The sequence below is a fragment of the Sphingobium aromaticiconvertens genome (genome assembly GCF_037154075.1).
GTDB classification, from domain to species: domain Bacteria; phylum Pseudomonadota; class Alphaproteobacteria; order Sphingomonadales; family Sphingomonadaceae; genus Sphingobium; species Sphingobium aromaticiconvertens.
The window spans coordinates 1,870,021-2,780,510 of the sequence record NZ_JBANRJ010000001.1; the positions used below are offsets into that span (position 1 = coordinate 1,870,021).

Consider the following 910,490-nt stretch of genomic DNA (forward strand, 5'->3'; position numbering starts at 1 on the left):
GCCGTTGCGGGCGGTCGCTGGGTCGATCTCTTCGCAATCAAGGAAGCTGTTATACTGGTCGCCAATGTCGCCGGGTTCCTTGCTGACCGCGATTTGCTTGGTCAGGCCCGCGCCGAGCGAGTCCGTGCGGGTGACGATGATGCCATCGTCGATGCCCAGTTCCAGAAAGGCATAGCGGCAGGCGCGGACTTTAGCGAGGAAGTCCTCATGCGGGACGGTGACCTTGCCGTCCTGATGGCCGCACTGCTTTTCATCGCTGACCTGATTTTCGATCTGGAGCGCGCAGGCGCCAGCCTCGATCATCTTCTTGGCGAGCAGATAGGTCGCCTCGGCGTTGCCGAAGCCCGCGTCGATGTCCGCGATGATGGGAACGACATGGGTTTCATAATTGTCGATGGCGTGGGTCAGGCGCTGGGCCTCGACCTCGTTGCCTTCCTCACGCGCCTTGTCGAGGTCGCGGAATAGCATGCCCAGTTCGCGGGCATCGGCCTGCTTCAGAAAGGTGTAGAGTTCCTCGATCAGCGCCGGAACGCTGGTCTTTTCGTGCATCGACTGGTCGGGCAGCGGACCGAAGTCGGAGCGCAGCGCGGCGACCATCCAGCCCGACAGATACAGATATTTCTGCTTGGTCGTGCCGAAATGCTTCTTGATAGCGATCATCTTCTGCTGACCGATGAAGCCGTGCCAGCAACCGAGCGACTGGGTGTAGTTGGCCGGGTCCAGATCATAGGCGGCCATGTCGCGGCGCATGATCGCGGCAGTATAACGCGCGATGTCGAGGCCGCTGTTGAAGCGGTTCTGGAGTTTCATGCGCGCGACGGATTCGGCGTTGATGCCGTCCCAGGTGCCGTTCTGGCTGCCGATCAGTTGCTGCGTGCGGGTGATTTCGTCCTGATAGGCCATGGCCCTGATCCCTCTTGCGGTCGTGATGTGATGGCAATGGGATAAGCGACCTTATTGCGCTGCGGCAGGCCTTGCGCGGTTCAGTTGTCGATCTTTACAAAATATTCGTGTAAAGTTGTAAAGTTCTGCACTTGGAGCTTTGCATGGCCAATGAACGTCCAGTCTATATGGGGCCACGCCTGCGCCAGTTGCGCCGGGAATTGGGGTTGACGCAGGCCGACATGGCCGCTGATCTTGAGATTTCGGCCAGCTATGTGGCGTTGCTGGAGCGTAACCAGCGACCGTTGACCGCCGACATGCTGCTACGCCTCGCGCGCACCTATCGCATGGATATGGCTGAACTGGCGGGTGATGGCGGCGCGGAGCAGACCGCCCGGTTGCAGGCGGTTTTGAAAGATCCGATGTTCGGCGATATCGACCTGCCCTCGCTCGCCAGCGCCGACGTCGCGGTCAATTATCCCGGCATCACGGAGGCGCTGTTGCGGGTCTATACCGCCTATCAGGAGGAGCATCTGGCGCTTGCCGACCGGGGAACGGGGGGTGAGGATGTCGAGGATGCAGCCGATCCGGTTGCTGAATCGCGGCGCTTTCTGGCGGCGCGGCGCAACAGTTTTCCCCTGCTGGACGATGCGGCGGAGAAGCTGGCGGGGGCTGTGGCGGACGCCGGGGGCGCGGCGGGGTGGTTGAAGGCGATCCATAATCTGCGCGTGCGACGGCTGCCGTCGGAGGTGATGGCGGGGTCGATGCGGCGACTGGACAAGCATCGCGATGCGGTGCTGCTGGACGATGGGCTGGACGGGGCTAGCCAGTCGTTCCAGTTGGCGCTCCAAATCGTCTATCTGGAGATGCGTCGGACGATCGACGCGCTGCTGAAGGACGGGCAGTTTGCTAGCCAGGAGGGCGAGCGGCTGACCCGGCGGGCGCTGGCCAGCTATGCCGCCGCCGCGCTGCTGATGCCCTATGGAGCCTTCGCCAAGGCGGTCGAGGCAAAGCAATATGATGTGGAGGCCCTGGCCCGGCAATTCGGCACCAGCTTCGAACAGACCGCGCATCGACTGACCACGCTCCAGAAGCCGGGGCAGGAGCGGGTGCCCTTCTTCTTCCTGCGGGTCGATCAGGCGGGCAATGTCAGCAAAAGGCTGGACGGCGCTGGCTTTCCTTTCGCCCGCCATGGCGGGTCATGCCCGCTCTGGTCCGTGCATCGGGTGTTCGAGACGCCCCGGCGGATCGTCACCCAATGGCTGGAGCTGCCGGACGGCCAGCGCTTCTTTTCGATCGCGCGGACGGTGACGGCGGGCGGTGGGGCATGGGGGGCGGCGAAGGTAGAACGGGCGATCGCCCTATGCTGTGCCGCCGAGCATGCCGGGCGGCTAATCTATACGCACGGGGAAGGGGAGGCGCCTTCGTCCCCGTCTGCCCCGACACCCATCGGAGTCACCTGTCGCCTGTGTCATCGCAGCGCCTGCATGGCACGTTCCGCGCCGCCGATCGGCCGGTCGATGCTGCCCGACGATGTGCGACGGACGCATGCGCCCTTTGGCTTTGCGGACGGATGATTATTAGCATTTCGGTAATATCGGTGCGGCAGGGAAGGGGCATGTACAGCATTCGCTTCCGATCCGATCTCAACCTGCTGGATATTGCCTGGTCGGCGCAGTTCACGCCGGACGAGGTCGCGAACTATGCGCGCGACCTGAAGGCCCGCTTCGTGGCGGAAGGATTCCGGCCCGGCTATCGCCTGCGAATGGACATGAGCGACAGTGCGGTGCAGCCGCAGGAGGCGCTGGCGGCCTTTCAAGCCAATATGAGTGATTTTCCCAAAGCGAGCCGCATCGCCATCGTCACGCCCAGCGTCATCGCCCGGATGCAAGTGCGGCGCATCATGACCCAGCCCTATTTGCGGATTTTTGCGCAGGCCGAGCCAGCGCTGGTCTGGCTGCTGGATGAACGAGCGATAGTCCCTGCCTGACGACTTATGCGACCAATCCGTGCTGCAGCGCGGTGGTCCGAGTCCGACCTGTGATGACCGTTAAGGATTTGGTTACAAATATTGCCATATTCTTAACAAATGGGGTCAATAAATATTATAGAACATAGCGGTTGGGCCAGGAGAGGCCTTTTTTTTGGCGGGATCGTGCTGCTTGCCTGCGCACCGTCAGCGGCGCTGGCGCAGGAACCGGCCAGCAGTGCCAGCATCCTCATAACGAATGGGACCAGCGTGCCGCTGGCCTGTCGCCTGCGAACGGAGGCGACCGTGTGGACCGACCATCAAACAATCGCGCCTGACTATGCGCTGACCTGGCCCGCCGCAGCCGGAGTCCGATCCTATCTGGAATGTAGTCCGCCGGTCAGTGCAACGGTCTATGAGATCGTCACCGGGCAGCGCTACATCCTTATCAAGGACAAGAAGCGGCCGGGGGTGGAATTGCGGACAATGGCGCCGGAAAAATGAAAAGGGCCGTTCGCCGCGCGCCTAGCGTGGAATGCGCCGGGCGGTCGCCACATGATGCGCGTGGGTGATGGCGACGGCGAGCGCGTCTGCCGCGTCTGCCCCGGCGATCGTGATGCCCGGCAGCAGGCGAGACACCATGGCGTGAACCTGATCTTTTGAGGCATTGCCCACGCCCACGACCGATTTCTTGACGAGCCGGGCGGCATATTCGCCAACCTCCATGCCCGATCGGGCGGCGTTCAGCAGGACGACCCCGCGCGCCTGACCCAGTTTCAGCGTGGATTGCGGATTGACGTTGACGAACACCTCCTCGACCGCCGCCGTATCGGGACGATGGAGCAGGATAAGATCGGTGAGCGCCGCATCCAGTACCAGCAGGCGGGTGGCCAGCGGCAAGGCGGCATCGGTCTTTACCTGACCATTGGCGATATGGCTGAGGCGATTGCCGTCGGCGGAGATCAAACCCCAGCCCGTGGTGCCAAGGCCGGGATCGAGGCCCAGAATCAGCATGAGGCGAACCCGGCGATTGAAGACGGGGACAGATGGGCCGGGTGGCTCACATGCCCTCCCCCGACCCCTCCCGCAAGCGGGAGGGGGAAATGGTTCAACCCAGCTTCTCCATCACCGCGTCGGAGACTTCATAATTGCCCCAGACGGTCTGGACGTCATCATCATCTTCCAGTGTGTCGACCAGCTTGAGCAGGGTCGCGGCATTGGTTTCGTCGACTTCAACCGAGGTCTGCGGCTTCCAGGCCAGCTTGGCGCCTTCGGCCGGGCCGAGATTGGCTTCGAGCGCCTTGGCGACTTCATGGAGGGCATCCATCGCGGTCCAGATTTCGTGCTCGTCCTCGTTCGAGGATACATCTTCCGCGCCAGCTTCCAGTGCCGCTTCGAAGATCGCCTCAGCGTCACCCGCGCCGGCGGGGTAGGAGATGAGGCCCATCCGGTCGAAGCCGTGGCTAACCGCGCCGGACGCGCCCAGATTGCCGCCATTTTTGGAGAAGGCGGTGCGGACATTGGTCGCGGTGCGGTTGCGGTTGTCGGTCAGCGCCTCGACGATGATGGCGACGCCGCCGGGGCCATAGCCCTCGTAGCGTACTTCTTCGTAATTCTCGCCTTCACCCTTCGACGCCTTGTCGATTGCGCGCTGGATATTGTCCTTGGGCATCGACTGGGCCTTGGCCGCGTTGACGGCCAGGCGCAGGCGCGGGTTCATGTCCACGTCGGGCATGCCCATCTTCGCCGCGACGGTGATTTCGCGCGACAGCTTGGAGAACATCGAGGAGCGCTTTTTATCCTGCGCGCCCTTGCGGTGCATGATATTTTTGAATTTGCTATGGCCGGCCACGGCCTGCTCCTGACATTATCTGTGATATGAAGCGCGCTCTCTAGCGAGCCACGCGGCTTGGCGCAACTGGAGCGGGTTCCGAGCCAGCAGGTGATTCCACCTGCTTCGAAAACGCTTTATACCAGAACCGCCGTGCCCGACGCCGAAACCATCAGCATCGACCCGTTGGCACCCAGCACTTCATAGTCGAGGTCGACGCCGACCACGGCATTGGCGCCCAATGTCGCGGCCCGCATCCGCATTTCGCCGATCGCCTGTTCGCGGGCGCGCTGAAGCACATCCTCATACGCGCCCGAACGTCCGCCGACGATGTCGCGAACGCTGGCGAACAGGTCACGGAACAGGTTGGCGCCCACGATCACCTCGCCGGTGACGATGCCGAGATATTCCTTCGCCGGACGTCCTTCCAGACGGCTGGTGGTGCTGACGATGATCTCGGACATGGGCGTTCTCCTCTGTGGCTTGAAGTCGTTTATTCCATTCCCAACGCGGCCAGATAGGTCTGGAGGATGGCTTCCATTTCCTGGCGGTCATGGGGCTGCATCTTCCGCAGGCGGACGATCTGGCGCATGATCTTGGGGTCGTAACCGGTGGCCTTGGCTTCCAGATACACGTCCTTGATATCGTCGCCGATGCCCTTCTTTTCCTCTTCCAGCCGTTCAACGCGCTCGATCAGAAGGCGTAGCTGGTCAGCGGCGATGTTGGCCTCGCTCATATGTCAAATCTCCGTAAATATGAATCAGTGTTGGGCGTCCTAGTGCGTGTCGGCGTTCTTCGCCACACTCTCTTTCATTCGGGCGAGCTGTTCTGGTGTCGCTTCGCCCTGATATTTGCCTTTCCATTCAGCAAAGGGCATCCCGTGGATTATTTCGCGGGCCTGATCGCGGGTCAGCGCGCCATCTGCCTCCATCACCCAATCGGCCAGGCAATTGCGGCAAAAGCCTGCCAGACCCATCAGGTCGATATTTTCCACATCGGTGCGATGCTGCAAATGCGCCACCAGTCGACGGAAGGCGGTTGCGGCCACGGCGTCACTCATTATGCTGTCATCCGTCACTGGCGTTTCCTTCGCTGGTTACACATCCCTGTCGTGCAGCTCGGATAATCGAAAAATACTGGCCGCGAAACCGGCGGCGCACCTGTCAGGAGTTTTGAATGACGAAATTACAGCCCCGTTCGCGCAAGGTCCGCATCCTGGCGACGCTGGGCCCGGCGAGCGGTTCGCCTGAGATGATCCGTAAACTCTATCTGGCAGGCGCCGACGCCTTTCGCATTAACATGAGCCATGGCGCGCACGAAACCCATGCGCAGAGCATTGCGGCCATCCGCGCGCTGGAAAAGGAGTTCGGTCGGCCGACGACGATCCTGGGCGACCTGCAGGGACCCAAGCTGCGCGTCGGCACGTTCGAGCGAGGGCTGGTGGTGCTGACACAGGGCGCGGCATTTGTGCTGGACAGCGATGAGACGCCGGGCAACGAAAAGCGCGTTAACCTGCCGCACCCCGAAATCTATGCGGCGCTGGTGCCTGAAACGCGGCTGTTGCTGGACGACGGCAAGCTGGTTCTGCGGGTGAAGCAGGTCGAGGAAAACCGGATCGAGACGGTGGTCGAGGTCGGCGGCACACTGTCCAACCGCAAGGGTGTGAACGTGCCAGACGTGGTCGTGCCGATGGCGGCGCTGACCGAGAAGGACCGGCGCGACTTGTCCTTCGCCATCGAGCAGGGGTGCGACTGGATCGCGCTCAGTTTCGTGCAGCGGCCCGAGGATCTGGCCGAGGCGCGCAAGCTGATGGGCGGCTATGGCGCGCTGATGGCGAAGATCGAGAAGCCTTCGGCGGTCGAGCGGCTGGAGGAGATTTTGGAGCTGGCCGACGGGGTGATGGTGGCGCGCGGCGACCTGGGCGTCGAACTGCCGCCCTATGCCGTGCCGCCGCTGCAAAAGCAGATCGTTGAGACGGCAAGGCGGCTGGGTCGCCCGGTGGTCGTTGCCACGCAGATGCTGGAATCGATGATCAAGTCGCCCACGCCCACCCGCGCCGAAGTGTCGGACGTGGCCACGGCGGTCTATGACGGGGCGGACGCGATCATGCTGTCGGCCGAGACAGCGGCGGGCGACTGGCCCGAGGAAGCGGTGGCGATGATGGACAGCATTGCCCACAGTGTGGAACGCGATCCGGGCTATCTGGCGCGGCTGCACTTCACCGAAACAAAGCCCGATCCCACCACGGCCGACGCGTTGGCAGAGGCGGCGTCGGGCATCATCGGCGTGGTCGGCGCGAGTGCCGTCACCTGCTTTACCTCATCCGGCAGCACGGTGCGTCGCGTGGCGCGCGAGCGGCCGGCAGCCCCGATCCTGGCGCTGACGCCGCGACAGGACACAGCGCGCAAGCTGGGCCTCATCTGGGGTGTCCATGCGGTGCGGACCAAGGATATCGGCACGTTTGAGGAGATGATTGGCAAGGCCCGCCGCATGGCCCTGCGTCACGGCTTGACCGCCAAGGGGCGCAAGATCGTGGTGCTGGCGGGCGTCCCTTTCGGCACGCCGGGGTCGACCAACGTGCTACATGTCGCGACGATACACGGCGATGAACTGAAGGGCAGGGAGTAGGGGGGCTTCTCCCTTGGAAATTTTTGGGCGCTATTCGAGTAACCCCTGGGCCTTCAGGTCCGCACGCAGCGTCGGCATGGCATAAAGGGGGACGGCGTGGGCGTGGAGGTCGGCAACGATCTCCCGCATGCCCGCGATCGACGGCGTGACCCCGTCGATGAAATGCGTGCCTCAGCGGGTGATGAGATCGGCCTGATCCGGGTGCAGGGCGATCAGTTCCGCGCTGGTATCGGCGAATCGCGCCCCGCATCATGCTGAAAATGCCAGTCCGATGAGCAGACATTGTGCAGAAACGCATCAAGCGCCTGATCGTCATGGATCAGGCGCTTGTAGAGAATCCTGGGGTTCCAGTGATAGAGGACATTGCCGACGTCGAAAATGACGGCGGCAGGCCTCTCCCCTCGCTAATTAGCCCTGGCGAGCCTTGAAGCGGCGGTTGGTCTTGTTGATGACGTAGGTGCGGCCGCGACGACGGATCACGCGGTTGTCCCGGTGACGGTCCTTGAGCGACTTAAGCGAGTTGCGGATCTTCATGGCTGCCTGCCTTCGATGAATCAAATTGGTGTCGGAAAATTGAAGCGCTGCCCCTATGGGCGGGGGACAGGAAAGTCAAGCATGGCTGCACCCATTCCAGCGGCCCGCCGCCAATCATCAGGTGAAATCCCGCGCGCCCGATGATAGAGGGCCGACCAATGGCTTGGAGCATTTCCGGGCCGCCAGTTCATCCATCCTTTTTTGCCCGGAGGCCAGTCATGTTGCCACAGGCCCGCAGCGCCGGGGAGGAATATCGCCGCAGGCTGGGTCGACGCCTCCCGATTCTGGCTGGTCTGTTGATGCTGACTGGTTGTGGTCTTCCTCTGCCGCTGCGGATCGCATCCTGCGCCGAGATGACTGCGCCTTCATTCGGGGCGGTTGACGATCAGCGGACCATGACCACCCGCTTTTCCATACTGACCTATAATATTGAGGGACTCGGCTGGCCTGCGCGCGGTGGTCGTGCGCCGGACCTGCGAAAGATTGGTGTGCATCTGGCGGATTTGCGCGCGCAGGGACGCGCGCCCGATGTCGTGATGTTCCAGGAAATGTTCAGCGGTGCCGCGAAAAAGGCGGTGCTGGCGGCGGGCTATCCCTCCATCGTCAGCGGACCGGGGCGCGTCATGCGCCCGGACGGCCCGGCCATGGACAAACTGCCCGGCCGGTCTGGGATCAAACGGGGTGAGGTCGGTCTGCGCCTGACGGGCGGGGGGCTGGCGATCGCGTCTCGCTATCCGATCGTGAACAGCACGGTGCGCGCCTATGGCCGCCGGTCCTGCGCGGGCATCGATTGTCTGGCGAACAAGGGCATATTGATGGCGCGAATCGCCATTCCCGGCGTTCCTTTTCCCATCGACCTCTACAACACCCATATGAATTCACGCGGGGCGTCCCGCGCGCCCGCGCGCCGCAATCTGGCGGCCCATGACCGGCAAGCGTTCGAGGCATCGGATTTCATCAATGAGACCCATGATGATGCCATCCCGTTGATCGTTGGCGGAGATTTCAACATGCGCGATTCGCAGGCGCGGTGGGACAATTTTACGTCGCGCCAGCCGTTGATGCTGGTTCACAAGGTTTGCGCTGAGCCGGAGTCCGGCTGCGATGCGCAGATGTCCTGGGATGGGGACGCCCCCTGGATGGATACGCAGGATCTGCAATTTTTCTGGCCCGGCGTATCGGCGAATATCCGCCCTGTACGTGTGGAGGCGATGTTCGATGGCGGTCCGGGCGGTCCCGTCCTGTCGGACCATGATGCTTTCCTCGTCACCTACGAATTACGCTGGCCTCGCACATTTGCGTCCTCTACCCCTTCCGTTCATCCTGCGTGCAGCATTTTCATGTCTGAAGCGTTGTCCGGGGGAGCGCCGGATCGGCGCGGGCGGGACGATTTGGAGACCAAATGACATGCTGAAGACTGTCCTTACCGCTACCACCCTGGCCCTTGGCCTGTCTGCCTGCGCGACTGCCGTGCCGCCGGTTGAGGTCACGCGCTTCCATGTCGGCAATCCGCCAGTATCGGGCAGTGTTGCAGTGACGGAGATGACGGGCAATCCCGACGTTGGCCTGGAATTCCGCACCTATGCCGCCGCCGTTGGGCGGGAATTGCAGCGCGTGGGCTTTTCCGAAACCAGCGGCCCGGCCAGCGACTATATCGCCACGGTCGGCTTTCGCCGCGACTTCCGTCCAACCGGCCCCGATCGGTCGGGCAAGCCGGTCAGCGTCGGCGTGGGTGGCGGAGTCGGCAGTCACGGCTATTCCGGCCTTGGCGTCGGCATCGGCATCAACCTGTCGGGCAAGCCCAAGGATGTGGTGACCACCGAGTTGCAGGTGCAGATGCGCCGCCGCAGCGATTCGACCGTGATCTGGGAAGGCCGGGCGATGACCAGCGCGCGTGAAGGGACTCCAGCCGCGCAGCCGGGCATGGCCGCCGCCAAGCTCGCCTCCGCCCTCATCGGGGGCTATCCGGGCGAGTCAGGCCGCACTATAACCGTCAAATGACCTTATCGATCACGAGCGCTTTCGACAGCGGCAACATCCGCGTTCTTTCCATCAACGAGACGACAGGCGGCTACAGTGCTGACCTGGAGATCGTCACCGACCATCAGAGCGACTTTTACCAGTGGTTCCATTTTCGTGTTGCCGGTGCAGCGGGGAAGGACGTGACGCTGCGGATCGTCAATTGCGGCGGGTCGGCCTATCCCAATGGCTGGGAGGCCTATAAGGCGCGGATCAGCGACGATCGGGAGAACTGGCTGCTGGCCGACACCAGCTATGCCGATGGCGTGCTGACGATTCAGGTGTCGCCGGACGCTAACGCGCTATGGGTCGCCTATTTCGCGCCCTATTCGATGGAGCGGCACCATGATCTGGTGGCCTGGGCGGCCAGCCAGTCGGGCGTGGAACTACACGAACTGGGCACGACGCTGGACGGCCAGCCGCTCGACCTGCTGACGCTGGGCGAAGGGGAGAAGCAGGTCTGGCTCTATGCCCGCCAGCATCCGGGCGAGAGCATGGCGGAGTGGTGGATGGAAGGCGCGATCGAGCGCCTGTGCGATGAGGAAGATGCGGTCGCGCGGTTGCTGCGGCAGAAGGCCACCTTCCATATCGTACCGAACATGAACCCGGATGGCAGCCGTCGCGGGCACCTTCGCACCAATGCGGTGGGCGTGAACCTCAACCGCGAATGGCATGAGCCGTCGATGGAGCGTAGCCCGGAGGTCTTCCTGATCCGCGCGGCGATGGATGCGACCGGCGTCGATTTCGCCATGGACGTGCATGGGGACGAGGCGATTGCTGCTGTGTTCCTGGCGGGGTTTGAGGGCATCCCTTCGATCACCGATCGTCAGGTAGGGCTGTATCGCCAATATCGTGACACGCTGGCCGCACGCACGCCCGATTTCCAGACGAAGCTGGGTTATGTCGAGGCGGGGGAGGGCAAAGCCAATCTGGCCATGTCGACCAACCAGCTTGCCGAGCGCTTTGGCGCGGTGTCGATGACGCTGGAAATGCCGTTCAAGGATAATGACGACCTGCCCGACGCCGATTTCGGCTGGTCGCCCGCGCGGTCGGCGCAACTGGGCAAGGATTGTCTGGCGGTGCTGGCGGAGATGATCGACGAGATTTGAGGGGGAGGCGTTAGCCGACCATCACATATAGAGCGCCCGTCGCGATAATAAGTACTGCTATCCCCGCGACTAAAATGCGAAAAGGGATCAGGTGGATTATGTCGGACCAATCGAACATGGATGCTATCTGACATGGGCGTCGCTTGGTGGCAGCGAATCGTACAAATCTGCCGTCATCCCGGACTTGATCCGGGATCTATTCGTTCTGGGCCATCAGGAATAAGCGAGGTTTGCGCTCATGAATCCCGGATCAAGTCCGGTATGACGGTGTGGATGGGGCGGGCGCTGTGGATAAGGGATGGCCCGCGCACTTTTTACGACCCGTCCCAGCGCTCAAAAAACCGCCGCCACCAGCTTGGCGAAGGCATCCGCGCGATGGCTCATCGCGTGCTTCTTGTCCGGGGCCATTTCGCCGAAGCTGATATCATGGCCATTGGGCTGGAACATCGGATCATAGCCAAAGCCCTGATCGCCACGCGGAGGCCAGACGATGACGCCATCGACGCGGCCTTCAAAGGCTTCGACATGGCCGTCGGGCCAGGCGAGGGCGAGGGCGCAGACGAAATGGGCGTCATGGCCGACCTCTGGCCCCTTGGCCTCCACATTGGTCCAGACACGCTGCATGGCGACGCCGAAATCCTTGGATTCCCCGGCCCAGCGGGCGGAGAAGAGGCCGGGGTCGCCGCCCAGCGCTTCCACAGAAAGGCCGCTGTCGTCGGCAAGGGCGGGCAGGCCGGACAGATCGGCGGCCTGCATCGCCTTCAACTCTGCGTTGGCGATGAAGGTGGTGCCGGTTTCCTCCGGTTCGGGCAGATCCAGGTCCGCAGCGGAAATCGGCTCGATTCCATAGGGGCCGAGCAGCGCCGCGATTTCGTGTATCTTGCCGGGATTATGGCTGGCGATCACTAGCTTGCCCGGCTTGAGTTTGCGGATTGCCTGCTCCTGTCCGAAATCGTCGCTCATTTATTCTGATACCTTCGCCACTGTTCGTTTCGAGCGTAGTCGAGAAACCCGACTATGCGCCAGTGCTTCTCGACTTCGCTCGAAGCGAACGGATGGAAGTGACTTCACGATATACGAGCGGGCGTGGTAGTTTTACCGTCCCGTCGCCTTGTCCTGTGCCGCGAAGATCTTTGAGCAGCCGATGCGGGCAAGCCGCAACAGGCGCAAAAGCTCTTCCTCGTCATAGGCCGCGCCTTCGGCCGTCGCCTGCACTTCGGCGAACTTGCCGTCGCCGGTCAGGATCAGGTTGGCGTCCGTCTCTGCATTGCTGTCCTCGGCATAGTCGAGGTCGAGGACGGGCGTGCCCTTGTAGATGCCGCAACTGATCGCTGCGACCTTCTGGATGATCGGGTCCTGGCTGAGCGCGCCGGACGCCATCAGCTTGTCGATGGCGATACGCAGCGCCACCCAGGATCCGGAAATGGCCGCCGTGCGGGTGCCGCCATCGGCCTGGATCACGTCGCAATCGACGACGATCTGGCGCTCGCCCAGTGCTTTCAGGTCTACGACCGTGCGCAAGGAGCGGCCAATAAGGCGCTGAATTTCCTGGGTGCGACCCGACTGCTTGCCCTTGGCCGCCTCACGGCTGCCGCGGGTATGGGTGGCGCGGGGCAACATGCCATATTCGGCCGTGACCCAGCCTGACCCCTTGCCGCGCAGGAAAGGCGGCACCTTTTCCTCGACCGATGCGGTGCAGAGCACGCGCGTATCGCCGAAGCTGATCAGGCAACTGCCCTCTGCATGGATGGTAAAACCGGGTTCCATGATGATATCGCGCATCTGGTCGGGCGCGCGGCCGGAAGGACGCATATATTTTTATCTCCGAAGCGTTCAGGTGGCGGGGCTTAGCCTTATGCAGGCGGCTAGACCAGTCTTTGAGTCGGAAAAGGTTGGACCGAGTCGCGAAAAAGAAGTCGATGGGTAAAAAGAGGTCGATCGGATGATGTCAGGCAAGATGGTGCTGCGGGCAGGGGTATTGAGTGCTTTGCTGCTGTTGACGGCGGGGTGCGTCACTGATCGCGGTGAGGAAACGCTCTCCAGCAGCGGCAGCGCGGCGGCGCGGGCGAATGACACGATCAAGCTATCGGCGGGGCCGTGCTTCGGCTTTTGCCCCAGCTATAGCGTGACGGTGACGCCCGATGGGTCGGGCCTCCTGGTGCCAGAACGTAACACGTCCGTGCCGGGGCCGACGCGCTTCACCGTGACGAGCGCGCAATATCGCAAACTGCGGGCGTCGCTCGCCGCCTTCCGCCCGGCGACGGGGCAGTCGAAGCGGATCGGTCATGGCGAGAATTGTCAGCGCTTCGCCACCGATATGCCGGGTTATTCTATCGAATGGACGCGGGATAAAGCCGACAAGACCGAGCTGGATTTCCAGTCGGGCTGTTTCGACGCGCGTTATGCGAAGCTGCGAGCGGCGCTGAAAGCCATGCCCAAAGTGCTGGAGATTGAGGCCATGCTGAAGCCGAAAACGCCCGTGAAGGGCTGACAGCAGGCGTGCCGCCCGGTAGGGGCACGCGATGCACGGCTGGATCATCCTCGACAAACCCAATGGCCTTGGTTCGACCCAGGCGGTCGGCGCGGTAAAACGCGCGCTGCGGGAAAGCGGGGCGGGCAAGGTGAAGGTCGGCCATGGCGGCACGCTGGACCCGCTGGCGGAGGGCGTGCTGCCGATCGCGCTGGGTGAGGCGACGAAGTTGGCCGGGCGGATGCTCGACAGCGACAAGATTTATGATTTTACCGTCGCCTTCGGAACCCAGACCGATACACTGGACCTGGAAGGGCCGGTGATCGCGACCAGCGACCATCGCCCTACGCTGGACGCGGTGCAGGCGGTGTTGCCCCGTTTTACCGGACCGATCGAGCAGGCGCCGCCTGTCTATTCCGCGATAAAGGTCGACGGCCAGCGCGCCTATGACCGGGCGCGGGCGGGGGAAGCGGTGGAGATGAAGCTGCGCGCGGTGACGATCCACGCGCTGGGGCTGGCGGCCTCGACCGGAACGGGGGAGGCCGTCGAAAGCGTCACGCTGAGCGCCCATGTATCGAAGGGTACCTATATCCGCTCGCTTGCGCGCGACATCGCGCTGGCGCTGGGGACGGTCGGGCATGTGACGATGTTGCGGCGGACCAAGGCGGGGCCGTTCACGCTGGATATGGCAATTTCGCTGGACAAATTGCGGCAGGCTGCTAACGAGCGCGCCATCGGTAGCCTTATGCTGCCGCTGACGGCGGGGCTGGACGACATCCCGGCTCTCCCCGTCTCACTTCAGGATGCACAGGCGCTCCGTCAGGGACGCGTGCTTCTGGGGTACGAAGCTGCCACTGGCCTTCATCTGGCGATCGATGGGGATATTCCTGTTGCGCTGGTCGAAATGCAGGACGGAGAAATCCGGGTGGTGCGCGGGTTTAACCTGATGCCGAAGGAAGACGAATGACGATTACTGCCGAGCGCAAGGAAGCGCTGATCAAGGAACATGCCCGGGCTGAGGGTGACACCGGTTCGCCCGAAGTCCAGGTTTCGATCCTGACCGAGCGTATCCAGAACCTGACCGAGCATTTCAAAGGCCACCACAAGGACAACCACAGCCGTCGTGGCCTGCTGATGATGGTCAACAAGCGTCGTTCGCTGCTGGATTATCTGAAGAAGAAGGATGCGGCGCGCTACAGCGACCTCATCGCCAAGCTGGGCCTGCGTAAGTAAGTCCATCCAAAGGGACGGCCCCATGCGGGGCCGTTTCTGATTCTGACCCATGTCGCCGGGCAATTCGGCGCGGCGGCATGATTTTGGGGGATGTTCCCCCACACCGTCCGATACCGGGCGGGGAGGGCAAAGCCCTCCACCCATGGGTCCAAGGACTCAAAACTGGCCCCGCCCGGCAATAGGGCCGATGCGGGCGAAGGAAACACACATGTTTGATGTAAAGAAAGTCTCCATCGAGCTGGGCGGCAAGACCCTCACGCTCGAAACCGGTCGTATTGCGCGCCAGGCTGATGGCGCCGTGCTGGCAACCTATGGTGAAACCGTGGTGCTGTGCGCCGTAACCGCCGCAAAGTCGGTGAAGGAAGGCCAGGATTTCTTCCCGCTGACCGTTCACTATCAGGAAAAATATTCGGCCGCCGGACGCATTCCGGGCGGCTTCTTCAAGCGCGAGCGTGGGGCGACCGAAAAGGAAACGCTGACCAGCCGCCTGATCGACCGTCCGATCCGCCCGCTGTTCCCAGAGGGTTTCTACAACGAGATCAACGTCATCGCCCAGGTGCTGTCGTTCGACGGCGAGTCCGAGCCGGACATGGTCGCGATGATCGCTGCCTCCGCCGCGCTGACGATTTCGGGCGTCCCCTTCATGGGGCCGATCGGCGCCGCGCGCATCGGCTACAAGGATGGCGAATATAGCCTGAACCCGTCGATGGACGATGTGAAGGCCGGTGAACTCGACCTGGTCGTCGCCGCCACCCATGATGCCGTTATGATGGTCGAATCCGAAGCCAAGGAGCTGTCGGAAGAGGTCATGCTGGGTGCCGTCGGCTTCGCCCACACCGCCTGTAAGCAGATCGTTGAAGCGATCATCCAGCTTGCCGAAAAGGCTGCCAAGGATCCTTGGCCGATGGCCGAGCAGGCCGATCTGTCGACTGCCAAGGACAAGCTGAAGAAGCTGGTCGGCAAGGACATTGCCGCCGCCTACAAGCTGACCGACAAGTCGGCCCGCTCGAACGCGCTGAACGAAGTCCGCGCCAAGGCGAAGGCAGCGTTCGCCGACGCGTCGCCGCAGGACCAGATGGCCGCGCAGAAGCTGGGCAAGAAGCTGGAAGCGGAAATCGTTCGCGGCGCGATCCTGAAGGACGGCAGCCGCATCGACGGTCGCACGACCACGCAGATCCGTCCGATCGAGGCGATCGTCGGCTTCCTGCCGCGCACCCATGGCTCGGCCCTGTTCACACGTGGCGAAACGCAGTCGATCTGCACCACCACGCTGGGCACCAAGGACAGCGAGCAGATGATCGATGGCCTGACCGGCCTTCATTATGAAAACTTCATGCTGCATTATAACTTTCCGCCCTATTCGGTCGGTGAAGTCGGCCGCTTCGGCGCGCCGGGCCGTCGTGAAGTGGGTCATGGCAAGCTGGCCTGGCGTGCGCTGCACCCCGTGCTGCCCGCCAAGGAGGATTTCCCCTACACGATCCGCGTTCTCTCGGACATCACCGAGTCGAACGGTTCCTCCTCAATGGCGACCGTCTGCGGTGGTTCGCTCTCGATGATGGACGCCGGTGTGCCGCTGAAGCGCCCCGTGTCCGGCATCGCCATGGGCCTGATCCTGGAAGGCAAGAACTTCGCCGTTCTGTCCGACATCCTGGGTGACGAAGATCATCTGGGCGACATGGACTTCAAGGTTGCAGGCACGTCCGAAGGCATCACCACGATGCAGATGGACATCAAGATCGCCGGCATCACCGAAGAGATCATGCGCGTTGCGCTGAACCAGGCCAAGGAAGGCCGCGCCCACATATTGGGTGAGATGGCCAAGGCGCTGGATCACACCCGCACCGAGCTGTCCGCTCATGCCCCGCGCATCGAGACGATCCAGATCGACAAGTCGAAGATCCGTGACGTCATCGGCACCGGCGGCAAGGTCATCCGCGAGATCGTCGCCGAAACCGGCGCCAAGGTCGACATTGATGACGAGGGCGTCATCAAGATCAGCTCGTCCGACACCGCGCAGATCGAAGCGGCCAAGAAGTGGATTCTGGGCATCGTCGAGGAAGCCGAAGTCGGCAAGGTCTATGTCGGCAAGGTCGTGAACATCGTCGATTTCGGCGCGTTCGTGAACTTCATGGGTGGCAAGGACGGCTTGGTCCACGTTTCGGAGATGCGCAACGAGCGCGTCGAGAAGCCGACCGACGTCGTGTCGGAAGGCCAGGAAGTGCGCGTCAAGGTTCTGGAAATCGATCCGCGTGGCAAGGTTCGCCTGTCCATGCGCGTCGTCGATCAGGAGACCGGCGAAGAATTGGAAGATACCCGTCCGGCGCGCGAACCGCGTGAACCCCGTGGCGATCGTGGTCCCCGCGGTGGCGGCGATCGTGGTGATCGCGGCGGCGACCGTGGTGGTCGGGGCGACCGTGGCCCGCGCCGCGACCGTGGCCCGCGCCCCGAGCGTAGCGAAGGCGGCAAGGATAACGGCGGGGATGAAGGCGGCGAGCCTACCTTCGCCCCGTCCTTCCTGACCGGCGATCGCGACTGAGCCATCGCTCGCTCTGAAAAATGAAAAAGGCCCGGAGGAAGCATATTCCTCCGGGCCTTTTCTTGTTTGGCATGAGCATCGTGTCGGCCTCCGTTCATCGCATCGCCTGACGTCATTTTCACCGCTTGGCGCGGGGACGTTTTCACCGCTTGGCGCGGGGCCGGGGCTCGGCTATGACCGCGCCCATGAATGAAGCGAAGATGAAACCGTGGAGCCTGTTCGTCGGCGCCGCAACCGCCCTGATCCTGCTCGCAGGCTGCTCGACGTCGAAGAACAAGGCCGACACCCAATATGTCGCCCGCGATGTTTCGACACTCTATAACAGCGGCAAGTCCCGGCTGGACCGGGGGCAGTATAAGCTGGCCGCCGCGCTGTTCGACGAAGTGGAGCGCCAGCATCCTTATTCGCCATGGGCGCGCCGGGCGCAGCTCATGTCGGCCTTCAGCTATTATATGAACAGCGATTATAATGAGGCGACCAGCGCGGCGCAGCGTTTCCTGTCGATTCATCCGGGCAACCGTGACGCGCCCTACGCCTATTATCTGATCGCTCTATGCTATTATGAACAGATTGCCGATGTGACGCGCGATCAGAAAATCACGCAGCAGGCGCTCGATTCCCTTGGCGAACTGATTCGCCGCTATCCCGACACACGCTATGCCGCCGACGCGCGGTTGAAGATCGATCTGGTCAACGACCATCTGGCGGGTAAGGAGATGGAGGTTGGCCGCTTCCTGCAACGGCGCGGCCAATGGCTGGCGGCGACGCTGCGTTTCCGGATCGTGATCGACAAATACCAGACCACCACCCATACGCCCGAGGCGCTGGAGCGGCTGGTCGAGAGCTATCTCTCGCTCGGTATTCCCGAGGAAGCGAAGAAGGCTGCCGCGGTATTGGGCGCCAACTATCCCGGCACCAAATGGTATGAGCGGTCCTACAAGCTCATCCAGCAACATGGTTCCAAGGCGTAAGGCCAGGCAATGCCCCTCCCTTGACGGGAGGGTTAGGGGGAGGCGCAGCGAGCGTCCGGCAATCTCCCATTCGGTCATGGCCGAAGCCGTGAAATGCGAGATGTTCCCCTTTTGTACGATAACGGGTAGAAGCGTGCCATGCTGACGACCCTGTCCATCCGCAATGTCGTGCTGATCGAGGCGCTGGACCTGGATTTTGGGAGCGGCCTCGGCGTCCTCACCGGGGAAACGGGGGCGGGTAAATCGATCCTGCTCGATTCGCTCGGATTGGCGCTGGGTGCGCGCGGCGACAGCGGCCTTGTTCGCAATGGCGCTCCGCAGGCGAGCGTGATCGCGACGTTCGAGACGCCCGCAAAGGGCCATCGCGTCATCGCGCTGCTGACCGACAACGACCTGTCCATCGAACCGGGCGAACCACTCATCATTCGCCGCACGGTGAAGGCGGATGGCGGCAGTCGCGCGTTCGTCAACGACCAGCCCTGTTCCGCCGCTTTGTTGCGCGATCTGGGCGCGAGTCTGGTCGAGATTCACGGCCAGCATGACGATCGTGGCCTGCTCAATCCGCGCGGGCATCGGGCGCTGCTCGACGCCTTTGGCCGGTGCGATACGTCTGTCGTCGCGGTCGCCCATGCCGCCTGGCGAGAGGCCACGATGCTGCTGGCGGAAAGCCGCGCGGCGGTGGAGAGCGCCGCGCGTGACCGCGATTATCTGGCCCATGCCGTCGCTGAACTCAGCACCTTTGCGCCGGAACCAGGCGAGGAGGCGACGCTGGCGGAGGAACGGGCGACGATGCAGAAGGGCGCCCGCCTGACCGACGATCTGACCGCCGTGACCGATTGCCTGACCGGATCGGACGGCGGGCTGGCACAATTGCGGCAGGCGGCGCGGCGGCTGGACCGGATCACAGGCGATTACGCGCCGCTGGCCGAAGTGCTTGAAGCGCTGGATCGCGCGGTGATCGAGGCGAGCGAGGCGGAAGACCGGCTGGCCCGCGCGGCGGAGGCGCTGATCTTCGATCCTGCCCGGCTGGACAGTATCGAGACGCGGCTGTTCGACCTGCGCGGTCTGGCGCGCAAGCATCAGGTGCAACCCGACGAACTGGCGGCGCTGAACGCGGAGATGGCGGCGCGGCTGGCGGCGATCGAGGGCGGGGAGGAGCATATCGCCGCGCTGGAGGCTGACGTCGTGGCAAAGGCGAGCGCCTATCGCACCGTGGCGGGCGCGCTGTCCGATGCGCGGCGCGCGGCGGCGGTGGCGCTGGATGCGGCGGTCGCGGCGGAACTGGCGCCGCTGAAACTGGATGCCGCGCGCTTTCGTACCGCCGTCCTGCCGCTGGATGAGGGGCAATGGGGCGCAGGTGGGGCGGACCGGGTGGAGTTTGAGATCTCGACCAATCCCGGCGCGCCCTTCGCTCCGTTGGTCAAGATCGCGTCCGGGGGTGAGCTGTCGCGCTTCATCCTGGCGCTGAAGGTTGCGCTGGCCGAGCAGGGCGGGGCGGATACGCTGATCTTTGATGAGATTGACCGGGGCGTGGGCGGCGCGGTGGCCTCTGCCATTGGCGAGCGTCTGTCGCGATTGTCGGGCAGCAACCAGATCCTTGTCGTTACCCACAGCCCGCAAGTCGCGGCGCGCGGGGCCGGGCACATGCTGATCGCGAAATCGAGCGACGGGATCGTCACCCGCACTGGCGTTCACGCGCTGGACGAGGGGCAGCGGCGCGAAGAGATTGCGCGGATGCTGTCGGGTGCGGAGATTACGGCGGAGGCGCGCGCGCAGGCGGATCGGTTGCTGGAGAAGGTGTGACGATCGGTTCGGACAGTGGAGGCAAGAGTATGACCCATGATCGTCGCGATGTCCTGACCCTTGGCGCCGCCGCGCTGGCGGCGTCCACCATGCCCGGCATCGCTGCCGCGCAGGAAACCCAGCCACCGCGCTATGGTCTGATCGGCCAGATGCTGGCCAAGCGGGGCAAGCGCGATGAACTGGTCGGCTATTTGAAGGAAGCGATTGGCGCGATGCCGGGTTGCCTGTCCTATGTCATCGCGCTGGACACGGCCAATGTCGACGCCATCTGGGTGACGGAGGTCTGGGACAGCCGGGAAAGCCATGCCGCATCATTGAGACTGCCGACCGTGCGCGCTGCCATTGTGAAGGCGAAGCCGATTATCGCGGGCTTCCCCCAGCATTTCGAGACGGTGCCGGTGGCGGGGGTATAGCAAAGCGGGGGGCTATCCGGTTAAAGCGAGGCCATGACCCAATCACCTCTCTCCGAAGCCGATGCCGCCAACCGCCTGATGCGTCTGGCGCGCGAGATTGCGCGGCATAACAGACTATATCATGACGCAGACGAACCGGAGATTTCCGACGCCGACTATGATGCTCTGATCCGCGAAAACAATGCGCTGGAGGCGCAGTTTCCGCATCTGATACGCAGCGATTCGCCCAACGCTCAGGTCGGTGCAACGCCCACGTCAGCGCTGAAAAAGGTTCAGCATGCGGTTCGTATGATGAGCCTCGACAATGGTTTTGCCGACGAGGATATCGCCGAATTCATCGCCCGCGTTCGCCGGTTTCTGGCTTTGCCGGAGGATGCCCCGGTTGCCCTGACGGCCGAACCGAAGATTGACGGCCTGTCCTGCTCGCTGCGCTATGAGAAGGGCGAGCTGGTGATGGCAGCGACGCGGGGCGACGGGCAGACGGGCGAGGATGTGACCGCCAATGTGCGGACTATCGACGATATTCCGGCCACGCTGACCGGCGCGGATGTGCCCGCGGTGTTCGAGGTGCGGGGCGAGGTCTATATGGCCAAGGATGCCTTCGTGGCGCTCAACGTGCGGCTGCTGGCGGAGGCGGATGACCCGGAGAAGGCCCGGCAATTCGCCAATCCGCGCAATGCGGCCGCCGGATCGCTGCGGCAGAAGGACGCGACCGTCACCGCCAGCCGCCCCTTGCGCTTTCTGGCGCATGGCTGGGGTGAGGCGAGTGCGCTGCCCGCCGACACGCAGACGGGCGTCATGCATGCAATCGAACGCTGGGGCCTGCCAGTGTCAGACCGGCTTACCTGCGTCGATACGATGGAGGCGCTGATCGTCCATTATCGTGGAATCGAGGCGGCGCGGGCTGACCTGCCCTTCGACATTGACGGGGTAGTGTACAAGGTCGATCGACTTGATTGGCAGCAACGGCTTGGTTTTGTCGCCAAGTCGCCGCGCTGGGCCATCGCGCATAAATTCCCGGCGGAGCGGGCGCAGACCAGTCTGGAGGCGATCGACATTCAGGTCGGGCGCACGGGCAAGCTGACCCCCGTGGGTCGCCTGACGCCGGTGACGGTGGGCGGGGTCGTGGTGTCCAACGTGACGCTGCACAATGCCGATGAGATTGCGCGGCTGGGCGTGCGACCGGGCGACCGGGTGGTAGTGCAGCGCGCGGGTGATGTGATCCCGCAGGTGGTGGAAAATTTGACGCGGGATGAGGTGCGCGACCCGTTCGTCTTTCCCGATCACTGCCCTGTCTGCGATTCCGAAGCAGTGCGTGAGGAGGGCGAGGTCGATATCCGCTGCACCGGCGGGCTGATCTGCCCGGCGCAACGGTTCGAGCGCCTGCGCCATTTCGTCAGTCGGGTCGCGCTGGATATTGAGGGGCTTGGCGAGAAAACGATTCAGGAATTTCTGGACCTGGGTTGGATCAAGGAACCGGCCGACATTTTCCGCCTGAAGGCGCATCGCGCCGCGCTGTTGGGGCGTGAGGGGTGGAAAGAGAAGTCGGTCGATAACCTGCTCGCTGCGATCGAGACGAAGCGGGAACCGGATGCTTCCCGGCTGCTCTTTGGTCTGGGTATCCGTCATATCGGTGCGGTGACGGCGCGCGATTTGCTGAAACGGTTGACGGAGTTGCGGGCGGTTCGGACGCTGGGTGATGCGTTGATTGCTCTGCGTGACGGCATGGCGCCCGTCGAAGGGGAAACGGATGCGCGGTTCCGCACCCGGCTTGACAAGGCGATCGCCGAGCATATCGGGGTCGACAATATCGGCCCGGCGGTTGGTCATGCCCTCGCCGATTTCTTCCATGAACCGCATAATGTGGAGGCGTGGGAGGATCTGCTGCGTGAGGTGACGCCGCCGCCTTTCGTGGTTGAGACGACCGCCAGCAGCGTCACTGGCAAGACGGTGGTTTTCACCGGCAAGCTTGAAACGATGAGCCGCGACGAGGCCAAGGCGCAGGCCGAACGGCTGGGCGCGAAGGCGGCGGGATCGGTGAGTGCCAAGACCGACCTGCTGGTCGCCGGGCCGGGCGCGGGATCGAAGCTGAAACAGGCCGCTACGTTGGGGATAGAGGTGATCGACGAGGCGGCCTGGGCGGAGATTGTGAAGGCGGCGGGGCAATAGATCCCAATCTAGCCGATCTGGCTTAACCCCAATCCCGCCAGCGCACATAGGGCCAGCACCGTCACTACGCCGCGTTTCAGGGTGAAGATCATCACCGCCGCCAGCGCGCCGATGACCGCGACGCGCCAGTCGAGGCTGGACCAGTCCGGCACATAGAATCGAACTGGCCCCATCCGGCTGTCCGTGACCCGTGTAAACAGGACATGCAGGGCGAACCAGACCGTCAGGTTGGCGATCACGCCCACCACCGCCGCCGTCACCGCAGCGAGGGCGGCCTGCAGGCGCTGCGCCTTTTCCAGCCGCTCCATCCAGGGCGCGAAGGCGAAGATCCACAGGAAACAGGGCGCGAACGTGACCCATGTGGTGAGGGTTGCGCCCAATATTCCGGCTAGCAGTGGGCTGAATGGGGCGGGCGCACGGAACGCGCCGAAGAAGCCGACAAATTGCGTCACCATGATCAGCGGGCCGGGCGTGGTTTCGGCAAGGCCCAGCCCGTCCGCCATTTCGCCGGGCGAGAGCCAGTGGAAGGACTGGACCGCTTCCTGCGCCATATAGGCCAGGACCGCATAGGCGCCGCCGAAGGTGACGACGGCGAGTTGCGAGAAGAAGAGGCCGATCCGCCAGAGAATATGATCGGGACCAAGAAACAGCAGGACCGCTGCCATCGGCGCGGCCCAGATGGCCAGCCATAGCGTGACCGTCCGCACTGTCGCAGCGATGGGTAGCGAGGTATCGGCGGTCGGGGCGACGCCAGCCCCGTGCATCTTCAGCCAATCGGGGTGCGTCCGCGCGAGCATCATGCCGATGGCGCCCGCGCCCAGCACGACCAGCGGGAAGGGCAGGTCGAAGACGAAGAGCGCGAGGAAGGCGGCGACGGCCAGGCCCAGCTTGAAGGGCGTGTTGAGTGCGCGCTTGCCGATGCGGATCAGCGCCTGGACGACGATCGCCAGCACCGCCGCCTTGATTCCCAGAAACAGCGCCGCAACTGGTCCCAGCCGGGCGGCATAGGCGTAGAGGATGGATAGGGCGAGCATGACCAGCGCGCCCGGCAGCACGAACAACAGTCCAGCCGCCAGCCCACCCTTTGCCCCATGCAGTCGCCAGCCGATCCAGGTGGCGAGCTGCTGGGCTTCCGGTCCCGGAAGCAGATGGCAGATGTTGAGCGCGCGCAGGAAGCGCCCTTCGTCCACCCAGTTGCGGTCCTCCACCAGTTCCTTGTGCATCAGGGCGATCTGCCCGGCGGGGCCGCCGAAGCTCAGAAAGCCGATGCGAGCGAAGACGCGGACAAGATGTGGGAAGTCTGGGTGCGGCACGTCTGTTCCCCCGCCGGACGACAAGGCCCGGACGTAAAAGCCGCAACACTTGGGCGGGGAACGCCTGATCGGGAGGTTGCCGTGCCCCGATGCCCTATTGTGGCGCGAACTTGGCCGGGGATCAAGCGGCATGGAGCGGCGCTCAGGCGGCGAGCATGTCCTATGCGGCATCATGGGCGCGGCGGGCGGCCATGATCTGCCCCACATGACTTTCGGCCCAGCGAGTGATGTCGGTCAGCAGGCCGATCAGACCGCTCGCCAGCGGCGTTAGCGCATATTCGACCGTCACCGGCACGGTCGGAAAGGCGGCGCGGCTGACCAGGCCATCGCGTTCCAGGCTCTTCAACGTTTGGGAGAGCATTTTTTGTGAGATCGCACCGATGCGCCGACGCAGATCGTTGAAGCGCACCGGCCCCTCGGCCAGCGTCAGCAGGATCAGCACAGCCCATTTGTCACCGATCCGATCAAGGATATGTCGGGTCGGGCAGTCGGGATCATAGGCATCGCCAACGAGGAGTGTCATGGTGGTATCCTTGGCGAAACCAGGTGAGAGAGAAGTGCCTTCTTGTGACGTTAGTATCATAATCGCTATCTGGTTTCTATTGGTAACCATATAGGAATGCATGAGATGAGGATAGCGATCATTGGTGGTTCGGGGCGGGCCGGGCAGGCCATCAGCGCGGAGCTGGCAGGGCGCGGGCATCAGGTGACGGCAATCTCTCGCCACCCCGAAAATTCGGTCAAGGACGCAGCGATCAGGGCGGTTGCGGGGGACGTCAATGACGGAGAAGCACTAACGAAGCTGCTCGCGGGACATGACGTGGTGGTGAGTGCGGTGATGTTCTCCGACACCGACCCCGCCGCGCTGGTCGATATCGTCCGCGCGTCGGGCGTGCCGCGCTATCTGGTCGTGGGCGGGGCGGGTAGTCTGGAGGTCGCGCCGGGCGTGCCGCTGGTCAGCACGGCTGAATTTCCGAAGGAATATCTGACCGAAGCGACGCGCGGAGGCGCCTTCCTCGACTATCTGCGTGGTTTGAAGGACATCGACTGGACCTTCCTGTCGCCCTCCGCATTGTTCTTCGTCGGCCCACGCAAGGGAGTGTTCCGGTTGGGCGGGGACCAGTTGATCGTGGATGGTGAGGGCAACAGCAGCATCTCCTATGTGGACTATGCCATTGCCCTCGCCGACGAGATCGAGGTGCCGCGCCACAGCCGGGCGCGTTTCACCGTGGGCTATTGACGCAAAGTGCCGGGGGCGGCGTCAGGCTGCCCCCTCCAGCTTGTCCTGCGTCTTCGTACTGAAGTCGCTGGCGTCATGCCGTTCATGGAGTTGTTCCGATAGAGAGCCGCTTGTCCGGTTGACTATACGACCGCGCGCCACGGCGGGGCGGGCGTCGATCTGCCTCGCCCAGCGCATCAAGTTGGTATAGCTTTGCGCCTCCAGAAACTCGGCGGCTTCATAGGCGCGGTTCAGGGCGATGCCGCCATACCAGGGCCAGATGGCGATGTCGGCGATGCTATATTCGTCGCCGCCGACAAATTCCGTTTCCGCCAGCCGTCGGTCGAGCACGTCTAACTGGCGCTTCACTTCCATCGTATAGCGATTGATGGGATATTCGAACTTCTCCGGCGCATAGGCATAGAAATGGCCGAAACCGCCGCCGAGCATCGGCGCGCTGCCCATCTGCCAGAACAGCCAGGACAGAGCCTCGGTCCGCTTGGCTGGATCGGTGGGCAGGAAGGCGCCGAACTTCTCCGCGAGATAGAGCAGGATCGAACCGGATTCGAATACGCGCTGTGGTACCGGACCGTTACGATCGAGCAGGGCGGGGATCTTGCTGTTGGGATTTACCGATACGAAGCCGCTGGAAAACTGGTCGCCTTCACCGATGCGGATCAGCCAGGCATCATATTCTGCGCCCGTGTGGCCCGCAGCCAGCAACTCTTCCAGCAGGATCGTCACCTTTTGTCCATTGGGCGTGGCGAGCGAATAGAGCTGGAGCGGATGCTGGCCGACAGGCAGATCCTTGTCATGGGTAGCTCCGGCGATCGGGCGGTTGATATTGGCGAACTGGCCGCCATTGGCCTTGTCCCATTTCCAGACGCGGGGCGGGGTATAGCTGTCGGTCATGCGGCGAATGCTCCCATGCGAAGAATAGGCTTCGCAGGTAGGAAGCGGAGGCACGCGCCACAACCGTACCCCCGCAGCTTTTATACTTCAGTGTCTGGCCACCAGTACGCTGACCGGCGAGTGGTGGACGATCGCCGAGGCGTTGGACCCCAGCAGCCGGGATGAGAGCGATGGCTGGTGCGATCCGATGACGATCAGGTCGGCTTTCTGCTCTGCGGCTTCCGCAATCACTTCGTCGCGCACGCGACCGCGCCGGGTGATGAAGCGGGCCTGGCCTTCGTCCACTCCGGCTGCGGCGCACCATTTTCGCATGGTCGCCAGCGCATATTCCTCTTCGCGTGCGTCAAAGTCGCTGACGAGCAACTCCATGTAACGCGAGGGTAAAAAATAGCGGACATAAAGGAGGTGAAGGCGACCCTCGGCTCCTGCGATGGCCGCCGCCCGAGACAGGACGGCCTGTCCGTTTTCGGGATCGTTGACGTCTATCGCAACGATGATGGTGGTAAAACGCATGGTCTTTCCTTCCCGCTTTCAGGTTCCTTCCTATCAACGCAGGGCGATGGGGAAGTGATGCAAGGAACATGAAAATATGCCGGTGGGCAATGACTGGGCGAATGGCCGCAACAATCCCGCAAGCCAACGCGAAGCGGGTGACAGGGCAGGGGAAGGCGGTACAGCGGCCGTATCTGCAAAAAAGGATTCCGGACTGGTAAAAATTTCCACCGTCACGTCTTGACCGGGGAACATATTTTTCCATATTCACGCTGCTGGCACTCTCCATTCAGGAGTGCTAACAGTGAAAAAGTTCATCGGGAGAAGGATAGGGCGACAGGTCGATTCGCGTGGGCATCTGTCCACTGGCCATTCACCCGATCTGATCCCAAAACCCAGAGGGAAAGGCAATCAACATGGCATTTCGTCCGTTGCACGACCGTGTTCTCGTCCGCCGCGTAGAGGCTGAAGAGAAGACTGCAGGCGGGATCATCATCCCCGACACTGCCAAGGAAAAGCCGCAGGAAGGCGAAATCGTCTCCGTCGGTTCCGGCGCGAAGTCGGAAGAAGGCAAGATCACGCCGCTGGACGTCAAGGCTGGCGACCGCATCCTGTTCGGCAAATGGTCCGGCACCGAGATCAAGGTCGATGGTGAAGACCTGCTGATCATGAAGGAATCGGACATATTGGGCATCGTCGCCTGATTTTTCCGACTTTCCGTTTCCAGTTTCTCCCAATCAAAGAAGGTAAAAGATCATGGCAGCGAAGGACGTAAAGTTTTCGCGTGACGCCCGTGAGCGCATTCTGCGCGGCGTCGACATCCTGGCCGACGCGGTCAAGGTGACGCTTGGCCCGAAGGGCCGCAACGTCGTCATCGACAAGAGCTTCGGCGCGCCCCGCATCACCAAGGATGGTGTTTCGGTCGCGAAGGAAATCGAGCTGAAGGACAAGTTCGAGAATATGGGCGCCCAGATGGTGCGCGAAGTGGCCTCGAAGACCAACGACATCGCTGGTGACGGCACGACCACTGCGACCGTATTGGCGCAGGCGATCGTCCGCGAAGGCATGAAGTCGGTTGCCGCCGGCATGAACCCGATGGACCTGAAGCGCGGCATCGACCTTGCCGTCATCAAGGTTGTCGAGGACCTCAAGGCCCGTTCCAAGCCCGTCGCCGGGACCAAGGAAATCGCCCAGGTCGGCATCATCTCGGCCAATGGCGACACCGTCGTCGGCGAGAAGATCGCTGAAGCCATGGAGCGCGTCGGCAAGGAAGGCGTGATCACCGTCGAGGAAGCCAAGGGACTCGAGTTCGAACTCGACGTCGTCGAAGGCATGCAGTTCGACCGTGGCTACCTCTCGCCCTACTTCGTCACGAACCCCGAGAAGATGCAGGTCGAGCTTCAGGATCCCTATATCCTGATCCACGAGAAGAAGCTGTCCAACCTGCAGGCGATCCTGCCGATCCTGGAAGCGGTCGTTCAGTCTGGTCGTCCCCTGCTGATCATCGCCGAGGACATTGAAGGCGAAGCGCTGGCGACCCTGGTCGTCAACAAGCTGCGTGGCGGCCTGAAGGTTGCCGCGGTCAAGGCGCCTGGCTTTGGTGATCGTCGCAAGGCGATGCTGGAAGACATCGCTGTCCTGACCAAGGGCGAAGTGATCTCGGAAGACCTGGGCATCAAGCTGGAGAGCGTTACGCTCGCCATGCTGGGCACTGCCAAGCGCGTCACCATCGACAAGGACAACACTGTCATCGTCGACGGCGCAGGCGATGCCGACTCGATCAAGGGTCGTACCGAGCAGATCCGTCAGCAGATCGAGAACACCACCTCGGACTATGACAAGGAAAAGCTGCAGGAGCGTCTGGCCAAGCTGGCTGGTGGCGTTGCGGTCATCAAGGTCGGCGGTGCTTCGGAAGTCGAAGTCAAGGAGCGCAAGGACCGCGTTGACGACGCACTGCACGCAACCCGTGCGGCCGTTGAAGAAGGCATCGTTCCTGGCGGCGGTACGGCCCTGCTGTACGCAACCAAGGCGCTGCTGGGCCTGAAGGGTGCGAACGACGACCAGACCCGTGGTATCGACATCATCCGCAAGGCAATCGAAGCGCCGCTGCGCCAGATCGCCCAGAATGCGGGCGTTGACGGTGCCGTGGTTGCCGGCAACCTGTTGCGCGAAAATGACGAAACCCGTGGCTTCAACGCCTCGACCGATGTTTACGAGAACCTGGTCGAAGCCGGCGTGATCGACCCGACCAAGGTCGTTCGTGCGGCTCTGCAGGACGCCGCTTCGGTGGCTGGCCTGCTGATCACGACCGAGGCAGCGATCTCGGAAGCACCCTCCGACGACAAGGCGCCGATGGGCATGCCTGGCGGCGGCATGGGCGGCATGGGCGGCATGGACTTCTAAAGTCCGCGCGTCCTGCGCTCTGGTGCAGAAAAATCGAAGGGCCGGCGGAGCGATCCGCCGGCCCTTCTTTGTTCCGTCGTTTAACGACCAATCTCAGTCATTTAGCGAACCGAATACAGTGTTCCAAACCGGACAGACGGCTAGCCACCCCTAGAGGCCCTCAACGGCCTATCGCCCCAGCACCGTCACCCACATCTGCGCGCGCACGGTAAACCCCAGCGTCTCGTATAGCGCGATGGTGGCGGCGTGGTCGGCATAGGCGTGGAGGAAGGGCGTTTCGCCGCGGTCCAGCATTGCCTGCGCGACCAGGCGCATCAGCGCCTTGGCATAGCCTTTGCCGCGATGGTCGGGGTGGGTGCAGACGCCGCTGACCTCCGCGAAGCCGGGCAGGCGCATGCGTTCGCCCGCCATCGCCACCAGTCGTCCCTCTTCGCGAATGCCGATGAAGCGGCCGAGTTGATGGGTATGTTCATGGAAGGGGCCAGGCTTCGTCATCAGTGCCAGCGCGCGCATCTCCGCGCCGTCGGCGTCATTGAGTATCTCGACCGACGGCGTGGGCGCGGTGGAGGGTGTCAGGGTGGTGGCGCTCATCTGCGCGAGCTGGGCTGAACGCAGCAATTGTACGCCTGTCGGTGGCACGAACGGGGCATGCTCGACGATCCACAACTCCCCATCGGACGGCGCGAGCGCGGCGAGAGCGGTTCGGGATGCGTCACTTTCATCCGCCGCCGCACCGAACGGGCCAAAATCAGGGGCGATCCGCAGTGCGCGGCGATCGCCGACTGCCAGCGCGGACCAATTGGCATTCAGCGCATTCCAGACCGGACGGTCGAGAGGATGGGAAGGCAGTGGTTTGAGCATCGGACCCTCAAATGGTTGACGATGGCAACTATCATGGCTTATGCCCGCCCGCAATGGTCGATGTTGTCTCCGCCCTGCGCGCCTTCAATCGCTTTCACACCCGCTTTACCGGTGTGCTTCAGCCCAGCTATATGGACAGCGGTCTGGGCCTTACCGCCGCCCGCCTTCTTTATGAGATTGCGCGGGGGCCTGAACAGGTCGCCGGGCAGGGCATATTGGCGCGGACGCTGCAAGAGCGGCTGGGTATCGACGCGGGCTTCGCCAGCCGCCTGCTACGCGATTTCGAACGCCGCGGCTGGATCGAGCGGCGCAAGGGCGCGGACGGGCGCCAGCGCCCCATCCACCTGACCGATGATGGTCGCGCCTTTTTTGACAGGCTTGAGGAAAAAACGCGCGCGCATGCAGAAGGGCGAATCACCCATCTCGATGACGTGCAACGCGCAGCGCTGATCGCAGCGCTGGGCGAGGTGCGGCGGCTGCTGGGCGACGTAGAGGCCTGACGGTGTGTCGTCCGGGGTGGGGCAAGTCGCTGTCCCCAGCCTGCCGTAGCGTCATACGCGAAGTCGATGTTTCATTTACGAAATGGAAATCATATTTCGCCATCCTGCATGCGACGTGGCAGGCCTATTGACCAACTGGATCGCGCTTCTGCGCGAGCGCTTTGCGCCCGACGATCAGTTCAGCGCTGACGTTCAGGACAGTCTTGTTAAGTCGCTTTACGCGTCGCCCGCTTCGTTGATGATCGGCGCGATTGCCGGTGGCGCACTTGGTATGGTCGTTGCCGTTCATGCAAATCGGCCGGCCATTACGACGATTGCGGTGCTGATTTTCCTGGTTGGCGCCCTCCGGTCGATCTCTGCCGTCTATTTCCAGCGGGAGCTGGCACAGCAGGCGACGGTCAAGCGCATATGGGGCGCAGCCTATGAACTGGGTGCGTGGAGCTATGCCGCGTTGCTGGGCCTGTTGGCGTTCGCCACGCTGGTTCTGACACAACAGGCTTCACTTCATATCTTAAGCGTTTGTCTGGTCGCGGCCTATGCGGGTGGTATTGCCGGGCGCAATGCGGGCCGGGTCAAGATCGCCATCGGCCAGACCTGCCTGGCGCTGCTGCCGACCTGTGCGGGCCTCACCATCGCGGGCGGGCTGGGCTATTGGGTGCTGGCACTGATGCTGTTCCTGATGATCTTCGCAATGGCGGAGATCACGACGACCACGCATCGCATCGTCCTTCAGGCACTTCAGGGCCGGTTCGAAAAGACACAACTGGCCGCGAAGTTCGAGCGGCTGGCGCGCTTCGACAGCCTGACCGGGGTTGAAAACCGGATGGCCATGCAGATGCGCCTGCGCGAACTGTTCGACCGGCGCGAGCGGGCGGATACGGCCATGGCAGTGCTGTGGATGGACATGGACCGCTTCAAGGAAATCAACGACACGCTGGGCCATATCGTCGGCGATCAACTGCTCTGCCAGGTGGCGGAACGATTGACGCAGGCGGTCGACGGCCGGGGGCATGTTGCGCGCTTTGGCGGTGACGAATTCATCCTGATCTGCCCCGGCGCCGATCGGGAGGCGGCACGGCTCATCGGCGAGGATGTGATGGCCGAGTTCGCCTATGACTTCATGGTTGGCGGCTATCATCTGGCGGTCACAGCCTCCACGGGCATTTCGGTGGCGCCCGATGACGGAAACGACGCGGACGAACTGCTCCAGCACGCCGACATGGCGCTATATCAGGCCAAGCATCAGGGCCGCAATCGCATCGCCAGCTTCGACTGGGCCATGAAGGAAAAGCATAACCGCATTTACGAACTGGAGCGGGGACTGCGTTCGGCCATCGCCAATGACGAGCTGGCGGTCCATTACCAGCCGATCTTCGACATCGCGACCGGCCAGATATCCATGTGCGAAGCCTTGCTGCGCTGGACGCATCCGGTCATGGGGCCGATCTCTCCGGGTGAGTTCATTCCGATCGCGGAAAGCACGTCGCAGATCGAGGCGATCACCGCCTGGGTGCTCGATCAGGCATGCCACACGGCGATGCAGTGGGAGGATCATGTGCGCGTGGCGGTCAATATTTCGCCTGCGCTCATCAAGACGGAGGGACTTTCCGGTGCCGTGCTCACGGCGCTGGTGCGTTCAGGCCTCGCCGCGCGTCGGCTGGAGCTGGAGGTCACCGAATCAATATTTCTGGAGGATAGCGGCCGCACCAGTCTGGTGCTGGCCGAATTGCAGCGGATCGGCCTGCGGCTGGCGCTCGACGATTTCGGCACGGGCTATTCCTCGCTCGGCTATTTGCGCGACTATGCATTCGACACGATCAAGGTGGATCAGAGCTTCATGCGGGACATTGGCAAGAATCCGCGCGACCAGGCCATTGCCCGGTCCGTCGCGGACCTTGCCCGCGCGCTCCATTGCGAGACCGTGGCCGAAGGCATCGAGAATGAGGAACAACTGCGCTATGCGCGCGAAGCCGGGTTCACCAATGTCCAGGGATATATGCTGTGTCGCCCGATCCCGGCCAACCAGTTGCTGGACATCATGGGGCGCAAGGAGGACATATTGGCCCGCGCTGTGATCAGCATTCGTGAGGCGCGCAAGCGCGCGTGAGGGTGCGCGCGGTCGGGTTCCGCTTTCCGACTATTGCGTCAGCCGTGTCTGCGCGGATGCCAGCCGTCGCATCAATTTCAAATCTCTGGGGTCGAGTTTAAGGGCAGTCGCGGCCCAGTTTTCGACAATGTCCTTCAATTCATCATAGAGCAGCGGATCGACGCGGCGGCCCGCGTCGAACACGCCCATATAGCCGGCATGATGCCGACGCGTGCGTGCAATATAATCGCGCACGGCCGCCTCACCTTCTCCATCCTCAACCAGCACGGTGACGATGCCCATGTCGTGCATTTCCTCCGCTGTGTAGACCTTGCCGGACAACAGCATCCGTTCTGCCATGGCGCGGCCCAGCTTGCGCGCCAGGATCGAATAGGCGCCCATGCCGGGGAACAGGCCGAACAGCATTTCGGGCAGGCCGAACTTTGCGCTGCGTTCGGCAACGACCACATCAAAGCACAATAACGCCTCGAACCCGCCGCCCAGCGCGTCGCCTTGCGCCAGTGCCACGCTGATGACCGGGGCGTCGGCATTGCGCCAGGCGCGGTGGACGACGTCAATACAGGCATGGCCATAGCGGATGAGGGCGTCGAGATCCTGTCGTTCGATGGAGGCTGCGAAATGTTCAAGGTCGCCGCCCAGGTTGAAGACGCCGGGGAAGCGCGATCCCAGCACCATATATTTGACTGGCAGGACACCGGCGTCGGACAGCCGCTTTGTCTCGGTCTGCCACAGATGGATGTCGCGCAGCAGCTTCAGATTATAGTTGGGGCGATCAAGCGGGGTCATGAAGGCCCAAAGCGTGTCGATCTCCGCCTCCCAGCGCACGTCGATCTGCCCCAGATCGAACAGCTGCGATGGCTGTCCGTCGGCAAAATTCGTCCGTTCCGTATCGGAAGTGCGAGTCTGTTCGACCATAGCCTCCATCTGCGTCGCCGCGTCTGGGTCCATCCCATTATCGGACAGGTTAAAATGTCCTGAATCAATCATCTGCGCCCCCGCATTTTTCTATTGTCGGAGGAGAACAGGGACGCCTCGTTGATGCAATCTCTCTTGCGATCAGTTGCAGGCGTTAACCTTCTTTATTGGGCAGTGTGGCAAGTGAGGCGCATAAAAAGCGAAGGAAATCGTAGCCTCGTTGCGAAAATGCAACAAGGCCCTGCCGGTTTCTCATTTTAACAATGGACAACAATCCATTGTTAACCTTTATTAATTACCAAGACTGTGTGCGAGATAATCCAAACACTTCTTACCATGTGTCCTTGATGCTGCACGATTCGCTGGGGCAGACCTGGTCGGTTTCACTGTCGGCGGATTGCCTGCGTTTCATCGGCAGCTACAAGCGGGTGGAAGGGTTTGATATCCATGCCACGTTGCGGGTCGAGGGTATCAGCCGTCAGGCCTGAGGCTGGGCTCCATGCGCGGCCATCTTGTGCGCTGGGGCGTTCAATCCTAGAGCGCGCTCATGTCTTCTCCATCAACTGACCGCCCCCGTTTCGCCTTTTCCATCGCCGCAATCGACGGCAAGGCGCGCACCGGTACGCTCGCCATGCGCCGTGGCGACATCCGCACCCCTGCTTTCATGCCGGTCGGCACCGCCGCGACGGTCAAGGCGATGCGCCCGGCCGAAGTGCGCGCGGCGGGCGCCGACATCATATTGGGTAACACCTATCATCTGATGCTGCGCCCCGGCGCGGAGCGAATGGCGCGGCTGGGCGGATTGCATGGTTTCATGGGCTGGGATCGGCCGATCCTGACCGATAGTGGCGGCTATCAGGTGATGAGCCTCAGCGCGCTGACCAGGCTGACCGAGCAGGGCGTCGCCTTTTCCAGCCATATCGACGGGTCGAAGCATATGCTTAGCCCCGAACGGTCCATGGAAATTCAGCGCCTGCTGGACAGCGACATCGTCATGGCGTTTGACGAATGTACCAAGAATGGCTGCACCCATGACGAGGCGGCGACTTCGATGGAGCGTTCGATGCGCTGGGCGAAGCGGTCGCGCGACGCCTTTGACGCGGGCGGCGATCATGCCGAGCGGGCGGCGCTGTTCGGTATCCAGCAAGGATCGCTGAATGAAGAACTGCGCCGGATTTCGGCTGAAAAACTGATCGAGACGGGCTTTGACGGCTATGCCGTGGGCGGCCTGGCGGTGGGCGAGGGGCAAGAGGCGATGTTCGCCACGCTCGACTTCGCGCCCGACATGCTGCCTGCCGACCGGCCCCGCTACCTGATGGGGGTGGGCAAGCCCGACGACATTGTTGGCGCGGTCGAGCGGGGAATCGATATGTTCGATTGCGTCTTGCCGACGCGCAGCGGGCGTAACGGTCAGGCCTTTACCTGGGCTGGCCCGCTGAATATCCGCAACGCACGCTTTGCCGAAGATACCGGGCCGATCGACCCACGCTGCGGTTGCCCCGTCTGCTCAACCTGGAGCCGTGCCTATATGCATCATCTGGTGAAGGCCGGGGAAATGCTGGGCGCCATGCTGATGACGCAGCATAATATCCATTTTTACCAGGATTTGATGGGGGCCATCCGCGAGGCGATCGGTGAAGGGCGCTTCGCCACCTTCGCCGCTGATTTCCGCCGCGACTATCAAAAGGCCTGATTTGTGGATTAGTCCGAGGTGGCGATGGTGATACGGTATTCGCCCGTCTCGCCATCATGCTCCAGCGGCGCACGCAACTGGCGCGAAAGGCCGGTCAGCACGCGGCTGTAGCGGTCGTGCAACTGGACTTCCAGATCTTCCGACGCACGCAGCCCTGAGGAAGCGACGGTCAGGCAGGCGCGGCCCGGAGTCTCGCTCGCGCGCGCACTGATCCGCATCGACGAAGTCGGGTCCGACAGCATCGCCAGCTCCACCAGTTCGGTCAGCAGGAAGGCGACGGGCACGGCCACGTCCTGGCTGATGTGCAGCGGATCGCAGTCGATCTGGATGCCGAAGCGGCGGGCATTGGCCGGGGCGCCGCTGCGCAGGCTGGCCGACAATTCACTGATGAGCGGATGGATGCCGACCCCGCGATTTTCCTCCAATTCAGCGAAATGATTGCGATGGACGACTGAGAGTGCATCCACGCGCCGCTGGATCGAGCCATAGGCTTCCACCGCCTCATCGACGACGGCGGCGCGGGCGTGCAGGTTGATAAGGCTGGCGATGATTTGCAGGTTGTTTTTGACCCGGTGATGGACTTCCCGTGTGAGCTTGCGCTGGCGTTCCAGCCCCTCGGCCATTTCCGCCTCATGCGTGGCGACGTCCTCGCTGATCGCGCGGAAGGTTTCGCCAAGATCCGCGATTTCCTGCGCGGGCGTGCGGATGCGGGCCAGCGGCTGCATGACCTCGCCCGGCTGATAGGCCGCGACTGCGCGGCGCAGCAGCACCAGAGGGCGGATCAGCAGGCGGTTAACGACCACCCAGACGAAGGTTGCCGCCGCGACCGCCATCAACAGCGGCAGGAACAGCGACAGCATCCGCATGATCGTGGCTGGCGGCTCATGCACCGTCATGGCCAGCATCACGGTACCCGGTTCGATTCGCGCAGACACTGTGCGACTGTTGCGTTTTGCACTGGACTTTGGGACGCCGCTGACCACCAGCATCCGGTCGCCCTGCCGCAGGACCAGTTCCCTTTCCTGAAGGGCGGTTGATGGATCGGCGAGCAGTTCCAGATGCGGGCGACCATAATAGCTGATGGCCACGACTGTGTGATCGTCGCTGAAGGTGCGTGTCACCAGAGAGGCGGCCTGTGGCAGCAATTCCGGCCCGCTAACGGCGAAACGCTGTTCGGGCGGGAGCTCGCCGGAAGACGGTTCGCTGGACGCGCACAGCCGTCGTCCCGTGCGATCGTAAAGGTCGAAATGGGCGGCGCTGTCCGCACGGGCGCTGAGGAAGGTACTGACGCGGGTGCAGGAGCGCGGATCGGCAACGTCGTTGGCAAAACTGTTGGCGGTGATGCGAAGCGCTGTCTGGTCGGCGGCGAGTTCCGCGCCCAGCTTGCGCGCACTTTGCAGCACGGTGACGCGTAGCAGCGATTCGCGCTCAAGGTCTGAGGTGCGGATCGCCTGAAGCGAGGCCAGCAGAGCAATGAGGCCCAGCGGCAGCAGTGCCAGCGTCAGGATGAAGAACATCTTGACGCCGGTTGAGCGCAGCAAAGGAAGCAAGCCACCACGCGCCGCGCCAAATGGCTGCTCGATGGTTGCCTGCGTCATGGCGGCAGAAAAGACACGAAACGTCAGCCCAGCTTGCTGAGAAGATCGAGCATTTCGGAAGGAATAGCTTCATCCACAGTCCGCTGATAGACTGTGCGGAGGACTTGGCCAACATGGCTATCCTCTGTCGATGGCTTCTTGCCAGCAGCGGCGGGGCGTTTGCGGGCGCCAGCGCTCTTTACATCCGGTTTCGTCACGGCCTCATCTGTTCCGGCTTCCGCCTTTATGTCTGGTCGTATGTCGGAAGATACCAAAACCAGCCCCTCTGATATATTGGCCATCGGCGCTACGATGCACCCATTGCCGTTTCGCGCCATGACGTCAATTCGGTTCCTGTCCGATCATTACGCAGTCCAATCCTAGATTCCCGGCTTCGTGAAAAAACCGAACGGCTGGGAAACAAATCGCCTTCTGGTTGGTTCCCTGTTCCTAAGCATTTTTCTCCGTCAGGCTGTCAGCCTGTCAATGAGAAGGCTGAGGGGGGTGGGGGCTTGCCAGTGGGGCGCCGTCGATCCATCGTCAGCAGGAATGTTTTGCGGATCACTACGCCTTTTGCGGGCAGGGAGAATATCACCATATGTCGCTTGGACAGCAACTACATCCCCATCTTCCCTTCCTCCGTCGCTACGCCCGCGCGTTGACTGGCAGCCAGAGCCATGGTGACGCCTATGTTCGCGCGACGCTGGAAGCGATCGTCGCCGCGCCGGAGGAGTTCCCGGCCGATGTCGATCCTCGTCTGGGTCTTTACCGTATCTTTCACGCCATCTGGTCGTCGTCGCATCTGGACGACGAACCCGTGCTGACGGGCGGAGAATCTGCTGAGACGATCGCCAATGCGCGATTGGCGCGCCTGACCCCATTGCCGCGGCAGGCATTGTTGCTGACCGCGCTGGAAGGGTTCACGAGCGAAGATGTCAGCTATCTGATCGCCCAGCCCGTCGACGATGTAGAGGCGCTGGTGCAGGAAGCGCTGGAGGAGATCGAGGCGCAGACCCGCGCCAAGGTGCTGATCATCGAGGATGAGCCGATCATCGCGATGGATATCGAAACGATCGTGCGCGACCTGGGCCATGACGTGACGGCTATCGCCGTCACTCGCGAGGATGCGGTGCGCGAGGCGATGGCCGATCGGCCAGGGTTGGTTCTGGCCGACATTCAGTTGGCTGACGATTCGAGCGGTATCGACGCGGTGAAGGACATCCTGGCCGAGTTTGCCGTACCCGTCATTTTCATCACCGCCTTCCCGGAACGGTTGTTGACCGGTGAGCGGCCCGAACCGACCTTCCTCATCACCAAGCCGTTCCAGCGTGCAACAGTGAAGGCCGCGATCGCGCAGGCGCTGTTCTTTGATCAGGCGACGGCGCCCGTTTAATCCCAGTTCTGACCGCAGCCAGTTTGGCTTGGCGCCATTTGATACGGAACCTGCGTCGAGGCCTCGCGTTATTGAGGCGTAACGATCGGGAGATATGCCATGGCGCAGGACGAACAGCATATTGCGACGGACGATGCTCGCGGAGGATCGACCCCGCACATAGTGCGCTATGTGCTGGCCATATCGCTGGTGCTCGCTATCATCGCCATGCTGCTGGTCATCTGGCGCTGAATGCGGGCGCAACACTCTGAAAAGGGACAGGAACAGCCCCTGGTGCATGATATGATGGTTTTGGATGTGGCCGCTGGTCGCAAGGCGGGGTCGGTGCGTTATGCTCGGTCTGGCGAAAGCAGGGGGATTGTCCTTGACTGATAGTGCATTGACTGACCCCGTAGTGAAGGAAGAGCCGCGTGAGGCGCTTTCCGACAGTGATTTCAAGCGGGAGCTGGCAGCTGTCATTCCCCATTTGCGCGCTTTTGGCCGATCGCTTTCGGGTAGCCGCGACCTTGCCGACGATCTGGTGCAGGAAACGCTGCTGAAGGCATGGGCGGCGCGCAACCGTTTTCAGGCTGGCACCAACATGCGTGCCTGGACCTTCATCATCCTGCGGAACCATTATCTCTCACAAATGCGCCGGTCGCGCTTTCGTGGCGAATGGGATGATGTGACGGCGGATCGACTGCTCGCGGCCCCCGCCAGCCAGGACAAGCATGTCGAACTGAGCGATATGCAGCGCGCCTTGCTGCAACTGCCCCAGCCGCAGCGCGAGGCGTTGATTCTGGTGGGTGCGGGCGGTTTTGCCTATGAAGAGGCCGCCGAGATTTGTGGCGTTGCGGTTGGCACGATCAAGAGCCGTGTGGCTCGCGGGCGTGCAGCGCTGGAGCAGATCCTTGAAAGCGGCTCGCTGCCCTCCCGGCGTGGTCATGACGTCCCCGAAAATGGCGTATTGAGCGAGATCATGGACGACGTCGATCGCCTCAGTCGCGGTCGTTAGCATAGGCGGTATTTCGGTGCGGCGCCTGCATGGATTGCATATAATCCATGCAGGCGCAGGCTGTTTTCATTGGAACGTTGCAGCGGGCTTCCGGGTTCTATCTAAGGGACTGAAAGGAGCGTGTCATGCCCACCTCAGGCAACAGTCTGCCACCATTGCCGCCATCCCGCCATTCATCGCCACCGGTGGATGACCGGCCGCTCAATTGCCAGCGCCGCCGCGGCGGCATGGTCTTCGTGATCATTGCGCTGGCGTTGCTGCTGGCGATCGGTTTCTTCTTCCTGACCAATCAACGTCGCGAAGACGCGCAGAGCCGCGCCATTACCGACGCCGCCGAAACCGTGGACAATGCAGCCCGCTCAGTCGGCGACGCCGCCCAGCGTGCAATGGACAAACTGCGCGATCGGGAGCCCAAGAAGGATTAGGGCATGAAGTCACCGTTGGGGATGCGCTGATATATCCCCGATCAAGTCCGGGATGACGCAGCGAGGGGCACGCCATCCGATCAGCCCGCGACCTTGGCCAGTCCCTTCGACAATTGCAGCGCGCCGTTCAGGCGGGCGACGGGATCGGGCCAGGTGCGGTTGATGACCATCTTGTTGTCGGGGCGCAGGCGTGCGGTTCCGTCGAGGCGCTGGATATAGGCGATGAGGCCTGCGGGATTGGGGAAGCTGTCCTCCTGAAAGCTGACCAGCGCGCCCTTTTGCCCGACATCGATCTTGGCGACGTTGGCCTTCATGCAGTTTTGCTTGATCTCGATGAGCTTCAGCAGGTTCTGAGTCGCGGCGGGAAGTTTGCCGAAACGGTCGATCAGTTCGGCGGCGAAGGATTCAAGGCCCTGACGATCCTCGACTTCATTGAGGCGGCGATAGAGACCCATGCGCAGGTCGAGGTCGGGCACATAATCGTCGGGGATCATGATGGCGGCGTCGACCGTGATCTGGGGCGAGAAGCTGTCGCGCGGCTTTTCAAGGCCCGCGCCGCCCGCCTTGGCGTCCATGATCGCATCCTCCAGCATCGACTGGTAGAGTTCGAAGCCGACTTCCTTGATATGGCCCGATTGTTCGTCGCCGACGAGGTTGCCTGCGCCGCGAATGTCGAGGTCGTGGCTGGCGAGCTGGAAGCCCGCGCCCAGTGTGTCGAGATCGGAGAGCACCTTCAACCGCTTGTCCGCCGTTTCGGTGATGACCCGGTTGGCGGGGGTGGTCATATAGGCATAGGCGCGGGTCTTCGATCGACCCACGCGCCCGCGTAGCTGATACAGTTGGGCAAGGCCGAACTGGTCGGCGCGGTGGATGATGAGCGTGTTGGCGCTGGGGATGTCCAGCCCGGATTCGACGATGGTGGTCGACAGCAGCACATCGTAGCGCTTGTCGTAGAAGGCGGACATGCGCTCTTCCACCTCGGTCGCGCTCATCTGGCCGTGGGCGACGACGGAGCGGATCTCTGGCACTTCGTTGAGAAGAAATTCCTCGATCTCCGGCAGGTCGGCGATGCGGGGGACGACGAAGAAGCTCTGCCCGCCGCGATAATGTTCACGCAGCAGCGCTTCGCGCAGGACCACCGGGTCCCAGGGCATGATATAGGTGCGAACCGCGAGGCGATCGACCGGCGGGGTCTGGATGACGGACAGTTCGCGCAGGCCCGACATGGCCATTTGCAGCGTGCGCGGGATGGGCGTGGCCGTCAGCGTCAGGACGTGGACGTCAGCCTTGAGCTGCTTCAGCCGTTCCTTGTGCGTGACGCCGAACCGCTGTTCCTCGTCAACGATGACGAGGCCGAGGCGCTTGAACTCCAGCCCCTTGGTCAGCAGGGCGTGGGTGCCCACGACGATGTCGATCGTGCCGTCTGCAAGACCCGCCTTCACCGCCTTTGCCTCCTTGTCGGGGACGAGACGGGAGAGGCGACCGATATTGACCGGGAAGCCGCGGAATCGCTCCTCAAAATTCATGTGGTGCTGGCGGGCGAGGAGCGTGGTGGGGCAGATGAGGACGACCTGCATTCCCGCCATCGCCGCGACAAAGGCGGCGCGCAACGCGACCTCCGTCTTGCCAAAGCCCACATCGCCGCAGACGAGGCGATCCATCGGCTTGCCGGAGCCGAGATCGTCGACCACATCGAAGATCGCGCGCTCCTGATCTTCCGTCTCCTGATAGGGGAAGCGGTCGACGAAGGCCGGGAAGCCGGCGGTGTCGGGTTCGGCGACGGTGGCGGTCCGCAGGGCGCGTTCGGCCGCGGTTTTCAGCAGCTCGCCCGCGATTGCGTGGATGCGCTCCTTCATCCGCGCCTTGCGCCGCTGCCACGCTTCGCCGCCTAATTTGTCGAGGCCGACGCCATCGCTGCCAGAGCCGTAGCGGGAAAGAACTTCGAGATTTTCTACCGGCACATAGAGCTTGTCGCCGCCCGCATATTCGAGCGCGACGCAGTCATGCGCGGCTTTGCTGACCGGGATTTGCGTCAGCCCTTCATAGCGGCCAATGCCATGGTCGGCGTGGACGACGAGGTCGCCGGGGGAGAGGGTGGCGAGTTCGGCGAGGAAGGCGTCGGCATTCTTGCGGCGTTTGGCGCGGCGGACGAGGCGGTCGCCGAGCATGTCCTGCTCGGTAAGGACCGCGACGTCGGGCGCGGCAAAGCCATGGTCGAGCGGGAGGACGGCCAGCGCCACAGCGCCGGCCGCGGCTGTGCCCAGCGCGTCCTGCCAATGGTCGGCGGTGGTGAGGCGCTTGACGCCATGATCGGCGAGCAGGCCGGACAGGCGTTCGCGTGAGCCGACCGAATAGCTGGCGATGACGACGCGCTTCCTGGCGCGGTGCAGGCTGGCGATATGCTTGCCGACCGATTCATAGATATTTACGTTCTGCGCGCGTTCCGGGGCGAAGTCGCGCGGACCATCGACGCCGAAGTCGAGGACGCGGTCGCTTTCCGGTTCATGGAAAGGCGTGGTGGCGTGCATGGGGAGGGCATCGACCTGGCGCTCCCATTCCTCCGCCGTCAGATAGAGCGCCTTCGGGTCGAGCGGGCGGTAGGCGCCGGGGTCGGAGGATTTCGCCTGCACCCGGTTGGCGTGATAGTCGCGGATCGCCTCGAACCGGCTGTCGGCCGCGCCAACGACGCCGGAGTCGCGGATGGCGACCATGTCGTCGCCCAGATGATCGGCGAGCGGGACCAGCTTTTCCTCGAACAGCGGCAGCCAATGTTCCATGCCGGCAAGGCGACGCCCGTCGCTGACCGCCTGATAGAGCGGGTCGCCGGTCGCCGTCGCGCCAAAGGTTTCGCGATAGCGGCTGCGGAAACGCTTGATCGTGTCTTCGTTCAGCAGCGCTTCGGAGGCGGGGAGGAGAGTGAAGCCATCGACCGTCCCTTCATCGCCCGGCAGCGTGCGCTGGTCGGCGGGATCGAAGCGGCGGACCGTCTCAATCTCATCGCCGAAAAAGTCGAGGCGGAGCGGCTGTTCCTCGCCGCCGGGGAAAAGATCGACGATGCCGCCGCGAATCGCGAACTCGCCCCGGTCGTGGACCGTGTCGGTGCGGACATAGCCGTTGGATTGCAGCATCTCGGCCAGAAGCGTGATCGCGATTCGCTCCTTTGGCGCGAGGCGGGCGACCAGTTGACGAACGCGGAACGGCGTCAGGGTACGCTGGGTCAGCGCGTTGAGGGTGGTGAGGACGAGTTGCGGACCTGCGGGCTTTGCCTGGAGCGCGTGAAGCCCCGCGAGACGCTGCGACGCGGCGCGCAGGGAGGGGCTGGCGCGGTCATAGGGCAGGCAGTCCCAGGCGGGGATCTCGATGATCTCTACCTCTGGCGCGAAATAGGCGGTGGTTTCCGCGATCGCGCGCATGAGCTGTTCGTCGGGGGCGATGAAGATCGCGCGGCCCCCGCCGGTGCTCCCGGCGACGCGAGCGATGTCCGCCAACAGCCACGGCTGGAAGCCAGCGGGTACGCCCGAGAGGGTGAGAGGCGCCTTGGCCTTCAGGATTTTTTGCAGGTCGGTCATCTGATACTCTGTCCCCCTCTCGCTGGCGGGAGGGGCTAGGGGAGGGCATGCAGGAAGGATCAGTTACCGATTTCGACGAAATCGAGCTTCTTGAAGGCATCCATCATCGGTCCCTTGAATTGCTCCGGCACGTCGGCTGTGCCCAGGCCCCAGGCCATGATGTCGACATCCTGCTCCTCAAGAAACAATTCGAACCATTCGATCTGTTCGTCGTTCCAGCTATCGCCATAGCGGTCGAAGAAACCGCCCACCATCAGATCGGCTTCCTTCGTCCCGCGATGGCAGGATCGGAATTTCAGGCGACGGATGCGGGGATTTTCGTTCATATTTTGTTCCTTATCGGCGTAGGCCGATTTTGCCGATGAGGTGTTTGAGTGACCGTCCCGACTGAATGCTTTTGTTTGTCGCGTTTTCCGAGTCATCGACCGTTCCGGACGACTTGAAAATGCTTTAGAGCCACGCAGATAGCCATGCGACCCGATATACTCAATCCGCTCTTTGCCGAAATATCCGTGCTGAAAGGCGTGGGGCCTGCGCTCGCGCGTCCGCTGGAGCGGCTGGACCTCAAGCGTGCGGTAGATGTCGCCTTCCATCTGCCGGTGAGCTGGATCGACCGGATATTGACCGACGAGCTGGACATGGCCGACGCGGGGCGGGTCATCGGCATCACGCTGACGGCAGTGGATTATAAGGCGGGCGGAGGCGCGCGCGCGCCGTTCCGGGTCCACGCGGCGGATGCGAAGGGCAATATCGTCAGCCTTATCTATTTCGGCAAAAACAGCGCCTGGCCGCGCAAATTGCTGCCGATGGGCGAGCCGCGATTCGTGTCGGGGAAGCTGGAAACCTATGGGCAGGAATTGCAGATGGTCCACCCCGACCATGTGCTGCCGTCTGAAGAGGCGGCCGACATTCCGGCGCGCGAACCGGTCTATGGATTGTCGGAGGGGCTGACCAACAACCGGCTGCGTCAGTTGGTGCGCCAAGCGGTGGAGCGTGCGCCTGACCTGCCCGAATGGATCGAGCCAAGCCTGTTGGCGAAGAAGGGCTGGCCGGGCTGGCGCGAGGCATTGGCGCGCATCCATGCCGATCCGCAGGACGCCATCGCGCGCGAGCGGCTGGCCTATGACGAGATTTTCGCAGGGCAATTGGCGCTGATGCTGGTGCGGCAAGCGGGGCGCAGGCGGCGCGGTGTGCCGATTGCGGGCGATGGGCGGCTGCGGGCGATGTTGCAACTGCCCTTCGCGCCGACGGACGCACAACTTCGGTCGATGCGGGAGATTGAGGGCGACATGGCGCAGGCGACGCCGATGCTGCGGTTGTTGCAGGGCGATGTCGGGTCGGGGAAGACTTTGGTGGCGCTGATGGCGTTGCTGAATGCCGTGGAGGCGGGCGCGCAGGGCGCGTTGCTGGCACCAACCGAGATATTGGCGCGGCAACATTATGAGACGCTGCGGAAGATGGCGGCGGGCCTGCCGGTCACTATCGCGATTCTGACGGGGCGAGAGAAGGGCAAGGTGCGCGAATCGACGCTGATGGGGCTGGCCGATGGCAGCATCGACATTCTCGTCGGCACCCATGCGATCTTTCAGGAGGCAGTGCGCTATCGCAATCTGGCGCTGGCGGTGATCGACGAGCAGCATCGGTTCGGCGTAGCGCAGCGGATGATGCTGGCGGCCAAGGCGCAAAGCACGCCGCATCTGCTGGTGATGACCGCGACGCCGATCCCGCGCACGCTGACGCTGACCTATTATGGCGAGATGGAGGTGTCGCGGCTGGACGAGATGCCGCCGGGGCGCCAGCCGATCAACACCGTCGTCATGGCCGCCAGTCGGTTGGACGAGGTGGTGGAGGCGCTGGCCCGCCATGTCGGCGACGGGGGGCAGGCCTATTGGGTGTGCCCGCTGGTCGAGGAAAGCGAGAAGAGCGATCAGGCAGCGGCGGAAGCGCGCGCGGAATCGCTGCAAATGCGCTTCGGGAATAAGGTCGGGCTGGTTCATGGCCGGATGAAAGGGCCAGAGAAGGACGCTGCGATGGAGGCCTTTGCCACTGACCGCACCAAGATACTGGTCGCGACCACGGTGATCGAGGTGGGCGTGGACGTGCCCAACGCCAGCCTGATCATCATCGAGGGCGCGGATCGCTTTGGTCTGGCCCAGTTGCACCAGTTGCGCGGCCGGGTAGGGCGTGGGGACAAGCCATCGGTCTGCCTGCTGCTGCGCGGCAATGCTTTGAGCGAGACGTCGCGCGCCCGGCTGGCGCTGATGCGGGAGACGAATGACGGGTTTCGGATTGCCGAAGAGGATCTGAAACTACGCGGGGCAGGCGAACTGCTGGGCACGCGCCAGTCGGGCGAGGCGCAGTTGCGGCTGGCGACCCCGGAGCATATCGCGGCGTTGATCGATATGGCGCGCGACGATGCCCGCCTGCTGGTCGATCGCGATGGCGGTCTGTCGCAGGCGCGGGGCGAGGCGGCCCGGACCTGCCTCTATCTGTTCGAGCGGGATGCGGCGGTCGGCCTGCTGCGGAGCGGCTAAACCCAACGACTTTGCGGAGCGGCTGATCGCCCGATCGGCACGGTTGCCCGGAAAATGCTGCGTGTGCGAAACAAAGTGCTGCTACCCTCGTTAGCGGGACATGGACCATCCCGATATCAGCCTTTCCGGCATTTCCCTGACCGCCGCCCTGTCGGTGGGAATCTCCGTCGCCATCGCCTTTGTCCTCCACTGGATCGCCTTTGCGGTGCTGACGCGCATCGTCAAACGGTCGGGCATTGATCTGGTGCTCTTGCCTGCCATCTATCAACCGACGCGATGGCTGGTCGTGTTGCTGGCGCTGAGCGCCGGGGTACAGCCATTGACGCTGGGGCCGCGCATGGAGGGGATGTGGTCGATCGGGTCGCGGATGATCTTCGCGCTGCTGCTGGGCTGGCTGATATTCCGCGTGATGCGCGGGGCCAAAGCGATCTTCGAGAAGCGGGCGGACCTGAGCGTCGAGGATAATCTGAAGGCCCGGCGTCAGCATACGCGGGTGCGGATACTCTATCGGATTGCCCAGTGTATCGTCGGTTTCATGGTCATCGCGCTGATGCTGATCGCGATTCCGGGCGTGCGGACCGTGGGCGTCACGCTAATGGCGTCTGCGGGCATTGTCGGTCTGGCGGTGGGCGCGGCGGCGCAGCCTGCGCTCAAAAATTTGATCGCAGGCATCCAGATGGCCTTTTCAGAACCGATCCGGCTGGATGACGTGGTAATTGTGGAGGGGGAATGGGGACGGATCGAGGATATCACCCTGACCTTCGTCGTGGTCCGCATCTGGGACGACCGGCGGATGGTGGTGCCGGTCAGCTATTTCCTGGAAAAGCCCTTCCAGAACTGGACCACGAAGACCAGCGACCTGCTGGGCACGATCTTCCTCTATGTCGATCCGACCGCTGATGTCGGGCGCATTCGCGCGAAATTCGTGGAGGTGGTGCAGGCCAACCAGCGCTGGGACAAGCGGGTGGCGATCGTGCAGGTGACGGATCACCGGGCGGATGCGATGGAATTGCGCGGGTTGCTCAGCGCCCGCAACGCCGGGGTCGCGTTCGACCTGCGCTGCGAAGTGCGCGAGGCGATGGTCGATTTTCTGCGGACGGAAATGCCTGATGCGCTGGTGCGCGGGCGTCAGTTGATCGAGCGGCGCGACGGGTTCACGCCGATCTCGCTTACCACTCCGTCTGGCGAGGGGGGATGAGGGCGAGCATCGCGTCATAGTTTTTCGCCGGGATGGGATTAAGAAACTCCATCCCCGCACGGCCATTTTCGGTCCAGCGAACCTCGGCGGGCGTGTCCTTCAGCAGTGGGAGCCAGATCGTCAGCTTCTCACCGATCAGCAGGTCCGCCTCTGTCCGGCACATCAGACCCAGTGGCGAGACGTTGATGACGCGGACGCTATGAGTGCGGCCACGCGCCGTCGCGTGGCTGACGAGGTCGACCAGATCGCGTCGCGCCCGCCGCTCTTCCGCAGCGGGGTCACGCGAGCGCATCACATGGTCTAGATTGGCGAAGAGCGATCCCATGCATTAAGACTTGGGGGACGAAGATTGACGCTTTCTTGGCCAACAGGGTTAACCGCTCCCTAAGCCGCGTGAAACGGGATGAATGGTTTCAGTTGACCACCAAAGCATGTTTCTTTGCGCCGAAACTCAGCTTGTCACCGGGCTGGAGCGGAGTGGCAGGATCGCTGATGACCGCGCCATTCACGCGAATCGCGCCTTCGGAAAGCTTGCGCCGGGCTTCCTTGTTCGACGTGGCGAAACCCAGGGTGACATTGGCCTGGACGACGTTCATCCCCTCCGCACCCACACTGACGGTCGGCAGGTTGGCGTCCGATGCGCCTTCCTCGAACGTCAGCCTCGCGGTTTGCGCGGCGGTGGTGGCGGCCTCCTGCCCATGCGCCATGGCGGTCGCGGCGTCGGCGAGGATCTTCTTCGCCTCGTTGATTTCCGCACCTTCCAACGCCTCCAGCCGGGCGATTTCGTTCAGTGGCAGGTCAGTGAACAGCCGCATGAAGCGGCCGACATCGGCATCCTGCGTGTTGCGCCAGAACTGCCAATAATCATAGGGCGGCAGCGCGTCTGCGTTCAGCCAGACCGCGCCGTTCATGGTCTTGCCCATCTTGCCGCCATCCGCCGTGGTGATGAGCGGGGTGGTGAGGCCATAGACCTGGGTGCTGTCGACTCGGCGCGACAATTCGATGCCGTTGACGATATTGCCCCATTGATCCGACCCGCCCATTTGCAGGCGGCAGGCCGAGCGGCGCGACAGTTCCAGAAAGTCGTAGGCCTGGAGGATCATGTAGTTGAACTCAAGGAAGCTCAATGACTGCTCGCGGTCCAGCCGGGTCTTGACGCTGTCGAAGCTCAGCATCCGGTTCACGGAGAAATGCTGGCCGATGTCGCGCAGGAAGGGGATATATTCCAGGCGGTCCAGCCAATCGGCATTATCGACCATCACCGCGTCGGACGGGCCCCCTATCTCTCCCTTGGGCGCGAAGGTCAGGAACTTTTCGAACACGCGCTTGATGCTGGCGACGTTGGACGCGATGGTATCGCCCGTCATCAGCTTGCGCGCTTCGTCCTTGAAGCTGGGATCGCCGATCTTGCCGGTGCCGCCGCCCATCAGGACGATGGGCTTGTGCCCCGCCTGCTGCATCCGGCGCAGCATCATGATCTGCACCAGGCTGCCGACATGGAGCGACGGTGCGGTTGGATCGAAACCGATATAGCCGGGCACGACCTCTTTTTGCGCAAGGGCATCGAGGCCCTGTGCATCGGTGACTTGATGGATGTAGCCGCGCGTGTCGAGCAGGCGCAGGAGATCGGACTGATACTGGCTCATGGCGCGGGCCTGTAGCATTGCGGGTGGGGCGTGCCAACAGGATCGAGGACAAGACTGCGCTTGTCGAAGCCATGCTTTTGTTCATAGAGATTGGACATGACCTCTCTATTAGCCATTGGCCTGATGTCCGGCACCTCGCGCGACGGGATCGATGCCGCCCTGATCGAGACGGACGGCGAGGGGGGCGTGAAGCCCATCGCCTTTCACGCGCAACCCTATGGCGAAGGGTTTCGCCTGCGGCTCGCCGAAGCGTGCGAGCGGGCGATGGCGATGGATGCGCCGGGGTTCGAGCCGCTGATCGCGTCGGTCGAGGCGGAACTGACCGAATTGCATATCGAGGCGGTGGCCGACCTGCTGGGGCGTAGCGGGCATGTGGCGCAGGATGTCGCCGTCATCGGTTTTCACGGGCATACGGTCGCGCATCGGCCCGAACGTGGCTGGACGTGGCAGATTGGCGATGGCGCGGCGTTGGCGGGGGGCTTTGGCATCCCGGTGGTTGGCGACCTGCGGAGCGCGGACGTTGCGGCCGGTGGGCAGGGGGCGCCGTTGCTGCCCGTCTATCACCGCGCTTTGGGGGCGGGGCTGCCCAAACCGGTGGCGATTCTCAATCTGGGCGGGGTGGCGAATGTCACGGCGATCGGGGCGGGCGAAGACGATCTGGTCGCGTTCGACACCGGCATGGCAAGCGGTCTGATCGACAATTGGATGCAGGCGCATGGTGACGCAGCCTATGATGCGGGCGGTGCGGTTGCGGCGAAGGGCCAAGTGGATGAGGATGTGCTGGCGGTGATGCTGGCCGATCCCTGGTTTGCGGTGCCGCCACCCAAAAGCATCGACCGGGAGGCGTTCACGATCGCGCCGGTCGGGAAGTTGAATCTGGAGGATGGGGCGGCGACGCTGACCGCCTTTTCCGCCGCTGCGGTGGCGCGGGGGATCGACCATCTGACGCAGCGGCCCACGCGGATATATGCCGCTGGCGGCGGGCGGCACAATGGCACGCTGATGAAGATGCTGGCGGAGCGGACGGGGATCGACGTGCGGCCGGTGGATGAACTGGGTTGGGACGGCGATGCGCTGGAAGCGCAGGGGTTCGCCTATATGGCGGTGCGCCGGTTGGCGGGACTTGCCATCAGTTTTCCGGGCACCACCGGCGCGCCCGAGCCGATGACGGGGGGCGTGCTTTTTACGCCGGAATGAAGTGCATCATCGCTTGCGAGTCAGTTCGCGCATGGCGCTGTCCAGCCCCTCGATCGTCAGTGGATACATGCGGTCATTCATTATCTGGCGGATGAGCATGGTCGACTGGTTATAGTTCCAATGGGCTTCGTTGGCCGGATTGATCCAGACCGTCGCAGGATAGGTGTGGGCGACCCGTTCCAGCCAGACGCCGCCTGCTTCCTCATTGAAATGTTCGACCGATCCACCCGGATGGCTGATCTCATAGGGACTCATGGTCGCGTCGCCGACGAAGATCACCTTATAATCATGGCCATATTTGTGGAGAATGTCCCAGGTGTTGGTGCGTTCCGTATAGCGACGGCGATTATCCTTCCACACGCCTTCGTACAGGCAGTTGTGAAAATAGAAGAATTCCAGATTCTTGAACTCTGTCGTGGCGGCGGAAAACAGTTCTTCGCACAGTGTGATGAACGGATCCATCGAGCCACCGACATCGAGGAACAGCAGCAGCTTGACCGCATTATGGCGCTCCGGGCGCATTCGGATGTCGAGCCAGCCCTGACGCGCGGTGCCGCGGATCGTTTCGTCAAGATCCAGTTCTTCGGCGGCCCCTTCGCGGGCGAAGCGGCGCAGGCGGCGTAGCGCCACCTTGATATTGCGGGTGCCCAGTTGCTTGGTGCTGTCGAGATTCTGGAATTCGCGCTTTTCCCAGACCTTGACCGCGCGTTTGTGGCGGGATTCGCCGCCGATCCGCACGCCTTCGGGATTATAGCCGCCATGGCCGAAGGGCGAGGTGCCGCCGCTGCCGATCCACTTGTTGCCGCCCTGATGCCGGCCCTTTTGCTCTTCCAGCCGCTTTTTCAGCGTGTCCATGATCTCGTCCCACGAACCGAGCGCCTCGATCTTCGCCATCTCTTCGGGGCTGAGGAATTTCTCCGCGATCAGGCGCAGCCATTCCTCGGGGATGTCCGCTTCCAGTTCGCTGCTACCCTCCAGCCCCTTGAAAACCTTGGCGAAGACCTGATCGAAGCGATCGAGCAGCGCCTCGTCCTTCACGTAGGTGGCGCGGGCCAGATAGTAGAAGTCTTCAGGCTTGCGGGCGATGACCTCCTGGTCCAGCGCCTCCAATAGCATCAGATGCTCCTTGATACTGGCGGGGATGCCGGCGGCACGCAGGGCGTCGAGGAAATTGAGCAACATGGCCCTTCTTTCCGCCACACCGCCCGATGATGCAAGCCGTGCGCACTGTCATTGCATTATGGGATCATTAATTGTTGCATTGCATGGTTAACGCCGCACTATGGAAATGATCATATCAAGCGGGGCGCTCCTTGGAAAATAAGCCTATGTTGTCCGATCTGGGTGAACAGTCGGGTGACATCGCATTGCAGTGCAGCGAGGCTGCGGGTTTCCTGAGTGAGCTGACGCAGCGGATCAGGGGCGATTCGCTGCATCTGGTCGAACTGCAATCCAATATGGCGACGCTGTCTGACAATCAGGGTGAAAGCGTTGCCGCTGCACACCAATTGAGCCTGACCGCGCGGCGGGCAGGGCAGATTATCGCGCAGGGCAATCAGGTGGCCGGGCTATCGCTGAACGAGGTAGCGGGCCTGATCGCGCATGTGACGGGGCTGGAGGCGCATCTTCATCGTTTCCTGACGGTCATCGAAGCTGTAGGCGGCATATCCGAGGAACTGGGTGCGATCGCGCGGCAAACGCGCCTGCTGGGCGTGAACGCGGCGATCGAGGCGGCGCGCGGGGGCGCGGCGACGCAGGGCTTTGCCGTGGTGGCCGAAGAAATACGCCGGTTGGCGGGACAGGCGGGGGAATCCGCCGCCTCGGTCGGTGACAAGCTTGGCCAGTTGGACCGGGATGCACGCGGGCTGATTGGCGGGGTGGAGGCCAATATCGTGCGCGGCCGGGATGTGGGCGCGCATATCGACACGCTGCGCGCGACGATGGCGGAAATCGCCTCGCTCATCACCCAGTTTCAGGAGCGGTCGCAATCCATCGTCACCTGTACCGACGCCGCCGATGGCGATGTTGCGGCGCTGCGCGATGGGCTGGTGCGCTTCGGCCAGTCGGCGGCCCATAATGCAGGCGGCGTGGAAACGGCGCGCGCCCAACTTGACCGGCTGGAGGGGATGGCGAATGCCATGCTCAACACCGCCGCCCATAGCGGTCAGCGCACGCGCAACAGCCGCTATATCGCGTTGGCCGAAGAGGGGGCGGAGGAGGTGCAGGCGCTGATCGCCCATGCGGTCGAGCGCGGAGAAGTCACGATGACGGCGCTGTTCGACACCGCCTACCGTCCGGTCGCGGGGACGGACCCGATGCAACATGAAAATGGCTTCACCGCCTTTGCCGATGGCCGGATACGGCCCTTGCTGGATCGGCGGACGGCGGAGGACGCGGCGATCGTCGGTTGTTGTCTGATCGACATGAATGGCTATCTGCCTACCCATATCAGCGCGCGCAGCCAGCCGCAGCGGGCGGGGGCGCGGCAATGGAATATGGAAAATGCCCGTAACCGGCAGATGTTCATGGACGCACAGACTCGTCGCGCGCTGGACGAGGAGGGCGATTTCTTCCTGTTCACCTATCGGCAGGATCTGGGCGAAGGGCGCTATCGGGCGCTGCGGAGCGTATTTGTCCCGCTGGTCTTTGGCGGGCGGCGCTGGGGACTGTACGAGGTTGGCTATCTTATCTGAACGCGGCGTGTGATCCCATGGATCAGCGATACCAGCACGAACGAGATAATCATCAACAGATACCAGCTACCCAGTTTCGCCACGGACACCATATGCCATCCGCGCGCCTGATCGGGATAGGTCCAGGCATTGGCGAAGGTGCCGATATTCTCGGCGAACCAGATGAACAAAGCGACCAGCAGGAAGCCGACCAGCAGCGGCATCCGCCGTTCCGCCTGCCATGGCGTGAAGCAGATCCACGTCCGCCCGAATAGCAGCAGCGCGGCGGCGAACAGGGCAAGGCGAATGTCGGGCAGCCAGTGATGGGCGAAGAAATTGACGTAGATGGCGATCGCCAGCGCCACCGTCGCCCAGATCGGCGGATAGCGCGTGAAGGCAAAACCAAAGATACGCCAGATGCGCGCAATGTAGCTGCCAACCGCCGCATACATGAAGCCGGAGAAAAGCGGCACGGAGCCGATATGGAGCAGGCTGGCTTCGGGATAGAGCCATGATCCGGCATGGGTCTTGAACAGCTCCATGATGGTGCCGATCAGGTGAAAGGCGCAGATCACCACTGCCTCACGCGGGGATTCGAGGCGCAGCGCCAGCATGGCTAACTGGATGGCGAGCGCGGCGAGGGTCAGGAAATCATAGCGGTGGAGCGGCGCGCTGGTGGGGTAGAAAAGGTGGGTACCCAGCAGCAGCGCCAGCATCAGCCCGCCGAACAGGCAGGCCCAGCCCTGTTTGAAGCCGAATAGCGCAAATTCATAGGCCCATGCCCGCGGTCCAGAGGCAATGCGGACCAATTCCAGATGGGCGCGGACGCGCGCGAAGCGAGTTGTTTCGATCAGGGCGCGCAAAGCCATAGGCCGCCTGTTGCGGGTTTTTTCGTGCGTCCGCAAGCGCGCCGGATTTACCGGCCGCGCACCGTCACGCTGCGCGTTCCATTGGCGGCATAAGCGGTCGTGCTGTGCGCCTGTGCGGTCGCCGGGTCGCTGCCATCCAGGATCGCGGCGATCTGGCGGCTTGAGGGCAGACGGTCATAGGCCGCATAGACATCGGTCTTGCCCACCGAATGGATCGACAGGCGATAACCGTTCTGACCGTTGCTCTGGCCACCGGCGACGGGATCGAAGGCCATCACGGTGCCGGTGTCATCCATCGGCACAAGGATGGAGCCAGACGCGCCGTTCACCGCCTGAAGAATATCGTAGCTGCCCTCTGTCGTCTCGATCTTGCCGCGCACGCACAGCGCATCATGGCCATCGCGCGGAAAGCCGGGTTCGCGGGCGGTGGCATCCGTGTGGCGCGCGCCTTGCGGACCGATAGGCTGTGCGTCAGCACCATTGCCAGTGGGGCAGGCGCCCACGCTGGGCGGCGTCGCAGCATGGAGCATCGTGCCGCTGTCGACATGCAGGCCCGCTAGCATCGCGTCGACACCGGCGACCACTTCCTCGCGCCGTTCGGACGGGCCGGTGACGCGCAGTTTCACCATCCAGCGGCCAGCATGGATCATGGCGGCGGCGGTAGTCAACTGGCCCTCGCCCGCGTCGTCATAAACCGCGCGGATCGCCGTGCCTGCCTGCCCCCCCGCGGCCACGCTGTCATAGCTGGTGCGACGCGTCTTGCTGCCGAACCGCTCCATGATTGCGCGGTCGGTCATGTAAGCGCCCAGCGCCGCGTCGGCATAGGTCGGCAGATAGATGTAGAGCGTCGCCTGGATGGCGCCGTCCTCCGACACATATTGCGCATAATTGTCGATGCTCTTGCCGCCGTTGGAAAACTCGCCGGTCTTCAGGAGCGAGAGGCTGGCGGCGGCGGTCGGAGCGGCGATGCCAGCGGCGGCGACGCGCACGCCTGCATCGCTCATGTCCCACGCGCCGGTGTCTTCACCGGCATGCGCCATCGGCGCCGCCGAAAGGCAGAGGAGAGCAGAGAATATAGGGAGCGCGCACTTCAGCATCGGCATCCTTCCTGGGGGCAAGCCGTCTTTTCGCGGCTTTGTCATGGAAGGATCACATGGAATCAGGCCATGTGCAAGGCCCGAAAGTCAGGAAACCGGTGGAATCTGCGCTCGATAATGGGGCAAGTCGGGGTCATGATGCGCCCAGCCGGGCGCGGCGTCGGTCCAGATGACCGCCTGCGGCCCGATCAGGCCCGGATCATCAAGCGCCCCTGCGCGGATGAAGGCCAAATGAGGCCGCGATTCGGCCAGGCTGAAGAGCGGGGTGCCGCAGGTCGGGCAGAAGCCCCGGCGCATGGCATTGCCGCTGTCGGCGATGCTGTCATGCCAGCGGACCTCGCCGCTGGTCGTCACCTTGTCCGATGGAAAGCAGACGTTGACCGTGGCAGAGCCGCCGCCCAGATATTGGCACAGGCGACACCAGCACATGCGCGCGGCGATCGGCTCTGCGTCGATCTGGATGCGGACAGCGCCGCACAGGCAGCCTGCCTGATGGGTCATGCGCCCTTCCGGCGGCTCATGAAGGCAAGGCGTTCGAACATCATCACGTCCTGCTCATTCTTGAGCAACGCGCCGTGGAGTGGGGGAATCGCCTTGCTGCTGTCGGCGGACTGGAGCACGTCGAGCGGCATATCCTCAGCCAGCAGCAGTTTCAGCCAGTCGAGCAACTCGCTGGTGCTGGGCTTCTTCTTGAGGCCGGGCACTTCGCGAATGTCGTAGAAAATATCGAGCGCACGGTTGACCAATATCTTCTGGATGCCGGGGAAATGGACGTCGACGATCGCCTGCATCGTCTCGCGGTCCGGAAACTTGATATAGTGGAAGAAGCAGCGACGCAGGAAAGCGTCGGGCAACTCCTTTTCATTATTCGACGTGATGATGACGACCGGGCGATCTTGCGCGGCGATCGTCTCGCCAGTCTCATAGACGTGGAAGGCCATGCGATCGAGTTCCTGCAACAGATCGTTGGGAAATTCGATGTCGGCCTTGTCGATCTCGTCGATCAGCAGGACGGGCAGTGCGGGGGAGGTGAAAGCCTCCCACAGCTTGCCTTTGCGGATATAGTTGGAAATGTCGTGGACCCGCTCGTCGCCAAGCTGTCCATCGCGCAAACGGGCGACGGCGTCATATTCGTAGAGGCCCTGATGCGCCTTGGTCGTGGACTTTACGTTCCATTCTATCAGCGGGGCGCCCAGCGCACCGGCAATCTCCTGCGCCAGCACGGTCTTGCCCGTGCCCGGCTCCCCCTTCACCAGCAGCGGCCGACGCAGCAGGACGGCGGCGTTGACCGCGACCTTCAGATCGTCGGTGGCAACATAGTCCGAGGTGCCTTCAAAGCGCATAAATCCATCCCGTTCGATTCCGCAACGCGGACGGACCTAGGGGCTACGCGACACGGGAGCAAGTGCGCAGGCCCTGAACGGCTGTAGATCGCGGGCGCGAAAGTGCGGCGGGTGGGTTAGCTCTGGTCCCGCGCGCGCATCTCTGCACGGGCGGAAAGCAAATCCCACAACCCCCGATGCTGGCTGAGCAACTGGCGGGCGCCGAACTGGATCGCGCGGTCGATGCTGTCGTCGCCGCCGATTGCGGCGGCCATCGCCAACGTGGCGGCACGGTCGGGCAGAATGGATGGCCGAGGCTCAAGGCCCATGCGGAGGGCCGCACTGTCCAGCACACGGCGCACGGCCTGCCAGTCCAGCACCAGCGCGATCGCCGCACCCATGGCACAGCCCCGTCGATCGGATTGCGCCAGCATTTCGAGCGCGTGACGTTGCTGGCTGACGGCGGTTTCGCAATCGCTGTGGCCCGCCGTGCTGGGAGCGGGACCGACGGCAACCGTCACCTGGGTGAGCCAGGCGCGTTCACTGGCGAAGGCGTCGGCGGCCTGAAGCAGCCAGGCGCGGGCAGCGTTGTCAGCCGAGCGTGTGGCGGCATGGTCGATGACGCCGGGATGGCGACCATGCAACATGCACAGATAATAAGCGGCGTCGGCAAGATTGGGGAGGGAGCGCAGCAGCGTACCATTATGACTGATCGCGGCCTGGGCGGCGTAAGGATGTCCGGCGGTACCATCGGCAGCGACCAGCGCCTCGATCAGTCCGGAAATATCCTTCGCCCGCAGGCGCACTACCGCTTCGTTCATGTCATAACCTCGTCACGCCCGTATTTTGCTTGAGGGATGACGATAGCGAGGTGCGGTAAACGCGGAGTTTACGGGACCGGCGATATATTCTGTCACCGGTCCCGTTTTGAGACCTATTGGTCGAGAAAGCTGCGCATTTTGCGGCTGCGACTCGGGTGTTTAAGCTTGCGCAGCGCCTTTGCCTCGATCTGGCGAATACGTTCGCGGGTCACGCTGAACTGCTGCCCGACTTCCTCCAGCGTGTGATCGGTGTTCATGCCGATGCCGAAGCGCATGCGCAGCACGCGCTCTTCACGCGGGGTAAGTGAGGCAAGGACACGGGTGACCGTTTCCTTCAAATTTGCCTGGATCGCGGCATCCACGGGGATGATCGCGTTCTTGTCCTCAATGAAGTCGCCCAGATGGCTGTCCTCCTCGTCGCCGATCGGCGTTTCGAGGGAGATCGGTTCCTTGGCGATCTTCATCACCTTGCGGACCTTCTCCAGTGGCATGGAGAGGCGTTCGGCCATCTCCTCCGGGGTCGGTTCGCGGCCCTGCTCGTGCAGGAACTGGCGGCTGGTGCGGACCAGCTTGTTGATCGTCTCGATCATGTGGACCGGGATACGGATGGTCCGCGCCTGATCTGCGATCGAGCGGGTGATTGCCTGCCTGATCCACCAGGTGGCGTAGGTCGAGAATTTATAGCCGCGGCGATATTCGAACTTATCTACCGCTTTCATCAGGCCGATATTGCCTTCCTGAATAAGATCAAGGAATTGCAGGCCACGGTTCGTATATTTTTTAGCGATGGAGATGACGAGGCGCAGGTTGGCCTCAACCATTTCTTTCTTGGCGATACGCGCTTCGCGCTCGCCCTTCTGCACCATGTTGACGATGCGGCGGAACTCGCTGAGCGACATGCCGGTCGCCTGGGCGATCTCGCCCACTTCGTTGCGGATGCGATCGACCGAGCGGCCTTCAGCGGCAACAAAAGCGGACCATTTCTTGTCCAGTCCACCGACCTTCTCCAGCCAGCCATCGTCCAGCTCATGATTTACATAGCGGTCGAGGAAGTCCTTGCGCGGCACCTTGTGACGCTCGGCCAGGCGCAGCATCTGGCCACCCAGCGCGGTCAGGCGGCGGTTATAGGCATAGAGCTGATCGACCAGATATTCGATCTTCTGCTGGTGGAACTGCACGCTTTCCACCTGCGCGGTCAGGTCCTCGCGCAGTTGCTGATAGCTGTCCTCTTCCTTCTGGGAGAGGGTGCCGCCGCTGCCCATGGCGTTCAGGCGGCGTTCCTGCGCAGCGGAGAAAGCGCGGAAGATTTCCGTGATGGTGGCGAATTTCTCAAGCGCCATCGGCTTGAGCGTCTCTTCCATCTGGGCGAGGGAAAGGGTGTTGTCTTCCTCTTCATCCTCTTCGGCCCGCTTGGCGCGACGTTCGGTCAGGCCGTCCTCATCCTCATCGGCGTCGGCGGATTCCTCTTCAGGCTCCTCCTCTTCCTTGAAGCTGGGGCCGGCGGTCTTTTCGCTGATCTCGCCATCATCCTCGGCGCCTTCTTCCAGGCTTTCCGGGGCGGGATCTTTCGACAGCATCGCATCGAGATCAAGGATCTCGCGCAACTGCATTTCACCATTGTTGAGGGCGGTGGACCATTCGATGATGGCGTGGAAGGTGGTCGGGCTTTCGCACAGACCCAGGATCATCGTGTCGCGACCAGCCTCGATCCGCTTGGCGATGGCGATTTCGCCCTCGCGGCTGAGCAGTTCGACCGCGCCCATCTCGCGCAGGTACATGCGAACCGGATCGTCGGTACGATCGACGGTTTCCTTCTTCTTTTCGCCGACCGGGCGGGGGGCACCATCGTCGTCCTCGGCCGCCTCGTTCGCGTCGTCATTATCGTCTTCGCGCTGCTGGTCTTCACCGTCGTCGCTGGCTTCTTCATTCTCGACGATGTTGACGCCCATGTCGTTGAGCGCGGACATCACGTCCTCAATCTGCTCGGAGGACATCTGGTCCTGCGGCAGGGCGTTGTTCAACTCGTCATAGGTGATGTAGCCACGCTTTTTGGCGCGCGCGAGCAGCTTCTTGACCGACGCTTCATTGAGGTCGAGCAACGGTGCATCACCGCTATCCACTTCCTCGCCCGCACCCTTGCTGTTCGCCTTGCTTGCCATTTATTCGCCTTAAACCAGCCGCCCCTCGAAAATGAGCGGTCCGTTGTTCATACAATGTCTTCGGGTTGCGCCAGTTCCGCCAGACGCCGGTCATGATCGGTCTTCAGGCGTTGAACCCTTTGCTGTTCGGCAAAAGTTTCTTCGCTCAGATCGTCCATCGCCCGCCGCGTCGCGTCTGCCAGTGCCGCCTCAATCTCCGGTCCCGCCGCCATCACCCGAATCACTTCCTCCAGCCCGCGACGAGCGCGATCGGTATCGGCATCCTTGCGTGTGGGAGTGAAAGTCAGCGTATCGGCCCGGAGCAACCCCCTTGCCATATTATACAATTCACCTTCGCCCAATATGGTAAGGAGGCCCTGTGTTTCAACTGTTTCTTTGCGGAAAGAGAGCGAGACCAGTTCGCCAAGCAATCTGCCCATCAGTGGGTCAGCGATTCGTAGCGCGGAAAGTTGCTCGCGATGGGGCGCGATCTGGTCGGGATGTTGCAGCAGGCTGGCCAGCATGGCGCGCAGCAGCATCGTCTCCGTCCCGGTGCCGCCTATAGCGCGTGCTTCACCACCGACAGGGGGCAGGGGGGCTTTCCAGTTGCCACGCTTGTCCTTTTTCCAGCCGCCGCCGCTGCGTCCAGCCCCGCTTTCGCGTCGCTGCGGGGTGAAGGCAGGGCGCGAGAAGAACAGCGCGTCATAGCGTTCGCGGAAGGTGTGGGCATAATGGGCGCGCACATCGCCATGTTGGATGGCCTCGGTGATGGCTGATAGCCGTTGCTTGAGTGCGGCGCGCTGTTCGGGCGTGTCGAGCGGGGCGGCGGCGCATTCATGCTTCCACAGGCGATCGACCAGCGGTTCCGCACCGGTAAGAACGGCCTCGAACGCTTTGGGGCCCTGCGCTTTCACCAGATCGTCCGGGTCTTGCCCCTGTGGCAGAGTGGCGAAGGCCAGGCTGTGGCCGGGGCGGAGCAGCGGCAAAGCGCGAGTCGCGGCGCGAATCGCTGCCTTCTGTCCCGCCGAGTCGCCATCGAAGCAGAGGATCGGCACCTCCACCATCTTCCATAATCGTTCGATCTGATGTTCGGTCAGCGCGGTGCCCAGCGGGGCGACAGCCTCGCTAAATCCCGCCTGATCGAGTGCGATCACGTCCATATAGCCTTCGACCACGATCACGCGGTTGGTGGCCCTGCTGGCAGAGGAGGCGCGGTCGAGATTGTAGAGCGTGCGCCCCTTGTCGAAGAGTGGGGTGTCGGGGGAGTTGAGATATTTGGGTTCGCCCGCGCCCAAAATCCGTCCACCAAACGCAATTACACGCCCGCGCGCATCGCGGATCGGGATCATCAGGCGGCCCCGGAAGCGGTCGTAGCTGTCACGCTTTTTGGTGGTGCTGCCTTCCGGCTCCAGCGCGTCCGGGGCGATCAGCATCCCGGCCTCGACCAGCATCGGTTCGCCATATTCCTTGAGGGCGACCTTGAGCTTGCCGCGCGAATCGGGGGAGTAACCGAAACCAAAGGTCCGTCGGGTTGCGTCGCGCATGCCCCGGCGCTGGAGATAGGCGCGCGCCTCCGCCCCCTCCGCGCCTGCCAGTTGCTCCTCGAAGAAACCCTGCGCGGCGGCCATGACGTCATGCAGTCCCTTGGCCTGCTCGGCCCGCTTGGCCGCGCGCGGATCGGCGGCGGGTACTTCCATGCCTGCGGCCTGCGCCAGTTCCTTGACGGCTTCCATGAACGGCAGGCCGCGCTGGTCGGTCATCCAGCGGATGGCGTCGCCATGCGCCCCGCAGCCGAAACAATGGTAGAAGCCCTTCTCATCGTTGATCGTGAAGCTGGGCGTCTTCTCATTATGGAAGGGGCAGCAGGCCTTATACTCGCGGCCTGCCTTCTGGACCTTCGTGGTGCGGCCGATGAGGGTCGAGAGCGTCGTGCGCGCGCGCAGCTCGTCCAGCCATTGCGGGGTCAGGGACATGGTTAACTCCCCTCCCGCTCGCGGGAGGGGTTGGGGGGGGGCATGTCAGCAATGACGCGCGCGATCTCAGCAACCACGCCATTCAAATTGCCTAAGACATCATTGTTCCAGAACCGGATCACGCGGTAACCTTGGCTTTCGAGGTAGCTCGTGCGCGCGGCATCGACGGTTTCATTTTGCTGGCCCCCATCGACTTCGATCACGAGGCGGATGCTTCTTGCCACGAAATCGCAAATGAATGGGCCGATCGGCACCTGTCGGTTGAACCGTGTCCCAGAGATTTTTCGCGCGCTGATCGCTTGCCATAGTGCGCGTTCGGCAGCCGTGGCGTTATAGCGCAGTTCGCGCGCTCTTGCGTAGCCTTTGTCCATGAGGCTTGTGAACATGCCCTCCCCCGACCCCTCTCGCAAGCGGGAGGGGAGCTTCTTTATCCCAAGGCCGCCTTCACCAGCCCACTCGCCTTGCTCATGTCGATGACGGTGCCGTGGCGTTCCTTAAGGACCGCCATCACCTTGCCCATGTCCTTGAGGCTCGCCGCGCCCACCTCGGCCTTGATCGTCTCGATCGCAGCCTTCGTCTCATCTTCGCTGAGCTGCTGGGGCAGGAAGGTTTCGATCACGTCCAGTTCGACCTGTTCCTTGGCCGCCAGTTCGTCGCGGCCGCCATTCTTGAACATCTCGATCGATTCGCGGCGCTGCTTGACCATTTTCTGGAGCACTTCGACCACGATCGCGTCGTCGTCGGGCACCTGGGTAGCGGTGCGCAGTTCTATGTCGCGATCTTTCAGCTTCGCCAGGATCAGGCGGACAGCGGCCAGCTTTTCCTTTTCTCCTGCCTTCATGGCAGTGATCTGGGCGCTCTTTAGCTGCTCGCGAATCATGGCGAAATCTCTCTGTCTGTCGGAAAGGATCAGATATAACGCCAAAAGAGATTATTAACAGGCGTTGACCCCACGGGCGCACGGGCATAGTGGACCAGCCGTTTAACCCGCCGCAGACGGGTTCCCGCCAAAAGCATAAGAAGGACCGCACCGCCATGGCTGACGCCAAGACCCTCACCGTGCCCAAAGGAGCAACAGGGGTATTGGTATTGGCCGATGGAACCGCGGTGTTCGGCCGCGGGTTCGGCGCCATCGGCGATGCAGTGGGCGAAGTCTGCTTCAACACCGCCATGACTGGCTATCAGGAAGTGATGACCGACCCCAGCTATGCCGGGCAAATTGTCACCTTCACCTTTCCGCACATCGGCAATGTCGGCACTAATCTGGACGATGTAGAGGCGGACAAGCCTTTCGCGCTGGGCTGCGTCGTGCGGCAGGACGTGACGGAACCCAGCAACTTCCGCAATGTCGAACCCTTCGACCAGTGGATGAAGGCCAATGGCCGCATCGGCATTTCGGGTGTCGATACCCGCGCGCTGACACGGATGATCCGGGTGAAGGGCGCGCCCAACGCGGTGATCGCGCATGATCCAGAGGGTAAGTTCGATATGGCCGCGTTGGTGGCCAAGGCGCAGGCGTGGCCGGGGCTGGAGGGTATGGACCTCGCCATCGAAGTTACCGGCAAGGACAATCGCCTGTGGAAGGACGGCGTTTGGACGCTGGGCCATGGCTATGCTCTGGGCGAAGCGGCGGATGAGCGTCCCCATGTCGTCGCCATAGATTATGGCGCGAAGAATAATATCTTCCGCAATCTGGTGAAGGCTGGGGCGCGCGTGACCGTGCTGCCCGCCACCGCCAGCCTGGAGGCGGTGCTGGCGCAGAAGCCCGACGGCGTGTTCCTCTCCAACGGTCCGGGCGATCCGGCCGCGACCGGCACCTATGCCGTGCCGGTGATCGCGGCGCTGCTGGAGCGCGATGTGCCGATCTTTGGCATCTGCCTTGGCCACCAATTGCTGGGGCTGGCGGTCGGCGCCAAGACTTTGAAGATGCATCAGGGCCATCGTGGCGCGAACCATCCGGTCAAGCGCCTGTCGGACGGTGCGGTCGAAATCACTTCGATGAATCACGGCTTCGCGGTCGATACCGACACGCTGCCAGCCAATGTCCGGCCAACCCATGTGTCGCTCTTTGACGGTAGCAATGCTGGCTTGGAACTAACGGACAGACAAGCCTTTTCGGTCCAGTATCACCCGGAGGCTTCGCCGGGGCCGCAGGATAGCTTCTATCTGTTCGAACGGTTTGTGGAGGGATTGAAGTGAGCATCAAGCTGCCTCAGGTCGACCCCGTCCGGCTGGAAGAGGAATGGGAAGCGGACAAGCAAGTCCTCGCCAACCTCGCCGCCAATGGCGACAAGGCCCGCACGCCCCGCGCCGTCGATGTGAGCTTTCGCGGCTCCGACAAGGATTTCGACCGGGTTTTGGAAATCGCCGGTCAGTTCGGCTTCGTCGAACTGGACCGGGAACAGGATGATGAGGGCGACCTCTACCTTTTCCTCGAAACCGAGCAGGCGGTCGACGAAGACTCGATCCGCGCCCTGACGAAAAAGTGCCTCCAGATCGAAATCCTCTGCGGCGTCGAATATGACGGCTGGGGTTGCGAGGCCGAGACAGGGGGCGTGCATTGAGTAGAGTTCTGCCGTTAGACGATGTGATACAATGTGTCCGCTTCGAGCTTTATCAAGCCGTTGCAGTTGATGGTTTAGTAAATATCGAACCTCTATATATTGCTGACGCAATAGGCAGTGGTGTCACCGCCAGTTTTGTTTCTCTCGCGGCTCGTCAACTCGAGGAACTCAAAGAGCTAGAGATAAACAATAAATTCATTGATACGATTAATGTTTTTGGGAAAAAACCTTCGCTGACACTTTTGCCTTATGGCGCAAGAAGGATTGAGCAAGATCTGAAAGACGATAATTCTCGCCTATCGAAATATCGTGATTTTGGTGTTCAAAGTCTTGCGGATGGTTTTGTGGAAGCCAAACTCATTCCTGCATCGGATCGTGTAGTTTCGCTGGATGACAATGACCCTAAGCTAAAAGAAATTGTATCTGAGGCCAGAGACCTTTCAAAACGTATCGCGGATAGCAACGATATTGGTGACATGTCAGATGAAGATCGAAAGATAGCAATTTTGGAAGTTGATCAACTGGCCCATATTTTGGAACAACCTGTCGTTCGCATCTCAAATATTGTCCAGCGCGCTATTGGGACGCTTACTTGGATAGGTGAGCAGGCAGCTGGTGCGGTCGTTGGCGCTGCGGCGCTCGCTTTGTTGGCTCTTATCGCCACATATTTCGGATTTATATTCTAATGCCCAAACGCACCGACATCTCTTCCATCCTTATCATCGGCGCTGGCCCGATCATCATCGGCCAGGCGTGCGAGTTCGATTATTCGGGCACGCAGGCGGTGAAGGCGCTCAAGGAAGAGGGCTATCGCATCATCTTGGTCAATTCCAATCCGGCGACGATCATGACTGATCCGGATATGGCCGATGCGACCTATATCGAGCCGATCACGCCTGAAATCGTGGCGAAGATCATCGAGAAGGAGCGGCCGGACGCGGTGTTGCCGACGATGGGCGGGCAGACGGCGCTGAACACGGCGCTGGCGCTGTTCAATGACGGCACGCTGGAAAAATACGGCGTGCAGATGATCGGCGCGGATGCCGAAGCCATCGACAAGGCCGAGGACCGGATCAAGTTTCGCGACGCGATGGACAAGATCGGGCTGGAATCCGCCCGCTCGCGCATTGCCCATACGATGGAAGAGGCGCTGGAGGGGCTGGAGTTTACCGGCCTGCCGTCCATCATCCGTCCCAGCTTCACCATGGGCGGCACAGGCGGCGGCATCGCCTACAACCGTGACGAGTTCAAGCGGATCGTCATGGAGGGGCTGGACGCCAGCCCGACCACCGAGGTTCTGATCGAGGAATCGCTGCTCGGCTGGAAAGAATATGAGATGGAGGTCGTTCGCGACAAGGCGGACAATTGCATCATCATCTGCTCGATCGAGAATGTCGATCCGATGGGCGTCCATACCGGCGACTCCATCACTGTCGCGCCAGCACTGACGCTGACGGACAAGGAATATCAGATCATGCGCAACGCGAGCATTGCGGTGCTGCGTGAAATTGGCGTCGAAACAGGTGGTTCGAACGTTCAGTTCGCGGTCAATCCGAAGGATGGCCGCCTGATCGTGATCGAAATGAACCCGCGCGTGTCACGCTCGTCCGCGCTGGCCTCGAAGGCCACCGGTTTCCCGATCGCAAAGGTCGCGGCGAAGCTGGCCGTGGGTTACACGCTCGACGAGATCACTAACGACATTACCGGCGCGACGCCCGCCAGCTTCGAGCCGACGATCGACTATGTCGTGACCAAAATCCCCCGCTTCGCGTTCGAGAAGTTCAAGGGGGCCGAACCGCTGCTGGGCACGGCGATGAAGTCGGTGGGCGAGGTGATGGCGATCGGCCGCAACATCCACGAATCCATGCAGAAGGCGCTGCGTGGGCTGGAAACGGGCCTGTCGGGCTTCAACCAGGTCGATCATCTGGTCGGCGCGCCGCGTGATGACATTGTCGCCGCTCTGTCGCAGCCGACGCCTGACCGCTTGCTGGTCGCGGCGCAAGCCCTTCGTGAAGGTCTGACCGTCGCGGAAATCCACGCCATCGCGAAATATGACCCCTGGTTCCTGGAGCGGATAAAGGAGATTATCGACGCGGAGGGCGAGGTATTGGGCAATGGCTTGCCACAGGATGCCGAAGGGATGCGGCGGCTCAAGTCCATGGGCTTTTCCGACAAGCGGCTGGCCTGGCTGGCGCTCAAGTCCGCGAACCTGCGCGGCATGGAGCGCGGCATTGCGCGCAGTTCCGGCCTGATCCACGAAACGGTCAAGGCGATGACCGGCGGCGTGACCGAAGAGGAAGTGCGCGCCCTGCGCCACAGGCTGAACGTGCGTCCGGTGTTCAAGCGTATCGACACCTGCGCCGCAGAGTTCGAGGCAAAGACGCCCTATATGTATTCGACCTATGAAGCGCCGATATTCGGGGAGCCGGAGGATGAGTCCGCGCCGACCGACCGGAGGAAGGTCGTCATCCTTGGCGGCGGTCCCAACCGGATCGGACAGGGGATCGAGTTCGACTATTGCTGCTGCCATGCCTGCTTCGCTCTGGAAGAAGTCGGCTATGAAACCATCATGATAAACTGCAATCCTGAGACGGTTTCTACGGACTATGATACGTCCGACCGCCTCTATTTCGAGCCGCTGACGGCCGAGGATGTGCTGGAAATTCTGGACGTTGAAAAGTCCAACGGCACGCTGGTCGGCGTCATCGTCCAGTTTGGCGGCCAGACGCCGCTCAAGCTGGCGCAGGCGCTGGAAGATGCGGGCATCCCGATTCTGGGCACCAGCCCCGACGCCATCGACCTGGCCGAAGATCGTGAACGCTTTGCGGCGCTGATCGACAAGCTGAAGCTGCTTCAGCCCGCCAACGGCATCGCGCGCAGCCGGGAAGAGGCGATCGCGGTCGCCAACCGCATCGGCTATCCGGTGCTGATGCGTCCCAGCTATGTGCTGGGTGGCCGGGCGATGGAGATCGTCGACGGGCAGGCGCAACTGGAAGAATATATCACCACCGCCGTGCAGGTGTCGGGCGATTCTCCTGTGCTGATCGACCAATATCTACGGGATGCGGTCGAGGTGGACGTGGACGCGCTGTGCGATGGCGACGATGTCGTGGTCGCGGGCGTGCTCCAGCATATCGAAGAGGCGGGCGTCCATTCGGGCGACAGCGCCTGCTCGCTGCCGCCCTATAGCCTTGGCGCGGACATCATCGCAGAGATTGAGCGGCAGACCGATGTGCTGGCGCGCGCGCTGCATGTGCGCGGCCTGATGAACATCCAGTTCGCCGTCAAGGACGGGCAGGTCTATCTGATCGAAGTCAATCCGCGCGCGAGCCGTACCGTGCCTTTCGTTGCCAAGGCGATCGGTACGCCCATCGCCAAGATCGCCGCGCGCGTGATGGCGGGGGAGAAGCTGGTCAATCTGCCAAAGATCGATCGCAATGCGATCAATCACGTCGCGGTGAAGGAAGCAGTCTTCCCGTTTGGTCGCTTCCCCGGCGTCGATCCTGTCCTTTCGCCGGAAATGAAGAGCACTGGTGAAGTCATGGGAATTGACAGTGATTTCGCAACGGCTTTTGCCAAGGCGCAGATTGGCGCAGGGACCATCCTGCCAACCAGTGGTACGGTGTTCATCTCGCTAAAGGATGACGACAAGCCTGTGATCCTGCCTGCCGCGCGCAAGCTGGTGGAGATGGGCTTTCATGTCATTGCAACCGGGGGAACGGCTGACTATCTGGCGGCCCACGGTCTGGTCGTAGAGACGGTGAACAAGGTTGCCGAAGGGCGCCCGCATATCGTGGACAAGATCACCGACGGCGACGTGGCCCTGATCTTCAACACTACCGAGGGTTGGCAGTCGCTCAAGGACAGCAAGGCGATCCGTACCAGCGCGCTGCGCCAGAAGGTTGCGAGCTTCACCACGGCGGCGGCAAGTGTCGCCGCGGTAGACGCGATCGAGGCTTTGCGTGGCCACGCCCTTGAAGTACGGGCGCTCCAGTCCTATTATCCCCTGTCGCAAGCCTGAACCCCACCACAGGATACATGCTGCGGGCGGCCCCCATATCGGGCGGGCCGTCAAAGGGAAGTTTTGACGAAGGATTTGCAAGATGGCGACCGTTGAGAAGATGCCGATGCTGCAAATGGGCTATGACAAGCTCATGACGCAGCTCCGCGAACTCAAGGCTGAACGGCCACTGATCGTGGATGCCATTGAGGAAGCGCGCGCGCATGGTGACCTGTCCGAAAACGCCGAATATCATGCGGCCAAGGAACGGCAGGGCCAGGTTGAGGCGACGATTTCCGACCTGGAGGACAAGCTGTCGCGCGCCCAGATCATCGACCCGACGACCCTGTCGGGTGACAAAATTGTGTTTGGTGCGACCGTCACTCTGCAAGACGAAGACGAAAAGCCGGTGAAATATCAGATCGTCGGTCAGGCGGAGGCGGATGCCAAGGCCGGGATGATCAGCTATAATAGCCCGCTGGGCCGTGCCCTGATCGGTCGCCAGGTCGGCGAAGAGGTCGAAGTGACAGTGCCGTCGGGCGACAAATTCTACCTGGTCGATAAGATCGCGTTCATCTGAATGCTCGCTGGCTTGTCGGGCATGCATCCCGAAGGAGCAAAAAAAGGACATAGCAGGCGGTGAAGCGTCCGTTCTTCCAGACGATGACCGGATGGATCGCCATCGCGACCCTCGCCGCTTTCCTGCTGCTGTTGGGGGCCGGGCAGATCGATAACGCTGCCGTGCTGGCGGGGGTATTGCCCGCGCGCTTTAGTGATCCTGACCTGCTGGCGGGGCTGGCGGCAGTGCCATTCTGGCTGACGCCGCTGACCTGCACGCTGATTCATGGTGGATGGCTGCACATCGGCTTCAATATGCTGATGCTGCTCTTTTGTGGGCAACAGGTTGAGCACGTGCTGGGGCGCTGGCTGACGCTGCTGCTTTATGCCGTGGGCGCTTATGCCGCCGCGTTGGCGCAATGGGCGATCGATCCTGGCTCGACCAATCCGATGGTCGGAGCGAGCGGCGCGATTTCCGCGATCATCGGTACCTATGCGCTGTTATACAGCCAGCAGAAGGTGCGTGCCATCGGTCCGATTTCGGCCAATATCGTTCGCATCCTATGGCTGGCGGCAGGCTGGATCGCGATTCAATTGATGGTTGGGCTGGTGACGAGCGGCGGGCAGGGTGGTTTGGGCGTCATCGCCTTCGCCGCGCATATCGGGGGATTTGTGGCGGGACTGTTATTGACGCGTCCGCTGTTGCGATTGCGCTTTCGCAATCCTCCGCAGCCCTTACGTTAGGGGCGGGGACCAATCAGGGCGTGCTTCAATCCGAAGCGCGCCCTGATGATCATGGTTAGGCAGTCGTGTCGGGCAGTTCTGGCTCCAGCAGACGATGCAAGTGTACCACGACGTAACGCATTTCGGCGTCATCGACGGTCCGCTGCGCCGCACCGCGCCAAGCCTTTTCTGCCGACGCGTAATCAGGGAACACGCCAACGAAATCGACGGCGTTCAAATCCTCGAACTCAAGGGTCTGCGGGTTCTTCACGCGACCACCCATCACCAGATGCATTTTGCTCACGGTGCTTGTTTTCCTTTTGCCAGCGGTGTTCCCCGGACTAGCAGCCGGACAGCGGCATTCCAAGCGTCCGTCACTGCATTGCAGATGCGTTCTGCGCCGCGCCGATTACTTTTTAGGCAATCGGTTCTTAAGGGCATCGCTGAACGCGCCCGCCTTCTCCGCGACCAGAGCGATGGCCTCATCTGCCAAGTGGGACGCCTTTGCCGTGAGGTCAGCCTTAAGCGCGCTGTCTTTTGCCGTGGTCGCACCACTCTTGGCGGCTGAGAAAGCACTGTTCGCTTTTTCACTGACCAGGGCAATGGCATCTTCGGCGAGGTGCGACGCTTTGGCTGTCAGGTCGGACGCGCGTGCGCTATTTTTCATCGTGGATGCACCGTCGCGTGCGGCGGCAAGCGCTTCGCTGGCCTTCGCCTTTGCGGCGCCCGCCCCATCTTCGGCAGCGGTCCGCGCGGCGACGGCCGCTTCGATGGCGCGGGTGCCGATAGTGCTGGCGACGGCGGGCAGAGCCTTCATGAGTTTGCGGCTCTTGGGAAACATCCAGGCGATGACCGCGCCCGCCGCAACGGCAGCGGCTGTGGCTGCGATCGGATGCTCCTGCACGATTTCGTTCGCGCGGGCGGCGACGCGCTGCGTTCTGTCCTTCGCCTCGCTATAGGCTGCGGCTGCCTTGTCCGTGGCTTCGCCAGCTTTGTCGCGACTGGACTGGATCAGGCTGCCAGCGCCTTCGCGGGCGCGGTCCACGCCTTCTCTTGCGCGCGACGTGCCGTCCTTCAGCTTTTCGGTCGCCGTTTCGGCAATGTCGTTGGCAGCGTCACGGACGCGGTTCAATTGTGTCTGGATGTCAGCCATGGTCAGTCTCCGAATTGCGGCGGTCTTCGCGCCCGTCACGCAAACGAACGAACAGGCGGTGGAAAAGTGTCCCGAGCGGACGGCGTGCCAGATAGGCGATTAACGCGATTCCGGCGGCGCTTGCGGCCACAGGACGTTTCTGCACGGCGGCCTGAATGGAGTGGCCGGTATCGACCATGCTCTGCACGGCCTTGCTGCGGACATCTGCCTTCAGCCGAGCGGGGGTGATGCGGGCTTTCGCGGCGCAAAGGCTGTTTCGTAATTGCGCACGGGCAGCAAGGGCGCGGGCGCAGGCGTCCTGATATTCACTATTGTCGCTCATCCCTTCGCCGCCTTCTTCATTCTGGAAATGCGCGCCTTCGCCAGCAGCAGCAGAACAAGCGACACCAATATCGCGCCGCCAAATACCGCCCCTGTCGCGCCCAGTGGCGTCAGGGCAGGCGACAGGGCGATGATGAGGCCGATAAGGACTGCCACCAGAGTGCCGAACAACAGCATCACGGCCACGGCCGCCAGGATCGCGGCGTCGCGCAGACCTTTGGTGAAGATCCCCGCACGCAGCTTTTGCCGGTCAGCCTCCGCCTCGACATAAGCGCGACCATCAGCCAGCAGGCGAGCGATGCTCTCGCTCACCGTCTCGTTTGGCGCGCTCTCGTCCGGGCCAGCTTCGTCCAGCACCGCTTCGTCCGGTGCCATCGGCGGGGCCAACGGATCGCCTGTTTTTTCGTTCACATTCGCCCTCCGCCCCGGCGGACATGGCAATGCCGCCGGGTTTTGTCACCCGTTGCCTTGCGGCACTGGATCACGCAATCAATCCTCGCTGTTACCCTTGGCTAGCCGCATCAGGACAAAGCCGACGACCGCTGCCGCGCCGATCGCAACCGCGGGGCTTTTACGCACGAAGTCGCGGGCTTCGGTCATCAACTGATCGACATCTTTGCTATCGAGCGTGTCTGCGGCGCCCGCCACAGACTGAGCGGCCTGTCGCGCATAGTCGCCATATTGCGGCCCGAGCTTTGCATCGACCGTTCCGGCGGTGTCGGAAATCAGCTTGGCCAGGCTCTGCATCGCCGTGCCGGTCTTGTCCTTTGCCATGCCGGCAGCGGACAGGGCTGTCTTGGTCGCCTGATCCTTCAGCGGATCGATATGCGACTTCCAGTCAACTTCGTTGAACTTGTCGGCGGCGGCGTGCGCGGCCTTTTCAGCCTTGGCTTTGAGCGGTGCGATCTGCGCGGTCCAGCCGTGACCGGCCACGCCATTGCCATTGATGGCGACAGGCGCCTTGCGCGTCGCGGCCTTCTTGACGGGCGCTGCCTTAACGGCGGCGGTCTGGGTGGTCACAGTGCCCGCAGCCTTTGGAGTCTTGGGCTTGGTGGTCTTGGGCTTGGCGACAGTGGGCGCCGCGACCTTCTTGGGGCGTCCGCGCTTTGCGGGGGCTTCCGGTGTGTCGGCCATGTATCTGTCTCCCTTGGACGTAAATCGTCGCCTTCTGCGCGACGGAATCATACAGCTATCGCACACCTAATGTTTGCGCGCGCCTACAGTTCCGTTGCCGTTCCAATTTCGACAATCGGCATTTTTTGCGTCGTGGCAAGAGGCTGCATTGCCAAGGGCGCAGGCCGTGGCTAATCGGGGCGCGACCGGCACCGCTGCATCTTTCGAAGGGAAGCCTCCATGACCGCCATTCTCGACATTCACGCCCGCCAGATTCTCGACAGCCGGGGCAATCCCACGGTTGAGGTTGACGTGATGCTGGAAGATGGCAGCTTTGGCCGCGCCGCCGTCCCCTCGGGCGCATCGACTGGCGCCTATGAAGCGGTCGAGAAGCGTGACGGCGACAAGTCCAGATATCTGGGCAAGGGCGTGCTGGCGGCGATCGAAGCCGTAAATACCGAAATTGCCGAGCAACTGGTTGGCATTGACGCCGAGGATCAGGGTGAAGTCGACGCGGCGATGATCGCGCTCGACGGAACGGAAAATAAGAGCCGTCTGGGCGCCAACGCGATCCTGGGTGTCAGCCTGGCCGTGGCGAAGGCGGCCGCCGATGCGCGCGGCCTGCCGCTCTATCGCTATGTGGGTGGTGTGTCCGCGCATGTCCTGCCAGTGCCGATGATGAACATCATCAATGGCGGCGAACATGCCGACAATCCGATCGACTTCCAGGAATTCATGATCATGCCGGTCGGCGCGGAAAGTCTGGCCGACGCGGTGCGGATCGGTTCGGAAATTTTCCACACGCTCAAAAAAGGTCTGCACGACAAGGGGCTGGCGACGGCGGTCGGCGATGAAGGCGGCTTTGCGCCCAATCTCGCCTCGACCCGCGATGCGCTCGATTTCATCATGGAGTCGGTTTCGAAGGCTGGTTACACGCCGGGCGACGATGTCGTGCTGGCGCTCGATTGTGCCGCGACTGAGTTTTTCAAGAACGGCAAGTACGAGATTTCTGGCGAAGGCCTGTCGCTCAGCCCTGTTGAAATGGCCGATTATCTGGCCGCGCTGTGCGCCGACTATCCGATCAAGTCGATCGAGGACGGCATGAGCGAAGATGATTTTGAAGGCTGGAAGGCGCTGACCGACAAGATCGGCAACAAGGTCCAGCTGGTCGGCGACGATCTGTTCGTCACCAACCCCAAGCGTCTGGCGATGGGGATAGAGAAGGGGTTGGCCAACTCGCTGCTGGTAAAGGTCAACCAGATCGGCACGTTGACGGAAACGCTGGCGGCCGTTTCGCTGGCGCAGCGTTCGTCCTACAGCGCCGTCATGTCGCACCGCTCGGGAGAGACGGAAGATTACACCATTGCCGACCTCGCTGTCGCCACCAACTGCGGCCAGATCAAGACCGGCTCGCTGGCGCGTTCTGACCGGCTCGCCAAATATAACCAGCTGATCCGTATCGAAGAAGAGCTGGGCGACATCGCCGTTTATGCAGGACGTTCAATCTTTCGCTGAGTTGCGCCAGGCTCGATTGGCCGTAGATTAATTATTTTTTGCTTGCAGCGCTAAAAGCGCTGTGATTCATAAGGCTATGGCGCAGATCGCTAAACTTCGCATGTTGCTGTTTTCGGCCCTTGGGCCGGCGATCGCCATCCTGCTGCTGCTCTTCTTCGCCGCCTATGCGGTGTTGGGGCCAAGCGGGATATTGGCGTGGGGCGACTATGCGCGGCAATTGCGCGTCGCTCGGGTCCATCTGGCACAGGTGCAGGCAGAGCGGCGGGAAATGAAGAATCGCGTCGATCTGCTCAATCCGCGACGCGTGGACCCGGACCTCAGCGACGAACTTATCCGTCGCCAACTGGGTGTGGTCCATCAGGACGAGGTCATCATCCCTCTCAACTGATCATTCCTTTGGATGAAGGGGTGAAAAGTGCCGCATATTGGGCGGATATTCCGCGCTGGCCGTTGCAATCCATCGCCATAACGATCTATATCGGCGGTCCATCCTGCACCCCCGAGACAAAAGGATAATTGCCTTGGTGAAATCACCTACGCCGCGCCCTTCGTCGCGCAAGACGAAGCCGGCTGCACCGGCTGCGGCGGACCATAACCGGGTAAAACCCGAAGCGCCTGTCGACTATGTAGCAACCAAGGAAGAGTTGCTGGAATTCTACCGCCAGATGGTGTTGATCCGCCGCTTCGAGGAGAAGGCCGGACAGCTCTATGGCCTGGGCCTGATCGGCGGTTTCTGCCATCTTTATATCGGCCAGGAAGCGGTCGCGGTCGGCATCCAGTCCGCTTTGGAAGTCGGCAAGGATAGCGTCATCACTGGCTATCGCGACCATGGCCACATGCTCGCCTATGGTATCGATCCCAACGTCATCATGGCCGAACTGACCGGCCGAGAGGCTGGCATCAGCCGCGGCAAGGGCGGTTCGATGCACATGTTCAGCGTCGAGCATAAATTCTACGGCGGCCACGGTATCGTCGGCGCGCAGGTGTCGCTGGGCACCGGTCTGGGCTTTGCCCATAAATATAATGGCGATGGCGGCGTGTGCGTCGCCTATTTCGGCGACGGCGCGGCCAACCAGGGCCAGGTCTACGAAAGCTTCAACATGGCCGAGCTGTGGAAGCTGCCGATGATCTTCGTCATCGAGAACAACCAGTACGCCATGGGCACCAGCGTCAACCGCTCGTCGGCGGAAGACCAGCTTTATCGTCGTGGGGAGAGCTTCCGCATTCCCGGCCTTCAGGTCGACGGCATGGACGTGCTGGCCGTGCGCGGCGCGACCGAGACGGCGCTGAAGTGGGTGCAGGAGGGCAATGGACCGATCCTGCTGGAAATGAAGACCTATCGCTATCGCGGTCACTCCATGTCCGATCCGGCGAAATATCGCTCGCGTGAGGAAGTGCAGGCAATGCGCGACAAGTCCGATCCGATCGAAGGCGTGAAGAAATATCTCGCCGAGATGGGTGTGACCGAAGAAGAGATGAAGGCGACCGATCAGGAGATCCGCAAGATCGTCGGCGCCGCCGCCGACTTCGCGGAAAGCTCGCCTGAGCCGGATGCGGCCAAACTCTATACCGACGTGCTGGTGGAGCAATATTGATGGGTATCGAAATCAAGATGCCGGCGCTGTCCCCGACCATGGAGGAAGGCACGCTGGCCAAATGGCTGGTCAAGGAAGGCGACGAGGTCAAATCCGGCGACATCCTGGCCGAGATCGAGACGGATAAGGCGACGATGGAATTCGAAGCCGTCGACGAAGGCAAGATCGGCAAGATCATGATCGCCGAAGGGAGCGAAGGCGTGAAGGTCGGCACCGTTATCGCCACGATGGCGGGCGAAGACGGGGCGGAAGAGGCTCCCGCTGCCAAGGCTGCCCCCGCAGCCAAGGCCGAGGAGCCGGCTGCCGAGGCCCCCAAAAAGGCTGAGAGCGGCACATCCAAGCTGGCGACTGAAATCCGCGCTTCCGTGGCCGACCCGGACCTTCCAGAAGGCACCGAATATGTGAAGACGACGGTTCGCGAAGCCTTGCGCGACGCGATGGCCGAGGAAATGCGGGCCGACGAGCGCGTCTTTGTGATGGGCGAGGAAGTCGCCGAATATCAGGGCGCCTACAAGGTCACACAGGGTCTGCTGGAGGAATTTGGCGGCAAGCGCGTCATCGACACGCCGATCACCGAATATGGCTTTGCCGGCATCGGTGCGGGCGCGGCCATGGGCGGTCTTCGTCCGGTGGTCGAGTTCATGACGTTCAACTTCGCCATGCAGGCGATCGACCACATCATCAACTCCGCCGCCAAGACCAATTACATGTCCGGCGGCCAGATGCGCTGCCCGATCGTGTTCCGTGGTCCCAACGGTGCGGCCAGCCGCGTCGGCGCGCAGCACAGCCAGAATTATGCGCCCTGGTATGCTGCCGTTCCCGGCCTGATCGTTATCGCGCCTTATGACTCGGCCGATGCGAAGGGCTTGCTGAAGGCGGCGATCCGGTCGAACGACCCGGTCGTGTTCCTTGAAAATGAGCTGGTCTATGGCCGCAGCTTCGACGTGCCCAAGATTGACGATTATGTCCTGCCGATCGGCAAGGCGCGGATCGTCCGCAAGGGTGAGAGCGTGACGCTGGTCAGCTATTCCATCGGCGTCGGCATCGCGCTGGAAGCCGCCGAAAAGCTGGCGGCGGAGGGTATCGAGGCGGAGGTCATCGACCTTCGCACGATACGGCCGCTGGACACGGTGACCGTGCTGGAAAGCCTGAAGAAAACCAACCGCCTGGTGGTGGTGGAAGAGGGCTGGCCGGTATGTTCAATCGCGTCGGAAATCGCCGCCGTCGTCATGGAGCAGGGCTTCGACGACCTCGACGCACCGGTGCTGCGCGTCACCAATGAGGACGTGCCGCTCCCTTATGCCGCAAATCTGGAAAAGGCCGCCCTGATCGACGCTGACCGCGTCGTCGCCGCTGCCAGGAAAGTTTGCTATCGGTAAGTATACGGGGGGCGTTCGGGCGCTCCCCCCCTAACTACAGGTGGCGACGGTGGAGGCGGTGTCATTATAGATGCCGACACCGCCCGTCGGACCTGCAAATTCGCGATTGTCGCGGACGGACATGGCGGCCGTTTCCACGATCGGGCCCATGTTCAGCCATCGCGCGCCGATGATGGGCTGATAGTCATAGGCGACTTCCACATAGATGATGGCGCCGCTGGCGGGGGCCTTCAATGTCTGCCCATTCAACACCAGTCCGATCAGATTGGTGTCGCCCTGTACGCCATAATGTGAAGACCAGCTTTTGGAGCCGCGGCATCGTTGCCACCGAATGCGATATCGGTCTGTAGGATTGGGGTTAGCCACGGGTTCCAGGCTGGACAGAATGACCCGCCCATGTCCGTAAAGCCCCAACGCCCCGGCCTGAAGGTCAGCGCCGATCAGCAGGTCGTTGATCTGCGCTTCCGTGATCTGCTTGGTCGACAACAGGTCGCCCGTGCCAATCCGCGATCCATCATCGGCCAGATGCAGCGCGACTTGGCTGACCCGCATCTTGGTTGTCGTGAAATTCGTCAGTTCTGCTGCAGCCATCGTCGCGCCCAATACGAAAGGCAGCGCTAGAGCGAATTCGAGAAACGCCACACCACTGCAATCACGCCGCAGTGCGGACATCAGGCATTGCAATCGGCGTCGTGAAACAGTCAGCGCGGTCACGGGCAATTCCCCACGACCGGAACCGGCTCGCCCGCTTTTTGTCCATAAGGCTGGTTGGTAAGCACTGTCTTGGCGGCCAGATGGACGGTGCCGGGCAGGCCGATCATCTTGTCCAGCGGGAAGAAGCGGGGATAATTGACATTGACGGTCAGGACTACTGCGTCCTGCGTGGCGCCCTGACCAGCACTGCCGCCGTCGGCGTCGCGACGACCGTTGGCATTATTGTCCTGAAACGGCTCATTATCGTCGCATACGCCGTTATGATTATTGTCGTTATAGGGTTCCGGCGTGGCTTCCGCCGCCTTTGTGTATGTGGAGAAATTGCGCCTATCGATATCTACCGTCGCATTGAGGGCCAAGTGGTGGACCTGATCGATAATGTGCTGGTCTATGGTAGCCTGTTTCGTGGCGTCAGTGCCGGATTCCAGGCTGGAATCGCGAGATGCTTTTTGCACTACGCCTTGCAATACGCCCTGCATGTACAGCGTATGAGCGAGATCGAGCGCGCCAAGCATTAGCAACAGAAACACCGGAGCAATCAGCCCGAATTCGGTTGCAGCAATGCCATGGGTGTCACGGCGGACACCAGCGGCGAGGCCGCGGATCGTGATTGCGCGCATCAGCTTGTCAACCTGAGCTGGGATATCTGGTTCGCGATGTTGCGGAACGTGGTCTGCAACGCCGTCGAACTGCGCGCCGAAAAGAATCGGTCAGGAGTTGCGCAGCTTCTCAACAAAGTCTCATTCGCTGTGTCGGCTGTGCCGAACCATATGACCCACAAGGTCGTGTTAGGCATATTCCTGATGGCTGCGCACACGGCCTGGGTGCGGGCGTTGACCTGCTGCGTCAATGTGGCGGTGGGCGAGCTTCCATCGGTCGGCTCTACATTGAAATCAGTCTGACGGCGGTCGTACCAGGCAATTCCATAAGCCTGATAATTGGCCACCGCTGTTTCCGCTTTGCCATCGGTCATGAAGATCAAGTGGCGTTGAATCTCGCCCCCGCGTGGTGTGGTCGCATTATCTGCGGCAAACAGACCAGTCGGCGACATCAGCCGTGCACCCCAGATCAAGCCAATATCATGATAGGTGCTGCTGCTTGCTGTCAATGTGCTCACGTAGCTGTCGAACGCAGTCGCGTCCGGCCACTCCACCAGGCGGGTCGAAGGGGTTGGGCAGCTTTCGCCGACTGTGCTGAAATTTTCGAAGGTTGTGATGGGGGTCATGCTGCGATTACTGCTATTGTCGTAATTTTCTTTTCGTTGATAAATGAGTTCCGCAAGCGCGGGCTTCCAGCGGCTGCCTTCGGCAAAACCGGGTGGCGTATCTATATCCAGATCCAGCGCGCCATCGGGCACCGGAGTATAATTTATCGCCCGCACGGTCTGCCGTTCTTCAATGCAACCGTCCCAAGTGAAGGTTCGGTTCGCATAGTTATTGGCCGTTGTAGTCGTCATGCTGGACGGGCTTGCCCATCCATTTCCGCTCTTGAGGCTACGTACGTCGAAAGCGACCTGACGATAGAGCCAAGCTTTGAAAGGCAGGGCGCCTGTTGCCAGAGCCGTTGACCATTTGAACGTAAAGGTGCGGTCATATTCGCGCGTTTTCGTGCGATATACGCAGTTATTGTTGCCGGCTTTCCAACTCGTGAATTCTCGTCGCACATCCTGATATTTTTGTATGGCTTCCCAATTGCCCTGGCCCTGCACGCCGCCATTGCTCTCTTTCCTGCCGTTGCCCATCACCGTGCCGGCCTTTGCCGGGTTGATTTCATAGGGATCGGTATAGGTTGACTTGCAGAGGGCTTCGCTGGTGGTCGTAGCCGTTTTTTTTGACCAGTTGATATCATTCCAATCGGTCTTGTTGGCATCGACATAGGAAATGGGAACGCCGTAGGTCGTCGTTGTGATCTCGCGTGACTGATAGGTAGCGGTATCCACAAACCAGTTGGACGGCAGCAGCTTTCCGACATTGACGTTAGTGGCATACGGCACAAACCCGAAGCGGATTTGCGTCTCGCTCGACGTGCCGCCAGAGGGGGCGCCGCCTTCGCATACGGCTTCGGTGTCCAAACGGGCAACGATTTCGTAGAAGCAGCGCACGGCGCGACGTAGGCCGACGATCTTGCTCTCGCTATCACCGGGGATCGGCGAGCCCATGGAGCCAGTGACGTCCAGTACGAACATGACATCGGTGTTGGGTAAACGCATTTCCGCGTCGCAGGATATTGAGATATCCTTCGAAGCAAAACCGAACACGCGCATGATGGCCATCGGCAACGGGGCCGAAGCCACGCCCGAAACCTTGCCTGCCGATTCCGTGAAGCTGCGTGTTACCGGGCCACTACCATAGGAGCCATTTTGGAAGTTGGCGTCGAACATGCTGTTTGCCGTGCTTTCTGCCTGACCATTGGCGGCCGCCCATGCGCCGCCACCCATGATCTTGCGCCCCGCCAACGCGCCAGCGTCGCACGCCTGTTGCATGCGTGATCGGGTAAGATAGATGCGGCTCATGTCGATGCCGCCGCCGAGGAGGCCCAGCAAAGGAAAGATGAAGGCTGCAATCATCGCCAAAGTATTGCCGCGCACATCGCGCGCCAACCTGCCTAGAAAGCCCCTCGTGAACGCTCCGCAATCCGACATAATATTACCCCAGGGCCGCATTCGACACCGAATGCCAAGCTGCTCAACGGCGTCCAATCCACGGACTCCATATTGGGGCATTAATAGAGAGGCGGTTAATATCTGGCTAAACGTCGCGTCTGGCGGCAGAGAGTGCAGACTATGACTGCCGATATACTTGCACTTGTCCCCCTGCCTTCCCTGCTCAGTGCCTATGCTGGCCGCGACGCTGCACGGCATCGGCTGCTCTGGGTGTTCGACGCGCGTCTGGCGCAGATCGTGCGGACGACGACTGAGCCGATGATCGGGCAGATGCGTCTGGCCTGGTGGGAGGATGTCCTGTCCGACGAAAGCGGGGCGAAGGGGCGGGGAGAGCCGCTGCTGGCGGCATTGCGCGACGCCAAGCTGGCGGGGCATCCGGGCCTTGGTGCGATGCTCGACGGGTGGGAGGCGTTGTTGGGGGATGCCGCGCCTGACGACCTCGCCTTGCGCGCCTTTGGTGTCGATCGGGGCGGTGGGCTGTTCCATGCGTTGGCGGGGGAAGATCGCGCGCCGGAATCGCTGATACAGGCCGGAGCGGTCTGGGCGCTTTGGGATTTGTCCGGCCATGTCGGATCGGCGAGTGAAGCGGCGCGGGCGATTGCCGTGGCGCAGACGTTTCTGGGCGCGGGCAACGGGCGCGATTGGATGGGTGACTGGCCGCGTGCATGGCGACCGATGCGTCTGGCGTTCGGGCTGGCGGTCCATGATGTGCAGCGGGGGCGGGCGGCCCCCCGCAACCTTACGCCGCGCCTTTATGCCCGGCTGTTGCGGCTGGCCCTTGTCGGACGATAGCGGCTGACGTTAGGCTATTATGAAATGGGGCAAGGGGGGCATTAATGGGGCGGTTTCTGGCGGGAACGATGGCGGCGCTGCTGCTGGTGGCGAGCGGCCTGTTCTGGTGGCAGGGGCGTGCGCCCAATGCGGCCACGCCTGCCGCCGCTTTTGCCCCGCCGCCGCCGGCCGCGATCGAACCTTTGCCGGAGGGGGACGCCGATGCCGTGGGTGACGCGCCGCCGATGCCGGGCGAAGCCTCACCCCAAAACCGGGAGCAGCGCCGCTTCGCCCGCTACGACCGGAACCGCGATGGCGTCATCACCCGCGTCGAGATGATGGGCAGCCGGACCAAGGCGTTCAAGGCGCTGGACAAGGATAATGACAACCTCCTCTCGTTCGAGGAGTGGGCGGTTGCCACAGCGGATCGCTTTGGCGCGGCAGACGGCAATGGCGACGGCAAGCTGACGCCTGAGGAGTTTGCGAAAACCGCCCCGGTTCGCAAGCCGCAGGCCAAATGCCGCTGCTGAAGCATCAGGCGGTTTCCAGGCCCGCCATCCCCATGTCCTTCATCCACTGCGTCAGCGACGAGCGGGCGCGGGAGGTGTAGGCTTCCTTGCGCTGCTTTTTCTTCACATCTTCAATCGGCGGGAACAGGCCGAAATTGACGTTCATCGGTTGATAGTCGGCGGTCGCGACATTGCCTATGATATGGCCGAGCAACGCGCCCAGCGCCGTATCGGCGGGCGGAGATGTGAGCGTCTCGCCCCGCAACTCCGCCAGTGCGAAGCGCCCGGCCAGCAGGCCAACCGCGCTGCTTTCCACATAGCCCTCGCACCCCGTCACCTGTCCCGCGAACCGGATATGCGGCGCGTTTTTCAGGCGCAGCGTCGGGTCCAGCAGCTTGGGGCTTTGGATGAAAGTATTGCGATGCAGGCCGCCCAGACGAGCAAATTCCGCATTTTCCAGACCCGGAATGGTGCGGAACAGTTCGATCTGCGCGCCATGCTTCAGCTTCGTCTGAAAGCCGACCATGTTCCACAACGTGCCCGACGCATTGTCCTGCCGTAGCTGGACGACCGCGTTGGGCCAGCGCCCGGTGCGCGGGTCGTCAAGGCCCATCGGCTTCATCGGTCCATGACGCAGCGTCTCCGGCCCGCGTGAGGCCATGACCTCGATCGGCATACAGCCTTCGAAATAGGGGGTGTTGGTTTCCCACTGTTTGAACTCGGTCTTCTCACCGTCGAGCAGGCCCTGGATGAAGGCCTGATATTGCTCCTTGTTCATCGGGCAATTGATATAATCCTTGCCCTCTCCACCGCCGGGACCAATCTTGTCCCAGCGATTGGCCATCCAGCATTTGTCCATGTCGATGCTGTCGAAATAGACGACCGGAGCAATGGCGTCGAAAAAGGCGAGATGATCCATGCCCGCCGTCTCGCCGATGCTGGCGGCCAGCGCGGGCGCGGTGAGCGGGCCGGTGGCGACGATCGTCATGCCGTCGGACGGCAGCGTGTCGATCCGTTCGCGCACGATTTCCACATTGGGATGTTCGGCCAACGCCCGGGTCACGCCGCCAGAGAAAATCTCGCGATCCACGGCCAGCGCCGATCCGGCGGGTACCTTGGCAATCCCCGCTTGCCCCATCACCAGTGAACCGAGCGAGCGCATCTCCTGATGCAACAGGCCGACCGCATTTTTGTCGGCGTCATCGGAGCGGAAGCTGTTGGAACAGACGAGTTCGGCAAGGCCATCGGTCTGGTGCGCGGCCGTCATGTCGCCCGCATCCGAACTGGCGCCGCGCATTTCGGAGAGGCGCACGCGCACGCCCGCTTGCGCCAGTTGCCATGCGGCCTCCGATCCCGCCAGGCCGCCGCCGATGATATGAACCTGATGCTGCGTCACACTATATTGCCTTGATGATCGTATGTCATGCCGCAGCCTCTACCCCCAATCGCCAATGAAAGAGAGAAAAAATGGCGACCCTGCGCGCTAATAGATATGCGCAGCCGTATAGGGGATCTGGAAGTAATTCAGGCCGCTAGCCACCGCACGGCCGACACGGGAGCGGCTATCCTTGAAGAACAGTTCCTTGATGTTGAGGCCGACGCCAAAGAAAATGTCGCGCCTGGGCGTGATTCCGGCAGCCCGATCCGCATTGGTGAAGTCCTTGCCGCGATAGCCGACCTGTAATTCCACGAAACGCAGCGGGCCATTTTTCAAGCCGTCGAATCCAGCCAACTCCAGCGAAAGCAGGAAGCGCTGCTGTTCATAATGGCGCTTGCCCTTGAACGTATAGATGTTGGAATTGGGCATCATCAGCAGGCGGAAATCGAGCTTTTCCTCCAGCCCCGGCACTGTGTGCCGCAAGACGGAGAAGGCCGCGCCACCGGTATTGAAGAGGACGTCCTGCACTGAAAATCCGCTGTCGACTTTATGGGCATCCCACAATTCCCCGTAAAACATGAGACCTGTGGCCATGATCGCGGCGGGAAGCGCGGCAGCGGCCCTGTCGTCGCTTTTGCGGGCAATGCGCGCGCCCAGAAATTCGGCGAACAGATAGGCGTTAAAGGCGTGGGTCAGTTTGTCGATGCCCAGATTATTGGTATTCTTGCCAAACCAGCCTTCATCCTTGAAATGGAAGGATGTCGTTGCATCCGTCCAATAGGCCTGGGACGCGGTGATATAAGCGAACAGGCCGAGCGCCTCCCATTTGGCCGCGCCCATCCGACTGCCCAAAGATCTGTAACGTTCGCCATCGTTCGTAGGCGCGACCATTTCGATATTGGCCGGACCTTGAATCTGCGCAGGCGCAAGCGAGGTTTGCTCGGGATTCAGGGAAGCAAGGTTGAAGGAAAGATCAAGAGGCTGGTCGGCCATATGTGAAGGAAATGCAGGAAGATCATCGGATATGATCTGATCCATTCCCACATGGGCTGCGTCGATTTCCTGAGATTCTGCCGTATTAACCGCAAGTATCAAGGACACAATCAATGCGCAAAGCGCAACGCGCGTCCGCTGAAATCCCTCCACTGCCATCACGTTGTTTTCCGTGTCTAACAAACTGGATGGATCAACTCTTATATCCGAATGTTGTTCCGGATGCGTCCTGTTCAGGTGATCAGAATGGGTGCCCGCTTGATCTCGGAGATTTTCTGCAATTGCGCCGCTATCACCCGCGCCAGATTGGCGGGGTGATAGCGGCGCGGTGTGTTGTCGTGTGTCAGGCCCTTACGGTCAGCCCGTTGGCGGCCGACAACACCGCCTTGACCGAGGCGGTCGCCACATCGCTGTCGGTGCCCACGCCAAAGACGGTGCGGCCATCGGGCGTGCGGCATTCGACATAGGCGGCGGCGTTGACATCGCTGCCCGCGCCGACCGCATGTTCGCTATAATCGGCGATCTCCAGTTCCACGCCGAACTCATCGCGCAACGCGGCCAGTACGCTGGAGAGCAGTCCGTTGCCACGCCCGGAAACGCTGCGCTCGCCGCCCTGATAGCCGATCTTGCCGGTGAAGATCCGGTCGCCCGCCGCGCCGCTCTCATGATAGTCGATCAGGCGATAGGGTTGGTCGGTGCCAAGGCGATAATGCGCCTCGAATGCGCTCCAGATGTCGGCGGCGTTGAGTTCGCGGCTGGTGCTGTCGGCGACACCCTGGACGACGCGGCTGAAATCGGCCTGCATCCGCTTGGGCAGTTTCAGTCCCTTGTCTTGCTCCAACACCCAGGCGACGCCGCCCTTGCCCGACTGGCTGTTCACGCGGATCACCGCTTCATAATCGCGGCCCAGATCCTTGGGGTCGATCGGCAGATAGGGCACGTCCCAGATGAGGTCGTTGCGCGCATCCTGCGCGGCAAAGCCCTTCTTGATCGCGTCCTGATGGCTACCGGAAAAGGCGGTGAACACCAGTTCTCCCGCATAGGGATGGCGTGGATGGACGGGCAACTGATTGCAATATTCGACTGTCTGAATGACTTCATCGATGTCGGAGAAGTCCAGTTCCGGGTTGATCCCCTGCGTGTACATGTTGAGCGCAACGGTCACGATGTCGCAATTGCCGGTGCGCTCGCCATTGCCGAACAGGCAGCCTTCGACACGATCGGCGCCTGCCATCAGGCCCAGTTCCGCTGCCGCGACGCCGGTGCCGCGGTCGTTATGCGGGTGGAGCGAGATGACGACGCTGTCGCGGCGTGAAATATGGCGGCATATCCATTCGATCTGGTCGGCATAGATGTTGGGCGTCGCCGCCTCCACCGTCGCGGGCAGGTTCAGGATCAGCGGCTTTTCCGGCGTGGGCATCAATATGTCCATCACCGCTTCACAACATTCCAGGCTGAACTCCAGCTCTGCGGTGGAAAAGGTTTCCGGGCTATATTCGAAATGCCAGTCGGTGTTCGGCTGGGCGGCGGCTTCATCGCGCAGCAGCTTGGCGGCGTCAACGGCGATCTGTTTGATCTGCGGGCGTTCCATGCCAAAGACGATGCGCCGCCAGGCCGGGGACACGGCGTTATAAACGTGGACGATTGCCTGCTTCGCGCCCTTGAGCGACTGGAAGGTCGTGGCGATCAGGTCGCCGCGGGCTTGGGTCAGCACCTGCACCATCACGTCATCGGGAATGGCGTCCGACTGGACGAGGCCGCTGATGAAATCGAACTCGGTCGCGCCGGCTGAGGGGAAACCGACCTCAATCTCCTTGACACCGACTTTCAGCAACAGGTCGAAGAAGCGGCGCTTCTTTTCTGCGTTCATGGGGTCGATCAGCGCCTGATTGCCGTCGCGCAGATCGGTGGAGAGCCAGCGGGGCGGGGCGGTGATGACCTGTGCGGGCCATTGCCGGTTGGGCAGGTCGACCTGCGGGAAAGATCGATATTTCTGCGAAGGGTCGGTCAGCATCATGGGGAAACTACTTCTTCTGCCTATCGGGCGGCATGAATGCGCCCGGTGGTATCTGTGCCTGCGAAAAATGCCCTTAGGCGTATCGACGTTGCCCATAAGCGAAGGACAACGGAAAAACCACGCCTAAGGGCGTGTAAGTCGTAGCAGGGGAAGAAGCGCGCGCTGCATGGTGGGTTTTACATAGCGGATGGGAGTGTGATGCGTCCAGCGCTTTTATGGTGTGGGGTGAGGGAAGGGGGAGGCCAGCCTGAACCAACCTCCCCAAGCCTTTACTGCTTCACGAAACCGGCGATGATCTTCAGTTCGATCGCGTCGCCGACCATCGGCACGCCATAACCCATGCCAAAATCGCTGCGCTTGATCGTGCCAGTGGCAACGAAGCCGACATTTTCCTTGCCGCCCATCATCGCCGGGGCTTTGCCTGCGCCATAGAATTCTGCGTCCAGCGTCACGGGCTTGGTCACGCCCTTTATGGTGAGGTTACCGGTGATCTCCGCCCCGGTTGCGCCTTCCGGCTTCACGCCGGTGGAGACGAATTTCGCGGTGGGAAATTTGGCGCTGTCAAAGAAGTCCGGTTTCATCAGATGCTCGTCGAGCTTGGGAACGCCGGTCTTCAGGTTGGCGACCGGGATGTCGACCGAGACCTTGGCGGCTGCGGGCGCCTTGGGGTCCAGCGTCAGCGTGCCGGTGGGCATCGCGATCACGCCCATATTATTGGTGAAGCCCATATGGTCATAGGCGAAGACGATCTGGGTGTGGCCCCCGTCGATCGTGTAGGTGCCGCCCGTGACCTTGGTCGCGTCCTTGGAGCCGGGCGCGGCCGTGGGCGCCTGGGCGATGAGGACGGAGCCGCCGGCAATGGCGATCAGGGCGGCGGCGGGGATGAGAATCTTGCGCATGCGAACAGCTCTCCAGAAACGATCAAGGGACGCTGCGAAGAATAGCAACGTCCGTGACAAGTTCCAGAGGTGAAGCGTGAAACACATCGTTCGTAACTATGGGGTGATCGAGGGCCTTTGGGGCGATTTAGAAAGGGCGCTTTTTCAGTAACTTGAGCCGTTCATACAGATCGAAATGCTCGAAAACGGCGGCAAACTGACGATCAGTTGCGGCAGCGGCATTGTAATTTTGGTGACGTAACGCCACCGCTTGGCTGCCTGTAAGGCAATGATGTTTTGGCGAATGGCCCAGGTTGGTGGCCGCGACGGGCGTATCCCGCAGCAGGCTCATGGCCTTGAACCAGATATCATCCTCGGTCGGGCAGAGTCTGCGGAACGTGTCGACATCCATTGCCCTGTCGTCCATGCAGGCGGGGGGATACAGGATGCCGCTGGTTCCGTAAGCAAAGAAATCATAGCCTATCTTCAAGGCAGGACACGCGCAGTCGATTTCACGGACCTGTTTCTTGGTCGTGACCAGCTTGCCGCTTTTCGCCCTTTTTATCCGACCTGCCGGGTTCATCTTCAATTGACGAACCCAATTGCCGACGATGGCGTTGGGCGCGGCCTGCCCGGTCCTGAGTAGGGCTTCCACGCTGTTGACCGGGTGATAGAAATCATCATCCAGGGTCATGATGTAATGACCGGGAAAATCACGAAGAGCATAAATTAATTTCGTATGAGGCCCAATGTCCGGCACGAAATTTATCCGCAGACCATAATCCTGTAATTGATGAAGATAATCCGGAATTTCAGAAGGTTCTACGGCATCTGAAATATATAATTGTATCGACGCGGGCCGTACAGTTTGCAGGAGCATGGATTCGATGGCGAAGCCGACCGTGCCGAGCCGGTTGCGCGTAGTCGTCAGGCTGGCGATCAGGTCGGGGCGGATGACGCCGGGCAAGGATCTGGTCGGCCTTAAAGTGGCGGACATTTGCTGTGCGTGAAGATTGACGGCCAGATTGACCGAATATTCCATCAGCCGCCTGTTCATAAATGCCTGCCGGATCAGGATGATGACTGCAATCAACGCCATCACGGCGATTGTGAGCGGGATATAGAGCATCGCAATTTATGCCGGCAAGATTAACGCTATGTTCTAAAAAAAGGCAGGGCCGCACCCTAGGGCGCGGCCCTGCCTTTAAGCTCTATGTCAGTTCTTGTCCTTGTCCACCAGCTTGTTGGCGCCGATCCAGGGCATCATGGCGCGCAACTGGGCGCCGGTCTGCTCGATCGGGTGCGCGGCGGCGAGCTTGCGGCTGGCCTTCAGTTCCGGCTGGCCGGCGCGGTTGTCGAGGATGAAGCGCTTGACGAAGCGACCCGACTGGATGTCTTCCAGCACGCGCTTCATTTCCTTCTTCGTCTCGTCGGTGATGATCCGTGGGCCGGTATGGATGTCGCCATATTCGGCGGTGTTGCTGATCGAGTAGCGCATGTTGGCGATGCCGCCTTCATACATCAGATCGACGATCAGCTTCACTTCGTGCAGGCACTCGAAATAGGCCATTTCGGGGGCATAGCCCGCCTCGGTCAGCGTTTCGAAGCCCGCCTGGATCAGGTGGGACAGGCCACCGCACAGCACGGCCTGCTCGCCGAACAGGTCGGTTTCGCACTCTTCCTTGAAGGTCGTCTCGATGACGCCCGAACGGCCACCACCAACGGCGGAAGCGTAGGATAGGGCGACGTCATGCGCGTTGCCGGTTGCGTCCTGCGCGATAGCGATGAGGCAGGGGACGCCGCCGCCGCGCACATATTCGCTGCGGACGGTGTGGCCCGGACCCTTGGGCGCGATCATGAACACGTCGAGGTCGGCGCGCGGCTCGATCAGGCCGAAATGGACGTTCAGGCCATGGGCGAAGGCAAGGGCGGCGCCCTGCTTCATGTTGGCGTGCAGGTCGTCGGCATAGATGGCGGCCTGATGCTCATCGGGGGCCAGGATCATGACGATGTCGGCCCACTTGGCGGCATCGGCGTTGCTGAGCACCTTGAAACCGGCGCCTTCGGCCTTCTTGGCGGTGGCGCTGCCGGGACGCAGGGCTATGGCGACTTCGGCAACGCCGCTGTCGCGCAGGTTCTGGGCATGGGCATGGCCCTGGCTGCCATAGCCGACGATGGCGATCTTCTTGCCCTTGATCAGGCCGATGTCTGCGTCACGATCATAATAAACACGCATTGGAACATTCCCTTCTCGTCCTCCCATACGGGAGGCGTTAGACTTAAGTGGTGGAAAACAGCGCGCCGCCGGATGCGACGCTTAAACTTTGGCAAACTTGGGTTCAGATAGGACTCTTGCCCCGGACAAGGCCGACGACGCCGGTCCGGCCAACCTCAACCAGGCCGATCTGGCGCATCAGCGCGACGAAAGTGTCGATCTTGTCGGTCGGGCCGGTAATCTCGAAGATGAAACTTTCGATCGTCGTGTCGACCACCTTGGCGCGGAACACGTCGGCAAGCCGCAGTGCCTCGATCCGGTCTTCACCCGTGCCCGCGACCTTCACCAGCGCCAGTTCGCGTTCGACATAAGGACCGTTCTCGGAAAGATCCGTGACCTTGTGAACGGATACGAGGCGGTCGAGTTGCGCGATGATCTGGTCGATCACCTTGGGCGGGCCGTTGGTGACGATGGTGATGCGGCTGACGCTGTGGTCGGGGGTGATGTCCGCCACGGTCAGGCTGTCGATATTATAGCCGCGCGCCGTGAACAGGCCCGCGATCCGCGCAAGGATGCCCGCCTCGTTAGAGACCGTCAGCGACAGGACATGTCGCTGGCTGAATTCTTCCTGAATATGCATCAGATGTCCGTTTCGCTGTCCGGTGCGGCATGAATGTCATCTTGGTTCAACGACAACATACCGATGAAGGCGTAATGCCAGCCATTATCCTGGCGGTGGGCGAGGCGGGCAGGGAACCCGACCACGGCGTCATGCACCCTGTCGAGATGTTCGCCGACATAGCGCGGCCCGACCAGCAGGCGGCCGATCCGCCGCTCATGATAGTCGAAACCCTGGTCGAGATGCACTTCCCATTCCTCATTGTCTGGATCGGCATGGTCGGTTGTCCAGCCGGTCAATTCTGCATTGCCCGCGATGCGTTCGAAATCCCAGGGTTCCGTTACATGGATGCGGAGTTTGAGATGTCCGGTCACAAAATGGCCATCACACCAGCGCCTTCGCCTCGTCCGACATGGTGCCGCCCACATGACTGGGATCCAGCAACATTTCGGTGTGCGCAGCCCCCGACGGGATCATGGGGAAGCAGTTGGACAGCTTCGCCACGCGGCAGTCGACGATCACCGGACCGGGCGTTTCCAGCATCTGCCTGATGCCCGGTTCCAGATCGTCCATCCCCTCGATACGAATGCCGGTCCAGCCATAGGCCTCGCCCAGCTTCACGAAATCGGGAAGGCTGTCGGAATAGCTGTTGGAATAGCGGCTTTCATAAGTCAGTTCCTGCCACTGGCGGACCATGCCCATATATTCATTGTTCAGGATGAACAGCTTGACCGGCAGGCGATACTGGCTGGCCGTGCCCATTTCCTGAATGTTCATCTGGACCGAGGCGTCGCCCGCGATGCACACGACCAGACTGTCGGGATTGCCCATCTGCGCGCCGATGGCGGCGGGGAAGCCATAACCCATCGTGCCCAGACCACCCGACGTCAGCCATTTGTTGGGATCGTCAAAATGGAAATGCTGCGCCGCCCACATCTGATGCTGGCCAACCTCGGTCGTGATGATGACATCCTGACCGCGGGTGGCGGTGAACAGGTCGGCGATCGCGCGCTGGGGCATGATCTCGGTCCCGCCCTCGGCATAGTCCAGGCTCTTGCGCGCGCGCCAACCCTCGATCCGCGCCCACCAGTCGGACAGGTCCGCCTTTTCATGGCCGCGCGTCTTCCACAGGGCGATGATATCGGCGAGGGCGTTGCCGACATCGGCGACGACGGCAACATCGACCTCGACGATCTTGTTGATGGAGCTGCGGTCGATGTCGATATGGACCTTGCGGGCATGGGGCGCAAAGGCGTCCAGCCGGCCCGTCACACGATCGTCGAAGCGTGCGCCGACGCACAGGATCAGATCGGCGCGGTTCATCGCAAAATTGGCCTCATAGGTGCCATGCATCCCCAGCATCCCCAACCATTGGTCGGAGGAGGCGGGGAAGGCGCCCAGACCCATCAGGGTCGAAGTGACGGGCGCGCCGGTGATCGCGGCCAGTTCACGCAACAGCGCGGAGGCTTCCGGTCCCGAATTGATGACGCCGCCGCCGGTATAGAGGATCGGACGCTCGGCCGCAGCCAGCATTTCGACGGCCGCGTCGATCGTGGCCGGATCGGCCTTGACCTGCGGGCGATAGCTGGCGTGCTGGACCGGTTCGGGCCGCGCATAGGGCGCGGTCGCGATTTGGACATTCTTGGGAATGTCGATGACGACCGGGCCAGGGCGACCGGTGGTGGCGATATGAAAGGCTTCATGAATGATGCCGGCCAGCTTGCGCGGGTCCTTCACCAGATAATTATGCTTGGTGCAATGACGCGTGATGCCGACGGTGTCGGCCTCCTGAAAAGCGTCGGTGCCGATCAACTGCGTGGGGACCTGGCCGGTGATGACGATCATCGGGATCGAATCCATCAGCGCGTCGGTGATGCCGGTGACGGCATTGGTCGCGCCGGGACCAGAGGTGACGAGAACGACACCGGGCTTGCCGGTGGAGCGGGCATAACCCTCCGCCATATGGGTCGCGCCCTGTTCGTGGCGGACCAGCACATGCTTGATCTTCGGGTGGTTGTAGAGCGCATCATAGATGGGCAGCACGGCGCCGCCCGGATAGCCGAACACGACCTCGACGCCCAGATCGACCAGGCATTCGCACAATATGTCCGCGCCGCTCTTTTCGGCCACGTTACGTCCTTCCCGTAAAAAACCAAGGCAGCGCCTTTGCGCCAGCCGCCCCGCGATAGCAAGATGGCAGCCTCTATTTGTTATATAATGGCAAGTCAATATCTAAAGTTGTAATTTAATTGCTAATTTATCAATGATTTTAGCATCAATCTCTCTATTCTCACGCAGCCAATGGGCGGGGGGCTGGTTGGCGAACCAGGTATATTGCCGCTTTGCATATTGGCGGGTGGCAGTGCGGCCCCGTTCCAGCATGGCGTCCCGGTCGATCTCACCTGCCAGCCAGGCGGTGATTTCGCGAACACCGATGGCGCGCATAACCGGCAGGTCGGGATTGAGGTGGCGGGCCAGCAGATGTCGCACTTCCTCGACTGCGCCACCCTCGACCATCTGATCGAATCTTCGGTCGCAACGCGCAATCAGCCAGTCGCGCGGAGGCAGCAGCAGCATGGGGCGCAGCGTGATGGTCGCGCCAATTCCGCCCTGTTTGTCGCGCTGCCACTCGGCCAGTGGACGGCCTGTGGAACGCACGACTTCCAACGCGCGGGCGACGCGGGTGGTGTCGGCGGGGGCCAGTCGCGCGGCGGCTTCTGGGTCTTCCCGCGTCAATGCCGCATGGGCCGTCGCAACCGGTAGTGCGCGGGCAATGGCGCGGATGTCGGGGGCTATGTCTGGAATCGGCGCGATCCCGTCCAGCAGCGTCCGCAGGTATAGCCCGGTTCCACCGACCAGTATCGGCAGCTTATCCGTCGCATGGGCTTTGGCAATTTCCTGGCGGGCTTCCTCCGCCCAGCGCGCGGCGGTGCATGCCTGCGCTCCGTCGATATGGCCGAACAGGCGATGGGGGGCGTCCGCCATCTCTTCGTCCGTCGGACGCGCCGACAGGACGGAAAGATCGGCATAGACCTGACTGGCGTCGGCATTGATCACGATGCCGTCAGCCTTTTGCGCCAACGCAACCGCTAGCGCGCTCTTGCCGCTGGCGGTCGGCCCGGCAATAAGCGCGACCGGCGGACGGGATTCGTCGTTTTGAGGTTCAGGAGTGTCCATGTTCGTCGCGACCTTAGTGGCAAGCAGCTCGCTTGCGGAAGCGGATATTGCCGACGGCATGAATCGGCTGGCCGCAGCGGGATGCGCGCCGGAGCATCATGCATGGCTGGACGCGGGCAAGGCCTCCGACCTTTTCTTTGCCGCTGATCCTGTCGCCGCGCGCAACGTGCTGGCAGGCATCGGGCAGGGCGTGGACCTGATCGTCCAGCCGGTTGCCACCCGCGAAAAGGCACTGCTGATCGCCGACATGGATTCGACCATGATCACCGTCGAGTGTATCGACGAACTGGCCGACTATGCCGGGATCAAGGCGCAGATCGCCGAGATCACCGAGCGGGCGATGCAGGGCGAACTGGATTTTGCCGGAGCGCTCCATGCCCGCGTCGCGCTGCTCAAGGGGCTGGACGATGCGGCGATCGACCAGTGCCGTGTCGAGCGGGTACGGGTCATGGGCGGCGCAAAGGCGCTGGTCGGCACTATGCGGGCACGCGGCGCGCAGGCACTGCTGGTATCGGGCGGCTTCACCCGCTTCACCGGGCCTGTTGCCGAAGAGCTGGGCTTTCACCGCGCGGTCGCCAACGTGCTGAACATTGAGGGTGGCCTGCTGGCCGGGACCGTGTCGGAACCCATCGTCGACGCGGCCCGCAAGCGTGCGGAACTGGAGGCGGCGATCGCGGGTGGTATCGATCGCGCGCTGACGCTGGCGGTGGGCGACGGCGCCAACGACATTCCGATGATCGAAGGGGCAGGGCTGGGCGTCGCCTATCATGCCAAGCCCAAGACCCGTGCCGCAGCCGACGCGGAGATTGTGCATGGCGACCTGTCGGTGCTGCTTTACGCGCAGGGGATTGCTTCGAAGGATTGGGTTGGGGGCTGAAGCCTCAAAGGAACGCGCGCAATTCCTCGATGAACTTTTCGAACTGGTCATGATGCAGCCAATGGCCTGCATCGGCGAACTCGACCAGACGGGCATCGGTGAAGTGGGCGGCGCGGCCGTCCTTCATTGGGTTGGACGCCCAACTGTCCAGGCCAAGACACAGCAGAACGGGGCAGGTGATTTGGCTCCAGAATTCGGGCAATTGCTCGTCGAGCGAGCCGTGTGGCGGAGCGGTCTTCAGATAGGGATCAAACTTCCAGCTATAGCTGCCATCCTCATTCCTGTTGGTGCCGTGGATGGTGAGATGCAGGGACTGTTCCAGCGACAAAAACTCGTTGCGCTCGCGCATCCGGCCGATTGCGGCCTCGATCGTCGGATATGGGCGATGCGGTTTGCTGGCGCTGGCGCGGCGTTCCTCTATCCAGTTGAGCCAGCGTTCCGGCGGGGATTTGGCCTGTTGCTGCTGGACGATGGCGGGCGCCATGCCCAACCCCTCAATTGCTACCAGTTTTGCGACCTTTTCCGGGAACAGTCCAGCGTAGCGCAGGCTGATCGATCCGCCCAGTGAATGACCCACGATCGTCACCGGATCGCGCCCCTGTAACGCGATGAGTTGCGCCAGATCATAGATATAATGGTGCATTGCATAGCCGCCGTCATTGCACCAGCCGCTGTCGCCATGCCCACGCAGGTCGGGGACGATGACATGATAGTCTTTCGATAGGGCGCGGGCAGTCCAGTCCCAGCTACGTCCATGATCGAACCCACCATGCACCAGCACCAGCAGCGGCGCAGCACTGTTTCCCCAGTCGAGATAGTGCAGCCTGGTCCGCAGCGACGTGAAATAGTGCGAGGTCGGCGTCGGCGCGGTGGGCGTATCCATGCGATCCAGTCGGGCTTGCGTTGCAAATCGGGGCGGCGCTACCTACCCCTTTGGACAAGTCCAGCGGGCTTGCAAGCAGGAGATGTAAGAAAAATGGCGGATCGGGTGAGGATCGACCTGGCGGATGGCGTGGCGGACGTGAAACTGGCGCGGCCCGAGCGGCTGAATGCGCTGGATGACGACCAGTTTGATGCGATCATCAACGCCATCGCGCGGCTGGGGGCGATGCCGGGCGTGCGCTGTGTGGTCCTATCGGGCGAGGGGGATGGCTTTTGTGCGGGGCTGGACCTGTCGATGTTCGCGAGTGGCCAGTTACCCGACCTGATGCCGCGCACGCACGGCATCGCCAATCGGGTGCAGCAGATCGCCTGGGGTTGGCGGACACTGCCCATGCCGGTGATCACGGCGGTGCATGGCGTGGCGCTGGGCGCGGGGTTTCAGATCATGATGGGCGCGGATATCCGTATCGCCGCGCCGGATGCCAAACTGGCGGTGCTGGAGGCACGCTGGGGATTGGTGCCCGATGTCGCCGGGATTGCGTTGTTTCGGGGCGTTGTGCGCGACGATGTGGCGCGCGAACTGACCTATACCGGGCGGACGATCAGCGGGGAGGAGGCAGCGCGTCTTGGTGTGGTCACGCGGACGGCCGTTGACCCCCATGCCGAGGCGCTGGTGCTGGCGCGGACGATCGCGGCCAACAGCCCCGCAGCAATGCAGGCTGACAAGCGCCTGTTCAACCTGGCAATGGAAGCGGATGAGGCCGCGATACTGCTGGCTGAATCGCGCGAGCAAACGGTGCTGCTTGCCGGGGCCGAGCATCAGGAGATACTGATGGCCGCGCGGGAGAAGCGGACGCCCCTGTTTCGGGAGGTGAAGGGAATCGAACCCTCGTCACTTGCTTGGGAAGCAAAAGCTCTACCATTGAGCTACACCCGCCTGGGCGTGGGCAACTGCCAGTTTCCACCGATGTCGTCAATAGAATCTGGCAAGCCTTTATTCGCGTCCTGCCCGGATAGCTGCGCCACCGGCAATAGGGGTGAGTGCCACCAGCAACAGCGAGGCCGCGCCCAGCCATTTGAGCGCGGCGCCGCTGCCGTCGCCCAGCGTTCCGGCGCCGAATATGAGCAATGGCACCGCCAACGGCAGGGCTAGCAGACCCGCCAAAGCACCGCTCGACCGCAGGCCCGCAGTCAGGGTCGCGACCAGCAGGGCGAGTGCGGCAAGGGCGGGGGTACCGATCAGCAACCCCGCTTCCAGCAGGATGATCGTGGCGCCATCCAGTTTCAGCAGCGCGGCGGCGGGCAGAGTGGCCAGCATCAACGGCGGACCAAAGCCCAGCCAATGGGCCACCAGCTTGGCAATGATGATAGTTTCCTCTCCGACACCGCGCAGCGACAATTGATCCAGAACGCCCGAATCCCGGTCGGGGGCGATCAGCCGGTCGATCGGCAACAGGCTGGCGAGCAAGGCGGCGATCCACAACATGCCGCCGCCCGTGCGTGCCAGCAGGGCTGTGTCCGGCCCGATGGCGAAGGGATAGAGGCTGGCGACCAGCAACAGGAAAGCCACCGGCAACCAGAGGCCCGCAGACGCCCACGCCGCGTGAAGGTCGCGCGCAACGATCAGGCGAAACGTCTTCATGGCTCCACCGGCTGATAGGCGAGGAGGTCGATCATCACGGGCGCCATGAGCGGGAGCGGCTGGTGCGAGGCGGCGACGACGATGCCGCCATCGGCGAGATGAGCCGACACAATCACGCCGAGCAAGTCGACCGATGCAGAGTCCAGGCCGTTGGCAGGTTCGTCGAGCAGCCAGATCGTCGCGCCCGATGCCATGATCCGCGCCAGCATCGCGCGCTTGCGCTGCCCGGTCGAGAGCATCCGGACGGGTACAGCGCGCAGCGCGCCGAGCGCCAGTGCATCGAGCGCCGCGTCGACCCACGCTTCCGCGCCGTCGATCCCCGCCCAGAAACCCAGAGCCTCCTCCAGCGTCCGGTCCAGGTCTAGTGCAAGGCGCTCGTCGCTGAGGGCGACGCCGCCGATGCGGTCGATCGTTCCGGCAAAAGGCGTCAAAAGCCCCGCACACAGGCGCATCAGGCTGGATTTTCCGATGCCGTTCGGCCCGGTGAGCAACGCACTTTCACCGGCGCCAAGGGAAAGGTCCAGGCCATGGAACAAGATTCGTCCACCACGCAGGCAGGCGAGTCCGGACATTTTCAGGCCGGACATTTTCAAGGCAGGGGACTGCACCCCGATCACGATGCGACCATGTCCTCCAGGACGTGCATGTCGAGATCCGACAGGCCGAAATGATGGCCGACTTCATGCACCACGACATGGGTGATGAGGTCCGCAAGTGCCACGCCGGTTTCCACCCATTCATCCAGCAGCGGGCGGCGAAACAAATATATGGAAGGGGGAAGGTCGCCGCTTTGCGCTTCCTGCCCCACGGGACGCCCCGAATAAAGGCCGGTGAGGCCGAAAGGATCGTTGATGTCCATTTCCGCCAGCACGTCAGCAGCGGCAAACTCCTCGATGAACAGGGCCACGTTAAACAGGTGCGCGCGGAATGGCTCCGGCAGGCGCGAAAGCGCTTCAAGAGCGAGCGTTTCTATTTCCTGCGCGGTGGGAGCAAAGCGCGATGGTTGACCGTTGGTAGGCATCGCTGCGACATAGGGCAAAGCGCGAGGCGCGCGAAACGAAAAAATGGCAAAGGATGCACGCGACCGATGATCAGCAAATTGACGGATGCAGAGCGTGCGGTGGCCTTGGCGACCCTGCCTGAATGGACCAGCGTGAGCGATCCGGATGGCATCCGTCGCCTTTTCACCTTTACGGATTTCGTTCAGGCTTTCGGCTTCATGGCGCAGGTCGCCCTGTTGGCGGAGAAGGCCGATCATCATCCCGAATGGTCGAATGTCTATAATCGCGTGGACATAGTGTTGACCACGCATGATGCGGGCGGTTTGTCGCAGCGGGACGTGGACATGGCGACGGCGATCGACGCGATCGTCGCGTGACGATGCTCGCCCCGCTTGAGTGCGTGGGGTGCAACGACTAGATCATGGTCATGCCCGTCACCCCGATCAGCGAATTGAACGAGCGCGCGCGCGATGTCTTTCGGCTGGTGGTTGAAAGCTATCTGGGCACGGGCTTGCCCGTGGGATCGCGCACCGTCAGCAAGCTGGCGACGCTGAGCCTGTCGCCTGCCTCCATCCGCAACGTCATGCAGGATCTGGAGGAGCTGGGCCTGCTGGCGGCACCGCACACCTCCGCCGGACGAATGCCGACCGAAACGGGGCTGCGCCTGTTTGTCGATGGCATGATGCAGGCTGCGGAGCCATCGGCCGAGGAACGTCGGGCTATCGAGACGGGCATAGCGGAGGGCGGACGGATCGAGGAGGCGCTGTCGGCGGCGACGGTGGCCCTGTCCGGCCTGTCCGCCTGTGCCGGGATCGTCATGGTGCCCAAGCGCGATCCCTTGCTGCGCCAGTTCGGTTTCGTGCCGCTCAACGAACGGCAGGCGCTGGCTGTGCTGGTCGGGCAGGACGGATCGGTCGAGAATCGCGTCGTCGACCTGCCGGGCAATGTGCTGCCCGCGACGCTGAACGAAGCGGCGAATTATATGTCGGCGCGCTTTGCGGGACTTACCCTGCGTGAAGCGGGCGTGGCGCTGAGCCGCGAGTTGGAGGCCGATCAGTCGGCGCTTCAGGGCGCAGCCCGCGAACTGGTGGAACGCGGCATCGCCATCTGGTCGAGCGACGCGGAGAATCGCCCGGTGCTGATCGTGCGGGGGCAGGCGAACCTGATCGATGAGGGGACCGCCAGCGACCTGGAGCGGGTCCGCAACCTGCTGGACGAGTTGGAGGGAAAGCAGGATATTGCACGTCTGCTGGAGGGCGCGCTGGCGGGCAGCGCGACCAAAATCTTCATCGGATCGGAAAACAAGCTCTTTTCCCTGTCGGGTTCTTCGGTCATAGCCGCCCCTTATCGTGGAGTGGACGGCCGGGTGGTCGGCGTGGTCGGTGTGATCGGCCCAACCCGCTTGAATTATGCCCGCGTAATACCAATGGTGGACTTCACCGCACAGACGCTGTCGAGATTGATGAGATGACACAAGACAACAACAACCTGGAAAATAGCGAAATCGTGGACGAGTTGCCCGAGGATGCATCCCCCGCAGCTGACGCAGTGACCGAGCGCCTCGCCGCGTTGGAAGAGGAAGTGGCCGTCGCGAAGCAGGACGTGCTCTATGCCCATGCCGAGACGCAGAATGTGCGCCGCCGGCTGGAAAAGGAACTGGCGGACGCGCGGGCCTATGCGTCGACCGCTTTTGCACGCGACATATTGTCGGTCGCCGACAATATGGGGCGCGCCCTGTCCATGATCCCTGCCGATCTGCGCGAGGATGAGCAATGGAAGGGGCTGGTCACAGGGCTTGAGGCGACCGGCCGCGAGTTGGAAAGCGTGTTCCGCAAGAACGGCATTGAAAAGCTGGTGTCGGTGGGTGAACCACTCGACCCGAACAAGCATCAGGCGATGCTGGAAGTCCCCTCCGCTGATGCCGAGCCGGGAACGATCCTGACCGAAATGCAGTCTGGCTACATGATCAAGGACCGCCTGCTCCGCCCGGCGCTGGTCGGCGTGGCGAAGAAACCGGACTGATCCGCGCGGGTCTTTTTCATTCGAACTGAGCCTGTCGAAGCCTGTCCCGTTCCCGAACGGGGCAGGGCTTTATCGCGTCCGAAATGGCAGGATCGCTTCATATGCCGACAATGGCGGTAGGTTGGACAGGACGAGGCCCTGCCGCATCAGGAAGGCGTGGCGCACGATTTCGGCCTGTTGCTCCAGCCCGTAGCGGGCGAAGGGCTTGCTCGGCTGCATTGTGTAATCATAGCGGCAGAAGGGGTGACGCATCAGCGGCAGATACCATTTTCCACCCCGTTGCGCCTGCCAGGCATGGGTCATCTCGTGGATGAAAAGACCCTGGATATTCAGGGGGCTGGCGCAGAAATCATCGCAATAGAGGCCACCCTGCGGATGGAACCACAGGTCGCCGTCGGGCGCCATCGTTACCCGGCGCGGTTGAAAGGGCCACCATTTACGATTGTGGATACGGACGCGATCATAGGCGATCGCCTCGCCGAATATTGAGCGGGCGAGGGTCACTTCCTCCTGCGTCAGTGCCCGGCTGCTCAATGGTCGGCATGGTCCTGCGGTTTTGCAGCGCTGTTGTCAACGGGCGCGGGGTTGGCAGGGGATGGCGCGGCTCCGGGCTTCTGCACCACGGCATCGACGATGATTCGGTCGCCATTGGAAAAGAGGAAGGTCATCGGCATTTTGCCCTGGTCCACCGCATCTTGGTTGAGATTCCACAACATGAGATGTTTACCGCCGGGCGCAAAGGCGACCGTGCCCTTGGCGGGAATCTCCACGCTGTCGATCGGCTTCATCGACATGACGCCGTTATCGCCCTTCACGCTTTCATGCATTTCCACCCGAATCGCCCGGTCGGTCAGCACGCCGCGCAGCGTCGTCGCGACATCGCCGCCATGCACCGTGAAATAACCGGCAGACGGGCTGTCCTTGTTCGGGCTGACGCGCACCCAGGCCTGATCGACATAGGTGGGGGCTGGATCTCCGCAGGCAGCCAGCGGCGCAAGGCAGGCCAGAACGGCGATAGGGAGGAGGGCACGCATCGCGGGGAGGCCTTTCATGACTGTCTCGTTTCCGGTCGTTTACACAGGTAAACACGCAGAGTTCTTGTGCCAAGGGAAAGCGAGCCTATATCCCTCATGCAAACCGGTCTTGCCTTGGCGCTTTCGTGAGGTATTTGGGCCGTCAACCGCTGAAAATGTGATTTGGGGTTAAAAGAGGACATAATGGCTAAAGTAATCGGTATCGACCTTGGCACCACCAACAGCTGCATCGCTGTCATGGACGGGGGCAAGCCCAAGGTTATCGAAAATGCGGAAGGCGCGCGCACGACGCCCTCCATCGTTGCGTTCACCAAGGATGGCGAGCGTCTGATCGGCCAACCCGCCAAGCGGCAGGCCGTCACCAATGGCGACAATACGATTTTCGCGGTGAAGCGCCTGATCGGCCGCCGCTTTGAAGATCCCATGACCCAGAAGGACATGGAACTGGTTCCCTATTCGATTTCGAAAGGGCCGAACGGCGACGCATGGGTCCAGGCCGGTGGGCAGGATTATTCGCCGTCGCAGGTTTCCGCCTTCATTCTTCAGAAGATGAAGGAAACCGCCGAGAGCTATCTGGGCGAAACCGTGACGCAGGCGGTCATCACCGTTCCAGCCTACTTCAACGACGCCCAGCGTCAGGCGACCAAGGACGCCGGCCAGATTGCGGGGCTTGAAGTGCTGCGCATCATCAACGAGCCGACCGCGGCCGCGCTGGCCTATGGCCTCGACAAGCAGGACGGCAAGACCATCGCCGTCTATGACCTTGGCGGCGGTACGTTCGACATCTCCATCCTGGAAATCGGCGATGGCGTGTTCGAGGTGAAGTCGACCAACGGCGACACCTTCCTGGGCGGCGAGGATTTCGACGCCAAGGTCGTGCAATTCCTGGCCGACGATTTCAAGAAGGTCGAAGGCATTGATCTCACCAAGGACAAGCTGGCCCTTCAGCGTCTGAAGGAAGCGGCCGAGAAAGCGAAGATCGAATTGTCTTCGGCCCAGTCGACCGAGGTCAACCTGCCCTTCATCACTGCCGACCAGAATGGTCCCAAGCATCTGGTGAAGAACATCACCCGCTCCGACCTGGAGAAGCTGGTGGCGGACCTCATCAAGCGCACGATGGAACCCTGCAAGAAGGCGATGGCCGACGCAGGCGTTTCGGCGAGCGAGATCAGCGAAGTGGTGCTGGTTGGCGGCATGACCCGCATGCCCAAGGTGCGCGAGGCCGTGAAGGAATTCTTCGGTAAGGAGCCGCACACCGGCGTGAATCCTGACGAAGTCGTCGCCATGGGCGCCGCCATTCAGGCGGGCGTGCTTCAGGGCGACGTCAAGGACGTGCTGCTGCTCGACGTGACTCCGCTATCGCTGGGCATCGAGACGCTGGGTGGCGTGTTCACCCGCATGATCGACCGCAACACCACCATTCCTGCGAAGAAGAGCCAGGTCTACTCGACGGCTGATGACAATCAGCAGGCCGTGACCATCCGCGTCTTCCAGGGCGAGCGTGAAATGGCGGCGGACAACAAGCTGCTGGGTCAGTTCGACCTGATCGGCATTCCGCCCGCACCGCGCGGCGTTCCGCAGGTTGAAGTGACCTTCGACATCGACGCCAACGGTCTGGTCAACGTGTCCGCCAAGGACAAGGGCACCGGCAAGGAACAGCAGATTCGCATTCAGGCGTCGGGCGGTCTGTCCGACTCCGACATCGATCAGATGGTCAAGGATGCCGAGCGCTTCGCCGAAGAGGACAAGAAGCGTCGTGAAGGGGCCGAAGCGAAGAACAACGCCGAAAGTCTGGTTCACACCACCGAAAAGCAGATCGAAGAGCATGGCGACAAGGTGGACGCTGCCCTCAAGTCCGAGATCGAGGCGGCGATCGCCGACACCAAGGCGGCTGTCGAAGGCGGCGATGTCGAGGCGATGAAGACCAAGGCGCAGGATCTGGCCACTGTTGCCATGAAGCTGGGCCAGGCGATCTATGAGAAGGAACAGGCCAGCGCGGCCTCGCCCGATGCGGAAGCGCCGAAGGCCGATGACGATGTAGTCGACGCCGAATTTTCGGAAGTAGACGACAACAAGGCATAAGGTGATGCTCTTTTCGCCGTCATTTCTGTTTTTACAGGGTGACGGCGAAAAGAAGCCGCCGGGGGCAATATGACGACCCAGACCGATTTTTATGAACTGCTTGAGATCGAACGCACGGCGGATGCTGGCGTCATCAAGAGCGCCTATCGCAAGCTGGCGATGAAATATCACCCGGACAAAAACGGAGGGTGTACCGACAGCGAGGCGAAGTTCAAGGCCGTATCCGAGGCCTATGAATGCCTGAAAGACCCGCAGAAGCGCGCGGCCTATGACCGGTTCGGCCATGCGGCCTTCCAGAATGGCGGTCCGGGCGGTTTTGGCGGCGGTCGCGGCGGGCAGGGCGGTTTTTCTGATCTGGGCGATATATTCGAGACGATCTTCGGCCAGTCCGGCTTTGGCGGCGGTGGTGGTCAGCGGCAGGCAAACCGGCGCGGCGCGGACCTGCGCTACGACATGGAGATCACGCTCGACGAGGCCTATCATGGCAAATCGACCGAGATCGACATCGAGGTATCGGCGCCCTGCGACACCTGCGACGGATCGGGCGCGCAGCCGGGCACGGGTGTAAAGACCTGCGGCACCTGCAAGGGCCATGGTCAGGTGCGGGCGCAGCAGGGTTTTTTCGTAGTCGAACGAACCTGTCCGTCCTGTCAGGGCGCAGGTCAGGTGATCGACAGCCCCTGCCGGTCCTGCCGGGGAGACGGTCGTATCGACAAGCACAAGTCGCTGTCGGTCAATATCCCGGCGGGTGTCGATGAAGGAACGCGCATTCGCCTGACGGGTGAGGGAGAAGCGGGCGCGCGCGGCGCACCAGCGGGCGACCTCTACATATTCCTGCACGTGAAGCGCCATGCGGTATTTGAGCGCGACGGCACCACGCTTTTCTGTCGTGTGCCGGTCAGCTTTACGACTGCATCACTGGGCGGCAGCATCGAAGTGCCGGGGCTGGATGGGTCGCGACAGGAAATCCGCATTCCGGCGGGCATTCAGTCGGGCAAGCAACTGCGCCAGCGCGGCGCGGGCATGCCCGTGCTCAACGGGCGCGGTCATGGGGATATCGTGGTGCAGATCGACGTCGAGACGCCGACGCGGCTTTCGGCCCGCCAGCGCGAATTGCTGGAAGCCTTCCGCGAGACGGAGACGGGCGAGGAATGTCCGCAAACCAGCGGTTTCTTCACCAAGATCAAGGACATCTGGTCCGAGATTAAGGATTGATGAAAAGGGCGGTTAGAGCCTTTGGTTGCCGCGATTCTTAACCTTCAGATGAGTCCATCTGACTGGAAATTGCTTTAGCCGCTCTTTTCTTTTCGCGTAATCGCGATGCTCCTACGCCAAAGGCGTCTTCAGAATTTATTTGTCTTTTCCGGTCATTGTGACGGCCCTGTCGGAAATGCTTACACCCACGTGTAAAGCAAAATCCGACAGACAGGGTCCGCATCCTCCCGCGGGCTGGCAGGACCAGGCGCACGATGATCAGGCTGTTCAAACATTATGTTCCCCATGCCGTGCTGCTGCTCGGCCTGCTGGATTTCTTCCTGCTGGCGGCGGCGGCGGAGGGCGGCTGGATATTGCGCGCGCGCCAGATTGGTATGGAGGTCGATTATATCCTCAATCGCACCGGCCCGCTGCTGAGTTTTGCCCTTGCGTTACAGACCGGCATGATCGCCGTTGGTGTTTATGGGACCGAAGCGTTGCAGTCTATCCGCTTCGCGTTTGCGCGGCTGCTGGTCGCGATTTCGCTGGGCGTGATATTCCTGTCGGTCATGCATTTCATCCTGCCCGGCATGACATTGTGGCGATCGAACTCGCTCTACGCCATGGGCCTCGCCGTCGTGCTGCTGGTGCTGGTGCGCCTGTTGCTGGGCTCCATGCTGGGCGGAGAGGCGTTCAAGCGTCGCCTGATCATATTGGGCGCGGGCGACCGGGCCAACCGTATCCGCGACCTGGAACAGCGCCGGGGCGCCGGGTTCCTGGTGGTCGGCTATATCGCCATGAACGACGGACCGCAGCTGGTGGCCGAAGCGATCAACCGCAGCGCCATCTACAATCTGGCAGACTTCGTCGTAAAGCTGGGCGCGAGCGAAGTGGTGCTGGCGCTGGAAGAGCGCCGCAACGCCTTGCCGCTTGGTGACCTGTTACGGATCAAGACCACCGGCGTCCATGTCAACGAAATTTCGACCTTTCTGGAGCGGGAGACGGGGCGCGTTGACCTCGACAGCGTCAATCCCAGTTGGCTGATCTTCTCCGACGGTTTTTCCGCCGGGCGTCGCCTGTCGACCATTGCCAAGCGCCTGTTCGACATAGCGGCGAGCATGCTGCTGCTGGCGTTGACTGGCCCGATCATCCTGCTGGCCGCGATCGCGGTGAAGCTCGACAGCAAGGGACCGGCTTTCTATCGCCAGCAACGCGTCGGCCTGTTCGGGCAGGAGTTCTGGATCGTCAAGCTACGGACCATGCGTCAGGATGCCGAAGTGGCGGGGCAGGCGGTCTGGGCGGAACTGGATGACCCCCGGATCACGCGTCTTGGCTATTGGCTTCGAAAGTTACGGATCGACGAATTGCCCCAGACCTGGACGGTGCTGAAGGGCGAGATGAGCTTCGTCGGCCCGCGTCCCGAACGGCGCCAGTTCGTCGAGGATCTGGAACAGCATCTGCGTTATTATGCCGAACGGCATATGGTGAAGCCGGGCATCACAGGCTGGGCGCAGATCAACTATCCCTATGGCGCATCGATTGAGGATAGCCGTAACAAGCTGGAATATGACCTTTATTACGCCAAGAACTACACGCCGTTCCTTGACCTTCTGATCCTGATACAGACGGTCCGGGTCGTTCTTTGGCCCGACGGCGCACGCTGAGGCAGAGCGGATGGGCGCCCTGCTGCAATTCATTGGCGATGGTGGCCATGCGCTGGCGGCGGCGCTGTTTGCGGCGCTGGGCATATTCAGCCTGCGCGGTCGTGATGGGACGCCCGAACATGCGTTGCTGACGGCGGCGCTGCTGCTGACCGCCTGCTGGGCGCTCTATATCTCCTTTGGCGGGGTGGTGCGACCGCTTTCGGGGCTGGTCGAAAGCGGGCGTAACGCTGGTTGGCTGCTGTTGATGTTCGTGATCCTGCGGCGGAATGAAAGTCAGCGCGAAGGTCGGCGGCGGGGCGAGATGCTGGCGATTTGCGCCGTTTATGTCGTGATTGGCGGACTGCTGGCGGCGCAGTGCTTCATTGACCTCGTCTGGCGACAAATGTCCTCGTTAAGTGACATGCATCACCTGCTGGTGCGTGTATCGCTGGTGCTGCGCATGATGACCGCGATCGGCGGGCTGATGCTGGCGCACAATCTCTACAGTTCTGCTGCGCCAGCCGGTCGCGCGCGTATCGCCCTGCTGATGGGGGCGCTGGCAGCAATGTGGACCTATGACCTCAACCTTTACGCCATCGCCTATGCGTCGATGGATCGTGCGGATGAGCTTTATGCGTTGCGCGGGGTGATGATGGCGATGCTGGCGCCGATCATCGCACTGGGTCTGCAGCGGGGCGACGCTGGACGGCTGCGCCTGTCGCGGGCCGCCACCTTCCGCTCGCTCTCTATCGTTGCGGTGGGCCTGTATGTCATGGTGCTGGCGGCAGTGGTCGCGATGGTCGAACTGATCGCCGGGCCGCACGCAAGGCTGGTGGAGATCGGTGCTCTGTTCCTGATGGCGCTGATGGCGCTGTTGCTGCTGCCATCGCCCCATTTCCGGGCGCGATTGAAGGTGCTGGTCGCCAAGCATTTCTTTCAGCATCGCTATGATTATCGGCTGGAATGGCTGCGCTTTGGCGACACGATTGGCCGTCCCGGTGAGTCCGCACCGCCGTTGGGCGTGCGGGCGGTCAAGGCCGTGGCGGACATTACCGAATCGCCTGCGGGCATGTTGCTGTTGCGCGACGAGGGCGGGCGGCTGATGGTGGAGACGCACTGGAACTGGCCGGGGGCCACGGCCGATGTTACCGGACTGGATCGTGACGTGGTGGCGGGGCTGGAGCGGGCCGACTGGATCGTCGATGTCGATCGCGTGCGTCAGGGTGAGGCAAAGGTGCCGATGCCCGAATGGATGACGCAGGACCAGCAAATCTGGGCGCTGGTGCCGCTGTTGCATTTCAACCGGCTGATCGGCGCGATCCTGTTGACGCGGCCGCCACTCGACCGACGTCTGGACTGGGAGGATTTTGACATGCTGCGCGCCGCCGGGCGGCAGGTGGCAACCTATATCAGCGAGGCGCAGGGCCAGCAGGCACTGGACGACGCACAGCGGTTCGATGAGTTCAACCGCCGCTTCGCCTTCATCATCCACGACGTCAAAAATCTGGTGAGCCAGCTTTCGCTGCTGGCGCGTAATGCCCAACGCCATGCCGACAATCCCGACTTCCGCGCCGACATGGTGCTGACCTTACAGGAATCGGTAGGCAAGATGAACGATCTGCTCGCGCGTTTGTCGCAGCATAACAAGGCGCGGGCGGAAGAGCCGCGTGCCGTCGATCTGGGCGAGATTGCCCGGAGGATCGGGCAAGGGCGCGTGCGCCAACACCCGGTCGATGTGACAGGCGAAGCGCCGCCCGCACTGGCAGACCCGGCGCGGGTCGAACAGATTCTTGCCCACCTGGTCCAGAACGCGATCGAGGCGAGCGCGTCAGACAAGCCGGTGCGGCTGGAATTGGGATCGGGCGAGGGCCGTGCGCGGATTTCGGTGATCGACCAGGGGTGCGGCATGACGGCTGAATTTGTCCGGCGGGAGCTGTTCAAACCCTTTTACTCCAGCAAGGCAGGCGGTTTCGGCATCGGTGCGTTCGAGGCGCGGACCCTGGCCGAGGCGATGGGCGGGCGGATCGAGGTGGAGAGCCGGCCGGGCGCGGGTAGCAGATTCACACTGATCCTGCCGCTGGCGGAGCCTGCACAGATGACGACCGGGAAGGCTGCCTGATGGATTTGCGACCCAAGCTGTTGATCGTGGAAGATGATCCGGGGCTTCAGCGGCAATTGCGCTGGGCTTATGAGGATTATCAGTTGTTCATCGCGGGGGACCGGCAGGAGGCGATCGACATGCTGCGGGCAGAGGCGCCCGATGTCGTCACGCTGGACCTGGGCCTGCCGCCAGATCCCGATGGCACCAGCGAGGGCTTTGCCACGCTGGCGGACATATTGAAGATCAAGCCCGATACAAAGGTGATCGTCGCATCGGGCCATGGTGCGCGGGAAAGCGCGCTGGGCGCGATTGCCGGGGGCGCCTATGATTTTTACCAGAAGCCTGTCGACATCGACGAATTGGGGCTGATCGTTCGCCGTGCCTTCCACGTTCATGAACTGGAGCGCGCCAATGCACGATTGGCCGAGGCCGCGCCGGAGGATGGGCGCGTGCTGGGTCGGATGATTACAGTCGCGCCCGAGATGCTGAAGGTGGCGCGCACAATCGAGCGCGTGGCGAGTGCGCAGGTGTCGGTGATGCTGCTGGGCGCGAGCGGCACCGGCAAGGAATTGCTGGCATGCGGGCTGCATGACGCCAGCCCCCGGCGGGAGGGGGCGTTCGTCGCGATCAACTGTGCAGCGATCCCTGAAACATTGCTGGAATCCGAACTGTTCGGGCATGAAAAGGGCGCCTTCACCGGGGCGATCCGCACCACGCCCGGCAAGATCGAACTGGCCCAGGGCGGCACCCTGTTTCTGGACGAAGTGGGGGACATCCCGCTGCCGTTGCAGGTCAAGCTGCTGCGCTTTCTACAGGAGCGGGTGATCGAGCGAGTCGGCGGGCGGCAGCCGATCGCGGTCGACACGCGGATCGTGTGCGCCACCCACCAGAATCTGGAGAGCATGATCGCGGCGGGCAGCTTTCGCGAAGACCTCTTCTATCGCCTCGCGGAAATCGTCATTCGCATTCCGCTGCTGAAGGATCGGCCTGGTGACCCGGCGCTGCTGGCCCGCCATTTCCTGACCCGGTACGCGCGGGAGATGAACCCGCAGGTCAGGGGGCTGGCGCCCGATGCGCTCGCGGCGCTCGACGCCTGGAACTGGCCCGGTAATGTGCGCGAACTGGAAAACCGCATGAAGCGCGCCGTCATCATGGCCGATGGCAAGCTGGTGACAGCCGCCGATCTGGACCTTGACATGGCGGAGAGCGAGAGCAGCGACGTTATCAACCTGAAGGCTGCGCGCGAAATGGCCGATCGCCGCGCCATTCGCCGCGCCATTGCCCGGACGCAGGGCAATATATCCGGTGCGGCGCGCATCCTGGGGATCAGCCGTCCCACGCTTTATGATTTGATGAAGCAATATGAGTTGCAGGGATGACCATGTCCCGGGGGCGGCTGTTCCTGTTTCTGGGTATTGCCCTGATGCTGCTCGCGCTCGCGGCGGCGTGGCAACGCTATGCAGCCGCGCATGACGGCGCGGCGGCCTATGAACGGGGCGTTGCGGCGCTGGACAAGGGCGATGCGCGAACGGCGCGGGTCGAACTGCTGAACGCCGTCAGGGCCGAGCCGCGATCCGCATCGGTGCGGCTGGCGCAGGCACGCGCGCTGATTGAACTGGGTGATGGCGCAGGCGCGCAGGAGGCGGTCGAACGCGCCCGCACGCTGGGCGCACCGCTGCCCGCAACCCGCGCGCTGATGGCGCAGGCCTTGCTGTTGCGCGGCGAGAATGGCGCCGCGCTGATCGAGGGTGGCGCAAGTGACATGGCGCCCGAGGATGCCGCCATGGCGGCGCGTATGGTTGGTCGTGCTCATATGGCACAGGGCGACGCACAGGCGGCGCGCGCGGCCTTTGAGCGGGCGGTTGGCCTTTCACCCAAGGATGCGGAATTGTGGGTCGATATCGGTCGCTACCGGCTGGCGCTGGGCGATGAGGCTGGAGCGATCGCGTCCGCGGACCGAGCGGTGGCACTGGCGCCCGGATCGGTGAAGACGCTGACGTTCCGGGGCGAAATGACGCGCAGCCAATATGGGCTGGCGGCCGCATTGCCCTGGTTCGAGAAGGCGTTGAAGGCCAGTCCCGATACGGTACCGACTCTGACCGCCTATGCGGCGACCCTGGCCGACATGGGCGAGGCGAGCCGGATGTTGAGCGTCACCCGCCGGATATTGGCGCTGGAGCCGGATAATGCCCGTGCCTGGATGATGCAGGCGATTATGGCGGCGCGCGCGGGAAAGGATGATCTGGCGCGGACTTTGCTGGGCCGGACGCATGGCGCGCTGGACGGGGAGCCTGCGACGATGCTGCTGCGCGGCGTCCTGCATTTGCGCGATGGCAACGCGCTTCTGGCGATCGACAGCCTGACGCCCCTGCTGGGGGTCCAGCCGGAGAACCAACGGGCCAGGCTGTTGCTGGCGCGGGCGCAGATGGGGGCAGGCGATCTGGCCTCTGCCGCTACGCTGTTGGCGCCGCTGGTTGTCCAGGGGGATGCCGATCCCTATGTGCTGACGCTGGCCGCGCGAGTGCAGGAAGGGTTGGGCGATCGTGTCATGGCGGCTGATATGCTGGCGCGCGCGGCGTGGCCGGTACGACCTGCCGCTGTCGCCTTCGCTTATCCGGGTGATGCGGGGTTGTTGGGGGCGGGGCCTCCTGCCAATAGTGGTACTGCTGGCGACAATATTCCCTATATCCGGGCGCTGATGAATGCCGGGCAGTTGGTGCAGGCGGTGGATCGCGCACATCTTCTCAGCCGGATGAATCCCGGCGCGCCCGATGCCCATATGCTCTACGGTGATGCACTTGGCCGAGCGGGGCGCAATGCGGAGGCAGCGAAAGCCTATGAGGCAGCGGCTCGCATCCGTTTCTCGCAAACTATCGTGCTGCGGCTGGCGGCGGCTTGGCAGCGAGCAGGCGATCCGATGCGGGCAGCGCAGATCGTGGCGCGCTATCTGGCACAGAATCCGACGAGCCTGGAGGCGCAACGGCTGGCGGCAAGCGCCTATCTGGAGGCGGGGGATTGGCGGAATGCACGACGTTTGCTGGACGCGGTGCGGACCCAGAGCGGCGACAATGACGCGCTGTTGATGGTGGGGCTGGCGCGGACGGCGATGGAATTGGGGGACATGGCGAAGGCGCGTGCCTTTGCGGCCCATGCCTATCGGTTGTTACCGGGAAATCCCCTGACGGCGGACATTTATGGCCGGGTATTGACCCGCAGCGAAGATAAAAGCGCGGCTGCCGTCGATCTGCTTGAAAAAGCGGTGGCGATGGCACCGGGCGATCCGGCTATCCGGGCGCATCTGGTTGAGGCCTATGCAGCCGCAGGGCGTAGTCATTAAGAAAATTCAGGCGGGTATGTTTGCTGCCAGTTCGTCAAGGTCGATGCCAAGGCGCTGCATCTGGGCGACCACTGGCGGCCAGACCGTTTCCATGAAGCGGGTCCGCTCATACTCGCGCAGGCGGCGGGTCGCACCATCGGCGACGAACATGCCGACGCCGCGTTTCACCGTCACTAATCCGTCATCCTGAAAACTTTGATAGGCTTTCGCCACGGTCAGCGGATTGGCACCCTGCTGGGCGGCAAAGGCGCGGACGGAGGGGAGGAGGTCGCCATCGCGAAAATCGCCATCCAATATGGACGCTGCAATCACTTCGCGCAGGCGAAGATAGACGGGCTTGGGATCATCGACCATTAGTGCATCAGTGCCATAATACAGCGCGGCACGTCAAGTTCGGCGATTGCAAAATCAGATGCAGTTTTTGCAACTATATTACCCAATTCGATACACGTGCGTTATAATCTGGTCGAGGACGCTCCTCCAGTGAGCGAGACGGTGTGCCGATGAAGACGAATCCGGCGATGCGTTCCTCCGCCGATCCGAAGGCATCGCGGACTGTCGCATTATAGCTGGGCCATCCGGTGAGCCATCCGCCTGCAAAGCCCGTTGCATGGACTGCGTGCAGCAGGTTCATGATCGCTGCGCCGGCCGACAATTCCTGCTCCCAGGCCGGAATCTTGCTGCCCGGCACGGGACTGGACAGGGCCACCACCAGCGTCGGCGCTTGATGAGCGAACTGGTGCATGGAATCGATTTCCAACCGACCCGCATCTGGCTTTTCAGCGCGATAGGCGCGTTCCAGCAGTTCGGCGAGCGCGGCGCGCTGATCGTCAGCGACGATGACGAAGCGCCAGGGCGCGAGCTTGCCATGATCGGGCGTGCGTAGAGCGATTTCCAGCATGGCGTGTAGCTGGCCGTCATCCGGGCCGGGTGCAACAAGGTCGCGCGGCTTGCCCGAACGGCGGGTGGATAGCAGGGTGAGCGGGGTGGAGGCGTCGTTGAACATCGTGATCCAGATGGCGCTGACATGGCCCCGACGCAAGAGCGACCGTGCTTTTTGACAGATGCGCAATTTCCTTTAGGCTAGCCCCATTCCCCATAGATGGTTGCCGTCCGGCGCCCTCCAGCATGATGCGAGACACCGCCCAGATGGCAACCCCGCAGCAGATGTCGTCCCGTATCGCGGCCGAATCGGCAAAGACCTGGCTTGGCCATCCACGCGGCCTGTTCCTGTTGTTTTTCGCAGAGATGTGGGAGCGTTTTTCCTATTACGGGATGCGCGCGATCCTGATTTTCTACCTCACCAAACATTTCCTGTTCGCAGAGGATCGCGCCTATCTGCTCTACGGCGCCTATACGTCGCTGGTCTATATCACGCCGGTCATTGGCGGTTATCTGGCCGACCGCTTCCTGGGCGCGCGTAAGGCGGTGCTGGCGGGGGGCGTATTCATCGCCATCGGCCATTTCCTGATCGCGGTCACGGAAGGGCCGGGCGGGCAGGACGGTTTTTTCCTCAATGGCTTCTATTTGGCGCTGGCGTCGATCATCATCGGCACCGGCTTCCTGAAGGCCAATATTTCGGTACTCGTGGGGGAACTCTACCCGCGCGACGATGCGCGCCGCGATCCGGCCTTCTCGATCTTCTACATGGGGATCAACATGGGAGGGATGCTGGGGCCGATCGTCTGCGGCCTGCTGGGCGAGACGGTGGGCTGGTCCTGGGGCTTTGGCGCGGCGGGCGTGGGGATGCTGCTGGGGCTGGTCGTGTTCGTGCTGTGCAAGCCCTGGCTGCTGGGGCAGGGCGAGCCGCCCGTGCCCGAACAGTTGCGTCGTCCCGTCGCCGCAGGAGTGTCGCAGGAATGGATGATTTATCTGGGCGCGGTGCTGGGGGTGATCGCGGTCTGGGGCCTCATCCGCTATGCCGAATTGCTGGGCTTTGCGCTATTGGCCTTCTCTGGCATCACGCTGGTCTATATCCTGTTCAGGGCGGTGTTCACGCTGCCGAAGGTCGATCGCGACCGGATACTGGCAGCGCTGTTCCTGATCGCGCTCAATCCGCTCTTCTGGGGGCTGTTCGAGCAGACAGGATCGTCGCTCAATATCTTCACGGACCGCAATGTCGATCGGAGCATGTTGGGGGTGGAGGTGCCGGCTTCACTCTTTCAGTCGGTCAATTCGGTCTTCATCATCCTGCTCGCGCCGCTGTTCGCCGTGCTGTGGACTTTTCTCGACAAGCGGCGGCTGGAGCCATCCTCTCCGGCCAAGTTCGGCGTGGGGCTGATGCTGTGCGGCGCGGGATTTCTGGTGCTGGTGGGGGGCGCTGCGGCGGCGGGCGAGAATCTGACGCCGGTGATCTTCGTCTTCCTCATCTACCTGCTGCACACGATGGCGGAGCTGTGCTTCTCCCCCGTCGGGCTGTCGGCGATGACGCGGCTATCGGTCGCCAGCATGGTGGGCCTGATCATGGGCACATGGTTTCTGGCGATGGCGGCGGGCAATTTCATCGCGGGCCTGATCGCGCGGGCGACCGGCGGTGGCGAAGGGGCGGGGGTTAGTCAGGTATTGGACATCTACAGCCGGATCGGCTGGTTTGCGGTGGCGATCGGGGTGGTCGTGCTGCTGGTTTCGCCGTTCATAAAGCGGCTGATGCACCTCGACACGATTGGTTCAGCCGACCATCAGGACAATGATAAAAAGGGGAATATCGCATGAAGGGCCGTTCGATCGCGTTGGCCATTGCGCTGGTGGCCTGTGCCAGCGGCACAATGGCGGCGAAGAAGAATGAGGATGCGCCCAGAAGCAATCCGTCGGCGGAACCGGAAAACCCCTATCCTTCGACTTACCAGCCCTATCCCGGTGTCGCGACGGCCATTCGCGGCGCGACCATCTTCGACGGTGAGGGCGGTCGGATCGACAATGGCATAGTCTTTCTGTCGGGTGGCAAGATCGTGTCGGTGGGAGGGCCGGATACGCCGATCCCCGCTGACATCGCGATATTCGACGGCACTGGCAAGTTCGTGACGCCCGGCGTCATCGACATTCACAGCCATCTTGGCGACTATCCCTCACCCAGCGTCGCCGCGCTGTCGGACGGGAATGAGGCGACCGCACCCGTCACCGCCCATGTATGGGCCGAACATTCGATCTGGCCGCAGGATGCGGGCTTTGGCCGGGCGCTGGCCAATGGCGGGGTGACGTCGCTCCAGATTTTACCCGGTTCGGCGAACCTGTTTGGCGGGCGCGGCGTGACGTTGAAGAATGTGCCCGCGCGCACGATGCAGGGGATGAAGTTCCCCGGCGCGCCCTCCAGCCTGAAGATGGCCTGCGGCGAAAACCCCAAGCGCGTCTATGGTGCCAGGAACCGGGAGCCAGCCACTCGCATGGGCAATATGGCGGTCAACCGTCAAACCTGGATCAAGGCGCGGGAATATCAGAAGAAGCGCGCCGCCGCGCAGCCGCAGACCCGCGATCTGGGGCTTGAGACTCTGGCCGACGTGCTGGAGGGCAAGATTCTCGTCCACAATCACTGCTATCGCGCGGACGAGATGGCCAATGTGATCGATATGGGCAAGGGGTTCGGCTATAAGGTCACGGCGTTCCATCATGCCGTCGAAAGCTACAAAATCGCCGACCTGCTGAAAGAAAACGGCATTTGTTCGGCGATGTGGGGCGACTGGTATGGTTTCAAAATGGAAGCCTATGACGGGATCAAGGAAAACCTGCCGCTGGTCCATAATGCGGGCGCTTGCGCGATAGTCCATAGCGATGATGAGAACGGCATTCAGCGGTTGAATCAGGAGGCAGCCAAAGCGATTGGCGCGGGCCGCCGCATGGGCATCAACATTCTCGACGAGATCGCCTGGACATGGCTGGCGATCAATCCCGCCAGGGCCATGGGTATAGCCGAACAGACCGGCAGCCTGAAGGTCGGCAAGATGGCTGATGTCGTCCTGTGGAACGGCAATCCCTTCAGCACCTACACCCGGCCCGAAAAAGTGTGGATCGACGGCGCACTGCTCTACGACGCCAATGATCCCAGGCGGCGGCCCGTCAGCGATTTTGAACTGGGCCAGATCGGCGCGGGAGACGTGAAATGAGGATTGTTCTCAACGCCCCCATTCTCACCCCCCGTTCGCTTCGAGCGAAGTCGAGAAGCCTATGCACGAAGGTATCTCGACTGCGCTCGACACGAACGGCCCTTGGGGCTTTGAGCATGATGCTCTGGGTTCCGGCCTTTTCCCAAACCATTGCCATCACCGGCGCCACGTTGGCGATCGGCGACGGATCGGAGCCGGTGCGGAATGGCACCGTCGTCATCGCCGCTGGCAAGGTGGTCGCAGCGGGTCCGGGCGTTGCCGTGCCAGCCGGTGCCAAGACGATCGACGCGAGCGGAAAATGGGTGACGCCGGGCCTTGTCTCCGGCTTCTCGCGCGTTGGGCTGGTCGAGGTGCCCGGCGTCACGGAGACGAACGATTCGTCGGCGTCCAAGTCGCCCTTCTCAGCGGCGATCGACATTGAACCTGCGATCAATCCGCTCGCCAATCCCGTGGCGATCAGTCGCACGGCGGGTGTGACGCGGGCGGTGGTGGTGCCTGCGGCCTCGGGCAATATCTTTGCGGGGCAGGGCGCCATCGTTGATCTGGGCGCGGATATGAACCCGATCACAAAGGCGCGCGCCTTCCAGTTTGTCGAGATGGGCGAGGATGGCGCGAGCAAGGCGGGGGGGAGCCGCCCGGCCGCCTATCTGCTGTTCAAAGCGATGCTACGCGAGGCGCAGGACTATGCGCGTGCGCCCGCCAGCTATGACGGGCGGTCGAAGGATGCGTTGTTGATGCGCGCCGATGCGCAGGCATTGGGTCCGGTCGTGAACGGTCAGATGCCGCTGATGGTTCATGTGGAATCGGGGCGCGACATCCTGTCCGTGCTGGCGCTGAAAAAGGACTTTCCGGCGCTGCGCCTGATCCTGGCGGGCGCTACCGAGGGCTGGATGGTCGCTGCCCAGATCGCCGCCGCCAAGGTGCCTGTGATCGCGGGCGGGCTGGATGACTTGCCGTCGAGCTTCGAGAAACTGGCGGCGACGCAAAGCAATGTCGGGCGGATGGTAAAGGCGGGCGTGCCCGTGTCGATGGGCCTGATGGATCGGGACGAGGGGCTGCAACTGCGCCTCGCTACCCAACAGGCGGGCAATATGGTGGCGCTGAACAAAGTGCCGGGCGCGACCGGCCTTAGCTGGGGGCAGGCGCTGCGGACCATCACCTCCGCGCCCGCCGAAGCGATGGGGCTGGGCGACCGGATCGGATCGCTCAAGGCCGGCAAGGCAGGCGATGTTGTGATATGGGACGGCGATCCGCTGGAAATGGAATCCGCCCCGGTCGCGGTGTGGATCGACGGGGTGCAACAGCCACTCGACAACCGGCAGACGAAGCTGCGCGATCGCTATGCGACGCCTGTGCCGGGGGCGCTGCCCAAGGCGTATGAGTGGTAAGGGGATGGGCCAACTTCGGCTCCAGGAGAGACCGCTATGCTTGGTCTGGGGCGGGCCGCTTTGAACGCACCTAATGTCTTTTAACTCTGCCGTGTAGGCCAATATTTATCCTCCACCTTTAGGCGTGAGCCTATGGGGGAATCATAATGACACGCAGATTTACAATTCGCTGGCTTATTGCCCTCGCCGGGCTGTCGATATTTAGTGTGCTATTCCCCTATTTACTCCCTCCACTGGTCCGTGCCACTGGATGCGCGCATGTCGGAGGGGCATGTGGTGCAGTGGCCTTGGTTCTCGCTATCTATCTACGTCTACCGGTCATAATCGGTGTCGGCATTTACCTTGTCATTTTGACTTCGAAACAATCGCGCATTGTTGGTGCCCAACCTTGGGCATCTTTGTTCATCCTCCTGACCTACATAGCAGCATTTCCGTTTCTATTTGCGTTTGGCAATTTTGGGGCTGCGAATTTCGCCCTTGGCATTGTCTACATCAATGGGCCGTTAGCAGTTTTAACTATGCTGCTGGCTACTTTGATCGGACTAAGCTGCCTGCCTGAGGAAAGTAAGACGCGGCACAGCGGAGCGCGCCTCGCCACGTTAACCACTGGCGGAATTGCCCTACTTCTCACCTCCAACTTATGGCTAACAAGTTTAACCCTGATTCCAGTAGTCGGGAGCATATTGCGACTTATTACTGGCCCGATCCACATGATGGCAGGGTCGATCTTGCGCCTTGGCGGCGCTTATGGGTTGCTGATCGTAATGGCTCTTTTTATTGCATCACTGGCTTGGTGGGTCATTACTGCGCGACGCACGAGCTATCTAAATGTGTCGATCAGCCCAAGCTGACTTTCAGCTAGGCTGGTCGCTTCAAGTCGTTCCGCCCTACAACCAACCCTTGGCGCGATACGCTTCCGCTGTTGCCTTCAACCCAGCATCGGTTGTCACCTGCGGCGTCCACAGGCTCGCGGGCACCTTCAACGTCGGCGCGGATATCCAGTCGGGGTGGCAGAAGTAGCGGACGCGGTCGGGGGTCAGCTTGGCTTTGCGGCCGCGCAGCAGGCTGTCGGCGCGGGCTGCGGCGTTGAGGAGCCATGGGGGCGTCGCATAGGTGCGGACCGACGAGCGGCCGACGGCGCGGCCAAGGGCGTGGCCGAAATCCTGATGGTCCCAGCCGCCCTGCGTGCCGTCGTCGACTTCGTAAAGTTGGGTCAGGCTCTTTTCGCGTTCTCCTGTCAGCATCAACAGCAGGCGAGCGAGGTCGCTCACCTCGATCACCGACAGGCGGCCGCCGGGTGGCAATAGCATGATGCCGCGTTTGGCCATACGGAACAGGTCCAGCATCTCGCGGTCGCCGGGGCCGTAGATGGCGGGCGGGCGCACGATCGTCCAGTCGAGGCCGCTGGCCTTCACATGGCGTTCGGCCAATTCCTTCGACCAGCCATAATCGGACAGGTCCGGCTCCCGCGCGGCGAGGGAGGAGACGTGGATCAGGCGGCGCACGCCCTGCCGTCGCATCGCGTCGATGACGGCGACGGTGCCCAATGCATTGCCAGCTTCGAATCCCGCGCGATCGGGCGCGTTGACGACGCCCGCGATGTGGATCACCGCATCGGCATCGCGCATCATCTTGTCGAGCGCCTTGGGTTGTTCCAGCGATCCGTGGACCCATTTGAGCTTTGCGCGGGGCGGCTGGGCGGTGCGGGCCAGCGCCTTGACGCTGTGGCCAGCACCAAGCGCGCGGTCGAGGGTTTCGGCGCCGACGAAACCCGTCGCGCCTGTCATTGCAATGTTCATCGTCATGGGTTCAGACCAGCGCCATATGATCGCGATGGACCAGCACGGAGCGGGGCATGGTGCCGAGCAGGGCGGCAATATCCTCGCTGCGGCGGCCCGCGATCTTGGCTGCATCAGTGCTGTCATATTCGGAAAGGCCGCGCGCTATCACGCGGCCATCAGGGGCGAGGATGTCGACCACATCGCCCCGCGCAAAGACACCATCCACCTGCGCGACGCCAGCGGGAAGAAGGCTGTTGCCTTTGCTCAACGCGCGTTCGGCGCCCGCGTCCACGGTGATGCGGCCGCGCACGGTGAGCCGTCCGGCCAGCCAGCCCTTGCGCGCGCGCCTGACCGGGGCGGCAAGGAAGATGGAGCCGCGTCCACCCTGTTCCCAGTGGGAAAGCGGCGCGTCGATCTTGCCCGAAATGATGGCGAGGTGGGTGCCCGCGCCGGTGGCGATCTTCGCCGCCTCGATCTTAGACGTCATGCCGCCCGACCCCATGCCGGAGGCTGATCCGCCGTCTGCCATCGCCATGATGCGCGCGTCGATTGTCTCGATCCTCTCGATGAACATCGCGTTCGCATCGACGTGCGGGTTGGCACTGTAAAGCCCGTCCACGTCGGACAGCAGCACCACTGCGTCAGCCCGAGCGGCCTGCCCGATACGGGCGGCCAGCCGGTCATTGTCGCCGAAACGGATTTCCGCCGTCGCAACGCTGTCATTCTCATTCACCACCGGCACGACGTCGAGCGCCATCAACCGGTCGAGCGTGGCCGAGGCGTTGAGGTAACGGCGGCGATGCTCAAGGTCGTCGAGCGTCACCAGCATTTGCGCGGCGGTGATGCCCTGCGCATGGAGCAGGCTGGCCCAGCATTGCGACAGGGCGATCTGGCCGGTCGCGGCGGCCGCCTGCGCATCCTCCAGACTGCCGCGTCCGCCCTTGGGCAGGTTCAGGCGGCGCGCGCCCAGCGCAATCGCGCCGGACGACACGATGATGATCTGCTGCCCCGCCGCCTTGCGCGCGGCGATGTCGGCGACCAACGTGCGCAACCAGTCCTCCCGCACCTGACCCGCCGGATCGACGAGCAGGGCGGAGCCGATCTTGATGACCAGTCGGCGGATCTGGGGCGGCGGGAATCCGGGCAGGGGGTGGGTCACGGGAATATATGTCCAAACATCGTCATCCGGCATGACGATTCTAAAATGAACCGGCCTATAATAGCTCGAAAATAATCAGATCGGGGACCAGGTGGATTCGCCGTCTTCGCCGTCCGCCTCCCCCTTTTCCGCTGCCTTGGCTTCGCCCAGAATCGGGATGATCGTGTCGAGCAGGCGTTCCATGCCCGCGCCGGTCGCGCCGGAGATGATGTAGATGTCCTCCGCACCCGCTTCACGCAACTGTGCGGCGATGTCTTCCATCAGTTCCTGGCCCAGCAGGTCACCCTTGTTGAGCGCCACGATTTGCGGTTTTTCATCCAGCCCTTCGCCATAGGCGGCCAGTTCGTCCTGAACGATGCGCCAGGCGTCGACCGGATCGTCACCGGTCGCATCGATCAGATGCAGCAGCACGCGGCAGCGCTCGATATGCCCCAGGAAGCGATCGCCAATGCCTACGCCCTCGGCGGCCCCTGCGATCAGGCCGGGAATGTCGGCCAGCACGAATTCGCGGTTCTTGTGCAGGACCACGCCAAGCTGCGGCTTGGTAGTGGTGAAGGCATAGGCGCCCACCTTCGCCTTTGTATTCGTGATCTGGTTGATGAGCGTCGACTTGCCCGCATTCGGCATGCCGACCAGGCCAACGTCAGCGAGCAGCTTCAGCCGCAGCCAGACCCAGCGTTCCTCGCCCGGCCAGCCGGTGCCATGCTGACGCGGGGCGCGATTGGTGCTGGTCTTGTAGGACATGTTGCCCCGGCCACCATCGCCGCCGCGCAGGAACACCATGCGCTGTCCGACTTCGGTGAAATCGGCGAGGATTTCCTGATCCTCATAGTCTGGGATGCCGTCTTCATCCTCGGTGCCGTCTATGGGCTGAGGGTCGGACAATATCTGTGTGCCGACCGGCACCTTGATGACCATATCCGCGCCGCCCGCGCCATAGCGGTTCTTGCCCATGCCGGGTGTGCCACGCTGCGCCTTGAAATGTTGGGTATAGCGGAAGTCGATGAGGGTGTTGAGGCCGGGAACGGCTTCAAAGATGATGTCGCCGCCCTTGCCGCCGTTGCCGCCGTCCGGGCCGCCATATTCCTCATATTTTTCACGACGAAAACTGACCGCGCCGGGGCCGCCCCAGCCGGATTTAAGGAAGACTTTTGCTTGATCGAGGAAATGCATGGGCGGCCCATAGCCGCATATGCGGGGAAATTAAACCTTCGTGGTGACTGCCTGCCCCTGACCCTTGATGGAAAGTTCCGCGATCAGGGATGCCGTCAGACTGCGCGCGGCCATTTCACGCGCTCTTTCCCGCGGCACGGCGAGTGCGGCGGCCATCGGCGCGCCCATCTGCGAATCGCCCAATGCCAGCAGGACGAGCATCAGCGTGTTGTCGCGGATCGTTTCTGCAAGGCCGGGGGAGAGGGCGGTGGCGACCAGTTGGTCGACCAGCGCATGGATCGCCTCCACTACCGGATCGAGCGCATCTTCATTCCCCGACAGCAGCATCCAGCTAGCGAGCGCCCCTGCGCCATCGCGATCGAACGCGTCGAAAGTCAGGTCGACGATCGCGCGTGGGGCTACCTCACCCCGGCGGGCGGCCTCCACCGCTTGGCCGATCGTGGCGGTGATCCCTTCGGCCAGATAGGCGGCCAGCGCTTTTTGAAGGCCGGATGCGGACCCGAAATGGTGGAGCAGATTGGCGTGGGTACGCCCGACGCGCGCGGCCACGGCCTTGAGCGTGACGGCTTGTGGTCCGGTCTCGATCAGCAATGCGCGGGCTGCTTCCAGCGCGGCGGACCGGCTCTCGTCGGGGCTGAGGCGTGTGCGCTTTATTGACATTGATGTAAGTAAACCTTATTAACAATTATGTAAGTAACGCAATAATGAGGCTTGTTGCAATGCAGACGCCCGACGATCTTTCCATCACGCCGCGCGACCGCCGGTTTAGCCGTAGCGGCACAGACCGGCACTGGGTAGGGGGCGATCCGGTCGCGACCGCCTTCTTCAACGCGCTATCGATTACCTTTCCCCGTGGAGAGGCCTATTTCATCGAGAGCGTGCGGGCGTTTCGGGACGGTGCGCCTCCTCGGCTGGCTACCGAGATTGCAGCCTTCATAAAGCAGGAAGTGGTGCATAGCCGCGAACATCTGGCCTTCAACCGGCAGGTGATGGAGCAGGGCTATGACGTGACCCTGCTGGACGGGGATGTGACGCGGCTGCTCGACCTTGCACGGGCGCGGACACCGATCGTCAGTCTGGCCGCGACGATGGCGCTGGAGCATTTTACCGCGATCCTTGCTCATCAGTTGTTGCGCGACCCGCGCCATCTGGACGGCGCGGATCCGGAGGCTGCAGGGCTGTGGCGCTGGCATGCGATCGAGGAGATCGAGCATAAGGGCGTGGCCTATGACACATGGCTGCATGCCACGAGTGGCTGGAGTCGTTTCAGACGCTGGCGGCTCAAGTCGCTGATGATGCTGATCGTCACCCGGCATTTCCTCCGTCATCGGGCGCGCGGGATGATCGAGCTGCTGCGGCAGGACGGCGTTACGGGGATGCAGGCTTGGCGTGGCCTGCTGGCCTATGCCTTCGTTCGGCCGGGTATCGTGCGATCGATTCTGCGCGCGTGGTGCGCCTATTTCCTGCCGGGTTTTCATCCATGGAATGAGGATGACCGGCATCTGATCGCCCGTTATGAGAGTGACTATGCTGCGGCTCGCATGCCGGGCGCGGGCAAAGGTACCGCCATCACGGCTTGACCGGGCGAGGGCGCTGACCTCTTATCAGGCGATGAGCGAACCGCCCGTTCCCCCGCCATCAATTCCCTTACCGCCTGTCCTGTACACGGAACGCCTGCTGCTGCGTCCGCATCGGTCATCCGATTTCGACACCTGTTGCGCCCTGTGGGGTGATGCCAAGGTTGTCCGCCATATTGGTGGCGCGGTGCAGGAGAGTCAGGCCGTCTGGTTCCGCATCCTGCGCTATGCGGGCATGTGGTCGTTGCTGGGCTTTGGCATGTGGGTATTGGAGGAGCGGGGTACCGGTGCCTTTCTGGGCGAGGCGGGATTACTCAGTACCTGTCGCGGCCTGCCGGAACTGGATGGCATGCCTGAAGCTGGATGGGTGCTTGGTCCTGACGCCTGGGGTCGCGGCTTCGCCAGCGAGGCGATGGGCGCGATCCTTGGCTGGGCGGATGTCGATCTGGCCGTGCCGTCGATTCGATGCATCATCGAGGATGGCAATGATGCATCAGTCCGGGTTGCGGAAAAGCTGGGATTTCGGAAGTTCCTGGATACCGTGCTTCACGGTGCGCCGATCGGGGTGTTCGATCGTGCATCGGGCGCGACCTGACGCCGCGCCCGATTTCCCTGCTATTTGCGGGTGACTTTATTTTCGGGCGTTAGGCCGCGAGCGCCTGACGCTCTTGCGGCATGGCGTCGGCATAGAGTTCATAGGCCGCGTCATTGGCTATTCGATCCTCCTCTCCCTGCTCGAACAGCAGGCAATCGGCTTCTGCCCGGCGGCCCACGCTGTAGCGCCGTTCGCTCTGCCCGGTGAAGCGGAAGCCAATCTTGCGGAGCACATTACCTGACGCCGGGTTATCGGCGAAATGGCTTGCGCGCAATGGAGGGAGGCCAGTGGCTCTGGCGATACCCATGACCGCACGAGCAGCCTCCGTGGCGAAGCCCAGACCCCAATAGGGACGGGCGATCCAGTAGCCCAGATCCAGCGCACCGTCCGCATTGCGATGGATGCCGCAGCCGCCGATCAGGCGCGGAGCGCCCAGCGTGCGGGCGAAGGCCAGCAGGCGAGGCAGGGATTCGTCCTGAGGCTGGCCCAGAAAAGCCTCTGCATCGACGAGCGTATAGGGGGCCGGTGCGCGGGCCAGGTTGCGAAGCACGGCATCATGGCCGATCGCATCGGTCAGCGCACGGGCGTCTTCGGACCAGCCTGGCCGCAATACCAGGCGGTGGGTTCTGGCGAACATGGTGATAACTCCTCTCAAGCGTTGCCATGGCCGTTTTTTGTGACGGCCCGGCGACATTGATCCTATGGATTGTTCCTGCCCGTGTGACGCATGGGGATAGGCAACAGTTCCAGGGGCTTAGCGAGAAAATCAATCAGCCTGGCGCATATGAAAAAAGGGACGCTCCCGGCTGGGGGCGTCCCTTTTCCCTTGAACCCTTTGGGCCTGCCGACAGGCGGCTGGCCTTCGATGGATCGGATCGCCCACTTAGGGACGATCCGTCATCGATCGTCCTTTATTCTGCGGCTGCCGCCATCATGTCGACCGACACATATTTGCGGCCGAGCTTGCCATCGTGGAATACCACGCGGCCTTCGATGAGCGCGAACAGCGTGTGGTCCTTGCCCATGCCGACATTACGGCCGGGATAGACGCGGGTGCCGCGCTGACGAATGATAATGTTGCCGCCGATCACTTCCTGACCGCCGAACTTCTTGACGCCAAGGCGACGCCCGGCCGAATCACGACCGTTGCGCGACGAACCGCCTGCTTTCTTATGTGCCATTGTCTAAACTCCTCGAATCCAGTGCGAAGCTATCAGGCTTCGGCGGTCGCTGCGGTTGGGGCAGGCGCCGCGTCTTCAGTCTTGGCGGCGGCCTTCTTGGGCGCCTTCTTCTCTTCATTGCCGACAGCGAGGATCCGCAGGATCGTATGACGCTGGCGATGGCCGTTCTTGCGGCGATAATTGTGGCGGCGGCGCTTCTTGAAGACGATGACCTTCTCGCCCTTTGCCTGCGCGATGATCTCGGCAGCAACGGTCAGGCCCGCGGTGTCCTTAAGATCGCCGTTTTCACCGGCCAGCAGGACGTCGTCCAGCATGATCTTGTCACCAGCTTCGCCAGCGATCTTTTCAATGACGATCTTGTCTCCGGCGGCTACGCGATACTGCTTGCCGCCTGTGCGCACGATAGCGAACATGGCTTTTTCTTCTCTCGTTCAAATCTGCTTTACGCAGTTCCAAGGACGAGATGTCCTGCAGACCCGCGCGGGAATGTGGCCCGTTAGTGTAATGTCTTCAGACTGTCAACCGATAGGGCCGGTTTATCGTCCAGAAACGGCTGACTTTGCGCCCAATGAGGATTGGGTTACCATGTCCCCATGATGCATCGCCGCGACAGAAGCAAGCAGGGGAACGGCGCTACGCCGGTTGCCGCGATGCTGTGGCTGACAATCCTCGTTGCGCTCTGGTCTGCGCTGGTGCCGCTGGGACCGCCAGCCAGCCGGGCGATCGGGTCCGCCTTCAGCCCTGCAACGACGACTGTGGCCCTGAAGGCGCGGGCGAGTCAGCCGGTTGAAGTGAAGATCAAGGTGTTGACGCCTGATCTGGGTGGCAGCGCGGGGGATGCCGTGGCGATCGCGGCCTTCTATCTTTTCATCGCGCGCGTCGCGCTGTCGGCTCATGCTCTGTGGCCTATGGTGCCGGCCTCGATACGCCCGTTTGACCCCGCCTCCTTCCGCCACGCACGCGCGCCGCCCGCCCTCCCGCATCACTGATCACCCCGTTGATAAAGGTCCGCGCGCTCGTGTGTGCGAACCGTTGGCAGAGGAGTGTTCCATGCGGAAAAGAAGCACGCGACGGCGACCGCCCTGGTGGTTCATGCCTGTCGTCATGGCCGGGATGGGGGGTGTTGCCCTGATGTCGGCCTGGCTGCTGGAAAGCAGTCTGTAGCCTTCCGTTCTTACCCGTCTTGCTGGCTGCGGATCCGGCAAGACGGAACGGAACCCTGATGGATGCGTCTTCGCCCTGTTCGAAGAAGAGAATGCCTATATGCCCCACCACACCCCCCTGATCGGCACTATCGTCGCCGGTCTGGTCGTTGCCTTCGTCATGGGCGCGATCGCCCATCGGCTGAAATTGTCACCGCTGGTTGGCTATCTGATCGCGGGGATCATGGTCGGTCCCTTCACGCCGGGGTTCGTGGCCAATGCAAGTCTGGCCAATGAACTGGCGGAGATCGGCGTCATCCTGCTGATGTTCGGTGTGGGCCTGCACTTTTCGCTCAAGGACCTGCTGGCGGTGAAGGCTATCGCCGTGCCCGGCGCGCTGGTGCAGATCGCGGTGGCGACGCTGCTGGGCATGGCGCTGGCCTATGGGATGGGCTGGCCGCTGATGGGCGGGCTGGTCTTTGGTTTGGCCCTGTCGGTGGCGAGTACGGTCGTGTTGCTGCGCGCGTTACAAGGGCATGATCTGGTCGATACGAAGCGGGGGCAGATCGCGGTTGGCTGGCTGATCGTTGAGGATCTGGTGATGGTGCTGGCGCTGGTGCTTCTGCCCGCGCTTGCCGGGGTCATGAACAATGCGGACGGCGGCGGCGGGGCTGGTGCGTTACTGGCGCCGTTGCTGGGCACGTTGCTCAAGGTGACGGGCTTTGTGGCGCTGATGCTGGTCGTGGGCCGCCGCCTGATCCCCTGGGCGCTTCACTGGGTGGTGCATACCGGATCGCGGGAGCTGTTCCGGCTGGCGGTGCTGGCGATCGCTCTGGGGGTGGCTTTCGGGGCGGCGGTCGCATTCGATGTGTCCTTTGCGCTGGGTGCCTTCTTCGCGGGCATGATATTGGGCGAAACGCCGCTCAGCCGCCGCGCGACCGAAGAGACGTTGCCATTGCGGGATGCCTTTGCGGTGTTGTTCTTCGTATCGGTGGGGATGTTGTTCAATCCGCGCGTGCTGGTGGAGCAGCCCTTGCCTCTGCTGGCGACGGTGGCGATCATCATCGTGGGCAAGTCGATTGCCGCGTTTTTGATCGTCCGCGCCTTTCGCCATCCGGGCGATACGGCGCTGACCATTGCCGCCAGTCTCGCCCAGATCGGTGAATTTTCCTTCATCCTCGCGTCGCTTGGCACGGGGCTGGGCGTATTACCTGCGGAGGGGCGCGACCTGATATTGGCGGGGGCGATCGTCTCGATCTTCCTCAACCCGTTCCTCTTCAACATGGCCGTGCGATATGACCGGCGTGATGAGGTGGATCAGGAACCACAGATGCCCGCCAGTGCGCGGGCGGGTCATGTCATCCTGATCGGCTATGGCCGGGTAGGGAAGCTGATTGCAGGTGACCTGATGGCGCGCCACATAGCGGTGGTGGTGATGGAGGCGAATAGCGACCGAGCGGACGAGGCTGAGGAGGCCGGTCTGGAGGTCGTGCGGGGTAACGCGCTGGAAGACCGCTATCTGGTCGCGGCGGGCGTGGATCAGGCGGGACGCCTGCTGATCGCGGTGCCCGAGGGTTTTGAGGGCGGTGCGATCCATCAGCGTGCGCGTGCGCTAAACCCCAAGATTCAGGTGATTGCCCGCGCCCATTCCGATGCGGAGGTCGCGCATCTGGAGGGGCTGGGCGTGCCCCACATCGTCATGGGCGAGCGGGAGCTGGCCTCGCGGATGCTGATGCTGTGTGGCGGTAAATAGGGCCGAGACAAGCCTGGGCAACGAAAAAGGCCCGCCCTGTTGCCAGGGTGGGCCTTTTTCTATTCGGATGAAGGGATCAGGCGCCGGCGACTTCGGCGACGTCAACCTTCACGCCCGGACCCATCGAGGACGACAGGGCGATCTTGCGGACATACTTGCCCTTCGAGCCGGTCGGCTTCGCCTTGACGATGGCGTCGACGAAGGCGTCGAAATTCTTGCGAAGATCGTCGGCCGAGAAGCTCGCCTTGCCCAGACCGGCGTGGATGATGCCTGCCTTTTCGACGCGGAATTCGATCTGGCCACCCTTGGCGGCCTTCACGGCTTCGGCGACGTTCGGCGTCACGGTACCCAGCTTCGGGTTCGGCATCAGGCCCTTGGGACCCAGAACCTTACCCAGACGACCCACCAGACCCATCATGTCAGGGGTGGCGATGACGCGCTGGAAGTCGATGTTGCCTGCCTGGATGCTGTCGAGCAGATCCTCGGCGCCCACGATGTCGGCGCCAGCGGCGGTTGCGGCTTCAGCCTTGTCGCCACGGGCGAACACGGCGACGCGAACGTCCTTGCCGGTGCCTGCGGGCAGGGTGACAACGCCACGGACCATCTGGTCGGCGTGACGGGGATCGACGCCCAGATTGATCGCGATCTCGACGCTTTCGTCGAACTTCGCGGTCGCATGGGTCTTGATCAGCGCCAGCGCGTCATCGACGCCGTGCAGCTTTTCACGATCAACGGCGGTGGCGAGTGCCTTTGCTTTCTTGGTCAGCTTTGCCATGATCTTAGCCCTCCACCACTTCGAGGCCCATCGCGCGAGCGGAGCCTTCGATGATCTTCGTTGCCGCGTCGATATCGTTCGCGTTCAGGTCTGCCATCTTCGCCTGAGCGATTTCGGCGAGCTGCGAGCGCTTGATCTGGCCAGCGACGATCTTGCCGGGCTCCTTGGAACCCGACTTCAGGTTCATCGCCTTCTTGATGAGGAAGGTTGCAGGCGGCTGCTTGGTCGTGAAGGAAAAGCTGCGGTCGGCATAGACGGTGATGATGGTGGGAAGGGGCGTGCCCTTGTCCACCTTGTCCGTCGACGCGTTGAACGCCTTGCAGAATTCCATGATGTTCACGCCGCGCTGACCCAGTGCAGGGCCGATCGGCGGCGAGGGGTTGGCGGCTCCAGCGGGCACCTGGAGCTTGATATAGCCCGTAATCTTCTTGGCCATCTTTACTCACTCTATTGCTGGGCGATCCATGAGGAACGCCCGGTTCAAGTTTAGCGGTTCAAACGGGTTTCCGAAGAACCCCTCCCGCATGCATTCCGGGCTGAAGCCCGAGAATATTTACTTCGACAGTTCGACCTGTTCGAAATCCAGTTCGACCGGGGTGGCGCGACCAAAGATCGACACCGACACCTTGACCCGGTTCTTTTCGAAATCCAGTTCCTCGACCACGCCGTTGAAGCTGGCGAAGGGGCCGTCCAGCACCTTGACCGCGTCACCGATTTCGTAGTCGATGTTGATCTTGTGCTTGGGTGCGGCGGCGGCTTCCTCCTTGGTGTTGAGGATGCGCGCGGCTTCGGCCTCGCTGATCGCCTGCGGCTTGCCCATCGACCCCAGGAAGCCCGTTACCTTGGGCGTGTTCTTCACCAGGTGATAAACGTCGTCGTTCATGGCCAGCTTGGCAAGGACGTAGCCGGGGAAGAATTTCCGCTCCGACTGCACCTTCTTGCCGCGCCGCACCTCGGTCACGGTCTCGACCGGGACCTCGACTGATTCGACGAGTTGCGACAGGCCCATGCGCTCGGCCTCGGCCACGATCGAATCGCGTACCTTGTTCTCGAAGCCCGAATAGGCGTGGATTATGTACCAGCGCGCCATGTTACCGTCTCAAACTCCCCAGAATATTCAGGCTTGCCCAGCCGCGAAGCTGAGCAGCCACCGGACGACCGCGCCGAAAAAAGTGTCGATGCCGAAGAAGAAGATGCCCAGCAGCGACGTCATCAGCACGACCATAACGGCGGTCATCAGTGTTTCGCGGCGCGAAGGCCACACGATCTTTGAGGCTTCCGTCTTTACCTGATTGACGAATTCGCCAGGGGATGTCTTGGCCATCTTTTCGCTGCTCAACCCAATAAAAACAAACGCCAAACCGCGAAGCAACAGTCCGCCCTCCGGGTCCCGCCCTGTCAGCGTCCCGGGGTGCGGCCGCCACTTCGCGACCAATTCTTCACAAGCCCCATAGTCCCTAGCCCAGATCGGAGCAAGTCCGGCAGGGGCAGGATAATGGCAGGAGTGGAGGGACTCGAACCCACGGCATTCGGTTTTGGAGACCGACGCTCTACCAACTGAGCTACACTCCTGTGCCTCGGTTCGGACGCATGGTCCTTGCCGACGAAGGAGGGCGCTTTAGCGTGGGCCGCAGGGGAGGGCAAGGCCCTAAGTGTATGGCATCACACATCCTTGGGGGAGGCCGTGATTTCCGGGTTCGCGCTGATCTGTCCGCATCGGCATCAGGAACATTTCCCTTCTGCAACGATTGATGACGCAATGAAGCAGACGAGGAGGATGTCGACATGGCGAATGATCAGGAGCAGCCGACCCACAGCACGACAATCATCGAAAAGCGCAGAGGTGGGGGTACGACCCTGATACTGCTGCTGCTGGTGATTGTCGTGGGCGTGGCCGCTTACTTTCTTGTCACCAATGAAAATCGCGAGACGAACGCGGTGACGGGGGCGGCCGAACAGGTCGGCGCGGCGGCGAAGGATGTCGGTGATGCCGCGAGCGATGCAGTCAGGAACGCCGGCAACTAGAGCGGTTTCGAATCTGCTGATCCGGAAAGCGGGTTACAAAAAAAAGGGCGCCCCGTGCAGGGCGCCCTTTTCCTGGTCCGCAGAGCGGAAAGCCCGATCAGGCTTCGGCTTTGTTATATTTCGGCGCAGCCTCATTGAGGATGTGCAGGATCTTCTTGAGCGCGGTCGGCTCGTCCGTCTCTTCCATCGCCGCGAGTTCGCGGGCAAGGCGGCTGGACGCCGCTTCAAAGATCTGGCGTTCCGAATAGCTCTGCTCGGGCTGGTCATCGGCACGGAACAGGTCGCGGGTCACTTCGGCGATCGACACCAGGTCGCCCGAATTGATCTTCGCTTCATATTCCTGAGCGCGGCGCGACCACATGGTCCGCTTGACCTTGGGCTTGCCCTTCAGGGTTTCCATGGATTCTTCGAGCGTCTTGTTGGACGACAGCTTTCGCATGCCGACGCCTTCAGCCTTGTTGGTAGGTACGCGGAGCGTCATGCGCTCCTTTTCGAAACGCAGGACATAGAGTTCCAACTCCATGCCCGCGATCTGCTCTTTCTGAAGCTCGACCACACGGCCAACGCCGTGCTTGGGGTAGACAACATAATCGCCAACGTCAAAGGACAGCGCCTTGGCAGCCATTTGATACCTTTCCAATTCAACCGGGGGACGGGGTTGTCGCGGTGCACATGCGAAGGGACACATGCCGGGATAACCGCGGCGTCACCGTCATTTCATGAAACGAAACCTCCAGGACGGGCGAAAAAGCCGTCCGTTGGAGCCTCTATAGCAGATTCGTAACAAAATTGCCACCCCCGGACACAATCGCCCGAGGATGGACCGGTTTCCCCCGCAGAAACGGCGCCCCACAGGGCGCGGGCGTCAGTCGCCCGTGCCAGGTTCGGCGGAGAAGAATTTTTCGAATTTGTCCTCGACGTCCTTCATGGCGTCCGCATCGGCAGGCGCCTCGCCTTTCACGGTTATATTGGGCCATTCGGCCGAATATTTCGTGTTCAGCTCCAGCCATTTTTCCAGACCGTTCTCGGTGTCGGGCAGGATCGCCTCGGCCGGGCATTCGGGTTCACATACGCCACAGTCGATGCACTCGCTGGGGTTGATGACCAGCATATTCTTACCCTCGTAGAAACAATCCACGGGGCAAACTTCGACGCAGTCCATATATTTGCAACGGATGCAGGCGTCGGTGACGACGTAGGTCATTATGCGGCACTCTTCGAGATGGGGACTAGCGGCGCTCCTGCTATGCAAGGGGGTCGCCAAGGTCAATGAGGATATTGTTGGTCGGCCCCAAGCAATTGCAAGTCGGCCATTTGGTTGATGAGTCGGGAAGTGGGTTTGCGCTCTAATATCGACCGACCTGAAGATCCTCATAGCAGGCCCGCGCCTCGGGTGTTGGTCCACGCCGGGCAGGAAGGGTGATGACACGCACGACCCGAACCTGCGTCCCCTGTGGGAAGGTGATGAGGTCGCCGATTCGGACCACGGCATGGGCGCGATCGATACGGCGACCGTTCAGGCGAATATGTCCATCTTCCGCCACTTTCTGCGCCAGCGAGCGGCTTTTGGCGAGATGGGTGAACCAGAGGAACTTGTCGATACGCAAGGTTGGCCCCACGCCGGGGATGCTGTCAGCCATTGCCGCTCAAAAGGTCGGCCAGGCCCGCAAAGGGGCTGTCGGCGCGCGGCGTGCGGTTGGCGGCGGGCGCTGTCGCCGGGCGTTCGGCGGTGTTATGCGGACCACGTTTCGGGGTTGCGGTCGGGCGAGGGCGGGTTTTTTGCCGGCCGCGAAAAGCCCAGTTGGGCGCGCCCTCTTCGGCCGCCTCGACGGGCCGGAAGCCGGAGAGGCGCATCAGCTCAAGAAAGGCGGGTTCATGCAGGCCTAGCGAGACGATCTGGGGGCTAAGGGCCGTAAAGGCCTCTCTCTTGGCGATCGCTTCATGTGCGGCGCGGGCCATGCGTTCGGCCATGTCGACGCGCAGCATCTGCGGCCCAAATCCACGGAAGCCCGCTGCGCGTGCGCCCATCTGTTCGATCCGGTCTTCCGTGCCAAGCAAGGTGATGCCGGGCGTGGGCAGAGGCAGGCAGGGCTTGCCAAGACGCGCCGCGATCAGGGCCGCGCGCCATTTCGCGCCGCCGGGCTTCAACAGGCCGGGATGATAGATGTCGAGCACGCCGATATCGAGGCCCGCACGGCGTAGCAGATGGCGCTGATCCTTATCGAGATGGCCCAATGCCGAATCGAGATCGGTGCGCGCGACCACGCCACCGGCGTCGGCCAGTTGCGCGAAAACGGCGCGGACGACGGCCGGCACCTGCGCGTCCTGCGACGCCTCCGCCATCTTGAGCAGCGGTGTCAGGTGCCGCAATTTTTGCGCGTCGAACCAGGCGATGAGCCGCGAGGATATCTGCTTCTGAACATCCGGTCCCAGCGCGACAAGCGCACGATCAAGCCGTATTTCGGGCGTCAGCAGGCCGGGGCCAGCCAGCAGCGCGGCGACAATATCGCCTTTCCAGCTGATCCCCGGCATCTCTCCGGCCGCGTCGGTCAGCGCGAAGTCGCTATCCGGTGCGTTCAGCAATTCGTCGGCCTTCACCCGCAATATCCTTCCAAGTCTTCGTTCGGCGGCGGCCAGCAACAGCTTGCGATCCCGCGCCCGCGCTTCCGGATCGACCGAGAAACGAAATCCGTCAAGTCGTCCAATCGTCTCGCCATCTACCGTAACTTCGCCTGATGGTTCAACGGCGACCGGCAACGCCTCGATATTCTGGCCAATGTCGCGCAGCAGCACCGATGTGCGCCGATCGACGAACCGTTGGGTGAGCGCGGCGTGCAGCGCGTCCGACAGCTTCTCTTCCAGCACGCGGGTGCGCTCCGCCATTTCTGCCGGGAAGGCCAGCCAGTCGGGGCGGTGGGCGATATAGGCCCAGGTTCGCGCGGCTGCGATCCGGCCGGATAGTGTGTCGATGTCGCCCTGAACCGAATCGAGGCGGGCGATCTGGGTGGCGAACCAGTCGCGTGGGATGTGGCCGTCGCCTTCGGACAGGAAGCGCCAGATGCGCTGGACCATACGGGCATGATGGTCCGCGCCCAGCTTCTGGAAATCGGGGAGGCCGCAAGCGGCCCAAAGGCGCGTCACCTGCCGCTTGCCGCGCACGCGCTCGATCACCAGCGGATCATCGGCCAGTTTACGCAGTACGGCGAGGTCCACCGCTTCCGGCGCGGCGCGCAGTTCAGGGCGGTCGGGGCGCTCCTGAAGGTCCGAAATCAACAGGTCGAGACTGTCGCAGCGCGGCTCGCCATCGCGCCAGTAGAAATGCTCAAGGCGGGGGAATCGGTGTTCCTCGATCGCCTCGATCTCCTCGGGCGTGAAGGCGGCGTCGCCATCTTCGCTACCCAGGCTGCCGAAGGTGCCGTCCTTGTGGTGGCGTCCGGCGCGGCCCGCGATTTGCGCCATTTCAGCCACCGTCAGGCGGCGCGTGCGGTGGCCATCGAACTTACGGAGCGAGGCGAAGGCTACATGGGCGACGTCCAGGTTCAGCCCCATGCCGATCGCGTCGGTGGCGACCAGATAATCGACGTCGCCATTCAGGAACATCTGCACCTGCGCGTTGCGGGTGCTGGGCGAGAGCGCGCCCATGACCACCGCCGCGCCGCCGCGAAAACGCCGCAGCATTTCGGCGACGGCATAAACCTCCTCCGCTGAGAAGGCGACGATGGCGGAACGGCGGGGAAGGCGGGAAAGCTTTTTTGCGCCCGCGTAAGAAAGCGTCGAAAAGCGCGGGCGGCCGATAATTTCGACCTCGGGAACCAGCGCCTTGACCAATCGGGCGATACTGGCGGAGCCAAGGATCATCGTTTCTTCGCGCCCGCGCGCGCGGAGCAGCCGGTCGGTGAAGATATGGCCACGCTCCGGGTCGGCGCCGATCTGCGCCTCGTCCAGCCCTACGAACGCATAGTCCCGCAGGCCTGCGGTTCCAGCCTCCCGGCTTTCGCCCAAAGGCATGGATTCCGCCGTGCAGAGGAAATAGCGCGCATTGGGTGGAGAGATTTTCTCCTCGCCGGTGATCAGCGCGACCTGTTCCCTGCCCTTGATCGCGACGACCCGATCATAGACTTCGCGCGCCAACAGGCGCAGCGGAAAGCCCATCATGCCGCTGCTGTGGCCGCACATGCGCTCAACTGCCAGATGGGTTTTGCCAGTGTTGGTAGGTCCGAGCACGGCGGTAATGGGGGAGCGGGCGAACTGGACCATGCCCCCTATGTCGGGGAAGCCCTGCCGCCTTGCAAGGGCGATATGGGTTCGCGCTGCCTGTCCCTCGACTCCCACGCTTTGCCGCATCATAGGACGTTGAAGGGGCGCATTAAATTGACTTTAACCCTGTTCGTCCACAGTCCAGTTGCCTGATGCATGGCGCGGGGGCCGTGGGTTAAGCGCACGAAAAGAAGTGATTTCCCCGGGGGATGCGGGCCTTGTTTCAGGAAAGCCAGTTTGGATCACAGCAGGGCGGCGCGTCCGTTTCCCTGTGGATGACCGATTCGCTGCGGAACCCGCCTGCTTCCCAGCCGCTGAACTGGCGGCAGCGGATAGAGGATTGGGCGCAGGAGATCGACCTGGTCCCGGACCTTGGCCAGCGAGTCGGCAGCGCTATATGGTTTCGTGGGTTAGCCACCTGCTTCGGCCTTTGCGCTGCTGCCCTTTATCTTGCGCCCGGTTTCAAGGCTGTGCCCGGCACGCCGACATCCTTGCTAGCTACCGCGCAATATGACGAGATTCGCAGCCAGATGGTTACGCCGCTGGCACTGGGTGCGAATAGCGGACGGCGGATGGGACCGACCGATGCCGTCCAGCCGCTGCGCGAAACGCCCGAACGTCCGCAGATCGCACTCAATGCCCAGATCGGCAGCAGCGACAGCCTGTCGCGGGCGCTGTCCCGTGCGGGCGTGTCTGGCGCTGACGTGTCGGCCGTGACCGGGATGGTTGCGCGCGACATTGGCGGGGGCATGCTGAAACCGGGCACGCGGCTCGACATCATGCTTGGTCGCCGTGTCAGTCGTGACCGTCCCCGGCCGCTCGACAAGCTGGCGTTCCGCGCGCGGCTGGACCTGTCGCTTGAAATCAGTCGGGCAGGCGGGCAGTTGCAGGTAAAGCGCATCCCTATTCGCGTCGACAACACTCCGCTGCGTATTCAGGGCGTGGTGGGCGACAGCATCTATCGTTCTGCGCGTGCAGCAGGCGCACCGCCCAAGGCGATCCAGTCCTTTCTGCGCGTCATTACCCAACAGGTCGACCTGGGGTCTGTCGGGGCGGGCGACCGCTATGACATCGTCACCGAATATCGTCGCGCCGAAACGGGCGATGTCGAGGTGGGTGACCTGCTGTTTGCCGGTCTCCGCCGGAGAAACGGCAAGGCCGTCGACATGCTGAAATGGACGACCGGCGGACGGACCGAATGGTTCGAGGCGTCGGGCGTGGGGGAACGCCGCGGTGTCCTGTCGGCGCCGGTTAATGGCCGCCGGTCTTCGGGCTACGGAATGCGTCGTCACCCGATTTTGGGTTATACGCGGATGCATGCGGGCATTGATTTTGCTGCGCGCTATGGATCGCCCATTTATGCCGCGACCGATGGCACGATCGCCTTTGCCGGGCGGCATGGCGGGCATGGCAACTATGTGCGCATCCAGCATGGCGGTGGCCTTGCCACCGGCTATGCGCATATGAGCCGGATTGCTGCCTCTGTCGGGCAGCGGGTGCGGCGCGGGCAAGTGATCGGCTATGTCGGGTCCACGGGCCTGTCGACTGGTCCTCATCTCCATTATGAGCTGTATCGTAACGGGCGGACGATCGACCCCAATTCGGTGCGCTTTACCGTGACCGCGCAACTGGCTGGTCGTGATCTGGCTGCGTTCCGTGCCCGGCTGGCGCAGTTGAGGGGGCTGGCAGTGGGGCGGCGGGTCGAGGTGGCGCAAAGTGCCGATGCGGCCCAGGGAACTCAGTAAAGCCGCTTTCGCACCATCGCTGCCCGCGCTAACGGGCGGAAATGAATAATAACGCTTCGCATCCCGGCATCACCGCGATCCTGCTGGCGGGCAGTCGCCCCGGCGTCGATCCGCTTGCGGCGGCGGCTGGGGTCATCCTCAAGACGCTGATCCCTGTCGCGGGTCAAGCGATGATCAACCGTCCCGCGCGCGCGCTGATCGACCATCCCGCGATCGACCGACTCGTGATCCTGACGCAATCGCCACAGCCCTTTCTGAACGACCCCGCCACGCGATGGCTGGGGGATCATCCCAAGATACGGTTTGAGGCGAGCGGACGGGGCATTGCCTCGTCATTGCTGCCGTTACTGGAGCGGGCCGACATTGGCTTGCCCTTGCTGGTGACGACCGCCGATCATGTGCTGCTGGACATGGCCATGCTCGATCAGTTCGTGGCGCAAGCGCGGGGACAGGATATTGCTGTGGCGATGGTCGAGCGCACGACCTTGCTGGCGCGTTATCCGCACTCGCGGCGGACCTGGCTCAAATTTCGCGACGGTTGGTGGTCGGGGGCGAACCTCTTCTGGTTCGGCAGTGCCAAGGCTGCGCGGATCGTTGGTCTGTGGCAGGAGGTTGAGCAGGATCGCAAGAAGGGATGGAAGATCATCGCTGCGTTCGGGCCGGTTGCGCTGCTGGGGGCGGTGACGCGGATCAGTTCCCTGAGCGGCGGGATCGCGCGGGTGGGCAAGCGCTTTGGCCTTGCTGCCCGATTGGTCGCGATGGACCAGCCGGAGGCGTGCATCGACGCCGACAAGCCCGATGACATAGTGCTGATCGAAGAAATATTGGCGAAGCGGGGTTAGCCGAACAATTCCGCCAGAAAATCCACGGTTGCCTTCCAGCTTCGGCGGTCCGCGTCGGGGCTGTAGGCCAGCCCCTTTTCCGGCATATTCACGCCTTCATCCGTAAAGGCGTGGCCGGTGTGGCCGTAGGCGTGGATCTGCCAGTCGCAACCCATGGCGGTAAGTTCGCGGGCGAGGGCAACGGTCGCCTCGGGTGGGGCGATGGGGTCGTCCCAGCCATGAGCGACCAGCAGCTTGCCGGTAAAGGAGTCGCCAGTCAGGCCTTCGGGCGGATCGTAAACGCCATGATAGCTCACCCCCCCGGCGATGTCGGCGCCCGCACGAGCCATATCCAGCACGCATTTGCCGCCGAAGCAGAAACCCATCGCCGCCGTTCGGGCGGGATCGACTTCGGGCAACGCTTTTAATGCGGCATGGGCCACGAGCAGGCGATCGCGCATCATGGCGCGGTCGGCATTCATTTCATTCATGTAGCGACCGGCATCGGGATCGGCGCGGGTGGTGCGCTTGCCTTGACCGAAAACGTCGGCGACGAGCACGGCATAGCCAAGGGCCGCGACCTGCTCTGCTTTCTCGAAATCAGCTTCCTTGGTGCCCAGCACATTGGGGAAAAGGAGAATACCGGGGCACGCTGTCCCGATAGCGTCATCGACAACGGCCATATGCTCAAACAGGCCGCCCGGCCCGTCATTGAGGACGATGCGGCGGGAAAGCGTCATGGTTTAGTCCTTTCATGGGAGGGCTTGTCGACAGGAGGTGGGTCGTTGGAGCGGCGTCTACAGGCTACCGTAACCGGGCGCTTCTCCACGCGCGTCGGCGGACCAGCGACGAGGGCGTTTCCAGCCGATCGCCGGGCGTTTTCGCAGGCGCAGCGTCGGCCAGTCGGCATTGTCGATCCGGTCGGCAAGGCGCATGCCCTGCGCGCGATAGGCCGCAAGGACAGCGTCGGCCTGTCCGTGGAGCAGCCCCGCGAGGATGATCGTACCGCCATCCTCGACACTGGCGCAGAGCGACGGGGCGAGTTCGATCAGTGGCCCGGCGAGAATGTTGGCGATAAGAAGGTCATAGGGCGCGCGCCGGGCAATGCCGGGATGGCCGACACCGGCGGCCTCGAACAGCGTGAGGCGGCCTGGACCCATGCCCAGCGCAACGCCGTTAATGCCCGCTTCGCGCGCTGTCACTTCCACCGACACCGGATCGATGTCCGACGCGGTGGCATAGGCACGGGGCCACAGATGCATGGCGGCAAAGGCAAGCAGCCCGGTACCGGTGCCGATGTCGGCGATATTGCCAAAGCGCATGCCCAGCGTCCGCATCCGGTCGAGCATGGTGAGGCAGCCATGAGTGGTCTGATGCTGGCCGGTGCCAAAGGCCTGACCCGCCGCGATCAGGAAGCTCTTATGTCCCGCAGGCACAGGATCGCTGTCCAGGTTGCGGACATGGAATCTCCCCGCGGTGACGGGTTCCAGTCCCTGCTGGCTCATCGTCACCCAGTCTTCGTCGGGCAAATTCTCCACGATCGGCTTGGCATTCTTCGCGCTTGGTACCAGCGCGCGCAGCAGGCGCAGGGCGGCGGCGCTTGGCTTGCCTTCGAAATAGGCGTCGAGTTGCCAGGCGTCCTCATTGTCCGGTTCCGCTTCGCTCGTCATCAGGACTGGTGGCTGGTCGAGCAGGGCGAAAGCGGCGATGTCGCCATCCAGCGCCTCTGCTTCTGCGCGCGTGCAGGGCAGCGTCACTTTCCAGCTCTGGCCGGGCCAGTTTTGGGCCGACGTTTCGGAAGGGGCATCCAATGTCATGGCGTCCCTGTAGCGGAGGGCGATGGCCGGGGGAAGCGGGCAGGGGATGAGCGGAGGGCGGGGCCGGGCAAAAATGGCCTGGAGCAGATTGACATAAAAATGTCATCAAAACTCCGCGAGTTTGAAACAAAACAGACATATTTGCCCGGCCGGAGAGATGCTGGGCCTAAAAAATAATGAGCCTGAGCGGTGAATGGCCTGAAAGCCGAAAGGGATGTGACGACATGAAGAGCCTGTCGAAATTGGCGGCTGGGACCGCGATGTTGCTATGCCTCATGCCCGCCACGGCCATGGCACAGGCGATCAGCGCGGCGGAAGCAGCCGAATTGCGAGCGCAGATTGCTGCGTTGAAGGCGCAGGTCGAGCGATTGGCGTCACGGCTGGACGGCGCGCCGACCCCGGCAGCGCAAGCGGCGGTACAGGCTGGTGCTCCGGCGGCGATCCCCCCATCGGGCAGCGCGCCAACGCCGGTCGTAACCGCAAGCGCGGCGACCAAGCCCGCCAAGACGGCGCCGGAAACCGGCATAAGCTGGAAGGGCAGCCCGGTTTTCAGCAGCGGATCGGCAAGCTTCAAGGTGAAGGGCCGCATCCAGTATGATGCGGGCGTGCTGTTTGCGCCTGCGAGCGTGGAGGACGGAGCCACGGGCTATTCCAACGAATTGCGCCGGCTGCGGTTGGGTGGCGAAGGACAGTTGGGCAGCGGCTTCGGCTATAAGCTGGAAACCGAGCTGTCGGATAATCAGGTCGATCTGGTCGACACCTATATCACCTATGAAAAGGGCAAGTGGCTGCTGACATTTGGCAACCAGAATGAGTTTCAGTCGCTGGATGAACTGATTGGCGACACCACCGGATCAGTGATGGAGCGCGCGGCCTTTACCGATGCCTTCGGGTTCGAGCGGCGGTTGGGGCTATCGGCGCAATATCGCTCCGGCATCCTGCTGGCGCAGGCAGGGATATTCTCAGATAGCGCCGATTCGCTGATGAATGCGTCGGACGGCGCCAATGGCGGGGACGAAAATAACAGCTATGGCGTCGATGGGCGTGTCGTGCTGGCGCCCAAGGTCGGCAAGATGCAGTTGCATTTCGGCGCGTCGGCGCACTGGCGCGATTTCAATCGGCTGTCCTCCGTTGCGCAGCGCTATCGTCAGCGGCCCTATCTGCACAGCGTCAACAGCCGTTTTCTGGCGACTCCGGGCGTCGCCGCCGATGGCGAGAGCCATTATGGCATCGAACTGGCGGGTACGCGCGGGCCATTGCATTGGGCGGGCGAGGCGCACTGGCTAAGACCCTCACAACCCGGTGTCGCCGACGCGACCTTCTTTGGCGGCTATGGCGAGGTCGGCTTTTTCCTGACCGGCGAGACACGCGCGTACAAGAACGGCATCTTCGGCAGCACCAAGCCGTTGCGGCCCGTGGGCAGCGGTGGAATGGGATCGTGGCAGGTGACGCTGCGCTATGACTATCTGGATATGAACAGCAAAGGCATCGTCGGCGGCAAGCAAAATGGCGTGATTGCCGCGCTGGTGTGGACGCCGATCGAATATCTGCGGTTCAACGTCAACTACGAGCATCTGGCCTATCAGGACGCAGCAATCCTGGCGGGGACGCGGAGCGATTATGATGTGAACGTTGTTGGCTGGCGCGCGGAGCTGGACTTCTAAAAGGCAGGGCGAACAGACGCCATCCGGTACGGTATCGAAAGGATTTACCTTTTCGCCATTGTCCCGCAAACTGTTCCTACCAACGGGAGAGGTGTAATGACCATGCGCGCCGGACTATTCTTGTCGTTCATAGCCCTGTTGCCGGGTTGCACGGCGACCGATGGGGGTAAGCCTGCCGCGCAAGCCTCGACAGCCAGTGTCGCCTTGACCGGTACCGTCGCCTATCGGCAGCGGATCGCGCTGCCGCCTGATGCGCGGGTGAAGGTCATGCTGTCCGACGTCGGTCGCATGGACGCGCCGGCCCCGGTGCTTGCCGAGACTGAATTTGGCGCGGATGGCCGACAGGTGCCGCTCCCGTTCACACTCAACTATGATCCTGCGCGTATCGCGCCGAACGGCAGTTATGCCGTGTCGGCGCGGATCATCGATGTATCGGGACGCCTGATGTGGATCACCGATACACGCGTTTCCCTGCCGCCGCCGGGAACCCCGGCAACGCTTTGGCTGGTGCAGGTGCGGAACTGAAGCCCTATAAAATGGTGCGGCGGATTCTTCTTCCCCTTGCGTGGATCGCAACTTTGACGGGGTGCATGCACATGACCGAAGATGCCAGTCCGCTGCCGACCGGTGCCGTCTGGCTGGTCGAGGATGTGGGCGGAGGCGGCATTATCGACAGTAGCCACATCTCGCTATTCCTTGATGGCAAGGGCAGGGCGAGCGGCAGCGGTGGCTGCAATCGTTATATGGGGCAATATCATCTGTCAGGGGATCGGCTATCCTTCGATCAGATTGCCGGAACGAAGATGGCCTGCGCTCAGGCACTCATGCTTCAGGAGCAGCGGTTTCTGAAAGCTCTGGCAGAAGTCAGCATCTGGAGGATCGACCCAACCGGCGCGCTTCTACTGACCGGATCTGGCGGTGCGTCATTGCGCCTTTTTCCAGAAGGTCCGGCACCCAGGGAATGAATTTCCAGGACGGACAGGAATCGCCTTTTCTCGTCAGGCGACCTGCCGACCGAAATCCTGCGAGGCGGCGCGCAGTGAGCCGAGCTTGCCTTCCACGCTCATGAAGCCGCGTTCGAGCTGGTCGATTTCCGAGGCGACGACCTCCGTGTCCTGACGGATGGCCGAGATGGTGGTCGACATGGAGTCGGCGGCCAGCGCGGTTTCGTCGACCGCAGCGGTGATCATCGTCACCGTCTGCGCCTGCGCGTCCATGGCGTGGCGGATGCGTTCGGCGCTTTGCTGCACTTCGCCCACCGTGTTGCGGATGCGTTCGTTGGTTTCGACTGAAAGGCGGGTCGAGGCCTGGATATCGGCGATCTTGCCCGCTATCTCGTCCGTGGCGCGTGCGGTCTGGTTGGCAAGGCTTTTTACTTCCTGCGCGACGACGGCAAAGCCGCGTCCGGCGTCGCCCGCACGGGCTGCCTCGATCGTGGCATTGAGGGCGAGGAGGTTGGTCTGACCGGCGATGTCGCGGATCAGGCCGAGAATCGATTCGATCGACTTGGCATGGTCGGACAGGGTGGCGGACATGGTGACGGCGTCGCCGGACTGCTGCGCGGCGCGATGGGCTACATCAGCTGCCCCCTCGACTTCGGTACGGGCGTCCTCGATCGCGCGGATCAGGCCGGCGGAGGTGCGGGCGGCTTCGCGCATGGCGAGGGCGGATTGTTCGGCGGCGGCGGCGACTTCGGATGCCTTGCCTAACATTCCGCGCGTGGCGGCGGATGCATCCTTGGCCTGTTCGCGCAGTGATTCGCCCAGTTGGGAAGCGCCGTCGATCTCACCTACGATTCGCTGTTCGAACAAGGTGCCATAACGCTGGCGTTCGTTGCGCTCCTCATCGGCCAGGTCGGTGGCCAGGACATTGCTGATCAGGCCCGCATCGATCATCGAGACGCGCATCATCGTGCGGCCAAGGCGGCGGGATTTTTCTTGGTCATCCGCGCATTGTTCCCAGATGATGTCGGTCAGCTTTTCATTGGCGGCGGACATGGCGGCCAATACGCTTTGTACCGGAACGCCTTGTTTGCGCGCATGGCGGACACATTGGGCGGCGGACTGCGCCCAGTCCCCGCGTCCGTAATTCTGCAATTTCTGTCGCACATAGCGCAGCGATTCGCTTTCGATCGCAGCGACTGCGCTGTCGCTAAGCTTTCCGCGCAAACTGGTGTGACGCATATAAGCGGCGAAGAAGGCGCGGGCCGCCGCGTCGCCGCCATCGGGCAACATCTCGTAAATTTCACGCGTTTCCGGCGCCAGGGTGTTGCTGACATCCAGTTCCAGCAATTGGTCCAGCATCGCGTGTCCGGGGGTCGCGGAGGAAGTCATAGGAGGGAATGCCCTTGCTGCTGCGTGCGTGTCTTGCCTTTCCTGATAGCGCCGCTTGGTTAATCAGTTCTTATCCGCCTGATCGAAAGGCCAGACTTGCCGCGCTTGGCCTCTTGCCGCGCTTGCCCTGTTGAAGTTTCGCTCTTAAGGGGACTGGCATCGCAAGAAGACGCAGGGACGGGAACATAATGGCGCGATCCAACAGCCGGCCACTTTCGCCGCATTTGACGATCTGGAAATGGGGACCAGCAATGGCGATCTCCATCCTCCACCGCGTAACCGGCAACGGGCTGGCCACGGCAGGCGCCGTCGGTCTGGTCTGGTGGTTACTGGCGGCGGCGAGCGGGCCGGAAGCCTATGCACGCTTCGTCGCCTGCGCGACGTCCATTCCCGGCTATATCGTTATGATCGGCCTTAGCTGGTTCTTTTTCCAGCATCTCTTTTCCGGGCTGCGCCATTTCGTGATGGACATGGGCGCGGGCTATGAGTTGCAGGCGAACAAGAAATGGTCGCTGGCCATTCCGGTCCTGTCGACGATCGTGACGCTGCTGATGTGGGCCTATATTGTCGGGGGGACGCTCTGATGGGCAACGGAACAGGTATCGGTCGTGTCCGCGGCCTTGGCTCCGTCAAGCATGGCGCCCAGCACTGGCTGGTGCAGCGCTACACCGCCGTCGGGAACCTGCTTTTGGTGTTGTGGCTGCTCTTCAGCCTGCTCGCCCTGCCGGGCCTAGATTATGAGAGCGTCACAGGCTGGATCGCGCAGCCGCTGGTCGCCGTGCCGATGATGCTGATGATTGCCAGCATTTTCTGGCACTTGCGTCTGGGCATGCAGGTCATGCTGGAGGATTATGTCCACGACAAGGGGCTGGCCTTTCTGTCCATGCTGCTTTTGAACTTCTACGCCATCGGCGGCGCGGCCGTCGGTATCTTTGCCATCGCGAAGATCGCATTCATGGGGGCCGCTGCCTGATGTCGACCGAAAGCTACAAGATCATCGACCACGTCTATGACACGGTGGTCGTGGGTGCGGGCGGATCGGGCCTGCGCGCGACGATGGGCAGCGCCGAGGCGGGCCTGAAGACCGCGTGCATTACCAAGGTGTTCCCGACCCGCAGCCACACGGTCGCGGCGCAGGGCGGCATCGCCGCCTCGTTGGGCAACAACTCGCCGGATCACTGGACCTGGCATATGTATGACACCGTCAAGGGGTCCGACTGGCTGGGCGATCAGGACGCGATCGAATATATGGTGCGCGAAGCACCCGCCGCCGTGTACGAGCTGGAACATGCCGGTGTGCCGTTCAGCCGTAATCCGGAAGGCACGATCTATCAGCGGCCCTTCGGCGGCCACATGCAGAATATGGGCGCTGGCCCGCCGGTGCAGCGCACCTGCGCCGCCGCCGACCGTACCGGCCACGCCATGCTGCACGCTCTGTATCAGCAGTCGCTGAAATATGACGCGGACTTCTACATCGAATATTTCGCCATCGACCTGATCATGGAAGATGGAGAGTGCCGGGGCGTTATCGCGCTTTGCATGGAGGATGGCTCCATCCACCGCTTCCGCAGCCACGCCGTGGTGCTGGCGACGGGCGGCTATGGCCGGTCCTATTTCTCCGCGACGTCGGCCCACACCTGCACCGGCGATGGTGGCGGCATGGTGCTGCGCGCTGGCCTGCCGCTTCAGGATCTGGAGTTTGTTCAGTTCCATCCGACCGGCATCTATGGCGCGGGCGTCCTCATTACCGAGGGTGCGCGCGGCGAGGGCGGCTACCTCACCAACTCCGAGGGCGAGCGCTTCATGGAGCGCTATGCCCCGTCGGCGAAGGATCTGGCGTCGCGTGACGTCGTGTCCCGCTCGATGGCTATGGAAATGCGCGAAGGGCGCGGCGTGGGCGAGCACAAGGATCATATCTTCCTGCACCTCGACCATATCGACCCCAAGGTGCTGGCCGAGCGCCTGCCGGGCATCACCGAGAGCGGCAAGATTTTTGCCGGTGTCGACCTGACCCGCCAGCCGCTGCCGGTCACGCCGACCGTCCATTACAATATGGGTGGCATCCCCTGTAACTATCATGGGCAGGTGGTGACGAAGGTTGGCGACGATCCCGAAGTGATCGTGCGTGGCCTCTATGCCGTTGGCGAAGCGGCCTGCGTGTCGGTGCATGGCGCCAACCGTCTGGGTTCCAACTCGCTGATCGATCTGGTCGTGTTCGGTCGGGCCACCGGCCTGTTCCTTAAGGACAATCTTAAACCTAACACTCCGCATAAGGCCTTGCCCAAGGATTCCACTGACCTGGCGCTGGGCCGCCTTGACCATTTCCGCAACGCGAAGGGCGGCACGCCGACGGCGGAAATTCGCTTGGATATGCAGCGTACGATGCAGAAGCATGCCGCCGTGTTCCGCGACAGCGCGCTGCTGGCCGAGGGCGTCCAGCAGATGCAGAAGGTCAACAAGCGGTTGCAGGACGTGTCCGTCACCGACAAGTCGCTGATCTGGAACACTGACCTCATCGAGACGCTGGAACTCGACAATCTGATGAGTCAGGCCATCTGCACGATGGAAGGTGCCGAAGCGCGCAAGGAATCGCGCGGCGCTCATGCGCATGAGGATTTCCCCAATCGCGACGACGAAAACTGGATGAAGCACACCATCAGTTGGTTTGAAGGCTGGGGTGGATCGGGCGGCAAGGTAACGCTCGATTACCGTCCGGTGCATGACTACACGATGACGGACGAAGCGGAGTATATCAAGCCGAAGGCGCGCGTTTACTAAGCGCTGCTTACAGGCAGTAACAGGGAAAGGGCGGGCCGCAGGGTTCGCCCTTTTCGTTTGGGCATGGCACACCGAGCGCCTGTTCTGGATTGGAAGGCGCTGAATTGCATTGGAAAATGGTGGCAGGGTCTGCTTAACTCCGGGCAGGGGGACGAGATGGATTCGACAATTTCCGATCGGCAGAGCGTTGGCTCGGGGCGGGCATCATGACTGTGACCGTTCCCGTTCCCCATCACGCCGTCCATTATGTAAACCGCATCGGCTGGCTGCGAGCTGCGGTGCTGGGGGCCAATGACGGGATCGTATCGACCGCCAGCCTTGTTGTAGGCATTGCGGCGTCGCGGGCGGATCATGCGACGATCCTGCTGTCCGGGGTTGCGGCGTTATTTGCCGGCGCAATGTCGATGGCTGCGGGCGAATATGTGTCGGTCAGCGCTCAGGCCGATACCGAAAATGCAGATCTGGCCAAGGAAAGCGCGGCGCTCGCGACCCAGCCACAGACGGAACTGGAAGAGTTGCGGGACATCTATGTCGAGCGCGGTCTTGATCCGGCGTTGGCGGTGCAAGTGGCTGAGCAATTGACAGCGGCGGATGCGCTGGCCGCGCATGCGCGTGATGAACTGGGTTTGTCAGAGGTTAGCACGGCGCGGCCGGTGCAGGCGGCTTTGACATCCGCGGCGACTTTTTCGGCTGGGGCGGCGGCGCCCTTGGTGGCCGCAGCGATCAGCCCGGCAGAGGCGCTGATCCCGATAGTGGCGGTCGCTTCGCTGCTGTTCCTTGCGTTGCTTGGCTATCTGGGCGCGAAGGCGGGCGGCGGGCGGCGGTTGCAGTCGGTCGTGCGCGTGACCTTCTGGGGGGCGCTGGCAATGGCGGTCACGGCGGGGGCCGGCAGCCTGTTTGGCGCTGTCTTATAGCAACGTCGATTGCGTCCCGCGCCGGGCATCGATAGCATCCCGCCAGCGTGCCTTTCCAATGGAGATTCCCATGACCACAGCCGTTCAATCCGTGTCTCTGAAGACCATCAAGGGCGACGACGCCAGCCTTGCCGACTATGCTGGCAAGGTAGTGCTGGCGGTCAATGTCGCATCGAAATGCGGCCTGACCCCGCAATATGAGGGGCTGGAGAAGCTCTACGCCGATTATAAAGACAAGGGATTGGTGGTCGCTGGTTTCCCGGCCAATGATTTCGGGGCGCAGGAGCCGGGCAGCAATGATGAGATCGCGTCCTTCTGCACCACCAATTTCGGCGTCGACTTCCCGATGTTCGAGAAGATCGTGGTGACGGGACCGGACAAGCATCCGCTTTATGCCGCGCTGACGAGCGAAATGCCCAAGGCGCAGGGAGACGGCGACACGTTCCGCGAGAAGCTGAAAGGCTATGGCATGACGCCCAATCCCGAACCTGAATTGTTGTGGAATTTTGAGAAGTTCCTGATTGCCAAGGACGGCACGGTCGCGGCGCGCTTTGCGCCAACCACTGCGCCCGACGATGCGGCCCTGGTTGCGGCGATCGAGGCGGAACTCGCCAAGTGAGGCCAGCGATTCTTTTCGCACCATTGCCGTTGATGTTGGCCAGCACTCCGGTGCTGGCCACGCTGTCGCCGCGGGAACAGGCGATGGCGGCGAGCATCGAGGCGGATTACGAGCCGACCATCGCGCTGCTGGAGCGGTTGGTGAACCAGAATAGCGGCTCGATGAATATCGAGGGTGTGAAGAAAGTGGCCGACATGGTGCGGCCCGAACTGGAAGCGTTGGGCTTTGTCGTAAAGTGGCAGCCGATGGACGCCGCCAGGCGCGCCGGGCACATCATTGCCACGCACAAGGGTAAGGCGGGCACGACCCGGATGCTCCTGATCGGGCATCTGGACACGGTGTTCGAGGTGGATTCGCCCTTTCAGACTTTCAAGCGGGAAGGGGATATGGCGTCCGGACCGGGTGTCGCCGACGACAAGGGCGGCGTGGCGGTGATGCTGACGGCGCTCAAGGCCATGAAGGCAGCAGGCACGTTGAAGGGCGCCAATATCGAGATCGTCCTGACCGGGGACGAGGAAGATGTAGGCGAGCCGAAAGCAGTGGCGCGGGCGGACCTGATCGCAGCGGGCAAGCGTGCGGACGTGGCGCTGGATTTCGAAGGACTGGCGCAGCAGGACGGAAAGGATATGGGGTCGATTGCGCGGCGCTCCTCCAATAGCTGGACACTGACGGCGACCGGCAAGTCGGGGCATAGTTCGGGCATCTTTTCGCCTGCTGCCGGGGACGGGGCCGTCTATGAACTGGCGCGGATCGTGACTGCCTTTCGCAAGGAGTTGCCCGAGCAGAACCTGACCTTCAACGCCGGTTTGATCGGCGGTGGGCAGAGCGCGGATGTCGACAAGGACGGCGTAAGGATCGCGGTGACGGGCAAGACCAACATCATCCCGCCCATCGCGGTCGCCAAGGGTGATTTCCGTACCCTGAGCCAGGAGCAGACCGACCGGGTAATGGCGAAGATGAAGGCGATCGTGGAAAGCGGTCATCTGAACGGCACGTCGGCGACGATCGATTTCGATCAGGGCTATCCGGCGATGGCGCCGACGCAGGGGAATAGGGCGCTGCTCGGCAAGCTGAATGCGGTCAATGCGGACCTTGGCCTTGTGGCCATGCCGGAACTGAATCCGTTGAAGCGCGGTGCGGGCGACATTGCCTTCGTCGCCAACGATACGGACGGGCTGGTCGGGCTGGGCGTGACCAGCAGCGGCGATCATTCGCCGGCTGAGGTTGCCGACCTGTCCAGCATCAAGCGGCAGGGCAAGCGCGCGGCGATATTGATGAGCCGGCTGGCCCGCGAGAAGGCGCGGTAGAGAGCATGCGCGGGCGGCCATGACATTTCCAACGCCCGCAATCATTCCGCACATTGGTATGGTGCTTGAGGTACTGACGATCGTCGGAACCTTTGTTTTCGCCGCGTCGGGTGCGCTGGCCGCCGCGCGGTTGCAACAGACGATCGTCACCTTCTGCTTCTTTGCACTGGTAACGGGGGTTGGCGGGGGCACGGTGCGCGACCTGCTGATCGGGGCGCCGGTTTTCTGGGTGGTGGACCCGGTGCCTGCGATTACCTGTGTCGGCGCGGCGATCATCGTCTGGCTAACACCGCGCCGCCTGTGGAGCGACCATGCGCTTGACTGGCTGGATGCCATAGGTCTTGCAGCGTTCGCGGTGTTCGGCGCGGCCAAGGCGATGACCTTCGGGATCAACCCGTTCGTCGCGGGGATGATGGGCGTGGTGACGGGCTGTGTCGGCGGCATCATGCGTGACCTGCTGGCCGGAGAGCCATCAATCCTGTTGCGCCCCGAACTTTATGTGACAGCGGCGGCGGTGGCGGCGGGGCTGTTCGTGCTGCTATATTCTGCGGGTATGCCCTTGCCGGTCGCGGCGGTGTTGGCAGCGATCACGGGTTTCGTCTTGCGCGCGATCGCTATTGCGCGCGGTCTTGGTCTGCCGGGCTATTCCGGGCATGGGACGCGGCGCGACGAGCGCTAGGCCGGTCGTCAGCGGGTGTCGTCGGGCAGGGCGGTTGCCATCACCACCATGCGCTTCAACAGGATTGGCCGATCAAGTCCGATTATGACGGGTATGGATGTCGCTGCTGCTGCGGTGGAGGCCGCAGTCATGCGCTCAACCGCCATCAAGGGGGCGGTGGTTGCGGTGATCGCCGCCAATGCGATGAAAATCCGTGTCATGATGCTGCCTTCGCCATGCTGTATGACAACAGATATCGACGATCTGTCGCAGGGATGTACCCGGCGGATGGTAGAAATGTCGGAAAATGTAACGGCTTCGCCCCGGCCATCAGGGATGCTCGACCTGATTTCGATCAATGACGATGGCATGGGCTGATGCTAGATTATGCCCTCAGACTCAGGAGTAGGATCATATGGCTATGACGAATGATGCCGCCTATCTGCTCCGCCGTGCGCGCGATGAAGCGCGCAAGGCGCTTGAAGCCGCCGAGCGCGGCGATGACGCTGCGGCGATTGCCGCGCACCGGGAAATGGCGATCCGTTACAAGGTCAGGGCATTGTCCCAGTCCAGCGGTGCCGTACCTTGCATTGATGGCACGGACATAGTGGGTGGCATGTCCACCACCCGCATCGCAGGTAACACAGCGGCGCAATAGCAGCAGTCTGCGGCCTTCCGGTTAGAGCGATTTCCAATCAGATGGAATCATCTGATGGCCAGAAATCGTGTCAAATCAAAAGCCTAGAGCAGTCGGTCCGATGCAGTCGGATCATATTCTGCTCTAGCGCCAGACGGTCGCCAGCAAAGCGAGCAATCCCCGGTCGTCCATACCACCGACCGGCCGGGCAGGGGTTGCGCGCGGGCCACCTACACCGCGACATTCCAGGCAGTCGGCGCGGATGCCGCCGCCCATGACCATGGCGCGCGCATCGGCCACGGCCTGAAGTGCCCATTGGCGCTGGAGCAGGGATTGGCGGGCGAGGAGATCGCGCGGCATGGATGCCTGCTTCTGGTCGCCTTCCATCAAGTTTTGGATGAAGGCAGTGATCTTGTCCGGCGCCTTCTCGATTATGTAGGGGCGGGCCTTTGCGGGGTCGAGTTTCGCCAGCTTCGCCGCTTCGGCGATTGCCTCGTCCAGCCCGCCGAAACGGTCGATCAGTCCATTCTGACGCGCGTTGCCGCCATCCCAGACGCGGCCCTGCGCGATCGTGTCGATCTGCTGCGGTGACTTTTTACGTGATTGGGCAACGATGCCGACGAAGCGGCGGTAAATATCCTCGACCCCCATCTGCATCACCGCGTCGAATTGCGGCGTGGTGCCGCCGATGATGTCGGGCTGGCCCGATAGCGGCGTGGTGGTGACACCATCGGTCGTGACGCCGATCTTTGCCAGCGTCCCTTCGAAACTGGGAAGGATGCCGAAGACACCGATGGAACCGGTAATCGTGTCCGGCTCCGCAAAGATGACGTTGGCGGGGGTGGAAACCCAATAGCCGCCGCTGGCCGCGACATTGCCCATGGAGACGACGATCGGCAGGCCGTCCGCCTTGGCGGACAGGATGGCGCTGCGGATCTTTTCCGACGCCATGACCGAACCACCGGGGGAATCTACGCGCACGACCAGCGCCTTGAGTTTCTTTTCGGCAAGCGCGGTGTAGAGCAGGTCGGAAATAGTGTCGCCCGCCGCCGTACCGGGGCCAGCCTCTCCATCGACAATGTCGCCCGCGATCGTCAGCACGCCGATCTGGCCGTCATTGGCGGGACGTCGCGCCTTTACATAGGCGGCAAGGTCGATGGTGGCGAAGTCGCCATCCTTGTCCTGCGCGGGCTGGCCGGCGATTTCCGCCACACGCTCGCCAAACTGGGCCTCGTCACCCAGCCGGTCGAGCAGGCCTGCGGACTGTGCGGCCTTGGCGAGATTGCCATCGGTCGCACGGACGGCGGCGGCGATGTCGCCGATATAGGGGGCCAGCTTTGCCTTGGGCCGCGCTTTGGCTACATCCTGCTGCCAGCTTTCCCACAGGGCGCTGGTCAGCGCGACATCAGCCTGCTTTGCTTCGGGGGACTGTTCGGTGCGGATATAGGGTTCGACGAAACTCTTATAGGTGCCGACACGGTAGACATGGGTATTGACGCCCAGCTTGTCGATCAGCCCCTTATAATAGAGGCGCGATCCACCCGGCCCGACGATAGCGACGCCGCCAAGGGAATCGCCCCAGATTTCACTGGCATGGGCCGCCAGTTGATAGCTGTCATCGGTATAGATGGTGGAGAAGGCAAGTACGGGCTTTTTCGCGGCGCGCACGCCGTCGAGCGCCTTGCCTACCCGAGCCAGTGCAACCTGCCCACCGCCCATGAAGCCGTCGAGGTTCAGCACTACGGCCTTGACCTTGGAATCGGTCCGGGCGGCATCAAGTGCCGTGATGAGGTCACTGAGCCGATATTCGCGCGTCTGCTCCCCTTGTGAAGACAGGAGCGAGAGGGGATCGACCTCGGCAGGCTGTTCGACGATCGTGCCGTCTAGGTCGAGCAACAGCGCGCCGCTGGAAATGGCGGCGACCGGACGGGGACTGAAGGACAGGGCAGCATAGAGCAGGCCGAAGAAGAGCAGCAGGAAGAGAAGGACCAGCCCGTCCTTGATGGCGACCAATATCCGCCAGATGCCCTTCACAAATGCCACGCGTACAGCTCCTTCCGTGTGTTCCGTCCATCGGGCTAACCGATCGCGGGATGCGCCGCAATGCGAAGGCTTCACCATGCCCCGATCTCTTGCACCGTCGCTATGAGCCGCTATGGGGAGGCGCAACACCCGGTTCAAGGAGACGCATAGTCATGCCCACGCTCGTCCTCATCCGTCACGGCCAGTCCAGCTGGAATCTGGAAAATCGCTTTACCGGCTGGTGGGATGTGGATGTGACCGAAAAGGGCGCGGAAGAAGCGCGTGCGGCAGGACGGCTGATGAAAGAGAAGGGGCTGGATTTCGATAGCTGCTTCACCAGCGTCCAGACCCGCGCGATCAAGACGCTCAATCTGGCGCTGGAGGAAATGGGGCGGCTGTGGCTGCCGGTCGAAAAGGACTGGCACCTCAATGAGCGGCATTATGGCGGCCTGACAGGTCTCAACAAGGCAGAGACAGCGGCCAGGCATGGCGACGCTCAAGTCAAGATATGGCGTCGCAGCTTCGACATTCCGCCGCCGGTGCTGGAAGCGGGCAGCGCGTTTGATCTGTCGGCCGATCGCCGCTATGCGGGCATCCCGATCCCGTCGACCGAATCGCTGAAGGACACGATTGCGCGCGTGCTGCCCTATTGGGAAAGCCGGATCGTGCCGGAACTGAAGGCAGGCAAGCGCGTGCTGATCTCTGCCCATGGCAATTCGCTGCGTGCGCTGGTCAAGCATCTGTCGAACATTCCCGACGACGAGATCACCGAACTGGAGATCCCGACCGGGCAGCCGATCGTTTATGATCTGGCCGACGATCTGACCGCGCTGGATCGCTATTATCTGTCGGAGCGGTAGCGCCCTGTTGGGTTATTTGGGCCTCTTGCGGGATTGCCCCCGGACCCCCAGCCGACTAAGGGGCTGTGCTTCCGGGCGGCGACAGGCTGCTTCCTTGAGGGATAGGGCATGAGCGAAGGCATCGCGGTCGGCATCATCATGGGCAGCCGGTCTGACTGGGAAACGATGCGCCATGCGTCGGAAACGCTGGACGCGCTGGGCGTTCCCCATGAGTGCAAGGTCGTGTCCGCGCATCGCACGCCGCAGCGGCTTTATGATTATGCGACCGGCGCGGTCGGTCGTGGGTTGAAGGCGATTATCGCGGGAGCGGGCGGCGCCGCGCATCTGCCGGGCATGGCCGCGTCGATGACGCGCCTGCCGGTGCTGGGCGTACCGGTGGAATCGAAGGCGTTGAGCGGCATGGATTCGCTGCTGTCCATCGTGCAGATGCCCGCTGGCATCCCGGTGGGCACGCTGGCGATTGGCCGGGCGGGTGCGGTGAATGCGGCGCTGCTGGCGGCGGCGATGCTAGCGACTAGCGATGACGCACTGGCCGAGCGGCTGGACGCCTGGCGGGCGAAGCAGACGCAGGACGTGGCCGAAACGCCGGAGTGAAATCAGACTGATGACCAGTATCGCGCCCGGCGCCACTATCGGCATATTAGGCGGCGGCCAGCTTGGCCGCATGCTCGCGGTCGCGGCCGCGCAGTTGGGCTATCGCACCCATATCTATGCGCCCGAGGTTAGCGGGCCTGCCGCTGATGTTTCACCGCTCTGGACTCGGGGCGCCTATGATGACGCCGCTGCGCTCGCGGCCTTCGCGACAAGCGTGGATGTCGTCACTTACGAATTTGAGAATGTCGATCCGGCAGCGGTCGAGGTGCTGGCCGGGCATGGGCTGGTTCGCCCGAATGCTCGCGCGCTGAGCATTGCGCAGGACCGGCTGGCGGAAAAGCGCTTCGTTTGTGATCTGGGCGGCATGACCGCGCCGTTCGCGCCGGTCGAGAGTCTGGATGATCTGGAGGCGGCGGTCGAAACGATCGGCAGCCGCGCGATCCTGAAGACCAACCGCATGGGCTATGATGGCAAGGGGCAGGCGCGCCTGTCGGAGCCGGGCGATGCCGTGGGGGCGTGGAACGCGATCGGGCGGCAATCGGCGATCCTTGAGGGGTTCGTAACCTTCGCCGAGGAGTTTTCCGTCATTCTGGTGCGCGGGACGGATGGCGATGTGCGCTTCTGGGATTCGGCGGCGAACGTCCATGTCGATGGCATATTGTCGACCTCCATCGTGCCTGCGGGCGCATTGATCGAGGGACAGATAACGGCGGCGCGGGCGATGGCGCGCAAGATCGCTGATGCCCTCGATTATGTGGGCGTGCTGACCTGCGAATTTTTTGCCAATGCCGAAGGGCCGGTCTTCAACGAGATGGCGCCGCGCGTGCATAATAGCGGCCACTGGACTATTGAGGGCGCGCTCACCAGCCAGTTCGAAAATCACGTCCGCGCCATTTGCGGCCTGCCGCTGGGCGACACCGGGCTGGCCGCGCGACGGGTGGAAATGCGCAACCTGATCGGTGAACAGGTGAATGAGTGGCTAGCGATACTGTCCGACCCGGCGAACCACCTGCACCTCTATGGCAAGGCCGAGGCGCGGCCGGGGCGCAAGATGGGGCATGTGACGCGGTTGATCCTGTGAGCGACGCTCGCCCGGAAATCGTGCTGATTCTGGCGCGGGCCGACAATGGCGTGATCGGTCGTGATGGCGCGTTGCCCTGGCGGCTGTCCGCCGACCTCAAGCGGTTCAAGGCGTTGACACTGGGCCTGCCGATGGTGATGGGGCGCAAGACGTTTGAGAGCCTGCCGGGGCTGCTGCCCGGTCGCCGCCATATCGTACTGACGCGCGATCGGGATTGGTCTGCGGCGGGGGCGGAGGTTGTGCATGATGTCGATGCGGCGATCGCCTGCGCCGCCGCGCCGGTGGTGGCCGTGATTGGCGGCGCGGAAATTTATCGGCTGTTCCTGCCGATCGCCGACCGTATCGAATTGACCGAGGTGCATATCGCGGCGGAGGGGGATGCCAGCATCGGCTATCCCGATCCCGGTGCATGGCGAGAGGTCGCTCGCGAGGCGCATGCGGCGGCGGGCGACGCCCCCGCCCATGATTTCGTGACATTCCAGAGAGTCTCGACATGATGAAGCGAGGCTGGCAGTCTGCGGAAGCATGCGATCAAGCGTCCGATTGCGCCGACGCGCTGCCGTCCCTATAGCCGCGCGCATGGAGCGACTGGAGAGCAACGCCCCGACGCCCGCACACCTGCGCGGTGCGATCGTGGCGCTCGGCAATTTCGATGGGTTTCACCGGGGGCACCAGGCGGTGGTTCGCCGAGCGATCGAGTGCGCGCGAGCCGAGGGGCGCCCTGCGATCATCGCGACCTTTGATCCGCATCCGGTGCGGCTGTTCCGACCTGACACGCCGCCCTTTCGGTTGACGACGCTGGACCAGCGCGAGGCGTTGTTCGCGCGCGCCGGGGCGGACGCCATGCTGGTCTTTCACTTCACGGCGCAGATGGCGGCGATGAGTGCGGAGCAGTTCGCTGCCTTTCTGGTCGATCATATTGGGGCTGCCCATGTCGTTACGGGACAGGATTTCACCTTTGGCAAGGGGAAGAGCGGGTCGGTCGCGACCCTGACCGAATTGGGTCGCGCGCTCGGAATGGTCGCTGAGGCTGTGCCCGCCGTCGCGGATGCCGGGGGTGAGATCATCTCCTCCAGCCGCATCCGCGAGGCGCTGGTCGCGGGCGATTGCGCGACCGCGACGCGCTTGTTGACGCGGCCCTTCGCGATTCAGGGGCGGGTGCAGCATGGCGACAAGCTGGGACGGACGATCGGCTACCCCACCGCCAATATCGACATGGGCAATTATCTGCGGCCCGCTTACGGCATCTATGCGGTGCGGGGGCTGCTGCCAGACGGGCGAGTGCTGGACGGGGCGGCGAATCTGGGCATCCGGCCGACCTTCGACCCACCCAAGGAATTGCTGGAACCGCATTTTTTCGACTTTTCCGAAAGCCTGTACGATCAAATAATCGAGGTGCAGTTGATCGAGCGGCTGCGGGGCGAGGCAAAGTTCGACAGCCTTGACGCGCTGATCGCGCAGATGGACGCCGATTGCGCCCGTGCGCGGCAAATCCTTGCGGGAACGCCTTACGTCGCGTAGTGCCGCCAGCTTATCTCACCGATATATTTGCGGACCGCATGACCGATCAGCCAGACTATAAAGCCACCGTATTCCTCCCCGTCACCGACTTCCCCATGAAGGCGGGGCTGGCCCAGAAGGAGCCGGCGATTGCCGCGCGCTGGGCGGCGATGGACCTGTATGGCAAGCTGCGCGAACGCCGCGCGGGGCGTGAGCGTTTCATCCTGCATGATGGCCCGCCCTATGCCAATGGCGACATCCATATGGGCCATGCGATGAACAAGGTGCTGAAAGACATCATCGTCCGCAGCCAGTCGTTGTTGGGTAAGGACGCGCCCTATGTGCCCGGATGGGATTGCCACGGCCTGCCGATCGAATGGAAGATCGAGGAAGAATATCGCAAGAAGAAGCTGAACAAGGACGAGGTTCCGCCGCAGGAGTTTCGCGCCCAGTGCCGCGCCTATGCCGATAAATGGGTGGACGTGCAGAAGGAGCAGTTCAAGCGTCTGGGCGTAATGGGCGATTGGGCCGATCCCTACCTGACCATGAAGTTCGACGCCGAGGCGACGATCGTCGGCGAACTGCTGAAATTCGCGGAAAGCGGCCAGCTCTATCGCGGCGCCAAGCCCGTCATGTGGTCCCCGGTCGAAAAGACCGCGCTGGCCGAGGCCGAGGTCGAATATGAGGATGTCGTGTCGACCCAGATCGACCTGGCGTTCGAGATCATGAAAGCACCGAATGCGCCAGAACTGGTCGGCGCCCATGCGGTGATCTGGACGACGACCCCATGGACGATCCCTGTGAACCAGGCGATCGCTTATGGGGAGGGGGTTGAATATGAACTTGTAAAATGGGTTGATAGCAACAATCAGACTGTGGCGGGTCCGTTCCTGATTGCTGTCGATCTCGTCGATCCGTTTCTGGCGCGTGTTGGGCATAACAGTATTTCGCGCTTCATAGGCGATGAGTTACCTAGCGGCGCGCTTCTAAATCTTAGTGGCAAGCGGATTGTCGGCTCTCAACTCGCAGGCGCTATCGCCCGCCACCCAATGCACAAGCTCGGTGGCTTTTTCGCCAAGCCTCGCCCATTCCTCGCAGCCGACCATGTCACCACCGACGCGGGCACCGGCCTTGTCCACATGTCCCCCGACCATGGCGAGGAGGATTTCATCGTCTGCAAGAAGCTGGGCATCGACCCGGTCTTCGCGGTGGACGATGGCGGCTTCTACCGCAATGACTGGGAATGGCTCCCCGGACAGGGCAGCGTCATCAACACCAAGTTCAACGGTCCTGATGGCCCGATCTGCACCGATCTGCGCGAAGCGGGGGCGTTGCTGTCCTCGGGTGAGTTCAAGCATAGCTATCCCCATAGCTGGCGATCGAAGGCGCGGATCATCTATCGCTGCACCCCGCAATGGTTCATCCCGATGGACAAGCCGCAGGGCGACGGAAGTTTTGTCGATGTCGATGGCGGCGTCCTGCCGACCCCGATCATCGCCTCCAACGGCCCGACCCTGCGCGAAGTCGCGCTCGACGCGATCGAGCAGACGCGTTGGGTGCCGGAGCGGTCGACCAACCGTATCCGATCGATGGTGGAGGGTCGCCCGGACTGGGTGATCAGCCGCCAGCGCGCCTGGGGCGTGCCGATTGCGCTCTATGTCCATCGCAAGAGTGGCCAGTATCTTGTTGATCCATTGGTGAATGATCGGATCGTTGCGGCGTTCAAGGCGGGCGGAGCAGATGCCTGGTTCGGCGCGGATCATCAGGCGCTTCTGGGGTCGGATTACGACCTTAACGACTATGAAGTCGTCAACGACATTCTCGACGTGTGGTTCGACAGCGGCTCAACGCACAGCTTCGTGGTCGAGGCGCGCTATGGTCCTGATGCCCGCGCGGACCTCTATATCGAAGGATCGGACCAGCATCGCGGCTGGTTCCAGTCTTCGCTGCTGGAAAGCTGTGGCACACGCGGTCAGGCGCCTTTTGGCGCGGTACTGACGCATGGCTTCGCGCTGGACGGCAATGGCCGCAAAATGTCCAAGAGCCTTGGCAATGTCGTCGATCCGCTCAAGATCATGGGCGAAAGCGGCGCGGACATATTGCGCGTCTGGGTCGCCAGCACCGATTATTTTGATGATGTGCGGATCGGCAAGGAAGTGCTGGCCGGGTCGTCCGACGCCTATCGCAAGCTGCGCAATAGCTTCCGCTACATGCTGGGCGCGCTGTCGGATTATGACGAAAGCGAAGCGGTCTCCTATGACGACATGCCGGAACTGGAGCGCTACATGCTCCACCGTCTGGCGGAACTGGATGCGGAACTGCGCGCTGTGGTGGACAAGGCGGCGGGCAGCGACAACTGGCTGGAATTCAGCCGCTATACTCGCGCGCTGTTCGACTTTGCCAACAGCGACCTCAGCGCCTTCTTCTTCGATATTCGCAAGGATCGCCTCTATTGCGATGCAAAGAGCGACCCCAAGCGGCGCGCCTATCGCACTGTGCTGGACACGCTGTTCCATGCGCTGGTCCGTTACGCCGCGCCGATCATCCCCTTCACCGCTGAGGAAGTGTGGCAGAGCCGCTTCCCAAGTGACGAGGATAGCGTTCATTTCCTGGAGTGGCCGGACGTCGATCATCACTGGATCAACCGTCATCTGGACGACAAATGGACCGCATTGCGCAGCCAACGCGAACAGGTGAATGAAGCGATAGAGCCGCTGCGGCGTGAGAAGATCGTGCGCTCCAGCCTGGAAGCGGACGTGACCATGGGCGAGCTGCTGCCGGTGGGCGATGTCGATTTCGCCGAGGTGGCGATCGTCGCCCGCGTGACCATGGGCGTGGGCGATGGCATCATCGTGGAGCCGTCCGACTGGCACAAATGCGGCCGCTGCTGGCGGTTGCTGCCCGAAGTCACGCAGGACGGCGCCTTGTGCGACCGTTGTGACGATGTGCTGAAGGACTGAGCGGACCCATGAACTCCAATCACCGCCCGCTGGGCCTGACCGTCGCGATCGGCGCCCTGTTGCTGGACCAGCTCATCAAATATACCGTCACCTATCCGCTGGCGCTGAAATCGCGGGCGGATGTGGGCATTGATCTGCTGCCGTTCTTCCGTCTGCGCTGGCTGGAAAATCGGGGCGTTTCTATGGGCTTTTTCCATGCGTCCAGCAACGGCGCCCGCTGGGCGCTGGTGGCGATGACGATGGTGATCGCCACCTTCGTTGCCGTTTGGATGTGGCGCGAACGGGCACGGCAGGATGTGGCGGCGCTGGGCCTGGTGCTGGGTGGCGCGATCGGCAATATCATTGATCGCGTGCGGCTGGGCTATGTCATCGATTATGCCGACCTGCATATCGGCGAATGGCGACCCTTCCTGATTTTCAACCTGGCCGACGCAGCGATCACCATCGGCGTGCTGATCCTGCTTGCGCGCGCGCTGTTGCTGCGCGAAAAGAGTCCAAAGACGGAGACATTACGATAATGCGCAAGTTGTTCCTCGCTGCTGGCCTGCTAACTGGCCTTACGGCTCTTTCGGGCTGCGGCTCCACCGGCCTGTTCGACCGTGAGCGGCCCGACGAGTTCGCCGTTTCGCGGCAGGCGCCGTTGGTGATTCCGCCTGATTTCGCGCTGGTGCCGCCTGCGCCGGGTGCGCCCTCGTCCAATAACGTGGATTCGGGCCGTGCCGCGATGGAGGCCATGTTCGGTGGTCCTGCGCCGCGTAGTTCGACCGAGACCACCGCGTTGACCGCGGCTGGCCGCGCCAGTGCCGCACCGGGCATTCGCTCGGCTGCTGGTGATCCTGCGACCGAAGTGGTGGACAAGGGCGCCGCCACGCGTGAGATCATCGCCGCGCCGGAAGGTGATGGGCAGGATGCCCGGGCTTCGGTGCCGAAGCAATGATCTCAGCGGGGTACTGATGGCCCCGATGGTCTGAAAAAAAGGTCCGGCGCCATTGTTGGTGCCGGACCTTTTTCTATGCCTGTTCCACCAGCGCCTTGAGCCGGGAGAGCGTGTCGTCCCACTGGGCATTGATCCGGTCGAGCCAGCTACGGGCATCCTCGATGGCCTGTCGGCGTAGCGCAACATGGACCTCTCGCCCGCTTTTGTGCCGGTCGATCAGACCTGCCTGATGCAGAACGTGGAGATGTTTGGTGACGGCCTGGCGAGTCATTGGCAGCGCCTCGCCAATTCGGGCGATTGACTGTGGTGCTCCGTCGCCGAGGCGCGCGATCAGTTGGAGGCGCGTGGGATCGCCCAGCGCCGCGAACAGGATCGCCGGGTTGGCTGGTGCAGGTTCAATCCTCGACATAGGTTTTGATATTCTGCACCTGTTCGGCCCAGCCGCCATCATTGCTGCGCATGACATTCGTGCGGCGCGGTTCCGGCACCGCATCGAAACCGCTTTCGGTGACGGTGAGGTGGGTGCCGGTTTCGGTCGGTTTCAGCACGAATTCCACCAGCGTCCATTCGGGCACGGGAACGCCGCTCTCCATCAGGGCCTTGTCACCGCCCGTCGCGGGCCATTCATAGGCGAAGCGGGTCATGGGTTCGATCGCGACGATCCGCGCCTCCCACCGATATTCTTCATAGCCGGGATAGGTCATATGGCCGGTCGAGGATTGGTCGATGGCAAAAGGCTGGTCGAGCGCGACGCGGAACCAGCTACCGAATTTTTCATGATCGATCAGCGCGTCCCAGACTTTTTCCACCGGGGCGGCGATGTCGACGGTCTTGATGATAGAATTGGGCATAAGGCAACCTCCTGGTTGCGCTTATAGGGCGGTGTGAAGGTTTATGCAACCAAATGATTGCCTAATGCCCTGCTATGTCCTTTGTTACCATTGTCAGATAGTCGGCGCGGTCCGCGATCACCTTGGCGCGGCAGCTTGGGTAGGAGATCACCTGACCCTCCCGACCCCAATCGCCATTGGCGCGCCACAGGCAACTTCTGTCCTTATAGGCGATCCACGCCCGTTGCTCGGTCAGAAGGTCGCGTTTACTGGCGGCGGACAGTCTGGAATAGAGGGATTTCCAGCGTGCATTGAGCCGCGCTTCCTCCCGTGCGATCCAGGCTGAGCCGCAATCGTTGAAGTCCACATTACTGACGGCCTTGTTCATGCAGGCGTCGTAACGTGTGTCGGCCTGAACGGGGACCGAAACCAGCAAAGCCAGTGCGGCCAGCCCATATCGCATGAGACTCAAGCCCGCGCACCCGCGTCAAGGCCAGCACTATTATGGCGCAGCGCGGTCAGCACGGTATCGACAATGGCGTCGGCATCGAGCCGCGCATCGGCATATTGTTTTTCGGGCTTGTCCTGATCCTGAAAAATGTCGGGCAGGCGCATGGTGCGGAGCTTGAGGCCCGCGTCGGTGAGGCCCAGATCGCTGGCATAAGTAAGGACATGGGCGCCAAGGCCGCCGATGGCGCCTTCCTCCACAGTCACGGCGACTTCGTGAGTGCTGAGCAGCTTGCGGATCATCGCTTCGTCCAGCGGCTTGGCAAAGCGCAGGTCGGCGACGGTGGTGGAAAGCCCTTTGGCCTCCAGCGCCTCGGCGGCCTTCACGGCTTCTTCAAGCCGTGTACCCAGCGAGAGGATGGCGACCTGACGCCCTTCCTTTATGATGCGGCCCTTGCCGATTTCCAGTCGCTCGGGGACGGCAGGAAGCTCTATGCCGGTGCCGTTGCCGCGCGGATAGCGCACCGCGATCGGGCCGTCGTCATGCATCGCGCAGGTGTGGACCATGTGGACCAGTTCGGCCTCGTCAGCCGCGGCCATGACCACGAAATTGGGCAGGGAGGCGAGATAAGTGACGTCGAAGCTGCCCGCATGGGTGCTGCCGTCAGCGCCGACCAGTCCGGCACGGTCGATGGCGAAACGGACGGGCAGGTTCTGGATCGCCACGTCATGCACGACCTGATCATAGGCGCGCTGGAGGAAGGTCGAGTAGATGGCGCAGAAGGGCCGCATTCCCTGCGCGGCGAGGCCCGCCGCAAAAGTGACGGCATGTTGTTCGGCGATGCCGACGTCGAAGATGCGATCGGGGAAGACGGTCTGGAATTTGTCGAGACCAGTGCCCGAGGGCATGGCGGCGGTGATGGCGCAGACCGATGGATCGCGCCGGGCCTCGGCGATCAGCGCCTGGGCGAAGATGTTGGTGTAGCTCGGCGGTCCGGGCGGGGCCTTTGCCTGCGTGCCGGTGACGACGTCGAATTTCTGGACGCCATGATATTTGTCGGCCGCGTTTTCGGCGGGGCCATAGCCCTTGCCCTTTTGCGTGACGACATGGATCAGGCACGGCCCTTCGGCCGCGTCCCGGACATTTTCGAGGACCGGGATAAGCTGGTCGAGATTGTGACCGTCGATCGGGCCGACATAATAGAAGCCCAACTCTTCGAATAGCGTGCCGCCCATCGCCATGCCGCGCGCAAATTCATCGGTCTTGCGCGCCGCCTTGTGCAGCGGGCCGGGCAGTTTGCGGGCCAGGCGCTTGAACGTGTCACGCACCGACAGAAATTCGCGGCTGGAGACGATTCGCGCGAGATAGGCGGACAGGCCACCGACCGGTGGCGCGATCGACATATCATTGTCGTTGAGGATGACGACGAGGCGGTTTCCGGCCTCTCGCGCGTTATTCATCGCCTCATAGGCCATGCCCGCCGACATCGCGCCGTCACCGATGACCGCGATGGCTTTGCCGGGCTGGCCCTTCATCTTGTTGGCGACGGCAAAGCCCAGCGCGGCGCTGATCGAGGTGGAACTGTGCGCCGCGCCGAACGGATCATAGTCGCTTTCGGCGCGCTTGGTGAAGCCGGACAGACCACCGCTCTGACGCAGCGTGCGGATACGGTCACGGCGGCCGGTCAGGATCTTGTGCGGATAGCATTGGTGGCCGACATCCCAGATCAACCGGTCGGTGGGCGTGTCGAACGCATAATGGATGGCGGTCGTGAGTTCGACCACGCCAAGGCCGGAGCCCAGATGGCCGCCCGTGACGCCGACCGCGGAAATCACTTCCTGCCGCAGTTCATCCGCAAGCTGGCGCAGGTCTTCGGGCGCGAGCTTGCGAAGATCGGCGGGGACGTCGACGCGGTCGAGCATCGGGGTAAGGGGGCGGTCGGTCATTATTCTGGTAATCTCCCAAGACCGCTCTGCCCGTGCCGGGCGCAGCGATCAAGTCGCGTCACGCGATGCACTTCGCGCAGGTGCCCAATATCTCGATTACCGGGCGTTCTGCGGTGAACCCGGCATGCGTGGCAACGGCGCGCACGTCGTTGGTCACCGTGTCATCATCGACATGGGTTGCTTCCTTGCAGGTGCGGCAGACCAGGAAGATGCAGTCGTGGCGGCAGCCGGGATGGGCGTTGGCGATATAGGCGTTGGCGCTTTCCACGCGCATGGCGATGTTGTTCGACACGAACAGATCAAGGATGCGGTATACACTGTTGGGGGCAACCCGCTTTCCACGCGCCTTCGATACATTGTCGGCAATGTCATAGGCGGATGCGGGCTTGTCCTGTGCGGCGAGCGCATCGAAGATGGCGGCGCGCATCGGCGTCCATTGTTCGCTTTTCGCTTCCAATGTCGCTTGCGCCGCGTCGGCCAGACTAGGCCCGGTCGGTTCGTGATGGTGATGATGGTCGTGCGCCATCCTGCCTATCTAGGCGGCTGTGCCACGCGGAGCAAGTGGCGGGGGTGCAGATCGGGCGGCAGATAAAGCGCATGTGCGTGCGCCAAGCGGCTTCTAACCTGCGTGCATCCGTCCTACATGGGGGCATGAACGCGCCGCTATACAATAAAGACATTCTTCGCCTTGCCGCCTCTATTCCCCATCATCGGCGCCTGACCGACCCGCAGGCGAGTGTGGAGAAGCGATCGCCTACCTGCGGCTCGCGTGTCACCGCCGATGTGCGGATGGCGGACGGGCGAGTGGCTGAGATCGGGCTGGAGGTGCGCGCTTGCGCGCTGGGGCAGGCATCCACCGCATTGATGGCGGCGCAGGCGATCGGCATGAGTGCCGAGGAACTGGCCGACGCGCGCGACAGGCTTGCCGCCTATCTTGCCGGTGAGAGTGACGAGCTGGACTTCTGGCCCGGCCTTGCCGTGCTGGCCCCCGCGCGGGCCTATCCGGCGCGCCATGCCTCTATCCGGCTGGGCTTCGAGGCGATCGCCGAAGCTGCACGGATGGCGGACGCATGATCCTGAACATTGCTGCGGCAGCCGCGACCAAGGCCAGCGATGGCCCAAGCGCCACCGATATATTGCTGACCGAAGGCGTGGTGCTGCTGGGTGCAGCGGTATTGTTCGTCCTGCTGTTCCGCCGTTTCGGGCTGGGTGCAGTGCTGGGCTATCTGGTCGCGGGCGCGCTGGTCGGGCCGCAGGGGCTGGGGCTGGTCGGTGGCGCCGAATCGAAGCTGGCGATTGCGGAGATCGGCATCGTCCTGCTGCTGTTCCTGGTGGGGCTGGAGCTTAATCCGGCGCGATTATGGCGGTTGAAACGGGATATTTTCGCGCTGGGGCTGGCACAGGTGGTCCTGTGCGGACTGGCGCTGATGACGATTATATTCTTCACCACCGGCTTTACCTGGGGCGCGGCCATCGCGCTGGGCCTGCCGCTGGCGCTGTCGTCCACCGCACAGGTCTTACCGGCTCTCAAGAGCAGCGGACGGATCAACTCGCCTTTTGGTGAGAAGGCCTTTTCGATCCTGCTATTCCAGGACCTGTCGATCGTTCCGCTAATCACCATCATCGCCGCTTTATCGCGCAATCCGACCGACGCCGCTGGTCCGCCGGGGCTGTTGCTGGCTGGCTATACGATCGCGGCGATTGCGGGGCTGGTGCTGGCCGGGCGCTTCATCCTGCGGCCCTTGTTGCGGCTGGTGGGCGGCCTTGGCGAGCGCGAACTGTTCGTGGTCGTGGGCCTTTTTACCGTGCTGGCGGCGGCTGCGCTCATGCATTCGCTGCATCTGTCGACAGCGCTGGGCGCGTTCGTCGCGGGTGTCATGCTGGCCGATTCGCCCTACCGGCATGAAATTGAATCAGATGTGGAGCCGTTCCGTTCGATCCTGCTCGGCCTCTTCTTCCTGGCGGTCGGCATGGTGCTGGATCTGCGCGCGGTGGCGGCGAACCCGATCTTCGTCATCGGCATGGCTGCGATACTGGTTGCGACCAAGGCGGGGATCGTGGCGCTACTGGCACGGTTGTTCGGGATGGAATGGAAACAGGCGATCGGTATCGGCCTGCTGCTGAGTCAGGGCGGTGAGTTCGGCTTCGTTCTGTTCGCACAGGCGCAGAATGCCTATCTGATTGCGCCGCAGGCCGGGTCGCTGTTCAGCGCCATCGTCACCGTCTCCATGGCGACGACGCCGTTCCTGATGCTGTTCGCGCGGCGGCTGGAATTCGCGCCGTCGAAGGACGGTTCGGACCTGCCCGGACCCGACGAAGCGCCGCGCGGCAACGCCATCATCGTGGGCTATGGCCGGTTCGGCCAGACCGTCGCGCAAATGTTGATGGGCCATGGCTTTGGTGTCACGCTGATCGACAAGAAGCCGACGCAGATCGAACTGTCCAGCAAGTTCGACATGAACGTCTCTTATGGCGATGGCACGCGGATAGACCTGCTGCGACGGGCCGGCGGTGATGAGGCGAAATTGATCGCCTTCTGCATCGACGATCCTTCGCTGGACGCAAAGCTGCTCCAACCGATAGCGGAGGCTTTCCCGCAGGCGGCGCTGTTCGTGCGGGCGTTCGACCGGCGGCAGGTGTTGGCACTGGCGGACATGGATCTGGCGGGCGTGGTGCGGGAGGTGTTCGAATCAGCGGTGTGCATGGGCGTGCAGGCCATGGAAGCGCTGGGCGTGCCAGAGGCGGAGGTCGCGGAGGTGGAACGGCAATATCGCGAGAGTGATGGTCGCCGCTTCGATCTTCAGCTTGAACATGGCAATCTTGTCGCGGCCAAGGAACTGATGTTCAGGCCGGGCAAAGGGATGCGGCTGCTCAGTCGCGGAGATGGGGAAGAGACATGATTGGTTTGATTGCAGCCATTTCCGCAGCGCTCGCCGTGGCTGCGGGGGCATTCGGCGCGCATGGCGCGGCTAGCCCACAGGCGGCTGAATGGCTGCGGACCGGGGGCCTATATCAACTGATCCACGCCGTTGCCGCTCTGGTGCTGATGGGGCAGGCGCGCGGGGCGGCGGTCACGCTGCTGGTCGGCGCGGCGATCTTTGCGCTGACGCTCTATGCGATGGCCTTTGGCGGGCCGCGCTGGCTGGGTGCGGTGACGCCGATTGGCGGGACGCTGCTGATTGTTGGCTGGCTGTGGGCCGGGTGGAGCTATTGGCGGGGCTGATGCGCTGGAGCCAGATGGCTTTAAGTTGATCACCCTGTTTCCGTTCGTTCCGAGCGAAGTCGAGAAACGCCGCGCATAGGTTTCTCGACTTCGCTCGAAACGAACGGATCAAGGTAAGGTCATCCCGCTCTAGCCGCGATCTTCGTCCAGAAAAGCCGCCACATCGTCCAGCACGACCTCTTTCGACAGGAAGGTCTGGCCGATGCCGCGCGCCAGCAGGAAGGGCAGGGTGCCCGCCGCCATCTTCTTGTCATGCAGCATATGGCCGACCAGTTCCTTGCCGCCTGCGGTGACATGCGCGGTTGCGAGGTCATGGGGCAGGCCTACCGCCTTGAGATGTGCGGTCACGCGTTCTGCATCGGCCTGCGGGCAGATTCCCAAATGCGCGGAATAGCGAAAGGCGAGGGCCATGCCCGCCGCGACGCCCTCGCCATGGAGAAGCGTATCGGAAAAGCCGGTGTCGGCTTCCAGTGCATGACCGAAGGTGTGTCCAAGGTTGAGAAGGGCGCGGCGGCCGGAGGTTTCACGCTCGTCATCGGCAACGATCGCGGCCTTGGCCGACACGCTGCGCTGAATGGCGAAGCTGCGGGCGTCGGGGGCGCCAGCGAGCAGCTTTTCGCCTTCGGACTCGCACCAGGCGAAGAAATCAGGATCGTCGATCAGGCCATATTTGACCACCTCGGCATAGCCCGCGCGGACCTCGCGCGGGGGGAGCGTATCGAGGGTCGAGGGGTCGACAAGCACGAAGCTGGGCTGGTGGAAGCTGCCGATCAGATTCTTGCCCGCCGCCGCGTTGATGGCCGTCTTGCCGCCGACAGAACTATCGACCTGAGAGAGCAGCGTGGTGGGAACCTGCACGAACTGACAGCCGCGCTTCAGGATGGACGCGGCAAAGCCGACCAGATCGCCGATCACGCCGCCGCCCAGCGCCACGACATGATCGCCGCGCTCCACTTCCAGCGCCAGCAGGCGGTCGAGCAGGGTTTCCAGATGCCGCCAGCCCTTGGTCTTTTCGCCGGGCGGGAGGATGATGGACTCGATGGCGATATTCGCCGCTGTCATGCTGGCGGTCAGGCGGGGCAGTTGCGCCTGCGCCACCCGTTCGTCGGTGACGACCACCAGCCGTCCGCCGCGCGCATAGCGGGCCAGATGATCGGCAGCGCGGGTCAGCGCGCCCTCTTCGATCAATATGTCGTAGCTGCGCGCGCCCAGCGCCACGCTTACGATTGCCATAGGCTCAACGCTTCCAATATGTGATCGACGGTGGTTTCGTGGGGCGCGACGGCGCTCTTCACATGGATGGGCGCGAGCGCGTAAACAGGGTTGCGTCGCTCGGCCAGTTCGGTGAGCACCACGCGCGGGTCGCGGTCTTTCAGCAGCGGTCTGCCTTCGCGGCGGGATACACGGTCGACCAATATGTCGATGTCGGCGTCCAGCCAGACGGCAGTTGCATGATCGAGAATCAAGGCGCGCGTTTCATCCTGCATGAACGCGCCGCCGCCAGTGGCGATGATCTTGGGCACGCCGTCCATCAGGCGGGATATGACGCGGCGTTCACCGTCGCGAAAATGCGCTTCGCCATAGCGATCGAACATCTCGGCGATGGTCATGCCCGCCGCCTTTTCAATCTCTTCATCTGCATCGATGAACGGGGCGCCAAGCCGCGAAGCGAGCCTCCGTCCAACCGTGGACTTGCCCACGCCCATCATGCCGACCAGCACGATTGGACCGCGCTTTGCCCATGGAGGGGAGGATTTGCTGTTTCGCTGCATGCCGAGCGGGGCTATACAGCCCCCCGTCGAAGAGGCAAATCGCAAGTTTTAGGCTGGTCATTCCGGCCATATGAAGGGCCCATGAAGAGCAATCGCAGCTTTAGCAATTTCGAAGGCGGCTCGCGCCGTCGCACCCGTTTGCCGATCATTCCGATCATATTGGTGCTGATTGTCATCGGCCTGCTGGCCCTGTTCTGGTCGAAGGGCGGGGAACAGCCGCAGCAGCGCGTGGAAAAAGCCATTCCCGCCGAAAAGCTGGGCAAATAGGCTCGATGAGTTTCGCGCGGCGGAACGCCAAATGGATCGTGGGAACGGCTGCGTTGGCGCTGACCTTGCCTGTGGTCGCGCAGCAAGCGCCCGAATCGCTGCTGCCGCCGGGTTTCGGCGACGCGCCTGAAGCGCCGAAGCAGGCGCCTGCCTCGACGCCTTCGGCCAGCCCTGCGCCGAATCTCTCCCCTGACGCGCCGCCTGCTGTAGCGCTGACCAATCCACAGCCGCAGTCCAATGCTGCCGATACGCAGGCCAGCGCCGCCGAAAATGCGATGAGCGAGGAGGAACTGGCGGCGGAAAAGGCGAAGTACGATTTGCCGGACAGCGCTCGCCGGTCGCTCGACAGGATCGGGCCGTTGACACCGCAATCGCGTGGACTGGCTGCCAATGCCTTTGGATCGCAGTCCGGTCAGTTCCTTGCCACGCTGATGAAGCAGACCCGCGCACCGGTCACGTCGCGCTGGGCCTCCATTCTGTTGCGTCGTGCATTGCTGTCGGCGACCGACACGCCCGGCGATATCAATGGCGCGGACTGGGCGGCGGAACGCGCCTGGCTGCTGTTGCGGATGGGGGAAGCGGACAGCGCCCGGATGATGGTGCAGAGCGTCGATCCCGACAAGTTCACACCGCGCCTGTACGCCATCGCCATGCAAACCTATCTGGCGGCGGCCGATCCGGCGGGCCTGTGTCCATTGGCGGCGGGCGCGCGCAGGGTCAGCAAGGAACCGGCCTGGACGATGAGCGAGCCGATCTGTGCCGCGCTGTCGGGCGATCAGGGGTCGGCGAGCGGGGCGCTCAATCAGGCGCAGCGCCGTGGCGTAGTGCGCGGCATCGACTATCGGCTGGCCGAGAAGGTTGTCGGCACCGGCTTCAACGCGCGTCGCTCGGTCAAGATCGAGTGGGAAGGCGTTGATCGGCTGACGGCCTGGCGCTTCGGCCTCGCCACCGCGCTCAATGTCGAAATTCCTGATCCGTTGTTCGGTACGGTCGGCGCGCATGTCCGCGCTTGGCAGGGTCGCGCGCCTGCGTTGACGGCGATTCGCCGCCTGCATGGTGCGGAAACGGCGGCACGGCTGGGTGTCTTTTCCAGCGCAGGGCTTGTGGGTTTCTATAGTCAGTTGAACGCCGAAGGTGATCTGTCGGGTGATACCGCTGATCGTGTCGAAGCTCTGCGGACGGCCTATTCCGCTGGCACCGTGAGCGGTCGGATCGAGGCGATGCGGACGCTTTGGGCGCCCAGCGAGCAGTCCGGGGATCAAGGCGGTCAAGGGACCAGCTATATTGGCCTGATCGCCACGGCGCGGGCTGCGGCGGCGCTGCCGGTCGCACAGGCCGATGGTGCTGATGGCGCTCGCCTGATCGCGGCGATGTTAAGCGCGGGTTATGACCGCAATGCTGCCCAGTGGGCGCGGGCGCTGGGCCAGATGAACGGACCAGGCGCGCAGGATGCCTGGGCGCTGCTGGCGTTGGGGGCGCCCAGCCCGGTGGTGGAGATCAGCACCGGCAGGGTGTCGACCTATGTCGGTGAAGCGGGGCCAGCCAAGGGGCGGATGCTGATCGCGGGCCTTGCGGGACTCGCGCGTCTGCCCGCCGATGAAGCGGTCCAGGCCGCGCAGGAGAATGGCTTTGCGCTAGCGGTCAACAGCCGCTGGTCGCGCGCCATCGGCGCGGCGGCGCAGCGGGGCGAGCAGGGTACGGTCGCGCTGTTGGCTGCCGTCGGTATGCAGACGGCGGACTGGCAAAGGCTGCCGCCGGGGCATCTCTATCATATCGTCGCCGCGCTGCATCGCGTCGGTCTCGACCCCGAGGCGCGGATGATCGCGGCAGAGGCGATTGCCCGGCTTTAGGGAGTTGCTGCATGGCGGATGACGACCGGCTGCTGATCGACCGCTTTCTGGAGATGATGGCGGCGGAGCGTGGAGCGTCGCGCAATACGTTGCTGGCCTATCGCAGCGATCTGGACGGTGCGCGGCTGATCGCGGGTGGCTTGGCCGATGCGTCGACGGCGATGCTGGAGCGGCTCAGTCCGGCCTGGGTTACGCTGTCCGCCTCAACCGTGGCCCGAAAAGTGTCTGCCCTGCGCGCGTTCTACGCCTTTCTGGAAGAGGAAGGGCTGCGCGCGGACAATCCATCCGCCATGTTGCCGCGTCCCATAACGCGGCGGCCGTTGCCCAAGATCCTGTCCGCCGCTGATGTCGATCGGCTGTTCGGGGTGATCGAGGCGCGGCTGGCGGTCGATTCGCCTGTGCCGCATGACCTGCGTCTCTCCGCGTTCATCGAACTCCTCTACGGGTCCGGGTTGCGCGCGACGGAACTGGTGTCGCTGCCGCGCCGTGCACTTTCGGGCGATCGTCCTTTCCTGATCTTGCGGGGCAAAGGCGGGCAGGAGCGGCTGGTGCCGATTTCCGATCGGGCGCGTGCGGCCGTTGCCGCATGGGTATCCCATATCCCACCCGACAGCGTCTGGCTGTTCCCATCGGGCAAAAGCCATATGAGCCGCATTCGCCTCTATCAGTTGGTGAAGGCGCTTGCCGGGGCAGCGGGCATCGACCCGGATAGGGTCAGCCCGCATGTGTTGCGTCATGCCTTTGCCACGCATTTGCTGGAGGGCGGGGCGGACTTGCGCGCGCTTCAGTCGATGCTGGGTCATGCCGATATCGGCACGACCCAAATCTATACCCATGTCGACAGTCGCAGGCTGGTCGAACTGGTCAACAGTCGCCATCCGCTCGCGACCATGAAGGCTGCGCGTTGACGAGCCGCTCCACGCGCCCTAACGCGAATCCCATGGTTAGCTTTCTGGAATTTGAAAAGCCGGTTGCCGAGTTGGAGGCGCGCATCAATGAACTGCGCGCGACTGCGAGCGGCGGCGACATCGACATCGACGGCGAGATCGACAAGCTGGAGCAGCGCTCCCGCAAGCTGCTGCTCGACACTTATGCCAAACTGTCCCCGTGGCAGAAGACACAGGTGGCCCGCCATCCCGAACGTCCGCATTTCAAGGACTATGTGGCGGGCATGTTCGACAATTTCATGCCGCTGGCGGGCGACCGCGCCTTCGCCGACGATCAGGCGATCATCGGCGGGTTTGCGACGCTGGACGAGCAGAAGGTCATGGTCATTGGCCATGAAAAGGGCGACGATACCGCCAGCCGCGTGCGTCACAATTTCGGCATGGCCAAGCCGGAAGGCTATCGCAAGGCGATCCGCCTGATGCAGATGGCTGACCGGTTCGGCCTGCCGGTGGTGACGCTGGTCGATACGTCGGGGGCTTTCCCCGGCATTCAGGCTGAAGAGCGCGGTCAGGCCGAAGCCATCGCCCGGTCAACCGAAGCCTGTCTGGCGCTGGGCGTGCCAATGATCGCCGCTGTTGTGGGTGAGGGCGGATCGGGTGGCGCGGTTGCGCTCGCGGCTGCCAATCGCGTGCTGATGTTCGAACATGCCGTCTATTCGGTGATCTCACCCGAAGGCTGCGCCTCCATCCTGTGGCGTACCGCCGATAAGGCGAGCGATGCGGCGACGGCGATGCAGGTGACAGCGCAGCACCTCAAAGGCTTGGGCGTGATCGACCGGATCGTGCCAGAGCCGGCCGGCGGCGCCCATCGTGAACCGGTGCAGGCAATCGCTAGCCTGGGGGCTGCCATCGGCGAGGAACTCGCGGCGCTGGTTGGGCTAAGCCCTGACGCCCTGCGGACGGATCGCGCCGACAAGTTCCTGGCGATTGGCGCCTAGAGCATCGTGCGAAAAGTGCGCACCGGTTTTTCGCAAAAAACGATGCGACAACAAAAAACTGGAGCAAGCGATCTGCGTCAGATTTAATGTAGCTTGCTCTAGGCCGTAGTGACATTTTAGGGATTCACGTTGGATTAGATTTTTGCTTCAAGACTGGCTTTTGGAGGCTGGTGTGAAAGGGGATGTTCTCAGAGACGATAAATGGGAGCGACTACGCGAGTTTGTGCCGGGTGGTCGCAAGGGACGACGTGGCCCGCGTAGCGACACGGGCGGCGCTTTCTTGATGCGTTGCTATGGTTGGCACGTTCGGGCGGACGGTGGCGTGATTTGCCGGAGAAGTTCGGCCCCTATCAGACGGCCAAACGACGCTATTACCGTTGGGTCGAGCAAGGCGTGATCGACCGGATATTCGAGGCCGTGTCGGATGATCCCGACATCGAATGGCTGGCGATCGATGCGACCGTGATCCGCGCTCAGGCCCAGGCGGCCGGGGCACGGGTAAAAAGGGGAGCGCTCAAGCCCAAGCTCTCGGGCGATCCAGAGGTGGATTCGGCACTAAAATCCATGCCGTAGTCGATGCCCTCGGCTTGCCGATCCGTTTCATTCTGGGTCCCGGCCAGCAAAACGACATGGCACACGCTTGCGATCTGATCCGGGGCATCCCCGCTGAAAAGATTCTGGCTGATCGCGCCTATCACGCCGCCAGATTGCACGACCTCATCTACAGCCAAGGCGGCGAGCCGGTCATCCCGCCCCGCCGCCATCGCAAATGCCGGGGCGGTGAGCGCGTCTGCTACTCGCTTCGAAATCCGTTTCCCCGCCTTGCCGGGAACGTCTGACCTGCCCTATCGGTTGGACAGTGACGGGAACGGATCGGGAGGACGCATGACAGGCAGGTTTTTGACCGGCAGCGCAGGGGTTGCGCTGGCCGCGCTTCTGGCGGTGCCATCGGCGACCGGACAGCAACGCCGGATCGAGACGGTCAGCGCCATCAGTGCGCAGGACAAAGCGACGGGCGCCAAGCAACATCCGCAGCTTTTGCAGGAATTTGGCGGCGCCTATCCGGGGACGCAGGCCAGATATGTCGAAACTGTCGGTCGTCGCATTGCGGTACAGTCGGGCCTGTCCAACGCGCAGGGTGATTTTACCGTCACGCTGCTCAACTCCCCGGTCAACAACGCCTTCGCCATCCCCGGCGGCTATGTCTATGTCACCCGCGCCCTGATGGCGCTGATGAATGACGAGGCGGAACTGGCGGGCGTATTGGGTCATGAAGTCGGTCATGTCGCTGCCCAGCACGGCCAACGACGCCAGCAGGCGGCGCAACGCAATGCGATCGGCGGAGCATTGTTGCAGGTGTTGACTGGCGCGCTGTTGGGCGATTCGGCGGTTGGTGGATTGTTGCAGAAGGGCATTGGGACCGGCAGCCAATTGCTGACGCTCAAATTTTCACGCAGCCAGGAATATGAAGCCGATGATCTGGGTATCCGCTATCTGGCGTCCGCTGGTTATGATGCAGGCGCCTTATCCTCCATGCTCGCGTCGCTGGCAGCGCAAAGCGCGTTGGATGCCCGAGTCGCGGGCAGTGCGCGGTCGATGCCGGAATGGGCCAGCACCCATCCTGATCCTGCTTCGCGCGTGAACCGTGCGGCCCGTAATGCGCAGGAAAGTGGGGCGATATCGAAGACTCGTAATCGCGATGCCTTTCTGAACGCGCTTAATGGCACGCTGTACGGAGATGATCCCAAACAAGGCGTCATCGACGGCAATCGCTTTCGTCATCCCGACCTTCGCCTGTCCTTTTCGGTGCCGTCAGGCTTCGGCATGGAAAATGGCGCGAATGCGGTGTCGGTTACCGGGTCGGGCGGGCAGGCGCAGTTCAGTTCGGTCGCCTATTCGGGCAATCTTGCCGACTATGTAAATGCCGTCTTCGCAAAGCTGGGCGGGCAGCAGGCGGGCGCTCCCCCCGCAGGTGAGGTGACGCGAACCACGATCAACGGTCTGCCGGCGGCCTATCGCACGCTGCGCGCCAACAGTCAGTCGGGGCAGGTGGATGCGACGGTATTCGCTTATGATTTTGGCGGCGGCAAAGCCTATCATTTTCTGCTGCTGACGGCTGCGGGCCAGGGTGTCGGGCCTTTTGCGCCGATGCTTCAGTCCATGCAGCGCTTGTCCGCTCAGGAGGCGGCGGTGATCAAGCCCCGGCGCGTACAGGTGGTGACGGTCAAGGCGGGGGATACTATCCAGTCGCTGGCAAAGCGGATGGCCTATACAGACGCCTCGCTGGAGCGTTTCCTGACGATTAATGCGTTGACCGACAATAGCAGTGTTCGCGCAGGGCAAAGGGTGAAGATCGTTACCTGGTAGCGATGGAATGCGGACGAGAAAAAAGGGCGACGGAATTTCTTCCGCCGCCCTTTTTATTATTATGGAGTAGGCGTTTTGAGGTTGCCTGACACATTGCTGAAGGTGCCCTTCAGATTGCTGCCCAGGCTCGTCATCGCGCCGATGGCGGCGACGGCGATCAGAGCGGCGATCAGGCCGTATTCAATAGCGGTGGCGCCCTTTTCGTTCTTCAGCATCTTACGGATGAACTGCATGTTGTATCTCCTACAATGAAACCGTTTAACTACCCGGCCGCCCTGTTCGATAGATGAGGTCAGCAACGTAAGATTTAGGGAGTGAGGGTTGATAATTGTTTAAAGGGATTATCGAATCTGTCAGATATTGATGGTTAATGTGCCAGAATTTCTGTTGATACGTGATTCCACATGTCCGTCGTCTTGGTGGCGACACTTTGAAGCGCGGCGAGCATGGCGAGGACGATCATCGCAAGGATGAGGCCATATTCGACCGCCGTTGCGCCGCGTTCACAGCCTGGAAGCATCGATCGGCGGATCATTTTCAGCATCGCGCGCATGGATATCCCGTTGGTTGCAGTTCGCTGCTGCAACTGTACAAGCGCTGTCGTTAATAAAGCCCTTCGCCGGATCATCATGCCCCAGATACAGCCGCTCCTTGTGGTCGCCGCCGCGCTTGTCGATGCCGATGGCCGCATTCTTCTGCAACAACGCCCACCCGGCACGTCGATGGCCGGGTTGTGGGAATTTCCCGGCGGCAAGGTTGAAGTCGGTGAGGCGCCAGAGGCGGCGTTGATACGTGAATTGAACGAGGAATTGGGCATAGCAACCCACGCCAGTTGTCTGGCGCCCGCCGCTTTCGCCAGCGAGCCGCTTGGCGAGCGTCATCTGTTGCTGCTGCTCTATGTGTGTCGCAAATGGCAGGGTGTGCCGGAGGCACTACACGCCACTGCGCTCAAATGGGTGCGGCCTTCGCAAATGTATGCGCTGGATATGCCGCCCGCCGATCTGCCGCTGATCGGCCTGCTCGACGCCTTGTTATAAGGGGAACGGGGGCTGTACGGCGGGGCGGGCGCCAAACGCCCGCCCGCCCATCGTCATTCCTCGCCAGCAGGCTTGCTCTGAAGCTGAACATAATTCTGGATGCCCATGCGCTCGATCATTTCGAACTGGGTTTCCAGGGTGTCGATATGATCTTCCTCGCTCTCCAATATATATTTGAAGAGGTCGCGGGTCACATAATCGCGGATCGACTCGCAGTAGGCGATGCCATCCTTGAGCGCGGGAAGGGCCTCATATTCCAGTTCGAGATCGGACTTGAGTACCTCTTCCACATTCTCGCCGATCTTCAGGCGGCCGAGAAGCTGGAAATTGGGGAGTCCGTCGAGGAACAGGATGCGCTCCGCCACCTTATCGGCGTGTTTCATCTCGTCGATCGATTCGTCATATTCGAACTTGGCGAGCCGCTTTACGCCCCAATGGTCGAGCATCCGGTAATGGAGGAAATACTGGTTGATCGCGGTCAGCTCGTTCTTGAGCACCTCGTTCAAATAATCGATGACCTTCTGGTCGCCCTTCATGGCGTGTCGCTCCAACTTGTTTCGCGAGCGATAATAGACGCATGGGGCGGATTTGTTAATCCGAAAAACCGCAGAAATCTGCGCTTTTTTGTACCGCTACTGCGTGGTGATCGCAGGGCAGAAATGCAAATGCGGATCAGGCTGAGGCGAGTTCGGCAGCGATGATGGTGCGTGCGAAGGGGACGCACTGGCCGCATTTGGGACGACGGCCGAAATGGGCATAGGCGCTGCAAGGTGTGCTCGCACCCTCGCGGACAGCGTTCTTCAGATCCTTTTCGCGGATAGCATTACAGACGCAGACGACCATTGGCACTCCTCTCATCCCCGAGATAGCGTGAATGATAATGGGTCGCAATAGTAAAAATATCAGATGTTTCTGCGTATCTGTTGCAGCGAGCCACGCGCCAGCGATCGCCAGAGCCATTCCAGCGGTCCCATCGCGAATCGCTTAAGCCACCAGGGGGACCACAGCAGCATCGCAACCCACCCTCCAATAACGAACGCGGGCAGCGCGGCATGGCTGACCTGCCCGAACAGCCCGAGTCCCCAGCCATAGAAAAGCGCGGTCATCAGCAGGCTGGTGCCCAGATAGTTGGAGAGCGCCATTCGTCCGGCCGTTCCGATTCGCGCGAGAAGGGCACTGCTGCGATGACGCGCCGCGATCCAGAGGATCAGCGCCGCCCAGCCCACGGTCAGCGGAATGCGGAAAGGGAAAGACCAGGCGAAGACCGTGCCGAACGTGGCCAGCGGTGCAAAGCCTGAAAGAATGATCCACGCGCCCAATGCCAGCATCGGCGGTATCCCGATCAGGAAACAGTGACGCGCGGTGCGGCGATATTGGTCCGCGTCCCATCGCCCGGTCAGGAAGCCCCCCTTCAACATGGCCATGCCCATCAACATGAAGCCCAGAGTGTCGAAGCTGACAAAGGCGAAGGTGCGCAGCCATTCTGCAGGAAAGTCGGCGAGTTTATGTGTGAATATGGCGCCAAACCCTGACCGATGCAGCGCCACGTCCTGGACGATGGCAGGATCGGCGGGATTACTGAGCGCGGCGACGAAGGCATGATAGCTCGTCATGACCGATGTGGCGGCGCCCGGCTGGGCAGCGGCATGACTCCAGGCGGACAGGCTGGCAATCACACCAACGACGATCAGGAAATGGATGAGAAAGGCCAGAAACGCCCATTTGACCAGCGCCAGTGGCGATTGCCCGGTAAAGAGAAGTGCCGCCAGCCCGACGACCGCATAAATCATCAATATGTCGCCCCACCAGAGCAACAGATAATGAGCGAGGCCGAAAAGGAAAAGCCAGGCCGCGCGGATCAGTTGTGTTCGCCGCCCATCACGCCCCGCCATTTCCGCCTTGTCGATCAGCAGCAACATCGACGCGCCGAACAGCATCGAGAACAGGCCGCGCATCTTGCCATCGACAAGGACAAGGCCGGTGAGCCAGGCAATGCTGTCCGCCGCGCTCATCGGGCCAGCGGCGGTCGGGTTGAGATAGGCCTGGGTCGGCAGGGCGAAGGCCGTGATGTTCATCCACAAAATACCCATGACAGCGAAACCGCGTAAGATATCCAGGGTGGGAATGCGATTGGAGTCGGTGGTCACATATGTCCTTGCTTGGCATTGGCCTTGTTGGCGCTGGCAATCGCGCCAATGCTCTGTCATGCGACTAGCCATGAACGGAGGCCGCAAGCAACGAATAAGCGATGCGTTTGGCGCAGCTGCGGCGCGCTATGACGATCATGCGGCTCCGCAACGCAAGGCGGCGGCACTGGTCGCGGATCTGGCGGCGCGCCAGCATCCTGGTGGCGTTACGCGCATATTGGAAATTGGCTGCGGCACCGGGTTCCTAACGCGAGACATTCAGGTGCGCTGGCCGCAAGCGGACTTGATCGTCACCGACATCGCGCCGGAGATGGTCGGGCGTGTGGCGCAAGGGGGGATGATCGCAGGCACGTTCCTGACGATGGATGGCGAGCAGCCCCTATTTGATGGGCCGTGGTTCGACCTCATCGTTTCAAGTCTGGCGTTTCAATGGTTCGATGATCTGGGTAGCGCGGTGCAAAGGCTAGTGACGCTGTTGCGACCGGGAGGAAGCCTGTTCTTCTCGACCATGGGAGAAGAAAGCTTTAGTCGCTGGCGCGCGGCCCACGATCTATGCGTGCTGGTTGCGGGGGTGCCGAACTATCCGGGATTGGGCGAACTTCAGAGGATACTGAAGGCTTATCCCGATGCCTTCGCCTTTGATGAACATTATGGTGTGGCCTGTCCTACGGCACGGGATCTGATGGCGCACCTCAAGGGGATTGGCGCAGCCGTTCCGAATGAGGGGCGATCACCGCTGACGCCGGTCCAGATGCGGCGGGTGATGGCGGCCTATGATGCGGCGGGGGGTGAGGGTGACGTGTATCATATACTGTTCGGACGAGTGACGCGCGGTGTTTAGCGGCCTGCGCGCAGAGCATCCGGTGCGGCAAATGATGCACAATAGCGGGCGGCGATGATCGCGATGGGCTGGCCGACGAGGATACAGTGCGAGAAAAGCTGGTTCCCGATGCTCCAGACGATTTCGCCCATGGATTTGGTCGAATACATATCCGGCAGCCACAATTCGGGCCAGCGGACCGGGCGGACGATCCAGTACATCACGACCCATAGCAACAGGCCGTAAATCAGCCCGGTAAGAAGGGGCGAGCGGACGAGCATGGGAATGCGCTGCGCGGCCAGCATATAGGCTGCGGCCATGCAGGCCATAATGGCAAAATGAACGGCAAGACCGACGATGGCCCACAGCCAGGAGGGCAGTCCTTTTGCCGCATCGCCAAAGGGGCCGCTCGCCACGAATTGCAATACCGATGACACGCTCATCCCGGCAATGCCTGCGAACAGGAAAGCCGAAAATATGTCGAGCGTTCCGGCGACCAGTGTCGCCTTGAATATCGCGTGCCGCATGATCTCTCCTGAAGAGGAGAATATCATGCGGATCATTCTACGTCATGTGCCGCAGATGGGACGCTGCACGCGAAAAGGGGTTAGAGTTCCGCGTCCATCAGGGCCGGGAAAAAACCCTCATGGGCTGCACGCAGATCGGTCAGCGCTACAGAGGCGTCGCCGATCCTGAGCGCGTCGCCACCAGTCTTGCCGATATAGCGTATCGGAATCTTGCCCTCGTAGAAATTTTGGAAGCGCGAAAGATCGCTGATCGTGACCACATACCGGCCCTGATCCTCGCCGAACCAATGGCCGGTTGCGTTGGCTTGTGGAGCATCGAGCGTTGCCCCCATCTTGCCTGCGAGCGCCATTTCGGCGACCGTGACGAGCAGGCCGCCATCGCTGATGTCATGGACGGCGGACACAGCGCCCCAGTCAATCATCTCGCGGATCGCTTCGCCAAGGGTGCGCTCGGTCGCAAGGTCGACGGGCGGCGGTGCGCCTTCTTCGCGACCCAATATTTCGCGCAGCCAGATCGACTGGCCCAGATGCCCCGCGCCTTCGCCGATCACGGCGATCACGTCGCCTTCATTCTCGAAGGCGATACGCGCGCTCTTTTCGCATTCGGCAATGAGGCCGATGCCGCCGATCGCGGGGGTAGGCAGGATCGCACTGCCGCCGCCGGTCGCCTTGCTCTCATTGTAAAGCGAGACATTGCCCGACACGATCGGAAAGTCGAGTGCCCGGCAGGCGTCGCCCATGCCGTCGAGGCAGCCAGTGAACTGGGCCATGATCTCAGGGCGCTGGGGGTTGGCGAAATTCAGGCAGTTGGTGACGGCCAGCGGCGTCGCGCCGACGGCCGAGATGTTGCGATAGCATTCAGCGATGGCCTGCTTGCCGCCCTCATAGGGGTCCGCATAGCAATAGCGCGGCGTGCAATCGGTGCTAATGGCAATGCCCTTCTGCGATCCGTGGACGCGGACTACGGCCGCATCACCACCGGGGCGCTGAACGGTGTCGGCGCCGACCATATGATCATATTGCTCCCATATCCAGCGGCGGCTGGCGATGTCGGGACTGCCCATCAGCGTTACCAGATCAGCGGTGATGTCACTGCTTTCGGGCACATCGACGAGGGGCTTCACGCCCGACCACGCCTTATACTCTTCCTTGCTGGCGGCAGGCCGGTCGTAGAGGGGCGCATCGTCGGCCAGCGGCGCTAGCGGGATGTCGCACACGGTTTCGCCATGATGGACCAGAACCATGCGGCCAGTGTCGGTGACGGTACCGATGATGGCGAAATCCAGTTCCCATTTGTGGAAGATGGCCTCGGCAAAGGCTTCGCGACCGGGCTTCAATACCATGAGCATCCGCTCCTGGCTTTCCGACAACATCATCTCATAAGCGGTCATGCCCGTTTCGCGCTGGGGCACCATGTCCATGTCGAGCTGAATGCCGACGCCACCCTTGGACGCCATCTCGACGCTGGAGGAGGTGAGGCCCGCCGCGCCCATGTCCTGGATCGCGACGATGGCGTCCGACGCCATCAGTTCCAGACATGCCTCGATCAGCAGCTTTTCGGTGAAGGGGTCGCCGACCTGCACGGTCGGGCGCTTGGCGTCGGAATCTTCGCCGAAATCGGCCGAGGCCATGGTCGCGCCATGAATGCCGTCGCGCCCGGTCTTCGACCCGACATAGACGATCGGATTGCCGATGCCGCTGGCGGCGGAATAGAAGATCTTGTCGGTGTCGGCGACGCCTACGGTCATCGCGTTGACCAGAATGTTGCCGTCATAAGCGGGATGGAAATTGACCTCGCCGCCGACGGTGGGCACGCCGACGCAATTGCCATAACCGCCGATGCCGCGCACGACACCGGAAATCAGGTGGCGCATCTTGGGATGATCGGGGCGGCCAAAGCGCAGCGCGTTCATATTGGCGATCGGTCGCGCGCCCATAGTAAATACGTCGCGCAATATGCCGCCCACGCCCGTCGCCGCGCCCTGATAGGGTTCGATATAGCTGGGGTGGTTGTGGCTCTCCATCTTGAAGATTGCCGCCTGACCATCGCCGATATCAACGACGCCGGCATTTTCGCCGGGGCCGCAAATGACCTGCGGGCCTTCGGTCGGCAGCTTCTTGAGGTGGATGCGGCTCGACTTATAGCTGCAATGTTCCGACCACATGACTGAAAAAATGCCAAGTTCCGTCAGGTTCGGCTCGCGGCCGAGCGCCTTCAGGACGCGGTCATATTCTTCCGGGGACAGGCCGTGCTCGGCGACGATTTTCGGGGTGATCTGGGGGGCGCTGCTGGACATGCCCGCGCCTTTAGCCAGATGGGCGGTTCAGCACAACCGCGATGCGCGATGTCTCGATGGTGACAGCCAAAGAAAAAGGCTGGGCATCAATGATGCCCAGCCCGATGGAAAGAAAAGATCGAAGGATCAGACGTGACAGCTAAGGCTCTTGTTCGCGACCTTGGCATTCACCGTGTCGCCTGCGCCGGACAGTTCGTAACCGCCCTCTGCAGTGAACGGCTGACCTGCTTCGGGCGCCTTCAGCGTGGTGGCCGAGCCACCCTTTTCAGTGCGCAGGTGGACAGTCTTGTCGTCCGACATGAAGTCGGCGAACAGCAAGCTGTTGTCCTTGCAGCGATATTGCACGCTCTTCTTGACCGAAGGCGGCAGCTCGACCGGCGCAGCATTGGCCAGTTCACTAGCCATCGGGTCAGCAGGGCCGCCCACGACTTCGGGTTCATCATTGGAGCCACAGGCCGACAGGAGCGACAGCGATGCGGCGGCGATCAGGGGGAGATAATATTTCATAGCGGACCTTCTATGTGCATTCGCAACATCATGCGTCAACGGAAAACTGCCAGAATCCCGCCACTCTTGTTGCGCCGGCAAAATTAAAAAGGGTGAAAGGGCGCGGTGAACGGCGAGTCGTCTGTTTGTCGGAGGGTGTTCGTCGGGGCAGGCTTGACCGCGCCGCCCGGCAAGGCCAATGCAGGGACATGGCCGACCAACCCGCATCCGCGCAGCCCGATCCGTCGACACTGTCCTTTGAGGAGGCGCTGCGCGCGCTCGAGTCGATCGTTCGGCGGCTGGAGAGCGGGGACGTGCCGCTGGACGAATCGATCTCCCTTTACACACGCGGGGAAGCGCTGCGTAAGCAGTGTACCGAGCGGCTTCAGGATGCAGAGGCGCGAATCCAGAAATTGACGCTGGACGGCAGTGGCGCCGTGACCGGCGCCCAGTCTTTCGGCGCGGACTGAGTGGACGGCATGGATGAGGCAGGGGCAGCGGCGTCGCTGGTCGCCTCGCGTGCAGCCGTCGTGGCGGATGCCATCGACCATATATTCGATGATCTGTTGATCGTTCCTGATGATCCGCGTCGACGGCTTTACGAGGCGATGCGCCATGCAGCGATCGGCGGTGGCAAGCGGTTGCGGCCATTGTTGGTCGCCGCGACATGCGAACTTTTCAATGTTTCGGCCGAGTCGGCTGTGCGGGTTGGCCTCGCGGTCGAATGCATCCATGTTTATTCGCTGGTGCATGACGACCTGCCAGCGATGGACAATGACGATGTTCGCCGGGGCAAGTCCACGGTCCATAAGGCGTTTGACGAGGCGACGGCGATTCTGGCGGGTGATTGCCTGCACGACCTGGCCTTTGAGATATTGGTCGATGAAGCGACCCATGGCGACCCGTTCGTCCGCTGCGAGCTTGTGCGTGCGCTTGCGATAGCGAGCGGCCCGGCTGGCATGGCAGGCGGGCAGATGATGGACCTGGAGGCAGAGCGGGCGAGTTTCGACTTGCCCACCGTTACCCGGCTCCAGCAGCTCAAGACCGGCGCGCTCATCAGTTTTTGTGTCGAGGCGGGCGCGATTCTGGGGCGTGTAGCGCCAGAGGGGCGCCGGGGCCTGCATGGCTATGCGCGTGATATTGGCCTCGCCTTCCAGATTGCCGACGATTTGCTGGATGTGGAAGGTGACGCCGAACTGGCGGGCAAGACGCTGGGCAAGGATGCGGCGGCTGGCAAGGAAACCTTCGTGTCGCTGCTGGGTGTCGAGCGGGCGCGGGAGCAGGGCCGGTTGCTCGTTGAACAAGCAAAGGCGCATCTACATGGTTTCGGCGTGGAAGCCGACCTGTTGCGCGCTATCGCGGATTATATCGTCAAAAGGGATCGTTGAAACATGGCCAGAGAGAGGGTCGGCGTTTATCCGGGGACTTTCGACCCGATCACGCTGGGACATATGGATATCATCCGACGCGGCGCCAAGCTGGTCGACAAGCTGGTCATCGGTGTCACCACCAACATTTCCAAGTCGCCTATGTTCAGCGACGAAGAGCGGCTGGAGATGGTGCGGCGGGAATGCGCTGAGATCGACGCAGACATCGTCGTCACGGGCTTCAATTCGTTACTGATGGACTTTGCCGAACGACAGGGGGCGGGTGTCATCATTCGCGGGCTGCGCGCGGTCGCCGATTTCGAATATGAATATCAGATGGCGGGCATGAACCAGCAGATCAACGCCAAGGTGGAAACCGTGTTCCTGATGGCGGATGTGTCGCTGCAACCGATCGCCAGCCGACTGGTGAAGGAAATCGCGCTGTTTGGAGGGCCGATTCACAAGTTTGTCAGCCCGACCGTATGTGAAGAGGTGAAGCTGCGCGTCGAGCAGACGGGGCGCAAGGGCGACTGAACTCGACACAATGTGCCCGTGAAGGTGGTCCGCTCAGCCGTGGTTCAGTTGCCAATCGCGAAGAGCGCGCTATCAGGGCTTCGGATTATGTCCGCCGCGCGTGATTATATCTGCGTGGACGGGACTCGAAAGGTGATTGGATAATGAGTTTCTCTTCGGCGCTGAAAAGTCTGGCGATCGGTTGTGCGCTGCTGGCGATGACAGGCCCGGCCCATGCGCAGGGCGGTGGCAAGGCCGAGGAAGCCAAGAAGGCCGAGGCCGCGGTACGCGCCGAAGATGCTGCCAAGAAGCTGGGTGAAAATCCGGCGGCCAAGTTGCCGCCCGCCACTGTGCCGGTCGATCCAGCCAATGTCTGGGATCTGGACCTGTCGAGCGGTGGTCGCGTCCGTATCCAACTGCGTCCGGACATTGCGCCGAACCATGTCGAGCGGGTCAAGACGCTGACCCGCCAGGGCTTCTACAATGGACTGAAGTTCCACCGCGTCATTCCCGGCTTCATGGCGCAGGGCGGCGATCCCAAGGGGGACGGCACCGGCGGATCGACGATGCCGGACCTGAAGGCCGAGTTCAACCAGATGCCGCATCTGCGCGGTACGCTGTCGATGGCGCGCGCGCAGAGCGAGGACAGCGCCAACAGCCAGTTCTTCATCGTCCTGCTGCCCCGGATGCAGCTCGACAAGAAATATACGGTGTTGGGCCGCGTGATCGAAGGCATTCAATATGTCGACGCGATCGCGCAGGGCGAGCCGCCAGCCAATCCGACCGTGATCCTGCAGGCATCGATCGAAAGCGATGGCAAGCCGCCTGTGCTTGCGGCTCCTGCACCCGCAGCGCCGGTGCCGTCGATTGTGGAGCCGAAAAAGGTCGTGCCTGCCAAAAAACTGACGCCCGCGACGAAGAAATAAGCCGCTCCGGTAGGTGGCGAACAAGCGATGCGCGTAGATCTGTTCGATTTTGACCTGCCGCCCGAGCGGATCGCTCTGCGGCCAGCGTCGCCGCGTGATTCCGCGCGCATGATGCTGGTGGCGGGCGATCGTCCGTTTGAGGATTTGCGCGTCCACGACCTGCCGGGCCTGTTGCGCGCGGGCGATTGCCTGGTCTTCAATGACACGCGAGTCATTCCCGCTCAACTGGAAGGCATGCGCGGGGAGGCGCGGATTGGCGCGACGCTGCACAAGCGGCAGGGGTTACGCGAGTGGCAGGCCTTTCTTCGCAACGCCAAGCGGGTTCGCGCGGGTGATCGCATCGACTTTGGTGCGGGCGTGACGGCCATTGCGGGTGGGCGTGACGAGGATGGCGGCGTGACGCTGGATTTTGAAGGCGATGAACCGGTCGAGGTCCTGCTGGAACGGGCAGGGCGAATGCCTCTGCCACCCTATATCGCCAGCAAGCGGCCTACCGATGCGCGCGACCGGGCGGATTATCAAACCATGTTCGCGCGGGAGGATGGGGCGGTCGCTGCCCCAACCGCAGCGTTGCACTTCACGCCGGAATTGATGGCGTCCCTTAAAGGCGCGGGCATCGAGAATGAGACGCTGACCCTGCATGTGGGGGCTGGCACTTTTCTGCCGGTGAAGGCCGACGATACGACCGAACATCGGATGCATGCCGAATGGGGGCGGATCGACGCCGACACCGCGGACCGGCTGAACGCGGTCAGGGCGCGGGGCGGCCGGTTGATCGCGGTGGGGACGACCAGCCTTCGCCTGCTGGAAAGCGCAACGGGCGAGGATGGCCGGATCGCACCCTTTGCCGATGAGACGCGGATATTCATCACGCCGGGCTATCGTTTTCGCGCGGTCGATGGCCTGATGACCAATTTCCACCTGCCACGATCGACCCTGTTCATGCTGGTATCGGCGCTGATGGGGCGGGAGCGGATGCAGGAAGTCTATGCGCACGCGATTGCCGACGAATATCGCTTCTACAGCTATGGTGATTCGTCGCTGTTGCTGCCGGACGTTGGCTAGATCCGACGCGCAATCGCGCCTGCGGCCCAGCCCATGCCCACGGCCATCAGCATCACGAACAGGCCGTAGAGGAAGGACCAGTCCTGCGCGGCGACGGCCATGAACCGCTCAAACCCGGATTTGCGGATGGTGATGTCGCGCACAGCCGCCGCGACCACGCGGCCATTTTGCACCAGAAAGGTTTCGGCCGTATAATCGCCCACGATCACGCGGGCCGAAAGGGGCAGGCGCGCGCGGTAGAGGACGCCGTCGGTGATCTCCACCGTGCCGGGTCGCTCCACGAACAGGCCAGAGCGGCGGCGCAGGTCGACCAGTCCCTTTTGAAACCGATCCAGTTCTGCGCTTTCGTTGAGCGAGGACGGCGAAAGCTGCAACTTGTCGACCCCCATCTCGTAGATGGCGGCGGTGCGTTCATCGACGATTCTGCCAATCGGGCGGGAGGAGGCCATGGCGTAAAAGCTGGGCGCAGAGCGGAAACGGGCGCTGTCGGCATTGACCCAGATGCCCGCGACTTTCTGTTTTTCGCGCATGGTAATCGACTGGTCCGGCCCTTTCAGGACCACGACGATGTCGGCGGGCTTTTCCGGCTGGCGACCGCCGGGATAGACGATGGCGCCGAACAGCAGCAGGTCCGCGCCGGTAAAGCTGTACTGAATCTCGACCTCGCGCTGGGACACGTCGGGCACCAGGATCGGCTCGCTTGCCGCTGTGGTCAGAATCAGGGCGGAGGTGGCGATCAGGGCGCGTGGTCTGCGCATCACAGCACCTGCACGGTGTAGATTTCGTCCGGCCGCCAGCCCAGTCCAATCGCCATCCGAATCGCCACGACCAGCACGATGAAAGCCAGGAGTATCCGCAGATATTCAGGCCGGACCGACATGGAGATGCGCGTGCCGACCTGCGCTCCGATGACGCTGCCGATCAGCAGCAGCAGCGCGAGGACAAGATCGACCGCCTTGGTCGTCAGGGCATGCATCATCGTCGTCGCCATTGTGACGAACAGGATCTGGAACAGCGATGTGCCAACCACGGCCTGCGTCGCCATGCCCAGCAGATAGAGCATGGCGGGCACCATGATGAAGCCGCCGCCCACGCCCAGCAACATGGTGAGAATGCCAGTCGCCACGCCTAGCAGCAGCGGTGCGAGCGGGGAGATGTAAAGGCCGGAACGATAGAAGCGCCAGCGCATGGGCAATGCCGCGACCAGCGGATGGTGGCGCCGCTTGCGCGCCTGAATCTGGCGCCCTGTCTTGAGCGCGATCAGGGATTGAATCGATTCCTTGGCCATCAGCATCCCGATGGAGCCGAGCATCAGGACATAGAGGATGCCGATAACCGTATCGATCTGACCCAGCGCCTGAAGCATCCGGAAAATGCCAACGCCCATGCCGGCGCCCATGATGCCACCGGCAATCAACACGCCGCCCATGCGAAAATCGACCGTGCCGCGCGCCATGTGGGTGACGACGCCTGACACGCTGGCTCCTGTGACCTGGGACGCCGCCGACGCGGCAGCGACGGTTGGTGGAATGCCGTAGAAAATGAGGAGTGGTGTCGTCAGGAAACCGCCGCCCACGCCGAACATGCCCGAAAGCAGGCCCACAACGCCGCCCAGCGCAATGATGACCAGCGCGTTGACCGACAGATTGGCGATGGGAAGGTAGAGATCCATGACCAATCCGGGTTAGCCCTGATCCGGTGCGATAGGAAGGTGCTGGGCTGCTTCGCGCCTAAAAATCCGCAGCGAGGGTGATCGCCAGGCCCGACGCGGGGCTTGCGTGGCCCACAATGCGCTCCCGCCACTCCATCGACAGGCGCGCGGGAGTTGAGGGGAGGGGCAGTTGGAACTGGATTTCCGGGCCGATGTCCACGCGATGGACCGCAGGCTGGGCACCGCCCGAAAGGCTGGCGCCCAACAGGAGTGGCAGGCGTTCAACCGGTGCCATCAGCGAAATCTTGCCGTCCACAAATCGATCACCAGCGCGGAAACCGACGATGCCTGCCTGACCATAGGCTTGCGCCAGCAGGCCGGGCGCGACCGGGGTAGGACCAAAGCCGCCGACGGCCATCAACGCCATGGCGTCACGGGCGCCCTCGCCCAGCGCGATTCGGCGTTCCAGCGCCAGACTGACCGGCAGACGGCGCGTGGGTTGATAGGCGACGCCCAATGCGGCTTCGGGGGCAGTGGGATCGGCCAGCGCGGCTGTCACCCGCGCATAGGCAGCAAGGCGAGAGGGCGCATTGGGGTTTAGGTCCAGATCCAGCCTTGCACCGGCCTGCGACCCGCCGAGCTGACCTACGGATGCGGCGCTGCCGCCGTCAATCCGGTTGGGGCGCCACAGCGCCCAGAGACTCAGTTGCCAGCGATCGCGAACTGGGCTGGTCGATGGCGTCAGGGTGAAAGGGGCGGCGGTTGGTGCGGGGGGTGCGCTTGGACCATCCTGCGCCCTGTCATCGTCGGTTCGATGCAGATCGGCATGGGCGACAGGGGCGCGGGTGAGTAGCGGAAGATTGATGGATGAGGATGTCGTGCGCGCTGGGCGCACCATCGGAGGTAAGGAGGCATGCGGGGCAATAGAGCGCGGCGTCATCGCCCCTGCCAGCAATATCACCTGCGGTTGCCGGGGTGTTGCCATCACAGACTCTGCAACCGCAGGCGGAATGGGGACAAGGTGGAAGCCCACGCGCGCCATGATCCAGCAGAAAAGGAGTGCGCCAAAAAAGCGGAGGGGACGGCCTGATGCGGTGCGAGCGGTCATGCCTTCCTATCCATTTCCGGCAGTTCCATTTCCGGCCGTTCCATTTCCGGGAAGCGATGCTGGGTCTTGTCCCAGATCAGTGGGCTGCCCATCAGCGAACGAATATAGAGGAAGACGGCGCGCCTTGCCGCAAGGATGGCCACCAGATTGCCGATCATCGTGCGCGGTATCGCTGCCAATCCCTGCTGCCAGCCATAGGCGCGGCCAACGAACAGCGCTCGCATGGCGAAACGCCAGAGCATTAGCGCGACGTTGATTCGCAAGAGCCATATCAACATTGGCGACAATGGCACCCAGTCCATGGGATGGATCAGGCTGAAGAGGCCGAGCAGGCCCCAGAGTAGCAGCGTCAGGTAGGCCGCGAACAGGATCAGGGCCGCCAGCGCCGATCGGCGGTCGCGAAAGCGCATCCATAATTCCATGGGACCACCGCGCCAGCCCATCCGATCCCACCCCGACAGTGCGATGCCCACGATCCATCGCGCCTTTTGCCGCACGGCGGCGTCCAGACTGTCGGGAAAATGCTCGCGCGTGCAGACAAGTTGGCCGTGAGCATCGCGAATCCGCACGAAGATGCCGCGTCCGCCCTGGTCGGCGATTCGCAGGCCTGTCTCATAATCCTCCGTCAGCGAACTGTCATCGAAGGGGCCGGGGGCACCTTTGGTGACCAGCGCGGCAAGTGCATCGCGGGCAAAGGCGCAGCCCACGCCAGCGGACGGGATGGATGCCCCTACGGCCTCTCGCACGGCCAGATATTTGGTGTGAGCCTCTGCGAATTCATCCGCATAGTGGCCCGCGATCATGCGCGACCACAGGCTGCCCTTTGCCAGTAACGGAAGGACCGGCAACTGCACCAGCGCGAAGCGGTCGATGAGAAAGTCGAACAGGCGAATTTCGTCGGCATGGACGACGTCTTCGGCATCATGGAGGACCACGGCCTTGAACCGGGCGCCGGTCCGCTCTTCCTCGCGCTGCATGACCCGCCAGAGTCGATTGAGGCAGTCGGCCTTGGTCGTGGGGCCGGGGCGCTCGGTGATGCCGACGATGATGCGCGGTTCGCCTGCCGCAACCGATGTGACTTCGCGTAATGTGTCGGGGTCGTTGGGATAGACCCCCACAAACAGTCGATAGTCGGCCTGCCCCCAACGACGCAGAGCGTGACGCAGCATGGGGCCGATCACTTCGGCCTCTTTCCAGGCCGGGATGAAGATGGCGAGTGTTCCGGGGTGTAATGAGGGAGGCAGGTCCGCCGTCGTCATGCGGGGATAGCGGGTGTGGATCATCGTGCTGCGCCAGGCACGGCGACAGCCATAGGCGATATCGATCAGGAAATCGTCGACGCTGCCCAGCGCCAGGCCAACCGCCGCAAAGAGCATAAGCTCATGATGCGCCAGCGCCAGAAAGACGAGCAATATGTCCCTCAATCTACGTGATTCCCCCTATTTGCCATCAGCCCTATTGTTCGGGCGGATGCAAGTGGGGGAGGGGGTCTTCAATTGACCCTTAAGCCGCGCTTGCCTAGACTTGGGCCGCCACGCCGTGCCCGGTGACGGCTCATCCCGACCGGAGCAACGCCCCTTGAGCATCCTGCGACCACCGCCATCCGCGCTTCGCGATTTTCTGACCAGTGAAGCGGGCGGGGGCGTCCTGTTGATGGTAGCGGCGGCGCTGGCGATCCTGCTGGCGAATCTGCCGGGCGATCCGGCGCATCTCTATCATGCCTTTGTCCATGCAGAGATAGGACCGGTGCTGACGCCCAAGCTGGGGCCGATGACCGTCCACCTGTGGATCAATGACGGGCTGATGGCGGTGTTCTTCCTGCTCGTAGGTCTGGAGATCAAGCGGGAGTTTGTGGACGGGCAATTGTCGACCTGGGAGAAACGCCGTTTGCCGGTGATCGCGGCGGTGGCCGGAATGCTGGTGCCTGCGCTGGTTTTTCTGTTCGTGACGCGCGGAGATGCGGGATTGCGCGACGGTTGGGCCATTCCGGCCGCGACCGACATCGCTTTCGCCATCGGCGTGCTGGCGCTGCTCGGCACGCGAGCGCCGACGTCGCTCAAACTGTTCCTGACGACAGTGGCGATCGTCGATGACATGGGCGCGGTGGCGATCATCGCCTTCTTCTATACGAGCGGTATCGACAGCATGGCGTTGCTGTCGGCAGCGGTGATCCTGGGCGCTATGTTCGCGCTCAACCGGATGGGAGTGAAGTCGCTGCCCATCTATCTGATCGGTTTTGCGTTGCTATGGTATGCGATGCTGCTCTCTGGTGTTCACGCCACGATCGCGGGCGTGCTGGCGGCGATGACCGTGCCGATCCGCAAGACGCCGGGCGCGCCGGATGCAGTGGACAGCCCGCTCCATGTGCTGGAGCATGCCATCCATCCGTGGAGCGCCTATCTGATCGTGCCTCTGTTCGGGTTTGCCAATGCGGGCGTGAGCCTGAGCGGACTGAGCCTTGAGCAGATATTGGCGCCATTGCCGGTCGGCATCGCGCTAGGTCTGTTCCTTGGCAAACAGGCTGGGATTTTTGCCGCGATCTGGCTGTCGGTGAAGCTGGGCCTTGCTTCGCGACCGCAGGGGGCGAACTGGACGCAGGTTTATGGTGTGGCGCTGTTGTGCGGGGTTGGCTTTACGATGAGCCTGTTCATCGGTGCGCTTGCTTTTCCGGCATCGCCGATTCTGATCGAGGAGGCGAAGATCGGGACGCTGGCCGGATCGCTATTGTCCGCGCTGGTGGGCTTTGCGATTTTGCGGTTCGCACCGGGCAAGCGGCGGCCCAGGCTGTAGCTGCAATCAAACCAACAGAGGCGCGCATTAATCATGCGCGCCTCTGTTGGTTGTGTCAGCGTCCGATGGTGGCCAGCAGATGGGCGGGATAGCGTTCCCCCTCAATCGGGATGGCCGAAGCGGCGCTTTCGATCTGGGAGAGGTCATCGGCCGAGAGGATCACATCGACCGCACCCAGATTTTCCTCCAGCCGATGCAGCTTGGTAGTGCCGGGAATGGGGACGATCCAGGGTTTCTGGGCGAGCAGCCAGGCCAGCGCGATTTGCGCGGGGGTGGCGTCCTTGTCCAGAGCAATCCGCTTGAGCAGATCGACGAGGGCCTGGTTCGCCGCCATGGCCTCCGGCGTGAAGCGGGGCAGGATCTTGCGGAAGTCATCGTCGCCCAGTTCGGTATTTGCGCTCATCGCGCCGGTCAGGAAGCCCTTGCCCAGCGGGCTGTAGGGGACAAGGCCGATGCCCAGCTCCTCGCATGTTTCGATGATGCCGTTGGTTTCCGGGCCACGCGTCCAGAGCGAATATTCATTCTGCAAGGCGGAGACGGGTTGAACGGCATGGGCGCGACGCACGGTCTGCGCGCCGGGTTCGGACAGGCCAAAATGCTTGACCTTGCCCTCGGCGATCAGTTCCTTGACGGTGCCTGCCACATCTTCGATGGGTGTTTCAGGATCGACGCGATGCTGATAGAGCAGGTCGATCACCTCGACGCCCAGCCGCTTGAGCGAGGCTTCTGCGGCCGCGCGGATGGTTTCGGGGCGGCTGTTGAGGCCGCTCTGCTGGCCATCGACGAAATTGAAGCCGAACTTGGTGGCGATGACGACCTGATCACGCACCGGCTTCAATGCGGCTCCTACAATTTCTTCGTTGGTAAAGGGGCCATAGACCTCCGCAGTGTCGAAAAAAGTGACGCCCCGATCGACCGCCTGACGGATCAGAGTGATACTCTTTTCCGTGCCCAATTCCTGACCATAACCGAAGTTGAGGCCCATGCAGCCAAGGCCGAGTGCCGAAACCTCAAGCCCGCTATTACCCAGAACACGTTTTTTCATCTGTACCTCCGCGCCCGTGCCAGCGGGCTTTTGCTTGTGTGTCGAAGATAGGCGTCGGCGGTTTGCGTGATTAGTCCCGGTAATCGGTATGTAGATATGTATGGCATTCATGAATAAGGAAGGTCGATCAGGATCGTAGATAGATCCGCGTCACCCGTGCCATGGAGCCACCCATATGCGCCGCGAAGAACTGGTCGACCTGAACGCCTTTCTCGCTGTGGCGGATGAGCAGAGCTTTACCCGCGCGGCAGCCAAGTTGGGTGTATCCCAGTCGGCACTCAGCCATACGATCCGACGGCTTGAAACCCATCTTGGCGTTCGATTGCTCACCCGGACGACGCGCCGGGTGTCGGCGACGGAGGCGGGGCAAAGCCTGATCGATACGCTGCGCCCGGCGCTGGACGAGATCGGGCAGAAACTGGCAGCCATTGGCGAGTTTCGGGAAAAGCCAGCAGGGACCATTCGCCTCACGACTTCGCGCCATGCCGGGCAAGCCATTTTATGGCCGGTGCTTGAACGGCTGATGCGCGACTATCCCGATATCAAGGTGGAGGTCAGCATTGACAGCGGTCTGACGGATATCGTCGTTGAACGCTTCGACGCAGGAATACGGCTGGGCGAACAATTGGCGAAGGACATGATCGCCGTCCGCATCAGCCCGGAACAACGTATGGCGGTGGTCGGATCACCGGCTTATTTCGCGAACCATCCCCGCCCGATGACACCGCAGGATCTGGCCCAGCATCAATGCATCAATCTGCGGCTGCGTTCGGCAGGGGGCCTTTATGCCTGGGAACTGGAGAAAGACGGGCGAGAGATAAGGGTGCGGGTGGACGGGCAGTTCATCGTCAATGACTCGCACATGGCTGTCGATGCGGCGCTGGGCGGGGTTGGCCTCGCCTGCACGCTGGAAGATAATGTGCAGGCCCACCTTGGGACCGGGGCGCTGGTGCGCGTGCTGGAGGATTGGTGTCCGCCCTTTCCGGGCTATCACCTTTATTATCCCAGCCGCCGTCAACAGTCCGCAGCCTTCGCGCTTCTTGTCGAGGCGCTACGCTACCGGGGCCAGTGACTTTCAGGCGGCGGCGGAATCGTCGCTGGTCTTTCGGGCTGGCGCGACGCCGGGGAGACCCCAAAGGAACCCCTGGGCATGAAGGCAGCCTTCCTCCACGATCATCTGTCGTTGCGCCTCGGTTTCGACGCCTTCGGCCACCACCGGCAGGTTGAGGCTGCGGCCGATGCCGACAATGGCGCGAATGATGGAACGGGCCGCGACATCATCCTCTATGGCGGACACGAAGCTGCGATCGATCTTGATCTTGTCGAAGGGGAAGCTCTGCAAATTGCTGAGGGAGGAATAGCCCGTGCCGAAATCATCCATGACGATCCGCACGCCCAGCTCTTTCAAGGCATTGAGGGTCGAAAGCGCCAGTGCCCGGTCCTTCATCAGCACCGATTCCGTTATCTCCAGTTCCAGACGGCTCGCGATAAGCCCGGTTTCCGCCAATATGGCCGCAACCGTCGATGCCAGCCCTGCCAACTGAAACTGGACCGGTGACACATTCACCGCCACGCTAAGCTGATTGTCCCACTGCACAGCGGTTCGGCACGCCTCCCTTAGCACCCATTCCCCCAGCGGGATGATGACGCCTGTTTCCTCGGCAAGCGGTATGAACTGGTCGGGGAGGATAAGGCCACGATCGGGATGGGCCCAGCGGACCAGCGCTTCATAGCCCGATATGGTGCCGCCATCGCTGGATATCAGCGCCTGATAGACTAGGCGCAACTGGCTGCGTGTGATGGCGTGGCGAAGGTCATGCTCCAATGCGCGCCGTTCCCGAACGGCGGCATCCATTTCGCGATCAAAGAAACAGGCGGTGCCGCGTCCTGATTCCTTTGCGCGATACAGGGCCACGTCCGCCCCATGGCGCAGCAATTCGGCATCCGTCGCATCACGGGGGTAGACGGCCACGCCGATGCTGACATTGACGGCAGTCGGATCGCGCGCCGTATCCATTTCCCGCGCCACTTCGGCGATAATATGGGCGACGAGCGTCTGCGTGTCGTTCGTGTGGGTGGCGCCGGTTTGAAGAACCATGAATTCATCGCCGCCTATCCGCGCGACGGTATCGGCGGGGCCTGCCACGCCCTGGAGAATCGATGCCATCTTGCAAAGAATACGGTCCCCCTCCGCATGGCCGAAAATGTCGTTTACGGCCTTGAACCGGTCCAGGTCGATCGCCAGCAAAGCCACTGCCTCGCCGGTGTGGGCGGCGCGCATCAGGGCGTGAGTCAGGCGCTCGTCGAACAGGGCGCGGTTGGGAAGGCCCGTCAAGCCATCATGCGTCGCCATATGTTCGACCTGGCGCTGGGCTTGCTTCTTGTCCGTCAGATCCCGTATGGCGATGACCTGACACTGCCTGCCGCGATATTCAACGTCATGGACCGCGATCTCCAATATCTTCTCGGCATCTCCCACGTTGAGCAGCATCGCTTCGACAGGCGCTGTGCGCGCGGAAATGACCGGTAGGCCATCAGCCGCCCGCAGCCAGTCATCGGGTGACTGGTCGCGCAGGATAGAAAGGTCGGCGCCCGCCATTTCCGCGAAACTCGCATTCGCCTCTATAATGCGTCCGCGATGCACGATGATCAGCGCCTCCAGCGTGGCATCGGCAAGGCCGTGAAGATCGGTCAGATAGCGATCGATCACCGCAGCCGCTCCGGTCAGCAGGATGAGCGCTATCGAAATGGCCGTGATCGCGCCGATCAACCAGTTCCGGCTGTCGCCGATGGCTGCGGATGGAAGCGTGGGATCAGGCATCAGGCTGGTCGCAGCCATCGCGGTGAAATGGAGCGAGCAGACCGCAACGATCGCGAAGCTGGCCGCGACGGCAATTTGCGCAAGACCCTTATATTGCCGAAAGGCCCGGAAGGCGACTGTAAAACTGATGAAGGTAACGGCCAGTCCCTTGGTCAACAGGACGGGTTCATAGCGGATCTGCGCCGCCGCAATGATCGCTGACATGCCCGTAAAATGCATCACGGCGACGCCCGTCGTGGCGACCAGGGCGACACCGACATCGGCGCTCACCGTGCCGCGATCCCATATCCTCAGCGCCAGCCAGAACATCCCGATCGCAGCGACCGCCGACAAGGCGGTCAGTCCGACGCCAAAACTGATGGGCATGGCGCCTTGATAGGCGAGCATGGATATGAAATGCGTTGACCAGACCCCGATGCCGCCCACCAATGCCGCCGTCGCGACCCAGCCTCGTCGCCGGACGGGCGTGCATTCGCAGGCGCGCTTCAGCAGCAGGAAAAAGCCCGTGCTGCCGACGATCCAGGTCAGCGCCGCCAGAACCAGCAGACGGTAATCATGCTGCTGCCATATGCATTCCACGACTGTAAACATGCAAACCCCCAATGTCCGCCACCTGGGATTATGCATATAAAGCATTGAGCGGACGTAAATATTGGGCGCTGTTGGCCGGTGAAGCATCCGTTATGGAGGCATTTCGGGGGTAGAATGATCCTCCCCGGCGTCATTTTCGGCCTCCAGCGTTTACCAAGCAGATGGAATCACCTGCTTGGTAAACGCGGTAAATCAAAAGACTAGAGCAGCCGAGCCGATGCAATCGGATCGGATTATGCTTTGGAAGATCGTCAGGCGGTCGCGGTGGCCATTGATCGGGCATAGGCGGTCACGGTCTCCACCTCCGCCTTGTCTCCCAGTACGACACCGACACGCTGGTGCAGGCCATTGGGCGCAAGGTCCATGAGCGGGGTCAGGCCATCGGTCGCAGCGCCGCCGGCCTGCTCGATCAGAAAACTCATCGGATTGGCTTCGTACATCAGCCGCAGCTTGGCCTTGTTGGCGACGCGGCTGTCGGCGGGGTACATGAAGATGCCGCCACGCTTGAGGATGCGATGGACATCCGCCACCATGGAGGCGGTCCAGCGCATATTGTAATCCTTGCCGCATGGTCCGGCCGTACCCTCGATCCGCTCGTCGATATAGCGGGTGATGGCGGGCGACCATTGCCGGCGATTGGACATGTTGATTGCAAATTCGCACTTGCCCTGCGGCATGGTCATGGCGCTGTCGGTCATGATCCAGGAACCGACTTCACGGTCGAGGGTGAACTCATAGACGCCGGTGCCGACGGTCAGAACCAAAAGCGTCTGCGGACCGTAAATGGCGTAGCCCGCAGCGACCTGGGCACGGCCTGATTGCAGGAAGTCCTCCTCCGTCACGTCGCGCCCCGATACTGCTTCGGGCGCCTTGAGGACAGAGAAGATGGTGCCCACCGACAGCCCGACGTCGATGTTGCTGGACCCGTCGATCGGATCGAACAGCAGCAGATATTCGCCCTTGGGATAGCGATTGGGGATGCGATGGATCGTTTCCATCTCTTCCGACGCCATGGCCGCTAGGTGGCCGCCCCATTCATTGGCCTCCAGCAGCAACTCGTTGGCGATGACATCGAGCTTCTTCTGAACCTCTCCCTGCACATTTTCGCTGTCGAGGCTGCCCAGCACTTCGCCCAGTGCACCCTTGGCGACGGAATGGCTGATGGTCTTGCACGCGCGGGCTACGATCTCGATCAGCAAGCGCAGTTCGGCGGGCAATGCATCGGCATTGCGCTGTTGCTCGATCAGGAAACGGGTCAGGGTGGAACGCTGCATCGGCGGGCTACTCACGAAAAAGGAGCCGCAGCGAAGTACTGCGGGCAGTTGAGAGAAGGCCCAGCTAAGTCAGTATGTGCGTCAAGTCCAGCCAAGGCGCGCCCTATCGCGCGTGTTTTTCCCTGATGGCAAGGCGCTTCCCGGTCACCAGAGTCTGCGCGATGAACAGCAGGATGAGGATGAACGCCACGGTTCCGACAAAGACGTCGAAGCCAGAGATTGCGCCGAACAGCCCCGGTTTTGAGCCGAGCGCCATCATCATCAGCGTCAGGACGATCAGCATCAGTCGAAGTTCGGTCGGTCCGGCGGCCATATAGGATAGTTTGAGTTCGCCAAGGACGCGGGCCGACAGGAAGGCATGGATCGAAAGGAGGAGGTAGGCCACGAGCGCGACCAGCGCGACATCCAACCTGACAAAAGGGCTGATCCCCATGCCCGCAAGGATCAGGAAATTTGCCAGGCCATCGCAGCTGTGGTCGATGAAATAACCATAGGATGGCCGTTCGATATGGCGATAGCGCGCCAGGCTGCCATCCATTGAATCGCCGAACCACTGGAGAACATAGCCAGCCAGCGCGATCCAGAGCCATTCTACCGAGAAAAGGCTGGCGGCATAACCGACGAAGATCGCCAGCGCGCCGACCATGCCCAACGCGGTCAGAATGTCGGGCGTGACCCATGAAGGCATCCGGCTGCACAGCCATGTCAGCAGCCTGCGCTCCGACGATGCAAGGACGTTCTGCTGGATTCTTGAAAGCGATGCTGGATTTTGATGAGGTTGGTGAGTCATGGGGCCTTATCGGAGGATAATGTCGCGCAGGCAATTGCCCGGCAGGATATTATGACATTTCGGTGAAAGTTGCACGACCCCGACATGACGCTGACGGGAAGGCAGCGGCGCTTTCATGAACTTTATGTCATCTGCCGGTCAGCGGTACGAAGATGGCGGCATTCTATAGCGTCTTCATGCTCTCGTCGTCGCGTCGGCTCCTTTATCCGCTCGTCATGCTGCTGGTGGCAACGCCCCCCCTGCTGTCGTCGCGGCTCGCGCGGCCTGCGCCGAATCCCGGCGACAGGGATGATCCCGTCGGGTTGACGCTGGGCGAAAAGCGAGGTCGCAGCATCGTGATTACCAGCCTGATGAACGGGGGGGCGGCGGCTCGGGCGGGCGTAGCCGTGGGGGATGAAGTGGACGCGGTTGATCACAGGCCTGTGACGGCCGTCGGCATGGCCAGACGGCTGATCGATGATCCTGCGCGGTGCGACCTGGCCCTAGATTTGCGTCGCGGGCACGCCCCCCTTGTGGCAACATTGCACTATTGCGGGTGAAGGAACGGAAAAGGCATGGGCGGCAGGATATTGCTGGTGGAGGATGACCGCACCACTGCGGAATTCATACTCAAGGGGCTGGCCGAACATGGTCATGTTGCCGACCATAGCGACAATGGCCGCGACGGATTGTTCATGGCGACAGACGGTGGATATGATGCGATCATCCTCGACAGGATGCTGCCGGGGCTTGACGGTCTGGGTGTGCTGGGGGCGTTAAGGGCCGCAGGGATTGAGACGCCGATATTGCTGCTCTCCGCGCTGGGATCGGTCGATGATCGCGTGACGGGGCTGACCGCCGGGTCGGATGACTATCTGGTCAAGCCCTTTGCCTTCGCCGAATTGCTTGCGCGGCTGGAATTGCTGATGCGACGTCGGGGGGCGGGGACAGCGGTGGAAACGGTCCTTCATTGTGGATCGTTGCGTATGGACCTGCTCAAGCGGGAGGTGCGGCGTGGCGATCGATCGATCGAGCTTCAGCCACGCGAGTTCCGCCTGCTCGAATATCTGCTGCGTCATGTCGGACAGGTCGTTACCCGCACGATGCTGTTGGAAGGCGTATGGGATTATCATTTCGATCCCGGCACCAACGTCATCGATGTGCATATCAGCCGCCTGCGCCGCAAGGTTGACGGGGAAAGTGATGAGGCGCTGATCCATACGGTGCGCGGCGCGGGCTATCGGCTGGGCGAATGAGGCAGGTGTTCCGATGGCGCTGGCTGCGCTCCTCGCATATTCGATTTCTGGGCCTCATCCTGCTGCTTGAGCTGCTATTCGGGGCGGCGCTATTGTTATCGGTTACGCAGCTTGTCCGGGCAAATCTGGACGCGGCGGATGCCGCGATCGCAACGGAAGCGCGCGACACGCTACTGGCAATCGGGCGGGATCAAGGCGACCGATCCCTGATCAGCGCCATTAATGATCGCGCGAACGAGGAGGAAGACGGCCTCATCCTGTTCGTAGACAAGACGGGCAGGAGGATCGCGGGTAATCTTGCGGCCTGGCCGCCCACCATAGCTGCTTCCACCAACTGGGCCAAGGCGTCGCTCTACCGCATCGGCGATACGCAGCCGGGTCCGTTTGGCATCTCTGCGGCGCACTTGCCCGATGGACGACGGCTCCTGGTCGGGGAACGCACCGACAATAGCGATCAGATGCGGCGGACGGTGGAAAGCGCGCTGCTGACCGGGTTGTTGATGGCGCTGCCATTGGCTGTGGTCGGTGCCTGGCTGGTTGTGCATATCATCGACCGCCGGATCGCGCATATCGCTGCGACTGCCGCCGGGGTCAGTGCGGGCGACATTGACCGCCGCGTTCCACTGGACGGATCGGGCGACAGTTTCGACACGCTGGGGCGAGCGATAAACGCGATGCTCGACCGTATCGGCGGCCTGTTGGCGGAACTGCGCGTCGTGACGGACAGCATTGCCCATGATCTGCGATCACCGCTCACCCGTTTGAGGGCGCGGATAGACCGGGCGATGGAAACAGACGAACCAATGGCGTTACGCGGCGCGATCGACGGCATCAGCCGGGAGGCGGACCAGTTGTTGGCGATGCTGACGACGGCGTTGGAAATCAGCCGGATGGAGGCCGGGATCGGTCGCGACCACATCGCCCCGACCGATGTTCATGCGATGCTGGTCGATATCTGCGAACTATACGAACCGCTGGTGGAAGAACAGGGGCGCATGTTAAGCGTGTCGGGCGAAACCGCGCCGCCAATACCCGCATCTGTGCCGGTGCATCGCGAGTTGCTGGGGCAGGCGCTATCCAACCTGATCGATAATGCGCTCAAATATGGGGCCGGGGCCATGCAGTTATATCTGTTGGAGGAGGAAGGCTTTCTGGTCATCGGTCTTGCCGACGAAGGGCCGGGTATCGCCAGGGAGAGAGAGGCCGAGGCCTTGCGCCGGTTCGGGAGGCTGGACGCCGCAAGGGGGATTGCGGGGGCCGGTCTCGGCCTCTCTCTTGTCGCGGCGGTGGCACATATGCACGGGGGGAGCGTGCGCTTTTCCCGTCGCGACAAACTTTTTGCCGTAGAGATGGTGATCGCTCAGGCTGGCTGACGGCAGGAGTGCGTCATGCCGGGTGTTGCGGGGCGGCAGGCGTTCCGGTCGCTGTTTGAACGACCATTCTATGGTGAGGAAAGGTGGAAAGGGTCCATGCCCTGACCCCGCAAAGCAGGGAAGCGCAGCCGAGCAGGGTGGCTACCATGGTTCGTGTGGGCATGACCTGTCCCTTCATGGCGAGCGGGAAAGAATGGCTGGTCGGAGCCGGGTAAGGCGAGAGGAGGCGCCACCCCGGCTCCGTCAGCGTTGCGACCTTACCTGGCCTTGGCAGGCGTTGCGGCGGTGCTGGTCTTCTTGACCACCTTGTGCGTGACGCTGTGGTGGGGGGCGGCCTTGGTGACGCTGGTGGACGTGGTCGTCGTCGAGGTTGCGGCGGAAGCGGCGAACGGCGCGGCGATTGCGGCCAGCGAAACGAGGCCGGTCAGGATCAGGCGACGGTTCATCAGATAACTCCTTAAAGCATGCGACCCACCCTGGATCGCACAGCCTTTATGCGCTGGCTGCCCCGTCGCCATGCTGACGGAAAGATGAACTTTTGGACATCATGGTGCGGATGTGGGGGCCGTCATGACCGCGTTCGCCAGCGCCAGCGCTTCCTCAATCGATCCATTTTTCCCTTTCCATCCGCACCAGGCTGTCGAGAAAGGCGAGGGAAGCGGTCCCCAGACGACGTTCGAACAGTCTGTCGGGCAAGGACGTCAGCGTCCCCGCGTTCAGTGAAGCGTCCTTCATCGGCCGCTCTTTCACGCTCGATGCCGATGTCCGGCTGGACAAGACGGGGGCTTCGGGTGTGATCATGGTGATGGGTAGCCATTTCGCTGGCTGGAGCCTTCACGTGATACTGGCGTCACCGTCACATCCTATCACACGCCGCATGGCGATATTGAGGGCGACGTCCCGCATGTCGTGGTTCGTTTCCAAAAGGATTGACGGTTATTCGTCGGGATCGAGAATGTGCGGTCCCGGCCCCTTTTCGGCCAGTTCATCACCGGGATTGCGCAGCGGACAATCGTCGATCGAGAGGCAGCCGCAACCAATGCAGGAGGTCATCTGATCGCGCAATCGCGTCAGGCGCGCGATACGGTCATCCAGATCGTCACGCCATGCGGTGGAGAGTATTTCCCAATCGGCCATCGTGATCTTTCGATCCGATGGCAGGCTGGCCAACTTCTCACGAATGGTTGCGAGCGGGATGCCGGCACGCTGGGCAACCTTGATGATGGCGATTGCGCGCAGCACGCCCCGGCCATAGCGGCGCTGATTGCCGCTGTTCCGCATGCTCCAGAGCAATCCGTTCTTCTCGTAAAAATGGAGCGTTGAGACGGGAACGCCTGCCCGGGCGGCGACCTCGCCCACGGATAGCGTCCGCTGAACATCTGCTTCTGTCAGTCGCGCCATGGCATTTATCGCTTTACCTCAACATTGGTTGAGGTTCTATGGAGAGGCTCCCCGATTCGCACAAGGGAGCGTCGTGTGCACGGACATATGGAAAAGGCCGGAGCTTTATCCCACCAACATACGGCGGGAGAGTCGTGCGATCAGCCGCGTCAGTTCATCTACGGGCTGGCCCGTTACCAGCGCGTCGTCCGCCATGCCGTGCAGACCATGGAAAATAAGGGCAGCGACCTGAAGCGGCGCTTCGTCGGCCAGATGCCACGCACCCGCCGCCTGGCCGTCAGTCAGAAGCGCTGCGAGGTGATGAAGAAGATCGATATCGCCTATAGCCTGGCGCTGCGGCATGGTGGGACCGTGAAATACCAGGTCATGCAAGGCGTGCATGTCGAAATAGGTTCTGGTCGCGGTCGTGACCCAAATCTCAAATCGGCCATTCCAATCATCGGCCGGGCGCGTGTCGACTGCTTCGATGACCCGCGTTTCAAACCTGTCGATGAAATGCGTGCGAAGCGCGTCGATCAACGTCACCTTGCTGGCGAAATAATGGTAGAATGTCCCTTTGGCGACGCCCGCCTGAGCGGCGATTTCATCAATCGTGCTGTCGCTCAGCCCCTTGTCAACCAGCAGGGTGATGGCTGCCTGCAACAAAGCGGCGCGGCGCAGATCGGCCTTGCGTGGCGGCGACACCTTGTCGCGGGGGCGCAGACGCCTGCGAACAGGGCGCGTCGACAGCCTTTTGGCTGGAGTGGTATCTATGTCTGACACAGTCATGGCTTAGCAACATCATGATCCTGGAAGCGACCCCCCTTGACCCGCTTTCTCATAAATAATAATCAATCGCAATAATATTGACTCGTAGTCGGTTTTTAGAGGTTTTCCATGCCATCTTCCGAATTTTCTGCCGAGCCTTCGACGTCGCGCCCGATTAAGGGGCGTTCCATCCTGTTGGCCGGTGCCGCCCTCATCCTGCTGATGGGTGGTCTTTATGCATGGCGGTCGGCGCGGACCGCTGAGCCGCCGGGTGGTCAGATGCCGCCGGTGCCGGTGGCGACGGCGATGGTCAACCCGACCGAGGTGCCGTCAGCGCTTGAAGCGGTCGGTTCACTGCGCGCGGTGCGCGAAGTTGTGCTGGCGCCTGAAGTGGCAGGACGCGTGACGGGAATCGGATTTACCGCTGGCGCGCAGGTCGGCGCTGGCCAATTGCTCGTCCAATTGTTCGACGCGCCCGAGCGGGCAGACCGCGCGGTTGCCAAGGCGAAGGCTGATTTTAGCGCACTGCAATATGCGCGATCCCGCGAATTGGCGCCCAGCGGTGCAGAGCCGCGCGAAATGCTGGAGCAGCGGCGCGCTGAACAGGCACAGGCTCAGGCGACGGTCCAGCAACTCGATGCCCGGATCGCGCAAAAGCGGGTGCGCGCGCCTTTCGCGGGGACGCTGGGCGTGCGGCAGGTCAACCTCGGTCAATATCTCAACCCTGGGGATCCCGTTGCGACCCTGACGGCGCTGGACAGCCTTTATGTCGACTTCGCGGTGCCGCAACAGGCTTTTGCCCAGTTGAAGTCCGGCGCCATCGTCGATGTCCTGTCGGACGCCTGGCCGGACCGGCGCTTCACGGCGCGCGTTACCGCCATCGAGCCTCAGGTGGGCTAGGATACGCGCAACGTCACGGTGCAGGCGACGATGCCCAATCCCGGCCACGCGCTGCGCCCCGGCATGTATGTCACCGCGCGCCTCGCGCTGCCGCCGATCACGGGCGCGCTGGTCGTCCCGGCAACGGCCATCCAGACCTCTGCATCGGGTGACAGCATCACCCGCATCAAGATCCGCGATGCCGATCGCAGCGGCACGGCGGAGATTGTCGCCGTGACGACCGGCCGTCGCTTCGGTGACAAGGTGGTCGTCACCAGCGGCCTGAAGGCCGGGGATGTCGTGGTCACGCATGGACAGTTGCGCGTGCAACCCGGCGCGCGGGTCACGATGGCCCCGCAGCAAGGCGGAACGACGCGGGGAGGCCGCTGACATGGCCTTCACCGACATTTTCATCCGCCGCCCGATATTGGCGGTGGTCGTCAGCCTGTTGATCCTGCTGGTCGGCGGCGCGTCGCTCTTTTCCCTGCCGGTGCGGGAATATCCCAACATGGAAAGCGCGACCATCGTCGTCGATACCGGCTATCCCGGCGCGACGCAGGACGTGATGCAGGGCTTCGTCACGACGCCGATTGCACAGGCGATCGCGACCGCCAACGGCATCGACTATCTAACCTCCACATCCACGCTGGGCAAAAGTCAGGTGAAGGCAAAGCTGGTGCTGAATGCCGACGCAGACAGGGCGATGACCGAGGTGCTGGCAAAGGTGCAGCAGGTCAAATATCGCCTGCCAGCAGGTGCCAATGATCCCGTCATTACCAAGATGACCGATGGCGCATCTGCGGTGCAATATCTTGCGTTTGTGAGCGACACGCTACCTGTGCCGCAGATCACCGACTTTGCCGCGCGCATTGCCCAGCCGCTCATTACCGCCGTGCCCGGCGTTGCGTCGGCGGAAATCAGCGGCGGGCAGACGCTGGCGATGCGTGTGTGGGTCGATCCGGTGCGGCTCGCCGCGCGCGGACTGTCGGCCAGCGACATCGCGACCGCGCTGCGCGCGAATAATGTGCAGGCTGCGCCCGGACGGCTTAAGGGCACCGACACGGCGATCAACATCACCGCTGCAACGGACCTGCGCGATCCCGACGCTTTCCGCCAGATGGTGGTGAAGCGCGCAGCCGACGGCATCGTGCGGCTGGGCGATGTCGCGACCATCGAAATTGGCGGGCAGAATTACGATGCCAATGCGTTGAGTTCTGGCCAGCGCGCCGTCACCATCGCCATCACCCCGACACCTGACGGCAATCCGCTGGAGATCGTGAAGGCGGTGAAGGCGTTGTTGCCCGATATGCAGCGGGTCGCGCCGCCCGGCGTGAAGGTCATCAGCCAGTTCGACGTCGCCCATTTCGTCAACGCCTCCATTGATGAAGTCACGCATACACTGGTCGAGGCAATCGTGATCGTCGTGATCGTGATTTTCCTGTTCCTGGGATCGTTGCGCGCGGTCTTGATCCCGGTCATCACGATTCCGTTGTCGCTGGTCGGTACGGCGGCGCTCATGCTGGCCTTTGGTTTCTCGCTCAATCTGCTGACCCTGCTGGCGATGGTGCTGGCCATCGGGCTGGTGGTCGATGATGCGATCGTCGTGGTGGAGAATATCCATCGCCATATCGAGGAAGGCCTGTCCCCCGTGCGCGCCGCCCTGCTGGGCGCGCGGGAGATTGTGGGGCCGGTCATCGGCATGACGCTCACCCTGGCCGCCGTTTATGCCCCCATCGGTCTGATGGGCGGCCTGACCGGCGCGCTGTTCCGCGAATTTGCCTTCACCCTTGCCGGATCGGTCCTGGTGTCGGGCGTGGTCGCGCTTACACTGTCGCCGATGATGAGCAGCCTGTTGCTCAACAGTCAGATGAATGAAGGGCGGCTCGCGCGAGCGATCGAGCATAACATGCAGCGTATGACGAACGGCTACAGCCGTTTGCTCGGCGCTACGCTGGCTGCTCGCCCGGCGGTGCTGCTGGTGGGCGTGGTGGTGCTGGGCGCGATCGTCATCCTGTTCACCGGCGCCAAGCGCGAACTCGCACCGCAGGAGGATCAGGGCTATGTTTTCGTCCAGACCAAGGCGCCCCAATATGCCAATGTCGATTACACCGCCCGCTATGCGCTGGAGGTCGAGCAGTTGTTCCGCGCGCTGCCCGAATATGTAAGCAGTTGGTTCGACAATGGCACCGATGGCCTTAACAACGGGTTTGGCGGCGTCATCCTGAAGGAATGGGGTGACCGGGGACGAAGCGCCGATGCGATCCAGGCGGAACTGAACGCCAAGGGATCGGGTATCACCGGCGTCTATGCTGCTGCGTTCCAGGCTCCGGCCTTACCTGCGTCAAGCGGTGGCCTGCCTGTGCAGATGGTCATCCGTTCCTCCGACGATTTCACGGCGCTCTATGCGGCGCTGGAAAAGGTGAAGGGCGCGGCATGGCAAAGCGGGTTGTTCGCCTTTGTCGACAGCGATCTGGCATTCGACAGCCCGGAGGCACGGATCAGTGTGGATCGCGCAAAGGCTGGCGAGATGGGCGTCACGATGGAGGCGATCGCGGATACGCTGGCGACCATGGTGGGCGAGAATTACGTCAACCGCTTCAACTGGCATGACCGTTCCTATGACGTCATCGCGCAGGTGCCAGCGGCGCAGCGGCTGACGCCCGATAATCTGGGTCAATTTTATGTGAAGACGGCTTCAGGCGCGCTGGTCCCGCTGTCGACGGTAACGAAGGTGGAGATGCGGCCAGAAGCAAACCGTCTGCCGCAGTTCAACCAGATGAACTCTGCCACCCTGTCGGCCATTCTCGCTCCCGGCGTTACCATGGGACAGGCGGTCGATTTCCTGAAGACCCAGCCCTTGCCCGCCGGGACCAGCATCGACTGGCTGTCGGACAGCCGCCAATATGTGACCGAAGGGGATCGGCTGACCCTATCCTTTGCCTTTGCGCTGATCGTCATCTTCCTGGTGCTGGCGGCGCAGTTCGAAAGCTTCCGTGATCCGCTGGTGATCCTTGTCACCGTGCCGCTGGCGGTGTGTGGGGCTTTGGTGCCGCTGTGGCTCGGCTATGCGACGCTCAACATCTACACCCAGATTGGGCTGGTGACGCTGATCGGCCTCATTTCCAAGCACGGCATCCTGATGGTGTCCTTCGCCAACCAGATGCAGAAGCAGGAGGGGCTGGACCGGATTGCGGCGATCCGCAAATCGGCGGCGGTCCGTATGCGGCCTGTCCTGATGACCACGGCGGCCATGGTCGCGGGTCTTGTACCCCTGCTGTTCGCCAGTGGGGCAGGTGCCTCCAGCCGCTTCGCCATCGGCATCGTTGTCGTGATGGGGATGCTGATCGGTACGCTGTTCACCCTGTTCGTCCTTCCCACCATCTACAGTCTGATCGCCAAGGATCATCGCGCAGCGTCGCACAGCGCCCGCGAAGAAGAACTGGCGCAGGCGGAGATCGCCCATGCATAAGCTGCTTTTCCTTCTCCCCCTGATGACCGCCGCCTGCGCCGCAGGTCCGGACTATCGTCCGCCTGCACCCATAGCGAAGACGGGCGGCGCCTTCACCACAACCGCGCAGGGCGTGGATAGTGCGGCCATGCTGCCCGATCACTGGTGGCGGCTTTATGATGACCCGATCCTCGACGATCTGATCGAGCGGGCCTTGGCAAGCAACACAGACCTGCGCGTCGCCAGCGCTAACCTTGCCAAGGCGCAGGCGGTGCTGGGCGAGGCCCGCGCTGGGCGACTGCCAACAACCGACCTCAGCGCCGGGACCAACTATGGCAGCGCCGTTGGTAACTTCGCGCAGGCCGCTGGCGACAAGCAATGGACTCATAGCGGCGGCCTCGCCCTTTCATGGGAGGTCGACCTGTTTGGCCGCGTTGGCCGGGCGATCAGCGCTGCACGCGCCGACGCGCAGGCGGTCGAGGCTGCACGCGATGCCGTTCGCGTGACGGTCGCGGCGGAAACGGCGCGGGCCTATACCGATGCCTGCACCTATGGCGACGCGGCCAATATCGCGCGTCTGTCGGTCGAAACAGCGCAGAATAGTTTGGGTGTCGTCAGGGCGCAGCAAAAGGCGGGATCGGTTGGTCGGCTGGACGTGGAGCGCGCGGCTGGTGCGGTCGCAAGTGCGCGTGCCGCCGTTCCGACGCTGGATGGCCAGCGGCGTGTCGCCTTGCTGGAACTGGCGGCCCTGCTGGGTGGCCAGCCGGGGGATGTGCCGTCACAGGTTCAGGCTTGTGTTCGCGCACCTGCGCCCGTGGCGGCCCTGCCCATTGGTGACGGGACAGCGCTGTTGCGGCGGCGGCCCGATCTGCGAGAGGCGGAACGGCGCCTTGCTGCCGACACCGCCCGGATTGGGGTGGCGACGGCCGACCTCTATCCGCGCATCAGTCTGGGCGGGAGCGGCAATTTCCTGCGCAATGACAATGTGAAGGGCAGCGACAGTTTCAGCTTCGCCCTTGGGCCGCTCTTGTCGTGGAGCTTTCCCAATATCGCCGTCGCCCGTTCACGGGTGAAACAGGCGGAGGCACAGGGCGACGCGACGCTCGCGACGTTCGATGGCAAGGTCATCGGGGCGCTCAAGGAGGTGGAGCAGGCGCTGGCCCGCTATAATGCGGAGCAGCAGCGCAATGCCGCGCTGGCCGAAGCTCGCGACCGGGCGCAAACAACCTATGATCTGGCGCAGGCTCGCTATCGCGCGGGGTCGATCGCGCTGCTCGACACATTCGTCGCGCAACAAACATTGATCGAGGCCCGCGCTACATTGGCCAACGCGCAACAGCAACTGGGATCGGCCCGGATCGATCTGTTCAAGGCGCTGGGCGGCGGCTGGAGCTGATCGGGAAGCTGGGATGTGAGGGAAGCTCTCCTCACATCCTGCGCGGGTCCATCATGCTGCGAATCGGCGCCAGCGGCCCTGACATCTGGACAACGGCCTGCGCGACGCCATTCAGGCCGATCCGTTCGCTCAACCATGGCCTTATGTCGATCTTGCCGTCGGCGATGGATCGCAGGGCCAGGTCCATATCCTGCTGCTCCTCACCGGTAGCGAAATGGATGGTCAGGCGTTTGTTCTGGGCGGCGAAAACGTAGAATTGCTCGGCCTCCATGCAATAGCCGCCCATCACGATTCGCGCCTCGAATGCAACCGCGCCGATGATCTGCGGCAACAGGCCGGGAACTGGTCGCGGGTGGCGTTGGATATGCGATATTGCCCGAACTTTTCGTCGAGAAGGATTGCCGCGCCGGGGGGCTGGCCTATAGCATCGTCCTGTCCTCCCGACAGCGCAGCCGATCCGTCAGCAACAAGGTCGAAGAGGCGGTGTCAGGCGCGATCAAAAACCTGCTGGATGGTTGGGCAACGGGCGGAGGCCGGTAGCCCCCGCCCACTTCCTCACTGATCGCGTTTCGCCAGCGCCGCCGCCCGGCGCGCAGCCGTTGCTTTGGTATCGGCAGCCGTGACAACGCCGTCCTTGTCATCATCCTGCTCGGCAAAGGCGCGCGCGCCGGAGGCGTCATATTCCGCCTGCTGCATCTTGCCATCCTTGTTCGTGTCGAGCACGCCGAACCGCACATGCGTCTGGCGGATCTGGCGCTGCCGTTCCTCGACCTTTTTGTCCTCGCTCTGGTCCGACGCGGCAAGCTGGGCTTCAAGCCGCGCCTGATATTCGCGGACATATTCGTCTTCGGACACCCAGCCGTCGCCATTGGCGTCGGTCGCCTTGAAGCGGGCGACCCGCGCCGTGTCAAACTCGGACCGGCTGACGCTGCCGTCATGGTCACCGTCATAATCGTGGATGAAGGCACTGCCCTCATGCGGGGCCGCAAACGCAGAGCAGGTCGCCAGCACGGCGGCGGCGGTCAGGATCAGCGGATATTTCATGTCAATCTCCAGGGGAAGGATCAGGCCGCGTCGAATGCAAGCGTATAGGTGTAACTGCGGAAAGGCGTTTCCGCCCCCGCTGGGGCGATACCACGATGGCGCACCAGAATGAGATAAGTGCCCGCATCCTCCGGCTTCAGGGTGAAACGCCCCGCCGCGTCGCTCTTTACCTGTGCCGTGACTTTACGCCCGTCATAATAGCCTGCGTTGCGGAACAGCGTCACTTCCGCCCCGGCGAGCGGTTTGCCGTCGAACAGCAGGACGAAGGCTGCGTCGGTCCCGGCGGCGATCGCGTTGGGATGGGTCACAGGCTGGATCTCCAGAGCCTTGCCTGTGGGTTTCAGCGCGCCCTGCGTAGCCTGACCGCGCGTCACATAGGCTTCGGCCAAGGTGGCGCTTTGCACCTCGACTTCCTGCGCGCCGGGTTTGGGATCGGCGCCTTCGCCGCGCATGACCCACTTGTCGCCATCCTTGAACATCTTGCCCTTGCGGCCGAACCGCTGGCCGGTGGTGACGCGATAGGTGCCGTCCGCCTTCACATCCGCTTCAAAGATCGAGAGGTCGCGCAGATAGGTGACGGCGCCCACCGGGCTATCCTTCCCATCCGGGCCGACAAGGTGAAAGGGCGCGTCGCGCATCGCCACTTCGGGCTGGAACGCATCCTCGCCAAAGGCTGATTCGACCGTGATGTGATCGCCTTTCCCCACATCGAAAAGGGTGGGGAGCACATAGGGCATATGCGCGTGGGTGGTGGTCGACCCTGCAAAGGCGATGGCAAGAAAAGCGGCGGCCGAACGGCCCCGGAGTAGGCGCATGATGTGATCCTCTGTTTTCGTTGCGCTGCCGAATATAGCTATTGAGAATCACTTGCAATGATATTTTTATGCGCTAGGTGCTGCGGCATCGGGGGCGATGGGTCGCCCGTTCATTGGGGCAAAGAGATATGAAGACGACCAAGAGCCTGCTGTTCCTGGGCACCGCTCTGCTGGCGATTCCCGCCGCGGCGGTCGCGCAGGAGCAGGTTGGCGCACAGGAGCAGGCGGGCGATACTGGCGCCGGGGGCACCACGCAGCTTTCGCTCGACCGGCTGGTCATTTCGACCGGGGTGGAGAAGGTCGCGATCGACACGCCGCAGGCCGTCACGGTTCTTGATCAGGAAGACATTGACCAGACACAGGCGACGACGATCGGCGATCTGCTGGAGGCTATGCCGGGCGTTAACGTACAGGGTGGCGTCGGCCAGTTGGGGCAGGGGTTCAACATTCGCGGCATGGGCACCGCGATCGGCGATTCCGACAACCGCATCCTGATGACCGTCGATGGCGTCACCAAATTCTACGAACAATATCGGATGGGCGCCCTGTTCAGTGAACCTGAACTCTACAAGCGGGTGGAAGTGCTGCGCGGCCCCGCGTCTTCGACCCTGTACGGCGCGGGCGCGCTGGCGGGGGTCATCAATTTCACGACCAAGGATGCGTCCGACTTCCTGAAGGATGGCGATCCGCTGGCCGTTCGCCTGAAGGCCGCGACCGAAACCAATGCGGAGGCGCATACGCTTTCGGGCATCGTCGCCGCGCAGCCGACCGAAGGCGTGGAACTGCTGGGCAGTTATAACTACCGCCGCAGTGACGATTATCGCAGCGGCAATGGCGATATAGTGCCCGCCTCGGCGACTCTTTCGGATAGCTGGCTGGTCAAGGGCCGGGTATCGATCGGCGGGAACAAGAAGCACGCGATCTGGGCGTCCTATCAGGACTGGATCAGCGACGCGCCGCAGGTTTATGACCAGATTTCGGCTGCTACCGGCAGTTCGCTGATGCGCCGCCGCGTCCACGACAAGACTGCCGTGCTGGGCTATGTCAACGACTTCAATGGCAGCAAGCTGCTGAATGTCGAGGCGCAGGTCGCCTATTCGCTGTCGAAGGTCCATCAGACCGAAACGACCTTTCTGGGCGCGAACCTGGAATATTCCGATTTCTCCTATGAAAGCTGGCAGGGGAAGATCCAGAACACCAGCGAGTTCGACCTGGGCGGCGACTGGAACAGCTTCCTGATCGTCGGCGCGCAATGGAGCGAGCAGAAGCGCCGCAATCCACGCGTCGCTTTTGACGGGACGGTGACGCCGGGCGCGGGCACGCATCCCGAAGGCGACATGTCCCGCTATGGCCTGTTCGGGCAGTTGGAAATCAGTTGGTCCGACAAGCTGATGATCATTCCCGGCGTGCGGGTGGACTGGACGGACCTGAAGCCCGGCGCGACCGTCGTTGGTGGCACGGTGCTGACCAATAATGTGAAGGATAGCGGCGTATCGCCCAAGCTCGCCGCCATCTATTCGCTGACCGACTGGTTCGGCGTCTTTGGATCGGTGGCGCGCACTGTGCGGATGCCCAATATCGACGAAACCTTCACGCGCAGCGCCACGCGTCCGGCCAATCCCAATCTGCGCCCCGAAAAATCGCAGAATATCGAAGGGGGCTTCACTTTGTCCTTCGACGGCCTGGCGGCTAGGACCGACAAGCTGCGGTTGAAGACCACTCTCTTCCGCAATGACGTCAAGGATCTGATCATCAACGCGGCGGGGGCCGTCGGCACACCCTATTTCACCAATGTCGGCCGTTCGCGTTTCAAGGGCGTGGAGGTCGAGGCGGAATATGGCGTCGGCGGGTTCTTCGCGCGCGGCAATGCCTCCTTCATCGACGGCAAGGACCGGGCGACGGGCAATTATCTCAATACCATCCCGGCGAACGATTATCGCCTGACGCTGGGCTATGCCGACGCGGACACCGGCCTGTCGGGTGGCTGGACCGGCGAATTTGCCGAGCGGCAGGACAAGGTCACGACCGGTCCCTTCTCCTCCGCCGGATCTGGTATCGCTACGACGGGCTATAGTGTCCAAAACATATTCCTCTCGTTCAAACCGCGTAGCGGCCCGGCGGAGGGGTTCGAGTTCCGGATCGCAGCAGACAATATCTTCGACAGGCAATATCGCCGCCATCTGTCCTCGCTCGCGGCGGAAGGGCAGACGTTCAAGTTCACCGTGGCGAACACTTTCTGACGCCATGGCTGGGGGACGGCATTCTTTCCGCATCGGCCTTCCGGCGGTGGCTTCGCTGCTGGTGAATGCGCTGTTGATCGCAGCGCTGCTGAACCTTGGCATGGGGCGCAAGGTGGAAAGGGCGGACGAGCCATCGCTGACGGTGATGTCGCTGGCGGTGCTCAAGGGCGCGGAGGAGGGCGCCGAGGAAGCGAAGGCGGCGGTGCAACAGCCGCCTGCGCCACCCGCGCAAGCAGCGCAGGATGCGCCCCCGGCTCCGACTGTTCCCGTGCGTGTACCTGTGCCGGTCGCGCTGCCCTTTACTGCGCCCCGGTTGCAGGCGACGGCGCCCGTCCAGCAGGCGGCAACGGCAAATATTCCCTCTGCCGCCGTGGCGGTATCCGCACCGCCCGCGCCACCCGTGCGGCGGGGAACGGCAGATGGGCTGGACGTGAACGCTCCTGCTGGCACCAGCCATAGCTATGCCGCACGAGTACGGTCGTGGTTGTACGCTCATAAACTCTATCCCCGCCGCGCGCGTATGCGGCGCGAGGAAGGTGTGGTGCGGGTGCGTTTCGTGATCGACCGTGCCGGACTTTTGCTGGAAGGCAATGTCATCGCAAGTTCCGGGCGGACGTCGCTGGATGAAGAGGCCGCCGCGATGATGCAGCGCGCCTCGCCTTTCCCCAAGGCGCCCCGCGACATCGGCGGTGAGCGCATTGAATTCACCGCACCGATTGAGTTCATCCTGCCGGTCTGACGTCTCCTCGAACAGTTGGGCAATTGGCATACTGAATTTTTTGCTCTAGGCGACGTTGCAGGCTGGCTTCGTACCAGTCCGTATTGATCGCGCTGGTGCCCCGATGGGGCTTGAATGGGAATGCGGTGCGGGGGCGACCCCAAATCCGCAGCTGTCCCTGCAACTGTAAGCGGTGAGTGCGATGCACAAGGCTCCTTTCGAGGGGGCCAGCCACTGGACTTCATGTTCGGGAAGGCCGTGCATCCTGCTTTGACCCGCGAGCCAGGAGACCTGCCAGCGCACCGGTCGCTCTTGCCTTGGTCCAGGGGATGGTCACGGCTCGGTACTCCGCGTGAGCGACGATCCTTTGCGGCTGGGGCTGCATCGGTGCGTAATGACGGGCGCTTTTGTCTTGCGCCCGCCCGTCTCGCGCATCGACCGACATGGTGTCGGCAAGCCCCGGTTTTCGTTGCTCGGCGTGGGGTGGAGTGGACAATGCGCGTCGCGTCGAAGCGCTTCATGACCCGTGAGCCAGGCGCGGCGCTCGTCCGTCAGGATCGCCGCGCGTGAGCGGTTATGCCGTCAGCGGATGGTGCCCGACCGCCTGGCGTCCTATGATGGCGGGCGACGGCCTGCTGGTGCGCGTCAGGCCGCGATTGGCGCGGATGACGGGCGAACAGGTGGTGGGCCTGTGCGAAGTGGCTGCGCGTTTTGGCAATGGCCTGATCGATGTCACCAACCGTGCCAACCTGCAAATCCGGGGCTTGCGCGACAGCGCCATGTCCGCCTTGCTGGACAGGCTCGTCGACCTTGATCTGGTGGGTGCCGATCCCATGATGGAGGCGCGGCGCACTATCCTGATCGCACCGGACTGGCGGCGGGGTGATGACAGCGCGCAGGTCGCCAACGGATTGATGGCACGGCTGGCTGCCCTGCCCGAATTGCCTGCGAAGGTCGGGTTTGCCGTCGATGCTGGCACGGCCCCGATATTGGGTGCTGATCCGGCGGATTTTCGGATCGAACGGGGCGAGAGCAGAGGCCTGATCCTGCGCGCAGATGGGCGGGAGTTAGGCGTGCCGGTCGCGGTGAACGAGGCTGCGGACGCAATGGTTGCGCTGGCGCACTGGTTCGTGGAAACCGGCGGCGCGGAGGCGGGCAGGATGTCCCGTCACGCCATACCCTTGCCCGCATGGGCGCAGGGGCATGTTCGTCCGGCGCCCACCCGCCCGGCGATACTGCCGGGGTGTCATGCACTGGGCTGCGTCTATGGCGTTCCCTTTGGCAGCATGGAGGCATCCGCCCTTGCGGCGCTAATGACGGATAGCGGGGCAGAGGCTGCGCGTGTCACGCCATGGCGCACCCTGTTGCTGGAAGGCGCATCGTCGGTCGATGCCCAGGGCTTCGTGACGGACGCCGCCGATCCAGCCCTGCGTGTCGACGCTTGTCCCGGCGCGCCAGCCTGTCCGCAGGCGACGGTGGAAACCCGCGCCCTGGCCATGCGCCTTGCCCCGCATATCGCGGGCCGTCTGCATATGTCGGGCTGCGCGAAGGGCTGCGCCCGTGTCGGTCCTGCCAATGTCACCCTCACCGGATGCGATGGCCTGTTCGATCTGGCGTTCGACGCCCGTGCCGGTGATCCGCCTATCCGGGCAAGCCTGCGAACGGACCAACTGCTTGCCCATTTCGGAGCCGATTGATGCCGCATATCTACGAAACCGATGGCGCGGCAATCTACCGCCAATCCTTTGCGACGATCCGGGCGGAGGCCGATCTGGCGCGCTTCACCGCGGATGAAGAGCGGATAGCGGTCCGCATGATCCACGCCGCCGGGCTGGTGGGCCTCGCCGCCCATATCCGCTTCTCGCCGGACTTCGCGACGGCGGCGGGGGCGGCCATGGCGAATGGCGCGCCGATCCTGTGCGATGCGCGGATGGTGAGCGAGGGGATCACGCGCGCCCGGCTGTCTGCCGACAATGCCATCATCTGCACGCTGCACGATCCCGACGTGCCCGAACGGGCGCGGGCGATGGCTAACACACGGTCGGCGGCGGCGCTGGAACATTGGCGTCCGCATCTCGCTGGAGCGGTGGTGGCAATCGGCAATGCGCCCACGGCCCTGTTCCATCTGCTCAATATGCTGGAAGACCCGGCCTGTCCCCGCCCGGTGGCGATCATTGGCTGCCCCGTCGGCTTTGTCGGCGCGATGGAGTCCAAGGCTGCCTTGTGGGAGGTGCAGCCCGTACCCTGCTGCATCGTGGAGGGCCGCATGGGCGGCAGCGCGATCACCGTGGCCGCAATCAACGCTCTGGCGAGTCCCGTCGAATGAAGATCGGCACTATCCATGGAGTCGGGCTGGGACCGGGCGCGCAGGACCTGATGAGTGTCCGGGCCGACCGGCTGGTACGCGGCGCCCGCCATGTCGCCTATTTCCGCAAGGCGGGCAGGCCGGGGCAGGCGCGCCGTATCGTCGAGGGCATGTTGCGTGGCGACGTCATCGAAATTCCGATGGAATATCCGGTGACCACGGAAATCCCGCGGTCCGACCCGCGCTATAATGAAAGCCTGTCGTCCTTCTACACTGGCTGTACCCGGCATCTGGCGACGCTGACGCAGGCGGGGGAGGATGTCGTGGTCCTGTGTGAAGGCGACCCGTTTTTCTACGGATCGTTCATGCATCTTTACACCCGGCTGTCCGGTCTGACGCCGGTGACGGTCGTGCCGGGTATCACCGGCATGTCGGGGGCATGGACGGCCTGCGGTTCGCCGATGACCTGGGGCGATGATGTGCTCACCGTCCTGATGGCGACCCTGCCCGAAGAGGACCTCACCCGCCGCATCCGCGATACCGATGCGCTGGTGGTTATGAAAATCGGCCGAAACCTCGCCAAATTGCGCCGGGCGGTGGAGGCTGCGGGGCGTGAAGCGGAGGCCTATCTGGTGGAATATGCGGCGATGGTGGATCAGCGCGTGACCCGGCTGTGCGAGGCGGATGTCGTCACGCCTTATTTCTCGATCCTGCTGATTCATGGCAAGGGCCGCCGCCCATGACTGGCTGGATAGCCATTGCCGGGCTGGGTCCGGGGGACGAGGCGCTGATCACGCCCGAGGTCACGGCAGCGCTGGCACAGGCGACCGATATCGTCGGCTATACGCCCTATGTCGCGCGGGTGGCGCCGCGCGAGGGCCTGACGCTTCATGCGTCGGACAATCGGGTCGAGCTGGAACGCGCGGCGCACGCTCTTGCCATGGCGGCGGCGGGGCAGCGGGTGATCGTTGTGTCGTCGGGCGATCCGGGCGTGTTCGCCATGGCGGCGGCAGTGTTCGAGGCGCTGGAACAAGGCCCCACAGAATGGCGCGATCTGGATATTCGTGTCCTGCCGGGGATCACGGCGATGCTGGCGGCCAGCGCGCGGGCGGGCGCGCCGCTGGGCCATGATTTCTGCGCCATCAATCTGTCCGATAATCTGAAGCCCTGGGGGCTGATCGAACGCCGCCTGCGCCTGGCGGCGGAGGCCGATTTCGCGATGGCCTTCTACAACCCCCGATCGAAGGCACGGCCAAAGGGATTTGGCCGGGTGCTGGACATATTGCGTGAAGCCTGCGGCGGCGAGCGGCTGATTCTCTTCGCCCGTGCGGTCTGCACGCCGCAGGAGGCGTTGCATATCGTGCCCCTGCGCGATGCCACGCCGGATATGGCCGACATGCGGACGATGGTCATCGTCGGCTCCAGCCAGACCCGGCTGATCGACCGGTCGGGCACGCCGATCCTTTACACGCCACGGCGCCATGATCCAGCCAGCCCATAACCGCATCCACGCTATACGCCTCACGACGGGGGGCAAGCGCCGGACGGTCGATCATAATGACCGGCAGGTCCAGCCGACGCGCCGCAATCAGCTTCGCCTCCGCGCCTGTCCCGCCCGCATTTTTGCAGACGATCAGGTCGATCCGATGGTCCTGCATCAGCCGCATGTCATCCTCGATGGAGAAGGGACCGCGGTTCACGATGATGTGGTGATCAGGCAAGGTGGGCGGGCTTTCGGGCGCATCCACGAAGCGCAGAAGATAATGATGCTGGGGCTGCGGCGCAAAGGCGTTCACATGCATCCGGCCAAGGGCGAGCATCACCCGCTGCGCCGGACCCGCCAGCGCCGCGATGGCGGCATCGACATTGGCGACATGCCGCCAGCGGTCGCCCGCGACCGGCACCCATGCGGGACGGGTGAGCGCGATATGCGCGATCCCGGTACGCGCCGCCGCGGCCACGGCATGGGCGCTCATCGCCGCGGCGAAGGGGTGGGTCGCATCAACCAGGTGGGTGATATGATGATCGCGCAGATAGCATATCAGCCCCTCGACCCCGCCAAAGCCGCCGACGCGGATCGACACAGGCTGCGCCTTGGGGCGTCCCACCCGCCCCGCATAGCTCAACGTCGCGGCGATCCCTCGATCGGCCAGCGCCCTCGCCAGTGCGCTTGCCTCCATCGTCCCGCCCAGAATCAGGATAGTGGTAATGTCGCAAACTCCTGAAGGGGCATGGCTGACGATCGTCGGCATGGGTGAGGATGGTCCCGCTGGACTGTCCGCTGCAAGCCGTGAAGCGCTGGCACAGGCCGATATCGTCACCGGCCCGACGCGTCACCTTGCATTGGTTCCTGACCTTAAATGCCCACGCCTGACATGGCCAGTCCCGTTTGAAGACGGGATTGCCGCGCTGCTCGCCCACAGGGGCAGGCGGGTCGTCATGCTGGTGTCGGGCGACCCTTTCTGGTTCGGGGCGGGGAGCGTCGTGACACGGCATCTCGACCGAGCGGAATGGATCGCGCATCCCGTGCCATCGACCTTCACCCTTGCCGCCGCTCGCTTAGGTTGGCAGATAGACGATACAGCTTGCCTCGGCCTGCACGCCGCGCCCTTCACCCGGTTGCGGTCGCATCTGGTGTCGGGCCGACACGCGCTCATATTGGTGCGCGACGGCGATGCTGTAGGCAGCCTTGCCCGCTATCTGTGCGATCAGGGATTTGGCGCGTCCTCTGTCGCGGTGCTGGAGGCTTTGGGCGGCCCGCGTGAACATATTCGCCATGCTACCGCCGCGACGCTGGCGTTCGATGACATCGCGCACCCGGTCGCGGTCGGCATCGGCTTTGCCGGAGATGGGGCCGTTCTGCCCGCCTCGTCCGGCCTGCCCGACGACTGGTTCGCGCATGACGGCCAGATCAGCAAGCGCCCCATCCGCGCGCTCACCCTGTCGGCCCTCGCCCCGCGCCCCGGTGAGACGCTGTGGGACATCGGCACGGGGTCGGGTTCGATCGCCATCGAATGGCTGCTGACGCATCCCGCCATGAAAGCGATCGGATTCGAGGCGAATCCCGACCGCGCAACCCGCGCCCACAGCAATGCGCAGGCGCTGGGCGTCGACCGGCTCCGCGTGATCGAGGGACGAGCGCCCGACATATTGATCGACGAGCCTCTCCCGAACGCCGTGTTCATTGGCGGGGGCCTCAGTGCCTCGCTGCTGGGAGCGCTTTGGAATCTTTTGCCGCGCGGCACGCGGCTGGTGGCCAATGCGGTGACGCTGGAGTCCGAGGCGCTGCTGGCGCAATGGCATGGGGAGAAGGGCGGCACGCTCCTGCGGATCGAGCTGGCGCAGGCAGCTCCGCTGGGCAGCCGGCGCGGCTGGCAGGCCAGTTATCCCGTCGTGCAATGGAGCGTGACGCTATGATCGTGGCGGGCTTTGGCTTTCGCAAGGGCGCCGATATGCTGGCGTTGCGTGACGTATTGGCGCTGGCGCAGCGGGATTATCCAACCGTCACGGCCCTTGCCGTGCCTCATGACAAGGCGCACCAGCTTGCGGGTCTGGCGGAGGCCATGGGCCTGCCCCTGATCGCCATCGACCCGCAATTGCTGGAAGCCGCGCGCACCATTACCCAATCGCCCGCCAGCCTGGCCGCCCGAGGCACCGGCAGCGTCGCGGAAGCCGTCGCCCTTGCTGCGGCCGGACCCGGCGCTAGCCTGCTTGCCCCCCGCCATATCTCACCCGATCGCATGGCCACTTGCGCCATCGCCCAAGGAGCCTAGCCATGACCGTGCATTTCATAGGGGCCGGTCCCGGCGCGCCCGACCTGCTGACGCTGCGGGGGCGTGACCTGATTGCGGCCAGTCCCGTCTGCCTCTATGCCGGGTCGCTGGTGCCGACGGCTATACTCGACCATTGCCCGCCGGGCGCGCAGATCGTGAACACCGCGTCGATGGCGCTGGACGACATCATCGCCGCCATTAAGGCCGCTCATGCCGCCGGGCAGGACGTCGCCCGCCTCCACTCGGGCGATCTGTCGGTCTGGTCCGCCATGGGCGAGCAACTGCGGCGATTGCGCGCGTTCGACATCCCGTTCACCGTGACGCCCGGCGTGCCTGCTTTCGCTGCGGCTGCGGCGGCGCTGGAGACGGAACTGACCCTGCCCACCATCGCGCAGTCGGTCATCCTGACCCGCACCCCCGGCCGCGCCAGCGCGATGCCCACGGACGAAAGCCTCACGCGGTTCGCCGCGACGGGCGCGACGCTGGCCATTCACCTGTCCATCCACAACCTGCCCAAAGTGGTGCGCGATCTGGTGCCGGACTATGGCGACGATTGCCCGGTCGCGGTCGTCTGGCGGGCAAGCTGGCCCGACCAGCGGATCGTCCGCGCAACGCTTGGCACGATCGAAGCGGCGGTGGCGGGCAGCATGGAACGCACTGCGCTCATCCTCATCGGCCGCGTGCTGGATAGCGATAGTGCCGCCGAAAGCAGCCTCTATGCCGCCGGTTATGATCGCCGCTTCCGGCCGCAGTCCGCCGATTCCCGATTCTCCGGGCATAAGGAATGAAGCCCACGCCCGGCCTCCTGATATCCGCGCCCACATCGGGCGCGGGCAAGACGACGGTGACGCTGGGCCTGCTTCGCGCATTGGTGGAGGAGGGGCTGGCGGTCCAGCCCTATAAGAGCGGCCCGGACTATATCGATCCCGCCTTTCATCGTGTCGCCTGTGGCCGGGCGTCGTTCAACCTGGATAGCTGGGCGATGGATGGCACGTTGCTGGATGCGATCGCCGCAGAAGGACAGGGCGCCGACATCATCGTGGCCGAGGGGGTGATGGGCCTGTTCGACGGTGCGATGGGAAGGGGCGTCAGCGGCAACGGAGCAAGCATCGACATCGCCCGGCGCATGGGCTGGCCGGTGGTGCTGGTGGTCGATGTTTCAGGTCAGGCCCAGTCGGCGGCGGCCATCGCGCTTGGCTTTCGGTACCTTGGCGCGGATGTGCCCTTTGCGGGTGTGATCCTCAACCGGGTCGCCAGCCCCCGGCACGAACGGCTGGTGCGCAGCGGCATGGAGGCGGCGGGGATAAGGGTGCTGGGCGCGCTGCCCCGGCGTTCTGACCTCACGCTGCCAGAGCGGCATCTGGGGCTGGTGCAGGCGGGCGAGCATGATCGGCTGGATGCCCTGATGGCGGATTATGCGGCCTTGATACGCGCGCATGTCGACCTGTCCGCGATCCGGCAAGCGGCGGCCGCGAAGCCCCGATCCATGAGCCAGCCTCTCGCCCTGCCCCCACCGGCGCAGCATATCGCGCTGGCGCAGGATACCGCTTTCTCCTTCACCTATCCTCACCTGCTGACGGCATGGCGGCGAATGGGGGCGCAGATCATGCCCTTTTCCCCCCTTGCCGACGAAGCGCCCGCGCATGACGCTGATCTCGTCTGGTTGCCGGGCGGCTATCCTGAGCTTCATGCCGGACGCCTTGCCGCTGCCTATCGCTTCCGCGCGGGCTTGTGCCATCATGCGAAGACGCGGCCCGTTTATGGCGAATGCGGGGGCTATATGGTGCTGGGCGAGGGGTTGATCGACAAGGATGGCACGCAGCATCGCATGGCCGGGCTGCTGGGCCTGGTCACCAGCCATGCCGACCGGCGATTGCACCTTGGCTATCGCCAGGCTCGATTGCTCGCACCTGTCGCTGGCTTTACGGCGGGCGCAAGTCTGCACGGACATGAATTTCATTATTCGACGATCGTGGAGCAACCCGATCCACCGCTGGCCGATGTCACCAACGCCGATGGCGAGTTGCTGGCGGAAACAGGATCGTATCGCGGCCATGTCGCCGGAACCTATTTTCACCTGATCGCGCCGGACGCCGTATGATAGACATTCATTTGATTGGCATCGGCACGGGTAATCCCGACCATCTGATCCTGGCCGCGATCAAGGCGATGAACGCTGCCGACCTGATCCTGTTGCCGCGCAAGGGGGAGGGGAAATCCGATCTGATCGACCTGCGGCGCTCCATCTGCAACGCGGTGCTGACCGGATCGACCCGCGTCGTGGAGTTCGACCTGCCGGTGCGTTCCGCAACGCCTCCCTATATCGAGGCGGTCAATAGCTGGCACGACGCGATCGCCGCGACATGGGCGGAGCAGATCGCCACGCATCTGCCATCTGGAGGGACATTGGCGCTGCTGGTGTGGGGCGACCCCTCACTCTACGACAGCACGCTGCGGATAGCCGAGCGGTTGAGCGTGAACGGCATGGCGCTGCGGATGCATGTGGTGCCCGGTATTACCAGCATACAGGCGCTGACGGCTGCCCATGCGATCCCGCTGAACATGCTGGGCGCGCCGGTGCTGATCACCACGGGGCGGCGATTGCGGGAACAGGGGTGGCCCGATGCCGCCGAAACCATCGTCATCATGCTTGATGGCACATGCGCGTTTCAGACATTGCCGCCGGACGGGGTTTCGATCTGGTGGGGGGCGTATCTGGGGATGCCGCACGAAACGCTCATCAGCGGGGTGTTGGCCGATGTCGGTGCGCGCATTATCGAAGCCCGCGCCACGCTCAGGGCGCAGCATGGCTGGATCATGGATGTCTATCTGATGCGAAAATCCGATACTCGCCAAGCGATAGGCTCGACCCAAACGGGCCGAGCCTTATGCCTTAACGAATGGGCGAATCCGGGCTGAGGCGCATGTCGAGATAATTGTCGACAGACTTCATCAACTGCTCCAGCTCATGTTCGAAAAAGTGGTTGGCGCCACGGATTTCGTCATGATGGATGGTAATGCCCTTCTGCGTGCGCAGCTTGTCCACCAGCTTCTGGACGGCGCTGGCAGTCACGACTTCATCCGCCGTCCCCTGGACGATGATGCCCGAGGAAGGGCAGGGCGCCAGGAACGAGAAATCATACATGTTGGCGGGCGGCGCGACCGAGATGAAACCCCGCACTTCGGGGCGACGCATCAACAACTGCATGCCGATCCACGCACCGAAGGAGAAGCCCGCGATCCAGGTGGTCTGCGCTTCGGGATGGAAGCTCTGCACCCAGTCGAGCGCGGCGGCGGCGTCGCTGAGTTCACCGATGCCGTTGTCGAACGTGCCCTGGCTGCGGCCCACGCCCCGGAAGTTAAAGCGCAACACGGCGAAACCGCGCTTTACGAAGGTCTTGTAAAGCGCCTGGGTGATGCGGTCGTTCATCGTGCCGCCGCCCTGTGGGTGCGGATGCAGGATCATGGCGACTGGCGCGCGCGGGCGGGGCGGGGGGCTGAAGCGACCTTCAAGGCGGCCTTCGGGTCCGGTGAAAATGACGTCGGGCATGGCACCTGCGTTGTTCTGGCCGCGCGGGGCGGCGCAATATGCTGGGACGCGCGCAATCCTGACTGGCTGCGCGCGAATGGAGGCCTATATAGGAGCCAGCACGATTTTCGCAATCATTTGAGTGATCCCCCATACGTGGCAAGCCCAGACCGACTTTATCTCGACCATGCCGCGACAACGCCGCTGCTCGCGCAAGCAAAAGCGGCGATGATCGCTGGGATGGAAAGCTGGGCAAACCCCTCTTCCCCCCATAGCGATGGGCGGGGTGCCCGCGCGGCGGTGGAACAGGCGCGCGCACGAATTTGCGCGGCGTTAGGATGGGACAGTCATCTGATCTTCAGCTCCGGCGCAAGCGAAGCGATCGCGCTGGCGCTGGGGCGGGCGAAGGTCGGTCCGGTGGTGACTTCGGCCGTCGAACATGACGCCGTGTTGCGCGTGACGCCGGGCATGGCGCGTTTGCCCGTCGATGCTGAGGGGCGCGTGCTGGCGGACAATGCCATCGGTCTGGTCGCGATCCAGCATGTGAACAATGAGACTGGCGTGATCCAGCCACTGGATCGCGTTGGGGGCGAGGGCACCGTGATCTTCGCCGATTGCGCGCAGAGCGCGGGCAAGCTGCCGCTGCCGGACGCCGCCATGATCGCCATCAGCGCGCATAAATTCGGCGGACCGCCGGGCATCGGCGCGCTGCTGATCCGCGACCTCGCCCTGATCGAGCCGACGGGCGGGCAGGAGCAGGGCTATCGCGCGGGGACGGAGAATTTGCCCGCCATCCTTGGCATGGCGGCGGCGCTGGAGGCGCGCACGGATTGGCTACCGACCGCGCAAGGACTGCGCGATCGACTCGACGCGACGGTGGAAGCGGGCGGCGGTCAGATAGTGGCGCGCGATGCGCCGCGTTTGCCTACTATCGCCAGCTATCGGATGCCGGGCGTGTCGGCGCGGGCGCAGCTTATCCAGTTCGATCTGGCGGGCATATCGGTGTCGGCGGGGAGCGCCTGTTCGTCCGGGTCGCTCAAGACCAGCCATGTGCTGGGGGCGATGGGTTGGGACGATGCGGCGGCGGGAGAGGTTGTGCGGGTGAGTTTCGGTCCCTCCACCAGCGAGGCCGATGTCGATCGCTTCATTACGGCCTGGAGCGTCATGGCGACGCGGGCAGCCCGATGATCTATCTCGATTATCAGGCGACCACGCCGCTTGCCCCCGAAGCCTATGAGGCGATGGTGCCGTTGCTCCGCGACCAGTTCGCCAATCCGCACAGCGCCCATCGGCCCGGCCGCGCGGCGGCGGCGGCGGTGGAGGTTGCGCGAGACCGGGTGATGGCGGCGACGGGCATGGAGGGCGGACGGCTGGTCTTCACCTCCGGCGCGACGGAGGCGCTCAACATCGCTATCGTCGGGGCGGCACGGGCAGGTAAAGCGCAGGGACGCACCAAGATCGTCACCATCGCCACCGAACATGCCGCCGTGCGCGACACGATGTTGGCACTGGCGGAGGAAGGTTTTGAGGCGGTGCTGCTGCCGGTCGATGGCGAGGGACTCGTGGACCTCGACGCGGCGCGGGCGACGATCGACGGACGGACCGCACTGGTCGCGGCGATGCTGGTCAACAATGAGACTGGCGTGATCCAGCCTGTCGCGGCTCTCGCTGACATGGCGCGGGCGCAGGGCGCGCTGTTCCTGTGTGACGGGGTGCAGGGCTTTGGCCGCATCGGCCTGCCGCGCGCGGCGGACATGATCGCGCTAAGCGCCCACAAGGTCCATGGTCCCAAGGGGATTGGTGCATTATGGCTGCGTGATGGCCTGACGCTGCCGCCGCTGATTCATGGCGGCGGGCAGGAAGGCGGCTTGCGATCCGGCACGCTCTCGCCCGCTTTATGCGCCGGTTTCGGCGTGGCCGCCCGGTTGCTTGTGTCGCGCCATGCGGAGGACGCGGCGCATATCGAGCGGCTCTGGACGCTTGCGCGTGCGCTGTTTGCGGACTGGATCATCAACGGTAGCGTCGCAGTGCGTTATCATGGTAATCTCAACCTGCGGCGCGACGGGCTGGATGGCGCGCGACTGTTGTCAGAATGTCGCGGAATCGCCTTTTCCTTGGGGTCTGCTTGCGCCAGCGGCTCCGGTCGGCCAAGCCATGTCTTGCAAGCGATGGCATTGTCGGACAGACAGGCGCGAGGATCGGTGCGGATCGGCTTTGGCCGGTACACGACGCCGACCGAGTTGGAGGATGCTGCAAGAACGATCAACGAAGCGGCGGCAGGGCAAAGTCCGTCGTCATAGGGAACGTCGCACCAGTCATGATCCGGGTCACTTTCATCAGCGCAGATGGCCAGACGCGTCAGCAGGTCGATGCACCGGCCGGGGCCGTCCTGCTGGACGTGGCGCAGGCCGCCGGCCAGCCGCTGGAGGGCACATGCGAGGGGCAGATGGCCTGCTCTACCTGCCACGTGATCGTGGACGCCGATGATTTCGCCAAACTCACCCGCGCCAGCGAGGATGAGGAGGATATGCTTGACCTCGCCGCTGCCGCGACGCGCACCAGCCGTCTGGCCTGTCAGATCACGCTGGATGAGGCGCTTGAGGACATCACCGTGCGGATGCCGGGCGAATTCTATAATATGCAGGGCATGTAGGACGAACTGCCTGCGCCACCAGTGGACAGCGTATCGCGGCTGCGCCAGAGAGTTTATCCATGAAAATAGCTGTCCTTCTCCCTCTCACTCTGCTTGCCAGCAGCGCCGCGCTCGCACAGGACGCGCCTGCCGTTCGCCAATCGCTGATGCCGCCCGCGCCACGCTATGTCGTGTCCGAATCGGCGATGAAGGCGATTCGCAATCCCAAGGAGATTGAGGATTCGACCGGCGGCAGGCTGGGCGTGGCGCTGGTGGACAAGGAAGGGAAGCTGCTGCTCGGCTTCAACCGGGATGAGCGGTTCGCCCTATGCTCGACCTTCAAGGCGCCGCTGGGCGCGGCGATCCTTGCAGGCGCGGAGGGCGGTAAATTCGGGCTGGAAGGACAGATTTCCTTCAGCAAGGACGATCTGCTCGACCATGCGCCGGTGGTGAAGAAGAATTTGAAGCGTGGCCGGATGACGATGAGCGAATTGGCCGCCGCCGCTATCGAGGTTAGTGACAACAGTGCGGCCAACCTGCTGCTGCCGATGATCGGCGGGCCGGAGGGGCTGACGCGCTTCCTGCGGGCGCATGGAGACGAAGTGACCCGGCTCGACCGCAACGAGCCAACGCTGAACGAGAATGTAGAGGGCGACCCGCGCGATACGACCAGCCCGGCGGCGATGGCGAGCGTCATGGCGACGCTTATCTTTCGCGACCTGAAGCCCGAAAGCGCGCAGATGCTCCGGGGCTGGCTCAACGCCAGCAGCACGGGCGACAAGCGGATCAAGGCGGGCCTGCCCGAAGGCTGGACCTCCGGCAGCAAGACCGGAAGCTGCGGCACCGCCTATAATGACGTTGCGCTGGTAAAATCGCCCAAGGGGGAGGAATATCTGCTGGCCATCTATCTCGACCGGCCAACGGTCGATCAGGCGGCGGCTGAGGCAGCGATTGCAGAGGCGGCCAGCGCCGCGCTCTCCTTCCTCAACAAGGCGGAACGTAGTGGTCTTTAATCGCGGCTCTTGCGTAGGCGCGATCCTTTCGCCATATGCCCGGCCGGGAGTCGGGCGGACGTAGTCGTCGCCAACTTGGTCAGGTCCTGACGGAAGCAGCCACAACGATTTTGCTGCGGGTCGTTCCGGCTCCCACCTCTTTTCAATATTCGGGCTTCGACTCGCCAGGCGATTTCCAACTGGGAACCGCCAGCGTCGGGGAAATCGCGAAAACAAATAATCAGAGCGATACCACCTTCGTGGAATTCGCTCTAGAACTGGACCCATGTCCGATTCCCCACAGCCCTATCGCGTTCTTGCGCGCAAATATCGGCCGCAAAACTTTAACGAGTTGATCGGGCAGGATGCGATGGTCCAGACTCTGGGCAACGCGATCCGGCGCGGGCGGTTGGCCCATGCCTTTCTGATGACCGGGGTGCGCGGGGTCGGCAAGACATCGACCGCCCGACTGATCGCCAAGGCGTTGAACTGCATCGGCCCGGACGGTCAGGGTGGGCCGACCATCGACCCCTGTGGCGTGTGCGAGCCCTGCAAGGCGATTGCCGAAGGGCGGCATATCGACGTGATCGAGATGGACGCCGCGTCCAACACCGGCGTCGACGATGTGCGCGAGATTATCGAGGCGGTACGCTACGCCGCCGTCTCCGCGCGCTACAAGGTCTATATCATCGACGAAGTCCACATGCTCACCCGCAATGCCTTCAACGCGTTGCTGAAAACGCTGGAGGAACCACCGGCGCATGTGAAGTTCCTGTTCGCCACGACCGAAGTGACCAAGGTGCCGGTGACGGTCCTCTCGCGCTGCCAGCGTTTCGACCTGCGGCGCATTTCGGCGGACCAGCTTGGCGCGCATTTCGCCAAGATCGTGCAGGCCGAAAAGGTGGCCGCAGAACCCGAAGCACTGGCGCTGATCGCGCAGGCGGCGGAGGGGTCGGCGCGCGATGGCCTGTCGATACTGGATCAGGCGATCGCCCATGCCGAGATGACCGGCGACGCGCCGATGGTGACGGCGGCGCAGGTGCGCGACATGCTGGGTCTGTCCGATCGCGGATCGGTGCGGCGCTTGCTGGGCCTGTTGCTGGGTGGAACAAGCGCGCCGATGCTGGACGCGGTGCGCGATCAATATGCGCTGGGCGTCGAGCCGCTGGCGTTGATGCGCGGCCTGCTGGAACTGGTTCATGCGGTGACCGTGGCGAAGGCCGGACGGGGCGGTGGCGACCCGGCCCAGTCGGCAGAGGAGCGGGAGGCGCTGGCCGAATGGGCATCGCAACTGGGCTATGGGCCGCTGCATCGGCTGTGGCAGTTGCTGCTCAAGGGCCATGATGAAGTATCGAGCGCGATCCTGCCGATCGAGGCGTGCGAGATGGCGCTGCTGCGCATCGTCCATGCCGCCGCCATGCCGGACCCCGGTGAACTGGCAAGGTTGCTGCGTGACGGCGGCGGTGCGCCTGTTGCGGTCGCGGGTGCGGCAGTGGTTGCGCCGTCAGCGCCACCCGCGCCAGCATCCACGCTGCCGGAGCGGTTCGAGGATGTGATCGAGGCACTGTGGCAGAAGGGCCGCGGGCAACTGGCGCAGGATCTTCACGATTGCGTCGGCCTGGTGCGCTTTGCACCGCCAGAGATCGACATCCGCCCGGTCCAGCCGCTATCGGCGGATTTCAATCGCGATCTTGCCCAGGCATTGCGCGAGATGACAGGTGTCGCCTGGCAGGTGCGGACCAGCGATGGTCCCGCCGCACCGACGCTGATGCAGCAGGAACAAGGCCGCGCCGCGACCGCGCGCGCGGCCATTTTGGATACCCCGGTGGTACAGGCGGCGCTGGCTGCCTTCCCCGGCGCGGAACTGGTCGAGGATGGCCAGTCCGAACAATGGAGCGTTGGAACATGAAAGATCTGAACGAAATATTGGGCATGGCGACCCGCGTGCAGGAAGAATTGAGCCGCGCGCAGGACAATCTCGACAAGATCGAGGTTGAGGGCGCATCGGGCGGTGGTCTGGTGAAGGTCAAGGCGTCGGCCAAGGGTCGGATCATCGGTATCGACATCGACGAAAGCCTGCTCGCGCCGTCCGAAAAGCAGATGCTGGAGGATCTTGTCACCGCCGCGCTCAATGACGCGCGCAAGAAGGCGGATGAGGCCAGCAATGCCGAAATGGGCAAGATGACCAGCGGCCTGCAATTGCCCCCCGGCTTCAAACTGCCTTTCTGAACGAAAAGTCGGAGGTCGTTATCACCCCGTTCATGCGCCCACTATTAGGGACAGGGTGATTGATCCGCGCAACTGCCATGCCCATAAAGGGGTGGAACAAGAAGTGGACACGCATGAAGGCGAGTCCCTGGAGACTGCATGATTACTAGCTATCCGTTGCTGCCATTGCGTGACATCGTTGTGTTTCCGCAGATGATCGTTCCGCTTTTTGTGGGCCGCGACAAAAGCGTCGCCGCGCTGGAAACGGCGATGGAAGGCAGCAAGGACATCTTCCTGGTGTCGCAGCTTGATCCTGCCGAAGATGATCCGGGCCGCGAGTCGCTCTATGACACCGGCGTCATCGCGACGGTGCTGCAACTGTTGAAGCTGCCCGACGGCACCGTCCGCGTGCTGGTGGAAGGCAAGCAGCGCGCGCAACTGCACAGCGTTGCCGAAGACGGCCCGCATTTGATCGCCGAGATCGAACTGGTCGACGATATCGTGGCGGAGGGGCCGGAAGCCTCCGCCCTGATGCGCTCCGTTGCGGAGCAGTTCGAAAATTACGCCAAGCTCAACAAGAAGTTGCCCGCCGAAACGCCGGTACAACTGCGCGAGATCGAGGATGCCGGGCGTCTGGCCGACGCCGTTGCCGCGAATATCAATGTCAAGGTTGCGGACAAGCAGTCGCTGCTGGTCGAGGCCGATCCGGTCAAGCGGCTTGAGATGGTGTTCGCCTTCATGGAAGGCGAACTGGGCGTGCTCCAGGTCGAAAAGAAGATCCGTGGCCGCGTGAAGCGACAGATGGAAAAGACCCAGCGCGAATATTATCTGAACGAGCAGTTGAAGGCGATCCAGCGCGAGCTGGGTAATGGCGAGGGCGAGGAAGGCGACGAACTGGCCGAACTTGCCGAGAAGATCGCCAAGGCCAAGCTCAGCAAGGAAGCCCGTGCGAAGGCTACGGCGGAGTTGAAAAAGCTCAAGGGCATGCAGCCCATGTCGGCCGAAGCGACGGTCGTGCGCAATTATCTCGACGTGCTGCTGGGGCTTCCCTGGGGCAAGAAGGGCAAGGTCAAGACCGATCTCAAGAAGGCGCAGGATATTCTCGACGAAGATCATTTCGCGCTGGAGAAGGTCAAGGACCGGATCATCGAATATCTGGCCGTGCAGGCGCGCACCAACAAGTTGAAGGGGCCTATCCTGTGCCTCGTCGGTCCTCCGGGTGTCGGCAAGACTTCGCTTGGTCGTTCGATCGCGAAGGCTACGGGCCGCGAGTTTGTACGCCAGTCGCTGGGCGGCGTGCGCGACGAAGCCGAAATTCGCGGCCATCGCCGGACCTATATCGGCTCTTTGCCGGGCAAGATCGTGACCAACCTGAAGAAGGCGGGCACCATGAACCCGCTGTTCCTGCTCGATGAGATCGACAAGCTGGGCCAGGATTTCCGTGGCGATCCGGCTTCCGCGCTGCTGGAGGTGCTGGACCCGGAACAGAACAGCAAGTTCCAGGACCATTATCTGGAGATCGACGTCGATCTTTCGGACATCATGTTCGTGACCACCGCGAACAGCCTGAACCTGCCTCAGCCGCTGCTCGACCGGATGGAGATCATCCGACTGGAAGGCTATACCGAGGACGAGAAGGTCGAGATTGCGCAGCGGCATCTGCTGTCCAAGCAGATCGAAGCTCACGGTCTGAAAGCGGGTGAGTTCGAGGTGACGGAGGAGGCCGTGCGCGACCTCATCCGTTATTACACCCGCGAAGCCGGTGTCCGCACGCTGGAGCGCGAAATCGCGCGTCTGGCCCGCAAGGCGCTCCGCAAAATTCTCGAGGGCGTCTATGAAAAGGTCGTCATCACGCCCGACACACTTGCCGACTATGCCGGCGTTCGCAAATTCCGCCACGGTGTGGGCGAGGAAGAGAATCAGATCGGCGCTGTGACGGGCCTCGCCTGGACCGAGGTTGGTGGCGAACTGCTGACGATCGAGGCTGTGACGGTGCCTGGCAAGGGCATGGTAAAGACGACCGGCAAGTTGGGCGACGTCATGAACGAGTCGATTCAGGCCGCCTATTCCTATGTGCGGGCACGCTCGCCCGGCTATGGCATCAAGCCGAGCATTTTCCACCGCAAGGACATCCATATCCATCTGCCCGAAGGGGCGGTGCCCAAGGATGGGCCATCGGCGGGCATCGGCATGGTGACATCGATCGTCAGCACGCTGACTGGCATTCCGATCCACAAGGATGTCGCGATGACGGGTGAGGTGACGCTGCGTGGCCGGGTGCTGCCAATCGGTGGCTTGAAGGAAAAGCTGCTGGCGGCGCTGCGCGGGGGCATCAAGACGGTGCTGATCCCGGCGGAAAATGAAAAAGATCTGGCAGAGATTCCAGCCAACATTCGCGAGGGGCTGGAAATCGTGCCGGTAGCGCATGTGGATGAGGTGCTGGCGCGCGCGCTGATTTCCCCGCTGGAAGCCATTGCCTGGACAGAAGAAGATGACCTCGCGGCGCAGCCGACGGCAGCATCTGGCCGCGAAGGCGACGCTGCACTGCGGCATTAACAACTGATTTCGGGGGATTTTGGGCGCCTTTGCTCAAATCTCCCGAGTCGCGTGTGGGCTTTGTCGCTTTCCCTTTGACAGCTTGGGAAAGCTACGCCTTATTGGCGCGCCTTAAACCGCGATTCCTAAACTAATCAAACAACCTAAGAAGGGGGTTCCCTAGGCATGAACAAGCAGGATCTCATCAGCGCAGTTGCAGACAGCAGCGGCCTTTCCAAGAGCGATGCCACCAAGGCGGTCGAGGGCGTATTCGACGCCATCACCGGCGCGCTGAAGAAGGGCGATGAAGTTCGCCTGGTCGGTTTCGGCACTTTTTCCGTTTCGCAGCGCAAGGCCTCGACCGGCCGCAATCCGCGCACCGGCGAGACGATGACCATCAAGGCATCCACCCAACCCAAGTTCAAGGCCGGCAAGGGCCTGAAGGACTCGGTCAACTGATGGAGTGGGGCGTATCCTTCACGGATGCGCCCCTGCTCTGACAAGGCGCGGCGTCGCGGTCGCAAAAAAAGTTTCAGGAGAGTAGGGCAGGCGACAAGCGGTAGGGACCGCCCGCCGCCCGGACGCCAAGGCAGGAAAGGGGCAGGGACCAAAAGGTCGCTGTCCTTTTTTTTGGTCATGGCCATAAGCGGGGCCTGTACAGGGAAAAGGCCGCTTGACGGGCCGGGGCGCGCCGCATATGTGCCCTTTCTCTCTCGGGCCATATGGCCCTGTGGCGACCGTAGCTCAGTTGGTTAGAGCGCTGGTTTGTGGTACCAGAGGTCGGGGGTTCAAGACCCCTCGGTCGCCCCATCATTCCCTTCTATCGTTCAAAATTCCGTCCTGCCGACATGGTGGGTGGTAATTGGTCGTTGCTTATATTATTGCTGCCATCGGTATTTTTATTACGAGGTGCATATGGCTGCCTGGGATCTGGCCGATTTCGATGATCATGAGGGTGTTCACCTCTTCCGCGACCGTGCGAGCGGTTTGACGGCGGTGATCGCGATCCACTCCACCGCGCTGGGACCGGCGGCGGGCGGGGTGCGCTTCTGGCACTATGCCGACCGCACCGATGCCGTCACCGACGCGCTGCGCCTGTCGCGGGGCATGAGCTACAAGAATGCGATGGCGGGCCTGCCGATGGGCGGGGGCAAGGGCGTTATCCTTGCCGATGCCGCGCGCACCAAGACGCCTGAGATGCTCAAGGCTTTTGGCCGGGCGATTGACTCGCTGGGCGGGCGCTATGTAACGGCGGAGGATGTGGGCATCAGCGAAGCGGATGTGGGCATCATCGGCAGTGAGACGGGCTTCGTTTCCGGTTTGCCGGTGGGTGAGGGCGCGGCGGGCGGCGATCCCGGTCCCGTCACCGCGCGCGGCGTCTATCTGGGCGTTCGGGCGGCGGCGCTCGAAGCACTGGGCACGGACGATATGGCGGGCGTCCATGTCGCCATTCAGGGTGTGGGCAGCGTTGGCGGCGGGCTGGCCCGTCATCTGGCGCGTGACGGCGCGAAGCTGACGTTGGCCGACGTCAACGCCGATCGCGCCAAGGCGCTGGCGGCGGAACTGGGCGCGCAGGTCGTCGCGACCGAAGCGATCATTGGTGTCGAAGCGGACATCTTCAGCCCCAATGCACTGGGCGCGATCCTCAACGAACATTCGATTCCCTTGCTGCGGACCGGTGTCGTAGCAGGCGGCGCGAACAACCAGTTGGCAACCCCGGCGGATGCGGCGCGCCTGCATGGTCGCGGCATCCTTTATGCGCCGGACTATGTGATCAATGCGGGCGGCATCATCAATGTCGCGCTGGAATATCTGGGGCAAGGCGACCGCGCCGAAGTGGACGCCCGCGTCGCGCAGATCCCCGAGCGGCTGCGCGCCATCTGGGCGGAGAGTGCGGCCAATGGACGTCCGGCGGCCGATGTCGCCGACGCCATGGCGCAGCGCCTTATCGGTCGCGCCTGACGGAGAGCGGCGGCACTCCCTGCGTCACTCTCAAACACTATGGCCGCCCGTTCGCGTATGAACGGGCGGCCTTTTTTGCTTGGGAGCGGAAACATGGCTTTAACTCCGATGCGCAAACTCACATATACTCCGGTGACGTCCGGGCTTCGCAGCGGGTCTTTTCCGCCCTATAGCGGCCGTCATGAGCGACGCACGCGATACAGGCTTCACCCTTGACCCCCGCTATGATGCACAGGGGTTGATCACGGCTGTCGTCACTGACGATGGGAACGGCGAGGTGCTGATGCTCGCGCATATGAATGCGCAGGCATTGGAACTGACGGTCCAGACTGGCCTTGCCCATTTCTGGTCACGCAGCCGGCAGGCGCTGTGGAAAAAGGGCGAAACCTCGGGCAACATGCTGGAAGTCCGCGATATTCGTATCGATTGTGATCAGGACGCGGTGTGGATCAAGGCTGTGGCGAAGGGGCCTGCCTGTCACACGGGCGCCCGATCCTGCTTCTTTCGCCGGATTGGGGTGGATGGACTGACGCCAGTCGATGCTGCGGATTAGCCTTGTTCTGCTAGCCCTGACTCTTGCCGCCTGCCAGCAGCAGGCGGCCACCCCCAACGCGTCGATTAATGCCGATGCATCTGCCGCTCCAGCCTCTGCATTGGAGCAGGCCGCGCGTGATAGTGGGTTGGTTGCGGACGTCGCTCGCGTGTCTCCGGTGGGCCTGTATCAACAGCGCCACGAAGCGGGGCGCAACAGCCTGTGCGTCCTGCCGGGAACGGATGGCCGCTATCGATTTGGCGTAGAGGCGGTGTTCGGAGCAGAAGAGTCCTGCCGGGGAACGGGCATTGCCCGACGCGCGGGTGACAAGCTGATCCTGCGCTTTTCCGGCCGCAGCCAGTGCACGATCGTCGTGCAATATGAAGGAGATCGCGTGGCCATGCCGGGCGTCGTCGATGTCGCTTGCGCGAAACTATGTGATGCCAATGGGTCGTTTGAAGGGGTCAGCTTCCCTCGTATCGCAGCGGATGAGCAGGCCGCGAAGACTGTGCGCGATCGCAATGAGAACGCCCTCTGTGAAGGTTAGGTTCGCGACAATAGCCGAAAGAGATTAGCAGGGCAGCGGGCGGGCGCGCGTGACCCGGGCCTCCAACGCCAGCGAGAGCAGGAAGACGGACAGGCCCGCAAGAGCCAGCGCGCTGCCGATCCAGCCGGTCGAAACCAGGCCATTCCCCGCCGCGATCGACAGTCCGCCCAACCAAGGCCCCAGCGCATTGGCAACGTTGAAAGCGCTATGATGCAATGCCGCCGCCAGCGTCTGGGCATCGCCCGCGACATCCATCAGCCGTGTCTGGAGCACGGAGCCAAGGCCGCCGCCAAGGCCGATCATGAAAATGTCGAGGCCCAGCGTCCAGATATTCTGCGCGGCCAGCGGAAAGAGCGCCAGCGCGACCGCGCTCCAGAGCATGAGGCCGATAACCGTCGGGAACAGCGCCCGGTCCGCGAAACGCGCCGTGACCAGAGTGCCGATCGTCAGGCCCACGCCAAAAATCATCAGCACGGCAGGCACCAGCGCCTTCGATACATGCGTCACCTCGATCATGGTCGATGCAACATAGGTATAGACCGCGAACATGCCACCAAAGCCGATCGCGCCGGTCAGCAATGTCAGCCACACTTGGCTTTTGCGTAGCGCGCCCAGTTCGCGCAGTGGGCTGGCGTTCGCGTCAGGCCGGTCCCTGGGCGCAAGCAGCGCGACCATGGTGACGGTCGCCAGCGCCAGCACGGCGACGATGCCGAACCCCCACCGCCAGCCGATCGCCTGCCCCATCCAGTTGGCGACGGGCACGCCGACGATCGTTGCGACGGTAAGGCCCGAAAACATCCGGGCGATGGCCTGTGTCCGCTGCTCGGTTGGCACCATCGACGCGGCAACGAGCGCCGCGACGCCGAAATAGGCGCCATGCGGCAAGCCACTGAGGAAACGAAAGACCAGCATCCAGCCATAAGTGGGGGCAAGCGCGCTGAGGCCATTGGCCAGCGCGAACAGGGTCATCAGGCCGATCAGCAGCGTCCGCCGCGGCAGCCGCGCGCCCAGCACCGCGATGAACGGCGCCCCTACGACCACGCCCAACGCATAGGCGCTGATGACATGGCCCGCCGTGGGCGTATCGATTCCCAGACCCACCGAAAAGAAGGGCAGCAGGCTCATCGCCGCGAATTCGGTCGTACCGATGGCGAAAGCGCCCATGGCGAGGGCAAGGGTGACGAGTGCCGGGGCGGCGGGTTTGGACGTACCGGTCATGACCGCTCCATGCTGCAATGCAATATCGGGAATGTCCTCAAATGGACTTTCGCACGGCTATTTCAACCGGAAATCGCGCTATATCGCTTGCAAAGTCTGCACGGGGTGCAGCGTGAAATGCATCTGCCTTCCAGGCTTCCAGCCTATTCAACCCCGCGCGGCGCGGCTCGTGTCAAGCATCTTGCCATTGGTGATGACGACGATGTCGCCCAGTTTCGCTACCTTGAACAGCTTTTCGGCGAAGGCTGTCGGTACGCCGATGCAGCCATGGGTCGCGTTGCCCCATTTCACGTCGCTGCCATGGATGGCGACGCCGTCATTGGTTAGCCGCAGCATATAGGGCATGGGCGCATTATAAAGGTTGGACACATGGTCTGCGTCCTTCTGGGAAATGGGGAAGGCCCCCTGCGGGCTGGGTTTGTCGTCCGCGCCATAGATGATGACCGCAGCGCCGATCTCATAGCCGTCGCGGAAGACCGACAGCGTCTGGGCCTTCAGGTCTATGGTAACGATTATGCGGCCATCAGGCACATCGGTGTCGTCCCACATATAATCGCCATGGCGGAAGGGGGCGGTAATGGGCAGGACGCGCTTTACCACCAGAGCGCTGGGGGCGATCTGCACAGGCTGATCGCGCGATCGTTCGACCGGGGCAGTCGACGTCGCGGCGACAGTTTGTGGCTTCGGCAGAGGTTTGGCCGGAGGTGCGGGTTCGTATGGGGCGCGTTCGGACAGGCCGGTGAAGGCGACCAACAGTGCCATCGCGCCGCCGCCGATTGCCAGCTTTGGCCCGATGCTGCGGACCAGGGAAGAAAAAATACCGGCCATTGGTGCGTCGCTCCCGTCGCGTTGACGGGCCATTATCGCGCAAAATGGTTAAGGTTCGGTAGGGATCAGCTCTCCCGCATGCACTCCGCCGCCGCGATGGTGGTGAGGTTGAGGATGCCGCGCGACGTGACCCCCGGTGTCAGCACATGGATAGGCTGGGCAAGTCCCATCAGCATCGGCCCAACCGTGGGCGAACTGGACGAGGCGGCCAGTGCCGTCAGCGTGATGTTGGCCGCGTCCAGATTTGGCATGACCAGCAGATTGGCCGGTCCCTCAAACTGTGAATCGGGCACCAGCCGCTCCCGCAGCGACTGGCTGAGCGCGGCATCGGCGTGCATTTCACCGTCGACCGACAGGGTCGGCGCGGCAGCGCGGACGATCCGCAATGCTTCGCGCATCTTGCGCGCGCTCGGACTGTGCGATGCGCCGAAATTGGAGTGGGAGAGCAGGGCCGCGCGCGGCTCCAGGCCAAAGCGCCGTATCTCGTCGGCGGCAAGCAGCGTCATTTCCGCCACCTGCTGCGGCGTGGGATCGGGCACCATATGGCTGTCGGTTATGAACAGCGCGCCCGCGTCCAGAATCAGGCCAGACAGGGCATAGACGCGCTCATGCCCCGGCACCCGGTCGATGATCCGCAGGACATGCTCGACCTGACCCCAATATTCGGAATTGCCGCCGACCAGCGCGGCATCGACCCGCCCGGTGCGCAGCAGCATGGCGGCGGTGACGGTGGGGCGGCGATAGACATGGCGCAGGATTTCGCCCTCCGGCACGCCCTTGCGCGCCGCGATCTGGCGATAGGCGTCGACCAGTGGCCCCATGATATGATGGTCGGTTTCGGGATCGACCACCTCGACATCGCGGTCGAGTTCGAAGCTGAGGCCCAGCTCGGGCAGCTTTTCCTTCAGGATGCGGCGGCGCGCGATGATGGTCGGCCGGGCAAGCCCGTCGTTCAGCGCATCCTGCACGGCGCGCAGCACGCGCTCATCCTCACCCTCGCCATAGGCGATGCGGCGGTTGGTGCCGCGCGCGGCCTCGAACACCGGCATCATCAACTGGCCGGAGCGCGTATTCTGCTGTTCCAGGCTGCGGGCATATTCGTCGAGGTCGAGCGTCTTGGTCGCGACGCCGCTGTCCATCGCGGCCTTCGCCACGGCGGGCGCGATCTTGACGATCAGGCGGGGGTCGAAGGGGGTCGGGATGATATAGTCCGGGCCGAACACCAGCTTGCGCCCGCCATAAGCCTGCGCCACGCTGTCATGCGCGGGCAGGCGGGCGAGGGCGGCGATGGCTTCGGCGGCGGCGACCTTCATCGCTTCGTTAATCTCGGTCGCGCCCGCGTCCAGCGCCCCCCGGAAGATATAGGGAAAGCACAGGACGTTATTGACCTGATTGGCATAGTCCGACCGGCCCGTCGCGATGATCGCATCGGGGCGCGAAGCGCGGGCGACATCGGGCAGGATTTCCGGCTCGGGATTGGCCAGCGCGAAGATCAGCGGCTTGTCCGCCAGCAGCGGCAGCCATTCGGCCTTCAGCACGCCCGGCGCGGACAGGCCCAGAAAGACGTTCGCGCCCGGCAGCACATCGGGCAGCGTCCGGGCGTTGGTGGTGCGGGCATAGCGGGCCATGTTGGGCAACATGCCTTCGCGGCCCGAATGAATGACGCCGTCCTTGTCGGTCAGCGTGACATGCTCGACCGGCAGGCCCATCGACACCAGCAGGTCGACGCAGGCCAGCGCCGCCGCGCCTGCGCCCGACGTGACCAGCCGTGCGTCGGCAAGGCTGCGTCCTTGCAGCACCAGCGCGTTACGGACGGCGGCGGCAACGACGATCGCCGTGCCATGCTGATCGTCATGGAAGACCGGGATATTCATGCGCTTCTTGAGCGCGGCCTCGATCTCGAAACATTCAGGCGCCTTGATATCCTCAAGGTTGATGCCGCCGAAGGTCGGTTCCAGCAACGCCACCGCGTCGATGAACTGCTGGGGGTCGGTCGTGTCGACCTCTATATCGAAGACGTCGATACCGGCGAATTTCTTGAAGAGGACGGCCTTGCCCTCCATCACCGGCTTGGAGGCCAGCGCGCCGATCGCGCCAAGGCCCAGCACCGCCGTGCCGTTGGAGATGACCGCGACCAGATTGCCGCGTGCGGTATAGTCCAGCGCCTTGGCCGGGTCGGCGGCGATCTCCATGCAGGGCGCCGCGACGCCCGGCGAATAAGCCAGCGCAAGGTCGCGCTGGTTGACCATGCGCTTGGTCGGCTCGATCCTGAGCTTACCCGGCTGCGGATGGCGGTGATAGTCGAGGGCGGCGCGGCGTGTATTATCGTCCATGTGATGAGCCTTTAGGGGCGACGCTGGCCGGGGGCAATGGCTTCGCGCTGCCAGGGGGGGATTGGCGCATAAAGGGCGGCCAGAAATTCGATGAAGGCGGTCAGCGCCAGCGGCGGCGTGGGCTGGGGCGGGTGGACCGCGAACAGGCCGACATCGGCGGACCCCTCATGGTCGGGCAGGATCTGCCGTACCTCGCCCCGCGCCAGCGCGCCGCTGACGTCCCAGAGCGAGCGCAACGCGATGCCGACGCCCGACAGTGTCAGTTCGCGCACCACTTCGCTGCTGTTGGTGCGAACATGGCTGATCCCCTCTACGCTGACCGGGCCATCGGGACCCACCAGCCGCCATGGCAGTTGGCCGTTCGCTGCCAACAGGCGGTGCGCTTTAAGATCGGCGAGTGTGGCAGGCGCGCCGAAGCGGTCGAGATAGGCGGGCGCGGCGCACAGGATGCGGCGGTTGGTGGCCAGACGATGCGCCGTCATCCCCTGTCCGGGATCGGCCGCGATGCGGATGGCCAGGTCGGCGCGGCTTTGCAGCAGGTCGACGAAATCGTCCGATAGGTCGAGGTTCAGCGTCACGCGCGGATGGGCATCCAGAAAATGCCCGACATAAGGCGCGATATGCATCCGCCCGAAGGAGGTGGGGGCGGTGACGGTCAGTGGCCCCGATGCGATGGCAAGCGCGCCGGTCACTCGCCGTTCCGCCTCGTCCAGTGCCGCCATGATGCCGCGCAGGTCGCCATGCAATTGCTCGCCCGCCGGGGTCAGCGCCAGACGGCGGGTGGTGCGATGGATCAGGCGCGCGCCCAGCCGCTCCTCCAGTCGCACGAGGCGCTTCGACACCATTGCGGCGGAAATATGCAGCCTTCGTCCCGCTGCGGACAGTCCGCCTTCCTCGACGATGGCGGTGAACAGATCATAATCCGGGTCCATCATAATTTCACCTGAAGAAATTCTGATTTTATATCTTATCATCTATCGATGGTAATGCAGGCCGTCTATAGGATGGCTCACAAATATGGGCAGGAGTGGTCTGATGGTGGAACGTATCGACAAGGCAGGGCTGAAGGTCGCGGCGGAACTGGCGACCTTTGTCGATCAGCGCGCCCTGCCCGGAACCGGCCTCAGCGCCGATGCTTTTTGGCAAGGGACAGCCGCCATCTTTGCCCGCTTCGCGCCGGAAAATGCGGCATTGCTGACCGTTCGCGATACGATGCAGGCGCAGATTGACGACTGGCATGAAGCGCGCGCCGGTCAACCGATCAACATGGCCGACTATCAGGCTTTCCTGCGCGACATTGGCTATCTGGTCGCGGAGCCTGCGCCCTTCACCATCGGTAGCGAAAATGTCGATGACGAGGTTGCCCGCCTCGCGGGGCCGCAACTGGTTGTGCCGATCCTCAACGCCCGCTTCCTGCTGAACGCCGCCAATGCGCGTTGGGGCGGCCTGTACGACGCCCTTTATGGCACGGACGCCATCCCCGGTACGGCGGCGGGCAAGGGCTATGACGCGGCGCGCGGCGCGCAGGTCATCGCCTGGGCCAAGGCGTTTCTGGATGAGGCTATTCCGCTGGCGTCGGGTGGCTGGGCGGACTTGACCAGCGACGACATCATCTTGGCCGACCCCGCTCAATATCTAGGACAGTCCGAAAAGGGCCGCCTGTTTCGGCACAATGGCTTGCATATCGAGGTCGTCTTCGACAGCGGCCATCCCATCGGCAAGGATGATCCAGCAGGCATCGCCGACGTTATCCTGGAATCCGCGCTGACCGCCATTTGCGATCTGGAGGATTCCATCGCTGCGGTCGACGCGCAGGACAAGGTTGCGGCCTATGCCAACTGGCTTGGTCTGATGCGGGGCGACCTCATCGACACGTTCGAGAAGAACGGCGCGATGATGACCCGGTCGCTCAACCCCGACCGAAGCTACACCGCGCCAGACGGCACGGCCTTCACCTTGCCGGGGCGCAGCCTGCTCTTCGTCCGCAATGTCGGCCATCTGATGACCACGCCCGCCATCCTGCTGCCCGATGGCAGCGAGGTGCCCGAGGGCATATTGGACGGCATCCTCACCAGCCTGATCGCGATGCATGACCTGCAACGCGAAGGCGGCAATAGCCGCGCGGGCAGCGTCTATATCGTCAAGCCCAAGATGCATGGCCCCGACGAAGCGGCCCTGACCAATCGCCTGTTCGACGCAATCGAGGATTTGCTGGGCCTGTCCCGCCACACGATCAAGGTCGGCGTGATGGATGAGGAACGGCGCACCTCCGCCAACCTTGCCGCCTGCATCCATGCCGTTCGCGATCGCATCGTCTTCATCAACACCGGCTTCCTCGACCGCACGGGGGACGAGATGCACACGTCGATGCAGGCCGGCGCGATGCTGCGCAAGGGCGATATCAAGGGTGCGGACTGGATCGCCGCCTATGAGGATCGCAATGTCCAGATCGGCCTTGCCTGCGGCCTGTCGGGCCGTGCGCAGATCGGCAAGGGCATGTGGGCCGCGCCCGATCGCATGGCCGACATGCTGGACCAGAAGATCGGCCATCCCCGGACCGGCGCCAATACCGCCTGGGTGCCATCGCCCACGGCGGCGACGCTGCACGCCACCCATTATCACCGGGTCGATGTGTTCGCCCGGCAGGCCGAACGCGGCGCGGAGCCGGTCGCGTCGCTCGACAGGCTGCTCACCATCCCGCTGGCGCATGGCCGGAACTGGTCTGCGGAGGAAATTACCGCCGAACTGGACAATAATGCGCAGGGCATATTGGGCTATGTCGTCCGCTGGATTGATCAGGGCGTCGGCTGCTCCAAGGTGCCGGACATCCATGACATCGGGCTGATGGAGGATCGCGCGACGCTGCGTATCTCCTCGCAGCATATGGCGAACTGGCTGCTCCACGGCGTCTGCTCGGCGGAGCAGGCGGATGCAGCCCTCACGCGCATGGCGGCGAAGGTCGATGCCCAGAATGCGGGTGATCCGCTCTATCGCCCGATGGCGGGGCATGAGGCGGAAAGCCTGGCCTTTCAGGCAGCACGCGCGCTGGTGTTCGAGGGCATCGCCCAGCCAAATGGCTATACCGAACCGCTGCTCCATGCCTTCCGTGCGAAGGTGAAGGCCGCCGCCTGACGGTTCCCTCTATCCGCTGATCCAATTTCCCGTTCGCTTCGAGCGAAGTCGAGAAGCCTGTGCGCGAGGGTGTCTCGACTGCGCTCGACACGAACGGGCGAGGGGCGCGAACCTCCTGCCTTGGCAATGCTCCATGGCTCCGCTAGCCCTCTTTGGCGGACCACATAGGAGTCACCATGACGATCATCGTCCACCATCTGGAAAACAGCCGATCACAGCGCATCCTGTGGCTGCTGGAAGAACTGGGCGAACCCTATGAAGTGCGGCGTTACGAGCGTAATCCCCGGACGATGCGCGCGCCGAAGGCGTTGCGCGCCATTCATCCGCTAGGCAAGTCGCCTGTCGTCGAAGTCGATGGCCGCCGCCTGATCGAGACGGGCGCGATCGTCGAATATCTGGTCACGCGCGCAGGAGGGCGGTTCGGTCCCCCCGCTGACGCGGATGGTGCAATCCGCTGGCGCGAATTTCTCCATTATGCAGAAGGGTCGATGATGCCGCCGCTGCTGGCGTTGCTGGTGGTTGGCAAGCTGGGCTTGCTCGGGCGGCCTGCGCGCGGGCCGGTGCTGGCGATGCTGGGCGAACATCTCGACTGGCTGGAAAGCGAACTGGCCGCGCGCCCCTATTTCGCGGGCGCCGATTTCAGCGCCGCCGACGTCATGATGAGCTTTCCGCTGGAGGCCTCTCGCTCACGCGGCGGACTGGACGGTTCGCGCCCGAACCTGATCCGCTGGCGCGAAGAGATGCACGCCCGACCCGGTTATCAGGCCGCGCTGAAAGCCGGTGGCCCCTATGCTTACGCCTGATCGCCGCGCGCTCTTGAAATACGGCCTCGTTGCTGGCGGCCTCGCCCTGACGCCACGCCTCTTCGCGCAGGAACGGGCGGGCGAAGCGCTGAAACCCATTACCGGCGACGCGGTACCGACCGGCCGGGCCGAGCGCGCCAACCGGCTGGCCCGCGCGCAGAAGATGATGCAGGCGCAGGACATCGACGCCCTGCTGGTCGAACCGGGCGCCTCGCTTATCTATTATACCGGCGTGCGCTGGTGGCGTAGTGAGCGGCTGACGGCGGCGGTCATCCCGGCGCAGGGCGCGCCGATCATCGTCTGCCCTTTTTTCGAAAAACCCTCGATCGACGAATCGCTGCAAATCCCGGCGGAAATTCGCGTCTGGCAGGAGGACGAAAATCCACTGGCGCTGGTCGCCGGCTTCCTTACGGAGAAGGGGCTGGCAAAGGGCCGGATCGGCATCGAGGAAACGGTGCGCTATTTCGCTGTCGATGGCCTGAAGGCCGCGCTGCCAAATGCAACGATCGTCAAAGACCCGGTCACGCGCGCCATCCGCATGCGGAAAACCGCCGCCGAAATTGCGCTGATGGAAAAGGCGGCCGATGTGACCATGGCCGCCTATCGCTGGACCATTCCCCAAGTGAAGGCGGGCATGACCCCGGCGGATATCGGCGCGCTGATGGCTGCCGCGACCAAGGCGTTGGGCGGCGAAGTAGAGTTCAACCTGATCTTGCTTGGCGAAGCCGCTGCCTATCCGCACGGCTCGGGCAAGCCACAGGCGGTTCGGCCGGGCGAAGTCGTGCTGATGGATTGCGGCTGCACGGTCGAGGATTATCAATCCGATATCAGCCGCACCTTCGTGCATGGCGCAGCCCCCTCGGCGGAGCAGCGCAAGGTCTGGGACGCTGTGGCGACCGGTCAGAAGATCGCGTTCGCCACGGCCAAGCTGGGCGTGCCCGCCGGATCGGTCGATGATGCCGTCCGCCGCCATTATGAACAGCTAGGCTATGGGCCGCGCTACCAGTTGCCCGGTCTGTCCCACCGCACCGGCCACGGGATCGGCATGGAGGGGCATGAGCCGGTCAATCTGGTGCATGGAGAAGCAACGCCGCTGGACGTCGGCATGTGCTTTTCCAACGAGCCGGGTCTCTATCTGCCGGGTCGTTTTGGGGTCCGGCTGGAGGATTGTTTCCACATGACTCCGCAGGGACCGAAGTGGTTTTCGGTGCCGCCAGCCTCTCTGGATGACCCGATCGGCTGATTTTGGTGCGGTTTCGGTGAAAAGCCCCGCTTGTGCGCCGGGACGCTCTCGCCTAAATCGCGCGCATGACTTCGACCAACGACATCCGCCGCTCCTTCCTCGATTATTTCGCGGGCGCAGGCCACACCATCGTCCCGTCGGCCCCTCTGGTGCCGCACAACGACCCTACGTTGATGTTCGTCAACGCGGGGATGGTGCCGTTCAAGAATGTCTTCACGGGCCTGGAAACGCGCCCATACAAGACCGCTACGTCCAGCCAGAAATCGGTGCGCGCGGGCGGCAAGCATAATGATCTCGACAATGTCGGCTACACCGCGCGGCATCATACCTTCTTTGAAATGCTGGGCAATTTCAGCTTCGGCGATTATTTCAAGGAACAGGCGATCACCCATGCCTGGACGCTGCTGACCAAGGAATGGGGCATTCCCGCCGACAAGCTGACCGCGACCGTCTATCACACCGACGACGAAGCGTTCGACCTGTGGAAGAAGATTGCGGGCCTGCCCGAACATCGCATCATCCGCATCCCGACGAAGGATAATTTCTGGGCGATGGGCGACAGCGGCCCCTGTGGTCCCTGCTCGGAAATCTTCTACGACCATGGCGATCATATCTGGGGTGGCCCCCCCGGATCGCCGGAGGAGGATGGCGACCGTTTCGTCGAGATCTGGAACCTCGTCTTCATGCAATATGAGCAGGAAGCGAATGAGATCGTCGGCGAACTGCCGCGGCCCAGCATCGATACCGGCATGGGTCTGGAGCGCGTCGCCGCCGTCATGCAGGGCGTTCACGACAATTATGACACCGACACGTTCAAGGCGCTGATCGCCGAGAGCGGCGCGCTGTCGAAGACCCCGACCGACGGCGAGCACAAGGCTAGTCATCGCGTCATCGCCGATCACCTCCGCTCGACCAGCTTCCTGATCGCGGACGGCGTGCTGCCTGCAAATGAAGGCCGCGGCTATGTGCTGCGCCGGATCATGCGTCGCGCCATGCGCCACGCGCACATCATCGGTGCGAAAGACCCGCTGATGTACCGCTTGGTCGGCAGTCTGGTGTCGGAAATGGGCGCGGCCTATCCCGAACTCGTCCGCGCCCAGCCGCTGATCGAGGAAACGCTGCTGCGCGAGGAAACGCGCTTCCGCAAGACGCTGGAAAATGGCCTGCGCCTGCTCGATGAAGCCACCGGCGACATGGGCGAGGGCGATACCCTGCCCGGCGAAACCGCGTTCAAGCTCTATGACACATTCGGTTTCCCTTATGATTTGACCGAGGACGCCCTGCGTGGACGCGGCCTGTCGGTCGATCGCAGCGGCTTCGACACGGCGATGGCCGAGCAGAAGGCGGCGGCGCGCGCCGCGTGGAAGGGATCGGGCGAAAAGGCGTCGGACGATGTCTGGTTCGACATTGCCGAAACGCTCGGCAGCACCGAATTTATCGGCTATTCCTCGACCGAGGGTGAGGGCGAGGTTCTGGCCATCGTCAAGGATGGCGCGCGGGTCGATGCCGCAGGCGCAGGCGACAGCGTGCTTGTCATCACCAACCAGACGCCTTTCTATGGTGAAAGCGGCGGCCAGATGGGCGACGCGGGCACCATTACGACGCAAGGCGGCATGACCGCCGATGTCGAGGATACGGGCAAGCCGCTGGGCCGCCTGCACGCGCACAAGGCAAAGATCGGCGTTGGTGCGCTCAAGATAGGCGACACCGTGCATCTGTCGGTCGACGTCGATCGCCGCGACCGCCTGCGCGCCAATCACAGCGCCACCCATCTGCTGCACGCGGCCCTCCGCAACCGGCTGGGCGCGCATGTCACGCAGAAGGGCAGCCTCGTCGCGCCTGACCGCTTGCGCTTCGACTTCTCCCATCCCGAAGCGTTGACTCATGCGCAGATCGCGCTGGTCGAGGCGGACGTGAACGCGCAGGTCCGGCATAATCAGGAGGTCACGACCCGCCTGATGACGCCCGATGATGCGGTCGGTGCGGGCGCGCTGGCGCTGTTCGGCGAGAAATATGGCGACGAAGTCCGCGTCCTTTCCATGGGGAAGGGGGACGCTCTTGAGGAGGATCGGCACAGCTATTCGGTCGAACTGTGCGGCGGCACCCATGTCCGCGCCACCGGCGATATCGCGCTGTTCAAGATCATCGGCGAAAGCGCGGTATCGAGCGGCGTGCGCCGGATCGAGGCGCTGACCGGGGAAGCCGCGCGCCTCTGGCTGTCCGACCGCGAGGATCGCCTGCGTCAGTCCGCCGCGACGCTCAAGACCACGCCCGACGAAGTGCCCGCGCGCATCGCCGCGCTGGTCGAACAGAGCCGCAAGCTGGAACGCGAACTGGCCGAGGCAAAGAAGGCGCTGGCGCTTGGCGGCGGTGGATCGGCGGCGGCTGCGGCCGGACCGGAAAAGGTCGGCACCATCAGCTTCCTCGCGCAAGTGATCGAAGGCCTGGATCCCAAGGAACTGCGCGGCATTGTCGATGGCAACAAGAAGACGCTGGGCAGCGGCGTTTCCGCCGTCCTTGCCGTCGTCGAAGGCCGGGCGACCATCGCCGTAGGTGTCACCGACGACCTGACCGCCACGATCAGCGCCGTCGATTTGGTCCGCGCAGGCGTGGAAGCGCTGGGCGGGAAGGGTGGTGGCGGCCGTCCCGACATGGCGCAGGGCGGTGGCCCCGATGGCGACAAGGCCGCAGCGGCGATCGACGCGGTGAGGGCCGTACTGGCCACCATATCCGCCTGATCAGGCGGATATGGTAGCTATGCTCAGTTGCGGAACTTCGTTGCCATTCCCAATATGTCGTCCAGTGGATTGCCATTGCCGTTAAGGTCGATCAGCGAACCCAGTCCGCCCTGGCCCAGTCCACCTTGTGCAGGCGCAGCGGCATTACCGCCGCCCAAAATCTTACCCAATAAGCCGCCTAATAAGCCGCCTCCAGCGGGCTCACCGGCTGCCGCACCCCGATTGCTGAACATATAGCCCGCGACGGCCATCGCCAGCATCGGCAACATCTTGCGCAGGATGGAGGGTTCGACGCCGCTGGTCTGCGCGGCGTGATCGGCCACTTGCCGACTTACATCCTTCGACCCGAAGATCTGGCCAAGTACGTCGTTGCCGGGCTGCGTCGGCGTTGGGTTGCTGCTGGTCAGCGACTCCAGCAGGCCGCCGCCGCCCAGTTGCCCGAGTACGTCCATCAGGCCGCCCATGCCGCCCGTATCGGGCTGCGCCTGTTTCTTGAAACCGCCAAGGATAGCGGGAAGCAGCGCTGCGGCGCCCGCCTGCGCCGAGGTCGCATCGATCCCTAATTCGCGCGACATGGAGTCGAGCGCGCCGGTCTGCTTGAGCATCTCACCGATATCCATAAGACATTTCCTTAGAAAAAGACTCATTTGCGAGATCGCCAGCTTAAGTAATGCGGACGATTTGTGCATTGATTATTTAATGGGCCTGCAACACAAGTATGAAAGGGGTGGGTGGTAAATGAAGGAGAATCTCCCATGAGTTTTTTCGGCAAGATCAAGGACGCGATTTTCGGTAAGAAGGCCCAGGCCGCGCCGCCGCCCCAGCCAGCACCGACGACTGCGGGCGCTGCGCCCGCTCCGACTGCGCCTGTCGCGCCGCCGCCGGTCGAGGAAGTGGATGTTGAGCAGATTCTCAACGGTCTGGCCGCAAAATCCTCCCAAAATCTCAATTGGCGCACGTCGATCGTAGACCTCATGAAATTGCTGGATCTCGACTCCAGCCTTGCCGAGCGCAAGGAACTGGCCAAGGAACTGGGCTATACCGGCGCACTGGACGGTAGCGCGGAAATGAACATCTGGCTGCACAAGCGGGTGATGAAGGAACTGGCGGCCAATGGCGGCAAGGTGCCCGCCGCGCTGCTCGACTGACAGACTTCTCTGGTCCTGTCGCGTTCACAGATCGATGATGCGACGGGACCAAAGGGGGGGCGCAAGGGGTGCCGGGCGCTGACATATCGGCTATGAAGCGCGCATGACGTTGCATGAAACCGTCGCGGCCATTGTCGCGCACATCGCCACAATCGAAGATCGCGGGACGGTTGCATCCTATATTCCCGAACTGGCCAAGGTTGAGGCTGATCGCTTCGGCATGGCGATCGTCACGGCGGATGGAGAGACATTCATCGGCGGGGACGCGGACGCCAGCTTTTCGATTCAGTCGGTTTCCAAGGTGTTCGCGCTCACGCTGGCGCTGGGCAAGATTGGCGACCAGCTTTGGGAGCGGGTGGGGCGTGAGCCGTCGGGCAATGCCTTCAACTCCATCGTCCAACTGGAGCAGGAGCGGGGTATCCCGCGCAATCCCTTCATCAACGCGGGTGCGATCGTTGTCGCCGACGTCAATCTGGGCGGGCATCAGCCGCGCGTCGCAATTGGTGAGATGCTGCGTTTCCTGCATTATCTTGCCGGTGATGACGCCATCGCGATCAACGAAGCGGTGGCCGCATCGGAGACGTCCACGGGCTTTCGGAACCTTGCGCTCGCCAACTATATGCGCGCCTTTGACAATGTGCGGCATCCGGTCGATCTGGTGCTGGGCACCTATTTCCACCAGTGCGCGATCGAAATGAGCTGTCGGCAACTGGCGCTCGCGGGACGCTATCTGATGCTGGACGGGCGGCATCCCGATGGCGGGCGCGTGGTGTCGGCGGCGCGGGCGCGTCGTATCAATGCGCTGATGCTGACCTGCGGTCATTATGACGCATCGGGCGACTTCGCCTTTCGTGTAGGCATTCCAGGGAAATCAGGGGTGGGCGGCGGCATATTGGCGATCGTGCCGGGCCGTGCCTCCATTGCCGTCTGGTCCCCGGGCCTGAACGAAAACGGCAATTCGAAACTGGGCACAGTGGCGCTGGAGGAACTGGCGCGGCACACTGGCTGGTCGGTATTCAGTCCGCCGGATTAAAAGCAGCAGTTTGAAGGCATCAGGGCGTTTCGTCGGCTCGCAGGCGGCGTAGCTTGGGCGTCGCTTCCATCTCGGCCGCGTCCTTGATCTCCATGCGCAGATCCTCGCGCATCTGGTGGATGGACGCGATGACCGGACCCATCGCCACGCCCAGGTCGACAAGCGCGGTTTCCGCCAGTTGCAGCGAGCTTTCCAGCGTTTCGGGCACCGCGTCGCTCGCCCCCGCCTTGTAAAGCTGGGCCGCGTGATCGGTGTCGCGCGCGCGGGCGATGATCGGCAGGTCGGGCACCCAGCCACGCACCCGCTTGGTCACGCGGACCGACAGCACCGGATCGTCCATCGTCAGGATCAGCGCGCGGGCATGACCCAGCCGCAACTTGTCCAGCATTTCCGGTCGGGATACATCGCCGAACAGGATCGGATAGCCGTTGCGTCGGGCCTCCGCGACGGCGTCGGGGTCGGACTCCACGGCGATGAAGCGCTGATTATGCTGTTTCAGCAGGTCGCAAACCATGCGGCCCACCCGACCGAAACCGATGACGACGGCGGCTGGCTCTACGTTGTCCTCGGTGATCGGCGCTGGCTCGTCGCCGCTCCCCATCTCTATCCGACGGGCGATGTCATGCCCGACCCGTGCCAGCAGCGGCGTAATGGTCAGGCCGATGGCGGTCACGATCTGCCAGAAGGCGGCGGTGGACGGCAGGATGAGCTGCGCGGCGGCGGCGGCGGACAGCACGATCAGGGTGGTTTCGGAAGGGCTGGACATCAGCACGCCGACCTCCAGCGCCACGCCCTTGCGGACCCCCGAAATGGAGAGGAGGACAGCCGTCACCAGCGTCTTGATCAGCACGACGCCAACGACCGCCATCATCAGGCTGGACCAGTTGGCCAGGATGACGCGCAGGTCCAGGCTCATGCCCACGGTAATCAGGAAGACGCCCAGCGCCAGCCCCTTGAACGGCGCGGTCATCACCTCGACCTCGCCGTGATAATCGGTTTCCGCGATCAGCAGCCCCGCAAGCAGCGCGCCCACGATCGGCGACAGTCCGGCGATCGAAGTGGCAAGGCTGGAGACGATGACGACCAGCAAACTGGCGGCCAGAAACACTTCGGGGCTTTTCGTGCGAGCCGCCTGGGCAAAGATATGCGGTAGCACCAGCCGCCCCAGCACGAGCATGACGGCGATGGTGATGCCGCCCCGGAGGAGCGTTTCGACCATCCCGTTCCACGCCCCCTCCGGGCTGGCGGCGACGGTGGGAGCAAGCGCGCCCAGCATGAAGATGATGGGGACCAGCGCCAGATCTTCGAACAACAGCATCGAAAAGGCGGAGCGGCCGACCGCGCCCTGCGTGCCGACCATCGGCAGCACCAGCGCGGTGGAGGAGAGGGCGAGGGCAAGGCCAAGGCCGATGGCCCCCGCCGTCGGCTGCCCCAGCATGTAGAGGCCGATAGCGATGATCGCGCCGCTGCCCAGCAGTTCGGCGGCGCCAACCCCGAATACCTGGGTTCGCATGGACCATAGGCGCCGGAAGCTGAGTTCGAGGCCGATCGAGAAAAGCAGCAGGATGATGCCCAGTTCCGCAAATGGCTCGATCGCTTCACGATTGGAGATCGTCACATGGAAGAGCCAGGGATATTGCCCGACAAGCGATCCGAGGCCCGCCGGTCCAACGGCCAGCCCGACCAGGATGAAACCGATCACCGGGCTGATGCGGAACCGGGCGAAGCCGGGGATGACCAGCCCGGCCGCGCCAAGCACGACCAGGGAATCGCTGAAACTATTTGGATCGAATGCGCCGGCCATGCGCCGACCATTGCGGCACACGATTAAAATTACCAGTAATTCCATGAAAAAAACGTCATTTCTCCGGGAGGGTAAGGGAGGATGACAATGATGCGGCTGGCTCGCTTGACCCCGATCGCACCCCTCATTACTCCTACAAATAAAGGGAGAATATTTGTGACACAGGGCCGTACTTCGACGAAGCGGGGAATCGGCCTGCGATGGGTACTGCTGTTGTCGGCAGCCCTGAGCCTGATGGGGCGCGACGCTGTATTCGCGCGGGCCGAGCCGACTGTGGCCGCAAGCCTGACGATTCATGGCGACAAACCCGGCGCGACCATCGATCGCAACATTTATGGCCAGTTCGTCGAACATCTGGGCCGCGGCGTTTATGAGGGGATTTGGGTTGGCAAGGATTCGCCAATTCCCAATGTTCGCGGCATCCGCAGCGATGTCGTGGCGGCGTTGCGTCAGGTCAAAGTGCCGCTGATCCGCTGGCCGGGCGGTTGTTTCGCCGACATCTATCATTGGCGCGACGGCGTCGGCGATCCTGCAAAGCGACCACGCGGAATCAATGCCGCCTGGAGCAACGCGCCGGAAAGCAATGCGTTCGGCACCCATGAATATATGGATCTGCTCGAACAGGTCGGCGCCGCGCCCTTTGTGTCCGTCAATGTCGGCAGTGGCAACGTTCGGGAAGCGGATGACTGGATGCGCTACATGACCGCCCCGGTGGACAGCGATCCGGGCCGGGAGCGGGCCACCAATGGCCGCACTCAGCCATGGGAAATGCCCTTTATCGGCATCGGCAACGAAAGCTGGGGCTGCGGCGGCAACATGACCGCGCAAACCTATGCCACCGCCCTCCGCCACTATGCCGCCTATGTCCGCACCTATTCAGGGCCGCGCGTTAAGCTGATCGCGGTGGGTGCGGATACGGACGATTATGCATGGACCGACACGGTCATGGCGCAGGCCATGCAATGGCGGCCCAATCCGACCCCACTGGCCTACACCACCGACCGGCCGTTGATGTGGGGCCTGTCACTTCACTTCTACGCCTTTGCGGGCAATGACTGGCGCAACAAGGGGCGCAATATCGGCTTTTCGGAGGCCGACTGGGCCGCTGCATTGGTGCGCACCAATCTGACCGACGACCTCATCACCCGCCATAGCGCGATCATGGATCGCCATGACCCGGAGAAAAAGGTCGGGCTGGCGGTCGATGAATGGGGCGGCTGGTTCGACAGTGAAAAGGATGCGCCCTCCGCGCTCTACCTGGAAAGCACGTTGCGCGATGCGGTGATCGCGGGCCTCAGCCTCAACATCTTCAACCGTCATGCCGACAGGGTAAGGATGGCGAACCTGGCGCAGATGGTGAATGTCATCCAGTCGTTGGTCCTGACGCGCGGCGACAAGATGGTCGTCACGCCGACCTGGCATATATTCGACATGTACAAGGTGCATCAGGACGCGACCCTCATTCCCGTCGATGTGGTCGCGCCGGACTATATCGCGGGCAATGCGCGCCTGCCGACGCTCAGCGTGTCCGCGTCACGTGATGCTGTGGGCAAGCTGCACGTTTCCATCGTCAACCTCGATCCCAACAAGCGCGCGGACATCCGTGCCGCACTGGTCGGGGTGAAGGGCAGGGTGGCCCGCGCCAGGGTGCTGACGGCCGACGCCATCGACACGCGCATCCGGTTCGAGGGACCAGACCCTTTTGTGCCGAAGCCAGTCAGGAATGTCCGCTTGCAGGGGGACCGGCTGACCCTGTCCGTTCCGGCCAAGTCCGTGACCATGGTTGAGATTGGGGCTGAGATTGAGGACTAAGGGCGATCGACCATTGGGAGACACTGCATGCCCGTTTCGCTCGCCATCAGTCTTGATGACATACTCGACGCGGCACGGGTGATTGCGCCCGCCGCTTTCTGCACGCCCTTGATCGAGAATGACGTGCTGAACGCCCGATGCGGGCGGCGCGTCCTGATCAAATTCGAAGGGGCGCAGCGGACCGGCTCGTTCAAGTTCCGGGGTGCTTATAACCGGCTCGCCCGGCTGGATGGTGCCGCGCGGGTGGCGGGGGTCGTTGCCTGGTCGTCGGGCAATCATGCACAGGGTGTCGCGGCGGCGGCGCGCCTGTTGGGCATGCCCGCGACGATCGTGATGCCCGCGGACGCGCCCGCGATCAAGCTTGCCAACACTCGTGCGCTGGGCGCGGAAATCCTGACTTATGACCGGCATAGCGAAAGCCGCGAAGAAATTGCGACGGCGCTTGCCCAGAGCCGGGGCGCGACGCTGGTCCCGTCCTTCGACGATCCCTTCATCATCGCGGGGCAGGGGACGGCGGGCCTCGAAATACTGGAGCAGGCCAAGGCAATCGGCGCGGAAGTCGGTCAAGTGCTTGTGTGCTGTGGGGGCGGGGGGCTGACCGCCGGAATCGCTACCGCTATTAAAGGCCAGTCCATCACCACCGCGATCCACACCGTCGAACCGGCTGGCTTTGACGATACCGCCCGTTCGCTGATCAGCGGGCGCCGCGAGCAGGTGTCGCCGGATGCTCGCTCCATCTGTGACGCGTTGCTGGCGCCTAGTCCCGGCGCGCTGACCTTTCCGATCAATCAGGCGCTGGTATCTGGCGGCCTTGTTGTCACGGACGATCAAGTGCGCGACGCCATCCGTTTTGCCTTCACTACGTTGAAACTGGTGGTTGAGCCGGGCGGTGCGGTGGCGCTGGCGGCGATGCTGCCCGGCCTTGCGCCGCAGGGCGAGGGGGCGAGCGTGGTCGTTATCTCCGGCAGCAACGTCGATCCCGACCTTTATGCCGCCATAATCGGCGGCATCGGATGATGCATGAAGGCGACGGGGTGCAGGGCATGGCGCTTTTCAGTCCAAAGTAATATGTCTGGATAGTTGCCAGATTGCCACTATCCATTGCTTATCGATCATGCTCGCAAGCCCTTGTCACATGAGCGCCATATTGCGGTCCTAGCGGCAGCGTCATCGAACCGGGGTCGGGACGCATCGCAGGGAAATACCGCACTTCCGGGATCTGGAAGATAGGCTGGGCCAATCGCGATACGCTGCCTCTGTTCGACAACACACCATCAATGGGGAAACATCTTGTCCAAAACAACCTTCGGACGGTCGGCTTTGCTCGTGAGCGCGGCATTTGGCGCGCTGTCCATCGCGACGACCGCGCAGGCTCAGGCTTCCGGGTCCGACGCCCAGCTTGACGAAATCGTCGTGACGGCGGAGCGGCGTTCCGAAAATCTTCAGAAGGTGCCGATATCGGTCGGCGTCGTGGCGGGCGATCAGCTTCGCGCTTTCCAGACCGGCGGCGACGACATCATGGCGCTGTCTGGCCGCGTACCCGGCCTTTATGCCGAAACCACGACTGGCCGCATCTTCCCCCGCTTCTACATTCGCGGCCTGGGCAATATCGACTTCTATCTCGGCGCGTCGCAGCCCGTGTCGATCATTCAGGACGATGTCGTGCTGGAGCATGTCGTGCTGAAGTCCAACCCGGTGTTCGACATGAACCAGGTGGAAGTGCTGCGCGGTCCGCAGGGTTCGCTGTTCGGTCGCAACACCACGGCAGGCATCATCAAGTTCGACACCATCAAGCCCAGCCAGCAGTGGGAAGGCCGTGCGCAGGCCAGCTATGGCAGCTATAACACCGTCACCTTCGACGGTGGCATCGGCGGCCCGATCGTCGCGGACAAATTGGCCTTCCGCGTGTCGGCGCTCTACCAGCGCCGCGACGACTGGGTCGACAATGTCTACACCGGTCCCAGCGCCGACGGCACAGTCAGTCCAAAGAAGGACGCGATGGGCGGCTTTGAAGAGCGCGATGTGCGCGTTCAACTGCTGATGACGCCGACGGAATCCCTGTCAATGCTGACCTCGTTCCACGTTCGCGACTATGATGGTACATCGACCATCTTCCACCGCGCCGGGCTAAAGATAGGTTCGAACAGCGTCGCCGCGGAGCCGCGCAGCAAGATCGCGCTGGACGAGGCGCAGAACAACCCGCAGGCGTACAAGACCTATGGCGCGTCGGAAAAGATCGCCTATGATTTCGGGCCGGTCACGCTGACCTCCATCACTGCCTATGAGACGACCAAGGGCTATAGCCGTGGTGATACGGATGGCGGCGCTGGCGCCAATTTCCCGGTCAATGGCCTCGCCAACGGCTTTGGTGAATCGCAGGGCAATGTTCGCGATCTCGATCAGTTGACGCAGGAAGTGCGCCTCGCCAGCAATGGCGATACGGCCTTCAAATGGCAGGTCGGCGGCATGTATTTCGACAGCCGCGACACGACAGATTTTTACCAGCGCGCCTATTTCCTGACGGGCGCCGCCAACAATCCCAATAACTGGGTGCGTCTGCGCAACAAGAATGAAAGCTGGGGTCTGTTCGGTCAGGCCAGCTATGAAATCCTGCCCGGCTTCACCATCACCGCCGGCGGCCGTTACACCAAGGACACGAAGGAAACCCGCCTGGTCCGCGCCGCCGCCAATGCCGCGGGCGTATCCACCTATGCCGGGCGTCGCTATGTCAAGATGACCGGCAAGGAACCAAGCTGGGACGTCAGCGCGCTCTATGAAGTCAGCCCCGAAGTCAGCCTCTACGCCCGCGTCGCGCGTGGCTTCCGTGGCCCGACCATTCAGGGCCGCTCGGCCGTGTTCAACAGCGACTTCACCACAGCGGATTCGGAAACGATCATGTCCTATGAGGGTGGCATCAAGACGAACCTGTTCAACAACCGCCTGCGCTTCAACCTGTCGGGCTTTGCCTATCGGGTGAAGGACATCCAGTTGAACGGCAATGACGTCAACGGCAACGGTGTGCTCTTCAACGCGGACAAGGCCGATGCCTATGGTCTGGAAGCGGAACTGGATTTCCGCCCGATCGAGAATCTGACCCTTTCGGCGGGTCTCAGCCTGTTGCACAGCGAGATCAAGGACAAGACCGTCTTCGCGCAGGTCTGCACGCTGAACAACGTAGTGGTCTGCACGGTGCAGGACCCCACCATCACCAACGCACGCGGCGTCTTTGCCCAGATCGACGGCAACCCGCTGCCCAACGCACCCAAATATACCGCCAATGTCTCGGCCCGTTACGATGTGCCGCTGGGCAATGGCGGGGCGCTGTTCGCCGCGACCGACTGGAATGTGCAGGGCTACACCAACTTCGTGCTCTACCGGACGAAAGAGTTCTACTCGAAGGGCGATTTCGAAGGTGGCCTGAAGATCGGCTATACCACACCGGGCGGTCGTTATGAGGTTGCAGCCTTCGCCCGCAACATCACGAACGAGAAAAACCTCAAGGGCGTGATCGAAAACTACATGGCCGCCGTGTTCAACGAACCGCGCGTCATCGGCGTGTCGTTCAGCGGCAAGATGTAATCGGCACGGGCGCGGTTCTCACCGAACCGCGCCCGTTTGCTTCAGAGCGTTTTCGAAGCAGATGGAATCATCTGTTGGCTCGGAAAACGCGGCAAAACAAAAACCTAGCGTTCGATCAGCGCCTTGAGCGCCTTGAGATCGCGATTGACCCATTTGATGTCGCCCGCGAACCGGTCATCATCCATATCCGGCTGCCGAAAGAGGGTCAGCATGACCTCCGCGCCTGCACCATTCTGCACGACGCGCAGCGGGATATAGATTTCCGCTCCATCCCCCTGATCGACGAAATGATCCATTACGCCATGGTCGTTATGCGGCGTGAAGCGGATGCGGATCGGCCCGTCCTGTCCATCCGCCAACCACTGCCCTCCTTCTTCACGCAGCCCGGATTCGGCAAGGCCCGACGCCCATTTCTGGAAAAACTCCGGTCGCCAGATCCGTTCATAGAGGGCCTGCCACTCATGGTTGATCGTCACGCTATAGGTGCGGGCGGGCAGCATTTCCGTCTCCAATCTGATCGTTGGGTCCCCGCTACATCGCGCAAGGCTCGCTGTCATGTGCGGAGGTGAAATGGGTGCACGGGAGATTTACCTCTCCACCACGCCATCCTCATGCGCCATCCAATGCACGAAGCGGTGGAGCGGGTACATGGCGTCGTGCGGGTTGCCGATGGTGGCGGGGCCGGCCTCGCCCAGATGGACGATGCGCTGGGCGCCACCGCTCGCCAGCCGATCACGATAGTCGGCGATGCGGTCGAACGGGTAAACGCCCACGGTCTGCGTCGCGACGTTGACGAATTTCATCGCGTCGTCGAGGCTGTCCACCCGCACCACATTGGCGGTCTTGTTGATGGGATGGAAATCGACCGGCTCCTCGGAGCGGATGACGACGCCCTTGCCGTCCGCTTTGCCCCAGACGCCATATTCATCGTCCATCATGATCATCATATCGATGGCTTCGCGCAATTCCATGTCATGCGGGCGGACGTCGCCCGACTCTGCGGCACGCTCGGCGATGCGCTGGTGAAGCTTTGCGCAGAAGCGATCGACGTCCGCCTGGCTGCCCTCCACATATTGGAAGCGGCTGGCGACGCACGCTTCCTGGTTGAGGGTCATCACGTCCGCCGAGGCAAGGTCAGCCGCGATGGTCAGGACTTCCTCGGAGGCGAACGCTTCCTTGCCCACCATCGAGATCGAGGTCTTGGGATCAAAGGAAATGAGCTGAAAGCCGGGGCCGAGATATTTGACCACATTGTTGATCGCGTCGCCGCCGCCCCAGGCGACGATCTTGTCGAAATATTGCGGGCGATAGAGGATGCTCTCGGTCGCCTCGTCACCGCCGCGCCAGTAGGCGGCGGACATGGACTTCACGATGGGGTGGTCAGGGTCGATCGCCGCCATGGTGCGCAGGATCGCGACCGTGGTGAAAGGGTCGCTCGACGACATTTTGAAAAGGTTTATCCCCTTCACCAGCGCGCCGTGGGCGATGGACTTGACCGCGACGCCGGGCGAATTTCCCGGCAGGACGTGGATGAGACGCGGCGCAAAGGCGCGCACGAAGCTTTTGCGGCCGGTAAAATCCTCCTTTGGCACCCACCCGTCCAATGCGCGCGGATCGGGGAAATTTTGCTCCAACTCCGCCATCAGCCGCTTTCTGTCGAGCGTGAGGGTGGCATACATGGCCTGGTTCGCCACGACCTCACGCGGCAGGATATGCGTCGCGCACATGCGATCGATGCATTCCTGAAAGATGTCGTTCTTCGGATCGCGGATCCGCTCCCCCGTCTCCACCAGAAAGTCTATGATCTCGGATGTGGGCACGTTCAGCAGCGGCGGCACTTGCGTCCGTGGATGCACCGCGCGATTGAGGTCGAGCCTGGGCGTTGCGAAGGTCACGCCCAGATCGCGCGAGTTGTGCAGGGCATCGCTACCCTCCACCAGTTCGCCGCGCAGGAAGAAGGGAGCGGAGACGAAAGGGGCAGCCGCTTCGACAGCCGGTGCGCTCAGTTCCTTTATCGTATTCATGCTACACCTCTCACATAAGCATCTACCGTGCCTGCGCAGCCGATCTTGTCGTCGCCCTCCAGGTCCGCATAGCGCACCACAGTATCGCGGATCGACGCGCCCTTGTGTCCGCAGGGGCAGGGGCTGAAGTCGATCGACACCCTGTCGCCGGAAATTATACCGCCCCAGCGGCCGTCGATCGACAGGTCGAAGAAGGCGGCGCGACCCTCATATTCCTGCGTGGAGCGCGGCAGCAGCGCGTCGCCATCCTTGTTGAGGATCAGGGGCACCATCCACGGGGGCAGGTGATAGCGGCCACCTTTCTGGCATTTGGGCATGCCGCTGTGCATCTCCTGCATGGAATAGTTCTGATAATTGCGTTCGGGGTGAATGTTGAACGTCTCATAGACGAACTGCTGATAATCGTCGGGCAACCGGGCGCGTTTCAGACCCCCGCCAACATAGATGCTGTTCTCAGGATTGAAGTCCTTGGCGCTATAGCCCATCTCGCGCACCTCTTTGGCGACTGCATAGAGGCCTGACCACAGGCCGGTGACATGCAATTTGTCGGCGCGTCCCTCAACCACTGCCCTGGCGGTAGCGCCTACCGCGTCCTCGACGGCCTTCGCACGGACGGCTGAGATTTCTTCATATTTCTGAAGGTCGCCCGGCTGGGCTGTGCCGTCCGCGATCTTCTTGCGCAGCACGACCATTTGCGTCAGCCCGCCCACGGTGATCGGCGGCACCGGATAGGCGAAGCGTTCGGAGTTGGGGTCCTGAAGCGCTGCGACATAGGCGTCTCCCGTGGCGATGTTGCGCGCGACATGGGCGACCGGCGCCATGCCGAAGATGCGCCGATCCTGATTGGCCTTGATGCCCGAGCCCCAGCTATAGGCGGCGACCGCCTCCTTCTGGCACCATTGCATGTCCTTCTTCGAAGCGACCAGCATGGCCGATTTGCCGGTCGTGCCGCTGGAGCAGGAGACATAGAACCCCTGGTCTTCGAGCTGTTCTACCCAGTCGTCGATGCCGTCAATCTGGCTGCGGTCCTGCGGCGGCACGGGGTGACTGGACACGGTGTCGAGCCATTTTCCCAGTCGATCCCATCGTTCTTCCAGCAGCCAGCCCTCAGGATAGCTCTTATAGGCGGTGTGGGGGAAGAGAACCTGCGCAGCCTCTTCATGGCTGCTGATTTCGGTGAGATTGGCCTCATCGGCGCGGTGGCGTAGCAGCTTGATCGCATCCTTGCGCTGCTGAAATCGCTCATTCATCGCTTCGATCTGCACGTCATGAAGCTCGGTCGCCGGAATATTGTAGCGATCCTCCGATTCCACGAGCCGCGTCAGCCGTTCAACAGCCTCACCCATGCAGTTTCTCCATCTGCTTTATTGCTATAAGATGGCCTATAGGTACCCGAGTGTTTTATTAAATGCAAAGCTTTTCGGAGGGCAAGTTGAAGTCTGAGAATGAACCTGTAGGCGTAAGCCGCCCGCGCGCCGGGCGGCCCGCCCGCGGACAGCAGGAAAAGCGGCATGAAGAACTGTTGAACGTAGCGCTCGACATCTTTCTGGAGCGCGGTTTCGAGCAGGCGACGATGGTGGAAATAGCGACCGCCGTCGGCATGTCGAAGCGCACCGTCTATGCGCTGTATGAGGACAAGGCTGCGCTGTTCAAGGCAACGGTCAGGCGCGCCGTTGAGCGGTATACAATTCCTCGAGAGGCCATAGATCCACTGGTCACGGACAATCTGGAGCAGACACTGACGGCCATTGCCCATCAGCGGGTCATGAACATGTCTACGCCGGTCGCCGTCAAACTACAGCGCATATTGAGTGCGCAATCCTATCGTTTCCCGGAATTGTTCCATATCGCCTTTGAGGAGGGCGCAGGTCCCGCCGTGGACGTGCTTTCGAGCGTTTTTGTCGCCCACACTGCAAAGGGCGAGATAGCAGTTGCCGCGCCCCGGCGCGCGGCCGTCGCGTTTTTGAGCCTCGTGGTCAGCGGACCGGCACGTTTATTCGTATTGGGCGAGGCGATGCCCAGGGAGGAGATCGATTCCCGGATCAGCTTTGCCATAAGCTTGTTTTTAAATGGCGTTCGCGTGCGATGAGCTTCGGTCTGCGGATCCAAAGCGCGGGATAATGCCGACATGGCGAAGAAGAAATATATCCTGACCGCCACATTGCCGGATGGCTACGTCAAGACGATAGGGCCGACCGCGGCCGAGTTCACCCATTACTGGCGGATTGTGGCTTATCTTGGGAACGGAAAGACCGAGGTTTTCTGGGGCCATGTCAAATCACTGGCAGAGGCCCGGAAGAAACGGAGTGCGGCTGCGGACGCAGGCAAAAACCGGGGATGGGAGCGTCATGACTTCGAAATCGTGGAACTGGTCAGGACCACGGCGTGAAGGTCACCGGTGGCAGTCAATTTCAATTTTTTGGATTGAAGAGGGAACCGACAAGGGGTGGATCCGTTTATCCTGTAAGTGTGGTGTTCATTCCCCTTTACACCGCCCTCCCATATCTGCCCCGTCTGGATTACGATCCGGCGGGGCGTTTTTTTGGGTCAACGCTAGGTCGTTAGAGCCGCGCGCAGGCGCTCCAGTTCGATCTTTCGATCAGGCGCTTTTCGTTCCAGCGCGCGAACGGTCCCCAGCGCCATGGCGCGATAGTCCGGCAACAGGTCGGGTTGGTGCTGCGCCAGAGCAGTGAGATGGCGTTCGATCGTGCCGATATCGCCCCGAAGCAGCGGGCCAGACAAGGCATCGAAACCGCTGGAAAGGCTGTTGCCCAATGCTGCCCGAACCAGCGATTTCACCGATGGATACTGCACCAGATTTGCCGTGGAGAAACAGCCTTTTAGCATCTGGCCGGAAGCGACAGTCGACCACAAATTAAATTGGTTGAGGGAACGGAACGAAGCTCCGGGTTTTCTTGATGGGTTAAATGCTGCCTTTCAGGAGTCTGCCATGTCCAATGCCCCAACGGCCCACACCGCCATCGGACATCCTGGCCCATTACCGGCGATAACGGGTGTCGTGCTGGTGCTGATCGGACTGGTCCTGGGGGCAGGTGGCGCTTGGCTGGCGGTGCTGGGCGGATCGCCTTATTATCTGGTGACGGGCGTGGCGATGGTCGTGGCGGGGGTGCTGTTGTTCCGCCGGCGCATGAGCGGTGGCTGGCTCTATATCGCGATCTTTTCGGGCACGCTCTTCTGGGCCTTGTGGGAAGTAGGACCGCATGGCTGGCCGCTGGTGCCGCGCATCATTGCGCCGCTGGTGCTGCTGATCCCGGTATTGCTGTCGATGGCGGCGCTGTCGGTTGCGCCGCACCGCTGGCGCAGCGCCTGGGCGACCAGCGCGGGGGCGGTGCTGCTGCTGGCGTTCGGCTTTGTCGCGATGGGGCAGATCAACGCCAAGGGACCGAGCCAGGCGCTGCCGCAGGTTGCGGGCATGATGGGCGATCCGGCGCTGATGCAGCCGGGGGACGACTGGCCGGCTTATGGCGGCAGCTATGCGGCGCGGCGTTTTTCTCCATTGGCGCAGATCACGCCCGAAAATGTAGGGCAACTCAAACAAGTGTGGCTGGCCCATACCGGCGATATGCCCGCGACCGCGCAGGCGGCCAAAATGTACGGCGCGGAAACGACGCCGCTGAAGGTCGGCGACAGCCTCTATCTCTGTACGGCCAAGAATATCCTGATCGCGATGGACCCGGCGACGGGCAAGGCGCGCTGGCGCTTTGATCCCAAAGTGCCCGACAAGAATATTCCCTATACCGCCGCCTGCCGGGGCGTAAGCTATTATGCGGTGCCGAACATGGCCGCCGACCAGCTCTGCGCGACGCGGATCATCGAAGGCACGCTGGATGGCCGGATCATCGCCGTCGATGCGCGCAATGGCAAGCTGTGCACCGGCTTCGGCAATAATGGACAGGCGGACATCAAGCTGGGCATGGGCCATGTCTTTCCCGGCATGGTGTCGATCACATCGCCGCCCACGATCGTGCGTGGCGTGATCGTGACCGGGCATCAGGTGCTGGACGGGCAGGAACGTTGGGCGCCGTCGGGCGTGATCCAGGCCTATGATGCTGTGACTGGGCAGCTAAAATGGGCATGGGACATGAAGCATCCCGAACGCACGGGCGCGCCGCCCGCGGGACAGGAATATGCGCGCGGCACGCCGAATATGTGGACGACCGCATCGGGCGACGAGCAGCTGGGTCTGGTCTATCTGCCGATGGGCAATTCCGCCGCGGATTATTGGAGCAGCCTGCGGTCGCCGGAGGAAGATCGCTATGCGACATCGCTGGTGGCGATCGACGTCACCACCGGCAAGCCGCGCTGGCATTTCCAGGCGGTAAACAAGGATGTCTGGGACTATGATTTTGGCGCGCAGGCAACGCTGGTCGACTATAGGGGCGTTCCGGCGCTGCTTCTCCCCAGCAAGCAGGGCGATATCTATGTGCTGGACCGCCGCACCGGCCAGCCCCTGACTCCGGTCGGCCGGATCAAGGCGCCGGGCGGTGGCGTGGAACCGGCCCAGCGTGCCGCGACCCAGCGCGTGTCGCTATGGCATACGCTGCGCAAGCCCGACCTTACCGAAGCCAGCATGTGGGGCATGTCGCCCATCGACCAGATGGTGTGTCGGATCCAGTTCCGCCGCGCGAGTTACAAGGGCTTCTTCACCCCGCCAGAGGCCGACCGGCACAGCATCGAATATCCCGGCTATAATGGCGGGACCGATTGGGGTGGCATTGCCGTCGATCCCCGGCGCGGCGTGATCGTCGCCAATTATAACGACATGCCCAATTATAACCGGCTGGTGCCGCGCGCAGAGGCGAACAAGCTCGGCTGGGCGCCGCGCGAGGAAAAGCGCGGCGCGATCGGCGGCGCGGAAGGCGCGGGCGATCCGCAGAAGGGCACGCCCTATGCGATCAACGTCAATGCCGGCTGGCGGCTGCCCTTTACTGGCCTGTTGTGCAAGGAGCCTCCCTATGGCGGCATCCGCGCGATCGACATGGCCAGTGGCAAGACGATCTGGGACCGCCCATTCGGCACGGCGCGCACAAATGGCCCGTTCGGCATCCCCTCCATGTTGCCGATGGATATCGGCACGCCCAATAATGGCGGCGCGGTCGTGACGGCGGGCGGGCTGATCTTCATCGCCGCCGCGACGGACAATCTGATCCGCGCGATCGACCTGAAGACCGGCAAGACGCTGTGGAGCCAAGTCCTGCCGGCGGGTGGTCAGGCGACACCCATGACCTATTCGGTCAATGGCAAGCAATATGTCGTCATCATGACTGGCGGGCATCACTTCATGGAAACGCCGATCGGAGATCAGGTGATCGCTTATGCACTTCCCGGCTGACCTCTCCCTAATGGGTCAGCCCTTCCAGATGCCGTAGCTTGTCGGGATTGCGCATCACATAGATGGCCCGGATCAGCCCGTCTTCGATCAGCAGCGCGGTCGTCTGCAAAACCCCGTCCGGCTCCCGCGTCACGAACCCCGGCAAGCCGTTGACGAAGGCGTAGCGCATAAGTTCCGACGGCCCGGAACCCAGCCGGGCGATGGCGACATGCGCGCGCACGACTTCGCTCGCGCCTGTCAATATTCGGGCCACGGCGGGACGCTTGCCGCCGCCGTCGGCATGGAAGCGCACATCCTGCGCCAGCAGCGCACCCAGATGAGCGATGCCATCGCCGCGCGATGCCTGAAAGAAGGCCGCCGCGATTTCCATCCCATGCGCCTGGTCGATCGCGTAGCGTGGCCGCTCCGCCCGCACATTGGCGCGCGCCCGGCTGGCGAGTTGACGGCAGGCGGCGGCGTCGCGACCGATGGAGGCGGCGATCTCCTCGAAACTCTCGCCGAACACGTCATGGAGGAGGAAGGCTGCCCGTTCCAGCGGCGACAGCCGTTCAAGCGCCAGCATCAGGGGCAGGGTGACGTCCTCCACCGGTTCTGTTTCCACGACGGGTTCGGGTAGCCAGGGGCCGCTATACGCCTCTCGCCGCACATGCGCGGATTTAAGATGGTCGAGGCACAGCCGCGTGACCACCCGGCGCAGAAAGGCGGCGGGAACCTGCACCGCCTCCCTGTCCGTACCTGCCCAGCGAATAAAGGCCTCCTGCACCACATCCTCCGCATCGGCCATGGAACCGAGCATCCGATAGGCAACGCGCAACAGATCGGACCGATGCGCGTCAAAGGTGGCGGCAGCGTCTTCCATTACTTCCAGCCCAACTCCGGCGCGTAGAGGTTGAAACCCACGGCAAGGCGGTTCCAGCCGTTGATCACATTGATCGCCATCGACAGCTTCAACTGCTCCTCCTTGCTGAACTGGGCGTCCAGCGCTTCGTAAACGGCGTCGGGCGCGCGCTTGGTGGCGATCTCGGTCATATGATCGGTCCAGGCCAGTGCCGCGCGTTCGCGGTCGGTATAGCATGGCGCTTCATGCCATGCGGCCAGCAAATGAATGCGCTGCTCGGTCTCGCCCGCCTTGCGCGCGTCGGCTGTGTGCATGTTCAGGCAGTTGGCGCAGCCGTTGATCTGCGAAGAACGGATCTTGACCAGTTCGAGCAGCGGCTTTTCCAGGCCGCTTCCCTCGACCAGCATTGAGAAATTGTACCAGGCTTTGAAGATGTCCGGCGAAACGGTGTAGATATCAGCGCGGGGTGTCATGGCGATCATCCTTTCATGGTGGTGATGCCAGCATGACGAGGCAGGGCGCGCTGCTGTGACATGACATGCGAATCTTTATGTGTCCGACTCGTTCAAGCGAGCGCTTTGGCTGCCCCCGGCCCATGCGCAAAATCCGCCGCGCTGCGTATTTCGGCGGGCGAAGGGCGTATCCCGGTATAGAGGACAAATTGTTCGACGGCCTGAAGGACGATGACCTCCGCGCCGGATATAGTCTGCTTTCCGGCCTTTTGCGCCGCACGGATGAAGGGGGTGTCAGCCGGCAGGGCAACAACGTCGAAGGTGATGTCGCTGGTGGCGATGAAGCTTTCCGGGAAGGCGAGGGCGTTTTCGTCCGCTCCCTCCATGCCCAATGGCGTGACATTGATGAGCAAGGGCGCGCCGGTTGCGGGCAAGTCCGCCTGCCAGGCAAAGCCGTAGTCATCGGCCATCGCCTGACCGGCCAGCGCATTGCGGGCGACGATCAGCCCCTTTTGGAAGCCCAGATCGCGCAGGGCGGCGACGACGGCCTTGGCCATGCCACCGCTGCCACGCAGGATGAAGGGGGTGGCCGGGTCGACCATGCGCCGGGCCAGCAGGTCGCGGACCGCCACATAGTCGGTATTATAGCCGGTGAGCGCGCCATCGTCGTTGACGATCGTGTTGACGCTGTCGATCGCCTGGGCCGATGCCTCCAGCCGGTCGATCAGCGGGATCACCGCTTCCTTGAACGGCATGGATATGGCGCAGCCGCGAATGCCCAGTGCCCTGATCCCGCCGACCGCGGCGGGCAGGTCCGTGGTGCTGAAGGATTTGTACACATAGTCGAGGCCCAGCGCCTCATAGAGATGATTATGCAGGCGCGATCCCGCATTGCCGGGGCGGGCGGAGAGCGACATGCACAATTTCGTGTCGCGGCCGATGGGCGGTTTCATGCTGATGTCTCCGATGATTGTTCGAGCGGGGCGGGGGCGATGGCGACGCTCGATCCGCGCGGAATGAAGCGACCGGACAGGACGATCTTGCGGGTGGCGGCTTCGGGATGGTCGATCCGGTCGAAGAGCATCGCCATCGCCGCACGGCCAATTTCCTCGACCGGCTGGGCGATGACGCTGATGCCGCCGCTGGCAAATTCCATCCAGTCCTCCTGATCGAAACCAGCCAGCGCGACATTATGAGGAATGGACAACCCCATGGCGTGGACCGCGCGCACGACTGCCATCAGCATGACGCCGTTGCTGGCGACCAGCGCGGATGGCGGCGTTGGTCGGTGCATGATGGCGGTGACGGCCTTTTCCGCTTCGCCCGCGCCGTGGGGCACGAGGATCGCCTCTGCCTGCAATCCCAATGCGGCTGCGGCATGTTCATATCCCGCGCGCCTTTCGCTGCCAGTGCTGCTCGCCGCGCCGAACAGACCGACAATGTGCCGGTGGCCCTGGTCGTGCAGGTGCTGGACCAGCGTTGCGGCCATCGCTTCATTGTCGAGCGTGACGCAATCCTGTGTCGTGCCGGGCGGCGCGCGGTCGATCAGCACCATGGGGAAGTCGCTTTTGACCCGCCCTGCCTTTTCCGCGCCCTGCCGGGTCGGCGCCAGGATGACGCCGGTGACCCGCTCCTCCTGCATCAATTGCAGGTACATCGCCTCCTTGGCGGGGTCTTCGTCGGTGTTGCACAGGATGACCCGCAGCCCGCGCGCATAGGCGATATCCTCCACCGTGCGCGATACCGCCGTGAAGAAGGGGTTGCGGATATCGGCAACGATCAGGCCGATGGTGTTGCTGTGGCGGGATCGCAGGCGGCGGGCCGCAAGATTGGGGCGATAGCCCGTGGTCTGGACCGCCGCGAGTACGCGATCGCGCATCGCCGGGTCCACCGCGCGACCCGACAGGACACGCGACACGGTGGCGGGCGATACCTCGGCGACTCGCGCAACATCCTTGATTCCGACGGTCATTGGGAAATCGTTCTCCTGATCAAGTGCCCCTCCATCCGCTATTTCCAACGAATATGCGTCAGTTATCAATCCCATTGCAAGCCTACTTGACAATATGATGAGAAAACGTTTTCTATAAGTTCAGAAAAGTCTGGAGAGGCCAAACGCTATGCTTGCTGACCCCCTCAACGTCCTGGGGATCGAGGATCTCGTCCGTATCGATGCCCGCGCCTCCAGCAAGGAGGATGCGATCCGTCAGGCGGGACAGTTGCTGGCGGCGGCTGGCTGCGTGGCCCCCGGCTATGACGAAAGCATGGTCCGGCGCGAGGCGGTGGCGAACACCTATCTCGGCTCGGGCGTCGCGATCCCGCACGGCATGGGCGAGGACAAGGGGCTGGTCCGCCGCGACGCCATCGTCGTCCTGCAATTGCGCGACGGGATCGAATGGAATCCGGGCCAGCGCGCCCATCTGGTCGTCGGCATCGCCGCCAGTTCAGACAGTCATATCGCGATCCTGCGGCGCCTGACCCGGTTGATCCAGGACGAGGCGCGACTTGAGGGGCTTGCCCACACCGACGATCCGGCGGTTATCGCCGCCGCCTTGCAGCAAGATAGCGCCCCACCGACCAGCCAGACTCCGGCCGAGGATCTGGCCCAGCGGCGCGAGTGGACCATCGATTACCCCGCGGGCCTGCACGCCCGCCCGGCATCGGCCTGGGCGGAGGCGGCGAAGGCCAGCGGCGTGATGCTGCGCGTGCGCCACCAGAACGAAGTCGCTGATCCGCGCAGCCTGATCTCGCTGCTGCAATTGGGCCTGAAGGCCGGTGACGCGATTACCCTCTCAGCGTCTGGCGAGGGCGCGGGAAAGGCGCTCGACGCTTTCATGCAAGTCGTGACCCGGCTGACTGCGCGCGAAAAGGCCGATGCCGCCCGCGCGGCGGAAAAGGCCAAGGCGCCGGTGCGCGGCTGGAAGCCGATGGACAATCCCACGATGATCGCAGGCGTGTCCGCCAGCCCCGGCCTTGCCATCGGCAAGGTGCATGTGCTGGCATCGGCCGAGCTTGTCGTGACCGACCAGCCAGTCGACCTTGCCACCGGCGGCGCGCTGCTGAACGATGCACTGGTGCGGACCCGCGCGCAGATGAAGGCGCTGGTCGATGATACCACCCGGCGTCTGGGCGCTTCGGACGCCGCGATCTTTCAGGCGCAGGCCGGACTGCTGGACGACACGGACCTTATCACGCTCACCTGCCAGATCATGGTGGAGGGCCATGGCGTCGCCTGGTCCTGGCACCAGGCGATCGAACGCATGGCTGGGCAACTTTCCGCACTGGGCAATCCGGTGCTGGCTGCACGCGCCGCCGACCTGCACGATATCGGTCGGCGCGTGCTAGCCCATATTGATCCGGGGCTGGGCCTCGGCACGCTGACGGACCTGCCGGACGAACCGAGCATCCTTGTTGCGGCCGATCTGTCGCCATCGGACACGGCCACGCTGGACATCGAAAAGGTGGCCGGGATCGCAACCGCACTGGGCGGGCCGACATCGCACAGCGCGATTCTGGCGCGCACGCTGGGCCTGCCGTCGATGGTGGCGGGCGGCGCCGACCTGCTGTCACTGGCGGCGGGCGCAACGGCGATCGTCGATGGCGATAGCGGCCGACTGTGGCTCAATCCCTCTGCCGACGACATCGCCTCCGCCCACGCATGGATTGCGGAGATCGCGGCCAAGCGCCGCGAGCAGGAGGCCGAACGCTCCAACCCCGCTCGCACCGCCGACGGGCATCAGGTCGCCATTGGCGCGAATGTGAACCGGCCCGATCAGGTGGCGTTCGCGCTGTCGCAGGGCGGCGAGGGCGTGGGCCTGATGCGCACCGAATTTCTGTTTCTGGAACGCGGCGACAGCCCGACCGAGGAGGAGCAGCGCGCCATCTATCGTGATATGGTCGATGCGCTGGAGGACCGGCCGCTGATCGTGCGCGCGCTCGACATTGGCGGCGACAAGCAGGTGCCGCATCTGGACCTGCCGCGCGAGGAAAACCCCTTTCTGGGTGTGCGCGGTGCGCGGCTGCTGCTGCGGCGGCCCGACCTGCTGGAGCCGCAATTGCGCGCGCTCTATGGCGCGGCAAAGGGCGGGGGCGACCTGTCGATCATGTTCCCGATGATTACCTCCGCGTCCGAACTGCTGGCGCTGCGCGAACGGTGTGAGGCGATTCGGGTCGAGCTGGACGCGCCGGCCGTGCCGATCGGTATCATGATCGAGGTGCCCGCCGCTGCGGTGCAGGCGGACAAGCTGGCCGCGCATGCCGATTTCTTCTCGATCGGCACCAATGACTTGACCCAATATGTGCTGGCGATCGACCGGCAAAATCCCGAACTGGCGAGCGAGGCCGACAGCCTGCATCCCGCCGTCTTGCGCCTGATCGCCATGACGGTGGCGGGCGCGAAGCGGCATGATCGCTGGGTGGGCGTGTGCGGCGGCATCGCGGGCGATCCTTTCGGCGCGGCGCTGCTGGTCGGGCTGGGCGTGAGCGAATTGTCGATGACCCCGCGCGACATTCCGTCGGTGAAGGCGCGCATCCGCAGCGCCGCCCTGCCCGCCCTTCAGGCGCTCGCCGCCCGGGCGCTGGAAGCGGAAAGTGCCGCAGATGTGCGTGCGCTGGATGGGGAGGCGGGCTGATGCGCGCGCTGACGGTGACGTTCAATCCAGCGATCGACCAGACGATCACGATCGATCGGCTGGAACCCGGCGCTGTCCATCGCGCCCGTTCGGTCCGGCAGGATGCCGGAGGCAAGGGCGTCAATGTCGCCAGTTGTCTGGCCGACTGGGGCGTGCCCGTCAGCGCCTTTGGCCTGCTGGGCGCGGACAATGGTGCGCCGTTCGAGGCTCTGTTCGCGGCCAAGGGGATCAAGGATCATTTCTTGCGCCGGGCAGGCGCGACGCGGGTTAACCTCAAGCTGCTGGACGCAATCGATACGACCGACATCAACATGGACGGCGCAGTGGCGGACCCAGCCCAGATCGAGGCGCTGGTAACGGCGATCGAGGCGCAGGCGGACAAGGAAAGCCTGATCCTGCTGTGCGGCAGCCTGCCGCCCGGCTGCCCGACCGATATCTATGCACGGATGGTCGCGCGCTTGCGCGCCAAGGGCGCGATGCTGCTGCTCGACGCCAGCGGTCCACCCCTTGCGCATGCGCTGAAAGGCAACGTGCTGCCCCATATCCTCAAGCCCAATCGGCATGAATTGGAGGAATGGCATGGAGCGCCCTTGCACGATGTCGCCGATGTGGCGCGGGTGGCCGGTTCATTGCTGGCGCGCGGCGTTAAACTGGTCGTTGTGTCGATGGGTGAGGATGGCGCGTTATTTCTCGCACAGGAGGGCACGCAGATCGCACGGCTGACCGCCGATGCCGTCGCCAGCACCGTTGGCGCGGGCGACGCGATGGTCGCCGGGATCGCTGCCGCCATTATCGAGGGCAGCGACCTGGAACGGATTGCGCGCTTGTCCACCGCCTTTGCTGTGGCGAAACTGGGCCTCCCCGGTCCCCATCTGCCCGACGCGGCGCAAGTGAGAGGGCTGGCGGACCGCGTGAATATCACGGCAGTCGAACAATCGAACGCGGTTTTGGTAGGAGAGGGCGAATGAGCCGTATATTCGCGATCGTGCAGGCTGGCGAAGCTGGCGTTACCGGCGTTCTGGCCGGGGAAGCACTGCGCAAGGCGGCGCGTGCCGAGGGACGCAGCATCGAGATCGAGGTGCGGACCGAGCAGGGGGTCGTCAATCCGCTGCCCGAAGGTGCTGTCGGAGAGGACGATCTGTTGCTGTTCGTCGCGCGTCAGGATGCCGATGACAGCAGCCTCGCGCTCCGTCCGCATCGTCGATTGACGCTGGAGGCTGTGCTGGCCGATCCGATCGCTGCTCTGGCGGGCGGAGAGGCTGCGCTGGCGCAGCCGGACCTGCATGCGCCGACGATCGTTGCGGTCACATCCTGTCCCACCGGCATCGCCCATACCTTCATGGCCGCCGAGGGGCTTCAGGAGGGCGCGCGCCAGTTGGGTTACGCCATGCGGGTGGAAACACAGGGGTCTGTCGGCGCGGGTAATGCGTTGACGCCGCAGGAGATCGCCGCCGCCGACATCGTGCTGATCGCCGCCGACCGTGAAGTCGACCGCAGCCGGTTCGCAGGCAAGCGCGTCTTTTCGTCCAACACCAAGCCTGCGATTACCGGCGGCGCCAAGCTGATCGAAAAGGCGCTGGCGGAGGCGCAGGTGCAGGGTGGGCAAGTGGATGGCGCCGCATCGTCCGCCGAACCCCAGCAGGGCAAGGCCGGTCCCTACAAGCATCTGATGACCGGCGTATCGTTCATGCTGCCCTTCGTGGTGGCGGGCGGGTTGTTGATCGCACTGGCTTTCGCGCTGGGCGGCATTCACGCCAATGAAGATGCCGCAGCGGGCACGCTGGCCCATGCGCTGTTCGAGATCGGTGCAAAGGGCGGCTTTGCCCTGATCGTACCGGCGCTGGCAGGCTATATCGCCTTCTCGATCGCCGACCGGCCGGGCATCGCGCCGGGCATGATTGGCGGCATGCTGGCGGCCAATCTGGGCGCGGGCTTTCTGGGCGGCATCGTGGCCGGCTTTATCGCGGGCTATGGCGTCCACTTCCTCAACCGACTGATCCAGTTACCCAAAAATTTACAGGGGTTGAAGCCTGTGCTGATCCTGCCCTTGCTGGGCACGCTGCTGACGGGCTTGCTGATGATCTATGCGGTGGGCACGCCGGTGGCGAGCGCGCTGGCCTTCCTGACCGAATGGTTGCGTAGTATGCAGGGATCGAGCGCTCTGCTGCTTGGGCTGCTGCTTGGTGCCATGTCTGCTTTCGATATGGGCGGGCCGGTGAACAAGGCGGGCTATGCCTTCTCCGTGGGGCTGATCGCCAGCCAGGTTTACACGCCCATGGCGGCCACCATGGCGGCCGGCATGACACCGCCGCTCGCGGTCGCGTTGGCGACATGGCTGTTTCGCAATCGCTTCACCGTCGAGGAGCGCGAAGCGGGCGCCGCCGCGGCGGTGCTGGGCCTTGCCTTCATTACCGAGGGCGCGATTCCCTTTGCGGCGCGCGATCCGCTGCGCGTGATCCCGGCGCTGATGGTCGGGTCGGCCGTGGCCGGCGCGATCTCCATGGCGGCGAGCGTGCAACTGCGTGTGCCACATGGCGGCCTGTTCGTCCTGCCCATTCCCGGTGCGGTGACGCATATCCTGGCCTATGCCGGGGCGATCGTCGCCGGGACGCTGATCAGCGCCCTATTGGTCGGGCTGCTGAAACGCCCCGTGCCTCAGCCGACCGTTTGAAAATATAGATAGCATCAAGAGGATTGCCATGCGTACCACCCTGTTGAGCGCCGCCTGCTGGGCGGGCGCTGCCGCTCTTTCGATGTCCTGCGCGCGGGCGCAGGAGGCTCCTCCCGCTTTGCCGATGAAGCCGAAAGCGGAAGCCACATCCTGGCAACCGCTGGCGGATTCGGGGATCAACCTGTCGCTGGGCTATACCGGCGAAGCGGCGAGCAACCTGTCCGGGGGCGTGCGGCGTGACGCGGCCTTTGCTGGCCAGGTCTATGTCGGCGCGGATCTGGACATGGACAAGATCGCCGGGATTGATGGCGGGGCGCTGCATTTCGCCGTCACCAATCGCCACGGTCAAAGCCTGTCGGCAATCGCGCTCGGCAATAATACCTCGGTCCAGGAAATCTGGGGTACCCAGAACACCCATCTGGCAATCCTGACCTGGCAGCAAAAGCTGTTCAATGGCGCGCTGGATATTGAGGCGGGCCGCAGTCAGGCGAATATCCATTTTCTCAACTCGCCGCTTTACTGCAATTTTCAGAGCAATTCGGCCTGCGGCAATCCGACCTTCGTTTTCAAGAACAGCAATTTCACCTATTTCCCGGCCTCAAGCTGGATGGCTCATGCCAAGTTCCATTTCACCCCCAAGGTGATGCTCCACGCTGGCGTCTATGAGGTGAACCCGGATCGCAAGCGTCCCACCGATAATGGTTTCAACTTCAGCACGAAAAATGCGACCGGCGTCATCATCCCCTGGGAACTGAGTTATGGCACCGATTTTTCCAACGATCGCCTGCCGCGTCATTATATAGTGGGCGGCTGGGTCGACCGGGGCGACTATGCCGATCCGTTGCGCGACGATCAGGGCGGGATCGCGATTCTGACGAACCGTCCGGCCGCGACCCGCCATGGCCGATCGGGCCTATATGCCCGCTTCGACCAGATGCTGACCCGGCCCGATCCCGCATCGGAACGGGGACTGAGCCTGTTCGGCGTTGCCATGACCAACCTGTCGGGCCGCGCCGAGGAAAGCCATTTCCTGGAACTGGGGCTGGTGCAGACCGGCACCTTTGCCGGTCGCGACAAAGACACGATCGGCTTTGTCATCAACGATCAGCGCTTCAGCGACCTGGCGATGGAACGGATGCGCGCCGCCCGTGCGTCGGTTGGTGGGACAGCCAACATCAAGCGGCATCAATATATGATGGAACTGGCTTATGGCGCTCAGTTCGGCCCCGCCATCCGCGTGTCGCCGAACATCCAGTATATCCTCAACCCGGACCAGACAGGTGTGCCGTTCCGTACCAGGAACACCGGTAACGCCTTCATCGTGGGTTTCAAATTCACGGTGGATGCGATGTCCTTGAGGTTAAGATCATAGACAGAGACAGAGACAGTGGCTTGGCCCGGGGACGGGGCCACATCCTTTGCCCGTCGCTTAATGCCTGGACCTGGACAAATGAACTTCTTCCAATGTCGCTGCGCCCTGTGCTCGCCTAACCTTTAGCGAACGCTCCAGAATGATGTCCCATTGTCGGGCGATTTTATCCGCACCAAACCGGTCCACCACATCGCGTGCGCGTTGTCCGATCCGATCGCGCAGATGCGGGTCGCCCAATATCCTGTCGAGTGTAGCCGCGAGGCAGGCGGGATCTTCTGATGTCACCAACAGGCCGTCGACCTCGGAGGAGACAAGCTCGGCCGGACCGAAGGCGCAATCGGTGGCGACAACAGGAAGGCCCGCCGCCATCGCCTCTGCCAGCACATTGGGAAAGCCTTCATATCTGGATGACAGGACGAATATATTGGCTCGTTCGATCCATTGCCCAGGCAGCGCCGACAGGCCTGGAAGCTGGACCCGATCGACCAACCCCAGCCTATGGATGAGGGCCTGCAACTTGGCACGGTCCGGGCCTTCTCCCCAGATTTCGAGCGACCATTCGGGATGGTGCATCGCGATCCGCCCGAAGGCATCGATCAGGATGTCAAAGCCCTTCTGTTCGGTCAGGCGTCCGACAGCGATCAGTCGCAATGGTCCATTCTGGGGGGCGGGATGCCAGGGAAAGCGCGCGACGGGATTGCCGATGACGGCGATCCTTGCCCGCGCGTTAGGGGGAATCACCGAGATGCCAGCTTTTGTCTGACAGACGATTGCGGCGGCACGATGGTAGAGACAGCGCGCTGCGGCCGACCAAAGCGGATGCATGGGTTGGCGGAGAGGATTATTGCGTTCGGATATGATGACCGGACAATCCAGCCCTGTCGCGGCCACTAGCGTCAGGATGTTGATTTTCGTGAGAAAGCTGATCACGATATCCGGCCGATCGTGGCGGAGCATATGCCGAATCCTGCGGATGCGCCGTACCGGTCGGGATGCAGGGATGTTCAGGCGTCGCAGCCGCACGTCCGGGCTGAAATCATGGTATATGGCATCTGTTTCCCCGTCGAAAGACACGATGGTCACGCGCGACCCTGCCGCGATCCAGTGCGCAGCCAGCAAGGCTATTACGCGTTCAGCGCCCCCTGCACTAAGGCCGGATAACAGGATAAGGATGTTCCGGGCATCCGCAGTCCGGCCCGTGGAGGGGTTAAGGGAATGCATGTCAGCGGCCCGGCAGCGGATAGCCGTAACGGGCCAAAGAAATGCCAGTCAGTTGCTCGGTCTTCCGGTTGCTCTCGGCATAATAGTCACCGACATGCCGGTCGATCGCCTGCATAAGTCGAGCCTGCATGGATTTTTCGAGCCATGCAGGCGTGATCGCCTCGAAAACCCTCCGCGTGCGGGCATAGCGCTTGGCGAACCGTGGGATATGGAGAAGCGCGCCCGGACTGAGCTCATTGTGGAAGAACAGGGCATTGAGCGGGCGCTGGGCCAACTGCATGACCAAAGGGCGGCGCTCGTTGACGCGCTTGACGGCGCCGATGTCGGTTCCGGCCATGCCGCAAAAGGCCTGAATGTCTGTCACGAAAGGGCCGGGGCTGTCGAGCAGCCTCTCGAACGGGAGAGCCAGCACATGATCTGGACCGAAGAGCGACTTGTAGTAGGCGATGGTGCGGTCGAATTCATAGAAACTCAGTCGGAATCCCGGTCGCCTTCCCAATGCGGGTTCGGGGGTATCCAGAAACCGTGCGATTGATCCGGTGCCGCCGTCGGTGATGTGCTGACTGTACATGGATCGGATGAGCGCGCGTTGTTCGCGCAACACGATCAGAACGCGCGCTTCCGGGAAGGTTGCGAAAAGCCTGTCGGCGATCAAGCGCCGGTCGTGACCGCCCGACGAGGGGTAGCCGGACAAGCGCTCATGGGAGAGAACCAGGGTCAGGCCTTTCTCCGCAGCGGCGCGATGATGGTCGCAATAGGCATTGCGCATGGTCTGCGCGTCATAATGAAACGCATCCGGCGTCACAAAGTCGGCCACAAGACCGTGGCGAGGCCCGCCGGTCGCCGTGGTGAAGCCATGACCTGCACTCGCGAAAATGTCATTCTGCAACCAGGTTGAGCCAGTCTTGTGCAACCCGATGTGCAACAACATCGGATAGGCCGCCATGGTACCAGCTTCGTGCGATGCGTCGGGCGCGCGGCGCGAGATTGGTGGCGAATGGTCCGGTGTAATGACTGTGGTATCCATGGCCCGCAGGATCGCACACTGGTTTTTGGGAAAGGAGTGAGAAAAGGAACTAGCCCGAAATCGCACATCGGAGTTGGAGGGTTGGCCAACAGTGATGCTTAAGATTTGATTGGAAAATTATCGACCCGCGGCGCCGCTTGCAGGCGTTCAGGCGACATTTTTGATCTTGATGGCCGGGAAGCGGGGCACGCTGGCGAACTGCACGTCAGAAAGGACCACCACATCGGTCGACCCGGTGATCCTGTCAGAAGCGCTGCTTGCCTGCACCGCTCATGCGCGGGTGAAGCGCCAGCGATCGGTTTCGCTCTCGTCCGCGTCGAAGCGATATCCGTCGCTGTCGAAGCCACGCATCGCCTCCACATCCATGACATGATGCTCGCACAACCAGCGCGCCATCATGCCACGCGCGCGCTTGGCATTGAAGCTCACGAAGCGCGGGCCGTCCGGACCGGGCTCGCGGAACTCGACCTCGATCACCCGCACGCCCGCCAACTTGCCCGAGACGGCCGCGAAATATTCCTGGCTGGCAAGATTGAGCACTACGCCCGATCCCTCTTCCGCAAGCTGTGTACGCAGCAGTTCCGCGATACGGTCGCCCCACCAATCGGTCAGGCGCTTATGGCGCGGTGCCCAACGCGTGCCCATTTCCAGCCGGTATGGCCGGATTGCGTCGAGTGGTCGGAGCAGACCGTACAGGCCCGACAGCATCCGCACATGGTCTTGCGCGAAAGCGACGCCCGCATCGTCCAGCGTATATGCTTCGAAGCCCGTATAGACATCGCCGGCAAAGGCGAACAGTGCCGGTCGCTCGGGCAGATCGGCGAAGTCACGAAAGCGCTCCGCATTGAGCTTGGCGAGGCGCGGCGAGATATGCATCAACTCCGCCAGCCGCTTCTGCGTCAGGTTCGCAGCCGATTGGGCGAGACTGCGTGCTTCCTCGCCAAAGTGCGGCATCGAAATGTCTAGCGACGGCAAGGCGCGTTGGAAGTCGAGCGTCTTGGCGGGGGATAGCAGGGCGATCATCGCGGCGGCGGTAGCGGCGGCAGGCGCCTACGTCAAACCGCAGGCTCCGCGCTCTCAATACACGTCTCGGCTTAATTTGGGGTCTGCCCATTCTTTGCCGTTCTTTTCCGTGTTGGCCGCAAATATAATCGAGAGAATTCCTATGGAGCGGCGTTGCTCAGTCGAACGACCGGTATGTCTCCATCACCTGAACGAACGCGTACCAGCATTAGCGCAAAGAAGCGCTTGCCTGCGCGATAGCTTCGGATTTCGCCCCATTGCGCCGGGAAGTCGGGCTGTGGAACATTTTCCCATCCCGCCGGGATCGTCTGGGCAAAGGCCGACTGCATCGTAGCGGCATCAGCGGGCGCAAGCGTATAAACGCGGGACTGCAGGCGCCCCCATTGCGGTTCAAGCCTGTCGCGCGCCGCGTTGGACGCCCGCGTTACCTGACCGGCGACAGCATCGCCGAACGGCAATTCATCATGTGACACCAGTTGGGGCGGGAGCGGCGGGTCGATCACTGCCGGCGCGCCACTACAAGCGGACAGGAATGCCATCGTGCCAACAACCATCCGTCCGATCGCGCTGCGCATAGGGTCAGGGTTGCGCCGTGCGGCTCACCGACGCCAGCCGATCCTCAAATGCGCTTGCCACATTGTCGCCCACGCCCAGCTCTCCCGTCTGCCCATTGACCGGCAGCGCCGCTCGTTCCAGCCGTATTGCGGCCGCCGCGCCCTCGTCCGCAATAGCGCCCTTGACGGCGATTTGCATCCATTCCTTGGCGACCGCCGCACCGGCGGCAACGCCGCGCGCGGCCGGCCCACCGAGCGACGCGCCCTTGTCCACGACCGTCAGCGCGGATTTGAGGATCGCGGTCACGGTATCGCGCTGTTCCTGCACATCGGCGGATCTGGCGGCGGTGGCGGCATAGGTGCCGCCGACGAAATAGCCCAGCGCCCCGGCATTGGCGCGCCGTTCCTGATTGGTGCCGGGCACCGTCTCGACCGCGTTCAGCCGCTCAACCGGATTTTCGGTGCCGTCATTGCCGACCTGCAATCGGCCCATCTGCGTCCCCAATTCGCTTTCGCGACCCTGGTTCAGCATCTCCTTGGCATAGGCCGCAAAGTTGGAGCCATCCATCGTGCCCTGATTGAAGGTTAGTTCGCGCATCACCCCGCTGGTGTCGCTGTCGATGATCTTGGTCAGGCCATCGGTCATCTGGCGCATGGCGTCGTCCTTGCCGACCACGGTCAGGCCACCGATCACATTGCCGGTGTCGCGAACCTCGCGCATGGTATCGACGCCCGCGTCGAAGATTTGCGCCTTCTGGTCCGCATTGCCCGTGCTGGCGGCGGCGTCCATGATCGCCTCATAGCTGTCGGCGTTCCAGGTCATGGTGTTGGATGCGCCGCCATAGCTGGTGGTGGTCGTCATCTGCCCGTCGATGGAAGACGTCAGTACATCCGGCAGCTTGTCGCCGATCGCGTTGAAGCCCTCTTCGGCATAGCTGCCGCGCAGGCTACCCAGAACATCGCCGACCGCTGTTGCCTCCGCATCCTGAAAGCTGTTGGCGCTGTAGCCGAAGCCGATGTCGGTCTGCGAACTGTCATCCACCTGCGCTTTCATCGCGCCGATATACTCGACCTTGGTCTGGGGGGAGGCATGGGTGGAAACCGCCGAACCCAACTCGCTCACCGGTTCAAAGCCGCCATTGTCGACGCGGGAAAAGCTGTCGCTGAGCGCCGTCAGGCTCTGGCCGTCGAGTTTGCCCGCCATATCCGCCAGAAAACCGCGCCGCTCATCGCCCGAAAGGCCGCCGTTGCCGAACCAGTCACCATCCATGACCTCATGCGCGACGCCGTCCAGCTTGCCATCCTGTTGCAGCCGGTCGATCACCTGATCGGCCTGGTCCGCAGGCAGGTTCGTCAGCGTGTTGACGATGTCATGCGTCTCGTCATTGGTGACGGTATTGAACCAGCCCGACGTGTCGAGCTTTTCATTGATCGTATTGACGGCATCTCCGACGGGATCGGCCATGATGGGCTCTCCTTTGATTGCGGCGCTTCACCTTCTTTCGCGCATCCGTCCGTAAAAATCGCTCCGCGTTTCGACTAGAGGGCTAATCGATATGATTAGAGCGATTTCCAGTCAGATAGAAACGCAGTTCGGTGCAGCCAATCATCTGACGATTAAGAAATCGCGGTAAAACAAAAGCCTGAGCGGCCGATCTGATGCAATCAGATCGAAATCCGTTCTAGGAGCGGGGATGATGGCGTTACTCAGTCATCATAATCGACATGCAGGTTGAACTTGCCATCAGGTTGGAGCGTGAAGGTGAAATGCGACCATTTTTCCTTGCCTTCCTGCTGCATCCGGTCACGCAGTTTGACCAGTTCCGCATGGATAACTTCATTATCCTCATAGGAAGGCACGAAATAATTTCGGTCTTTTTCCGCCGATGCATAGGCGAACAGCAGATCGCTGTACCCTTCACCCACTTTCCCTTCGGTCCACAGTTTCTGCCATCCTGTCGGCGCTGCCTGAACCAGATGCTGGGCAATGGTCAGGTGTGGATCGGCATCGGTCACTTCGTCCCTCCGGGTACATTGTCGAACATCCGGGTTCTGGGTACTCCATCAATGGTGTAATTCACACGGAAACTGTCGGGCCGCTGCCCGTCGGCGCCGTATTTCACCTCAATTTTCACATCAACCGTCTTGCCATCCTGCAAAGCGTCCTGGAAGCTGCGCTCCAGGTCACGCCAGGCACCCATGTTAAAATTGCCGTTCATCGGCACCAGGTTCACGCGATCACCTGGCCCGTTGAAGATCGAGGCGATCAGGTGCCCGCCCTGATCGTCGGGCAGGCGATCCTCACGGCCCGACACACCCTGCTGATAGCTGTTGCGGTCGGCAGTATTCAGGTTCAACTGCCCCTCGACATCGGCGACGCGTCCTTGCGCGTCCGTGCGATAGGTATAGCCGTTGACGACATAATCCGCATCGGGTGTGAGATTGCGGGCGTTGAGTTCAGGCGACCAGTCGCCTTTGCTGCCACCATCCATCTCGATGCGCGGCCGCACGACATCGGCCACCTCATCGGCATGGCGAGTCGCCTGCTGCGCGACATCGGTTCCGGCATCCAGCGCTTTCTCGCCGCCGCGCAGCGCGCCTTTGGCAATGTCGCCTATGCCGGGTACCCAGGCAACGGCGGCGAGGCCCAGATTGCCCCAGGCGCCGTCCTTGCCCTGGATCACGCCGTCAATTGCGGCCACGGTGTCGCGGGCGTCTGCGGCCTGACCCACGAAGGGAATGAAGCCGCCAACCACCTGTCCGGCGGTCGCCGACCAGCTATCATTATTGCTGAAATCGCCCTTCACCAGCCCCTCGAAGAAGGAGCCGACGCCTTCCTCGGAAGGCTGGGGCTGTTCTGGCGGCGCAGTATCGGCCGTCACCGTGATCGGATCCAGCGTGATGGTGGCGTCGGCCGGATAGAGCTGGGCCTCGATCGCCTGCGTAATCGTGGCGGGATCGGTGGTGCCGAGCCGGGTTGCGGTGGCATCCCACGCTTCCTTGTAGCCAGGGCCTTCTGGCTGTGCGGCCCAGTCGGACACGGCCGGCGCGTCGGGATGGCCGACGGAGAAGGTCTGCCCCTCCACCGTAGCGCTGTAAGTGCCCGATGTTTGCGCATTGTCGTTGGCGGCATCCATCGCGGCGGCAAACTGGCCGCGCTCCACGGGCGTCATCTGCGCTTCGACCGATGTGCCAAGGGCCGCGCGCGCATCGGGATCATTGGCCGTGCGCGCCTGAACATCAGCCGCCAGAGCGGTTGTATCGAGGGTGCCAGCGGAACGATGTTGCGTAACCAAATCGGTTGCGACGTCGGTCGATGTGGACGTGGTCGAGCTGACGTTCGCCGAACTCTGGCCAATGCTGTCTGCAGCTTCCGTACCCATGTTTACACCCTCGATACCTGTTTGCGATGAAGGGCGGGACGGCGGACCGCCGCCCCGCCGGTCGATCAGATCAATTCGGGCTGCGCCGCAAAACGTGCGCTGGTGCTGCCGGTGCCGCCGAAGTCCAGCCCGCCCGCCAGCGCGTCGGCAAAACCGAAGAGTAGAAAGGCCGAGAGCGACTGGCTGATTTCGCCAAGGCTGGGCATGGTGCTGCCCGGACCATAGAGCGCGCCGACGCGGGTCGAGTCGAGATCGATCTGGGTGGCGACCTGACCGGTCAACTCCGAACGCCAACCCGATCCGGTCGCATTTTCATTGAGCACGAAGCCGTCGCGGGTCAGGGCGTCGATCGCCTGGCCGTTGTTTGACATCGATACCGACAGGTCGCCCAGTTCGTTCTGGCTGATGCCATCGACGATGATCGCCTGATCGCCCTTGGTGATCGTCAACTGGCTGGAGACATATTCGTTCGGATTACTGGCAAACTGCTCGGTGTCGACCGTGATTTTCGTGCCGTTTTCCAGTTCGAAGGTCGTGGTGCCCCAGAAATCGAACGCATGTTCGCCATCGATATTGACGTGGGGATCGCCCCAGATCTGCGTCGTTTCGCCTGTATTCTCATTGTAGATGGTGATTTCGGAATTGCGCTCGTCCAGTTGCAGCGAATAGCCGTCGCCCAGATCGATCGAACCCTGACTTTCATTCTGAAGCGACGCCGACCATTGGGCATCGGCTGCAGGCACGAAGCTGGGCTGGCTCGAAGTGCTGGATGGCAGTAACGAACCGCCCTGGAAATTGAACAGGCCGGGCAGCCGTGCCGAGGCGAAGGCGCTGGCCATCATAGGCTGGAAATAGCTGGCCATGATGCCCGCTGCGAGTTGGAGCGTCATGCCCGCCGCCGCCTGATTGGCAGGCGCGGCATTGAAATTGTTGACTGTGAAGTTGAGATTGAACGTGTTGTTGATCGTCGTCATGCTACGTTCCTTCCAAAGCGGCACGCGCGGCCCTATGCCGGCGGCGATGAAGTGCGGGCGGAATCAAAGGCGTCGATCGCCCGGTCGAGCCCTTGAATGACACCGGCGACATCGCCGGCCTGGGAAAGCGTTTCGGTGCGCAGGGCCGCGTCAGCCAGCTCCAGCGTCTTGCCGTCGGCATAGGCCGCCATGTCCGACGCCACCGCCCCGGCAAAATCCTCCAGCGCGCGGGTCAGCGCACCGATGCTGGCGGCAGAACTGTCGCCCAGGCTGACCGCGATACCATCGGCCAGCGGCGCGATGTGATAGATATCGCCCTGACCAAGCGGCGCGCGATCGATGAGACCGAGATTGCCTGCGACCTGTCCCACGACATCGCCCGCAAGGGCGCGGACGGCATCAGCGATGCTGCCCGTTGCGCCGCCGCTCTGGCCTGCGCCGGCAAGCGCGCCGACAGGACTGGCGCCAAAGGTGGGATCGATACTCATTGGTCTGCTTCTTCTCCGTGCGGGCATTTCCGCGTCTGCAAGGATAAGAGCATATCGGGCCGCGCGGGGCGCTCCGCGATCCGACTATCGCGCTAGTCGGATCGACTAGCGGGGCGCCTGCTATTTACGGCGGAAGCCTTCGTCAGTCAGGATGAGGGTCGTTGGATCGACGGTGAACAGCGCCTTGCCGCCCTCACGCGCCATATCGGCATAGCGCGCCAGCGTGGCCTCATCCCCGGCGCGCAGCGCTGCTTCATGCGTGCCCGCCATGATCGCCCCCTGGATCATCAGCATCTCGCCAAATTCCTGGCGCATGGCGTCGGTGCCGACCTGATCGGCGACGCTGGCGAAGGCATTGGCGGCCTGTCGACGGACGCCTGCCGCCTGCGCCCGGCTGATGTCGGGCCGATAATCGTTGGCAACGCCCCATTGGGCGAGCAGATAGAAGGCGAGGCCATCGATCGCATCATTGGCGCGATAGCCCAGCACCGGCGCGACCTTTTCATATTGCCGCACCGCTTCGCCCGACAGGACGATCTGGCGCATCTCCTGTGCCTCATTGGCACCGGTTTTGGCGGCCCCTTCCGACATGATGTCGGCCAGTTTGCGGCGCACGGCGGGGTCAGGGCGATAGGACGCATCCACTGCGGCCGCCTGCTCGCCGTCGCCCATGGTTTCACGGTCGATGGCTGCGGCGAGTCCGGGCGGCGTGCGTGGCGGAACGGTGAACGCGCTTGCCGGCGTGACCGTCAGGGCCGCTGCGACCAGCACCGTCATCATCCGGCTCATCCGACCGCCTTTAGCGAGAGGGTCCGGCCATCGCGGTTTATATCGATGCGGGCGGGGATGAAGCCATTGGCATGGTCAGGTGCGGGCGCCGTCTCGATCGCCAGCGCCGTACCATTGTCGAGGCCAAACCAGCTTTCCTGCCGTAGTTCCGGTCCTTTGCCGCCCGCATCCTGCCCCCAGATCGGAGTCAGCGTGCCGGTGGCCAGTTGTTCCACGGCGATGACGCCGGTTCCAGTGTCAAGGATCAGCCGATATTCCTCGCCCAGATCGACGGTGGATTGTTTCGATGTCTGCTCGCTGGTGCCGGCCTTCAGCGTCAGCACAGGCGCTGCTTCGAGATCGGCGAGCATACCGCCCACAGCCTGATAATGGCGGGCAATCCGGCTGAAAGCGCCGACGCCGCCGTCGATCGCATCGCCGAAGGAGCCGAAAATGCCTGGGCCCATTTGCAGGCTGGAGCTTGTCGCGCTGCGATTGGCCTGGCTATGGGGTGGCAGATACCAGGGCAGGCTATTCAGCGGCCCTCCCAGCAGCGGCACGGCGTCGGCAACATTATTGGTCAGGGCGCCAAAGAGCATCGCGCATTCTCCTGTCGCTGATTGGCTGGCAGGATGCGATGGCAGGGCAGGGATTGCACTCGCCTATCCGACTAGCGTCCTAGTCGATCCGATTAGCTGGCGTCAGTATCCCGCCTGTGCGCAGAGCGATTCCAGCTTCTGCACCTGGGGATGATCCACGCCATATTGCTTGCGATATTGCGGCCGGTTGGCGCAGGCCTGCTGCTGGAAGGCAGTGGTGCCGGGACGGGGCTTGCCCGCCGTGGCCGTGCCTCCCTGGCGTGCGCGCTTGGCATGCGCGCCCATGATACTGCGCTGATGAAGGCCGCGTGCATTTTCGATCGGATCGATGGCGGGGGCGATATCCTGTGCCATGACCGGCATGGAGGTGCTGACAAGGGCGAGAATCGTCAGGACTAGGGTTTTCATGCCACTCTCCTTTTCGTGCCTGTTCCATAACGGCAAAGGAGGCCCGTTCCAATGAACGGGCCTCCCAGCCGTCCCATCTATGGGACGAGTTGAGCTTATTGCTTGCGTGCGGTGTTGGCCATCGCTTCGCCGACCGACTTGATCGCGTTGTTGGTGGCGTTCATCAACATGCTGAACTGCTGCGACACGACACCGAATTCGGCGCTGCCGCTTGGATCGTCGCCCGTCAGCGATTCGGCGCGCTGCTGCATGTCGTCGCCCAGGCGATCCAGCTCGGCGCCCAGCGCCTGCGCCATCGCCATCAGCCAGCCCGGTGCGCCGGTGCTGTTTGCGCCGGCCGATCCGCCCTTGCCACCCGTGGCCTTGGCCTGCTTGAACTCTTCGCTCTGGCTCATCTGGTCAATGAAGCCCTGCATGATGTCCTGGAAGCCGCTCTGGGCCGAGCCGATTTCGGAGGGGCTGGCGCCAGTGGCCTCACCAAAGCCCGAGATCGATTCGTTGAGGTTCAGGGCCGCGCCCTGGAAGTCGCCGATCGAACCGGCGAAGCTGCCCTGCGCCATGTCGATGGTCGACTGGGGCAGGCCCAGATTCTGGCCCAGTTGCTGGATCAGATTCTGACCGAAGGAGGAGAAAACCTGCTGGGCGAGCTGGGCGACGACGCCGCCGATCGGGCCGAACATCGAGGTGGCGAGGAGGGAAACCGGGTTGAAGCTGTCAATGCCGAACATCTCAATTCTCCTGTTTGTGTATCAATTCTGGTCCGTGCCGCGGGGCTACGGGACGGCGGCGCGAACGGGTCGAACCGCCGTCGTCGTCCATCGTTATGACCCATTGGTTCCGCGCCTACTCTCACCGATCCGACTAAGGGCCTAAGCGATCCGACTAGCTCAAAGGGTGAAACAGCAGCCCTGCGAGCGCGTTCAGTTCGCGCACGCCGTCCAGTTCCAGCTTGCGACACATATTGTTGAGGTGGACGCGCACCGTATTCTCACTGATGACCAGCAGGGTCGCGATGTCGGCATTGGCGCGCCCCCAGCCAAGAAAGCGCATCACCGCGACCTCGGTGCGCGTCAGCGTGCCGACTCCCATCAGATGCCGTTCGGGAATGCGCGATCGGGGAATGTGGAATTCGCCCACCAGTACATCTTCCTGCCCCGCGCGTGCATCGGCCTTGCGCAGCAGCCGCATCAGTTCGCGCAGGCGCGCTTCCTCATCCTGGTCGATCGGCGGCTCGCTCATCGCGACAGCGCCCCGGATATGGCGCGCACCACGTCGGCGCGGGTGGCGAGGTCGGCGATCACCGCCTGGGCAAGCAACGGCACCAGCACCAGCAGCAGCGCGGTCGCCGCCCAGCTCTTGATGGAGAGCGACAGCGAAAAAACATTCAGTTGCTGGGCGAAGCGGTTGAGCAGGCCCAGCCCCATGTCGATGACATAGAGCATCGTCAGCACCGGCGCGGCAAAGACCAGCGCCAGCATCATCATCCGACCGAATTCGCCCTCGAACAGGGCCAGCGTTTTCAGGCTCAGGCCGGGCCATTGCTGCGCGATGGGCCAGATGGCGAAGCTTTCCATCACCGTGGCGACGAACAGCAGCAGGCCCCCCGAAGCGACGAACAGCACATGGGCCAGCCGTTCCAGCAATGCGCCGTTGAGCGAGGTCATGGTGCCACCATTGGGATCGAGGATCTGGCCGATGGTCGATCCGATCTTGGCGTCTATGATCTCGCCCGCCGCCTCCATCGCCCATAATATCGTGCCGAAGAACAGGCCAATGACGATGCCGATCCCTGCCTCGCGCGCCAGCATCGCCGCCCAGCCAAAGGTGCCGATGTCGCGCACCATGAAATTGGGCTGCATGGCGAAAGCGACCCCGCCGAAGGTCAGGATGATGCTGTTGCGCACGGTCGCCGGGATCGTCTCCTTGGCAAACAGCGGCATCATGATGAAGGCGAAGCCGAAGCGCGCAGAGGCAATGCCGACCAGCAGCAACTGCCCCATCCATAGTGGCACCGCATCCATCATCCGCGCGCCATCGCCGGAAATTCGACGAATATCTGGTCGCTGAAGCGATACAGCGTCCCCGCCAGCAGCGAGGCGGTTAGGAAGATGGTGGCGACGATTGCGAAGAATTTCAGCGTATATTGCAGCGTCTGTTCCTGAAGCTGCGTCGCCGCCTGCACCAGCGCGACCAGCAGGCCAACGGCGGACGCCGCAACGATCGGCGGCGCGGACAGCAGCAGCACCAGCCACAGCGCGTCGATGGTCATGCGGACCATGTCGTCGCTCATGCCGCGTTCTCAGACATAACCCAGCACCAAACCGTGGGAGAGCTTCACCCAGCCATCGACCATCACGAACAACAACAGCTTGAAGGGCAGGGAGATGGTCACGGGCGACAGCATCATCATCCCCATCGCCAGCAGGATGTTGGAGATGACGAGGTCGATGACCAGAAAGGGCAGGAAGATCAGGAAGCCGATCTGGAAAGCGCTGGTCAGTTCCTTGACGATGAAGGCGGGAATGACGACGATGAAGTCGGTGGCGCTGGCCGCCTGCGTGTTGGACTGCTGGGCGACGCGCTGTTGCGTGCGCAGAAAGAAGCCACGCTCATTGGGGTCGCTATGCTTGATGAGGAAAGCGCGCAACGGCTCCTTCGCCCGGTCGGCAGCGGAGAATATCTGGCTGCTCTGCGTGGGAATTGCCCGCTCACCCGAAGCGGCCGCCATCTGCTGCACCGTCGGATACATGACATAGAGCGAAAGGATCAGCGCGATCCCGTTCAGCACGACATTGGGCGGCACCTGTTGCAGGCCGAGCGCATTGCGCAGCAGGCTGAGCACCACGACGATCTTGGTGAAGGATGTCACCATCACCGCGATGAAGGGCGCAAGCGCGATCAGGACGACGGTGACTAGCGCCGTCCCCGGTGTGAAGGCGGACAGGTCCATTCAGCCCTCCTTGTGGATGGTGTCGATCAGCACGCCATAGCCTTCGCCGATCGCGACCAGCGATCCGGTGGCGATCAGGCGCTCCCCCGCCAGCACGCGCACCGCCAGCCGTCCGCTTTCGTCGGCCAGCGGCAGCACCGCACCTTCGCGCACCGCCTGCAACCGGGCGAAGGGGATGTGGGTACGCTCCAGTTCCAGGGTCAGCGGCACGGCGAAACTACCATCGGCAAAGGGCGGCGGTTCGGCCGGGCCGGGCTGTGCCATGGCTTCGGAAGGTGGGGTATCGTCCATTTCGGGCACTCCGGAAGGGGATCAGGATCGCGGATCGGGCTGGAAACACACGGCCTGCGGATCGAAGCGCCCGCGCAGCATGTCACCACCGTCCAGCCCCAATGTGGCGGTCAGCGACCCTCGACCCAGCAACAGCAAGTCGCCCGGCGACAGGGTCGCGGCGTCGATCGGCGATAGTCTGGGGCCAGTGATGCACAGCCGCACGGGCACGGGCAGGCTGCCCAGCAATTCGGACGCGGCGGGCGCAGGCGACGACAGGATCGCGATGTCGGGCGGCAGGGCGATCAGCAGCCGGTCGTGTGCCGCTGCATCCGGGGCCGCGAAGGCATCGACCTGCACGATCAGCCCGCCCGGCACGCCACCATCCATAATGTCGCGCGGGTCGAACGATAGTGACAACGCCGCTTCGACTTCCGCCAGCAGCGGATCGGCGCGGTCGAGCAGTGCCGCCGCGGCATGTCCGTCCCCGGCGGCGAAAACCTGCGGCACATCGTCCAACATCGCGATGGCAAGGCTCACGCCGCCCTCGCACGCGAACCATATATCCTGTATCGGTGGTACAAGAGGAAGGGATGCTGCCAGCACCCGGTCGCCGCAACGCCGCCCGGTGAGCGCCGACACCACAGCCTGACGGATAAAAGCTTCGTCCGGGTTCATCACCGGCAAATGGGGCAGGGGCGTTGCATTCATGAATGCAGGCTCCCCGGCGGAGGTGTGTCGCCCTGCGGCCAGCGGGCGAGCAGGCTGATGCCGCCGCTGGTCACGCCCACCAGCATGACCTCGCCCCGCACTTCGATCAGGGTGACGCGCTCGCGCTGGCCGACCGCCAGCGCGCGCAGGAAGCGGATAGGGCGCTCGCCCTCTTCGCCGCCCTGCGTGCGGTCCTGCCATTGCCGGAAGAGGCGCAGCGACAGCCAGGCAAGGCCCAGCACCACGCCCAGCGCCACGATGATCGCGAACAGGCTGGCCAGGAACGCGCCGATATTCATGGCATATCCTCCCGCTGCGCAGGTTCCAGACCATCGCGCGACCGGCGTGCCCACAGGATGATTTCAGCGATGGCGTCGAACATGTCGCGCGGGATTGGCCCGTTAACCTCGCCATTGACCCACAAATTGCGCGCCAGACCGATATTGCGGACGATGGGTACGCCCTCGCGTTCCGCCTCCGCGCGCATCGCGGCGGCGAGCGGCCCTTCGCCCTTGGCCGCGACCATCGGCACCGGGCAATCGTCGGGATCGAAATCGAGCGCGATCGCCAGATGGGTGGGATTGACCAGCAGCACATTGGCTTTGCCTGCCGCGCCGATCGCGTTCTGGTTCGCCCATTCCTCATGCATCTGCCGCCGCTGCGCCCGCATCATCGGGTCGCCCTCATTATCCTTATGCTCCTGTTTGATGTCGCGGCGGCTCATGCGCAGCTTCTTGATGAAGCCATGCTGCACCCACGCCCGGTCGGCGATCGCGACCAGCAGGAAGACGCCGCAGGTCCATCCGAACATCTGGAGCGTCAGCGATCGGGTCAGCCCCAGGACGGCGCCCGCCACCTGCGGGCCATTGCCGGTCATGGGCGACCAGGCGGCGGCCTGCACAATGCTGGCGAAATCATCGGCCGAGGCCCAGAGGATGAAGATGGCGATCGCGATCACCAACACCGCCTTGATGATGGTTTTCAGCAGCTCGACCAGATTGTCGAGGCTGAACATTCGTTTGAGGCCGTCCATCGGATTGAGCTTGTCGAGCGAGGGTTTCATCTTGTGCGTCGTCACGATGACGCCGATCTGGAGGAATTCCGTTGCCACGCCCGCCAGTGCAGCCGGACCCAGTACCAGCAGGCAGATGGCCAGCAATGCCGACAAGGCGGCCCAGCCCAGTTGTGGCGCGGCATGGGCGAAAGGCGTTGTGGTCGCCAGCGTCAGACTGTCGGTCATCAGCGTGAGGATGCTGCTGCCCGCAAAGCCGGTGGCGAAGGTCAGCAATATAACCCACAGGATCATGCCCAGCGCGGGCGCTACATCCTTCGATCTGGCGACATCGCCCTTTTGGCGCGCGTCGCGCAACCGCTTTCGGGTCGGCTTTTCCGTCTTGTCGCCGCCGCTGTTCTTTTCGGCCATGTCCTGCTCCACCACGCCGGGGCTGCCTGTTCAGGCAACCGCATCAGCCGCACCGCCCCGAACGGGGTTTTTGAGTAAAGATTATCTACGGCAAATACTGGGTGTGTGGACGCGAGTAAAAATTGACCTCGGGGGACGGTCCGTCAACCCCTGTGAACGGCTTTCGGGCCAGCCGAGTGGTTTGCAAGGATATTACGTTCCCGGCACAGTTTTTAATAAAAAAGTTAAAAAAATGTCATTAATACAGTATTTTATGTCATAAAATTGCAATTATTTCCGTCAGTGTCGGTTTTTGCACAGTTCGTCGTGGGCAATGTCGCTTTGCAGTTTTCTGTAACAATAACTCGCCTATTGCTCCCCGGCAACAAATGGCGGGACTCGTTATAACTTCCCGCACAATAATATTTGACTGATAGATTCTGTGATTTGGTGTGTGGACGTCACCAGATTAGGAGATCGTCAGGATGCCGAATATTAGGAAAATAATAGTTGCCAATAGTATGGCGCTATTATGCTCTGCTGTGGCAAATCCGGCGCTGGCCGAATCAGGGCTTGGTTGGTCGGCGATCGACTTCAGCGCCTGTCCGCTCACCCACCCGCTGCGCGTCGCGGATTCGGCGAGCGCCTCGCACTATAGCGCGTTGCAGGGCTGTGCGGCCCGCATCGTCGCGGCGCCTCGCGCTACCCTGACCACGCCCCCGGATGTCGCGCGGATCATTGGTGTGAAGGCGCCGGAGGATAAGAGTCGCAAGGGCGGCAAGCGGAAGGTGGCCGAACCCGCGGCCGCCGCTCCCGCCGGCACTCGTGCCATCGCCTATATGCCTGGGTCATCCGCCACTGTTTATGATCCCCATATCCTGGCGGCTGCCCAGGCCTATCGCATCGACCCTCTGTTCCTGCACGCAATCATCGGCACGGAGTCCACCTACAAACCGGTGGCGTTGTCGCACGCCGGAGCGCGGGGCCTGATGCAGATCATGCCTGACACCGGATCGCGCTTTGGCGTGGCGGCTGAGACGCTCTATGACCCGGCGACCAATATCGATACCGGCGCGCGCCTGCTCAAGACGTTGCAGGCACGTTATGGCAGGGATTTCAACCTGATCCTGGCCGCTTATAATGCCGGGGAAGGGGCGGTGGCACGCTATGGCAACCGCATTCCGCCTTATCGCGAAACCCAGGACTATGTCGTCAAGGTGATGGGCCGCTATGCGGCGCTGCGCGGCGCCGGCGGGATCTGAGCCATGGCCGCTGCAAATTTCTTTCCACGGATTCCAGGCGGCATGGCGCGCCCCGCCGACCTGATGCTGGTCGCCGGCGTCGTATCGGTTGTCGCTCTGCTGATCCTGCCGCTGCCCGCTCTGGTCATCGACATGCTGGTCGCGACCAACATCACCATCGGCCTGCTGCTGCTGCTCTCGACGCTGCATATCTCCAAGCCACTCGACCTGTCGACCTTTCCCACGGTGCTGCTGCTCAGCACGCTGTTCCGCCTGTCGCTGTCGATCGCCACCACGCGCATGATCCTGACCACGGCGCAGGGCGGGCATATCATCGAACAGTTCGGGCAGATGGTCGCGGGCGGCAATCTGATCGTCGGTCTGGTCGTCTTCCTCATTATCACCATCGTCCAGTTCGTCGTCATTTCGAAAGGCGCGGAACGCGTGGCCGAGGTCGCGGCGCGCTTCAGCCTCGACGCGATGCCCGGCAAGCAATTGTCGATCGACAGCGACCTGCGTTCGGGCCTGATCGGCAAGGATGAGGCACGCGAGCGGCGCAAGACGCTGGAGCTGGAAAGCAAGCTGCACGGCAGTCTCGATGGCGCGATGAAGTTCGTAAAGGGCGACGCCATCGCCTCTATCATCATCGTCCTCATCAACCTGATCGGCGGCCTTGCCGTCGGGGTTTTCTCGCACGGCATGGATGCGGGCGAGGCCATGACCACTTTTTCGATCCTGACGATCGGCGACGGTCTGGTGACGCAGATCCCGGCCTTGTTCAGCGCGATGGCCGCGGGCCTGCTGGTGACGCGTACCACGGACGAAAGCAAGGATTCGAGCCTGGGCCAGGCCATCGGCCAGCAGATCATGAGCAAGCCGCCGGTGTTGTTCGCCGCCGCCACGCTCTGCCTGATGATGGCGCTGATCCCCGGCTTTCCGGCCGCTGTCTTCGTCGGCATCGGCATGGCGCTGGGGCTGTCGGGCATCTGGCAGCATCCGGTGTCGCGCGCCTGGGTTCTGGGCAAGGCGGCCCGCTACGACCGGCGCGAAAAGCCGCTGCCCGAAGCGCTCAAGGCGACGCCTGCGGAATTGCAGCCAGTCCGTCCCCTTCTGTTGGAGATCGGCGCGCCGTCGCTGGATGCGGCGCGGGCGGCCCGTTTGCAGGCGCTGCTGGTCGCCACGCTGGAGCGCATGCAGGCGCGGCTCGGCCTGCCGATGCCCGCCGCCGATATGACGACGACGCTGCTGCCAGTAAATGAGACAGCGCGCTGGGCGCTCTACGCCTTCGAAGCGCCCATTGGATCGGGCGTGCTGGACGACGGGGCGCTGGAGGAGGAAATCGGTGCCGCCGTCGAAGCCGTGCTGCGCCGCCATATCGCACAGTTCCTGGGCTTGCAGGAAACCACGATCATCCTGAACCGCGTCGGCGCGGACTATCCTGATCTCGTCAAGGAAGTTGTGCGCGCCGTCTCCACCCCGAAAATCGCCGAAATCTTGCGGTTGCTCGCTGAAGAGGAAGTCCCTTTGCGGAATATGCGCGACGTGTTCGAAGCCATTGCCGAAGCCGGTCAGTCGGAGCGTAACGCGATGCCGATTGCCGACCTGACCCGCATTTCACTGCGGCGCTATATCGCCGCACCCCATGCTGTCGATGGCCGCTTTCGGGTGATGGTGGTCGGCGGGCGTCTGGAGCGTTTCTTCCGCGATAATGTCCAGCCGGTGGAGGGTGTTGCCCGTCTGGCGATGAAGCCCGAACATGCCCGCATCATGATTGCCATGATCCGCAGCGAAATGGCCAAGTGCGGCGCGGTCGCGATCCTGACCGCCTTCGACCTGCGCCGTCCGCTGCGGCGGCTGATCGGCGGCGACCTGTTCGAACTGCCGGTACTGGCGTTCAACGAACTTTCGCCCGCCCTGCCGCTTGATGTCGTCGGCACGCTCGATCGCACGCCCGAAGCGCTTGAAGACGAACGTCCGGCGGAGGCCGCCGCATGAGTCGGTTGCGCTGCGGCAGCCTGTGCCTGGCCTTGATCCTCTCCTTTGGCCAAGCCCCGGCCATGGCGGCCGATCCGCCCTTTGGCGACAGGAAGGTGACGATCGCCGCCCGCGACCAGCCGATCGCCGATTTCCTCAACCAGTTCTTCGGCGCGAGCGGCCTCAAAGTGGCGATCGGCGGCGCGGTTACGGGCAAGGTCAACGGCAAATTTTCGGGCGTCCCCGCCAGTATCTGGTCGCAGGTGTCGAGCGCCTTCAACCTGATCGCTTATTATGATGGCGCGGTCGTCACTGTCCAAAGCGCGAACGATGTCGAGAGTCGCACCGTGACCGTGCCCTCCGGCCGCGCGGGTGAGTTGGCGAGTGCCGTCGCGCGGGCGCACCTGTCTGACAGCAACAACCGGGTACGGCCAACCTCAGCGGAAAGCCTGATGGCGACCGGGGTGCCCCGTTTTCTCGATCAGGTGCAGCAACTTGCTTCCGCCCTGCCCACGACCCCATTGCGCGAGCACCCATCGGTCGCGGCCATTGCACCCGGTCGGGCGCAGGCGGTTCCGACCTATCCGGGCGCGATCGAACCGTATGAACTGCGTGTCTTCTACCTGCGTTATGCGCGTGCCGACGACACCACGCTCTCGACCGGCGACCGGCAGGTACGGGTACCGGGCGTCGGCACGACGATGGCGCGCGTGATGGGCGACGGTGCGGCGATCGGCACGGTCGGCGGCAATTATGGGGAACAGCGCGTTCGCCAGTCCCGACCGCGCCTTGGCGGTCGGGGTCTCGACAGTATAGGCCCCGATGCCGCGCGCACCGGACCCATGACGGCGCAGGAAGACGAATATCTGGGCTTGCCGCCGGAGGGCGCGGTCGCACAACCAGCGGCCTTGCCCCCGCAAAATGGTCCGCGCATCACGGTCGACCCTTCGCTCAACGCCGTCGTCGTGCGCGACCGGCCGGAAAATATGACGGCTTATGAAGGATTGGTGCGGGCGCTGGATATCGCGCCGCAGATCGTAGAGCTGGAAGCAACGATCATCGACATCAATATCGACCGGCTGCGCGAACTGGGCATCAACTGGCGCTTCCAGAGCGGCGATTTCAGCGCCTTGTTCGGTGGCGACGTCGTCCGGCGGACGGGTGACCCCACGACCGACATACTCAACACGGGGTCGGTCAACCGGGGCCTGTCCGTATCGGGGATCATCGGCGCCAACAATGAGTTCATCGCGCGCATCAACGCATTGGAAGAAAAGGGCGCGGCGCGCGTGATCTCTCGCCCGCAACTCGTAACCCTGTCCAATGTCGAGGCGGTGTTCGACCGCACCCGCACCTTCTACGTCCGCGTCGCGGGCGACCGGCAGGTGGACCTGTTCAACGTCACGGCGGGCACGGTGCTGCGGGTTAACCCGCATGTGCTGGTCGATAATGGCCAGCCGCGCATCCGGATGGTCGTGAATGTTGAGGATGGCGCGATCCTCCAAGGCAATGTCGACAATATCCCGATCGTCGAGCGTGCCAGCGTCAACACTCAGGCGCTGATCGCCGAAGGCGAAAGCCTGTTACTGGGTGGGCTGACGGTCAATTCGGACCTCGACGCCGAAAATTCGGTTCCCCTGCTGGGTAATATCCCGGTGCTGGGCGAACTTTTCAAGACCCGCTCTCGCCAGCGGACCAAGACGGAGCGCCTGTTCCTTATTTCCCCCCGCATCACTCGGCTGGAAACCACGGCAGCGGCCATGGCCCCGCAGGCGAGTGCACTGGCGACGGCCCCGCCCGTCATTCCGCGCCTGCCCACCCCGCATCAGGCCGTCCAGTCCCTTCCCATGGAGAGCAAGCCATGACCGATATGCCCGTCATCGATCTTGCCCGCAGCCGGGCGGTCAGCAGGCGCGTGCTGCGCATCCTGTCCGGTCGCCTGGAGGGCAAGGAGTTTCCGCTGGATGGCCGCGATCGGCTTTGCGTTGGCCACGGTCTCGCCAATGATGTCGTGTTGCGCGGCGCCGGTACGCGCGAAGGGACGATCGAACTGCGGCTGATGGGCGATCGCGCCACGATGCGCGTCATCGAAGGCCGCGCAGAACTGCTTGGCCGCGCGCTGGAGGCGGGTGAGGACGCGCAGTTGCCTGCCTATCTACCGTTCTGCTTCGGTGAATATCTGATCGCGCATGGCGAACGGGGATCGGCTCGCTGGCGGGACGCGAACGACATTGCGCGGACACCTCGCGGCGTGCCGGGCGAGGAACTGCCCGCCCCGCGCCTGTCTGACCGGCTGTTCGACATCGCGCGGACCGGCTATGGCCGGATCGATCGGCACACCCTGCGGCTGGCGCTGGGGCTGGGCTGTGGCGGGCTGCTTGTCGCGGCTGCGGCCCAGCCGGTGGGCCAGATGATGCTGTCCAGCCGCGCGAACGCTCGGGAGATGACCACCGAGTTGCGGCAGAGCGGCTTCCCAGCCGTCTCCGTCGCCGGGGATGATGAGGGCAGTCTGGCGGTCAAGGGGGCGGTTTCCGACGAAGAGGAACTCGCCCGCCTGCGCGCGCTCGTAGCGCAGCGCGACGCCGATGCGACCGTCGATGTGCAGACTGGCACGGCTCTGGCGGCTGAGGCCACCGACATCCTTCAGGCGCAAGGCATCGCCGCGCGGGTCGCGCCCTCCGCACCGGCCGCGCTTGTCGTCAATGCGGGCTATATGCCCGCCAACCGCCAGGATCAGGTGCGCGCCCTGCTGCACAAGGATCTGCCGGTCGTGCGCAAGGTCGCTTTCCGCATCGACGATGCACTAGGCGCAAACCCGCTCCAGGCCTTTTTCGCGCAAAGCGGCGCAGGCCTCGCCACGGTCGTCGCCAATCCCGCTCATATCGTCACTGCCGACGGATCGCACTGGTTCCCCGGCGCAACCCTGCCCACCGGGCACAGGCTGGTGTCGGTCAGCGCGGGCGCCGTGGTGTTCGAGAAGGACGGCCGTGCCGAACAGATCACCCTCTGAAGACCCCCAAATCCACAAGAGCAAAGGAGATGCATGATGAGTAATATTTCCAGCACAGAGATGGCGACCCTGGCCAGCACCCCACTGACCGGCGCACGAATGCGTCAGGACGATGCCCCCGCCAACTGGTTCGAGGCATTTGCCGACGCCTGGGGCAAGGCGCTCGACAGTCAGGCTTCGAGGATCGAGCAGAAGTCCGATCTCATCGCCAATGAAGGCGGGGACAACCCCTCGCAGATCACGATGCTGACGGCCGAGGCGATGAAAATGAGCTTCCTGTCGAACAGCTCGCACAGTTCGCTCGACAGCGTATCCAAGGCGCTCGAAACCATGGCGCGGAAACAGTGAGATGAGTGTCGAGGCCGTTGCTGCGCAAGTCGCGGCTCCACCCCGTGCGATCGAACTGGCGCCTGCCATGCCACAACAGGCAGGCGCCGATGTGATCGCCGATTTCAATGCATCACTCAAGGCTGCAGCGGCCGACCATGTCGGCGGCAAGGATATGTCGCCCGCCGTCCGCGACATGCTGGGCACGCTCGACAAGGTGAATGGCGAGGCGAAGTCGGTCACAGACTTCGCCCGGTCGGTCGAGGCTTCGGGTGGCGAACTGACGCCCGGCGAGATCGTGCAACTGACGATGCGATGTCAGGAATTCATGTTCCATTGCCAACTGACCTCGAACATCGCCAACCGCAGTTCGGACGGCGTGCAGCAACTGTTCCGGCAGCAGGGCTGACCGGGCCGGGTGACGAAGGAGAGGCATCATGGCCAGATTAAATGCGCGCCTCGGCGCGACGCCGCTCGTTCTAATCGCCGCGCTGATGCTCAGTGCGTGCGGCACTCAGGAGATATATGGCCAGCTCAAGGAGGCGCAGGCCAACGACATGATCGCCGTGCTGCGCGATGCGCATATCGACGCGGGCAAGTCCGCTGGCAAGGACGGGTTGTGGAGCGTCAACGTCGATACGGACCATTTTTCGCAGGCGATCCAGTTGTTGCGTGCCAAGGGCCTGCCGCGCGACGATTTCGCAACCTTGGGGCAGGTGTTCGAAAAGAAGGGCTTCGTTTCGTCTCCCATCGAGGAGCGGGCGCGGCTGATCTACGGCCTTAGTCAGGAACTGGGCCATACGGTGAGCGAGATTGACGGCGTGGTGCAGGCGCGCGTCCATCTTGCCATGCCGCAGGATGATCCGCTGTCGGAGAAGGTGAAGCCCGCCTCCGCTGCGGTCTTCATCAAATATCAGCCCGGCTACGACCTGCGCAGCCAGACTGGCGCGATCAAGGCGCTGGTCACCAACAGCATAGAGGGGCTTACCTACGACAAGGTGTCGGTGGTGATGTTCCCCAGCCAGGCGGTGGCGCCGCGACAGGACATGGCGCTGGCGCAATTTGATTCGCCTGTGACTCGAATTGCGTTGGCCGTGGTCGGGCTGGGCGGGCTAGTCGCGCTGTTCTGGCGGCGGCGGCGTCCAGCGCGCAAGGTCGTGCCGGTAACGCGCGATACAGTGCCGGGCGATACCGAGCCGGCGGTATGATGCAGTCGCTACCGATCGGCCGCGACCGGATCGCATGTCTGGCGGCGGCAACTGCGTCGTCCGCTGGGCGCGGCAGGCGCTTCCTGACCCGACAGGCGGGGGGCGGGTCGCCTACTTTCGCGGAATTGGCCGGGTTGCCAGCCTGGCCGCTTCTGGATCGTGAAGCCCAGCGCCGGGTCGCCATGATTGCTTTGCTGCTGGCCGGGCGTTCTACGTTGGCGGCTGAGATCGATGGCATCCGGCTGCGTGCTTATGCCGTGCTGGTTGGCGGCCCATTGTTCGAGGATGTTCTGACCGATCAAAGCCCCGGCGATGCCCCATTGCCTTCGCCTTCTGCCTTGCCGGATGCTGCCGACGATCTGTTGCGCGTCGCCGTGCCGCCGCTGCTCGCCCATCGCATCGGGGATGCTGGCCCGCACGACCCCCGCGCGGCGGCGTGCATGGCGCGGGCTGAACGCTTCATCAGGGAAAGCGCCGCATGGCCTATCAGCTAATCCATAGCGACAGCCACACGCTGCTCGCAAGCGATAGCCCTCTGATCCGCGCTGACGAGCGGTCGCGGGTCGAGGATGCGATCGCCCTCCTGAAGGACATCAGGGGGATGCGCGATGGGCAGTCCGCTGCCGTGGCACAGGCTCAGGCGGATGCGCGCATCCTTGGCTGGAAAGAAGGCGAAGCGGCCGGGCGAGCCGCCTTTGCAGACGCGGTGGCCGAACTCGTGCAGCGGGCCAGCGACTGGCGCAGCGAACAGCAGGCACAGATTGCTGACCTCGCCCTTGCCGCGCTGCGCCAGATCGTCGGCGCGATCGAGCCTGCCGATCTGATGGTGGGCATCGCGCGTCGCGCGGTGGAGGCAGCGGGCGGGCAGGGGCCGATGGTCGTCGAACTGGCCCCGACGATGGAAGACGCCGTGCGAACCCGGCTCGCTGCACAGCCCGTTCCGGCGGAAGTCGACATACGCGGCGACCCGGCGCTGGCCGAGGATCAGTGCCGCATCAGCGGCCCTGACGGCCGCATCATCGCCGATCTGGGCGTGCAACTCGCCGCGCTCGAACAACGATGGGAGGTGACCGATGCCGGTTGACGTCAAGCTGGAGGCGTTGTTCGACACGCTGGAGGCAGGCCCTGCGTTCGAGCAGCGCGGTCGTGTCAAGGCTGCGATCGGCACCTCGATCCGGGTCAGCGGCATCACTGCGCGGATCGGCGAGACCTGCGAATTGATGAGTCCGGCGGGTCGCTCCTCGCTGCTGGCCGAGGTCGTCGGCCTTGTGGGAAATGAAGCCATATTGGCGCCGCTCGGTGATCTGCGCGGCCTGTCGGGTGAGACCGATGTGCTGGTGCGTATCGGCCATGACCGCGTGCCGGTGGCGCAGGCGCTGCTCGGCCGGGTGCTCGACGCGCGCCTTCAACCGCTCGACGGCCTGCCGCCGGTTGCCGCCCGCGCGACCCAACCGCTCTATGCCGCAGCGCCCACCCCGATGGAGCGGCAGCGGATCAGTCGGCAAGTAGAAACCGGCGTTCGCGCGATCGACGGGCTGCTGCCGCTTGGCCGGGGCCAGCGGATCGGCGTCTTCGCGGCGGCGGGCGGGGGCAAGAGCACTTTGCTTGGCACGCTCGCGCGGCAGGCGCAGGCCGACGCGATCGTGATCGCCCTGATCGGTGAACGCGGGCGCGAAGTGCGCGAATTTGTCGAGGACAATCTCGGCGCCGAAGGGCTGGCTCGTTCGGTGGTCATCGTTTCGACCTCCGATCGGCCTGCGCTGGAACGTGCGCGCGCCGCCCATGCCGCTACGGCGGTCGCGGAAGGTTTCCGCGCGGAAGGGCAGCATGTTCTCCTTCTGATGGATTCGGTCACGCGCTTCGCCCGCGCCTTGCGCGAAATCGGCCTTGCGGCCGGGGAGCCGCCGGTCCGGCGCGGCTTCCCACCCTCCGTATTCGCCGAACTGCCGCGCCTGTTCGAGCGCGCGGGCACCGACGCACAGGGCGCGATCACCGGCATCTATACAGTGCTGCTGGAGGATGAAGAAGACGACCCGGTGGGTGAGGAGGTGCGCTCCCTGCTCGACGGCCATGTCATCCTGTCGCGCAAGCTCGCGGCCAAGGGCCATTATCCCGCGATCGACATATTATCGAGCCAGAGCCGCCTCATGGGCCAGTTGGCGGAAACGGGGCAACAGCGCGCCGCCATCGCCATGCGCGCGATGCTGGCCAAGCTCGACGACATCGAACTGCTTCTTCAGGTCGGCGACTATAAGCCGGGGCAGGACGCGCTGGCCGACCGCGCCATCGCCCGACGCGTCGAAATCGATGCCTTCCTGCGCCAATCGACCCGCGAGCATAGCGGACTTCTCACCACCCACAGCCTTCTCCGGGGATTTGAGTCATGACCGATCATATCACTGCCCTTCGACAGATTGTGCGCCTGCGCGAACGCGATGTGCGGTACTGCGAGCGGCAGGCGCGCAACGCGCTGCTTGCCGTGGCGCAGGCCGAGACGCGCGCTGGCGAGGCGAGGCAGATGTGCCAGCAGGCGATTTCCCTGTATGAGGCGGCGCAGACGGAACGGGTGCAGGCCCCATGCGATCCGCATGTCCAGCTTCACTGTAACGCCACGGCAACGCAGGTGGACCAGGCCTGCCAGATGCGCGCGCAGGCCTGTGACCTGCTGGTGAAGGCGCAGGGTTTTGCAGAACAGGTCCGCCGCGAATGGCTTCGGGCACAAGCGCGCTATGACGCCCTGCGTGCAGAACTGGAAAAGGCCATCCACAATCTGCAACGGCGCAGGGAGCGTCGCAGCGAGCGGGATATGCCGTTGAGCGGCGGCAGGGTGGGGGTCGCTCTGTCATGATGGATGTCAGGCCCGTAACGGCTTCGCCCAGCACGGCACATCAGCAGACGGATATTGAACCCAACGGAAGGGAACGCGCACAGGATTTCCGCGAAGCCCTCGACAGGTCTGGTAGGAAGACAGAAAAACCTGGCGATCGCGAGCCGACCGTCAGGAAGCGCAAGCTGTCCATGATGTCCGCCGAACCTACCGACCTTGGCGCCCATCACGCTTTGCTACCGGCCCTCATGGAGCAGTCCTCACGCCGCGAGACGCCATCAGTGACACAGCAAGGGGGTGTGGCGTCGATGCTCGGGCAGGCCGTGCAAGAGACAGTCACTCCTGCGATGATCCCTATGGATGCCAGCGATCAGATTGCCTTCCTGCAAGCCCTGGCGAATCTTGACCGCGCCATGACAGCATCGCCCCTATCGCTGATCCAGTTCACCGGCGAGGCATGGCAGGTGAGCGAGGTCGAACTGGTATCCGGCCAATCAGGCCTGTCAGTGCGCGTCGCGGCCGACATGGATGCCGATGGCGGCAGCGAGACATTGCAGGAGCTGCGTCGCCGCCTTGAGGCGCGCGGCCTCGGCGATGTTGCCGTTGTGAAGTCGTCCTAGGACTCATCGAAAGTCGAAGCGCCGGAAGCGACGGCGAAGCGCGCCAGCGAGCGTGACTTCCCCTCTCGATCATAAATAGTCGACATGGCGACATACTCGCCCACAGCCTGTTTTGGCGTCAGCGTGAGCAGGATGTAACCCTTGGCGCGCTGGTCACAGAACAGCACTTCCGGGCTGGCCTTCTGCAACAGCGAGCCGAGCGGTATCTGAGGCAGCGTATCGCCGATTGAGGGGCTGCTGATCGACGATGTGCCGAATTCCACGCCGACCCGATTGCCCTCATCATCTGTCAACTGGTTCGCCCAGAAGGCGTGGCTGTCGCCCGCCAGCACCAGCGGATGAGCGCCCGCACGACGAATGCTCTGGTAAAGGCGCTCGCGCGCGGCGGGATAGCCGTCCCAGGCGTCGAGGTTGAAGGGCAGTCCCGCGCGATAGCCAGCCTGCGCCAGTTCCACCTGTGCCCGCACCGAGGGCGCCAGCGTGGCGATAATCGCTGTGGCCTTCTCCGTGCCGAACAGCTTGATAAGGTCAGGGCCGTTCACCCGCGCCATCACCACCTGATTGCCCAGGATCTGCCAGGGCGTGCCGGCCTTGACCGATGCGGTCAGTTCCCGTTCCAGCCACGCGCGTTGCGGTTCGCCCAGCATCTCCCGATCGGAGCGGCCGCGCTCGGCCAGCACGCCCTCAATCTCGGATCGGCCGGGCGTCTCGCCCTTGAAGCCCGCCTGCTCGCTGCGCGCCAACAGGCGCGTCTCGACCATCAGAAGCGTCGCAAGATCGCCAAAATTGAAGCGGCGGTTGATCGCTTCCCACGGATCATCACCCTGCGGATCACGGATCGGCATCCATTCGAAATAAGCCTGCATCGCTGCGGCCTTGCGCTTGGGCCAGTCGCCCTCGGTCGCGGGCTGATGATTTTGCGCGCCACCGATCCAGCTATCATTGGCGGTTTCATGATCGTCCCAGACGCAGATAAAGGCCGTGCGCGCATGGGCCGCCTGTAGGCTAGGATCGCGTTTATATTGCGCATGGCGGGTGCGGTAATCGGCGAGCGTCACGATTTCGTGCGCCGGTTCGGCGATGCGACCGATCTTCTGGCCGATCTCCGCGCCATAGCCTTCGGCGCCATATTCGTAGATATAATCGCCCAGATGGACGACCGCATCCAGCCGGTCGAGCGACGCGATGGAATCATAGGCCGTGAAGAAGCCGCCCGAATAAAGTTGGCAGGATACGACGGCGAGCACGGCGTCGGCGACCGCACCCGTGGGCAGGGTACGGAAGCGGCCGACCGGCGACCGGGTGCCGTCCGCCAGTTCGAACCAGTAATGATAATCCTGTCCTGCCTGCAATCGGCGCGGTTCGACCTTCACGGTGAAATCGCGCGCGGCCCGCGCCTGCGCCGTGCCGCTTTCGACCGGCTTGCCGCCTGCGCTTTGCGCGACATGCCAGCGCAATGCGATGGCCTCGCCCTGTGCCGGGTCAGCAGGCGTCACGCGGGTCCACAGGATCGCGCCGTGTGGCGTTGGATCGCCGCTGGCGACGCCATGGGCAAAGCTGGCGGCGGCAGCGGCGGGCGTTGCGGCCATGCCGACACCGGGCAAAATGGCGCCCGAACCGATCAGGCCCAGCGCGGAACGGCGGTCGAGTTTCACCAAGTCTCCGCTCACCGGCCGCCGCCGAAGCGGAAGCTGGCGGCGATGCCGTAGAAGCGCGGCGCGCCGGCGATGAAGGTCGGCATGCCCAGGCTGTCACCGGTATTGCCGGCATCCATGATATATTTCTTGTCGAAGGCATTCTCGATGAAACCCTCGATCCGCCAGGCGCCATCCGGCGCTTCATAGCCCAGCCGTGCATTGACCAGCGCGTAGCCGCCCTGCCATTCATCCTGGATATTGTCCGCTACCAGCGCCGCAGGCGGCTGTTGCAGGTCCGGCCGATCATTATCGTCGTCGAAGAATGCCTTGGACTGCCAGGTCACGCTGGGCGTGAAGATGACACGGCCGGGGCCAACGGGCAGCGACGCCTCTGCGCCAAAGGAGGCGCTGTGGTCGGGCGACAGGCGGAAATGATTACCGTCGCGCACGCCCGTCTTAAAGCGGCTGTGATTATAGGCATAGGTCGCGAACAGGGTGATGGCATCGCTTGGCACCCAGCGCAGTTGGCCCTCAAAGCCGTAGCTTTCCGCCTTGCCGGCGTTGGTCAGGACGAACTGCGTCCCCTGCTGCACCGTCGTCTGGAAATTATCATATTGATAGTAAAAGAGCGCACCATCGACGAACAGCGTGCGGTTCATCAGCGCCGTCTTCGCGCCGACCTCGAAACTGTCGACCGTTTCGGAGTCCAGTACCGAAAAGCGCGTCGCGCCCAGCGGTGCGGAAGGCGCGCTGGCGGCGAGTATCTCGGGACGGCGGCCACGCGCATAGGTAGCGTAGAGGCTGGCATCCTCGCTCGGCTTGTAGCGCGCGGTCAGGCGCCAGGAGAAGCCCCCGCTGGAAAGCGTGTCGCTATCCTCGCCGCCATTGCCCGCAGTCGGTTGTGCGCCCAGACCAAAAAGCGGCACGGGGTAGGCGGCGGAGGGTGGAATGGTCGCTGCGCCGGGCACCGCCAGCGCCTGTAGCAGCGCGGTCCGCACCGCCGGTGGCTGGCTCAGCGCACCAATGAAGCCACCCAGGATCGAGCGGCCATTCTCGACCGACGAGGCGAAGGTACTGCGCTTGTCGTCATGGGTGTAGCGCAGACCGCCGCCAATCTCGAACTGGTCCGACAGGCGCACGGCCACGTCGCCGAACAGGTCGAAGGCACGGGTGCGCGATCCGTTGGTAGTGCTTTCCAGATGATTGGATTTGAGGTTGGCGCCGATTGCCTGCGCCTGCGCGCTCGATAGCGCCACGCCATAGGCACTGGCCACGCCCTGAAGCAGCGCGCCGGTAAAGGCCGGGCTGGCCAGCACCGATGCCGGGACCGGATCGGTGGCGGGTCGGCCGGGGATCGCACCACCGCCGTTCAACGCCCCGGCAAGGCGGGCCAGCGTCACGCGTTCGTCGAACTGGGTCGGGACGCGCTGCGTCCCCTCCTCATGGAAATAGCTGGCGCCGAGGAAAGCGGTGATCGGGCCATCCTCATAGGTCAGGCGGAATTCCTGGCTGGTCTGGCGGCCGCGCGCATCCTCGGCCGCGGTCAGCATGGGCAGCGAAATGCCGTCCGCGTCGAAGATTTCGAGCGCGTCGAACCGGCGAAAGGCGGTGGTTGAAGTCAGGCTGAAGCGGTCGTCCAGCTTCAACTTAGCGATGCCGGTGACGCCCCAGACCTGACGGTCGAGGCCCAGATCCTTGCCCCCTTCAAAGCCGGTGCCAGCCGCCAGCGCCGCGCCGCTGTTGCGTCCGCGATCGCCGATCACCGCCCCGGTGGCGGGACCGGTCGGATTATAGGCGATCGACTTGAAGGCGGTGCCGTTCGGGCTATCCTTCTGATAATTGCCGATCAGGTCGAAACTCAGATCACCCTTTTCGCCATGGAAGCTGCCCCGGACCGCCTTGGTATCGACCGAGTTGAAGTCTTCCCCGCCTAGCAGATTTTCGACATAGCCGTCGCGCTTGCGGATGCGGCCGGCCAGGCGGATCGCCATGCCCTCGCCGATCGGCGCATTGACCATCGCCTCCCCCATCCAGGCGTTGTAATTGCCATAGGACGCCTTGCCCGCAATCTCGTAGCTGTCCAGCTTCGCCTTGTTCTGGATGATGTTGACCGCACCGATCAGCGCGCCGCGACCATAGAGCGTCGATTGCGGTCCCTTGGCGATTTCCACCCGCTCGACATCGAACAGTTCGACATAGGAGCCGCGTGACTTGGAAATGGAGACGCCGTCCTGATAGACCGAAACGCGGGGTTCGTTGGAGGCCGTGCCACTGTCCGACGTGATGCCGCGCATGACAAAGCCCGGATTGTTGGGCGACTGGTTCTGCACCTCAAAGCCCGGCACAAAGCGCGAGAGGGCGTCGAATTCATAAAGGCCGAACCGGTCGAGCTGTTCGGCGCCGACGACGCTGAGCGTCATCGGCACGTCGATCGCATCCTGTTCGCGCAACTGCGCGGTGACGATGATCGAATCGCCGGTCCCGGCGGCCAGTTCTTCGGCATGGGCTGTGGCGGCAGCGAAAGCGGACAGGCTGACGGCAGCCAGTGTAAGCGAACGGATGTGCATGATGTACTCCCTTTGGCGCCGCGGTAGGAGGGGAGTATGAAGGCTGCATGACAGGAAATCGCGAAGGCTCAATCTTCATTCGAATTGAGGAAATTGGGTCGCGATAGAATGATGTCCAGCGGATCTGTTAGTGCGAAGATTGCGGAAATGGGCTGAAATCTAGCTTATTCCGGGAGCCGTCTGCGGAGGCGGATCAAAAATGGACAAGCGTCTGCTTCTGGTGTCGGGAAATTTACGCATCCTGGGCCGCGTGACGGCAGGAGAGTGCTTAGCGCAGGAATGAGAAGATGGCATAGCCCAGCGCGACGATGGCAGCCCAGGAGAGCACGACCGCCGCGAGAAAGATTTTAGGTTCATGGCTGTCTGATTTGACCTGATCTTCGCCAACCCTTTCATCGATCTCAGCAGGGATGACGGGATCAGCGCTGAATTGGGCCTCCACCACCGTGTTGGCCGAAATGGTCCGTTCGAATTCCAGCTGCGCAATTGGGTCGGAGAAGCGGCACCCGGCAACGCCATCGCCAAGCCAGATTATGATGGCATCGCGGACTCCGACACCGGCCAGGCCAATCTTGATCAGATCGCCTTCGTTCAATCCATGCACGCCGGACATGCGAAAGCCGGTAAGGGACAGGTCATCAATCGTCACATCATTTGGAACATCGCCGGTTCGCAGCGTCGACAAGCGCTCAACTACGTGTCGATCACTTGAACGCCTCGAGTCCCACATGAGTGCGCGGATCGAACTGGAGCGTTGCTGTGTCATATCGCACAGCTATGCCGATATGGTTATCGTAACGTAAACGCAGGCGTTGGATGTGTGTGCGTATAAGAAACCCCGCATCCAAAAAGGGCACGGCGTTAGCGGTACCGCATTGCATTACCAAAAACAAACGGTCAACAAAGGCCATTCCTGAGCGTCACGAATTGAAAAACTGGCGGTTCAAACCTAGGAAAGCAAAGCAAAATTCGCCGCTCAACGGTGATAAAGCCTCGTTTAGGCCAGCTAAAGCCCGTTTATCATTTCCGATCTAGTCTGATTGCGTCATGATGAGGAGCATATCTCCAGCCAATCTATGTAGGGCTTGCTGCGATGAGCGAATTGACCATCTGGACGTTGGACTGGGTACCGGAAGGCCCGCGCGGGTTTGTGCGTGATCTCAGGTTGCGGTGGGCATGCGAGGAAGCCGAACTCGCCTACGCCGTCCGAACCATCCGGTTCGATGACCGCGAGACCAATCATCTTGCGCGTCAACCGTTCGGCCAGGTTCCGTTTCTGGACGACGGCGAACTGGAGACATTTGAGAGCGGGGCGGGGCTGCTCCATCTCGCTCGGAAAAGCGACAAGCTGATGCCGCCCGATCCGGCTGGAGAAGCGGAAACGGTGCAATGGACGATCGCCGCACTCAACTCGATCGAGATGGTTACAGTTCCCTGGTGGTTTCTGGAAGTGACCGGAGCTGAAAACAATCATCTGACCGGCTGGCTGGAAAGTCGGCTCGATCACATGGAGCGCGTCCTCAAGGAGCGGGAATGGCTGGCGGCCGACCGCTTCACTGTCGCAGACTTGCTGATGGCCGATGTTCTCCGCGTGGCGAAAATACGCTCCTTCGGTAATCGGCCGGCGACTGAAGCCTATATCACGCGCATAACGGATCGCCCCGCGTTCAAGAAGGCTCACGCCGACCAGATCGACTTTTTCGAAGCAGCCGACGAGAAGAGGACAGAGAAGGGGTCGGCTTAGAACAGCCAATGCCTGTGGCTGCTCCCCCTAACTCTGGCGTATGGCCCGATAGAGATGCGTGTCGGCAAGCGAGTAATAAGCCATATCTGCTCGTTCACGAGTGCCACGGACGCTGCGAACGCGATGTCGGTCGCGCTGCGCTCGATCGCCGGCGGCGGGGTGATGAGTGGCTCGATGCATGTCGCGGGTAAGAAGCGGTTCGGTCGACAGGTGCCAACTGTCCCCACTGTCAGGGCATGGCGCAAAGGTTATTCGGTAAGTCTGCGCTTATAGCTCGCCACCCGTTCATCCAGTTGCGTCTTGCGCCCGAGCGGGGTGACTTGCGCCGCCCCTGCTGGCAACATTTGCTTGAGCTGCGCCAGCGGAACAACCTTGAATTCCTTGACCGCGTCGGTCGGCGCGGTGTTTGGTGGCAGGGACTGCCAGCGAACGGCGAACATCCCCGCCGCATGGCCTTCCGGGTCCAGCCAGTTATAGACGCCAGGATCTCGCGGGGAGATCACAAAGGTGTAGCTGCCGTCGGCATTGGGCTTGGCCTGGGCATCGTTGAGGCTGCTTGTGCGCTCGACATAATCATAGGCCACTCCCCACGGGTCGGTCAGTTGGAAGCCCAGGGAAGCTGCACCCAGAGAACGCAATGTTACCACCCACGCCTCATCCGAACGGAGGTTGAAATGACCGCTTGTCGAAAAGCCGCGACCACCGGGCCGCACGCGCGGCACACCGATATGATTGACCGGCTTGGTGAAAACGAACTTATTGTCATAAGCGACCCAATAGGGCGCCATCTGCGACAGCAACGCGGCGGCGCGGCGCGCTACGGCATCGTCCGAAGGCGGGGGAGTGAGGGGCGGGCCGGCGACGCGGCGGATGTCAAGCGCAACCGGATTCTGCGTCGCCCAATCGGTAAAGAGGTCGCGCACGACAAGCAGGGCCTTGTCCTGGGCCGGGGTCTGGATGTGATTGGGGCGCTCGCCAGCGGGAGCGCTGTCCAAGGTGATAGTGAAACGGCCATCCGGCGCGATCCGCATCTGATCACTGCGCAGCGTCCCCAATTGCTTGCCGCCCTCGGCCGCCATTGCTGCTGTGCCTGGGATCGAATCCCGCAGCTCGAAATGCAATTCGGCGGGGCCAGGGCGCTTGACCCGCCCGTGAATCTCGTAGCGGGCGGCGCCGTCGATCATGACGTTGCGATAGACATTATCGGGATTGTCGATGCCATAGCCCGATCGCGGCACCCGCACCCCGAACCAGTCATGCGGCGCATTCACCACCCACATCACGGCAGGGCGATCGGTATCTTCCCCGACGGCATATTGAATTGCCGCCATCGCAATCGATTCAGCCGCGCGCCGGATGGTGGCGCGGCCGGTCGGTGTCGAACCTTGCGGATCGGCAGCATAAAGGGCCTCGACGCGCTTGATTTCCGCCTGCATCGGTGCGCTTGCGAGAATGCGCAACGCTGTGGTTTCGAGCGCGATCTGTCGTGCATTGGCGAGTGCGCCGCTGGTGACCGGCGATGCGGTGGACGCCATGGCTGGCGACACGGCAAGAGCAAAGGGTGTGAGGGTGCGCAGGGCGACGCCAGCCACCCCGCGGATCAAGCGACAGGACATGGGCATTACTCCGTTGGTAAGGGATACGCGGCGAAGCGGTTTGGACAGGGCCGCCATGATCAGAACCGAAGCCCCAACGTCACGCCATAAGTCCGCGGATCGGGAAAATAGGCCGTGGTCAGCCGCTGGAAATTGGCGCCATAATCGATGAAGAAATTGGGGCTATCCTCATGCAACAGATTGCGACCCCAAAGCGACAGCGTGCCGGTTGCCGAACCGATCGGAATTTCGCTCAGCACGGCGCGCGCATCAAGCATGGTGCGGCCGGGGCTTTGCGTGAACGCAGCGGCGATCTGGGCCGGGGAGGTCGGCGCCAGCGAATTGGGCGAAACATAATAATCCGACACCATGTTGAAATCGACGATCAGGTTGAGCTTACCCAAATCGCTTTCCATCACCCGCCAGTCAACGCTGGTCGAGACGGCATATTTCGGTCAGGCGTCGTTCGGCAAAACCGACAATACCCTGGCGATGAAAATGTGGAATTCCTCCATATAGTGGCGCAGGAACTTTTCGGTCGAGGCGACCGTGACTTCACCGTCGTCGTTGATCAGGCCGGGAGTGAACTGGATATAGGCTTCCGGCGCATTCATCTGCGGCGAGTTGCAGAAGCCAAGCACGCTTCTGAGGCTCTGCTGGGCAACGGCGGTGCCAATCGCGCCGGGAGAGGTGCCGATGACGGCGGATGGTTTGTGGGTGAAGCTATTGGTGCCATAGGGGCGGCTCGCCCAATCAATAGCGTTCTTCAGTCCGCCGGGGATCGAACGATTATATTCGGGCGTTACGAACAGCAGGGCATCGACTGCCTTGAGCGCGTCCTTGAACGTCCGCGCAACCGGCGGAAAGTCAGCGTCATAATCATAGCTGTAGAGCGGCAGGTCCGCGAACGAAATCTCGGTGAAGGCAAGGTTCTCCGGGGCTAGCCGGATGAGCGCCCCGGCAAGCTTGCGGTTGATGGATTCGCGTGCAAGGCTGCCGATGAGGTAGCCAACTTTATAATGCTTCATGACACGGCCCTTCCGTGCGGGAGATCCAAGTAAGCCGTTACCATGTATCACCGATCTACAGTCGCTTCTTGTTAAAATGGAGAAGCCGACCGTCCGCAGCTTGCCACACAAAATTTGCACCTGGGCGACCGGGAAGGGGCGGTGTCAGGCCTAAGTTTGTATTGATGCGTCTGGGGAGTGAATATGTTCGCGCCGGATGCCGAGGCCGAGCAGCCTTGCTGGGAGAGCCTGAAGCGCGGGGACCGCCTGGAGCAGGTGGAGAACCGCCGGCGCGCGCGGAGTTTTGTTGCGCATGGCCGCGCCGATGACGTTCCGGTGGATGGCGCGCTGTAAGGCCTGAATCGAGCGGACCGAGAGCATGCGCCGCGCGCGCACCCGGTGAAGTAAAGGATCGGGATTACGGCCGCGGGCGAGCGGAGCAGCAAGTATGTTCGCGGCAGCGACTGCATCTTGGATCGCGAGGTTGATGCCGACGCCCCCGACTGGGGACATGGCGTGAGCGGCGTCGCCGATGGCGAGAAGGCCGGGGCGGTGCCAGCGGGTCAGTCGGTCGAGCGAGACAGTGAGGAGCTTTACATCCTCCCAGTCGGCGATGGCTTCGATATGTTCGGCAAGCGGTGGCACCGTTGCCGCCACATCATTCCGAAAGCGCGCGATCCCAGCGGCGCGTATCCTATCCGCCGCGCCCTTCTCGATGACGCGTGCGCACTGGAAATAGTCGCCCCTGTCGATGGTGACGATCATCTCGCCCCGGTCGACATAGCCTTGCGTAAGATTATTCGGCGTCCGCGCCTTAGGCACGCGGAACCAGAGCACGTCTATCGGCACGCCGAGGTCCTGCAGCGGCAACGCGGCTGCATCGCGCATTCGAGAGCTGCGTCCGTCGGCGGCTATGACCAGCCTTGCTTCCAGCGCTTCGCCGCTCGCAAGCCTTACGCCCTCAACGCGCTCAGCGCCCTCGACCAGGCCAACCACCTCCGTCTCCATGCGCAGCGTGAACGCTGGAAGCTGTCGTGCAACGTCCGCCACGAAGTCGAGGAAATGCCATTGCGGCATCATGGCGATGAAACCGGCAGGGCCTGGAAGACGGCTGAAATCAGCGATCCGATATTCGCGGCCTCCGATCACGGCGCCCACCGACGACACCTTGACATGCTCGCGGGCGAGGAGTGCCTCAAGACGGCCAAGCTCGTTGAACAGGTCCAACGTCGACGGGTGGACCGTGTCGCCGCGAAAGTCGCGCAGGAAATCGGCATGCTTCTCGAGCACAAGGGTCCGCACGCCCGCTCTGGCGAACAGCAGGCCAGCCATCATTCCGGCGGGGCCGCCACCGACGATCACGACAGGAGGCGCGGTACGGTTGATCATGCCCTTAGCCTACCCCTCGTCTTTGGTGACAGCAAAGCGCCAATTTTTAGAGGCGGTGATCGAAAAGCCGCCCGTCCGCACCTGGGGAGACAAAAATTATCGCTAAGCGGCTGGGATGGGTCGGTTCCGGCCGGCTGCTAAGGATGCCCAAGCCAGTTTGAGATCCAAAAGCGGATGCTCATCAGACGTATCAGTGAAATCGCGCTGTGACATCTGTCCCATAAAGCGCCGAATCATGACATTGAAGCCCACTCAAAATGCGGGGCCAGCCGTGAGATCGATTTCCAAGATTTCAGAAAATATCACGACAAATCAATGTGATATATCGCTTTTCTGGTGACCCCTACGGGCACTACTATTCTACTGTATGGCTTTGAAAAATATATATTAAATCTACACTATTTATTTTTATACCATAAAAAGACCCATCGATAAGGTGGGGCGGCACGCAGTAATTGCACTTTGATGGCGATACTCAGAACGGCACGAATCGATCAATGTATGATTCTGACTCCTAGCTGCTTACCAGCAATCCTCGATGGTACAGCGGACATACGGTCATACGTCAGATCGCGAGGTTATGTGTTTTGTGCTGTTAGCTGCAGCGGTGATCACGCCAAAATTTGGGCCAGACCAGTACGGTTCTTGTGCGGACCATTGCGCAGGACAGATCATTTCCCGATGCCAGCCTGCACCAGGCAGCGGTTCTGCTACCGCCCGCACCCCCGACCGAGAGGCAGGTCATAGGGGCAGTCTTGACTATGATGTGACCCGTTTGGATCTTCCCGCGTGGACCACCAAAAATCTCAACCAGCCTGTCTCGGGCCTGTTCAGCTGTAGCGCGTGGGCAAGGCTGATTGCTGCGGCACGTACCGTCCATTTCACGTGCCGCGATGCCGGAAATCCGAATTTTGGGGCCTTCAGCACACCAGACGGGCCCGTCGCCATCATAAACATGGGTAGGAGTGCACTTGAACTGGTAGTTTGCAGGAACGATGGATGCGGCGGCTGCTAGAGTAAGTAAAATCAACGAAAGGGGTTATCCTCGTCTGCGTATCGTTGGCCGATAAATTGAGTGTTGTTGGTGAACGCGTCTATGTCGTGTTGAGCGAGGTTGCGCAGAATATCGTCGATCTTACCCTGCATCTTGTCTAGGCTTTCATTGAGGATAAAGCTGGTGTCATCGGTCGTGCAATTCTCCGCAAAAGTGGGCTTTGAAAATTCCCTAGTTGGTGGCCCCTTCATCTCATTCTGCCGGGGCTAGCCCCGGCAGAATGAGATGAGCCGACATTGTCCTCATCTCCTTTGCAGACGCGGAGACGGGGCCGATGATCCGACTTGGAGAATTGATGATGATCCTCGAACTACATCGGCAGGGTGTATCGATATCCGGCATTGCCCGACGCACTGGTCGCGATCCCAAGACCATCCGAAAATATATCGAACGGGGCATCGAGGCCCCGGTTTACGGCCCTCGCATGCTGGGTCGACCGAACAAACTGGCACCCTATCTGGAATTTTTGCGTGAGCGAGTGACGGCCTTTCCCGATCTGACTGCGGCGCGCCTGACGCGGGAAATCCGTGAGCTGGGATATATGGGCGCCTATACCGCGGTAAAGCGGTTCCTGGCAGCGATCCGGCCGGAAAACGGGCCTAAGCCCTTTGAGGTTCGGTTCGAGACGCCGCCTGGCGTGCAGGCACAGGTCGACTTTGCCCGGTTCGTCGTCGAATTTACCGATGAGCCCGGCGTCAGCCGGATCGTCTGGCTGTTCAGCCTGGTGCTGGGACATTCGCGCTTCCTGTTTGCGCGCTACGTCATGCATCAGGATCTCCAAAGCCTGTTGCGCTGTCATATGCAGGCCTTTGAAGCGCTCGGCGGCGTCCCGATCGAGATCCTCTACGATCGCATGAAAACCGCTGTGACCGGGGAAGATGATCAGGGCCACATCATCTACAATCGATCATTGCTGGCTCTGGCCGGGCATTATCGCTTCGTGCCGCGCGCCTGCCGTCCCTATCGGGCCAAGACCAAGGGAAAGGTCGAGCGGCCATTCAGCTATATCCGCAAGGACTTCTTCCTGGGCCGGAGCTTCCGCAATCTGGACGATCTCAATGTCCAGCTGATCGACTGGCTCGATACCGTCGCCAACGTCCGTGTCCACGGCACGACGCAGCGGATTATTGCTGAAGCCTTCGCCGCCGAGCAGCCTGAGTTGCAGCTGCTCCCGGCGGGCCGCTTTGACGCTGTTCTGAAGCTGGAGCGCCGCGTCAGCCACGATGGGATGGTCTCGGTCGGCGGCAATTACTACAGCGTTCCCGATCGCACCCGGCGCGTCGTCGAAATCCAGCAGTTGCCCGACAAGATCCGGATCGTAGACCTGGGCCAGGTCATTGCCGAGCACCCGGTTCTTGAGGGGCGCCGGCAGTACAGGATCGATCCTGCGCACCGGACAGGCAGCAGCGGCGCCAAGCGCCGTATCCATGGCAAAGAGGTAATCGCCATCGGTCGTGTAGGCGAGCATGTCACCGTGCGCTCCCTGGCCATCTATCAAGCGATCGGCAGCCAACTGGCGCGGGGAGAACGGCCATGAACCATGGGGGTGCCGCATCCCGCGTCGATAATATCCGCCGCAGCCTGGTCCATCTCAAAATGCCACGCGCCCTGGAGATGCTCGACGCCACCCTGCGCGGCATAGAGCAGGGCAAAATCGATGGCATCGAGGCCATCGACATATTGCTGAACGAAGAACTGTCGCTCCGGGAGAACCGCAGGATCAAGGCAGCCCTGCGCATGGCAAGGCTGCCGATCATCAAGACGCTGGACGGATATGACTTCTCCTTCCAGCCATCGCTCGACCGGAACCGCATCCTGGCGCTCGCTGGCCTGGACTTCATCAACCGGGCCGAGGTGGTGCATCTGCTGGGCCCGCCCGGTACCGGGAAAAGCCATATCGCCACGGCCCTTGCCGTCGAGGCCGTGAAGGCGGGCAAGAGCGTCTACTTCATCCCGCTCGCCGATCTGATCGCTTCACTGACCAAGGCTGAACGCGAGGGCACGTTGCGCGAGAAGATCCGCTTCCTATGCCGATCCTCCCTGCTCGTCGTCGACGAGATCGGGTATCTTCCCGTCACGCCCGGCGGCGGCAATCTCTTCTTCCAGCTCGTCAACGCCCGATACGAAAAGGGTGCCATGATCCTGACATCCAACCGCGGCTTCGCCGAATGGGGTGATGTCTTTGGCGATCCGGTGGTGGCCACCGCGCTGCTCGACCGCCTTCTTCACCACGCTGTGGTCGTCCAGATCGAGGGCTCCAGCTATCGCATGCGACAGCACGCCGACCTGCTGCCCGAGCATGCGCGCATGGCACCGTCCATCAACCCACCGCCCTTGCCGAAACGGCGCGGCCGCCCGCCAGCAAAGGAAAAGCCCGATCTCCATCACGGCTGATCACCGACACAAACCCTCCCGCCAAACTAGGGAATTTTAGATGCCCACTTTTGCGGAATCTTCGGTGCCCGTTGACAGCTGGCTGACTTGCCCGTCTTTCGGAATATCTCCGAACGATGGGCAGGGGGGATGTCAATATAGCTCTTTACCAGTTTGGGTAGATGCAGTTCGCGCATCTGCTCGATATCGAACTGGTTGAAGCCGGGCAGTTCCTCACGCCCGATAGCCACCTGGACCTCCCGCAGGCAGGCGAGGATACGACGCACGCGATCTTGTGCACCTGGAGGCACACGTTCATCATTATAATCGACGACAACGGCCGGGATTGCCGGGGTGATCGGTTGGGGCTGGCTGGTCGGCGGTATCGACGAGGTTTTGGAGAATAGTCGGTTAAATTTATCGGCGATGCTCATATCCGTTCTACCTCCTTTCCTCGCAGATTTGCGGGATCGCACATGAACCCTCGTAAGCCGTCCATCTGGGGATACCAAGTCAGCTTTGGGAGGCTCGTCTCTGCTTGACTGATGCAAAATAATGGCACCGATCCTCCCTCGCTTTAGAACGAAGGTCGCCAGGATAATGACTGCGATGGCGCTATAGATCATGCCCGCAGCCTGTGTTGATTAGTTCAAGCTGAGCAGCGGACTGCTGCCGCTTGCGCTATGGGCGCCTTGAGAACGGGCGATGTAGCCCTTGGCCTTTTCCGATTCCGCCGCCAGGACATCGACGGTCGTCTTCATATTCGAAAGCGCTTTGAGCTTGAACTCGTCGACCGCATCCATTGTGGCATAGATGTTCGCAAAGGCGCGCTGCAGCACCTCAACCTGGATGGTGGCCGAAGATGCCTGTTCATGAATCTGCGCGGTATTGGTTTTGAGCAGTTCGCTCGTGCTGGCGATCATGTTAGATGTTGTCGTGTTGAGAGCAGAGATCTGGTCGAGCACAAGCTTCTGGCTGGCAAGAGCCTGTGCAACGGTTACAGCCGTGCGTAGCGCCGCGATCGTGGTGGTCGACGCCCGGTCGACACCCTTGATGAGCTCGATATTGTTCTTTTTAATGAGATCGAGCGCCAGGTAACCCTGGACGGTGACAGCCATCTGCGTGAGGAGATCGGTAGAGCGCTGACGCACGTAGAAGAGCGCTGATTCCTTGAGCGCACGCGACTTGGTCGGATCGCTGTTTTCGAGCAGATTGGCCCTATCCTCGAGCCTGATATCAAGCGTTTTGGAGATATGGATCATCTGCTCGAGCTTGCCCATCATCTCCCACATTTTGCGACGCTCGCCGTCTATGGCGATATTGTCCTGCAAGAGGCTGTCCTTGCCACGCGACAAGGTCACCAGGATGCCGTTTATATGGCTCTGGGCTGACTGATATTTGTCGAAATAGGCTTTGATTTTGTTGCCGAAGGGAATGAAGCCAAATAGCTTGCGCGGCTGGAGGAGGGGGCCGTCGCGCGATGGATCGAGGCGTTCGATCACCTGTCGCAATTCGAGCAGGGAGTTGCCGACGCTGCCTTCGCCATCCATCGACTTGGTTGGCCGGTCGAGAAAGCGGTTGGTCTGGGAGGCTAAGGCACTGACCTCGCTCTGGCCGAGATTGTTGAGCTGCGCAACCTTCGCGCCGAATTCCGGGCTATTTGCGTCCAGCGATACCAGATCGGTAACAAAGTGATCGGCCTTGACCTCGAGTTGGCTCATCACCTGATTGTCGACTGGGACGAGACCGGCGGCCTTGTCTGCAGGGATGGCCGCGACGGCAGCTGGAGCTTCAAGTATGAGGTCGTTCATATGCTGCTTTCTCTAAAAAACTGTGAGGCCTCAGACTTTGATGATTGAGCCAGGGTACTGAGCGATTGTTGCATCAGCGGTTACTAGGGCAATGCCTTCTGCCTGAGACTGGGCAATGAGCATTCGGTCGAAGGGGTCTTTGTGTAAGGAAGGCAAGGAGGAGACGATTACGGCGTGCTCACTGTTAATGGGTAGTTCGTGATAGCCATTGTCCAACAGTCCCCGTCGCAACAAGCGGGTGTCTACGTCGAAATCCTCGCGGCCGAGACCTGATTTAATGGCCACTTCCCACAGGCTGGCAGGACTGAAATAGAGCGTATTTTCTTTATCCTCCATCATGTCTTTTGCACGGGTCGGCAGTTTCATTGCACCTTCGGCCGCCCAAAGAAGCAAATGCGTATCCAGGAGCAGCTTCATTGGAGCCCCGAGAATAGAACGTTGATCTCGTTGGTGCCCATGCGATCGAAATCGTCTGGAACCTTGATTTTACCCTTCATGAAGCCAAATCTGGAGGCCTGCCCTTGCTCTGGGGCATCCAAGGGCACGACCTTTGCGATAGGAATGCCGGCCTTGGCGATTACAAAGCTCTCGCCTCTCTCAACGCCTTTGAGGAGCCGGGAGAGGTTGGTTTTAGCGTCGTGTATGTTGACAATTTCCATCACACTCACTCGAACTTAGTCCACCGGCCTTAGTCTATATCAAGGGCGCATCCATGGCAATTTTAGGCCACCATGCATTGGGCGCTGATCAACTGATCAGCGACCCCATAGATTTGGGCGCGCTGGATGACGCCGCCGGCCCACCGGATGTGGGTCGCCGGTTCGCACATACTGCCCTCGGATCCAAACACGGCAGGGGCATTACTATCGAGTATTGCCCGCGCCTCGGCCATCTCAGATACAGATGGTTGGTAAAGGCTTTGGATAAGGGCGATCTGACTGGGATGGACAGCGGTCTTGGTCATCAGACCGTGTTCAATGTCGATCTCCACCTCCTGTGCGAGCAGATCATGGTCGCTAAAATGCTCGAATACAGGGGCGGCAACTCCAAAGCCGTGAGGGGCAAAGATGGCGGTAATGTTGCGAATGACGATGCTCAAGGGGCCATCATAGGCTGTTCGAACGCGAGAACGCCGCACGGCGAACAGGTTGAGGATATCATTGCCGCCGATGCGGATGGCTGGGATCCGCTCTGAATAGGGCAGCAATTGATCGCGCAAGCGACTGAGGGCCGTCAGATCGAAAGCCTCGTCGCCCTCGATCGTGGGCATGAATGCATGCTGTTCATGTACCAACACGGAAAGCCAGCTGGCAAGGCTGAGGGTCGTCACTTTTGGTAGGACAAAGCCAGCGACGGTTTCGACGCCGCGCATCTTGAGAATTCGGACCAGCATTTCGATATTGCGGGGGCGAATGAACACATGAATGGAAGGCTTTTTAGCTCGGAATGCATTTAAGATTTCTGCGAGGTTCTCCTCTGCCAGATCGATCTGATCATCCCGAACGGCGTCTTCCAGGCAGATCACCATCGAGCGCTGATGTGCGATCGCACCATAGGCGTTGCTCAACGCTGTCGGATGGAGGCCGGGTGTGTAGAGCGTGGCACCCAGTTCAATAGCATTCATTCTTGTTCACCGTTGAGCTTCTTGATAATTGTGACAGCACGATAATTGTAGAGGTCTCGTTCAAGCACTTCGACACCCGATTTCGCCGCGATGTGAAGCATGTGTTGAATTTCAGGATCTTTGACATCCCTCACAAGGACAAGGTCTGGGACCCGCCGTAAAATGGCTCGCGTTGCTTCGGCAATTCCTGGCTTGATCCTGTTGATGTCGGTGACGTTCGCAAAGTCCATAAGGGCCTGAACGAGACGGATGCTGTCCATGCGAGCCTGGGTTGCGATAGCTGGGGTCCAGGAAATGCCACCAACCTCACTGTCAGCAATTCCGACGGCATCGAGGAAGCCGTTGGTGATATCATGCGGCCGGTGGTCTTCCTGGAAGAGGCAGGCATGAAAATCATCTGGTCCTACTAGGTGCTCAGTCAGGACCGAGCGGCTTATGAGCCCAGAGACGATTCCGTTCAGCAAGCCGCTTGGGATTACATAATCTTCGGTCGTGGCCGCGAGATCGGCTCGGCCGGCAGGGTCTGCTACAACGGCCAGATAAGATTTGAAGCCTATATCTGCTTGTGAAATGGACTGATCCAGTTCTCTCTTTATCGCGCCCTTGCCGGTCCAGCCGTCAACGAAAATGCTGGAATCAGAGCCATGCCGGGATTTGATGAGCTTCAGGGCATTGATGTCGATTCCTCGACCCCGGATAATGCTCACGGAATAATGATGAACGACGACGCCCTCGTTCTCCAGCGCACGCTTAAGAAGAACGCCAATTGGCGTTCCAGCCCGCGCAAGCGAGATGATCACACATTCTTGCGTGGTTTCAGGGCGCCTGGCGATTTGGGTCGCCAGTGTGTGGATGTCCCCCTTCAATCGGCCGGCGTTTCTTGCCATGGCTTCTCGGTAGAGCTGCATATAGCGCTCATCAGGAACTTTTTCAGGGGATAGCATTTCGGAATAATGCTTGCGGCCCGATTGGATCAGAAGTTCTTTTTCGGCGATATCCGTTTGGGCGATCTCGGCAGGTTTGAGTAGAATCTCAACATCGGAAGGGTGGAAAGTTCCCGAAAAGTGCAACGTTTTTCCTCCTGACTGGACAGTATGCTCAGTTAATCCAATCATTATCGACAATCACATTCTTCCAGAGTTGAGACTGCGTTGGGGTCATTGCGTAATCGCACAGGTCAATGAAACCGACATCGGACAGGCTGTCCCCGAATCCAATAATGGGGACGTCAGGGCGATCGGCGCGGATTTTCTCGATCAGATATTTTGCCGCGTGACGTTTGTTGAGCCAGGTTGGGAGGTAGGCGAGGTTATTGCCGTTGCGGTGCATGCGCCATTCAACAGGAAGGTGAACCTCGAGATTGGCGTGCAGGTCGCCCAGGACATCGTGGTTGTCGAGATTGGTCTTTATCACGATGAACAGGGGGAGCTGGTTTTCGCTGACGATCCAGTGGCGAAAGGCCTCGGTGTCCATATCGCTGGTCAAGGCCTGATAAACATCGGCGATGGAATCGGTTGTGCTTGCTTGCGCGGTAAGATGGCTGTGCCAGTCTTGATCGACCCCGCCGCCGGTCGCCACAATGCAGCCGCCATTGGAACAGATGGCTGGCGCCTGTTCGATATCAACCCGCGCAAGGACGTCCCGGCTACGAGCGGTCACGGGGATGACCTGGCCAATACGAAGCCAGTCCAGCATGTTCTGCTGAAGTTGGGTGGCGTAACCACTGGGACTTCCATCGACCAAACGGCTCATCAGCCGTAGGCCATCGGTGCCGCCATCGGGGCATTTTTTGGCGGTCTGGAACAGGGTATCGTCGAGGTCGGCAAGAGCGACAGGCATATGGTTCATGATACGGCCTTTTCGGGGGCGTAGGAGCAGACAATGATATCGACTGGCAGATCAGCACCGAGCTCTGCCAAGGCGGCCTTTGCTTCGGCTTGCTGGTTTTCTTCGATCTCAGTCACAATCATAATTCGATCCGGTTTGTGTCCCAGAATGTTATAGAGAAAGCAGGGGGCACCGCTGCCGTAGGCGTCGGTGAAGGTGGACCGGGTGTTCATTGCGTGGCCTTGCAGGGCAGGGCTACGGGTAATGCACTGGACGGCCGCGATCCCCCCCTGAGCCTGGACTTCCTCGGCGACGAGAAGGGCCTCATAGGAATGTTCACCATCCCCCAACACTAAGACGCGTTCGTTCGGAGCGGCAGAGATGGGAGACCGTAAGGCTGTTTCAGCTGTGCGAAGTCCAGACCGGCTCCGCATGCCTGTTTGTGGCGCTGTGCCAGGGGTGTTGGACCCTTGGGCGAGTGTGTTCGGGTTAGGAATGGTGCCGGCCTCCCACTCCATCGAGCCATGCAGTATGGCATGTCCCGTGGTGGGCTTGGGCATAAGGGGGATATAGCTACCCCCACTCCAATCGGTGATACAGCAGGTTTCGATTGCCCGGAGGTTGGGAATGAATTTGCTCATCGATTCAGCAGCGGCAACATAGGTTTTGCCCGTGCTGCATTCGTCATCGACGATAACGAGCGTTCTGGCATTTCGCGAAGCCATCTCGAGATGGGGATCGGCGATCTGGATAAGATGGGTGGTGGCATGGCTATGACCTTCTTCGAATGAGGTCATGACATTGGCATTAGCCACCCGCTGCCGCGAGGTTTGGAGATAAATGGCATCACAGCCGGGGTGCAGGTCAAGATAAGCTGCGAAGATGCCTTGACCCAATGCTGTCGCGGTTTCCGCCATGCCGAGGAACACCACTGGCTGTGGGAGGTCTGCGGGCAACTTGGCCGCCAAATCGCGCATGGTTTCGCGCATGGCGCCAGGAGCAGCGGGAAGGTGACGTCCCAGAACCTTCGAAACGATGAGAAATCCGCGCTTTGGGTTGGCTCGGGCCGCAAAATCACAAAGGGTTTCCAGCGGCGGGCCGTTATCCACGGTCAGTGTTAGCTGCCCCGTCGGCAGGGCAATTGTTTCCGACACGTTTAGGGTCAAGGTCATTGTTTTCAACTTTCATCCCATTTTTAGGCGATCCTGCAAATGCCTCTGGGGCCAATCATATAATCGCGCGTTGGACTAGCAGAATTCCGCGCGCGTTTGTTTCGATACATGCTCCATAGCGGCGAAGCAGGTTTTGTGGATCGATTGCCGGCATTTTTGTGCAATCGATCTGGTCCCAGTCGCCACGTGAAATCTCGACAGTGGCGACATATTCGTCGTCAGGTCGGCCCAAGGTCGCATTCCGCTGGGTATAAGCAGATATGGCGACATTTTTGATGCCCTCGCTGACAGCCATGGAATGACCGATCAGGCGAAGGATCAAGGAGCATATATGCTCGACATAGAGGCCAGCTACTTGTTGCTTGGTTAAAGCCTTTGAAATAAGGGAGCAGCGCCGGTGGTCGGTGGTCCAACGGCTCTCTGGCATGGCTTCTATTTCAGGGAGGTCCACGTCAAGCAGAAGGCGGCCGTCTGTAAAATCTATCCCAATATTGGTTTCATAGGGCCATTGAAGGGTGCCAAGCGCGCCTAGAAGCGCATTTTCCAAGGCAGTTTGATCAGGGCCGCTATTGGCTTGCTCGGCTCGCCAACACATGAGCGCGTCCATATAGGCTTCTTGTGATCCAAACGCCTCCTTCTGCGGCTTGTTGCCGCCGGTGGAAGGGATGGAGCCAAGAAAGGTCGGGATGTCGTGGTGCAGCTTGCCTAAAGCATCAAGACTGTCATTCCTGCTCTCGACATGGCTTTCGAGAAAATCCTTCAGCTGATCGCCCAAGGCCTTTTTGGCAGACGGAATGAGGGATGGATCGAGGGGGATCTCAGCGTCATCGAAAAATTCCGTCTGATCCTCGACAATTTTGACGACAACCCGGCCTGGCAATTCGGGCTTTGGGGAAGGCTGGGGGCGATCATCGGAGACCCTTGTGCGTGATGGCTTATCCAGCCGCTCACGATAGCTAAGGCCGGTGCCAGGTATGCCGACATTGCCATGCACACCCTGTTTTCCGATTGTGACTGATGCGCCTCGTGGTCCAACCGAAAGGGAAGCGCCTGATTTGCTTAGGTTGATGCGAACACCTGGCAGGATGGAAATCCGCTTGCTGAACCTGAAACCCATATTCCCCCCTTTAGGTATGTACGATGATGCTGACGACGCAATCGCGCATGCGTTGCACCACGTGGCGCCGGTCATTGTTGGTCGAGATCGGTGTTGGTTCGGGCGTGAAGCCGGCGGCCGCGATCATCTCATGGACAAGGGCGCTGCGAATGCCAAAGTTCACATTCTCCGAGATTGAGCCTCGCTCACGCATATTGCCGTGCGCCAGAGAGGCTGAGGTTACGCCGATAAGGTTGCCGCATTCGTCAATAATGGCGCCACCGGATGAGCCGGAGCCGATGGGTGCGGTAAATTGGAACCGCGAGACATCCCCGCCGCTGCCGGTCAGGCCAGAGATATTGCCCGTGGTGACCTTGAGGTCGGCCCCCAGCACATCCATGAGGGGGTATCCTGACGCGAGCACATTCTCACCCAGCCAGATGGGAGCGCCAAGGCGCAGCGCTATGGGAGACCCCTGAACATCCCCTTGCAGCAGCGCCAGATCATGAAGGTGGTCTACAGCGATCGGCTGGAGTTCCCGATTGGTCCGGCCGAGTTGGAATTTCACTCCGTCCTCGATCACATGGGCATTTGTGATGATAAGCCCCGGGGCTACGACGACGCCGCTCCCAGAGGCAGATCCTGTTCCGTTGCCACCGCCCCTGGGATTTCCGCGGGGCGGGCGACCGGGATCGTGCTCGCCAGGAGATGGCCGGTCATTTTTGGTAGGGCGTCCGGGGAAATCGGCATGGTTGAATTTTCGCGCTCGGGCATAGGCTTCAATGCCGAAGGTGTAGCCTTCGTTGGACACCTTTGCCCGGCGCATATCATTCTTGGTATAAACCTCTGCCAGGATGACAGCCGCAAGCTGCTGGTCGGGTTGCGGGAAGCTGTAGCTGTCGCCGCCTATCTCGATATGTATCGGATAGCTGCCATTGATGAAGCCGCCCATGCGGTCATCCTTGATATAGGCAAGGATCTCTATCGGTTCGCCAAAGCTGGGGAGCGAGGAGATATGCCAGCGCTCATGGGAGCCAGCCGTAAAGGGCAGGATCATGCCATTGCTGTTGACAGCACACACCGCGATCCGCTCGCAATCCGCGCCGTTGAGTGTGATCACCCATTCACCATCTGGAGTGATGGCAAGACGCTGACCGGGTACTGGGCTAATCACCTGTTTCTCCTTTATGCGGCGAGGATGATTAAGCCAATAATCTTCATGCCTTTGATTTTAGTAAATATAAAGTGGGCGGAATGCTTCGTCATTCGCCAAAGTACGTTTTCCTGGCAAATCGGTTTGATGAAGTTGAAAGGGATTGCTCCAAGCTATCTGAATAACCAGATTCCTAATAGGACCAGGCAGGCGATCTGGCCAATTAGGCCATATAGTCCGAACAGATTAAATATCGTTTTCAATATCAGGCTGAAGGCCGCCCATTCACCGACTTTGTTGGATGAGGTCCATGGCCGGTTCACCAACTCGATGATAGAAGCAATCAGGACGCTGATCGGCAACCAAAGATAGGGTTGCCCAAATATCAATCCAATTATCAGTATGAACGCTGAAATCAGAACTGTTGAATTTAATCGCACGGTGCCCCCGGGAAAATTTCTCAAGATTGGGTCTGCCCTAAAGCATCGGCGGAGGCAATATATTGGGGCTTTGACCCTCGCTCTATCAGCGGGTTGCTCCAGCGGCACCTGATCTAATAATGACGAGAGCAACACCATATTTGGGGTTCTCCAGGCTCCATGCTTGAATTCATATTGCGCATCGGACATTGAGCATCGTTGGAGTGGATCGGGTTCGAGCCTGTAGGGGGAATTGTGACGGCATTGAAATATCCACCGCTGTGGATGACGAAGCTAGTAGCCGCCGCAAACCTGTTGGCTATACTCGACTTACCTTACGGGTATTACCAACTGCTCAGGCTGGTCGTGACCGGGTACGGCGCTTATGTGTCATATTTGTACTTCAAGCAGGGGTTGTCCGCGTGGGCGTGGAGCTTCGCCTTTATCGCGCTACTCTATAATCCTGTGTTCCTTATCACTATGTCCAAAGAGTTCCATGGTGTGGTCAATGTCTTAGTGGCAGTTGCCATTCTTGTAGAATGGAAGATAGCACGTGCTATTGCTGGGCAAGCAGAATTTCCGGACTGGATGACGAAGAATCGTGGGGACTTCCAGGTTCCCTTCTCGTCATCTGAAAAATCGATAGGCTATTCGGACGACACGATGGCGGCCGGTCCCACCGTGGTGGAAGCAGCCAGTGGCGGCTGGTCCCGGTCATATATCGTGGCCGGACTGGCGGTCGCTGCAATCGTGGTGGTCGCCGTGCTCGGCTGGCTCATGCCACCACAGATCGAACCGCCAGTCCACCCCCCTCGGGTCGCGCAAGAACAAGTTCTGCTTAAGCCATCGCCTGAAGCCCCCACTGCGGGGCCCGAGCTAGCGGCAGGTGAGACATTCGAGTGGAGCGCTGAAACGGCTTCCTCCGAAACAGTGCGGCAGGTCGGCCCACTTGTGGTGCGCATTACGCGCAAGACCGACGGTGACCTAGCCGCCCCTGTGATCACGGTATCGAGGGGAGCCGATTCTGTAACAATGGTCGGCGAAATGGTGTCCAGCGGCTACACGCACCGCATCTCAGCCGTACGCAACATTGCGGGTGCGCCGTCGGTCGTCATGCTGCAGAGTTTCAGCGGCGGCGCGCACTGTTGCAACAACGTGCAGCTGTCAGGTCTCTCGGGTGGCCAGATGAAGGTCATTGATCTGGGGGCCTGGGACGGCGACGAGATTCCTGTGCCGACTGATCTAAATGGGGACGGCCTGGCCGATTTTGTCGAGCGGGACAACGCCTTCCTCTATGCCTTTGCGGCTTACGCGATGAGTTATGCGCCGCCAACGATCCTCAATGTGACCGGCGGCCGCATCGTCGACGTATCACGACGAGGGGCATATCGCAGGCTCTACCTAGACGAGATGGCGAAGGCGGGCGAGACATGTCGCACGGCTTCGGACGGCATGTCTCGCAACGGCGCCTGCCCGTCCTACGTGGCGTCGGCGGCGCGCGTCGGCTTGCTCGACGAGGCTTGGACTGACATGCTACGGTCCTATTCGGCGACCGAAGACTGGGCGTACCCGACGGGCTGCGCGCTCAAGACTGGGAATGAGTGCCCAGAGGTGTCGCGCGTCGTGTATAAGAGCTACCCCGAGGCGTTGTTGGCATTCCTCAAGGAGCATGGCTACGTTGATGCGGGCTGGATGCCGCGTGCGACTATAGGGGACGAAGTAAATATGGGCGGAGAAACGGGAGCGGTCGAAACCTACTGACGCAGGAACAACCGCGGTAGTCTGGATCGTTTCTCTGCTTTGGATTGATCTCCATGGGAATCGAGAAGACTGGCAACGCCCTAGCGAATTAGCGACGGAGCATCCTGGTTGTGTCAGCTGTATCTAAAATAAATCCGTCAGCCGGCTTCCCTACATCATCGCCTATGGGTTGGGTTACGACGAGACCGGATTGGCGACAACTCATGAAATCCACCGCTCCGCCACTGATGGATGCGGCACCCTTGTGTACTAAGATGCAATTGCGATACCAGCGGCAAGGAAGTGTCAAATAGTTGTGGACGTAGTGGGGGATGAAATTGATAAAAATGGGGCAACTTCTCGTGTTCTGTGCATTGGCAGCATGCGGCAACACAGGGCCTAGTGAAAAGCAAGTTTTCGATGTCGCTCGCCAACAGCTTCGCGTTGGACTGGCTTCACAGGGAGGAAGGCCCTCCCCTAAAAATGATCAAAGCCTAGAAGATGTAATAAAAAAATCTGAATATACTTTGTCGGAGCCGTGCAGATCCCACCCTCAGATGCCTCAAGTCATTATCTGTGGCGTAAAGGTGAATGTTGCTTTGCCAACATCTAATGAGAATCAAGATAATGAATTTCTTATGCCTGTGATGATGGTTAAAAATCGCGATGCCGAGTGGGTGGACGGAATGAAATGTGAGGGCGATTTTTCTCCAGAGTGTTAAAATTCAAAGCGAGATTTTATGAGATTTACATTTAGGCTCAAGCTTTTTATCGGCTTTATATTATCAATGTATATAGGAGCAAGCTCTGGAGATTTTCAGCAAGCCATGACGCTTCTTTCGGTTTCTAGGCACCTAGGGGTGGAAGGAGCCGGTCCAGCCGGATGGGCAATATTGTTCAGCTACTTCGTTGTAGGGCCAATATTTATTGCAATTTTATTTTCCATTCTTATGCGCATTATATCGGCACTAGGTCCAATTCTTGGCATTAGATCAGACCCACGAAGGCGATCTCCGAAGTTCGCCACGCGCGCCCAAAAGAAAATGCAAGACGAGATCGTTGATGCTGAGTGAACGCTGTTAGCCTTATCTGCCTTGTGTAGGCCAATTAGGCATTCTCCGTCAGTGTCTGTTTTGAAGGGTGGCGAGGCCGTTTAGTTGGCCATCGTCACCCCGAAGGAGGAGGATCCTCTGGCGGCGTTTCGGGGGACTAGCGGGAAACGCTCAGGTATCTCGGCCAGCAGGAGACTTCGGGTGCGCAGTTCCTGCAGGGATGTGATGGCACGAACCGGATTATCGCGAGCGATATAATCACCGATTGTCTTAAGATCATATTCGGCCTCGGCCGACAGAGAAACGATCATGCGTTACTATCACCCATTGCGTGATAGCTCGCTTCAAGCTGTCGAACACCTCTTCTGCTGGCCTGGTTCGTCCAGCCTCGGCATCGGCAAGACCGCTCATTTAATCTTCAGTTGTCGCATGCCTGCACATTACCCCACATTTAACACATCATATTAAGCAACAGAATGTGCTAACGCTGTTTGCTTGATCCGATCCAAAAGTTGCTCACAGAAGGGCAGCACAATGACACTCACATCAAGCCGACATGCCGTTCAGCGGATGCAGCAGCGCGGAATGCGACCTTGCGACGTCGCATTAGCCACGTTGCTTTTCGACACCGAGGTGGCGGTGGGGCGCGGGCTATCGGCATTCCGGTTGTCCCGCGCTGCACTACGTGAAGCCCGGGAGGACGGGTTTCCAGCCAAAGCGATCGCTCGCATCCTCCGAACGGTGCTGGTCGCATCAGATGACGGAACCCTGGTTACATGCGCGCGGCTCCACGGGGCCGGTGCGCGCACCTACACGCGCCGCGACCGCCGCAAATATTGGATGAACTGAGCCATGAGCAAAGACAATATCATCGCGTTCCCTGCGCAAGGCACAGAGGATACAAACCGGCGACATTCGCTTGCGCGTCTTCAGGAGCAACGCCTGCGCAAGCTGTTCACCGATCGAGGCAAAGGCCAGGTCGAGGTCTTCGCGCGTCTGTCGTGCAGGGTTGAACGTCTGACGCGGGACCTGAAAGACCGTTTCGGTGATCGCTCGGGGAAGCTGACGCGCGTTTTCGGGGAGCAATATGTGCGTGTCGCCGGGCGCTTCACTGCGACCGGCGGAAAGCCGCCTGCGCAACTCTACCGCACGCCACAGGCATGGCTTCGCATCATCGACGGATTTGCAGCTGAGCAATCAGGATCGCGCGATGCATTCGTGACGGAGGTGCTGGAGGACGCACTTTATGGCAGCCAAGAGACAAGTCGTGTATCGGACATGGTCTGGCTCAACGAACTTCACGCGCTAATCGACGCAATGACCGACCGACTGTCGCGCGAAGTCGATCTGCGATCGATAGCCGACTATGTCGCCGGTTCGGGATTATATCTCGAGAACGAGGCAATTGTGGTCGGCGAATGGCCGGCGGACTTGATGGGGCAGAGCGAAAACGAGGTGCTGCACGCAGATGTGCTAGGTCTTGTGCCTCACGTCCTCGGCCTGAATTACACTCCTGTGGTCGACGTGGATCTGCCGGTGTCGGATGAGACAAGAGAGCTCGTTTCCGACACCAGCGATATTCTCCCGGATGCCGTCGATCGCGCGGCAAGCATTGCCTTGAAGGCGGGGACGCGGATCGGTGCCGCGTTGGCGGTTCACGCGGAAACGAAGCAGCCGACATTTGCGCTGATCGAATGCCAGGTGGCGCATCTCAGTCTGAAAGACGAGACAGGTCGCATCTTCGTGACTCGGGAAACGAGCGTCGATCTCGAGCCATTTCTGACCACCAAGCACGAATGGTCATTCGGAACACCCGACAGTTCGGAGGTGGGATCATTGCCAAGCAATTGGCTGCCGAATAGCGTGCGGTTTCAGTTTCCCGGCAGCACCGGCTTCGAGCGGCTGGCGCGGTCTCTCGTCGTTAAGCCGTGGATATGGACCGATTTCGAGGAGATCTATGTCTGGCGCGGGGATTCGGACGAGGCGGATGACTATCCGGTAACCTCGCCGATCCACACCGTGGCTGCGGCGATCGAGAGCAATCTGCTTTATGCCGATATCCCCGAGTTGGGTGGCGGTGCGGAAGCGCGCCTCGACTGGCGCTTGCTTACGGAGATGCGGCGCGTTGAAGCGATTGTGACGCGATTCCGGCTGTCACATGAAACACGTCGGCGCAGCCGCCGCGATGCGTTGATGACCGAATGGGGAGCCGAAGGTGAGTCCGATACTTGAGACAGATTCCCGCCAGTAGCTTCGCCCTGGCAATATAAGACGCGATAATGTTCAAGAATTTCGAAAAGGAGACAAAATGACCAAGAGTCACTTAGCATCCGGGATCGCTTCTGCGTTGGATGGATTGCCTTCCGGGATGCGCACCCGTTCGGGATCGGTCTTCTACACCGGTTTCGCGGCCTTCGATGCACCGTCGGATTTGTATGTGCTCGGTCTTAATCCGGGTGGCAATCCGAACACCCAATGCGACGAGACAGTCGCCCAACATCTATCCGACTGGCAAACCCTGCCCGACCGATGGTCTGCTTATTCGGATGAATCCTGGGACGGCAAGGCTCCGGGTACGTGTGGTATGCAACCACAGATGCTCCACCTCTTTTCGCGACTGAAGCGCGATCCTCAGGCGGTGCCCGCCAGCAATGTCTGCTTCGTCCGCTCGAACAACGAAGCCTCACTCGCTGCGGAAAAAGACCGGCTGATCGAACAATGTTGGCCAGTCCATGCTGCGGTGATTTCAGCGTTGGACGTTTCGACAATCCTCTGCCTGGGCGGCACGGCCGGTCGCTGGGTTCGCGAACATACTGGGGCGACCCGACTCTTGGATAGATTCCGGGAAACAAACGCGAGGGGTTGGACCAGCGAGGCGCATGTCGCGAAAGACGGACGGGCGGTCGTCACGGTGACGCATCCTAGTCGGGCGAACTGGAAAAATCCTGATGCGGATCCGACGCCGTTGCTGGCGCGGATTTTAGCGCGAGACAATGACTGATTGTCGTGTTGCATTAAGCCTGAGCTCTGCGCAGGCTTCATGCATGGTCGCTGAACCCCCGCTGATAACGGCGATAGTGAAGGTGGTGTTGCGGGGTTTTGTTGAAGCCGACATCGCTTCGGCGGGAACGCATCCCAACCTGGCATTGTTAGCTATCAGCGCGCGGAAATTATCAAACCGTAGCGTTCGGGCACAGCAAGAGCGAAAACGCGCTTAAGCTGACGCTTTTGCCTGGTCCTTCCGGCCTAATAGCGCATACGACCACTTTTCTTTATAATGGGCATACTGCTGATGCTTGGGGGACTAGTCGAAGCAGCGGGAGTGTGCACCCTCACTGGCGAGATGCTGTCGCTGCAGATACCGAACAAGGCGAACGAAGGAGCGCTGGATGATCGTCTCGGTGTCGTTGACGATCTGGAAGGGCCTGGCCGAGCTCCGGCAGAGAATCGTCAAATCGGCCTTCATTACCGCGTCGAATGTCGGTCCGGCGTCCTTTGATTCCAGCCATTTCGCCAACTCGACTGCCGCCGTGGATAACGACAGCCCTTGTTGCTTATAGAAGTTCCCGAGCACCCGGTTTCGGATTGTTATTGAGCCCAGTAATTTTGTATGGTTGTGCAATCCGATGGCGTCCGTGTCCCCAGGTGAGTCCTCTTCCCACATTTCCCAGAAGAATCGGACGGTTTCAAAGACCTTCCGGACATATTTCGCCCGCCCTGCTGTTTCCGGCATTTCATAGGGGGAAGTCAGCCGACGGAGCCCGTCATGTTGGGGCGTGACCACCTCATCCGCCTCTATACCGGCCAACAAGCTTTCCGCTTGATCAGATCCAATGTGCAACCGGCTCTGAAAAATGGAAGCCGATGGCCTTTGTTCGTCGATAACGATGGCTTTGGCCTGAGCGATCAGGTCTTGCGAGATGTTGCTACTCTACCCCTTGAAGAGGCGGGTATGCAGCTAGGGAGCGCAAATACACGACCACACAAATCCAGACACGCGACATGATGTTAGGCAACGACTTCTTCGACGGTATTGTTAAACGTAATTTGCGTATCGATCGGGATGTGATGAATTTGATCAGCGGTGATGCGGCCAGCTATCAGGAGGGCCCAATCGGCAAGGATCCGGCTCCCGACCTTCTCGGAATAGACAGACCCGCCGGCCGGGCGAGCATTGATTTCGAGGAGCTTCCAGCTGCCATCATTGTGGCGGCGGAACTGGACGTTGATCACTCCGTTCAAAGCAAATTGGTCAACAAGCTCAGCGACATATTTGCCAAGGGAATGGTCGCTCTGGATGCGCTGAATGTTGCCGTTAATCTTCGTGCGTGCAGCATATTTGAGCATCACGCCCTTATGGCAAAGCACGTCGAAAGAGATTTCAGGACCGGGTAGATATTCCATCAAGACGAGTTCCTTGATGGGGGATTCCTTCTCCTGTTCGCGCAGAGCAGCGATATAGAGGTCGTTGCGGATCATCCGGGCATCTGGGTTGTCGAGATGACTGGTAGGCTTGCCCTGTGTGAGTTTCCAGAATCCAAGCCCGTTGACCCCATTGCGGGGCTTCACGCAGGGTGTAGCGCCAGGCTGGTTGGTCTCCGGAAATGTTGCGATCGCCCTTGAAAGAGCATCGCTGGAGGCGATTGCGCGTGTTGGGAGATGGTATGGGGAATGCTTCGTCGCTTGAGCGAAGCCATATTTGTCCTCGAGCAGCTCTAGGACCGGTATGATGCCGGGGAGCACGACCTGACAGGGAAGAGTGGCTTGCGCGATGAGGCTGCGGTGGCGGGTAGGCACGAATATGTCGATTTTATTGGCGACAATAGTTTCGTGAACCCAGGCGATATATTCCTCGCCTTCGACCTTTGGTTCGACCCACGTTTCAATCGGGCCAGGCCGCTGGGGCATGCCTTCGCCGACGCTGGCAAAGATTTCCAGGGAGGGTTCTGCCGTCATGATGGCGTTAGCGATAGCTGCGAGGGAATAACCGCGATTGAACCAGATACGCATTATGGACTTTCAGTTTTCGGGAGGTAGGTCGCCGTTATGGCAGGATGTTTGCCGTGCGAGCGGCTTTGAGCCAGAGTGGGAACTCCGACAGGATACGATCATAGAGGTCATCGTCCGAAATTTCTGATAGGTCGTCGACGCTGAAGAACCCGGCATTGTCGACGACACGACCGGTGATCGCGTCGAGCTCGCGCAGCACACCATAATTGGCTTTTCCGACGCCGATGAATTGCCAGAAAATTGGCTTCCCTGATGTATCCCGAAGAATTTTCTGGATGACCTTGGAGGTTGAGCCGTCAATCCCGCCGTCGGTGAGGAATATGATGAACAGCGGGGTGCTTCGTTTCTGAGGCTGCTGTTCCAGAATCGCATTCATGATGACCGGCTCATTGTTGCCGTAGCCGATCGATTCCCCACCCGTTTTGGCGTCCCCGCCGAAGAATCCTTTCTTGCCGGTTGGCACCGCGCCGATTTTTGCACCCGGCGAAGGGAGGGTCCGTGTTGTCCGTCGTCAGAACATTTGGCACACGTCGCGTCGTAAATTAGCGGAGTGCGGGCCTCGTCTTGGGGTTGATGTTAAGCGGCGAGCCTGCGGTGTTGCAAGCGCCGATATTCGATGGTCTTTCGCTTGATCCTTTCGCGCTGTTTGATGATGGCGGGAGCCCTGCCGAGGTAGGCGTCGGCGGGCGTCACGTTGTTCAGGCTCTCGTGGTAACGCTGGTTGTTGTAATGCTCGACGAAGGCCTCGATCTGGGCCTCAAGGTCGCCGGGCAGGAAGTAGTTTTCCAGCAGGATGCGGTTTTTCAGGGTTTGGTGCCAGCGCTCGATCTTGCCTTGGGTCTGGGGGTGCATCGGAGCGCCGCGTACATGGCTCATCTTCTGGGCATCGATGTATTCCGCCAGTTCGCCCGCGATGTAGCTGGGGCCGTTATCGCTGAGCAGCCTGGGCTTGTGCAGCACGGTGGCGCTGTCGCAGCCGGAAGCCTTAAGGGCCAGGTCCAGCGTGTCGGTGACATCCTCGGCGCGCATGTTGGTGCACAGTTTCCAGGCGATAATGTAGCGCGAGAAGTCGTCGAGCACGGTCGACAGGTACATCCAGCCCCACCCGATGATCTTGAAGTAGGTAAAATCGGTCTGCCACATCTCGTTCGGACGCGTGGTCTGGGTATGGAAGCGATCGGCGGCCTTGATCACCACATAGGCCGGACTGGTAATCAGATCGTGGGCCTTCAACAGGCGGTAAACGGTGGCCTCCGACACGAAGTAGCGCTTCTCGTCGGTGAAGCGCACCGCCAGTTCGCGCGGTGACAGCTCGCTGTAATCCAGCGCCATCTCGACGATCTGGCCCTGGATATCGTCGCCGATGCGGTTCCACACCCGACTCGGCGCCGATGGCCGATCTTCCAGCGCCTCCGGCCCGCCTTCGACGAAGCGATCGTACCAGCGGTAGAACGTCCGGCGGGGGATGCCGAGTTTGTCCAGCGTGTGCTTGGCGGGCAGGTGCGACTGCTCGACGATCCGGATGATCTCGAGCTTTTCGGATGCGGGATACCTCATTCGTCGTCGCCCCCATCCGCGATCATGCTTTTTTTAAGCAGGCGGTTTTCCAGCGTCAGGTCGGCCACGCATTCCTTCAGGGCACGGGCCTCGCGGCGCAGATCCTGCACCTCGCCAGTGGTCGCAGCACGGGCGGTGTCACCGGCCAGGCGCCGCTTGCCCGCTTCCATGAACTCCTTCGACCAGGTGTAATACAGGCTTTGGGCAATGCCTTCCTTGCGGCACAACTCGGCGATGCTGTCCTCGCCGCGCAGACCGTCCAGCACAATACGGATCTTGTCTTCGGCTGAGAAATGGCGCCGGGTCTGCCGCCGGATATCCTTCACAACACGCTCAGCAGGGGCCTTTGTCGGCGAATTTTTCAAGGAGGGTTTGGGCTTCATCTTCGTTCCTTCGTCACTACGACGAAGCCCAAACCCTCCTTAATTTACAACCTCAAATCTGTGCCATTGGTGCTGACGGCGGACAGGTTGCTGTGAGATCCTCGACCTGCTTGCATCGGGATGCATAGAACCAGGTCGCCATGCTGCCGTCATCGTCGAGGCGCAGAGCGACAGGAGCAATCCGTTCCACCGTTTCTTGGACGACGCCCTTTGAGTAGAGGCTCGCCATCGAGCCGCTGGCGTCGATGACGAAGGTGATCTCGGCCTTCTCATGCTCGATGCCCAGCTTCTTGAGCGAAATGCCGACCTTTTGTTTGCGCAGATCAACTTTGGAAAGCGAAACGGGGGAAGGGGAAGGGGCGGCCGCAGCTGGAGCCGCGGGAGTGGGTTCATCAGCAACATCGCCACCAAAGTGCTTCACCAAGGCAGCTAAGCCGCCGTTGAAGCCCTGCACGATCGAACCCAGGCGCCAGTCTCCACCATGGCGATAGAGCTCGAGCAGCATGATGGCCTTCTCGTCGCCAAGCGATGCCTTGGCATCGATCGTCACGCTACCGATCTCGGCTTTCAATACCCCTGCCTGGCGCAGCGGGATGGTATCATGGGTTGCTGTAATGGTTACCCGGTGGATATCGGCCGGGAGGCGATCGAGGTCGACACTGATTGTTGTCGTCTCACCGCTCTTGGCAAAGGCTAAAGCGCCCTCGGGGCTGCGCTCATTACTGAAGAGAACCACATAGCGATCGTCCTCGATCCTACGATCCGAGTTCAGCCCGAAAGCGGCAATGTCGATATCTGCTGGGGCATGAGAGGCCGTGATACGAATCTGACGGCTGGACGAAATGTCGGCGATTTGGCGCTTTTCGCCAGGCTGCATCAGGCTCATATTTGCCCCTTGTCATATTTGGGTGAAAACAAAGACACGCCGGGCGATTATGACGCCCGGCGTGTTCAACAAAAGGTGCGGCACTTGATGCTGGCCGCTAATCTGGTTTAGCCCAGATTGACGCCCATGCCGCCGGCGAGGCCTGCCAGGCCGCTTTCCCAGCCTTCGCCGATCGCCTTGACCTTGATCTCGCCCTGAGCGCTGCGATAGAGCTCGACGAAGATCATGGCGGCGTTGGTGCTGCTGTCTTCGGACAGGTCATAGCGGGCCAGTTCCTTGCCATCGGCGTCATTGACGACGCGTGCATAGGCGTTTGAGACCGAGCCGAAGTTCTGACGCTTCTCGGCGCCATCATGGATGGTGACGGCGATCACGACCTTCTTCACGTCGGCCGCCAGCTTGGCGAAATCGATCTGGATCGTTTCATCGTCGCCGACACCGTCACCCGTGCGATTGTCGCCGCCATAGGTCACTGAACCGTCGGGCGAGACCTTGTTGTTGTAGAAGACGAAGTGCGCGTCGCTCTTGACCTTATCATCCTCGCCGAGAACGAAGGCGGAGGCGTCGAGGTCGAAGGAGTCGCCGTCGGTCTTGCGCACATCCCAGCCCAGACCAACGGTCACGGACGTGAGGCCAGGGGCTTCCTTGGAGAGCGAGACGTTGCCGCCTTTGACGAGTGAAACAGCCATTTTGGATCCTTATAAGAAAGCGAAGAGGGGAAGGGCCGGATTGCTCCGGCCCTTCGAGGCATCAGCCTACGCTGACGCCATAATTGGTGGCGAGGGGCCCCAAGCCGCCCTTGAAGCCTTGGCCGACGGCACGGAACTTCCAATCGGTGCCATGGCGATAGACTTCGCCCAGGATCATCGCGGTTTCGACCGAAGCGTCTTCCGACAGGTCATAGCGAACGACTTCGGCGCCGGACTTCTGGTTCACCAGGCGAATGAAGGCATTCGAGACCTGGCCGAAGCTCTGGTTCTTCGTCTCGCCGTCATGGATGGTCACGACGATCGCGATCTTGTCGATGTCGGCCGGGATCTTGGACAGCGTGACCTTGATCTGCTCGTCGTCGCCTTCGCCTTCACCGGTGCGGTTGTCGCCCTGATGCTCAACGCCGGCCACGATCTTGTTGTTGTAGAACACGAAGTCGCTGTCGGTGCGAACCTTGCCGCTCGCGGCGAGCAGGAATGCCGATGCGTCGAGATCGAAGTCAGAGCCGTCGGTGGCACGTGCGTCCCAGCCCAGGCCGATCATGATCTCGTCCATGGTCGGATCTTCTTTGCTCAGGCTGACGTTACCGCCCTTCGAGAGAGAAATTGCCATATTCAAATAGTCCTTTCAGTGGTTGGCGGGAGTGTTAGCAGGGGCGCATTACCGCCGTATGTGCCCTGCGTTTCGTTCAGGCTTTACGCTTGAATTCGATTTTTCCTTTACTGACATCCCAGCTACCATCCGGATGGAGCCGGGGGCTCTTTTCAGCCGCGATAAAGGCGCGGCCGCTTTTGCCATATGTCTCGACATGCTCGATGCTGATCGTGTGATCGATATCGAGATGGGTGATGGCGACCCAGTATGACGTCTGCACAGGATTGAGCAGAGGAACCGTTACCTCGCTGCCGTCCTGGGCCTGGAAGATCATCTTGGGCTTATAGCTGGCGAAAGATCCGGCACCGTTACCAACAGCGCTGTAGGCAGCGAAGAGTGCATATCTGAGTTCGTTGGGGCGATGAAGAACGATCTCTTCCTCACCAGCCTTCTGAGAATCGCCTGACAAGGTGATGTATGGCAGACCGTGGTCGCGGCCGAGGTCCTTCCAATAGACCTTGCCGCATGTTCCGTCTTTGAGGACATAGAAGCAATAAAGGTCGAGGTCGCCCTCGCCTTTGCCGCGCCCATCCCAGACGAGCTTCGCGCTAATCCGGCCAGCATCCTTGCTCAGGCTGACCTTTTGCGACTTTTCAAGTGTCACCTTTTTTAGCGACACTGAGGGCGTAGGGCTGGGTGCCTTGGGGGGAGCAGGGGCTGCGACAGGCTCATTGGCGCCTTCAACGTCGACGCCAAAAGACGTTGCTAGCGGACCAAGCCCGCCGTTGAAGCCCTGACCGACGGCCCGAATTTTGAACTGGCCATTGCGGCGGTACACTTCAACCAGGATGAGCGCCTGTTCGGTCATGCCGAGAAGCGGGATCACATAGCTGGATGGGCCAGCGGTAATGGTGAGTGTCTGGAGATCGGCGAGACGTTTGTCCGGATCGCTCGAGGTGTCGAGCGCGACGCAGAACGCAATTGTCTCAATGGCCGAATTCAGGCGGGCAAGATCGAGCGCATAGGTTGCTCGGCGCGCGGCCTGATTGATCTCAAGGGATACGCCTTCGACGGCCGTCTGGCCGTAAAAAACCATGCCGTCATCGCCTTCGACCTTGCGGGAGGCGTTAAGCAGATAGGCGGAGACGTCGACCTCGGCTTTGCCGGGGGCCGCGGCCCATGCAATCTCAACAAAATTGCTTTCAAGCGGCGCGTTTGCGCCTTTCTGAAGCTGCATCGATCTGAAAATCCTGGAAAGTGGGGACGCAGCCGGAGCTGCGTCCCATTAGGTTTTACGTGGTTTGCGCGTTGGGGACGGCATTGCCGGTAGGCCGAGCGGCCGGTGCGCTATCACTTTCGGCACCATTTTCGGACGAGGTGTGGACGTTGGTCACGACATTGCCGGTAGGCAGGATCGCGTGTGCAGCACCATCTTCGGCATATTCATCGGGATAGAGCTTGCGATGACGGACCGACGCGTAGAGCGACACGACAATGATCAAGGCACCGATGAGGCCGGTGACAATTTCCGGGGTTTCGATGCGAACGCTCAGAAGCATGATCGCCGCCAGGGCGATGATGGCATAAAAAGCGCCGGGTTCGAGAAAGCGGAATTCGTTGAGATGTCCGCCACGAACCAGCGCGATGGTCAGCGAGCGGACGAAGAACGCACCGATGCCCAGACCAAGTGCCATCAGGACGATGTCATTGGTGATGGCAAAAGCGCCGATGACGCCGTCGAACGAGAAGGATGCGTCCAGGAATTCGAGATAGACGAACGCCCCGGCGCCGCTGCGAACGACCTGGCCGGTGACGGCATCTTCTTCACCACCGATGAGATCGCCGAACTTCTGAACGGCGAGGAAGGTGACGATGCCTGACAGACCTGCCCACAGGAATGTTTTCTGTTCTTCACCATGGATCAGGAAGGAAACCGCCACGATGATTGCGGTTGCCGCGATATAGGGCGAAAATGGGATCCTGGCGAAGGCGCTCAATGGCTTTTCGATGAAGCCAATCCAGTGATGTTCGCGATCTTGGTCGAAGAAGAAACTCAGACCCACCAGCAGCAGGAAGGCGCCGCCGAAGCCGGAAATGCCGATATGTGCGCCCGTGACGATCTCTTCGTAGCGGATGTGGTCAGTGATCGCGATGCGGGTCGCTTCGACGGGGGATACCCAGGCCGAGATCGAGACAATCAGGATCGGGAAAACGATACGCATGCCAAAGACCGCGATCAGAATGCCCCAGGTCAGGAAGCGGCGCTGCCAGACAGGGTCCATGTCCTTGAGTACCGAGGCGTTGACCACGGCGTTATCGAGGCTGAGCGAGGTTTCCATAACGCCGAGCACGGCGGCAAGAAACACCATCTGCAGCGCGGGGCCGAGCAGCCCGGTTTGATTATATCCAAGAAGGCCCGCCAGGGCCAATGCGACGATCGTAAATCCGATCGATCCGTAGAAATTCTTCATTATTTCCCCTATCAAGGCTGAATTACTCAAACCCTGTTAAATTGCAGGAAAGTAGGCGTGGATTTTCCGCGCCTGCCGGCTTTTAATCCTTACTGCCGGCCGTCCATCTCAATTTGATGCCGATGGCCTCAGCGAATGGTTTTTGGCTCGAATAATATTGCATATGGCGATCCATCTGCAGCGAACCATTGACGTTCTCGATGACCGCGATGCCGCAAAGGCGGCAATTATCCTTGCCTTCATCGAGCCGAACTTCAATCTCAGGTTGGCCTGGGACGGTCATTTTGACGATGCCATCGGTCTGTTTCCAGTTGACTGCCCCGTCGTAGATCAGAGCAAAAACGCCGATACGCTTGATGTTATCGAAGAATTTGCCGTTGACCCGGATCGTCTCACCGGCGGCAACAGCCCCGGTGCGATCGTCGCCCGAAAGTTCGATCCATGGTTCGGAATCGAAATCGCCGAAATTGCCGCCAAGGGCCTGGATGCAGCCCTTGAAGCCGTCCTTCATCTCGAACAGGACGCCCAGATCGAGATCGAGGCTCTTTCCCGACCCAAAAAGGCCGCGCTTTTGCTGCTGCTGGCTCCAGTTGAGGTTGAGAATGATCTCACCGAACGAGGAGCCAGATTTTTTCAGGCTCACGCGGGCGTTGGATTTTTCCAGGGTCACCTTTTTCAAGCTCACCGGTGCTGCCGTGGGCGGTGGCGGTGGCGGCGGCGGAGGTGGAGGTGGGGCAGGCGAAGCCGGACGCGACGGGCTGGGGCTTGGCGCAGGTGCCTCGACCTCACCACCGAAATGGGTGATCAGGCTAGCGAGGCCACCGGCAAAACCGGCGCCGATCGTACCTACGCGCCAGCCAGAGCTATGGCGATAGATCTCGATCATCATCACAGCCTTCTCGTTGGTGAGGTGCTCGGCGACGTTGAACGAGGCTTTGATGCCATCGATCGAGACGATCAGCGGTCGCGATTCCGCGATCGGACGGGCGTCATGGGTGGCCGTGAAGACAATACGATCAATCGACGCGGGCAACTTGTCCAGGTCGAGATTGAACAGCGCCGTGTCTGAGGAAGGCTGAAGGACGATGGCCCGTTCAGGGGTCGCGGTGTTGGAAAACAGCACGACATAGCGGTCATCGCCGATCGTGCGCTCTTTGTTGAGCCCAAAGGCGGCGATATCGACGCCGTCCATTCCAAAATCGACTTTTACGGCGCACGCATTGGCAATGCCCAGATCCGACAGGCCGCGTTTTTCACCACGCTGTAATAGCATTTGGTCCCCCTATAGAATTGGGGAGAGAGCATAGGCTCTCCCCCCTGAAAATTGATCAGACCAGTGCAGCTGCTGCTGGCGCGAGGTCTCGAACCGTGCGGCCGCCTGCGCGCTCACCCAGGGCCTTGAAGGTCCATTTCCCGCCATCGCGCTTGATCGAAGCAAGAATGAAGCCGGTATGCGGGCCGGTATCTGAGATATCGAAACGAGCCAGCTCACGGTTGGTGCGGCCATCAAGGACGCGACCATAGGCATTCTTGACCTTGTCGAAGGTCTGGCCACGGAAGCTGTTCACCGTCAGCACCAGCGATTCAACCTCGAGAGGGAGCTTGTCCAGGTCGATGGCGATGGATTCATCGTCGCCATCGCCGTCGCCGGTGAGGTTGTCACCGCTGTGACGGATGGATCCGTCCAGGCTTACGAGCTGCCCGAACCAGACATTGTCCAGCACTTCCTTGTCGGCGTCGAAAACGATGCAGGAGGCATCAAGATCGATGCTGCCACCGCCACCGCCGCCCAGAACCTTGCCGAAAAAGCCGCTCGAGGCCACGTCCCAACCAACGCCCAGAATGATCCGCGTCAAGGCATCGCCGCCTTCCTTCTTCAGGCTGACGGAGGCGTTCTTAGCAAGGGAAATGGTCATAAAATTCCTTTTTCTTTCATCTACACATAGATGCTTGAAACCATGAAATGGCTAATTATTGCTAAATACTTTGATCCAACATACCGTTATTGCAAGCAATATGTTGATGCCTGTATGGTATTTTGGCCAATAAATTTTACATATTTCTTTCACTTTAGAATTTTCGTATGCCTTCATCAGTTCAGTGCTCGCCCTGCTGTCAATCCAATTGCTTGAGCGCGATCAACTGGGACAGGCCGTTGCTGCCAGTCTTGGTCATGATCGCGGCCCGATGATCCTCGATTGTCTTCGAGCTTAGCCCCAAAGTGGCGGCTATCATTTTGTTGCTCTGCCCGATGACAAGCAGGTCCAGCACCTCACGCTCTCTTCGCGTCAGGCGGGCGACTCGCGCGTTGATCTCATGCTGGCGTCGGCTCCAGGCTACACCTTCGGCGACAGCATTGAGCAGGCGTTCCTCGTCGAGCGGTTTTTCAAGATAATCCAGCCCGCCATAGTGGCGCACCGCATCGACCGCATTAGCGGTCGTGGGCCAGGCAGTCATGAAGATGATCGATGCGCCAGGATCCTGTGCACGAAGCGCATCGGCGAAGCCGAAGCCGTCCATATCTCCCATCATTATGTCCGAGACTATGCAATGGGCAGGTTCGGCGGCATAAGCTTCCAACAAGCGCTGCGGCTCTAGGAACGGCTCAGCTGCATATCCATTGCGGCGCAGGAGCCGCGCCACGGCATTGCCAAGGTCGCGGTCGTCGTCGACCACATAAACCAGCGATATCTCATCCTGGGTTAGGGGCCCATCAGTCATTGATCGGCCCTGCGCGTGGGAGGGTAATGCTATAGGAGGCGATGTCATTGGTCGTATCTTTCCTCGTGAGCTTGCCGCCATGCGCCTCAAGGATTGCGCGCGCGACCAATGTGCCGACGCCCATCCCAGGATAGACTTTCAGGTCAGATCCGATGGTGTTGCTAACAGTGAGGATGATCTGTTCATCCAAGCCAGCCGCGTCCACGCGGATTATCTTGTCAGTGGTTGCGCTGATGGCATTACGTACGAGATTGACGATAGCCTGGACCAGCTCGATTTCCTGGCCCATCACAATCAGGCCCTTTTCGATCGGACTGACGATAAGCCGGAAGCCATTTCGCCGCGTTTCTGTTTCAATGATGGCGGCCATATCTGCGACCAGCGTTGCGACGGCGATCGGGGATGGTTCGTCAACGGCTCTCCCGCCAAAGCGACGTAGCCGGCGAATCATGTCGGATAAAGAGCCCACTTTGCGTTCAAGCAACGCGGCTATATCGCTGATCTCCTCTCTGCTCGCAGCAGCATTCAGGCTTAGAGCTGCGAGATGGCGGCTTTCGATGGAGAGAGTGGAAAGAGGCTGGCTGATTTCGTGAATGACCGCCACTGACATGGCGCGCAGGGTCTTGAGCCGCTCCGCCTGATAGAGCAGCCGGTCGCGTTGTGCGATGTTCTCGAGCGCCTGGCGCTGAGCGTCCGTGTAACTGCCGGCCAGGTATCCAGAGATAGCCACGGCTGCGAGACCCATATGCAGCGCGAAGCGCGTTGCGATGTCCACCGTGTCCTGTGAAATCGGCAAAGCGATTACGGCGGTAATGACAATCGCTACCCAGGCAGCCGGGCGTCCACAACGCAATCCGACCCAGGCTGTGGCAAGCATAACCGGGGTCAGGAGCAGGCCCAGATTGGCTTGTGAAGCGGCCAGGGCAAAAGCCCAGCCACAGCCAAATAGGATCGCACCTTCTGCGATGCGCGGCATTGGCACGAAGTTCGTTGGTTGCTTGTTTGTCAGTTCGCGGGCCAGCATCAGCAGAGGCGGTGCTAATAGCATGACGCCCAAGAGATCGCCTACCATGAAGGCGGTTGCCGTGGTTAGATGTGGCTCAGAGGGCAGGCCATGTGCCCGCCCCGGCCGCAACAACTCAGATGCCAAGCTGATGATGGCAGCGCTGATCGGCGCGAGGACACTCGCGAGGGCGAAGGGCATGGGCGGTGTGGCGATATCGGCCCCGCCCCGGCGAACTATCCAGCGAACCAAAATGATAACCAGCCCGTAGGTCAGCGGGGAACGTGCCACGCCTACCATCTGGTCGATCATGTCCGGGCTGCCAGGTTGAATGATCCCAGTCATAAACTGGACAAGCAGTTCAATGCCGATAACAGCTGGAAGCCAGCGTGGCCCACCCCACCATAGCAACGCGAAGCGTATCCCTGCAGCGGGATAGAAAAGGCTGTAATAATAGCCGCCTCCCCAGAGCGCTGCGAGATGATGGGCGAGGATGAACATCAGCCCATAGGCTATTGCCAAGGCGCCGTCTCGCCACCCCAGCGTCACCCTGTGGGGTAACAAAAAGGACAGGCGAGAAGGGGTGAGTGCAGGCATTCTCTGCACCATGTCTAAGCATTACGATCGTGCCAAGCCGGGAAATTCCCTGCCCTTGGCTTAAAGCTGCGATCAAGGAACGGTATCCGGGAATAATCCGGATAGCGCCGCTGACTGGCGTTCCTTAGAAATTTCGACGCGACCCAAGGGGTGGCTTTTTGCTTGCCCCACTGAACCCGGCTGTAATGGCCGGGTTCTTTGTTATCCGTTACGAGATGGGCACATCCTCGGTGTTGGAAGAACTGTTCGAGGCACGAACCTAGCATTTCGGCCTTTTGCTTGAGGGTAGCTATCTCGAGGAGATTGGCCACAGCCAAGAAGGGGCATCCAGCTTTTTCCTTGATCTATTTGGGATGAGGGATTGATCAATCGACCTTCGATAATCCGTAGATGGCTCGGAATTACATTGTTTCCCAGGCAGAATTAGGCGAACGACAAAATTTGCGTATCGGAGACTGCTCGCCTGACCCGTCAATAATCGAATAGACACTGCGACATTCACGGTCGTTTGTAATGGTGGGATTGCTCGCGACGGAATAACCTTCCTGATCGCCGACGCTCCACCGCTCCGGCATTCCCGAAGCAACTGAATTCTGCTCAGCCTCTGCGATTTCGGAGATGTCGAAATTAAAGCGCTGGTTTGGAGCGGCACTTGAGGGAGACTGCCTGATGTCGGGCACGGCGGTCTCGACAGCCTCCACCGTATCTGATGCTTCGAGAGGCGCTACTTCGGCGTCGCGGGTTGAAGATTCCAATTTTATGGTTTGGGTCATTTCTGGCAGGTTCTCTGCGGCCGTGGCTACGGCTTTGACACCGGAGGCTAGTCCCAGGGTCTTTGTTCCAAAAAGGACCGGGGCGGCGAGGAAACCCAACACGGTGACGGAGATGGCTGCTGGAAAGAAGAAGCCATAGCCTCCGTCGGATTTGGGGGCCTTGCATCCTTTGCAAACAAAAACGCGATCATGGCGAAAGCTGTCGCGGGTGCCCACGCTGCGTCCGCTGTTTTTGGTCAGCCCCCAGTGGGTCCGAACGGAGCTGGTGGATTTTCTTCGAACTTGAACCTGGCGCATATCCGTTTTCGGACGGATTATGTGGCAGGTCGCACATTCAGTCTCAGCAACGCGTGTCATTCATTCCCCTTCAACAGCATGGTCCGGACCGTGATTTCTATGCCGCCCTAATGATCTTATTATTGATAAATTGTTATTGGACCAGATCTACCATTTGCGGTTGACACATTCGACTATCTGCAGCGCATCTTTGCCCTCCATAACAGAGTCAGTTTTAACATGGCACTCCCCGATGAAACTTTCCATTTTGATCGGGTCTTCAATCTGGAGGTCCCTTAGAACACTCATGTTGTGATCAATTTCATCAACATTGGTGTAGAATCTGTGACCGCGTTCGCGGATTCCAATCGCGTCACCGTCTTATCGTCCAACTTTTATCGTACATCGCACCGGCTGATTGGCCTTGGCGGCTGTCTGTTCACACACGGAGATGACCTCCCGATTGTCATGTCGCATCTTTGCGGCATCGATAATGGCCTGCCACGCATCAGGATCGCCTGCGCGCATCAGGCGGACGCCTGCATCCCACAATGTCGGCTCACCAATGATATGCGCGGCCATGTTTTCGGGCATATGCCAGCTTGTCGGCAAGGCGCGTAGGATGACACCGGGAAGGATCGCCCATAGCAGGCACCCGGCCATCAGGCCGCCGCTTGCAGCCCATGTCAGATGCCTGCGCTGCTCGCCGGCCCCGCTGATGACGCGGACAAGCGAATGGATGATTCGCGCGGCCTCCTGATGCGCCTCGCGCGCCTCCCTGAGCGTCGCCCTGTCGGTCGCGCGGGATGTCTGTGACGCTGCGTCCATCCGCGCTGCCAGTACTTCCGGCGTCAACTGCATGGCGGGCTTCCCGGCGATACCGGCCAGCCCCTGGACCACGGCGGCAAGGCGGGTATTCATCTGCCCCAGCGTGGCGCTGTAATCGGGAATATCGATGCTCGCCCGCTCGGCCGCCAGATGTTCGACCGCCCGCGCCATCATCGCGATCCGGCCGTCCAGCCGCGCGAACGCCTGTGCGGCAGACTCTTCCTCGGGTTCGTTCAACAACGATTGTTCGTCATCCATGTCGTTATGCTCCTTTCTAGCGGCTCATGCCGCGACCGATGTCGCGGCCGTGTTCGAAGGGGATTGAGGCCGCGAGATCGCGCGACAGGCTGCGGGCCTGGCTCTCACCTCGCTCAAGCCCAAGTTCGCGGCTGCGCAGACCCAACACGGATTCAAGCTGGGCGTCGCGCTCCAGGCTTTTCGCCATGCCAGCCATCTGTTGCGCGGTGCTCTTTGCGCCCTGGAGATTGCCGTCGCGGACCAGTTCCTCATGGTGGCGTTGCAACTGCTGCCAGCCTTCCACGAAGCGGTCGGCGCGCTGGAATGGGTCTATGCGGATTTCCACTTCCAATTGCATGGCCCGCAACGCGGCCTGGCCGCGACCTTCCGCAGCCTCGCGCATAAGTTCCGGGCTGCGCTGGAAGACCGCGCCAAGATCATCGGCGGCATGGGGTCGGATCGCATCCAACGCCTGTGTGGCGCGGTCCAGCGCTGCCTTCTGGTGCGGCATGACGGCCAGGCCGGAACCACGCATCCGCTCGATTGCGTCGAACGCTTTGGCGTAGCGCTCGATCGCGCCGCGCGGGCCGGTCGCATGGACGGACTGCATCTGCGATTGCTCGCGATGCGACGGCTCTTTGGGACGAAAGCCCACGAACCTGTCCGCCTCACGCTGCGGCGCGCTCTTCGGCCGGAAATTGTCGAACATCCCGCGCGCCTTCTCGGGCACCGTGCGGATGATCTCGGCGACGCGCTCGCGGACCGTGATCCCGCGCTGCTCGGCAAACGTCTTTGCCGGATCGCCGCGCTCGTAATCGCTGGCCATATCCTTGGCCCGTTCGCGCGACAGGGTGCGAACCAGCCGCGACTGATCGGCAAAATCGTCACGACCATAATGAAGGGCCACGCCGTCCCGGTGGCGCGACAGGCCGACATAGGCACTGTGGCGATCCATGCCCGGCGTCGCCAGCACATGAGCGCGGTCCACGGTCATGCCCTGCGCCTTGTGGATCGTGGCGGCATAACCATGATCCACGTCGCGATAGTCTTTGGTGTTGAACGACACGGCACGTCCGTCATCGATGCGGACGGCCATGTGATTTTCCCTGACCTGCTCAAGGGTGCCCAGCGTGCCGTTCTTGACGCCAAGCCCGCGCTCGTTGCGCAGGAACATGACCCGGTCGCCGGATGCAAACTGGCGCTCGCCGCGTTCGACTTTTACCCGCACGTCCTCGCCCAATGCGCCCGCCTCGCGCATCCGCCCGCGCGCCGCTTCGTTGAGGGCGCGGACCTCGGCATTGGTATGGGTGAGAATGATACGGCTTTCGCCCGGATTGGCCTGCCGCTGGCGGTCCCAGCGCTCGACCAGATCGCTGCGTGCATCCTCGCGCGTGGCCGCCTGATGTACCACGCCCTGCGCGCCATATTCGCGGATCGCTTCTCCTGTCCGCCCGGTCGCCAGATGCCGGGTGGCGTCGCGCTGCCAGTCGATCCGCTGGCGGCGGACCTGTGTGATCTCGACGCCGCCATGGCGTTCGTGGAGCGAACGGAACGCCGCGCCGGCCTCGATCGACTGCAACTGCTGCGGATCGCCGACCAGTACGACCTTGGCCCCGGCGTCAGCGGCGTGGGACAGCACGCGCTCCATCTGGCGCGTGCCGACCATGCCCGCCTCGTCGATCACCAACACATCGCGGGGGGTGAGAGGATCACAGCCCTGTGCCCAGCCATGCTCCAGGCTGGCGATCGTGCGTGACGCGATGCCGGAGCCGTTCTCCAGACCCTCGGCGGCAATGCCCGACAGGGCCGCGCCGCGCACATTGAGGCCCGCTGACTCCCAGGCCTCGCGCGCGACCCCCAGCATGGCGCTTTTGCCGGTGCCGGCATAGCCAATAACGATGTTCAGCCCGGCCTTGTCGGTCACATGGTCGAAAGCCGTGCGCTGCTCGCCGGACAACAATAGGCCGCGCCGCTCTGCGCGATCCAAGGCGGTTTCCCGGTTGCTCTTGCTGACGCGGTGCCGTTCGCGCTCCGCCAGCAGTTCGGCGGCGCGGTGCAACCGCTGCTCGGCCTCGATCATATCGCGCGAGGTGAAGCGCTCTTCGCCGCGCCCGTCCTTGCCCAGCGCGATCATGTCGGACGACGCGCGCACCGCCGTCATCGCCGCGTCGAACTGGTCCTTGCCGTCACTATGGCTGTGCACGAACATCGCCAGGTCGCGGTGCGTGAAGGTGGCCTGTTGGTGGGTGATCGCATCGAGCGCGACACGCGGGTCCTGAATGATGTGCTCGCCATTGCGGCGGGCGATCGCGCGATGATCCTCGATCCGCTCGGACTCAAGACCACGTTCCCCCCTGCGCGATGCCGCCGGGCCGATCTTGTCCTGCGGTTCAAGGTCGATGCCCTGATCGTCAAGGCTGCGATGATCAATGCGCGCGTCGATATCGAGTTCGGCCAGGCGAGCGTTGGTATGATCCGCCCAGCGCTCGCGCCATTGTTCGACCAACTCCGCGCGGTTCCAGTCGCGGACCTTTGCGCCAAAGCCATCCTCGCCCACTTCCCGCATCGTCAGCATCACATGGGCATGGGGTTTGGCGAGGCCGTCCGCGCCAATATCCCAATGCACATTGAGGTCGGCGATCATGCCGCGTTCAACAAACTCGACCTGCGCAAAATCCCGTGCCAGTGCGACACCCTGTGCCTGGGTCATTTCGCGCGGAAGGGCGAACTCGACCTCACGGGCAAGCTGCGCGTCCTTGCGCTTCTCGGATGCCTCGACCTCGTTCCACAGCCGCTCGCGATCGGACAGATGTTCAGGCGCGCCGTCGGGCAGTAGTATTTCGCTATGCACGACGCCCGACTTGTTGGTGAAATCATGGGTGCGATCCAACCGCTCGTCGTGCAACTGCTCGGCCGATCGATAGGCGGCAGCCGCCACGGCGCTGCGCCCGCTGGCGCGGCTGATGACCTTCACGCTGAAATGGAAAATTGCCATGATGGCAATCCATCTACACTTCAGAAGTAACGTCGGCACGACGTATAAGCGCGCCCTCCACCGAAAAATTCCGGTGAGGGACTAGGCGGTGTCAGACTGTCCCGGCGACTCTACTGCATCGCCGCCGTGCTTCTTTTATCATGGGCGCATCGTCACTCAATGGAGACTTATGATGCGTAAACCTCGTGACTTTGATTCGGAACTCAAAGCGCTTGCCGACAAGGCCCGCCAACTCAAGGAACGCCGCGTGCGTCAACTGGGTGAACTGGTCGTCGCCACCGGTGCCGACACGCTCGATACGGACCTGCTGGCCGGAGCCTTGCTCCAGGCCGCGTCCATGAAGGACGCCGCGACAAAGGAGGGCTGGCGCAAGGCGGGCGCGGCCTTCTTTCAGGGCAAGCCAGTCCAGCCTGCGCCAGCAGCTCAACGCCAGCCGGGCGGCACTTTACCGCTCGACGGCGGCGCGGCATCGACTTGAGGCACGAAAGGCGCGAACCGACATGCGCGAATGGCAGGTCAAACGCCGCGAACGGACGCGGCACCTGATCGAATTGGGCGGGCTTGTCACCAAGGCGGGGCTGGTCGATCTGACCGATGATGATCGGGCGACGCTCTATGGCGCGTTCCTCACCGTTGCGGACAGGTTGCGTGGCGAGGAGCGGAGCAACGCGCTGGCGCTCTGGCAACGTAAAGGCAAGCGGGCGTTCGAGGCGGAGCAGAAAGTCCCAACGCCCGACAGCGTAGCGTGAAGACATCTCAGTCGCGGAAGGCGGCCCAGACATTGGCGCATTGCCGTTGCCGTCGCGCCCATCGGCACTTGATGTCGAAGGACAGCCGATGTGCCAGCGATGGGACGCGCCAGCCGCAGACGATGTAGGTTGCCCTGTTTATCCGCCGCCGCGCAGCGCCTCGGCTTATGCACAGCCGCTGGGCGATTTCTTCGTCCGTGCGCCCATGGTGGTTGAACAGCAGCCAGGCGTCCTGTGTGAGCGGCGGCAGACTATCGAACCGTTCCTGCATCTGCCTCTGTGTTTCGGACAATGGCGCGTCGTTTCCATCGGGTGCGGGGCGGAATCCCTCTTCATCGGGCAAGGGGCGGCGCCGAACCGGTATGATTGAATAGCCGTCTGGATAGTGCCGATCTGGTGCGACCCTGTCGGCAAGCCATTCTTCAAAGGGCCGCCATCCCGAATAGCGGATCTCGCGTTGCACGCGGTTAAGTCGGCGTCGCAATAGTCTGCGCCATGGCGGAATATGCCGCCAAAGCTCGGTCGTGGCGATCCCGCGCCTGCGTGATCGCTTCACCGCCTTGCGCAAAACGAGCGGCAGGGTTGCCACAATGTGCGTCGCGACCGTCTCATGATCGGCCTCGATCGGTTCCGATGGATCGGGCCACCGGATCGTGCCGGTGTAGCCGCTTTCGGCAAGGATCTGCTCGGTCCATGCGCGATAGTGCTGGCGCACGCGCTGTTCCAGCGTCGCGACGGCAAGGCCGCCTCCGTCAGGCGGGAAGCGTTCCGGCGCGCTGAAAGCGCTATGGGCATGGATCATGCGCCGCGCCTCGGCGAGGCACAGCGCGATGCTGGACGTCTCGGTTGCCAGCATTTGTGCCATCACCGCCGGATCGACATCGTAGAAATTACGAAGTCGAAACAGGATGCGCGGCAAGGCGGGTAATGCCTGCATCCCGGCCAGCCACCGCTCTTCATAGCTGTGCATGATGCTCTCGCTCGTCAGAACCGCATAGCGGGTGTGGCAGGTCCAGCGGGACTAAGTCTTCCAGTCGCTCGCGGCACATGTCCTGCACCAGCCGTTGCAACACAGCGACGCGCTCCATCGTCCACGCCAGTTCCTCGGCGCTGATGCGGTAGCTGTGACCATAGCGCACCTCGACATAGGCACGGCGAAGGCAGCTAAAGGCGCGCCGCTCGAATGATGTTTCGCGCGGCCATGCGGAGCAAAGCCGCGTGTCCAGCGTTTCGGCGACCTCGCGCAATTGGTCCAACGCGTGCGTCCGCACGCCGTGAAGCGTCAGGGACCACGCCACGCACTGGTAGAGATGCTCGCACGCCTGATGCAACAGCAGCGCCGCCATGGGCGCGTTGCCGCGATCCTGAAAGAAGGCCGCGCCCAAGAGGAAATTGCTGGCCCGGCCATGCCAGCGCCCATATTCGGCCAGCCCCCGTGCGCGGCGTTCCGAAGCTGGCAAGGGCCGGGCCGATTTCAGTCGCGTGCCGTCCAACGCGTAAAGCGCGATGCCCTCGGTCGCGACCGTGATGAAAAAAGGGATACCCTCGGTCAAGGCGCCGTTGACCTGCTCCAGACTGTGGACGGCCAACCGTACCGGATGCGCGATCTCGCCAACTTCCCACGCGCGGCGCAGCCTGTCGCGCACAAATCGCCAGTCCTGTTCCCTGCGCGCCAGCCGAGGATGGTTGACGATCGCCAACAGGTGGAAGGCCTCTCCGGGCACAATATTATGCCAGTCGGGCCGGGTCTGGGGACCGTGCAGGATCAGCTTGAGAATGCGGCCTTGCCTGTAACGGTCGGACAACCTGCCCTTGGTCGTTTCGGCGAACGTCTCGAACAGCATGGCCGTGATGCGGTGGAGGTCCTGCCGCATCGGCCACGGCAAATGCTCTATGTCGGTGCGCACCATCATGACCGCGCCTCCCGGCGTTCGCGACGCCAGCCGTTTGGTCGGGGATGGCCGGTCACGGCATGCACACGATCCAGCAGCGCGCGCAGCAGTAAGCGGACCTGCGTTACCGTGTAGCCACCATCATCGGGCTCCGGTTCGCCAAACAGGCGGACCTGGTTCCATTTCCAATAGGGCGTGAGGACGGTCGCCAGTCGCGCCATGTCGGGGCATTCATGGCCTAAGCCCGTGGCGTTGGCATAGGCTAACGATCTGGCCACGCGCAGGCCGATATGGCGCGCGTTCCAGTCGTCCGGGAATCCAACATCCAGCAGGTGAGAGGACAGCGCAAGTTGGGCGGTTATCCCTGCCCTGTAGAGATGGTTATGCCAACTGGCGCTTGTCGCTGGCTCTCGATCAGGCAGGAACTCCTCGGCGACATGATAGCGGCGGCGGCTCAATGCCCGTCCTTCCTTGGTCCGGATGATCGTCACGGGTTCATCGCCATAGTCCTGATGGAGCGACGTCAGAGCATGGCTCCAGGGCGAAGTCACAGGCATGGAAACCGCTACGACAGGCGCGGCGGTGAGCGCGCGCAATAGAGCGCGACGTGACGTGGTGGGGCGAGGCTCAGTCATATGTACCTCCATCCCGCATCCAGAGGTGGGCGGAAGCATGGGGCGGATGCGGCACGGTCCCGATACTCCCGTGCGATTCGTGTCCTACTCGCTGTCCGACGCGCTGCGACGGAGACCTTGCGTAAATATACGACATCGTTTATCGCATAAACGATGTCGTATATTCAGATAAACGATGGCGTCAATAGGAAATGCTTGGCTGGCGATACCATCGCCGATAGCCACGACGGCATGGGACGCCCGCCACTAGGATTGAAGCCGACGACGATCAGGCTGTCGCTGGATACGATCCAGCGGATCGAAAAGCTGGTGGGCAATCGGCGGCTCGCTGTCTTCATCCGCGAAGCTGTCGAGAATGAATTGGAGCGCCGCGAAAATCCGAAGCCGCCGGAAGCGTGATACGCTTGCGGCGGTTTTTTCGAAAAGCAGGTGAGCGGCGTTTCGGCTTTTATAGGACCGGAGGCTGCGGGAAGCCTCCGGTCATTGAGCGTCAGGCGGCTTGAGCGATTGAGCCAGCCTCGGACGCGCGCTCTAGCGATTCTGCATCAAATGCGCTGGCGATCCTGTCCCACCGCTCAACAGTCCCGACGCCGGCCCGTTCGGTATAGGCGCTCGGCGGGAACGCCATCCAGCGCGGCACCCACCCATCCACTTTCGTGCGTCCGCCCGTTCCGGCAAGGCAGTCGCGTATAATCTGGCGCTGCACCTTCCCACTTTCCTTCGCATTGGCAGCGGCAACCTCATCGCCCGCGACCTCCGCGACGATCCGGCCGATCACTTCGCGATCACGAACAAGTTCGAGCACGGCGTCGTCAGCCTGCCAGACCGGGGCGATGTCGATACCCAGATGCACGCCCAGAAGTTCGATCATCTCGCTGCCTGCCGCCAGCGTCTCGCCCATCACGATGGCGAGAACGTCCAGCACCGCTTCATCGGGCAGGGTCATCAGGTGGAGGAATAGAGCAGGCAGGCCATAATCGCCTGTATAGCCATCGGTAACAGTCGGCGTCTCTGGATCGAAGTCCAGCATGGCCAGCACTGCACGGCGTTTGGCGTCGATGATCGCTTCTGACGCGCTGCCTTCTACGCTCTCGGCAATCGCGTCATTATGAGCGCGCTGCCGTTCCACATCGATCCTCCAAAGGGGTGATCCGACAATGGCATGAGCGACCATTAACCGCAGGGCTGTCGACGGCTGCGATATTAGCGATGCCCGAACGGCGGCATGGCGGTGCAGATCGATATAATTCTGGATCGGCGCGCTGATTTCGGGTCGGCCCGGCTTGGTGGCTATTTCGCCCTTCTCCCGCTTCCGGGCCTCCTTGGTCGTGATGTAGCCTTCATGGAAAGTGACATCACCACGATGGGTGATGACCACGAAGACTTTGCCGCCCTTCTTCTTGGGGCAGCGCTCATGCTCCCATCCATGGAAATAAGCGCCTTGCTCGAGAATGACCACGTCCTCCCATCCCGCTTGGCGATAGGCTTCGGCCCGTTCCTCGACCGCTGCCATCTGTACCGTCCAGAAATCGGCGGCACAGGCGAAATAGCTGTCCTCGCCGAATAGGTCCGAGACGATCTCGCCGCTGTAGTTGGTCATGTCGAATAGCGCTGTCTTGGTCGAGATGCTCGTTCCGCCACATAGCCAGGCCTTTAGATTCTGGCCGGTGTGCGCGTGCTGGAAATCGTCGTCCAGCAGGGCCAGCCACTCGCGCTGTTGCGCTTTCGAGGCGAGAGTCAGATGTCGGACGGTGATGGCATCGATCTTTTCGGCCCGGTAGAGGCTGCGGATGCGGGGCATGAGATTGCCCAAGGCGAGGGTACGCTTCACCTGTAGGCTGGTGAGGCCAAAGGTCAGCGATATATCTTCCACGCTGCGCCCTTCGCGCACGAGTCGGGTGAAAGTTTCGTGGCGGGTCATTTCGTCAGGATCGAGCCGGGCGATATTTTCAATGAGTGACGTTTCCAGCGCCGCCGCATCATCCCCTGCTTCCATGACGGCGCAGGGCAAGGGATCGATGCCGTCATTCTCCTGCGCTACCGCCAGTGCCGCATGATAGCGTCGCTTGCCCGCCACGATCTCGTAGGTGTCGGGTGATCCATTCTGTCGGACGATCAGCGGCACGAGGATGCCCCGCGCGCGAACAGACGGCAGGATGTTGGTAAGATCAGGCTGCTTCCTGATGCCCCGCATGTTGACGGGCGAAACCGAGAGGCAGGCGATGTCGATATGCTTGAGTTCCATGTCCTTCACTCCTTGCCAAAACACCGGCCCCGGAAAGCGGGGAGGGCGGCAAGAGCGACCGGAAGGCCTGTCGGCAGAGGTGGGCTGCATCCGTAGGACCGCAATGGATATGGAGGACCTGGCGCGCAGTGCCGGGTTGCGGCCCGCCGCGACGGGCCTACAGGGCAGCGACCGCCCACACCGCTTGTCGGAGCCATGCCAACCTCATCGCGCCCGGCACGATGGCCGCCAGGAGCGGCAAAGCTGCTCCAACGTCAGTGATCGTCACGCCAAAGGCGACGAGACGGCGCATAGCACCGGCTCGGTGGAGCGAAGCGAAGTAGAGCGCGACCGCGCGGACCGCGCGGAGACACCAGGACATCCCTCATTGCCGAAAATTGGGAAAGGCTCTGCCTGATCATCATGTCAGGTCATGCGGCCACATACGCGCACCATGGATCACACGGAGAATCCGTACGGTATTACCGACAATCTGATAGGGCGCGACATAGGGCGTTCGGGCAATCACCAGTTCCCGCGTACCCTCCACTCGTCCGATCCGTCCGCTTTCCGGGAAATCGATCAGTCGTCCGGCGGCGGCCTCGATGCGGTCGTCCACCGTGGCCGCAGCTTGGGGATCGTCTTCGGCGATCCAGATGAATATGTCGAGACGATCGGCGGCCGCCCGTTGCGACCAGACGAGCTTCATACCGGTTTGATTCCCTTTCGAGCGTTGGCGCGCAGTTGGGCAAACCGGCCGGCAATTTCGTCATTGGGAATATCGGGCCGATCATCATCCAGCGCTTCCTGCACGCGCGCCCTGAACCATTCGTCATAGGCGCCTTGCTCGACCAGCAGTTCCATCGGCGCAGCGCCTTCGCGCGCGGTTCGGGTGAGCAGGATTCGGACGGCATCCGAAACGGTCAGGCCCATTTTCTCGAATATGGCTGCCGCACGCTCCTTAACGTCCGCATCGATTCGGGTCTGGATCAGCGCATTATTGGCCACAGGGATGTCTCCTTCCCCCTCAATGTAATGCAATTGCATGACCTTTGCCAGTGCGAGATGCTCTGGGATGGCATGAGAAAAGTACGATCGGCGCTACAGTGCCTACCCTCTAAAGTCGAGACAGCTGCAGATCACTGGCATGGCGGGCTGTCTGTGAAGGAACCGCTATGCCTTGCGAATCGGACACATTGCAAACCGTCTGCGACTGGGTAAAACCCTCGTCATGTGGCCGGAACAGGTCAGCCAAGGCACGCTACGCGTGTGATTTGCTCGCCAATTGCCGTCTTTGGTTGTCCACGACCCGTTAGCCGTTCGTAACCCGACAGTCGGCACAGGACAAATTCCCGGTTGTTCTTGCGCGAAATCCGCTCTCTCAAAGCCGCCATTCCTTTCAGCGCTGTCAATGGGCAAGCCTGGCCGATAGGCGAATGTCTGGTTCGGAGCGCAGATACAGAGATAGCTGCCGCTCACGCAGCGTCGCCTGCCGCACAATCGGACACGCCGCTTATCGGCAGGGAACGGCCGGTTCCGGGAGTCTCGCCATCCCGGCAATCACAATCTGTCGGTCAGCATAGCGCTTCATCCGCCAGCACCCGATCAACATAGTCGATCGGATATTTTCTCTGAACTCTTGATCCAGCGAGCGCGCGACGGACTCAGTTCGTTTGGTTCCTAAGTCAACGCCCCGCCGCCACCGCCGCATCGTGCGTCCAGTGGAGTAAGTTATGAGCGCCGTTGTCGGCGATCCAATCGTAGGCCCTAGCGCCATGACTTAATTGCATGACCTGACCCTGCGGCGCGATCGGAACCCATTTTGGCCACGACGCAAGCGGCGCACCAAGGCGCAGGAAGATGCGCCATGTTCCATTGAACCATTCGTAGATACGAGGACGCATCTGCGCGTCATATCCAATCGCCATCTGATCGAGCGGGTTTGGTCCCTTGAGGGAATACCCGCTGCGCGGACAATTGCAGTTGTTAATGTAGACTGCCAGCAACCCGTTACCGCGTGCAACGCTTTTCGCTATCTCGTAACGCACCCAGGGCCGGTTCCAGGTTTCGTAACCTGCCAGAACGCAAGTTGCCGAAGTGCCTTCCAGCCCCTTGTCGATCATGCCTTTCAGCGCACCCGGATTCTTGAGCTTGGCTTCCTCCCATAGGCTGCGATCCTGCGGGGTCGGAAGCCGTTGCTTGTCCACGGGGCGAAACTGGCCAGCCTTTCGGATGTGGTTGACCCGGAAGATGTCCGCGTAGTGGAAGGAGTAAAAGACCCGCCTGATCTTGGGCATGGGCTTGAAGTTGGCAAAGGGGTTGCCCGTAGGGGCCGGTTTCGGTGGAACTCCGAAAAACCCCAGCGCCGATGGCTGCGGCTTGACGAACGGATTAGTGCGGCTGAGGGCCGGTAGGGTTGGCGACGGCGGACTCGCCAGACCGAACAATCCCCCTAGCGTCGATTTGGGCGGGGACGCTATGCTGGTTAGGGTCAATCCGTTTGGCTGCGGCGGGGTCGCGAAAAGCGCGGCCAGACCTGTCGGCTTTGGAGTCGGTGGATTCAATCCGCCGTGCCCCTCCAACGCCTTCAACAGTTCTTCCAGATAGTTGCTCGGTGGGTTTCCGCTCATCCGCTGGACCATACATGAAAGCGACAATACAGGCCAGCAAGATGGGCGCGTAGAACAGCAGAATAGATAGGCTTCTTGCGGCCTTCCCAAGGCAAGCGAGCGTGAGCTTCGCAGGCTTGATACGAAGATCGGCAGCATCGGAAAGCGGTCGTTGAGCGATACGCTCGTATGCGGCTCGGAACCGCAGTTCGAGAGTCAGGTAATAGAGATCCAGTAAGCCGAGACAGATCACAGCGAAGACCCCCCCCAGGGCCAACTTGGCTGTCCCAGCCTGCACGGAGAGTGCGATGATCGCTGCCAGGATCGTGACGCAAAAGGTCTTGGCGCTGGCGCTGAATCCAGCCATGCGTGTCACCGCGCCCTGCAACATGTTCAGGTGCGCAATCTTAAGATCGACCAGCTTATCTGCGGACGGCGTTACGGTCAGTGCCTGGGTCATACCTTCCGCGCTTTCTCTTTAGCAAACTGAGCGATCACACCGTCGAGCGATCCTTCAGCGGCGGCCCAGACACGATACTTTTTTAGACGCTTCTCATCCTCATTGTTGTTCCACCAGCGATACAACCCTCCATGCGCCTCATACTTCACCTTCTCCCACTCGGCTTTGAGAAGCCATTGCGAGTGTTGGATGAGCAGCTTGTCAGCCTTATCAACCAGGAGGTGGTCGGTCCCGTCCCGGATCACCACGCTGTCGATGAGACGCAAAAGGTTCTTGTCTATCTCATTCCAGGGATTGAGTTGAAGCTGGATGACCGAGGCGATGTTGTTGATTTTGGTGAGGACGTTGACGACCAGCGATGCGGTGCCGCTTCCCTTCTCGCTCAGCACCTTCTGGCCCACGAGAGTGAAGCTCAGTTCAGCCAGTAACCCTGAGTAGGTGGCGATGCTTGTCCGCAGCTTTTCGATCCACTTGGATCGCTCTGCTGTGATGCTGTTGATGTAAACCGTGCGGCCAGCCACCAGATACGATGTAACAACGCCCGCAAGAGCGCCGACCAGCGCGATCAATGCGACGATCACCGCAAGGGCCGCTGCACCACCGCCGAGTGCATGATAGATTCGTGTCACTACGTCCATGTCATCCCCCCGCACCAGGTTGGCGCAGATCGGAACGCGAAGCAATGAAATGGTAAATAGGCAGGCCTTCGACGATACAGACCTCCTGATCTCAAATTCTGCAGGTCGAGTTGCGATTAACCGTGTGAATGTCCATTTTGGGCAGATGCTACCACTCGCCGCCGCCGTCAGGAATGGCGAGTATGTCCCCGACCTGGTCGAAATCTGAATGTCCGTTTCCTGGCGCGGGAAAACCGTGCTCGAACGTCTTGGATTGGCGCGAGGCAGTCAGTCCCGCCCGTCCCCAGAATGTCTGCTATCCTCGTGGCGCTGCTTCGAAGCGGCTCGCCGGAAACCACCCTTTGCGACGGCAGGCATGTGGAGCCGTCAATTTTGGCCAGTTGTGAGCGCTCCATTGCCGCACTTGAATGACGGATGCCAGCGCGGGATGTCTTGGGAGGGCATGAGAAAAGCAAAATCGGCACTACAGTGCCCATGCTCTTGCACCGCGAGAATATTTGAAGCAGCCTGACCTTCGCGGGCAGACCTCTGAGAAAGAGTATCTGTCATGAACAACACAAGCTGAATCAGCAGGATGGCGTTGAAGTAGCGGCAAGCAAGCCGCTGTCAGGCGTGATGCAAAGGCCACAGTGGGACAAAAACTGCGCTGTTGTCAGTCGGTGACTGTCGCCCCGCCGCACTTCGCCAGCGTCCGCCATGATCTGCCCCAATCCGCCAGGGTTCACCGGCACCTGCCACGCAGAGCCATAGCGGCCCGAATAGCCCCCTTGTCCGAGGCTGGAAGCCGTTCGATGCTGGCCGATGGGGGTCTTTGCAAACCATGATTTGAAAGATGCACTTATGTCCAACGCTGAACGTATCATCCGATTGAAGACCGTCCTGGCTCGAACGGGCCTGTCCCGCTCCACCCTCTATCGCAAGATCGCCGATGGCAGCTTCCCCCGACAGGTGCCGATCAGCATCCACGGCGCGGGTTGGCACGAATCCGCCGTCAATCGCTGGATCGCCGATCCGCGAACATATTGCGAGGACAGCCGGGGTTGATACGTAAATAGCCGCGTTCTCGTTGGGAGAACGCGGCTATTTGCAAAGCTGAAAGGGATGCGAAAAAAAACGCATCCGCTTTTGCAGCCATTGGCAATTACTCGGCGGGTTCAGCCACCTTTTTCGCACGAGGCACGCGCGCAGGCTTGGACGCTTCGACAGGCGCAGTAGCGCGCGGTTTACGGCCAAGGCCGATCTTAACGGCCAACTCCTTACGCTGCTGCGCGTAATTGGGGGCAACCATCGGATAGTCTGCCGGGAGGTTCCACTTTGCCCGATAGTCGGCAGGTGTCATCTGATAATGGGTCATCAGGTGACGCTTGAGCATCTTGAGCTTCTTGCCGTCCTCAAGGCAGACGATGAAGTCGGGCTTGATGGAGGAGCGTATCGAGACGGCAGGCTCTTGCTTGACTTGCGCGATAGCAGTAGGCTCGCCCAGTCCAGAAAGAGCGGCATGAACATTGGCAATCAGCGTGCCTAGATCGTTGACGGCCACGCTATTGTTACTGACGTGCGCGGCTACGATATCGGCGGTGAGGGTGATGAGAGTTTCGTCGGTGGACATTTAAGTGTCCCTCCTTGTTTGCGACCAAAGATATTGCGCCATTGGCATCATGGCATTCAGATTACCATCTCATAATCATAAAATATAATTTATGCCTGTTCAGCCATCTATAAATAGCCGCTTGAAAATATCATCGCGATATTGTCACGCATGACGTCAATGGTTTCACTGCCCTTGCTCTCGTGATGGGTAGAACATCAACGCTGACTATTCTGCCTTCCTGAAGGGGCCCTGCACTACCTTGGCGCCATCGCGCAGGAAGTCGAGATGATCCGACCAATGCTGCATCATGCGGACGCGCTCGTCCCAATATTCACCGCGTGTATAGGCACGCCGCACGGCATTATTGTCGCAATGGGCAAGCTGTCGCTCGATCGCATCGGGGTGCCATAGCCCCATTTCGTTGAGCAGTGTCGCCGCCATCGCCCGGAAGCCATGGCCGGTCATTTCATCCTGAGCATAGCCCATTCGTCGCAGCGCCGCGTTGATCGTGTTCTCTGACATCGGTTTGGCCACAGAGCGGAGCGAGGGGAACAGATGGCTGCTGTAGCTCGCGTCGTGTTCGATCGACTCGAGGATGGCTATGGCCTGACGGGAGAGGGGTATGCTGTGCGGACGTCGCATTTTGGTCTTGTGCGCCGGGATTGTCCAGATGGCTTTATCGAAGTCGAAATCCTTCCATTCGGCGAAACGCAGCTCGCCCGGTCGCACGAATATATGTGCGAGGAGGTTGAGTGCAGCCTTGGTGTTCGACTGCCCTTCAAACGAATTTATCGCGCGAAGCAGTGCGCCGGTTTCCTTGGGCGTCGTGATGGCCGCGCGATGCACGGGCTTTGGTGCGACAAGCGCGCCGCGCAGATCGGCGGCTACATCGCGCTCCGCCCGTGCTGTGGCAATGGCATAGCGGAATATCTGTGAACAGGTGCTGCGTAGGGTCTTTGCTGTCTCATAGCGACCTTTGCCCTCCATTTTACGTAACATGACGAGCAATTCCTGGGCGCAGATCGAAGCGATGGGGCGCTTGCCGATGGATTGATTGATGAAATCCAATAACCAGCGCAGCTTCTTCATTGTCGCGGGGGCACGTCCCTCCCGCTCTACCTTCGTGAGCCATTCATCGGCGACGGCCTTGAAACTATTGGAGGCAGCTACAGTGGCAGCGATCCGTTCCAGCTTGATCTGCTCGGCAGGGTCGCTTTCTCGCGCCAGAAGCTTGCGCGCCGCGTCGCGCTGATGGCGAGCTTCGGCAAGCCCGGTGTCCGGCCATACGCCGAAGGCCAGCGTCTTCTGTTTCCCGAAATGACGATAATTCATTCGCCAGTAACGACCGCCTGCTGGTGTTACCAGCAGATAGAGGCCATCACTATCCGTAAGTTTGTAGGGTTTGTCGCGGCCTTTAGCCGCTTTGATTGCAACCACTGAAAGCGCCATGATGGTATCTCCAACCGAGCGACCGGCGAGCTGCCATCAGAAATGCCATCATGTCGATGGTATGGAGTGGCATCGGGCCAGACTGATTGAGATGATCATACCAGAAAAAATGGCGGAAAACAGCCATTCTTGAGCCAAAATGGCACCCTCTGGGAGAGGGAAATGGTGACCCCTACGGGAATCGAACCCGTGTTTCAGCCGTGAGAGGGCCGCGTCCTAACCGCTAGACGAAGGGGCCAATAGCCGCGCTGGGCGGCTGGCAGGGGGTGGCCTTTACGGGGCGGCTTCGGCTTCGTCAACCCACCGCACACTGCAAAAACTACCGCACATAAAAAACCACCCCATGCAATGCACGGGGTGGCCAAGGTTCAGGGAGGAGACGTCTCCAAAGGGGGAGACGCCCATACGACACACCCGAAAGGGGGACAGGTGCGCCGCATGTTCGATAGATAGACTGGGGCGCCGAATGTTTCAAGAGGTCAGTTGCAAAAACGGACCAAATGAGTTGAACGGTCGGCGCCCTGCGGAAAATCAGGCGTTGGCAGGCTCTGCGGTGACGGCCGGCTGCACCGGCCCCTTGCCCTGACTGATCTGCATGTCGAACAGTTCGCGCATCAGCTGGAGCGAAAAGAGGTGGGCATAAAGCAGCGGCAACATCCCGTTCTGGCTGATCTTGCGAAGCTGGTCGCCGCGCAGGTCGCGCAGCTTTTCCTCATTGACCATCTGGAAACCGCGATAGACGAACGGCTGGTCATTGCCGGGCACCTGGATCGCGACTTCGCCATCCATCAGCAGGTCCATGGCCTTCAATTCGGTCATGAAATTGCCCGTGCGGGCAGCGGCCTGCTCGAAATCTTCGCAGAACTTCAGGATATTCTGCGTGACCTCGGTGGGCTTGCCATCCTCGAACAGCTTGTTGCCTTCCTCGAACGTGCCGACCGCATCGGCGGAAGGGTCGAAGCATAGCGACAACTCGTCGCTGTCGGGGCGCAGCTTGGCCAGCATCCAGGGATAGCGGCGCACATAAGCGGGGACATAGGCGGGACCGATCAGCTTGCCGTCGGCGTCAAGGAAGACGTTGACGCCCTCGTTAAGGCCCATCAGCGCCAGCGGCACCGGGTCTTCGCCGGCCGAAAAGATGATCGGCAGAAAACGCTGTGCCTGCGGAAATTCGTCGACCGTCAGCGGGATGGCGTGCTGGAGCGCCAGATAAGGGGCCGACTCGATCGACCGCGTGCTGAAGTCTGCATGATCCTGGCTGCTGACCGGAATCAGATCCTGGTAGAAGATGGGAAGGGCGTTGGCGGGCGCGCTGGCCATGATGTGATTTCCGTTCCGTCACTGCGGCGCTCCGCCGGGCGGGGCGCGTGTCAATAGGTGGGTGAGGGCACTAATGGCCTATCCGCACAGTGGCAATCGCTTTGTAGGTGGGGCGTTCCTTACCTGCCTTCGCCGGGCAAGGGCAGCAGTTTGCCGGGGTTCAAGCGATTATCGGGATCGAACGCGGTCTTGATGGCGCGCATCGCCGCCAGCCGGGCTGGACTGGACAGGCGTGCCAGTTCCGCGCGTTTCATCTGGCCGATGCCATGTTCAGCCGAGATCGACCCGCCTGCCGCGACCACGGCATCATGGACGAAGGCGCTGATGGCCTGCCCCTGCGCCGCGATCCAGGCGGGGCCGTCGCTGGTCCCTTTGGGCGCGCGGACATGGAAATGGACATTGCCATCACCCAGATGGCCAAAAGAGGAGGCGGTGGTGCCGGGGAAGGCGCTCTCCGCCGCCGCTGCGCCATCGACCATGAAGGCGGGCATGCGCGCGATCGGCACGCTGATGTCGAACTGAAGCGCCGGGCCTTGCGCACGCTCGGACTCCGACAGCGACTCCCGGATGCGCCAGAAAGCGTCGGCCTGCGCTTCATTGGCAGCGATGGTGGCGTCGATCGCCACCCCTGCCTCGAACGCCTGCGCCAGCGCTCCTTCCAACCGCGCTGCCGGGCCGGGTTCGCTGATGTCTGCATGATCTACCTCGATCAGCACATGCCAGGGCGTGCGCGTCTCGATCGGTGAGCGGATACCAGGAATGTGGGAGAGGACATGGCCGAGGCCATCGTCGGCAATCACCTCGAACCCCTCTACGCTGTCGCCCAGCGACCGTTCCACCAGCCGCAACAGCGCCAAGGCGTCCTGCGGCGTGGCGACCCCGATCCAGCCCACCGCCCGCGCGGCGATGGCGGGCACCAGCCGCAATGCAGCGGCGGTGACGATGCCCAGGGTGCCTTCTGCACCGATCAGCAGTTGCTTGATGTCATAGCCGCGATTATCCTTCTTCAGCGCGTCCAGCCCGTCGAAGATTCTCCCATCGGGCAACACGACCTCAATCCCCTCGACCAGCGCGCGCATCGTCCCATGGCGCAACACCTGCGTCCCGCCCGCATTGGTGGAAACAAGCCCGCCGATCGTGGCCGATCCCTTGGCTCCCAGGCTTAATGGAAAGCGGCGACCCGCGTCCTGCGCCGCGTCATGCAGTGTGGACAGGATCACGCCGGCTTCGCACACCGCCAGATTATCGTCAGGCGACAGGCTGCGGATGCGGTTCATCCGGCGCAGCGACAGGATCAGCGCGCTGCCATCGGCGGGCGGCGTCGCCCCGCCGACCATCGACGTATTGCCCCCCTGCGGCACCAGCGCCACGCCCAGCTCCGCCGCCAGCGCCATCGCCGCGGCGACCTCTTGCGTTGACGCCGGCGACAGGATCGCGGGCGTCGCCCCATGGAACCGCCCACGCCAGTCGGTCGTCCAGGGGGCGATGTCGTCGGGATCTGTGGTGACGCCCTTTGGCCCCAGCAGGCCCGCGAAGCGGTCGAGAATATCCTGTCCAATCATAGGACGGATATATGCCCCGGAATTCATCGACTGTTCAACCATCTGTCGATAGCGTGATTCGCCCATAAGGGGTCTGCTTTGTTCCAATCCATCCTGATGCTTGTTTTAGCGCCCGGTGCGGCAGAATCCGAACAATGGGCGCAGATGACGATTCAACAGCGCGTCATCATCCGTGTGCCCATGGGACCGCGTGCCACGGCGCAGGCGCGCGCTCGGTCGCGTGCCCCCGAACCCTCGGAGGAATGGAAGGAAAAGAAGGGACCGAAATGCGTGGCGCTCCGGTCGATCCGCTCGGCCGCGATCGTGACACCGGACGGTGTCGACCTGATCCTGGCCGACGAGCATCGCTATCGGGCAAAGCTGGAACGCGGCTGCCGCTCGACGGGTTTTTATTCCGGCTTCTATGTCGAGCCACAGGCTGATCGTTCGCTCTGCGCGGGACGGGATGAGTTGCAGGCGCGCAGCGGCCTCGCTTGCTCCATCACCAGCTTCAAGCGACTGGTCGAGGACGACTGACCCCGATTGACCGTCCCCGGTACGCGGATTTGGCCGGATTTCCTTGACAAGTGGACGGGATTTCCGCAAGGGCCGGGCGCTTGGACCTGCATCCCGGCGGGCGCCTCGCCTTTTCCCTTGTCCCGGACATTTGCATGACTTTTGCCGACCTCGGCCTTTCCGATGAATTATTGAAGGCCGTTTCAGAGGCCGGGTATGACACGCCCACGCCAATCCAGGCGCAGGCGATTCCGCCCGTGCTGATGATGAAGGACATCATCGGCATCGCCCAGACCGGCACCGGCAAGACCGCCAGCTTCGTGCTGCCGATGATCGACATCCTGGCCCATGGCCGCAGCCGCGCGCGGATGCCGCGCTCGCTGATCCTGGAGCCGACCCGCGAACTCGCCGCGCAGGTGGCCGAGAATTTCGAGAAATACGGGAAATATCACAAGCTCTCCATGGCGCTTCTGATTGGCGGCGTGAATATGGGCGACCAGATCGCGGCGCTGGAAAAGGGCGTGGACGTCCTGATCGCGACGCCGGGCCGCCTGATGGACCTGTTCGGGCGCGGCAAGATCATGCTGAACGGCTGTTCGCTGCTGGTGATCGACGAAGCGGACCGGATGCTCGACATGGGTTTCATCCCCGATATCGAGGAAATCTGCACCAAGCTGCCCGCCCAGCGCCAGACGCTGCTTTTCTCGGCCACCATGCCGCCGGTCATCAAGAAGCTGGCCGACCGTTTCCTCGACAATCCCAAGTCGATCGAAGTCGCGCGCCCCGCCAGCGCCGGCATCAACATTGCCCAGTGGCTGGTGAAGGTCGATTCGCGCAAGAAGCGCGACGTGCTGCGGACCATGTTGCGGCAGGAAGAAGTGACCAGCGCGGTCATTTTCTGCAACCGCAAGACGACGGTGCGCGACCTTAACAAAAGCCTTCAGCGCGACGGTTTCCGCTCGGGCGAGATTCACGGTGACATCGACCAGTCGGCGCGCATCGCCGAACTGGACCGGTTCAAGACCGGCGCGGTCAACATCCTCGTCGCCTCAGACGTCGCCGCCCGCGGGCTGGACATCAAGGGCGTGAGCCACGTCTTCAATTTTGACGCGCCCTGGCACCCGGACGATTATGTCCACCGTATCGGCCGCACGGGCCGGGCAGGGGCAACGGGCGTTGCCTACACCTTCGTCACCGCCGAGGATGCCGAGGCGCTCGACAATATCCAGAAGCTGATCGGCACAAAGATCGCCGTCGTCGGCGCCCCCGCCGATTCCGGCGACGATGCACCCGCGGACGCCGCTCCCGCCAAGCCCGCGCGCAAGCCAAGGACGCCGCGCAAGCCCGCCGAAGCCGAGGCGAAGCCCGAAACCAAGCCCAAGGCTCCGGCAAAGGCCAAGCCTCCAGTGGAAGCCGCGCCCGTCGCCGAAGACCTCCCCCGCGAGGGAGCGCCGCGTGAAGCGCCCCGCCAGCGCGAAGACAACCGCCCACCCCGCAACGACGCCCCGCCACCGCCCGCGTCCTCGCGCGGCCGCCGCGACCGGCAGGACGATGACGGCCCGGACGACGGCTGGAACGGCCCAATGCCCGAATTCCTGTCCTTCGGTTTCAACGGCTGATCGAAATATCCTTCTCATTGGCGGGAGAAGAATGAACTGGCTGATCAGCGAGTCGGTCAGGCGTAGCTTGCAGAGAGGCAGGCGCAATAGCTGCGCCGATCCAAAACACTCTACAACCGTCATCCCGGGCTTGATCCAGGAACCAAAAGCCTTATCCTATCCATGACGCTCAACCGTTGAACCAATGCCCCCGCGCCCCCGCCTCCCGGCAATGACGGCAACGGGTGGTTTGCGGACGGGCGGCTATTGGGTAGGCGGGCCGCTAATTAAGACTCGCCATTCCTAATGGGCACTAGCTGCCGCAGGATTTCACGCATAGCAACAACCTTGTCAGCAGCCGTACTAGCCTCAGATGACCTTTCTCCGTTTATAGCTGAAACATACTCCCGCTTTGATTGGTGCATCGCGTCAATCGCCAAATCCATAATTGATTGAGCGAAATCTGCGTTCCCAATTGTCATGGTCACGATCGCTGGCTTTGGAAACGGATTAAAAGCTTCAATTGTGCTCGACGACAACTCATCTATGAGGTCGTCGAATTCGTCACGACGCAGAATTTCTTTGATATCCCACGGATGCATTCTCGTCTCCTGCTGCAAAACAGCTCAACCTAATGTCAGCTTTACTGCAACATCGCGATTGCCGTAAACGGCAATAAATGGTCGATAGCGGCGGTCCCCGCCTCCCTAAATCAACCCCTGCGCGCGAAAGCTCGTATGTCCCTGCGCGCCGATGATGATGTGGTCATGTACCGAAATCCCCAGCCGCTTGGCCGCGTCCACGATGCTGCGGGTGATGTCGATATCCGCGCGGCTGGGCGACGGGTCGCCCGATGGGTGGTTGTGGACCAGGATCAGGCTGCTTGAGCCAAGGTCCATCGCGCGTTTGATAACTTCTCGGGTATAGATGGCCGCCTGGTCGGTTGACCCCTCGCTCATCACTTCGTCGCGGATCAACTGGTTGCGGGCATTGAGGTGCAGCACGCGGACACGTTCGATCGTCAGATAGGCCATATCGGCGCGCAGATAATCGAGCAGCGCCTGCCAGCTTGCCAGCACGGGCCGCTCCGCGACGTCGCTTCGCAGCAGGCGCAGGGCGGTGGCCTGCACGATCTTGATCGCGGCGACGCTGGTGTCACCCATGCCGGGGACGCGGCTGATCGATTGCCAGTCCGCGCTCATCAGCCCGCCGATGCCGCCAAATTCGCGCAGCAGCGCCTTGGCCAGCGGCTTTGTATCCCGCCGGGGAATCGCCAGCGCCAGCAGATATTCGATCAGCTCATGGTCCAGCAGCGCGTCGCTGCCGCCATCGGCCAACCGCTGGCGCAGGCGCGCGCGATGCCCTGCGCCATCATGTGTAACTGGCCCATCATGTGTAACTGGAATATCGCCTTCGCTCATGCCCGCTTGTCGCTCCCCTCAACGGCCTGAAGAAAAGCGCTATGCGTTGCGGAATCCGGCGGCAAGGATATTTAAGGGCGGTATAGACGTTATAGATGCGTTACAGACATACGAACGCCAAGTGAAAGCCGGGGTTGGCCAGACGAATGAATGAAATCGACGGCGAAGAGGCGGTTCGCCGGGGGTGGCTGCGCTGGCTGGGCATTGGCACGGGCACGCTGGGGCTGGTGCTGGTCGCGCTATGGACCCAGCGCGCGCCCATCGCCGACAATTTCCTGAACCGCGAATTGAATCGCCGGGACATTCTGGCGCGCTATCGCCTGGTGGATGTGGGGTTGCGGACCCAGCGGATCGAAAAGCTGGTGCTGGGCAATCCCGCCAATCCCGACCTGACAGCAGAATGGGTGGAGGTAGACATCGGCTTCACCGGCCTGACGCCAGAGGTCGTGGCGGTCCGGGCAGGCGGCGTGCGGATGCGCGGGACATTGCATCAGGGCGTCCTGACGCTGGGCGAACTCGACAAGTTTCGTGACAGCCAGTCGACGGCACCGTTCAGCCTGCCCGGCATGCGGCTGGCGCTGTCGGACGCGCGGATGCACCTTGCGACCGATGCGGGCGTTGTTGGCTTGACGCTGGATGGTTCGGGCGACCTCCAGTCCGGGTTTCGCGGAACGCTGGCCGCTGCCATGCCCAAGGCGGGATTCGCTGGCTGTGGCGCGACCGTGGCGACGGCTGTGCTGGATGTGGCGATTCAGGCGGAGCGGCCTCGTCTCACCGGCCCGATCAAGGCGCATGCGCTGGCCTGCCGGAACCGGGGAATCGCGCTTGCGCAGCCTGCGGGGCAGGTGGATGTGAAGCTGGGCAAGGCGCTCGACCGCTGGACGGGGCGCGTTGTGCTGGCGAGCGCTGCGCTGAAGGCGCAGGGCATCGTCGCCGCCCGGCCGCGCGCGACCGTGGATTTCGACGGTACCGCTGCAAAGACGGGCGGGCGACTCTATATGGATGCGCAGGCGCTGGGCAGGGCTGGCGGCGGGGCCGGGGTGTTGGCGCAGGATCTGGGCGTGGATGCACGCTGGTCCGTCACCACCGGGCGCGCCCTTGAAGCGCAGGCGCAAGGCACCCTTGCCGCGAGTCGCCTGCACGGTGGCGGGCGTGATCCGCTGGCTGATCTGCGCACTTCAACGGCTGGCACGCCTGTCGGGCCGCTTGCCATACGCCTTGCCGACGCGGTGCGCGCAGCGGGGCGCGACAATCAGCTCAAGGCCAGCTTCGCCGCCGCTCAACACGGCACGGGCGGCAATCTGATCCTGACCGACGCGACGCTGTCGGCGCGCAGCGGCGCCCGCATCGGCCTCGCGCCCAACAGCCGTCTTGCCCTGACATGGCCCGGCACCCGCAAACGCCCTGTCGACTGGGCGCTGGACGGCAGCCTCACCACCGATGGCGGCGGTTTGCCACGCGCTGCGCTGCGGCTGGCCCGCCGACCGGGCGGGGGCTTTGGCGGGCAGATGTTCATCGACCCCTATGCGGCGGGCGACGCACGCCTCGCGTTGGAAGCCGTCCGCTTCACGGCGGGGGCGGGTGGCGAAACCCGCTTTGCCACATCGCTACGGCTCGACGGGCCGCTGGAGGGCGGCGCCCTGCGCGGCCTGTCTATGCCCATAGAGGGCCGAATCGGGGGCGACGGATCACTGACTATCAACCCGCGCTGTGTGCCCGTGTCGCTGCAAAGCGCCCGCTATGGTGGTTTCGCGCTCGGTCGCACCCGGCAGACACTGTGCCCGGCGGAGGCTGGGGCGCTGTTTGCCTATAATCAGGGCGGCCTGCGTGGCGGCGCGCAGATTCGCAATCTTTCCCTTCAGGGGCGCAGCGGCGACAGCCCCATGCGTCTTTCCGCGGATAGCGCCCGCGTGACGCTTGGCCAGACCGGCTTCGCTCTCGCCAATGCACTGTTCAGTGTCGGGCCGCGGGACGCGCCCGTTCTCCTCTCCGCCGCGACCATTACCGGCCGCGCGGCAGGGCAGGGGCTTGGCGGGCATCTTGAGGGCGCGACTGGCCGCATCGGCACCGTTCCCCTCGACATAGGCGAAGCGCAGGGCGACTGGACCTTCGCGCGCGGCGTGCTGGACGTGAAGGGCAGCTTGTCCGTCAGCGACACCGCCAGTCCCGCCCGTTTTAACGCGCTGGCCAGCAAGGACTTCGCCCTCACCCTGCGCGATGGCCGGATCACGGCGAATGGCAGCCTCACTACACCGCGTAGCGGCGTGAATGTGGCATCCGTCGATATTCGCCACGACCTTGGCAACGGGCAGGGGCAGGCCGATCTCAAAGTGCCGGGCCTCACCTTCGATTCGAAACTCCAGCCAGAGGAACTTACCAGCCTCGCGCTGGGCGTTGTTGCCAATGTCGCAGGCACGGTGACGGGTGCGGGGCAGATACGCTGGAACGGCAACACCGTCACCAGCGACGGACGCTTCCGCACAGACAATAGCAACCTCGCCGCCGCTTTCGGCCCGGTCGAAGGACTGTCGGGCGAAATCCACTTCACCGACCTCATCGGCCTCGTCACCGCACCGGGGCAGGAAGTCCGCCTCAAGACCGTCAATCCCGGCGTAGCGGTCCGCGACGGCGTCGTGCGTTATCGGCTGGGCGAAGGGCAGAAAGTACATGTGGAGGGTGGCGAATGGCCTTTCTCCGGTGGGCGGCTTGTCCTGCTGCCCACCACGCTGGATTTCGGCGCGGCGGTTGACCGTTATCTGACCTTCCGCGTGGTCGGTCTGGACGCTGGCGCCTTCATTCAGACGATGGAACTGGACAATATCTCGGCCACCGGCACGTTCGACGGGATCATGCCGCTGATCTTCGACGCCACTGGCGGGCGGATCGCAGGCGGGGTGCTGGTCGCCCGGCAACAGGGCATGCCGCCGCTGTTGATGCCCGAAGGCGTGCTGCCGACCATCCCCTGTGATCCGGCGCGCCAGTCTGGCGTGCTGTCCTATGTCGGCCCGGTTTCGAATGAACAACTGGGCGTCATGGGCAAGCTGGCCTTCGACGCGCTCAAGAATCTCCAATATAAGTGCCTCACCATTTTGATGGACGGCGCGCTGGATGGAGAGATGGTCACGAATGTCGTCTTCAACGGCGTCAATCGCGGGCAGATCGGCAGTGCGCCCGCCAGCATTGCCCGCAATTTCGTGGGCTTGCCTTTCCTGTTCAACGTCCGGGTGACTGCGCCTTTCCGGGGGTTGCTGGGCACTGCCCAATCCTTCATCGATCCCAGCCAGTTGATCCGCAACAGCCTGGGTGATGCCTATGCCGACAAACTCGCCAAGGAGAAGTTGGAACCAGGACTTGCGGTTCAGCCTGCCGAAAGCGACAAGGTGCCAAACGGGGAGCACAAATGAAGAGAATAGCGATCATCACAGCGGGTCTGGCCGCGATGGCACTGGGGGGCTGCATTCAGGTGAAAGCCCCCGATCGTCCGATCGAGATCAACCTGAATGTCAAGGTGCAGCAGGAAGTGGTCGTGCGCCTTCAGCGCGATGCCCAGGATCTTATTCAGAATAACCCGGAGTTGTTCCCGCAATGACACGTCCCATTCTCATCATCGCGGCAGGCGCCGCCCTTGCTCTTGCCACTGGTCTGGCGCTGACGGCCCCTGCGCGCGCGCAGGGTGCATCCGTCGCGGCTGCGATCGCCGCAGGTACCGTCGGCGAACAGGCTGATGGGTATCTGGGTATCGCCGGGGCGGTCAGTGGCGACGTCCGCGCAGAGGTCGAATCGATCAATATCAAGCGCCGCGCCGCCTATACCGATCTGGCCGGAAAGCGGGGCGTTACCGTCGCCGATGTCGCTGCCGCCACGGGCTGCCAGACGCTCAGCAGCCGCGTGAAGCAGGGGCAGGCTTACCGTGTCGGTGCAGGCGCATGGACGACGAAAGGGGCGGGCGCCATAGCCCTCCCGTCCTATTGCGCGACAGCCGGTTAAGTCGAAACGCAAGGATAGTGGCTGATTGCGGGCGCATTTCCGGCCCATTTCGGCTTAAACCCTTGAACGGTTGACTATCCGGCATCGCCTTTCTAAACGGACCCCGCCTTGACGGGTGCAGCCGCAGGCTTCATGGCCCCTTCGACACGCTAACAAGCGTTGGAAGAGGAGGCTGCGATGGCTGAGGACGCATCCGGGGAAGACCAGGCGGGGGAAGACGCACGGATCACATCGCTCGAAGAGCGGATCGCGCGCGCTGAACACGCCGAAAAGGTCAGGGTTGGTGCGAGCACGCAACAGGCGGACGATGGGTCTCGTCTTGGCAATCGTGTTCTCGCCGAACTGATCGGGGGTCTTGTCGGTGGTGCGTTGATCGGGTGGCTTCTTGACCGCCTGTTCGGTACGTCGCCTTGGCTTCTGCTCGTTTTCCTCGGTCTTGGTATCGTGGCGGCGTTCAGGAATATCATCAGGCTTACGACGAAGCGTCCCGGCGAATAGGGGCGCTTTTGTCATACATCGGCGGTCATCCGTCGCAGGGGTAAACGTGGCAGAATCCGGCAAAATCGATCCGATGCACCAGTTTGCGATCGAACCTCTGTTCGGTACGGACCATCTGTCGATCGGCGGTTTCAACATCGCCTTCACCAACAGCGCGCTGTACATGGTCGCAACCGCGATCGTGCTGTGGCTGTTCGTGATGATGGGCATGAAGCGCGATCTGGTCCCCGGCCGCTGGCAGATGGCGGTCGAAACGATGACCGGTTTCATCAAGAATTTGTTGATCGCCAACGTGGGTGAGGGCGGCAAGAAGTATATTCCTTACGTCTTCTCGCTGTTCATGTTCATCCTGCTGGCCAATCTTCTGGGTCTTCTGCCGCTGGGTCTCATCGGCATGCACCCCTTCACCTTCACCAGCCACTTTACGGCGACCGGCGTGCTCGCGATCATGAGCTTCTCGATCGTCCTGATCGTCGGTTTCTGGAAACACGGCTTCCACTTCTTCTCACTCTTCATCCCGCATGGCACGCCGCTGCCGATGATCCCGGTCATTTTCCCGATCGAGTTGATCTCCTTCATGGTGCGCCCGTTCAGCCTTGGCCTGCGACTGTTCGTCGCCATGACCGCCGGGCACGTGCTGCTCAAGGTTCTGGCCGGCTTCGTCATCAACAGCTCGAATGCGGGTGTTGGCTATGGCCTGACCGTAGGCACTGCCAGCTTCGTGCTGATGATCGGCATCAGCGCGCTGGAAATGCTGGTCGCGGTGATCCAGGCTTATGTGTTCGCGCTGTTGACCTCGGTCTACATCAACGACGCCGAGAATCTTCACTAAGATAATTTTGTCCAACGTTTAAAGTAATCTAGAAAAGGAGTTTATCATGGACGCAGAAGCCGCAAAGCTGCTCGGTGCTGGCCTGGCCGCAATTGGTGCGGGCATTGCTGCCCTCGGTGTGGGCAATGTCTTCGCCTCGTTCCTCGAAGGCGCATTGCGTAACCCCGGCGCTGCCGACGGCCAGCAGGGCCGTCTGTTCATCGGCTTCGCCGCAGCCGAACTTCTGGGTCTGCTGGCGTTCGTTATCGCCATGATCCTGGTGTTCGTGGCCTAATTACGAATAGGATGGGCCGGGCGGCCCTTATGATCGCCCGGCCCGCCATCTCTAAAGCGGACGCAAACCCATGCCTCAAATCGCGCAAATTGCCGATACCTACAGTTCCCAGATTTTCTGGCTGCTGCTGACCTTCGGCTTCGTCTTCTTCGTTGTCGGCCTTGGCATGGTGCCAAAGGTGCAGGCGACCGCCGACGCGCGCGATGCGAAGATCACGGGCGATCTGGACTCTGCCAAGGCGGCTTTCGCCAGGGCTGATGAGGCTGAGGCCGAATATCGCGACCGCGACATACAGAATCGCACCGCTGCCCAGGCAACGCTGGCACAGGCCAAGGCGCAGGCTGCCAAGGCCTCCGAAGCCAAGCTGGCCGTGGCAGATGCTGGCATCGCAGAAAAGATCGGTGTCGCAGAGGCACGGATCAAGGCCGCAAGCGCCGCGGCGATGGCCGAAATTGAAACGGTCGCCGCCGACGCGGCGCGCGACATGGTGGCCCGCATCTCCGGCGTGGAAGCGTCGGAAAGCGACGCCCGCAATGCAGTAAAGGCAGCACTTGCTCATGTCTGAGACTGTGGCCCCCCTACACAAAACCGCCTCCGCGCCCAATCTGTCGCAGGCCATCCACGCCGAAGGGCTGGAGCCGGTTGGCACCGTCGCGCATGAGGGCGTTGCCCCCCATACCGATCCCGAGGCTGTCGGCATGGACGCCACTGCCTGGGTTAGTCTGGCGATGCTCGCTTTCATCCTCATTCTGGTGGCGAAGAAGGTGCCTGCCCTGATCGGCAAGACGCTTGATGGTCGCATTGCGGCGATCAAGGCGCAACTCGACGAAGCCACCAAGCTGCGGGCCGAGGCCGAAGCGCTGAAGGCTGAATATGAGGCGAAGCTGGCGGCTGCCGCTGGTGAAGCCGAAGCGATGCGCAAGTCCGCCGAGCATGAGGCGGAAACGCTGCTCCACGACGCTCGCATCAATGCGGAGGCTCTGGTCGTCCGTCGCCAGAAGATGGCGGAGGACAAGATTGGCGCTGCCGAGCGTACCGCGCTTGCCGACATTCGGAACCAGGCCGTCCGCGCCGCCACGGGCGCTGCGGCGACCCTCATCGCCAGCGGTCACGACGCAAAGGCGGACAAGGCGCTGGTCGACAGCGCGATCAAGGGACTTGGCCCAGTCGCCTGACCCGCGTCGCCTGACCCGCTGATCTCTCACGACAAGCAAAGAGGCCGGGCGGGCAACCGCACCGGCCTTTTTGCTATTGCAGGATAGCAACTTGCCATCCGCCCCATCGCCGCTATCTCATCCTCATAATGTCCAGTCCCCAATCTCCCGACCGTTTCAACGAAGACAAGGCCAGCTATACCGTCCGCGGTTCCGGCGCGCCGGATATCGATGCCGGGGTCGAAGCGATCCGCAATGTTCTGAAAACCCTGCCGACCCGTCCCGGCGTCTATCGGATGCAGGATGCCCGTGGCGATGTCCTTTATGTTGGCAAGGCTCGCGCGCTGAAGAACCGCGTCGTCAACTACACCCAGGTCGATCGTCTGCCAAAACGGCTCCAGCGGATGGTGTCCCAGACCCGGTCGATGACGATCGTCACCACGAACAGCGAGGCCGAAGCGCTGCTGCTGGAGGCGCAGCTTATAAAGCGCTTTCGTCCGCCTTATAATGTCCTGTTGCGCGACGACAAAAGCTTCCCGTTCATCCTGCTGCGGGAGGATCATGCCTTCCCTCGCGTGCAGAAGCATCGCGGCGCGCGCAAATATAAGGGGCGCTATTACGGTCCCTTCGCCAGCGCCGGATCGGTGACGCGCACGATCAACGCGCTGCAAAAACTGTTCCTGCTCCGCTCCTGCACGGACAGCTTCTTCGCCAATCGTTCCCGACCTTGCCTTCTCTATCAAATCAAGCGTTGCTCTGCGCCCTGCGTCGATCGGATCGATGCGGCGGGCTATGCCGATCTGGTCCGGGACGCTCAGGATTTTCTCGGCGGGAAATCAACCGCCGTTCAGAAGAAGCTGGGCGCGCAGATGCAGGCATCCGCCGATGCGATGGATTTCGAGCAGGCGGCGGTGATCCGCGACCGGCTGAAGGCGCTGACCTTCATCCAGGGCAGTCAGGCCATCAATGCCGAAGGGTTGGGCGACGCGGATATATTCGCGCTCGCCACGAAGGGCGGCGCCATGTGCATCCAGGCCTTCTTCATTCGCGGCGGGCAGAATTGGGGGCATCGCAGCTTTTTTCCCGTCCACACCGCCGAAGTGGAGGAAGACGAGGTTCTCCGCAGCTTCATGGCGCAATTTTATGAAGAGGTGCCACCGCCCCGACTGGTGCTGACCGACCGCCAGCCCGCCGAATGCGAGCTGATGGCGCAAGCGCTTACGGAACGCATCGGCGCGAAGGTGCGGATCGAAGTGCCCCAACGCGGTGATCGCACCCGCCTCATCAAACAGGCGCAACGCAATGCGGTCGAGGCTCTGGACCGGCGCCTCGCCGAAACCACGACGCAGGCGAAGATATTGGAGGAGATGGTCGAGACTTTTGGACTGGACGGGGTGCCCGACCGGATCGAAGTTTACGACAACAGCCATATTCAGGGTGCCCACGCGCTGGGCGCAATGGTTGTCGCGGGACCGGAAGGGTTCCGCAAAAGCGCCTATCGCAAGTTCAATATCAAAAACCCCAACACGGCGCCGGGCGACGATTTCGCGATGATGCGCGAGGTTTTCGAGCGCCGCTTCGGCCGCGCCCAACGCGAAGACCCGGATCGCGACAGCGGTGAATGGCCGGATTTGGTCCTCATCGACGGCGGGAAAGGGCAGCTATCGGCCGCCCGGACGATATTGGAGGATCTGGGCATCGAGGATGTCTGCATGATCGGCATTGCCAAGGGACCGGACCATGGCCGCGAAGGGCGGGAAGTGTTTCATATGATGGACGGCCGGGAAGTGACCTTTCCCCTCAATCATCCCGTGCTCTTCTATCTCCAGCGGCTGCGCGACGAGGTGCATCGCTTCGCCATCGGGGCACATAGGGATAAACGGAGCAAGGCCATCACCGTCAGTTCGCTGGACGAGGTGCCGGGCATCGGACCATCGCGCAAGAAGGCGCTGCTCATGCATTTCGGCACGGCCAAGGCGGTGAAAAGCGCCGCGTTGGAGGATTTGCGGCGTGCTCCCGGTGTGTCGAAAGCCGTCGCTCAACAAGTTTATGATTATTTCCACGGCTAGAGCATCGCAAAAAAACGATGCGACAACAGAGAACTGGAGCAAGCGCCCCATATCGGATTTAACGCAGCTTGCTCCAGAGTGGCTCCAGCGTCGGGGCGGTGCCGCGGCCATGTGGTTGCAAAATCCGGCGACTTGCCTTATATGGGCTTTGCTGATGTCGTTTATGACGACCTGTGACACTTCCCCCGACCGGCAGCCTGTGATGGCGCCAGGGCGCGGAAGAACTGGCTAGAAGCGATAGCTTCCCTTCAGATCATGGATCTCAAACAGTGACCAGAACAGCTACGCGACCATCATGGGATGGGCGCGCTTCATAACGCATGTGGCGGCATAGGGCTGACACATCATAAAGATGGCGGCACAGGGTCGCCAAGGATTAAATGAACATACTCAATCACTCTATACTTCGTCCAATATTGACTCCCGCTTTTGACCGTCAGTCGTCCGCGTTTCTGGCGCCCGCATTTTCGGGCCAGTCCCGACCCTCGGGCACGTTGTCGAGCAGGGAATTGCAAAAAATCGTCGCCGACATGGTCGGCTAACCCCATCGCCGGGCAGAGCAACAGCTTTGCCCGGCATTTTCTTTTTTCACGAACAGGGAGATCCCGATATGAGCCGCGTACCCGTAAAGCCCTTTCTCATCACCAAGAATGAAGAGGGCGTGTTCCGCCTGACGGTGCGCGACACCCGCTTCAATTCGCAGGGCTATCCCATCGTGACCGCGACTCTTCAGGATGAAGAGTTCAAGACGGCCACCGCTGCTCGCGCACATGCGCGCGACAATTTCGGCGCCGAACCTGGGCAATATGCCACCAAATAACCCATGACTATGGAGAGGATGTCGCATGGCCAAGAGTCAAAAAAAGTCGAGCAAGGAAATCCGCAAACCCAAGGCGGAAAAACCCAAAAAGGCTAATGCTTCCAATCCATCCACCAAGCCGGCGGTTGTTGGTCTGGTAAATATAAAGAGCTGAATGGCGATAGCGGAGCGAAGTGGCTAGGACGGGATTATGCCGTCGCTGCTGACCTCCGCCATAGTCTGCGCCGTTCGCCCGCATGGCGAACATGGGGCCATCGCGCGATTGCTGACCCCCGATCACGGGCTGGTCGGCGGTTATGTGCGCGGTGGCCGCTCCCGCACGATGCGGCCTGTGCTGATGCCGGGCAATGCGGTGCAGGGTGATTTTCGCGCCCGTACAGAAGAACAACTGGCCAGCCTGACGGTGGAGCTTGTGCAAAGCCGCGCGCCCCTGCTGGCCGAACCCTTGCCCGCCGCCGCGATCGACTGGAGTTGTGCGCTAACCGCCGCCGCCTTGTCGGAGGGGACGCCCTGTCCGGCGCTGTATCAGGCGCTCGATGGCGTATTGGCGGCGATCGAGGCGGCTCCGGCGGCGCGGGGCTGGGCGGTGGCGCTGGTGCGCTATGAACTGCTTCTGCTCGCCGAACTCGGCTTTGGTCTGGACCTCACCCGTTGCGCCGCGACCGGCGGGGCCGACGATCTAACCTTTGTCAGCCCGCGCAGCGCCGCCGCCGTCAGTCGCGCGGGCGCCGTCGGATATGAGGAACGGCTGCTGCCGCTTCCATCCTTCGTTGTGTCAGGTGGGCAGGCGGACTGGCCCGATATCATCGACGGCCTGCGCCTCACCGGCTTTTTCTTGGAGCGATCGGTGTTGACCGACAGGCGGGCCGATGTGCTTGCCGCGCGCGAAAGGCTGGTCGAACGGTTGAAAAGAGCGGTTGCGTGATAGGCTGACGGACCATAAGGCGGCGGCAAATTGCCGCCAATGGAGTTACCCCATGTTGATCGCCCTGTTTCCCGGAGATGGTATCGGCCCCGAAGTGATCGCGCAGGCGCGCCGGGTACTCGACGCGCTGGCGATCGATGGCCTCGCTTACGAGGAAGGGCTGGTCGGTGGCGCGGCCTATAAGGCGGTGGGACATCCACTGCCGCCCGAGACGCTCGACATAGCGCGCCGGGCCGACGCCGTGCTGTTCGGCGCAGTGGGCGATCCCGATTGCGATTCGCTGGAGCGGCATCTGCGCCCCGAACAGGCGATCCTGGGTCTTCGCAAGGAATTGGGGCTGTTTTCCAACCTTCGCCCGGCGAAGGTCTTCCCCGAACTGGCCGATGCTTCCGCGCTCAAGCAGGAAGTGGCGAGCGCCATCGACCTGCTGATCGTCCGCGAAACCAATGGCGACGTCTATTTCGGTGAAAAGGGGATGCGCAAGACCGCAGACGGCCTGCGCGAAGGCTATGACATCATGTCGTACAACGAAGCGGAAGTCCGCCAGATTGCCCATGCGGGTTTTCAGGCCGCGCGCGCGCGCCGGGGCAAACTCTGCTCGGTCGACAAGGCAAATGTGCTGGAAACCAGCCAGTTGTGGCGCGACGTGGTGATCGAGGTGGCGGCCGACTATCCCGATGTCGCGCTCAGCCATATGTATGTCGATAATGCCGCGATGCAGTTGGTGCGCAACCCCGGACAGTTTGACGTGATCGTCACCGGCAACATGTTCGGCGACATCCTGTCCGATCAGGCAAGCATGTGCGTAGGGTCGATCGGCATGTTGGCATCGGCCACGCTGAACGGCAGCGGGCAGGGGCTGTATGAGCCGATCCACGGCTCCGCGCCAGACATTGCCGGGCAGGGCAAGGCCAATCCGCTGGCGACCATCCTGTCGGCAGGGATGATGCTGCGTTACTCGCTGAACCTCCCCGAGCAGGCGGACAGGATCGAGGCGGCGGTGGCCAAGGCACTGGCTGGCGGTGCGCGCAGCCCCGACCTTGGCGGTTCCATGAGCACGCAGGCGATGGGCGACGCCGTGCTGGCGGCGCTCTGATCCAGGCGCCAGTCAGGCAGGTTGCGGGGCCAGTTCGGCAGGAGCGGTCCTGTCGGGCTGACTGAGGCGCGGCTATGGCGCGCCTCATGACCGACTTTTCCCTGCCCTCGCTACGCGCCGCCGCGCAGATGGTCCACGGCCAGATGCCGCCGACTCCACAATATGCCTGGCCCCTGCTGGCCGAGCGAGCGGGCTGCGCGCTATGGGTCAAACATGAAAATCACACGCCCACCGGAGCGTTCAAGGTCCGGGGTGCGATCACCTATATGGATTGGCTGCGGCGCACTCATCCGCAGGTGACGGGGATCATCACCGCAACCCGTGGCAATCATGGGCAAGCGCAGGTGCGTGCGGCAAGCGCGGCAGGCCTGCACGCCACGATCGTCGTGCCCCACGGCAATGCGCTGGAGAAGAACGCCGCGATGCGCGCGTTCGGTGCAACCCTGATCGAACATGGCCATGATTTCGACAGCGCCAAGGCGGAGGCTCTGCGGCTTGCGGCGCGCGATGGCCTGTTCATGGTCCCCGCCTATCACGACGAACTGGTGCGGGGCGTGGCGAGCTATGGCCTGGAACTGTTCGACGCCGTGCCGGACCTCGACACCGTCTATGTCCCCGTCGGTTGCGGGTCGGGCCTGTGCGGGACGATCGCCGCACGCGACGCGCTGGGGTTGAAGATCAAGGTCGTGGGCGTCGTGTCGGCCCATGTCGATGCGGCCAAGCGGTCGTTCGAGACGGGGCGGCTGTTGACCAGTCCCACCGCTTACACATTCGCTGACGGGGTGGCCGTCTGTACGCCGGTTCAGGCCGCGCTCGACTATTTCGGGCCGCGCGCCGATCGCTTCGTGAGCGTTACCGACGATGAGGTGGCCGACGCCATTCGCTTCTATTGGCAGGATAGCCACAATCTGGCCGAAGGGGCTGGCGCCGTCGCGCTGGCGGCCTTGCTTCAGGAAAAGGACGTAATGCGGGGCAAGAAGGTTGCAGTTATCCTGTCGGGCGGTAATTGCGACATGGGCCAGGCGGCCGAGATATTGGGCGGCGCGACGCCGCGCGTTACGCAAGACATGCGGAAGGCAGTATGAAAAGAAAATCAGGTCAGGATCGGGAGATCACGAAGCACTGGCGTCCGGCCACATTGGCCGTTCGCGGCGGCACCGCGCGCAGCGAATATGGCGAGACGTCGGAAGCATTGTTCCTCACCAGCGGCTATAGCTACGACCGGGCGGAGGATGCCGCCGCGCGCTTTGCGGGTGATCAGGTCGGCATGACCTACAGCCGCCTGCAAAACCCCACGGTCGAGATGCTGGAGCAGCGCATCGCCCTGCTCGAAGGCGCCGAGGCCTGCCGTGCGACCGCGACCGGCATGGCGGCGATGACCGCCGCCTTGCTGTGCCAACTGTCCGCTGGCGACCATGTGGTCGCGGGCAAGGCGCTGTTCGGTTCCTGCCGCTGGCTGACCGACACGCTGTTGCCCAAATTCGGGATTGAGACGACGACCGTGGACGCCCGCGACAATGCGGCGTGGGAAGCCGCGATCCGGCCCAATACCAAGGTTTTCTTCTTCGAAACGCCCGCCAACCCGACGATGGACGTTGCCGACATGACGGCGATCTGCGGAATCGCGAAGGCGCATGGCATCGTCAGCGTCGTCGACAACGCATTCGCCACGCCCGCGCTCCAGCGGCCGATGGATTTCGGTGCCGATGTCGTCGCCTATAGCGCGACCAAGATGATGGACGGGCAGGGGCGCGTGCTGGCCGGGGCGATCTGCGGGTCGCAGGACTGGATTCTCAACACGCTGCTGCCCTTTCATCGCAATACCGGGCCGACGCTGTCCGCCTTCAATGCCTGGGTGGTGCTGAAGGGGCTGGAGACGCTGGACCTGCGGATCACGCGGCAGAGCGAAAATGCGCTGAAGGTCGCGCGCTTCCTGGAAGGGCGCGTCGCCAAGGTGCTGTATCCGGGGCTGGAGAGCCACCCGCAGCATGCATTGGCGATGCGCCAGATGACGTTGGCGGGGCCGATCTTCTCGCTGTATGTCGGCGGTGGCCGGGCGGAGGCGCATGGGCTGCTCAATGGCCTCAACCTGGTCGACATCAGCAATAATATCGGCGATTCGCGTTCGTTGATGACGCATCCGGCCTCCACGACCCATTTCGGCATGGCGGAGGCTGCACGGCTGGAAATCGGCATCACCGAGGATATGTTGCGCCTCAACGTCGGTCTGGAAGACCCTGATGATGTCATCGAGGATCTGGATCGCGCGCTGACGTCGATAGGGCGTTGACGGGAGCGGCGGGAAAGGGGCATTGCCTTTCATTGTGAATGCCCTTTTCCCCTTCCATGCGACCACCCGCGACATCATCGTGCATGTGGCCGTCACCTTCCTGCCCGAACAGTCGGAGCCGGACCGGGGCCGCTGGTTCTGGGCCTATCATATCCGTATCGAGAATGACGGGGACGAACCTGTGCAATTGCTGACGCGCAGTTGGCTGATCACCGATGGGCGCGGCGCGCAGCACAAGGTTGATGGCGACGGTGTGGTGGGTGAGCAGCCGGTGGTGCAGCCGGGGAAGAGCTATGACTATGTGTCGGGCTGTCCGCTGGCGACGCCGACCGGATCGATGCAGGGCAGCTATCATATGCTGGGCGCCAGCGGGCAGACGTTCGATGTCGCCATCCCCCATTTTGCGCTGATCGCGCCGGCGGTGGCCGAATGAAGCGCACCCATTTGCCGCTGAACGGCCTGCGCGTGCTGGATGCCGCCGCGCGGCACCTGTCCTTCACGCGCGCCGCCGACGAACTGGCGGTGACGCCCGCAGCCGTGGGGCAACAGATCCGCGCGCTGGAGGACATGCTGGGCGTGGTCCTGTTTCGTCGCACGCCCAAGGGGCTGGAACTGACGCCGGAGACAGAAGCGGGGCTGGACGCGCTGCGGTCGGGCTTTCTGGAGTTTGAGGAGGCCGTTCGCGCGATGCAGGCCGGGCAGTCGAGCCTGTCGCTGACCATTGCCGCGCCACGGGACATCAGCGCCAAATGGCTCCAGCCACGGCTGGCCGCCTATGCGGCGAATGTTCCGGACCTCAAATTCGCGCTGGTCGCAGCCGATGATGCGCTGGACTTCACGGAGGCCAATCTGGACATCGCGATCCGCCTTGCCAGCGGACCGGGAGAGAATGAGGGTGTTGCACTGGGCGCGGCGCGCTTCGTGACGGTAGAGTCTGCGGCGGGCGGGCCGGACATGCGGATCGACTGGCCGGGGTGTCTGGAGAGTGATCAGCCAGCGTCGATCCGGGTCGCCGATGGTGGTCTGGCGATCGAAGCGGCGGCGAACGGCTTTGGCCGGGCAAAGGTGCCGGAATTGCTGGCACAGGCTGACCTCGCCGCTGGCCGGGTGCGGCAGGTAGGCGAGCCGATCATGGTATCGGCCAGCTACTGGCTGATCGCGCCCTTGCCGCAATGGCGGCAGAAGAAGGTCAAGGCGCTGGTCGAGGCATTGACCGCCTGATCCTTTGATCGTGGCTATGCCGATTGCGTGTCTTAGCCGTTGATATTTCCGACGACTTTCCCCATATGGGTATTGCCGGGTTCGCCCGGCTATGGCGATAAATTGTGCCGTGTAATAGACGCAGCGGACCCGGGGGCAGTACCCGGCGGTTCCACCAAAAGTCCTTAAAAGCCGCAAGGCATGAAGGGGGCTTCTGACGGGGCCGAACTAGGATCGACGTGTGTTCAAAGACGGTGTTTTTGCCCGGCCTGAGTAAGCCGTAAAACTGTTTAAAACTCATAAGTGCCAACGATAACGAAGCACTCGCCATTGCAGCGTAACCAAGGGCCTCACGGCCTGAAGTTACTCTAAAATAGCGCGGTTGAACCCACCGGGCAACAGAAGGGAATTCAGCGGCCTCCGGGAGGGCCGGGCAACAGAACCTCCCGGACCTCCATTCCATATCGCCCAGCATCCGCTTGTCAGGCGGCAAAGCGCGTTTCTTTGCCCTTTGCGAAGACGACTCGGAGGGCTATTGTCGATCTCTGTTCGATTGCAATTTTATGACAGTGCTGTGAAATATTTATAAGCCATTGATATATAGAAAAACTTAATTGATTCAACGATGGCCTAGTGATCTTGTGGGAATGTCATCAAAGTGAAATACTCCTGATTATAGTAAGAAGTTTTTTTCAGGAGATTTTAGATGCGTGCAATCGTGGCTTTTACGGGTTTCGTCCTCGCCGGGGCGTTGGCCACGGGGGCGGTTGCAGCGCCTGAGCAGGCCGGTTCCGATCAGGCCAGTTTCCACCAGTCCATTTCCGTTAAGGCCAATGCCATTCACGCCCGTTCCATCCAGCCGAGTCAGATCGTTGGCGTGACGGACGGCGGTCTTGCCGCGACGGCTCTGATGCAGGGCGATTTTCGCGGGGCGGCAACGCGGCTGAAGGCTAAATCGCCCGATGCGATCAATGATCCCGCCCGCCTTATCAACCTGGGCAATGCCTATGCAGGCATGGGCCGCTACGCCAAGGCACACGAAATTTATACCTCGGCCCGCTATGCGCCTGACACGATGCTGGTGCTGGCTGATGGCAGCGAGGCATTCTCGCGTGACATTGCGCGCCGGGCGCTTGGTCGATTGGGCACCAATTTCGCCGCCCGCTGACGTTTAATCCGTAAGGGAGAAAAGGCCGTCATCCATGGGGGTTGCGGCCTTTTTCCGTGCGATTGTCACAACATTGTCATGAATGACATTAAAGTGTCATTTAATTGACGCTCTAGAGTCTCACAAACCCAACACGCCTGTCATCACTGCCCCCTAGTTGCCGCCCTCGAGGGCGACAGGGGGGTGTTGTTCGAGTCGTAAGCCCTCCGGTTGCTCCGCATCTTTATCATAACCCGGCATCCGCCGGAGCGGAGACGACATGGCCAAGTTTACCCGAATCCAGACCATATTGATGGCCGGCTGCGCCTGCGCCGCGCTGAGCGCCTGTGGCGCCGACGATATTGCATCGCCCGGTGAAGGCACGATCGTCATTCCTGCTCCGACGCCGACGCCGACCCCAACGCCCACGCCGACCCCAACGCCGACCCCGACCGGTGTCACGCCCGCTGCCAACTGCCCCTCGATCGCGGGGCCCGACCAGCTGGCCGATCTGGGCACCATCACTGGCGGTGGCAACACGTGGCGTAACTGCGGCTTCCCCGCACGCTTCACCGCCTCGACCGCAATTGCCAAGGTTCCCGGCGTAATCTACTCGCTGCCCGGCCGCGTCGATGTCGGCACCGATCAGGGGCCGTCGAGCACCAACACCAATGTCACGCTGACGGTCGATCCGGGCGTGGTGGCCTTCGCCGCTACCGGCAACGCCTATCTGGCCGTTAACCGCGGCAACCGGATCAATGCTGTCGGTACGGCTACCAGCCCGATCGTCTTCACCAGCCGCGAAAACGTCCTTGGCACCGTGACCGATCAGTCGTCCGGCCAGTGGGGCGGCATCGTGCTACTGGGCCGTGCGCGCATCACCGATTGTCAGGCTCCGGCGGCTGCGCCCGGCACCGTTGCATGTGAACGCGACACCGAAGGCACCAGCAACGCCCTGTATGGCGGCGCCAACGACGCCGACAATTCGGGCCGCTTGTCCTATGTCCAGATCCGCTATTCGGGCTTCGTGCTGGCCGACAGCCGCGAGCTTCAGGGCCTGACCCCATCGGGCGTCGGCACCGGCACCCAGATTGACCACATCCAGGTCCACAACAGCTCGGACGACGGCATCGAAGCGTTTGGTGGCAACGTCCACTTCAAATATCTGGTCCTGACCGGCAACGAAGACGACAATCTGGATACCGACGTCGGTTATCGCGGTACGGCCCAGTTCGTTATCTCCGCCCAGCGCTCGGGCAACAATATCGGTGACACCTTCCTCGAAACCGACTCGAACGGTTCGACGACGGCGACCAACGCCAGCGAAGACGCACTGCCGCGCCAGTATCTGAAGGTCGCCAACTTCACGCACATTCAGCGTTCGAACACCGGTGACGATCTGGCGGCGATGCTTGTTCGTGGCGGTGCCGATATTGCCCTGGTCAACGGCATCATCGTCAGCCCCGACCAGAGCTGCCTGCGTATCAACAGCGCCGCGACGATCCGCGCTGCCGATACGGCCCTTCAGGATGCCGGTGCGCCGCGCTACCTGTCGGTGGCGATGCAGTGCAATAGCACGCCGTTCCGCGGCACCGGTGGCGTGACCGACGCACAGGTCCAGTCGATCTTCACGACCGATCCGAACAGCACGATCACCTACACGCCGTCGCTGACCAGCCTGTTCATCAACGGCGCGACCGAAACGGCCCGCACCGCGATCGATCCCAAGACGATCGACGCTGCTTTCACCACCACCAACTATATCGGTGCAGTGAAGGACGCCAACGACACCTGGTACGCCGGCTGGACCTGCAACTCGGTCACGGCCAGCTTCGGTTCGACCAGCGGCGCTTGCACCGCGATCCCGACGACCTGATCGGCCTTTGACCATCAAGGGCGGGGAAGCGGGCAAGGCCGCGCTTCCCCGCCCCAATTGCACAAATACACTCTCTCTCCAGGGGAAACTCCATGTCGAAGCCGTTGAGCTTGGCGCGCCTGCTTCTGATCTCCACCGCGCTGGTCGCGCCTGCCGCGATGGCCCAGAATACGCCCACGGGCGCCGGTCCCGACCAGTCCACCACTTCGGGCGTGCCGACTGCTTCTGAAGAGGCGGATGCGCAGGCCGGCAATGTCGACGTATCGATCCCCGGTGCGGACATCATCGTCACCGGCCGCCGCACGACCAACGTGTCGCAAAACGCGCCGCAGGTGGTAAACGTCCTGTCCGCTGCAGATATCAAGCGCACGGGTGAAGGCGACATCGCCGGATCGCTCCAGCGTGTGACCGGCCTGTCGGTCGCGTCAGGCGGCTTCGTCTATGTCCGTGGCCTTGGTGACCGTTATTCGCTGGCGCTGCTGAACGGTTCGCCGCTTCCCAGCCCCGAACCACTCAAGCGCGTTGTGCCGCTGGACATTTTTCCGACCAGCGTGATCGCATCGACCCTGGTGCAGAAAACTTTTTCGGCCAATTTCCCCGGCGAGTTCGGCGGCGGCGTCATCAACCTGACGACCAAGGCGATCCCGACCGAAAGCTATTTCGAGATCGGCATGGGCAGTTCCGCCAATACCGAAACGTCCGGCCAACTGGGCTATACCCATTATGGCAGCAAGTCCGACTGGACCGGCTTTGACGATGGGTCGCGCGACGTGCCGCCCGCGCTGAAGCAGGCCTTCGCCAGCGGCAAACCGTTCGCCGACATGACGCGCCCGGAACTTCAGGGCATCGCCATGCAGTTCCTGAACGCCAAGACGTCGGTGGTGCAGCGCACCAACAGCCTGCCGTTCAACTTTTCCGGCTCGATCAACGCGGGTACGGCGACCGACATCGGCAGCGATGGCCGTCTGGGCATCATCGCCACCGCCTCTTATGGTAACAAGTGGCGGACCCGCGACAATATCCAGCAGGCCTCGCTGGACCTGACGCAGCCGACCGGCAAGAATTTCGAGCAGGTCATGACCGACAATCAGGTGACGGTGAACGGCCTGATCGGTGTCGGGCTGGAACTGGGCAAGCAGAAACTGCGCTGGACCAACCTCTATATCCGCGACACGTTGAAGCGTTCCGCGATTGCGATCGGTCAGAATGACGGCGCCCTGCTGGGTGCGGACTATCTGAATCAGTCGACTGCCTGGTATGAGCGTCAGTTGATCGACACGCAGCTGGTTGGTGAATTTGAGATCGGTGATGCCCTAAGCCTGGACCTGCGCGGCGGCTATGCCAATTCGCAGCGCGAGGCGCCCTATGAGCGTGAGTTCACCTATGTCCGGTCCAACCGCGATCTGGCGGTCGATCCGGTGGGTGATCGGTTCATCAATGCGCTCAACCGCCAGCGCGGCGACGCTTCGGTCACGTTCAGCGATCTGAACGAGGATCTGTGGTCGGGTGGGTGGGATCTGTCCTATAAATTCTCGCCCGCCTTCACGGCTACGATCGGCTATGCCTATACCAATACGAAGCGCACCTCCTCGCGCTACGAGCTGCATTATGACGCGACCAACCTGCCGATCCCGGTGCAGCAGCAGCGTCCGGATTATCTGACGTCGGATGCAACGATCCAGTTGTTCGACCTCAGCCTGCTCGATTTCACGGGCAACTATCCGGTCTATGACGCCAGCCTGCGCGTCCATGCGGGCTATGCGCAGGTGCAGGCAGAGATCGTGCCGGGCCTGTCGCTCAACGCCGGCGTGCGCTATGAAAATGGCAAGCAGGGCGTGACCGGCGTCGATGTCTACAACACCGGCGTGACCCCGTTCCAGCAGATCCGCAACGATTACTGGCTGCCCGCCGCAACCCTGACGATCGAAGCGGCCAAGGGCGTGCAGGTTCGCATCAGCGGGTCGAAGACCATCGCACGGCCCCAGTTCCGCGAACTGATCGCCCAGCCTTATGTCGATACCGAATCCAACCGCTTCTATCGCGGCAACCCGTTCCTGCAGGACAGCGAGCTGTGGAATGCCGACCTGCGCGTCGAATGGTATATGGGGCGTGACGAGCGGCTGACCGGCGCGGTCTTCTACAAGAAGATCGACAATCCGATCGAAACCTACACGACGATCAACGACAGCTATTCGGTGACGAGCAGCTTCGCAAACGCGCCAGAGGCGACCCTTTACGGTGCGGAGATCGAAGCGCAGAAATATATTCCGCTCGATACCATGTCGGAATCGCCCTTCTTCCAGAGCCGCCGCATCGTCCTGATCGGCAACTATACCTATACCCAGTCCAAGCTGAAGGTGAAGGAAGGCGACACGACCATTCCCTATACTTACACGGCTGGCGGCTTACCTGCCGCCTCCGACTATTTCATGAACGGTGCGCCGTTGACGGGCCAGTCGGATCATCTGGTGAATTTCCAGATCGGTCTGGAGGATACGGACAGACTGTCGCAGCAGACGCTGTTGCTGACCTATGCCAGCGACCGCGTCACCAGCCGCGGCCCGAACCTGCAGCCTGATATCAAGGAACGGCCGGGCCTGACGCTGGACTTCGTGGCGCGGCAGGGCGTGTTGCTGCCCGGCGGCATCAACAGCGAAGTGAAGTTCGAGGCGCGTAACATCACTGGCCGGACCTACAAGGAATTCCAGGAACTGGGCGACACCCAGGTCTTCTACAATAAATATAAGCTGGGGACCACGATCGCGGCATCGTTCAGCGTCGCCTTCTGATCCTGACAGTATGACGGATTACGCCGTCCTCTTCCAATGGGAGGGGCGGCGTTTTCGTTTGCGCGCTTTAGAAGAGCGTTAGCGCCAGGGCTGCTCGCGATACCATTTGGTGATGATATATTTGACGCCCGCCCGGACTTTCATACCATGATGCAGGCTGGCGGCATTATAGGCGCCAGGACCAAGGCGGTTGTTCCACGCAAGGAGCTTGCCGGTTTCGGGCTGGACGGTCTTGCCGATCTTGGGAAAGCGGGTCGCGCCGCCCGCCTGCGGGTCGTTGAGATAGACCATCAGCGTCCAGGTGCGATTACCGACGCCGGTGCAATATTTGAGGAAATCCGCACCTTTCGGGTCGAAATAGTCGGTATGCGCCTTGAACTCCTGGCCGGGCGCATAGCGCTGGCCCTGGATCGGTTCGCCATGGGCGGGATCTATGCCCGCAAACTGGGCGAGCTTTGCGTCAATGGCGGCAACGACCGGGTCGGCGGCATCGAGGTCGCACGTCTCGCTGGTGCGGAAGGAGCCGTCGCCGTTTGCGTCGGCGATGGTGGAGGGGCGACGGTTCGTTTCGATCCGCTCGATAAGCGCCGCACATTCCATTGCGTCCAGAAAGTCGCGGCGGATGAACAGGGCCAGCTCTTTGCTGGGCACGCGCTGAACCCTGGGCAGGGCGGCGATCCGGACTGGATCGGCGTCCTGAGAGGCAATGGAGGTGGCGTCGGTCATGATGCCCTGACTATCCAGAGAGGGTGGAAAATCAAGCCTCTCGCCGATTGTCATATTACCGTCACATTACTGTCATCTGTTGGTAAAATCCATTAACTAGCAGGCGACATCCAAAGGGGGATTTCGACTGAGATGCGCGTTCCGGGGCGAGAGAGACTGGATGGATGGCGACTGCGCGCAGTCCCGGTGAACTGGTTGTCAGTCGCCGAAATGGCGCTGTTGGCCGGTGTGGCGCTTCAGGCGGCGCGGCTCATATGGGCGGTGATGACGCCGTTCGGGCCAGCGGGGCCATGGGAAGGGCGGCAGGCCGAGATTCTGGCGCCCGCCGCGCGGGAGGCGCTATTCTCCAGCTTCGATCCCTTTTTCCGGGGCGATACGCCGCAAGGGGGCAATGTCGTCGTCACGTCGCTGGCGCTCACGGTTTATGGCATCCGCCTCAATGAAGGGTCCGGCTTGGGATCGGCGATCATCGCGACGCCCGACGGCATCCAGAACAGCTTTGCCGTGGGTGATGAGATCATGCCGGGCGTGGTGTTGAAGGGCGTCGCTTTCGATCATGTGACGATCGACCGGGGTGGCGCGGAGGAGCAGGTCTTCATCGACCAGTCCACGCCCGCGCCGGAAGCGCCTCCGGGAGCAGGCGAAGTGGCCGCAGTTGCGCAGTCGCCGATGGCCCCGCCGCCCCAACCGCCCCTTGGCAGTCCGACGTCCGAAATGTTGAAGCGCGATGTCGGTTTCGCGCCCCGGACCCAGAATGGCCGCGTGACGGGTCTGGTGCTCCAGTCCAGGGGACCGGGTTTTGCCGCCGCGGGCTTCCAGCCCGGCGACATCGTGACCCAGGTCAATGGCAGGGTGATCGGATCGGGCGGTGATCTCGCCGTCCTTCAGAACCAGATCGCGCCGGGTGCGCGCATTTCCCTGATGGTGGAGCGCGGCGCGGCCGTGGTGCCCATCGCCCTTACGTTGCAAGGCCAATGACCAGATATTTCCTGACCGCTTCCGCCGCCCTCGCGCTCGTGCTGGCGGCCCCTGTTCATGCCCAGCAAACGCTGAATGTACGCGATGCGGACATCCGCGCCTTCATTCAGGATGCGGCGCGGGTGACGGGGCGCACCTTCATCATCGACAATCGGGTGCAGGGGAAGGTGTCGGTCGTGACCGACCGGCCGCTCAGCCGGTCCGAATATTTCGAGATTTTTCTGTCTACGCTGCGGGCCAACGGACTGGTGGCGATACCGGGACCGGGCGGCGCCTATCGTGTGCAGCCTGCTGACGGAGCGGCAGGACAACCCAGTTCGGTGGGCAGCGCGGCCAATCGCAACAGCTTTGTAACCGAAGTCTTCCGCCTGCGGTCGATCGATGCGGCGTCGGCGCTGGAAACGCTGCGGCCATTGGTCAGCAAAGACGGGTCGGTGACGGCCAACCGGGCGGGCAACAGCGTGGTCGTCGCTGACTATGCCGATAATATTTCACGAATCCGGCAAGTGATTGCGCGCGTGGACCGCGACACATCCACATCCCAGGTGGTGATGCTGAAAAATGCCGGAGCGCGAGAGATCGCGACGTCGCTTCAGGCGTTGGTGGCCGGTGGTGGAGGCGAGGGGGCTGCCCCCTCCGCCTCAACCGTCGTGCCGATCGACAGCAGCAACGCAATCGCCCTTCGCGGCGATGCGGGCACCGTGGCGCGACTGGCGGAAATGGCGCGCAACCTTGACCGGCAGGCCGCCAGCGGGACCGAAATCCGGGTTTACTGGCTGGAACATGCCGATGCTGAAAAGCTGTTGCCGGTATTGCAGCAACTTGTCGGGCAGGCGTCTTCCAGCATCAGCGCGACGACGCCCAGTGCTGCGCCTTCTGCGAGCGCGGCACCGACGACATCCGCCGTTCCGACTGCTGCGGCCTCGGCATCCTCTTCATCGGGCGGCGGCATATCGACACGCGGCCCGGCGATCGTCACCCGCTATGAGGGCGCGAACGCGATCATCGTCGCGGCCAATAGCGACGTGCAGCGGATGCTGGGCGAGACGATCCGCCAGTTGGACACACGGCGCGAACAGGTGCTGGTAGAGGCGATCATTGTCGAGATTGGCGACATTGCCGCGCGCAATCTGGGCGTGCAGTTCCTGATCGGCAGCACCAAGACGGGCTTTGCCGCAACCAACTATTCCAACGCCTCGCCCAATCTGCTGACGCTGGCGGGGGCCATCGGCGCTAACGAACTGGGTACGACTGAAACGGTCGTCGTCGCACCCGATGGCACGCGCACCACCACGACGACGCGCGAAAACGGCGACCTGGCCAGCAGCCTCCAGCAAGCAGCGGTCGACAGCCTTCGCAATGCGACGGGCGGCTTTGGCGGGATTGCGACGGGCCTTGGCAATAACGGCCTGTTCGGGGCGATCATCAACGCCGTGCGATCGGATTCTACCAGCAACCTTCTGTCCACACCCTCGGTCATGACGCTGGACAACCAGAAGGCGTCGATCCTGGTCGGCCAGCAGGTGCCGGTCACGACCGGCGAAGCGCTTTCCCAGAATTTCGACAATCAGTTCCGTACCGTGCAGCGGCAGGATGTCGGTATCAAGCTGGAGGTGAAGCCCCAGATCAACACCGGCGGCGCGATTAAATTGTTCCTGAAGCAGGAGGTGAGCAGCGTCGCCGGACCGGTCAGCAACAACAGCAGCGACCTGATCATCAACAAGCGCGAGATCGAGACGACCGTCACGGTGGATGATGGCGAGATATTGGCGCTGGGTGGCCTGCTGGATGACAATGAGCGGCGGACGATCGAGCGTATCCCGCTCTTGTCGGACATTCCCGGCATTGGCGAACTGTTCAAGTCACGCAGCCGCAGCAAGACCAAGACGAACCTGATGGTCTTCATCCGGCCGACGATCCTGCGAAGCAAGGAGGATGCGCGTCGCCTGACGCAGCAGCGCTATGGCTATGTCCGCGACATGCAGATGCGGCGCAGCCCCGATACGGAGCCGACCATCGACGAACTGGTCCGCGACTATATGGGCGCGACACCGCCGCTGCCGGTCGATGGTCCGGGGCAAGTGGTGGCTCCGCCCGCCGGGTCCGTCCCGCCGCCGCAAGTGATCGAACCCGAAACGCGGCAATCCAGCAGCGTCGTGCGACCCGTCGAACTTCCGGCCAGCGGAGTGAAGCCGTGAACGAACAGGATGATAGCAGCGGTGGGACAGGCTTGCCGCTTCCGCACGGGGCTTCGGAGCAGGAGCGCGGTATAACGCCGTATATCGCGCCGCGCCCGATCGACATTCCCTATGGCTTTGCGCGAAAGAACGGCCTCGTCCTGCTCGCCGGTGAGGGCGAGCGGCTGGAGATTGCCATGCGCGAAGGCAGTGATCCGCGCGTATTGCTGGAGGTCCGGCGGCATCTGGCGCGCAGTTTCGACGTTCGTTTCGTCGAAGCGGCGCAGTTCGACAAGCATCTGTCCGAACGCTATGCGATGGACGGCAGCGCGGCGGCCATGGCGGGATCGCTGGAAATGGGCGCGGACGAGCTGGACATGCTCGCCACCGACCTGCCAACCGCCGACGATTTGCTCGACAGCGCCGACGATGCACCGGCCATCCGCCTGATCAACGGCATCATCGCCGAAGCCGCGCGGCAGGGCGTCAGCGACATCCATATCGAACCCTATGAAACCGGCCTCGTCGTGCGGATGCGCGTCGATGGCGTGCTGCGGGAAACGCTGCGGATGCCGCCGCATGTCGCGCCGGTGGTCGTCAGCCGTATCAAGGTGATGGCGCGGCTGGACATTGCGGAGCGGCGTGTGCCGCAGGATGGGCGCATCGGCCTGACGCTGGGTGGCAAGCTGCTGGATGTGCGTGTCTCCACCTTGCCGAGCCGCGCGGGCGAGCGGGTCGTGCTGCGCATATTGGACAAGGAAAATGCGGGCATGTCGCTTGACCTGCTGGGCATGGCGGGGGCGGCGGACCGGATTTTCCGTGAAGGGCTGGCCGAACCGAACGGCATCATTCTGGTTACTGGACCGACCGGATCGGGCAAGACGACCACGCTCTATGCGGGCCTGCGCCAGTTGAACGATGGCAGCCGCAATATCCTGACCGTGGAAGACCCGGTCGAATATGCGATGGACGGCGTCGGGCAGACGCAGGTCAATGCGAAGGTCGGACTGACCTTCGCCGCCGGGTTGCGCGCGATTTTGCGCCAGGATCCCGACGTCGTGATGGTCGGCGAAATCCGCGACCGCGAGACTGCGGAGATCGCGGTGCAGGCGTCGCTGACGGGGCATCTGGTGCTCTCGACAGTCCACACCAATGACGCGGTGGGCGCGATCACGCGGATGCGCGACATGCGGGTTGAACCGTTCCTGATGGCCTCCACCCTGCGCGCGGTGATCGCGCAGCGACTGGTGCGGCGGCTTTGCCAGCATTGCCGGGAACCGGTGCAGGCGGACAAGTCGGCCAGCGCCTTGCTGGGCTTTGATCCGGGCACCATCATCTATCGTGCGCGTGGTTGTGAGGAGTGCAGCGGCACCGGGTACAAGGGCCGGATTGGCGTGTTCGAGGCGATCCGTATCGACGATACGATCCGCCGCCTGATCAACGATGGTGGTGACGAATCCCTGATCGCGCGCCATGCCTTCCTGAACACCCCGAACCTGGGATCTGCGGCGCGGGCGCTTGTGCGGGACGGACAGACCACGGCTGAGGAAGCAATCCGCATTTCGCGGCGGGATTCGCCCGAGCTGGAGCCTGAGTTGGCGCCCGATGGCTGAGTATGACTATATCGCGATTGATCCTGCCGGGCGCGAGCGCAAGGGCAGCGTGAAGGCCGAGACGATCGAGGACGCGCGGGCGCGGCTGGACGCGCGCAAGATGTTCGTGGTGAAGGTGGAACCGGGCGCTGTCGCCGTTGCACGGAAGCGTGCGGGCCTCTCGCTGCGCGCCGCGCGCCTGTCGCCCAAGGAACTGACGCTGTTTACGCGGCAGCTTTCGACGCTAGTGCAAGTCAGTCCACTGGAGGAATCGCTGCGGACCATCGGTCGGCAGAGCGAGCAGGATCATGTGCGCGCCATCGTCGGCAAGGTGCATGGCGGCGTGATGGAGGGGCGGCGGCTGGCCGATGCGATGGGGGCGGAACCAAAAAGCTTTCCGCCGCTGTTTCGCGCGATGATTTCTGCGGGTGAAAGCTCGGGCAGCTTGCCCACGATCATGGAACGTCTGTCCGACCTGATGGAACGGCAGGCCGTGATCCGGTCGAAAGTGATAACGGCGATCGCCTATCCCAGCGTATTGGCGGGTTTTGCGGTCTGCGTGGTGGCGGCGCTGATGATCTTTGTCGTCCCCAAGGTGGTCGAGCAGTTCGATACGGTGGGGCAAACCCTGCCGCTGCTGACGCGGATCGTCATGGGAATATCGGCTTTCCTCGCGGCCTGGTGGTGGCTGCTGCTGATCCTCATGGCGCTGGCGGGCGTTGGCGCGTGGCGGGCCTTGAAGGTGGAAAGCATCCGTTTTCGTTTCGATGGCGCGCTGCTGCGCTTGCCGGTGATCGGCCGCCTGATCCGCGACTTGCACGCCGCGCGAATGGCGCGCACCCTGTCGACCATGGTGGCAAGCCGCCTGCCGTTGATGGAGGGCCTGTCGCTGACCGCCAGCACCGTTCATAATCGCGTGCTGCGTCGCGCATCCGACGACATTGTCGAGGCCATCCGTGGCGGCGGCAGCCTGTCGGCGGCGTTGCGGCGGGCGGGCGTTTTCCCGCCGCTGCTGGTCTATCTGGCGGCGAGCGGCGAGGCCGCCGGGCGGCTGGACACGATGCTGGAACGCGCGGCCGATTATCTGGAGCGCGAGTTCGATACCTTTACCGGCGCGGCGCTGGCGATGCTGGAGCCGATCATCATCATATTGATGGGGGCGATCGTCGCCGTCATCATTCTGTCGATCCTGCTGCCGATCCTGCAACTGCAAAGCCTTACAGGTGCCTGAAATGTTGAATAATTCTCTCATGGAACGTCGTTCCGCCGAACACGGCTTCGGTTTCTCGAAGCGTTCCGCCGAACACGGCTTCACGCCCGTGAGGCGTTCCGCCGAACACGGCTTCACGCTTGTCGAACTGATGGTCGTCATCGTCATCATCGGCCTGCTGGCGACGATCGTGGCGATCAACGTCATCCCCGCGACCGATACCGCGCGGGTAGAGAAGGCGAAGGCGGACATCTCCACGATCGAGCAGGCGCTGGAACAATATCGGCTGGATAACCTGACCTATCCATCGGGTACGGACGGGTTGCAGGCACTGCTCAGTCCACCCGCGTCGCTCACTCAGCCACAGCGTTACCGCCGGGGCGGCTATATCAAGAAGCTGCCGGATGATCCCTGGGGCCGTCCTTATCGGTATAGCGTACCGGGCCGAAAGGGCGCGTTCGACATCGCGTCGATGGGCGCGGACGGGCAGCCGGGCGGGGAAGCGGACAATGCGGACCTTTATTCCAGCGAGCTTTGACCGTTCCGCCGAACACGGCTTCACGCTGCTCGAACTGATGGTCGTCATCACGATCATCGGCTTCGTCTCGGCAGCCGTCGTGCTGGCGATCCCCGATCCGCGCGGACGCGTGATCGAGGATGCCGATCGCTTCGCCGCGCGCGTTGCCGCCGCCCGCGACGAAGCGATCGTCACCGCGCGCCCTGTGGGGCTGTGGGTCTCGCCCAGCGGCTATGGCTTCCAGCGCCGTGAGGGCGGGGCGTGGGTGCCGATCGAGGAAAAGCCCTTCCTCACGACCGACTGGAAAGGCGGGACGCGTGCGGTGACGGGCCGGGATGAAGCGACGCAGATGGCCTTCGATTCGACAGGCCTGCCGAGCGATCCGCTGACCGTGACGCTGACCCGCGATGGGGAGCGGGTGTCGGTATCGGTCGACATGAGCGGAAAGGTCGCGGTGGGTGGCTGAACGCGTCAGGACTTCCGCCCAGCAGGGCTTCATGTCTTTGCGACGTTCCGCCCAACAGGGCTTCACGCTGCTGGAAATGCTCGTTGCGTTGGCCGTGTTCAGCCTTGCGGCGTTGGCGCTGGTGCGGCTTCAGGGGGTGACGTTGCGGACGGCGGCGGACCTTGATGCCAAGACGCTGGGGCAGATCGTCGCGCGCAATATCATGGTGGAGACGCAGACCGATGTGCAGCCGCCCGCAATGGGTGAAGCGCAGGGCGATGTGACCAATGGCGGCCGACAATGGCACTGGACCCGCACTGTAAAGGCGACTGATGACAAACGGTTGGTGCAGGTCGATGTGACGGTCGAGCCGCAGGGCGGCGGCGGATCGCCCAGCGTGCTGAGTTTCGTGCGGGTGGCGGAATGATGCCGCAACCCGATCATAGGCATCAACAGGGCTTCACGCTTTCGCGACGTTCCGCCCAACAGGGCTTCACGTTGATCGAACTGCTCGTGGCGCTGACCATCTTCGCCATGCTGGCGGGGGCGGGCGTGCTGCTGCTGGGCAACAGCGTGTCGGCGCAGGCGCAGGTCAAGATACGGCTGGACGAACTGGCCGCCATCCAGCGTGCGGGTGGGGCGATCGGTGGCGATCTGGCGCAGGCGCTGCCGCGCATCAGCCGGACCGAAAATGGAACGTTGGCGCCTGCCTTCTGGGCGCATAGGGCGGGCGAGGGCACGCCGGTGATGCAATTCGTGCGCGGCGGGTGGAGCAACCTCAACCGGATGCCGCGTTCCTCGCTCCAGAAGATCGAATATTGGGTGCGGCAGGGGCGGCTGGAGCGGCGCAGCTATCCGTTCGTGGATGGCGCCTTTGGCAGCGAGCCTGCGGTGCTGCTTGACGGGATCGAGGATGTCGCATTGCGCTTTCGCGATCCGCAAGGCGACTGGCGGGAGGATTGGACGCCGGGTCAGCCCGATCTGATGCCCCGCGCGGTCGAAGCCGTGGTGACGCGCCGGGGGGAGCCACCGGTGACGCTGCGCTTCCTGGTGGGACCGGGGCCTTTGGAGCGATCGCTGGTCGAAGGCACGCCCAATGGTTGAACCGGGCGGGAATGAACGCGGCGCGGCTCTGTTGACCGTCCTGCTGCTGGTCGCGGTGATGGCGGTGATCGCCTCTACCGCGCTGGAACGGCTGGCGCTGGCGACACGGATGACGGGTAATGGCGGCGAGATCGATCAGGCGCGGGCCTATGCCGATGCCGGGGCGGAAATCGCGCGCCTGCGGATCGGCGATCTGGTCGCCATGCGGCCGGGACGCACCACCCTTCAGGGCGGTTGGCTCGGCGCGCCGCAGGCGCTGCCCGTGCCAGGCGGCATGGCGACGGCGCGCGTGACCGACGGCGGCAATTGTTTCAATCTAAATAGCGTCGTGGAGGGTGAAGATGAGACGAACCTTAAAGTAAGGCCGATCGGGGTCACGCAATTTCAGGCGCTTATGCAAGTGCTGGGCATCGATCCGCGGGCAGCGCAGCAGGTCGCGATGTCGCTCGCCGACTGGATAGACACAGACAGCGTGCCGCAACCCGGTGGTGCGGAGGATGAGGTCTATGTCCGGGCGCCAACGCCCTATCGTGCCGCCAATCGCTTCGTGATCGACCCGAGCGAATTGCGGGTCATCAACGGCGTGACGCCCGCCATCTATGACCGGGTGCGGCCATGGGTCTGTGCCTTGCCGACCGCCGACCTGTCGCCCATCAATGTGAACACGCTGCTGCCCGATCAGGCGCCGTTATTGGCAATGCTGGTACAGGGGCAGTTGAGCGTCGATCAGGCCCGGCAATTGCTGGCGCGGCGGCCCGCCGATGGCTATGGCGGCACCCATGAATTCTGGGCGATTCCCATACAGCAGGGCGCGCAGCCGCTGGATGAGGTGGCGTCGCAGGTTAAAGTGGCGACGCGATGGTTTGATGTGGATATTTCAGTGGATGTCGGGGGCACGCAATTAGTGGAAAAGGTGCTGATCGACGCACAACAGACGCCAGCGGTGCTGGTCCGACGCGCGATGGGAGACGCGGCATGAGCGTGCGCGAGGGGCTGATCATCGCGCTGCCCGAAAGCGAGGGCGGCGAGCCGCTGTGGATGCGGGTGGTGGACGGCGCGGTTGTGCAGACGGGCGCGGGCGCGAACTGGCTGGCCGCTTGTGGCCTGACGACTTTGCCCGACGGATGCGTCGTCATGCTGGTGCTGCCCGCCGCGCTGACGGCACTGCATTGGGTATCGCATCCTGACCTGCCGGTGCGGCAGGCGCGGGCTGCGGCTCGGCTGGCGGTGCTGGCGGGCAGCGTCGCGGGTGCGGACAGCCTGTTCGCCGCGCCTGACGAGAATGACGATCCGGCAAGGCCGCATATCGTGGCCGTGGTGGGCCGCGCCGATTTACAGCACTGGCTGCTCTGGGCGCAGCATCATGGGCTGGACCCCGATATCCTTGTTCCCGCCGCGCTGCTGTTGCCTGCGCCAGACGCCGGGTTCGTGCGGGGCATGGTTGGCGGTGCCGAGGTGCTGCGCGGTGTCGATCTTGCGCTCAGCGGCGACATGGCGGTGCCCGCGCTGATCGGCGAAGACGTGATGCGGGATGTGCCCGCCGATGTCGTGAATGCCCAAGCCATCGCCGCGCTGGATGCGCCACCGCTCAACCTGCGACAGGGCGAATTTGGCAAGCGTGTGCGGCGGGCAGTGGATCGTCAGGTCGTTCAGCGGATGGCGGTCTGGATCGGCCTGATCCTGCTTGCCAGCCTGTTGATTGCCCTGATCGGGATCGGGCGACAGCATCTGGAGGCGAACCGGCTGGATGTCGAGAGTTTGACGCTGGCGCGCACGGTGCTGCCCAATGCCACGGATGCGGCGCTGGCAGAGGCGCAGATGGATACGCAATTGGCGGGCCGGGGCGTGGGCGGCTATGCCTTTACCGCCCCGACCGCTGGCCTTTTCTCCGCGATGCAGGGCGCGCCCGGCGTGGCGATCATGGCGGTGTCGCGCGACCCGGACGGGATGCTGCGCGCGACCCTGGCAGCGGCCAAGGCAGAGGATATCAACAGCGTGCTGGTCGCGTTGCAGGCGGCGGGCTTCACGATCACCGCGAACTCATCCAAGGACCCCGGCGGTCGAACGCTGGCTGACATAACGGTGACGTCATGATGGCAGGTTTCAAGGCGATGTGGGCAGAGCGATCAACCCGCGAACAATGGATGCTGGGCGTGATGTTCGGCCTGATCGCGATCGTCATCCTGTGGTTCGGGCTGGTGCGACCGATCGATGCGGCGCGTCTGTCGACCCGCACAGCGATGCTGGAGGCAGCGGATCGCAATGCGGCTATCCGGGCGAAGGTGGCGATGATGAAGCGTTTGCCAGCGCAAGCGGCAAGCGCGGGACCAGCGACGCCACTCGACCAATATGTGGGGCAGAGTGCGGGTGAGGCCGGGCTGACATTGGAGCGTGCGCAAGCGCAGGGGCAGGACCGGATCGACATCGCCATTGCCTCGGTGCGACCGATCGCGCTCTTTTCCTGGCTCGCCCGGTTGGAAGGGCAGGGCGTGCGCGTGGAGACGATGCGCGCCCAACCTGCGCCGACGGCTGGCAGCGTGTCGGTGCAGGCGGTGCTGGTACGTGGAGGCGGACAATGATGGGCCTGTCGCTCTCGCGTCGGGCGCGCTGGCTGCTTATCGGGCTTTTCATCCTTGGCCTGCTGATTTTCTTCCCGCTGCGGATCGCTCTGGGGCTGGCCGGATTCGAACGGATGGGCGTGACCGCACGCGATGTGCGCGGCACGATCTGGAGCGGGCGGGTGGACCAGTTGATGCTGGGCAAAGTGCCGATGGGATCGGTACGGGTCGCGCTGTCGCCGATCCAGTTGCTCGCCGGGCGAGCGCGGTTCGACATGGGGCGCAAGGCTGGGCTGGCCGACGATGTGAGCGGCGCGATGACGGCGGGTTTCGGACGGTTCGGGATCGATGATGTGACCGGGGCCATTCCACTGGGCCGAACATTGGCGCCGCTGCCGATCGGCGGCATGGTGATGAACGATGTGAGCGTCCACTTTGCCGCAGGGCGCTGTGGTCATGCGGAGGGCCGGGTGTTGGCACAGGTCGCCGGGCGGATCGCGGGCCTCAACCTGACGCAGGGGTTGAGCGGGACCGCGACCTGTGACGGCGATGCGCTGCTGCTGCCACTGGTCAGCCAGTCGGGCATGGAAAAGATCAATCTGCGCCTGTGGGCGTCGGGTCGCTATACCACGGAGATGCGCGTGGAAACGGCGGACACCACGCTGGCGCAGGCGCTGGGTGCGGTGGGCTTCGCCAGTGTCGGCAACGCGCAGGTGTTGAAGGTCGAAGGGACATTGTGAGCGCATCGCTGGCGGCTTTGTTCGGCGCGGTCGCAGGGGCGATTGCGGGGAGTTTCCTGTCGACGCTGATCCTGCGCTGGCCGCAGGGGCGCGGAATATCGCGGGGTCGGTCGGCCTGTGACGGATGTGGCCGGGTGCTGGGCGTGCGCGATCTGGTGCCGCTGTTGAGTGCTCTGTTTCAGCGTGGGCGATGCCGGATCTGTGGGGCGCGAATCGCCCCCCTGCACATCGCGATGGAACTGGGTTGCGCGGTGATCGGCGCGCTGGCACTGACGATCATGCCGAACATGGGCGGGATCGGCTGGGCACTGCTGGGCTGGTTTTTGTTGACGTTGGCGGTGCTGGACTGGCGCCATTTCTGGTTGCCGGATGCCCTGACATTGCCGCTGGCGTTTCTGGGGCTGACGATCGGTCTATGGGCAACCGATACGGCGATGATCGACCGGGTTATCGGCGCAGCGGCGGGCTATGGCGCGTTGCTGGCGATTGCCTTTGGCTATCGCGCGCTGCGCGGACGCGAAGGGTTGGGGCTGGGCGATGCCAAGCTGCTGGGCGCGCTGGGCGCATGGTTCGGCTGGCAGGCGCTGCCGTTCATCCTGTTGTCGGGCGCGCTGCTGGGATTGCTGGTGGTGCTGGTGTCGGCCGTGGGTGGCCAGCGGGCGAATGCCGCGACGCGCGTGCCGCTGGGGACATTTCTGGCGATCGGGGCGGTGCCGGGGTGGGTGGCCATGCGGGTGCTGACCGGGGTTTGATCGCCGGAAACCGCGGGAAATATGGTGCCGGCTAGAGGGTTCGAACCCCTGACCCCCTGATTACAAATCAGGTGCTCTACCAACTGAGCTAAGCCGGCGCGCCACGACAGGCGAAACGCGCCTTACTATCAGATGACGCCAAAGGTCCAGCCCTCTGTTTGCGCAATATGCGCATTGAGGGGGGATGGCGTCCAATAGCGGGCGTCACGCGCGGCCCCGCGCATCCAGGCGGCGGTGAGCAGGGCGTCGGCCTGATGGTCATCCGGTTCGGGACCAGCATAGGGCATGGACCCAAGGGTTGCGAGCGCGAGATTGAGCGAAGCGCGATCGCGCATCTTCGATCGTCCCTTGGGCCGACCGGCGGCGCGCGCGGCGATGCTGGTGTAGATTTCCACTACCAGCGAACCGTTTTCGGGCAGCGGATCGAAGGGCCAGATCGGCACTTTGCCATGCAGATGGTGGAGCAGGCGCATGCCCGAAAAGCTGGCCTTTGCCACCTGCGCTGCGCCGATGGCGTCAAAGACGGTGGAGGGTTTGCCGCCACCGCCCGCATTATAATGGGCCTCGCAGCGGCGATTGTGCATATAATCTGCCTTCACCCCGTCCGCCTTGCCGAAATAGAAATGGCGGCGGTGAGCGACTTCCAGCAGACTGGCGGCGCCAAGGTCGGCATCGGCGCAAAGGCGATCGACATAGGCCCAGAAGGCTGACGCGGTGTCTGGCACGACCTCTCCGGGCAGATAGCTGCCCCGTGCGACCAGCGGCGGGGCGAAGCTGAAATCGAAGCCAAAGAGCGTGGGCGCGGCCCGGCTTTGATCGAGCAGCCAGTCGGCCACGGCGGAGCGGGACCAGAGCGTGCCCGAGGATGGCGGCACCAGATAGGGGGCAGTATCGCCCGCGCTGCACCGCGCCACGGCGATTCCCTTATGCCGCAGCCCTTTGGCTCCGGACCAGTCGATCGCGGCGAAGTGCGTGACGTTGGGGGTCATCCCCCGCCGTCTGTCCGCAACTTGTCCCAATAAGCGAGCCGTTCGGCAAGGCGCGCCTCGAACCCCCGATCGGTGGGTGCGTAAAAGGCCTGTGGAGCCATCTCCTCCGGCCAATAGTTGGCGCCGGAAAATCCGTCCTTCGTGTCAGGATCATAGGCATAGCCCTTGCCATAGCCGATGTCCTTCATCAGCTTCGTGGGCGCATTCAGGATATTCTGCGGCGGCATCAGCGATCCGGTATCGCGGGCGGATTTCCAGGCGGCCTTCTGCGCGACATAGGCGGCGTTGGATTTGGGCGCGGTGGCGCAATAGAGGCAGGCTTGAGCGATCGCCAGCTCCCCCTCCGGCGACCCCAGAAATTCATAGGCATCGCGGGCGGCGAGCGTCTGGATCAGGGCTTGCGGGTCGGCAAGGCCGATGTCTTCACTCGCAAAGCGCACCAGGCGGCGCAGCACATAGAGCGGCTCTTCGCCTGCGGTCAGCATCCGCGCGAGATAATAGAGCGCGGCCTGCGGGTCCGATCCGCGAAGGGATTTATGCAGCGCGGAAATGAGGTTGTAATGCCCCTCCCGATCCTTGTCATACACCGCGACGCGGCGGTGGAGCAGAGCGGAGAGACCCGCAGGATCAAGCGGCTCGGCGATGTCGATCGAATAGAGCGTCTCGACCTGATTGAGCAGGAAGCGGCCGTCGCCGTCGGCGCTGGCGATCAGCGCCTCCCGCGCGGCGGAGGTCAGGGGAAGGGGGCGCTCCACCAGTGCTTCGGCCCGATCCAGCAGCTTTTCGAGCGCTGCGCTGTCGAGGCGGCGCAGGATCAGCACCTGCGCGCGCGACAATAAAGCGGCGTTGAGTTCGAAGCTGGGATTTTCCGTCGTCGCGCCGACCAGCGTTACCGTGCCATCCTCGACAAAGGGCAGGAACCCGTCCTGCTGGGCGCGGTTGAAGCGGTGGATCTCGTCCACGAAGAGCAATGTCTTGTCGCCCAGTCGCGCATGGTCGCGGGCGGCGGCGAACAGTTTCTTGAGGTCGGCGACGCCGGAAAAGACGGCGGATATGGGGGCAAAGCGCATCCCCACCGCTTCGGCCAGCAGGCGCGCGGTGGTGGTCTTGCCCGTACCCGGCGGTCCCCACAATATGATCGATGACAGGCGACCAGCGGCCACCATCCGGCCGATCGCGCCGTCCGGGCCGGTCAGATGATCCTGTCCCACCACATCGGCCAGAACGCGCGGACGCAGCCGGTCGGCAAGCGGCGCGTCGAGAGGCTCTGACGGAGCAGGCTGGGCGGGGTCGGCAAAAAGGTCGGCCATATTCTGCCGATATAGGGAAGGGAGGGCGTTTAGGGAACGGGGCTGGCGCGCGGAACGGCGCCCTGCGCGCGTTGATGGATCACGCGTATATAGGTATCGACCAGCGCCTGGTTGACCTGAACCCAGCCATTGCGCTGGGTTCGGGCGATGCTGGCGGCGCCAGCGGCGTTGCGGGCGTCGCTATCCATGCAATAGGCGGCAAGCGCATCGGCGAAATCGTTAATGGCGCCGGGGCGGATCAGGCGGCCGGTTACACCCTCCGTCACCAGGCTTTCGCTGCCGGTGGCGCGGGCGGCGACGGTCGGCAGGCCACACGCCATCGCCTCCAGAGTTACATTGCCAAAAGTTTCGGTAACCGATGGGTTGAACAACATGTCCATGCTGGCGACTGCGCGGCCCAGATCCTGCCCCTGCTGAAACCCGGCGAAGATAGCTGCGGGCAGGCGATGCTGAAACCACTCGCGGGCGGGGCCATCTCCAACGATCAGCACCTTATGGTCCACCCCGCGCAAGGCCAGTTGGTCGATCGTGTCGGAAAAGACGTCCAGCCCCTTTTCCATCACCAGACGACCGATAAAGCCGATCGCGGGCACATTGTCCGCAATGCCAAGCGACCGGCGCCAGCCAAGATCGCGGCGTTCGGGGTTGAAAATCTCCCGGTCTATGCCCCGCGTCCAGATGCCGACGTCATAGCTCATCCGTTGTTCGCGCAGCAGTTGCGCCATCGAATCGGACGGCGCGACGATCGCGTCACAGCGGCGATAGAAACGGCGCAGCATGGACAGGACGACCGGCTCCAGAAAGGCGAGGCCATAATAGCGTGGGTAGGTTTCGAACCGGGTATGGACCGACGCGACAGTCGGCAATCCTCGATTTCGCGCCCAGCTAAGGGCCAGATGGCCCAGCGGGTCCGGGCTGGAAAGATGGACCAGATTGGGGGCAAAGCGTTTGAGGTCGCGGCGAACACGGGCGGACATGCGCCACGGCACCCGATATTCGGCGCGGCCGGGCACGGGGAAAGAGGGGGTGCTGACCAGATCACCGGCAGGCGGGAAGGCGGGCGTATTGGTTGTCGGGGAATAGACACGCACCTGCGCGCCCTGCCGCAGCAGATAGCCCACGAAGCGGTTGAGCGCCTGGTTCGCACCGTCCCGTACATAATTATAGTTGCCGCTGAACAATGCGACGCGAAGACCGGTAACATCCATGCCGATGCCCTTAGACGAGGCACGAAAAAAACCCAAGGGAAGCGGCTTTTTCGCCGGTGATTTTGCTTTTCATGCGGCAGATGTGCCTCACTACAGGCGTGCGGCCATCGTCAACCGCCGTGTGATATGGCATGGCTGGGACATGACGATGCCTTCCATGACCATCTCTGCGCTGCTGGTCGGCACGCCCGTTCCGTTTCGCGATGGCGACCATAGCGCCATCGCCAAGCGACCCGTCGAAGGGGCGGTGCGGATCGGCTGGCTGGGGCTGGAGGGCGACGCCGTCGCCGATCCCGTCCACCATGGCGGCTGGGACAAGGCGATCCACCTTTATCCGCAGGATCATTATGGCTGGTGGCGGGGGCGAAAGCCCGACCAGCCCTTGCTGAATGCGCCCGGTGCATTCGGGGAAAATATCGCGTCAACGGGCATGACAGAGGCGGATATATGTCTGGGCGACCGCTTTGCGCTGGGCAGCGCGATCGTGGAGGTCAGCCATGGGCGGCAACCCTGCTGGAAGCTGGACCATCGTTTCGGCGCGCGCGACGTCATGGCGACGATCGTGAAGACCGCGCGCTGCGGCGTCTATTTTCGGGTGATCCGGGAGGGTGAGGCGCAGGCGGGCGACGTCATGGCGCTGTTGGAACGCCCCCATCCGGACATCAGCGTGGAGCGGCTGTTTCGCCTGTTGATCGGTGGCGAACACAAGCGCGAACCCGATGCGGTGCGCGCTTTGGCGGCTATGCCCGTACTGGCGGAAGCGTGGCGCAAGCGGGCTGTGCAACTCGCAGGAATGTAAGCGGGACTACCAGCGGGGCGAGGGGAGCAGCAAGGCGTTCCGGGCGCTGCTGTGCGGCGGCATACCGTTATGGGTGATGAAGCCGTGAACCCAGAAACTGTCGAACACCGTCAACGCCGCCACAGCCAGCAACAACAGCGTTGATAGCGCGAAGACCGGCGGGGCAAGGCGCAAGCCACGGTCGGGCATCAGCGCCAGCAAGGCCAGCGGCAGGATGGGCAGGAAATAGCGGCCCTGCGTCCCCTGAATATAATCGGCGGCGGGCGGCGTGCCGGTCAGATACATGGCGGTTTCGATGAGCAGCGCGGTCCCCAGTACGACGACGAGCCACCAGAGGCGCTGCATGACCGAAAAGCGGACCCCCGCACCGCTTGCGACGGCCGATGCCAGCATCAACCCGGCCAAGGGATAGGCCAGGAGTGGCAAAAGAATGGCGTTCCAGCCGAACCGGCCGACGATCTGGAGCAGATAGACAGGCGCCCTCTCGATCACGCTGGAAATCAGGATATGGGCATAGCCCAACGGATCGCCAAGGATCACCGCCAACTGCTCGCCCAGCGGAGCGGTCATCACCATCTCCCCGGTCTTGCGGGAGACGATATGGTAGAGCGCCTGACTGCCACCCGAATATTTCTGCCATGCGACGAAGCTGATCGCGCCCAGCAGCATGGCGATCAGTATCAGTCCCGGCACCAACCATGCGCGCAGATCGCGGCGTCCAGCAGGCAGGTGCAGGCCCGCAGCCATGACCGGCAGATAGACCCCCTTGGCCAGTGCCAGCAATGGGCCGACCACGAACAGCGCGACGCCGCGAGCAAGGGTTGGCGGGGCAAACCCGACGCGAAGGGCGAGGGCGAGGGCAAGAAAGCCAAGGCCGTTGATGACCGCATCGGGGGAGAGTGATCCGCCCTGATAGGCGGTGGTGGGCAACAGCGCGACCGCGAGCAATGCGGCGCGTCCAAAGGGCATGAGGCGGAGCGCCGCCACCAGCATCGCCAGCGCGACCAGGGCGTTGACGAGTCGGCCCGCATAGAAAGCGCCCATGCGTGGCAGGCCAATCGTGTCGCCGATCAGCAAACCCGCCGCGCCCGGCGCATAGAGGGTTGGCGCATAGTTGGCGACATTGGGGAAATCCGCGAAGGTCGTGCCCGGACGCTCAGGATCGGCGATGGCGGCCTTTGCGATCTGGGCATAATCGTAACGGTGAAGGACGCCGGGCGTTTCCGCCGGGAAATCGACATCACGCAGGTCCGTGGCCGCGCGTGGCAGGTCTGCTCCGATGGCGGTGCCGCGCTGCTCGGTAAGGATACGGCCCTCGCTCAACAGCAGCGCCTTCATATAATGCTGGTTTTCGTCTGGCGCCTGAAAGGGCGGGGTAACGATGGTGAAGAACAGTGTGGCGAGACACAGGGCGGCCAGCAGCAGCTTTTCGATGGCGCTCCACGGGGCGGCGAAGAGGATTTCGGCACCCTGCGACGGTGACGAGAAAATCCGTTCTTGCCGCATCATGCCCCCTTCACCGCGTCAGTCCGATGGTTTCAGCCGCTGCTTTTAGGTCTCAGCACTTAATATTTCGCTTCTGTTTGAAACTGTTGCTCCGGCCCTTTCCGGGCGGACTGATGGAATAGGTGTAGCTGCTGCGACGTAACCGGCCTGTGTTCACCGCCTTGCCGGAGATTTTTCAGATGATTGCCTCTCCTTCGTTCCGCGCGCTGCTGGGCGCGGCTTGTTTCGCTATGTTCGCATGCCCCGTGCAGGCGTCGGAACATTATCCCGATGTACCCGAGCCAATGATCTTCGACATGATGCGCCCGCTGGGGGCAAAGCGCGGGGAACTGGAGGTGAATACGCTGGCAGCAACGGCCCTGTCAGGTTCAGATCGCGCCATCTACTGGGCGCCGGAGATCGAATATGCCTTTGCCGACGGGTTCGCGATCGAAGGGGAACTGCCATTCGAGGATGGTCGGCTTGCCGAGTTGAAACTGGGGCTTCAGGCCGCGTTCGGGACGATGAACGGCGGTCGGACCGCGCATGGCGTGCAATATCTTGGCATCTATGATCGTCACGCCGGCCATTATCGCAACAGCGTCGCCTATATGCTGGTCAATCGGGCGAATGCGCGCTGGAGCAGCGTCAGCATGGTCGGTCTGGCCGATATTGGTTTTGGAGGCGGGGAGGGGCGCAACGCCCTGATCCTCAACCACTCGACTTTCTACGATGCGTCACAGAAACAGATATTGGGCGTCGAGGTCAATTATCTGGGCGGGGATCATGGCAGTACACTGGTCATGCCCCAGCTTCACCAGAAACTGTCCTCCCATATCAACGTCCAGCTTGGCTTGGGCGCGGAGAAGGAAGGGGGCAGCCCCATCCGGCCAAGGGCGGGGCTGCGGCTTATTCGGGAACTCTGATAAAATGCGCGAAGGGGAGAGGGTGGGTCAGCCCTCCTCCGCTTCGACCTTCTCCTCGGGCGGGTGCAGGCGCAGGCGGGTGACGCGGCGGCCGTCGCTGGCGACGATTTCCAGCGTCCAGCCGCTTTCGTCATGCTTCAGCATTTCACCCGGTTCCGGCACGCGCCCGGCCAGAACGAAGGCAAGGCCGCCCAGCGTGTCGACATCTTCCTCGACATCGCCCAGCTTCTCATCAATTTCCTCGGCAATATCGTCCAGTTCGGCACGCGCGTCCGCGTCCCATATCCCGCCTTCCAATGGCACGAACATCGCTTCGGGCGCGTCGTCATGTTCGTCCTCGACCTCGCCGACGATTTCCTCGACCAGATCCTCGAACGTCAGCAGACCTTCGGTGCCCGAATATTCGTCCAGCACGATGGCGAGATGGGTGCGCTTTGCCCGCATCTCCGCCAACAGGTCCAAAGCACCCATGCTTTCAGGGACATAGAGCGGTTGCCTGATAAGCGGTTCGAGCGTGTCCGGCACGGGCGACTTGCCCGCCAGAATCGCAAAGGCGTCGCGGATATGGACCATGCCGACGATCGTATCGAGCGTATCGCGGTAGACCGGGATGCGGCTATGCCCTGCTTCGGCGAACAAGGCAGCAAGATCGGCGAAGCTCGCCTTCTCCTCGATCGCGATGATGTCGGCGCGGGGGACCGCGACGTCATCGACAGTGTGCTCGCTGAAATGCAGGAGGTTGCGGACCATTTGCCGCTCGATCGCGGACAGGTCGCCCTTGGCGGGCGGGGCGGTGTCCTCCGCCTCTTCCTCGTCATATTCGTCGAGGGCTTCCTCCAGCTCCTTGCGAAGACTGTGACTTTCACCCTCGCCGAACAGCAACGACTTCAGGCCGCTCCATAAACCGCCTTCGCCGTTACTACTGTCCGGGTCTTTCGAACCGGATGCATCCTTGGGGCTGCCTTCAGCCATGGTCGTGTCTAATCCCTTGTTGGCGATCCCCATAGGGATCTTTCAAGCCGATGCTGCCAAGCGCCCGGATTTCCAGTGCTTCCATCGCTTCGGCCTCGCTATCGCTCATATGATCATAACCCAGCAAATGAAAAGTGCCGTGAATGATCAGATGCGCGGCATGATCGGCCATGCTGATGCCCTTTTCCGCCGCCTCGGCGGTGCAGACACCCTCCGCCAGAACGATGTCGCCCAGCAATACCTCGCCATCGTCGGTATTTGCCGTGGCTTGCAAGAGGTCTGCCTGAACCATCGGAAAAGAAAGGACATTGGTTGGTTTGTCCTTGTCCCGATAGTCGCGGTTCAGGCTGTGGACCTCTGCATCGTCGGTCAGCTTCACCGCGACTTCATAGAGGGTGGAGGCCCCTTCGAACGCGGCATAGGGACTATGGCGGATTGCGGCGACGACAGCCTGTTGCGCCAGAGTCTCCCAATCCGTGCCATCGGCCCAACCGCTTTCGTGGATGAGGGCAATATCAAACATGCGGCATTTCCAGAGTCAGGATCATATCAGGCATCCGGCCCTTCATAGGCCTGGACAATGCGGCCGACCACCGGATGACGCACGACATCGGCGATGCCGAACGGTACGACGGCAATGCCTTCCACGCCCTCCAGCCGGCCGACGGCATCGGCAAGGCCCGATGTGCCGGGTTGCGGCAAGTCGACCTGCTTGGGATCGCCGCAGACAACCATCCGGCTCCCCTCGCCAAAGCGGGTGAGGAACATCTTCATCTGGGCGATGGTGGTGTTCTGGGCTTCATCCAGGATGATGAAGGCATTGGCGAGCGTGCGGCCACGCATGAACGCGATCGGCGCGATCTCAATCTCGCCCGATGCGATGCGGCGTTCCACCTGCTCGGCGGGCAAGGTGTCGTGGAGCGCATCATAGAGCGGGCGCAGATAGGGGTCGACCTTCTCCTTCATGTCGCCCGGCAGGAAGCCCAGCTTTTCGCCCGCTTCCACGGCGGGGCGGGAGAGGATCAGGCGATCGACGCTGCCGGTGATGAGCTGGCTGACGGCCTGCGCGACGGCAAGATAGGTCTTGCCGGTGCCTGCGGGGCCAAGCGCGAAGATGACGTCATGGCGGGCCAGCGCCTCCATATAGGTGACCTGCGTGGCGGAACGGGGCACGATCGTCTTTTTGCGCGTGCGGATCATCACCGTGGGCGGTTCGGCGATATCGTGGCGGATGATGCCGTCTAGCGTGGGTTCGGACGACATGGCGATCACCGCCTCGACCGCGCCGGTGTCGATCTCCTGCCCCGCGACGATGCGGTTATAGAGGCCGGTCAGCACGTCGCGGGCGCGGGCCGCGGCCACCGCGTCCCCCTCGATCTGCAACTTGTTGCCCCGCGCGGCGATATAGACGCCCAGGCGATTCTCGATCGCGACCAGATTCTGGTCATATTGACCGAATAATGCACCCAGCAAATGGGGCTTCTCGAACATCACTTCGATCCGCGCGCGTTCGGCCCGCCCGCGCTCGGCGACGTCCGTTCGGCTATTGGGTTTCTTGCCCATCAGAATGCGCCTCCCTTCCACGTCCACTCTTCCCGGCTGATCGCGTTGCAGCGTCCTTTAAGGAGATGTGCCCCCGACTTTGCGGGGATGACGGGTTTTGGGTTCAAGCGGCTTTCCTCCTGCTGATTTCGCCGGCCAGACTATTCGGGCCTGCGCTGATGATATCGACTTCCACCATATCGCCAATGACTAATTCAGGGGCGGTGACATGAACCGACTGGAGCCATGGGGTCTTGCCGATCAACTGGCCGGGATTGCGACCCTTTCGCTCCAGTAGAATCTGCGTGGTGCGACCGACGGCGGCGGCGTTGAAATCCATCTGGTGGCGGTTGATCGCCGCCTGAAGCCGGGCGAGGCGATCGTCCATCACTTCGGCCGGAACCTGATCGTCCATGCCGGCGGCCGGGGTGCCGGGGCGGGGGCTATATTTAAACGAATAGCATTGTGCATAGCGCACTTGGTCGACGATCTTCAGAGTATCTTCAAACTCGGCATCCGTCTCGCCGGGGAAGCCGACGATGAAGTCGCCCGAAATGGCGATGTCGGGACGGACAGCGCGAACCTTCTCGATAATCGCCAGATAAGAGGCGGCTGTGTGACTGCGGTTCATCGCTTTGAGGATGCGGTCATTGCCCGACTGAACCGGCAAATGGAGGAAGGGCATCAGCTTCTCCACCTCGGCATGAGCGGCGATCAGGCCGTCCGTCATGTCGTTGGGATGGCTGGTGGTATAGCGGATGCGGTGCAGGTCGGGAAGATCGGCGAGGGCGCGGACCAGGCCATCCATGCCCCGCAGGCGACCTGAGGAATCTTCTCCGGTCCAGGCATTAACATTCTGTCCGAGAAGGGTAATTTCACGCGCGCCACCATCGATCAGCGCCTTGGCTTCGTCGATGATCGCGGTCCAGGGGCGGCTGATTTCAGCACCGCGCGTATAGGGCACCACGCAATAGGTGCAGAATTTATCGCACCCTTCCTGGATCGTCAGGAAGGCACTGGGCCGGGCCTGTTTCCCACGACCCGGAAGCGCGCCGAATTTCGAGTCGGCGGGCATGTCGGTGTCCACCGCTTCCTCGCCTCTGGTGGCGCGGTCGATCAGGTCGGGCAGGCGGTGATAGGCCTGCGGGCCGACGACAATGTCCACGGTCTTCGCGCGGCGGCTGATTTCGCTGCCCTCCGCTTGCGCGATACAACCCGCAACGGCGATCATCGGGCGGCTGCCGTCGTCCCGGCGCAGGCGGCCAATGTCGGAATAGACCCGGTCGACCGCCTTTTCGCGGATGTGGCAGGTGTTGAGGACGACCAGATCGGCCTCTTCCCCCGGTGCGGCGGCGGCCATGCCGCGTGCATTCAGCATCTCTGCCATGCGCTCGCCATCATAGACGTTCATCTGGCAGCCGAAGGATTTGACCTGGAAAGTGGCGGGTGTCTTTGGGGCGTTATCGCGATTCATATGGCTTGGCTATACAGGGCCATCGGCAACAGCGGAAGGCACAGCGTGCGCAGCGAGGCTGGCGGCGATCCTTTTTTGCGCTTGCGCGGTCAGCGCCTTGCGATCGGGCAGGGCTGCGGGATCGAACGGCTCAAGGAAATGTAGCGTGACCGGGAGCGAGCCAGCACGCGCGAAAAGGCGGGATGCGTTGGCTCCGGCGGATTCCTCGCCCGTCCAGGCGATGTCGGTTGCGGCTGCGCCATAGTCGATATGGACTGGCTGGACTAATACGGCGCGGGGTGGGGGCAGCATCACGGCCAGCAGGGAAGGCTTGAAGGGCAGCAGCGTGCGGCCATCGCCGGTCGTTCCTTCGGGGAACAGGGCCAATGGCTGGTGTCCCGCCATGGCTTCCCGAATGATAAGCAACTGGTCGTTGAGGCTGCCGCGTCGCTCGCGCGTGATAAAGACGGTGTTGTTAAGCGCGGCCAACCAGCCAACCATCGGCCAGGCGGCGATGTCATCCTTGGCGATGAACGCTGTGCCGGTGGTGCCGCCCATCGCCAATATGTCGATCCAACTGACATGGTTGGCGATGAAAAAGACGTCGGCGGCAAGCGGCGAGCCGGTGATGCTGACCCGAGCGCCAACAGCGCGGGCGGCAAGGCCCAGGAAGCGGGGCGGCCAGGGCGAGCGCAAACGCAACAGTCGCCAGATCAGGTGGAGCGGCAGGCAAAGGGCAAGCGCGCCGATCAGCGCCGCGATACGGCGAAATCGGCGCAGTTGCGCAACCATGCTTCGTTCAGTTCTTCCGGTCGAGCGAGACGCCGTACAGTTCCATGCGATGATCGACGAGGCGATAGCCCAGCTTCTCTGCGATCTGCTTCTGGAGTTGCTCCAGTTCAGGATCGACAAATTCGATCACATTACCGGTTTCCACATCGATCAGATGGTCGTGATGCGCTTCCGGCGCCGCTTCATAGCGTGCACGACCATCACCAAAGTCGTGGCGCTCCAGAATGCCCGCTTCCTCGAACAGGCGGACGGTGCGGTACACGGTGGCGATGGAAATGCCCGGATCGACCTCGATCGCGCGGGCGTGGAGCTTTTCGACGTCGGGATGATCGGACGAATCGCTCAATACTTGCGCGATGACACGACGCTGCTCGGTAATGCGCAGGCCTTTTTCATGGCACAGGGCTTCGATATCGATCTTGCGGTTCATTGGGGCTCGCTTGGCTACGGGCTGTTCAAAACAACCCTAGCGCCTTTTGGGATGGGGTAAAGGGTAAGACGCGACAAAGGCGGGGGCGTATCGGTGTACGTCCCCGCCTGTCGCGACGCTGAAACAGCGATTTACTTCGCGCGGGGCGTCCGGCGGCGCTTGGTGCCCAGACCGATTTTTTTCGCCAGGGTGCGGCGCTGTTCGGCATAGTTGGGTGCGACCATAGGATAATCTGCGGGCAGGCCCCACTTGGCGCGATAATCGTCCGGCGTCATCTGATAATGAGTCATCAAATGCCGCTTGAGCATCTTCAGCTTCTTGCCATCTTCAAGGCAGACAATGAAATCCGGCTTGATCGACGAGCGGATCGATACTGCTGGTTCAAGCTTTACTTCCGGAATGGGCGCTGGGCTGGAAAGGGCAGCAAGCGCGGTATGCACATTCTGGATCAGTGAAGCAACGTCGGACACCGCGACACTGTTGTTAGATACATGTGCGGCGACGATGTCGGACGTCAAAGTAATCAGCAGCTCATTTTGGGCTGATTCAATTTCCATTTTTTGGCTCCACTTTCGGCGATTATTCGTGCGACCCGCCCGACGAAATTGTTTCAGAAGCGGGACATCCGGCTATCCCTTTACGACCGTCAATTCAAGGGGAAATGGCTTTCAAAGTCGCATGTCCAGCCGAAAACTTAAGGCATCATGTAGTTGGCCGTCATTACCGCGATAGTAACCAGGACGACGATGCACATATTCAAAGCCCGCTTTCTCATATAGTGCGACAGCTTTGTTTGAGGCGCGAACTTCCAGATTCATTGTCATCATCCCACGGTTTCGCGCGATGCTGAGGCTGTGATTGAGCAACGTCCTGCCGACTCCCCTGCCGCGCCACAGCGGATCGACCGCAAGCAGCAACAATTCGCATTCATCGAGCACGGAGCGCACCAGCGCGAAGCCCAGCGTGGCGGCATCGACACGCGCCAGTGTCAGCCAGGTGCCGGGCATGGTGAGCACGCCTGCAAGTTGCGACGCTGTCCACGCCTCGCCAAAGAGGGGATCGAAAGCGCTGCTCATCACCGGCATGGTGTCGGCGATCATCGATCGGTCTTCATGATCGACGGTTTCAAGCAAAAGACCGGGGACGGTCATGCCGCACCTCTCGCTGCCGCCATCGGCTTTGCGTCAGCGCCGCGTCCATAGAGCGGATGGACGGGGCAGGGCGCATCCTGTGCGATCAGCCTGTAGTCGCGCGCATCGGGATAGAGGCAGATCGCACAACCACTGCTCCGCGCTGTAACCAGAGCCTCGGCTCCGGTCCCGTAATAAGCGGGGGCATCAAGGGTTTGCGCCAGATCGGCAATGGGTGTGGAGGCAAGTGGGGTCAATGCGGTGTGGCCGTCAGCGGCGAACCCCTGCCAGAATAGTTCGCCATGGCCGCCGGTGATGGTGACGGGGATGGGGATGTCGCCCTGCAGGTGCGGGCCATGGTCGCGCGCGGCAGCGGCGGCGATCAGGTGCGTGGCGCTATAGCCGGTAAGCTCGGCGTTCCATGCAAAGGCCAGAGCGCGGGCGGCGGCGATGCCGATGCGAACGCCCGTAAAGCTGCCCGGTCCGACATCCACGGCTATATGATCCGCCTTGCCGCCATCGGGCAAGCCCGCGATCGCAGGCAGCAGCGCTTCTGCGTGGCCGCGACCGACAATGTCATGAACGTGGGCGATGACGTCGCCATCTTCGAACAGCGCGACGGACAGAGCCTGTGTCGCGGTGTCGATAACCAATATTCGCAAACGCGCCCCCGAAATGCCTATTGCCCCTTCATTCGTACTGGAGCCTGACATCGGTTAATTGATCCGTCGCGATTTGCCAATCGGTGACGGAGCCGTCTTCAGACGGCGCGGACCTCGGTCACTTCGGGCACATAATGTTTCAGCAACTGCTCGATGCCGTTCTTCAGCGTGGCGCTGGAGGAGGGGCAGCCCGAGCAGGCGCCCTGCATCTGAAGGAACACCTTGCCCTTGTCGAAGCCACGATAGACGATGTCGCCACCGTCATTGGCGACGGCAGGCCGCACGCGCGTTTCGATCAATTCACGGATCTGCGCGATGACTTCTGCGTCGGCGGGATCGTCGGTGAAATCCTCTTCCGCAGGCGGCACGCTGATTCCGCCAGCAGAGCCGGGGTTGAAGAGTGGCATGTTGGCGGAGAAATGATCGAGCATCAGGCCAAGCACATCGGTCTTCAGGTCGCTCCAGGCGACGCCCGGTGCGGCCGTGACAGACACAAAATCGCTGCCGAAAAAAACGCCGGTCACGTCGCCCAGCCCGAACAGGGCGTCCGCGAGAGGCGAGGCTTCCGCCTCTTCGGGCGTCGCGAAATCGCGCGTGCCTGCCGTCATTACCGGGCGGCCGGGCAGGAATTTCAGCGTTGCCGGGTTGGGCGTGGTTTCGGTTTCTATCAGCATGGCTCCCATGTGGGCGCGGCGCGCGCGCTAATCAAGCGGAATGGCATGGTAAACGATGCGGAACTTCGCACCCCGCTGTCCATTGAATGAGAAAATATCTTCAAGGAGAGCCATGATGAGCAACGAAACCGAAATCCGCAAAAGCTTCTGGAAGGATATGTCGGACAGCCCGTTCGTGATGCTCGGCCTGGATAGCGGCCACGGACACAGTATCCCGATGACGGCACATCTGGACAGGAATGCCAATCATGCGATCTGGTTCTTCACCAGCCGCGACAATCGACTAGCGCCTGGAGGCCCGGCGATGGCGCAGTTCGTGGGCAAGGACCATTATCTGTTCGCCTGCATCAGCGGTACGCTGGTTGAGGAAACCGACGTGGCGGTGATCGATCATCACTGGACCCGCGAAAATGACGCCTGGTATCCCGGTGGCCGCACCGATCCCAATATGCTGATGCTCCGGTTTGATCTGGGCACGGCCGAAATCTGGCGCGCGGACGTGTCGATCAAGGGCATGTTCAAGATGCTGTTCGGTGGTGACGTGCGCACTGAGATGCAGGGCAAGCATGTAGAGGTCTCCCTATAGGCCCTATCCTGCCGCCGGAGAAAGGGGCGGGCGACCATTGCGTCCGTGCAATGGCCGCTTGCTTTTTGCCTGCCCCTTCGCCATATGCACTGCAACGCAGCATGCGGGCCTTGATGGTCCCACAGCGATTGGTAGCGTGATCGTCCCGGCTCCGAAGGCCCAAGGACCGGCCAATGACAGTCTGCGCCAAGCTTGAGGCTTCCCTTTTCACGCGGGTCGTTTCGTAACCCGCCTCGCGCCCTTCCTGCGTCCGCAGCAAGCCGGCGCATGGCCGACTTGTGAGTATTCTATGCAATTTAGTGACCTTGGCCTTGCCGAGCCGATCATGAAGGCGCTTGCCTCCAAAAATTACGTCGATCCGACCCCGATCCAGCAAAAGGCGATCCCCGTCTTGCTGGAGGGCAAGGATTTGTGCGGCATCGCCCAGACTGGCACCGGCAAGACCGCAGCCTTCGCGCTGCCCAGCCTCGATTATTTCGCCAGGCACCCAAAGCCGACGCCGATCAAGGGTTGCCGCATGCTGGTGCTGGCCCCGACCCGCGAACTCGCCGCGCAGATCGCGCAGAGCTTCCGCGACTATGGCCGCTTCCTGCGCCTGACCGTCGAAACCGTGTTCGGCGGCGTGCCGATCGGCAAGCAGATCCGCGCCCTGGCCCCCGGCGTCGACATCGTCGTCGCCACCCCCGGCCGCCTGCTCGATCTGATCGACCAGCGCGCGCTGACCATCAAGGACACGGAAATCTTCGTCCTCGACGAAGCCGACCAGATGATGGACATGGGCTTCATCCATCCCCTGAAGCGCGTCGCCAAGATGCTGCCGCAGGGCCGCCAGAACCTGTTTTTCTCCGCCACCATGCCCAAGGAAATCGAGGCGCTGGCCGCCCAGTTCCTGAACGATCCGGTCAAGGTCAGCGTCGCGCCGCAGTCCACCACGGCAGAGCGCGTTCGTCAGCAGATGACCTTTGTCAATCAGGGTGAGAAGCAGGCGCTTCTCCACATGGTCCTCAAGAGCGAGGAAATCGACCGCGCGCTGATCTTTACCCGCACCAAGCACGGCGCCGACCGCGTCGTGCGCTTCCTTGAGGGCGCGGGCATCGACGCCTTCGCTATCCACGGCAACAAGAGTCAGGGCCAGCGCACCACCGCGCTCCAGGCCTTCCGTCAGGGCAAGGTGAAGTTGCTGGTCGCGACCGACATCGCCGCGCGCGGCATCGACGTGTCGGGCGTGTCGCACGTCATCAACTTCGAAATCCCCAATGTGGCCGAACAATATGTCCACCGCATCGGCCGTACCGCGCGCGCGGGTGCAGAGGGTGTGGCGATCAGCTTCGTGGCGGATGATGAACGGCCCTACCTCAAGGCGATTGAGCGCACGACCCGCGTAAAGCTGGAAGTCGTGCCGTTGCCGGAAAACTTCATGGAAGCGGTCCGCAACCTGCCCAAGCCCGCCGCGCCAAAGAAAGGCCCGAGCCAGACCCCGCAGCAGCAGGCTCGCCGCGCCGACGGCCAGCGCAAATATCAGGACGGCCAGAAGCAGGGTCGCGGCGGTGCCGACCGCGCCCATCGCCCCGAGGGTGACGGCACAGGCAAGCCCAGCTTCCCCCGCCGTCGCCGCAGCGGTGGCGTGGGCGCACACAAGGGCGCTGTTCAGCGCACCAATGCGCCGCGCTGAGATTTAGCGGACAAATGAAGTAAAGTGGCGGCGGGCAGAAATGTCCGCTGCTTTTTTGTTGCAACCGTGTTGGCGAGCGCGAGGGGCGATAAGGGTGGATGGCGGACGGTCCGTTTTCATCGATCGGAGGCATTAATGCCTAAGGAATGGCAGCACGATCTTATTCAATAACGAGATGAGCGCGATCGTTATGGCCATCGCACCCAGACACAAAACCAGCGCTTTGGGGGAAAGCCAGAACAGCGCATAAGCTGCATACATGGCAGTGAGAACGCCACTGATCATCAGGCTCACTATGATGCATGGCACCAACAGCCACGCGAAAAATCTCATGCTCTGTATCACCACATTGTCATGCTAACGCAGTTCATGCAGCGATACCATCTATCGTCCGATAATGGTCGCTAGCTGACAAGCGAGCTTTTGGCTCCCCTGACCGGTGCCCGTTCCGCAATTGAAGGCTCGCCCCAGCGGCTTTGCAGTTGGGCCTTTTGCCGACCCCTACGGGGAGCATTTTCTGCTCCCCGTTGCCTGTCATTCGGTGTCGGACGCTTCGGGGGCGAAGCTAGGGTCAGGACCTGTTAAATTGCTTGCGCATTGGGTGATGGGTTGATTCAATAGCAGCGTTAGGAGGCGCTGCCGATGGATGTTCCGTTTCTGCTGAGTGAGGCGCAGATGCGCCGGATCGAGCCGTATTTTCCCTTGTCTCATGGGGTGCCAAGAGTGGATGATCGGCGGATAGTGTCTGGGATCATTTACGTCATCAAGCACGGGCTGATGTGGCGCGACGCGCCCAAGGAGTATGGCCCACACAAGACGATCTACAATCGTTTCATCCGCTGGAGCAGGCTCGGCGTGTTCAACAAAATCTTCGCTGGCTTGGCAGCAAAGGGCGGCAAGCCCGACCAGTTGATGATCGATGCAACCCACCTGAAAGCACACCGGACGGCGGCAAGCCTGCTTAAAAAGGGGATGTTCCCCGACGTATCGGACGCACCAAAGGCGGCCTGAACTCCAAGCTACATGCCGTATGCGATGGCAAAGGCCGACCGCTCATCATGCTGCTCAGTGAAGGGCAGATGAGCGATTATAAGGGCGCTGCACTGATGATCGATGCCTTCCCGAAGGCAAAGGTCCTGCTGGGCGACAAGGGCTATGACGCCGACTGGTTCCGCGCGGCACTGGCCGACCGCAAGATCACGGCCTGCATCCCGTCAAAGGGGAACCGGAAAGTGCCCATTCCACACGACACGGCGCTCTATAGACAGCGGCACAAAGTCGAGAATATGTTCGGCAGGATCAAGGACTGGCGGCGCATCCACACGCGCTACGATCGTTGCGCCCATACCTTCATGTCCGCCATCTGCATCGCCGCGACCGTTATATTCTGGATCAATCAATGAGTCCTGACCCTAGCCCCTGCTTCGATCGACTCCACGGCTTCTTCGCCGTCACTGTCGCTTTCTTCGATCCGTGCGGCGCTGACCACATGCTCGTTGTCAGCCACGTTGAACAGGCGCACGCCTGCCGAGTTGCGGCCGATGATGCGCATGGAGGACAGGCCCATGCGGATGAGCTTCGCCTGATCAGTGACCAGCATCAGTTCATCTTCATGCCGCGCCGGAAAGCTGGCGACGACCGGGCCATTGCGGCCGATATTGTCGATGTTGGTGATACCCTGTCCGCCGCGATTGGTGCGGCGATAGTCATAGGCCGACGAAATCTTGCCATAGCCGTTGGCGCAGACGGTGAGGAGGAATTGTTCCTGTTCCACCAACTGCTGGAAGCGTTCCGCCGGCATTTCCGGCGCGCCTTCCTTCTCCCCCTTCCACGGGGCGAAGCGCAGATAATCCTCACGCTCTTCCTGCGTGGTGCCGACGCGGTGCAGGATGGAGAGCGAGATGACCTCGTCGTCCGCCTTCAGCGTCACGCCGCGCACGCCGGTCGAGGTGCGGCTCTGAAACTCGCGCACATCGGTGGCGGCGAAGCGGATCGCCTTGCCCTGACGGGTGGCGAGCAGGATGTCGTCGCCTTCGTTCAGGATGGCGACGCCGATCAGATGATCGTCGCTGTCATCGTCAAAGCGCATTGCGATCTTGCCGTTGCTGGGCACATTGGCGAAGGCGTCCATGCTGTTGCGGCGCACGGTGCCGTTCGCGGTCGCGAACATGACGTGCAGATCCTTCCAGCTTTCCTCATCCTCCGGCAACGGCAGGACGGTCTGGATGGTTTCGCCCGGACCCAGCGGCAGCAGGTTGATCATCGGTCGCCCGCGTGTGGCTGGCCCACCTTCAGGCAGGCGCCAGACCTTCATGCGATAGACTTTTCCGGCGGTCGAGAAGAACAGGACCGGCGTGTGGGTCGAGGTGACGAACAGGCTGGTGATCGCATCCTCATCCTTGGTCGTCATGCCCGATCGGCCCTTGCCGCCGCGTGCCTGAGCACGGAAGCTTTCAAGCGGGGTACGCTTGATATAGCCCTGCACGGTGACGGTGACGACCATCTCCTCGCGCTCGATCAGATCCTCGTCGTCGATGCCATCGGCGGCGGGTGCGATTTCCGAGAGGCGCGGGGTCGCAAATTCGCGCTCGATCGCCTCAAACTCTTCGCGCATCAGGGCGTAGAGTTTTACCCGGTCGCCAAGGATAGCGAGATATTCGGCGATAGCCTCTGCCAGTTCGGCCAGTTCCTTGCCGATTTCGTCCCGGCCAAGGCCAGTCAGGCGGTGGAGGCGCAGGTCCAGGATGGCGCGAACCTGGGCGTCGGACAGGCGATAGGTTTCGCCCTCGATGTCCACATCAATGGCTTCCACCAGCTTGATATATTGCGCGATCTCCGCGACCGGCCAGTCGCGGGCGATCAGGGCTTCGCGCGCAAGCACGGGGCTGGCAGAACCGCGGATGATGCGGACGACTTCGTCGAGGTTCGTGACCGCGATGACGAGGCCCAGCAAGATATGCGCCCGGTCGCGCGCCTTGTTCAGTTCAAACTTGGTGCGGCGGGTGATGACCTCTTCGCGGAACTTGACGAAGGCTTCGATAATGTCGCGCAGGTTCAGCAGTTCCGGGCGGCCGCCACGGATGGCGAGCATATTGGCCGGGAAACTCGACTGGGCAGGGGTGTTGCGCCACAACTGGTTGAGCACGACCTCGGCGGTCGCGTCGCGTTTCAGGTCCATGACGATCCGCACGCCTTCGCGGCTGGATTCGTCGCGAATGTCGCTGATCCCCTCGATCCGCTTTTCCTTGGCGGCCTCGGCAATCTTTTCAACAAGGCCGTTCTTGCCGACCTGATAGGGAATGGCGGTCAGGACGATCGACTGGCGATCGCCGCGCCCTTCTTCAATCTCATAACGCGAACGCATCATGATCGAACCGCGCCCGGTATGATAGGCGGACTTCGCGCCCGTCTGGCCCAGGATCAGCGGCGCGGTGGGGAAATCGGGACCGGGAACGATGGCGATCAGTTCGTCGATCGTGATGGCGGGGTCTTCGATATAGGCAAGGCAGGCGCGCAGCACTTCGCCCAGATTATGCGGCGGGATGTTAGTCGCCATGCCGACCGCGATGCCGCCCGCGCCGTTGACCAGCAGGTTGGGGAAGCGCGCGGGCAGCACCTGCGGCTCGCTTTCCGAAGCGTCATAGTTGGGCGTGAAGTCGACCGTATCCTTGTCGAGATCCTCCAGCAGCGCATTGGCCACCTTGGCAAGGCGCGCTTCGGTGTAACGCATGGCGGCCGGCGGATCGGGGTCCATCGATCCGAAGTTGCCCTGACCGTCGATCAGGGGCACGCGCATCGACCAGTCCTGGGTCATGCGGGCCAGGGCGTCGTATATCGAACTGTCGCCATGCGGGTGATATTTACCCATCACCTCGCCGACAAGGCGCGCGGATTTGCGATAGGGGCGGTTGTAGACGAAGCCGGATTCGTTCGCGGCATAGAGGATGCGGCGATGCACGGGCTTCAGGCCGTCCCGCACGTCAGGCAGCGCGCGTGAGACGATCACCGACATGGCGTAGTCGAGGTAGCTCGCCTTCATCTCGTCAACGATGCTGACGGGGCTGATATCGGAGGGGTCGGCGAGCAGTGTCTCGTCGGTCAAGGCGACTCTCTTTTTTCGTGAATGAATGTTGTTACGGCTGCACTAGACCAGTGAAATAGTCCTGTCACCCCTCGCGCATATACGCGCGCGCTCGCGCGGCCTTGCGCGGCTGGATCAAGCGGTAAAGAAATGCCCGCGAAACGAATTTCGGGAACGAAGCAAGGACATGACAGTTGCCAAAGCGGTGATTATAGGCTTGTTCAACGGTCATTCACGCGTCGGCCCCTAACCGGCGAACAACCAAAGTCGCCCGCCGCGCGGGCGCGCAAAGGAGATTGGATCATGCGTTTTGTTTCCCCCGTGGCGCTTGCGCTCGCCCTTGCGATGACCAGCGGCGCGGTCACGGCCCCGGCCTTCGCGCAAAAAAAAGGCAAGGAAGAAGCGCCCAAGGTCAAGGTATCGCCTGAGGTGGTGAAGCCGATCGTCGCTGCCCAGCAGGCAATGGACAAGCAGGACTTCGCGACCGCCAAGGCCTCGATCGCCGAAGCGGAAGGCCTGGCCAAGACCGGGGACGACAAATATCAGATCGCGGCGACGAAGCTGAACCTGTCGATCGCGAGCAAGGATTCCGCGCTGCAGGTGCAGGCGTTGAACCAGATGCTGGATAGCGGCCTGACCCCCGCCGCGAACGTCGGCCAGTTCTCGGCAGTAGCGGCTGACGCCGAATTGCAGGCGAAAAACTATGACGCATCGATCACGCGCGCTCAGGCCGCGATCCAGGCCGGGTACAAGCCCGAGCAGGTCAATGTGACGCTGGCGCAGGCCTATTTCGGCAAGGCGGGAACGGCTAACGCGTCGGCAGAACCGGCGCGCGGGCTGAACCAGAAGGGCCTGGCCGCATTGAAGGCTGCCGCAGATGGCTCGAAGGCCGCCGGCCAGCCGGTTCCGGCGCAATGGTATCAGATCGGCGTCGGCCGTGCAGCAGCGGCAAAGCTGCCCGAGGTCACCGACTGGGCGAAGTGGGCCTATGAAGCCGACCCCAAGGGCGAGAATCTCCGCACCCTGATCCGCTTGTTCCAGCAGGCCAATCCGGCAATCTCCAATCGCGAAAATCTGGACGTGTTGCGCCTGATGGCGACGTCCAACGGCCTGGTCGTCGCGGGCGACTTCACCGAATATGCCGAAATGGCGTCGAAGACCGGCATTTATGGCGAAGTGAAGTCGGCGATCGATGCCGGCCGTGCAAAGGGCGTGCTGAACGCTTCGCAGGGTGGTGACATCTATCAGCAGGCAAATACCAGAATCGCGAGCGACAAGTCGACGCTGGGGGCGGCAGAGGCTGACGCGAAGAAGGGCGCCAACGGCAAGATCGCGGCCGCCACGGGCGACGCGTATCTGGGCTATGGCGATTATGCCAAGGCAGCGGCGATGTTCCAGCTTGCCACGCAGAAGGGCGGCGTGGACGCGGACGAAATCAACACGCGCCTGGGCATTGCAAAGGCGCGCAGTGGTGACTTTGCGGGGGCCAAGACGGCTTTCCAGGCGGTGCAGGGTGGCGCGCGCAAGCAGATAGCGGGCCTGTGGCTCTCCTATCTGGCGACCAAGGGCGCCTGACGACAGAAAAGGGCGCCTGACGACAGAAAAGGGCGCGCATCAAAAGGGGTGCGCGCCCTTATATACCCCGGTTCGCCGGGCAGCGATTGCGGATATCATGCGGCGTCGAGGATATCGGTCCGCAACGGGGAGGCATATTTATCATGCGCGGACATATATTTCTCGCAGGCATTGCGGGCGCGGTTGCGCTGACGGTGGCGGCGGGCGCCATTTCTTCGCCTGCACAGGCAAAGAAGGCCAATGTTGGCCCCCCTATCACCATGTCCGATGCGTTTCGCGGGGCTGCGAAAAGCGCGGAAGCCGCCCTTAAGGCAGGCGATGTCACGACAGCGAATGCACAGATCGCCAGCCTGTCGCCGACCAGCGATTTCGAAGTGTATGCAGCCGCCGCCCTGCGATTCGAACTGGCGGCGAAGCGTGGGGACATTCAGGCGCAGCGGATCGCGCTGACCGATATGTTCAAGAGCAATTCGGTGCCGCCGAACGACGCCCCCCGGCTGCGTTATCTCGCGGGTCTCTATTCCTTCTATGTCGCCAACTATGACGACACGATCGCGCAGCTCAACTATGCCAAGACGCTGGGCTATACCGGCATCGACGCGACGCTGCTGATGGCCGACACCTATAACCGCCGCCACAAACCCAAGGATGCGCGGGCGATGGTGGAGCAGGCATTTGCGCAGCTCAAGACGGAAGGCAAGCCGGTCCCGGCGGCCTGGTACGACAAGGCTATTTCGCTCGCCTATCAAAATGCCGACTGGCCGGCGGTGGGGTTATTGTATCGGTACCGACTGGCCGCCTATCCCTCCACCGGCAACTGGCGCACGGCGCTGGTCAACTATAGCGCGGCGACGGGCATGAACCCCGAAGTCCAGCTCGACCTCTATCGCTTGCAGGCCGCCAATGGCGCGATGGCGAGCGAGCGGGATTATCAGGCCTATGCACTGCTGGCCGAGAAGAATGGCAACAATGCCGAGGCCAAGGCGATTATCGAGGCAGGACGCGCGGCAGGCAAACTGTCAGCAACCCAGCCTGCAACCGCCAAGGTGATGAAGGCTGTGACGGCCAAAGCCGCCAAGGAAATTGCAGGACTGCCAGCCGCGGCCAAGAAGGCGGGAACGGCAAAGGACGGCACGGCGGCGTTGGCGGTGGCGGACAGCTATTTCGCGCTGTCGCAATATCCGCAGGCCGTGGAGCAATATCGCGCAGCCATCACCAAGGGCGGCATCGACACAGGCCGGACGAATACCCGGCTCGGCGTGGCGCTGGCCCGTTCCGGCGACATGGCAGGCGCACGGACGGCGCTGGCGCAGGTCAATGGCGGTGAATGGACCAATCTGGCCGGGCTGTGGTCGGTTTGGGTTGATCAGCAGGCAAGCAAGTCGGCTGCGGTTCCGGTTGTCCCGACGGGTGTTACGGGGGGCTGATTGGGGGCGTCAGGGGCCTGATCTGGTCGGTGGATCGGTCATGCCCCCCTTCTGCGAACATCAGCCTCTCTGCCGCCATCCCCACATCTCCCAAATCAAGATGCCAGCCTTCGCTGGCATGGCGATGATGGGTCGAAACAGGTCATGGTGTAGGCGATCGCCGGCTTGGCGGGGCAGCAGTCCTACCTTGTCTGAATGCAGAAGGGCGCCACCAGCGAGCGGCGCCCTTCGTCATCAAAGTACGTAGCGGCTCAAATCCGTATCGCGCGAAATCCCGCCCAACTGCTTCTCTACATAAGCGGCGTCGATCACCAGCGTTTCGCCCCGGCGGTCTTCCGCATGGAAGCTGATATCATCCAGCAGCTTTTCCATCACCGTTTGCAGGCGGCGGGCGCCGATATTCTCGATCTCCTGATTGACTTCGGCGGCGATGCGGGCGACCGCGCCGATGCCTTCGCTGGTCAGGTCGATCGTGACGCCTTCGGTCGCCAGCAACGCGCGATATTGCGTCACCAGACTGGCCTTGGTGTCGGACAGGATCGCGACGAAATCCGCCTCGGTCAGCGCCTTCAACTCGACCCGGATCGGCAGGCGGCCCTGGAGTTCGGGCAGCAAATCGCTGGGCTTGGCGACATGGAAAGCGCCTGACGCGATGAACAGGATATGGTCTGTCTTGAGCGGGCCATATTTGGTCGAGACTGTCGTGCCTTCGATCAGCGGCAACAGGTCACGCTGAACACCTTCACGGCTCACCGATCCGCCGCGCACGTCACTGACCGCGATCTTGTCGATCTCGTCCAGAAAGACGATGCCATTCTGTTCGGCGCTGGCGATGGCGACGCGGGCGACATCGTCCTGATCCAGCCGCTTGTCCTGCTCTTCCTCGACCAGCTTGTCCCACGCCTGCGCGACCGTCAGCTTGCGGCGCTTCTTCTGTTGCTGGCCGAACGCCTTGGACATCATGTCGGACAGGTTGATCATGCCCATCTGGCCGCCCATGCCGGGGATTTCCATCGGCATGGAGGGGCTGTCGGCAACCTCTACCTCGACTTCGACCTCGTTCATCTGGTCGGCTTCGATCTTCTGGCGGAAGGAAAGCCGGGTCGCCTCGCTCGCTTCCTTGCCGGTCAGGGCGTCCAGCAGGCGCGCCATCGCGGCCTCGGACGCGGCCTCGCGCACCGCTTCGCGGCGGCGGTCGCGTTCCAGGCGCACGGCTTCCTCGACCAGATCACGGACGATCTGCTCGACGTCTCGGCCGACATAGCCGACCTCGGTGAATTTGGTCGCTTCCACCTTGACGAAGGGCGCGTCGGCCAGCTTGGCCAGGCGACGGCTGATCTCCGTCTTGCCGCAACCGGTGGGACCAATCATCAGGATATTCTTGGGCGTCACCTCGTCGCGCAGGTCAGCGGACAGGTGCTGGCGCCGCCAACGGTTCCGCAGCGCCACGGCAACCGCGCGCTTGGCGTCATGCTGGCCGATGATATGCGCGTCGAGCGCAGCAACGATGGCTTTGGGTGTAAGATTGTCGTTCATGTCGTTCCTTGTCCCCTGCCGCGCGGGAGGGGTCGGGGAGGGGAAATCAGGTGGCGCTGTCGAGCAGTTCGACGGTTAGCTGATCATTCGTATAGACGCAGATGTCGGCGGCCACGGCCATCGCCTTGCGCGCCAAAGCTTCCGCATCCTCTTCATAATCCATCAGCGCGCGGGCGGCGGCGAGGGCAAAGTTGCCGCCCGAACCGATCGCCGCGACACCGTTCAGCGGCTCCAGCACGTCGCCATTGCCGGTCAGGATCAGGGTCACGTCCTTGTCGGCGACGATCATCATCGCCTCCAGATTGCGGAGATATTTGTCGGTGCGCCAGTCCTTGGCCAGTTCCACGGCCGCGCGCATGAGCTGACCGTTGAACCGCTCCAGCTTCGCCTCCAGCCGCTCGAACAGGGTAAAGGCGTCGGCGGTCGCGCCGGCAAAGCCGCCGATCACCGATCCGTCGTGCAGGCGGCGGACCTTGCGGGCGTTGGGTTTCATCACCGTCTGGCCCATCGACACCTGACCGTCGCCCGCGACGATGACCTTGCCGTTCTTGCGGACTGAAATGATGGTTGTGCCGTGCCATACGGGCATGGCGCTGCTGTCGTGATTGTTCATGTGCCGCCTTATGGGTTGAGAGATCGCGCCGCGCAAGCGTCTGGCGTCACTGCGCCAGCCTGTGTCATCGACGCGACATGATGTGTCGCAAAGCTGTAACATATGCCATGGATCAATTGACATGGTGCGACGCAACATGGAACATCCCCGCCATGGAACAGAGGGAAGGACTCGCAATGTCGCTCAAAGCCAGGGCCCAGGAAAAGGTCGAACGCGCAGGCATTGCCAACTATTCCTTCGACCATGACGAACTGGTGATGTGCGGCGTGCGCTACGCGATAGAGGCGTGTGATTGCGGCGAGCCGGAATGCGACGGCGTGCGACTGTTGAAGACGGCGGCCGTGCAAGCGCCCATGGTGCAGTCGCTGCAATAGCCCGGCCGTCCGTCAGCCACCTGTTTTAGTTGATTACTTCCCGGCCCGTGGTGCCAACGGATTCAATATCCCGGCCCACGCCCTGAACCGTGTTGCAGGCGGCAAGCGCGGTAAGCAGAAGGGCAGTGACGGCAAGGGTGATTTTGCGGCGCATGAATGCAATTCTCCAAAGGATTTGATCCATCATAGCGCGACGATTGAGGAGCGATAAGAGGCTTTCGCTTGCTTGCACGCTTTGCGATGAAGCGGCGCGGTGATTGCTTGACAGGCTGGCGCGGCAATGCCAATGGCGCTCCTCCCTTCGGGGGCGCGTAGCTCAGTGGTAGAGCACACCCTTCACACGGGTGGGGTCGCAGGTTCAATCCCTGCCGCGCCCACCATTAAATGCCCATATATTCAGGGGATTTAGTGCAGATGGCCTCCATGTAGGGCACCTCCAAAGCACGAAACAGCACGCGAACAAGCACCGTTTTGCGCGATAACCCGATCGAACTCCGCATTCGCCGGCCTGCACGCTTGGCGAAAGGGGGCGCCTTAGCCACCATCATCTTGTCATCGCTTCTCCGATCCAAAATGCCCCACCTCGGGCGAGAGGTGGGGCAAGGTGGTTCGTGTCACGGCTATGGTGCCGCGAGTATATACGAGCGGCACGCCAGATTTATTCCCTGGCTGCGAAAAGACAGACGCCTTGACCGAATTGCTCCTTATGTTCTTCACGAATGTTCTGACGACGGCTCGCCCGCGCGAGCAATCGCGCAAGCATATTTCAATCTACAGCATTGATCTTGCGGCATTCGGCGCGCTAATCCCTTCCGTCATGATGATGCTTTCCTCACTGATGCGCGGCGCTTCCATTGGTGCGCTGCTGCTGGCCGTTTCGGTTCCCGCTGTTGCCCAGGATAAACTGACGCTGGAGCGAGTGTTCGCCAGCCCCGACCTCGCCGGGCCGCAGCCACGCGCGCTGCAACTCTCGCCCGACGGATCGCTGGTGACGCTGCTCAAGCCCCGCGCGGATGAGAAGGAGCGGCTGGATCTGTGGGCGATCGACACCGCCACCGGCAAGGAGCGGATGCTGGTCGATTCGAAAAAGACCGGCAGCGGCGCGGAATTGAGCGAAGCGGAAAAGATGCAGCGCGAGCGTGACCGGTCAGTCGCGGGCAGCACGGGCATCACCAGCTATGACTGGTCGCCCGATGGCAAGAGCATCCTGGTGCCGGTGGATGGCGACCTCTATCTCGCCGGATTGGACGGCACGGTCCGGCGGCTGACCGCCACGCCGGAGGGTGAACTGAACGGCGTAGTCAGCCCCAAGGGCGGTTTCGTGTCCTTCGTGCGGGAGGGCAATCTGTTTGTGCAGCCATCCAGCGGCGGCGCGGCACGGCAATTGACGCAGGGGGCGAGCGATACGGTCCAGTGGGGCGTCGCCGAATTTGTCGCACAGGAAGAAATGGACCGGCGCACCGGCTATTGGTGGTCGCCCGGTGACGCCTTGATCGCCGTCGCGCGGGTCGATGAAGGCCCGGTCGGCACCGTTACCCGCACCGCCATCGGCGGGGAGGGGACCAAAGTCTATCAACAACGCTATCCCGCCGCGGGCACGGCCAATGCGCTGGTCGATCTCTATGTGATGAAGCCCGATGGCTCGGGACAGGTGAAGGTCGACCTTGGCCCTGATCGCGACATCTATCTGGCGCGGGTCAACTGGGCGAAGGATGGCAAGACCCTCTATGTCCAGCGCGAAAGCCGCGACCAGAAGACGCTCGACCTGCTCGCTGTCGACCCGGCGACCGGCAAGGCGAGCGTCATCCTGACCGAGAAGGCGAAAAGCTGGATCAACCTCAGCAACAATTTCCGCCCCTTGAGCGATGGCAGCTTCCTGTGGTGGTCGGAAAAGAGCGGCCACGGCCATCTCTATCGCGTGAAGGGAAAGGCGTGGACCGCACTCACCAGCGGCGCATGGGAAGTGCGCGAGGTGGTGGGCGTGGATGAGGCGCGCGGCCTCGTCTATTTCACCGGCAATCGCGAAACGCCGCTGGAGCAGCAACTCTATGTCGCGCCTTTGGGCAAGCCGGGCACGGCCACCCAGGTGACGCAGAGCGGCTGGTGGAACGACGTCGTGATGGACGGCGCGGGCAGCCGCGCGATCGTGTCGCGTAGTAACAGCGATCAACCCAAACAAGTTTATCTGGCCGACGACAAGGGCAAGCGGCTGCAATGGCTGTCGGAAAATGCCCTGACCGGCACGCACCCCTATGCGCCCTATCTCGCCAGCCATGTGAAGACGCAGTTCGGCACGGTGAAGGCGTCGGACGGCACGACGCTTTATACAAAGATGATGACCCCGCCGCTTGTGGCCGGGAAGCATTACCCCGTCTTCATGATCCATTATGGCGGGCCGGGCGCCGGGCGGCAGGTGACGAACCAGTGGAGCGGCGCGCTCAACCAATATCTGGTCGACCGGGGCTGGATCGTCTTTGCCATCGACAATCGCGGCACGCCCGACCGGGGCAAGGCGTTCGAGGATCACATCTATCACGCGATGGGCACGGTCGAGGTCGCGGATCAGCTAAAGGGCGTGGAGTGGCTCAAGGCCCAGCCCTTCGTCGATCCCAAACGGATCGCCACCTATGGCTGGTCCTATGGCGGCTATATGACGCTGAAGCTGCTGGAAAAGGCGCCCGGCATCTTTGCCGCAGGCGTGTCGGGCGCGCCGGTGACGAAATGGGAACTATACGACACCCATTATACCGAGCGGTATCTGGGGATGCCGAAGGGGCGTGATAATGCCTATCCAGCATCCGATGCGGTCGGGGAATCGACCAAAATCCGCGACCCGCTGCTGCTGATCCATGGCATGTCCGACGACAATGTGGTGTTCGACAATTCGACCGCGCTGATGGCGAAGATGCAGGGATCGGCGACCCCGTTCGAGCTGATGGTCTATCCGGGCCAGACCCATCGCGTCGGCGGGCCGCGCATCGGGGTCCATCTGTGGCGGACGATAGAGGATTTCCTTGCAAGGAGAGGTGTCGCTCCCATCGATTGACCCAAGGCGCCTGCACCGTTCCCACTGGACAAATGCGTCCATATCGCTATGCGCGGGCGCCTCTCAATCTTGAGATCAAACTGGAGCTGGTCATGGGTTACAAGGTCGTCGTCGTTGGTGCCACGGGTAATGTGGGCCGCGAAATGCTGACCATTCTTGCCGAGCGGGAGTTCCCGATCGATGAGATCGCTGCCGTCGCGTCGTCCCGTTCGCAGGGGCTGACCGTCGATTTCGGCGAAACCGGCAAGACCATTAAATGCCAGAATATTGAACATTTCGACTTCACCGGCTGGGACATCGCCCTGTTCGCGGCGGGCAGCGGCCCGACGGCGGAATATGCGCCCAAGGCGGCGGCGGCCGGCTGCGTCGTGATCGACAACAGCTCGCTCTATCGCATGGACCCGGACGTGCCCCTGATCGTGCCCGAAGTGAACCCGGATGCGATCGATGGCTACAAGAAGAAGAACATCATCGCCAATCCCAACTGCTCGACCGCGCAGATGGTCGTGGCGTTGAAGCCGCTGCATGACGTTGCAAAGATCAAGCGCGTGGTCGTGTCGACATACCAGTCGGTGTCCGGCGCGGGCAAGGCGGGCATGGATGAGCTGTTCGAGCAGAGCCGCAACATCTTCGTCGGCGATCCGGCCGAGCCGAAGAAGTTCACCAAGCAGATCGCCTTCAACGTGATCCCGCACATCGACAGCTTCCTGGACGACGGTTCGACCAAGGAAGAGTGGAAGATGGTCGCGGAAACCAAGAAGATCCTCGATCCCAAGATCAAGCTGACCGCAACCTGCGTGCGCGTGCCGGTGTTCGTCGGCCACTCCGAAGCCATCAACATCGAGTTTGAGAACGAGATTTCGGCCAAGGAAGCCCAGGACATATTGCGCGAAGCCCCCGGCATCATGCTGGTCGATAAGCGCGAGGATGGCGGCTATATCACGCCGATCGAATGCGTCGGCGACTTCGCAACCTTCATCAGCCGCGTGCGGGAAGATTCGACCGTCGACAATGGCATCAACCTGTGGTGCGTCAGCGACAATCTCCGCAAGGGCGCGGCCCTGAATGCGGTGCAGATCGCTGAACTGCTGGGCCGTCGCCACCTCAAGAAGGGCTGATGTCCTCATGATCTCCGGTGCTGTCGCTGTCTGGAAAGCCCTTCCAACCGCGCAGCGCCGGATGATCGCGGCCCTGCTGGCCGCCGTTGCGCTCGCCAATATCGCGCAACCCTATCCCGACCTCGCCCCGCTCCAGCATGGGCCAACTATTCTGCTGCTGGTCGCCGCGCCGTGGTTGCTGCGCCGCTGGCCGCTCTCGACGCGTGCCATGGCGGGCATCGCCCTGTTCCTGGCGCTGCATACGTTGGGTGCCCGCTACATCTATAGCTATGTCCCCTATGACGACTGGGCGCGCGCGCTGATCGGGCATGACCTGTCGAGCCTCCTCGGCTGGACCCGCAACGGCTATGACCGGCTGGTGCATTTCGGCTTCGGCGCATTGCTGACCCTGCCACTGGCCGAAGGGTTGCGGCGACACGCTGGGATGAGCGCGCGAACCGCGCTGACCGTCGCCTTCGCCTTCATCGGCCTTGGCAGCGCGCTCTACGAAATTTTCGAATGGCTGCTAACGGTGATCGCGGCTGGCGAAACGGCGGACTATTATAACGGCCAGCAGGGCGATGTGTGGGACGCGCAGAAGGATATGGCCATCGCGCAACTGGGCAGCGCGCTTGCCGTGACGATCGCACTGGTCGCGCGCCGCCGCGCTCCCTATAGCTGATCCATGGCCACACCCCCCAGACCCAAATCCGCCCCCAAAAAAACCACAAAAGTCCGTCCCGCGGGCTTTCCCACCCGCGATCAGGTGATGGATTTCGTCACCACGTCCGACACACCGGCGGGCAAGCGTGAAATCGCCCGCGCCTTTGGCCTGAAAGGGCAGGAGAAGATCGCGCTCAAGGCGCTGCTCCGCGACATGGCGGACGAAGGGCTGCTGGACATCGGCCCGGCCCGCGCCTTTCACAAAATGGGCGGCGTGCCCAAGGTCACGGTGCTGCGGATCGTCGATGTCGACGATACCACCCTGATCGCCACGCCCGAACGCTGGGAGGCGGAGGGCCAGCCCGCCCCGCGCCTGCGCGTCATTGAGCGCGGCAAAAGGGGCGCACTGACCATCGGCGACCGCATATTGGCGCGGACCGAGGAAGCGGGGAAGGGCTGGGTCGCCCACCCGATGAAGAAGCTCGCCAAGGCGACGGAGATGTTGCTGGGCGTGGTCGAGGAACTGGCCGACGGCAAGCTGTGGCTGCGCCCGGTCGACAAGCGCATCCGCCGCGACACCCCGATCAGCGACATCGGCACCGCGAAAAAGGGCGACCTTGTCCTGGCCGAGCCGACCGGGCGGCCCCCACGCATCTCCGCCCGCGTCACCGACATATTGGGCGATCCCTTCGCCCCGCGCAGCTTCAGCCTGATCGCGATCCACAAACACGGCATCCCCAACGTCTTTTCCGACGCGACGGAGGAGGAGGCGCTGCTGGCGTCCGCTCTGCCCTTGCATGAGGATAAGCGCGAGGATCTGCGCCACCTGCCCATCGTCGCGATCGACCCGGTCGATGCGCGCGACCATGACGATGCGGTCTGGGCCGCGCCCGACGAAGACCCTGCCAATCCGGGCGGTTTCAAGGCGATCGTCGCCATCGCCGACGTCAGCTACTATGTCCGCCCCGGCAGCGCGCTCGACCGCGAAGCGCGTAAGCGCGGCAACAGCGTCTATTTCCCCGATCTGGTCGTGCCGATGCTCCCGCACCAATTATCCTCCGACATGTGCTCGCTTCGCGCGGGACAGGACCGGGCGGCGATGGCCTGCCATCTGACGATCAACGCGCAGGGCAAGGTGACGGGCTGGCGCTTCACCCGCGCCGTGATCCGCGTAGCCGCCGTGCTGGCCTATGAAAATGCGCAAGCCGCCATCGACGCTTCTTCTCCCCTCCCGCTTGCGGGAGGGGTCGGGGGAGGGCCTGTCGATGCACGTTCAGAACAGGCCCTCCCACCAGTGGGAGGGGCGCTTTTGGAAACCGCCCTCAAGCCGCTCTGGGCCTGCTGGCGCCTGCTGGAAAAGGCGCGCGATGCCCGTAATCCGCTGGCGCTGGACCTGCCGGAGCGGCGGGTGGTGCTGGACGAAAACGGCAAGATCGTCAGCGTCGCCGTGCGCGAGCGGCTGGACGCCCATCGGCTGATCGAGGATTATATGATCGCCGCCAACGTCGCCGCCGCCAAGGCGCTGGAGGCGAAGAAGATGCCGGTCATGTACCGCATCCATGAAGCCCCCAGTCGCGACAAGCTGGTGTCGCTCAAGGATTATCTCAAAACCTTCGACATCGACTTCGCGCTGGGGCAGGTGATCCGCCCCTCGACCTTCAACCATCTGATCACGAAGATCGAGGAGACGGAAGCCAAGCCGCAGATCATGGAACAGATATTGCGGACCCAGATGCAGGCCTATTACGGCCCGGAAAATGCCGGGCATTTCGGTCTGGCGCTGGGCAGCTACGCACATTTCACCTCGCCCATCCGCCGCTATGCAGACCTGCTGGTCCATCGGGCGCTGGTGGGCGGTTATGGGCTGGAACTGCCCGCGCCCAAGGGGAAACTGCCCGAAAAGAGCACGCTCAGCGCCGACGATTTCGCGGACATGGGCCGGATCGGCGAGGTCATCAGCCAGCTTGAACGCCGCGCGATGGAGGCGGAGCGCGAGACGATCGACCGCTATGTCGCCGCGTTTCTGGCGGTCCATGTCGGGGAAATCGTGCAGGCGCGGATCACCGGCGTCCAGAATTTCGGCTTCTTCGCCACGGTGGAGGGGCTGGGCGGCGACGGGCTGGTGCCGGTATCGACGCTGGGTGCGGAACGCTTTTTCTATGATGAAACTGGCAAAGCGCTGGAAGGCGTGGAGTCCGGTCAGCGCTATACCGTGGGACAGCGGCTGGAGTTGCGGCTGGCGGAGGCCGATCCCATCAACGGCGCACTACGTTTTGAACTGCCCGATGCGCCGGGACGTCCCGGCCCACGCAAATTCGACCGCACGCGTCCCGGCAGCAGGGGCGGGCCGGGGCAGGCGCGTGGTCGTCCCGCCAATGTTCGCCATATCGGCAGCGCGCGGGGCAAGCACAAGAAACGCTGATCATCCGCTAAGAGTCGGAGGACTTTTACCCTGATGGACTGGTTATCTTTAACTCAGCAAATCAATCGCCTCGCTGTCCAGTGATCCGGGGATGATCATGATCGGGCAGGGCATCCTGCCCGCATCCGCGCCCGCGAAATGGGCGACCAGCGTACCCGGCGGGCCGTGGGCGGCTGCGCCCAGGACGAGGGCGGCGACGTCGCTGCTTTCCTCCAGCATCTTGCGAACGATGGTCACGGCGTCGCCCTGCACGACGGTGATACTGGGGCGGATGCCGGATTCTGTGGTGAGTGCGCCCGCCGCGCCCGTCACCAGCGCTTCGGCCCGTTGGCGCGCTTCATCCTCTATCGTCGCCTGAACGCCGCCCCACTGGACGAATTCCGATGGGGGAATCAGTGCCAATATGCGGACTGCGCCACCGGTCTTGGCAGCCCGGCGCGCCGCAAAGCGCAGCGCCACTTCCGCCTCCGGCGTTTCGTCCACGACCACCAGATATGTCCGCACGATGTCTGTCCCCATAAAAAGTCGGACAAATCTCCTCTATTATGGCCTCAGGCGCAAGCCACGGCCTTGACCCTGTGGGCCAAAGAGTGGAAACGGGCATCCGTCATTCAGACGCTTTTCAGCGGATCAAGAGGCCCCCCAGCGCATGAGCATAAATATCCAGATGCCCGCCCTGTCCCCCACGATGGAAGAAGGGACGCTGGCCAAATGGCTGGTGAAGGAAGGGGACAAGGTATCCTCCGGCGACCTGCTCGCCGAAATCGAAACCGACAAGGCGACGATGGAGTTCGAGGCTATCGACGAAGGTGTGATCGCCAGGATCATGATTCCCGAAGGATCGGAAGGTGTGAAGGTCGGCACCATCATCGCGATTATCGCCGAAGAGGGTGAGGACGTGTCCGCCGCCACCAGCGGCGCAAAGGCAGAGGCCGCGCCCAAGCCGGATGCGACGCCCACACCTGTGGCCAAGGCCGAAACGCCTGCGAAGGCTGATCCGGTCCCGGCGAAGGCACAGGCTGCTGCCGCGCCTGCCGTTTCCTCCGGCGACCGCGTAAAGGCCAGCCCACTGGCCCGCCGTTTGGCCGAAGCAAAAGGCGTTGAGCTTTCGGGCGTCAGCGGTTCCGGTCCCAATGGCCGGATCGTCAAGGCGGACCTTGATGGCGCGAAGGCGTCGGCCCCGGTTGCCAAGGCGGCGCCTGCTGCCGCGCCTGCTCCAGTTGCGCAACCTGCGGCTGCCGCACAGGCCGCCAATGCCCAGGATTATGGCATCCCGCATGAAGCGGTGAAGCTGTCGGGCATGCGCAAGACGATCGCGCGCCGCCTGACCGAATCCAAGCAGCAAGTGCCGCATATCTACCTCACGGTCGATATTCAGCTCGACAAGCTGCTCAAGCTGCGCGGCGAATTGAACGCAGGGCTTTCGGGTCGTGGTGTCAAGCTGTCGGTCAACGACCTGCTGATCAAGGCGCTGGGCGTCGCGCTGATGCAGGTGCCCGAATGTAACGTCCAGTTTGCGGGCGACCAGTTGCTCAAGTTCCAGCGCGCTGACATTTCGGTGGCCGTGTCGATCCCCGGCGGCCTCATCACCCCGATCGTCACGGAAGCTGATGGCAAGGGCGTCGCCGCCATCTCGACCGTGATGAAGGATCTGGCCAGCCGTGCAAAGGACGGCAAGCTGAAGCCTGAAGAGTATCAGGGCGGCACCGCCTCGCTCTCCAACATGGGCATGTTCGGCATCAAGCAGTTCGAGGCCGTCATCAATCCGCCCCAGGCCATGATCATGGCGATCGGCGCGGGTGAGAAGCGTCCCTATGTGATCGATGACTCGCTCCAGATCGCGACCGTCATGTCCGCCACCGGCAGCTTCGATCACCGCGCGATCGATGGTGCGGATGGCGCCCGGTTGATGGCCGCGTTCAAGACGCTGGTCGAAAATCCGCTGGGAATGCTGGCCTGATGCGCCAGCCTGACGAGCAGCCGCCGGTCGAAAGCCCGGCGGTGCGCGTCATTGCCATGCCCGCCGACACCAATCCCTATGGGGATATATTCGGCGGCTGGTTGATGAGCCTGATGGATTCAGCGGCTGGATCGGTCGCCGCGCGGCACAGTCACGGCCGTGCCGTGACGATCGCGGTGGAGGGCATGACCTTCCTGCGTCCGGTCGTCGTCGGCGATGAAGTGTCGGTGTTCGCGACCCTGAAATCGGTTGGGCGCACCTCGATGAAGATCGCGGTGGAAGCCTGGCGGCGAACCCGCCACGACGACCGGTCCTATCGCGTGACGCAGGCCATCTTCACCTTCGTGGCGGTCGGCGAGGATCGCCAGCCGCGAACGGTGCCGCCGATGTCGTCCGAAACCGCGTGATTATATAGTTCACAAGACAAGAAGCGAGTTCCTCTATGGCTGATACCTATGACCTGATCGTCCTTGGCTCTGGCCCCGGTGGCTATGTCGCCGCCATTCGTGCCGCACAACTGGGCCTGAAAACCGCGATCGTCGAGCGCGAAAATCTGGGCGGCATCTGCCTCAACTGGGGCTGTATCCCGACCAAGGCGCTGCTGCGCTCGGCTGAAATCTTCCACTATATGCAGCACGCCAAGGATTATGGCCTGGCGGCCGAGAATATCAGCGCCGACATCGAAGCCGTGGTGAAACGTTCGCGCGGCGTCGCCAAGCAGCTTAATCAGGGCGTCACCCACCTGATGAAGAAGAACAAGATCACCGTCCACATGGGCGACGGCAAGCTGACCGGAAAGGGTAAGCTGACCGTCACGAAGGACGGCAAGACCGAGGAACTGACCGCCAGGCATATCATCATCGCCACCGGCGCCCGCGCCCGCGAACTGCCCGCCGCCAAGGCTGACGGCAAGCGCGTATGGACCTATCGCCACGCGATGACGCCGCCGGAAATGCCGACCAGGCTGCTGGTCATCGGATCGGGCGCGATCGGTATTGAATTTGCCAGCTTCTACAATGATATGGGCGCGGACGTCACGGTCGTCGAGATGATGGACCGGGTCGTGCCGGTCGAGGATGCGGACGTCTCTGCCTTTCTTGAAAAGGCCGTGAAGAAGCAGGGCATGACCGTCCTGACCAGCGCCAAGATTGAGAAGCTGACCGTCGGCGACAAGAGCGTCGCCGTGACCATCAAGGACAAGAGCGGCAAGGACATCGCGGCCGAGTACAGCCATGTCATCGTCGCCATCGGCATCGTCCCCAATGTCGAAAATCTTGGCCTTGAGGATGTCGGCGTCGAGCCGGACCAGCGTTTCCACATCAAGACGGACTCCTATGGCCGCACCAATGTCGAGGGCATCTGGGCGATCGGCGACGTCACCGCACCGCCATGGCTCGCGCACAAGGCCAGCCATGAAGGCGTGATCGTCGCTGAATCCATTGCCCAGGCCCTGGGCAACACGGATGTGCATCCCCACGCCATGGACCCGAAGAACATCCCCGGCTGCACCTATTGCCACCCGCAGATCGCGTCCGTCGGCCTGACCGAAGCGAAGGCGAAGGAAGCCGGATACGAAGTGAAGGTCGGCATGTTCCCCTTCATCGGCAACGGCAAGGCGATCGCGCTGGGCGAGCAGGAAGGCTTCACCAAGACCGTGTTCGACGCCAAGACGGGCGAACTGCTGGGCGCGCATATGATCGGCGCGGAAGTCACGGAAATGATCCAGGGCTATACGATCGGCAAGACGCTGGAGACGACCGAGGCGGAGCTGATGCACACGGTCTTCCCGCACCCGACCATCTCTGAATCCATGCACGAAAGCGTGCTCGCTGCTTATGGGCGGGCGCTGCATATCTAGAGCGATTTCTAATCAGACGAAATCGTCTGATGACTCGGAAATCGCGTCAAACCAACACATCAGGGCGGTTTGCAATCCGCTCTGATGTAACGCACCGATGGCGCGGCGCGGCTGCTCTGGCAGTCGCGCTGGCGCTGGTGCTGGCCATCGCGCTGCCCCAGCGCTGGGGCATTTTGACAGGATTGAACCGGGGGCTGATGACCGCCGCCGGTCAGGCGCGCGATACCGGTTTTGGCGCGTTGGCGACGCCGCTCATGCAGGCGGCGAGTTTCGTGGGCGAAACCGTTGGCCGCCTCGTGCTGCTGGCGGTCGCGATCGTCTGGCTGCTGGTCGGGCGACGTGGGTGGGACGCTTTGTGGCTGACAGCCACCGTGCTGGGCGGAACGCTCCTCAATCTGGCGCTCAAGCAGCTTTTCGCCGCGCCCCGGCCCGACCTGCTCCCACATCTGGACATCGTCCACAGCTATAGTTTTCCCAGCGGTCACGCGGCGGGCAATCTGATCTTCTTTGGCGCGATTGCCATGCTGGGCCGCCGCCGGGCAGGCTGGGCCATCGCGACGCTCTGTATCGCGCTTATCGGCGTCAGCCGGATATGGCTGGGCGTCCATTGGCCGAGCGATGTGACCGCTGGATGGGTCGAAGGCGTAGGCTGGCTGCTCTTTTGCGCGGCCTGGCAGGCTAAGACTCTTACTCGGCCATGACGATGGGCGCCGCCCCGCGCGCGGGCTTTTTGATGAAGATCAACAGCGGCAGCGACAACAGGCACAGGATCATCATCAGCTTGAAATCGTCCAGATAGGCGATCATCGCGGCCTGCTTGTTCACGATGCCGTCCAGCATCGCCATGACGCTGGACCCCGGCTGGCCAAGCGCCTGCAACTGGGTCGGGTCCATCGGCAGGTTATAGGGGGTGAGGGTCGCGGCCAGATCGGCATGGCTCACCTGAATGTTGCGCGCCAGCAGCGCCGTGACCACCGCGATCCCGACTGATGCGCCGATGTTGCGCGCCAGGTTGAACACGCCCGCCGCGTCTGTCCGCAGATGCGGGGGCAGGGTCGAAAAGGCGAGCAGGTTGATCGGCACGAAGGCAAGGCCCATGCCGACGCCCTGAAGGAAGCCGCTGAAAACGGGCGGTCGCCAGTCCATCTCCAAAGACCATCCCGTCATCATCCATAGCGAAAGGGACGTCATCATCATCCCCGCCGCGACCATCAGGCGCGCGTCGACCCGGCCAAGCAGCCGCGTGGCGCACGCCATCGTCAGGAATACGCCCACGCCGCGCGATGCCATCAGTTCGCCCGTATCCATCACTGAATAGCCGAACAGATTTTGCAGCATCGACGGCAACAGCGCCATCGCCGACATCATCACGATGCTGATGATGAACATGAAGAGCATGCCCGACGCGAGATTCCGGTCCCTCAGCATGGCGAGCGAAAAGATCGGGCTGCGGCTGGTCGCCAGATGGATGAGGAACATCCAGAAGGCGGCAAGCGCAATGCCGGCCTCCACCCATATCTCTGTCGAGGCGAACCAGTCGACATGCTGCCCCCGATCCAGCATCAACTGGAGCGCCGCGATCGACAGGCCGATCAGCGCCCAGCCGACGACATCGAACCGCGTGCGTTGCGTGGGCTTGTTGGGCAGCAGCATCCACATGCCGGTGAGCGACAATATACCCAGCGGAATATTGACGTAAAAGACCCAGCGCCAGTCGAAATTGTCGGTCAGCCAGCCACCCAGCACCGGTCCCATGATCGGTCCGATCACGACGCCCATGCCATAGAAGGACATGGCGCGCGCATGTTGCGAAGGCCGGTTCATGTCGAGCATTACCGCCTGCACCAATGGCCCAATGAACGCACCGCCCACGCCCTGAAGCACACGAAACAGGATCATCTGCGGCAGGTTGGCCGCCATGCCGCACAGGGCGGAGGCGAGTACGAAAAGCAGGGTGCAGCCAATGAACAACCGCCGCGCCCCGAATTGATTGGCCAGCCATCCGGTCGCGGGCAGGGCGATGGCGGAGGAAACGATATAGCTGGTCAAAACCCAGGATACCGAATCCTGGGTCGCGCCCAGTGATGCCTGCATATGCGGCAGGGCGACGTTGGCGATCGTCTGGTCCAGCACCTGCATCAGCATGGCGCCCATCACCGACAAAGTAAGCAGCAGCTTGTGCCGCACCACCAGGACGGGCACGTCATCCAGCGGGGCAGGAGATGCCACGTCGCTCATCGCCCAACCCGCTCCCTGCCACCCAGCCTGCCTGTCATTGCGGCTGGCGTCACCGGGGCCGGTCGCGGATGTCGATCGTGACTTCCGCGCTAAGGCCCGCGATCAACTGGCGCGGGGAGCGATCGTCGATGGCGATCCGCACGGGTACGCGCTGGGATACTTTGACCCAATTGCCATTGGCGTTCTGGGCGGGCAACACCGCAAATTCCGATCCGGTGCCCTGGCCTATGCTTTCCACATGGCCTTTGAGCGCCAACTCAGGATAGGCGTCGAAATGTACCGTGGCGGGTTGGCCGGGGCGAACATGATCGAGCTGCGTTTCCTTGAAATTGGCCTCCACCCAGCTACGCTCGCTGGCGACGACGCTGACGGCGGGCAGGCCCGTTATCATCATCTGCCCGACCTGAAGGCGGTTCGACTGGCTGATCCGGCCGGCTATGGGCGCGCGGACGGTGGCGCGCGACAGGTCCAGCGCGGCCTTTGACCGTTGCGCCTGTGCTGCCGCGACCGCCGGATTGACACCGGGCACCTGCGCGCCGGTCGTGAGCGCGGCCTGTGCCTTCTGCGCTTCGGCCCGTGCTTCGCTGACCCGCCAGATCGCGTTCTTGTACGTGTTGTCGGCCGCTTGCAGCTTCGCCTTGGTCGTAAAGCCGCGCGCCATCAATTCCTGTTGCCGGTCCAGTTCCGCCCTGGCGAAGCTGACGTCATTCTGCGCGCCCGCAATATCGACATCGCTGGTGCTAAGGTCGGTCCGCAATTCGGTCAACTTGACCTGCGCGGCGGCGACCTGCGCATTGGCCTGTTCCAGCGCGACACGATAGGGGTCGGGATCAATGCGAAACAGGATGTCGCCCGCCTTGACCTGCTGGTTCTCCCGCACGTTCACAGCGACGATTCGGCCGGCGACATCGCTGCTCACCGATACCACGTCCTGTTTCACATAAGCGTTATCGGTGCTGACGGAGCGTCCGCCGGTTATCCAGAACCACGCACCGACGGCGGCGATCAGCAGCGGCAACGACAGCAACAGCGCGATACGCCGGGGCGTGTAGCGCGACGGGGCGGGGGGCGCCTCTACCGGGTCCACCGGTATCGCCGTCCCGCTCTCCTTGATCGGGCGATCCGCTTCAGCCAACCTGCTTCTCCCTTGTCTCGAACCGCGCATCGTCCAGCAGATTATCCCGCAAACGTCCCAGCAGCGCGGCCAACTGAGCCTGTTCTGCACCATCAAGCCCGATCGTCGCCGTGCCAATGACACTGTCGGCGATGGTCTCGGCCTGTGTGATCAGGGTCATGGCGTCGGGCGTCACGAATAATTGCCACGCGCGCCGGTCGCCCGGATCGCGGCGCCGTTCGATCAGCGTCGCCGCTTCCAGCCGGTCGACCATGCGACAGGTGGTAATCGGTTCCACATCCATCTGATCCGCCAACTGCCCCTGGTTGATACCGGGATCACGCCGCACGAGGAACAACACGCGCCATTGCGGCCCGGTTATGCCGATATCGCGCGCCGCGCCGTCGAACCGCTTGCGCATCAGGCGGCTTACATCAGCAAGGCAGAAGGCGAGTGAGTCTGGCATGACGCTGCACATAATAAGCATAGTTATATTTGAAAAGACTTTTATCGGCCTTCTCGACAGGGGCGGCATTCGATCATATTCCGGCAACGAAGCCATCATCAGCCAGGAGTCAGGCAAGCGTGAGCGATTATCCGACCCAAAGCGTGAATATTGAGGGATGGGGCGGGCTTCCCATTGCCGTGCATATGATGGGCGAGGGCCGGGACGTTGTGCTGATCCACGGCTATTTCTCCAACGCTTTCACCAACTGGATTCGCTACGGCCATGCGGCGCAGATCGCTGCCCGCGGCTTTCGCGTGATCATGCCGGACCTGCGCGGGCATGGGGACAGCGGCAAGCCGCATGACGCGGCATCCTATCCGCCCGACGCGCTGATGGCGGACGGGCTGGCCCTGATCGAGCAGCTTGGCCTGACCGACTATGACCTTGGCGGCTATTCGCTGGGTGCGCGGACGGTGGTTCGGATGCTGGCCAATGGCGTGACGCCGCGCCGCGTCATCCTGTCGGGCATGGGGCTGGAGGGGCTGTTGCACACGTCCGGCCGGGGCAGCTATTTCCGGCATGTCCTTACCAATCTCGGCTCATTCGAACGCGGCACATCCGAATGGATGACCGAAGCCTTCCTCAAGACGACCAAGGGGGACGCAGAAGCGCTGCTGCGGATACTCGACACGTTCGTCGATACATCGCGGGAGGCCATCGCCGCGATTGCCCCGCCGGTGCTGGTGGTGAGCGGGGAAGACGACGATGATAACGGATCGTCGCAGGCGGTCGCGGATCTCGTGGCTGATGGCCGCTTTGTCAGCATCCCCGGCAATCATATGAGCGCGGTGATGCGAAAGGAACTGGGAGAGGCCATCGCCGACTTCATTGCTGCTTGACCGTGATTTAAGCGAGCGTCACTCTTCGTTGCATAGATGTACAGCAAGGGGGGACGCATCCCATGAAGATCGCTTGTTCAATCGCGGCGCTTGCCGCTGCGCTGGTCGCAACGCCCGTGGCCGCTCAGCAGGCCAAGCCCGTTTCCGGGCCTGCTTCCGGGCCTGCTCCGACAGCCGCCCAGGCAGAGGCTTTTCTTGGCGAGGCTGAGAAGGCGTTGTTCGACTTTTCCCTGATCAACGGCCGTGCGCAGTGGATCAATTCCACCTATATCACCGATGACAGCGACGCGCTGGCTGCCTATTTCGGGGCGATCAGCACGACGATGTCGGTCGATTATGCCCTTAAGGCGGCGAAATATGCGACAGCGCCCGGCCTGTCGGTTGAAACGACGCGGCGTCTGAACATGCTGCGCGGCGCATTGACCCTGCCCGCGCCGACGACGGCGGGTGCGGCGACGCAATTGAATGACCTCGCGACCCGGCTCCAGTCCGCTTATGGCAAGGGCAAGGGCACGTTGAAGGGCCAGCCGATCAACGGCAGCGATATCGAGGCCGAGATGGGGAGTAACCGCGACCCGCAGTTGCTCAAGGAAATGTGGGTCAGTTGGCACGACAATGTCGGCGCGCCGATGCGGGGTGATTATACCAGGCTGGTGGGAATCGCGAATGCCGGGGCGAAGGAGCTGGGCTATGCCGATACAGGCGCCATGTGGCGGTCGAAATATGACATGCCCGCCGACGATTTCGCCAAGCTGACCGACACATTATGGGCGGAGGTCAAGCCGCTCTATGACGAACTCCATTGCTACACGCGCGGTAAGCTGAACGAGAAATATGGCGACGCCGTGCAGCCTGCCAGCGGTCCGATCCGCGCCGACCTGCTGGGCAATATGTGGGCGCAGGAGTGGGGCAATATCTATGATGTCGTCGCACCCAGCGGGGCGGGCGACATTGGCTACGACATTGGTGCATTGCTGACGGCCAAGGGCTATGACCCCACAAAGATGGTGAAGGCGGGCGAGGGCTTTTACAGTTCGCTCGGTTTCGCACCGTTGCCCGCCAGCTTCTGGGAACGCTCGCAGATCGTAAAGCCCCGCGATCGGGAGGTTATCTGTCATGCCTCGGCCTGGGACATGGACAATAAGAACGACATCCGCATCAAGATGTGCACGAAGGTCAACAGCGACGATTTCGTGACCATTCACCATGAACTTGGCCATAATTATTATCAGCGCGCCTATCAGAACCACGCTGCCCTCTATCTGGATGGCGCCAATGACGGGTTCCATGAAGCGATCGGCGATTTCGTCGCTTTGTCGATCACGCCCGATTATCTGGTGAAGATCGGTCTGCTCGATCCCGCCAGCGTGCCGGGCGCGGACAAGGATATCGGCCTGCTGCTCCGAAAGGCGATGGACAAGGTCGCTTTCCTGCCCTTTGGCCTGCTGGTCGATAAATGGCGCTGGGGCGTGTTCGACGGGACGATCCCGGCGACGGGCTATGAGAAGGCCTGGAACGACCTGCGCCAGCAATATCAGGGCATCGTGCCACCGGTCCCGCGCGATGAGAGCAAGTTCGATCCAGGCGGCAAATATCATATTCCGGGCAACACGCCCTATACCCGCTACTTCCTCGCCGGGTTGCTCCAGTTCCAGTTCTATGAGGCTGCGTGCAGGCAGGCCGGGTGGAAAGGGCCGCTCCACCGCTGCTCCTTCTATGGCGACAGGAAAGTGGGCGCGAAGCTGAACGCCATGCTGGAGATGGGCGCATCGAAGCCGTGGCCGGACGCGCTGCAGGCCTTTACCGGCAGCCGTGAAATATCGGGCAAGGCGATGACGGCCTATTTCGCGCCACTATCCAAGTGGCTGAAAGAACAAAATAAGGGGAAACAGTGCGGCTGGTAATGATGATGCAGGCCCGCTAGGCTCCTGGTCATGAGCGTTGCATCCGTTGTCTTGTCCCTTTTGTTCGGCACCAGTGTGATTATGACGATCGCGATGGGGGTCGCATGGCTGCATTTCGGTCGGCAAAAGCATGTGCTGACCTGGACGGCAGCGTATGCGGTCTCGATTGTCCAGTGGCTGGCCAATGCTGGCGGCTTTTTCCTGCACAGTTGGCCCTTGTACATGGTGACCGGCGTTGGGCTGGTGGTGAGCGCATCGCTGTTGGCGGTAGGCATACGCCAGCGGTCGGGCCGTCCTGTCCCGGTCGCCTTGCTGGGCATTCCTGCGGGAATCGCGATCGTGGCGACGGCGATCGCTCTCTCGCCCATGGGCAGCCAGGCGATGCAGGGGATGATCATCCCCGTCTATGTCGGCGTGTTGATTTTGATCAGCGCCGTGTCGCTTTGGCCGCGAAAGCGACCCTTTACAGCGCCGGAACTGGGCTTTTTCGCGATATTGATACTATATGCCATCTGTCAGGGTGCCTTGGCTGCGTCGGCGGCGCTGATCCGGGGGCCGGAAGAGGGCAAGGAACTGTATCGCGCCATATTGGGCCTGTTCATGCCCACCATCTATGTCGGTACGGGCGTTTCGGCGGTGCTGGTCGTCGCGGGCGACCTGGCTGAAAAGCTGCGGCGACAGGTCAGCCATGATCCGCTGACCGGCATTCTCAACCGGCGGGGCCTTGAGGATGCGACCATGCGCGCCATCGCCAACGCGCATCGGCACAAGCGCGCCCTGTCCATAGTCGTTTGCGACCTTGATGGGTTCAAGGCGCTGAATGACACCCATGGCCATATCGCTGGTGACGATGCGTTGCGCGCCTTTGCCTACTTGCTGATCGCGGCCATGCGACGCGGCGATGTGGTCGGTCGCATGGGCGGCGATGAGTTTGGCGTACTCCTGGTCGACACCACGGCAGACGCTGCCGCCGAAGTGATGGAGCGGGTGCGGAGTGAAACCCAGTGCCTTACGCTTGACCGGTCACCGGGCCTGCAACTCCGCGCGAGTTTCGGCATCGCCCAGATCGAGGCTGCGGATGTCAGCCTGAACGATCTTGTAGCCCGAGCCGACGCAGCGCTCTATGCCGCCAAAAATGCCGGCAGGGATCGCATCAATGTGTGGCGCCAGGCGGCCTAAGCCGCCAATAAACCAGTACCAAGGGCCTGAACTCTATCGAAAGGGTGGCTCGTTGAAGGCGCGCAGTTTGCGGCTGTGCAGCTTTGCCCCTTCTTTCCGCAGCAGTTCGCATGTCTCCAGCCCCACGCGCAGATGGCCCGCAATCGCCTCTTCGTAAAAGCGGTTGGCCTGCCCCGGCAGCTTCAGTTCGCCATGGATCGGCTTGTCCGACACGCACAGCAATGTGCCATAGGGGACGCGGAAACGATAACCCTGCGCTGCGATCGTCGCGCTTTCCATGTCGATGCCGACCGCGCGCGACAGGCTGAAACGCAGGGCCGATTTTGAATAGCGCAATTCCCAGTTGCGATCGTCGGTCGTGACCACCGTGCCCGTCCGCAGACGGCGCTTGAAATCCTCCGGGTCGCCGCTGCCCAGCACATGCTCGGCCGCCTGCGCCATCGCCACCTGCACCTCTGCAATGGCCGGGACGGGGATTTCGGGCGGCAGCATCTCGTCCAGCACATGGTCGTCGCGCAGATAGGCGTGGGCCAGCACATAGTCGCCGATCCGCTGGCTGGGGCGCAGGCCGCCGCAATGGCCGATCATCAGCCACGCTTCCGGGCGGACCACCGCCAGATGGTCGCAGATCGTCTTTGCGTTTGACGGGCCGACGCCGATATTGACCAGCGTGATGCCGCTGCGGTCCGGTGCGATCAGGTGATAGGCGGGCATCTGATGCCGCCGCCATGCACTGTCGGCGACCATCCGGGCCGGGTCGGCGGTTTCGGGCGTGACAAAGACGCCGCCCGCACCGGACAGGGCGGTGTAGCGCGTTCCCTCCTGCTTCAACTGATCGCAGGCCCAGGTCACGAACTCATCGACATAGCGATGATAGTTGGTGAACAGGATGTATCGCTGCACATGCTCGGCGGGGGTGCCGGTATAATGTTTCAGCCGGGCGAGCGAGAAGTCGGTCCGCAGCCCGTCGAACAGTGCCAGCGGCCGGTCGCCCTCGGCGTCGGGCATGAACAGTCCGTCGGCGATTTCATCCCCGATTTCCGCCAGTTCGGTCGCGGGGAAATGGCGCGCCAGTTCGGTCGGCGGAATGCCTTCCAGCGCGCTCATGTCCAGCCCGTCCAGCACATAGGGAAAGGGGATCTGCTGATCGCTAAGGCCCGTTTCCACCTCAACACCATAGTCGCGGACGAGCAGGTCGATCTGTTCGGCCAGATAGTCCGCAAACATGGCAGGGCGCGTAACGGTGGTCACATAACGGCCCGGACGCGACAGGCGGGCAAAGGATCGCCCCGATGGCGGGGCGTCGGCCTCACCGCGATGGGTAATGCGTAGCTCAGGGTAGCAGAAGCGGCGATCGGCCCGTGCGTCCGCCCCCGGCACGCTGCCGTCGCGGGCATAGGCGCGCATCGCGTCGCGCAGGCTTTCGATACTGGTCTGGTAGATATCGTCCAGTTGGGCGACGGTAACGGTGCCAATGCTTTTGTTCATGTCCCTTTGGTAGCGCGATTGCGTGACAAGCGAAAGATGGCCAGCCCAGACAGCAAGAATGACGGATTGGAAAGGTTCGGAAACAAAAGCACAACCAATGTTTAAAGCCCCAAAGGCTAGGCAGAGCGCCATGCTGCGCTTCTACCTCACCATAGATACCGAATTGTCGGCGGAACATTTCCGCCGCCACGGTCGTGCGGGCATTGAGGATGGTTTCGCGCGCGGCATCATGGGGCGAACGGCGACGGGCGACTTCGGTATCGTTCACCAGATGGCGGTGCTGGACGATCATGGGCTGAAGGGGTGTTTCTTCGTCGATCCGATGCCCGCTTTGGTTTGCGGCGTGGATGTCATCAGGCGGATCGTCGATCCTATATTGACGCGTGGCCATGACGTGCAGTTGCATGCACATAGCGAATGGCTGGCCTTTGCCGATCCGGCGCAGTCACCAACGGGCGGACGGACCGGGCGCAACATGCGCGACTTTTCGCTGGTGGACCAATGCGCCATATTGGCGTTCGGGACTGAAACGCTGGTAGAGGCGGGGGCGCCAGCCCCCGTCGCCTTTCGCGCGGGCAATTATGGCGCCAATGACGACACGCTGCGCGCGCTGGCGGTGCTTGGCATTCCCTATGACAGCAGTTTTCCGCCCGGAATCGCCCGGTCCGATTGCAGGATCGACCTGCCGCGCGAGACTATCGCGCCGGTGCGGCGTCTGGGCGTGATCGAAGTCCCGATCGCGGCGATCGGCGCGGCGCGGGGCGGGCTGCGGCACGGGCAGGTGACGGCGATTTCCGCGTGGGAGTTGCAGGCCGCTCTGGACCATGGCGTGGCGCAGGGGCGGTCGGGCCTGACGCTGGTTTCGCACAGTTTCGAACTGCTGTGCCGGCGGCGCTTGCGGGAAAACCGGGTCGTCGCGGCACGGTTCGAGCGGATGTGCGCTACCGTCGCTGCCCATGAAGGGGTGGCGTCGGGCACCTATGCCGATCATCCGCCTGCCGATCCACTGGGCAGTGACGGGCGCGGCGGCGTGGTGTCGCATGACCCGGTTCGGACCATGTTCCGGCTGGGCGAGCAGTTTGCGACCAACCAGCTTTATGGAGAAAATTCGCGTCCGATCGCCCCCGGCGCGGGGCTGGCGGCAAGGGCGCACGATCTGGCTGCGGTGCGCGACCAGTTGCTGGCGAACCTGCCTCTGCAACATCTGGCGCTGGATCTGGTCTCAGCCCTTTGATCGCTGCTGTCTGCGTCAGGCACGCGCGACCTTAACCCAATATAACATGGTGGTTCAGGAAACCGCCAAACTCTGGCTGCCATACCGATCCCACGATCAAGGATATGGATCGAGAGGAGACCCGATATGATGATTCGCAAGTCCATCCTGACAATGGCGCTGGCCGCCGCCACGATCACGGCCGTCATCCCGGCAACCGCCACCGCGCGTGATGGCGGTCCGCGCTGGAGCCGCTACGATAACGACAGGGGCTATTCGGATCGTCGCGGCTATCGTGGCCATCGCGATGATCGCGGCTATCGCTGCCGCAAGTCCGGGGGAACGACCGGTCTGCTGCTCGGCGGCGTGGCTGGTGCCCTTCTGGGCCGGGCGGTTGATACCCGTGGCGACCGTGCCCCCGGTACGATTATCGGTGCGGGCGCCGGTGCGCTTGCGGGTCGTGCCATCGACCGCAATTCGAAATGCTGACAGGTCAGGCGGGCCGCACCGTGATGGTGCGGCCCGCCTTGCTTTACTGGTTCAAAGCTGGCCCAGCATATAGTCGGCGGACGATAGCTTGAAATCGCCCGGCGCCTCGACATTCAGTTCCTGAACGACGCCATCCTTGACCAGCATGGAAAAACGCTGGCCGCGCTGGCCCATGCCGAACTTGCTGCCGTCCATTTCCAGGCCCAGCGCCTTGACGAAATCGCCATTGCCGTCGGCCAGCATGGTCACGCTGTCCTGCGCCCCGGCGGACTTGCCCCATGCACCCATGACGAAGGCGTCGTTGACGGCCGTGCAGGCGATTTCGTCCACGCCCTTGGCCTTCAGCGCACTCGCCTTGTCGACATAACCCGGCAGATGCTTGGCGGAGCAGGTGGGGGTGAAGGCGCCCGGCACGGAAAAGAGCGCAACGGTCTTGCCGGCGAAATAATCCTGGCTTTGCACTTGTTCCGGCCCGTTTTCGGTCATCTTGGTGAAGGTCGTTGCGGGAAGGGTGTCGCCCTTGGCAATGGTCATGCTGTCGCCTCCTATCAATCTGTAAGCGACTTATGCCGCCGCTGGCCAAGTCGGCGCTTTGCCGGCCTGTTTCAAGGGCGGATCTGCAATTTCCCCCAGACGCTCCGATCGCCGCTCCGATCGACGCTCCGCCCGATGCACGCGGCAGGCAGGCGTTGCCCGGCACGGGCAATGGATGTAGCCTGCATGGCATGGATAATCCGATATTCTACACCGGGCAGTTCCTGCTGGCGATGCCTGGCATTGGCGATATGCGTTTCGACCATTCGGTAATCGCCCTGTGCGCGCATGATGAAAATGGCGCGATGGGCATTGCGGTGGGGGAGGAACTGGAGGACGTCTCGCTCAGCGACCTGCTCGCCAATTTCGACATCGACCCTGGCGATATAGGGGATCAGCCCGTCCTGCGCGGCGGTCCGGTGGAGCCGCAGCGTGGTTTCGTCCTGCATTCGCTCGACTGGGGCGGGCAGAATATGATCCAGGTCGATGACCGATGGGGCCTGTCCGGCTCGATCGACATATTGCGCGCCATCGCCGAGGGGCGGGGGCCGCGTCGCTATCTCGTCGCGCTGGGCTATGCGGGCTGGGGACCGGGGCAGTTGGAGGCGGAAATGGCGCGCTACGGCTGGTTTACGACACCGGCGGATCCCGACCTGTTGTTCGACCCGCATACGCATCGCAAATGGGCCGGTGCCTTTGCCGCCGCGGGAATCGACACGGCAATGCTGGTCTCGGACGCCGGCTCCGCTTAACACATAAAGAAATCTTTATATTGGGTTGCACGGCTGTCCACGGGTTGGTATTGACGCGCATCGTTGCCGTTGCTCCGTTCGGAGTGCGGCGCTTCACGCACGCCTTTTTACGGAGAATATCCAGTGGCCACAGCCTCCGCCACCGCCGTCCAGGATTATGTAATCTCGGACATCAGCCTTGCCGCCTTTGGTCGCAAGGAAATGGACATCGCGGAAACCGAGATGCCGGGCCTGATGGCTCTGCGCAAGGAATTCGGCCCGTCGCAGCCGCTGAAGGGCGCACGGATCACCGGTTCGCTGCACATGACGATCCAGACCGCCGTCCTGATCGAGACGCTGACGGCGCTGGGCGCGCAGGTCCGCTGGGCCACCTGCAACATCTATTCGACGCAGGATCACGCCGCCGCCGCCATCGCCGCCTCGGGCGTGCCGGTGTTCGCGGTGAAGGGTGAGAGCCTTCAGGAATATTGGGATTATGTCGAGCGCATCTTCGACTGGCACAGCGACGAATCGGGCGTCTGCAACCTGATCCTCGACGATGGCGGCGACGCCACCATGTTCGCGCTGTGGGGCGCACGGGTCGAGGCGGGCGAAGAACTCTTCACGCCGACCAATGAAGAAGAGGAAATCTTCTGCGCCGTGCTGAAGCGCGTCCTGGCCGAGCGTCCCGGCTTCCTGACCAGGACGGTCGCCGCCATCAAGGGCGTGTCGGAAGAAACCACCACCGGCGTCCACCGCCTGTATGAGCTGGCCAAGAAGGGCAAGCTGCCCTTCCCGGCGATCAACGTGAACGACAGCGTCACCAAGTCGAAGTTCGACAATCTTTATGGTTGCAAGGAATCGCTGGTCGACGCGATCCGTCGCGGCACCGACGTCATGCTGGCGGGCAAGGTCGCCTGCGTCGCTGGCTTTGGTGATGTCGGCAAGGGTTCGGCCGCCTCGCTCCGCAATGGCGGCGCGCGCGTCCTCGTCACCGAAGTCGATCCGATCTGCGCGTTGCAGGCGGCGATGGAGGGCTATGAGGTCGTGACGATGGAAGACGCGGCCACCCGCGCCGACATCTTCGTCACCGCGACCGGCAATGCCGACGTGCTGACCGTCGATCATATGCGCGCGATGAAGAATATGGCGATCGTCTGCAACATCGGCCATTTCGACAGCGAAATCCAGATTGCGGGCCTGTCCAACATGAAGTGGACCGAGGTGAAACCGCAGGTCGACGAAGTCGAGTTCCCCGATGGCAAGAAGATCATCGTTCTGTCGAAGGGCCGTCTGGTCAATCTGGGCAACGCCACCGGCCACCCCAGCTTCGTCATGTCCGCCAGCTTCACCAACCAGACGCTGGCCCAGATCGAACTGTGGACCAAGAGCGAGACCTACGGCAATGACGTCTATGTCCTGCCCAAGCATCTGGACGAAAAGGTCGCCGAACTGCACCTGTCGAAGCTGGGCGTAAAGCTCACCCAGCTTACCCAGAAGCAGGCCGACTATATCGGCGTGCCGGTCGAAGGCCCGTTCAAGCCGGATCATTATCGCTACTGATCCGCGCCACAGTATCGGATGAAGAAGGGAGGGTTCGGCGTGAACCCTCCCTTCTTTGCGTTAAGCGCTTCACCATGGGAACGCTTTGGGTTAGTCCGGGGCCGATGTTGCCCTGTCCTTTTGCCAAATGATGACGATCACGCCCCTTGCCGCGCTTCTTCTGGGCGTCGTGCTGGCGCTGTGGCTGGGCGCATCCGTCTGGGCGCTGGTCACGGGCTTTTCGATGCGGCGGCAGGGCGCCCATGCACAGGGGCAACTGGACCGGCTGACCGCTATCCTTGAGTCCGCGCCCGCTATCGTCGCCGTCATCCGTCCCGATGGCCAGTTGGAGGTGGCGGACAGGCTCGCGGGCTGGCTGGGCAAGGATCGGGTGCCCAATTTCGCGTCCGAACTGGTTGCGCCCGATGGCGGGCTGGAGCCGGCCGATGCGGAAAGCCTGGCGCGCGACATTGCCGCCGCGCAGCGTGCGGGCAAGCCCTTTTCCCGGCCCGTCCATGCTGTCGGATCGGCCCGCCTGCTGCTGGTGCGCGGCGCGCCGGCCGGTGCAAGCATCGCGGGCGCAGGCAGCGTCATGCTCTGGCTGTTCGACGCGACGGAGAGCCAGTCGGAGATCAACGCCCTTCAGGGGCAGGTGGCGCAATTGCGCGAGGCTCTGGAAACGATTGCGGGCCTCATGGAATCCGCGCCGCTCCCGATCTGGCACCGTGGTCCCGACATGCGTCTCAGCCTGGTCAACAGCGCCTATGTGGAGGCAGTGGACGGCGGCGACGCGGCCAAGGTCATCGCCGAGGGGATTGAGCTGGTCGAGCCGGTCGAGGGGCTGACCCCCGCACGGGCTGCGGCGGCGGCCGCTGAGGACGGGCATCCGATCGAGCGGATGGTGCCCGCCACGATTGACGGCGAACGGCGCACCATGCGCGTCATCGACGTGCCCTTGGGCGCGGCGGGTGTGGCGGGCTTTGCCCTCGACCAGCATGAACTGGAGCAGGCGCGGGTCGAGCATCGCCGGTTTGAGGGCGCGCAACGCGACCTGCTCGATCGCCTGTCCGCCGGTGTCGCGCAGTTCGGCCCGGATCGCTCCTTACGTTTCTGGAACCAGCCCTTCATGAGCCTGTTCGCGCTGGAACAGATCCATCTGGCCGACGGCCCGGCGTTCGAGCGGGTGCTGGACCGGATGCGAGAGACGGGGCGTATTCCCGAACATCGCGATTTCCCCGCCTGGCGCGGTGAACGACGCGACTGGTTCCTGTCGCCCGACGCCAAGGAAGAAACCTGGCTGCTGGCGGACGGCGCGCATCTGCGGGTCTTTGCCCAGCCGCTGCCCGATGGTGGCCTGCTGCTGATCTTCGAGGATCGCACCGAGCAGGTGCAACTGTCGAGCGCACGGGATACGCTGCTGCGTGTCCGCACCGCGACCTTCGACAATCTGTTCGAGGCGATCGGAGTCTTCTCGCAAGACGGTCGATTGCATCTGTGGAACAGCCGCTTCCGTACCCTGTGGAATCTGGGTGAGGAGCAACTCGCCGCGCATCCCCGGATCGACGACCTGATGCGCCTCGTCCAGTCGCGCCTCGCCAAGCCGCATCAATCCAATCTGGTGCGCGAACTGGTCCGTGCAGCGACGGTCGAGCGCAAGCAGCGCGTCGGCCATGTCGGCTTTGCCGATGGCCGGACGTTCGAGTTTGCCGCCATTCCGCTGCCGGACGGCAACGCGCTTTTCACCATGCTGGACGTTACCGACAGCCGCCGCATCGAACAGGTGTTGCGTGACCGGAACGATGCGCTGGAACAGACCGACAAGATCAAGACCGCCTTCGTCACCAATATGAGCTATGAACTGCGCACGCCGCTGACCACGATCGCGGGTTTCGCCGAGATGATGAGCCATGGCTATGCCGGTGCGTTGAGTGACATGGCCAAGGATTATGTCGATGGCATCATGGAGAGCACGGGCCGCCTGTCGCAACTGATCGAGAATGTGCTGGACCTGACGCAGAGCGAGGCGGGCACCCTGCCGATCGAGAAGAAGCCGACTGACCTTGCCGATCTGGCGCGGTCCAGTGCGGGCCGGATCACGGCGGCGGCGAAGGAAAAGGGCATCGACTTCGCGATCGACCTGCAACCCTCGCTGGGCCGCGCCCATTGCGATGCGCGCAGGGTCGGTCAGGCGCTGGACCAGTTGCTCGACAACGCGCTGCGCTATTCCCCGCCGGGCGCGCGCATATTGTTGCATGGGGACGGGCAGGGGCCACGCGCCCGGTTGATCGTGTCGGACAATGGGCCGGGCATGTCCTCCACGCAACTGGCCGCGATCTTCGATCCTGCGATCCGGACCGAGCAGGCGCAGCGTGGCGAAAGCGCGGCGGTCGGCCTGCCGCTCGCCCGTCAGTTGGCCGAAGCGCATGGCGGCACGCTGAACCTTGTGTCGGAACCGGGGCAGGGGACGATGGCGATGCTGGACTTGCCCCGTGGCTGACGCAGCAGACGAACGCCTCTTGCCGGATGAAGCCGCGATGCTGGCGCTGGGCGGGCGAATCGCGGGACAGGCGCGAATGGGCGACGTGATCGCGCTGGAAGGCGGGCTGGGCGCGGGCAAGACGACGCTGGCGCGTGGCATCCTCGCGGGCCTTGGCCTTGCGGGTGAGGCACCCAGCCCCAGTTTCGCGATCGTTCAGCCCTATGACGTGCCGGAGGTCCGGCTGCCGGTCGCCCATGTCGACCTGTATCGGCTGGACGGGCGGGAGGAGACGCAGGAACTGGGGCTGGAAGAGTATCTGCTCGACAGCCTGCTGATCATCGAATGGCCCGACCGGCTGGGCGCTGGCCTGTGGGATCATGCCCTGCATCTGACCATAGACGATGACGAAACCGGCGGTCGGCGCTTGACAGCGCGGGTGCCGGACGGTTGGAGGGACAGATGGTCCCAGATATGATCCCGCCCGCAACCGCCCCCTTGTTTCTGGAACAGGCGGGATGGCCTCATGCCGCCATCGTGCCACTGGCGGGCGACGCTTCCTTCCGCCGTTATTTCCGGGTGATCGAGGGCGGTCGCCGTGCCGTGCTGATGGACGCGCCGCCCCCCACAGAGGATCCGCGCCCTTTCATCGCCATTGCCGAGCATCTGTGCCAGCAGGGCTTTGCCGCCCCCGCCATTCTCGCCCGCGACCTTAACGAAGGTCTGGTGCTGATCGAGGATTTCGGCGATCTGCGGCTCAAGGAATATCTGGAGGATCAGCCGGGCGAGGAATTGGCCGTCTACGCCCGCGCCATCGACCTGCTTGCCGACCTGCACCAGCGACCGGTGGCCGACGTGCCGCCCTATGATCGTGCCGTCTATCTGCGCGAGGCAGGATTGCTCACCGAATGGTACGCCCCCGCGACCGGCCTTGTCGTCGATGCACCGGCCTATGTCGCGGCATGGGAAGCGGTGCTGCCGCTGGTCGAGCAGGGCAGCGCGCCTGTCGTCACGGTGCTGCGCGACTATCATGCCGAAAATATCATGCTGATCGACCGGCCCGAAGCGAAGGGCTTCAATGCTCATGGTCTGGGCCTGCTGGATTTTCAGGACGCGCTGGCCGGACACCCCGCCTATGATCTCGTCTCGCTGCTTCAGGATGCGCGGCGCGACGTGCCAGCGGAAACGGAAGCGGCCATGCTGGCCCATTATAAGGCGGTGGCGACACCGGGCGCGGATTTCGACGCCGCTTATGCAATATTGGGCGCGCAACGGAACGCAAAGATCATCGGCATCTTCACCCGCCTGTGGAAGCGGGATGGGAAGGCGCGCTATTTGTCCTACATGCCGCGTATGTGGGGATTGCTGGAGCGCGATCTGGCGCATCCCGCCCTGGCGCCGGTGGCGGACTGGTTCGCCGCCAACATTCCCGCTGACAAGCGCCATGACGCGCTGGTCGCGTTCGCGCCCGAATGATCGATCCCCATATGATCGAGGCTGTATGATCGATAGGGCAATGCTGATGGCGGCGGGCCTGGGTAAACGGATGCGTCCGCTTACCGCGACCCGGCCCAAACCGCTGGTGAAGGTTGCGGGCAGGGCGCTGATGGACCATGCGCTGGCGCGGATGGAGGCAGGCGGCATCCGCCAGGTCGTGGTCAACGTCCATTATCTCGCCGACACGGTCGAAGCGCATCTGCGCGTGCGTAAGGGCGATACGCAGTTCCTGATCTCCGATGAGCGGGCGAAGCTGCTGGAAACGGGCGGCGGCCTGATGCGGGCAAAGCCGCTGCTGGGCGACGCGCCCTTTTTCTGCGCCAACAGCGATAATCTCTGGGTCGATGGCCCGCGTGAGACATTCGACATGATGCGTTCGCTCTGGGACGCGGACCGGATGGATGCGCTGCTGCTGCTGGTGCCGCTGGCGCGGGCGCAGTGCCACAGCGGTCAGGGCGATTTCCACATGGATGCCGCTGGCCGCCTGTCCCGGCGCAAACCCTCCCATGTCGCCCCCTTCGTCTTCACCGGCGTCCAGATCCTCTCGCCCAATTTGCTGGTCGATCCGCCGGGCGACGTTTTCTCGACCAATATCTTCTGGAACCGCGCCATGCAGGCCGGACGGCTCTATGGCGTGTCGCATCAGGGCCTGTGGTTCGATGTCGGCACGCCGCAGGCGATTCCGGTGGTTGAGGCGATGCTGGCGCATGGGTGATCGAAGCCGGCCTGCCGTCTATACGATCCCCGCGCATCGCGCCTTTGCCGACGCGCTCGCCACCGGGCTGATCGCCCAGCATGGCGGCGACCCCATGGCGCTGGCGCGGGGCATGATATTGCTGCCCAATAACCGCGCGGTCCGCGCCGTCAGCGATGCCTTCGTCCGCAAATCGAACGGTGGCTTGCTGCTGCCCCGGCTGGTGCCGATCGGCGACCCGGATCTGGGCGAGCGGCTGGGCAGCGCGCTCGACCCCATCGGCGCCGGGCCACAACTCCCGCCCGCCATCGACCCGATGCGCCGCCAGATGCTGCTCGCCCGCATGGTGCAGGAGGTGCGCGCCGCTCATGGCCAGCCAGTGGATGCGGGCGAAGCGATCCGTTTGGGGCAGGCATTGGCCACGGTGCTGGACCAGATGCAGGTGGAACGGGTGCCGGTATCGGCGCTCAAGCTGGACTTGCCAGAGGAGTTGTCCGCGCATTGGCAGCACTCGCTCGACCTGCTCAGGATATTGCTCGATCGCTGGCCGCAGTTACTGGACCAACGGGGCATGATCGACCTTGTCGACCGGCGCAACCGGCTGTTCGATCATATCGCCGCGCGCTGGGCGGATGCGCCGCCGCAGGGTTTTGTCGTGGCGGCGGGTGTCTCGACCACCGCGCCCGCCGTCGCCGGGTTGCTTTCCCGTATCGCCCATATGCCGCGCGGACAGGTCGTGTTCGCGGCGCTGGACCAAAATTTGTCGCAGGAGCAATGGGACGCGATCGGCCCGTTCGATCCCGATCCCGTGACGGGCCGCGCCCCTCCGCCCAACGAAACCCATCCCCAATATGCCCTGAAACGCCTGCTCGACATCATGAGCCTGACGCGCGACGATGTGGCGTCATGGAAATGGGGCAGCGAGCATGATGCCCGTGCCGTGCGGGGCCGCAACATCTCCAACGCCATGCTGCCGCCCCGGCTGACGGGAAGCTGGCGTAACCTGAAGACCGCCGATCGCTCCTTGAGCGGGGTCGAGGCGATCGAACTGGCGACCCCCGGTGAGGAAGCGCAGGTCATCGCCATCGCCCTGCGCGAAGCGCTGGAAACGCCGGAACGCACCGCTGCTTTGGTCACGCCAGACCGCCAGTTGGCGACCCGCGTGTCCGCGCATCTCAAGCGCTGGGGCATAGAGGCGGACGACAGCGCCGGGCAACCACTGTCCCATTTGCCGCCCGGAACGCTGCTGATCGCATTGGCAGAGGGGGTGGCGGAAAAGTTCGCGCCCGTCGCCTTGCTGGCGCTGCTCAAGCATCCGCTGGTGATGCGGGGTGAAGGGCGGCTTGCATGGCTGGAGGGGGTGCGGACCCTCGACCTGCTGCTGCGCGGCCCCCGGCCCCCTGCGGGCATCGTCGGGATCGACCTGCTGGTGGAGCCGCGTGAGGGGGAGGATCGACAGGATCGGCTCCGCGCGCAGGTGCGCGGCTGGTGGCCGCAGGCGCGTGCGCTGCTGGCGCCGCTGGAGATGGACTTCGCCAATGCCCGCGACCTTGCGGCCCAGATTGCCGCGCTGCGCGATCATGCAGGCGCGCTCAGTGGCGACATGGTCTGGGCCGGGCATCAGGGCCATGCCGCCGCCGCGCTGATCGGCGATGTGGAGGCGGCAGCGCATGAAGGGCCAAAGGATGCCGACATCCGCGCGCTGCCTGCGCTGCTCGACCATCTGCTGGGTGCGCAGGCCGTGCGACCGCCGCAGGGCGGGCATCCCCGCATTTCCATTCTGGGCCTGATCGAAGCGCAGTTGATGCAGGCGGACCTGATGATCCTTGCGGGCCTTAACGAAGGCACATGGCCCGGCCTGTCCGCGCCCGACCCGTGGCTGGCTCCGCGCATCCGCCGCGAACTGGGCTTGCCGGGGCTGGAGACGCGGATCGGCCTTGCCGCCCATGACTTTGCGAGCGCTTTGGGCGCACCAAAAATACTTATCACCCGCGCGCGTCGCGGCACGAGCGGTCCGGCGGTCGCCTCGCGCTTCTGGCTACGTTTGCGTGCGATGAGCGGGCCGCAATGGACGCAGGCGGAGCGCTACGCCGCTTTCGCCCAGTCGCTCGACGATCCGGGCGTGCATGCGCCCGCCAGCCGCCCCGCGCCCCGGCCACCGGTCTCGGCCCGCCCCCGCCTGATCCCCGTCACCGACGTCGACCGGCTAAAGGCTGATCCCTATGCTTTCTACGCCAAACGGCTGCTCCGCCTCGCGCGGCTCGACCCGATCGACGCCGATCCCAGCGCCGCGTGGCGCGGCACGGCGGTGCATGAAATCCTGCAACATTGGGGCGAGGCGGGCGTGCTGGACCCTGCCGACCTTGAACGGCGCGCCATCGCCATGTTCGCCCGCGCCGACGCCCACCCCTTGCTCCGCGCGCTCTGGCAGCCACGTCTGCTGGAAGCGATCCGCTGGATCGCCGCAGAGGTCGCCGCCGACCGCGTCGAAGGCCGCACCATATTGCTGGTCGAACAGGAAGGGCGGGCGGAGATTGCCGGGGTGACGCTCACCGGAAAGGCCGACCGCATCGACCGGATGCCCGACGGAAAACTCGCCATCGTCGACTACAAGACCGGCAAGCCCCCCAGCGCGCGGGCGGTCAAGGCGGGCTATTCCCTACAGCTCGGCCTGCTGGGCCTGATCGCCGAATCCAACAACGGCTTCAAACCCCTCGACGGCGTCCAGATCACCGACCGTTTCGAATATTGGTCCCTCGCCAAAAAGGGCGACCAGTTCGGCTATCGCGAAAGCCCCGTCGACCCCGCAGGAAAACGCGACAAGATCATCAGCGCCGACTTCACCGCCTTCGTCTATGAACAGTTCACACAAGCCGCTGGCAATTGGCTGACCGGCGATGCGCCCTTCCGCGCCGAGATCAACCCCGAGGTCGCCAGCTATGGCGACTATGACCAATTGATGCGGCTGGAGGAATGGTATGGCCGCAGCGACTGATGCGCCCTCCGCCCTGAAGCCTCTTGCCGGGGCGCAGGCAATCGCCGCTGCGCCCGACGGTCATGTCTGGCTCTCCGCCTCTGCGGGCACCGGCAAGACCCATGTGTTGACCGCGCGCGTTTTTCGCCTGCTGCTAAATGGCGTGCGGCCGGAAAATATCCTGTGCCTCACCTTCACCAAGGCTGGGGCGGCGGAGATGGCCGACCGTATCCATGAGCGGCTGGCACTGTGGGTGCAAATGCCTGATCCCGCGCTGTTCGCCGATCTGGAGGCACTCGGCGAAGATGCGGGGCCAGAGGCGCGCGAACGGGCGCGGCGACTATTTGCCGAAGTGCTGGAATCGACCGGCGGTGGCCTGCGAATCCAGACAATCCACAGCTTCTGCCAGCAATTGCTCGCCTCATTCCCGCTAGAGGCGGGGCTGGTGCCCGGCTTCCGCCCGCTCGACGACCGGGAGCAAGGGGCGCTCGCCCGCCAGACGCTGGCTGATCTGGTGATCGAGGCGGAAGCGCGGGGCGACAAAGCCCTGATCGCGGCGATGCAGGCGTTGAGCCTGCGATTGGGCGAGGGTGGGGCGGAGGCTTTCCTGCTGCGTTGTGCCCGCGCCCATGATGCGCTGGCGGCGCTGCCCGCCGATCTGGAGCAATGGGCGGCGGCCATGCTGCATCTGCCGGAGGGGGATATCGACACGCATATTGTCGCCCAGTGTGGCGATGATGTTTTCGACATGCAGACGCTGGCATGGATCGCCAACGCCAATGCCCAATGGGGAACAGGCCGCGCGCTGGAGCGGTGCGATCGCATTGCGCGCTGGCGGGCGATGGACGCGGCGGGGCGGGCGGCGACGCTGGCGGACTTGCACGGGGCATGGGCCAGGAGCGACGGCGAACTGCTTTCCGTCGCGAAGGGCTGGGCGCCGCAGGTCGACGGCTATGCCGATGCGATCGCGCGCCTGCATGGCCGCTGCGCCGAATTGCTGGGACTGAAGGTACGGGCGGCTTATGCGGCACAATTGGCGCAGGGGCTGCATGCCGGGCGCGCCTATGCCGCAGCCTATGCACAGGCGAAGCGGCTGGCCGGGGCGGTCGATTTCGACGACCTGATCGCGCGGGCCGTCTCTCTGCTGCTGGAAGCGGGCATGGGGGAGTGGATTCGCTACAAGCTGGATCAGCGGATCGACCATATATTGGTGGACGAGGCGCAGGACACCAACGTCCGGCAATGGCAGATCGTTGGCGCTATCACCGCCGAGTTCTTCGCAGGCGAAGGCGCGCATGGCGACGCCATGCGAACATTGTTCGCGGTCGGTGATTTCAAGCAGGCGATTTTTGGCTTTCAGGGCACCAGCCCGCAGGCATTCGCCGCCGCGCAGTTGGCGTTCCGCAATCATGCAGAAGGTGTCGATCAGCTATTCCACGATCTCTCCCTCGACCGTAGTTTCCGCTCGACCCCCGCCGTGCTGGAGGTGGTTGACCAGACCATCGCCGTGCTGACGGGGGAGCGGCTGGGACTGGTAGGGCAGTCGGTCCACCATATCAGCGCCAACCGCTTCCCCGGTGAGGTTGAATTGTGGAAGCCCATCGTGTCGGGCGAGGCAAGCGGCGCAGCGGGCGAGGAGGATTGGGCTGACGATCAGGAGCGTGTCCTTGCCACGAAGATCGCCCAACAGATAAAGGCGTGGATCGATAGCGGACTGATGCTGGAGAGCAAGGGGCGCCCCGTTGGTCCCGGCGACATCATGATATTGGTCCGGCGGCGTAGTGAACTCGCCCGGCTGATCGTCGCGCGGCTGTACGAAGAAGGAGTCGCTGTCGCGGGGATCGACCGGCTGCGGCTGAATGCGCCGCTGGCAGTGCAGGACCTGTTGACGGCATTGCGCTTTGCAGTGCAGCCGGAGGATGACCTCAATCTCGCCAACCTGCTGGTGTCGCCGCTGATCGGATGGACGCAGGAAGAGTTGATGGCGCGGTTGCTGGGGCGCAAGGACGGCCTGTGGCGGCATTTGCAGGCGACGCAGGACGGCACGACGCTGGAACCGCTGAGGGCGCTACTGGGCCGCGCGGATTTCACCACGCCCTATCGCTATCTGGAGGAAATCGTGTCGGGACCGATGGATGGACGGCGCAAGCTGATCCATCGGCTGGGCATTCAGGCGCGCGATCCGATCGAGGAACTGCTGAACGCCGCCCTGGCGTTCGAGAGTGACGACCGCCCCTCGCTTCAGCGTTTCATCGACTGGTTCGACCGGGGAGACGTGGAAATCGTGCGCGACGCCGCCGCGCAGGTCGATGCCGTCCGGCTGCTGACCGTGCATGGTGCAAAGGGGTTGCAGGCGCCCATCGTCATCCTGGCGGACGCGGCGATCGATCCGGATGCGGGCAATCGCAGTGCCAAGCTGAGTTTCGAGGGCGTGCCGATCCTCTCGCCCCGCAAGGCGGAGGTTGGCGGCGAAATCACGGCCTTGGTCGAGGAGGTCGCCCGCTCTGATCGCGAGGAGCATTGGCGGCTGCTCTATGTCGCGTTGACGCGGGCCGAGGAGCGGCTGGTGGTTGCCGGGTCGCTGGGGTCAAGGGCGCAGGGGCAGGTGAAGTCTGAAAGCTGGTTCGCGGCAGTCGAGGCGGCATTGATCGCGCTGGGCGCGGAATGGCAGGAAGCGCCGATCTGGGGCGAGCGTCGCACATGGCGAGGGCGTGAAGTGCTGCCGTCGAGGGCCATGGGATCGACGCAGGCGGTGGCGCGGGCGGCTATGATCGCGCCGCCCTGGCTGCGCGCACCTGCACCCGCCGAAGCACGCCCACCCCGTCCGCTCGCGCCTTCCGCGCCGGTCGAGGATGATGTGCCCGACCCACCGCCAACCCCGGGGATGCGGCAGGCGGCCGAGCGCGGTCGCTGGCTCCATGCGCTGTTCGAGCGACTGCCTGCGGTTGTGCCGACCGACCGGCGTGCCGCTGCGGACGCATGGCTACGGGTAAGTGGCGGCGTGCCGGATGCGGGTGAACGGGCCGCGATCATCGATCATGCGCTCGGCGTGATCGAGGCGCCGGATTTCGCGGCCCTGTTCGCGCCTGATGCGCTGGCCGAAGCCCCCGTTGCAGCCGTGGTGGGCGAAGCGGTGATCGCGGGCACCGTCGATCGCCTTTGCGTGGGCGAGAGTCATGTGCAGGTGTTGGATTTCAAGACCGGGCGGGCCGTGCCAGCGGATGCCGGGCATGTGCCGATCCCGCATTTGCGGCAGATGGCGGCCTATGTGGCGGCGCTGGAGGTGATCTTTCCGGGACGGCGGGTGGAGGCGGCTTTGCTCTATACCAGTGCGCCCCGTCTGATCGTTTTGCCCAACGATCTTCTGACACCGCACAAGCCCGGCTTTGCCGCCACGCAGGACAATTTGTCGGGCGGGGGCGTTGAGCCAGACCACTTACTTCCCTAAATAACATAGCAACGAAAATGGAGATTTTTCATCATGGCGACCAAGGCAGTGACCGACCTCAGCTTCCAGCAGGATGTACTCGATTCCGACAAGCCGGTGCTGGTTGATTTCTGGGCGGAATGGTGCGGCCCCTGCAAGATGATCGGCCCGGCTCTTGAGGAGATTTCGGAGGAACTGACCGAGAAGGTGACGATCGTAAAGGTCAATATCGACGAAAATCCCGAAGCGCCCGGCAAATATGGTGTGCGGGGCATCCCAACGATGCTTCTGTTCAAAAATGGTGAGGTCAGCGCGACCAAGGTCGGCGCTGCGCCCAAGAGCGCGCTCAAGGGCTGGCTGGAAGGCGAGCTTTAATAAAGGCTCGACCGGCCCCCGAGCGGCCTATGTCAGCGGGATCATCACCGTTTCGACATAGGCCGGTCGTTTGCGCAGCCGGTCGTACCAGCCGCGCAGATGCGGCAGCTTGGGCCGCTCGATGTCGAGTGTGAAATATGTATGGGCATAAACGCCCATTGGAACGTCACCCAGGCCGAAGTCGCCACCCGACAGCCAATGCGTTTGCGCCAACGCATTGTCCAAGATCATCATGGCTTTGCCACAAGCCTGCGCCGAAGCGGCTATGATGGCGGGATCGCGATCTTCCAGTTTGCACCGAACGAGGTGGAGGAAAGCATTGCGTTGCAGGTCGGCATAGCTGAACTGCCAGTCCATCCATTTATCGCCCATCGCCCGGGCTGCCGGATCGTCGGGCCAGAAGCTGGTGCCGGAGGCATGGCGCGCGGCGAGATAGCGCAGGATTGCGTTCGATTCCCACAGGACCAACCCGTCATCCTCTATCGTGGGGATGAGCGCATTGGGATTGCGCGCCAGATAGTCCGCATCCATGCCGAACGCGCCGCCGACATCATGGCGGGCATGGGGCAGGTCGATTTCCTGCGCGAGCCACGCGACCTTCTTCACATTATGCGAGTTGAGGCGGCCCCAGATGGTCAGCATAGTGCGGTGTCTCCCGTAGATCAGGCCCGTAGATCAGCAAAGAGCGTCTTTGTCGCCATATCCCACAGGCGGGGCGAAGATGCGCCCAACAGCCCGCGCTGTGTGTCGCCGACGCGGTAGGGCGATCCGTCCAGTCGTGTGCAACGTCCACCCGCTTCATTGAGCAGCAGCGTGCCTGCAGCATGGTCCCAGGGTAGGGATCGGGCAAAAACCGATACGTCGTTCTGGCCCAGTACCAGCCGGGGATATTGTTCGGCAGCGCAGCGGGGAATGTCGACCAGCGTGAATGCGCCATCGGCCCGGCGACCTATGTCGGCGCGCTCCGCTTCGCTCATGAAGTATACTGCGAGGGCCGCGATCGGCAGGTGGGCGCCGCTTTCGCGCGCTTGCACCCGCTCGCCGTCGATATAGGCGCCGCCGCCGAGCGTGGCGTGGCACAGACGGCCCCTCAACGGGTCAAATATCCACCCCCCGAGGGTCGTGCCCGCGTCCGCCAGCGCGATCATGATGCCAAAGGGCGGGCGACCGGCTGCAAAATTGCCGGTGCCGTCAATCGGGTCGATAATCCAGTTGAGGCCGTCGCCAGCACGATCAAGGATCGTCGGATCAGCAGCGCAGGCTTCTTCGCCGATCACGCCCGCGTCCGGCAGGATCGCCGACAACCCATCGGCTAGGCGCAGTTCGCTTTCCTTGTCGGCGATGGTCACGAAATCGTCGGCGGCCTTCTCGCTGATCTGGTCGGCGGTCAAATTCTGATAGCGCGGCAGTACGATATCACGCGCCACATCCCGTATCAGCTCGGCGACTGACGCGATGAGGGCAGCCTCCATCAACTCCGATAATCCGCATTGATCGAGATATAGCCGTGCGTCAGGTCACAGGTCCACACGGTCGCGCGCCCATCGTCCAGGCCAAGATCAACGCCGATGCGAATATCCTGCCCCTTGAGATGCGCGGCGACCGGTGCCTCGTCATAGCCCTCCACGGCAAGTCCTCCGGTTGCAACCTGGGTCACGCCGAAGCGGATCGACAGCTTGTCGCGCTCGGCCGGTTCGCCTGCCTTGCCGACCGCCATGACGACGCGACCCCAATTGGCGTCCTCGCCCGCGATGGCGGTCTTGACCAGTGGCGAGTTGGCGATCGACAGAGCGATGCGATGGGCGCTCTCGTCGCTCGTTGCACCCTCGACGTTGATCTCGATGAACTTGCTTGCACCCTCACCGTCGCGCACCACCAGATGGGCAAGCTGGCGGCACAGGTCGGAAAGGGCGGTGGCAAAGGCGTCCGCGCCCGGATCGTCCATCGTCACCAGCGGGGCATTGCCCGCCGCGCCGGTGGCAAAGGCCAGTACCGTATCGCTGGTGGAGGTGTCGCTATCGACCGTGATGCAGGAGAATGTCCTGCTGTTTGCTGTGGAGAGCATCTGTTGGAGCAGTGCCGGTTCGATCGCTGCGTCGGTGAAAATATAGCCCAGCATTGTCGCCATGTCGGGCGCAATCATGCCCGATCCCTTGATAATGCCGACCAGATTGACGCGTGTGTCACCGATGATCGCTGCGACCTGCGCGCCCTTTGCATAGGTGTCGGTGGTGCCGATGGTGTTGGCGGCATCCTCCCAGCTACAGGGCGCAGCGTCGAAAGCCGCGTCCAGCCCCGCTTCCGCCTTGTCGATCGGCAGCGGCACACCGATCACGCCAGTCGAGGAGACGAGCACGTCGCTGGGCAAACAGTCGAGATGATTAGCGACTCGGGCGGCGATCGCTTCCACCGCCGCACGACCGCGATTGCCGGTAAAGGCATTGGCGTTGCCCGCATTCACCACCAGCGCCCGTGCCGATCCGAGCGGGATCGCGTCGCGACACCATTCCACCTCGGGCGAGGGGCATTTGCTTCGCGTCGTAACGCCCGCGACGGCTGTGCCGGGGGCCAGTTCCACATAGGTCAGGTCGCATCGTTCCCACGCCTTATATCCCGCGCGAGCGACCCGCAGCGTCACGCCGCCAATGGTGGGAAGGTCAGGGAAAGCGGCGGGGGCGAGGGGCGAGCGATCGGTCATGGCCGGGGATGTAAAGAAATCGCCCGGCGCGTCAATGTCCTGCCCCAATGTCCCGCCACACCGCTGCTATCTGCCTGTCGACGGGAAAGAGCCGTCCGCCGTCAATTGACTATCCAACGCCCAAACCCTAAATCGCGGCGCATGTTCGCGCGTGGACCGTCTCCATGTCCTCGCGTCCCGCCAAAAGTCAGGAATTTGCATGTTCGGCGCACTCGCCAAGTCCATTTTCGGATCGTCCAACGAACGCTACGTCAAGTCGTTGGGCAAGCTCGTCGATCGCGTTGCGTCTTTCGAAGAGGCGGCACAGGCGCTGTCGGATGAGGAACTGGCGGCGCAGACCGTGAAGTTCCGCGAGCGGCTGGTCAATGGTGAGACGCTGGACGACCTGCTGCCTGAGGCTTTCGCTACCGTGCGCGAAGCGGCGGTGCGCGTGTTGGGGATGCGTCACTTCGACGTGCAGATGATCGGCGGCATCGTCCTTCATCGCGGTGAAATCGCAGAAATGCGGACGGGTGAGGGCAAGACGCTGGTCGCGACGCTCGCCACCTATCTTAACGCGCTTGAGAGCAAGGGCGTTCATGTCGTTACCGTGAACGACTATCTGGCCACGCGTGACTGCGAATGGATGGGGCAGGTCTATCGTTTCCTGGGCCTGACGACTGGCGTGGTCGTGCCGAATATTAGCGAGGACCAGCGCCGCGCGGCCTATGCGGCCGACGTTACCTACGCGACGAACAACGAACTCGGCTTCGATTATCTGCGCGACAATATGAAATATGACCGCGCATCGATGGTGCAGCGGCCCTTCAATTACGCGATTGTTGATGAAGTCGACTCGATCCTGATCGACGAAGCGCGCACGCCGCTCATCATTTCCGGCCCTACCGACGACAAGTCGGAGCTGTATGTTTCCGTCGATGCGATCGTGAAGCAGTTGGGCGAGCAGGATTATGAGAAGGATGAGAAGCAGCGCACGATCACGCTGACCGAGGATGGGACCGAGAATATCGAGCGGCTGCTGGAGACGGCGGGGCTGCTTCAGGGCAGCAACCTCTATGATTTCGAGAATACCCAGGTTGTACACCATGTGAATCAGGCGCTGAAGGCGGTGGTGATGTTCCGCCGGGACATTGATTATATCGTCGAGGACGGCAAGGTCGTCATTATTGACGAGTTTACGGGCCGCATGATGGACGGGCGCCGCTGGTCCGATGGCCTGCATCAGGCCGTCGAAGCGAAGGAAGGCGTGCAGATAGAGCCGGAGAACCAGACACTGGCCTCCGTCACTTTCCAGAATTACTTCCGCATGTATCCCAAGATTTCGGGCATGACTGGCACCGCCTCGACCGAGGCGACCGAGTTCTACGAAATCTACAAGATGAACGTCGTTACCATCCCGACCAACAAGCCGGTCGCGCGGATCGACGAGGAAGACAGTTTTTACAAGAATCTGGAAGATAAGTTCCGCGGCATTGCCAAGACCATCAAGGTTCATGCCGAAAAGGGACAACCCGTTCTGGTCGGCACCGTGTCGATCGAAAAATCAGAAATGCTGTCCGAATTTCTGGAGCAGGAAGGCGTCAAGCACGCCGTCCTGAACGCCCGTTTCCATGAGAGCGAGGCGCATATCGTCGCGCAGGCGGGCCGCAAGGGCGCGGTGACGATCGCCACCAACATGGCGGGTCGCGGCACCGACATCCAGTTGGGCGGCAATCTTGAGCTGCGGATGGAAGATGAATTGCGCGATGTGCCCGCAGGCCCCGAGCGCGATGCTGCGATCGAGAAGATCAAGGCCGAAATCGCCGCCGAGAAAGCTGAAGTGCTGGCGGCGGGTGGCCTGTTCGTCCTGGCGACCGAGCGGCACGAAAGCCGCCGTATCGATAATCAGTTGCGTGGCCGTTCGGGCCGTCAGGGCGATCCGGGCCTGTCGCGCTTCTACCTCAGCCTTGACGATGACCTGATGCGTATTTTTGGCCCGGACACGATGTTCGCCAAGATGATCCGCTCCAATCTAGAAGATGGAGAGGCTTTGCCGCCGTCCAAATGGCTGTCCAAGGCGATCGAAACGGCCCAGCGCAAGGTGGAGGCCCGAAACTACGACATCCGCAAGCAGGTCGTCGAATATGATGACGTGATGAACGACCAGCGCAAGGTGATCTACGAGCAGCGTGCCGATATCATGGACGCGGACACGGTGGACGACGTCGTTACGGACATGCGACGCGAGACGGTGAACGATCTGGTCGGCGCATCCTGCCCGCCCGGCAGCTATCCCGAACAGTGGGATGTTGCGGGCCTGAAAGAGCGTACCGCCGACATATTGAGCCTGGAGCCGGACATTGATGCGTGGATGACGGAAGATGCCGTCGATCCCGAGATGATAGAGGAACGACTGGTAGCTCTGGCCGACCAGGCGGTTGCCGAAAAGATTGCCGAGATCGATGCGCATGACTGGCACTCGATCGAGAAGAGCATATTGCTCCAGAGCCTGGATCATCACTGGAAAGAGCATCTCTCGACGCTCGATGCGCTGCGGCAGGTCGTGCATTTGCGCGCTTACGCCCAGAAGACGCCGATCAACGAATATAAGCAGGAAGCCTTCGCCTTGTTCGAGCGGATGCTGAATAATATCCGCGAGGATGTGACCGGTTCCATCGCCCGCGTGCAGTTCCGTATGGAAGCGCCGCTGCCGGAGTTCGAACTGCCAGTGCTGCCCGACTTCATCACGACCCATATCGACCCGTTTTCGGGCGAGGATAATAGTGGTGATTTCGACGCCGGGCAGTTGGGAAGGATTACCAGCGCTATCCCGCGCTCGCCGATCGGCAATGGCGAACCGGGCGAATTCACCAATCTGGACATCAGCCGCAATGCGCCATGTCCCTGCGGTTCGGGTCAGAAGTACAAGCACTGTCACGGCGCCATAAACTGATCTCTTGACATCCATGAACTCCATCCCGCCCAATGCGTTGGGTGCGAGCATAGGGGCATGGAGTCAGGGCGATGATCGACGATGACTGGGTGACAATCGCGTTGCGGCTGGGACTCGCGACCGTGGTCGGACTGGTCATTGGTTTTGAGCGTGAGTGGCGCGGGCATGATGCAGGCATCCGTACCCATGCGCTGGTTGCGCTAAGTTCGGCGATGATCGTCATTTCCGCGCTGTTGATTGCCCGCGAAATGGCCCAGCAGGGCCAGCAAAGCGATCCTGTCCGGGCGATTCAAGGGTTGGCGCAGGCGATCGGCTTTATCGCAGGCGGCCTCATTTTCGTCCGTGGCGGCGACGTACGCAACATGACGACGGCGGCCAGCCTGTGGATGGCGGCGGCTGTCGGCATAGCGGCTGGGGCAGGGCAGTTTACCCTCGTTCTGCTGGCTTCAACCATCACATTGCTGGTTCTTACCCTACTGTCGCTGACAAAGCGCTTGATTCCATCCCCGCCCCCGGATGCTGAGATTGACAGCGATCGCATTCGTCCCCCCAACCGCCGCGGCATGATCGACCCGGACTGAATGGGCTTCGCGGAACTTGATCCACCAGATTGACGAAACGCCACGCAAACGCATCCGCTATCCACGCAGCAGCCATGCTGCTGGAATGACATGGGGGAAGCGCGATGGGACGATGGCGCTCAGGCCCTGCCCGAAATATAACGAAGCCTCTTGGCTGGACCAGGAGCCTCGGCATCTGGGGTCCGGTCCTGCATTTGCGTGATGGAATGCCACCAGGCTTGCGGCTTTGGTGTCAAGATGGAAACATTGCCACCATGCCGTGGAACGGCGTGCCAATGGCCTTCAACCTGACAATAGCGCCACATGGGATCGCTATTCACCGGAATCTGGACGAAGGCAGTCCTGCTGTCATGACAGTTGGAACGGACGATCAACTGACCGGGCACATCGCGGATCGAGTTATCGGGGAACAGTATCGATACAGCCATCTGCGCTCTCCCTCAATCCTAACCCTGTCCTAACGCGCGAGCGGCTTGCGGGTTTCCCGACTATGGGCGGTAAGTGATTGATCAACATCAAGGCTTTTGTGCAATTGTTGGTTGGAAAAAAGGGGTTTTCGGTTCCAAATCTCGCCATCGAACTGGTATCGGATATGATCCCCTCGGCCGAAACGCTCTCCGTCCCAGGCGATAACCTGTAGTTCAAGGTCATCGTGGCGCGCCACATGAAGCCAGTTGAAGCTTTGTAGCTCATTGTTGCGAAAGCGGGTGGACGTGGCCGTGCCCGCCTGAATGACGAGCGCGCGCCCGGCATTTTCCACCATCCTTGCCGCAGCCTCTGCATAGGTGCGGTGGAAATGACCGGCCAGCGCGACATGGACACCCGCGCGGGAGACGCTTTCGATTGCGTCGTCATGCCGCCCGACCGCTTCGCTCAGTTCATTTCCCTTCGCGATCGGCATGGCGAACAGCGGGTGGTGCGTGACGAGAATACGCGTTTTTTCCGGTGTGACGCGGGCGAAGCGTTCCTCGATCAGCGCCATCTGCTTGCGATTGATCTTCCCGTCCTTGATCGTCAGCGACCGTGCGGTGTTGATGCCCAGTACGGCAAGTTCGTCATTCTCGAACCAAGGGCACAGGTCGTTGTCGATATAGCGCTCATAGCGCGTGAGTGGCGTCACAAACCGACGGAAGACATCATAGAGGGGAATGTCATGGTTCCCCGGAACGGCAAGGGTTGTAAAGCCGGCGGCGCGTAATCGGTTGATATACGCCGATGCCTGCCGGAATTGGGCGATGCGGGCGCGCTGGGTAAAATCGCCGCTGAGGATGATGAGGTCGGGGCGATGTTCCTCCATCCAGGCAAGGGTGGCGTCCACCACTGTGGGGTCATGAGCACCGAAATGCAGGTCGGAGAGGTGGGCAATACGGGCCATGGGGAATGAACGATGCCGGGCCATCCAAGTTTCCCTCAGAAAAACATATGGACCCGTAACATAGGCTCACAGGTTATTGTGGCATGGCTATGAAATCTCTCCCGCGCGAAGCTGCGCTGGTCGTCAACGCGCATTCACGACGGGGGCAGGCGCTTTTCCGGGATGCCAAGACAAAGCTTGAGGCGGCGGGAGTCGCGTTGATTGCCGCCCACGCTGTTGATGATCCCAATCAGATGAACAGCACGGTCGCGCGCGTGATAGCGGATGGTGCGCCGATGGTTATAGTGGGTGGTGGCGATGGTTCCATGTCCGGCACCATAGATGAACTGGTGGGCAAGGATTGTGTGTTCGCCGTGTTGCCGCTTGGCACCGCGAACAGCTTCGCCCGGACATTGGGCCTGCCCCTTGATCTGGATGGCGCGGTGGAGGTGATCGCCAGCGGGGAACGGCGGCGGATCGACCTGGGCATGATCGACCACGACTATTTCGTCAATGCAGCCTCGATCGGCCTGTCGCCGATGATCGGGAAAACCGTGCCGCACAAGCTGAAGCGCTATCTGGGCCGGGTCGGCTATCTGCTGTGGGCGGTCAAATGCTCCGTCGCCTTTCGTCCATTCCGCCTCATTATCGACGATGGTGAGGGCGAACGGCGCATGTGGTCGACGGAGGTCCGCATACTCAATGGTCGGTTCCACGGCGGCGTGGAGCTATCCGAGGATGCCGATGTAGAAAGCGGCGACATCATGATCCAGGCGGTCGTCGGGCGCAGCCGCCTGCGGCTGGCAGGCGACTGGTATGCGAAATTCTTCAAGTTGCGCGACAAGGACGCCCACACGGTTGAGTTCAAGGGACAGAGTTTCCGCCTTGATACGCGACCACGCCTTGGCATCTCGATCGATGGGGAGGTGCTGGCCCGCACGCCGGTGATGGTCAAAGTCGCGCAGGCAGCGGTTGAGGTCGCGGTGCCCGCCGAACGCGGCTGACCGAATATTACTCCACCCAGTCGAGGCCGATGTCGCGATAGATGCCCCGGTCGTCCTCCCAATCTTCCTTCACCTTGACGTGCAGGTAAAGGTGAACCTTGACCCCCAGCAGGGCCGACAGTTCGGCGCGGGCCTTCGAACCGATTTCCTTGAGGCGCTGACCGCCCTTGCCCAGCACGATGGCGCGTTGGGTCGTCCGCCCTACCAGGATCTGCTGGTGGATTTCGACGGACCCATCCTGCCGCTCGCTATATTTTTCGGTATCAACAGCGGTGGCATAAGGCAGTTCGGCGTGGAGCTGATGATAAAGCTGCTCGCGGGTGATTTCCGCCGCCAGCATCCGGTCGGTGGCGTCCGACACCTGATCCTCCGGAAAATGCCACGGCCCTTCCGGCATGGCGGCGGCAAAGGCGGCCTTGAGTTCAGGCAGGCCGTCGCCGGTCGCGGCGCTGACGAAGAAGGTTTCGGACAGGCCCAATTTCTCGTTCAGCCGCTCTGTAAGGACCAGCAACTTCTCTTTGATGGCGATATCGACTTTGTTGAGGATCAGCCATTTGGGTTCGGGGCGGTTGACGAAGGATTCGATGATCGGCTCCATCTTGGTGCCAAGGCCAGCCTTGCCATCCACGACCAGCGCAATCAAGTCCGCGCCCTGTGCACCGCCCCAGGCCGCTTGCACCATCGCCCGGTCCAATCGCCGCTTTGGCGCGAAGATGCCGGGTGTATCGACCAGCACAAGCTGCGCGTCGCCCTCGATCGCCACGCCCATCACGCGGGTTCGGGTGGTCTGCGCCTTGGGACTGGTGATCGCTACCTTCTGCCCGACCAGCGCGTTGACCAATGTGGATTTGCCTGCATTGGGTGCGCCGACAATGGCGACGACGCCGCAGCGGGTGTTCGGGGTTTCAGCGTTCAAGACATGCTCCGTTCGGCCGCGGCGCACCGCTGGCCAGATCAATTATCGGTGGGAATAGCATAAAGACGGGGGCGTCGCACGGCGGATCAACCCGTCAGTTTTTCCAGCAGCATCGTAGCTGCGGCAGTTTCCGCCTCCTGCTTCGACCCGCCCTCCGCGCTTGCCTCGCCCGCGCCCTTGATGGTGACGGTGACGGTGAAGCGCAGGGCATGGTGCGGGCCTGTGCGGCCAGTCATCTCATATTCGGGCGGCTTACGCTTGTTGGCGGCGGCCCATTCCTGAAGTGCGGATTTGGGATGGCGGGGCGCTGCTGTCTGAGTATCGACCCGGCCGGCCCATACGCGGCGGACGAAGGGGCGCGCTTCGTCCATGCCGCCCTCCTGAAACAGCGCGCCGATCAGCGACTCCATGACGTCGCCCAGCACATTGTCGCTGTCGGCGGCGCCATCGTCGCGCGCCTGTTTGCCCAGAACGAGATGGGTGGCGACGCCGACGCTGCGCGCAACATCGGCGCATGTCTCACCCGACACCAGCGCGTTGAAACGGCGGGAAAGCTTGCCTTCCGGTTCGTCGTCGAAGCGTTCGAACAGCCATTCGGCGATGATCAGGCCCAGCACCCGATCGCCCAGAAACTCCAGACGCTCATAGTTGCGCGCGTTGGCGCTGCCATGGGTCAGCGCCTGAAGGAAGGCATCAATGTCCTTCGGCGCGCGGCCGATTAGCGCCGTGAGCCACTCTGTCGGATCAGGTCGCGTCAAAAACCTTCCCCGATCCGGCTCCAGCGCGCGGCGGTGAACCAGGTCCAGGGCAGCAGCCAGTTGGCGCTGCCATCGGTCGAAAAGACCGAGACGAGGGCACGGCCCACCAGATTTTCTTCTGGGACCAGGCCAATGCCGCCGCCTTCCTGCGCCGGGAAGCGGCTGTCGGCGCTGCGGTCGCGATTGTCGCCCATCAGGAACAGATGCCCCTGCGGTACGACCACCGTGTCGCGGTCGTCGGCGGGACCGTCTGGATCAAGGTCGAGGACATTATAGCTTTTGCCGCCCGGCAGGGTCTCGCGATATTGCGGATAGCGGCACTGGCGCCCGCCATCGGGCGCGGCTTCCTCAAACTGGGCGCGATAGCAGGGGGAGGGATTGCCTTCCATGCGTGCGGCGGCGACCATGTTGGGGGAGGCGGGGATGACGAGGTCGGCGACCTTTTGCTTCGGGATCGCTTGACCGTTCAGATAGACGGTTCCGGCGCGCACGGAAATCAGGTCGCCGGGCAGGCCGATAACCCGCTTGATATAATCGTCGCGCTGATGCGGTGGCGCCTTGAATACCACCACGTCGCCGCGCGCGGGCGTGCTGGCAAGGATGCGGCCGGGAATCAGCGGAACGCTGAACGGCAGGGAGTAGCGCGAATAGCCATAGGGCCATTTGGCGACGAGCAGATAGTCGCCGATCAGCAGACGCGGCTGCATCGACTCCGACGGGATATTGAAAGGCGATACGATGAAACTGCGGAGGACGAAGACGAAGATCGCCAGTTTCGCGAGGAACCAGAGAAAGTCCCGCGTCTCGGATTTTTGGCTCATGCCCGTTCGTCATCCCAATAAAGGCCCGTTTCGCAGGCCGTCGGGCTTTTGCGGCCTTGGAAGGTTGGCGTCAAGCGCTCCCGGGCGGTGCAATGCAGCATGAATGGGACTAAGGGTGGAAAGAATCGACGAGTGCAGCGTCGACATCGACCTGCGTTGGAGGATTATACATCATGACACGTGCTGCACTGGCCACAATATCGCAAATGCCCCAAATCACCCTGAAGACGGTATTTGCCGACGATCCCGACCGGTTGTCGAAATATGTGCTGACCCAAGGGGCACTGCGATTCGACTGGTCGAAAACACATTTGACCGACGAATTGATGAGCGGCTTTCTGGCGCTCGCCGATGCGCAGGGCTTTGCCGCCCGCCGCGATGCGCTGTTCGCCGGAGAGGCGGTGAACGTCACCGAAGGCCGTGCTGCCGAGCATCCGGCGGAACGGGGCGAAGGCAATGCCGAGAGCGTTGCGCTGGCCAAGGCGCTGCATAAGCGGATGCGTGCGTTGATCGATGCGATCGAGGCGGATGCGCTGGGACCGGTGCGGCACTTATTGCATATCGGCATCGGCGGATCAGCGCTGGGTCCGGACCTGATCGTCGATGCGCTGGAAGGCGATGGCGATCGCTATGACGTGGCGATCGTGTCCAATGTCGATGGCACCGCGCTGGAGCGGGCGATGGATCGGTTCGATCCGGCAGCCACGCTGATCGCGGTCGCCTCCAAGACCTTCACCACGACCGAGACGATGCTGAACGCGGCGAGCGCGATCAACTGGATGGTCGAAGCAGGCGTCGATGACCCCTATGGCCGCATCATCGCCCTGACCGCCGCGCCGGACAAGGCGATGGAGTGGGGCGTGGACGAAACTCGCATCCTGCCGTTCAACGAATCGGTGGGCGGGCGCTATTCGCTCTGGTCCTCGATCGGTTTTCCTGCGGCGCTGGCACTGGGCTGGGATGCGTTTGAGAGCCTGCTGGAAGGCGCGGCGACGATGGACCGCCATTTCCGCTTATCCGATCCGCGCGAGAATGCGCCTTTGATCGCCGCCTTTGTCGATCAATATTATACCCGCATCCTGGGCTGCGAAACACGCGCGGTCTTCGCCTATGATGAGCGGTTGCGATTGCTGCCCTCCTACCTCCAGCAGTTGGAGATGGAGAGCAATGGCAAGGCCGTGAAGCTGGACGGGACGCCCGTCGATGGACCGACCGCTGCCATCACCTGGGGTGGGGTTGGCACCGATGCCCAGCATGCCGTGTTCCAGCTATTGCATCAGGGGACAGTCCTGACTCCGGTCGAGTTCATTGCATCGAAGGAACCGGGCAATTCTCTCGACCCCGCGCATCACCGTGCGTTGCTGGTCAATTGCTTCGCGCAGGGCGCGGCGCTGATGCAGGGCAAGGATAATGATGTCGATCCGGCCCGCGCCTATCCGGGGAACCGGCCATCTACCACCATATTGCTGGATGACGTGACGCCAGAGGCACTGGGGGCGTTGATCGCTTTCTACGAACATCGCACCTTCGCCAATGCTGTGTTGATGGGCATCAATCCGTTTGATCAGTTCGGTGTGGAACTGGGCAAGGAAATCGCAAGGTCGATCGAGGCGGACGGGCCGAAAGGCTTTGATCCATCGACCATGGCGTTGATAGAACTGGCGCTTGGGGACATCTAAAGAAAATCCCGTTTGTAACCGCGCGTGCCAGCCGCCATATCCGCCCGACAAGCGGAGGCTGGCATGAGCGATTATGATGTGGACCTGTTCGTCATTGGTGCGGGGTCCGGCGGGGTTCGTGCCTCGCGTGTTGCCGCAGCGCACGGCGCAAAGGTCGCGGTGGCTGAGGAGTTTCGCGTCGGCGGCACCTGCGTCATTCGCGGCTGCGTACCCAAGAAGCTGCTAATCTATGGCGCGCATTTCGCCGAAGATTTGAAGGACGCCCGCCGCTTTGGCTGGAATGTGCCCGATTGCGGGTTCGAATGGACGACCCTGCGCGACAATGTGCTGGGCGAAGTCGATCGACTGGAGGGCCTCTACAAGAACACGCTCGATAGCCATAAGGTGGAGGTCATCCCCGAGCGGGCGACCGTCACCGGCCCGCACGAGTTGACGCTGGCCAGTGGTCGTACCTTGACGGCAAAATATATACTGGTTGCGACCGGCGCCTGGCCGATGCTGCCAGACGTCGAGGGAGCCGAACATGGCATCACCTCGAACGAGGTGTTCCACCTCGACAAGTGCCCGGAGCGCATGGTCATCGTTGGTGGTGGCTATATCGCCAATGAATTCGCCGGGATCTTCCACCAACTCGGAACCCATGTGACCATCGTCAATCGCAGCGGCACCTTGCTGCGCGGCTATGACGAGAGTGTGCGTGATCGATTGCTCCAGATTTCGATGACGAAGGGCATCAATTTCCGCTTCAACGCCGAGTTCGAGAAGATCGAGAAGAATGAGGATGGCACGATGTGCATCCGCATGAAGAATGGCGATCCGATCGCCTGTGACACGCTGATGTTCGCGACCGGCCGTCGTCCACATACCGATGGGTTGGGGCTTGAAAATGCAGGCGTGGCGCTGGATGAGAAGGGCGCGATCAAGGTCGACGACTATAACAAGACGAGTTGTGAAAGCATTTATGCGGTCGGGGATGTCACCAACCGTGTGCAATTGACTCCCGTTGCCATTCGCGAAGGGCATGCCTTTGCCGACACGGTGTTCGGCGACAATCCGCGCACGGTCGATTATGGCTGCATCCCGTCCGCCGTATTCAGCCATCCTCCCTTGGCAGGCGTCGGCATGACGGAGGCGGAGGCCCGCAACAAGTTGGGCACCGTCAAAATCTATACCTCCGACTTCCGGCCGATGAAGAATGTGTTGGCAGGACGGGAGGAGCGGGCGCTCTACAAGATGATCGTGGATGCGACCACCAACCGCGTCGTCGGCCTGCACATGATTGGCCCGGACGCGCCGGAAATCTTGCAAGCGGCGGCTATCGCGGTGAAGGCGGGTCTGACCAAGCAGGATTTCGACGACACCGTGGCCTTGCACCCCAGCATGGCCGAGGAGTTGGTCCTTCTGAAATGATGACTGCGGGTATCTGATGATTCATCCCAGACCCAAGTGGTCGCGGTTGGCCTGACATGGCCGTTATTCGTACGACCTGCCCAGGGTGCGGCGTAGGCTGCGGCATCCGCGCGACCCTGATGGATGAGCGCGAAGTCCGGATCGAGGGGGATCGGATGCATCCTGCCAATGGCGGGCGGCTGTGTCCCAAGGGTGCGCAGTTGGGGGATGCGGTGGGGCTGGAAGGACGGCTGCTCCATCCGCAGATCGCGGGCAAGCGGGCCAGTTGGGGCAAGGCGATCAAGCTGGTGGCGAAGCGGTTGACGGACATCGTCGCCAGATATGGTCCGGACTCGGTTGCTTTCCACATCTCCGGCCAATTGCTGACGGAGGACTATTATGTCGCTAACAAGCTGATGAAGGGGTTTGTCGGCTCAGCGAATATCGACGCAGATACGCGTCTGGGCCTGTCCGGTGCTACGCTTGGCCACATTCATGCCTTTGGCGAGGATGTCGTACCCGCCACCTATGAGGATCTGAACAAAGCGGACCTGATCGTGCTGGTCGGCTCGGGCACTGCCTTGCGCTATCCGGTGCTTCATGAGCGGATCATGGCCGCGTGCACGGAGCGGGATGTAAAGCTCGTCATTATCGACCCACACCCTTGCGAGGGTGCGGATTTGCACCTGGCCGTGCGACCTGGCAGCGACGCGGTGCTGATGAACGGGCTGCTTGCTTTTTGCGACAAGGCCGGCGCGACCGATCGGGATTTCCTGGCAAGCAGCGTCAGTGCGCTGGGAGGGTTTTGGGAAGGCGTCAACGCAGGAGGCCATGACATCTGGTCGGTGGCGAGGGCCTGTGATGTCGCACCCGCGCTACTCAAGCAGTTTTTCACGCTGTTCGCGGCGACCCCGCGCACGATCACGCTGTTCAGCCATGACATGGATCAGGCAATCTATGGGACTGATCGCGTGAATGCGATTGTCAATGTCCACCTTGCAACTGGGCGTATTGGCAAGCCAGGGGCAGCGCCCTTCTGCATGACGGATGACCCCAATGCGATGGGAGCGCGCGAAGTGGGTGCTCTGCCGTCCATGCTGGCCGCGCATATGGATTTCACGGCGGAAAATGTCGCCCGGGTCGAACGATTTTGGGCGGCGTCCCGTATGGCGACGAAACCGGGGGTGAGCGCTGTGGGCCTGCGCGATCAGATCCGCGACGGTCGCATCAAGGCGCTTTGGGTGATGGGAGAGGATGCTGGCCTGTCGTCAGACGATGTGCTGGCTTCCTGCCCTTTTGTGGTGGTGTCGGATTGTGCTGCGGATACGGAGATGGGCCGCTTTGCTCATGTAAGCCTGCCCGCGGCGGACTGGGGCGAGAAAGATGGCACCGTCACCAATGCCGATCGGCTCATCAGTCGGCAACGTGCCCTGTTTCCTTTGCCCGAAGATGTCAGGCCCGACTGGTGGATCATCACGCAGGTCGCGCGGGCAATGGGATGGCGTGAATCGTTCCCCTATGACCGGGCGGCGGATATCTATCGCGAACATGCCCGATTGTCGGCGTATCAGAATGAAGGGCAAAGGCTGTTCAACCTGAAGCGACATGCGTCCATGTCCAACCCTGCCTATGACGAATTGACGCCCTGGCGCTGGGGAGACGTGCCGTTTGAAGACGGACATTTTCCGACGCCAGATGGCAAGGCGCGGCTGGTGGCGGTCGGTGGTTTATGCGCCGGTTCGTCGGAATAGATTTCCGGCGAGCGCACATTCCATCGCTAAAAAGTGAGAAAATTCAAGGTGGTGCGGACGGCGGGACTTGAACCCGCATTCCCAGGGGGAGGCGGATTTTAAGTCCGCTGCGTCTACCGATTTCGCCACGTCCGCAATGGCTTTCCCCTGCCGGTTGGGGCCAGAGAGGTCAAGAGACTCCGCCAATGTTGATGGGCTAAAGTTGTTGGCAGTTGCGCGCCTATTTGCTGTTTAGGCGCTCGCGCATTTCCTTGCCGGGTTTGAAATAGGGAACTTTCTTTGCCTCGACAGGTACCTGCTCCCCGGTGCGCGGGTTGCGGCCGGTGCGCGCATCGCGGGCACGAGTAGTGAAAGCGCCGAAGCCGCGTAGCTCCACGCGTCCGCCAGCGGCAAGCCGGTCGATAATCTCCCGGAAAAAGAGATCGACGATCTTTTCGACCTCTTGCAAGGTCAGACCGGGATTTTCCTCAGCCAGTTTCTGGACCAGTTCAGAACGGATCATCGTGCCTCCACGCCTTCCAAGCCCCCATAGGCGAGGAGAGGAGCATATCGAGTCAGCGCGCCGTTTACAATCTGGCAAGATCATCGACGCGTCTCTCTTCGGGAATGGACAAAGGAAAGGCCCGCCGGACGAGTGTCCGGCGGGCCTTTCCTGTTGCCAATGACCTTTAAGAGGTCAGGCGATGGGCGGTTAGCCCTCGTTCTTTGCCTTGAGCGCTTCGCCCAGAATGTCGCCCAGCGATGCGCCGCTGTCGGACGAACCATACTGCGCCACAGCCTGCTTCTCTTCCGAGATCTGCAAAGCCTTGACCGAGAAGTTCGGCTTCTTGGCACGGTCGAAACCGATGACCATCGCGTCGAACTTCTGGCCGACCTGGAAACGCTCCGAACGCTGCTCGTCGCGGTCGCGGCCAAGGTCGCTGCGCTTGATGAAGCCGGTGGCGCCATCGTCGCCAGCCTGCACTTCCAGGCCGCCGTCGCGCACTTCCAGGACCGTCACGGTGACGGTGGAATTGCGGTTGAGACCAGCAGCCGCAGCAGCGGTGCCGCCAGCGGCCGGGCCGCCACGTTCCATCTGCTTCATACCAAGGCTGATGCGCTCCTTCTCAACGTCGATGTCGAGAACGACGGCCTGAACAGCCTCGCCCTTGCGGTGCAGCGCCAGCGCGTCCTCGCCGGAGATACCCCAGGCGATGTCGGACATGTGGACCATGCCGTCGACGTCGCCGTCGAGGCCGATGAACAGGCCGAATTCGGTCGCGTTCTTGACTTCGCCTTCAACGACCGAGCCAACCGGGTGCTTCTCTGCGAAGCTGTCCCAGGGGTTGTGCTGGGCCTGCTTGAGGCCAAGGCTGATGCGGCGCTTCTCGGGATCGACTTCGAGAACCAGAACTTCGACTTCCTGGCTGGTCGAAACGATCTTGCCGGGATGGACGTTCTTCTTGGTCCAGGACATTTCCGAAACATGGACCAAGCCTTCGATGCCAGCTTCCAGCTCCACGAACGCACCATATTCGGTGATGTTGGTGACGCGGCCCGACAGCTTGGCGCCGACGGGATACTTGGCGGCTGCGCCTTCCCACGGATCGCTTTCCAACTGCTTCATGCCCAGGCTGATGCGCTGGGTGTCGCGGTTGATGCGGATGATCTGCACCTTCACCGTGTCGCCGATGTTGATCATCTCGTTCGGGTGGTTGATGCGCTTGTATGACAGGTCGGTGACATGCAGCAGGCCGTCGATGCCGCCCAGATCAACGAACGCACCATAATCGGTGATGTTCTTGACCACGCCCTCGATAACCTGACCTTCGGCCAGGGTCTGGATGAGGCCGCTGCGCTGTTCGGCGCGGGTCTCTTCCAGGATGGCGCGACGCGACACGACGATGTTGCCGCGGCGACGATCCATCTTGAGGATCTGGAAGGGCTGGGGGATGTCCATCAGCGGGGTGACATCGCGCACGGGGCGGATGTCGACCTGTGAACCGGGCAGGAAGGCCACGGCGCCGTCGAGATCAACGGTGAAGCCACCCTTGACGCGGCCGAAGATGACGCCTTCGACGCGGGCGCTCTCGGTGAACTCGCTTTCCAGCTTGTCCCAGGCAGCTTCGCGACGGGCGCGGTCACGCGACAGCATGGCTTCGCCATGTGCGTTCTCGACGCGGTCGACATAGACTTCGACTTCGTCGCCCACCTTGATGTCGGCCTTCTGGCCGGGCATCGCGAATTCGCGCAGCGGCACGCGGCCTTCGCTCTTGAGGCCTACGTCGATGACGGCCAGGTCGTTTTCGATGGCGGTAACAGTACCCTTTACGACGCGGCCTTCAAAGCCGCCGTCTTCGCCACCAAGAGAATCATTGAGAAGCGCGGCGAAATCGTCGCGCGAGGGGAATGCCGTAGAGGCCATGGTTAGTCCTTCACTCGTCATTGCTGGCCAACCGGTTGTATCCGATGGTCTTTGGCCAAAACGCCCAAGCCGCCTCATGCGACTCAGGCATCCGTCAGGCCGATAGCTTGAGAAACGCGCAGCCGAGAAAAGCGAAAAGGGCGCACGGAATACCGGGCGCCTTGACGGGTCAGCCTATACGACGACCTTCAAGCTGGGCGTCCACGAGCGCAATGGCCTTCTGGACGGCCGCGTCTATAGTCAAATCGCTTGTATCTAGCAAGTCTGCTCCATCGGCCATACGCAGGGGGGCATGATCGCGGCTCATGTCGCGGGTGTCGCGGGCCTGAATGTCCGCGATCAGACTGTCCATGTCGGGATGACCGCCCTGACTTGCAGCGTCGTTGAAGCGGCGCTGGGCGCGGACATGGACGCTGGCGGTAACGAACAGCTTTGCGTTCGCGTCGGGAGCGATGACGGTGGCGATGTCGCGCCCGTCGAGGATCGCGCCGCCCAGTTGTGTCGCAAAATCGCGCTGCCGTTGGACCAGCGCGTTTCGGACTGCCTGATGCACCGACACGCGCGAGGCGAGGCTGCCGACCGCCTCATTACGCAGGGCCGGATCGTCGAGCAGCGCGTCCTCAAAAACGCAAGCGGTCAGCGCATCGGCTTCTCGGTCGGGGTCTCCGCTATTCTTGAGGACGTTCAGGCCCACGGCGCGATAGAGAAGGCCGGTGTCGAGGCAGGGCAAGCCATAATGGCGAGCCAGCGCCTTGGCGATCGTGCCCTTGCCCGATGCGGCGGGGCCATCGACGGCGATGATCATGATAGCGCGCCCAGCGTTTTGAGCAGCGGCACGAAGCCGGGGAAGCTGGTTTCGACTGGGCGCATATCGTCAATCTCCACGCCATCGCGGGAGACGAGACCGGCGATGGCGAAGCTCATGGCGATGCGATGATCGAGCTTCGTTGCGATCGGGCCGCCGCCGGCAAGGGGCTGACCGCCGCTACCCTCGATGATGAGGCCGTCTTCCAGTTCTTCGACGGTGACGCCGATCGCGCGAAGGCCCGTCGCCATGGTGGCGATGCGATCCGATTCCTTGACGCGCAGTTCCTCAAGGCCGCGGAAGATGCTGCGGCCTTGCGCCAGAGCGGCGGCAATGAAGGCGACGGGATATTCATCGATCATCGATGGCGCGCGGGCGGGGTCAGGCTCTACCCCATGCAGGGCGGAGGCGGTGATGACGAGGTCGCCGACCGGCTCGCCGCCGACTTCGCGCGGATTTTCGATTACAATATCGCCGCCCATCTCGCGCAGCAGGTCGACCAGGCCCGCGCGGGTGGCATTGAGGCCGACATTGGCGATGGTGATGCGCGATCCCGGCACGATCAGCGCCGCGACCATCGGGAAGGCGGCCGATGAGGGGTCGCCGGGCACGACGATCTGTTGCGGCTTGAGTTCCGCTTCGCCCATCAGTGTAATGATGCGGGTGCCGTCAGCCTCTACCTCCACCGACAGGTTCGCGCCAAAGCCCTTGAGCATCCGTTCGCTATGATCGCGGGTAGGGATGGGTTCGACAACACGGGTGATGCCGGATGTGTTGAGCCCGGCGAGCAGGATAGCCGATTTGACCTGGGCCGAAGCGACAGGAAGGCGATAGTCGAGCGGCACGGCGGGGCAGGCGCCGCGCATGGTCAGCGGCAACCGGTCGCCGGGGCTGGACGTGAAACTGGCGCCCATCAGGGCAAGCGGCTGGGTGACGCGTGCCATCGGGCGCTTGCTGAGCGAGGCGTCGCCGGTGAAGGTGGCGGTCAGGTCGTGGCTGGCGAGCAGGCCCATGAGCAGGCGGGTGGATGTGCCGCTATTGCCCATGTCCAGCGCGGTTTCCGGCTGAAGCAAGCCACCGACCCCGACGCCGTGGATATGCCAGATGCCATCATCGTCGCGTATGATCTGCGCGCCCATTGCTCGCATGGCAGCGGCGGTGGCGAGGACGTCCTCTCCTTCCAGCAGCCCTTCGACCCGGCTTTCGCCCACGGCCAGGGCTGACAGCATCAGCGAGCGGTGCGAAATGCTCTTGTCGCCGGGTACCGTGACCGCGCCGGACAGGGATGGGGCGGCGGAAAAGCGCATGGGGGCGGGCTGGTCGAGCGTAGAGGTCATCATGATCCGTGGGGAAGAGGAGCGAAAAAATGCGACCCGGCTTTTGACAGCGCGGTTTGCCTATGGCAAGGCGCCCGTCGCTTCGCGGACGACTGTGTCGAGCCGTGCGATTATCTGTTTTGAAACGAAAAGGACATGGCCGGACATGGTGAAGGCTGAATGGGGTACGAAGCGTACCTGCCCGAAGTGCGGCACGCGCTTTTATGATCTGGGCAATGATTCGCCGGTTGTTTGCATCAGCTGCAACAATCCGTGGGATCCAGAGCCGACCCTGAAGTCGAAGCAGCCACTGCCTTATGAGGAAGTCGCGCCCAAGAAGGTCATCGAGACTGCCGACGGCGAGCTGGAGACGGCGGACGACGATCTGGATGTGGATCTGGATATCGACGAGGACGATGATTCGCCGGATAATGACGTCGATCTGGGCGGCGATGACGACCTGGGCGTCGAAGCCGCTGGCGACGACGACGGTGACGACAACTAAGTCATTTTATGCTTGCAAACGGGGGTACTGCCACCTAATGGCAGCGCCTCCGATGCCGGTCCCAACCGGCTCGGACGATGGTGTTCGGGGCCTTAGCTCAGCTGGGAGAGCGCCTGCATGGCATGCAGGAGGTCAGCGGTTCGATCCCGCTAGGCTCCACCATCATTTCTCATGTTTGTATTGTCCATCTCTATCGAGTTGGGGCATTTGCAGCATGAACCTTTTGAGATGACGATTTGTCCTGATCGCATCCGATGGGGCCTTAGCTCAGCTGGGAGAGCGCCTGCATGGCATGCAGGAGGTCAGCGGTTCGATCCCGCTAGGCTCCACCATATTCCCACTATTGATACGTTCCTTCGGATGGGCATATTGTTTGCCGCTTTCCTCCGTACTATGGATGACGGTGGGGGACATATGAAAGATTCATTGGCTTTGCAGGCCGTCGCGCGCACGGACGATGACGCTATCCGCGCCATATTGGAAGATGTGTGCCGGATCACGCAAATGGGATTTGCCGCAGTCGCCCGCGTGACGGAGGATCGGTGGATAGCCTGTCAAGTGCTCGACAAGATTGAGTTTGGGCTGGACCCCGGCGATGAACTGAAGATCAAGACAACGATCTGCGACGATATTCGCCAGTCGGGTGCTTATGTCGTGATCGATCATGTCGATCTGGACATGGACTGGCGCACGCACCACACGCCTATGCTCTACGGTTTCAAAAGCTATGCGTCCTTCCCGATCCTGCTTGCGGACGGCAGCTTCTATGGAACCTTGTGCGCCATTGATCCCAACCCCAAGTCGGTGAGCGGCGCAGAGGTTGTCACAGCGATGCAGGCCCATGCGCAGAAGGTGGCGGAGATTGTGTCTGCCCGGATCGACATCGCCTCATCCGAGGCATAGGAGGCGCGCTCAGGCCGGATTGACGAAACTGTCCATCACCCGCTTGCGGCCCGCTGTCTCGAAATCGATTTCCAGCTTGTTGCCCTCAATCTCCGCCACGGTGCCATAGCCGAATTTCTGATGGAAGACGCGCAGGCCCACGGTCATGTCGTCGCGACCCTTATTACCCAGTGAAACGGCTGAGGTGCGCGCCTCCACGATGCGGACGGGTTCGCGGCTGAACTGGCCGGAGGATTGCGCGCGTTGCCAGCCGGGACCGCGCCCCGTGCTGCGCTGAACATCGGCGAAGGGGTCGGCGCGTTCCGACCAGTTGGCGCGCCATAGCGACGCCCCGCCCGCCATGCTGCTATCCTCGTTCACATTTTCGGGTGGCAGTTCGCCGACGAAGCGGGATGGAATGGAGCTGGTCCACTGGCCGTAGATCCGGCGGTTGGCGGCGTGCAGGATGATGCATTTGCGCCGCGCACGGGTGATCGCGACATAGGCGAGGCGGCGTTCCTCCTCCAGTGCATTGAGGCCGCCTTCGTCCAGCGCGCGTTGCGAGGGGAAGACGCCCTCTTCCCAACCCACAAGGAAGGTAGTGTCGAACTCCAGCCCCTTGGCCGCATGGATGGTCATGATCGTGACCTTGCGCTCCTCGGCCTTGGCATCATTGTCCATGACGAGGGATACATGCTCCAGAAAGGCACCCAGCGTCTCATATTCCTCCATCGCGCGGGCGAGTTCGGACAGGTTTTCGAGGCGACCGGCGCTTTCGGTCGTGCGTTCGGCCTGAAGCATGGCGGTATAACCGCTTTCGTCCAATATCTGTCGCGCGAGTTCGGCATGGGGCAACTGAGCCGCGCGGTCCCGCCAGCGGGCGAGGTCGCCGATGAAGCTGCCCAGGGCGCGGCGGGCCTGCGGCGTCAGTTCGTCAGTGTCGAGGATACGCGCGGCCGCCAGCATGAGGGGCGTGCCCTCTGCGCGGGCGAGGCGGTGCAGTTTCTCGACCGCCTTGTCGCCAAGGCCGCGCTTGGGAACATTGACGATACGCTCGAACGCCAGATCGTCGGCGGGCTGGTTGACGAGGCGGAGATAGGCGAGCGCATCGCGGATTTCGGCGCGCTCATAAAAGCGGAATCCACCGACGATGCGATAGGGCAGGCCGATCTGGATGAAGCGGTCCTCGAACTCGCGGGTCTGGTGCTGGGCGCGGACAAGGATGGCCACATCGTCCAGTGAACCGCCCTTGCGCTGGATCTGCTCGATTTCTTCGCCGACGCGTCGGGCCTCCTCAGGCCCGTCCCAGATGCCGACGACTTGTACCTTTTCGCCATCCAGCTCCTGCGTCCAGAGTGTCTTGCCAAGGCGTCCGCCATTCTCTGCGATCACCCTGGATGCTGCGGCCAGGATATGTGGGGTGGAGCGATAATTTTGTTCCAGGCGGACGATGGTCGCGCCCGGAAAATCCTTTTCAAACCGCAGGATATTGGCGACTTCTGCACCACGCCATGAATAGATGGACTGGTCGTCGTCGCCCACGCAGCAGATATTCTTGCGCTCCTGCGCGAGCAGGCGGAGCCAGAGATATTGGCTGGAGTTGGTGTCCTGATATTCGTCCACCATGATATATTTGAAGCGCTGCTGATACATGGCCAGCACTTCCCGATCTTTCTTCAGGATCGTCAGAACATGCAGTAGCAAGTCACCGAAATCACAGGCATTTACCTCACGCAATCGCGCCTGATAGGCGGCGTAAAGCTTCTGGCCCTTGCCATTGGCGTAGCCCTCGCTCTCGCCTGCATCGATGTCCTCCGGCGTCCAGCCCCGGTTCTTCCAGCGGTCGATCAGTCCGCCCAGTTGCCGCGCGGGCCAGCGCTTGTCGTCAATCCCCTCCGCCTGGATCAACTGCTTCATCAGGCGCAACTGGTCGTCCGTGTCAAGGATGGTGAAATTGGATTGCAGGCCAACCAGCTCGGCATGGCGACGGAGCATCTTTGCCGCGATGGCGTGGAAGGTGCCGAGCCAGGGCATCCCCTCCACCGCGTTCCCGATCATGCGGCCGACACGCTCGCGCATTTCGCGCGCCGCCTTGTTGGTGAAGGTGACGGCCAGGATTTCCGAAGGCCAGGCTCGGCGGGTGGCGACCAGATGCGCGAGCCGCGCGGTCAGCGCCGCCGTCTTGCCCGTACCCGCGCCCGCAAGCACCAGCACCGGCCCCTCCGTAGTCAGCACGGCTTCGCGCTGCGGCGTGTTGAGGCCGCGGAGATAAGGTGGATCGTCAGGCGAGGGGGCAGGGAAGGTCATATTGTCCTGGACGTAGGGAAAGGGGTAGAGCCGGACAAGAGGCGGGCGAGGGGCAAGCCGTTTGCGTTGCTCCTCGCTATATGAGAACAAAAAGAGAATCAATGGAGGGTGAGATGGTCAAGGGCAACTGTCATTGCGAGGCGATCAGCTATGAGGCGTCAGGCGATCCGGTCTATAGTGCGCTGTGCCATTGTTCGGATTGCCAAAAAAGTGCCGGTGCGCCGATGGTAGGCTGGACATTGTTTCCTGAAGGTCAGGTGACGATCAGCGGCAAGCCGGTCTTGTATCAATCATCGGAAGATGCGACCCGGCATTTCTGCGGGAATTGCGGCACCGGGCTGTTCTACACCAATCTAGTGACCTTTCCCGGCATGATCGACATACAGACGGCGACGCTGACCGATCAGTCTGTTTTCCCGCCTGCTATCCATGTCCAATATGTCGAAGCCGCACCGTGGATGGAGGGGGCTGGCGCTTTGCCCAAATTCGACCGCTATCCGGCATAGGGCTTCGGTCTTTCCTTTCCTCAACTGATGGCGTGCCGGGACCGCTTCGTCGCTGAAGCGGAACGGGTGCGTCATGGTCTTTGTTCTTGTCCCATGCCTTCGCGGCAGAACAGATAAGAACAGGAAAGGATATTTCCCATGAAGAGCCTGATGCTGGCGGGTGCCGCCATGCTGACCTTTACAATCGGTCTGCCCGGGGCTGCGGTTGCTCAGATGTCCGCGCCCTCCCAGGCGCCGGGCGCTCAACCGCCACCGTCGCCGGGTTCAGCCATGCCGCCGACGGGAGAGAGTGCGCCCATGCCTGCGCCGCCTGCCGCGCCACCTGCGGGAGCGGACCCCAACGCCGCGCAACCGACGGGTGCCGTTCCCGCCGATCCGGGCATGGCGCCAGCCCCAGCGGGAGCGCCGAGTGATCCAACTGCACCGGTAGGGTCGTCCGAAAACCCGGTGACGGTGGGTGGCAACATGACGCCCCCACCGGCAGAGGCGAAGGAATATCCGCTGTGTAGCAAGACGGTGCAGGACAGTTGTATGAATCCGGGTGAGGCGAAGCGGTCGAAAGCGAAAAAGCGTCGCTGAATGAAGCAGGCCATCGGGGCAGGGCGGCTATATGAGTGCCCCCAGCCCCGATCGGTCATGTGCAACATTGGGCGCGTGGAAGCGGGTTGGCGGATTTTCTGATCGCCGAGCAAGTGGGCGCTTACGCGTCCGCTTGCTCCCCCGCGCGCAATAGCGTGATCCGCGCTTTGCCGACATCCCGCACGGTGTCCACGGTAAACCCCTTGACGACGACATCCTCGCGCCGGTCGGTTTCGATACTGATCCAGGTGGCGGGGCCGGTCCAGCCGAGGCGGGCCAGCTTGTCGAGCGCCACCGCGCCTGCGCCACTGGCATAGGGCGGGTCCATGAAGATCAGGTCGAGAGGGGCGGGCGCCCGGCCTAGTGACAGGACCGAAGCCTGGCGAATGTCAGGGCGTATGCCCAGCCTGTCGCCATTGGCGCGGATCGAGTCGGCGGCGGCCTTGTCCTGCTCGACGAACAGGCAGGTGGCCGCGCCGCGCGAGAGTGCCTCGAACCCTAGAGCGCCTGATCCAGCGAAAAAATCGCCTACGGCCAGCCCCTCGAAATCGCCGATCCGGCTGAGTAGCATGGAAAAGAGCGTTTCACGGGTACGATCAGCGGTGGGCCGTGTGAGATCACCCTTGGGCGCGACCAACGGGCGGCCGCGCCATGTTCCGGAAATGATCCTCATCCCTGCTTCGTACTTTTCCTGAGAGTGGCGCGAAAAGCGTCCAACTCATGCTGGCGCACCTCTTCGACTGCGCCAGATGCCAGGTCGCCAAGCCCGAACGGGCCATAGCTGGTGCGGATGAGTCGATTGACCTCCAGGCCCAGATGTTCGAGCACGCGACGGACTTCGCGGTTCTTGCCTTCGGTCAGGGTCATTTCGATCCACTGGTTCCGGCCTGTTCGGCGTTCCAGATTGGCTTCGATTCGGCCATAATGCATGCCGTCAATCTCTACACCGTCGAACAAATCCTCCAACTGCTGCTGGCTGACCTCGCCAAAGGCGCGGGCGCGGTAGGTGCGCGGCACGCCGCTGGCGGGCAGTTCCATCTGGCGCTTGAATTCGCCGTCATTGGTCATCAGCAACAGACCTTCGGTAGTCATGTCGAGGCGGCCAATGGGCATCAGGCGTGGCAGGTCCGGGGCCAAAATGTCGTAGATGGTCGAACGGCCGCGCGGATCACGCTCTGTCGTCAGGTAGCCGGAAGGCTTGTGGAAAAGGAACAGGCGTGCTGGTGCAGGGGCGCTGACCGCCACGCCATCGACAGTGACGCCGTGGAGCGTGTCGAGCAGTGTCGCGGGCGTTGTCAGCGCTTCGCCGTTCAGGGCCACGCGGCCATCCTCGATCATTCGCTCGACTTCCCGGCGGGAAGCGATGCCGGCGCGGGCCAGTAGTTTGGCGATGCGCTGCGGACCCTCACCCTCCGTTGCGCCGACGCGCGCGGGGTGCGGGTTCGTGTTCGCGAGACGCGGCTTCTTGGGACCAATGGGCTTTGAGGCCCAAGGCTTGGCGGAGGCACCGGACAAAGCACCCGTCTTACGCTGGCCGAAGACTGGGCGAGCGGCACCCGGTGCTGTCGGCTTGCGGCCTGTGCCCGGTCTTTTTGGTGGCCCGGATTTTTTTGGCGGTTCCAGGGAAGGGGTTCCTTTTCGTGAGCGCGTGTCATCCCCATATAGCAGGCACGCGTGAAATGACGAATGGTGCCGTCTCCAAGCCTGCGCGAGGGGACCGGCGGCGCTAAAGGGAAACCGGCAGGCCGCCCGCAGCGTTTATCATGGACGCATTGGCGCAAGCAGGGCGGATCGGCAAATGCTTTTCGGACGGGAATTGATTACGCGGGTCGTTGGCGGACGGGACAGGGCCATCCACACGATCCTGATCGTCGAGGATGAGCCGCTTGTCGCGTTCGATAACGAGCATCTGCTGGTCCATTCGGGATATGATGTTGCCGCGACCGTCGATAGCTATGACCATGCCATCTCCGCGATTGATGCGGGTGGGATCGACCTGGTGATTGCCGATATCAGTTTGCGGGGTGAGCGAAACGGGGTGGATATTGCGCGCTATGCCCATGCCCTCGCCATACCGGTCCTGTTCGTTACCGGCGCTTGTCCCGCCGACGCGCAGGCGCTGGCGATCGGGTGCCTCGCCAAGCCCTATTCGCAGCGTGACTTGCTGCTGGCGATCGAGGTAGCGGACGCCCTGATGCGGTCCACCCAACCGCCGCGGCCCCCTGTGGGCATGAGTGTGTTTTCGCAGGTCGCCTGATTTCACGCTTCTGTCGCTTGCCAGTCCGGTATTTGCCCATATGGTGGCGCCGGATCGCGAATAAGGGGCAAGGCAAGAATGACGCAGGTCGCGCAAGGAACGAAAAGCTGGCTGGATGCGCTGCGCCCCTATGGTGAGCGGGCCCCGCTGGCGGCGCTGGCGCTGGGCATATCATCCGGTTTCCCCTTCGCGATGATCGGCGCCAATCTGGCGTCGCGGCTGGCGCAGGACGGCATCGACAAGAAAAGCGTTACGGCGTTCAGCCTGGTGCTGCTGGCCTATAATTTCAAATGGTTATGGGCCTGGGTTATTGAAGGGGTTCAACTGCCCGTGCTGCATTGGCTGGGGCAGCGCGTGTCGTGGATGCTGTTGACGGGCATCCTTGTGATGGCGGCGGTTGTCAATCTGGCGTTCGTCGATCCGTCGAGCGACATCATGGCCACCGTTCGCGCCGCTATCCTGCTGGGTATTGCCGGGGCCACGTTCGACATCATCATCGACGGCTATCGCATTGAGATATTAAAGCCCGAACAAATGGGCGTTGGCGCAGGCATGTCGCAATATGGCTGGCGCATAGGCGCGGCCGCAGCGGGTGCTTTGGGTTTGGTGATTGCCCAGCATTGGAACTGGACGATCGCCTATATCGTCTGCGCGGGCTTTGCCTTGCCGGCGATGATCGCCGCGTTGGTGGTGGGGGAACCAGAAAGGCACCATCCGATCGCATCGCGAAAAAGCGGGGGCGAACTGGTGCAGGCGATCATCGGACCGTTCGTCGACTTTTTCCGGCGCAAGGGTGCGTTGCTCGTGCTGTTGTTCATCATCGTGCATAAGATCGGCGATACGCTTGCCAACCTGACATTCCGACTGCTTTTCAATGACCTTGGCTATACGAACGACGAGATTGCAATTTATGACGTCGGAGTGGGGTTCTGGGCCTTGCTGGCGGGGATTTTCGTGGGCGGCATCCTGTATGCGCGATTGGGGTTGAAGCGCTCGGTACTGATCAGCCTGATCCTGATGGCGATATCGAACTTCAGTTTTGCGGGGCTTGCGGCAGCGGGCAAGAGCAACATGGGGATGGCGGGCGCGATCGGGTTCGAGAATTTCGCGAGCGGGATCGGCGGTGTCGCGGTCGTCGCCTATTTCTCGGCGCTATGTGATCTGCGCTTTACCGCCGCGCAATATGCAATGATCTCCGCTGCGGCGAGCATTGTCGGGCGGTTCCTGACGGGCACGACCGCAGGCTCTCTGATCGAGCGGTTCGGCTATGTCGATTTCTACCTGCTGACCACTGCGCTGGCCGTGCCGGGCATCATCCTCTTCTGGTTGATGATGCGGAGCGGCCTGATCGACGCCAGCGTCGGCAGTGCGGGGAGGGAGCGTGCCCCAACTGATCAGGCCGCAGATTCTTAACCCGCCGCGTAGAGGTCGAGCGGGCGGCCCAGGTCGCCATAGCTTTGCGCGACGGCCTGAAGGCAGGTGAGCGCGCCCAAGGCGTTGTCATTGTCAAGCAAGGTCGTAAGGCGGTGATAGGCTGCGGGAGCATCGTTCAGCGCTTCGCCGACCGCCTGCATGATCTGCGCCTCATCGCTGGTCATCCGGGCGCAGCAACAGGGGGCGACCAGGATCTTGCGGCTGGATGCGCGCGCCATTTCCAGCATCATCGCGCGCATCAGCACCAGTGGACGGCGATAGCTTTTGCCGAAACCGCCCAGCATCGCATGGGCGGCATGGGCGTCATTCACGCCCGCACTTGCCATCCGGCGCAGCGCAAAGAGGAACAGGCGATTGCCATAGCCGCAGGGCGGCATGATCTGATGCTGGGCTGTCGCGGACTGGTTTTCTTGCATGGCGCGCCTTCCTTCTCTCCAAAGACTGGAAAGGAAGGTACGCTATTGCGAGTCAATCGCAAGTAAAAAAGAAAGCTTTGCGATCAGTCGGGCAATTGTGCGTTCAACCGAAGAATCTGGCCTGCCAAATAGAGGGAGCCGCCAATGAGGATGCTGGGTGGTCGCGCGCCCTGCGTGGACATGGCGATCGCGTTGATGGCCTGTTCCGGGCTGTCATGCGCGGTGCAGCCGATCGACCAACGCGCCGCCACTTCGGCAAAACGTTCGGCCGGATGATGATCGTGGCCAGGAACGGGCAGGGCGTGGATATGCCCGATCTTTCCCGCGAAAGGCGCGAGGAACGCCTCCACATCCTTGTTCGCCAACATCCCGATGATGAGGTGCAAAGGCTCGCCTGCCAGCCGTTCCTTGGTGAAGAAGGCGCCGATCGCCTCGCCCGCGCCCGCATTATGACCGCCATCGAGCCAGACGGTGCTTTCAGGGGGCAGCGGTGATAGCAGAGGCCCGTGGTCCAGCCGTTGCAGCCGCGCGGGCCAGTGCGCCCAGAGCGGCGCGGCTTTCAGTGCGGCCTCCGACACCGGGACGACATCCTGATGCCGCAACATGGCGAAGGCGAGCGCGGCGTTCATGGTCTGGTGCGCGCCGGGCAGGCGCGGCAGCGGCGTTTCGATACGTCCCTGCGAATCGCGATAATGGAGGCGGTTGCGATAGCTGGCCGCGTCCCATGTGTCGCCCATCGACAGCCATTGCGAACGGGCGCGCGTTACCGCCTCCAGCAACACGGGGCGCAGGGTTTCGGAGTAACGCTGGGTGACGAGGGAGACGCCGGGCTTTGCGATTCCGGCTTTCTCTGCCGCGATCTGCGCGAGGCTGTCGCCCAGGAAGGTCTGATGATCGATGCCGAGTTGGGCGATGCCGCAAATAACGGGATCGACAAGCACGTTGGTCGCATCGAGCCGCCCGCCAAGGCCAACCTCGACGATGCAGGCGTCGGCGGGATGTTCGGCAAAGGCGAGGAAGGCGGCGGCGGTCGTCACCTCGAAAAAGCTGGCATCGACGCCCTCAGCAATGTCCAGCACCCGCTCCAGATAGCGGGCGAGTGCGGCATCCTCGATCAGGGTGCCGCCGATGCGAATGCGTTCGTTGAATCGGACGAGATGGGGCGAGGTGAAGACGTGAACGCTCTTGCCGTCCGCCTCCAGTGCTGCGCGCAGGAAGGCGCAGGTCGATCCCTTGCCATTGGTGCCAGCAACATGGAATGTTGGCGGCAATGCGCGATGCGGATCGCCCAACCGCTCCAGCAGTCGTGCTATCCGCTCCAGCCCCAGCGTGTCGGCACCGGGCGAGAGCGTCCATAGCCGGTCAAGCTGTGCCTGCACATCGGCACTGTCGGAGATGGCATGATCTGGCACGGCGTTGCTCCCGCGCCGCCGGTCAGGCCGCCGCCGCGGGCGTCAGATAGCCGATCACCCGCGCCAGCGTGTCGCGCAGGTTGTGACGTTCCACCACCATGTCGAGCATTCCGTGGTCGAGCAGATATTCGGCGCGCTGGAACCCCTCGGGCAGCTTTTCGCGGATCGTGCTTTCGATGACACGCTGGCCTGCAAAGCCGATCAGCGCGTTCGGTTCGGCGATCTGGATATCGCCCAGCATCGCATAGCTGGCGGTGACGCCGCCGGTCGTCGGATCGGTCAGCACGACGATATAGGGCAGACCCGCCGCGTGCAGCTTTTGAATGGCGACGGTCGCGCGCGGCATTTGCATCAGGGACAATATCCCTTCCTGCATCCGTGCACCGCCCGCCGCAGTGAAGATCACATAAGGGCTTTTATGGGCGATCGCGTCGTTGACGCCCTGAATGAAGGCTGCGCCCACGCCCATGCCCATCGACCCGCCCATGAAGGCGAAATTCTGGACACCCATGACCAACGGCACGTCATCGATCGCGCCGCGCGCGTTGATCAGCGCATCCTGATCGCCGGTCGACTGGCGTGCGGCCTTGATACGGTCGGGATAGCGTTTGGAATCGCGGAATTTTAGCGGATCTTCGGCGACCGAGGGTGTGGGCAGCAGAATGAATCCGGGGTCGAGGATCTGTGAGAAGCGTTCCGCCGGGCCGATCCGGCCATGATAGCCGCAGCGTGGACAAACCGAGAGATTATCCTCCCACTCCTTGATGAACACCATGTCGCTGCACGAAGGGCATTTATGCCACAGCGTTTCGGCGGTTGTGTCCTTCTTGGCAATGAAGGGAATGGCGTTACGTACCCGATTGATCCAGCTCATGCGGCATTCTCCCGGCCGATCGCCCGGCCAAGCGAACCGGCGCTGACGAGCGCGTCCTTGAGCGAAGCGACGAAATCCTTGACGAAGGGCGCGGCGGCACCCCCGTGCGAACCGATAATGTCGACAATGGCAGAGCCGACGATCACACCATCGGCGATCCGACCGATGGCGGCGGCCTGTTCCGGCCCGCGCACACCGAAACCCACGGCGATCGGCAGGTCGGTCGAGGGACGCAGCCGCGCCAACGCCATTTCGATCGTGGCGTGCGCGGCCTGTTGCTTGCCAGTGATGCCAGCGACTGCGACTTGATAGAGAAAACCGCTGGCGCCATCGAGGACGGCGGGCAGGCGCACGGCGTCGGTGGTCGGCGTCGCCAGGCGGATGAGGTGGATGTCAGCGTCACGCAGCGCAGGGCCGATTTCCGCGTCTTCCTCCGGCGGTACATCGACGCAGATGACGCCATCGATGCCGGCGGCCTTGACTTGCATGGCGAACCAGTCGGCCCCGCGTACCAGCATGGGATTGGCATAGCCCATCAATACCAGTGGCACGTCAGGGTGCCGTGCGCGAAAAGCGGTGGCGATGGCGAGAATATGGGCGGTTTTTGTGCCCGCACCCAGACTGCGAAGGTTCGCCAGTTCGATCGCGGGGCCATCGGCCATCGGATCGGTGAAGGGCATCCCCAATTCGATGATGTCAGCGCCGCCTTCGACAAGTGCGTCAAGGATATTGCCGGTTGCATCAGGCGTAGGATCGCCAGCGGTCACAAAGGTGATCAGCGCGGCGCGGTTCTGCGCTTTGCAGGCGGCAAAGCGGGTGGCCATCCGGTCCATGCTCATATCTCCACCCCCAGCGCGGCGGCAACGGTGAAGATGTCCTTGTCACCCCGGCCGGAGAGATTGACGACGATGATCTTGTCCGCGTCCATCGTCGGCGCGACCTGCTCGGCGGCAGCGATGGCGTGGGCGGATTCGAGTGCGGGGATGATCCCTTCCAATGACGAAAGGGTCTGGAAACTGGCCAGCGCCTCGTCATCGGTGATGGGCATATATTGCACCCGGCCGATTTCGTGCAGCCAGCTATGTTCCGGGCCGATGCCGGGATAATCGAGGCCCGCCGAGATACTGTGCGCCTCGGTGATCTGGCCATCCTCATCCTGAAGCAGATAGGTGCGGTTGCCATGGAGGATGCCAGATGCGCCACCCGCCAGGCTGGCGGCGTGCTTGCCGGTCAGGCCTTCGCCCGCAGCCTCCACACCGATCATGGCGACGTCCGCGTCATCCAGGAAAGGGTGGAACATGCCGATGGCGTTGGAGCCGCCACCGACCGGCGCGATCAGCAGGTCGGGCAGGCGGCCTTCGGCCTCCACGATCTGCGTGCGGGTTTCGGTACCGATCACGGACTGGAAGTCGCGGACCATCTCTGGATAGGGATGTGGCCCTGCGGCGGTGCCGATGATGTAGAATGTATCGTGGACGTTCGAGACCCAGTGACGCAGAGCATCGTTCATCGCGTCCTTGAGGGTCTGGGAACCGGACGTGACGGAAATCACCTCTGCACCCAGCAGCTTCATGCGGAAGACGTTGGGTTGCTGCCGCGCGACATCCTTGGCGCCCATGAAGATGGTGCATTTAAGGCCGAACAGCGCCGCCACGGTCGCGGTCGCGACGCCATGCTGGCCCGCGCCTGTTTCGGCGATGATCTTCTCTTTGCCCATGCGACGGGCGAGCAGGATCTGGCCGATGCAATTGTTGATTTTGTGCGCGCCGGTGTGGTTCAGTTCTTCGCGCTTCAGATAGATTCTCGCGCCTTTGCCCGGCTCGGCTTTCGCCCGCACGCTCTCCGTGAGGCGGCTCGCATAATAAAGCGGATTGGGGCGGCCGACATAATGTTTCAGCAAATGCTGAAACTCGTCATGGAAGGCCTGGTCCACCTTAGCCGCCTTATAGACGCGCTCCAGTTCCAGGATCAGCGGCATGAGCGTTTCGGCGACATAGCGCCCACCAAAAGCACCAAAATGGCCGCGTTCATCGGGCTGGCTTCGCAGGGAATTTACTATGGTCATGATGCTCCAGCCGCTTCGCAGAAGGCGATGATCTTGTCCACCGCCTTAATGCCCGGCGCGCTTTCCACGCCAGAAGATACGTCGATCAGGGGCGCTCCTGTTAGGGTCAACGCCTCAGCCACATTATCGGGGCCAAGGCCGCCGGACAAACCCCAGGGCAGGACGGGACGGATGCCGTGCAGCAGCGTCCAGTCGAAGCGCAGGCCCATGCCGCCGGGCAGCGCCGCGCAATCGGGCGTCTTGGCGTCGAACAGCAGCATGTCCACCGCGCCCGCATAGGCGCAGGATGCAGCGATGTCGGCGGCGGTCTTGACCGAAATCGCCTTCCACACCGGCAGGCCGAAGCGCTGGCGGATGGCGGCGGCGCGGGCAGGCGTTTCCTTGCCGTGAAGCTGGAACGCGGTCAGTCCGCCGGTCGCCACCAGTTCGGTTAGCAACTCATCATCGGGATCGACCACCACGCCGACGCGATCGACATGGGAGGCAATGGCGGCAAGGGCGCGCATCTGGCCGGGCGCGACGTGGCGCGGGCTTTTAGGGAAGGAGACGAACCCAACATGACTCGCCCCGGCGCGGATAGCCGCGCCCACGGTGTCGGGCGTGGACAGCCCGCAAATCTTGATGGCGAGTCGGGACATGGGGGCGCTTTAGGCGGTTGGTGCCGTAAGGTCCATGTCGTGCAAGGCCAACCACTGGTCGGCATGGGCGATGCAGGCCGCGCCCAGAAAGGCGTCAACGGTCGCGACCAGTTCCTCCTGCTCCATCGTTCTGGGATCGAGGGGAGGATGCCAGAAGAGTTTGAAATGCGGGCCTTTGGTACGGGCGAGGTAGAAAGGGAGGAACTGCGCGCCCGCCGCCTTGCCCAGCCGTAGCGCGATCGAGAGATTACCGGTTGGTTCGAGCGGGCGACCAAAGCGGGGGAAAGCGACTTGCTGTTCGGCGCGCTCGTCCACCAATATATAGAGCATCGCCCGATCCTTCTGCGTCAAATGGCGCAGGATCGTGCGGGCCGCGCCGCTATTGCCGGTGATGGCTTCACCCATATAGCTTTCACGCGCGCGCTTGAGCATCGCGGCCTGTGCCACATTGGGCGGCGGATCGTAGACGCCAAGGCCCGGCCGGTCGGTCGCGTCCTTCAGATGCGCGGCCATCAGATCCCAATTGCCGATATGAGTAGTGAGGAAGATCATGGGGCCGGGGGCGGCGAGGGCGGCGCGATAGGCCGCTTCCTGATCGATCTCCACATGGGCGGGGTTCACCAGCCGGTCGATATTGGCCAGTTCCGCCATCGTCTGGCCCACGTTGAACCAGCGGCGGGTGAGCATTTTTTCTTGCTCGGCCTGCGGAATATCGGGACACAGAAGCGCCAGATTGGTGCGGGCGCGAGCGTCACGCAGTCGCATCCGGCGGCGGGCGACATGGGCGGAGAGCCAGCCGCCAAGCCATGAAGCGATCGACGCGGGCAGCAGGCGGCAAAGCGCGAAGAGGAAGGGGCTGGAGAGCATCGGGCGGTCAGGTGCGGCCGGAAGCGGTGCGATTGGCAAGGATCATGCTTTGGGTCATACACGGCTGCGTTGAACGGTAAAGACCATCGGTGACTATGATATATTTGGGGCTTGTCCTGTGGGCGTTTTTCCAGGCGCTGAGCGTCATCGGGGTGCTGAACTATTGGCGACACCTGCCAGCCGATCGGAAGGTCGAGGGACCGGACGGCGCCGTTGTGATCCTGAGTGTGCGGGATGACTGGGATGGCGGAGCGGACCTGATCGCAGGGTTGGAACGACAGGAGGGCGCCCGCTTTCGCCTGTTGATCGCGACATCTGGCAATTGCCCGGCAGCGATGGCGCTGGCGGCGCGGCATCCCGGATGGGTTGAGGTGATCGCAGCCGGGGTGGCGAACGACGAGGGACAGAAGGTCCACAAGATCCGGGCAGCGCTGCGGGCGTTGCGGGCCGAGGATCGCTATCTGGTCTTTATAGACGCAGACATCGCGCCGCCTGCACGGCTGGTCGGGCGGCTGCTGTTTCCGTTGGTGCGGGGCAAGGCGGAGGTGGCGACCGGCTATCGTTTGCTGCTGCCCGCGCGTCTGGCGCTGGGGTGGATCGGGGCGGTGGAGATGCAACTGGCCACTTTGCCGCGTCCGGCCAATGGCACCATGCCCTGGGGCGGGGCTATGGCGATGAGGCGGGATGCGGCGGAACGGCTGGGGCTGGAAGGCGCGCTTGCCGGGCGGCTATCCGATGACATGACGCTGGGGCTGGTGGCGCGGCGGGCAGGGTTGCGGCTGCGGCCGGTGCGTGACCTATTGGTGGCTACGCCGCTGGACGGAGGGTTTGGGGCGGCGCTGGATTTTGGGATGCGGCAATATCGCCATGTGCTGACCAACAGTGCGCGGATGTGGGCCGTGGCGACCGGCGTTGTTGCGTTGCAGGCGCTTGGGTGGGCCTTTGCATTCGGATCGTGTCAGTGGGTGGCGATCTCCATCGGTTATGGCGCTGCATGGATTCGGGTGGCGGCGCGAGCGCGAATCCTGCGCTCCGTGCTGGAGCCGGAGCATATGCGCGCGGTGTGGCGATCACTAACATGGGATGCGGTGGCGCCATTCTTGGTGGTCTGGGCGCATCTTGCGGTGCAGCTGGCTGCTTCGGTCTCGCGCCGCATTGGGTGGGGCGGTTATGACTATTGGGTCAGGGGTGGCCGGGTCGTGCGGATGGTTCGCTCGCGAGGGTGACGATGGCTGTCAGAACCCAGCCGGGAACTGGTGCCGTCCGGCTTCATCGAGCCGCAGGATGACTTTTCCGGCCATCGCGCTGATCGGCAACGGCGCATAGAGGTGCGGGAACAGCGCGCCGCCACGCGAGGGGTCCCAGCGGATCGCTTCGGCAAGCGGGGCCAGATCGATCATCACCATGACCAGGGAATCCTGCCCGGCAAAATGCTTGGCCGCTGTTTCCGCTGCCTGCTCGCGCGTGGACATGTGGATATAGCCGTCCGCAAGGTCGACGGGTGCGCCGTGGAAAATGCCGTCCGCCTTGAACTGGGCATATTGGTCGGCGGTCAGGATCTTGAATGCAAAAAGGTCAGCCATGACAAATGCAGAGCAAATTCGAGTGACCCGCGCAACCGCTTCCTTGAGGGAAGGCCAAGAGCCTGCGAGTGGTAGTGGCGGGAGGGGCGTGGTACGGCTAGGGCGGCGGCTATGAAAATGGAAGCGCCTTTGCCTGTCGAACTGTCGCAGTCCCCGCGTTTGGCGGTCATGCCCTGGACGCATATGCTGCTGGCGCTTGCGGTAGTAGCGATCTGGGGCAGCAATTTCGTGGTGATCCGGATAGCGCTCGACCATTTGCCGCCGCTGTTGTTCGCGACGCTGCGCTTTTGCCTGGTGTTCTTGCCTGCCGCGTTCTTCGTGAAGCGGCCAGCCGTGGCGTGGCGCTGGTTGGCGCTTTATGGCGTGGCCATCGGTTTCGGGCAGTTCGGCCTCATCTATATCGCGGTGGGGGGCAAAATGGCGCCGGGGCATATCTCGCCCGGCCTCGCCTCCCTGGTGGTGCAGGCACAGGTATTCTTCACTATCGGGCTGGCGCTGTATTTTAGTGGCGAGCGTATTCGGGGCTTCCAGATCGCGGCGCTGCTGCTGGCGATTGCCGGGATTGGCGTGATTCTGGCCCATAGTGACGGAACGACCACGCCTTTTGGCCTGTTGCTGACGCTGGGCGCGGCGATCAGCTGGGCCATCGGCAACCATGCGGCCAAGGCGAGTGGGACGACCGATATACTGGCGTTCGTCATCTGGTCAGCACTGTTTTCGATCCCGCCGCTGTTGGTGGCGACGCTGTTGATGGAGGGGCCGACGGCGATCGTTGCCGGGCTGGCGCAGGCCAATGCACTGACCTGGGGGGCGGTGCTATGGCAGACGGTGGCCAACACATTGTTCGGCTATGTCGCCTGGGGCTGGCTGTTGGCGCGGCACCCGGCGGCTACCGTGTCTCCTGTGGCGCTGCTGGTGCCGGTGTTCGGCATGGGCGCGTCGGCGCTGCTGCTGGGCGAGGGGCTGCCCGCGTGGAAGCTGATCGCGGCGGCGCTGGTAATTGGTGGGCTGGCGATCAATACGCTGTGGCCGATGGCGTCACGCTTACCCGGTTATCCATGGCGGCGGGGTGCGGTGGATTAATTGGGTAAGGAGCGGACTGGCGGTTTTCTGCCAGGAACGGCAAAAGCGCACATTCGTTTACGGGCCGGCGTTCACGGGCCGGTTTATGCGCCTTTCTTTTTCTTCTGATCGATCAGGACCGCCTGTTGCCATCGGCCTGGCGCCTTATCGGTGCGGTGAATGCAACCTGCCCAGCAGCAGGGCCGCTTCTTTCCTTCCAACAGTTCGTCACAGGTTCGTTCAATGCGGCGTTGGCGCGTCGTAGGCTGTTTTGCGTCATCAACCCAGCAGATGAACTCATTTCGACCGAGCGGCGTCAGGCTTTCCCACAGCCCAAAGACCTTTGGATCCGATTGCAATGCCGCTTGAAGGTCTGCAAGTGCTTCATGGACAGTGCCATGGGGAAAAGAAGTTGCCACGAAACCTCCATACCACGCCCTTATTCATTCTGAAATGCCGGATGACGGCTTAGAACGCTTCCGATCAACGCCTTAGATCGCCAGCGGCACGCCCGGTACATTCTTGGCCGTGCGGATGGTGAGCGACGTCTTGACGCTGACGACGTTCGGCGCCGGGGTGAGTTTCGATGTCAGGAACTGCTGGAAGCTCTGAAGATCTTTTGCGACGACCTTCAGGATGAAATCGATCTCGCCATTCAGCATATGGCATTCGCGCACTTCGGGAAGGGTGGCGATATGGTCCTCGAATGCCTTGAGGTCGGCTTCCGCCTGGCTTTTCAGGCTGACCATGGCAAAGACAGTGATGGTGAAGCCCAGCATCCCCGGATTGACCACCGCATGATAGGCGGTGATCGCGCCCTGATCCTCCAGCGCGCGGACACGGCGCAGGCACGGCGGTGCCGTCAGGCCGACCTTGCGCGCCAGTTCAACATTGGTCATCCGCCCGTCTTGTTGGAGTTCGGCTAGAATCTGCATGTCGATGTCGTCGATATTCGCGCCGGCCATATAGCTGCTTATTTCCTGTCTTGTTACTGTTCGACATAATAATAATATTTCAGGACATTGCAATTGTCCCACTATGCGACGTTCGAAAAGACTGCGGAAACCGCCCTTTCCCTTTTCCGCGGGGGGGCTTATTCCTATTCCGCCGGTGACTGGCGCGCCAGGGAAGCGGCGCTGTGCCATTGCCGACCATGGGGATCAATTTGCGTTTCAACGATCTTATGAACACCGTGCTGGCAGCGGGCGAACGGAGCGGTCTGGGGGCAGTCACGCTGTGGCGTCAGTGCGTGGATATGCTCGCCCAACATGACCGGCCAGACCGTGCTGGCCTGCCCGAGGAAGACCGGGCGGCGCTGTTGAAACGGCTGGAGGGATTGCGCTCGGCCCTTACCGAAACACAGCGGATGGCCAGCGTTGTTGAACTGGGCAGCCGCCTGCGGTCGCCCACGCTGGTGACGTTTTTTGCACAGGATCGCGCGTCTATCAGCGCGGCGGCGATGGCACGCGCGCAGTTGCCTGATGCGGTGTGGCCAGATCTGATGTCCCGGTTGACGCCGACCGCGCGCGGGGTTCTGCGCGCACGGCGCGGGCTGGGGCCTGAGACGCTACGGGCGCTGGAGGCGTTTGGTTCCGCCGATCTGGTTTTGACCACCGATGTCGAACATATCGTCGAAATGGACCTGACGGCTGAGATGATGGTCCAGCCTGGCGTTCATTCCATTGCGGAGGCACGGGCGGAACGACCGACGCGCGCGCCCTTGATCGACGCCGAGCCAGCGATCGTCACGCCGCTGGTGCCCGCCGATCAGATACGTAATCTCGTCGATCGGATCGAACGTTTTACCAGCAGCCGACGTCCGTTCGAGTCCAGCCCTGACGAGGCGGGTGACGCGGAAGAGGCGGCTTCGTTCGCATCGCCCGACACCGTCGCGCCCATAGAGGTGGTGCGCAGCTTCACGTTCGAAACCGATGTGTCGGGCACGATCATCTGGGTTGGTGAGGGGCCGCGTGCAGCGCTCATCGGCCTGTCGCTGGGCGAAACAGCGCCGGAGGGTGGCAGCGGTCCCGATGGCCATGTAGCAGGCGCTTTTGCACGGCGTAGCGGCTTCCAGAATGCGCGCTACACCATCGTTGGTGGTACGATGGCGGGCGAATGGCGCATGTCGGCCATTCCCTTTTTCGAACCTCGTTCGGGGCGCTTTCAGGGCTTTCGAGGGCAGGCGCGCCGCCCGCACATGCATGAAGTGGCGCCCGCGCCATCGAACTCGCAGGGTGTGCTGGCGGGGCTGTCCCCTGACTCGCTGCGGCAACTGGTGCATGAACTGCGGACCCCACTGAACGCCATATTGGGCTTTGCCGAGATCATCGAACAGCAGTTGTTCGGTCCGGCGGACGAATCCTATCGCAGCATGGCGGGCAAGATTGCCGTCGACGCGCGGCATTTGCTGGCGGCGTTCGATGATCTGGACCTGGCTGCCCGCGTTTCGCGCGGGGAAGAGGGAAGCGAGCCACGGCCGGTCGACCCCAGCCTGCTGGTTGCGCAGGTTGCGGCCCGCTTTCGCGGTGAAGCGCAGAGCAGCGCGCGGATGATCGATATCGTCAGCGCCCCCGACCTGCCCGATGTCCGTATCGACCCGGTGCAGGGCGAGCGCATGGTGCAGCATTTATTGCGGACGCTGATTTCCGTGGCTCCGGCAGAAGAGCCGATCACGGGCACTTGCTGGTTTTCCTCGAGTGCGGCGCGTGACCGGGTCGTGCTGGCGATCGACAGGCCTTCTTCCCTCGCGGGTATGGAGGAAGCGCAATTGCTTGATCCCGGCTATCTGCCGGATGGGGAGTGGGCTGATGGCCCGCTGCTGGGTCTGGGGTTCTCGCTGCGCCTGATTCGCAGTCTGGCAACGGGCAGCGGCGGCAGCCTGGCGATCGACGCCAATCGCTTCCTGCTGGCGATGCCGGCGGTCGTTGGAAGCCAGGGTGACGAGGTTGGGCAGGCCTGACATAGCTACGGGAGCTTGGCGAAACCCTCTGGCAACCATTGGCTGCTAGGGGAGGGCGATGAGCATTTCTTCCCATGATGGCGGCCTGTTGCTGCCCCCGGACCCGCAGGACATGATTGCGTTGCCGCCCGCTTTCGGCACGCGCTTCATGTTGTTTGTGGATACGGAAGAGGAGTTTGACTGGGATCAACCCTTCCAGCGCACCGGACATGGCGTCACCGCACTTGAAGGCATGGCGCGGGGCCAGCGTTATTTCGCCGCTGCAGGCGTGAAGCCGGTCTATGTCACCGACTATCCGGTGATCGACAGCGATGCCGCTGCCGATATGATGGGGCGATGGCTGGCGGATGGCGCGGCTGACATTGGCGCACACCTGCATCCCTGGGTTAATCCGCCGCATGTGGAAGCGGTGTCGGCGCGCAACAGCTATGTCGGCTTTCTGCCGGAACAGACTGAGCGGGCGAAGCTGGAGGCGCTGTGTCGGCGCATTGCGGACCGTTTCGGCACGCGACCGATCGCCTATCGCGCGGGCCGCTATGGCGTCGGTCCCAACAGTGCGCGGTTGCTGGAGGATGCGGGCTTTCGCCTCGACAGTTCGGTTCGCAGCCGGTTTGATTATAGCCGTCAGTTCGGTCCGGATTTCCTGGGTTTGCCGCAAAATCCCTATTGGACCGGGCCTGCGCGTGCGTTGATGGAACTGCCGCTGTCCACGGCGTTTACCGGTTTGATGCGGGGGGCAGGGGAGCGGCTCTATAATGCGACGCGGGCGCTGGGACCGCTCGCAGGCGCCATGGCGCGTAGCCGCTTGTTGAGCCGCGTGCCTCTGACGCCTGAGGGCATACCTGTCGCTGACGCGATCGCCGCGATCGATGCGCTGATCGAAGAAGGCGTCCGGGTACTTAATTTCAGCTTCCATTCGCCGACGCTGGAGCCAGGGCATACGCCCTATGTCCGCACTGAACACGACAGAACGGCCTTTTACGCCTGGTGGGATGCGGTCCTGGCCCATCTGGCGCGACGTGGCGTGAGGGCCGCGACGCTTGATCAGTTGCTGGATGCTGCGCAGGAGGGCCGCAGACACTCTTGCCAAGCGGCCTGACGCGCTTTATCGCCCGCCAGCAGCAGGTTGCAGTCAGTCGTGATGTCGCCGGCTGCAAGGATGTTCCGCGATTTCCGAGATACTGTACGGGAATCGCTTTAAGGTGGGGCCTGTAGCTCAACGGTTAGAGCTGGCCGCTCATAACGGCTAGGTTGCGGGTTCGATTCCTGCCGGGCCCACCATATGCTTCACAAGTGCCTGAAAAGTCGTATATTTCCGAAAAATTTGGCTTTCCTGATTGCGCTGTACCATTTAACTGTGGTGCATGGACGATCTTGATTTGGCATAGCATCTCGATCTTTCAGTATCTCCAAAAGCGTGTGCCCGTAGACTTGGCCGCACTTTTCACATGCGTGCCCACCATCGCAGATATGGCAGAGCTTGAGATCCCCGGACAGGGCGCCACATGCGATCAGGGGCCGAGAGAGGTGGTATAAGATGAAAATCCGTTCGTTCATTTGGGCCACCACCGCATTTCTGATGTTGGTGAGCACAGCGCAGGCGCAACCTTCTCCGGCTGAACTTTATGGTTCGCTGTTCGAGCGGGTGCAGATGGAAAAGCTGTTCCCCGACGGCAAGACCTTCGTGGATGCGACGCCCCGTGCCGATCCGGACGCAATCATGGTCGCCTATCGCCAACAGCCACCGCGCGACAGGGAAGCGCTGCGCGCCTTCATACTCGCGCATTTCACCGTTCCCGGCGTCAACGATCACGACGCAGCAGATCTGCGCGACCATGTCCGCAGTCTGTGGTCCACGCTTATCCGTCAGCCGGTCGTGCCCAAGGCTGGTAGTTCAGCGCTGCCGATGCCCGCACCCTTTGTCGTTCCAGGCGGACGCTTCCGCGAGATGTACTATTGGGACAGCTATTTCACCATGCTGGGCTTGGCCGTTGATGGTCAACAGCCGCTGATCGAATCGATGCTGGCGGATTTTACCGCGACCATCGAAACGCAGGGCCATATCCCAAATGGTATGCGGACCTATTATCTCAGCCGCTCCCAGCCGCCTTTCTATGCGCTGATGCTCGACCTGTCGAAAGACGACAGTCGCACGCTTGCCGCTCGCCGCCTGACCGCGCTGCGCAAGGAACATGATTTCTGGATGAAGGGCGCATCCTGCCTTGATGCTGATCGCGCCTGCGCGCGCGTAGTTAAGATGCCCGATGGGAGTCTGCTCAATCGCTATTGGGACGATCGCGACACGCCGCGCGATGAAAGCTGGGCCGAAGATGTAGCAACCGCTGCGCAGGCGGATGCGCCAAAAGCCGTCACCTATCGCCATCTGCGTGCTGGCGCTGAGAGTGGCTGGGACTTCAGTGCACGCTGGTTCGCCGAACCGCAGAAGATCTCGACCATCCGCACGACAGACATCGTACCCGTCGACCTCAACAGCCTGATGCTGGCAATGGAGCAGCGGATCGAGCTGCGTTGCCGCGCCGCAGGTGATACCATTTGCGCGAATGACTATGCCGCTATGGCGAAGCGCCGCAAGGCTGCCATCGATCGCTATCTCTGGGTGGGGCGTGAGGGCCGTTATGCGGACTGGGACCGCAGAGCCAGGAAGTCGACGGCTGTTGTTTCGGCGGCCACCCTCTATCCGCTCTTCGTCGGAGCGGCCTCACCGGAGCAAGTGAAGGCCGTGTCGGCCACCGTCCGCACGACACTGCTCGCCAGCGGGGGGCTTCGCACCACGCCCATCCCTACAGGTCAGCAGTGGGACAGCCCCAACGGCTGGGCGCCGCTGCAATGGGTGGCGATTGATGGCCTTGCCCGCAATGGCGAAACGGCGCTCGCGCGCGATATCGCTGGTCGCTGGATAGGCACGGTCGCGGCAGCCTATGCCGAAACCGGCAAGATGTTGGAAAAATATGATGTGGAGGAGCGGCGGCCGGGCGGCGGCGGTGAGTATCCCCTGCAGGACGGCTTTGGCTGGACCAACGGAGTCGCCAGCGCGATTTTGGACCGCTATCCCGACATCATGGCTGGTTTCCAGTTGGAACATTCCAGGGCCGCAGCAGTGAACTAGAGCATGATTCGATCAGACTGAATCGGATCAGGCTCCATTTATCTTTTGTTTTCCGTATTTTCCGAGTCAGCAGCAGATGCCATCTGCTTAGAAAATGCTCTAGGCAGCCGCTCCAACATTAATTTTAAGACCGGAGAAGGGTTTTCCGAAAACTGTGAATTTCACCGTCAATTCGGCGCCTTCCTTTCCTGTCGGAAAATCTCCAGGAGCGGCCATCACTGCGGGATAAAGATCGCCGTGTCGGCTTTCACCCTGTCCAGAGCGATCAGGGAACGGTAGCTTCGAACGCTGTCATTTTCCCCGAACAGACGGCGGGTCAGGCCTTCATAGGCCCGCATGTCGGAGGTCACGATCACTAGCACGAAGCTGACTCCGCCGGTCGCGAAATAGCATTGCTGCACTTCAGGCACTTCGCGGAACAGCGCTTTGGCTGCGTCGACACTGGCTGATCTTTCGTCATGCAAATTGACCTCGACGATGGCGGTGATCCCAAGCGAAACCGCTTCCGGTGCCACGATCGCCACATTGCCAACGATGACCCCGCTCTTTTCCATGGCGGCAATGCGCCGCTGCACGGCGGCGGCCGACAGGTTCACCGCCGCCGCTATCTCGCGCTGGGGCGTCTTGTTATCCTTCTGGATGATCCGGAGAATGGCCCGGTCGAAGGAATCGAGGTGGCGGTGGCCAGAAAGTGTCATGTAGCGAGTAATTGTTGCATTTGGGTGCTCAATCAAGAGCGCATGGCTCTCTCGATCGATGATATCGCTCTTGCTTGTCAGCAAGAAGACGGGACATGGAAATCAGCACAACAGCGCCGGTCGGGCGGAAAGCCACGCTGTCGGGCATTTCCTGCGGTGCTGGAGCAGGGGCCTTGTGGGGGCTGGTGTTTCTGGCCCCGGAACTGGCCCGCGATTTCAGCCCGCTGGAACTGACCATCGGACGCTCTGTGGCCTATGGTGCTGTATCGGTGATCCTGATCGCCCCCTATTGGCAGTCTCTTAGGCAGCGATTGAAGGCGAGCGAATGGCGCTCGCTTGCCTGGCTCTCTCTGGCTGGTAACATCCTCTATTATATCCTGCTGTCTACTGCGGTGCAGACTGGCGGCATCGCCATGACGTCGCTCATCATCGGCTTCCTTCCAGTGGCGGTGACGATCATGGGCAGCCGCGAGGCCGGTGCAGTCTCGCTCCGAAAGCTCGCACCTTCGCTGATACTGTGTGCGGCGGGCGCCGGTTGTATCGGCTGGCAGGCGCTGGCTCTGCCGTCATCCGGCGCGGTTTGGACGCAGATCTTCGGCCTGTTGAGCGCCGTCGGCGCGCTCATATCCTGGACCGCCTATGCGGTCGGCAACAGCCGGTGTCTTTCCCGTCTCGACCGGATATCCGCGCATGAATGGAGCCTGCTGACCGGCATGGTGACGGGCGCGCAAAGTCTCGTCCTGATCCCGATTACCCTGTGGCTCGGCGGCATGTCCCACGATGGTCCGGCATGGATCCGCTTCGCCGTCATTTCCATGGGGATCGCTCTCCTGGCGTCGATCGGCGGCAATGCGCTTTGGAACAGGGTGAGCCGACTGCTTCCGTTGACACTGGTCGGGCAGATGATCCTGTTCGAAACATTGTTCGCCCTGATCTATGGCCTGATATGGGAAGGACGGATGCCGACAATGCTGGAGGCCGCAGCCTTCGGTCTGGTGGTCGCAAGCGTCCTTGCCTGTATAGCGGCACACGGCATATCGGCTGCAAAGCAATCACCAGTGCCCGATAAGACATGTCTCGACGCCGCGTGACGAACCATAAGTGACCGGGAGAATGACGATGCCGACAACCGCCGAAAAGCGCGCCGCCTTTCGCAAGCTGCACGAAGACGGGTTCTTCATCATTCCGAACGCCTGGGATGCGGGCAGCACCATCCGCCTGACACGACAGGGCTTCAAGGCCATCGCATCGACCAGCGCAGGCGCGGCATGGGCGGCGGGCAAGGAGGATGGCGAACTCAGCCGTGATGAAGTCCTCGCGCATCTCAGGCTGCTTGTTGGCGCCACCTCCCTGCCGATCAACGCGGACTTTGAGAATGGCTTTGCCGACAGTCCCGAGGGCGTGGCCGCGAATATGGCCATGGCGGTTGAAACTGGTATCGCTGGCGTTTCGATAGAAGATTGGTCGGGCAGCAGGATGTACGATCGCACCCTGGCTATCGAGCGGACTGCAGCGGCGCGCGCCGCGATCGATGCCGTCGATCCGACTGTCATGTTGATCGGTCGCAACGAGAATTTTCGTGTGTCCGACATGCCCGTTAGCGACAGCATTGATCGCGCCGTCGCCTATGCAGAGGCCGGGGCTGATTGCCTGTTCGTCCCCTTCATCCTCGATCCCGGAGCGGTCGCGGAACTGGTGGCGGCGGTCACTCCGAAACCGGTGAACGTGGTCGTGCATGATTTTGATGAGAGCATTCGGGCATTTGCCGCGCTTGGTGTCCGGCGATGCAGCGTGGGCGGCAGCCTGGCCCAGCGCACATGGGCAGCGCTCGATGAAGCCGCTGCGACGCTGAAGGCTTGTGAGAGATGACATGGGGAAAGGGCACAGAAAATTCGTTCATGAAAATATTCCTTTTTATCGCGTTTAGACTGTTTCGACTTCGACAAGATCGGCGGTTGCCGGGATCAGGTTGAGGCTGCGCATATCGGCCATATATTTATGGATGAACGCCTCATCGATATGCGGGACCAGGGGGGGCGGCCCGGAGGCCGCGCACGGCCTCGACGAAGCGGCGCGAACTGGGATGCGCCGGAGTGGGGTCGGCTGGCTCTGAAAACCGGCAGGCCATCATAATGGGCGCGCGCGGCTGCCATCCGGTGCAGCGCGATAGAATGAGGCCGGGGTCATGTCCGGCACTATGACGCTGAACAACAGTCTGGCGAACATGTCGGGCACGGTGATCTGCTGATCTCTGCGGCCCCTTCGAGTAAGACATGCAGCACGGGGCGCCCGTTGCTGACGATGTTCACGGCACATCCATCGTCGATTTCGATGAGGTCCGTCGTGCTATCCAGCACGCGCAAATCGCGAGGCAATATTTCGCTCAGGCCAGACATGCGCATTCTCCATCGGGGCGAGGAACGTCGACACCGCGTCCCCCGCGCCACAATCAGCATCATCTCTCTGGATAGTTCGCCGATTTAGTGTGCTTACATATCATATCCAGCGAGTGGAGCACAACGCCCGCGGTCCGAAAGCCTTCACAATTCGTCCAGGACGGGTCGACATTCAGGATTCCCAACAATAGCGCGACGATGCAAATCGCTTGAGCGACTCACTTTTGAGGCGTATGTTGCTGTCAGCAACCGAAGATGAGTCGATCTTCATTGATTGGCAATAGGCATCGGATGTAGCAACGCCGCCGCTCAATTCCAGGACAAGCTTTCGTAGCAAAATCCTGATGAAATGAGCGGCGACGCCATTTTACGCTACGCTCCTTTTGGGCCATCAAGCGGTTTCCAATTCCTCGGTCATCCACTGGCCTCTGACTGCTTTGTCGAGCGACAAGGATGCATGGAAGAGGGGCTGACTAGAGCAGTATCCGATCCAATCGTATCGGACCGGCTGTTCCAGGTTTTTGATTTGACGCGTTTCCGAGTCAGCAGGGGATTCTACCTGCTTCGAAAATGCTCTAGGTTGTTTGGACCATGTCCTTCACCTGATCGCGCAGCAGGAACTTCTGAATCTTGCCAAGTGGTGTGCGCGGAAAATCATCAACCAGGAACAGATGGCGAGGAACTTTGTAATTGGCCATCTGCTCGCGACTCCATCCTGTAAGATCGGGTAAAGTGAGCGTTTCGGCGGGTTTCAGGATTACGCAGGCGGCGCACACTTCGCCCATCCGCTCATCGGGCCAGGCGATGACGCACACGTCTGCAATCGCCGGATGCTTGCGCAGGATGGTTTCGACCTCGGCCGGATAGGCATTGAAGCCGCCGACAATGACGATATCTTTGAGCCGGTCCAATATGCGCAGATTGCCGTCCTCCCCGATACAGCCGACATCGCCGCTATGCAGCCAGCCATCGGCATCTGTCCGCCGTCAGCACCAATGGCACAGATTTGAGGTTGTAAATTAAGGAGGGTTTGGGCTTCGTCGTAGTGACGAAGGAACGAAGATGAAGCCCAAACCCTCCTTGAAAAATTCGCCGACAAAGGCCCCTGCTGAGCGTGTTGTGAAGGATATCCGGCGGCAGACCCGGCGCCATTTCTCAGCCGAAGACAAGATCCGTATTGTGCTGGACGGTCTGCGCGGCGAGGACAGCATCGCCGAGTTGTGCCGCAAGGAAGGCATTGCCCAAAGCCTGTATTACACCTGGTCGAAGGAGTTCATGGAAGCGGGCAAGCGGCGCCTGGCCGGTGACACCGCCCGTGCTGCGACCACTGGCGAGGTGCAGGATCTGCGCCGCGAGGCCCGTGCCCTGAAGGAATGCGTGGCCGACCTGACGCTGGAAAACCGCCTGCTTAAAAAAAGCATGATCGCGGATGGGGGCGACGACGAATGAGGTATCCCGCATCCGAAAAGCTCGAGATCATCCGGATCGTCGAGCAGTCGCACCTGCCCGCCAAGCACACGCTGGACAAACTCGGCATCCCCCGCCGGACGTTCTACCGCTGGTACGATCGCTTCGTCGAAGGCGGGCCGGAGGCGCTGGAAGATCGGCCATCGGCGCCGAGTCGGGTGTGGAACCGCATCGGCGACGATATCCAGGGCCAGATCGTCGAGATGGCGCTGGATTACAGCGAGCTGTCACCGCGCGAACTGGCGGTGCGCTTCACCGACGAGAAGCGCTACTTCGTGTCGGAGGCCACCGTTTACCGCCTGTTGAAGGCCCACGATCTGATTACCAGTCCGGCCTATGTGGTGATCAAGGCCGCCGATCGCTTCCATACCCAGACCACGCGTCCGAACGAGATGTGGCAGACCGATTTTACCTACTTCAAGATCATCGGGTGGGGCTGGATGTACCTGTCGACCGTGCTCGACGACTTCTCGCGCTACATTATCGCCTGGAAACTGTGCACCAACATGCGCGCCGAGGATGTCACCGACACGCTGGACCTGGCCCTTAAGGCTTCCGGCTGCGACAGCGCCACCGTGCTGCACAAGCCCAGGCTGCTCAGCGATAACGGCCCCAGCTACATCGCGGGCGAACTGGCGGAATACATCGATGCCCAGAAGATGAGCCATGTACGCGGCGCTCCGATGCACCCCCAGACCCAAGGCAAGATCGAGCGCTGGCACCAAACCCTGAAAAACCGCATCCTGCTGGAAAACTACTTCCTGCCCGGCGACCTTGAGGCCCAGATCGAGGCCTTCGTCGAGCATTACAACAACCAGCGTTACCACGAGAGCCTGAACAACGTGACGCCCGCCGACGCCTACCTCGGCAGGGCTCCCGCCATCATCAAACAGCGCGAAAGGATCAAGCGAAAGACCATCGAATATCGGCGCTTGCAACACCGCAGGCTCGCCGCTTAACATCAACCCCAAGACGAGGCCCGCACTCCGCTAATTTACGACGCGACGTGTGCCAAATGTTCTGACGACGGACACCTCTACCGAGCCGATGTCGAAGATCGCGCCGTTGACCCCCTGGGTACGGGCAAGAACCATGTCGCCCATATAGGTAGATACCGACTGGTCCGCGAGGATGGTCAATTCCTGCTGGCTTAGGCCGCGGATGGAGAAGGTGGGCAGGGAACGGCCGCCGCCCTGGCCGGGCACCGAAACCAGGCTGGGCACGACACGGCTGAGTTGCGCGACGTTGGAGATGTTGGCGCGCTGGAGCGCGGCGCTCGATACAGCGCTGACCGACAGAGGCACGTCCTGAAGACGTTCCTCGCGACGGCGGGCGGTCACGATGATCTGTTCGACTTCAAACCCGGATCGATCCTGGGGAGCTTGCGACGTATCGGCAGTGGCTTGTGCCGTCGCGATTTGCGGCGCTGCGGACAAAAAACATGCGGCTGATGACATAAATACATGCAGTTTTTTCATAACCATCCCCTCCCTATGGGTATTGAATTTATCGTTAAATAATATCGCCATATTTGGTCGATATTATTCATATGTAATTTATTACTTAGCGTATATTTTGGTTTATTTTAGATCGCGAAGAAATATTACTATAACTAAGTGTGATGTGCCGACGCGTTTCGGACGGATCGTTTTTGAAATATCTCGCGGACGGTTGTATTCGAGCCGCCCGGTATCACGGACCACGGGAAAAATCGGTCAGGACCCATGGCCGAACAGATTAACGAAAAGGCTTTGACCGTGGGGTGTTCTGCAATGTCTCCGCCAAGACATTTGCAACATCTCGCGTGTAGGCGGGCAACGCCCCTTGCGCGCCCCCAAGCATCCTCGTCTCCTCTATATCCCGCCCCGTTTTCGGAGCTGTGTGGTGAATGCATCATGCGTGGGATATTATGTCAGTGTCAGGGGCAATTTTGACATCCACGCGGGGTTAAATTAACATCCCGTTCATGGCTCGTGATCTGGCGGTAATTGCATTTGATGGGGTCCATCTTTCCAGCGTGGGCCTCTTCCTTGATCTGTTCGGTCTCATGCGCCGCCGGGTGGCGGACCAGTTCAAATCCCGGGACGAAATCGGCATGCAAACCCGGACCCGCCTGCTGGGGCAGGGGGGGCATCCCGTAAAACTGGCGGGCGATCGGCGGCTAGAGGTCGATGAGGGGTTGAATGACCAGGTAGCGCTTCTGCTTATCCATGTGCCGGATTTCGAATGGCCGGACGGGGTGACGACGATGGGTCTGGGCAATCTGCGCCCCATCATCGGCTGGCTCGCGCGTCAACATGCCGCTGGCGCGCATATCTCGGCGACCGGGCGTGGCATCTATCTGCTTGCCGAAGCTGGCTTGATCGGCAATGGGCCGGTTCCCTTGCCTCAATCTGCGGCTGCGGCGTTCCGGCTGCGCTATCCCCGCATCCGTGTCGATGCGAGGACGGCGATCCTTGAAAATGATACAATCGCGCTGGCACGCGGCGTGGTGCATGAAACCAGCATGCTCACGCGGTTGGTCGCACGGCTGATGTCGTTTTCCATGGCGGGAGCACTGGCAGACGTGATGGGGTTGCAGGAAACCGAGAGGGACGGATTGTCGGACGATCCCCTCGTGGCAGCAGCGCAGATCTGGTTGTCGGCGCATTCGTCCGCAGGCGCGCGCATCAGCGAACTGGCCGTCCATCTCGCGGTCAGCCAACAGACCTTGATCCGCCATTTTCGCGCCAGACTCGGCATGACGCCCCGCGCCTATCTACGCCTGTTGCGTGTCTGGAATGCACAATCCCAACTCAGGGAGACAAGTCGGCCGATCGCCCAGATCGCGACAATTGTCGGCTATGACGACCTTAAATCCTTTCAGGAAGCCTTTCGCGCGCATACGGGCATGTGTGCGACGCGGTATCGGGTAGAGTGTCGTGCTTCCGCAGCCGCCTCGTCGATCAAGGACATGATCCCTCATCCTCTTCCGATTGTTTGATGGGGTGACGAACCATATCCTCGCCGGCAAATTGGCGGAGGGGGCATCATGGATTTACAACTGGTTGGCAGGCGTGCGCTGGTGACGGGAAGTAATTCCGGTATTGGCGCCGGGATCGCTGCGACTCTGGCGGTCGAAGGGGCGATTGTCATCGTCCACGGCCGCAATGTTGAGCGTTGCGAACAGATGGTCGCCGACATCGAAGGGGCGGGAGGTTCAGCGTCGTTCGTGACCGGCGATCTTGCGACAGAAACCTGTTGTAGCACTGTCGCGCAAGCCGTGATGGAAACCGGTGGCGGCATCGACATATTGGTCAATAATGCGGGAGGAAGGGCCTGTTCCCATCGCACGGATGGTCAAGCCGGCGCAATGAATCCTGCATGGCTGGATACCCCCTGGTCCGATTGGCGCTGGACGTTCGAGCAGAATGTCGGCGCGGCTGTTCGGCTCATTCAGGCATTCGTGCCCGGCATGCAGGATCGCAAGTGGGGCCGGGTGATTAATATCGCCAGCGCGGCAGCGACCCAGACCGAACCCGACCTCGCCGAATATCAGGCAATCAAAGCTGCGATGGTCAACATGAGCGCTTCCCTGGCCAAGACGCTGTCTCATAGCGGTATTACCGTCAACACGGTCAGCCCTGGGGCCATATTGACGCCCGCCGTGGTGAAGACATTTACTGAAGTCGCCCGGAAGATGGGCTGGAACGCCGATGACTGGGCCGAGATAGAACGTCGTTTCACGACCGAACTGATCCCTATTTCCGCCGATCATTTTGGTCGACCCGAAGATATTGGATGAATGGTCGCGCTGCTCGCCAGTCCATTGTCCGGCTATATGACCGGGGCTAACTATCGCGTCGATGGCGGTCAGATACGGTCCATCAACTGATGTCGTTTCGGGATGGCGGAAAGATCTGGTCCGCATGCCGCGCTACCCAGTCAGTAAAGCGGGTAGGTGCGATGCCCAGTGCCTCCATGTCGGCTGGCCGCGCCGGATAATTGACGACATTCATCCACTGCTGGCTCTGGACCCAGCCGGCATGCTGCCCCCGCTCGACCAGTGTCGCCGGATCGAGCGTGCGCGCGCGAACCATCATACCCTTCAGCTCCGTCAAAATGGATGCAATCCGGGGCAGGGTAAGCAGATCTCCCGCCAATTCTATTGTCCGTCCCCCGAAGCGGTCCGGGTCTACGATGGCAGCCGCGACAACCCGTCCGATGTCTTCCGCCGCGATCAGTACCATGGGCGTTTCCGGTTCGATGGCCGTCAATATCTTGCCTTCGAACAGATCGGGAAACATCCATTGCGCTTTCGGGATCGCGAAATTGTCCATCATGAAGGCGGGGCGCAAAATACTGTATGTTGGAAAGTCGGCATGGCGCACATGATCTTCGGCATCGCGCTTGCTTTCCCAGTAATTGCGTTCCCATCGTCCCTCAGCCCATCCGGCCATATTATCGAAGGCGCCTGTATTGGAAACGGAGCTATGGACGACATGGCGGATGCCCGCACCGCGCGCGGCATCCATTAATATTCGCGCCTGCCGCCGTTCGATGTCGGGATCGACGCCGGGGGCCAATTGCACCGAAAACAGCGCATCGGCTCCGCGCAGCGCGATGTGCAGACTATCGGCATCGTCCAGGTCGGCCTCAGCGATCTCGGCGCCTATGCGCTTCAGGGCCATGGACGCTGGTGAATGGCGGTCCCGCACGATGGCGCGAACGGCCTTTCCGCTTGCCAGGAGGGCGCGGACGACCGCTCCACCCTGCGTTCCCGTGGCTCCTGTCACCGCTGTTTTCATGGGCGCTTCCTCTCTCTGGAATAAGCCAGCGATAAGCGCACCGGGTGTCACGCTCAACGGCGGGATGCTTCACGGGGCGGTTGCGCATCCATGTGATGAATCGATGTGCCATTTCTGGAAGGGTCAGATCACCGCGAGCGCGCTTGTCAGAATGACATGCACCAGTTCAGCCTGCCCGCGTACTCCCATCTTCGAATAGATTTTCTTGGAATAGTTGCGCGCAGTTTCGAGAGTGATTTCCAGATCGGTGGCGGCTTCGCTGATGGATCGCCCCTGTGCCATGGTCCATGCCAGTCTTGCTTCGCTGGGCAGAAGCCCGAACAGGTCGACAAGCTGGCCGCAACGATCCTGCTGCGACCATCGGTCGCCATTGACATAGATGATGGCCACGGCATTTCCCTTATCCCCGGAAGGGGCGTTCCTGGCGGGAGTCACGAATATATCGGTCCAGGGATCATCGCCTAGAGTGAATGGCTGTGGTCGCCTGCTCGCGCCGGTAGCGAAATCCGCCACCAGCTTCGCAATCTGTTGATCCATGTCCGGGGCGCGGAACAGCAGGCGATCATGGGGACCGCGTCGCAGCGCGTCAGTCCGCCGAAGCAGCGAGTCAATATTTGCCGTGCTGTTGACGATGCGGCATTGCGAATCGAGCATCAGCCACCCGAAGTTCAACTGACCTATCACTTCCTCGGAAAGCGACGCGCGCGCCCTTTCCTTTTTCAGTGCCGTCAGGCTGCGCAAGGCGACGCGGAAATGTGGCGCAAGATGGTGAAGGAGCGAACCTGTTGCCGCGGAAAGATCATGCTTGTCCGCCAGAGTGATCCACCCGTTACCGCCGCCAACCTCTGCAATTTGTACGCTCCGCATGAACTTTATCGGCCCTGATGTTGATGGCCTGTCCGGTCCCATGATTTTTCGGACTTCAAGGTCCATAAGCTCATGCTCGGCATAGACCCGCCCCTCGCGCATCTTCCATTGGGTGGCGTCTTCCTGCCATCGCAGGTGCGATATGCGGCTTAACTTCGATGGTAATGGATTGCCGACTACGCGTTCGAGGATGGCATCGCTGCCAGCGAACTGAATGAAGACGCCAACGCACGCTGCGCGCGTTTTAGCGTGCAGGAGCGCCAGAAACCTGCCCCACAGCGGCTCTTCGAAAATGCCGTCGGCCAACGCCACGAGCAAATCCGCCTCCTCGGCAGCAAAAATTCGCATGAATCACTATCCTCCCATTTGGGAGGTTGGGCTTTGGAAGCCATCTGTCAACTTAGGATCAATAAATGCGGGAGAGAGCATGTCACGAAATTTAACCCACCTTCAACGCCTGGAGGCCGAGGCGATCCACATCATGCGGGAGGTCGTATCGGAGGCAGAGCGTCCAGTGATGCTCTATTCCGTGGGGAAGGACAGCGCTGTGATGCTGCATCTGGCGAAGAAGGCCTTCTATCCCTCACCCCCGCCCTTTCCGTTGCTGCATGTCGATACGACCTGGAAGTTTCAGGACATGTACAAGCTGCGCGACAAGGCTGCGGCTGATGCTGGCATGGAACTGCTGACTTATCAGAACCCTGAGGCGCTGGAAAAGAACATCAACCCGTTCGACCACGGTCCGTTGCACACCGACATGTGGAAGACGGAGGGGTTGAAGCAGGCGCTCGACAAATATGGTTTCGACGCGGCCTTTGGCGGCGCGCGGCGCGACGAGGAAAAGAGCCGGGCCAAGGAGCGCATCTTCTCCTTCCGCACAGCCTCGCACCGCTGGGATCCGAAGGCGCAACGGCCCGAACTGTGGCATCTCTATAATGCGCGCAAGGCCAAGGGCGAGAGCATGCGTGTTTTCCCGATCTCCAACTGGACCGAACTGGACATCTGGCAATATATCCATCTGGAAGGCATCGAGATCGTGCCGCTCTATTTCTCGGCTCCGCGTCCAACGGTCGAGCGGGATGGGCTGTTGCTGATGGTCGATGATGACCGTTTCCGCCTGAAGGACGGTGAAGTGCCGGTCACTAGGTCGATCCGCTTCCGGACGCTCGGCTGCTATCCGCTGACCGGCGCGGTGGAGAGCGAAGCAAAAACCCTGCCGGAGGTGATCCAGGAAATGCTGCTGACGACGACGTCTGAGCGTCAGGGCCGGGCGATCGACAAGGATGCAGGCGACGCCAGCATGGAGAAAAAGAAGCAGGAGGGGTATTTCTGATGTCTGACGTGATCGAACAAGAGGCGGTTTACAAAACCGATGCACTCATCGCGGCTGATATCGATGCCTATCTGGACGTGCATCAGCACAAGACGATGCTGCGCTTCATCACCTGCGGGTCGGTGGACGATGGTAAGTCGACCCTGATCGGGCGGCTGCTTTATGACAGCAAGATGATCTTCGAGGATCAACTCGAAGCCCTCCAGGCCGACAGCAAACGCGTGGGCACACAGGGGCAAGAGATCGACTTCGCCCTCCTCGTCGACGGCCTCGCCGCCGAGCGCGAGCAGGGCATCACCATCGATGTAGCCTATCGCTTCTTCGCCACCGAAAAGCGCAAGTTCATCGTCGCCGACACGCCGGGGCATGAACAATATACGCGCAACATGGTGACGGGCGCGTCCACCGCCGACCTAGCCGTCATCCTGATCGACGCGCGCAAGGGCATATTGACGCAAACCAAGCGTCACTCCTATCTCGCCCACCTGATCGGTATCCGCAACATAGTGCTGGCCGTCAACAAGATGGATCTGGTCGATTATGATCAGGCCGTGTTCGACGGCATCGTCAAGGATTATACCGAGTTCGCGCGCAGCATTGGTATCAAGGCGTTCACGCCGATGCCGATTTCGGGCTTCAAGGGCGACAATATCACGGCCAACAGCGAAAACATGCCCTGGTACAAGGGGCCTGCGCTGATGGAGCATCTGGAAAGCGTCGAGGTCGATGCGACCTCCGACGTCGCCAAGCCATTCCGCATGGCCGTTCAGTGGGTCAACCGTCCCAATCTCGATTTTCGCGGTTTCTCCGGCCTGATCGCGACCGGCTCCATCCGTCCGGGCGATCCGATCCGCGTCCTGCCTTCGGGCAAGACCAGCACGATCAAGCGCATCGTCACGCTTGGCCGCGATCTGGATCAGGCGATCGCCGGCCAGTCGGTCACGCTCACGCTTGCCGACGAAATCGATTGCTCGCGCGGGGACGTTATTGCGGCGGCGGACAGCCCGCCACAGGTTGCCGATCAGTTTGAGGCGACGATCGTGTGGATGGACGAGGCAGAGATGCTGCCCGGCCGACCCTATTGGCTTAAGATTGGAACGCGGACGGTCAGCGCGACGGTCCAGCAACCCAAATATCAGGTCAACGTCAACACGATGGAGCATCTGGCGGCAAAGACGCTGGACCTGAACGCCATCGGTGTCGCCAACCTCTCAACCGACCGGTCGATCCCGTTCGAAGCCTATGCTGACAATCGGGAGCTGGGCGGGTTCGTTCTGATCGACAAGATGACCAATGCCACGGTGGCCGCTGGCATGATTCATTTCTCGCTGCGCCGCGCCGACAATGTTCATTGGCAGGCGACTGACGTCACGCGCGAACATCATGGGTTGTTGAAGAACCAGAAGCCGGCTGTGCTGTGGATGACGGGGTTGTCCGGCGCGGGCAAGTCCACCATCGCCAATCTGGTCGAGAAGAGGCTCGCCCGGATGAATCGCCATACTTTCCTGCTGGATGGCGATAATGTGCGCCATGGTCTCAACAAGGATCTGGGCTTTACCGATGCCGATCGAGTGGAAAATATCCGCCGGGTGGGTGAGGTCGCCAAGCTGATGACCGATGCGGGCCTGATCGTCATCACCGCCTTCATCTCACCCTTCCGCAGCGAACGGGAAATGGTGCGGCAGATGATGCAACCCGGCGAGTTTATCGAGGTGCATATCGACACCAGCCTGGCTGATGCCGAGGCGCGTGACGTCAAGGGCCTCTACAAAAAGGCTCGCAGCGGCGATCTCAAAAACTTTACCGGCATCGACAGTCCCTATGAAGCGCCGGAGGACCCTGAAATCCGCATCGACACCAGCGCCATGACGGCGGAAGAAGCGGCTGACGCCATCGTCGCGAGGCTTATTCCATGAGCGGTGAGCATGGGTCGGTCTTGACCGATGCCGAACTGGCGGCCCATCTGGCAGAGACGGCGGGCAAACTGCTGTTGGACGTTCGCGCCTCGGGCATCTTCGGCCCCAAGGCGCTGGGCAAGGCGGGTGACCAGACCGCCAACCAGTTCCTCTGTCATGCCATTCGGGAGGCGCGGCCCGACGATGGCCTTCTTTCCGAAGAAGCCAAAGACACTGACGAGCGGCTGTCCAAGAGCCGGGTCTGGATCATCGATCCGGTCGATGGCACGCGCGAATATGGCGAAGCGCGGGCCGATTGGGCCGTGCATGTCGCTCTTGCCATCGATGGTGTGCCCGCGATCGGCGCGGTCGCGCTGCCGGGGCTGGACGGTGGGCTGGTCCTGCGCACCGATCAGCCGGGCGTCGTCCCGCCAGCTCCCGCGAAGCTACGGATGGTCGTGTCCCGTACCAGGCCCGCGCCACAGGCGATCAAGGTCGCCGAAAAAATTGGTGCGGAACTGGTGCCAATGGGTTCGGCCGGTGCTAAGGCCATGGCCATCGTGCTGGGGCAGGCGGATATCTACCTTCATGCCGGCGGACAATATGAATGGGATAGCTGTGCGCCTGCGGCCGTCGCCGCTGCCTATGGCCTTCACATCTCCCGCATCGACGGCACACCGCTCGTTTACAATCAGGCGGATGTCTACATGCCGGACCTGCTCATTTGCCGCAAAGAGCATGCCGACAGCACGCTGGACGCGCTTAAAGACTGATCCGGTTGGTGGGCCGCTAATATCAATCATGGGGAGCATGCTCTCCATGATCCGATGACTCAGCGCAAGCTGCGTTAAATCTGGGGCATACGCATTCGGTGTCTATTCGGTGCTTGTCGAAACGAATGTCGAAATGGCACACCCCTCATCATCTAAAAAATCTAGCATTTTCAAGGTGATGAGGTGGTGAGTCCAGCTGGGTTCGAACCAGCGACCTACTGATTAAAAGTCAGTTGCTCTACCGACTGAGCTATGGACCCCCGATGAGGTTCGCCCGCCCTAATGAGGGTAGCGCGTCCGGTCAACCACTTGCGAAGGGTAAACGATACGACTTTTTGTGACGGGCAAGAAGATGGGCGGGACGCAGGCCCGTTACCGGGTCGCGCCAGGCCGGTTCTACGGCCATCAGCGGCTTAAGCACGAAGTCACGTATGCGGAAGGCAGGGTGGGGAATCTGAAGGTCACGCGTGTGCCAGCGCCCGCCGGACCAGAGGATGATGTCGATATCCAGTGTGCGGTCGCCCCAGCGGCGCGCGCGGCGGCGACCGAATCGATTTTCGATAGCGTGCAAGGCATGAAGCAGCGTGTCGGGTTTCAGGGGGCTGGCGATCAACAGCGCGCTATTGGTATAGCGGTGGCGGGAGGGGCCGAGGGGGGCTGTGTTGACGAACGGTGCAACGGCGCGGACGTGATGACCGTCCGCCTCCAAAGCGGCGATCGCCGCACAGAGGATGGCGGGCGGCGGCAGGCGGGCGGAAAGCGGGCGGTTGGAGCCGAGCGCCAGGACGTAGAGATGCGCGTCACTGCTGGTCATGCCAGCGCTCATCTTGCCCTTGCCCGTCATGGCATGGGCCTTTCGGGCGGATGATCCTGGACAGCCCCATGCGTGCATCTTATTGGCTCTCATCCTTCGCAAACGCCTTCATTTCCGTATAGGCTGCGTCACGTTCCGCAACGAGTAGAGCCAGCGGATATTTGGCAGCGTCTTTGTACGTCAAAAAGGGCCTGCCATCAGCGACAATGGGCGTGGTGCGTCCGTTATAGATCCGTTTCAGCAGGCGTCTTTGTGGCCTGCTCAATGACGGATCTTCGTCATTCTCGGTCATCAGATGTCTTGCGCGATGCGGCCGTAAAGATCTGGCCGTCGATCGCGGAAGAAGCCCATGCCCGCACGGTGCCTGCGCGCGCGCTCCAGGTCCAGCGTGGCCACCAGCGCGCCATGATCCTTCGCACCGGCCTCTGCGGCGAAATCGCCCCATTCGTCGGTGATGAAGCTGTGGCCGTAGAAGATCTGCCCATCCTCGTCGCCGATGCGATTGGCGGCGATGACCGGCATACAGTTGCTCACCGCATGGCCCAGCATCGCGCGACGCCACATCCGGCTGGTGTCGAGGTCCGCGTCATAGGGTTCGGAGCCGATCGCGGTGGGATAGAAGAGCATCTCTGCCCCCATCAGCGCCATCACGCGGGCGGTTTCGGGATACCATTGGTCCCAGCAGATACCGACGCCGATCGTGCCATATTTGGTGCCCCAGACCTTGAAGCCCGAATTGCCGGGGCGGAAATAATATTTCTCTTCATAGCCCGGACCATCGGGAATGTGGCTCTTGCGATAGACGCCCATGATTTCGCCCTGATCGTCGATCATGGCCAGGCTGTTATAATGATGATGGCCGTCGCGCTCAAAAAAGCTGGTGGGGATATAGACACCCAGATCCCTGGCCAGCTTGCGCATTTCCTGCACGGCAGGATGGGTATCGGTCGGCTGGGCGGAGGCGAACAGCGCCTCATCCTCTATCCGGCAGAAATAGGGGCCTTCGAACAGTTCGGGCGGCAGGATGATCTTCGCCCCGCGTGCGGCGGCCTTGGTCACATGGGTTGCGACCTTGGCGATATTCTCGCCCATATCGTCGGTGAAGCTGAGTTGCAGGGCGGCGACGGTGACTTGGGTCATGGCTGTTCCACAGAAGGCATTTGCTGGCTGGTGCAGTGAAAACTGCCGCCGCCCGACAAGATAGCATCGCTGGGCAGACCGACAATATCCCGACCCGGAAAGAGCGACGCGAAGGTGTTGAGCGCGGCCTGATCGTTGGGCTGGCCGTAGATTGGGACCACGACAGCGGCGTTGCCGATGTAGAAGTTCATGTAGCTCGCCGGGATCGGATCGCCATCGACCAGCACCAGGCCGGGCGAGGGGATGGACGCGACCTCAACCCCGTGCGCCCGCGCCCGCGCCCGCGCGTCGGCGTAGATAGCGGCGTTGGGGTCGTCTGGCGTGGTGGCTTCCGGCAGGGCGAGGAGGCCGGGCGCCACGAAGCGCGCGAGATTGTCGACATGGCCGTCGGTATGATCGTTGAGCAGCCCGTCGCCCAGCCACAGCATATCGGACAGGCCAAGGCTTCCGGCCAGCAGCGTCTCAATCTTGCCGCGGTCCAGGTCCGGGTTGCGATTGGGGTTCAGCAGGCATTGCTCGGTGGTGACGAACAGGCCGGCGCCGTCCGTATCGACCGCGCCGCCTTCGAAAATCCACGGCTGGGTGGAGAGGGGGAAGCCCGTGGTCGCTGCCAGACGGGCACCGATATCCTCGTCCCCCGCCATCTCATATTTGCCGCCCCAGCCGTTGAAGCCGAAATCGACGAGCGCGCGGTTGGCGCCACCCAGCACCGCAATCGGTGCAGTATCACGCAGCCAGACGTCGCCGAGCCTGTGGACCGCAATGGTGACGCCGGACGTGTCCAGCAGCGCGCGGGCGGCTTGCGCGTCGCCTTCGTTGACGACAACGAGGCGGACCTCCTCGCCCTTGCCATCTGCATGAACGGCATTGGCGAAGGCGGCGATCTGCGCGCGTGCGCTCTCAAACGCGTCGGGCCATTCGGCTGCATGGGTCGGAAAGCCGATCCAAACCCAGTCATGGGGCGCCCATTCGGCGGGCATGAGGAATGTCATGATAGGCTCCATTGGGCGCGTTGATGGCTGGCGCCTTACAGGATCGACGCGTGCGTTACAGCCGCCTTTTTGATCCGGCCGCACATTATGATAGCCTGCCGCGCAGGGGCTGGGGAGCGATATCATGCGGATCAGGGCGGTGCTGGGGCTTTTCGCGATGACGCTGGGCGTGCCAGCGACGGCGCAGGTCGTGCAGGGGACGGTGCCCGGCTGGATGGCGGGCGCCTGGATCGAGCGAAAAGGCGAGGATTGGTCCGAGGAATATTGGACGGCAGCGCGCGGCGACCTGCTATTGGGCGCGGCGAAGTCGGGGACGGGCGCGCGCCTGACCTGGTGGGAACAGACCCGCATTCAGCGCGACCCCGATGGCAGCATCGCCTTTTACGCCTCGCCACGCGGTCAGGCGCCCGCGCGTTTCCCGATGGTCGCGCAGAAGGAGGGCGAGATCGTCTTTGCCGACCCCGCCCATGACTATCCCCAGCGCATCCGATATTGGCGCGACGGCGCAATGCTGCGCGCGGAAATATCGAAGATGGACGGCAGCCGGGTCAACCGATGGGTCTATGTCCCGATGGGGCGATAGGCCCGCGATCGGCTTACTTACCCGCGCGACTCTTGTCGCGGATGGCGCGGAACTCGTCGCCATCGACCCAGTTGGGCCAGTCGGTCGTCGTCGCCAGTTCGCGGCCAACCGTGTAATAAAGTTTGAGGTCGCCCAGCACGCCGTTCCAGTCCCAGTTGGGATCATATTCGTCCTTGGGGCCGTGGTAGCGATGCTCTTCATAGTCCTTGGCCGCCGCCGCGCCCGCTACGGTGCCGCCGTTGACCAGATCGTCGCCACCCTCAAAATAGAGCATCGGCACGCCATGCTTGGCAAAGCTGAAATGGTCGGAACGATAGTAGAAGCCCTTTTCCGGGGTCGGCTCATCGCTGGCGACGCGACCCTGAGCGGCGAGCGCGCGGTCGAGATAGGCGTCCAGGCCCGACTTGCCCCGTCCGATGACGACGACATTCTTCGCCGGCCCCGCCATGCTCAGGGCATCCATGTTGACGCCGCCGACGGTCTGGCCAGCAGGAACGATGGGATGGTCGCCATAATAGGCTGAGCCGAGCAGACCTGATTCCTCACCCGTGACGGCAATGAACAATTGGCTGCGATCGGTGGGGCCTGCCTTCACATTGGCTTGCGCCAGTGCGACCAGCGCGGCGGTGCCGGTGGCGTTGTCGACCGCGCCGTTGCAGATATCGTCGCCGTCCGGTGCGGCCTGACAATGGCCCAGATGATCCCAGTGGCCGGTGTAGAGGACATATTCGTTGGGGCGCGTCTTGCCGGGCAGCAGGGCGACGACATTTTTCGAACTATGCTTGCGCAGGTCATTGTCGAAGGAAACCGATGCTTTCACCCCGTTCAGGGGCACGGCCTTGAACCCCGGCATCTTGGCGGCGGCCATTAGCGCGGTGAGATCCTGTCCCGCGCTTGCCATCAAGGCAGCGGCCTTGTCTTTCTGTATCCAGCCGATCGCGGCGGACTGGCCGGCATTGCCATTGGCGCTGTCGGCGACATGCTGCGCACCCGTCCAACTCGATTGAACGACATTCCAGCCATAGGCGGCGGGCACGGTGTCGTGGACGATGATGGCGGCTGCGGCGCCCTGCCGGGCAGCCTCCTCATATTTATAGGTCCAACGGCCATAATAGGTCATCGCTCGGCCATTGAACGGGCCAGTCAGCCCCTGCGTTTCATAGTCGGGATCGTTGACCAGGATGAGGACGGTCTTGCCCTTCACATCGACGCCGGCATAATCGTTCCAGCTCTTTTCGGGCGCGTTGATGCCATAGCCGACGAAGACCACCGGGCTGTCCTTGACCGCGATCTCCGGCTGGCTGGTGCGATAGGTGCCGATCACCATTTCCGGGCCATAGGCGGCCGACACGGCGCTCTTGCCGCCGGTGAAATTGAGCGCGGAGACATTCTTTGCGGTGATCTCGACCAGTGGGACATCCTGAAACCAGCTACCATTATTGCCCGGTTTCAGGCCCAGCTTTCCGAACTCGGTGGCGAGCAGGGCCAGCGTCTTTTCTTCGCCAGCAGTGCCGGGTGCGCGACCTTCATAAGCGTCGGAGGACAGTTCCTTCACCAGCCGCTTCATCGTGTCGATGGAGGGTTCGGCGGAGGTGGAAGCTGACCCTTTGGGTGCGGCAGCGTTGGCGGGTGCGGAAAGAGCGAGGATGGCGGCCAGAGCCATGAGGGAAGTACGCATCGGCGGAGTCCTCAAAATGAGAATGATGCGTGGGTGATGCCATCTGAAACTCCGCCGCGCAAGAATGTTGCGCAACGAAAAAGGGCGGCCCGTTGCGGGGCCGCCCTTTTTCTTGAAGCTTTGAAAGCCGATCAGCGCGAATAGAATTCGACGACCAGATTGGGCTCCATCTTCACCGGGTAAGGAACCTCGTCCAGCGTGGGAACGCGGACATAAGTGACCTTGGTGGCGCCATCGGGGGCGACATAGTCGGGGATGTCACGCTCGGCCAGGCTCTGTGCTTCCATGACCAGCGCCATTTCCTGCGCCTTCTTGCCCAGCGTGATCTCGTCGCCCGGCTTCACCAGACGCGAGGCAATGTTGCACTTCACGCCGTTCACATAGATGTGGCCGTGCGAAACGATCTGACGGGCGGACCAGATGGTCGGTGCGAACTTGGCGCGATAGACCAGCGCATCCAGGCGGCGCTCCAGCAGGCCGATCAGGTTCTGGCCAGTGTCGCCCTTCATACGGGCGGCTTCGGTGTAGGCCTTCTTGAACTGCTTCTCGGTGACGTCGCCGTAATAGCCCTTCAGCTTCTGCTTCGCCTTGAGCTGGATTCCGTAGTCGGAAATCTTGCCCTTGCGGCGCTGACCGTGCTGGCCGGGGCCATATTCACGCTTGTTGACGGGCGACTTGGGGCGACCCCAGATATTCTCGCCCATTCGGCGGTCGAGTTTATACTTGGCGCTTGAACGCTTCGACATAGTGATTCCTTACAAAAGCTAACAACGTCTGCCCCCTGAAAGGGAGCGTCTTTCCCGGTATACCGCCTGTTTTCCGTTTTCAGGGACAGGGCCACCGCTTCACCGAGGTGCAGGGCCGATTGCGAAGGCGCGCCTATGACGAAATGGGGCATTTATGTCAACCCCTCGACAGGGTGCCACGCTGGCCCTAGTCAGCATTTCCATGAACCCGGATAGCTATGGCACGATGGAACAGGTCCGCGCAGGCGTGGACGCGATTGACCGACAACTGGTGGGGCTGCTGGCCGAACGGTTCGCGCATATGCGCGCTGCCGCTCGCATCAAGCCCGACCGGAGCGCCGTGCGCGACGAGGCCCGCAAGGCCCAGGTCATCGCCAATGCCCGCGCTGAAGCGGAGCAACGGGGTGCCCCCGGTGAGGTGATCGCGGCCCTGTGGGAGCAACTGGTGGAAGCCTCGATCGCTTATGAGATGACCGAGTTCGACCGGACGCGGGCCGTGTAGCTATACCCGATCGCGGGCGCGGGGTTTGGCCAGCGTCGAGAGGACGCCGCGCAAGGTGCGGACCTCCAGATGGTTCCAGCCCGGCTTGGTCAGCAGATTACGTAGCGTCAACCGGGTCGCGGTCGCGCGGTCGGGTGGGTAATAATAGCCCGCCGGCTCCAGCATGGCCTCCAGTTGCGCGATCATCCCGTCCAGTTCCTCCTGAGGGGCGGGAACGCCCAGGTCAGTGACGGTCGGCTGTTCCAGGGTTGCCTGTTTCGACCATTCATAGGCGCACAGGATCACCGCTTGCGCCAAGTTGAGCGAACCAAATTCCCGGTTGATCGGCACGGTCAATATCTTGCGCGCGACGGTGACGTCCTCTGTCTCCAGTCCCGACCGTTCAGGGCCGAAGACCAGAGCGCTGCGTCCGGCCTGACCATGGATTTCGCGCGCAGCCTCATCCGGCGTGACGACGGGCTTGGTAACGCCGCGCTTGCGTACCGTGGTAGCATAGACGTGCGGGCAATCGGCGACGGCATCGGCGAGCGTGTCGAAGAGTTGCGCCTTCTCCAGCACAATGTCGGCGCCCGCTGCCGACGGCCCGGCATCGGGATTGGGCCAGCCGTCGCGCGGGGTGACGAGCCGCAACTCGGTCAGGCCAAAATTGAGCATGGCGCGGGCGGCCTTGCCAATATTCTCGCCAAGCTGTGGGCGGACGAGGACGATGACGGGGGGCAGTGCGGTCAAAGCGGTGTCACTCACGCCCGACCTCTTTCACGGTGCCCGCGAACTCCTCGAAATCTTTGGCTTCGGTGAAGTCCTTATAGACGCTGGCGAAGCGGATATAGGCGACGCTGTCCAGGCGTTTCAGCCCCTCCATCACCATCTGGCCGATGGCCTGCGCCGCGACTTCGCCGTCACCGCTGGTTTCCAACTGGCGCTGGATGCCGGAGATTAGCTTTTCGATCCGCGCGGGGTCGATCGGGCGCTTGCGGCAGGCGATGCCGATCGAGCGGGTCAGCTTGTCCCGCTCGAACGCTTCCTTGCGGCCCTCGCTCTTCACCACCCAGACTTCGCGTAACTGAATGCGCTCGAACGTGGTGAAGCGCGCGGCGCAGGCTTCGCACTGGCGGCGACGACGAATGGCGGCGCCATCCTCCGTCGGCCGACTGTCTTTTACCTGGCTGTCTTCATGGGTGCAGAAGGGGCAACGCAAGGTCTGTCTTACCCCTCGTAGATCGGGAAGCGAGCGCACAGGGCGCCGACGCGAGCACGGACATCGGCCTCGACCGCTGGATCGCCAGCTTCTCCCTTGTCGCGAAGAGCCGCCAGAACGTCGGCGATCATGTCGCCGATCTGCTCGAACTCCGTGACGCCAAAGCCGCGGGTCGTTCCCGCAGGCGAACCTACGCGAATGCCGCTGGTCTTGGTCGGGGGCAGGGGATCGCCCGGCACGCCATTCTTGTTGCAGGTGATGAAGCTGCGCTCCAGCGCCTCATCCGCGTCCTTGCCCGAAATGCCGTAGGGGCGCAGGTCGATGAGCGCGAGATGTGTGTCCGTACCGCCAGAAATGACGGCCAGGCCGCGCTGTTCCAGCTTCGCGGCCAGCGCCTGCGCGTTGGCGACGATGGCCTGGGCATAGGTCTTGAACTCAGGGCGCAGGGCTTCACCGAACGCGACCGCCTTGGCGGCGATCACGTGCATCAGCGGGCCGCCCTGAAGGCCGGGGAAGATGGCCGAGTTGATCTTTTTCGAAATCGCCTCGTCATCGGTCAGGATCATGCCGCCGCGCGGGCCGCGCAGCGTCTTGTGCGTGGTGGTGGTGACGACATGGGCGTGGCCGAAGGGTGTGGGGTGCGCGCCACCGGCGACCAGACCAGCGAAATGGGCCATGTCGACCATGAACAGCGCGCCGACCTTGTCCGCGATGGCGCGGAAACGGGCGAAATCGATCTGGCGGGGATAGGCGCTGCCGCCCGCGATGATGAGCTTCGGGCTGCACTCGATCGCCATTTTCTCGACTTCATCATAGTCGATCAGGTGCGTGTCCTCGCGCACGCCATATTGCACGGCGTTGAACCATTTGCCCGACATGCTCGGCCTGGAACCGTGAGTGAGGTGGCCGCCCGCATCGAGCGACAGGCCCATGATCGTCTCACCCGGCTTGACCAGCGCCAGCATGACGCCGCCATTGGCCTGCGCGCCCGAATGGGGCTGGACGTTGACGAAATTACAGCCGAACAATTGCTTGGCGCGGTCGATGGCGAGTTGCTCGACTTCGTCCGAAGGGGCGCAGCCCTGATAATAGCGCTTGCCCGGATAGCCTTCGGCATATTTGTTGGTGAAGACCGAACCCTGCGCCTCAAGCACCGCCTTGCTGACGATGTTCTCGGACGCGATCAGTTCGATCTGGTCCTGCTCGCGCTTCAGTTCCTTGCCGATGGCGGCGGCGATCAGCGGATCGGTTGCGGCCAGAGTGTCGGTGAAATAGCCCGCGGCGCGGATGTCGGACAGGTCGGGCTGGGCCAAGGTTGCGGTGCTCATGGGGCAGGCTCCTTCTTGAAGGGGGTTTGGCTTAAAGCGCGGGATTGGAAAGTTTTTCGACGCGGCCGGCATGGCGGCCACCGCCGAAATCGGTGGAGAGGAAAGCGTTGACGCAGGCCTTGGCCATGTCGATGCCGACCAGACGTTCGCCCATCGCCAGGACATTGGCGTCATTATGTTCGCGGGCGAGGGCGGCGGACAACGGCTCCGACACCAAAGCGGCGCGGCAGGCGGGGTTGCGGTTGACCGCAATCGAAATGCCGATGCCCGATCCGCACAGCGCGATGCCGCGTGTCGCAGCGCCCGACGCGATGGCTGTCGCCAGCTTGTAACCAAAATCGGGATAATCAACGCGTTCCGCGGTGGCCGGGCCAAGGTCATCGACCTCATGCCCTTCATCGCGCAGCCATTGGGCCAGTTCCGCCTTCAGGTCGATGGCGGCATGATCGGATGCGATGGCAATCTTCATGGCGACAAGCTCCTTCGCGACGCGCGGGTGATTCGGTCACGCGCCTCTTAGGCGCGCTGCCGCCCGATTGCCACCGCTGACCTGCCTGTCTATGGCAAGCGCCATGAATGGAACGATCCTGTCGATATTGATGCTGGCTGGTGCAGCGCTCACCGGCGGCGGCGCTTATGCACTGGCAAAGGGCCGCGACCGCAAACGCGGGGTATTGATGCTGGTCGCGGGGCTGGTCATGTTCGCCAATGTGGCGATCATGACCGTGCCCATGGGGTAGACGACGCCGTCGCCTACCCCATGGGCGATACCTTATCCTGCGTTAGCGAAGTCGAACTGGATGATCTGGGTCGGTGTCGCCCGGCAATAGAGAGGGAGGGTGCGGTTACCGTCCGGATAGGTTGCGGTGAGTGACGCTCCGAAGCGCCAGCCGCCATTACCCTGCTCCAGCGAAACGAGCCTGTCGTAGCTGACGCGGGTACCACCCGTTGCACCGATCTGCTTTGCCGCCTCATGAAGACAGGTCTGGACCGAAGGGCGGGCATCGCTGGGCAAAGCCGCCAGATTGGCGCTCAGTGCAGCAGGCGGCCCTGGCGGGAAGGTTGCAGGAGCATCCGCCACAGGAGCCGTTGTGTCCTTTTTCTTGCCGCTGCTCGCGAGCAACGCGATCAACCCGCCTGCGACAGCAACGCCGGCGATGATCGCACCAGTGCTTGGCCCCTTGTCCCTGTCCGGGCGAGGATAGCCCGGATATTGGCCGCCGCCATTACCGGCTCCGCGACCATAAGCGAATTCCGCCCGGCAGCCGTTGGAAACCCAGATCTGATTGCTGTTGTAACCCCAGGTCCGGCCCTGCGTACAACTGCCGCCCAGCCTGCGAACCAGTTGGACGCGATTTTCGGTACGGACGGAGCACCGCTGGGTCCTGCCGTTGCGCGATTCGCAACGGATGGTGCGGCCATATTGTCCGCCCGGATTAGGACGGGGCGGCTGAATCTCTGGTCTGCCCGGATTGGGACGGGGCGGTTGTATTTGAGGTCCGCCGGGGTTGGGACGGGGCGGCTGAATCTGCGGCCCCCCCGGATTGGGGCGAGGCGGTTGGATCTGAGGTCCGCCGGGGTTCGGCCTGGGCGGTGTCGGCCGTTGAGGCACGGGAAGGATTTGTGGCTCGCCTGGTGCTGGACGTGTCTGCGCGGACAGCGGGGCCAACCCCGAACCGGACAAGAGTGCGACCATGACCGATATGGAAATGAACCCTCGTTTCATCCTCTGCCTCCCTGTTTGCGGTCATGCCGCAGGAAAGGATCGCCATGCCGCAATTTGCACGGCATGCGTCCCGATCGTTTCGATCCTGTTACAGGATACAGAAACCGAGAATATTGACCAGAGAAAATCGAGCAGAGGCCATGTTCGGGAACATGGTCGTCTGGCTCAATTGTTGGCGCCACATCCATATATGTTATCCGTAATATGCGTTGTTCCAATCGCCATCTTTCGGATCAATCAATGAGGCCTGACCTTGGGTTTCTGCGCTATTATCCATCATTATGAGATTGGAATTCGAAGTAAGGTATTGCTAATCAAAGATATAAAAGGCATGTGCGGGCTTGCCGGGGGGCCTGTTAACTGAAACTGCCAAAAAGGGAGTTGTCGATGCAGGCCACCAAAACAGCGGGCAAACAGTCCCGCCTTTATCTTTCCCGTATCATGTTCGTCGGCGTCAGCACGATTGCAATCATCCATGCGAACGAAGCGCAGGCAGGATGCGGTCCGGCTCCAACAGCGGGCAATGATGTCATCATCTGCACCGCTGCCGCGCCCAATCCCTCGACGCCGCCGGCCAGCCTTCAGGCGGGTGATGACACGATCAATCTCCAGGGTGGTACGCTCAACGGCTCAATCACGGGCTTCACGGGCAACGACACCTTCAATCTCACCGGCGCGACAGTGACGGGCACTCTTTTCGGCGGCGAAGACTCGGGTTCGACCAGCGACGACATCTTTAATCTGAACGCGGGTTCTGCGGGCAATGGCACCGAATCGATTGTCGGAGAGCGCGGCATCGACACGATCAACATCGGCGGAACCGTCATACTCAATGGACGCGTTTCGGGAAGCCAGGGTGCCGACATCATCACAATAACCGGCGGCACGGTAAATGGCAGTATCGCGGGCGAAGGGCAGACCTTCTTCGCGGGCACCGCCGCGAGCAATGACGATATCATCATGCTGACCGGGGGTACTGTCACCGGCTCGGTTTCCGGCGATGACGGTAACGACACTATTACGCTCAGTGGCGCGACCGTTGGCGGTTCGTTGACTGGTGATGCCGGAGACGATGTGATTTCGGTATCGTCCGGTTCGACGGCAGGTATCTCGGGTGGCGACGGCGCGGACCGGATCACGGTCTCTGGCGGCAGCGCCGGGGCGCTCAACGGCGGCGCAGGCAATGACCAGTTCACGGTTTCGGGCGGCACGGTGGGCAGCCTCACCGATGCGGTCGGCAATAATATTCTGACCATGCCTGCGGGCGGCACGGGCATCATCACGGGCAATGTCAGCTTTGGTCCCGGCGTCGATACGATCAACATGGCGGGCGGCGAGATTCAGGGGACGGTCAGCCAGGGCGATGGCCTGGATGTGCTGAACCTCTCCGGTGGCACCATCAATCAGGTCTTTCAGGGAGGCGGCCTCGATACCGCGACGATTTCGGGCGGGCGGATCGTGAATGGGCTGGAGGACGGCGATTTCGTTACCATTACCGGCGGCCGCATCGGCTTTGTCGATATGAACATCGCCAACAATGTCGTCACCATGTCAGGCGGGCAGATCGACGGCGACCTGACCGCCAGCTTCCAGAACGACACGCTCAACCTTTCGGGCGGGACGATCGGCGGGCGGGTCGATTTCGGTCGCGGCGCCAATGCGATCAACATGACTGGGGGCACGATCGTCGGCACGATCACGACCGGCGATGGCATGGACACCTATGTTGTGTCGGGCGGCTCGACTGCGGGCATCAACGCTGGCGCGGGCAATGACAGCATCGCCCTGTCGGGTACGGGCATCACCGGCTTTATCAATGGTGAAGCAGGGGGCGACACGATTACCGTCGCGGGAGGCACGGTCACAACCGTTGATGGCGGTATCGATGATGATTCGATCACGATCAGCGGCGGCACGGTGACGACCGCGCTCGGTGGTCTTGGCAATGACCGTCTGGCGGTTTCCGGCGGTATTGTCACTACGCTCGATGGTGGTGACGGCGACGACCTTTACACCGTCTCAGGCGGTACGATCGCGGCGGTAACCGATCTTCTCGGCAATAATGCACTCGCTATGCCCGCAGGCGGTACGGGCGCTATCACCAATGTGACGTTCGGTGCGGGCACCGACAGCATCGACGTGGCGAGCGGCCAGATCACGGGCCTTGCCAGTCTTGGCGATGGCAATGACAGTTTTATCCAATCTGGGGGCTTGGTTGCCGCCGTGTCGCTTGGCGCGGGTGCTGACATCGCTACGATTTCCGGGGGTACGCTCGGTACGATCAACGGCAACGATGGCGACGACGCGATCACCATCAGCGGTGGCGCGGTTACGGACGTTCTTGGCGGCCTCGGCAATGATCAGCTAATCATTTCTGGTGGCAGCGCCGGAACGCTGCAGGGTGGGGAGGGCAACGACCAGTTCACGGTTTCGGGTGGCACGGTGGGCAGCCTCACCGATGCGGTCGGCAACAATATGCTGACCATGCCTGCGGGCGGCACGGGCATCATCACGGGCAATGTCAGCTTTGGTCCTGGCGTCGATACGATCAACATGGCGGGCGGCGAGATTCAGGGGACGGTCAGCCAGGGCGATGGCCTGGATGTGCTGAACCTCTCCGGTGGCACCATCAATCAGGTCTTTCAGGGAGGCGGCCTCGATACCGCGACGATTTCGGGCGGGCGGATCGTGAATGGGCTGGAGGACGGCGATTTCGTTACCATTACCGGCGGCCGCATCGGCTTTGTCGATATGAACATCGCCAACAATGTCGTCACCATGTCAGGCGGGCAGATCGACGGCGACCTGACCGCCAGCTTCCAGAACGACACGCTCAACCTTTCGGGCGGGACAATCGGCGGGCGGGTCGATTTCGGTCGCGGCGCCAATGTGATCAACATGACCGGGGGCACGATCGTCGGCACGATCACGACCGGCGATGGCGTGGACACCTATGTTGTGTCGGGCGGCTCGACTGCGGGCATCAACGCTGGCGCGGGCAATGACAGCATCGCCCTGTCGGGTACGGGCGTAGTAGGCGCGGTCAACGCGGGCGATGGCGACGACGCGTTCAACTGGACGAGCGGTACGCTCACCAACTTCAACGGTGGCATTGGCAGCGATACTGCGCTCGTCACGGGCGGCGCGAACCTTTCACAACTCACGCTGCTCGATGGTGGCGACGATTCGAGCGCGGCCGATGGCTGGGTAGATATATTGACCTTCCAGGGCGTGTCGGCAGATTTGCCGACGATCGCCAATTGGGAACAAGTTGCGCTTACGCAGAACACGGCCATCAACATCACGCCGGGCGGTATGGACTTTGGCGATGGCAACGTATCGATCGACGACACATCAAGTGTAACAGGTGGCCCCGATGCGGGCGGCACGGTCGATATTGGCGGTAATCTCCACAATGACGGCATCATCGTGAGCGAAGTACCTGTCGATATCGCAATCGGGGGCAATCTCGACAATAGTGGCGCGATCGATGCCAGCGGAGGCAGTCTCGATGTAGGCGGCGATGTCGATAATAGCGGAGCCATCACCACGGATGCGCCGATCGACATCGACATCGGTGCTACTCTCGACAATAGCGGAACGGTCACCCTCGGCGAAGGCGGGATGGTCGATGTCGTTGGTGATGTGGATAATAGCGGCGAGATCATTTCCGGAGCGCCGGTCGATATCGCAATCGGAGGCGATCTCGACAATAGTGGCGCGATCGATGCCAGCGGAGGCAGTCTCGATGTAGGCGGCGATGTCGATAATAGCGGAGCCATCACCACGGATGCGCCGATCGACATCGACATCGGTGCTACTCTCGACAATAGCGGAACCGTCACCCTCGGCGGAGGCGGGACGGTCGATGTCGTTGGTGATGTCACCAATGGTGGGACACTGATCGTTGCGGGGAACAATACCGCGATAAACCTGGGCAGCGACCTCATCAATGGCGGTGCGATCGATATTTCCGGCGAAGGCAACAGCCTCGACGTGGCGGGCGACCTCGTCAATGACGGGCTGATCGACCTGACCGACAGCGATGCTGTCGTCACCGTGAATGGCGTGATAACCAACAATGGCGATATCATGGGCAGCGGCGGGTCCGCCGTCATCAATGCCGGGGGCGGGTTTGCCAATGGTGGTACGATCGACCTGAGTGGCGGCGGTGCGGGCGACAGCCTGACGATCATCGGCGACGTGACCGGCACCGGTACGCTGATCATCGACACCGACATCACCGCAACCGGCGGCAGCGCGGATCATCTGGTGATCGAGGGCGCGCTGAATGGCGCGATCGATGCCCATATTGTCAATGTCGGCGGGCCGGTCACTACGCCGCCACAAGAGGGATCGGGCGCAACGATCATCACCGCGACCGATGGCTCCAATGCCACAATCACGTTCAATGCGCCCTTCAACTATGCGCCTATCGGCCCGTGGCGTTATGAACTTGCGCAAGACGGCGGCGAAGTCCGTCTCCAGCCACGGTTCGACAGTGAGGACGGTAACAGCTTCGCGGCGCTCACGCCTTCCGCAGCGGGCGCGGTCATCGCGCCGGAGGCGGTGCTTGGCATTACCGACATGTTCCTTCCCCATATCCGCGAACGTCAGGGCCAGTCGCTGACGGCCAGCGATGGTTTCCAGGGATGGGCGCGGGTTGAAGGCAGCATCAGCGATCTGGATGGCAGGGGTTATTCCGTCGGCTATCATCAGCGCAGCGGGATTGCACAGGTCGGCATCGGTCTGGCCAAGCCGACCGCAGACACCGATATGCTGATGGCGGGCATAACCCTTGGTATTGGCCGGGGCGACTGGACCCCCCGGCTTCGCAGCGCGCGCGCCGATCTCGATGTCAAATCCACGGCGTTCGGCTTCTATGCGACCTGGTTCGAACAGGCCGATCAATCGGGCGGCTGGTATGCCGATTTCGTCGCGCAGATGAGCCGCTTCGATTTCAAACTGGATGTACCTGAAGCGCGCATTGCCGATTATGACGGGCACGGGATCGGCGCGTCGCTTGAGGTGGGCTATATCGCGCAGACGGGGGGCTGGCGGATCGAACCAAAGCTGCGCTTCACCTATCTCTCCAGTCATGTCGATGGCTTCATCGGCGCGGATGGCCTTCAGGCGCAGACGAACGACAATGGACGATATCGCGGTCGGGCCGCAGTCCGGCTATCGACGGACAAGCCCTTGGGCGGGGCGGTTCTGACGCCGACAGTGACGCTGGGCGTGGCGCATGATTTCAAGGCTGACCGGGGCGTGATCGTCGGTTTCGACCGGCTTGAGGCCAACAGCCCGAAAACGGTGGCCGAAGGCGGGCTTGGCCTCAATCTGCGTGTCGGCGAGAATGTGCGGCTGTTCACGGAGGCCGAAGGGCGGATCGCCAGCCATTATTGGGAAACCACTGCGCGTGGGGGGCTGACGATCCGCTGGTAGGGGAGGCTTATCGGTGGCGTTTAGCTGGCCTTAATCGCTTCCAGCCGATGACTATGCCTGTCACCGAAATGGCAAGTCCCGCTGCCGATAAAAGCCACATCAGCCCGTCGCGCAGGGGCCGCCATGTGAGTAGCCAAGGCAGGTCGAAACTGTGCAACGCGGCGAACAGCCAGCGATAGGTGCGGCTGCCCGATCCCATCTGCTCCAGCAGCGCGCCAGTCGCGGGATCGACGTGCAGCCATGTCTGGACCGGATCGTCGAACACCAGTCGTAGCACGGGGAGCGGCCGCGCGTCGCTGCGCGGATCGCCGGTGCCGTACCAATAGCGGTCATAGCGATCGAGGCGCTGGGCCGCGACCAGCCGACCGTTCGGGACAGCGGCCCGCGCGATGGCCTCGATCCGGGTTTGTGCAATCGGCGCAGGTTGCGCCGTCGCGCCGTCCAGCAGTATTTTGTCCTGCGGCCCACCCCGCGCGATCATCACCGGAGTACTGCCTAGATAGATGAAGTTCACCTCGCGCGCGTCCTGTGCCACTCGCGCCAGTTGCGGCAGATCGGTCGGCACGAAGCCCGAAGGGTCGCCTGCATAACGCTCGGCAATGTCCGCACCGCCGCCATCGCGGAACCCGCCCCAGGGACTCATCGACAGCCAGCCGCTGAACACCCATGTGAGCAGGAAAAGTCCACCGATCAACCCGATGATATGATGCCATTTCATCCAGCCGCGATAGGGGCTGACCGATCCCGACTTGTGCCGCTTGGACAGCCTGACGCGCAGCAGTCCGATCCAGATGCCAGCGATCGCTCCCAGCATCCCGATGCCGGACGTCCACAAGACCGCATGCCGCCATGGGTTCTGATGGACCCGCAGCGCCGTGAATAGATCCAGTGCGGCACCGCGCCCAGCCAGTTCCAGAACCGCTCATGCGCGGTCGTGTTCTGAACGACCTCGCCGGTTTTCTGCGCGACATAGATGTCGGTTCCCGCCGCATCGGCCAGACGGACCCGCCAAAAGGGCGCCATCTTTTTATAGGCCCCCGTGACGACCCATTGGTCATGATCGACATGCGAGATCGATTCCACTGGAGCATGGACAAGGACGGCGGCGATCGCGCCTGCTCGCACAGCATCGACCGACCGAATTTCCGCGCCTATCTGTGCCGATACGGCGCGCCGCCCGTCCTTGGTCACGAAGCTATAGATGGGATCGCCACCCGTCATGCCGATCCGCATTTCGGACGGGAATGTGGCTTGTTTCAGGCTGGCGAGTGCCACGTCCGGTCCCACCTTGACCCGCGCCCAGTCGATCGGCGGAGCGCTGGCGATCCGTTCGGGTGCGCGGAACGAGGGAAATGGGACGTACATCATCACCACCCCCGACACGAACCAGATAGCGAAGAAGAGGCACAGAATGATACCGGTCCAGCGATGGAAAAAATAGAGCCATCGCTTCGTCGCGCGCCATGCGGCCTTCGAAGAAGCGGGGCGGGGAAGCGCGTATGGCGCGCCCCCGTTGGCGACCAGCGCCGCGTCAAAAGGCGACATGGATGCTCGCCTCCACCGCGCGCGGATCGCCCAGCACCCATTGCGATGCGCCATAGGTCGCCCGCACATAGGTTTCATCGAAGACGTTCCGCAGGCGCAGGCTGGCGCTCGCGCCCTCGATAAACTGCCAACGTATACCGATGTCGGTCAGCGTATAGGACGGGATGACGCGGGTGTTCGCGGCATCCTGATAGCGCTTACCGACATAGCTGACCCCGCCATCGGCGATCCAGCCATCGGCAAATTCCCAGCTTATGAAGGCATTGGCGGTCTTTGTCGCCACATTGGTGGGTCGGTTGCCCGCGCGTTGGAACAGGACGCCGCCAACGGATTCGGCGAAATCTTCATAGCGGGCGCGCAGCACCGCACCGTTGAGGGAGAGGGTGAGCCGCTCGATCGGTTCCAGCGACAAGGACGCTTCGATGCCCTTTGATGATTGCTGGCCAACCTGGACCTGGATGGTCGGGATCAACGGGTCGGAGGTCAGCAGCTTTTTCTTGATGATGTCATAGGCGGCCAGCGTCCACTGCCCGCGCGTACCCCAGAAGATATGCTTGATCCCGACCTCATATTGGCGGCCCGTGGACAGATCGAAACTGCTCTGCGTGAGGCTGGTCGAAACGAGCGCGCCGACCGGATCGGCGGCGGTCGCATATTGGCCGTAGAGCGACAGGGTGGGGATCGGATTATAGACCGCGCCCACGCGCCATGTGACCGCATCGGGCGTGCCGGTGAAATTATTGGCGGCGTTCACATAGTCGGTCTTTGTGATTTCCGGCCGATCGTAGCGCAGGCCACCAACCAGCGAGAATTGCTCGCTGAACTTCAGCCGGTCCTCGGCAAAGATCGAATACTGCCGGATCTTGTTGGTGTAGCGCGGCTTGGTCGTCGCGGTGGGCTGGTCGATGAACAGGCCGGAGACCGGGTTGATGAGGTCGATCAGGCGGGTGGCATTGTTCCCGCTATTGCTGACATTCTTGTAGCGGATGCGGTTGACGTCGAAGCCGATGACCAACTGGTTTTCAAGGCTGCCCAGACTGTGGTTCACGTTCGCGGTGGTGCGGTTCCCGGTCTGTTTCTGGATATGATAGAGTTCCAGAAAGCTGGACTGGCGGATTTGCGCGGGCGTGGTCGCGGTCGCCGGAACATAGGTGACATTCTCCGCATTGTTCCAATATTTGTTCGCCCACAGATGGTAGAAGGTGCTGCGGATGGTGATGGCGTCGGAGGGACCCCACTCGATCTTGGCCTGACTCCAATTGTCGCGGAAACGCAGCTTTGCGTCGGTGACATTATAGTTGTTGCGTCGGATCGACCGATCCAGCTTGCCGTCGATCAGTGGCACGCCGAACCATGTGCGCGGCTTTTGCGTGCTGAAATCATGCGACAGGGTGATGCTGAGGTCGGATGCGGGTTTCAACCGGATCGCGCCTGACAGCGCTAGCGCGCTGTTGTCTCCCCGATCCATCCAGCCGTCCGAACGGCGATAGCTGGCGTCGGCGCGGAAGCCGACGACATCGCTGATCGGTCCGCCCGCTCCAGCCGCGATGCTATAGGTGTCGAAGGACGCAGCGCTTGCGCGGCCGCCAATCTCCAGCGTGTCGCCCGGTTGCCTGCGGGTCACGTTCCCCGCGCCGCCGATCGCCCCCTCGCCATAAAGGACCGATGCCGGGCCGCGCAGGATTTCCACGTTTTGCGCCATCCACGGGTCGGCCGGGAAGGTCAGCGTGTTGTTATACATCCGCATCCCGTCATAGAGGGTCATCACCGAGTTCTGGCCGGTGAAACCGCGCGCCGACAGGCCATAGCCAAAGACGCCGGACGTGTTGACGATGCCTGTGGCCCGCGCCGCCGCATCCTGAATGGTGAGGTCGCCGCGCAGGCGGATCGCATCGCCGTCCAGCGTCTCGACACTGGCGGGCGTCTCCAGTGGTGTCAGGCCAAGGCGGCTGGCGCTGTCGGATTTGATGTTCAGGCGCAGTTGATCGACGACGCCCGTGACGATGATCGTCTCGCTCTCCGCATCCGGCGCGGCGGCGGGTTGCTGGGCGTGAGCAAATGTGGGCGCAACTAGAGTAAGGGCCGCAAACGCAGCCAGCGTGAAATTGTTCATGTTATCCCCCGTCGGCGTCAAACGACGTTGGGCGGGGGCGTGCCGTTCACGAACGGTCGGCGCCATGCATCGACCGGACGCCAGGGGGGACCGACACACAGAACCGATGCGGCCCCAGCCGCTCGTTCGTCGCTCAGACGGAGTTCACCGTGCCGCGGCCATCCCCTGGACCAAGGCAAGAGCGACCAGACGCCGGCAGGTCTCCTGGCTCATGGGTCATCGCTTGATATACGGCCTTCCCAGGCCTCGCAGGATTTATCGTCCGGCCCAGTGGCTGGCGGCTCGGGAACTTGCCCGTCCGCTCATGTATATCGCGCTCGCCACTTACAGTTGCAGGGACAGCTGCGGATTTGGATGGTCGCCCCCGAAAGGTTGCTCACCCACACCGCATTCCCGTTTTAATCCCCTTGCGGGGAACCGACGCGATCAATGTTCATGCAGGCGACCGATGGTCGATGCACGAACGCGGCATGCATATGAGCAGGGTTTTGAAATCGCAAGCGTCATGATGTGATCGCCTGCAACCGCCATACGCGGTTCCACGACAGATGTACCTGGGACAGCGGTGCGATGTCGATGCGCAGCGTGGCTTCCGGCGGAATGTCCAGCGCGGCTGCGATGGTCGCGCGGATCACCATGGGATGGGTGATCGCCAGCCTGTCTTCGCCCCCGGCGCATTGATCGGCGAGCCAGTCCGCCATCCGGTCCCGCACCGTTGCCAGCGACTCACCACCCGGTGCGCCGCTGGCCGGGTCGGCCATCCAGTTGGCGAAAAAATCGGGGCTATCGGCATGGAGATCGCCGAGCGCACGGCCTGCCCAGTCGCCATGATCCATATCTCGCAGCGCAATGTCGGTCTTCGCCATAATGCCCAATGCGTCGGCGGTCTGACGAGCGGCCAGTGATGGGCTGGTCAGGCAGTCGCGTCGTTCCATCCGCAGGGCTTGCGTCTTGGTGAGGCCGCCGCCGTCGATCGGATCGTCATGCCCCGGAAAGGCACCCTCGCGCATGGCGCGAGTGGCGGCGTGGCATAGCAGGATCAGGTGAATCGACAGTTAGGGTCTCCACTGTGTTTGAGAGGGGGGTGATTGACGGGGGCCATCGTTCCGGCCTAGGGCATTCACGTTAGATCGAGGAAGAAGCCGGTGTAATTCCGGCGCGGTCGCGCCACTGTTATCGTTCACCATGCCCGTCTGTCGAGGGGGATGGCAACGAGAGCCAGACCTTCCTCGGACGCACGGAAACCCCGCGGGACGCGTATATCCCGAAAGGAGCATGATCATGGCATCCGCCGCATTGTTCGCAGACGATATCTTCATCCCGGTGGGCGATGCGCCCGCCATTCCCCTACGCGACATTGCGCCCTGGGCAGTGTTCGGCCTGCTGCTGGCGATGATCTTCCTCTATTTCGTCAGCACTGAACAAGGCGCCCTGTCGCTGTTCAAGGGCATGTATATCCATGAATTCGTACATGATGGGCGGCACTTGCTGGGCTTTCCCTGCCACTAAGGCGGGGTCTGAGCCATGGTACGTAATCTATTGATACGCGGCATGTTTGCCGGCGTAATAGCGGCTGTGCTCGCAACGCTGTTTGCGCGCCTGTTCGCCGAACCGCAGGTGGACCTGGCCATCGCCTTCGAGGCTGCGCAGGCGCATGGGCACCACGTAATGGGCGCGGGTGAAGACGTCGAACTGGTCAGCCGCTCGACCCAAAAGGGGTTGGGTTTGTTCACGGCCATCACCCTCTATGGCGCGGCCCTGGGAGGTATCTTCTCGCTGCTGTTCGCTTTGGTCTATGGTCGGTTGTCCCGTCTTGGCCCACGATCGCTGGCGTTATTGCTGGCGGCCGGGGCGTTCATCGCCATCGCGCTGGTTCCCGCGCTCAAATATCCGCCAACGCCGCCTGCCGTTGGACAACATGAAACGGTCGGGTTTCGCACCCTCGTCTATTTCGCGATGATCGCCTTTTCGATCGCGGGGATGGTCTTCTCCGTCCATATCGGACGGGGCGTTGCGCGGCGGAATGGCGCCTTCAACGGAATACTGGCGGCTGGGTCAGTCTATGTCGTCCTGATCGCTCTGGTGCAGGTCGCCTTGCCCGCCGTCAATGAAGTGCCCGAACACTATCCGGCTGTGCTGCTTTGGGAGTTCCGGGTCGCTGCGCTGGGGACGCAAGCGCTGCTATGGGCCACCATCGGCATCGTCTTCGGTTGGCTTGCGGAACGGCTATTCGCCGGAAGAGCGCGCCAGTCCTGAAAGGTCGTTGATCGTTCCGGGATGCGCTGTAAGCTTATCGCATGAAGACAGCTGTTTACGGTACCAAATCCTATGACCGGCGGTTTCTGAAGGCCGCCAATGGGGCGTTCGGGCACGAGCTGACGTTCCTTGAACCGCGGCTCGACAACAGTACGGCCCTGCTTGCTCGCGGTTTTCCGGCTGTCTGTGTCTTTGTGAATGACCGCCTCGATCGCGCTATCTTGCAGATGTTGGCGGATGGCGGAACGCGTGTTGTCGCCTGCGCTGTGCTGGCTTCAACAATGTCGATCTGGTCGCGGCGGAAGAGTATGGGATCGCAGTTGTGCGGGTGCCCGCTTATTCCCCGCACGCCGTTGCGGAATTCACGATCGGCCTGCTGCTGGCGCTCGACCGCAAGATTGCACGGGCCTGGACGCGCGTGCGGGAGAATAATTTCGCGCTGGAGGGGCTGATCGGCCGTAATCTGCACGGTCGCACTGTCGGCGTTGTCGGCACGGGCGCGATCGGCGCTCTTGTCGCGCGCACATTGCAGGCAGGTTTTGGCTGCAATGTGCTGGCGAGTGACATCGTTGCCGATCCCTCGCTGGAGGCGATTGGCGTGCGTTATGTGCCGCTCAAGGAATTGCTCATCTCCAGCGAGATTGTGACATTGCATTGTCCGCTGACGCCCGAAACGCGCCATATGATCGATGCGAACATGATCGCCGCAGCCCGTCCCGATCTGCTCATTATCAATACCAGTCGCGGTGCGCTGATCGACACCCGCGCGCTCATAAACGGGTTGAAGATCCGCAAGATCGGCGGTGTTGCACTCGACGTTTATGAGCAGGAGGCCGACCTGTTCTTCGAGGATTTGTCGAGCGAGATCATCGAAGATGATGATTTTCAGCGCCTTCTGACCTTTCCCAATGTCCTGGTGACGGGACATCAGGCCTTTCTGACGGAGGAAGCCCTGGAGAGCATTGCCACAACCACATTGCAGAGCCTGGCTGATGCAGAGGCAGGTCGTCCGCTCTTGAACGCGGTCGTCGCGCAGGCTGTAATTCGATCGTCGGGCAAGCCGTGACACGTCAACGTCCTCAAGCCTTTTACGCTCTGGACAGATCCAGTAAACCCTCGCTATCGGGTCGCGATGAGCATTGTCGCAACCATCATGAACTCGACCACAGGTCAGCCCATCCAGAAAATGACGTTCGGGCGGATGCCCAAGCCCTGGGCCAGCTTCAACCTCGAAACCGGCGAACTCGTCACAGCCGATCGGGTGAATGTCGGTAAGCCCGCACCCGGTAAATTTGTCGCGCCGGTCGAAGTGTGGGTGACGCCCAAGGCATAGGGCTGGAGGCGTCGACAGGATCGGTCGTGCCAGTCCGTTGGACTCGACAGATTTTGTTATGTTTTCTTAAAATGTCGCTGATATGAACCGCTGATGTTCGCGGTATTTTTTACAACTGATTATGCGATATTTTCGATCGCGTTTGTGGTGATGCTGGGCATCGGTACGATCGAAGCTATCGGTTTGGGCTTCGGCCATCTTGGCCTGGATACGGACATTGAAAGCGGTGTCGATGCCGCAGGGATTGATAGCCCTGGTGTGCTTGACTGGCTGGGACTGAAATCCGGTCTGCCGGTTCTTGTCTGGCTCACGGCGCTGCTGGGTTGTTTTATACTCACGGGTGTTGCGGTTCAGCAGATTGCGACGGCCCTTTTGGGTTCACCCTTGCACTGGACCTTTGCCAGCCTGATTGCTTTGACGATTGGCAGTATAGCGAACGGCTTCGTGTCGGCGGGGCTTGGCAAAATCATGCCTGAATATGAGACGTCGGTCATCGATACCGAGGATTTGATCATGCGCCGGGGTGTCGTGCTGGAAGGGGCCGCTCGTCGGGGACATCCGGCACGGGCGAAAGTTGTCGATCGGCATGGGCAGGCGCATTATGTCATGGTGGAGCCACATCATGATGATGATGTCGTGGCCCAGGGTGAATCGGCGCTGCTCGTCCGGCGCAACGGCCCGCTATTTTTCGTCCAACCAGATGCCAGCAGCTTCAAACCGCTTTGACGAACGCACAGGAGGCACTTTTGCCTGAATCGCTTTTGAACATCCTGATTTATGCCGGCATTGTGCTTTTTGCGCTTGTCGTAATCGGCGTCATCCTGACCCGGCTCTATCGTCGCGCTACGAAGGATGTGGCTCTTATCCGCACCGGTTTCGGTGGAGAAAAGGTGGTGCTCAATGGCGGCATCATGGTCATTCCGGTTCTTCATGAATTGATGCAGGTTCGCCTGACGACCGTGAAGCTGGAAGTGTCGCGACTGAACAAGGACGCGCTCATCACCCTCGACAAGCTGCGGGTTGATGTGGTCGGCCTGTTCCATATCAAGGTGAAGCCCGACGCTCAGTCGATCGCAGCGGCGGCGCAGACGCTTGGCGAATCCGTCAATAGCCCCGACGCGGTCAAATCGCTGCTGGATGGCAAGCTCGTATCCGCACTGCGCTCGGTTGCGGCGACGATGACCATGGAACATCTTCACGCCAACCGCGCGGACTTCATCCAGAAGGTGCAGGAAGCGTTGATGACGGATCTGGACATGAACGGGTTCCAGCTTGAATCCGTCAGCATCACCCATTTCGACCAGACTGCCTTTGAGCATTTTAACGAGAATAATGCATTCGATGCCGAAGGTTTGACCGTACTGACCCGCACGATCGAGGAGCGTAAAAAGATCCGAAACGATATCGTCGCGACCAACCGCGTCGAGATTGAACAGCGCAATCTGGATGCGAACAACCAGTCGCTCGAAATCGCACAGGCCGCTGAGCAGGCGCGGCTGACTCAGGAGCAAACGCTGGCCGCAAGACGTGCAGAACAGGCGACGGCGATCGCCACGGCAGAGGCTGAGCAGACCCGCCTTGCCGAAATTGCGCGCATCAGTGCAGAGCAGGCGCAGACAGTGGCGCAAACCGAAGCGGACAAGATCATCCAGACCGCAACCATTGCCCGCGATGGCGCCGTGCAGACCGCAACGATCGAGCGCGATCGGAACATCGAGTTGGCGCGCATCACCACGGCTGTGCAAACAGCGCAGAAATCCGAAGAGGAATCAACGGCGACAGCGGCGGCGAACGAAGCCCGCGCAACGGCGGTCCGCGCCGAGGAAAGTGTGCAGACGGCCAAGGCGACTGAAATCGCCAACCGTAACAAGAATGTTGCCGTCATCGCAGCGACCCAGCGCGCCCAGGAAGAAGCGGTGCAGATAACTGTCGCCGCGACAGCGGAAAAGGAAGCAGCGGAAGCCCGCGCAGCAGCAATGCGAACCGAAGCGACCGCTGAAGCTGATGCGGAAAAGGTCAGGGCAGAAGGCCGTTCGGCCGCGTTCAAGGTGGACGCCGCTGGCCAGACGGCTCTCAATGAAGCCACCAATGTCTTGAACGACGCACAGACGGCCTTGCTCGTCCGCAGGGCGATGCTGGAGGCTTTGCCCGCAATTATTGCGGCGGCCAGCAAGCCGATGGAACAGATCGACAAGATTTCCATTCTGGATGCACGCGGGTTGCATGGTGATCAAAGTGCCGTCGATGGCGTGGGTGCAGGCGGAAATCTTGCTGACGCAGCTGTCGCAGCCGCGATGCGCTATCGTGTAGGTGGGCCATTGATTGATGGTCTTCTGGCTGAACTCGGCATGTCGGGAGGCAGCCTGAATGGGATGCTCGCGGGCACGCCCGCGCCTTCTTCGCCCGTGCCAGCAAGCAAGGGCGGTGAGACGCCTCAGCCATAAAGACTATGGCTCGATACTGGCACCGATGCGCCGGTATCGAGCAGGTTAGCTTGAGGGGTGGGTCTCGGTCTTGCCAGGCAGGAACACAGCCAGAAGGCCGATCGCTGGCAGGAAAGCGCAGACGGCATAGACCATGTCGATCCCGGAGCGGTCGGCGACTTCACCCAATATGGCGGCGCCGATGCCGCCCATGCCGAACGAAAAACCAAAGAACAGGCCGGAAATCATGCCGATTTTTCCTGGCACCAGTTCCTGTGCAAACACGACGATCGCGGGAAAGGCGGACGCCAGGATCAATCCGATTATCACGGTCAGCGGACCGGTCCAGAACAGGCTGGCATGCGGCAACAACAGGGTGAAAGGCAGAGCGCCCAGGATCGAGAACCAGATTACATATTTGCGGCCGAAGCGATCGCCCAGCGGACCACCGGCGATCGTGCCGACGGCGACCGCACCAAGGAATACGAAGAGATGCACCTGCGCCACCTCTACCGTCACGCCGAACCGGTGGATGAGATAGAAGGTGAAGTAGCTGGTGAGGCTCGCCAGATAGACATATTTCGAGAAGATGAGCGCCAACAGGATGGCAATGCCGCCCAAAGCCTTGCCGCGTGGCAAGGCTGCAATGCTATGTTGCGTGGCCTTTCCATGGCCGATGCGTGCCAGGCCATGATGGCGGTACCATTGGCTGACATTCCAAAGAATGGCGCAGGACAAGAGGGCCAGCATCGCGAAGAAGGCAAGACTCGACTGCCCCCAGCGCACAACGACGATCGCGGCCGCCAATGGGCCGAGCGCTGACCCGGCATTGCCGCCGACCTGAAACATGGACTGAGCAAGGCCATGCCTGCGCCCGGCGGCCATACGGGCCACGCGTGAGGATTCGGGATGGAAGACCGACGATCCCATGCCCAACAATGACGCCCCGACCAGAAGCAATGCGTAGCTGTGCGCCGTGGAGAGGACCAGCAGCCCGGCAAGCGAGAACAGCGTCCCGCCCGGAAGGGCCAGCGGAGTCGGGCGCTTATCGGCATAGAGGCCGATGAGCGGCTGGAGGATCGACGCGGTAATCTGATAGGTCAGCGTCACCAGCCCGATCTGGCTGAAGGACAGGCCCAATTCGGCCTTCAAATTGGGATAGATGGCCGGAAGCAGCGACTGCATCATGTCGTTAAGCAGGTGGCAGACGCTGATGGCGACGATTACGCCGAACACCGTCGTTTCGGTGGCAGGAAGGGGTGGGGCTGCTCTGGTGGCGTTCATCGCACGGTCCGGTCTAAAAGAATGGGTTGCCTCCTTTAAGTCCTGGCAGGCTGGCCCGCATTCCTGTATGGGTCTTTCACTTTCGCAAGTGGGACGGGTTCATGCTCTGGAATGATCCAGCCGATATCGAACATATTGCCCGCCCCATCGTTGCGGTCGGTAATGAATATCCGCCAGCGTTCGAACTTGATTGGCACATGCATCGACGGGGGCAATTGCTCTATGCCGCGCGCGGGGTGATCGTTGTCAGCACGCCTGCGGGCATGGGTCGCACCGCCTGAGCGCGCAGTCTGGACGCCGGGCGGATGCCTGCATTCGATCAGGATGGTCGGGGCGGTCAGTACACGCAGCGTCCTGATCGAACCCGATGCTGCTGGTTCGCTGGGAGCGGTCAATCGCGTAATCCAGGTTTCGCCGTTGCTCCGCAGCTTGCTGGAGGCAGCGTGCGACGTCGACCCGGAATATGATGTCGATGGCAGGGATGGCATGGTGATGGCGCTTTTGCTCGCCGAACTGCCGCGTGCGCCCACCGTTCCCCTTGCGGTGCCCTTTCCTTACACGCCGGAGATCGCTCGCAAGTGTCAGCGCTTCCTTGAACAACCCACACCGCACGACACCATCGATCAATGGAGCGAGGAACTGGGGATGGGCAGACGCGCCTTTACGCGTGCATTTCGGCGGGAAACCGGTCTCAGTTTCGGCGCATGGCGGCAGCAGGCCTGCCTGCTTGTCGCCTTGCCCCGGCTCGCGGCGGGTGAAGCGGTGACGACGATTGCGCTGGACCTTGGTTATGACAGCCCAGCCGCCTTCACCACGATGTTCAAGCGGCTCGTCGGTGTAGCACCCAGTCGCTATGGCTCCGGGCGCGCCACAACAGGGAACTGACCATGGCAGTCAGCGGGTGTGTGTTTGGAAGCGAAGCGAGTGTGGTCCGATATTCTGCGATAAACGTGGGATTGTTCGGGCTGACGGTACATTACGCCGCCGCTCTCCCGACCGGCCTGCGATCCCGTCTGATATTATATTTTTTCCCATAGGGTGACAGGTCGCATGATGACAAAGTTGCGCGGGAAGCCGGGAATCGCCGACAGAATGACCATATTGGATGCCCGACAGCGGCGGTCAGCAACGATGTGTCGGGTTTTGCGATCTTTTCGACAGCATCATACAGGTCAGAGGCGGACGCCATCGTATAGGGCGGCTTGCAAAGTGCTGCGTCGAAAAAGGGTTCTGCGGAGGCGGCTGTGCCAAGGAAAATGGTCGGCAGGCTCAGGGCAACCAACGAGTTTCGCAGCATTTATGGTCCCTTGGTTGGCGTCAGCGGATAAAAAGGCTGATCGGGAAAGCGGCTGTCTATGTCATGTCCCGTAGCGTTGCGACCAGTTTAATTCTTCCGCCCAGAGGACAAAGCGAAGCGGCCCGCGTTCCACGGCATCGAATGGGTAGCAGGTGGCAAGCGCCAGATGCGGACTTATGGAATAGCGCGGATAGCCGAAACGGTCCCACCGGACGATCTGGGATCGGGTGATACGGAAACGGCGATGCTGTCCGCTTACCTCTTCTACATCAACCATGTCGCCGATTTTCAAATCCTTGAGAAAGGTGAAATGGGTGTCGCGATGGCCCGCCATGATGCTGATCGGCGCGTGACCACTCTCTTGCTGGAGCGGGAGGAGGGTTGGGCCGAAAGCCATGGCTTGACCCGACCCGCCGGACAGGATGATTTCGCTGATGCCCAGGCGTGGCACTCTGATCCGTGCCACCGGCGCTGTGTCGGCCCAAGGCCAGGGGCGGACGGGCTTATGGCTGGCGACGCTGCGCTCAAAGGCGCGGTCGAGCAGGATCTGGGCGACCCAGGCCTTGGCCGGGATCATCGCGCCGCGCGCGACGAGCAGGATGCCGATAGCGCACAGTCCCACAAGCATCATGCGCCGGAGGACGCGCCCGAAGACACGCCCTCCCTTGCTTGCGGCCCGCATATGCAGGGCGATGGTCATGCCTTTGCCTCCCCACGCTGCGCCCGGCGTGACAGGATCAACCCGGCAAGGCCAAGCAGCAGGCACAGCAGGCCTTGCCCGATCAGTCCGACATAGCCGGTCGCGGTCTGCGGCAGTTCCATGGCTTGCGACTGGTCGGCGGATTCCATGTCGATGCGATTTATCCCGGCCTTTGCGGCCTGCCCGCCGAACAGCGTGTCGAAGTCCCAGCCAGCGGGCAGAAGCAGCGGCAGTTCTTCGCGTGTCAATTGGGCACCGTCGGGACGGCTGGGGGTTTCGTCGACCGCTACCAGGCTCGTCTGGCTCGTCACCAGACCATAAGCGAGGCCGAGTTGCGCGATCGCTTCGTCGGCGGTGGCGTCGTCGGTTTCATCCGCCCAGCGTGCGGCCTCGACATCCGCAATGCGACGGTTGGCCCATAGTTTCGCGACGGCAGGGCTGTCGATGGCAGCGGCCAAATCTACCCGCTGCGACCAGGGGCGGTCGCCGATCCTGCCTGAAGCTGTCAGGCTGCCCGAGAGGCTCTTGCCACGGCCCAAAAGAACCAGGGGTTCCCCGGCATAGAGGTCGGGCAGGCGGCGAGGCGTGATGTCAAGTGCTGCACCATCGACGACGATCTTCAAGTCGCGGACGACAGGGGCCTTCAGGCGATCGAGCAGGGCAGTCATCTTGGCCGACACTTCCTCGCCCGACCCGACATTGGTGTAGGTGCCCCGGCCTGCTTCGGCCATGCGGCGCATCAGGAAATTGTTGGGCGCGGAACCTATACCGACCATGAAGACCCGGCTGCGGCCGCCTTTCGCTGCGATGGTCGCCATCATTTCCTTCTCGTTCGACAGATTGCCGTCGGTCAAGAAGACGATCTGCCGCACACTCTGGTCGTTGGTCGGCTCATTGTCCTCAAGCGCGGCGACCAGCGCTGGGAGCATTTCGGTGCCGCCATCTGCTTCAAGCCCCTCGGTGAAGCGCCGGGCCAGCGCGATCTGTTCTGGCGTGGCGTCTACGCTCTGGTCGAACAGGCGGGTCATCGTGTCGTCGAAACGGATGACGTTGAAGCGGTCCTGTGGGCGCAGAGTGTCCAGCGCGTAGAGCAGGCTGGCCTTGGCCTCGTCCATCGACTGGCCGCCCATGGAGCCGCTATTGTCGACTACGAAGACCATTTCGCGCGGTGGCACGGCGCCTGCGGGTTCCCGGGCGGGGGGCGTGATCGACCCCATCAAATAGGATTGGCCATCCAGAAACTGACGAAACAGGCCGATGGTGGGATCGGCACTGGCCGAACGCCAGCGCAGTTCGAAATCGCGATCCGTGGGCACCTGCCCATCGGCAAGGCGGATCGTGCGCGTTTGCTCTCCATCACTTTTCACTGCGATCCGGTGATAGGGGCTGATGACATTGGCGGGCACGAAGCCGGGGGCCAGATGTACGGTGATCGACACGCGGTTCAAATCCTTGCCCAGCGCGGGAGGCGCGAGCGGCGCGGTGACATTCGCAGCATCCGCCATGGCGGCGGGATTGGGCGCGTTGCCGTCTGTCAGGCTGTGGGGTGGCACATAGCGCGGCCCCACGACCAGCGGAAAGCGCAGCGCATATTCCCCACCCAGTTGCCGCACCGGCGCCTGATATTCGATCGCGATCAGCACCGTTTCGCCGGGGCCGACATTGGCCACGCTGTTGCGGAACATGTTGGGACGATCGGCTTCGACCAATCCCGCCTTCTGCCCCTTATCGCGCGCCTTTTCGTAGATGGCGCGGGCTTCTTCCCGGCGCTTGATGCGGCCGATGATCACGCGCTGGCCCACCACTATCTTCAGGCTGTCCACTGCGCCATCGTCAGGCAATGGGTAGAGATAGCTTGCCTCCATCCATTGCGCACTGGTGTTGCGGAAGGCCTGGGTCACGCGCACACGGGCAATCTGGCCGCTGACCGTGACGTCCATGTCGGTGCCCAGTCGCATGGCGGGCATGGCTGTCTCCACCCCCTTGCCGTGCAGCAGCAATGTGCCGCCTTCAATGGCGTCGGGTTCCGTGCCTGGCTCTGCGGCAGTCAGGCGGGCGGCGAGAAAGATTGCGCCCACGACACTAAGGAGCAGGCAAAGGCCCAGCATGAACCGATGCCGGGATCGGTTGAAGAAGGAGGGTGGGGACATGGCAGGACTCCGAAAAATGTGGAGCCTTTCCAATAGGCAGCCGCGCTGCCGCACAGCCATGGGCAATGGATGCCGGTTTCGGACAAGGCGGGCTGCAAGGTACGGTTCACACGAAGTTTTGTGACGACATGTGCGGATTTGTACGCCATTGTCCGTAGGAAAGGGGATGTCGAGAATGATGCCGGATCAGGGCCAGTTGCCGCAACGCGAAGGCGATGCGATCGCGGAGCGCCTGCGCGAAGAACTCGCGCGGCGGCGCGTTTCGCGTCAGGCGGTCGCGGACATGGCGCGGGTCAGCCTCTCTACGCTGGAAAAGGCGCTATCGGGCAGCCGTCCCTTCACTCTGGCAACTGTTGTCCGGCTAGAGGAAGCCCTGGGCACGGTTTTGCGGGACAGGCATACGCTGGCGCCTGCTGCTTCATCGGGCCTCGCGCCCGAACATATGGGGGCCTATAGCCGCGCCGCCGTGCGGTGGATCGAAGGCGATTATGTGACCCTGCGCCCCAGCTTCAGCATGGCCGGCGCCATCAACGCCTATCGCACCCGGATATTCTGGGACGACGCGGCCGATTATCTGTGCTTTGCGGAATCGGAGCGGGTGGACGGCGCCTTCGCTCAGTCGGGCCATGTGTCCATGCCGAACCTTTCGGGCCACACTTATCTTGTGACCAATGAAGCGGGGCAGCATCGGCTCTTCATCCTTGGCCGACCGACGCGGGAAGGGTGCATATTCGGCTTGCTCAGCACGCTTCAGGTGGGCGTCGGTTCGCAGTTGGTGCCGGTGGCCTGCCCGGTCGCTTTTGTCCCCAGAGCGCAACTGGCGGACGTGCCGATGGGCCTGCTGTCCGCGGACAATCCAGCATTTTCCGAATGTCGGGATATTCTTGACCGCGCGGTGCAGGATGATTTCTGTCGCTGGCGGCAATAGTCGCCCCCTGGAGCAGTGAATGATGAGATTGAATAATTCACTGCTTTTGTCTTTGATTACCGCATTCTGCGGGCCGTCGGCTGTTCCAGCCGACTTCAGAATGCTTTAGCGGTAGCGCACCTCCACCAAATCAAGTTCGCGGATGAGCTTCTGGGCGATTTCGCTGCCGATTGACCGGCCGCGCGCCATTCGGAAGATTTCGTCGCGTTCGGCTTTCAATCCAGCAAGCCGCAAGTCGCGCTCGATCTGGTCATATTTACGGGCCTCGCGCGTATCGCCGCCATGCTGGCTGCGACTGTCGATCCGTTCCCGGTACAGGTCCATGATCCGGGCGCCCGCTGCGGCATAGATATCCGCATCGCTGCGTCCTTCGGCCAGCCTATGCTGTGTCCGTTCGATCGCCTTGATTGCGGCCTGGGCAGAGGCTACGCGGGCCTCGTCCTCCTGCGCCTGTCTGGATGGTTCGGCGGGCATCGTCAGTCCCCGCAGCAAGAGTGGCAATCCCACACTTGCTGCGATCAGGGAGACGATGATGACACCCGCCGCGAGGAATATGGCAAGGTCGCGGGCCGGAAAGGCCGTTCCATCGGTTAACGTCAGGGGAATGGTCAGAACGCCCGCCAGCGTGATCGCGCCCCGCACACCAGCAAAGGACATAGCGGCGACCAGTCGCCAGTTTGGGTTGCGATAAGGAACATCCTCACGTCCGCGCAGCAGTGTGAGGCGGAAGGACACCCATACCCAGGCGAAACGCAGCGTCGCCAATGCCAGCATGATCGCCATCACATATACGCCAAGCCACCAGGGGTTAGCATGATGGGTCAGCCGAACGGTTTGTTTGGCGGCGGCGAGGATGCCGGGCAATTGCTCGCCGAGCAGCACGAAAATGATGCCGTTGAGCGAAAACTGGATCGTATCCCACACGGAATTGCGGCGCATACGCGTGGCGGGCAGCGCCTGGCGGGAGATTTCCGCGAATGTCATCGTGACGCCCGCCGCCACGGCGGCGAGGATGCCGGAGCAGTGCAGATGTTCTGCCAATATATAAGCGGCGAAGGGGATGAGCAAGCTGATGAGAACCTGCGATCCGGTGTCTTCGCCGAAGCGGTCGGAAATCCAGGCCTTGGCGCGCGTGACGGACAGTGCCACAGCGACGCCGATGACCAGCCCGCCCAGCGCGAGCCAGAGGAAGGTAAGGCTGGCTTCACCGATGGAGAAACTGCCGGTCAGGGCCGCCGCGATCGCGAAGCGCAGGCACACAAGGCCGGACGCGTCGTTGAGAAGGGATTCGCCCTCCAATATATGCATCATGCGCTTGGGGATGGGCACCCGCGCGGCAATGGCCGATACGGCGATCGGGTCGGTGGGGGAGACGACAGCGGCTAGTGCGAAGGCCACCGCCAGCGGCATGGCCGGAACCAGCCAGTGAATGAAAAAGCCGACACCAATCACCGTGAGCAGGACAAGGCCGAGCGCCAGTTCAAAGACAGTCGATACGTCCTTGAGCAGTTCATCCTTCGGGATGCGCCAACCATCAAGGAACAGGAGCGGCGGGAGGAACAGCAACAGGAAAAGTTCGGGGTCGAGTTCAACGCGCAAATTGGCGGCAAGGCCGATGATGGATCCCAGAGCGATCTGAACGAGCGGTGTCGGCAGCGCAATCGGCAACATGCGGGAAATCGCGCCGCTCACGACGACTGCGACCAATAATATCAGGACAATCGATACGACCTCCAACCGTATGCTCCTTGCTCATTTCCACTTTGCAGGGGCGAATAGAGCATTTTGCCCAAGTTTTGCAAAGGCCAAGCGGTCGATTGTGTGGGTGTCAGTTATGGAAAAAGGGGCACGGACCATCTGATCCGCGCCCCTTCTTCGTTAGCTTAAAGCGATTGCTTACAGCTTGCTGGTCAATTCAGGGACGATCTTGAACAGATCGCCGACCAGGCCGATGTCTGCGACCTGGAAGATGGGGGCGTCCTCATCCTTGTTGATGGCGATGATGGTCTTGGAGTCCTTCATGCCTGCAAGGTGCTGGATCGCGCCGGAAATGCCGACCGCGACATAGACTTCAGGCGCGACGATCTTGCCGGTCTGGCCGACCTGATAGTCGTTGGGCACATAGCCCGCGTCGACCGCCGCGCGTGATGCGCCAACCGCCGCGCCCAGCTTGTCGGCGAGCGGGAAGATATATTCCTCGAACGTCGGCCCGTCTTTCAGCGCGCGACCGCCCGAGACGATGATCTTCGCGCTGGTCAGTTCGGGACGTTCCAGCTTGGCAATCTCGGCGCCGACGAAGGAGGAAAGCCCCTTGTCGCCGGTCGAGGCGGTAGCTTCGATCGTGCCGCTGCCGCCTTCGCGCTCGGCCTTCTCGAACGCGGTGCCGCGCACGGTGATGATCTTTTTGGCGTCCTTGCTCTTGACCGTTGCGATCGCGTTACCCGCATAGATCGGACGCGTGAACGTGTCTTCGCTCTCGACCGACAGGATGTCGCTGATCTGCATCACGTCCAGCAGGGCGGCGACGCGCGGGGCGACATTCTTGCCCGTGGTGGTGGCGGGCACGACGAAGGCATCGTGATGCCCCATCAGGTCCACGATCAGCGGCGCGAGATTTTCGGCCAGCGGATGGGCAAAGGCTGCATCATCGGCGACATGGACCTTGCCCACGCCCGCGATCTTGGCAGCAGCGTCGGCCACGCCCGACACGCCCTGTCCGGCGACCAGCAGATGGACTTCGCCCAGCTTTGCAGCGGCGGTGACGGCGGAAAGAGTGGCGTCCTTGACAGCGCCGCCCTCATGTTCAACCCAGACGAGCGTTTTCATGCGGCAACTCCCATAGCCTTAAGCTTCGCAACCAGTTCATCGACATCGGCGACCTTCACGCCAGCGGTACGCTTGGGCGGCTCGACGACCTTGAGGGTCTCAAGACGGGCCGTGATGTCCACACCATAATCGGCTGGGGTCTTGCTCGCGAGCGGCTTGCTCTTGGCCTTCATGATGTTGGGTAGCGAGGCATAGCGCGGCTCGTTGAGGCGCAGGTCGGTGGTGATGATCGCGGGGATCGACAGCTTCACCGTCTCCAGTCCGCCATCGACTTCGCGGGTCACGTTGACGCTGTCGCCCGACACTTCGACCTTGGAGGCGAAAGTACCCTGCGGCAGGCCCAGCAGCGCGGCCAGCATCTGGCCGGTCTGGTTGCTGTCGTCGTCGATTGCCTGCTTGCCCAGGATGATCAGGCCAGCGCCTTCCTCTTCCTGTACCTTGGCGAGCAGCTTGGCCACGCCCAGCGGTTCGACTTCATCATCGGTCTGGATCAGGATCGCGCGGTCCGCGCCCATCGCAAGGCTGGTGCGCAGCGTTTCCTGCGCCTTGGCCACCCCGATCGAGACGGTGATCACCTCGGTCGCCACGCCCTTTTCCTTCAGGCGAATGGCTTCCTCGACCGCAATCTCGTCAAACGGGTTCATGCTCATCTTGACGTTCGCAAGATCAACACCCGTCCCGTCCGCTTTAACGCGGGGCTTCACATTATAGTCGATGACCCGCTTCACGGGCACAAGGATCTTCATTGCACATCCTCCTATGGTAACGCCGACAGGGATGCGGCGACCTGAAAAATCAGGCCGCCGCATCCCATGACGGTAGTGGTTATGGTTACGTGATGGCTCAGGCGGCCTTTTTGACCTCCGCCACGATCTTCCTTGCTGCATCGCCCAGATCATCGGCAGGGACGATGGCGAGGCCGGAGCTTGCCAGGATATCCTTGCCCTGCTGGACGTTCGTGCCTTCCAGACGGACGACCAGGGGAACCGACAGGTTCACTTCCTTGGCGGCGGCGACGATGCCCTCGGCAATGATGTCGCACTTCATGATGCCGCCGAAGATGTTGACCAGGATGCCCTTCACCGCCGGATCGGACAGGATGATCTTGAACGCTGCCGTCACCTTTTCCTTGTTTGCGCCGCCACCGACGTCGAGGAAATTGGCCGGGAACATGCCATTGAGCTTGATGATGTCCATCGTCGCCATGGCGAGGCCCGCGCCGTTCACCATGCAGCCGATGTCGCCATCCAGCTTGATATAGGCGAGGTCGTATTTGGACGCTTCCAGTTCGGCGGGATCTTCCTCGCTCTCGTCACGCAGTTCCAGCAGATCCTTGTGACGGAACAGGGCGTTGCCGTCGAAGCCGACCTTGGCGTCGAGCACCAGCAGGTTGCCCTGCTCGGTCAGTGCCAGCGGATTGATTTCGATCTGCTCGGCATCGGTCGCGACGAAGGCGTTGAAGAGCGACTGCGCAACCTTGGCGGCCTGCTTGGCGAGGTCGCCGGTGAGGCCCAGTGCAGCAGCAACCGAACGGCCGTGGTGCGGCATGAAGCCGGACGCGGGATCGACCGAGAAGCTGTGGATCTTTTCAGGGGTCGAGTGGGCGACTTCCTCAATGTCCATGCCGCCTTCGGTCGATACGACGAATGCGATCTTGCTCGACGCACGGTCGACCAGCAGGGCGAGGTAGAACTCCTTGGCAATGTCGGCGCCGTCGGTGACGTACAGGCGGTTGACCTGTTTGCCAGCGTCGCCGGTCTGGATCGTTACCAGCGTGTTGCCGAGCATGTCGGTGGCGTGGGCCTTTACCTCATCCAGCGAGAAGGCGAGGCGGACGCCGCCCTTCGCATCGGGGCCGAGTTCCTTGAACTTGCCCTTGCCACGGCCACCGGCGTGGATCTGCGACTTCACGACATAAAGTGGCCCGGGCAGCTTCTTGGCGCCCTCGACAGCTTCCTCGACAGTGAAGGCGGCATGACCGGCAGCGATCGGCGCGCCGTACTTTGCGAGCAATTCTTTCGCCTGATATTCGTGAATGTTCATGGGCTGGGCCGTCCTTTGTGCTGCGATGGCGTGCGTTGGCAGCCGTTAAGCACAGGGCAGGGGGCGGAGAAAAGAGGATTTTGCAAAATCACTTTGCAAAATTGCAAAGCTACTTTGCTCCGTTTGAGCAGTTGATTGCGAAATCAACCGCTGCTCATGCTCGGCGGGCCATGGCTGGCGCGGGTTGTGTTTAGCGGAGCTGCAAAGCGTGTTAGAGCGCGCAGGCGAGGGCGGCGCGGCTGGTCACGATGAAAATCTCCGGATCATCGATCGCGCGGACCTTATAGAGGAGGCGATCGACGCTCATCGCACCCATGTCGGCCCTCTCCAGCGATGCGAGCGACTTGAGTCGCCGCAACTGATCCAGGCTCAGGCGGTCAACCATCCTGTCGGCCATGCATGTGGCCATGCGCGGGGAAAGGCCTGCATCGACGAGGCTTGCGCGGACCTTTTGTTCCGGCGAGATAGTGGCACAGGCGGAAAGTGCGAGGCTGGCGGCGGCCATCGTCAGAGCGACGGAACGGGGGGGTGTAAATCGCATGATCCCTGTCCTGGCATAAGCAATATGAACGGCACTTTGCTAAAGGGCGGCTGAAGCGTAGGACCATGCGAATGGGCGCAGCGCGTCTGGTTGGAGTGCAGGCATGGATCATTTCTTCACGCTATTGTCGCATCGTGTGTCAAGCTGGGCCGGGCAACCCCTGGCCTTCATTCTGGCAATAACGGTGGTGCTGGTCTGGGGCGTGACCGGACCGCTTTTCCATTATTCCGACACCTGGCAACTGGTGATCAACACCGGGACGACGATCGTCACCTTCCTGATGGTGTTCCTGATCCAGAATGCACAGAACCGGGACGGGTCAGCAATACAGGCGAAATTGGACGAACTGATCCGGGCCGTTGACGAGGCGCGGAACGAGTTTATCGGTATCGAGCATCTGACCGAAGCGGAATTGGAGCGGGTTAAGGCCGCGATCGAGCAGGATTGCGGTGCAGACACATCGCATCAACGATCGCTGGACTGGTTGATCCGGCGTCGTTGAAAACGGGTGATCGTCGTCAGTGCGGCGTGAAAGCCGCGCGGCGATTTTCGCGCGCATAGGCGGCGACGCGGTCGCTGTAGCCGCGGGCCAGCTCTTCATAGGCGGTGCGGCCTTCCACGGAACGGGCGGCCTGCGCTCGCAAAAGCGACATCTGCTGTCGATGCAGCAGATAATTTACATCCGTCTCCAAGCTCATTGTCTACACTCCTCCCTTATTCATGCACAACAGGTCGGGTGGCCGCAGCATCTAGGCTGCCGACACCCAAAGAATAGCACGACGTCGCAGGAAGCGCGAGTGCAGATTGGCGCGCGGAAGGGGCGGTTGGACAGGCAAACGGGTCGAAAAGATGCGCCGACGCACCGCCAGGGCGGGAGTCGGCGCGAGCGAGTCAGTTGACCGAAGCGCGAGGCGTGGTTGTCGCCGTGGCTGCAGGCGGGCGGGGGGCCGCCGGATCGCGGTCCAGATTCAGGCGCGTGGTGAGGTCGTTTTTGAACTCGGTCAGCTTGCCTTCGTCATAAAGCTTCTTGCCGACATAGCCTGCGATGGCGCCGAAGATCAGGGTGCGGATCATGATATTATCCTTGGATTGCGGTGGGAACGGCAGATCAACGGCGCGATGGCGCGACGGTTCCGGTGGCCTCTGCGAAAGTGCGGCAAGGCGGCGCAAAGGGATGGTGGATGCGGCCAGATTGTTCCGCCTGTGCTGCCCTGTCACCGACCGTTTGCGTTGAGCGCCACCACCTTCGGTTGCGGCAGTGCAGGCGCGCCGGTTCCCAATGTGGCGAGATATTTGATGATCGCCGCCCGGTCTTCGGGACGACGCAGCCCGGCGAAGGTCATCTTGGTGCCTGGCACATCGCGCGCCGGCGACGCCAGAAAGGCAAACAGCTTGTCATAGGTCCAGCTTCCCCGGTGCGCCTGCATCGCCGGGGAATAGGCGAAGCCGGGATGTGTCGCCACGCCCCGGCCGACGACACCCCACAGATTGGGACCGATCCGGTTGGGACCGCCCTGCGTGAAGTCATGACAGCTTGTGCAGAGTTGCAGCTTTGCTTTGCCCTCGCCCACATTCGCGCTGGCGAGCAGGGTGCCAAGATCAGGCGGCGGGGCCGCCGCACGCACCGGACCACCGGCTGCGGTCGACGTCGGCATCTTTCCCTGCATATCGTGCCGATAGGCAATCAGCCGCTTGCCCTCTCCGGCTTCGCCAAGGCTGGCGGGCCAGTCCCGCTGGACCGATGCAAGGTCCACGCGCGGCGGCATGTCGTCCGTTGGCCTGTAGGCCAATGCGCCGGGACCGTCATCCTGCGAATAGAGTTGACCGCTGAACCAGTTCAGGCTCCAGGCCGAAACTGCGGCGGCCCCGACGCATAGTCCCGTGACCAGCAAGCGCATCCGGTTCATGGTCAGCCTCCCCCGCCCAGAAAGATCGCGCGGGTCCAATAGGCATAATCCGCCTCTATGGTCATGATCCGCACCAGCACCAGCAAGACCAGTGGCGGCACCAGGACAGCGTAGATCAGGGAAAGCCGCTCCCATGCCAGATGCATGAAGATCGACAGGATCAACCCCGCCTTCAAAAGCATGAAGAGGATGATCAGCGTCCAGCGAACAATGCCCTGCACATGCATGTAATCGACCATGTAGGAGAGGGTGCTCAGCACGAACAGATAGCCCCAGACCTTCAGGTAAAGGCTGATCGGATGCTGCTGCGCGTCATCATGGGCTGTTTGAGGAGGCGCAGGTGATATGTCGTGCTGCATGGCCCTTCCTTGCGATTACCAGAGGTAGAAGAAGGCGAAGATGAAGACCCAGACGAGGTCGACGAAATGCCAGTAAAGCCCGGCAATCTCCACCGCGCTATAATCGCCCGCCCTGTCATAATCGCCGCGCGCGACTTTCGACGCGATGACCAGCAGGAGGATCACGCCGCAGGTCACATGCAGGCCATGAAAGCCGGTAATCATGAAGAAGGCGGCGCCAAATTGTGGCGCGCCCATGGGATTGCTCCATGGCCGCACGCCTTCCTCGACGATCAGCTTGGTCCATTCGAAGGCCTGCATACCGACAAAGGCCGCGCCGAATAGCGCCGTCAGGAACATGAGGGTCGCCGTTTTCCGCCGATCGCGGCGATATCCATAATTGACCGCCATCGCCATCGTGCCGCTGGAACTGATGAGGACGAAAGTCATGATCGCGATCAGGATGAGCGGGATTTTCTGCCCGGCGATGACGAGGGCGAACACTTCTGCCGTATTGGGCCAGGGGATGGTGGAGGAGGATCGCACCGTCATATAGCCGGTCAGGAAGCAGGAGAAGATGAAGGTGTCGGACAGCAGGAAGATCCACATCATCGCCTTGCCCCAATGGGTGTGGCGAAAGACTTCCTGATCCGCCGACCAGTCCGCCGCGATCTCACGCAGGGCGGGGGCGATGACCTCGCGATCTCTTGTGTCCGGCATCATGTGAGACATGGTGTGGGTGTCCCGAATTAGATGGCTTCACGTTGTTACAAGCAGTGCGGCAAGCAATATCCAGATGAGCAGGAGGAAATGCCAATAGATGGCGCACAGACCGATATTGCGGAGGTTGCGCGCGCCAAGGGCGCGGCCAGCGGCGACAAGGCCACCGACGATATGGCAGCCATGCAGGGCCGTCAGCAGATAGAAGAAGGCGTAGGCGGGATTGGCGGACAGATAATAGCCCGACGCCTGATACTGCCGCCAGAGCAGCCATTGCCCGCAAAGGAAGGCGAGGCCCAGCACCGTGCCCACATAGGAAACCTGCATGGCCCTGCCTTGCGCACCGCTCCGGGCCGCGTGCCGGGCGGCTTCCCAGGCGATGCTACTCACCACCAATATGGCGCTGTTGATCCAGAGCAACGGTGGATCGGGCATCGGTACCCAGTCGCTGCCCCCGCCATGGTCCATGACGCTGTGCAGGCCCATGCGCATGACATAGGTTGCCGTCAGCAGCGAAAACATCACCACAGCGACGGCGAAATAGACGAAAAGGCCCACGGTTCCGGCCGATGGGCGATAGCTATGCGGGTCCGCCGGATTGCTGTTGCCCGGTGTTTCCCAGCTCTTGTCTATCAGGCGCGAAAAGATCGTCATGCTGGCGGCTCCGTCTGCGGGATGAAGTCGCGCGGTGCGCCCGGTACGCTATAGTCATAAGCCCAGCGATAAACGACCGGCAGCTTTGCCGCCCAGTTGCCGTGGGCGGGCGGCGTGTCGGGCGTCTGCCATTCCAGGCTGGCCGCGCCCCATGGATTGGGATCGGCGCGCGGGCCGCGGAACCGGCTCCAGATCATGTTGAAGAAGAACAATCCCTGCGCACAGAAAACGATCAGCGCGGCGATGCTGATCCACTCATTGGCCAGATGCACTGATTGCGGAATGAAGGCCGTTTCGCCCAGCGCATAATAGCGGCGGGGCACACCCAATATGCCCAGATAATGCATGGGCAGGAAAATGGCGTAAACGCCCAGGAAGGTGATCCAGAAATGGAGCTGCCCCAGCGTCTCGTTCCACATCCGCCCGAAAATCTTGGGATACCAGTGATAGATGGCGCCAAAGATCACCAGCACCGGCGAAACGCCCATCACCATGTGGAAATGGGCGACGACGAAGAAGGTGTCGGACAGTGGCACGTCGACGCTGACATTGCCCAGGAACAGGCCCGACAGCCCGCCATGGATGAAGGTGAAGATGAAGGCGATGGCGAACAGCATCGGCACCCGCAGATGGATGTCGCCACGCCACAGGGTAAGCAGCCAGTTATAGACTTTGATCGCGGTCGGAATGGCGATGATGAGCGTCGAGGTCGCGAAAAAGAACCCGAAATAGGGGTTCATGCCGCTCACATACATATGATGCGCCCAGACGACGAAGCTGAGTGCGCCGATGATGACGATCGCCCAGACCATCATCCGATAGCCGAAGATGTTCCGCCGCGCATGGACGCTGATCAGATCCGACACGATGCCAAAGGCCGGAAGCGCGACGATATAGACTTCGGGATGGCCGAAGAACCAGAAGAGATGCTGGAAGAGCAGGGGGCTTCCCCCTTCCGTATCGGTGATGCGGCCCATCGACTGCATGGTGGGCATGAAGAAGCTGGTGCCAGCGAAATGATCGAACAGCATCATGATCGCCGCAACGAACAGCGCGGGAAAGGCGAGCAGCCCCATGACTGATGCGGTGAAGATGCCCCAGACCGATAATGGCATCCGCATCAGCGTCATGCCTCTGGTGCGCGCCTGAAGCACGGTCGTCACATAATTCAGGCCGCCCATGGTGAAGGCAACAACGAAGATCGCCAGGCTGACCAACATGGTCGCGATGCCCCATTGATGGCCGGGCGTGCCTTCGCTGATTGCCTGCGGAGGGTAGAGCGTCCAGCCCGCGCCGGTCGGCCCGCCGGGGACGAAAAAACCCACCACCAGCACAATTACCGAGAGGAGGTAAAGCCAGTAACTGAGCATGTTGACGAAGGGGAACACCATGTCCCGCGCGCCGATCATCAGGGGAATGAGGTAATTGCCAAAACCGCCCAGCAGCAGGGCGGTCAGGAGATAAACCACCATGATCATGCCGTGCATGGATACGAACTGAAGATAATTGTCCGGCTGGATGAATGAAAAAGCGCCGGGAAAGCCCAGTTGCAACCGCATCAACGCCGACAATATCAACGCCACCAACCCGATGGCGATGGCGGTCAGGCTATATTGAATGGCGATGACCTTGTGATCCTGGCTCCAGATATATTTCGTGACCCAGCTATGCGGATGATGCAGCGGGCGCAGGTCGTCGGCCAGGGTGGTTGCCATTAGCGTATGCTCCCAATGGTGGGTGTGATACAGGCATTGGCCCTGTTCATCAGGAGCGACAGGGCAGCGGGAGGGGCTTCCGCCAAAATCTGCCCGAAACTGATCTGCTGCGCCTGCCAGGCCGCGAACGCCTTGGGGGATTCCACGATCACCTTGCCGCGCATCTCATGATGGCCAACGCCACACAGTTCCGCGCAGAGTATGTCATATGTCCCGGCCTTGGTCGGCGTCATCCAGAAATAGGTTACGATGCCGGGCACCAGATCCATTTTCGCGCGAAATTCGGGCACATAGAAATCATGCAGCACGTCCTTGGACCGCAGCACGATCTTGACCGGTTTGCCCAGCGGCAGATGCATATCGCCGCTCTCGATCAGAATATCATCGCGTCCGAACGGATCGAGTGGGTCGAGGCCCAGCGGGTTTTCGGGCGTGATATATTTGACCGCCGCCGCACCCAATGTGCCATCCGGCCCCGGATAGCGGAACGACCATTGCCATTGCTGGCCAACCGCTTCCATGATCGCGGCTTCCTGCGGCACCGATACATATTTGCCCCATGCCGCCAACCCCGGCGCGAGCATCCCGGCGATGCCGATCGCTGTCCAGAAGGTCAGCCGTTTTTCCAGTGATGTGTTCTCAGGCTCATAATGCGCGCGATGACCGTCGCGATGACGATAGCGGACCAGCACCCAGGCCAGAAAAAGATTGAGCGCCACAAAGGCCGCCGCGCAGATCAATAAGGTGATGTCGAGCGCTGAATCAATCGAAGCCCAATTGGAAGCGATGGGCGTTTGCCACCAGGGGCTGAATATGTGGAATGCGACCGAACCGATCACCAGCAGAGCGATGGCTACCGCAATCGGCACAAGCTCTCTCCCTACAATGTAGGCGGCTCGCAGCTATTCAGGCCAGCTTTTATCGAGTCGCCTCAGACATAATCGCCAACAGCAATTTATATGAAAAAGCCGTTGGGGGGAAGCGTTGCAGCTTTTTCGAGACTTTCCCGTCAAAGCGAAAAAATAGCTGGACCATTTCTATACTTGTTTGGCGGGCCGACCGTGGCTTTGGGATGTGCCCCGTCATGATCTTCAGCAATGCCTCGCGCTGGCTATCGTGGGGCTCTTGTCAGCGAAGGCGATGACTTCGCCATTCCCCTCGTGAATGGCGGCAGGCCATTTGAAGATCGCGGCGATCCGAAGGTCATCAGATATCTGGGAGCATCTGGTCGGCAATTCCCCATCGTGCCAGATCACCCGTCGATGCCCGTTCAAGCAAGGCATCGGCATCTCTGATCGTATAGAGGTTCGCCCGGTCGACGTCCCGCAGTTCATTCCAACTGACCGGAGCGGCGACCGGCGCCTGTTCGCGCGCCCGAACGCTATAGGGCAAAATCGCGGTCGACCCGCGCTGGTTGCGCAGCCAGTCGATGAAGATCTTCCCCTTGCGCTTCGCCTTGGACATGGTTGCAACGAAGCGATCCGGCTCCGCCTGCGCCAGAGCATTGGCAAAGCGGCTGGAGAAGTCCTTGACCTGCGGCCATTGCGCGTCCGGTTTCAGCGGCACGACAACATGCACCCCTTTACCGCCTGACAACATCGCAAAGCTCACCAACCCCACATCGTCCAGCATCTGGTGGATGTCCGCCGCGGCTTTGCGCACGTCTGTAAAATCCAGCCCTTCGTCCGGATCAAGGTCGAAGATCAGGCGATCGGGCCGTTCGACATCCGCGACCCGGCTCCCCCAGCCATGAAATTCGATGGTGCCCATCTGCACACAGGCAACCAGCCCGTCGATATCGCAAACGTAGAGATAGTCTTCCTGTCCCCCATCTTTTTCGCGGATCGGCACGTGCCTGACATGATCGCCGAAACTGCCGCTATCATGTTTCTGGAAGAAGCATTTTTTCGCACGCCCTTGCGGACAACGAACCAGGCTGATGGGGCGGTTGACGACCCATGGCAGCATGATGCTCCCTACCTTGGCATAATAATCCGCCAGATCGCCCTTGCTGACCTTCGCCTCCGGAAAGATCAGCCGGTCGCGATTGCTGATGACGATATCGCTTTCCGTTGGGTCTGGCACGGCCATCGCATCCTCCTTCTGCACCGCATCGGCGGCCTTGTCGTCGCGCAGGCCCAGGAAGCTGGCATGACGCAGGACATGATCGCCGGTATATTCGGCATAGGCGATTTCGGCGACGAGAGTGGCGCTGACCCAATGCACGCTTCGCGTTTGCGTGCTGGGGGCCGCGACGGTCGCCGTCTTGCGCTCCAGCCGTTTTAGCTTGCGCATCAGCATATCGATCGTGTCCGCGTCGAAACCCGTGCCTACTTTTCCGGCATAGACAAGCGACCCATCCCGATATTGCCCCAGCAACAGACTGCGGATCGCCCGGCCGCGGGTGCTGCTAGGAAGCCAGCCGACGATGATGAACTCTTCCCGTCGTGTGCATTTGACCTTCAGCCAGTTCTTCGATCGCACGCCGTGATAGGGAGCGTCGGCGCGTTTGGAGAGTATACCCTCCTGACCCGCGTCGCACATTGCCTGGAACAGCCGCTCGCCTGCGCCCACGACATGGTCTGCCACATGAATGCGGTCGCTTCCCTCGCGCAACAGCGCGGCCAACCGCTCTTTGCGTTCGATAGTGGACAGGCCGGTCAGATCATCCCCGTCCAGATCGAGCAGGTCGAAAGCGAACAGGTGCAGCGCGCCCTTCCTTTCGCCCTTCAATATCTTTTGCAGGCGCGAAAAATCGGGGTTGCCGTCATCGTCCAGCGCGACGATCTCACCATCGATCAGTGCCGGTGGCAGGTCCATCTGCCGCGCCTCTGCGGTAATGTCGGGGAATTTTTGGGTCCAGTCCAACCCCGTCCGGGTATGGACCTTCGCCTTGTTACCCGCGACGCTCAACAGGCAGCGATAGCCATCATATTTTATCTCATGCAGCCAGCCATTCCCAGTCGGCACCCCGTCCACCAGCGTCGCCAGTTGCGGCTTGCGAAAGGCGGGCAATGCGGCAGCGCGGCGCGCCGGAGCTTTCGCCTTGCGCGGTTGAGCGGCGACCGCCTGATCCATCGCCTTGTCAAAGGCCTTGCCCCGCTTGCCTTTCAGCGAAATGGCGGGCGCCTGCGCCGCAATCTGGGCCATGGTCCGCCCGGTCTTCACGCTGGTCAGCGCGCGCTCCACCAGTTCATCACCGCTGCCCGCCTCGCCATCGGCGATCTTGCGCAGCAGCCAGTTTTCACGCTTTTCACCCGCGCGCGGTTTCAGGCGGATCAACAGCCATTCGCCCTTCATCCGTTCGCCCTGAAGCGTGAAGTGAAGATGGCCCTTGTCCAGATCCCTGGCGTTCTTGCCCGGCACTGGCGTCCACAGCCCCTCATCCCACAGCATGACGGTGCCGCCGCCATATTCGCCTTTCGGGATCGCCCCCTCGAACCCGGCATAGGACATGGGATGATCCTCGGTCCGCACCGCCAGCCTCTTATCCTCAGGATCGCGACTGGGGCCGCGCGTTACCGCCCAGCTTTTAAGGACGCCATCGACCTCCAGCCGGAAATCATAGTGAAGCCGGGTCGCATCATGCTTCTGCACGATGAAGAGATTGCCCTTGCCCGGCGCGATCTTGCCGACCGGCTCCTTCGTCTTCGCAAAGTCCCGCTTGCGATTATAGTCGGCCAGCGGATCGGGGCGCGCCATGGATCAGGCCCGCTTTCTGGTGGATGTCTTCTTCGCGGGCGTCTTCGGGGCTGATCGGGCTGTGGCTTTCTTCGCTCCACCGCCACCATCGACGGACTTTTTGAGCGCGGCCATCAGATCAATGACATTGCTGCCCTTCCTGATCGGCGCATCGTCCACCTCTTCAATGATCTTGCGCCCCTTGGCCTTTTTCTTCTTCTCGATCAGCCGCTCCAGCGCATCGACATAACGGTCGTGAAAAGCGTCGGCCTTGAATGGCTTGCTCTTCTTCTCGATCAGCGTTTCCGCCAGTTCCAGCAGTTCAGGGTCTGGCTCGCTATCGTCGATGTCGCGGAAATAGCCCTGCGCGCGGTTGACCTCATCGGCATAGCGCAGCGTTTCCAGAACCATGCCGCGCCCGCATGGTTTCAACGACACAATATATTCACGCCCCCGCATCGCCAGTTGGCCCAGCCCGACCTTTTTTGTCCGGCGCAACGCCTCGCGCAACACGATGAAGGCTTCCTCGGCCAGATCGTCAGCCGGCACGACATAGTAGGGCCGCTCATAATAGAGGACGTCGATATCAGCCGCATCGACGAACTGGGTCAGTTCCAGCGTCTTCTTGCTCTCAAGCTTGACCGCCTCGATCTCGTCGGGTTCGAGCAGGACGTAATTGCCCTTCTCATATTCATAGCCCTTGACGATATCCTCAGCCTTCACTTCGCCAAGGCCGGGTACGACCTTCTCGTAGCGAATGCGCTTTCCGCTGGGTTCGTGGATCTGGTGAAAAGCGATCTGGGCGCCGCTCTTGGTCGCCGCGTAGATCTCGACTGGAATGGACACCAGCGCCAACCTGATCTGACCTTGCCAATATGCGCGCGCTGCCACAGGCCATCTCCTTCATAAGAGAGACTGAAACGATGCGATCAATGCCTCGGTTCCGGGCATGCCCGCTATAGCCACTTCGCCTTCTTGAACCGGATGTAGAGCAGCATACAGGCGCACAGGATCACAGCCAGAATTACGAAATAGCCATATTCGGTCTTTAGTTCGGGCATATGTTCAAAGTTCATGCCGTAAATGCCCGCAATCGCGGTCGGCACGGCCAGGATTGCGGCCCATGACGCAAGCTGGCGGGTGATGACACCTGTGCGTTGCTGTTCGAGCAGGGTGCTGAACTCGAATACCGATGTCAGCACTTCTCGCAGGTCATCGACCATCGTCTGCACCCGGTGAACATGATCGCGGACATCGCTGAAATAGGGTCGCGCCTCGGCGTCGATGCAGGGCAGCTCGATCTTCACGAACTTGGTTGCGACCTCACGCATTGGCACCAAAATCCGTTGGAAACGGATCAGTTCGCGCCGCAAATTGAAGATGCGCGTAATCTCGTCACGCCCCAGGAAATTGTCGATCGTGCGCTGCTCCATCGCCAGAACTTCCTCCTCGATACCCTCAATGATTGGCAGATATCCATCGACGATGAAGTCGAGAATGGCGTGAAGGATATAGTCGACACCGTGGACGAGCTGGGTCGGCACCGCTTCCAGGTCATGGCGGAGCACACTATGCGCGCGCGCCGATCCGTGACGGACGCTGATAATGTGACTGTGGCCGACGAAAATCGAGGTTTCGCCATAGGCGATCTGGTCATTTTCCACATGCGCGGTTCGCGCGACCACGAAAATCTGGTCGCCATAGATATCGACCTTGGGCAACTGGTCGGCCTTGAGTGCATCCTCAATCGCCAGCGGATGAAGGTCATAGGTCTTCTGGAGCGTGCGCAGTTCTTCTTCGGACGGATCCGCAACGCCGATCCAGACGAACTCCGATCTGTCGGCCGCGCAATCGACCTTTTCGGTGATCGCCACTTCGCGGACGCGCTGTCCATTGCGATACAGATAGGCAGCAACAACAGTCATATGGACCTCAAAATAATCGACTGGCAAACCGACTAGCAGATTGATCCGAACCCGTCGCCAGAGAGGTACAGGGGTGAATGGATTTGACAATGCTGCATTGCGGGAGCACGTCCGCGACCGACCAACGATTCGTCGGTCAAGAAGGAAGTCATAAAACCATGCCAAGCGACAGTTGACGCATGGCTGGTCGCCCAACGCTGTCTTTTCCTTCGGTATTGCGATGGATAATTTTTCAAAGACCATGAATAGAGTCGATCGAGGAATAAGCCTCTGGATCGGGTACATCATTTGGGGCATGGTCAAGAACAATATGGGAGGGTTCATGCAGCTGAAATATTCCGCATTGACATCAATTGCTCTTCTGATCCCCCAACTGATTTTTGCGCAGACGCCCAACCTTTCGACCGCCGCGCCTAATGCCCAGGGCGACATTTCTATCACAATCTATAACAATGACCTTGCGCTGGTGCAGGATGTTCGCCGGATCACCCTGTCCGCAGGACGTTCACGCCAGGATTTCCCGGATGTGTCCGCGCGCATTCGTCCGGAAACCGTGACGCTGGCCGGCGAGGGTGTCGGGGTGATCGAGCAGAATTTCGATTATGACCTGCTTTCTCCTTCCGCGTTGATGGAAAAGGCGGTCGGGCAGACCATCACGCTGCTCCGCACCAACCCCGCCACCGGTGCCGAAACGCGCGAGCAGGCCACGGTACTGGCAGCGAACGGTGGCGTGGTGCTGAAGATCGGCGAAAGAATTGAGGTGCTGCGCGACGATGGTTTACCAGTACGGGTCATATTCGCCTCCATCCCGCCCAACCTGCGTGCCCGCCCGACGTTGAGCGTGACGGTCGATGCGCAGCAAGCAGGCGCACGGCCCGTAACGTTGAGTTATCTCACGCCCGGCATGAGCTGGAAATCCGATTATGTCGCCCTCTTCGATGAAAAGGCCGGCAAGCTCGACATGCAGGGCTGGATCACGCTGAACAACAGTACCGGTACCACTTTTGCCAATGCTCGCGCCTTGCTGGTGGCGGGAGAGGTGGGGCAGGTACAACAGCGCTATTCCAGCAATAATGGCGGGCCAACCCGGCCGCGTGGTAACCGGCCCGGCACGGAGAGCGGGGGTGGCGAACGCCTTGGAGATTTTCATGTCTATCCCATTGAGGGACGCACAACGATCGCCAATGCCCAGACCAAGCAAGTAAGCTTCCTTGATGCCTCGGGTGTAACGGCGCAACGTGGCTATGAGTTCAATAACGGCTGGCTGGGAGGCAATGACGAAGCGCAAAGCGTTGCTTCGGTACTGAAATTCTCCAATGCCCGTGCCGCCGGCATCGGCGCTGCGCTACCAGCGGGTACCGTGCGCGTTTACATGCGGGATTCGCATGGCCAAGCCCAGTTCGTGGGCGAAAGCGCCATTCCGCACACACCCGGCGGTTCCACTCTTGCTCTACGCACCGGCGATGCCTTCGATGTAAAGGTACAGGCCATTGTGGAGAAGCGCGATACGATCACCGCCGACGAATGGACACTCACGGATCGCTGGCGGGTCATTTATCCCGACGGCAGCAAGGTGGAAGGCTATGCCGAACGCCCGGAGAAATATTACCGCACCCAGATGCGCTACATCGTCACCAATGCAAAGCCGGGTCCGGTGACCGTTGACGTGGTCCAGTCGGGGCTTGCTCGCTGGTGGTGGTGGCGTGATCTGCGCGTATCGGAGGAAAGCATCAAGGGCGTTCAGGATACAGCGGACCTCCGGCGATGGAACGTGCCGGTGCCCGCCAATGGCAAGACCGAACTGACGGTCACTTTCCTGACCGCCTGGTAAATAGCTGTCATGCGCCGCGTCCGACTGTGGCTGCTACTGATGGTCCTGTGCGGAATACCGTCCGCCGTGCGGGCGCAGTCGCCGGTGGTAATATCGTCAGCGCCCGATAAAGTTGCAGTCACCCTCTACCGCGATCCCGACAGGGGAGAGGATGCGCTGGATCGAGACGAACCCGGTGCTTTCGCTCTCATCGCCGAAACGCGGACGGTCGTGCTTCCGGCTGGGCCGGTCGTGATCCGTTTCGAGGGTGTCGCCAGCGGTATAGTGCCGCAATCAGCGATCCTCTTTGGCGCGCCTCCGCGTGAACGCAATCGCGATGCCGCGTTGCTGTCGCAAAAGGGGCTGGTGGACGCCTTTACGGGGCAGCGGGTTATCCTGCGCCGCACCGATCCCGTGACCGGGAAAACTCTGGAGGAAATGGCGACCGTGCGTTCCGCCGCCGACCGGCTGGTGGTGACGACGCCCCGGGGCGTGGAGGCCATATATTGCTCGGGCCTGCACCAGACCTTGATCTATCCCGAAGCTCCTCCGACCCTCTCCGCAAAGCCTGTACTCACGATGACGACCAAGGACCAGCCAGGCGGCCTTGCAACGATTACCCTTGCCTATATCGCCGCCGGTTTCGATTGGGATGCGACCTATGTCGCTAAGCTGGCTCAGGACGGGCAATCGCTCACATTGCTTGGCTGGTTGACGCTGGCAAGCGCCGACGACACCAGCTTTCCCGATGCCACAGCCTCGGCGGTGGCAGGAAAGGTCAACCGGTCGGAGGATAGCCGTGACAATAGCGGAGAGCGGGTTCGCCGAGAGGCAAGGACTCTGAATAGGGGCAGTGCCTGTTGGCCGGCGGGAACCACCAGCGATCCTGGCTATGGACCAGTTCCGCCTGCACCTGCGCCGATGTTCATGGCGATGGATGCATCCGAGATCGTTGTCACTGCGCGACGACGGCAGGAAATGGTGCAAAGCGCACCCATTGCGGTATCGGTAGTCGCCAAGGCGGAGAATCTGGGAGATCTCAAGCTCTACCGTATCCCCGTGCCCGTTACGGTCGCTGCTCGATCACAGAAGCAGGTGGCGTTTCTCGCGGACAAGGCGGTGAAGGGGGCACTGATCTACCGCGCGAAAATGAACCGGACAGAGCCAGATGATCCCCAGATGCTGTTCCGTTTTCGTAACAACAAGAAAGGTGGGTTGGGCGATCCTCTGCCTGCGGGACGGGTCGTGTTCTATCAGGACAGTCCATGGGGTCGCATGTATATCGGCGAGGGGAGCACGCTCGACAAAGCGGTGGACGAAGATGTCGAGTGGGTCTTTGGTGAAGCGAGTAATCTCACGCTGGAACATGAGGAAGAGTTCGACCCGGCCAAGAAAACCCTGCGCCACAGCGTAATCGTGCGAAATGCCAATCCCTTCCCCGTGCATTTCGAGATGGATTATCCGCTCAATGCAGGCCGGTTCTACAGCGACTTTGGCGGTCGACTGATCGAAAAGCCTGGCAAGCGCGTTTGGGCGCTCACAGTCCCAGCGAACAAAGCTATCCAACTACGCTTTAAATCGGCCGAGCAGAATCAATAAAAGTCAAGCTGCCGGATCTTTGCCCAGCAGAGATATTCGCTTTGGTGCCCGGAATGTCACTCTAACGCTGGAACGGCGATAAAAGGTCGGAAGCCCAAGGCCTAGCCTGATCAGCGTTGCTTCTTCGCCGTAGTCGCGTTGAAATCGGGGGCCTTGTTCGCCACCCAATCGACAAATTTGCGCATGGCGGGGTTGGTCAACAGGCCCTCCACATCCATCCCATGGCGCTGCAGTTCGGAATTGGTGAAATTGGCGATCAGCGTCTGTTGGCAAATGGGATGCATGGGTACAACATCCCGCCCGCCCCGACTCTTGGGCACGGGATGGTGCCAGACAATGGTCTCGCCTGTAGGCCGTCCACAAAGCCAGCAAGATACCACCATCGCCGGAGCATCATCCTCGCGATGCAAGTCTCCAGAGGGGTCATATTTTGAATGTTTGCGGGCCATACATCTACCTGAATTGTCTAAACTTGCGCTGCCCACCTATAGCGGTATGGTCAGCATTACCACATCAGCAATCTCCAGCTAGGGAGTTCACCATGTCGTCGGCCATTCTGCCGCAATGCTTGCCTTGGCGCGGCGTTTTGCGGAACGGGATCGGCGCCAGGCATTTGCGCTAGCATGACGAACTGCGCGAAAATAGCTGCCCTGGTCGGCTTTGCTCATGCCGGACTCGCCATGGCAAATCCAGGCATCGAAACCGGCATAATTGCCAAAATTGAACAGGGCTGAATGTCGGCTTCTGGGAAATAGAATCTGAGCCGCCAACGGCAAAGAGGGGGCGTGTGTTGCCGTCTTGCCGAGTGCTGGAAAGACTAAAAAAAAGGTCGAGCGCAGTCGGGGCCGTTGAATATTCCCAACCGATACGGCCGATAAGAGGCCCTGTGTCTTGAGAGAGCATTCTAAATCGACAATCGCGGACAATCGATTTCCGTCGATTGTGACAAGAGACATCTGGTCACGACCAGCCTTGGCGCGTTATGCGGCGGATATGACTAAGCCTACTGATGACCAACTCGCCACGCTGGGGGCCGCATTCGAAACCTTCACGCGTCGCTACAAGCTTGCCGAAGCGATCGGCGCCGAAAGGCCGCTGAACGAAGTCGACAAGCAGACACTGTTCTACGTGGCCCAGAATCCGGCCTGCGGACCGAGTGACGTGGCGCGATTCCTGGGCACGGCGAACACGACGATTTCGTCCGCGACGGATCGCCTGGTCAAGCGGGGCTTTCTGAAGCGCGCGGGGGTCGAGAGCGACCGCCGGGCTGTGGCGCTGCAGCTTTCGGAAGAGGGACAGTCTTATGTGGCCGTCCAGCTTAAATTGTATCGGGACATGTATCGGCTGATGCTTGAACGTCTGCTGCCCGCAGAGCGTGACCAATTCATCGCGATGATCACAAAAATCGTTTATCACGATGATTGAATAATACGAAATTCGTTCTATCTGGGGAATTGCAGTCGCGCAAGCGGCGTCAAACCAGGAGCGAACGTAATGACGATACGAGTCAATGGCGCGGAGGTTTCGGCACCCGATGATGCGCGAGTCTCGCTGCTCGACCTGCTGCGCGATCAACTGCACCTTACCGGCACCAAGGTCGGCTGCAATCAGGGCGCATGCGGTGCTTGTACGGTCTTGATCGATGGCACGCGTATGCTGTCCTGCCTGACTTTGGCCGTGCAGGCGGACGGTCGATCCGTCACGACGATCGAAGGATTAGGCACTCCCGACAGATTGCATCCGCTCCAAGCCGCGTTCATCGAACATGATGGCTTCCAGTGTGGCTATTGCACGCCGGGGCAAATCTGCGCGGCGGTAGCCATGCTGGATGAAGCCGCTGCGGGCATGCCGAGCTATCTCACCGTTGATCTTATGTCAGATGCGATCACACTTTCTCGCGAAGAAGTGCAGGAGCGTATGAGCGGCAATCTTTGTCGATGTGGCGCCCATAACGGGATCGTCGATGCGATCCTCGATGTTGCAGGGGAGCGTCGGCCATGAACCCTCTGACCTATGTTCGTGCTTCTTCGGTGGCGGATGCACTGCGAATGGGCGGTGAGCAGGGGACTCGCCTGCTCGGCGGCGGCACCAATTTAGTCGACCTGATGCGCAAGGGCGTCGAAGGGCCTTCGCGACTGGTCGACGTCACCGCCTTATCGGACATGATCGAACAGGCGGCAGACGGCAGCCTTGTGATCGGTGCAGCCACTCGCAACGGTGCGGTAGCGGCGCATCCGCTGGTGCGCCGATATTATCCGATGCTGGCACGTGCGATCCTCGCGGGTGCATCGGTACAGGTCCGCAACATGGCGACGGTGGGCGGCAACCTGATGCAGCGGACGCGGTGCATGTACTTCAATGATGTGGCCGGCTCGCGCTGCAACAAGCGTGTGCCGGGCAGCGGTTGCGACGCGATCGGCGGGTTCAACCGATACCACGCGATCCTCGGTGGCTCATCCGCTTGCGTGACCACCCACCCGTCGGACATGTGCGTTGCGCTGGCAGCCCTTGACGCCCGCATCCACATTGCCGGTCCGAACGGAGTGCGCGTCGTTCCGCTGGTCGAGTTCCATCGCCTGCCCGGCGAACGCCCGGACATCGAAACCGTACTCGATCCTGGTGAGATTATCGTCGCGATTGAAATCCCGGTATCCGCCCTCGGCGCCCGGTCGACTTATCGAAAGGTGCGCGACCGGGCGAGCTATGCCTTTGCGCTGGTCTCGGTCGCGGCGGGGCTGACGATGGATGACGGCAGTGTCGACCAAATCCGCGTCGCATTTGGCGGCATTGCCCCCAAGCCGTGGCGCGCGTTCGGGATCGAGCAGGCATTGCGGGGCGGTCTGCTGTCCCCAGACGCGATTGCAGCGGCAATCGAGGTGGAATTTGCGGAGGCCGTGCCCTTGACCGGCAATGGCTTCAAGCGCGAACTGGCGAAGCGGACCCTGACCGCCGTTCTCGTCGAACTGGCGGGAGATGACCGATGACCAAGATCCAGAATGCCGTCATAGGCTCTGTCAGGACCGTCATCGGATGGATGCCGGCCGGTTGGCTACCCGGCGGCACACCCGATCCGCTGATCGGGCGCCACGCCGTGATCGGGCGGCAGGCATCGCGGCTGGACGGACCGCTTAAGGTAAGTGGACAGGCGCGCTTTGCGGCCGAAGTCGTGATGGACGGACTGTCCTATGCCGCGTTGCTGCATAGCCCGGTAACGCGTGGGCGGATCGAACGGCTGGATACCAAGGCGGCGGAGGCGGCGCCGGGCGTGATCCTGGTGCTGACCCATCGCAATATGCCCCGTATCGGCACGCTGCCCCTGATCGGCATGACCGACCTGTCCGCTGTCGGCAATAGTAGCCTGCCAATCCTGCAGGATGCGCAGATCCACTATAATGGCCAGGTCGTCGCGGCAGTGATTGCGCAAACGCAGGAGCAGGCCGACTACGCCGCATCGCTGATCGCGATCGACTATGCGCCGGAACCTGCCAAAACCATTTTCGAGGATGCGAAGGCCGATGCCCGTACACCGGCGTCGGTCCTGATCGAGAAGAATCATGTTTCGGTTGGCAATGCCGATCGCGAACTGATCCGCGCTGCGCATCATATCGACAATATCTATCGAACGCCCGGTCATAATCACAACGCCATCGAACTGCACACCGTCACCGCCGCATGGGAGGGCGATTCCCTGCTGGTCCACGACACGACGCAGATGGTGGCGCCAAGCGCTATAGCGATTGCCAAGCTGTTCGACCTGAAAAAGGAGCAGGTTCGCGTCCTCTCACCATTTGTCGGCGGGGGGTTCGGTGGGAAGGGGTTGTGGGATCACCAGATCGTCGCCATCGCGGTGGCCAGGATGACCGGCCGACCGGTGCGCCTGACCCTCAGCCGCGAAGGCGTCTATCGCATCATCGGCGGTCGAAGTCCGTCCGAACAGCGTGTCGCGATCGGCGCCGATGCGGCGGGCAAGTTCACGGCGCTGGTCCACACCGGCTATTCGGTGATGCCGCCTTATGGCGCTTGCCCCGAGCAATATACGCTGGGTTCGCGCGCGCTTTATGACGCGAAGAGTTTTGAGGTCGTGCAGCGCCATCTCGACCTCAATATCGTGCCCAACACTTTCATGCGCGCGCCTGGTGAGGCGATCGGCACCTTCGCGATCGAGAGCGCGGTTGACGAACTGGCACATGCCATGGGCATCGACCCGATCGAACTGCGCCTGCGTAACATAGCCGATCGTCATCCGATCTCCGGTACGCCCTTTTCCCAGCATGCGCTGAAACAGGCCTATGCCGACGGCGCCGCGCGTTTCGGCTGGGACCGACGGCAGGCGTTGCCGGGCGTGCAGCGCGAGGGGGAATGGCGGATCGGCATGGGCTGCGCGACCGGAAGCTTTCCCTATGCCCGGATGCCCGGCGCCAATGTCCGCATCACGCTGCGCAACGACGGATCGGCGACGGTGTCCTGTTCGGCGCAGGAAATGGGGATGGGCACGGCCACCGTTCAGGCGCAGCACGCGGCCGATCGGCTCGGGCTTCCACTTGAGGCCATTTCGTTCGAGCTTGGCGATTCTGCCTTGCCCGCTGCGCCCATGGCGGGCGGCTCCTCGCAGACGGTGTCGGTTGCCGGTGCAATCATCGCCGGCGCGGAGAAGTTGACGGGCGAATTGCTGCGTCTGGCCGGCAATGCCAGCCCGATCGCGGGCCTGCGCGCCAGCGAAGTTCGACTGACCGGCGAAGGGCTGGCCAGCATCGCCGATCCGACCCGGTATGAGAGTTTTCGCTCGATCCTGGGCAGGGCAGCGCGCGAAGAGGTGACGGTCATGGCTGCGGGCAGCGCGCCGCTCGAAATGTTCAAGTTCGCGATGCACAGTTCGTCTGCGGTCTTCTGCGCGCTGCGGGTCAGCGACGTCACGGGTGAGGTTCGCGTCGATCGCCTGCTCGGCTCGTTCGATTGCGGGACAATCCTCAATCCAAAGACCGCGGCCAGCCAGTTCCGGGGCGGCATGATCATGGGCCTCGGGCTGGCGCTGATGGAAGAGACGCTGTTCGACGAGCGTAGCGGCCGGATCATGAATGCGTCGCTCGCCGACTATCATATCCCCGCGCATCTCGACGTGCCGCAGATCGACGTGATGTGGACCGGCATACCCGATCCCCGTTCGCCACTGGGCGCGCGCGGGATTGGTGAGATCGGCATCACCGGCGTGGCGGCTGCGGTGGCGAACGCGGTTTTCAACGCAACCGGCAAGCGCATTCGTGACCTGCCAATCACTTTGGACAAGCTGTTGTGAACCATGCGCCATCGGTCTGACGCTTATGACCGAAGGATCAAATTTCCTCTTGCCAAGCTGAAATGCCACCGTGATCGAGCGGGCGCTCGTCACATGTACCGGCCGCTGCCAATGCCATCGGAGCAAATGCCATTTTTCACCTGATCATCGCGCTGCCCAGCATTCTGGTCATCACCCGGTTCCTGTGGGCCATGCCGATACCCGTTGTGATAAAAATTACCATAGCCGTCATCCTCCTCATCGTGTCTCAATTTCAACTCTGGAGTCGACTGTCCTCGGGATCGATTTTCTCGCCCGAGTTCCCGCGCGTCATCGTGCTATTCTTCAATTGGGCGGGCGGCGCGATCCTGTTCCTCGCCCTGCTGCAATTGCTGTTCGATGCGGTGATGCTGGGGGCGATGCTAATTCCCGGTAGCGCGATGACCGTGCCTGTCGGCGTCCGGTACGCGATGGCTGCCATCGCTGCGATCCTTGCCGCGATCGGGGTCTATAACGCCGTGCGGGTTCCGCCGGTCAAGGACGTGGACATCGGCGTTCGCGAACTTCCACCGCAGTTCGACGGCTATACCCTTCTGCACATGACGGATATGCACATCAGTCGCCTGTTTCCCGCCGCCTGGACACGCACCGTCGTCGATCGCTCCAACGCACTCGATGTCGATCTGATCGTCGTGACGGGCGATGTCATCGACGGCACCCTTGCGATGCGCCGGGCGGATGTTGAGCCACTCCGCGGCCTGCGCGCGCGCGACGGGGTGTATATGAGTCCGGGCAACCACGAATATTTCCTTGGCTATAGGGAGTGGATGCAGCATTTCACAGACATGGGGATGCACCTGCTTCCGAACCGACATGCCGTTCTGGAGCGAGAGGGTGGCCGTCTTATCCTTGCTGGCGTTACGGATTTATCGGCGCCTGCAACGGGCATGCCCCCACCGGATCTGGCAGCCGCCCTTGACGGTGCGCCGGCTGATGCGCCCATCCTGCTTCTCGACCATCAGCCCGGCGCGGCACGGAAGGCCGCCGCGCGCGGCGTCGCGTTGCAACTTTCCGGCCATACCCATGGCGGGATGATCCCCGGACTGGATCGACTGGTCGCTCTTGGAAATAGTGGATTTGTGTCGGGTTTCTACGCGGTCGATGGTATGTCGCTCTATGTGAACAACGGCACGGGGATTTGGCCCGGCTTTGCAATGCGGTTGGGTCGCCCCTCCGAACTGACCCGGATCACGCTACGCCGAAAAGTCCCGGCGGATAAATAGGGCCTTCCTTTCTATACTGGACCTGACCGACGCTACGCGCGTGACACGCGGCAGAAGCCGCTATTTCGCTACGATTCCGGCTCGCCCTCCCGCAACCCGGCGGAAATGCTGGGTTTTCGTGGTCAACAATCGTAGCAGTCACGCCGCTACGTTGTTGCTACAGTCGCTACTATCGCCGAACCGCCAATCAGCAATATGAGGTTCGATTTTGCTGCAATAGGCGGAACCACTTGTTTTTATTGGGAACATATTGCGGAACTACAGCACAAATAGCTACCGTGTAAGGGCAGTGTATCTTTCATCCGAAAGTGAAGGTCCAAATGTCCGATGAAATTGACATCCGCGTCAGCCTCGATCTTGACCCCGAAGCCGCGATGCTCACCATCGCAGACTACGACGACGACACCGCGTCTTATGTCGGTCCTGCCAAGGCAGCGTTCAGCGAGGCATTTACTTCGTTGCGCGCAATCCACGACGCCAAGGCGGCGGTGGCGGACGACCCGACGCTCAACGAAGCGGGGCAGCTCCTGAAGGTCGATGACTATGCGCAGAAGCGCATGATCGCGAAGGTCTATCCGCTGTGGGACACCGCGTCGTCCAGCCTCAACGCCAAGGTGGAGGCGTGGGAGAAGGAAATGACGAAGGAGGTTGTGTCCCAAGCCTCGCAGATGGTGAGCGGCGAAATCCGCGCCCATTTCAAGGGTCTCAAGAATGACGGCGAACGCCACGCAGCTTTCAGGCAGGCGATGGAGATCGGCGATCAGGTGACCACATCCGCCGTGCTTGGTGCACCCGCCATGCTGTCCGGCTTCGATGAAGAAATGAGGGGCATTCTGCTCCGCGAGTATCACGAGCGGTTCAACCCCGGCCTCGCCAAGCGCCTGCGCGCTGTCACCGCCGCCCGCGACCTCATCGACGGACGCATGGGCGTGCTGAAAAAGGAGGTCGCCAAGGCGGTCGGCACCATCAAGATCAAGGGGAATACCTTCGAACTGCATGGCCAGTATTCCGGCGAGATCACCCCGGCGCAATTGCGCGCACAACGGGACAAATCAAACAAGCCGTTCACCGTCTGACGCTTGTTCTAATCAAATCGAGGGTAGTTCGATGACCGCCACCATCCAGCCCCCGTGGGGCACCGATTGGAAGCCTGTGCCTCCGCCTGTTCCATCCGAACCTCGCGGTCCTGGCAATCCGTCATGGATCGCTGGAGGGCCGTCACCAAATCCTTCTGGCAGGCCCGCAGGCATTCCCGACCGGCGTTTGCTGGCCACACAGCAGATGCTCGACGAGATGCGGAACATCGTGGCGGTGCTGGTCGGGAAGGCATTAGAGGGCGATTCAAACGCTGCCGCGATAATCTTGGCGAAGTGCCTGCCTTCAATAAAGGCTCAGGCCGAGAAGGTGAACTTCCACCTGGACACCGACGCGCCGATCAGCGGGCAGGTCGCCCAGGTGCTTGATGCAATTGCTGGCGGGCTGCTGGCACCCGATGTCGGCCGCCTTATCGTGGAGTCACTGAAAGCCCTCTCCGATGTGAGGCAGGCCGAGGAACTGACCGCCCGCGTTGAGGCTCTTGAGGAGGCGAGCGGTGCCCGAGCGTAAAATGGAATTAATTGCACTTCGCTGCAAAAAAGGCCGAGCGCGACCGGCCATCCTGAAACTCCCATCGTAGGGGCTCCGGCATGAGGATTCAGACAACCCGCAATGTGGTCATCACCGAGCAGCCCGAACCGGATGACGTGTTCGTCTATGTCGGATGGAGCGGTCCCACTGATGATCCCCAAGTGCGCCGCACCATGTCCACGCGCTACATGCCCATCACCGAGTATCAGGCTTGCGTGGATTGGGCTGTCGGGATGGCGGACCAGATGGCGCACCCGCTCTATGTCGTGCCGCTAAATCACCGCGACATACTTTGCACCAGCCGCTTCGACCCGATGCGCGCTGCCATTCAAGGCATGAACGATCAGGAGCGAGGCGAGATGCGGCAGGTCGTAGTGACCACATGCTGCGAGGTCATGCGCGATTGCGATGACCCGGAAATCCGCGCGGATATGTTCGACGTGCTGCGCAAGCTGAAGGTGCATATGAAAGCTGAAGAACCCGGTTCCGCTCGGACGGCGGACAAGTATGGGATGCCCATCGAATACGCGCCGCGCATCGTTGAGCGCCACTTCGGGGTATCGGACGAGCAGCAGCTACTCGCTGGCGGCGTGCTGGACCACAACCTCCGCGTCGCATGTATCGCAACGGCGCTGCTCGAAGGGCGGTCGGTGCCATCTGCGCCTATGGCGGTGCCAGCAACGGAGCCGGAACCCGCGCCTGTGGAAGCGCCGCCCGTTGTGGTCATCACCCAGCGCGCGCGACCGGACAGTCTGCGCGAGCGGTTCGGGCTTAGCTGACCACATGAGTCTCCGGGCACTCCAACGCCGTGTGAAGCGGATTGAGGATGCTCGGAAGCCACGGCCTTCGCCCTTCACCGCTTGGTTCGGCTCGCTGGACGTATGGGTGGAGCTGCAAATCCTGCCCGGTGTTGAGAGCGGGGCGCTCGACCCCGACGACATGATCTTCATTGTCGCTGTGCTGCGGGCTTGGGAGGCCGGTGGCGCATGGGACGTTGCACATGCTCGGTGATAAGGCCATTCACCTTTACGTGAGCGCTATCTTGACAAGTTTTCCAGAGCTGTCACAATTGAGCGTTAGCGAACGACTTATACATCGACTGCGCCGCTAGGAACCTCGCTGGCCAAATCTTTGATTTGAAGCGTAAGCGGCCAGCGAGGTTCCTAGCGGCGCAGTCGAGTGCTTTAACAAGAAAAACAAGAATTCTTGCAGAAATTGGCGAACGAGTCAATCGCGACTTGGTCTTCCCAATGTTATGGCGATTACGGTTAGCCATTCTTCCCATCCTTTTATTCTTACTGTCAAAACTGCTCGACGCACTTTGATCTGCCCCCTGCTGAGTGGCCCAGAGACTATGATAGTCTGGACCACGAAAGGGACATCGAATGCCATTCAAGAAGCACAAGCCTGAAGAGATTATCGGCAAGCTGCGTGAAGTTGAGATCGTGCTGGCGCAGGGCGCGAGCACTGCCGAGGCTTGTCGCCGGATCGCAGTTAGCGAGCAGACCTATTATCGCTGGCGCAAGGAATATGGGGGTCTGAAGACCGATCAAGCGCGGCGGATGAAGGACCTGGAGAAGGAGAACCTGCGGCTGCGCCGGGCGATCTCAGATCTGACCCTGGACAAGCTGATTTTGCAGGAAGCTGCACGGGGAAACTTCTAAGCTCTGCGCGGCGGCGATGCTGTATCGATCATGTGCGCCGGGAGCTTCCGGTATCCGAACGACGGATATGCCGGATGCTGGGCCAGCATCGATCGACGCAGCGCAACGTGCCACGCGGGGCAGATGACGAGCAGGCGTTGACCGAGGACATCATCGCGCTGGCAAAGCAATATGGTCGTTACGGCTATCGCCGGGTGACGGCATTGCTGTGCCATGCGGGATGGACGGTGAATCATAAACGGGTCGAGCGGATTTGGGGGCGTGAGGGGCTCAAGGTCCCGCAACGTCAGCCAAAACGTGGACGCCTGTGGCTCAACGATGGATCATGCATCCGACTGCGCCCGGAATATCCGGGGCATGTATGGGCTTACGACTTTGTCGAAGGTCGCACGCATGATGGCCGAAAGTTCCGCATCCTGACCATCATCGATGAGGCCAGCCGGGAGTGCATGGCGCTCATCGTTGCTCGCCAGCTCAAACATGAGGACGTACTGGCAGCTTTGGCGGACCTGTTCATCTCGCGTGGCCCGCCTGCACATATACGATCCGATAATGGGGCCGAGTTCACCGCCAATGCTGTCCAAAAATGGCTCGGCCAGATCGGCGTGAAGACGCTCTACATCGCACCAGGATCACCATGGGAGAACGGTTATAATGAGAGCTTCAACGGATCGCTGCGCGACGAACTGCTCAATGGCGAGATCTTCTACAGCCTCGCCGAGGCGAAAGTGCTGATCGAAGCGTGGCGGCGGCATTATAACACCGTCCGTCCGCACAGCAGCTTGGGATATCGACCACCAGCCCCGGAAACGGCTTCACCGCCATATCCGGTCTCCGGTTCCGCTTCGCTCCACCTCCGCCCGGATATAGCGGCGGCGAGCATAATCCATTAACAATCAACACGGCCCACTCGGTGGGGGCAGATCACTTGGGCTCGAACCAAGGACCCGCTGATTAAGAGACCAGTCTGGAGTGGCATATTGTGTAGCAAATTCAGGTGCTTGACTGCATCCGCGCTAGATCAGCTGCTCGATATGCCACAACGGACGATTGTTGATAATAATGGGCAACGCACAAATTTGGACACAGCAGGGGAGGGCGGCGGGAAGGCGAGCTGACCTGCTGCGGAGCATGCGGATGTCGATGGGGCTGCACCGCCGGTCCGCCTTGCGGCAAGAATTTGCATCATGCAGCCGGGCCGTTTTTCGGCAAGGGTTGGGACATTCTGCTCGGTCGGCTTTGGAGCGCGCCTGTGGCCAAAGCTGCCATTGTAGCGGTAGCCTTCATTTTCTCCTTTGCGCCACTTTTTGCCGTTCCGGAATAAAGATGATGATTCTGGAAGCCGCCCTTCATTCATCTCCACACAATGCACGGCCCAAGCGCCTCAAATTCTTAATGGGGATGGCGTTATGGGTGGGAAAGCGACTGTTAGCTTCCTAGGCAAAGGAAGCTCAATAGCGGACGTTCAGGCCTCCCTATGGCAACGCGCGAAGGTCAAGGCGTTCGACTTTAGGTCGGATACGACATCGGTGAGGTTGCAGCCCCCGTCGCATACGTCTGGTAAAGATACATCATCGGCAAACTCGCGTCGCTCTCCCGCTTTCATACTGTTTGGGGGCGGCCAAGCCATCGCTATCTGTCGTTCGTTAACCTTCTGTCACCCAGACAGAACCATTCATCACAGCGATCAGTCACGGACCGGCCGGGATCGGGGAAATAGCGACCCCGACCGGCTTTTTGGCCGGATGGCGACGGTTCGTCGCTTCTGTAAAAGCAATTGTGCGGGGCTTTCAGGCCTCCATCGCCTAATCCTCGGCTGCAAACCAATGCACAAGAGGATGCCGCATGACCGCCGTAGAAGAGTTGATCGCCTACGCAAAGACCGCCGATCCGTTTCGGAACGCGCCTGACAATCTTGCCGAGCTTCAGATGGAAGCCGTCCGTGAGCGCTTTGCGGAGCGGCGGCAGCAGATCAGGGTGCTCGACAAGCGCGCGAAGGAAATGGGCATCGATTCAGTAGACATTCTGGACGATATCGTACCGCTGCTGTTCGCCCACACCAATTACAAAAGCTATCCCGAGGCCTTTGTGGACGGCGGCCAATGGAAGCATATGAATATGTGGCTGGGTACGCTCTCCACCTATTCCACCGCTAATATCGACGTCTCCGGGGTTCAGGACATCGACGGATGGATCGATGCTTGCCACGATGCCGGTCATTTCATCTATGCGTCGAGCGGCACGTCCGGCAAATCATCCTTCCTCAACCAGACAATGCAGGACCGGGAATATTGCGTGCCGGCCTGCCTCGCGGCATTCGATCTTTCGACGCCGGGATTCAAACCGCACCATGACCGTTCGGTCTTCACGATGATGCCCACCAAGGGCACGCACAAGATGACCGAGGTCAGCACGCGGCACTTCGAGCGCTGGGCCGCGCCCGGCGAACTTCACCGCTTGAGCAACGATCCGATCCGGGCGATGGACGCGATGCGCCCAGCGCAGCTTCGCCGCCTACTGGCCGCGGGCAAGGTGGGACCGGCGGAGGTTGCGGCCTATGAGGATCAGGTGGCGGCCCGGCAGGCGTGCCGCGCCGACGAGCTGACGGTCTGGATCGACACGATTGCGGACCGTCGCCACGGGCCGATTTATATCGGTGCGATGTGGGGCGTGCTGTGGCAGCTGGTCGAGGCGCTGCGTACGCGCGGGATACAGGACGGCGATTTCCATCCGGAGATGATCATTTCCACCGGTGGCGGCACCAAGGGCGCCAAGGTTCCGGACGATTACAAGGAGCAGATCACCCGCTTTTTCGGCGTCACTAAGGATCGGCTGTCGAACAGCTATGCCATGGTCGAAATGAGCGGATTCTGCGCGCTGATCCAGCCGCATGACGTCTATGCGACGCCGCCGTGGCTGGTGCCGCTGATCCTAGACAAGGGGGGCGAGAAGTTGCTCAATCCCGCCGACCGCAAAGGCACCGTCGAAGGGCGCATGGCGTTTTTCGACATTCTGGCCGATGGCCGGTGGGGCGGAATCATCTCCGGCGACAAAGTGCTGGTCGAATTCGGTTCCAACCTCGACGGGGTCAAGACGCCGATCATCCGATCGATCAATCGCTATCAGGATCTGGAAGAGGGTGAGGACAAGCTGACCTGCGCCGGGTCGATCGACTCCTATGTGCGCGGTTCCATCACGGCCTAAACGAAAGGAACGTTCGATGTTGCATGAAATCATTCAGGACGAGCGCATCGTCGTCCCCCATGTCATCAAGGGCGAAACGATCATCGACGCGGCGGTCGAGCACAAGTCGCGTGCGACCGGCGATATCGTCATGACACCCGCCATCGACCTGGATTCGCTGATCTGGTCCCGGCGCGAGCCCGGCCCGGCGTTCGACACGCCGCTCGCGGAGATCGTCGATTTCCTCGCAGAGGTCGGCAAGGCGCTGGACTTCGATCGCAACGCCCATCTGCAAGAGGCTGCGCTCCGCAACCTGCGCTGCAACAATCTCGGCGCGCGCATCCTGGAGAATTGCTACCGCGACATTGCGCGCTTCTTCGATCGCGATGCGGTGGAAGCCGAAGCGGCGGGATCGCTTGGCCCGCTGGATGCCGTCGATGGCTGGCAAACGCGTGAGGTACGCGGCAATCGTGTCGACATACGCGCATTCCCGCCGCGCGTCGTCCATATACTGGCCGGAAATGCGCCCATCGTTCCGCCTATCACCATCGTGCGCGGTGCGATCAGCAAGGGCGTTCACCTGCTCAAGATGCCGTCGAACGACATGTTTACCGCGACGGCGCTGCTCCGCACCATGGCGGATGTCGGCCCCAACTACCCCGTCACACGCTCCTTTTCCGCCGCCTATTGGCGCGGCGGCGATCAGGCGATCGAGGGCAATGTCTTTCGCTCACAATATTATGACAAGCTGGCGGTGTGGGGCGGCGATGCCGCTGTGCGTCATGCGATGAAATATGCAGCGCCCGGATTCGAGATCATCTCCTTCGATCCCAAGGTCTCCATCTCTCTGGTGGGCAACGAAGCCTTCGCCAGCGACCAGACCGTGCGCCAGGCCGCCGCGCAGGGCGCCGCCGATGTCGTCGCGTTCAATCAGGATGCGTGCAGCTGCGCCCGCTTCCAGTTCATCGAGGGCGATACCGATCAGGTCGACGCCTATTGCGAAAGACTGGTCGAAGAAATGGCCAAGGACAGCCATTATGGCACCGGCGTCGGCGGGCCGACGCCGGTGCAGCCGATCCTGGAGGAACTGGACATGCTCGGCATGCTGGAGCCGGTCTACCGCGTCTTTGGTCAGGCCGACGGCGGCGGTATCGTGATCCGTTCGAGCGAGCCGGTGGCGTTCAATCCCGGCGGCAAGCTCGTCAATGTCGTACAAGTCGATCGGCTGCAGGACGCGCTGGAGCATGTCACCGTCGCCACACAGTCGGTCGGCGTCTATCCGCCCGCGCGCATTGCGGACCTGCGCGACGGGCTCGCTGCCGCCGGCGTGCAACGCATCGTAGGACTGGGGAACATCAACGCCGGGAAATTCGGTGGTACGCCCCATGACGGCGGTTGGCCGCTACACCGGATGATGCACTGGGTTGTAACCGAAAATCCTCGGAGTTGTTGAACAGATGACGTCCCCACTCTCACTCGACCATTACCGCCTGCTCGGACGTTCCGGCCTGCGCGTTTCGCCGCTGTGCCTGGGCACCATGACTTTCGGCGAGACATGGGGCGCCGACGAGGCGGAGTCCCGCCGCATCTTCGACGCCTATGTCGATCAGGGCGGCAATTTCGTGGATACCGCCGGCTATTATGCCCAGGGCCGATCGGAAGCGTTGACCGGCAAATTCGCGAAGGAAAAGCGGGAGCGGTTGGTGCTGTCGACCAAATATTCGCTCGCGGTCGGGCAGGGGGATCCCAATGCCGCCGGTAACGGGCGCAAGAATATGGTCCGCGCGGTGGAGGATAGTCTCAGACGGATGAACACCGACAGGATCGACCTTCTCTTCCTCCACGTATGGGACGACACGACGCCCGCGGACGAAATATTGCGCGGGTTCGACGACCTCGTCCGTCAGGGCAAAATTCTCTACATCGGCATATCGGATACGCCCGCCTGGCAGGTGACGCGGCTCCAGACCATCGCCGAATTGCGCGGGTGGACACAGTTTGCGGCGCTGCAAGTGGAATATAGTCTGCTCCAGCGCGCGACGGAGCGGGACTTGATCCCGGCGGCAAAGACACTGGGTCTGGGCGTCATGCCCTGGTCGCCGCTGGCCAGCGGGCTGCTGTCGGGCAAATATGCGACCAGCGCGCAGGCGCCGTCCGATCCGGCGGGCGGTCGCGGCGCGATGATCGAGGCGGTGGGCCGCGTCACACCTGCGACGGTGGCGGTGGCGGATGCGGTGCAGGCAATCGCCGATGAGGTTGCCGCGACATCGGCCCAGGTCGCCATCGCGTGGACTCTGGTCAACCCCGCTGTCGCGTCGCCGCTGCTGGGCGCGCGGACGCTTCGCCAGTTCGACGACAATATCGGGGCGCTGTGCATCTCGCTGTCTGCAGATCATCTCGCCCGGCTCGACGCGGTAAGCCGGATCGACCTCGGCTTTCCGCACGATTTCCTGAGCTATGACTTCATCCGGGCGGGCCTGACGGGCGGCACCGAAGTCCGCCCGCGCGTCTGATCCCGTTTAGTCGCGTCCTCCACGAACCAGTCGACCGGGCCTTGCGCCGGTCGGCTGGCCATCCCGCTGGATCACCACGCCGTTGACGATGGTGGTCACATAGCCCTCCGCATCCTGCATGAGGCGCCGTCCGCCGCCGGGCAGGTCATAGGCGGCGCGGGGGCTGTGCAGGCGAAGGCTGGCATGGTCGATGACATTGATGTCCGCCTTTAGTCCGACCTTCAACCGTCCGCGATCCGCAAGGCCGAGGAAATCGGCGTTCTCGGCGCTCAGTGCCTTGATCGCCCATGGCAGACTCACCCGCTCGCCCTTGCGATCACGCGTCCAGAAAGTGAGCAGCGTGGTGGGATAGCTGGAATCGCTGATCAGACCATAATGCGCGCCGCCGTCGCCCAGACCGATCACACTTTCCGGATCGCGCATCATGGCGAGCGCCGCATCCAGATTGCCATCGCAATAGTTAGAGAAGGGCGCGAACAGCAACGCCCGCCCTTCGTCGCGCAGCAGCCATTCATAGGCCATGTCGACAGGCGCAATGCCGCGCTCCGCGGCCAGCGCCGCAACGGTGCGATCCGCGCCGGGCTCGTAATCCGGTAGGCTGTCGAGCACGTAGATGGCGTCGAAATTACGCATCAGGGCGTTCATCCCGGCGAGCGGCTCGCCGGATTGCTCCTCCGTCAGAAGCCGCGCCCGCATTGCCGGGGCGCGCAGGGCCGCGACACGTTCGGCGAGGGGCAGCGCCGCCAGAGGCGCGTAGCTGGGGCACGCGCTGAACGGGTGGAAGGAGGTGTCAAGCCCGCAGATGACGCCCATGGGGCGCGGAAAAACCTGCGCGTGTAACCGGGTGCCCCGGGCGGCGTTATAGCCGCGCATCGCCTCTATCGTGCGTTTCCAGCCGGTCCGGTCGCTTCCCCATTGGGCGAGTGAATAGGTGACCGGCCGCTGCGATTCCGTTGCCATCCGCTGGAGCAGGCCGACATCGAGATCATAATCGGCGGAATCGAGGTTGGGGATCATCTGAAGCACGCCGCGCCCCAGTCGCCCGACCGCGCCGGCGATGGACGCCAGTTCCTCGGTCGCGGCGTGAAAGCTCGGTATATGTTCGCCGTCGCCGCGCCGGTGGACCATGGTGCGCGATGTGGCAAAGCCCACAGCCCCGGCTTTCAGCCCTTCGGTGACGAGCGCGGCCATGCGGGCGATATCGTCCTGCGTCGCAGCTTCGCGGTCCAGGCCGCGCTGGCCCATCACATAGACGCGGATCGGCGAATGGGGCACATAGACCGCGACATCGATATCCCATGACCGCGCGTCGAGGGCGTCCATAAATTCGGGGAAGCTTTCCCAGTTCCACGGCAGGCCGCGCGCCATCACCGCCTCGGGAATATCCTCGACCCCCTCCATCACGTTGATCAGGGCGGCCCGGTCGTCTGGGCGGCAGGGCGCGAAGCCGACTCCGCAATTGCCGATCACCACTGTCGTCACGCCGTGAGAGGAGGAGGGGGCGAGTGTTTCGGACCAGGTGACCTGCCCGTCATAATGGGTGTGGATATCGACGAAGCCGGGTGTGACCATCAACCCCCTGGCGTCGATCTCCTCCCGGCCCGGCGCCACATCGCCGATCGCGGCGATGCGCCCGTCGGACACGCCGACGTCCGCAGCATAGGGTGTGCCGCCATTGCCGTCGATGACGGTGCCGCCGCGGATGACGAGATCCATCATCCCGCCAGTCCTTCCAGCATCGACCCGTCGGCGCTCTCCTCCGTCACCCATTTGACCATCCGGCGGACCGGTTCGATCGCATCCTGTTTTTCCATATTATGCTGCATCGTCGCGGCGCCGCCGAGCGACACCAGGCGTTGTGCGCCCTGGAAGGCCAGGCGGTCGCGAAGCCTCTCCTTGAGGGATTCGGGAAATATCCCGATCGTCTGGGTATAGGCGTTGACCGAACGCACCGCCGTCTCGAAGGAATCGATCGGGACGATGTTGCCGACGCGGCAGGCAAGGTCGCGCGAGAAGTCGACCGGATAATCCTCCTGGCTGACGATCAGCGCGCCTTCGTTGCCGCGGCCGCCGAACACGCGATATTCCTCGTCCTGTAGGCGGACAGCGTCAATCTCCGACTTGAGGGCTTGATCGAACGCCTTGTGGGGCGTGCTGAGGTGCAGGGGAAGATGCTGGAGCGCGGCGAAGGTCAGTTCGCCGAGGCGATTGGCGCGCTCCACGCCATCTTCGTCGGTGCCGGATTCCACATAGATGACCCGTGCGCTGACGCAGCCTTCCTGATTCTGCGCGCCCACGTCCAACGCCAGCCGTTTGGCGACCGACTGCAACGTCGCATCGTCGGCAAAGGCTTCCTTGCCGATAATGGTGCCGCTCATCTTGGGATCCTGGGTGATCAGGTCGATGCCGGGCTGGAGATATTGGGTGATATGCTTGACCGAATCGAAGCCGCCCCAGGCCACGATCTTCTCGACCCCGCGCGGGTCGTAGATCGCTTCCTCGATCGCCTGATCGCCGCCCTTCCAATAGGCGACGGAGATATGTTTGGTGATCGGATGATCGGGCGCCATCTCGACCATGGTGCGGACGAGCGCGACGGCGGTCAGCGGGTCGTTGGACGGGAGTTTTATCACCGCGTCCGAACGCGTCAGCGCATTCCGGATCACGGTCAATATGCTCACGATGGGCGCGTTGCCGGCGATGACGTGAATGGTTCGCGCGCCAAAGGCACGGGTCCGGGCCGACAGGCCGGTGAAGCGACTTGGCCCCTGATCGACCCAGCCCTCCAGATAGTCGACGCCGCAGCTCCGCTCCATCATCGCGCGCATCTCGGCGCGATCGAACATCCCGCCGAGGTGGGAATAATGGAACCGCAATATGCTCTCCGACAGTCCTGAGGTGATGCACGAGAGCCGGAAGGCCTCCTGCACATGCTGGTTGCTCTCGAAATCGAGCCGCTGGCCGAGCGCGACCAGATAATCGAGAATATCCTCGAAGCTGATCGTATAGAGGTCCGCCATATGCGAGGGGGTCCGCAGCGTCAGCTTGCCGATATGTTCGGCAAGGTCGGGCGCGCGGAAGCTGGCGCCGCCCCGGCGGCCGCCATGCACGATCGTGGCATTGGCGATGATTTCGCCGCGGATGATCAGTGGGACATGGAATTCGTGGGACATCGTGATTTCCTCCCTCACATCGACAGTTCGGCGAGAAATTCGAGCGCGCGGTCATGCGCTTCAGGTGCGCCGGCGCAGACGATGCGGTCGTCGCCGCCCTCCTTTTCGCTATAGCGGCGTACCGGCGGCACGACATGCGGCCCGGTGCGTTCGCAGGCACAGGGCTTTTCCCAGCCCGACAGGGTAATTTCGTCGCCGGTGATGAGCCCTGCCCAATAGCTGTTGGGCATGAGGTCGAGACCGGCGAAGCGGCCCGTGGCGCCGTCCTTGCGCGGCAGCGGTGTGCCCGTCGCGGGATCAAGCAGGAAGGGAATGATCACGGGCGGTATGTGATAATTGCCATGCTCGCACATCATGCACAGCCCCATCATCTCGCTGGTGGCGTACATCTCGTAGAAATTGCTGAAGCCCAGAAATTCCAGCACCTGCTCGCGCCAGTCGTCGGGCATGTCCTTGCCCTTCTTGCCCCCCCCGGTCAGCAGCACGCTGCCCGGCCCGAAGATGTTCTTGATCCCGCGCTTCAGGCCTTCCTCCGCCCAGTCGAACAATATCGCCCACATGGCGGTGACATAGACATCCCTTCCGCCGAACCGCCGCTGCGCCTCGGCGAAGAAATGGCGCACATCCTCCGGCCGTCGCCGTTCGAGATCGAGTAGCGATTCGCGGCGATCGAGAAGAATTTGTGGAATGTCGCCGATCCCGGCTTCGCCGCGCGATTCCGCCGCCCGCAGACGGCCCGCCAGCGATGCGACATCGGCGCTGAACCGTGCCTCGGGATACATGAACAGCGCATTCTCCTCGCCGCCCGCATACAGATCGACCTGGATACCGTTGCCGCGCTGCATCGCTGCCGCGCCGTAGCGATAGCCCGGAATGATGATCGGTATCTTGTCCTCCAGGATGTTCGGGCCACTGTCGCGGCCCCACCAGTGGCGGATGATCGTCGCCGAATGGACTATGGTCTGGCGCCACTGCTCCTTGCTGCGCGGCACGAAGGACAATTTCCCGGTCGTGCCCGACGTATGGGCCACGGTCAGGTCGGTCTCGGCGTCCAGCAGGTCGAGCCAATCGTCAATGGATTCAATACCCGACGCGTCCACATGGCTGATATCGGTGGTGGTCAGTCCGGCCAGCCATTTGGTCAGCTTGTCGAAGCGCGCACGCTCCAGATAGCTGATCGGATAGCTTTTATAGACCGTGTGGGGGAACAGCAGGGGAGCGATATCGTCGATCGCGTCGATCGTTTCGATATCCTGTTCCCGCGCGAGCTTGTCCAGAACGGACAGCCTGGGCCGCAACTCCCCGAACCGCTTGCGAGCACCCTCCAGGTGCAGTTGCTCGATCTGTTCGATTGTCAGCGTGAAAGCCAAATCGTACGGGGCGTTGTGAAAGGAGGTCGGGTCCGCCAGCAGCCGTTCAAAATAGTCGCTCATGGTCATTCCAGCAATTTGCACTGGCTGGGAATGTGCCGCTCGCACGGCAGCCCGTAAATACGGGCTACGGCCTTCAAAGCGACCAACTATCGTCGGGCCGACAGAAAATGGGTGTGCGGCGCACTCAATGCGTGCCGTGCAACATCTCCTGGCGGAAGCCGCGCGGGCTGAGGCCCGTCGCCTTGCGAAAGGCCGCGCTGAACGCGGCAGCGCTTTGAAAACCGCAATTGCCGGCGACGACCTTGATCATTGCGCCCTCCTGAACCAGGTCGCGCTTGGCCTGCGCGATCCGCGCATCGGCGATATAATTGCTGATCGTCATGCCGACCGTATTCTTGAATGTCCGCATCAGGTGCCGGGAACTCAGCCCGCATTCCTGCGCGAGGTCGATGATCGACAACGGACCGGCCAGCCCGGCTTCAATACGGTCCTGCAGACGGCGCAGGCGCCAGTCCGCCATGCGCCCGTTGGTCATGTCGTCCGATATCTGCCGACCCTGAAGATGACGGCACAGATCGACGACCAAGGACATGGCGATGGTTTCGACCAACATATCCTTCGCAAAGCCGGGGTTACGTACTTCCTCCGCGATCCGCGCCAGACCCTGCCGGACCCAGGGGGATTTCACGTCGAAGCAGGGGCGCAGCGTGGACGGAAGGTCTTCGTTCTGGAAGATACGCTCCGCCGCTGTGGCTTCAAACGTCAGGCACAGCACCCGATATTCGCTGGGTTCGCAATGCGCCTCGAATGCTGAACCCTTGGGTAGATAGGCGACCTCGCCAAAGGGCGGCGTGTTGCGCCGTCCTTCGGACAGCAGCCGTGCGCCGTGCGCGCGCGGACCGAGCGAATAGTCGAGATAATGGCTGTCGGGTTCAAACCGGGCGTCGCAGCTTCTTTCCCAAGCGAAATGACGGATGTCGGCGCGAATGCCGTTCGCGACGATGCTGTTCTCGACATGGAAATAGGATGCCGTGACTGGCTGGCACGGAAGGACATCGCCCGCCGCGTCCGTCAGGGTGCGCGCGTTTGCCATTACCTCTCCCGCTCACAAAGATATATTCCGCGTAGCTTGGAGCGATTATGCCGTATTTGCTGCCAACTGGCGAGTCCCATCGCGATGCCGGTCATTTGTGCATGTCCAGCGCGATCGACCGGCCCGATCGCCAAAACAGCAAGCCCGCCAGGATGAAGCCCGTCGATCCCATGCTGAGCGACAGCCGCAACCCTTGCGCCGTCGCGGCTGCGCAGGCCGGTGAGGTGGCCTGCGCGCAGGCCTCGCTCGTAGTCCCGTAGGACACCATCGCAAGCTGGCCCAGCGTATCGCTGACCAACCCCACCAGTGGGGGGCCAAGCCCGTAGCCGACAAGCGAGATGACGCCGATCATGAGCGCCGCCGCTGTCGCCCGCATCGATGGCGGCGCCACGTCCTGCGCCAGCGTATACATGGCTGGCATATAGAAATGCTGACCCAGCGAAGCGGCGAAGAGCATGCCGATGGCGACCGGCGTCGCGTTCACCATGAACGCACCGACAAAGACGCAGCCCGACCAGATCAGTCCCACAGCCGGCAGCCATGTGCGGATGCCCGGAAAGCGCTTGCGCCCTCCCTCGATCAGCGGGCCGGTGATCAGCATGATGAGGATGCCAATACCCCCGGTCGCCAGTCCCAGCACGACGGCGGCGCTGCTGACCGGCAGGCCGTGCGCGCGCATCAGGAAGGACACGGTATATTGATGGTTAGAGTAGCTCGCAAAGCCCGCGACGCCGCCCGCTGCCGCGACGGCGACGAAGCTGCGCTTGGCGAACAGCAGTTTCACGGTCGCGAAGAAGGAGGGCCGTGACGGATCGGGTTTGCGCGCGGGTTCGCGCATGGTCAGCCGGAACGCGGCCGCCCCGATCACGCCGACCAGGCCACACGCCAGAAAGGTCGAACGCCAGCCATAATGCTGCGCCATCCAACCACCACCGATCGCGGCCAGCAGCGCGCCTACCGGCCCCGCCGCGCCGTAGACGGACATGGCCGTGGTTCGCCGCTCCGGCAAGAAATAGTCGGAAATTAGCGAGTGCGATGGCGGCGCGCAGCCAGCCTCGCCTATGCTGACGCCCGCACGCCCGATCAGCATCTGCGCGAAGGATGTCGCGACCCCGCACAGCGCCGTCATGGCGCTCCACGCCGCGAAGCTGACCGATATGATGGTCACGCGATTTCCGCGCTCGGCGAGACGCGCGATCGGGAAGGCCGCTATGATGTAGAGGAACGCGAAGGCGGGACCGCCCGGCAGCCCAAGCTGAAAATCGCTAAGGCCCAGATCTTTCTTGATCAGTTCCTGTGCGACTCCAAACAGCAGCCGGTCGACATAGTTCATTGTGTTCAGCAGGAACAGCGCGCCGAGCGCCCAGATCAGCCCCGGCGTCAGCCGCCGCGCAACCGCCTTTGTATCGCGCGCACCCGACGGCCGGCCTTCAAAGATATCGCCTGTAGATATCGCCATCTCGGCACCCCGTCCCATATGAAGTTCTTATGAGGCGGGACTATGTGGGTGCGTTGTTCGCAGGTCGAGTTCAATCATATTGTGTCGCCCGGACATTCGATTGCCAAACGGACATCGGTTCCACGAAATAGAATAGCGATTTGGGCCAAGCATCGCTGGACGGACACGAAGAGCATCGCAAGTACGACATGGTGCCCGGTGCGGGTTTTCCATGGGCCGACGTGTTGCTAGCCATCCCTTCATTACCAAAGGTGAAAACACCTCGACGATTATCGATGATGGAGGAGGGGGGACATGGCTTTAGGCAAATGGCTTAACACGACGGCGATCGGGACCTTGTCGTGCATTATGACGGCGGGCGTGTCCACGATGGCTGCGGCGCAGGAGCAGCCGGCGGGGGTGGAGGACATCGTCGTCACCGCACGGCGCACCGCGGAAAATCTCCAGACCACCCCGGTCGCCGTGACCGCGCTTTCGACCGAGATGATCAAGCAGGCGCAGATCGGCGACGCCGCGGGCCTGCAGCGCACGGCGCCCAGCCTGTCGATCGCGACCGGTGCGCCGGGCGGTTCGGGCTTCGTCTATATTTCCATTCGCGGCATGCCCGCCCTGAATCCGGGCGTCGCCAACGATCCGTCGGTCGCCACCTATGTGGACGGCGTCTATATACCGCGCCCCTCGCAGGGTTCGGCCGACCTCATCGATCTCCAGCGCGCCGAGGTGCTGCGGGGGCCCCAGGGCACCCTATTCGGTCGCAACACCACCGGCGGCGCGCTCAACATCGTCACCATCGACCCCACCGGCGACCTTGAAGGGCAGTTGCGCTTTCAGGGCGGCAACTACAGTTATCGCAATGTCGACGCGGTCTTCAACTTGCCGCTCAAGGGCGACGAACTGGCGGCGCGCTTCGTTTATGATTTCGTCGATCGGGACGGCTATGCGAGGAACGTGACCTCCAACACCCCGCTCAAGGATCGCAACAGCCATTACGCCCGTGCCAAGCTGCGCTGGGCCCCTGCCGACAGCGAATGGTCGGTTACCCTCAGCGCCGATTACAACGTGCTGAAGGATCATGGCCAGTTTGTGGGTCTCGCCGCGTTCAATCCTCTCGCCGGCGCAGCGACCGCCGCGATCAACGCCGCCACGCCGATCGCGCCATTTCTGCACACAAAGGCCAACTGGTACAGCGCCTATGGCATTCCGTTCACGACGAACCCGCCGACCACCGGCTATCGCGAGCTGACGGCGGGTGGATCGGCCGCCTACAACAAGGTGGAAGCCTATGGCGGCAATTTGACGATCAACGGCCAGATCGGCTCGGTCGCCGTGAAATCGATCACCGCCTATCGCTACAGCAATGCGATCGGCCTGAACGAACTGGACGGCACGCCTGCACAGTTTCTCGCTGCGGAAAGCGCCTATCAGTCGGATCAATATTCCCAGGAACTGCAATTCTCCGGCGATCTGACCGACCGGCTGAGCTATATTTTCGGTGGCTATTATTCGACCGAGAAGGGCCGGGAGTCCTCCGTCTCGCAGACTTTTGGATCCTATGCCCTCGCCGCGCCCGCGCCCAATTTCGGCTTTGGTCTCAACTATGGCACGGTGAAGAATATCTCGGTCGGCGTGTTCAGCCAGGCCTATTACCAGCTGTCCGACGCGATCCGGCTGACCGGGGGTCTGCGCTGGACATGGGACAAGCGCAATGTCGTCCTGCTGAACCGGACCAATCTGGCCGCCAACACCTGCGCGCCCGAGCTGGTCTCGAATCCCGGCTTCATTGCTCCGTGCAGCCTGCCGCGCTCGGTCAAATATGACTATCCCGCCTGGACTGCCGGCGTGGATGTCAAGGTGACCGACGACGTGTTCGCCTATGTCAAGACCAGCGCGGCGTCCAAGGCCGGTGGGTTCAACATGCGTAACGGTTCCGCCGCGACGCCGCCGTTCCGGCCGGAACAGGTCAAGGACGTGGAACTCGGCCTCAAGGTCAGCGCGTTCGACAACCGCCTGCGTGTCAACACCGCCGCCTTCTATTCCTGGCAATCGGATGTGCAGCGCAACGCATCCGACTGCATCACCCCGCTGGGGGCCGCCGCCTGCACGACCACGCAGTTCCTCCGCAACTCCGGCGACGCCCGCGTCTATGGCGGAGAGGTGGAAGTCAGCGCCGTACCTTGGGAAGGGATGCTGCTGTCCGGTAATCTTGCCCTGCTGGACGGCAAATATGTGTCCGGTACCTTTATCGAGCAACAGCAGTTCGTTCCGGTCGCCGGGTCGAATGTTTCCGACTGCGTGGCGGGTACGGCCGCCGGCACGGTCCGCTGCTCGGTCAATCGCAGTGGCGAGTCCCTCCCGCAAATGCCCAAGACGCAGTTCAGCCTCTCGGCAACGCAGAAGGTTCCCACATCCTTTGGTGAACTCACGCTGCACGCCAACTATGCCTATATCGGCAAGCAGAATTTCGGCCTGTTCACCGCCGATCCGCGTCGTCCGCAAGCCTATCGCGACGCCATAGCGATCGCCAACCGGATCAACACCATTCCGGGATATGGCCTCTTTAGCGCACGGATCGCGCTGCAGATCGAAAATCCCGATCTTGAACTGGCGGTCTTTGGCCGGAATATCGGCGGCAAGAAATATGTGACCCGCGCATTCGCGGATCAGTTGCCTACGCTGGGAACGGCCATCGACTATATCGGCGATCCGTTCACCTGGGGCATCGGCGCCACCTATCGGTTCGGGCCCAAGGGCTGAAACGGATAGGGGCCGGACGGCATGCACGGACGGTGGCTATGGAGCCGCCGTCCGTCATCGCTTGCGATCAGACGTTATCCACAACTGCCCGGCTAGATCGCACATTATAACGAGGTGCATCCGCGCCTAGCTTCAGGCTATCAATCACCTTGCGAGTTTATTGCGAAAACACGCGAGATACTGTCAGGCCTGTTGGGGTAACAACATGGCCTGCTACCGATGAGCGGATGGTCCGCAGAAGAAACCTCCATCTTTTCGCTCTTAATGCAGAAATTGGGCCCTCTCTGCCTGTCGGCTTTGGATCACGAAATAGTCCATAGCTGCCATTTCGAGGTGGCGACTAGTTTCTCCTGGGCACCAAATATCGGTCATTTCGGACCGAAATTCAGTCCCTGAAATTAGCCTTCGTTCATGTTGCGAGGAAGCGGCAGACGTTGACCCGTTAACGGCCTGCAGCTTAGCATTGACAATTACACGTCGTGGTTATGCTCAGAGGGAGCCTGTAGGTCTCGTATTCGCTGCCGAAGAGCCTGCTTCAGCCTCAGCATTCCTGGTGATTGGGAACGGCGGTCGAGCGAATACATAACCATACGGAAATTTTCCGGAGCACTGCCATTGAGGAGATCAAGTGCAAAAAGCATTTTTGATTCAAGATCCCGTATAACGGAATAGGCAGATGAAACCCAGATCGCATCGGTCGTTTTGGTGAGCGAGACCAGCGTGTTGTAGTCCTCGATCACATGTGGTGGGCCTGCCGCCCAGTCACGCAGGTCGGCGAGTAACGTTACGTCGATGCCCCCCCGGCTCGATATCAGCACAGGGAAGGTCGCACCAGGGCAGTTTCCCAGCAGCAAAGGGTGACCCGCGCGGACAATCAGCGTGAAGGGGAAAAGGCCAAGCGTCTCAGCTCGCACGGGAGGGGCGTCGGGCACCTGCCCCTCCACGCTGACGAAAAATTCAATATCACCAGCGATCAGAAGCGGCCACAGTGCCTCAACATTGCGCACCACGACCTCATTGGTGAGCGCTGGCGCGGCGTTGATCCATTCCGACAGGGCGGTCGGCAGCAAGGTCCATGCTGGCAACGGTGCCATGCCGAAACACAAGCGCCCCTCTTCGCCCCTTGCGGTTTGCCGCAACATGCGTTCGAAATCATCGGCATCCGCGAGCAAGGCACTGGCCCGTTCAACTACAATGCTGCCCAGCGGGGTAACGCTTACTTTCGTGCGATCCCGATCGAACAGCCGCATCCCGGCCTGTCGCTCCAGCGACTGGATGCTGCGGGTAAGCGCGGATTGTGAAAGGCCCAGATCCTCGGCGGCGCGTGAAAAGCTCAAGCGGCGGGCAATGGCGACAAGATGGCGCAGGTTACGCAGATCCATGCTTATGCATCTATATCATCAATATTCGCATGTATATGCATTAGACGCAACACGCCACCTCTGCAAGGATCGACATAACAGATTAGGAAGAGACGATGCACCATCTCGGGCTTTGGGTATTGGCTGTCACTGGCATGATCTTGCTGGCGGAAGTGATCGCGGGTCGGCACCGCAAGATTTACAGTCGTGGCGACTGGCTGGTAAATGGAATATGCATCCTCGGCGCGGCGCTGATGCGGCCGACTGGCACTGCAGTGGTGGCCATGGCTATCGCCCACATTTTCCCCGATGGAAAGGGAGCCTTGCGCAATGTGCCTTTTCTGCCCGCGCTGATCGCCATCATCCTGTTGGGGGAGTTTGTAAATTACTGGGTTCATCGCGGGAGCCACCAGTTGAAGGACACACGCTGGTTCGATTGGTTTTGGCGTATGCATCGCACACATCACACCGCCAAATATGTGAACGTGCTTCTCAACTTCCGCATCAGCCCGTTTTGGATTTTGGTCGGTGGGTTGGGTTGGGTTTTTGCGCTCGCGATTTATCTTGGTCAGGCGCAGGCCGCCGGCTTGGCAATCGTGATTTTTACCTTCTGGGGCATCTTCACTCACAGTGATTTTCGCTGGGACGACGCGATTAGGCGGCACCCCATTTTCGGCCCGGTATTTCGCGGGCTGGAACATGTCTTTATCTCGCCGGGCATCCATCACAGTCACCATGGCTATGGCCGCGACGGGGGCAATTTCCGCAACTTTGGTGTATTCCTATCCATATATGACTGGATGTTCGGAACATTGCACATCCCTGAAGGACGACCGTTCCGCTATGGCATTCCAGGCGCTACCCCACATTGGGCCGACGATGCATTCTCGCCGCTCAGGGGCGCAAAACTGTTTGCCAAGCACCCGCCCAGCAAGACGAAGGACCAACCATCATCCTAAACGCAACCGGCGTTGAGATTGACACGGCCGGTTTGGAGAATACCAATTGCGCTCACGAACGTCCGGGTGGGGGCGGTTGTGTTAAAGAAGTCGCTTTATGATAGGCGCGAGCGGTTACTAATCGATCCCGCATGGGCGCTAGGGTCCTCCTTTTCGCGCTTGCGCCTCTCGCCAGCACAACAGCGCGCGCAGCCTCCATGGCGTGTTGCTGCACTGCTAGCCTCCCGTGGCCGTCACAGCGGCATGATATGAGATGGCAGAAGCCCTGCTCAACCCGACAAATAGGCGGCGTAGCGTTCGAGATAGAGTTTCACGCGGCCGACGAGGAAGTGCGGCAGCGCGTCCGGTGAATCCATCGTCTTGTTGTTGCTGTAATCGCGCACCGAGAGGATCAGGATCTTGAGCGCGGCGACCGCCTGATAATAGCTGAAATACGGCATCGGCCAACCATAGATCCGCTCGAACCCGGCGATCGCGGCCTCCTCCTTCGGGATGCCGGGGATCCGCGCGATCCCGAAATTGAGGCTGAAGACATCGTCGAGATACATCCAGTGGGCAAGATCGACCTCCGGCGGTCCGAGCGAGGCGACCTCGAAATCAAACAGCGCGGCGACCTCGCCATCGTGGCGGAACATTGTGTTGCCGAGACGCGCATCGTTCCAGACAAGGCCCGATTGCGCACTGGGCGGCGGATTGGCGATGAGGAAGCGCAACGCCTCGTCGATCAGCGGGAAGGCACGTCCGTCCGCCGCCCAATGATACCAGCGGGCAACGAATCTCTCGAGATAGAAGACCGCGCCCGGCGGGCTGGTCGCGCCATCGGCGAGGAAGGGGAAGGCGCTCCAGTCGATTGCGTGGAGCTTGTGCATCTCGTGTACGGCATTCCACCAGTGGCGCTCGCGTTCCCCCGCGTCCAGTTCCTCGGCGATCCAGCCCTTTTCGTGGTAGCTCGGGAAATCGGGCGGCACGCGACCCTCGACCCGATCCATGAGGAAGAAGGGCGTGCCCAGAACCGCGGGGTCGTCCTCCATGAAATCCACCGCCGGCACCTTCACCTTGGAGTAGGCAGCGATCGCTTGCATAACGCGATATTGGTGGAACACGTCGGCGAGCATCGGCACTGCGACGTCGCGCTGGAGCCGGGCCACGAGCGGGCGTTCACGTAAGAGGCCGTTCTCGGTCCATGCCGCGGTGAACAATATGGTGCGGCTCGAGAAGCCCTGCGCCGGTTCGCATATGTCGCGGATCTCGACCGGAGGGGCACCCGCGATATGGGCCGAGAGCCAGTCCGCAAGGCGGGCGGCGGGGAAGGGCATTTCCGTCGTCACGCGAGCGGGATCGTGCCATCGGCGCCGATCCTGCCATTCAGCCTGGCGGCGTCCGTGCGTTCCTGGACCAGGGTGAGAATATCGGCGTAGTACTCCTCGCCGGGTGCGAGCAGCTTTGGCCGGCCGGTGCTGCCGAGATGGACCGGCACCAGCCGAACGCCGGTGATCACTCCGTCCGAGATCGTTACCGATGCAGCGAGACCGCGGCTGGTCTCGTCGAGCAACGGCGCTGAGATGCCCGATGGCGTCTCGTCGCGTGACCAGGGCGAGATCATCGCGAACTTGCCCATGCAATAAAGGATCGCGCGGCCGCGATAGACCTCGACGCCCTTGATCGGGAGCGGCCCCTGGCTGAGGATCAGGTCCACCCCCGCATCGATCAACGCATGCGCCGCCTCGCGCTGATAGTCCGCAATCGCGGACGGGTGTTCGAGGATGCCCCAGTGGCAGCTCAGCACGACGATGTCCGTCTCTGCCTTCAGAGTCTTCACGCTTTCGATCAGCAGCCCGAGATCCTCGCGGTTGACCAGCGTGCGGGTTTCTGGCTCCGTCCCCCAGTTATCCCAGGACGCGTTCTCGGCGTAGCTGTGGCGGCGCAAGGGCACGATGCCGGGCGTCCGCCGACCGGCATGGGCGCCAGGCAGGAAACCGGACGTGCAGGCGAGGAAACCGATCCTGTGGCCGCTCCGCTCGACAATCGCGGGCGCGCGGGCGGCGGCGATGTCCGATCCGCCGCCCACGGGCGCGATGCCGTTTTCCCGCAGCAACGCGATCGTGCGCAGGAAGGCGCGGTAGCCGCCGTGCATCGTGTGGTTGTTCGCCACGGACATCACGTCGAACCCCGCGCGCGCCATCATGCGGATCGCTTCCGGGCTACCGGGCGCGAACAGATCGCCGAGATCGAAATCGTCGTTGATGTGAGCCTCGACCGGGTGTGTGTCGCCGGCTTCCTCGGCATAGGGCCATTCGCAATTGCCAAAGGTGATATCCGCTGCCGACAGTATCGGCGTGGCCTGATCGAATAGATCGGACCCAGGCTCGCGCGTCATCAACTGTAGATCGCCGACGGCGAACAATTCGAGGTTCGTGCGGGCGTTCATTGGCGCTCTCCTGGAGTGTCAGGCTACCGGGCGGATATGTGCCGGCGTCCGTCCCGATCCGTCCCGTCTGCATGGAACTGGCTCGTTCGCCGCGACGAATGGAGGATGGGTGGCAACCCGACAATCGTCAAATGGCTTATGTTTATGCAAGATGGATAATGCCGCGACATGGGATCGACCTGATCAACCTTCCTTCCTTAGCTCCCGTTCCAGCTTGCGCGAGATCCCAAGCAGAGTCCGCACATTGGCGGTGGGTTTGGTGGGGTGGACGAAACCAACGGCGATCTCGCGCGGCGGATCGAAGCGGCGGACCTCGATCCCCGTCGCCTGCATGGCGTTCACGTCCCACATTGCGGACGAGCCGATCCCGGCCTGGATACCGCTCAGATAGGTGGTCGAATCGCTGCTCTCCATCACGATCTTGGGCGTCGCGCCGGCCCGCTCGCAGGGTTCGTCGAGCAGGCGGCGGCGTTCCTCGCTGAGCGGCGGGCAGAGCATCGGCAACTGGTGGAGCGATTTCAGCGTTACGGTAGGGGGGAGCCGAGTGCCGATCGGGGACGCGAGCACGATCTCCAGCGGGCGGGCTGGCGTCAGCGTCAGGCCGCGTGGTGGGCGGGCGAGGCTACCATAGGCGACATCGGCGTCACGCCGGCGCAGCATATCGATCATCTCGTCGTCCCGGCTGACATGCAGAACCTGCACGCGCGTGTCGGGTTGCCGGCGGAGGAACTGTTCGAGGGCTGATGCCATCCCTGCCGCCATCGCCCCGAGCGTGGCGATGCGGAGGATGTCGGTCGCGCCATGTTCACCGGGGATGCGGTGGATGTCGTCCACGGCGGCGAGCGCGCGCCGCGCCGCCTTGAGGACTTCGTGGCCGGCGGACGTCATTTCCAGCCGTCGGCCTGCCCGCTGGAAGAGTTCGCAGTGCAGTTCCTCCTGAAGTTCGTGCAGCGCACGCGAAATCGCGGGCTGCGAGATGCCAAGACTTTCCGCCGCATCAGTCAGCGTGCGGTGTTCGGCGAACGCCGCGAGATAGCGGAGATGTTGCAGGTTCATCGGCGGGATCCTCTCTGATGCGTTCCTTGGGGCCTGCAGCGAACCCAAGCAAAGCCTGATGGATCGAGCGCAATCATAAGCGGAACACACATTGTTCGTGGTTGCGATCCTTTTACGAGGGACGAGAGAAAATGAAATGGAGATGGTATGACAGGTCGGTTCGACGGAAAGGTCGCACTCGTGACGGCGGCAGCGGACGGCATCGGCGCCGCCACCGCACGGGCCTTTGCCGAGAAAGGCGCGTGCGTCATCCTGGCCGATATCAACGTCGAACTCGGCGAGCAGCGCGCTGAGGCGTTGCGTGCTGCGGGCCATCAGGCGCGGTTCGTAAAGACAGATGCGACCAGCGAGGAGGAGGTGGAGGCCGTCGTGCGCCGGACGGTTGAGATCTTCGGCGGGCTGCACCTGGCGGCGAACGTGGTGGGCGATGCGCACCCGGAGTCGGTCGGCCCCGAGTTCCACCAGCAGAGCCTCGCGGCATTCGAGCACACCATTTCGATGTGCCTGCGTACAACCTTCCTGTGCCTGAAGCACCAGATCGCCTACATGGTCGATCATGGGGGTGGCGCGATCGCGAACGTAACCTCGCTGGCGGGTATGCTCTACAATGGCTGGGGCGGGGCTGGATATGGGGCGGGTAAGGCGGCGGTCATCCGGCTGACCAAGTTCGCCGCCGTCAGCTATGCCGACCGCGGCATCCGCGTGAATTGCATCGCGCCCGGCGTGACGCCAACAAGGGCCTACTACAAGTCCGGCCCGGAATATGCGCGCACGCTGATCGACGAACAGGTCGTCAACCAGCCAATCCGTCGTGAGATCGAGACATCGGAGCAGGCGGCCGGCATCATGTGGTTGTGTTCCGACGATGCGGCGATGGTCACGGGCCATGTCCTGCCCATCGACGGTGGGTGGACGGCGCAATATTGATGCCGCTCTCGAACGGATAGCAATGGCGCCACGTTCAGCCACAGGTGGACGTCGCACCGCATGCCGGGGTAAAGCCGGGCGTGGTGCGGATGATGCACGGTTGGGGCGGGCTTTCCGGCGACACCAGCTACGATCGGCACGGAGCCAATAACGGCTTGTTGATCGGCACGGATCGCAACCTCGAACCGATCAACGCGATGTCGCGCATGTCCGCGGCGCTCGTCAATATCAGGCCGGTGCAGGCGGCGATGGAATAATCTGGTCGTCCAGGGGGAAGCTGAGTTCGACCAGCACCGCGTTGGGATCGCGCACGAAGATCAGGCTCCTGCCGATCTGCGGCACCTCCAGTCGTTCGAACGGCCAGCCTGCCTCGGTTAGCCGCGCGACATAGGACTCGGGGTCCGTGCAGCGGAGCGCGAAGTGATCGATCATTCCCGGCTGCGCGGCGCCCCGCACCGGGCCGTCGCCGGGCACGAAAATATCCGTGCCGACCAGGTGGACGATGGGATGGCCGCTCTCGTCGCACGCATAGGCGCCGCCGGTCATATCGGTGGACATCGGCGGCGGGCGCATTGTCATGCCGAGCAGGCGGCCATAGAAATCGATACACTGATCGAGATGCGCGGTGCGGATATTGACATGATCGAGGTGCAGCGATGGCATGGCGGATTCTCCCATGTCGCGATCTAAAATCATTGCCCTGGGATATGTCCTAACCGTCGACAGGTGAGTTGCCGTTCTGCGTCTCCGACACTCGCCTCAACGGAAAACGGGTGAGGGAGAGCGGGATGGATCTCGGTATCGCAGGCAAGGTTGCGCTGGTCACTGGCGGATCGCACGGGATCGGCCGCTCGATCGCGGACGAACTCGGCCGCAATGGTTGTCGCGTCGTCGTCGTCGCACGCGGGCAGGAGCGGATCGACGAGACGGTCGACGCGATCCGGGCCGCGGGTGGTCAGGCGGCGGGCGTCTCCGCCGATCTGCTGGAACTCGACTCTTATCCACGGATGGTCGCGCGGGCGACGGAGCTGTTCGATGCCCCCGACATCGCAATCTTCACGCCAGTCGCGCCGCCGTCCGGCATGTTCAGCGATTTTGCGGATGCCGACTTCCAGACGGCGTTTCACAATGTCGTGACGAGTTTCGCGCATTTCGTCCGCGCGGTCTCCCCCGCAATGAAGGAACGCCAATGGGGTAGGATCGTTACGGTTGGTTCGGGTCATGGCCGACTGCCGGGCCGTCGCGGGACGCTCGGGTTCGATTATGTGCTGGCGAATACGGTGCGGCCTTCGGGGTTGGGCTTGAGCCGGAGCATCGCCGACGAACTCGCCCCGCACGGCATCACGGTCAACACCGTACCGCCCGGCTTTATCGATACCGGCGCTGCCTATGACGACTTTTTCTCGGTCTGCGCGAACACGGTGGGGCAGACGCTGGAACAGTTCAAGACCGACCTGATCAATCGCATCCCGATGAAGCGCTTCGGTACGCCGGACGAGGTGGCGGGTTTGTGCGCGTTCCTGTGTTCAGCACGGGCGAGCTACATCACGGGCCAATATTGGCTGGTCGATGGCGGACGGATGGAGATTTATTATTAGGGCTGGCGCCTAAATGATATGGCGGCGCGTGCATGCGGGCCTGCTCGCTGCGGTCGCGCTGGCACTCGCATGGCCAGCGACGACACTCCTGCGCGCGGGAGGATCGCTGTGGTACGCGCTGAGCGTCCTGGCTATGCTTGGCGTCGCCGCGCTCACTTGGCGGCGTGACCGCTGCGCCGCGCCGTTCTACGGCCTGTTTCTCGTGCTGACGCTGCTCTGGTCGGTCTGGGAAGTGGGGATCGAGCCTTGGGCTCTGCTGCCGCGGCTCGGCCTTTTTCTGTTTCTCGGCCTGCCTTTCCTGGGCGTTCTGCGCCCCCGCGTCGCGGCCGTTGTTCTCGTCATCATAAGCGGCGCGGTCCTCGCGATCATTCTGGCCGGGCGCGATCCACCCGTGCGTAGCGCGGCGAATGCGATCGCGGCGCGAGGCAGTGCGGGGAAGGTGCAGCCGGGTGCCGGCGACTGGCGATATTACGGGAACGATGCGGGCGGTACTCGCTTCTCGCCCCTCGCGCAGATTGATCCAGCCAATGTCGGCGCCCTGCGGCTGGCTTGGACGTTCCGGACGGGCAAGCCAGCCATTCCCGGTCCGGTGACCTTCCAAACGACGCCGCTGGCGGTTGACGGGCGGCTCTATCTGTGTACCGGCGACAACGACGTCATCGCGCTGGATGGCGAGAGCGGACGACAGATCTGGCGCTTCCGTGCGCATGCCGATGGCCGTGGTGTCGCGATCGCATCGTGCCGCGGCGTCGCGTTCCATCGCCGCGCGCGCGCGGGCGCTCCGTGCGCGGATCGCATTCTCACCGCCACGATGGACGCGCGGTTGATCGCGCTCGATGCGGCGACCGGACAGCCATGCCGGGATTTCGGGCGAAATGGCGCGGTTGATCTGCGGGACGGCATGGCGCCCGTCGACAAGGGATATTATTTCGTCACCTCGCCACCGCAAATTACGGGCGATCGTGCGGTGGTCGGCGGGTGGATTACGGACGGGCAGAAGATTGGGGAGCCGTCCGGCGTGATCCGCGCGTTCGATGTGACGACGGGTGCGCTTGCCTGGGCATTCGATGCCGGACGGCCTGATCGACATGGCCTGCCCCCGGCGGGCGAGCATTACACATTGGGCACGCCTAATAGCTGGGCGCCGATGAGCGCCGATGACGCGCTCGGCCTCCTCTTCGTGCCGACAGGCAACGCCACGCCCGATTATTTCGGTGGCCAGAGGCGGCCGTTCGACGATCGGTATTCCAGCGCAGTGGTCGCGCTCGATACGGCAACGGGCGCGGTTCGCTGGGTCTTTCAGACCACGCATCACGATCTATGGGATTACGACGTTCCGGCTCAGCCCACGCTGACGACGATCCGCGGCGTGCCAGCCCTCGTCCAACCGACCAAGCGCGGCGAGATTTTCGTGCTCGACCGGCGCACGGGCCGACCGATTTCAACGGTGGTCGAAAGGCGGGTGCCCGCCAGTGCGGTGCCCGGAGAGCGGGCGGCGGCCACGCAGCCCTTTTCTCCCGGCATGCCGAGTTTCGCCGGCCCGCCATTGCGGGAGGCGGATATGTGGGGGTTGACGCCGATCGATCAGGCATGGTGTCGCACGTTGTTCCGGCGCGCGCGCTACGAAGGGCCGATGACCCCGCCGGGCCTCGATCGGCCGAGCCTCGTCTATCCGGGCTATGGCGGCGGTATCAACTGGGGTGGCGTCTCCATAGACGTGGCGCGCGGCATCATGATCGTCAACAGCAACCGGGTCGGCAACACTGTCCAGTTGCTGACGCGCGCCGAGGCGCGCCGACGCGGCATCAGGGCGCTGTCGGTCAACAGTCATGGGGGCGCCTCTGGAGCGGTCGCGCAAGAAGGTGTGCCCTATGCGGCTGACCTAAAGCCGTTGATCTCGCCCCTCGGCGTGCCCTGCCAACGGCCGCCTTGGGGAATGATCGGCGCTGTCGATCTGGCCACCGGCGCACTGATGTGGAGCCGGCCGTTCGGGACGGGCGAGGACAGCGGACCGTTCGGCATCGCATCGCGACTGCCGTTCGCGATGGGTGTGCCGAACAGCGGAGGGGCGGTTACGACCGGGGCTGGCATCAGCTTCATCGGCGCGACACATGACCGATATATCCGCGCGATCGCGACCGCGACTGGGCGAGAATTGTGGCGCGGGCGCCTCCCCGCAGGCGGCCAGGCGACGCCGATGACCTTCTGGTCAGCAGCGAGCCATCGCCAGTTCGTGGTCATCGCCGCAGGCGGTCACCCCGGCCTCGGCACGCTCACGGGGGATTATGTGATCGCCTACGCGCTTCCCAAAGCGTCGCGCTGACGCGGGCGGTGCGCAAGATTACCATGGTGATGCTGATGCAAGACTGCGGTTTCTATTCTGCGACCACTGACCGAGCGGGCCGCGAGGCCCGCCCGGTCAGCTCGGCTTATTTCAGGATGCGCAGGATGCGCTTGGCCGCGATCCGGCCGGGAATGCCGGAGATGCCACCGCCCGGATGAGCGCCAGCCCCGCCGATATAAAGACCGGGTACCGCAGGCTTGGGGCTGCCGAAACCCGTCGCGGGGCGGTTCTGGCCCGAACGCAGCGATCCGAAATCGATGTGCGTGACGCAGCCGTTGGTGGCGTTCAGCCGCTTCTCGCGATCGCGCGGAGTCTCGACGAAGCGCCCGACCTCGGTTTGCAAGCCGTCATAATATTCCGACATCTGCTCGATCAGATCGCTCATCGTCCGATCCTTGACGGCCTGGGTCCAGCCTTCGCGCGCATCGACCGCCATGCCCGGCACATAGACATAGGCGAGAGATCCGCCCGGAGGCGCCTGCGTGGGATCGGAGTTCGACAGGGGGGTGAGCGAAAGCGCATGGCGCTTGGGAATATCGCCGCGCCGCGCATAGGCGAAGCTGTCGCGTACCTCCTGCGGTGTGCCGATATAGCCTACCGCCTTGTTAAGGTCGGCCTTGTCGTGGCGCAGATCCTGGTGACGCTTAAGCGTGAGCGGCCCGGACATGGCGATATTGGCGAGGAACGGCGCCGCGTTGGAACGGTTGGATGGCGCATGCTGGATACGCTGCATCAGCCGCCGCTCGACGGCGCCCGGCGTGGTCAGGTCGAATGCGGTGCGCGGATCGCAGGTCGCGATCACCGCCTTGGCCTTGATGATGGAGCCGTCCTCGAGCCGGACACCTTTCGCCGCGCCATCCTCGATGAGGATCTCGGCGACGGGTGCGTTCAGCTTGATCTTGGCGCCGGACGCCTCGACGCTGCGGGCCAGCGCATCGGCGAAGGTCTGGAGGCTGCCGATCGGCTTGCCGGTGCCCAGCTTGTGGAGCACGGCCAGGATCATATAAGCGGCGGCATTGCCGTCGTCGTCGATCGGGCCGGCGCCGGCGGCAGTGTTGGTCAGCAGCGCGATGTTCGCGGGATGCTCGAACCATTCGCAGGCGATCTGGTCAGAGGTGCCGGCCGCCATGATCTGAAGCTCGTTCTTGAGCTTGGCGTTGCGAACCGCGCCGCCGATCATCTTGCTGAGATTGCCTATATCCGGGCGACCCGGCTCGGCCTGCATCAGCGGGAAGCCGATATCCATCAGCGCGTTCAGCAGCTTGAGGAACTTGAGATAATTCTTGCCGTCGTTCTTGTTGAGCCGCGCCATGTCGTCCGCAGTCCGCTCGGCATCGCGGAACAAGCACACGCTGCTGCCATCGGGATGGAGATAGGCGTAGGTGGGATCGGGATCGACCCAGCGCAGCCCGTATTTTTCGAGTTCGAGATCCTCGATCAGCCCGGTGCCCCGCACGAACAGCAGTTCGACCGCGCATGGCGTCACCAGATGCTGCGGCGCCTCCGGGATCATGTAACCCGAACTGGTCATGCCGCCGACCTTGGCCATACGCTCGACCACGATCGCGCGCTTGCCCGCCCGGCTGAGATATCCTGCCGCGGCCATGCCGTTATGGCCCGCGCCGACGATGACGACGTCTGCTTCCTCATTCACAGGAAATTCTCCTATCGATGTCGCCGGGCCATAAGTCTGCCAGCGAACGTTGATATGTACTCACTTGCGGGCGCACGGGATGCTTGCGCGCCTTTCGAATGGCAGGGTGTGCCCGCGCACCCGTTCAGGAAGCGGCTGCTTTGACCTCTCTGAAACAGCCCGTCAGAGCTTGTTGCTGCCGGCCTCCGCAAAAAGGCGCTGGAAATCGACCATGCTGGGCTGATGCGCGGTGAACCCACCATCCACGGGGATCAGCGCCCCGTTTATGAACCGGGCCTCGTCGGAAGCGAGGAATGCGACGACATGCGCGATGTCGGCGGGCGTTCCGAGTTCGGGGCTGAGATGGTGGGCGAGCAGTACGTCCTTGGCCGTCTGTGGCACAGTCTCAACCGCGTTGTCGCTGAGGACGAAGCCGATTGCGATCACGTTCGAACGGATGCGTTGCTTGCCATATTGCGTCGCGATGAAGCGGCTGAGATTGATCAGCGCCGCCTTGCTCGATCCATAAGCGGTGAGCGTCGTCTCCCCGAGCAGGCCGAAGCCGGACGATGAGTGGACGATCGATCCGCCGCCGCCCGCGATCATCGTAGGGAGTGCGTATTTGCACAACAACATGGGGCCGCGCACGTTGACCGCGAATGCCATGTCCCAGGCTTTCGTCTGGAGATGGATGACGTCGAGATCCTGCTGACGTTGTGCCTCGGTCTGGAACGCGGCGTTGTTGTGGATGATGTCGATCTGTCCGTGATCGGCAGCGATGCGGGCGACCGCGTCGGCCACCTGATCCTCGCGGGTAAGATCGAAACCGACGGCGACGGCGCTTGCCCCGGTCTCGCGGATCGCCGCCGCCGCGCCCTCCGCCCGATCGGCGTTGATGTCGGCCAGGACGACTGTAGCGCCGCGTTGCGCCAGCAAGCCTGCCACTTCCGTGCCGATACCCTGGCCCGCACCTGTGACGATCGCGACTTTACCTTCGAGCGGTCTGGACATGGTTGTGTTTCTCCCTTGCCCAACGGGTAGCGACGCGCGCGTCCGCGCAGCACCCATCGCCCGGAAGGTTCGCCGCACGATAATCGCCTTAGCAGGAGCCTCGAGGGTATAAGAGGAGCGGATACATGCAATCACTCAACGGTAAGGTGGCGATCATCACGGGTGCGGGATCGGGGATCGGCCAGCGCATCGCGCATCTGCTCGCGGAGCGGGGGGCGAAGGTCGTGGTCGCCGCGAGCCGCCGGGAAAGCGCCGCAGGTACGGAGGCCTCGATTCGCGCCGCCGGCGGTGAGGTTGTGTCGGTATTCGGCGACCTTGCGGATGCGAGCGTGCCCCAGGCGATCGTGGATGCGGCGGTCGCGGCGTTCGGCAAGGTCGACATATTGGTCAACAACGCGGCGGTGACCGATGCGGCAACCCTGGTCAAGGACGCCAACATCGCCGACATGGACGGCGCGACCTGGGAGCGCGTGCTCAAGGTCAATATAATCGCCCCCGCTCTGCTGTGCAAAGCGGCGATTCCACACATGATCGCGGCCGACGGTGGATCGATCGTGATGATCGCCTCGGGCCGCGGGTTGCAGGGGGATCTCGGGCTTCCGGCCTATGGGGCCAGCAAGGCCGCGCTGATCAATCTCGCGCTCAACGTCGCCACCCAATATGGCAAGCAGGGCATTCGCGCGAATTCGCTGGTCGTGGGTATGGTGATGACGCCGTCGGTCGCCGCAGCGACCGAACCGGAGATGCTGGAGCTGTTCATGGGCCACCACCTTACGCCCTATGTGGCGACACCCGACGATATCGCCGAGCCGGTGGCGTTCCTGGCTTCGGACGCCGCGCGTTTCATCACCGGGGCGACGCTCGCGGTGGACGGCGGAATGACGTCCCACGCCGCACCTTTTGCGGACGTGATGAGGATATCGGCGGGCGCAGGCATGATCAAGCAGGATTGAGCCGAGGCAGCTCGGCGCAGACGCGTTCGGAAACCGCATGGCTGCCCCCTGACTCTTTGCGACGGCGCCATAGTTTTGGTCGCCCTATCCGTGGGCTGGTGATGAAATGCGAGCCGCGATCAACCTTCTGCGCAGAAACGATCGGAGAGTGAGCGCATGACCCTAGCTACGCAGCCCGCCGCGCCAGATCGGGATGTCGCCGAACGCAACCGGGCCTTGGTTCTCCGCCTGATGAGGGCGATGGACAAGTGCGACGCCGAGACGATCCGCGAGATCATTGCGCCCGACGCGACTTGGTGGGTGCTGGGGGTCGGTACGCTCGACCGGGAAACGGTCATCGGCCAGCTTCAGGCGCTGCTCGGAGATGCGCGTGTCGCCGAGACCGCGATCCTGGGCACCACGGCGGAAGGTGAGCGCGTGGCGGTCGAATCCAAGGGGAATTTCGAATTCGCTGATGGTCGTGTGTATCGCAACAACTACCACCATCTCTACACCGTCCGTGACGGGCGGGTAATCGGGGTGCGTGAATATCTCGATCTCCAGATCACCGAGGCGGTGTTCGGCGCGATGGGGAATAGCTGAGCCACAACCGACATTCGATAGGTTCGGCCTCCGGGCCAAGCCCCTAGCAGGAATAAAAGCGCGTGGCAGATTCCAAAAACGGGATCGGAAGGAGACGAAATGCAGGTTGCATGGATAGGATTGGGCGAGATGGGGCTGCCCACGGCCATGAAGGTCGCTGCGGCGGGACACGCCGTCCGGGCCTATGACGTGGCACTGCCCGCAGCGGCGAAGGGCCTGGAACTGGCCGCTTCGCCGCGCGAAGCCGCCGACGGATGCGACCTTCTGTGCATCGCGGTTTTCTCCGACGCGCAAGTGGAGGAGGTGCTGACCGGTCCCGATGGGGTCATGTCCGATCTCAAGGACGGCGCGATCGTCGCCATCTTTACCACAGGCAGCGTGGAAGCGGTGCAGGCGATCGCGGCCAAGGCGCCTGCGGGCGTAGCTGTGCTCGACACATGCTTCAGCCGTAGGCAGTCCGAAATGCTGCCTGGCAAGCTGACCTTGCTGGTCGGGGGCGACGCCGACGCAATCGAACGCGGCCGACCCGCCTTCGACTCGTTCGCGCGCGCGATCTTCCATGTCGGACCGAGCGGCGCCGGTCGCAAGATCAAGCTCGTCAACAACATCCTGTTCGCCGGCCACCTGCAACTGGCGGTGGACGCGTTGCGTCTTGCAGAAGGGCTGGGCCTGGATCGTGCCGCGACCGCGGGCGCCCTGGTCGAATGCAGCGGCGCGAGCGAGGTGCTCCACCGCTTCATCGTCGAGGATGCTGCCGCCATACTCGAAAGCGCACATCGCTACATGGTCAAGGATGTCGCCGCAGCCGCGGATGCGGGTGCGGCTGCCGGGATCGATCTTGGAACGCTCGGCGCGGTGACGGCCACCTATCGCAGCACATGGCCGTCCGGCTAAGACACATCTGCAATCGGAGAGAGTTTTCCAATGGCGACACAGCTCGATTTTCCACCGGCGCATGTCGATCCCGCCCGCGCCGGGCACTGCGCGCTTTTCGATCGCAAGATCGTCTATGAGAGTCCCTACGAGACCATCATTCCCCAGATCCATGAGGGGCCGGCGGTCTTCTATGCCGATAACATTTCGTTTCAACAGCCGGGTTGGGTCGTTCGTCGCCACGAGGATCTGAAGAAGATCTACAACGACGCCGAAAATTTTCACAAAAGCGGCAATACCGGTTTCGCGCGACTGATCGGCGAAGACTGGAGCATCATTCCGACCGAACTTGATCCCCCGGTCCATACCGGCTTCCGCCAGGCGCTCAATCCGATCTTCTCGCCGAGCAAGATGATGCAGCTCGATGAAATGGTGCGGACCCGCGCACGCCATTTTATCGACAAGTTCAAGGACAAGGGCAGCTGCGAGTTCGTCGCCGATTTCGCGATCAACTTTCCGATCTCGATCTTCCTCGATCTTATCGGCTTGCCACAGGAACGGACGGCCCAGTTCCTCGACTGGGAGAACAAGCTTCTGCACGGCACGGATCTCGATGCGCGGATCAGCAGCGTGCACGCCGTGAAGAATCTGCTGCTGGAAACGATCGCCGATCGCAAGAAACGCCCCGGCGACGACCTGATCAGCAAGACGCTCGCGCTTGAGGTCGATGGCCGAAAGTGGACCGACGACGAGGTCTTCGGCCATTGCTTCAATCTCTATATCGGTGGCCTGGATACCGTCACGTCAAACATGAGTCTGCACTTTCAGCATCTTGCCACGCACCCGGAGGATCAGGCGCGGATGCGTGATAACTCATTCTCGCAGAACGTGGTTGCGATCGAGGAATTGCTGCGCGCCTATGCGGCGGTCTCGACCAACCGGATTTGTTCAAAGCCCTATGAAATAGACGGCCAGACGATGATGCCGGGCGATTATGTGATCATGTCCACGCCCCTCGCCGGCCGTGATCCTGAAGCCTATGACGCGCCGAATGAAGTCAGGCTGGGTCGGAAGCCGACCCATGTTACGCTCGGGCACGGAATCCACCGCTGCCTGGGCCAGCATCTCGCTCGCCGCGAATTGCAGACCGCGATCGAGGAGTTCCTGAAAGCGATCCCGCGTTTCTCGATCGAACCCGGCTTCAAGACCCCGTTCTTTCTCGGTAATGTCATCCATGTGCCGGTACTGCCGCTGACGTGGAACTGATCGGCCGCCAAGGTCAAAGAGTAAGGGACGACGCGATGCGCCCGACGTTCTCCTTCGCCGACCGGATCATGTGCCGACTTTGGGTTCCTATCGGGAGAGAGGAACCCCCTCGGTCCAACAGGTCCAAGTTCGCACGATTGGACCGGGAGGATCGCATCGATGAGTGACACGACGCCTTTTCCAGAGCGCTATGGTGCCTGGGCGCTGATCGCGGGCGGTTCGGATGGCCTGGGCGCCGCCTTCGCGCGCGAGGTTGCGGGGCGGGGTATGAACTGCCTGCTCGTTGCCAGGCGCCAGGAACCGCTCGATACTGTCGCTGCGGAACTTTCAGGCCGGTACGGTGTGGAAGTGCGGACGCTTTCGCTCGATCTTGGCGCTGCCGACGCCGTTTCGAAGCTCGAGAAAGAGACCGCAGGCATCGATCTCGGATTAGTCGTATTCAATGCGGGCGCGGAGGCATCCGGCGCTTTCTTCAACGAAGCGCCCTTCTCGATATGGCGCGACCTGCTCCAGCGCAACGTCCTGTTCCTGACCGAAGCGCTGCACAGCTTCGGCAACCGATTCCGCGGGCGCGGGCGCGGGGCTCTGATCGTTGTCGGCTCGGAAGCAGCATTCGGCGGCGGCGCGCGCGGGGCGATGTACACCGCCAGCAAGGGCTATGCGCTCAATCTATGCGAATCGCTGTGGGCGGAACTTCGCCCTTATGGGGTCGATGTGCAGACATTGCTGTTCAAGATCGCGGACACACCCACGTTGCGCGCTGTTCTCGAACGCAAGGGCATTCCCGTCGAGGCGACGGGTGCCGTTGCGGTGGAGACGCTCGCGCGCGAAACAGTTGTGGCGATCGGAGACGGTCCCCTGTTCAATTATGACGAAGAAACGCCGGACGATCCGCTTACGTCCAACAGTCTTCGCAGGGCGCGGGTGTTGAACGTAAGCGTTGCATTGGAAGGCTTCTACGGAACCGACAAGTGATCGGCAGGATTGATTTCGGCCGTTTTTCGCGTCGCCTACCTGCCGGAAGAGGGGTGAGTGCAATCCGTCAACTTCTCTAGTTCGCAGGCATAATCAAATACGAGCGGTCAAAGCACCGCCCGGAATATGTTTGGGGAGTGAAAACATGCAATTCGAATTATTGGGCGCGCGCACTTTGTGTGCACTGCTGCTGGCGGCTGCCTCCGGACCGGCGATGGCGCAGGGCATTGCGACGAGCGCCGCTACGGTGCCTGTCGCGGCCGACACCGATCGCGATATCGTGGTGACCGCACGGCGGACCGCTGAAAGCATCCAGTCGGCACCCGTCTCGGTCACGGCTTTCAGCGCCGATACGCTGCGCCAGGCATCCATCAAGGATACGCAGGATCTGCTGGTCAAGACGCCGGGCGTATTCCTTGCCGGTTCTGGCGGGCGCGAGAACACGAACTTTTCGATCCGCGGGCAGTCCAAGGCGCTTGCCGGCAATAGCGCCGCCGCCGTCATCAGCTATTTCGCCGAAGTCCCTTCGCCAACGGTCGGGTCGAGCATTCCGACTTACGATCTGGGTTCGGTGCAGGTGCTTAAGGGACCGCAAGGCACGCTGTTCGGTCGGAATACGACTGGCGGCGCCATCCTCTATTACCCGACGGCTCCATCTTACGAACTCGATGGCTACGTTCAGGCCTCTTACGGAAACTATGATTGGCGCATCCTTGAGGGCGCACTCAACCTGCCGATCGTGGAAAACAAAGTCGCGATCCGTATTGCCGGCCAATATCAAAAGCGGGATGGCTGGACGAAGAACATCGGCGTCGGTCACGACGCGGATGATCTCAATTCGCGCGCGCTGCGCGGTTCGCTGTTGCTTGAGCCCTTCGAGGGCGTAAGCAACACCACGATCGTCGACTACTACAAGAATAACTCGACCGGCGGCGCTTCGGTCCTGACCAACGTCTTCGCCGGGCCGAACGGACTCACCGCCACCGGCACCCGTTCGGGAGCGCTCGAGCAACTCGCCCTTCAGCGCGCCCGCGGCCCGCGCGTGATCGATTCCGATATCGATGCATTTGAGCGCGCCAAGCGCTTCGGCGTCACCAATCGCACCGAGATTGATCTTGGCGCCGACGTCCAGTTCATCAACATCTTCGGTTATCGCCATACCAACGTCGATTATTTCTCGAGCGTCGATGGCCTGCCCACGCTGATTTCGGACGGCACCGGCGCGATTCCGGCCGGTCTTCCCGTGATGGTGGTCGGCGGCCGCCAGACGTCGAATGTCAAGCAGTTCACAGATGAGGTCCAGTTCAAGGGAAAGCTGCTGGACGACAGGCTCGACTGGCTAGTCGGCGGCTTCTATCTCAAGAGCAAGCCAGTCGGCCCGAGCGGCACCTATATCCCCGTCTTCATACTGCCTGGCATCACCAACGCCAACTTCAACTACAGCTTCTATAGCGAGGAGAGCAAAGCGCTTTTCGCCAATGTTGGCTACAAGCTGGATGGTATCGCCGATGGCTTGAGGATCAACGCCGGTTTCCGCTACACTTGGGATAAGATCAAGGCCTGCATCGGCGCCGGGAGAACCCCGAACCCGACTGTCACGCCGGGCGATTGTCGCGATGCGGCTACCACGATCGTCAACTCGAGCCGGAACACGACCTCCTCCAAGGCGCCGACCTGGCAGGTCGGACTCGATTGGCAGGCGAACCGCGATCTGTTCCTCTATGCCGTCACGCGCCGCGGCTATCGCTCGGGTGGGATCAACGGCCCGACGCTGGCCGGCCGCCTGACGCAGTTCCAATCGTTCGCGCCCGAGAAGGTGACCGATGTCGAAGTCGGCATCCGTTCCGATTTTACAGCTGGTGACGTCAAGATGCGGTTCAACGCCTCACCTTTCATCGGCTGGTATAGCGGCGTCCAGGTGCCGATCTCGGGCCTGAACACGCAAGCGACCTGTAGCCTGACCGTGCCCGGCGGCACGAATGCGCCGCGGTCTCCCGATGGCGATTGCGATCCGGCGAACGATCCGAGCGGCGGCACCCTGCTGGTCAACGCGGGCAAGACGCGCGTCGCGGGTATCGATCTGTCCGGTCGGATCGCGCCGACCCGCACGCTGTCGTTCGATGGCGGCGCGACATTCCTCAATCTGAAATCGCGCTCCATCACGGTCCCGGCCGCGCTGCTGCCTTATCTGGGGATCGCCGAAGTACCGTTCAATCTCGTTGCCAAGACCACGCTCACCGGCGGCGCGCGCTGGACACTGCCGCTGCCGGAAAGCGTCGGCGAGGGCATCCTCTCGATCGATTACTATCATTCGAGCAAGGTGCGTTCTTCAGACAACGTGCTGCCGGCCTATGATCTGGTCAACATGCGCTTCGATCTGAAGGGAGTTGCCGGGACGAACTTCGATGCGGGCTTCTTGATGCGCAATGTGTTCAACAAGAAGTATCTGGCGTCCAGCAATGTCGGGTCGGCGCCGCTGGGCATCAACAGCAGCTTCTACGGCGCCCCGCGCACCTACGGGATCGAACTGCGTTACCGCTTCGGCGACTGATCGCAAACGGTCGAAAAGAATGGGCGCGGCCGGATCGGTCGCGCCTTTTTCGTTGTCAGTCCCGGATCGGCTGAAGTGTGGTCTCGGTCAGATAGGCTTGCGACCCACAGCCCTTGAGCAGCCAGTTCTGCCGTGCGAGCCAGCGGTGAAAAAAGCGGACGAGCGCCGCATCCTGATGCGGCGCTGCGTTGCCGACGAATGCCTCGACCGCAGCGTCGGCCTCCTCGCGCGTTGTTACCGTCCGGCCCACCAGTGCTGTCGTATCCGCAAGATCGGCCGCGAGGATCGGGCCGCCATAGACGTGGCAGCGTTCGAGATAGGCGGCGAGGGCGGCGGCGCCTTCGAGATGGAAGCGCAACCCGGCGTCCGACGTCTCCCACCCGGTCAGCAGCGCATCCAGCTGTGCCGTCGCGGCTGCGAAAGGCACGGTCGTATTCGCTTCCGGCTCCGCGACATCATCCAGATCGATTCCAAGGCTCTCGGCGATCCCCTGGAGGCTCCAGCGGCTGCAAGCGATCGTGAACTGGAGATAGGCGATGAAATCATTCTGGACTTCGGGCTTCAGAATCATCGGCCACATCAGCATGGTGTTCGTGCCCGAAAAGCCGGCAGTGTGATAGGCGATCGCCTTGTGCGGGATCGCCGCGCCGGTGATCGTCTCATAATAGCGCCGCAGTTCGGAGATGTCTCCCAGCGGCTCGGTCGTGTCGCGCAGCCGCATGCCGGCGAATTCGGCCGCAGGATCGCCGATATAGGAAACCTCAAAATCGATCAGGCCCGTCATGCGGTCGCCATCGAATAGGAACTGCCCGGCATCCGCGGTGACGAAGGCAGCACGGTGGCGATCCTCCGGCACATTGTCTTCGAGCCATTTGGCAAGGAAGGTCACGAGCGGCAAAGGGCGATCAGCGAGCGCGGTCCGGGCGATGTCGATCGAGCTTTGATAAAGATTGAGCGCAAGTTCGCGCGGATTGCGGGGCATATTCATGCCGAGCGCGGCGAATTCCTCGATCGGCACCGCGTGGAGCTTCGCCATCGCGTCGATGAATGCGTGCCGGACCTGTTTGCGGACGGCAGAATCGGGAATCAGATCGGTATTGATGCCACCGGGCAGCCGCTCCATCACGATGGCGACCGGGTTCTCGATCATGCCGAAGACGCGGGGCGCTGGCACGCCGTGGCGTTCCATCACATGGTGGATGCCCGCTTCCTGGTGGAGCGTGATTGGGTAGCGAACGTCCTTCCCCCGCGATCCACGCACGAGCACGCCCTGGGTCCGGCCGTCGATCTCGACATCGGCTTCCCAGCCGATGCGCCAGCGCAACTGGCGGCAGAAGTTCTGCGGTACGCAGCCGAAATGTGTGTGCAGCCACTCATAGACCGGGCGATCGGTTTCGCTCATCGTCGCCGGATCGATCTTCATGCGAACGATTGTGTCGGATGCCATGGCTCTCCTCTCCTCCTCTGCCGCTATCCCTTCTGGATGGCTTGCATGAGGGATTGACCTATTCGGATCGCGCGAACACCCTCTTTGGATGGGGCGGCCTTTCCGATGTGCACGTCAACGCGGATGGCCGATCAACGATGGCGAAGGTCGCGAAACGTGGCGCGGATATCTGTGATGCAGGCTTCCGGATTCTCATAATGTGCGAAATGGCCGCCATGGGGGTGTGCATTGACGTAATGCAGATCGTAATTGTCGATCGCAGTAGAAGCCTTGAACAGCGCGATGCGTTGCGCTGGCGTGTCGATGCCGGGCGGATTCTCGCCGCCGAGGAAGGTGATCCCGGCCGGCGCCTGAATCACCGGCTTGCGGTCGTGCGACGGCCTCCAGCGATGGTGGATCGCCTCGGCATAGAAGCGCGCAGCCGACGCGAAGCTCTCGGTCGCCCAGTAGAGGGTGGCGGTCGCCAGCAGATGTTCGCGCGGGAAGGCGGATTCGATATCGCCGCCGGTCTCGCCCCAATCGCGGCGGCGCTGCATGAGCCAGGCGAGCATGCCGACGGGTGAATCATGCATCGCGTAGGCCAGCGTCTGCGGCTCGACAGTCTGCACCGCGACATGACTAACGATCCGTGACAGACCGGGCAGGATGCGTGCACGGATCTCGGGCGGCGTATCATAGGGGACGAGATAGCCCGTGATGTCCCAATAGCGTTCGGCGTTGAACAGATCGAGCGGGGTCGTATTAACGGTGTGGATGCCATACAGCGCATCGGCATGCTTGTGGCCGAGTTGGCCGGTAACGCGCGCCCCCCAATCCGCGCCTGCGGCGGCAAAGCGGGGATAGCCCAGGACATCGGTCATCAATTTCCGCCAGAGATCGGCCGTCACCACCGAATTGATCCCGACCCGTGGCAGCGGTGTGGAGAAGGTGAAACCGGGCAGCGAAGGCACGATCACGTCGAACGCATCGGCGGGATCGCCGCCATAGGCCGCGGGATCGGCAAGCGGGCGGATAACCTTCTGCATATCCCAGAACGTCCAGGGCCAGCCATGCGTGAGGATCAGCGGGATCGGGGCGGGCCCTCGGCCCGGTTCGCGGATGAAGTGGATTGGCACCTCGTCTACCACGGCGCGGTAATGCGTGAAGCCGTTGATCTGGCGTTCGACGGCGCGCCAATCGAAATCGGTTCGCCAGCTTTCGGCAAGCGCGCGCAGATAGCCCTGTTCGAAGCCATATCCCCAGCCGAGGCCTTCGGCCGAAGGCGGCCAGCGCATATCCCCGATCCGGCGACGAAGATCGTCCAGCACGCTATCGGGCACATGAATTTCAAACTGTTCCATCGCTTCGATCCTCTTGCCAGGCGGGACGGGCTCTGACGGCGCTTCACGCTCGCGGGCATTATGCACCTTTGGGCGATGACCGTACCAAGCCGAAGATAGGTGGCGCGCGCGCCAAGACCGCGCAGCATCGCTGCAAACAGGAACCGGGAGAGAGCATGAAACCGCCAATCGAGATCAGTATCGACGTGACGGAGGCGGCCGGACTCGGCATCCCCGCGCAGACCGCCATCAGCGTCTTCCTTCCCGAGGACGGTGCGCTTGCCGATCCGCCCGTGGTCTGCTTCGCCTTTCCGGGCGGCGGCTATAGCCGGCATTATTATTCGTTCGACATGCCGGACGGCACGGGCGGGGGAGAAGCAGGCTTTCATTGCGATCGGGGTTGGATCTTCGTTGCCTGCGATCATCTTGGTTTCGGCGATTCCACGATCCCCGAAGGCAATGCGCTCAATCTCGACAATGTCGCGGCCGCCAATCACGCGACCGTCGGCGCGATCGTGGCGCGGATCGAGTCCGGCACGCTGGCCGAAGGCTTGCCGTCGATCGCCAACGCGACGACACTCGGCATCGGACAATCGATGGGCGGCTGCTTCGCGGTCGTGGCCCAAGGCAATTGGAGCACGTTCGACGGCGTCGGGATCCTTGGCTATAGCGGTATCCACACGATCGTGCCGACGCGACCGGGACAGCCGGCTATGGCCTGGCCTTGGATTTCGCGGCGCTCGTCACTCGATGCGCCCAAGATCATGAACGACTATACCCCCACCGCGCCGGAGCCGGGCGGCGAACACCCGTTCCAATGGTCATTCCATTATGACGACGAACCCGCTGACATCGTCGCGCTCGACATGGCCGCAGCGGCCGGTGTCGCCGATCCGCTGCCGGTCTGGCGATCGGCGACGACGCCGCCATGTGGGGTCTATATGGTGGCGCCGGGCGCAGTCGCGCTGGAGGCGGCTTCGATCCGCGTGCCCGTGCTGATCGCGGTCGGCGAGCGGGACGTTGTCCCCGATCCTTGGGCAGAGCCCAAGGCGTATAAGAGCGCGACCGATATCGGAGTCTATGTGTGCCCGCGCATGGGCCACATGCACAATTTCGCGCATAGCCGAACGCTTTTCTGGGAGAAAATCCACAATTGGGGGGAGGGGGTCGCTGCGCTCCGTGCAATCAGCCGCGGAACGGGATGATCGCACCTGATTTCGCTTTCCATGCACCTTAACTAACATTATGCATTATTTATCGAGCCATATGTGCAGCAGACACATGGGCGTGAGAGGATGCCAAGTCTCGCCGAAGCCTATTCGAGCATCGCCGGCGACCCCGCGCATCCGAACGGAATAACGATAATAGACGGAGGAATGGATGAGCATCGAGCAGAACAAGCAGATCGTCCTGAGCTGGTTCGACGCGGTCAACCGTGGCGATGAGGACGCGATCCGCGACATGACGACCGAGGATTTCGGCTTTATGACGATGGCGCGCGCGCCGGAATGGCTGCTGTATCACTGGACGCGCGAGGAATTCGCGAAGGTGCCGAGCACGATGTCGACGCTGCTCGTGTCCCCGATCCAGCTGAAGGTCACCGACGTCACCGCAGAGGGCGAACGCGTCGCCGTTGAAGCCGAGACCGACTCGCTGATGCTGAGCGGAAAGCGTTACAACAATGCCTATCACTTCGTCTTCAAGCTGCGTGACGGCAAGTTCTACGAAGTGCGTGAATATAGCTGTAGCTATCTGGCGCAGAGCTGCTTTGGCGCGGTAACGCCGCTGGAGCCCGAGGCGTCGCGGATGTCGGCCGCCTGAACCGGACCCCGTCAGTGGGCGGACATGCGGCGATCCGCCCACTTCGCCTCCTATGCCCGTCGCGATCCCGGAGACCGTCATGCAAGATCAAGCATTGAGCGTCATTCACAAGACTATGGACGAGCAACTCGGCCGCAAACATTATCCGGACGGCTTCCCGACGCTGCCCGAAGTGCCGACCGGGCGCTATTTCGATCCGCGCTTCGAGGCGCTGGAGAAAGAACATCTGTGGAAGAAGACCTGGCTGCTCGCCTGCCTTGCCACCGAACTGCCCAAGCCGGGTTCCTATCGGCTGTTCGAACAGGCCGGCCAGTCGGTGATCGTCAGCCGTGGCAAGGACGGAGAGATCCGCGCCTTCCACAACACCTGTCGGCATCGCGCATCCGCGCTGCTGCTTGAGCCGCAGGGCAAGGCGATGCGCTTCGTCTGTCCCTATCATGCCTGGGGCTATTCGCTTGAAGGCAAGCTGGTTTCGGTGCCGGACGCCCATGATTTCGCGTGCCTCGATAAATCAGAGCGCGGTCTGCTGCCTGTCCGGGTCGAAACGTGGCGCGGATTGGTGTTCATCAATCTGGATGACAACGCCGAACCGCTTGCCGATTTCATGGCGCCGCTTGCATCGCAGACGGAGGGCTATCCGCTCGAGAAGCTGGTGGTGAAAGATCGCATCTTCGTGCCGATGGAAACCAACTGGAAGACGGCCTATCACAACTTTCTGGAGATTTATCACGTCAGCACGGTTCACGCGAAATCGATCGCGCCGTTCCTCGATTCGTCGAGCTTCGTGGTGGCGCTGCTGGCAAATGGGCATTCGCGGTTCGCGACCCGCAAGCGCAAAGGTGACACGATCTTCAAGACCGATCTGACGATTCCCGAGGATACCGGCGAGATTTTCAGGCAGTGCACCGTCGCGCTACCGACCTTCCCCAACACCTTCTTTGCGCTCGATCCCATCGGCTTCACGATGCAGAGCTTCTGGCCAGCAGGTCCGGGCAAATCGGTGATGGAGGCGCGGCTGCTCGGCTGGGAATCCGATCTGCCGCAGGATCGCGACTATTGGACAAAAATGCGGACGATGGTCGAGGATATTCTTGCCGAGGATCTGGAGTTGTTCGGCAGCATCCAGCGCGGGCTGGAGAGCGGTCTGATGCCCAAGGTCCTGATGGGCTATCAGGAACGGGCGCTCTATTGGTTCGAAGAGGAGGTTGATCGCCGCATCGGTGTTGATCGCATCCCGGAGGACATGCGTGTCGCGCAAGTGCTGGGGGATCAAGTTTCCCGGTAATTCGGGCCGATCGGCGCCACAAAAAGCCCGGCGCGATCCGATCGCGCCGGGCTTTTTCTCGTCGTAGACCGATCCGGGCAAGCCTATCAGGCCGCCGTCGCTTCCGGCACCCTCGCAGGCGTAGCCCCGGTGATCTCGGCATCCGCGCTCACCGGATAGAGCGTGACGGGCATCCCCTGCACGGTCTCTCCGAAATAATAGGCGTGTCCGCCCGATGCCAGCGCACGGCTATGCTTTACCGCATAGCCCGCCGCCTCGAACCGCGCACGCGCGGCCTCGATATCGTCATGGATGAAATCAATCGAGGCGAGTGGATGATCGATTCCGTCGAGCAGCGCCGAAGGCCCCTCGATCAGTTTGACGCGGTGCGTGCCCGTCAGCGCGCGTCGCCCGAATCCCGCCGGGTCGGTCTCGACGAAATCCATGTCGTAGAAGCGCTTCAGATCGGCGGCGAGCGCATCAGCGTTGTCGACGACAAGCGTCACGCACCCGATCTTGGGTGGCGCCGCATCGTCCAACGCGGCGAACGGTAGTTGCGACCGGCATTGCGCCTCGTTCACGCCCTCAGTGCAGGCGAGAAACGGGACGCCGTGGAAATCGCGCCCGAACAGATATTCGTTCACGTCCGGCACCGGCAGATAGCTGGTCGCGGTGGGCATGTAGCCCGCCGCCTCCAGCTTCGCACGGACAGATTCGGCATCGGCGACGTCGATTGCGACCTCGATCAGGATGCCGTCCCTGGCGAAGGCTATGCCGTCGGGGCCGGGCCGGATCGGCTCGACGCCATGTTCGCCAAACAACACCTTGAAGCCGGAATCGGGATAGAGTTCCGCGACCAGGCTCGGCTCGAAGAACGTCGTTCCAAGCAAGGCGCCGACTTCTTTCTCGAACGCTTCGGCATCATCGACGAGCAAGGCGATGCGGCAGAATTTGGGTACGGTCATTGGTTTTCTCTCCTGATTGTGCCTGTCGCTGCTCAGAGCGCGACGCTCAGTTCGGCGTTGCGAAGTCGTGCGAACGTCTCTTCGCCGACCGGCACCTGGCAGACGCTGCCGATCCCCAGTGCCTTCAGGCCATGACCCACGCCCAGCCAGGTTCCCGCGAGATTGACGATGTCGCCAATCTCTGTGTCGGAGAAGTTGTCGTGCAGACGCGCCCAGAAAACTTCGTCGCCGTTCATGCCGTCGATCGCGTTGGCGAAGCGATCAACAAACTCGAGCGCCAAAGCCTCGCGCGCGGAAAAGCCTTCCCACGCGATATTGCGCGCTTCGGCCTGGGTATAGAATTCTTCCTCGATCGGTGTGTCGGAGAAGCCGGGCCAGTCGCGCCACATCCGCATCGAATTGCAGATCGGGCAGCCCATCATCGCGGTCATCGGAAAACGCATCGCCTCGCGCTCGCGCGGGGATAGCGTCGTTTCCGGTGCGTCGTAGACGAGGCGGAACATCCGCTTGCGCGCTTCCACCAGCATCGGCGTGCCGAGATGGTTGAGAATATGTTCGAGAGCCTCGCGGCCCTCCGGTACGTCGATCCGGTAAGGCATCCTGATTCTCCTCTTCGCGCTGCTTCGTCCTCGAAGTCATGTTCAGAATAATGCATAATCTTACACTTCGTCAATTATCATGATGACGCATCGGTCGGAGCGCGATAGTTTCGCGGTGACAGGAGCAACGGGCGCAAGGCCCGTGCCGGACAGGAGCGAATGCATGAACAGACTCGAGGGCAAGGTCGCGATCATCACGGGCGGCGCGGGCGGGATCGGCGCCGCATCGGCTGAGCGTTTCATCCGTGAAGGCGCGAAGGTCGTCATCGCCGATCTGTTCGAGGATCGTGCGAAGGCGGTTGCGGAACGGCTTGGTCCGAGCGCCGTGCCGATGTTTTACGATGCCGGCGACGATGCATCCATAAAAGTGGCCATCGAGGAGACCGTGGCGCGACTCGGGCGGATCGACATATTGTTCAACAATGCCGCCGTCACCGATATCCGCATCCAGGGCCAGGATACGACCGCGACCGAGATACCCTTCGAAGTCTGGGATCAGACTATGAACGTGAATGTGCGCGGCGTGATGGCCGGGTGCCGCTTCGCGATCCCGCACATGCTGAAGGCGGGCGGCGGCTCCATCATCAACACCGCCTCCGATTCGGGACTCGCGGGGGATATCGCGCGGATTGCTTACGGCACGTCAAAGGGCGCGGTGATCACGCTCACCAAATATCTGGCGGTTCAATATGGCCGTCAGGGCATCCGCGCGAACGCTATCGCTCCGGGCGTTATCATGACCGATCAGATGAAGAAGCTGCCCGTCCTCGCCGCCACCATCCAGCGCCACGTCGTCACGCCCAGACTCGGCATTCCCGAAGATATCGCTGCGCTCGCCGCGTTTCTGGCAGCGGACGAATCCGCTTATATCACGGGCCAGACGATTTCTTGCGATGGTGGCCATCTCGCGCATCAGCCCCAGATTGCGGACATGATGGACCTGGAGGCGGAGGGCCGGGGCGACACCATCGAATAGGCGCGCTAGAGCAGATTTCGATCCGATTGCATCAGCGCGGGCAGCAGTTCGTCGCGCCAATGCGTCGCGAACGCGTCTGCCGAAATCCCCGACGCCGCGCGCAGAAGCAGTATGAGCTTGCCCATGCCGTCACGCGATCCGCTGGCCGGGCGTCGCGGTGAACTCCCCGTAGACCTCGGCGAAATAGGGCATGTGATCGATGATACCGCCGTCAACGACGTGAACCTGCGCGGTCACGAAGCGGGCGTCGTCGGATGCGAGGTAGGCGACCGCCGCAGCAATATCTTCCGGCGCACCCAGATACGGAGTCAGCTTGTGCGTTTCGATACGATCAAGCTGTTCTGGCGGGAGATTGTCCTTCACGTTCTGGGTGGCGACAAGACCCGGCGACACTACGTTGCAGCGGATGCCCTGCTTGCCATATTGGGTCGCGACATACATCGTCAGGCAGTTGATTGCCGCCTTGGAGGCCGCATAAGCGGGGCCATAGAGATCCCCACGCAGCGCAGCGCCGGAACTGGTGTTGATGATCGATCCGCCGCCGCCCTCCAGCATCAACGGGATGGCGTGCTTGATCATCAGCATCGTGCCACGCGTGTTCACGCGGAAGGCGGTATCCCAGATATCGGCCTTCATCATGGTAATTGCCATGTCGCGCCCCATCTGCGCGGTGCCGGTCGCGGCGGCATTGTTGTGCAGCACGTCGAGCCGACTGTAGCGCGCCCTGACCGCCGTGATGAATGCCACGATACTCTCTTCATCCCCGATATCGAGCGGCAGCGCGATCGCCACGCCGCCCTTTGCCTCGATGGCACGGACGACCACCTCGGCGCCCTCGACATCGATGTCGCCGATCACCACACGCGCACCTTCGGCGGCGAGCCTGATCGCCGACGCCGCGCCGATGCCGCCCGATCCGGTGACGATCGCCACCCGGCCTTCAAGTCGTTCCATCTCTCTCCACCTTTCCTTCGCCGTCTGCGCGGCATTGTCCGGTGGCAGGGGTCAGGCGGCGGTGCGCCGCTGCTTGCCTTTGTCCACCGCAGTTTTGGCCTCGCTCGCCAGTGCCTGCTCGACGAAATTCATCACATGCTCGTAATTGGCGATCGCCAACGCCTCGACCTTGGCGACGTCGCGCTTGAGCAATGCCTGGAGGATCTCCTCGTGCACCGGCAGTTGTTCGAGTTCGTAGCGCGCGAGCGACAGGTACATGTGCCGGTAGCGCATGTTCTGCGCGTAAAGCAGTCGCCAGGACCAGAGCAGCCATGCATTGTCGCAGGCGCTGAGCAAAACTTCGTAGAAAGCCTGGCGCTCGTTGGAATAGGCATCGACCCCGGCACTGCCGGCATTGACCTGCTGGAGCGTCTGGGCCGCCCGATGATAGGCCGCGATCAGCTGGCGCTCCCATTCCAGATCGCCGTTTGCGATCGAGGAGCGGATGCAGGGCAATTCCACCGTCAGGCACGCCTCGGTCAGTTCGCGGAAACCGCTTGCGGAGACGGGCGCGACGCGGAAGCCGCGATGCCGCTCGATCTCCACAAGCCCCTCTGCGGTCAGTCGCGACAAGGCCTCTCGAACCGACGCCTGGCTCAACGACAGGCTCGACTGGAGCGATGCGATATTGAGCCTCGATTCGGGCTTGAGCGTGCATCCTATGATCTGCGCGCGAAGCGTCTGATAGGCACGGCTGGTGATGCTGAAATCGTCCATGACCAAGCCCTATCCGCCGACGGGAAACAAGACAAGCATCGTGCATAGTTGGTCAGTTCCGCGCAAGGATCACGCGCTCCGCGCCACTAACGAAGGAGAGCGCCTCGCCGGGGCGGGAGAATTTCTCCTCGTCTGGCCGCACGATCTTGCGATATTCCTCGTTGCTGTAGTTGGAGATGAAATCGTGCTCGTCGGCGAACCCCATCTCGGCGCACATCGGCACCTGCCGCCAGGTGCCGAACACGTCTGCCAAGGCCTCCATCGGTGCCGGGCCGCCGTGAAACTGAACATAGCGGGTGAGGGGGGTCCACACGCTCGGTGCGGTACGGGCGACGGCCGGGTGGACGTCGCGCCAATAGGCCTGCGCGTCACCGATCGCCCAGCCGTCCGCCGCATCCCCTCCGGCCAGGAACTTGACCCGGCTTTGACCTTGTTCGGGCTTGATCGGAAAGACCTGTGCCAGCCACACGACGCTATGCGCGCGGTCGATGACGGCGTCGGCCGCCGCGCGCACCGCATCGTTGCCCCCGATCCGCGCCATGACCGCGCCTGCATCCACCGCGTTCGCGAACCAGAATTCGATCATCGCATCGAACAAGGGTGGAAACATCCCCGCAATGGCGGGATCGAGCACCGCCGGCGGGCGATCGACCACCAGCCGCACCAGCCGTGGCTCGTCTTTGAGGGCATCCACGATCGCTGGGACCAGCACGTCGTCCATTTGTACGTCCGCGGTTGTGGCATCGCGCACCGCACGCCACCGGATCAGCGCCGTGACCCGCCACAATCCGTCCTGCGGAAGCACTGAAAGGGCAGCATCCGTCATCATGCCACATTCACCAGCGCCGGCGCGACCTCGTCGAAGCGCACGTCGTCCCAGCTTTGGATGACGGGCATCACGCGCTCCGCGAACAGGCTCATCGCGTGCGTCTGTTGATCGTGATGGCCTAGGAACACCATATCGACGACCCCAACACCGCAGGCGCGCAACGCCTCGAACTGCGCGACCAGCGTTTCCGGTCCGCCGAGGAAATAGGGTTGCAGGATCAGCGAATTGACCGGGGGGCCGCCCATGGTTCGTGCCTGAAGGCGGGCCTGTTGCGCTGCCTGTTCGCCAAAGAAGCGCGCCACCTCCGCACCCGCCTGTTCGTCGGTGGGCGCGACATGGCCGATGCCGCGATAGAGGATATGCGCCGGGGTGGGCGTCCAGCCGCGTGTGGCCGCCTCGCGCCGATAGAGCGCGATCCATTCGTGGATCGTGTCGAGCGGCGCGAAGGAAAAGGCGATGCCCAGGCGACGTCCGGCGGCGAACACGATCGATTCCTCAGAATTGCCCGATCCGAATAGGATGGGATGCGGCTTCTGTACCACCCGCGGCCACACCGAGACGGTATTGAAGCGATAGTAAGTCCCTTCCCAGGCGAAGGGCTCGTCTTCCCGCCAGGCCTTCAGGATGAGGTCAATGCCCTCCTGCGTCATCGCGCGGGTATCGCCCTGTGTGTCGTAAGTGTGATGTTCGTTGGGCGTGCCGCGCAGGAACAGCACGGCGATGCGACCGCCCGTCATCGCGTCCAGCATCGCCAGTTCCTCGGCAAGCCGCACCGGATTGTTGAGCGGCACGAGTGGACCCAGCAACGCGATCGTCGCACGCTCGACGCGCTGGGCGATCGCGGCCGCCATGATCATCGGGTTCGGCGTCATCATGTACGGTGCATAATGATGCTCCGAGACGCTGACCCAATCGAAGCCCAGCCGATCGGCATGCGCGCAGCGGTCCAGCGTGCGCGCGATAGAATCCGCTGCGATCTGAGGGTCGCAAAAATGCGAAGGCGCGGGCCAGACTTCAATGCCGGGCGCGGGGCCTTCGTAGGACGTCATGGCCAGATAGGAGATCTTCACAGGCCCACCCTCTCATTTCTGCGGTCGGCGTTGATATGCATCTTCATTAGTATTATGCATGATTTGCCATCAACGACGATCAATGTCGAGACGGCGCGTAATCAAAGCCGGGCCACCAAAGTCCGGCGAAGCGTGCCGACCGTTGGAGAGGAGAGAAAAATCCCATGAATGCGAATATCGCAGCCGCCGAAAGCGCGGACCAATTCGCGCGCCTCTCCAAAGAGACGGACGCCATCTCGTGATGATGACTGCAAAATAACGGCAACACCATAATGGAGCCCGGCGGTGCAGGACATCGACCGGGTTCCGTAAATTGAGGAAGATTGGCATGGATCTCGGAATTGCGGGCAAGGTCGCGCTGGTGACCGGCGGGACGCACGGCATGGGTCGCACGGTGGCCGAAGCACTTGGGGAAAACGGCGCGCGCGTCGTGGTCGTGGCGCGTGGTCAGGCGGGGCTCGACGACACGGTCGATGCGATTCGCGCTGCGGGCGGCGAAGCCGTCGGCGTTTCGGCGGATCTGACGGACTTCGCCGCCTATCCCTATATGGTCGATGCGGCGAAAAAAACGTTCGGCGCGCCGGATATCGCGATCTTCACGCCTGTGGCGCCGCCATCGGGTGGGTTCGACGATTTCGACGATGCCGAATTCGATCGTGCCTATGCCTATATCGTAAAGGCCTTTGCGCATTTCGCGCGCGCCGTCTCCCCCGCGATGAAGGAACGCCAATGGGGGCGGATCGTGACGATCGGCTCGGGCGCCGCCAAGTCGCCCGCGCGCGCCTCGATCCTCAATTTCGATTATGTGCTCGCCAACACCGTCCGCCCAGCGGGATTGGGACTAAGCCGCAGCCTTGCCGACGAACTCGGGCCGTTCGGGATCACGGTCAACACCGTGCCACCCGGTTTCATCGATACCGGCGAGGCCTATAAGGCGTTCTTCGAGAAATGCGCGCGCGATGCCGGGATGGACTATGATGCATTCATAACCGCATTCCTGAAGCGCATTCCTGCCAATCGCTTCGGCACCCCGCGCGAGGTAGGTTCGCTCGTCGCGTTCCTCTGCTCTCAGGACGCTGGCTACATCACCGGGCAATATATCGTCGTCGATGGCGGATACATGCAGATTTATCATTGAAACCGCGTCTGCGGCCCGGCCGTGCCGGACTTTAGAGAGGAATATCAGAATGACGCTGACGAAGAAGCTGCTTGCTGCATCCGCGATGAGTCTGTGCCTGATCGGCGCGGCGCCACCCGAGCCTGTCTTCAATGCGCCCGCTGACGTCGCGGCGATCAAGGCGGTCGAGGATTTTCTGGCGACCGAACTCGATATCGACAAGGTCATCACCGCCTATGCCGATGATGCGGTGGTGCTCGATATTTACGCCCCCGGCGTCTTCAAGGGGCGCAAGGCGATATACGACGGATTCGGGCCGCAACTGGCCCGGATCAAGGCGCTCAATAGCAAGACGCCCGAAATGACCATCGCGACAAACGGCAATTTCGGCTGTGCGGCGATGCAGATCGCGTTCGAAACGACGCTCAAGGACGGCACGCAGTTCAAGATGAACCTGCGCCAACTCGATGCGCTCAAGAAGATCGACGGCAAATGGAAGGTCGTCCAGCAGCACATCTCGCTGCCGCTTGATCCCAAGACGCTCAATGCGGTGCTGGATGCACCGATCCAGCCGCGCGCGATCACCTGGTCAGAAAAGCCGCTGGCCGATCCTTCGGTGACGCAGGAGAAAGGTAATGCGGAGATTCGCGCATTCATGGATGTCGGCGGTGCCTCGCAGGGGCTTGATATGCTGATGGGCTATTACGGGCCGACCGACGATCTGCTCGTCTATGACAGCCTTCACCCCAAGGCGCTGATTGGCATGAAGGAAGTGCGTGATTATTACGCGTCGATCATGGGTAGCTATAAGGGCATCAAGCTGTCGATGCCCAATTTCACGGTCGATAACGATGGCTCGTTCGGCGTGCAGATCGATACGCAGGATCTTACGCTTACCATGAATGACGGCAGTACGCGCAACATCTCGTTGCGGCAGAGCGATTGCATGCGGCGCCTCAATGGCAAATGGTATTCGTTCTTCGAGATGATCTCCTATCCGGTCGATATGAAGACCAACAAGGGCATCATGGAAGGGCCGGGCGCGACCCGATAACGGGTTCCGGAACCAACCCGAAAAGGGCGGCGCTCCAATCTGGAGCGCCGCCCTCTTTTTGTCTTCGGAAGGAAATGGCGGCTGCTTTTGCAGCCGCCGGACCCCTGTCGTTCAGAAGCGGAAGGCTACGGTCGTGCCATAGGTGCGCGGAGCACCCTGATACTGCACGGTCGCACCCAAGCCGGTATAGCTGTTGAACACGTTTGTGAACCACTTGGTCCCGCTAAGGTTCTTGCCCCAGAACATAAGTTCGATGTTGGGGTTGTTCAACGTGAAGCTGATCTGGCCATTCAGCAACCCATAGCCTTTAATCACCGAGGCCTGGTTCGCAATCGCGACTGCTGCCTGCTGTGCAGGATCGCCAGTAGTGAAGAAATCGAAGTTGCGCGACGAGATGTAGGAATAATCTGCGTGCAGCTTGAGCTTGCCCGCGTCAAATTCAACTTCCTGTGTCGCTCCGACGCTCCACGTCCACTTCGGCGCCTGGGTGATTGGTTCACCCGAGCGATCGACCTGAACCTGAACGCCACCGACGAGCTGGTTCTCAAACCGGCTGCCCTTTACATAGCGGGCGTGCAGATAGGCCGCGCTCGTGTCTATGGTCATGCCTTGCCAAGGTATGACTGTGCCCTCAAATTCGACGCCGTAGGTCTTGGCCTTGCCCGCATTCGTCACGAATTGGGTGAGCTGGGTGTTGCCCCCTGAGTCCACGAAGGTGGTGTTGATGATGCGCTGCACACCCCCCTGCCAAGCATGAAAAGCGGCCAGATTGACGCGCAGATGGTTGTCGAGGAAATCCCCCTTGAAGCCGCCCTCGACGTCACGCACCTTTTCCGGCTGAAACGAGCTGGAATAGGGTGGTGGCACCGAACGAGAATTGAAGCCACCCGACATCGATGCGCCGCTCGTCTTGGCATAGACGAAGACATCAGGCGTGATTTCATAGTCGACACTGGCGAGCCATGCGGGATATTTGAACTTGGCGCTGTTCACGTCCGTGCATTCGGCAACCGATGCGCGCAGGCCCATGTTCGCACCGACATTGCAAATCGGGTTCGGATCACGCCAGTCGAGAATGCCGTGGCGATCGATGATACGTTTGTCCCACGTATACCGAAGGCCACCCGTCACGCGAAGTTGATCCGTGACCCGATAGTTGACCTGCGCGAAAAGACCGAACGATTTAGAGGCCGTTTCGAAAGGGGTTGAGCAGCTGAGGCACATGTGATTCCGGGAGTTTGCAGACATCTCGGAGGCAGGTATGTGGACCCCAGCCACCCGCGCGCAGCATACGCGGGTCTCGAAGCGATACCAGACGGATTTGATCGACGCGGAGTGGCAGTTGATCGCAGTTTTTCTGCCGATGCCCGGTTCGACCGGACGACGGCGCGGATGGCCGATGCGTGAGATCGTGAACGCCATTTTCTATGTTCTGCGCGGCGGGATCGCATGGCGCTTGCTGCCGAAAGACTTTCCGCCATGGCAGACGGTCTATCGCTGGTTTGCCCGTTTGCGGGACGAGGCCGTGTTCGAGCGGATAAACCACGCGCTGGTGATGGCGGATCGTCAACGCGTGGGGCGCGAAGCCAGCCCGAGCGCGGCCATCATCGACAGCCAGAGCGTCAAAACTACGGAAAGCGGCGGCCCACGGGGCTACGACGCCGGCAAGAAGATCAAGGGCCGCAAGCGCCATGCCTTGGTCGATACCGATGGCAGGGCGCTGCTGGTCGAACCCCACACCGCCGATGTGCAGGATCGTGATGGCGGCGGCGCAGTGCTGCAAATCTCCCGCAGCCTGTTCCCGTTCATCGAGAAGGTCTGGGCCGATGGTGGCTACAACCATGAGCGCGTCACCCAGGCCACCAATATCAAGGTCGAGATCGTCAACAAGATCACCGGTCAGACCGGCTTTGTCGTCCTGCCACGACGCTGGGTCGTCGAACGCTTCTTCGCATGGATCAACCGAAATCGCCGCCTGGCCAAGGATGTCGAGGCTACGCTGAAATCCGCAGCGGCCTTCCTCTACGCCGCCGCCGCAATGCTCATGATCCGCAGACTGGCACGGTCAGCATGAGTTTCGAAACCGACTCTTAGAGATAAAATCGCCGAATGCCTTGTTATAGGTAGCGATGGGAAGATTATAGAAAATCGCCGACTTGGAAAATTCGTCTCCTGCTTCGCGGAAATAATTCATGCCCGCGACATATTCCAGTTTACCAATATCTCCAGAGACCTGGATTTCCTCGCTGAATTGATGCTGGTTGTAGTTGCTGATAAAGGCGCCAGCGTTCGTCGGCGTTCCGGTCAGGTCCAGGCTGCTGCCTGCCGTCGATTTGCGATATCCGGTGATCGACTTGATCGTGATCTCGTCGAGGTTGATGACCAGGTTCGCGGTTCCCGAATAGGCGGTCGTGTAGTTACGGATATCATCGATGTCGCGGTAGCCGGTGCGCGGAAAGCCATAGGCCTGCCGCCAGTTGCCCGTGGCGGTCGAGCCGGGAAATTCAGGATTGATATAGTCGGTGATAGGCCGCGTCGGATCTCCGCCGAGGAAACCCGCGAAGGTGCTTGCCGGCACCGAGAAACCCGGCCCGAGCGGAATGGGCGTGGCGCCGGGGATCACGCCGAGCTGCACGCCCCGCGAAATACCGTAAAAGGATGCCAGCGGCCCGCTCGGATTGATGGCGGAAACTGCGGTCGCGTTACCGTTGTCACGCACCCGGTAATAGTCGCCGCTGATGGTGAGTTCGATCGGTAGTTCGGTCGGTTCCCACTTCAGAGTGCCACGACCATAATAGCTGCCGTTAACGCTGCCCTGGCGTGTCCCGGTGAACTGGTTGGGATAATATCCTTCGCGTTCGTCGTAACGGCCCGCAAATCGCGTGCTGACCGTGTCGGATAGCGGAATGTTGAGCACGCCTTCAACCGACCGCTGATCATAATTGCCTGCGCCGGCCTTCACATAGCCTTCGAGATCTTGCGTCGGTGCCTGTGTGGTCAGGTTGAGCGCGCCGCCGGTCGTGTTGCGTCCGAACAGTGTACCCTGCGGACCGCGCAGCACTTCGGCGCTCGCCATATCGAGAAAGCCCAGGTTGCCGACGATCGGGCGACCGACATATACGCCGTCGATATAGATGCCGACAGATGCGTCGGAGAAGGAATTGGGGCTGTTCTGCGCCTGGCCGCGGATGGCGAGATAGACGATTGATGCCGGTCCCGTGCCGCCCGTACCCACGCTCAGCGCAGGCGTCGCTCGCGCCAGATCGGTGACTTCGGCTACCTGCTTGGTGAGCAAGGCCTCATTGCTGAGCGCGGTGACGGCGACCGGCGTCGTCTGCAACGCCTCGCTCGTCCGCCGTGCCGTGACGATGATGTCCTCCAGACCTCCAGAGGACCGACCGGCATCGGTACGGGGGGGGGTGACAGCGCCGGTCGATGGGCCGACGGCAGGTATCTGGGACGTGGTGCCCGATGCCGGCGCACCGGCCTGGGCAAAAGCGGGCATGGCAAGCGTAAACGCCATGATCGGCGCAGCTGTGGATGTAAGCAATATCTTACGGACGAGCATCGAGTGCATCTTCATCCTCCCCTGGATGTCCGGGGTTTATTCCCGTGACTTGGCTATGTGTTTCCGGCGTTCAGTAGGAAACGGCGCGTATACTTCCAGATGCCGATCCGGCGGATCGATCACCTGAATAAAAGCTGTGCTTTTCTCTTCCCCTTGTCCCCTATCGAAAGATCAGGTGCGAAAAACCTGGAGGGGAAAGTCTTCGGCTAAAACGCTACTGCATCACTCTCTTGCTACGCATTCGAAGCGGTTTGCCCTGTTCCCATCATGTCGAGGACATCGGCAGTATAGGGCGTGTGGTGGACGATGCCGCCATCGACCGACAGGATTTGTCCGGTCACGAAGCTCGCCGCATCGGATGCGAGGAAGACGACTGCGCCCGCAATGTCCTCCGGTCGGCTAAAGCGGGGCAGCAGCACATGGCGCTGGATCATGTCTATCTGCGCAGCGCCCATCATCTCGCGCGCCAATGGCGAAAGAACGAGGCCGGGGGCGACGGCATTGCAGCGAATATTGTGCCGCCCGAACTGGACCGCGGTGTTCTTGGTAAGCGCGTTCACCGCCGCCTTGGATGAGGAATAGGCGGGATTGAAGACATCGCCGGTGAGCGCCACCCCGGTCGTGGTGTTGACGATCGATCCGCCACCCCTTGCGATCATGTGCGGGGCGACATGCTTGATCATAAGCATCGTGCCGCGCGTATTCACGCGGAACGCCCGATCCCAGACGTCGGCGTCCATCTCAACCAGGCTCTGGTCGGCGCCCATCTGTTTGATGCGGGTATCAGCGGCGTTGTTGTGGAGGATGTCGATCCGCCCGAACCGCAATATTGTCGCGTCGACGACGCTGCGGATGCCGCTCTCCTCCGCGAGGTCGAGGAAATGCGCCATCGCGGTGCCCCCGCCCGCGACGATGTCGTTCGCCACCGTCTCGGCGCCCGCCACGTTGATATCGGCAAGGACGACCGCGGCGCCGGCGTCCGCCAGCGCCCGTGCGCACGCCTCGCCGATATTCGCGCCCGATCCGGTGACGATCGCCACCCGCCCGTCGAGATGCTTCGTCACGTCGTTCATTCTCCCAGTAAAAGCGCCCATGTTCCGTGATCTTCACCGGCCGCGAAAAAGCGCTCGTTCATCGGCAGGCCAATCTGGCCCCAATGATCCATGTTCGCGACCCAGGCCTGGATGCCGTACATTACCCAGCGGCGATATTGCTCCCAGATGGCGTCCAATTCGATCACGCCGGATGCCCCGGTTGCGATCAGTTCCTTGCGATAGAAGGCTAGCATGTCGCGTTGGTTCTGCCGTCGCTCCTCGATGGTGAGCGCGCCGATCATGAAATAGGTGAGATCCCGCCAGGGCCGGCCGCGCCGTACCAACTGCCAGTCGAGCCACAGTCGCTCGCCGCTGGGCAGGATATAGGTATTGCCTTGATGGCAATCGCCCAGAATCACGCAATAAGGCGCGTCGAACGCGCGTTCATAATCGCCCAGCCTGTCGAACGCCCATTCGACGCGGCGCGGCTCCTCGAGATAATGTTTCGGCGCGATCGCACGGAAGTTCGGATCTTCGAGGTTTTTCAGAATCCAGCGCCACATGATGCGCACCTGGTCGCTGTCGACCGGCGTGCGCATTGATGTCTGAAGCCAGGGCGCCGCGTCCTGCGCGATGAGCGGGCTGTCCCACAAACTGCCGTGAAGCTTCGCGAGGCCGCCAAGCGCTGTATAGACCGCATCGACGCCGGCGTGCTGCGCGCTGTTGCCGAACTGGCCGCCCAGCGCCTCCAGATCGTCGAGGATGATAAGGCCCTGGCCGCGCCCGTCATCATCCCAATCGGCGTAGCGGCAGGTCGCGGTCGGCACTTTCATCTCGTCCGCCAGAAAATGATAGAAGCGCGCCTCGATCGCGCAAATGTCGACGTCGTCGAACCCGCCCGACCAATTGGATTTGAGGCAAAGCCGATCGGGAAAGCCCGCAGCCTTTCCGACCGCGTTGAACCCCACCCGAACCCGCAGCTTGGTCGTGTGGCTGTCAATCAGCTGCACCACTTCCAGCGATTCAGCGATGATGCCGGGATATTTATTCTGGAGTGTCCGCGTCAGCCACGGCGCGGTCACCTCTTGCCAAGTCCAGGGTAAAAGCTCGGCTCGCTGTGGATATGGGCGCGGAATCAAGCCGCTCTCGACGGTCGGCTGGGGCTGAATCAGGTCCATTTTGGTTCTCCGATCTCGGCGGCTGGACCGCTCTGTTCAGGCTCACCGGCGCGGATAAGGCAACCAGCGTATATTCCGCTTCGATCCGATTGGTGAAGGGGGTGCGCCTGCCTTCCGGCAGGTGGATCCGGCATTCAGGCCCAGCTATCGCGGATTGACGGGAGAATTATCGCCCTCGGCAACGCGGTAAAACAGACCCGAACAACGGGGAGGAAACGACCGTGAAGACCGAGAATCTGGAATATCGGGATGTCGAGGGGCAGTGTTATGTGGGCTTTCTCGTCACGCCAGACGCCGCCAATGGCGCGGCGGTGATCGTCGCGCATAATGCACCCGGCGTTTCCGATTTCGAACGTGGTGTGGCACGCCGGCTCGGCGAGGCGGGATATTTCGCCTTCTGTGCGGACTATATCGGCGATGGCGCGGTGCTCGGGCCTGCGGCACTCGGCGCGCGCCTCGGGCCGCTGGTCGAGGATCCCTCGCGGGTACGCGGCGCAATGCGGGCGGCGCTCGCTGCGTTGACGGCGCAACCGGGCGTGAATGCGGCGCGCGTCGCGGCGATCGGCTATTGCTTTGGTGGTGCGGCGGCGCTGGAACTGGCGCGTGCAGGGGAAAGGGTGGCCGCAGTCGTCGGCTTTCACTCCAGCCTGCCGGTCAATCGGCCGGAGGATTGCGCCCGGATCGGAGGCAAGGTGCTGATCCAGCAGGGCGCGGCCGATCCGATGGTGCCACCCGAGGTGCGCACGCAGTTCGAGGCGCAGATGAACGCGGCGGGTGTTGATTGGTGCATGATCCTGTTCGGGGGCGTGTTGCACGGCTTCACGGTGCCGGGTTCCGAAGCGCTCGGCATGCCAGGCGTCGCCTATGACGCGGCGGCGGACGCGCGCTCCTGGCGGGCGATGCGGGATCTGTTCGCTGAGAGCATCGATCGGAACTGATGCCGACGAAATTCGACGGAAACCAGGAGGAGACGGTTATGCGCGCAGTACGGTTCAACGGCTATGGCGGACCCGAAGTCACGGAGATCGCCGAGGTGCCGCGCCCCGATGCGGGGCCGGGGCAACTTCTCGTCCGGGTCGCTGCCGCCGGGGTCAATCCAGTCGATTGGAAAATTCGCGACGGCCATATGCGCGATGCCATTCCCTTCATCTTTCCCGTCACGCTCGGCAACGAACTTGCCGGTACGGTGGAAGCGGTGGGTTTCGGCGTCACTGGCTTCGCGCCCGGCGACAGGGTTTTCGCCACGACCCTGCCGAGTGGTGCGTTCGCCGATTATGCTGCGGTTGATGCCGCGGCAGCGGCGCTTGCGCCGTCGAGCGTGGGCTTGGCCGAGGCCGCCGCGCTGCCGGTCGCGGTCGTCACCGCCACAGCGGCGCTGGACGCGGGCGATGTGGGGGAGGGCACCAAATTGCTCATCCATGCTGCCGCCGGTGGCGTTGGCAGCATCGCGCTCCAACTCGCCAAGGCGCGCGGCGCAATAGTCACCGCGCTCGCCTCGCCCGCCAACCTTGATTTCGTCCGCGACCTCGGCGCCGATCACGCCGTGGATCGCAACGGGCATTATGAGGATGAGATCGGCGGCTTCGACATGGTGCTGGACGCGTTCGGGCCGGAAACGACGGCGCGGTCCTGGGGCCTGCTGAAGCCCGGCGGCATCCTGGTCACGCTTGCCGCGCCGCCCTCCCCGGAGGAGGCAGATGCGCGCGGGGTACGCGCGACGATGATCTTTGGCGGTCCAAATGCGACGGCGCTGGCCGCAGCGGCGACATTGGTGGACAAGGGCGCGCTCAAACCCTCGGTTTCGCGCGCCTATCCGGTTGAGGATGCGCTGGCGGCTATTGCGGAGGTCGAAGGCGGAAAGGTTCGCGGGAAGGTCGTCATCACTTTCTGAACCGTGTGTGCATCGCGGAAGGCGGTTCATACTGGAGCGACGGGCAAGGCTATCGGGGGCCGTGTCGCTCGGCTTGCGGACGGATGATCGCGCTTTCCATGACCTGCTGGAAGGTTGCCGCAAATCGGTAGGCCTCGGCGCGTCGTTCTAGCGGATCCGTTTTGAGTTCGACGGCGAGCATGGACGCCAGCCACATGGCGATGCTGATCACGGCGGCGTGATCCTTGTCCATGCCCGGTTGCAGCCAGTGTAGGGCCTCGACTTCGCGATAATGATCACGGGCGACCTGCATTAGCGGGTCGCTTCGCACGTTTCCCGCAAGAAGCCGTGAGAAGAAGCTGCGTATGAGTTCTGGACTGTCCACCATCAGGCCCGCAACCAGTAGATAGTCGTTGCGAGACGGCGCCTTCGACAGGGCGAACAGATGGGCCAGCCGGTCATCCAGATGCAGTTGCAGGGCGGAGATCAGATCCTCGCGCTTGCTGAAATGGTGGTACATGATCCCGCGCGATCGGTCCGCCCGCTCCGACACGGCTTGCATCGTCACCTGATCGAGCCCCTTTTCGGACCAGATCGCCAGAGCCGCATCAAGCAGCGTGGTATAGGTTTCGCGGCCGTTCGATCGTTGCCGACGCTCCGGCTTGTTAGTCTGCTCGATCATCATTCACCGCTCTGGAGTGCAAAGCCCATAGCCCTTTGCCAATGGCCCGTACAGCATGAGGAGTGTGTTCATGTTAGCTGTACATGAGTGTATATATAATCTTGACCCGAGCTACACCGGTAAATATGCATGAACACATAATTGGGCGCACGGATTCTCGGGATTCTCGGTGCTGCCGGGCAGATGACACATGCGCATCCGCTGGCCAGATTGGTCATCGGAACAAGATGGGCATGACGTTGCAGAATAAAAAACGACTTTAGGATTGGACAAGCAGCATATGGCAACTGCACTCGACAAGTTTCGGACGATCGATCCGATCACAAACGACGATCCCGAATTGGAAGGCATCCGCGACTGGGTGCGTGCGACTTTGGGCGCTGAGGTGATGAAGATCACGCGCCAGCGCCGCTGGCGTCCCGTATGGCGCGTCGATATCGATGGCGTCGGCGTACCCGACGCACTGCTGTTCAAGAGCGATCGTCCCTGGCCCGCGCATCCTTATCCGTTGAAATATGAATATGACATCCTCAAGGTGCTTCAGGACAACGGCATTCTGATCCCCAAGCTGTTTGGCCTGTGCCCCTATCCCGAGGCCATCGTGATGGAATGGGTGCAAGGCGGTCGCGACCCCGGCATGGTGATGGAAGCCGAGGAAAGCCGATCAATCATGACTCCTGATCGTTGGGCGGCGAGCCTGTCCTATATGGAAGCCCTGGCGGACATGCATCGCATCCCGCCAGCGCAGTTCGTGGCCGCAGGCCTGGCCCTGCCGGTCGGTGCGGAAGAGATCGCCCTCAACAGCGTCGATCGATTCTATGCGATGTGCAAGGAACAGCAGGTCGTCGATCCGCTGATGGAGTTCTGCGCCCTCTGGTTGCGCCGGAATGTTCCGCAAGACCTGACCAATATCTCCTTCGTCACGGGCGATTGCGGCCAGTTCCTCTCCGACGGACCGACGCTGACTGCCATTATCGACATGGAAGTGGGGCATCTGGGCGACAATCATCACGACCTCGCCTGCTTTCGCGGGCGTCATCCGATCGAGCATATGGGCGACCTGCCGGCCCTCTACCGCCACTATGAAAAGGCGCTTGGCCGCCCGGTCGATTTCAACAAGATTGCCTATCAGACGATCGTGTTCATGTCGGTCGGCTATTATGCTCCCCTGTTCGCGCTGGCCAACCGCGCGCCGGGCGGCGATTGGGTCGAGAGCGCCGTGCAGGTGGCGATGATCGGTCGGCGCTGCCTGGAGGCGATGGCGGAAATCGTCGGTGTCGCGCTGGCGGAGTTCGAACTCCCCGAACCGCGCGTGACGCCGATCGAGGACATGGCGCTCCAGAAGCTGGCGGACGAGATCCGGCGCATTCCCACGGCACCGGCATTCCAGGACTGGCAGCGCGGTATCGTCGCGTCGATCGCCGACTATCTCGTTAACCAGCAACATTATAGCGGCTGGGCGGAACAGGCGGACCTCGACGAGAGCGCGGCGATCCTAGGCTATCGACCGGCCAATCTGGTGGAGGCGGATCGTGCGCTTGTCGATTTCATCAGGGCGGCCTCGCCGGAGCACGACAAGGCGCTGATCATATTGTTCTATCGCAGGATGTTGCGGCAGTGCCTGATCATCGCCGGCGGTGACAAGGATCACCTTGTACTGTGTAAGATGGAACCGATCCTGTGAAGGCCGGTGGGTGTCGAGGGCGCTGACATGACGGAAATTCGCACGGGTATCTGCAAAGTCTGCTGGGCTGCTTGCCCCATCGAGGTCACCGTCGAGGATGGGCGCGCGACCAAGGTCGTGGGCGATCGCAACTCGCCGCTCTACCGCGGCTATACCTGCCCCAAGGGCCGCGCCATGCCGGAGGGGCATTATGCGCCGGGCCGTATACTGCATCCGCAGAAACGCATGCCGGACGGCTCCTATGTGTCGATCCCCATGACGCAGGCGATCGATGAGATCGCCGAGCGGCTGGACGCGATCATGGCGGAACACGGAACCGACGCGGTCGCCGTCTATCCCGGCAACGGCAACCTGAGCAATCCGATCAATCCGGTTATTGGCGCGATGTTCATCATGGCGTTGGGAACGTATCCGGATCGTTTCTTCTCTGTCCAGACGATCGATCAGGCGGGGAAGGTGATCGCGCAGGCATTGCACGGGCGCTGGATGGCGGGGCCAAATCCGTTCGCCTCGTCGGAAACCTGGATCATGGTCGGCACCAATCCCGTGATCTCGAAACAGGGCTTGGTGGTGAATCCCGGCCAGACGGTGAAGCAGGCCGTGAAGGATGGCATGAAGCTCATCGTGGTCGATCCGCGCGAAACGGAATCGGCGGCGCACGCCTTCCTGCACCTTCAGGCGCAGCCCGGTCAGGACCCAACGCTGCTCGCCGGTTTCCTGCACGTCATCCTGGGCGAAGGGCTCTATGACGCGGCGTTCGTCGCCGAAAACGCGGTCGGCCTTGAGGCGCTCAAAACCGCGGTTGCCGGCTTCACCCCCGCCCATGTCGCGACCGTGACCGGCGTTTCCGAAGACGACATTTTGCTCGCCGCCCGCACATTTGCGATGGCGAAGAGCGGCTGCGTCGTCACCGCGACGGGCGCGCATTTCCCGTTGCACGGCACGCTCGCCGAATATCTCGCACTCTCCATCAATACGGTGTGCGGACGCTGGGTGCGGGCAGGACAGTCGCACAGCCAGCCGCACGTTCTGCTGCCTGCGGTCGATATCCGCGCGCAGCCCTATGCGCCGTACACGCCGTGGGACCACAGCGTGGTGAGCCGTATTAACGGCTTGCCAAGGACGGTCGTTGGCGCGCCGACGGGCACGCTGCCCGACGAAATACTGACGCCGGGCAAGGGGCAGGTTCGTGCCCTCATTTGTTCGGGGAGCAATCCGGCGGTGTCGCTGCCGGATCAGAACCGCGCCGGTCGCGCGCTCGCCGCGCTCGATCTGCTGGTCGCAATCGATGTCGAGATGTCCAACACGGCGCGGATGGCGGACTATGTGATTCCAGATCGCATGGCGATGGAAACGCCGGGCTGCACGCAGTTCACCGAGTCCATGAAATATTACGGGATCTGGACTGGCGGTTTCGAGGTTCCCTACGCGATGTATTCCCCGGCTATCGTACCACCGCCGAAGGGGTCCGATACCATAGAGAGTTGGGAATTCTTCTACGAGGTTGCCAAGCGGATGGGCCTGCAGATCGTCTATTTCGGCAATGGCGCCGGTACGGGCGAACATTGGGACAAGCATCCCGTGCCGTTTCCGCTCCCGCTCGACAGGCGGCCGACGACGGAAGAAATGTTCGAAGCGATGTGCGCGGGATCGCGTGTACCGCTCGACGAGGTGAAGCGCCATCCGCATGGTAAGGTCTACGACGAACTGGATCTGAGGGTCCTGCCACGCGCGGCGGACTGCGCCGCGATGCTGCAAATCGCCGATCCTGTGATGATGGCCGAACTGGCGGTCGTGCTGGCGAAGAACGGGGACACGGCGGTTCCGACTGCCGAATATCCGCTGCTTCTGACGCCGCGGCGCGCGAACGAGATGATGAATTCAATCGGCCGGAACAACGCCAAACTCGTCGCGCGCAGGGCCTATAATCCGGCCTTCCTGCATCCATCGACCATGGCGCTGTACGATGTCGCGCAGGGCGATGTGATCCGCATCCGATCGGAGCATGGCGAGGTGGAAGGCATCGCCGAACCCGAGACGCGTCTGCGGCCGGGTACGTTATCGATGTCGCATTGTTTCGGCACTAACCCGGACGAGGAGAATGACGCCCACGGACAAGGCGCCTGCACGTCGCGGCTGATGGACGCCAATGCGGACTACGATCCGATCTTTGGGCAACCGAAAATGGGGGCGATCCCCGTGAGCATCCGGGCGATAGAACGCGCCGTCCAGCCAGCGCTGGCGTAGAGAAAAAGACGGCACGGCTGATACTCGCGATAATAGGTTGCTACTTCGGCGGAAGACATCGCCGGTGCGATCGACAAAAAGAGGTGTGCAAGGTGCCAGATGCCCACGAACAGCAGCGCTCCTATATAGGTGAAGAACTTCATCGCGCCGGATTTCATGTGGTCCTTCTTTTATACGCCGCTTGCACAAGTTATGCACAGAATGATGGCACATGAATCATTTTTACCCGTCTTTGGGAAGGCGCGATCGACAACGGAGCCGACAGGATCGCGATATGATCCATGAGGAGAGGTTCGCATGAAGAGGTTAGAGGGCAAGGTCGCGTTCCTGACCGGGGCGGCGGGCGGCATCGGTGCGGCGACCGCGAGGCGATTCGTCGCGGAAGGCGCCAGGGTCGCGCTTGCGGACCTGAACGGCGATGCCGCGCAGGCGCTGGCGGACGAGATCGGCGAAGCGGCGATCGCATTCGGCGTAGACATCGGTGAAGAGGCTGCGTTTAAGGCGGCGATCGACGCGACCGCCACCGCATTCGGTCGGCTCGACATCCTGTTCAACAACGCCGCGCTCACCGACATGGCGACGATGATCGGCGACAGCAACGCGGTCGATATCTCCAATGAAATCTGGGAGCGCACGTTGCACGTCAACGTCACCGGCTATCTCTATGGTTGCCGGCATGCGATACCGCACATCGCGGCGGCGGGCGGCGGATCGATCATCAACATGGCATCCGGGTCAGGCATGCTCGGCGATCAGGCCCGGATCGCCTATGGCACCTCCAAGGCGGCAGTCATTTCGATGACGAAATATCTCGCGACCCAGCATGGCCACCAGAAGATCCGCTGCAACGGGATCGCGCCGGGGCCGATCGTGACGCCGCATTCGCGCGCCGTCGGCGGGGCGGAGTTCGCGATCATCGCGCGCCACATGCCGATGGGCGAACTCGGCGAACCAGCCGACATCGCCGCGCTCGCGTCGTTTCTAGCAGCCAAGGAATCGCGCTACATCAACGGCCAGATCATCACGATCGACGGCGGGATGTCGGCCCATCATGCGCACGTCATGGACATGCAGGATCATGTCGCACGTCTCGCGGCGGCGGCCAGCCCCCAACCGGTCGGGGCCTGAGCGGTGGTCGAGGCGACACCGCGGGGCTATCCCGCACGGCAGGAGCGCCTGCCGGACGACCTGTCGGCGATCACTGCCGGGTGGCTCGAACGGACGTTGGCGAACCGATATCCCGGCATTGCGATCGATCGCCTCGAGATTGTCGAGGTGATCGAGGGCCACACGACCAAGGTGCGGATAGAGATTGGCGGCGGTGCCCCGCTGCCGTCGAAACTTTGCCTCAAATCGAATTGGTCCGGCAGCCCGCTGAGCGGCGAGGCGAATGTCAACGAAGCGCGCTTCTACAAGGATCTTTCGGAAGGCCTCGCGCTGCCGGCTCCGGATTGTTTCTATGCGGACTGGGACGAGGACGACGAAGGCAAGCAGGGCCTGCTCGTGCTCGGCGACATGAGCTATTGGGGCGGCGAGTTCGGGCTTTCCGCCAAGCCTATCACGGTAGCGCAGGCGATGAGGGGCGTGGAGGCGCTGGCGCGGCTGCACGGTCAAACCTGGGGCGATCCGCGGCTCGATCGCGCCGGCTGGCTCTATACCGCGATGGCGCCGGAGAATGTCGTCGATGATTACTGGATGCTGATGGAGAGCCATTTCCATCGCGTGAACCGCCTGCCGGAGCGAGTTGCTATTTTTCCCGACTGGTTCGCGCACGACCCGGACAAGCTGCGCTCCGCCTGGCTGCAATTGCGCGACCATGATCTTGCGCTGCCCGGCCCGCGCTGCCTGGTGCATGGCGACGCGCATCTGGGCAACACCTATGGGCTCGCCGACGGCGGCCGGCTGTTCCTCGACTGGCAGATCGTGCGCAAGGGCCACCCGTTTCGCGACTATAGCTATTTCGCGATAGGATCGATCACAATCGCGGATCGGCGTGCGGCCGAGAAGGATTTGCTGCGGCATTATCTCGCGGCGCTGGCGAGCCACGGTGTCGAGATCGCGTTCGATGCCGCCTGGGAGGATTATCGCCGTTGGGTGGTGTGGGGGCTGATCGCGTGGCAATCGAACATCAATCCGCAACAGGATACGATGGCCTCGCTCGAACGCTTCTGTGCGGCGGCCAAGGATTTGAAGATGGACGAACTCTACGATCTCTAGCGGCTGTTTAGGCCTTTCGGCCAGCCGGGGACGGGTGCGATAGAGTGCGCTTGGCGAGATGGCGTATCGAAGCACCGCGGCGTCGCGGTGCTTCGATACGCGTCTTCGACTTCGCTCGGTTCCCACTCGGCACGAACGATATGGTACGGAATCAATCCGCAGCGCTGAGTTCTTCCGTTCCGGCGAAATCCTGGGTCACGCCCATCTTCTTGGTGAGATCTGCCATGTCGAGATATTCGCGCCACTTGAGGATGCGCCCGTCATCGTCCAGTTCGTAGATCGCGACCATCTGGTGCGGGCAATATTTGCCCATGATGATAGCGGTGTCCGAGCGCTCCTGCATCACCATCCGGTCGTTCGAAACGATGTTGACCTCATTGCACTTGTTGTTGGTTGCGATCACGCTCTGGTGCTCGATTTCCTTGCGGAGTGCTTCCTTGCCCTTGATGATCGGCCCGCCGGGTACCCAGAGCTGCCATTCGGCGTCATCCGCCATCATCGACAGAATCTTCTCGATGTCCGGCTTGGTTTCGGACGTGCCGTCGCCCCAGGCGGCGTGGAATTCGCGGATATAGTCTTCTTGCTTCTGACCCATGTGACGTCTCCTCTCGATGAAACTCAGGCGTCGGCCTGCATGGCGCGGGTGACACTGACGAACGGCACCGTGCAGCTCTGGCCGCCATCGACCGAATAGAGCATGCCGTTGACGTAGCGGGATTCGTCGGAAGCGAGGAACACCGCCATCGCGCCGATATCCTCGGGCTCGCCGATAAAGGGGGTGTTGAGCACCTCCATAAACAGTTCGTCCATCCTGGCTGTGGACCACTGGAGCTTGGAAGGCGTCTGCGTCGGTCCCGGAAGGATCGCGTTGCTGCGTATGCCGCGTTTGCCATAGGTGGCGGCGAGGGACTGAACGAACCAGTTGAGCGCCGCCTTGGACGAGCCGTAGCTGTAGGCGGTGACATCGCCGCCGAGCGAACTGCCGGTGGAGGTCGAGATGATCGATCCCTTGCCGCGTTCCAGCATGTGCGGGATCGCCAGCTTGCAGGCGAGCATCGCGCCGATCACATTGACCCGCAGATTGGCTTGGAAGATCTCGGGGTCCCATTGCAGGAAATCGCCGTCGCGCATCGCCATCTCGGTATTTATGAACAAGGCGTTGTTGAACAGCACGTCGATCTGGCCGAATTCAGAAATGGTGCTGCCGATCATCGTGGCGAGCTGGCTTTCCTCACCAACATCGACGACCATCGCACGCGCGCGGCCGCCGCCCGCCTCGATGGCATGCGCGACTTCTTCGGCGGGCTCGGCGCGGATGTCCGCCACGATGACCGTCGCACCCTCCTTGGCGAACATGGTGGCGCTCGCACGACCGATCCCGCTGCCCGCGCCGGTAATGATGCAGATCTTGTCCTGAAGGCGGCCCATGCGTCTCTCCTGTGCGGCGCGCGGATCGCGCGGCTTTTCCCGGAGGGTAGTGCCTCGCGCCCGATTGCTACCTATCGATCGGCTGGAAAAATGCACGTTTTGGTGTCCCATGCACGATCTGGCTTCAAAAGCGCCCAATGATAAATAGGAAAATGTTGATTCAATCGGATGAAGCTCGCCTGCCTTCGGGCAGGTCCGCTCGACGGCCGTGCAGTTCCTCTACGCAGTGCGACCGCAAGTTCGACAATGCGGCACATGGAGATTGAGGATGCGCGAGCCCAAGTCGTTCTGCCGCACAGGCATCGCCCACTGCGTATCGCGCCTGCGCGCACCCGCCCGATGGCACATCCGTTGAACGTGGTTGCAGAGCCGGTGCTGGCGGCGGGTATCGATGCGGCGCCGCTGTCGCCGGGCACCGTGCTACGCCTGGGACGACGGATGATCCTGCTTTCCGCGCTGTCGCAGAACATCGGCACGGGGCTGATGTTCGGATCGTTCGGCACGCTGGTCGTGGATATTGAGCGCAAGATGGAGGTCGAGCGGGGGCTGAGTACGGCGGGTGCTGCGCTCGTAATCCTCACGATCGGCGCGATTGCGCCGTTTCTGGGCGTGCTGATGCGCAAATTCGGGCTCCGTGCGCTGATGATGACAGGCGCTTTGCTCTGCGGATCGGGTTATCTCGCGGCGGCGCTCGCGACGAACATCGTGGCGCTGCTGCTCGCCTATGCGCTGCTCGTCGGTCCCGGTATCGCGATGCTGGGGATTGCCGTGCCGACGTCACTCGTCGCGAACTGGTTCGTGCTGGGGCGGGGCAAGGCGATCGGGATCGTCAATATGCCGATCGCGGTGGCTCTGGTGCCGCCGGTCACGGCCGCGCTGCTGCCGTGGCTGGGGTTGTCCGGCGTCTATCTGGTTCTTGCCGGCACGTCGGTGCTGCTGATTCCAGGCCTTTTCTGGGTGATCGACCATCCCGAGCGGATCGGGCTGAAGCCGCATGGCGAGGCGCCGGAAGCAACATTCGATGCGGCTGCCAAGCCGATCGGCGCGGGCGCACTGATCCGTACCGGGGATTACTGGCTGCTCGGCCTGGCGGCGGCGATCCTGGGAGGCGGGGGTGCAACGCTCGCGACACACATCATGCCGATGGCGATAGGAGAGGGAACCGCGCCCGCGCTCGCAGCGCTGCTGATTTCGGTGCTGGGCGCTTCAGGAGTAGCAGGTTCGCTGCTCTATGGCATGTTGGCGGACAAGATCGGTGGCGGCCGCGCGCTAGCGCTCAATGCGGCGATCCAGGCGGTGTTGTGGTGCGTGCTGCTCGTTCCGATGGCCTTTCCGCTGCGGCTGCTGCTGGCGGCACTGATCGGCATCAACGCCGGCGGGATGATGTCGACGCTGGGAACGGCGATGTCGCAGCGGTTCGGGACGGCCGCGCTGGGCAGCGCGCTAGGGCTGTGGAGCCTGATGAACCTGCCCTTCACCGTCGGTATGCCGCCATTCGCCGGGGCGCTCTATGCGCGATCCGGAGGATATGGCATCGCGTTCCAGGTCCAGATTACGTTGTTCCTCGTGGCGGCGGCATTGGCGACGCTGGCGGCGCGACGGGCCGCTCAGTCCGGCTTGATCTCCAGCCCGGCGAGCGGGTGATCGAGCACATTCCCATACAACATACATGACTGGATGGTGGCGATGAATATGGTTCCCGAACTTCACCCTTTGTTTGAGCCGATCACGCTCGGCAATGTGACCTTCAAGAACCGTCTGGCGATGGCGCCAATGACGCGCAGCTTCTCACCAGAAAATGTGCCCGATGCGGTGGTGGCTGATTATTATCGCAGGCGTGCCGCAGGCGGCACGGGGCTGATCGTGACGGAGGGGGTCGGCATTGATCAATCCGCCGCGATCGGCGACGGTAGCGGGACATCATCGCGCATTCCGTTGCTCCACGGCGAAGCACAATTGGCCGGGTGGCGCGCGGTGGTGGACGGCGTACATGCGGCGGGTGGAAAAATTTTCCCGCAGTTGTGGCATCAGGGCGTGTTTCGTATCGAGGGCACCGGTCCCTATCCCGATGCCCCTTCGCTGCGCCCTTCCGGCCTGTGGGGGCCGGATGGCGGCTTCTCGACCGTATCGCGCGACTATATCCCGCGGGTGATCCAACCCACCCGGCCGATGACCGAGGAGGAGATTGCGGATGCCGTTCACGGTTTCGCGAAGAGCGCGACCAACGCCAAGGCGGCAGGCTTTGACGGGATCGCGATCCACGGTGCGAGTGGCTATCTGATCGACAGCTTCTTCTGGCCACAGACTAACCAGCGTGTCGATCGTTATGGTGGCGACATGGCGAAGCGCGCGCTGTTCGGCGTCGAGGTGGTGAAGGCGATTCGCGAGGCGATTGGGCCGGACATGCCGATACTGTTCCGCTTCGGCCAGTGGAAGCAGCAAGATTTCAATGCCAAAATAGCGGAGACGCCGGACGAACTGGGCATATTGCTGCGCGCGCTGGCTGAGGCCGGCGCCGATGCGTTCGATGCCAGCACACTCTATTTCAGCGCGCCCGCGTTCGAGGGATCGCCGCTCTCGCTGGCAGCCTGGGCGAAATCGCTGAGTGGCAAACTGTCGATGGCGGTGGGGGGCGTCGGCCTGTCCGAAAATTTATTTGCTTCGTTTGAGACGGGTGGGGCGGCGGTCGAGAATAATTTCTTCGACGCGGCCGAGCGTATGGGGCGCGGCGAATTCGACATGCTCGCGCTAGGCCGTGCGCTGATCGCCGATCCAGACTGGCCCAACAAAGTGCGCCGCGGCGAACCGACGCTCGCGTATTCGCGGGACATGCTCGGCGCGCTTGCCTGACAATAGCATATCGACCGACAGGTTCGTGGCAACCGCCGCCAACGCTTAGGTGCTTCGATAGCGCAGGCATTATAGATCTGCTCTCCGGCAAGCGAGGCGAATGACATGTCCGATCCCGAGGCCAACAAGGCGGTGGCGCACCGCTATATGAAAGCGCTAATAGACGGTGACATCGCGACCATCGAGGGGCTTCAGCACCCGGATGTGAAATGGTGGATACTGGGCTTCGGTGATATGGATCGCGCGACCTTCGTCGGCGCGGTCGCGAGCGGGCTTATGACGGCCGAGAAACGCGAGGCCGAGATCACGGGTCTGACGGCGGAGGGCGACCGCGTCGCGGTCGAATGCCACGCCAAGATGACGTTCGCCGACGGCAAGGTCTACGCCAACCAATATCATAATCTCCTCGTGATCCGCGACGGCCTTATCGTCGAGGGACGCGAATATATGGATACGCGCGCCTCCGCCGCCGCTTTCGGCTGAATCCCGCACCAACAAGGACGATCAATGACCGAGACGACGACCGGAGTTCCCGATTATGACGACGCGGCCGTCGCGCGCATCCACGCATTCGTGGAGACGGTGACTGGCGGCAAGATCGTCCGTATCGAGCGGCAGGTACGCTGGCGTCCGGCCTGGTTCGCGGATGTCGAGAAGGACGGCGAGATCATTGCGCTTCACCTGCGCGGCGATCGTGCGGGCGACGTTGCGATTTTCCCCGACCTGAAGCGAGAATCCGATATCATCGAGGTGCTCACCGCCCACGGCGTGCCCGCACCCAAAATCTATGGCTATCTCGCCGATCCTCCGTGCATCGTAATGGAGTCGATCCCCGGCACGCGCGATCTTTCCGGGTTACCGCAGGAGGCGCTGGGATCGATCGGGCGCGACTATATGGCGGCGGTAGCGGCCATGCACGCGGTGCCGCTGGATGCGTTCGCTGCGATCGGGATACATGCCCCCGAGACGGCGGAGGACATCGCGCTGATCGGGCTCAACACCTATCTGCCGCAATATGCGCGCACCAAGCGCCGGCCTGAGCCGTTGCTGGAATTCGTGATCGGATGGCTGCGGCGCAACGTGCCCAAGCACCGGACCAAGGCAAGCTTCGTCCAGTTCGATTCCGGTCAATTCCTGGTCAAGGACGGGAGATTGACCAAACTCTATGATTTTGAGTTCGGAATGATCGGCGATCCGTTCGTGGACATCGCGACGATGGGGATGCGCAACAGCATCGAGCCATTGGGCGCGTCCCTAGCCGAACTCTGCCTCAATTATGAGGCATCGACCGGCGAACCTGTCGATCACGACGTTATCCTCTTTCACATCCTGCAATTCTCCACGCTCGGCACGATGCAGTTCACCGGCACTGTCGCCCAACCCGTGCCGGGCGATCCGCATTCGGTCTATATCGAGTGGGATTTGTCGCTCAGGAAATCGATGCTGCTTGCGCTTTCGGCGCTGACCGGCGTCGCGTTGCCCGTGCTGGAGCCGCTTGCAGAGCGTACGGGCGACAATGTCGCGCTGATCGCCAAGCTTGCCGATACGGTCACGCGGATCGCGCCGGCCGCCGCGATCGACGAGGCGCAGAAGGAGCAGGCCGTGCAGTTGATCGAAGCGCTTGCCCGCGTCGATGTAATGGGCGGCGCGGCAGTCGCCCGCGATATCACCGACGTATCTGCCTATCTTGGGCGGGCGTTCGACGAGTGGCCCGCTGCGGCCGCAGCGCTCGAAAAGCATATCCAGACGGCTGGGCCAGCGGAGGATGTGGCGCTGATCACGCTGCTCGGCACGATTGAGGGCCGGCGCATGCAGGTCTATGAACCGACCGCGATCGCGGGTTCTGCCCGAGACGTCGTACTACCGCAGACGCGCTGACCATGATCACGATCTACCATCTCGAGCGTTCGCGATCGGACCGCGCGGTGTGGCTGATGGAGGAACTCGACGCCCCCTACCGGATCGAGCATTTCGCCCGCCTGCCGACCTGGGAAGCGGAACCGGCCTATAAGCTACTTCATCCGCTGGGCTCGTCGCCGGTGATCGACGACGACGGCAAGGTGATCGCCGAGAGCGGCGCGGTCATCGAATATCTCGCGACCACCCAGGGTGATGGCGCGCTCGTCGTCCGCCCAGGTTCGGCGGACTATGCGGATTATCTTTATTGGTTTCACTTTTCCGAAGCGACGCTCATGACCGAGTTGACGCGCGAGATCATGTCGGAGCGGGTCGGCGTAGCGTTCGACAACCCCGGACGGGTCTATTGCCGCAATCGCATCGCCCAGCTGATGGCGTTCATCGATGCGCGGTTGGGTGAGGTGCCTTTCTTCGCGGGCGTGCGTTTCACCGCCGCAGATATCATGATGACCTTTCCGTTCACGACCGCGCGCCAGTTCGTGCCGCTCGACGTCGATCCCTATCCCAATATCGCGCGCTATCTGGAAGCGATCGCGGCGCGGCCTGCCTATCAGCGGTGTCGCGCGATCGCCCCTTAAACGACCGGCGTCATGCATCTGGGCAGGATGGTGCCGAGCAGGCGCGAAATCCGGGGCATCGAATTCGTCAGGATACTCACCCCATGCGGAACGCGTCCGTCCCTGCGATTGGCGGTGCGTCTGTAAGCAGCATGATCCCCGGTTTGGCGGCGATCACATAGGGGACAGCGTGCACGGCGTGCATCGCCGTCGCCATGCACGCATCGTCGGTGGGCATGATGCTGTGCGAACCAATCTCGATCCGCGTGCTGATCGTGGGTTCGCCCTCCAGATCGATGATCCAGCCGTGACCCTGCGGCCATTCGGGCGCGAGATCGGGCGCCATGCGGGTAAAATGCTGGAGCCGGATGCGTTCGCGGCCTTCGGAGATGACACGCACGCCGAAATTCATCGCGCCGACCGTGCCCGCCTTGATCGTGCCGGCCGCGACATGCAAATCCTGATCCGTCACGACGACATGGCGGAAATTCTCGATCCGGTCGATCGGCAGCCCGAGGACTTCCGCCATCAGCATGCCCGAATGGCGCCACGTCTCGCCGACGAGTTCGACATTCGCGAAAGCCGGTGTGGGATCATCCGGGGCATAGCCGAAGCCCATCAGATCGAACATCTGGTAGGCGCTCGGATATTTATCATAGGCCAACGTTTCCGACGCGACCAGCCGATCGATCCGGCGCGAGAGGCGTGCAAGATAGAGCGGCACCGATTCCGCGAGGAAGCCGGGCATGATGCCTAGCCCATGAAAGGTAGATCCGCCGGCCATGCACGCCTGCGCGATCGCGGTCTCGACATCCGCGCCAAGCGATTTGGGGTAGATGAAGTTCGCCGCGGTGGTGATCACGCTCTTGCCCGAGGCGAGCAGCGCGCAGATGTCCGCGATGCTGCCGGGCACGTCATTTTCGGCACCCGCCAGGAAAAGCACGCAATCGGCAGCCTTATCGAGGATCGCCTGGCGATCGTTGGTCGCGGCGACGCCGATCGGTTCGATTCCCGCGATCTCACCGACATCGCACCCGGCTTTGTCGGGATTGTAGGTGAAGGCGCCGACGATCTCGTAATCGGGCCGTTCGGCCGTAGCGCGAACGACCATCTTGCCCGTATGCCCGGTCGCCCAGTTAATCACCTTGTAGGTCATGGCTCATCCTCTCCGGGGCCGCGTCTTTTTCGACGCCGACCATTATATCGTTCAACGCGCCGTCCAGCCGCCATCCACGGGCAGCACATGGCCGGTGACCATGCCGGCGTCGGCGCTACACAACCAGGCGATGGCATCGGCCTGTTCGCTGGTGGCGATGACGCGCTTGATCGGCTGGAAGGGCAGGAGGTGATCGATCACCATCTGGCCCATTTCGGCGCCGGCCTTATTATAGGCTTCGGTCGGCGTGACGCCGGGTGCGATGCAGTTCACGCGGACGCCGCGATCGGCGTAGGAGACCGACGCGAACTTGGTGAGCCGCACCACGCCCGCCTTCGCCGCGGCATAAGCGGCGCCGGACGCGCCCACATAGAGCAAGGCCGCGAGTGAGGTGACGTTGCAGATCGCGCCACCGCCGTGATCGATCATGTAGGCGATCTCGTGCTTCATCGAGAGGAACACGCTGCGCAGGCTGACCGCCTGGGTGTGTTCCCAGGATTCCAGGCTCTGTTGGTGGAATTCCGGCCCGGACGCATCGCGGTGCGCGTCGCCCACGACATTGGCCGCGACATGCAGCGCGCCGAACGTTTCCACCGTCTTACGGACCAGCGCCTCGACGTCCGCCTCTTCGGTCGCATCCGCGCGCAGGAAGCGCACGTCGAAGCCTTCCTCGCGCAGCCGCTCGGTGGTGGCTTCGCCGGCAGCGGCATTGATGTCGGACAGCATGACGCGCGCGCCTCGCCGTGCGAAGCCCTCGGCCGTGGCCGAGCCGATCCCTGCGCCGGCCGCCGTCACCAGCACGACCTTGCCTTGGTAATTGCTCATCGGATGTTCCTTTAACCCCAGACCACGTTCAGTACCCGTGGCCCGCGCAGCTGCGCGCCCACGATCTTCGGCGCAGGTGCATCAGGATCGAGCCGCAGATTTGGCAGATCGAGCAGCCCATGCAGCATCGCCTCCATCTCCGACTTGGCGATCTGCATGCCGAGGCAGAGATGCGCACCGCCGCCGAAGCCCAGATTGACCTTGGCCGGCCGGTCTATGTCGAATTCGTCGGCGTTTTCGAACACCTCCTCGTCGCGATTGGCGGAACCGGAGGCGAGCGAGAGCGCGGCGCCCGCCGGAATCTTCACCCCCCGGATTTCGACATCGACGGCCGCCTGCCGCGCGAGGAACTGGGAGGCGGTCTCCCAGCGCATGCCCTCTGCCACGACCTTGGGCACGAGCGCACGGTCGGCGCGGACGCGTTCGAGCAGCGCCGGGCGTTGGAGCAGTGCCACCAGCATACTCCCGAACGAGCGCGTCGTGGTTTCGGCCGCAGCGGGCAGGAACTGACGGATGAGTTCAGTCACATTTGCATCGTCGAGCGTGCGGCCGTTGTCGTTGGCGCGTAGAAGATAACCGATCAGATCGTCGCCGACCGAGCCTTCGGCGCGACGCTGGCGGACGATTTCGAGCGTATCGTCATAGAGTTCCTGGGCCGCGCGGAACGCCGACTCCATGCTGATCCGCATCTTCTCCGGATCGCGCTGCGGACCGACCAGGATGCGCATCGCGCGCGCGGCGAACTCTTGGGTGCGCGCCTCGTCCCTGGGAAAGCCGATGATCTCGTAGATCATGCGGACGGGCAGCGGCAGCAGCAGATCGCCGATCAGATCGGCGCGACCGCGCGACGCGAGGGCCGTGATTGCATCCTTTGCGACGGGCGCGAGCATCGTCTTCCATGCCGTGATTGCCTTGGGGGAGAAGGCGGGGGCGAGCAGGTTGCGGGTCAGCTTGTGCGTCACATCATCCATGCCAGTCAGCAGGAAGCCTCCGAGAAACTGGCCGAGTCCTTCGTTGAGAAGTGTGCTCGTAAAGGTCTTGGAATCGCGCAGCACCGCCAGCACGTCCTGATATTTGAACAGGGTGAACACCTGCCGGCCGAGATTTGAATAATCCGCCTGCGAGGGCACGTTGAACCGGGCGAGGATATCGCCCTCCATCACCGGCTGGTTCTGGCGATATTCACGGTAGAGCGCGTGCGGATCCTCGATATCCGCGCCGAACATATCGCTGACCGCCGCGAAATCGTCGTGAATTGCGCCGGGGGATAGAATCGTGTCTTCGGTCATGCGGTCCTTCTTTCTGGTTCGTGCGGCATTTCCGGCTGGACGCGACGAATGTTGACCGGGATCGCTGTCATGCGCGGCATGGCGTTAATCGTCTGAAGCCCGGTATCGGTACTGATAAGGAGATTGGTCGAGGCGCCGTTACTCTCCGCCTCGCCGGGCAGACCGCCGAAGCCGTGCGATACCGAGACGACGCCCCGCCGCAAGCTGTCATCTACTTCGACGGGAATTTGGATCGTGCCATGTTCGGAGATAATCTCGATCTGGTCGCCGGATACGAGCGCGAGGGCCGAAAGATCTGTCGGGTTCATATAAGCGAGATTGCGCGGCATCATGCGGATGAGATCGGGCAGCGTGCCGCCAATCGAGTTCATTCGATGGCGGGCGCGGCGGCTGGTGAGGCGGAAAGCGAAACGGTCATCCCGAGCGGCGCGGAGTTCGACCTCAAGGCCTGCAACCTCGTCAGCGACATCGGCCGGGAGCAACGTGAAGCGGCCGGCAGTAGCGGGATCGGCCGGGAGCGCGTGCTGCACCGCGTCGTGATAATAGCCCATCGGGTGGCGCTTAACCTCGTCGAGCGAAACCGGCGCAGCTGCCAGGGTCAGCGCGATCAGATCGTCTTCCTGCGGGGCGGTCGTCATGTCGAGCGGAGTGCCCATGAACGCCATCGACCGGCCTGCGCGACGAGCGACCTCCCAAAAGACGCGCCATTCGTCGATCAAGTCGGAACCGGCGGGCGTCGCCACAATTGCGGGGGTGTAACGCGTGAAGGGGCGCGGAAAGATCGCGGCCTCGAACAGATAGATTGGCAGGTCCGGCCGTTCGAACTGAAGCTTGGGTGGCAGGATATAGTGCGACAGGCGCGCGGTGGCTGACATCACCGGCTCGATGCTGACGAGCAGATCGAGGGTGCGCAGCGCCGCCACCATCTTGCGCTGATCCGGCACGGCGAGCGCGGGGTTGCCGCCATGATTGAACAGCGCGCGGACCGCGCCCGGGCCGGGGGCGAGGATGTCCTCGGCGAGCTTTCCGGTGACCATCTCGCCGCCGATCAGACCGAAATCGCCGTTGCGATTGCGCGGGCCACCCTCCCAGGGGCGCGGCAGGTTGAACACTTGTGCCAGCTTGGGTCCGGGGTTCATCACTAAACCGCCATTCTCGATCCGCTCACCCACGCGGACGAAGCGTCCGCACAGGATGTTGAGGCAATCGACGAGATGCTCGGCCAGGTTGGAATGCGGCCCCATGTCGACACCGGTGCCGGTGACCGCGACACCGCGCTTGCCCGGTCCGGCAAAGAGCCGCGCCGCCTCGGTCAATTGCGTAGCCGGGATATCGGCGCGCGCCGCGACCGCGTCCGGGGTGAAGCAGTCGACCGCGACGCGCAGCGTGTCGATCCCGGCGACATGATTCCCGCAAAAGACTGCGTCGTGCAGGCCTTCGTCGAGGATGATGCGGATCATGGCTGCGGCGATTGCCGCGTCATGCCCCGGCAGTGGCTGGAGGAAGAGGTCGGCCAGACGCGCCGTTTCGGTCCGCCGCGGATCGATCACGATGAGCTTGAGTCCGCGCGCTTTGGCGGCCGCCATGCGTTTGACCGGGTTGCGCGTATCGAGCTGCGCCATCGAGACGAGCGGGTTGCCGCCGATCATCATCGCCACGTCCGCGGTGTGGAAGGCATGCTTGCCCGCCGGCCAGATGCCGAGCCGATAGGCGGAGACGAGCTTGGCCGACTGATCGATCGTCAGGGTGGTGTAAAGCTTGTGCGAACCGAATGCGTCGAGAAATCCCGGTAGGATGCCGAGGCCTGCGGTCGTGAAGAAGCCGCCGGTGCCGCGATAGGCGGCGATCGCATCCGGTCCGTCGCGATCCACGATCTCCACCAGTTTGGCGGCGATCTCGTCGAGCGCGTCATCAAGCGGGATTTCGCGGAAGCTGCCGTCGGTCTGGCGCTTGAGCGGATGGAGCAGGCGGCTGGCATCGGTATGCGCCTGCATGCTGGTGTTTCCCTTGGAACAAATATAGCCGATGCTGTGTGGATCCTCACGATCGCCACGCGCCGAAATCGGCCGGCCCGCATCGTCGATCGAGAGGATTAGCCCGCAATGGCCGGTACAGATGCGGCAGAAGGTGCGGGCCTCTCGCATCTGCTGTCCTAGGCCGCGACCAGATCGGGCGCGGCGTGCTGGCCCATCATGTGGAGCACCGCCAGATGGCCGTAGAGCATGCCCCGTGTGTTCGCGATGCCGCTGTTGTAGCCGCCACCGATATCCAGCCAAGCAGCCGAATTGCCCGCCGCGTAGAGACCGGGAATGGCCTGTTCGCGCGCATCGAGGACGCGGCCGTCGGTATCGATCGGTAGCCCGGCGGTCGGCACGCCCATCGTGACCCGCTCCAGCTTTACCGCGTGGAACGGCCCTTTCACGAGCGGCGCCATGTTGGGATTGGGCAGGCGCGGATCGCCCGTCATGATCCGCCCCCAAGGCACCGTGCCGCGCGCGAAATCGTGATCGACGCCGTCTTCGCAGAAGCCGTTGAAGCGCGCCACGGTGCGCATAAGCCCATCCGCTTCGATGCCCGTGAGCGCGGCCAGTTGCTCTAGGCTGTCGGCCGAAATCGCCATTCCCTCGGACAGCGGTTGGCCCGGCCAGCTGGGCTGGAACCCGTATTTATCGATCATATTCTGGTCGAAGACGATCCAGGCCGGCCAGTTGGGCTGCCCCTGTTCCTGCCCGTCGAAACGGGCGACCTTGGTCGCGAGGTCTGGATAGAAGCTGTCATTGCAGAAGCGATTGCCGCTTGCGTTCACGGTGATGCAATGGGGCACGCCCGGCAGCCACATGCGATGTGACGTCCGTCCGTAGATCGTCTCGGCCGGCACCTTGTAGCCGATGAAGATCGGGGTTTGCGACGGTGCGCGCGCCGGGATCGCGATCGCGCCAGCCTTCGCCGCCATCACGATGTGATCGCCGGTGACGCTGGGCGGCGCCATGCTGCCAGCAACCGGCAGCGCATCGAAGGCGCGGACGAAATCGGGCTTCCAGTCGTAACCGCCGGTCGCCAGCACCACGCCCAGGCGCGCGCGGATGCGGCGGGTGCCCGACGCGCCGCGCGCGATGACGCCGATCACCTCGCCAGCGTCGATGACGAGTTCGATCACCTCGGTGGACGTGCGCATCTCGACCCCGCGTTCGCTGGCTGCGAGCACCTGTGCCGCAGCGAGGCCGGCGCCTGCGCAACGCTCGTCCGCGGCGAGGTGACGTTCGAGACAGGTGCCGACATGATCGCCGCCCTTCTGCATCTGCACCCATTCATTGGACGTTCTCTAATCGCCACTGTCAACAGCTGACCTCTTTGCGGTTCGTCACGCGCGCTGGGCTCCAGGGTTCTCTCCGCGGTCGTCGCGCTGGACGCCGCATGTTAGCGTTCAAAGTAGGGTGAATCTAAGTGGTGTGCGCGGTCCGTGCCGCACTCGCGGGAACGATCTCACCCTCGCTAAGCGTCCCAGCGGGACGCGTTCTGTCGCGCTTGAGTTCAGCGTATTGCTTCGGATTTGGATCAGGCCATGGCCGCCTCCCGGAAGGTCGTGTTGGTACGCCACATTGCGTGCAATGTTACCGCCAGCTTCCTGGCCAGGGCGACTTTCGCTTTGCGAGGCCCGGTTCGGCCTGCGATCGCCTGTGCCCACTCACGCAGGCGAGGGCCGCCAAGCTTTCGAGACAAGATCGCATTTGCTGCTTCGTACAGGCATTTTCGAGCGAACCTGTCACCGCTTTTCGAGATGCGCCCGTTCCGGCTGATTTCGCCAGATTCGTAGCGCCTTGGCGTCAGACCGAGATAAGCGCCCGCGCTGGAAGATCGGTTGAAGCGTTCGGCGTCGTCGAATGCTGCAGTTACCGCCATCGCGGTGATCGGTCCGACTCCCGGCGCTGTCATCAAAAGACGTACCGTACCATGCTGTTTGGCTACCGCCCGGATTTTGCCATCGAGAGCGGCAATACGGGCTAGAATTTCACTCCGGGCGTGCATCAACGCTTCAAAGATAGGTATGAGCTCCGGTGCGACTGCCAGCTCGCCTGTGATGATCTCCGTCGCACGGCGTTTGAAGCCCCCAACCCGTTTTCCGAACATCACGCCAAACGTTTTCAGCAACCCTCTGATCTCATTTTCAAGCTTCACACGCATGCCAACCAGCGTATCGCGCGCTGTCAGCATCGCCCGGTTAACATAGGCCTCATGACTCTTTATCCGGGCAGCCTTGAACCAACCTGTGCGGACAATCTGAGCCAAGCCGCGAGCATCATGTCTGTCGGTTTTATTTGGCATCATTTTGAGGACCGCATTAGCGTGACGCGCATCCAGGCAAATGATCGGGACACGCCGCTTCGTCAGCGCGTTCCAGAGCCAGACGGCAAGGGGACCTGTCTCCATTCCCACCCGTTCGACATCCGCGGCGCGCTTCGCTAGCCAGTCGGCTATCGCGTCAGGGCAGGTCGGCACCTTCGCCTCCGCGAGAATCTCACCTTCCGCCCCAACCAGGCAAATCGCCGTCTCCTCCTGTGACACATCCAGTGCTGCAAAAACTCCCATAACGTCCTCCACGTTCGACTCCGGCCGAGCGCCGAAGCGGCAATGACATCCTACCGCAACAAAGCGGAGGTCGAGTGTGGCGATTACGTTAAGTGGTGTAACTATAGCCGTCGCCATAAGGCGAGGTCAGTACCTTGTCGGCGAGATCGCCGAGCCGTTCGGCCTTGAACGGCAGCACCTCGACATAGCGCCCTTCGGGCTTGGATCCTGCGACGGCCGGGTAATAATAGTCGGGCAGGCCGTTCACGACGGTCATCTCGATCCCGATCACGTCGGTGAAATAGCGCAGCGCCTCGCGGCCGCGTTCGATGAAGGTCTTGCGGCGATCGGGTGTGGCGAAGCCTTGCGAGAGATGTGCGAGATAGGCATCAGCATCAGCATCGTCGTCGGCGATGCCATCGGGTTCCTGGAGATGGTGGGGGCCGAGCCACAACTGGCCCGAGGATAGAGCCGAAACCCCGCCGAGCAATTCGAACTTCTCGATCACAATCGCGCGTGCGCCGTGTGCCGCCGCGGTCAACGCCGCTGACAGTCCACCCAGGCCCGATCCTACGCAGACCACGTCGAAATCCTCATCCCACTGCATATATATTCTCCCGGCAGTAGGATTTACAGTGGCACCTGCCGTGATCGATCGAACCTATCCTTGTCTAGGGCCGGACGCCGGCGGAACCTGTCATGTCCCCACCCGAGCGAATCGACTTCGATCGCGAAGCGCCATGATGGGAGAGAAAATGACCGACGCTGCGCAAGCCAATGTGCTCGCCTTCCTGGCAGAGTTTCACGATGCGCCGGATTTCGACCGGCTGATGACTTATTTTGCCGAGGATGGATCCTATCAGCCGCTGGTGCCGACGACAGCTGCCTATGTCGGCCGTGCCGCGATCGCGCAGATTCTGCGGACACAGTATGAGACCTATTATGATTGCCGTTGCGAAATCCACGCCGTCGCATCCGACGGGCGCTTCGTTTTCACCGAACGCTCCGATCACGTTACGCTCCATGCTGGCGACCGCAAGGTGTCGTCGCGAGTGTGTGCGGTGTTCGAGTGCGGACCCGATGGATTGATCCGATCGTGGCGCGAATATTGGGATACGGGCGACGTCTCCAAGCAGATGGGAATCGACGTGCAGCAGGTTCTGACCGCAACGGTAGGCTGAGAGAAGACGTCATGCTCAAGGTCCACCACCTCAGCGATTCGCGATCACAGAAGGTCGTCTGGCTGCTTGAGGAACTCGGCTGCCCTTACGATCTGGTCTATCATCGGCGGCTTCCGGTGACGATGCTGGGGCCGCCCGCGCTGAAGGCCGCACATCCGATCGGCAAGGCGCCAGTGCTGGAGGCGGAGGGGCGGTCGATCGTCGAATCGGGCGCGATCATTGATTATATCCTGTTGCGCCATGGCCAGGGCAGGTTGATGCCCGATACCGATGGGCCGGAATTGCTGCCCTATCTGGAATGGATGAACTTCGCGGTTTCGATCGGCAGCAATCCGATCATGATGAAGGTCTATGCGCGCGCGTTCGGGCTGGAGGGAACCGCTCTCGGCCCGGCGGCGGATGCTGAACTGGCGCTGGTGCTGGGCTATCTCGACCGATCGCTCCGCGGGAAGATTTATTTGCTTGGTGATCTGTTCACTGCTGCAGACATCCAGGTCAGCTTCGTGGCGGAACTGGCCAAGGCGTTTGCGTCGATCGACGATTATCCTGAGATCATCGCCTGGCTCGGGCGCCTGCACACCCGGCCTGGCTACCAGGCATCGCTGACCAAGGGGAGTTATATCTACGGAGCTTGACGGGGTGGATGGGGCCGATGCAGTCGCGTTGGCGACATTCGATCGCCCTGATCACGTTTGACATGATCATTATCAAATTCGTATTTTGTATCGGTGTGACGGGATCGCGCGCTGGTGCTGAACGGGAGGAAAAGCCAGGGTGAGTATCGGCCGTCGCATCACCTTCGCCGTCGTGGCGATCTGCCCGCTGATTCTGATGCAGGGGCGTCCTGATCTCGTGCCCGCATGGCTCTATGAAGACGCGGCTGGCCTGCCCGTGGTGGTGTGGCTGGCAATCGGTTGGTTCGCGATGTTCGTCGCGGCCAACTGGGCGCCGTTGGCGTCTGGTGACGAACGATGAGCCAAATCCATTATTTTCTCGCGACCGTCGCGATCACGATCGCAATCACCTTCTGGGCTGCGAGACGCAACACCGGGCGCGCCTCTTTCTACGCCGCCGAGGGCAAGATATCCGCGACGCAGAATGGATTGGCGATCGCGGGTGATTTCCTGTCTGCAGGCACCGTACTTGGCATCGTCGGGCTGTTCTTCGCAGTGGGGATGGACGCTGCACCCTATCTGATCACGCCGCTCGCTGGCCTGTTCCTGATGCTGACGCTGATCGTCGGCCCCTTGCGCCGGCTCGGTCGCTACACGCTCGGCGATGTGATCACCCACCGGCTCGGTGCGCCCCGGATGCGGATGGTGATCGGGCTGTGCACGATCGTGATCTCGCTGATCAACCTGGTCGCGCAGCTGGTGGGGGCGGGTGCGCTGATCTCGATCGTGTTTGGCCTGCCGTTCAACCTGGCGGTGGTGATCGTGGCCGCACTGATGACTGGCTATGTCGCGTTCGGCGGCATGCTCGCCGCCACGTGGGTACAGATCATCAAGGCGGTGATCCTGATCGCGATGATCGCTGTGCTGGCGGGGCTATGCATATGGAAGGCGGGTGGTTATGGCGCGCTGTTCGACATGGCGGAAGCGAGCGCCGGCAGCCGCAAGATGCTCGAATTCGGGGGGCTCAAGCTCGGCCTGTTCGGCGCGATCAGCCTGGCGCTCACCCAGATGGCCGGCATGATGGGCATGCCGCATTTGCTGATCCGCTTCTTCACCGTGCCGGATGAGCGCGCGGCCCGGCAATCGCTCGTATTGGGCGCGACCATTATCGGTATCGCGATGGGCACGGTGTTGCTGGTGGTGGGTCCGGCCGCGATCGCGTTCGTTGGCGGAGACCCCAGCTTGCGCGATTCCGCCGGAGGGATCATCGGCGGGACTAACATGATCACGATGCACCTCTCCCGGCTGATGGGCGGCGATCTATTGTTCGGGCTGATGAGCGCGGTCGCCTTCTCTACCATCCTCGCGGTCGTCGCTGGTCTCACCATCTCGATCTCGTCCGCGACCTCGCACGATCTGGTGCTGGGGCTGAGACGCGGACCGCCTTTGTCGGAGCGATCCGAAGTCGCGCTGTTCCGCACCGCCGCGATCGCCACCTCGATCCTGGGTACGCTGCTCGCCATCTTGTTCCAGAAAGAGAATATCACCTTCCTTATCGTTATGGGGCAGACAGTCGCGGCGAGTACGACGTTCCCGCTTTTAATCCTCGCAATCTATTGGCGCGGGCTGACGGCGTCCGGGGCGGTCGCGGCGGGGCTGTTCGGGCTGGTGACGAGCGTGGCCGGTATTGTCGCGGGGCCAGCCTTCTGGGTGAAGGCGCTGGGCCATGCGGCACCGCTGTTGCCGACCGATTATCCCGCGTTGGTGACGGTGCCGGCCACCTTCGTCGTCGCCTGGGTGGTGTCCAGTATCGGTCGGCCATCCTTACTCCAACCCGCCTGACGCGAACTTATGCGATCGTTGTGATCGCACCGATCCGAAGGGCCGTTCATAGCGGAAGCCGGGAACAGCCGAAACCACCCGTTGATAGGAGGCCAAACCGTGCGACGCGTTCGACCCCGCTTGGCCTTCGGATCAGTCGCCGAGCTTGAAGGAGGCGGTGAGGCCGTAGGTGCGCGGTTCGCCGATGAAGGACACTGCGGAACCGAGCGACGTATAGAGATCGGAAAAGCTGCGGGTGTAATATTTCTTGCCGAGCATGTTGCGGCCCCAGAGCGACAATTCGAAATGTTCGTCGTCCACGCTCAGCGTCAGGCGACCGTTGAGAAGGCCGTATCCGGCGATGCGGCTGAGTTCGTTCGCACGTGCATAGGCGGCCTTAACTGCGGCGGGCTGGGCTGCGGCCGGAGTATTAGGCGCGAAGGTCTGGTTGCCGATGAACGCATAGTCGGCATGAACGGCGATTGAGCCAAAGTTGGTAGGAATCGTCTGCGTGGCGCCAATCCCGTAGGTGATCTTGGGAACCTGCGGTAGGCGCTCGCCGCTGCGGTCGACGGTGCAGTTGTAGGTGCCGATGGCTGCGCCGCCATTGCACCCCGCAATGCCTCCGATCGTCTGGACATCCAGGAACGTGCCCTTGTTGTAGTGGGCGTCAGTGTAACCGAACTGGCCGGTCACCTCCATGCCGCGCCAGGGCACCATGGTGCCTTCAAATTCGAAACCCGTCACATGGGCGTCGCCGGCGTTGCGGATGAACTGGGTGGAAACGTCGCCGTTGGGCGTGGAGACGACGGCGGAAATATTACGTTGCACGTCGCTCTGCCAGCTGTGGAATATCGCGATGTTGGTGCGCAGGCGGCGATCGAACCATTCGGCCTTCACACCAATCTCGACATCCTTGGTCTGCTCGGGCTTGAACGCCGGCGCGGACCCCTGCCGCAGGTTCCAACCGCCAGCCATATAGGCGCCGCTGCTCTTGGCGTAGACGAAGATGTTGTCGGTCACCTGATAGTCGAGGCCCACCGTAAAGGCAGGATAGTCGAATTTCTTGTCGAGCGTCTGCGCACAGTTGACGCCGTCGTCGCGATTAGCGACGTCGACGCCGCACACCGGTGCTGGATAGATTGCTGCCAGATTCTGGATCACGACATGGCGCTTGTCCCAAGTGTACCGAAAGCCCGCCGTCGCGCGGAGACGATCGCTGATCTGGTAATAGCCCTGAACATAGCCGGCATAGGATTCGTTGACGATGTCGGCATAGTTACGGAACCACGGCCCGGCGAAGATACGGGCATCCGATTGCTCGGTATTTTTCTCCCGGAAATAGAAGACACCGCCGATCCAGCTAAATTCGCCCATTGTCCCCGAAAGCTGAAATTCCTGGCTCACGCCCTTGGAACGATAACGATTATAGGGTTCGAGGAACGAGACCGGCGTACCGTCGAGATCGATATAGCCGCTGCTGTCGAGTTTGCGATAAGCCGTGATAGACTTGGCCGTGATCGCCCCCAGCTCTGCGGAAAGGCGTAGCGACGTGCCCCAGCCGTCGACATGATTGCTTGGCTGGTAGAGCGCGTTGGTGCCAGTGTCGCTCGTGTTGTAGCCGACATACCAGTCCGATTTGCGGTGGAGATAGGCCGCCTCAAGCGCCTGTGACGCCGCCGGTCCCACGACGAGCGGATTGATCCCGGTCGCACCGGCGAGCTGGCCGCTGTCGTTGCTCTTGTTCCAGTCGAACCCGAAGACCGCTTCGAAGCCGGAGGAAGCGGGCGCCCAGCGCGCTTGGAAGCGGGCATATTGATCGTCGCGCTTGTCGTTGAGCGGCTTGCCGGTCAGCCCGTCACGGCCGAAGCCGTCCCGCTCGCGATATTTATACGCCATGCGCACGGCCAGCTCGTCGCCGCTGAGTGGGAGGTTCAGCACACCCGTCGCTTCCAGGTTGCCATAATTGCCCGCCGTCAGGCGGCCCGAGAGCAGCAGGTCGCCATCCGGCTGATTGGTCGTCAGGTTGAGCGCGCCGCCGATGGTGTTACGTCCGAACAGCGTCCCCTGTGGACCACGCAAGACCTCGACCCGCTGCATATCGACGAGATCAAACAGCGCACCGGCCGGTCGCGCAATATACGCGCCATCCAGATAGATGCCGACGGCGGGGTCCGAGGCGTTGCCCGCGTTGAGATTGGATTGTCCACGCATCGAGATGATCGCGAAACCCGAGGCGGCGGGCGTGCCCGTGGTGATCGTGAGGTTCGGCGCCGCGCGCTGAACCGCCGCGACATCGGTGATCTGCTTACGCTCTAGCCCGGCGCTTGAAAGGGCCGTCACAGCAACCGGCGTGGTCTGCAAGGCTTCCTCGCTCCGGCGCGCGGTGACGACGATGTCTTCGATCTGGTCTTGCGCGACCGCGGGTGCGCCGCTTGCCTGTGCGCGCACAGTGGCTGGGAACGAGGCGCACACGGCGCCGACAAGACCCGAATAAAGCAACTTGTTCATAGCATCCCCCCAGACGGATTTGTGTCCGCCGAACTCTTATTCGAGAATGTTATGGAAGCGGGTCTAGGAAACTCAACCATCCTCTTCGCTATACAAGGGCAGTTACTATAACGAGACCCTATCAATTGCCGAACTGTCCACCAACCCTTGGGTAGGGTGGGTGTTCGACGGATATCATTATTGCAGCTGTTCGAACGGGCCTCCGACGAAGAGCGCGCAGACGCTCCGCACAGGACGCCGCGACAGGAAAGGACATGCCGTGAACGATGAGGGCGCCGTGAGCGACGAGGAGAGGGCGAACACGCTGCTTCGTCATGTGCTGGATGGTTTCAACGCGGGCGACATTGATGCGATCGCCGATTGCTTCCACCCGGAGGTGCGCGCGGAATTCCCCTTCGCGCCGCCGGCCATGCCGACCCTCAGCCACGGTCATGCCGCCGTCATGGCCGCCTTTCGCGAAGGCCGGGCGAGCCTCGAAGAGATAAAGATCACGCCCGCCAAAATCTATTGGTGCGCTGGCGATTCTACGCTTTTGCTAGAGGCAAGCAGCAAGGGACGGCTGCGGGGCGGCGGCGACTATCGAAACAGCTACGTCTTTGTGATCGGCATCCGCGACGAGCGGATCATTCTCTGGCGTGAATATTTCGACAGTCTTGCGATCTTGAAGGCATTCGACACGATGTCCGCCGGTGCGGCCAGCTGACGTTCGCCTATTTTACGACGATATATCGAGAGGACAGGCGACCATGCATCGACCGGCAACCGCCGCGCAACTCGAAAGCCACGGCCAGGACAGGGCTTCGCTCGACCATTGGCTGGAGGACAATCTCGGCTGCACGGACATCGTACTCCACAAGCAGCGCCGCTGGCGCCCGGTTTGGCGCGCCGTTACCAAGCGGAACGGCGCGGTGCAGGAGTTCCTCTTGAAGGGCGACCGGACCTGGCCGACGCATCCCTATCCGCTCGACTATGAAATGCGCATGCAGCGCACGCTGCACGAGAATGGCATGCCGATCCCCGCCATCCTGGGCACATGCCCCGAGCCGAATACGATCGTCATGGAATGGGTGCGCGGCGGGCGCGATCCCGGCCTGATCCAGGAGGCGATCGAAAACGCCTCGACGATGAGCGACGATCGCTGGCAGGCCTCGCTGCGCTATATGGAGATATTGGGCGAGATGCACCACATCCCGCCCGAAAAGTTCGCCGCCCAGGGCGCGTTCCTGCCCACCGGCACGCGTGAGATCGCTCTCCACAATTATGAGCGGTTCCATGCGATGACGACCGAGCAGGGGATCACCGATCCGTTCGTCGAATTCTGCGTGCGGTGGCTCAGGCGGAATGTGCCGGCTGATCGCGCCGCAATCGCGTTCGTCACGGGTGACTGCGGCCAGTTCCTGTCGGACGGCCCCGACGTTACCTGCATCCTCGATGTCGAGATTGGGCATCTCGCCGATCCCATGCGCGATCTCGCCTGCTTCCGGGGGCGCCATCCGATCGAGAATATGGGCGACGTGCCCGCGCTGTTCCGCCATTACGAGAAGTCCGGCGGCCACGCGCTTGACTATGACGCCATCGCCTATCACACCGTCGGCTTCCTGGGAGAAGCCTATTACGGTCCGCTATTTGGTCTGCGCGAGACGGGACGCGGCGGCGATTGGGTGGAGAGCGCCGTCCAGGTCGCGATGATCGGCCGGCGCTGCATGGAGGCACTCGCGGAGATTATCGGCCTCGAACTGGACGACATTCGCCTGCCCGAGCCGGAGTCTACGCCGTTCGAGGATATGGCGCTGGAAAAGCTCGCGGCCGATATCGCCCGGCTGGAGGAAACCGAAGCGTTGCAGGACTGGCAGCGCGGTATCATGCTCTCCATCCCTGGCTATTTGCGGACGCGCGGGCATTATCGCGGCTGGCTTGAGCGCGAGGATCTTGCGGATGTCGCCGCGGTAATCGGATCGCGTCTGACCAGCCTGGAGGAGGCCGATCTCGCCTTGCTGCGCTACATCAAACGGGCCGGACCGGAACAGGATGCAGCGCTCACTCGCCTATTCCATCGCCGGACGCTGCGCCACTGCCTGGTGATCGCCGGTCCCGATGCCGGCCCAGACCATCTCGCATTAGCGAGAATGGAGCCGATCCTGAACCAGAAGGCGCGCTGATATGGGTGCGAACGCCGCATCCAGGCGCTGGCTGATCACGGGCGTCTCCACCGGCCTCGGGCGTGCGCTCATGGCGGCTGCACAGGGGGGATGCGTTGCCAAGGAGGATGAGACGATGGCGACCTCGCGCGATTATGGGCTTGGAGAGTTCGACTATCCCCGTGGCTGGATGATGGTGGCGGCTGCCGACTGGCTGACCGCGACGCCGATAGAGGCGCGCGTCTTTGGTGAGGATGTCGTGCTCTATCGCGGCGCCAGCGGTCGTCCGGTGATGCTGGATGCCTATTGCCCGCACATGGGCGCACATCTCGCCGTCGGGCCGACCGGCGCGACCGCGCTCCATTGTGTCCAGACCGAGGGCGACAGTATCCGCTGCCCCAATCACGGCTGGAAGTTCGGGCCGGACGGCCAGTGCACCGAAATCCCCTATTCGCGGATCACGATTCCGAAGGCGATGGGGATTCGATCCTGGCAGGTGCAGGAATGGGCCGGCTGCATTTTCGCGTGGCATGATCCCGAAGGCGGCGCGCCGACCTACGAGCTGCCCGCGCTTCCCGAATGGGCCGATCCCCGCTGGATGCGCTGGACGATTGCGGAGGTGCCCGAGATGGCCGTCCACCAGCTCGAGCTGGCCGAGCATGGCGTCGACAAGATCCACAACGCCAATGTTCATGGCCACGACCGGCTTGTCGGCCACCGCGTTACTTTTGACGGGCATCGCGCGCAGACCGACAGCACCAGCGTGATGATGGTGGACGGCGCGGAGAGTGCGCCCTTCACGGTGAGCAGTCGTTATACCGGGCCGGCGTTGCTGCTCGCCTATTCGGACGGGCCGCGACCGCTGATTTTCTTTTTCGCGCACACGCCAACGGAGGACGGCAAAGTCTGTGGCTTCCACGGCACGATGATGCGCGCCGTGGGCGATGCACCGGATGAGGAGGACGTCCGCGCCCACGCCGAGATATCGGCGATCAGCCTCTACCAGTTCAACCAGGACATGGAGATATTCAAGCGCAAGCGGCCCACACTCAAGGTCGTCCAGATTCCCGGCGACGGGCCGTTCCGGCGCTATCGCCAATGGTATTCTCAATTCTATGCGCCGCGCGCCCGGACCGAGGCGATCCAGGCGGCCGCGAACGGAGTGATCGAGACTGAGGGGCAGTATGACGCCCCTTGGATTGGCCGCGACGGCGATGACCAGCTTCGATGAACCGTTCGCGCTCGCGCGCCGCTTCATGTCCCTTGATTACCTGAGCGACGGGCGCGCGGCGAGGAACCTGGTGACGTCGTCGTTCGACGGCAATGCGCTCAATTTCAGATCGAGGACTGGATCACGAGGGGCGCCTATGACGGCTTTCTTGTAATCCCCGCGATCATGCGGACGATGTTGCGGCTGTCCGCGGAAACGGTTGTCGCCAAGCTTCAGCGCCATGACCTGTTCCGCCGGTAGTATCCCGACGGCACGCTCCGCGACATGATGGGCCTTGCGACGTGGGTCCGCAAGGCTGGTCAGGCTTCCTCGACCACGCGGACGACGAGCGTGTCGCGAAAACGTGCGAGTTGATCCGCATCCACGCCTGCGGCCAGGAAGAAATCGTCGATCGAGCCCCATTCGCGCGTGATCCCCCCGAGCGCGGAATCGAGGAACTCGAGATTAACACCGATCATCGTGTCGATCAGTGCCTCGCTCGGCCGGAAGCCGAAGGCTTCCTCGAATTGTTCGGGGATGCCGCCGCGAATACGCAGATTCTGCGCGAAGACGTCTGAGCGCTGATAGTCCGCCACGATCACGTCGCGTGGCACGCCCAGCGCCATCAGCAGGATCGCCATCATCACGCCAGTGCGGTCTTTGCCCGCCGTGCAATGGACGAGAACGGGTGTCTCGCCATCGACGATCGCATCGATCAGCGATTTTAGATGCGGCCGGATCGCGCCCGGAATCGCGGCGTAATTGCCGTTCAAGGCATTCCGTGCGCCTTCCGGGGTAGGGTCGTTCTTAAGCGTCATCCAGCCGTCGTTGGTCTCGACACGCAGATCGTTGGTGACGTCGAGGTTCAGCAACCGCGCCGTCTCGGTCCAGTCGTTTGGATCCTTGTTGCGCTCGGTATCGGCGCGAAGATCGCAGACGAGGCGGATGGCGAGCGCGGCGAGTTCCTTGCGGTGAACCTCCTGAAAGCTGGCCGGACCTTCGGAGCGATAGATCATGCCGGGCTTGAGCGCGCCGCCATCTTCGGTCGGCATGCCACCGACATCGCGGAAGTTGAGCTTGGAAAGCGCTTCGGTCATTTTACATCACCTCTTTAAGTCGGCCGCCGAATATCTTTGGCATCGAGCGTAACCCGAAAGCATTGCAGAACCGAGACCGCGAAGAGATCGCCATTCCGCAGGCAAGCCTTCACCTGCCAGAAGGCGGGTAGGCCAGGCGGGCTAAAGATATACGCTGTGGGAAAGTGATTGGAGAGACGATGGCGGGTAAGCTCGAATTCCTGACCAGCGGGCTGATGATGCCCGAAGGCCCGATCGCGATGCCGGATGGCAGCGTACTGGTGGTCGAGGTGCTCGGCCGTCGCCTCACCCGCGTCGCCGCCGATGGCAGCCGCACGATCGTCGCCGAACTCGGCGGCGGGCCGAACGGTGCCGCGATCGGCCCGGACGGACGCTGTTATGTCTGCAACAATGGGGGTTTCGACCACGTCGAGCTCGAAGGCAGCGTGCTGCTGCCGCACGAGGCACCCCATGATACGCCGCCGGGATCGATCCAGGTCGTAGATCTGGAAACCGGCGATTTCGAGACGCTCTACGCCCACAGCGAGGAAACACCGTTCTGGGGACCGAACGACATCGTGTTCGATGCCGCAGGTGGCTTCTGGTTCACCGATTTCGGGCGTGATCGGGGACGGGCGCGGATGCGTGGCGCGATCTATTATGCGCAGGCGGACGGCAGCGCGATCCGCGAGGTCGTTTCGCCGGTCGATGCGCCCAACGGCATCGGACTCTCACCGGACGGTGGCACGCTCTATGTCGCCGCGACTTATGAGGCGCACCTGCTTAGCTTCCGCCTGTCGGCGCCCGGCATGATCGATCCAGCGGGCGCGATGATGCCGAACGGCGCCAGCATCGTCGGCCGAGCTGGGCCGGGGCAGTATCTCGACAGCCTTGCGGTGGATGGCGCCGGCCGGATTTGTGTCGCATCTCCGGGTGGTGGCGCGATCCTGGTATTCTTGCCGGAAGGCGGCTCGCCAGACGTCATCGCCATGCCTGATTTCCTCACCACCAACATCTGCTTCGGCGGACCCGATTTAAAGACCGCCTATGTGACGCTGGGCAGCACCGGGCGCGTGGCGGTGCTGAACTGGGATGTGCCCGGCCTGGAACTTGCTTATGCCTGAGGTGATCATCTAGGGTCAGGACCTATTAAATCGTCGAACAGGAAGGGGGCGTCGCAGGACGCGCGCCTTTTTGTTTTCCTGGCGAAACAGCTTCAGACTGGGCGCGGTCGAACCGCGCCCGGTCTCATTCGCACAGCAACAGCTTCCAGGAGCCGAGATCCTCGCCGGCCGTGAAGAAACGCTCGTTCATTGGCAGGCCGTTCTGCCCCCAGTGATCCATGTTGGCGGCCCATGCCTGAATTCCGTACATTACCCAGCGCGGAATCTGCTCCCAGATCTCGTCTATGCCGATGACGTCGGTGGCACCCTCCTTGATCAGGCAGTCGCGATAATGCGCGACCAGATCGCGGTGGCTTTGACGGCGTTCCTCAATGGTGAGCGATCCGACGGTGAAATAGGTGACGTCGCGCCACGGGCGGCCGCGCCGACCCAGTTGCCAATCGAGCCACATCCGCTCGCCATTGGGTAGGATATAGGTGTTGCCCTGATGGCAATCGCCCAGGATCACGCAATAGGGCGCCTTGAACTTTCGTTCGTAATCGACAAGCGCGTCATAGGCGCGTTCGAGACGTGACGGGTCGTCGAGATAATGTTTCGGCGCGATCCCGCAGAAATTGGGCTCCTTGCGATTTTCGCCGAGCCAGTGATCCATCAGGCGCACCTGATCGTAATCGACCGGAACCTCCATCGACGTCGGCAGCCAGGGCGCCGCGTCCGGCGTGATCAGCGGGCTGTTCCACAGGCCGGCATGGAGCTTGGCGAGATCCGCCAGCCCGCTTGCGACACCGTCGACGCCGGAATGCTGGAGGCTGTGTCCAAACTTGCCGCCGCGGTCGATCAGGTCTTCCAGCACGACCAAGCCCTGGCCCGAGCCATCGTCGTTCCAGTCCGCATAATAGCAGGTCGCGGTGTGCGCCGTCAGCCGGTCGGTCAGGAAATGATAGAAGCGCGCCTCGAGCGCATGGATGTCGACATTGTCGAACTGCCCGCCCCAGTTCGACTTGATGCACAGGTTCCGAGGCAGCCCCGCCGCCTTGCCGGCATCGTTCCAGTCGACGGCGACGCGGATCTTGGTGGTATGGCTGTCGAACATCTGCACGACCTCCATCGCATACGCGGCGATGCCAGGATATTTGTTCGCCATGATCCGGCCGAGCCAGTCCGCATCCGGACGGAACCGCTCCATCGGGATCTGTTCGGTCCGGCTCTGATAGGGTCTGGGCACCGGGTTCTGGTCGATCACCCGGCTTCGCGTGCGTTGTGCTTCCGCCATGATTATCCTCTCACTTTCTTGTTTTGGAAATTTCAGATCTCTTCCGCTCGCTTTATACTGTGTGAAGCCAGGACGAGGTGAACGCCGCCCCAGAGGACGAACACCATCGCGATACCGATGCCCCAGGCGACGCCGCGCGTGCCGCCGACATAATCGCTAATCGCGCCGATCAGGAACGTGCCCGCACCCACGCCGATCAGGTTTGCGCCAAGTTGCACTAGCGAGACCGCAAGCCCACGCAGTCGGGCGCCTGCAATATGCACGATCACAGCGTAGATAGGCCCGTTATACGAAGCGCAGAAGAATCCGCATGCCATCATAAACGCCATGGTGATCGTGAAATCGTCGAAGGCGACGGTGCCGACGCCGGTTAGGGCAGTGACGAAGGGGATGGTCGCACCGAGCATGGCCGTCCGCGCCGGATTGAAGCCGCCCATCCGTCGGTTGAGCCAATCGGCACCCCAGCCTGCCGCGAAGCCGCCCAACGATCCGACGACGCCGAAAGCGATCGCGACCGTCAGCCCCGCCTTGCTGATGGGCATGTCGTGGACGCGGATCAGGAACGTCGTGAGCCAAGTGCTCATCCCGTAGATGCCGGTTGCGATCAGGATGATCGCGGTGATGCAATGCGCAAGGCCGGGACGGCCGAGGAGCAGACGGATACGTACTCTAAGGCTCGCGGTCTCGAGTGCCGCGTCCGAGGGGACGACCGCATCGCGGCCCCCGCGCTTGGGTTCACGCACCGTGAAGAGCAGCAGCGGGGCGATCAACAGTCCGGGGATGCCGGCGGCGAAGAATGCCCAGCGCCAGCCATAGGCCTGTACGATCGCGCCGCCGACGAAGAAGGCGATGGCTAGGCCGATGCCCGAACTAAGATACCAGAGTCCGATCGCGGTCGACCGCTTGTCCTTGTCGAAATAGTCGCTGAGCAGCGACATGCCGGTGGGCGATCCTGCCGCTTCTGCGGTGCCGACCGCCGCGCGGCCGAGCAGCAGCGTCCAGAACCCGGTTGCGAGTCCGCACAATGCTGTGGCGCTGCTCCAGATTGTGAGCGCCAGCGTCATGATATTGCGCCGGTTGTGGCGATCGACGGCCATGCCGAAGGGAATTGCGGAGATCGCGAAGAAGATCCCATAGGCGAAGCCAGCGAGAAACCCGAGCTCGCGGTCCGTCAGGCCGAATTCCTTGCCGACGGGCGCGAGCACCAGGCCGATGATCGCCCGATCGATACCGTGGCAGGTCTGCGCCAGCGTCAGGACGCCAAGAACGTACCAGCTATAGCGCTCGGACACAGTCTTCACGGTTTCAGTGGTGCGGAAATCATTGGCCAGCATTAGAAAAAATCCTCTCGCGGAGTATGCATCTCGCGGCGCGCCTGATGAGCGCAGCCTCAGCATTCCCGTGCGCGGCCCGACAAAGACCTGTCGTAGGAAAGGTGGCGGCCAAGGCCTTGTGGATGGAAGTTCCGTCATCAGCCGTTTCCGGCGCGATCGAATGCGACTTGGCGGTCGGGCGATACAATCGCTGCGGCCGCGGGAGCCTGGATTGTATGGATGGCAACAGGGTGTTGATTTCAAATGAGATGTGACCCAAGAAGGTCAGGAATTTCCATTAAGAATTGACCCATGTTGAACTCACCCCAGGCTTTGGCGAGCGAGGGGTCGTGGAGTGTTGGACATGGCATCATTGAGCGTTATCACATGCTGCTCGACGCGCCGCCGCCGATAGCTTGGCCGAATGTAAGCGTGCGAACCGGCGTCGAAGCGTAATCCGCAGTTAAAACCTATCTAACTGAATTATATGTTAAAATTTTCCATGTAGGGACGGTCGGCACTTGTACGGATTGCGCGGTCGTTATGAACCGCGAGCGCAAATATTCAACTATCCTTCGACAGGGGAAAGAGCCGAAAAGCTTGGGCACCGACAGTCCTGCAATGGACAAATTTGGTTGCAAGGGAGCGGGTAATGACCCAACGCAAAGCAGTGTGGGCGCAACTTGTACCGATGCCCGGCGAAACCCTGGCCTCAGTGGCGCAGGGGTACGAGGCGGCCGGGGTTGCGGGCATGTGGGCGCCGCAGATGTTTGGTGCTCCTTTCACCACATTGGCGGCTGCGGCGCCGGTTACGGAGCGAATCAAACTTGGGACAGGTATTGCGCTGGCTTTTGTTCGTAGCCCTCTCGAGACTGCGTGCAGTGCAATTGACCTTGACCTTATCAGCAATGGCAGGGTGGTTCTGGGGCTGGGATCCAGCGCTCAAAGCCAGATAGAAGGCTCCTTCGGCAGCACTTATGGCAAGCCGCTGGCGCACATGCGCGAAATCGTAGGCATGATCCGAGAGATTGTGGCGCGGGGCCATACCGGAGAATTGACGCAGTTGGAGGGCGAATATCATCGCCTCGACCTGTCGCATTTTCGCCTTCTTCAGCCGCCGGTACGAAGCGACATTCCTATCGTCTTGCCTGCCGTGTTCCAGAAAGCCTGCGCCCAGGCGGGAGAGATTGCCGACGGGCTATTGGGCCACCCGTTGTGGAACGATGCCTGGATCGAGCGAGAGGTGATCGCCAATCTCAAAACGGGGCTCGATCGGAGCGGTCGGGCTCGCAAGGACTTCTCGCTCAACATCTCGATCTTTACTGCGATCGCGGAGGATCGGCGCGAAGCGCTTGAAGATTGTCGCCCGACTGTGGCTTATTATAGTCAGTCGCCCCAATATCTGCGCTACTTCGAGGAAATAGGCTTCGGCCGGGAGGCAGCGGCGATTCAGGCTGCCTTCGCACGGGGGGATGATGTTGCTATGACCGCAGCCTGCACCGATGCGATGGTGGAAAGCATTGCGATCGTCGGTTCGGCTGACGAAGTGCGCGCGCGGGTGGAGAAGCGCGCGATGCATGCCGACGCGATCACTCCGGTCATTCCGCACTATGGCTTGTCACCGGAAAAGAGTGCAGCTTATTCCAAGCGCATAGCGGACATTTTTTATGGATGAAGGAAAAGCCAATCCGATAGCCCCGATGGCTGGGGGCGGGCTTTATAATCGGCATTCTTCCCTTCAGAACGCCAATCTCCAATCTGCCCTGCCCCTGTTGGGGGCGGCTGCGCAGATCGTGGCAAACGAGGGGCCCGCAGTCGTGACGATTGCGGACTATGGCGCGTCGCAGGGCCGTAATTCGATGACGCCCATTGGCAGGGCGATAGACCTCGTCCGCTCAACCAATCCAGACCGGCCCGTTCAGGTCGTCCATACCGACTTGCCTTCCAACGACTTTGCCTCGCTATTCACCCTGCTGGATAGTGATCCGACCAGCTATCTGAAGGGGAGGAGCGGGATTTTTCCCTCGGCAATAGGGCGGTCCTATTTCGACATCATATTGCCGCCGGGTAGCGTGGATCTGGGCTGGTCATCCAATGCGCTGCACTGGATGAGTGGCAGTCCTGTCGACGTCGATGATCATGGCTGGGCGATCTTCAGTCAGGAAGCAGGGGCATGTGCCGCCGTGGATGCGCTCCTCGCAGATGATTGGTTACGCTTTCTCACGGCCCGCAGTGCCGAACTGCGTCCCGGAGGGCGGCTCATTTGCCAGTTCATGGGGCGCGGCCCGGTTCATCATGGGTTTGAATGGATGGCCGGGCATTTCTGGCAGTCGATCGTGGCGTTGCGGGAAGAAGGGTGGTTAACGGCCGAGGAAACTCGACAGATGACAGCGCCATCGGCTGGTCGGTCGTTAGAGCAACTGGCCGCACCGTTTGATAAAGGACGGGTACCCGATTTGAATCTCGAACACCTGACCCTGTTCGAATCTCCCGACCCCTATTGGGATGAGTTCCAGAGTTCAGGCGACGCGGAACGGTTGGGGACTCAATGGGCCAATATGATGCGGGCCGCCAACGGCCCGAATTTCGTGGCGGCCGTCAACGCATCGCGTGATCATAACGCCATCCTCAATGCCCTCGTAAAGACGCTCTCTGCTCGTATCGCTGCCGATCCCCAGCGGAGCCACTCTTGGAATGTTCTCGTTTCCATCAGCAAACGGTTTTGAAACGCCGCTCGCAAAAGTCATTTTACGTGAAAAGAAAGTGCCCCCAAGATCCGTCAGCTACGACGGATTTTGGGGGCATGTCGATGACAGCGATCAGGCTCGCAGATAAAGCTTGCCGATATGCCGCGCGCGCGTTGAGCTATCCCATTGGATCGCATCGGCACGTGCTGCCAGCGTAAGATCGGTCATCCTTGTGATCACCTTTTGAATCAGAAGGCACGACATTGCGCGTTATGGCATTACCAATGCAGATGTGCATACCGTGACCGAAGGCAAGGTGATCCTTGACGTTCGGCCGGTCGATGTCGAACTTGTATGGATCTGGATAGGCTGAAGGGGCGTGGCAAGCGACGCCCAGAAGAGCATGGGCCTCGAACTGGAGAACAAGGTCCGTCAATTTTCAGGATGCGTGGGGCGACCATGTCCGCACCAGATGGTCGCAGTTTATGAGTTCGACGAGGATGGGCTGATCGCGCGCTGGCGCGACTATCTCAATATGCCGGATTTGACCGCAAGATGACGCTAAAACTGGAACAACACGAGTAGTGTGACACAGGTGACGAGAACCCAGCCCTGGAACAGGCAAAGCAGGAAGGGCGGTGCATGGCGCAGTTCCATGAATTCCCGCCCCAACAACAGCACTTTGGTGAAGGCAATGAGGAGGATGAGCGCACGGGCCACGCTTGCGCTGCCCAGCGACATGCTTTCGAATGACAAGAGGGTGGCGGCGACGAGCATCGCCCAGACCAGGGTGATGCGGTTCGCGTAAACGCCGGGCTTGGCAGTATCGGTCCTCATAGCAGATACAGCAGCGCAAACAGGATGATCCACAACAGGTCGACCAAATGCCAAAAGGCGCCGCAGCCCTCGATCAGGGCCACGCCGCCGGGCATCTGGCCGTTGCGGTCGAAGCGCGAGGCGGCGAAACAAAGAACAGCGAGGCCGATCAGCACATGGATCAGATGGATGCCGGTAAACATGTAATAGTAGATAGAGAAACTGTTGCTGTTGAGAGTGAAGCCCTGAGCGATCTTGGCCGAATATTCGAACGCCTTGACGATCACGAAGCTGCTGCCGAGTGCGATCGCGCCGAGCAGCAAGGGGCGTGCGCGGCGGTCATGGCGGCGAACGGCGGCGACTGCCTGGGCAACAAACAGGCTGCTGGTCAACAGCAATAATGTGTTGAGCAGGCCAAGGCGCCGGTCGAGCAACGTCTGCGCGCTTTCGAACAGGGCCAGTTCCTGGCGGCGCGCAACGGCATAGGTGATGAAGAAGACGGCAAAGGCGACCAGGTCGCCGCCGATGAAGACCCAGACGCCTTCCTCTCCCGGTACATGCCCGCGCGTGCTGCGGGCACGGCCATGTAGTTCGGATAGGGGTTGGACCGTCATTCGCCGGCCAGCACGTTGCGCTTGATCGAGCCGAGCATGGCGAAGATCATCAGGTTGAACCAGATGCCGAACACCACCGCCGGCACCCAGAAAGCGAGTACGCCGTTCCAGGCGAAAGGGCCGACCTTAAACAGCCCCACGGCAAGGCCGGGCAGCAGCAGCACGCCAGTCCACAGGTTCATGTAGCCCAGCCAGCGCGGCAGGATCGGCTGCGCACGCTTGTCGCCGAGAATGGCGATGCCGGTCACGACATTTTGCACGAAGGCCGGGACGGCGGGCATGACGAACAGAAAAAAGGCGATGTCGCTCAGCGTCGCGATGATCGCATCGGGATTGTCGGGGCGATAAGCGGCGGCGGTAAAGAAAAGGCCGGCGAAGAAGACGGTGACGAAGCCATAGGCACAGATCATCACGAACGCCCAGGTCAGGGGCGAAACCGGCCCCTCGATCTTCTTGAGGAAGGTCGCAACCGCCGCGAGGAAGGGGAAGAACAGCACGGAGCAGGCCATGATGAGGATCGCGCCGACCAATATTCCGGTTTGGTGCGCGCGATAATAATCGGCGACCTCGGCCGCGGGCAGCGCTGGGGCGAGCGGGGGGAACATCTGCGCGAGCGGCCATATGCCGATGAACATCAATGTTCCGGCGACGGCACCCATATAGGTGCATAATTTCATGGTCGTGCTTTTCACGCCTGTTCCCCTCCTTGCGCGCATCATGTGCGTCTCGACGGTAAAGTGGGTAGCGACGGGACGCAGGCCACCCGCCCTTGGGTAGGGTTCCGCCAGGCCTTCCCGCCTGCACATGACGCGGCGACGCGATGCGTCTGCGCTGGCGGAGACAGAGAATGGCCGAAATCGAGGCGAACAAGATGGTAGCGCGGCGCTATATGCGCGCGGTCGAGGAGGGGGACGTCGCCACGATCGAGGCGTTGCAGCATCCTGACTGTACCTGGTGGATATTGGGCCATGGCGACATGAGCCGCGCCGACTTCATCGCCAGCGTTAAGGCAGGTCTTCTGACCGCGTCGAAGCGCACGGCGCAAATTGTAGGTATCACCGCCGAGGGTGATCGGGTCGCTGTCGAGGTGCGCGGCGAGATGGTGTTCGCCGACCGGGTCTATCGCAACGAATATCATAACCTGCTGATCATAAGGGACGGGCAGATTCTGTCGGGCAAGGAATATATGGATACGCGGGTGGTGGCCGAGGCATTTTCCATCGAAGGCGGCGCCAAGTGAGCGAAGCGACACCCTTCAACGATTATGACGACGCGGCCGTCGCGCGAATTACGCGCTTCGTCGAGCAGTTGACGGGTGGTACCGTGGTCGGGCTTGAACGGCTGGTACGCTGGCGGCCGTCCTGGTTCGTTGATGTAGAGAAGGACGGCGCGATCCGTCGCCTCCACCTGCGTGGGGACCGGGGCGGGGATGTCTCCATCTTCCCCGACTTGAAGCGCGAAGCGGATATTATCGCGCTGTTGCACGATCAGGGGCTGCCGGTGCCGGAAATCTACGGCTATCTTGCGGACCCGCCCTGCATCGTCATGGAGGCGATCGAAGGCACCCGAGATTTTTCCGCGCTGGACGACGCGACCAAAAGCGCGATTGGCCGCACCTATATGAAAGCGGTGGCGGCTATGCACCAGCTGCCGATCGAACCCTTGGTCGAGGCGGGCGTGCATCGGCCCGAAGGCGCGGAAGCGATCGCGCTGGTCGGTCTGGATGCCTATATGCCGCATTATCTGCGGACCAAGAGCCGGCCCGAGCCACTGATCGAATTTGTCATCCAGTGGCTGCGTCGTAATGTGCCCAGGCACCGGGAGCGCGCCAGCTTCATCCAGTTCGATTCAGGTCAGTATCTGGTCGAAAACGGTGCGATGACGAAACTTTACGACTTCGAATTTTCCATGATCGGCGATCCGCTGGTCGACATTGCGACCATGGGAATGCGCAATAGCTACGAGCCGCTGGGCGCGCCGCTGCCCGATCTGATACGCTATTATGAGGAGGCGATGGGCGAGCCGGTCGACCATGAGGCGGTGGTGTTCCATGTGCTCCAATTCTCGCTGTTGGGCACGATGCAGTTTACCGGTACGGTCGGCGAACCATGCATGGGCGATCCGCATTCAGTCTATCTGATGTTCGACCTTTCGCTACGCCGATCGATCCTGCTGGCGTTGTCGCAGCTGTCGGGTGTGCCGTTGCCCGAGCTATCGCCGCTGCCGGAGCGAACGGGCGACAACGCGCCACTGATGGCCAAGCTGGCCGATACGCTGGAGGGGCTGGTGGTCGAGGACGATGCGAGCCGGATGCAGAAGGCGCAGGTCGCCGAACTAATCGAATGGGCGCAGCGTGCGGATAGCTATGGCGCCGAGATGGTCGCTCATAATCTGGCTGACATATCCGCCCTGCTGGGTCGTCCTTTCACGGACTGGCCGGAGGCGGCACAGGCGCTGGAATCTCATGTCAGGGCGGCGGGTCCAGAAGAGGATGAAACGCTCATCACCGTGCTGGCGACGATCGAGGGGCGGCGCCTCCAGTTATTTGGCCCGACCGCGCTTGGCGGAGCGGCTTGCAACGTCGTGCTGCCCGCGACACGATAGAGCCAGTGCACCGTCCCTCCGATAGGTCATTCGGTCCAGGGAGAGGACGATGTTCGTCGGCGAAAATATGGAAGGATGATGAAGTTGGGCGAGAAAATCGTGATGATTACCGGCGCGACGCGTGGGCTGGGGCGGGGCATGGCGCGCGGTTTTGCTTCGCGGGGTAACATCGTCGCCATCACCGGCAGGGACGCGGCGCAACTTGGCGAGGTCGTGGGCGAGATCGAGCGGGCGGGGGGCAAAGGCATCGCGCTGGAATGTGACCATCGTGACGATACCTCGGTCGAGCGCGCCTTCGCCCGGCTGGCCGAGCGGACGGAGGGACGACTGGATGTGCTGGTCAACAATGCCGCCGCTGTGTACGGACAGGATCTGGTCGCGCCCGGTGGCTTCTGGGAAAAGCCGATCAGGCTTGCCGACATGATCGACGTCGGCCTGCGGTCCAGCTATGTCGCCTCCTATCATGCAGCCCCCCTCATGGTCGCGGCGGGACGCGGGCTGATCGCCAGCATTTCCTTCTATGGCGCGGTGTCTTATTTCCACGGCCCTGCCTATGGCGCGGCGAAGGCGGGCACCGACAAGATGACGGCCGACATGGCGATTGATCTGGCGCCTCATGGCGTGGCAGCCGTTTCCTTCTGGCCGGGCTTCATCCTGACCGACGCGGTGCGTGCGATGCCGCCCGAGATGATCCCCGACGAATTGCGCGCCATGCTGCCGCATTGGGAGACGCCGGAATTTTCCGGGCTGGTGCTCGATCGGCTGGCGGAGGATTCCAGCTTGGCGAGCCTGTCCGGCAAGGCTGTGATCGGTGCGGAACTGGCCGAACGCTACGGTATTCGCGACACCGACGGCAAGCAGCCACTGTCCTACCGGACGAGCATGGGCGCGCCGCTGACGTTCCTGGCCCCGCCTGCGCATCCATCAGAATAGGGAGCAACGCGATGATTGATGCCGTGCTGGTGGTGTTGACCAGGGCCGTCGAAGGCCGAGAGGCCGACATGGAGGACTGGTACACCAACATCCACATTCGCGATGCGCTGCGTTTTCGGGGATCGGTCACTGCCCAGCGTTTCCATCTGGCGAGCGCGCAGCCCTGTCCGATCGAGGGGTTTAACTGGCAATATCTGGCGCTTTACGACGTATTCGATCCGGTGCGTTTCAGTCGTGAGCATCTGGACAATGCGCTGACATCGCGGATGCAGGTGTCGGATGCGATCGACGATAGCGAGCTATATGACTTCCATTATTATCCTTTGGCCTTCCAGGACAATGATCCGGAAACGGCTGCAGATGAGGGCGCTATCCTGGAAGAGGTGAACCCGGCCGATGGAGGCGAAGGGGATTTTGCGCGCTGGCTGGGCGAGGGCCACTTCCGCGAGGCCGCAGCGCGGCCGGGTGTCAAGTCGGCGACACTTCTGGTCTTCCGCACTTTCGGGCAGATGATCCCGGTCGTGCCCGAATATCGCTATGTTGCCATCTATCGGCTCTGCGACGCCGGTGCCGCGCGGGCAGCCTGGACCGGGGCTGACGTAGCGCTGCGCGCAGGTGGCCGGATTGCCAGCCTGCGTATTACCCAGTGGGACGTCGCGACCCCGCGGCTGACAAAGGATGATGTCCAGCATCCCACTGCTGCGGGGGTGGGTGAAGAGGAACGCGCTCGCGCCCACATGGGCAACAGGGTGCGCACCGGGGGGGCTGAAAAGCTGGCGATGAGCTGAAAAGATGATGTTTGGTACCGCGGATTCAGGACCGGAAGAAGCTCAGGGCACCATTGCGGAGCCAGTGTCATATCGCTTGGGTGGGTGAAGATATGGGGATTTTCACCCATGCCTGCCTTGGCTCCAACGATCTGGCGCGTGCGCGCCGTTTTTACGACGAGGTTCTCGCGCCCCTGGGCATCGTCAATCTCGGACCTTTTCTGAATCAGGGGATCGGCTATGGCCGGCATGTGCCCGAACTGCTGATCTTGCGCCCGTTCGAAGGTGAAGCGACGCCCTCGAACGGCGCGACGCTGAGCTTCCAGGCACCTGACCGCGACGCGGTGGATTGTTTCCATGCTGCGGGGTTGGCTGCGGGTGGACGTGACGCAGGATTGCCGGGACCGCGCGCCGCGGTATCCCATGCCTATGGCGCCTATCTGTTCGACCCGGACGGCAACAAGATCTGCGCCTATTGCTTCAGTCCTCCATGAAAGGGAATTCACATGACCACCGCTTTTGAAGGCCGCGTTGCCATCGTGACGGGAGCCGGGCAGGGTATTGGCGCTGACGTCGCCGCACTGTTGGCAGAGCGCGGTGCGACCGTGATCCTGGCGGATATTGCGAAAGACCGTGTTGGAGCGGTGGCCGATGCCCTATGCTCGGCTGGCCATCGGGCGGATGCCGTTGCGTTCGACCTCGCCGATGAGGATGGCGTGGCAGCTGCCGTCGCAGGCATCGTTGACCGGCACGGGCGCATCGACATCATCCACAACAATGCCGCCTATCAAGCGCCGGAACAGCGTGCGGGCGACCTTGATGTCATCAACCTTGCGACCGACGCGTGGGACAAGGCCTTTGCGGTCAATGCGCGGGGACCGATGCTCCTGTGCAAATATGCACTGCCGACGATGATCGCGGGCGGTGGCGGATCGTTGATCCATTCGGCCTCCGGCTTCGGCCTGCTTGGCGAGATGACTTTGACTGCCTATGGCGCGTCGAAGGCGGCGCTGATCAATCTCAGTCGGTTCCTGGCGACGCAATATGGTAAGCAGGGTGTCCGGTCGAATGTCGTCGCCATCGGTTTCGTGTTGAGCGAAACGGCGGTCGAGACCACGCCGCAGGCAGTCAAGGATGTGCTGCTCGACCATCATCTCAACCCGACGCTGGGCAGTATGCGGGACATTGCCAATGTTGTCGCCTTCCTGGCGTCGGATGAGTCGCGCTTCATCAATGGGGCGCTGATCCCGGTCGATGGCGGCTTCACCGCGCACCAGCCGACGATGGTCGATTTCCAGCGCCTGTTCGCCGCGGCCGGCAGCAATCAGTTGTAGCGCGGGGCGCCCCGCCACTTGCCAGAATTTCCAGTTCCCGTAAGGCGTTGGATATGTAGTGGTGGGCAATGGCGTGACGCGGGACGAATTGGAAAAGGTCATCTATCATGGCAGCGGCTATGCCGGCTTCCCGATGGCGGCGACCGCCCGTCAGGCTGCAAAGACGGTCATGGACCGAATGACTGAAGCATGAGAAGCCGCTCTCTTCCCGTCGGGAAGGGGGGCTGTCCCTTCATTCGCTTGCCATCGCCTTGAAGCAGGCGCGCATTTCCTCGGCGAACAGGACGGGTTGCTCGAAAGCTGCGAAATGGCCGCCGACGGGTAACTCGTTCCAATAGGCAAGATTGGGATAGCTGCGCTCCGCCCAACGCCGCGACGGACGGAAAATTTCCTTCGCGAAGAGACTGACCCCGACCGGCAGTTCCAGCCGTTGCGCGCGGAACGCATTCGCGCTTTCCCAGTAAAGCCGGGCGGATGATGCGCCGCTGTTGGTGAGCCAGTATAAGCTGATCATGTCCAGCATCTCATCGCGGCTTAGCGCGTCCTCGGGCCGACCCTGATTGTCGGTCCAAGCCTGGAATTTTTCATAGATCCAGGCCGCTTGCGCTACGGGTGAATCGGCCAGCGCATAGCCTATCGTTTGCGGGCGGGTGCCTTGCAGCTTGGCATAGCCGGCATCCTGCTCCTGATAATATTGCATCCGCTCGACCGTTTTGCTTTCGGCGGCGGTCAGATTGGCGAAGTCGCTTTCTTCGGGGAAGACGAGCGGCATATTGAGATGCACGCCGACGCATTCTGGTGGTGCGGCCATGGCGATCGCCGTCGTGACCGCCGCTCCCCAATCGCCGCCCTGTGCGACGAAGCGGGCGTAACCCAGGCGGCGCATGAGGAGTATCCAGGCCTCAGCGATTCTTTCGACGCCCCAGCCTTGTGCTGTCGGCTTATCGGAGAAGCCATAACCTGGCAGCGAGGGGATGACGACATGGAAGGCGGGCGCGTCGGGCGCGCCATGTGCGGCAGGATCGGTGAGCGGGCCGATGACTTTCAGGAATTCCAGGACCGAACCCGGCCAGCCATGGGTCAGGATCAGCGGCAGGGCATCTGGTCGATCGCTGCGGATGTGAAGGAAATGCATCGACAGATCGTCGATCCGCGTCGTGAACTGGGGCAGGGCGTTCAGCGCAGCTTCGCACCGCCGCCAATCATAGCGGTGCGTCCAATGGTCACACAAGTCGCGGAGGACCGCCAGCGGGACGCCCTGGCTCCAATCGGAAACCGTTTCGGCGGTTGGCCAGCGTGCGGAGGCCAGCCGTCGGCGCAAATCCTCCAGCGCCGTATCGGGAATGGCGACCCGGAATGGCGTGATGGCATCGGTCATGCTGCTCGCCCCTTCAGAAAGTGACGCCTAGCGCTTCCACGGTACCCAGATCTTCACCGGCGATGAAGATGCGCTCGACGATATGCGCGCCTTTCTGGCCCCATTCGTCCATGTTCGCGATCCATGCTTGCATCGCATAGGGCGGCCAGCGGCGATAATATTCCCACAGCGTCTCGTCGTCGGGGACATTTTGCGCTCCGGTTTCGACCAGGCAGCGGCGGTAATGGCGCAACAGGTCGCGGTCATTGGCGCGACGCTCCTCGATCGTCAACGCGCCGAGGATGAAATAGGTGAAATCGCGGATCGGCCGGCCCTTCCGCACCAGTTGCCAGTCGAGCCAGACCCGCTTTCCATCGGGACGGACATAGCTGTTGCCCTGATGGCTGTCGCCATGGACCAGGCACCATGGCCCTTGTTCCTTGGTCCGAGCGAAATCGACCAGGGCGTCGAAGACCGTGTGGAGCCGCGACAAATCGCCCTTGATCCAGTTGGGAAGGAAGGACTGATATTCCGGCTTGGCATGGTTTGCCTTGGCAAAACTGTACATCATGTGCAGTTGCTGTGCATCGACCGGTGTCACCATGGATACTGGGAGCCAATCGGCGGCGTGCAACACCGGACTATCCCAAAATGCCCCATGTATGCGGGCGAGGCTCTCTACGGCGCGCGCCGCTTCCTCCACGCCCATATGGTCGGTGCTGGTCCCGAATTGGCCGCCCTCGATCGAGAGATCCTCCATTACGACAAGACCCTGTCCGCTGTCCTGACGTGGGTCCCAGGCCTCGAAATAGGAGCGGGGCGCGGGGAAGGCGACGTGTCGGCGGAAATCTTCGTAAAAGCGGGCTTCCAGACGGCAAATGCCCTGGCTTTCGAACTGCGCCCAATTGGCTTTCAGGCAGACATTTTCAGCAATGCCGGCTGCTTTGCCAATGTCGTTGAGGGTCAGTTTTACCTGATATTTGGTTGTGTGACTGTTGCGCAGGAAGACCGCATCCATCCGCTCCACCACGATGCCAGGATAACGCGGTTGCATGATGTCGGTCAGCCATTCGGCCGTTACGTCTTCCAGTCTGGCGGGAATGCCCGCCGGGTTCGCCAAAGTCGTCATCACAGCCCCTATTTCATCTTCTTGAGTTCGCGCAGGGCGCGGTTGGCTGCGATCCGCCCGGCAATGCCCGATACGCCGCCGCCCGGATGCGCGCCCGCGCCGCCGATCAGGAAGCCGGGGAAGGGCGGCTTGGGACCGCCAAAGCCGGTAGCCGGGCGATGCAGGCCCGAACGCAGCGCGCCGAAGTCAATATGGGTGACGCAACCATTGGTGACGTTGAGCCGCTTTTCGCGCTCACGGGCCGTTTCCACGAAGCGGCCGACTTCTGTGTCGAGGCCGTCATAATATTCGCCCAGATGCGACAGGATCGAGGACATGGCCTTGTCCTTAAGCGTCGGCGACCAGCCTTCGCGGGCATCCACCGCCATGGCGGGCAGGTAGATATAGGCGAGCGATCCGCCCGGTGGCGCCTGCGTCGGATCGGAATTGGACAGCGGGCTGAGCGACAGGGCGTGGCGATCGGGAATGTCGCCGCGCCGCGCGCTCGCGAAGGATTCGCGCACTTCCTCCGGCGTGCCGATCAGGCCGACTGCCTTGTTGAGATCGGCATCGTCATGGCGCATGTCCTGATGCTTCTTGAGCGCAAGCGGTCCCGACATCGCCACATTGGCAAGGAATGGCGCGGCGTTGGAGCGGTTGGCGGGCGCATGTTCGATCCGCTGCATCAGCGCGCGGGGTACGCCACCCGGCGTCGTCAGTCGCATGGCCGTGCGAGGGTCGCAGGTCGCGATCACCATCCTGGCGCGGATCACGCGGCCATCCTCCAGCCGCACGCCCTTCGCCGCTCCATCGTCGACGATGATTTCGGCGACCGGAGCGTTGAGTTCGATCGTCGCGCCTGATGCCTGTATGCTGCGTGCCAGAGCGTCGGAGAAGGACTGGAGGCTGCCGATCGGCTTGCCAGTGCCATATTTATGGGTGACGGCGAAGATCATATAGGCAGCCGCGTTGCCATCGTCATCAACTGGTCCAGCCCCCGCAGCGATACCCAGCAGAAGGGCGATCGTTGCGGGATGCTCGAACCGCTCGCAGGCGACCTGATCGGCAGTTGCCTTCGACAGGGAGATCAGTTCGTCCTTCAGCCGAACATTACGAACCGCGCTGCCAATGATCTTCGCCATATTCTTCAAATCGGGCTTGCCCGGCTCGGCCATCATCATCGGAAAGCCGATGTCCATCATGACGTTCAGCGTCTTCATGAACTCCAGATAGGCTCTGCCGTCATTGCGGTTGATGCGGGCAATGTCTTCGGCCGTGCGGCGATAATCGTAGAAGAGTGCAATCGAACTGCCGTCCGGGTGAAGATAGGCATAGGTCGGATCAGGATCGACGGTGCGCAGGCCATATTTGGGCAGGTCGAAATCCTCAATGATGCCCGATTTGCGCGCGAACAGCAGCTCGACCGCACAGGGCGTCACCAGATGTTCGGGCGCTTCGGGGATCATATAGCCCGAGCTGGTCATGCCGCCGACCTTGCCGAGCCGTTCGACGACGACGACCTTCTTGCCCTCCCGTGCCAGATAGCCCGCAGCGGCCATGCCGTTATGTCCGGCGCCAACGACGACGACGTCGACCTGATCGGTCATGCTGTTTTTCCTTCGATCCGTCAGGCGGTAGCGGCGGCGGTGTAGGCCTTGCCCCACTCGGCGAGCGCCACGAGCCGGGCCTTGCGATCGGCCTGGATCTGCGGGATCTTCTCTTCGTCCGGGCCGTCGGGCACGATCACCAGCGGTTCCTTGCCCAGGCTGGCGAGCGCGAGGGCGCAGACATCCGCGGGGTTATAAGCCGTGGAATAGTCCATACCCAGCCCCTCGGTCGCACGGCGCAGGGTCGGGGTATCCATGATCGGCGCTGCAACGCCGACGATATCGACATTCCGGCCGTCCAGTTCAGCCCAGAGGGATTCCACGAAATTGAGTTCGAACGCTTTGGTGGACGAATACATGACAAGCCACGGCTGGCCGCCCAGGCCCGCGCCCGAGGACATGATGACGAAACCGCCTTTGCCGCGCTGGAGGAAGCGGTTGCCAAAGCCGTGTACAGCCTCCAGCACATTGGCCGCATTCATTGTCAGCAGGTTGAGCGAGCGCTGCACAGGCTCGCCAAAGAAGCTGTTCCCCGCGCCATCGGCACCGGCGTTGGAGATATAGAGGCCGATGTCGAGGTCGGCGGTTGCCTCAACCAGGCGCGCGCCTGCGCCCTGTTCGGTCAGGTCGGCAGTGAGGGCGCGGAACTCGATTCCATGTTCGGCCGCAAGTCGTTGGCCCAGCGCGTCGAGCGTGGACTGGCGGCGCGATACGAGGACGAGGTTGATGCCCATCGCTGCAAGCTGTTCGGCGTAGCAGGCTCCGGTGCCTTCAGAAGCGCCTGCAATGACGGCCCAAGGGCCATATTTTCCGGCAAAGGCTGCGCGATCCAGATGGGGTAGGTCGATCTTGCGCATTGGGTAACAATCCTCTCTGCTATGTCCGACGTAGAGCGCCGGGAATATTTGATCTTCGGCAAGCCTATAAGAGCGTTGGCGGATGCCGGCCTATCGAGCGGAAGGTGGGGTGCACTGAATGCGCTTCATCCGGCGGGATCTTCGCGAAAGACGATTTCGGTGAAGTGGCCGAGTGTCGTGCGCGTATCGGGATGGGCGAAGCGGGGTTCGTTCGGAACCTGACCAATGAAACCTATGCCCATGCGAGTTTTGCCAGTTCGGCGAGCGTAGGCCTGCCCTGTGCGATCAGATGCGGCAGGAAGACGAAGTTGCGGCGCACTCCCGAGAAGAGGTTGATGTCGTTCTGGAGCGCAGAACGATTAAATTCGTGTCCAGCAGGGCGTTCCTGCATCTTCGAGCGGTCGACAATTGGCGATGCGGGTTGCCCCTGTCGATGCGATCAGGATGAACCAATCCCCTGTATCGCGGCAACGTATTGTCCAGGCGGCGTTAGTGCCAATGTCGCCGCGGAACAGCGTCTTCGACGTGCTGGCGCATTGTTGACCAGCGTCGTGCATGACTTTGGCGAACGCGGCGCTTCGCCCATTCATGCCCTGCACTTCGATCGCATTGCTATATTCATTTCGGCTGCTGCCTTGGCGCAGCATTTTGGAAATAGAGAGGCTGATCGCCAATGTCATCGCGACGATGCTGATGGGTAGGAGCGTCCACAATAGGGCCCGCCGCATATCGCCACCCGCATGGCCACATGAGGCACAGGGGTGACTATAGGCTTCCGTCGGCAATTTGCATCGAGCGCACGTCATGAACGCGATCTAGGCGGCGGCCAATATAGGCGATCCTACCTTACGATAGGCACAGGCATGGCGAGGGTCAGCCATTCTATAGAATATGGAATCAGCCCTTTCCCCTTCCGTCGATTCCCCTTGGCTTTGGGGTATCGGAGAGACCGTGAACGGCCCTTTAGGAACGCCAGCGACCTTGCGTCAGGCGGTTCTTGAGCAACTGCGGGCGAAGATCGTGGCGGGCCTGATTGCGCCGGGCGCGCTGTTGCGGGAAACCGCGCTCGCGCAACAGCTCAAGGTGAGCGCAACGCCGATACGGGAGGCGCTGGGCACGCTGGCGTCGGAAGGTCTGGTCGAAATTGAAGCACATCGGCGCAAGCGTGTGGCGCCGGTCGATATGGCTGCGACCCGCGATCTCATCCGTGTTCAAGCCGAATTGTGGCGGCTGGGATATGACTGGGGCATGGCCCGGATCGGGGTCGGGCAGGTCTTGCTGCTGGATCAGGCTATCGCGAGGTATCGCGCAGCGATCGATACGTCAGAATATATGGCGGCGATCATCGCCGGCCTGGATTTCCATACCATTTTCATCATGGCGTCAGAGAATCGTGAGCTGCTCCGTTCCACGCTTGACCGACGCGGGCTGATTGCCCGGTTCATCTTCCTGCACGGCATCAACACCCTCTCCGCCAATGGCCTGTCGCAGCATGAAGCGATCCTGCGTGCATTCAAGGCTGGCGATCATGCCGCTGTTCTCGCCTGTCTCGACCGGATGAGCACTCGGCTGATTGCGCTGTGCGACGATCAAATACACACTCCCATCAGCAAGGACTAAAGATGGATTTCGAACTGCCCGAAGAATATCGCTCGTTCCAGGATATGGTGCGACGCTGGGTTGATAAGGAAGCGCCCAAGGAATGGGCGCGCGCGCTGGAGAAGGACGAACATAATTATCCATTCGCGCTTTGGGAGAAGTTCACCGAGGCGGGTTTCCACGGCGTCGGCATAGCCGAAGAATTTGGCGGGCAGGGCGGCGATGTCGTCATGCAGATGCTGCTGGCGCGTGAACTTGCCCGTTCGCTGGGGGGGCTTGCCTGGATCTGGGGGATCACCAGTTTTGCTGGGTCAAAGTCGATTGGTCTCTACGGCTCACCGGAGCAGAAGGCCAAATATCTGCCGCTCATTGCGACTGGCCAGCTCAAGGCCGCTATTGCCTTTACGGAGCCGGGCGGCGGCACTGACCTGCTGGGTGCGATGACGACCACCGCCGAGCGGGTCGAGGGCGGCTGGAAGATCAATGGCGAGAAGATCTGGTCGTCTTCGGCTCATGTCGCCGACTATCTGCTCGTGATCGCGCGCAGTGACAAGAATGCGGAGAAAAAGCACCAGGGGCTGACCCTGTTCTGGGTGCCGACGAAGACGGATGGTGTGAAGATCACGCCGCTCGCCAAGCTCGGGATGCGCTCAATGGGGAGCTGCTCGATCCATTTCGAGGATGCCTTCGTTGCTGACGAGCATGTGCTGGGTGAGCCGCACAAGGCCTGGTACATGCTGCTGCCCACGCTCAATAACGAGCGGATCATGGTGGGTGCTTTCTGCCTTGGCGTCATCGACGGCGTGCTGGAGGATGCGCTCGACTATATGAAACAACGCAAGGCGTTTGGCGGGATCATCGGTCGCTTTCAAAGCTTGCAACATTATGTCGCCGACATTGCGACCATGCAGAAGACCACTGAACTGATGCTGCATTTTTGTGCCGACAAGCAGGCTCGGGGTGAAAATGTAGGAGTCGAGGCGAATATGCTCAAGTTGATGGCGTCGGAAAACGCCAATGCTGCGGCAGACCTCGGCATCCAGATCCTCGGTGGCATGGGATATTCGGCGGAAACCGACATGCAGCGTTACTGGCGCGACAGCCGCCTGTGGCGGATCGGGCCGATCACCAACGAAATGGTCCGCAACGGCATTGCCGAGAGCCTCGGGCTGCCTCGATCCTACTAAACGGGCAATCCTTCCAGGCGGGCAATCCTTCCAGGACGGCCAATCCTTCCAGACGGTAGGTGAAGCGGCAGGGGCGATAACGCCTATCCCCTGCCGTCAAGGAGAGAGAAAATGATGTTTCCCGACCAACCAATTCCCGATCATGTGCCACCCGAACTGGTGTCTAAGGACTTTCCTTTCATTTTCGGGATGACCACAGATCGTGACCCCTTCAATGATCTCGCCACGCGCGTGCATGAGGGACCCGATATCATCTATGCGCCGCACGCCTATCCGGGGGGTACGCCGGCCTGGGTACCGCGGCGGATGGAGCATTTGCGCGCTATCTACCTCGACACCGATCATTTTTCGTCCACCGATTTTTCTCCCTTTTCCAAGTTGGTCGGGGGGAACTGGATCAATTCCCCGGCCGAACTGGACCCGCCGGCGCATGGGCCGTTTCGCCAGATGGTCAATCCCGCCTTCACGCCGAAGGCGATGGCGGCACTTGAAAGCAAGATCCGCCAATATGCCGTCGAATATATCGACGCCTTTGCGGCGCGCGGCGAATGCGAGTTCATGAGCGAGTTCGCCTTCGAATTTCCGATCAAGGTGTTCATGGATCTGATGGGACTGCCGCATGACCGGGTGGCCGAGTTCATGGAGTGGGAAATGAACCTGCTCCACAATCATGATATGTTCAAGATCGCCGAAGCGACACGCAACGTGCTGGAGTATCTGGGACGCGAGATCGAAGACCGGCGTGCCCATCCGCGCGAGGACCTCATCACCTTTGGCGTACAGGGGAAGATTGGAGATCGCTCGCTCACCCAGGACGAATTGCTGGGCTTCATGTTCAACCTGTTCATCGGCGGGCTTGATACGGTCTCGACCAATATGGGGCTCCATTTCCGCCATCTGGGCAGCGATATGGCGGACCAGGCCTTTCTGCGCGCCAATCCGTCCGAAATACCGCATGCCATAGACGAACTGATGCGGGCTTATGGCGCGGTGACGACCTTCCGCACCTGCAAGAAGGAAACGGAAGTAGGGGGCGTCCGTTTCATGCCGGGAGACAAGGTGGCGATGTCGACGACGCTCGCTGGGCGCGATCCCGCCGAGTTCGATAACCCGGCTGAAGTGCAACTGACGCGGCGGTCGCGCCATGTCGGCTTCGGCTTTGGCGTGCATACCTGCGTGGGCATGCATCTGGCGCGGCGCGAGCTGCGGATCGCGATGGAGGAATTTCTGGCGCGTATTCCCGAGTTCCGCATCGCCCCTGGTCACAAGGTTGAATGCCATCTCGGCATGATCCAGCCCGTCGCGCTTCCGCTGGTCTGGAAGGCGGGGGCTTGACCAGAGCATTTTCAAGTTGACCGTTTACGGTCAACGGCTCGGAAAATGCGGCATCAAAAGAAAAGAGCGTTTTCGCTCAAAGTGAAAACGCTCTGGTGCGGGGCGCCTGGTGAGGACGCCCCGCATTTTCCGGATCAGAGATCGAGGCACGCCGCTTCGAAATCAAGGCGCGGGTTGCGCGGGAACAACGCCTCGGCCTTGCCATAGCCCATGTTGCACAGGAAATTGCTCTTCCACCGTCCGTCGGGGAAAAATTCGGCGTCCGTCCCGGCTTGATCGAAACCGGACATCGGCCCGCAATCCAGCCCCAGCGCGCGGGCGGCCATGATCAGATAAGCGCCCTGGAGCGTCGAGGAGCGGGCGACCGTATCCGCGATCAACGCATCCTTGCCCTCGAAGACGCTGCGCATGTCGCGCGACGGGAAGAGCGTGGCATAATATTCGTAAAAGCGGCTGTCGCCCGCGATGATGACGGTGCAGGGCGCCTGCATCACCTTGTCGACATTGCCGGCGTTCAGATGCGGCTTGAGGCGGGCCTTGGCGGTCGCCGATCGGATGAAGGCGAAGCGGGCGGGGGTGCTATTCGCGGTCGTCGGTCCCCATTTTGCAAGATCGTAGATCGCACGCACTGTTTCGTCGGTGACAGGGCGGTCGGTCCAGCCATTGTGGCTGCGGGCCTGCCGGAATAGGCGGTCCAGCATGGTCTTTTCGTTAAAACCGGGCGTATCGGCCATATTAAATCCCTGATTGGCAGCCATTATCGGCCAGCCCATTCTCATTCCAGCCAGGCGCTTCCTGCGCAAGAATTGCGTCGGCTTCGGCGCGTAACGCGGCCATGTCCGACCTTTTCCACACATGATGATCGCCCACCGCATAACCGCGCGCATTGTCGCGATAGAGAAGCGCGTCGACGATGTTGGACTGTAGCTTGTCTACGCGGCGCACGACCCGGCCGGGCATGCCCATCACCAGCGAATGGGGCGGGATGATGCTGCGCGGCGGAAGGAAGCAGTGCGCGGCTATGATCGATCCGCGACCAATGATGCTGCCCTCCATGATGGTGGCGCCGACGCCGATCAGGCAGCCCGGTTCGATGGTGCAGCCATGCACCACCGCGCGATGCCCGATAGTGCAGTAATCGCCTATGATCGTAGGGTCATCCCATCCGATGTGCGCCATCGCATGATCCTGCACGCTGGCGCATGCTCCGATCGCCACATACTCCCGTTCGCAACGGATGACGGCATAAGGCCAGAGGCTGCAATCCCTACCCAGCCGAACGTCTCCAAACAGCCGGACGGTCGGATCGATATAGGCAGCCGCGTCCATCGGCTCAGAATCCAATGACGATCTTGCCATGGGGACTGCCTGCCTGTGCTGCCCAGGCTGCGGGCGCGTCATCGAACGTGTAGCATCGCGTATCGACCGTCAGCCCCTGTTTCCGGGCCATAGCGATCAGCCGCGCATAGGCATCGCCGCGTTCGGCTGCCGGGCGCTGGCCGGTGCCGACCCCGACATGACTGCGAAAGACCAGATCGCGCAGGGACAGGCTGACGGTCTGGCCCGCCTGCACGCCGATGCTCATCATCCGCGCGCCGGGCCGTGTAGCGCGCATCGCGGCTTGCGCTGGTGGGCCGTAGATGATGTCGAGTATGACATCATAGCCGCCGTCTGCCACGGCCTTCAACGCGGCCTCGTCATCTCCCTCGCCCAGTACCGCGAGGGCATCCGCATGGCCCTTCGCCTGCATCGCCTCCAGCGCTGGGCGATTGCGAGCGGCGACGACCACGCGCCCCGCCCCCAACAAGCGGGCGACTTGCGCGCCAATCTGCCCCACCGGGCCGGTTGCGCCCAGAATGAGCACCGACTCGCCTTTGGCGATTTGCGCCTCCTCCAGCGGGATCAGCGCGCCCGTGCCCGAAATGCCAAGCGCAACAAGCTGGTCGTCGCCAAGGTCGTCGGGCACCGGCCATATTTCATCCTCAGCGACCAATGTGTGTGCGGCGAGTGCGCCAAAGGGCGGCTTGCCATGGCCGAAATAGACGCGGCGGCCGTCTTCCAGCAATCCGACCCCTTCGCCCGCCGGGATATAGGGGGTGGTGACGGGACCGAAAAAGCCCTTTGCGCGCATCAGGTCGGTGGGCCCTATGCCTGCTGACGAGACTGTAATCCGCCGGTAGCCGCCCTCCGGTTGGGGCGAGGCGTGGTCGGCCATTGTGAAATGGCCATCAGTGCCGATCAATGCAGCGCGCATCTTATGATTCCTGCTTTGGAAGATGATGCCTTGGGATGCGAAGTCGCGGGGCTGGGCGGCCCCGCGACTTTTCGATCTCAATAGGCGCCGGGTGGCGAGATCGGGTCGGCGCCCGCCGTGCTGCGGCCGTAAATTTCATAGCCGATGGTCGGGATGTTCTGGATGTGGCGGGTCGCCATCGACACATCGCGCCAATAGCGGTTGATAGGCTTGTCGAGCGAGAAAGCTGATGATCCGGCCTGGAACATCAAGGATTCACTCGCGCCGTGGACCAGCTCGATCATTTGCGCGCCAGCCGCGCGATGCTTCGCCTTTTCCTCGATCGAAAACTCCTCGCCCAGGCCGATCCGGTCGAGTTTGGCGGTCAGGTCGAACAGGATCAGCTTGGCAGTGTCGATCATCGCCGCCGCTTCGCCCAAATCGCGCATATAGGCGCCCGAGCTGGTACGCGGACCAATAATGGTGGTCAGAACAGGCTTCTTCGACGCTTCTGCGGTGACGATCTCCAGCATTGCCTCAACCGCACCGATCAATTGCGCGATGCCGGTAGTGCGAACGACCGGAACGGCGGGTAGCAGGTCCGACGGGGCGCCGAAATTGCTCTTAGTGCGGTCAATCTGACCTGCGCGTTCATCCATCAGCACCATCTGTGCGTCGGGAATGAATACATCCTTGGCTATCGCCGTGTCGGAACCGGTGCCCTGCATGCCGGACACGAACCAGGTGTCTTCGATGGTCATGCTGTCCATCGGCAGATAGCACATGCTGATGCCCGGAACGACAGGACCCTCATAGCCTTCCAGAACGACGCCTTGCTGTGCCCAGACTGACTGGCGTGATCCGGACATATAGGGCCACTTGCCGTTGATGATCCAGCCGCCCTCGACCTTGCGCGCTTTGCCCGGAGGATTATAGGCGCCACAGACGGTCTGCGGGCCGTCGCTGAACACCGCATCCTGAACGCCATCGGGTGCAAGGCTGGTTATCCAGCTGGTGCCGTTGATGATTTGCATGACCCAGCTGATGGCCGGATCCCCCTTGGCAATCTCGATCTGAACACGGCAGAAATCCGTCGGCGACAAGCCGAAGCCACCCAATCTTTCAGGCAGAAGCAGGCGCAGAAAGCCTTCATCCTTCAGCATCTTGTCCACTGCCGGAGTGGGATTGCGACGCTTTTCACCCTCGGGCGCTTCGCTCTGGAGGAAACCGCGCAGGCTGCGCGCCTTTTCCACGAAGGCGTCGGCGACTGCCTTTTCGGCGAAGCCGCCCTGCGTGCCGGATTCCAGCTTTGCTACGGTAGCCATCAGTTCATCCTTTCTTATGTTTGGTATCGTGGCCGGCGATCTGCAATGCCCATTCGCACAGTCGGTCGGGCGCGCTGTTCCAGATCGCCAGCCAATCCGAAGTTGCGGGAATGATGAGGGTGCTCAGTTGCAACCGAACCATCGTGTCGCAGAAGATGTCGCGATCGAGCCGGTTGCCGGTCATTTCTTCGAAATAATCGAGCACAGGGTCGAGTGCGCACTGCACGGCTGCCTTGTGCCGGCTGAAATGGCTGCGCAAAAAGTTGAGGTGGAAGGCCGGCTCGACCTCGAAAATGCCTTCCGGCGACCTTTCGATGGTGAAGCGGCCATAGAAACGCATTACCGCGCGAAAGCGTTCGATCGGGTCGGCAATGTCTTTCCCGGCCTCTATTATGCCTTTTTCGAAACTGCTGCAGATATACTCGCTGACGGCCGCCAGAACGTCTTCCTTGGAAGCGAAGTAACGGTAGAGCGTGCCGCGTGAAACGCCGCTGCTTTCGCTGATGTCGCTCATCGACAGGCGGCGCGCGCCGATGCTGCCGATTGCGCGCAAGGTGCCGTCCATGATCTTCTGGACGCTGCATGATGGATCGGTAGCGGCAATTTCGCTGCAGTCGGCATGTGGCATCAGCTTCATGTCTGGGCTTCCATCTCTGCGAGATTGTGAGGAACACTCACATAGCCGGGCAGATGCTGCCCGCCATCCACATTGATAAGCTCGCCATTGACGAAACGCGACATGTCCGAGGCGAGGAACAGAACTACCGGACCGATGTCCTTTTCCGGGTCGCCCGCGCGCTTCAAGGGATTGCTGGCGGTCGCCATCTCCAGGAAACCCGGCACTTCCTCGGCCAACTGCGCAAACACTTGACCCATGCCCGTGGGGGCAATGGCGTTGGTGCGGATATTGAAGCGCCCCCATTCGACCGCAGCGCTGCGGGTCAGGCCCATGATAGCGCCCTTGTTCATATTATAATCGGCGTGGAGCCAGGCACCGGTCTGGGCATCGATCGAGTAGAAATTGACGATCGAGCCGCCGCCGCGCGCCTTCATGTGCGGGAAGGCGGCGCGCATGGCCCACCAGCTGCCCCAGGTACCAATCTCCAGCGTGCGCTGGAGCATTTCGTCAGTCTTCTGTTCGAGCAGGATGTTGGGAGAGAGCAGTGAGGCGTTGTTGATGAGGATATCGAGGCCGCCAAATTCAGCGACAGCGCGATCGATCATAGCCTCCACGTCCAGCTTGACCCCCACGTCGGCAGCCATGCCGACAGCTCGAACCCCAAATTCCTCGCTGATCTGCGCCGCGACCTTTTCCGCCGTTGCGCCGTCGCGTCCGGTGATGAGGACATGGGCGCCGTCACGGGCGAGGCATCGGGAAATACCATAACCAAGTCCCTTGGCCCCGCCGGTGACGATCGCAACCTTGTCCTGAACCAAACCCGTCACGCGGCCACTCCTGTCATTTGCTCGCTCAAGGCGCGGTCCATGTCCATGCGCTCCTGGCAATAGTCTTGTGTGAAAACATAGCCCCGGATCGTCCCGCTGGAATCGCGGAACAGATATTTGAGGCCCTTTTCGTCATTCACTGCCTCTTCCCACCAGCCTTCGACGCCCAGCGGCGCTGGCAGGAGAACGACAGGATAAGCCGTGGTCTTGACCTGCACCGACAAAGGCGGAAAGCGGATGTCGGTCGGCGTGCCAAGAACGCTGGGTGCGATCGCGCGCGCCGCAGCCATTATGGGGGTGACATAGGCGGCCAAGCCCTGCGGATATTCAGCGCAGTCGCCGATCGCATAGATGTCGGGATCGCTGGTGCGGCCAGTCCGGTCCACCTTGATACCGCGTGCCACGTCCAGTCCTGCCTCTGTCGCGAGGTCGAGATGCGGGCGCAGGCCCACGGCTGAAAGCACTGCCGCCGCCTCGATGACCAAGCCATCGTCCAACTCCGCGCGAATACCCTGATCTGCTTTGTGGATGGCCACAACCTTGCGGCCGAGATGCCACTCGACGCCCTTGGCTGTAAGCGCATTGCGGATCATATCGCCCACGCCCGGCGGTACGAGTTGCGCCAGGGGGTGAGAGAGCATGTCGACTACCACCGGCTGGTAACCGGTCGCCGCAAGGTCATTGGCGAATTCAGTTCCAACCAGGCCGCCGCCCATGACGAGCACGCGCGCGCCGTCGGGCAGCTTCTCCCGGAATTCGCGGTAATTATCGAGATTATTGACCGCGAGCGCACGATGGGCAGCATCGCCGTCGATCGGCGGTCGAACCGGATCAGCACCCAGCGCCAACACCAGCTTATCGTAGAAGATCGGCCCGCCGGTGGAAAGGACTGCCTTGTCCTCCCGATCGATCGCTTCAACCTGCCGACCAGCGCGTAAGTCCAGCTTGAGCTGAACCACCATCTTTTCGGCGGGGGTGGTGATCAGTGTGTCAGCGACCTTGCCTTTGGCAAGTGCGGTCGACAGGGCAGGCTTGGAATAGAAGTGCCCATCATCCTGTGTCACCAGCGTTAGCCGGGCGTCCGGCGCAAGCTTGCGAAGCTCACGCAGGACGCCATAGCCGGCAAGGCCGCTGCCGATCACCACAATATGCGGGGCGTCCGTCACCGTCGGCCCCTATCAGAGGAAGATTGCGAAGTTGGACATGCCGAGCGTTGACTGATCGACGATGATTTCACGGCGGGCCAGCTTATAAGCGCCGTCGACCAGTCGCCAGATGTCACGGCGTTCGGCGGTGATCGACTCATTGTGAGGATTGTCGAAGCGGCTGCGTTCGACATAGAGATAGCTCACCACCTCATATTCACCCGCCGTCTCGCATTCGGCAATACGGACATTGGTGACGAAGCGCCGTGTGCGCGAGGGTGGGTCTTCGGCCCAGGCACTTTTAGACAAGCGGCCGGTCCGCATCAGGATCGAGCCGTAATTTTCGTCGAAATGCTTCATCGTCCGCACGACGTCGCGGTCCCTGTTGGGACCGTTGCGGGTCAGGCGCAGCGGAGCGGTGTAGCTGATGTCCTGCTCGATATAGGCGACCCAATCGTCGAACCGGCGCTCGTCAAGGGAGGCTGCCTCGTCATACAGGGTTTCAAGCAGGCGGTTATAGATTTCCGATCCCAGCGGCACGCGCTTGGTGGAAACCAGTCCGCGCATCACGCTAGTCGTGTCGATGGCGGCGGTCGCGTAATTCACCATGATGTGATCCTTTCTTCTCGCGTCGCCGGCTCAGGCTTCGGCCATCAGATTATAATAGGCCATCCACCAGGCCCATTGCGTGTCGTCCTTGGTGAAGCCGGGGTAGAGGTCGCCGCCGCCGACCCAGCCTTCGGGCCGTTCATGGCCATGCAGCGCCTGATATTTGAGCGTCATGGTCTTGCTCATATGGCCGCGCGAATTGCGCATGATCTGCGGCCATGTGTCGGCATCGTCCTGCTCGATCGTGCCCGACGTGCCGGTTGACCAGATGGCGTTCTGGAGCATGTCGCGCTTCACATCTTCGGGCGCATCCTTTTCGGCGAAGATGAAGTTTATGAACTCCACCTTATCCGGCCCCTTGGGGACATAGGTATGTAGCGACAGGGCGCCCGACGCGCCGCCGTCCATGCGCGGGGCGAAGATGAAGGCGATGAGGATGTTGGGGAACATGCCACCCACCTGTGGCGGGATGTTCGCAAGCTGGTTGACCTGATCTTCGGACAGATTTTTGAACAGCTGCGGGATCAGATCCTTGGTGATGCCGGGAGGGGACAGCAGGTTGAGCCGTTCCTCAGTAGACTTGCCCTCGAAACTGACGTCGGCGAACATCTTGAAGGTCTGGGCCGCCTCCAGGCAGCGCAGCGTGTGGCCCTGCGGCACTGAAACATCGACGCCATACATGCCGGGCGCCGTGTCGTAGATCGACTCGGCGGTACCGCCCATGATCCCGCCTTCCATCAGCGAGCGGTGCAGCGTCAGCGTATGGAAACCGTCCGAGCCGGACTGTTCACCCGGTATCTTCCAGTTACAGGGCAGCACGAAGCGCTGTGGGGGGCCAAGCATCTCAAGGCCATTGTCGGTACGGCAGAAGAGCTGGTCGAGATAGAATTTGGCGTCGCCCAGATAATCGTCGAACGACAGGTCCTTGCTCCAGGTGGCGAAGATCAGTCCGCCATAGAGATGAACGCGCGCCTTCTTGAGGCCCAGTTCGTCCTTGGAGTGCTTGTTGCCGTGCATCTGCTCCTTTTCGATCGGCGCACCGATGAAGCTGCCGTCCGGGCGGAAGGCCCAGCCATGATAGATGCAGCGATGGGCCTGGGCGTTGCCAGCTTCGGCCGTGCAAACCTTCATGCCGCGATGCGGGCAGACGTTGAGCATGACGTGGATTTCGCCATCGCGAGCGCGTGTGACGATCACATTGTCCTCGGCCATGTCACGCATGACATAGTCGCCGGCTTTGGGAATCTCCGATTCATGGCCGAGCAGCAGCCAGGTGCGCGCAAAGATGCGCTCCATTTCCAGCTCGTAGAGTTCCTTGTCGTTCATCACCCGCAACGACACTTCGTTCATGTCGCGATTGATGAGATCGTCGAGCGTGGTCCCGTCGTTCAGGGTTACCCCAGGATTATGAAGCATCTTCCTCTCCTTGGAAAATCCGTGTTGAGTCGAGTTATACATATTGAACTAAATCTGTTCAAGCTGTATTATTGCAGCAGAAGGAGAGGATGATGAGTCAGAAGTTGAAAGTGGTGATCGATAAGGCTGCCTGCTGCGGCTATGGGGTCTGCGCTGAAATTTGCCCCCAAGTGTATAAGCTGGACGCCAACGGCATCGTTTTTGTGGACGATGAAATTGTGCCCGAAGGCCTTGAGGAGCAAGCGCGCGAAGGCGCGGAGGCCTGCCCTCAATCGGCGCTGGCGGTGGTTGACGCCTGACCTATCCTTCCCTTGCGAACGATAGCTGGATGCTCCGCCCTGATGCCGACCATGGAACCTGTCCTTGGGTAGGCCCAACGATGCAGGCGGCTGCGGCAGCAGGGGATGGGTGGCAGGGATAGCAAGAGAGGCATGATGACCGGCAGGACCGATATATTGTTCACGCCCATCGACATTGGGGCACTGCGGCTGCGCAACCGCTTCGTGATGGCGCCGATGACCCGCAATTTTTCGCCGGGCGGTATCCCCGCTGAGGGGGTTGCAGGCTATTATCGGCGGCGCGCCGAAGCCGATGTGGGCCTGATCGTCACCGAAGGGATCGGCGTCGATCATCCCGCTGCGTTGGGGCGGGAATCCGTAGGTGGAGGTGCATCGCCGGTGCTGCATGGTGAGGCGGCGCTGGCGCAATGGCGTGATGTCGTGGCGGGCGTTCATGCGGCAGGTGGGCTGATCGTACCCCAGCTCTGGCATCAAGGCGTCATTCGCGCGCCGGGGACGGGCTATCATCCCGACGCCCCTTCGTCCCGCCCGTCGGGGACGTGGGGACCGACCGACCGGGCGATGGTTCCGCCCGACTATCTGGAACTTGTGCGCGAAAACACGGCGCCCCTGAGCGATAGCGAGATCGGCGACATCATCGCGGCCTTTGCCCGCAGCGCGGCCAATGCGATGGCTGTGGGGTTCGACGGCGTCGCCTTGCATGGTGCGCATGGCTATCTGATCGACAGCTTTTTTTGGCAGCAGACGAATATACGCGAAGACCGCTGGGGAGGGGACATCGCGGCGCGCGCCCGTTTCGCCGCTGCGGTGGTGCGTGAGATCCGGGCCGCGACCGCACCCGATTTCCCGATCATCTTCCGTTTCTCGCAATGGAAGCTGCAAGATTATGATGCGCGCAACGCGGAGACGCCGGCGGAACTGGAGGCAATGCTCGCGCCGATCGTGGATGCTGGTGTGGACGTGTTCGACGCAAGCACCCGCATCTTCACCGCGCCCGCCTTTGAGGGATCGGACCTCAGCCTCGCGGGATGGGCGAAAAAGCTGACCGGCAAGCCGACCATCGCGGTGGGCGGGGTTGGTTTAAGCAAGGATCTGCAATCCTCCTTCGTCCAGCCGACGGTGATGATGGACAATCTGTCGCTGGTCGCGGAGCGTATGGCGCAGGGCGAATTTGACCTGATTGGCGTCGGACGTGCGCTGTTGATGGATGCCCAATGGGTGCAGCGGATGCGTGCCGGGGCGCAGGTCAACCCGTTCCGCCTGGAGGCATACGCCTCGCTCGACTAATGATTGTCCGCTGCGGCGTAGATCTGGATGCGGGCCATGTTGGTCCGTTCCGATTGTTGCGCCATGAAGGTGACGGCCTGCGCGATATCTTCAGCTTGCATAGGCGGAATGAAGCTGTCCCAGGCGGGTTGTCCGCGGCTCTTCATGTCTTCGAATATCTCGGTGCTGGTGGTGCCGGGGGCCACGATCCCGACCTTGACGCCCGATCCCGCCAACTCGACGCGCAGGCAATCGGTAAAGGCTTCCAGCGCGCGCTTCAGGCCGCCGTAGACCCCTACGCCGGGAGCAATGATATTGGCGCCGATGCTGGATATATTGATGATCTGGCCTTTGCCCGCCGCCTTCATCGTTCGACCGAACAGGGTGCTCGTCCGCACGACAGCCTCATAGTTCAGGGCGATCATGGGGCGTAATTGGTCGAGGTCGAACTGGTCGAGCGGGGCGGCGTGGAGGATGCCGGCGTTGTTGACGAGGATGTCGGCGCGCCCGAAGCGGTCCAGCACAAAGTCGTGAAGGGCCTGTGGCGCATCGGGGTCTGCCATGTCGGTGGCGAAGGGCAGGGCACCCTTGCCGAGTTCGGATACCATGGCCGACAGACGGTCGGCGCGGCGCGCAACGACGACCAGCGTTGCCCCCGCCTGCGCCAGCGCGCGGGCACTGGCCGCGCCTATGCCCGAAGAGGCGCCGGTGACGATGGCGATCTGACCGTTCAGGCTGGTCATTGATAGTCCTCCCTAAAGTGCGTTCAAACGAGGCGGATCAGCCGCTTGCCGTGATTTTCTCCCCGATAGAGGCCGGCGAGTGCATCGGGGCAGGCCGCGATGCCGTCCAATATGTCCTCGCGCCACTTGAGGTGGCCATCCTTGATCCAGGCCCGCAACTGCGCGACGGCCTCGGCGCAGCGGGCCATATGGTCGAAGATGACGAAACCTTCCATGCGGGCACGCTTCACCAGTAAATGCCGTTCGACGCGGGGGCCAAGGGGCCATGGAGCCCAGCGATCAATCGACGCAGTGCCACAGACCACCACCCGGCCGCGCAGGGCGAGGTGGGGAAGAACCGTGTCGCTGATCGCACCCGCGACGTTGTCGAAATAGATGTCGATCCCATTCGACGCTGCCTTGGCAATGGCGGGACCTAAATCCTGGCTCCGGTAGTCGAGCGCCGCGTCATAGCCAAATTCCTCGACGCACCGTCGGACTTTGTCCGGGCCGCCAGCGATGCCGATCGTTTGGCAGCCCAGGATGCGCGCGATCTGGCCCGCCGCCGAGCCAACCGCACCAGCGGCGGTCGAAACCAGCACGGTTTCTCCCGCCTTGGGTTGGCCGACCAGGGTCAGGGCAAGATAGGCGGTGACGCCGTTGATGCCCAATATGCCGAGAGAAGCGCGCATTTCCTGCGCATTGGTCCGCTGGACGATCTGCTCCGGCGTCACGCAGGCATAATCCTGCCATCCGAACCAGCCGGATACATAGTCTCCGGCCTGATAATCGGGATGCCGCGATTCGACGACCTCCCCGGATGCCAGGCTGCGCATCACCGATCCGAGTTCGATCGACGTGGCATAGTTGCCGACGTCGGCGATCCAGCCGCGCATCGCGGGCTCGACCGAGAGATAATGATTGCGCACCAGCAGCTCGCCTGGCTGCGGATTTGCTATGGTGGATGTGCGGATCGCGAAATGTTCGGCCTGCGCAATGCCGGTCGGACGAGCCACCAGGACCACCTGTCGATTGCCGTCAGCCATCCAGTCCTGCCTTGACCATGGTGAAGCGGCGACGGGCGATCTTCCAACCGTCGGAGGTCCGGACCAGCGCGTCGTCATAATAGCCCGCCGCACGATGCGTTATGCCACCCTGGGTCGCTTCGGTCAGGATCGCATCGACATAGCTGCGTGCGCGGATTTCGTCATTGCAGTTCTCCACGACGATGTTCGTGATGCGGTGCAGGGTCGACCCCATGTGTCGGTGCGCCGCTTCCATATATTCGGTGATCTCGCGGGGGCCGCGCCAGCTGCCGAACGAACCATAGTCGGCTTCGCAGTCTTGCGAAAAGCAGGTTCTGAAAAGCGGCCAATCCCGTGTGTCTATGCCCGTCGCATAGCGCAGTAACAGCCTGCGTATCGCGGACTCGTCGTCCGCCGCGACCGGCTGGCGCCTGGGCAGGCTGCTAGGTGCCCGCATTTTCATCCTCCCTGTTGTTGGAAGCAAGCATAAGCACGGCGTCGGCGAGCAGGCCCGCCGAAGGATAGGGCACGCGGCCTATGCAGCGAGATCTTATGTTTGAGCGCGCAATTGGTGCAGCGGTGAGAGGAGCTCGACGGAATGATCCTGATTGACGTGGCGCTGACGACGAGCGAGGCGCACCGAACAGCCTTCCTGAACCTCTTGCGGGATACCGTGACAGGGTCGTTGGAAGAGGAGGGCTGCGTGACCTATCGCGCTACTATCGCGTTGGACGATCCGCTGCGGTTCCATTTGCTGGAGCTGTGGGAAAATGAACCGGCCTATCTGGCGCATAGCAAGGGCGCGGTGCTGGCGCGTTTCCTTCAGCAATTGCCGGATTGCGGGCGTATCCTGTCCATCGTGCGCCGGGAAGGGGCGATCGCGCCTTATCCGGCGGCCCGGACATGATGGTCGATAGCCCCGCCAACCGCACGGTTCAGGCCGCGCTGGAGCGCGCGATCGCGGATAAGGGTGAGATTGGCGTCCAGGTGGCAGCCTATCTTGGTGAGGAACTGGTGATCGACTGTTGGGCGGGGCTGGCCGATCGGGAAACCGGACGTTCAGTCGATGGGGACACGCTGTTCAATGTCTTTTCGGTATCGAAGGCGATAGTCTCGACCGCCGTCCATGTGCAGGCGGAAAAGGGGCTGGTCGATTATGATCGGCCGATCGCTGACTATTGGCCTGAATTTGCCCAGAACGGCAAAGGGGACATCACCGTTCGCGATGCGCTCAACCACCATACGGGCACGCCGCAAATGCCACCTGGGACGACGCCCGAAACGATCTGTGACTGGGATTATATGGTGCGCGGAATTGCCGCGCTGACGCCCATTTTGCCGCGCGACAAGCCCGCCTATCAGGCCATGTCTTTCGGCTGGATTTTGGGGGAAATAGTCAAGCGAACCGATCCTGCAGGGCGTGATTTCGCGCGGTTCATCCAGGAAGAAATTTGCGAACCCTATGGCATCACCGACCTGTGGATGGGCATATCGGATGAAGCGGAGCGGCGGGTTGCAAAGCTGGTTGATGAGGGGTCTTCGGGCAGCTTCCCCGACGATAGCTATTTCGCGATGGCCCTGCCCAATAATGTCCGCTTGGTTCCCGACATATTCGAGCGGCCAGCGGTGCGGCGCGCGACCATCGCGGCGGTAGGGGGTATCTTCAACGCACGCAGCGCGGCGCGGTTCTGGGCCATTCTGGCGAATCGCGGCACATTGAGTGGAAAGCGATTGCTGTCGCCCGAGCGCGTCGATGCAGCATGTTTGCCGCGCGCCAACAGCGACGCGCCTGATCCTGTTTATTTCAACGCGCCCATGCCGCTCAGCCAGGGCGGTTTCTGGATGTATTCACCCACGACCCCGCTCACCTGCCCGGCCAAGGGGCAGCGCACGATCTGCGTTCCGGGCGCGGGCGGATCGCTGGGCTGGGCCGATCCCGATACGGGGCTGGCCGTCGCCTTCTGTCACAATCGGATGATGCGCCCACGCACTTGCGAGGATCATCCGCTCAGCGAGATCGCCGATGTGATTCGTGCGAGTCTGGGCCTTTGAGCGAAGAAATTTTCGACCATGTGATCGTAGGTGGCGGCACGGCGGCGGGCATAATTGCCTGGCGACTGACCGAGGCGGGGCGCAGCATATTGGTGCTGGAGGCAGGGCCGCGAGACGATAATTTCTATCACCGCGTGCCCGCAGGGTTCATCAAGACCCTATTTGATCCGCGGGTCACATGGCAATTGGCGAGCGAGCCGAACCCGAATAGCGACAACCGGCCGATCCAATATACCCAGGGCAGGGTGTTGGGCGGGTCGAGCAGCGTCAACGGCATGGTCTATAATCGCGGCCAGCGCGCTGATTTTGACTATTGGGCGCAGTTGGGCAACCGTGGCTGGGGCTATGACGACATCCTGCCCTATTTCCGCCGGACCGAGCGACTGGAGGGAGAAGGAGATGACACCTATCGCGGGCGCGAAGGGCGGCTTGATGTCTCGACTTCACCTTGGCCGAGCGCGGTTGTCGATGCATTCATCGAGTCCGCCTTGGGGCGGGGCCATCCCTATAATCCCGACTATAATGGCGCACGGCACGAAGGGGTTGGTCGCTATCAGAGCGCAATCGGGCGCGGACGGCGGATGAGCACAGCCAATGCCTTTCTGCACCCCGCGCGGCGAAAGGGGGCCATGGTCCGCACGGACGCGCTGGTCACGCGCATTGTGATGGAGGGGCGACGCGCGACGGGGGTTGCCTATCTGCATCATGGTGCGGCCAAGCAGGTCAAGGCGCGGCGCGGTGTGATCGTTTCGGCGGGGACCACCAATACGCCCAAATTGCTCCAGCTCTCCGGCATTGGGCCGGTCGACCTTCTGAAACAGCATGGCATCGACGTTGTTCAGGCATTGCCGGGCGTTGGCGAGAATTTCCACGATCATTACAGCCCGCGCCTCGTCGTGCGGCTACGCGAGGGCGTGGATAGCCTCAATGCGCATGTCACGGGCCTGCCACTGGTCGGGCAGGTGGCGCGGTGGCTGACAGGCTGGCCGAGTATATTGGCGCTGTCGCCCGCGCTGGTACACCTGTTTGGACGCAGCAATCCAGCCTTCGACATCACCGACTACAGCCTCGTGTTCACGCCGGGGAGCTACAGGCAGGGCTTTATTGGGCGGCTGGACGATTTCCCCGGCATGACCTGCGGCGCGTGGCAGATGCGGCCCGAAAGCCGAGGGCATGTGCGGATCGCCTCGGTCGATGTCCGGGATGCCCCTCGACTGGACGCCAATTATCTTGGCGAAGAGAAGGACAGGATCGTGTTGGTCGCTGCCCTGAGAGAGGCAAGGGCGATCCTATCGAGCGAACCGCTGGCTGCCTTGGCGGATCGAGAACTGTTTCCAGGAAGCGATGTGCAGAGCGATGATGAATGGCTGGGTTTTGCCAGGCAATATGGCAATAGCAGCTATCATCTGGTCGGTACGGCGAAGATGGGACCGGCAACCGATCCCATGGCCGTTGTCGATGATCGGTTGCGCGTGCACGGGCTGGACGGGCTGCATGTCGTCGATGCTTCGGTCATGCCCGTGATCCCATCGGCCAATACCTATGCTGCAACCATGATGATCGCCGAAAAGGCGTCGGACATGATCCTGTCCGACGCCTGATAGGACATTATTTCTGGGGCATCATTTCTTCGGCAAGGCGTAAGCGATCAGCTGATCGCTTGCCCCCGATAACATGGCGCCATGTCCACCCGCTGCAATCACCACGAACTGTCGGCCACTGGCGTTGGACCAGTAGGCTGTGGGTGATGCATTGCCGCCCGCAGGCAGGCGCGCCTTCCACAGCAGTCGGCCAGTCTCGGTCTCATAGGCGCGGAAGGCATGTTCCTGGGTCGCTCCAATGAAGGTGAGGCCGCTCGCCGTTGCAACCGATCCGCCGATATTGGGCACGCCCATCGGGATCGGCACGAAGGTGGGCAGCGCCAATGGACCGCTATCGCGTGAGGTGCCGAAAATGTGGCTCCACACCATCTTGCCGGTTCTAAGGTCCACCGCGTTGATCCGCCCATAGGGCGGCTGCTGGCAGGGAATGGCGAGCGGTGAAAGGAAGGGTGCGATCTGTGCTGCATAGCCTACGCCCTGCTGGGCCACCGGGCCGCCGACATCGCTCATATGGCTGGCGGTCATCGGCTTGATGCCGCGTTGATCCGCCTCGGCTCGGGGAATGAGCCGATTATAGTTGCCGACCTGGTTATTGTTGACGATCATCAGGCCACGGCCGGGATCGACCGAAATGCCGCCCCAGTCGATTCCGCCCAGATAACCTGGCCATGTGACGGTATAATGGTCGGTCGATAGCGGCGTCATGTCGCCGTCGAAGCGGGCCTGTTTGAAGCGAATGCGGCAGATTGCCTGGTCGATCGGGGTCAGACCCCACATCCCCTTTTCGGTCGGGCGCGGGCCGCCGAAACTCGGGATGCCGACAGAATAGGGCTGCGTTTTCGCGACTCTTTCACCGGGCACGCCGCCCTGCGGTACGGAACGTTCCTCGACCGGCATAAGGGGCTTGCCGGTTACACGATCGAGGAAGAAGATTTCGCCGCGCTTGGTTGGCTGGAGCAGGCCGCGCACGCCGTTGGGCAGATCGATCAACGTAGGCTGCGCAGGTACATCATAGTCCCACAGGTCATGATGGGTGGTCTGGAAGGACCAGCGAACAGCGCCGCTCTGTGCGTCGAGCGCGATCACCGAACTGGAATAGCGGTCATCATTGGCGGTGCGATGCCCGCCGAAATAGTCAGGCGTTGCATTGCCGGTAGGCAGATAAACGAGGCCGAGATTTTCGTCCGAACTCATCGGTGCCCAACTGTTGGGCGTGCCGGGGGTGAATGTTTCGCTGGGTTGCGCCTGGCCATGTTCGTCTGGACGGCTGGTGTCGAAAGCCCAGGAAAATTGGCCGGTGACGGCATCGAAGGCCCGCACGACGCCGGACGGCTCCTTGATCTTCTGCCCGTCCATGACCCAGCCGCCCAGGACCAGGCGCCCGCGAACAAGAGCGGGGGGAGAGGTGACGAAATAATAGCCCTTCTCGACGGTTCCCAGGCCAGCCTTGAGATCGACCTGGCCTTTGCTGCCGAAACCGGGGCAGGGCTTCCCGCTCGCGGCATCAAGCGCGATCAGACGAGCATCGAGCGTTGCGGTATAGATCCGCTCAGCACATAAACCGGATGCTTCGGGCACCCGATAATAGGTTACGCCCCGGCAGACGAGGCCATAGACGCCGGTGAGATCGGTCTTGGGATTGTGGCGCCAGAGCTGCCGCCCGGTTTCGGGATCGAGCGCGATCACGTCATTATTGCCCGCGCACAGGAACAGGCGATTGCCGACTTTTAGGGGATTGGCCTGAAAGGCGGTGCCCTGCTTCCCATCGCCCAGCTTCCCCGTGCGATAGGTCCAGGCGGGTTTGAGGTTGCCGACATTGGCCGGGGTAATCTGCGCCAGCGGTGAGAAGCGTGATCCGCCCCGATCATTGCCATAAGCGATCCAGTCGCCATCTGCGGCCTGCGACGGTGATGGCCCCCAGGCAGTGCTGGTGGCTGCGGGCGTGCGATCGGCCCAGAAGGCGAGGCCCAAGCCACCGACCAGCATCAATGCAAGGGCGGGCCACAATATATGCGCGCCCGGCAGCGGTGCTTCCCGACCGACATGCCGCCGGAAAGAAGGGGTGAGCATGTAGAGGCCCATGCAAACGGGCATGGCAAGACGTGGCGCGAGCGCCCAACCATCCATGCCGGCCTCCCAGAGTGCCCAGATCAGATTGGCCCCCAGATAGGCCCAATAAAGTGAGATCGATGCCGGAGATTTGCGCCACGCCAGAAAGGCTGTGATCAGCATCACCAGACCAGAGGCCATATACCAGGGTGATCCACCCAGCAGAAGCAGTCGCCCGCCCAGCCAGACAAGCGATGCTCCCGTGACAAGCAGGATCAGAAGAAAAACAAGGTTAAAAAAACGCTGCATGATGGTTGTCCCCCGACGCGAAACGGAATGATTGGCGCTAGGGCTCTCAGGCGGGGGGGAGTTGTGCCGCCAGCCAATCGGGCACATTCATCCGATAGCATTTCTGTTCGTAAAGACGGCTGATCTTCCAGCCTTCATCTGTTCGAACGAAATCATGAATATACCAAAGACCAAAGACCAGCGTATCGGTCGTCTCGCCATTGCTGACCGTCATCGGGTTGTAGCAGGCTGTTTTGGTCTGCGCCCGGTCGCCTTCGATCCGATATTGCGTAGTGGAAACCGCGTGCTGAAACGCGAGAATCGGAGTCAGGCTTTCCGCGAGGAATTGCTTGATCTCTGCAAGGCTCCCCGACACGCCGACCATTTCTGAATAGTCGATGATCGCGTCCGGAGTGAAATTGTGGTCCAGCGCATCCCAGTCGCGTGTGTCGACGGCATAGCAATAGCCCACGATAAGGTCCTGAATCTCGAACCGGTCCGACATTTCCTGTACAGTAAGCGGCATGATCTCTCCTCCATTCTATAGAATCCTGCTCTCATGCCGAGCGATCTTCGCCGCCTTTCGTTCGGTAGGTGCTGGAACGAGCAGGGAGCGGGAAGAAGCAGGACCGTCGGAGTTGTGCCACGGGCTGTTTTGTCACCAAGGAGAGTAATATGGGCCTCGCCCCGTTCACCGAAGCCGATTTCGTCCTGTCAAAGGAGAAGCGGGCCGAAATCAACGCCGGGCTGACCGAGCGCCAGGCTTTCATGGTCACGCAATGGATGGATTTGCACGAAGTCATCAATCGGGGCGATTGGGATGGCATGGATGCCTTCTTCAACACCGACACGATGACCTATGACAATCCCAACCGGCCGGACCTGGGCACCTATCATGTCTGGAAGACCTCGCCGCAAGGTCTCTACACCACTTTTCCGCCCAGCCACTATCGCACGCTCAAGGCTTGGGGCCGGGGCGAGGACGAAATCTGCGTCCTGTGCCACCACCATGGCAAGCATACCGGTGGTCCCTACATGGGCGTGCAGCCCACCGGCAACGACCTCAATGTGCTCTGGTTCTCCTGGTTGCGTTTCCGCGGCGACAAGATCGACCATATCTATTCGATCTCGGACGTGCTGACGATGCTGAAGGACCTGGAAGTCATCCAGGTGCCGCAGCCGGTCGATCCATATAAATAATAGATGCCGTCCCCCGGACGGCATAGGGCCGGCCGGGGGAGCGTTTGTGTGGGTTCAAGGTCTAGCGCTGGCCTTACCCGATCCTGTCGATCCACCGATCGAGCATCTGCCAACTTGCTACACGGGTGGACGCGAAATTGTGGCAATGGGCTCCATCGGGAAGGGTGGTCAGCGTCACATGGCGTGACCCTGGGTAGCACGCCGGTTCGGCATGGGGTGCGGGGCTAACGTCAATGTCGGCGAAATGGAGATAGACGGGCGCGGTTATGGTGCCCGCTTCCTTCGCCACGCCGCCAGGCACGATCGCCAGCCGTCCATAGCTGTTAGGTGTGGGCGAGGCCTGTGCGTCGTCGACAGCGATAACCGCTTCGGGTACGTCTGGGGCATGGAAATAGTGCCGCATCGTGATGCGATCGGGCAAGGAATAGCCGGGGTCTGCGACGTGTGCGCTGAGGTTGGCCCGGACGTCATCCGCCATGGCGAGGCCGATATTGGTGAATCCCAGGATCGCGACTTGATCGAAACTGGCGAAGATGGCCTGTTGCACGATTGTCAGCATCCCGCCCATTGAATGACCTATGCCTGTGATCCGTCGCATCCTTCCGACGGGCGCGGGACCGAGATCGCCGGATTTCAGACGATCGAGAACAGCCGCCAGCGCGTCATGATGTACCTGAGCGGCGACGCTACTGGTCAGGAAAGCTTCACAAGAGGGACGGCTGCTTTCGCCCATGCCCAAGGCATCGAGGGTGAGGACCGCCTTGCCGCGTGCGACGAAATGATCGACGAAACTATAGTCCGGGCAGCCGTCAATCTGCGCGTCCCAATACCAGCGGCTGTAGGTGCCGCCATGCAGGCAGACGAGCAACTCGAAGCCGTCTTCGGCAAAAACATCGGGCAGGGCGAGTGTCGCGGTGATCTGGATAGGTTCGCCGAAGTCGGTGACTGTCTTTATCGGTAGCGACAAGGTGAATTTGGGCATGTTGGCTATCGTCCTTACAGGCTAAAACCGCCATCGACGATCAATGTCTGTCCGGTTATATATTGTGCCCGGTCCGACGCGAGGAAAGCGACAGCCTCGGCAATATCGTCGCCACCGCCAAAGCGTTGCAGCGCGATGCGCTTGCGTTGGGTTTCCCAGATTTTCGGGGTGTAGAGCGTCTTGAGGAAATCGGCGCCCAGCCCGGCATCAATGATGCCGGGGGCGACCATGTTGGCGCGGATACCGTAGCGTCCTTCCTCCTTGGCGATCGCCCGGCCCAGCGCCTCTATCCCCGCCTTGGGCACGGACGAAAGCGCGTCACCGGGCGGGAAGCAATAGTTGGCGACCGACACGACCGACACGAAATTGCCGAAACCCTGGGCACGGAAATGGGGCAGAGTGGCCGAGACGATACGGGTGAAGCCGATCAGTTCGACCTCGATCACCTCGCGCCATTGATCTTCCACGATTTGGCTGACGAAGGGCTGTGGGATTTCGACGCCGCTTGCGAAGATCATCGTGCCGATCGCGCCAAAACGATCGATGGCGGCGCGAATCCCGGCGTCGATGCTGTGCCAATTCATCAGGTCGCACGGAATGGCGAGCGCTTTGTCGGCTGCATCACCGAGTGTCTCGATGACCGCCTGCGCCTTGTCGCTGCTGGAGCGGTAACCGATGGCGATGCCGTCCCAGTCGGAAACCAGTCGGTGGCAGACTGCGCTGCCAAGGCCTCCGGTGCCGCCGACCACAAAGGCTGCGCCCCTGTTCATAGGGGCATATGCTCCCCAAGGTGGTACAGCAATCGCTCGGCGAAGGCATCATTATGATCGCCCGTGAACATATGGCCTACGCCGTGCGCTATCTCGACCTGCAACTGCGGTGTAAGGCGTTGGAACGTTGCAACACTCTCGTCCGAGAGGATGTCGCTCAGTTCCGCCTTCACCAGCACGACGGGTGCCGTGACCCGCTGCGCCGCCGCCAACAAGGCGTCTCCTTCGGAGGCTGGATGCAAAAATTCTGGCAAAGTGGAGCGGGGGTCCCAATGCCAGAAAAGCCGGTCGCCCTGCTTTCGCATTGATTTGGCGAGACCGGATACATTTGGCAGGCGCGGTTGGCCAAGATGATGGTGCAGAGCGTCGGCCGCATCCTCAAGCGATGCAAACCCTCCGTCGGACGCACGAAAAAAGTCGCGGATATTATCCACGCCTGTATCGACGATCTGAGGCGCGACATCGGCCAGCATGATGAGCCGGACCTGATCGGGGCGCCGCGATCCGCCTACCAATGCGGACTGTCCCCCGCGTGATGCACCCACCAAAGCCGTTGGGCGGGCAAGGGATGCGACTATGGCTTCGACGTCGCGTCCATAGGCTTCGAGCAGATAGTCGCCATCGGCAGCCCACCCGCTGTCCCCATGCCCGCGAAGATCGAAGCTAAGTCCGTAATATCCTGCGCTCGCCACGCGTCGCGCCGATCCTGCCCATGATCTGCGGCTCTGTCCGCCACCATGAAAGAAGCAGACGGGTGGGGCGGTCGGGTCGCCATAGGCGTCCGCGACCATATCCACGCCGTCACCCGGCAAAATGATCCGCTTTGCTGTCATTGTGCCAGGTCCGATAGGCTATTCAGCGGCAGCCGGTGGTACGAGTTCGCCAAAAGAGGGGTGCTCGCCCGGACCCTGATAGGCAAATTTGCCGGGAGCATGGTGCCATTTTCCATCATTGCGGCTTTCATAGGGTGATGCCACTTCGATCAGGCAGCCATGGGTGCTCTTCGCGCCAACCCAGCTCCATTTCTGCCAGGTCATGTCAGGATCATTATAGGTCTTGCCTTCGCCAGGCAGGTGCAGCCCTTCGGCCTTGAGCTTCTCCATTGATCCAGGCACGTCGTCCGTCGCGAAGCAGAGATGATGGACATGCTCGCCCACCTTGTCGAGACGATCGCCCATGGGTGTGCCGGGGGCAGGCTGAATGAACTGGATTTCAGTGCCGCCCTTGTTGACGAATGTTGCCCACCGCATTCCGGCATCGGCGCCGCTGGAAAATTCGTCATATTTGACGATCCGCTCTTCCAGAGACGCAGGGTCCAATACGCGCAGGATTTTGGTCCAGTCCTCGATCGCCTTGTCAAGGTCGCGCACGACCATGCAAACATGAGCAAAAGGTCCGCTAGGCATAATCTTTCTCCTCGGATTATTTAGATTTCTATTATTGCGGTTCCGGAATTAACGGTGCCCCGCCCGTCGACATCCAGCGTGAATTCGCAGGTGATGCTATTACCTTCAATCGCTGCGACATTGCCGCTCACGGTTGCGTGATCGCCGCCATAGACATTGTCCAGAAAGCGCGAATCCATCGTCTTGATCCGTCCACCGGGGAAGGCGTTGATCAGCATGTTCATCATATAGGCGACGTTGATCGGCCCCTGATTGATCACGCGATCCCCCAGCCCTTTGGCCTTCACCACTTCGACGTCGAGATGGATAGGGTTGGGATCGGCCAGGAAAACGGCCCATTGCTTCATGGCTTCCGGACTGACGCTTTCGATCGTGAAGGGCGGCAGCGCATCGCCAACTTGATAGGTCATGCGGCGAACTCCTTGCGTGGCAGTACCCACACATTGTCAGTTTCAAGCAGTTGCGTTCCGTTGAGCAAATGGAGGCGCAGGCGGTAGGTGAGGACGTCCATGACGCCGAGCTTGCGGCTGCGCTTGCGGATGAGGCTGAGGATTTCGCCCGTGACCTTGTAGCTTTCGCCGACCTTGAGCGGCGCGTCAAAACGCACACCGCTGCTGCCCATCATCGGGCCATCCTCGACATTGAACGCGCAGGCTTCGCAGACGCCAGCAACAGTCTTTCCCATCGCGACCTGGGTCGCGATGTAGTAATAAATGGGGTGCGCGGTGCCGTCGCTGGCCGGTTCGATGCCGGTCGAACGGCACAGCGCCGCATTTTCCTCCGCCGTGATGGTGAATATCGTCGAGCCGTCCAGCGATGTGCCAGCGGCGTCGGGGGCGGGGGGCAGGTCGTCGAGATCGCTCATGGCTGATCCTTTCAGAAAGAGCGCGGCAAGCCGAGACTTTCGGCGATCGTGTTGCGAACCATCTCGTTGCTGATCGGTGTCATCCGCAAAATCCGAAGGTCGCGCCAGTAACGTTGCATGTCGGTTTCCGCCGAATAGCCCATGCCGCCGAGGATCTGGATTCCCAGGTCGGCAGCCTTCACCGCATTCTCGGTAGCGACCATCTTGAGCATGTTCGCCTCAACGCCGCAGGGCATGCCATTGGCCTGCATCCACGCGACATTGTTGAGCAGCAACTCGGTCGTTTTCTGCCAGGTGGCTATGTCGGCGACATAATGTTGGAGTATCTGGAAACGCCCGATGATCCCGCCAAAGGCCTTGCGCTGCTTCATATAGTCGAGCGCGTCTTCGAGGACGCCGTCGATCGCGCCCAGACATTGTGCGCCGACCATGATCCGCTCATTGTTCAAGGTGGGCAGCATGGCATACCAGGCTTGGCCGGGCTCGCCGAGCACATCCGCGTCGGGAACAAATACATCCTCATAATGGACTTCGCATGACCCCATCGCGCGCATACCCAGTTTGGGCAGGAGCGAAGCGGTGATGCCGGGCGATTTCGCATCGACGAAAAACATGGTCAGGCCATGATGCTTCTTTTTGACATTCTTGTCGGTACGGGCGAGGACGAGTAGACGGTCGGCGGCCTTCGCTCCCGTCGTCCACATCTTCGCGCCGTTCAATTTCCAGCCGCCTTCGACCTTTTCGGCGTGGGTCTTCATCGCGCCCAGAACGTCGGTGCCGCCGTCCGGCTCGGTCATGGAGAGTGAGACGCGCAGCTTGCCTTGCGCCATCGGGCGGAGCCAAAGATTTTTCTGTTCCTCGGTGCCGACCGCGCTGATCGTCTTGGCCCCGCCGAAGGAGGTGAGGCCCCAGACCCAGAGCAGCCCACCCGCCGTGCGCGAAAATTCGCGGGCGAAGATCATTTGCATCATGACGTCGCCGCCCAACCCGCCATATTCCTCTGGTATGCCGATGCCAAAGAAGCCCTGCTCGGCAATCTTGTCCCACAGCGCGTAGGGGTAATTTTCCTCGTCGGCCTCCAGCGCGCGCATCCAGTCCTTGGGTGCTTCGGCTTCAACCCAGCGGCGAACGATATCGCGGAACGCCTGCTGCTCCTCGGTGAGCGAAAAATCCATCGTCTTTCCTGTTCTCTTTGCCCGACCACTAGGCACCTGTCGGGCGTGCTGAGAACCTATCGCTCTATAGGGTGGGGCGCCCGCAGAAGTGGAACAACTGGTCCACCATCATCGCGAGATGGTCGGGAATCGGCGCCTGCTCGATGGGGTCACCATCGCCGCCGACCGTGTTGATCGCGATGCCGAGCGGGGTTGGCCAGCCGCGCAAGGCGTGGGTAATGGCGCGCAACTGCTGGAGCGTTGCGACGGCCGCCTGCCAGCCCGCCGCTGTTGCAATACAGCCTACCGGCAGGCCGTCGAAATAGCAGCGGTCGTCGCGGCTCATATCTTCGACATAGTCGAGCGCATTCTTGACGAAGCCCGAGATCGCGCCGTGATAGCCGGGCGATCCGAGGATGATGGCGTCGGCAGAACGCAGCGTTTCGATATAGCTACGGGCGATTGCAGACCGATCGGCATTTTCCGGCGCATAAGGCGGAAAATTAATCGCTTCGCCGGATAGTAATGTGGTGCGCGCGCCGCGTGCCTCCGCGATAGAGAGTGCCTTCCGCAGGGCGCGCTCCGTCGAGGAATGGGCACGCATGGTGCCGCCAATGGCGACGAAATGAAGCTGGGTCATATCAGATCGACAATCCACCTTCGACCGGGATGACCGATCCTGTGACATAAGCGCCGGCGCGCGAGGCGAGATAGATGGCGGTCCCGGCAAGATCCTCTGGCGTGCCGACCCGGCCACGCGGGACCATGCTCTCGACCATCTTGCGCATTTCTTCCGACGCGATGACAGTCATTTCGGACTCGAAGAAGCCCGGCGCAATCACATTTGCGGTGATGTGGTCGCGACCAAGGCGCTTGGCCAGACCCTTTGCCATCCAGTGGATTGCGCTTTTGGACGCCTGATAGGCGTAATTTTCCTTGGGTCCGATCTTCAGCGCGCCGACGGAACCGATATTGATGAGCGATGCCGGACGCTCCGCCGTTCCCCCAGCGCGCAATAGCGGCAGGAACTTCTGGAGGATGAAAAAGGGTGCCTTGAGATTGAGGTCGATGACCTGATCCCAATCCTCCTCCCTATAGTCGTCGATTGGTGCATCGGCCATCGTTCCGGCGTTGTTGACCAGGATATGCAGCGCGCTTTCGATTGCAGCTATCTTCTCCACCAGCGCGCCAATGCCGGACAGAGCGGAGAGGTCGGCGGCAAGGCCGATGCAGGTGCCGCCGGTCGTGTCGCTGATGTCCTTTGCAGCGGCCATGACCTTGGCCTCGGTGCGGGCGCAGATATAGACCTTCGCCCCCGCCGCCGCGAAGCCCGTAGCGATATGGCGGCCGATGCCGCTCGAGCCGCCAGTGACGACGGCGACCCGGCCTCGAACGGAAAACAGGTCATTAGGGTTCATACCGCCACCTGTTGTGCGGCGATTTTCAGGATCAGATCAGTCGTGCCTTCGGGGTCGCCGACCAGCAGGGCATGGTCGCCCGGATGACTGTGGATCGTCCAACCGAGCGCGCGGGCGCGATCGTGCATGGCGGTCATCACCGTGACGGCCGCGGCGATATAGTCGACTGGCCGTTTGATGGTTTCCGCGCCTACCGGGATGACGCAGGCCGTCGCCTTCATCGGCTGATCGGATAGATTGTCGAGCAGCCATTTCTCCCGCTCGGGAGCCATGAGATGCGGATGCTCCTTGGCTGCGGCGCGCTGCATTTCGTCAACGCCCGAGCCGATCGGGCCTGCACCTGCCTCCAGCATGGCGTCCAGGGCGGCCAATTGCTCTTCTGGGACATAGCCCATCAGCGAAGCGATCCGCTCGCCTGAATGGGGCACGATGGCGTCGAGATAGATGATGGAGGCGATGCGATCGCCGACCTGGGCGATGACGCCTGGCGCGACAGTACCGGCATAGCTGTGCGCCACCAGCACGACATCGTGCAGATCTTCATAGTGGAAGACGTTGACGATGTCCTGCACATGGGTCGCGTTGCCCACATCGCGGCCGATCAGATGCACGCGTTCGCCAAAGCCGGTGAAGGTTGGTGTATAAACCTTATGCCCCTTGGCCTCGAGCAGTTCACGGACATATTTCCACGTCCAGCCGCCCATGCCGCCGCCGTGGAGTAGAACGAAAGTGGTCATGGCAATCAGGCCTCCGCAGGTTCTGTATTCTGGATAAATTCGGGGAAGGGGTCTGGCCCCCAGAGGAACATGCTGTCTTCCGGCGCATGATTGGCCGAGGGCCAGTCGACATCATGCGGGATGAAGTCGATGTCGGCGGAATATTCACTGAAACTGCCCCACGGATCGCGGACATAATAGAAATAGTTGGCGCCCAGCACATGCTGGCCGACGCCCCAATTGGGGCCATAGCCCGCGCGTGCCATGGTTGCGCCGCCAAGCCCGACTTCCATGACCGAACCAACGTCCCAACTGTTATGATGCATACCGCGCCGGTCCGACAGCACGAGCGCGAGCAGATGGTGGTCGCTGCCATGCACACCGTGCAGAAATGCTACGGCCGGCTCGCTCTTGTCGGACAGTCGCAAGCCGAGTGTTTTTTCATAATAGTCGATCGCGGCGTTCACATCTGTAGTGAATATCGCAAAGTGCGACAGTCGCCGCGGATGCACCGGTGGCGCCTTGCTGTTGGGTATGGCCCCGGACTTGCCCGGTTCGGAACTTACGAAGGAAAAGTGGCTCTTTTCGGAGGGCGTTGCCTTGTCCGCTGCGCGTACATTGATCGGCAGACCGTCAAAGCCGCTGAACCAGATGCCGCTGGTTTCGGCGCCTGCGGGCGCCTCGATCAGCTGGACGCCACAATCATCAAGGTGCGAGCGGAAGGCCGCCATCTCATCGGGGTAGACGCCGAAGCTCAGATAGCACAGGCGCCTGGTATCGCCGCCTTGGCTGATGATAGCCCAGCGATGCGGGTTGCCCCGCGTATACAGTTCCAGCCTACCATCCTTGTCCCGCACATCGAGGCCAAAGAGGGTATAGAAACGGCGCGCATCTTCCAATTCGGGCACTTCAACCGCGAAATGGTCGATGGAATGGATGCCCAGCACATTGGCGCGGCGTCCGGCGGTGCTCTTTTCGTTCATCCTGTCCTCCTTGGCTGGTGGGGCGGCGCTGAGAGACACCGCCCCACCGTAGATCAGGCCGCCTTGATCGGATTGACCAGCAGGCCGATCTTTTCGATCTCCACTTCGCACACGTCCCCGTCCTTCATGAACAGGGGAGGATTGCGCGCTAGGCCAATGCCCGACGGCGTTCCCATCACCAGCACGTCGCCTGCTTCGAGCGTGAAGCAGGTCGATAGCAAGGCGACGGTGTCGACCACGTCGAACACCATGTCGGACGTGTTGGCGCTCTGCACCGTCTGGCCGTTGAGGCGTGTCTCGATCTTGAGGCCTGCTCCGCCAGCGGGTAATTCGTCGGCGGTTACTAACCAGGGGCCAAAGGCGCCGGTGTCGTCGAAATTCTTGCCGACGGTCCATTGCGGTGTCTTGAGCTGATAGTCGCGGATGGAGCCGTCGTTGAACACCGAGTAGGCCACGATGTGGGTGAGGGCATCCTCCTTGGCGATATCCTTGCCGGGCTTGCCGACTACCGCCACCATTTCCGCTTCATAGTCTAGCTGATCGGAGCAGGGCGGTTTGATGATCGGAGCGCCATGGCCGATCAGGCTGGAATTAAACCGCCCGAACACCGTTGGAAATTCCGGCACCTCGAAGCCGCCCTCGGCGGCATGATCCTTGTAGTTCAGCCCAAGGCAGAGAATCTTGGGTGCCTTCACCAGGGGCGGGAGGAAGGTCAGGTCGTCAAGGCTGACGTCCTCGCCACCAGCCACGACGGCCTCGCCCGCCTTTGTCAGCGCATCGCCGCCCTGCGCGATCAGCGCGTCGAGATCATGGAGCGCGGCATTGCCGAACAGCGCCTTGAAGCCTGCACCTGTATCGACTGCCAAGCCGGTCTGCCCGTTTTTTGAAACCTTAGCTAAACGCATGATTCGATCCTCCTGAAACCAGGCCACCGTGGAACCGGTCGACAACCGGGTCAATATGAAATATATTCTAAAAGACAAAATATACTATATAGATTTGCGTGCTGTTTCAAAGCTGCTATAGCTTTTGGGTATGAGCAAAAAGTTGAGCTTGACCGAGCAGGCCTATCGCAGGTTGCGCGAAGATCTTCTGACCTGCCGATTGGTGCCGGGGGAGAAGATCAACATAAAGGATATCTCCGATGGTCTGGGGTTTAGCCTCGGCGCGGTGCGCGAAGCGCTGTCGCGCCTCACTTCGGAAGGATTTGTAACGCTGGACGATGCGCGCGGCTTTCGCGCGACGCCCATCTCGATCGGCGATCTCACTGACCTTGTGGCTGTGCGGAGCGACATTGAGGGGCAATGCCTGCGCCGCGCGATCGCGCGGGGTGGACTCGACTGGGAATCGGCGATCGTCAGTGCAGCGCATCGTCTCAGCAAGACGCCCACGCGCGATCCCGCCGACTCGGCCCGCCTGAACGAAGATTATGCCGATGCTCATGGCGCGTTTCATCACGCGCTGGTTGCGGCGTGCGATAGTCCATGGCTCCTGCGGATGCGTGGCTGGCTCTATGCCCAGTCGGAAAGGTATCGCTATCTGACTGTCCCGCTTTCCAATAGCGAACGGGATCTGGTCCATGAGCATGCAGACATTTTGGCGGCGACCCTGGAACGCGACGCTGATCGTGCGGTGGCCCTGCTGGGCGACCATCTGATGGCAACCGCACGATTGTTGATCGATGGGCAGGATAGCGCGAGGCCCGAAGCGGGCCTGCGCATATTGAAGAACAGGGCGGCCTGATAGCATTTCAGCTCTGCCGCTGCTGACCCGTGCCGCCGCCACTGGCAGGCATCAACATATTGCTCATACCGCCATCGACGAGCACATCGATGCCGCTGATATGGCCGGAATGGGGGCCGATCAGAAACAGGATAGCGTTGGCGACATCCTCGGCCATGCCCAGTTTACGCAGTGGAATATTGGCTTCACGCTGGTCGCGGCGGGTCTGGTCCTGATAGCCCGCTGCCGTCATGGGCGTATAGGTAGGCCCCGGCGAGACGGTGTTGCAGCGGATCCCGTCAGGCCCCCATTCGATCGAAAGCTGGCGGATCATCATCAGCAAAGCCGCCTTGCTGCATGAATAAAAGCCAAGGCCAGGCGTAGGCGCTGTGGCCGACATCGAAGCGGTTGCGACGAATGCACCCTTGCTTTCCTTGAGATGGGGGTGCGCGGCCTTGGCTAGCAGCCAGGCCGATCGGGTATTGATCGAAAAGATCCGATCGAAATCGCCGACGGGCAGGTCCACCAGTGCGCCGCCCATGATGATTCCGGCATTGCTCACCAGGGCATCGATCCCGCCCATATGAGCGAGCGCCGCAGCAACGATCCGATCCCCACAATCCGCTTCGGCCAAATCGACGATGCAGGTGGCCGCCGCCGGACCGATCGCATCGGCGACGATTTTAAGATTGGCCGCGTCGCGATCCGCCAGAAGCAGTTTGTGCTCGCCTGTTATCACAGTGCCGGCGGCGAGCAATTCCGCGCACGCGCGACCGATACCGCTGGCTGCTCCGGTGATGATAACCCGCATTCATACTCTCCTGTCGTGCGCCTTGATCGGCGCGCTGACCCAGTCAGTCCTTGATACCCAGTTCGTCCATCAATGCGTTGCGCAGTTTGAACTTCTGGATCTTGGACGCCGACATCGGCCATTCGTCGATGAACCGGATGTGGCGTGGCACCTTGAAGGATGCGAGGCGCGCCTTGGTGTAGGCAATCAATTCTTCGGGTTCCACAGCAACATCACCATCGCGCTCGATATAGGCGGCGGGAATCTCGGCGAGCCTTTCGTCGGGCAGGCCGATGACCTGGGCCAATCGGACGGCGGGGTGGGTTGCCAGTACGGCTTCGACCTCGGCCGCTGCGACGTTCTCGCCGCCGACCTTGAGCATATCCTTGAACCGGCCATGGAACATGACGTGCCCATGTTCGTCGATCGAGCCGATGTCCGCGCTGTGATACCAGCCATCTGCATCGAGCGCCTCTGCCGTCTTTTCCGGGTCCTTATAATAGCCGTCGAACAAATTATAGCCGCGGATCAGGATTTCTCCGCGCTCGTCGATCCCCATTTCGTCGCCGCTCTCGGGATCGACGATCTTCATTTCGATGCCGGCCAGCGGATAGCCCAGCTTCAGGAACCCCATCTCGGGGGCCATGGAATAGCCGCCGGTGGTCACGATGCCGGTCGCCTCGGTCATACCCATGGTGCCGACCTGGAGCATGTTCGGGGCCTTTTCCCGATACGCCTGACCCACCCGGTCCGGCATGAAGGCGAAGCAGCTGTTCTGAAGCCGCACGGAGGACATGTCCGCCGTGGCCCAGTTGGGATGCGCAACCATGGCCTGATGGAAGGTGACGAAGGGCAGGAACATCATCGTCACCCGCTCATCCTCGATCTGGCGAAGGCTTTCGCCGGCATCAAAATGGGGCTGGCCGATGAAGGTGCCGCCGACGTCTATTGCCCCCAGCATGCAGAGCATGGCCGCGATATGGAAGAGCGGCAAGGGCGACCATGCGCGTTCGCCGGACTGGAACGCCCAGCGATAGCGGGCCAGATTGCTGGCCTCGCGTGTCACGGCTTCATGGCTGAGCAGGCAGCCCTTGGGATTGGCCGACGTTCCCGAAGTATAGAGGATCATGGCCGTGTCGCGCACCCGGACCGTCAGGCGCGTCGCATGGATTTCGGCTTCGCTGACCTGCTCGACCGCCGCGTCGAACATGGCCTGGTCGATAAAACCAGGCGCTGACCGCCCTCCCAGCATGATGATCCGCGATAGCATCGGAGCGTGGGCGAGTGTCAACGCCGCAGGGCTGGCTGTCGCTGGCAGATCGGGAAAGGCCTCGATCAGGCAGGCGCCAAAATCGACATGCTCGGATATCAGGTCGTTGGTGACGATCGCCCGAAGGTCGGCATTCTGCGCGACATAGGCCATTTCCGGTGCCTTGTAGCGCGCGTTCATCAGCACCGATACAGCGCCGCACATCGCGTTGGCGAACAGCGTTTCTACAAATTCAATGCTCGAGGGCAGCAGGATGCCGACATGATCGCCCCGCTTGATGCCGAGCGCCTTCAACCCCCTCGCGCGCCGGAAGACGCTGGCCACGACATCGCCGTAGCTTTTCCGTTCGCCCGGAAAGACAAGGGCCTCGTTGTCCTTTTCCTTGTCCCACCCCTTGAGAAGGTGATCGCCCAGCGTCGTCGCAGAAATGCGAATTGCGGCGTTGTCTTCGCCCATCATGCCCACAGAAGTCCGCTCCCAAATACCGCCAGTCTCGAATTACGGTCAGATTGCAGTGCCATGCGGATCGTGCGCCTTTCGTTGGATAGGTGCGGATAGTTCCGTCCGACCCGAGAGCAGGGTCAGGAAATTATCGGATCACTGGTCGGGAATTTACGATGGAAGCCTATGTCTACGATCATGTTCGCACACCGCGCGGCAAGGGCCGGCCGGACGGTGCGCTGCATGAGATCACCTCGGTCGAAATGGCGACGCAACTGCTGAAGGCGCTTCAGCAACGCAATGATCTCGACACAGCGCTACTTGATGACGTCATTATCGGCATGGCGCAGCCGGTCGGTGAGCAGGGTGGGGTGCTCGCACGCGCCGCGGTCCTTCAGGCAGGCTATGCACAGACCGTCGCCGGGCAGCAAATTCACCGCTTTTGTGCAACGGGTCTGGATGCGGTCAGCCTGATCGCGGCGCAGGTCCATGCCGGCATGATCCAGGCGGGCATCGCCGGCGGCGTCGAATCCATGAGCCGCACCGTCATGGGCTATGACTCGGGCGCCTGGACGTCCGATCCTTCCATCGCCTACAGCAACCATTATGCCCCGCAGGGTATCGGGGCCGACATTATCGCGACGCTCGACGGCTATACGCGCGAGGATGTTGATAGCTTCGCCGTGGAAAGCCAGCGCAAGGCCGCCCACGCCTGGGAGCAGGGTTATTTCAAGAAGTCGATCGTCCCGGTGAAGGACATATTGGGCGAAGTCATTCTTGACCATGACGAGCATATGCGACCGGGTACGACGGTGGAGAGCCTGGCCAAGTTGAAGCCCGCTTTCGAAGGGTTTGGCAAAGCCGGCTTCGACGCGGTGGCGAAGGCGAAATATCCCGAGATCGAGGAACTGAACTACGTCCATCATGGCGGCAACAGCTCGGGTATCGTCGACGGATCTGGTCTGGTGCTGGTGGGGTCGAAGGCCTTCGGCGAGAAGGCAGGGCTGAAACCACGCGGGAGAATCCGGTCCTACGCCAATATCGGTTCGGAACCCACAATCATGCTGACCGCGCCCACGGCGGTGTCTCGCAAGGCGCTCAAGGCAGGCGGTATGACCGAGAAGGACATTGATCTGTGGGAGCTGAACGAGGCCTTTGCCAGCGTCGTCATGCGCTACCAGCGCGACATGGGCATCCCCGACGACAAGATCAACGTCAATGGCGGCGCCATCGCCATGGGCCATCCGCTCGGCGCCACTGGCGCGATGATCCTGGGTACTGTGCTGGACGAGCTGGAACGCCGTGATCTCAACGCCGGCCTCATCACCCTGTGCGCCGCCAACGGCCTTGGCACGGCCGCCATCATCGAGCGCGTTTGAGCGCGCCAACAGACCTTATAGAGCGGGAATTCCCATGAAGACTATGCGACTGGACAAGGCCGATGATGGCTTCGCAATCCTGACCCTCGACGCCGAAGGCGCGATGAACGTCGTCAATGACGCCTTCATCGCCGACATGGAGGAGGCGACGAAGCAGATTGCGGGCGATGCGGACATTAAGGGTGTCATCCTTACGTCGGGCAAGAAGACGTTCATGGCTGGCGCTGACCTGAAGCAGTTGGTTAATGGTTTTGGTACGCTCACGCTGGCCGAGGCTTATGCCTTTTCCAAGCGCGCGACCGACATGCACCGCGCGATCGAGCAATCGGGCAAGTCCTGGGTTGCGGTGATCAACGGGCTGGCGCTGGGCGGCGGCTTTGAATTGGCGCTGGCGTGCCACCATCGCATCCTGGTGGATGATGCCAAGGCGCTGGTCGGCCTGCCCGAAGTCAATGTCGGCCTTCTGCCGGGGTCGGGTGGCACCGTGCGTCTGGGTATCCTCGCGGGAATGAAGACCGCGCTCGACTTGCTGCTGTCGGGGCGTTCCGTCGGTCCGGCCGAAGCCCTCAAGCTGAAGATCGTTGATGAGGTCGTGCCCGTAGACCAGCTGACCGCCGCAGCGAAGGCGTGGCTCGCAACTGGTCCAGATCCGGTCAAGCCCTGGGATGTAAAGGGCTGGGTGCCGCCGCAGAAGAAGGGCCTGACCATCCCTGAGGATTCGGCTGCCTACATGATGGCGGTCGGCGGGCTTGCGAAGAGCGGCTATAACCAGCCCGCGCCGCTCGCGATCCTCAATTCGGTGTTCCAGGGGCTTCAGTTGCCCTTCGACAAGGCGCTCGCCGTCGAGGGTAAATATTTCGCCAAGCTTTTGACCGATCCTGTCGCGCGCAACATCATTCGTTCGACCTTCATCTCGAAGCAGGCGGCCGAGAAAGGCGCGCGCCGTCCCGAAGGTTTTCCAAGGTTCGAGGCGAAGAAGGTGGGCGTGCTGGGCGCGGGCATGATGGGTGCAGGGATCGCCTATGTATCGGCCAATGCCGGGATCGAGGTCGTGCTGATCGACCGCGACACGGCGACGGCGCAGAAGGGCAAGGACTATTCAGCCAAGGTGCTGGGCAAGCTGGTGGAAAAGGGAAAGACGACGCAGGACAAGGCTGACGCCGTGCTTGCCCGCATCACCCCCACGGACGACTTCGCCCTGCTCGAAGGGTGCGACCTGGTGGTCGAGGCGGTATTCGAGGATACCGGGATCAAGGCCGAAACGACGCGCAAGGCTGAGGCCGTGCTGCCCGAGAGCGTTGTATTCGCGTCCAACACCTCGACGCTGCCGATCTCGCAACTGGCACAGGCCTCGAAGCGTCCAGACCAATTCATCGGCCTGCACTTCTTCTCGCCGGTCGAGCGCATGGGACTGGTCGAAGTCATCATGGGCAAGCAGACCAGCAAGGAGACATTGGCCAAGGGGCTGGATTACATCGCCCAGCTGCGCAAGACGCCGATCGTGGTCAATGACAGCCGTGGCTTCTATACCAGCCGCGTGTTCCAGATGCTGATCCATGAAGGCGCGGCCATGCTGGCGGAAGGCGTGCCGCCCGCCGTGATCGAAAATGCCGCCAAGGCCGTCGGGATGCCGGTCGGGCCACTCGCGTTGCTGGACGAACTGACGCTCGACCTCCCGCTCAAGATCGTCGATCAGGCGATTGCAGAGGAAGGTGACAAATATACCCCGCCCGCAGGCGTTCCCGTCATGCGCCGGATGAAGGATGAGATCGGTCGTTCCAGTCGCAAGACCGGCGGCGCCTTCTACGACTATCCCGAAGGCGGCAAGAAGCATCTGTGGAAGGGCCTGGCCGAGCATTTTCCGGTCAAGGATGGCTGGGATTTGGAGGAATTGAAGACACGCTATCTCTATGCCCAGGCGATGGAGACGGCGCGCTGTCTGGAGGAGGGCGTGCTTGAGACGCCGCAGGACGCCGACTTGGGCGCTCTCTATGGCTGGGGCTTTCCGACCTGGACCGGGGGTACGATCAGCTATATCGATACGATCGGCATCAAGGCGTTCGTCAAGGAATCCGACCGTCTGGCGCAGCTCTATGGCCCGCGCTTCCTGCCCTCCGCCTGGCTGCGCGACAAGGCGACGAAGGGCGAGACTTTTTATGCTCCCGCGCAGGAAACCACGGTCAAGGAGCCGGTGTCGGCATGAAGCGTCTGATCTTCGAACCGGAGCATGAGCAGTTTCGCGACAGCGTCGTCAAGTTTATGACGAGCGAAGTCGGTGCCCATGCCGAGCGTTTCCGCGAACAGGGCATGGTCGATCGCGAGTTGTTCCTGAAAGCCGGTGAGCAGGGCCTGCTCTGCACGTGGGCTGACGAGAAATATGGCGGGGCGGGGATCGAAGATTTCCGCTTCGAGCAGATCATCATCGAGGAGAATATGCGCCACGGCGATATAGGCTTCTATATCAACCTGCATAATGATCTGGTCGCACCCTATATCGCCAAGCTTGGGACAGAGGCGCAGAAGGATCGCTGGATGCCCGGCATCGTCAGCGGCGCGCAGATCCTGGCGGTGGCCATGACCGAGCCGTCGACCGGCAGCGACCTGGCCGGGATGCGCTCGACCGCCGTGGATAAGGGCGACCACTGGCTGCTGAACGGCGCCAAGACCTATATTTCCAACGGCATCCTTAGCGATTTGGTGATCGTCGCGGCGCGTACTGATCCCAACAGCCGCCATGGCTTGGGCCTGTTCGTTGTCGAGCGGGGCATGGAAGGCTTCGAGCGGGGGCGCAAGCTCGCCAAGATGGGGATGAAGGCGCAGGATACTGCCGAACTCTTCTTCAACGACGTCAAGGTGCCCAAGGACAATGTGCTGGGCGATCCGGTGCAGGGTTTCAAATATCTGGCGCGCTTTCTGGCGCAGGAACGACTGGTCGCGGCCATCGGCTTCATGGGCACGGCGCAGACGGCGTTCGATATCACGCTCGATTATGTGAAGGACCGCAAGGCTTTCGGAAAGCCGATCGGCGCCTTTCAGAATACGCGTTTCAAGATGGCGACGATGCGCGCGGAACTGGACGCGCTCCAGACCTATGTCGATCAGTGCGTATTGTTGCTCAATGCGGGTGAGTTGACGGCTGAGGATGCATCGGCGGCGAAGCTGTTAACGAGCGAGCTGGAGGCGCGCGTGATGGACGAGTGCGTTCAGCTTCACGGCGGCGCAGGCTATATGGAGGAATATCGGATCAGCCGCATGTATACTGATGCGCGTATCAGCCGGATATTCGCGGGGACCAGCGAGATCATGCGCGAGATCATCGGTCGCGGCCTGGGCCTTGATGAGCGGAAATTGAGCTGATGGCTGTCCTGGATATCGATCGGCTGCGTGCCTATCAACTGCCTGAATATCGCGAGAGCTACGACAGGCGCAGCACGATCCTGTACGCATTGGGCGTAGGGGCAGGCCTTAGCGAGGACGTGGACGAACTGGATTTCCTCTACGAACGCGACCTCAAGGCGCTGCCGACGATGGCACTTGTGCTCGGAACGCCGGGTTTCTGGGCAATGGACCCAAAGGCCGGTCTGGATTGGCCGAAGATCCTCCATGGGGAGGAAACGCTGGCACTCCATCGGCCGATCGAGCCGGAGGGGGAACTGGTGGGCAATAGCTGGATCGAGGACATCGCCGATAAAGGGCCCGGCAAGCCGGTCATGATCCGTAGTCGACGGACGCTCTCGACCCTGTCAGGCCTGCTGGTTGCCGAGATGACGGAACTGTGGGTATTGCGCGGCGCTGGGGGCTTTGGTGGGCCGCGTGACCTGCCCGGCGATCCTTTACCGACGGTACCAGATCGTCCGGCGGACTGCCTGATCGAACTGCCTACGGCCCGAAACCAGGCGCTGTTATACCGGCTGTCGGGCGATCGCAATCCGCTCCATGCCGATCCGGAACTGGCCAAGAGCGTCGGCTTCGATGGACCGATATTGCATGGACTATCGACCATGGGCGTCATCGGCCGGGCGCTGACCCATAAGTGCGCCGACGGCGATCCGCATCAGTTGCGGTCCATGCGGCAGCGCTTCACTGCGCCGGTAGTACCGGGCGATGTCATCGCCACCGAAATTTGGGATGAAGGCGACGGCTCGGCGCGGTTCCGCGCTTCGGTGCCCGCACGCGGCGTCGTGGTTGCGGACAGTGGCGTGGCGACATTCGCTTCGTATTAATCCGGCGCCAGCAGTCTCTGCTTTGGTTCTTTGCTGCTCGTGCGGCCGTTCCATAGAGCAGGGACTGCCGCTGAATCAGCTAGGCCAACTGGTGCGGCGTCCCTGCATTCCTTCGAAGATCGGGCGCATGGGGTCGGGCACTTGGCCAACGCCAACGCCAGTACCGAAATTGATGCCGCGCCGCTCATATATCCGCCAGCCATCCGCCGTGCGGCGCAGTCGGTCTTCATAAGCGCCTACAGCCAGCAGGTCGGACGGACGCAGCGGATCGGCGTCGGGAATGGCGAACCAGTGCCAGGCAAGGATGCGGCTGGCGGCACGGGCTTCGTCTCCGTTCACTTACTTCTATCATCACATTGGTTACATTGTGCGAACAGCCCAGCAGCGCGCCCTGATAGCCCATGCACTGCGCATGGATGGCGTCGCGTCCAACGGACGCGCGCGCCCCCAAAGTCGATGCAGGCGTCTTCGGTGAACACCTCCTCAGCGATGCGGTCATATTGTATCGCGTCAACCAGATGCGCGTATCGGTAGAGGCATTCTTCGATGGCGATACGGTCGCTCATGATTTGCAGGTCTAGTGTCATGGGAGATGCACTCCTTTTCGTGCCGCAATCTCCGTCGTGATCTCCCACAGTCGCCCGGCTTCGTTTTCCGGGACATCGAAGGGAGAGGGAACGAACAGCTTTGGGTTTTTGAAAATAGCGGCGGGCAAGGGCGGTGGGTTATCGTCCAGTAATAGCCGAGTTGGATTGATCGCGGATTTTTCAGGCGACGTACCAAAGCGGCCCATGATCCGCATGATAAGGGGCATGGCCGGGTTCTGCATCGCCTTCGTTTTTGTCGAGGCGACGCCCGCTGCGTACAGGCCGATCGGTCGATCGCACCAGCGCCTTGCCGCTTCGTCCAGAAACAGGAAGCCTTGAACATGCGTGGTCAGGATTGCCTTGAAAAAGCTCCACTTGCGATGTTCGAACTGGAGGTCGGCCAGATCGGGCCGGGCCATGCGGTAAGGAATGGCTCCGGCCAGATGGACGATGCGCCCGTCGCCCGACGCCGCCAGTACATCGGCGCACAGCCGATTGATGATGGCACGGGAAAGATATTGCAGGGCGAAAGCGAATTCCAGCCCGTCAGGCGTTATGGTTTTGCCGGAAAATGCGCTCATTGCACTGTGCATCAGGCCATGAATGGCCGGGCGCCACGCCCGAATATCGTCGGCCGCCGCCGCCGCGCCGTGGATGGTGGAAAGGTCGGCCTGAAGGAAAGTGGCGTCCTTCGCGCCCGCGGCCCGCATCGCTTCAACCGCAACAGCACCGCGTTCGGCATTGCGAGCGACAAGAAGGATCGAAGCCCCGGCACGCGCGGCATTGATGGCCGTGGCGCGCCCTATACCCTCGGTACCGCCGACGAAGACGAAATTGCCCGTTCTTGTCATTATCGCCCCTGATTTAGCCGCAGCCTACCACCCCACCGTCCACCGGAATTTGCGCGCCCGTGACATAGGCGCCTGCGCGAGAGCAAAGGAAGACGACGATCCCGGCGATATCGTCCGGTTTGCCGAGGCGTCGCAGGGGAATATGGTCGAGCAGCTTGGGATCGACGCTATCCTCATCGCGCATATGTGCCGTCATCTTGGTCGGGAAGAAGCCGGGAATGACCGCGTTAACGGTGATATTGCGTCCAGCAAGGTCGCCCGCCAGATCGCGTGTCATCATATGCACCGCAGCCTTGCTGGCCGCATAGCTGTAGGCGCTCAACCGCTCGGTCTTCATCCCCGCAACTGAACCGATGTTGATGATCCGCGCCGGATCATCGGCTGTAGCCGCAGCGTCTAGTTCGGGCAGGAGTTCGCGCACCATGGTGAAAGGCGTCTGGACGTTGACGGCCATCACGCCGGGCCAGGCCTTGTCGGGGAAGGTGTCGATCGACCCGCCCCAGGTCTTGCCCGCATTGTTGACCAATATGTGGCATTCGCCCACCGCAGCGCGATAGCGCGCGACCAGATCGACCGCGGCTTCGGGTGTGGAAAGGTCGGCCGGCAAGGGAATGCAGGTCCCAAGCGAGGCCATCTCGCTGGCAGCTTGCTCGCATAGGTCGGCTTTACGCGACGTGATGGCGACGGTTGCGCCCGCGCGCAGCAAACCCTCGGCAATCATGCGGCCCAGGCCCTGCGCCCCGCCGGTGACGAGCGCCTTCTTGCCGTCCAGGCTGAACAGGTCGGTCACATCGTCACCACGACTTTACCGAATTTGTGGCTGTCGCGCAGGTGGAGTAATGCTTCCTTGGCCTGTGCCAACGGATAGGTGGCTTCGATCACCGGCTTGATCTTGTGCTCGCCGGCAAACGCCAGCATCTCCTGGAAATCCTGCGGATCGCCGACCTGACTGCCGACGATGCTCGCGCTTTTCAGGAAAATGTCGGTGGCGTTGAACTTGATCTCGTTGCCGGCTGTCGATCCGTAGATGACGATGCGTGCGCCGGGATTGATGGCGCGCACATAGTTGGCGAAGCTCGGCGCAGGGGCGCCATCCAGCACGACGTCAATGCCGCCCGTCAGCTTGCCGACCTGCTTGCGCCAGTCGGGGTCGGTATAGAGCAACCCACCCTTGGCCCCCATGGCGATCGCCCGATCGATCACTTCCTGGCTTTCGCCGGTCACATAGACATTGGCGCCCTTGGCGACCGCGAAGGCGAGGCCGAAAGTGGCGACGCCGCCGCCGACGCCGCTGATCAGCACGGTTTCGCCAGCTTGCAATTTGCCCTTGAACATCAAGGCGCGCCAGGATGTCAGTGCCGTGAGTGGCATGGCCCCGGCTTCCTCGAAGCTCATGAAAGCGGGCTTGGGTGCCAGATTTTCGGCCGGAACGCAGATATATTCTGCGATCGTCCCGGCAAAGGGCATGCCCAGCAGGCCGAAGTCGGCACCAGGGGCGTGGCGATCTGGTCCCCAGTTGCGCGCAGGGTAGAGGACGACCTCGTCCCCTTCGCTAACCCCGGATACCCCTTCACCGATCATGTCGACGACACCCGCGCCATCGCAGCCGAGCGTAACCGGAACGACCATGCCGGGATATTGACCATCGGTAATGAACAATTCGCGGTGATTGATCGACGCAGCCTTCACGGCGACCCGGACTTCGCCGACGCCAGGGACCGGCGTTTCGACATCCGTTACCACGACGGATTCGGGGCCAGCGATCTGCTCGAGATACAGGGCCTTCATGGTCAACCTTTCCTAATTCATTGCCCCTGCGCTTCGGGTCGCCTGATTCTACGCGCTTGCAGTGCGTCTGCGCGACGCCCTGCCGATGGTGCCAAGCTGGACAATATCTCCGGCGGTTGAGAACCTATCTGTGGATAGGAATTGGGGATTGCGTTTATGATTTCATCGTTCAGAATATATTTAGAAGAACAAAACGAATCATGCCACGCAGCATGCTAGGAGAGAGAAATGGCCGTAGTCCCTACTATCGTCCTACCACCTCGTATGACGTCAACGCTGATCGAGCGTCCCGCCCTGGCTGCGCTGACAGACAAGGTTGCAGGATCGCGCATGACGATCGTGTCAGCGCCGGCCGGGAGCGGGAAGACGACGGCGATGTTGTTTTGGGCCGATCGGTTCCGGGTGCAGGGGCGCCCCGTGATCTGGCTCGCGGCGCGTGCGGGGATACATGACAAGACATCCTTCCTGCTCGCGCTCAAGGCCGGCGGCGTCGCGGCGGGTATGGCCTGGAAGGATCTGGATGGCGACACAAAGGATGATGTCTGGCTCCAGACGCTCTCGACGCTTGTCGAGCCGAAGCTTGTCATTGTCATTGACGACGCGCAGTTGCTGGGTCAGCCGATCCTCGACTTCGTCGCCCAGCTTTCGTCGAGCGCGCGCGATGCCCTCACTATGATCGTTGCCGCAAGGGGTTCGGTGGGCCTGCCGCTTGCGCGGATGCGGGCACTCGGCTTTCTGACCGAGGTCGGTACCAATGACCTGTCCTTCACTCTGTCCGAAGCCACACAACTTGTGACCATGAGTGTCGGAGCACCGATCGATTCGCAAAATTTGCAGGATATTGTTCGCGACACACAGGGTTGGGTGTCTGGAATTGTCATTGCGTGCGACCTTTATCGGCGCGGGGGGCACGGCTTGGGCAACCTCCGGCTTACGGGCTTGAGGCCGGAATTTGCGGAGTATTTTCACGAAGAGGTTTTGGGGCAGCAGACGGAAGAGGTGCGCCGCTTTCTCGTCGACACATCGATTCTCGACGAACTCACGCCATCTGCCTGCGCAGCCGTCACCGGAGACGAGAATGCGCGCGCCATGCTGGATCATGTGTTTCGCGAAGGTCTGTTCCTCAACGCGATCGACCAGGAGCATAGCCGTTACGCCTACCACCGCTTGTTTCGCGAAATGGTTCTGGGGCGGCTTATGGACCGCGCGCCCGCGCGCGCCGCGATGATGCATTGCCGCGCAAGCGACTATTTTGCATCGATCGAGCAGCCCATCATGGCCATTGAACATGCGCGCCTGAGCGGTGACCAGTCGTTCCTGGCGCGGCAGCTTGATCGTTTGGCGGAACAACTGACCTATTCCGGCTATCTGTACCGGGTCGATGAACTGGGCGCGAAATTACCCTGGGCCGTCCTTGCACAATATCCCTATCTGCTGCTGGCACTGGCATGGCGGCGTATACGCCAGCTTTCCTTTGCCGCAGCAGACCGGCTGATTGCGGCGGCACGCGCGGTGTACGACGCTCAAAGCGAAAGTGGTGGCCTTTCGGTACATGATGCCGGGCAACTGGATTTGATGATTCGTCATCGAATGGTCATGCTGGCAGCCGCACGCGACGACATGGTGAAGGTCGAGGCTGATGCAGAGCCTCTATTATTGGAGATGGCCGAAAGTCATGCTTATCTGAGCTGCACCTTGCTGGCACAGCTTATGTCTGCCCGGCGGGAGCTGTATCATTTCCAGGATATGCTGAAGTTGGAAGCGGAAACCCGGCGCGCGCTTTCTCGCCCGGGATCGGACTTCGCGTCCATTGCGCTCAAGGCGTCCGTTGCGCCCACATTGATGGCACAGGGCAAGACCCAGTTGGCCCAGCGTTTCCTCAACGAAGCCTTCGCCCTCGCGAAGGGCATCCAAGGAGACGGATCGGGCTTGGCAGCCCTGCCGGCGCTGCCGCTGGCCGAACTTCTTTATGATGCTGGCGACCTGGATAGCGCCGCGGAACTGGTGGAGCGGCATCTGCCGGTGGTGCGGCAGTGGGGCTTTGCCGATCAGATGGCATCAGGCTATCTGGTTAATGCGCGGTTGCGCGCCGCGCGCGGCGACCTGCCCGGCGCGCTCTTGACGCTCAATGACGCGCACCTGGTCGCCATCGAATGTGGCCTTGACCGGATGCGCGCATTCATCGTGGCAGAGGAGGTGAGGCTGCTGGTCAGGGCTGGGCAGATTGAAGACGCGGAGCGCCATTTCCTGGCGGGCGATCCGCAAATGGACGGTGAACCCATCCCGACATTGCGTCCAACGCGTAGAAACGAAAGCATCGCCATCGCCTGGCTGCGGATCGAAATGCAGCGCCATCGGCTCATCCGCGCCCGCAAGGTTGCTTACCGCTGGCTGGAATTCGTCAAGCGCGCTGGAGCGGTGCGCTCTGCCGTCACCTTCGAATTGCTGCTGGCAGAGATTGCCGTGTTGCAGGGCAACCGGTCCGAGGCGCGGCGGGCTGTTCGCGCGGCGGTGGAAATGGCCGAACCGGCGGGTTGGGTGCGTACCTTCATCGATGAAGGCGAAGTGATTTCCTCATTGCTGACCGAAGCTTATTCCCATGGGCCTGAACTCGAAACACCGGCTGATCGCTTTGCGGTTCGTCTCGTTTCGATGATGCGGAGCGCGCCGCAGATCGAAAGTGATGAGGACGATGAGGATGATTTTGGCCTTAGCGGTCGCCTGGCCAATCGCGAGGTCGATATCCTCACCATGGTCAGCGGCGGATTGCGCAACAGGGAGATCGGCGACCGGCTGGGGCTGACCGAAGGCACGGTCAAATGGTATATGCAGCAGATATACGACAAGCTGGGTGTGCGTCGTCGTCCCCAGGCCGTTCTGCGGGCGCGCCAACTCGGCATCCTGCCCTGACGCCCTCATCAGTGCCTATCGAAGGATAGATTGCGCGCCGCAGGGCGACTGCCATCGGACGGTGGCGTGAAAGGAACCACCATGGCCAAACGTAAAGTCATCATCAGCTGCGCCATCACCGGCGCTATCCATACCCCGTCCATGTCGCCGCATCTGCCGGTCACTGCGGAAGAAATTGCCGAATCCGCAGTGGGTGCGGCTGAAGCAGGCGCGGCCATCATCCATCTTCACGCCCGCAATCCGGTCGATGGACGGCCCGACCAGAATCCGGACTTGTTCGAGCCTTTTCTCAAGGTCATAAAGCAGCGCAGCGACGCGGTGCTCAACCTCACCACCGGGGGGCATCCCTCGATGACGATACAGGAACGCATCCGTCCAGCGCAGACCTTCGCGCCAGAGGTTGCCAGTCTCAACATGGGGACGATGGGCTTTGGCCTCTTTCCGATGCTCGACCGGTTCAAGAGTTTCAAGCATGAATGGGAACCGGCTGCACTGGAAGCGTCGCGCGACCTAGTGTTCAAGAACACCTATACGGATATCGAGCATCTGCTCACAACGCTTTCGCCGCTCGGCACCCGGTTCGAATTCGAGTGTTACGACACCAGCCATCTCTACAACCTCAAATATTTTCTCGATCGCGGGCTGGTGAAGGCGCCGCTCTTCATCCAGACCTGCTTTGGCATCCTGGGTGGCATCGGCAGCCACCCCGATGACATCATGCACATGAAACGGACTGCCGACCGGCTGTTTGGCGACCAGTATGAATGGTCCGTCCTGGGGGCGGGCGCGCGCCAGATGAGCATCGTTGCCATGGCTGCGTCGATGGGGGGTAATGTGCGGGTAGGGCTGGAGGATTCGCTTTGGGGCGGTCCAGGTCGACTGGCCGAGACGAATGCCGAACAGGTGCGCACGGCGCGGCAAATCATCGAAGGCATGGGCCTGGAAGTAGCGACGCCAGACGAGGCGCGTGCCATGCTCGACCTCAAAGGCGCGGATCGGACGAACATCTGATGGCAGAGCGGTCCGGGCCGCTGGCCGGCATTCGCATTGTCGAAATCGACGCCATCGGGCCTGTGCCGCTGGCTGCGATGCTGCTTGCTGACATGGGCGCAGAGATCGTGCGGGTTGCCCGGCCGCCATCAGCGGGGGTCGGCGATTGGGAGGATGTCGGGGGCGATATTCTCCACCGCAGCCGTACCGTAACCTATCTCGACCTCAAACAGGATGCTGACCGCGCTCGTCTGTTGGATTTGATCGAGCGCGCCGATGGGTTGATCGAGGGCTATCGGCCCGGCGTGATGGAGCGGCTGGGTGTCGGTCCCGATATTTGTCTGGCGCGCAATCCGCGGCTCGTGTTCGGACGGATGACAGGGTGGGGCCAGTCCGGTCCGCTGGCCATGCGGGCGGGGCATGATATCAACTATCTGTCCATCACGGGCGCCCTTCACGCGATGGGGGACAAAGGGATGCCTCCGCCAGTTCCACTCAATCTGGTCGGCGACTATGGCGGCGGGGCGATGTTCCTGATCTTTGGGATGCTGAGCGCTCTGCTGTCAGCCCGGACGACCGGCAAGGGACAGGTAGTGGATGCCTGCATCACCGACGGCGTCGCATCGTTGATGAGTCTTTTCTACGCTTGGCAGCCAAAGGGCCTGTGGCAGGATGCTCCCGCATCCAACCTGCTCGACGGCGCGGCGCCTTTCTATCGTTGCTACGCCTGCGCCGATGGACGGTATGTTGCCGTCGGCTGCCTCGAACCCAAATTCTTCGCGCAGATGGTCGCCGGTCTGGGCCTTGCCGACCGGCAATATGATCAGAATGACCGAGCGGGATGGGCCGCAATGCAGGCTGATTTCGCAGCAGTCTTTGGCACTCGAGCACGCGACGAGTGGGCCGCGCTGTTCGAGGCGACGGACGCATGCGTCACTCCGGTCTTGTCGATGCAGGAAGCGCCGGACCACCTGCATAACAGCGCGCGTGGCACGTTCATCGATCGCAACGGCATATCGCAGCCCGCACCAGCGCCACGGCTTTCCACGACGACGGGTGCCATCTGGAAACCGGTGGCGGCAGACATTGCTGACATCCTCCAGGCTTGGTCTGCGCCTCACCCCTGAAGACAGGGCAGATCAATAATTGTTGCGTGTGCGACACAAATGCAACGCTTCGCAGATAAGTTTCGGATCGCATATCCAACCTGTCAAACGATAGGTGGCGACCGACCTGCGGAATCGCCATTCAGCGCTCCGTACGAAGGCCCGATGCAAGTCGGGACTTTCGCAAAAATTGGTTCGAGGAGAAGATGTTATGCGATGTGACTTGCTCAAATGGGCGTTGTTCTCGACAGTTGCTTTTGTCGCGACGCCCGTGTTCGCACAGGATACTGTGTTGCCCGCACTGCAGGCTGACGCTGCAGGATCGGGTGACATTGTTGTGACGGCTCGTCGTCGCGAAGAGCGGTTGCAGGATGTGTCGGTTTCCATTTCCGCTTTTTCGTCCGAAGCGCTGGAGCGCAGCACTGTGCAGACGGTCAGCGATATCAAGACGATCGCGCCAGGCTTCACCTTCTCGTCGGAAGGCGGCAAGGACAATGTTGCCCTGACGCTGCGCGGTATTGGTCAATTGCCTCTGGGTGAAGTGACACCGGGCGTTGTGATCTATCTCAACGACACGCCGCTGCCGGCAGTGGGGTCCAACGTTCCGGCCTATGACATCAGCAGCATTCAGGTGCTCAAAGGCCCGCAGGGGACCCTGTTTGGCCGCAATACCCTGGGCGGCGCCGTTGTCATCGGCAGCCAGAAGCCGACCTATAACTTTGAGGGCTATGTCGAGGGAACCTACGGACGCTTCGACTATCGCGAAGTCGAAGGTGCGGTGAACATTCCCATCATTGAGGACAAGGTGGCGTTCCGCGCCGCTGGCCAGATCCGTCGGCAAGATCCGCGGATGATCGCTTTCGACGGCGGGCCGGGCTTCGATAATATCCGCCAGGATGCCTTCCGGCTGTCGCTGCTCGTCGAGCCTTTTGAAGGGCTGAAGAGCACAACTATCTACGAATATTTCAAGGGCGATGAACTTGCTGGCGGTCTGTATCTGCTGCGCCAGAACTTCTCCATGGCTGCGTTCGGACTGGGCGTCGTTGATCCTCAGCTTCAGGCTGCGCTTCACACGCAGAAGGGCAATCGGCGCGGTTCCTTTGACGGGGGCATCAATGGCGGCAGATCGTTCCGCAAGACGGAATCCATCACCAACGACACGTCCTTCAGCTTCGGCAACCTGACGCTCCGCAATATCTTTGGCTATCGCACGAATTACAGCGATCAGTTGATCAACACCGGTGGCCTCCCGCAGTTGCAGATTCCGACCGGACTGTCCGCACCTTTGCCGACCGCAGTGCCGTTCACCTTGTTCACCGCCGCTTCGATCCTTGATCGCCAGTATTTGACCAACGAGACCCAGTTGCTCGGCGATTTCGGGTCGTTTAACTTCATCGTTGGCGGCTTTTACAACAACGACAAGCCGAACGGCGCCACCGGATCGCAGTTCACAGCCTTCTCGGTCGGCGGGGTGCCTGCACCTGCGGTCTCGGCGCATGTTCGCAACAAGAATTTTGCGCTTTATGGTCAGCTCGGCTATGAGTTTACGGAGAAGTTGAAGCTGAACCTCGGCGCGCGTTATAGCTGGGATAAGGTTTCGGCCTGCGGCGGCACGATCGGAACAGGCTATGTCGACGAAGCCACTTGCCTCGACGTTGCCGGCCAGGGGTTGGCGGACGGCGTCGGCACAGTGTCCAACAAGGGTGAGGAGCCGAGCTGGACGATCGGTCTGGACTATAAGGCAACGCCGGATTGGCTGCTCTACATCGTCTCGCGGCGCGGTTATCGCGGAGCCAATATCAACACGCCGCTGTTCGAAACGCCCTTCACGACTGGCGGGATCGATCCTTCCTGCGTGGCGACAGGCGGTGTATGCGTCGACCTGCGCCCATTCCAGAAAACCGGCGAAGAGAAGATCACCGATGTCGAGATCGGGTCGAAATATGACTATCATGTCGGATCGGCCCGCGGGCGCCTGAACATTGCCGCCTACTACAGCAAGTATAAGAATGCGCTGCAATTTCTGAACACGCAGACGACCGTCCCCAACGGTACGCTGGATTCGCCCAGCAACGGATCACTGGCTGTCAATGCTGCCGACCTGCGCATCTGGGGTGTGGAGATGGAAGCGTCGATCAGCCCTGTTCGCAGCCTGACTGTCGGCTTCAACGCCGCCTATACCAATGTGAAGGTGGAAAAACTGATCATCCCCGGCAACTTGCCGCCGACGATGGCGCTGGGTGAAGAGCAGATCAATAAATATTCGCCGAGCTTCTCCGGCACCGCAAGCGTTAGCTGGGTGTTGCCGGTCCGGCCCGCCGATGGCGAATTGGTCTTCAACACCGACCTGTTCATGACTGCGGACTTCGGCGGCCAGGCGGGGGAAAAGCTGCCGGGCTATCAGCTGGCCAATGCCCGGTTGGATTGGCGCGGGATCGGGGGAACGGGACTGGATCTCGGCCTGTTCGTCAAGAATGTCTTCAATGAGGATTATTATTCGGCGTCGAGCGTTCTTCTGCCTTCGTTCCCGACCAGTTCGGTCTATGCGGGCGAACCCAGGACCTGGGGCGTGACCGGGAAATATTCCTTCTGATCGACCGACAAACAGGCCGATCAAGGCGTTATGCAGGCCGGGGCGTTCGATGCGTCCCGGCCTGTCTGTCGACAGGTCTTGCAGCGGCCAAAGCGCCTTAGGGTGGGGCAGCAAAAAAGTCGCGGGGAGGATCGGAGCATCCATGAAACTCGGTATATGCAGCATGTGGGGAGAGAGCCTGGATGCCTTTCGCGAGGAAGTCAGGCTGGCGTCGGACCTTGGCTTTGAACTGGTCACCGTCGGGGATTCGCCGGCCGGCTGGCATGAGTTGTATGTTTCGCTGACGCTTGCGGCGCTGGAGGCACCGGAAGCCATATTGGCGCCATTGGTGACATCGCCCTTCATGCGTCATCCGCTTGTCACGGCTGCCGCTCTCAGCAGTCTCGACGATCTGTCCGGCGGTCGGGTCGCGCTGGGGCTGGCGACAGGCGGCAGCACGGTGATGGCGATTGGCCGTCCTCCTGCAACACAGAAGGAGATCCGCGCCGAATTCGCTGCGCTGCGAGGTTTGTTTTCCGGCGATGCGGTCGAATGGAACGGGACGGCGGTCAAGCCGCTGCGCTTCGCCCGACCGATTCCGATTTATTATTCCGCTTTCGGCCCCAAGGCGCTGACGCTTGCGGGGGAGCAGGCAGACGGTGTGATCCTGTTCGCAGGCGAAAAGCATCTCGAGGGTCTCAAGGACCGGATCGCCGCGGTTCGTGCTGCGGCGGCGGAAGCTGGCCGCGATCCGGCTGCGATCGACATCTGGGTCGTGTCCTTCGCTTCAATCCGACCGAGCCGGGCGGAGGCGATCGACGACCTGAAGGCCTTTATCGTCGTCAATGGCATGGCATTTCGTACGCCCGAGGCGCTGGCGCAGGTGCCTACCCAGTTTCGCGGCAAAATCGATGCATTGCATGACCGCTATGACGCGACCGAGCATGTCGTCGTTGGCGGCCGGAATGTGGCGCTGATGGAGGAATTGGGGCTGACGGAGTTTCTGGCGGACTTTGATACTTTGGCGGGGCCAGTGGAATCCGCGACCGCGATGTTGCAGGAGCTTGACGCGATGGGCGTCTCCACCTTCATCGCGGCCTTGCCGGGCCATGCAGCGCCGCTGGAGACGATCAAGGGCTTGGCCGATGCGCGGAGGGCGATGTGACACTGGACCGGCTTTGTCAGAGTGACATGAAAGCTGGCGATGTTGCCGGACTGCTGACTTCGCGACCGCTGGTCGACATGATGACAGCAGCAGAGGCCATGACGCTCGCGGGGCACGGCAAGCGGGTGACCTACTCGCGCAAGGTTTTCATTCCGCTCACAAAATTATGCCGTGACGTCTGTCATTATTGCACCTTTGCGACCACGCCGGCGCATGTGGCGGATGCATATCTCAGCCCGGATGAGGTGCTGGCGATTGCGCGGGCGGGTGTGGCGGCGGGGTGTCACGAGGCGTTGTTCACGTTGGGGGACCGTCCAGAAGAACGTTATTCTGCCGCGCGTGATGCGCTGGCACGGCTGGGCCATAGCTCGACACTTTCCTATCTGGCCGAGATGGCCGAACTTGTGTTGCGTGAAACAGGGTTGCTGCCCCACCTCAATCCCGGGCTGATGAATGCCGCCGATTATGCGATGCTACGGCCCCATGCAGCGTCCATGGGCATCATGCTGGAAAGCAGCGCCGAAAGTCTGTGTGTACGCGGTGGCGCGCATTTCGGGTCGCCTGACAAGGAGCCGACGCGACGGCTGGCGGCGATTGCAGAGGCGGGGCACGCGAAGGTGCCTTTCACGACTGGCTTGCTCATCGGCATCGGCGAGACGCGCTGGGATCAAATCGACGCCCTGGTGGCGATCCGCGACCTGCATCGCCTTCATGGCCATATCCAGGAAGTCATCATCCAGAATTTCCGTGCCAAGCGGGGGACAAGGATGGCGACGCATCAGGAACCTACGCTCAACGATCATCTCTGGGCAATTGCCGCAGCGCGACTGATCCTGGGACCGGACATGACGATCCAGGCGCCGCCCAATCTGCATGACCGTGTCGATCTGGCGCCGCTCATCCGGGCCGGGGTCAATGACTGGGGTGGTGTGTCTCCGGTTACGCCTGATCATGTCAATCCCGAAGCGCCCTGGCCGCATCTGGAGATATTGGAGGGCGCGACCCAGGCGGCGGGGCGGAGGCTTACCCAACGTCTCGCCATTGGTCCTCGCTATGCGCTGGCGGCGCATGACTGGGCGGCCCCTGCGATCGCGACACAGGTTCTGCGCGCGATTGATGCGCGCGGCCTGCCCAAGCTGGACGACTGGGCGGCCGGGCGTGGTGACGCCGCGCCGGATTTGATGGTGGGAAAGGCAGATGGTGCCTCTGCCCAGTTTCAGTCGATCCTTGATCGTGCGGAGGGTGGAGAGAGGCTGAGCGAAGGGGAGATCGTGACCCTGTTCGATGCCGAAGGGGACGATCTGGCCGCCATCATCATGCAGGCGGACCGATTGCGTCGCCAGACAGCCGGCGACACGCTGAGCTATGCCGTCAACCGCAACATTAATTACACCAATATCTGCCTCTACAAATGCGGCTTTTGTGCTTTTTCCAAGGGCAGTACCAAGGCGATGCGCGGTCCCGCCTACCGGCTCGATATGGCCGAGGTCGGACGGCGTGCGGCAGAAGCCTGGGATCGCGGAGCGACCGAAGTGTGCCTTCAGGGGGGGATCCATCCCGATTATGACGGCAACACCTATCTGGACGTGCTAAGGACCGTGCGCCAAGCAGCGCCCGACATCCACATCCACGCCTTCTCTCCCCTGGAAGTGACGCATGGCGCGCGCACGCTGGGTTTGCTGTTGGAAGATTATCTGGCCCAGCTCAAAAGCGCCGGGCTGTCGACCCTGCCGGGTACGGCGGCCGAGATACTGGACCCGGAAATCCGCGACATTATCTGTGCGGATAAAGTGACGGCGAACGAATGGATCGAAGTGATGCGCGTTGCCCACGGGATCGGCCTACGCAGCACCGCGACGATCATGTTCGGTCATGTCGAACAATATCGCCACTGGGCGCGGCACCTGCTGCGTATCCGGGCGCTTCAGGAACAGACTGGTGGCTTTACCGAATTTGTGCCGCTCCCCTTCGTTCACATGGAAGCCCCGATCTGGCGCAAGGGGCTGGCGCGGTCCGGGCCCAGCTATCGTGAATCCGTATTGATGCACGCTATCGCGCGGATCGTCCTGCATCCGGTCATCACCAATATACAGGTGTCGTGGGTAAAAATGGGGCCAGAGGGCGCGGCAGCGATCCTCGACGCCGGGGCCAATGACATGGGTGGCACATTGATGGATGAATCGATCACGCGCGCAGCGGGTGGCGTCAATGGCCAGGAATTTGGTCCGGCAGAGATGCGCGCACTCGCGGCGTCGGTAGGTCGGCCGGTGCGCCAACGGACTACCCTCTACCAAGACGTGCCGGACAGAACTGCGACCGGCTTCGTGGCCGCCCAATCGGAGGATTGACTATGACTTTCCCGACCATCGCCGTGGTCGGCGGCACCGGCAATCTGGGCGCGGCAATCGCCTGGCGCCTGGCGCGCGCAGGTTATCCCGTCATCATCGGCTCGCGCGGTGCGGAGAGCGCGGAGAAGGCTGCGGCCGAACTTGGCCATGGACTGCGCGGCGCAACCAATGCCGATGCGGCGTCAGCGGCGGAGATCGTCATTGTCACGGTGCCGTTCGCAGCGCAGGACTCGACTCTTGCAGGTATCGCGCCTCATGTGGTGGGCAAGCTGGTAGTCGACACGACCGTGCCGCTGGTCCCGCCCAAGGTGATGCGTGTGCAACTGCCCGCTGAAGGATCAGCCGCGCTCAAGGCACAGGCCGTTCTTGGGGAAGGCGTCACACTGGTTTCGGCGTTCCACAATGTCGCCGCGCACAAGCTGGCCAAGGATGTCGACGTGGGCTGCGACGTGCTCGTCTTTGGTGACGACAAGGCGGCGCGAGGGCGGGTCGTGGCGCTGGCCGACGCGATGGGTCTGCGCGGATTGCACGGCGGCGCACTGGCCAATTCGGCAGCTGCGGAGGCAATGACGTCGATCCTGATCTTCCTGAACAAGACCTATAAGGTTGATGGCGCGGGCATTCGTATCACGGGCGACCTTGTTCCAATTGAGGAATGACGATTCGTCCTGAACGAGGGCCATCCCGCTGACCGGCATTGGCGACGTTCAACCGGGCGAAGGTTTATCGTGAATCGTCGCTTTTATCCCGCCGATCCTTCCGACGGGAAGGTGCGATAGACTCTCGAGGGTTGAAACTCCGCCTAATCAATAATCGCGGTAATGGGAGGGATATATGAAACTCAACATCGGTGTGCCCAACAGCATGCATGTCGCGGCGATGACCCAGACTTGGGAACATGCGCTGACGGGCGACGATATTGGCAATGCACTTAAAGTTGCGGATGACTTGGGTTTCAACAAGTGCATGTTGGGCGAACATTTCATCATCCCGCAGGAGCATATTGCGTTATCGGGCGACCATTATGTCCATGGCACGGTAGCGCTGTCCTTTCTGGCGGGGCGTACAGCGAAGATGAAGCTGAGTTCTTCCGTCTCGATCCTTCCGCTGCAAAATCCGATCGTCCAGGCCAAGGCCTGGTCGACGCTCGACTGGCTGAGCGGAGGGCGGGCGACGGCGCTGTTCGGTGTCGGATGGCTGAAAGAGGAATTCGACATGCTTGGCGTCGACTTCCATCAACGAGGGCGGATGGCTGACGAATATGTTGCGGCCATCATAGAGCTGTGGACGGCCGACAAGCCCGAGTTTGACGGCGAATTCGTCAAGTTCAAGGATGTGGGCTTCGCGCCCAAGCCGGTGCAGGCACCACGCTTGCCGATATGGTTCGGGGGCGATGCAGAACCGGTGCTCAAGCGCGTGGCGAAATTCGGTGACGGTTGGTCGCCCTTCCGCACGCCACCTGAAAAATTTCCCGAATGCCTCGATTTCATCCGAGCGCAGCCCGAATATGATGGACGAGCGATCGACATGTTCTTCGCGCTGGAAATGCTGAATGTCGGCGCGCATCATGAGATTATGGACGATCCGCGTGCGCCCGGCACGCGCGATGCGCAAAAGATCATTGATCAGATCGGCTGGCTCAAGGAATTGGGAGTCAATGAGACGATCGTGCCGCTGCCGCCCGGCATGTCGGGCATCGAGGAATATATCGACCGGCTGCACTGGGTCGCGAGCGAAATTATGCCCTGGATATGAGCCCTTCCCAGCGGAAGGCGCGAAAGGGATGGCCGTTGCCTATCAGGCGGCCAAGCGAAGAGGATCGGGAGGACTTAGTGACCCAATTTGATGTGGTCGTGGTAGGATCAGGTGCGGCGGGCATGACGGCGGCGGTCCGAGCCGCTGCTAACGGTCTTTCCGTACTCGTGTTGGAAAAGGCGGAACATTTCGGCGGCACCACGTCGCTGTCCGGTGGCGGTATCTGGATTCCGGGCAGTGCACAGGCGCAGGCCGCGGGTGTCGAAGACAGCAGCGCTGTTGCCCGCCAATATGTGCTGGACGTGATCGGACCCAGCGCCAATCCTGCGCTGATCGACGCTTATCTCGATACCGGACCTGAAATGGTCGATTGGCTGGAACAGCATAGTGCGGTGCGCTTCCTGCTTTCGCCGCCAAGCAGCGATTGGTATCCGCAAGTGCCAGGTGCGATGGACCATGGCCGCCTGCTTTCGCCACAGGAGTATGACGGGAAGAAACTGGGCGCGCATTTCGCCGAGTTGCGGCCAGCGCGCGAGGAGTTTAATGCGCCAGGTGGCTTCATGATCGACCTGTTCGATCTTCCTTATCTGGCCGACATGCCTTCGCCAAAATCGCTTTTCCATTTCGGCAAGCTGGCCGCGAAGTTCGGTGCCGACAAGCTGCGCCGCTATCCGCGGGGCACGCGGCTGACCATGGGCAATGCGCTGGCCGCACGCCTGTTGCAGTCGGCGCTCGACGCGGGCGTGACCTTGCGTAGGGAGGCCGCCGTCGATGGACTGGTGGTCAAAGAAGGCCGCGTTACCGGCGTGCGCGTCGGTGGGGCGGCGATTGGAGCCAGGATCGGCGTACTTCTGGCGTCGGGGGGCTTTTCGGCGAGTGAGCAACTGCGCAAGGCCTATATCCCTTTCTCCGAGGAGCATGTGTCGATCCTGCCCTATGAAAATACAGGCGACGGAATGAATATGGGGCTGGAGGCGGGCGCGGCCCTCGACGGTGAGAATATCGTCAATGCGGTCTGGGCGGTGGTGTCGAAGATGACCCGACCTGACGGTTATGTCGCGCGCTACGCCCATCTGATCGACATGTCCAAGCCTGGCTGTATCGCGGTCAATGGCAAGGGGGAACGGTTCGGTAACGAGGCGTCGGTGCATTTCGTCGAAGCAATGCATAGCAGCGGGGCCGTTCCAGCGCACATCATCGGCGACGCGGACTTCGTCAAGAAATATGGCATGGGCATGGTCTATCCGGGCGGTGGCGGTCTCAAGAAACTGATCGCGGCGGGCTATGTGACGCAGGCGCCGACGCTCCGAGATCTTGCTGGCAAGATTGGTGTCGATGCTGATGGACTGGTTGCGACGGTGGCGAAGATGAACCGCTATGCCGAAATCGGCAAAGATGCGGACTTCGGCAAGGGCGATAGCCAGATCGACATCGAGATCGGTGATCCCAAGCACAAGCCCAATCCGTGTCTCGGCAGGGTGGAGAGTGCGCCCTTCTATGCGATCAAAATCTATCCAGGCGATGGTTCGACCACGGTCGGATTGAAGATCGACGACCATTGCCGTGTCATCGGCAGCGATGGGAAGCCGGTAGAAGGTCTTTATGCCGCAGGTCTGGACGCCAACTCGATCTGGCGCGGCAAGTCGCCGGCGCATGGCTGCAATGTCGGCCCGGCCATGGTGACAGGCTATATTGCGGGCAAGGCGATGGCGACCACGCGGGTCACGGCATGACCCGCGCGCGTTAGTACAGGACCCGCGCGGCTGTTGAGCGGCGCGGGCCTGTCTTGTTTGACTCCGCTGTTCAGGCTGTTTCGGCGACCGCTCCGGCGCGCGCCTTTGCGGTAGCGACCAGCGTGTAGAGACCGGCATTATAGTCGGTCAGCTGTTCCATTGTTAGCTCGCGATAGGGCGTCATCGGACAGAGCGAGTCGACCACGTCCCAGAACGGCTCGATCTTCTCCAACACCTCGTCCACCGGACCGCAGATCACGAACGCCTCGACCATGGCGTCGGATACATTCCCGATCACCTTGGCGATGTCACCATGCTCACCCAAGCTTAGCTGGCAGGCCCGGGCCTGGTCGCCAAAGCCGATCGCCTCGAAGAAAGGCTCATAGGCCTTGTAACCCGAATAGGCGGCCACGGTTGCACGGCTGTCGTCGATCGCCTTCTGCTTGTCGTCATTGACTGCGATCCAGGGCCAGGCGTTGATTTCAATGTCCGTTCGGGTGCGGCCATATTTGGCGAGCATATCATTGATAAAAGGCAGCCTGCTTTTCGTATAGGCAGCCGACCACAGGGCGTGGACCATCAAGCCATCACCGATTTCGAGTGCGAGCGCTGTCATCTTGTCCTGTAGCGCTGCGATCCAGATCGGTATCTCTTCGCGCACCGGTGGCGCGGTCAGCATCATTTCCTCAAAGTCGGCAGTGAAATATTCGCCGTCGATGGGGTCCAGGCCCTTGTGTGCATTGGCGTTGACGTAGCGGATCACCTTGACGCTCTCGCGCAGATGCGTGAGCAACTTGCGTTCCGGCTCGCCATACATGTCAGTGACGCAACTCTTGATGCTGGAGCCCAGGCCCAGCACGAAGCGCCCGCCTGAAATCCGGTCCACGTCCATAGCGGCATAGGCGGTTTCGACCGGGCTGCGCGTACCGGCGATTGCGACGCCGGTGCCGACCTTGAGACTGCTGGTCAGCGCAGCAGTGGCCGCCATCGGTACGAAGGGCGGGCCATAGATTTGGAGGGAAAAGCAGCCCTCAAAGCCAACCTGCTCCATCTGCTGGCCGATGCCGGCCATGGCGGGGGCGGGAAGGGTAGGCATGACGGCCCACCAGCGGCGTTCGCCGCCGACGGCATTGACGAGCTTGGGCATGGGAGTTCCCAGAAAAAAACCGGGCGGACCGTCAGGCCCGCCCTTTAGGGGAGAGAGAAATCAGAACTGGAACAGTTCCTTGCGTAGGCCGATAATATCACTGCAATCGGCGCTGACATTGTCGCGATAGGAAAAATCGCCTTTCTCCTGCCGGTCGGCCAATTCCATCATCGCCATGCGGTAGCGCTGCCCGGCCTGATCGAACTTGCTGTGCAGGTCCTTGCGGTCGGTGTGACGCATGTAGCGAGGGCTCTGGGGCGAGGTCATATAGCTGTCCTGCCGCGACACCTTATACCCTGCCTTGGGCATGACGTGACGGAACATCAGACCCGCATTGCTGGTGTTCATGACCATTTCCATCCTTGTGCGATCCCGCGTTTCGGGTGTGCATGGGTGGAAAAGAGGGACATCGTCGCCGGGGCTAAAGCGGCCATAGGCGATGGCGCAGTGCGATCGCAGATAGATGCGGATCACCTGCCGCACATTCTGGGTCGGTTGCTTGATGCCACTGAAAAACTTCATGACCGGGGCGACCGACTTGTTGACGCAGGTCCGGATCATCGTGACCGTCTCGCTGTCGTAGAAGGTCTCTACCGTCTCGCTATCCGAACGCTCGTCGCCGACAACGTCGGCGTGAAGGAAGTCGGCATGGGTAAGGTCGATGAGGTTTTCCAGACTGATCGGTGCCGAGCTTTCAAACCGAACGGTCGCTGTCATGTGCCGAGGCAGGCCGCCTTTGGGCGGCAGGAACGGCAAGCTGGGCAGATGGCGCGGATCGGCTGCCAGCGGATTACCGAACCAAACCCAGGCGACGCCATAATGCTCCATCACCGGATAGCGACCGCGCGCGTCAGTATATTCGCTCTTGTCGCGGGCGATCCGCTCATTGGGATGGAATTCGCTTGCGACGACCACGCCATTGTCGCGCCACAGGAAGATGGGGTGGGAATATATGGCGCGACGGACTGGCTTGCCGGTCACTGAATAATCATGGGCGACCGGAAACCAGCTATCGCGCATCACGATGTTGTGCGGCACCCAGCGGTTGATGGCGTTCAGCGCAATCGGACTGCCGCCGCCGGTGGAGGCGGGGCTGTCATCATGGGAAACGGAACGGTCAGCGACTTCGAGCATCTTCATATCCTCCTTCAGGCGGCGACGGTCTGGCCATCGGCCGGTTGCGGGGTATCGAGCATGGAATTGCGCAGGTCTTCGCCATGCAGAGAGACGGTCGGCTTGGCGGTGCGCAGCCTCGATCCATCGACCGAGGAGAGCAGCGAAAGCGGATTGATCCCCCTCAACATCGCTCCGCGAAGACCGGGATGACGAACGCCCAGTTCGGCGCGCCAGCGAACGGCGGTAACGCCGCGCGCCGACGGCACGGGCGACAGGGCCGCGTGGAGCAGATCGTTAAATTGGTCGTCGCGCAGGGTGAGTTGGGTCTCGCCAGTCAGCGGATGCGTCCGGGTGAGCAGGGTGAGAGGAAATTCCGCGACGAAATGCGATGGCCAATGCACCGGGTTCCACTGGCAGTTGCGCTCCATGACGAGCATCCCGTCTTCCTCGTGCAACTCCGACATCAGATAGGGGCTGAAACGCACCCCCCTGATCGCGATGACCAGGCTGGGATCGTCATAGAGCGCGTTCAGATATTCCTGATGGGTCAGGCTGACGTTCACGGTGCCGCAATAGGTATATTTGGGTTCTGCGCTGAGCGGCGCTTGTGCCTTGGGATTGAGGCAGACCCGCACGAATCCGCCCTGCTCGCTGACGCCAAAGGCTTGGGCCTTGTAGATCGGCGGAAATTTTTGCTGATCCTTCATGTTCGGGATTTCTTTTAGCCGCCCCGACTCGCCGTCATAGCTCCAGCCATGATAGCCGCACTGGATCAAGCCATTGTCGCGGATGCAGCCCAGCGAGAGCGGCGCCCGACGATGGGGGCAACGGTCTTCCAAGGCGCGAGCGATCCCCTGATTGTCGCGCCATAGAACGACAGGCTGATTGCCAATATCGACCGACAATGGCTTCTTCGAGGTGACTTCTTCTGACCGGGCCACTGCCCACCAAAGATCTTGTGCAAGACTCATAGCGGCTATCCATTCTCCTTGGCATTAAATTGACGAGTGACAATTTATATGTCAACTTTTTTCGCTATGGACCAGTTGATGCTAGATCGCCCCCAGCGCACCCGCGGTCGCCCCGCCCAGAACGCCGCACTGGCCGTGGACGAAGCCACGTTGCTGGGGCTGGTTTTCGCGACCTTTGCCGAGCGAGGTTATGAAGGAACGACGCTGCGTGACCTCAGCAAACAACTTGGTGTCAGCCATAATCTTTTGAACGTGCGGTACGGACGTAAGGAAGATTTGTGGATACGTGCGATCGACTGGCGCATGGCGCAGGCGTCACCCTTCGTCGAAACCGCGTTCGACGAACAGGCAGATGCGGAAGTCCGGTTGCGTCACCTGGTCCAGCGATTTTGTCTTTGGGCGACGCGCAACGGCGATATTGTCGCGCTTACGAACCTGGAAGGTTGCCGCTCGACGTGGCGGCTGGATCATATCGTCGAACGCTTCGTGTCGCCGTTCCAGAAACGTCTTGACGACCTGCTGGATGCTGTACGGCGGCAACGGCCGGTCGATGATCTCTCGACGGCAGCGCTGATGGCGCTGCTGGTGCAAGGTGTGGGCTTTTATTTCAACGCCGCACCGATGCAGCAGCGGTTGGGCGCAGGGCGGGAGATCGACGCCGCCCATGCCCACGAACAGGCTGAACGCCTGGCTTCTTTCCTGCTTGCCGCCCTCCTTCCTCCCGTCGCCTGACGGCTCGGAAGGAAGGGAGCGAAAAACAGTCTTACTTATAGGGGTCGACAGGCTGTGGTACGTCGACGACGCCGATATCCTTCAACATGGTCAGCACGTCGGAAATGCTGAAGATATTGACGATCTTGTCGTCCTGGAACTTGACGATAGAGAACCAGTTCACCTGGAATTCGTTGCCGGTCGGTTGCACGCCCATATAGGGGCCGCCGACATGTTTGCAGTAATGGGTGGCGTAGATCCAGATTTCGTCCTCGCCCTTTCCGACCGCATCAATGGTCTTGTAAGCGGCAGGATAAAAGGTCTTGTAGAGCGCGACCGGCGAGGTCTTCCACTGATCATAGGTGCCAAGGTCCGGTCGGTTCGGATTGCCGTAGCGGAAGTCGGGATGGAAGAAACGGTCCATTCCTTCAAAATCGCCGGCGTTCAGCACTTCCTGCAGATCGGTCCAATGCTTGACCATCTTCTTCTGCTGGTCGGTGAGCAGTGTCGAGTCGGATACATCGAGCTGCTCGCGAATGGGTTCTTTCCAGGCCACGATAGTCCTCTCAGTTATAATATGGGTTGGGTCTTCATAATCAGTCTTCGGGCGCAATTGTGATACTCATGCCAGACAGGGCCTCCGTCATCATCACCTGACAGGACAGGCGCGAATGTTCGTTGCGATGCGGTGATCCGTCCAAAAGGTCATTCTCGTCCGCCGATACCGGCGGCAGTGCGTCGGCGAATGCCGGTTCGACATAGACATGACAGGTCGCACAGGAGCAGCAACCGCCGCACAACGCCAGGAGTTCATCGAAACCGGTGTCGCGGATAGCCTCCATCACCGACAGATCGGCTGAGGCTTTGATCACTTGCTGGGTGCCGTCGCGCAAGATGACGTTCAGTTCGGGCATGGTGTTCCTCTGTTGGAATGGATGATTGGCCATCCTCTAGCCAACAGATTGTGGTTGCCATCCTGCCAGACGGCAGGGCGGGACGTCCTGCAGCCTATTTCACCTCGACCTGGACGGGAAAGCGATCGAAATAGAAACCGAAGGGTTTGCGCAATGCCTCTGCGGTGACGTGGAAGTCGCGTTCCAGGTCATAGACGATTTTCCCCTGCTTTTGTTCGCCATGTTCAGCAAGATAGGCATGGAGGTCGGCGAGCGCCTCATCGGTGAGAGGAATGTCGGCAATTCGGTAAATCTCTTTCAGGATTGGGTCGGGGTTCTTGATCCAGTCGTGGAAATAGACATCGATCGTCCGCTCGGGCGGCAGAATGTCGCGATCGCGCACGCAAGCCCGCAGCAGCCGTTCGTAGCGATCGGGCCAGTAACCAAGTGGCTCCTGAATATCGATCGTCTTGCGGAACATGCGCGCGGCATAGGTGTACATGGTGAGCTGCGATCGGATCGAGCCGACCGGGTCGCGATGGGCAAGGACGAAGGTTGCGTCGGGAAAGATCTTATAGAGGGCGGGCAATTGCTCCATATGCTGGGGGCACTTGATGACCCATCGGCTTGGGCCTTGCAGAAATGTCAGCACCTGCAGGCATTTCTTGAGATAGGCGTATGTGCCGGACTGGTCGTGGCTCAGATAATAGTCACGCCAGCGCGGAACCATAGCCAGCCATTCGATCAGATAGGAGGAAAAATCGGGTGCCTGCAACTCGATATCCTCGCTAATATGGTCGGGCGAAAATTCGTGCATGATCGCCATATAGGGCAGGATCGATTCCATCATCCGCCAACCTTGCTCGGCCTTGGTCCAGCGGGGATTGGGGTCTTCGGGCGTGGGCGCTTCATCCGGGGCAGGCACCGGCGCAATCGCTTCCCACCATGGGAGCGAGCGGAAGCGGCGGTCGGCGGACAGCAGGCCCAGAAGATGGGTTGTCCCTGAACGCGGCAGCCCGGCGACGATGATCGGCCGTTCGATCTTTATGTCCAATATCTCCGGATGCCGCTTCACGATATCCTCGATCCGCAGCCGGGTAGCGGCATAGCGGATCATCATCTGGAACAGGTTTGCGCGGGTAACTGCTGACGCGTTGCTATCTTCGTCGATAGCCTGACACCATATGTCCATCCGCTCACGAAAATCATCGGGACCAAAGTCGGACAGGCCGGTCTGTACCCTGGCTGCGCCCAATATCACTTCGGGTTGCAGAATGATCTGGTCGGCGGCGGCTTGCGCACCTGCCATCACCTGCTTTTGCACTTCGGTCAGAACCGGGTGGTGCAGGTCGGTGATGTCGATGACGTTTTGGCGTGCGGCCTGTTCCTGCGCAGGACTGCTCATGTCGCTCTCCCTTCGATCGTGTCTTATGATGGGCGGCATTTAAGGCGTGCGACCCTTTCTTCGGCAAGGTGCGCGACTGTAGCCATTGCGCCAAATTTCTCGCCAGAGTGCCATTGTGCCAGAGTCCATTGTAAATGTTCGGAACCTTCGAACGGGCCGATGCATGGAGAAGACAGATGAACGCCGTTTCCCATGTCTATGACGTGCCGGTTACGCCGACGATGGAGTGCACCGTCAGAGGACGGATTGCTTTGCCTGGTGTCGTGATGGAGTTGCATCATTACCGTTTTCACGGCCCGCAGGGCGGGACATTCTCTTCTTCGCGAAGCTTTCTCGATCTGGCCCTCTCGCCTCGTCCGGGAAGCCCGCGCGGCGGTTATGCCGGGAGCGAGAGCGGCACGGCACGGGCGCTGGGGCAGATGATCTTCATCCCGGCGGGGGAAAGTCTTCTCACCCATTGGGGCGAGGGTGAGCAGACGTCGATCTGCTGCGGCTTTGACGGGTCGGGGCTGGAGGCGGAAGAGATCGGCGCATCGGAGGCGATGCTACAGGCGTCGCTCGATATTCGCAGCCAGCCGGTGGGTCTGGCGCTGCGACGCATTGCCGAAGAGATTGCGCAGCCAGGCTTTTGCAGCGAGATGCTGGCGCAGGCGGTCTGGATTCAGGCGACGATCGAGTTGCACCGATATCTCCGCTGCTCCACCGGCGGGGAGGCGTTTACACGCGGCCTGTCTCGCGCCCAGATAGACCGCATAAATGATCGTATCGAGCAGCCGGGCAAGCCGCCCTCGGTCGCTGCACTAGCATCCGAATGCGGTCTGTCCACCCGTCACTTCTTCCGTCAGTTCAAGACCGCGACTGGCCGGACGCTGACCGCCTATATCACCGATCGAAAGGTCGATCAGGCGCGCCGTCTGCTCGACCCGGCCGGGCCGGCCATAAAGATGATCGCCTGGCAATGTGGTTTTGAAAGCGCGGCGGCGTTCTCGGCGGCCTTCCGCAAGGCAACCGGGATCACCCCAACTCAATATCGGAAGATGATGACGCATTGAGCGCAAGGCCGTTTCGCGATGGCAATGGCATGATTGCGAAAGTCTGGCGGGTTGCTGGTCGATGATTGTCGTTTCACTGTTCCACAAAAGCGCCCCTGGGTCAGCCAGTGGCTAACGGGAGACGTGGATTGCCGGAAAATCTGTTCGACCTGAGCGGTAAGGTGGCGCTGATCACCGGCGCCAATTCTGGCCTGGGTTTCGGCTTTGCGCGGGGGCTTGCCCGCGCGGGAAGTGATATCGTCATCTGGGGGCGGCGCGCCGACAAGAATGAAGAGGCGGCGGCAGCGCTGCGTGCTTATGGCGTCCGGGTCTTTGCCGACTCTATCGACGTCACCGATGAGCCGGCGATCGTTGCCGGCTTCGCCCGCGCGCTAGATGCCATGGGTCGGATCGACACGGTGGTCGCCAATGCGGGCGTCGCCAGCCAGATCGCATTCACGGATATGGACGTACTCACCTATCGTAAGCTGATCGACATCAATCTCGATGGCGCGGTCTTTACCCTTCGCGAAGGGGCGCGGCACATGAAGGCGCGGGCCGAAGCGGGCGATCCGGGGGGATCGCTGATCATCTGTGGCAGTGGCTCGATATTCCAGGGCGTGCCGACCATGGCTCATTACGGCATTGCCAAGGGGGCGCTCAATTCGCTCGCCAAGGCGCTGGCAGTGGAGCTTGGTCCGATCGGAATACGCTGCAACGTCATCGCGCCCGGCTTCATCGAGACCGAGATGACCTTCGCCGATCCGGACGTGGGCAAGATGATCGCCGATATGGTGGCGGCCAAGGCGCCGCTCGGTCGCGCGGGTAAACCTTCCGATCTGGAAGGGGCGGTCGTTTATCTCGCCAGCGACCTGTCCGCCTACCACACTGGCGATACGCTGGTCGTGGATGGCGGCAAGATGATCGCCAACTGACCATCCGGCAGGTGCCAGGCCGCCAGTGGCGCGGCTGTTCTGATCGCCCCTAGAGGAGAAACGCATGTTCGCCCGGCCCAACAGCCAGCATAGCCAGGTGGCTTATGTGACCAACGACCTCAACGCCGCCATGGCTGCGCTCAAGGCCGAATATGGGACGCCCGGCTTTTTCGAACTGTCGAACATCCAGCCTGGTGAAGACCCGGCAGGGCGGCCCATCCTGAAGGTCGCGCTGGCGGTCGTCGGCGGCGTGGAAATCGAACTGATCGAGCCGGTTGGGGATACCGCCTCGATGTTCAGGGAGATTTTGCCCGACGGCGATGGGCTGGCGATCCGGTTCCATCATATCGCGACGCGCATTGATGGGCCGATCGAGAATTGGGACGCGCATGTCGCCTCGCTCGACCTCACCCGGCATCCGGTGGTGTTTGAAGGGGCTGTAGGGGACATGTTGCGCTACATCTACACCGACGAGCGCGAGACGCTTGGCCATTATATCGAACATGTCTGGATGTCGTCCGAACTGCTCGCGCAGATGCGTGTCGTCGTGCCGGCCTATCCGGCGCTGGAGGGCTGAAGGCACCATGACTAAGGCATTATCTCGCCTCAACTTCCGTGACATTGGCGGATTGCCAACGAACCAAGGTGGTAGCGTGCGCTCAGGCATCCTGTTCCGTTCGGAGGGGCCCGCGAGCTTTGTCGAGGACCATCATGTCGAATTGGCGGGACTGGGGTTTCGCGCGGTCGCCGATCTGCGATCCACGCTGGAGCGGGACAAGGCGCCTCATGACTGGTGCGGCCCGGATTGCCGGATACTGAACCTTGACATGAACACTGACCTGCGCGCGCAGGGCGAGGATATGTGGATGTCGCTGGGCCGCGATCCGACCGCCAGGCGCGCGACCGAGGTGATGACGCATAATTATGGACTGATGCCCCAAGCTTTCCTGCCGCATGTATCGGTCATGGTGGATGCGCTGTTGGCAGGTGATACGCCAATGCTGGTGCATTGCACGGCGGGCAAGGACCGTACAGGCGTGGTTGTGGCGCTGTTCCTCGATTTGCTGGGCGTGCCGCGCGAGGCGATCGTCGCCGACTATGGGAAGTCCGATATTTTCGGACAGAATCTGAAGATGTCGGGCCATTTGAAAAGCGACTTGCAGGCGACGTTCGGCTTCGTGCCGCCCGACGAGATGGTCGCGGTGCTGATCGGCATCGACGAAGGCTTTCTCAGTCGTGCGCTGGAGATGGTGGCCGATCAGTGGGGCGGGATTGATGGCTATTTCGATGCCGCAGGCGTCGATGCCCGGCGGCGCGAGGATGTAAGGAATGTGCTTGTCGCGCATTAGGGACGAGCTGTCGCGACGTGAGTTGGGTGTCGGCGCCTCTGCCATGCTGGCCGGTCTGCTGTTGCCCGTCGGCGACGCCAGGGCCTTGTCCGAGAACCGATCGACTGTGGAGAACGACATGAACGATAGCGGCATTTTCGAGTGGGAAGACTTGCTCGACCAGTTACGTCCCCTGGGCCAGCAGATGCGCAATCGCATTCCCGAGCGGCTGCGGGACGACCCGCACGTCATGCAGGAATCGATGCGGCTGTTGTTGTCGGGCGTGCTGCGCACGGCGAACGATGCGATCATGCACGACCGCAGTCATCCGATATTCGTGCCCGAACTCAACATCTGCCAGAATATCTTTCAGCCCAATGCCGACACGATCTACAAGGCGGCGCTGATCGAAAAGGGCGGCACCTACCGTATCCGGGGCGACCGCGGCACAACCCGGATGATGATCCTGGCCCAGCTTGGTCCCGATACGCTACGCACGGGCCAGCATCATCCGGCGCAGGACGCTAATGATTTCGACGATCTGCAGATCGCGCAGGATGGCAGCTTCGACGTCATCCTCTCGCCGCAGCGGCCAGCCGACCATAAGGGCGATTGGTGGGAATTGAAGCCGGAAACCGAAAAGCTGATGATCCGTATCGTCGGCTGCGACTGGGGCATTGAGCGCGAACCGCGCTTCGGCATCGTTCGGCTGGATGCGGCGCAGGCTGCCAAAGGACGGCCGACCCTGGAGCAGTTGGCGCATCGTTTCGCCGAAATCCCGGCGACAGCGGCAGTGTGCGCGCTGGCCTTCCCCGACAAGGTGCAGAAGCTGCGCGATGAGGGACTTATCAATGTTCTGAAGGTGGTCGACTTTTCGCAGATGACCGGGCTGGCGCGCCAGTCCTATTATGAAGGCGCCTATGAGTTGGCCGATGACGAGGCGTTGATCACCGAGGTGAAGATCCCACGCGATGTCGGCTATTGGTCGCTGATCCTGACCAACGAATTGTACGAGACGATCGATTGGTATCACAACCAGTCCAGCCTGAACGTCGCGCAGGCCGTGGTCGATGGCGATAATGTGTTCCGCGCGGTCATTTCCGCGCGAGATCCAGGTGTGCATAACTGGCTCGACACATCGGGCTATCCCAGTGGCGCAGTGCAGGGGCGGTGGTTCAACACCGACGAACGTCCGACGCCCATGATGAAGAAAGTGAAACTGGCCGAAGTGCGCAGTCATCTGCCGGCAGAGACGGTACTCGTTACGCCCACAGAACGTATCGAGGCCATCCGCGAGCGCACTTTGCGGGCGCACACCCGTATCATCTGGTGAGGGAAAGTTGGGAATGATGAGCGACGATCTGGCAAAGCTGCTCGACCATGAGGCGATCCGCACTGTGAAGGCGCGCTATTGCCGCTTTCTCGACACCAAGGATTGGGACGGTTTCATCGGCTTGTTCACCACCGATGCGGTATTGGATGTCGAGGAGGATACAGGCCAGCCCCCTTTTATCGGGCATGATGCGATCCGCAAAACCATTATCTGGTCGGTCGATGGTGCCAAGACTGCGCATCAGATCCATATGTCGGAAATCGATTTGCGAGGCGACGAGGCGCATGTCATCACGCCCATGCAGGACCGGGTGGTCTGGTCGCCTGGCAAATCGCCGCTGCCAGGCGCTGCGTCGATCACGGGCTTTGGCCATTATCATGAACGCTATGTTCGGCAGGATGGGCAATGGAAGATTGCCTCCCTCAAACTCACGCGCCTTTATGTTGAGGTCCATCCCGCGCCTGCCCTTTGATAGGTTGCCAGTAAAGGCCAAGGCGGCAATGCCTGTGTCAGATATTTGTATGAGGACATAAGCATGACGGGATTTGAGGAGCCGGGCGCAAAGGCGCTGTTTGACAAGTTCGGCACCTATATCCTGCCGGGCCGCGTCAACGATCCGCATCGGGGTATCGAGGAGGCGAAGGAAGCCGAACGTATCGGTCTTGGCTGCGTGTGGATTTCCGAACGCTACGCGCTCAAGGAACCTGCGGTCCTTGCGGGTGCCGTGAGCGAGGCCACAAGCAAGATCCGTATCACCGGCACCATGTATGCGACGATGCGCCATCCACTCGTCACGGCCAGTGTCGCCGACATGATGCAGGCGATGAGCGGGGACCGTTTCCGCCTGATGTTCGCACGCGCTGTTCCCGCCTATATGAAGATGCTGGGTTCACCGCCGATCACCATGGAACGGCTGGCCGACCTCATCTCCATCTGTCGCCGTCTTTGGGCCGGCGAGAAGGTCGATTATGAGGGCGTGCTGGGCAAATTCCCTGCGATCAGCCTGACCGACAGGAGCGGAAGCGCTCCACCGCCGATCATCTTCACCGCCATCGGTCCCAAGTCCCTGGAGTTTGCGGGGGAACATTGCGACGGCGTGCTTTTGCACCCCTTCGTCTCGGCACAGGGCGTGAGAAATAGCACGAAGATCGTGCGCGACGCGGCGGAGAAAGCGGGGCGCGACCCGATGTCGGTGCGGATCTATCATAATATCATCGTTGCCCCCGACCTCCCCAAGGACGAGGAAGAGGCGGTAGTCGGTGGCCGCGCCATTACCTATTTCGAACTGCCGGGCTTTGGCGACCTGATCGTCGAAATCAATGGCTGGGACAAGAAGGTGCTGGACGACATTCGCGCCCATCCCAAGATCGCGGGCCTCAACGGCAAGCCCGCCGACCAGGCCTATACGAGGCAGGAACTGGTCGATGTCAGCAGGCTGATTCCGCAGCAATGGCTGGATGAGGGTGCAGCCGTTGGCACGGCCGCTCAATGCGCCGACCAGTTGATGGGTTTCCTTGATGCAGGCGCCGACGAAATCCTGCTCCATGGTTCCTCGCCCAAGGATATGGGGCCGCTGACGACGGAGTTGAAACGCGCGCTGGCGGGGAAGGGACTCTGATGGAACTGCTAACCCCGGATCGTATCACTACCCAGTTGCAGAACTGGCTCGCAAGCGAGAAGCCTGACTGGCGCAACATCACCGTGAAGCCGCTGGACGTTACGCTCGGCGCCGGCTTCTCCGCCGATATTTTCTTCGTCGATGTCGACTATGCCGATACCGTCGGACCACAGAGCCAGACGCTTGTCGTGCGTCGGCAACCGACGAATCTCGAAGTCGTGTTCGGTAGCAGTCTCGCACTGCAAGGCAAGATGATGGCGGCGCTTGATGCACGCGGCGACCTTCCCGTTCCGTCATGGATCGGGATGCATCTCGATTCCGATATTCTGGGTCTGCCATTCCTCGTGATGGGCAAGGTCGATGGCGAATGCGCCAAGCAGAAGCCCAATTATAATCTCGAAGGCTGGCTCGTCGAGATGACGCCCGACCAGCGGCACCAGAGCTTCACGAACGCCATTACGGCCTTCGCCAGCCTGGCGAAAATCAACTGGCGCGAGGGATTTGAATTTCTCGCTCAGCCCGAGAACGGCCAGCCAGGTCTGGATCAATATGTCGGCGCGCTGGAAGCGTGGCACAAGGCGGCGGGGCAGGGGCGGACCATGCCGATCGTTGATACAGCGATGGCTTATGTGCGCGCGAACATGCCCAACGATGCCAGCGTTAACGTGCTTTGGGGCGACCCGACGCCCTCCAACGTGATGTTTAGTCCAGACGGCAGCGTGAACGCTCTGATCGACTGGGAACTGGCGGCACTTGGCCCGGCGGAGCTGGATTTGGCCTGGTGGCTTTATTTTGACGATCTGTTTGGTCGCCGTTTCGGCGTCACCAGGCTGGAAGGCCTGCCGAGCAAGGACGAGACCATCGCTATCTGGGAACATGCGAGCGGGCAGAAGGCGAGGAATCTCGATTATTACGATATTGTCGCGGCGCTGCGCATGGCGCTGGTCGCGGTCGGCGCGTTCGACCGTCAGGTCGGCATCGGCAACATTCCTGCCACCAACAAGTCGCTCAACGACAATTTCATGACGCTTTATCTGGCGGAAAAACTGGGTCTGCCGTTGCCTGAATTCGGACCCGACTTTGTCGCCTTCATGAAGAACCTGACCCCCGTGGAGGAAAAGGCGGACTGACCGCCTCTGTCCTGGCGCATCATGCTTGACGAACCGTTTCAATATTAAATATACACTGTGGAATAATAAATTCTGGGAGAGAAAGCGCCATGCCTAGTCAGCATTCAGGGATGCGGCGATGAACGTAGTGGCGGGAAAGCGTCCGCCACTGGACGCTGAAGCGCTGATCGCCGAGGCGAAAGCGGCGAGCGGGCTGGGCGATTTTGGTCACGACCTTTCCTTCATGAACGGCTTTCGCAAGTTGGTGGCGGCGGTGGAGGCGATGAACCCACCGGTGCAGCTACGGGAAACGGCCCATCACAAGATTGCTGCCTTGCTCGAAACCCGTTTGCGTTATGTCGAGGATGAGAAACGTCATCCCGATATTGTGGCGCAGGATGTGGGCGATCCACTGGTGGTGTGCGGCCTGCCGCGCACCGGCACCACGATCACCTATGATCTGCTGTGCCTCGATCCTGCCGCCAGGGCGCCACGCGAGTGGGAATGGTACATGCCTTGGCCCGCGCCTGAAATAGCGACCTTCGATAGTGATCCGCGCATCGCGCAGGTGCAGGCGATCTATGAGAACTGGCTCGTCCATGCGCCGCAACTGGCAGACATCCAGCGCATGGACTGCACCCAACCGGGCGAATGCAATCATGGCATGATGCTGCATTTCGCCAGCACCAACTTTCCAGCGGAACTGGGCGTGCCGGATTTCTCCCGCTGGTTGCAGCAGACGGTGCCCGAGGGGCAATATCGTACCCACAAGCGTATGCTCCAGCAGTTCCAGTGGAAAGGGCCAAAGGGCCGCTGGACCCTGAAATCACCGCAGCATCTGTTCGACCTGCCGGGCCTGGTGGAGGCCTATCCGGGGGCGATGCTGGTGTGGACGCATCGCGATCCGGTCAAGACATTATCTTCGCTGTCCAGCATGATTTCGGGGTTCCTCGCGGCCGTGGGGGCTCCTCAGGATGACAAGGCGATCGGCCGATCCGTGTTGGATACCTGGAGCGCGGCGATGGCGCGTGCCACGGCCGCCCGCGCTGCCCATCCCGATATAGAGGCGCGGATCATCGATCTGGCCCATAGCGACATCGTTGCCGACCCCATGGGTGCCATCAAGCGCATCTATACACGTTTCGGCTTGCCCTTTACCGACGAGCATCGCGCACGGATTACGCGGTTCCTCGGCGAAAATCCCGCCGCCAGTCGTCTCGGCAAGCACAAGCACAGCCCCGAGCAATTTGCCATCGAACCCGACGAGGTGCGTGTTCGCCTCGCCGACTATTATGATCGCTACGGCCATTTCTGGGCCGCGCGTGACCTGTTTTCCAGGAGCATAGCATGAGCGTTCTCGATCGGTTTCGTCTCGACGGGCGTACCGCCATCCTGACTGGTGTCGGGCCGGGCGTGGGGGAACATGTAGCCAAGGCCTATGCCGAACTAGGCGCCAATGTCGTCATCTCCGCCCGCTCGCAGGACCGGCTCGACCGGATCGCGGCGGAGATCAATGCGGTCGGCAGCGGCAAAGCGTTGGCCGTCGCTGCCGATGCGGGGGACAAGGCGGACCTTGAACGGCTTGTGACAGCCGCGCGCGATGCTTTCGGCCCCATCCACATCATCTTCAATAATGCGGCGGCAGGCGTGGTCTATGCGGCCAACGGCGGGCTGTGGGCAAATACGGACGAGGTCTGGAAGACCGCTATGGATGTCAACGTCCTTGCGACCTGGCGCCTGGCTGAACTGACCGAGGCCGACATGATGACGCATGGCAAGGGTAGCATCATATCCGTGCAGAGTTGCGGCGGCTTCACCCCGATACCCCCTGCCGTCGCTTACGGCGTGTCGAAGGCGGCGCTGCTCTTCCTGGTCCGCGAACTCGCCAAATCGCAGGCGCCGCACACGCGGATCAACTGCCTGTGCGTTGGTTCGATGAGCCCGGACGGGCAGGAGGCCGACATTCACAAGGGCCTTGGCCTTGCTGAACGCAACGCCATCAAGCGCTTCGGTGCGGCGGACGAGGCGGTGGGCGCTGCGATCCTGCTGGCGAGCGATGCCTCCAGCTATACCACGGGGAGTACCATCTTCACCGAAGGCGGGCGAGTGGGGACCATCTCTTGATCGTCAACCCGCTCTGGACCGAGGATCAGGCGGCGGCGGAAAAGCTGGCGCTCCGCCTGATCGAGCGTCCCGACATCCGTGCCGCGCGCGAAAGCGCCCGCCGCCAGATGCTCGCCGACCCCATGTCCGATACGCTGGACGGGCGGCTGCGCCTTGACCGGGCGCTGGACCAATGGGTGCTGGGCCTCGCCATGCGTGAGGCCAACGGCGACACTGCTGATCCCAGGGTCGTGTGGAATATCAGCAATGCCCCGCGTTCCTGGTTCGGCCATGTCTATGGCGGGGCTGCGGTGGCGATCGACAATCCCGATAATTTCAACCGTGAAATCCCGATCGACGGCAGCGGCCAATATGAAATCGACATCCGCTTTTCCCACGATCCACCTCAATTCAGCATCGTGGCCGAGGTCGAGCCGGTGCACCATGCTGGCCTTGGGCGGAATCTGGGTGCTTTGACGCTTCAACAGCTATTACCGCATTGCGATGCCGATGGCTGCGTGACCGTGACCGTCGGCCCGCAAGAGGGTGGCCCTACCCATTTGCGCACCGAGCGGGACGCCCGCATCCAGGTCTATACCCGCGACAGCCAGCGGGACTGGCGGCAAGTTCCGGCAGAGGTTCGCGCCCGTCGCCTTGATCCGCCTACCGGGTGGCGACCACGCACAGAGAATGACATCGCTGCGGCGGTCGTGGCGGACCTACCTGCTTGGGTTACCTTCTGGTCGAACTTCAAGAATGATTTCCTGGGGTCGCATCAACCCAATAGCCTTGTCGGGCCGAACGGTCGCGATGGTGGCTGGGGCTATCTTGCCGGGGGCCGCTTTGCGCTTGCAGAGGGGCAGGGGCTGCTTGTCACGATCGATCCGGCCGCCAGCTATTATACCGGCATCCAGATCGCCGATCCCTGGACCATCTCACCCGATCCGATGCAACGGATGGTCAGTCTCAACAGCGCGCAGGTGACGCCCAGCAATGACGGGACGATCAGCTATGTGGTGGCCGGCATCGATCCGGGCGTCGCCAACTGGATCGACACGGCTGGTCTGGAAGCGGGCTGGGTGATGCTGCGCTGGCAAGGCGTGCCAGATGGTGCTGACGTGGGGCGCTTCATCCGTGAGGTCCGGCTGGTGAATCTAGCGCGGATCGAGCAGGAAATCGACGGCGCCATCCCGCGCATCGACATTGTAGCCCGAGGGCGGCAGTTGCGTGACAGGGCCGCGCAACATGGCTTTCGCACGGGGGCGGCCACATGGGGAGAGGCGTGATGCAGCCCAAGGGTTCGATCCTGGAACTATGTCAGGTGGTGCGCGATATGGACCGCACGCTCGATCATTGGACGCGCGTGATGGGCGCAGGACCCTTCTTCCTGTTCGATGTGCCGGTGCTGCCGGGGCAGATATATCGAGGCGCACCAGCGCAGGTCGCGATGAAAGTCGCCTTCGGCTTCTCCGGTGGCCTGCTGATCGAACTGCTCCAGCAGACCAGCGAGGGACAATCGGTCTTCACCGAAATGCTCGACGCCAATGGCGAAGGCTATCACCATGTCATGCTGCGCATCCCCTATGACGACGGGGTGGAACGCTTGTCCGGCGAGGGCTATGCCATGGCTTTCAGCGGTATGATGCCGGGAGGCGAACGCTTCGCATTGTTCGATACGCGTGCCGGCAACGGCGGCTATATCGAGTTGATGGAGCTATCGCCTGCGATGGAGGCCTCGCTGGAAGCGATGCATGCGGCGCATTGCAACTGGGACGGCGTGACCCGGCCTGTTCGCACCATGGCGGAACTCGCAAGCATCTAGGCTTTCGCTACCGTCGCCAAGATGGTGTCCAGCAGCATGTCGGTTGACCGTGCGAATGCCGCCTCCACGACGTTCCGCTGCATCGCCAGTCGCGCGTCATTCTCGTCCAGACTCTCGGCGACCACGACATTGCCGAGGATGACGACAGAAAAGATGACCAGCATCTCCTGGCTCTGCTGTTGAGTGAGGCCTGCCTGCTCGAACGCATCGAAAATGGCATGGCGGATCAGCGCTGCATTGGGCTGTGTCAGTTGGTTGGCGCTGCGCGAAAGGATGAAGACGGCCGAGCCGGGAAAATCGCGATAGGCTAATTGCACAGTGCGTGCGATGCTGCGCAGGCGGCTTTCCCAATCGGGCGCGGACAGGTCGGGCATCCGGCCGGAGAGAATTTCGTCGGTCAAAAGACCGAGCATCTCTTCCTTGTCGCGGACATGATGATAGATGAGACGGGGGGATACACCCAGCGCCTGGGCGACCGGGCGGATGTTGAGGGCGTCGAAGCCGCCACTGCGCGCCATGAGCTTGAGGGTCGCTACCAGTCGCGCGCGGTCGAGCGCGGGACCTTCGGTGCTAGGGGGGCGCCCGCGTCTTGGCGGTCGGGGGGAGGGGGCATCCATGACCATGGTCTGCACCCTAGAAGGCGCGCTGCGCCGGGTCCATGCCCGGCGCAGCGTCCGATACCAACTTTTAGAGCTTCTTGAGTTCGGCGTTCGACAGGCTGGTCGTCAGGCCCTTGTCGCCCGTGCTCAGGGTTGCCGTCGGAATGGCGATGAACTTGCCGCGATAGATCAGCCGCACCGCGCTCGTGCTGCCATCGGCCTGCGTAATGACGCGGTCGACCTTGCCGAGCTTGGTGCCTTCGGCGGAGTAGATTGCCGCGTTGCGTTCGATGGCCGGTGTTTCCGCCAGTGCGGGAGCCGCAAGGCTAAGTGCGGCGAGGGCGATGAAAAGCGTCTTCATGGTACGAATCCCCAGTGCGATGTGGCGTTGCTGTTGGCGCAACTGCATGACAGTTTCAAGAAAAAACCAATACAGATGATATTAAAAATGTTCTATCTGTTCCACGGTTGAAACTGATGTGTCGGGTGAAGGGGGAGGAATGACGTCTCAAAGTGGCTTCGGTCGGAACGAACGGTGGTTCCTCTTCCTGCTCGGCTTTATCTACATGTTCAATTTCATCGATCGTACGATTATCGCGGTGGTGGGCGAATCCATCCGCCGCGACTTGCAATTGAGCGATCTTGAACTGGGTATGCTAGGCGGCCTCGCCTTCTCGCTTTTCTATGCGGTGCTGGGGATTCCGCTCGCGCGACTCGCGGAACGCTTCAACCGCGTGCGGCTGATCGCTGCCGTTACCATCCTGTGGTCGGTCATGACGGCCCTGTGCGGCGCGGCAGGCAGCTATGTCCAGTTGCTGCTTTGCAGGATGGGCGTGGGGGTGGGTGAGGCCGGATTCACGCCTGCGCTGGTTTCCATGATCTCGGACCGGTTCGATGTCGGCCGCCGTGCCCTCGTCTTTTCGCTCATAGCCTTGGGCGTCCCCCTGGGCGGCGCCATCGCGGCAATTGCTGGAAGTGCGATCGCCCAGTCCTTTGGCTGGCGGTGGACAATGGTAGCGGTGGGTGCGCCGGGACTGGTGCTTGCCGTGATTCTTTATCTCACCATTCCCGAACCGCCGCGCGTAGACGCAGGCGATAACGCGAATACGCCGCCCTTCCGTCACGTCCTCCGCCGCCTCGGTCGATCGCCGTCCTTCCTGCACCTGACCTGTGGAAGCGGATTTGTCGGGCTGGTCGGGTTTGGAACCAACTTGTTCCTCATCCCGCTGCTCGTCCGTCGCTTCGACCTGCCGTTGTCGAAGGCCGGTCTGATATTCGCCCTTTCCTTCAGCCTGGCAACCATGGTCGGTCAGACAAGCGGCGGCCATCTGGCGAGCCGCCTGATCCGGCGCGACATCAGATGGGGGGGCTGGGCTCCGGCGATCACCGTCGGTCTCGCTTTGCCTTTCTATCTCCTGGCTCTTTGTCAATCCGACTGGCGGCTGCTGGTCGGGTTGTTGTTCGTCGCGACCGCTCTGCTCTATGCTTTCACGCCTGCCGTGATGACCGTGACCCAGACATTGGTGGAACCCCGGATGCGCGCTTCGGCGGCCGCCTTGCATGCCTTTGGACAGACGGTAGCGGGTCTGGGTATCGGGTCGGTGGCGCTAGGTTATCTTAGCGATCGGCTCGCGGCCTATAATTATATCGGCGACTATGCCGTCCAGTGCCTTGGGTCAGGAGCTGCACTGCGATCCGCCGACTGCCTGGCCGCTTCTGCGGTGGGTCTTCAACACAGCATGCTGCTATCGGGATCGGTGCTCGCAATTGCAGTAGTCAATTATCTGTGTGCGGCAAAGCATTTGCCCCGGGAAACGGCGGCGGGAGCGAAGTCCTCTGATCTTTCCCAATTATAAGGCTTTGCGCTTGCCTGGACCGCTATCTTGTTCTGACAATGCCGATTTGCTGGGACTCGCCGATCGGGGAAGAATTGCTTTGGGCGCGAGAGCCGACATCATTGTCATCGACTATGATGGGCTGACCCTACATACACCGCATGTTGTCCATGATCTGCCGGGTGGAGGGCGGCGTCTGTCCCAGCAGGCGACCAGCTATCGCGCGACTTTGGCCCAAGGCGTCGTGACGCGCCGGGACGGCGCCGCCACTGGCGCGCGCCCCGGTCGCTTGATCCGCGCCGCCTGAAGGATCAGGCGGATCGTGGCAGGATCGTCGTCCCTCCGGTAAGCCCATGCTGGATAAACGGCGATTTCAGGAATTCATGCGGGAAGCCGAGGTCGAACTGGCTTGCAGCCTCCAGTCGCGCTAGATGTGCAGGCTCCAGTGTAACGCCCAGCGCGGCGACATTGTCCTCATATTGCCGCATCGTCCGTGCGCCGACTAACGGGGAGACTACCGCCGGGTTGACCAGTGTCCACGCGATCGCCACCTGCGCCGACGTTGCGCCGATCTCGTCGGCCACCACTTTCACTGTGTCGGCGATGGTGGTCACGCGCGCATTGACCCGGCCGCCCGCTGTCAACATCGCGCCACGCCCGCCCTCTTCGCCTGCCGCAGCCTGTGCGCCGGTCGCATATTTACCCGATAACATGCCGCTGGCGAGGGGCGACCAGGGCATCACGCCGATGCCCAGCGCCTTGGCCGCGGGTATCAGGTCACGTTCGGCAGTGCGTTGAACCAGATTATACTCCGCCTGCAGCGCCGCTAACTGGGTCCAGCCGCGCAGTTCCGCCATCACCTGTAACCGCGCCATTTGCCAAGCCGGGGTGTCGGAGATGCCCAGGTACAGGATTTTGCCCTGCGTCACGAGATCGTCGAAGGCGCGCAATATCTCGTCCGCCGGCGTCGTGTCGTCCCAGACATGCAGGAAGAACAGGTCGATCCTATCGGTGCGCAACCTCTTGAGGCTGGTCTCGACCGTCTGTACCATCGTGCGTCGACTGTTCCCCGCCCCATTGGGATCGCCGATCTTGCGCGTTAGCGAATATTTTGTCGACAGGACGAGTCGTTCACGCTTCGTCTTGGCGAACTTGCCGGTCAGCTCCTCCGAGATGCCATCGGCATAATAGCCTGCCGTATCGACGAAATTGCCGCCCTGATCGACATAAGCGTCAAAGATGCGGCGCGATTCCTTTTCATCCGCGCCCCATTCCTCGCCAAAGGTCATGGTGCCAAGCGCCAGCGGCGATGCACGCAGACCTGATCGGCCAAGCAAGCGATAGGTCTCAAGGGAAAGGGGATTGTTCATCTTTTTTCCTAATTTTCCGGCGATTCGGTAATAACTCAATGCATCATCCGATGCACCGGCCAGCCCCCGTCGTGCGGCAGGCCGCATACCTTGCCGAAGTTGATATTTCCGAGGCCGACGATCCGTTTAGTTCCAGCACCGGGCCGTGCATCGCATAGGCTGGCAATGCCGTAGGCGGATAACGCTGATCGATTGGGCTGCGACAGTGACATGCTGCCAAGGAGTCGGCCAGCCTGTCGACTGCGACCACATTGACGCGCTTACCGGCCGGGATTGAAGGATCGCTCGACTGGATCATCATTCCGCGCCCGTCGGGCCGCCAAACAGTCGGTAGATTGACTCCAGATTGCCGAGCATTTCCAGCTCGTCCAACAGAATGTGCGGTCGGACCGGCCGGGGCTGGTACGGTATCGGCCGGGTTGCGGTCGCGCTAGGCGTGTTACTGCTTTATCGATAGTGCAAAACTATTCTCGACAGGCCGAACGATGACGCATCGATGCGGGCCGTCAATCAAGAGTATGCACTATCTTCTCCACGCATAGGCGCCATTGGCGTGAAAAGCATCGTGGAGGTCAGAAAAGCTGTCGGCATTCGGCCACGCCTTCAACCGCAGGATGACGCCGGGGGCGCGGCTATGCCAGGCTAGCATCACAGTGATACAGGACCGCAAAGAAGCGGCGGAAAGGATAGTGAGGATGGGAAAAGCAGGCGTTATAGGATTGGGACAGATTGGCGCGGGCGTCGCCATCTGTCTGGCGCGGAGCAACCAGTTGGCAGCGGTCTATGACATTCGTCCAGATGCGGCGGACACGCTGGAGGGCGTGCCGGCGGTGGTCGCCAGTCCCGCGGAATTGGCGCGACAGGCCGATGTCGTCATCATCGCCGTGGTTAATGCCAAGCAGACGATCGAGGTATTGTCGGGACCGGACGGGGTCCTGTCGCAGGCGCGACCGGGGCTGAGCGTGGTTCTGGTCGCTACCGTCTCGATCGAGGATCTGAATGGCATCCGGGCACTGACGGACAAGGCGGGCGTAGATCTGGTCGATTGCGGCGTGACCGGTGGTCCCAAGTCGCGTGAACATGGTCTTGTTTGTCTGGTCGGTGGCGCGGATGAAACCATCGCGAATGTGCGTCCGGTGCTGGACGGCTTTGCCAAGTTAGTCGCGCACATGGGCGGTCCCGGTGCCGGCATGGCCGCGAAGATCGCCCGTAACGTCATTGTCTTTGGCGGGCTTCGTGCCGGTTATGAAGCTGCGATACTGTGCCGTAATGCCGGTGTCGATATTCGCCAGCTGGGCGAGGTCATCGACGCCAGTTCCGACAGTGTGGGCGGTCCGCTGATGCTCGCGATGCGCGACGATCCAGCGTCGAGCGATCAGGAAGCGGCCCTTCGTGAATATACCCGTGCGCTGATGATCAAGGATCTCGATGCGGCCATCGATCTTGCGCGCAGTTACGGCATTACGCTGCCATTGGTTGAGCTGACCCGCCGGACGGATCAAGCCGTCGTCGGCCTGGCGGATGTGATGGGAGAAAAGGCATGAGCATCGACGAAGCACAGTGGCAGAAGGGCCTGGAGATATTCGACAAGGTTTACGGACCCGGGTCGTCTGAAATGACCCGGCCGTTTCGCGACTCCTCCTTCAACCAGGAAATTGTCGGAAATCAGTTCGCGAATCTTTGGGCAAGCGATGTGCTGACCATGCGCGAAAAGCGCTTGCTGGTGCTGGGCGCTACCGCGATGCTCGGCCGGCCCGATCTCGTGGAAATCCAGATGAACGGCGCGCTCATCAACGGCGAATTCACCGATGAAGAGCTGGATTTTCTCCCTCTCTTTGTACTGTTCTATGCAGGGGCGGGCAACACGACTGCGCTGTTCCGGGGCATCGAAGCTGCCAAGGCACGTCGCCAGGCGCGATCCGAGGCCGCCGAATGAAGCGCTACGCATGAGTGAAGGGCGGCCTGGTCGAGAGGCATCGGGCCGTCCTTTTTGTTAGGCTGTGCGTTTTGGCGTTGGCGCGCCAGATCGCCCGCGAGGCCAGTCACAACATCACGCTACTGGCAATGGTAAACAGCATTGCCGTGCCAATGCCCCAAGCGACGCCTTCAACGCCCCCCGCCATAACCGCTGACGGGACGGTGCCGATCAGATAGATCTCCGCTCCTGCGCCTCTCAGGTGCCATGACATGCCTGCGCCAGCGTCAATATGCCCAGCACCTACTGGGAATAGCGCCCCGTAAGGGCGTATACGCCATCAAGGGCTCTCATGATGAGGGGCGCGACCATATCTGATGGATAGGCATCGCGGGCCTCTCCCATTTCTGTTGATGCTGCTGCCTGGACGCCTGGGGGGCACGCTATATCGGTGTGCAATGCCGCCACTCGTCCAGATTGTGCCGAGCAGGGGCCGCTGGCGGGGAGGCGGTCGAACGTGCTCAGGCGTCTTGACTACCTACCCAAAGATAGAGGTAGATGCGAGGGATGCGTCTATCTTGGGGGCATAGACAAAATAGAAGCAGGCAGAGGTGGCAATGTTTCGTCCGGAGAGCGATTGGACCGGCCAGGATAGGTTCGGGGTAAACGACTTCTATATCGAAGCGATGGCGACTATGCGCGATGCTCACGTCGATGTGCGCCATTTCAACTGGGTATTGCCATGCAGCGGTGTTTTTAGCCCGGCAAAACATTATCTTGACTATTCGCTCGATAGTCAGCCGCGTCGCAGCTTGGTCAGCATGGGGCGGCCGGATCGGCGCGCCGCTTCTGGCGACATTCTCTACATGCCGCCGCATCGCCAATATGTCGGCGAACCTGCTCTTCAGGAACGACATCTGGTCTGCGTGGCGCTGGGCGATGATTTTCTGGAAGAGTTGTTCGACGGTCGACGCCCGCTCCAGGGGCTGGCCCCTTGCGCGGATGTTCAGAATATTACGATGCGCCGCATTTTTGAAGGACTTGCAGCTGAATTGCGGTCGCCGGGATTTGCCAGCCAGACGCTGATCGAGTCCATGCTCATGGGCTTGGCAGTTGAACTTGTCCGGCACATGGGTCCGCAGGACGTGGGTGGCGTCGCGTCGCGTTGCGGGCGGCAGGTGCGTCATGTCATCGACTATGTAATGGACAACCTGTCTGGGTCGCTCGGAGTTGCCGATATCGCACGCGGCTGCAACATGAGTGTGCGCCATGTCGCCCGCGTTTTCAAGGAAGGAACCGGCGTCAGTTTGGGTGAATTCGTTGCGCGCAGCCGCATCGCGCTCGCCAAGGAATTGCTAAGGGGTGATGGCGCCCGGATCAAGGAAATCAGCTGGCGGTGCGGTTTCAGCAGCACTTCCGCTTTTTCTGCGGCCTTTCGTGTGGCGACAGGCCAGACACCCAAGGACTTCCGCTGTCAGCTTCCGCAAGTCCACTGAGTGGACGAGAACGAAAATAATATCGAGTAGCGGCCAAAACCTGTCGTCGCACAGTCAATTAAGGCCTGTTCACTATGGTATGGCAAATCCATGCGCTAATCTAAATTCGCGTTAACGTGCCGAAAACGGCACAAGAGCCAAGATAAAATGATGTGGGAGGGTAGAATGATCAAGGCTGTTACTTTGGGGACGGTCGCTACGGGCGCGCTGATAGCCGCGATGGCTCAGCCGGTCTATGCGCAGCAGCCGCAATCGGGCGGTGTCGAAGGCCTTCAGGACATCGTCGTTACTGCGCGGCGCACGGAGGAAAGTCTTCAGACTACGCCGATCGCCGTTACCGCGCTTAGCCCCGAAGCGCTGACGACGGCGAAGGTTGAAAATGTCGCCGATCTCCAGCGCAGCGCACCGGGTCTCGTCATCGGTCGCGGTTCGGCCGGCGGCGACGGTATCGTCTTCGTGGCCATTCGCGGACAGGGCAATCTCCAGCCGATCCTGGCCAACGATCCCGCCGTCGCCACCTATATCGACGGCATCTATATTCCCCGCCCCTCCACCGGCATGACCGACCTCCAGGACGTGCAACGCCTGGAAGTGTTACGCGGGCCGCAGGGCACCCTGTTCGGCCGGAACACGACCGGCGGCGCTATCAATATCATCACGAACGACCCGGATGACCAGTTGAGCGGTACTTTCAAGGCCGAATATGGCAATTATGACAATCTTGGAGCGCAGGCCAATGTCAATGTCCCGCTCGCGGATGGCCTCGCGATCCGCTTGAGTGGCGCGATCAATGATCGCGAAGGCTATGGCAACAATCCACTGAACAACCGCGATTTTTCGGACAACAACAGCAAGTTCCTGCGCGGCAAGCTCAAATATGAAGGTGATGGCTGGGATATCACCCTGTCGGGAGACTGGAACCGTCAGACCAACCATGGTCAGCAGATCGCGCTTTGGAACTTCAATCCTGCGATTGTCCCTGCGGCCTTCCAGCCGGGGCTGACCGCAGGCCTGCTGACCAAGGCAAACTGGTGGGAGAATATGGCAACCGGCACGTCGATCGCCGCCGGCATCGGTGCACTTACCCCGGAAGCGCAGGCACTTTACGGTGTGAAGCCCTTTAATACGCTGGAGGTCTATGGCTTTTCCGGCACGGTCAATGTCGATCTGGGCGGCTTGAAGCTCAAGTCCATCACCGGATATCGCCACTCGATGAACTATGGCCTTAGCGACACGGACGGCACTGCCGTCCCGCTGCTGGGCACATTTGCCGGGTCAGGTTCCTATTATGTCTCACAGGAGCTCCAGCTTTCGGGCGACATCACCGACAGCCTCAGCTTCATCACCGGCGCCTATGCGGGCAAGGAAAGCGGATATGAATTCAGCCGTTCGCAAATCTTCGGCGGCCTTATTCGCGATTCCAACGCAGACGTCACCAACAAGACCTTTGGCCTGTTCGCCCAGGCTTATTATGAATTGACCCCGACCCTGCGCGCGGTGGGCGGTTTCCGCTATACCTGGGATACGCGCAACAGCGTGCTACATAATGCGCAGGTGCTGGGCCTGCCCTATAATGTGAGCGTTGCAGGAACGCCGACTGGCATCAACTGCACCGTCACACCGACGGAACCAGTGACGGCCACGACCTGCAACCAGATACAGAATGCCAAGTTCAACTATCCCGCCTGGAACCTGGGTGTCGATTGGCAGGCGAGCGACAATATCTTCCTCTATCTCGCGACGCGCGGCGCGGCCAAGGCAGGGGGATGGAACTTGCGGGCAGGGGGGCTTCCGGCCTTCTCGCCAGAGAAGGTGAAGGATGTCGAAGCGGGTCTGAAGATCGATCTCTTTGATCGCCGCCTGCGCTTCAATACGGCCGTCTTCCATACCTGGAAGGATGACAATCAGGCGATCGTCAACAGTTTCGTCACGGGCATTGGCGTCACCCAATATATCCAGAACAACGGCAAGGTCCGCATCTGGGGCATGGAAAATGAAATCACCGCCGTACCGTGGGATGGGATGACGGTCAGCGTCAACGGCTCGATCCAGAATGGCAAATATGTGAAGGGTAGTTTCAGCGAGACCCAGGTGATTGCTGGCAGCGGCTGCACGAACAGCGCTGGCGTGGTCAATGGCTGCGTTGTTGATCTTAGTGGTTTGCCGCTGCTCCAATTGCCCAAGAAGCAGCTCAATATCAGTGCCACGCAGAAAATTCCGCTGGGGATGGGTACGCTCGCTGTCACCGGCGCCTACTCCTATGTTGGCGCCCAGCATTTCGATGCAGTGAAGGCAGCGGATCAGGCTCCGATCGCGACCAAGGCCGCCTATGATGTCGAAAACCGCCTGGGCCGCGTGCCCGGCTATGGCATTTTCAATGGCCGTATCGCTTTCCAGCTTGAAAATCCCAATGTCGAAATTGCAGTCTACGGCCGCAATATCACGAACAAGAAATATCTGCTGCGGCGTTTCCCCGACCTTTACCGGACCTTGGGTGTCACGGCGGCCTATGTCGGCCAGCCGGCAACCTATGGCGTGGAAACGACATTCAAATTCTGATCGGTCCTTGGCTGATCGGATAAAGGGGGCGACGGGGGAGGGCATGGTTAGAACCGCCTTCTCCCCAAGCCCATAAGTGGAGAATTGCAAAACATGAAGCGGCTGGAAAACAGGGTTGCCATCGTCACGGGCGGCGGCGGCGGTATCGGTTCCGCAGTGGCGCAGCGTTTCGTCGCGGAAGGTGCGCGCGTCGTGATCGCCGACCTGTTCGAGGATGCTGCTGCCCGCGCCGCAGACCCGCTGGGCGACCTAGCGTTGGCTGTCCAGTTCGACGCGGCCGACCCGCAGTCAGTAAAGGCGATGGTCGAACGCACGGTCGAGCATTTTGGCCGGCTGGACATATTGCACAATAATGCGGCGATGACCGATCCTGTCAAAAGCCCGCAGGACACGACCGCCATCGACATTCCGATCGCCATCTGGCGGGAAATTCTGGACGTCAATCTCACCGGTTATCTGCTTGGGTGCAAATATGCGATCCCGCATATGATCACAGGCGGTGGCGGATCAATCATCAACACCGCATCCAATTCGGGCAGCGCAGGCGATTTGGCCCGCATTGCCTATGGGTCGTCAAAGGCAGGGATCATCGGCCTCACCAAATATATCGCCACCCAACATGGCCGACAGAATATACGCTGCAACAGCATCGCGCCGGGCGTCGTCCTGACCGAAGCGTTGGAAAAAACGGTGCCGGGTCTGAAGGAAATCATCCAGCGCCATATTCTGACGCCCGAATTCGGTACGCCCGACGACATAGCGGCACTGGTCGCTTTTCTCGCGTCGGATGAGGCGCGCTACATTACGGGAGAGAATATCTCCATTTCCGGCGGCGGCCTCGTCCATCAGCCTCACTATGCCGATCTGCTCGCCTTCATGCAGGCGCAGGACTGAACCATGTCCCTTGCCTGCACTTCGAGCCGGGGAAGATCAATGCGCCGTGCGGTGGAAGTAGCGGATCGTCAGCCGTCCGTCAGTGACCTTGTAAATCTCCAGGCTTGGCAGCGTCACGATCCCATCCTGGGTCTTCAGGTGATTGGCAACATAGGCTGCGCCTTCCGATCCATTGACGATCACCTCCAGCGGTTCGGTCGTGCACTTTCCGCCATATTTGACCCACATCTCTTCCATCGCCTTGGCCCCGTCGACGGTCGGCGCGCCGACATATTCGATAGTAAAGCCTTTTGGTCCCAAGGACCGGAACAACTGGTCGAGATCGTCGCGCTTTCCCTCGTTCCACAGCCGGTAATTGTCCCGGATCGCCCGTTCCAGATCCAGCGTCACTGGCTCGCTCATGTCCATCGTCTCCTGCCGTCGCGGGTTATCCGCTTGGCCACCAGTTTCGATCGGACGGTCAAGGCCGCACCTGTCATTGGCAAGGGTAGGACATTTCTTATCATGCTTCGGAGATCATCATGACCGCACTCGTTCAGCAACCCCTGCCACCTCATGTGCCGGCCGAACTGGCGATGGCATTGCCGCTTTTTTCGCGCAAGATAATCTACGACAATCCGCAGGAAGTGCTAATCCCTGCCATGCATGCGGAGCTTCCGCCGATCACATATGTTACCAACATCTTTCCAGGCGATCAGCCCGGCTGGCTGCTGAAGAATGCCGAAGACGTGCAAGCGATGCTGCGCGATGCCGACAATTTCACCAAGAACGGCATGGGTAAATGGGCGCAGAATATCGGCGAGAACTGGCTGGTTATCCCGACAGAGGCTGATCCGCCAGTCCACACCGGCTATCGTAAGGCACTCAACAGCCATTTTGCGCCGCAGAAGATGTTCGCGATGAAGGAACAGGTGCGCGAGCGTGCCCGGACCTTGATAGATGCATTCAAGGATCGGGGACAGTGCGATTTCATCGCTGAATTTTCTGAGAAGTTCCCGATCTTCATCGTGCTTGACCTGCTGGGACTGCCGCAGGACCGCATGGCCCAGTTCCTGACATGGGAAAAGGAAATGTTGCACTCCAATGACTGGGAAGTGCGCGGGAACGCAGTGCGAAGCGTCAAAAACTATCTGCTCGAAGAGATCGAGGCTCGACGCCAGCAACCGCGCGACGATTATATCAGCAAGGTTCTTACCTTCGAAATCGACGGTCGCCTATGGAATGACGATGAAGTGTTGGGCCACTGTTTCAACCTCTACCTTGGTGGTCTTGACACGGTGACATCGCTGCTCGGCAACATATTCGACTATCTTGCGTCGCACCCGGACAAGCAGAACGAACTGCGTGCCGATCCTTCGCTGATCGTGCTTGCGGTCGAGGAATTTTTACGTGCTTTCGCTCCCGTTACGGCCTTCCGCATCGCGACCAAAGTCATTGAAATCCATGGTCAGACGATCATGCCCGGTGACTATGTGGCCTTCTGTTCGCCTGTTGTGGGTCGCGATCCGGCTTATTATGACAAACCGCAAGAAATACGCTTCGACCGCAAGGCGCCGCACATGTCGCTTGGAAGTGGTATCCATAAATGTCTGGGCATGCATCTTGCGCGACTGGAACTGCAAATCGCGGTAGAGGAGTTTCTTGCGAGCATGCCGGAATTCAGGATCAAGGATGGCTTCAAGGTGCCTTATTTCGTGGGCAACATTCTGCATGTTCCCGACTTGCATCTTCAGTGGAAGTGAAGGGCTTTAGATAGCATGATCCGGACTATCTTCAACTGAACGGCCATCATGCTTGATGGGTAGGACCCTCAAGGCGTCAGGCGCTTCGCCCGGATCGCCGCGCGTGCTTGCAAAGAAGGCAATATCGGCGCGGTGGTCATGGGATAGCGCCTAAGTCGACAGAGTAAGAAGTGGAACAGCCATCTGCCATGCAGATGACCGTTCCACTTCCGGCAAGGTCAATTGACGCGACGATGTTTGCCGCCATATTTTTTTCCGCAAAAGTCATTCAGATCCCGCATATCCTTGGCCGCGGCTTCAGCCAACACAGACGCGCATGGAATGTCAGTATTCACGGTCGAGACGCGAAGTTCCACGCGCTCGCGAAGCTCATCGAGATCTGCTCGCGTCAGGATATTCTTTTCGCGTAAATAGCAGATCAAGCTTTGCAGAAGTATCATGGCCTTGTCGCCGGAATTGATACTGTCTTCGTTCGTCACGTGCAGATCCTTCCATGGGTACATGGGGCGGATCGCCTTCTTCGCGCTTGCCTGTCCCCTTGATCTGAAATGGCTGAGCCGATGATGCTGCGCAACCAATTGCTGGATCTGGCGTGCCTCGCTCTTGTTTTAGTAAAACCCGTCGAAAGATAGGGCTGCATTTCGTAAGGGTGACAGGTGGCGGCGTTGACAAGAACAGGCATGGGAGCGCTCGAGCGCCGCCGGAGAGCCTCGGTCCTACCAGTATCACTAGATCCCCACAGGATAGAAGATCGATTTTTGGTTTTGATATTCGTGCAGCCAGTCCGGACCATATTCCCGTCCGACGCCAGACCGTTTGTAACCCCCGATCGGCGCATAGGACATCCGCCCGGTGCCACCGTTCAGCATGACGCTGCCGGCCCTGATCTGCATCGCCATCTCATATCCCTTGGCTGCATCGGCCGTTTCGATACCGCCGTTGAGGCCGTATCGGGAATCGTTCGCGATGCGAATTGCCTCTTCATCGTTGTCGAAACCGATGACGCAGCCGACCGGACCGAAGACCTCTTCCTGCGCAATCGTCATCTTGTTGTCGACATCATCGAAGATCGTGATTTCGGTGAAGAAGCCCTTGTCCAATCCTGCGGGACGCCCGCCACCATGGACGATTTTTGCGCCCTCGTCGCGGCCGGTGGCAATCAGATTTTCAACCTTCGCCCTTTGGGACTCGCGGATCAGCGGTCCCATGGCCACTGATGGATCGGCAGGGTCACCGATCTTGAACTGGCTAGCAATGGTGCAGGCGGTTTCAACAAATGCCTTCCTGATATTGTTGTGGACGACGAGGCGGGTGAGCAGGGCGCAGCCCTGGCCCGCGTTGACCGAGAGGACCGCCACAGCCATTGCCGCCGCCCGCGCGACGTCGGCATCGCTGCGGACGATCAATGCTGACTTGCCGCCGAGTTCGAGGTGCACCCGTTTCAGAGTTGGCGCAGCCTGTGCCATGATAGCGGCGCCAACGCCTTCGGACCCGGTGAAACTAACAAGATCGACCCGCGGATCGCTGGTCAGCATGGCGCCGACCTCCGGCCCACCTGTGATGATGTTCAGCACGCCTCTGGGCAATCCGATCTCGTCGGCGATTTCGCCGAACAGCAGCGCGGAAAAGGGGGTGAAGGGAGAGGGCTTCAACACCAGCGTATTGCCGGCGAGCAGCGCGGGCACGATCTTCGCCAGATTGATCAGAAACGGAAAATTATAGCCGGTAATGCCAGCGACCACGCCCACAGGCTCTCGTATTACGGTGGTTCCACCGATCTTTTTCGGGCCATCCGGGTTGAACGGGTCGGGGGTGATGTCGAGCGGCAGGCGAACGCTGTCATCGCGCGTCGAATGATCCAAAGCGGCAAGTAGGTGATCGAGAGGGTTGGCGACCTGCATCCCATGCGTGACATCTTGTGCGCAGCCCACCTCCGCCACGATCAGCGCAGCGATTTGCTGCCGCCGCGCGTCCAGTGCTGCATGCATCCGACGCAGATAGTCAGCGCGTTCGGCTATCGCCATGTGCGGCCAGATGCCGCTGTCGAATGCGGCGCGCGCCGCCGCGATCGCTGCCTCCGCTGCAACGGCATTGCCTACAGGCGCGCGGCCGATAAGAGCTTCGGTGGCCGGGTTGATGATGTCATCGCGCTCAGGGCCAGCAGAGACCCAGGTGCCGTCGATATAGAGCTTGTCAAATGTGGTGAAGGCTATGGTCATCGGCTGCTGTCCTGATTAGCGCGCAGGATCATGTCTGCGGCGTTGAGCGCGATCGCCATGGCTGGCGCATTGGTGTTGCCCGACACGATGGTCGGCATGATCGAGGTATCGACAACGCGCAGGCCGGTTACGCCCCGCACGCGAAGCTGGGGGTCGAGTACGGCGCCGTCGTCCACGCCCATCCGGCATGTCCCGCAGATGTGGAACGATGTGCCGCCCAAGCCAATGGCGTTCGCCAGGATATCCTCGTCGGCCTCGATACCGACGGTCTTGCCCGTTTCCTCGACGATCCAATCCTTGAGTGCAGGCTGTCGGGCAAGGCGGCGGAGCCAGTGGAACAGGGAGACGAAGTGCGTCCGATCCGCATCGCTGGCCAGATGGTTGGCATCAATGATGGGTGGGGCATTCGGGTCGGCAGAGCCTATTTTCACAGTGCCCTGGCTATCGGGCCGCATATAATAGGCTATGACGGTCAGGCCGGGATATGGGTCCAAAGCCACCGCGCCCTTGTCGTCCGTGTGGAAGGAATAGAGGCCCATGCCGACCTGTGCGTCAGGTCGATCGAGCGTCGCTTCGGTCTTGATGAAGCCACCGACTTCATGGGCTGCATGGGTCAGGGGGCCTTTCGATCCGAAGAGATAGCGAAAGGCCGATACTATGAGACCAAGCCCGGACAGCTTCTGATTCAGGCTGTTCCCCCGCACCTTGTAGGTGAAATCCAGATAGCGATGTTCGCGAAGATTGGCGCCTACGTCGGGTGCATCGACGACGACCGGGATATCGAGCGATTCGAGCAAGGCCCGTGGACCGATGCCCGATAGTTGCAGCAGCTTGGGACTCTGCACCGCGCCAGCGGAAAGGATGATTTCCCGCCGCGCCTCGACCTCATGAAGTCCATCCTTGTTCCGCAGCAGGATACCGCAGGCCCGCTGCCCCTCAAACAAGATGCGCACCGCATCCGTTTGCGGCACGATGTCGAGATTGGGTCGATTTCGTACCGGCTTCAAAAAGGCACGGGAAGCGGAGAAGCGCTTGCCGCGATAGGTGGATGTTGGCTGATAGGCCATTCCGCCCTCGGTGACGGCGGGCATGTCGTTCATGTCGTCCACCCGTTGCGTCCCGGCTTGCTCGGCGGCGGTCAGAAAGGCTTCGCAAAGAGGGTCGCCGGAAGGGTGAATGCTCACCTTGAGCGGGCCACCGGCACCACGCCACGCCTTGGCACCAAGCGCATGATCTTCCAGCGCAACAAAATGGTGGCCCATAGTCTGCCATCCCCAGCCAGTGCAGCCGGCCGCTTCCCAGGCATCGTAATCGGCCGGAGCGCCACGCACATAGACCATGCCATTGATCGAACTCGACCCGCCGATCGTCCGTCCTTTAAGCCAGGTTTCCTGTGGTGCGTTGCCGCCGGGGGATACGGCATAGTCCCAGACATGAGGATTGCCCGGCGCCAGCAGCTTGCCGATGCCTCGTGGCATGGCAATCAGGGGGCTGGTATCGTTGGGGCCGGCTTCAACCAGAAGGACGGTGACCGCCGGATCGGCGGAGAGCCGGTTTGCCAGGACGCAACCCGACGACCCAGCGCCAACAATGATATAGTCGTACCGATCCTGACGCATGCCTGTCCTATTCCTCGCCATGCGGCTTCAGACCATCGCGCGCCTGTTCCCCCACCTGCCGAATGATAGGTCGCGGTCCCTTCAGTATTTAAAGGCAAGGTGACGGGAGGAAGACCACCAGTTCAAATCAGGGCGGCCCGCAAGGATATGCTTCCACGCAGCCGCCTTCGCTTTCGATAACGGCTCGGGACCCATTCCCAGCCCGCCGAAAGTGCATGTCAGCAAAGACCTATCAGGCGCCTGCGCCGTATCTGGGGCTCGCCTGGGATTTAACTCGGAGATCTTCGGGGCGCCGCAGCAATATGGGCTGAGCTTGCGCTATAATATGGGCAAATAATGGTGAGACAATAGGCTTCAATGACGCCGGCGCATGACTTGGCGTCATCCGTTTATCGATGTTTGGCTGTCCGAATTGGTTACCCCGGTAGCGAAGGAGCCGTTCTCCTAGAACTTTAGGCTGCGGTAGCGTGTGATAGACGGCGGAAGCGACGGGCATGGTGTCCAGGCCAGGCCTGAGGATTGCATACTCGTTATCGAAGCCGCCAGCGAAGGATCATGCCAATCCCATTCTCTTTTGGAGTTGGTGGCTCGTCGCGCCGTCATGCTTTAATTCTTCTTCGCTATCGCGAAGCGGGAATGCCCGGCTCATTCTTCGGTACCATGAACAATGCTGCTTTCATCGTTTCCCTTTGGATAGGGCGGTTGAGATCGCAACGAGAAGCGCATCATTTGGTACAAGGTGCGCTGACGCAGATTTCAGGATTCTTTTTCGTTCTTCCCTGGCTATGAATTTATTGTCATATTTTAATGTTCGCAAAATATGCTGGCTGTCGATTATCTGAAAATATGAATTTATAACTCCATGACCGTTATGCTCAATGCATAAAGGGCCAACAAAAATTACAGAATCTATTCTCTCGGACAGGTGATTAGGCATTGTGTGGCGCTTATCCTGCTCGCATGGCCGATGCATATTTCAACGCAATAGAGAGGCTGCGGAAATATTTTTCTGCATACATATTTTTGAAAGCAAGAAGATGCCCAGCTACAATAGTCATTTTTTCACCCGTTAACCCCAAGTCAAAATCTGTTGAGCGGTTTCAGCCGCAAAAAGAGTATGTGGGTGTTTAATCTGTTGATCGATAAACCGATCCATATCCGCCATGCGTTCGCGACTCCTGTCCAGGATGTGTTGGCTGGTCACGGCGAGGAAATGTCCTTCGCGCATTGCGCTCAATATGATTTCCGCTGCCTCCGCTGCCTCGATCATGGTCACCGCCTCACCCGCACCGCGTACGTCCAGCGGGCGGCCAAAGGCCATCATATGATCGCCGATATTGGTGGCGACGGGGCCAGGGCAGAAGCAGGTGACGCCGATTCCGCGCGGTTTGAGGTACAGTGCAAGCCCCTCCGACAGTTGGACCACCGCGGCCTTGCTCGTCGCATAGGGCAGGCGGTCGTAGCCAAAGCCATAGAGACCATCGGCCGACGCGACGTTGATAAGGTGCCCACTAGCTTGCGCCAGAAAATGTGGCAGAAACACATGGTTGCTCCGCACGATCGCCATCAGGTTGATGTCGAACACGCGTTGCCATTCCTCCAGCGGAATGTCCTCGGGATAGCCAATACTGATGGCCGCGGCATTGTTCATGACGATGTCGATCCGCCCGAAGCGGTCTAGCGCCAGATTGTGCATGCGGACGAAGGCGTCTTCGTCGCGCACGTCGCAGGTAAGTGGAACGGCACGACCGCCCGCCTCGGCAATGACGGCGCCAACCTCCTGTAGCCGCGATTGCGTCGTGCCCGCGAGTATCACCGCACAGCCTGCCTTGGCCAGTGCGATCGCCGTGGCGCGGCCGACGCCGCTGCCCGCGCCGGTGACGATCGCGACCTTGCCATCCAGATCCTGCATCACGCGATCTCCGCGATGAGCCGCGCAGTGTCGTGATCCTCAAATGCAGTGGTCAGGCGAAAATGGTTCATCACGTTGATTTCCCATCCGTAATTTACCACCGGCGTCGTCAGCCAGCCGATATAGACACCCCACATCAGGCAACGACCAAATTCGATAAAACTTTCCTCGAAGGACGGTACGTCCGTGACGCCTTCCGCCGCTAGCCGGTCGAGATAGAAGCGCACCAGATCCTTTTCATGGTTGCGACGGTCTTCCACGGAAAGGGATGAGGTCACGAGATAGCTGACATCATGCATATGGTGCCCGCGGCAAGTGAGCTGCCAATCGAGGAGGCCGCCCGACCCATCCGGCAGCAGATAGGTGTTGCCGATATGCATGTCGCCCTCGACCAGTGTCTGGGGCAACGTCTGCTGGTGTCGATGCAGCGCAAAGGTGCCGTTGCGTAGGTCCGGTCCGGTAGTATGCAGCCGTTGCACCATCTCGCGCTTGAAGGACACGGTGTCGATCTCATGCTGGATCAGCGGCTCGGCGCCGTACATCATCAGGTCCGAGACCTTGCCCTCGACATGGCTGCCGGTCCAAGCCAGATCGCCACCTGGGCGCAGGCGCGGGTTTTCCCAGAAGCGGGCATGAAGTTTGGCCTGTTGCGAGAGGATGGAGCGGACACTGTCGAGCGACACTGGCGAAAGCACATTGGGAAAGGTCGCGCCGCGCAGGTTGAGATCCTCCAGCACGATAGCGAAGTCGCTCGATTCCGCGTCGAATCCCGCGCCGAAAGAACGAGGTGTCTCCACATCCAGTTCGGGGCGCACACGATTGTAGAAGTTGACCTCATTCTCGTAGAAAGGTGCCAATATCTTGTCGACCCCACGCGCGACCTTAATCACCAGCCGCGTGGGCAGGTTGGCGGGGCTGCCCACGCCATAGCGGACGTCGACGACCACGCGCCCGGCGGTCGATACGAACTGTTCGCCATAGGTCTTCGCCTCCACCGTGCTGATCTCGGCGATGGTCACGCCGGGCACGGCCTGCGCCATAAGCGCGGTCAGATAGGCGGGCGTGATGTCGTTTGCGGATGTCGGGTGCGCCAGTTGTGCGGCCATGATCCAGGTCCTTTCTCATTTTATTGCTTCAAGAGGCGGTGCCTATCCGGCCATGATTCCGCCATCGACCGCCCAGCAGGCGCCATGCACGCGCCGGGCCCGCTCAGAAGCGAGAAACAAAAGCGGCTCCACTACATCCTCGGGAGGGCAAGGTGGGCGCATTCCGGTGTAGCGACCGAGCAGCTTGGGGTCGGCGAAATCCGGAAAGGTCATGCCCTGCGTCATCTCCGTCCGCATCGGGCCGGGGGCAAGAACGTTGATCCGCACGGGACTGTTCATCATCTCCATCGCAAGCGACAGGGTCAAGCCGACCAATCCGAATTTCGATGCTGTATAAGGCGCCAGATAGGCCTGCCCCATGAACCCAGCTGTCGATGCCACGCTGACGATATTGCCATGGCTTTCGACCAGATGCGGCATCGCGGCCTGCATCAGGAAGAAGGGGCCGGAAAGATTGGAAGCGATGGTGCGGTGCCATTCCTTTACGGTGATGGCGGATAGTTGGTGGAACATCACATCGGCGGCGATGTTACACAACACGTCCAGCCGCCCGAAGGCGGCAATCGCGCTCGCAATCGCTGCGATGCAATCCTCGGCATTGCCGAGGTCGAATGCCAGTTCGACACAATGACCACCTCCCTCCCGGATCAACCGTCCGGTTTCCTGCAGCTTGTCCAGACTACGTCCCAACAAGCATAGCGAAGCGCCTTCACGCGCAAAGGCCAGGCTGGCCGCGCGCCCCAGTCCGGAGCCGGCTCCCGTGATCAGCACAACTTTGCCGGTGAACTCCATCGGGATTATCCTCTTCCAGAACGGCGTCGACAGGAAGCGGCCGCACTTTTCAGTGACTGTATAGGCATGGCCTGTGCACCCATCCTGTCGCGGGATGGGGTCCATTATCTCACCAGCGGCGACGCCATTGTGCGCCCCGCCTGCGCACTCGGATCGTTTCATCGCGCTGCTGCGGCGTGACAAATGGGGTGTCCGGAGGGAGATGGGATCTAATATCGGCAGCGGGCACGATCTTGAGCACTGGCTCCGGCCGCGAACTCGCACCGGTCCAGCGCAGCATCAGCGATCCTTCGCTGCGTCCCGCCGGGTCCAGCCAATTGGGAATGCCTGGATCGTCGAGCGCGATGACGGCGCGGAAACGACCATCGCTGTCCAGTCGCGCCTGCGCTGCATTGAGGCTGCTTTGATGGTTGATCCAGTCGATCGTGTTCCACAGCGGGTCGTTGAGTTGCACGTTCCAGTAGCGGACTTGGTCAGGCAGGGGGGTCTCGAGGATCATCGCCTCGCCGCGCGCCAGCCGGAAGATGCCCTGATAATAATGCTGGCCGGCGACGCCGCCGCGACCTGCCCAGTCGTCATAAGCCAGGGTGTTGACGAAGCCCTGTTCCCGCTGCTGCTGGCCATAGCTGAGCGCAAACGTGGCGTAGCGTTCGACAAAGGCGGCCAGGCGGTCGAGCCGGCGGTTGATCTCAGCCACCGGGATCGGCGCGCTGCCAACGGGACGATCGACCCGTTCGATGGCGATGCGCAGGTCCCGACCCGCTCCCCAGTCATAATAAGCATGGCGCAGGCCGATCGTGATCGCGCGCGGATCCAGTGGGAACCAGTCGCCGTCATGGCCATCGGGCCGTTCGCCGCCCAGCAGGATGTCGAACGCGCCATCGGGACCCAAAGTACAGGTGTCGAGGTCGATCATTCCGACCGACGGTCCCAGATCCTCCATTGGACCCAGGCCGCCCGCGACGAGATCGAGAAACACGAACACGCCGTCGCCGCGCGTGCCGGACAGGCGATACTGGCCCTTGCCGTCGATGCGTGCGGCACCATAGATAAAGTCGGGATTGACGCCGACCGTATTGAGGATGCTACTGACCGAGGGCACGAAATCGGGGTGATCGGGATCGGCAAAGGCGGTTTGGTAGCCGGTGGCGAGCGCGGCGAAGAGCAGGCGATGGACCTCGGCCCGCGCCAGCGGGTCCGCAGGGTCGGCGAGCCGCTCCAGTACAGTGTCGGCCCCGGCAATGCGATCCAGCCAGCCACGCCATTCCGAAGAATCAGATATAGGCACGGTATGTCTCGATATATTCGGCGAATGTGTCGCTAACTTGCTCGCTGGTCAGGCCGTAGTCGGCCAGCGTATAGCTGCGCGGTCCATGTTTGCCGGCCGGATTGTCATGCAGCCAGCCCAGGATGCCTTTTTCCGACTCCGGGGTGAAATCCCAGCCGAAATGATCATAGGCGGCGCGAATGGTCGAGACCGGATCGGCGACCAAATCCTTGTAGCGCATATCAAAGATCGGCAGGTCCGGATACGCCTTGCGATAGTCCATGCTGCACTTCACCCCATCCCACCACAATTGCAGGAACTCCGCGCCCAGCGCGTGGAGATCGAGATGATCGTAGGACGGCGCACGAATGACACTGATCAGTTGCGAGATGGAGGCAATGACGGTGGTCGGATCGCGATGGGGCTGAATGAAGATTGCGTCAGGATAGACCTGACGCAGAGCAGGCAGCTTGTACATATGTTCCTGAATCTTGAGCACCCAATGCTTGCCGGGATGGCGCCAGCCCAGATGCTGGAGCCACATCTTATGCACTTCGTAGCGGAAGGTCGCGTCAATGCCCTTGAACCAGTCGTAGAACCGGGGGAGCTTCTGGAACATGCAGGGGTTGCTGCTCTGGAACGACGTCGTCATAAACGATCCGCATTCCTGCGGGATCTTCGCGCCCAGCGGATGGGCTTTCAACAGTTCGTCGGCATCGGCGCCAAGTTGCGCGCGGAGATGTTTGTCGAAGCGAGCGATGCGCGGATCACTGTCGGCAGTCGCGGCTTGCGGCGGAGGCGAGGGTTCGGCCACTTCCCACATCAACGGAGTGCGAACCTGTGGGTCGCCGTCCATCAGCGCGTGGAGAAAGCTGGTGCCGCAACGGGGTAGACCCAGGATGAAAAGCGGCTGCCTGATCTCGACATCGGCGATCTGGGGATAGCGCGCGCGATCGTCGGCGATCGCCTTCAGCCGTGAGAGGTCGTCAGCGATGATGTGGAGCGCACGGGCATGGCCATTGCTATTGAGGTCGCGATCCTCCTCCATCGACGCGAGCAATTGCTCCAGCCCCGGTCGCACATTGTCCCGCAAATAGTCGGGCAAGGGATACTGGTTCAGCAGCATATCTGCATCCGGAAACCGTGCCGTCATGACTTTCGTTGCCATCCTACCTGTGCCTCATTTACTAATGTGTGGCAGACAGAATGGAGCGCGCAGGCACGGATGGGAAGCCGTCGCGCCGCCTATGTCGCGTATCACAAACAAGTGTCGGAAATTGAGATGCGAGCCGCCGGGTTCAGCTAATCAGCAGCCTGTCGCGAAACTGCTGCGGCGAACAATCTTCTATCTGGCGAAAGGCGACACTGAAGGATGCAGTATTGGCAAAACCGCAGCGGTAGGCGATTTCCTTTATCAGGAGCGATTTGTCTGCCAGCAGGTCCTTTGCCAGGGCCAGCATATGACGACGACAAAAGGCTGCCGGACTTTCCCCAGTGGCCGCGCGGAACAGGCGTTCATAATGTCGTATGCTAATGCCGCGGTCCGCCGCGAGCTGTTCCGTATTGACCCTGCCGGCCTCTTCGCGAACACGCGCTATAAGGGTACGCAAATAATGCTGGTCAAGCGTTCCGCGCCGCGCAAGGCCTGGTTTCTCATCGCGTGCGAATTGCTGCACCATTTCGGCAGCCAGTGCCACGCTGATCGAATCCAACACCAACTGCGAACACAGGCCCGGCGCTGCCAGTTCCTGCTCCGCCCTGAGGAGCAGGGCTTTGATATGCGGATTGCGCATGTCGATCGTGTCCCCCAATTGATGATCCGACAATTCCATCGACAGGCCGGTGATCGCGGGGATGTCTATTCTGCAAAAAAGCGATCTTTGTTCCTGTTGCCACCAGCGTGTGTGAAACCTGCGCGCCGCGGGATAAAAGCGCACCTCACCCTGCTGATTTAATCCAGCATTAGCTGAGCTGAGATAGCGCCCGACAGACGGGAAATGCGTAAACTCAAAATAACTGCAGGGCGGTGCGAAGACGATCTCGCTTTGTTCTTGCCAGTAAAATCGCCGAATTTCAAAACGTGCCCCCACGGCCGCTGTGGCAGCATCGATGGATGTGTCGAATTCCTGGGGGAACACGAAATCGATGTCCCTGGTTCCGACATGGCGAGGAATAGAAGTCTGACAATCAGATTGATCGACGATGTCCTGCACACTCGTTCCTTCTGCATCGATCGGAATGATAGGCGTTCGATCTCATTCTGAGAAGCTGAATGATAAGCCTGTGGCTCGTAACCGGTTTGGCGGAAACCAAGATAGGCTCATGAGGTATTCGCAGTGGCGGGCCGAAGCGATTGCGTGGATCAAACAGACCCATCCGGGGCGTGCCCATGTTGGAGCGGGCAATGCCGTCGATCAAGAGGGCTTCCGCTATCTGGCTGACGCGGGGGCCGATTTCATCAAGGTCGGGATCGGCGGCGGCTCCATCTGTATCACCCGAGAACAGAAGGGCATCGGTCGCGGGCAGGCGTCCGCCGTTCTCGACGTGGCGCAGGCCCGCGCGGCCGATCATCGCGAAACGGACATCTATGTCCCCATCTGTTCGGATGGTGGTATCGGCCAGGATTATCACGTCACCGTCGCCCTCGCGATGGGGGCCGACTTCGTCATGCTGGGCCGCTATTTCGCGCGGTTCGATGAGGCGCCCGGCGCCAAGGTCCATATCAACAACCAGGTGATGAAGGAATATTGGGGCTAGGGTAGCAGCCGAGCGCGAAACTGGGAGCGCTACGATCATGGTGATGGCAAGGAAGGCTCCCGCCAGATGATCTTTGAGGAGGGCGTTGACAGCGTGAGAGACGGGCGCGGCAAACTTGGCGATACCTGAAGTGCCCCGACGCTGGAGAGGATGAGACCCCCGGCGTCGGGGCGACATTCAAACGGCCGGAATAATCCCGTCGGCACGCAACGGCGCAAGTGACTGAAATTGCTAGGATGTTTCGTCGAACTCGTGGCGTTCAAGGCGCACATGTTCCTGCCCATTGTTCGGACCGCGGACATCATCGGCAGGATCGAAGATCATCCATCTTGAAAATGCGCTCGTTACTGACTAGTGTTCTGACTAGATAGGAGGCAGTCATGCGGCATTGGCCTGTACAGGATGCGAAGGCGCGATTCAGCGAGATGCTGGAGGCATGTGCGGCGGAGGGCGCGCAGCTCGTCACCAAGCGCGGTGTCGAAGCCGCCGTGCTGATACCCGTCGAGGAATGGAAGCGCTTGAACGCCCGTTCCCGTCCGACGCTCAAGGATTTGTTGCTTCAGGACGAGGCGCGGGGTGACCTGATTATTCCCGTCCGCGGGAAGGGACGTCGGCGGGCGGTCACTGCGCTCTGATGTATCTTCTCGATACGAACATCGTCTCGGAAATGCGACGCAAGAAGCCGCATGGCGCGGTCCAGGCGTGGCTGGAGGCGGTCGACGACCAAAATCTGCATCTGTCGGCTATAACGCTCGGCGAGATCCAGGCCGGGATCGAACTGACGCGCGACAATGACCCTGATCGGGCGAACGAACTGCAACAATGGGCCGATGCGGTGGCGCAAACCTTCAACATCTTGCCAATGGACGCCGCCTGCTTCCGGCTTTGGGCACGCCTCATGCATCGTAAGCCCGATAGCCTCTATGAGGATGCGATGATCGCGGCGACCGCCATGGCCCATGGACTGACGGTAGTTACACGCAACGTGAAGGATTTTACGACGTTCGACGTCCCGCTGCTCAATCCCTTTACGGCCCCGCGTTGAGGCACGCCTCCACCCTGACAAACCCCGAACAGCGCTTGAGGCTCAGCTCCGTAAAGGCTCCGTCGATCTCGTTTGCCCGTTGAGTTTGTCCTTCACCACCTTGGCGGGTGAGAATGTCAGTTTCTTCGAGCAAGCAATGCTCGTTCCAGTATTGCAACCGCGTCGGTCATTGCATTCACCCTGTCCTTCCCAAGGCGTGGACAGGGAAGGCGACCTTAGGCCCCAATCAGTTCCTGGTCCAAGCCCTGCGCGAACAGCGCCTCAGCGACGGACCGCTCTGGGAGGACATTGCCTGCACCGCGAACAGGTGATCAAAAACCGGGCGTGGATTGTCGACCCATCGACGTACTCAAGTACGCCAGCATTGATCTCATCTAGCGATCGGTAGAGTTTTCTCCCGATACTCTAGCTTTTTGAGGAAGGAGAGCTGAAAGGCGGCGAAGCCAACATGTTTTCCATTGTTCCAGCACCAGCCGGGCGGGATCATAGATGCTGACGCTCGATACGTGGAACCAGCCAAGACTATCTGTCGCTCATCCAGCATTGCGCTAATCCTGCTGAAAGCGCGATATAGACATCGGCCGGAGGCGCAGCATTTACTTATCCACAACATAAGGGCAGTAGTCACCTGGGTATCGCAGACCGAGATAAGGAAAGAGACAATCATGGCAGACATCGAACAGCCCGACCTCACCGGGCTGACCGTCCAGCTCCTGAGCGCCTATGTGTCAAACAACAGTGTCGCCAGCGAAGACCTCGCCAAATTGATCAGGGAAACGCGAGCGGCGTTGACGGACAGCGGCGAAGCTGAAGCAGTTGAAGAGGCGGCGGTTGTGCATGTTCCGGCAGTCTCGATCCGCAAGAGCCTGGCGTCGCGCGATCACATCATAAGCCTGATCGATGGTAAGCCATACAAGACACTCAAGCGGCATCTCGCTGCCAACGGGCTTACGCCGGCTGAGTATCGCGAACGCTATTCGCTACCCAAATCCTATCCGATGGTCGCGCCCACCTATTCAGCGGCGCGTCGCGAGACTGCGGCGAAAATTGGCTTGGGGCGCAAACCCCGCACGCCGGAAGAGGTCGCGTTTGGCGCCGCTTTGTCGTCCGCGCCTGTTGAACAGCCGGCAATGCTTCCGGAGGCTGAACTCAAGAAGCCTGCGCGGGGCAAGGCTGTAAAGGCGGCGGCAACCGCGAGGCCGGTCAACGCTTCAAAGACTGTTATGCCTGCGGTGAAGAAGGACAGTCCCGCGCCCGTGGCTGCACAAGATGGTGCGGCTGCAACTGTGGCTATGACCGCTTTGGAACCGGCGGTCACCAAGGCCGCCCGCAAGTCCTCCACAAAACCCGCAATTGCCAAGGCGTCGCGTGCCAAGGTAGCGAAGTCTGCAGGGAAGAAGGTCGGGCCGGTTGTTGCTGATGCAGCAGTAGATAAGGTTCCGCCGGCTCCTGTGTCGGAAATCATCCGGGAGCCGGTAGCGGCCAAGGCTCCGCGCAAGTCAGCGGCAAAGCCTGCAAGCAAGAAGACATCTCCCGCCAAGGTACGCGACAAAACGCCCCTTGAGGGCACGGCGGTCGATATTATAGCGGCCCCCAAGAAGAAGCTGGGAATTCGGACGGCGAAGGCTGCTTCCGCGACGGAAAGCCCCGCAGAAAGCTGAAGCGACGTGCGCTCGCCTAACTTTTTGGGGTGGCGGGCGCATATGTCCATGCTCTGGATGTGAGCCTTTTGCAGCTCAGCCCGTCTGGTGAAACGATAACCCTGCTGTTCAAAGCCCATGACGCAAGGAAGCTATGGGCTCTGCGAAGTTGCTCATCGCCTCGATCTGCCTGCACTCGGCTTTTGTAGCAGCAACGATCCTGCATCAGGCAAGACAAGACTAATGCTGCGGGTTCGGCAGTCGTGGCCGATCAGATTGCGAGTGTTCCGGTCAATAGGCCCATTGGCAGTGTGAACATAAGGGGCATGCGACGATGTCGACCTTGTCTTCTTCTATCGGTGATGAATACGCCTTGCTTCGATCCGGCCCACAGACCAATTCGCTCAGCCAACCTGCCGATATCGGCCTCGACATATTTAGGGATGAGAGCCGCTCTTCAATTTTCGCCGCGTTCGCCCTGCGGGTTTCGCCTGATCCTTACATTCCTGACCTTTGTCCGGCTTCCGTTTACCCTTGCGCGGCTGGACGTACTGACCGCTTTTCCGCGGGTGGAGGAGGCGAGGGGGGGGAGGCGTTTTGTGGCGGAGGGCGAGAGAGCGGGGAACGGTCGCAGGAGAAGAGACTCGCGGCTGGAATTATCACTTGCTTCGCGGTCGATTGAACAGATTGTGGTCGCGCATAGGAAAAGTGGTGGTGGTGATCGCGGTGGTGATTTTCCCAGTTTAATCAGGTCCTGGTAACGCAGGAACGCAAAAAAGCCTGGATAACCGCAGTATCCGAGGGACTGCCATTCGAACGCAAGCCCAATATGGGTTAGCAAACCATATTTGCGATGCGGAAATTCGCCGAAATCTTCAACCCCTGTATTGCGCTTACGGGATGTGACAGGGCGAACCGCAATTGGGACGGCACATTTCGACATCGAAGGGAATGGGGCGGGTGCATCGGCCATCAACGCGGCTCGCTCCCATCTTGGTTGACGGTTATTTTGCAGAAGACTGGGACAGTTTCGCGTTTTCCTGGGCCTACGGAAATGATAGATTTTCGATGAAGGACAGACATCATGTCGCATTGTGAACAGAAGGACATCGCGGAGGAGGCGAGCCTGCCGTTGAGGATCGGTGATTGGCTCTGGCGTCCAGGCTATGCGAAGCTCTGGTGGGCCGCCGTGCCACTGTATTGGCTGGGTATGGGGTTCAGCCAGCGCTCTGAGGTTCTGTATCATTTCTACAGTTCAGCGCTTGCCGGATATTTAACGATCTTCTTTTTTCCACCTCTGGTGGCGCTGATCCAATGTCACGAGTTTTTCCGGGAATGGTTGAGGAAGATACCTCAGGCGGACGGGGAACCGCTCTTTCCAGACGAGATGTTCCTGAGATCTGACAGCTATGGTCCATCGGGCATGCCGTGGGAATTCGACCCGCTGGACCCTCGTTCTGGAACTCTTTGGTTGGGAAACACGCTCAATCCGTTGAACCCCGGATATATCAATCGCGCTTCTTGAAAGCGGGATCGCCATCCATCGGCCCCCTGTCGAGATCATTCGTAAAACTACCGCTGTTGAGGATCGAAGCCTGCTCGAAAGAAGTGACCGGGGCGGTGATATCCGCTGTGCCGCGTCTACTGTCTGCTTCTCCAAGATAGCGGTTTCGCAGGCCCTGCGGCCCGCATTTGATCTGCCCCCTGCTGAGTGGCCCAGAGACTATGATAGTCTGGACCACGAAAGGGACATCGAATGCCATTCAAGAAGCACAAGCCTGAAGAGATTATCGGCAAGCTGCGTGAAGTTGAGATCGTGCTGGCGCAGGGCGCGAGCACTGCCGAGGCTTGTCGCCGGATCGCAGTTAGCGAGCAGACCTATTATCGCTGGCGCAAGGAATATGGGGGTCTGAAGACCGATCAAGCGCGGCGGATGAAGGACCTGGAGAAGGAGAACCTGCGGCTGCGCCGGGCGATCTCAGATCTGACCCTGGACAAGCTGATTTTGCAGGAAGCTGCACGGGGAAACTTCTAAGCTCTGCGCGGCGGCGATGCTGTATCGATCATGTGCGCCGGGAGCTTCCGGTATCCGAACGACGGATATGCCGGATGCTGGGCCAGCATCGATCGACGCAGCGCAACGTGCCACGCGGGGCAGATGACGAGCAGGCGTTGACCGAGGACATCATCGCGCTGGCAAAGCAATATGGTCGTTACGGCTATCGCCGGGTGACGGCATTGCTGTGCCATGCGGGATGGACGGTGAATCATAAACGGGTCGAGCGGATTTGGGGGCGTGAGGGGCTCAAGGTCCCGCAACGTCAGCCAAAACGTGGACGCCTGTGGCTCAACGATGGATCATGCATCCGACTGCGCCCGGAATATCCGGGGCATGTATGGGCTTACGACTTTGTCGAAGGTCGCACGCATGATGGCCGAAAGTTCCGCATCCTGACCATCATCGATGAGGCCAGCCGGGAGTGCATGGCGCTCATCGTTGCTCGCCAGCTCAAACATGAGGACGTACTGGCAGCTTTGGCGGACCTGTTCATCTCGCGTGGCCCGCCTGCACATATACGATCCGATAATGGGGCCGAGTTCACCGTGTTGATTGCCGTTGAGAAGTGACCCGGGGTTTTCATCGAGAAGTGACCCACCTTGCGATTATGTTTCGGATGTCACCGTTGGGTCAAGATGAGGTTTTCTCCTTTCGCGCTGTGGGCTGCTGAGCAGAGCTGTTTTTGAACCGGAAGCTGTCGTTGCCGGTTTCAAGGATGTGGCAGTGATGGGTCAGCCGATCGAGCAGCGCTGTGGTCATCTTGGCATCACCGAACACGGTGGCCCATTCACTGAAGCTGAGGTTGGTGGTGATGATGACGCTGGTGCGCTCGTAAAGTTTGCTGAGCAGATGGAACAGCAATGCACCGCCTGAGGCGCTGAACGGCAGATAGCCGAGCTCATCGAGGATCACGAGATCGGCGTGGGCGAGCCTTCCGGCGACCTGGCCTGCCTTGCCCTGGGCCTTCTCCTGTTCGAGCGCATTAACCAACTCGACGGTGGAGAAGAACCGCACCCGTTTTCGATGATGCTCGATGGCCTGAACGCCCAGCGCTGTCGCGATGTGGGTCTTGCCGGTGCCGGGGCCGCCGACCAGCACGATGTTGTCGGCAACGTCGATAAACTCACAGCGGTGAAGCTGGCGCACCAGCGCTTCGTTGATCTCACTGCTGGCGAAGTCGAAGCCTGCCAGGTCGCGATAGGCCGGGAACCGCGCAGCCTTGAGTTGATAGGATACCGATCGCACCTCTCGTTCAGCAGTTGTCATCGGTCGTGCAATTCTCCGCAAAAGTGGGCTTTGAAAATTCCCTAGTTGGTGGCCCCTTCATCTCATTCTGCCGGGGCTAGCCCCGGCAGAATGAGATGAGCCGACATTGTCCTCATCTCCTTTGCAGACGCGGAGACGGGGCCGATGATCCGACTTGGAGAATTGATGATGATCCTCGAACTACATCGGCAGGGTGTATCGATATCCGGCATTGCCCGACGCACTGGTCGCGATCCCAAGACCATCCGAAAATATATCGAACGGGGCATCGAGGCCCCGGTTTACGGCCCTCGCATGCTGGGTCGACCGAACAAACTGGCACCCTATCTGGAATTTTTGCGTGAGCGAGTGACGGCCTTTCCCGATCTGACTGCGGCGCGCCTGACGCGGGAAATCCGTGAGCTGGGATATATGGGCGCCTATACCGCGGTAAAGCGGTTCCTGGCAGCGATCCGGCCGGAAAACGGGCCTAAGCCCTTTGAGGTTCGGTTCGAGACGCCGCCTGGCGTGCAGGCACAGGTCGACTTTGCCCGGTTCGTCGTCGAATTTACCGATGAGCCCGGCGTCAGCCGGATCGTCTGGCTGTTCAGCCTGGTGCTGGGACATTCGCGCTTCCTGTTTGCGCGCTACGTCATGCATCAGGATCTCCAAAGCCTGTTGCGCTGTCATATGCAGGCCTTTGAAGCGCTCGGCGGCGTCCCGATCGAGATCCTCTACGATCGCATGAAAACCGCTGTGACCGGGGAAGATGATCAGGGCCACATCATCTACAATCGATCATTGCTGGCTCTGGCCGGGCATTATCGCTTCGTGCCGCGCGCCTGCCGTCCCTATCGGGCCAAGACCAAGGGAAAGGTCGAGCGGCCATTCAGCTATATCCGCAAGGACTTCTTCCTGGGCCGGAGCTTCCGCAATCTGGACGATCTCAATGTCCAGCTGATCGACTGGCTCGATACCGTCGCCAACGTCCGTGTCCACGGCACGACGCAGCGGATTATTGCTGAAGCCTTCGCCGCCGAGCAGCCTGAGTTGCAGCTGCTCCCGGCGGGCCGCTTTGACGCTGTTCTGAAGCTGGAGCGCCGCGTCAGCCACGATGGGATGGTCTCGGTCGGCGGCAATTACTACAGCGTTCCCGATCGCACCCGGCGCGTCGTCGAAATCCAGCAGTTGCCCGACAAGATCCGGATCGTAGACCTGGGCCAGGTCATTGCCGAGCACCCGGTTCTTGAGGGGCGCCGGCAGTACAGGATCGATCCTGCGCACCGGACAGGCAGCAGCGGCGCCAAGCGCCGTATCCATGGCAAAGAGGTAATCGCCATCGGTCGTGTAGGCGAGCATGTCACCGTGCGCTCCCTGGCCATCTATCAAGCGATCGGCAGCCAACTGGCGCGGGGAGAACGGCCATGAACCATGGGGGTGCCGCATCCCGCGTCGATAATATCCGCCGCAGCCTGGTCCATCTCAAAATGCCACGCGCCCTGGAGATGCTCGACGCCACCCTGCGCGGCATAGAGCAGGGCAAAATCGATGGCATCGAGGCCATCGACATATTGCTGAACGAAGAACTGTCGCTCCGGGAGAACCGCAGGATCAAGGCAGCCCTGCGCATGGCAAGGCTGCCGATCATCAAGACGCTGGACGGATATGACTTCTCCTTCCAGCCATCGCTCGACCGGAACCGCATCCTGGCGCTCGCTGGCCTGGACTTCATCAACCGGGCCGAGGTGGTGCATCTGCTGGGCCCGCCCGGTACCGGGAAAAGCCATATCGCCACGGCCCTTGCCGTCGAGGCCGTGAAGGCGGGCAAGAGCGTCTACTTCATCCCGCTCGCCGATCTGATCGCTTCACTGACCAAGGCTGAACGCGAGGGCACGTTGCGCGAGAAGATCCGCTTCCTATGCCGATCCTCCCTGCTCGTCGTCGACGAGATCGGGTATCTTCCCGTCACGCCCGGCGGCGGCAATCTCTTCTTCCAGCTCGTCAACGCCCGATACGAAAAGGGTGCCATGATCCTGACATCCAACCGCGGCTTCGCCGAATGGGGTGATGTCTTTGGCGATCCGGTGGTGGCCACCGCGCTGCTCGACCGCCTTCTTCACCACGCTGTGGTCGTCCAGATCGAGGGCTCCAGCTATCGCATGCGACAGCACGCCGACCTGCTGCCCGAGCATGCGCGCATGGCACCGTCCATCAACCCACCGCCCTTGCCGAAACGGCGCGGCCGCCCGCCAGCAAAGGAAAAGCCCGATCTCCATCACGGCTGATCACCGACACAAACCCTCCCGCCAAACTAGGGAATTTTAGATGCCCACTTTTGCGGAATCTTCGGTGCCCGTTGACAGCAGTCTCCGCCTTCAGGAGCTGGGACAGGATCGGGATGGCGGCATCGAACGCCGGTGCACCCTGTTCCATGAGATCGGTAACGGCCTGCGCCATGCCGTGCATCTTGAGGCTGCGCAGCATGACGATAATAGCGCCGCTGGCGGGATCATGACGCATGGCGGCTCTCCCGACGCAGAGCGTCATAGCGCTCGACATTGGCCATCGGCTCGCTGACCAGTCTCAGCGCCTGTGGCGCCGTGACCGGCGGCGTTGTCAGCGGCTTGCCGTCGAGCAGACGGTGCAGGAGGTTGAGGATATGGGTCTTGGTTGGAACGCCCCCCTCCAACGCCATCGTGACGGCCGTCAGCACGGTCTGCTCGTCATGATGCAGCACCAGGGCCAGGATCTCGACCATCTCCCTGTCACCGCCAGGAGACCGCAACAGATGCCGCTGCAGCCGCTGGAAGGGATCAGGCAGTTCAAGGAACGGCGCCCCATTGCGCAGGGCACCTGGCTTGCGCTGCACCACCGCCAGATAATGGCGCCAGTCATAGACGGTGCGCCCCGGCCCATCGTGGGATCGTTCGATGATACGCTGGTGTTCGCACAGCAACTGTCCCTCGGCGACCACCAGGAAGCGGTCGGGATAGACGCGCAGGCTGACGGGGCGGTTGGCGAACGACGCCGGCACGCTGTAGCGGTTGCGCTCGAGATGGACGAGGCAGGTCGGTGAGACCCGCTTGCCATACTCGACAAAGCCATCGAACGCCCTGCCTGTCGGCATCAGGCTCGCCACCTCATCCGCCCAGGCATCAGCGACAGACCCGGGCTCGATTCCGTGCGGAATATCCTGCCATAGCGCCTTGCAGCGCTCCTCCAGCCAGATGTTCAAAGCGTCGAGGCTCTGAGTCTGGGGGACAGGCTGCCACAGGCGATGCCGTGCATCCTGCACGTTCTTCTCGACCTGGCCCTTCTCCCACCCAGCGGCCGGATTACAGAACTCGGCCTCGAACAGATAATGGCTCACCATCGTCAGGAAGCGGGCGTTGACGGTCCGGCTCTTGCCGCGCCCGACCTTGTCGACGGCAGTCCTCATGTTGTCGTAGATGCCGCGTCGCGGCACGCCGCCCAGCACGCGGAACGCATGATTATGGGCGTCGAACAGCATCTCGTGGGTCTGCAGTAGATAGGCCCGCACAAAGAAGGCGCGACTGTAGCTGAGCTTGAAGTGCGCGACCTGCAGCTTGGTGCGCACGCCATCGATGATCGCCCAGTCCTCGCTCCAGTCGAACTGGAACGCCTCACCCGGTGCGAAGGACAACGGCACGAAGGTGCCTCTGCCGCTCATCTGCTGCTGGCGGCGATAATCATCACGCCAGTCCCGGGCAAAGGCCGCGACACGGCCATAGGAACCGTCAAAGCCGAGGCTCACCAGATCGGCATACAACTGCTTGACCGTGCGCTTCTGCTTGCGCGGACGGCCCATCTCCCGCCTCAGCCAGGCTGTCAGCCGCTCGACGAACGGGTCCAGCTTGCTCGGTCGCTCCGGCACCTTGAACTGCGGCTCGATCGTGTCCGACCGCAGATATTTACGAACGGTGTTGCGGGAAAGACCGGTGCGCCTGGCTATCTCCCGGATCGATAGATGATCGCGGTAATGCCACCGCCGGATAACGCTCAATAATGCCATGTCCAACACTCCATGGTCCCCCGCTCGTCAAAGCCAGGGACGTGTTCAAACATGGGTCACTTCTCAGTGGAAATTACTGGCTTCCCCGGGTCACTTCTCAACGGCAATCAACACCTCGTGACTTTCATCGGGCACCCATACAGCGGTAAGCTCGCCAGCGCGCAGCAACCTCGCCAGACCGATTGCGTCGCGTCGATTCGTCTTCACCTGATCACCCGGCCGGCGCGGGATGAGCGATGGCGCGACCACGATGCAGTCGAACCCCATCGACCTCAGCAATCGGTGAAGACCGTAACCCGTGGGCCCTGCCTCATAGCAGAAGGTAACCGACTCGTGCCTGGCCGCCAGTCGCTTTACCCATCGTCGCGTGCTCGCCTCGTCAGTATCGAACTCGCCCAGATATCTCACGTCGCCTTGCCTTCCGCCGTCCGCGATCGCGACCGCGTTGCGCAGTTTCGCTACATCGATGCCGACAAAAACCTCCGCTGAATGTTCCATGATCGTCCTCCGAGATGGCGATGGACTCGGCCCTCCGAGCAACCCTCGCCATCAGAGTGTAAGCGTCGGGTCGCTCTCAGTCGCTCAGCGGACATACGGTCTTACGCTGTTCGATAACCTGCCGGATTTGCAATCCAACGAGCCACTTCGGAGGCATGCCAACCCGATGCGTTGTCACTGATCGGCAATTGTCTTGGAAATGTGCCTTTTGCGATTTTTCGGTAAACGGTGGCCCGGCTTAGACCTGTCCGTCGCAGGACTTCCGCGATCCTGAGGATACGCTCGTCACTTTCCATTTGGCACGACCTCAAAGGGTCTGCCCGCCACGTGCATGTTATGATCGAAAGTTGCCGCCTTTGCAACTGGGGGCCCCCCAAGCACCGCAGAGCTTTCGAGTTGAACGCGCTAAGACGCTCCCCAAGTCGATCATATTTCGAACTTCTTCAAGCATCCCACAGTAAAAACAAGACAATTAGTCGCGATCTATCGCTCCGCATTCAAGAATGCAGGGGTCCTGGAGTATTGATCCTGTCCCCATCACGGGCACGGGGCATCCTTCAGGCGGCCTCACCGTTGCGAGCGGTCGCCTGTCATCATCATCATTTGCTCCGACCGTGCGCCTCAGACATTGGAATTCCGTGTTCATTGGCGCGCAGGTTCAAGAACCCTGAAAGGGCATGTAGCACTGCGTGCTTGCTGGTCCGTTCATTCAATAGCCCAGGCGCCGAGCCAAAAACCTCCTTCATCATGTTTCGATCATGGTACCGGGTCGAAGGGTTCATCGCTCCGTTGCGAGTGTGTAGCGCCTTCGACCCTCGTTTGATCAAGCCTAAGATGATTCGATCCCAGTGATGGTGCAAGGGGGAAGGCGCTGTATAGCCGGTGGAGGCACTGTAGTTCCGATTTCGGCACAACAGTACCGATTTTGACAATTTTAACAGCCACGCAGCGGCATCTGCGCCTTTGGTGACCGCGCTATGCTCGCGACTCGCATCCACATGCTGGAGAACCACGTCGCATGGTGGAGTTGGACTTGCAGCAAGTTGGATACCAAACATTTCTCGCTGAACGTCGCTATGCTGCTTGCGACCGGGACAACGGCCTTATCGCTGCCCAATTCGGGAGCATCTGAGAAGCACCGCTCAGGCGTGTGAAGGTCTTTGAAGCGGGTTCGGCTCCGCCTGTTCCCAGGCAATTTGGGCCAGTTCCGGGAAGACCGCTGCACGATCTCTTGCCTGGGCCGAAGCGGCAGTACCTCGGATACACCGGCCCTTTATTCCATGAAAGATCGCCGCCATCCGGAAAAAGTTGAATGCGAGATAGAATTGATAGTGCGGCATCGTCTTACGTCCCGCACGACCACAATAAGAATCCAGATAGTCCTGTTCCGAAGGGATATTAAGCGCGGCAAGGTCCGCCCCGCGCAGGCCGGCGACTATGTGAGGCGGCATTCGATACATCATCGCGTGATATGCGAAATCCGCTCCTGGATGACCGAGCGTGGAAAGCTCCCAATCCAGCACCGCCAGAACTCTGGGTTCGGTCGGGTGGAAGATCATGTTGTCGCAGCGGAAGTCTCCGTGAACGAGGGCCGTGACGTCGCCTTCGTCCGGGATGGCACCCGGCAGCCATTCGATTAACTTGTCCATGTTCGGATCGCGGCCGGCATCGCTGTCTTCGAGATACTGCTTCGTCCACCGTCCGATCTGGCGGGAAAAATAGTTACCCGATCGGCCATAGTCGCCCAACCCCACGCCATTAAAATCGACACTGTGCAGCTTGGCCAGCGTTGTATTCATGGCTTCAAAGTAGTGCGGCCGGTCTTCCCGGCTGACCTCAGGGAACGTTGTGTCCCAGAAGATGCGGCCTTGGACCATGTCCATGACATAGAACCACGTTCCGAGAACCGATTCATCGACACACAAACCATGAATGTGCGGAACGGGAAACTCGACGCTCCCCAGCGCGGATATCACCTTCGCCTCGCGCTCGATCGCATGGGCACCCTTCAACAACTGACCCGGCGGCTTACGCCGCAGGACATAGTCGTGTAATGGCGTCTTCAGCATGTAGGTCGGATTGGATTGGCCGCCCTTGAACTGCGCGATGGAGAGCGGACCGGTGAAGCCCGCTACGTTCGCCGTCATCCATGCCTGGAGCGCCCCAGCATCTATCGCAAAGCCCTGCCTGACTGCGGTCGTACCGACATTTTCCCAAATGTCCGCACTCATAGTGAGAGCGCCTCCTTCATTTCGCGCTTGATCCGCTTCGCCAACGACCATTTGTGAACCTCAGTGGGGCCGTCATAAATGCGAAATGCGCGGACCTCGCGGAAGACCTGCTCGACGATCGTGTCCTTCGTCACGCCGGTACCACCCATCACCTGTACGCATTTGTCGGCGATCCGCATCAGCGCCTCCGAAACAGCGACCTTGGCCATCGAGCTTTCCGACGTACCGAGAGAGCCAGAATCGAGCACGCCCGCCGCCCAGTCGATCATCAGTTCGCACTGCTTGATGTCGATGCGGTTCTCGGCGAGCATGAAGCCTACACCTTCGTGATCTATCAGCGGCTTTCCGAAAGCCATGCGACGACAGGCATATGAACTGGCGATCTCCTGAGCGCGGATGCAAGCACCCAGCCACCGCATACAATGCGACAAGCGTGCCGGAGACAGGCGAACCTGAGCATATTTGAAACCTTCCCCTGCCGCGCCAAGCATCTGGTCGGCGGGCACGCGCAGATTGTCGATCGCAACGATGGCGTGGCCGCCGGGCATGGAACTGTCGATCGTATCGAGGACTCGCTCGATACGGATCGCCGGGTCGGGAAGGTCGACCAGAAACATGCAGGCACCGACGTCAGCCTTCGCCATCACGATACCGACTTTCGCACCCCCGGCCCCGGTGATGAAGGCCTTGCGCCCGTTGATCACCCAGTGGTTACCATCGTGCAGGCAAATCGTCTGCATCATCGAGGGGTCGGACCCGGCTCCTCCGTCCTCGGCGGGCTCGGTCATGAAAAAGGCGGAACGCGCCGAGCCGGAAACCAGTGGAGCGAGAAAACGCTGCTTCTGTTCCGCATTGGCGACGTGGCCAAGCAGATACATGTTACCTTCGTCCGGCGCCATTGTGTTGCAGGCGAGCGGGCCCAGAGGAGAAAGACCCGAGCGAATAAGGACGAGCGCTGTCTCACGCTGGGAGAGATGCGAACCGTCAGCAAGGATGTGGGGGGTGAGCACGCGCGCTTCGCGGGCCAGCGCCCGCAATTCTGCGACGAGACCGTCCGATGGCCCATGGACTGTGCAACGGGGATCTTTTTCATAGGGGATGACCGCATCACGAACGAAATGTTCTACGGCGTTGGCTATTTCAACGGCTCTGCCGGTAACGGTCACGTGCAATCTCCGGGTTCGTTAATGCATATGAGTGATGGACGCCCTACAGCGTTTTCTAAAGACTGCTGACCAGATGGCCGCCATCGATCGTCAGCACCGATCCAGTCATATAGGCCGAGGCGCCCGAAGCCAGCATGAGCAGCGGAGCGTCAAGATCGGCCAGACGTCCGAGCCGACGCTGCGGAATGCGCTTCATCATCGCCTTGCCCGGATCGCTTTGCCAGAACTCGTCGTTCAGTTCTGTGGAGACATAACCCGGAGCAATGGCGTTGACCCTTATGCCATGCCGCGCCCACTCAAGCGCCAGCACCTTGGTCATCTGGATCACTCCCGCCTTTGACACCGCATAGGGCAAAACCATGCCGGCCTGGCGCAACCCCAGAATAGAAGCGATGTTGATGATCTCCCCGCCCCGGCCGTGCGCCCGAAAGGCGCGCGCGGCGGCCTGCGCCATCAGGAAGCAGCCTTTCAGGTTGGTGTCGATAACTGCGTCCCAGTCATCTTCGGTCTGTTCAAGAGCAGGGCCCTCACGGACGATGCCCGCATTGTTCACCAGGATATCGAGTTTGGCCAATGAAGGGGAAATCGCCTCAATGCTGGCAAAGTCGGTCACATCAAACGCAACAGATTCCGCAGAACCTCCTGAAGCATTGATACGACTTGCGAGTTCGGCCAGTGCTCCCTCGCGTCGGGCTGCGATTACGACATGCGCGCCGGCATTGGCCAGCACGCCCGCGAAATGCGCGCCAAGACCGCTTGATGCGCCAGTCACCAGCGCCACCTTCCCGGTTAATGGTTTGTTCTCCGACATATTTATCTGGTCCATCTGTTCAATGCTGCCTATCGCGCAGCCATGCGAATGGCGCCATCCAGCCGGATCGTTTCCCCGTTCAGCATGGGATTGGCCAGAATGCTATCGACCAGCATGGCATATTCTTCAGGCTTTCCGAGCCGGCTGGGATGCGGAACCTGCTGGGCCAGCGAGTCCTGCGCAGCCTGTGGCAAGCCTGCCAACAATGATGTCCAGAAGATTCCCGGCGCAATGGTCATTACGCGTATCTGCCACCGACCGAATTCGCGGGCGAGCGGCAGCGTCATGCCCACCACGCCTCCCTTTGATGCGGCATAGGCGGCTTGGCCGATTTGCCCGTCAAAAGCAGCGACAGAGGCCGTGTTAACGATTACGCCCCGTTCCTCACCAATGGCCTTCGTTTGCTGCAATCGGGCGGCGAACCGGGACGCTACAAGGAATGTGCCGACCAGATTGATTTCTACTGCCTTGCGGAAGCTATCCATCGGGTGCGGAACAAACTCTCGACCAACGGCTTTTATTGCAGGAGCGATTCCAGCGCAATTGACCAGAATCCGGGCCGTCCCATGCGCCGCTTCGGCGGCGTCGAGACCCGCAGTGACGCTGCCTTCGTCGGTCACATCGACTGGTTGAAACAAACCGCCAATTTCTCGTGCGATTGTTTCGCCTTCCAATGGATTCAGATCGAAAATGGAGACTTTTGCGCCCTTCGCGGCAAGCAACCTAGCAGTCGCCGCCCCAAGCCCTGATGCGCCGCCGGTGATGATGGCGGCTTGTAAATCGATGTTCATGGGCTTTCCCTAAACCAACTCTACCGCGACGGCGGTCGCTTCGCCGCCCCCGATGCAAAGTGCGGCAACGCCCTTCTTCAGGTTCCGTGCCTTAAGTGCTGCGATCAATGTGACGATAATACGTGCGCCGCTGGAACCGATCGGGTGGCCAAGTGCAGTGGCACCACCATTGACGTTGATCTTGTGGTGCGGAATGGCGAGGTCATGCATCGCGATCATGGCGACAGCGGCAAAAGCCTCGTTGACCTCGAACAGGTCAACTTCGTCTATCGACCATCCTGCCTTATCCAGTACCTTGCGGATCGCGAAAACGGGGGCGGTCGTGAACAAGGCGGGTGCATGGGCATGGGCGGCGGTGGCGACGAGGCGGGCTTCTTGCTTGAGATGCAGTTCCTGCGCAACGCTTGCGCGCGTCAACACCAGCGCAGCGGCACCGTCCGAAATGGACGCCGAACTGGCGGCCGTGATAGTGCCGTCCTTTGCGAAGGCCGGCTTGAGACTAGGTATCTTATCCGGTTTTGCTTTACCCGGCTGTTCATCCTGAGTGACGATTGTTTCCCCGCCACGAACCGTGATAGCGACCGATACAACCTCGTCTGTAAAAGCAGCGCTGGTAATCGCATTGTTGGCTCGTGTGAGGCTCTCTATCGCATAAGCGTCCATAGCTTCGCGTGTGAATTGATAGTCCTCCGCTGTAAGTTGCGCAAAGGCGCCCATTGCCTTGCCCTTCTCGTAAGCGTCTTCCAGGCCATCCATCATCATGGTATCGATGATCCGGTCATGACCAATACGAGCGCCCCCGCGATGTTTGGGAAGCGCGTAGGGGGCATTGGTCATACTTTCCATGCCACCGGCGATCACAACGTCCGCGCCACCGGAAGCCAGCGCCTCGGCCGCCATGATCGTGGCCTGCATCCCAGAGCCGCACATCTTGTTGATCGTAGTGGCTTCAATGGATTCCGGCAGGTTTGCACCCAGCGCCGCCTGTCGTGCTGGTGCCTGGCCAAGCCCTGCCGGGAGGACGCAGCCCATATAGATGCGGTCGATGGCATCCAGGGGGCAACCGGAACGCTCGACCGCCGCCTTGACTGCGATTGAACCCAACCGGGTGGCGGTGACGCCGGAGAGCGCGCCTTGAAAGCCCCCCATCGGTGTTCGTGCATAGGGGGAGATGATAATCGGATCGGTCATGAGAACTCCTATAGTGCGCGGACGACGACCATGTGCCTTTGGCGGACACATGCGCAAACCGGACATGCCCGCACGTTATGAAGCGCCGTACCCAGTTCCCTTATTTATTCGGGATCGTCCCGGTAGGTTTCCGAAACAGGAAGCCCAGCAGGAACAGGACAAGTTTCCAGTTAAGCAGCGAAACGATTTTTCGCGCTTCTTCCGGCCTGACCACAGCGGTCATCGGCATGCTGCCCATGATCTTTCCCTTGATCACAAGATTGCCATCCTTGGCTTCAAGGGTGGCTATCTCCATGAGGTTGCTTTTATCCGGGGCATAAATATTGATCGATTTCTTCATCTATTGCTCCGTTTATGCAGCGTTTCAAAGCTGCGGATAGGCAGGGGTTTCAAACTTGGCTCCAGCCCAGCCTATAGTGTTGGCGGGATCTCCGACGTGTACGTATTTCGCAAACACGTTGTTCACGGCCCCTTCGATTGTTTCCATCATCCCGCAAAAATGCAAGGAAGCCGACTGACTTCAGATGCCCCCGGGCGATGGGCACGCATCTGACGAACAACAAATGGACTGATGGCTTGCTTCGCTGTGGCCGCGGTCGATTGGGAGATGGGCAGGGATGAACGCAGATTTCGATGTCGTCGTGGCTGGCGCAGGACACAACTCGCTGGTGGCGGCAGCCTATCTTGCTGCGGCCGGAATGAAGGTGCTGGTGTTGGAGCGCAATGCCTGGATCGGCGGCGGCGCGGTTACGCGCGAAGTGACGGTTCCCGGCTTCCGGCACGATCTGCATTCCACCGCCCATATCATGATCCAGTCAAATCCACTGATCAATCGAGACGAACTGGGTCTGATCGGCAAATTCGGGCTGGAATATATCCGACCGGAAATCTCATTCGCCTCGGTCTTCGACGATGGATCGGTGGTCCTGACCTATCACGATCTGGACAAAACCTGCGAATCGCTGGCGAAAATCTCGCCGCGCGATGCCGAAAGCTATCGGCGCCACGTCGAAAAGATGAAGTCGATCCTTCCGATGTTCGTTTCCGGCCTTCATGCGCCCCCGCTGCCCTTCGGCACCACCATTGGCCTGCTTGAACAGAGCGAGCAGGGCCGCGAACTCATCGGGATCATGAACAAGAGCGCGATGGACATCGTCAACGAGCTTTTCGAGAACGAGATTCTGAAGGTTCATTTTGCGAAATTCTCGTCAGAGGCGATGTCCGGGCCTGAGGAGAAGGGCACAGGTCTGGTCTTCAACCTGATTGTCGGCATGTCGCACAGTTATCACGGGGGGCTTCCGGTAGGCGGCAGTGTGGCGCTTCCCGAGGCGCTGGTGCGCTGTATCGAACATCATGGCGGCGCACTGCGTACCGAAGCCGAAATGGTTCGGGTCATCGTCGAAGGCGGCCAGGCGGTTGGCGTCGAACTGAAGGACGGAGAAGAGATTCGTGCCAAGCGCGCGGTGATCGCCTGCATCCATCCACACACGCTTGATCAGTTCGTGGCCGGCGTGGACCCAACCGTCGTGGCCGATGCCAAGCGCACGCATCATGGCGGCTATAGTTCGATGAACACGCATTATGCCCTGCACGAGGCGCCTCGCTACACCGCACTTGAAGGCTTGCCTGACCCGATGGTCGTCGAATGCCTTCCGGCCAAGCTCGACACCTTCCGTCAGGAATTCGACGATCTGCGGTATAATCGCAGGCCAGCGCACCCCAGTCTGGTCTGCGCCACGCACACCAATTTCGACAAGTCGCGCGCGCCGGAAGGCAAGGCAACGCTCTATAAATATTCTTTCATGCCCTATGATCTGAACGACGGCGGCAGCGCCGCATGGGATGACGTGAAAGAGGAGGCGGCCGACCGCCTGCTTGATTTCTTCCGCAAGTTCACGACCAACATGTCGAGCGACAACATCATTGCTCGCCATGTCGATTCACCCCTGGATTACGAGCGTTCCACGCCCAGCTTCCGCCGTGGCGATGTGAGCGGTATTGGGCGCTATCTCTACCAGTTTCTTGGCCGCAGACCCACCCCGGCGCTGTCGCAATATGCTGTGCCAGGTGTGGAGAAACTCTATCTTTCCGGCCCGTTCATGCATCCCGGCGGCGGCGTAATCGGCGGCGGGCGCGCGACAGCCATAAAAATCATGGGCGACCTTGGCATGGATTTCGACAGGTTGTTCGTCGAATAGCTGGAAGGCGATTCTCGCTGCCAGTCCTGGGGTGCTTTTGTGATACCCGAGGCAGCTCGTACCTTAACGTTGTTGTGCCTGGTGGGACGGTGATCAGCTTCGGTCCTCGCCGGTGTTGTATTGGCGCGGCCGTCGCGGCGAACGAGGGGGTTGGAAATTGCTGACGCGCGTGATCCGAGTTCACGAATGTGGCGGCCCCGAGGTGCTGCGCTACGAAACGGTTGAAGTTCCACCGCCATCGGCTGGCCAGGTGTTGGTTCGCAATTGCGCGATCGGGCTTAACTTCATCGATGCCTATTTTCGCATCGGGCGCTATCGGGCCGTCCTTCCCTTCATACCGGGCCTGGAGGGGGCGGGCATCGTCGAGGAAATCGGGCCGGGTGTGGAAGGCATCAGCGTGGGGGACCGGGTTGGCTACATCGACCCGCTTGGCGCCTATGCCGAGTTTCTGTTGAGGCCAGCCGCGCGTCTGATCAAATTGCCTGACTCGGTTGATCTACGTGACGCTGCCGCAATGCTGCTCAAAGGTATGACGGCAGAATATCTGCTCAATCGCACCTACCCGGTCCGGGCGGGTGAGGTGGTTTTGATCCACGCCGCTGCGGGAGGGGTTGGGCAGATCCTGTGCCAATGGGCCAAACATCTCGGCGCAGAGGTGATCGGCACTGTCGGATCAGCCGCCAAGAAGGATCTGGCACAGCGTGCGGGATGCGATCACATAATCGTGATGAGCGAAGAAGAGTTCGCTCCGCGCGTTCGGGAAATCACCGCAGGCAAGGGCGTGCCGGTTGTGTACGATGGAATCGGTGCAACGAGTTTTCGAGGTTCGCTCGATTGCCTTTCACCGTTCGGGACGATGGTATCTTTCGGCAATGCATCGGGACCGATCCCGCCCTTTGATGTGCAGGTTCTTGCCAACAAGGGTTCGCTTTTCCTCACCCGGCCGGGGCTGGCAAGCTACACCGCCTCGCGCGATGATTTGGAGGCAAGCACTGCTCGGCTGTTTTCGGTCATCGAGCAAGGCGCGGTCAGGATCGAAATCGGGGAATGTTATCCGCTGGCCGAAGCCGCAAGGGCACACGCAGATCTCGAAGCGCGACGTTTGACCGGATCAAACATTCTTCTTCCCTGAATCGCGAACGAGGTTTCCGCTCGCAAGCCAAGCCGTATCGGAAGAGCAGCGACCACCTGTGAACCGGAGCATTGCGATCCTTTGCAGGCATTGTTCATGAGGTGAACGGCCGGCGGTATTGGCTTGCGGACCATCGACAAAGGACCGAACCTTGCATGCCGATCGCGGCTTGTGCGGCGGCGAAAGTTGCAGGAAATGTCATGACATTGTCGCTGATATGCGCCTCCCACACCCCGATGTTGAGCAGAGTTCCTATTGATCCGGGCCAGTCTGCCCGGGTGCGCGCCGGTTTCGATGCCTTGTCCCTGCATGTTCAGGAATTCGATCCCGAGATTATCATCCAGTTCTCGCCAGATCATTTTCAGGGGTTTTTCCATCGCCTGATGCCAAATTTCTGTGTGGGCCTTGCTGCCCGGTCAGCAGAAGACTGGGATATCGGTCCAGGCGAACTTGATGTCCCCGTCGATGCCGCAAAGGCGCTGGTGGGCTGGCTGCAGGACCATGATTTTGATGTGGCGACGTCGCGCAACATGATTGTGGATCACGGCTTCTTGCAGATGTGGCAGGAAATGCGCGGCAAGTTTACCGACCTTCCGATTATTCCGATCTTCGTCAATTGTGCTGCTCCGCCACTGCCCCGCTATCGGCGGATGCGCATGCTTGGGGAGGCGGTTGGTCAATTTGCCCAGTCAACCGGCAAGCGGGTGTTGGTGGTGGCGTCGGGCGGCCTGTCTCACGATCCGCCGGTCCCCAATGTCGAACAAGTTCCGGCAGCGGTTGCGGAAAGGTTGATAAACGGCGGAGGACGCAACGCCGATGAAAAGGTCGCGCGGGAGGCGCATCTGACTGAATTCGGTGTTCTGGCCGCCAAGGGGGAGGGGCCGTGCGCACCGCTTAACCCCGCGTGGGACCGGGCATTTCTGGAAATCTTGCAAGGGGGCGATATTTCCCGCTGTGACGCCTTCGATGAGGACGCGGTGCGCGCAGCCGCTGGCCGCGCCGCAAACGAGGTCCTGTGCTGGGTAGCTGCAGCATGTCCGCCGTCAGCACCAATGGCACAGATTTGAGGTTGTAAATTAAGGAGGGTTTGGGCTTCGTCGTAGTGACGAAGGAACGAAGATGAAGCCCAAACCCTCCTTGAAAAATTCGCCGACAAAGGCCCCTGCTGAGCGTGTTGTGAAGGATATCCGGCGGCAGACCCGGCGCCATTTCTCAGCCGAAGACAAGATCCGTATTGTGCTGGACGGTCTGCGCGGCGAGGACAGCATCGCCGAGTTGTGCCGCAAGGAAGGCATTGCCCAAAGCCTGTATTACACCTGGTCGAAGGAGTTCATGGAAGCGGGCAAGCGGCGCCTGGCCGGTGACACCGCCCGTGCTGCGACCACTGGCGAGGTGCAGGATCTGCGCCGCGAGGCCCGTGCCCTGAAGGAATGCGTGGCCGACCTGACGCTGGAAAACCGCCTGCTTAAAAAAAGCATGATCGCGGATGGGGGCGACGACGAATGAGGTATCCCGCATCCGAAAAGCTCGAGATCATCCGGATCGTCGAGCAGTCGCACCTGCCCGCCAAGCACACGCTGGACAAACTCGGCATCCCCCGCCGGACGTTCTACCGCTGGTACGATCGCTTCGTCGAAGGCGGGCCGGAGGCGCTGGAAGATCGGCCATCGGCGCCGAGTCGGGTGTGGAACCGCATCGGCGACGATATCCAGGGCCAGATCGTCGAGATGGCGCTGGATTACAGCGAGCTGTCACCGCGCGAACTGGCGGTGCGCTTCACCGACGAGAAGCGCTACTTCGTGTCGGAGGCCACCGTTTACCGCCTGTTGAAGGCCCACGATCTGATTACCAGTCCGGCCTATGTGGTGATCAAGGCCGCCGATCGCTTCCATACCCAGACCACGCGTCCGAACGAGATGTGGCAGACCGATTTTACCTACTTCAAGATCATCGGGTGGGGCTGGATGTACCTGTCGACCGTGCTCGACGACTTCTCGCGCTACATTATCGCCTGGAAACTGTGCACCAACATGCGCGCCGAGGATGTCACCGACACGCTGGACCTGGCCCTTAAGGCTTCCGGCTGCGACAGCGCCACCGTGCTGCACAAGCCCAGGCTGCTCAGCGATAACGGCCCCAGCTACATCGCGGGCGAACTGGCGGAATACATCGATGCCCAGAAGATGAGCCATGTACGCGGCGCTCCGATGCACCCCCAGACCCAAGGCAAGATCGAGCGCTGGCACCAAACCCTGAAAAACCGCATCCTGCTGGAAAACTACTTCCTGCCCGGCGACCTTGAGGCCCAGATCGAGGCCTTCGTCGAGCATTACAACAACCAGCGTTACCACGAGAGCCTGAACAACGTGACGCCCGCCGACGCCTACCTCGGCAGGGCTCCCGCCATCATCAAACAGCGCGAAAGGATCAAGCGAAAGACCATCGAATATCGGCGCTTGCAACACCGCAGGCTCGCCGCTTAACATCAACCCCAAGACGAGGCCCGCACTCCGCTAATTTACGACGCGACGTGTGCCAAATGTTCTGACGACGGACATGGCGCGCGCGCGACTGGCAGCGCGTTCCGCGATTGAGCGCAAACAGGTCGAAATCGTCGGAGCGATGCAGACAAGGGCCTCCGGGTCCGATCTGGTTCACGCGCTGCCATTCGTCACGACCTTGCCCCACCGGGCCGTAGACGCGCCGTGGATCGAGCGCACAGCTTTTGACGGTACGATTTGCCAATGGCAGCAAAGGGCCGCAAACCCTGAAACCAAACTGCCAGCCGGCCCGCGTGCCAGGGTGCTTTATATCCATCTGATTAGCGAAGCGCTTCGCGGCGAGGACCGGATTCGCTCGGATCTGGTAAGCATGTACAAATGGTCGCATTCGCTAACGAAATGTTCGTCGGGAGGTCGGACCTATGCCGATGTCCGGCAATTGCTGGCACACGTCGCCGCAGTGGATTTACGGCTGATCACTCCGCCCGGATGCTCGCGGGGAGGCGTCGAACATGTCCTGGAATGGCCATTAGAGGTCAGACCTGACGATCCAGTGTGGGATCGTGTTCGCGGTGAATTCCGCAATCGATTCGGCACGTTAACGATTCCGTTAAGGCGTTCAGCCGTGCTGGCGCTTAGCCGAAATGGACTTGCTCTCGACTTCTACGTCTGGCTGGCAAGCACTCTACCAGCAATCCACGCCCCCGCGCTAGTCCCGTGGGAACATACTTGGGCCTGGTTTGGCTCGTCCTACCGTCGGCTGGGCCACTGGAAATCGTCGGCGCGTTTACCCTTGGCAATGGCGCTTGCGGCCTATCCGCAGGCTAGATTGACACTGGGCGATGACGGTATCCTGCTGCACCCCTCGGCCGCTACAATCACTTAGAGACATCTGCGGCCGGACGGAGCCGTCGCAAGACTCCAGTATTCCCGTAGTGCTTCCTTTCCGGCAGACCGATTTCCCTAGGCACGCGGGGAAGACACCCAGCGGCCCGGGGAGTGGGACCGATACAAAATGTGTCGGCTGATGGTTTGCGACATGTGAGCAAGCCATTGGATTCCTAACTCATTTGGCCAAGTTCGCCATTCCGCCGAGAAGCGGAACGACGAGACAGCGGCTCGATCTTGGGGATGGAGGGGATATTGATGAAACAATCTTACCGATCAGGCACCGTGTCCGCCGTTGGACGCATCGCTCATCGCACAAGGCGTTCCAGCTTATGGACAACCAGCGCAGTTCTGAGTCTTGCTGTCGCCTTTTCTGCGACCGCTCAAACCGTTCCCGAGGGCAGCGCCACCCGCGATGCGGCAACTCTGGGCTCGATCGGTGACATCGTGGTGACTGCACGGCGGGTCGAGGAGAAACTCCAGGACGTGCCGGTTTCCATATCCGCGGTGAGCGGTAATACACTGGTCGCGCGCGGAGTGGCAAACCTTGCGGAGATTGGCAGCGCGGTTCCCGGCGTGTTTACTGCTCCGGGTTCATCTCGCGGTGCCAGCGCCCCGATTTTCGCCATTCGCGGCCAGATCAACCGTGAACCGAGCGCCACCACTGATCCTTCGGTCGGTATTTACTTCGCAGAACTTCCCTGGGCGCGGGCGATGGGCGTGAACGCTGGACTCGTAGATATCAGTTCGGTTCAGGTGCTTAAAGGACCACAAGGGACGCTGTTTGGTCGAAATGCGACCGCTGGCGCGATCCTCATTACACCCACCGCGCCGACCGACGATTTCGAAGGTTACCTGAAATTTGGTGGCGGAAATTACGCTCAGGTGCGTGGTGAGGTTGTGCTCAATGTGCCGCTCAGCGAGCAAGTTGCATTACGTGTGGTCGGTTCCCATGAGGAACGAGCCGGCTATCTCCACGATGCATTCAGCGGAGCTGAGGCCAATGATCTCAACAATGACAACCTTCGGGCCCAGTTGCGCATAAGGTCGGGCGGCTTAACCTCCACCTTCATCGGGACCTATTTCAATGCCACAGGCAATGGAGAAGGAGCACGACTGGCGAAGATCGCGCCCGCGCCATCATCACCGCAGGTCGCCGGGGTTTATGCGCAACTGCCCGCCGCGCTGGCCGCGACAAATGCGCTTGGCCGATACGAATTCTTGACTTCGTTCAATCAGCAGACGGCCAATATACTTATCGGAGGCGTGCCGTCGGTGTTCCTGACACAGCAGGACCAGAACCAGTCGGCTTATGGGATCCAGAACAATACGGAGATTGAACTGGGATCGAGCGGTTTAGGTAACCTCGCCTTGAAAAATATTATCGGCTACCGCGTGGTCGATGGATCGCAAACTTTTGAAACCATTCCAGCGCCTTTCCTGGGAGTCCAGGCAGCGACCGAGCAGAACATTCGCCAGTTTTCAGAGGAATTGCAGCTTCAGGGGAAAGGTGATGGGTTCAACTTTGTTACTGGCCTGTTCTATTTCCGTGAGAAAGGCAACGAACTAACCACCCAGTATGCTGTGGCTCCGACTTTCTCAATTTCCGATATTGATATCAAAAACACTTCCTATTCTGCGTTCGCCCATGTCGGCATCGATCTGGCCGAAAACCTGACCTTCACTGCGGGCGCGCGGATTACGCACGACAAACGAGCTGTGACCTATCACAGCCGTCGTCAGACAACGCCGGGAGTCAGCGCCAATCCGATGTACGCCTGCCCACTCCAGCCAGCGGCTGGAGTGGGCAATGGCAGCGCGTGCAATCTTCCTGTGTCGATCGCGTTTACCGAACCGACCTGGGATGTGGGTATCAGTTACCATCCCGCCCCGTCCTCGCTCATCTACGCCTCGGTCGCCCGCGGCTATCGGTCAGGTGGTTTCAGCGGGAGTGCGACAAATGTACTGCAGCTTCAGGCGTTTCAGCCCGAAAGCAATATCACTTATGAAGTGGGCACGAAAAACGATTTCAAATTGGGGCAGACCCCGTTGCGGTTCAATCTCGCCGGTTATTATACCGACTATCGCGACGTTCAGCGGACGGTCAACGCGATTACGCTTGCCGGCAATACCAACACGACAATCAACGCGGCTAAGGCGCACATTTGGGGCGTCGAAGCCGAAGTGGTCTGGCGGCCGGTGGACATCCTGACGCTGACTGCGGGTTATGCTTACACCGATCCCAAATACGATAAGTTCAGTGATCTCTATCGCGAGCCTACCAATGGCGTGAACTACGTGGTCGATGTCTCCGATTCCCAGTTCATCCTGATATCCAAGAACACAATTAACCTCTCTGCCAACCTCCAGATTCCTATTGAGGAACGGTTTGGTTCTTTGTCCCTCACGTCAAGCTACAATTATCGTTCGGGATTTTACACCACGAACGACATCAATACTGCCCGATGCCAGGTTCCGGGCGATCCAAATCCTGCCGCAGTCTATGTCAGTTGCTACAACCACGCCGGACGACTTCCTGGTTACGGCTTGATCGATTTTCGGTTGGACTGGAAGGATTTCCTTGGTGGGTCCGCAGATGTTGCCTTTGTCGCCAAGAATGTTGCGAATAAATACTATTTTCACAACGCGCTCAACGCACTCAACAATGTTGGCAGTTTCGCGGTCCAGGTTGGGCCGCCGCGCATGATGAGCGTCGAGGTGCGGGTGCCATTCGGAGCAATGCGCTAAAATCCCGATTCCGCCAACTGGTGACGGATCGCTCAAGACAGGAGGCTAATGTGCTGACCGAAAGTGAAAACAAGATGCTGACCGAGGTCGGACCTGCCACGCCGATGGGGGCGTTCATGCGCGAGTACTGGGTCCCGATTATGCGGTCGGGCCGGGTAGTAGCCGGAGCACCACCACTGCGCTGGACGATCCTTGGGGAACCCTTGGTGGTGTTCCGGTCACCGGGCGGTGCGGTTGGTGTGATGGACGAGGCGTGTCCGCACCGCGGTGCTTCGATGGCATTAGCGCGCAACGAGGAATGCGGGCTGCGCTGCATCTATCATGGCTGGCAAGTCAATGCCGCCGGCATGCTTGTGGATGCCCCAACCTATCCCGCTTCGGTCGAGGTTGGCCATATCAAGACCAGATCCCATCCTGTGCGGGAAAGCCAGGGAATGATCTGGACCTGGTTGGGGAAGGGTGAACCGCCGCAGTTTCCCAGCCTCGCTTTCACCGGGCTACCCGACGATCACGTCCTGGCGACCACGGCGGTGCTCAACTGCAACTGGCTTCATCCGCTTGAAACATTGTGGGACGTGTTCCATTCCCAAATCCTGCACAACAAGACCAACCGTTCGTCGGCGCGGGCAAAGGACTATTTTTCCGCCTCCGGTCGTAAGTCAGGCGACTTGGAATTTGACTATCCCACGATGCGGGCCTCCCGCACGTCCTATGGCTTCACATACACCAATAGCGATGCTGCGAAGGAAACCAATTTCCACTTCGTCGCCCCGTTCATCCAGTTCCACACATCAACCCCAGGCGTAAAGGATGATCGCGTGCTGCAGATCAGCGTGCCGATCGACGACGATCACACCCTGTTGTGGCTGATTTTCTATAATCGTTTCGCTCCACTGCGGACCGGAGGCATTGGTGAGACGATGCGCTCGCTGCCCGATCTTGACGATTTCCTGCACGGCATGGGTGAGCGTGGACCTGACAATCTATGGGGACAGGATCGCGCTGCGATGGAACGCGGTGAAAGCTTCGCCGGGATTGTCGGTATGGACCGGATGACGATTCTGGCGGAGGATGTCTGCGTGATCGAGAGTCAGGGCCGGCTCGACCGAACCCGCGAGATGCTGACTCCGATCGATCGCGCCGTGGTCGAGGGGCGGGCCACCTTGCTCGACGCGGTTCGGGCGCATCAGCGCGGCGAGCCGCCGATTGGGCGCGACGAAGATCTATCTGAGGTCGAGGCACTTTTTGTGTCCCGTCTCCAGGAAGCAGGCTGACCCGATCGTGACCACAATAGAGCCAGAACGCACAGCGTCGGAGCACCGCGTATGCAGAATGCGATCATGGGCGGTCATTGTGACGATGCTCCTCAGCGTCAGCATCACCATCGGTGGGATCGCCGGCTTCGGCATTTTCCTGAAACCGTTGCTCGAATATTTCGGTGGCGGACGCGCGCAGATCACCGCAATCGCTACTGTTGGGCTGTTCGCTTCGGCCGGCGCGGCGCTTTTTACGGGATGGCTGCTCGATCGGATTGATCTCAAGTTGGTGGTGCTGGCGGGTCTGCTCCAAACCGGATTAGGCTATCTTATTGCTGCCCAGGCCGATCACTATTGGATGGTCCTGGTTGCTTATGTGTTTTTGGGATCGGGTGCCTCGTTTGCGGGGCTGATCCCGCTGACGATCATCGCCAACAATTGGTTCGTGGAAAAAAAGCGCGCTTTCGCTTTCTCGGTGGGCGTAGTCGGCGTCGCGGCGGGGCCTCTGGGGGTCAACTATCTGGTCACCTATTGTCTCGAATATCTGAACTGGCGATGGGGTTATGGGATACTCGCCGCTATTAGCTTCTTGGTTGTGGTTCCGCTTGTGGTTCTGTTCGTGCAAGCAGCCCCGCTCGATAAAATCCTATCGCCGAACCAATCAGGCGGTCGCCCGGATCTTGCCACCACCTTACCGGGCCTCAGCCTCCGTGAGGCGCTCAAGGGACGTGCGTTCTGGCTGCTTGCGCTGATTTTCGCTGCCTATGGCGTCATCTCGACAGCGGTATCGTTTCACTTGATTGCGCTGCTGACCGATCGCGGCTTTTCGCTGGAAGGTGCAGCCACAGGTTTTTCGGCGATGCTGATCTGCGCCATATTGGGCAAACCGCTGTTCGGGGCGCTCGCCGACCGGTTTGGTGCCCGTTTGATGCTGGCCGCTGGGCTGACCCTGCTGGCTCTTGGGCTTTTAGGCCTCTCAATGGGCCTCCCGTTCTTTGCCACGGTGGTTTCGACCTCGCTGTTCGGCTTTGGTGCGGCGTCGGCCCCAGTGTTAGTGCCAATGCTGCAGGTCGAAGCGTTTGGCGGCCGTCGGCTGGGCTCGTTGACCAGCTATATCCATACAACACAACTGGTCGCCGGCGCGATCGGGGGCCCGTTGGCCGGCGCTGTCTTCGATGCCTATGGCAGTTATTTGCCCATTTATTTGCCGCTGATCGGCTGCGCTGCGCTTTGCGTTTCCGCGCCAATCGGGTTGACCCGTTTCACTGAGCTTGCGGACAAGCAGCAGGATGCTGATCCCATCCCGGTGATATGACGGCCGGCAGCCGACTAAGCGTAAGGGGAGGCATTCGAAAAGTGGCTTGACCCGCTTTGGCTGTCTGTATATTGGAATATTCGTCAGAATATAATCAGGCAACCGGATGCAAGCCATGCTCCAGGCTGGCATGCCTGAAGTATTCGTTGAGGGAGGCCAGAATCAAACTCGGCATGTTCATAATGCCAGTCCATTCTCTGGATCCCAGCTATCGCGAGATGAATGATGCAGCAAAGAAGCATCAGTGAAGATGCGCTGAAACAGATTGAAAATTATAATCTTAGGGGAGAGAACCATGTCAACGAAGCAATTTCGTATTCGAATTCTTAATGATCGCTCGGCGAAAAAATGCCTGTTGCGAGCATCGACCGCCGCCCTGCTGCTACCGATGATGCCGACATCAACATATGCTCAGGTCGGATCGGCGGGCGAACTGACAAAGGCATCCCCCGCCAGCCAGAGTAGCAGCCAACTTGGAGACATTGTCGTCACCGCGCGGAAGCAATCGGAGCGGTTGCAAACCAGCCCGGTCGCCATCACTGCCGTTACTGCGGAAGCGATCGCCAGGAATCAGATCGCATCGGTGTCCGACCTGCAGAAAATCGCGCCTAGCATAACGATGGCGACGGGTGGTTCGGGTGGCGCCGGCCTGGTGTATGTATCCATTCGCGGTCAAGTCGCCAACGAGGCCAACTCTGCGTCGGATCCCGCTGTCGCCACTTATGTCGACGGCGTGTATTTCGCCCGACCGACCGCCGGGAATCTGGGTTTTCTTGACGTAGCTCAGATCGAAGTTCTGCGCGGTCCTCAAGGAACCCTGTTTGGACGCAACACAACGGGCGGCGCGGTGACCATTACCACGGTCCAGCCGACTGGTCAGTTTGAAGGTTACGTGAAGGGCGACTTGGGTAATTTCTCGTCAAGAAAGATCGAAGGTGCCGTAACTGTACCGATTCAGGGTGATCAGTTGGCTGTTCGCATCGCAGCGCAATATGGTTCGCATGACGGCTATTTCAACAATCCCCTGACAGGCAAGGGAGTTCAGGATTTGGATGGCGGCTGGGCTGCGCGGATGACGATGAAATGGGCACCGGAAAATATCCCGCTCACTCTGACTCTGTCGGCGGATACTTCCGGCTTTGACGATCACGGCCAGCCGGTTGCGGTGGCCGGAATTAACACGGCGCTCCGCCCATTTGGGCCAGGCGGGCCAAGCATTGGTGACATCTTCGCGGGGGCTGGATTTAACCCGGCAAACTATATCTACAGGAAGGGTGTGAATTTTGGCCTGAGCCCCACTTTGCCCAGTACCGGTATTGCCGAGATCGATATTCCCAGGGACCGGGGGCGGCAATCGGGCGTCTCCGCGACGGTGAGTTTTGATGTCGGTTCGTGGAATATAAAATCAATCAGCTCATGGCGGAATAACAACACATATAACAGCTTTGATTTCGACGGAACGCCATTAAGGCTACTTGCGACAGGAAATCGGTTTCTTCAGGATCAATACAGCGAAGAATTGCAAGTTAACAAGAATTTCGGTAGTTTAGGTATAATTGGTGGATTGTACTATTTCAAAGAAAATGGAATGGAGCAGTCCATGGTTGAAGTATTTGGGGCTGTTGGCAATCCACCTTCTTTGAACAAGGCTGATTTCAAGTCTATTTCCAAGGGGGCTTTCATCCAGGCGAACTACTCATTCACCGAGAAGTTGCGCGGAACAGCTGGTTATCGCCATACATGGGACACGCGCAGCATTGTGCGCCGGAATATCAACGTCCTGGCCGATCCCACCAGTTGTACTGACACCATCCCGCTTACGGCCGCAGGGTGTTTTCAACCGTTGAGCGCAACCTTCGATTATCCCGCCTGGACGGTTAGCCTGGATTACAAGGCAACGGAAAACGCATTCCTCTATATCAAATCTAGGGTCAGGACTCATTGATTGATCCAGAATATAACGGTCGCGGCGATGCAGATGGCGGACATGAAGGTATGGGCGCAACGATCGTAGCGCGTGTGGATGCGCCGCCAGTCCTTGATCCTGCCGAACATATTCTCGACTTTGTGCCGCTGTCTATAGAGCGCCGTGTCGTGTGGAATGGGCACTTTCCGGTTCCCCTTTGACGGGATGCAGGCCGTGATCTTGCGGTCGGCCAGTGCCGCGCGGAACCAGTCGGCGTCATAGCCCTTGTCGCCCAGCAGGACCTTTGCCTTCGGGAAGGCATCGATCATCAGTGCAGCGCCCTTATAATCGCTCATCTGCCCTTCACTGAGCAGCATGATGAGCGGTCGGCCTTTGCCATCGCATACGGCATGTAGCTTGGAGTTCAGGCCGCCTTTGGTGCGTCCGATACGTCGGGGAACATCCCCTTTTTAAGCAGGCTTGCCGCCGTCCGGTGTGCTTTCAGGTGGGTTGCATCGATCATCAACTGGTCGGGCTTGCCGCCCTTTGCTGCCAAGCCAGCGAAGATTTTGTTGAACACGCCGAGCCTGCTCCAGCGGATGAAACGATTGTAGATCGTCTTGTGTGGGCCATACTCCTTGGGCGCGTCGCGCCACATCAGCCCGTGCTTGATGACGTAAATGATCCCAGACACTATCCGCCGATCATCCACTCTTGGCACCCCATGAGACAAGGGAAAATACGGCTCGATCCGGCGCATCTGCGCCTCACTCAGCAGAAACGGAACATCCATCGGCAGCGCCTCCTAACGCTGCTATTGAATCAACCCATCACCCAATGCGCAAGCAATTTAACAGGTCCTGACCCTAGCAGAGCTTCGCGGGCAGGTGGGCTGAATACACGTGCGGCGCCTTTCGATCGGCGCTCGTTCCAGCCGGAAGAAGTTACCGACATCGAGGTTGGCGCCAAGGTCGATCTGTTCGACAGGCGTCTACGCGCCAATGTCGCTGCCTTCGCATCCAAAACCAAGGGTGCCCAACGCGTGATTGTTGCCCCGATCAATAATAATCCGAGTCAATATCTACAAAATGCCGGCAACGTGAATTCAAAAGGCCTGGAGCTCGAAATAACCGCACTCCCCTGGCAGGGAATGAAAGTAACCGGCGGGGCCGCATACTTGGATTCCTCGTATGAGGCAGGTACTTTTGTGGAAAATCGTGGCACTGTCTTGGCGCCACTGTTGGTCGATCGCAGTAACGAACCTGTTCCGCAGGCACCCAAATGGGCGTTGAACGTGGGGGCGACGCAAGACTGGCAGTTGGGCTTTGGTGTGGCTTCAATTCACGTGGACTATTCCTGGATTGACAAAAAGGTGATCTTTTATTCCACGCCGACGCCTGGATCCTCGGCCGCTGTTGTAAATGATGTTGCAATAGCCAATCGTCTGGCCACACTCGACAGCCGTGGTTTGCTAAACGGACGGATTTCACTTGCCCTCAAAAATGGCGTCGAAGTTTCACTTTGGGCACGCAATCTGACTAAAAAGGAATATTTTACCTACGCTTTCGATGTTTACAATGCGTTGGGCCTTACCACTGTCGACCAAGGTGATCCCCGAACCTTCGGCGCAGGGGTTAAATACAGTTTTTGAGCGTTTTTCAGCTTTATTGCTTTCAAGATCATAGCTGAATGCCGGCTCCAAGTCTCGATTTGCCGAGACTTGGAGCCGGGCAACAAGGCAATGGAATGAGGAGATGCGGTGTGGGTGAAAGATTCAGCGGCAAGGTCGCACTGGTGACGGCGGCCGCGTCCGGTATTGGCGAGGCAACGGCGGAGGCTTTTGCAAGCGAAGGCGCGCGATTGATGATAGCGGACATCGATATCGGTGGCGGTGAACGTGTGGCCGAACGCCTGAGGGCGACGGGAGCCGAAGCGCATTTTCTGCGCGCGGATGGCTCGTCGGAAGAGGATGTGGAACAGCTTGTCCGGAGGACGGTCGAGTTATTCGGGGCACTTGATGTTGCCGCAAATATTGTTGGCGGCGCGTTCGGCGATGCGCCGTGGCCAGAACTGCACACCAAGAGCGTTGAAGGCTGGGATGGCACTCTGGCCATTTCGCTCCGCAGTACGTTCTTGGCATTGAAGCACGAGATCGCTTACATGATCGAACATGGCGGCGGCACTATTGTGAACGTTTCGTCACTCGCTGGCATGCTTTATGTGCCTGAAGGAGGACCAGCCTACGCGGCCGCCAAGGCAGGTGTGATCCAACTCACGAAGTTCGCGGCGCTCAACTATGCCGACCGGGGCGTGCGCGTGAATTGCATCGCCCCCGGCGTGACGATCACCAAAGGCCTGGAAAACGGTGTGGGCGCGGAGGCGGCAAAGATCATGGCCGAGCGGATGATCGAGGGGCATGCGATCAAGCGGCCGATAAGGGCCAGCGAACAGGCAGAGGCCATCCTGTGGCTGGCATCCGATGCGACGCAAATGATGACAGGACAGGTAATCGCCGTCGATGGTGGCTGGTCGGCGCGGTAGGCGCCGTATTCTCGTACTCGATCTGGCAAGCAATGTTTGATCGGGTAGGACGGTGATCATGTCGTTCATCGTACGAACCTGTCGGCTGGTAATTTCAACTTCGATAACAGGGAAGATGTTATGGCGAGTGCTATGGATGATTTCGCGGGTAAGGTAGTGCTGGTTACCGGCGGCGCGAGCGGAATAGGCCTCGCGGCGACGAAGATCTTCGCGGGCCGTGGTGCTGCGGTCGGGATCGCCGATATCGATGTGGCGGGCGGACGAGCCGCCGCTGCGGCCATTAATGAATCGGGTGGCCGTGCATTGTTCGTCGAAACCGATGTGACCGACGAACCGGCGGTCGCGCATCTTGTGGATACGGTCGTCTCCGAACTGGGCGGGTTGCATTGCGCGTTCAACAATGCGGCCTATGGTGGCAGGATGGTCCCTTTCGAGCAATCGACACTGGCCGAATGGAACCGTGTTATGACGATCACGCTGACATCGGTCTACTTGTGCATGAAACACGAGATTTCGCATATGTTGAGCGCTGGCGGCGGCGCGATCGTCAACACCTCATCGGGCGCGGGCATCGTGGGGTGTCCGCGCTTCGAAGCCTATTCGGCCGCCAAGCACGGGGTTCTGGGGCTCACCAAATCGGCCGCTATGGAATTTGCACGCAGCAATATCCGCATAAACGCAATTTGCCCCGGGCATACGGACACGCCGATGCAAGCCCAGCTTACAGACGGCGATCCAGAGCTGAAAGAATGGATCATGAGCACCACCACCACCGGGCGCATGGCTAACCCGGCCGAGGTTGCTGCTGCCGCAGTCTGGCTTTGCTCAAAGGAAGCTTCCTTCGTATCGGGCGATAGCATGATGGTCGATATGGGCATCGTCTGCCGCTAAAGACCACTCACCATTTGTGCTGCGGCGGTCCCGGATAGACCGGCTGCGCGATTTTCGCGCAGCCGCATAGCCTACAAAGCGGCAGTTGCTATCCGCCTTTAAGAAAAGCAACCGACAGTCGGTTGAACGTTTCGGGGTCCTCGAATTGCGGCCAGTGGCCGACACCCTCCATTTCAACATATGAAGCGTCTGGAATGAGTTTCGAGACAATTCGTGCCGTGTCGAGATATTCGTCAGAATCCGCCAGCGACCCGACAACGAGCGCCGGCGCGACAATCGCTCGCCAGCCGTCATCCTGGATCAGGTTCTTCTGGCGGATATCCGGATTTTGCAGCACGAGCACGTTCTGCATAGCTTCGGCTGCCCCTGGCATGCTGTACAGCGCCTGCCTCAAGCCTATCAAATCGTCGATCCGTGCCTCTTCGCGTGCCAGCAGGCGCGAAAAAATTCCCTTGATCCGTTCCCAACTGGGATCGGCCGCGCTACCCCCGCGATCCTTTTTTATTTGGGCGCGGTTTGCGGCGGTGGAGAAATAGCCGGCTGCCGACAGCAATACCAGTTTCTCAACCCTTTCCGGAGCTGCGATGGCTATAGCCGCAGCAACCCAGGACCCTAAAGACACGCCGATGATCGAGGCCTTTTCCAGGTTGAGCGCGCTCATGAAATTGAGCACATGTTCAACATAAGTCGCAATCTCGTAGGGATGTGCCGGTTTGTCGGAAAGTCCTGAACCTACAAAGTCGAGTGCGTAACAATCGTAGTGCTCGGCGTGAGCTGCAAGGTTGGCGCAAAAGGATTCCCAATGCCCGCCGGTACCATGCAACATGATGACGGCGGGGGCGCTGCGGCGCCCAGCGTGGGCATAACGGGTACGCACAGCCCCAGCCTTGATGTAGCGTTGCTCAAAATCCAGACCATGCAAATGGGTCCAGATACTTTGATAGGGGGCGTTGTTGGGTGCATCACGCATTGAACATATCCTCTTCGATGTCTTATTCAATTTGGTGACATGGCAAAAGCGGGCACCCAGTGGCTGAATTCGGCGTTCTTCGGCGCATTCCAAGGGCACTAGTAAGTAATAATCTCGCAATCCGGAATGCCCAACTGCGGGCCATCGCAAAACTTCAATCCATGCATGGGATCGGTTGGCGCGACTGTCGACAGGGGATGGTCTGGTTCGCCGACCGTCCCTTGCGAAGATTGGAAAATCAAGAGGCCAGGAAGTCTCCGATCAAGCGATTGAAACGATCCTTTTTTTCGATCTGAGTCCAATGACCGCACTCGCCAAAGATGTGCAGCTCCGATTGCCTGATGAGATGATTGAGTTTTACGCTATTCGACAAGGGGATGACCTTGTCGTCCCGCCCGTGTACGATCAGTGTGGGATGGGGGATTTTTGCGATATCAGCTTCTGAAGTTGCCAATCCGGAAATTTGCTTCTGTCTGGGTTCAGGGAAAAGCCGGGCGTAGCTTTCCTGGAAGCCTGGCCGCATACTTGCCTGATATCGGGAATTTACCAGATCGTCGGTTACCAAGGCGCTGTTATAGGCAAATATGCCGATAAGACGACGCATATTTTCCATGGAAGGTGTGTATCCCCACACCTGATCGAGTCCCCAGGTGAGGTCGAAATTCGTCCCTACTGCCCCCATCAGTACGAGTTTGTCCACCCGGTCGGGGTGCCGTGCCGCCAATGCAAGACTGAGCGCGCCGCCAAACGAATTTCCCACCAAATGCGTTTTTTCGATCCCCAGCGCATCGAGGAAAGAAACCATGTGGTGGGTCCAGAAATCGAGGCCATATTTGCCGTCGACAGGACGCTCGGTATAGCCAAAACCGGGGATGTCAGGAGCAATCACCCGGTGATTTTCGGCAAGGGCAGGCATGGTCAATCGCCAATTTGCATAGCCGGTCACACCAGGACCGGAGCCATGAATCATCAGTACCGGCTGACCCTTCCCCTGTTCAAGGAAATTGGTGGCGAGGCCCGCAGCCTGGACAGATTGCCCGATTTCAGGATTTTCGTTCATTTCCGAAGAGTTTCCGTTCCTCTATCGACCATCCGGCTGCCCGGCGGTCATTGTGCCACTACGTTCCTTGCTATTGAAGGCCGGGCATGAGCCCGCCCTAATGACGCATTGCATTTTCAGTGGTTCACCTTAAGCGGATTCGCGTGCGGTTACGCATTGACGGCAGGTAAGACTTTCTCTGCCAACAGTTCATACGAACGGCGCCACAAGGCTTCGTCATCCCATTCATGAAACGCCATCAGCAGCGTACCGAACGGGCCAACTTCGTCGCGGAACGCCGAGATTTTTTCAGCGACCACGTCTGGCGTGCCGGCGATCACCATGGAATCGAGGCAGGTCTGCAACGACACATCGTCTTCTTCGGAACTCTCTGTGGGGAGAAGGGCCTGAATGCGCCCGCGACCTGTCCTACGCAACAATGTCACCATGTAATCATAATAGTGGCTGATGGAGTTATTGCGATCCGCCAGAAAGGCGTTCGCCTGTTCCATTGTATCCGTAACAAGGATCGACCTGCACACACGCCAGGTCGAGGGATCCGCTGTGCGACCTTCGGCTTCGATGGCCTTGCTGTGAACATCCCAATGCGAACGGATGACCCATGGCGCATTGAAGTTTGCGGAAATCAGATTCCACCCCTTGGTGCCGGCCAGCGCGGCTGTACCGGAATGTGGGCTCATCGCCGAAATGCAAAAGGCAGGGAAGGGATCCTGCAACGGTTTCGGAATAATGCCGATACCCAGATCCGGGTGGACGGCCTTCTGCAGGTCGTGATTCCAGTATTCGCCTTTCAAATGGAACGGCGCCTGGTTGGATTGCCAGATCTGTTGCACCATTTCGGCGCATTCGATCATCATCGCGTTCCGATCCTTGGGCATTGTATCGAAAATTTCCAGATCGGAACCCAGCCCACCGGGGCCGATGCCCATGATAAAGCGGCCACCCGACATGTTGTCGAACATGGCCACATCGGCAGCGACGCGTACGGGGTTGTGCTGGGGCAGGTTCAAAACACCCGGACACAGCTTCATGTTCTTCGTGACGGGAATGAGGGAAGACATGAATTGCAGTGTGTTCGAAATCGGTTCCACCTTTGCGGTGTAATGCTCGCCGACCCAAAGCTCCTCGAAACCGCATGCATCGGCATGGATCGCAGCCTGCGTATCCATATCATACATCTCTCGATAGCTACGATCGAGAGAATGGAATGGCATCATGAACATGCCGAGTTTCATTCTGGCCTCCCTCAAGGAACACTTCAGGCAAGCCAGCCTGCAGCGAGTCTTCCACCTGTTTGTTGATTGGATTTTGAAGAATATTCCAATATACAGACAACCAGAACGGGTCAAGCCACTTTTCGAGCGCGTTCCCTGGATGGTGCTTACACTCAACGACGCATTTGGGTGCGGCGACGAGGCTGAGGAAGCCAGCAAAGTTTCTGGCGAGTTTGTCGTACCGTGTTGCGATGCGCCGGAAGTGGTTGATCTTGCTGAAGCAGCGTTCGATCAGATTGCGGTCCTTGTAGATTGTGGCGTCGAAGCTGCGCCATTTGGCGGTTGTCGTTCGGCGCGGAACGGCAGGTTTTGCTCCTGCCGCCGCGATGGCGACAAGGGTGCGTTGGCCTTCACCAACATACTGCTGCGCGAAGGGATTGCCATCAGCATGGACGGCAGGGTCGCATGGTGCGACAATGTCGTTGTCGAGCGTCTGTGGTGCCCGGTAAAATACGGGGAGGTTATTCGTTGCCAATCCCTGCGCAGAACAATCCGGCCACCTCTCATTCTGTCACGGTAAGCGCAATCGTATCGGGATCTAGATGGTCGAATGGCAATATGTCCTCGACGGACTCCTTCGCGGCGACGCTATCGATCCTAGCTACTGTGTCTTGAAATCTACGCAGTTCACCGGGCTTCATGTTGTCGCCGCTGAATATTGCTCCCTCAATGGTGACCGAGGCGATGCCCTTGCCGCCATAGCAAACCGGGAACGCCAGGGCGACCGGACCTTCTGCATACCCTCGCGCGTCCGTATCATAGCCTTTTTCGGCTATCTCTCGCAAATTGCGGATCAATCGCAATCCGCTTGACGAGGTCTCATTTTTGCCCCGCCAACGCAGGAAATGCCGGACGTCGCTCTCGGGCATGTGCGCAAGGATGACGCGCGCGCTGGCGCTTTGATCCAGAAATTGCACCTCGCCCAGTTCAGGAAAACTGATGATTTCATTTGTCCCAGGAATCGTCTGAATCCGGACAGCATACCATCCCAATCTTATGTTCAACGTGACAGTCTCGCCCGTCATGAAGGCCAGTTGCTGCAAGTAGGGAAGGCTAAGGTCTCTGATCTTCTGGCGCATGTAAAAGGCGTGGCGTACACGCTGGGCAATATCGCCGATCATATATGTCGCCGAAGACTGGTAGCGTGCAGCATAGCCCACGCTCAAAAGTGTAGTTAGCCCGCGATGGGTTGTGCTTGGCGGCAACCCAAGTTCTTGACTTACATCCTTTACGCCCAGCGGCCGAGACGCTTCACTCAACATTTTGAGAATGTCGAAAATGTGCTGCGAAGAGGTATTGATTTTGCTAGTCATGGGGGCGGTCACCACGCCAGAATGCAATGTGGGCAGGGAACTGCCGGAGAGCGAGATTCGCACGCTGGATAATCAGCTTCATTTCCGGTAGCAGATTGTTCATCCGTTCCAAGGTAAAGCGTGAGGCTGGACCGCCCACGGTTAGCGATGCGTGAGGCCGTCCCAATGCGTCATGGACCACAAAGGCCGCGAAATTGGACAACTTTAGACCTGGCAAGGTCTCGCCCCGGGAGAAACCGAAACCCTCTTCTCGAATGCGCTTGATTTCGTCCCACAGAATTTCGGGAGTGGCGGCAATTGCCTCGGGAAAGTCGCTGAACGTAACAGCATCGATATAGTCCTGGATTTCAGCGTCGGTGAGTGCCGCCAGCATGGTGCGCCCGGTGATAGTGATATGCAACGGCAGCGGTCGACCGCGCTGCACATGCGTTACACGAGGTCCCTTTGCCTCGATACCGTCGATGTTGAAGCGATTATACCCCGCGAAGATGGACAAAAAGACGCTTTCGGACGTCAGGATGTGTAACTCTTGAAGAAAGCGGTGACAGATCGAACGGATGTCCGGTTCTGGATTCTCGTGTCCACGCAGATTGAGCACGCCATAGCCGATATCATATTTGTTGCCTACCCGGTCGCGAACGACATAGCCCTGCTCGACCAACGTAGTCAGCGCGCGGAAAACCATATTCCGGCTCATACCGAGTTGGGTACACAGTGTTTTGATCTCAGAAGGGCTATTTCGTTCCGCGAGAGCAGAAAGCACCAGCAATACGCGCATGGCGGCTTTGTTGATATTGGCAGGGCTATTCTGCTCGGCTTCCGGGTCTTCGCCTCTCGAATCGACTATTTTCCGCCCCCCCATGGCCTACGCGGCACCAACTCCGGCACAATCTGCTTTTGCAGCGTGCATAGAAATGCCTAAACCAACCAGGAATATGCGTCAACTTGGCTATTTTGCCGTAAAGCCGGCATCTGCAACGAGCGTATGCCCCGTTACATAACTCGACTGGGACGACAACAGCCATGCGATCACATTGGCGATCTCCTCGGGTGCGGCCAGCCGCCCCAAAGGAATTTCCGGCCCCTTTAGTCGTTCAAGCTCCGCATGTCCGCCAGGAAGCATATTTGAAGTCATCGGTGTAGCGGTAAAACCTGGAGCCACCGCGTTAACCCGAATGCGCTTGGGCGCGCCCTCGATGGCGGCAACCCGGGTCAGGCCGATCACCGCGTGCTTGCTCGACGTATAAGCGGCAGTGTTTACGCTTCCGACCACGCCTAGCATTGAGGAGGCATTGACAATGGCTCCACCATGCTCGCGCATCGCACGCATCTGCGCCTTGAGACAAAGAAACACGCCGGTCACGTTCACATCCATGATAGCTCGCCAGGTCTTCAAACTGAGGTCGGCCAGCGACTCGCCGTTCTGGCGCATGCCTGCGCCGTTGAATGCACAATCCAGGCCACCAAACCGATCCACGATTTCGTCAACGGCTCTTGAAACTGCATCTTCGTCGGTCACATTTAAGCTTAGAACCAATGCCTTCGCGCCGACGTTTCGCACCAGCTCGGCGGTTTCGCTTGCATCGGCCGCATTCAAATCGACGATTGCGACATTCGAACCTTTTGCAGCGAACTCAAGCGCGACAGCGCGCCCGATGCCCAGTCCGCCTCCCGTGACCATTACCGTTTCAGGCACTGCATCTTCTCCTTCTCAAAAAGCACAGGGTCGAAAACACGGTGCGGACCCTGCTATTACGTCAGATCATCGGATCTGTGGGTTCCAAACCGAACAACTGCCTGCCGAAGATTTCAGCGGAATTGTCCCAGTTAAGTCCAAAATGGCTGCTGATGGTGATCATGTCACGATTGGCGCGCTGGATTGGGTGGTCATCGTTAACCCCGTGAGCGCCAAGCATACGCGTCAACCGGTCGATCGCCCGACGGCACAGTTCGGGGGCATAGGCCGTATTGCGCTTGCTCAAAGCCTTGTCGTCACGACTTGCCAAAGCATCGTTTCGGACAAGTGCCGCAGCGACTTCGGCGCTTAATAGTAGCAGACTTTCGGCCGCATCCACTTCTACCGACGATTGGGCATAAATCAGTTGCCGCGTCAGTTGCTGCTGCTTGGCTGCGCTATTTTTCGCATCCTGGGCGAAATAGGCCAATGCGCCTCTGGCAATGCCAATCGCAGGTGCGGCCACGGCAAATGGAAACAATGTTGCAAATGGCAGGGAGTAGAGTGCCCCGGGATGATCCGCCGTTCGCTCACCCCGCAGACTCGCAAGGCTGATCGAGTGCTCGGCGGGCACGAACAAGGACCCGATCTTGACGTCATTACTGCCGGTGCCGCGCATCCCTACCGCCTGCCAGACATCCACAATTTCGACTTCGCCTGTCGGGCAAGCAAAAATCCGCATGTCAATGCTGCCATCTTCACGTTTGCATGGCGCGCGCACGATGACCCAGTCGCTCGCGTCGATGCCGCTTGAGAATTGCCATGTTCCGGAAAGCAGGTAGCCGCCATCAGTGGCCGTGCACGAGCAGTCAGCATAGGAAAACGCAGTTGCAATGCGAGCATCGGGATTGTTTCCCCACACCGCTTCCTGCGCCGCGGCGGGAAACGTTCCCAGCATCCAGGCGTGCACGGCAATACCGCCCTGCACCCAGGCGGTCGAGGCACAGACGCTTCCCAGCAATGTCGAGATCTCTAGTTGCAACGGACCGTAAGGCAGTTCCAAACCGCCAAAGCGCGAAGGCTGATACAATCTGAACAAGCCGGCATTAGCCAGTTCATCGATGCTTTCTTGTGGAATCTTGCGAAGATTTTCCGTCTGCGCGACGCGCGCGCCGATGTTGCCGAGCAGCCCACTCACCTTTTCCACAATCACCCGGGTGTCCTCGAACGTGGGCTGAAGCATCATTTTCCTTTCAAATTTATCGTCTGGATTATGGAATACATTTCATATATAGGGCATGTAATCAACTCAATTCGTCACCAAGCTTAGCGCAGAAAGCAATTTGCCATGAGGGAGTGTGCATGGGGAAATTCGACAATTCCATGAGCAAGCATGGATCGGAATCCAAAGGGGAAACCGGCATACCGCCTGTTCGCACAAGTGAGGGGCCGAAATTTGCGAGCAAGGCGAAAAAATTGCACGCCGAACGAGCCATCTGCCGGTTTAATGCGATTATGTGAAGTTTTGTGTCGTGTGGCGCGTAAGCCGATTTGGATGTGGGCTGAGCGATTGCGATTGAATGAAGAACAGGTCAGCGAACAGGACCTGAAACGGGTTAGGATTACGGTATGAAGGATGCACATTTTCTGGTAGTGGGCGCAGGAATCGGCGGGTTGACGGCGGCGGCGGCGCTGCAGCGCGCGGGCGCTCGCGTTACCGTGTTTGAACAGGCGCCGGAACTGAAGGAGATCGGCGCCGGCGTCATCATTACGCCACAGGCGATGCATGCCTTCGATTATTTAGGTATCGCAGACCGGGTAGCGGCCGAGGCTGGTCCAGCTGAGTGCTATCATTCACAAGATTATGCTACAGGTGAAATTCTGCTTCGTGGGCCTTCTTCGGAAGAGTTCCGGACCCGTTTTGGCGCAGGCTTCCATCAATGCCACCGCGCCGATCTGCATTCGGCCCTTGCCGATGCAGCGGCGGCTGGAGGCAATTACACACTCCATCTGGGCCACCGCTTCGTCGGCGCGACCCAGGAGGGAGGGCGCGTGACCGCCACCTTCGCCAACGGCTTGCGCTATGAAGCCGACGCCCTGATCGGGTGCGACGGCAATGCATCGCTAGTGCGGACATCGACCTTTGGCAGCGAGCCCGTCAAATATACCGAACAGGTCGCCTATCGCGCGGTGCTTGACTTCGATCGCGTGCCCAAAGCGCTGCTCGACGCGCCCTACAGCTATTTTGTGGGACCGGGCCGGATGCTGCTGTTCTATCCGCTGCGTAACAGGAAACTGATGAACGTAATCGGCATCGCGCACGAACCCGATTGGCAGGAAGAGGGCTGGATCATTCCCGCTACGCGGGATGAATTTGTTCGACTCTATCAGGATTTTCACCCCGCTGTGCTCGCGCTGCTCGGCGCGCTGCCCGAGGATGCGATCTTCAAATGGGCGCTACGCGACCGCGAGCCTCTGTCCGCCTGGACACAGGGGCGCATCACGATGCTGGGCGACGCTGCCCATCCGATGACGCCGTTCCTGGGCCAGGGAGCGTGTCTGGCGATCGAGGACGGTATCGTGCTCGCCCGGGCTGTCGATCAGGCGTCCACCGTGGGGGAGGCTTTTGCGCTTTACGAAGGCGCGCGCAAGCAGCGCACGACGACCGTTCAGCTTGCATCGCGCGATCGTGGCAGAGATTTACAGGGCCGCAAGACCGGAAAGGCGGGCCCGGGCCAGAATGCCGAGAGCATGGGCCTGTTCGCATATAATCCTGCAACCGTGCCACTTTAGGGCCACATGCGGACTGGTGCAGACATGCTCAAGATCAAAACCGCCGATACCTGCCATCCCAAGAATCCTCCTACTCCCGTCTGTTCGAGGAAACGCGGCTGCGGATTCTCAAGCGGCATCTGGGTGAGCTTGTCGCGGCGCCCACCCCGGAAACCAGCACTATCAACCAGCTTGTTCAGATATGGGCCTATCATCACCATGCCCACCGCTCCGCACCGCGTGCCGCGCTATGGGCTGATCCAGATTGACTGAACCCGAGCGAAGAACACGTCCGCCATGCTTCAGAAACAGGAATCGGTTTTGCTGGCGCCGATAGGTTTTTCTCCGCTGCAATAGACCTTGGGAGACACAAGATGGATATGGCCTTGGCCTGCGCCTCGCATACGCCTATGTTGCTTGAAGAGGCATATTCTGATGCCGCGACCTGCGCAAAGGTCAGCGATTCATATGATCAGCTAGCGCGCTTTGTTCGCGATTTTGCGCCTGAGCAAGTAATCCAGTTCTCGCCTGATCATTATCACGGCTTTCACTATGATAATATGCCGAGCTTCTGCATTGGCGCGGCAGCGCGCTCCTATGGCGACTGGAACACAGCGACGGGCGCGCTTCGTGTCGATGAGGACTTCGCGCTGGACATGCTCGATGCGGTGCGCGCTGCTAACATCGATGCTGCCGTTTCGTTCGACATGATCGTCGATCATGGCTTTGTGCAGATATGGGAAGCAATGTTGGGCGGGTTCGATGTCTATCCGATCGTCCCGGTGTTCGTGAACGCGATCGCCTATCCGTTGCCGACCTATCGCCGCGCGCGATTGCTGGGTGAGGCGGTGGGACGGTTTGCCCAGCTTTCAGGGCGGCGCGTGCTTTTCGTTGCTTCGGGGGGGCTAAGCCATGATCCCGTGATTCCGATGATCCGCGGCGCTCCGCCCGAAGTGCGCGATCGCCTGATCGGACGAACCGCGTTCACACCCGAACAGCAGGCGCACCGCGAGATCCAGGGGCGCGAAGCCGCTCGTCTGGCCATGACGGGCGAGGGACCCTCGCGGCCGCTCAACCCCGAATGGGACCGCGCGCTGCTTGAAACACTAGCCTCTCTTATTCACGACGCTCGGTTTCGGGCCCGCTCTGGGCATTTGCTGCGGCTGGCTGTATTGCGCGGACGACCGGCATCGCTGGCGTTTGTTTCACCGCATTCGGATTGATGGGCTTTTCGGGTTGAAGGGCTGGGCTCGGAGTTCTGCGGCGCTGCCGCATGGGCTACGTCGGCGCAGGCTTCAGCCGGAGAACGAGGGCGCGGAACAGGTCGGCATCCGGACAGGCGGAAGCGAAGGCAATGCGGATGCGGCTAGCACTTTCTACGACGCGCGCAGCGACCTTGAGCAGCCGCAGGCGCAAGGTGGTAAACTCCGCGCTTGCCAGAGCAGCGGTCCTGGGCATCGCCTGCTGGATGCGCCATAGCAGCCAGTATGCGGCAGTGTGCAGTATCAGGCGCATCTGATTGGCATTGGCCGAGCGGCACGAGGTTCGGTCGCTGGCGAGCTGGGACTTGTGGCGCTTGATCAGGTTCTCGGCCTGACCACGCGCGCAGTAGAGCGTGTCGTAGATGTGCTCGGCCGATCCTGTTGCCAACGAGGTGACGACATAGCGGATGTCCATGCCCAGCGTGCTGGCCTCGATCCGTGCAACGACGCGACGCTGGCACTTCCAGGTCTTTGCCCCATAGCGGGTCTCGGCATAGTTGCGCAGGACGGGACACTGACGCTGGGCGCGCTTGACCGCGCAGGCATCGGCGACCGCAACAATGGCGGGATCGGCGCGCAGCGCTGAATTGGTGGGCAGGCCGAACACGTAATCGACGCGGGCCGCATCGCAGTAGGCCATGACCTCGGGTCGACCATAGTGCCCGTCGCCGCGGATAGTGATGTGGGTATCGGGCCAATTACGGCGCAGGTGACGCACCAGGCGTCGGATGTGCCCCGCCGCCTCCTTTCCAGAAGGCGTCTTGCCTGTGCGCAGCAGCATGGCCACCGGCCTGCCGGTCGCGGTGTCGTAGATATGGATCGGTAGGAAGCAGCGCTCCCCATGATGCCCGTTCCAGAACGAGAGCTGTTGATAGCCATGCACGACGTCGCACGTGTCGTCGATATCCAGCGTGACCGCTGTCGGAGGGGCGGGATAGCTGGCGCAGTAGATGTCGATCATCGCGGCCATCATGCTGGCCAGTTCGCGCGTAGTCGGTGCATTTTCCCACCGGCTCATCGTCGGTTGGCTGGCCAGCCCCGCGCCCGATTCCGGCAGCTTGCCGAGCGCCAGGCGGAAGCCTGGATCGTCGCGCAGAGCATCGAGATCATCGGCATCCTCATAGCCGCACGCAATCGCGAACACACGGGCACGCAGAATGTCATCCAGGCGATGGATCACCCGCGCTGGATCGCGCGGATCGGCAATACAAGCCGCCAGGCGCTGGCAAATCCCCATCGCGCGCTCGGCCTGTGCAAGCAGTAGAACACCGCCATCCGAGGTAAGCCGGCCACCGTCGAACGCAGCTGTGATTTTCTTGCGGCCGACTGCTGGGAATCCAAATGAGCTTGCGATATCATCGTTCATGGCGGGTGTGGCCCGTGGCATTTTCTGCCCTGCGGCAGGTTCGGCTTAGACACCCAGTTCCTAATTCAGATCAGAGGCTTACGCCACTCCCGCCAACCCTTCAGGACACTTTTGGTGAATAAGGCGGGCTAGCGCGCGCCGACTGGGCGACCACCGACAGCTTCACGGCCGAAAGCGTAGACGCCGTAGCGGGCGCCGGCGGCAACGAGATATTGTGCTGGGTTGCGGCAACCGCTGCACTCGCTACCGCCGGATCGTTTGTTGTCGTTCAGAAGGATTATATCGATGTTCCCGGCTGGATCGCGGGCATGGCGCATTTCGCCGCGCGACGGGCATGAGGCTCCTATCGGATAATTCACTTATACCCGGAAGCTTACGGTCGGCAATGTCAGCGATTTGAGGGCCACGCGGGCGCTCTTATAACGTGCAAGCCGCATGCTTTGGATGGCCCTGATGAAGTCCGCAGGCTGGCTCCCTAATCACGTCATCGCGCTCGAATCGCTGCGGCGCCCTGGGTTTTGCCGACCCCCGGTCTGACCGGTTTGTCATCGCTACTCAGCTACCCCTACGCCATCCTGCCGCCGGCGTCACCCGGCAGCGGGGACGGCGGGAACGTGGTTGCTGCCGCGTAGACTTCTTTGCGCGACATCACTGCCCAAGCGATGCGCGCTGTTTTGTTGGCGAGTGCAGCCTTGGCGCATCATGTCTCTCGGCCTGCGACAGTGGGCTCATGGGTTCTGATTAATGCGCTTTGGTATAAGTGATTCAAATACTTATGGGTATCGCAATCCTGACGGGAGGGATACCGGATAGCTGAAGATACTCGAAGGGCTGGGTGACGCGGAGCACGATTATCGTGAAGATGCGCCAGAAACCCTCGGCGAGGCATACGACGCCAACGGGCAGCCCAATATCACCTTCATCGAAGCCAAGCTTGCGGCTTTCGCGAATAAGTGGGCTCCTCGCGTCAATGCCACCTTCCGTAGGCGCTTACCAATGTTGTCCCGATTTTGCTTTGCTCTGATGTGGAATGGTGGCACCTACGCACGATGTTACGTCGCTGCGGAAATGCTTGGCACTCCCATCCAAGCCAGCCACAATCATATTTTTGCTACCCAAATCAGATCGGCAAAGCAGTCGTCATTTTGACACATCCTAGCGCAAATCGCGAATTCACGGCGGCAACGCCCGGGAGATGAAGTAGTACCTTTTTCAGGAAGGTTTCATATGTCTCAATACTTTGCGTGACGATCCTGGCCATATAATCACTTTCGCCGCTCACCGAGAAGCATTCAACGATTTCAGGTTGCCGCGCCACTGCTGCTTCCAGCGCTAGCAGCGTCTCCTCATCATGTTGTCGGAGGCGTATCTCGGCGAAGACATTGACTGCCAGCCCCAGCGCCTTCGCATTTAGCAAAATGACCTTGCCGGCGATAACGCCATCGGCTTCCAGTTTCTTGATGCGCCGCCAGCAGGGCGTGTTCGATAACCCCACCCGCTCAGCGATTTCGCCAGTTGAAAGGTCCGGTTGGTCCTGCATAGCGGCAAGAATGTTTCGATCGATTCGGTCCACGAAAGCAAAATCCTAAAATATTTAAAAAAGCGACGTGACGATTGCGCGATATACGCAATTTTTCGCGATTCAGAAATATAAATACCCGTCATACGCACCTATTATAGCGGTCCAGACGGAGTGTATATGACCGATAATGCCGTTCCTTTGCGCCTGCACATTCCGCAACCCGTTGCCCGACCCGGCGATGCCTCACGGTTCGACTATTTGAGCTTCGTTCCTGGAGCCGCGGTACAGCGGCCCGAATTCGACACGCCCGAGCCCGAGTTGAGAGAGTTTCCTTATGGCCTTATTCGCGTCATTGGCGAGGACAATGCTGCCTGGGACCCTGGTCTTGATCCGGAGATGATGCGGTCTGGATTGCGGGCGATGCTACAGACCCGCCTGTTCGAGGATCGAATGTTCCGCGCCCATCGTCAGGGCAAGACCAGTTTCTTCATGAAATCGACGGGCGAAGAGGCCATTGGTGTTGCGCAATCCCTGGCTCTGGCACCTGGAGACATGTGCTTCCCGACTTATCGGGTACAGGGGTGGCTCATTGCGCGGGACTATCCGCTCGAAGACATGATCAATCAGATCTATTCGAACGAAAAGGACCCTTTGAAAGGTCGACAGCTTCCAATTTTGTATTCCGCGCGCGACTATGGCTTTTATTCGCTATCAGGCAATGTCGGCAGCCGGTTTGGCCATGCAGTTGGTTGGGCCATGGCCTCCGCCTATAAGGGCGCATGCCATATCGCTTTGGGCTATATTGGCGAAGGAACGACAGCCGAAGGCGATTTCCACGAGGCTTTGACCTTTGCCAGCGTATACCGTGCTCCCGCGATCCTCGTGATCACCAACAATCAGTGGGCGATCTCGAGTTTCGCGGGGATCGCGGGTGCTGAGCAGACAACCTTTGCGGCCAAGGCGCTCGCTTATGGCCTCCCGGGGCTGCGCGTTGACGGTAATGATTTTCTTGCGGTCTGGGCTGCAACGAAATGGGCAGCTGATCGCGCCCGGGCCAATCTCGGCGCGACCGTGATAGAGTTTGTGACCTATCGCGTCGCAGGGCACTCCACGTCGGACGATCCAACCAAATACCGGCCAGCAGACGAGCCTTCCCACTGGCCGCTGGGCGATCCGATCGAGCGCCTCAAGGTGCACCTGATCGATGTGGGTGAATGGTCTGAAGAACGGCATGCGCAACTTGAATCCGAGCTGACCGAGACACTGCGCGCTGCCCAGCGTGCGGCCGAGGCGATCGGGACGTTGGGGAAATCCAAGCCGAGCGTTGCCGAGATGTTTGAGGGCGTCTTCAAGGAACTTGACTGGCGCGCAATCGAACAGCGCCGCGAGATTGGAATCTGACATGGCGACGATGACCATGATCCAGGCGCTAAACTCGGCGCTCGATGTAAAGCTGGGCGATGACCCTGACACGCTGATCTTCGGCCAGGATGTCGGCTATTTCGGCGGTGTCTTCCGTGTCACCGACGGATTGCAAAAAAAGCACGGTATGCAACGATGCTTCGATGCTCCCATCAGCGAGGGAGGCATAATTGCCACGGCGATCGGCATGGGTGCCTATGGCCTTCGGCCTGTCCCCGAAATCCAGTTTGCCGACTATATCCTACCCGCGTTCGACCAACTCGTCAGCGAAGCGGCGCGGCTGCGCTATCGCTCGAACGGAGAATTCTGGGCGCCGATTACGGTCCGCAGTCCATATGGCGGGGGCATCTTCGGCGGACAAACGCACAGTCAGAGTCCTGAAGCGATCTTCGCACACATCACCGGCCTGAAGACGGTGATCCCGTCCAATCCCTTCGACGCCAAAGGGCTGTTAATCGCCGCGATCGAAGACGACGATCCCGTGATCTTCCTTGAACCCAAAAGGTTGTATAATGGTCCGTTCGACGGGAGGCATGATCAGGCGCTCAAGACCTGGGCAGGTGATCCGACAGCTGAGGTGCCCGAAGGGCATTACACTGTCCCGCTGGGCAAGGCCGCGATCGTTAGGCAAGGAAGCGAAGCGACGATTCTTGCCTACGGCACGATGGTACATGTCGCCAAAGCCGGGATTGCCGACAGCGGCGTCGATGCCGAGCTGATAGATTTGCGTTCCATCGTGCCGCTCGATGTGGACACAATCGTCGCATCCGTCACCAAAACCGGCCGCTGTGTGATCCTGCACGAGGCGTCTCGCTTTGGAGGGTTCGGCGGCGAACTGGCCGCTTTGGTGCAGGAGCGATGCTTCTGGGCGCTAAAGAGCCCCATCGAACGCGTCGCCGGGTGGGACACGCCGTATCCACACGCGTTCGAATGGGACTATTTCCCCGGCCCTGGACGTCTGGCGAAAGCGCTTAAGCGTACAATGGAGAATCACTGATGGGCCGTTATCTGTTCCGGCTCCCTGACGTTGGCGAAGGGGTTGCCGAAGCCGAGATCGTCGTATGGCATGTTAAGCCTGGAGATACGGTCAAGGAAGACCAGAGTCTGGTTGATGTCATGACCGACAAGGCGACCGTTGACATGACTTCGCCGGTCGATGGGACCGTTACGGCAATTCACGGCGACATTGGCTCGATGCTGCCCGTTGGTTCGGTGCTGATTGAACTTGAAGTTGATGGGGTCGGCAATGCTGCGGCAATCACTGAAGAGTTGACGGCTCTGGCACCGAGCGTTTTGGCCGAGCTGAACCCACCGGTAACCGATCCTCCTCCTGCTCTTCCTCCTTCTCCAGCAAAGGGAGAAGGCCGTGCACTGCCGCGTCGTCCTGCAGTCGCTACTTTTGCCACGCGCGCGGAAGGCGACGTGCCGCTTGCGTCGCCGGCCACACGCGCAAGGGCTTTCGAACGCGGGGTTGCCTTGCAGTTTGTGCCTGGGACCGGACCGGGCGGGCGCATCACCGCAGACGATCTCGATGCATATCTGAAAAGTGACGGAGCGATATCCCTCGACGATGCACGTTACATCGCACGCGAAGGCGTACAGGAAACCAAAATCATCGGCCTGCGGCGGAAAATCGCAGAAAAGATGCAGGAGGCCAAGCGTCGTATCCCTCACATCGCCTATGTCGAGGAAACCGACGTCACCGAACTCGAAAAGCTTCGGCAGGACCTCAACGCGCACCGAAAGCCTGACCAACCCAAGCTTACGTTGCTACCCTTTTTCATGCTGGCGCTCGTCCGGGCGCTACCCGACTTTCCACATATAAATGCGCGATACGACGACGATGCCGGCATACTGCACCGCTATGATGGTATTCATATTGGCATCGCAACACAAACGCCGGGCGGCCTCATGGTTCCGGTGGTGCGTCATGCGGAGGCGCACGATCTTTGGAACCTCGCGCGGGAAGTGGCGCGGGTCAGCGCCGCCGCGCGCGATGGCACCGCCGCACGGGAAGATCTCAGTGGTTCGACGATCACGGTCACCAGTCTGGGAACGCTTGGCGGAATTACGACGACGCCGGTGATAAACCATCCCGAGGTGGCAATTATCGGCCCGAACAAAATCGTCCAGCGACCGGTGATAGAAGGCAGCTTCGTGACTGTGCGCAAGATGATGAACCTGTCCTCATCGTTCGATCATCGTATCGTCGATGGCTATGACGCCGCTCTGTTTGTGCAGCGGTTGAAGCGGTTGATCGAGCACCCTGCGCTCCTCTTCATGGAATGATGCAATGACCACATCCTTTTCTCCCAAAGTGCTTGTCGTTGGCGGCGGTCCGGGCGGCTATGTAGCGGCAATCAGGGCCGGACAGCTTGGGATCGATACCATTCTGGTTGAAGCCGACAGGCTGGGCGGCACCTGTCTCATCAGGGGATGCATCCCGTCGAAGGCGCTGATCCAGGCCGCCTCGTTTCATGCCGAAATCACCGAGGCTGCGCGCACGCCCCGTTTTGGTATTGGGCTCACAGCGGCACCCACGCTTGATTTTGGCGTGACGGTTGCTTGGAAAGAGAGCGTGGTCGATCAACTGAGCGGCGGCGTTGACGGATTGCTGCGTAAAGCGAAGGTCAAGGTGATTACCGGCCATGCCGTTTTTTCAGACGCCAAGACATGCACGGTCGAAACGGCTGAGGGTGTCGTCACGATCCGCCCCGAGCATGTTGTCCTGGCGACGGGTTCGCTTCCGGTTGACCTCCCATTCCTGCCTTTTGGGGGCAAGGTGATTTCATCGACGGAAGCGCTATCGCTCCCGCGCGTCCCCCGATCGCTCGTCGTCGTCGGCGCTGGTTATATCGGCCTTGAACTCGGCATCGCCTTCCGAAAACTTGGCGCACAGGTGGCGATCGTTGAAGTAGCTGACCGCATTCTGCCGCTTTATGATGCCAAGCTCACCGCCCCGGTCCTTCGCTGGTTGAAAGTGCATGATGTAGCGTTGTATCTTGAGGCACGCGCGGTGGGCGAAGAAGGGCAGGGGCTCGCGATCGAGACTATCTCGGGTGAACGGAAAATATTACCGGCCGACCAGATACTTGTCACCGTTGGCCGCAGGCCCAACGTGGCGGGCTGGGGGCTGGAGGCAATGAATATTGCCATGAACGGCCCCTTCGTTCGTGTCGATGACCGATGCGCGACATCGACCACGAATGTGTGGGCAATAGGCGATCTGGTTGGTGAACCCATGCTGGCGCACAAGGCATCAGCGCAGGGAGAATGTGTGGCCGAGATCATCGCGGGCAAGATGCGGCGGTTCGCGCCACGCGCTATTCCTGCGGTCTGCTTCACCGAGCCGGAGATCGTAAGTGTCGGACTGTTGCCGCATGAGGTTCCCGCAGGGGTCGAGTCGACCATCGGACAGTTCCCGTTTCTTGCCAATGGTCGCGCACTGTCGATGGAAGCAGGTAGCGGTGGAGGCTTCGTCCGCATCGTTGCGCGCAAAGCGGATCACCGTATCTTGGGCCTGCAGGCCGTTGGGGCTCACATTTCCGAATTTGCCGGAGAGTTCGCAACTCTGATCGAGATGGGGGCGGTCTTGGAGGATGTGGCCGGGATCATTCACGCGCATCCCACGTTGGGTGAAGCCATTCATGAAAGCGCGCTCGCCGCACTGGGACACCCTCTCCACATTTAGGGCTATGACTCCTTTTTATATAGGCTGCAGGATTTCGCCGCTCCGATTTGCTTGCCGACGATGGCGTATATTGACGTCCCCGAGAGAAAATTACATGCATTCTATCTACATTCTGTGAAGTGTTGAGATGGAATTTTATTCGAGCTCGAGTTTTAATACTCAGCAATCATTGGGATATGTCCTTCGCCGCCTACACCAGGCGAGTGCAGCAGATCTTGAGCCGATTTTCGCAGAAGAGTGTATGACGGGCACACAATGGTCTGCCTTGATGTCGATTTCATCCGGTCACAGTACCACCTGTTCTGAGCTTGCCAGGGATCTCAGTTACAATGGTGGCGCGATGACCCGCTTGGTCGACACGATGGAGGAATGCGGCTGGATCGTGCGCCGACGCGATACTTCCGATCGCCGCGTGGTCAAGCTTGCGCTGACGGCTACGGGCCATGAACTCGCCGCAAAATGCAAAGAGAAGGTTATTGCACGCTGGAACCAGCGATTGGAAGGATGGGATCGTGAGAAGGTTACGACGTTGGTTTCGCAACTCCAGGCATTACTGGAAATAGTGGAAACGGTAGGCGGCAAAGGTACACGCCCATGATCGGGAAGTTGATGTAGGCGGATGCGTCATCCTGACAGCATACCGGCTTCACCACCCAATTTTCGCCTGAACCGGCCAGGCGAACGAATGGCAATGAGTTAGGAGTTGGGGGTGATAGAGAGCCAATGGTTGGGAGAACGCTGAACACGGAGACCGTTGGATATCGTGGGCCGGACGACCACGCTGTGCGACTGAAGGTCATGACAACCGCAAAAAGTCATTTCTCGCGTTATGGCTATCACAAGACAACTGTCTCGGACATCGCCAGAGTTATTGGTTTTTCCAAGGCTTATATTTACAAATATTTTGATTCTAAACAGGCGATCGGACACGCGATTTGCTCGCAGGTACTCGGTATTTGTTTGGAACAAACACTGGCTGCGATCAAGGATGGCGCAGATGCTGCCGATCGCCTGAGGAGCTTCTTCGATACCATATGCGTCGCGAGCGCCACATTTTTACTGAATGACCCGAAACTGTATGAGCTTGCAGCACTTTCAGCGCTTGAAAAATGGCCCTGCTACACCGGCTATCGTGCTGCATTGGGGAAAGCTTTGGGCGAGATCATCCTGCAAGGGCGCGAAGCCCGCGAATTCGAGCGCAAGACACCGTTTGATGAGACGATCAGTGGCATCATGCAAGCCATGGAAATTTTCTACAATCCGCTGATGCGCCAGTCTAACTCTGGTATGCTTCAGAGTCATCCGAGGGAGGTGGTCAATCTGGTGTTGCGTAGTCTCGCGCCGTGAATTCGATCATTGGACGAATATGCAATTTTTTGGTCGTCTGTATTGGGGTTGGTCCGATATCTGCGAACTCTTGTACAATCAGGCTGTGTCGGCGCTCGCGCCGATGGCCGACCTCGATAAACGGACAGTTTCGGTCGGGCACAACGTGATAGATTTCACCGAATCGCACGAAGTTATTATTGCTGACCCAGCGCTTGCGATGGAGGATCGCATTTATGCAATGCTCGGGCAGGCTTTGCAGCCCGACCCCGTCTTGGCGAAAGGCTTCGGCCACAAAACGAGGGTCATTTCATGCACTCGCACATCGGCGATCGGGTCGAGCCAAATGATGGATTGAAAGTTATCCTGCCAGTTCGGCAACTCGCGCGCAGCGTCCTGCCAACATGAAGAACCAAGGCGCAACTGCGAGCAACGAGATCGTCGCGAGGATCGCGGGCTGGATAGAATTACCTGTACCCACAGCGTCACTGATAGCACCGGTGAGGAAAGGAAACAGCCCGCTGCCGATCAGGATCACTAGAAGCTTGCTCGTTGCCATCACCGATCCGCGCATCTGCGGTTTAGCGAGCGACAGTATGAGCGCATAGCTCGGGCCGTTAAGGAAACCGCCGATGAATGAGAACAGGATTAACGCTGCCAGGGCGACTCCAAGCGCGCTAGACAGCGCCATGACTATGCCCGCGGCCAGCGCCAGCACAGATGCGACCGCTGGGATCCGCGCGAGCCGCGAGGGCAGACTGCGCGAATAGCGGTCTGCGAAGGGGCCGACCGCAAGTGCCGCGACCGTCTGCGACAATCCATAGCCGAGGCCAACCCAAATCGCGGCCCGACTGACTGGTAGTTCGTGAATACGGACGAGGAACGAGGTGAGCCAAAGAACAAGCGTTGAATTGACGCCGGTCACGATCATATTCCCCAGCAATGCATAGCGTAAAGCCGGATCCCGGACGATAGTGTGCATTACCTCGACCAGACGCGGAGCCTTCGCATTGACGCTTTTTACGGCGGAGCCGATATGCGTATCCTGATTCCCGCGCAGCGGCTCGCGGCAGGTAAAGAACAGCAACGCGGCAAACATCAAACCGGGAAGGCCGGCCACGAGGAAGACCGCTCGCCATTCGAAATGCATAAGGATCCATCCGCCCAGGACAAAGATGACGAGCTGGCCGGCTGGTGCGCCAGCATAATAGATATTGATCGCGGTATTGCGCTGATGCAGCGGGAAGCTGTCCGAGATCAGTGAGACGCTCGCGGGCGACGCGACTGATTCTGCTGCACCAACGCCCATCCGAGCAAGCACCAACTGGATGAAATTACCTGCTATGGCGCCGGACATTGTCAGCAGGCTCCATATCCCAGTGCTCACAGCCAGTAGCGCCCGTCGGTCAATACGGTCGATCAGCCAGCCCATTGGCAGCACGAAGGTTGCAAAGGTGATGGAATAGGCCATGCCGCCCAAGGCACCAAGTTGGGCGTCGTTGAGGTGAAATTCATGCTTCAGCGGTTCGCCGATGACCGAAACCACCGACCGATCGACTGCACCGAAAATGTAGATCAGAAGCAGTATTCCGAGCAAATACCAGCAATAGAGAGGATGCTCCGGTCGCGACATGCCCGCCCACCTAACGCCTTCCACCGCTTGGCCTGCTTCAAAATCGCGCTCCGGTATCATCTTCTGTCTCCAAGTTAATTTTATGGTTTTGAAATTTCGAAGGAAATTCTGAGATCGAGATTGTCAAAAGATGCTCACCAGACCAAGGCAATCATATCGTTTCGTGAATGATTTGGCATGCAGTCTTCGCACAAGACCATCGGCTAACCCGCCGCAAAAAATGTAGTTGGGTCCCAGGCCCGGGCGGTAGGCAACCGCTTCGTCAAGGATTGAAAACAAGTTCCGTCAGGCGATGCGATTTTGTGATTTCCGTACATATTGCTAGGCTAGCTCCAGCGGCAGGGCGCGACCACGTGTCAACCGCCGCGATAGACTCGTTGCCGCACCGAGTCCCCCCACTCCCGTCGCTATGGCAACGGCGAGGAAGGGCTGGTCTGGTGCGAGACTGAAGGCGACTGAGGCGATGCTGGCGCCAGCTATCTGTCCAAGGTGCCGGGCGACCGCCTGCATACCGGCAGCGGCGCCGGCACGTTCGATAGGCGCGGAGGCGAGTAGGGCATGATTGTTGGGTGTCTGGAAAAAGCCGAAGCCAAAACCGCAAAGCGCGAGGCACCAGGCGATGTCTGGCAGTGTGGGATGCAGATCCAGGCATAAGATCAAAGCAAGCCCCGTCGCCATCAGTGCTAGGCCCGCGCCTGCCAGTGTCGCGGTCGCAACCCGGCCCGTCAGCAGACCTGCGAGCGGCGCGGCGCAGGCGACCGCTACCGGCCAAGTCATCATCAGCGGCCCGATTTCGATCGGCGCTATATGCATTGCGCCTGATAGCAGGAATGGCAACGAGATGAACGCCAGCGTCTGCGCACTGAATGCCGCGACCGAAGTTATGATCGACAGCAGGAAAAGTCGAGTTCGCAGCAGGTCGATCGGCACCAGTGGGCTTGGCTGATTCAACGCTCGAGCGAACAGAGCAATGCCGCAAGCCGAGCCTGCGGCGAAGGTCATAAATAGCAGCATCGGAGCCGCGGACAGATGGACCAGTTCCGTCCCTAGGAACAGCATCCCAAGTGTCCCAGCATAGAATGCAGCGCTGACCCAGTCATAACTTGAGCAACGGGCATTATCGGGCAGCGATCGTAGGCCGAGTAATAGCGCCAGGCCACATAGTGGAGCGCTGAGCAGGAAAATCCAGCGCCACGAGGCGATCGCGATTAGCAACGAGGCAACTGAGGGGCCGGCCGCCCCGAAAACGGCGATGATAACAGCGTTGGTGGCGAAGGCCCGCGCCAATCGATCGTGGGGAAAGATGTGGCGTATCAGCGCGCCGTTGACGCTAACGACGCCAGATAAACCGACTCCCTGCATCATCCGGCACATTATCAGCAGGGTCAGGCTTGGCGCCATAAGGCAGCCCAGCGCAGCGACCAAATAGAGCAGCAGTCCGGCGTTGTAGACTCGGCGATAACCAAACCTTTCGCCGAGCGCGGAGAAAGGCAGGAGCGTCAGCAGTGTGCCCAGCTGATTGGCTTTGACCACCCATATCACGGCTGCTGGCGACGCTTGGAAAGCGGTGGCGATCGCGGGCAAAGTGACGCTCATTGCCATCACCTCGATGGAAACAGCCATCAACGTAATCCAGACCGTGCTGGCAGCCATGCCCCGCCGCAGGAACGGCGAGGAATCCTGCGGCAGTGTCGCGGCGCCATCGCAGGATGAGAGATCCCTCAGAACCCGGCCTTGATCGCAACGCCCAATCGGCGCTGAGCCCCGATCGGCGAGGACTGGCATCCTTGGCGGAACACCGTACCATTCACCATGTTGTTGCAATAATATTTGTCGGTCAAATTGTTGATGAAGAGCCTAATGTCGAAATTCTCATCATGGGTGATCAGCCCTACGGTGAGGTTCAGCACACCATAGCCGTCCTGGGTAGCCAATGGATCATGGTCGAGCTGGAACCAAGCCTTGCTGCGATACTGAAAATCACCGCGAAGATAAAGGTCGAACGGTTGGCCGGGCATTGCGATCGTGTATGTCGCTGCAACATTACCTTTGTATTTCGGTGAGTTGACCGCCGCTGATCCGTCTACAGACTGCTGACCTCCAACGCAGGGGCGCGCACCGGGCTCATTGACTTGATTGGGATAGCAGCGCTGCGAGAGGTTTCTGATCTTGGCGTCGAGATAGGAGAAGCCGCCGCTGATGTTCAGCGCTTCCAATGGCTGAGCGTCGAAGTTCAGCTCCAAACCTTTTGCGCGGATATTTCCGGCATTCTGCACGATATTGGTATTGGTGTTGGGAATCAGTGCTGTCACCTGTACATCCTTGGTGTCGGTCTTGAACAGGGCGACGTTCAAGCGAAGCCGCCGGTCGAAGAACTCGGTTTTGAAGCCGATTTCGTAATTCTTCGAAATTGATGGCCGGATAAAACTGTTATTGGGGTCCAGTGGCATGGTCGATATTGTGCGCGGTGCATTACCTTGATCAACGCCCGATCCGACATAGCCCCGGCTGACGGTGGCATAGGCGCGGCTGCGAGGCATGAGTTCATAGCTTAGCCCTGCACGCCCCGCCCATTGGGTTTCGGACTTGGTCCCTCCAAAATCGAACGACGACTGAAAGGGTATGGTCGGCGCCCACGTTGTTTGGCTGAAATTGCTGTTGAAGCGAACAGGCAAATTGCTGAAGGCGTCGCGCTTGTAGGTAAAAGACAATTTCTCCCGGCTGCGTCGATAGCCGACGAACATGTCGAGGCCCGCGACTGGATGGAACGTGATATCTGTGAAGCCTGCAAAAACCTTGTTGCGGTCCGAGGTGTGGGTGATCGGATTGCTGTAATAATAGGGAAAGGCGGCGTCGGCACCGGTCGGCGTGCCTATCAGCGTCACAAACGCCCGGCCGCGGCCTTCGGCTGATAGAAAAGTTGCATTCTCGCCGAACTCGGTTTCCTTGAGATTGGTATGATAAACGCCGACCGTGACGTCGACGAGATCGGATGAATATTCTGCACGGAGCTCCTGCGTGAAATAATGCCAGCGCGTGATCCGGGTCTTTCCACTATCGTTAAATGCCGGCGTACGCGGACTCGCGTAAGGAAAATTCATCGGATCGAGTACGCTTTGGAAAAAGAGCGGTGCCACTGCATCAAGCGCGGCCTTGCGATAGCTGGTGAGGGACTTGATGATCAGGCCTTGGCCGGCACGCCAAGTCAGATCAGCGACACCACCGCCGGTCTCCTGCCCATTGGTGTAAGGCTGGAACGTCGCAATCCCAAAAGGATCACGATACGCCTCCCCCAAGAGCGCGATCTGCCGCGAAGCAATATCGGGAACTGTTGGAAGCTGATAGGCCTGCAGCGGAACGATGACGGAGGCGGATCCCATTTCGCTGTTGTCGTGTAGATAATCGCCGCTTATCATCAGATCGAGGTCGGAGCCGAGATCGATCGCAAGTTTACCTTGGAAGCCGTAGACCTGGTGCTTTCCGGCGTCTTCGGCCCCTTCGGCGTAGTTCTTGATGTAATCGGAATTCCGACGGTGATAGCCAAACAGGCGTAGCCTTATGCCGTCGGTAATTGGCGCGTTGATCACGCCCTTCACCAACGTCTCGATATCGCCCTGTTTTCCCGCAATCAGCTCCCCGGCGACATAGCCTTCCAGCATGTTGGTCGGTGCCTTTCGCACAATGTTGATCACTCCCCCGGTTGCGTTGCGGCCATACAGCGTCCCCTGCGGTCCGCTTAGCACTTCGACTCGTTCTATATCGCCCAGCTCGCCGGCGAATTCGGCAGTGCGAGCAAGCGGAACTCCATCGACAACCACCGACACCGCTGGTTGGATGCCGATGCGATAGACATAGGATCCGATACCGCGGATGTTAAATGTCGCAAATGAGGGGACCGCTCCGGTGGTATAGGTAAGCGCCGGCGATATCGAGGGTAAATCGGAGGCCGCTTTGATATTGCCCCGCTCGATCGCGGTGTCTGAAACAACGCTGATCGAAATCGGTACTGTCCGCCGTCAGCACCAATGGCACAGATTTGAGGTTGTAAATTAAGGAGGGTTTGGGCTTCGTCGTAGTGACGAAGGAACGAAGATGAAGCCCAAACCCTCCTTGAAAAATTCGCCGACAAAGGCCCCTGCTGAGCGTGTTGTGAAGGATATCCGGCGGCAGACCCGGCGCCATTTCTCAGCCGAAGACAAGATCCGTATTGTGCTGGACGGTCTGCGCGGCGAGGACAGCATCGCCGAGTTGTGCCGCAAGGAAGGCATTGCCCAAAGCCTGTATTACACCTGGTCGAAGGAGTTCATGGAAGCGGGCAAGCGGCGCCTGGCCGGTGACACCGCCCGTGCTGCGACCACTGGCGAGGTGCAGGATCTGCGCCGCGAGGCCCGTGCCCTGAAGGAATGCGTGGCCGACCTGACGCTGGAAAACCGCCTGCTTAAAAAAAGCATGATCGCGGATGGGGGCGACGACGAATGAGGTATCCCGCATCCGAAAAGCTCGAGATCATCCGGATCGTCGAGCAGTCGCACCTGCCCGCCAAGCACACGCTGGACAAACTCGGCATCCCCCGCCGGACGTTCTACCGCTGGTACGATCGCTTCGTCGAAGGCGGGCCGGAGGCGCTGGAAGATCGGCCATCGGCGCCGAGTCGGGTGTGGAACCGCATCGGCGACGATATCCAGGGCCAGATCGTCGAGATGGCGCTGGATTACAGCGAGCTGTCACCGCGCGAACTGGCGGTGCGCTTCACCGACGAGAAGCGCTACTTCGTGTCGGAGGCCACCGTTTACCGCCTGTTGAAGGCCCACGATCTGATTACCAGTCCGGCCTATGTGGTGATCAAGGCCGCCGATCGCTTCCATACCCAGACCACGCGTCCGAACGAGATGTGGCAGACCGATTTTACCTACTTCAAGATCATCGGGTGGGGCTGGATGTACCTGTCGACCGTGCTCGACGACTTCTCGCGCTACATTATCGCCTGGAAACTGTGCACCAACATGCGCGCCGAGGATGTCACCGACACGCTGGACCTGGCCCTTAAGGCTTCCGGCTGCGACAGCGCCACCGTGCTGCACAAGCCCAGGCTGCTCAGCGATAACGGCCCCAGCTACATCGCGGGCGAACTGGCGGAATACATCGATGCCCAGAAGATGAGCCATGTACGCGGCGCTCCGATGCACCCCCAGACCCAAGGCAAGATCGAGCGCTGGCACCAAACCCTGAAAAACCGCATCCTGCTGGAAAACTACTTCCTGCCCGGCGACCTTGAGGCCCAGATCGAGGCCTTCGTCGAGCATTACAACAACCAGCGTTACCACGAGAGCCTGAACAACGTGACGCCCGCCGACGCCTACCTCGGCAGGGCTCCCGCCATCATCAAACAGCGCGAAAGGATCAAGCGAAAGACCATCGAATATCGGCGCTTGCAACACCGCAGGCTCGCCGCTTAACATCAACCCCAAGACGAGGCCCGCACTCCGCTAATTTACGACGCGACGTGTGCCAAATGTTCTGACGACGGACAGTTCGCGCCAGCGCAGCGCCCGCACGGGTGACGACCTTGCCGGAGAGCCCCTTCTTCCCGTCCGTGTCGACGAAGAAACCCTTCACGGCCTGATCGACCACCGAATGCTCATCGAAATCGACGCAGGACAGCGAGACGAGCTGGATCTCGACACGCTCTTTCGCGAGGCTGCCGGTGGCGTTGCCGACGACGAAGCAGCCCGACAGATTGGCTTTGACATCATTGGGGAGCACGGCTGGCGCCTGCACGCGGGCGATGATCGGTTCGGGATTGCTGGTCGCGTCCCGGCTGGCCAGCGCGTCGATCCCGGTCAGGAGGCGTGCCCGCATAAAACCAGGCGGCAAATAAATCGTCCGACTCTTTTTTTCGAATCCGAACCCGCGCCGCCAGCACCGTCCTTGGGCACAATGGGCGTCGTGGCCTGGCCGATCGCGCCGACGACTTTCTCGACCGGCGGCGCCGGCGGGGCGGGCGGTCCGGATGGCGGCACCGGCGGGACCGGCAGGCTACCCTCGGCGCTTCCAATTTCCGAAGGTGAGGGCGGTACCGGCAAATCGGGCGGACTGCCGGGCAGGGCGGGCGGCAAGGGACCACCATCCGCATCGGCGCCCGGCGCCGCATGCGGGATGATCGGTGTCTTGCCTTCCTCGATCGCGGTGATGCGATCCCCAAGGAGATTTTGCCCGTCGAGCACCTTCTTGAGGTCGCCGCGCAGCTTCAGCTCCAAACTGTCGCCACGCAGTCCCGCACCCATGTCGAGCTTGGATGTGGTCGGCGCGGTCGCGACCGGCGTGTCGGCACCGCTTGCCGAATAGAGCCCATAGCCCAGGACACTGATCGCGGCGGCGACGCCGAACTGCTGCGCGCGAAGTTTCTGGCGCGAGCTCAACGCATCCCAGCGCGCGCGAAAATCGATGAGCTTCGCGGCGGTTTCCGGCTCGCCATGCTCCCCGGCCGCCTGTTCCGCGAGGCGGGCCTGATAGCGGCTCGCCTCGATCGGAGCGCCCTGGCTCTGCGGATCGTCCCGTTCGCCGCTCATTGCACCGCTCCCCGGCGCACAACGACCAGACGAGCGGTGTCGCCGGCATGGAGGTCGGTATGATCCAGCGTGACCGCGAAGATGTTCGCGCCAAGCGCAGAGACGAGGAAGGCCCGTTCGTCGAGCCGCGTTTCGGCGGACACGCGAACCAGATATTCGCTGGCGGAGAGGCCGGCGCCGTCGATCGCGATCCTGCGGCGTTCGTGCAGCGAGGCCGCAGGCAGCGACGCGAGGACGAAATCCCGAGCGGCCGGCGCCACCTCGGAGAAACTCTCGGGCACGCGGTCCTGCAGCAGGGAAAGCGTGATCGAGACCGCGCGCTCCTCCTCGACCAGGGGGCCGAGAAGATCGGCATTGGCCCGCGCGCGCTGTGCAGCGCCCGGCGCCAGGATCACGGTCTGGGCGGGAATATCCGAAGGCTCGGCATAGAGCGGATAGACCGCACCATTGCAGTTGATAAAAAACTCGGACGCCGCTGTTGCATAGGTCCGGGTGGGAACGCCCTCGCTGTCCACCTCCTTCACCAAGAACTTGATCCACGCGTCCGAACCGCTGCGTTCGACGGCGATCGCCTTCTCGGCGGAGAATTTGACATCCTCGATTTCGCCGCCCTGGCAGACGACATGATTGATGTCGCGGTTGGAAAGGCGGATGCTGCTGGTCTGGTCGGGCAAGGCCGTGATCGACTGGGCCTGCGCCTGGGCCGAGATGGCGGCGGCGAAAGCCAGGATCGCAGCTGCCTGGACGCAGACGCGCGTTGGGGTGGCCGGATCACCGATCGGCATCGAAATTCTCCTCATGCAACGAGGTCAGCCAGAAGCGGCCATTCTCGATGGTGAAGCCGATCCGCAGATTCCCGCGGAACTTGCGGATGACGCCGCCGATCACGCGCACCTTTTCGACAGGCACGAGGATGTCGGCGTTGGTGGTCATCACCGGCTGGTCGGGGCGGATATAGGTGGCGATCGACAGTGTCGGATTGTCCGAAAGCTCGTCGAGAATGCCGTTCAGGCTGTCACGCAGGGCATTATAGGCTGACGGATGGGCGATCCCCAGCAGCTCCTGGAACTGCCGATCCGCCGAATAGGCCGAATAGGTACCCGCAAGGCTCACGATGTTGCGGGTCATCATCCGCAGATATTCGGGCGACGGGCTGTTCCCGGTGACGTAGAGATCGCCACCCGCACCAAAGGGCACGACAACCGTTCGCTGGTTCTGGTTGGACGTGTAGATGACGATGCCGAGCACCGCGGTCACGCCGAACAGGCCGATGATCGCGAATTTGAGGAGCCGGTTCTCTTCGAACAGGTTCGCCGACCCTTGAAGGTAGCGGTGAATTCCCCAGCTCGCGGGCTTCCCCAGCAGCGGGTCGGCCTGCGACTTCGCCCAAGCTTTCAGAAATGCCATGGCTCACCTCACTCGTAGAAGCGGGTCTGGGTCGGACCCGGATAGTGACGGAAGCGAAGCAGGCCCCAGCGCCAGGCGAGATGCGGGATGAACCCGCGCGGCTTCGTGCGCTTCCAGGGAATGAAAAGGAGAAGAGCGCCGATGAGCATCCACCCGATCACTCCGCCCACGATGACCGCGACGAAGATGGTCGACATGACCAATATGAACTCGTCGGAGGCGAACCAGAGGATCTGGACGGGCCGATGGAGATATTGGGGCAGACGTTCATCCAACGCTCTTCTCCTCCTGCTTCACAGACACCCCGGCCGAGCCGGGTGTCGGTTCCCGAGCCCCAAGGGGCGGGCTCGGCTGGGAGACCCGGGCGGGCGCGAGCCCGCGCCCGGGCCAAAGGCTCAGATCACCATCCCGAAGGTCTGGAGGATCGTGTCCGATTTGATGAGGCAGACCGCGGCGACGATCGTTGGGATGCCGATCATCACGTTCGAAAACAGCCGCGATACGCCGAAGAGGAAGGCCGCGACGCCGGCGACAAAGCCCAACGGGCCCTTGACGCCCTTGTTCACGACGATGTCGTAGATGTCGTAGCCGAGGTCGCCAACGGCCGGCGCCGTGAACGCGTGTGCGCCACCGCTCATCGCCGCGAACAACGCCAAAGGGACGCCGATATTCGCGACCGAGACAGCCTGCTTACCGATTTTCCTGATCATCTTCCTATCACTCCGCTTGTCGGGGAGCCGTCCGGAACCGTGCTTGGCCGCTCAACGAGAGATCGGTGGCGGCCGGCGGCGGCGTTGGACGGCCCCCCAGGGGAGCTCGCAGCCGTCGGCATTCCGGTCCGCGCGGCCCCCGTTGGAGAGGCTCTGCGTGGCCGCCAGAAATCACATGTGGTTCGATGCCGTCAGTGGCTCGGCCCCTTGCCAGGCTTCTGCTGGTCGAGGAACTCTTCGAGCTCGCCCTGCTGAAAGCCCGAGATGAGCTTGCCATCAGCGATCAGCGTCGGTGTGCCGCTGATTCCGATCTTTCGGACAACCTCGGCATCGGCCTCGACCTTCGTTCGGCCGGCCATGCATTTATGAAGCTGCTTGGGAGCGGCGCCGGCGTAGATCGCCTTGAATTCGGCCAGCTTGTCCGGCGAGCAAAGGATATGCTCCGCCTTGGCCGCAGCCTCCGGGTGGATGCCACTCACGAAATAGACCAGCCGCCGGACGGGCTTGCCTTCGGCTTCCTTCACCGCCCAGAACTTCTCGAGCGCGCGGCAATAGGGGCAGTCGGGATCGGTGAACTCGATCACCGTTGGAGCGGTCTCCGGCCCGATGACGAGCGCTTTTGCCGGATCGATGTCGCCAAGCTTCTTCCGGGCGCCCGCATCCTGGGCAAGCGCGGTCAGATTGACTCCGTTCTTGTCATAGACTGCGGCGAACAGGATATGCTCGCTCTCCGGCGCATAATAGATGACCTTGCCGCCAGCGATCGCCTGATAGATCGGACCCTTTACGGGCGAGGGCCCGAAATCGTCGAACCGCAGGTTGGTGAACGTCTGGTGGAGCTGCTCCTCGGCCGCCTTGGCGGCCTTGCTGAGAGTTTCCGACGGGTTGTCGGAAGGTTGCGCCAGCGACGAGCCTGGAAGACTGCTCGCGAGGATCGCCGCAAGCGACAGAGACAAGATCGAGCTGCTCTTCATGGCCGCACACTCCCCGGCTGCGACGCAGGCCGGACCAGGATGGTCCTCTCGATGTGAACCGCACTTCCAATTGGTACGAGACCCGGTTGGAGCCGGTTGTCATCGAACTGCGGAAGAGTCACGATCGCAAAGCCGCCATCGTGAGGCCTGACCTCGGCGCGCTGCGGCGTTACATCGGCGCGGATCTCTACAGCCGGCCGATGAGCCGCGGTGTTTCCGGCCAGAAGCATGGCTGCAGCGATGGCGCCCGTTCGTTTGGAGGCATGAAACATAACGCGCAATACTCCCTGTTCGAAGAACCGCTCTCGCGGCGCTCCGTTGTCGATGTGCGGTTCAGGCTTGGAGCTTGGGCATGTCGGGCCACGCTCGCCGCACCCCATCGGGCTGAGCAACGTGATGACCGAACGCTCCCACGATCGACAAGAGGGCAGGGCACTACAGAGCCGGTCGGGGTACTGTGGAGCCGAAATCGGCACTACAGAGCCGGTAGCGGCACTCAAGTGCCGAAAAATCTCATTGCGGGCGGTTCACATGGTGCCCACTTCGCCGCAACCATCGTCTTAGCAGAAGGACAAGAGGCGATTCGCTGATCGGGGAATCAGTGCGATGCAGACATCGAGAACGTACAAATTGTTGCTCTCCGATCAGGGAATAGACCTGTTTCTCGGCTGTCATTGCCGATTGGCCCATCTCGTCCGCGCGTTCATTCCCTACGGTGTAACGTTAGCGGCCGCAGTTACTTTTCTGGAAAGCCTGGATCCAAGCGAGATAGCCGCCGAAGTCGAGACAAGAAAGTTCGTTCGCAGCTGTGGGACTCAGGTCCACTTTGTCGGATCGTCGGCCCGACTCACGGAGTCTATGTCGAAAATCAAGGAAAAACTGAGCAATTCGAGCGAGTTCGGATCGCTTCCCTCCGTGGGAAAGCTCTACGTCGTTGCGCTGATTTCGCTGGAAGCCGCAGAGGATCGACAACTGATGGATGCCTATCACAGGGCCGTACGGTAACGGCTTTTGCGTGGGGGCGCCCGGCCGATGCACCATTTTCCAGGGGATATGAATGGTTAAACTCGGTCCGCTTTCTCTCTCATTTTGGGAATTGTTGGATTTGACCGGCTGCGTACAACGCACCAGCTTCCTCATCGTCGGGTCACGCATGGGAGCTTTTGGGCGTTTCAGGGAGTCCTGGACATGCCCCTTCAAAGCAATACCGGACTGCGTGATCCAGAGCTGCTGGAGCAGATCAAGCTGCTGTCCGGCAAAGCCATCGAGGAGCGGCGCAGACATGCACGCACGACGCAGGAACAACTGGCCCGGCGCACCGGGATCGGCACTCGGTGGATTCGGGAGATCGAAGCCGGTAATCCCAGATCATCGATCGATCATCACATAAAATGCGCGACAGCGCTCGGACTCCCAATCTCTTATCTGCTCATTCCCCTGCTCTTCATGGAGAAAGAGATGAACTTCCCTGTTGCATTCCTCGTGGATAATTTCGCCGGCCTCCAGGAACGTGCCATCAAGTGTATCGGCGACTTCTATATAGAGACGCTCGCGCGTCAGGTCCGCCCCGATCGTGACATGACCCAAGCCCAGCCTGGTGCCTGAGGCTCTTGCGTGTCGCCCGAACCCGTCACTGCGGAGCGGACATATCAACGTCTAAAGCTCGATATCATGTCAGGGCGCTTCCGGCCCGGTGCTCTCGTTGTTTCCCAGATGGTTGCGGAGGAGTTTGGCACCAGTATTTCCCCGGTTCGTGATTCCATGCAACGCTTGGTCGGCGAACGCCTGCTTGGCCATCACGAGGGCGGAGGCTTTGAAATTCCCGCGGTGACCGCCGAAGGCCTTCGCGATCTTCATATCTGGCATGGTCAGGTAGTCCGCCTTGCCGTCAAGGAGGGTAAGCCCGCCGCATTGCCGCAAAATTTGCTCGCGGGACTCGAGGAACTCGATCCCGAGGATTCTTACCGGATCGTGCAGAAGACGACGGATCTGTTCCAGCAGCTAGGAAAAGCATCCACCAACTCTGAACATGGCCCGACGATTGCCGCAATCAGCGACCGGCTGTTTGCGTTTCGACTCCACGAGCATGGGTTGAAGGATCGCAAGGCAGAGCTGATCAGGATCTGGAATGTGATCGTTTCGGGTCAGGATTCGACCGCGCGTGAGGTCCTATGGGCCTACCATCGGCGACGAATCCGCCGCGTCGATACCCTGTTACGTGCCTTCTACGCTGCCAAAGGCGCGCAAAACCAACGGTTATGACGTTATGCCCGGACATCCGCCTTATTTGCTCCCAAGATGAGCACTTATAAGCTCGGGTATATGCGTCCTCACCGGTAGCCTCTCCCCTGTCGCAACACTGCGGCAATTCATGGAGGTTGATATGGAACGCGAAGAAATGACGACCGACGCCGATTTCATCGATCTGGGCCAAGCCAGCCAGCTCACCGAAGGCAACGGCGACAATGGCGGAGACACGAACGGGAAGCAGCTGCTGGGCGGGCTCTCCGACGACTAACGACGATGGTGCGCGGTCGTGAGGTCGCGCACCACTTCGTGGGAGATGAGCCTGTGGGATTTGCCATGTCTCAGACGGTCAGCTTCGCACTGGTCGATGACCAACCGGTGTTCCTGGATCTGGCCAATGACAGGTATCTGCGCCTGAACCAGACTCAGGAACGCGCATTCCTGTCCCTGCTGTCCGATCGTCTCCACCAACAGAAGCATGGCCAGGCGATCGCCCAATTAGTGGCAGGAGGCCTTCTTCTTCCGGTCGGTTCTCATGAGAAACCGATGGCTTGCGCGGCATTGCCTTTACCATCCTCAAGCCTTTTAGAAGGCCCACTGCCAGGGGCAGGCTTAGGGCTGATCGCAAGTGCCCTGCTTCAGCTGCGTAGAACGAGAGGCGACCTCAGACGCGAGTCCTTGCACGCCGTGATCGAGCGCCTGCGGCACAAGAAGAGCAGGGGCTTTGGCCTAGATGCGGACGCAGCTCGCCTTCTAGCCATCGTGGCGGCCTTCGAACGGACAAAACTTTACCTCTCTTCCTACCGTCAATGCTTGCCGCGCTCACTGGCGATGGCCATGCACCTTGCGCATGCGGGGATTTCAGCTGACCTTGTGATCGGCGTCGCCACAAAACCGTTCCGTGCTCATTGCTGGGTTCAGCATGCCGACATCGTCCTGAATGACCGTCTGGAAAGGGTTCGGAACTTCACTCCGATCCTTGTCGCGTGAATGGGGTTCGCTTCATCGCTATAATCCCCGTGGCGGACGACTATGACGCCGATCACGTCGATGCGGTTTTCGCCGCCGCTCGGGCGGCGCTGGTTGGCGCAAGGACCTTCGAGGCCTACCGGCTTCAAGTCGTCAGTACCGGACCGGCCATCATCGCTCCAAAAGAAGACGCTGATCTGCTCATCTTGGGCAAGATCTTCGCCGGGCTGGGCGAACGTCCCGTGGCGAACTTATCGCCCGGTGCGAACCTTGCTATTGCCGGGTCGGCGGGTAGCTGGCTTACTGGTCAATTCTGGGGGCAATATGTTGCCTTCCTGTCAGATCCCTACAGGCACCGCGTTCACATCATCCGTGATCCGACCGGGGCGGTGCCCTGCTACTATGTGGAAAACAACGGAACAGTTTATGCCGCGTCTGACGTCGATATACTTTCGCGTTGCGGGCTGCTCCACCGCGAAATCGACTGGGTCGAGATTGCCCGCACGTTGATTGCTGATCAACTTCGTCCCGCTTCGACAGCGTTGGTCGGCCTCCGCGAACTTCTCGCGGGAGAGCGTATGACCGTCGACCGAGATGGCGCGGCAGTTGATCAAATCTGGTCGCCCTGGTCCTTTGCTGCGCGTGACAAGCAAATATTGGACGAACAGGAAGCCGTAGATGCAGTGAGGGCGACGGCGCTCGGCTGTGTCCGCTCATTGGCCAGCTCATACGAGAAGATTCTCCTTAGCCTGTCTGGGGGACTGGACTCCTCCATAGTCGCTGCGTGCCTGAAGGAAGCTGGTGCAAACTTCGAATGCCTGACGATGGCTACGCTGGAGCCTGCCGGCGACGAGCGACATCATGCAGGTGTCGTCGCCAATGCAACCGGCTCGCGCCTGCACATTGCCTACGAACAGGCCGATCTTGTGAATCTCACAGCCTGCGCCGGACATTATCTGCCGCGGCCAATTGCACGCGCCTTCGCGCAATCGGGTGACCACGCGCACAGCGTCTTGGCCGACGAGCATGGTCTTGACGCCTATTTTGGTGGCGCGGGCGGCGATAATGTTTTCTGCTTCCTCCAATCGGCCGCACCCGTGGCCGACCGACTCCTCGATGGCGAATTGGCCGGCGCTTGGAGCACCGCTGCCCATATCTCGGAGCTTGCCGAGGTGAACGCGATCAGGGTTTATGCAAAAGCTATCGAGCGAGCGTGGCTTCGCCGACGGGGCTATCGCTGGCCGCTCGATACCTCCTTTGTGAATCCCTCGGCGTCGGCGGACCTGGGAATGGCTGCCGACCATCCCTGGCTTCACGCGCCTGCAGCCGCGCGTCCGGGAAAGGCAGGCCATATTGCCTCGATCATGAAAATCCAGAACCATTTGGAAGGTTTTCCGCGGGAGCTGGTGAGGCCTATCATTTCACCCTTGCTCGCTCAGCCGCTGATGGAGGTGTGCCTTCGGATACCAAGCTGGATGTGGTGTGAAGGGGGGCGGGATCGCGCCATTGCTCGCCGCGCATTCGAAGGGCTGCTGCCCCGTGCAATCCTCGACCGGAGGCAGAAGGGCACCCCGGACGGCTTCATTGCACGACTATATGATGAGAAGCGGCTTGCCATTCGCGACATGCTCACCGACGGGGCGTTGGCTGAGCAGGGTCTGATAGATCTGGACGCGATCGTGAAGACCGTCTCCACCGCCGCGCCAGCGACCGGTATCGCTTTTTTCCGCATTATGGCCTTGGTAGATGTCGAAATGTGGGTTCAATCACAGCTGGATTAGTTATCTGCGGCATCGACACCAAGGCATCACGGTCCCTTGGGCGCGCTATATGCTGTCGCGCGCAGTTGATCCCACCGAGCATATTGCGCGGCTAGGCCAGGCTCCGACGAGCGCTCGTTCTTCAGCCAGTATTCGAACCAGCGGACATTGCGCTGGTAGATTGCGAGACGGTGCGCCGGCTGGGACTTGATATGATATTCGTCCGGGAACACGAACATCTCCACGGGCTGTTTAGCGTCTTTCAGCCGGGCGTAGGTTTCGAGCGCCAGAATGAACTCATGCCCGGCGACCTGCATCAAGAGCGGGACATTTATCTGCTTGGCATTCGCCGCGATCGAAAAACCTCTCCAAAATGCCGGGTCTGCTTGCGTCAACGAGGGGTAACCGAATGAACGAAGCTCATTGTACCAAGCCGTGCCTCCGTAAATGGCCGTCGAAGTCTCATCCATACAGCAGGTTGAAACCGAAGCGGCCGTGAAAAAGCCCGGGGCATTGACCAGTCCGAATTGCACCGTAGTCGCGCCGTCACTGAGCCCGGTTATGCCAATCCTGTTTGGATCAGCGATCCCGCGAGCGACGACCAGTTTTACTCCTTCGATGACGGTCGAGAGATGGCTCCAGCGGTCCCGCCACCCTTTGACATTCTCGGCCTCGGCGTCCTCCCAACGTTTCCAACCCTGGTCGGGCAGAGACTCGTAGAAGAAGGGTGGGCTTTGTACGCTCAGCACCGCGAAGCCCCGCTCTGCGAAAAGGTAGATAGGATATTCGTCACCGACGCCGCCACGCAGGAAACCGCGGGATATATATTGGACAACGATCAGCGGGATTTTATCGCCCGGTTTATATCCAGGTGGCAATATGAGATCGCCGAACGATTCAAAACCATATTGATTGCGCCAATGGAGACGCTGAACGCGGCCTCGCCGGAACGCCGCGAAGCCGGGATTGGGATCATAGATACGGGTAACTTTTCCGCTCTGCGGATTAATGGTCACCAACTCTCGCGGTTGTGCGGCGCCTTCTCTTGTGCAGAGGAGCTTAGACCCAACCGGAGTGCAGCCCATGAGGAGATCATCGGTCACGAGTTCGCGAATGGGAGCCCTGCCAGGATTCCACCGGTAGAGAGTGAGCTGACTGTACCCCCAGCCTTCGCGCTTCAGGAAAACGAGGTCCTTGCCGAACCACCAAAGGTCCTCGATACCACGCAACTGACCTTGGCAATTTACATCTGGGCATCGCAGGCTAGTGCCGTCCGCCGATCGGACCCAAAGGTCCGCGATACTCATCAAATGATCGGGTTTTCGCCGCTCGGTCCAGGCTATCGCTCCGGCCGGGCCGCGAACAAATTTGAGGGCATTTCTGGGCCGGCCATTGGCAACAGAGCCATCGAGAAGCGCCTGTTCTGACGGGGAGGCAATGGAGATTTCTCCACTGCCCAACTTGACCGCATAATAGTCCCTCGTCGTCGGGGCGGCAGGAAGGGGCGTTGCTCCGTCCAGCGGCACCAGATGATCATCATACAAAAATCCATCTTTCGCCGCCGCCGCAATTCTGGTTTTCTCCCGTTCAAGCGAGGTTGCGGTCATGAAAACGATCGACGTTCCGTCGGTTGTCCATGCGAGATCCTCAATGTCTGAAGCCAAGCTGAGCAGCGTCCTCGAGGCGCTGCCGTCGGTCCGAACCAGCCACGCACCCGTGACGCCGCCTGTGCGTTTCAGATAAGCAAGCCACTGCCCGTCGGGCGACCATTTGGGGGATATGACGGCCGGCGCCCCGGTGATCGTCTGGTTTCCGCGTATCTCGGTGCTGGCCGGGATATATTCTCCGCCGGTATCAAGGAGCCTTGGCTGACCTGCCCTGTCAAGCGCGAGGACAACCAAGGCCTGGCAATAGAGGTTCGTGACTGGATCTGCCCTCGTAATTACGAAGGCTGCCCTTTTCCTGTCGGGGGAGATACCCATCGGGCTCGCTTTTGCGAAGCCGGTGTAGAAGCCGATATCCCGCAAGCGCACGAGATCATCCGCCGATATTGATCGCGGCTTGGCCCGTGGCGCGAGTTTTTCCGCTACAACGCCTGCACACGCTTCAGCCTTTAGATCACCACGCTGAACGGTTTCGGCAGCCCATGATGGCGGACATATTGTCGCCGCGGCGGCGAATATCACCGCTGCGGCACAAGTCAGGAGACTGGGCGTGCTTACCACTTCTTAGAAACCGTGAAGCTTAAGACCCTGCCAAAAGCCGAAAAGTTCGTCGAATCATAGGGCGACTCGTACATCTGTGTCGTTTTGATGAGGCTCGGATGGGTATCGAGTATGTTCTGCACGGAGAGGGCGACGTCGATGCCGCTGAACAGGCGGCTGTCCGACTGAAACGCATATCGCGCATTAAGATCGACCGTCGTCATCGAGCCGATGTGAACGGTCGGATCATTTCGCACGTCCTTGAGCGATCCGGTATAGTTTACATAGGCCGAGGCGATCAGCGCCCCGCCTTCTACGACGGCGCCCGCCCTTCCCCTGAAATGGGGCGGGTTGAAGATCGCACCAGCGAGCGCGACCGTCGGCTGAAGCGGGCTGAGCTTCTGATCGCTTTTGAGATAGGTGCCGGACGTGTTGATTGCCGTTGAGAAGTGACCCGGGGTTTTCATCGAGAAGTGACCCACCTTGCGATTATGTTTCGGATGTCACCGTTGGGTCAAGATGAGGTTTTCTCCTTTCGCGCTGTGGGCTGCTGAGCAGAGCTGTTTTTGAACCGGAAGCTGTCGTTGCCGGTTTCAAGGATGTGGCAGTGATGGGTCAGCCGATCGAGCAGCGCTGTGGTCATCTTGGCATCACCGAACACGGTGGCCCATTCACTGAAGCTGAGGTTGGTGGTGATGATGACGCTGGTGCGCTCGTAAAGTTTGCTGAGCAGATGGAACAGCAATGCACCGCCTGAGGCGCTGAACGGCAGATAGCCGAGCTCATCGAGGATCACGAGATCGGCGTGGGCGAGCCTTCCGGCGACCTGGCCTGCCTTGCCCTGGGCCTTCTCCTGTTCGAGCGCATTAACCAACTCGACGGTGGAGAAGAACCGCACCCGTTTTCGATGATGCTCGATGGCCTGAACGCCCAGCGCTGTCGCGATGTGGGTCTTGCCGGTGCCGGGGCCGCCGACCAGCACGATGTTGTCGGCAACGTCGATAAACTCACAGCGGTGAAGCTGGCGCACCAGCGCTTCGTTGATCTCACTGCTGGCGAAGTCGAAGCCTGCCAGGTCGCGATAGGCCGGGAACCGCGCAGCCTTGAGTTGATAGGATACCGATCGCACCTCTCGTTCAGCAGTCTCCGCCTTCAGGAGCTGGGACAGGATCGGGATGGCGGCATCGAACGCCGGTGCACCCTGTTCCATGAGATCGGTAACGGCCTGCGCCATGCCGTGCATCTTGAGGCTGCGCAGCATGACGATAATAGCGCCGCTGGCGGGATCATGACGCATGGCGGCTCTCCCGACGCAGAGCGTCATAGCGCTCGACATTGGCCATCGGCTCGCTGACCAGTCTCAGCGCCTGTGGCGCCGTGACCGGCGGCGTTGTCAGCGGCTTGCCGTCGAGCAGACGGTGCAGGAGGTTGAGGATATGGGTCTTGGTTGGAACGCCCCCCTCCAACGCCATCGTGACGGCCGTCAGCACGGTCTGCTCGTCATGATGCAGCACCAGGGCCAGGATCTCGACCATCTCCCTGTCACCGCCAGGAGACCGCAACAGATGCCGCTGCAGCCGCTGGAAGGGATCAGGCAGTTCAAGGAACGGCGCCCCATTGCGCAGGGCACCTGGCTTGCGCTGCACCACCGCCAGATAATGGCGCCAGTCATAGACGGTGCGCCCCGGCCCATCGTGGGATCGTTCGATGATACGCTGGTGTTCGCACAGCAACTGTCCCTCGGCGACCACCAGGAAGCGGTCGGGATAGACGCGCAGGCTGACGGGGCGGTTGGCGAACGACGCCGGCACGCTGTAGCGGTTGCGCTCGAGATGGACGAGGCAGGTCGGTGAGACCCGCTTGCCATACTCGACAAAGCCATCGAACGCCCTGCCTGTCGGCATCAGGCTCGCCACCTCATCCGCCCAGGCATCAGCGACAGACCCGGGCTCGATTCCGTGCGGAATATCCTGCCATAGCGCCTTGCAGCGCTCCTCCAGCCAGATGTTCAAAGCGTCGAGGCTCTGAGTCTGGGGGACAGGCTGCCACAGGCGATGCCGTGCATCCTGCACGTTCTTCTCGACCTGGCCCTTCTCCCACCCAGCGGCCGGATTACAGAACTCGGCCTCGAACAGATAATGGCTCACCATCGTCAGGAAGCGGGCGTTGACGGTCCGGCTCTTGCCGCGCCCGACCTTGTCGACGGCAGTCCTCATGTTGTCGTAGATGCCGCGTCGCGGCACGCCGCCCAGCACGCGGAACGCATGATTATGGGCGTCGAACAGCATCTCGTGGGTCTGCAGTAGATAGGCCCGCACAAAGAAGGCGCGACTGTAGCTGAGCTTGAAGTGCGCGACCTGCAGCTTGGTGCGCACGCCATCGATGATCGCCCAGTCCTCGCTCCAGTCGAACTGGAACGCCTCACCCGGTGCGAAGGACAACGGCACGAAGGTGCCTCTGCCGCTCATCTGCTGCTGGTGTCAACGGGCACCGAAGTTTCCCTAAAAGTGGGCGCCTAAAATTCCCTGCTTTGGCTGGGCGGATTGATGTCGGTGATCAGCCGTACGCTTGATCGGATGGCGCCTTTAATGGTGGCCGCCCGCGCCGTTTCGGCGTTGGCGGCGGGTTGATGGGAGAGCTTGATCTGCTGTGCTCGGGTAGAAGGTCGGCATGCTGGCGCATGCGGTAGCTGGAGCCTTCGATTTGGACGACGACGGCATGGTGGAGCAGCCGATCGAGCAGAGCGGTGGCGACGACGGGATCGCCGAACACGTCGCCCCATTCGGCAAAGCCGCGATTCGATGTGAGGATCATCGCGCCTTTTTCATATCGCGCGTTGACCAGCTGGAAGAACAGATTGCCGCCACCCGGCGTGACCGGGAGGTAACCGATCTCGTCGACCACAAGCAGCGACGAGCGGCACAGGAACCGGATCTTCTCGCGCAGCACGCCTTCGCGCTCGGCCTTGGCGAGGATCGCGACCAAGTCGGCGAGCGGGATGAAGTAGACACTTTTGCCGGCGCGGACCGCCTCGACCGCGAGCGCGGTGGCGAGATGGCTTTTGCCGGTGCCGGGCGGGCCGAGCAGATGGACGACCTCGGCGCGGTTGATGAAGTCGAGCCCGGCGAGCGCCATGACGCGGCCCCGATCGAGCGACGGCTGGAACGAGAAGTCAAAGCCCGCCAGCGTCTTGAGGATCGGCAACCGCGCCATCCGCAGCGCCGCCTTGATTCGGCGGTTCTCGCGCAGGGACAGTTCCTCGGTGAGAAGATCGTCGATCGCCTCGATGCCGTCGATCTCGCCGCGCTCGATCCGCCGTAGCGTAGCATCGAGCATCTCGAGTGCGCGCGGCATCTTCAACCCGACCAGGCTGTGACGGATATTATCGACCCGCGATGCGCTGCTGGTGAGCGTCATGGCCGGCCTCCGATCGCGAGCTGGGCGCCGATCGCCTGATAAATGTCCAGCGGCCTCGTCGGCACATGGTCGCCGATCCGTCCGATGGTGATTCCGGCCGCGCTCATTGTCTTGCGCCTGCCGCTGCCGCCAGTGCGGTGGCTGCGATCGATGCGGTATTGCTTGCGGCCCTCGATAACGGGATGTTCGGCGACGACAGTACCGAGGTCGAGGATCCGGATCATGTCCGGCAGTTGTTGCACCTCGACCACGCGCCTAGTCCGGTCAGGTACGCTGTAATAGTTGCCGCCGATCGCGACGAACCCGTCATGGCTGACCCGCCGCTCGAGCTTGAGCACGGCGTCGAACCGATGTTCAGGCAGGGTCTGCAACTCGCCCTGCTCGGCAGCAAAGGCCTCAGCGATCACTTGCTGGGTGGTGCCATGGACGCGCACATTGGCGACCGTGTCGAGCCAGTCGATCAGCTGCGCGTTCAGATCCTCCAGATTGCGGAAGCGGCGCCCGACGAAGAAGTCCTGGCGGATGTAGCGGAACGGTCGCTCAACCTTGCCCTTCGTTTTGGCCCGGTATGGTCGACAAGCGCGCGGCTGGAAGCGGTAATGCCGCGCCAGCGCCAGCAGCGAGCGATTGTAGACGATATGCCCCTGATCGTCTTCGCCGGTTACTGCGGTCTTCATCCGGTCGTACAGGATCTCGATCGGCACCCCACCGAGCGCGTCGAACGCCTGCATATGGCACCGCAGCAGCGTCTGCAGATCCTGATGCAGCACATAGCGGGCGAACAGGAACCGCGAGTGTCCCAGCACCAGGCTGAACAGCCATACGATCCGCGTCGTGCCGGGATCGTCGGCGAAGTCGACCACGAACCGCGCAAAGTCCACTTGCGCCTGGACGCCCGCCGGCGTCTCAAACCGCACCTCGTAGGGCCTGGGCCCATTCTCGGGCCGGATCGCGGCGAGGTAACGCTTCACCGCGGTATAGGCGCCGACATAGCCGAGTTCGCGGATCTCGCGGGTCAGTCGCGCGGCGCTGAGCTCGGGATATGCGGTTACCCGCTCGCGCAGGAAGTCGAGATACGGTGCCAGCTTGCTCGGCCGCCCAACGCTACGCGGACCATAGGCCGGTGCCTCGATACCGCGCTCGATATATTTGCGGACGGTCTTCGGGTCACGCCCCGTCCGCCGCGCAATCGCGGTGATCGGGACACCCTGTCGGTGCAGCTCCAGAATCATCATCAGTTCTCCAAGTCGGACCATCGACACCGCCTCCCCGCAATGCGGAGATGGCATGGATGTCGGCGAAGCCCATTTTGCCGGGGCTAGCCCCGGCAAAATGGGCCGGCGGGTCAGCCAACCAGGGAATTTTCAAAGCCCACTATTGCGGAGAATTACACGCCCACTGACAGCTGGCGGCGATAATCATCACGCCAGTCCCGGGCAAAGGCCGCGACACGGCCATAGGAACCGTCAAAGCCGAGGCTCACCAGATCGGCATACAACTGCTTGACCGTGCGCTTCTGCTTGCGCGGACGGCCCATCTCCCGCCTCAGCCAGGCTGTCAGCCGCTCGACGAACGGGTCCAGCTTGCTCGGTCGCTCCGGCACCTTGAACTGCGGCTCGATCGTGTCCGACCGCAGATATTTACGAACGGTGTTGCGGGAAAGACCGGTGCGCCTGGCTATCTCCCGGATCGATAGATGATCGCGGTAATGCCACCGCCGGATAACGCTCAATAATGCCATGTCCAACACTCCATGGTCCCCCGCTCGTCAAAGCCAGGGACGTGTTCAAACATGGGTCACTTCTCAGTGGAAATTACTGGCTTCCCCGGGTCACTTCTCAACGGCAATCAACAGGCAGGCTTCTAACGGGAAAATACCCGCGTCGCGGATCAGGACGGGCGGAAGCACGCGCCGATCGGCGACGACGACGTCGATCTGGTTCGAGGTCCCGCCATAGGCCGAAACGACTTCTCCCGAACCGATGACACACCCGGGCGGCAGCAGCGGTTCGAGCAGTTCGCGCACAACTAGCTCGCGCAGTTGGCCCTTGAGGCCCTTGTGATTGATCTTCTGAATAGCGCCGGCCGCTGCGACCGCGATCGCGGCGCGATTGACGATCAGAGATTGGAAGGCGGGGTGCACGAGCGATCCCTTCTTTGGTCGGTAAAACCCACTTCGGAAGCTTGAAGACTCCAAATTCAACAATAAGCATAGGTGCAATCTGGGCATTGCTATCTCGCAATGAGGCCGCGCCCCTACCGTTATTTTAGAAAATCAGATGAATATATGGCAGCTTATACGTTTCAGCGCTTCTCAAGCGGACTTACCGGACTGTCCGACGTTGAAGACACAACAGCAGCGTCAAATCAGACCCTGCGCACGTCCGCTATTGGGAACGCGAAAAATCTCCTGAGCATCCGTGAAGAGTCGTTGATAGCGCCGACACGACTCTCCAGCATTCTGCATGGAGCAGTATCATGCCGTCCCAACTCGCCTCATCCTGTCTTAGCGCATGTTATCCGACCCAAATGTGGCCAAATCTGTGGCCAAAAATAAAAAGGGGAGGGTGAGGAAGTTCCGCAGGTGGCATCTAAGTGATTGATTTTACTAGAGATTTTGGTGGACGCACTTGGGCTCGAACCAAGGACCCGCTGATTAAGAGTCAGCTGCTCTACCAACTGAGCTATGCGTCCACTGCCTGGCTTGCTGGTCCGTTTCCGGACACTCACCGTGGCGAGGCGCGTCAATTAGCATCGTCGTCCGGCTTTGCAATCATTAAATCGCCTGCGTGACGATTTTTTCGCAAGGTATTGATTTTATCCCCAATTTCCGCGGTTTTGGCCGCGACGATTGGAGCGGTCGATGGACATCACGATGCCGATGCACAGCATCACGGTCAGCATTGAGGAACCGCCATAGGACATGAAGGGCAAAGGAATGCCGACGACCGGCGCCAGCCCCATGACCATCATCAGGTTGATGGCGACATAGAAGAAAACGGTGGTGATAAGGCCAGCGGCCGTCAGGCGGGCGAACTTGTCGGTTGTCCGCATGGCAACGCGAATCCCCCAGCGAAACAGGATACAAAATGCCAGGATCAGCAGGACCCCGCCGACCAGCCCCCATTCCTCCGCCATGGTCGCAAATACGAAATCGGTATGCCCCTCTGGCAGATAGTCGAGGTGGCTTTGTGTTCCGTTGAGGAAGCCCTTGCCAAACACGCCGCCCGACCCGATCGCGATCTTCGATTGGCTGATATGATAGCCCGCGCCCAGCGGATCGCTTTCGGGGTCCATGAAGATCAACACGCGCTTTTGCTGATAATCGTGCAGGAAGCTGAAGGCGATGGGGATAATGGCGGCCAGGGTGAGGCCCGTTCCAATGAACAGGCGTAACGGCAAGCCAGCGAGGAACATGACCGTGACTCCGCCCGCAGCGATCATGGTCGCGGTGCCCAGATCCGGCTGGATCAGCACTAGCGCCCATGGCACGCCGATTAGCGCCAATGCGGGCCAGATGGCGTTCCATCGCCGAATCTCGCCCACGGGCAGCATCGCGTAAAAGCGGGCGACGGCGAGCACGATGGCGGGCTTCATGAATTCGGAGGGCTGTAATTGCATGAAGCCCAGATTGATCCAGCGCTGGCTCCCGCCGGCTACGCCGCCGATCAACTCAACCAGCACCAGCGCGATAAGGATGGCGGCATAGGCTGGGAAGGCGAACCGCGCGAAGGTGTCGACGGATATGCGGCTGAGGGTCAGCGCCATCGCGGAAAAGACGCAGAAGCGGATAGCCTGATTTGCTGCCCAGGGGAAAATGCTGCCCGTTGCTGCGCTATAGAGCACGATCGTGCCGAACCCGGCGATCGCCAGCAACAAGGCCATGACGCGCCATGGATAGTCCGCCAGGGCGGGAGGAACCATGCTCATTGCGTCGTCGCTCCACTGGTCGCCGGGACGGGAGGGAGTGGCGCATCGTCGACACTGTCTGTGGCATTTGCGGCGGACGGGGCCGGGCGCGCGGCTTGCGTTGCGTTGGCAGAGGGGGGGGTGGTGTTTTCGCTCGCGTTTTCGGCATCGGGAAGGAACTCACCTTTCTCCGCCGCCTTGGCGCGCCGAAAGGCGTCCATTTGCTTGGACGCACGTTGGGCAGGCGTTCCGCCCCAGCCCTCTTCCAGTTTGACCAGCTTTTCCATCGCCTTTTGTGGGTCGAACAGGAAGGACAGCGTGTCGCTGGCGATCATCGGCGCATCTTCTATCCGGTTCGTATGACCGCCATGCTCGATGATGCAGGCGATGGCGTAGCGCGGATTGTCGAACGGGGCGAAGCCCTGAAACAGGGCATGATCGCGCAGCTTGAAGGGGAGGGAGGCGTTGCCGCGCACACCGCCCCCACGCTCCGCCATGGTAATGCGGCGGACCTGCGCGGTGCCGGTCTTGCCCGCGAGTTGGACGCCGGGAATGCTCATCCGCGCCGCGCCACCGGTGCCGCCGCCATTGACCACCGCATTCATCGCGTCCCGGATCACCGTCAGATGTTCGTCCGAAGCGCCGATCGTGCCGGGTTCCGTTCGCTTGGTACCGAATATGAAATTGGGCATCAATATTCGGCCAGTCGCCAGCCGTGCCGCCATCACCGCCATCTGGAGCGGATTGATGAGCATATAGCCCTGGCCGATCGTTGCATTGACCGTGTCATAGACTTGCCACGACTGATCATATTTTTTTTGTTTCCAGGCGGGGTCAGGCACCGTGCCATAGCTCTGGCTGGGAAAAGGCAGATCGAATTTCTGCCCCATGCCGCATAGCCGGGCCATGCGGGCGATTCGGTCCATACCGACGCGCTGGGCCATCTGGTAGAAATAAATATCGCAGCTTTGCGCAATGGCGCCGCGCATGTTGAGCGCGCCATGGCCGCGCCGCTTGTGGCAGTGAAACAGGGTATTGCCGACCCGTATCGCGCCGCCGCAGCTAATGGTTTCCTGCGGGCCGACACCCGCCTCCAGCAGCGCCAGCGCCACCATGGGCTTGACCGTTGAACCGGGCGGAAAAAGGCCTTGTAGTACCTTGTTGCGAAGGGGGACATGGTCGTCCTTCGACAGCATTTCCCATTCCATATGGCTTATGCCATCGGAAAAACTGTTGGGGTCGAAGCTGGGCATCGAGGCCATCGCCAGCACGTCCCCATTGTGACAGTCCAGAACGACCACCGCGCCGCTCTGCGTCGCCAGCCGCCGTCCGGCATATTCCTGCAACCCCGCGTCGATGGTCAGCTTGATGCTGTTTCCCGGCGTGTCGGGGCGGGTCGTGAGTTCCCGCACGATCTTGCCACGCGCCGTCACCTCAACCCGCTTGGCACCGGGCTTGCCGGTCAGATGCTGGTCGAAAGCCCGTTCCAGTCCGTCCTTGCCGACCTTGAAACCGGGGGTGATGAGCAGGGGGTCCTTGCGGGCCTCATATTCCTTGGCATTGGCCGTGCCGACATAGCCCAGAAGATGGCCCACTGCCGCGCCAGCGGGATAATAGCGCGAAAACCCCTGTGCCGGCGCGACGCCGGGCAGATCAGGCAGGCGCACGCTGACGGCTGCGTATTGGTCGTAGGTCAGGTTCTCGGCGACCTGTACTGGGCGAAATCCAGCGGCTTTGCCCAGATCATCCCTGATCCGGTCAACCTCATCCGTCGGCAGGTTCAACAATTTTGCCAGCGCGCCAATCGTTGCCTCGGCATCACGGACGCGGTCGGGGATCAAATCGATGCGGAAATCGGTGCGATTATTGGCCAGCGGGCGCCCGTTGCGATCGACGATCCAGCCGCGCCGGGGCGGGATCAGCGTCAGATTAACGCGATTGCTCTCAGACAATAGCTGATATTTCTCGTTTTCCGCAACGCTGATCCAGCCCATCCGCGCGGCCAGCATTAATCCCACGCCACCCTGTATGCCGCCCAAAACCATGGCGCGTCGGGTGAAGGTGAAGGATTGGCTGGCTTCGGTAACGGTCTTGCCACCGGATAGTCGGCGGCCCGGCTTGGAAAATTTCATGCCATCACGCGCCAGCGGTCGATCCAGGCGCATTGCCGGGCGACGAAAGGAAATAATAATATCGTCCAGCCCATTTGCGGCACTACCAGCATCCAATGTATTGCGCCACCGCCGGTTATCCGCGCGAAGAACAGGCCACCGGTCAGGCAGATTATAATGGCCAGACCCGCGATTAGCCAGTCCTGCCAATAATCGCGCCACAAAAGGCGCTGTTCTATGACATCGATGCAAATCAATGTGACGGTCCACAGGAACATGGCGGAGCCAAGTGGCTGGCCACTCATGAGATCATCGAACAGTCCCAGCGGCGCGCCAATCCATGTGCGCCACAGTTCGGGGCGCAGTAGCCGCCATGCCAAAAGGATCAGCAGGCCCAGCGGCGGCAGGATGGGTGATTGCGCGATGATCGGCAACGTGGTCAGCATCGACCCGAGCATGACCGTCAGCACTGGTGTACCCTCCAGTCGCCAGCGGGACGGATGATGCCCCAGGCGCGGCACATGCTGCATCCGCCGATCGATCATGGAGTTGCCGCGTTTTCAGCAGGGGTGGGAAGGGCTTCGCCCGCTGGCGATGCGCCCGGTTCGGGGCGTGTCACGGCCTGTTCGAACGGACGCTCAACCACGACAGCCTCGACCTTGGCGGGGTTGGCGAGGGGCACGGCGAAGGCGATCTCGCCCTGTACGCGCACGATGACCGCGACGGGGATATTGGGCTGATAGATGCCGCCAATGCCAGATGTGACAACCAGATCGCCTGGCTTGAAGGGGTTCTGGCCTGCTGACAGGGCGCGTACCTCAACCGAACCGTCGCCCATGCCAGTGGAAATGGCCGGGATATTGTCGCTGGCGCGCCGTACCGGCACGATATTGTTGGTGTCAGTTAGCAGCAGTACGTCGGCACTGTTGGCGCCAGCGGTGAAGATGCGCCCGACCAGTCCCTCCGGCGCGCGCACAGGCATGCCCGGCATGGCACCTTGCGACCGCCCCGCGTTCAGCCGCGCAAAGCGGCGGGTGCTGCTGGCCGATGAACTGATGAGACGGGCGGCGACCACTTCGCTGCCATCCTCATCCACCAGCTTCAGCAGCTTTTTCAGGCGCAGATTTTCCTGCGCGATGGCCTTGGCCTCGATAATGCGGTTACGGTCGGATTCGACCTGACGGCGCAACGCGACATTTTGCGATCCCGCGCGCCAGAAGGCGGCAATGCGTTCGTCGATCGTGCCGACACCGCTCACCATGCTTTTGAGGCCGGCCGATACGGGCCGGGTAATTTCCGCCGTGCCCGATCGTATCGCCGAAAAGCCAGTCGGGTCGAAGATCGCGACGACAACCATCAACAAGCCGATGGCGGCGCCCGACATCGCCAGCACATAGCTGGCGAAAAGACCATATTGCGCCTTCCGGTTATAGCCGGGGCGTCGGCTGGCAGGCCGCGCCATCGCTTCCCTTTCCCTAAGGGTCTAGAACCTTGATTATGCGGTCTGGAGCACGCCCCGGAACATTGGATCTTCCATGGCGCGACCTGTGCCGATCGCGACGCAGGTCAGCGGATCTTCGGCAATCGTGACCGGCAGGCCGGTTTCATCGCGCAATTCGTCGTCCAGCCCCTTCAGCAGCGCACCACCGCCGGTCAGGACGATGCCCTGATCGACAATATCGGCGGCGAGTTCGGGCGCGGTATTTTCCAATGCGATCCGCACGCCCTCAACGATCGTGCTGATCGGTTCGGCCAGCGCATCGGCGATTTGGCCCTGATTGATGGAGATTTCCTTGGGCACGCCGTTCACCAGGTCGCGACCCTTGATATGGATCGTTTCGCCCACGCCGTCTTCGGGGGGCTGGGCGACGCCGAACTGCTTCTTGATCCGCTCCGCCGTGGCTTCGCCGATCAGCAGATTGTGGTGACGGCGGACGAAGGAGACGATGGCCTCGTCCATCTTGTCGCCGCCGACGCGGACGGAGGTGGTGTAGGCAAGGCCGCGGAGCGAGAGGACCGCAACTTCGGTCGTGCCGCCGCCAATATCGACCACCATCGACCCGATCGGTTCGGTCACCGGCATGTCGGCGCCGATCGCGGCGGCCATCGGCTCTTCGATCAGGAACACCTGGCTGGCGCCGGCATTGCTGGCGGCGTCGCGGATCGCGCGGCGCTCGACACTGGTTGAGCCGCTGGGTACGCAGATCACGATTTCAGGGAAGCGCCAGGGGCGCGACTTGCCGCCATGTACTTTGGTGATAAAATGCTTGATCATCTGTTCGGCGACGTCGATGTCGGCGATCACGCCATCGCGCAACGGACGGATCGCTTCGATCGAAGCGGGGGTCTTGCCCATCATCAGCTTCGCGTCGTCACCGACGGCCTTTACCCGCTTCACGCCGTTCAGCGTCTCGACCGCGACGACTGACGGTTCATTAAGGACGATACCGCGTCCCCGTACATAGACCACGGTATTGGCCGTACCGAGATCGATGGCCATATCCTGCGACGAAAATTTGAAGAGACGCGAAAAGATCGACATGCCTTATCCTGTTCAGCCTTCTGCCCCCCGAGGACCAAGGGGTCGAACATCTACTCATGTTTCCGGCGCGCCCTGGCAAGCCAGTTCTCTTGTCGATACAAAAAATATGAGGCTGTGGGTCGCGGAAAGCGCTCGCTTGGGCTAGTCCCTATCCAATGTCAATACGCCGCCTCCCCGAACATTTGGTCAATCGTATCGCTGCCGGTGAAGTGGTGGAAAGGCCAGCCAGCGCGCTCAAGGAAATCGTTGAGAATTCGGTCGATGCGGGAGCCACCCGGATCGCCATTCGCATCGCCAATGGCGGCCTCGACAGGATAGAGGTGAGTGACGATGGCTGTGGCATGGACCCGGCCGACATGGCGCTCGCGCTGGAGCGTCACGCGACCTCCAAACTGCCCGACGACGCCATCGAACAGGTCGCCACGCTGGGCTTTCGGGGTGAGGCGCTGCCCTCCATCGCCAGCGTTGCCCGTCTGTCCATCGACAGCCGTCCCCGTGGCGGCGAAGGCTGGAACCGGACCATCGATAATGGAGTGATCGTGGACGAGGGACCGGCCGCCCTGCCGCCGGGCACGCGCGTTACCGTCGAGCAGCTCTTTGCCCGCGTACCCGCCCGCCGCAAGTTTCTGCGCTCCCCCAAATCGGAATATGCCGCTTGTCTGGACGTCATCCGACGACTGGCGATGGCGCACCCGGGAATCGCCTTCAGCCTGGAGCACGATGGTCGCCGGTCGCTATCCGTGCAGGGGAATGAAGCCCGGGAGGAGCGCGTCGCGGCGCTGACGGACAGGGCGCTGGCCGACAATCATGTGATCGTGTCGCTAGAGAGGGAGGGGGTGCGGCTGTCCGGCGTCGCCTCGCTGCCCACCTATCATCGCGGGGTCGGCGATCACCAGTTCCTGTTCGTCAATGGTCGCCCTGTACGCGATCGGCTGCTGATCGGGGCGTTGCGCGGAGCCTATGCCGATGTGTTGGCGCGCGATCGGCATCCGATAGTGGCGCTGTTTCTGGATATGCCGCCGCTGGAAGTGGACGTGAATGTCCATCCCGCCAAGACCGAGGTGCGCTTTCGCGATCCGGCGATGATCCGGGGGATGATCGTCAGCGGGTTGCGCCGTGCGCTGGACGAAGCCGGTTTCCGGTCGGTCCAGCGCGCCGATCCGGCGGCGCTGGGCGCGTGGCGGGCGGAGCCGGTATCGCCCACGCCCATCGGTGCCATGCCGATATTCGAAGCCGCCGCCGTGCCGTATCAACCCATGGCGCCCTCATCGCATGTACCCAGCTATATGAGCGACCGGCGCACCAGTTTCCTGACGCCGCCGCCGCAGGCTCGTGGCGAACCCGCCGCTGCGCCGCCCCCTGAGGGGAACAGCTTTCCCTTGGGCGTTGCGCGGGGACAGGTGGCGCGCACCTATATCGTCGCGGAAGCGGAGGACGGTCTGGTGATTGTAGATCAGCATGCCGCGCATGAACGGCTGACGCTGGAGCGGATGCGGCGGGCGATGGAGGGACAGGGGGTTCAAAGCCAGGCTCTACTACTACCCGAAGTGGTCGAACTGGACGAGGTGGCCTGCGACCGGCTGGAACCGCGCGCCGCCGAACTCAAGGAATTTGGATTGGATATCGAGCGGTTCGGCCCATCGGCGATACTGGTCCGGGCCATGCCCGCTATGCTGGGGCAAAGCGACGTGCAGGGCCTGATCGCCGACCTTGCCGATGATCTGGCCGCCTATGACAGTGCATTGTCGCTCAAGGAACGGCTGGATCTGGTCGCCGCGACCATGGCGTGCCACGGATCGGTGCGCGCCGGGCGGGTGCTCAGCGTCGCCGAAATGAACGCCCTTCTGCGGGAAATGGAAGTGACGCCCCGGAGTGGTCAGTGCAACCATGGCAGGCCGACCTGGGTAAAGCTGGGCCATGGCGACATCGAGAAACTGTTCGGGAGGAAATGATCGTGCGGAGCGTTCTTGCCGTGCTGCTGATGACGGCTGCACCGGCCTTGGCCCAGATCAAGCCAGCCGAAACGCCAGCTTGCGATGCCGCGCCGCGCCTAGCCGATCCCTGGACCAGTTGGCCCCAGAGTGGCGAAGCTGTTGCGGGTGGGGAAGCTGTGAGCGCGCCGCGCTTGATTCTGGGCAAGCCCGTCACTGCGACGCTGCGACCGGGGGATTATGTTCATTTCCCGATTACGCCGGGCAAGAGCGGCCCACAGGGGCATGGTGGCCTGTTCACGCTGGCGGTCAAGACGCCCGCACGGATCGGCATCGCCCTGTCCGAAGCGGCGTGGGTGGATGTGATCAAGGGCACCGCATCCATCGCCTCGGTCGAACATGGCCATGGCCCCGTCTGTTCGGGCATCCGCAAGATCGTCTGGTTCACTCTGTCGGAGGGGCTTCACACGATCCAAATCGCCAACGCGCGACAGGCAACGATCCGCATCATGGCTGCTGACGCTGCCGCGAACCGCTAGAGCGTTTTCGAGGCAGTTGGAATCATCTGCCGGCGCGGAAAACGCGGTATAACAAAGACCTAGAGCATCAAATCCGATGCAATCAGAATGGATCATGCTCTAGAGCGGTTACTTCATTGTGGACGGGTTCGGACCATGGCGATGGGCTGCATGGTCATGACCGGCTCGTTATGTTGATTGAACAACGTCACTTTCGACCGGACGATGCCGCGTTCGGGGCGGCTGGCGGAAGCACGCGTCTCGATCACTTCGCTGGTGCCGCGTAGCGTGTCGCCGGGCCGCACTGGCCGCAGCCAGCGCAGTTCATCAACGCCAAGCGCGCCCAGACTCGCCTGCTGTCGCGCGCCATGTTCCTGCATATGGGCGACGAACATCTTCATGAAGAGGGCGGTCGTATGCCAGCCGCTAGCAGACAGGCTGCCGAAATGTGTTTGTGCGGCTTCTTCGTCCGAGAGATGAAAGGGCTGGGGATCATATTCGCGGGCGAAGTCGATCACCTGTTCGCGGGTGACGGTGATCGGTCCGACCGAGATGGTCGTGCCGACCGCAATATCCTCGAAATATTCAACCTCTGCCATGGCTATTTTTCCGTTTTCTGATGCAACGGACGAAGTTGCTATGGCCTTGCCAGCAAGCCGTCAAGCACTGCCGGATCGCCATCATTGGGCTGCGGCGCGACGCCGATCAACCGTGCGAGCAGGGCATAGATATTGACGTTAGGGAATCCTTCGGGTGGCCGAAATGTGCGGTTGAAGGCCGGGCCGGATGCGATGAATAACGCCGCCATTTCGGGCGCCTGATTGTCATAGCCATGATTGCCGCCGACCGATGCGCTGGTCGGTTTCGTCGCCGCAATCGTCCAACCCGTTTCCGCCAGACACAGATAGGGCGGCACGCGCGGATGGGCGCCATAATGGAAGCGCGCCGGAATCTGATCCTTGCGCCAGCAATGCATATGGGGATGCGGGCGCAACAGCGCGCGCTCAAGCGCCTTTTCCCGACCGGGCAGCGCCGTCATGGACGCATAGGGGCCAGATTCGATCAGGCGATAGTCGCTTGCGCGCACGAATCCGTCCAGCGCGATCGTTCGTTCGCTCGATGTCTGCTCCATGCCGTGATCTGACAGGATGACAAGGTTTGCGGGTTGATCGAGCGTGGAAAGCCCAGCCGTCAGCTTGCCGATCAAGGCGTCCACCTCTGTCACGGCGGCCGTGGTTTCCGGGGCATCCGGCCCCTTGCTATGGCCCATTGTATCGACGATATCGAAATAGAGCGTGACAAAGCGCGGTCGAATATCGCTGGGGCGCCGGAGCACGTCGATCACCTGATTGACGCGCTGTTCGCCGCCAATGGCCTGGTTGAACTGTGCCCAGTCGCTGGGGCGCGTGCCCCCCGCGATGGCGTGCGGCCATTTCTGATCCCGCATGCCGCCCCACGCCACGTTGCTGCCCGGCCAGAACATCGTCGCGGTGCGTATGCCCGCTCGTTCTGCCGTGACCCAGATGGGTTCGACTCCGTTCCACCAGAAAGGATCATCGCTTTCCATCGTGAACGTCTCGCCGGGACGGGCGGCATCCTCCATCTTGTTGGCCACGATGCCACTGCGGTCGGGTCGATCGCCGGTGACAATCGCCCAGTGATTGGGAAAGGTTTTTGACGGGAAGGACGGACGCATCGATGCTGTCACACCTTGCGCCGCCAGCTTGCCCAGATTGGGCGTAACGCCGCGATCAAGATAGTCGGGTCGAAAGCCGTCGATGGAGACGAGGATCGTGACCGGCGCCTTGGCCGCAGCCGTTGCCGACGCTGGCGCTGCCGCCAAAGGATGCGGCGTCAGGGGCGCGCAGGCGACGGGAAGCAGCAAAATGGCGAGGGCGGCGAGGCCACGAACGGAAATCATGTCTTATCCTTGAAAAGCTGCTGCGTTCTTGCAAGGCAAAGGCGACGAAATCATGACGGTTGTCGGGGCGAGATCCAGTGGCGCAACACCATCCACTCTTCCCGCTTCGCCGCGCGGGTCATGCCTGCATGGGCGGCGCTGGAGGAGGGGAGGTCGATGAGCGTGTAGCGGTCGATCCCGACCAGTTGCTGTCGACCGCGCCGGGCGGCTTCCCCTCCGTTGAAGGCGATGGCGGCGAGATCGGACAAAGTGGCGGCAAAGCCTGCGAGATCGCGATTGGTGGCATCGCGGATCGCTGTGTCGAGGCTGCCTTCTCGCCGGGCCGTCGCAATCACATCCCACAGGCCAATACCGTGCGCGATCAGCCGCAGCAGTCGCTCATCATAAGGCAAAGCGGGCAAGGCTTCGCCCGTCACTTCGCCCATCAGCCACCAGAAGGCGTTGGTGGGATGGGCATAATATTGGCCTGCCGCCAGCGACCGCTCGCCGGGCAGGCTGCCCAGTATGAGCAGTCGGGCGTCAGGCGCGATGCTGGGCGGAAAAGCGGCCTTTTGGGTCACACATTGAAGCGGAACAGCATGATGTCGCCATCCTGCGTCACATATTCCTTGCCTTCTGCGCGCCACTTGCCCGCTTCCTTGGCCCCGGCCTCACCATTATACTGGATATAATCGGCATAAGCCATCGTCTCTGCCCGGATGAACCCCTTCTCGAAATCGGTATGGATTGCGCCTGCAGCTTGCGGGGCCTTCGATCCCTTGTGGACGGTCCAGGCGCGGGCTTCCTTCGGCCCCACGGTAAAGAAGGTGATGAGACCCAGCAGTTCATAGCCGGCGCGGATGATGCGGGCGAGGCCGGCTTCGGTCAGGCCCAGCGCATCGAGATATTCGCCACGCTCCTCGATCGGCATGGTGATCAGTTCCGCCTCGATCGCGGCGGAGACGATCACGGCCTTCGCGCCTTCGGCTGCGGCCTTTTCGAACACGCGGGCAGAGTGAGCATTACCCTCCGACGCGGCGTCTTCCTCGACGTTGCAGACATAGAGGACGGGCTTGGCGGTCAGCAGTTGCGCCTGGGCGAACAGCCGTTCTTCCTCCTCGTCGCGCGGCTTGGTGAGGCGGGCGGGCTTGCCCTCGCGCAGCAGGTCGAGTGCCTGACCGAGTACGGTGGCGGCGGCCTTGGCTTCCTTGTCGCCCTGCGCGCCCTTCTTGACGAGATTAGGCACGCGCTTTTCAAGGGATTCGAGGTCAGCGAGCATCAGTTCGGTTTCGACCGTCTCTGCGTCGGCGATCGGATCGACCTTGCCCTCGACATGGGTGATGTCGTCATCCTCGAAACAGCGCAGGACGTGGACGATGGCGTCCACCTCGCGGATGTTCGCCAGAAACTGGTTACCCAGCCCCTCGCCCTTGGACGCGCCGCGCACAAGACCCGCAATGTCTACGAAGGCCAGTTGCGTCTCGATGATCTTGGCCGATCCGCCGATCTTCGCAATCGCGTCAAGGCGCGGATCGGGCACGGCGACCTGGCCGACATTCGGCTCGATCGTGCAGAAAGGGTAGTTGGCCGCCTGCGCCGCCTGCGTCTCGGTCAGCGCGTTGAACAGGGTGGACTTGCCCACATTGGGGAGGCCGACGATACCGCAACGAAAACCCATGAAAAACGCCTTCATGTCTGAATGAATGGCGCGCCGATACCGCTTTCATGCGCGCTTGGCCAGCCTTGGATGCGGATCAATGGCGCAGAAACAGGCTGATCGAGGCGACATGATTGACGCGAGTGTTGCCGCCGCGCTGGTCGATGATCTGGTTAAGATAGCCAAGTTCGACGGTCGATGCCCCCTTCAACCCCAGCTCCGCGCCCAGAAAAGTGCGGATCTGGTCAAAGCCGCCCTTCGCGCCCCAGTCGGTGCTGTTGAGCGCCACGAAGGCTTCGGAATAAACCAGCGCGTTGACCGCATCACTGCCGGGTTTCAGCGGTTTCTCGTAGCGGAGCATCTCCCGCAGTCGCCAGCTCATATCGTCGCCATCCGACCGCCAGCGTTGTTCCAGCCGCGTGCGGGACGACAGTTCGCCGCCCCATGGCTTGCCTAGCGTCCAGCTCAGTTGCTGGAAGCTGCGCTCCTCATTCACATCCTTGCGGCCTTCCAGCGGCATCACGACATGAGCATAGCCCTGATAGAGAGTGACGTTGGACGATAGTTTCCAACCCACCGCACCGCGCAGCAACATCTGGTCGAGCCGGGATATACCGTCGCCCATGCGCGGCTGCCATTCGGCGAAATAGACCAGATTGCCGGATACGGACCCCATGGCGGTCAGGTTGACCCATGCTTGCTCGTCGCTGCTGGTGTCGGCCTGCGCGGGCAGCGCGGCAAGGTAAAGGGGTAGGGCAAGGCTCATCGCAAGGCGGCGCATATATCTTCTCAACATGAGGAAGGGGGCAGGAAGCGACCGACGATGTCAGTCCATCCCGCCCCCTAAAGGCCGCGCATTGCTCACCCGTTGCCGGGGGGTAAGTGTTGGTAAAGCGTCAGGTGATGACGCTGGGCCGGTCCATGCCGGTATAGCCAGCAATATCGGCCAATTCCTGCGCCGCCGCGACCAGCGGCGCCAGCGCATCGCTGGTTTCCATGGCAAGATCGCCGTCCGTCCCGACATAGCGCTCGATATAGACGCGCAGCGTCGCGCCCTCAGTGCCGGTGCCCGACAAGCGGAACACGACCCGCGATCCGTCGTCGAAAAGCACGCGCACGCCCTGATTGCGGCTGACGGACTGATCGGTGGGATCGGTATAGGCGAAATCGTCTGCCGCCGTGATCGTGCCGCCGCTGTTGGTGGCGCCGGGGAGCGAGGTGAGGCTGTCGCGCAGCGCGGCCATCAGGGCATCGGCATTGTTCGTGGCGATCGCCTCATAATCGTGGCGGGCATAATAGTTGCGGCCATAGGTTGCCCAGTGGTCAGCCATGATGGCGACAACGCTTGTCCGGCGCGCCGCCAATATGTTGAGCCACAGCAGCACGGCCCAGACGCCGTCCTTCTCACGCACATGGTCGGAACCGGTGCCCGCGCTTTCCTCACCGCAGATGGTCGCCATGCCCGCATCGAGCAGATTGCCGAAGAATTTCCATCCCGTGGGTGTCTCATAGAGCGGAATGCCCAGCTTTTCCGCAACGCGGTCCGCTGCGCCGCTGGTCGGCATGGATCGCGCGATTCCCTTGAGGCCTTGCCGATAGCCGGGCGCCAGATGGGCGTTGGCGGCCAGCACGGCCAGCGAATCCGATGGCGTCACATAGCAATGACGACCGATGATGAGGTTGCGATCGCCGTCGCCGTCTGAGGCCGCCCCGAAATCGGGCGCCTCTGGCGCCATCATCCGGTCGTACAATTCCCTGGCGTGAACCAGGTTTGGATCGGGATGATGGTGGCCGAAATCGGGCAGGGGGGTGCCGTTCATCACTGTGCCTGCAGGCGCGCCCAGCCGCTTTTCGAAAACTTCCACCGCATAGGGACCAGTGACGGCGCTCATCGAATCGAAAGCCAGGGTGAAGCCGCCCGCAATCATCGCGCGGATGGCCGAAAAGTCGAACAGTTGTTCCATCAGCTCGGCATAGGCCGCCACCGGATCGACGATCTCGACAACCATATCGCCAAGCTGGCGCGTGCCGATGCTGTCGATGTCCACGTCCGCGGCGTCGAGTATCCGATAGCTGTCGATCGTCAGGGTGCGGGCGTGGATCGCGTCCGTCACCTTTTCCGGTGCAGGGCCGCCATTGCCAACATTATATTTGATGCCGAAATCCTCGTCCGGCCCGCCTGGATTGTGACTGGCCGACAGGATGAGGCCGCCAAAGGCGCTGTTCAGGCGAATGAGGTGCGAGGCGGCGGGCGTCGACAGGATGCCGCCTTGTCCGACCAGCACGCGATCAAAACCATTGGCCGCCGCCATTTTTAGAACGATCTGAATGACTTCGCGATTCAGATAGCGTCCGTCGCCACCGACCACGAGCGTCTGCCCGGCAAAGCCCTCCAGACTGTCGAACACCGACTGGACGAAATTCTCTGCATAATGGGGCTGCTGAAACACGCGAACCTTTTTGCGGAGGCCCGAAGTGCCGGGCTTCTGGTCGGAAAAGGGAGTCGTCTTGACGGTCTGAATCGACACTCTGTGGCTCCATTCGGTGAGAATCGACCTAGCCTTATGGACAATGCGCCGATCCTGCAATCACTGGTGGACGGGCCGGTGAGAGGGGCAGGCCATCCGTTCCTCACCGCTGCTTTCACGATGTCGCGTTTGTTGATTCGCATGTGTCGACACAAAGAAAAAGGGCGGTCCGTCAATGACGGCCCGCCCTTTCCTAATCTCGCTAATGCGAAGATTACATCGCGTTCGCAGCGTTAGCAGCGTTCACGGCAACGTTCGCGGCATTGGCGGCGTTGTCGGCAGCGTTCTCGGCGGCGTTAGCCGCGTTCTCGACAACGTTCTCGACGACAGCGTTCGAAGCGTTCGCGGTCTCGTTGGCCGGGGTCCCACCGCAAGCGGCGAGGGCCATCAGGCCGGCCGAAGCGAAAACAACAGCGATCTTCTTCATTGTGTACGGCTCCCATAGCATAAGCCGCGTTAGGCACTTTTAAGTTGTGACCTTACGCGAGCGACCCGCATTAACGTGTGCGATGCACAAATCAATGCTTTTTTGCATCGGTGAAACGACAGAATCACGCGACGGAATGTTGTCTACTATAAAAGTTCAGTTATTGCCCAATGTTTCCTGCGCGTTGGCGACTTCATTGAGAACGAGCGCCCAGGCGGCGACATTCTGTCGTAACTGCTCAGGATCAACCTTGTCGAGCGTGTCGTCGGGCGTGTGGTGCAGATCGAAATAGCGGGTACCATCCTGTTGCAGGTCGATCACCGGAACCCCTGCCTTTACCAGTGGGGCAATGTCTGCGCCGCCGCCTGCTTCCTGCTTGCTGGCACCAATACCCAATGGGGCGACCGCGGTGGCGATTCGTTCCTGCAGCGCCTCATGTCCAGCCGGCAGTTTGAAATCGATGCGCCAGATCCGGTCGGCGCCAAAATCCGATTCTATGGCCAGCGCGTGGCGTTCCGTGCCGTGCGCGTTGAAATAGGCGCGTGCGCCGTCGCCGCCGACTTCTTCTGCGCCCGCGAGCAGCAACCGGATGGTCCGGCGTGGCTGGCCACCCTTGCGTACCTGCAAGGCGGAGGCCGCCGCAATGGCGCAGCCCGATGCATCATCGATCGCGCCGGTGCCCTGATCCCAACTGTCCAGATGGCAGGCGGCAACAACAAGGCCCGCCTTGGGATCGCGCCCCGGAATCTCGGCTATGACATTACCCGATGGCTGATCTGCCAGCATCTTCGATGTCAGAGTCAGATGGATACGGACCGGCTTGTCGCGCTTCACGATGCGGGCAATCTGTTCTGCATCGGGGACGCTGACCGCTGCTGCGGGAATGGGAGTGGCCCCCTCCGCCCACATCTGTACGCCGGTATGGGCTATGCGATGATGGTCGGTGCCGATCGAACGAACGAGGATCGCGATTGCGCCCTTCTTGGACGCGATGCTCGGCCCCGTCCGTCGTGCTGCGCCGAAATAGCCATAAGAGGAGCCATCCTGAGTCGCGCGCATCTCATGATCAACGAAGACGATCTTGCCCGTGACTGCCGTTTCAGGCGCCGCTTCCAGATCGGCGATCGTCGGGAAGTAGGCGATATTGCCCTCTATGCCCGCCTCCGGCGTCGATCCGCTATTGCCCAACGCCGCCAGCACCAGCGGTTGGGGGAAGGGAGCGGTCACGCGTGCCTCCTCGCGCCCGCGCACCCAGACTGGCATTGTATAGGCTTCGGCTCGAATATTGGAAAAGCCCAGCGCCTTGAGCGTCTTCACGGCCCAGGCGCGGGCGCGCGCCTCCTGTGGGGTGCCTGCCGGGCGCGGTCCGACCTCCGTGGTCAGTCCTTCGGTGAAATCCATCGCTACATCATCCTTCAGGGCCGAGGCGCGAATCGCGGCGCTGTCGGCAGGGGCTGCGATCGCCGGATGAGGAACGGTAAGAACGCTCCCAACAAGGATGAGGGTGGCTAAAGTCTTTGTCATGGAGTGCCCCGGTCCGATTTTCTGCATGGGTCAAGGCTTAGACAGGCATCCGCGATTTGCCAATGCGCGTCGCGTCCGCTAACCAGCCGCCAAATTCCGATAGCTCCAGACCAGAGAGACTGACTCCTTATGGCCGTCCAGTACAGCTTCGTGATGAAGGGCCTGACCAAGACCTTCCCCGGCGCCAACAAGCCCGTGTTCAACAATATCAATCTACAGTTCCTGCCCGGCACCAAGATTGCTGTCATCGGCGTCAACGGTGCGGGTAAATCGACCCTGATGAAGGTCATCGCCGGCATGGACACCGATTTCCAGGGTGAAGCCTGGGCGGCGGAAGGGCTGAGGGTCGGCTATCTGGCGCAGGAGCCGCAACTCGACGCCAGCAAGACGGTGATCGAAAACGTCAAGGACGGCGTGCGGCCCATCGCCGACCTGGTCGATCGGTTCAACGAGATCAGCACGATCATGGGCGACCCGCCGGAAGATGCCGATTTCGATGCCCTGATGGAAGAAATGGGCACGCTTCAGGAAAAGATCGACGCCGTAGATGGCTGGACGCTCGACAACCAGCTCGAAATCGCCATGGAGGCGCTGCGTTGCCCGCCGGGCGACTGGTCGGTGGAGAGCCTGTCGGGCGGTGAACGGCGCCGTATCGCACTGTGCCGCCTGCTGCTTGAAAAGCCCGACATTTTGTTGCTTGACGAACCGACCAACCATCTCGACGCCGAAAGCGTCCAGTGGCTGGAACAGCATCTGATCCAATATACCGGCAACGTCATCCTCGTCACTCATGACCGCTACTTCCTCGACAATGTCGTTGGCTGGGTGCTGGAGCTCGATCGTGGTCGCGGCATCCCCTATGAGGGCAATTATTCCAACTGGCTGTCCGAAAAAGGCAAGCGGATGGAGCTGGAAGAGCGCGAAGATGCGGGGCGCCAGAAGGCCATCAAGGAAGAGCTGGAGTGGATCCGGCAATCGCCCAAGGCCCGCCAGACCAAGTCCAAGGCGCGTATCCGCGCGTTCGACGAGCTGGTCGAAAAGCAGGAAAACCGCGCGCCCGGCAAGGCGCAGATCGTCATCCAGACGCCCAAGCGCCTCGGCTCCAAGGTGATCGAAGCGCATGGCCTGACCAAATCCTATGGCGACAAGCTGCTGTTCGAGAATCTGAACTTCCTGCTCCCCCCGGGCGGTATCGTCGGCGTCATCGGGCCGAACGGCGCGGGTAAGTCGACACTGTTCAAGCTGATCACCGGCAAGGAGCAGCCTGACGAGGGCGAGATCCAGGTCGGCGAAACGGTGCAACTTGGCTATGTCGATCAGAGTCGCGATACGCTCGATCCCAATCATAATGTCTGGCAGGAAATCTCCGGCGGTCATGAACTGATGACCATCGGCAAGCATGAAATCCAGACGCGGGCCTATGTCGGCGCCTTCAACTTCAAGGGACCGGACCAGCAGAAGAAAGTCGGCCAGCTTTCGGGCGGTGAACGCAACCGTGTCCACCTCGCCAAAATGCTGAAGGAGGGTGGCAACGTCCTCCTGCTTGACGAACCGACCAACGATCTGGACGTCGAAACGCTGCGCGCGCTGGAAGATGCGCTGGAGAATTTCGCTGGCTGCGCCGTGGTCATCAGCCATGACCGCTTCTTCCTTGATCGACTGGCGACTCATATCCTGGCGTTCGAAGGCGACAGCCATGTCGAATGGTTCGAGGGTAATTTCGAAGCCTATGAAGAGGATAAGCGCCGTCGTCTGGGCGACGCTGCTGATCGTCCGACCCGTCTGGCATATAAGAAGCTGACGCGCTGATTTTACGCCCGCAGTTGCAATTTTTGCAACTGCGGGCGTGTGCTTCGCACTTGCAGCGTTATCGCTACCAAAGCATAGATGGCGTGCCTTTCAGGCATCCTCTCCTAAAACTTTCCGGCCGGCCCTTCTTGGATCGGCCTTTTTTTTGGTTTTGGAATGGCGGTAATCCTGCGGCATTTCGGCTTTGTACGGAAAGTCTCGCTAGGCGGTCGGGCGCTTCTCGAAACCGGTGAAGCCCTGTGGTTCAACCTCTTGCGCTAAAATCTGCACGACCCTGGCGGCTGGCGGTCCTTCTTGCGCGAGTGTGATGAAGCGGGTGACGACCTCTTCCGACCCTTCCACCCATGTCTCGACGTTGCCATCCGCACGATTGCGGACCCAGCCGACAAGGCTGAGGATGCGAGCCGTGTCCACGGTCCAATTGCGATACCAGACGCCCTGAACATGGCCTGATATATTCAGGTGGCGCGCAATCACCATGCGATCACCGTATCCGCTTGATCCATGTTTGCCCGCCTTCACGGACTTCCGTAACGAAGTTGGGAATGGCCTCAACCAGATCTGAAAGTCGTTTGAAGCCATAGTTGCGGACGTCGAAGCTGGATCGGTTGCCGACTCGCTGTCCGACCGGACCAAGTGCCACGAAGCCGCGCTCGTCGCGCCGAGCCTCATCATAGGCATCGATCAGCAATTTGACGACTTCGGCATCAACCGCTTTGTTCTGGGTCGGGGCAGGGGAAGCGATGGCGGGAGGCGAAGCCTTGGCCGCCGTTGCGGGTCGGGCTGTATCTGCTTTGGGAGGGCTGGCATTGCCATTTGCCTGTTCCGCAACTGGCACCTCAACGGGGGCAAGTGCGGCCACGTTGATGAAACGCGTGCAGGCACGGCGGAAGCCTTCGGGCGTGTTAACCGTGCCAAAGCCATAGACCGGAATACCTTGCTGGCGGATGCGTGTGACGAGGGGGGTAAAGTCACTGTCGCTGGACATGAGGCCAAAGCCGTTCACGCGGCCGCTGGCCATCAGGTCCATCGCATCGATGGTCATCTTCATGTCGGTGGCGTTCTTGCCCTTGGTCAGGTCGAACTGCTGCTGTGGCTCGATCGCTTGCGCGACAGACAGCTTCGCCCAGCTCTTGAGCGAAGGCTTGCTCCAGTTGCCATAGGCGCGGCGGATGTTGACCGTGCCCAGCTCTGCCAGCACCGTCATTACGGGATCGAAATGGGCTGCCGACGCGTTATCCGCGTCGATCAGCAGGGCGATATTGCCACTTGCCCCATTGAGTGCGGCCATGGCTTTATTCCTTTCAGGCAGGCGAAAAGACGCCGGTGTCTTCGTCCAGCAGGTGCAACTGCCCATCCGAGATCGCGAAGAAGGAGCCGATGAGCTTCAGTTCGCCCTTGCGCTCTTTTGCCCGAACGCAGGGAAAGGTGCGAAGATTATCGAGGCTCACTTTGACCCCTTCCTGCTCCATCGCGCGCTCGACTTCGCGGCCGCGCTGATCGCCAAAGCGGGCAACGACGGTTTCGCGCGCGCCGTCGAGCATTTCGATCCAGTTGGCGATGAAGCCGCCTTCGCCCGGAGGTGCGTCCTTCAATTCCTGACTGAGCGCGGCCTTGCAACCACCGCATTTGCCATGGCCCATGACCACGATCTCGCCAACGTTCAGCACCTGCACTGCAAATTCGAGTGCGGCAGAAACACCGTGATGGCCGGGCGCAGTCTCAAAGGGGGGGACGAGGGCGGCGACGTTGCGGACGACGAAAATCTGGCCCGGACTTGTATCGAATATCTGGGCAGGGTCGACGCGGCTGTCTGAACAGGCGATGACCATGACGCCCGGCGCTTGCCCTTCCGACAATTCGCCCCATCGTTCGCGCTGGTGAGCCCATCCCGTTTCGCGAAAACGACGGTAGCCCGTGAGCATATCGGTAAAGTCAGTCATGGGATCGTCTGTGCCGGACACGAAGGGGGCTGGCAAGTAGGCGCAACGATCGCTATCTGGGGCCAATGAACGAGATTACTCCGATTGCGGCCCAGATCCAGGCCCCTGCCAAGCCCGAGCGTGTGCGCAAGCCCGATTGGATTCGCGTCAAGGCGCCAACCAGCCCCGCCTATCACGAGACTCGCAAGCTGATGCGAGAAAAAGGCCTTGCCACGGTGTGTGAGGAAGCGGCCTGTCCCAATATCGGGGAATGCTGGAGCAAGAAACACGCGACGGTGATGATCCTGGGCGATGTCTGCACGCGGGCCTGCGCTTTCTGCAACGTCAAGACGGGGATGCCGCGCAAGGTTGACGTCAACGAGCCGCAGAATTTGGCCGATGCCGCCGCCGAGATGGGGCTGGAGCATATCGTCATCACCTCGGTCGATCGCGATGACCTGCCCGATGGCGGCGCATCGCAGTTCGTGAAGGTCATTCAGGCGCTACGCCGCACGACTCCGAATACCACGATCGAGATTCTGACGCCCGATTTCCGCAACAAGCATGAGCGGGCAGTTGCAGCGATCGTTGAGGCCCGGCCCGACGTCTATAATCATAATCTGGAAACGGTGCCCCGGCTCTATCCGACGATTCGGCCCGGCGCGCGCTATTATGCTTCGTTGCGGCTGCTGGAGTCGGTCAAGAAGCTGGATCCGTCGATCTTTACCAAGTCGGGCATCATGCTGGGGCTGGGCGAAGAGCGGCTGGAAGTGCATCAGGTGATGGATGACATGCGTTCGGCCGACATCGACTTCCTGACGATGGGCCAATATCTGCAGCCCACGCCCAAACATGCGAAGGTCATGGATTTCGTAACGCCGGCGGCGTTCAACGCCTTTGCGGGGATCGCGCGGGCCAAGGGGTTCCTGCAGGTCGCGTCCAGCCCGCTCACCCGGTCCAGCTATCATGCGGGCAAGGATTTCGCCGAGATGCGTGCTGCGCGTGAGGCGCAACTGGCGAAAGCGGCGGCGAAGGCATAACCCAATCAATGCCCCGGCATAACGAAACCCGCCATCTGCCCTACACTCCGACCCAGATGTTTGACCTCGTGTCGGATGTCGCGGCCTATCCTGAGTTCCTGCCCTGGGTCAGCGCCATCCGTGTGCGATCGGGTAGCGAGACGGAGATGATCGCGGACATGATCGTAGGGTTCAAGGGGCTGAAGGAAAGCTTCACCTCGCGCGTGGTCAAGCATCGACCCGACAGCGTGCGGGTCGACTATCTTGATGGGCCGCTCAAGCATCTCCACAATCTCTGGGCCTTCCGCGATGACGGGGAGGGTGGCACTTTGGTGGATTTCGAGGTCGAGTTCGAATTCAAGAACAGGCTGTTCGAGATGCTGGCGGGGCAGGTGTTCGACAAAGCGCTACGGAAAATGATCGGCGCGTTTGAGACGCGGGCAGCCGCCCTCTACAGTCCTGGCGAGTCGGGCAGCAGCAGTTCGAGCGCGCACAGCGCCGCCTGAAGGCGTACTCCACCCCGGCCCGTATCATCGAAATGGTGCATGTCCGCAACGATCTTGTCCTTGGCTGCGCCCCGTTCGGCGCGAGCGAACACGACCGTGCCCACAGGCTTCTGCTCACTACCACCGCCGGGGCCAGCGACGCCAGTGATAGCGACTGCGACATGGGCGTGGCTTTTGGCCAGCGCGCCCTGCGCCATTGCCCAGGCTGTGGCGATGGAGACCGCGCCAAAAGTTTCCAGAACGTCCTGAGAAACTTTCAGAAGTTCGGTCTTCATATCATTGGAATAGGTAACAAATCCTGCTTCGAAAACATCGGATGATCCGGCGATTTCGGTCAGCGCCGCGCTGACGAGACCGCCGGTGCAGCTTTCGGCCAGCGCTATGGTACGTCCGGCGCGGCGATTGGCGACGATGACCTTTTGGGCCAGCTCAACAAGCGGCTCGGGGAGGAGGGTGTCAGGCATCGGTGCACGATAGCGCGGGCAGGGAGAGGGTGGCAATGGCCTGTGCGGCAATGCCTTCGCTACGGCCGACAAAACCGAGGCGCTCGGTGGTGGTCGCCTTCACGCTGACGCGGTCGAGCGGGATCGCCAGTATCTCGGCAAGGTGCATGCGCATGGCGTCGCGATGCGGGCCGATCTTGGGCGCTTCGCAGATGAGGGTCAGGTCGACATGGTCGATCCGCCCGCCACGCGCCGCCACCAGGCCGCGCGCATGATCGAGAAAGCGGGATGAAGCGACACCGCGCCACTGCGGATCGGTGGGCGGGAAATGGCTGCCGATGTCACCATCCGCCAGTGCGCCCAGGATCGCGTCCACCAGCGCGTGAATGCCGACGTCAGCGTCGCTGTGCCCTGCAAGCCCTTTGTCATGGGGGATCAGTATGCCGCCCAGCCACAGTTTCTCGCCCGCCGCCAGACGATGGACATCATAGCCCATGCCGGTGCGGATCGTCCGCTGTGCATCCATCCGTGCCTCTGCTTTCTGGAAATCTGCTGGGAAGGTGAGTTTCTCAAGGGCCTCGTCGCCCGCAACCAACACGACATCGTGGTCGCTAGCGCGCAGCATTTGCGCGTCATCAGTGGCCTCCCGCGAGGCGTCCCAATTGCGATGTGCCGTCAGGATCGTATCAAAGGTGAAGGCTTGGGGGGTCTGAACGCGGTTCAGGCCGTCGCGAGCGACGACCTCGCCCGTGCCGCGTATCAGTGTATCGACGACCGGCAGCACGGGTATGGCGCCGGGCGCTTCCGCAAGCGCTGCCAGAAGTCGGTTGATGACGGCTGCGGGCAGGAAGGGACGGGCGCAATCGTGGATGAGAACGCGCGTTGCGCCACCGGATGTCGCGATCGCCTCTAGCCCTGCGCGAACCGAGGCTTGCCGAGTCTCGCCGCCCTCGACAAAGGCCGTGACAGGCCGGTTGCCCAAAGCAATGCGGGCAGCCTCTTCCTGCCCTGCGCCAATCACGATGATGATGCCGTCGATAGCGGAATGGCCGATAAACGCGTCAACGGCGTGGCCGATGATGGTTTGACTGCCGATTGTGCGAAATTGCTTGGGCGTCTCCCCGCCTGCGCGGCTGCCCGTGCCTGCTGCTACCAGCAGCGCGATCGTCCTATGTGCCGAACCCGTCATGGCGACGCGCATAGACCAGCCGCTTTGCCCTCGCCAGTGGAGAAGCGTATGGGACCGGCCTTGCTTGCCGCCGTACCCGTTTCGCGCTAAAGGGCTGCCTGATTTTTAGGCACATATGAAGACTATGAACAGGCTTTCACCTATCTCCATCGGTCCCGTGACCATCGACATGCCGGTCGTGCTGGCACCGATGACCGGTGTTACCGACATGCCCTTCCGCACGCTGGTGCGCCGCTATGGCTGCGGCCTAAACGTGACGGAAATGATCGCATCAGCGGCGATGATCCGCGAGACGCGCCAATCCTTGCAAAAGGCCGCCTGGCATCCGCTAGAAGAACCGGTGTCGATGCAGTTGGCGGGCTGCTCCCCGCAGGAAATGGCGGAGGCAGCGAAGCTGAATGCCGATCGTGGGGCGGCAATCATCGACATCAATATGGGCTGCCCGGTCAAGAAGGTTGTGAATGGCGATGCAGGTAGCGCGTTGATGCGCGACCTGCCGCTGGCAGCCGCGCTGATCGAGGCGACGGTCAAAGCCGTGAACGTGCCCGTGACGGTGAAGATGCGGATGGGGTGGGACCATGCCAGCCTGAACGCACCCGAATTGGCGCATATCGCCGAGGATCTGGGGGCGAAGCTGATCACGGTTCACGGCCGTACCCGGTGTCAGATGTACAAGGGATCGGCCGATTGGGCCTTCGTGCGGTCTGTGAAGGAGGCGGTGAGCCTGCCGGTCATCGTCAATGGCGACATCTGTTCGATCGAGGACGCCGACATGGCGCTGGAGCAGAGCGGCGCGGACGGCCTGATGATCGGGCGGGGCGCCTATGGCAAGCCTTGGCTCATTGGGCAGGTGATGCGCTGGCTGGAAACGGGAGAGCGGTTGGCCGATCCGTCGCTTGAAGATCAATATCGCGTAATTACGGAACATTATCATGCGATGCTGGAACATTATGATCGCCATACCGGCGTCAATATGGCCCGTAAGCATATCGGTTGGTACACCAAGGGGCTGACCGGATCGGCTGAGTTTCGCAATGCCTTCAATCAGGAGCCAGACGCGGACAAGGCTCTGTCGATGCTCGCGGCCTTTTATGAACCTTTGCTGGACGCAGAGCCGGAGGACGTCGAGACACGCAGGGCGGCATGACGTCGCTGGCGTCGGTGCCGAATATGCATATGGAACAGGAAGGCCCCTCGCTGGGCGAGATCATGACGGCGCTGCCTGTCGCAACGCTGATCATTCGTCCCGACAACAGCATTCATGACGCCAATGTGCGGGCGGAAACTCTGTTGAACATGGCGCGATCCGCCATCATCGGATCGGACATCAGTCGCACCATCCGTATGGCGGAGATGGGTGCGCGCTTCGACATCTGGCACACAAACAAGCCGATCGCGGCTTATGACATCAAGGTCCATGCCGGGCGCACCGCAGCGATGGAAGTTGACCTGATGATTGCGCCGATCATCGATCAAGAGGGATGGCGGGTGATTTCCATCCATACGCAGAGCCAGGCCCGCAAGATGGGGCATCGCAACACGATGGGCGGGACACGATCGGCGATGGGTGCCGCCGCGATCCTGGCGCATGAAATCAAAAATCCGCTGTCCGGCATCCGGGGCGCGGCACAGTTGATGGAATCGGGCAATGACGGGCGCGACGCGGCGCTAACCCAGTTGATCTGTAATGAAGTTGATCGGATTGCCGCACTGATCGACCGGATGCAGGATTTCACGACCGACGCGACGTTGGAATGTCGACCGGAAAATATCTATCCGCTGATTGATCGGGCAGTGAACATTGCTGCTGCTGGATTTGCCAAAAATATCAAAATTATAAGGCAGTATGATCCATCTCTACCATTTGCTATCATCAATGAAGGTGCGCTGGTGCAGGTCATGATCAACCTGCTCAAAAATGCAGCCGAGGCGCTGGAGGATGTAGCGAAGCCGCGTATTCGGGTGGAAACCGCTTTCCGTCATGGCGTTTCTGTGGTGGTCGGCGGCGGGAAGGGAAGCGCAGTCCTGCCAATCGAAATCCTGGTGATCGATAACGGTCCGGGTGTGCCCGACCATATCCTGGATCACCTGTTCAACCCCATCATCACTGGCAAACGTGACGGGCAAGGGCTGGGCCTGGCACTGGTCGACAAGCTGGTGCGCGACATGAGCGGCTTCGTTCAATATTCGCGTGATACCGAGACGGGTGAATCCACTTTCCGCATTCTCCTGCCGATGGGTATGGGCTGATGGCCTCTGCCCCCGGTTCCGTGCTGGTCGTCGATGACGATCCTGCCATCTGCGTGGTCGTAGGCGAAGCGTTACGGCGACAGGGGCATCGAGTGAAGACGGCCGCGTCGATCCGCGAACGGGCAGCGCTGATCAAGAGTTTCGCGCCCGATGTCCTCATCACGGATGTCATGCTGCCGGACGGCGATGGGTTGGAGGATATCGCGGCGATCATCGCGCAAGAACCCGGCATCAACGTCATCGTCCTGTCGGCCCAAAACACGCTGAATACGGCAATCCGCGCGACGGAGAAGGGCGCGTTTGAATATTTACCCAAACCTTTCGACCTCAACGAGCTGACACGGGCCGTGTCCGATGCGCTGGCGATCCGCCGGGCGTCAGAGACGGACGGACCAGCAGGCGATGCGGGTGACTTCGGGCATGACGGCCTGCCGCTGGTCGGGCGATCGGCGGCCATGCAGGAAGTGTATCGCACCATCGCCCGCGTGCTGTCCAATGACCTCAGCATATTGGTGCTGGGCGAGTCGGGGACCGGCAAGGAACTGGTGGCCGAAGCGATCCACAGTCTGGGCCAGCGCCGCACCAAGCCCTTTGTCGCCATCAACATGGCAGCCATTCCGCGCGAACTGATCGAGGCGGAACTGTTCGGCTATGAAAAGGGCGCCTTTACCGGCGCCCATGCGCGCACGGCGGGCAAGTTCGAGCAGGCGCAGGGCGGCACGCTGTTCCTGGACGAGATTGGCGACATGCCGATGGAGGCGCAGACCCGGCTGCTTCGTGTCCTTCAATCCGGCGAGGTGACGACCGTCGGCGGATCGAAACCCGTGCGGGTGAATGTCCGGATCATCGCCGCCACCAATAAGGATTTGCCCCCGCTGATCGAGGAAAACCGGTTTCGGCAGGACCTCTATTATCGGTTGAATGTGGTGCCCATCGCGCTGCCTTCGTTGCGGGAACGGCGTGAGGATGTGATGATGCTGGCGCGGCATTTTCTGGAAAGGGCGGCGCAGGAAGGACTTCCGCGCAAGACCCTGTCGGATGATGCAGCGCAATTGCTGATGGCCTATCACTGGCCAGGCAATGTCCGCGAACTCCAGAATCTGATGCAGCGACTTGCGGTTCTGAGCCGCGAGAATGTGATTGCCGCCGATGTCATTCGTCAGGCGCTGCCGGTCGACATGATGCCCGCCGATCATGGCGTGACCGCGGACCATCTGGCGGGCGCTGTGCGGGAGTGGGCGCGGCGGCAACTGGGCATTGGACTGGGTCAACCCAACCGGGCGCTGCACGACGATCTGTTGGCTGTGGTTGAGCCGGTGCTGTTGCAGGAGGTGCTGGCCAGCGTCGACGGCAATCAGATCAAGGCTGCCGCATTGCTGGGCATCAATCGTAACACGTTACGCAAGAAGCTGACCGATTATGGCCTCGATCCTGTCCAACTGCGACTGGCGGACTGACGCGGCGTTCTCACCTGGAAAGTCGATTTCCCCGACGAACGGACGATAGGGTTCGACCAAATACCGGGTAGCGTGAAAAAACTGTGTATTAACGGGCACGGCGATGTTGTAGCAAAGCCACTATGATTGGTGAGGCGATAGCTCCTCGAGAGGAACTGGGTTGGCGGCGCCATTTGCCGCTTGCCCTACAGGACCGGGAAATCGCGCCCTTTGTGGAGGGCGTCACGCTCGTCCTCCTGCTGGGGGTCGCAGGCCTTACGTATTGGCTGCTGTCAGGGCAGGGCAAATCCTATTCACTGTTGACGCCGCCCATCGTGGCGCTGCTGCTGGTCGCCAATCTTGTTCCCGCTATCGCTCTGTTGGTACTGCTGGGCCGGCGTGTGGCCAAGCGGCGGGCGGCGCAATCGGCGATCGGCAGCGATGGGCAATTGCACGTCCGGCTGGTTGCCATGTTCTCGATCATCGCCAGCGTGCCGATGCTGTTGGTGGTGATTTTCGCTTCCCTGTTGTTCCAATATGGCGTGCAGTTCTGGTTTTCTGACAGTGCGCGCGGAATGTTGCAGAACGCGACAGACCTGGCGCGTGGCTATTATGAGCAAAATCTGCGCGAGGTTGGCGATGAAACGCTGACCATGGCGGGCGATCTGCGCGATTATCTCTCGCAGTCCGAAGTTTCCAGCCCGCGTTTTGCCGAGGGCTATATTTATCAGGTTGTTACGCGGAAACTGAACCGTTCGGCCATCATAGAGGTCGGCAAGGACGGGGTTGCGCGGACCGCAGCCACAGTCGATCCCGATAGCCGCCCTGCCGCCGAAATGCTGTCGTCCGATGTCGTAAAACGGCTGGAAGCGGGCGAAAATGTGGTAGTGGATGCCAAGCCCAACCAGATCGAGGCGGTGACGTTGCTCTATCCCGAGCGGCGTATCTATCTTTACGCTACCCGCGATTCCAACAGTTCGGCCTTCAGCAATGTGGAACGAGCGCGCAAGGCGTTGGGCGATTACGACCTGTTCGCGGCCCAGTCCCGCCAGTTACAGTTGCGCTTCAATATTGCGTTGTTCGTGGGATCATTGCTGCTGGTCGGCATCGCCGTCTATATCGCGCTGGCCGTGGCGGACTGGATGGTGCGCCCGGTGAATGAACTGGTCGATGCGGCGCGGCGTATTACGGCAGGTGATCTGTCGGCGCGCGTTACCCATCAGCCAGCCCGCGACGAGATTGGCACGCTTGCGTCTGCCTTCAATCGCATGACTCAGCGACTGGAGGCTCAAACCGGTGCGCTGGTAGCGGCCAACAGCCAGCTCGACAATCGCCGCGCCTTTATCGAGGCGATCCTGTCCGGCGTGACTGCGGGCGTCCTTTCAGTCGATCAGGCGGGCGTGGTGGCTCTGCTCAATAGCTCTGCCTCGGCGATCCTGGTCGCGGAGGGTGACGATCCAGTGGGGCGCCCGCTGTTCAGCATTTCGCCCGAACTTGCAGGGATGATCGAAAGCGGTGAAGTGGCCGGCATCGTGCAGGTGCGCGCGCAGGGCGATTTGCGCACATTGGCGGTCAAGGTGTCCAAGGATGTGGCAGGCCATGTTCTGACATTCGATGACATCACCCAGCAACTGTCTGACCAGCGCCGCGCGGCCTGGTCTGATGTAGCGCGCCGTATCGCGCATGAAATCAAGAATCCGCTGACCCCGATCCAACTGGCCGCCGAACGGTTGCAACGCCGCTATGGGGAGGAGATCACGAGCGACAAGGCAACCTTTACCCGGTTGACTGGCACGATCGTGCGGCAAGTGGGCGACCTGCGCCGGATCGTGGATGAATTTTCCTCCTTCGCGCGGATGCCCAAGCCCGTGTTCCGGCGCGAAGCTGTTTTGGATATTGCCCGCCACTCGCTGTTTTTGCACGAGGTTGCACATCCCGACATCCGCTTTGCCTTCGACGCGCAAAGGGAAGTGGGGGAACTGGTGTGCGACCGAAGACAAATGGGGCAAGCGCTGACGAATATCGTCAAGAATGCGGTAGAAGCCATTGAAACGAAGCCGCCGCCAGAGGATGGCGGATCACGTGGTCATATCGGTATGACCGTGGCCCGCGACGGTGATGGACTGTTGATCATGGTCCGTGACGATGGCATCGGCCTGCCGCCAGAGCGCGAACGGATGCTGGAACCCTATGTCACGACGCGGGCGAAGGGGACGGGTTTGGGCCTGGCCATCGTCCAGAAGATTGTCGAGGAACATATGGGCGAAATTCGCTTCGATGATGCGGAGGGGGGCGGCGCGACCGTCACCCTGCGCTTCGACGTGGCCATGCTCGACCGATTGGAAGACGGGCAGGTAATCGCCATGCCCCAGAACAAGATTACGGGAAAAGTGACGGCCAATGGCGCTTGATATTCTGATTGTCGACGATGAAGAGGATATTCGCGATCTGGTCGCGGGTGTGCTGGAAGATGAGGGGTTCGAGACTCGCACTGCCGCGCACAGCGATGCAGCGATCGAAGCGCTGGACGCGCGCCGTCCTTCGCTGGTGCTGCTGGATGTGTGGCTCCAGGGTTCGCGCATGGATGGCCTGGAATTGCTGGACGAAATCAAGCGGCGTGATCCGACCATTCCAGTGCTGATGATCTCCGGTCACGGCAACATCGACACGGCGGTGGCGGCGATCCGTAAGGGCGCGGCCGACTTCATCGAAAAGCCGTTCGAAGCGGACCGTCTGATCCATCTGGTCGCACGCGCGACCGAAACGGAGCGGTTGCGGCGGGAGAATCTGTCGCTGCGCGCGCGTGTCGGCCAGGATGACGAATTGACCGGCACATCGGCCGCGATCAATGCTGTGCGTGCGACGATCAAGAAGGTTGCGGGCACTGGTAGCCGTGTGCTGATTTCCGGCCCCGCTGGTGTCGGCAAGGAAATCGCCGCGCGGATGCTTCACACATGGAGCGGTCGCGCCGATGCGCCGTTCGTCATCGTCGCCGCCGCCCGCATGGACCCTGACCGGGTTGAGGAAGAGCTGTTCGGATTCGAGGATCAGAGCGGCATGGTCCGCCCCGGCTTCCTGGAACAGGCGCATGGTGGCACATTATATCTGGACGAGATCGCCGACATGCCGATCACCACGCAGGGCAAGATCCTGCGCGTATTGACCGACCAGAGCTTTACGCGTGTGGGCGGTCAGCGGCAGGTGAAGGTGGACGTGCGGGTCATCTCATCGACTGCGCTGGACCTGGCCGTGGAGATTGAGGAACGGCGCTTCCGCGAAGATTTATTCTATCGTCTTAATGTCGTACCACTCATCATTCCCTCCCTGTCCGAGCGGCGCGACGACATTCCACCGCTGGTGGAGCATTATCTGGCGCGCTTTGCCGCCGACCGCCGCGTGCCCTCCCCGGACATGGCGAGCGATGCGATGGCCGCGTTGCAGGCCAATGAATGGCCCGGCAATGTTCGCCAGCTTCGCAACGTCATAGAGCGCACGATGATCCTGGCGCCAGGCGACCGCATCGCGCGGATCGAACTGGATATGCTGCCGCCTGAAATGACAAGCGGCGGTGGCGGGGAAGGAGTCGGCCAGTCTGCCATCATGGGCGCGCCACTACGTGAGGCACGCGAGAGTTTCGAGCGCGAATATCTGAGGATTCAGATCAGACGCTTTTCCGGCAATATCTCCCGCACGGCGACCTTTATCGGCATGGAGCGGTCAGCGCTGCATCGGAAGCTCAAACTGCTGGGAATTACCGAAGGCAAGGATTGAGCCAATTTCTTGTTATCGCATCGTTTTTGCGAAAAACCGGTCCCCACTTTCTCGCACGATGCTTTTAGAACCAAATCCGGCGATGGACCTTCCTTCGCAATTGCGGTAGGAAATCCCTTCAGCCCCCCGGAACGCGGGGGGCGGGTACGACACTCCACCCAGGGGTGCAAGGAGCGGGCAACGTCCCGCCAATAACGGAAGGCTGGATTACATGGCCGATAAAGTGAATAATCTTCAGGACATCTTCCTGAACAACCTTCGCAAGACCAAGACCCCTGTTACCATGTTTCTGGTAAAGGGCGTGAAGTTGCAGGGTATCATAACCTGGTTCGACAATTTCTCCGTGCTGCTGCGCCGCGATGGCCAGTCGCAACTGGTTTATAAACATGCCATTTCGACGGTGATGCCGGCCCAGTCCATGGACCTGACCGACCTTCGCAAGATTGGCGATGGCAACGACAAGAAGGCGAAGCTGTTACAGGAAATCTTCCTGACGGCAGTTCGTAAGTCGGGCAGCCCCGTAACCATGTTCCTGGTCAACGGCGTCATGCTTCAGGGCGAGATCGCTGCGTTTGACCTGTTCTGCATGTTGCTGGAACGCGACGGCATGGTCCAGTTGGTTTACAAGCACGCCATCTCTACCGTCCAACCGCTTCACGCGCTCGATCTGTCGGGCGAGAACGAGCAGGACGATTGATCGACACCCCTTGCGGCCTGGTCCGTTCGTCTGCTTGTTCGTGGGACCGGGCCGGGTCGCAGTGCGTTAATCGCTGATGGCTGTTTTCAACCGAGATAGCGATGACGAGGTATCGCGCGGCGCGCGGGCTGTTGTCGTCCATGCCGAAACCCATGGGGCCGATCGCCGCGACAGCGATGCGCGGCTTGAGGAGGCGCGCGGCTTGGCCATCGCCATCGGCATCGATGTGCGCGCGGCCCAAAGCTTTCGCGTTCGCGACCGCAAGCCTGCGACCCTGTTCGGCAGCGGTCAAGTCGACAGCATCGCGACGCTGGTCGAGAATGAGGGGGCGGAACTTGTTATCGTCGACAATGCTCTGTCGCCGGTCCAGCAAAGCAATCTGGAGAAGGCAGCCGGCGCTAAAGTGATCGACCGGACCGGGTTGATTCTGGAAATTTTCGGCGAGCGGGCGGCGACGAATGAGGGGCGGCTTCAGGTCGAACTTGCCCATCTCGACTATCAGGCCGGGCGACTGGTACGCAGCTGGACCCACCTTGAGCGGCAACGCGGCGGTTTTGGTTTTCTAGGCGGACCGGGTGAAACGCAGATCGAGGCGGACAGGCGGATGATCCGCGACCGGATGGCAAAGATCCGTAAGGAGCTGGATCAGGTAACGCGCACCCGCGGCCTGCATCGCGCACGGCGGCAGAAGGCGCCGTGGCCGGTGATCGCGCTGGTCGGTTATACCAATGCCGGGAAATCGACGCTGTTCAATCGCATGACAGGCGCTGACGTCATGGCGGAAGACCTGTTGTTCGCTACGCTGGACCCGACCATGCGCCAGATTGCGCTGCCGGGGCTGGATAAGGCGATCCTGTCCGACACAGTGGGCTTCGTATCCGACCTGCCAACCCAGTTGATCGCTGCATTCCGCGCAACGCTGGAGGAAGTGCTGTCGGCTGACCTGATCGTCCATGTTCGCGACATCGCGCATCCCGACAGTGACGCGCAGCGCGATGACGTCCTTGACGTGCTGAGCGAACTTGGTGTCGCAGGCGAGGGAGCATTGTCGCAGGATGGCGAAGCGGCCGAACCGGTGCCGATGATCGAGGCCTGGAACAAGCTCGACCTGCTGGACGCGGACGCAGAAGCGCATGCGCGGGAGGTTACTACGCGGCGTAACGATGTCGTCATCCTGTCGGCCCTGACCGGGGCAGGGGTGGAAGAGTTGCAACGTGCGATCAGCACGCGCCTGACCGCCGGCGCAAGCGTCCACAGCTTGTCATTGCCCGTCAGCGATGGCGCGGCGATCGCGTGGCTGCATGAGAATGGGGAAGTCTTGTCTTCCCGGGTTAAAGATCATGTCATGCATGTGGAGGCGCGTTTGTCCGACTCCGCGTTCGCGCGCTTCTCCAGACGCGAGTGATAAATTATTGATTTAATTGGATAGATCTGCGACGAAATCTTCAACCACGCGCGCTGAACTAGCCCGCATCAGCGGCCTTTCTGTTTGACCTGTTGCCACAAGGCCTCCTTTTCATTGAGGGAAAGGGTCGGGAAGACCTCGCCTGCCAGTTGCTCCATGCCGCGGAAGCGTCCCTCAAACTTGGCGTTCGCATTGCGCAGCGCGGTTTCCGGGTCGACCTTCAAATGACGTGCGAGGTTAACGACGGCAAACAGCAGGTCGCCCACTTCCTCCGCTCGATGCTCGGGTGTTTCGGCCGCTTCGACCTCAGCCAGTTCCTCGGCAATCTTTTCGGTTACGCCGCCAAGGTCGGGCCAGTCGAAGCCGGTCCGGGCGGCGCGTTTCTGCAACTTCTCTGCCCTTAAAAGGGCTGGGAGAGCACTGGCAACACCCGCAAGCGCACTTCGGTCAGCGTCCTTTTCGGCGCGCTCCGATGCCTTGATCGTTTCCCATTGTGTGTGAACGTCACTGCGTGCTTCGCTGTCGCCGAAGACATGAGGATGACGGCGCACCATCTTGGTGCAAATACCGTCGATTACGTCCTGTAAATTGAAGATATTGTCCTGCTCGGCCATGCGAGCATGAAAGGCGACCTGAAGCAACAAATCGCCCAGTTCGTCGCGCAGTGCGGTCATGTCCTGTCGTGCGATCGCGTCAGCGACCTCATAGGCTTCCTCGATCGTATAGGGCGCGATGCTGGCGAAATCCTGCGCGATATCCCATGGGCATCCAGTATCCGGATCGCGCAGCCGGGCCATGATCTGCGCGAGCGGCATGATGTCAGCAGGAGATGGCGCGGCTGATGCGGTCATAAAAACACTCATGTTCGGGGTGACCGGCGATGAACGGCCCCATATTCGCAAAGGCGACTATCCAAAGACTATTGGCGGAAGGGGTGGGATTCGAACCCACGGATGCTTGCACATCGGCGGTTTTCAAGACCGCTGCAATCGACCACTCTGCCACCCTTCCGTTATCAAGTTTCAGCGGCAACTGTCCTTGTTCCACGCTTCCTAGCGATCGTGGGCCACTTGCCAAGCGTAAAACGCGCATCGACCCGTCGCAGCGGCCAATAAGGGGATTCACCTGTCCGCTCGCCTGTGCAACAAAGGGGGTGAGGGAGAGTCTTTTGTGATCCGTTCGTCCTTTTTACCCCTTATGCTCGCCGTCGCCGTGGCGATGAGTGCGGATGCTGCGCTTGCGCCCGCAGCGATGGCCCAGGCGGATGGCGGCTTTCAGGCCTATTTGGAAAGCCTGCGGCCCAAGGCGAGGGCTATGGGCATTAGTGACGCGACGATGACCGCCGTCTTCCCCACCCTGACATCCAACCCTCGGGTCGTGCAACTTGACCAGTCGCAACCGGGCGGCAGCTTCGATTCGCCGATTCCCGCTTTCGAACCCTATCGGTTGAAGCATGTCGATGCTGCGCGGATCAGCCGGGGCCGCACGGCCTACGCCAACAATCGGAGCAAGCTTGCGCGAATAGAGGCAGAGACGGGCGTTCCCGAATCGATCATGGTCGCGATCTATGGGCATGAAACCAACTATGGCGCCTATACTGGCGATTTCGATCTGCTCCGCTCGCTCGCCACGCTGGCGCATGAAGGGCGCCGCCGCACATTGTTCGAGCCGGAATTTCTGGCCACGCTCAAGATGTTGAACAATGGTGTGCCGCGCAGTCGCCTGGTCGGCAGTTGGGCCGGGGCGACTGGCTTCCCCCAGTTCCTGCCGTCCGTTTATCTGAAGGTTGCCAAGGATGGTGACGGAGATGGCCGCGCGGATATCTGGACCAGCGAGGCGGACGCGCTGGCTTCGATCGCCAACTATTTCGTCAACGCTGGTTGGCGCAAAGGTCAGCCCTGGGGTGTCGCGGTGTCCGTGCCTGCGGCGTTCAATCGCACGTCCATTGCCCCGCGCACCAATGCGGCGCGCTGTCCGCGTGTCTTCAACCGCCATAGCCGCTGGCTCAGCATGGCCGAATGGCGTGCGCGCGGCATGGTGCCGCAGGGGGCGGCATGGCCGGGCGACCGGGTGATGGCGACCCTGCTGGAGCCTGATGGCCCCGGCAAGACCGCCTATCTGTTGACCAGCAACTATCGGGCGATTCTCGACTATAATTGTTCCAATTTTTACGCCTTATCGGTGGGATTGCTGGCGGATGCGGTTGCGCGTTAGGGGTATCTGGCTGGGCGCGGGGGTGTCCACCTTTCTGGCATCATGCGGAGGCGGCGTGGATCAGGCGCGTTTGCCCCCGGTGGATCGGTCGGTTCCCCGGCAGCAGTCGTCCGTGCCCGATGATCCGGTCAAGGTCGGCCAGCCTTATACGGTGGGCGGCGTCACCTACACCCCGCAGGACAGCGTCAATTATGACGAAGTCGGCCAAGCCAGTTGGTATGGCGAGGAGCAGCAGGGCAACGACACCGCCAATGGTGAGCGCTTTCTGCCCGGCGGCGTCAGCGCCGCGCATCGCACATTACCGTTGCCCAGCTATGTCGAGGTGACGGCCCTAGACACCGGCAGGACCATCCTGGTGCGTGTCAATGATCGCGGCCCCTTTTCTGGTGATCGCCTGATCGACCTGTCACGTGGCGCGGCCGAGCAATTGGGCATCACCGGTCATGGATCGACACCCGTTCGCGTCCGCCGCGTCAATCCACCCGAACAGGAACGCGCGGCGCTCCGTAGCGGTGGCCGCGCCGCCGAGCGACTGGAAACACCAGCGCCCTTGCTCGCTGCCTTGCGCAAGCGCGCGGGTGAACCTGTGCCGATGGCCAGCGCGCCAAAGCCCCTGAAAGGCGCAAAGTCCGTTCAAGGTTCGAAGGCAATCGCAGGCACCACTTACGCGCCGCCGCCATCCAGGAGGCCGATGGCCAAGCAAGCTGCTACGCCCCCATTGCCCCAGGCATCACCGTCATTGCGCACAGGTAGCCATGTCGCGCAGGTCGCGGCTTTTTCCTCGCGCGATCGCGCTGAAACACTGGCCCGCCGCATCGGCGCTGCCGTGGTCGAAGGTCGCGCCGTCTGGCGTGTGCGGCTCGGTCCCTATCCCTCAGCGGAGGCCGCCCGGCGCGCCGCGACATCGAAAGGCTTTGCCGGGGCACAGATCATGGCTAATGACACGCCATGACAACATGGCCGCGTTCCGGCACACACGTCCACCTTACCACTTGTTGAAGGCCAAGAAGATGAAGAAGAGTGTCGCCGCTGTCATATTCACGGGCCTGTTGGCACAGCCCCTCGCGGCCAGTGCCCCGCCCTACACCAGCGAAGCGCCGATCGCCTATATCAAGGATCTGTCTTCAGGCGCAGTCCTGTACGACAAGGGTGGCGAGACGAAGATACCGCCCGCGTCCATGGCAAAAATGATGACGGCCCATGTCGCCTTCCGGCTGATTCAGCAGGGTCAGTTGAAGTTGGACACCAAATTCACCGTGCGCCCGGAAACCTGGCAGAGATGGCATGGCCCGCAGGCGGGATCGACGATGTTCCTGTCGGTAGGCGAGCAGGTGTCGGTCGAAAACCTCCTGCACGGCATCGTCACCCTGTCGGGCAACGATGCCTGCGTCGTGTTGGCGGAGGGCATTGCAGGGACCGAGCAGGCCTTCGTCGCGCAGATGAATGAGGAAGCCAAGCGCCTCAAGCTCAATGACAGCCATTTCGGCACCAGCAATGGTTGGCCGGACGAAGGCGTAACCTATGTCACCGCCCGCGATCTGGCGACATTGGCGGAGGCAACCGTCAAGGAAACGCCCGACCTTTACAAGCGGTTCTACGCCACCCAGTCCTTCACCTGGGGCAAGACCATGGGTGGGTCCGACATCACCCAGGGGAACCGTAATCCGATCCTTGGCAAGATTGCCGGCGCCGATGGCCTGAAGACCGGCCATACCCAGGAGGCCGGCTTCGGCTTCACCGGCTCCGCCGAGCAGGACGGCCGCCGCCTGGTCATGGTGGTAGCGGGCCTCAAAAGCACCAACCAGCGGATCGCGGAATCCGTGCGCTTCATGGACTGGGGCTTCAAGGCATGGAAGGCGCAGTCTCTTTTCAAACAGGGCACCGTGGTGGAAACCGCCCCAGTCCAGCTGGGCAGCGCCACCAGCGTCGATCTGGTCGCGCCACAGAATATGGCAGTAACGCTCCCCCGAACCGCCTCATCCAACATCAGCGTCAAGGTCGCCTATACTGGCCCGATCAAGGCGCCGATCAAGAAAGGCGACAAGATCGCCGAACTCATCGTTTCCACCCCCGACACCGCGCCGCAAATCATGCCACTCGTCGCGGGTGCGGATGTAGAGGAGGCTGGCATCTTCGGTCGCTTCTGGAATGGCCTTAAGGCGCTGTTCGGGTAATGGATCACCAATGACGGGACGTTTCATCTCGCTTGAGGGCGGGGAGGGTGCGGGTAAGTCCACCCAGTTGCGCGCCCTTGGCCTTGTTTTGCGCGCACGCGGTCTTGAGGTCGTGGAGACGCGGGAACCGGGCGGCAGCGAAGGGGCGGAGGCAATCCGTACCCTGTTGCTGACCGGGGATGCGGATCGTTGGAGTGCGCGCGCCGAAGCGCTGCTGTTCGCGGCCGCGCGCACCGACCATCTGGAAAAGAAAATCCTGCCTGCCATCCAACGCGGCGCATGGGTGTTGTCAGACCGTTTCCTCGACAGCAGCCGCGCTTATCAAAGCGGCGCGAGTGGTCTTGCCGATGCCGACATTCTTGCGCTACACCGCATCGGTAGCGAGGGTAAACTCCCCGACCGGACCCTCGTCCTCACCTTGCCAGAGGCGGATGCAGAGGCACGTGCCCACGCCCGTGATGGCGACGTCAGCGACCGCATCGGCGGCAGGGAGCGCGCCTTTCATCGCGCCGTTGCGCAATCTTTCGTCGATTATGCCGCAGCCGAACCGGATCGCATCCGCCTGATCGATGCCCGTGGCGAACCGGAAGTCGTGACGGCTCGCCTGCTCGACACACTCGCGGACCTGCTGCCATGACGCCATTTGAGGGACATGAGCGGCAGGCGACGACCCTGCTGGAAGCGGCGGCATCAGGACGGCTTCATCATGGCTGGATACTGGCCGGACCACAGGGGATAGGGAAGGGGGCCTTCGCCCGTGCCATGGCCCTGCGCCTGCTCACCGACGCAGCCGGGCCGCCGATCATGGCGCAAGAATTGGAGGTGCCGCCAGAGCATCCCATCGCCCGCATCATGGCGGCAGGATCGCATCCTGACTATGCTGAGCTGGAGTGCCTGGAAAAAGAAAAGGAAGGGACGCACGCGCGTAACATCAGTGTCGACCAGATTCGCGGCCTCTCCCGCCTTATCCACTCCGTTCCTTCTCTTTCGCACCGCCGGGTGGTGGTGATCGACAGCGCCGATGATCTGGAACGCAGCGCCGCCAATGCACTGCTCAAAAGCCTTGAGGAACCGCCAGCGGACATGCTGTTTCTGCTGGTCACCCATGCTCCCGCGCGATTGTTGCCCACGATCCGATCGCGCTGCCACGTCCTGCGCTTTGACCCGCTGAATGATGCGGCGATGCGCCGGGTTCTGCGGGCCCATCAGGGCGACGGCATGAGTGAAGCAGAACTCGACGTGCTTCTTCGCGCAGGCGAGGGATCGCCGGGGAAGGCCTTACGCTACGCTGGCTTGCAGCTGGCGGAGATGGAACAGGCGCTCACGGCCATCGCCGCCCATGGCGACGCCGATAATCGCGAGCGGCTGGCGCTGGCGAAGATGCTATCCGGCAAGGCCGCCAGGCCCCGTTTCGAAGCCTTTCTTGAACGCGCTCCGGCCTTCATCGCTCAAGCTGCGCGGGGCCTTCAGGGTAGCGCGCTGGGCAATGCGCTTTCCCATTGGGAAGCCGCCCGCCAGTTGGCATCCGGGGCCGTCATCCTGTCGCTGGAACCGGGATCGGTCGTGTTCGAACTGGCAGGTCATGTCGCGGCCCTTTCCCCTTCGCGGCTCGCTGCCTGAAAAGCGACTTTGCGTAGGGAGGAAGTCCCGCTAGATAGCCGCCATGTCCAAGCCTTTCACGATCACCACCGCCATCAGCTATCCTAATGGCCGTCCCCATATCGGCCATGCTTATGAGGTCATCGCCACTGATGCCATCGCCCGCTTCCAGCGGATGATGGGTCGCGATGTATTCTTTCAGACCGGTACAGACGAACATGGACTGAAGATGGTGCAGACCGCGCGTGGTCGTGACATGGAGCCACGCGCTCTTGCTGATGAAATGGCAAGCTATTTCAGGCAGATGAATGACATACTGAACATCAGTCATGATCGTTTCATTCGCACCAGCGAACCGGATCATTATACTGCCAGCCAAGCCCTTTGGCAGGCAATGGAGGCCAATGGCGACCTCTATCTCGACCGCTATGAAGGCTGGTATTCGGTCCGCGACGAAGCCTATTATGACGAGAAGGAACTGGTCGAAGGGGAAGGGGGCGCCAAAGTCTCGCCACAGGGCACCCCGGTCGAGTGGACCGTAGAGGAAAGCTGGTTCTTCCGACTTTCCGCCTATCAGGATCGGTTGTTGGCGCTCTACAACGACCAGCCCGATTTCATTCAGCCCGAAAGCCGCCGCAACGAGATCAAGCGCTTTGTTGAGGGCGGGCTGTCCGACCTCAGCATCTCGCGCACCAGCTTCGACTGGGGCGTGCCAGTGCCTGACCGCGATGGCCACGTCATGTATGTGTGGGTCGATGCTCTGACCAATTATCTCACGGGTTGCGGCTATCCCACCGACCCGGATCGCATGGCGCGCTACTGGGCCGAAGGCGGCGACATTACGCATGTCATCGGTAAGGATATCGTGCGTTTTCATGCCGTTTACTGGCCAGCCTTCTTGATGAGCGCGAAACTGCCGCTGCCCAAGCAGATATTCGGCCACGGCTTCCTGCTGAACCGGGGCGAAAAGATGTCTAAATCGGTCGGCAACGTCGCTGACCCCATGGAACTGGCCGAGCGTTTCGGCGTCGACCAGTTGCGCTATTTTCTGCTGTCCGAAGTCACTTTCGGTAATGATGGCAGCTACAGCGCCGAAGCCATCGTCGCACGTTCCAACAGCGATCTTGCCAACAGTTTCGGCAACCTTGCCCAGCGGACTTTGAGCTTCATCGCCAAAAATCTGGAAGGGCGGCTGCCCGAACCGGCTCTACAGGCGGTGGACAGCGAACTGCTCGCCTCTATTGCCGAGGCGGCGGCGACCTTCCAGACGGCTATGAACGATCTGGCCCCATCGGTGGCGATCGAAACGTGGATGCGCGCCGTTTTCGGTTGTAACGCTTATATTGACGCGCAGGCGCCCTGGGCACTCCGCAAGACTGATCCCGCGCGGATGGAGGCCGTGCTGGCGACGCTCTATGAAGCCATTGCGCACCTCGCGATCATGATCCAGCCGGTTATCCCGGCCAGCGCAACCGCGCTGTTGGATCAGATGGGCGTAGCGCCCGAAACGCGGACCTATGCGGCAATCGGGCCGGGCTGGTATCCTGTCCTCCGCGCCACGGGCTTCACGCTTGCCGCGCCGAAGCCGCTTTTCCCACGCCTTGAACTTACGGAGGCGGAAGCCTGACGCCATGTTGATCGACAGCCATTGTCACTTGAATTACAAGGGATTGATTGAAGATCAGGCCAATGTGTTGCAACGTGCGCGAGATGCTGGCGTTGGCCTGATGCTCAATATAGCGACGCGTGAGAGCGAATGGGACGATGTTCTGAGCACGGCGCTGCGCGCGCCTGATGTCTGGGCCACCGTGGGCATCCATCCGCACGAAGCCGACGAGCATCCCCATATCGACACCGCCAAGCTGGTCGAGCGCGCTCAGCATCCGCGCGTCGTCGGTATTGGCGAAACCGGCCTTGATTATTATTACGACCATAGCGATCGCGATCGCCAGCAAAAGAGCTTTCGGTCGCACATCGCCGCAGCTCGGTCGACCGGCCTGCCGCTGATCGTCCACACGCGCGAGGCGGAAGCCGACACGATCGGCATCATGCGCGAAGAGATGGAGGAGGGGGGCTATAGCGGCGTCATCCACTGTTTTACCGCCAGCGGTGCCTTTGCCGATCAGGCGATGGCGCTGGGATTCTACATCTCCATTTCTGGCATCGTCACCTTCAAGAATGCAAAGGATTTGCAGGAAACAGCAACCCGCTTGCCGGCCGATCGCCTGCTGGTGGAAACGGATTCCCCATTTCTTGCACCTATCCCGCATCGCGGCAGGCCCTGTGAACCTGCTTATGTTGCGGACACCGCGCGTTTCCTCGCCAATCTGCGCGGTGAGAGCATGGATGCGCTGGCGGCAGCCACAACCGCGAATTTCCACGCCCTTTTTACCAAGATTCCGGCGCCACCCGCTGCATGACCCTGCGCGTCACCATCCTGGGTAGCGGCACATCGTCGGGCGTTCCCCGGATCGGCAACGACTGGGGTGATTGCGATCCGACGCACCCATGCAACCGTCGTACTCGTGTGTCGATCCTGGTCGAAAGTCCCACGACACGGCTCTTGGTCGACACCTCTCCAGACATGCGCGCCCAATTGTTGGCGGCCGATGTCATCGACATCGACGCCATATTATGGACGCACGATCATGCCGATCACAGCCACGGTATCGACGATGTGCGCCAACTCTATCATCATCGAAAAAGCCCCATGCCCGGTTATGGCCGCGCGCCGACGATGGCATTGCTGAAGCGGCGCTTCGACTATGCATTTGAAGGAACAAAGGACTATCCCCCCACGATTGCAGGGCATATCCTGCCTGATAGTCTGATCATCGGCGACATCGCCATCACCTGCGTGGATCAGCCGCATGGGAGCATATATTCGACAGGCTTTCGGTTCAGTCATGGTGAGATAAATGTTGCTTATGCCACTGATTTTCATGCCATGACCCCGGACATGCTGGCTCTCTACGATAGTGTCGACCTATGGATCGTCGATGCTTTGCGCGCTCGCCCGCATCCCTCACATCCCCATCTCGCGTTGACGTTGGACGCGATCGCGGCGGCACAGCCCAAACGCGCCATCCTCACGCATATGGATCAGAGCATGGACTATGCCACGCTCTGCCAGACGCTCCCTGCGGGTGTCGAGCCGGGCTATGATGGCCAGATAGTGAATCTGCCATGACAAACGAGGGGCGCTGATGGAATTGAGCACCGATCAGGCGATGGGCAGCCTCTGGTACATATTGGCGCTCATACTGGTGGGGTCCGCATTGATCGGGCGGCGGATGCGGTTGGGCAGCCTGCTTGGCATGTTGCTCGCTTGGGTAGTGATCTTTTGCGTCGTCCTGACACTGTTCAGCTATCGCCGGGAACTGGGAATGGTGAAGGACCGGGTTCAGTCCGAAGTAACCGGCACTCCAAACCAGCAAACGGAGGGGCAGGCGCTCCGCATCGCTATATCATCTGACGGCCATTATTGGGTTGACGGCGCCCTTAACGGCACCCCGACACGCTTCCTGATCGACAGCGGGGCCAGCGTGACCGCCTTGTCCGAAGGGGCGGCGAAGGCCGCTGGCCTGAATGTCGATGCGACCGGCATTCCCATGGTTATGCAGACCGCCAATGGTCAGGTTGAGGCGCATCGCGCCAGCGTCGCGACCCTGTCCTTGGGGCCGATCCGTGCCAGCGACCTGCCAGTCGTCGTGTCCCCCGCATTCGGAGAGATTAATGTGATCGGCATGAACATGCTCTCCCGCCTGAAAAGCTGGGGTGTGCAGAATGGCGAGATGGTGCTGACGCCATGACCCCTCATGGACATATTGGTCCACCCGACCAGCGCGAACGGCTGAAGGCGATCATTGGCGGTTCCACCGGCAATCTGGTGGAATGGTATGACTGGTATACCTATGCGGCCTTCACCCTCTATTTCGCGCCGCATTTTTTCCCCAGCGATGACCCGACGGCGGAACTTTTGGGGGCGGCAGGGGTGTTCGCCGTCGGATTTTTGATGCGGCCGATCGGTGCCTGGCTGATGGGCGTCTATGCCGATCGCCATGGACGGAAGAGTGGCCTTACCCTGTCCGTCTCGCTGATGTGCGGGGGGTCGCTGCTGATCGCCGTGACGCCGGGTTATGAAACAATCGGCGTCTTCGCGCCGACACTGCTGGTAATCGCGCGGTTGATGCAGGGGCTTTCGATCGGAGGCGAGTATGGCGCCAGCGCGACTTATCTGTCGGAGATGGCGGGCAAGAGTCGACGCGGCTTCTTTTCCAGCTTCCAGTATGTGACATTGATCGCCGGACAGTTGGTCGCCATCTGTGTATTGTTGATACTTCAGGCGGCGATGAGCGAAGCCAGCCTCGACGCCTGGGGATGGCGTATCCCCTTTGTCATCGGCGGTGGCCTTGCCGTTGTCGTTTTCTGGTTGCGCCGGGGCCTGGCGGAAACGCAGAGCTTTGCGGTCGCCAAGGCTGAAGGCGCGCCAAAATCGGGCTTTTTCGAACTGATCCGTAACCATCCGCGGGAAACGATGACGGTGATGTTGCTGACCGCAGGTGGCACGATCGCCTTCTATGCATACTCGATCTACATGCAGAAATTCCTGGTCAACACGACCGGTCTTGATCGGGAAACTGCATCGCAAATCAATGCAGTAACATTGTTTCTTTTCATGTTATTGCAACCCGTGGCAGGCGCCTTGTCCGATCGGATCGGGCGCAAGCCGCTGATGGTGGGCTTTGGCGTGCTGGGCGTGATTTGCACCTATCCGATCTTCGTCGCGCTGGAGACGGTCGACAATCCTATAATAGCCGGTCTGCTGGTGATGATTGGGCTGGTTATCGTTACGGGCTATACGTCGATCAATGCTGTGGTGAAGGCGGAATTATTTCCCGCCCATATCCGCGCGCTGGGCGTGGCACTGCCTTACGCATTGGCGAACACGCTGTTTGGCGGCACTGCTGAGTTGGTCGCCTTATGGTTCAAACAGGCAGGGATGGAACAGGCGTTTTACATCTATGTATCCGTGATGATCGGCATTTCGCTCATCGTCTATGTTCGGATGCGGGACACGGCGAAACACAGCCGGATCATGGAGAACTGATTGGGATTGGGCGGATGGAGCTGCCAAGCGCGCAATCATATAAATTTAACATAATATATATTATCGAATAATTAATCTGTAGCAGCAACGTTCAAATGTCACAGTTGCGCAAAGTAGAGATGTCTCACTTGGGCTACCGTGCCCTCCGGCTGTTCGGAGGTATTGAGCATGGCGGTGTTGCGTATGAGTACCGAGGAGCTTTCGCGGGTCGAGACGCTGATGCATGTGGTTTCAGGTCGCATGACCGTCACCCAGGCCGCAAGGCTGATGAGCGTCAGCCGCCGCCACGCCCATCGACTGCTGACGCGTTACCTTGACGATGGATCATCCGGGCTTTTGTCGCGCCGCCGTGGTCGACCAAGTAACCGGCGCTTGGATGATGCCATCAGAGATCAGATTGTCGCACTGGTTCGGACCCATTATCATGATTTTGGGCCTACATTGGCTGCGGAGTATTTGGCCGAACGGCATGATCTCCGGATTTCGCGTGAGAAGCTGCGGCAGATGATGATCGAGGCCGGGATTTGGAAGGATCGTCAGGCTCGCCGTCCTCGCCCATATCAGCCGCGCTACCGCCGGGATTGTCGGGGCGAACTGATCCAGATCGACGGCTCAAAACATTGGTGGTTCGAAGACCGCGGCCCGCAATGCACATTGCTGGTCTATATCGACGACGCGACCAGCGAACTGATGCACCTCAGGATGGTCGAGAGCGAGAGCACCTTCGCTTACATGGAGGCGACCCGCGCGTATATCGAACGGCACGGCAAGCCGGTGGCCTTTTATTCCGACAAGCACAGTGTTTTCCGGAACGCGCGGGCCAGCGCCGCGCGTGGCGACGGGATGACGCATTTTGGCCGTGCGCTGGATGCCCTGAACATCGAGATCATCTGCGCCAACTCGCCACAGGCCAAGGGCCGCGTCGAGCGGGCCAACGCCACCTTGCAGGATCGCCTGGTGAAAGCGATGCGACTGGAGGGTATCTCGTCGATCGCGGACGCAAACGCTTTCCTCGACAGTTATATGGCCAGGCACAACGAGCGGTTTGCCCGCCCTGCCTTCGATGTCCGCGATCTGCACCGCCCGCTTGCACCGCATGACGATCTGCGCTCGATCATGGTCTGGCGGGAGCAGCGAACGGTGACGGCAGCGCTGACGCTGCACTACAACAAGGCGATGTTCATCCTGGAGCCGAACGATGTCAGCGAAAAGCTGGCGCGCAAGCGGGTGAC

General features: G+C 61.7%; 876 protein-coding genes, 13 tRNA genes, 2 other RNA genes, 15 pseudogenes and 2 riboswitches (2 of these 908 only partly in view). Of the genes and pseudogenes, 454 read left to right on the forward strand and 452 right to left on the reverse strand.

The annotated features are described in order from the left end of the window. A protein-coding gene (locus WFR25_RS08840) for an isocitrate lyase (RefSeq protein WP_336970244.1) crosses the window boundary here: on the reverse strand, positions 1-903 show its 5' portion. It extends 693 nt beyond the left edge of the window; the window shows 903 of its 1,596 coding nt (coding positions 1-903); its start codon is at positions 901-903; its stop codon lies beyond the left edge, outside the window. Positions 904-1,046: 143 nt separating this feature from the next. Between WFR25_RS08840 and WFR25_RS08845 the strand changes: the two genes are divergently transcribed. The 3 genes from WFR25_RS08845 (at position 1,047) to WFR25_RS08855 (ending at position 3,355) form a co-directional block, all read left to right on the forward strand. After that, on the forward strand, positions 1,047-2,459 hold the full coding sequence (locus WFR25_RS08845; RefSeq protein ID WP_336970246.1) for a helix-turn-helix domain-containing protein: 1,413 nt from the start codon (positions 1,047-1,049) through the stop codon (positions 2,457-2,459). A 41-nt stretch (positions 2,460-2,500) separates the two neighbouring features. Then, complete coding sequence (locus WFR25_RS08850; RefSeq protein WP_336970248.1) at positions 2,501-2,872, forward strand: STAS/SEC14 domain-containing protein; 372 nt, start codon at positions 2,501-2,503, stop codon at positions 2,870-2,872. 165 nt (positions 2,873-3,037) lie between these two features. After that, positions 3,038-3,355, forward strand: coding sequence for a hypothetical protein (locus WFR25_RS08855; protein ID WP_336970250.1), 318 nt, complete (start codon positions 3,038-3,040; stop codon positions 3,353-3,355). A 21-nt stretch (positions 3,356-3,376) separates the two neighbouring features. Here WFR25_RS08855 and ruvC read toward each other — a convergent pair whose 3' ends face one another. The 5 genes from ruvC to WFR25_RS08880 form a co-directional block, all read right to left on the reverse strand. Beyond that, the gene (gene ruvC / locus WFR25_RS08860) at positions 3,377-3,865 is read right to left on the reverse strand and encodes a crossover junction endodeoxyribonuclease RuvC (protein ID WP_336970252.1); all 489 of its coding nucleotides are present in this window, start codon (positions 3,863-3,865) and stop codon (positions 3,377-3,379) included. Between the two features lie 94 nt (positions 3,866-3,959). Beyond that, a complete protein-coding gene (locus WFR25_RS08865) occupies positions 3,960-4,703 on the reverse strand; it encodes a YebC/PmpR family DNA-binding transcriptional regulator (protein WP_336970254.1) in 744 nt (247 codons plus the stop codon). Positions 4,704-4,819: 116 nt separating this feature from the next. Next, positions 4,820-5,146, reverse strand: a complete 327-nt coding sequence (locus tag WFR25_RS08870) for a heavy metal-binding domain-containing protein (RefSeq protein ID WP_336970255.1) — start codon at positions 5,144-5,146, stop codon at positions 4,820-4,822. Between the two features lie 29 nt (positions 5,147-5,175). Continuing rightward, entirely contained in the window at positions 5,176-5,418 is a 243-nt protein-coding gene (locus WFR25_RS08875; protein WP_336970257.1) for a DUF2312 domain-containing protein, read from the reverse strand. Between the two features lie 39 nt (positions 5,419-5,457). Then, positions 5,458-5,742 carry a DUF1244 domain-containing protein gene (locus tag WFR25_RS08880; RefSeq protein WP_336970258.1) on the reverse strand — a complete coding sequence of 95 codons (285 nt, stop codon included), beginning with the start codon at positions 5,740-5,742 and terminating at the stop codon, positions 5,458-5,460. Positions 5,743-5,858: 116 nt separating this feature from the next. On the opposite strand from WFR25_RS08880, the gene pyk reads away from it, so the two are divergent. Further along, positions 5,859-7,310, forward strand: coding sequence for a pyruvate kinase (gene pyk, locus WFR25_RS08885; RefSeq protein WP_336970260.1), 1,452 nt, complete (start codon positions 5,859-5,861; stop codon positions 7,308-7,310). 96 nt (positions 7,311-7,406) lie between these two features. Further along, the gene (locus WFR25_RS08890) at positions 7,407-7,568 is read left to right on the forward strand and encodes a hypothetical protein (protein WP_336970261.1); all 162 of its coding nucleotides are present in this window, start codon (positions 7,407-7,409) and stop codon (positions 7,566-7,568) included. Positions 7,569-7,718: 150 nt separating this feature from the next. Here WFR25_RS08890 and ykgO read toward each other — a convergent pair whose 3' ends face one another. Then, entirely contained in the window at positions 7,719-7,844 is a 126-nt protein-coding gene (gene ykgO / locus WFR25_RS08895; protein ID WP_003046794.1) for a type B 50S ribosomal protein L36, read from the reverse strand. A 218-nt stretch (positions 7,845-8,062) separates the two neighbouring features. Between ykgO and WFR25_RS08900 the strand changes: the two genes are divergently transcribed. Genes WFR25_RS08900 through WFR25_RS08910 form a run of 3 tightly spaced genes read left to right on the forward strand, consistent with a single transcriptional unit; the run spans position 8,063 to position 10,972 of the window. Continuing rightward, a complete protein-coding gene (locus tag WFR25_RS08900; protein WP_336970262.1) occupies positions 8,063-9,250 on the forward strand; it encodes an endonuclease/exonuclease/phosphatase family protein in 1,188 nt (395 codons plus the stop codon). 1 nt (position 9,251) lies between these two features. Then, positions 9,252-9,845 carry a DUF4136 domain-containing protein gene (locus tag WFR25_RS08905; RefSeq protein WP_336970264.1) on the forward strand — a complete coding sequence of 198 codons (594 nt, stop codon included), beginning with the start codon at positions 9,252-9,254 and terminating at the stop codon, positions 9,843-9,845. Then, positions 9,842-10,972: a M14 family metallopeptidase gene (locus WFR25_RS08910; protein ID WP_336970265.1), complete on the forward strand. Its 1,131-nt coding sequence runs from the start codon at positions 9,842-9,844 to the stop codon at positions 10,970-10,972. Before WFR25_RS08905 ends, WFR25_RS08910 begins: the two co-directional genes overlap by 4 nt. A gap of 333 nt (positions 10,973-11,305) precedes the next feature. On the opposite strand, the gene rdgB is transcribed toward WFR25_RS08910, so the two are convergent. Continuing rightward, positions 11,306-11,935, reverse strand: coding sequence for an RdgB/HAM1 family non-canonical purine NTP pyrophosphatase (rdgB, locus tag WFR25_RS08915; RefSeq protein ID WP_336970268.1), 630 nt, complete (start codon positions 11,933-11,935; stop codon positions 11,306-11,308). 132 nt (positions 11,936-12,067) lie between these two features. Beyond that, the gene (rph, locus tag WFR25_RS08920; protein ID WP_336970269.1) at positions 12,068-12,784 is read right to left on the reverse strand and encodes a ribonuclease PH; all 717 of its coding nucleotides are present in this window, start codon (positions 12,782-12,784) and stop codon (positions 12,068-12,070) included. 130 nt (positions 12,785-12,914) lie between these two features. Between rph and WFR25_RS08925 the strand changes: the two genes are divergently transcribed. The 8 genes from WFR25_RS08925 to ligA all read left to right on the forward strand — a co-directional run bounded on the left by WFR25_RS08925 (position 12,915) and on the right by ligA (position 22,567). Continuing rightward, positions 12,915-13,463, forward strand: coding sequence for a DUF6438 domain-containing protein (locus WFR25_RS08925; RefSeq protein WP_336970271.1), 549 nt, complete (start codon positions 12,915-12,917; stop codon positions 13,461-13,463). 31 nt (positions 13,464-13,494) lie between these two features. Beyond that, a complete protein-coding gene (gene truB / locus WFR25_RS08930) occupies positions 13,495-14,409 on the forward strand; it encodes a tRNA pseudouridine(55) synthase TruB (RefSeq protein ID WP_336970273.1) in 915 nt (304 codons plus the stop codon). After that, positions 14,406-14,675: a 30S ribosomal protein S15 gene (rpsO, locus tag WFR25_RS08935; RefSeq protein ID WP_336970275.1), complete on the forward strand. Its 270-nt coding sequence runs from the start codon at positions 14,406-14,408 to the stop codon at positions 14,673-14,675. The genes truB and rpsO overlap by 4 nt, the downstream gene beginning before the upstream one ends. Positions 14,676-14,883: 208 nt before the next feature. Then, positions 14,884-17,211, forward strand: coding sequence for a polyribonucleotide nucleotidyltransferase (gene pnp / locus WFR25_RS08940; RefSeq protein ID WP_336970276.1), 2,328 nt, complete (start codon positions 14,884-14,886; stop codon positions 17,209-17,211). 185 nt (positions 17,212-17,396) lie between these two features. Further along, positions 17,397-18,182, forward strand: coding sequence for an outer membrane protein assembly factor BamD (locus WFR25_RS08945; protein WP_336970277.1), 786 nt, complete (start codon positions 17,397-17,399; stop codon positions 18,180-18,182). Positions 18,183-18,320: 138 nt separating this feature from the next. After that, the gene (recN, locus tag WFR25_RS08950) at positions 18,321-19,985 is read left to right on the forward strand and encodes a DNA repair protein RecN (protein WP_336970279.1); all 1,665 of its coding nucleotides are present in this window, start codon (positions 18,321-18,323) and stop codon (positions 19,983-19,985) included. 29 nt (positions 19,986-20,014) lie between these two features. Beyond that, complete coding sequence (locus WFR25_RS08955; RefSeq protein WP_336970281.1) at positions 20,015-20,398, forward strand: putative quinol monooxygenase; 384 nt, start codon at positions 20,015-20,017, stop codon at positions 20,396-20,398. 33 nt (positions 20,399-20,431) lie between these two features. Continuing rightward, positions 20,432-22,567, forward strand: a complete 2,136-nt coding sequence (gene ligA, locus WFR25_RS08960; RefSeq protein ID WP_336970283.1) for an NAD-dependent DNA ligase LigA — start codon at positions 20,432-20,434, stop codon at positions 22,565-22,567. A gap of 8 nt (positions 22,568-22,575) precedes the next feature. On the opposite strand, the gene chrA is transcribed toward ligA, so the two are convergent. Together chrA and WFR25_RS08970 are read right to left on the reverse strand one after the other, a co-directional pair. Then, complete coding sequence (chrA, locus tag WFR25_RS08965) at positions 22,576-23,880, reverse strand: chromate efflux transporter (RefSeq protein WP_336970285.1); 1,305 nt, start codon at positions 23,878-23,880, stop codon at positions 22,576-22,578. A gap of 160 nt (positions 23,881-24,040) precedes the next feature. Beyond that, positions 24,041-24,403 carry a winged helix-turn-helix transcriptional regulator gene (locus tag WFR25_RS08970; protein ID WP_336970286.1) on the reverse strand — a complete coding sequence of 121 codons (363 nt, stop codon included), beginning with the start codon at positions 24,401-24,403 and terminating at the stop codon, positions 24,041-24,043. Between the two features lie 105 nt (positions 24,404-24,508). Between WFR25_RS08970 and WFR25_RS08975 the strand changes: the two genes are divergently transcribed. Next, positions 24,509-25,120 carry an NAD(P)-dependent oxidoreductase gene (locus tag WFR25_RS08975; RefSeq protein WP_336970288.1) on the forward strand — a complete coding sequence of 204 codons (612 nt, stop codon included), beginning with the start codon at positions 24,509-24,511 and terminating at the stop codon, positions 25,118-25,120. A gap of 21 nt (positions 25,121-25,141) precedes the next feature. Here WFR25_RS08975 and yghU read toward each other — a convergent pair whose 3' ends face one another. Both yghU and WFR25_RS08985 read right to left on the reverse strand, forming a co-directional pair. Further along, complete coding sequence (gene yghU / locus WFR25_RS08980; protein WP_336970289.1) at positions 25,142-26,011, reverse strand: glutathione-dependent disulfide-bond oxidoreductase; 870 nt, start codon at positions 26,009-26,011, stop codon at positions 25,142-25,144. Positions 26,012-26,098: 87 nt separating this feature from the next. Continuing rightward, positions 26,099-26,524 carry a universal stress protein gene (locus WFR25_RS08985; protein ID WP_336970290.1) on the reverse strand — a complete coding sequence of 142 codons (426 nt, stop codon included), beginning with the start codon at positions 26,522-26,524 and terminating at the stop codon, positions 26,099-26,101. Between the two features lie 395 nt (positions 26,525-26,919). Here WFR25_RS08985 and groES point away from each other — a divergent pair, with 395 nt between their 5' ends. Next, complete coding sequence (gene groES, locus WFR25_RS08990; protein WP_336970291.1) at positions 26,920-27,207, forward strand: co-chaperone GroES; 288 nt, start codon at positions 26,920-26,922, stop codon at positions 27,205-27,207. 52 nt (positions 27,208-27,259) lie between these two features. Then, positions 27,260-28,906: a chaperonin GroEL gene (gene groL, locus WFR25_RS08995; RefSeq protein WP_336970292.1), complete on the forward strand. Its 1,647-nt coding sequence runs from the start codon at positions 27,260-27,262 to the stop codon at positions 28,904-28,906. Between the two features lie 168 nt (positions 28,907-29,074). On the opposite strand, the gene WFR25_RS09000 is transcribed toward groL, so the two are convergent. Continuing rightward, on the reverse strand, positions 29,075-29,767 hold the full coding sequence (locus WFR25_RS09000) for a GNAT family N-acetyltransferase (protein ID WP_336970293.1): 693 nt from the start codon (positions 29,765-29,767) through the stop codon (positions 29,075-29,077). 11 nt (positions 29,768-29,778) lie between these two features. Between WFR25_RS09000 and WFR25_RS09005 the strand changes: the two genes are divergently transcribed. Further along, positions 29,779-30,267 (forward strand): MarR family winged helix-turn-helix transcriptional regulator, encoded by a 489-nt coding sequence (locus WFR25_RS09005; RefSeq protein WP_336970294.1) that lies wholly within the window; start codon positions 29,779-29,781, stop codon positions 30,265-30,267. 115 nt (positions 30,268-30,382) lie between these two features. Further along, a complete protein-coding gene (locus WFR25_RS09010; protein ID WP_336970296.1) occupies positions 30,383-32,374 on the forward strand; it encodes a putative bifunctional diguanylate cyclase/phosphodiesterase in 1,992 nt (663 codons plus the stop codon). A gap of 30 nt (positions 32,375-32,404) precedes the next feature. On the opposite strand, the gene WFR25_RS09015 is transcribed toward WFR25_RS09010, so the two are convergent. Then, positions 32,405-33,289 (reverse strand): crotonase/enoyl-CoA hydratase family protein, encoded by an 885-nt coding sequence (locus tag WFR25_RS09015; protein ID WP_419723198.1) that lies wholly within the window; start codon positions 33,287-33,289, stop codon positions 32,405-32,407. Positions 33,290-33,636: 347 nt separating this feature from the next. Here WFR25_RS09015 and WFR25_RS09020 point away from each other — a divergent pair, with 347 nt between their 5' ends. Beyond that, complete coding sequence (locus tag WFR25_RS09020) at positions 33,637-33,777, forward strand: hypothetical protein (protein WP_336970300.1); 141 nt, start codon at positions 33,637-33,639, stop codon at positions 33,775-33,777. Between the two features lie 59 nt (positions 33,778-33,836). Beyond that, entirely contained in the window at positions 33,837-34,982 is a 1,146-nt protein-coding gene (gene tgt, locus WFR25_RS09025; protein WP_336970302.1) for a tRNA guanosine(34) transglycosylase Tgt, read from the forward strand. Between the two features lie 8 nt (positions 34,983-34,990). Here the strand turns inward: tgt and WFR25_RS09030 are convergent, their stop codons facing one another. Further along, positions 34,991-36,499 carry a sensor histidine kinase gene (locus WFR25_RS09030; RefSeq protein WP_336974797.1) on the reverse strand — a complete coding sequence of 503 codons (1,509 nt, stop codon included), beginning with the start codon at positions 36,497-36,499 and terminating at the stop codon, positions 34,991-34,993. Positions 36,500-36,603: 104 nt separating this feature from the next. Then, a complete protein-coding gene (locus WFR25_RS09035; RefSeq protein WP_336970304.1) occupies positions 36,604-36,777 on the reverse strand; it encodes a NepR family anti-sigma factor in 174 nt (57 codons plus the stop codon). A gap of 380 nt (positions 36,778-37,157) precedes the next feature. Here WFR25_RS09035 and WFR25_RS09040 point away from each other — a divergent pair, with 380 nt between their 5' ends. The 4 genes from WFR25_RS09040 (at position 37,158) to WFR25_RS09055 (ending at position 39,371) form a co-directional block, all read left to right on the forward strand. Continuing rightward, complete coding sequence (locus tag WFR25_RS09040) at positions 37,158-37,952, forward strand: response regulator (protein ID WP_336970306.1); 795 nt, start codon at positions 37,158-37,160, stop codon at positions 37,950-37,952. Positions 37,953-38,051: 99 nt separating this feature from the next. Continuing rightward, positions 38,052-38,183 carry a hypothetical protein gene (locus WFR25_RS09045; RefSeq protein ID WP_336970307.1) on the forward strand — a complete coding sequence of 44 codons (132 nt, stop codon included), beginning with the start codon at positions 38,052-38,054 and terminating at the stop codon, positions 38,181-38,183. A gap of 64 nt (positions 38,184-38,247) precedes the next feature. Beyond that, positions 38,248-38,946 carry a sigma-70 family RNA polymerase sigma factor gene (locus WFR25_RS09050; protein ID WP_419723153.1) on the forward strand — a complete coding sequence of 233 codons (699 nt, stop codon included), beginning with the start codon at positions 38,248-38,250 and terminating at the stop codon, positions 38,944-38,946. 125 nt (positions 38,947-39,071) lie between these two features. Then, a complete protein-coding gene (locus WFR25_RS09055; RefSeq protein WP_336970309.1) occupies positions 39,072-39,371 on the forward strand; it encodes a hypothetical protein in 300 nt (99 codons plus the stop codon). Between the two features lie 80 nt (positions 39,372-39,451). On the opposite strand, the gene mfd is transcribed toward WFR25_RS09055, so the two are convergent. Together mfd and WFR25_RS09065 are read right to left on the reverse strand one after the other, a co-directional pair. Then, complete coding sequence (mfd, locus tag WFR25_RS09060) at positions 39,452-42,940, reverse strand: transcription-repair coupling factor (RefSeq protein ID WP_336970311.1); 3,489 nt, start codon at positions 42,938-42,940, stop codon at positions 39,452-39,454. 59 nt (positions 42,941-42,999) lie between these two features. After that, a complete protein-coding gene (locus WFR25_RS09065; RefSeq protein WP_336970313.1) occupies positions 43,000-43,266 on the reverse strand; it encodes an FAD assembly factor SdhE in 267 nt (88 codons plus the stop codon). Between the two features lie 144 nt (positions 43,267-43,410). On the opposite strand from WFR25_RS09065, the gene recG reads away from it, so the two are divergent. Further along, positions 43,411-45,474, forward strand: a complete 2,064-nt coding sequence (recG, locus tag WFR25_RS09070; RefSeq protein WP_336970315.1) for an ATP-dependent DNA helicase RecG — start codon at positions 43,411-43,413, stop codon at positions 45,472-45,474. Between the two features lie 100 nt (positions 45,475-45,574). Beyond that, positions 45,575-46,672, forward strand: coding sequence for a mechanosensitive ion channel family protein (locus WFR25_RS09075; RefSeq protein ID WP_336970317.1), 1,098 nt, complete (start codon positions 45,575-45,577; stop codon positions 46,670-46,672). Here the strand turns inward: WFR25_RS09075 and WFR25_RS09080 are convergent. Further along, the gene (locus WFR25_RS09080) at positions 46,644-46,997 is read right to left on the reverse strand and encodes a PilZ domain-containing protein (RefSeq protein WP_336970319.1); all 354 of its coding nucleotides are present in this window, start codon (positions 46,995-46,997) and stop codon (positions 46,644-46,646) included. The genes WFR25_RS09075 and WFR25_RS09080 overlap by 29 nt on opposite strands. An 88-nt stretch (positions 46,998-47,085) precedes the next feature. Then, the gene (gene tyrS, locus WFR25_RS09085) at positions 47,086-48,318 is read right to left on the reverse strand and encodes a tyrosine--tRNA ligase (RefSeq protein ID WP_336970320.1); all 1,233 of its coding nucleotides are present in this window, start codon (positions 48,316-48,318) and stop codon (positions 47,086-47,088) included. A 96-nt stretch (positions 48,319-48,414) separates the two neighbouring features. Between tyrS and WFR25_RS09090 the strand changes: the two genes are divergently transcribed. Further along, complete coding sequence (locus WFR25_RS09090) at positions 48,415-49,515, forward strand: anhydro-N-acetylmuramic acid kinase (RefSeq protein ID WP_336970321.1); 1,101 nt, start codon at positions 48,415-48,417, stop codon at positions 49,513-49,515. A 6-nt stretch (positions 49,516-49,521) separates the two neighbouring features. Here the strand turns inward: WFR25_RS09090 and WFR25_RS09095 are convergent, their stop codons facing one another. Then, positions 49,522-50,697, reverse strand: coding sequence for a vWA domain-containing protein (locus WFR25_RS09095; protein WP_336970323.1), 1,176 nt, complete (start codon positions 50,695-50,697; stop codon positions 49,522-49,524). 146 nt (positions 50,698-50,843) lie between these two features. On the opposite strand from WFR25_RS09095, the gene WFR25_RS09100 reads away from it, so the two are divergent. Continuing rightward, the gene (locus WFR25_RS09100) at positions 50,844-52,208 is read left to right on the forward strand and encodes a methyl-accepting chemotaxis protein (RefSeq protein ID WP_336970324.1); all 1,365 of its coding nucleotides are present in this window, start codon (positions 50,844-50,846) and stop codon (positions 52,206-52,208) included. Here the strand turns inward: WFR25_RS09100 and WFR25_RS09105 are convergent. From WFR25_RS09105 to WFR25_RS09145, 9 genes are all read right to left on the reverse strand, one after another. Beyond that, positions 52,196-53,056, reverse strand: a complete 861-nt coding sequence (locus WFR25_RS09105; protein ID WP_336970325.1) for a DUF817 domain-containing protein — start codon at positions 53,054-53,056, stop codon at positions 52,196-52,198. The two genes, WFR25_RS09100 and WFR25_RS09105, sit on opposite strands and share 13 nt — an antisense overlap. A gap of 47 nt (positions 53,057-53,103) precedes the next feature. Next, positions 53,104-54,153: a hypothetical protein gene (locus tag WFR25_RS09110; RefSeq protein WP_336970327.1), complete on the reverse strand. Its 1,050-nt coding sequence runs from the start codon at positions 54,151-54,153 to the stop codon at positions 53,104-53,106. 87 nt (positions 54,154-54,240) lie between these two features. After that, complete coding sequence (locus WFR25_RS09115; protein WP_336970329.1) at positions 54,241-54,654, reverse strand: GFA family protein; 414 nt, start codon at positions 54,652-54,654, stop codon at positions 54,241-54,243. Next, positions 54,651-55,496: an AAA family ATPase gene (locus tag WFR25_RS09120; RefSeq protein ID WP_336970331.1), complete on the reverse strand. Its 846-nt coding sequence runs from the start codon at positions 55,494-55,496 to the stop codon at positions 54,651-54,653. Before WFR25_RS09120 ends, WFR25_RS09115 begins: the two co-directional genes overlap by 4 nt. A 116-nt stretch (positions 55,497-55,612) precedes the next feature. Continuing rightward, positions 55,613-56,296 carry a DUF6975 family protein gene (locus WFR25_RS09125; RefSeq protein ID WP_336970333.1) on the reverse strand — a complete coding sequence of 228 codons (684 nt, stop codon included), beginning with the start codon at positions 56,294-56,296 and terminating at the stop codon, positions 55,613-55,615. Between the two features lie 113 nt (positions 56,297-56,409). Next, entirely contained in the window at positions 56,410-58,455 is a 2,046-nt protein-coding gene (gene rpoD, locus WFR25_RS09130) for an RNA polymerase sigma factor RpoD (RefSeq protein ID WP_336970334.1), read from the reverse strand. Between the two features lie 47 nt (positions 58,456-58,502). Continuing rightward, on the reverse strand, positions 58,503-60,407 hold the full coding sequence (gene dnaG / locus WFR25_RS09135; protein WP_336970336.1) for a DNA primase: 1,905 nt from the start codon (positions 60,405-60,407) through the stop codon (positions 58,503-58,505). 2 nt (positions 60,408-60,409) lie between these two features. Further along, complete coding sequence (locus WFR25_RS09140; protein WP_336970338.1) at positions 60,410-60,793, reverse strand: endonuclease domain-containing protein; 384 nt, start codon at positions 60,791-60,793, stop codon at positions 60,410-60,412. Positions 60,794-60,834: 41 nt separating this feature from the next. Further along, entirely contained in the window at positions 60,835-61,287 is a 453-nt protein-coding gene (locus WFR25_RS09145) for a GatB/YqeY domain-containing protein (RefSeq protein ID WP_336970339.1), read from the reverse strand. 155 nt (positions 61,288-61,442) lie between these two features. On the opposite strand from WFR25_RS09145, the gene carA reads away from it, so the two are divergent. The 6 genes from carA to WFR25_RS09175 all read left to right on the forward strand — a co-directional run bounded on the left by carA (position 61,443) and on the right by WFR25_RS09175 (position 68,273). Beyond that, positions 61,443-62,606, forward strand: coding sequence for a glutamine-hydrolyzing carbamoyl-phosphate synthase small subunit (carA, locus tag WFR25_RS09150; RefSeq protein ID WP_336970341.1), 1,164 nt, complete (start codon positions 61,443-61,445; stop codon positions 62,604-62,606). Next, positions 62,603-62,971, forward strand: a complete 369-nt coding sequence (locus WFR25_RS09155; protein WP_336970343.1) for a ribonuclease E inhibitor RraB — start codon at positions 62,603-62,605, stop codon at positions 62,969-62,971. The genes carA and WFR25_RS09155 overlap by 4 nt, the downstream gene beginning before the upstream one ends. After that, entirely contained in the window at positions 62,968-63,657 is a 690-nt protein-coding gene (locus WFR25_RS09160) for a hypothetical protein (protein ID WP_336970345.1), read from the forward strand. Before WFR25_RS09155 ends, WFR25_RS09160 begins: the two co-directional genes overlap by 4 nt. Next, a complete protein-coding gene (gene carB, locus WFR25_RS09165) occupies positions 63,657-66,992 on the forward strand; it encodes a carbamoyl-phosphate synthase large subunit (protein ID WP_336970347.1) in 3,336 nt (1,111 codons plus the stop codon). The genes WFR25_RS09160 and carB overlap by 1 nt, the downstream gene beginning before the upstream one ends. An 82-nt stretch (positions 66,993-67,074) precedes the next feature. Next, positions 67,075-67,551: a transcription elongation factor GreA gene (gene greA / locus WFR25_RS09170; RefSeq protein ID WP_336970349.1), complete on the forward strand. Its 477-nt coding sequence runs from the start codon at positions 67,075-67,077 to the stop codon at positions 67,549-67,551. An 83-nt stretch (positions 67,552-67,634) separates the two neighbouring features. Continuing rightward, positions 67,635-68,273, forward strand: a complete 639-nt coding sequence (locus WFR25_RS09175; RefSeq protein WP_336974801.1) for a rhomboid family intramembrane serine protease — start codon at positions 67,635-67,637, stop codon at positions 68,271-68,273. A gap of 55 nt (positions 68,274-68,328) precedes the next feature. On the opposite strand, the gene WFR25_RS09180 is transcribed toward WFR25_RS09175, so the two are convergent. The 5 genes from WFR25_RS09180 to WFR25_RS09200 all read right to left on the reverse strand — a co-directional run bounded on the left by WFR25_RS09180 (position 68,329) and on the right by WFR25_RS09200 (position 70,860). Continuing rightward, positions 68,329-68,556, reverse strand: coding sequence for a DUF4170 domain-containing protein (locus WFR25_RS09180; RefSeq protein ID WP_336970351.1), 228 nt, complete (start codon positions 68,554-68,556; stop codon positions 68,329-68,331). Positions 68,557-68,661: 105 nt separating this feature from the next. Further along, positions 68,662-69,405 carry a hypothetical protein gene (locus tag WFR25_RS09185; protein ID WP_336970353.1) on the reverse strand — a complete coding sequence of 248 codons (744 nt, stop codon included), beginning with the start codon at positions 69,403-69,405 and terminating at the stop codon, positions 68,662-68,664. Further along, on the reverse strand, positions 69,398-69,727 hold the full coding sequence (locus tag WFR25_RS09190) for a hypothetical protein (protein ID WP_336970355.1): 330 nt from the start codon (positions 69,725-69,727) through the stop codon (positions 69,398-69,400). The genes WFR25_RS09185 and WFR25_RS09190 overlap by 8 nt, the downstream gene beginning before the upstream one ends. Continuing rightward, positions 69,724-70,137, reverse strand: a complete 414-nt coding sequence (locus tag WFR25_RS09195; protein ID WP_336970357.1) for a hypothetical protein — start codon at positions 70,135-70,137, stop codon at positions 69,724-69,726. Before WFR25_RS09195 ends, WFR25_RS09190 begins: the two co-directional genes overlap by 4 nt. Positions 70,138-70,215: 78 nt before the next feature. Further along, entirely contained in the window at positions 70,216-70,860 is a 645-nt protein-coding gene (locus WFR25_RS09200) for a hypothetical protein (RefSeq protein ID WP_336970359.1), read from the reverse strand. Between the two features lie 219 nt (positions 70,861-71,079). Between WFR25_RS09200 and eno the strand changes: the two genes are divergently transcribed. The 4 genes from eno to WFR25_RS09220 all read left to right on the forward strand — a co-directional run bounded on the left by eno (position 71,080) and on the right by WFR25_RS09220 (position 75,328). Then, positions 71,080-72,354 (forward strand): phosphopyruvate hydratase, encoded by a 1,275-nt coding sequence (gene eno, locus WFR25_RS09205; RefSeq protein WP_336970361.1) that lies wholly within the window; start codon positions 71,080-71,082, stop codon positions 72,352-72,354. A gap of 76 nt (positions 72,355-72,430) precedes the next feature. Next, entirely contained in the window at positions 72,431-72,742 is a 312-nt protein-coding gene (locus WFR25_RS09210; protein ID WP_336970363.1) for an FtsB family cell division protein, read from the forward strand. A gap of 133 nt (positions 72,743-72,875) precedes the next feature. Continuing rightward, on the forward strand, positions 72,876-73,949 hold the full coding sequence (pdhA, locus tag WFR25_RS09215; RefSeq protein ID WP_336970365.1) for a pyruvate dehydrogenase (acetyl-transferring) E1 component subunit alpha: 1,074 nt from the start codon (positions 72,876-72,878) through the stop codon (positions 73,947-73,949). Continuing rightward, positions 73,949-75,328: a pyruvate dehydrogenase complex E1 component subunit beta gene (locus WFR25_RS09220; protein ID WP_336970367.1), complete on the forward strand. Its 1,380-nt coding sequence runs from the start codon at positions 73,949-73,951 to the stop codon at positions 75,326-75,328. The genes pdhA and WFR25_RS09220 overlap by 1 nt, the downstream gene beginning before the upstream one ends. 30 nt (positions 75,329-75,358) lie before the next feature. Here the strand turns inward: WFR25_RS09220 and WFR25_RS09225 are convergent, their stop codons facing one another. From WFR25_RS09225 to WFR25_RS09235, 3 genes are read right to left on the reverse strand one after another with little or no spacing between them, the layout of a single operon-like run. After that, a complete protein-coding gene (locus WFR25_RS09225) occupies positions 75,359-76,000 on the reverse strand; it encodes a TadE/TadG family type IV pilus assembly protein (RefSeq protein ID WP_336970368.1) in 642 nt (213 codons plus the stop codon). Positions 76,001-76,038: 38 nt separating this feature from the next. Then, complete coding sequence (locus WFR25_RS09230) at positions 76,039-76,662, reverse strand: TadE/TadG family type IV pilus assembly protein (protein WP_336970370.1); 624 nt, start codon at positions 76,660-76,662, stop codon at positions 76,039-76,041. Continuing rightward, positions 76,662-78,641, reverse strand: coding sequence for a Tad domain-containing protein (locus WFR25_RS09235; RefSeq protein WP_336970372.1), 1,980 nt, complete (start codon positions 78,639-78,641; stop codon positions 76,662-76,664). Before WFR25_RS09235 ends, WFR25_RS09230 begins: the two co-directional genes overlap by 1 nt. Positions 78,642-78,824: 183 nt before the next feature. Here WFR25_RS09235 and WFR25_RS09240 point away from each other — a divergent pair, with 183 nt between their 5' ends. Next, a complete protein-coding gene (locus tag WFR25_RS09240; RefSeq protein WP_336970373.1) occupies positions 78,825-79,496 on the forward strand; it encodes a hypothetical protein in 672 nt (223 codons plus the stop codon). A gap of 44 nt (positions 79,497-79,540) precedes the next feature. Beyond that, the gene (locus WFR25_RS09245; protein ID WP_336970374.1) at positions 79,541-80,005 is read left to right on the forward strand and encodes an EF-hand domain-containing protein; all 465 of its coding nucleotides are present in this window, start codon (positions 79,541-79,543) and stop codon (positions 80,003-80,005) included. 4 nt (positions 80,006-80,009) lie between these two features. Here WFR25_RS09245 and trmFO read toward each other — a convergent pair whose 3' ends face one another. The 10 genes from trmFO to miaA form a co-directional block, all read right to left on the reverse strand. After that, positions 80,010-81,380, reverse strand: a complete 1,371-nt coding sequence (trmFO, locus tag WFR25_RS09250) for a methylenetetrahydrofolate--tRNA-(uracil(54)-C(5))-methyltransferase (FADH(2)-oxidizing) TrmFO (RefSeq protein ID WP_336970376.1) — start codon at positions 81,378-81,380, stop codon at positions 80,010-80,012. Between the two features lie 87 nt (positions 81,381-81,467). Beyond that, the gene (locus WFR25_RS09255) at positions 81,468-82,355 is read right to left on the reverse strand and encodes a DUF2279 domain-containing protein (protein WP_336970378.1); all 888 of its coding nucleotides are present in this window, start codon (positions 82,353-82,355) and stop codon (positions 81,468-81,470) included. Between the two features lie 343 nt (positions 82,356-82,698). Next, positions 82,699-84,372, reverse strand: coding sequence for a 2-isopropylmalate synthase (gene leuA / locus WFR25_RS09260; protein WP_336970380.1), 1,674 nt, complete (start codon positions 84,370-84,372; stop codon positions 82,699-82,701). Between the two features lie 269 nt (positions 84,373-84,641). After that, a complete protein-coding gene (locus WFR25_RS09265) occupies positions 84,642-85,271 on the reverse strand; it encodes a YceI family protein (RefSeq protein ID WP_336970382.1) in 630 nt (209 codons plus the stop codon). A gap of 127 nt (positions 85,272-85,398) precedes the next feature. After that, on the reverse strand, positions 85,399-86,379 hold the full coding sequence (locus tag WFR25_RS09270) for a glycosyltransferase (RefSeq protein WP_336970384.1): 981 nt from the start codon (positions 86,377-86,379) through the stop codon (positions 85,399-85,401). A gap of 87 nt (positions 86,380-86,466) precedes the next feature. Beyond that, positions 86,467-87,486: a ketol-acid reductoisomerase gene (gene ilvC / locus WFR25_RS09275; RefSeq protein WP_336970386.1), complete on the reverse strand. Its 1,020-nt coding sequence runs from the start codon at positions 87,484-87,486 to the stop codon at positions 86,467-86,469. Between the two features lie 103 nt (positions 87,487-87,589). Then, positions 87,590-88,105 (reverse strand): acetolactate synthase small subunit, encoded by a 516-nt coding sequence (ilvN, locus tag WFR25_RS09280; protein ID WP_336970387.1) that lies wholly within the window; start codon positions 88,103-88,105, stop codon positions 87,590-87,592. Further along, positions 88,105-88,458 (reverse strand): hypothetical protein, encoded by a 354-nt coding sequence (locus tag WFR25_RS09285; RefSeq protein ID WP_336970388.1) that lies wholly within the window; start codon positions 88,456-88,458, stop codon positions 88,105-88,107. Before WFR25_RS09285 ends, ilvN begins: the two co-directional genes overlap by 1 nt. 10 nt (positions 88,459-88,468) lie before the next feature. Then, positions 88,469-90,214, reverse strand: coding sequence for an acetolactate synthase 3 large subunit (locus tag WFR25_RS09290; protein ID WP_336970389.1), 1,746 nt, complete (start codon positions 90,212-90,214; stop codon positions 88,469-88,471). A 102-nt stretch (positions 90,215-90,316) separates the two neighbouring features. Beyond that, positions 90,317-91,261, reverse strand: a complete 945-nt coding sequence (gene miaA / locus WFR25_RS09295; protein WP_336970390.1) for a tRNA (adenosine(37)-N6)-dimethylallyltransferase MiaA — start codon at positions 91,259-91,261, stop codon at positions 90,317-90,319. Between miaA and serB the strand changes: the two genes are divergently transcribed. After that, positions 91,260-92,138: a phosphoserine phosphatase SerB gene (gene serB, locus WFR25_RS09300; protein ID WP_336970391.1), complete on the forward strand. Its 879-nt coding sequence runs from the start codon at positions 91,260-91,262 to the stop codon at positions 92,136-92,138. The two genes, miaA and serB, sit on opposite strands and share 2 nt — an antisense overlap. A 4-nt stretch (positions 92,139-92,142) precedes the next feature. Here the strand turns inward: serB and WFR25_RS09305 are convergent, their stop codons facing one another. Beyond that, entirely contained in the window at positions 92,143-93,021 is an 879-nt protein-coding gene (locus WFR25_RS09305) for an alpha/beta fold hydrolase (RefSeq protein ID WP_336970393.1), read from the reverse strand. A gap of 93 nt (positions 93,022-93,114) precedes the next feature. On the opposite strand from WFR25_RS09305, the pseudogene WFR25_RS09310 reads away from it, so the two are divergent. After that, positions 93,115-93,831 (forward strand): annotated as a pseudogene (locus WFR25_RS09310) (crotonase/enoyl-CoA hydratase family protein); the annotation flags it as partial. A gap of 55 nt (positions 93,832-93,886) precedes the next feature. On the opposite strand, the gene WFR25_RS09315 reads toward WFR25_RS09310, so the two are convergent. The 4 genes from WFR25_RS09315 to WFR25_RS09330 all read right to left on the reverse strand — a co-directional run bounded on the left by WFR25_RS09315 (position 93,887) and on the right by WFR25_RS09330 (position 95,683). Then, positions 93,887-93,958 (reverse strand) — tRNA-Gly (locus WFR25_RS09315). A 56-nt stretch (positions 93,959-94,014) separates the two neighbouring features. Continuing rightward, entirely contained in the window at positions 94,015-94,662 is a 648-nt protein-coding gene (locus WFR25_RS09320) for a heme exporter protein CcmB (RefSeq protein WP_336970394.1), read from the reverse strand. After that, complete coding sequence (ccmA, locus tag WFR25_RS09325) at positions 94,659-95,249, reverse strand: heme ABC exporter ATP-binding protein CcmA (protein WP_336974804.1); 591 nt, start codon at positions 95,247-95,249, stop codon at positions 94,659-94,661. The genes WFR25_RS09320 and ccmA overlap by 4 nt, the downstream gene beginning before the upstream one ends. A gap of 26 nt (positions 95,250-95,275) precedes the next feature. Further along, positions 95,276-95,683 (reverse strand): metallopeptidase family protein, encoded by a 408-nt coding sequence (locus WFR25_RS09330; RefSeq protein ID WP_336970396.1) that lies wholly within the window; start codon positions 95,681-95,683, stop codon positions 95,276-95,278. Positions 95,684-95,749: 66 nt separating this feature from the next. Here WFR25_RS09330 and WFR25_RS09335 point away from each other — a divergent pair, with 66 nt between their 5' ends. From WFR25_RS09335 to grpE, 3 genes are read left to right on the forward strand one after another with little or no spacing between them, the layout of a single operon-like run. Next, positions 95,750-96,040: a 4a-hydroxytetrahydrobiopterin dehydratase gene (locus tag WFR25_RS09335; RefSeq protein ID WP_336970398.1), complete on the forward strand. Its 291-nt coding sequence runs from the start codon at positions 95,750-95,752 to the stop codon at positions 96,038-96,040. A gap of 50 nt (positions 96,041-96,090) precedes the next feature. After that, positions 96,091-97,134 (forward strand): heat-inducible transcriptional repressor HrcA, encoded by a 1,044-nt coding sequence (gene hrcA, locus WFR25_RS09340; protein WP_336970400.1) that lies wholly within the window; start codon positions 96,091-96,093, stop codon positions 97,132-97,134. Beyond that, positions 97,131-97,685, forward strand: a complete 555-nt coding sequence (gene grpE, locus WFR25_RS09345; RefSeq protein ID WP_336970402.1) for a nucleotide exchange factor GrpE — start codon at positions 97,131-97,133, stop codon at positions 97,683-97,685. Before hrcA ends, grpE begins: the two co-directional genes overlap by 4 nt. 69 nt (positions 97,686-97,754) lie before the next feature. Here grpE and WFR25_RS09350 read toward each other — a convergent pair whose 3' ends face one another. Together WFR25_RS09350 and WFR25_RS09355 are read right to left on the reverse strand one after the other, a co-directional pair. Beyond that, positions 97,755-98,219, reverse strand: a complete 465-nt coding sequence (locus WFR25_RS09350; protein ID WP_336970404.1) for a vgr related protein — start codon at positions 98,217-98,219, stop codon at positions 97,755-97,757. Continuing rightward, positions 98,216-98,719, reverse strand: coding sequence for a copper chaperone PCu(A)C (locus WFR25_RS09355; RefSeq protein ID WP_336974806.1), 504 nt, complete (start codon positions 98,717-98,719; stop codon positions 98,216-98,218). The genes WFR25_RS09350 and WFR25_RS09355 overlap by 4 nt, the downstream gene beginning before the upstream one ends. A 183-nt stretch (positions 98,720-98,902) precedes the next feature. On the opposite strand from WFR25_RS09355, the gene dnaK reads away from it, so the two are divergent. The 6 genes from dnaK (at position 98,903) to WFR25_RS09385 (ending at position 109,076) form a co-directional block, all read left to right on the forward strand. Further along, positions 98,903-100,801, forward strand: coding sequence for a molecular chaperone DnaK (dnaK, locus tag WFR25_RS09360; protein ID WP_336970405.1), 1,899 nt, complete (start codon positions 98,903-98,905; stop codon positions 100,799-100,801). A 69-nt stretch (positions 100,802-100,870) separates the two neighbouring features. Continuing rightward, positions 100,871-102,016 carry a molecular chaperone DnaJ gene (gene dnaJ / locus WFR25_RS09365; protein WP_336970406.1) on the forward strand — a complete coding sequence of 382 codons (1,146 nt, stop codon included), beginning with the start codon at positions 100,871-100,873 and terminating at the stop codon, positions 102,014-102,016. A gap of 254 nt (positions 102,017-102,270) precedes the next feature. Further along, complete coding sequence (locus WFR25_RS09370; RefSeq protein WP_336970408.1) at positions 102,271-103,659, forward strand: TIGR03013 family XrtA/PEP-CTERM system glycosyltransferase; 1,389 nt, start codon at positions 102,271-102,273, stop codon at positions 103,657-103,659. 10 nt (positions 103,660-103,669) lie between these two features. Next, positions 103,670-105,757: an XrtA/PEP-CTERM system histidine kinase PrsK gene (gene prsK / locus WFR25_RS09375; protein ID WP_336970410.1), complete on the forward strand. Its 2,088-nt coding sequence runs from the start codon at positions 103,670-103,672 to the stop codon at positions 105,755-105,757. Then, positions 105,754-107,118, forward strand: coding sequence for a PEP-CTERM-box response regulator transcription factor (gene prsR / locus WFR25_RS09380; protein ID WP_336974809.1), 1,365 nt, complete (start codon positions 105,754-105,756; stop codon positions 107,116-107,118). Before prsK ends, prsR begins: the two co-directional genes overlap by 4 nt. Beyond that, entirely contained in the window at positions 107,115-109,076 is a 1,962-nt protein-coding gene (locus WFR25_RS09385) for a tetratricopeptide repeat protein (RefSeq protein ID WP_336970412.1), read from the forward strand. Before prsR ends, WFR25_RS09385 begins: the two co-directional genes overlap by 4 nt. A 6-nt stretch (positions 109,077-109,082) precedes the next feature. Here the strand turns inward: WFR25_RS09385 and WFR25_RS09390 are convergent, their stop codons facing one another. Together WFR25_RS09390 and WFR25_RS09395 are read right to left on the reverse strand one after the other, a co-directional pair. After that, on the reverse strand, positions 109,083-109,430 hold the full coding sequence (locus WFR25_RS09390) for a GntR family transcriptional regulator (protein WP_336970414.1): 348 nt from the start codon (positions 109,428-109,430) through the stop codon (positions 109,083-109,085). 73 nt (positions 109,431-109,503) lie between these two features. Beyond that, positions 109,504-110,082 (reverse strand): nitroreductase family protein, encoded by a 579-nt coding sequence (locus WFR25_RS09395; RefSeq protein WP_336974812.1) that lies wholly within the window; start codon positions 110,080-110,082, stop codon positions 109,504-109,506. A 122-nt stretch (positions 110,083-110,204) separates the two neighbouring features. Here WFR25_RS09395 and WFR25_RS09400 point away from each other — a divergent pair, with 122 nt between their 5' ends. The 4 genes from WFR25_RS09400 (at position 110,205) to WFR25_RS09415 (ending at position 115,412) form a co-directional block, all read left to right on the forward strand. Further along, positions 110,205-111,788, forward strand: a complete 1,584-nt coding sequence (locus WFR25_RS09400; RefSeq protein ID WP_419723154.1) for a peptide MFS transporter — start codon at positions 110,205-110,207, stop codon at positions 111,786-111,788. Further along, positions 111,785-113,173 carry an amidohydrolase gene (locus WFR25_RS09405; protein WP_336970416.1) on the forward strand — a complete coding sequence of 463 codons (1,389 nt, stop codon included), beginning with the start codon at positions 111,785-111,787 and terminating at the stop codon, positions 113,171-113,173. The genes WFR25_RS09400 and WFR25_RS09405 overlap by 4 nt, the downstream gene beginning before the upstream one ends. Positions 113,174-113,289: 116 nt before the next feature. Further along, complete coding sequence (locus WFR25_RS09410; protein ID WP_336970418.1) at positions 113,290-114,561, forward strand: amidohydrolase family protein; 1,272 nt, start codon at positions 113,290-113,292, stop codon at positions 114,559-114,561. 146 nt (positions 114,562-114,707) lie between these two features. Further along, entirely contained in the window at positions 114,708-115,412 is a 705-nt protein-coding gene (locus WFR25_RS09415; RefSeq protein ID WP_336970420.1) for a hypothetical protein, read from the forward strand. Positions 115,413-115,448: 36 nt separating this feature from the next. Here the strand turns inward: WFR25_RS09415 and WFR25_RS09420 are convergent, their stop codons facing one another. The 4 genes from WFR25_RS09420 to WFR25_RS09435 form a co-directional block, all read right to left on the reverse strand. Then, positions 115,449-116,366 (reverse strand): NAD-dependent epimerase/dehydratase family protein, encoded by a 918-nt coding sequence (locus WFR25_RS09420; RefSeq protein WP_336970422.1) that lies wholly within the window; start codon positions 116,364-116,366, stop codon positions 115,449-115,451. 4 nt (positions 116,367-116,370) lie between these two features. Beyond that, a complete protein-coding gene (gene proB / locus WFR25_RS09425; protein ID WP_336970424.1) occupies positions 116,371-117,501 on the reverse strand; it encodes a glutamate 5-kinase in 1,131 nt (376 codons plus the stop codon). A gap of 75 nt (positions 117,502-117,576) precedes the next feature. Next, the gene (gene obgE / locus WFR25_RS09430) at positions 117,577-118,674 is read right to left on the reverse strand and encodes a GTPase ObgE (protein WP_336970426.1); all 1,098 of its coding nucleotides are present in this window, start codon (positions 118,672-118,674) and stop codon (positions 117,577-117,579) included. Between the two features lie 30 nt (positions 118,675-118,704). Then, complete coding sequence (locus WFR25_RS09435) at positions 118,705-119,334, reverse strand: TetR/AcrR family transcriptional regulator (RefSeq protein WP_336970427.1); 630 nt, start codon at positions 119,332-119,334, stop codon at positions 118,705-118,707. 59 nt (positions 119,335-119,393) lie between these two features. Between WFR25_RS09435 and WFR25_RS09440 the strand changes: the two genes are divergently transcribed. Further along, complete coding sequence (locus WFR25_RS09440; protein WP_336970429.1) at positions 119,394-120,254, forward strand: metal-dependent hydrolase; 861 nt, start codon at positions 119,394-119,396, stop codon at positions 120,252-120,254. Positions 120,255-120,285: 31 nt separating this feature from the next. After that, positions 120,286-120,846, forward strand: coding sequence for a GNAT family N-acetyltransferase (locus tag WFR25_RS09445; RefSeq protein ID WP_419723199.1), 561 nt, complete (start codon positions 120,286-120,288; stop codon positions 120,844-120,846). 49 nt (positions 120,847-120,895) lie between these two features. Here the strand turns inward: WFR25_RS09445 and WFR25_RS09450 are convergent, their stop codons facing one another. The 3 genes from WFR25_RS09450 to rplU form a co-directional block, all read right to left on the reverse strand. Continuing rightward, positions 120,896-121,483 carry a GNAT family N-acetyltransferase gene (locus WFR25_RS09450; RefSeq protein WP_336970431.1) on the reverse strand — a complete coding sequence of 196 codons (588 nt, stop codon included), beginning with the start codon at positions 121,481-121,483 and terminating at the stop codon, positions 120,896-120,898. 274 nt (positions 121,484-121,757) lie between these two features. Continuing rightward, on the reverse strand, positions 121,758-122,027 hold the full coding sequence (rpmA, locus tag WFR25_RS09455) for a 50S ribosomal protein L27 (RefSeq protein ID WP_336970433.1): 270 nt from the start codon (positions 122,025-122,027) through the stop codon (positions 121,758-121,760). 32 nt (positions 122,028-122,059) lie between these two features. Then, positions 122,060-122,440 (reverse strand): 50S ribosomal protein L21, encoded by a 381-nt coding sequence (rplU, locus tag WFR25_RS09460; protein WP_336970435.1) that lies wholly within the window; start codon positions 122,438-122,440, stop codon positions 122,060-122,062. Positions 122,441-122,620: 180 nt separating this feature from the next. On the opposite strand from rplU, the gene WFR25_RS09465 reads away from it, so the two are divergent. Both WFR25_RS09465 and ybaL read left to right on the forward strand, forming a co-directional pair. Continuing rightward, complete coding sequence (locus tag WFR25_RS09465) at positions 122,621-123,016, forward strand: hypothetical protein (protein ID WP_336970437.1); 396 nt, start codon at positions 122,621-122,623, stop codon at positions 123,014-123,016. 274 nt (positions 123,017-123,290) lie between these two features. Continuing rightward, positions 123,291-124,922: a YbaL family putative K(+) efflux transporter gene (gene ybaL / locus WFR25_RS09470; RefSeq protein ID WP_336970439.1), complete on the forward strand. Its 1,632-nt coding sequence runs from the start codon at positions 123,291-123,293 to the stop codon at positions 124,920-124,922. 76 nt (positions 124,923-124,998) lie between these two features. Here ybaL and rplA read toward each other — a convergent pair whose 3' ends face one another. The 5 genes from rplA to WFR25_RS09495 form a co-directional block, all read right to left on the reverse strand. Beyond that, on the reverse strand, positions 124,999-125,697 hold the full coding sequence (gene rplA / locus WFR25_RS09475; protein ID WP_336970441.1) for a 50S ribosomal protein L1: 699 nt from the start codon (positions 125,695-125,697) through the stop codon (positions 124,999-125,001). A gap of 4 nt (positions 125,698-125,701) precedes the next feature. After that, positions 125,702-126,133, reverse strand: a complete 432-nt coding sequence (gene rplK / locus WFR25_RS09480) for a 50S ribosomal protein L11 (protein WP_336970442.1) — start codon at positions 126,131-126,133, stop codon at positions 125,702-125,704. A gap of 117 nt (positions 126,134-126,250) precedes the next feature. Beyond that, the gene (nusG, locus tag WFR25_RS09485) at positions 126,251-126,787 is read right to left on the reverse strand and encodes a transcription termination/antitermination protein NusG (protein WP_336970444.1); all 537 of its coding nucleotides are present in this window, start codon (positions 126,785-126,787) and stop codon (positions 126,251-126,253) included. A gap of 27 nt (positions 126,788-126,814) precedes the next feature. After that, a complete protein-coding gene (secE, locus tag WFR25_RS09490) occupies positions 126,815-127,021 on the reverse strand; it encodes a preprotein translocase subunit SecE (RefSeq protein WP_336970445.1) in 207 nt (68 codons plus the stop codon). Positions 127,022-127,193: 172 nt separating this feature from the next. Next, positions 127,194-127,269 (reverse strand) — tRNA-Trp (locus WFR25_RS09495). Positions 127,270-127,482: 213 nt separating this feature from the next. Between WFR25_RS09495 and WFR25_RS09500 the strand changes: the two genes are divergently transcribed. Then, positions 127,483-127,722 carry a hypothetical protein gene (locus WFR25_RS09500; RefSeq protein WP_336970447.1) on the forward strand — a complete coding sequence of 80 codons (240 nt, stop codon included), beginning with the start codon at positions 127,483-127,485 and terminating at the stop codon, positions 127,720-127,722. Positions 127,723-127,819: 97 nt separating this feature from the next. Here the strand turns inward: WFR25_RS09500 and WFR25_RS09505 are convergent, their stop codons facing one another. The 4 genes from WFR25_RS09505 to WFR25_RS09520 form a co-directional block, all read right to left on the reverse strand. Next, entirely contained in the window at positions 127,820-128,347 is a 528-nt protein-coding gene (locus WFR25_RS09505) for a CarD family transcriptional regulator (RefSeq protein WP_336970449.1), read from the reverse strand. A gap of 240 nt (positions 128,348-128,587) precedes the next feature. After that, positions 128,588-128,926 carry a ferredoxin FdxA gene (gene fdxA / locus WFR25_RS09510; protein ID WP_336970450.1) on the reverse strand — a complete coding sequence of 113 codons (339 nt, stop codon included), beginning with the start codon at positions 128,924-128,926 and terminating at the stop codon, positions 128,588-128,590. Between the two features lie 142 nt (positions 128,927-129,068). Further along, positions 129,069-129,362, reverse strand: a complete 294-nt coding sequence (locus WFR25_RS09515) for an RNA-binding S4 domain-containing protein (RefSeq protein ID WP_336970452.1) — start codon at positions 129,360-129,362, stop codon at positions 129,069-129,071. Then, positions 129,355-131,979: a helicase-related protein gene (locus WFR25_RS09520; protein ID WP_336974818.1), complete on the reverse strand. Its 2,625-nt coding sequence runs from the start codon at positions 131,977-131,979 to the stop codon at positions 129,355-129,357. The genes WFR25_RS09515 and WFR25_RS09520 overlap by 8 nt, the downstream gene beginning before the upstream one ends. A 209-nt stretch (positions 131,980-132,188) precedes the next feature. Here WFR25_RS09520 and WFR25_RS09525 point away from each other — a divergent pair, with 209 nt between their 5' ends. Together WFR25_RS09525 and WFR25_RS09530 are read left to right on the forward strand one after the other, a co-directional pair. After that, entirely contained in the window at positions 132,189-133,724 is a 1,536-nt protein-coding gene (locus WFR25_RS09525) for a M23 family metallopeptidase (RefSeq protein ID WP_336970454.1), read from the forward strand. A gap of 41 nt (positions 133,725-133,765) precedes the next feature. Continuing rightward, positions 133,766-134,566, forward strand: a complete 801-nt coding sequence (locus WFR25_RS09530; protein WP_336970456.1) for a nucleotidyltransferase family protein — start codon at positions 133,766-133,768, stop codon at positions 134,564-134,566. Here the strand turns inward: WFR25_RS09530 and WFR25_RS09535 are convergent. Both WFR25_RS09535 and WFR25_RS09540 read right to left on the reverse strand, forming a co-directional pair. Next, on the reverse strand, positions 134,563-135,285 hold the full coding sequence (locus WFR25_RS09535) for a dienelactone hydrolase family protein (protein ID WP_336970457.1): 723 nt from the start codon (positions 135,283-135,285) through the stop codon (positions 134,563-134,565). The two genes, WFR25_RS09530 and WFR25_RS09535, sit on opposite strands and share 4 nt — an antisense overlap. A gap of 57 nt (positions 135,286-135,342) precedes the next feature. Next, positions 135,343-136,362 carry a 50S ribosomal protein L11 methyltransferase gene (locus tag WFR25_RS09540; protein WP_336970459.1) on the reverse strand — a complete coding sequence of 340 codons (1,020 nt, stop codon included), beginning with the start codon at positions 136,360-136,362 and terminating at the stop codon, positions 135,343-135,345. Between the two features lie 224 nt (positions 136,363-136,586). On the opposite strand from WFR25_RS09540, the gene WFR25_RS09545 reads away from it, so the two are divergent. From WFR25_RS09545 to WFR25_RS09555, 3 genes are all read left to right on the forward strand, one after another. Beyond that, a complete protein-coding gene (locus WFR25_RS09545; RefSeq protein ID WP_336970461.1) occupies positions 136,587-138,026 on the forward strand; it encodes an OprO/OprP family phosphate-selective porin in 1,440 nt (479 codons plus the stop codon). Between the two features lie 96 nt (positions 138,027-138,122). After that, entirely contained in the window at positions 138,123-138,551 is a 429-nt protein-coding gene (locus tag WFR25_RS09550) for a YbaY family lipoprotein (RefSeq protein ID WP_336970463.1), read from the forward strand. A 71-nt stretch (positions 138,552-138,622) separates the two neighbouring features. Next, positions 138,623-138,991 carry an META domain-containing protein gene (locus WFR25_RS09555; protein ID WP_336970465.1) on the forward strand — a complete coding sequence of 123 codons (369 nt, stop codon included), beginning with the start codon at positions 138,623-138,625 and terminating at the stop codon, positions 138,989-138,991. Positions 138,992-139,024: 33 nt separating this feature from the next. Here the strand turns inward: WFR25_RS09555 and WFR25_RS09560 are convergent, their stop codons facing one another. Then, positions 139,025-140,359: a methyl-accepting chemotaxis protein gene (locus WFR25_RS09560; RefSeq protein ID WP_419723155.1), complete on the reverse strand. Its 1,335-nt coding sequence runs from the start codon at positions 140,357-140,359 to the stop codon at positions 139,025-139,027. Between the two features lie 188 nt (positions 140,360-140,547). Here WFR25_RS09560 and sdhC point away from each other — a divergent pair, with 188 nt between their 5' ends. The 7 genes from sdhC to WFR25_RS09595 all read left to right on the forward strand — a co-directional run bounded on the left by sdhC (position 140,548) and on the right by WFR25_RS09595 (position 146,656). After that, positions 140,548-140,943: a succinate dehydrogenase, cytochrome b556 subunit gene (sdhC, locus tag WFR25_RS09565; RefSeq protein ID WP_336970469.1), complete on the forward strand. Its 396-nt coding sequence runs from the start codon at positions 140,548-140,550 to the stop codon at positions 140,941-140,943. After that, positions 140,943-141,332 carry a succinate dehydrogenase, hydrophobic membrane anchor protein gene (gene sdhD, locus WFR25_RS09570; protein WP_336970471.1) on the forward strand — a complete coding sequence of 130 codons (390 nt, stop codon included), beginning with the start codon at positions 140,943-140,945 and terminating at the stop codon, positions 141,330-141,332. Before sdhC ends, sdhD begins: the two co-directional genes overlap by 1 nt. Further along, positions 141,332-143,137: a succinate dehydrogenase flavoprotein subunit gene (gene sdhA, locus WFR25_RS09575; protein ID WP_336970473.1), complete on the forward strand. Its 1,806-nt coding sequence runs from the start codon at positions 141,332-141,334 to the stop codon at positions 143,135-143,137. Before sdhD ends, sdhA begins: the two co-directional genes overlap by 1 nt. A 206-nt stretch (positions 143,138-143,343) precedes the next feature. Continuing rightward, the gene (locus WFR25_RS09580) at positions 143,344-144,051 is read left to right on the forward strand and encodes a VIT1/CCC1 transporter family protein (protein WP_336970475.1); all 708 of its coding nucleotides are present in this window, start codon (positions 143,344-143,346) and stop codon (positions 144,049-144,051) included. A gap of 70 nt (positions 144,052-144,121) precedes the next feature. Then, on the forward strand, positions 144,122-144,670 hold the full coding sequence (locus WFR25_RS09585) for a glutathione peroxidase (RefSeq protein ID WP_336970476.1): 549 nt from the start codon (positions 144,122-144,124) through the stop codon (positions 144,668-144,670). A gap of 32 nt (positions 144,671-144,702) precedes the next feature. After that, on the forward strand, positions 144,703-145,977 hold the full coding sequence (locus tag WFR25_RS09590) for a M20/M25/M40 family metallo-hydrolase (protein WP_336974821.1): 1,275 nt from the start codon (positions 144,703-144,705) through the stop codon (positions 145,975-145,977). A gap of 19 nt (positions 145,978-145,996) precedes the next feature. Next, a complete protein-coding gene (locus tag WFR25_RS09595) occupies positions 145,997-146,656 on the forward strand; it encodes a trimeric intracellular cation channel family protein (protein ID WP_336970477.1) in 660 nt (219 codons plus the stop codon). An 8-nt stretch (positions 146,657-146,664) separates the two neighbouring features. On the opposite strand, the gene WFR25_RS09600 is transcribed toward WFR25_RS09595, so the two are convergent. Then, positions 146,665-146,856 (reverse strand): hypothetical protein, encoded by a 192-nt coding sequence (locus WFR25_RS09600; RefSeq protein WP_336970479.1) that lies wholly within the window; start codon positions 146,854-146,856, stop codon positions 146,665-146,667. Positions 146,857-146,878: 22 nt separating this feature from the next. Between WFR25_RS09600 and WFR25_RS09605 the strand changes: the two genes are divergently transcribed. Together WFR25_RS09605 and WFR25_RS09610 are read left to right on the forward strand one after the other, a co-directional pair. Beyond that, complete coding sequence (locus WFR25_RS09605; protein ID WP_336970481.1) at positions 146,879-147,013, forward strand: hypothetical protein; 135 nt, start codon at positions 146,879-146,881, stop codon at positions 147,011-147,013. 37 nt (positions 147,014-147,050) lie between these two features. After that, on the forward strand, positions 147,051-147,293 hold the full coding sequence (locus tag WFR25_RS09610; protein WP_336970483.1) for a hypothetical protein: 243 nt from the start codon (positions 147,051-147,053) through the stop codon (positions 147,291-147,293). 123 nt (positions 147,294-147,416) lie between these two features. On the opposite strand, the gene sppA is transcribed toward WFR25_RS09610, so the two are convergent. Next, positions 147,417-149,315, reverse strand: a complete 1,899-nt coding sequence (gene sppA / locus WFR25_RS09615; protein WP_336970485.1) for a signal peptide peptidase SppA — start codon at positions 149,313-149,315, stop codon at positions 147,417-147,419. A 152-nt stretch (positions 149,316-149,467) separates the two neighbouring features. Between sppA and gpmA the strand changes: the two genes are divergently transcribed. The 8 genes from gpmA to WFR25_RS09655 all read left to right on the forward strand — a co-directional run bounded on the left by gpmA (position 149,468) and on the right by WFR25_RS09655 (position 157,226). After that, positions 149,468-150,154 carry a 2,3-diphosphoglycerate-dependent phosphoglycerate mutase gene (gpmA, locus tag WFR25_RS09620; protein ID WP_336970487.1) on the forward strand — a complete coding sequence of 229 codons (687 nt, stop codon included), beginning with the start codon at positions 149,468-149,470 and terminating at the stop codon, positions 150,152-150,154. 108 nt (positions 150,155-150,262) lie between these two features. After that, a complete protein-coding gene (gene purE / locus WFR25_RS09625) occupies positions 150,263-150,748 on the forward strand; it encodes a 5-(carboxyamino)imidazole ribonucleotide mutase (RefSeq protein WP_336970489.1) in 486 nt (161 codons plus the stop codon). Between the two features lie 10 nt (positions 150,749-150,758). Continuing rightward, entirely contained in the window at positions 150,759-151,829 is a 1,071-nt protein-coding gene (locus WFR25_RS09630; protein ID WP_336970491.1) for a 5-(carboxyamino)imidazole ribonucleotide synthase, read from the forward strand. Then, positions 151,826-152,326, forward strand: a complete 501-nt coding sequence (locus tag WFR25_RS09635; RefSeq protein WP_336970493.1) for a dihydrofolate reductase — start codon at positions 151,826-151,828, stop codon at positions 152,324-152,326. The genes WFR25_RS09630 and WFR25_RS09635 overlap by 4 nt, the downstream gene beginning before the upstream one ends. Before the next feature lie 82 nt (positions 152,327-152,408). After that, positions 152,409-153,350 carry a bifunctional riboflavin kinase/FAD synthetase gene (locus tag WFR25_RS09640; protein ID WP_336970495.1) on the forward strand — a complete coding sequence of 314 codons (942 nt, stop codon included), beginning with the start codon at positions 152,409-152,411 and terminating at the stop codon, positions 153,348-153,350. 38 nt (positions 153,351-153,388) lie between these two features. Further along, positions 153,389-156,289 (forward strand): isoleucine--tRNA ligase, encoded by a 2,901-nt coding sequence (gene ileS / locus WFR25_RS09645; RefSeq protein ID WP_336970496.1) that lies wholly within the window; start codon positions 153,389-153,391, stop codon positions 156,287-156,289. An 8-nt stretch (positions 156,290-156,297) separates the two neighbouring features. Beyond that, entirely contained in the window at positions 156,298-156,807 is a 510-nt protein-coding gene (lspA, locus tag WFR25_RS09650; protein WP_336970498.1) for a signal peptidase II, read from the forward strand. Beyond that, positions 156,807-157,226: a DUF3035 domain-containing protein gene (locus WFR25_RS09655; RefSeq protein ID WP_336970499.1), complete on the forward strand. Its 420-nt coding sequence runs from the start codon at positions 156,807-156,809 to the stop codon at positions 157,224-157,226. Before lspA ends, WFR25_RS09655 begins: the two co-directional genes overlap by 1 nt. 73 nt (positions 157,227-157,299) lie before the next feature. Here WFR25_RS09655 and WFR25_RS09660 read toward each other — a convergent pair whose 3' ends face one another. The 5 genes from WFR25_RS09660 to WFR25_RS09680 all read right to left on the reverse strand — a co-directional run bounded on the left by WFR25_RS09660 (position 157,300) and on the right by WFR25_RS09680 (position 160,976). Then, the gene (locus WFR25_RS09660; protein ID WP_336970501.1) at positions 157,300-157,635 is read right to left on the reverse strand and encodes an ArsR/SmtB family transcription factor; all 336 of its coding nucleotides are present in this window, start codon (positions 157,633-157,635) and stop codon (positions 157,300-157,302) included. Next, positions 157,622-158,077, reverse strand: a complete 456-nt coding sequence (locus WFR25_RS09665) for an SRPBCC family protein (protein ID WP_336970503.1) — start codon at positions 158,075-158,077, stop codon at positions 157,622-157,624. Before WFR25_RS09665 ends, WFR25_RS09660 begins: the two co-directional genes overlap by 14 nt. A gap of 61 nt (positions 158,078-158,138) precedes the next feature. Beyond that, positions 158,139-158,519 (reverse strand): lysozyme inhibitor LprI family protein, encoded by a 381-nt coding sequence (locus WFR25_RS09670; protein WP_336974823.1) that lies wholly within the window; start codon positions 158,517-158,519, stop codon positions 158,139-158,141. 5 nt (positions 158,520-158,524) lie between these two features. After that, positions 158,525-160,450 carry a 1-deoxy-D-xylulose-5-phosphate synthase gene (gene dxs / locus WFR25_RS09675; protein ID WP_336970505.1) on the reverse strand — a complete coding sequence of 642 codons (1,926 nt, stop codon included), beginning with the start codon at positions 160,448-160,450 and terminating at the stop codon, positions 158,525-158,527. A 58-nt stretch (positions 160,451-160,508) separates the two neighbouring features. Next, positions 160,509-160,976, reverse strand: coding sequence for a Fur family transcriptional regulator (locus tag WFR25_RS09680; RefSeq protein WP_336970507.1), 468 nt, complete (start codon positions 160,974-160,976; stop codon positions 160,509-160,511). 125 nt (positions 160,977-161,101) lie between these two features. On the opposite strand from WFR25_RS09680, the gene WFR25_RS09685 reads away from it, so the two are divergent. Genes WFR25_RS09685 through WFR25_RS09695 form a run of 3 tightly spaced genes read left to right on the forward strand, consistent with a single transcriptional unit; the run spans position 161,102 to position 163,673 of the window. Beyond that, positions 161,102-161,524, forward strand: a complete 423-nt coding sequence (locus WFR25_RS09685; RefSeq protein ID WP_336970509.1) for an iron-sulfur cluster assembly scaffold protein — start codon at positions 161,102-161,104, stop codon at positions 161,522-161,524. Further along, positions 161,521-163,350 (forward strand): cation:proton antiporter domain-containing protein, encoded by a 1,830-nt coding sequence (locus WFR25_RS09690; protein ID WP_336970511.1) that lies wholly within the window; start codon positions 161,521-161,523, stop codon positions 163,348-163,350. Before WFR25_RS09685 ends, WFR25_RS09690 begins: the two co-directional genes overlap by 4 nt. Next, the gene (locus WFR25_RS09695) at positions 163,347-163,673 is read left to right on the forward strand and encodes a DUF423 domain-containing protein (RefSeq protein ID WP_336970513.1); all 327 of its coding nucleotides are present in this window, start codon (positions 163,347-163,349) and stop codon (positions 163,671-163,673) included. The genes WFR25_RS09690 and WFR25_RS09695 overlap by 4 nt, the downstream gene beginning before the upstream one ends. Before the next feature lie 129 nt (positions 163,674-163,802). On the opposite strand, the gene aroB is transcribed toward WFR25_RS09695, so the two are convergent. Then, on the reverse strand, positions 163,803-164,906 hold the full coding sequence (aroB, locus tag WFR25_RS09700; protein WP_336970514.1) for a 3-dehydroquinate synthase: 1,104 nt from the start codon (positions 164,904-164,906) through the stop codon (positions 163,803-163,805). Continuing rightward, positions 164,894-165,445: a shikimate kinase gene (locus WFR25_RS09705; RefSeq protein ID WP_336970516.1), complete on the reverse strand. Its 552-nt coding sequence runs from the start codon at positions 165,443-165,445 to the stop codon at positions 164,894-164,896. Before WFR25_RS09705 ends, aroB begins: the two co-directional genes overlap by 13 nt. 81 nt (positions 165,446-165,526) lie before the next feature. On the opposite strand from WFR25_RS09705, the gene WFR25_RS09710 reads away from it, so the two are divergent. The 6 genes and pseudogenes from WFR25_RS09710 to WFR25_RS09735 all read left to right on the forward strand — a co-directional run bounded on the left by WFR25_RS09710 (position 165,527) and on the right by WFR25_RS09735 (position 171,814). After that, positions 165,527-165,712 (forward strand): hypothetical protein, encoded by a 186-nt coding sequence (locus WFR25_RS09710; RefSeq protein ID WP_336970518.1) that lies wholly within the window; start codon positions 165,527-165,529, stop codon positions 165,710-165,712. A gap of 5 nt (positions 165,713-165,717) precedes the next feature. Continuing rightward, a complete protein-coding gene (locus WFR25_RS09715; RefSeq protein ID WP_336970519.1) occupies positions 165,718-167,562 on the forward strand; it encodes a hypothetical protein in 1,845 nt (614 codons plus the stop codon). Between the two features lie 11 nt (positions 167,563-167,573). After that, the gene (locus WFR25_RS09720; protein WP_336970520.1) at positions 167,574-168,470 is read left to right on the forward strand and encodes a tyrosine recombinase; all 897 of its coding nucleotides are present in this window, start codon (positions 167,574-167,576) and stop codon (positions 168,468-168,470) included. Positions 168,471-168,502: 32 nt separating this feature from the next. Continuing rightward, positions 168,503-169,447, forward strand: coding sequence for an acetyl-CoA carboxylase carboxyltransferase subunit alpha (locus WFR25_RS09725; RefSeq protein ID WP_336970522.1), 945 nt, complete (start codon positions 168,503-168,505; stop codon positions 169,445-169,447). Positions 169,448-169,619: 172 nt separating this feature from the next. Beyond that, positions 169,620-170,253: pseudogene (locus WFR25_RS09730) on the forward strand (IS5 family transposase); the annotation flags it as partial. Positions 170,254-170,332: 79 nt separating this feature from the next. Beyond that, complete coding sequence (locus tag WFR25_RS09735) at positions 170,333-171,814, forward strand: M48 family metalloprotease (RefSeq protein WP_336970524.1); 1,482 nt, start codon at positions 170,333-170,335, stop codon at positions 171,812-171,814. Positions 171,815-171,873: 59 nt separating this feature from the next. On the opposite strand, the gene WFR25_RS09740 is transcribed toward WFR25_RS09735, so the two are convergent. Both WFR25_RS09740 and WFR25_RS09745 read right to left on the reverse strand, forming a co-directional pair. Beyond that, a complete protein-coding gene (locus WFR25_RS09740; protein WP_336970526.1) occupies positions 171,874-172,047 on the reverse strand; it encodes a Flp family type IVb pilin in 174 nt (57 codons plus the stop codon). A gap of 134 nt (positions 172,048-172,181) precedes the next feature. Next, entirely contained in the window at positions 172,182-172,367 is a 186-nt protein-coding gene (locus WFR25_RS09745) for a Flp family type IVb pilin (RefSeq protein WP_336970528.1), read from the reverse strand. Between the two features lie 76 nt (positions 172,368-172,443). On the opposite strand from WFR25_RS09745, the gene WFR25_RS09750 reads away from it, so the two are divergent. Then, positions 172,444-172,851 carry a (deoxy)nucleoside triphosphate pyrophosphohydrolase gene (locus WFR25_RS09750; RefSeq protein ID WP_336970530.1) on the forward strand — a complete coding sequence of 136 codons (408 nt, stop codon included), beginning with the start codon at positions 172,444-172,446 and terminating at the stop codon, positions 172,849-172,851. 53 nt (positions 172,852-172,904) lie between these two features. Here WFR25_RS09750 and bfr read toward each other — a convergent pair whose 3' ends face one another. The 3 genes from bfr to WFR25_RS09765 all read right to left on the reverse strand — a co-directional run bounded on the left by bfr (position 172,905) and on the right by WFR25_RS09765 (position 174,998). Next, positions 172,905-173,387 carry a bacterioferritin gene (gene bfr / locus WFR25_RS09755; RefSeq protein ID WP_336970532.1) on the reverse strand — a complete coding sequence of 161 codons (483 nt, stop codon included), beginning with the start codon at positions 173,385-173,387 and terminating at the stop codon, positions 172,905-172,907. A gap of 136 nt (positions 173,388-173,523) precedes the next feature. After that, positions 173,524-173,694, reverse strand: a complete 171-nt coding sequence (locus WFR25_RS09760) for a (2Fe-2S)-binding protein (RefSeq protein WP_336970534.1) — start codon at positions 173,692-173,694, stop codon at positions 173,524-173,526. A gap of 59 nt (positions 173,695-173,753) precedes the next feature. After that, complete coding sequence (locus WFR25_RS09765) at positions 173,754-174,998, reverse strand: DUF418 domain-containing protein (protein ID WP_336970536.1); 1,245 nt, start codon at positions 174,996-174,998, stop codon at positions 173,754-173,756. A gap of 70 nt (positions 174,999-175,068) precedes the next feature. Here WFR25_RS09765 and WFR25_RS09770 point away from each other — a divergent pair, with 70 nt between their 5' ends. Beyond that, positions 175,069-175,839 carry a methyltransferase domain-containing protein gene (locus WFR25_RS09770; RefSeq protein ID WP_336970538.1) on the forward strand — a complete coding sequence of 257 codons (771 nt, stop codon included), beginning with the start codon at positions 175,069-175,071 and terminating at the stop codon, positions 175,837-175,839. Here the strand turns inward: WFR25_RS09770 and WFR25_RS09775 are convergent. The 3 genes from WFR25_RS09775 to WFR25_RS09785 form a co-directional block, all read right to left on the reverse strand. Next, entirely contained in the window at positions 175,836-176,345 is a 510-nt protein-coding gene (locus WFR25_RS09775; RefSeq protein WP_336970540.1) for a hypothetical protein, read from the reverse strand. The genes WFR25_RS09770 and WFR25_RS09775 overlap by 4 nt on opposite strands. A gap of 80 nt (positions 176,346-176,425) precedes the next feature. Next, positions 176,426-178,642 (reverse strand): phosphoribosylformylglycinamidine synthase subunit PurL, encoded by a 2,217-nt coding sequence (gene purL, locus WFR25_RS09780; protein WP_336970541.1) that lies wholly within the window; start codon positions 178,640-178,642, stop codon positions 176,426-176,428. 126 nt (positions 178,643-178,768) lie between these two features. Continuing rightward, complete coding sequence (locus tag WFR25_RS09785; protein WP_336970543.1) at positions 178,769-179,149, reverse strand: hypothetical protein; 381 nt, start codon at positions 179,147-179,149, stop codon at positions 178,769-178,771. A gap of 188 nt (positions 179,150-179,337) precedes the next feature. Between WFR25_RS09785 and WFR25_RS09790 the strand changes: the two genes are divergently transcribed. From WFR25_RS09790 to queA, 5 genes are all read left to right on the forward strand, one after another. Continuing rightward, on the forward strand, positions 179,338-179,598 hold the full coding sequence (locus WFR25_RS09790; protein WP_336970544.1) for an exodeoxyribonuclease VII small subunit: 261 nt from the start codon (positions 179,338-179,340) through the stop codon (positions 179,596-179,598). 9 nt (positions 179,599-179,607) lie between these two features. Further along, positions 179,608-180,516: a polyprenyl synthetase family protein gene (locus WFR25_RS09795; protein ID WP_336970545.1), complete on the forward strand. Its 909-nt coding sequence runs from the start codon at positions 179,608-179,610 to the stop codon at positions 180,514-180,516. A gap of 3 nt (positions 180,517-180,519) precedes the next feature. Next, entirely contained in the window at positions 180,520-181,029 is a 510-nt protein-coding gene (gene coaD, locus WFR25_RS09800) for a pantetheine-phosphate adenylyltransferase (RefSeq protein ID WP_336970546.1), read from the forward strand. Between the two features lie 143 nt (positions 181,030-181,172). Continuing rightward, positions 181,173-181,934 carry a peptidylprolyl isomerase gene (locus tag WFR25_RS09805; protein ID WP_336970548.1) on the forward strand — a complete coding sequence of 254 codons (762 nt, stop codon included), beginning with the start codon at positions 181,173-181,175 and terminating at the stop codon, positions 181,932-181,934. Positions 181,935-181,961: 27 nt separating this feature from the next. Then, positions 181,962-182,999, forward strand: a complete 1,038-nt coding sequence (gene queA, locus WFR25_RS09810) for a tRNA preQ1(34) S-adenosylmethionine ribosyltransferase-isomerase QueA (protein ID WP_336970549.1) — start codon at positions 181,962-181,964, stop codon at positions 182,997-182,999. On the opposite strand, the gene WFR25_RS09815 is transcribed toward queA, so the two are convergent. From WFR25_RS09815 to WFR25_RS09830, 4 genes are read right to left on the reverse strand one after another with little or no spacing between them, the layout of a single operon-like run. Further along, on the reverse strand, positions 182,996-183,757 hold the full coding sequence (locus WFR25_RS09815) for a TIGR02186 family protein (protein WP_336970551.1): 762 nt from the start codon (positions 183,755-183,757) through the stop codon (positions 182,996-182,998). The genes queA and WFR25_RS09815 overlap by 4 nt on opposite strands. After that, entirely contained in the window at positions 183,757-184,671 is a 915-nt protein-coding gene (locus tag WFR25_RS09820) for a sulfite exporter TauE/SafE family protein (protein WP_336970552.1), read from the reverse strand. Before WFR25_RS09820 ends, WFR25_RS09815 begins: the two co-directional genes overlap by 1 nt. Before the next feature lie 58 nt (positions 184,672-184,729). After that, entirely contained in the window at positions 184,730-185,758 is a 1,029-nt protein-coding gene (locus WFR25_RS09825; protein WP_336970554.1) for a hypothetical protein, read from the reverse strand. Then, positions 185,755-187,173 carry a glycosyl transferase family protein gene (locus WFR25_RS09830; protein ID WP_336974826.1) on the reverse strand — a complete coding sequence of 473 codons (1,419 nt, stop codon included), beginning with the start codon at positions 187,171-187,173 and terminating at the stop codon, positions 185,755-185,757. Before WFR25_RS09830 ends, WFR25_RS09825 begins: the two co-directional genes overlap by 4 nt. Positions 187,174-187,342: 169 nt before the next feature. On the opposite strand from WFR25_RS09830, the gene nhaA reads away from it, so the two are divergent. Continuing rightward, the gene (nhaA, locus tag WFR25_RS09835; protein WP_336974828.1) at positions 187,343-188,548 is read left to right on the forward strand and encodes a Na+/H+ antiporter NhaA; all 1,206 of its coding nucleotides are present in this window, start codon (positions 187,343-187,345) and stop codon (positions 188,546-188,548) included. Positions 188,549-188,603: 55 nt separating this feature from the next. On the opposite strand, the gene WFR25_RS09840 is transcribed toward nhaA, so the two are convergent. Continuing rightward, a complete protein-coding gene (locus tag WFR25_RS09840; protein WP_336970556.1) occupies positions 188,604-189,593 on the reverse strand; it encodes an aldo/keto reductase in 990 nt (329 codons plus the stop codon). Between the two features lie 175 nt (positions 189,594-189,768). On the opposite strand from WFR25_RS09840, the gene WFR25_RS09845 reads away from it, so the two are divergent. Next, a complete protein-coding gene (locus WFR25_RS09845; protein WP_336970557.1) occupies positions 189,769-190,665 on the forward strand; it encodes a LysR family transcriptional regulator in 897 nt (298 codons plus the stop codon). A 3-nt stretch (positions 190,666-190,668) separates the two neighbouring features. Here WFR25_RS09845 and WFR25_RS09850 read toward each other — a convergent pair whose 3' ends face one another. The 3 genes from WFR25_RS09850 to WFR25_RS09860 all read right to left on the reverse strand — a co-directional run bounded on the left by WFR25_RS09850 (position 190,669) and on the right by WFR25_RS09860 (position 195,069). Beyond that, positions 190,669-193,005, reverse strand: coding sequence for a bifunctional diguanylate cyclase/phosphodiesterase (locus tag WFR25_RS09850; protein WP_336970559.1), 2,337 nt, complete (start codon positions 193,003-193,005; stop codon positions 190,669-190,671). A 251-nt stretch (positions 193,006-193,256) separates the two neighbouring features. After that, complete coding sequence (locus WFR25_RS09855; RefSeq protein ID WP_336970561.1) at positions 193,257-194,279, reverse strand: class 1 fructose-bisphosphatase; 1,023 nt, start codon at positions 194,277-194,279, stop codon at positions 193,257-193,259. Between the two features lie 103 nt (positions 194,280-194,382). Further along, positions 194,383-195,069, reverse strand: coding sequence for a CDP-alcohol phosphatidyltransferase family protein (locus WFR25_RS09860; protein WP_336970563.1), 687 nt, complete (start codon positions 195,067-195,069; stop codon positions 194,383-194,385). Positions 195,070-195,221: 152 nt separating this feature from the next. Between WFR25_RS09860 and WFR25_RS09865 the strand changes: the two genes are divergently transcribed. From WFR25_RS09865 to WFR25_RS09875, 3 genes are read left to right on the forward strand one after another with little or no spacing between them, the layout of a single operon-like run. Continuing rightward, positions 195,222-195,608, forward strand: a complete 387-nt coding sequence (locus WFR25_RS09865; RefSeq protein WP_336970564.1) for a PDZ domain-containing protein — start codon at positions 195,222-195,224, stop codon at positions 195,606-195,608. A 15-nt stretch (positions 195,609-195,623) separates the two neighbouring features. After that, positions 195,624-196,304 (forward strand): winged helix-turn-helix domain-containing protein, encoded by a 681-nt coding sequence (locus tag WFR25_RS09870; protein ID WP_336970566.1) that lies wholly within the window; start codon positions 195,624-195,626, stop codon positions 196,302-196,304. After that, the gene (locus tag WFR25_RS09875; RefSeq protein WP_336970567.1) at positions 196,301-197,677 is read left to right on the forward strand and encodes a sensor histidine kinase; all 1,377 of its coding nucleotides are present in this window, start codon (positions 196,301-196,303) and stop codon (positions 197,675-197,677) included. Before WFR25_RS09870 ends, WFR25_RS09875 begins: the two co-directional genes overlap by 4 nt. Positions 197,678-197,934: 257 nt before the next feature. Here the strand turns inward: WFR25_RS09875 and WFR25_RS09880 are convergent, their stop codons facing one another. The 4 genes from WFR25_RS09880 to WFR25_RS09895 form a co-directional block, all read right to left on the reverse strand. Further along, positions 197,935-198,123, reverse strand: a complete 189-nt coding sequence (locus WFR25_RS09880; protein ID WP_336970569.1) for a hypothetical protein — start codon at positions 198,121-198,123, stop codon at positions 197,935-197,937. Between the two features lie 154 nt (positions 198,124-198,277). Continuing rightward, positions 198,278-198,412 carry a hypothetical protein gene (locus tag WFR25_RS09885; protein ID WP_336970571.1) on the reverse strand — a complete coding sequence of 45 codons (135 nt, stop codon included), beginning with the start codon at positions 198,410-198,412 and terminating at the stop codon, positions 198,278-198,280. A gap of 201 nt (positions 198,413-198,613) precedes the next feature. After that, positions 198,614-199,078, reverse strand: coding sequence for a redox-sensitive transcriptional activator SoxR (soxR, locus tag WFR25_RS09890; RefSeq protein WP_336970573.1), 465 nt, complete (start codon positions 199,076-199,078; stop codon positions 198,614-198,616). A 105-nt stretch (positions 199,079-199,183) separates the two neighbouring features. Continuing rightward, positions 199,184-199,846, reverse strand: a complete 663-nt coding sequence (locus tag WFR25_RS09895) for a TetR/AcrR family transcriptional regulator (protein WP_336970575.1) — start codon at positions 199,844-199,846, stop codon at positions 199,184-199,186. Positions 199,847-200,131: 285 nt separating this feature from the next. Between WFR25_RS09895 and WFR25_RS09900 the strand changes: the two are divergent. The 4 genes and pseudogenes from WFR25_RS09900 to WFR25_RS09915 all read left to right on the forward strand — a co-directional run. Beyond that, positions 200,132-200,800, forward strand: a pseudogene (locus WFR25_RS09900) (efflux RND transporter periplasmic adaptor subunit); the annotation flags it as partial. Continuing rightward, positions 200,789-201,094 (forward strand): efflux RND transporter periplasmic adaptor subunit, encoded by a 306-nt coding sequence (locus WFR25_RS09905; RefSeq protein ID WP_473829116.1) that lies wholly within the window; start codon positions 200,789-200,791, stop codon positions 201,092-201,094. The pseudogene WFR25_RS09900 and the gene WFR25_RS09905, both read left to right, overlap by 12 nt. Position 201,095: 1 nt before the next feature. Then, positions 201,096-204,173, forward strand: coding sequence for an efflux RND transporter permease subunit (locus WFR25_RS09910; protein ID WP_336970579.1), 3,078 nt, complete (start codon positions 201,096-201,098; stop codon positions 204,171-204,173). Then, a complete protein-coding gene (locus WFR25_RS09915; RefSeq protein ID WP_336970580.1) occupies positions 204,166-205,548 on the forward strand; it encodes an efflux transporter outer membrane subunit in 1,383 nt (460 codons plus the stop codon). The genes WFR25_RS09910 and WFR25_RS09915 overlap by 8 nt, the downstream gene beginning before the upstream one ends. Before the next feature lie 31 nt (positions 205,549-205,579). Here WFR25_RS09915 and WFR25_RS09920 read toward each other — a convergent pair whose 3' ends face one another. Next, positions 205,580-205,879, reverse strand: coding sequence for an MDR/zinc-dependent alcohol dehydrogenase-like family protein (locus WFR25_RS09920; protein ID WP_336970581.1), 300 nt, complete (start codon positions 205,877-205,879; stop codon positions 205,580-205,582). A gap of 41 nt (positions 205,880-205,920) precedes the next feature. On the opposite strand from WFR25_RS09920, the gene WFR25_RS09925 reads away from it, so the two are divergent. Further along, positions 205,921-206,088, forward strand: coding sequence for a hypothetical protein (locus WFR25_RS09925; protein WP_336970582.1), 168 nt, complete (start codon positions 205,921-205,923; stop codon positions 206,086-206,088). Positions 206,089-206,103: 15 nt separating this feature from the next. Here the strand turns inward: WFR25_RS09925 and WFR25_RS09930 are convergent, their stop codons facing one another. Continuing rightward, entirely contained in the window at positions 206,104-206,592 is a 489-nt protein-coding gene (locus WFR25_RS09930; protein WP_336970583.1) for an EF-hand domain-containing protein, read from the reverse strand. 20 nt (positions 206,593-206,612) lie between these two features. Continuing rightward, positions 206,613-207,407, reverse strand: coding sequence for a DUF4198 domain-containing protein (locus WFR25_RS09935; RefSeq protein ID WP_336970585.1), 795 nt, complete (start codon positions 207,405-207,407; stop codon positions 206,613-206,615). 128 nt (positions 207,408-207,535) lie between these two features. Here WFR25_RS09935 and WFR25_RS09940 point away from each other — a divergent pair, with 128 nt between their 5' ends. The 6 genes from WFR25_RS09940 to cobJ all read left to right on the forward strand — a co-directional run bounded on the left by WFR25_RS09940 (position 207,536) and on the right by cobJ (position 214,171). Next, entirely contained in the window at positions 207,536-209,647 is a 2,112-nt protein-coding gene (locus tag WFR25_RS09940; RefSeq protein WP_336970586.1) for a TonB-dependent receptor domain-containing protein, read from the forward strand. 4 nt (positions 209,648-209,651) lie between these two features. Beyond that, a complete protein-coding gene (locus WFR25_RS09945; RefSeq protein WP_336970588.1) occupies positions 209,652-210,386 on the forward strand; it encodes an energy transducer TonB in 735 nt (244 codons plus the stop codon). A gap of 76 nt (positions 210,387-210,462) precedes the next feature. After that, positions 210,463-210,678: riboswitch (cobalamin riboswitch) on the forward strand. 253 nt (positions 210,679-210,931) lie between these two features. Next, positions 210,932-212,062: a cobalamin biosynthesis protein CobG gene (locus WFR25_RS09950; RefSeq protein ID WP_336970590.1), complete on the forward strand. Its 1,131-nt coding sequence runs from the start codon at positions 210,932-210,934 to the stop codon at positions 212,060-212,062. Then, the gene (locus WFR25_RS09955) at positions 212,062-212,691 is read left to right on the forward strand and encodes a precorrin-8X methylmutase (protein ID WP_336970592.1); all 630 of its coding nucleotides are present in this window, start codon (positions 212,062-212,064) and stop codon (positions 212,689-212,691) included. The genes WFR25_RS09950 and WFR25_RS09955 overlap by 1 nt, the downstream gene beginning before the upstream one ends. Continuing rightward, entirely contained in the window at positions 212,688-213,413 is a 726-nt protein-coding gene (gene cobI, locus WFR25_RS09960; RefSeq protein ID WP_336970594.1) for a precorrin-2 C(20)-methyltransferase, read from the forward strand. Before WFR25_RS09955 ends, cobI begins: the two co-directional genes overlap by 4 nt. Next, the gene (gene cobJ / locus WFR25_RS09965; RefSeq protein ID WP_336970596.1) at positions 213,410-214,171 is read left to right on the forward strand and encodes a precorrin-3B C(17)-methyltransferase; all 762 of its coding nucleotides are present in this window, start codon (positions 213,410-213,412) and stop codon (positions 214,169-214,171) included. The genes cobI and cobJ overlap by 4 nt, the downstream gene beginning before the upstream one ends. On the opposite strand, the gene WFR25_RS09970 is transcribed toward cobJ, so the two are convergent. After that, positions 214,080-214,922 carry a cobalt-precorrin-6A reductase gene (locus tag WFR25_RS09970; protein ID WP_419723156.1) on the reverse strand — a complete coding sequence of 281 codons (843 nt, stop codon included), beginning with the start codon at positions 214,920-214,922 and terminating at the stop codon, positions 214,080-214,082. The two genes, cobJ and WFR25_RS09970, sit on opposite strands and share 92 nt — an antisense overlap. Here WFR25_RS09970 and cbiE point away from each other — a divergent pair. From cbiE to cobF, 5 genes are read left to right on the forward strand one after another with little or no spacing between them, the layout of a single operon-like run. Beyond that, positions 214,879-216,087, forward strand: a complete 1,209-nt coding sequence (gene cbiE, locus WFR25_RS09975; RefSeq protein ID WP_336970598.1) for a precorrin-6y C5,15-methyltransferase (decarboxylating) subunit CbiE — start codon at positions 214,879-214,881, stop codon at positions 216,085-216,087. The two genes, WFR25_RS09970 and cbiE, sit on opposite strands and share 44 nt — an antisense overlap. Then, positions 216,084-216,443, forward strand: a complete 360-nt coding sequence (locus WFR25_RS09980; RefSeq protein ID WP_336970600.1) for a cobalamin biosynthesis protein — start codon at positions 216,084-216,086, stop codon at positions 216,441-216,443. Before cbiE ends, WFR25_RS09980 begins: the two co-directional genes overlap by 4 nt. Positions 216,444-216,445: 2 nt before the next feature. Then, complete coding sequence (gene cobM / locus WFR25_RS09985; protein ID WP_336970602.1) at positions 216,446-217,231, forward strand: precorrin-4 C(11)-methyltransferase; 786 nt, start codon at positions 216,446-216,448, stop codon at positions 217,229-217,231. After that, entirely contained in the window at positions 217,228-218,544 is a 1,317-nt protein-coding gene (locus WFR25_RS09990) for a cobyrinic acid a,c-diamide synthase CobB (RefSeq protein ID WP_336970603.1), read from the forward strand. Before cobM ends, WFR25_RS09990 begins: the two co-directional genes overlap by 4 nt. Then, entirely contained in the window at positions 218,541-219,362 is an 822-nt protein-coding gene (gene cobF, locus WFR25_RS09995; protein WP_336970605.1) for a precorrin-6A synthase (deacetylating), read from the forward strand. The genes WFR25_RS09990 and cobF overlap by 4 nt, the downstream gene beginning before the upstream one ends. Here cobF and WFR25_RS10000 read toward each other — a convergent pair. Further along, on the reverse strand, positions 219,337-219,993 hold the full coding sequence (locus WFR25_RS10000; RefSeq protein ID WP_336970607.1) for an alpha/beta hydrolase: 657 nt from the start codon (positions 219,991-219,993) through the stop codon (positions 219,337-219,339). The genes cobF and WFR25_RS10000 overlap by 26 nt on opposite strands. Before the next feature lie 135 nt (positions 219,994-220,128). Here WFR25_RS10000 and WFR25_RS10005 point away from each other — a divergent pair, with 135 nt between their 5' ends. The 13 genes from WFR25_RS10005 (at position 220,129) to WFR25_RS10065 (ending at position 231,380) form a co-directional block, all read left to right on the forward strand. Beyond that, positions 220,129-221,160: a cysteine desulfurase family protein gene (locus WFR25_RS10005; RefSeq protein ID WP_336970608.1), complete on the forward strand. Its 1,032-nt coding sequence runs from the start codon at positions 220,129-220,131 to the stop codon at positions 221,158-221,160. Next, positions 221,157-222,272 carry a cysteine desulfurase family protein gene (locus WFR25_RS10010; protein ID WP_336970609.1) on the forward strand — a complete coding sequence of 372 codons (1,116 nt, stop codon included), beginning with the start codon at positions 221,157-221,159 and terminating at the stop codon, positions 222,270-222,272. The genes WFR25_RS10005 and WFR25_RS10010 overlap by 4 nt, the downstream gene beginning before the upstream one ends. A 17-nt stretch (positions 222,273-222,289) precedes the next feature. Continuing rightward, positions 222,290-222,625, forward strand: a complete 336-nt coding sequence (locus WFR25_RS10015; protein WP_336970611.1) for a 2Fe-2S iron-sulfur cluster-binding protein — start codon at positions 222,290-222,292, stop codon at positions 222,623-222,625. 59 nt (positions 222,626-222,684) lie between these two features. Next, positions 222,685-223,617, forward strand: a complete 933-nt coding sequence (gene blaSGM, locus WFR25_RS10020; RefSeq protein ID WP_336970613.1) for an SGM family class A beta-lactamase — start codon at positions 222,685-222,687, stop codon at positions 223,615-223,617. A gap of 42 nt (positions 223,618-223,659) precedes the next feature. Beyond that, positions 223,660-223,757: signal recognition particle sRNA small type (ffs, locus tag WFR25_RS10025), an RNA gene on the forward strand. 125 nt (positions 223,758-223,882) lie between these two features. Next, positions 223,883-225,505, forward strand: a complete 1,623-nt coding sequence (locus WFR25_RS10030; RefSeq protein WP_336970615.1) for a DNA polymerase III subunit gamma/tau — start codon at positions 223,883-223,885, stop codon at positions 225,503-225,505. Next, positions 225,502-225,825 carry a YbaB/EbfC family nucleoid-associated protein gene (locus WFR25_RS10035; RefSeq protein WP_336970617.1) on the forward strand — a complete coding sequence of 108 codons (324 nt, stop codon included), beginning with the start codon at positions 225,502-225,504 and terminating at the stop codon, positions 225,823-225,825. The genes WFR25_RS10030 and WFR25_RS10035 overlap by 4 nt, the downstream gene beginning before the upstream one ends. A 138-nt stretch (positions 225,826-225,963) precedes the next feature. Then, positions 225,964-228,360, forward strand: a complete 2,397-nt coding sequence (gene lon, locus WFR25_RS10040) for an endopeptidase La (RefSeq protein WP_336970619.1) — start codon at positions 225,964-225,966, stop codon at positions 228,358-228,360. 165 nt (positions 228,361-228,525) lie between these two features. Beyond that, a complete protein-coding gene (locus WFR25_RS10045; protein WP_336970621.1) occupies positions 228,526-228,798 on the forward strand; it encodes an HU family DNA-binding protein in 273 nt (90 codons plus the stop codon). 274 nt (positions 228,799-229,072) lie between these two features. Next, a tRNA-His gene (locus WFR25_RS10050) sits at positions 229,073-229,149 on the forward strand. Between the two features lie 105 nt (positions 229,150-229,254). Then, on the forward strand, positions 229,255-230,301 hold the full coding sequence (locus WFR25_RS10055) for a Glu/Leu/Phe/Val family dehydrogenase (protein ID WP_336970623.1): 1,047 nt from the start codon (positions 229,255-229,257) through the stop codon (positions 230,299-230,301). A gap of 181 nt (positions 230,302-230,482) precedes the next feature. Next, a complete protein-coding gene (gene hisI, locus WFR25_RS10060) occupies positions 230,483-230,854 on the forward strand; it encodes a phosphoribosyl-AMP cyclohydrolase (RefSeq protein WP_336970625.1) in 372 nt (123 codons plus the stop codon). Further along, positions 230,841-231,380 carry a hypothetical protein gene (locus tag WFR25_RS10065; RefSeq protein ID WP_336970627.1) on the forward strand — a complete coding sequence of 180 codons (540 nt, stop codon included), beginning with the start codon at positions 230,841-230,843 and terminating at the stop codon, positions 231,378-231,380. The genes hisI and WFR25_RS10065 overlap by 14 nt, the downstream gene beginning before the upstream one ends. 24 nt (positions 231,381-231,404) lie before the next feature. Here the strand turns inward: WFR25_RS10065 and WFR25_RS10070 are convergent, their stop codons facing one another. The 4 genes from WFR25_RS10070 to WFR25_RS10085 all read right to left on the reverse strand — a co-directional run bounded on the left by WFR25_RS10070 (position 231,405) and on the right by WFR25_RS10085 (position 236,694). Then, positions 231,405-232,598: an MFS transporter gene (locus WFR25_RS10070; protein ID WP_336970629.1), complete on the reverse strand. Its 1,194-nt coding sequence runs from the start codon at positions 232,596-232,598 to the stop codon at positions 231,405-231,407. 147 nt (positions 232,599-232,745) lie between these two features. Further along, positions 232,746-233,426, reverse strand: coding sequence for a L,D-transpeptidase family protein (locus WFR25_RS10075; protein WP_336970631.1), 681 nt, complete (start codon positions 233,424-233,426; stop codon positions 232,746-232,748). A gap of 65 nt (positions 233,427-233,491) precedes the next feature. Next, the gene (locus tag WFR25_RS10080) at positions 233,492-235,759 is read right to left on the reverse strand and encodes an NADP-dependent malic enzyme (protein WP_336970633.1); all 2,268 of its coding nucleotides are present in this window, start codon (positions 235,757-235,759) and stop codon (positions 233,492-233,494) included. Between the two features lie 11 nt (positions 235,760-235,770). After that, complete coding sequence (locus tag WFR25_RS10085; RefSeq protein WP_336970635.1) at positions 235,771-236,694, reverse strand: LysR family transcriptional regulator; 924 nt, start codon at positions 236,692-236,694, stop codon at positions 235,771-235,773. 100 nt (positions 236,695-236,794) lie between these two features. Between WFR25_RS10085 and WFR25_RS10090 the strand changes: the two genes are divergently transcribed. The 4 genes from WFR25_RS10090 (at position 236,795) to alaS (ending at position 243,675) form a co-directional block, all read left to right on the forward strand. Further along, positions 236,795-238,891: a malate synthase G gene (locus WFR25_RS10090; protein ID WP_336970637.1), complete on the forward strand. Its 2,097-nt coding sequence runs from the start codon at positions 236,795-236,797 to the stop codon at positions 238,889-238,891. A gap of 176 nt (positions 238,892-239,067) precedes the next feature. Continuing rightward, a complete protein-coding gene (locus WFR25_RS10095; protein WP_336970639.1) occupies positions 239,068-239,694 on the forward strand; it encodes a glutathione S-transferase family protein in 627 nt (208 codons plus the stop codon). Continuing rightward, entirely contained in the window at positions 239,681-240,937 is a 1,257-nt protein-coding gene (locus WFR25_RS10100) for a M24 family metallopeptidase (protein ID WP_336974832.1), read from the forward strand. The genes WFR25_RS10095 and WFR25_RS10100 overlap by 14 nt, the downstream gene beginning before the upstream one ends. 65 nt (positions 240,938-241,002) lie before the next feature. Continuing rightward, positions 241,003-243,675: an alanine--tRNA ligase gene (gene alaS, locus WFR25_RS10105; protein ID WP_336970640.1), complete on the forward strand. Its 2,673-nt coding sequence runs from the start codon at positions 241,003-241,005 to the stop codon at positions 243,673-243,675. A 23-nt stretch (positions 243,676-243,698) separates the two neighbouring features. Here alaS and WFR25_RS10110 read toward each other — a convergent pair whose 3' ends face one another. Beyond that, the gene (locus WFR25_RS10110; RefSeq protein WP_336970642.1) at positions 243,699-244,295 is read right to left on the reverse strand and encodes a DUF937 domain-containing protein; all 597 of its coding nucleotides are present in this window, start codon (positions 244,293-244,295) and stop codon (positions 243,699-243,701) included. Between the two features lie 135 nt (positions 244,296-244,430). On the opposite strand from WFR25_RS10110, the gene WFR25_RS10115 reads away from it, so the two are divergent. Both WFR25_RS10115 and WFR25_RS10120 read left to right on the forward strand, forming a co-directional pair. Further along, on the forward strand, positions 244,431-244,823 hold the full coding sequence (locus WFR25_RS10115) for a DUF3597 domain-containing protein (protein ID WP_336970644.1): 393 nt from the start codon (positions 244,431-244,433) through the stop codon (positions 244,821-244,823). A gap of 103 nt (positions 244,824-244,926) precedes the next feature. Further along, positions 244,927-245,856: a glutaminase gene (locus WFR25_RS10120; RefSeq protein WP_336970646.1), complete on the forward strand. Its 930-nt coding sequence runs from the start codon at positions 244,927-244,929 to the stop codon at positions 245,854-245,856. Positions 245,857-245,875: 19 nt separating this feature from the next. On the opposite strand, the gene WFR25_RS10125 is transcribed toward WFR25_RS10120, so the two are convergent. After that, positions 245,876-247,660 (reverse strand): cation:proton antiporter domain-containing protein, encoded by a 1,785-nt coding sequence (locus tag WFR25_RS10125; protein ID WP_336970648.1) that lies wholly within the window; start codon positions 247,658-247,660, stop codon positions 245,876-245,878. A 156-nt stretch (positions 247,661-247,816) separates the two neighbouring features. On the opposite strand from WFR25_RS10125, the gene WFR25_RS10130 reads away from it, so the two are divergent. From WFR25_RS10130 to WFR25_RS10140, 3 genes are all read left to right on the forward strand, one after another. Next, complete coding sequence (locus tag WFR25_RS10130; RefSeq protein ID WP_336970650.1) at positions 247,817-249,472, forward strand: alpha-N-arabinofuranosidase; 1,656 nt, start codon at positions 247,817-247,819, stop codon at positions 249,470-249,472. A 27-nt stretch (positions 249,473-249,499) separates the two neighbouring features. Next, complete coding sequence (locus WFR25_RS10135) at positions 249,500-250,489, forward strand: threonine ammonia-lyase (protein WP_336970652.1); 990 nt, start codon at positions 249,500-249,502, stop codon at positions 250,487-250,489. A gap of 273 nt (positions 250,490-250,762) precedes the next feature. After that, positions 250,763-253,051, forward strand: coding sequence for a TonB-dependent receptor (locus tag WFR25_RS10140; protein WP_336970654.1), 2,289 nt, complete (start codon positions 250,763-250,765; stop codon positions 253,049-253,051). A 104-nt stretch (positions 253,052-253,155) separates the two neighbouring features. Here the strand turns inward: WFR25_RS10140 and WFR25_RS10145 are convergent, their stop codons facing one another. The 3 genes from WFR25_RS10145 to WFR25_RS10155 all read right to left on the reverse strand — a co-directional run bounded on the left by WFR25_RS10145 (position 253,156) and on the right by WFR25_RS10155 (position 256,421). Next, the gene (locus WFR25_RS10145) at positions 253,156-253,551 is read right to left on the reverse strand and encodes a polyketide cyclase (protein WP_336970656.1); all 396 of its coding nucleotides are present in this window, start codon (positions 253,549-253,551) and stop codon (positions 253,156-253,158) included. An 87-nt stretch (positions 253,552-253,638) separates the two neighbouring features. Then, positions 253,639-255,075, reverse strand: coding sequence for an acyl-CoA reductase (locus tag WFR25_RS10150; RefSeq protein WP_336970658.1), 1,437 nt, complete (start codon positions 255,073-255,075; stop codon positions 253,639-253,641). Beyond that, a complete protein-coding gene (locus WFR25_RS10155; protein WP_336970660.1) occupies positions 255,072-256,421 on the reverse strand; it encodes a hypothetical protein in 1,350 nt (449 codons plus the stop codon). The genes WFR25_RS10150 and WFR25_RS10155 overlap by 4 nt, the downstream gene beginning before the upstream one ends. 86 nt (positions 256,422-256,507) lie before the next feature. Here WFR25_RS10155 and WFR25_RS10160 point away from each other — a divergent pair, with 86 nt between their 5' ends. Continuing rightward, the gene (locus tag WFR25_RS10160; protein ID WP_336970662.1) at positions 256,508-257,164 is read left to right on the forward strand and encodes a TetR/AcrR family transcriptional regulator; all 657 of its coding nucleotides are present in this window, start codon (positions 256,508-256,510) and stop codon (positions 257,162-257,164) included. Between the two features lie 39 nt (positions 257,165-257,203). After that, on the forward strand, positions 257,204-257,464 hold the full coding sequence (locus tag WFR25_RS10165) for a hypothetical protein (protein ID WP_336970664.1): 261 nt from the start codon (positions 257,204-257,206) through the stop codon (positions 257,462-257,464). A 164-nt stretch (positions 257,465-257,628) separates the two neighbouring features. Here WFR25_RS10165 and WFR25_RS10170 read toward each other — a convergent pair whose 3' ends face one another. Then, on the reverse strand, positions 257,629-257,889 hold the full coding sequence (locus tag WFR25_RS10170) for a DUF2520 domain-containing protein (protein ID WP_336970666.1): 261 nt from the start codon (positions 257,887-257,889) through the stop codon (positions 257,629-257,631). A gap of 136 nt (positions 257,890-258,025) precedes the next feature. Between WFR25_RS10170 and WFR25_RS10175 the strand changes: the two genes are divergently transcribed. Next, positions 258,026-260,428: a membrane-bound PQQ-dependent dehydrogenase, glucose/quinate/shikimate family gene (locus WFR25_RS10175; protein WP_336970668.1), complete on the forward strand. Its 2,403-nt coding sequence runs from the start codon at positions 258,026-258,028 to the stop codon at positions 260,426-260,428. 7 nt (positions 260,429-260,435) lie between these two features. Here WFR25_RS10175 and WFR25_RS10180 read toward each other — a convergent pair whose 3' ends face one another. From WFR25_RS10180 to WFR25_RS10195, 4 genes are all read right to left on the reverse strand, one after another. Beyond that, complete coding sequence (locus WFR25_RS10180) at positions 260,436-261,287, reverse strand: sigma-70 family RNA polymerase sigma factor (protein WP_336970670.1); 852 nt, start codon at positions 261,285-261,287, stop codon at positions 260,436-260,438. Continuing rightward, the gene (locus tag WFR25_RS10185) at positions 261,287-261,739 is read right to left on the reverse strand and encodes a carboxymuconolactone decarboxylase family protein (RefSeq protein WP_336970672.1); all 453 of its coding nucleotides are present in this window, start codon (positions 261,737-261,739) and stop codon (positions 261,287-261,289) included. Before WFR25_RS10185 ends, WFR25_RS10180 begins: the two co-directional genes overlap by 1 nt. A gap of 92 nt (positions 261,740-261,831) precedes the next feature. Next, on the reverse strand, positions 261,832-262,671 hold the full coding sequence (locus WFR25_RS10190) for a shikimate 5-dehydrogenase (RefSeq protein ID WP_336970674.1): 840 nt from the start codon (positions 262,669-262,671) through the stop codon (positions 261,832-261,834). After that, positions 262,668-263,690: a LacI family DNA-binding transcriptional regulator gene (locus WFR25_RS10195; protein WP_336970675.1), complete on the reverse strand. Its 1,023-nt coding sequence runs from the start codon at positions 263,688-263,690 to the stop codon at positions 262,668-262,670. The genes WFR25_RS10190 and WFR25_RS10195 overlap by 4 nt, the downstream gene beginning before the upstream one ends. Positions 263,691-263,838: 148 nt before the next feature. Between WFR25_RS10195 and ptsP the strand changes: the two genes are divergently transcribed. From ptsP to WFR25_RS10215, 4 genes are read left to right on the forward strand one after another with little or no spacing between them, the layout of a single operon-like run. Next, positions 263,839-266,349 (forward strand): phosphoenolpyruvate--protein phosphotransferase, encoded by a 2,511-nt coding sequence (gene ptsP / locus WFR25_RS10200; protein WP_336970677.1) that lies wholly within the window; start codon positions 263,839-263,841, stop codon positions 266,347-266,349. Further along, on the forward strand, positions 266,349-267,317 hold the full coding sequence (gene pfkB, locus WFR25_RS10205) for a 1-phosphofructokinase (protein WP_336970679.1): 969 nt from the start codon (positions 266,349-266,351) through the stop codon (positions 267,315-267,317). Before ptsP ends, pfkB begins: the two co-directional genes overlap by 1 nt. Continuing rightward, positions 267,314-269,020, forward strand: coding sequence for a fructose-specific PTS transporter subunit EIIC (locus WFR25_RS10210; RefSeq protein ID WP_336970681.1), 1,707 nt, complete (start codon positions 267,314-267,316; stop codon positions 269,018-269,020). The genes pfkB and WFR25_RS10210 overlap by 4 nt, the downstream gene beginning before the upstream one ends. Positions 269,021-269,048: 28 nt before the next feature. After that, positions 269,049-270,392, forward strand: coding sequence for a carbohydrate porin (locus tag WFR25_RS10215; protein WP_336970683.1), 1,344 nt, complete (start codon positions 269,049-269,051; stop codon positions 270,390-270,392). A gap of 57 nt (positions 270,393-270,449) precedes the next feature. Here the strand turns inward: WFR25_RS10215 and WFR25_RS10220 are convergent, their stop codons facing one another. The 21 genes from WFR25_RS10220 to WFR25_RS10320 form a co-directional block, all read right to left on the reverse strand. Then, a complete protein-coding gene (locus tag WFR25_RS10220; protein WP_336970684.1) occupies positions 270,450-271,613 on the reverse strand; it encodes a glycosyltransferase family 4 protein in 1,164 nt (387 codons plus the stop codon). A gap of 1 nt (position 271,614) precedes the next feature. Then, positions 271,615-272,640, reverse strand: a complete 1,026-nt coding sequence (locus tag WFR25_RS10225; RefSeq protein WP_336970686.1) for a sulfotransferase — start codon at positions 272,638-272,640, stop codon at positions 271,615-271,617. A 270-nt stretch (positions 272,641-272,910) separates the two neighbouring features. Continuing rightward, positions 272,911-273,663 (reverse strand): peroxide stress protein YaaA, encoded by a 753-nt coding sequence (yaaA, locus tag WFR25_RS10230; protein WP_336970687.1) that lies wholly within the window; start codon positions 273,661-273,663, stop codon positions 272,911-272,913. A gap of 140 nt (positions 273,664-273,803) precedes the next feature. Then, positions 273,804-274,202: a hypothetical protein gene (locus WFR25_RS10235; RefSeq protein ID WP_336970688.1), complete on the reverse strand. Its 399-nt coding sequence runs from the start codon at positions 274,200-274,202 to the stop codon at positions 273,804-273,806. 40 nt (positions 274,203-274,242) lie between these two features. Continuing rightward, positions 274,243-275,682 carry a hypothetical protein gene (locus WFR25_RS10240; RefSeq protein WP_336970689.1) on the reverse strand — a complete coding sequence of 480 codons (1,440 nt, stop codon included), beginning with the start codon at positions 275,680-275,682 and terminating at the stop codon, positions 274,243-274,245. A gap of 242 nt (positions 275,683-275,924) precedes the next feature. Further along, complete coding sequence (locus WFR25_RS10245; protein WP_336970691.1) at positions 275,925-276,233, reverse strand: immunity protein YezG family protein; 309 nt, start codon at positions 276,231-276,233, stop codon at positions 275,925-275,927. Next, positions 276,230-277,600, reverse strand: a complete 1,371-nt coding sequence (locus WFR25_RS10250) for a DNA/RNA non-specific endonuclease (RefSeq protein WP_336970693.1) — start codon at positions 277,598-277,600, stop codon at positions 276,230-276,232. The genes WFR25_RS10245 and WFR25_RS10250 overlap by 4 nt, the downstream gene beginning before the upstream one ends. 65 nt (positions 277,601-277,665) lie before the next feature. Further along, entirely contained in the window at positions 277,666-278,574 is a 909-nt protein-coding gene (locus WFR25_RS10255; protein WP_336970695.1) for a DUF1521 domain-containing protein, read from the reverse strand. Between the two features lie 32 nt (positions 278,575-278,606). After that, the gene (locus WFR25_RS10260; RefSeq protein WP_336970697.1) at positions 278,607-279,062 is read right to left on the reverse strand and encodes a hypothetical protein; all 456 of its coding nucleotides are present in this window, start codon (positions 279,060-279,062) and stop codon (positions 278,607-278,609) included. Positions 279,063-279,182: 120 nt separating this feature from the next. After that, the gene (locus WFR25_RS10265) at positions 279,183-279,851 is read right to left on the reverse strand and encodes a DUF6683 family protein (protein WP_336970699.1); all 669 of its coding nucleotides are present in this window, start codon (positions 279,849-279,851) and stop codon (positions 279,183-279,185) included. Beyond that, positions 279,848-280,429: a DUF1521 domain-containing protein gene (locus WFR25_RS10270; RefSeq protein WP_336970700.1), complete on the reverse strand. Its 582-nt coding sequence runs from the start codon at positions 280,427-280,429 to the stop codon at positions 279,848-279,850. Before WFR25_RS10270 ends, WFR25_RS10265 begins: the two co-directional genes overlap by 4 nt. Before the next feature lie 102 nt (positions 280,430-280,531). Continuing rightward, a complete protein-coding gene (locus tag WFR25_RS10275; RefSeq protein ID WP_336970702.1) occupies positions 280,532-280,837 on the reverse strand; it encodes a hypothetical protein in 306 nt (101 codons plus the stop codon). A 95-nt stretch (positions 280,838-280,932) separates the two neighbouring features. Further along, positions 280,933-281,565, reverse strand: a complete 633-nt coding sequence (locus tag WFR25_RS10280; RefSeq protein ID WP_336970704.1) for a hypothetical protein — start codon at positions 281,563-281,565, stop codon at positions 280,933-280,935. A gap of 154 nt (positions 281,566-281,719) precedes the next feature. Next, entirely contained in the window at positions 281,720-282,076 is a 357-nt protein-coding gene (locus WFR25_RS10285) for a helix-turn-helix domain-containing protein (protein ID WP_336970705.1), read from the reverse strand. Beyond that, positions 282,073-282,861, reverse strand: coding sequence for a type III secretion system export apparatus subunit SctT (gene sctT / locus WFR25_RS10290; protein WP_336970707.1), 789 nt, complete (start codon positions 282,859-282,861; stop codon positions 282,073-282,075). Before sctT ends, WFR25_RS10285 begins: the two co-directional genes overlap by 4 nt. Next, the gene (gene sctS / locus WFR25_RS10295) at positions 282,858-283,127 is read right to left on the reverse strand and encodes a type III secretion system export apparatus subunit SctS (protein WP_336970708.1); all 270 of its coding nucleotides are present in this window, start codon (positions 283,125-283,127) and stop codon (positions 282,858-282,860) included. Before sctS ends, sctT begins: the two co-directional genes overlap by 4 nt. A 9-nt stretch (positions 283,128-283,136) precedes the next feature. After that, positions 283,137-283,787, reverse strand: a complete 651-nt coding sequence (gene sctR, locus WFR25_RS10300; protein WP_336970710.1) for a type III secretion system export apparatus subunit SctR — start codon at positions 283,785-283,787, stop codon at positions 283,137-283,139. Continuing rightward, on the reverse strand, positions 283,788-284,078 hold the full coding sequence (locus tag WFR25_RS10305; protein WP_336970711.1) for a FliM/FliN family flagellar motor C-terminal domain-containing protein: 291 nt from the start codon (positions 284,076-284,078) through the stop codon (positions 283,788-283,790). A 21-nt stretch (positions 284,079-284,099) separates the two neighbouring features. Beyond that, positions 284,100-284,768, reverse strand: coding sequence for a hypothetical protein (locus WFR25_RS10310; protein ID WP_336970712.1), 669 nt, complete (start codon positions 284,766-284,768; stop codon positions 284,100-284,102). After that, positions 284,765-285,067, reverse strand: coding sequence for a flagellar biosynthetic protein FliO (gene fliO, locus WFR25_RS10315; RefSeq protein ID WP_336970714.1), 303 nt, complete (start codon positions 285,065-285,067; stop codon positions 284,765-284,767). The genes WFR25_RS10310 and fliO overlap by 4 nt, the downstream gene beginning before the upstream one ends. After that, on the reverse strand, positions 285,064-286,191 hold the full coding sequence (locus WFR25_RS10320) for an EscU/YscU/HrcU family type III secretion system export apparatus switch protein (RefSeq protein WP_336970716.1): 1,128 nt from the start codon (positions 286,189-286,191) through the stop codon (positions 285,064-285,066). Before WFR25_RS10320 ends, fliO begins: the two co-directional genes overlap by 4 nt. A gap of 464 nt (positions 286,192-286,655) precedes the next feature. Between WFR25_RS10320 and WFR25_RS10325 the strand changes: the two genes are divergently transcribed. From WFR25_RS10325 to WFR25_RS10380, 12 genes are all read left to right on the forward strand, one after another. After that, the gene (locus WFR25_RS10325) at positions 286,656-287,432 is read left to right on the forward strand and encodes a lytic transglycosylase domain-containing protein (protein ID WP_336970718.1); all 777 of its coding nucleotides are present in this window, start codon (positions 286,656-286,658) and stop codon (positions 287,430-287,432) included. Between the two features lie 3 nt (positions 287,433-287,435). Then, complete coding sequence (locus WFR25_RS10330; protein ID WP_336970720.1) at positions 287,436-289,406, forward strand: flagellar biosynthesis protein FlhA; 1,971 nt, start codon at positions 287,436-287,438, stop codon at positions 289,404-289,406. Beyond that, positions 289,403-291,250 (forward strand): type III secretion system outer membrane ring subunit SctC, encoded by a 1,848-nt coding sequence (gene sctC / locus WFR25_RS10335; RefSeq protein WP_336970721.1) that lies wholly within the window; start codon positions 289,403-289,405, stop codon positions 291,248-291,250. The genes WFR25_RS10330 and sctC overlap by 4 nt, the downstream gene beginning before the upstream one ends. Beyond that, on the forward strand, positions 291,247-292,395 hold the full coding sequence (locus WFR25_RS10340; protein WP_336970723.1) for a hypothetical protein: 1,149 nt from the start codon (positions 291,247-291,249) through the stop codon (positions 292,393-292,395). Before sctC ends, WFR25_RS10340 begins: the two co-directional genes overlap by 4 nt. Positions 292,396-292,428: 33 nt before the next feature. Further along, on the forward strand, positions 292,429-292,743 hold the full coding sequence (locus WFR25_RS10345) for a hypothetical protein (protein WP_336970725.1): 315 nt from the start codon (positions 292,429-292,431) through the stop codon (positions 292,741-292,743). A 1-nt stretch (position 292,744) separates the two neighbouring features. After that, a complete protein-coding gene (locus WFR25_RS10350; protein WP_336970727.1) occupies positions 292,745-293,131 on the forward strand; it encodes a hypothetical protein in 387 nt (128 codons plus the stop codon). Between the two features lie 28 nt (positions 293,132-293,159). Further along, complete coding sequence (sctJ, locus tag WFR25_RS10355) at positions 293,160-293,930, forward strand: type III secretion system inner membrane ring lipoprotein SctJ (RefSeq protein WP_336970729.1); 771 nt, start codon at positions 293,160-293,162, stop codon at positions 293,928-293,930. Further along, positions 293,927-294,424 carry a hypothetical protein gene (locus WFR25_RS10360; protein ID WP_336970731.1) on the forward strand — a complete coding sequence of 166 codons (498 nt, stop codon included), beginning with the start codon at positions 293,927-293,929 and terminating at the stop codon, positions 294,422-294,424. The genes sctJ and WFR25_RS10360 overlap by 4 nt, the downstream gene beginning before the upstream one ends. Continuing rightward, a complete protein-coding gene (locus tag WFR25_RS10365) occupies positions 294,409-295,014 on the forward strand; it encodes a FliH/SctL family protein (protein WP_336970733.1) in 606 nt (201 codons plus the stop codon). The genes WFR25_RS10360 and WFR25_RS10365 overlap by 16 nt, the downstream gene beginning before the upstream one ends. Continuing rightward, positions 295,004-296,317, forward strand: coding sequence for a FliI/YscN family ATPase (locus WFR25_RS10370; protein WP_336970734.1), 1,314 nt, complete (start codon positions 295,004-295,006; stop codon positions 296,315-296,317). The genes WFR25_RS10365 and WFR25_RS10370 overlap by 11 nt, the downstream gene beginning before the upstream one ends. Beyond that, on the forward strand, positions 296,314-296,778 hold the full coding sequence (locus WFR25_RS10375; RefSeq protein WP_336970736.1) for a hypothetical protein: 465 nt from the start codon (positions 296,314-296,316) through the stop codon (positions 296,776-296,778). Before WFR25_RS10370 ends, WFR25_RS10375 begins: the two co-directional genes overlap by 4 nt. A 170-nt stretch (positions 296,779-296,948) precedes the next feature. Continuing rightward, positions 296,949-297,377: a hypothetical protein gene (locus WFR25_RS10380; RefSeq protein ID WP_336970738.1), complete on the forward strand. Its 429-nt coding sequence runs from the start codon at positions 296,949-296,951 to the stop codon at positions 297,375-297,377. Here WFR25_RS10380 and WFR25_RS10385 read toward each other — a convergent pair. The 3 genes from WFR25_RS10385 to WFR25_RS10395 form a co-directional block, all read right to left on the reverse strand. Next, positions 297,374-299,032 (reverse strand): alkaline phosphatase D family protein, encoded by a 1,659-nt coding sequence (locus tag WFR25_RS10385; protein ID WP_336970739.1) that lies wholly within the window; start codon positions 299,030-299,032, stop codon positions 297,374-297,376. The two genes, WFR25_RS10380 and WFR25_RS10385, sit on opposite strands and share 4 nt — an antisense overlap. Positions 299,033-299,043: 11 nt before the next feature. Then, complete coding sequence (locus tag WFR25_RS10390; RefSeq protein ID WP_336970740.1) at positions 299,044-301,581, reverse strand: TonB-dependent receptor; 2,538 nt, start codon at positions 301,579-301,581, stop codon at positions 299,044-299,046. A gap of 268 nt (positions 301,582-301,849) precedes the next feature. Further along, the gene (locus tag WFR25_RS10395; RefSeq protein WP_336970742.1) at positions 301,850-302,347 is read right to left on the reverse strand and encodes a hypothetical protein; all 498 of its coding nucleotides are present in this window, start codon (positions 302,345-302,347) and stop codon (positions 301,850-301,852) included. Positions 302,348-302,674: 327 nt separating this feature from the next. Between WFR25_RS10395 and WFR25_RS10400 the strand changes: the two genes are divergently transcribed. Beyond that, entirely contained in the window at positions 302,675-303,325 is a 651-nt protein-coding gene (locus WFR25_RS10400) for a glutathione S-transferase family protein (RefSeq protein WP_336970743.1), read from the forward strand. A 248-nt stretch (positions 303,326-303,573) separates the two neighbouring features. On the opposite strand, the gene WFR25_RS10405 is transcribed toward WFR25_RS10400, so the two are convergent. From WFR25_RS10405 to WFR25_RS10420, 4 genes are all read right to left on the reverse strand, one after another. Continuing rightward, positions 303,574-304,941, reverse strand: a complete 1,368-nt coding sequence (locus WFR25_RS10405; protein ID WP_336970745.1) for a DUF1214 domain-containing protein — start codon at positions 304,939-304,941, stop codon at positions 303,574-303,576. A gap of 59 nt (positions 304,942-305,000) precedes the next feature. Further along, positions 305,001-305,324 carry a hypothetical protein gene (locus WFR25_RS10410; protein ID WP_336970746.1) on the reverse strand — a complete coding sequence of 108 codons (324 nt, stop codon included), beginning with the start codon at positions 305,322-305,324 and terminating at the stop codon, positions 305,001-305,003. Positions 305,325-305,375: 51 nt separating this feature from the next. Beyond that, entirely contained in the window at positions 305,376-305,948 is a 573-nt protein-coding gene (locus WFR25_RS10415) for an NADPH-dependent FMN reductase (RefSeq protein WP_336970747.1), read from the reverse strand. A 150-nt stretch (positions 305,949-306,098) separates the two neighbouring features. Next, entirely contained in the window at positions 306,099-307,316 is a 1,218-nt protein-coding gene (locus WFR25_RS10420) for an FAD-dependent oxidoreductase (RefSeq protein ID WP_336970749.1), read from the reverse strand. Between the two features lie 1,328 nt (positions 307,317-308,644). On the opposite strand from WFR25_RS10420, the gene istA (WFR25_RS10425) reads away from it, so the two are divergent. Together istA (WFR25_RS10425) and istB (WFR25_RS10430) are read left to right on the forward strand one after the other, a co-directional pair. Then, the gene (istA, locus tag WFR25_RS10425) at positions 308,645-309,907 is read left to right on the forward strand and encodes an IS21 family transposase (protein WP_336970750.1); all 1,263 of its coding nucleotides are present in this window, start codon (positions 308,645-308,647) and stop codon (positions 309,905-309,907) included. Further along, positions 309,904-310,764, forward strand: coding sequence for an IS21-like element helper ATPase IstB (gene istB / locus WFR25_RS10430; RefSeq protein ID WP_212608798.1), 861 nt, complete (start codon positions 309,904-309,906; stop codon positions 310,762-310,764). The genes istA (WFR25_RS10425) and istB (WFR25_RS10430) overlap by 4 nt, the downstream gene beginning before the upstream one ends. Before the next feature lie 26 nt (positions 310,765-310,790). On the opposite strand, the gene WFR25_RS10435 is transcribed toward istB (WFR25_RS10430), so the two are convergent. The 10 genes from WFR25_RS10435 to WFR25_RS10480 form a co-directional block, all read right to left on the reverse strand. Further along, complete coding sequence (locus WFR25_RS10435) at positions 310,791-311,177, reverse strand: hypothetical protein (RefSeq protein WP_336970752.1); 387 nt, start codon at positions 311,175-311,177, stop codon at positions 310,791-310,793. Positions 311,178-311,387: 210 nt separating this feature from the next. Continuing rightward, positions 311,388-312,554: a toxic anion resistance protein gene (locus tag WFR25_RS10440; protein WP_336970754.1), complete on the reverse strand. Its 1,167-nt coding sequence runs from the start codon at positions 312,552-312,554 to the stop codon at positions 311,388-311,390. A gap of 30 nt (positions 312,555-312,584) precedes the next feature. After that, the gene (locus WFR25_RS10445; RefSeq protein ID WP_336970755.1) at positions 312,585-312,971 is read right to left on the reverse strand and encodes a type II toxin-antitoxin system VapC family toxin; all 387 of its coding nucleotides are present in this window, start codon (positions 312,969-312,971) and stop codon (positions 312,585-312,587) included. Next, positions 312,968-313,213, reverse strand: coding sequence for a type II toxin-antitoxin system Phd/YefM family antitoxin (locus WFR25_RS10450; RefSeq protein ID WP_336974835.1), 246 nt, complete (start codon positions 313,211-313,213; stop codon positions 312,968-312,970). The genes WFR25_RS10445 and WFR25_RS10450 overlap by 4 nt, the downstream gene beginning before the upstream one ends. 62 nt (positions 313,214-313,275) lie before the next feature. Continuing rightward, the gene (locus WFR25_RS10455; RefSeq protein WP_336970757.1) at positions 313,276-314,178 is read right to left on the reverse strand and encodes an HpcH/HpaI aldolase/citrate lyase family protein; all 903 of its coding nucleotides are present in this window, start codon (positions 314,176-314,178) and stop codon (positions 313,276-313,278) included. Beyond that, on the reverse strand, positions 314,175-315,293 hold the full coding sequence (locus WFR25_RS10460) for a cysteine protease StiP family protein (RefSeq protein ID WP_336974839.1): 1,119 nt from the start codon (positions 315,291-315,293) through the stop codon (positions 314,175-314,177). The genes WFR25_RS10455 and WFR25_RS10460 overlap by 4 nt, the downstream gene beginning before the upstream one ends. After that, on the reverse strand, positions 315,277-316,026 hold the full coding sequence (locus WFR25_RS10465; RefSeq protein ID WP_336970759.1) for an HAD family hydrolase: 750 nt from the start codon (positions 316,024-316,026) through the stop codon (positions 315,277-315,279). The genes WFR25_RS10460 and WFR25_RS10465 overlap by 17 nt, the downstream gene beginning before the upstream one ends. Next, positions 316,023-317,177, reverse strand: coding sequence for a phosphoribosyltransferase domain-containing protein (locus WFR25_RS10470; RefSeq protein ID WP_336974842.1), 1,155 nt, complete (start codon positions 317,175-317,177; stop codon positions 316,023-316,025). The genes WFR25_RS10465 and WFR25_RS10470 overlap by 4 nt, the downstream gene beginning before the upstream one ends. A gap of 55 nt (positions 317,178-317,232) precedes the next feature. Continuing rightward, positions 317,233-318,294, reverse strand: coding sequence for a DUF4236 domain-containing protein (locus WFR25_RS10475; RefSeq protein WP_336970761.1), 1,062 nt, complete (start codon positions 318,292-318,294; stop codon positions 317,233-317,235). A gap of 10 nt (positions 318,295-318,304) precedes the next feature. Next, positions 318,305-318,856 (reverse strand): serine protease, encoded by a 552-nt coding sequence (locus tag WFR25_RS10480; protein ID WP_336970762.1) that lies wholly within the window; start codon positions 318,854-318,856, stop codon positions 318,305-318,307. Between WFR25_RS10480 and WFR25_RS10485 the strand changes: the two genes are divergently transcribed. From WFR25_RS10485 to WFR25_RS10495, 3 genes are all read left to right on the forward strand, one after another. Continuing rightward, the gene (locus WFR25_RS10485) at positions 318,779-319,798 is read left to right on the forward strand and encodes a hypothetical protein (RefSeq protein WP_336975051.1); all 1,020 of its coding nucleotides are present in this window, start codon (positions 318,779-318,781) and stop codon (positions 319,796-319,798) included. The genes WFR25_RS10480 and WFR25_RS10485 overlap by 78 nt on opposite strands. Before the next feature lie 302 nt (positions 319,799-320,100). After that, complete coding sequence (locus WFR25_RS10490; RefSeq protein ID WP_336970763.1) at positions 320,101-321,606, forward strand: DUF6804 family protein; 1,506 nt, start codon at positions 320,101-320,103, stop codon at positions 321,604-321,606. Between the two features lie 311 nt (positions 321,607-321,917). After that, the gene (locus WFR25_RS10495) at positions 321,918-322,307 is read left to right on the forward strand and encodes a hypothetical protein (protein WP_336970765.1); all 390 of its coding nucleotides are present in this window, start codon (positions 321,918-321,920) and stop codon (positions 322,305-322,307) included. Positions 322,308-322,738: 431 nt separating this feature from the next. Here WFR25_RS10495 and WFR25_RS10500 read toward each other — a convergent pair whose 3' ends face one another. After that, on the reverse strand, positions 322,739-322,948 hold the full coding sequence (locus tag WFR25_RS10500; protein ID WP_336970767.1) for a type II toxin-antitoxin system RelE/ParE family toxin: 210 nt from the start codon (positions 322,946-322,948) through the stop codon (positions 322,739-322,741). A gap of 442 nt (positions 322,949-323,390) precedes the next feature. Then, the gene (locus WFR25_RS10505; RefSeq protein ID WP_336970768.1) at positions 323,391-323,723 is read right to left on the reverse strand and encodes a hypothetical protein; all 333 of its coding nucleotides are present in this window, start codon (positions 323,721-323,723) and stop codon (positions 323,391-323,393) included. 3 nt (positions 323,724-323,726) lie between these two features. Between WFR25_RS10505 and WFR25_RS10510 the strand changes: the two genes are divergently transcribed. Then, positions 323,727-324,869 (forward strand): hypothetical protein, encoded by a 1,143-nt coding sequence (locus tag WFR25_RS10510; protein WP_336970770.1) that lies wholly within the window; start codon positions 323,727-323,729, stop codon positions 324,867-324,869. A 76-nt stretch (positions 324,870-324,945) separates the two neighbouring features. Beyond that, complete coding sequence (locus tag WFR25_RS10515; RefSeq protein WP_336970772.1) at positions 324,946-325,638, forward strand: uracil-DNA glycosylase family protein; 693 nt, start codon at positions 324,946-324,948, stop codon at positions 325,636-325,638. Positions 325,639-325,941: 303 nt separating this feature from the next. On the opposite strand, the gene WFR25_RS10520 is transcribed toward WFR25_RS10515, so the two are convergent. The 16 genes from WFR25_RS10520 to traA form a co-directional block, all read right to left on the reverse strand. Further along, the gene (locus WFR25_RS10520; RefSeq protein WP_473829117.1) at positions 325,942-326,559 is read right to left on the reverse strand and encodes a DNA translocase FtsK; all 618 of its coding nucleotides are present in this window, start codon (positions 326,557-326,559) and stop codon (positions 325,942-325,944) included. An 86-nt stretch (positions 326,560-326,645) separates the two neighbouring features. Next, positions 326,646-327,647 (reverse strand): ATP-grasp domain-containing protein, encoded by a 1,002-nt coding sequence (locus tag WFR25_RS10525; protein ID WP_336970774.1) that lies wholly within the window; start codon positions 327,645-327,647, stop codon positions 326,646-326,648. Between the two features lie 34 nt (positions 327,648-327,681). After that, on the reverse strand, positions 327,682-328,110 hold the full coding sequence (locus WFR25_RS10530) for a VWA domain-containing protein (protein WP_336970775.1): 429 nt from the start codon (positions 328,108-328,110) through the stop codon (positions 327,682-327,684). A 113-nt stretch (positions 328,111-328,223) separates the two neighbouring features. Beyond that, a protein-coding gene (locus WFR25_RS10535) for an IS3 family transposase (RefSeq protein WP_336967452.1) occupies positions 328,224-329,587 on the reverse strand; the annotation gives its coding sequence in 2 pieces (ribosomal slippage) (positions 328,224-329,237 and positions 329,240-329,587; 1,362 coding nt in all). A 52-nt stretch (positions 329,588-329,639) separates the two neighbouring features. Further along, on the reverse strand, positions 329,640-330,473 hold the full coding sequence (locus WFR25_RS10540) for a TerD family protein (protein WP_336970778.1): 834 nt from the start codon (positions 330,471-330,473) through the stop codon (positions 329,640-329,642). Positions 330,474-330,580: 107 nt separating this feature from the next. Continuing rightward, positions 330,581-331,162, reverse strand: a complete 582-nt coding sequence (locus tag WFR25_RS10545) for a TerD family protein (RefSeq protein ID WP_336970780.1) — start codon at positions 331,160-331,162, stop codon at positions 330,581-330,583. 61 nt (positions 331,163-331,223) lie between these two features. Next, entirely contained in the window at positions 331,224-331,796 is a 573-nt protein-coding gene (locus WFR25_RS10550; protein WP_336974844.1) for a TerD family protein, read from the reverse strand. A 76-nt stretch (positions 331,797-331,872) separates the two neighbouring features. After that, a complete protein-coding gene (locus WFR25_RS10555; RefSeq protein WP_336970782.1) occupies positions 331,873-333,015 on the reverse strand; it encodes a TerD family protein in 1,143 nt (380 codons plus the stop codon). A gap of 55 nt (positions 333,016-333,070) precedes the next feature. Beyond that, the gene (locus WFR25_RS10560; protein WP_336970784.1) at positions 333,071-334,249 is read right to left on the reverse strand and encodes a DUF475 domain-containing protein; all 1,179 of its coding nucleotides are present in this window, start codon (positions 334,247-334,249) and stop codon (positions 333,071-333,073) included. A gap of 82 nt (positions 334,250-334,331) precedes the next feature. Next, positions 334,332-335,522, reverse strand: coding sequence for a TerD family protein (locus WFR25_RS10565; protein WP_336970786.1), 1,191 nt, complete (start codon positions 335,520-335,522; stop codon positions 334,332-334,334). Positions 335,523-335,577: 55 nt separating this feature from the next. Continuing rightward, positions 335,578-336,165 (reverse strand): TerD family protein, encoded by a 588-nt coding sequence (locus WFR25_RS10570; RefSeq protein WP_336970787.1) that lies wholly within the window; start codon positions 336,163-336,165, stop codon positions 335,578-335,580. A gap of 199 nt (positions 336,166-336,364) precedes the next feature. After that, on the reverse strand, positions 336,365-336,970 hold the full coding sequence (locus WFR25_RS10575) for a response regulator transcription factor (RefSeq protein WP_336970789.1): 606 nt from the start codon (positions 336,968-336,970) through the stop codon (positions 336,365-336,367). Further along, positions 336,963-338,495 carry an ATP-binding protein gene (locus WFR25_RS10580; protein ID WP_336970790.1) on the reverse strand — a complete coding sequence of 511 codons (1,533 nt, stop codon included), beginning with the start codon at positions 338,493-338,495 and terminating at the stop codon, positions 336,963-336,965. Before WFR25_RS10580 ends, WFR25_RS10575 begins: the two co-directional genes overlap by 8 nt. A 476-nt stretch (positions 338,496-338,971) precedes the next feature. Beyond that, the gene (locus WFR25_RS10585) at positions 338,972-339,700 is read right to left on the reverse strand and encodes a hypothetical protein (RefSeq protein WP_336970792.1); all 729 of its coding nucleotides are present in this window, start codon (positions 339,698-339,700) and stop codon (positions 338,972-338,974) included. A 300-nt stretch (positions 339,701-340,000) separates the two neighbouring features. Continuing rightward, entirely contained in the window at positions 340,001-340,705 is a 705-nt protein-coding gene (locus WFR25_RS10590; protein WP_336970793.1) for a DUF6118 family protein, read from the reverse strand. A gap of 16 nt (positions 340,706-340,721) precedes the next feature. Next, the gene (traA, locus tag WFR25_RS10595; RefSeq protein ID WP_336970795.1) at positions 340,722-343,679 is read right to left on the reverse strand and encodes a Ti-type conjugative transfer relaxase TraA; all 2,958 of its coding nucleotides are present in this window, start codon (positions 343,677-343,679) and stop codon (positions 340,722-340,724) included. Positions 343,680-343,851: 172 nt separating this feature from the next. Between traA and WFR25_RS10600 the strand changes: the two genes are divergently transcribed. Both WFR25_RS10600 and WFR25_RS10605 read left to right on the forward strand, forming a co-directional pair. Continuing rightward, complete coding sequence (locus tag WFR25_RS10600) at positions 343,852-344,157, forward strand: conjugal transfer protein TraD (protein WP_336974846.1); 306 nt, start codon at positions 343,852-343,854, stop codon at positions 344,155-344,157. A 22-nt stretch (positions 344,158-344,179) separates the two neighbouring features. Beyond that, on the forward strand, positions 344,180-344,428 hold the full coding sequence (locus WFR25_RS10605; RefSeq protein ID WP_336970797.1) for a conjugal transfer protein TraD: 249 nt from the start codon (positions 344,180-344,182) through the stop codon (positions 344,426-344,428). Positions 344,429-344,435: 7 nt separating this feature from the next. Here the strand turns inward: WFR25_RS10605 and WFR25_RS10610 are convergent, their stop codons facing one another. Genes WFR25_RS10610 through WFR25_RS10620 form a run of 3 tightly spaced genes read right to left on the reverse strand, consistent with a single transcriptional unit; the run spans position 344,436 to position 346,955 of the window. Then, positions 344,436-345,398 (reverse strand): RNA polymerase sigma factor, encoded by a 963-nt coding sequence (locus WFR25_RS10610; protein WP_336970799.1) that lies wholly within the window; start codon positions 345,396-345,398, stop codon positions 344,436-344,438. Then, a complete protein-coding gene (locus tag WFR25_RS10615) occupies positions 345,385-346,341 on the reverse strand; it encodes a HEPN domain-containing protein (RefSeq protein ID WP_336970800.1) in 957 nt (318 codons plus the stop codon). Before WFR25_RS10615 ends, WFR25_RS10610 begins: the two co-directional genes overlap by 14 nt. Next, the gene (locus tag WFR25_RS10620; RefSeq protein ID WP_336970802.1) at positions 346,338-346,955 is read right to left on the reverse strand and encodes a hypothetical protein; all 618 of its coding nucleotides are present in this window, start codon (positions 346,953-346,955) and stop codon (positions 346,338-346,340) included. The genes WFR25_RS10615 and WFR25_RS10620 overlap by 4 nt, the downstream gene beginning before the upstream one ends. Before the next feature lie 195 nt (positions 346,956-347,150). On the opposite strand from WFR25_RS10620, the gene WFR25_RS10625 reads away from it, so the two are divergent. Continuing rightward, on the forward strand, positions 347,151-347,354 hold the full coding sequence (locus tag WFR25_RS10625) for a hypothetical protein (protein ID WP_336970803.1): 204 nt from the start codon (positions 347,151-347,153) through the stop codon (positions 347,352-347,354). 91 nt (positions 347,355-347,445) lie between these two features. Here WFR25_RS10625 and WFR25_RS10630 read toward each other — a convergent pair whose 3' ends face one another. From WFR25_RS10630 to WFR25_RS10660, 7 genes are all read right to left on the reverse strand, one after another. Further along, positions 347,446-349,200 carry a ParB/RepB/Spo0J family partition protein gene (locus WFR25_RS10630; RefSeq protein WP_336970805.1) on the reverse strand — a complete coding sequence of 585 codons (1,755 nt, stop codon included), beginning with the start codon at positions 349,198-349,200 and terminating at the stop codon, positions 347,446-347,448. Between the two features lie 157 nt (positions 349,201-349,357). Further along, a complete protein-coding gene (locus tag WFR25_RS10635) occupies positions 349,358-349,561 on the reverse strand; it encodes a hypothetical protein (protein ID WP_336970807.1) in 204 nt (67 codons plus the stop codon). Positions 349,562-349,600: 39 nt separating this feature from the next. Continuing rightward, positions 349,601-349,888, reverse strand: coding sequence for a type II toxin-antitoxin system RelE/ParE family toxin (locus WFR25_RS10640; RefSeq protein WP_336970808.1), 288 nt, complete (start codon positions 349,886-349,888; stop codon positions 349,601-349,603). Continuing rightward, on the reverse strand, positions 349,885-350,187 hold the full coding sequence (locus WFR25_RS10645; RefSeq protein ID WP_336970810.1) for a type II toxin-antitoxin system RelB/DinJ family antitoxin: 303 nt from the start codon (positions 350,185-350,187) through the stop codon (positions 349,885-349,887). Before WFR25_RS10645 ends, WFR25_RS10640 begins: the two co-directional genes overlap by 4 nt. Before the next feature lie 677 nt (positions 350,188-350,864). Next, positions 350,865-351,476 (reverse strand): TIR domain-containing protein, encoded by a 612-nt coding sequence (locus WFR25_RS10650; RefSeq protein ID WP_336970811.1) that lies wholly within the window; start codon positions 351,474-351,476, stop codon positions 350,865-350,867. 94 nt (positions 351,477-351,570) lie between these two features. Beyond that, entirely contained in the window at positions 351,571-352,248 is a 678-nt protein-coding gene (locus tag WFR25_RS10655; RefSeq protein WP_336970813.1) for a hypothetical protein, read from the reverse strand. Continuing rightward, a complete protein-coding gene (locus WFR25_RS10660; RefSeq protein ID WP_336970815.1) occupies positions 352,245-352,886 on the reverse strand; it encodes a hypothetical protein in 642 nt (213 codons plus the stop codon). The genes WFR25_RS10655 and WFR25_RS10660 overlap by 4 nt, the downstream gene beginning before the upstream one ends. Before the next feature lie 840 nt (positions 352,887-353,726). On the opposite strand from WFR25_RS10660, the gene WFR25_RS10665 reads away from it, so the two are divergent. Then, a complete protein-coding gene (locus tag WFR25_RS10665) occupies positions 353,727-353,930 on the forward strand; it encodes a helix-turn-helix transcriptional regulator (protein ID WP_336970817.1) in 204 nt (67 codons plus the stop codon). Positions 353,931-354,027: 97 nt separating this feature from the next. Here the strand turns inward: WFR25_RS10665 and WFR25_RS10670 are convergent, their stop codons facing one another. From WFR25_RS10670 to WFR25_RS10690, 5 genes are all read right to left on the reverse strand, one after another. After that, on the reverse strand, positions 354,028-354,495 hold the full coding sequence (locus WFR25_RS10670) for a Ros/MucR family transcriptional regulator (RefSeq protein ID WP_336970819.1): 468 nt from the start codon (positions 354,493-354,495) through the stop codon (positions 354,028-354,030). A gap of 207 nt (positions 354,496-354,702) precedes the next feature. Next, positions 354,703-355,926 (reverse strand): tyrosine-type recombinase/integrase, encoded by a 1,224-nt coding sequence (locus WFR25_RS10675; RefSeq protein ID WP_336970821.1) that lies wholly within the window; start codon positions 355,924-355,926, stop codon positions 354,703-354,705. Between the two features lie 163 nt (positions 355,927-356,089). Continuing rightward, a tRNA-Glu gene (locus WFR25_RS10680) sits at positions 356,090-356,164 on the reverse strand. Between the two features lie 293 nt (positions 356,165-356,457). Beyond that, positions 356,458-357,246 (reverse strand): SapC family protein, encoded by a 789-nt coding sequence (locus tag WFR25_RS10685; RefSeq protein WP_336970822.1) that lies wholly within the window; start codon positions 357,244-357,246, stop codon positions 356,458-356,460. 119 nt (positions 357,247-357,365) lie between these two features. Next, a complete protein-coding gene (locus WFR25_RS10690; RefSeq protein ID WP_336970823.1) occupies positions 357,366-358,808 on the reverse strand; it encodes an FAD-binding oxidoreductase in 1,443 nt (480 codons plus the stop codon). 78 nt (positions 358,809-358,886) lie between these two features. On the opposite strand from WFR25_RS10690, the gene WFR25_RS10695 reads away from it, so the two are divergent. Further along, a complete protein-coding gene (locus WFR25_RS10695) occupies positions 358,887-359,324 on the forward strand; it encodes a hypothetical protein (protein WP_336970824.1) in 438 nt (145 codons plus the stop codon). A gap of 134 nt (positions 359,325-359,458) precedes the next feature. Beyond that, positions 359,459-360,922 carry a DEAD/DEAH box helicase gene (locus tag WFR25_RS10700; RefSeq protein ID WP_336970826.1) on the forward strand — a complete coding sequence of 488 codons (1,464 nt, stop codon included), beginning with the start codon at positions 359,459-359,461 and terminating at the stop codon, positions 360,920-360,922. A 266-nt stretch (positions 360,923-361,188) separates the two neighbouring features. Here the strand turns inward: WFR25_RS10700 and WFR25_RS10705 are convergent, their stop codons facing one another. Then, a complete protein-coding gene (locus tag WFR25_RS10705) occupies positions 361,189-361,503 on the reverse strand; it encodes a hypothetical protein (RefSeq protein WP_336970827.1) in 315 nt (104 codons plus the stop codon). Positions 361,504-361,608: 105 nt separating this feature from the next. Further along, the gene (gene radC, locus WFR25_RS10710; RefSeq protein WP_336970828.1) at positions 361,609-362,322 is read right to left on the reverse strand and encodes a RadC family protein; all 714 of its coding nucleotides are present in this window, start codon (positions 362,320-362,322) and stop codon (positions 361,609-361,611) included. A 146-nt stretch (positions 362,323-362,468) separates the two neighbouring features. Between radC and WFR25_RS10715 the strand changes: the two genes are divergently transcribed. The 21 genes from WFR25_RS10715 (at position 362,469) to WFR25_RS10815 (ending at position 383,279) form a co-directional block, all read left to right on the forward strand. Beyond that, positions 362,469-365,726 (forward strand): intermembrane phospholipid transport protein YdbH family protein, encoded by a 3,258-nt coding sequence (locus WFR25_RS10715; protein ID WP_336970830.1) that lies wholly within the window; start codon positions 362,469-362,471, stop codon positions 365,724-365,726. Then, positions 365,723-365,911 (forward strand): YnbE family lipoprotein, encoded by a 189-nt coding sequence (locus WFR25_RS10720; RefSeq protein WP_336970832.1) that lies wholly within the window; start codon positions 365,723-365,725, stop codon positions 365,909-365,911. Before WFR25_RS10715 ends, WFR25_RS10720 begins: the two co-directional genes overlap by 4 nt. Next, positions 365,908-366,309, forward strand: a complete 402-nt coding sequence (locus tag WFR25_RS10725; protein WP_336970834.1) for a YdbL family probable chaperone protein — start codon at positions 365,908-365,910, stop codon at positions 366,307-366,309. The genes WFR25_RS10720 and WFR25_RS10725 overlap by 4 nt, the downstream gene beginning before the upstream one ends. A 177-nt stretch (positions 366,310-366,486) precedes the next feature. Beyond that, on the forward strand, positions 366,487-366,807 hold the full coding sequence (locus tag WFR25_RS10730) for an AtpZ/AtpI family protein (RefSeq protein ID WP_336970835.1): 321 nt from the start codon (positions 366,487-366,489) through the stop codon (positions 366,805-366,807). A 46-nt stretch (positions 366,808-366,853) separates the two neighbouring features. Next, entirely contained in the window at positions 366,854-367,639 is a 786-nt protein-coding gene (locus WFR25_RS10735; protein ID WP_336970837.1) for a F0F1 ATP synthase subunit A, read from the forward strand. 46 nt (positions 367,640-367,685) lie between these two features. Next, positions 367,686-367,913, forward strand: a complete 228-nt coding sequence (locus WFR25_RS10740) for a F0F1 ATP synthase subunit C (protein WP_183954557.1) — start codon at positions 367,686-367,688, stop codon at positions 367,911-367,913. A 70-nt stretch (positions 367,914-367,983) separates the two neighbouring features. Beyond that, a complete protein-coding gene (locus WFR25_RS10745) occupies positions 367,984-368,478 on the forward strand; it encodes a F0F1 ATP synthase subunit B family protein (RefSeq protein ID WP_336970840.1) in 495 nt (164 codons plus the stop codon). Continuing rightward, positions 368,471-369,088: a F0F1 ATP synthase subunit B family protein gene (locus WFR25_RS10750; protein WP_336970841.1), complete on the forward strand. Its 618-nt coding sequence runs from the start codon at positions 368,471-368,473 to the stop codon at positions 369,086-369,088. Before WFR25_RS10745 ends, WFR25_RS10750 begins: the two co-directional genes overlap by 8 nt. Positions 369,089-369,216: 128 nt before the next feature. Beyond that, positions 369,217-371,136: an excinuclease ABC subunit UvrC gene (uvrC, locus tag WFR25_RS10755; RefSeq protein ID WP_336970842.1), complete on the forward strand. Its 1,920-nt coding sequence runs from the start codon at positions 369,217-369,219 to the stop codon at positions 371,134-371,136. A 610-nt stretch (positions 371,137-371,746) separates the two neighbouring features. Then, entirely contained in the window at positions 371,747-371,956 is a 210-nt protein-coding gene (locus tag WFR25_RS10760) for a hypothetical protein (protein ID WP_336970846.1), read from the forward strand. Positions 371,957-371,981: 25 nt separating this feature from the next. Further along, entirely contained in the window at positions 371,982-372,110 is a 129-nt protein-coding gene (locus WFR25_RS10765; RefSeq protein WP_336970847.1) for a hypothetical protein, read from the forward strand. Positions 372,111-372,146: 36 nt separating this feature from the next. Continuing rightward, on the forward strand, positions 372,147-372,881 hold the full coding sequence (recO, locus tag WFR25_RS10770) for a DNA repair protein RecO (protein WP_336970849.1): 735 nt from the start codon (positions 372,147-372,149) through the stop codon (positions 372,879-372,881). 52 nt (positions 372,882-372,933) lie between these two features. Next, a complete protein-coding gene (gene leuB, locus WFR25_RS10775; RefSeq protein ID WP_336970851.1) occupies positions 372,934-373,977 on the forward strand; it encodes a 3-isopropylmalate dehydrogenase in 1,044 nt (347 codons plus the stop codon). A gap of 86 nt (positions 373,978-374,063) precedes the next feature. Further along, positions 374,064-375,062 carry a threonine dehydratase gene (locus WFR25_RS10780; protein ID WP_336970853.1) on the forward strand — a complete coding sequence of 333 codons (999 nt, stop codon included), beginning with the start codon at positions 374,064-374,066 and terminating at the stop codon, positions 375,060-375,062. Then, positions 375,059-376,267 (forward strand): trans-sulfuration enzyme family protein, encoded by a 1,209-nt coding sequence (locus tag WFR25_RS10785; protein WP_336970855.1) that lies wholly within the window; start codon positions 375,059-375,061, stop codon positions 376,265-376,267. Before WFR25_RS10780 ends, WFR25_RS10785 begins: the two co-directional genes overlap by 4 nt. 34 nt (positions 376,268-376,301) lie before the next feature. Continuing rightward, a complete protein-coding gene (gene apaG / locus WFR25_RS10790; protein ID WP_336974850.1) occupies positions 376,302-376,700 on the forward strand; it encodes a Co2+/Mg2+ efflux protein ApaG in 399 nt (132 codons plus the stop codon). Continuing rightward, positions 376,697-377,488 (forward strand): LysR family transcriptional regulator, encoded by a 792-nt coding sequence (locus tag WFR25_RS10795; protein WP_336970857.1) that lies wholly within the window; start codon positions 376,697-376,699, stop codon positions 377,486-377,488. Before apaG ends, WFR25_RS10795 begins: the two co-directional genes overlap by 4 nt. 35 nt (positions 377,489-377,523) lie before the next feature. Next, positions 377,524-377,880: a transfer-messenger RNA gene (gene ssrA / locus WFR25_RS10800) on the forward strand. Between the two features lie 293 nt (positions 377,881-378,173). Further along, positions 378,174-378,635: a tetratricopeptide repeat protein gene (locus WFR25_RS10805; protein ID WP_336970859.1), complete on the forward strand. Its 462-nt coding sequence runs from the start codon at positions 378,174-378,176 to the stop codon at positions 378,633-378,635. A 259-nt stretch (positions 378,636-378,894) separates the two neighbouring features. After that, a complete protein-coding gene (locus WFR25_RS10810) occupies positions 378,895-380,490 on the forward strand; it encodes an SPFH domain-containing protein (RefSeq protein ID WP_336970861.1) in 1,596 nt (531 codons plus the stop codon). Positions 380,491-380,582: 92 nt separating this feature from the next. Next, positions 380,583-383,279, forward strand: a complete 2,697-nt coding sequence (locus WFR25_RS10815) for a TonB-dependent receptor domain-containing protein (RefSeq protein WP_336970863.1) — start codon at positions 380,583-380,585, stop codon at positions 383,277-383,279. Between the two features lie 78 nt (positions 383,280-383,357). On the opposite strand, the gene WFR25_RS10820 is transcribed toward WFR25_RS10815, so the two are convergent. Next, positions 383,358-384,005, reverse strand: coding sequence for a prolyl hydroxylase family protein (locus tag WFR25_RS10820; protein WP_336970865.1), 648 nt, complete (start codon positions 384,003-384,005; stop codon positions 383,358-383,360). 132 nt (positions 384,006-384,137) lie between these two features. On the opposite strand from WFR25_RS10820, the gene WFR25_RS10825 reads away from it, so the two are divergent. From WFR25_RS10825 to WFR25_RS10885, 13 genes are all read left to right on the forward strand, one after another. Then, on the forward strand, positions 384,138-384,983 hold the full coding sequence (locus tag WFR25_RS10825; protein WP_336970867.1) for a type II secretion system protein N: 846 nt from the start codon (positions 384,138-384,140) through the stop codon (positions 384,981-384,983). Beyond that, entirely contained in the window at positions 384,980-387,181 is a 2,202-nt protein-coding gene (gspD, locus tag WFR25_RS10830) for a type II secretion system secretin GspD (RefSeq protein WP_336970869.1), read from the forward strand. The genes WFR25_RS10825 and gspD overlap by 4 nt, the downstream gene beginning before the upstream one ends. 71 nt (positions 387,182-387,252) lie before the next feature. Continuing rightward, positions 387,253-388,773: a type II secretion system ATPase GspE gene (gspE, locus tag WFR25_RS10835; protein ID WP_336974852.1), complete on the forward strand. Its 1,521-nt coding sequence runs from the start codon at positions 387,253-387,255 to the stop codon at positions 388,771-388,773. Further along, positions 388,766-389,983, forward strand: a complete 1,218-nt coding sequence (gene gspF, locus WFR25_RS10840; protein WP_336970870.1) for a type II secretion system inner membrane protein GspF — start codon at positions 388,766-388,768, stop codon at positions 389,981-389,983. Before gspE ends, gspF begins: the two co-directional genes overlap by 8 nt. A 19-nt stretch (positions 389,984-390,002) precedes the next feature. Beyond that, a complete protein-coding gene (gspG, locus tag WFR25_RS10845) occupies positions 390,003-390,500 on the forward strand; it encodes a type II secretion system major pseudopilin GspG (protein ID WP_336970872.1) in 498 nt (165 codons plus the stop codon). Further along, a complete protein-coding gene (locus tag WFR25_RS10850; protein WP_336970874.1) occupies positions 390,472-390,945 on the forward strand; it encodes a GspH/FimT family pseudopilin in 474 nt (157 codons plus the stop codon). The genes gspG and WFR25_RS10850 overlap by 29 nt, the downstream gene beginning before the upstream one ends. A 31-nt stretch (positions 390,946-390,976) precedes the next feature. Next, positions 390,977-391,351: a type II secretion system minor pseudopilin GspI gene (gspI, locus tag WFR25_RS10855; protein WP_336970876.1), complete on the forward strand. Its 375-nt coding sequence runs from the start codon at positions 390,977-390,979 to the stop codon at positions 391,349-391,351. Beyond that, positions 391,351-392,028 carry a type II secretion system minor pseudopilin GspJ gene (gene gspJ, locus WFR25_RS10860; RefSeq protein ID WP_336974854.1) on the forward strand — a complete coding sequence of 226 codons (678 nt, stop codon included), beginning with the start codon at positions 391,351-391,353 and terminating at the stop codon, positions 392,026-392,028. The genes gspI and gspJ overlap by 1 nt, the downstream gene beginning before the upstream one ends. Beyond that, the gene (gene gspK / locus WFR25_RS10865) at positions 392,021-393,007 is read left to right on the forward strand and encodes a type II secretion system minor pseudopilin GspK (protein ID WP_336970878.1); all 987 of its coding nucleotides are present in this window, start codon (positions 392,021-392,023) and stop codon (positions 393,005-393,007) included. The genes gspJ and gspK overlap by 8 nt, the downstream gene beginning before the upstream one ends. Next, positions 393,004-394,122: a type II secretion system protein GspL gene (gene gspL / locus WFR25_RS10870; protein ID WP_336970879.1), complete on the forward strand. Its 1,119-nt coding sequence runs from the start codon at positions 393,004-393,006 to the stop codon at positions 394,120-394,122. Before gspK ends, gspL begins: the two co-directional genes overlap by 4 nt. Then, on the forward strand, positions 394,119-394,607 hold the full coding sequence (locus WFR25_RS10875; RefSeq protein WP_336970881.1) for a type II secretion system protein M: 489 nt from the start codon (positions 394,119-394,121) through the stop codon (positions 394,605-394,607). The genes gspL and WFR25_RS10875 overlap by 4 nt, the downstream gene beginning before the upstream one ends. Next, positions 394,604-395,326: a type II secretion system protein N gene (gene gspN, locus WFR25_RS10880; protein WP_336970883.1), complete on the forward strand. Its 723-nt coding sequence runs from the start codon at positions 394,604-394,606 to the stop codon at positions 395,324-395,326. The genes WFR25_RS10875 and gspN overlap by 4 nt, the downstream gene beginning before the upstream one ends. Then, on the forward strand, positions 395,323-396,078 hold the full coding sequence (locus WFR25_RS10885) for a prepilin peptidase (RefSeq protein ID WP_336970884.1): 756 nt from the start codon (positions 395,323-395,325) through the stop codon (positions 396,076-396,078). Before gspN ends, WFR25_RS10885 begins: the two co-directional genes overlap by 4 nt. Before the next feature lie 22 nt (positions 396,079-396,100). Here the strand turns inward: WFR25_RS10885 and WFR25_RS10890 are convergent. The 4 genes from WFR25_RS10890 to WFR25_RS10905 all read right to left on the reverse strand — a co-directional run bounded on the left by WFR25_RS10890 (position 396,101) and on the right by WFR25_RS10905 (position 399,585). Continuing rightward, positions 396,101-396,176 (reverse strand) — tRNA-Thr (locus tag WFR25_RS10890). Positions 396,177-396,206: 30 nt separating this feature from the next. Next, positions 396,207-397,067 carry a hypothetical protein gene (locus WFR25_RS10895; RefSeq protein ID WP_336970886.1) on the reverse strand — a complete coding sequence of 287 codons (861 nt, stop codon included), beginning with the start codon at positions 397,065-397,067 and terminating at the stop codon, positions 396,207-396,209. Next, positions 397,064-398,377 carry a replication-associated recombination protein A gene (locus WFR25_RS10900; protein WP_336970888.1) on the reverse strand — a complete coding sequence of 438 codons (1,314 nt, stop codon included), beginning with the start codon at positions 398,375-398,377 and terminating at the stop codon, positions 397,064-397,066. Before WFR25_RS10900 ends, WFR25_RS10895 begins: the two co-directional genes overlap by 4 nt. Before the next feature lie 29 nt (positions 398,378-398,406). Next, positions 398,407-399,585, reverse strand: coding sequence for a glycosyltransferase family 4 protein (locus tag WFR25_RS10905; protein ID WP_336970889.1), 1,179 nt, complete (start codon positions 399,583-399,585; stop codon positions 398,407-398,409). A 142-nt stretch (positions 399,586-399,727) separates the two neighbouring features. Between WFR25_RS10905 and WFR25_RS10910 the strand changes: the two genes are divergently transcribed. Next, complete coding sequence (locus tag WFR25_RS10910) at positions 399,728-400,384, forward strand: MOSC domain-containing protein (protein ID WP_336970891.1); 657 nt, start codon at positions 399,728-399,730, stop codon at positions 400,382-400,384. 6 nt (positions 400,385-400,390) lie between these two features. On the opposite strand, the gene WFR25_RS10915 is transcribed toward WFR25_RS10910, so the two are convergent. Beyond that, positions 400,391-401,890 carry a DUF2142 domain-containing protein gene (locus WFR25_RS10915; protein ID WP_336974858.1) on the reverse strand — a complete coding sequence of 500 codons (1,500 nt, stop codon included), beginning with the start codon at positions 401,888-401,890 and terminating at the stop codon, positions 400,391-400,393. 179 nt (positions 401,891-402,069) lie between these two features. On the opposite strand from WFR25_RS10915, the gene WFR25_RS10920 reads away from it, so the two are divergent. Then, entirely contained in the window at positions 402,070-402,795 is a 726-nt protein-coding gene (locus WFR25_RS10920; RefSeq protein ID WP_336970893.1) for a hypothetical protein, read from the forward strand. A gap of 27 nt (positions 402,796-402,822) precedes the next feature. On the opposite strand, the gene WFR25_RS10925 is transcribed toward WFR25_RS10920, so the two are convergent. The 10 genes from WFR25_RS10925 to WFR25_RS10970 all read right to left on the reverse strand — a co-directional run bounded on the left by WFR25_RS10925 (position 402,823) and on the right by WFR25_RS10970 (position 410,450). Then, positions 402,823-403,767 (reverse strand): hemolysin family protein, encoded by a 945-nt coding sequence (locus WFR25_RS10925; protein WP_336970895.1) that lies wholly within the window; start codon positions 403,765-403,767, stop codon positions 402,823-402,825. Beyond that, on the reverse strand, positions 403,760-404,290 hold the full coding sequence (gene ybeY / locus WFR25_RS10930; protein WP_336970897.1) for an rRNA maturation RNase YbeY: 531 nt from the start codon (positions 404,288-404,290) through the stop codon (positions 403,760-403,762). The genes WFR25_RS10925 and ybeY overlap by 8 nt, the downstream gene beginning before the upstream one ends. Before the next feature lie 26 nt (positions 404,291-404,316). Then, complete coding sequence (locus WFR25_RS10935) at positions 404,317-405,330, reverse strand: PhoH family protein (protein WP_336970899.1); 1,014 nt, start codon at positions 405,328-405,330, stop codon at positions 404,317-404,319. Positions 405,331-405,433: 103 nt separating this feature from the next. Next, positions 405,434-406,783, reverse strand: a complete 1,350-nt coding sequence (gene miaB / locus WFR25_RS10940) for a tRNA (N6-isopentenyl adenosine(37)-C2)-methylthiotransferase MiaB (RefSeq protein ID WP_336970900.1) — start codon at positions 406,781-406,783, stop codon at positions 405,434-405,436. Between the two features lie 9 nt (positions 406,784-406,792). Next, positions 406,793-407,554, reverse strand: coding sequence for a lysophospholipid acyltransferase family protein (locus WFR25_RS10945; RefSeq protein WP_336970902.1), 762 nt, complete (start codon positions 407,552-407,554; stop codon positions 406,793-406,795). Between the two features lie 7 nt (positions 407,555-407,561). Next, entirely contained in the window at positions 407,562-407,984 is a 423-nt protein-coding gene (locus WFR25_RS10950) for a Fur family transcriptional regulator (RefSeq protein ID WP_336970904.1), read from the reverse strand. 131 nt (positions 407,985-408,115) lie between these two features. Then, on the reverse strand, positions 408,116-408,541 hold the full coding sequence (locus tag WFR25_RS10955) for a Ros/MucR family transcriptional regulator (protein WP_336970906.1): 426 nt from the start codon (positions 408,539-408,541) through the stop codon (positions 408,116-408,118). A 111-nt stretch (positions 408,542-408,652) separates the two neighbouring features. Then, the gene (rimI, locus tag WFR25_RS10960) at positions 408,653-409,135 is read right to left on the reverse strand and encodes a ribosomal protein S18-alanine N-acetyltransferase (protein WP_336970908.1); all 483 of its coding nucleotides are present in this window, start codon (positions 409,133-409,135) and stop codon (positions 408,653-408,655) included. Next, on the reverse strand, positions 409,132-409,776 hold the full coding sequence (gene tsaB / locus WFR25_RS10965) for a tRNA (adenosine(37)-N6)-threonylcarbamoyltransferase complex dimerization subunit type 1 TsaB (RefSeq protein ID WP_336970910.1): 645 nt from the start codon (positions 409,774-409,776) through the stop codon (positions 409,132-409,134). Before tsaB ends, rimI begins: the two co-directional genes overlap by 4 nt. Positions 409,777-409,874: 98 nt before the next feature. After that, complete coding sequence (locus WFR25_RS10970) at positions 409,875-410,450, reverse strand: NifU family protein (protein ID WP_336970912.1); 576 nt, start codon at positions 410,448-410,450, stop codon at positions 409,875-409,877. Between the two features lie 115 nt (positions 410,451-410,565). Between WFR25_RS10970 and WFR25_RS10975 the strand changes: the two genes are divergently transcribed. The 3 genes from WFR25_RS10975 to WFR25_RS10985 all read left to right on the forward strand — a co-directional run bounded on the left by WFR25_RS10975 (position 410,566) and on the right by WFR25_RS10985 (position 414,111). After that, positions 410,566-411,036, forward strand: coding sequence for a pyridoxamine 5'-phosphate oxidase family protein (locus WFR25_RS10975; protein WP_336974860.1), 471 nt, complete (start codon positions 410,566-410,568; stop codon positions 411,034-411,036). Between the two features lie 289 nt (positions 411,037-411,325). Continuing rightward, entirely contained in the window at positions 411,326-412,708 is a 1,383-nt protein-coding gene (locus tag WFR25_RS10980; RefSeq protein WP_336970914.1) for a DEAD/DEAH box helicase, read from the forward strand. A gap of 642 nt (positions 412,709-413,350) precedes the next feature. Beyond that, positions 413,351-414,111 (forward strand): IS5 family transposase gene (locus WFR25_RS10985; RefSeq protein WP_156028742.1). Its coding sequence is split into 2 segments (ribosomal slippage): positions 413,351-413,684 and positions 413,684-414,111, totalling 762 coding nucleotides; the frame shifts between segments, so codons are not numbered across the junction. On the opposite strand, the gene gyrA is transcribed toward WFR25_RS10985, so the two are convergent. Next, a complete protein-coding gene (gene gyrA, locus WFR25_RS10990) occupies positions 414,105-416,810 on the reverse strand; it encodes a DNA gyrase subunit A (protein ID WP_336970916.1) in 2,706 nt (901 codons plus the stop codon). The genes WFR25_RS10985 and gyrA overlap by 7 nt on opposite strands. A gap of 282 nt (positions 416,811-417,092) precedes the next feature. Between gyrA and WFR25_RS10995 the strand changes: the two genes are divergently transcribed. Both WFR25_RS10995 and WFR25_RS11000 read left to right on the forward strand, forming a co-directional pair. Further along, entirely contained in the window at positions 417,093-418,364 is a 1,272-nt protein-coding gene (locus tag WFR25_RS10995) for a hypothetical protein (protein WP_336970917.1), read from the forward strand. A 143-nt stretch (positions 418,365-418,507) separates the two neighbouring features. Beyond that, the gene (locus WFR25_RS11000) at positions 418,508-419,791 is read left to right on the forward strand and encodes a tetratricopeptide repeat protein (RefSeq protein WP_336970918.1); all 1,284 of its coding nucleotides are present in this window, start codon (positions 418,508-418,510) and stop codon (positions 419,789-419,791) included. 234 nt (positions 419,792-420,025) lie between these two features. Here WFR25_RS11000 and hslU read toward each other — a convergent pair whose 3' ends face one another. After that, on the reverse strand, positions 420,026-421,327 hold the full coding sequence (gene hslU / locus WFR25_RS11005; RefSeq protein ID WP_336970919.1) for an ATP-dependent protease ATPase subunit HslU: 1,302 nt from the start codon (positions 421,325-421,327) through the stop codon (positions 420,026-420,028). 46 nt (positions 421,328-421,373) lie between these two features. After that, on the reverse strand, positions 421,374-421,940 hold the full coding sequence (gene hslV / locus WFR25_RS11010) for an ATP-dependent protease subunit HslV (protein ID WP_336970921.1): 567 nt from the start codon (positions 421,938-421,940) through the stop codon (positions 421,374-421,376). A 176-nt stretch (positions 421,941-422,116) separates the two neighbouring features. Here hslV and WFR25_RS11015 point away from each other — a divergent pair, with 176 nt between their 5' ends. Then, positions 422,117-422,314 carry a hypothetical protein gene (locus WFR25_RS11015; protein ID WP_336970922.1) on the forward strand — a complete coding sequence of 66 codons (198 nt, stop codon included), beginning with the start codon at positions 422,117-422,119 and terminating at the stop codon, positions 422,312-422,314. A gap of 25 nt (positions 422,315-422,339) precedes the next feature. Here WFR25_RS11015 and WFR25_RS11020 read toward each other — a convergent pair whose 3' ends face one another. Beyond that, a complete protein-coding gene (locus WFR25_RS11020) occupies positions 422,340-422,468 on the reverse strand; it encodes an entericidin (protein WP_336970924.1) in 129 nt (42 codons plus the stop codon). 151 nt (positions 422,469-422,619) lie between these two features. Here WFR25_RS11020 and WFR25_RS11025 point away from each other — a divergent pair. The 5 genes from WFR25_RS11025 (at position 422,620) to WFR25_RS11045 (ending at position 429,542) form a co-directional block, all read left to right on the forward strand. Next, a tRNA-Val gene (locus tag WFR25_RS11025) sits at positions 422,620-422,694 on the forward strand. A gap of 443 nt (positions 422,695-423,137) precedes the next feature. Further along, positions 423,138-425,360 (forward strand): S9 family peptidase, encoded by a 2,223-nt coding sequence (locus tag WFR25_RS11030; protein ID WP_419723200.1) that lies wholly within the window; start codon positions 423,138-423,140, stop codon positions 425,358-425,360. A 92-nt stretch (positions 425,361-425,452) separates the two neighbouring features. Beyond that, positions 425,453-426,478 carry an aspartate-semialdehyde dehydrogenase gene (locus WFR25_RS11035; protein WP_336970926.1) on the forward strand — a complete coding sequence of 342 codons (1,026 nt, stop codon included), beginning with the start codon at positions 425,453-425,455 and terminating at the stop codon, positions 426,476-426,478. Positions 426,479-426,485: 7 nt separating this feature from the next. Next, positions 426,486-427,139, forward strand: a complete 654-nt coding sequence (locus WFR25_RS11040; RefSeq protein ID WP_336970927.1) for a DUF2238 domain-containing protein — start codon at positions 426,486-426,488, stop codon at positions 427,137-427,139. Between the two features lie 3 nt (positions 427,140-427,142). Next, positions 427,143-429,542, forward strand: coding sequence for a ribonuclease R family protein (locus tag WFR25_RS11045; protein ID WP_336970928.1), 2,400 nt, complete (start codon positions 427,143-427,145; stop codon positions 429,540-429,542). 48 nt (positions 429,543-429,590) lie between these two features. On the opposite strand, the gene WFR25_RS11050 is transcribed toward WFR25_RS11045, so the two are convergent. Further along, positions 429,591-430,046 carry a universal stress protein gene (locus WFR25_RS11050; protein ID WP_336970929.1) on the reverse strand — a complete coding sequence of 152 codons (456 nt, stop codon included), beginning with the start codon at positions 430,044-430,046 and terminating at the stop codon, positions 429,591-429,593. Between the two features lie 145 nt (positions 430,047-430,191). Between WFR25_RS11050 and WFR25_RS11055 the strand changes: the two genes are divergently transcribed. From WFR25_RS11055 to WFR25_RS11070, 4 genes are read left to right on the forward strand one after another with little or no spacing between them, the layout of a single operon-like run. Further along, the gene (locus tag WFR25_RS11055) at positions 430,192-431,502 is read left to right on the forward strand and encodes a pyruvate dehydrogenase complex dihydrolipoamide acetyltransferase (protein ID WP_336970930.1); all 1,311 of its coding nucleotides are present in this window, start codon (positions 430,192-430,194) and stop codon (positions 431,500-431,502) included. Beyond that, complete coding sequence (locus WFR25_RS11060; RefSeq protein ID WP_336970931.1) at positions 431,502-431,909, forward strand: acyl-CoA thioesterase; 408 nt, start codon at positions 431,502-431,504, stop codon at positions 431,907-431,909. Before WFR25_RS11055 ends, WFR25_RS11060 begins: the two co-directional genes overlap by 1 nt. Before the next feature lie 35 nt (positions 431,910-431,944). Further along, positions 431,945-433,360, forward strand: coding sequence for a dihydrolipoyl dehydrogenase (lpdA, locus tag WFR25_RS11065; protein ID WP_336970932.1), 1,416 nt, complete (start codon positions 431,945-431,947; stop codon positions 433,358-433,360). 29 nt (positions 433,361-433,389) lie between these two features. After that, entirely contained in the window at positions 433,390-434,061 is a 672-nt protein-coding gene (locus tag WFR25_RS11070; RefSeq protein ID WP_336970933.1) for a phosphatase PAP2 family protein, read from the forward strand. Here the strand turns inward: WFR25_RS11070 and WFR25_RS11075 are convergent. Genes WFR25_RS11075 through WFR25_RS11085 form a run of 3 tightly spaced genes read right to left on the reverse strand, consistent with a single transcriptional unit; the run spans position 434,048 to position 437,178 of the window. Continuing rightward, entirely contained in the window at positions 434,048-435,598 is a 1,551-nt protein-coding gene (locus WFR25_RS11075; protein WP_336970934.1) for a DHA2 family efflux MFS transporter permease subunit, read from the reverse strand. The two genes, WFR25_RS11070 and WFR25_RS11075, sit on opposite strands and share 14 nt — an antisense overlap. A gap of 49 nt (positions 435,599-435,647) precedes the next feature. Then, a complete protein-coding gene (locus WFR25_RS11080) occupies positions 435,648-436,733 on the reverse strand; it encodes an HlyD family secretion protein (RefSeq protein WP_336970936.1) in 1,086 nt (361 codons plus the stop codon). Beyond that, positions 436,726-437,178 (reverse strand): MarR family winged helix-turn-helix transcriptional regulator, encoded by a 453-nt coding sequence (locus tag WFR25_RS11085; protein WP_336970937.1) that lies wholly within the window; start codon positions 437,176-437,178, stop codon positions 436,726-436,728. The genes WFR25_RS11080 and WFR25_RS11085 overlap by 8 nt, the downstream gene beginning before the upstream one ends. Before the next feature lie 119 nt (positions 437,179-437,297). Between WFR25_RS11085 and WFR25_RS11090 the strand changes: the two genes are divergently transcribed. The 3 genes from WFR25_RS11090 (at position 437,298) to WFR25_RS11100 (ending at position 441,142) form a co-directional block, all read left to right on the forward strand. After that, positions 437,298-438,059 (forward strand): alpha/beta fold hydrolase, encoded by a 762-nt coding sequence (locus WFR25_RS11090; RefSeq protein ID WP_336970938.1) that lies wholly within the window; start codon positions 437,298-437,300, stop codon positions 438,057-438,059. Positions 438,060-438,121: 62 nt separating this feature from the next. After that, complete coding sequence (locus WFR25_RS11095) at positions 438,122-439,963, forward strand: M2 family metallopeptidase (protein ID WP_336970939.1); 1,842 nt, start codon at positions 438,122-438,124, stop codon at positions 439,961-439,963. Between the two features lie 30 nt (positions 439,964-439,993). After that, on the forward strand, positions 439,994-441,142 hold the full coding sequence (locus WFR25_RS11100) for a GGDEF domain-containing protein (protein ID WP_336970940.1): 1,149 nt from the start codon (positions 439,994-439,996) through the stop codon (positions 441,140-441,142). A 33-nt stretch (positions 441,143-441,175) separates the two neighbouring features. On the opposite strand, the gene WFR25_RS11105 is transcribed toward WFR25_RS11100, so the two are convergent. After that, positions 441,176-442,630, reverse strand: coding sequence for an AMP nucleosidase (locus tag WFR25_RS11105; protein ID WP_336970942.1), 1,455 nt, complete (start codon positions 442,628-442,630; stop codon positions 441,176-441,178). Positions 442,631-442,760: 130 nt separating this feature from the next. Here WFR25_RS11105 and WFR25_RS11110 point away from each other — a divergent pair, with 130 nt between their 5' ends. Further along, positions 442,761-443,864, forward strand: a complete 1,104-nt coding sequence (locus tag WFR25_RS11110; protein ID WP_336970943.1) for a polysaccharide deacetylase family protein — start codon at positions 442,761-442,763, stop codon at positions 443,862-443,864. A 126-nt stretch (positions 443,865-443,990) separates the two neighbouring features. Next, entirely contained in the window at positions 443,991-444,332 is a 342-nt protein-coding gene (locus WFR25_RS11115; protein ID WP_336970944.1) for a glycine zipper 2TM domain-containing protein, read from the forward strand. Between the two features lie 51 nt (positions 444,333-444,383). On the opposite strand, the gene WFR25_RS11120 is transcribed toward WFR25_RS11115, so the two are convergent. Continuing rightward, the gene (locus WFR25_RS11120; RefSeq protein ID WP_336970945.1) at positions 444,384-444,866 is read right to left on the reverse strand and encodes a peroxiredoxin; all 483 of its coding nucleotides are present in this window, start codon (positions 444,864-444,866) and stop codon (positions 444,384-444,386) included. A 191-nt stretch (positions 444,867-445,057) separates the two neighbouring features. Here WFR25_RS11120 and WFR25_RS11125 point away from each other — a divergent pair, with 191 nt between their 5' ends. The 9 genes from WFR25_RS11125 to trxA all read left to right on the forward strand — a co-directional run bounded on the left by WFR25_RS11125 (position 445,058) and on the right by trxA (position 458,582). Continuing rightward, entirely contained in the window at positions 445,058-445,618 is a 561-nt protein-coding gene (locus tag WFR25_RS11125) for a YqgE/AlgH family protein (protein ID WP_336970947.1), read from the forward strand. Between the two features lie 123 nt (positions 445,619-445,741). Next, positions 445,742-447,160, forward strand: coding sequence for an adenosylhomocysteinase (ahcY, locus tag WFR25_RS11130; protein ID WP_336970949.1), 1,419 nt, complete (start codon positions 445,742-445,744; stop codon positions 447,158-447,160). Between the two features lie 130 nt (positions 447,161-447,290). Beyond that, on the forward strand, positions 447,291-449,636 hold the full coding sequence (locus tag WFR25_RS11135; RefSeq protein WP_336974863.1) for a PAS domain-containing sensor histidine kinase: 2,346 nt from the start codon (positions 447,291-447,293) through the stop codon (positions 449,634-449,636). Continuing rightward, positions 449,629-450,093 carry a tRNA (adenosine(37)-N6)-threonylcarbamoyltransferase complex ATPase subunit type 1 TsaE gene (gene tsaE, locus WFR25_RS11140; RefSeq protein WP_336970951.1) on the forward strand — a complete coding sequence of 155 codons (465 nt, stop codon included), beginning with the start codon at positions 449,629-449,631 and terminating at the stop codon, positions 450,091-450,093. The genes WFR25_RS11135 and tsaE overlap by 8 nt, the downstream gene beginning before the upstream one ends. Continuing rightward, positions 450,090-451,091: an aminoglycoside phosphotransferase family protein gene (locus tag WFR25_RS11145; RefSeq protein ID WP_336974865.1), complete on the forward strand. Its 1,002-nt coding sequence runs from the start codon at positions 450,090-450,092 to the stop codon at positions 451,089-451,091. The genes tsaE and WFR25_RS11145 overlap by 4 nt, the downstream gene beginning before the upstream one ends. 25 nt (positions 451,092-451,116) lie before the next feature. Next, positions 451,117-451,827, forward strand: a complete 711-nt coding sequence (locus tag WFR25_RS11150) for a nucleotidyltransferase family protein (RefSeq protein ID WP_336970953.1) — start codon at positions 451,117-451,119, stop codon at positions 451,825-451,827. After that, entirely contained in the window at positions 451,820-454,801 is a 2,982-nt protein-coding gene (gene addB, locus WFR25_RS11155) for a double-strand break repair protein AddB (protein ID WP_336970954.1), read from the forward strand. Before WFR25_RS11150 ends, addB begins: the two co-directional genes overlap by 8 nt. Then, on the forward strand, positions 454,785-458,228 hold the full coding sequence (addA, locus tag WFR25_RS11160; RefSeq protein WP_336970956.1) for a double-strand break repair helicase AddA: 3,444 nt from the start codon (positions 454,785-454,787) through the stop codon (positions 458,226-458,228). The genes addB and addA overlap by 17 nt, the downstream gene beginning before the upstream one ends. A 33-nt stretch (positions 458,229-458,261) precedes the next feature. Beyond that, positions 458,262-458,582, forward strand: a complete 321-nt coding sequence (gene trxA / locus WFR25_RS11165) for a thioredoxin TrxA (protein ID WP_336970958.1) — start codon at positions 458,262-458,264, stop codon at positions 458,580-458,582. Positions 458,583-458,609: 27 nt separating this feature from the next. On the opposite strand, the gene WFR25_RS11170 is transcribed toward trxA, so the two are convergent. From WFR25_RS11170 to argJ, 3 genes are read right to left on the reverse strand one after another with little or no spacing between them, the layout of a single operon-like run. Continuing rightward, positions 458,610-459,224 carry a glutathione S-transferase family protein gene (locus WFR25_RS11170; protein WP_336970960.1) on the reverse strand — a complete coding sequence of 205 codons (615 nt, stop codon included), beginning with the start codon at positions 459,222-459,224 and terminating at the stop codon, positions 458,610-458,612. A gap of 20 nt (positions 459,225-459,244) precedes the next feature. Next, positions 459,245-460,054 (reverse strand): inositol monophosphatase family protein, encoded by an 810-nt coding sequence (locus WFR25_RS11175; protein WP_336970962.1) that lies wholly within the window; start codon positions 460,052-460,054, stop codon positions 459,245-459,247. Further along, the gene (gene argJ / locus WFR25_RS11180) at positions 460,054-461,280 is read right to left on the reverse strand and encodes a bifunctional glutamate N-acetyltransferase/amino-acid acetyltransferase ArgJ (RefSeq protein WP_336970963.1); all 1,227 of its coding nucleotides are present in this window, start codon (positions 461,278-461,280) and stop codon (positions 460,054-460,056) included. Before argJ ends, WFR25_RS11175 begins: the two co-directional genes overlap by 1 nt. Before the next feature lie 199 nt (positions 461,281-461,479). Here argJ and secA point away from each other — a divergent pair, with 199 nt between their 5' ends. Both secA and WFR25_RS11190 read left to right on the forward strand, forming a co-directional pair. Next, entirely contained in the window at positions 461,480-464,212 is a 2,733-nt protein-coding gene (gene secA / locus WFR25_RS11185; RefSeq protein ID WP_336970965.1) for a preprotein translocase subunit SecA, read from the forward strand. 71 nt (positions 464,213-464,283) lie between these two features. Further along, positions 464,284-464,793: an MgtC/SapB family protein gene (locus WFR25_RS11190; protein WP_336970966.1), complete on the forward strand. Its 510-nt coding sequence runs from the start codon at positions 464,284-464,286 to the stop codon at positions 464,791-464,793. Positions 464,794-464,912: 119 nt separating this feature from the next. On the opposite strand, the gene WFR25_RS11195 is transcribed toward WFR25_RS11190, so the two are convergent. Both WFR25_RS11195 and WFR25_RS11200 read right to left on the reverse strand, forming a co-directional pair. Continuing rightward, positions 464,913-465,221, reverse strand: coding sequence for a hypothetical protein (locus tag WFR25_RS11195; protein ID WP_336970968.1), 309 nt, complete (start codon positions 465,219-465,221; stop codon positions 464,913-464,915). A 29-nt stretch (positions 465,222-465,250) separates the two neighbouring features. Further along, positions 465,251-466,168, reverse strand: a complete 918-nt coding sequence (locus tag WFR25_RS11200; protein ID WP_336974867.1) for a metallophosphoesterase family protein — start codon at positions 466,166-466,168, stop codon at positions 465,251-465,253. An 83-nt stretch (positions 466,169-466,251) separates the two neighbouring features. On the opposite strand from WFR25_RS11200, the gene WFR25_RS11205 reads away from it, so the two are divergent. After that, positions 466,252-467,151 carry a diacylglycerol/lipid kinase family protein gene (locus WFR25_RS11205; protein ID WP_336970969.1) on the forward strand — a complete coding sequence of 300 codons (900 nt, stop codon included), beginning with the start codon at positions 466,252-466,254 and terminating at the stop codon, positions 467,149-467,151. Positions 467,152-467,158: 7 nt separating this feature from the next. Here WFR25_RS11205 and era read toward each other — a convergent pair whose 3' ends face one another. From era to lepB, 3 genes are all read right to left on the reverse strand, one after another. Next, positions 467,159-468,067: a GTPase Era gene (era, locus tag WFR25_RS11210; protein ID WP_336970971.1), complete on the reverse strand. Its 909-nt coding sequence runs from the start codon at positions 468,065-468,067 to the stop codon at positions 467,159-467,161. An 86-nt stretch (positions 468,068-468,153) separates the two neighbouring features. Next, positions 468,154-468,825, reverse strand: a complete 672-nt coding sequence (gene rnc, locus WFR25_RS11215; protein ID WP_336970972.1) for a ribonuclease III — start codon at positions 468,823-468,825, stop codon at positions 468,154-468,156. Further along, positions 468,822-469,646 (reverse strand): signal peptidase I, encoded by an 825-nt coding sequence (lepB, locus tag WFR25_RS11220; protein ID WP_336970973.1) that lies wholly within the window; start codon positions 469,644-469,646, stop codon positions 468,822-468,824. The genes rnc and lepB overlap by 4 nt, the downstream gene beginning before the upstream one ends. Positions 469,647-469,819: 173 nt before the next feature. Here lepB and pgi point away from each other — a divergent pair, with 173 nt between their 5' ends. From pgi to WFR25_RS11235, 3 genes and pseudogenes are all read left to right on the forward strand, one after another. Next, entirely contained in the window at positions 469,820-471,325 is a 1,506-nt protein-coding gene (pgi, locus tag WFR25_RS11225; protein ID WP_336970974.1) for a glucose-6-phosphate isomerase, read from the forward strand. A 63-nt stretch (positions 471,326-471,388) separates the two neighbouring features. After that, on the forward strand, positions 471,389-472,735 hold the full coding sequence (gorA, locus tag WFR25_RS11230) for a glutathione-disulfide reductase (protein WP_336970976.1): 1,347 nt from the start codon (positions 471,389-471,391) through the stop codon (positions 472,733-472,735). A gap of 56 nt (positions 472,736-472,791) precedes the next feature. Then, positions 472,792-474,429, forward strand: a pseudogene (locus tag WFR25_RS11235) (molybdopterin-dependent oxidoreductase); the annotation flags it as partial. 85 nt (positions 474,430-474,514) lie between these two features. On the opposite strand, the gene WFR25_RS11240 reads toward WFR25_RS11235, so the two are convergent. The 5 genes from WFR25_RS11240 to aroA all read right to left on the reverse strand — a co-directional run bounded on the left by WFR25_RS11240 (position 474,515) and on the right by aroA (position 479,011). Then, positions 474,515-474,600, reverse strand: a tRNA-Leu gene (locus WFR25_RS11240). Positions 474,601-474,685: 85 nt separating this feature from the next. Continuing rightward, positions 474,686-474,967, reverse strand: coding sequence for an integration host factor subunit beta (locus WFR25_RS11245; protein WP_336970978.1), 282 nt, complete (start codon positions 474,965-474,967; stop codon positions 474,686-474,688). 189 nt (positions 474,968-475,156) lie between these two features. Beyond that, positions 475,157-476,869 (reverse strand): 30S ribosomal protein S1, encoded by a 1,713-nt coding sequence (gene rpsA / locus WFR25_RS11250; RefSeq protein WP_336970979.1) that lies wholly within the window; start codon positions 476,867-476,869, stop codon positions 475,157-475,159. A gap of 169 nt (positions 476,870-477,038) precedes the next feature. Continuing rightward, positions 477,039-477,674 carry a (d)CMP kinase gene (locus WFR25_RS11255; protein WP_336970981.1) on the reverse strand — a complete coding sequence of 212 codons (636 nt, stop codon included), beginning with the start codon at positions 477,672-477,674 and terminating at the stop codon, positions 477,039-477,041. Continuing rightward, positions 477,671-479,011, reverse strand: coding sequence for a 3-phosphoshikimate 1-carboxyvinyltransferase (gene aroA, locus WFR25_RS11260; protein WP_336974869.1), 1,341 nt, complete (start codon positions 479,009-479,011; stop codon positions 477,671-477,673). The genes WFR25_RS11255 and aroA overlap by 4 nt, the downstream gene beginning before the upstream one ends. 145 nt (positions 479,012-479,156) lie before the next feature. Here aroA and WFR25_RS11265 point away from each other — a divergent pair, with 145 nt between their 5' ends. From WFR25_RS11265 to WFR25_RS11280, 4 genes are all read left to right on the forward strand, one after another. Next, the gene (locus WFR25_RS11265; protein WP_336970983.1) at positions 479,157-479,495 is read left to right on the forward strand and encodes a TIGR02300 family protein; all 339 of its coding nucleotides are present in this window, start codon (positions 479,157-479,159) and stop codon (positions 479,493-479,495) included. An 86-nt stretch (positions 479,496-479,581) separates the two neighbouring features. Continuing rightward, a tRNA-Ala gene (locus WFR25_RS11270) sits at positions 479,582-479,657 on the forward strand. A gap of 94 nt (positions 479,658-479,751) precedes the next feature. Then, positions 479,752-479,827, forward strand: a tRNA-Ala gene (locus WFR25_RS11275). An 82-nt stretch (positions 479,828-479,909) separates the two neighbouring features. Further along, positions 479,910-480,398 (forward strand): GAF domain-containing protein, encoded by a 489-nt coding sequence (locus WFR25_RS11280; protein ID WP_336970984.1) that lies wholly within the window; start codon positions 479,910-479,912, stop codon positions 480,396-480,398. 9 nt (positions 480,399-480,407) lie between these two features. Here the strand turns inward: WFR25_RS11280 and WFR25_RS11285 are convergent, their stop codons facing one another. Further along, the gene (locus tag WFR25_RS11285) at positions 480,408-482,684 is read right to left on the reverse strand and encodes an ATP-dependent helicase (RefSeq protein WP_336970986.1); all 2,277 of its coding nucleotides are present in this window, start codon (positions 482,682-482,684) and stop codon (positions 480,408-480,410) included. Between the two features lie 113 nt (positions 482,685-482,797). Here WFR25_RS11285 and WFR25_RS11290 point away from each other — a divergent pair, with 113 nt between their 5' ends. Beyond that, complete coding sequence (locus WFR25_RS11290) at positions 482,798-483,190, forward strand: GFA family protein (protein ID WP_336974872.1); 393 nt, start codon at positions 482,798-482,800, stop codon at positions 483,188-483,190. 138 nt (positions 483,191-483,328) lie between these two features. Continuing rightward, entirely contained in the window at positions 483,329-483,769 is a 441-nt protein-coding gene (locus tag WFR25_RS11295) for a Fe-S oxidoreductase (protein ID WP_336970988.1), read from the forward strand. Positions 483,770-483,890: 121 nt separating this feature from the next. Here the strand turns inward: WFR25_RS11295 and rsmD are convergent, their stop codons facing one another. Beyond that, positions 483,891-484,442, reverse strand: coding sequence for a 16S rRNA (guanine(966)-N(2))-methyltransferase RsmD (gene rsmD, locus WFR25_RS11300; RefSeq protein WP_336970990.1), 552 nt, complete (start codon positions 484,440-484,442; stop codon positions 483,891-483,893). Then, positions 484,439-485,392 carry a pseudouridine synthase gene (locus WFR25_RS11305; protein WP_336974874.1) on the reverse strand — a complete coding sequence of 318 codons (954 nt, stop codon included), beginning with the start codon at positions 485,390-485,392 and terminating at the stop codon, positions 484,439-484,441. Before WFR25_RS11305 ends, rsmD begins: the two co-directional genes overlap by 4 nt. Positions 485,393-485,567: 175 nt before the next feature. Between WFR25_RS11305 and WFR25_RS11310 the strand changes: the two genes are divergently transcribed. Then, on the forward strand, positions 485,568-486,026 hold the full coding sequence (locus WFR25_RS11310; protein WP_336970992.1) for a response regulator: 459 nt from the start codon (positions 485,568-485,570) through the stop codon (positions 486,024-486,026). 78 nt (positions 486,027-486,104) lie between these two features. After that, on the forward strand, positions 486,105-487,439 hold the full coding sequence (locus tag WFR25_RS11315; RefSeq protein ID WP_336970994.1) for an AmpG family muropeptide MFS transporter: 1,335 nt from the start codon (positions 486,105-486,107) through the stop codon (positions 487,437-487,439). Here WFR25_RS11315 and WFR25_RS11320 read toward each other — a convergent pair. The 7 genes from WFR25_RS11320 to WFR25_RS11350 form a co-directional block, all read right to left on the reverse strand. Continuing rightward, positions 487,436-487,876 (reverse strand): DUF6628 family protein, encoded by a 441-nt coding sequence (locus WFR25_RS11320; protein WP_336970995.1) that lies wholly within the window; start codon positions 487,874-487,876, stop codon positions 487,436-487,438. The genes WFR25_RS11315 and WFR25_RS11320 overlap by 4 nt on opposite strands. Before the next feature lie 83 nt (positions 487,877-487,959). After that, positions 487,960-489,288: a bifunctional folylpolyglutamate synthase/dihydrofolate synthase gene (locus WFR25_RS11325; protein WP_336970997.1), complete on the reverse strand. Its 1,329-nt coding sequence runs from the start codon at positions 489,286-489,288 to the stop codon at positions 487,960-487,962. Positions 489,289-489,310: 22 nt separating this feature from the next. Further along, positions 489,311-490,162, reverse strand: a complete 852-nt coding sequence (accD, locus tag WFR25_RS11330; RefSeq protein ID WP_336970999.1) for an acetyl-CoA carboxylase, carboxyltransferase subunit beta — start codon at positions 490,160-490,162, stop codon at positions 489,311-489,313. Beyond that, positions 490,159-490,995 carry a tryptophan synthase subunit alpha gene (gene trpA, locus WFR25_RS11335; RefSeq protein WP_336971001.1) on the reverse strand — a complete coding sequence of 279 codons (837 nt, stop codon included), beginning with the start codon at positions 490,993-490,995 and terminating at the stop codon, positions 490,159-490,161. The genes accD and trpA overlap by 4 nt, the downstream gene beginning before the upstream one ends. 2 nt (positions 490,996-490,997) lie before the next feature. Continuing rightward, entirely contained in the window at positions 490,998-492,227 is a 1,230-nt protein-coding gene (trpB, locus tag WFR25_RS11340) for a tryptophan synthase subunit beta (RefSeq protein ID WP_336971003.1), read from the reverse strand. Continuing rightward, the gene (locus WFR25_RS11345; protein ID WP_336971005.1) at positions 492,224-492,865 is read right to left on the reverse strand and encodes a phosphoribosylanthranilate isomerase; all 642 of its coding nucleotides are present in this window, start codon (positions 492,863-492,865) and stop codon (positions 492,224-492,226) included. Before WFR25_RS11345 ends, trpB begins: the two co-directional genes overlap by 4 nt. A 9-nt stretch (positions 492,866-492,874) precedes the next feature. Beyond that, positions 492,875-493,732: a lysophospholipid acyltransferase family protein gene (locus WFR25_RS11350; RefSeq protein WP_336974875.1), complete on the reverse strand. Its 858-nt coding sequence runs from the start codon at positions 493,730-493,732 to the stop codon at positions 492,875-492,877. 95 nt (positions 493,733-493,827) lie between these two features. Between WFR25_RS11350 and WFR25_RS11355 the strand changes: the two genes are divergently transcribed. Further along, positions 493,828-494,958 carry a glycosyltransferase gene (locus WFR25_RS11355; protein ID WP_336974877.1) on the forward strand — a complete coding sequence of 377 codons (1,131 nt, stop codon included), beginning with the start codon at positions 493,828-493,830 and terminating at the stop codon, positions 494,956-494,958. Positions 494,959-494,967: 9 nt separating this feature from the next. Here WFR25_RS11355 and WFR25_RS11360 read toward each other — a convergent pair whose 3' ends face one another. Beyond that, on the reverse strand, positions 494,968-495,315 hold the full coding sequence (locus WFR25_RS11360; RefSeq protein ID WP_336971006.1) for a DUF952 domain-containing protein: 348 nt from the start codon (positions 495,313-495,315) through the stop codon (positions 494,968-494,970). Between the two features lie 111 nt (positions 495,316-495,426). On the opposite strand from WFR25_RS11360, the gene WFR25_RS11365 reads away from it, so the two are divergent. After that, positions 495,427-496,398, forward strand: a complete 972-nt coding sequence (locus WFR25_RS11365) for an EamA family transporter (RefSeq protein ID WP_336971007.1) — start codon at positions 495,427-495,429, stop codon at positions 496,396-496,398. Between the two features lie 83 nt (positions 496,399-496,481). Here the strand turns inward: WFR25_RS11365 and WFR25_RS11370 are convergent, their stop codons facing one another. Both WFR25_RS11370 and WFR25_RS11375 read right to left on the reverse strand, forming a co-directional pair. After that, positions 496,482-496,796 carry a YdeI/OmpD-associated family protein gene (locus WFR25_RS11370; protein ID WP_336971008.1) on the reverse strand — a complete coding sequence of 105 codons (315 nt, stop codon included), beginning with the start codon at positions 496,794-496,796 and terminating at the stop codon, positions 496,482-496,484. Between the two features lie 72 nt (positions 496,797-496,868). Next, entirely contained in the window at positions 496,869-497,342 is a 474-nt protein-coding gene (locus WFR25_RS11375; protein WP_336971009.1) for an Lrp/AsnC family transcriptional regulator, read from the reverse strand. A 188-nt stretch (positions 497,343-497,530) separates the two neighbouring features. Here WFR25_RS11375 and WFR25_RS11380 point away from each other — a divergent pair, with 188 nt between their 5' ends. The 4 genes from WFR25_RS11380 (at position 497,531) to treF (ending at position 502,463) form a co-directional block, all read left to right on the forward strand. Then, complete coding sequence (locus WFR25_RS11380) at positions 497,531-499,336, forward strand: sensor histidine kinase (protein WP_336974878.1); 1,806 nt, start codon at positions 497,531-497,533, stop codon at positions 499,334-499,336. Positions 499,337-499,394: 58 nt separating this feature from the next. Further along, positions 499,395-500,435 carry a polysaccharide deacetylase family protein gene (locus WFR25_RS11385; protein ID WP_336971010.1) on the forward strand — a complete coding sequence of 347 codons (1,041 nt, stop codon included), beginning with the start codon at positions 499,395-499,397 and terminating at the stop codon, positions 500,433-500,435. Positions 500,436-500,541: 106 nt separating this feature from the next. Beyond that, positions 500,542-500,617: transfer RNA gene (locus tag WFR25_RS11390), tRNA-Ile, on the forward strand. Between the two features lie 256 nt (positions 500,618-500,873). Continuing rightward, positions 500,874-502,463: an alpha,alpha-trehalase TreF gene (gene treF, locus WFR25_RS11395; protein ID WP_336971011.1), complete on the forward strand. Its 1,590-nt coding sequence runs from the start codon at positions 500,874-500,876 to the stop codon at positions 502,461-502,463. Positions 502,464-502,678: 215 nt separating this feature from the next. Here the strand turns inward: treF and WFR25_RS11400 are convergent, their stop codons facing one another. Next, positions 502,679-503,161, reverse strand: a complete 483-nt coding sequence (locus WFR25_RS11400; RefSeq protein ID WP_336974880.1) for an Lrp/AsnC family transcriptional regulator — start codon at positions 503,159-503,161, stop codon at positions 502,679-502,681. Positions 503,162-503,256: 95 nt separating this feature from the next. On the opposite strand from WFR25_RS11400, the gene WFR25_RS11405 reads away from it, so the two are divergent. After that, complete coding sequence (locus WFR25_RS11405) at positions 503,257-504,252, forward strand: DMT family transporter (RefSeq protein ID WP_336971012.1); 996 nt, start codon at positions 503,257-503,259, stop codon at positions 504,250-504,252. Between the two features lie 28 nt (positions 504,253-504,280). Next, positions 504,281-505,030, forward strand: coding sequence for an isocitrate lyase/PEP mutase family protein (locus tag WFR25_RS11410; protein WP_336971013.1), 750 nt, complete (start codon positions 504,281-504,283; stop codon positions 505,028-505,030). 1,102 nt (positions 505,031-506,132) lie between these two features. Here the strand turns inward: WFR25_RS11410 and WFR25_RS11415 are convergent. Further along, on the reverse strand, positions 506,133-506,468 hold the full coding sequence (locus WFR25_RS11415) for an AMP-binding enzyme (RefSeq protein ID WP_336971014.1): 336 nt from the start codon (positions 506,466-506,468) through the stop codon (positions 506,133-506,135). Between the two features lie 151 nt (positions 506,469-506,619). Here WFR25_RS11415 and WFR25_RS11420 point away from each other — a divergent pair. Beyond that, a protein-coding gene (locus WFR25_RS11420; protein ID WP_336967452.1) for an IS3 family transposase occupies positions 506,620-507,983 on the forward strand; the annotation gives its coding sequence in 2 pieces (ribosomal slippage) (positions 506,620-506,967 and positions 506,970-507,983; 1,362 coding nt in all). Positions 507,984-508,013: 30 nt separating this feature from the next. On the opposite strand, the gene WFR25_RS11425 is transcribed toward WFR25_RS11420, so the two are convergent. Next, on the reverse strand, positions 508,014-508,364 hold the full coding sequence (locus tag WFR25_RS11425) for a Plug domain-containing protein (protein ID WP_336971015.1): 351 nt from the start codon (positions 508,362-508,364) through the stop codon (positions 508,014-508,016). A gap of 626 nt (positions 508,365-508,990) precedes the next feature. Between WFR25_RS11425 and WFR25_RS11430 the strand changes: the two genes are divergently transcribed. After that, positions 508,991-510,007, forward strand: a complete 1,017-nt coding sequence (locus WFR25_RS11430; protein ID WP_336971016.1) for a helix-turn-helix domain-containing protein — start codon at positions 508,991-508,993, stop codon at positions 510,005-510,007. A gap of 48 nt (positions 510,008-510,055) precedes the next feature. Continuing rightward, the gene (locus WFR25_RS11435; RefSeq protein WP_336971017.1) at positions 510,056-510,808 is read left to right on the forward strand and encodes an SDR family NAD(P)-dependent oxidoreductase; all 753 of its coding nucleotides are present in this window, start codon (positions 510,056-510,058) and stop codon (positions 510,806-510,808) included. 82 nt (positions 510,809-510,890) lie between these two features. Here the strand turns inward: WFR25_RS11435 and WFR25_RS11440 are convergent, their stop codons facing one another. After that, positions 510,891-511,811 (reverse strand): NmrA/HSCARG family protein, encoded by a 921-nt coding sequence (locus WFR25_RS11440; protein WP_336971018.1) that lies wholly within the window; start codon positions 511,809-511,811, stop codon positions 510,891-510,893. Between the two features lie 123 nt (positions 511,812-511,934). After that, entirely contained in the window at positions 511,935-513,026 is a 1,092-nt protein-coding gene (locus tag WFR25_RS11445; RefSeq protein WP_336971019.1) for a helix-turn-helix transcriptional regulator, read from the reverse strand. A gap of 79 nt (positions 513,027-513,105) precedes the next feature. Between WFR25_RS11445 and cysD the strand changes: the two genes are divergently transcribed. From cysD to WFR25_RS11460, 3 genes are read left to right on the forward strand one after another with little or no spacing between them, the layout of a single operon-like run. Next, on the forward strand, positions 513,106-514,011 hold the full coding sequence (cysD, locus tag WFR25_RS11450; RefSeq protein ID WP_336971020.1) for a sulfate adenylyltransferase subunit CysD: 906 nt from the start codon (positions 513,106-513,108) through the stop codon (positions 514,009-514,011). Next, positions 514,011-515,927, forward strand: coding sequence for a sulfate adenylyltransferase subunit CysN (cysN, locus tag WFR25_RS11455; RefSeq protein WP_336971021.1), 1,917 nt, complete (start codon positions 514,011-514,013; stop codon positions 515,925-515,927). The genes cysD and cysN overlap by 1 nt, the downstream gene beginning before the upstream one ends. Next, positions 515,924-516,679: a 3'(2'),5'-bisphosphate nucleotidase CysQ gene (locus WFR25_RS11460; protein WP_336971022.1), complete on the forward strand. Its 756-nt coding sequence runs from the start codon at positions 515,924-515,926 to the stop codon at positions 516,677-516,679. Before cysN ends, WFR25_RS11460 begins: the two co-directional genes overlap by 4 nt. A 184-nt stretch (positions 516,680-516,863) precedes the next feature. On the opposite strand, the gene WFR25_RS11465 is transcribed toward WFR25_RS11460, so the two are convergent. The 5 genes from WFR25_RS11465 to WFR25_RS11485 all read right to left on the reverse strand — a co-directional run bounded on the left by WFR25_RS11465 (position 516,864) and on the right by WFR25_RS11485 (position 519,625). Then, positions 516,864-516,939, reverse strand: a tRNA-Lys gene (locus WFR25_RS11465). 41 nt (positions 516,940-516,980) lie between these two features. Next, positions 516,981-517,493 (reverse strand): 2-amino-4-hydroxy-6-hydroxymethyldihydropteridine diphosphokinase, encoded by a 513-nt coding sequence (folK, locus tag WFR25_RS11470; protein WP_336971023.1) that lies wholly within the window; start codon positions 517,491-517,493, stop codon positions 516,981-516,983. A 79-nt stretch (positions 517,494-517,572) separates the two neighbouring features. Next, positions 517,573-517,785 (reverse strand): hypothetical protein, encoded by a 213-nt coding sequence (locus tag WFR25_RS11475; protein ID WP_336971024.1) that lies wholly within the window; start codon positions 517,783-517,785, stop codon positions 517,573-517,575. Further along, positions 517,785-518,633, reverse strand: a complete 849-nt coding sequence (gene aguB, locus WFR25_RS11480) for an N-carbamoylputrescine amidase (protein ID WP_336971025.1) — start codon at positions 518,631-518,633, stop codon at positions 517,785-517,787. Before aguB ends, WFR25_RS11475 begins: the two co-directional genes overlap by 1 nt. Continuing rightward, entirely contained in the window at positions 518,630-519,625 is a 996-nt protein-coding gene (locus WFR25_RS11485; protein WP_336971026.1) for an agmatine deiminase family protein, read from the reverse strand. The genes aguB and WFR25_RS11485 overlap by 4 nt, the downstream gene beginning before the upstream one ends. 124 nt (positions 519,626-519,749) lie before the next feature. On the opposite strand from WFR25_RS11485, the gene WFR25_RS11490 reads away from it, so the two are divergent. After that, entirely contained in the window at positions 519,750-520,208 is a 459-nt protein-coding gene (locus WFR25_RS11490; protein WP_336971027.1) for a DUF6265 family protein, read from the forward strand. Positions 520,209-520,221: 13 nt separating this feature from the next. Here the strand turns inward: WFR25_RS11490 and WFR25_RS11495 are convergent, their stop codons facing one another. Beyond that, positions 520,222-521,886 carry a M28 family peptidase gene (locus tag WFR25_RS11495; RefSeq protein ID WP_336971028.1) on the reverse strand — a complete coding sequence of 555 codons (1,665 nt, stop codon included), beginning with the start codon at positions 521,884-521,886 and terminating at the stop codon, positions 520,222-520,224. A gap of 131 nt (positions 521,887-522,017) precedes the next feature. Next, a complete protein-coding gene (gene rpsD, locus WFR25_RS11500; RefSeq protein WP_336971029.1) occupies positions 522,018-522,632 on the reverse strand; it encodes a 30S ribosomal protein S4 in 615 nt (204 codons plus the stop codon). Between the two features lie 202 nt (positions 522,633-522,834). On the opposite strand from rpsD, the gene WFR25_RS11505 reads away from it, so the two are divergent. After that, the gene (locus tag WFR25_RS11505) at positions 522,835-523,134 is read left to right on the forward strand and encodes a chorismate mutase (RefSeq protein WP_336974881.1); all 300 of its coding nucleotides are present in this window, start codon (positions 522,835-522,837) and stop codon (positions 523,132-523,134) included. On the opposite strand, the pseudogene WFR25_RS11510 reads toward WFR25_RS11505, so the two are convergent. The 4 genes and pseudogenes from WFR25_RS11510 to rpiB all read right to left on the reverse strand — a co-directional run. Beyond that, positions 523,135-523,860, reverse strand: a pseudogene (locus tag WFR25_RS11510) (RNA methyltransferase); the annotation flags it as partial. It lies immediately after the preceding gene. A 10-nt stretch (positions 523,861-523,870) separates the two neighbouring features. Further along, on the reverse strand, positions 523,871-524,332 hold the full coding sequence (nrdR, locus tag WFR25_RS11515) for a transcriptional regulator NrdR (RefSeq protein ID WP_336971030.1): 462 nt from the start codon (positions 524,330-524,332) through the stop codon (positions 523,871-523,873). Positions 524,333-524,340: 8 nt separating this feature from the next. Next, the gene (gene glyA / locus WFR25_RS11520) at positions 524,341-525,660 is read right to left on the reverse strand and encodes a serine hydroxymethyltransferase (RefSeq protein ID WP_336971031.1); all 1,320 of its coding nucleotides are present in this window, start codon (positions 525,658-525,660) and stop codon (positions 524,341-524,343) included. Positions 525,661-525,691: 31 nt separating this feature from the next. Further along, positions 525,692-526,129 (reverse strand): ribose 5-phosphate isomerase B, encoded by a 438-nt coding sequence (gene rpiB / locus WFR25_RS11525; RefSeq protein WP_336971032.1) that lies wholly within the window; start codon positions 526,127-526,129, stop codon positions 525,692-525,694. Between the two features lie 103 nt (positions 526,130-526,232). Between rpiB and WFR25_RS11530 the strand changes: the two genes are divergently transcribed. After that, the gene (locus tag WFR25_RS11530; protein ID WP_336971033.1) at positions 526,233-526,400 is read left to right on the forward strand and encodes a hypothetical protein; all 168 of its coding nucleotides are present in this window, start codon (positions 526,233-526,235) and stop codon (positions 526,398-526,400) included. 32 nt (positions 526,401-526,432) lie between these two features. On the opposite strand, the gene WFR25_RS11535 is transcribed toward WFR25_RS11530, so the two are convergent. Beyond that, positions 526,433-527,386, reverse strand: coding sequence for a DUF3011 domain-containing protein (locus tag WFR25_RS11535; protein WP_336971034.1), 954 nt, complete (start codon positions 527,384-527,386; stop codon positions 526,433-526,435). Between the two features lie 387 nt (positions 527,387-527,773). On the opposite strand from WFR25_RS11535, the gene WFR25_RS11540 reads away from it, so the two are divergent. After that, complete coding sequence (locus WFR25_RS11540) at positions 527,774-532,831, forward strand: autotransporter outer membrane beta-barrel domain-containing protein (protein ID WP_336971035.1); 5,058 nt, start codon at positions 527,774-527,776, stop codon at positions 532,829-532,831. Positions 532,832-532,838: 7 nt separating this feature from the next. Here WFR25_RS11540 and WFR25_RS11545 read toward each other — a convergent pair whose 3' ends face one another. The 4 genes from WFR25_RS11545 to WFR25_RS11560 form a co-directional block, all read right to left on the reverse strand. Then, the gene (locus tag WFR25_RS11545) at positions 532,839-533,645 is read right to left on the reverse strand and encodes a hypothetical protein (RefSeq protein ID WP_336971036.1); all 807 of its coding nucleotides are present in this window, start codon (positions 533,643-533,645) and stop codon (positions 532,839-532,841) included. Then, positions 533,546-534,376: a hypothetical protein gene (locus WFR25_RS11550; protein ID WP_336971037.1), complete on the reverse strand. Its 831-nt coding sequence runs from the start codon at positions 534,374-534,376 to the stop codon at positions 533,546-533,548. Before WFR25_RS11550 ends, WFR25_RS11545 begins: the two co-directional genes overlap by 100 nt. Then, positions 534,363-536,489: a TonB-dependent receptor gene (locus tag WFR25_RS11555; RefSeq protein WP_336971038.1), complete on the reverse strand. Its 2,127-nt coding sequence runs from the start codon at positions 536,487-536,489 to the stop codon at positions 534,363-534,365. The genes WFR25_RS11550 and WFR25_RS11555 overlap by 14 nt, the downstream gene beginning before the upstream one ends. A 177-nt stretch (positions 536,490-536,666) precedes the next feature. Beyond that, positions 536,667-536,926: riboswitch (cobalamin riboswitch) on the reverse strand. A gap of 66 nt (positions 536,927-536,992) precedes the next feature. Then, positions 536,993-537,544 carry a histidine phosphatase family protein gene (locus WFR25_RS11560; protein ID WP_336974882.1) on the reverse strand — a complete coding sequence of 184 codons (552 nt, stop codon included), beginning with the start codon at positions 537,542-537,544 and terminating at the stop codon, positions 536,993-536,995. Positions 537,545-537,770: 226 nt separating this feature from the next. Between WFR25_RS11560 and WFR25_RS11565 the strand changes: the two genes are divergently transcribed. The 6 genes and pseudogenes from WFR25_RS11565 (at position 537,771) to WFR25_RS11590 (ending at position 542,522) form a co-directional block, all read left to right on the forward strand. Beyond that, the gene (locus WFR25_RS11565) at positions 537,771-537,998 is read left to right on the forward strand and encodes a CbtB domain-containing protein (RefSeq protein WP_336971039.1); all 228 of its coding nucleotides are present in this window, start codon (positions 537,771-537,773) and stop codon (positions 537,996-537,998) included. A 15-nt stretch (positions 537,999-538,013) separates the two neighbouring features. Next, entirely contained in the window at positions 538,014-538,745 is a 732-nt protein-coding gene (locus WFR25_RS11570; protein ID WP_336971040.1) for a CbtA family protein, read from the forward strand. A 41-nt stretch (positions 538,746-538,786) separates the two neighbouring features. After that, positions 538,787-539,811 (forward strand): annotated as a pseudogene (locus tag WFR25_RS11575) (2-hydroxyacid dehydrogenase). A 66-nt stretch (positions 539,812-539,877) separates the two neighbouring features. After that, a complete protein-coding gene (locus WFR25_RS11580) occupies positions 539,878-540,078 on the forward strand; it encodes a hypothetical protein (protein WP_336971041.1) in 201 nt (66 codons plus the stop codon). 93 nt (positions 540,079-540,171) lie between these two features. Then, on the forward strand, positions 540,172-540,804 hold the full coding sequence (locus tag WFR25_RS11585) for an OB-fold-containig protein (RefSeq protein WP_336971042.1): 633 nt from the start codon (positions 540,172-540,174) through the stop codon (positions 540,802-540,804). A 20-nt stretch (positions 540,805-540,824) separates the two neighbouring features. Continuing rightward, the gene (locus tag WFR25_RS11590; protein ID WP_336971043.1) at positions 540,825-542,522 is read left to right on the forward strand and encodes a flotillin family protein; all 1,698 of its coding nucleotides are present in this window, start codon (positions 540,825-540,827) and stop codon (positions 542,520-542,522) included. A 45-nt stretch (positions 542,523-542,567) separates the two neighbouring features. Here the strand turns inward: WFR25_RS11590 and WFR25_RS11595 are convergent, their stop codons facing one another. Then, positions 542,568-543,785, reverse strand: coding sequence for an MFS transporter (locus tag WFR25_RS11595; RefSeq protein WP_336971044.1), 1,218 nt, complete (start codon positions 543,783-543,785; stop codon positions 542,568-542,570). A 101-nt stretch (positions 543,786-543,886) separates the two neighbouring features. Here WFR25_RS11595 and WFR25_RS11600 point away from each other — a divergent pair, with 101 nt between their 5' ends. Together WFR25_RS11600 and WFR25_RS11605 are read left to right on the forward strand one after the other, a co-directional pair. Beyond that, positions 543,887-544,066 (forward strand): cupin domain-containing protein, encoded by a 180-nt coding sequence (locus WFR25_RS11600; RefSeq protein WP_336971045.1) that lies wholly within the window; start codon positions 543,887-543,889, stop codon positions 544,064-544,066. Further along, positions 544,029-544,670 (forward strand): AraC family transcriptional regulator, encoded by a 642-nt coding sequence (locus tag WFR25_RS11605; RefSeq protein ID WP_336971046.1) that lies wholly within the window; start codon positions 544,029-544,031, stop codon positions 544,668-544,670. The genes WFR25_RS11600 and WFR25_RS11605 overlap by 38 nt, the downstream gene beginning before the upstream one ends. Positions 544,671-545,143: 473 nt before the next feature. On the opposite strand, the gene WFR25_RS11610 is transcribed toward WFR25_RS11605, so the two are convergent. Then, positions 545,144-545,782: a class GN sortase gene (locus WFR25_RS11610; RefSeq protein WP_336971047.1), complete on the reverse strand. Its 639-nt coding sequence runs from the start codon at positions 545,780-545,782 to the stop codon at positions 545,144-545,146. Then, complete coding sequence (locus tag WFR25_RS11615) at positions 545,779-547,932, reverse strand: marine proteobacterial sortase target protein (RefSeq protein WP_336971048.1); 2,154 nt, start codon at positions 547,930-547,932, stop codon at positions 545,779-545,781. Before WFR25_RS11615 ends, WFR25_RS11610 begins: the two co-directional genes overlap by 4 nt. A gap of 175 nt (positions 547,933-548,107) precedes the next feature. On the opposite strand from WFR25_RS11615, the gene WFR25_RS11620 reads away from it, so the two are divergent. After that, positions 548,108-548,860, forward strand: a complete 753-nt coding sequence (locus WFR25_RS11620; RefSeq protein WP_336971049.1) for a helix-turn-helix domain-containing protein — start codon at positions 548,108-548,110, stop codon at positions 548,858-548,860. Positions 548,861-548,965: 105 nt separating this feature from the next. On the opposite strand, the gene WFR25_RS11625 is transcribed toward WFR25_RS11620, so the two are convergent. The 5 genes from WFR25_RS11625 to WFR25_RS11645 form a co-directional block, all read right to left on the reverse strand. Then, positions 548,966-550,597, reverse strand: coding sequence for a Na+/H+ antiporter (locus WFR25_RS11625; RefSeq protein ID WP_336971050.1), 1,632 nt, complete (start codon positions 550,595-550,597; stop codon positions 548,966-548,968). Positions 550,598-550,756: 159 nt separating this feature from the next. Next, positions 550,757-551,686, reverse strand: coding sequence for an electron transfer flavoprotein subunit alpha/FixB family protein (locus WFR25_RS11630; RefSeq protein ID WP_336971051.1), 930 nt, complete (start codon positions 551,684-551,686; stop codon positions 550,757-550,759). Next, entirely contained in the window at positions 551,683-552,432 is a 750-nt protein-coding gene (locus WFR25_RS11635; RefSeq protein ID WP_336971052.1) for an electron transfer flavoprotein subunit beta/FixA family protein, read from the reverse strand. Before WFR25_RS11635 ends, WFR25_RS11630 begins: the two co-directional genes overlap by 4 nt. A 97-nt stretch (positions 552,433-552,529) precedes the next feature. Beyond that, positions 552,530-553,729 carry an ADP-forming succinate--CoA ligase subunit beta gene (sucC, locus tag WFR25_RS11640; RefSeq protein WP_336971053.1) on the reverse strand — a complete coding sequence of 400 codons (1,200 nt, stop codon included), beginning with the start codon at positions 553,727-553,729 and terminating at the stop codon, positions 552,530-552,532. Positions 553,730-553,940: 211 nt separating this feature from the next. Further along, positions 553,941-554,270, reverse strand: a complete 330-nt coding sequence (locus WFR25_RS11645) for a hypothetical protein (protein ID WP_336971054.1) — start codon at positions 554,268-554,270, stop codon at positions 553,941-553,943. 103 nt (positions 554,271-554,373) lie between these two features. On the opposite strand from WFR25_RS11645, the gene WFR25_RS11650 reads away from it, so the two are divergent. Continuing rightward, the gene (locus WFR25_RS11650) at positions 554,374-554,772 is read left to right on the forward strand and encodes a low affinity iron permease family protein (protein WP_336971055.1); all 399 of its coding nucleotides are present in this window, start codon (positions 554,374-554,376) and stop codon (positions 554,770-554,772) included. A gap of 16 nt (positions 554,773-554,788) precedes the next feature. Here WFR25_RS11650 and WFR25_RS11655 read toward each other — a convergent pair whose 3' ends face one another. The 11 genes from WFR25_RS11655 to WFR25_RS11705 form a co-directional block, all read right to left on the reverse strand. Continuing rightward, the gene (locus tag WFR25_RS11655; RefSeq protein WP_336971056.1) at positions 554,789-554,968 is read right to left on the reverse strand and encodes a hypothetical protein; all 180 of its coding nucleotides are present in this window, start codon (positions 554,966-554,968) and stop codon (positions 554,789-554,791) included. Positions 554,969-555,161: 193 nt separating this feature from the next. Beyond that, positions 555,162-555,344, reverse strand: a complete 183-nt coding sequence (locus tag WFR25_RS11660; RefSeq protein WP_336971057.1) for a hypothetical protein — start codon at positions 555,342-555,344, stop codon at positions 555,162-555,164. 140 nt (positions 555,345-555,484) lie between these two features. Next, positions 555,485-556,177 (reverse strand): c-type cytochrome, encoded by a 693-nt coding sequence (locus WFR25_RS11665; protein ID WP_336971058.1) that lies wholly within the window; start codon positions 556,175-556,177, stop codon positions 555,485-555,487. Positions 556,178-556,179: 2 nt separating this feature from the next. Further along, a complete protein-coding gene (locus tag WFR25_RS11670; protein WP_336971059.1) occupies positions 556,180-556,536 on the reverse strand; it encodes a cytochrome C oxidase subunit IV family protein in 357 nt (118 codons plus the stop codon). 15 nt (positions 556,537-556,551) lie between these two features. Next, positions 556,552-557,247 (reverse strand): heme-copper oxidase subunit III family protein, encoded by a 696-nt coding sequence (locus tag WFR25_RS11675; RefSeq protein WP_336971060.1) that lies wholly within the window; start codon positions 557,245-557,247, stop codon positions 556,552-556,554. A gap of 27 nt (positions 557,248-557,274) precedes the next feature. Next, positions 557,275-557,889 carry a cytochrome c oxidase subunit 3 gene (locus WFR25_RS11680; RefSeq protein WP_336971061.1) on the reverse strand — a complete coding sequence of 205 codons (615 nt, stop codon included), beginning with the start codon at positions 557,887-557,889 and terminating at the stop codon, positions 557,275-557,277. Beyond that, entirely contained in the window at positions 557,886-559,604 is a 1,719-nt protein-coding gene (locus WFR25_RS11685; protein WP_336971062.1) for a cytochrome c oxidase subunit I, read from the reverse strand. The genes WFR25_RS11680 and WFR25_RS11685 overlap by 4 nt, the downstream gene beginning before the upstream one ends. Then, positions 559,604-560,473, reverse strand: a complete 870-nt coding sequence (locus WFR25_RS11690) for a cytochrome c oxidase subunit II (RefSeq protein ID WP_336971063.1) — start codon at positions 560,471-560,473, stop codon at positions 559,604-559,606. The genes WFR25_RS11685 and WFR25_RS11690 overlap by 1 nt, the downstream gene beginning before the upstream one ends. A 337-nt stretch (positions 560,474-560,810) precedes the next feature. Then, on the reverse strand, positions 560,811-563,306 hold the full coding sequence (gene ligD, locus WFR25_RS11695; protein WP_336971064.1) for a DNA ligase D: 2,496 nt from the start codon (positions 563,304-563,306) through the stop codon (positions 560,811-560,813). Between the two features lie 3 nt (positions 563,307-563,309). Continuing rightward, entirely contained in the window at positions 563,310-564,176 is an 867-nt protein-coding gene (gene ku, locus WFR25_RS11700; protein ID WP_336971065.1) for a non-homologous end joining protein Ku, read from the reverse strand. Between the two features lie 65 nt (positions 564,177-564,241). After that, entirely contained in the window at positions 564,242-565,210 is a 969-nt protein-coding gene (locus tag WFR25_RS11705; protein ID WP_336971066.1) for a magnesium and cobalt transport protein CorA, read from the reverse strand. 322 nt (positions 565,211-565,532) lie between these two features. Here WFR25_RS11705 and WFR25_RS11710 point away from each other — a divergent pair, with 322 nt between their 5' ends. Together WFR25_RS11710 and WFR25_RS11715 are read left to right on the forward strand one after the other, a co-directional pair. Then, complete coding sequence (locus WFR25_RS11710; RefSeq protein WP_336971068.1) at positions 565,533-567,041, forward strand: DUF4139 domain-containing protein; 1,509 nt, start codon at positions 565,533-565,535, stop codon at positions 567,039-567,041. Between the two features lie 9 nt (positions 567,042-567,050). Continuing rightward, a complete protein-coding gene (locus WFR25_RS11715; protein WP_336971070.1) occupies positions 567,051-568,619 on the forward strand; it encodes a DUF4139 domain-containing protein in 1,569 nt (522 codons plus the stop codon). 110 nt (positions 568,620-568,729) lie between these two features. On the opposite strand, the gene WFR25_RS11720 is transcribed toward WFR25_RS11715, so the two are convergent. Beyond that, the gene (locus WFR25_RS11720; RefSeq protein ID WP_336971071.1) at positions 568,730-569,068 is read right to left on the reverse strand and encodes a hypothetical protein; all 339 of its coding nucleotides are present in this window, start codon (positions 569,066-569,068) and stop codon (positions 568,730-568,732) included. A gap of 87 nt (positions 569,069-569,155) precedes the next feature. Then, positions 569,156-569,545: a hypothetical protein gene (locus WFR25_RS11725; RefSeq protein WP_336971073.1), complete on the reverse strand. Its 390-nt coding sequence runs from the start codon at positions 569,543-569,545 to the stop codon at positions 569,156-569,158. A gap of 46 nt (positions 569,546-569,591) precedes the next feature. Between WFR25_RS11725 and WFR25_RS11730 the strand changes: the two genes are divergently transcribed. The 13 genes from WFR25_RS11730 to WFR25_RS11790 all read left to right on the forward strand — a co-directional run bounded on the left by WFR25_RS11730 (position 569,592) and on the right by WFR25_RS11790 (position 584,160). Further along, complete coding sequence (locus tag WFR25_RS11730) at positions 569,592-570,044, forward strand: MarR family winged helix-turn-helix transcriptional regulator (RefSeq protein ID WP_336971074.1); 453 nt, start codon at positions 569,592-569,594, stop codon at positions 570,042-570,044. A 69-nt stretch (positions 570,045-570,113) separates the two neighbouring features. Next, positions 570,114-570,620, forward strand: a complete 507-nt coding sequence (locus WFR25_RS11735; protein ID WP_336971075.1) for a (2Fe-2S)-binding protein — start codon at positions 570,114-570,116, stop codon at positions 570,618-570,620. Continuing rightward, a complete protein-coding gene (locus WFR25_RS11740; protein ID WP_336971077.1) occupies positions 570,617-571,603 on the forward strand; it encodes an FAD binding domain-containing protein in 987 nt (328 codons plus the stop codon). The genes WFR25_RS11735 and WFR25_RS11740 overlap by 4 nt, the downstream gene beginning before the upstream one ends. Next, positions 571,600-573,912 (forward strand): xanthine dehydrogenase family protein molybdopterin-binding subunit, encoded by a 2,313-nt coding sequence (locus WFR25_RS11745; protein WP_336971078.1) that lies wholly within the window; start codon positions 571,600-571,602, stop codon positions 573,910-573,912. The genes WFR25_RS11740 and WFR25_RS11745 overlap by 4 nt, the downstream gene beginning before the upstream one ends. A 191-nt stretch (positions 573,913-574,103) precedes the next feature. Next, entirely contained in the window at positions 574,104-575,174 is a 1,071-nt protein-coding gene (locus tag WFR25_RS11750; RefSeq protein WP_336971079.1) for a metallophosphoesterase, read from the forward strand. A 320-nt stretch (positions 575,175-575,494) separates the two neighbouring features. Beyond that, positions 575,495-576,250, forward strand: coding sequence for a hypothetical protein (locus WFR25_RS11755; protein ID WP_336971081.1), 756 nt, complete (start codon positions 575,495-575,497; stop codon positions 576,248-576,250). A gap of 205 nt (positions 576,251-576,455) precedes the next feature. After that, entirely contained in the window at positions 576,456-576,779 is a 324-nt protein-coding gene (locus tag WFR25_RS11760; protein ID WP_336971082.1) for a hypothetical protein, read from the forward strand. Between the two features lie 80 nt (positions 576,780-576,859). Further along, positions 576,860-577,579 carry a hypothetical protein gene (locus tag WFR25_RS11765; protein WP_336971083.1) on the forward strand — a complete coding sequence of 240 codons (720 nt, stop codon included), beginning with the start codon at positions 576,860-576,862 and terminating at the stop codon, positions 577,577-577,579. Positions 577,580-577,583: 4 nt separating this feature from the next. Beyond that, complete coding sequence (locus WFR25_RS11770) at positions 577,584-577,811, forward strand: hypothetical protein (RefSeq protein WP_336971084.1); 228 nt, start codon at positions 577,584-577,586, stop codon at positions 577,809-577,811. 374 nt (positions 577,812-578,185) lie between these two features. Continuing rightward, positions 578,186-579,357 (forward strand): IS3 family transposase gene (locus WFR25_RS11775; protein ID WP_336971085.1). Its coding sequence is split into 2 segments (ribosomal slippage): positions 578,186-578,450 and positions 578,450-579,357, totalling 1,173 coding nucleotides; the frame shifts between segments, so codons are not numbered across the junction. 952 nt (positions 579,358-580,309) lie between these two features. Then, a complete protein-coding gene (locus WFR25_RS11780; RefSeq protein WP_336971086.1) occupies positions 580,310-581,668 on the forward strand; it encodes a hypothetical protein in 1,359 nt (452 codons plus the stop codon). A 16-nt stretch (positions 581,669-581,684) separates the two neighbouring features. Further along, positions 581,685-583,100, forward strand: a complete 1,416-nt coding sequence (locus WFR25_RS11785) for an acyl-CoA reductase (protein ID WP_336971087.1) — start codon at positions 581,685-581,687, stop codon at positions 583,098-583,100. Positions 583,101-583,104: 4 nt separating this feature from the next. Continuing rightward, positions 583,105-584,160, forward strand: a complete 1,056-nt coding sequence (locus WFR25_RS11790) for an aldo/keto reductase (RefSeq protein WP_336971089.1) — start codon at positions 583,105-583,107, stop codon at positions 584,158-584,160. A gap of 6 nt (positions 584,161-584,166) precedes the next feature. On the opposite strand, the gene WFR25_RS11795 is transcribed toward WFR25_RS11790, so the two are convergent. From WFR25_RS11795 to WFR25_RS11815, 5 genes are all read right to left on the reverse strand, one after another. Then, positions 584,167-585,879: an N-acyl-D-amino-acid deacylase family protein gene (locus tag WFR25_RS11795; RefSeq protein ID WP_336971091.1), complete on the reverse strand. Its 1,713-nt coding sequence runs from the start codon at positions 585,877-585,879 to the stop codon at positions 584,167-584,169. After that, complete coding sequence (locus WFR25_RS11800) at positions 585,876-587,333, reverse strand: acyl-CoA reductase (RefSeq protein ID WP_336971093.1); 1,458 nt, start codon at positions 587,331-587,333, stop codon at positions 585,876-585,878. Before WFR25_RS11800 ends, WFR25_RS11795 begins: the two co-directional genes overlap by 4 nt. A 14-nt stretch (positions 587,334-587,347) precedes the next feature. After that, entirely contained in the window at positions 587,348-588,766 is a 1,419-nt protein-coding gene (locus WFR25_RS11805) for a phenylacetate--CoA ligase family protein (protein WP_336971094.1), read from the reverse strand. Between the two features lie 124 nt (positions 588,767-588,890). Further along, entirely contained in the window at positions 588,891-589,799 is a 909-nt protein-coding gene (locus WFR25_RS11810) for an AraC family transcriptional regulator (RefSeq protein ID WP_336971095.1), read from the reverse strand. A 91-nt stretch (positions 589,800-589,890) separates the two neighbouring features. After that, positions 589,891-591,258 carry a spinster family MFS transporter gene (locus WFR25_RS11815; protein ID WP_336971096.1) on the reverse strand — a complete coding sequence of 456 codons (1,368 nt, stop codon included), beginning with the start codon at positions 591,256-591,258 and terminating at the stop codon, positions 589,891-589,893. 294 nt (positions 591,259-591,552) lie between these two features. On the opposite strand from WFR25_RS11815, the gene WFR25_RS11820 reads away from it, so the two are divergent. Continuing rightward, the gene (locus WFR25_RS11820; RefSeq protein ID WP_336971098.1) at positions 591,553-594,012 is read left to right on the forward strand and encodes a TonB-dependent receptor; all 2,460 of its coding nucleotides are present in this window, start codon (positions 591,553-591,555) and stop codon (positions 594,010-594,012) included. 470 nt (positions 594,013-594,482) lie between these two features. Here WFR25_RS11820 and WFR25_RS11825 read toward each other — a convergent pair whose 3' ends face one another. Further along, positions 594,483-595,394 (reverse strand): LysR family transcriptional regulator, encoded by a 912-nt coding sequence (locus WFR25_RS11825; protein WP_336971099.1) that lies wholly within the window; start codon positions 595,392-595,394, stop codon positions 594,483-594,485. 95 nt (positions 595,395-595,489) lie between these two features. Between WFR25_RS11825 and WFR25_RS11830 the strand changes: the two genes are divergently transcribed. Continuing rightward, positions 595,490-596,332 (forward strand): sterol desaturase family protein, encoded by an 843-nt coding sequence (locus tag WFR25_RS11830; protein WP_336971102.1) that lies wholly within the window; start codon positions 595,490-595,492, stop codon positions 596,330-596,332. A gap of 269 nt (positions 596,333-596,601) precedes the next feature. On the opposite strand, the gene WFR25_RS11835 is transcribed toward WFR25_RS11830, so the two are convergent. From WFR25_RS11835 to WFR25_RS11845, 3 genes are all read right to left on the reverse strand, one after another. Then, entirely contained in the window at positions 596,602-597,660 is a 1,059-nt protein-coding gene (locus WFR25_RS11835) for a phosphotransferase family protein (RefSeq protein ID WP_336971103.1), read from the reverse strand. Then, complete coding sequence (locus tag WFR25_RS11840) at positions 597,657-598,760, reverse strand: CapA family protein (protein WP_336971105.1); 1,104 nt, start codon at positions 598,758-598,760, stop codon at positions 597,657-597,659. Before WFR25_RS11840 ends, WFR25_RS11835 begins: the two co-directional genes overlap by 4 nt. Before the next feature lie 183 nt (positions 598,761-598,943). Further along, positions 598,944-599,816, reverse strand: a complete 873-nt coding sequence (locus tag WFR25_RS11845) for a LysR family transcriptional regulator (protein WP_336971107.1) — start codon at positions 599,814-599,816, stop codon at positions 598,944-598,946. Positions 599,817-599,963: 147 nt separating this feature from the next. On the opposite strand from WFR25_RS11845, the gene WFR25_RS11850 reads away from it, so the two are divergent. Further along, positions 599,964-600,743 carry an SDR family NAD(P)-dependent oxidoreductase gene (locus WFR25_RS11850; RefSeq protein WP_336971108.1) on the forward strand — a complete coding sequence of 260 codons (780 nt, stop codon included), beginning with the start codon at positions 599,964-599,966 and terminating at the stop codon, positions 600,741-600,743. A gap of 44 nt (positions 600,744-600,787) precedes the next feature. Beyond that, positions 600,788-601,000: a hypothetical protein gene (locus WFR25_RS11855; protein WP_336971109.1), complete on the forward strand. Its 213-nt coding sequence runs from the start codon at positions 600,788-600,790 to the stop codon at positions 600,998-601,000. On the opposite strand, the gene WFR25_RS11860 is transcribed toward WFR25_RS11855, so the two are convergent. Then, positions 600,972-601,406, reverse strand: a complete 435-nt coding sequence (locus WFR25_RS11860; RefSeq protein ID WP_336971110.1) for a VOC family protein — start codon at positions 601,404-601,406, stop codon at positions 600,972-600,974. The two genes, WFR25_RS11855 and WFR25_RS11860, sit on opposite strands and share 29 nt — an antisense overlap. Before the next feature lie 125 nt (positions 601,407-601,531). Between WFR25_RS11860 and WFR25_RS11865 the strand changes: the two genes are divergently transcribed. Both WFR25_RS11865 and WFR25_RS11870 read left to right on the forward strand, forming a co-directional pair. Next, the gene (locus WFR25_RS11865; RefSeq protein WP_336971111.1) at positions 601,532-602,341 is read left to right on the forward strand and encodes an SDR family oxidoreductase; all 810 of its coding nucleotides are present in this window, start codon (positions 601,532-601,534) and stop codon (positions 602,339-602,341) included. A 28-nt stretch (positions 602,342-602,369) separates the two neighbouring features. After that, positions 602,370-604,664: a membrane-bound PQQ-dependent dehydrogenase, glucose/quinate/shikimate family gene (locus WFR25_RS11870; protein WP_336971113.1), complete on the forward strand. Its 2,295-nt coding sequence runs from the start codon at positions 602,370-602,372 to the stop codon at positions 604,662-604,664. A gap of 106 nt (positions 604,665-604,770) precedes the next feature. Here WFR25_RS11870 and WFR25_RS11875 read toward each other — a convergent pair whose 3' ends face one another. Together WFR25_RS11875 and WFR25_RS11880 are read right to left on the reverse strand one after the other, a co-directional pair. Beyond that, entirely contained in the window at positions 604,771-606,339 is a 1,569-nt protein-coding gene (locus tag WFR25_RS11875; RefSeq protein WP_336971114.1) for a phytoene desaturase family protein, read from the reverse strand. A gap of 162 nt (positions 606,340-606,501) precedes the next feature. Next, positions 606,502-607,329, reverse strand: coding sequence for an SDR family NAD(P)-dependent oxidoreductase (locus WFR25_RS11880; protein WP_336971116.1), 828 nt, complete (start codon positions 607,327-607,329; stop codon positions 606,502-606,504). 125 nt (positions 607,330-607,454) lie between these two features. Here WFR25_RS11880 and WFR25_RS11885 point away from each other — a divergent pair, with 125 nt between their 5' ends. The 6 genes from WFR25_RS11885 (at position 607,455) to WFR25_RS11910 (ending at position 614,529) form a co-directional block, all read left to right on the forward strand. Continuing rightward, entirely contained in the window at positions 607,455-608,282 is an 828-nt protein-coding gene (locus WFR25_RS11885) for an SDR family NAD(P)-dependent oxidoreductase (RefSeq protein WP_336971117.1), read from the forward strand. Between the two features lie 156 nt (positions 608,283-608,438). Continuing rightward, the gene (locus WFR25_RS11890) at positions 608,439-608,864 is read left to right on the forward strand and encodes a nuclear transport factor 2 family protein (protein WP_336971118.1); all 426 of its coding nucleotides are present in this window, start codon (positions 608,439-608,441) and stop codon (positions 608,862-608,864) included. 99 nt (positions 608,865-608,963) lie between these two features. Beyond that, positions 608,964-609,758: an NAD(P)-dependent oxidoreductase gene (locus WFR25_RS11895; protein ID WP_336971119.1), complete on the forward strand. Its 795-nt coding sequence runs from the start codon at positions 608,964-608,966 to the stop codon at positions 609,756-609,758. 30 nt (positions 609,759-609,788) lie between these two features. Continuing rightward, complete coding sequence (locus tag WFR25_RS11900; RefSeq protein ID WP_336971120.1) at positions 609,789-611,003, forward strand: cytochrome P450; 1,215 nt, start codon at positions 609,789-609,791, stop codon at positions 611,001-611,003. Positions 611,004-611,162: 159 nt separating this feature from the next. Next, positions 611,163-611,978 carry an SDR family NAD(P)-dependent oxidoreductase gene (locus tag WFR25_RS11905; RefSeq protein ID WP_336971122.1) on the forward strand — a complete coding sequence of 272 codons (816 nt, stop codon included), beginning with the start codon at positions 611,163-611,165 and terminating at the stop codon, positions 611,976-611,978. Between the two features lie 145 nt (positions 611,979-612,123). Next, positions 612,124-614,529 (forward strand): TonB-dependent receptor, encoded by a 2,406-nt coding sequence (locus tag WFR25_RS11910; protein WP_336971124.1) that lies wholly within the window; start codon positions 612,124-612,126, stop codon positions 614,527-614,529. Positions 614,530-614,584: 55 nt separating this feature from the next. Here WFR25_RS11910 and WFR25_RS11915 read toward each other — a convergent pair whose 3' ends face one another. Further along, a complete protein-coding gene (locus WFR25_RS11915) occupies positions 614,585-615,976 on the reverse strand; it encodes a phosphotransferase (protein WP_336971126.1) in 1,392 nt (463 codons plus the stop codon). 131 nt (positions 615,977-616,107) lie between these two features. Beyond that, positions 616,108-617,316 carry an epoxide hydrolase family protein gene (locus tag WFR25_RS11920; protein WP_336971128.1) on the reverse strand — a complete coding sequence of 403 codons (1,209 nt, stop codon included), beginning with the start codon at positions 617,314-617,316 and terminating at the stop codon, positions 616,108-616,110. Between the two features lie 155 nt (positions 617,317-617,471). Here WFR25_RS11920 and WFR25_RS11925 point away from each other — a divergent pair, with 155 nt between their 5' ends. The 3 genes from WFR25_RS11925 to WFR25_RS11935 all read left to right on the forward strand — a co-directional run bounded on the left by WFR25_RS11925 (position 617,472) and on the right by WFR25_RS11935 (position 620,401). Then, positions 617,472-618,500 carry an alpha/beta hydrolase gene (locus tag WFR25_RS11925; protein WP_336971130.1) on the forward strand — a complete coding sequence of 343 codons (1,029 nt, stop codon included), beginning with the start codon at positions 617,472-617,474 and terminating at the stop codon, positions 618,498-618,500. A gap of 175 nt (positions 618,501-618,675) precedes the next feature. Continuing rightward, positions 618,676-619,116 carry a nuclear transport factor 2 family protein gene (locus WFR25_RS11930; RefSeq protein WP_336971132.1) on the forward strand — a complete coding sequence of 147 codons (441 nt, stop codon included), beginning with the start codon at positions 618,676-618,678 and terminating at the stop codon, positions 619,114-619,116. A 79-nt stretch (positions 619,117-619,195) separates the two neighbouring features. Beyond that, positions 619,196-620,401: an aromatic ring-hydroxylating oxygenase subunit alpha gene (locus WFR25_RS11935; RefSeq protein ID WP_336971134.1), complete on the forward strand. Its 1,206-nt coding sequence runs from the start codon at positions 619,196-619,198 to the stop codon at positions 620,399-620,401. Between the two features lie 86 nt (positions 620,402-620,487). On the opposite strand, the gene WFR25_RS11940 is transcribed toward WFR25_RS11935, so the two are convergent. Together WFR25_RS11940 and WFR25_RS11945 are read right to left on the reverse strand one after the other, a co-directional pair. Continuing rightward, complete coding sequence (locus WFR25_RS11940; protein WP_336971136.1) at positions 620,488-621,345, reverse strand: hypothetical protein; 858 nt, start codon at positions 621,343-621,345, stop codon at positions 620,488-620,490. A gap of 32 nt (positions 621,346-621,377) precedes the next feature. Continuing rightward, positions 621,378-621,944, reverse strand: coding sequence for a carboxymuconolactone decarboxylase family protein (locus WFR25_RS11945; RefSeq protein WP_336971138.1), 567 nt, complete (start codon positions 621,942-621,944; stop codon positions 621,378-621,380). 163 nt (positions 621,945-622,107) lie between these two features. On the opposite strand from WFR25_RS11945, the gene WFR25_RS11950 reads away from it, so the two are divergent. Beyond that, a complete protein-coding gene (locus tag WFR25_RS11950) occupies positions 622,108-622,920 on the forward strand; it encodes an SDR family NAD(P)-dependent oxidoreductase (RefSeq protein WP_336971140.1) in 813 nt (270 codons plus the stop codon). A 129-nt stretch (positions 622,921-623,049) separates the two neighbouring features. Here WFR25_RS11950 and WFR25_RS11955 read toward each other — a convergent pair whose 3' ends face one another. Genes WFR25_RS11955 through WFR25_RS11970 form a run of 4 tightly spaced genes read right to left on the reverse strand, consistent with a single transcriptional unit; the run spans position 623,050 to position 626,529 of the window. Continuing rightward, positions 623,050-623,874, reverse strand: a complete 825-nt coding sequence (locus tag WFR25_RS11955) for an SDR family NAD(P)-dependent oxidoreductase (RefSeq protein ID WP_336971141.1) — start codon at positions 623,872-623,874, stop codon at positions 623,050-623,052. 51 nt (positions 623,875-623,925) lie between these two features. After that, the gene (locus WFR25_RS11960) at positions 623,926-624,630 is read right to left on the reverse strand and encodes a GntR family transcriptional regulator (protein ID WP_336971143.1); all 705 of its coding nucleotides are present in this window, start codon (positions 624,628-624,630) and stop codon (positions 623,926-623,928) included. 52 nt (positions 624,631-624,682) lie between these two features. After that, the gene (locus WFR25_RS11965; RefSeq protein ID WP_336971144.1) at positions 624,683-625,459 is read right to left on the reverse strand and encodes an EthD domain-containing protein; all 777 of its coding nucleotides are present in this window, start codon (positions 625,457-625,459) and stop codon (positions 624,683-624,685) included. Beyond that, a complete protein-coding gene (locus WFR25_RS11970; RefSeq protein WP_336971147.1) occupies positions 625,456-626,529 on the reverse strand; it encodes an LLM class flavin-dependent oxidoreductase in 1,074 nt (357 codons plus the stop codon). Before WFR25_RS11970 ends, WFR25_RS11965 begins: the two co-directional genes overlap by 4 nt. 328 nt (positions 626,530-626,857) lie before the next feature. Between WFR25_RS11970 and WFR25_RS11975 the strand changes: the two genes are divergently transcribed. Together WFR25_RS11975 and WFR25_RS11980 are read left to right on the forward strand one after the other, a co-directional pair. After that, positions 626,858-627,667 carry an SDR family oxidoreductase gene (locus WFR25_RS11975; protein ID WP_336971149.1) on the forward strand — a complete coding sequence of 270 codons (810 nt, stop codon included), beginning with the start codon at positions 626,858-626,860 and terminating at the stop codon, positions 627,665-627,667. A gap of 49 nt (positions 627,668-627,716) precedes the next feature. After that, on the forward strand, positions 627,717-628,700 hold the full coding sequence (locus WFR25_RS11980; protein ID WP_336971150.1) for a YybH family protein: 984 nt from the start codon (positions 627,717-627,719) through the stop codon (positions 628,698-628,700). 111 nt (positions 628,701-628,811) lie between these two features. On the opposite strand, the gene WFR25_RS11985 is transcribed toward WFR25_RS11980, so the two are convergent. Beyond that, the gene (locus WFR25_RS11985; RefSeq protein WP_336971151.1) at positions 628,812-630,122 is read right to left on the reverse strand and encodes a TonB-dependent receptor; all 1,311 of its coding nucleotides are present in this window, start codon (positions 630,120-630,122) and stop codon (positions 628,812-628,814) included. On the opposite strand from WFR25_RS11985, the gene WFR25_RS11990 reads away from it, so the two are divergent. After that, positions 630,022-630,774, forward strand: a complete 753-nt coding sequence (locus WFR25_RS11990) for an IS5 family transposase (protein ID WP_336971153.1) — start codon at positions 630,022-630,024, stop codon at positions 630,772-630,774. The two genes, WFR25_RS11985 and WFR25_RS11990, sit on opposite strands and share 101 nt — an antisense overlap. On the opposite strand, the gene WFR25_RS11995 is transcribed toward WFR25_RS11990, so the two are convergent. The 3 genes from WFR25_RS11995 to WFR25_RS12005 form a co-directional block, all read right to left on the reverse strand. Then, entirely contained in the window at positions 630,766-632,277 is a 1,512-nt protein-coding gene (locus WFR25_RS11995; RefSeq protein ID WP_336971155.1) for a TonB-dependent receptor plug domain-containing protein, read from the reverse strand. The two genes, WFR25_RS11990 and WFR25_RS11995, sit on opposite strands and share 9 nt — an antisense overlap. Before the next feature lie 224 nt (positions 632,278-632,501). Next, positions 632,502-633,341 carry an SDR family NAD(P)-dependent oxidoreductase gene (locus WFR25_RS12000; RefSeq protein ID WP_336971157.1) on the reverse strand — a complete coding sequence of 280 codons (840 nt, stop codon included), beginning with the start codon at positions 633,339-633,341 and terminating at the stop codon, positions 632,502-632,504. After that, on the reverse strand, positions 633,338-634,480 hold the full coding sequence (locus WFR25_RS12005; protein ID WP_336971159.1) for an oxidoreductase family protein: 1,143 nt from the start codon (positions 634,478-634,480) through the stop codon (positions 633,338-633,340). Before WFR25_RS12005 ends, WFR25_RS12000 begins: the two co-directional genes overlap by 4 nt. A gap of 221 nt (positions 634,481-634,701) precedes the next feature. On the opposite strand from WFR25_RS12005, the gene WFR25_RS12010 reads away from it, so the two are divergent. Both WFR25_RS12010 and WFR25_RS12015 read left to right on the forward strand, forming a co-directional pair. Next, positions 634,702-635,418 carry a dienelactone hydrolase family protein gene (locus tag WFR25_RS12010; protein ID WP_336971160.1) on the forward strand — a complete coding sequence of 239 codons (717 nt, stop codon included), beginning with the start codon at positions 634,702-634,704 and terminating at the stop codon, positions 635,416-635,418. Between the two features lie 38 nt (positions 635,419-635,456). After that, entirely contained in the window at positions 635,457-636,371 is a 915-nt protein-coding gene (locus WFR25_RS12015; RefSeq protein WP_336971161.1) for an NADP-dependent oxidoreductase, read from the forward strand. A 49-nt stretch (positions 636,372-636,420) separates the two neighbouring features. Here WFR25_RS12015 and WFR25_RS12020 read toward each other — a convergent pair whose 3' ends face one another. Beyond that, the gene (locus WFR25_RS12020; protein WP_336971162.1) at positions 636,421-637,035 is read right to left on the reverse strand and encodes a TetR/AcrR family transcriptional regulator; all 615 of its coding nucleotides are present in this window, start codon (positions 637,033-637,035) and stop codon (positions 636,421-636,423) included. A 277-nt stretch (positions 637,036-637,312) separates the two neighbouring features. Here WFR25_RS12020 and WFR25_RS12025 point away from each other — a divergent pair, with 277 nt between their 5' ends. The 4 genes from WFR25_RS12025 (at position 637,313) to WFR25_RS12040 (ending at position 643,180) form a co-directional block, all read left to right on the forward strand. Further along, positions 637,313-638,716, forward strand: coding sequence for a phosphotransferase (locus WFR25_RS12025; protein WP_336971163.1), 1,404 nt, complete (start codon positions 637,313-637,315; stop codon positions 638,714-638,716). Positions 638,717-638,743: 27 nt separating this feature from the next. Then, positions 638,744-640,963 carry a molybdopterin-containing oxidoreductase family protein gene (locus tag WFR25_RS12030; protein ID WP_336971165.1) on the forward strand — a complete coding sequence of 740 codons (2,220 nt, stop codon included), beginning with the start codon at positions 638,744-638,746 and terminating at the stop codon, positions 640,961-640,963. A 297-nt stretch (positions 640,964-641,260) separates the two neighbouring features. Then, positions 641,261-642,091, forward strand: coding sequence for an SDR family NAD(P)-dependent oxidoreductase (locus WFR25_RS12035; RefSeq protein WP_336971166.1), 831 nt, complete (start codon positions 641,261-641,263; stop codon positions 642,089-642,091). Positions 642,092-642,094: 3 nt separating this feature from the next. After that, positions 642,095-643,180 carry a phosphotransferase family protein gene (locus WFR25_RS12040; RefSeq protein WP_336971168.1) on the forward strand — a complete coding sequence of 362 codons (1,086 nt, stop codon included), beginning with the start codon at positions 642,095-642,097 and terminating at the stop codon, positions 643,178-643,180. Positions 643,181-643,331: 151 nt separating this feature from the next. Here WFR25_RS12040 and WFR25_RS12045 read toward each other — a convergent pair whose 3' ends face one another. Then, complete coding sequence (locus WFR25_RS12045) at positions 643,332-643,775, reverse strand: limonene-1,2-epoxide hydrolase family protein (RefSeq protein ID WP_336971170.1); 444 nt, start codon at positions 643,773-643,775, stop codon at positions 643,332-643,334. Between the two features lie 23 nt (positions 643,776-643,798). After that, entirely contained in the window at positions 643,799-644,608 is an 810-nt protein-coding gene (locus WFR25_RS12050) for an SDR family NAD(P)-dependent oxidoreductase (protein WP_336971172.1), read from the reverse strand. Positions 644,609-644,947: 339 nt separating this feature from the next. Between WFR25_RS12050 and WFR25_RS12055 the strand changes: the two genes are divergently transcribed. The 5 genes from WFR25_RS12055 (at position 644,948) to WFR25_RS12075 (ending at position 649,953) form a co-directional block, all read left to right on the forward strand. After that, positions 644,948-646,252 carry an MFS transporter gene (locus tag WFR25_RS12055; RefSeq protein WP_336971174.1) on the forward strand — a complete coding sequence of 435 codons (1,305 nt, stop codon included), beginning with the start codon at positions 644,948-644,950 and terminating at the stop codon, positions 646,250-646,252. Between the two features lie 42 nt (positions 646,253-646,294). Continuing rightward, on the forward strand, positions 646,295-647,458 hold the full coding sequence (locus tag WFR25_RS12060) for an NADH:flavin oxidoreductase (RefSeq protein ID WP_336971176.1): 1,164 nt from the start codon (positions 646,295-646,297) through the stop codon (positions 647,456-647,458). A gap of 105 nt (positions 647,459-647,563) precedes the next feature. Then, the gene (locus tag WFR25_RS12065) at positions 647,564-647,941 is read left to right on the forward strand and encodes a nuclear transport factor 2 family protein (RefSeq protein WP_336971178.1); all 378 of its coding nucleotides are present in this window, start codon (positions 647,564-647,566) and stop codon (positions 647,939-647,941) included. A gap of 24 nt (positions 647,942-647,965) precedes the next feature. Next, positions 647,966-649,336 (forward strand): phosphotransferase, encoded by a 1,371-nt coding sequence (locus tag WFR25_RS12070; protein WP_336971180.1) that lies wholly within the window; start codon positions 647,966-647,968, stop codon positions 649,334-649,336. A 2-nt stretch (positions 649,337-649,338) separates the two neighbouring features. Beyond that, on the forward strand, positions 649,339-649,953 hold the full coding sequence (locus WFR25_RS12075) for a glutathione S-transferase family protein (protein ID WP_336971182.1): 615 nt from the start codon (positions 649,339-649,341) through the stop codon (positions 649,951-649,953). A 76-nt stretch (positions 649,954-650,029) separates the two neighbouring features. Here WFR25_RS12075 and WFR25_RS12080 read toward each other — a convergent pair whose 3' ends face one another. From WFR25_RS12080 to WFR25_RS12110, 7 genes are all read right to left on the reverse strand, one after another. After that, positions 650,030-651,088, reverse strand: a complete 1,059-nt coding sequence (locus WFR25_RS12080) for an NAD(P)H-dependent amine dehydrogenase family protein (protein WP_336971183.1) — start codon at positions 651,086-651,088, stop codon at positions 650,030-650,032. Positions 651,089-651,139: 51 nt separating this feature from the next. Beyond that, entirely contained in the window at positions 651,140-651,913 is a 774-nt protein-coding gene (locus WFR25_RS12085; protein WP_336971184.1) for an SDR family NAD(P)-dependent oxidoreductase, read from the reverse strand. 11 nt (positions 651,914-651,924) lie between these two features. Continuing rightward, positions 651,925-653,202, reverse strand: a complete 1,278-nt coding sequence (locus WFR25_RS12090; RefSeq protein WP_336971185.1) for a cytochrome P450 — start codon at positions 653,200-653,202, stop codon at positions 651,925-651,927. Continuing rightward, positions 653,199-655,346, reverse strand: a complete 2,148-nt coding sequence (locus WFR25_RS12095) for a molybdopterin-containing oxidoreductase family protein (protein ID WP_336971186.1) — start codon at positions 655,344-655,346, stop codon at positions 653,199-653,201. Before WFR25_RS12095 ends, WFR25_RS12090 begins: the two co-directional genes overlap by 4 nt. Positions 655,347-655,354: 8 nt before the next feature. Then, the gene (locus WFR25_RS12100) at positions 655,355-656,500 is read right to left on the reverse strand and encodes an FAD-dependent oxidoreductase (RefSeq protein WP_336971187.1); all 1,146 of its coding nucleotides are present in this window, start codon (positions 656,498-656,500) and stop codon (positions 655,355-655,357) included. A 257-nt stretch (positions 656,501-656,757) separates the two neighbouring features. Then, the gene (locus tag WFR25_RS12105; RefSeq protein WP_006952422.1) at positions 656,758-657,789 is read right to left on the reverse strand and encodes an IS110 family RNA-guided transposase; all 1,032 of its coding nucleotides are present in this window, start codon (positions 657,787-657,789) and stop codon (positions 656,758-656,760) included. An 88-nt stretch (positions 657,790-657,877) separates the two neighbouring features. Beyond that, positions 657,878-658,375 (reverse strand): FAD-dependent oxidoreductase, encoded by a 498-nt coding sequence (locus WFR25_RS12110; protein WP_336971189.1) that lies wholly within the window; start codon positions 658,373-658,375, stop codon positions 657,878-657,880. A 148-nt stretch (positions 658,376-658,523) separates the two neighbouring features. Between WFR25_RS12110 and WFR25_RS12115 the strand changes: the two genes are divergently transcribed. The 4 genes from WFR25_RS12115 (at position 658,524) to WFR25_RS12130 (ending at position 661,405) form a co-directional block, all read left to right on the forward strand. Then, positions 658,524-658,949 carry a nuclear transport factor 2 family protein gene (locus WFR25_RS12115; RefSeq protein WP_336971191.1) on the forward strand — a complete coding sequence of 142 codons (426 nt, stop codon included), beginning with the start codon at positions 658,524-658,526 and terminating at the stop codon, positions 658,947-658,949. A gap of 11 nt (positions 658,950-658,960) precedes the next feature. After that, the gene (locus WFR25_RS12120; RefSeq protein WP_336971192.1) at positions 658,961-659,584 is read left to right on the forward strand and encodes a glutathione S-transferase family protein; all 624 of its coding nucleotides are present in this window, start codon (positions 658,961-658,963) and stop codon (positions 659,582-659,584) included. Between the two features lie 139 nt (positions 659,585-659,723). After that, positions 659,724-659,924, forward strand: a complete 201-nt coding sequence (locus WFR25_RS12125) for a hypothetical protein (RefSeq protein WP_336971193.1) — start codon at positions 659,724-659,726, stop codon at positions 659,922-659,924. Beyond that, positions 659,921-661,405 (forward strand): solute symporter family protein, encoded by a 1,485-nt coding sequence (locus WFR25_RS12130; protein WP_336971194.1) that lies wholly within the window; start codon positions 659,921-659,923, stop codon positions 661,403-661,405. Before WFR25_RS12125 ends, WFR25_RS12130 begins: the two co-directional genes overlap by 4 nt. A gap of 132 nt (positions 661,406-661,537) precedes the next feature. Here the strand turns inward: WFR25_RS12130 and WFR25_RS12135 are convergent, their stop codons facing one another. After that, a complete protein-coding gene (locus WFR25_RS12135) occupies positions 661,538-663,895 on the reverse strand; it encodes a TonB-dependent receptor (RefSeq protein ID WP_336971195.1) in 2,358 nt (785 codons plus the stop codon). Between the two features lie 259 nt (positions 663,896-664,154). Between WFR25_RS12135 and WFR25_RS12140 the strand changes: the two genes are divergently transcribed. Genes WFR25_RS12140 through WFR25_RS12150 form a run of 3 tightly spaced genes read left to right on the forward strand, consistent with a single transcriptional unit; the run spans position 664,155 to position 667,264 of the window. After that, on the forward strand, positions 664,155-664,598 hold the full coding sequence (locus WFR25_RS12140; RefSeq protein ID WP_336971196.1) for a nuclear transport factor 2 family protein: 444 nt from the start codon (positions 664,155-664,157) through the stop codon (positions 664,596-664,598). 43 nt (positions 664,599-664,641) lie between these two features. Continuing rightward, on the forward strand, positions 664,642-666,054 hold the full coding sequence (locus WFR25_RS12145) for a protein kinase family protein (protein ID WP_336971198.1): 1,413 nt from the start codon (positions 664,642-664,644) through the stop codon (positions 666,052-666,054). 1 nt (position 666,055) lies between these two features. Next, positions 666,056-667,264 carry an aromatic ring-hydroxylating dioxygenase subunit alpha gene (locus tag WFR25_RS12150; RefSeq protein ID WP_336971199.1) on the forward strand — a complete coding sequence of 403 codons (1,209 nt, stop codon included), beginning with the start codon at positions 666,056-666,058 and terminating at the stop codon, positions 667,262-667,264. A 36-nt stretch (positions 667,265-667,300) separates the two neighbouring features. Here the strand turns inward: WFR25_RS12150 and WFR25_RS12155 are convergent, their stop codons facing one another. Beyond that, positions 667,301-667,486: a hypothetical protein gene (locus WFR25_RS12155; protein WP_336971200.1), complete on the reverse strand. Its 186-nt coding sequence runs from the start codon at positions 667,484-667,486 to the stop codon at positions 667,301-667,303. 77 nt (positions 667,487-667,563) lie between these two features. Then, on the reverse strand, positions 667,564-668,340 hold the full coding sequence (locus WFR25_RS12160) for a tyrosine-protein phosphatase (protein WP_336971202.1): 777 nt from the start codon (positions 668,338-668,340) through the stop codon (positions 667,564-667,566). Between the two features lie 179 nt (positions 668,341-668,519). Here WFR25_RS12160 and WFR25_RS12165 point away from each other — a divergent pair, with 179 nt between their 5' ends. Continuing rightward, on the forward strand, positions 668,520-669,443 hold the full coding sequence (locus WFR25_RS12165) for an SMP-30/gluconolactonase/LRE family protein (RefSeq protein WP_336971204.1): 924 nt from the start codon (positions 668,520-668,522) through the stop codon (positions 669,441-669,443). 124 nt (positions 669,444-669,567) lie between these two features. Here WFR25_RS12165 and WFR25_RS12170 read toward each other — a convergent pair whose 3' ends face one another. Further along, positions 669,568-670,716: a protein kinase family protein gene (locus tag WFR25_RS12170; RefSeq protein ID WP_336971206.1), complete on the reverse strand. Its 1,149-nt coding sequence runs from the start codon at positions 670,714-670,716 to the stop codon at positions 669,568-669,570. Positions 670,717-670,748: 32 nt separating this feature from the next. Beyond that, entirely contained in the window at positions 670,749-672,050 is a 1,302-nt protein-coding gene (locus WFR25_RS12175) for a spinster family MFS transporter (RefSeq protein ID WP_336971208.1), read from the reverse strand. 631 nt (positions 672,051-672,681) lie between these two features. On the opposite strand from WFR25_RS12175, the gene WFR25_RS12180 reads away from it, so the two are divergent. Together WFR25_RS12180 and WFR25_RS12185 are read left to right on the forward strand one after the other, a co-directional pair. Beyond that, complete coding sequence (locus tag WFR25_RS12180) at positions 672,682-673,704, forward strand: LLM class flavin-dependent oxidoreductase (RefSeq protein WP_336971210.1); 1,023 nt, start codon at positions 672,682-672,684, stop codon at positions 673,702-673,704. Positions 673,705-673,729: 25 nt separating this feature from the next. After that, positions 673,730-674,755 carry a class I SAM-dependent methyltransferase gene (locus tag WFR25_RS12185; RefSeq protein ID WP_336974883.1) on the forward strand — a complete coding sequence of 342 codons (1,026 nt, stop codon included), beginning with the start codon at positions 673,730-673,732 and terminating at the stop codon, positions 674,753-674,755. Positions 674,756-675,038: 283 nt separating this feature from the next. On the opposite strand, the pseudogene WFR25_RS26600 reads toward WFR25_RS12185, so the two are convergent. Continuing rightward, positions 675,039-675,113 (reverse strand): annotated as a pseudogene (locus WFR25_RS26600) (hypothetical protein); the annotation flags it as partial. Between WFR25_RS26600 and WFR25_RS12190 the strand changes: the two are divergent. Continuing rightward, positions 675,096-675,275, forward strand: coding sequence for a nuclear transport factor 2-like protein (locus WFR25_RS12190; RefSeq protein WP_336971211.1), 180 nt, complete (start codon positions 675,096-675,098; stop codon positions 675,273-675,275). The pseudogene WFR25_RS26600 and the gene WFR25_RS12190 overlap by 18 nt on opposite strands. Before the next feature lie 2 nt (positions 675,276-675,277). Here WFR25_RS12190 and WFR25_RS12195 read toward each other — a convergent pair whose 3' ends face one another. The 3 genes from WFR25_RS12195 to WFR25_RS12205 are packed head-to-tail and all read right to left on the reverse strand — an operon-like array spanning position 675,278 to position 676,838. Next, the gene (locus tag WFR25_RS12195) at positions 675,278-675,553 is read right to left on the reverse strand and encodes a cytochrome C oxidase subunit IV family protein (protein ID WP_336971212.1); all 276 of its coding nucleotides are present in this window, start codon (positions 675,551-675,553) and stop codon (positions 675,278-675,280) included. After that, positions 675,550-676,146: a cytochrome c oxidase subunit 3 gene (locus WFR25_RS12200; protein WP_336971213.1), complete on the reverse strand. Its 597-nt coding sequence runs from the start codon at positions 676,144-676,146 to the stop codon at positions 675,550-675,552. The genes WFR25_RS12195 and WFR25_RS12200 overlap by 4 nt, the downstream gene beginning before the upstream one ends. Then, positions 676,143-676,838, reverse strand: a complete 696-nt coding sequence (locus WFR25_RS12205) for a hypothetical protein (protein ID WP_336971215.1) — start codon at positions 676,836-676,838, stop codon at positions 676,143-676,145. The genes WFR25_RS12200 and WFR25_RS12205 overlap by 4 nt, the downstream gene beginning before the upstream one ends. 155 nt (positions 676,839-676,993) lie before the next feature. Here WFR25_RS12205 and WFR25_RS12210 point away from each other — a divergent pair, with 155 nt between their 5' ends. From WFR25_RS12210 to WFR25_RS12240, 7 genes are all read left to right on the forward strand, one after another. Then, a complete protein-coding gene (locus WFR25_RS12210) occupies positions 676,994-677,386 on the forward strand; it encodes a nuclear transport factor 2 family protein (RefSeq protein WP_336971217.1) in 393 nt (130 codons plus the stop codon). Then, complete coding sequence (locus WFR25_RS12215; protein ID WP_336971219.1) at positions 677,383-678,750, forward strand: phosphotransferase; 1,368 nt, start codon at positions 677,383-677,385, stop codon at positions 678,748-678,750. The genes WFR25_RS12210 and WFR25_RS12215 overlap by 4 nt, the downstream gene beginning before the upstream one ends. Before the next feature lie 84 nt (positions 678,751-678,834). Next, entirely contained in the window at positions 678,835-679,683 is an 849-nt protein-coding gene (locus WFR25_RS12220) for an SDR family NAD(P)-dependent oxidoreductase (protein ID WP_336971221.1), read from the forward strand. An 11-nt stretch (positions 679,684-679,694) separates the two neighbouring features. Next, positions 679,695-680,471, forward strand: a complete 777-nt coding sequence (locus WFR25_RS12225; protein ID WP_336971223.1) for a hypothetical protein — start codon at positions 679,695-679,697, stop codon at positions 680,469-680,471. Between the two features lie 92 nt (positions 680,472-680,563). Next, positions 680,564-680,944 carry a VOC family protein gene (locus WFR25_RS12230; RefSeq protein WP_336971225.1) on the forward strand — a complete coding sequence of 127 codons (381 nt, stop codon included), beginning with the start codon at positions 680,564-680,566 and terminating at the stop codon, positions 680,942-680,944. A gap of 12 nt (positions 680,945-680,956) precedes the next feature. After that, positions 680,957-681,784, forward strand: a complete 828-nt coding sequence (locus WFR25_RS12235; protein ID WP_336971227.1) for an SDR family NAD(P)-dependent oxidoreductase — start codon at positions 680,957-680,959, stop codon at positions 681,782-681,784. Positions 681,785-681,842: 58 nt separating this feature from the next. After that, positions 681,843-681,977: a carboxymuconolactone decarboxylase family protein gene (locus WFR25_RS12240; RefSeq protein ID WP_336971229.1), complete on the forward strand. Its 135-nt coding sequence runs from the start codon at positions 681,843-681,845 to the stop codon at positions 681,975-681,977. A gap of 39 nt (positions 681,978-682,016) precedes the next feature. Here the strand turns inward: WFR25_RS12240 and WFR25_RS12245 are convergent, their stop codons facing one another. From WFR25_RS12245 to WFR25_RS12265, 5 genes are all read right to left on the reverse strand, one after another. After that, a complete protein-coding gene (locus WFR25_RS12245; RefSeq protein WP_336971230.1) occupies positions 682,017-683,162 on the reverse strand; it encodes an epoxide hydrolase family protein in 1,146 nt (381 codons plus the stop codon). A gap of 13 nt (positions 683,163-683,175) precedes the next feature. Then, on the reverse strand, positions 683,176-684,270 hold the full coding sequence (locus WFR25_RS12250) for a phosphotransferase (RefSeq protein ID WP_336971231.1): 1,095 nt from the start codon (positions 684,268-684,270) through the stop codon (positions 683,176-683,178). A gap of 8 nt (positions 684,271-684,278) precedes the next feature. After that, positions 684,279-685,856 (reverse strand): phytoene desaturase family protein, encoded by a 1,578-nt coding sequence (locus WFR25_RS12255; RefSeq protein WP_336971233.1) that lies wholly within the window; start codon positions 685,854-685,856, stop codon positions 684,279-684,281. Positions 685,857-685,876: 20 nt separating this feature from the next. Beyond that, the gene (locus WFR25_RS12260; RefSeq protein WP_336971234.1) at positions 685,877-686,713 is read right to left on the reverse strand and encodes an SDR family NAD(P)-dependent oxidoreductase; all 837 of its coding nucleotides are present in this window, start codon (positions 686,711-686,713) and stop codon (positions 685,877-685,879) included. Positions 686,714-687,072: 359 nt separating this feature from the next. Further along, complete coding sequence (locus WFR25_RS12265) at positions 687,073-687,393, reverse strand: hypothetical protein (protein ID WP_336971235.1); 321 nt, start codon at positions 687,391-687,393, stop codon at positions 687,073-687,075. Between the two features lie 271 nt (positions 687,394-687,664). Between WFR25_RS12265 and WFR25_RS12270 the strand changes: the two genes are divergently transcribed. The 3 genes from WFR25_RS12270 to WFR25_RS12280 all read left to right on the forward strand — a co-directional run bounded on the left by WFR25_RS12270 (position 687,665) and on the right by WFR25_RS12280 (position 690,834). After that, entirely contained in the window at positions 687,665-688,333 is a 669-nt protein-coding gene (locus tag WFR25_RS12270) for a GntR family transcriptional regulator (protein WP_336971236.1), read from the forward strand. Positions 688,334-688,335: 2 nt separating this feature from the next. Then, entirely contained in the window at positions 688,336-689,499 is a 1,164-nt protein-coding gene (locus WFR25_RS12275; protein WP_336971237.1) for an acyl-CoA dehydrogenase family protein, read from the forward strand. Positions 689,500-689,610: 111 nt separating this feature from the next. Then, positions 689,611-690,834 carry a cytochrome P450 gene (locus WFR25_RS12280; protein ID WP_336971238.1) on the forward strand — a complete coding sequence of 408 codons (1,224 nt, stop codon included), beginning with the start codon at positions 689,611-689,613 and terminating at the stop codon, positions 690,832-690,834. 134 nt (positions 690,835-690,968) lie between these two features. Here the strand turns inward: WFR25_RS12280 and WFR25_RS12285 are convergent, their stop codons facing one another. The 9 genes from WFR25_RS12285 to WFR25_RS12325 all read right to left on the reverse strand — a co-directional run bounded on the left by WFR25_RS12285 (position 690,969) and on the right by WFR25_RS12325 (position 699,008). Further along, positions 690,969-691,568 (reverse strand): malonic semialdehyde reductase, encoded by a 600-nt coding sequence (locus WFR25_RS12285; RefSeq protein WP_336971239.1) that lies wholly within the window; start codon positions 691,566-691,568, stop codon positions 690,969-690,971. Between the two features lies 1 nt (position 691,569). Continuing rightward, entirely contained in the window at positions 691,570-692,163 is a 594-nt protein-coding gene (locus WFR25_RS12290; RefSeq protein WP_336971240.1) for a gamma carbonic anhydrase family protein, read from the reverse strand. A gap of 4 nt (positions 692,164-692,167) precedes the next feature. Continuing rightward, entirely contained in the window at positions 692,168-693,088 is a 921-nt protein-coding gene (locus WFR25_RS12295; protein WP_336971241.1) for a quinone oxidoreductase family protein, read from the reverse strand. A gap of 77 nt (positions 693,089-693,165) precedes the next feature. Then, on the reverse strand, positions 693,166-694,392 hold the full coding sequence (locus WFR25_RS12300; protein WP_336971244.1) for an acyl-CoA dehydrogenase family protein: 1,227 nt from the start codon (positions 694,390-694,392) through the stop codon (positions 693,166-693,168). Positions 694,393-694,396: 4 nt separating this feature from the next. Further along, positions 694,397-695,029 carry a TetR/AcrR family transcriptional regulator gene (locus tag WFR25_RS12305; protein WP_336971245.1) on the reverse strand — a complete coding sequence of 211 codons (633 nt, stop codon included), beginning with the start codon at positions 695,027-695,029 and terminating at the stop codon, positions 694,397-694,399. Further along, complete coding sequence (locus tag WFR25_RS12310) at positions 695,026-695,838, reverse strand: SDR family NAD(P)-dependent oxidoreductase (RefSeq protein ID WP_336971247.1); 813 nt, start codon at positions 695,836-695,838, stop codon at positions 695,026-695,028. Before WFR25_RS12310 ends, WFR25_RS12305 begins: the two co-directional genes overlap by 4 nt. Beyond that, positions 695,835-697,004 (reverse strand): NAD(P)/FAD-dependent oxidoreductase, encoded by a 1,170-nt coding sequence (locus WFR25_RS12315; protein WP_336971249.1) that lies wholly within the window; start codon positions 697,002-697,004, stop codon positions 695,835-695,837. Before WFR25_RS12315 ends, WFR25_RS12310 begins: the two co-directional genes overlap by 4 nt. Before the next feature lie 12 nt (positions 697,005-697,016). Beyond that, complete coding sequence (locus WFR25_RS12320; RefSeq protein WP_336971251.1) at positions 697,017-697,592, reverse strand: aromatic-ring-hydroxylating dioxygenase subunit beta; 576 nt, start codon at positions 697,590-697,592, stop codon at positions 697,017-697,019. A 30-nt stretch (positions 697,593-697,622) separates the two neighbouring features. Further along, positions 697,623-699,008: an aromatic ring-hydroxylating dioxygenase subunit alpha gene (locus tag WFR25_RS12325; protein ID WP_336971252.1), complete on the reverse strand. Its 1,386-nt coding sequence runs from the start codon at positions 699,006-699,008 to the stop codon at positions 697,623-697,625. 89 nt (positions 699,009-699,097) lie between these two features. Between WFR25_RS12325 and WFR25_RS12330 the strand changes: the two genes are divergently transcribed. Then, a complete protein-coding gene (locus WFR25_RS12330) occupies positions 699,098-699,307 on the forward strand; it encodes a ferredoxin (RefSeq protein WP_336971254.1) in 210 nt (69 codons plus the stop codon). A 135-nt stretch (positions 699,308-699,442) separates the two neighbouring features. Next, positions 699,443-700,594: an oxidoreductase gene (locus WFR25_RS12335; protein ID WP_336974884.1), complete on the forward strand. Its 1,152-nt coding sequence runs from the start codon at positions 699,443-699,445 to the stop codon at positions 700,592-700,594. On the opposite strand, the gene WFR25_RS12340 is transcribed toward WFR25_RS12335, so the two are convergent. The 3 genes from WFR25_RS12340 to WFR25_RS12350 are packed head-to-tail and all read right to left on the reverse strand — an operon-like array spanning position 700,591 to position 702,777. Further along, a complete protein-coding gene (locus tag WFR25_RS12340; RefSeq protein ID WP_336971255.1) occupies positions 700,591-701,316 on the reverse strand; it encodes an SDR family oxidoreductase in 726 nt (241 codons plus the stop codon). The two genes, WFR25_RS12335 and WFR25_RS12340, sit on opposite strands and share 4 nt — an antisense overlap. A gap of 23 nt (positions 701,317-701,339) precedes the next feature. After that, positions 701,340-702,341 (reverse strand): NADP-dependent oxidoreductase, encoded by a 1,002-nt coding sequence (locus WFR25_RS12345; RefSeq protein ID WP_336971256.1) that lies wholly within the window; start codon positions 702,339-702,341, stop codon positions 701,340-701,342. After that, positions 702,334-702,777, reverse strand: coding sequence for a nuclear transport factor 2 family protein (locus tag WFR25_RS12350; RefSeq protein ID WP_336971257.1), 444 nt, complete (start codon positions 702,775-702,777; stop codon positions 702,334-702,336). The genes WFR25_RS12345 and WFR25_RS12350 overlap by 8 nt, the downstream gene beginning before the upstream one ends. Before the next feature lie 141 nt (positions 702,778-702,918). Between WFR25_RS12350 and WFR25_RS12355 the strand changes: the two genes are divergently transcribed. Genes WFR25_RS12355 through WFR25_RS12365 form a run of 3 tightly spaced genes read left to right on the forward strand, consistent with a single transcriptional unit; the run spans position 702,919 to position 705,973 of the window. Next, on the forward strand, positions 702,919-703,227 hold the full coding sequence (locus WFR25_RS12355) for a putative quinol monooxygenase (protein WP_336971258.1): 309 nt from the start codon (positions 702,919-702,921) through the stop codon (positions 703,225-703,227). After that, positions 703,224-704,372 (forward strand): serine hydrolase domain-containing protein, encoded by a 1,149-nt coding sequence (locus WFR25_RS12360; protein WP_336971259.1) that lies wholly within the window; start codon positions 703,224-703,226, stop codon positions 704,370-704,372. The genes WFR25_RS12355 and WFR25_RS12360 overlap by 4 nt, the downstream gene beginning before the upstream one ends. Further along, positions 704,369-705,973 (forward strand): GMC family oxidoreductase, encoded by a 1,605-nt coding sequence (locus tag WFR25_RS12365; protein ID WP_336971261.1) that lies wholly within the window; start codon positions 704,369-704,371, stop codon positions 705,971-705,973. Before WFR25_RS12360 ends, WFR25_RS12365 begins: the two co-directional genes overlap by 4 nt. Positions 705,974-705,994: 21 nt before the next feature. Here the strand turns inward: WFR25_RS12365 and WFR25_RS12370 are convergent, their stop codons facing one another. Together WFR25_RS12370 and WFR25_RS12375 are read right to left on the reverse strand one after the other, a co-directional pair. Further along, positions 705,995-708,331, reverse strand: a complete 2,337-nt coding sequence (locus WFR25_RS12370; RefSeq protein WP_336971262.1) for a membrane-bound PQQ-dependent dehydrogenase, glucose/quinate/shikimate family — start codon at positions 708,329-708,331, stop codon at positions 705,995-705,997. A 46-nt stretch (positions 708,332-708,377) separates the two neighbouring features. Next, positions 708,378-708,836, reverse strand: coding sequence for a nuclear transport factor 2 family protein (locus WFR25_RS12375; protein WP_336971264.1), 459 nt, complete (start codon positions 708,834-708,836; stop codon positions 708,378-708,380). A 149-nt stretch (positions 708,837-708,985) separates the two neighbouring features. Between WFR25_RS12375 and WFR25_RS12380 the strand changes: the two genes are divergently transcribed. Beyond that, positions 708,986-709,510 carry an ester cyclase gene (locus WFR25_RS12380; RefSeq protein WP_336971265.1) on the forward strand — a complete coding sequence of 175 codons (525 nt, stop codon included), beginning with the start codon at positions 708,986-708,988 and terminating at the stop codon, positions 709,508-709,510. 73 nt (positions 709,511-709,583) lie between these two features. Here WFR25_RS12380 and WFR25_RS12385 read toward each other — a convergent pair whose 3' ends face one another. The 12 genes from WFR25_RS12385 to WFR25_RS12440 all read right to left on the reverse strand — a co-directional run bounded on the left by WFR25_RS12385 (position 709,584) and on the right by WFR25_RS12440 (position 718,709). Further along, positions 709,584-710,492 carry an alpha/beta fold hydrolase gene (locus WFR25_RS12385; protein ID WP_336971267.1) on the reverse strand — a complete coding sequence of 303 codons (909 nt, stop codon included), beginning with the start codon at positions 710,490-710,492 and terminating at the stop codon, positions 709,584-709,586. A gap of 14 nt (positions 710,493-710,506) precedes the next feature. Then, positions 710,507-711,262 carry an SDR family NAD(P)-dependent oxidoreductase gene (locus WFR25_RS12390; protein ID WP_336971268.1) on the reverse strand — a complete coding sequence of 252 codons (756 nt, stop codon included), beginning with the start codon at positions 711,260-711,262 and terminating at the stop codon, positions 710,507-710,509. Continuing rightward, entirely contained in the window at positions 711,259-712,095 is an 837-nt protein-coding gene (locus WFR25_RS12395; RefSeq protein WP_336971269.1) for an alpha/beta fold hydrolase, read from the reverse strand. Before WFR25_RS12395 ends, WFR25_RS12390 begins: the two co-directional genes overlap by 4 nt. Before the next feature lie 18 nt (positions 712,096-712,113). Beyond that, complete coding sequence (locus tag WFR25_RS12400; protein ID WP_336971270.1) at positions 712,114-712,668, reverse strand: VOC family protein; 555 nt, start codon at positions 712,666-712,668, stop codon at positions 712,114-712,116. Between the two features lie 20 nt (positions 712,669-712,688). Beyond that, complete coding sequence (locus WFR25_RS12405) at positions 712,689-713,078, reverse strand: MaoC family dehydratase (protein WP_336971271.1); 390 nt, start codon at positions 713,076-713,078, stop codon at positions 712,689-712,691. Continuing rightward, positions 713,075-713,533, reverse strand: a complete 459-nt coding sequence (locus tag WFR25_RS12410; RefSeq protein WP_336971272.1) for a hotdog family protein — start codon at positions 713,531-713,533, stop codon at positions 713,075-713,077. Before WFR25_RS12410 ends, WFR25_RS12405 begins: the two co-directional genes overlap by 4 nt. Positions 713,534-713,544: 11 nt before the next feature. Then, entirely contained in the window at positions 713,545-714,708 is a 1,164-nt protein-coding gene (locus tag WFR25_RS12415) for an acyl-CoA dehydrogenase family protein (RefSeq protein ID WP_336971274.1), read from the reverse strand. Positions 714,709-714,772: 64 nt separating this feature from the next. Then, positions 714,773-715,327, reverse strand: coding sequence for an NADPH-dependent FMN reductase (locus WFR25_RS12420; protein WP_336971275.1), 555 nt, complete (start codon positions 715,325-715,327; stop codon positions 714,773-714,775). Between the two features lies 1 nt (position 715,328). Continuing rightward, positions 715,329-716,105, reverse strand: coding sequence for an SDR family oxidoreductase (locus WFR25_RS12425; RefSeq protein ID WP_336971276.1), 777 nt, complete (start codon positions 716,103-716,105; stop codon positions 715,329-715,331). After that, entirely contained in the window at positions 716,102-716,842 is a 741-nt protein-coding gene (locus WFR25_RS12430) for an alpha/beta fold hydrolase (protein WP_336971277.1), read from the reverse strand. Before WFR25_RS12430 ends, WFR25_RS12425 begins: the two co-directional genes overlap by 4 nt. Before the next feature lie 5 nt (positions 716,843-716,847). Continuing rightward, positions 716,848-717,804 carry a VOC family protein gene (locus WFR25_RS12435; RefSeq protein WP_336971278.1) on the reverse strand — a complete coding sequence of 319 codons (957 nt, stop codon included), beginning with the start codon at positions 717,802-717,804 and terminating at the stop codon, positions 716,848-716,850. 53 nt (positions 717,805-717,857) lie between these two features. After that, complete coding sequence (locus tag WFR25_RS12440; RefSeq protein ID WP_336971280.1) at positions 717,858-718,709, reverse strand: fumarylacetoacetate hydrolase family protein; 852 nt, start codon at positions 718,707-718,709, stop codon at positions 717,858-717,860. Positions 718,710-718,851: 142 nt separating this feature from the next. On the opposite strand from WFR25_RS12440, the gene WFR25_RS12445 reads away from it, so the two are divergent. Continuing rightward, on the forward strand, positions 718,852-719,547 hold the full coding sequence (locus WFR25_RS12445) for a GntR family transcriptional regulator (protein ID WP_336971281.1): 696 nt from the start codon (positions 718,852-718,854) through the stop codon (positions 719,545-719,547). 7 nt (positions 719,548-719,554) lie between these two features. Here WFR25_RS12445 and WFR25_RS12450 read toward each other — a convergent pair whose 3' ends face one another. After that, positions 719,555-720,337 (reverse strand): SDR family NAD(P)-dependent oxidoreductase, encoded by a 783-nt coding sequence (locus WFR25_RS12450; RefSeq protein WP_336971282.1) that lies wholly within the window; start codon positions 720,335-720,337, stop codon positions 719,555-719,557. A gap of 43 nt (positions 720,338-720,380) precedes the next feature. Next, entirely contained in the window at positions 720,381-722,045 is a 1,665-nt protein-coding gene (locus WFR25_RS12455) for a class I adenylate-forming enzyme family protein (RefSeq protein ID WP_336971283.1), read from the reverse strand. Between the two features lie 158 nt (positions 722,046-722,203). Between WFR25_RS12455 and WFR25_RS12460 the strand changes: the two genes are divergently transcribed. From WFR25_RS12460 to WFR25_RS12475, 4 genes are read left to right on the forward strand one after another with little or no spacing between them, the layout of a single operon-like run. After that, positions 722,204-723,406 (forward strand): acetyl-CoA C-acetyltransferase, encoded by a 1,203-nt coding sequence (locus WFR25_RS12460; RefSeq protein ID WP_336971284.1) that lies wholly within the window; start codon positions 722,204-722,206, stop codon positions 723,404-723,406. Positions 723,407-723,449: 43 nt separating this feature from the next. Beyond that, the gene (locus tag WFR25_RS12465) at positions 723,450-725,609 is read left to right on the forward strand and encodes a 3-hydroxyacyl-CoA dehydrogenase NAD-binding domain-containing protein (protein WP_419723201.1); all 2,160 of its coding nucleotides are present in this window, start codon (positions 723,450-723,452) and stop codon (positions 725,607-725,609) included. After that, positions 725,606-726,763 carry an acyl-CoA dehydrogenase family protein gene (locus tag WFR25_RS12470; RefSeq protein WP_336971287.1) on the forward strand — a complete coding sequence of 386 codons (1,158 nt, stop codon included), beginning with the start codon at positions 725,606-725,608 and terminating at the stop codon, positions 726,761-726,763. Before WFR25_RS12465 ends, WFR25_RS12470 begins: the two co-directional genes overlap by 4 nt. Beyond that, positions 726,763-727,629: a MaoC/PaaZ C-terminal domain-containing protein gene (locus WFR25_RS12475; protein WP_336971288.1), complete on the forward strand. Its 867-nt coding sequence runs from the start codon at positions 726,763-726,765 to the stop codon at positions 727,627-727,629. Before WFR25_RS12470 ends, WFR25_RS12475 begins: the two co-directional genes overlap by 1 nt. Before the next feature lie 75 nt (positions 727,630-727,704). On the opposite strand, the gene WFR25_RS12480 is transcribed toward WFR25_RS12475, so the two are convergent. Genes WFR25_RS12480 through WFR25_RS12500 form a run of 5 tightly spaced genes read right to left on the reverse strand, consistent with a single transcriptional unit; the run spans position 727,705 to position 730,855 of the window. Beyond that, positions 727,705-727,968, reverse strand: a complete 264-nt coding sequence (locus WFR25_RS12480; protein ID WP_336971289.1) for a nuclear transport factor 2 family protein — start codon at positions 727,966-727,968, stop codon at positions 727,705-727,707. Then, a complete protein-coding gene (locus WFR25_RS12485; protein ID WP_336971290.1) occupies positions 727,965-728,216 on the reverse strand; it encodes a nuclear transport factor 2 family protein in 252 nt (83 codons plus the stop codon). Before WFR25_RS12485 ends, WFR25_RS12480 begins: the two co-directional genes overlap by 4 nt. Continuing rightward, positions 728,213-729,067 carry an SDR family NAD(P)-dependent oxidoreductase gene (locus WFR25_RS12490; protein WP_336971291.1) on the reverse strand — a complete coding sequence of 285 codons (855 nt, stop codon included), beginning with the start codon at positions 729,065-729,067 and terminating at the stop codon, positions 728,213-728,215. Before WFR25_RS12490 ends, WFR25_RS12485 begins: the two co-directional genes overlap by 4 nt. Positions 729,068-729,080: 13 nt before the next feature. After that, on the reverse strand, positions 729,081-729,857 hold the full coding sequence (locus tag WFR25_RS12495; RefSeq protein ID WP_336971293.1) for an SDR family oxidoreductase: 777 nt from the start codon (positions 729,855-729,857) through the stop codon (positions 729,081-729,083). Continuing rightward, complete coding sequence (locus tag WFR25_RS12500) at positions 729,854-730,855, reverse strand: quinone oxidoreductase family protein (protein ID WP_336971294.1); 1,002 nt, start codon at positions 730,853-730,855, stop codon at positions 729,854-729,856. The genes WFR25_RS12495 and WFR25_RS12500 overlap by 4 nt, the downstream gene beginning before the upstream one ends. A 228-nt stretch (positions 730,856-731,083) precedes the next feature. On the opposite strand from WFR25_RS12500, the gene WFR25_RS12505 reads away from it, so the two are divergent. The 9 genes from WFR25_RS12505 (at position 731,084) to WFR25_RS12545 (ending at position 745,434) form a co-directional block, all read left to right on the forward strand. Beyond that, the gene (locus tag WFR25_RS12505) at positions 731,084-733,765 is read left to right on the forward strand and encodes a winged helix-turn-helix domain-containing protein (RefSeq protein ID WP_336971295.1); all 2,682 of its coding nucleotides are present in this window, start codon (positions 731,084-731,086) and stop codon (positions 733,763-733,765) included. Between the two features lie 81 nt (positions 733,766-733,846). Beyond that, entirely contained in the window at positions 733,847-734,776 is a 930-nt protein-coding gene (kce, locus tag WFR25_RS12510; protein ID WP_336971296.1) for a 3,5-dioxohexanoate:acetyl-CoA acetone transferase, read from the forward strand. Next, a complete protein-coding gene (locus tag WFR25_RS12515) occupies positions 734,776-735,882 on the forward strand; it encodes a CaiB/BaiF CoA transferase family protein (protein WP_336971298.1) in 1,107 nt (368 codons plus the stop codon). The genes kce and WFR25_RS12515 overlap by 1 nt, the downstream gene beginning before the upstream one ends. A gap of 268 nt (positions 735,883-736,150) precedes the next feature. Continuing rightward, positions 736,151-738,454: a TonB-dependent receptor gene (locus tag WFR25_RS12520; protein ID WP_336971299.1), complete on the forward strand. Its 2,304-nt coding sequence runs from the start codon at positions 736,151-736,153 to the stop codon at positions 738,452-738,454. Positions 738,455-738,596: 142 nt separating this feature from the next. Continuing rightward, the gene (locus WFR25_RS12525) at positions 738,597-739,598 is read left to right on the forward strand and encodes an LLM class flavin-dependent oxidoreductase (RefSeq protein WP_336971301.1); all 1,002 of its coding nucleotides are present in this window, start codon (positions 738,597-738,599) and stop codon (positions 739,596-739,598) included. Between the two features lie 26 nt (positions 739,599-739,624). Continuing rightward, positions 739,625-741,946, forward strand: coding sequence for a 5-amino-6-(D-ribitylamino)uracil--L-tyrosine 4-hydroxyphenyl transferase CofH (gene cofH / locus WFR25_RS12530; RefSeq protein WP_336971303.1), 2,322 nt, complete (start codon positions 739,625-739,627; stop codon positions 741,944-741,946). Positions 741,947-741,948: 2 nt separating this feature from the next. Then, positions 741,949-742,605, forward strand: coding sequence for an NADPH-dependent F420 reductase (gene npdG, locus WFR25_RS12535; RefSeq protein WP_336971304.1), 657 nt, complete (start codon positions 741,949-741,951; stop codon positions 742,603-742,605). A 175-nt stretch (positions 742,606-742,780) separates the two neighbouring features. After that, entirely contained in the window at positions 742,781-743,701 is a 921-nt protein-coding gene (locus WFR25_RS12540) for a TIGR03619 family F420-dependent LLM class oxidoreductase (RefSeq protein ID WP_336971305.1), read from the forward strand. 77 nt (positions 743,702-743,778) lie between these two features. Then, positions 743,779-745,434, forward strand: a complete 1,656-nt coding sequence (locus WFR25_RS12545; RefSeq protein ID WP_336971306.1) for an FAD-dependent oxidoreductase — start codon at positions 743,779-743,781, stop codon at positions 745,432-745,434. A 70-nt stretch (positions 745,435-745,504) separates the two neighbouring features. Here WFR25_RS12545 and WFR25_RS12550 read toward each other — a convergent pair whose 3' ends face one another. Genes WFR25_RS12550 through WFR25_RS12560 form a run of 3 tightly spaced genes read right to left on the reverse strand, consistent with a single transcriptional unit; the run spans position 745,505 to position 748,668 of the window. Beyond that, complete coding sequence (locus WFR25_RS12550) at positions 745,505-746,581, reverse strand: LLM class flavin-dependent oxidoreductase (RefSeq protein WP_336971307.1); 1,077 nt, start codon at positions 746,579-746,581, stop codon at positions 745,505-745,507. A gap of 60 nt (positions 746,582-746,641) precedes the next feature. Further along, a complete protein-coding gene (locus WFR25_RS12555) occupies positions 746,642-747,715 on the reverse strand; it encodes an oxygenase (protein WP_336971308.1) in 1,074 nt (357 codons plus the stop codon). A gap of 14 nt (positions 747,716-747,729) precedes the next feature. Then, positions 747,730-748,668 carry a Rieske (2Fe-2S) protein gene (locus WFR25_RS12560; protein WP_336971309.1) on the reverse strand — a complete coding sequence of 313 codons (939 nt, stop codon included), beginning with the start codon at positions 748,666-748,668 and terminating at the stop codon, positions 747,730-747,732. 48 nt (positions 748,669-748,716) lie between these two features. Between WFR25_RS12560 and WFR25_RS12565 the strand changes: the two genes are divergently transcribed. After that, entirely contained in the window at positions 748,717-749,400 is a 684-nt protein-coding gene (locus WFR25_RS12565) for a TetR/AcrR family transcriptional regulator (protein ID WP_336971310.1), read from the forward strand. 31 nt (positions 749,401-749,431) lie between these two features. On the opposite strand, the gene WFR25_RS12570 is transcribed toward WFR25_RS12565, so the two are convergent. The 3 genes from WFR25_RS12570 to WFR25_RS12580 form a co-directional block, all read right to left on the reverse strand. Next, a complete protein-coding gene (locus WFR25_RS12570; RefSeq protein ID WP_336971311.1) occupies positions 749,432-749,935 on the reverse strand; it encodes an ester cyclase in 504 nt (167 codons plus the stop codon). Positions 749,936-749,975: 40 nt separating this feature from the next. After that, a complete protein-coding gene (locus WFR25_RS12575; protein ID WP_336971313.1) occupies positions 749,976-750,293 on the reverse strand; it encodes a 2Fe-2S iron-sulfur cluster-binding protein in 318 nt (105 codons plus the stop codon). Between the two features lie 94 nt (positions 750,294-750,387). Further along, positions 750,388-751,677: a sulfotransferase family protein gene (locus WFR25_RS12580; RefSeq protein WP_336971314.1), complete on the reverse strand. Its 1,290-nt coding sequence runs from the start codon at positions 751,675-751,677 to the stop codon at positions 750,388-750,390. Between the two features lie 176 nt (positions 751,678-751,853). Between WFR25_RS12580 and WFR25_RS12585 the strand changes: the two genes are divergently transcribed. The 12 genes from WFR25_RS12585 to WFR25_RS12640 all read left to right on the forward strand — a co-directional run bounded on the left by WFR25_RS12585 (position 751,854) and on the right by WFR25_RS12640 (position 762,956). After that, positions 751,854-752,729 (forward strand): AraC family transcriptional regulator, encoded by an 876-nt coding sequence (locus WFR25_RS12585; RefSeq protein ID WP_336971315.1) that lies wholly within the window; start codon positions 751,854-751,856, stop codon positions 752,727-752,729. 128 nt (positions 752,730-752,857) lie between these two features. Continuing rightward, the gene (locus WFR25_RS12590; RefSeq protein WP_336971316.1) at positions 752,858-753,643 is read left to right on the forward strand and encodes an SDR family NAD(P)-dependent oxidoreductase; all 786 of its coding nucleotides are present in this window, start codon (positions 752,858-752,860) and stop codon (positions 753,641-753,643) included. A gap of 64 nt (positions 753,644-753,707) precedes the next feature. After that, positions 753,708-754,220: a VOC family protein gene (locus WFR25_RS12595; protein ID WP_336971317.1), complete on the forward strand. Its 513-nt coding sequence runs from the start codon at positions 753,708-753,710 to the stop codon at positions 754,218-754,220. 76 nt (positions 754,221-754,296) lie between these two features. Beyond that, entirely contained in the window at positions 754,297-754,992 is a 696-nt protein-coding gene (locus tag WFR25_RS12600) for a tyrosine-protein phosphatase (RefSeq protein ID WP_336971319.1), read from the forward strand. Continuing rightward, positions 754,979-756,304 (forward strand): DUF1214 domain-containing protein, encoded by a 1,326-nt coding sequence (locus WFR25_RS12605; protein WP_336971321.1) that lies wholly within the window; start codon positions 754,979-754,981, stop codon positions 756,302-756,304. The genes WFR25_RS12600 and WFR25_RS12605 overlap by 14 nt, the downstream gene beginning before the upstream one ends. A 13-nt stretch (positions 756,305-756,317) precedes the next feature. After that, positions 756,318-756,776, forward strand: a complete 459-nt coding sequence (locus WFR25_RS12610; RefSeq protein ID WP_336971323.1) for a nuclear transport factor 2 family protein — start codon at positions 756,318-756,320, stop codon at positions 756,774-756,776. A gap of 63 nt (positions 756,777-756,839) precedes the next feature. After that, positions 756,840-757,922: a TIGR03857 family LLM class F420-dependent oxidoreductase gene (locus WFR25_RS12615; RefSeq protein WP_336971324.1), complete on the forward strand. Its 1,083-nt coding sequence runs from the start codon at positions 756,840-756,842 to the stop codon at positions 757,920-757,922. After that, complete coding sequence (locus WFR25_RS12620; RefSeq protein WP_336971326.1) at positions 757,922-759,052, forward strand: phosphotransferase family protein; 1,131 nt, start codon at positions 757,922-757,924, stop codon at positions 759,050-759,052. The genes WFR25_RS12615 and WFR25_RS12620 overlap by 1 nt, the downstream gene beginning before the upstream one ends. Positions 759,053-759,170: 118 nt before the next feature. Continuing rightward, positions 759,171-760,382, forward strand: a complete 1,212-nt coding sequence (locus WFR25_RS12625; RefSeq protein ID WP_336971327.1) for a sulfotransferase family protein — start codon at positions 759,171-759,173, stop codon at positions 760,380-760,382. Next, positions 760,379-761,155, forward strand: coding sequence for an SDR family NAD(P)-dependent oxidoreductase (locus tag WFR25_RS12630; RefSeq protein ID WP_336971329.1), 777 nt, complete (start codon positions 760,379-760,381; stop codon positions 761,153-761,155). Before WFR25_RS12625 ends, WFR25_RS12630 begins: the two co-directional genes overlap by 4 nt. Then, the gene (locus WFR25_RS12635) at positions 761,152-762,420 is read left to right on the forward strand and encodes a hypothetical protein (protein WP_336971330.1); all 1,269 of its coding nucleotides are present in this window, start codon (positions 761,152-761,154) and stop codon (positions 762,418-762,420) included. The genes WFR25_RS12630 and WFR25_RS12635 overlap by 4 nt, the downstream gene beginning before the upstream one ends. Further along, positions 762,420-762,956, forward strand: coding sequence for a VOC family protein (locus WFR25_RS12640; RefSeq protein ID WP_336971332.1), 537 nt, complete (start codon positions 762,420-762,422; stop codon positions 762,954-762,956). Before WFR25_RS12635 ends, WFR25_RS12640 begins: the two co-directional genes overlap by 1 nt. Here WFR25_RS12640 and WFR25_RS12645 read toward each other — a convergent pair. Together WFR25_RS12645 and WFR25_RS12650 are read right to left on the reverse strand one after the other, a co-directional pair. Then, entirely contained in the window at positions 762,953-763,579 is a 627-nt protein-coding gene (locus tag WFR25_RS12645) for a TetR/AcrR family transcriptional regulator (protein ID WP_336971333.1), read from the reverse strand. The two genes, WFR25_RS12640 and WFR25_RS12645, sit on opposite strands and share 4 nt — an antisense overlap. A 64-nt stretch (positions 763,580-763,643) precedes the next feature. Then, positions 763,644-763,916, reverse strand: a complete 273-nt coding sequence (locus tag WFR25_RS12650; RefSeq protein ID WP_336971334.1) for a hypothetical protein — start codon at positions 763,914-763,916, stop codon at positions 763,644-763,646. Positions 763,917-764,055: 139 nt separating this feature from the next. Here WFR25_RS12650 and WFR25_RS12655 point away from each other — a divergent pair, with 139 nt between their 5' ends. Together WFR25_RS12655 and WFR25_RS12660 are read left to right on the forward strand one after the other, a co-directional pair. Further along, positions 764,056-765,411: a spinster family MFS transporter gene (locus WFR25_RS12655; protein WP_336971335.1), complete on the forward strand. Its 1,356-nt coding sequence runs from the start codon at positions 764,056-764,058 to the stop codon at positions 765,409-765,411. Further along, complete coding sequence (locus tag WFR25_RS12660) at positions 765,344-765,697, forward strand: amidohydrolase family protein (protein WP_336971336.1); 354 nt, start codon at positions 765,344-765,346, stop codon at positions 765,695-765,697. The genes WFR25_RS12655 and WFR25_RS12660 overlap by 68 nt, the downstream gene beginning before the upstream one ends. A gap of 4 nt (positions 765,698-765,701) precedes the next feature. Here the strand turns inward: WFR25_RS12660 and WFR25_RS12665 are convergent, their stop codons facing one another. Continuing rightward, complete coding sequence (locus WFR25_RS12665) at positions 765,702-766,760, reverse strand: aldo/keto reductase (protein WP_336971337.1); 1,059 nt, start codon at positions 766,758-766,760, stop codon at positions 765,702-765,704. A gap of 581 nt (positions 766,761-767,341) precedes the next feature. On the opposite strand from WFR25_RS12665, the gene WFR25_RS12670 reads away from it, so the two are divergent. The 5 genes from WFR25_RS12670 (at position 767,342) to WFR25_RS12690 (ending at position 773,624) form a co-directional block, all read left to right on the forward strand. Next, positions 767,342-768,304: an NAD(P)-dependent oxidoreductase gene (locus WFR25_RS12670; RefSeq protein WP_336974885.1), complete on the forward strand. Its 963-nt coding sequence runs from the start codon at positions 767,342-767,344 to the stop codon at positions 768,302-768,304. Further along, complete coding sequence (locus tag WFR25_RS12675) at positions 768,301-768,696, forward strand: carboxymuconolactone decarboxylase family protein (protein WP_336971338.1); 396 nt, start codon at positions 768,301-768,303, stop codon at positions 768,694-768,696. Before WFR25_RS12670 ends, WFR25_RS12675 begins: the two co-directional genes overlap by 4 nt. A gap of 596 nt (positions 768,697-769,292) precedes the next feature. After that, positions 769,293-770,171: an AraC family transcriptional regulator gene (locus tag WFR25_RS12680; protein ID WP_336974886.1), complete on the forward strand. Its 879-nt coding sequence runs from the start codon at positions 769,293-769,295 to the stop codon at positions 770,169-770,171. A gap of 165 nt (positions 770,172-770,336) precedes the next feature. Further along, a complete protein-coding gene (locus WFR25_RS12685) occupies positions 770,337-772,730 on the forward strand; it encodes a TonB-dependent receptor (protein ID WP_336971340.1) in 2,394 nt (797 codons plus the stop codon). A gap of 93 nt (positions 772,731-772,823) precedes the next feature. Next, positions 772,824-773,624, forward strand: a complete 801-nt coding sequence (locus WFR25_RS12690; protein WP_336971341.1) for an SDR family NAD(P)-dependent oxidoreductase — start codon at positions 772,824-772,826, stop codon at positions 773,622-773,624. A 36-nt stretch (positions 773,625-773,660) separates the two neighbouring features. Here WFR25_RS12690 and WFR25_RS12695 read toward each other — a convergent pair whose 3' ends face one another. Beyond that, complete coding sequence (locus WFR25_RS12695) at positions 773,661-774,026, reverse strand: hypothetical protein (protein ID WP_336971343.1); 366 nt, start codon at positions 774,024-774,026, stop codon at positions 773,661-773,663. Positions 774,027-774,145: 119 nt separating this feature from the next. Here WFR25_RS12695 and WFR25_RS12700 point away from each other — a divergent pair, with 119 nt between their 5' ends. Further along, the gene (locus WFR25_RS12700) at positions 774,146-775,366 is read left to right on the forward strand and encodes a cytochrome P450 (protein ID WP_336971344.1); all 1,221 of its coding nucleotides are present in this window, start codon (positions 774,146-774,148) and stop codon (positions 775,364-775,366) included. Between the two features lie 218 nt (positions 775,367-775,584). On the opposite strand, the gene WFR25_RS12705 is transcribed toward WFR25_RS12700, so the two are convergent. The 3 genes from WFR25_RS12705 to WFR25_RS12715 all read right to left on the reverse strand — a co-directional run bounded on the left by WFR25_RS12705 (position 775,585) and on the right by WFR25_RS12715 (position 779,204). After that, a complete protein-coding gene (locus WFR25_RS12705; protein ID WP_336971345.1) occupies positions 775,585-775,845 on the reverse strand; it encodes a hypothetical protein in 261 nt (86 codons plus the stop codon). Positions 775,846-776,094: 249 nt separating this feature from the next. Beyond that, complete coding sequence (locus WFR25_RS12710; protein ID WP_336971346.1) at positions 776,095-777,585, reverse strand: aldehyde dehydrogenase family protein; 1,491 nt, start codon at positions 777,583-777,585, stop codon at positions 776,095-776,097. Further along, entirely contained in the window at positions 777,582-779,204 is a 1,623-nt protein-coding gene (locus WFR25_RS12715; RefSeq protein WP_336971347.1) for a GMC family oxidoreductase, read from the reverse strand. Before WFR25_RS12715 ends, WFR25_RS12710 begins: the two co-directional genes overlap by 4 nt. Before the next feature lie 555 nt (positions 779,205-779,759). On the opposite strand from WFR25_RS12715, the gene WFR25_RS12720 reads away from it, so the two are divergent. Continuing rightward, entirely contained in the window at positions 779,760-779,993 is a 234-nt protein-coding gene (locus tag WFR25_RS12720) for a hypothetical protein (RefSeq protein ID WP_336971348.1), read from the forward strand. Positions 779,994-780,273: 280 nt separating this feature from the next. Here the strand turns inward: WFR25_RS12720 and WFR25_RS12725 are convergent, their stop codons facing one another. The 6 genes from WFR25_RS12725 to WFR25_RS12750 all read right to left on the reverse strand — a co-directional run bounded on the left by WFR25_RS12725 (position 780,274) and on the right by WFR25_RS12750 (position 786,494). After that, positions 780,274-781,116: an SDR family NAD(P)-dependent oxidoreductase gene (locus WFR25_RS12725; RefSeq protein ID WP_336974887.1), complete on the reverse strand. Its 843-nt coding sequence runs from the start codon at positions 781,114-781,116 to the stop codon at positions 780,274-780,276. Beyond that, positions 781,116-782,222 carry a phosphotransferase gene (locus WFR25_RS12730; protein WP_336971349.1) on the reverse strand — a complete coding sequence of 369 codons (1,107 nt, stop codon included), beginning with the start codon at positions 782,220-782,222 and terminating at the stop codon, positions 781,116-781,118. Before WFR25_RS12730 ends, WFR25_RS12725 begins: the two co-directional genes overlap by 1 nt. 42 nt (positions 782,223-782,264) lie before the next feature. Next, complete coding sequence (locus tag WFR25_RS12735) at positions 782,265-783,014, reverse strand: SDR family NAD(P)-dependent oxidoreductase (RefSeq protein WP_336971351.1); 750 nt, start codon at positions 783,012-783,014, stop codon at positions 782,265-782,267. A 109-nt stretch (positions 783,015-783,123) separates the two neighbouring features. Continuing rightward, complete coding sequence (locus WFR25_RS12740; RefSeq protein ID WP_336971353.1) at positions 783,124-784,302, reverse strand: hypothetical protein; 1,179 nt, start codon at positions 784,300-784,302, stop codon at positions 783,124-783,126. Further along, a complete protein-coding gene (locus WFR25_RS12745; RefSeq protein WP_336971354.1) occupies positions 784,289-785,434 on the reverse strand; it encodes a sulfotransferase family protein in 1,146 nt (381 codons plus the stop codon). The genes WFR25_RS12740 and WFR25_RS12745 overlap by 14 nt, the downstream gene beginning before the upstream one ends. Positions 785,435-785,579: 145 nt before the next feature. Continuing rightward, the gene (locus WFR25_RS12750; protein ID WP_336971356.1) at positions 785,580-786,494 is read right to left on the reverse strand and encodes a helix-turn-helix transcriptional regulator; all 915 of its coding nucleotides are present in this window, start codon (positions 786,492-786,494) and stop codon (positions 785,580-785,582) included. A 109-nt stretch (positions 786,495-786,603) separates the two neighbouring features. Between WFR25_RS12750 and WFR25_RS12755 the strand changes: the two genes are divergently transcribed. The 6 genes and pseudogenes from WFR25_RS12755 to WFR25_RS12780 form a co-directional block, all read left to right on the forward strand. Further along, positions 786,604-787,038, forward strand: coding sequence for an IMP dehydrogenase (locus WFR25_RS12755; RefSeq protein ID WP_336971357.1), 435 nt, complete (start codon positions 786,604-786,606; stop codon positions 787,036-787,038). 380 nt (positions 787,039-787,418) lie between these two features. Further along, on the forward strand, positions 787,419-787,673 hold the full coding sequence (locus WFR25_RS12760) for a type II toxin-antitoxin system Phd/YefM family antitoxin (protein ID WP_336971358.1): 255 nt from the start codon (positions 787,419-787,421) through the stop codon (positions 787,671-787,673). Then, positions 787,673-788,083, forward strand: a complete 411-nt coding sequence (locus tag WFR25_RS12765; protein ID WP_336971359.1) for a type II toxin-antitoxin system VapC family toxin — start codon at positions 787,673-787,675, stop codon at positions 788,081-788,083. The genes WFR25_RS12760 and WFR25_RS12765 overlap by 1 nt, the downstream gene beginning before the upstream one ends. A 458-nt stretch (positions 788,084-788,541) precedes the next feature. Further along, positions 788,542-789,744 (forward strand): Ros/MucR family transcriptional regulator, encoded by a 1,203-nt coding sequence (locus tag WFR25_RS12770; protein WP_336971360.1) that lies wholly within the window; start codon positions 788,542-788,544, stop codon positions 789,742-789,744. A 1,063-nt stretch (positions 789,745-790,807) separates the two neighbouring features. Beyond that, complete coding sequence (locus WFR25_RS12775) at positions 790,808-791,248, forward strand: hypothetical protein (RefSeq protein ID WP_336971362.1); 441 nt, start codon at positions 790,808-790,810, stop codon at positions 791,246-791,248. Between the two features lie 231 nt (positions 791,249-791,479). Beyond that, positions 791,480-792,324: pseudogene (locus WFR25_RS12780) on the forward strand (IS3 family transposase); the annotation flags it as partial. Between the two features lie 88 nt (positions 792,325-792,412). On the opposite strand, the pseudogene istB (WFR25_RS12785) reads toward WFR25_RS12780, so the two are convergent. After that, positions 792,413-793,045 (reverse strand): annotated as a pseudogene (gene istB / locus WFR25_RS12785) (IS21-like element helper ATPase IstB); the annotation flags it as partial. A gap of 147 nt (positions 793,046-793,192) precedes the next feature. Here istB (WFR25_RS12785) and istA (WFR25_RS12790) point away from each other — a divergent pair. Continuing rightward, positions 793,193-794,455, forward strand: a complete 1,263-nt coding sequence (gene istA / locus WFR25_RS12790; protein ID WP_336970750.1) for an IS21 family transposase — start codon at positions 793,193-793,195, stop codon at positions 794,453-794,455. Next, on the forward strand, positions 794,452-795,312 hold the full coding sequence (gene istB, locus WFR25_RS12795) for an IS21-like element helper ATPase IstB (protein ID WP_212608798.1): 861 nt from the start codon (positions 794,452-794,454) through the stop codon (positions 795,310-795,312). Before istA (WFR25_RS12790) ends, istB (WFR25_RS12795) begins: the two co-directional genes overlap by 4 nt. Before the next feature lie 76 nt (positions 795,313-795,388). Here the strand turns inward: istB (WFR25_RS12795) and WFR25_RS12800 are convergent. The 10 genes and pseudogenes from WFR25_RS12800 to WFR25_RS12845 form a co-directional block, all read right to left on the reverse strand. After that, a pseudogene (locus tag WFR25_RS12800) lies at positions 795,389-795,547 on the reverse strand (ATP-binding protein); the annotation flags it as partial. Beyond that, positions 795,537-797,060: an IS21 family transposase gene (gene istA, locus WFR25_RS12805; protein WP_336968217.1), complete on the reverse strand. Its 1,524-nt coding sequence runs from the start codon at positions 797,058-797,060 to the stop codon at positions 795,537-795,539. The pseudogene WFR25_RS12800 and the gene istA (WFR25_RS12805), both read right to left, overlap by 11 nt. 108 nt (positions 797,061-797,168) lie before the next feature. Then, positions 797,169-797,558: pseudogene (locus WFR25_RS12810) on the reverse strand (IS110 family transposase); the annotation flags it as partial. A gap of 101 nt (positions 797,559-797,659) precedes the next feature. Continuing rightward, positions 797,660-797,854 carry a helix-turn-helix transcriptional regulator gene (locus WFR25_RS12815; protein ID WP_336971364.1) on the reverse strand — a complete coding sequence of 65 codons (195 nt, stop codon included), beginning with the start codon at positions 797,852-797,854 and terminating at the stop codon, positions 797,660-797,662. Between the two features lie 846 nt (positions 797,855-798,700). Further along, positions 798,701-799,789, reverse strand: coding sequence for a phosphotransferase (locus tag WFR25_RS12820; RefSeq protein WP_281825163.1), 1,089 nt, complete (start codon positions 799,787-799,789; stop codon positions 798,701-798,703). Further along, entirely contained in the window at positions 799,786-800,955 is a 1,170-nt protein-coding gene (locus tag WFR25_RS12825; RefSeq protein ID WP_336971367.1) for an acyl-CoA dehydrogenase family protein, read from the reverse strand. The genes WFR25_RS12820 and WFR25_RS12825 overlap by 4 nt, the downstream gene beginning before the upstream one ends. 55 nt (positions 800,956-801,010) lie before the next feature. Continuing rightward, on the reverse strand, positions 801,011-801,766 hold the full coding sequence (locus WFR25_RS12830; RefSeq protein WP_336971369.1) for an SDR family NAD(P)-dependent oxidoreductase: 756 nt from the start codon (positions 801,764-801,766) through the stop codon (positions 801,011-801,013). Positions 801,767-801,795: 29 nt separating this feature from the next. After that, positions 801,796-802,557: an SDR family NAD(P)-dependent oxidoreductase gene (locus WFR25_RS12835; protein ID WP_336971371.1), complete on the reverse strand. Its 762-nt coding sequence runs from the start codon at positions 802,555-802,557 to the stop codon at positions 801,796-801,798. A gap of 9 nt (positions 802,558-802,566) precedes the next feature. Then, on the reverse strand, positions 802,567-803,748 hold the full coding sequence (locus tag WFR25_RS12840) for an acetyl-CoA C-acyltransferase (protein ID WP_336971372.1): 1,182 nt from the start codon (positions 803,746-803,748) through the stop codon (positions 802,567-802,569). A 100-nt stretch (positions 803,749-803,848) separates the two neighbouring features. Next, positions 803,849-804,088, reverse strand: coding sequence for a hypothetical protein (locus WFR25_RS12845; RefSeq protein ID WP_336971374.1), 240 nt, complete (start codon positions 804,086-804,088; stop codon positions 803,849-803,851). 277 nt (positions 804,089-804,365) lie between these two features. On the opposite strand from WFR25_RS12845, the gene WFR25_RS12850 reads away from it, so the two are divergent. The 9 genes from WFR25_RS12850 to WFR25_RS12890 all read left to right on the forward strand — a co-directional run bounded on the left by WFR25_RS12850 (position 804,366) and on the right by WFR25_RS12890 (position 817,731). Next, on the forward strand, positions 804,366-805,946 hold the full coding sequence (locus tag WFR25_RS12850) for a phytoene desaturase family protein (protein ID WP_336971375.1): 1,581 nt from the start codon (positions 804,366-804,368) through the stop codon (positions 805,944-805,946). A gap of 169 nt (positions 805,947-806,115) precedes the next feature. Then, entirely contained in the window at positions 806,116-807,078 is a 963-nt protein-coding gene (locus tag WFR25_RS12855; protein WP_281825139.1) for a quinone oxidoreductase family protein, read from the forward strand. Positions 807,079-807,233: 155 nt separating this feature from the next. Next, on the forward strand, positions 807,234-808,145 hold the full coding sequence (locus WFR25_RS12860) for a 3-carboxyethylcatechol 2,3-dioxygenase (RefSeq protein WP_336971377.1): 912 nt from the start codon (positions 807,234-807,236) through the stop codon (positions 808,143-808,145). A 52-nt stretch (positions 808,146-808,197) separates the two neighbouring features. After that, positions 808,198-809,561, forward strand: a protein-coding gene (locus WFR25_RS12865) for an IS3 family transposase (RefSeq protein WP_336967452.1) whose coding sequence is annotated in 2 segments (ribosomal slippage) — positions 808,198-808,545 and positions 808,548-809,561 — 1,362 coding nt in all. Because the reading frame shifts where the segments join, the coding sequence is not laid out codon by codon here. Between the two features lie 73 nt (positions 809,562-809,634). After that, positions 809,635-810,465 carry a replication initiation protein gene (locus WFR25_RS12870; protein WP_336971378.1) on the forward strand — a complete coding sequence of 277 codons (831 nt, stop codon included), beginning with the start codon at positions 809,635-809,637 and terminating at the stop codon, positions 810,463-810,465. Positions 810,466-810,725: 260 nt separating this feature from the next. Beyond that, positions 810,726-813,215 carry a TonB-dependent receptor gene (locus WFR25_RS12875; protein ID WP_336971379.1) on the forward strand — a complete coding sequence of 830 codons (2,490 nt, stop codon included), beginning with the start codon at positions 810,726-810,728 and terminating at the stop codon, positions 813,213-813,215. Positions 813,216-813,265: 50 nt separating this feature from the next. Beyond that, positions 813,266-814,489: a Rieske 2Fe-2S domain-containing protein gene (locus WFR25_RS12880; protein WP_281824584.1), complete on the forward strand. Its 1,224-nt coding sequence runs from the start codon at positions 813,266-813,268 to the stop codon at positions 814,487-814,489. Positions 814,490-814,574: 85 nt separating this feature from the next. After that, positions 814,575-815,786: an MFS transporter gene (locus WFR25_RS12885; protein WP_336974888.1), complete on the forward strand. Its 1,212-nt coding sequence runs from the start codon at positions 814,575-814,577 to the stop codon at positions 815,784-815,786. 295 nt (positions 815,787-816,081) lie between these two features. Then, positions 816,082-817,731: a TonB-dependent receptor gene (locus WFR25_RS12890; protein WP_336971381.1), complete on the forward strand. Its 1,650-nt coding sequence runs from the start codon at positions 816,082-816,084 to the stop codon at positions 817,729-817,731. On the opposite strand, the gene WFR25_RS12895 is transcribed toward WFR25_RS12890, so the two are convergent. Then, positions 817,725-818,485 (reverse strand): IS5 family transposase gene (locus WFR25_RS12895; RefSeq protein WP_156028742.1). Its coding sequence is split into 2 segments (ribosomal slippage): positions 817,725-818,152 and positions 818,152-818,485, totalling 762 coding nucleotides; the frame shifts between segments, so codons are not numbered across the junction. The two genes, WFR25_RS12890 and WFR25_RS12895, sit on opposite strands and share 7 nt — an antisense overlap. Positions 818,486-818,509: 24 nt before the next feature. Here WFR25_RS12895 and WFR25_RS12900 point away from each other — a divergent pair. The 3 genes from WFR25_RS12900 to WFR25_RS12910 all read left to right on the forward strand — a co-directional run bounded on the left by WFR25_RS12900 (position 818,510) and on the right by WFR25_RS12910 (position 821,124). Then, a complete protein-coding gene (locus WFR25_RS12900; protein ID WP_336971383.1) occupies positions 818,510-819,343 on the forward strand; it encodes a TonB-dependent receptor domain-containing protein in 834 nt (277 codons plus the stop codon). A gap of 110 nt (positions 819,344-819,453) precedes the next feature. Next, complete coding sequence (locus WFR25_RS12905; RefSeq protein ID WP_336971384.1) at positions 819,454-820,233, forward strand: SDR family NAD(P)-dependent oxidoreductase; 780 nt, start codon at positions 819,454-819,456, stop codon at positions 820,231-820,233. A 120-nt stretch (positions 820,234-820,353) separates the two neighbouring features. Then, positions 820,354-821,124, forward strand: coding sequence for an SDR family oxidoreductase (locus WFR25_RS12910; RefSeq protein WP_336971386.1), 771 nt, complete (start codon positions 820,354-820,356; stop codon positions 821,122-821,124). 88 nt (positions 821,125-821,212) lie between these two features. Here WFR25_RS12910 and WFR25_RS12915 read toward each other — a convergent pair whose 3' ends face one another. From WFR25_RS12915 to WFR25_RS26605, 4 genes are all read right to left on the reverse strand, one after another. Further along, positions 821,213-822,094: an alpha/beta fold hydrolase gene (locus WFR25_RS12915; protein ID WP_336971388.1), complete on the reverse strand. Its 882-nt coding sequence runs from the start codon at positions 822,092-822,094 to the stop codon at positions 821,213-821,215. Between the two features lie 238 nt (positions 822,095-822,332). Next, on the reverse strand, positions 822,333-823,154 hold the full coding sequence (locus WFR25_RS12920) for an alpha/beta fold hydrolase (protein WP_336971389.1): 822 nt from the start codon (positions 823,152-823,154) through the stop codon (positions 822,333-822,335). Between the two features lie 149 nt (positions 823,155-823,303). After that, a complete protein-coding gene (locus tag WFR25_RS12925) occupies positions 823,304-824,389 on the reverse strand; it encodes an LLM class flavin-dependent oxidoreductase (RefSeq protein WP_336971390.1) in 1,086 nt (361 codons plus the stop codon). Next, the gene (locus WFR25_RS26605) at positions 824,343-824,756 is read right to left on the reverse strand and encodes a hypothetical protein (protein ID WP_419723202.1); all 414 of its coding nucleotides are present in this window, start codon (positions 824,754-824,756) and stop codon (positions 824,343-824,345) included. Before WFR25_RS26605 ends, WFR25_RS12925 begins: the two co-directional genes overlap by 47 nt. Positions 824,757-824,774: 18 nt before the next feature. On the opposite strand from WFR25_RS26605, the pseudogene WFR25_RS12935 reads away from it, so the two are divergent. Next, positions 824,775-824,891, forward strand: a pseudogene (locus tag WFR25_RS12935) (IS3 family transposase); the annotation flags it as partial. 40 nt (positions 824,892-824,931) lie between these two features. Here the strand turns inward: WFR25_RS12935 and WFR25_RS12940 are convergent. The 4 genes from WFR25_RS12940 to WFR25_RS12955 form a co-directional block, all read right to left on the reverse strand. After that, entirely contained in the window at positions 824,932-825,741 is an 810-nt protein-coding gene (locus tag WFR25_RS12940; protein ID WP_281824572.1) for an IclR family transcriptional regulator, read from the reverse strand. Then, on the reverse strand, positions 825,734-826,603 hold the full coding sequence (locus WFR25_RS12945; protein ID WP_336971391.1) for an IclR family transcriptional regulator: 870 nt from the start codon (positions 826,601-826,603) through the stop codon (positions 825,734-825,736). The genes WFR25_RS12940 and WFR25_RS12945 overlap by 8 nt, the downstream gene beginning before the upstream one ends. An 87-nt stretch (positions 826,604-826,690) precedes the next feature. Beyond that, positions 826,691-827,437 (reverse strand): SDR family NAD(P)-dependent oxidoreductase, encoded by a 747-nt coding sequence (locus tag WFR25_RS12950; RefSeq protein ID WP_336971392.1) that lies wholly within the window; start codon positions 827,435-827,437, stop codon positions 826,691-826,693. 61 nt (positions 827,438-827,498) lie between these two features. After that, positions 827,499-828,662, reverse strand: a complete 1,164-nt coding sequence (locus WFR25_RS12955; protein WP_336971394.1) for an acyl-CoA dehydrogenase family protein — start codon at positions 828,660-828,662, stop codon at positions 827,499-827,501. A 383-nt stretch (positions 828,663-829,045) separates the two neighbouring features. Between WFR25_RS12955 and WFR25_RS12960 the strand changes: the two genes are divergently transcribed. From WFR25_RS12960 to WFR25_RS12965, 3 genes are all read left to right on the forward strand, one after another. Further along, on the forward strand, positions 829,046-830,209 hold the full coding sequence (locus WFR25_RS12960; RefSeq protein WP_336971395.1) for an FAD-dependent monooxygenase: 1,164 nt from the start codon (positions 829,046-829,048) through the stop codon (positions 830,207-830,209). A gap of 80 nt (positions 830,210-830,289) precedes the next feature. Further along, on the forward strand, positions 830,290-830,457 hold the full coding sequence (locus WFR25_RS26610) for an NIPSNAP family protein (protein ID WP_419723203.1): 168 nt from the start codon (positions 830,290-830,292) through the stop codon (positions 830,455-830,457). Positions 830,458-830,568: 111 nt separating this feature from the next. Then, positions 830,569-831,411 (forward strand): DODA-type extradiol aromatic ring-opening family dioxygenase, encoded by an 843-nt coding sequence (locus tag WFR25_RS12965; RefSeq protein WP_336974889.1) that lies wholly within the window; start codon positions 830,569-830,571, stop codon positions 831,409-831,411. Positions 831,412-831,466: 55 nt separating this feature from the next. Here the strand turns inward: WFR25_RS12965 and WFR25_RS12970 are convergent, their stop codons facing one another. Further along, on the reverse strand, positions 831,467-832,816 hold the full coding sequence (locus tag WFR25_RS12970; protein ID WP_013039775.1) for an IS1380-like element ISSp1 family transposase: 1,350 nt from the start codon (positions 832,814-832,816) through the stop codon (positions 831,467-831,469). A 1,120-nt stretch (positions 832,817-833,936) separates the two neighbouring features. Further along, the gene (locus WFR25_RS12975; protein WP_336971398.1) at positions 833,937-834,389 is read right to left on the reverse strand and encodes an Lrp/AsnC family transcriptional regulator; all 453 of its coding nucleotides are present in this window, start codon (positions 834,387-834,389) and stop codon (positions 833,937-833,939) included. Positions 834,390-834,515: 126 nt separating this feature from the next. On the opposite strand from WFR25_RS12975, the gene WFR25_RS12980 reads away from it, so the two are divergent. The 7 genes from WFR25_RS12980 to WFR25_RS13010 all read left to right on the forward strand — a co-directional run bounded on the left by WFR25_RS12980 (position 834,516) and on the right by WFR25_RS13010 (position 841,135). Beyond that, complete coding sequence (locus WFR25_RS12980) at positions 834,516-835,739, forward strand: thiamine pyrophosphate-dependent enzyme (RefSeq protein WP_336971400.1); 1,224 nt, start codon at positions 834,516-834,518, stop codon at positions 835,737-835,739. A 1-nt stretch (position 835,740) separates the two neighbouring features. After that, positions 835,741-836,757, forward strand: a complete 1,017-nt coding sequence (locus tag WFR25_RS12985) for an alpha-ketoacid dehydrogenase subunit beta (protein ID WP_281824535.1) — start codon at positions 835,741-835,743, stop codon at positions 836,755-836,757. Further along, the gene (locus WFR25_RS12990) at positions 836,757-838,049 is read left to right on the forward strand and encodes a dihydrolipoamide acetyltransferase family protein (protein ID WP_336971402.1); all 1,293 of its coding nucleotides are present in this window, start codon (positions 836,757-836,759) and stop codon (positions 838,047-838,049) included. The genes WFR25_RS12985 and WFR25_RS12990 overlap by 1 nt, the downstream gene beginning before the upstream one ends. A gap of 4 nt (positions 838,050-838,053) precedes the next feature. Then, positions 838,054-839,451: a dihydrolipoyl dehydrogenase gene (lpdA, locus tag WFR25_RS12995; RefSeq protein WP_281824531.1), complete on the forward strand. Its 1,398-nt coding sequence runs from the start codon at positions 838,054-838,056 to the stop codon at positions 839,449-839,451. 127 nt (positions 839,452-839,578) lie between these two features. Then, positions 839,579-840,049 carry a MarR family winged helix-turn-helix transcriptional regulator gene (locus tag WFR25_RS13000; RefSeq protein WP_336971404.1) on the forward strand — a complete coding sequence of 157 codons (471 nt, stop codon included), beginning with the start codon at positions 839,579-839,581 and terminating at the stop codon, positions 840,047-840,049. 200 nt (positions 840,050-840,249) lie between these two features. Next, positions 840,250-840,798, forward strand: a complete 549-nt coding sequence (locus tag WFR25_RS13005; RefSeq protein WP_336971405.1) for a TetR/AcrR family transcriptional regulator — start codon at positions 840,250-840,252, stop codon at positions 840,796-840,798. 19 nt (positions 840,799-840,817) lie between these two features. Continuing rightward, positions 840,818-841,135 (forward strand): hypothetical protein, encoded by a 318-nt coding sequence (locus WFR25_RS13010; RefSeq protein WP_281824528.1) that lies wholly within the window; start codon positions 840,818-840,820, stop codon positions 841,133-841,135. Between the two features lie 3 nt (positions 841,136-841,138). Here WFR25_RS13010 and WFR25_RS13015 read toward each other — a convergent pair whose 3' ends face one another. The 3 genes from WFR25_RS13015 to WFR25_RS13025 all read right to left on the reverse strand — a co-directional run bounded on the left by WFR25_RS13015 (position 841,139) and on the right by WFR25_RS13025 (position 846,411). Continuing rightward, entirely contained in the window at positions 841,139-842,470 is a 1,332-nt protein-coding gene (locus WFR25_RS13015) for an MFS transporter (RefSeq protein ID WP_336971406.1), read from the reverse strand. A gap of 261 nt (positions 842,471-842,731) precedes the next feature. Beyond that, complete coding sequence (locus WFR25_RS13020) at positions 842,732-844,195, reverse strand: MFS transporter (protein WP_336971407.1); 1,464 nt, start codon at positions 844,193-844,195, stop codon at positions 842,732-842,734. Further along, the gene (locus WFR25_RS13025; RefSeq protein WP_336974891.1) at positions 844,132-846,411 is read right to left on the reverse strand and encodes a TonB-dependent receptor; all 2,280 of its coding nucleotides are present in this window, start codon (positions 846,409-846,411) and stop codon (positions 844,132-844,134) included. Before WFR25_RS13025 ends, WFR25_RS13020 begins: the two co-directional genes overlap by 64 nt. Positions 846,412-846,502: 91 nt before the next feature. Here WFR25_RS13025 and WFR25_RS13030 point away from each other — a divergent pair. After that, a protein-coding gene (locus WFR25_RS13030; protein WP_336967452.1) for an IS3 family transposase occupies positions 846,503-847,866 on the forward strand; the annotation gives its coding sequence in 2 pieces (ribosomal slippage) (positions 846,503-846,850 and positions 846,853-847,866; 1,362 coding nt in all). 73 nt (positions 847,867-847,939) lie between these two features. On the opposite strand, the pseudogene WFR25_RS13040 reads toward WFR25_RS13030, so the two are convergent. From WFR25_RS13040 to WFR25_RS13065, 6 genes and pseudogenes are all read right to left on the reverse strand, one after another. Then, positions 847,940-848,979: pseudogene (locus tag WFR25_RS13040) on the reverse strand (TraB/VirB10 family protein); the annotation flags it as partial. Beyond that, positions 848,976-849,764 (reverse strand): type-F conjugative transfer system secretin TraK, encoded by a 789-nt coding sequence (locus WFR25_RS13045; RefSeq protein ID WP_336971411.1) that lies wholly within the window; start codon positions 849,762-849,764, stop codon positions 848,976-848,978. The pseudogene WFR25_RS13040 and the gene WFR25_RS13045, both read right to left, overlap by 4 nt. Beyond that, entirely contained in the window at positions 849,751-850,386 is a 636-nt protein-coding gene (locus WFR25_RS13050) for a TraE/TraK family type IV conjugative transfer system protein (protein WP_336971413.1), read from the reverse strand. The genes WFR25_RS13045 and WFR25_RS13050 overlap by 14 nt, the downstream gene beginning before the upstream one ends. Positions 850,387-850,394: 8 nt before the next feature. Beyond that, entirely contained in the window at positions 850,395-850,661 is a 267-nt protein-coding gene (locus tag WFR25_RS13055) for a type IV conjugative transfer system protein TraL (protein WP_336971415.1), read from the reverse strand. Between the two features lie 120 nt (positions 850,662-850,781). After that, positions 850,782-851,096 carry a hypothetical protein gene (locus tag WFR25_RS13060; RefSeq protein ID WP_336971416.1) on the reverse strand — a complete coding sequence of 105 codons (315 nt, stop codon included), beginning with the start codon at positions 851,094-851,096 and terminating at the stop codon, positions 850,782-850,784. 191 nt (positions 851,097-851,287) lie between these two features. Further along, entirely contained in the window at positions 851,288-852,070 is a 783-nt protein-coding gene (locus WFR25_RS13065; RefSeq protein WP_336971417.1) for a DsbC family protein, read from the reverse strand. Positions 852,071-852,123: 53 nt separating this feature from the next. On the opposite strand from WFR25_RS13065, the gene WFR25_RS13070 reads away from it, so the two are divergent. From WFR25_RS13070 to WFR25_RS13100, 7 genes are all read left to right on the forward strand, one after another. After that, positions 852,124-852,660 (forward strand): hypothetical protein, encoded by a 537-nt coding sequence (locus tag WFR25_RS13070; protein WP_336971418.1) that lies wholly within the window; start codon positions 852,124-852,126, stop codon positions 852,658-852,660. Between the two features lie 16 nt (positions 852,661-852,676). Continuing rightward, positions 852,677-853,075, forward strand: coding sequence for a hypothetical protein (locus tag WFR25_RS13075; RefSeq protein ID WP_336971420.1), 399 nt, complete (start codon positions 852,677-852,679; stop codon positions 853,073-853,075). 183 nt (positions 853,076-853,258) lie between these two features. Then, positions 853,259-853,675: a helix-turn-helix domain-containing protein gene (locus WFR25_RS13080; RefSeq protein WP_336971422.1), complete on the forward strand. Its 417-nt coding sequence runs from the start codon at positions 853,259-853,261 to the stop codon at positions 853,673-853,675. Between the two features lie 9 nt (positions 853,676-853,684). Then, on the forward strand, positions 853,685-854,332 hold the full coding sequence (locus WFR25_RS13085; protein WP_336971423.1) for a GntR family transcriptional regulator: 648 nt from the start codon (positions 853,685-853,687) through the stop codon (positions 854,330-854,332). Between the two features lie 121 nt (positions 854,333-854,453). After that, positions 854,454-854,588, forward strand: coding sequence for a benenodin family lasso peptide (locus WFR25_RS13090; RefSeq protein ID WP_336971426.1), 135 nt, complete (start codon positions 854,454-854,456; stop codon positions 854,586-854,588). 65 nt (positions 854,589-854,653) lie between these two features. Next, entirely contained in the window at positions 854,654-855,307 is a 654-nt protein-coding gene (locus tag WFR25_RS13095) for a lasso peptide biosynthesis B2 protein (RefSeq protein ID WP_336971427.1), read from the forward strand. Positions 855,308-855,336: 29 nt separating this feature from the next. After that, complete coding sequence (locus WFR25_RS13100; protein ID WP_336971428.1) at positions 855,337-857,067, forward strand: asparagine synthase-related protein; 1,731 nt, start codon at positions 855,337-855,339, stop codon at positions 857,065-857,067. A 26-nt stretch (positions 857,068-857,093) separates the two neighbouring features. Here the strand turns inward: WFR25_RS13100 and WFR25_RS13105 are convergent, their stop codons facing one another. The 14 genes and pseudogenes from WFR25_RS13105 to WFR25_RS13170 form a co-directional block, all read right to left on the reverse strand. Then, a complete protein-coding gene (locus WFR25_RS13105; RefSeq protein ID WP_336971431.1) occupies positions 857,094-859,271 on the reverse strand; it encodes an Atxe2 family lasso peptide isopeptidase in 2,178 nt (725 codons plus the stop codon). Continuing rightward, positions 859,265-859,732: a hypothetical protein gene (locus WFR25_RS13110; protein WP_336971432.1), complete on the reverse strand. Its 468-nt coding sequence runs from the start codon at positions 859,730-859,732 to the stop codon at positions 859,265-859,267. Before WFR25_RS13110 ends, WFR25_RS13105 begins: the two co-directional genes overlap by 7 nt. Before the next feature lie 32 nt (positions 859,733-859,764). Then, positions 859,765-860,547, reverse strand: coding sequence for an IS21-like element helper ATPase IstB (gene istB, locus WFR25_RS13115; RefSeq protein WP_336968219.1), 783 nt, complete (start codon positions 860,545-860,547; stop codon positions 859,765-859,767). Beyond that, a pseudogene (istA, locus tag WFR25_RS13120) lies at positions 860,537-861,727 on the reverse strand (IS21 family transposase); the annotation flags it as partial. The pseudogene istA (WFR25_RS13120) and the gene istB (WFR25_RS13115), both read right to left, overlap by 11 nt. 79 nt (positions 861,728-861,806) lie before the next feature. Further along, a complete protein-coding gene (istB, locus tag WFR25_RS13125) occupies positions 861,807-862,667 on the reverse strand; it encodes an IS21-like element helper ATPase IstB (RefSeq protein ID WP_336971434.1) in 861 nt (286 codons plus the stop codon). Continuing rightward, the gene (gene istA / locus WFR25_RS13130) at positions 862,664-863,923 is read right to left on the reverse strand and encodes an IS21 family transposase (RefSeq protein WP_336971437.1); all 1,260 of its coding nucleotides are present in this window, start codon (positions 863,921-863,923) and stop codon (positions 862,664-862,666) included. Before istA (WFR25_RS13130) ends, istB (WFR25_RS13125) begins: the two co-directional genes overlap by 4 nt. Before the next feature lie 152 nt (positions 863,924-864,075). Next, positions 864,076-864,408 (reverse strand): annotated as a pseudogene (locus tag WFR25_RS13135) (sigma factor-like helix-turn-helix DNA-binding protein); the annotation flags it as partial. 90 nt (positions 864,409-864,498) lie between these two features. Next, the gene (locus WFR25_RS13140) at positions 864,499-864,810 is read right to left on the reverse strand and encodes a DUF6602 domain-containing protein (protein ID WP_336971439.1); all 312 of its coding nucleotides are present in this window, start codon (positions 864,808-864,810) and stop codon (positions 864,499-864,501) included. 475 nt (positions 864,811-865,285) lie between these two features. Then, a tRNA-Lys gene (locus tag WFR25_RS13145) sits at positions 865,286-865,361 on the reverse strand. 123 nt (positions 865,362-865,484) lie between these two features. Further along, entirely contained in the window at positions 865,485-866,597 is a 1,113-nt protein-coding gene (rodA, locus tag WFR25_RS13150) for a rod shape-determining protein RodA (protein WP_336971442.1), read from the reverse strand. Next, on the reverse strand, positions 866,594-868,708 hold the full coding sequence (gene mrdA / locus WFR25_RS13155) for a penicillin-binding protein 2 (protein ID WP_336971444.1): 2,115 nt from the start codon (positions 868,706-868,708) through the stop codon (positions 866,594-866,596). Before mrdA ends, rodA begins: the two co-directional genes overlap by 4 nt. After that, positions 868,705-869,232, reverse strand: coding sequence for a rod shape-determining protein MreD (gene mreD, locus WFR25_RS13160; protein ID WP_336971445.1), 528 nt, complete (start codon positions 869,230-869,232; stop codon positions 868,705-868,707). Before mreD ends, mrdA begins: the two co-directional genes overlap by 4 nt. Next, positions 869,229-870,149, reverse strand: a complete 921-nt coding sequence (mreC, locus tag WFR25_RS13165; RefSeq protein WP_336971447.1) for a rod shape-determining protein MreC — start codon at positions 870,147-870,149, stop codon at positions 869,229-869,231. The genes mreD and mreC overlap by 4 nt, the downstream gene beginning before the upstream one ends. Positions 870,150-870,182: 33 nt before the next feature. Then, entirely contained in the window at positions 870,183-871,229 is a 1,047-nt protein-coding gene (locus WFR25_RS13170) for a rod shape-determining protein (RefSeq protein ID WP_336971449.1), read from the reverse strand. 155 nt (positions 871,230-871,384) lie between these two features. Here WFR25_RS13170 and mutL point away from each other — a divergent pair, with 155 nt between their 5' ends. Together mutL and WFR25_RS13180 are read left to right on the forward strand one after the other, a co-directional pair. Then, entirely contained in the window at positions 871,385-873,181 is a 1,797-nt protein-coding gene (gene mutL / locus WFR25_RS13175; RefSeq protein WP_336971450.1) for a DNA mismatch repair endonuclease MutL, read from the forward strand. A 2-nt stretch (positions 873,182-873,183) separates the two neighbouring features. Beyond that, on the forward strand, positions 873,184-873,699 hold the full coding sequence (locus WFR25_RS13180) for a hypothetical protein (RefSeq protein WP_336971452.1): 516 nt from the start codon (positions 873,184-873,186) through the stop codon (positions 873,697-873,699). A 113-nt stretch (positions 873,700-873,812) separates the two neighbouring features. Here WFR25_RS13180 and WFR25_RS13185 read toward each other — a convergent pair whose 3' ends face one another. The 8 genes from WFR25_RS13185 to WFR25_RS13220 form a co-directional block, all read right to left on the reverse strand. Further along, complete coding sequence (locus WFR25_RS13185) at positions 873,813-874,277, reverse strand: MaoC family dehydratase (RefSeq protein ID WP_336971454.1); 465 nt, start codon at positions 874,275-874,277, stop codon at positions 873,813-873,815. Positions 874,278-874,315: 38 nt separating this feature from the next. Then, positions 874,316-875,596: an alkaline phosphatase family protein gene (locus WFR25_RS13190; protein ID WP_419723204.1), complete on the reverse strand. Its 1,281-nt coding sequence runs from the start codon at positions 875,594-875,596 to the stop codon at positions 874,316-874,318. A gap of 53 nt (positions 875,597-875,649) precedes the next feature. After that, on the reverse strand, positions 875,650-876,159 hold the full coding sequence (locus WFR25_RS13195; protein ID WP_336971457.1) for a DNA-deoxyinosine glycosylase: 510 nt from the start codon (positions 876,157-876,159) through the stop codon (positions 875,650-875,652). After that, on the reverse strand, positions 876,156-877,256 hold the full coding sequence (gene ychF, locus WFR25_RS13200; RefSeq protein WP_336971458.1) for a redox-regulated ATPase YchF: 1,101 nt from the start codon (positions 877,254-877,256) through the stop codon (positions 876,156-876,158). Before ychF ends, WFR25_RS13195 begins: the two co-directional genes overlap by 4 nt. A gap of 76 nt (positions 877,257-877,332) precedes the next feature. Continuing rightward, positions 877,333-878,016 (reverse strand): DUF2490 domain-containing protein, encoded by a 684-nt coding sequence (locus WFR25_RS13205; RefSeq protein ID WP_336971459.1) that lies wholly within the window; start codon positions 878,014-878,016, stop codon positions 877,333-877,335. A 115-nt stretch (positions 878,017-878,131) separates the two neighbouring features. Continuing rightward, entirely contained in the window at positions 878,132-879,763 is a 1,632-nt protein-coding gene (locus WFR25_RS13210; protein WP_336971461.1) for an alpha-D-glucose phosphate-specific phosphoglucomutase, read from the reverse strand. A 214-nt stretch (positions 879,764-879,977) separates the two neighbouring features. After that, positions 879,978-880,190, reverse strand: a complete 213-nt coding sequence (locus WFR25_RS13215; protein WP_336971462.1) for a hypothetical protein — start codon at positions 880,188-880,190, stop codon at positions 879,978-879,980. 156 nt (positions 880,191-880,346) lie between these two features. Beyond that, positions 880,347-881,741 carry a M20/M25/M40 family metallo-hydrolase gene (locus WFR25_RS13220; RefSeq protein ID WP_336971463.1) on the reverse strand — a complete coding sequence of 465 codons (1,395 nt, stop codon included), beginning with the start codon at positions 881,739-881,741 and terminating at the stop codon, positions 880,347-880,349. A gap of 102 nt (positions 881,742-881,843) precedes the next feature. On the opposite strand from WFR25_RS13220, the gene ettA reads away from it, so the two are divergent. Then, entirely contained in the window at positions 881,844-883,523 is a 1,680-nt protein-coding gene (gene ettA / locus WFR25_RS13225) for an energy-dependent translational throttle protein EttA (RefSeq protein WP_336971465.1), read from the forward strand. Positions 883,524-883,724: 201 nt separating this feature from the next. Here ettA and WFR25_RS13230 read toward each other — a convergent pair whose 3' ends face one another. The 3 genes from WFR25_RS13230 to WFR25_RS13240 are packed head-to-tail and all read right to left on the reverse strand — an operon-like array spanning position 883,725 to position 885,466. Then, on the reverse strand, positions 883,725-884,003 hold the full coding sequence (locus tag WFR25_RS13230; RefSeq protein ID WP_336971466.1) for an acylphosphatase: 279 nt from the start codon (positions 884,001-884,003) through the stop codon (positions 883,725-883,727). A gap of 4 nt (positions 884,004-884,007) precedes the next feature. Continuing rightward, the gene (locus tag WFR25_RS13235; RefSeq protein ID WP_336971467.1) at positions 884,008-884,814 is read right to left on the reverse strand and encodes an NYN domain-containing protein; all 807 of its coding nucleotides are present in this window, start codon (positions 884,812-884,814) and stop codon (positions 884,008-884,010) included. A gap of 13 nt (positions 884,815-884,827) precedes the next feature. Next, entirely contained in the window at positions 884,828-885,466 is a 639-nt protein-coding gene (locus WFR25_RS13240) for a carbonic anhydrase (RefSeq protein WP_336971468.1), read from the reverse strand. A 65-nt stretch (positions 885,467-885,531) separates the two neighbouring features. Here WFR25_RS13240 and lipA point away from each other — a divergent pair, with 65 nt between their 5' ends. Further along, the gene (gene lipA / locus WFR25_RS13245) at positions 885,532-886,485 is read left to right on the forward strand and encodes a lipoyl synthase (RefSeq protein ID WP_336971470.1); all 954 of its coding nucleotides are present in this window, start codon (positions 885,532-885,534) and stop codon (positions 886,483-886,485) included. Between the two features lie 8 nt (positions 886,486-886,493). Next, a complete protein-coding gene (locus WFR25_RS13250; RefSeq protein WP_336971472.1) occupies positions 886,494-886,970 on the forward strand; it encodes a type II toxin-antitoxin system RatA family toxin in 477 nt (158 codons plus the stop codon). Here the strand turns inward: WFR25_RS13250 and WFR25_RS13255 are convergent. Next, positions 886,916-887,434 (reverse strand): CinA family protein, encoded by a 519-nt coding sequence (locus tag WFR25_RS13255; RefSeq protein WP_336971473.1) that lies wholly within the window; start codon positions 887,432-887,434, stop codon positions 886,916-886,918. The genes WFR25_RS13250 and WFR25_RS13255 overlap by 55 nt on opposite strands. Next, entirely contained in the window at positions 887,427-888,614 is a 1,188-nt protein-coding gene (locus WFR25_RS13260) for a bifunctional 2-C-methyl-D-erythritol 4-phosphate cytidylyltransferase/2-C-methyl-D-erythritol 2,4-cyclodiphosphate synthase (protein WP_336971474.1), read from the reverse strand. Before WFR25_RS13260 ends, WFR25_RS13255 begins: the two co-directional genes overlap by 8 nt. A 112-nt stretch (positions 888,615-888,726) precedes the next feature. On the opposite strand from WFR25_RS13260, the gene dusB reads away from it, so the two are divergent. From dusB to hflX, 7 genes are all read left to right on the forward strand, one after another. After that, entirely contained in the window at positions 888,727-889,749 is a 1,023-nt protein-coding gene (dusB, locus tag WFR25_RS13265) for a tRNA dihydrouridine synthase DusB (RefSeq protein ID WP_336971475.1), read from the forward strand. After that, positions 889,746-890,852, forward strand: coding sequence for a two-component system sensor histidine kinase NtrB (locus tag WFR25_RS13270; RefSeq protein WP_336971476.1), 1,107 nt, complete (start codon positions 889,746-889,748; stop codon positions 890,850-890,852). The genes dusB and WFR25_RS13270 overlap by 4 nt, the downstream gene beginning before the upstream one ends. Then, positions 890,852-892,309: a nitrogen regulation protein NR(I) gene (gene ntrC / locus WFR25_RS13275; protein WP_336971477.1), complete on the forward strand. Its 1,458-nt coding sequence runs from the start codon at positions 890,852-890,854 to the stop codon at positions 892,307-892,309. Before WFR25_RS13270 ends, ntrC begins: the two co-directional genes overlap by 1 nt. Before the next feature lie 122 nt (positions 892,310-892,431). After that, a complete protein-coding gene (locus WFR25_RS13280) occupies positions 892,432-894,699 on the forward strand; it encodes a sensor histidine kinase (RefSeq protein ID WP_336971478.1) in 2,268 nt (755 codons plus the stop codon). After that, positions 894,689-896,059: a nitrogen assimilation response regulator NtrX gene (gene ntrX / locus WFR25_RS13285; protein WP_336971479.1), complete on the forward strand. Its 1,371-nt coding sequence runs from the start codon at positions 894,689-894,691 to the stop codon at positions 896,057-896,059. The genes WFR25_RS13280 and ntrX overlap by 11 nt, the downstream gene beginning before the upstream one ends. A gap of 112 nt (positions 896,060-896,171) precedes the next feature. Continuing rightward, the gene (gene hfq / locus WFR25_RS13290; RefSeq protein WP_419723205.1) at positions 896,172-896,756 is read left to right on the forward strand and encodes an RNA chaperone Hfq; all 585 of its coding nucleotides are present in this window, start codon (positions 896,172-896,174) and stop codon (positions 896,754-896,756) included. Between the two features lie 76 nt (positions 896,757-896,832). Then, a complete protein-coding gene (gene hflX / locus WFR25_RS13295) occupies positions 896,833-898,161 on the forward strand; it encodes a GTPase HflX (RefSeq protein WP_336971480.1) in 1,329 nt (442 codons plus the stop codon). Between the two features lie 68 nt (positions 898,162-898,229). Here the strand turns inward: hflX and mazG are convergent, their stop codons facing one another. After that, on the reverse strand, positions 898,230-899,012 hold the full coding sequence (gene mazG, locus WFR25_RS13300) for a nucleoside triphosphate pyrophosphohydrolase (RefSeq protein WP_336971483.1): 783 nt from the start codon (positions 899,010-899,012) through the stop codon (positions 898,230-898,232). A gap of 72 nt (positions 899,013-899,084) precedes the next feature. Then, positions 899,085-899,172, reverse strand: a tRNA-Ser gene (locus WFR25_RS13305). A gap of 207 nt (positions 899,173-899,379) precedes the next feature. On the opposite strand from WFR25_RS13305, the gene WFR25_RS13310 reads away from it, so the two are divergent. The 11 genes from WFR25_RS13310 to WFR25_RS13360 form a co-directional block, all read left to right on the forward strand. Next, the gene (locus WFR25_RS13310; RefSeq protein ID WP_419723206.1) at positions 899,380-900,375 is read left to right on the forward strand and encodes a lytic murein transglycosylase; all 996 of its coding nucleotides are present in this window, start codon (positions 899,380-899,382) and stop codon (positions 900,373-900,375) included. Continuing rightward, on the forward strand, positions 900,359-901,327 hold the full coding sequence (locus WFR25_RS13315) for a septal ring lytic transglycosylase RlpA family protein (protein ID WP_336971485.1): 969 nt from the start codon (positions 900,359-900,361) through the stop codon (positions 901,325-901,327). Before WFR25_RS13310 ends, WFR25_RS13315 begins: the two co-directional genes overlap by 17 nt. A gap of 58 nt (positions 901,328-901,385) precedes the next feature. After that, positions 901,386-902,549, forward strand: a complete 1,164-nt coding sequence (locus WFR25_RS13320; RefSeq protein ID WP_336971487.1) for a D-alanyl-D-alanine carboxypeptidase family protein — start codon at positions 901,386-901,388, stop codon at positions 902,547-902,549. 10 nt (positions 902,550-902,559) lie between these two features. Continuing rightward, entirely contained in the window at positions 902,560-903,186 is a 627-nt protein-coding gene (tmk, locus tag WFR25_RS13325) for a dTMP kinase (RefSeq protein WP_336971488.1), read from the forward strand. Continuing rightward, positions 903,183-904,169: an AAA family ATPase gene (locus tag WFR25_RS13330; RefSeq protein ID WP_336971489.1), complete on the forward strand. Its 987-nt coding sequence runs from the start codon at positions 903,183-903,185 to the stop codon at positions 904,167-904,169. The genes tmk and WFR25_RS13330 overlap by 4 nt, the downstream gene beginning before the upstream one ends. A gap of 43 nt (positions 904,170-904,212) precedes the next feature. Then, positions 904,213-905,775: a methionine--tRNA ligase gene (gene metG, locus WFR25_RS13335; protein ID WP_336971490.1), complete on the forward strand. Its 1,563-nt coding sequence runs from the start codon at positions 904,213-904,215 to the stop codon at positions 905,773-905,775. 4 nt (positions 905,776-905,779) lie between these two features. Beyond that, on the forward strand, positions 905,780-906,568 hold the full coding sequence (locus WFR25_RS13340) for a TatD family hydrolase (RefSeq protein WP_336971491.1): 789 nt from the start codon (positions 905,780-905,782) through the stop codon (positions 906,566-906,568). Next, the gene (locus WFR25_RS13345; protein ID WP_336971492.1) at positions 906,565-907,338 is read left to right on the forward strand and encodes an MBL fold metallo-hydrolase; all 774 of its coding nucleotides are present in this window, start codon (positions 906,565-906,567) and stop codon (positions 907,336-907,338) included. The genes WFR25_RS13340 and WFR25_RS13345 overlap by 4 nt, the downstream gene beginning before the upstream one ends. Before the next feature lie 16 nt (positions 907,339-907,354). Further along, on the forward strand, positions 907,355-907,960 hold the full coding sequence (locus WFR25_RS13350) for a retropepsin-like aspartic protease family protein (RefSeq protein WP_336971494.1): 606 nt from the start codon (positions 907,355-907,357) through the stop codon (positions 907,958-907,960). After that, complete coding sequence (locus WFR25_RS13355; protein ID WP_336971496.1) at positions 907,957-909,258, forward strand: MFS transporter; 1,302 nt, start codon at positions 907,957-907,959, stop codon at positions 909,256-909,258. The genes WFR25_RS13350 and WFR25_RS13355 overlap by 4 nt, the downstream gene beginning before the upstream one ends. A gap of 168 nt (positions 909,259-909,426) precedes the next feature. After that, positions 909,427-910,490: the 5' portion of an ISNCY family transposase gene (locus WFR25_RS13360; RefSeq protein ID WP_056366771.1), read on the forward strand. It continues 355 nt past the right edge of the window; the window shows 1,064 of its 1,419 coding nt (coding positions 1-1,064); it begins with the start codon at positions 909,427-909,429; its stop codon lies beyond the right edge, outside the window.

Excerpts from the sequence above, each read along its gene's own strand:
- WFR25_RS12945 (WP_336971391.1), bottom strand. The coding sequence starts at position 826,603 with ATGGGGGGGCGGAAAATAGTCGATTCGAGAGGCGAAGACCCGGAAGCC.
- WFR25_RS12860 (WP_336971377.1), top strand. The coding sequence starts at position 807,234 with ATGCCGATCGCGGCTTGTGCGGCGGCGAAAGTTGCAGGAAATGTCATG.
- WFR25_RS09255 (WP_336970378.1), bottom strand. The coding sequence starts at position 82,355 with ATGGCCGACCAGCCTCTTGATCTTTCCTTCAACCTTGCTTCCCTGAAT.
- WFR25_RS10375 (WP_336970736.1), top strand. The coding sequence starts at position 296,314 with ATGACCGATCATATCACTGCCCTTCGACAGATTGTGCGCCTGCGCGAA.
- dnaJ (WP_336970406.1), top strand. The coding sequence starts at position 100,871 with ATGACGACCCAGACCGATTTTTATGAACTGCTTGAGATCGAACGCACG.
- miaA (WP_336970390.1), bottom strand. The coding sequence starts at position 91,261 with ATGGACACTCCTGAACCTCAAAACGACGAATCCCGTCCGCCGGTCGCG.
- WFR25_RS11985 (WP_336971151.1), bottom strand. The coding sequence starts at position 630,122 with ATGGCGTTCACGATCTCACGCATCGGCCATCCGCGCCGTCGTCCGGTC.
- sctJ (WP_336970729.1), top strand. The coding sequence starts at position 293,160 with ATGGCCAGATTAAATGCGCGCCTCGGCGCGACGCCGCTCGTTCTAATC.
- WFR25_RS12650 (WP_336971334.1), bottom strand. The coding sequence starts at position 763,916 with ATGAAGACGCTTTTCATCGCCCTCGCCGCACTTAGCCTTGCGGCTCCC.
- WFR25_RS10750 (WP_336970841.1), top strand. The coding sequence starts at position 368,471 with ATGTCTGAGACTGTGGCCCCCCTACACAAAACCGCCTCCGCGCCCAAT.
- WFR25_RS11685 (WP_336971062.1), bottom strand. The coding sequence starts at position 559,604 with ATGGCAACCACCCTGGCCGACGACCTGCGCCCGCTGCATCATCCGCAT.
- WFR25_RS10125 (WP_336970648.1), bottom strand. The coding sequence starts at position 247,660 with ATGGCCGGCGCATTCGATCCAAATAGTTTCAGCGATTCCCTGGTCGTG.
- WFR25_RS13250 (WP_336971472.1), top strand. The coding sequence starts at position 886,494 with ATGCCCCGGCATAACGAAACCCGCCATCTGCCCTACACTCCGACCCAG.
- WFR25_RS10955 (WP_336970906.1), bottom strand. The coding sequence starts at position 408,541 with ATGGAAATTGAATCAGCCCAAAATGAGCTGCTGATTACTTTGACGTCC.
- WFR25_RS11135 (WP_336974863.1), top strand. The coding sequence starts at position 447,291 with ATGACGATCACGCCCCTTGCCGCGCTTCTTCTGGGCGTCGTGCTGGCG.
- WFR25_RS09265 (WP_336970382.1), bottom strand. The coding sequence starts at position 85,271 with ATGCGCAAGATTCTCATCCCCGCCGCCGCCCTGATCGCCATTGCCGGC.
- aroB (WP_336970514.1), bottom strand. The coding sequence starts at position 164,906 with ATGGCAATCGTAAGCGTGGCGCTGGGCGCGCGCAGCTACGACATATTG.
- WFR25_RS09140 (WP_336970338.1), bottom strand. The coding sequence starts at position 60,793 with ATGTTCACAAGCCTCATGGACAAAGGCTACGCAAGAGCGCGCGAACTG.
- WFR25_RS10405 (WP_336970745.1), bottom strand. The coding sequence starts at position 304,941 with ATGTCCTGTCGCTTGATCCGCGGGGTGGCTGGCGTCGCCCTGCGCACC.
- WFR25_RS11735 (WP_336971075.1), top strand. The coding sequence starts at position 570,114 with ATGACGATACGAGTCAATGGCGCGGAGGTTTCGGCACCCGATGATGCG.
- WFR25_RS11595 (WP_336971044.1), bottom strand. The coding sequence starts at position 543,785 with ATGAACGCCACCAGAGCAGCCCCACCCCTTCCTGCCACCGAAACGACG.
- WFR25_RS11280 (WP_336970984.1), top strand. The coding sequence starts at position 479,910 with ATGAAAGATTCATTGGCTTTGCAGGCCGTCGCGCGCACGGACGATGAC.
- WFR25_RS09320 (WP_336970394.1), bottom strand. The coding sequence starts at position 94,662 with ATGAAGACGTTTCGCCTGATCGTTGCGCGCGACCTTCACGCGGCGTGG.
- WFR25_RS12745 (WP_336971354.1), bottom strand. The coding sequence starts at position 785,434 with ATGACGGCACGGTTTCCGGATGCAGATATGCTGCTGAACCAGTATCCC.
- WFR25_RS09335 (WP_336970398.1), top strand. The coding sequence starts at position 95,750 with ATGATCAGCAAATTGACGGATGCAGAGCGTGCGGTGGCCTTGGCGACC.
- WFR25_RS11320 (WP_336970995.1), bottom strand. The coding sequence starts at position 487,876 with ATGCAAGAAAACCAGTCCGCGACAGCCCAGCATCAGATCATGCCGCCC.
- WFR25_RS11015 (WP_336970922.1), top strand. The coding sequence starts at position 422,117 with ATGTCGCTCAAAGCCAGGGCCCAGGAAAAGGTCGAACGCGCAGGCATT.
- eno (WP_336970361.1), top strand. The coding sequence starts at position 71,080 with ATGACCGCCATTCTCGACATTCACGCCCGCCAGATTCTCGACAGCCGG.
- WFR25_RS12985 (WP_281824535.1), top strand. The coding sequence starts at position 835,741 with ATGGCGACGATGACCATGATCCAGGCGCTAAACTCGGCGCTCGATGTA.
- WFR25_RS12265 (WP_336971235.1), bottom strand. The coding sequence starts at position 687,393 with ATGACATTGGCGATCAGCCTCTCTATTTCCAAAATGCTGCGCCAAGGC.
- WFR25_RS10150 (WP_336970658.1), bottom strand. The coding sequence starts at position 255,075 with ATGAATACGATAAAGGAACTGAGCGCACCGGCTGTCGAAGCGGCTGCC.
- npdG (WP_336971304.1), top strand. The coding sequence starts at position 741,949 with ATGACTTTCCCGACCATCGCCGTGGTCGGCGGCACCGGCAATCTGGGC.
- sdhD (WP_336970471.1), top strand. The coding sequence starts at position 140,943 with ATGGGCAACGGAACAGGTATCGGTCGTGTCCGCGGCCTTGGCTCCGTC.
- WFR25_RS11205 (WP_336970969.1), top strand. The coding sequence starts at position 466,252 with ATGGCTATGAAATCTCTCCCGCGCGAAGCTGCGCTGGTCGTCAACGCG.
- WFR25_RS11000 (WP_336970918.1), top strand. The coding sequence starts at position 418,508 with ATGCGCGGACATATATTTCTCGCAGGCATTGCGGGCGCGGTTGCGCTG.
- WFR25_RS10640 (WP_336970808.1), bottom strand. The coding sequence starts at position 349,888 with ATGAAGCTCGTCTGGTCGCAACGGGCGGCCGCCGATCGTCTCGACATA.
- WFR25_RS12965 (WP_336974889.1), top strand. The coding sequence starts at position 830,569 with ATGGCCTTGGCCTGCGCCTCGCATACGCCTATGTTGCTTGAAGAGGCA.
- ykgO (WP_003046794.1), bottom strand. The coding sequence starts at position 7,844 with ATGAAGATCCGCAACTCGCTTAAGTCGCTCAAGGACCGTCACCGGGAC.
- recN (WP_336970279.1), top strand. The coding sequence starts at position 18,321 with ATGCTGACGACCCTGTCCATCCGCAATGTCGTGCTGATCGAGGCGCTG.
- WFR25_RS09935 (WP_336970585.1), bottom strand. The coding sequence starts at position 207,407 with ATGCGCCTACTCCGGGGCCGTTCGGCCGCCGCTTTTCTTGCCATCGCC.
- WFR25_RS12500 (WP_336971294.1), bottom strand. The coding sequence starts at position 730,855 with ATGAAGGCCCTGTATCTCGAGCAGATCGCTGGCCCCGAATCCGTCGTG.
- WFR25_RS08985 (WP_336970290.1), bottom strand. The coding sequence starts at position 26,524 with ATGCGTTTTACCACCATCATCGTTGCGATAGACGTCAACGATCCCGAA.
- WFR25_RS12980 (WP_336971400.1), top strand. The coding sequence starts at position 834,516 with ATGACCGATAATGCCGTTCCTTTGCGCCTGCACATTCCGCAACCCGTT.
- kce (WP_336971296.1), top strand. The coding sequence starts at position 733,847 with ATGGCCAAACGTAAAGTCATCATCAGCTGCGCCATCACCGGCGCTATC.
- WFR25_RS12245 (WP_336971230.1), bottom strand. The coding sequence starts at position 683,162 with ATGACCGATGCCATCACGCCATTCCGGGTCGCCATTCCCGATACGGCG.
- WFR25_RS11040 (WP_336970927.1), top strand. The coding sequence starts at position 426,486 with ATGATCTCCGGTGCTGTCGCTGTCTGGAAAGCCCTTCCAACCGCGCAG.
- treF (WP_336971011.1), top strand. The coding sequence starts at position 500,874 with ATGAAAATCCGTTCGTTCATTTGGGCCACCACCGCATTTCTGATGTTG.
- WFR25_RS12625 (WP_336971327.1), top strand. The coding sequence starts at position 759,171 with ATGAACGTAGTGGCGGGAAAGCGTCCGCCACTGGACGCTGAAGCGCTG.
- WFR25_RS10390 (WP_336970740.1), bottom strand. The coding sequence starts at position 301,581 with ATGCACATCCGTTCGCTTACACTGGCTGCCGTCAGCCTGTCCGCTTTC.
- WFR25_RS10760 (WP_336970846.1), top strand. The coding sequence starts at position 371,747 with ATGAGCCGCGTACCCGTAAAGCCCTTTCTCATCACCAAGAATGAAGAG.
- WFR25_RS10560 (WP_336970784.1), bottom strand. The coding sequence starts at position 334,249 with ATGAAGAATTTCTACGGATCGATCGGATTTACGATCGTCGCATTGGCC.
- WFR25_RS10615 (WP_336970800.1), bottom strand. The coding sequence starts at position 346,341 with ATGATGGTGCGCACCGACATAGAGCATTTGCCGTGGCCGATGCGGCAG.
- WFR25_RS12335 (WP_336974884.1), top strand. The coding sequence starts at position 699,443 with ATGACCGGCAGGACCGATATATTGTTCACGCCCATCGACATTGGGGCA.
- WFR25_RS10010 (WP_336970609.1), top strand. The coding sequence starts at position 221,157 with ATGATCTATCTCGATTATCAGGCGACCACGCCGCTTGCCCCCGAAGCC.
- hisI (WP_336970625.1), top strand. The coding sequence starts at position 230,483 with ATGAGCGACGCACGCGATACAGGCTTCACCCTTGACCCCCGCTATGAT.
- WFR25_RS12415 (WP_336971274.1), bottom strand. The coding sequence starts at position 714,708 with ATGGATTTTTCGCTCACCGAGGAGCAGCAGGCGTTCCGCGATATCGTT.
- WFR25_RS10090 (WP_336970637.1), top strand. The coding sequence starts at position 236,795 with ATGGTGGAACGTATCGACAAGGCAGGGCTGAAGGTCGCGGCGGAACTG.
- mfd (WP_336970311.1), bottom strand. The coding sequence starts at position 42,940 with ATGACCGACCTGCAAAAAATCCTGAAGGCCAAGGCGCCTCTCACCCTC.
- WFR25_RS12370 (WP_336971262.1), bottom strand. The coding sequence starts at position 708,331 with ATGCAGCGTTTTTTTAACCTTGTTTTTCTTCTGATCCTGCTTGTCACG.
- WFR25_RS10120 (WP_336970646.1), top strand. The coding sequence starts at position 244,927 with ATGACGTTGCATGAAACCGTCGCGGCCATTGTCGCGCACATCGCCACA.
- WFR25_RS09100 (WP_336970324.1), top strand. The coding sequence starts at position 50,844 with ATGTTGTCCGATCTGGGTGAACAGTCGGGTGACATCGCATTGCAGTGC.
- rpsA (WP_336970979.1), bottom strand. The coding sequence starts at position 476,869 with ATGGCCTCTACGGCATTCCCCTCGCGCGACGATTTCGCCGCGCTTCTC.
- WFR25_RS12565 (WP_336971310.1), top strand. The coding sequence starts at position 748,717 with ATGTCAACTTTTTTCGCTATGGACCAGTTGATGCTAGATCGCCCCCAG.
- WFR25_RS12195 (WP_336971212.1), bottom strand. The coding sequence starts at position 675,553 with ATGAGGACCGATACTGCCAAGCCCGGCGTTTACGCGAACCGCATCACC.
- WFR25_RS10910 (WP_336970891.1), top strand. The coding sequence starts at position 399,728 with ATGACGATGCCTTCCATGACCATCTCTGCGCTGCTGGTCGGCACGCCC.
- WFR25_RS09940 (WP_336970586.1), top strand. The coding sequence starts at position 207,536 with ATGAAGACGACCAAGAGCCTGCTGTTCCTGGGCACCGCTCTGCTGGCG.
- WFR25_RS09895 (WP_336970575.1), bottom strand. The coding sequence starts at position 199,846 with ATGACTGTGTCAGACATAGATACCACTCCAGCCAAAAGGCTGTCGACG.
- WFR25_RS10180 (WP_336970670.1), bottom strand. The coding sequence starts at position 261,287 with ATGGAAGACGCTGCCGCCACCTTTGACGCGCATCGGTCCGATCTGTTG.
- WFR25_RS13280 (WP_336971478.1), top strand. The coding sequence starts at position 892,432 with ATGATTGGTGAGGCGATAGCTCCTCGAGAGGAACTGGGTTGGCGGCGC.
- WFR25_RS10500 (WP_336970767.1), bottom strand. The coding sequence starts at position 322,948 with ATGATCGTTTCTCTGTCGGCCGAGGCCGAATATGATCTTAAGACAATC.
- WFR25_RS12560 (WP_336971309.1), bottom strand. The coding sequence starts at position 748,668 with ATGAGTCTTGCACAAGATCTTTGGTGGGCAGTGGCCCGGTCAGAAGAA.
- soxR (WP_336970573.1), bottom strand. The coding sequence starts at position 199,078 with ATGGCGCGACTGACAGAAGCAGATGTTCAGCGGACGCTATCCGTGGGC.
- WFR25_RS11880 (WP_336971116.1), bottom strand. The coding sequence starts at position 607,329 with ATGTCCAGACCGCTCGAAGGTAAAGTCGCGATCGTCACAGGTGCGGGC.
- WFR25_RS12815 (WP_336971364.1), bottom strand. The coding sequence starts at position 797,854 with ATGGAAAGTGACGAGCGTATCCTCAGGATCGCGGAAGTCCTGCGACGG.
- WFR25_RS11020 (WP_336970924.1), bottom strand. The coding sequence starts at position 422,468 with ATGCGCCGCAAAATCACCCTTGCCGTCACTGCCCTTCTGCTTACCGCG.
- WFR25_RS12100 (WP_336971187.1), bottom strand. The coding sequence starts at position 656,500 with ATGCAGAAGGGCGGCGATCATGTCGGCACCTGTCTCGAACGTCACCTC.
- hrcA (WP_336970400.1), top strand. The coding sequence starts at position 96,091 with ATGCCCGTCACCCCGATCAGCGAATTGAACGAGCGCGCGCGCGATGTC.
- WFR25_RS09930 (WP_336970583.1), bottom strand. The coding sequence starts at position 206,592 with ATGAAATATCCGCTGATCCTGACCGCCGCCGCCGTGCTGGCGACCTGC.
- WFR25_RS11620 (WP_336971049.1), top strand. The coding sequence starts at position 548,108 with ATGATGCCGGATCAGGGCCAGTTGCCGCAACGCGAAGGCGATGCGATC.
- WFR25_RS11935 (WP_336971134.1), top strand. The coding sequence starts at position 619,196 with ATGCAAGATCAAGCATTGAGCGTCATTCACAAGACTATGGACGAGCAA.
- WFR25_RS11095 (WP_336970939.1), top strand. The coding sequence starts at position 438,122 with ATGAAGATCGCTTGTTCAATCGCGGCGCTTGCCGCTGCGCTGGTCGCA.
- WFR25_RS10745 (WP_336970840.1), top strand. The coding sequence starts at position 367,984 with ATGCCTCAAATCGCGCAAATTGCCGATACCTACAGTTCCCAGATTTTC.
- WFR25_RS09760 (WP_336970534.1), bottom strand. The coding sequence starts at position 173,694 with ATGGTCGTCTGCGTCTGTAATGCTATCCGCGAAAAGGATCTGAAGAAC.
- WFR25_RS10565 (WP_336970786.1), bottom strand. The coding sequence starts at position 335,522 with ATGCTATTACAGCGTGGTGAAAAACGCGGCCTGTCGGATCTGGGCATT.
- istA (WP_336970750.1), top strand. The coding sequence starts at position 793,193 with ATGATCCGACTTGGAGAATTGATGATGATCCTCGAACTACATCGGCAG.
- WFR25_RS10175 (WP_336970668.1), top strand. The coding sequence starts at position 258,026 with ATGTCCAATGCCCCAACGGCCCACACCGCCATCGGACATCCTGGCCCA.
- WFR25_RS09545 (WP_336970461.1), top strand. The coding sequence starts at position 136,587 with ATGAAGAGCCTGTCGAAATTGGCGGCTGGGACCGCGATGTTGCTATGC.
- WFR25_RS12225 (WP_336971223.1), top strand. The coding sequence starts at position 679,695 with ATGATTGATGCCGTGCTGGTGGTGTTGACCAGGGCCGTCGAAGGCCGA.
- WFR25_RS10340 (WP_336970723.1), top strand. The coding sequence starts at position 291,247 with ATGACCGATATGCCCGTCATCGATCTTGCCCGCAGCCGGGCGGTCAGC.
- WFR25_RS13320 (WP_336971487.1), top strand. The coding sequence starts at position 901,386 with ATGAAGAAGAGTGTCGCCGCTGTCATATTCACGGGCCTGTTGGCACAG.
- WFR25_RS13340 (WP_336971491.1), top strand. The coding sequence starts at position 905,780 with ATGTTGATCGACAGCCATTGTCACTTGAATTACAAGGGATTGATTGAA.
- WFR25_RS08975 (WP_336970288.1), top strand. The coding sequence starts at position 24,509 with ATGAGGATAGCGATCATTGGTGGTTCGGGGCGGGCCGGGCAGGCCATC.
- cofH (WP_336971303.1), top strand. The coding sequence starts at position 739,625 with ATGAAAGCTGGCGATGTTGCCGGACTGCTGACTTCGCGACCGCTGGTC.
- WFR25_RS09910 (WP_336970579.1), top strand. The coding sequence starts at position 201,096 with ATGGCCTTCACCGACATTTTCATCCGCCGCCCGATATTGGCGGTGGTC.
- WFR25_RS12025 (WP_336971163.1), top strand. The coding sequence starts at position 637,313 with ATGGCAACTGCACTCGACAAGTTTCGGACGATCGATCCGATCACAAAC.
- WFR25_RS11770 (WP_336971084.1), top strand. The coding sequence starts at position 577,584 with ATGAGTCTCCGGGCACTCCAACGCCGTGTGAAGCGGATTGAGGATGCT.
- WFR25_RS10330 (WP_336970720.1), top strand. The coding sequence starts at position 287,436 with ATGGCCGCTGCAAATTTCTTTCCACGGATTCCAGGCGGCATGGCGCGC.
- WFR25_RS12420 (WP_336971275.1), bottom strand. The coding sequence starts at position 715,327 with ATGACCCAGCTTCATTTCGTCGCCATTGGCGGCACCATGCGTGCCCAT.
- mutL (WP_336971450.1), top strand. The coding sequence starts at position 871,385 with ATGTCAATACGCCGCCTCCCCGAACATTTGGTCAATCGTATCGCTGCC.
- WFR25_RS12230 (WP_336971225.1), top strand. The coding sequence starts at position 680,564 with ATGGGGATTTTCACCCATGCCTGCCTTGGCTCCAACGATCTGGCGCGT.
- WFR25_RS09540 (WP_336970459.1), bottom strand. The coding sequence starts at position 136,362 with ATGACATTGGATGCCCCTTCCGAAACGTCGGCCCAAAACTGGCCCGGC.
- WFR25_RS10420 (WP_336970749.1), bottom strand. The coding sequence starts at position 307,316 with ATGATCAACCGTACCGCGCCTCCTGTCGTGATCGTCGGTGGCGGCCCC.
- greA (WP_336970349.1), top strand. The coding sequence starts at position 67,075 with ATGGCGACCGTTGAGAAGATGCCGATGCTGCAAATGGGCTATGACAAG.
- WFR25_RS09125 (WP_336970333.1), bottom strand. The coding sequence starts at position 56,296 with ATGAACGAAGCGGTAGTGCGCCTGCGGGCGAAGGATATTTCCGGACTG.
- WFR25_RS11365 (WP_336971007.1), top strand. The coding sequence starts at position 495,427 with ATGAAAATGGAAGCGCCTTTGCCTGTCGAACTGTCGCAGTCCCCGCGT.
- WFR25_RS12185 (WP_336974883.1), top strand. The coding sequence starts at position 673,730 with ATGGCTGGGGGCGGGCTTTATAATCGGCATTCTTCCCTTCAGAACGCC.
- WFR25_RS09420 (WP_336970422.1), bottom strand. The coding sequence starts at position 116,366 with ATGACGATGAACATTGCAATGACAGGCGCGACGGGTTTCGTCGGCGCC.
- WFR25_RS12715 (WP_336971347.1), bottom strand. The coding sequence starts at position 779,204 with ATGCGTCAGGATCGGTACGACTATATCATTGTTGGCGCTGGGTCGTCG.
- dnaK (WP_336970405.1), top strand. The coding sequence starts at position 98,903 with ATGGCTAAAGTAATCGGTATCGACCTTGGCACCACCAACAGCTGCATC.
- WFR25_RS12515 (WP_336971298.1), top strand. The coding sequence starts at position 734,776 with ATGGCAGAGCGGTCCGGGCCGCTGGCCGGCATTCGCATTGTCGAAATC.
- WFR25_RS08850 (WP_336970248.1), top strand. The coding sequence starts at position 2,501 with ATGTACAGCATTCGCTTCCGATCCGATCTCAACCTGCTGGATATTGCC.
- WFR25_RS10635 (WP_336970807.1), bottom strand. The coding sequence starts at position 349,561 with ATGTCCTGGTGTCTCCGCGCGGTCCGCGCGGTCGCGCTCTACTTCGCT.
- WFR25_RS10705 (WP_336970827.1), bottom strand. The coding sequence starts at position 361,503 with ATGCATCCGTGGGATATCAAAGAAATTCTGCGTCGTGACGAATTCGAC.
- WFR25_RS09665 (WP_336970503.1), bottom strand. The coding sequence starts at position 158,077 with ATGCCCAATTCTATCATCAAGACCGTCGACATCGCCGCCCCGGTGGAA.
- lipA (WP_336971470.1), top strand. The coding sequence starts at position 885,532 with ATGAACGAGATTACTCCGATTGCGGCCCAGATCCAGGCCCCTGCCAAG.
- WFR25_RS12775 (WP_336971362.1), top strand. The coding sequence starts at position 790,808 with ATGTCGCATTGTGAACAGAAGGACATCGCGGAGGAGGCGAGCCTGCCG.
- WFR25_RS13230 (WP_336971466.1), bottom strand. The coding sequence starts at position 884,003 with ATGGTGATTGCGCGCCACCTGAATATATCAGGCCATGTTCAGGGCGTC.
- istB (WP_212608798.1), top strand. The coding sequence starts at position 794,452 with ATGAACCATGGGGGTGCCGCATCCCGCGTCGATAATATCCGCCGCAGC.
- WFR25_RS09210 (WP_336970363.1), top strand. The coding sequence starts at position 72,431 with ATGGCGCAGATCGCTAAACTTCGCATGTTGCTGTTTTCGGCCCTTGGG.
- WFR25_RS10575 (WP_336970789.1), bottom strand. The coding sequence starts at position 336,970 with ATGACTGATGGGCCCCTAACCCAGGATGAGATATCGCTGGTTTATGTG.
- WFR25_RS12470 (WP_336971287.1), top strand. The coding sequence starts at position 725,606 with ATGAAGCGTCTGATCTTCGAACCGGAGCATGAGCAGTTTCGCGACAGC.
- WFR25_RS12690 (WP_336971341.1), top strand. The coding sequence starts at position 772,824 with ATGAAGCGGCTGGAAAACAGGGTTGCCATCGTCACGGGCGGCGGCGGC.
- WFR25_RS09640 (WP_336970495.1), top strand. The coding sequence starts at position 152,409 with ATGGAGCGACTGGAGAGCAACGCCCCGACGCCCGCACACCTGCGCGGT.
- WFR25_RS12585 (WP_336971315.1), top strand. The coding sequence starts at position 751,854 with ATGAACGCCGTTTCCCATGTCTATGACGTGCCGGTTACGCCGACGATG.
- WFR25_RS11105 (WP_336970942.1), bottom strand. The coding sequence starts at position 442,630 with ATGAACAAAAGCATTGGCACCGTTACCGTCGCCCAACTGGACGATATC.
- WFR25_RS12435 (WP_336971278.1), bottom strand. The coding sequence starts at position 717,804 with ATGAACGAAAAGAGCACCGCCGGACGCCGCGCCAATGTGCTGGGCATC.
- sucC (WP_336971053.1), bottom strand. The coding sequence starts at position 553,729 with ATGAACATTCACGAATATCAGGCGAAAGAATTGCTCGCAAAGTACGGC.
- WFR25_RS11660 (WP_336971057.1), bottom strand. The coding sequence starts at position 555,344 with ATGATCCGCACCCTGATCTTCGGCGCCATCGCAGGCTATGTCGGCAAG.
- WFR25_RS11145 (WP_336974865.1), top strand. The coding sequence starts at position 450,090 with ATGATCCCGCCCGCAACCGCCCCCTTGTTTCTGGAACAGGCGGGATGG.
- WFR25_RS09585 (WP_336970476.1), top strand. The coding sequence starts at position 144,122 with ATGACCACAGCCGTTCAATCCGTGTCTCTGAAGACCATCAAGGGCGAC.
- WFR25_RS11920 (WP_336971128.1), bottom strand. The coding sequence starts at position 617,316 with ATGGAACAGTTTGAAATTCATGTGCCCGATAGCGTGCTGGACGATCTT.
- WFR25_RS10700 (WP_336970826.1), top strand. The coding sequence starts at position 359,459 with ATGACTTTTGCCGACCTCGGCCTTTCCGATGAATTATTGAAGGCCGTT.
- WFR25_RS11925 (WP_336971130.1), top strand. The coding sequence starts at position 617,472 with ATGAAACCGCCAATCGAGATCAGTATCGACGTGACGGAGGCGGCCGGA.
- WFR25_RS10825 (WP_336970867.1), top strand. The coding sequence starts at position 384,138 with ATGCGCGTTCCGGGGCGAGAGAGACTGGATGGATGGCGACTGCGCGCA.
- WFR25_RS10605 (WP_336970797.1), top strand. The coding sequence starts at position 344,180 with ATGCGCGAATGGCAGGTCAAACGCCGCGAACGGACGCGGCACCTGATC.
- WFR25_RS10275 (WP_336970702.1), bottom strand. The coding sequence starts at position 280,837 with ATGAAAACCCTAGTCCTGACGATTCTCGCCCTTGTCAGCACCTCCATG.
- WFR25_RS10415 (WP_336970747.1), bottom strand. The coding sequence starts at position 305,948 with ATGAAGCATTATAAAGTTGGCTACCTCATCGGCAGCCTTGCACGCGAA.
- tmk (WP_336971488.1), top strand. The coding sequence starts at position 902,560 with ATGACGGGACGTTTCATCTCGCTTGAGGGCGGGGAGGGTGCGGGTAAG.
- WFR25_RS09055 (WP_336970309.1), top strand. The coding sequence starts at position 39,072 with ATGCCCACCTCAGGCAACAGTCTGCCACCATTGCCGCCATCCCGCCAT.
- WFR25_RS11190 (WP_336970966.1), top strand. The coding sequence starts at position 464,284 with ATGATCGACGATGACTGGGTGACAATCGCGTTGCGGCTGGGACTCGCG.
- lspA (WP_336970498.1), top strand. The coding sequence starts at position 156,298 with ATGAACTCCAATCACCGCCCGCTGGGCCTGACCGTCGCGATCGGCGCC.
- WFR25_RS10815 (WP_336970863.1), top strand. The coding sequence starts at position 380,583 with ATGTCGAAGCCGTTGAGCTTGGCGCGCCTGCTTCTGATCTCCACCGCG.
- WFR25_RS12540 (WP_336971305.1), top strand. The coding sequence starts at position 742,781 with ATGAAACTCAACATCGGTGTGCCCAACAGCATGCATGTCGCGGCGATG.
- WFR25_RS12960 (WP_336971395.1), top strand. The coding sequence starts at position 829,046 with ATGAAGGATGCACATTTTCTGGTAGTGGGCGCAGGAATCGGCGGGTTG.
- WFR25_RS13060 (WP_336971416.1), bottom strand. The coding sequence starts at position 851,096 with ATGATCAGGAAAATCGGTAAGCAGGCTGTCTCGGTCGCGAATATCGGC.
- WFR25_RS10235 (WP_336970688.1), bottom strand. The coding sequence starts at position 274,202 with ATGGCATTCCTGTCCGCTTGTAGTGGCGCGCCGGCAGTGATCGACCCG.
- miaB (WP_336970900.1), bottom strand. The coding sequence starts at position 406,783 with ATGAATCGCGATAACGCCCCAAAGACACCCGCCACTTTCCAGGTCAAA.
- WFR25_RS11150 (WP_336970953.1), top strand. The coding sequence starts at position 451,117 with ATGATCGATAGGGCAATGCTGATGGCGGCGGGCCTGGGTAAACGGATG.
- WFR25_RS11085 (WP_336970937.1), bottom strand. The coding sequence starts at position 437,178 with ATGCCAGACTCACTCGCCTTCTGCCTTGCTGATGTAAGCCGCCTGATG.
- WFR25_RS11885 (WP_336971117.1), top strand. The coding sequence starts at position 607,455 with ATGCAATCACTCAACGGTAAGGTGGCGATCATCACGGGTGCGGGATCG.
- carB (WP_336970347.1), top strand. The coding sequence starts at position 63,657 with ATGCCCAAACGCACCGACATCTCTTCCATCCTTATCATCGGCGCTGGC.
- WFR25_RS09445 (WP_419723199.1), top strand. The coding sequence starts at position 120,286 with ATGAGCGAACCGCCCGTTCCCCCGCCATCAATTCCCTTACCGCCTGTC.
- WFR25_RS11760 (WP_336971082.1), top strand. The coding sequence starts at position 576,456 with ATGCTCGACGAGATGCGGAACATCGTGGCGGTGCTGGTCGGGAAGGCA.
- WFR25_RS10810 (WP_336970861.1), top strand. The coding sequence starts at position 378,895 with ATGGCCAAGTTTACCCGAATCCAGACCATATTGATGGCCGGCTGCGCC.
- WFR25_RS09560 (WP_419723155.1), bottom strand. The coding sequence starts at position 140,359 with ATGACTTCCTCCGCGACCCCCGGACACGCGATGCTGGACCAATTGCTG.
- WFR25_RS11815 (WP_336971096.1), bottom strand. The coding sequence starts at position 591,258 with ATGGCGATATCTACAGGCGATATCTTTGAAGGCCGGCCGTCGGGTGCG.
- WFR25_RS10015 (WP_336970611.1), top strand. The coding sequence starts at position 222,290 with ATGATCCGGGTCACTTTCATCAGCGCAGATGGCCAGACGCGTCAGCAG.
- WFR25_RS10650 (WP_336970811.1), bottom strand. The coding sequence starts at position 351,476 with ATGCCCAAGATCAGGCGGGTCTTTTACTCCTTCCACTACGCGGACATC.
- WFR25_RS12120 (WP_336971192.1), top strand. The coding sequence starts at position 658,961 with ATGCTCAAGGTCCACCACCTCAGCGATTCGCGATCACAGAAGGTCGTC.
- WFR25_RS09040 (WP_336970306.1), top strand. The coding sequence starts at position 37,158 with ATGTCGCTTGGACAGCAACTACATCCCCATCTTCCCTTCCTCCGTCGC.
- WFR25_RS10935 (WP_336970899.1), bottom strand. The coding sequence starts at position 405,330 with ATGGGCAAGAAACCCAATAGCCGAACGGACGTCGCCGAGCGCGGGCGG.
- istB (WP_336968219.1), bottom strand. The coding sequence starts at position 860,547 with ATGCGTCATGATCCCGCCAGCGGCGCTATTATCGTCATGCTGCGCAGC.
- WFR25_RS08875 (WP_336970257.1), bottom strand. The coding sequence starts at position 5,418 with ATGAGCGAGGCCAACATCGCCGCTGACCAGCTACGCCTTCTGATCGAG.
- WFR25_RS09175 (WP_336974801.1), top strand. The coding sequence starts at position 67,635 with ATGACCGGATGGATCGCCATCGCGACCCTCGCCGCTTTCCTGCTGCTG.
- WFR25_RS12165 (WP_336971204.1), top strand. The coding sequence starts at position 668,520 with ATGGCGGGTAAGCTCGAATTCCTGACCAGCGGGCTGATGATGCCCGAA.
- WFR25_RS12940 (WP_281824572.1), bottom strand. The coding sequence starts at position 825,741 with ATGACTAGCAAAATCAATACCTCTTCGCAGCACATTTTCGACATTCTC.
- WFR25_RS09740 (WP_336970526.1), bottom strand. The coding sequence starts at position 172,047 with ATGCAGTTCATCCGTAAGATGCTGAAGAACGAAAAGGGCGCCACCGCT.
- cysN (WP_336971021.1), top strand. The coding sequence starts at position 514,011 with ATGTCTGACGTGATCGAACAAGAGGCGGTTTACAAAACCGATGCACTC.
- WFR25_RS12680 (WP_336974886.1), top strand. The coding sequence starts at position 769,293 with ATGTTTCGTCCGGAGAGCGATTGGACCGGCCAGGATAGGTTCGGGGTA.
- WFR25_RS10620 (WP_336970802.1), bottom strand. The coding sequence starts at position 346,955 with ATGACTGAGCCTCGCCCCACCACGTCACGTCGCGCTCTATTGCGCGCG.
- WFR25_RS10035 (WP_336970617.1), top strand. The coding sequence starts at position 225,502 with ATGAAAGATCTGAACGAAATATTGGGCATGGCGACCCGCGTGCAGGAA.
- WFR25_RS09610 (WP_336970483.1), top strand. The coding sequence starts at position 147,051 with ATGGCTATGACGAATGATGCCGCCTATCTGCTCCGCCGTGCGCGCGAT.
- WFR25_RS09330 (WP_336970396.1), bottom strand. The coding sequence starts at position 95,683 with ATGCCTACCAACGGTCAACCATCGCGCTTTGCTCCCACCGCGCAGGAA.
- WFR25_RS12820 (WP_281825163.1), bottom strand. The coding sequence starts at position 799,789 with ATGAGTGCGGACATTTGGGAAAATGTCGGTACGACCGCAGTCAGGCAG.
- purL (WP_336970541.1), bottom strand. The coding sequence starts at position 178,642 with ATGTCCAGCAGCGCCCCCCAGATCACCCCGAAAATCGTCGCCGAGCAC.
- WFR25_RS10475 (WP_336970761.1), bottom strand. The coding sequence starts at position 318,294 with ATGGGTTTCAGGTTCAGCAAGCGGATTTCCATCCTGCCAGGTGTTCGC.
- WFR25_RS12090 (WP_336971185.1), bottom strand. The coding sequence starts at position 653,202 with ATGACCGAAGACACGATTCTATCCCCCGGCGCAATTCACGACGATTTC.
- WFR25_RS09860 (WP_336970563.1), bottom strand. The coding sequence starts at position 195,069 with ATGACTCACCAACCTCATCAAAATCCAGCATCGCTTTCAAGAATCCAG.
- WFR25_RS12300 (WP_336971244.1), bottom strand. The coding sequence starts at position 694,392 with ATGGCTACCGTAGCAAAGCTGGAATCCGGCACGCAGGGCGGCTTCGCC.
- WFR25_RS12255 (WP_336971233.1), bottom strand. The coding sequence starts at position 685,856 with ATGACCGATCAGGTCGACGTCGTCGTCGTTGGCGCCGGACATAACGGC.
- WFR25_RS10220 (WP_336970684.1), bottom strand. The coding sequence starts at position 271,613 with ATGCATTCCCTTAACCCCTCCACGGGCCGGACTGCGGATGCCCGGAAC.
- WFR25_RS11310 (WP_336970992.1), top strand. The coding sequence starts at position 485,568 with ATGCTTTTCGGACGGGAATTGATTACGCGGGTCGTTGGCGGACGGGAC.
- prsK (WP_336970410.1), top strand. The coding sequence starts at position 103,670 with ATGGGCGCCCTGCTGCAATTCATTGGCGATGGTGGCCATGCGCTGGCG.
- WFR25_RS09655 (WP_336970499.1), top strand. The coding sequence starts at position 156,807 with ATGCGCAAGTTGTTCCTCGCTGCTGGCCTGCTAACTGGCCTTACGGCT.
- pgi (WP_336970974.1), top strand. The coding sequence starts at position 469,820 with ATGACACGTGCTGCACTGGCCACAATATCGCAAATGCCCCAAATCACC.
- WFR25_RS12210 (WP_336971217.1), top strand. The coding sequence starts at position 676,994 with ATGGCCGAAATCGAGGCGAACAAGATGGTAGCGCGGCGCTATATGCGC.
- WFR25_RS12850 (WP_336971375.1), top strand. The coding sequence starts at position 804,366 with ATGAACGCAGATTTCGATGTCGTCGTGGCTGGCGCAGGACACAACTCG.
- WFR25_RS09555 (WP_336970465.1), top strand. The coding sequence starts at position 138,623 with ATGACCGAAGATGCCAGTCCGCTGCCGACCGGTGCCGTCTGGCTGGTC.
- WFR25_RS11820 (WP_336971098.1), top strand. The coding sequence starts at position 591,553 with ATGGCTTTAGGCAAATGGCTTAACACGACGGCGATCGGGACCTTGTCG.
- cobM (WP_336970602.1), top strand. The coding sequence starts at position 216,446 with ATGACCGTGCATTTCATAGGGGCCGGTCCCGGCGCGCCCGACCTGCTG.
- WFR25_RS09670 (WP_336974823.1), bottom strand. The coding sequence starts at position 158,519 with ATGCGATATGGGCTGGCCGCACTGGCTTTGCTGGTTTCGGTCCCCGTT.
- WFR25_RS11940 (WP_336971136.1), bottom strand. The coding sequence starts at position 621,345 with ATGACCGTACCCAAATTCTGCCGCATCGCCTTGCTCGTCGATGATGCC.
- WFR25_RS11995 (WP_336971155.1), bottom strand. The coding sequence starts at position 632,277 with ATGCACTCGATGCTCGTCCGTAAGATATTGCTTACATCCACAGCTGCG.
- accD (WP_336970999.1), bottom strand. The coding sequence starts at position 490,162 with ATGAGCTGGATCAATCGGGTACGTAACGCCATTCCCTTCATTGCCAAG.
- WFR25_RS11255 (WP_336970981.1), bottom strand. The coding sequence starts at position 477,674 with ATGATCATCGCCGTCGATGGCCCCGCCGCATCGGGCAAGGGCACGATC.
- WFR25_RS09190 (WP_336970355.1), bottom strand. The coding sequence starts at position 69,727 with ATGAGCGACAATAGTGAATATCAGGACGCCTGCGCCCGCGCCCTTGCT.
- ettA (WP_336971465.1), top strand. The coding sequence starts at position 881,844 with ATGGCCGTCCAGTACAGCTTCGTGATGAAGGGCCTGACCAAGACCTTC.
- queA (WP_336970549.1), top strand. The coding sequence starts at position 181,962 with ATGCGCGTAGATCTGTTCGATTTTGACCTGCCGCCCGAGCGGATCGCT.
- WFR25_RS11705 (WP_336971066.1), bottom strand. The coding sequence starts at position 565,210 with ATGACTGTTGTTGCTGCCTATCTGTATCGCAATGGACAGCGCGTCCGC.
- groES (WP_336970291.1), top strand. The coding sequence starts at position 26,920 with ATGGCATTTCGTCCGTTGCACGACCGTGTTCTCGTCCGCCGCGTAGAG.
- WFR25_RS12340 (WP_336971255.1), bottom strand. The coding sequence starts at position 701,316 with ATGACCAGCCTGAACGGTCAGATCGCCATCGTCACCGGCGCCTCTTCG.
- WFR25_RS09955 (WP_336970592.1), top strand. The coding sequence starts at position 212,062 with ATGCCGCATATCTACGAAACCGATGGCGCGGCAATCTACCGCCAATCC.
- WFR25_RS13015 (WP_336971406.1), bottom strand. The coding sequence starts at position 842,470 with ATGATACCGGAGCGCGATTTTGAAGCAGGCCAAGCGGTGGAAGGCGTT.
- WFR25_RS13270 (WP_336971476.1), top strand. The coding sequence starts at position 889,746 with ATGACGTCGCTGGCGTCGGTGCCGAATATGCATATGGAACAGGAAGGC.
- rplK (WP_336970442.1), bottom strand. The coding sequence starts at position 126,133 with ATGGCCAAGAAGATTACGGGCTATATCAAGCTCCAGGTGCCCGCTGGA.
- WFR25_RS12150 (WP_336971199.1), top strand. The coding sequence starts at position 666,056 with ATGGGTGCGAACGCCGCATCCAGGCGCTGGCTGATCACGGGCGTCTCC.
- WFR25_RS12615 (WP_336971324.1), top strand. The coding sequence starts at position 756,840 with ATGACGGGATTTGAGGAGCCGGGCGCAAAGGCGCTGTTTGACAAGTTC.
- WFR25_RS08970 (WP_336970286.1), bottom strand. The coding sequence starts at position 24,403 with ATGACACTCCTCGTTGGCGATGCCTATGATCCCGACTGCCCGACCCGA.
- WFR25_RS12400 (WP_336971270.1), bottom strand. The coding sequence starts at position 712,668 with ATGCCTAGCGGACCTTTTGCTCATGTTTGCATGGTCGTGCGCGACCTT.
- WFR25_RS09090 (WP_336970321.1), top strand. The coding sequence starts at position 48,415 with ATGACCTCTCTATTAGCCATTGGCCTGATGTCCGGCACCTCGCGCGAC.
- WFR25_RS09875 (WP_336970567.1), top strand. The coding sequence starts at position 196,301 with ATGAGGCAGGTGTTCCGATGGCGCTGGCTGCGCTCCTCGCATATTCGA.
- WFR25_RS09020 (WP_336970300.1), top strand. The coding sequence starts at position 33,637 with ATGCTGCACGATTCGCTGGGGCAGACCTGGTCGGTTTCACTGTCGGCG.
- WFR25_RS09120 (WP_336970331.1), bottom strand. The coding sequence starts at position 55,496 with ATGCGCTTTGAAGGCACCTCGGACTATGTTGCCACCGACGATCTGAAG.
- WFR25_RS09075 (WP_336970317.1), top strand. The coding sequence starts at position 45,575 with ATGGACCATCCCGATATCAGCCTTTCCGGCATTTCCCTGACCGCCGCC.
- WFR25_RS11910 (WP_336971124.1), top strand. The coding sequence starts at position 612,124 with ATGCAATTCGAATTATTGGGCGCGCGCACTTTGTGTGCACTGCTGCTG.
- WFR25_RS10280 (WP_336970704.1), bottom strand. The coding sequence starts at position 281,565 with ATGTTCGGCATTGACAGCTTCAACCCGGTTTCCCTCCTCGCCACCTCG.
- WFR25_RS10630 (WP_336970805.1), bottom strand. The coding sequence starts at position 349,200 with ATGGAACTCAAGCATATCGACATCGCCTGCCTCTCGGTTTCGCCCGTC.
- WFR25_RS12655 (WP_336971335.1), top strand. The coding sequence starts at position 764,056 with ATGACGTCTCAAAGTGGCTTCGGTCGGAACGAACGGTGGTTCCTCTTC.
- WFR25_RS12070 (WP_336971180.1), top strand. The coding sequence starts at position 647,966 with ATGACCGAGACGACGACCGGAGTTCCCGATTATGACGACGCGGCCGTC.
- gspF (WP_336970870.1), top strand. The coding sequence starts at position 388,766 with ATGGCTGAGTATGACTATATCGCGATTGATCCTGCCGGGCGCGAGCGC.
- mreD (WP_336971445.1), bottom strand. The coding sequence starts at position 869,232 with ATGATCGATCGGCGGATGCAGCATGTGCCGCGCCTGGGGCATCATCCG.
- WFR25_RS12735 (WP_336971351.1), bottom strand. The coding sequence starts at position 783,014 with ATGGAGTTCACCGGCAAAGTTGTGCTGATCACGGGAGCCGGCTCCGGA.
- WFR25_RS11600 (WP_336971045.1), top strand. The coding sequence starts at position 543,887 with ATGCTCTGGAATGATCCAGCCGATATCGAACATATTGCCCGCCCCATC.
- WFR25_RS09220 (WP_336970367.1), top strand. The coding sequence starts at position 73,949 with ATGGGTATCGAAATCAAGATGCCGGCGCTGTCCCCGACCATGGAGGAA.
- pyk (WP_336970260.1), top strand. The coding sequence starts at position 5,859 with ATGACGAAATTACAGCCCCGTTCGCGCAAGGTCCGCATCCTGGCGACG.
- WFR25_RS10320 (WP_336970716.1), bottom strand. The coding sequence starts at position 286,191 with ATGGCCGAAAAGAACAGCGGCGGCGACAAGACGGAAAAGCCGACCCGA.
- WFR25_RS11965 (WP_336971144.1), bottom strand. The coding sequence starts at position 625,459 with ATGATGACGGATGCTGCCCTTTCAGTGCTTCCGCAGGACGGATTGTGG.
- WFR25_RS10850 (WP_336970874.1), top strand. The coding sequence starts at position 390,472 with ATGCGGACCTTTATTCCAGCGAGCTTTGACCGTTCCGCCGAACACGGC.
- rpmA (WP_336970433.1), bottom strand. The coding sequence starts at position 122,027 with ATGGCACATAAGAAAGCAGGCGGTTCGTCGCGCAACGGTCGTGATTCG.
- WFR25_RS09580 (WP_336970475.1), top strand. The coding sequence starts at position 143,344 with ATGACTGTGACCGTTCCCGTTCCCCATCACGCCGTCCATTATGTAAAC.
- WFR25_RS12610 (WP_336971323.1), top strand. The coding sequence starts at position 756,318 with ATGATGAGCGACGATCTGGCAAAGCTGCTCGACCATGAGGCGATCCGC.
- WFR25_RS12305 (WP_336971245.1), bottom strand. The coding sequence starts at position 695,029 with ATGAAGCTGATGCCACATGCCGACTGCAGCGAAATTGCCGCTACCGAT.
- WFR25_RS11800 (WP_336971093.1), bottom strand. The coding sequence starts at position 587,333 with ATGTCCCACGAATTCCATGTCCCACTGATCATCCGCGGCGAAATCATC.
- WFR25_RS09390 (WP_336970414.1), bottom strand. The coding sequence starts at position 109,430 with ATGGTCGATGATCCCAAGCCCGTCTATCTTCGCCTGCGCGAAGTGATT.
- WFR25_RS09270 (WP_336970384.1), bottom strand. The coding sequence starts at position 86,379 with ATGCTCTATATCCCGCTCACAATCGCCGTGATGGCGTTGATTGCAGTC.
- secE (WP_336970445.1), bottom strand. The coding sequence starts at position 127,021 with ATGGCCAAGACATCCCCTGGCGAATTCGTCAATCAGGTAAAGACGGAA.
- yaaA (WP_336970687.1), bottom strand. The coding sequence starts at position 273,663 with ATGATCGCCCTGCTATCCCCCGCCAAGACGCTCGACTTCCAACGCGCC.
- ileS (WP_336970496.1), top strand. The coding sequence starts at position 153,389 with ATGACCGATCAGCCAGACTATAAAGCCACCGTATTCCTCCCCGTCACC.
- WFR25_RS13235 (WP_336971467.1), bottom strand. The coding sequence starts at position 884,814 with ATGGCCGCACTCAATGGGGCAAGTGGCAATATCGCCCTGCTGATCGAC.
- uvrC (WP_336970842.1), top strand. The coding sequence starts at position 369,217 with ATGTCCAGTCCCCAATCTCCCGACCGTTTCAACGAAGACAAGGCCAGC.
- WFR25_RS13090 (WP_336971426.1), top strand. The coding sequence starts at position 854,454 with ATGGAACGCGAAGAAATGACGACCGACGCCGATTTCATCGATCTGGGC.
- WFR25_RS10440 (WP_336970754.1), bottom strand. The coding sequence starts at position 312,554 with ATGAACGACCTCATACTTGAAGCTCCAGCTGCCGTCGCGGCCATCCCT.
- WFR25_RS10400 (WP_336970743.1), top strand. The coding sequence starts at position 302,675 with ATGAGCGAATTGACCATCTGGACGTTGGACTGGGTACCGGAAGGCCCG.
- WFR25_RS12700 (WP_336971344.1), top strand. The coding sequence starts at position 774,146 with ATGACCGCACTCGTTCAGCAACCCCTGCCACCTCATGTGCCGGCCGAA.
- WFR25_RS09400 (WP_419723154.1), top strand. The coding sequence starts at position 110,205 with ATGATGCGAGACACCGCCCAGATGGCAACCCCGCAGCAGATGTCGTCC.
- WFR25_RS11905 (WP_336971122.1), top strand. The coding sequence starts at position 611,163 with ATGAGTGACACGACGCCTTTTCCAGAGCGCTATGGTGCCTGGGCGCTG.
- sctT (WP_336970707.1), bottom strand. The coding sequence starts at position 282,861 with ATGATGGATGCGGTGCCACTATGGATGGGGCAGTTGCTGCTGGTCGGC.
- WFR25_RS09695 (WP_336970513.1), top strand. The coding sequence starts at position 163,347 with ATGATTGGTTTGATTGCAGCCATTTCCGCAGCGCTCGCCGTGGCTGCG.
- ilvC (WP_336970386.1), bottom strand. The coding sequence starts at position 87,486 with ATGCGTGTTTATTATGATCGTGACGCAGACATCGGCCTGATCAAGGGC.
- WFR25_RS09245 (WP_336970374.1), top strand. The coding sequence starts at position 79,541 with ATGGGGCGGTTTCTGGCGGGAACGATGGCGGCGCTGCTGCTGGTGGCG.
- coaD (WP_336970546.1), top strand. The coding sequence starts at position 180,520 with ATGGCCAGAGAGAGGGTCGGCGTTTATCCGGGGACTTTCGACCCGATC.
- carA (WP_336970341.1), top strand. The coding sequence starts at position 61,443 with ATGGCTGACGCCAAGACCCTCACCGTGCCCAAAGGAGCAACAGGGGTA.
- WFR25_RS11345 (WP_336971005.1), bottom strand. The coding sequence starts at position 492,865 with ATGTCCCGACTCGCCATCAAGATTTGCGGGCTGTCCACGCCCGACACC.
- WFR25_RS09000 (WP_336970293.1), bottom strand. The coding sequence starts at position 29,767 with ATGCTCAAACCACTGCCTTCCCATCCTCTCGACCGTCCGGTCTGGAAT.
- WFR25_RS10070 (WP_336970629.1), bottom strand. The coding sequence starts at position 232,598 with ATGACCGGTACGTCCAAACCCGCCGCCCCGGCACTCGTCACCCTTGCC.
- WFR25_RS11505 (WP_336974881.1), top strand. The coding sequence starts at position 522,835 with ATGAACCCGGATAGCTATGGCACGATGGAACAGGTCCGCGCAGGCGTG.
- WFR25_RS12045 (WP_336971170.1), bottom strand. The coding sequence starts at position 643,775 with ATGGGTCAGAAGCAAGAAGACTATATCCGCGAATTCCACGCCGCCTGG.
- WFR25_RS12620 (WP_336971326.1), top strand. The coding sequence starts at position 757,922 with ATGGAACTGCTAACCCCGGATCGTATCACTACCCAGTTGCAGAACTGG.
- WFR25_RS11530 (WP_336971033.1), top strand. The coding sequence starts at position 526,233 with ATGAATGGAACGATCCTGTCGATATTGATGCTGGCTGGTGCAGCGCTC.
- WFR25_RS10165 (WP_336970664.1), top strand. The coding sequence starts at position 257,204 with ATGGCGAAGAAGAAATATATCCTGACCGCCACATTGCCGGATGGCTAC.
- WFR25_RS10095 (WP_336970639.1), top strand. The coding sequence starts at position 239,068 with ATGACGATCATCGTCCACCATCTGGAAAACAGCCGATCACAGCGCATC.
- WFR25_RS08870 (WP_336970255.1), bottom strand. The coding sequence starts at position 5,146 with ATGTCCGAGATCATCGTCAGCACCACCAGCCGTCTGGAAGGACGTCCG.
- WFR25_RS11670 (WP_336971059.1), bottom strand. The coding sequence starts at position 556,536 with ATGCAGCACGACATATCACCTGCGCCTCCTCAAACAGCCCATGATGAC.
- WFR25_RS11200 (WP_336974867.1), bottom strand. The coding sequence starts at position 466,168 with ATGGCCCGTATTGCCCACCTCTCCGACCTGCATTTCGGTGCTCATGAC.
- WFR25_RS12250 (WP_336971231.1), bottom strand. The coding sequence starts at position 684,270 with ATGACGACTTTGGCGAACCCGGCGGGCATTCCCGCCAGACTGGAAGAC.
- WFR25_RS12170 (WP_336971206.1), bottom strand. The coding sequence starts at position 670,716 with ATGGCGGAAGCACAACGCACGCGAAGCCGGGTGATCGACCAGAACCCG.
- WFR25_RS10085 (WP_336970635.1), bottom strand. The coding sequence starts at position 236,694 with ATGATGGACCCGGATTATGATCTGTTCACCGCCATCGTCGAGGAAGGC.
- WFR25_RS10920 (WP_336970893.1), top strand. The coding sequence starts at position 402,070 with ATGATTGCCTCTCCTTCGTTCCGCGCGCTGCTGGGCGCGGCTTGTTTC.
- WFR25_RS11750 (WP_336971079.1), top strand. The coding sequence starts at position 574,104 with ATGCCGATACCCGTTGTGATAAAAATTACCATAGCCGTCATCCTCCTC.
- WFR25_RS09030 (WP_336974797.1), bottom strand. The coding sequence starts at position 36,499 with ATGTTCTTCATCCTGACGCTGGCACTGCTGCCGCTGGGCCTCATTGCT.
- WFR25_RS12970 (WP_013039775.1), bottom strand. The coding sequence starts at position 832,816 with ATGAACGATGATATCGCAAGCTCATTTGGATTCCCAGCAGTCGGCCGC.
- WFR25_RS12005 (WP_336971159.1), bottom strand. The coding sequence starts at position 634,480 with ATGGACCTGATTCAGCCCCAGCCGACCGTCGAGAGCGGCTTGATTCCG.
- WFR25_RS11550 (WP_336971037.1), bottom strand. The coding sequence starts at position 534,376 with ATGTCGCCTTTTGACGCGGCGCTGGTCGCCAACGGGGGCGCGCCATAC.
- WFR25_RS10075 (WP_336970631.1), bottom strand. The coding sequence starts at position 233,426 with ATGGCCGGTATTTTTTCTTCCCTGGTCCGCAGCATCGGGCCAAAGCTG.
- recO (WP_336970849.1), top strand. The coding sequence starts at position 372,147 with ATGCCGTCGCTGCTGACCTCCGCCATAGTCTGCGCCGTTCGCCCGCAT.
- WFR25_RS12155 (WP_336971200.1), bottom strand. The coding sequence starts at position 667,486 with ATGGCGCTGAAGCTTGGCGACAACCGTTTCCGCGGACAGCCGCAACAT.
- WFR25_RS10975 (WP_336974860.1), top strand. The coding sequence starts at position 410,566 with ATGAGCAACGAAACCGAAATCCGCAAAAGCTTCTGGAAGGATATGTCG.
- WFR25_RS12430 (WP_336971277.1), bottom strand. The coding sequence starts at position 716,842 with ATGACCACTTTCGTTCTACTCCACGGCGGCGGCATGGGCGGCTGGACG.
- WFR25_RS12870 (WP_336971378.1), top strand. The coding sequence starts at position 809,635 with ATGGCGCGCGCGCGACTGGCAGCGCGTTCCGCGATTGAGCGCAAACAG.
- trpA (WP_336971001.1), bottom strand. The coding sequence starts at position 490,995 with ATGGACCGGATGGCCACCCGCTTTGCCGCCTGCAAAGCGCAGAACCGC.
- WFR25_RS10240 (WP_336970689.1), bottom strand. The coding sequence starts at position 275,682 with ATGGCCGATCCCGTCGGAGATGCCGTCAATACGATCAATGAAAAGCTC.
- WFR25_RS13205 (WP_336971459.1), bottom strand. The coding sequence starts at position 878,016 with ATGCGCCGCCTTGCGATGAGCCTTGCCCTACCCCTTTACCTTGCCGCG.
- WFR25_RS12130 (WP_336971194.1), top strand. The coding sequence starts at position 659,921 with ATGAGCCAAATCCATTATTTTCTCGCGACCGTCGCGATCACGATCGCA.
- WFR25_RS09095 (WP_336970323.1), bottom strand. The coding sequence starts at position 50,697 with ATGTTGCTCAATTTCCTCGACGCCCTGCGTGCCGCCGGCATCCCCGCC.
- WFR25_RS12550 (WP_336971307.1), bottom strand. The coding sequence starts at position 746,581 with ATGCCCAAGCTCGTCAATGCCGTCGGCGGCGAACGCCGCTGGTGGGCC.
- WFR25_RS13185 (WP_336971454.1), bottom strand. The coding sequence starts at position 874,277 with ATGGCAGAGGTTGAATATTTCGAGGATATTGCGGTCGGCACGACCATC.
- WFR25_RS09820 (WP_336970552.1), bottom strand. The coding sequence starts at position 184,671 with ATGGATCTCTACCTTCCCATCGCCAATCTGTCGGTCAACGCGCTGGTC.
- glyA (WP_336971031.1), bottom strand. The coding sequence starts at position 525,660 with ATGAGCACCGCAACCTTGGCCCAGCCCGACCTGTCCGACATCCGCGCC.
- WFR25_RS10215 (WP_336970683.1), top strand. The coding sequence starts at position 269,049 with ATGCGTACCACCCTGTTGAGCGCCGCCTGCTGGGCGGGCGCTGCCGCT.
- WFR25_RS10525 (WP_336970774.1), bottom strand. The coding sequence starts at position 327,647 with ATGCGTATCTGGTTCAATCGCGGTTATTCCCTCGCAGCTATCGCTAAC.
- WFR25_RS13330 (WP_336971489.1), top strand. The coding sequence starts at position 903,183 with ATGACGCCATTTGAGGGACATGAGCGGCAGGCGACGACCCTGCTGGAA.
- yghU (WP_336970289.1), bottom strand. The coding sequence starts at position 26,011 with ATGACCGACAGCTATACCCCGCCCCGCGTCTGGAAATGGGACAAGGCC.
- WFR25_RS09500 (WP_336970447.1), top strand. The coding sequence starts at position 127,483 with ATGGCGAATGATCAGGAGCAGCCGACCCACAGCACGACAATCATCGAA.
- WFR25_RS10145 (WP_336970656.1), bottom strand. The coding sequence starts at position 253,551 with ATGCTGCCCGCCCGCACCTATAGCGTGACGATCAACCATGAGTGGCAG.
- WFR25_RS08910 (WP_336970265.1), top strand. The coding sequence starts at position 9,842 with ATGACCTTATCGATCACGAGCGCTTTCGACAGCGGCAACATCCGCGTT.
- aguB (WP_336971025.1), bottom strand. The coding sequence starts at position 518,633 with ATGACCCAAGTCACCGTCGCCGCCCTGCAACTCAGCTTCACCGACGAT.
- WFR25_RS12180 (WP_336971210.1), top strand. The coding sequence starts at position 672,682 with ATGACCCAACGCAAAGCAGTGTGGGCGCAACTTGTACCGATGCCCGGC.
- WFR25_RS10655 (WP_336970813.1), bottom strand. The coding sequence starts at position 352,248 with ATGACCCAGGCACTGACCGTAACGCCGTCCGCAGATAAGCTGGTCGAT.
- WFR25_RS12200 (WP_336971213.1), bottom strand. The coding sequence starts at position 676,146 with ATGACGGTCCAACCCCTATCCGAACTACATGGCCGTGCCCGCAGCACG.
- trpB (WP_336971003.1), bottom strand. The coding sequence starts at position 492,227 with ATGACCATAGTAAATTCCCTGCGAAGCCAGCCCGATGAACGCGGCCAT.
- WFR25_RS09870 (WP_336970566.1), top strand. The coding sequence starts at position 195,624 with ATGGGCGGCAGGATATTGCTGGTGGAGGATGACCGCACCACTGCGGAA.
- WFR25_RS11825 (WP_336971099.1), bottom strand. The coding sequence starts at position 595,394 with ATGGATCTGCGTAACCTGCGCCATCTTGTCGCCATTGCCCGCCGCTTG.
- dnaG (WP_336970336.1), bottom strand. The coding sequence starts at position 60,407 with ATGTCCCTGACCCCGCAATGGCTGGACGAGCTGCGCGCGCGCACGACG.
- WFR25_RS11635 (WP_336971052.1), bottom strand. The coding sequence starts at position 552,432 with ATGAAGATCCTTGTGCCCGTGAAGCGGGTCATCGACTATAATGTGAAG.
- WFR25_RS09795 (WP_336970545.1), top strand. The coding sequence starts at position 179,608 with ATGGATGAGGCAGGGGCAGCGGCGTCGCTGGTCGCCTCGCGTGCAGCC.
- WFR25_RS10100 (WP_336974832.1), top strand. The coding sequence starts at position 239,681 with ATGCTTACGCCTGATCGCCGCGCGCTCTTGAAATACGGCCTCGTTGCT.
- WFR25_RS11485 (WP_336971026.1), bottom strand. The coding sequence starts at position 519,625 with ATGACATTCCTCATGCCCGCCGAATGGGCGCCCCATGACTGGGTTTGG.
- WFR25_RS12390 (WP_336971268.1), bottom strand. The coding sequence starts at position 711,262 with ATGAACAGGGGCGCAGCCTTTGTGGTCGGCGGCACCGGAGGCCTTGGC.
- WFR25_RS11650 (WP_336971055.1), top strand. The coding sequence starts at position 554,374 with ATGGATCATTTCTTCACGCTATTGTCGCATCGTGTGTCAAGCTGGGCC.
- WFR25_RS08845 (WP_336970246.1), top strand. The coding sequence starts at position 1,047 with ATGGCCAATGAACGTCCAGTCTATATGGGGCCACGCCTGCGCCAGTTG.
- sdhA (WP_336970473.1), top strand. The coding sequence starts at position 141,332 with ATGTCGACCGAAAGCTACAAGATCATCGACCACGTCTATGACACGGTG.
- WFR25_RS11915 (WP_336971126.1), bottom strand. The coding sequence starts at position 615,976 with ATGGCATCCGACACAATCGTTCGCATGAAGATCGATCCGGCGACGATG.
- WFR25_RS11445 (WP_336971019.1), bottom strand. The coding sequence starts at position 513,026 with ATGCGAATTTTTGCTGCCGAGGAGGCGGATTTGCTCGTGGCGTTGGCC.
- WFR25_RS12350 (WP_336971257.1), bottom strand. The coding sequence starts at position 702,777 with ATGCGGGCACCTAGCAGCCTGCCCAGGCGCCAGCCGGTCGCGGCGGAC.
- WFR25_RS10590 (WP_336970793.1), bottom strand. The coding sequence starts at position 340,705 with ATGGATGACGAACAATCGTTGTTGAACGAACCCGAGGAAGAGTCTGCC.
- WFR25_RS12085 (WP_336971184.1), bottom strand. The coding sequence starts at position 651,913 with ATGAGCAATTACCAAGGCAAGGTCGTGCTGGTGACGGCGGCCGGCGCA.
- WFR25_RS12915 (WP_336971388.1), bottom strand. The coding sequence starts at position 822,094 with ATGCGTGATGCACCCAACAACGCCCCCTATCAAAGTATCTGGACCCAT.
- WFR25_RS11490 (WP_336971027.1), top strand. The coding sequence starts at position 519,750 with ATGCGGATCAGGGCGGTGCTGGGGCTTTTCGCGATGACGCTGGGCGTG.
- rplU (WP_336970435.1), bottom strand. The coding sequence starts at position 122,440 with ATGTTCGCTATCGTGCGCACAGGCGGCAAGCAGTATCGCGTAGCCGCC.
- WFR25_RS12575 (WP_336971313.1), bottom strand. The coding sequence starts at position 750,293 with ATGCCCGAACTGAACGTCATCTTGCGCGACGGCACCCAGCAAGTGATC.
- lon (WP_336970619.1), top strand. The coding sequence starts at position 225,964 with ATGATTACTAGCTATCCGTTGCTGCCATTGCGTGACATCGTTGTGTTT.
- istA (WP_336968217.1), bottom strand. The coding sequence starts at position 797,060 with ATGGCATTATTGAGCGTTATCCGGCGGTGGCATTACCGCGATCATCTA.
- WFR25_RS13260 (WP_336971474.1), bottom strand. The coding sequence starts at position 888,614 with ATGCGCGTCGCCATGACGGGTTCGGCACATAGGACGATCGCGCTGCTG.
- WFR25_RS09850 (WP_336970559.1), bottom strand. The coding sequence starts at position 193,005 with ATGTTTACAGTCGTGGAATGCATATGGCAGCAGCATGATTACCGTCTG.
- WFR25_RS09855 (WP_336970561.1), bottom strand. The coding sequence starts at position 194,279 with ATGCAGCGTTCCACCCTGACCCGTTTCCTGATCGAGCAACAGCGCAAT.
- WFR25_RS09630 (WP_336970491.1), top strand. The coding sequence starts at position 150,759 with ATGACCAGTATCGCGCCCGGCGCCACTATCGGCATATTAGGCGGCGGC.
- WFR25_RS11400 (WP_336974880.1), bottom strand. The coding sequence starts at position 503,161 with ATGACACTTTCTGGCCACCGCCACCTCGATTCCTTCGACCGGGCCATT.
- WFR25_RS09410 (WP_336970418.1), top strand. The coding sequence starts at position 113,290 with ATGATGCTCTGGGTTCCGGCCTTTTCCCAAACCATTGCCATCACCGGC.
- WFR25_RS12595 (WP_336971317.1), top strand. The coding sequence starts at position 753,708 with ATGTTCGCCCGGCCCAACAGCCAGCATAGCCAGGTGGCTTATGTGACC.
- WFR25_RS10875 (WP_336970881.1), top strand. The coding sequence starts at position 394,119 with ATGATGGCAGGTTTCAAGGCGATGTGGGCAGAGCGATCAACCCGCGAA.
- fdxA (WP_336970450.1), bottom strand. The coding sequence starts at position 128,926 with ATGACCTACGTCGTCACCGACGCCTGCATCCGTTGCAAATATATGGAC.
- WFR25_RS10540 (WP_336970778.1), bottom strand. The coding sequence starts at position 330,473 with ATGAGCCTGATGCAGCCTGGCGAAAAGCGCCAAATCGCCGACATTTCG.
- WFR25_RS11720 (WP_336971071.1), bottom strand. The coding sequence starts at position 569,068 with ATGGCCCGCAAACATTCAAAATATGACCCCTCTGGAGACTTGCATCGC.
- WFR25_RS13020 (WP_336971407.1), bottom strand. The coding sequence starts at position 844,195 with ATGCCAGTCCTCGCCGATCGGGGCTCAGCGCCGATTGGGCGTTGCGAT.
- WFR25_RS11960 (WP_336971143.1), bottom strand. The coding sequence starts at position 624,630 with ATGGACGATTTCAGCATCACCAGCCGTGCCTATCAGACGCTTCGCGCG.
- WFR25_RS11435 (WP_336971017.1), top strand. The coding sequence starts at position 510,056 with ATGGATTTACAACTGGTTGGCAGGCGTGCGCTGGTGACGGGAAGTAAT.
- WFR25_RS09185 (WP_336970353.1), bottom strand. The coding sequence starts at position 69,405 with ATGGCTGACATCCAGACACAATTGAACCGCGTCCGTGACGCTGCCAAC.
- WFR25_RS12385 (WP_336971267.1), bottom strand. The coding sequence starts at position 710,492 with ATGCCCAAATTCACCTTGTCGCTACCGATAAAGACAGTCACCGACTTC.
- ruvC (WP_336970252.1), bottom strand. The coding sequence starts at position 3,865 with ATGCTGATTCTGGGCCTCGATCCCGGCCTTGGCACCACGGGCTGGGGT.
- WFR25_RS09200 (WP_336970359.1), bottom strand. The coding sequence starts at position 70,860 with ATGGCCGACACACCGGAAGCCCCCGCAAAGCGCGGACGCCCCAAGAAG.
- dusB (WP_336971475.1), top strand. The coding sequence starts at position 888,727 with ATGAACAGGCTTTCACCTATCTCCATCGGTCCCGTGACCATCGACATG.
- WFR25_RS13315 (WP_336971485.1), top strand. The coding sequence starts at position 900,359 with ATGCGGTTGCGCGTTAGGGGTATCTGGCTGGGCGCGGGGGTGTCCACC.
- rpsO (WP_336970275.1), top strand. The coding sequence starts at position 14,406 with ATGACGATTACTGCCGAGCGCAAGGAAGCGCTGATCAAGGAACATGCC.
- WFR25_RS11430 (WP_336971016.1), top strand. The coding sequence starts at position 508,991 with ATGGCTCGTGATCTGGCGGTAATTGCATTTGATGGGGTCCATCTTTCC.
- leuB (WP_336970851.1), top strand. The coding sequence starts at position 372,934 with ATGTTGATCGCCCTGTTTCCCGGAGATGGTATCGGCCCCGAAGTGATC.
- istA (WP_336970750.1), top strand. The coding sequence starts at position 308,645 with ATGATCCGACTTGGAGAATTGATGATGATCCTCGAACTACATCGGCAG.
- WFR25_RS11830 (WP_336971102.1), top strand. The coding sequence starts at position 595,490 with ATGCACCATCTCGGGCTTTGGGTATTGGCTGTCACTGGCATGATCTTG.
- hslU (WP_336970919.1), bottom strand. The coding sequence starts at position 421,327 with ATGAACGACAATCTTACACCCAAAGCCATCGTTGCTGCGCTCGACGCG.
- WFR25_RS09520 (WP_336974818.1), bottom strand. The coding sequence starts at position 131,979 with ATGGTCCAGTTCGCCCGCTCCCCCATTACCGCCGTGCTCGGACCTACC.
- WFR25_RS09005 (WP_336970294.1), top strand. The coding sequence starts at position 29,779 with ATGGTTGACGATGGCAACTATCATGGCTTATGCCCGCCCGCAATGGTC.
- WFR25_RS12675 (WP_336971338.1), top strand. The coding sequence starts at position 768,301 with ATGAGCATCGACGAAGCACAGTGGCAGAAGGGCCTGGAGATATTCGAC.
- WFR25_RS10110 (WP_336970642.1), bottom strand. The coding sequence starts at position 244,295 with ATGGATATCGGTGAGATGCTCAAGCAGACCGGCGCGCTCGACTCCATG.
- WFR25_RS11795 (WP_336971091.1), bottom strand. The coding sequence starts at position 585,879 with ATGATGGATCTCGTCATCCGCGGCGGCACCGTCATCGACGGCAATGGC.
- WFR25_RS10345 (WP_336970725.1), top strand. The coding sequence starts at position 292,429 with ATGATGAGTAATATTTCCAGCACAGAGATGGCGACCCTGGCCAGCACC.
- sctR (WP_336970710.1), bottom strand. The coding sequence starts at position 283,787 with ATGGACCTGTCCGCCTTCACACCGGGGACGGCGCTAGTCACCGTCGTC.
- WFR25_RS12115 (WP_336971191.1), top strand. The coding sequence starts at position 658,524 with ATGACCGACGCTGCGCAAGCCAATGTGCTCGCCTTCCTGGCAGAGTTT.
- WFR25_RS10980 (WP_336970914.1), top strand. The coding sequence starts at position 411,326 with ATGCAATTTAGTGACCTTGGCCTTGCCGAGCCGATCATGAAGGCGCTT.
- WFR25_RS09505 (WP_336970449.1), bottom strand. The coding sequence starts at position 128,347 with ATGGCTGCCAAGGCGCTGTCCTTTGACGTTGGCGATTATGTTGTCTAC.
- lpdA (WP_281824531.1), top strand. The coding sequence starts at position 838,054 with ATGACCACATCCTTTTCTCCCAAAGTGCTTGTCGTTGGCGGCGGTCCG.
- WFR25_RS12260 (WP_336971234.1), bottom strand. The coding sequence starts at position 686,713 with ATGCGCAAGATCGACCTACCCCATCTGGATCGCGCAGCCTTTGCCGGA.
- WFR25_RS11100 (WP_336970940.1), top strand. The coding sequence starts at position 439,994 with ATGAGCGTTGCATCCGTTGTCTTGTCCCTTTTGTTCGGCACCAGTGTG.
- WFR25_RS09785 (WP_336970543.1), bottom strand. The coding sequence starts at position 179,149 with ATGAAATATTATCTCCCCCTGATCGCCGCCGCATCGCTGTCGCTCCTG.
- rimI (WP_336970908.1), bottom strand. The coding sequence starts at position 409,135 with ATGACCGTCCCCGGTCTTTTGCTTGAAACCGTCGATCATGAAGACCGA.
- WFR25_RS09515 (WP_336970452.1), bottom strand. The coding sequence starts at position 129,362 with ATGGCTGACAGCATCCCCGGCGTGGGGCCAACCTTGCGTATCGACAAG.
- WFR25_RS10270 (WP_336970700.1), bottom strand. The coding sequence starts at position 280,429 with ATGCTCTTTGGCGCCCTGACCAATAATGTTGCCGACGCCGTGCCGCTG.
- WFR25_RS09690 (WP_336970511.1), top strand. The coding sequence starts at position 161,521 with ATGATCCTGAACATTGCTGCGGCAGCCGCGACCAAGGCCAGCGATGGC.
- WFR25_RS09945 (WP_336970588.1), top strand. The coding sequence starts at position 209,652 with ATGGCTGGGGGACGGCATTCTTTCCGCATCGGCCTTCCGGCGGTGGCT.
- WFR25_RS11315 (WP_336970994.1), top strand. The coding sequence starts at position 486,105 with ATGACGCAGGTCGCGCAAGGAACGAAAAGCTGGCTGGATGCGCTGCGC.
- WFR25_RS08900 (WP_336970262.1), top strand. The coding sequence starts at position 8,063 with ATGTTGCCACAGGCCCGCAGCGCCGGGGAGGAATATCGCCGCAGGCTG.
- WFR25_RS12755 (WP_336971357.1), top strand. The coding sequence starts at position 786,604 with ATGAGGTATTCGCAGTGGCGGGCCGAAGCGATTGCGTGGATCAAACAG.
- WFR25_RS09435 (WP_336970427.1), bottom strand. The coding sequence starts at position 119,334 with ATGTCAATAAAGCGCACACGCCTCAGCCCCGACGAGAGCCGGTCCGCC.
- WFR25_RS12910 (WP_336971386.1), top strand. The coding sequence starts at position 820,354 with ATGGCGAGTGCTATGGATGATTTCGCGGGTAAGGTAGTGCTGGTTACC.
- WFR25_RS12105 (WP_006952422.1), bottom strand. The coding sequence starts at position 657,789 with ATGGGAGTTTTTGCAGCACTGGATGTGTCACAGGAGGAGACGGCGATT.
- WFR25_RS09825 (WP_336970554.1), bottom strand. The coding sequence starts at position 185,758 with ATGACCGCTCGCACCGCATCAGGCCGTCCCCTCCGCTTTTTTGGCGCA.
- WFR25_RS12580 (WP_336971314.1), bottom strand. The coding sequence starts at position 751,677 with ATGAGCAGTCCTGCGCAGGAACAGGCCGCACGCCAAAACGTCATCGAC.
- WFR25_RS09450 (WP_336970431.1), bottom strand. The coding sequence starts at position 121,483 with ATGTTCGCCAGAACCCACCGCCTGGTATTGCGGCCAGGCTGGTCCGAA.
- WFR25_RS12425 (WP_336971276.1), bottom strand. The coding sequence starts at position 716,105 with ATGAACCCTAATGACCTGTTTTCCGTTCGAGGCCGGGTCGCCGTCGTC.
- WFR25_RS12060 (WP_336971176.1), top strand. The coding sequence starts at position 646,295 with ATGAATATGGTTCCCGAACTTCACCCTTTGTTTGAGCCGATCACGCTC.
- WFR25_RS12925 (WP_336971390.1), bottom strand. The coding sequence starts at position 824,389 with ATGAAACTCGGCATGTTCATGATGCCATTCCATTCTCTCGATCGTAGC.
- WFR25_RS10925 (WP_336970895.1), bottom strand. The coding sequence starts at position 403,767 with ATGGCTGAAGGCAGCCCCAAGGATGCATCCGGTTCGAAAGACCCGGAC.
- WFR25_RS13010 (WP_281824528.1), top strand. The coding sequence starts at position 840,818 with ATGCAATTTTTTGGTCGTCTGTATTGGGGTTGGTCCGATATCTGCGAA.
- WFR25_RS12030 (WP_336971165.1), top strand. The coding sequence starts at position 638,744 with ATGACGGAAATTCGCACGGGTATCTGCAAAGTCTGCTGGGCTGCTTGC.
- WFR25_RS11930 (WP_336971132.1), top strand. The coding sequence starts at position 618,676 with ATGAGCATCGAGCAGAACAAGCAGATCGTCCTGAGCTGGTTCGACGCG.
- WFR25_RS10195 (WP_336970675.1), bottom strand. The coding sequence starts at position 263,690 with ATGACCGTCGGAATCAAGGATGTTGCGCGAGTCGCCGAGGTATCGCCC.
- WFR25_RS10225 (WP_336970686.1), bottom strand. The coding sequence starts at position 272,640 with ATGGATACCACAGTCATTACACCGGACCATTCGCCACCAATCTCGCGC.
- rpsD (WP_336971029.1), bottom strand. The coding sequence starts at position 522,632 with ATGTCGAAGCGTTCAAGCGCCAAGTATAAACTCGACCGCCGAATGGGC.
- WFR25_RS09440 (WP_336970429.1), top strand. The coding sequence starts at position 119,394 with ATGCAGACGCCCGACGATCTTTCCATCACGCCGCGCGACCGCCGGTTT.
- WFR25_RS10725 (WP_336970834.1), top strand. The coding sequence starts at position 365,908 with ATGACACGTCCCATTCTCATCATCGCGGCAGGCGCCGCCCTTGCTCTT.
- WFR25_RS10250 (WP_336970693.1), bottom strand. The coding sequence starts at position 277,600 with ATGGGTACGGAAGCTGCAGACAGCATTGGCCAGAGTTCGGCGAACGTC.
- WFR25_RS13005 (WP_336971405.1), top strand. The coding sequence starts at position 840,250 with ATGACAACCGCAAAAAGTCATTTCTCGCGTTATGGCTATCACAAGACA.
- WFR25_RS12450 (WP_336971282.1), bottom strand. The coding sequence starts at position 720,337 with ATGCGGGTTATCATCACCGGAGCAGCCAGCGGTATCGGTCGCGCGTGC.
- WFR25_RS11110 (WP_336970943.1), top strand. The coding sequence starts at position 442,761 with ATGCTGCGCTTCTACCTCACCATAGATACCGAATTGTCGGCGGAACAT.
- ligA (WP_336970283.1), top strand. The coding sequence starts at position 20,432 with ATGACCCAATCACCTCTCTCCGAAGCCGATGCCGCCAACCGCCTGATG.
- WFR25_RS09970 (WP_419723156.1), bottom strand. The coding sequence starts at position 214,922 with ATGCCGACGATCGTCAGCCATGCCCCTTCAGGAGTTTGCGACATTACC.
- WFR25_RS12890 (WP_336971381.1), top strand. The coding sequence starts at position 816,082 with ATGTCAACGAAGCAATTTCGTATTCGAATTCTTAATGATCGCTCGGCG.
- WFR25_RS09750 (WP_336970530.1), top strand. The coding sequence starts at position 172,444 with ATGCCCCAGATACAGCCGCTCCTTGTGGTCGCCGCCGCGCTTGTCGAT.
- WFR25_RS11265 (WP_336970983.1), top strand. The coding sequence starts at position 479,157 with ATGGTGAAGGCTGAATGGGGTACGAAGCGTACCTGCCCGAAGTGCGGC.
- WFR25_RS09710 (WP_336970518.1), top strand. The coding sequence starts at position 165,527 with ATGAAGAGCAATCGCAGCTTTAGCAATTTCGAAGGCGGCTCGCGCCGT.
- WFR25_RS12685 (WP_336971340.1), top strand. The coding sequence starts at position 770,337 with ATGATCAAGGCTGTTACTTTGGGGACGGTCGCTACGGGCGCGCTGATA.
- WFR25_RS12175 (WP_336971208.1), bottom strand. The coding sequence starts at position 672,050 with ATGCTGGCCAATGATTTCCGCACCACTGAAACCGTGAAGACTGTGTCC.
- WFR25_RS12455 (WP_336971283.1), bottom strand. The coding sequence starts at position 722,045 with ATGATGGGCGAAGACAACGCCGCAATTCGCATTTCTGCGACGACGCTG.
- WFR25_RS12015 (WP_336971161.1), top strand. The coding sequence starts at position 635,457 with ATGCGCGCAGTACGGTTCAACGGCTATGGCGGACCCGAAGTCACGGAG.
- WFR25_RS10190 (WP_336970674.1), bottom strand. The coding sequence starts at position 262,671 with ATGAAACCGCCCATCGGCCGCGACACGAAATTGTGCATGTCGCTCTCC.
- WFR25_RS11740 (WP_336971077.1), top strand. The coding sequence starts at position 570,617 with ATGAACCCTCTGACCTATGTTCGTGCTTCTTCGGTGGCGGATGCACTG.
- WFR25_RS13310 (WP_419723206.1), top strand. The coding sequence starts at position 899,380 with ATGAGTGCGGATGCTGCGCTTGCGCCCGCAGCGATGGCCCAGGCGGAT.
- WFR25_RS12730 (WP_336971349.1), bottom strand. The coding sequence starts at position 782,222 with ATGGCCGCACAACTGGCGCACCCGACATCCGCAAACGACATCACGCCC.
- WFR25_RS12380 (WP_336971265.1), top strand. The coding sequence starts at position 708,986 with ATGGGCCTCGCCCCGTTCACCGAAGCCGATTTCGTCCTGTCAAAGGAG.
- WFR25_RS11715 (WP_336971070.1), top strand. The coding sequence starts at position 567,051 with ATGCGCCGCGTCCGACTGTGGCTGCTACTGATGGTCCTGTGCGGAATA.
- WFR25_RS10395 (WP_336970742.1), bottom strand. The coding sequence starts at position 302,347 with ATGACACAGCAACGCTCCAGTTCGATCCGCGCACTCATGTGGGACTCG.
- WFR25_RS12835 (WP_336971371.1), bottom strand. The coding sequence starts at position 802,557 with ATGAACATCGATTTACAAGCCGCCATCATCACCGGCGGCGCATCAGGG.
- WFR25_RS11075 (WP_336970934.1), bottom strand. The coding sequence starts at position 435,598 with ATGAGCGACGTGGCATCTCCTGCCCCGCTGGATGACGTGCCCGTCCTG.
- WFR25_RS10455 (WP_336970757.1), bottom strand. The coding sequence starts at position 314,178 with ATGAATGCTATTGAACTGGGTGCCACGCTCTACACACCCGGCCTCCAT.
- WFR25_RS09395 (WP_336974812.1), bottom strand. The coding sequence starts at position 110,082 with ATGTTCAACGACGCCTCCACCCCGCTCACCCTGCTATCCACCCGCCGT.
- WFR25_RS11170 (WP_336970960.1), bottom strand. The coding sequence starts at position 459,224 with ATGCTGACCATCTGGGGCCGCCTCAACTCGCATAATGTGAAGAAGGTC.
- rph (WP_336970269.1), bottom strand. The coding sequence starts at position 12,784 with ATGCGTCCTTCCGGCCGCGCGCCCGACCAGATGCGCGATATCATCATG.
- ptsP (WP_336970677.1), top strand. The coding sequence starts at position 263,839 with ATGCTTGCTGACCCCCTCAACGTCCTGGGGATCGAGGATCTCGTCCGT.
- WFR25_RS12460 (WP_336971284.1), top strand. The coding sequence starts at position 722,204 with ATGGAAGCCTATGTCTACGATCATGTTCGCACACCGCGCGGCAAGGGC.
- WFR25_RS12920 (WP_336971389.1), bottom strand. The coding sequence starts at position 823,154 with ATGAACGAAAATCCTGAAATCGGGCAATCTGTCCAGGCTGCGGGCCTC.
- WFR25_RS09705 (WP_336970516.1), bottom strand. The coding sequence starts at position 165,445 with ATGCAGCGAAACAGCAAATCCTCCCCTCCATGGGCAAAGCGCGGTCCA.
- WFR25_RS09715 (WP_336970519.1), top strand. The coding sequence starts at position 165,718 with ATGAGTTTCGCGCGGCGGAACGCCAAATGGATCGTGGGAACGGCTGCG.
- ccmA (WP_336974804.1), bottom strand. The coding sequence starts at position 95,249 with ATGTCCGGCCTGAAAATGTCCGGACTCGCCTGCCTGCGTGGTGGACGA.
- WFR25_RS10460 (WP_336974839.1), bottom strand. The coding sequence starts at position 315,293 with ATGATTGGATTAACTGAGCATACTGTCCAGTCAGGAGGAAAAACGTTG.
- lpdA (WP_336970932.1), top strand. The coding sequence starts at position 431,945 with ATGGCTGATACCTATGACCTGATCGTCCTTGGCTCTGGCCCCGGTGGC.
- WFR25_RS08905 (WP_336970264.1), top strand. The coding sequence starts at position 9,252 with ATGCTGAAGACTGTCCTTACCGCTACCACCCTGGCCCTTGGCCTGTCT.
- WFR25_RS09720 (WP_336970520.1), top strand. The coding sequence starts at position 167,574 with ATGGCGGATGACGACCGGCTGCTGATCGACCGCTTTCTGGAGATGATG.
- cobF (WP_336970605.1), top strand. The coding sequence starts at position 218,541 with ATGATAGACATTCATTTGATTGGCATCGGCACGGGTAATCCCGACCAT.
- WFR25_RS12410 (WP_336971272.1), bottom strand. The coding sequence starts at position 713,533 with ATGAGCGATCTCGACGACCTGCCCCCCGCCCCCGACGCCGCTGGCACA.
- WFR25_RS09605 (WP_336970481.1), top strand. The coding sequence starts at position 146,879 with ATGACAACAGATATCGACGATCTGTCGCAGGGATGTACCCGGCGGATG.
- WFR25_RS11535 (WP_336971034.1), bottom strand. The coding sequence starts at position 527,386 with ATGAAACGAGGGTTCATTTCCATATCGGTCATGGTCGCACTCTTGTCC.
- WFR25_RS09465 (WP_336970437.1), top strand. The coding sequence starts at position 122,621 with ATGATGCATCGCCGCGACAGAAGCAAGCAGGGGAACGGCGCTACGCCG.
- WFR25_RS12110 (WP_336971189.1), bottom strand. The coding sequence starts at position 658,375 with ATGCAGTGGGATGAGGATTTCGACGTGGTCTGCGTAGGATCGGGCCTG.
- WFR25_RS12830 (WP_336971369.1), bottom strand. The coding sequence starts at position 801,766 with ATGTCGGAGAACAAACCATTAACCGGGAAGGTGGCGCTGGTGACTGGC.
- WFR25_RS10785 (WP_336970855.1), top strand. The coding sequence starts at position 375,059 with ATGAAAAGAAAATCAGGTCAGGATCGGGAGATCACGAAGCACTGGCGT.
- WFR25_RS09880 (WP_336970569.1), bottom strand. The coding sequence starts at position 198,123 with ATGAACCGTCGCCTGATCCTGACCGGCCTCGTTTCGCTGGCCGCAATC.
- WFR25_RS09915 (WP_336970580.1), top strand. The coding sequence starts at position 204,166 with ATGCATAAGCTGCTTTTCCTTCTCCCCCTGATGACCGCCGCCTGCGCC.
- sdhC (WP_336970469.1), top strand. The coding sequence starts at position 140,548 with ATGGCGCGATCCAACAGCCGGCCACTTTCGCCGCATTTGACGATCTGG.
- gorA (WP_336970976.1), top strand. The coding sequence starts at position 471,389 with ATGAGCGATTATGATGTGGACCTGTTCGTCATTGGTGCGGGGTCCGGC.
- WFR25_RS13095 (WP_336971427.1), top strand. The coding sequence starts at position 854,654 with ATGTCTCAGACGGTCAGCTTCGCACTGGTCGATGACCAACCGGTGTTC.
- WFR25_RS09385 (WP_336970412.1), top strand. The coding sequence starts at position 107,115 with ATGACCATGTCCCGGGGGCGGCTGTTCCTGTTTCTGGGTATTGCCCTG.
- WFR25_RS09525 (WP_336970454.1), top strand. The coding sequence starts at position 132,189 with ATGCGGGCCTTGTTTCAGGAAAGCCAGTTTGGATCACAGCAGGGCGGC.
- WFR25_RS09845 (WP_336970557.1), top strand. The coding sequence starts at position 189,769 with ATGCGCCGCGAAGAACTGGTCGACCTGAACGCCTTTCTCGCTGTGGCG.
- WFR25_RS11380 (WP_336974878.1), top strand. The coding sequence starts at position 497,531 with ATGGGGATCAATTTGCGTTTCAACGATCTTATGAACACCGTGCTGGCA.
- WFR25_RS09305 (WP_336970393.1), bottom strand. The coding sequence starts at position 93,021 with ATGGATACGCCCACCGCGCCGACGCCGACCTCGCACTATTTCACGTCG.
- WFR25_RS13345 (WP_336971492.1), top strand. The coding sequence starts at position 906,565 with ATGACCCTGCGCGTCACCATCCTGGGTAGCGGCACATCGTCGGGCGTT.
- WFR25_RS12525 (WP_336971301.1), top strand. The coding sequence starts at position 738,597 with ATGAAACTCGGTATATGCAGCATGTGGGGAGAGAGCCTGGATGCCTTT.
- WFR25_RS11555 (WP_336971038.1), bottom strand. The coding sequence starts at position 536,489 with ATGAACAATTTCACGCTGGCTGCGTTTGCGGCCCTTACTCTAGTTGCG.
- WFR25_RS09600 (WP_336970479.1), bottom strand. The coding sequence starts at position 146,856 with ATGACACGGATTTTCATCGCATTGGCGGCGATCACCGCAACCACCGCC.
- WFR25_RS12320 (WP_336971251.1), bottom strand. The coding sequence starts at position 697,592 with ATGGTGAATTACGCGACCGCCGCCATCGACACGACTAGCGTGATGCGC.
- WFR25_RS11765 (WP_336971083.1), top strand. The coding sequence starts at position 576,860 with ATGAGGATTCAGACAACCCGCAATGTGGTCATCACCGAGCAGCCCGAA.
- rpiB (WP_336971032.1), bottom strand. The coding sequence starts at position 526,129 with ATGAAGATTGCCATCGCATCCGATCATGCCGCCATCGACCTGAAGGCG.
- WFR25_RS12395 (WP_336971269.1), bottom strand. The coding sequence starts at position 712,095 with ATGACAGCAAAGCGGATCATTTTGCCGGGTGACGGCGTGGATATGGTC.
- WFR25_RS10210 (WP_336970681.1), top strand. The coding sequence starts at position 267,314 with ATGAGCCGTATATTCGCGATCGTGCAGGCTGGCGAAGCTGGCGTTACC.
- WFR25_RS10380 (WP_336970738.1), top strand. The coding sequence starts at position 296,949 with ATGATGTCCGCCGAACCTACCGACCTTGGCGCCCATCACGCTTTGCTA.
- WFR25_RS10820 (WP_336970865.1), bottom strand. The coding sequence starts at position 384,005 with ATGACCGACGCCACCTCCATTGCCTCTCAGGACGCCGATCCAGTCCGG.
- WFR25_RS10570 (WP_336970787.1), bottom strand. The coding sequence starts at position 336,165 with ATGACCATTTCCCTTGCTAAGAACGCCTCCGTCAGCCTGAAGAAGGAA.
- WFR25_RS13350 (WP_336971494.1), top strand. The coding sequence starts at position 907,355 with ATGGAATTGAGCACCGATCAGGCGATGGGCAGCCTCTGGTACATATTG.
- WFR25_RS11955 (WP_336971141.1), bottom strand. The coding sequence starts at position 623,874 with ATGGAACGACTTGAAGGCCGGGTGGCGATCGTCACCGGATCGGGCGGC.
- mazG (WP_336971483.1), bottom strand. The coding sequence starts at position 899,012 with ATGACCGCATCAGCCGCGCCATCTCCTGCTGACATCATGCCGCTCGCG.
- WFR25_RS09745 (WP_336970528.1), bottom strand. The coding sequence starts at position 172,367 with ATGCGCGCGATGCTGAAAATGATCCGCCGATCGATGCTTCCAGGCTGT.
- WFR25_RS11385 (WP_336971010.1), top strand. The coding sequence starts at position 499,395 with ATGAGCATTTCTTCCCATGATGGCGGCCTGTTGCTGCCCCCGGACCCG.
- WFR25_RS12050 (WP_336971172.1), bottom strand. The coding sequence starts at position 644,608 with ATGGGCCGCCTTCAGGACAAGATCTGCATCATTACCGGCGCGGGCAGC.
- secA (WP_336970965.1), top strand. The coding sequence starts at position 461,480 with ATGTTCGGCGCACTCGCCAAGTCCATTTTCGGATCGTCCAACGAACGC.
- WFR25_RS11350 (WP_336974875.1), bottom strand. The coding sequence starts at position 493,732 with ATGCTCTCCAGCCCCTTCCTCTTCGCGCTTTGCCGCCTGCTGCCCGCG.
- rodA (WP_336971442.1), bottom strand. The coding sequence starts at position 866,597 with ATGAGCATGGTTCCTCCCGCCCTGGCGGACTATCCATGGCGCGTCATG.
- WFR25_RS11125 (WP_336970947.1), top strand. The coding sequence starts at position 445,058 with ATGGATAATCCGATATTCTACACCGGGCAGTTCCTGCTGGCGATGCCT.
- WFR25_RS11780 (WP_336971086.1), top strand. The coding sequence starts at position 580,310 with ATGACCGCCGTAGAAGAGTTGATCGCCTACGCAAAGACCGCCGATCCG.
- dxs (WP_336970505.1), bottom strand. The coding sequence starts at position 160,450 with ATGACCGACCGCCCCCTTACCCCGATGCTCGACCGCGTCGACGTCCCC.
- WFR25_RS12095 (WP_336971186.1), bottom strand. The coding sequence starts at position 655,346 with ATGCGAGAGGCCCGCACCTTCTGCCGCATCTGTACCGGCCATTGCGGG.
- radC (WP_336970828.1), bottom strand. The coding sequence starts at position 362,322 with ATGAGCGAAGGCGATATTCCAGTTACACATGATGGGCCAGTTACACAT.
- gspN (WP_336970883.1), top strand. The coding sequence starts at position 394,604 with ATGATGGGCCTGTCGCTCTCGCGTCGGGCGCGCTGGCTGCTTATCGGG.
- mrdA (WP_336971444.1), bottom strand. The coding sequence starts at position 868,708 with ATGAAATTTTCCAAGCCGGGCCGCCGACTATCCGGTGGCAAGACCGTT.
- ybeY (WP_336970897.1), bottom strand. The coding sequence starts at position 404,290 with ATGTTTGATATTGCCCTCATCCACGAAAGCGGTTGGGCCGATGGCACG.
- WFR25_RS12375 (WP_336971264.1), bottom strand. The coding sequence starts at position 708,836 with ATGCCGCTTACTGTACAGGAAATGTCGGACCGGTTCGAGATTCAGGAC.
- alaS (WP_336970640.1), top strand. The coding sequence starts at position 241,003 with ATGACTTCGACCAACGACATCCGCCGCTCCTTCCTCGATTATTTCGCG.
- WFR25_RS10155 (WP_336970660.1), bottom strand. The coding sequence starts at position 256,421 with ATGGGTGAGGCTGTTGAACGGCTGACGCGGCTCGTGGAATCGGAGGAT.
- WFR25_RS12285 (WP_336971239.1), bottom strand. The coding sequence starts at position 691,568 with ATGGCCGATACGCCCGGTTTTAACGAAAAGACCATGCTGGACCGCCTA.
- WFR25_RS11120 (WP_336970945.1), bottom strand. The coding sequence starts at position 444,866 with ATGACCATTGCCAAGGGCGACACCCTTCCCGCAACGACCTTCACCAAG.
- serB (WP_336970391.1), top strand. The coding sequence starts at position 91,260 with ATGTTCGTCGCGACCTTAGTGGCAAGCAGCTCGCTTGCGGAAGCGGAT.
- WFR25_RS13355 (WP_336971496.1), top strand. The coding sequence starts at position 907,957 with ATGACCCCTCATGGACATATTGGTCCACCCGACCAGCGCGAACGGCTG.
- WFR25_RS11410 (WP_336971013.1), top strand. The coding sequence starts at position 504,281 with ATGCCGACAACCGCCGAAAAGCGCGCCGCCTTTCGCAAGCTGCACGAA.
- WFR25_RS10310 (WP_336970712.1), bottom strand. The coding sequence starts at position 284,768 with ATGAATGCAACGCCCCTGCCCCATTTGCCGGTGATGAACCCGGACGAA.
- sctS (WP_336970708.1), bottom strand. The coding sequence starts at position 283,127 with ATGAGCGACGACATGGTCCGCATGACCATCGACGCGCTGTGGCTGGTG.
- WFR25_RS12020 (WP_336971162.1), bottom strand. The coding sequence starts at position 637,035 with ATGATGATCGAGCAGACTAACAAGCCGGAGCGTCGGCAACGATCGAAC.
- WFR25_RS12695 (WP_336971343.1), bottom strand. The coding sequence starts at position 774,026 with ATGAGCGAGCCAGTGACGCTGGATCTGGAACGGGCGATCCGGGACAAT.
- WFR25_RS10470 (WP_336974842.1), bottom strand. The coding sequence starts at position 317,177 with ATGACCTTGACCCTAAACGTGTCGGAAACAATTGCCCTGCCGACGGGG.
- gspJ (WP_336974854.1), top strand. The coding sequence starts at position 391,351 with ATGCCGCAACCCGATCATAGGCATCAACAGGGCTTCACGCTTTCGCGA.
- WFR25_RS11195 (WP_336970968.1), bottom strand. The coding sequence starts at position 465,221 with ATGGCTGTATCGATACTGTTCCCCGATAACTCGATCCGCGATGTGCCC.
- WFR25_RS12035 (WP_336971166.1), top strand. The coding sequence starts at position 641,261 with ATGAAGAGGTTAGAGGGCAAGGTCGCGTTCCTGACCGGGGCGGCGGGC.
- WFR25_RS12710 (WP_336971346.1), bottom strand. The coding sequence starts at position 777,585 with ATGACCATAGCCTTCACCACATTTGACAAGCTCTATATCGACGGCACC.
- WFR25_RS12295 (WP_336971241.1), bottom strand. The coding sequence starts at position 693,088 with ATGCGCGCTGCATTGATCGGCACTGATGGCCATTTCACAATGGCCGAC.
- cobI (WP_336970594.1), top strand. The coding sequence starts at position 212,688 with ATGAAGATCGGCACTATCCATGGAGTCGGGCTGGGACCGGGCGCGCAG.
- WFR25_RS10670 (WP_336970819.1), bottom strand. The coding sequence starts at position 354,495 with ATGTCCACCGACGAAACTCTCATCACCCTCACCGCCGATATCGTAGCC.
- WFR25_RS10685 (WP_336970822.1), bottom strand. The coding sequence starts at position 357,246 with ATGGCCAGCGCGCCCGCCAACGCCCTTCCCATCTTCTACCAGGATCTG.
- WFR25_RS11245 (WP_336970978.1), bottom strand. The coding sequence starts at position 474,967 with ATGATCCGTTCTGAACTGGTCCAGAAACTGGCTGAGGAAAATCCCGGT.
- WFR25_RS09415 (WP_336970420.1), top strand. The coding sequence starts at position 114,708 with ATGACACGCAGATTTACAATTCGCTGGCTTATTGCCCTCGCCGGGCTG.
- WFR25_RS09225 (WP_336970368.1), bottom strand. The coding sequence starts at position 76,000 with ATGTCCGCACTGCGGCGTGATTGCAGTGGTGTGGCGTTTCTCGAATTC.
- WFR25_RS11980 (WP_336971150.1), top strand. The coding sequence starts at position 627,717 with ATGACGCTGACGAAGAAGCTGCTTGCTGCATCCGCGATGAGTCTGTGC.
- cysD (WP_336971020.1), top strand. The coding sequence starts at position 513,106 with ATGTCACGAAATTTAACCCACCTTCAACGCCTGGAGGCCGAGGCGATC.
- WFR25_RS09775 (WP_336970540.1), bottom strand. The coding sequence starts at position 176,345 with ATGCGGCACGCGATATTCAAGGCGACACTGGTCGCCGGAACGCTCGAC.
- WFR25_RS10665 (WP_336970817.1), top strand. The coding sequence starts at position 353,727 with ATGTCCAACGCTGAACGTATCATCCGATTGAAGACCGTCCTGGCTCGA.
- pfkB (WP_336970679.1), top strand. The coding sequence starts at position 266,349 with ATGCGCGCGCTGACGGTGACGTTCAATCCAGCGATCGACCAGACGATC.
- WFR25_RS10805 (WP_336970859.1), top strand. The coding sequence starts at position 378,174 with ATGCGTGCAATCGTGGCTTTTACGGGTTTCGTCCTCGCCGGGGCGTTG.
- WFR25_RS11175 (WP_336970962.1), bottom strand. The coding sequence starts at position 460,054 with ATGGAGGCTGCCCTCATCGCGTCAGTCGCCGAGCTGATACGGGATGTG.
- WFR25_RS12505 (WP_336971295.1), top strand. The coding sequence starts at position 731,084 with ATGGCCGTAGTCCCTACTATCGTCCTACCACCTCGTATGACGTCAACG.
- WFR25_RS10915 (WP_336974858.1), bottom strand. The coding sequence starts at position 401,890 with ATGCGGCAAGAACGGATTTTCTCGTCACCGTCGCAGGGTGCCGAAATC.
- WFR25_RS11680 (WP_336971061.1), bottom strand. The coding sequence starts at position 557,889 with ATGACGATCTTTTCGCGCCTGATAGACAAGAGCTGGGAAACACCGGGC.
- WFR25_RS12075 (WP_336971182.1), top strand. The coding sequence starts at position 649,339 with ATGATCACGATCTACCATCTCGAGCGTTCGCGATCGGACCGCGCGGTG.
- WFR25_RS11975 (WP_336971149.1), top strand. The coding sequence starts at position 626,858 with ATGGATCTCGGAATTGCGGGCAAGGTCGCGCTGGTGACCGGCGGGACG.
- WFR25_RS11805 (WP_336971094.1), bottom strand. The coding sequence starts at position 588,766 with ATGAGCGACTATTTTGAACGGCTGCTGGCGGACCCGACCTCCTTTCAC.
- obgE (WP_336970426.1), bottom strand. The coding sequence starts at position 118,674 with ATGCATTTCCTCGATCAAGCAAAAGTCTTCCTTAAATCCGGCTGGGGC.
- WFR25_RS12720 (WP_336971348.1), top strand. The coding sequence starts at position 779,760 with ATGCCAATCCCATTCTCTTTTGGAGTTGGTGGCTCGTCGCGCCGTCAT.
- WFR25_RS11355 (WP_336974877.1), top strand. The coding sequence starts at position 493,828 with ATGATATATTTGGGGCTTGTCCTGTGGGCGTTTTTCCAGGCGCTGAGC.
- argJ (WP_336970963.1), bottom strand. The coding sequence starts at position 461,280 with ATGACCGATCGCTCGCCCCTCGCCCCCGCCGCTTTCCCTGACCTTCCC.
- WFR25_RS10185 (WP_336970672.1), bottom strand. The coding sequence starts at position 261,739 with ATGACACCCCGCGCTGATATCTACACCGTTTCGCCGGACATCTTCAAA.
- WFR25_RS10950 (WP_336970904.1), bottom strand. The coding sequence starts at position 407,984 with ATGAACCGCAAGATCGATATCGAAGCCCTGTGCCATGAAAAAGGCCTG.
- WFR25_RS09105 (WP_336970325.1), bottom strand. The coding sequence starts at position 53,056 with ATGGCTTTGCGCGCCCTGATCGAAACAACTCGCTTCGCGCGCGTCCGC.
- WFR25_RS10065 (WP_336970627.1), top strand. The coding sequence starts at position 230,841 with ATGCTGCGGATTAGCCTTGTTCTGCTAGCCCTGACTCTTGCCGCCTGC.
- WFR25_RS09080 (WP_336970319.1), bottom strand. The coding sequence starts at position 46,997 with ATGGGATCGCTCTTCGCCAATCTAGACCATGTGATGCGCTCGCGTGAC.
- WFR25_RS12845 (WP_336971374.1), bottom strand. The coding sequence starts at position 804,088 with ATGAAGAAATCGATCAATATTTATGCCCCGGATAAAAGCAACCTCATG.
- WFR25_RS09865 (WP_336970564.1), top strand. The coding sequence starts at position 195,222 with ATGGCGGCATTCTATAGCGTCTTCATGCTCTCGTCGTCGCGTCGGCTC.
- leuA (WP_336970380.1), bottom strand. The coding sequence starts at position 84,372 with ATGATGCTGACCGACCCTTCGCAGAAATATCGATCTTTCCCGCAGGTC.
- WFR25_RS10285 (WP_336970705.1), bottom strand. The coding sequence starts at position 282,076 with ATGAGCGAGCCGCCGATCGACCAGGATGAGGAAGCGCGCCTGCGCGAA.
- WFR25_RS10740 (WP_183954557.1), top strand. The coding sequence starts at position 367,686 with ATGGACGCAGAAGCCGCAAAGCTGCTCGGTGCTGGCCTGGCCGCAATT.
- WFR25_RS11545 (WP_336971036.1), bottom strand. The coding sequence starts at position 533,645 with ATGCTGGGAGCGATCGCTGGCATCTGGATCGGACTGCTGCGCGTCAGG.
- WFR25_RS10055 (WP_336970623.1), top strand. The coding sequence starts at position 229,255 with ATGGCTGCCTGGGATCTGGCCGATTTCGATGATCATGAGGGTGTTCAC.
- groL (WP_336970292.1), top strand. The coding sequence starts at position 27,260 with ATGGCAGCGAAGGACGTAAAGTTTTCGCGTGACGCCCGTGAGCGCATT.
- WFR25_RS12065 (WP_336971178.1), top strand. The coding sequence starts at position 647,564 with ATGTCCGATCCCGAGGCCAACAAGGCGGTGGCGCACCGCTATATGAAA.
- WFR25_RS09770 (WP_336970538.1), top strand. The coding sequence starts at position 175,069 with ATGAACGGAGGCCGCAAGCAACGAATAAGCGATGCGTTTGGCGCAGCT.
- WFR25_RS09735 (WP_336970524.1), top strand. The coding sequence starts at position 170,333 with ATGACAGGCAGGTTTTTGACCGGCAGCGCAGGGGTTGCGCTGGCCGCG.
- WFR25_RS11945 (WP_336971138.1), bottom strand. The coding sequence starts at position 621,944 with ATGCCTTACCGGATCGACGTACCGGAGGGCCGCGAGGCTCTCGAACAT.
- istB (WP_212608798.1), top strand. The coding sequence starts at position 309,904 with ATGAACCATGGGGGTGCCGCATCCCGCGTCGATAATATCCGCCGCAGC.
- WFR25_RS10350 (WP_336970727.1), top strand. The coding sequence starts at position 292,745 with ATGAGTGTCGAGGCCGTTGCTGCGCAAGTCGCGGCTCCACCCCGTGCG.
- rsmD (WP_336970990.1), bottom strand. The coding sequence starts at position 484,442 with ATGAGGATCATTTCCGGAACATGGCGCGGCCGCCCGTTGGTCGCGCCC.
- WFR25_RS09145 (WP_336970339.1), bottom strand. The coding sequence starts at position 61,287 with ATGATTCGCGAGCAGCTAAAGAGCGCCCAGATCACTGCCATGAAGGCA.
- WFR25_RS11860 (WP_336971110.1), bottom strand. The coding sequence starts at position 601,406 with ATGCCATCGCTGCACCTCGATCATGTCAATATCCGCACCGCGCATCTC.
- fliO (WP_336970714.1), bottom strand. The coding sequence starts at position 285,067 with ATGAATATCGGCGCGTTCCTGGCCAGCCTGTTCGCGATCATCGTGGCG.
- WFR25_RS09115 (WP_336970329.1), bottom strand. The coding sequence starts at position 54,654 with ATGACCCATCAGGCAGGCTGCCTGTGCGGCGCTGTCCGCATCCAGATC.
- bfr (WP_336970532.1), bottom strand. The coding sequence starts at position 173,387 with ATGAAGGGCGACCAGAAGGTCATCGATTATTTGAACGAGGTGCTCAAG.
- WFR25_RS12145 (WP_336971198.1), top strand. The coding sequence starts at position 664,642 with ATGCATCGACCGGCAACCGCCGCGCAACTCGAAAGCCACGGCCAGGAC.
- WFR25_RS12080 (WP_336971183.1), bottom strand. The coding sequence starts at position 651,088 with ATGACCTACAAGGTGATTAACTGGGCGACCGGGCATACGGGCAAGATG.
- blaSGM (WP_336970613.1), top strand. The coding sequence starts at position 222,685 with ATGAAAATAGCTGTCCTTCTCCCTCTCACTCTGCTTGCCAGCAGCGCC.
- WFR25_RS10995 (WP_336970917.1), top strand. The coding sequence starts at position 417,093 with ATGCGTTTTGTTTCCCCCGTGGCGCTTGCGCTCGCCCTTGCGATGACC.
- WFR25_RS11570 (WP_336971040.1), top strand. The coding sequence starts at position 538,014 with ATGGTACGTAATCTATTGATACGCGGCATGTTTGCCGGCGTAATAGCG.
- WFR25_RS09045 (WP_336970307.1), top strand. The coding sequence starts at position 38,052 with ATGGCGCAGGACGAACAGCATATTGCGACGGACGATGCTCGCGGAGGA.
- folK (WP_336971023.1), bottom strand. The coding sequence starts at position 517,493 with ATGACCAGCAGTGACGCGCATCTCTACGTCCTGGCGCTCGGCTCCAAC.
- WFR25_RS10675 (WP_336970821.1), bottom strand. The coding sequence starts at position 355,926 with ATGGCGCTTTCAGTGGTTGCAATCAAAGCGGCTAAAGGCCGCGACAAA.
- WFR25_RS10325 (WP_336970718.1), top strand. The coding sequence starts at position 286,656 with ATGCCGAATATTAGGAAAATAATAGTTGCCAATAGTATGGCGCTATTA.
- WFR25_RS09590 (WP_336974821.1), top strand. The coding sequence starts at position 144,703 with ATGTTGGCCAGCACTCCGGTGCTGGCCACGCTGTCGCCGCGGGAACAG.
- WFR25_RS09065 (WP_336970313.1), bottom strand. The coding sequence starts at position 43,266 with ATGAACGAAAATCCCCGCATCCGTCGCCTGAAATTCCGATCCTGCCAT.
- WFR25_RS09535 (WP_336970457.1), bottom strand. The coding sequence starts at position 135,285 with ATGACGCTTTCCCGCCGCATCGTCCTCAATGACGGGCCGGGCGGCCTG.
- WFR25_RS13220 (WP_336971463.1), bottom strand. The coding sequence starts at position 881,741 with ATGCAGAAAATCGGACCGGGGCACTCCATGACAAAGACTTTAGCCACC.
- WFR25_RS09980 (WP_336970600.1), top strand. The coding sequence starts at position 216,084 with ATGATCGTGGCGGGCTTTGGCTTTCGCAAGGGCGCCGATATGCTGGCG.
- WFR25_RS11475 (WP_336971024.1), bottom strand. The coding sequence starts at position 517,785 with ATGACCGAGAATGACGAAGATCCGTCATTGAGCAGGCCACAAAGACGC.
- WFR25_RS10795 (WP_336970857.1), top strand. The coding sequence starts at position 376,697 with ATGAAGCGCACCCATTTGCCGCTGAACGGCCTGCGCGTGCTGGATGCC.
- rplA (WP_336970441.1), bottom strand. The coding sequence starts at position 125,697 with ATGGCAAAGCTGACCAAGAAAGCAAAGGCACTCGCCACCGCCGTTGAT.
- tgt (WP_336970302.1), top strand. The coding sequence starts at position 33,837 with ATGTCTTCTCCATCAACTGACCGCCCCCGTTTCGCCTTTTCCATCGCC.
- WFR25_RS09110 (WP_336970327.1), bottom strand. The coding sequence starts at position 54,153 with ATGCTGAAGTGCGCGCTCCCTATATTCTCTGCTCTCCTCTGCCTTTCG.
- grpE (WP_336970402.1), top strand. The coding sequence starts at position 97,131 with ATGACACAAGACAACAACAACCTGGAAAATAGCGAAATCGTGGACGAG.
- tyrS (WP_336970320.1), bottom strand. The coding sequence starts at position 48,318 with ATGAGCCAGTATCAGTCCGATCTCCTGCGCCTGCTCGACACGCGCGGC.
- WFR25_RS11950 (WP_336971140.1), top strand. The coding sequence starts at position 622,108 with ATGAACAGACTCGAGGGCAAGGTCGCGATCATCACGGGCGGCGCGGGC.
- WFR25_RS12955 (WP_336971394.1), bottom strand. The coding sequence starts at position 828,662 with ATGATGCTTCAGCCCACGTTCGAGGACACCCGGGTGATTGTGGAAAAG.
- gspD (WP_336970869.1), top strand. The coding sequence starts at position 384,980 with ATGACCAGATATTTCCTGACCGCTTCCGCCGCCCTCGCGCTCGTGCTG.
- gspG (WP_336970872.1), top strand. The coding sequence starts at position 390,003 with ATGGAACGTCGTTCCGCCGAACACGGCTTCGGTTTCTCGAAGCGTTCC.
- WFR25_RS11745 (WP_336971078.1), top strand. The coding sequence starts at position 571,600 with ATGACCAAGATCCAGAATGCCGTCATAGGCTCTGTCAGGACCGTCATC.
- WFR25_RS09015 (WP_419723198.1), bottom strand. The coding sequence starts at position 33,289 with ATGGTCGAACAGACTCGCACTTCCGATACGGAACGGACGAATTTTGCC.
- WFR25_RS09370 (WP_336970408.1), top strand. The coding sequence starts at position 102,271 with ATGATCAGGCTGTTCAAACATTATGTTCCCCATGCCGTGCTGCTGCTC.
- WFR25_RS12360 (WP_336971259.1), top strand. The coding sequence starts at position 703,224 with ATGATGGTCGATAGCCCCGCCAACCGCACGGTTCAGGCCGCGCTGGAG.
- WFR25_RS11675 (WP_336971060.1), bottom strand. The coding sequence starts at position 557,247 with ATGTCTCACATGATGCCGGACACAAGAGATCGCGAGGTCATCGCCCCC.
- WFR25_RS12055 (WP_336971174.1), top strand. The coding sequence starts at position 644,948 with ATGGCACATCCGTTGAACGTGGTTGCAGAGCCGGTGCTGGCGGCGGGT.
- WFR25_RS11785 (WP_336971087.1), top strand. The coding sequence starts at position 581,685 with ATGTTGCATGAAATCATTCAGGACGAGCGCATCGTCGTCCCCCATGTC.
- nusG (WP_336970444.1), bottom strand. The coding sequence starts at position 126,787 with ATGGCGCGCTGGTACATAATCCACGCCTATTCGGGCTTCGAGAACAAG.
- WFR25_RS12885 (WP_336974888.1), top strand. The coding sequence starts at position 814,575 with ATGCTCCTCAGCGTCAGCATCACCATCGGTGGGATCGCCGGCTTCGGC.
- WFR25_RS11115 (WP_336970944.1), top strand. The coding sequence starts at position 443,991 with ATGATGATTCGCAAGTCCATCCTGACAATGGCGCTGGCCGCCGCCACG.
- WFR25_RS12475 (WP_336971288.1), top strand. The coding sequence starts at position 726,763 with ATGGCTGTCCTGGATATCGATCGGCTGCGTGCCTATCAACTGCCTGAA.
- rpoD (WP_336970334.1), bottom strand. The coding sequence starts at position 58,455 with ATGGCAAGCAAGGCGAACAGCAAGGGTGCGGGCGAGGAAGTGGATAGC.
- cbiE (WP_336970598.1), top strand. The coding sequence starts at position 214,879 with ATGTCGCAAACTCCTGAAGGGGCATGGCTGACGATCGTCGGCATGGGT.
- WFR25_RS11035 (WP_336970926.1), top strand. The coding sequence starts at position 425,453 with ATGGGTTACAAGGTCGTCGTCGTTGGTGCCACGGGTAATGTGGGCCGC.
- WFR25_RS11610 (WP_336971047.1), bottom strand. The coding sequence starts at position 545,782 with ATGACCATCGCCCTGCATATGCGGGCCGCAAGCAAGGGAGGGCGTGTC.
- trxA (WP_336970958.1), top strand. The coding sequence starts at position 458,262 with ATGGCGACCAAGGCAGTGACCGACCTCAGCTTCCAGCAGGATGTACTC.
- WFR25_RS12665 (WP_336971337.1), bottom strand. The coding sequence starts at position 766,760 with ATGAACAATCCCCTTTCCCTTGAGACCTATCGCTTGCTTGGCCGATCA.
- WFR25_RS10135 (WP_336970652.1), top strand. The coding sequence starts at position 249,500 with ATGCCCGTTTCGCTCGCCATCAGTCTTGATGACATACTCGACGCGGCA.
- WFR25_RS09790 (WP_336970544.1), top strand. The coding sequence starts at position 179,338 with ATGGCCGACCAACCCGCATCCGCGCAGCCCGATCCGTCGACACTGTCC.
- WFR25_RS12630 (WP_336971329.1), top strand. The coding sequence starts at position 760,379 with ATGAGCGTTCTCGATCGGTTTCGTCTCGACGGGCGTACCGCCATCCTG.
- WFR25_RS11755 (WP_336971081.1), top strand. The coding sequence starts at position 575,495 with ATGTCCGATGAAATTGACATCCGCGTCAGCCTCGATCTTGACCCCGAA.
- WFR25_RS10030 (WP_336970615.1), top strand. The coding sequence starts at position 223,883 with ATGTCCGATTCCCCACAGCCCTATCGCGTTCTTGCGCGCAAATATCGG.
- WFR25_RS10515 (WP_336970772.1), top strand. The coding sequence starts at position 324,946 with ATGACCAAGAGTCACTTAGCATCCGGGATCGCTTCTGCGTTGGATGGA.
- WFR25_RS09660 (WP_336970501.1), bottom strand. The coding sequence starts at position 157,635 with ATGTCGAGGATTGAACCTGCACCAGCCAACCCGGCGATCCTGTTCGCG.
- WFR25_RS09680 (WP_336970507.1), bottom strand. The coding sequence starts at position 160,976 with ATGGCGCACGACCATCATCACCATCACGAACCGACCGGGCCTAGTCTG.
- WFR25_RS13065 (WP_336971417.1), bottom strand. The coding sequence starts at position 852,070 with ATGAAGAGCAGCTCGATCTTGTCTCTGTCGCTTGCGGCGATCCTCGCG.
- WFR25_RS11845 (WP_336971107.1), bottom strand. The coding sequence starts at position 599,816 with ATGAACCTGCAACATCTCCGCTATCTCGCGGCGTTCGCCGAACACCGC.
- WFR25_RS10045 (WP_336970621.1), top strand. The coding sequence starts at position 228,526 with ATGAACAAGCAGGATCTCATCAGCGCAGTTGCAGACAGCAGCGGCCTT.
- WFR25_RS12000 (WP_336971157.1), bottom strand. The coding sequence starts at position 633,341 with ATGAACGACGTGACGAAGCATCTCGACGGGCGGGTGGCGATCGTCACC.
- WFR25_RS10370 (WP_336970734.1), top strand. The coding sequence starts at position 295,004 with ATGCCGGTTGACGTCAAGCTGGAGGCGTTGTTCGACACGCTGGAGGCA.
- WFR25_RS12875 (WP_336971379.1), top strand. The coding sequence starts at position 810,726 with ATGAAACAATCTTACCGATCAGGCACCGTGTCCGCCGTTGGACGCATC.
- WFR25_RS11840 (WP_336971105.1), bottom strand. The coding sequence starts at position 598,760 with ATGAACGCCCGCACGAACCTCGAATTGTTCGCCGTCGGCGATCTACAG.
- WFR25_RS13075 (WP_336971420.1), top strand. The coding sequence starts at position 852,677 with ATGCAGACATCGAGAACGTACAAATTGTTGCTCTCCGATCAGGGAATA.
- WFR25_RS13000 (WP_336971404.1), top strand. The coding sequence starts at position 839,579 with ATGGAATTTTATTCGAGCTCGAGTTTTAATACTCAGCAATCATTGGGA.
- WFR25_RS12280 (WP_336971238.1), top strand. The coding sequence starts at position 689,611 with ATGATGTTTCCCGACCAACCAATTCCCGATCATGTGCCACCCGAACTG.
- hflX (WP_336971480.1), top strand. The coding sequence starts at position 896,833 with ATGGCTGTTTTCAACCGAGATAGCGATGACGAGGTATCGCGCGGCGCG.
- traA (WP_336970795.1), bottom strand. The coding sequence starts at position 343,679 with ATGGCAATTTTCCATTTCAGCGTGAAGGTCATCAGCCGCGCCAGCGGG.
- WFR25_RS10730 (WP_336970835.1), top strand. The coding sequence starts at position 366,487 with ATGGCTGAGGACGCATCCGGGGAAGACCAGGCGGGGGAAGACGCACGG.
- WFR25_RS12555 (WP_336971308.1), bottom strand. The coding sequence starts at position 747,715 with ATGCTCGAAGTCGCTGACCGTTCCGTTTCCCATGATGACAGCCCCGCC.
- WFR25_RS10365 (WP_336970733.1), top strand. The coding sequence starts at position 294,409 with ATGGCCTATCAGCTAATCCATAGCGACAGCCACACGCTGCTCGCAAGC.
- WFR25_RS10550 (WP_336974844.1), bottom strand. The coding sequence starts at position 331,796 with ATGGCAATTTCTCTCTCGAAGGGCGGTAACGTCAGCCTGAGCAAAGAA.
- WFR25_RS10945 (WP_336970902.1), bottom strand. The coding sequence starts at position 407,554 with ATGGTTGCGCAACTGCGCCGATTTCGCCGTATCGCGGCGCTGATCGGC.
- WFR25_RS13050 (WP_336971413.1), bottom strand. The coding sequence starts at position 850,386 with ATGGCATTTCTGAAAGCTTGGGCGAAGTCGCAGGCCGACCCGCTGCTG.
- gpmA (WP_336970487.1), top strand. The coding sequence starts at position 149,468 with ATGCCCACGCTCGTCCTCATCCGTCACGGCCAGTCCAGCTGGAATCTG.
- WFR25_RS12355 (WP_336971258.1), top strand. The coding sequence starts at position 702,919 with ATGATCCTGATTGACGTGGCGCTGACGACGAGCGAGGCGCACCGAACA.
- WFR25_RS09840 (WP_336970556.1), bottom strand. The coding sequence starts at position 189,593 with ATGAAAAAACGTGTTCTGGGTAATAGCGGGCTTGAGGTTTCGGCACTC.
- lepB (WP_336970973.1), bottom strand. The coding sequence starts at position 469,646 with ATGAGCCAAAAATCCGAGACGCGGGACTTTCTCTGGTTCCTCGCGAAA.
- WFR25_RS11285 (WP_336970986.1), bottom strand. The coding sequence starts at position 482,684 with ATGACCTTCCCTGCCCCCTCGCCTGACGATCCACCTTATCTCCGCGGC.
- WFR25_RS12290 (WP_336971240.1), bottom strand. The coding sequence starts at position 692,163 with ATGGACGCGGCTGCCTATATCGATCCGACCGTCCGGCTGTTTGGAGAC.
- WFR25_RS10780 (WP_336970853.1), top strand. The coding sequence starts at position 374,064 with ATGACCGACTTTTCCCTGCCCTCGCTACGCGCCGCCGCGCAGATGGTC.
- istB (WP_336971434.1), bottom strand. The coding sequence starts at position 862,667 with ATGACGCTCACCAGCAGCGCATCGCGGGTCGATAATATCCGTCACAGC.
- WFR25_RS12440 (WP_336971280.1), bottom strand. The coding sequence starts at position 718,709 with ATGCGTTTAGCTAAGGTTTCAAAAAACGGGCAGACCGGCTTGGCAGTC.
- WFR25_RS10255 (WP_336970695.1), bottom strand. The coding sequence starts at position 278,574 with ATGACGACGATCAACAACACGTTCAATCTCAACTTCACAGTCAACAAT.
- WFR25_RS13215 (WP_336971462.1), bottom strand. The coding sequence starts at position 880,190 with ATGAAGAAGATCGCTGTTGTTTTCGCTTCGGCCGGCCTGATGGCCCTC.
- WFR25_RS10545 (WP_336970780.1), bottom strand. The coding sequence starts at position 331,162 with ATGGCTGTTTCACTCGTCAAAGGCGGCAACGTCTCGCTCTCCAAGGAA.
- WFR25_RS09530 (WP_336970456.1), top strand. The coding sequence starts at position 133,766 with ATGAATAATAACGCTTCGCATCCCGGCATCACCGCGATCCTGCTGGCG.
- WFR25_RS10555 (WP_336970782.1), bottom strand. The coding sequence starts at position 333,015 with ATGCAGCTTCAGAAAGGCGCAAACGCGCCGCTTGAAAGCAATTTTGTT.
- hslV (WP_336970921.1), bottom strand. The coding sequence starts at position 421,940 with ATGAACAATCACGACAGCAGCGCCATGCCCGTATGGCACGGCACAACC.
- aroA (WP_336974869.1), bottom strand. The coding sequence starts at position 479,011 with ATGACCTCTACGCTCGACCAGCCCGCCCCCATGCGCTTTTCCGCCGCC.
- purE (WP_336970489.1), top strand. The coding sequence starts at position 150,263 with ATGAGCGAAGGCATCGCGGTCGGCATCATCATGGGCAGCCGGTCTGAC.
- WFR25_RS12645 (WP_336971333.1), bottom strand. The coding sequence starts at position 763,579 with ATGGTCATGGATGCCCCCTCCCCCCGACCGCCAAGACGCGGGCGCCCC.
- WFR25_RS09595 (WP_336970477.1), top strand. The coding sequence starts at position 145,997 with ATGACATTTCCAACGCCCGCAATCATTCCGCACATTGGTATGGTGCTT.
- mreC (WP_336971447.1), bottom strand. The coding sequence starts at position 870,149 with ATGGCGCGGCCTGCCAGCCGACGCCCCGGCTATAACCGGAAGGCGCAA.
- WFR25_RS10360 (WP_336970731.1), top strand. The coding sequence starts at position 293,927 with ATGATGCAGTCGCTACCGATCGGCCGCGACCGGATCGCATGTCTGGCG.
- WFR25_RS10260 (WP_336970697.1), bottom strand. The coding sequence starts at position 279,062 with ATGAGTATCGATCCCACCTTTGGCGCCAGTCCTGTCGGCGCGCTTGCC.
- WFR25_RS11440 (WP_336971018.1), bottom strand. The coding sequence starts at position 511,811 with ATGAAAACAGCGGTGACAGGAGCCACGGGAACGCAGGGTGGAGCGGTC.
- WFR25_RS10765 (WP_336970847.1), top strand. The coding sequence starts at position 371,982 with ATGGCCAAGAGTCAAAAAAAGTCGAGCAAGGAAATCCGCAAACCCAAG.
- WFR25_RS10585 (WP_336970792.1), bottom strand. The coding sequence starts at position 339,700 with ATGACACGCGTTGCTGAGACTGAATGTGCGACCTGCCACATAATCCGT.
- WFR25_RS10610 (WP_336970799.1), bottom strand. The coding sequence starts at position 345,398 with ATGCACAGCTATGAAGAGCGGTGGCTGGCCGGGATGCAGGCATTACCC.
- WFR25_RS11495 (WP_336971028.1), bottom strand. The coding sequence starts at position 521,886 with ATGCGTACTTCCCTCATGGCTCTGGCCGCCATCCTCGCTCTTTCCGCA.
- WFR25_RS12725 (WP_336974887.1), bottom strand. The coding sequence starts at position 781,116 with ATGCAGGATCTGGATGGCAAGGTCGCGATCGTCACCGGCGCGGGCAGC.
- gspI (WP_336970876.1), top strand. The coding sequence starts at position 390,977 with ATGTCTTTGCGACGTTCCGCCCAACAGGGCTTCACGCTGCTGGAAATG.
- WFR25_RS08925 (WP_336970271.1), top strand. The coding sequence starts at position 12,915 with ATGATGTCAGGCAAGATGGTGCTGCGGGCAGGGGTATTGAGTGCTTTG.
- WFR25_RS09990 (WP_336970603.1), top strand. The coding sequence starts at position 217,228 with ATGAAGCCCACGCCCGGCCTCCTGATATCCGCGCCCACATCGGGCGCG.
- WFR25_RS13170 (WP_336971449.1), bottom strand. The coding sequence starts at position 871,229 with ATGTCGATCTTTTCGCGTCTCTTCAAATTTTCGTCGCAGGATATGGCC.
- WFR25_RS11540 (WP_336971035.1), top strand. The coding sequence starts at position 527,774 with ATGCAGGCCACCAAAACAGCGGGCAAACAGTCCCGCCTTTATCTTTCC.
- WFR25_RS09050 (WP_419723153.1), top strand. The coding sequence starts at position 38,248 with ATGTGGCCGCTGGTCGCAAGGCGGGGTCGGTGCGTTATGCTCGGTCTG.
- WFR25_RS10450 (WP_336974835.1), bottom strand. The coding sequence starts at position 313,213 with ATGGAAATTGTCAACATACACGACGCTAAAACCAACCTCTCCCGGCTC.
- WFR25_RS12330 (WP_336971254.1), top strand. The coding sequence starts at position 699,098 with ATGATGAGTCAGAAGTTGAAAGTGGTGATCGATAAGGCTGCCTGCTGC.
- WFR25_RS11460 (WP_336971022.1), top strand. The coding sequence starts at position 515,924 with ATGAGCGGTGAGCATGGGTCGGTCTTGACCGATGCCGAACTGGCGGCC.
- WFR25_RS10900 (WP_336970888.1), bottom strand. The coding sequence starts at position 398,377 with ATGGCCGACCTTTTTGCCGACCCCGCCCAGCCTGCTCCGTCAGAGCCT.
- WFR25_RS13045 (WP_336971411.1), bottom strand. The coding sequence starts at position 849,764 with ATGCCGATCGGTGATCCGGCCACCCCAACGCGCGTCTGCGTCCAGGCA.
- WFR25_RS10435 (WP_336970752.1), bottom strand. The coding sequence starts at position 311,177 with ATGAGCATCGCCGATAAATTTAACCGACTATTCTCCAAAACCTCGTCG.
- WFR25_RS11850 (WP_336971108.1), top strand. The coding sequence starts at position 599,964 with ATGACAGGTCGGTTCGACGGAAAGGTCGCACTCGTGACGGCGGCAGCG.
- WFR25_RS12345 (WP_336971256.1), bottom strand. The coding sequence starts at position 702,341 with ATGGCTGACGGCAATCGACAGGTGGTCCTGGTGGCTCGTCCGACCGGC.
- WFR25_RS09240 (WP_336970373.1), top strand. The coding sequence starts at position 78,825 with ATGACTGCCGATATACTTGCACTTGTCCCCCTGCCTTCCCTGCTCAGT.
- cobJ (WP_336970596.1), top strand. The coding sequence starts at position 213,410 with ATGACTGGCTGGATAGCCATTGCCGGGCTGGGTCCGGGGGACGAGGCG.
- WFR25_RS11615 (WP_336971048.1), bottom strand. The coding sequence starts at position 547,932 with ATGTCCCCACCCTCCTTCTTCAACCGATCCCGGCATCGGTTCATGCTG.
- WFR25_RS12465 (WP_419723201.1), top strand. The coding sequence starts at position 723,450 with ATGCGACTGGACAAGGCCGATGATGGCTTCGCAATCCTGACCCTCGAC.
- WFR25_RS12325 (WP_336971252.1), bottom strand. The coding sequence starts at position 699,008 with ATGCTTCATAATCCTGGGGTAACCCTGAACGACGGGACCACGCTCGAC.
- WFR25_RS09550 (WP_336970463.1), top strand. The coding sequence starts at position 138,123 with ATGACCATGCGCGCCGGACTATTCTTGTCGTTCATAGCCCTGTTGCCG.
- WFR25_RS11900 (WP_336971120.1), top strand. The coding sequence starts at position 609,789 with ATGGCGACACAGCTCGATTTTCCACCGGCGCATGTCGATCCCGCCCGC.
- WFR25_RS12765 (WP_336971359.1), top strand. The coding sequence starts at position 787,673 with ATGTATCTTCTCGATACGAACATCGTCTCGGAAATGCGACGCAAGAAG.
- WFR25_RS11710 (WP_336971068.1), top strand. The coding sequence starts at position 565,533 with ATGCAGCTGAAATATTCCGCATTGACATCAATTGCTCTTCTGATCCCC.
- WFR25_RS09725 (WP_336970522.1), top strand. The coding sequence starts at position 168,503 with ATGGTTAGCTTTCTGGAATTTGAAAAGCCGGTTGCCGAGTTGGAGGCG.
- WFR25_RS12485 (WP_336971290.1), bottom strand. The coding sequence starts at position 728,216 with ATGACACTAGACCTGCAAATCATGAGCGACCGTATCGCCATCGAAGAA.
- addA (WP_336970956.1), top strand. The coding sequence starts at position 454,785 with ATGGCCGCAGCGACTGATGCGCCCTCCGCCCTGAAGCCTCTTGCCGGG.
- WFR25_RS11060 (WP_336970931.1), top strand. The coding sequence starts at position 431,502 with ATGCGCCAGCCTGACGAGCAGCCGCCGGTCGAAAGCCCGGCGGTGCGC.
- WFR25_RS09805 (WP_336970548.1), top strand. The coding sequence starts at position 181,173 with ATGAGTTTCTCTTCGGCGCTGAAAAGTCTGGCGATCGGTTGTGCGCTG.
- ybaL (WP_336970439.1), top strand. The coding sequence starts at position 123,291 with ATGCCCCACCACACCCCCCTGATCGGCACTATCGTCGCCGGTCTGGTC.
- metG (WP_336971490.1), top strand. The coding sequence starts at position 904,213 with ATGTCCAAGCCTTTCACGATCACCACCGCCATCAGCTATCCTAATGGC.
- recG (WP_336970315.1), top strand. The coding sequence starts at position 43,411 with ATGCGACCCGATATACTCAATCCGCTCTTTGCCGAAATATCCGTGCTG.
- WFR25_RS11030 (WP_419723200.1), top strand. The coding sequence starts at position 423,138 with ATGCTTTCCTCACTGATGCGCGGCGCTTCCATTGGTGCGCTGCTGCTG.
- WFR25_RS11630 (WP_336971051.1), bottom strand. The coding sequence starts at position 551,686 with ATGAAAACGCTCGTCTGGGTTGAACATGAGGGCGGCGCTGTCAAGGAC.
- WFR25_RS12135 (WP_336971195.1), bottom strand. The coding sequence starts at position 663,895 with ATGAACAAGTTGCTTTATTCGGGTCTTGTCGGCGCCGTGTGCGCCTCG.
- WFR25_RS11580 (WP_336971041.1), top strand. The coding sequence starts at position 539,878 with ATGAGCATTGTCGCAACCATCATGAACTCGACCACAGGTCAGCCCATC.
- WFR25_RS11070 (WP_336970933.1), top strand. The coding sequence starts at position 433,390 with ATGACTCGGAAATCGCGTCAAACCAACACATCAGGGCGGTTTGCAATC.
- WFR25_RS11895 (WP_336971119.1), top strand. The coding sequence starts at position 608,964 with ATGCAGGTTGCATGGATAGGATTGGGCGAGATGGGGCTGCCCACGGCC.
- WFR25_RS10305 (WP_336970711.1), bottom strand. The coding sequence starts at position 284,078 with ATGGACGATACCCCACCTTCCGAAGCCATGGCACAGCCCGGCCCGGCC.
- WFR25_RS12840 (WP_336971372.1), bottom strand. The coding sequence starts at position 803,748 with ATGACCGATCCGATTATCATCTCCCCCTATGCACGAACACCGATGGGG.
- WFR25_RS08955 (WP_336970281.1), top strand. The coding sequence starts at position 20,015 with ATGACCCATGATCGTCGCGATGTCCTGACCCTTGGCGCCGCCGCGCTG.
- ligD (WP_336971064.1), bottom strand. The coding sequence starts at position 563,306 with ATGGCGCGCCCCGATCCGCTGGCCGACTATAATCGCAAGCGGGACTTT.
- WFR25_RS11790 (WP_336971089.1), top strand. The coding sequence starts at position 583,105 with ATGACGTCCCCACTCTCACTCGACCATTACCGCCTGCTCGGACGTTCC.
- WFR25_RS10265 (WP_336970699.1), bottom strand. The coding sequence starts at position 279,851 with ATGAGCCGGATGATGACGGTGCTGGTCGCAGCGGCCCTGACGGTCACG.
- WFR25_RS11055 (WP_336970930.1), top strand. The coding sequence starts at position 430,192 with ATGAGCATAAATATCCAGATGCCCGCCCTGTCCCCCACGATGGAAGAA.
- WFR25_RS11360 (WP_336971006.1), bottom strand. The coding sequence starts at position 495,315 with ATGGCTGACCTTTTTGCATTCAAGATCCTGACCGCCGACCAATATGCC.
- WFR25_RS08945 (WP_336970277.1), top strand. The coding sequence starts at position 17,397 with ATGAATGAAGCGAAGATGAAACCGTGGAGCCTGTTCGTCGGCGCCGCA.
- WFR25_RS11565 (WP_336971039.1), top strand. The coding sequence starts at position 537,771 with ATGGCATCCGCCGCATTGTTCGCAGACGATATCTTCATCCCGGTGGGC.
- truB (WP_336970273.1), top strand. The coding sequence starts at position 13,495 with ATGCACGGCTGGATCATCCTCGACAAACCCAATGGCCTTGGTTCGACC.
- WFR25_RS10690 (WP_336970823.1), bottom strand. The coding sequence starts at position 358,808 with ATGATTGGACAGGATATTCTCGACCGCTTCGCGGGCCTGCTGGGGCCA.
- sctC (WP_336970721.1), top strand. The coding sequence starts at position 289,403 with ATGAGTCGGTTGCGCTGCGGCAGCCTGTGCCTGGCCTTGATCCTCTCC.
- WFR25_RS11295 (WP_336970988.1), top strand. The coding sequence starts at position 483,329 with ATGAAGAGCCTGATGCTGGCGGGTGCCGCCATGCTGACCTTTACAATC.
- WFR25_RS10080 (WP_336970633.1), bottom strand. The coding sequence starts at position 235,759 with ATGGACGATAATACACGCCGCGCCGCCCTCGACTATCACCGCCATCCG.
- WFR25_RS12490 (WP_336971291.1), bottom strand. The coding sequence starts at position 729,067 with ATGACAAGAACGGGCAATTTCGTCTTCGTCGGCGGTACCGAGGGTATA.
- WFR25_RS12405 (WP_336971271.1), bottom strand. The coding sequence starts at position 713,078 with ATGACCTATCAAGTTGGCGATGCGCTGCCGCCCTTCACGATCGAAAGC.
- WFR25_RS11655 (WP_336971056.1), bottom strand. The coding sequence starts at position 554,968 with ATGAGCTTGGAGACGGATGTAAATTATCTGCTGCATCGACAGCAGATG.
- WFR25_RS11645 (WP_336971054.1), bottom strand. The coding sequence starts at position 554,270 with ATGCGATTTACACCCCCCCGTTCCGTCGCTCTGACGATGGCCGCCGCC.
- WFR25_RS11865 (WP_336971111.1), top strand. The coding sequence starts at position 601,532 with ATGGATCTCGGTATCGCAGGCAAGGTTGCGCTGGTCACTGGCGGATCG.
- WFR25_RS13080 (WP_336971422.1), top strand. The coding sequence starts at position 853,259 with ATGCCCCTTCAAAGCAATACCGGACTGCGTGATCCAGAGCTGCTGGAG.
- WFR25_RS10600 (WP_336974846.1), top strand. The coding sequence starts at position 343,852 with ATGCGTAAACCTCGTGACTTTGATTCGGAACTCAAAGCGCTTGCCGAC.
- addB (WP_336970954.1), top strand. The coding sequence starts at position 451,820 with ATGGGTGATCGAAGCCGGCCTGCCGTCTATACGATCCCCGCGCATCGC.
- WFR25_RS10715 (WP_336970830.1), top strand. The coding sequence starts at position 362,469 with ATGAATGAAATCGACGGCGAAGAGGCGGTTCGCCGGGGGTGGCTGCGC.
- WFR25_RS10895 (WP_336970886.1), bottom strand. The coding sequence starts at position 397,067 with ATGACCCCCAACGTCACGCACTTCGCCGCGATCGACTGGTCCGGAGCC.
- WFR25_RS11290 (WP_336974872.1), top strand. The coding sequence starts at position 482,798 with ATGGTCAAGGGCAACTGTCATTGCGAGGCGATCAGCTATGAGGCGTCA.
- WFR25_RS10485 (WP_336975051.1), top strand. The coding sequence starts at position 318,779 with ATGAAGGTGGTCTACAGCGATCGGCTGGAGTTCCCGATTGGTCCGGCC.
- gspL (WP_336970879.1), top strand. The coding sequence starts at position 393,004 with ATGAGCGTGCGCGAGGGGCTGATCATCGCGCTGCCCGAAAGCGAGGGC.
- WFR25_RS11890 (WP_336971118.1), top strand. The coding sequence starts at position 608,439 with ATGACCCTAGCTACGCAGCCCGCCGCGCCAGATCGGGATGTCGCCGAA.
- WFR25_RS10465 (WP_336970759.1), bottom strand. The coding sequence starts at position 316,026 with ATGAACCATATGCCTGTCGCTCTTGCCGACCTCGACGATACCCTGTTC.
- WFR25_RS10115 (WP_336970644.1), top strand. The coding sequence starts at position 244,431 with ATGAGTTTTTTCGGCAAGATCAAGGACGCGATTTTCGGTAAGAAGGCC.
- WFR25_RS11405 (WP_336971012.1), top strand. The coding sequence starts at position 503,257 with ATGGAAATCAGCACAACAGCGCCGGTCGGGCGGAAAGCCACGCTGTCG.
- WFR25_RS10660 (WP_336970815.1), bottom strand. The coding sequence starts at position 352,886 with ATGGACGTAGTGACACGAATCTATCATGCACTCGGCGGTGGTGCAGCG.
- WFR25_RS12990 (WP_336971402.1), top strand. The coding sequence starts at position 836,757 with ATGGGCCGTTATCTGTTCCGGCTCCCTGACGTTGGCGAAGGGGTTGCC.
- istA (WP_336971437.1), bottom strand. The coding sequence starts at position 863,923 with ATGGTCCGACTTGGAGAACTGATGATGATTCTGGAGCTGCACCGACAG.
- ilvN (WP_336970387.1), bottom strand. The coding sequence starts at position 88,105 with ATGCATATTCAGGAAGAATTCAGCCAGCGACATGTCCTGTCGCTGACG.
- ychF (WP_336971458.1), bottom strand. The coding sequence starts at position 877,256 with ATGGGTTTTCGTTGCGGTATCGTCGGCCTCCCCAATGTGGGCAAGTCC.
- WFR25_RS12640 (WP_336971332.1), top strand. The coding sequence starts at position 762,420 with ATGCAGCCCAAGGGTTCGATCCTGGAACTATGTCAGGTGGTGCGCGAT.
- WFR25_RS12160 (WP_336971202.1), bottom strand. The coding sequence starts at position 668,340 with ATGACCGAAGCGCTTTCCAAGCTCAACTTCCGCGATGTCGGTGGCATG.
- WFR25_RS09685 (WP_336970509.1), top strand. The coding sequence starts at position 161,102 with ATGAACGCGCCGCTATACAATAAAGACATTCTTCGCCTTGCCGCCTCT.
- WFR25_RS11665 (WP_336971058.1), bottom strand. The coding sequence starts at position 556,177 with ATGAACCGGATGCGCTTGCTGGTCACGGGACTATGCGTCGGGGCCGCC.
- ntrX (WP_336971479.1), top strand. The coding sequence starts at position 894,689 with ATGGCGCTTGATATTCTGATTGTCGACGATGAAGAGGATATTCGCGAT.
- WFR25_RS10905 (WP_336970889.1), bottom strand. The coding sequence starts at position 399,585 with ATGGATGTTACCGGTCTTCGCGTCGCATTGTTCAGCGGCAACTATAAT.
- WFR25_RS10000 (WP_336970607.1), bottom strand. The coding sequence starts at position 219,993 with ATGCCCGACGTCATTTTCACCGGACCCGAAGGCCGCCTTGAAGGTCGC.
- WFR25_RS12275 (WP_336971237.1), top strand. The coding sequence starts at position 688,336 with ATGGATTTCGAACTGCCCGAAGAATATCGCTCGTTCCAGGATATGGTG.
- WFR25_RS11810 (WP_336971095.1), bottom strand. The coding sequence starts at position 589,799 with ATGGCAAACGCGCGCACCCTGACGGACGCGGCGGGCGATGTCCTTCCG.
- pnp (WP_336970276.1), top strand. The coding sequence starts at position 14,884 with ATGTTTGATGTAAAGAAAGTCTCCATCGAGCTGGGCGGCAAGACCCTC.
- WFR25_RS11585 (WP_336971042.1), top strand. The coding sequence starts at position 540,172 with ATGTTCGCGGTATTTTTTACAACTGATTATGCGATATTTTCGATCGCG.
- rdgB (WP_336970268.1), bottom strand. The coding sequence starts at position 11,935 with ATGAGCGACGATTTCGGACAGGAGCAGGCAATCCGCAAACTCAAGCCG.
- WFR25_RS11375 (WP_336971009.1), bottom strand. The coding sequence starts at position 497,342 with ATGGCCGGCGCGAATATCGACGACATCGACATGCAGATTCTAGCCGAA.
- ntrC (WP_336971477.1), top strand. The coding sequence starts at position 890,852 with ATGGCCTCTGCCCCCGGTTCCGTGCTGGTCGTCGATGACGATCCTGCC.
- WFR25_RS12235 (WP_336971227.1), top strand. The coding sequence starts at position 680,957 with ATGACCACCGCTTTTGAAGGCCGCGTTGCCATCGTGACGGGAGCCGGG.
- WFR25_RS12760 (WP_336971358.1), top strand. The coding sequence starts at position 787,419 with ATGCGGCATTGGCCTGTACAGGATGCGAAGGCGCGATTCAGCGAGATG.
- WFR25_RS09355 (WP_336974806.1), bottom strand. The coding sequence starts at position 98,719 with ATGCGTGCCCTCCTCCCTATCGCCGTTCTGGCCTGCCTTGCGCCGCTG.
- WFR25_RS13255 (WP_336971473.1), bottom strand. The coding sequence starts at position 887,434 with ATGCCTGACACCCTCCTCCCCGAGCCGCTTGTTGAGCTGGCCCAAAAG.
- WFR25_RS10495 (WP_336970765.1), top strand. The coding sequence starts at position 321,918 with ATGAAATTGATAAAAATGGGGCAACTTCTCGTGTTCTGTGCATTGGCA.
- WFR25_RS10720 (WP_336970832.1), top strand. The coding sequence starts at position 365,723 with ATGAAGAGAATAGCGATCATCACAGCGGGTCTGGCCGCGATGGCACTG.
- WFR25_RS11045 (WP_336970928.1), top strand. The coding sequence starts at position 427,143 with ATGGCCACACCCCCCAGACCCAAATCCGCCCCCAAAAAAACCACAAAA.
- WFR25_RS10445 (WP_336970755.1), bottom strand. The coding sequence starts at position 312,971 with ATGAAGCTGCTCCTGGATACGCATTTGCTTCTTTGGGCGGCCGAAGGT.
- WFR25_RS09230 (WP_336970370.1), bottom strand. The coding sequence starts at position 76,662 with ATGCGCGCAATCACGATCCGCGGCCTCGCCGCTGGTGTCCGCCGTGAC.
- WFR25_RS13240 (WP_336971468.1), bottom strand. The coding sequence starts at position 885,466 with ATGACTGACTTTACCGATATGCTCACGGGCTACCGTCGTTTTCGCGAA.
- WFR25_RS09905 (WP_473829116.1), top strand. The coding sequence starts at position 200,789 with ATGTATGTCACCGCGCGCCTCGCGCTGCCGCCGATCACGGGCGCGCTG.
- gspK (WP_336970878.1), top strand. The coding sequence starts at position 392,021 with ATGGTTGAACCGGGCGGGAATGAACGCGGCGCGGCTCTGTTGACCGTC.
- WFR25_RS09405 (WP_336970416.1), top strand. The coding sequence starts at position 111,785 with ATGAAGGGCCGTTCGATCGCGTTGGCCATTGCGCTGGTGGCCTGTGCC.
- WFR25_RS08880 (WP_336970258.1), bottom strand. The coding sequence starts at position 5,742 with ATGAGTGACGCCGTGGCCGCAACCGCCTTCCGTCGACTGGTGGCGCAT.
- WFR25_RS10970 (WP_336970912.1), bottom strand. The coding sequence starts at position 410,450 with ATGCTGATAGAAACCGAAACCACGCCCAACCCGGCAACGCTGAAATTC.
- WFR25_RS09885 (WP_336970571.1), bottom strand. The coding sequence starts at position 198,412 with ATGAAGGACGCTTCACTGAACGCGGGGACGCTGACGTCCTTGCCCGAC.
- WFR25_RS09815 (WP_336970551.1), bottom strand. The coding sequence starts at position 183,757 with ATGCGCAGACCACGCGCCCTGATCGCCACCTCCGCCCTGATTCTGACC.